Annotated in this window: 789 protein-coding genes, 26 tRNA genes, 5 pseudogenes and 1 riboswitch; of the genes and pseudogenes, 354 read left to right on the top strand and 466 right to left on the bottom strand. The window is 61.3% G+C overall.

Going from position 1 to position 864,863, the window contains the following annotated elements:
- Positions 1-224: 224 nt before the first annotated feature.
- The 3 genes from ACGLWX_RS10065 to ACGLWX_RS10055 all read right to left on the bottom strand — a co-directional run bounded on the left by ACGLWX_RS10065 (position 225) and on the right by ACGLWX_RS10055 (position 4,669).
- Entirely contained in the window at positions 225-2,033 is a 1,809-nt protein-coding gene (locus ACGLWX_RS10065; RefSeq protein WP_396239414.1) for an acyl-CoA dehydrogenase C-terminal domain-containing protein, read from the bottom strand.
- Between the two features lie 190 nt (positions 2,034-2,223).
- Positions 2,224-2,991, bottom strand: a complete 768-nt coding sequence (locus tag ACGLWX_RS10060) for an SDR family NAD(P)-dependent oxidoreductase (protein WP_396239412.1) — start codon at positions 2,989-2,991, stop codon at positions 2,224-2,226.
- Position 2,992: 1 nt separating this feature from the next.
- Positions 2,993-4,669 carry an AMP-binding protein gene (locus ACGLWX_RS10055; RefSeq protein WP_396239410.1) on the bottom strand — a complete coding sequence of 559 codons (1,677 nt, stop codon included), beginning with the start codon at positions 4,667-4,669 and terminating at the stop codon, positions 2,993-2,995.
- Positions 4,670-4,992: 323 nt separating this feature from the next.
- On the opposite strand from ACGLWX_RS10055, the gene ACGLWX_RS10050 reads away from it, so the two are divergent.
- A complete protein-coding gene (locus tag ACGLWX_RS10050; RefSeq protein WP_396239408.1) occupies positions 4,993-6,180 on the top strand; it encodes an acetyl-CoA C-acyltransferase in 1,188 nt (395 codons plus the stop codon).
- Positions 6,181-6,255: 75 nt separating this feature from the next.
- Here the strand turns inward: ACGLWX_RS10050 and pstB are convergent, their stop codons facing one another.
- From pstB to ACGLWX_RS10025, 5 genes are all read right to left on the bottom strand, one after another.
- A complete protein-coding gene (gene pstB, locus ACGLWX_RS10045) occupies positions 6,256-7,065 on the bottom strand; it encodes a phosphate ABC transporter ATP-binding protein PstB (protein WP_396239448.1) in 810 nt (269 codons plus the stop codon).
- 84 nt (positions 7,066-7,149) lie between these two features.
- Entirely contained in the window at positions 7,150-8,508 is a 1,359-nt protein-coding gene (gene pstA, locus ACGLWX_RS10040) for a phosphate ABC transporter permease PstA (protein ID WP_396239406.1), read from the bottom strand.
- A gap of 6 nt (positions 8,509-8,514) precedes the next feature.
- Positions 8,515-9,894, bottom strand: a complete 1,380-nt coding sequence (pstC, locus tag ACGLWX_RS10035) for a phosphate ABC transporter permease subunit PstC (RefSeq protein ID WP_396239404.1) — start codon at positions 9,892-9,894, stop codon at positions 8,515-8,517.
- A gap of 126 nt (positions 9,895-10,020) precedes the next feature.
- Positions 10,021-11,037: a substrate-binding domain-containing protein gene (locus tag ACGLWX_RS10030; RefSeq protein ID WP_252108914.1), complete on the bottom strand. Its 1,017-nt coding sequence runs from the start codon at positions 11,035-11,037 to the stop codon at positions 10,021-10,023.
- 147 nt (positions 11,038-11,184) lie between these two features.
- Positions 11,185-12,372, bottom strand: coding sequence for a multidrug effflux MFS transporter (locus ACGLWX_RS10025; RefSeq protein ID WP_396239402.1), 1,188 nt, complete (start codon positions 12,370-12,372; stop codon positions 11,185-11,187).
- 161 nt (positions 12,373-12,533) lie between these two features.
- On the opposite strand from ACGLWX_RS10025, the gene ACGLWX_RS10020 reads away from it, so the two are divergent.
- Together ACGLWX_RS10020 and tal are read left to right on the top strand one after the other, a co-directional pair.
- The gene (locus ACGLWX_RS10020; protein ID WP_396239400.1) at positions 12,534-14,183 is read left to right on the top strand and encodes a methyl-accepting chemotaxis protein; all 1,650 of its coding nucleotides are present in this window, start codon (positions 12,534-12,536) and stop codon (positions 14,181-14,183) included.
- A gap of 27 nt (positions 14,184-14,210) precedes the next feature.
- Positions 14,211-15,146, top strand: a complete 936-nt coding sequence (tal, locus tag ACGLWX_RS10015; RefSeq protein WP_396239398.1) for a transaldolase — start codon at positions 14,211-14,213, stop codon at positions 15,144-15,146.
- Between the two features lie 108 nt (positions 15,147-15,254).
- Here tal and ACGLWX_RS10010 read toward each other — a convergent pair whose 3' ends face one another.
- The 8 genes from ACGLWX_RS10010 to ACGLWX_RS09975 all read right to left on the bottom strand — a co-directional run bounded on the left by ACGLWX_RS10010 (position 15,255) and on the right by ACGLWX_RS09975 (position 26,359).
- Positions 15,255-15,770: an STAS domain-containing protein gene (locus tag ACGLWX_RS10010; RefSeq protein ID WP_252108918.1), complete on the bottom strand. Its 516-nt coding sequence runs from the start codon at positions 15,768-15,770 to the stop codon at positions 15,255-15,257.
- Positions 15,760-16,953: a PP2C family protein-serine/threonine phosphatase gene (locus ACGLWX_RS10005; RefSeq protein ID WP_396239396.1), complete on the bottom strand. Its 1,194-nt coding sequence runs from the start codon at positions 16,951-16,953 to the stop codon at positions 15,760-15,762. Before ACGLWX_RS10005 ends, ACGLWX_RS10010 begins: the two co-directional genes overlap by 11 nt.
- Before the next feature lie 8 nt (positions 16,954-16,961).
- Complete coding sequence (locus ACGLWX_RS10000) at positions 16,962-17,681, bottom strand: VacJ family lipoprotein (protein WP_396239446.1); 720 nt, start codon at positions 17,679-17,681, stop codon at positions 16,962-16,964.
- 136 nt (positions 17,682-17,817) lie between these two features.
- Complete coding sequence (locus ACGLWX_RS09995) at positions 17,818-18,939, bottom strand: beta-ketoacyl-ACP synthase III (RefSeq protein WP_396239394.1); 1,122 nt, start codon at positions 18,937-18,939, stop codon at positions 17,818-17,820.
- A 97-nt stretch (positions 18,940-19,036) separates the two neighbouring features.
- On the bottom strand, positions 19,037-23,038 hold the full coding sequence (hrpA, locus tag ACGLWX_RS09990; RefSeq protein ID WP_396239392.1) for an ATP-dependent RNA helicase HrpA: 4,002 nt from the start codon (positions 23,036-23,038) through the stop codon (positions 19,037-19,039).
- Between the two features lie 96 nt (positions 23,039-23,134).
- Positions 23,135-24,829, bottom strand: coding sequence for an AMP-binding protein (locus tag ACGLWX_RS09985; protein WP_396239390.1), 1,695 nt, complete (start codon positions 24,827-24,829; stop codon positions 23,135-23,137).
- A 209-nt stretch (positions 24,830-25,038) separates the two neighbouring features.
- The gene (locus ACGLWX_RS09980) at positions 25,039-25,818 is read right to left on the bottom strand and encodes a class II glutamine amidotransferase (protein WP_396239388.1); all 780 of its coding nucleotides are present in this window, start codon (positions 25,816-25,818) and stop codon (positions 25,039-25,041) included.
- A gap of 28 nt (positions 25,819-25,846) precedes the next feature.
- A complete protein-coding gene (locus tag ACGLWX_RS09975; protein ID WP_396239386.1) occupies positions 25,847-26,359 on the bottom strand; it encodes a hypothetical protein in 513 nt (170 codons plus the stop codon).
- Positions 26,360-26,420: 61 nt separating this feature from the next.
- On the opposite strand from ACGLWX_RS09975, the gene ACGLWX_RS09970 reads away from it, so the two are divergent.
- Complete coding sequence (locus tag ACGLWX_RS09970) at positions 26,421-28,511, top strand: S9 family peptidase (RefSeq protein ID WP_396239384.1); 2,091 nt, start codon at positions 26,421-26,423, stop codon at positions 28,509-28,511.
- Between the two features lie 198 nt (positions 28,512-28,709).
- Positions 28,710-28,844 carry a hypothetical protein gene (locus tag ACGLWX_RS09965; RefSeq protein WP_396239383.1) on the top strand — a complete coding sequence of 45 codons (135 nt, stop codon included), beginning with the start codon at positions 28,710-28,712 and terminating at the stop codon, positions 28,842-28,844.
- Between the two features lie 15 nt (positions 28,845-28,859).
- On the opposite strand, the gene ACGLWX_RS09960 is transcribed toward ACGLWX_RS09965, so the two are convergent.
- The 8 genes from ACGLWX_RS09960 to grxD all read right to left on the bottom strand — a co-directional run bounded on the left by ACGLWX_RS09960 (position 28,860) and on the right by grxD (position 34,983).
- The gene (locus ACGLWX_RS09960; protein WP_396239381.1) at positions 28,860-29,306 is read right to left on the bottom strand and encodes a YcgN family cysteine cluster protein; all 447 of its coding nucleotides are present in this window, start codon (positions 29,304-29,306) and stop codon (positions 28,860-28,862) included.
- A gap of 15 nt (positions 29,307-29,321) precedes the next feature.
- Positions 29,322-29,921: an ACP phosphodiesterase gene (locus ACGLWX_RS09955; RefSeq protein ID WP_396239379.1), complete on the bottom strand. Its 600-nt coding sequence runs from the start codon at positions 29,919-29,921 to the stop codon at positions 29,322-29,324.
- Complete coding sequence (locus tag ACGLWX_RS09950) at positions 29,918-30,211, bottom strand: YcgL domain-containing protein (protein WP_396239377.1); 294 nt, start codon at positions 30,209-30,211, stop codon at positions 29,918-29,920. The genes ACGLWX_RS09955 and ACGLWX_RS09950 overlap by 4 nt, the downstream gene beginning before the upstream one ends.
- Positions 30,208-31,341 (bottom strand): ribonuclease D, encoded by a 1,134-nt coding sequence (gene rnd, locus ACGLWX_RS09945; protein ID WP_396239375.1) that lies wholly within the window; start codon positions 31,339-31,341, stop codon positions 30,208-30,210. Before rnd ends, ACGLWX_RS09950 begins: the two co-directional genes overlap by 4 nt.
- Positions 31,342-31,449: 108 nt before the next feature.
- Complete coding sequence (gene recR / locus ACGLWX_RS09940; protein WP_252108930.1) at positions 31,450-32,055, bottom strand: recombination mediator RecR; 606 nt, start codon at positions 32,053-32,055, stop codon at positions 31,450-31,452.
- Between the two features lie 3 nt (positions 32,056-32,058).
- On the bottom strand, positions 32,059-32,385 hold the full coding sequence (locus ACGLWX_RS09935; protein WP_252108931.1) for a YbaB/EbfC family nucleoid-associated protein: 327 nt from the start codon (positions 32,383-32,385) through the stop codon (positions 32,059-32,061).
- Positions 32,386-32,453: 68 nt separating this feature from the next.
- Positions 32,454-34,490, bottom strand: a complete 2,037-nt coding sequence (gene dnaX, locus ACGLWX_RS09930; RefSeq protein ID WP_396239373.1) for a DNA polymerase III subunit gamma/tau — start codon at positions 34,488-34,490, stop codon at positions 32,454-32,456.
- A gap of 136 nt (positions 34,491-34,626) precedes the next feature.
- Positions 34,627-34,983 (bottom strand): Grx4 family monothiol glutaredoxin, encoded by a 357-nt coding sequence (gene grxD, locus ACGLWX_RS09925; protein WP_252108933.1) that lies wholly within the window; start codon positions 34,981-34,983, stop codon positions 34,627-34,629.
- Positions 34,984-35,176: 193 nt separating this feature from the next.
- On the opposite strand from grxD, the gene argF reads away from it, so the two are divergent.
- Complete coding sequence (gene argF, locus ACGLWX_RS09920) at positions 35,177-36,094, top strand: ornithine carbamoyltransferase (protein ID WP_396239371.1); 918 nt, start codon at positions 35,177-35,179, stop codon at positions 36,092-36,094.
- Between the two features lie 114 nt (positions 36,095-36,208).
- On the opposite strand, the gene ACGLWX_RS09915 is transcribed toward argF, so the two are convergent.
- A tRNA-Ala gene (locus ACGLWX_RS09915) sits at positions 36,209-36,284 on the bottom strand.
- Between the two features lie 215 nt (positions 36,285-36,499).
- Here ACGLWX_RS09915 and uvrY point away from each other — a divergent pair.
- The 6 genes from uvrY (at position 36,500) to ACGLWX_RS09885 (ending at position 40,120) form a co-directional block, all read left to right on the top strand.
- Positions 36,500-37,150, top strand: coding sequence for a UvrY/SirA/GacA family response regulator transcription factor (gene uvrY, locus ACGLWX_RS09910; RefSeq protein WP_396239369.1), 651 nt, complete (start codon positions 36,500-36,502; stop codon positions 37,148-37,150).
- 39 nt (positions 37,151-37,189) lie between these two features.
- Positions 37,190-39,004: an excinuclease ABC subunit UvrC gene (gene uvrC, locus ACGLWX_RS09905; RefSeq protein WP_396239367.1), complete on the top strand. Its 1,815-nt coding sequence runs from the start codon at positions 37,190-37,192 to the stop codon at positions 39,002-39,004.
- 95 nt (positions 39,005-39,099) lie between these two features.
- Positions 39,100-39,648 carry a CDP-diacylglycerol--glycerol-3-phosphate 3-phosphatidyltransferase gene (gene pgsA / locus ACGLWX_RS09900; RefSeq protein WP_252108937.1) on the top strand — a complete coding sequence of 183 codons (549 nt, stop codon included), beginning with the start codon at positions 39,100-39,102 and terminating at the stop codon, positions 39,646-39,648.
- A gap of 94 nt (positions 39,649-39,742) precedes the next feature.
- A tRNA-Gly gene (locus ACGLWX_RS09895) sits at positions 39,743-39,817 on the top strand.
- Positions 39,818-39,911: 94 nt separating this feature from the next.
- Positions 39,912-39,985 (top strand) — tRNA-Cys (locus tag ACGLWX_RS09890).
- Between the two features lie 48 nt (positions 39,986-40,033).
- A tRNA-Leu gene (locus ACGLWX_RS09885) sits at positions 40,034-40,120 on the top strand.
- 137 nt (positions 40,121-40,257) lie between these two features.
- On the opposite strand, the gene ACGLWX_RS09880 is transcribed toward ACGLWX_RS09885, so the two are convergent.
- Positions 40,258-40,635, bottom strand: coding sequence for a hypothetical protein (locus ACGLWX_RS09880; RefSeq protein ID WP_396239365.1), 378 nt, complete (start codon positions 40,633-40,635; stop codon positions 40,258-40,260).
- Positions 40,616-40,909, bottom strand: coding sequence for a succinate dehydrogenase assembly factor 2 (locus ACGLWX_RS09875; protein ID WP_252109015.1), 294 nt, complete (start codon positions 40,907-40,909; stop codon positions 40,616-40,618). Before ACGLWX_RS09875 ends, ACGLWX_RS09880 begins: the two co-directional genes overlap by 20 nt.
- 224 nt (positions 40,910-41,133) lie before the next feature.
- On the opposite strand from ACGLWX_RS09875, the gene ACGLWX_RS09870 reads away from it, so the two are divergent.
- The 3 genes from ACGLWX_RS09870 to lapB all read left to right on the top strand — a co-directional run bounded on the left by ACGLWX_RS09870 (position 41,134) and on the right by lapB (position 43,052).
- Positions 41,134-41,430 (top strand): integration host factor subunit beta, encoded by a 297-nt coding sequence (locus tag ACGLWX_RS09870; protein WP_252109016.1) that lies wholly within the window; start codon positions 41,134-41,136, stop codon positions 41,428-41,430.
- A 116-nt stretch (positions 41,431-41,546) separates the two neighbouring features.
- Complete coding sequence (locus tag ACGLWX_RS09865) at positions 41,547-41,852, top strand: lipopolysaccharide assembly protein LapA domain-containing protein (protein WP_396239363.1); 306 nt, start codon at positions 41,547-41,549, stop codon at positions 41,850-41,852.
- Positions 41,853-43,052, top strand: coding sequence for a lipopolysaccharide assembly protein LapB (lapB, locus tag ACGLWX_RS09860; protein ID WP_396239361.1), 1,200 nt, complete (start codon positions 41,853-41,855; stop codon positions 43,050-43,052).
- On the opposite strand, the gene pyrF is transcribed toward lapB, so the two are convergent.
- Positions 43,030-43,749 carry an orotidine-5'-phosphate decarboxylase gene (pyrF, locus tag ACGLWX_RS09855; RefSeq protein ID WP_252109019.1) on the bottom strand — a complete coding sequence of 240 codons (720 nt, stop codon included), beginning with the start codon at positions 43,747-43,749 and terminating at the stop codon, positions 43,030-43,032. The genes lapB and pyrF overlap by 23 nt on opposite strands.
- 215 nt (positions 43,750-43,964) lie before the next feature.
- Between pyrF and ACGLWX_RS09850 the strand changes: the two genes are divergently transcribed.
- Positions 43,965-44,249 carry a ComEA family DNA-binding protein gene (locus ACGLWX_RS09850; protein ID WP_396239359.1) on the top strand — a complete coding sequence of 95 codons (285 nt, stop codon included), beginning with the start codon at positions 43,965-43,967 and terminating at the stop codon, positions 44,247-44,249.
- Between the two features lie 31 nt (positions 44,250-44,280).
- On the opposite strand, the gene ACGLWX_RS09845 is transcribed toward ACGLWX_RS09850, so the two are convergent.
- The 6 genes from ACGLWX_RS09845 to ACGLWX_RS09820 form a co-directional block, all read right to left on the bottom strand.
- Positions 44,281-45,765 carry a bifunctional 2-methylcitrate dehydratase/aconitate hydratase gene (locus ACGLWX_RS09845; RefSeq protein WP_396239357.1) on the bottom strand — a complete coding sequence of 495 codons (1,485 nt, stop codon included), beginning with the start codon at positions 45,763-45,765 and terminating at the stop codon, positions 44,281-44,283.
- A gap of 14 nt (positions 45,766-45,779) precedes the next feature.
- Positions 45,780-46,967: a 2-methylaconitate cis-trans isomerase PrpF gene (prpF, locus tag ACGLWX_RS09840; RefSeq protein ID WP_396239355.1), complete on the bottom strand. Its 1,188-nt coding sequence runs from the start codon at positions 46,965-46,967 to the stop codon at positions 45,780-45,782.
- A 64-nt stretch (positions 46,968-47,031) separates the two neighbouring features.
- Positions 47,032-49,668 carry a Fe/S-dependent 2-methylisocitrate dehydratase AcnD gene (acnD, locus tag ACGLWX_RS09835; RefSeq protein ID WP_396239353.1) on the bottom strand — a complete coding sequence of 879 codons (2,637 nt, stop codon included), beginning with the start codon at positions 49,666-49,668 and terminating at the stop codon, positions 47,032-47,034.
- Positions 49,669-49,677: 9 nt separating this feature from the next.
- On the bottom strand, positions 49,678-50,805 hold the full coding sequence (gene prpC, locus ACGLWX_RS09830; protein ID WP_396239351.1) for a 2-methylcitrate synthase: 1,128 nt from the start codon (positions 50,803-50,805) through the stop codon (positions 49,678-49,680).
- A gap of 115 nt (positions 50,806-50,920) precedes the next feature.
- Complete coding sequence (prpB, locus tag ACGLWX_RS09825; RefSeq protein ID WP_396239349.1) at positions 50,921-51,820, bottom strand: methylisocitrate lyase; 900 nt, start codon at positions 51,818-51,820, stop codon at positions 50,921-50,923.
- 49 nt (positions 51,821-51,869) lie between these two features.
- Positions 51,870-52,607, bottom strand: a complete 738-nt coding sequence (locus tag ACGLWX_RS09820) for a GntR family transcriptional regulator (RefSeq protein ID WP_396239347.1) — start codon at positions 52,605-52,607, stop codon at positions 51,870-51,872.
- Between the two features lie 252 nt (positions 52,608-52,859).
- Between ACGLWX_RS09820 and pabB the strand changes: the two genes are divergently transcribed.
- Both pabB and ACGLWX_RS09810 read left to right on the top strand, forming a co-directional pair.
- Positions 52,860-54,218: an aminodeoxychorismate synthase component I gene (pabB, locus tag ACGLWX_RS09815; protein ID WP_396239345.1), complete on the top strand. Its 1,359-nt coding sequence runs from the start codon at positions 52,860-52,862 to the stop codon at positions 54,216-54,218.
- A gap of 117 nt (positions 54,219-54,335) precedes the next feature.
- Positions 54,336-54,956 carry a phosphoadenosine phosphosulfate reductase family protein gene (locus tag ACGLWX_RS09810; RefSeq protein WP_396239343.1) on the top strand — a complete coding sequence of 207 codons (621 nt, stop codon included), beginning with the start codon at positions 54,336-54,338 and terminating at the stop codon, positions 54,954-54,956.
- A gap of 85 nt (positions 54,957-55,041) precedes the next feature.
- On the opposite strand, the gene cysB is transcribed toward ACGLWX_RS09810, so the two are convergent.
- On the bottom strand, positions 55,042-56,016 hold the full coding sequence (gene cysB, locus ACGLWX_RS09805; RefSeq protein WP_396239341.1) for an HTH-type transcriptional regulator CysB: 975 nt from the start codon (positions 56,014-56,016) through the stop codon (positions 55,042-55,044).
- 331 nt (positions 56,017-56,347) lie between these two features.
- On the opposite strand from cysB, the gene trxA reads away from it, so the two are divergent.
- Positions 56,348-56,671 carry a thioredoxin gene (gene trxA, locus ACGLWX_RS09800; RefSeq protein ID WP_252109029.1) on the top strand — a complete coding sequence of 108 codons (324 nt, stop codon included), beginning with the start codon at positions 56,348-56,350 and terminating at the stop codon, positions 56,669-56,671.
- 148 nt (positions 56,672-56,819) lie between these two features.
- Here the strand turns inward: trxA and ACGLWX_RS09795 are convergent, their stop codons facing one another.
- Positions 56,820-57,971: an AI-2E family transporter gene (locus ACGLWX_RS09795; protein WP_396239339.1), complete on the bottom strand. Its 1,152-nt coding sequence runs from the start codon at positions 57,969-57,971 to the stop codon at positions 56,820-56,822.
- Positions 57,972-58,175: 204 nt separating this feature from the next.
- On the opposite strand from ACGLWX_RS09795, the gene ACGLWX_RS09790 reads away from it, so the two are divergent.
- Positions 58,176-59,060 (top strand): SIMPL domain-containing protein, encoded by an 885-nt coding sequence (locus ACGLWX_RS09790; RefSeq protein ID WP_396239337.1) that lies wholly within the window; start codon positions 58,176-58,178, stop codon positions 59,058-59,060.
- On the opposite strand, the gene serS is transcribed toward ACGLWX_RS09790, so the two are convergent.
- The gene (gene serS, locus ACGLWX_RS09785) at positions 59,005-60,282 is read right to left on the bottom strand and encodes a serine--tRNA ligase (protein WP_396239335.1); all 1,278 of its coding nucleotides are present in this window, start codon (positions 60,280-60,282) and stop codon (positions 59,005-59,007) included. The two genes, ACGLWX_RS09790 and serS, sit on opposite strands and share 56 nt — an antisense overlap.
- Before the next feature lie 179 nt (positions 60,283-60,461).
- Here serS and ACGLWX_RS09780 point away from each other — a divergent pair, with 179 nt between their 5' ends.
- Together ACGLWX_RS09780 and ACGLWX_RS09775 are read left to right on the top strand one after the other, a co-directional pair.
- On the top strand, positions 60,462-61,052 hold the full coding sequence (locus ACGLWX_RS09780; protein WP_396239333.1) for a DUF4202 domain-containing protein: 591 nt from the start codon (positions 60,462-60,464) through the stop codon (positions 61,050-61,052).
- 81 nt (positions 61,053-61,133) lie between these two features.
- The gene (locus tag ACGLWX_RS09775; protein ID WP_396239331.1) at positions 61,134-64,250 is read left to right on the top strand and encodes an FAD-binding and (Fe-S)-binding domain-containing protein; all 3,117 of its coding nucleotides are present in this window, start codon (positions 61,134-61,136) and stop codon (positions 64,248-64,250) included.
- Between the two features lie 84 nt (positions 64,251-64,334).
- On the opposite strand, the gene trpC is transcribed toward ACGLWX_RS09775, so the two are convergent.
- The 5 genes from trpC to ACGLWX_RS09750 all read right to left on the bottom strand — a co-directional run bounded on the left by trpC (position 64,335) and on the right by ACGLWX_RS09750 (position 68,835).
- Positions 64,335-65,138 carry an indole-3-glycerol phosphate synthase TrpC gene (gene trpC / locus ACGLWX_RS09770; RefSeq protein ID WP_396239329.1) on the bottom strand — a complete coding sequence of 268 codons (804 nt, stop codon included), beginning with the start codon at positions 65,136-65,138 and terminating at the stop codon, positions 64,335-64,337.
- 5 nt (positions 65,139-65,143) lie between these two features.
- On the bottom strand, positions 65,144-66,163 hold the full coding sequence (gene trpD, locus ACGLWX_RS09765; protein ID WP_396239327.1) for an anthranilate phosphoribosyltransferase: 1,020 nt from the start codon (positions 66,161-66,163) through the stop codon (positions 65,144-65,146).
- A gap of 79 nt (positions 66,164-66,242) precedes the next feature.
- Complete coding sequence (locus ACGLWX_RS09760; protein ID WP_396239325.1) at positions 66,243-66,815, bottom strand: anthranilate synthase component II; 573 nt, start codon at positions 66,813-66,815, stop codon at positions 66,243-66,245.
- A 251-nt stretch (positions 66,816-67,066) separates the two neighbouring features.
- Complete coding sequence (locus ACGLWX_RS09755) at positions 67,067-67,732, bottom strand: MAE_28990/MAE_18760 family HEPN-like nuclease (protein ID WP_396239323.1); 666 nt, start codon at positions 67,730-67,732, stop codon at positions 67,067-67,069.
- A complete protein-coding gene (locus ACGLWX_RS09750; RefSeq protein WP_396239321.1) occupies positions 67,729-68,835 on the bottom strand; it encodes a DUF262 domain-containing protein in 1,107 nt (368 codons plus the stop codon). The genes ACGLWX_RS09755 and ACGLWX_RS09750 overlap by 4 nt, the downstream gene beginning before the upstream one ends.
- A 239-nt stretch (positions 68,836-69,074) precedes the next feature.
- On the opposite strand from ACGLWX_RS09750, the gene ACGLWX_RS09745 reads away from it, so the two are divergent.
- From ACGLWX_RS09745 to ACGLWX_RS09735, 3 genes are read left to right on the top strand one after another with little or no spacing between them, the layout of a single operon-like run.
- Positions 69,075-69,305, top strand: a complete 231-nt coding sequence (locus ACGLWX_RS09745; RefSeq protein ID WP_396239319.1) for a DUF1654 domain-containing protein — start codon at positions 69,075-69,077, stop codon at positions 69,303-69,305.
- Positions 69,302-69,751, top strand: a complete 450-nt coding sequence (locus ACGLWX_RS09740) for a LexA family protein (protein WP_396239317.1) — start codon at positions 69,302-69,304, stop codon at positions 69,749-69,751. Before ACGLWX_RS09745 ends, ACGLWX_RS09740 begins: the two co-directional genes overlap by 4 nt.
- Positions 69,748-71,022, top strand: coding sequence for a Y-family DNA polymerase (locus ACGLWX_RS09735; RefSeq protein WP_396239315.1), 1,275 nt, complete (start codon positions 69,748-69,750; stop codon positions 71,020-71,022). The genes ACGLWX_RS09740 and ACGLWX_RS09735 overlap by 4 nt, the downstream gene beginning before the upstream one ends.
- A 157-nt stretch (positions 71,023-71,179) precedes the next feature.
- Here ACGLWX_RS09735 and ACGLWX_RS09730 read toward each other — a convergent pair whose 3' ends face one another.
- The 38 genes from ACGLWX_RS09730 to ACGLWX_RS09545 form a co-directional block, all read right to left on the bottom strand.
- Complete coding sequence (locus tag ACGLWX_RS09730; protein WP_396239313.1) at positions 71,180-71,866, bottom strand: SOS response-associated peptidase; 687 nt, start codon at positions 71,864-71,866, stop codon at positions 71,180-71,182.
- 205 nt (positions 71,867-72,071) lie between these two features.
- On the bottom strand, positions 72,072-72,467 hold the full coding sequence (locus ACGLWX_RS09725; RefSeq protein WP_396239311.1) for a hypothetical protein: 396 nt from the start codon (positions 72,465-72,467) through the stop codon (positions 72,072-72,074).
- Positions 72,467-73,276 (bottom strand): hypothetical protein, encoded by an 810-nt coding sequence (locus ACGLWX_RS09720; RefSeq protein WP_396239309.1) that lies wholly within the window; start codon positions 73,274-73,276, stop codon positions 72,467-72,469. The genes ACGLWX_RS09725 and ACGLWX_RS09720 overlap by 1 nt, the downstream gene beginning before the upstream one ends.
- A gap of 53 nt (positions 73,277-73,329) precedes the next feature.
- The gene (locus ACGLWX_RS09715) at positions 73,330-74,232 is read right to left on the bottom strand and encodes a prophage tail fiber N-terminal domain-containing protein (protein ID WP_396239307.1); all 903 of its coding nucleotides are present in this window, start codon (positions 74,230-74,232) and stop codon (positions 73,330-73,332) included.
- 77 nt (positions 74,233-74,309) lie between these two features.
- A complete protein-coding gene (locus ACGLWX_RS09710; RefSeq protein ID WP_396239304.1) occupies positions 74,310-74,843 on the bottom strand; it encodes a hypothetical protein in 534 nt (177 codons plus the stop codon).
- Positions 74,844-74,953: 110 nt separating this feature from the next.
- Positions 74,954-76,054, bottom strand: a complete 1,101-nt coding sequence (locus ACGLWX_RS09705) for a hypothetical protein (RefSeq protein ID WP_396239302.1) — start codon at positions 76,052-76,054, stop codon at positions 74,954-74,956.
- A 3-nt stretch (positions 76,055-76,057) separates the two neighbouring features.
- Positions 76,058-76,882: a hypothetical protein gene (locus ACGLWX_RS09700; protein WP_396239300.1), complete on the bottom strand. Its 825-nt coding sequence runs from the start codon at positions 76,880-76,882 to the stop codon at positions 76,058-76,060.
- A 62-nt stretch (positions 76,883-76,944) separates the two neighbouring features.
- The gene (locus ACGLWX_RS09695; RefSeq protein WP_396239298.1) at positions 76,945-77,892 is read right to left on the bottom strand and encodes a hypothetical protein; all 948 of its coding nucleotides are present in this window, start codon (positions 77,890-77,892) and stop codon (positions 76,945-76,947) included.
- Positions 77,892-83,375 (bottom strand): DUF4214 domain-containing protein, encoded by a 5,484-nt coding sequence (locus tag ACGLWX_RS09690; protein ID WP_396239296.1) that lies wholly within the window; start codon positions 83,373-83,375, stop codon positions 77,892-77,894. The genes ACGLWX_RS09695 and ACGLWX_RS09690 overlap by 1 nt, the downstream gene beginning before the upstream one ends.
- 78 nt (positions 83,376-83,453) lie before the next feature.
- Entirely contained in the window at positions 83,454-84,026 is a 573-nt protein-coding gene (locus tag ACGLWX_RS09685) for a hypothetical protein (protein WP_396239295.1), read from the bottom strand.
- A 60-nt stretch (positions 84,027-84,086) separates the two neighbouring features.
- Complete coding sequence (locus ACGLWX_RS09680; protein ID WP_396239293.1) at positions 84,087-84,479, bottom strand: DUF1799 domain-containing protein; 393 nt, start codon at positions 84,477-84,479, stop codon at positions 84,087-84,089.
- Entirely contained in the window at positions 84,431-84,775 is a 345-nt protein-coding gene (locus tag ACGLWX_RS09675) for a hypothetical protein (protein ID WP_396239291.1), read from the bottom strand. Before ACGLWX_RS09675 ends, ACGLWX_RS09680 begins: the two co-directional genes overlap by 49 nt.
- 102 nt (positions 84,776-84,877) lie before the next feature.
- On the bottom strand, positions 84,878-85,843 hold the full coding sequence (locus ACGLWX_RS09670) for a hypothetical protein (RefSeq protein ID WP_396239289.1): 966 nt from the start codon (positions 85,841-85,843) through the stop codon (positions 84,878-84,880).
- Positions 85,818-86,033 carry a hypothetical protein gene (locus tag ACGLWX_RS09665; protein ID WP_396239288.1) on the bottom strand — a complete coding sequence of 72 codons (216 nt, stop codon included), beginning with the start codon at positions 86,031-86,033 and terminating at the stop codon, positions 85,818-85,820. Before ACGLWX_RS09665 ends, ACGLWX_RS09670 begins: the two co-directional genes overlap by 26 nt.
- Positions 86,034-86,063: 30 nt before the next feature.
- On the bottom strand, positions 86,064-86,507 hold the full coding sequence (locus tag ACGLWX_RS09660; protein ID WP_396239286.1) for a hypothetical protein: 444 nt from the start codon (positions 86,505-86,507) through the stop codon (positions 86,064-86,066).
- Between the two features lie 3 nt (positions 86,508-86,510).
- A complete protein-coding gene (locus tag ACGLWX_RS09655) occupies positions 86,511-87,095 on the bottom strand; it encodes a phage tail protein (protein ID WP_396239284.1) in 585 nt (194 codons plus the stop codon).
- Positions 87,095-87,400, bottom strand: a complete 306-nt coding sequence (locus ACGLWX_RS09650) for a hypothetical protein (protein ID WP_396239283.1) — start codon at positions 87,398-87,400, stop codon at positions 87,095-87,097. The genes ACGLWX_RS09655 and ACGLWX_RS09650 overlap by 1 nt, the downstream gene beginning before the upstream one ends.
- Positions 87,401-87,410: 10 nt before the next feature.
- On the bottom strand, positions 87,411-88,418 hold the full coding sequence (locus tag ACGLWX_RS09645) for a major capsid protein (RefSeq protein WP_396239281.1): 1,008 nt from the start codon (positions 88,416-88,418) through the stop codon (positions 87,411-87,413).
- A gap of 66 nt (positions 88,419-88,484) precedes the next feature.
- The gene (locus tag ACGLWX_RS09640; RefSeq protein WP_396239279.1) at positions 88,485-88,850 is read right to left on the bottom strand and encodes a head decoration protein; all 366 of its coding nucleotides are present in this window, start codon (positions 88,848-88,850) and stop codon (positions 88,485-88,487) included.
- Between the two features lie 35 nt (positions 88,851-88,885).
- Positions 88,886-90,067: a head maturation protease, ClpP-related gene (locus ACGLWX_RS09635; protein WP_396239277.1), complete on the bottom strand. Its 1,182-nt coding sequence runs from the start codon at positions 90,065-90,067 to the stop codon at positions 88,886-88,888.
- Positions 90,068-90,069: 2 nt separating this feature from the next.
- On the bottom strand, positions 90,070-91,560 hold the full coding sequence (locus ACGLWX_RS09630; RefSeq protein ID WP_396239275.1) for a phage portal protein: 1,491 nt from the start codon (positions 91,558-91,560) through the stop codon (positions 90,070-90,072).
- Complete coding sequence (gpW, locus tag ACGLWX_RS09625; RefSeq protein ID WP_396239273.1) at positions 91,560-91,784, bottom strand: gpW family head-tail joining protein; 225 nt, start codon at positions 91,782-91,784, stop codon at positions 91,560-91,562. Before gpW ends, ACGLWX_RS09630 begins: the two co-directional genes overlap by 1 nt.
- A 9-nt stretch (positions 91,785-91,793) precedes the next feature.
- Positions 91,794-93,875, bottom strand: coding sequence for a phage terminase large subunit family protein (locus ACGLWX_RS09620; protein WP_396239271.1), 2,082 nt, complete (start codon positions 93,873-93,875; stop codon positions 91,794-91,796).
- Positions 93,868-94,368, bottom strand: a complete 501-nt coding sequence (locus tag ACGLWX_RS09615) for a DUF1441 family protein (RefSeq protein WP_396239269.1) — start codon at positions 94,366-94,368, stop codon at positions 93,868-93,870. Before ACGLWX_RS09615 ends, ACGLWX_RS09620 begins: the two co-directional genes overlap by 8 nt.
- A gap of 347 nt (positions 94,369-94,715) precedes the next feature.
- Positions 94,716-95,180 carry a hypothetical protein gene (locus tag ACGLWX_RS09610; protein WP_396239267.1) on the bottom strand — a complete coding sequence of 155 codons (465 nt, stop codon included), beginning with the start codon at positions 95,178-95,180 and terminating at the stop codon, positions 94,716-94,718.
- Positions 95,168-95,518: a phage holin, lambda family gene (locus ACGLWX_RS09605; RefSeq protein WP_396239265.1), complete on the bottom strand. Its 351-nt coding sequence runs from the start codon at positions 95,516-95,518 to the stop codon at positions 95,168-95,170. The genes ACGLWX_RS09610 and ACGLWX_RS09605 overlap by 13 nt, the downstream gene beginning before the upstream one ends.
- 30 nt (positions 95,519-95,548) lie before the next feature.
- A complete protein-coding gene (locus tag ACGLWX_RS09600) occupies positions 95,549-96,100 on the bottom strand; it encodes a glycoside hydrolase family 104 protein (protein WP_396239263.1) in 552 nt (183 codons plus the stop codon).
- A 68-nt stretch (positions 96,101-96,168) separates the two neighbouring features.
- A tRNA-Met gene (locus ACGLWX_RS09595) sits at positions 96,169-96,244 on the bottom strand.
- Positions 96,245-96,365: 121 nt separating this feature from the next.
- Complete coding sequence (locus ACGLWX_RS09590; RefSeq protein WP_396239261.1) at positions 96,366-97,022, bottom strand: hypothetical protein; 657 nt, start codon at positions 97,020-97,022, stop codon at positions 96,366-96,368.
- Complete coding sequence (locus ACGLWX_RS09585) at positions 97,019-97,531, bottom strand: VRR-NUC domain-containing protein (protein WP_396239259.1); 513 nt, start codon at positions 97,529-97,531, stop codon at positions 97,019-97,021. The genes ACGLWX_RS09590 and ACGLWX_RS09585 overlap by 4 nt, the downstream gene beginning before the upstream one ends.
- Positions 97,528-97,992: a hypothetical protein gene (locus ACGLWX_RS09580; RefSeq protein WP_396239257.1), complete on the bottom strand. Its 465-nt coding sequence runs from the start codon at positions 97,990-97,992 to the stop codon at positions 97,528-97,530. Before ACGLWX_RS09580 ends, ACGLWX_RS09585 begins: the two co-directional genes overlap by 4 nt.
- Positions 97,973-98,299, bottom strand: a complete 327-nt coding sequence (locus tag ACGLWX_RS09575) for a hypothetical protein (RefSeq protein ID WP_396239255.1) — start codon at positions 98,297-98,299, stop codon at positions 97,973-97,975. The genes ACGLWX_RS09580 and ACGLWX_RS09575 overlap by 20 nt, the downstream gene beginning before the upstream one ends.
- Positions 98,296-98,580 (bottom strand): hypothetical protein, encoded by a 285-nt coding sequence (locus tag ACGLWX_RS09570; protein WP_396239254.1) that lies wholly within the window; start codon positions 98,578-98,580, stop codon positions 98,296-98,298. Before ACGLWX_RS09570 ends, ACGLWX_RS09575 begins: the two co-directional genes overlap by 4 nt.
- A complete protein-coding gene (locus ACGLWX_RS09565) occupies positions 98,561-98,863 on the bottom strand; it encodes a hypothetical protein (RefSeq protein ID WP_396239252.1) in 303 nt (100 codons plus the stop codon). Before ACGLWX_RS09565 ends, ACGLWX_RS09570 begins: the two co-directional genes overlap by 20 nt.
- A complete protein-coding gene (locus tag ACGLWX_RS09560) occupies positions 98,847-99,176 on the bottom strand; it encodes a hypothetical protein (protein WP_396239250.1) in 330 nt (109 codons plus the stop codon). The genes ACGLWX_RS09565 and ACGLWX_RS09560 overlap by 17 nt, the downstream gene beginning before the upstream one ends.
- 2 nt (positions 99,177-99,178) lie before the next feature.
- A complete protein-coding gene (locus tag ACGLWX_RS09555; protein ID WP_396239248.1) occupies positions 99,179-99,847 on the bottom strand; it encodes a replication protein P in 669 nt (222 codons plus the stop codon).
- Positions 99,813-100,817 carry a DnaT-like ssDNA-binding domain-containing protein gene (locus ACGLWX_RS09550; protein WP_396239246.1) on the bottom strand — a complete coding sequence of 335 codons (1,005 nt, stop codon included), beginning with the start codon at positions 100,815-100,817 and terminating at the stop codon, positions 99,813-99,815. Before ACGLWX_RS09550 ends, ACGLWX_RS09555 begins: the two co-directional genes overlap by 35 nt.
- A 40-nt stretch (positions 100,818-100,857) precedes the next feature.
- The gene (locus ACGLWX_RS09545) at positions 100,858-101,124 is read right to left on the bottom strand and encodes a hypothetical protein (protein WP_396239244.1); all 267 of its coding nucleotides are present in this window, start codon (positions 101,122-101,124) and stop codon (positions 100,858-100,860) included.
- 141 nt (positions 101,125-101,265) lie between these two features.
- On the opposite strand from ACGLWX_RS09545, the gene ACGLWX_RS09540 reads away from it, so the two are divergent.
- From ACGLWX_RS09540 to ACGLWX_RS09460, 17 genes are all read left to right on the top strand, one after another.
- Positions 101,266-101,763, top strand: coding sequence for a helix-turn-helix domain-containing protein (locus ACGLWX_RS09540; protein ID WP_396239243.1), 498 nt, complete (start codon positions 101,266-101,268; stop codon positions 101,761-101,763).
- Positions 101,696-102,574, top strand: coding sequence for a hypothetical protein (locus ACGLWX_RS09535; protein ID WP_396239241.1), 879 nt, complete (start codon positions 101,696-101,698; stop codon positions 102,572-102,574). Before ACGLWX_RS09540 ends, ACGLWX_RS09535 begins: the two co-directional genes overlap by 68 nt.
- On the top strand, positions 102,571-103,449 hold the full coding sequence (locus ACGLWX_RS09530) for a hypothetical protein (RefSeq protein WP_396239240.1): 879 nt from the start codon (positions 102,571-102,573) through the stop codon (positions 103,447-103,449). Before ACGLWX_RS09535 ends, ACGLWX_RS09530 begins: the two co-directional genes overlap by 4 nt.
- Before the next feature lie 29 nt (positions 103,450-103,478).
- Positions 103,479-103,811 carry a hypothetical protein gene (locus ACGLWX_RS09525; protein ID WP_396239238.1) on the top strand — a complete coding sequence of 111 codons (333 nt, stop codon included), beginning with the start codon at positions 103,479-103,481 and terminating at the stop codon, positions 103,809-103,811.
- A 97-nt stretch (positions 103,812-103,908) separates the two neighbouring features.
- The gene (locus ACGLWX_RS09520) at positions 103,909-104,157 is read left to right on the top strand and encodes a hypothetical protein (RefSeq protein ID WP_396239236.1); all 249 of its coding nucleotides are present in this window, start codon (positions 103,909-103,911) and stop codon (positions 104,155-104,157) included.
- Between the two features lie 179 nt (positions 104,158-104,336).
- Positions 104,337-104,750: a hypothetical protein gene (locus ACGLWX_RS09515; RefSeq protein WP_396239234.1), complete on the top strand. Its 414-nt coding sequence runs from the start codon at positions 104,337-104,339 to the stop codon at positions 104,748-104,750.
- Positions 104,751-104,752: 2 nt separating this feature from the next.
- Entirely contained in the window at positions 104,753-105,067 is a 315-nt protein-coding gene (locus ACGLWX_RS09510) for a hypothetical protein (protein ID WP_396239232.1), read from the top strand.
- Positions 105,064-105,390 carry a hypothetical protein gene (locus tag ACGLWX_RS09505; RefSeq protein ID WP_396239230.1) on the top strand — a complete coding sequence of 109 codons (327 nt, stop codon included), beginning with the start codon at positions 105,064-105,066 and terminating at the stop codon, positions 105,388-105,390. The genes ACGLWX_RS09510 and ACGLWX_RS09505 overlap by 4 nt, the downstream gene beginning before the upstream one ends.
- A gap of 9 nt (positions 105,391-105,399) precedes the next feature.
- Positions 105,400-105,651: a hypothetical protein gene (locus ACGLWX_RS09500; protein WP_396239228.1), complete on the top strand. Its 252-nt coding sequence runs from the start codon at positions 105,400-105,402 to the stop codon at positions 105,649-105,651.
- A 12-nt stretch (positions 105,652-105,663) separates the two neighbouring features.
- Positions 105,664-106,278, top strand: a complete 615-nt coding sequence (locus ACGLWX_RS09495) for a hypothetical protein (RefSeq protein WP_396239226.1) — start codon at positions 105,664-105,666, stop codon at positions 106,276-106,278.
- Between the two features lie 108 nt (positions 106,279-106,386).
- The gene (locus ACGLWX_RS09490; RefSeq protein ID WP_396239224.1) at positions 106,387-106,803 is read left to right on the top strand and encodes a hypothetical protein; all 417 of its coding nucleotides are present in this window, start codon (positions 106,387-106,389) and stop codon (positions 106,801-106,803) included.
- The gene (locus ACGLWX_RS09485; RefSeq protein ID WP_396239222.1) at positions 106,800-107,153 is read left to right on the top strand and encodes a hypothetical protein; all 354 of its coding nucleotides are present in this window, start codon (positions 106,800-106,802) and stop codon (positions 107,151-107,153) included. The genes ACGLWX_RS09490 and ACGLWX_RS09485 overlap by 4 nt, the downstream gene beginning before the upstream one ends.
- Before the next feature lie 2 nt (positions 107,154-107,155).
- Positions 107,156-108,109 carry a recombination-associated protein RdgC gene (locus ACGLWX_RS09480; protein ID WP_396239220.1) on the top strand — a complete coding sequence of 318 codons (954 nt, stop codon included), beginning with the start codon at positions 107,156-107,158 and terminating at the stop codon, positions 108,107-108,109.
- On the top strand, positions 108,102-108,416 hold the full coding sequence (locus ACGLWX_RS09475) for a hypothetical protein (RefSeq protein WP_396239218.1): 315 nt from the start codon (positions 108,102-108,104) through the stop codon (positions 108,414-108,416). The genes ACGLWX_RS09480 and ACGLWX_RS09475 overlap by 8 nt, the downstream gene beginning before the upstream one ends.
- Positions 108,413-109,957 (top strand): DNA cytosine methyltransferase, encoded by a 1,545-nt coding sequence (locus ACGLWX_RS09470; RefSeq protein WP_396239216.1) that lies wholly within the window; start codon positions 108,413-108,415, stop codon positions 109,955-109,957. Before ACGLWX_RS09475 ends, ACGLWX_RS09470 begins: the two co-directional genes overlap by 4 nt.
- A complete protein-coding gene (locus ACGLWX_RS09465; RefSeq protein WP_396239214.1) occupies positions 109,954-110,466 on the top strand; it encodes a hypothetical protein in 513 nt (170 codons plus the stop codon). The genes ACGLWX_RS09470 and ACGLWX_RS09465 overlap by 4 nt, the downstream gene beginning before the upstream one ends.
- 2 nt (positions 110,467-110,468) lie before the next feature.
- On the top strand, positions 110,469-110,672 hold the full coding sequence (locus ACGLWX_RS09460; RefSeq protein WP_396239212.1) for a helix-turn-helix transcriptional regulator: 204 nt from the start codon (positions 110,469-110,471) through the stop codon (positions 110,670-110,672).
- Here ACGLWX_RS09460 and ACGLWX_RS09455 read toward each other — a convergent pair.
- Positions 110,623-111,837: a tyrosine-type recombinase/integrase gene (locus tag ACGLWX_RS09455; RefSeq protein ID WP_396239210.1), complete on the bottom strand. Its 1,215-nt coding sequence runs from the start codon at positions 111,835-111,837 to the stop codon at positions 110,623-110,625. The genes ACGLWX_RS09460 and ACGLWX_RS09455 overlap by 50 nt on opposite strands.
- Positions 111,838-112,212: 375 nt before the next feature.
- Here ACGLWX_RS09455 and ACGLWX_RS09450 point away from each other — a divergent pair, with 375 nt between their 5' ends.
- Complete coding sequence (locus tag ACGLWX_RS09450) at positions 112,213-113,124, top strand: metal ABC transporter solute-binding protein, Zn/Mn family (RefSeq protein WP_396239208.1); 912 nt, start codon at positions 112,213-112,215, stop codon at positions 113,122-113,124.
- 155 nt (positions 113,125-113,279) lie between these two features.
- Here ACGLWX_RS09450 and ACGLWX_RS09445 read toward each other — a convergent pair whose 3' ends face one another.
- Positions 113,280-113,948: a phosphoglycolate phosphatase gene (locus ACGLWX_RS09445; protein WP_396239206.1), complete on the bottom strand. Its 669-nt coding sequence runs from the start codon at positions 113,946-113,948 to the stop codon at positions 113,280-113,282.
- Positions 113,949-114,111: 163 nt separating this feature from the next.
- Between ACGLWX_RS09445 and ACGLWX_RS09440 the strand changes: the two genes are divergently transcribed.
- Entirely contained in the window at positions 114,112-115,410 is a 1,299-nt protein-coding gene (locus tag ACGLWX_RS09440; protein WP_396239204.1) for an NAD(P)/FAD-dependent oxidoreductase, read from the top strand.
- 23 nt (positions 115,411-115,433) lie between these two features.
- On the opposite strand, the gene rpe is transcribed toward ACGLWX_RS09440, so the two are convergent.
- Positions 115,434-116,129 carry a ribulose-phosphate 3-epimerase gene (gene rpe, locus ACGLWX_RS09435; RefSeq protein ID WP_396239202.1) on the bottom strand — a complete coding sequence of 232 codons (696 nt, stop codon included), beginning with the start codon at positions 116,127-116,129 and terminating at the stop codon, positions 115,434-115,436.
- A 288-nt stretch (positions 116,130-116,417) separates the two neighbouring features.
- Here rpe and cysP point away from each other — a divergent pair, with 288 nt between their 5' ends.
- The 4 genes from cysP to ACGLWX_RS09415 are packed head-to-tail and all read left to right on the top strand — an operon-like array spanning position 116,418 to position 120,222.
- Positions 116,418-117,449: a thiosulfate ABC transporter substrate-binding protein CysP gene (gene cysP, locus ACGLWX_RS09430; RefSeq protein ID WP_396239200.1), complete on the top strand. Its 1,032-nt coding sequence runs from the start codon at positions 116,418-116,420 to the stop codon at positions 117,447-117,449.
- Positions 117,450-117,458: 9 nt separating this feature from the next.
- The gene (gene cysT / locus ACGLWX_RS09425; RefSeq protein WP_396239198.1) at positions 117,459-118,313 is read left to right on the top strand and encodes a sulfate ABC transporter permease subunit CysT; all 855 of its coding nucleotides are present in this window, start codon (positions 117,459-117,461) and stop codon (positions 118,311-118,313) included.
- A complete protein-coding gene (gene cysW / locus ACGLWX_RS09420; RefSeq protein ID WP_396239196.1) occupies positions 118,313-119,140 on the top strand; it encodes a sulfate ABC transporter permease subunit CysW in 828 nt (275 codons plus the stop codon). The genes cysT and cysW overlap by 1 nt, the downstream gene beginning before the upstream one ends.
- The gene (locus tag ACGLWX_RS09415) at positions 119,137-120,222 is read left to right on the top strand and encodes a sulfate/molybdate ABC transporter ATP-binding protein (protein ID WP_396239194.1); all 1,086 of its coding nucleotides are present in this window, start codon (positions 119,137-119,139) and stop codon (positions 120,220-120,222) included. The genes cysW and ACGLWX_RS09415 overlap by 4 nt, the downstream gene beginning before the upstream one ends.
- 34 nt (positions 120,223-120,256) lie before the next feature.
- On the opposite strand, the gene ACGLWX_RS09410 is transcribed toward ACGLWX_RS09415, so the two are convergent.
- The gene (locus tag ACGLWX_RS09410) at positions 120,257-120,868 is read right to left on the bottom strand and encodes an alpha-ketoglutarate-dependent dioxygenase AlkB family protein (protein ID WP_396239192.1); all 612 of its coding nucleotides are present in this window, start codon (positions 120,866-120,868) and stop codon (positions 120,257-120,259) included.
- Positions 120,869-120,961: 93 nt separating this feature from the next.
- Between ACGLWX_RS09410 and ACGLWX_RS09405 the strand changes: the two genes are divergently transcribed.
- On the top strand, positions 120,962-121,555 hold the full coding sequence (locus ACGLWX_RS09405) for a YajG family lipoprotein (protein ID WP_396239190.1): 594 nt from the start codon (positions 120,962-120,964) through the stop codon (positions 121,553-121,555).
- A 25-nt stretch (positions 121,556-121,580) separates the two neighbouring features.
- On the opposite strand, the gene tmpT is transcribed toward ACGLWX_RS09405, so the two are convergent.
- The 3 genes from tmpT to ACGLWX_RS09390 form a co-directional block, all read right to left on the bottom strand.
- Positions 121,581-122,210, bottom strand: a complete 630-nt coding sequence (tmpT, locus tag ACGLWX_RS09400) for a thiopurine S-methyltransferase (protein ID WP_396239188.1) — start codon at positions 122,208-122,210, stop codon at positions 121,581-121,583.
- Between the two features lie 21 nt (positions 122,211-122,231).
- Positions 122,232-122,867, bottom strand: coding sequence for a TIGR04211 family SH3 domain-containing protein (locus ACGLWX_RS09395; protein WP_396239186.1), 636 nt, complete (start codon positions 122,865-122,867; stop codon positions 122,232-122,234).
- Positions 122,868-122,931: 64 nt separating this feature from the next.
- Positions 122,932-123,261 carry a DUF1820 family protein gene (locus tag ACGLWX_RS09390; RefSeq protein ID WP_252109111.1) on the bottom strand — a complete coding sequence of 110 codons (330 nt, stop codon included), beginning with the start codon at positions 123,259-123,261 and terminating at the stop codon, positions 122,932-122,934.
- A 200-nt stretch (positions 123,262-123,461) separates the two neighbouring features.
- Here ACGLWX_RS09390 and ACGLWX_RS09385 point away from each other — a divergent pair, with 200 nt between their 5' ends.
- From ACGLWX_RS09385 to ACGLWX_RS09375, 3 genes are read left to right on the top strand one after another with little or no spacing between them, the layout of a single operon-like run.
- Positions 123,462-124,685, top strand: coding sequence for an acetyl-CoA carboxylase biotin carboxylase subunit family protein (locus ACGLWX_RS09385; RefSeq protein ID WP_396239184.1), 1,224 nt, complete (start codon positions 123,462-123,464; stop codon positions 124,683-124,685).
- Between the two features lie 30 nt (positions 124,686-124,715).
- Positions 124,716-126,713 (top strand): hypothetical protein, encoded by a 1,998-nt coding sequence (locus ACGLWX_RS09380; RefSeq protein ID WP_396239183.1) that lies wholly within the window; start codon positions 124,716-124,718, stop codon positions 126,711-126,713.
- 44 nt (positions 126,714-126,757) lie between these two features.
- Positions 126,758-127,510, top strand: coding sequence for a TlyA family RNA methyltransferase (locus ACGLWX_RS09375; protein ID WP_396239181.1), 753 nt, complete (start codon positions 126,758-126,760; stop codon positions 127,508-127,510).
- A gap of 31 nt (positions 127,511-127,541) precedes the next feature.
- On the opposite strand, the gene mscK is transcribed toward ACGLWX_RS09375, so the two are convergent.
- Positions 127,542-130,832, bottom strand: a complete 3,291-nt coding sequence (gene mscK, locus ACGLWX_RS09370) for a mechanosensitive channel MscK (protein WP_396239444.1) — start codon at positions 130,830-130,832, stop codon at positions 127,542-127,544.
- Between the two features lie 202 nt (positions 130,833-131,034).
- On the opposite strand from mscK, the gene ACGLWX_RS09365 reads away from it, so the two are divergent.
- The 4 genes from ACGLWX_RS09365 (at position 131,035) to ACGLWX_RS09350 (ending at position 133,153) form a co-directional block, all read left to right on the top strand.
- On the top strand, positions 131,035-132,069 hold the full coding sequence (locus ACGLWX_RS09365; protein WP_396239179.1) for a phospholipase A: 1,035 nt from the start codon (positions 131,035-131,037) through the stop codon (positions 132,067-132,069).
- Positions 132,070-132,145: 76 nt separating this feature from the next.
- Positions 132,146-132,478, top strand: coding sequence for a YqjD family protein (locus ACGLWX_RS09360; protein ID WP_396239177.1), 333 nt, complete (start codon positions 132,146-132,148; stop codon positions 132,476-132,478).
- On the top strand, positions 132,478-132,882 hold the full coding sequence (locus tag ACGLWX_RS09355) for a phage holin family protein (RefSeq protein WP_252109117.1): 405 nt from the start codon (positions 132,478-132,480) through the stop codon (positions 132,880-132,882). The genes ACGLWX_RS09360 and ACGLWX_RS09355 overlap by 1 nt, the downstream gene beginning before the upstream one ends.
- Positions 132,857-133,153 (top strand): YqjK family protein, encoded by a 297-nt coding sequence (locus tag ACGLWX_RS09350; RefSeq protein ID WP_252109118.1) that lies wholly within the window; start codon positions 132,857-132,859, stop codon positions 133,151-133,153. The genes ACGLWX_RS09355 and ACGLWX_RS09350 overlap by 26 nt, the downstream gene beginning before the upstream one ends.
- A gap of 72 nt (positions 133,154-133,225) precedes the next feature.
- Here ACGLWX_RS09350 and ACGLWX_RS09345 read toward each other — a convergent pair whose 3' ends face one another.
- Positions 133,226-134,410, bottom strand: coding sequence for an NAD(P)/FAD-dependent oxidoreductase (locus tag ACGLWX_RS09345; RefSeq protein ID WP_396239175.1), 1,185 nt, complete (start codon positions 134,408-134,410; stop codon positions 133,226-133,228).
- Positions 134,411-134,581: 171 nt separating this feature from the next.
- Here ACGLWX_RS09345 and ACGLWX_RS09340 point away from each other — a divergent pair, with 171 nt between their 5' ends.
- The gene (locus ACGLWX_RS09340; protein WP_396239173.1) at positions 134,582-135,661 is read left to right on the top strand and encodes an efflux RND transporter periplasmic adaptor subunit; all 1,080 of its coding nucleotides are present in this window, start codon (positions 134,582-134,584) and stop codon (positions 135,659-135,661) included.
- Positions 135,658-138,771, top strand: a complete 3,114-nt coding sequence (locus ACGLWX_RS09335) for an efflux RND transporter permease subunit (RefSeq protein WP_396239171.1) — start codon at positions 135,658-135,660, stop codon at positions 138,769-138,771. The genes ACGLWX_RS09340 and ACGLWX_RS09335 overlap by 4 nt, the downstream gene beginning before the upstream one ends.
- A gap of 65 nt (positions 138,772-138,836) precedes the next feature.
- Here the strand turns inward: ACGLWX_RS09335 and ACGLWX_RS09330 are convergent, their stop codons facing one another.
- Positions 138,837-139,265, bottom strand: coding sequence for a DUF3617 domain-containing protein (locus tag ACGLWX_RS09330; protein WP_396239169.1), 429 nt, complete (start codon positions 139,263-139,265; stop codon positions 138,837-138,839).
- Between the two features lie 130 nt (positions 139,266-139,395).
- Here ACGLWX_RS09330 and ACGLWX_RS09325 point away from each other — a divergent pair, with 130 nt between their 5' ends.
- Positions 139,396-139,605, top strand: a complete 210-nt coding sequence (locus tag ACGLWX_RS09325; protein WP_252109123.1) for a CPXCG motif-containing cysteine-rich protein — start codon at positions 139,396-139,398, stop codon at positions 139,603-139,605.
- Positions 139,606-139,613: 8 nt separating this feature from the next.
- Here the strand turns inward: ACGLWX_RS09325 and ACGLWX_RS09320 are convergent, their stop codons facing one another.
- From ACGLWX_RS09320 to ACGLWX_RS09305, 4 genes are all read right to left on the bottom strand, one after another.
- Positions 139,614-140,459, bottom strand: a complete 846-nt coding sequence (locus tag ACGLWX_RS09320) for an ABC transporter permease subunit (RefSeq protein ID WP_396239167.1) — start codon at positions 140,457-140,459, stop codon at positions 139,614-139,616.
- The gene (locus ACGLWX_RS09315) at positions 140,456-141,367 is read right to left on the bottom strand and encodes an ABC transporter permease subunit (protein ID WP_396239165.1); all 912 of its coding nucleotides are present in this window, start codon (positions 141,365-141,367) and stop codon (positions 140,456-140,458) included. Before ACGLWX_RS09315 ends, ACGLWX_RS09320 begins: the two co-directional genes overlap by 4 nt.
- A gap of 24 nt (positions 141,368-141,391) precedes the next feature.
- Entirely contained in the window at positions 141,392-142,561 is a 1,170-nt protein-coding gene (locus ACGLWX_RS09310) for an ABC transporter ATP-binding protein (protein WP_396239163.1), read from the bottom strand.
- An 82-nt stretch (positions 142,562-142,643) separates the two neighbouring features.
- Positions 142,644-143,744 carry a polyamine ABC transporter substrate-binding protein gene (locus ACGLWX_RS09305; RefSeq protein ID WP_252109126.1) on the bottom strand — a complete coding sequence of 367 codons (1,101 nt, stop codon included), beginning with the start codon at positions 143,742-143,744 and terminating at the stop codon, positions 142,644-142,646.
- A 418-nt stretch (positions 143,745-144,162) separates the two neighbouring features.
- Between ACGLWX_RS09305 and ahpC the strand changes: the two genes are divergently transcribed.
- Together ahpC and ahpF are read left to right on the top strand one after the other, a co-directional pair.
- A complete protein-coding gene (gene ahpC / locus ACGLWX_RS09300; RefSeq protein WP_252109127.1) occupies positions 144,163-144,726 on the top strand; it encodes an alkyl hydroperoxide reductase subunit C in 564 nt (187 codons plus the stop codon).
- Positions 144,727-144,968: 242 nt separating this feature from the next.
- The gene (gene ahpF / locus ACGLWX_RS09295) at positions 144,969-146,525 is read left to right on the top strand and encodes an alkyl hydroperoxide reductase subunit F (protein ID WP_396239161.1); all 1,557 of its coding nucleotides are present in this window, start codon (positions 144,969-144,971) and stop codon (positions 146,523-146,525) included.
- A gap of 142 nt (positions 146,526-146,667) precedes the next feature.
- Here ahpF and ACGLWX_RS09290 read toward each other — a convergent pair whose 3' ends face one another.
- The 6 genes from ACGLWX_RS09290 to hemA are packed head-to-tail and all read right to left on the bottom strand — an operon-like array spanning position 146,668 to position 153,081.
- Positions 146,668-148,485, bottom strand: a complete 1,818-nt coding sequence (locus ACGLWX_RS09290) for a hypothetical protein (RefSeq protein WP_396239159.1) — start codon at positions 148,483-148,485, stop codon at positions 146,668-146,670.
- 39 nt (positions 148,486-148,524) lie between these two features.
- Positions 148,525-149,277 carry a HesA/MoeB/ThiF family protein gene (locus ACGLWX_RS09285; protein WP_396239157.1) on the bottom strand — a complete coding sequence of 251 codons (753 nt, stop codon included), beginning with the start codon at positions 149,275-149,277 and terminating at the stop codon, positions 148,525-148,527.
- Positions 149,274-149,780, bottom strand: a complete 507-nt coding sequence (locus ACGLWX_RS09280; protein WP_252109131.1) for an Lrp/AsnC ligand binding domain-containing protein — start codon at positions 149,778-149,780, stop codon at positions 149,274-149,276. The genes ACGLWX_RS09285 and ACGLWX_RS09280 overlap by 4 nt, the downstream gene beginning before the upstream one ends.
- A gap of 33 nt (positions 149,781-149,813) precedes the next feature.
- Entirely contained in the window at positions 149,814-150,686 is an 873-nt protein-coding gene (prmC, locus tag ACGLWX_RS09275) for a peptide chain release factor N(5)-glutamine methyltransferase (RefSeq protein WP_396239155.1), read from the bottom strand.
- Entirely contained in the window at positions 150,686-151,774 is a 1,089-nt protein-coding gene (gene prfA, locus ACGLWX_RS09270; RefSeq protein WP_252109133.1) for a peptide chain release factor 1, read from the bottom strand. Before prfA ends, prmC begins: the two co-directional genes overlap by 1 nt.
- On the bottom strand, positions 151,771-153,081 hold the full coding sequence (gene hemA, locus ACGLWX_RS09265) for a glutamyl-tRNA reductase (protein WP_396239154.1): 1,311 nt from the start codon (positions 153,079-153,081) through the stop codon (positions 151,771-151,773). The genes prfA and hemA overlap by 4 nt, the downstream gene beginning before the upstream one ends.
- Positions 153,082-153,337: 256 nt before the next feature.
- On the opposite strand from hemA, the gene ACGLWX_RS09260 reads away from it, so the two are divergent.
- From ACGLWX_RS09260 to ACGLWX_RS09220, 9 genes are all read left to right on the top strand, one after another.
- Positions 153,338-155,116 (top strand): tetratricopeptide repeat protein, encoded by a 1,779-nt coding sequence (locus ACGLWX_RS09260; RefSeq protein ID WP_396239152.1) that lies wholly within the window; start codon positions 153,338-153,340, stop codon positions 155,114-155,116.
- Between the two features lie 66 nt (positions 155,117-155,182).
- The gene (lolB, locus tag ACGLWX_RS09255) at positions 155,183-155,836 is read left to right on the top strand and encodes a lipoprotein insertase outer membrane protein LolB (protein ID WP_396239150.1); all 654 of its coding nucleotides are present in this window, start codon (positions 155,183-155,185) and stop codon (positions 155,834-155,836) included.
- Between the two features lie 24 nt (positions 155,837-155,860).
- A complete protein-coding gene (gene ispE, locus ACGLWX_RS09250) occupies positions 155,861-156,703 on the top strand; it encodes a 4-(cytidine 5'-diphospho)-2-C-methyl-D-erythritol kinase (protein ID WP_396239442.1) in 843 nt (280 codons plus the stop codon).
- Between the two features lie 30 nt (positions 156,704-156,733).
- Positions 156,734-156,808: transfer RNA gene (locus tag ACGLWX_RS09245), tRNA-Gln, on the top strand.
- A 56-nt stretch (positions 156,809-156,864) separates the two neighbouring features.
- On the top strand, positions 156,865-157,806 hold the full coding sequence (locus tag ACGLWX_RS09240; protein ID WP_252109137.1) for a ribose-phosphate pyrophosphokinase: 942 nt from the start codon (positions 156,865-156,867) through the stop codon (positions 157,804-157,806).
- Between the two features lie 114 nt (positions 157,807-157,920).
- On the top strand, positions 157,921-158,559 hold the full coding sequence (locus tag ACGLWX_RS09235; RefSeq protein ID WP_252109138.1) for a 50S ribosomal protein L25/general stress protein Ctc: 639 nt from the start codon (positions 157,921-157,923) through the stop codon (positions 158,557-158,559).
- 135 nt (positions 158,560-158,694) lie between these two features.
- Complete coding sequence (gene pth / locus ACGLWX_RS09230; protein ID WP_252109139.1) at positions 158,695-159,276, top strand: aminoacyl-tRNA hydrolase; 582 nt, start codon at positions 158,695-158,697, stop codon at positions 159,274-159,276.
- A gap of 57 nt (positions 159,277-159,333) precedes the next feature.
- Complete coding sequence (gene ychF, locus ACGLWX_RS09225; protein WP_396239148.1) at positions 159,334-160,425, top strand: redox-regulated ATPase YchF; 1,092 nt, start codon at positions 159,334-159,336, stop codon at positions 160,423-160,425.
- A 94-nt stretch (positions 160,426-160,519) separates the two neighbouring features.
- Positions 160,520-160,596: transfer RNA gene (locus tag ACGLWX_RS09220), tRNA-Met, on the top strand.
- Positions 160,597-160,662: 66 nt separating this feature from the next.
- On the opposite strand, the gene ACGLWX_RS09215 is transcribed toward ACGLWX_RS09220, so the two are convergent.
- Positions 160,663-161,985, bottom strand: coding sequence for a M18 family aminopeptidase (locus ACGLWX_RS09215; protein ID WP_396239146.1), 1,323 nt, complete (start codon positions 161,983-161,985; stop codon positions 160,663-160,665).
- A gap of 138 nt (positions 161,986-162,123) precedes the next feature.
- Between ACGLWX_RS09215 and ACGLWX_RS09210 the strand changes: the two genes are divergently transcribed.
- Positions 162,124-164,208: a carboxy terminal-processing peptidase gene (locus tag ACGLWX_RS09210; protein WP_252109142.1), complete on the top strand. Its 2,085-nt coding sequence runs from the start codon at positions 162,124-162,126 to the stop codon at positions 164,206-164,208.
- A gap of 161 nt (positions 164,209-164,369) precedes the next feature.
- Here the strand turns inward: ACGLWX_RS09210 and ACGLWX_RS09205 are convergent, their stop codons facing one another.
- The gene (locus ACGLWX_RS09205; RefSeq protein ID WP_396239144.1) at positions 164,370-165,071 is read right to left on the bottom strand and encodes an IclR family transcriptional regulator; all 702 of its coding nucleotides are present in this window, start codon (positions 165,069-165,071) and stop codon (positions 164,370-164,372) included.
- A gap of 155 nt (positions 165,072-165,226) precedes the next feature.
- Here ACGLWX_RS09205 and ACGLWX_RS09200 point away from each other — a divergent pair, with 155 nt between their 5' ends.
- The 4 genes from ACGLWX_RS09200 (at position 165,227) to ACGLWX_RS09185 (ending at position 168,702) form a co-directional block, all read left to right on the top strand.
- The gene (locus ACGLWX_RS09200) at positions 165,227-166,069 is read left to right on the top strand and encodes an antibiotic biosynthesis monooxygenase (protein WP_396239142.1); all 843 of its coding nucleotides are present in this window, start codon (positions 165,227-165,229) and stop codon (positions 166,067-166,069) included.
- An 11-nt stretch (positions 166,070-166,080) separates the two neighbouring features.
- Positions 166,081-166,425 (top strand): EthD domain-containing protein, encoded by a 345-nt coding sequence (locus ACGLWX_RS09195; protein WP_396239140.1) that lies wholly within the window; start codon positions 166,081-166,083, stop codon positions 166,423-166,425.
- 56 nt (positions 166,426-166,481) lie between these two features.
- The gene (locus ACGLWX_RS09190; protein WP_396239138.1) at positions 166,482-167,345 is read left to right on the top strand and encodes an SDR family oxidoreductase; all 864 of its coding nucleotides are present in this window, start codon (positions 166,482-166,484) and stop codon (positions 167,343-167,345) included.
- A 94-nt stretch (positions 167,346-167,439) separates the two neighbouring features.
- A complete protein-coding gene (locus ACGLWX_RS09185; RefSeq protein ID WP_396239137.1) occupies positions 167,440-168,702 on the top strand; it encodes an AGE family epimerase/isomerase in 1,263 nt (420 codons plus the stop codon).
- A gap of 221 nt (positions 168,703-168,923) precedes the next feature.
- On the opposite strand, the gene ACGLWX_RS09180 is transcribed toward ACGLWX_RS09185, so the two are convergent.
- The 3 genes from ACGLWX_RS09180 to ACGLWX_RS09170 all read right to left on the bottom strand — a co-directional run bounded on the left by ACGLWX_RS09180 (position 168,924) and on the right by ACGLWX_RS09170 (position 169,229).
- Positions 168,924-168,999 (bottom strand) — tRNA-Asn (locus ACGLWX_RS09180).
- Between the two features lie 29 nt (positions 169,000-169,028).
- Positions 169,029-169,104 (bottom strand) — tRNA-Asn (locus ACGLWX_RS09175).
- 49 nt (positions 169,105-169,153) lie between these two features.
- A tRNA-Asn gene (locus tag ACGLWX_RS09170) sits at positions 169,154-169,229 on the bottom strand.
- Between the two features lie 186 nt (positions 169,230-169,415).
- On the opposite strand from ACGLWX_RS09170, the gene miaB reads away from it, so the two are divergent.
- The 6 genes from miaB to ACGLWX_RS09140 all read left to right on the top strand — a co-directional run bounded on the left by miaB (position 169,416) and on the right by ACGLWX_RS09140 (position 175,275).
- Positions 169,416-170,777: a tRNA (N6-isopentenyl adenosine(37)-C2)-methylthiotransferase MiaB gene (miaB, locus tag ACGLWX_RS09165; RefSeq protein WP_252109143.1), complete on the top strand. Its 1,362-nt coding sequence runs from the start codon at positions 169,416-169,418 to the stop codon at positions 170,775-170,777.
- An 85-nt stretch (positions 170,778-170,862) separates the two neighbouring features.
- On the top strand, positions 170,863-171,948 hold the full coding sequence (locus ACGLWX_RS09160; RefSeq protein ID WP_252109144.1) for a PhoH family protein: 1,086 nt from the start codon (positions 170,863-170,865) through the stop codon (positions 171,946-171,948).
- The gene (gene ybeY / locus ACGLWX_RS09155; RefSeq protein WP_396239135.1) at positions 171,945-172,406 is read left to right on the top strand and encodes an rRNA maturation RNase YbeY; all 462 of its coding nucleotides are present in this window, start codon (positions 171,945-171,947) and stop codon (positions 172,404-172,406) included. Before ACGLWX_RS09160 ends, ybeY begins: the two co-directional genes overlap by 4 nt.
- Before the next feature lie 68 nt (positions 172,407-172,474).
- Positions 172,475-173,368: an HlyC/CorC family transporter gene (locus ACGLWX_RS09150; RefSeq protein ID WP_252109146.1), complete on the top strand. Its 894-nt coding sequence runs from the start codon at positions 172,475-172,477 to the stop codon at positions 173,366-173,368.
- Between the two features lie 27 nt (positions 173,369-173,395).
- Positions 173,396-174,868, top strand: coding sequence for an apolipoprotein N-acyltransferase (lnt, locus tag ACGLWX_RS09145; RefSeq protein ID WP_396239134.1), 1,473 nt, complete (start codon positions 173,396-173,398; stop codon positions 174,866-174,868).
- A gap of 68 nt (positions 174,869-174,936) precedes the next feature.
- Entirely contained in the window at positions 174,937-175,275 is a 339-nt protein-coding gene (locus tag ACGLWX_RS09140) for a hypothetical protein (protein WP_252109148.1), read from the top strand.
- Between the two features lie 85 nt (positions 175,276-175,360).
- On the opposite strand, the gene ACGLWX_RS09135 is transcribed toward ACGLWX_RS09140, so the two are convergent.
- The 7 genes from ACGLWX_RS09135 to prmB all read right to left on the bottom strand — a co-directional run bounded on the left by ACGLWX_RS09135 (position 175,361) and on the right by prmB (position 182,050).
- On the bottom strand, positions 175,361-175,939 hold the full coding sequence (locus tag ACGLWX_RS09135; RefSeq protein ID WP_396239132.1) for an SCO family protein: 579 nt from the start codon (positions 175,937-175,939) through the stop codon (positions 175,361-175,363).
- A 56-nt stretch (positions 175,940-175,995) separates the two neighbouring features.
- The gene (locus ACGLWX_RS09130; protein WP_396239130.1) at positions 175,996-176,451 is read right to left on the bottom strand and encodes a copper chaperone PCu(A)C; all 456 of its coding nucleotides are present in this window, start codon (positions 176,449-176,451) and stop codon (positions 175,996-175,998) included.
- Positions 176,452-176,645: 194 nt separating this feature from the next.
- Entirely contained in the window at positions 176,646-178,550 is a 1,905-nt protein-coding gene (gene phaC, locus ACGLWX_RS09125) for a class I poly(R)-hydroxyalkanoic acid synthase (protein ID WP_396239128.1), read from the bottom strand.
- Between the two features lie 107 nt (positions 178,551-178,657).
- Entirely contained in the window at positions 178,658-179,152 is a 495-nt protein-coding gene (locus ACGLWX_RS09120) for a phasin family protein (protein ID WP_396239126.1), read from the bottom strand.
- Between the two features lie 311 nt (positions 179,153-179,463).
- Positions 179,464-179,838: a hypothetical protein gene (locus ACGLWX_RS09115; RefSeq protein ID WP_396239124.1), complete on the bottom strand. Its 375-nt coding sequence runs from the start codon at positions 179,836-179,838 to the stop codon at positions 179,464-179,466.
- A 142-nt stretch (positions 179,839-179,980) separates the two neighbouring features.
- Positions 179,981-181,078, bottom strand: coding sequence for a chorismate synthase (gene aroC / locus ACGLWX_RS09110; RefSeq protein ID WP_396239122.1), 1,098 nt, complete (start codon positions 181,076-181,078; stop codon positions 179,981-179,983).
- 12 nt (positions 181,079-181,090) lie between these two features.
- Positions 181,091-182,050 (bottom strand): 50S ribosomal protein L3 N(5)-glutamine methyltransferase, encoded by a 960-nt coding sequence (gene prmB / locus ACGLWX_RS09105; RefSeq protein WP_396239120.1) that lies wholly within the window; start codon positions 182,048-182,050, stop codon positions 181,091-181,093.
- 200 nt (positions 182,051-182,250) lie between these two features.
- Between prmB and ACGLWX_RS09100 the strand changes: the two genes are divergently transcribed.
- Positions 182,251-182,820 (top strand): Smr/MutS family protein, encoded by a 570-nt coding sequence (locus ACGLWX_RS09100; RefSeq protein ID WP_396239118.1) that lies wholly within the window; start codon positions 182,251-182,253, stop codon positions 182,818-182,820.
- Positions 182,821-182,824: 4 nt separating this feature from the next.
- Here the strand turns inward: ACGLWX_RS09100 and ACGLWX_RS09095 are convergent, their stop codons facing one another.
- Both ACGLWX_RS09095 and ACGLWX_RS09090 read right to left on the bottom strand, forming a co-directional pair.
- A complete protein-coding gene (locus tag ACGLWX_RS09095) occupies positions 182,825-183,859 on the bottom strand; it encodes a patatin-like phospholipase family protein (protein ID WP_396239116.1) in 1,035 nt (344 codons plus the stop codon).
- Between the two features lie 23 nt (positions 183,860-183,882).
- A complete protein-coding gene (locus ACGLWX_RS09090; RefSeq protein WP_396239114.1) occupies positions 183,883-184,773 on the bottom strand; it encodes an alpha/beta fold hydrolase in 891 nt (296 codons plus the stop codon).
- Positions 184,774-185,138: 365 nt separating this feature from the next.
- Between ACGLWX_RS09090 and ACGLWX_RS09085 the strand changes: the two genes are divergently transcribed.
- Genes ACGLWX_RS09085 through ACGLWX_RS09075 form a run of 3 tightly spaced genes read left to right on the top strand, consistent with a single transcriptional unit; the run spans position 185,139 to position 188,073 of the window.
- Positions 185,139-185,582 (top strand): LexA family protein, encoded by a 444-nt coding sequence (locus tag ACGLWX_RS09085; protein WP_396239112.1) that lies wholly within the window; start codon positions 185,139-185,141, stop codon positions 185,580-185,582.
- Positions 185,579-186,895 (top strand): Y-family DNA polymerase, encoded by a 1,317-nt coding sequence (locus ACGLWX_RS09080; protein ID WP_396239110.1) that lies wholly within the window; start codon positions 185,579-185,581, stop codon positions 186,893-186,895. Before ACGLWX_RS09085 ends, ACGLWX_RS09080 begins: the two co-directional genes overlap by 4 nt.
- Positions 186,896-186,924: 29 nt before the next feature.
- Positions 186,925-188,073: a hypothetical protein gene (locus ACGLWX_RS09075; RefSeq protein WP_396239108.1), complete on the top strand. Its 1,149-nt coding sequence runs from the start codon at positions 186,925-186,927 to the stop codon at positions 188,071-188,073.
- Here the strand turns inward: ACGLWX_RS09075 and ACGLWX_RS09070 are convergent.
- From ACGLWX_RS09070 to ACGLWX_RS09045, 6 genes are all read right to left on the bottom strand, one after another.
- Entirely contained in the window at positions 188,052-189,515 is a 1,464-nt protein-coding gene (locus tag ACGLWX_RS09070) for a sodium-dependent transporter (protein ID WP_396239106.1), read from the bottom strand. The genes ACGLWX_RS09075 and ACGLWX_RS09070 overlap by 22 nt on opposite strands.
- A 70-nt stretch (positions 189,516-189,585) precedes the next feature.
- Positions 189,586-190,794, bottom strand: coding sequence for a YbfB/YjiJ family MFS transporter (locus tag ACGLWX_RS09065; protein ID WP_396239104.1), 1,209 nt, complete (start codon positions 190,792-190,794; stop codon positions 189,586-189,588).
- A 91-nt stretch (positions 190,795-190,885) separates the two neighbouring features.
- A complete protein-coding gene (locus ACGLWX_RS09060) occupies positions 190,886-191,236 on the bottom strand; it encodes a hypothetical protein (protein ID WP_396239102.1) in 351 nt (116 codons plus the stop codon).
- Entirely contained in the window at positions 191,223-192,653 is a 1,431-nt protein-coding gene (locus tag ACGLWX_RS09055) for an acyclic terpene utilization AtuA family protein (RefSeq protein ID WP_396239100.1), read from the bottom strand. Before ACGLWX_RS09055 ends, ACGLWX_RS09060 begins: the two co-directional genes overlap by 14 nt.
- Positions 192,650-194,554: a TRAP transporter permease gene (locus tag ACGLWX_RS09050; RefSeq protein ID WP_396239098.1), complete on the bottom strand. Its 1,905-nt coding sequence runs from the start codon at positions 194,552-194,554 to the stop codon at positions 192,650-192,652. The genes ACGLWX_RS09055 and ACGLWX_RS09050 overlap by 4 nt, the downstream gene beginning before the upstream one ends.
- A gap of 23 nt (positions 194,555-194,577) precedes the next feature.
- A complete protein-coding gene (locus ACGLWX_RS09045; RefSeq protein ID WP_396239096.1) occupies positions 194,578-195,543 on the bottom strand; it encodes a TAXI family TRAP transporter solute-binding subunit in 966 nt (321 codons plus the stop codon).
- Positions 195,544-195,941: 398 nt separating this feature from the next.
- On the opposite strand from ACGLWX_RS09045, the gene ACGLWX_RS09040 reads away from it, so the two are divergent.
- The 6 genes from ACGLWX_RS09040 (at position 195,942) to luxS (ending at position 202,130) form a co-directional block, all read left to right on the top strand.
- Complete coding sequence (locus ACGLWX_RS09040; protein WP_396239094.1) at positions 195,942-196,862, top strand: LysR substrate-binding domain-containing protein; 921 nt, start codon at positions 195,942-195,944, stop codon at positions 196,860-196,862.
- A gap of 51 nt (positions 196,863-196,913) precedes the next feature.
- Entirely contained in the window at positions 196,914-198,173 is a 1,260-nt protein-coding gene (locus tag ACGLWX_RS09035; protein ID WP_396239092.1) for a M20/M25/M40 family metallo-hydrolase, read from the top strand.
- Between the two features lie 185 nt (positions 198,174-198,358).
- Positions 198,359-199,813 (top strand): SLC13 family permease, encoded by a 1,455-nt coding sequence (locus tag ACGLWX_RS09030; RefSeq protein WP_396239090.1) that lies wholly within the window; start codon positions 198,359-198,361, stop codon positions 199,811-199,813.
- Positions 199,814-200,122: 309 nt separating this feature from the next.
- A complete protein-coding gene (locus ACGLWX_RS09025; RefSeq protein ID WP_252109171.1) occupies positions 200,123-200,338 on the top strand; it encodes a hypothetical protein in 216 nt (71 codons plus the stop codon).
- A gap of 756 nt (positions 200,339-201,094) precedes the next feature.
- On the top strand, positions 201,095-201,247 hold the full coding sequence (locus ACGLWX_RS09020) for a metallothionein (protein ID WP_396239088.1): 153 nt from the start codon (positions 201,095-201,097) through the stop codon (positions 201,245-201,247).
- A 358-nt stretch (positions 201,248-201,605) separates the two neighbouring features.
- Positions 201,606-202,130 carry an S-ribosylhomocysteine lyase gene (gene luxS, locus ACGLWX_RS09015; protein WP_252109173.1) on the top strand — a complete coding sequence of 175 codons (525 nt, stop codon included), beginning with the start codon at positions 201,606-201,608 and terminating at the stop codon, positions 202,128-202,130.
- A gap of 85 nt (positions 202,131-202,215) precedes the next feature.
- On the opposite strand, the gene ACGLWX_RS09010 is transcribed toward luxS, so the two are convergent.
- The 3 genes from ACGLWX_RS09010 to dcm form a co-directional block, all read right to left on the bottom strand.
- Positions 202,216-202,488, bottom strand: a complete 273-nt coding sequence (locus ACGLWX_RS09010) for a hypothetical protein (protein ID WP_396239086.1) — start codon at positions 202,486-202,488, stop codon at positions 202,216-202,218.
- A gap of 170 nt (positions 202,489-202,658) precedes the next feature.
- The gene (locus ACGLWX_RS09005) at positions 202,659-203,117 is read right to left on the bottom strand and encodes a very short patch repair endonuclease (RefSeq protein WP_396239084.1); all 459 of its coding nucleotides are present in this window, start codon (positions 203,115-203,117) and stop codon (positions 202,659-202,661) included.
- A gap of 96 nt (positions 203,118-203,213) precedes the next feature.
- On the bottom strand, positions 203,214-204,590 hold the full coding sequence (gene dcm, locus ACGLWX_RS09000; RefSeq protein WP_396239082.1) for a DNA (cytosine-5-)-methyltransferase: 1,377 nt from the start codon (positions 204,588-204,590) through the stop codon (positions 203,214-203,216).
- A 594-nt stretch (positions 204,591-205,184) separates the two neighbouring features.
- Between dcm and ACGLWX_RS08995 the strand changes: the two genes are divergently transcribed.
- Genes ACGLWX_RS08995 through ACGLWX_RS08980 form a run of 4 tightly spaced genes read left to right on the top strand, consistent with a single transcriptional unit; the run spans position 205,185 to position 211,522 of the window.
- Complete coding sequence (locus tag ACGLWX_RS08995; RefSeq protein WP_396239080.1) at positions 205,185-206,801, top strand: GAF and HD-GYP domain-containing protein; 1,617 nt, start codon at positions 205,185-205,187, stop codon at positions 206,799-206,801.
- Positions 206,802-206,832: 31 nt separating this feature from the next.
- Positions 206,833-207,606, top strand: coding sequence for a 3',5'-cyclic-nucleotide phosphodiesterase (locus tag ACGLWX_RS08990; RefSeq protein ID WP_396239078.1), 774 nt, complete (start codon positions 206,833-206,835; stop codon positions 207,604-207,606).
- Entirely contained in the window at positions 207,603-209,012 is a 1,410-nt protein-coding gene (locus ACGLWX_RS08985; protein ID WP_396239076.1) for a hypothetical protein, read from the top strand. Before ACGLWX_RS08990 ends, ACGLWX_RS08985 begins: the two co-directional genes overlap by 4 nt.
- An 11-nt stretch (positions 209,013-209,023) precedes the next feature.
- A complete protein-coding gene (locus tag ACGLWX_RS08980; protein ID WP_396239074.1) occupies positions 209,024-211,522 on the top strand; it encodes a hypothetical protein in 2,499 nt (832 codons plus the stop codon).
- A 12-nt stretch (positions 211,523-211,534) separates the two neighbouring features.
- On the opposite strand, the gene ACGLWX_RS08975 is transcribed toward ACGLWX_RS08980, so the two are convergent.
- The 13 genes from ACGLWX_RS08975 to ACGLWX_RS08915 form a co-directional block, all read right to left on the bottom strand.
- Complete coding sequence (locus ACGLWX_RS08975; RefSeq protein ID WP_396239072.1) at positions 211,535-213,748, bottom strand: CHASE2 domain-containing protein; 2,214 nt, start codon at positions 213,746-213,748, stop codon at positions 211,535-211,537.
- A gap of 671 nt (positions 213,749-214,419) precedes the next feature.
- A tRNA-Ser gene (locus tag ACGLWX_RS08970) sits at positions 214,420-214,507 on the bottom strand.
- Positions 214,508-214,598: 91 nt separating this feature from the next.
- A complete protein-coding gene (locus ACGLWX_RS08965) occupies positions 214,599-215,102 on the bottom strand; it encodes a YiiD C-terminal domain-containing protein (RefSeq protein ID WP_396239070.1) in 504 nt (167 codons plus the stop codon).
- A gap of 23 nt (positions 215,103-215,125) precedes the next feature.
- Positions 215,126-215,686 carry a nitroreductase family protein gene (locus ACGLWX_RS08960; RefSeq protein ID WP_396239068.1) on the bottom strand — a complete coding sequence of 187 codons (561 nt, stop codon included), beginning with the start codon at positions 215,684-215,686 and terminating at the stop codon, positions 215,126-215,128.
- A gap of 47 nt (positions 215,687-215,733) precedes the next feature.
- Positions 215,734-216,567 carry an NADPH-dependent 7-cyano-7-deazaguanine reductase QueF gene (queF, locus tag ACGLWX_RS08955; protein WP_396239066.1) on the bottom strand — a complete coding sequence of 278 codons (834 nt, stop codon included), beginning with the start codon at positions 216,565-216,567 and terminating at the stop codon, positions 215,734-215,736.
- A 10-nt stretch (positions 216,568-216,577) separates the two neighbouring features.
- Positions 216,578-217,351 carry an ABC transporter permease gene (locus tag ACGLWX_RS08950; RefSeq protein WP_252109846.1) on the bottom strand — a complete coding sequence of 258 codons (774 nt, stop codon included), beginning with the start codon at positions 217,349-217,351 and terminating at the stop codon, positions 216,578-216,580.
- A complete protein-coding gene (locus ACGLWX_RS08945; protein ID WP_252109847.1) occupies positions 217,348-218,310 on the bottom strand; it encodes an ABC transporter ATP-binding protein in 963 nt (320 codons plus the stop codon). Before ACGLWX_RS08945 ends, ACGLWX_RS08950 begins: the two co-directional genes overlap by 4 nt.
- Before the next feature lie 240 nt (positions 218,311-218,550).
- Positions 218,551-218,625 (bottom strand) — tRNA-Gly (locus ACGLWX_RS08940).
- A 23-nt stretch (positions 218,626-218,648) separates the two neighbouring features.
- Positions 218,649-218,724 (bottom strand) — tRNA-Glu (locus ACGLWX_RS08935).
- 19 nt (positions 218,725-218,743) lie between these two features.
- Positions 218,744-218,818: transfer RNA gene (locus ACGLWX_RS08930), tRNA-Gly, on the bottom strand.
- Between the two features lie 22 nt (positions 218,819-218,840).
- A tRNA-Glu gene (locus tag ACGLWX_RS08925) sits at positions 218,841-218,916 on the bottom strand.
- Between the two features lie 95 nt (positions 218,917-219,011).
- Positions 219,012-219,086, bottom strand: a tRNA-Gly gene (locus ACGLWX_RS08920).
- 23 nt (positions 219,087-219,109) lie between these two features.
- Positions 219,110-219,185: transfer RNA gene (locus ACGLWX_RS08915), tRNA-Glu, on the bottom strand.
- Positions 219,186-219,499: 314 nt separating this feature from the next.
- Here ACGLWX_RS08915 and msrB point away from each other — a divergent pair.
- The 4 genes from msrB (at position 219,500) to htpX (ending at position 223,318) form a co-directional block, all read left to right on the top strand.
- Positions 219,500-219,898 (top strand): peptide-methionine (R)-S-oxide reductase MsrB, encoded by a 399-nt coding sequence (msrB, locus tag ACGLWX_RS08910; RefSeq protein WP_252109848.1) that lies wholly within the window; start codon positions 219,500-219,502, stop codon positions 219,896-219,898.
- Positions 219,899-220,010: 112 nt separating this feature from the next.
- Positions 220,011-221,012, top strand: a complete 1,002-nt coding sequence (ylqF, locus tag ACGLWX_RS08905) for a ribosome biogenesis GTPase YlqF (protein WP_252109849.1) — start codon at positions 220,011-220,013, stop codon at positions 221,010-221,012.
- Positions 221,013-221,081: 69 nt separating this feature from the next.
- Positions 221,082-222,335, top strand: coding sequence for a pyridoxal phosphate-dependent aminotransferase (locus ACGLWX_RS08900; RefSeq protein ID WP_396239440.1), 1,254 nt, complete (start codon positions 221,082-221,084; stop codon positions 222,333-222,335).
- A gap of 80 nt (positions 222,336-222,415) precedes the next feature.
- The gene (htpX, locus tag ACGLWX_RS08895; protein ID WP_396239064.1) at positions 222,416-223,318 is read left to right on the top strand and encodes a protease HtpX; all 903 of its coding nucleotides are present in this window, start codon (positions 222,416-222,418) and stop codon (positions 223,316-223,318) included.
- A gap of 80 nt (positions 223,319-223,398) precedes the next feature.
- Here htpX and ACGLWX_RS08890 read toward each other — a convergent pair whose 3' ends face one another.
- From ACGLWX_RS08890 to pdxB, 3 genes are all read right to left on the bottom strand, one after another.
- A complete protein-coding gene (locus tag ACGLWX_RS08890; protein ID WP_396239062.1) occupies positions 223,399-224,346 on the bottom strand; it encodes a diguanylate cyclase in 948 nt (315 codons plus the stop codon).
- Positions 224,339-225,436: a cobalamin-independent methionine synthase II family protein gene (locus tag ACGLWX_RS08885; protein WP_396239060.1), complete on the bottom strand. Its 1,098-nt coding sequence runs from the start codon at positions 225,434-225,436 to the stop codon at positions 224,339-224,341. Before ACGLWX_RS08885 ends, ACGLWX_RS08890 begins: the two co-directional genes overlap by 8 nt.
- Positions 225,437-225,528: 92 nt before the next feature.
- Entirely contained in the window at positions 225,529-226,677 is a 1,149-nt protein-coding gene (gene pdxB / locus ACGLWX_RS08880; RefSeq protein ID WP_396239058.1) for a 4-phosphoerythronate dehydrogenase PdxB, read from the bottom strand.
- A 94-nt stretch (positions 226,678-226,771) separates the two neighbouring features.
- Between pdxB and ACGLWX_RS08875 the strand changes: the two genes are divergently transcribed.
- Complete coding sequence (locus ACGLWX_RS08875; protein WP_396239056.1) at positions 226,772-227,053, top strand: hypothetical protein; 282 nt, start codon at positions 226,772-226,774, stop codon at positions 227,051-227,053.
- 7 nt (positions 227,054-227,060) lie between these two features.
- On the opposite strand, the gene rlmKL is transcribed toward ACGLWX_RS08875, so the two are convergent.
- Positions 227,061-229,274 (bottom strand): bifunctional 23S rRNA (guanine(2069)-N(7))-methyltransferase RlmK/23S rRNA (guanine(2445)-N(2))-methyltransferase RlmL, encoded by a 2,214-nt coding sequence (gene rlmKL, locus ACGLWX_RS08870; RefSeq protein ID WP_396239438.1) that lies wholly within the window; start codon positions 229,272-229,274, stop codon positions 227,061-227,063.
- 346 nt (positions 229,275-229,620) lie between these two features.
- Between rlmKL and rmf the strand changes: the two genes are divergently transcribed.
- Entirely contained in the window at positions 229,621-229,830 is a 210-nt protein-coding gene (gene rmf / locus ACGLWX_RS08865) for a ribosome modulation factor (RefSeq protein WP_227388219.1), read from the top strand.
- Positions 229,831-229,924: 94 nt separating this feature from the next.
- Here rmf and ACGLWX_RS08860 read toward each other — a convergent pair whose 3' ends face one another.
- The 5 genes from ACGLWX_RS08860 to ACGLWX_RS08840 all read right to left on the bottom strand — a co-directional run bounded on the left by ACGLWX_RS08860 (position 229,925) and on the right by ACGLWX_RS08840 (position 238,665).
- Positions 229,925-230,938, bottom strand: coding sequence for a quinone-dependent dihydroorotate dehydrogenase (locus ACGLWX_RS08860; RefSeq protein WP_252109855.1), 1,014 nt, complete (start codon positions 230,936-230,938; stop codon positions 229,925-229,927).
- A gap of 182 nt (positions 230,939-231,120) precedes the next feature.
- Positions 231,121-235,941, bottom strand: coding sequence for an NAD-glutamate dehydrogenase (locus ACGLWX_RS08855; protein WP_396239054.1), 4,821 nt, complete (start codon positions 235,939-235,941; stop codon positions 231,121-231,123).
- Positions 235,942-236,092: 151 nt separating this feature from the next.
- Positions 236,093-237,196, bottom strand: coding sequence for a tRNA (uridine(54)-C5)-methyltransferase TrmA (gene trmA / locus ACGLWX_RS08850; protein WP_396239052.1), 1,104 nt, complete (start codon positions 237,194-237,196; stop codon positions 236,093-236,095).
- 36 nt (positions 237,197-237,232) lie between these two features.
- On the bottom strand, positions 237,233-238,018 hold the full coding sequence (gene murI / locus ACGLWX_RS08845; RefSeq protein WP_396239050.1) for a glutamate racemase: 786 nt from the start codon (positions 238,016-238,018) through the stop codon (positions 237,233-237,235).
- Between the two features lie 101 nt (positions 238,019-238,119).
- Positions 238,120-238,665, bottom strand: coding sequence for a hemerythrin domain-containing protein (locus ACGLWX_RS08840; protein ID WP_252106718.1), 546 nt, complete (start codon positions 238,663-238,665; stop codon positions 238,120-238,122).
- A gap of 353 nt (positions 238,666-239,018) precedes the next feature.
- On the opposite strand from ACGLWX_RS08840, the gene ACGLWX_RS08835 reads away from it, so the two are divergent.
- Positions 239,019-240,362, top strand: coding sequence for a replication-associated recombination protein A (locus ACGLWX_RS08835; RefSeq protein WP_396239048.1), 1,344 nt, complete (start codon positions 239,019-239,021; stop codon positions 240,360-240,362).
- Between the two features lie 62 nt (positions 240,363-240,424).
- Here ACGLWX_RS08835 and lolA read toward each other — a convergent pair whose 3' ends face one another.
- On the bottom strand, positions 240,425-241,078 hold the full coding sequence (gene lolA, locus ACGLWX_RS08830) for an outer membrane lipoprotein chaperone LolA (RefSeq protein WP_396239046.1): 654 nt from the start codon (positions 241,076-241,078) through the stop codon (positions 240,425-240,427).
- A 164-nt stretch (positions 241,079-241,242) separates the two neighbouring features.
- Positions 241,243-244,740, bottom strand: coding sequence for a DNA translocase FtsK 4TM domain-containing protein (locus ACGLWX_RS08825; RefSeq protein WP_396239044.1), 3,498 nt, complete (start codon positions 244,738-244,740; stop codon positions 241,243-241,245).
- A gap of 173 nt (positions 244,741-244,913) precedes the next feature.
- Here ACGLWX_RS08825 and aat point away from each other — a divergent pair, with 173 nt between their 5' ends.
- From aat to infA, 3 genes are all read left to right on the top strand, one after another.
- Positions 244,914-245,645: a leucyl/phenylalanyl-tRNA--protein transferase gene (gene aat, locus ACGLWX_RS08820; RefSeq protein WP_396239042.1), complete on the top strand. Its 732-nt coding sequence runs from the start codon at positions 244,914-244,916 to the stop codon at positions 245,643-245,645.
- A 29-nt stretch (positions 245,646-245,674) separates the two neighbouring features.
- Positions 245,675-246,409 carry an arginyltransferase gene (locus tag ACGLWX_RS08815; RefSeq protein ID WP_396239040.1) on the top strand — a complete coding sequence of 245 codons (735 nt, stop codon included), beginning with the start codon at positions 245,675-245,677 and terminating at the stop codon, positions 246,407-246,409.
- Positions 246,410-246,606: 197 nt separating this feature from the next.
- Positions 246,607-246,825 (top strand): translation initiation factor IF-1, encoded by a 219-nt coding sequence (infA, locus tag ACGLWX_RS08810; protein WP_007111068.1) that lies wholly within the window; start codon positions 246,607-246,609, stop codon positions 246,823-246,825.
- Positions 246,826-246,996: 171 nt separating this feature from the next.
- Here infA and clpA read toward each other — a convergent pair whose 3' ends face one another.
- The 3 genes from clpA to ACGLWX_RS08795 all read right to left on the bottom strand — a co-directional run bounded on the left by clpA (position 246,997) and on the right by ACGLWX_RS08795 (position 252,218).
- Positions 246,997-249,273: an ATP-dependent Clp protease ATP-binding subunit ClpA gene (gene clpA, locus ACGLWX_RS08805; RefSeq protein ID WP_396239038.1), complete on the bottom strand. Its 2,277-nt coding sequence runs from the start codon at positions 249,271-249,273 to the stop codon at positions 246,997-246,999.
- 170 nt (positions 249,274-249,443) lie between these two features.
- Positions 249,444-249,767 carry an ATP-dependent Clp protease adapter ClpS gene (clpS, locus tag ACGLWX_RS08800; protein ID WP_263586634.1) on the bottom strand — a complete coding sequence of 108 codons (324 nt, stop codon included), beginning with the start codon at positions 249,765-249,767 and terminating at the stop codon, positions 249,444-249,446.
- Between the two features lie 216 nt (positions 249,768-249,983).
- The gene (locus ACGLWX_RS08795) at positions 249,984-252,218 is read right to left on the bottom strand and encodes an NADP-dependent isocitrate dehydrogenase (protein WP_396239036.1); all 2,235 of its coding nucleotides are present in this window, start codon (positions 252,216-252,218) and stop codon (positions 249,984-249,986) included.
- Positions 252,219-252,439: 221 nt separating this feature from the next.
- On the opposite strand from ACGLWX_RS08795, the gene ACGLWX_RS08790 reads away from it, so the two are divergent.
- The 8 genes from ACGLWX_RS08790 to ACGLWX_RS08755 all read left to right on the top strand — a co-directional run bounded on the left by ACGLWX_RS08790 (position 252,440) and on the right by ACGLWX_RS08755 (position 260,656).
- Positions 252,440-253,090, top strand: coding sequence for a pseudouridine synthase (locus ACGLWX_RS08790; protein ID WP_396239034.1), 651 nt, complete (start codon positions 252,440-252,442; stop codon positions 253,088-253,090).
- The gene (locus tag ACGLWX_RS08785; protein ID WP_396239032.1) at positions 253,087-253,524 is read left to right on the top strand and encodes an NUDIX domain-containing protein; all 438 of its coding nucleotides are present in this window, start codon (positions 253,087-253,089) and stop codon (positions 253,522-253,524) included. The genes ACGLWX_RS08790 and ACGLWX_RS08785 overlap by 4 nt, the downstream gene beginning before the upstream one ends.
- A gap of 70 nt (positions 253,525-253,594) precedes the next feature.
- The gene (gene mnmA, locus ACGLWX_RS08780) at positions 253,595-254,719 is read left to right on the top strand and encodes a tRNA 2-thiouridine(34) synthase MnmA (RefSeq protein WP_396239030.1); all 1,125 of its coding nucleotides are present in this window, start codon (positions 253,595-253,597) and stop codon (positions 254,717-254,719) included.
- Complete coding sequence (gene hflD, locus ACGLWX_RS08775) at positions 254,716-255,357, top strand: high frequency lysogenization protein HflD (RefSeq protein ID WP_396239028.1); 642 nt, start codon at positions 254,716-254,718, stop codon at positions 255,355-255,357. Before mnmA ends, hflD begins: the two co-directional genes overlap by 4 nt.
- A gap of 44 nt (positions 255,358-255,401) precedes the next feature.
- Positions 255,402-256,787 carry an adenylosuccinate lyase gene (gene purB / locus ACGLWX_RS08770; RefSeq protein WP_396239026.1) on the top strand — a complete coding sequence of 462 codons (1,386 nt, stop codon included), beginning with the start codon at positions 255,402-255,404 and terminating at the stop codon, positions 256,785-256,787.
- Between the two features lie 25 nt (positions 256,788-256,812).
- Positions 256,813-257,988 carry a JmjC domain-containing protein gene (locus ACGLWX_RS08765; RefSeq protein ID WP_396239024.1) on the top strand — a complete coding sequence of 392 codons (1,176 nt, stop codon included), beginning with the start codon at positions 256,813-256,815 and terminating at the stop codon, positions 257,986-257,988.
- Between the two features lie 246 nt (positions 257,989-258,234).
- Positions 258,235-259,830, top strand: coding sequence for an isocitrate lyase (locus ACGLWX_RS08760; protein ID WP_396239022.1), 1,596 nt, complete (start codon positions 258,235-258,237; stop codon positions 259,828-259,830).
- Positions 259,831-260,188: 358 nt separating this feature from the next.
- Positions 260,189-260,656, top strand: coding sequence for a glycine zipper 2TM domain-containing protein (locus tag ACGLWX_RS08755; protein ID WP_252106702.1), 468 nt, complete (start codon positions 260,189-260,191; stop codon positions 260,654-260,656).
- 102 nt (positions 260,657-260,758) lie between these two features.
- Here the strand turns inward: ACGLWX_RS08755 and ACGLWX_RS08750 are convergent, their stop codons facing one another.
- Positions 260,759-261,040, bottom strand: a complete 282-nt coding sequence (locus ACGLWX_RS08750; RefSeq protein ID WP_396239020.1) for a hypothetical protein — start codon at positions 261,038-261,040, stop codon at positions 260,759-260,761.
- Between the two features lie 181 nt (positions 261,041-261,221).
- Between ACGLWX_RS08750 and ACGLWX_RS08745 the strand changes: the two genes are divergently transcribed.
- A complete protein-coding gene (locus ACGLWX_RS08745) occupies positions 261,222-261,704 on the top strand; it encodes a peptidylprolyl isomerase (RefSeq protein ID WP_252106700.1) in 483 nt (160 codons plus the stop codon).
- A gap of 78 nt (positions 261,705-261,782) precedes the next feature.
- On the opposite strand, the gene nikR is transcribed toward ACGLWX_RS08745, so the two are convergent.
- The 5 genes from nikR to ACGLWX_RS08720 all read right to left on the bottom strand — a co-directional run bounded on the left by nikR (position 261,783) and on the right by ACGLWX_RS08720 (position 267,079).
- Complete coding sequence (nikR, locus tag ACGLWX_RS08740; protein WP_396239018.1) at positions 261,783-262,184, bottom strand: nickel-responsive transcriptional regulator NikR; 402 nt, start codon at positions 262,182-262,184, stop codon at positions 261,783-261,785.
- A 10-nt stretch (positions 262,185-262,194) separates the two neighbouring features.
- A complete protein-coding gene (locus tag ACGLWX_RS08735) occupies positions 262,195-263,385 on the bottom strand; it encodes an MFS transporter (RefSeq protein ID WP_396239016.1) in 1,191 nt (396 codons plus the stop codon).
- Between the two features lie 61 nt (positions 263,386-263,446).
- The gene (locus tag ACGLWX_RS08730) at positions 263,447-264,076 is read right to left on the bottom strand and encodes a C40 family peptidase (protein ID WP_286086815.1); all 630 of its coding nucleotides are present in this window, start codon (positions 264,074-264,076) and stop codon (positions 263,447-263,449) included.
- 87 nt (positions 264,077-264,163) lie between these two features.
- Entirely contained in the window at positions 264,164-266,626 is a 2,463-nt protein-coding gene (locus ACGLWX_RS08725; protein ID WP_396239014.1) for a DUF1266 domain-containing protein, read from the bottom strand.
- Positions 266,627-266,836: 210 nt separating this feature from the next.
- Positions 266,837-267,079 carry a GlsB/YeaQ/YmgE family stress response membrane protein gene (locus ACGLWX_RS08720; protein ID WP_252106696.1) on the bottom strand — a complete coding sequence of 81 codons (243 nt, stop codon included), beginning with the start codon at positions 267,077-267,079 and terminating at the stop codon, positions 266,837-266,839.
- A 194-nt stretch (positions 267,080-267,273) separates the two neighbouring features.
- Here ACGLWX_RS08720 and ACGLWX_RS08715 point away from each other — a divergent pair, with 194 nt between their 5' ends.
- The 3 genes from ACGLWX_RS08715 (at position 267,274) to ACGLWX_RS08705 (ending at position 270,645) form a co-directional block, all read left to right on the top strand.
- Positions 267,274-268,146, top strand: a complete 873-nt coding sequence (locus ACGLWX_RS08715; protein WP_396239012.1) for a D-hexose-6-phosphate mutarotase — start codon at positions 267,274-267,276, stop codon at positions 268,144-268,146.
- An 88-nt stretch (positions 268,147-268,234) separates the two neighbouring features.
- On the top strand, positions 268,235-269,623 hold the full coding sequence (locus ACGLWX_RS08710) for a YcjX family protein (protein ID WP_396239010.1): 1,389 nt from the start codon (positions 268,235-268,237) through the stop codon (positions 269,621-269,623).
- Positions 269,620-270,645, top strand: a complete 1,026-nt coding sequence (locus tag ACGLWX_RS08705; RefSeq protein ID WP_396239008.1) for a YcjF family protein — start codon at positions 269,620-269,622, stop codon at positions 270,643-270,645. Before ACGLWX_RS08710 ends, ACGLWX_RS08705 begins: the two co-directional genes overlap by 4 nt.
- Positions 270,646-270,664: 19 nt before the next feature.
- Here the strand turns inward: ACGLWX_RS08705 and ACGLWX_RS08700 are convergent, their stop codons facing one another.
- From ACGLWX_RS08700 to ACGLWX_RS08670, 7 genes are all read right to left on the bottom strand, one after another.
- Entirely contained in the window at positions 270,665-271,786 is a 1,122-nt protein-coding gene (locus ACGLWX_RS08700; RefSeq protein ID WP_396239006.1) for an ABC transporter ATP-binding protein, read from the bottom strand.
- Positions 271,787-271,814: 28 nt separating this feature from the next.
- On the bottom strand, positions 271,815-272,693 hold the full coding sequence (locus ACGLWX_RS08695) for a carbohydrate ABC transporter permease (RefSeq protein WP_396239004.1): 879 nt from the start codon (positions 272,691-272,693) through the stop codon (positions 271,815-271,817).
- On the bottom strand, positions 272,686-273,600 hold the full coding sequence (locus ACGLWX_RS08690; RefSeq protein WP_396239002.1) for a carbohydrate ABC transporter permease: 915 nt from the start codon (positions 273,598-273,600) through the stop codon (positions 272,686-272,688). Before ACGLWX_RS08690 ends, ACGLWX_RS08695 begins: the two co-directional genes overlap by 8 nt.
- Before the next feature lie 62 nt (positions 273,601-273,662).
- On the bottom strand, positions 273,663-274,877 hold the full coding sequence (locus tag ACGLWX_RS08685; RefSeq protein ID WP_396239436.1) for an ABC transporter substrate-binding protein: 1,215 nt from the start codon (positions 274,875-274,877) through the stop codon (positions 273,663-273,665).
- A gap of 265 nt (positions 274,878-275,142) precedes the next feature.
- Positions 275,143-276,612 (bottom strand): ATP-binding protein, encoded by a 1,470-nt coding sequence (locus ACGLWX_RS08680; protein ID WP_396239000.1) that lies wholly within the window; start codon positions 276,610-276,612, stop codon positions 275,143-275,145.
- Positions 276,612-276,929 (bottom strand): helix-turn-helix domain-containing protein, encoded by a 318-nt coding sequence (locus tag ACGLWX_RS08675; RefSeq protein ID WP_396238998.1) that lies wholly within the window; start codon positions 276,927-276,929, stop codon positions 276,612-276,614. The genes ACGLWX_RS08680 and ACGLWX_RS08675 overlap by 1 nt, the downstream gene beginning before the upstream one ends.
- Entirely contained in the window at positions 276,881-277,333 is a 453-nt protein-coding gene (locus ACGLWX_RS08670) for a response regulator (RefSeq protein ID WP_396238996.1), read from the bottom strand. Before ACGLWX_RS08670 ends, ACGLWX_RS08675 begins: the two co-directional genes overlap by 49 nt.
- Positions 277,334-277,636: 303 nt before the next feature.
- On the opposite strand from ACGLWX_RS08670, the gene ACGLWX_RS08665 reads away from it, so the two are divergent.
- Positions 277,637-279,289 (top strand): OFA family MFS transporter, encoded by a 1,653-nt coding sequence (locus ACGLWX_RS08665; RefSeq protein WP_396238994.1) that lies wholly within the window; start codon positions 277,637-277,639, stop codon positions 279,287-279,289.
- Positions 279,290-279,335: 46 nt separating this feature from the next.
- On the opposite strand, the gene ACGLWX_RS08660 is transcribed toward ACGLWX_RS08665, so the two are convergent.
- Positions 279,336-280,133 (bottom strand): HAD family hydrolase, encoded by a 798-nt coding sequence (locus ACGLWX_RS08660; protein WP_396238992.1) that lies wholly within the window; start codon positions 280,131-280,133, stop codon positions 279,336-279,338.
- A gap of 217 nt (positions 280,134-280,350) precedes the next feature.
- Here ACGLWX_RS08660 and ACGLWX_RS08655 point away from each other — a divergent pair, with 217 nt between their 5' ends.
- Positions 280,351-282,291, top strand: coding sequence for an exoribonuclease II (locus tag ACGLWX_RS08655; RefSeq protein ID WP_396239434.1), 1,941 nt, complete (start codon positions 280,351-280,353; stop codon positions 282,289-282,291).
- 76 nt (positions 282,292-282,367) lie between these two features.
- On the opposite strand, the gene ACGLWX_RS08650 is transcribed toward ACGLWX_RS08655, so the two are convergent.
- Entirely contained in the window at positions 282,368-283,561 is a 1,194-nt protein-coding gene (locus ACGLWX_RS08650; protein ID WP_396238990.1) for an alpha/beta hydrolase family esterase, read from the bottom strand.
- 33 nt (positions 283,562-283,594) lie between these two features.
- Positions 283,595-284,011, bottom strand: coding sequence for a CopG family transcriptional regulator (locus ACGLWX_RS08645; RefSeq protein ID WP_252106682.1), 417 nt, complete (start codon positions 284,009-284,011; stop codon positions 283,595-283,597).
- A gap of 209 nt (positions 284,012-284,220) precedes the next feature.
- Between ACGLWX_RS08645 and ACGLWX_RS08640 the strand changes: the two genes are divergently transcribed.
- Both ACGLWX_RS08640 and ACGLWX_RS08635 read left to right on the top strand, forming a co-directional pair.
- On the top strand, positions 284,221-285,339 hold the full coding sequence (locus ACGLWX_RS08640; RefSeq protein ID WP_396238988.1) for a glycosyltransferase: 1,119 nt from the start codon (positions 284,221-284,223) through the stop codon (positions 285,337-285,339).
- Entirely contained in the window at positions 285,311-286,315 is a 1,005-nt protein-coding gene (locus ACGLWX_RS08635; RefSeq protein ID WP_396238986.1) for a YbhN family protein, read from the top strand. Before ACGLWX_RS08640 ends, ACGLWX_RS08635 begins: the two co-directional genes overlap by 29 nt.
- 89 nt (positions 286,316-286,404) lie before the next feature.
- Here the strand turns inward: ACGLWX_RS08635 and sucD are convergent, their stop codons facing one another.
- The 9 genes from sucD to sdhC all read right to left on the bottom strand — a co-directional run bounded on the left by sucD (position 286,405) and on the right by sdhC (position 298,239).
- Positions 286,405-287,277 (bottom strand): succinate--CoA ligase subunit alpha, encoded by an 873-nt coding sequence (gene sucD / locus ACGLWX_RS08630; RefSeq protein ID WP_396238984.1) that lies wholly within the window; start codon positions 287,275-287,277, stop codon positions 286,405-286,407.
- Positions 287,277-288,443 carry an ADP-forming succinate--CoA ligase subunit beta gene (gene sucC / locus ACGLWX_RS08625; RefSeq protein ID WP_396238982.1) on the bottom strand — a complete coding sequence of 389 codons (1,167 nt, stop codon included), beginning with the start codon at positions 288,441-288,443 and terminating at the stop codon, positions 287,277-287,279. The genes sucD and sucC overlap by 1 nt, the downstream gene beginning before the upstream one ends.
- Positions 288,444-288,612: 169 nt before the next feature.
- On the bottom strand, positions 288,613-290,052 hold the full coding sequence (gene lpdA, locus ACGLWX_RS08620) for a dihydrolipoyl dehydrogenase (RefSeq protein WP_396238980.1): 1,440 nt from the start codon (positions 290,050-290,052) through the stop codon (positions 288,613-288,615).
- A gap of 147 nt (positions 290,053-290,199) precedes the next feature.
- The gene (odhB, locus tag ACGLWX_RS08615) at positions 290,200-291,789 is read right to left on the bottom strand and encodes a 2-oxoglutarate dehydrogenase complex dihydrolipoyllysine-residue succinyltransferase (RefSeq protein ID WP_396238978.1); all 1,590 of its coding nucleotides are present in this window, start codon (positions 291,787-291,789) and stop codon (positions 290,200-290,202) included.
- A 39-nt stretch (positions 291,790-291,828) separates the two neighbouring features.
- Positions 291,829-294,663, bottom strand: a complete 2,835-nt coding sequence (locus tag ACGLWX_RS08610; RefSeq protein WP_396238976.1) for a 2-oxoglutarate dehydrogenase E1 component — start codon at positions 294,661-294,663, stop codon at positions 291,829-291,831.
- A 329-nt stretch (positions 294,664-294,992) separates the two neighbouring features.
- Positions 294,993-295,703 carry a succinate dehydrogenase iron-sulfur subunit gene (locus ACGLWX_RS08605; RefSeq protein WP_252106674.1) on the bottom strand — a complete coding sequence of 237 codons (711 nt, stop codon included), beginning with the start codon at positions 295,701-295,703 and terminating at the stop codon, positions 294,993-294,995.
- A gap of 41 nt (positions 295,704-295,744) precedes the next feature.
- Positions 295,745-297,517, bottom strand: coding sequence for a succinate dehydrogenase flavoprotein subunit (sdhA, locus tag ACGLWX_RS08600; RefSeq protein WP_396238975.1), 1,773 nt, complete (start codon positions 297,515-297,517; stop codon positions 295,745-295,747).
- 3 nt (positions 297,518-297,520) lie between these two features.
- Positions 297,521-297,868 (bottom strand): succinate dehydrogenase, hydrophobic membrane anchor protein, encoded by a 348-nt coding sequence (sdhD, locus tag ACGLWX_RS08595; protein ID WP_252106672.1) that lies wholly within the window; start codon positions 297,866-297,868, stop codon positions 297,521-297,523.
- Entirely contained in the window at positions 297,862-298,239 is a 378-nt protein-coding gene (sdhC, locus tag ACGLWX_RS08590; RefSeq protein WP_252106671.1) for a succinate dehydrogenase, cytochrome b556 subunit, read from the bottom strand. The genes sdhD and sdhC overlap by 7 nt, the downstream gene beginning before the upstream one ends.
- Positions 298,240-298,731: 492 nt before the next feature.
- On the opposite strand from sdhC, the gene gltA reads away from it, so the two are divergent.
- Complete coding sequence (gene gltA / locus ACGLWX_RS08585; RefSeq protein WP_252106670.1) at positions 298,732-300,018, top strand: citrate synthase; 1,287 nt, start codon at positions 298,732-298,734, stop codon at positions 300,016-300,018.
- Positions 300,019-300,746: 728 nt separating this feature from the next.
- Here the strand turns inward: gltA and ACGLWX_RS08580 are convergent.
- From ACGLWX_RS08580 to gltX, 3 genes are all read right to left on the bottom strand, one after another.
- A tRNA-Glu gene (locus tag ACGLWX_RS08580) sits at positions 300,747-300,822 on the bottom strand.
- Between the two features lie 20 nt (positions 300,823-300,842).
- Positions 300,843-300,918 (bottom strand) — tRNA-Ala (locus ACGLWX_RS08575).
- Between the two features lie 128 nt (positions 300,919-301,046).
- Positions 301,047-302,525: a glutamate--tRNA ligase gene (gltX, locus tag ACGLWX_RS08570; protein ID WP_396238974.1), complete on the bottom strand. Its 1,479-nt coding sequence runs from the start codon at positions 302,523-302,525 to the stop codon at positions 301,047-301,049.
- Between the two features lie 280 nt (positions 302,526-302,805).
- On the opposite strand from gltX, the gene ACGLWX_RS08565 reads away from it, so the two are divergent.
- Positions 302,806-303,330, top strand: a complete 525-nt coding sequence (locus tag ACGLWX_RS08565; protein ID WP_396238973.1) for a helix-turn-helix domain-containing protein — start codon at positions 302,806-302,808, stop codon at positions 303,328-303,330.
- A 10-nt stretch (positions 303,331-303,340) separates the two neighbouring features.
- Here the strand turns inward: ACGLWX_RS08565 and ACGLWX_RS08560 are convergent, their stop codons facing one another.
- From ACGLWX_RS08560 to ACGLWX_RS08545, 4 genes are all read right to left on the bottom strand, one after another.
- Positions 303,341-303,913 carry a hypothetical protein gene (locus ACGLWX_RS08560; protein WP_396238972.1) on the bottom strand — a complete coding sequence of 191 codons (573 nt, stop codon included), beginning with the start codon at positions 303,911-303,913 and terminating at the stop codon, positions 303,341-303,343.
- 60 nt (positions 303,914-303,973) lie between these two features.
- Positions 303,974-304,402 (bottom strand): DUF3617 domain-containing protein, encoded by a 429-nt coding sequence (locus ACGLWX_RS08555; protein ID WP_396238970.1) that lies wholly within the window; start codon positions 304,400-304,402, stop codon positions 303,974-303,976.
- A gap of 159 nt (positions 304,403-304,561) precedes the next feature.
- Complete coding sequence (locus ACGLWX_RS08550) at positions 304,562-304,732, bottom strand: integrase core domain-containing protein (RefSeq protein WP_396238968.1); 171 nt, start codon at positions 304,730-304,732, stop codon at positions 304,562-304,564.
- Positions 304,733-304,874: 142 nt separating this feature from the next.
- Complete coding sequence (locus ACGLWX_RS08545; protein WP_396238966.1) at positions 304,875-305,198, bottom strand: hypothetical protein; 324 nt, start codon at positions 305,196-305,198, stop codon at positions 304,875-304,877.
- Positions 305,199-305,643: 445 nt separating this feature from the next.
- On the opposite strand from ACGLWX_RS08545, the gene ACGLWX_RS08540 reads away from it, so the two are divergent.
- The gene (locus ACGLWX_RS08540) at positions 305,644-305,961 is read left to right on the top strand and encodes a DUF4113 domain-containing protein (RefSeq protein ID WP_396238964.1); all 318 of its coding nucleotides are present in this window, start codon (positions 305,644-305,646) and stop codon (positions 305,959-305,961) included.
- A gap of 199 nt (positions 305,962-306,160) precedes the next feature.
- Here ACGLWX_RS08540 and ACGLWX_RS08535 read toward each other — a convergent pair whose 3' ends face one another.
- From ACGLWX_RS08535 to ACGLWX_RS08510, 6 genes are all read right to left on the bottom strand, one after another.
- Complete coding sequence (locus ACGLWX_RS08535; protein WP_396238962.1) at positions 306,161-306,673, bottom strand: hypothetical protein; 513 nt, start codon at positions 306,671-306,673, stop codon at positions 306,161-306,163.
- A 79-nt stretch (positions 306,674-306,752) separates the two neighbouring features.
- The gene (locus tag ACGLWX_RS08530; RefSeq protein ID WP_396238960.1) at positions 306,753-307,973 is read right to left on the bottom strand and encodes a hypothetical protein; all 1,221 of its coding nucleotides are present in this window, start codon (positions 307,971-307,973) and stop codon (positions 306,753-306,755) included.
- Between the two features lie 91 nt (positions 307,974-308,064).
- Positions 308,065-308,400: a hypothetical protein gene (locus tag ACGLWX_RS08525; protein WP_396238958.1), complete on the bottom strand. Its 336-nt coding sequence runs from the start codon at positions 308,398-308,400 to the stop codon at positions 308,065-308,067.
- Positions 308,401-308,826: 426 nt separating this feature from the next.
- Positions 308,827-309,393 (bottom strand): hypothetical protein, encoded by a 567-nt coding sequence (locus ACGLWX_RS08520; RefSeq protein ID WP_396238956.1) that lies wholly within the window; start codon positions 309,391-309,393, stop codon positions 308,827-308,829.
- A gap of 33 nt (positions 309,394-309,426) precedes the next feature.
- Positions 309,427-309,642 carry a helix-turn-helix transcriptional regulator gene (locus tag ACGLWX_RS08515; RefSeq protein ID WP_396238954.1) on the bottom strand — a complete coding sequence of 72 codons (216 nt, stop codon included), beginning with the start codon at positions 309,640-309,642 and terminating at the stop codon, positions 309,427-309,429.
- Between the two features lie 543 nt (positions 309,643-310,185).
- Positions 310,186-310,644, bottom strand: coding sequence for a hypothetical protein (locus tag ACGLWX_RS08510; RefSeq protein ID WP_396238952.1), 459 nt, complete (start codon positions 310,642-310,644; stop codon positions 310,186-310,188).
- Positions 310,645-310,935: 291 nt separating this feature from the next.
- Here ACGLWX_RS08510 and dusA point away from each other — a divergent pair, with 291 nt between their 5' ends.
- Positions 310,936-311,949: a tRNA dihydrouridine(20/20a) synthase DusA gene (dusA, locus tag ACGLWX_RS08505; RefSeq protein WP_396238950.1), complete on the top strand. Its 1,014-nt coding sequence runs from the start codon at positions 310,936-310,938 to the stop codon at positions 311,947-311,949.
- 60 nt (positions 311,950-312,009) lie between these two features.
- Here the strand turns inward: dusA and ACGLWX_RS08500 are convergent, their stop codons facing one another.
- Both ACGLWX_RS08500 and ACGLWX_RS08495 read right to left on the bottom strand, forming a co-directional pair.
- On the bottom strand, positions 312,010-313,482 hold the full coding sequence (locus tag ACGLWX_RS08500) for a catalase (RefSeq protein WP_396238948.1): 1,473 nt from the start codon (positions 313,480-313,482) through the stop codon (positions 312,010-312,012).
- A gap of 339 nt (positions 313,483-313,821) precedes the next feature.
- Entirely contained in the window at positions 313,822-314,853 is a 1,032-nt protein-coding gene (locus ACGLWX_RS08495) for a succinylglutamate desuccinylase/aspartoacylase family protein (RefSeq protein WP_252106655.1), read from the bottom strand.
- 191 nt (positions 314,854-315,044) lie between these two features.
- Between ACGLWX_RS08495 and ACGLWX_RS08490 the strand changes: the two genes are divergently transcribed.
- Positions 315,045-315,656, top strand: coding sequence for a TetR family transcriptional regulator (locus ACGLWX_RS08490; protein ID WP_396238946.1), 612 nt, complete (start codon positions 315,045-315,047; stop codon positions 315,654-315,656).
- A gap of 78 nt (positions 315,657-315,734) precedes the next feature.
- Here the strand turns inward: ACGLWX_RS08490 and ACGLWX_RS08485 are convergent, their stop codons facing one another.
- From ACGLWX_RS08485 to ACGLWX_RS08420, 14 genes are all read right to left on the bottom strand, one after another.
- Positions 315,735-316,409: a hypothetical protein gene (locus tag ACGLWX_RS08485; RefSeq protein WP_396238944.1), complete on the bottom strand. Its 675-nt coding sequence runs from the start codon at positions 316,407-316,409 to the stop codon at positions 315,735-315,737.
- Positions 316,410-316,590: 181 nt separating this feature from the next.
- Positions 316,591-319,815: an efflux RND transporter permease subunit gene (locus tag ACGLWX_RS08480; RefSeq protein WP_252106652.1), complete on the bottom strand. Its 3,225-nt coding sequence runs from the start codon at positions 319,813-319,815 to the stop codon at positions 316,591-316,593.
- Positions 319,815-321,089, bottom strand: coding sequence for an efflux RND transporter periplasmic adaptor subunit (locus ACGLWX_RS08475; RefSeq protein ID WP_396238942.1), 1,275 nt, complete (start codon positions 321,087-321,089; stop codon positions 319,815-319,817). The genes ACGLWX_RS08480 and ACGLWX_RS08475 overlap by 1 nt, the downstream gene beginning before the upstream one ends.
- A 161-nt stretch (positions 321,090-321,250) precedes the next feature.
- Positions 321,251-322,948, bottom strand: a complete 1,698-nt coding sequence (locus tag ACGLWX_RS08470; RefSeq protein ID WP_396238940.1) for a TolC family outer membrane protein — start codon at positions 322,946-322,948, stop codon at positions 321,251-321,253.
- Between the two features lie 210 nt (positions 322,949-323,158).
- Positions 323,159-324,004: a fructosamine kinase family protein gene (locus ACGLWX_RS08465; protein ID WP_396238938.1), complete on the bottom strand. Its 846-nt coding sequence runs from the start codon at positions 324,002-324,004 to the stop codon at positions 323,159-323,161.
- 93 nt (positions 324,005-324,097) lie between these two features.
- Positions 324,098-325,585 carry a xylulokinase gene (xylB, locus tag ACGLWX_RS08460; RefSeq protein ID WP_396238936.1) on the bottom strand — a complete coding sequence of 496 codons (1,488 nt, stop codon included), beginning with the start codon at positions 325,583-325,585 and terminating at the stop codon, positions 324,098-324,100.
- The gene (locus ACGLWX_RS08455) at positions 325,585-327,072 is read right to left on the bottom strand and encodes a mannitol dehydrogenase family protein (protein WP_396238934.1); all 1,488 of its coding nucleotides are present in this window, start codon (positions 327,070-327,072) and stop codon (positions 325,585-325,587) included. The genes xylB and ACGLWX_RS08455 overlap by 1 nt, the downstream gene beginning before the upstream one ends.
- Before the next feature lie 48 nt (positions 327,073-327,120).
- A complete protein-coding gene (locus ACGLWX_RS08450; protein ID WP_396238932.1) occupies positions 327,121-327,810 on the bottom strand; it encodes an HAD family hydrolase in 690 nt (229 codons plus the stop codon).
- A complete protein-coding gene (locus tag ACGLWX_RS08445) occupies positions 327,807-328,964 on the bottom strand; it encodes an ABC transporter ATP-binding protein (RefSeq protein ID WP_396238930.1) in 1,158 nt (385 codons plus the stop codon). The genes ACGLWX_RS08450 and ACGLWX_RS08445 overlap by 4 nt, the downstream gene beginning before the upstream one ends.
- A 10-nt stretch (positions 328,965-328,974) precedes the next feature.
- Positions 328,975-329,823 (bottom strand): carbohydrate ABC transporter permease, encoded by an 849-nt coding sequence (locus ACGLWX_RS08440; protein WP_396238928.1) that lies wholly within the window; start codon positions 329,821-329,823, stop codon positions 328,975-328,977.
- Positions 329,824-329,838: 15 nt separating this feature from the next.
- Positions 329,839-330,729: a carbohydrate ABC transporter permease gene (locus ACGLWX_RS08435; protein ID WP_252106644.1), complete on the bottom strand. Its 891-nt coding sequence runs from the start codon at positions 330,727-330,729 to the stop codon at positions 329,839-329,841.
- A gap of 61 nt (positions 330,730-330,790) precedes the next feature.
- Complete coding sequence (locus ACGLWX_RS08430; protein ID WP_396238926.1) at positions 330,791-332,128, bottom strand: ABC transporter substrate-binding protein; 1,338 nt, start codon at positions 332,126-332,128, stop codon at positions 330,791-330,793.
- A 159-nt stretch (positions 332,129-332,287) separates the two neighbouring features.
- The gene (locus tag ACGLWX_RS08425) at positions 332,288-333,238 is read right to left on the bottom strand and encodes a sugar-binding transcriptional regulator (protein WP_252106642.1); all 951 of its coding nucleotides are present in this window, start codon (positions 333,236-333,238) and stop codon (positions 332,288-332,290) included.
- 152 nt (positions 333,239-333,390) lie between these two features.
- Entirely contained in the window at positions 333,391-333,948 is a 558-nt protein-coding gene (locus ACGLWX_RS08420) for an NUDIX hydrolase (RefSeq protein WP_396238924.1), read from the bottom strand.
- Between the two features lie 82 nt (positions 333,949-334,030).
- On the opposite strand from ACGLWX_RS08420, the gene ACGLWX_RS08415 reads away from it, so the two are divergent.
- The 3 genes from ACGLWX_RS08415 to ACGLWX_RS08405 all read left to right on the top strand — a co-directional run bounded on the left by ACGLWX_RS08415 (position 334,031) and on the right by ACGLWX_RS08405 (position 336,279).
- Positions 334,031-334,699, top strand: a complete 669-nt coding sequence (locus ACGLWX_RS08415; RefSeq protein ID WP_396238922.1) for a CoA pyrophosphatase — start codon at positions 334,031-334,033, stop codon at positions 334,697-334,699.
- Positions 334,696-335,364, top strand: coding sequence for a 2OG-Fe(II) oxygenase (locus ACGLWX_RS08410; protein ID WP_396238920.1), 669 nt, complete (start codon positions 334,696-334,698; stop codon positions 335,362-335,364). Before ACGLWX_RS08415 ends, ACGLWX_RS08410 begins: the two co-directional genes overlap by 4 nt.
- Before the next feature lie 360 nt (positions 335,365-335,724).
- Positions 335,725-336,279, top strand: coding sequence for a PRC-barrel domain-containing protein (locus ACGLWX_RS08405; RefSeq protein WP_396238918.1), 555 nt, complete (start codon positions 335,725-335,727; stop codon positions 336,277-336,279).
- 186 nt (positions 336,280-336,465) lie between these two features.
- Here ACGLWX_RS08405 and ACGLWX_RS08400 read toward each other — a convergent pair whose 3' ends face one another.
- The 4 genes from ACGLWX_RS08400 to ACGLWX_RS08385 form a co-directional block, all read right to left on the bottom strand.
- Positions 336,466-336,888, bottom strand: coding sequence for an OsmC family protein (locus tag ACGLWX_RS08400; RefSeq protein ID WP_252106637.1), 423 nt, complete (start codon positions 336,886-336,888; stop codon positions 336,466-336,468).
- 188 nt (positions 336,889-337,076) lie between these two features.
- Entirely contained in the window at positions 337,077-337,922 is an 846-nt protein-coding gene (locus ACGLWX_RS08395) for an MOSC domain-containing protein (protein ID WP_396238916.1), read from the bottom strand.
- A gap of 64 nt (positions 337,923-337,986) precedes the next feature.
- Entirely contained in the window at positions 337,987-338,994 is a 1,008-nt protein-coding gene (locus tag ACGLWX_RS08390) for a substrate-binding domain-containing protein (RefSeq protein ID WP_396238914.1), read from the bottom strand.
- Between the two features lie 68 nt (positions 338,995-339,062).
- Positions 339,063-339,578, bottom strand: coding sequence for a gluconokinase (locus tag ACGLWX_RS08385; protein WP_396238912.1), 516 nt, complete (start codon positions 339,576-339,578; stop codon positions 339,063-339,065).
- A gap of 270 nt (positions 339,579-339,848) precedes the next feature.
- On the opposite strand from ACGLWX_RS08385, the gene ACGLWX_RS08380 reads away from it, so the two are divergent.
- Complete coding sequence (locus tag ACGLWX_RS08380; RefSeq protein ID WP_252106633.1) at positions 339,849-340,274, top strand: organic hydroperoxide resistance protein; 426 nt, start codon at positions 339,849-339,851, stop codon at positions 340,272-340,274.
- On the opposite strand, the gene ACGLWX_RS08375 is transcribed toward ACGLWX_RS08380, so the two are convergent.
- Entirely contained in the window at positions 340,271-340,978 is a 708-nt protein-coding gene (locus ACGLWX_RS08375) for an aspartate/glutamate racemase family protein (RefSeq protein ID WP_396238910.1), read from the bottom strand. The genes ACGLWX_RS08380 and ACGLWX_RS08375 overlap by 4 nt on opposite strands.
- A 212-nt stretch (positions 340,979-341,190) precedes the next feature.
- On the opposite strand from ACGLWX_RS08375, the gene yghU reads away from it, so the two are divergent.
- The gene (gene yghU / locus ACGLWX_RS08370; RefSeq protein WP_396238908.1) at positions 341,191-342,048 is read left to right on the top strand and encodes a glutathione-dependent disulfide-bond oxidoreductase; all 858 of its coding nucleotides are present in this window, start codon (positions 341,191-341,193) and stop codon (positions 342,046-342,048) included.
- Between the two features lie 77 nt (positions 342,049-342,125).
- On the opposite strand, the gene ACGLWX_RS08365 is transcribed toward yghU, so the two are convergent.
- The 4 genes from ACGLWX_RS08365 to ACGLWX_RS08350 all read right to left on the bottom strand — a co-directional run bounded on the left by ACGLWX_RS08365 (position 342,126) and on the right by ACGLWX_RS08350 (position 344,828).
- The gene (locus ACGLWX_RS08365) at positions 342,126-342,644 is read right to left on the bottom strand and encodes a DUF421 domain-containing protein (protein WP_252106630.1); all 519 of its coding nucleotides are present in this window, start codon (positions 342,642-342,644) and stop codon (positions 342,126-342,128) included.
- Positions 342,645-342,725: 81 nt separating this feature from the next.
- On the bottom strand, positions 342,726-343,070 hold the full coding sequence (locus ACGLWX_RS08360) for a hypothetical protein (protein ID WP_396238906.1): 345 nt from the start codon (positions 343,068-343,070) through the stop codon (positions 342,726-342,728).
- Positions 343,071-343,122: 52 nt separating this feature from the next.
- The gene (locus ACGLWX_RS08355; protein ID WP_396238904.1) at positions 343,123-344,115 is read right to left on the bottom strand and encodes a lipid A deacylase LpxR family protein; all 993 of its coding nucleotides are present in this window, start codon (positions 344,113-344,115) and stop codon (positions 343,123-343,125) included.
- A gap of 173 nt (positions 344,116-344,288) precedes the next feature.
- Complete coding sequence (locus ACGLWX_RS08350) at positions 344,289-344,828, bottom strand: YaeQ family protein (RefSeq protein WP_396238902.1); 540 nt, start codon at positions 344,826-344,828, stop codon at positions 344,289-344,291.
- 190 nt (positions 344,829-345,018) lie between these two features.
- Here ACGLWX_RS08350 and ACGLWX_RS08345 point away from each other — a divergent pair, with 190 nt between their 5' ends.
- Positions 345,019-346,377, top strand: coding sequence for a GntP family permease (locus tag ACGLWX_RS08345; RefSeq protein ID WP_396238901.1), 1,359 nt, complete (start codon positions 345,019-345,021; stop codon positions 346,375-346,377).
- 103 nt (positions 346,378-346,480) lie between these two features.
- Here ACGLWX_RS08345 and ACGLWX_RS08340 read toward each other — a convergent pair whose 3' ends face one another.
- From ACGLWX_RS08340 to ACGLWX_RS08325, 4 genes are all read right to left on the bottom strand, one after another.
- Complete coding sequence (locus ACGLWX_RS08340) at positions 346,481-347,254, bottom strand: enoyl-CoA hydratase-related protein (RefSeq protein ID WP_396238898.1); 774 nt, start codon at positions 347,252-347,254, stop codon at positions 346,481-346,483.
- A gap of 74 nt (positions 347,255-347,328) precedes the next feature.
- Positions 347,329-348,963 (bottom strand): acyl-CoA synthetase, encoded by a 1,635-nt coding sequence (locus tag ACGLWX_RS08335; RefSeq protein ID WP_396238896.1) that lies wholly within the window; start codon positions 348,961-348,963, stop codon positions 347,329-347,331.
- Positions 348,964-349,036: 73 nt separating this feature from the next.
- A complete protein-coding gene (locus tag ACGLWX_RS08330) occupies positions 349,037-350,821 on the bottom strand; it encodes an acyl-CoA dehydrogenase (RefSeq protein WP_396238894.1) in 1,785 nt (594 codons plus the stop codon).
- A gap of 143 nt (positions 350,822-350,964) precedes the next feature.
- Positions 350,965-352,353, bottom strand: coding sequence for an MFS transporter (locus ACGLWX_RS08325; RefSeq protein ID WP_396238892.1), 1,389 nt, complete (start codon positions 352,351-352,353; stop codon positions 350,965-350,967).
- A 294-nt stretch (positions 352,354-352,647) separates the two neighbouring features.
- On the opposite strand from ACGLWX_RS08325, the gene ACGLWX_RS08320 reads away from it, so the two are divergent.
- From ACGLWX_RS08320 to ACGLWX_RS08310, 3 genes are all read left to right on the top strand, one after another.
- Positions 352,648-353,031, top strand: coding sequence for a VOC family protein (locus ACGLWX_RS08320; protein ID WP_252106621.1), 384 nt, complete (start codon positions 352,648-352,650; stop codon positions 353,029-353,031).
- A gap of 94 nt (positions 353,032-353,125) precedes the next feature.
- Entirely contained in the window at positions 353,126-353,536 is a 411-nt protein-coding gene (locus ACGLWX_RS08315) for a DUF4870 family protein (RefSeq protein ID WP_396238890.1), read from the top strand.
- Between the two features lie 3 nt (positions 353,537-353,539).
- On the top strand, positions 353,540-354,472 hold the full coding sequence (locus ACGLWX_RS08310) for a lysophospholipid acyltransferase family protein (protein WP_396238888.1): 933 nt from the start codon (positions 353,540-353,542) through the stop codon (positions 354,470-354,472).
- On the opposite strand, the gene ACGLWX_RS08305 is transcribed toward ACGLWX_RS08310, so the two are convergent.
- Positions 354,466-356,082, bottom strand: coding sequence for an alkaline phosphatase (locus ACGLWX_RS08305; protein ID WP_396238886.1), 1,617 nt, complete (start codon positions 356,080-356,082; stop codon positions 354,466-354,468). The genes ACGLWX_RS08310 and ACGLWX_RS08305 overlap by 7 nt on opposite strands.
- Before the next feature lie 264 nt (positions 356,083-356,346).
- On the opposite strand from ACGLWX_RS08305, the gene ACGLWX_RS08300 reads away from it, so the two are divergent.
- The 4 genes from ACGLWX_RS08300 to ACGLWX_RS08285 are packed head-to-tail and all read left to right on the top strand — an operon-like array spanning position 356,347 to position 361,409.
- Positions 356,347-357,864 carry a glucan biosynthesis protein gene (locus ACGLWX_RS08300; protein ID WP_396238884.1) on the top strand — a complete coding sequence of 506 codons (1,518 nt, stop codon included), beginning with the start codon at positions 356,347-356,349 and terminating at the stop codon, positions 357,862-357,864.
- Entirely contained in the window at positions 357,857-359,818 is a 1,962-nt protein-coding gene (mdoH, locus tag ACGLWX_RS08295) for a glucans biosynthesis glucosyltransferase MdoH (RefSeq protein ID WP_396238882.1), read from the top strand. The genes ACGLWX_RS08300 and mdoH overlap by 8 nt, the downstream gene beginning before the upstream one ends.
- The gene (locus ACGLWX_RS08290; protein WP_396238880.1) at positions 359,818-360,600 is read left to right on the top strand and encodes an FkbM family methyltransferase; all 783 of its coding nucleotides are present in this window, start codon (positions 359,818-359,820) and stop codon (positions 360,598-360,600) included. Before mdoH ends, ACGLWX_RS08290 begins: the two co-directional genes overlap by 1 nt.
- Before the next feature lie 17 nt (positions 360,601-360,617).
- Positions 360,618-361,409, top strand: a complete 792-nt coding sequence (locus ACGLWX_RS08285; protein WP_396238878.1) for a creatininase family protein — start codon at positions 360,618-360,620, stop codon at positions 361,407-361,409.
- Positions 361,410-361,465: 56 nt separating this feature from the next.
- Here the strand turns inward: ACGLWX_RS08285 and ribA are convergent, their stop codons facing one another.
- Positions 361,466-362,572: a GTP cyclohydrolase II RibA gene (gene ribA, locus ACGLWX_RS08280; protein WP_396238876.1), complete on the bottom strand. Its 1,107-nt coding sequence runs from the start codon at positions 362,570-362,572 to the stop codon at positions 361,466-361,468.
- Between the two features lie 67 nt (positions 362,573-362,639).
- Between ribA and ACGLWX_RS08275 the strand changes: the two genes are divergently transcribed.
- Positions 362,640-363,539: a RibD family protein gene (locus tag ACGLWX_RS08275; RefSeq protein ID WP_396239432.1), complete on the top strand. Its 900-nt coding sequence runs from the start codon at positions 362,640-362,642 to the stop codon at positions 363,537-363,539.
- 72 nt (positions 363,540-363,611) lie between these two features.
- Here the strand turns inward: ACGLWX_RS08275 and ACGLWX_RS08270 are convergent.
- From ACGLWX_RS08270 to ACGLWX_RS08255, 4 genes and pseudogenes are all read right to left on the bottom strand, one after another.
- A pseudogene (locus ACGLWX_RS08270) lies at positions 363,612-364,436 on the bottom strand (YbhN family protein); the annotation flags it as partial.
- 36 nt (positions 364,437-364,472) lie between these two features.
- Positions 364,473-366,434: a glycosyltransferase gene (locus tag ACGLWX_RS08265; RefSeq protein ID WP_396238874.1), complete on the bottom strand. Its 1,962-nt coding sequence runs from the start codon at positions 366,432-366,434 to the stop codon at positions 364,473-364,475.
- Entirely contained in the window at positions 366,431-366,829 is a 399-nt protein-coding gene (locus tag ACGLWX_RS08260) for a 6-pyruvoyl trahydropterin synthase family protein (RefSeq protein ID WP_396238872.1), read from the bottom strand. Before ACGLWX_RS08260 ends, ACGLWX_RS08265 begins: the two co-directional genes overlap by 4 nt.
- A gap of 54 nt (positions 366,830-366,883) precedes the next feature.
- A complete protein-coding gene (locus tag ACGLWX_RS08255; RefSeq protein WP_396238870.1) occupies positions 366,884-367,873 on the bottom strand; it encodes a zinc-binding alcohol dehydrogenase in 990 nt (329 codons plus the stop codon).
- 255 nt (positions 367,874-368,128) lie between these two features.
- Here ACGLWX_RS08255 and ACGLWX_RS08250 point away from each other — a divergent pair, with 255 nt between their 5' ends.
- From ACGLWX_RS08250 to modC, 5 genes are all read left to right on the top strand, one after another.
- Positions 368,129-368,851, top strand: coding sequence for a CDP-alcohol phosphatidyltransferase family protein (locus ACGLWX_RS08250; RefSeq protein WP_396238868.1), 723 nt, complete (start codon positions 368,129-368,131; stop codon positions 368,849-368,851).
- Between the two features lie 63 nt (positions 368,852-368,914).
- Entirely contained in the window at positions 368,915-369,310 is a 396-nt protein-coding gene (locus ACGLWX_RS08245) for a winged helix-turn-helix domain-containing protein (protein WP_396238866.1), read from the top strand.
- 62 nt (positions 369,311-369,372) lie between these two features.
- Positions 369,373-370,152, top strand: a complete 780-nt coding sequence (gene modA, locus ACGLWX_RS08240; RefSeq protein WP_396238864.1) for a molybdate ABC transporter substrate-binding protein — start codon at positions 369,373-369,375, stop codon at positions 370,150-370,152.
- Positions 370,152-370,850 (top strand): molybdate ABC transporter permease subunit, encoded by a 699-nt coding sequence (gene modB / locus ACGLWX_RS08235; protein ID WP_396238862.1) that lies wholly within the window; start codon positions 370,152-370,154, stop codon positions 370,848-370,850. Before modA ends, modB begins: the two co-directional genes overlap by 1 nt.
- Positions 370,840-371,955 (top strand): molybdenum ABC transporter ATP-binding protein, encoded by a 1,116-nt coding sequence (gene modC / locus ACGLWX_RS08230; protein WP_396238860.1) that lies wholly within the window; start codon positions 370,840-370,842, stop codon positions 371,953-371,955. The genes modB and modC overlap by 11 nt, the downstream gene beginning before the upstream one ends.
- 92 nt (positions 371,956-372,047) lie before the next feature.
- Here modC and ACGLWX_RS08225 read toward each other — a convergent pair whose 3' ends face one another.
- From ACGLWX_RS08225 to ACGLWX_RS08190, 8 genes are all read right to left on the bottom strand, one after another.
- On the bottom strand, positions 372,048-373,337 hold the full coding sequence (locus ACGLWX_RS08225) for a TRAP transporter large permease (RefSeq protein ID WP_396238858.1): 1,290 nt from the start codon (positions 373,335-373,337) through the stop codon (positions 372,048-372,050).
- The gene (locus ACGLWX_RS08220; protein ID WP_252106603.1) at positions 373,334-373,840 is read right to left on the bottom strand and encodes a TRAP transporter small permease; all 507 of its coding nucleotides are present in this window, start codon (positions 373,838-373,840) and stop codon (positions 373,334-373,336) included. Before ACGLWX_RS08220 ends, ACGLWX_RS08225 begins: the two co-directional genes overlap by 4 nt.
- 59 nt (positions 373,841-373,899) lie before the next feature.
- Positions 373,900-374,886 carry a TRAP transporter substrate-binding protein gene (locus tag ACGLWX_RS08215; RefSeq protein ID WP_396238856.1) on the bottom strand — a complete coding sequence of 329 codons (987 nt, stop codon included), beginning with the start codon at positions 374,884-374,886 and terminating at the stop codon, positions 373,900-373,902.
- A gap of 66 nt (positions 374,887-374,952) precedes the next feature.
- A complete protein-coding gene (locus ACGLWX_RS08210; protein WP_396238854.1) occupies positions 374,953-375,531 on the bottom strand; it encodes a peroxidase-related enzyme in 579 nt (192 codons plus the stop codon).
- Complete coding sequence (locus tag ACGLWX_RS08205) at positions 375,528-376,022, bottom strand: CMD domain-containing protein (RefSeq protein ID WP_252106600.1); 495 nt, start codon at positions 376,020-376,022, stop codon at positions 375,528-375,530. Before ACGLWX_RS08205 ends, ACGLWX_RS08210 begins: the two co-directional genes overlap by 4 nt.
- 27 nt (positions 376,023-376,049) lie before the next feature.
- Positions 376,050-377,507, bottom strand: coding sequence for an NAD(P)-binding domain-containing protein (locus tag ACGLWX_RS08200; RefSeq protein WP_396238852.1), 1,458 nt, complete (start codon positions 377,505-377,507; stop codon positions 376,050-376,052).
- On the bottom strand, positions 377,504-379,141 hold the full coding sequence (locus ACGLWX_RS08195) for an aminotransferase class V-fold PLP-dependent enzyme (protein WP_396238850.1): 1,638 nt from the start codon (positions 379,139-379,141) through the stop codon (positions 377,504-377,506). Before ACGLWX_RS08195 ends, ACGLWX_RS08200 begins: the two co-directional genes overlap by 4 nt.
- Before the next feature lie 4 nt (positions 379,142-379,145).
- Positions 379,146-379,610, bottom strand: coding sequence for an Lrp/AsnC family transcriptional regulator (locus ACGLWX_RS08190; protein ID WP_252106597.1), 465 nt, complete (start codon positions 379,608-379,610; stop codon positions 379,146-379,148).
- A 338-nt stretch (positions 379,611-379,948) separates the two neighbouring features.
- Here ACGLWX_RS08190 and ACGLWX_RS08185 point away from each other — a divergent pair, with 338 nt between their 5' ends.
- On the top strand, positions 379,949-380,512 hold the full coding sequence (locus ACGLWX_RS08185) for a manganese efflux pump MntP family protein (protein ID WP_396238848.1): 564 nt from the start codon (positions 379,949-379,951) through the stop codon (positions 380,510-380,512).
- On the opposite strand, the gene ACGLWX_RS08180 is transcribed toward ACGLWX_RS08185, so the two are convergent.
- A complete protein-coding gene (locus tag ACGLWX_RS08180; RefSeq protein WP_396238846.1) occupies positions 380,505-381,344 on the bottom strand; it encodes a LysR family transcriptional regulator in 840 nt (279 codons plus the stop codon). The genes ACGLWX_RS08185 and ACGLWX_RS08180 overlap by 8 nt on opposite strands.
- Positions 381,345-381,476: 132 nt before the next feature.
- Between ACGLWX_RS08180 and ACGLWX_RS08175 the strand changes: the two genes are divergently transcribed.
- Entirely contained in the window at positions 381,477-382,184 is a 708-nt protein-coding gene (locus ACGLWX_RS08175) for an FMN-dependent NADH-azoreductase (protein WP_396238844.1), read from the top strand.
- Positions 382,185-382,279: 95 nt separating this feature from the next.
- Here ACGLWX_RS08175 and ACGLWX_RS08170 read toward each other — a convergent pair whose 3' ends face one another.
- A complete protein-coding gene (locus tag ACGLWX_RS08170) occupies positions 382,280-382,963 on the bottom strand; it encodes a hypothetical protein (RefSeq protein WP_396238842.1) in 684 nt (227 codons plus the stop codon).
- A 253-nt stretch (positions 382,964-383,216) separates the two neighbouring features.
- Positions 383,217-383,678, bottom strand: coding sequence for a DUF6985 domain-containing protein (locus tag ACGLWX_RS08165; RefSeq protein WP_396238840.1), 462 nt, complete (start codon positions 383,676-383,678; stop codon positions 383,217-383,219).
- A 136-nt stretch (positions 383,679-383,814) separates the two neighbouring features.
- On the opposite strand from ACGLWX_RS08165, the gene ACGLWX_RS08160 reads away from it, so the two are divergent.
- A complete protein-coding gene (locus ACGLWX_RS08160; RefSeq protein ID WP_396238838.1) occupies positions 383,815-384,549 on the top strand; it encodes an SDR family oxidoreductase in 735 nt (244 codons plus the stop codon).
- A 7-nt stretch (positions 384,550-384,556) separates the two neighbouring features.
- Here ACGLWX_RS08160 and ACGLWX_RS08155 read toward each other — a convergent pair whose 3' ends face one another.
- Both ACGLWX_RS08155 and ACGLWX_RS08150 read right to left on the bottom strand, forming a co-directional pair.
- Positions 384,557-385,444 (bottom strand): GNAT family N-acetyltransferase, encoded by an 888-nt coding sequence (locus tag ACGLWX_RS08155; RefSeq protein WP_396238836.1) that lies wholly within the window; start codon positions 385,442-385,444, stop codon positions 384,557-384,559.
- Between the two features lie 93 nt (positions 385,445-385,537).
- Positions 385,538-386,200 carry a DUF2268 domain-containing putative Zn-dependent protease gene (locus tag ACGLWX_RS08150; RefSeq protein WP_396238834.1) on the bottom strand — a complete coding sequence of 221 codons (663 nt, stop codon included), beginning with the start codon at positions 386,198-386,200 and terminating at the stop codon, positions 385,538-385,540.
- A gap of 260 nt (positions 386,201-386,460) precedes the next feature.
- Between ACGLWX_RS08150 and ACGLWX_RS08145 the strand changes: the two genes are divergently transcribed.
- Entirely contained in the window at positions 386,461-387,756 is a 1,296-nt protein-coding gene (locus ACGLWX_RS08145; protein ID WP_396238832.1) for an MFS transporter, read from the top strand.
- Between the two features lie 60 nt (positions 387,757-387,816).
- On the opposite strand, the gene ACGLWX_RS08140 is transcribed toward ACGLWX_RS08145, so the two are convergent.
- From ACGLWX_RS08140 to ACGLWX_RS08130, 3 genes are all read right to left on the bottom strand, one after another.
- On the bottom strand, positions 387,817-388,854 hold the full coding sequence (locus ACGLWX_RS08140; protein WP_396238830.1) for an alpha/beta fold hydrolase: 1,038 nt from the start codon (positions 388,852-388,854) through the stop codon (positions 387,817-387,819).
- 169 nt (positions 388,855-389,023) lie between these two features.
- A complete protein-coding gene (locus tag ACGLWX_RS08135) occupies positions 389,024-389,446 on the bottom strand; it encodes a GFA family protein (RefSeq protein ID WP_396238828.1) in 423 nt (140 codons plus the stop codon).
- Between the two features lie 11 nt (positions 389,447-389,457).
- Positions 389,458-389,679 carry a VF530 family DNA-binding protein gene (locus ACGLWX_RS08130; protein WP_396238826.1) on the bottom strand — a complete coding sequence of 74 codons (222 nt, stop codon included), beginning with the start codon at positions 389,677-389,679 and terminating at the stop codon, positions 389,458-389,460.
- A 140-nt stretch (positions 389,680-389,819) separates the two neighbouring features.
- On the opposite strand from ACGLWX_RS08130, the gene ACGLWX_RS08125 reads away from it, so the two are divergent.
- Positions 389,820-390,308, top strand: coding sequence for a TspO/MBR family protein (locus ACGLWX_RS08125; protein ID WP_396238824.1), 489 nt, complete (start codon positions 389,820-389,822; stop codon positions 390,306-390,308).
- Between the two features lie 100 nt (positions 390,309-390,408).
- On the opposite strand, the gene ACGLWX_RS08120 is transcribed toward ACGLWX_RS08125, so the two are convergent.
- Together ACGLWX_RS08120 and ACGLWX_RS08115 are read right to left on the bottom strand one after the other, a co-directional pair.
- Positions 390,409-391,179, bottom strand: coding sequence for a cyclase family protein (locus ACGLWX_RS08120; protein ID WP_396238822.1), 771 nt, complete (start codon positions 391,177-391,179; stop codon positions 390,409-390,411).
- A gap of 231 nt (positions 391,180-391,410) precedes the next feature.
- The gene (locus ACGLWX_RS08115) at positions 391,411-392,289 is read right to left on the bottom strand and encodes a GGDEF domain-containing protein (RefSeq protein ID WP_396239430.1); all 879 of its coding nucleotides are present in this window, start codon (positions 392,287-392,289) and stop codon (positions 391,411-391,413) included.
- A 774-nt stretch (positions 392,290-393,063) separates the two neighbouring features.
- Between ACGLWX_RS08115 and ACGLWX_RS08110 the strand changes: the two genes are divergently transcribed.
- Positions 393,064-394,599 carry a Na+/H+ antiporter NhaC family protein gene (locus tag ACGLWX_RS08110; protein WP_396238820.1) on the top strand — a complete coding sequence of 512 codons (1,536 nt, stop codon included), beginning with the start codon at positions 393,064-393,066 and terminating at the stop codon, positions 394,597-394,599.
- 103 nt (positions 394,600-394,702) lie between these two features.
- Here the strand turns inward: ACGLWX_RS08110 and ACGLWX_RS08105 are convergent, their stop codons facing one another.
- The 6 genes and pseudogenes from ACGLWX_RS08105 to ACGLWX_RS08080 form a co-directional block, all read right to left on the bottom strand.
- Entirely contained in the window at positions 394,703-394,966 is a 264-nt protein-coding gene (locus ACGLWX_RS08105; protein WP_396238818.1) for a Txe/YoeB family addiction module toxin, read from the bottom strand.
- Positions 394,963-395,088 (bottom strand): annotated as a pseudogene (locus ACGLWX_RS08100) (type II toxin-antitoxin system prevent-host-death family antitoxin); the annotation flags it as partial. The gene ACGLWX_RS08105 and the pseudogene ACGLWX_RS08100, both read right to left, overlap by 4 nt.
- Before the next feature lie 34 nt (positions 395,089-395,122).
- The gene (locus ACGLWX_RS08095; protein WP_396238816.1) at positions 395,123-396,139 is read right to left on the bottom strand and encodes an alpha/beta hydrolase; all 1,017 of its coding nucleotides are present in this window, start codon (positions 396,137-396,139) and stop codon (positions 395,123-395,125) included.
- A 215-nt stretch (positions 396,140-396,354) separates the two neighbouring features.
- Positions 396,355-396,816: a methyltransferase family protein gene (locus tag ACGLWX_RS08090; protein ID WP_396238814.1), complete on the bottom strand. Its 462-nt coding sequence runs from the start codon at positions 396,814-396,816 to the stop codon at positions 396,355-396,357.
- A 98-nt stretch (positions 396,817-396,914) separates the two neighbouring features.
- Positions 396,915-397,670, bottom strand: coding sequence for a hypothetical protein (locus tag ACGLWX_RS08085; RefSeq protein WP_396238812.1), 756 nt, complete (start codon positions 397,668-397,670; stop codon positions 396,915-396,917).
- Positions 397,671-397,766: 96 nt separating this feature from the next.
- Positions 397,767-398,900, bottom strand: a complete 1,134-nt coding sequence (locus tag ACGLWX_RS08080) for a hypothetical protein (RefSeq protein ID WP_396238810.1) — start codon at positions 398,898-398,900, stop codon at positions 397,767-397,769.
- Positions 398,901-399,148: 248 nt separating this feature from the next.
- Here ACGLWX_RS08080 and ACGLWX_RS08075 point away from each other — a divergent pair, with 248 nt between their 5' ends.
- The 4 genes from ACGLWX_RS08075 (at position 399,149) to ACGLWX_RS08060 (ending at position 404,812) form a co-directional block, all read left to right on the top strand.
- The gene (locus tag ACGLWX_RS08075; RefSeq protein WP_396238808.1) at positions 399,149-400,093 is read left to right on the top strand and encodes an integron integrase; all 945 of its coding nucleotides are present in this window, start codon (positions 399,149-399,151) and stop codon (positions 400,091-400,093) included.
- 82 nt (positions 400,094-400,175) lie between these two features.
- A riboswitch (TPP riboswitch) is annotated at positions 400,176-400,330 on the top strand.
- Positions 400,331-400,407: 77 nt separating this feature from the next.
- Positions 400,408-401,076, top strand: a complete 669-nt coding sequence (gene tenA, locus ACGLWX_RS08070) for a thiaminase II (RefSeq protein ID WP_396239428.1) — start codon at positions 400,408-400,410, stop codon at positions 401,074-401,076.
- 38 nt (positions 401,077-401,114) lie between these two features.
- The gene (gene thiC, locus ACGLWX_RS08065; RefSeq protein ID WP_396238806.1) at positions 401,115-402,995 is read left to right on the top strand and encodes a phosphomethylpyrimidine synthase ThiC; all 1,881 of its coding nucleotides are present in this window, start codon (positions 401,115-401,117) and stop codon (positions 402,993-402,995) included.
- 146 nt (positions 402,996-403,141) lie between these two features.
- Positions 403,142-404,812 (top strand): hypothetical protein, encoded by a 1,671-nt coding sequence (locus tag ACGLWX_RS08060; protein WP_396238804.1) that lies wholly within the window; start codon positions 403,142-403,144, stop codon positions 404,810-404,812.
- An 88-nt stretch (positions 404,813-404,900) separates the two neighbouring features.
- Here ACGLWX_RS08060 and ACGLWX_RS08055 read toward each other — a convergent pair whose 3' ends face one another.
- The 11 genes from ACGLWX_RS08055 to ACGLWX_RS08005 all read right to left on the bottom strand — a co-directional run bounded on the left by ACGLWX_RS08055 (position 404,901) and on the right by ACGLWX_RS08005 (position 415,224).
- Positions 404,901-405,080: a CsbD family protein gene (locus ACGLWX_RS08055; RefSeq protein ID WP_252106565.1), complete on the bottom strand. Its 180-nt coding sequence runs from the start codon at positions 405,078-405,080 to the stop codon at positions 404,901-404,903.
- 110 nt (positions 405,081-405,190) lie between these two features.
- Positions 405,191-406,264: a DUF2955 domain-containing protein gene (locus tag ACGLWX_RS08050; protein WP_396239426.1), complete on the bottom strand. Its 1,074-nt coding sequence runs from the start codon at positions 406,262-406,264 to the stop codon at positions 405,191-405,193.
- A 97-nt stretch (positions 406,265-406,361) separates the two neighbouring features.
- On the bottom strand, positions 406,362-407,423 hold the full coding sequence (locus ACGLWX_RS08045; protein ID WP_396238802.1) for an HlyD family secretion protein: 1,062 nt from the start codon (positions 407,421-407,423) through the stop codon (positions 406,362-406,364).
- Between the two features lie 166 nt (positions 407,424-407,589).
- A complete protein-coding gene (locus ACGLWX_RS08040) occupies positions 407,590-408,117 on the bottom strand; it encodes an outer membrane beta-barrel protein (RefSeq protein WP_396238800.1) in 528 nt (175 codons plus the stop codon).
- Positions 408,118-408,270: 153 nt separating this feature from the next.
- Complete coding sequence (locus ACGLWX_RS08035) at positions 408,271-409,185, bottom strand: EamA family transporter (protein ID WP_396238798.1); 915 nt, start codon at positions 409,183-409,185, stop codon at positions 408,271-408,273.
- A gap of 192 nt (positions 409,186-409,377) precedes the next feature.
- A complete protein-coding gene (gene cyoE / locus ACGLWX_RS08030) occupies positions 409,378-410,298 on the bottom strand; it encodes a heme o synthase (protein ID WP_252106561.1) in 921 nt (306 codons plus the stop codon).
- Entirely contained in the window at positions 410,256-410,585 is a 330-nt protein-coding gene (gene cyoD, locus ACGLWX_RS08025; protein ID WP_252106560.1) for a cytochrome o ubiquinol oxidase subunit IV, read from the bottom strand. Before cyoD ends, cyoE begins: the two co-directional genes overlap by 43 nt.
- Position 410,586: 1 nt before the next feature.
- Positions 410,587-411,207 (bottom strand): cytochrome o ubiquinol oxidase subunit III, encoded by a 621-nt coding sequence (gene cyoC, locus ACGLWX_RS08020; protein WP_252106559.1) that lies wholly within the window; start codon positions 411,205-411,207, stop codon positions 410,587-410,589.
- Complete coding sequence (cyoB, locus tag ACGLWX_RS08015) at positions 411,207-413,183, bottom strand: cytochrome o ubiquinol oxidase subunit I (protein WP_252106558.1); 1,977 nt, start codon at positions 413,181-413,183, stop codon at positions 411,207-411,209. The genes cyoC and cyoB overlap by 1 nt, the downstream gene beginning before the upstream one ends.
- 3 nt (positions 413,184-413,186) lie before the next feature.
- The gene (gene cyoA, locus ACGLWX_RS08010) at positions 413,187-414,176 is read right to left on the bottom strand and encodes a ubiquinol oxidase subunit II (protein WP_252106557.1); all 990 of its coding nucleotides are present in this window, start codon (positions 414,174-414,176) and stop codon (positions 413,187-413,189) included.
- A gap of 280 nt (positions 414,177-414,456) precedes the next feature.
- Positions 414,457-415,224, bottom strand: coding sequence for a DeoR/GlpR family DNA-binding transcription regulator (locus tag ACGLWX_RS08005; RefSeq protein WP_396238796.1), 768 nt, complete (start codon positions 415,222-415,224; stop codon positions 414,457-414,459).
- 304 nt (positions 415,225-415,528) lie between these two features.
- Between ACGLWX_RS08005 and ACGLWX_RS08000 the strand changes: the two genes are divergently transcribed.
- From ACGLWX_RS08000 to ACGLWX_RS07965, 8 genes are all read left to right on the top strand, one after another.
- Entirely contained in the window at positions 415,529-416,377 is an 849-nt protein-coding gene (locus ACGLWX_RS08000) for an outer membrane protein OmpK (protein WP_252106555.1), read from the top strand.
- Between the two features lie 36 nt (positions 416,378-416,413).
- Positions 416,414-417,697, top strand: a complete 1,284-nt coding sequence (locus ACGLWX_RS07995) for a NupC/NupG family nucleoside CNT transporter (protein WP_252106554.1) — start codon at positions 416,414-416,416, stop codon at positions 417,695-417,697.
- 138 nt (positions 417,698-417,835) lie between these two features.
- Positions 417,836-418,624, top strand: coding sequence for a deoxyribose-phosphate aldolase (gene deoC / locus ACGLWX_RS07990; protein WP_396238794.1), 789 nt, complete (start codon positions 417,836-417,838; stop codon positions 418,622-418,624).
- Between the two features lie 2 nt (positions 418,625-418,626).
- Complete coding sequence (gene deoA, locus ACGLWX_RS07985) at positions 418,627-419,961, top strand: thymidine phosphorylase (RefSeq protein ID WP_396238792.1); 1,335 nt, start codon at positions 418,627-418,629, stop codon at positions 419,959-419,961.
- On the top strand, positions 419,961-421,199 hold the full coding sequence (locus ACGLWX_RS07980) for a phosphopentomutase (RefSeq protein WP_396238790.1): 1,239 nt from the start codon (positions 419,961-419,963) through the stop codon (positions 421,197-421,199). Before deoA ends, ACGLWX_RS07980 begins: the two co-directional genes overlap by 1 nt.
- Positions 421,200-421,227: 28 nt before the next feature.
- Positions 421,228-421,950 carry a purine-nucleoside phosphorylase gene (gene deoD / locus ACGLWX_RS07975; RefSeq protein ID WP_396238788.1) on the top strand — a complete coding sequence of 241 codons (723 nt, stop codon included), beginning with the start codon at positions 421,228-421,230 and terminating at the stop codon, positions 421,948-421,950.
- Between the two features lie 16 nt (positions 421,951-421,966).
- On the top strand, positions 421,967-422,371 hold the full coding sequence (gene cdd, locus ACGLWX_RS07970) for a cytidine deaminase (RefSeq protein WP_252106549.1): 405 nt from the start codon (positions 421,967-421,969) through the stop codon (positions 422,369-422,371).
- A gap of 102 nt (positions 422,372-422,473) precedes the next feature.
- Positions 422,474-423,601: an aminotransferase class V-fold PLP-dependent enzyme gene (locus ACGLWX_RS07965; protein ID WP_396238786.1), complete on the top strand. Its 1,128-nt coding sequence runs from the start codon at positions 422,474-422,476 to the stop codon at positions 423,599-423,601.
- Between the two features lie 35 nt (positions 423,602-423,636).
- On the opposite strand, the gene ACGLWX_RS07960 is transcribed toward ACGLWX_RS07965, so the two are convergent.
- The gene (locus ACGLWX_RS07960) at positions 423,637-425,067 is read right to left on the bottom strand and encodes a hypothetical protein (RefSeq protein ID WP_396238784.1); all 1,431 of its coding nucleotides are present in this window, start codon (positions 425,065-425,067) and stop codon (positions 423,637-423,639) included.
- A gap of 158 nt (positions 425,068-425,225) precedes the next feature.
- Here ACGLWX_RS07960 and ACGLWX_RS07955 point away from each other — a divergent pair, with 158 nt between their 5' ends.
- Entirely contained in the window at positions 425,226-426,080 is an 855-nt protein-coding gene (locus tag ACGLWX_RS07955; RefSeq protein ID WP_396238782.1) for a DnaJ domain-containing protein, read from the top strand.
- Between the two features lie 72 nt (positions 426,081-426,152).
- Positions 426,153-426,584 (top strand): hypothetical protein, encoded by a 432-nt coding sequence (locus ACGLWX_RS07950; RefSeq protein ID WP_396238780.1) that lies wholly within the window; start codon positions 426,153-426,155, stop codon positions 426,582-426,584.
- On the opposite strand, the gene ACGLWX_RS07945 is transcribed toward ACGLWX_RS07950, so the two are convergent.
- Positions 426,501-428,957 (bottom strand): mechanosensitive ion channel family protein, encoded by a 2,457-nt coding sequence (locus tag ACGLWX_RS07945; RefSeq protein ID WP_396238778.1) that lies wholly within the window; start codon positions 428,955-428,957, stop codon positions 426,501-426,503. The two genes, ACGLWX_RS07950 and ACGLWX_RS07945, sit on opposite strands and share 84 nt — an antisense overlap.
- 147 nt (positions 428,958-429,104) lie before the next feature.
- Here ACGLWX_RS07945 and ACGLWX_RS07940 point away from each other — a divergent pair, with 147 nt between their 5' ends.
- Positions 429,105-430,112: an amidoligase family protein gene (locus ACGLWX_RS07940; protein WP_396238776.1), complete on the top strand. Its 1,008-nt coding sequence runs from the start codon at positions 429,105-429,107 to the stop codon at positions 430,110-430,112.
- A gap of 25 nt (positions 430,113-430,137) precedes the next feature.
- Positions 430,138-430,815: a gamma-glutamyl-gamma-aminobutyrate hydrolase family protein gene (locus ACGLWX_RS07935; protein WP_396238774.1), complete on the top strand. Its 678-nt coding sequence runs from the start codon at positions 430,138-430,140 to the stop codon at positions 430,813-430,815.
- A 59-nt stretch (positions 430,816-430,874) separates the two neighbouring features.
- Here ACGLWX_RS07935 and tpx read toward each other — a convergent pair whose 3' ends face one another.
- Positions 430,875-431,378 (bottom strand): thiol peroxidase, encoded by a 504-nt coding sequence (tpx, locus tag ACGLWX_RS07930; RefSeq protein WP_396238772.1) that lies wholly within the window; start codon positions 431,376-431,378, stop codon positions 430,875-430,877.
- A gap of 179 nt (positions 431,379-431,557) precedes the next feature.
- Here tpx and ACGLWX_RS07925 point away from each other — a divergent pair, with 179 nt between their 5' ends.
- Positions 431,558-432,271, top strand: coding sequence for a glutamine amidotransferase (locus ACGLWX_RS07925; protein ID WP_396238770.1), 714 nt, complete (start codon positions 431,558-431,560; stop codon positions 432,269-432,271).
- Here ACGLWX_RS07925 and nfi read toward each other — a convergent pair.
- Positions 432,255-432,959 carry a deoxyribonuclease V gene (nfi, locus tag ACGLWX_RS07920; RefSeq protein WP_396238768.1) on the bottom strand — a complete coding sequence of 235 codons (705 nt, stop codon included), beginning with the start codon at positions 432,957-432,959 and terminating at the stop codon, positions 432,255-432,257. The genes ACGLWX_RS07925 and nfi overlap by 17 nt on opposite strands.
- A gap of 102 nt (positions 432,960-433,061) precedes the next feature.
- Entirely contained in the window at positions 433,062-434,777 is a 1,716-nt protein-coding gene (locus ACGLWX_RS07915; RefSeq protein WP_252106538.1) for a DEAD/DEAH box helicase, read from the bottom strand.
- 475 nt (positions 434,778-435,252) lie between these two features.
- Here ACGLWX_RS07915 and ACGLWX_RS07910 point away from each other — a divergent pair, with 475 nt between their 5' ends.
- Complete coding sequence (locus ACGLWX_RS07910) at positions 435,253-435,450, top strand: CsbD family protein (RefSeq protein WP_252106537.1); 198 nt, start codon at positions 435,253-435,255, stop codon at positions 435,448-435,450.
- A 146-nt stretch (positions 435,451-435,596) separates the two neighbouring features.
- A complete protein-coding gene (locus ACGLWX_RS07905) occupies positions 435,597-436,097 on the top strand; it encodes a PRC-barrel domain-containing protein (RefSeq protein WP_252106536.1) in 501 nt (166 codons plus the stop codon).
- A gap of 80 nt (positions 436,098-436,177) precedes the next feature.
- Here the strand turns inward: ACGLWX_RS07905 and ACGLWX_RS07900 are convergent, their stop codons facing one another.
- Complete coding sequence (locus tag ACGLWX_RS07900) at positions 436,178-437,170, bottom strand: glutathione S-transferase family protein (protein ID WP_396238766.1); 993 nt, start codon at positions 437,168-437,170, stop codon at positions 436,178-436,180.
- Between the two features lie 75 nt (positions 437,171-437,245).
- Positions 437,246-438,166 (bottom strand): LysR family transcriptional regulator, encoded by a 921-nt coding sequence (locus ACGLWX_RS07895; RefSeq protein WP_252106534.1) that lies wholly within the window; start codon positions 438,164-438,166, stop codon positions 437,246-437,248.
- A 737-nt stretch (positions 438,167-438,903) separates the two neighbouring features.
- On the opposite strand from ACGLWX_RS07895, the gene ACGLWX_RS07890 reads away from it, so the two are divergent.
- On the top strand, positions 438,904-440,592 hold the full coding sequence (locus ACGLWX_RS07890; RefSeq protein ID WP_396238764.1) for a peptidoglycan DD-metalloendopeptidase family protein: 1,689 nt from the start codon (positions 438,904-438,906) through the stop codon (positions 440,590-440,592).
- Between the two features lie 117 nt (positions 440,593-440,709).
- On the opposite strand, the gene ACGLWX_RS07885 is transcribed toward ACGLWX_RS07890, so the two are convergent.
- Positions 440,710-442,347: a murein L,D-transpeptidase gene (locus tag ACGLWX_RS07885; protein ID WP_396238762.1), complete on the bottom strand. Its 1,638-nt coding sequence runs from the start codon at positions 442,345-442,347 to the stop codon at positions 440,710-440,712.
- Between the two features lie 344 nt (positions 442,348-442,691).
- On the opposite strand from ACGLWX_RS07885, the gene ACGLWX_RS07880 reads away from it, so the two are divergent.
- The 8 genes from ACGLWX_RS07880 (at position 442,692) to ACGLWX_RS07845 (ending at position 451,743) form a co-directional block, all read left to right on the top strand.
- On the top strand, positions 442,692-443,336 hold the full coding sequence (locus ACGLWX_RS07880; RefSeq protein ID WP_396238760.1) for a murein L,D-transpeptidase catalytic domain family protein: 645 nt from the start codon (positions 442,692-442,694) through the stop codon (positions 443,334-443,336).
- A 103-nt stretch (positions 443,337-443,439) separates the two neighbouring features.
- Positions 443,440-444,459 (top strand): patatin-like phospholipase family protein, encoded by a 1,020-nt coding sequence (locus tag ACGLWX_RS07875; RefSeq protein WP_396238758.1) that lies wholly within the window; start codon positions 443,440-443,442, stop codon positions 444,457-444,459.
- 267 nt (positions 444,460-444,726) lie between these two features.
- The gene (locus ACGLWX_RS07870) at positions 444,727-446,079 is read left to right on the top strand and encodes an MFS transporter (protein ID WP_396238756.1); all 1,353 of its coding nucleotides are present in this window, start codon (positions 444,727-444,729) and stop codon (positions 446,077-446,079) included.
- Between the two features lie 54 nt (positions 446,080-446,133).
- Complete coding sequence (locus ACGLWX_RS07865) at positions 446,134-447,393, top strand: nitrate- and nitrite sensing domain-containing protein (RefSeq protein ID WP_396238754.1); 1,260 nt, start codon at positions 446,134-446,136, stop codon at positions 447,391-447,393.
- A gap of 93 nt (positions 447,394-447,486) precedes the next feature.
- A complete protein-coding gene (locus ACGLWX_RS07860; RefSeq protein ID WP_252106527.1) occupies positions 447,487-448,173 on the top strand; it encodes an SDR family oxidoreductase in 687 nt (228 codons plus the stop codon).
- Positions 448,174-448,344: 171 nt separating this feature from the next.
- The gene (locus tag ACGLWX_RS07855) at positions 448,345-449,337 is read left to right on the top strand and encodes an LLM class flavin-dependent oxidoreductase (RefSeq protein WP_396238752.1); all 993 of its coding nucleotides are present in this window, start codon (positions 448,345-448,347) and stop codon (positions 449,335-449,337) included.
- A 72-nt stretch (positions 449,338-449,409) separates the two neighbouring features.
- Positions 449,410-449,904 (top strand): GNAT family N-acetyltransferase, encoded by a 495-nt coding sequence (locus tag ACGLWX_RS07850; protein ID WP_396238750.1) that lies wholly within the window; start codon positions 449,410-449,412, stop codon positions 449,902-449,904.
- 174 nt (positions 449,905-450,078) lie between these two features.
- Positions 450,079-451,743, top strand: a complete 1,665-nt coding sequence (locus tag ACGLWX_RS07845; RefSeq protein WP_396238748.1) for a diguanylate cyclase domain-containing protein — start codon at positions 450,079-450,081, stop codon at positions 451,741-451,743.
- Here ACGLWX_RS07845 and ACGLWX_RS07840 read toward each other — a convergent pair.
- Both ACGLWX_RS07840 and ACGLWX_RS07835 read right to left on the bottom strand, forming a co-directional pair.
- A complete protein-coding gene (locus ACGLWX_RS07840) occupies positions 451,721-452,290 on the bottom strand; it encodes a DUF1415 domain-containing protein (RefSeq protein ID WP_252106523.1) in 570 nt (189 codons plus the stop codon). The genes ACGLWX_RS07845 and ACGLWX_RS07840 overlap by 23 nt on opposite strands.
- Positions 452,291-452,345: 55 nt before the next feature.
- Positions 452,346-453,014, bottom strand: coding sequence for a GntR family transcriptional regulator (locus ACGLWX_RS07835; RefSeq protein ID WP_396238746.1), 669 nt, complete (start codon positions 453,012-453,014; stop codon positions 452,346-452,348).
- Positions 453,015-453,206: 192 nt separating this feature from the next.
- On the opposite strand from ACGLWX_RS07835, the gene ACGLWX_RS07830 reads away from it, so the two are divergent.
- The 6 genes from ACGLWX_RS07830 to ACGLWX_RS07805 all read left to right on the top strand — a co-directional run bounded on the left by ACGLWX_RS07830 (position 453,207) and on the right by ACGLWX_RS07805 (position 460,990).
- On the top strand, positions 453,207-453,782 hold the full coding sequence (locus tag ACGLWX_RS07830; RefSeq protein ID WP_396238744.1) for a chromate transporter: 576 nt from the start codon (positions 453,207-453,209) through the stop codon (positions 453,780-453,782).
- Entirely contained in the window at positions 453,779-454,309 is a 531-nt protein-coding gene (locus ACGLWX_RS07825; protein ID WP_252106520.1) for a chromate transporter, read from the top strand. The genes ACGLWX_RS07830 and ACGLWX_RS07825 overlap by 4 nt, the downstream gene beginning before the upstream one ends.
- A gap of 17 nt (positions 454,310-454,326) precedes the next feature.
- Positions 454,327-455,931 carry a gamma-glutamyltransferase family protein gene (locus tag ACGLWX_RS07820; protein ID WP_396238742.1) on the top strand — a complete coding sequence of 535 codons (1,605 nt, stop codon included), beginning with the start codon at positions 454,327-454,329 and terminating at the stop codon, positions 455,929-455,931.
- An 86-nt stretch (positions 455,932-456,017) separates the two neighbouring features.
- Positions 456,018-457,856, top strand: coding sequence for an ABC transporter ATP-binding protein (locus ACGLWX_RS07815; protein ID WP_396238740.1), 1,839 nt, complete (start codon positions 456,018-456,020; stop codon positions 457,854-457,856).
- A gap of 154 nt (positions 457,857-458,010) precedes the next feature.
- On the top strand, positions 458,011-459,678 hold the full coding sequence (locus ACGLWX_RS07810; protein ID WP_396238738.1) for a methyl-accepting chemotaxis protein: 1,668 nt from the start codon (positions 458,011-458,013) through the stop codon (positions 459,676-459,678).
- A gap of 118 nt (positions 459,679-459,796) precedes the next feature.
- Positions 459,797-460,990, top strand: coding sequence for an EAL domain-containing protein (locus tag ACGLWX_RS07805; RefSeq protein WP_396238736.1), 1,194 nt, complete (start codon positions 459,797-459,799; stop codon positions 460,988-460,990).
- Here ACGLWX_RS07805 and ACGLWX_RS07800 read toward each other — a convergent pair.
- Together ACGLWX_RS07800 and ACGLWX_RS07795 are read right to left on the bottom strand one after the other, a co-directional pair.
- Complete coding sequence (locus ACGLWX_RS07800) at positions 460,951-463,203, bottom strand: ATP-binding protein (protein ID WP_396238734.1); 2,253 nt, start codon at positions 463,201-463,203, stop codon at positions 460,951-460,953. The genes ACGLWX_RS07805 and ACGLWX_RS07800 overlap by 40 nt on opposite strands.
- A gap of 22 nt (positions 463,204-463,225) precedes the next feature.
- Complete coding sequence (locus ACGLWX_RS07795) at positions 463,226-463,726, bottom strand: molybdopterin-dependent oxidoreductase (protein WP_396238732.1); 501 nt, start codon at positions 463,724-463,726, stop codon at positions 463,226-463,228.
- Positions 463,727-463,879: 153 nt separating this feature from the next.
- On the opposite strand from ACGLWX_RS07795, the gene ACGLWX_RS07790 reads away from it, so the two are divergent.
- Positions 463,880-464,575, top strand: coding sequence for a response regulator transcription factor (locus ACGLWX_RS07790; RefSeq protein ID WP_396238730.1), 696 nt, complete (start codon positions 463,880-463,882; stop codon positions 464,573-464,575).
- Between the two features lie 3 nt (positions 464,576-464,578).
- Here the strand turns inward: ACGLWX_RS07790 and dkgB are convergent, their stop codons facing one another.
- Positions 464,579-465,391 carry a 2,5-didehydrogluconate reductase DkgB gene (gene dkgB, locus ACGLWX_RS07785; protein WP_396238728.1) on the bottom strand — a complete coding sequence of 271 codons (813 nt, stop codon included), beginning with the start codon at positions 465,389-465,391 and terminating at the stop codon, positions 464,579-464,581.
- A 151-nt stretch (positions 465,392-465,542) separates the two neighbouring features.
- Between dkgB and ACGLWX_RS07780 the strand changes: the two genes are divergently transcribed.
- On the top strand, positions 465,543-466,781 hold the full coding sequence (locus ACGLWX_RS07780; protein ID WP_396238726.1) for an MFS transporter: 1,239 nt from the start codon (positions 465,543-465,545) through the stop codon (positions 466,779-466,781).
- Here the strand turns inward: ACGLWX_RS07780 and cobA are convergent.
- A complete protein-coding gene (gene cobA, locus ACGLWX_RS07775) occupies positions 466,746-467,642 on the bottom strand; it encodes a uroporphyrinogen-III C-methyltransferase (protein ID WP_396238724.1) in 897 nt (298 codons plus the stop codon). The genes ACGLWX_RS07780 and cobA overlap by 36 nt on opposite strands.
- Complete coding sequence (locus ACGLWX_RS07770) at positions 467,602-470,334, bottom strand: molybdopterin-dependent oxidoreductase (protein WP_396238722.1); 2,733 nt, start codon at positions 470,332-470,334, stop codon at positions 467,602-467,604. Before ACGLWX_RS07770 ends, cobA begins: the two co-directional genes overlap by 41 nt.
- A gap of 641 nt (positions 470,335-470,975) precedes the next feature.
- On the opposite strand from ACGLWX_RS07770, the gene ACGLWX_RS07765 reads away from it, so the two are divergent.
- Genes ACGLWX_RS07765 through nirD form a run of 3 tightly spaced genes read left to right on the top strand, consistent with a single transcriptional unit; the run spans position 470,976 to position 475,221 of the window.
- Complete coding sequence (locus tag ACGLWX_RS07765) at positions 470,976-472,298, top strand: NAD(P)/FAD-dependent oxidoreductase (RefSeq protein WP_396238720.1); 1,323 nt, start codon at positions 470,976-470,978, stop codon at positions 472,296-472,298.
- 2 nt (positions 472,299-472,300) lie between these two features.
- Positions 472,301-474,808, top strand: coding sequence for a nitrite reductase large subunit NirB (gene nirB / locus ACGLWX_RS07760; protein WP_396238718.1), 2,508 nt, complete (start codon positions 472,301-472,303; stop codon positions 474,806-474,808).
- A gap of 32 nt (positions 474,809-474,840) precedes the next feature.
- On the top strand, positions 474,841-475,221 hold the full coding sequence (nirD, locus tag ACGLWX_RS07755) for a nitrite reductase small subunit NirD (protein ID WP_396238716.1): 381 nt from the start codon (positions 474,841-474,843) through the stop codon (positions 475,219-475,221).
- 95 nt (positions 475,222-475,316) lie between these two features.
- Here the strand turns inward: nirD and ACGLWX_RS07750 are convergent, their stop codons facing one another.
- The gene (locus ACGLWX_RS07750) at positions 475,317-476,159 is read right to left on the bottom strand and encodes an alpha/beta fold hydrolase (protein ID WP_396238714.1); all 843 of its coding nucleotides are present in this window, start codon (positions 476,157-476,159) and stop codon (positions 475,317-475,319) included.
- A 180-nt stretch (positions 476,160-476,339) separates the two neighbouring features.
- On the opposite strand from ACGLWX_RS07750, the gene ACGLWX_RS07745 reads away from it, so the two are divergent.
- Entirely contained in the window at positions 476,340-477,275 is a 936-nt protein-coding gene (locus tag ACGLWX_RS07745) for a cation diffusion facilitator family transporter (RefSeq protein WP_396238712.1), read from the top strand.
- 18 nt (positions 477,276-477,293) lie between these two features.
- On the opposite strand, the gene ACGLWX_RS07740 is transcribed toward ACGLWX_RS07745, so the two are convergent.
- Complete coding sequence (locus ACGLWX_RS07740) at positions 477,294-478,364, bottom strand: helix-turn-helix domain-containing protein (protein WP_396238710.1); 1,071 nt, start codon at positions 478,362-478,364, stop codon at positions 477,294-477,296.
- 179 nt (positions 478,365-478,543) lie between these two features.
- Here ACGLWX_RS07740 and eat point away from each other — a divergent pair, with 179 nt between their 5' ends.
- From eat to ACGLWX_RS07725, 3 genes are read left to right on the top strand one after another with little or no spacing between them, the layout of a single operon-like run.
- Positions 478,544-479,968: an ethanolamine permease gene (gene eat / locus ACGLWX_RS07735; RefSeq protein WP_396238708.1), complete on the top strand. Its 1,425-nt coding sequence runs from the start codon at positions 478,544-478,546 to the stop codon at positions 479,966-479,968.
- Between the two features lie 24 nt (positions 479,969-479,992).
- Positions 479,993-480,994: a phosphotransferase enzyme family protein gene (locus ACGLWX_RS07730; RefSeq protein ID WP_396238706.1), complete on the top strand. Its 1,002-nt coding sequence runs from the start codon at positions 479,993-479,995 to the stop codon at positions 480,992-480,994.
- Positions 480,995-481,004: 10 nt separating this feature from the next.
- On the top strand, positions 481,005-482,333 hold the full coding sequence (locus ACGLWX_RS07725) for an aspartate aminotransferase family protein (protein ID WP_396238704.1): 1,329 nt from the start codon (positions 481,005-481,007) through the stop codon (positions 482,331-482,333).
- On the opposite strand, the gene ACGLWX_RS07720 is transcribed toward ACGLWX_RS07725, so the two are convergent.
- On the bottom strand, positions 482,330-483,502 hold the full coding sequence (locus tag ACGLWX_RS07720; RefSeq protein WP_396238702.1) for an MFS transporter: 1,173 nt from the start codon (positions 483,500-483,502) through the stop codon (positions 482,330-482,332). The two genes, ACGLWX_RS07725 and ACGLWX_RS07720, sit on opposite strands and share 4 nt — an antisense overlap.
- 131 nt (positions 483,503-483,633) lie before the next feature.
- Between ACGLWX_RS07720 and ACGLWX_RS07715 the strand changes: the two genes are divergently transcribed.
- On the top strand, positions 483,634-484,998 hold the full coding sequence (locus tag ACGLWX_RS07715) for a PLP-dependent aminotransferase family protein (RefSeq protein ID WP_396238700.1): 1,365 nt from the start codon (positions 483,634-483,636) through the stop codon (positions 484,996-484,998).
- Between the two features lie 85 nt (positions 484,999-485,083).
- Here ACGLWX_RS07715 and ACGLWX_RS07710 read toward each other — a convergent pair whose 3' ends face one another.
- From ACGLWX_RS07710 to ACGLWX_RS07675, 8 genes are all read right to left on the bottom strand, one after another.
- Complete coding sequence (locus tag ACGLWX_RS07710) at positions 485,084-486,097, bottom strand: Ldh family oxidoreductase (RefSeq protein ID WP_396238698.1); 1,014 nt, start codon at positions 486,095-486,097, stop codon at positions 485,084-485,086.
- A gap of 305 nt (positions 486,098-486,402) precedes the next feature.
- The gene (locus ACGLWX_RS07705) at positions 486,403-487,122 is read right to left on the bottom strand and encodes a FadR/GntR family transcriptional regulator (protein ID WP_252106493.1); all 720 of its coding nucleotides are present in this window, start codon (positions 487,120-487,122) and stop codon (positions 486,403-486,405) included.
- A gap of 108 nt (positions 487,123-487,230) precedes the next feature.
- Entirely contained in the window at positions 487,231-488,028 is a 798-nt protein-coding gene (locus ACGLWX_RS07700; protein WP_252106492.1) for an NAD(P)-dependent oxidoreductase, read from the bottom strand.
- Positions 488,029-488,075: 47 nt separating this feature from the next.
- Positions 488,076-488,936 (bottom strand): amidohydrolase family protein, encoded by an 861-nt coding sequence (locus ACGLWX_RS07695; protein ID WP_319022794.1) that lies wholly within the window; start codon positions 488,934-488,936, stop codon positions 488,076-488,078.
- A 39-nt stretch (positions 488,937-488,975) separates the two neighbouring features.
- Positions 488,976-489,893: a 5-dehydro-4-deoxyglucarate dehydratase gene (gene kdgD / locus ACGLWX_RS07690; RefSeq protein WP_396238696.1), complete on the bottom strand. Its 918-nt coding sequence runs from the start codon at positions 489,891-489,893 to the stop codon at positions 488,976-488,978.
- A 154-nt stretch (positions 489,894-490,047) separates the two neighbouring features.
- Complete coding sequence (locus ACGLWX_RS07685; protein WP_396238694.1) at positions 490,048-490,821, bottom strand: oligogalacturonate-specific porin KdgM family protein; 774 nt, start codon at positions 490,819-490,821, stop codon at positions 490,048-490,050.
- Positions 490,822-490,913: 92 nt separating this feature from the next.
- Entirely contained in the window at positions 490,914-492,704 is a 1,791-nt protein-coding gene (locus ACGLWX_RS07680; protein ID WP_396238692.1) for a transporter, read from the bottom strand.
- 103 nt (positions 492,705-492,807) lie between these two features.
- On the bottom strand, positions 492,808-493,962 hold the full coding sequence (locus ACGLWX_RS07675; protein ID WP_252106487.1) for an enolase C-terminal domain-like protein: 1,155 nt from the start codon (positions 493,960-493,962) through the stop codon (positions 492,808-492,810).
- A gap of 267 nt (positions 493,963-494,229) precedes the next feature.
- Here ACGLWX_RS07675 and ACGLWX_RS07670 point away from each other — a divergent pair.
- The 6 genes and pseudogenes from ACGLWX_RS07670 to ACGLWX_RS07645 all read left to right on the top strand — a co-directional run bounded on the left by ACGLWX_RS07670 (position 494,230) and on the right by ACGLWX_RS07645 (position 499,303).
- Positions 494,230-494,732 (top strand): annotated as a pseudogene (locus ACGLWX_RS07670) (beta-propeller fold lactonase family protein).
- A 214-nt stretch (positions 494,733-494,946) separates the two neighbouring features.
- Positions 494,947-497,175 carry an exopolygalacturonate lyase gene (locus ACGLWX_RS07665; RefSeq protein WP_396238690.1) on the top strand — a complete coding sequence of 743 codons (2,229 nt, stop codon included), beginning with the start codon at positions 494,947-494,949 and terminating at the stop codon, positions 497,173-497,175.
- Between the two features lie 100 nt (positions 497,176-497,275).
- The gene (locus tag ACGLWX_RS07660; RefSeq protein ID WP_396238688.1) at positions 497,276-497,611 is read left to right on the top strand and encodes a hypothetical protein; all 336 of its coding nucleotides are present in this window, start codon (positions 497,276-497,278) and stop codon (positions 497,609-497,611) included.
- On the top strand, positions 497,604-498,185 hold the full coding sequence (locus tag ACGLWX_RS07655) for an alpha/beta hydrolase (RefSeq protein WP_396238686.1): 582 nt from the start codon (positions 497,604-497,606) through the stop codon (positions 498,183-498,185). The genes ACGLWX_RS07660 and ACGLWX_RS07655 overlap by 8 nt, the downstream gene beginning before the upstream one ends.
- Positions 498,182-498,415 (top strand): hypothetical protein, encoded by a 234-nt coding sequence (locus tag ACGLWX_RS07650; protein WP_396238684.1) that lies wholly within the window; start codon positions 498,182-498,184, stop codon positions 498,413-498,415. Before ACGLWX_RS07655 ends, ACGLWX_RS07650 begins: the two co-directional genes overlap by 4 nt.
- Positions 498,416-498,427: 12 nt before the next feature.
- A complete protein-coding gene (locus ACGLWX_RS07645) occupies positions 498,428-499,303 on the top strand; it encodes a dienelactone hydrolase family protein (RefSeq protein ID WP_396238682.1) in 876 nt (291 codons plus the stop codon).
- A gap of 80 nt (positions 499,304-499,383) precedes the next feature.
- Here ACGLWX_RS07645 and ACGLWX_RS07640 read toward each other — a convergent pair whose 3' ends face one another.
- The 21 genes from ACGLWX_RS07640 to ACGLWX_RS07540 form a co-directional block, all read right to left on the bottom strand.
- A complete protein-coding gene (locus ACGLWX_RS07640) occupies positions 499,384-500,127 on the bottom strand; it encodes an ABC transporter ATP-binding protein (RefSeq protein ID WP_252106482.1) in 744 nt (247 codons plus the stop codon).
- Entirely contained in the window at positions 500,124-500,969 is an 846-nt protein-coding gene (locus ACGLWX_RS07635) for an ABC transporter ATP-binding protein (protein WP_252106481.1), read from the bottom strand. The genes ACGLWX_RS07640 and ACGLWX_RS07635 overlap by 4 nt, the downstream gene beginning before the upstream one ends.
- Positions 500,970-500,978: 9 nt before the next feature.
- Positions 500,979-501,887, bottom strand: a complete 909-nt coding sequence (nikC, locus tag ACGLWX_RS07630) for a nickel transporter permease (RefSeq protein ID WP_396238680.1) — start codon at positions 501,885-501,887, stop codon at positions 500,979-500,981.
- Positions 501,887-502,903, bottom strand: a complete 1,017-nt coding sequence (locus tag ACGLWX_RS07625) for an ABC transporter permease (protein WP_252106479.1) — start codon at positions 502,901-502,903, stop codon at positions 501,887-501,889. The genes nikC and ACGLWX_RS07625 overlap by 1 nt, the downstream gene beginning before the upstream one ends.
- Before the next feature lie 32 nt (positions 502,904-502,935).
- On the bottom strand, positions 502,936-504,501 hold the full coding sequence (locus ACGLWX_RS07620; RefSeq protein WP_396238678.1) for an ABC transporter substrate-binding protein: 1,566 nt from the start codon (positions 504,499-504,501) through the stop codon (positions 502,936-502,938).
- 633 nt (positions 504,502-505,134) lie between these two features.
- A complete protein-coding gene (locus ACGLWX_RS07615; protein ID WP_252106477.1) occupies positions 505,135-505,884 on the bottom strand; it encodes a FadR/GntR family transcriptional regulator in 750 nt (249 codons plus the stop codon).
- Between the two features lie 62 nt (positions 505,885-505,946).
- On the bottom strand, positions 505,947-506,750 hold the full coding sequence (locus ACGLWX_RS07610) for an NAD-dependent epimerase/dehydratase family protein (RefSeq protein ID WP_396238676.1): 804 nt from the start codon (positions 506,748-506,750) through the stop codon (positions 505,947-505,949).
- 106 nt (positions 506,751-506,856) lie between these two features.
- Positions 506,857-508,137 (bottom strand): TRAP transporter large permease, encoded by a 1,281-nt coding sequence (locus ACGLWX_RS07605; protein ID WP_252106475.1) that lies wholly within the window; start codon positions 508,135-508,137, stop codon positions 506,857-506,859.
- A 1-nt stretch (position 508,138) separates the two neighbouring features.
- Complete coding sequence (locus ACGLWX_RS07600; RefSeq protein ID WP_396238674.1) at positions 508,139-508,675, bottom strand: TRAP transporter small permease; 537 nt, start codon at positions 508,673-508,675, stop codon at positions 508,139-508,141.
- A gap of 59 nt (positions 508,676-508,734) precedes the next feature.
- Positions 508,735-509,727 (bottom strand): TRAP transporter substrate-binding protein, encoded by a 993-nt coding sequence (locus ACGLWX_RS07595; protein WP_252106473.1) that lies wholly within the window; start codon positions 509,725-509,727, stop codon positions 508,735-508,737.
- A gap of 626 nt (positions 509,728-510,353) precedes the next feature.
- On the bottom strand, positions 510,354-510,755 hold the full coding sequence (locus ACGLWX_RS07590; protein ID WP_396238672.1) for an Ldh family oxidoreductase: 402 nt from the start codon (positions 510,753-510,755) through the stop codon (positions 510,354-510,356).
- A 151-nt stretch (positions 510,756-510,906) separates the two neighbouring features.
- A complete protein-coding gene (locus ACGLWX_RS07585; RefSeq protein WP_396238670.1) occupies positions 510,907-512,484 on the bottom strand; it encodes an aldehyde dehydrogenase (NADP(+)) in 1,578 nt (525 codons plus the stop codon).
- Between the two features lie 317 nt (positions 512,485-512,801).
- Positions 512,802-514,142, bottom strand: a complete 1,341-nt coding sequence (locus tag ACGLWX_RS07580) for an enolase C-terminal domain-like protein (RefSeq protein WP_396238668.1) — start codon at positions 514,140-514,142, stop codon at positions 512,802-512,804.
- A 95-nt stretch (positions 514,143-514,237) separates the two neighbouring features.
- Positions 514,238-515,155, bottom strand: coding sequence for a 5-dehydro-4-deoxyglucarate dehydratase (gene kdgD / locus ACGLWX_RS07575; RefSeq protein ID WP_396238666.1), 918 nt, complete (start codon positions 515,153-515,155; stop codon positions 514,238-514,240).
- 315 nt (positions 515,156-515,470) lie between these two features.
- Positions 515,471-516,796, bottom strand: coding sequence for an enolase C-terminal domain-like protein (locus tag ACGLWX_RS07570; RefSeq protein WP_396238664.1), 1,326 nt, complete (start codon positions 516,794-516,796; stop codon positions 515,471-515,473).
- Positions 516,797-516,842: 46 nt separating this feature from the next.
- Complete coding sequence (garD, locus tag ACGLWX_RS07565; protein WP_396238662.1) at positions 516,843-518,411, bottom strand: galactarate dehydratase; 1,569 nt, start codon at positions 518,409-518,411, stop codon at positions 516,843-516,845.
- Positions 518,392-519,954: a tripartite tricarboxylate transporter permease gene (locus ACGLWX_RS07560; RefSeq protein WP_396238660.1), complete on the bottom strand. Its 1,563-nt coding sequence runs from the start codon at positions 519,952-519,954 to the stop codon at positions 518,392-518,394. Before ACGLWX_RS07560 ends, garD begins: the two co-directional genes overlap by 20 nt.
- A gap of 19 nt (positions 519,955-519,973) precedes the next feature.
- Positions 519,974-520,408 (bottom strand): tripartite tricarboxylate transporter, encoded by a 435-nt coding sequence (locus ACGLWX_RS07555; protein ID WP_252106465.1) that lies wholly within the window; start codon positions 520,406-520,408, stop codon positions 519,974-519,976.
- Between the two features lie 111 nt (positions 520,409-520,519).
- Positions 520,520-521,572 (bottom strand): ABC transporter substrate-binding protein, encoded by a 1,053-nt coding sequence (locus tag ACGLWX_RS07550; RefSeq protein ID WP_252106464.1) that lies wholly within the window; start codon positions 521,570-521,572, stop codon positions 520,520-520,522.
- Between the two features lie 310 nt (positions 521,573-521,882).
- Positions 521,883-522,644 (bottom strand): metallophosphoesterase, encoded by a 762-nt coding sequence (locus ACGLWX_RS07545; RefSeq protein ID WP_396238658.1) that lies wholly within the window; start codon positions 522,642-522,644, stop codon positions 521,883-521,885.
- A gap of 67 nt (positions 522,645-522,711) precedes the next feature.
- Positions 522,712-524,424, bottom strand: coding sequence for a thiamine pyrophosphate-dependent enzyme (locus ACGLWX_RS07540; protein ID WP_396238656.1), 1,713 nt, complete (start codon positions 524,422-524,424; stop codon positions 522,712-522,714).
- A gap of 151 nt (positions 524,425-524,575) precedes the next feature.
- On the opposite strand from ACGLWX_RS07540, the gene ACGLWX_RS07535 reads away from it, so the two are divergent.
- Entirely contained in the window at positions 524,576-524,719 is a 144-nt protein-coding gene (locus ACGLWX_RS07535) for a hypothetical protein (RefSeq protein ID WP_252106461.1), read from the top strand.
- A gap of 64 nt (positions 524,720-524,783) precedes the next feature.
- On the opposite strand, the gene speG is transcribed toward ACGLWX_RS07535, so the two are convergent.
- Together speG and ACGLWX_RS07525 are read right to left on the bottom strand one after the other, a co-directional pair.
- Positions 524,784-525,314, bottom strand: a complete 531-nt coding sequence (gene speG, locus ACGLWX_RS07530) for a spermidine N1-acetyltransferase (RefSeq protein ID WP_252106460.1) — start codon at positions 525,312-525,314, stop codon at positions 524,784-524,786.
- Complete coding sequence (locus ACGLWX_RS07525; RefSeq protein WP_396238654.1) at positions 525,283-526,536, bottom strand: NAD(P)/FAD-dependent oxidoreductase; 1,254 nt, start codon at positions 526,534-526,536, stop codon at positions 525,283-525,285. The genes speG and ACGLWX_RS07525 overlap by 32 nt, the downstream gene beginning before the upstream one ends.
- Positions 526,537-526,669: 133 nt before the next feature.
- Here ACGLWX_RS07525 and ltaE point away from each other — a divergent pair, with 133 nt between their 5' ends.
- The gene (gene ltaE / locus ACGLWX_RS07520; protein WP_396238652.1) at positions 526,670-527,680 is read left to right on the top strand and encodes a low-specificity L-threonine aldolase; all 1,011 of its coding nucleotides are present in this window, start codon (positions 526,670-526,672) and stop codon (positions 527,678-527,680) included.
- Positions 527,681-527,699: 19 nt separating this feature from the next.
- Here the strand turns inward: ltaE and fhuB are convergent, their stop codons facing one another.
- A complete protein-coding gene (gene fhuB / locus ACGLWX_RS07515) occupies positions 527,700-529,679 on the bottom strand; it encodes a Fe(3+)-hydroxamate ABC transporter permease FhuB (RefSeq protein WP_396238650.1) in 1,980 nt (659 codons plus the stop codon).
- Positions 529,680-529,853: 174 nt separating this feature from the next.
- Here fhuB and ACGLWX_RS07510 point away from each other — a divergent pair, with 174 nt between their 5' ends.
- Together ACGLWX_RS07510 and fhuF are read left to right on the top strand one after the other, a co-directional pair.
- Positions 529,854-530,621, top strand: coding sequence for an ATP-binding cassette domain-containing protein (locus tag ACGLWX_RS07510; protein WP_396238648.1), 768 nt, complete (start codon positions 529,854-529,856; stop codon positions 530,619-530,621).
- A 108-nt stretch (positions 530,622-530,729) separates the two neighbouring features.
- On the top strand, positions 530,730-531,497 hold the full coding sequence (gene fhuF, locus ACGLWX_RS07505; protein ID WP_396238646.1) for a siderophore-iron reductase FhuF: 768 nt from the start codon (positions 530,730-530,732) through the stop codon (positions 531,495-531,497).
- 24 nt (positions 531,498-531,521) lie between these two features.
- Here the strand turns inward: fhuF and ACGLWX_RS07500 are convergent, their stop codons facing one another.
- The 3 genes from ACGLWX_RS07500 to ACGLWX_RS07490 all read right to left on the bottom strand — a co-directional run bounded on the left by ACGLWX_RS07500 (position 531,522) and on the right by ACGLWX_RS07490 (position 534,875).
- The gene (locus ACGLWX_RS07500) at positions 531,522-533,183 is read right to left on the bottom strand and encodes a multidrug ABC transporter permease/ATP-binding protein (protein WP_396238644.1); all 1,662 of its coding nucleotides are present in this window, start codon (positions 533,181-533,183) and stop codon (positions 531,522-531,524) included.
- A gap of 181 nt (positions 533,184-533,364) precedes the next feature.
- Positions 533,365-533,922, bottom strand: coding sequence for a cytochrome b (locus tag ACGLWX_RS07495; RefSeq protein ID WP_396238642.1), 558 nt, complete (start codon positions 533,920-533,922; stop codon positions 533,365-533,367).
- Between the two features lie 80 nt (positions 533,923-534,002).
- Positions 534,003-534,875, bottom strand: a complete 873-nt coding sequence (locus ACGLWX_RS07490; RefSeq protein ID WP_396238640.1) for a LysR substrate-binding domain-containing protein — start codon at positions 534,873-534,875, stop codon at positions 534,003-534,005.
- Between the two features lie 130 nt (positions 534,876-535,005).
- Between ACGLWX_RS07490 and ACGLWX_RS07485 the strand changes: the two genes are divergently transcribed.
- Positions 535,006-535,884 (top strand): DMT family transporter, encoded by an 879-nt coding sequence (locus tag ACGLWX_RS07485; RefSeq protein WP_396238638.1) that lies wholly within the window; start codon positions 535,006-535,008, stop codon positions 535,882-535,884.
- 75 nt (positions 535,885-535,959) lie between these two features.
- Here ACGLWX_RS07485 and ACGLWX_RS07480 read toward each other — a convergent pair whose 3' ends face one another.
- Both ACGLWX_RS07480 and ACGLWX_RS07475 read right to left on the bottom strand, forming a co-directional pair.
- Positions 535,960-536,736, bottom strand: a complete 777-nt coding sequence (locus ACGLWX_RS07480; RefSeq protein WP_396238636.1) for an RsiV family protein — start codon at positions 536,734-536,736, stop codon at positions 535,960-535,962.
- A gap of 164 nt (positions 536,737-536,900) precedes the next feature.
- Positions 536,901-538,334 carry a hypothetical protein gene (locus ACGLWX_RS07475; RefSeq protein WP_252106450.1) on the bottom strand — a complete coding sequence of 478 codons (1,434 nt, stop codon included), beginning with the start codon at positions 538,332-538,334 and terminating at the stop codon, positions 536,901-536,903.
- 389 nt (positions 538,335-538,723) lie between these two features.
- Between ACGLWX_RS07475 and ACGLWX_RS07470 the strand changes: the two genes are divergently transcribed.
- From ACGLWX_RS07470 to ACGLWX_RS07460, 3 genes are all read left to right on the top strand, one after another.
- Positions 538,724-539,044: a septal ring lytic transglycosylase RlpA family protein gene (locus ACGLWX_RS07470; protein ID WP_252106449.1), complete on the top strand. Its 321-nt coding sequence runs from the start codon at positions 538,724-538,726 to the stop codon at positions 539,042-539,044.
- Between the two features lie 267 nt (positions 539,045-539,311).
- The gene (locus tag ACGLWX_RS07465; RefSeq protein WP_396238634.1) at positions 539,312-540,316 is read left to right on the top strand and encodes an NADP-dependent oxidoreductase; all 1,005 of its coding nucleotides are present in this window, start codon (positions 539,312-539,314) and stop codon (positions 540,314-540,316) included.
- Positions 540,317-540,585: 269 nt separating this feature from the next.
- Entirely contained in the window at positions 540,586-543,147 is a 2,562-nt protein-coding gene (locus tag ACGLWX_RS07460; RefSeq protein WP_396238632.1) for a glucose/quinate/shikimate family membrane-bound PQQ-dependent dehydrogenase, read from the top strand.
- 93 nt (positions 543,148-543,240) lie between these two features.
- Here the strand turns inward: ACGLWX_RS07460 and ACGLWX_RS07455 are convergent, their stop codons facing one another.
- The gene (locus ACGLWX_RS07455) at positions 543,241-545,292 is read right to left on the bottom strand and encodes a TonB-dependent receptor family protein (RefSeq protein WP_396238630.1); all 2,052 of its coding nucleotides are present in this window, start codon (positions 545,290-545,292) and stop codon (positions 543,241-543,243) included.
- Between the two features lie 230 nt (positions 545,293-545,522).
- Between ACGLWX_RS07455 and ACGLWX_RS07450 the strand changes: the two genes are divergently transcribed.
- Positions 545,523-545,696 (top strand): YqaE/Pmp3 family membrane protein, encoded by a 174-nt coding sequence (locus ACGLWX_RS07450; protein ID WP_252106445.1) that lies wholly within the window; start codon positions 545,523-545,525, stop codon positions 545,694-545,696.
- Between the two features lie 92 nt (positions 545,697-545,788).
- On the opposite strand, the gene ACGLWX_RS07445 is transcribed toward ACGLWX_RS07450, so the two are convergent.
- Positions 545,789-547,051 (bottom strand): dicarboxylate/amino acid:cation symporter, encoded by a 1,263-nt coding sequence (locus ACGLWX_RS07445; RefSeq protein WP_396238628.1) that lies wholly within the window; start codon positions 547,049-547,051, stop codon positions 545,789-545,791.
- Between the two features lie 80 nt (positions 547,052-547,131).
- Positions 547,132-547,977: a helix-turn-helix transcriptional regulator gene (locus ACGLWX_RS07440; RefSeq protein ID WP_396238626.1), complete on the bottom strand. Its 846-nt coding sequence runs from the start codon at positions 547,975-547,977 to the stop codon at positions 547,132-547,134.
- Between the two features lie 100 nt (positions 547,978-548,077).
- Between ACGLWX_RS07440 and ACGLWX_RS07435 the strand changes: the two genes are divergently transcribed.
- Together ACGLWX_RS07435 and ACGLWX_RS07430 are read left to right on the top strand one after the other, a co-directional pair.
- Positions 548,078-549,289 (top strand): MFS transporter, encoded by a 1,212-nt coding sequence (locus ACGLWX_RS07435; RefSeq protein ID WP_396238624.1) that lies wholly within the window; start codon positions 548,078-548,080, stop codon positions 549,287-549,289.
- 232 nt (positions 549,290-549,521) lie between these two features.
- The gene (locus ACGLWX_RS07430) at positions 549,522-549,728 is read left to right on the top strand and encodes a cold-shock protein (RefSeq protein ID WP_252106441.1); all 207 of its coding nucleotides are present in this window, start codon (positions 549,522-549,524) and stop codon (positions 549,726-549,728) included.
- Between the two features lie 97 nt (positions 549,729-549,825).
- Here the strand turns inward: ACGLWX_RS07430 and ACGLWX_RS07425 are convergent, their stop codons facing one another.
- Positions 549,826-550,683, bottom strand: coding sequence for a putative RNA methyltransferase (locus tag ACGLWX_RS07425; protein WP_396238622.1), 858 nt, complete (start codon positions 550,681-550,683; stop codon positions 549,826-549,828).
- 262 nt (positions 550,684-550,945) lie between these two features.
- On the opposite strand from ACGLWX_RS07425, the gene ACGLWX_RS07420 reads away from it, so the two are divergent.
- The 8 genes from ACGLWX_RS07420 to ACGLWX_RS07385 all read left to right on the top strand — a co-directional run bounded on the left by ACGLWX_RS07420 (position 550,946) and on the right by ACGLWX_RS07385 (position 560,603).
- Positions 550,946-554,095: an MFS transporter gene (locus ACGLWX_RS07420; RefSeq protein ID WP_396238620.1), complete on the top strand. Its 3,150-nt coding sequence runs from the start codon at positions 550,946-550,948 to the stop codon at positions 554,093-554,095.
- A 308-nt stretch (positions 554,096-554,403) separates the two neighbouring features.
- The gene (locus ACGLWX_RS07415) at positions 554,404-555,147 is read left to right on the top strand and encodes an HpcH/HpaI aldolase/citrate lyase family protein (RefSeq protein ID WP_252106438.1); all 744 of its coding nucleotides are present in this window, start codon (positions 554,404-554,406) and stop codon (positions 555,145-555,147) included.
- Positions 555,147-555,944 carry a carbon-nitrogen hydrolase family protein gene (locus ACGLWX_RS07410; protein WP_252106437.1) on the top strand — a complete coding sequence of 266 codons (798 nt, stop codon included), beginning with the start codon at positions 555,147-555,149 and terminating at the stop codon, positions 555,942-555,944. The genes ACGLWX_RS07415 and ACGLWX_RS07410 overlap by 1 nt, the downstream gene beginning before the upstream one ends.
- 103 nt (positions 555,945-556,047) lie before the next feature.
- A complete protein-coding gene (locus tag ACGLWX_RS07405; RefSeq protein ID WP_396238618.1) occupies positions 556,048-557,034 on the top strand; it encodes a C4-dicarboxylate TRAP transporter substrate-binding protein in 987 nt (328 codons plus the stop codon).
- Complete coding sequence (locus tag ACGLWX_RS07400; RefSeq protein ID WP_396238616.1) at positions 557,031-557,522, top strand: TRAP transporter small permease; 492 nt, start codon at positions 557,031-557,033, stop codon at positions 557,520-557,522. Before ACGLWX_RS07405 ends, ACGLWX_RS07400 begins: the two co-directional genes overlap by 4 nt.
- A 137-nt stretch (positions 557,523-557,659) precedes the next feature.
- Positions 557,660-559,009 (top strand): TRAP transporter large permease, encoded by a 1,350-nt coding sequence (locus ACGLWX_RS07395; RefSeq protein ID WP_252106434.1) that lies wholly within the window; start codon positions 557,660-557,662, stop codon positions 559,007-559,009.
- Positions 559,010-559,186: 177 nt separating this feature from the next.
- On the top strand, positions 559,187-559,846 hold the full coding sequence (locus ACGLWX_RS07390) for a GntR family transcriptional regulator (RefSeq protein WP_252106433.1): 660 nt from the start codon (positions 559,187-559,189) through the stop codon (positions 559,844-559,846).
- A 157-nt stretch (positions 559,847-560,003) separates the two neighbouring features.
- Positions 560,004-560,603: a nitroreductase family protein gene (locus ACGLWX_RS07385; RefSeq protein WP_252106432.1), complete on the top strand. Its 600-nt coding sequence runs from the start codon at positions 560,004-560,006 to the stop codon at positions 560,601-560,603.
- A gap of 71 nt (positions 560,604-560,674) precedes the next feature.
- On the opposite strand, the gene ACGLWX_RS07380 is transcribed toward ACGLWX_RS07385, so the two are convergent.
- On the bottom strand, positions 560,675-562,411 hold the full coding sequence (locus ACGLWX_RS07380) for a mechanosensitive ion channel family protein (RefSeq protein WP_396238614.1): 1,737 nt from the start codon (positions 562,409-562,411) through the stop codon (positions 560,675-560,677).
- Positions 562,412-562,672: 261 nt separating this feature from the next.
- Between ACGLWX_RS07380 and ACGLWX_RS07375 the strand changes: the two genes are divergently transcribed.
- The 5 genes from ACGLWX_RS07375 to msrQ all read left to right on the top strand — a co-directional run bounded on the left by ACGLWX_RS07375 (position 562,673) and on the right by msrQ (position 567,650).
- Complete coding sequence (locus ACGLWX_RS07375; protein WP_252106430.1) at positions 562,673-562,891, top strand: DUF1656 domain-containing protein; 219 nt, start codon at positions 562,673-562,675, stop codon at positions 562,889-562,891.
- Positions 562,891-563,757, top strand: a complete 867-nt coding sequence (locus ACGLWX_RS07370; RefSeq protein WP_396238612.1) for an efflux RND transporter periplasmic adaptor subunit — start codon at positions 562,891-562,893, stop codon at positions 563,755-563,757. Before ACGLWX_RS07375 ends, ACGLWX_RS07370 begins: the two co-directional genes overlap by 1 nt.
- A 4-nt stretch (positions 563,758-563,761) precedes the next feature.
- Positions 563,762-565,828, top strand: coding sequence for an FUSC family protein (locus tag ACGLWX_RS07365; RefSeq protein WP_396238610.1), 2,067 nt, complete (start codon positions 563,762-563,764; stop codon positions 565,826-565,828).
- Between the two features lie 154 nt (positions 565,829-565,982).
- Positions 565,983-566,999, top strand: a complete 1,017-nt coding sequence (gene msrP, locus ACGLWX_RS07360) for a protein-methionine-sulfoxide reductase catalytic subunit MsrP (RefSeq protein ID WP_252106427.1) — start codon at positions 565,983-565,985, stop codon at positions 566,997-566,999.
- A gap of 27 nt (positions 567,000-567,026) precedes the next feature.
- Positions 567,027-567,650, top strand: a complete 624-nt coding sequence (gene msrQ, locus ACGLWX_RS07355) for a protein-methionine-sulfoxide reductase heme-binding subunit MsrQ (protein WP_396238608.1) — start codon at positions 567,027-567,029, stop codon at positions 567,648-567,650.
- A gap of 40 nt (positions 567,651-567,690) precedes the next feature.
- Here msrQ and ACGLWX_RS07350 read toward each other — a convergent pair whose 3' ends face one another.
- The 4 genes from ACGLWX_RS07350 to ACGLWX_RS07335 form a co-directional block, all read right to left on the bottom strand.
- On the bottom strand, positions 567,691-569,346 hold the full coding sequence (locus ACGLWX_RS07350; protein ID WP_396238606.1) for an FMN-binding glutamate synthase family protein: 1,656 nt from the start codon (positions 569,344-569,346) through the stop codon (positions 567,691-567,693).
- A 195-nt stretch (positions 569,347-569,541) separates the two neighbouring features.
- Positions 569,542-570,285 (bottom strand): ion transporter, encoded by a 744-nt coding sequence (locus ACGLWX_RS07345; protein ID WP_252106424.1) that lies wholly within the window; start codon positions 570,283-570,285, stop codon positions 569,542-569,544.
- A gap of 124 nt (positions 570,286-570,409) precedes the next feature.
- Positions 570,410-571,915 carry a glycerol kinase GlpK gene (gene glpK / locus ACGLWX_RS07340; protein ID WP_396238604.1) on the bottom strand — a complete coding sequence of 502 codons (1,506 nt, stop codon included), beginning with the start codon at positions 571,913-571,915 and terminating at the stop codon, positions 570,410-570,412.
- A gap of 54 nt (positions 571,916-571,969) precedes the next feature.
- Positions 571,970-572,692: an MIP/aquaporin family protein gene (locus ACGLWX_RS07335; RefSeq protein ID WP_252106422.1), complete on the bottom strand. Its 723-nt coding sequence runs from the start codon at positions 572,690-572,692 to the stop codon at positions 571,970-571,972.
- A gap of 475 nt (positions 572,693-573,167) precedes the next feature.
- Here ACGLWX_RS07335 and ACGLWX_RS07330 point away from each other — a divergent pair, with 475 nt between their 5' ends.
- Positions 573,168-573,596, top strand: coding sequence for a DUF2231 domain-containing protein (locus ACGLWX_RS07330; RefSeq protein ID WP_396238602.1), 429 nt, complete (start codon positions 573,168-573,170; stop codon positions 573,594-573,596).
- Entirely contained in the window at positions 573,596-575,059 is a 1,464-nt protein-coding gene (locus ACGLWX_RS07325; RefSeq protein WP_396238600.1) for a PQQ-dependent sugar dehydrogenase, read from the top strand. The genes ACGLWX_RS07330 and ACGLWX_RS07325 overlap by 1 nt, the downstream gene beginning before the upstream one ends.
- 131 nt (positions 575,060-575,190) lie before the next feature.
- Here the strand turns inward: ACGLWX_RS07325 and ACGLWX_RS07320 are convergent, their stop codons facing one another.
- The 4 genes from ACGLWX_RS07320 to ACGLWX_RS07305 are packed head-to-tail and all read right to left on the bottom strand — an operon-like array spanning position 575,191 to position 579,243.
- Entirely contained in the window at positions 575,191-576,405 is a 1,215-nt protein-coding gene (locus ACGLWX_RS07320; RefSeq protein ID WP_396238598.1) for a mandelate racemase/muconate lactonizing enzyme family protein, read from the bottom strand.
- A gap of 14 nt (positions 576,406-576,419) precedes the next feature.
- Complete coding sequence (locus ACGLWX_RS07315; RefSeq protein WP_396238596.1) at positions 576,420-577,691, bottom strand: TRAP transporter large permease; 1,272 nt, start codon at positions 577,689-577,691, stop codon at positions 576,420-576,422.
- Positions 577,688-578,278, bottom strand: a complete 591-nt coding sequence (locus ACGLWX_RS07310) for a TRAP transporter small permease (RefSeq protein WP_396238594.1) — start codon at positions 578,276-578,278, stop codon at positions 577,688-577,690. Before ACGLWX_RS07310 ends, ACGLWX_RS07315 begins: the two co-directional genes overlap by 4 nt.
- On the bottom strand, positions 578,278-579,243 hold the full coding sequence (locus tag ACGLWX_RS07305) for a sialic acid TRAP transporter substrate-binding protein SiaP (RefSeq protein ID WP_396238592.1): 966 nt from the start codon (positions 579,241-579,243) through the stop codon (positions 578,278-578,280). The genes ACGLWX_RS07310 and ACGLWX_RS07305 overlap by 1 nt, the downstream gene beginning before the upstream one ends.
- A 144-nt stretch (positions 579,244-579,387) precedes the next feature.
- Here ACGLWX_RS07305 and ACGLWX_RS07300 point away from each other — a divergent pair, with 144 nt between their 5' ends.
- Entirely contained in the window at positions 579,388-580,074 is a 687-nt protein-coding gene (locus ACGLWX_RS07300; protein WP_396238590.1) for a FadR/GntR family transcriptional regulator, read from the top strand.
- A 134-nt stretch (positions 580,075-580,208) separates the two neighbouring features.
- Positions 580,209-580,736, top strand: a complete 528-nt coding sequence (locus ACGLWX_RS07295; RefSeq protein WP_252106414.1) for a hypothetical protein — start codon at positions 580,209-580,211, stop codon at positions 580,734-580,736.
- A 12-nt stretch (positions 580,737-580,748) separates the two neighbouring features.
- Here the strand turns inward: ACGLWX_RS07295 and ACGLWX_RS07290 are convergent, their stop codons facing one another.
- Positions 580,749-581,816 (bottom strand): SO_0444 family Cu/Zn efflux transporter, encoded by a 1,068-nt coding sequence (locus ACGLWX_RS07290; RefSeq protein WP_396238588.1) that lies wholly within the window; start codon positions 581,814-581,816, stop codon positions 580,749-580,751.
- Positions 581,817-581,887: 71 nt separating this feature from the next.
- Here ACGLWX_RS07290 and ACGLWX_RS07285 point away from each other — a divergent pair, with 71 nt between their 5' ends.
- From ACGLWX_RS07285 to ACGLWX_RS07260, 6 genes and pseudogenes are all read left to right on the top strand, one after another.
- A complete protein-coding gene (locus tag ACGLWX_RS07285) occupies positions 581,888-582,289 on the top strand; it encodes a helix-turn-helix domain-containing protein (protein WP_396238586.1) in 402 nt (133 codons plus the stop codon).
- 135 nt (positions 582,290-582,424) lie between these two features.
- Positions 582,425-584,569 (top strand): annotated as a pseudogene (gene fhuE / locus ACGLWX_RS07280) (ferric-rhodotorulic acid/ferric-coprogen receptor FhuE).
- A 91-nt stretch (positions 584,570-584,660) separates the two neighbouring features.
- On the top strand, positions 584,661-585,659 hold the full coding sequence (locus ACGLWX_RS07275; protein ID WP_396238584.1) for an iron-siderophore ABC transporter substrate-binding protein: 999 nt from the start codon (positions 584,661-584,663) through the stop codon (positions 585,657-585,659).
- 1 nt (position 585,660) lies between these two features.
- Positions 585,661-586,689, top strand: coding sequence for a FecCD family ABC transporter permease (locus tag ACGLWX_RS07270; RefSeq protein WP_396238582.1), 1,029 nt, complete (start codon positions 585,661-585,663; stop codon positions 586,687-586,689).
- Complete coding sequence (locus ACGLWX_RS07265; RefSeq protein ID WP_396238580.1) at positions 586,686-587,729, top strand: FecCD family ABC transporter permease; 1,044 nt, start codon at positions 586,686-586,688, stop codon at positions 587,727-587,729. The genes ACGLWX_RS07270 and ACGLWX_RS07265 overlap by 4 nt, the downstream gene beginning before the upstream one ends.
- Positions 587,726-588,589, top strand: coding sequence for an ABC transporter ATP-binding protein (locus ACGLWX_RS07260; RefSeq protein ID WP_396238578.1), 864 nt, complete (start codon positions 587,726-587,728; stop codon positions 588,587-588,589). Before ACGLWX_RS07265 ends, ACGLWX_RS07260 begins: the two co-directional genes overlap by 4 nt.
- Positions 588,590-588,624: 35 nt before the next feature.
- On the opposite strand, the gene lldD is transcribed toward ACGLWX_RS07260, so the two are convergent.
- Together lldD and ACGLWX_RS07250 are read right to left on the bottom strand one after the other, a co-directional pair.
- Positions 588,625-589,785 carry an FMN-dependent L-lactate dehydrogenase LldD gene (lldD, locus tag ACGLWX_RS07255; RefSeq protein ID WP_252106405.1) on the bottom strand — a complete coding sequence of 387 codons (1,161 nt, stop codon included), beginning with the start codon at positions 589,783-589,785 and terminating at the stop codon, positions 588,625-588,627.
- A gap of 132 nt (positions 589,786-589,917) precedes the next feature.
- Positions 589,918-590,871, bottom strand: a complete 954-nt coding sequence (locus ACGLWX_RS07250; protein WP_396238576.1) for a LysR family transcriptional regulator — start codon at positions 590,869-590,871, stop codon at positions 589,918-589,920.
- Positions 590,872-591,010: 139 nt separating this feature from the next.
- On the opposite strand from ACGLWX_RS07250, the gene ACGLWX_RS07245 reads away from it, so the two are divergent.
- Both ACGLWX_RS07245 and ACGLWX_RS07240 read left to right on the top strand, forming a co-directional pair.
- Positions 591,011-591,403: a RidA family protein gene (locus tag ACGLWX_RS07245; RefSeq protein ID WP_396238574.1), complete on the top strand. Its 393-nt coding sequence runs from the start codon at positions 591,011-591,013 to the stop codon at positions 591,401-591,403.
- 83 nt (positions 591,404-591,486) lie between these two features.
- The gene (locus ACGLWX_RS07240) at positions 591,487-592,002 is read left to right on the top strand and encodes a cupin (RefSeq protein WP_396238572.1); all 516 of its coding nucleotides are present in this window, start codon (positions 591,487-591,489) and stop codon (positions 592,000-592,002) included.
- A gap of 29 nt (positions 592,003-592,031) precedes the next feature.
- Here ACGLWX_RS07240 and ACGLWX_RS07235 read toward each other — a convergent pair whose 3' ends face one another.
- Entirely contained in the window at positions 592,032-592,814 is a 783-nt protein-coding gene (locus ACGLWX_RS07235) for a PhzF family phenazine biosynthesis protein (protein ID WP_396238570.1), read from the bottom strand.
- 171 nt (positions 592,815-592,985) lie between these two features.
- Here ACGLWX_RS07235 and ACGLWX_RS07230 point away from each other — a divergent pair, with 171 nt between their 5' ends.
- The 4 genes from ACGLWX_RS07230 to ACGLWX_RS07215 all read left to right on the top strand — a co-directional run bounded on the left by ACGLWX_RS07230 (position 592,986) and on the right by ACGLWX_RS07215 (position 594,880).
- Positions 592,986-593,282, top strand: coding sequence for a DUF1330 domain-containing protein (locus tag ACGLWX_RS07230; RefSeq protein WP_396238568.1), 297 nt, complete (start codon positions 592,986-592,988; stop codon positions 593,280-593,282).
- A gap of 105 nt (positions 593,283-593,387) precedes the next feature.
- Complete coding sequence (locus tag ACGLWX_RS07225) at positions 593,388-594,068, top strand: type 1 glutamine amidotransferase domain-containing protein (protein ID WP_396238566.1); 681 nt, start codon at positions 593,388-593,390, stop codon at positions 594,066-594,068.
- Positions 594,069-594,335: 267 nt separating this feature from the next.
- Entirely contained in the window at positions 594,336-594,551 is a 216-nt protein-coding gene (locus ACGLWX_RS07220; protein ID WP_396238564.1) for a DUF2945 domain-containing protein, read from the top strand.
- Between the two features lie 14 nt (positions 594,552-594,565).
- A complete protein-coding gene (locus ACGLWX_RS07215) occupies positions 594,566-594,880 on the top strand; it encodes a DUF6482 family protein (protein WP_396238562.1) in 315 nt (104 codons plus the stop codon).
- Positions 594,881-594,910: 30 nt separating this feature from the next.
- Here ACGLWX_RS07215 and ACGLWX_RS07210 read toward each other — a convergent pair whose 3' ends face one another.
- Genes ACGLWX_RS07210 through ACGLWX_RS07200 form a run of 3 tightly spaced genes read right to left on the bottom strand, consistent with a single transcriptional unit; the run spans position 594,911 to position 598,479 of the window.
- On the bottom strand, positions 594,911-596,107 hold the full coding sequence (locus tag ACGLWX_RS07210; protein WP_396238560.1) for a diguanylate cyclase: 1,197 nt from the start codon (positions 596,105-596,107) through the stop codon (positions 594,911-594,913).
- Positions 596,108-596,159: 52 nt separating this feature from the next.
- Positions 596,160-597,314, bottom strand: a complete 1,155-nt coding sequence (locus tag ACGLWX_RS07205; RefSeq protein WP_396238558.1) for a GGDEF domain-containing protein — start codon at positions 597,312-597,314, stop codon at positions 596,160-596,162.
- Positions 597,315-597,336: 22 nt separating this feature from the next.
- Positions 597,337-598,479 (bottom strand): GGDEF domain-containing protein, encoded by a 1,143-nt coding sequence (locus tag ACGLWX_RS07200; RefSeq protein WP_396238556.1) that lies wholly within the window; start codon positions 598,477-598,479, stop codon positions 597,337-597,339.
- 707 nt (positions 598,480-599,186) lie between these two features.
- Between ACGLWX_RS07200 and ACGLWX_RS07195 the strand changes: the two genes are divergently transcribed.
- Positions 599,187-599,918 carry a YoaK family protein gene (locus ACGLWX_RS07195; RefSeq protein ID WP_396238554.1) on the top strand — a complete coding sequence of 244 codons (732 nt, stop codon included), beginning with the start codon at positions 599,187-599,189 and terminating at the stop codon, positions 599,916-599,918.
- 80 nt (positions 599,919-599,998) lie between these two features.
- Here ACGLWX_RS07195 and ACGLWX_RS07190 read toward each other — a convergent pair whose 3' ends face one another.
- Complete coding sequence (locus tag ACGLWX_RS07190) at positions 599,999-600,946, bottom strand: DUF808 domain-containing protein (protein ID WP_396238552.1); 948 nt, start codon at positions 600,944-600,946, stop codon at positions 599,999-600,001.
- A 75-nt stretch (positions 600,947-601,021) separates the two neighbouring features.
- Positions 601,022-601,150 carry a hypothetical protein gene (locus tag ACGLWX_RS07185; RefSeq protein WP_264297466.1) on the bottom strand — a complete coding sequence of 43 codons (129 nt, stop codon included), beginning with the start codon at positions 601,148-601,150 and terminating at the stop codon, positions 601,022-601,024.
- Positions 601,151-601,159: 9 nt separating this feature from the next.
- On the opposite strand from ACGLWX_RS07185, the gene ACGLWX_RS07180 reads away from it, so the two are divergent.
- The 3 genes from ACGLWX_RS07180 to ACGLWX_RS07170 all read left to right on the top strand — a co-directional run bounded on the left by ACGLWX_RS07180 (position 601,160) and on the right by ACGLWX_RS07170 (position 603,851).
- Complete coding sequence (locus tag ACGLWX_RS07180; protein ID WP_396238550.1) at positions 601,160-602,011, top strand: hypothetical protein; 852 nt, start codon at positions 601,160-601,162, stop codon at positions 602,009-602,011.
- 58 nt (positions 602,012-602,069) lie between these two features.
- Positions 602,070-602,930 (top strand): hypothetical protein, encoded by an 861-nt coding sequence (locus ACGLWX_RS07175; RefSeq protein ID WP_396238548.1) that lies wholly within the window; start codon positions 602,070-602,072, stop codon positions 602,928-602,930.
- Positions 602,931-603,008: 78 nt separating this feature from the next.
- Positions 603,009-603,851, top strand: a complete 843-nt coding sequence (locus ACGLWX_RS07170) for a hypothetical protein (RefSeq protein WP_396238546.1) — start codon at positions 603,009-603,011, stop codon at positions 603,849-603,851.
- Here the strand turns inward: ACGLWX_RS07170 and ACGLWX_RS07165 are convergent.
- Positions 603,848-604,747, bottom strand: coding sequence for a LysR family transcriptional regulator (locus ACGLWX_RS07165; protein WP_396238544.1), 900 nt, complete (start codon positions 604,745-604,747; stop codon positions 603,848-603,850). The genes ACGLWX_RS07170 and ACGLWX_RS07165 overlap by 4 nt on opposite strands.
- Positions 604,748-604,844: 97 nt before the next feature.
- On the opposite strand from ACGLWX_RS07165, the gene ACGLWX_RS07160 reads away from it, so the two are divergent.
- A complete protein-coding gene (locus ACGLWX_RS07160) occupies positions 604,845-605,585 on the top strand; it encodes an SDR family oxidoreductase (RefSeq protein ID WP_396238542.1) in 741 nt (246 codons plus the stop codon).
- Between the two features lie 246 nt (positions 605,586-605,831).
- Positions 605,832-606,206 (top strand): GFA family protein, encoded by a 375-nt coding sequence (locus ACGLWX_RS07155; RefSeq protein WP_396238540.1) that lies wholly within the window; start codon positions 605,832-605,834, stop codon positions 606,204-606,206.
- 130 nt (positions 606,207-606,336) lie between these two features.
- Here ACGLWX_RS07155 and ACGLWX_RS07150 read toward each other — a convergent pair whose 3' ends face one another.
- Both ACGLWX_RS07150 and ACGLWX_RS07145 read right to left on the bottom strand, forming a co-directional pair.
- Complete coding sequence (locus tag ACGLWX_RS07150; RefSeq protein ID WP_396238538.1) at positions 606,337-606,624, bottom strand: DUF808 family protein; 288 nt, start codon at positions 606,622-606,624, stop codon at positions 606,337-606,339.
- A gap of 46 nt (positions 606,625-606,670) precedes the next feature.
- Positions 606,671-607,561: a LysR family transcriptional regulator gene (locus ACGLWX_RS07145; RefSeq protein ID WP_396238536.1), complete on the bottom strand. Its 891-nt coding sequence runs from the start codon at positions 607,559-607,561 to the stop codon at positions 606,671-606,673.
- A gap of 123 nt (positions 607,562-607,684) precedes the next feature.
- On the opposite strand from ACGLWX_RS07145, the gene ACGLWX_RS07140 reads away from it, so the two are divergent.
- Complete coding sequence (locus ACGLWX_RS07140) at positions 607,685-608,416, top strand: SDR family oxidoreductase (RefSeq protein ID WP_396238534.1); 732 nt, start codon at positions 607,685-607,687, stop codon at positions 608,414-608,416.
- Positions 608,417-608,504: 88 nt separating this feature from the next.
- Here ACGLWX_RS07140 and ACGLWX_RS07135 read toward each other — a convergent pair.
- A pseudogene (locus ACGLWX_RS07135) lies at positions 608,505-609,662 on the bottom strand (MFS transporter).
- Positions 609,663-609,911: 249 nt separating this feature from the next.
- On the opposite strand from ACGLWX_RS07135, the gene ACGLWX_RS07130 reads away from it, so the two are divergent.
- The 3 genes from ACGLWX_RS07130 to ACGLWX_RS07120 are packed head-to-tail and all read left to right on the top strand — an operon-like array spanning position 609,912 to position 611,742.
- On the top strand, positions 609,912-610,532 hold the full coding sequence (locus ACGLWX_RS07130) for a TetR/AcrR family transcriptional regulator (protein WP_396238533.1): 621 nt from the start codon (positions 609,912-609,914) through the stop codon (positions 610,530-610,532).
- Positions 610,529-610,852, top strand: coding sequence for a hypothetical protein (locus tag ACGLWX_RS07125; protein WP_396238531.1), 324 nt, complete (start codon positions 610,529-610,531; stop codon positions 610,850-610,852). Before ACGLWX_RS07130 ends, ACGLWX_RS07125 begins: the two co-directional genes overlap by 4 nt.
- Entirely contained in the window at positions 610,849-611,742 is an 894-nt protein-coding gene (locus ACGLWX_RS07120) for a LysR family transcriptional regulator (RefSeq protein WP_396238529.1), read from the top strand. The genes ACGLWX_RS07125 and ACGLWX_RS07120 overlap by 4 nt, the downstream gene beginning before the upstream one ends.
- Positions 611,743-611,858: 116 nt before the next feature.
- Here ACGLWX_RS07120 and ACGLWX_RS07115 read toward each other — a convergent pair whose 3' ends face one another.
- Both ACGLWX_RS07115 and ACGLWX_RS07110 read right to left on the bottom strand, forming a co-directional pair.
- The gene (locus ACGLWX_RS07115; RefSeq protein WP_396238527.1) at positions 611,859-612,605 is read right to left on the bottom strand and encodes an SDR family oxidoreductase; all 747 of its coding nucleotides are present in this window, start codon (positions 612,603-612,605) and stop codon (positions 611,859-611,861) included.
- 43 nt (positions 612,606-612,648) lie between these two features.
- Entirely contained in the window at positions 612,649-613,515 is an 867-nt protein-coding gene (locus tag ACGLWX_RS07110) for an SDR family oxidoreductase (RefSeq protein WP_396238525.1), read from the bottom strand.
- A gap of 259 nt (positions 613,516-613,774) precedes the next feature.
- On the opposite strand from ACGLWX_RS07110, the gene ACGLWX_RS07105 reads away from it, so the two are divergent.
- From ACGLWX_RS07105 to ACGLWX_RS07095, 3 genes are all read left to right on the top strand, one after another.
- Positions 613,775-614,083, top strand: a complete 309-nt coding sequence (locus tag ACGLWX_RS07105) for a hypothetical protein (protein ID WP_396238523.1) — start codon at positions 613,775-613,777, stop codon at positions 614,081-614,083.
- 247 nt (positions 614,084-614,330) lie between these two features.
- Positions 614,331-614,777 carry a biotin transporter BioY gene (locus ACGLWX_RS07100; RefSeq protein WP_396238521.1) on the top strand — a complete coding sequence of 149 codons (447 nt, stop codon included), beginning with the start codon at positions 614,331-614,333 and terminating at the stop codon, positions 614,775-614,777.
- Positions 614,774-615,217: a DUF1284 domain-containing protein gene (locus ACGLWX_RS07095; RefSeq protein WP_396238519.1), complete on the top strand. Its 444-nt coding sequence runs from the start codon at positions 614,774-614,776 to the stop codon at positions 615,215-615,217. The genes ACGLWX_RS07100 and ACGLWX_RS07095 overlap by 4 nt, the downstream gene beginning before the upstream one ends.
- A 146-nt stretch (positions 615,218-615,363) precedes the next feature.
- On the opposite strand, the gene ACGLWX_RS07090 is transcribed toward ACGLWX_RS07095, so the two are convergent.
- The 5 genes from ACGLWX_RS07090 to ACGLWX_RS07070 form a co-directional block, all read right to left on the bottom strand.
- Positions 615,364-616,056 carry a TetR family transcriptional regulator gene (locus ACGLWX_RS07090; RefSeq protein WP_396238517.1) on the bottom strand — a complete coding sequence of 231 codons (693 nt, stop codon included), beginning with the start codon at positions 616,054-616,056 and terminating at the stop codon, positions 615,364-615,366.
- 33 nt (positions 616,057-616,089) lie between these two features.
- Positions 616,090-617,694, bottom strand: coding sequence for a gamma-glutamyltransferase (gene ggt, locus ACGLWX_RS07085; protein ID WP_396238515.1), 1,605 nt, complete (start codon positions 617,692-617,694; stop codon positions 616,090-616,092).
- Between the two features lie 24 nt (positions 617,695-617,718).
- Entirely contained in the window at positions 617,719-618,999 is a 1,281-nt protein-coding gene (locus ACGLWX_RS07080) for a TRAP transporter large permease (protein WP_396238513.1), read from the bottom strand.
- Between the two features lie 4 nt (positions 619,000-619,003).
- Positions 619,004-619,507: a TRAP transporter small permease gene (locus tag ACGLWX_RS07075; RefSeq protein WP_396238511.1), complete on the bottom strand. Its 504-nt coding sequence runs from the start codon at positions 619,505-619,507 to the stop codon at positions 619,004-619,006.
- A gap of 71 nt (positions 619,508-619,578) precedes the next feature.
- Entirely contained in the window at positions 619,579-620,589 is a 1,011-nt protein-coding gene (locus ACGLWX_RS07070; protein WP_396238509.1) for a TRAP transporter substrate-binding protein, read from the bottom strand.
- Positions 620,590-621,591: 1,002 nt separating this feature from the next.
- On the opposite strand from ACGLWX_RS07070, the gene ACGLWX_RS07065 reads away from it, so the two are divergent.
- The 3 genes from ACGLWX_RS07065 (at position 621,592) to ACGLWX_RS07055 (ending at position 625,284) form a co-directional block, all read left to right on the top strand.
- Positions 621,592-622,569, top strand: coding sequence for a LysR family transcriptional regulator (locus ACGLWX_RS07065; RefSeq protein WP_396238507.1), 978 nt, complete (start codon positions 621,592-621,594; stop codon positions 622,567-622,569).
- Positions 622,570-622,982: 413 nt separating this feature from the next.
- The gene (locus ACGLWX_RS07060; protein WP_396238505.1) at positions 622,983-624,194 is read left to right on the top strand and encodes an MFS transporter; all 1,212 of its coding nucleotides are present in this window, start codon (positions 622,983-622,985) and stop codon (positions 624,192-624,194) included.
- Positions 624,195-624,393: 199 nt separating this feature from the next.
- On the top strand, positions 624,394-625,284 hold the full coding sequence (locus tag ACGLWX_RS07055) for a pseudouridine synthase (protein WP_396238503.1): 891 nt from the start codon (positions 624,394-624,396) through the stop codon (positions 625,282-625,284).
- Between the two features lie 134 nt (positions 625,285-625,418).
- On the opposite strand, the gene ACGLWX_RS07050 is transcribed toward ACGLWX_RS07055, so the two are convergent.
- The 4 genes from ACGLWX_RS07050 to guaB form a co-directional block, all read right to left on the bottom strand.
- Complete coding sequence (locus ACGLWX_RS07050; protein WP_396238501.1) at positions 625,419-626,897, bottom strand: hypothetical protein; 1,479 nt, start codon at positions 626,895-626,897, stop codon at positions 625,419-625,421.
- Positions 626,887-627,927, bottom strand: coding sequence for a hypothetical protein (locus ACGLWX_RS07045; protein WP_396238500.1), 1,041 nt, complete (start codon positions 627,925-627,927; stop codon positions 626,887-626,889). The genes ACGLWX_RS07050 and ACGLWX_RS07045 overlap by 11 nt, the downstream gene beginning before the upstream one ends.
- A 153-nt stretch (positions 627,928-628,080) precedes the next feature.
- Positions 628,081-629,658 (bottom strand): glutamine-hydrolyzing GMP synthase, encoded by a 1,578-nt coding sequence (gene guaA / locus ACGLWX_RS07040; RefSeq protein ID WP_396238498.1) that lies wholly within the window; start codon positions 629,656-629,658, stop codon positions 628,081-628,083.
- A gap of 103 nt (positions 629,659-629,761) precedes the next feature.
- On the bottom strand, positions 629,762-631,231 hold the full coding sequence (guaB, locus tag ACGLWX_RS07035) for an IMP dehydrogenase (protein ID WP_396238496.1): 1,470 nt from the start codon (positions 631,229-631,231) through the stop codon (positions 629,762-629,764).
- 252 nt (positions 631,232-631,483) lie between these two features.
- Here guaB and ACGLWX_RS07030 point away from each other — a divergent pair, with 252 nt between their 5' ends.
- Positions 631,484-632,236 (top strand): hypothetical protein, encoded by a 753-nt coding sequence (locus ACGLWX_RS07030; protein WP_396238494.1) that lies wholly within the window; start codon positions 631,484-631,486, stop codon positions 632,234-632,236.
- A gap of 18 nt (positions 632,237-632,254) precedes the next feature.
- Here the strand turns inward: ACGLWX_RS07030 and ACGLWX_RS07025 are convergent, their stop codons facing one another.
- The gene (locus ACGLWX_RS07025; RefSeq protein ID WP_396238492.1) at positions 632,255-632,764 is read right to left on the bottom strand and encodes an opioid growth factor receptor-related protein; all 510 of its coding nucleotides are present in this window, start codon (positions 632,762-632,764) and stop codon (positions 632,255-632,257) included.
- 108 nt (positions 632,765-632,872) lie between these two features.
- Here ACGLWX_RS07025 and xseA point away from each other — a divergent pair, with 108 nt between their 5' ends.
- Positions 632,873-634,216, top strand: coding sequence for an exodeoxyribonuclease VII large subunit (gene xseA, locus ACGLWX_RS07020; protein WP_396238490.1), 1,344 nt, complete (start codon positions 632,873-632,875; stop codon positions 634,214-634,216).
- 77 nt (positions 634,217-634,293) lie between these two features.
- Here xseA and ACGLWX_RS07015 read toward each other — a convergent pair whose 3' ends face one another.
- From ACGLWX_RS07015 to ACGLWX_RS07005, 3 genes are read right to left on the bottom strand one after another with little or no spacing between them, the layout of a single operon-like run.
- A complete protein-coding gene (locus ACGLWX_RS07015) occupies positions 634,294-635,535 on the bottom strand; it encodes a DUF3618 domain-containing protein (protein WP_396238488.1) in 1,242 nt (413 codons plus the stop codon).
- A complete protein-coding gene (locus tag ACGLWX_RS07010; RefSeq protein ID WP_396238486.1) occupies positions 635,532-635,969 on the bottom strand; it encodes a phage holin family protein in 438 nt (145 codons plus the stop codon). The genes ACGLWX_RS07015 and ACGLWX_RS07010 overlap by 4 nt, the downstream gene beginning before the upstream one ends.
- 50 nt (positions 635,970-636,019) lie before the next feature.
- Positions 636,020-636,937 carry a hypothetical protein gene (locus ACGLWX_RS07005; RefSeq protein WP_396238484.1) on the bottom strand — a complete coding sequence of 306 codons (918 nt, stop codon included), beginning with the start codon at positions 636,935-636,937 and terminating at the stop codon, positions 636,020-636,022.
- A 513-nt stretch (positions 636,938-637,450) separates the two neighbouring features.
- Here ACGLWX_RS07005 and ACGLWX_RS07000 point away from each other — a divergent pair.
- Positions 637,451-638,305 carry an SDR family oxidoreductase gene (locus tag ACGLWX_RS07000; protein ID WP_396238482.1) on the top strand — a complete coding sequence of 285 codons (855 nt, stop codon included), beginning with the start codon at positions 637,451-637,453 and terminating at the stop codon, positions 638,303-638,305.
- A 43-nt stretch (positions 638,306-638,348) separates the two neighbouring features.
- Here the strand turns inward: ACGLWX_RS07000 and ACGLWX_RS06995 are convergent, their stop codons facing one another.
- Complete coding sequence (locus ACGLWX_RS06995; protein ID WP_396238480.1) at positions 638,349-639,002, bottom strand: TetR/AcrR family transcriptional regulator; 654 nt, start codon at positions 639,000-639,002, stop codon at positions 638,349-638,351.
- 88 nt (positions 639,003-639,090) lie between these two features.
- On the opposite strand from ACGLWX_RS06995, the gene fabF reads away from it, so the two are divergent.
- Positions 639,091-640,368 (top strand): beta-ketoacyl-ACP synthase II, encoded by a 1,278-nt coding sequence (gene fabF / locus ACGLWX_RS06990; protein WP_396238478.1) that lies wholly within the window; start codon positions 639,091-639,093, stop codon positions 640,366-640,368.
- Here fabF and ACGLWX_RS06985 read toward each other — a convergent pair.
- Entirely contained in the window at positions 640,365-640,970 is a 606-nt protein-coding gene (locus tag ACGLWX_RS06985; protein WP_396238476.1) for a TetR family transcriptional regulator C-terminal domain-containing protein, read from the bottom strand. The two genes, fabF and ACGLWX_RS06985, sit on opposite strands and share 4 nt — an antisense overlap.
- Before the next feature lie 214 nt (positions 640,971-641,184).
- On the opposite strand from ACGLWX_RS06985, the gene ACGLWX_RS06980 reads away from it, so the two are divergent.
- From ACGLWX_RS06980 to ACGLWX_RS06965, 4 genes are read left to right on the top strand one after another with little or no spacing between them, the layout of a single operon-like run.
- Complete coding sequence (locus tag ACGLWX_RS06980; RefSeq protein WP_396238474.1) at positions 641,185-642,393, top strand: efflux RND transporter periplasmic adaptor subunit; 1,209 nt, start codon at positions 641,185-641,187, stop codon at positions 642,391-642,393.
- Positions 642,390-645,503 carry an efflux RND transporter permease subunit gene (locus tag ACGLWX_RS06975; RefSeq protein ID WP_396238472.1) on the top strand — a complete coding sequence of 1,038 codons (3,114 nt, stop codon included), beginning with the start codon at positions 642,390-642,392 and terminating at the stop codon, positions 645,501-645,503. The genes ACGLWX_RS06980 and ACGLWX_RS06975 overlap by 4 nt, the downstream gene beginning before the upstream one ends.
- Positions 645,500-646,921, top strand: a complete 1,422-nt coding sequence (locus ACGLWX_RS06970) for an ATP-binding protein (protein ID WP_396238470.1) — start codon at positions 645,500-645,502, stop codon at positions 646,919-646,921. Before ACGLWX_RS06975 ends, ACGLWX_RS06970 begins: the two co-directional genes overlap by 4 nt.
- A 38-nt stretch (positions 646,922-646,959) precedes the next feature.
- The gene (locus ACGLWX_RS06965) at positions 646,960-647,679 is read left to right on the top strand and encodes a response regulator (protein ID WP_396238468.1); all 720 of its coding nucleotides are present in this window, start codon (positions 646,960-646,962) and stop codon (positions 647,677-647,679) included.
- Here ACGLWX_RS06965 and ACGLWX_RS06960 read toward each other — a convergent pair.
- On the bottom strand, positions 647,664-648,626 hold the full coding sequence (locus tag ACGLWX_RS06960; RefSeq protein WP_396238466.1) for an alpha/beta hydrolase fold domain-containing protein: 963 nt from the start codon (positions 648,624-648,626) through the stop codon (positions 647,664-647,666). The genes ACGLWX_RS06965 and ACGLWX_RS06960 overlap by 16 nt on opposite strands.
- 135 nt (positions 648,627-648,761) lie before the next feature.
- Between ACGLWX_RS06960 and ACGLWX_RS06955 the strand changes: the two genes are divergently transcribed.
- Positions 648,762-649,172 carry a hypothetical protein gene (locus ACGLWX_RS06955; RefSeq protein ID WP_396238464.1) on the top strand — a complete coding sequence of 137 codons (411 nt, stop codon included), beginning with the start codon at positions 648,762-648,764 and terminating at the stop codon, positions 649,170-649,172.
- 182 nt (positions 649,173-649,354) lie between these two features.
- On the top strand, positions 649,355-651,091 hold the full coding sequence (gene dauA / locus ACGLWX_RS06950) for a C4-dicarboxylic acid transporter DauA (RefSeq protein ID WP_396238462.1): 1,737 nt from the start codon (positions 649,355-649,357) through the stop codon (positions 651,089-651,091).
- 76 nt (positions 651,092-651,167) lie between these two features.
- On the opposite strand, the gene ACGLWX_RS06945 is transcribed toward dauA, so the two are convergent.
- The 7 genes from ACGLWX_RS06945 to ACGLWX_RS06915 form a co-directional block, all read right to left on the bottom strand.
- Positions 651,168-652,688: an aldehyde dehydrogenase family protein gene (locus ACGLWX_RS06945; protein WP_396238460.1), complete on the bottom strand. Its 1,521-nt coding sequence runs from the start codon at positions 652,686-652,688 to the stop codon at positions 651,168-651,170.
- A gap of 148 nt (positions 652,689-652,836) precedes the next feature.
- Positions 652,837-653,265: a universal stress protein gene (locus ACGLWX_RS06940; RefSeq protein ID WP_252106343.1), complete on the bottom strand. Its 429-nt coding sequence runs from the start codon at positions 653,263-653,265 to the stop codon at positions 652,837-652,839.
- 17 nt (positions 653,266-653,282) lie between these two features.
- The gene (locus ACGLWX_RS06935; protein WP_396238458.1) at positions 653,283-655,880 is read right to left on the bottom strand and encodes a TRAP transporter permease; all 2,598 of its coding nucleotides are present in this window, start codon (positions 655,878-655,880) and stop codon (positions 653,283-653,285) included.
- Positions 655,881-656,042: 162 nt separating this feature from the next.
- On the bottom strand, positions 656,043-657,023 hold the full coding sequence (locus tag ACGLWX_RS06930; RefSeq protein ID WP_396238456.1) for a TAXI family TRAP transporter solute-binding subunit: 981 nt from the start codon (positions 657,021-657,023) through the stop codon (positions 656,043-656,045).
- Positions 657,024-657,440: 417 nt separating this feature from the next.
- The gene (locus ACGLWX_RS06925; RefSeq protein WP_252106340.1) at positions 657,441-658,745 is read right to left on the bottom strand and encodes a TRAP transporter large permease; all 1,305 of its coding nucleotides are present in this window, start codon (positions 658,743-658,745) and stop codon (positions 657,441-657,443) included.
- Positions 658,735-659,214 (bottom strand): TRAP transporter small permease, encoded by a 480-nt coding sequence (locus tag ACGLWX_RS06920; RefSeq protein ID WP_396238454.1) that lies wholly within the window; start codon positions 659,212-659,214, stop codon positions 658,735-658,737. The genes ACGLWX_RS06925 and ACGLWX_RS06920 overlap by 11 nt, the downstream gene beginning before the upstream one ends.
- Positions 659,215-659,267: 53 nt before the next feature.
- Entirely contained in the window at positions 659,268-660,278 is a 1,011-nt protein-coding gene (locus ACGLWX_RS06915; RefSeq protein ID WP_252106338.1) for a DctP family TRAP transporter solute-binding subunit, read from the bottom strand.
- Between the two features lie 173 nt (positions 660,279-660,451).
- On the opposite strand from ACGLWX_RS06915, the gene ACGLWX_RS06910 reads away from it, so the two are divergent.
- The gene (locus tag ACGLWX_RS06910) at positions 660,452-661,312 is read left to right on the top strand and encodes a DMT family transporter (protein WP_396238452.1); all 861 of its coding nucleotides are present in this window, start codon (positions 660,452-660,454) and stop codon (positions 661,310-661,312) included.
- Between the two features lie 19 nt (positions 661,313-661,331).
- On the opposite strand, the gene ACGLWX_RS06905 is transcribed toward ACGLWX_RS06910, so the two are convergent.
- From ACGLWX_RS06905 to puuE, 10 genes are all read right to left on the bottom strand, one after another.
- Positions 661,332-661,877 carry a DUF192 domain-containing protein gene (locus tag ACGLWX_RS06905; protein ID WP_396238450.1) on the bottom strand — a complete coding sequence of 182 codons (546 nt, stop codon included), beginning with the start codon at positions 661,875-661,877 and terminating at the stop codon, positions 661,332-661,334.
- Positions 661,874-663,364 (bottom strand): pyruvate kinase, encoded by a 1,491-nt coding sequence (gene pyk / locus ACGLWX_RS06900; RefSeq protein ID WP_396238448.1) that lies wholly within the window; start codon positions 663,362-663,364, stop codon positions 661,874-661,876. The genes ACGLWX_RS06905 and pyk overlap by 4 nt, the downstream gene beginning before the upstream one ends.
- A gap of 88 nt (positions 663,365-663,452) precedes the next feature.
- The gene (locus ACGLWX_RS06895) at positions 663,453-663,944 is read right to left on the bottom strand and encodes an ureidoglycolate lyase (protein WP_396238446.1); all 492 of its coding nucleotides are present in this window, start codon (positions 663,942-663,944) and stop codon (positions 663,453-663,455) included.
- Positions 663,945-663,973: 29 nt separating this feature from the next.
- Positions 663,974-664,795, bottom strand: a complete 822-nt coding sequence (locus ACGLWX_RS06890; protein WP_252106333.1) for a bifunctional allantoicase/(S)-ureidoglycine aminohydrolase — start codon at positions 664,793-664,795, stop codon at positions 663,974-663,976.
- Between the two features lie 139 nt (positions 664,796-664,934).
- Entirely contained in the window at positions 664,935-665,663 is a 729-nt protein-coding gene (locus ACGLWX_RS06885) for an amino acid ABC transporter ATP-binding protein (RefSeq protein ID WP_252106332.1), read from the bottom strand.
- Complete coding sequence (locus tag ACGLWX_RS06880) at positions 665,644-666,300, bottom strand: amino acid ABC transporter permease (protein ID WP_396238444.1); 657 nt, start codon at positions 666,298-666,300, stop codon at positions 665,644-665,646. The genes ACGLWX_RS06885 and ACGLWX_RS06880 overlap by 20 nt, the downstream gene beginning before the upstream one ends.
- Positions 666,297-666,971: an amino acid ABC transporter permease gene (locus ACGLWX_RS06875; RefSeq protein WP_396238442.1), complete on the bottom strand. Its 675-nt coding sequence runs from the start codon at positions 666,969-666,971 to the stop codon at positions 666,297-666,299. Before ACGLWX_RS06875 ends, ACGLWX_RS06880 begins: the two co-directional genes overlap by 4 nt.
- Positions 666,972-666,979: 8 nt before the next feature.
- Positions 666,980-667,834, bottom strand: a complete 855-nt coding sequence (locus tag ACGLWX_RS06870) for a transporter substrate-binding domain-containing protein (protein ID WP_252106329.1) — start codon at positions 667,832-667,834, stop codon at positions 666,980-666,982.
- A gap of 243 nt (positions 667,835-668,077) precedes the next feature.
- Complete coding sequence (locus ACGLWX_RS06865; protein WP_396238440.1) at positions 668,078-668,956, bottom strand: MurR/RpiR family transcriptional regulator; 879 nt, start codon at positions 668,954-668,956, stop codon at positions 668,078-668,080.
- Between the two features lie 20 nt (positions 668,957-668,976).
- Entirely contained in the window at positions 668,977-669,921 is a 945-nt protein-coding gene (gene puuE, locus ACGLWX_RS06860) for an allantoinase PuuE (RefSeq protein WP_396238438.1), read from the bottom strand.
- Positions 669,922-670,176: 255 nt separating this feature from the next.
- On the opposite strand from puuE, the gene ACGLWX_RS06855 reads away from it, so the two are divergent.
- The 4 genes from ACGLWX_RS06855 (at position 670,177) to ACGLWX_RS06840 (ending at position 674,533) form a co-directional block, all read left to right on the top strand.
- Positions 670,177-670,932, top strand: a complete 756-nt coding sequence (locus ACGLWX_RS06855; protein WP_396238436.1) for an aspartate/glutamate racemase family protein — start codon at positions 670,177-670,179, stop codon at positions 670,930-670,932.
- 160 nt (positions 670,933-671,092) lie between these two features.
- Complete coding sequence (locus ACGLWX_RS06850) at positions 671,093-672,454, top strand: NCS1 family transporter (protein WP_396238434.1); 1,362 nt, start codon at positions 671,093-671,095, stop codon at positions 672,452-672,454.
- 81 nt (positions 672,455-672,535) lie between these two features.
- Positions 672,536-674,014 (top strand): NCS1 family nucleobase:cation symporter-1, encoded by a 1,479-nt coding sequence (locus ACGLWX_RS06845; protein WP_396238432.1) that lies wholly within the window; start codon positions 672,536-672,538, stop codon positions 674,012-674,014.
- Between the two features lie 195 nt (positions 674,015-674,209).
- On the top strand, positions 674,210-674,533 hold the full coding sequence (locus ACGLWX_RS06840) for a hypothetical protein (protein WP_396238430.1): 324 nt from the start codon (positions 674,210-674,212) through the stop codon (positions 674,531-674,533).
- A gap of 189 nt (positions 674,534-674,722) precedes the next feature.
- Here the strand turns inward: ACGLWX_RS06840 and modF are convergent, their stop codons facing one another.
- Positions 674,723-676,219, bottom strand: coding sequence for a molybdate ABC transporter ATP-binding protein ModF (modF, locus tag ACGLWX_RS06835; RefSeq protein WP_396238428.1), 1,497 nt, complete (start codon positions 676,217-676,219; stop codon positions 674,723-674,725).
- A gap of 119 nt (positions 676,220-676,338) precedes the next feature.
- The gene (gene ilvC, locus ACGLWX_RS06830) at positions 676,339-677,811 is read right to left on the bottom strand and encodes a ketol-acid reductoisomerase (protein ID WP_396238426.1); all 1,473 of its coding nucleotides are present in this window, start codon (positions 677,809-677,811) and stop codon (positions 676,339-676,341) included.
- 190 nt (positions 677,812-678,001) lie between these two features.
- On the opposite strand from ilvC, the gene ilvY reads away from it, so the two are divergent.
- The gene (gene ilvY, locus ACGLWX_RS06825) at positions 678,002-678,880 is read left to right on the top strand and encodes an HTH-type transcriptional activator IlvY (RefSeq protein ID WP_396238424.1); all 879 of its coding nucleotides are present in this window, start codon (positions 678,002-678,004) and stop codon (positions 678,878-678,880) included.
- 29 nt (positions 678,881-678,909) lie between these two features.
- Here the strand turns inward: ilvY and ACGLWX_RS06820 are convergent, their stop codons facing one another.
- On the bottom strand, positions 678,910-679,626 hold the full coding sequence (locus ACGLWX_RS06820) for a GntR family transcriptional regulator (protein WP_396238422.1): 717 nt from the start codon (positions 679,624-679,626) through the stop codon (positions 678,910-678,912).
- 44 nt (positions 679,627-679,670) lie between these two features.
- Positions 679,671-680,024 (bottom strand): hydroxyisourate hydrolase, encoded by a 354-nt coding sequence (gene uraH / locus ACGLWX_RS06815; RefSeq protein WP_252106319.1) that lies wholly within the window; start codon positions 680,022-680,024, stop codon positions 679,671-679,673.
- A gap of 126 nt (positions 680,025-680,150) precedes the next feature.
- Here uraH and uraD point away from each other — a divergent pair, with 126 nt between their 5' ends.
- Positions 680,151-680,696 carry a 2-oxo-4-hydroxy-4-carboxy-5-ureidoimidazoline decarboxylase gene (uraD, locus tag ACGLWX_RS06810; protein WP_396238420.1) on the top strand — a complete coding sequence of 182 codons (546 nt, stop codon included), beginning with the start codon at positions 680,151-680,153 and terminating at the stop codon, positions 680,694-680,696.
- A gap of 73 nt (positions 680,697-680,769) precedes the next feature.
- Here uraD and ACGLWX_RS06805 read toward each other — a convergent pair whose 3' ends face one another.
- Together ACGLWX_RS06805 and ACGLWX_RS06800 are read right to left on the bottom strand one after the other, a co-directional pair.
- Positions 680,770-681,126 (bottom strand): phasin family protein, encoded by a 357-nt coding sequence (locus ACGLWX_RS06805; RefSeq protein WP_252106317.1) that lies wholly within the window; start codon positions 681,124-681,126, stop codon positions 680,770-680,772.
- A gap of 151 nt (positions 681,127-681,277) precedes the next feature.
- Complete coding sequence (locus ACGLWX_RS06800) at positions 681,278-682,006, bottom strand: glutathione S-transferase N-terminal domain-containing protein (RefSeq protein WP_396238418.1); 729 nt, start codon at positions 682,004-682,006, stop codon at positions 681,278-681,280.
- A gap of 313 nt (positions 682,007-682,319) precedes the next feature.
- Here ACGLWX_RS06800 and ACGLWX_RS06795 point away from each other — a divergent pair, with 313 nt between their 5' ends.
- The gene (locus ACGLWX_RS06795) at positions 682,320-684,014 is read left to right on the top strand and encodes an L-lactate permease (protein WP_396238416.1); all 1,695 of its coding nucleotides are present in this window, start codon (positions 682,320-682,322) and stop codon (positions 684,012-684,014) included.
- A 75-nt stretch (positions 684,015-684,089) separates the two neighbouring features.
- Here the strand turns inward: ACGLWX_RS06795 and ACGLWX_RS06790 are convergent, their stop codons facing one another.
- The 9 genes from ACGLWX_RS06790 to ACGLWX_RS06750 form a co-directional block, all read right to left on the bottom strand.
- Complete coding sequence (locus ACGLWX_RS06790; protein ID WP_396238414.1) at positions 684,090-684,614, bottom strand: gamma carbonic anhydrase family protein; 525 nt, start codon at positions 684,612-684,614, stop codon at positions 684,090-684,092.
- Positions 684,615-684,636: 22 nt separating this feature from the next.
- The gene (locus tag ACGLWX_RS06785; RefSeq protein WP_396238412.1) at positions 684,637-687,657 is read right to left on the bottom strand and encodes an FAD-binding and (Fe-S)-binding domain-containing protein; all 3,021 of its coding nucleotides are present in this window, start codon (positions 687,655-687,657) and stop codon (positions 684,637-684,639) included.
- A gap of 12 nt (positions 687,658-687,669) precedes the next feature.
- Positions 687,670-688,893, bottom strand: a complete 1,224-nt coding sequence (locus tag ACGLWX_RS06780; RefSeq protein WP_396238410.1) for a pyridoxal-phosphate-dependent aminotransferase family protein — start codon at positions 688,891-688,893, stop codon at positions 687,670-687,672.
- A gap of 118 nt (positions 688,894-689,011) precedes the next feature.
- On the bottom strand, positions 689,012-690,199 hold the full coding sequence (locus ACGLWX_RS06775) for a CaiB/BaiF CoA-transferase family protein (protein WP_252106312.1): 1,188 nt from the start codon (positions 690,197-690,199) through the stop codon (positions 689,012-689,014).
- A gap of 20 nt (positions 690,200-690,219) precedes the next feature.
- Positions 690,220-691,026, bottom strand: coding sequence for an enoyl-CoA hydratase (locus ACGLWX_RS06770; RefSeq protein ID WP_396238408.1), 807 nt, complete (start codon positions 691,024-691,026; stop codon positions 690,220-690,222).
- 24 nt (positions 691,027-691,050) lie between these two features.
- On the bottom strand, positions 691,051-692,334 hold the full coding sequence (locus ACGLWX_RS06765) for a TRAP transporter large permease (protein ID WP_396238406.1): 1,284 nt from the start codon (positions 692,332-692,334) through the stop codon (positions 691,051-691,053).
- 9 nt (positions 692,335-692,343) lie between these two features.
- Entirely contained in the window at positions 692,344-692,904 is a 561-nt protein-coding gene (locus ACGLWX_RS06760) for a TRAP transporter small permease (RefSeq protein WP_252106309.1), read from the bottom strand.
- A gap of 54 nt (positions 692,905-692,958) precedes the next feature.
- Positions 692,959-693,936, bottom strand: coding sequence for a TRAP transporter substrate-binding protein (locus ACGLWX_RS06755; RefSeq protein ID WP_396238404.1), 978 nt, complete (start codon positions 693,934-693,936; stop codon positions 692,959-692,961).
- Positions 693,937-694,231: 295 nt separating this feature from the next.
- A complete protein-coding gene (locus ACGLWX_RS06750; protein ID WP_396238402.1) occupies positions 694,232-694,690 on the bottom strand; it encodes a heme-binding protein in 459 nt (152 codons plus the stop codon).
- Positions 694,691-694,891: 201 nt separating this feature from the next.
- On the opposite strand from ACGLWX_RS06750, the gene ACGLWX_RS06745 reads away from it, so the two are divergent.
- Positions 694,892-695,572, top strand: a complete 681-nt coding sequence (locus ACGLWX_RS06745) for a GntR family transcriptional regulator (protein WP_396238400.1) — start codon at positions 694,892-694,894, stop codon at positions 695,570-695,572.
- Between the two features lies 1 nt (position 695,573).
- Here the strand turns inward: ACGLWX_RS06745 and glcC are convergent, their stop codons facing one another.
- On the bottom strand, positions 695,574-696,338 hold the full coding sequence (gene glcC / locus ACGLWX_RS06740) for a transcriptional regulator GlcC (RefSeq protein ID WP_396239424.1): 765 nt from the start codon (positions 696,336-696,338) through the stop codon (positions 695,574-695,576).
- Positions 696,339-696,503: 165 nt separating this feature from the next.
- Here glcC and glcD point away from each other — a divergent pair, with 165 nt between their 5' ends.
- The 4 genes from glcD (at position 696,504) to ACGLWX_RS06720 (ending at position 700,868) form a co-directional block, all read left to right on the top strand.
- The gene (gene glcD / locus ACGLWX_RS06735) at positions 696,504-698,003 is read left to right on the top strand and encodes a glycolate oxidase subunit GlcD (protein WP_396238398.1); all 1,500 of its coding nucleotides are present in this window, start codon (positions 696,504-696,506) and stop codon (positions 698,001-698,003) included.
- A gap of 33 nt (positions 698,004-698,036) precedes the next feature.
- Positions 698,037-699,149, top strand: a complete 1,113-nt coding sequence (glcE, locus tag ACGLWX_RS06730) for a glycolate oxidase subunit GlcE (protein WP_396238396.1) — start codon at positions 698,037-698,039, stop codon at positions 699,147-699,149.
- 11 nt (positions 699,150-699,160) lie between these two features.
- Positions 699,161-700,390: a glycolate oxidase subunit GlcF gene (gene glcF, locus ACGLWX_RS06725; protein ID WP_252106303.1), complete on the top strand. Its 1,230-nt coding sequence runs from the start codon at positions 699,161-699,163 to the stop codon at positions 700,388-700,390.
- A 76-nt stretch (positions 700,391-700,466) separates the two neighbouring features.
- Complete coding sequence (locus ACGLWX_RS06720) at positions 700,467-700,868, top strand: heme-binding protein (protein WP_252106302.1); 402 nt, start codon at positions 700,467-700,469, stop codon at positions 700,866-700,868.
- 164 nt (positions 700,869-701,032) lie between these two features.
- Here the strand turns inward: ACGLWX_RS06720 and ACGLWX_RS06715 are convergent.
- From ACGLWX_RS06715 to ACGLWX_RS06695, 5 genes are all read right to left on the bottom strand, one after another.
- Positions 701,033-701,109: transfer RNA gene (locus ACGLWX_RS06715), tRNA-Asp, on the bottom strand.
- Between the two features lie 45 nt (positions 701,110-701,154).
- Positions 701,155-701,230: transfer RNA gene (locus tag ACGLWX_RS06710), tRNA-Val, on the bottom strand.
- Positions 701,231-701,282: 52 nt separating this feature from the next.
- A tRNA-Asp gene (locus ACGLWX_RS06705) sits at positions 701,283-701,359 on the bottom strand.
- A gap of 34 nt (positions 701,360-701,393) precedes the next feature.
- Positions 701,394-701,470 (bottom strand) — tRNA-Asp (locus ACGLWX_RS06700).
- Positions 701,471-701,517: 47 nt separating this feature from the next.
- Positions 701,518-701,593: transfer RNA gene (locus tag ACGLWX_RS06695), tRNA-Val, on the bottom strand.
- A gap of 279 nt (positions 701,594-701,872) precedes the next feature.
- On the opposite strand from ACGLWX_RS06695, the gene ccoN reads away from it, so the two are divergent.
- From ccoN to ACGLWX_RS06650, 9 genes are all read left to right on the top strand, one after another.
- Positions 701,873-703,360, top strand: a complete 1,488-nt coding sequence (gene ccoN / locus ACGLWX_RS06690; protein WP_396238394.1) for a cytochrome-c oxidase, cbb3-type subunit I — start codon at positions 701,873-701,875, stop codon at positions 703,358-703,360.
- Complete coding sequence (ccoO, locus tag ACGLWX_RS06685) at positions 703,350-703,958, top strand: cytochrome-c oxidase, cbb3-type subunit II (RefSeq protein WP_396238392.1); 609 nt, start codon at positions 703,350-703,352, stop codon at positions 703,956-703,958. The genes ccoN and ccoO overlap by 11 nt, the downstream gene beginning before the upstream one ends.
- The gene (locus ACGLWX_RS06680; protein WP_396238390.1) at positions 703,959-704,126 is read left to right on the top strand and encodes a cbb3-type cytochrome oxidase subunit 3; all 168 of its coding nucleotides are present in this window, start codon (positions 703,959-703,961) and stop codon (positions 704,124-704,126) included.
- The gene (gene ccoP, locus ACGLWX_RS06675; RefSeq protein WP_396238388.1) at positions 704,123-705,067 is read left to right on the top strand and encodes a cytochrome-c oxidase, cbb3-type subunit III; all 945 of its coding nucleotides are present in this window, start codon (positions 704,123-704,125) and stop codon (positions 705,065-705,067) included. Before ACGLWX_RS06680 ends, ccoP begins: the two co-directional genes overlap by 4 nt.
- A 120-nt stretch (positions 705,068-705,187) precedes the next feature.
- On the top strand, positions 705,188-706,561 hold the full coding sequence (ccoG, locus tag ACGLWX_RS06670) for a cytochrome c oxidase accessory protein CcoG (protein WP_396238386.1): 1,374 nt from the start codon (positions 705,188-705,190) through the stop codon (positions 706,559-706,561).
- A gap of 3 nt (positions 706,562-706,564) precedes the next feature.
- Positions 706,565-707,080 carry a FixH family protein gene (locus ACGLWX_RS06665; RefSeq protein WP_396238384.1) on the top strand — a complete coding sequence of 172 codons (516 nt, stop codon included), beginning with the start codon at positions 706,565-706,567 and terminating at the stop codon, positions 707,078-707,080.
- Positions 707,077-709,515, top strand: coding sequence for a heavy metal translocating P-type ATPase (locus tag ACGLWX_RS06660; RefSeq protein ID WP_396238382.1), 2,439 nt, complete (start codon positions 707,077-707,079; stop codon positions 709,513-709,515). Before ACGLWX_RS06665 ends, ACGLWX_RS06660 begins: the two co-directional genes overlap by 4 nt.
- Positions 709,512-709,715: a cbb3-type cytochrome oxidase assembly protein CcoS gene (ccoS, locus tag ACGLWX_RS06655; RefSeq protein WP_396238380.1), complete on the top strand. Its 204-nt coding sequence runs from the start codon at positions 709,512-709,514 to the stop codon at positions 709,713-709,715. Before ACGLWX_RS06660 ends, ccoS begins: the two co-directional genes overlap by 4 nt.
- Entirely contained in the window at positions 709,712-710,401 is a 690-nt protein-coding gene (locus ACGLWX_RS06650; RefSeq protein WP_396238378.1) for a sulfite exporter TauE/SafE family protein, read from the top strand. Before ccoS ends, ACGLWX_RS06650 begins: the two co-directional genes overlap by 4 nt.
- Positions 710,402-710,536: 135 nt before the next feature.
- On the opposite strand, the gene ACGLWX_RS06645 is transcribed toward ACGLWX_RS06650, so the two are convergent.
- From ACGLWX_RS06645 to ACGLWX_RS06630, 4 genes are read right to left on the bottom strand one after another with little or no spacing between them, the layout of a single operon-like run.
- Positions 710,537-712,144 carry a gamma-glutamyltransferase family protein gene (locus ACGLWX_RS06645; protein ID WP_396238376.1) on the bottom strand — a complete coding sequence of 536 codons (1,608 nt, stop codon included), beginning with the start codon at positions 712,142-712,144 and terminating at the stop codon, positions 710,537-710,539.
- Between the two features lie 10 nt (positions 712,145-712,154).
- Positions 712,155-713,714 (bottom strand): tripartite tricarboxylate transporter permease, encoded by a 1,560-nt coding sequence (locus tag ACGLWX_RS06640; RefSeq protein WP_396238374.1) that lies wholly within the window; start codon positions 713,712-713,714, stop codon positions 712,155-712,157.
- A 10-nt stretch (positions 713,715-713,724) separates the two neighbouring features.
- On the bottom strand, positions 713,725-714,222 hold the full coding sequence (locus ACGLWX_RS06635; protein ID WP_396238372.1) for a tripartite tricarboxylate transporter TctB family protein: 498 nt from the start codon (positions 714,220-714,222) through the stop codon (positions 713,725-713,727).
- Positions 714,223-714,251: 29 nt separating this feature from the next.
- On the bottom strand, positions 714,252-715,202 hold the full coding sequence (locus ACGLWX_RS06630; protein WP_396238370.1) for a tripartite tricarboxylate transporter substrate binding protein: 951 nt from the start codon (positions 715,200-715,202) through the stop codon (positions 714,252-714,254).
- A gap of 400 nt (positions 715,203-715,602) precedes the next feature.
- Here ACGLWX_RS06630 and hemN point away from each other — a divergent pair, with 400 nt between their 5' ends.
- Positions 715,603-717,012, top strand: a complete 1,410-nt coding sequence (hemN, locus tag ACGLWX_RS06625; RefSeq protein ID WP_396238368.1) for an oxygen-independent coproporphyrinogen III oxidase — start codon at positions 715,603-715,605, stop codon at positions 717,010-717,012.
- 30 nt (positions 717,013-717,042) lie between these two features.
- Positions 717,043-717,780, top strand: a complete 738-nt coding sequence (gene fnr / locus ACGLWX_RS06620; RefSeq protein WP_252106288.1) for a fumarate/nitrate reduction transcriptional regulator Fnr — start codon at positions 717,043-717,045, stop codon at positions 717,778-717,780.
- A 10-nt stretch (positions 717,781-717,790) separates the two neighbouring features.
- Here the strand turns inward: fnr and ttcA are convergent, their stop codons facing one another.
- The 3 genes from ttcA to ACGLWX_RS06605 all read right to left on the bottom strand — a co-directional run bounded on the left by ttcA (position 717,791) and on the right by ACGLWX_RS06605 (position 721,241).
- Positions 717,791-718,693: a tRNA 2-thiocytidine(32) synthetase TtcA gene (gene ttcA / locus ACGLWX_RS06615; RefSeq protein WP_396238366.1), complete on the bottom strand. Its 903-nt coding sequence runs from the start codon at positions 718,691-718,693 to the stop codon at positions 717,791-717,793.
- An 81-nt stretch (positions 718,694-718,774) separates the two neighbouring features.
- Positions 718,775-719,371: a DNA polymerase III subunit epsilon gene (locus ACGLWX_RS06610; protein WP_396238364.1), complete on the bottom strand. Its 597-nt coding sequence runs from the start codon at positions 719,369-719,371 to the stop codon at positions 718,775-718,777.
- Positions 719,372-719,426: 55 nt separating this feature from the next.
- On the bottom strand, positions 719,427-721,241 hold the full coding sequence (locus ACGLWX_RS06605) for a putative nucleotidyltransferase substrate binding domain-containing protein (protein ID WP_396238362.1): 1,815 nt from the start codon (positions 721,239-721,241) through the stop codon (positions 719,427-719,429).
- A gap of 665 nt (positions 721,242-721,906) precedes the next feature.
- Here ACGLWX_RS06605 and ACGLWX_RS06600 point away from each other — a divergent pair.
- From ACGLWX_RS06600 to ACGLWX_RS06585, 4 genes are all read left to right on the top strand, one after another.
- Complete coding sequence (locus tag ACGLWX_RS06600; RefSeq protein WP_396238360.1) at positions 721,907-722,170, top strand: DUF4212 domain-containing protein; 264 nt, start codon at positions 721,907-721,909, stop codon at positions 722,168-722,170.
- Positions 722,171-722,174: 4 nt separating this feature from the next.
- On the top strand, positions 722,175-723,971 hold the full coding sequence (locus ACGLWX_RS06595) for a sodium:solute symporter family protein (RefSeq protein WP_396238358.1): 1,797 nt from the start codon (positions 722,175-722,177) through the stop codon (positions 723,969-723,971).
- 156 nt (positions 723,972-724,127) lie between these two features.
- Positions 724,128-724,637, top strand: coding sequence for a hypothetical protein (locus ACGLWX_RS06590; protein ID WP_252106283.1), 510 nt, complete (start codon positions 724,128-724,130; stop codon positions 724,635-724,637).
- Positions 724,638-724,712: 75 nt separating this feature from the next.
- A complete protein-coding gene (locus ACGLWX_RS06585) occupies positions 724,713-728,651 on the top strand; it encodes a NahK/ErcS family hybrid sensor histidine kinase/response regulator (protein WP_396238356.1) in 3,939 nt (1,312 codons plus the stop codon).
- Positions 728,652-728,860: 209 nt separating this feature from the next.
- Here the strand turns inward: ACGLWX_RS06585 and ACGLWX_RS06580 are convergent, their stop codons facing one another.
- The 3 genes from ACGLWX_RS06580 to ACGLWX_RS06570 form a co-directional block, all read right to left on the bottom strand.
- On the bottom strand, positions 728,861-729,523 hold the full coding sequence (locus tag ACGLWX_RS06580) for a response regulator transcription factor (RefSeq protein WP_252106281.1): 663 nt from the start codon (positions 729,521-729,523) through the stop codon (positions 728,861-728,863).
- A gap of 257 nt (positions 729,524-729,780) precedes the next feature.
- Positions 729,781-731,730 (bottom strand): acetate--CoA ligase, encoded by a 1,950-nt coding sequence (gene acs, locus ACGLWX_RS06575; RefSeq protein ID WP_396238354.1) that lies wholly within the window; start codon positions 731,728-731,730, stop codon positions 729,781-729,783.
- Between the two features lie 165 nt (positions 731,731-731,895).
- Positions 731,896-732,447: a SprT-like domain-containing protein gene (locus ACGLWX_RS06570; RefSeq protein ID WP_396238352.1), complete on the bottom strand. Its 552-nt coding sequence runs from the start codon at positions 732,445-732,447 to the stop codon at positions 731,896-731,898.
- A gap of 85 nt (positions 732,448-732,532) precedes the next feature.
- Between ACGLWX_RS06570 and ACGLWX_RS06565 the strand changes: the two genes are divergently transcribed.
- Positions 732,533-733,222 carry a YecA family protein gene (locus ACGLWX_RS06565; protein WP_396238350.1) on the top strand — a complete coding sequence of 230 codons (690 nt, stop codon included), beginning with the start codon at positions 732,533-732,535 and terminating at the stop codon, positions 733,220-733,222.
- Between the two features lie 4 nt (positions 733,223-733,226).
- Here the strand turns inward: ACGLWX_RS06565 and ACGLWX_RS06560 are convergent, their stop codons facing one another.
- The 8 genes from ACGLWX_RS06560 to ACGLWX_RS06525 form a co-directional block, all read right to left on the bottom strand.
- Positions 733,227-734,345, bottom strand: coding sequence for a phosphatidylserine/phosphatidylglycerophosphate/cardiolipin synthase family protein (locus tag ACGLWX_RS06560; RefSeq protein ID WP_396238348.1), 1,119 nt, complete (start codon positions 734,343-734,345; stop codon positions 733,227-733,229).
- A gap of 16 nt (positions 734,346-734,361) precedes the next feature.
- The gene (locus ACGLWX_RS06555) at positions 734,362-735,081 is read right to left on the bottom strand and encodes a class I SAM-dependent methyltransferase (protein WP_396238346.1); all 720 of its coding nucleotides are present in this window, start codon (positions 735,079-735,081) and stop codon (positions 734,362-734,364) included.
- Positions 735,078-735,776, bottom strand: a complete 699-nt coding sequence (gene tsaB / locus ACGLWX_RS06550) for a tRNA (adenosine(37)-N6)-threonylcarbamoyltransferase complex dimerization subunit type 1 TsaB (protein WP_396238344.1) — start codon at positions 735,774-735,776, stop codon at positions 735,078-735,080. The genes ACGLWX_RS06555 and tsaB overlap by 4 nt, the downstream gene beginning before the upstream one ends.
- A gap of 106 nt (positions 735,777-735,882) precedes the next feature.
- Positions 735,883-736,536, bottom strand: coding sequence for an adenylate kinase (adk, locus tag ACGLWX_RS06545; protein WP_396238342.1), 654 nt, complete (start codon positions 736,534-736,536; stop codon positions 735,883-735,885).
- Between the two features lie 220 nt (positions 736,537-736,756).
- Positions 736,757-738,901, bottom strand: a complete 2,145-nt coding sequence (aceF, locus tag ACGLWX_RS06540) for a pyruvate dehydrogenase complex dihydrolipoyllysine-residue acetyltransferase (RefSeq protein WP_396238340.1) — start codon at positions 738,899-738,901, stop codon at positions 736,757-736,759.
- 56 nt (positions 738,902-738,957) lie between these two features.
- Positions 738,958-741,630, bottom strand: a complete 2,673-nt coding sequence (gene aceE, locus ACGLWX_RS06535; RefSeq protein WP_396238338.1) for a pyruvate dehydrogenase (acetyl-transferring), homodimeric type — start codon at positions 741,628-741,630, stop codon at positions 738,958-738,960.
- A gap of 421 nt (positions 741,631-742,051) precedes the next feature.
- Positions 742,052-742,633: a 1,6-anhydro-N-acetylmuramyl-L-alanine amidase AmpD gene (gene ampD, locus ACGLWX_RS06530; RefSeq protein ID WP_396238336.1), complete on the bottom strand. Its 582-nt coding sequence runs from the start codon at positions 742,631-742,633 to the stop codon at positions 742,052-742,054.
- A gap of 37 nt (positions 742,634-742,670) precedes the next feature.
- Positions 742,671-743,201: a GNAT family N-acetyltransferase gene (locus ACGLWX_RS06525; protein WP_396238334.1), complete on the bottom strand. Its 531-nt coding sequence runs from the start codon at positions 743,199-743,201 to the stop codon at positions 742,671-742,673.
- Positions 743,202-743,329: 128 nt separating this feature from the next.
- On the opposite strand from ACGLWX_RS06525, the gene tsaA reads away from it, so the two are divergent.
- Complete coding sequence (tsaA, locus tag ACGLWX_RS06520; RefSeq protein ID WP_396238332.1) at positions 743,330-744,043, top strand: tRNA (N6-threonylcarbamoyladenosine(37)-N6)-methyltransferase TrmO; 714 nt, start codon at positions 743,330-743,332, stop codon at positions 744,041-744,043.
- A gap of 27 nt (positions 744,044-744,070) precedes the next feature.
- Here tsaA and purC read toward each other — a convergent pair whose 3' ends face one another.
- The 3 genes from purC to dapA form a co-directional block, all read right to left on the bottom strand.
- Positions 744,071-744,787 carry a phosphoribosylaminoimidazolesuccinocarboxamide synthase gene (gene purC, locus ACGLWX_RS06515; RefSeq protein ID WP_252106268.1) on the bottom strand — a complete coding sequence of 239 codons (717 nt, stop codon included), beginning with the start codon at positions 744,785-744,787 and terminating at the stop codon, positions 744,071-744,073.
- A 26-nt stretch (positions 744,788-744,813) separates the two neighbouring features.
- Positions 744,814-745,794 carry an outer membrane protein assembly factor BamC gene (bamC, locus tag ACGLWX_RS06510; protein ID WP_396238330.1) on the bottom strand — a complete coding sequence of 327 codons (981 nt, stop codon included), beginning with the start codon at positions 745,792-745,794 and terminating at the stop codon, positions 744,814-744,816.
- 67 nt (positions 745,795-745,861) lie between these two features.
- Positions 745,862-746,746, bottom strand: a complete 885-nt coding sequence (gene dapA, locus ACGLWX_RS06505) for a 4-hydroxy-tetrahydrodipicolinate synthase (RefSeq protein WP_252106266.1) — start codon at positions 746,744-746,746, stop codon at positions 745,862-745,864.
- 325 nt (positions 746,747-747,071) lie between these two features.
- Between dapA and ACGLWX_RS06500 the strand changes: the two genes are divergently transcribed.
- Positions 747,072-747,551 (top strand): peroxiredoxin, encoded by a 480-nt coding sequence (locus tag ACGLWX_RS06500; protein ID WP_396238328.1) that lies wholly within the window; start codon positions 747,072-747,074, stop codon positions 747,549-747,551.
- A gap of 70 nt (positions 747,552-747,621) precedes the next feature.
- Here the strand turns inward: ACGLWX_RS06500 and ACGLWX_RS06495 are convergent, their stop codons facing one another.
- Both ACGLWX_RS06495 and ACGLWX_RS06490 read right to left on the bottom strand, forming a co-directional pair.
- A complete protein-coding gene (locus ACGLWX_RS06495) occupies positions 747,622-748,737 on the bottom strand; it encodes an AI-2E family transporter (protein WP_252106264.1) in 1,116 nt (371 codons plus the stop codon).
- Complete coding sequence (locus ACGLWX_RS06490; protein ID WP_252106263.1) at positions 748,734-749,018, bottom strand: sulfurtransferase TusA family protein; 285 nt, start codon at positions 749,016-749,018, stop codon at positions 748,734-748,736. Before ACGLWX_RS06490 ends, ACGLWX_RS06495 begins: the two co-directional genes overlap by 4 nt.
- Before the next feature lie 167 nt (positions 749,019-749,185).
- Between ACGLWX_RS06490 and ACGLWX_RS06485 the strand changes: the two genes are divergently transcribed.
- Positions 749,186-750,646 carry a M48 family metalloprotease gene (locus ACGLWX_RS06485; protein WP_396238326.1) on the top strand — a complete coding sequence of 487 codons (1,461 nt, stop codon included), beginning with the start codon at positions 749,186-749,188 and terminating at the stop codon, positions 750,644-750,646.
- 118 nt (positions 750,647-750,764) lie between these two features.
- Here the strand turns inward: ACGLWX_RS06485 and ACGLWX_RS06480 are convergent.
- Positions 750,765-750,840: transfer RNA gene (locus ACGLWX_RS06480), tRNA-Lys, on the bottom strand.
- Positions 750,841-750,915: 75 nt separating this feature from the next.
- Positions 750,916-750,991, bottom strand: a tRNA-Lys gene (locus ACGLWX_RS06475).
- 175 nt (positions 750,992-751,166) lie between these two features.
- Between ACGLWX_RS06475 and ACGLWX_RS06470 the strand changes: the two genes are divergently transcribed.
- Positions 751,167-752,870 (top strand): glycosyltransferase, encoded by a 1,704-nt coding sequence (locus ACGLWX_RS06470; protein ID WP_396238324.1) that lies wholly within the window; start codon positions 751,167-751,169, stop codon positions 752,868-752,870.
- Positions 752,871-752,948: 78 nt separating this feature from the next.
- Here the strand turns inward: ACGLWX_RS06470 and rluB are convergent, their stop codons facing one another.
- From rluB to ACGLWX_RS06450, 4 genes are all read right to left on the bottom strand, one after another.
- On the bottom strand, positions 752,949-753,818 hold the full coding sequence (gene rluB / locus ACGLWX_RS06465; protein ID WP_396238322.1) for a 23S rRNA pseudouridine(2605) synthase RluB: 870 nt from the start codon (positions 753,816-753,818) through the stop codon (positions 752,949-752,951).
- The gene (scpB, locus tag ACGLWX_RS06460) at positions 753,805-754,647 is read right to left on the bottom strand and encodes an SMC-Scp complex subunit ScpB (protein WP_396238320.1); all 843 of its coding nucleotides are present in this window, start codon (positions 754,645-754,647) and stop codon (positions 753,805-753,807) included. Before scpB ends, rluB begins: the two co-directional genes overlap by 14 nt.
- Positions 754,644-755,609, bottom strand: coding sequence for a segregation and condensation protein A (locus ACGLWX_RS06455; protein ID WP_396238318.1), 966 nt, complete (start codon positions 755,607-755,609; stop codon positions 754,644-754,646). Before ACGLWX_RS06455 ends, scpB begins: the two co-directional genes overlap by 4 nt.
- Before the next feature lie 67 nt (positions 755,610-755,676).
- Positions 755,677-757,464 (bottom strand): DEAD/DEAH box helicase, encoded by a 1,788-nt coding sequence (locus ACGLWX_RS06450; RefSeq protein WP_396239422.1) that lies wholly within the window; start codon positions 757,462-757,464, stop codon positions 755,677-755,679.
- Between the two features lie 114 nt (positions 757,465-757,578).
- On the opposite strand from ACGLWX_RS06450, the gene ACGLWX_RS06445 reads away from it, so the two are divergent.
- Positions 757,579-757,812, top strand: a complete 234-nt coding sequence (locus ACGLWX_RS06445) for a hypothetical protein (RefSeq protein ID WP_396238316.1) — start codon at positions 757,579-757,581, stop codon at positions 757,810-757,812.
- 94 nt (positions 757,813-757,906) lie between these two features.
- Here the strand turns inward: ACGLWX_RS06445 and purL are convergent, their stop codons facing one another.
- Entirely contained in the window at positions 757,907-761,839 is a 3,933-nt protein-coding gene (gene purL / locus ACGLWX_RS06440; RefSeq protein WP_396238314.1) for a phosphoribosylformylglycinamidine synthase, read from the bottom strand.
- A gap of 164 nt (positions 761,840-762,003) precedes the next feature.
- Between purL and mltF the strand changes: the two genes are divergently transcribed.
- From mltF to crtB, 7 genes are all read left to right on the top strand, one after another.
- Complete coding sequence (gene mltF, locus ACGLWX_RS06435; protein WP_396238312.1) at positions 762,004-763,443, top strand: membrane-bound lytic murein transglycosylase MltF; 1,440 nt, start codon at positions 762,004-762,006, stop codon at positions 763,441-763,443.
- Positions 763,444-763,490: 47 nt separating this feature from the next.
- The gene (locus ACGLWX_RS06430) at positions 763,491-764,120 is read left to right on the top strand and encodes a YtfJ family protein (protein ID WP_396238310.1); all 630 of its coding nucleotides are present in this window, start codon (positions 763,491-763,493) and stop codon (positions 764,118-764,120) included.
- 174 nt (positions 764,121-764,294) lie between these two features.
- Positions 764,295-765,206 (top strand): polyprenyl synthetase family protein, encoded by a 912-nt coding sequence (locus tag ACGLWX_RS06425; RefSeq protein ID WP_396238308.1) that lies wholly within the window; start codon positions 764,295-764,297, stop codon positions 765,204-765,206.
- Positions 765,207-765,228: 22 nt separating this feature from the next.
- Positions 765,229-766,521 carry a glycosyltransferase gene (locus ACGLWX_RS06420; RefSeq protein ID WP_396238306.1) on the top strand — a complete coding sequence of 431 codons (1,293 nt, stop codon included), beginning with the start codon at positions 765,229-765,231 and terminating at the stop codon, positions 766,519-766,521.
- On the top strand, positions 766,505-767,680 hold the full coding sequence (gene crtY / locus ACGLWX_RS06415) for a lycopene beta-cyclase CrtY (RefSeq protein ID WP_396238304.1): 1,176 nt from the start codon (positions 766,505-766,507) through the stop codon (positions 767,678-767,680). Before ACGLWX_RS06420 ends, crtY begins: the two co-directional genes overlap by 17 nt.
- Complete coding sequence (locus ACGLWX_RS06410; protein WP_396238301.1) at positions 767,673-769,169, top strand: phytoene desaturase; 1,497 nt, start codon at positions 767,673-767,675, stop codon at positions 769,167-769,169. Before crtY ends, ACGLWX_RS06410 begins: the two co-directional genes overlap by 8 nt.
- Complete coding sequence (gene crtB / locus ACGLWX_RS06405; protein WP_396238299.1) at positions 769,166-770,104, top strand: 15-cis-phytoene synthase CrtB; 939 nt, start codon at positions 769,166-769,168, stop codon at positions 770,102-770,104. The genes ACGLWX_RS06410 and crtB overlap by 4 nt, the downstream gene beginning before the upstream one ends.
- Here the strand turns inward: crtB and ACGLWX_RS06400 are convergent.
- Together ACGLWX_RS06400 and tadA are read right to left on the bottom strand one after the other, a co-directional pair.
- Entirely contained in the window at positions 770,031-770,570 is a 540-nt protein-coding gene (locus ACGLWX_RS06400) for a sterol desaturase family protein (protein ID WP_396238297.1), read from the bottom strand. The genes crtB and ACGLWX_RS06400 overlap by 74 nt on opposite strands.
- Before the next feature lie 18 nt (positions 770,571-770,588).
- Positions 770,589-771,041, bottom strand: a complete 453-nt coding sequence (tadA, locus tag ACGLWX_RS06395) for a tRNA adenosine(34) deaminase TadA (protein ID WP_396238295.1) — start codon at positions 771,039-771,041, stop codon at positions 770,589-770,591.
- Positions 771,042-771,107: 66 nt separating this feature from the next.
- Between tadA and ACGLWX_RS06390 the strand changes: the two genes are divergently transcribed.
- Positions 771,108-771,926, top strand: coding sequence for an acyl-CoA thioesterase (locus ACGLWX_RS06390; RefSeq protein WP_396238293.1), 819 nt, complete (start codon positions 771,108-771,110; stop codon positions 771,924-771,926).
- A 209-nt stretch (positions 771,927-772,135) separates the two neighbouring features.
- Here the strand turns inward: ACGLWX_RS06390 and ACGLWX_RS06385 are convergent, their stop codons facing one another.
- Positions 772,136-773,407, bottom strand: a complete 1,272-nt coding sequence (locus ACGLWX_RS06385; protein ID WP_252106246.1) for a malic enzyme-like NAD(P)-binding protein — start codon at positions 773,405-773,407, stop codon at positions 772,136-772,138.
- Positions 773,408-773,706: 299 nt separating this feature from the next.
- Positions 773,707-773,922, bottom strand: coding sequence for a 50S ribosomal protein L31 (rpmE, locus tag ACGLWX_RS06380; protein WP_252106245.1), 216 nt, complete (start codon positions 773,920-773,922; stop codon positions 773,707-773,709).
- Between the two features lie 156 nt (positions 773,923-774,078).
- Here rpmE and ACGLWX_RS06375 point away from each other — a divergent pair, with 156 nt between their 5' ends.
- The 13 genes from ACGLWX_RS06375 (at position 774,079) to tatC (ending at position 786,785) form a co-directional block, all read left to right on the top strand.
- Entirely contained in the window at positions 774,079-776,337 is a 2,259-nt protein-coding gene (locus ACGLWX_RS06375; protein WP_396238291.1) for a primosomal protein N', read from the top strand.
- Positions 776,338-776,545: 208 nt separating this feature from the next.
- Positions 776,546-778,231 carry an arginine--tRNA ligase gene (argS, locus tag ACGLWX_RS06370; protein ID WP_396238289.1) on the top strand — a complete coding sequence of 562 codons (1,686 nt, stop codon included), beginning with the start codon at positions 776,546-776,548 and terminating at the stop codon, positions 778,229-778,231.
- Between the two features lie 3 nt (positions 778,232-778,234).
- A complete protein-coding gene (locus tag ACGLWX_RS06365) occupies positions 778,235-778,972 on the top strand; it encodes an SPOR domain-containing protein (protein WP_396238288.1) in 738 nt (245 codons plus the stop codon).
- A gap of 176 nt (positions 778,973-779,148) precedes the next feature.
- On the top strand, positions 779,149-779,682 hold the full coding sequence (gene hslV / locus ACGLWX_RS06360; RefSeq protein WP_252106241.1) for an ATP-dependent protease subunit HslV: 534 nt from the start codon (positions 779,149-779,151) through the stop codon (positions 779,680-779,682).
- Between the two features lie 10 nt (positions 779,683-779,692).
- Positions 779,693-781,015, top strand: a complete 1,323-nt coding sequence (gene hslU, locus ACGLWX_RS06355; protein ID WP_252106240.1) for an ATP-dependent protease ATPase subunit HslU — start codon at positions 779,693-779,695, stop codon at positions 781,013-781,015.
- Positions 781,016-781,135: 120 nt separating this feature from the next.
- Positions 781,136-781,519, top strand: a complete 384-nt coding sequence (locus tag ACGLWX_RS06350; RefSeq protein ID WP_252106239.1) for a gamma-butyrobetaine hydroxylase-like domain-containing protein — start codon at positions 781,136-781,138, stop codon at positions 781,517-781,519.
- A gap of 167 nt (positions 781,520-781,686) precedes the next feature.
- Positions 781,687-782,442, top strand: a complete 756-nt coding sequence (gene ubiE / locus ACGLWX_RS06345; RefSeq protein WP_252106238.1) for a bifunctional demethylmenaquinone methyltransferase/2-methoxy-6-polyprenyl-1,4-benzoquinol methylase UbiE — start codon at positions 781,687-781,689, stop codon at positions 782,440-782,442.
- 52 nt (positions 782,443-782,494) lie between these two features.
- The gene (locus ACGLWX_RS06340; protein WP_396238287.1) at positions 782,495-783,163 is read left to right on the top strand and encodes an SCP2 domain-containing protein; all 669 of its coding nucleotides are present in this window, start codon (positions 782,495-782,497) and stop codon (positions 783,161-783,163) included.
- Positions 783,160-784,782, top strand: a complete 1,623-nt coding sequence (gene ubiB, locus ACGLWX_RS06335) for a ubiquinone biosynthesis regulatory protein kinase UbiB (RefSeq protein ID WP_252106236.1) — start codon at positions 783,160-783,162, stop codon at positions 784,780-784,782. Before ACGLWX_RS06340 ends, ubiB begins: the two co-directional genes overlap by 4 nt.
- 104 nt (positions 784,783-784,886) lie before the next feature.
- The gene (locus ACGLWX_RS06330; protein ID WP_252106235.1) at positions 784,887-785,231 is read left to right on the top strand and encodes a phosphoribosyl-ATP diphosphatase; all 345 of its coding nucleotides are present in this window, start codon (positions 784,887-784,889) and stop codon (positions 785,229-785,231) included.
- A gap of 55 nt (positions 785,232-785,286) precedes the next feature.
- On the top strand, positions 785,287-785,556 hold the full coding sequence (tatA, locus tag ACGLWX_RS06325; RefSeq protein WP_396238286.1) for a Sec-independent protein translocase subunit TatA: 270 nt from the start codon (positions 785,287-785,289) through the stop codon (positions 785,554-785,556).
- A gap of 3 nt (positions 785,557-785,559) precedes the next feature.
- Entirely contained in the window at positions 785,560-785,982 is a 423-nt protein-coding gene (tatB, locus tag ACGLWX_RS06320) for a Sec-independent protein translocase protein TatB (RefSeq protein ID WP_396238285.1), read from the top strand.
- Positions 785,979-786,785 (top strand): twin-arginine translocase subunit TatC, encoded by an 807-nt coding sequence (gene tatC / locus ACGLWX_RS06315; protein WP_396238284.1) that lies wholly within the window; start codon positions 785,979-785,981, stop codon positions 786,783-786,785. Before tatB ends, tatC begins: the two co-directional genes overlap by 4 nt.
- Before the next feature lie 78 nt (positions 786,786-786,863).
- Here tatC and elbB read toward each other — a convergent pair whose 3' ends face one another.
- Entirely contained in the window at positions 786,864-787,535 is a 672-nt protein-coding gene (gene elbB, locus ACGLWX_RS06310) for an isoprenoid biosynthesis glyoxalase ElbB (RefSeq protein WP_396238282.1), read from the bottom strand.
- A gap of 165 nt (positions 787,536-787,700) precedes the next feature.
- Here elbB and hemB point away from each other — a divergent pair, with 165 nt between their 5' ends.
- From hemB to ACGLWX_RS06295, 3 genes are all read left to right on the top strand, one after another.
- Positions 787,701-788,714: a porphobilinogen synthase gene (gene hemB, locus ACGLWX_RS06305; RefSeq protein ID WP_396238280.1), complete on the top strand. Its 1,014-nt coding sequence runs from the start codon at positions 787,701-787,703 to the stop codon at positions 788,712-788,714.
- A 113-nt stretch (positions 788,715-788,827) separates the two neighbouring features.
- Positions 788,828-791,020, top strand: a complete 2,193-nt coding sequence (gene ppk1 / locus ACGLWX_RS06300) for a polyphosphate kinase 1 (protein ID WP_396238278.1) — start codon at positions 788,828-788,830, stop codon at positions 791,018-791,020.
- 96 nt (positions 791,021-791,116) lie between these two features.
- Positions 791,117-792,055 (top strand): LysR family transcriptional regulator, encoded by a 939-nt coding sequence (locus tag ACGLWX_RS06295; protein ID WP_252106228.1) that lies wholly within the window; start codon positions 791,117-791,119, stop codon positions 792,053-792,055.
- Here ACGLWX_RS06295 and ACGLWX_RS06290 read toward each other — a convergent pair.
- Entirely contained in the window at positions 792,018-793,625 is a 1,608-nt protein-coding gene (locus tag ACGLWX_RS06290; RefSeq protein WP_396238276.1) for an ATP-binding protein, read from the bottom strand. The genes ACGLWX_RS06295 and ACGLWX_RS06290 overlap by 38 nt on opposite strands.
- Positions 793,626-793,672: 47 nt before the next feature.
- Positions 793,673-794,380 carry a winged helix-turn-helix domain-containing protein gene (locus tag ACGLWX_RS06285; RefSeq protein WP_252106226.1) on the bottom strand — a complete coding sequence of 236 codons (708 nt, stop codon included), beginning with the start codon at positions 794,378-794,380 and terminating at the stop codon, positions 793,673-793,675.
- 259 nt (positions 794,381-794,639) lie between these two features.
- On the opposite strand from ACGLWX_RS06285, the gene ACGLWX_RS06280 reads away from it, so the two are divergent.
- A complete protein-coding gene (locus tag ACGLWX_RS06280; protein WP_252106225.1) occupies positions 794,640-794,780 on the top strand; it encodes a hypothetical protein in 141 nt (46 codons plus the stop codon).
- A 157-nt stretch (positions 794,781-794,937) separates the two neighbouring features.
- Here the strand turns inward: ACGLWX_RS06280 and ACGLWX_RS06275 are convergent, their stop codons facing one another.
- From ACGLWX_RS06275 to ACGLWX_RS06265, 3 genes are all read right to left on the bottom strand, one after another.
- On the bottom strand, positions 794,938-795,117 hold the full coding sequence (locus ACGLWX_RS06275) for a PLDc N-terminal domain-containing protein (RefSeq protein ID WP_089713609.1): 180 nt from the start codon (positions 795,115-795,117) through the stop codon (positions 794,938-794,940).
- 96 nt (positions 795,118-795,213) lie between these two features.
- Entirely contained in the window at positions 795,214-795,726 is a 513-nt protein-coding gene (locus ACGLWX_RS06270) for a TIGR02281 family clan AA aspartic protease (protein WP_396238274.1), read from the bottom strand.
- Between the two features lie 14 nt (positions 795,727-795,740).
- Positions 795,741-797,096, bottom strand: a complete 1,356-nt coding sequence (locus ACGLWX_RS06265; protein WP_396238272.1) for an MFS transporter — start codon at positions 797,094-797,096, stop codon at positions 795,741-795,743.
- 182 nt (positions 797,097-797,278) lie between these two features.
- Between ACGLWX_RS06265 and ACGLWX_RS06260 the strand changes: the two genes are divergently transcribed.
- From ACGLWX_RS06260 to ACGLWX_RS06250, 3 genes are read left to right on the top strand one after another with little or no spacing between them, the layout of a single operon-like run.
- Positions 797,279-798,013, top strand: coding sequence for a substrate-binding periplasmic protein (locus ACGLWX_RS06260; protein WP_396238270.1), 735 nt, complete (start codon positions 797,279-797,281; stop codon positions 798,011-798,013).
- Entirely contained in the window at positions 798,006-798,707 is a 702-nt protein-coding gene (locus ACGLWX_RS06255; protein WP_396238268.1) for a substrate-binding periplasmic protein, read from the top strand. The genes ACGLWX_RS06260 and ACGLWX_RS06255 overlap by 8 nt, the downstream gene beginning before the upstream one ends.
- Positions 798,704-799,972 (top strand): diguanylate cyclase domain-containing protein, encoded by a 1,269-nt coding sequence (locus ACGLWX_RS06250; protein ID WP_396238266.1) that lies wholly within the window; start codon positions 798,704-798,706, stop codon positions 799,970-799,972. The genes ACGLWX_RS06255 and ACGLWX_RS06250 overlap by 4 nt, the downstream gene beginning before the upstream one ends.
- Before the next feature lie 134 nt (positions 799,973-800,106).
- On the opposite strand, the gene ACGLWX_RS06245 is transcribed toward ACGLWX_RS06250, so the two are convergent.
- Both ACGLWX_RS06245 and ACGLWX_RS06240 read right to left on the bottom strand, forming a co-directional pair.
- Positions 800,107-800,274 (bottom strand): hypothetical protein, encoded by a 168-nt coding sequence (locus tag ACGLWX_RS06245; RefSeq protein WP_252106219.1) that lies wholly within the window; start codon positions 800,272-800,274, stop codon positions 800,107-800,109.
- Positions 800,275-800,318: 44 nt separating this feature from the next.
- Positions 800,319-801,950 (bottom strand): BCCT family transporter, encoded by a 1,632-nt coding sequence (locus ACGLWX_RS06240; RefSeq protein WP_252106218.1) that lies wholly within the window; start codon positions 801,948-801,950, stop codon positions 800,319-800,321.
- Between the two features lie 273 nt (positions 801,951-802,223).
- On the opposite strand from ACGLWX_RS06240, the gene ACGLWX_RS06235 reads away from it, so the two are divergent.
- A complete protein-coding gene (locus ACGLWX_RS06235) occupies positions 802,224-802,574 on the top strand; it encodes a hypothetical protein (protein WP_396238264.1) in 351 nt (116 codons plus the stop codon).
- Here ACGLWX_RS06235 and ACGLWX_RS06230 read toward each other — a convergent pair.
- The 5 genes from ACGLWX_RS06230 to ACGLWX_RS06210 form a co-directional block, all read right to left on the bottom strand.
- Positions 802,571-803,464, bottom strand: coding sequence for an AEC family transporter (locus ACGLWX_RS06230; protein ID WP_396238262.1), 894 nt, complete (start codon positions 803,462-803,464; stop codon positions 802,571-802,573). The genes ACGLWX_RS06235 and ACGLWX_RS06230 overlap by 4 nt on opposite strands.
- Positions 803,465-803,512: 48 nt before the next feature.
- Positions 803,513-806,461: a bifunctional [glutamate--ammonia ligase]-adenylyl-L-tyrosine phosphorylase/[glutamate--ammonia-ligase] adenylyltransferase gene (glnE, locus tag ACGLWX_RS06225; RefSeq protein WP_396238260.1), complete on the bottom strand. Its 2,949-nt coding sequence runs from the start codon at positions 806,459-806,461 to the stop codon at positions 803,513-803,515.
- 54 nt (positions 806,462-806,515) lie between these two features.
- Positions 806,516-806,887, bottom strand: coding sequence for a diacylglycerol kinase (locus ACGLWX_RS06220; RefSeq protein WP_396238258.1), 372 nt, complete (start codon positions 806,885-806,887; stop codon positions 806,516-806,518).
- A 28-nt stretch (positions 806,888-806,915) separates the two neighbouring features.
- A complete protein-coding gene (gene dacB / locus ACGLWX_RS06215) occupies positions 806,916-808,307 on the bottom strand; it encodes a D-alanyl-D-alanine carboxypeptidase/D-alanyl-D-alanine-endopeptidase (protein ID WP_396239420.1) in 1,392 nt (463 codons plus the stop codon).
- 184 nt (positions 808,308-808,491) lie between these two features.
- Entirely contained in the window at positions 808,492-809,187 is a 696-nt protein-coding gene (locus ACGLWX_RS06210) for a tRNA (guanine(46)-N(7))-methyltransferase TrmB (RefSeq protein WP_396238256.1), read from the bottom strand.
- A 202-nt stretch (positions 809,188-809,389) separates the two neighbouring features.
- Here ACGLWX_RS06210 and ACGLWX_RS06205 point away from each other — a divergent pair, with 202 nt between their 5' ends.
- The 8 genes from ACGLWX_RS06205 to ACGLWX_RS06170 all read left to right on the top strand — a co-directional run bounded on the left by ACGLWX_RS06205 (position 809,390) and on the right by ACGLWX_RS06170 (position 817,052).
- On the top strand, positions 809,390-811,279 hold the full coding sequence (locus tag ACGLWX_RS06205) for a beta-ketoacyl synthase (protein WP_396239418.1): 1,890 nt from the start codon (positions 809,390-809,392) through the stop codon (positions 811,277-811,279).
- Positions 811,276-811,773, top strand: coding sequence for a pantetheine-phosphate adenylyltransferase (gene coaD / locus ACGLWX_RS06200; protein ID WP_396238254.1), 498 nt, complete (start codon positions 811,276-811,278; stop codon positions 811,771-811,773). Before ACGLWX_RS06205 ends, coaD begins: the two co-directional genes overlap by 4 nt.
- A 46-nt stretch (positions 811,774-811,819) precedes the next feature.
- Positions 811,820-812,068, top strand: coding sequence for a YfhL family 4Fe-4S dicluster ferredoxin (locus ACGLWX_RS06195; RefSeq protein WP_252106211.1), 249 nt, complete (start codon positions 811,820-811,822; stop codon positions 812,066-812,068).
- Between the two features lie 7 nt (positions 812,069-812,075).
- The gene (locus tag ACGLWX_RS06190; RefSeq protein ID WP_396238252.1) at positions 812,076-813,383 is read left to right on the top strand and encodes an MATE family efflux transporter; all 1,308 of its coding nucleotides are present in this window, start codon (positions 812,076-812,078) and stop codon (positions 813,381-813,383) included.
- Positions 813,384-813,491: 108 nt separating this feature from the next.
- Positions 813,492-814,802: a short-chain fatty acid transporter gene (locus ACGLWX_RS06185; protein WP_252106209.1), complete on the top strand. Its 1,311-nt coding sequence runs from the start codon at positions 813,492-813,494 to the stop codon at positions 814,800-814,802.
- A 70-nt stretch (positions 814,803-814,872) separates the two neighbouring features.
- Positions 814,873-815,391, top strand: a complete 519-nt coding sequence (locus ACGLWX_RS06180; RefSeq protein ID WP_396238250.1) for an acyl-CoA thioesterase — start codon at positions 814,873-814,875, stop codon at positions 815,389-815,391.
- A 36-nt stretch (positions 815,392-815,427) separates the two neighbouring features.
- Positions 815,428-816,432 (top strand): ion transporter, encoded by a 1,005-nt coding sequence (locus ACGLWX_RS06175; protein ID WP_396238248.1) that lies wholly within the window; start codon positions 815,428-815,430, stop codon positions 816,430-816,432.
- A gap of 8 nt (positions 816,433-816,440) precedes the next feature.
- Positions 816,441-817,052 (top strand): LysE family translocator, encoded by a 612-nt coding sequence (locus ACGLWX_RS06170; protein WP_396238246.1) that lies wholly within the window; start codon positions 816,441-816,443, stop codon positions 817,050-817,052.
- Here the strand turns inward: ACGLWX_RS06170 and ACGLWX_RS06165 are convergent.
- A complete protein-coding gene (locus tag ACGLWX_RS06165) occupies positions 817,049-817,474 on the bottom strand; it encodes an I78 family peptidase inhibitor (protein WP_396238244.1) in 426 nt (141 codons plus the stop codon). The genes ACGLWX_RS06170 and ACGLWX_RS06165 overlap by 4 nt on opposite strands.
- A 128-nt stretch (positions 817,475-817,602) precedes the next feature.
- Complete coding sequence (locus ACGLWX_RS06160; RefSeq protein ID WP_396238242.1) at positions 817,603-817,734, bottom strand: entericidin A/B family lipoprotein; 132 nt, start codon at positions 817,732-817,734, stop codon at positions 817,603-817,605.
- A gap of 173 nt (positions 817,735-817,907) precedes the next feature.
- On the opposite strand from ACGLWX_RS06160, the gene ACGLWX_RS06155 reads away from it, so the two are divergent.
- Positions 817,908-818,327, top strand: coding sequence for an HIT domain-containing protein (locus ACGLWX_RS06155; RefSeq protein WP_396238240.1), 420 nt, complete (start codon positions 817,908-817,910; stop codon positions 818,325-818,327).
- Positions 818,328-818,334: 7 nt separating this feature from the next.
- Here ACGLWX_RS06155 and ACGLWX_RS06150 read toward each other — a convergent pair whose 3' ends face one another.
- Genes ACGLWX_RS06150 through ACGLWX_RS06135 form a run of 4 tightly spaced genes read right to left on the bottom strand, consistent with a single transcriptional unit; the run spans position 818,335 to position 821,103 of the window.
- Entirely contained in the window at positions 818,335-819,423 is a 1,089-nt protein-coding gene (locus tag ACGLWX_RS06150; protein ID WP_396238238.1) for a nickel/cobalt transporter, read from the bottom strand.
- A gap of 53 nt (positions 819,424-819,476) precedes the next feature.
- Positions 819,477-820,142: a DUF1007 family protein gene (locus ACGLWX_RS06145; protein ID WP_396238236.1), complete on the bottom strand. Its 666-nt coding sequence runs from the start codon at positions 820,140-820,142 to the stop codon at positions 819,477-819,479.
- A complete protein-coding gene (locus ACGLWX_RS06140) occupies positions 820,139-820,567 on the bottom strand; it encodes a hypothetical protein (RefSeq protein ID WP_396238234.1) in 429 nt (142 codons plus the stop codon). The genes ACGLWX_RS06145 and ACGLWX_RS06140 overlap by 4 nt, the downstream gene beginning before the upstream one ends.
- Positions 820,564-821,103 carry a hypothetical protein gene (locus ACGLWX_RS06135; RefSeq protein ID WP_396238232.1) on the bottom strand — a complete coding sequence of 180 codons (540 nt, stop codon included), beginning with the start codon at positions 821,101-821,103 and terminating at the stop codon, positions 820,564-820,566. The genes ACGLWX_RS06140 and ACGLWX_RS06135 overlap by 4 nt, the downstream gene beginning before the upstream one ends.
- 225 nt (positions 821,104-821,328) lie before the next feature.
- Here ACGLWX_RS06135 and ACGLWX_RS06130 point away from each other — a divergent pair, with 225 nt between their 5' ends.
- From ACGLWX_RS06130 to ACGLWX_RS06105, 6 genes are all read left to right on the top strand, one after another.
- A complete protein-coding gene (locus ACGLWX_RS06130) occupies positions 821,329-822,477 on the top strand; it encodes a glycerate kinase (RefSeq protein ID WP_396238230.1) in 1,149 nt (382 codons plus the stop codon).
- A 158-nt stretch (positions 822,478-822,635) separates the two neighbouring features.
- On the top strand, positions 822,636-823,112 hold the full coding sequence (locus ACGLWX_RS06125) for a Dps family protein (protein ID WP_252106197.1): 477 nt from the start codon (positions 822,636-822,638) through the stop codon (positions 823,110-823,112).
- Between the two features lie 223 nt (positions 823,113-823,335).
- Positions 823,336-824,220 (top strand): LysR family transcriptional regulator, encoded by an 885-nt coding sequence (locus tag ACGLWX_RS06120; RefSeq protein ID WP_396238228.1) that lies wholly within the window; start codon positions 823,336-823,338, stop codon positions 824,218-824,220.
- Positions 824,221-824,245: 25 nt separating this feature from the next.
- Positions 824,246-825,826 carry a BCCT family transporter gene (locus tag ACGLWX_RS06115; RefSeq protein WP_396238227.1) on the top strand — a complete coding sequence of 527 codons (1,581 nt, stop codon included), beginning with the start codon at positions 824,246-824,248 and terminating at the stop codon, positions 825,824-825,826.
- 88 nt (positions 825,827-825,914) lie between these two features.
- Positions 825,915-826,787, top strand: a complete 873-nt coding sequence (locus tag ACGLWX_RS06110) for a hypothetical protein (RefSeq protein WP_252106195.1) — start codon at positions 825,915-825,917, stop codon at positions 826,785-826,787.
- Between the two features lie 4 nt (positions 826,788-826,791).
- Positions 826,792-828,063 carry a Xaa-Pro peptidase family protein gene (locus ACGLWX_RS06105; protein ID WP_252106194.1) on the top strand — a complete coding sequence of 424 codons (1,272 nt, stop codon included), beginning with the start codon at positions 826,792-826,794 and terminating at the stop codon, positions 828,061-828,063.
- 55 nt (positions 828,064-828,118) lie between these two features.
- Here ACGLWX_RS06105 and ACGLWX_RS06100 read toward each other — a convergent pair whose 3' ends face one another.
- Both ACGLWX_RS06100 and ACGLWX_RS06095 read right to left on the bottom strand, forming a co-directional pair.
- A complete protein-coding gene (locus ACGLWX_RS06100) occupies positions 828,119-829,585 on the bottom strand; it encodes an aminoacyl-histidine dipeptidase (protein WP_396238225.1) in 1,467 nt (488 codons plus the stop codon).
- 32 nt (positions 829,586-829,617) lie between these two features.
- A complete protein-coding gene (locus tag ACGLWX_RS06095) occupies positions 829,618-831,777 on the bottom strand; it encodes a GNAT family N-acetyltransferase (protein ID WP_396238223.1) in 2,160 nt (719 codons plus the stop codon).
- A 323-nt stretch (positions 831,778-832,100) separates the two neighbouring features.
- Between ACGLWX_RS06095 and dctP the strand changes: the two genes are divergently transcribed.
- From dctP to ACGLWX_RS06075, 4 genes are all read left to right on the top strand, one after another.
- Complete coding sequence (dctP, locus tag ACGLWX_RS06090; RefSeq protein ID WP_396238221.1) at positions 832,101-833,195, top strand: TRAP transporter substrate-binding protein DctP; 1,095 nt, start codon at positions 832,101-832,103, stop codon at positions 833,193-833,195.
- Between the two features lie 56 nt (positions 833,196-833,251).
- Complete coding sequence (locus ACGLWX_RS06085) at positions 833,252-833,767, top strand: TRAP transporter small permease subunit (RefSeq protein ID WP_252106190.1); 516 nt, start codon at positions 833,252-833,254, stop codon at positions 833,765-833,767.
- Positions 833,751-835,085 carry a TRAP transporter large permease subunit gene (locus tag ACGLWX_RS06080; protein ID WP_252106189.1) on the top strand — a complete coding sequence of 445 codons (1,335 nt, stop codon included), beginning with the start codon at positions 833,751-833,753 and terminating at the stop codon, positions 835,083-835,085. Before ACGLWX_RS06085 ends, ACGLWX_RS06080 begins: the two co-directional genes overlap by 17 nt.
- Positions 835,086-835,266: 181 nt before the next feature.
- Entirely contained in the window at positions 835,267-836,940 is a 1,674-nt protein-coding gene (locus ACGLWX_RS06075; RefSeq protein ID WP_396238219.1) for an ABC transporter permease, read from the top strand.
- On the opposite strand, the gene ACGLWX_RS06070 is transcribed toward ACGLWX_RS06075, so the two are convergent.
- Positions 836,906-838,012 (bottom strand): ABC transporter ATP-binding protein, encoded by a 1,107-nt coding sequence (locus ACGLWX_RS06070; RefSeq protein ID WP_396238217.1) that lies wholly within the window; start codon positions 838,010-838,012, stop codon positions 836,906-836,908. The genes ACGLWX_RS06075 and ACGLWX_RS06070 overlap by 35 nt on opposite strands.
- A 367-nt stretch (positions 838,013-838,379) precedes the next feature.
- On the opposite strand from ACGLWX_RS06070, the gene ACGLWX_RS06065 reads away from it, so the two are divergent.
- Positions 838,380-839,384 (top strand): Fe(3+) ABC transporter substrate-binding protein, encoded by a 1,005-nt coding sequence (locus ACGLWX_RS06065; RefSeq protein WP_396239416.1) that lies wholly within the window; start codon positions 838,380-838,382, stop codon positions 839,382-839,384.
- Positions 839,385-839,604: 220 nt separating this feature from the next.
- On the opposite strand, the gene polA is transcribed toward ACGLWX_RS06065, so the two are convergent.
- Complete coding sequence (polA, locus tag ACGLWX_RS06060; protein WP_396238215.1) at positions 839,605-842,364, bottom strand: DNA polymerase I; 2,760 nt, start codon at positions 842,362-842,364, stop codon at positions 839,605-839,607.
- 162 nt (positions 842,365-842,526) lie between these two features.
- On the opposite strand from polA, the gene ACGLWX_RS06055 reads away from it, so the two are divergent.
- The gene (locus tag ACGLWX_RS06055; protein WP_396238213.1) at positions 842,527-843,486 is read left to right on the top strand and encodes a homoserine kinase; all 960 of its coding nucleotides are present in this window, start codon (positions 842,527-842,529) and stop codon (positions 843,484-843,486) included.
- Entirely contained in the window at positions 843,486-845,405 is a 1,920-nt protein-coding gene (gene speA / locus ACGLWX_RS06050) for a biosynthetic arginine decarboxylase (RefSeq protein WP_252106183.1), read from the top strand. The genes ACGLWX_RS06055 and speA overlap by 1 nt, the downstream gene beginning before the upstream one ends.
- A 77-nt stretch (positions 845,406-845,482) precedes the next feature.
- Here the strand turns inward: speA and ACGLWX_RS06045 are convergent, their stop codons facing one another.
- From ACGLWX_RS06045 to thpD, 4 genes are all read right to left on the bottom strand, one after another.
- Positions 845,483-846,148 carry a fumarylacetoacetate hydrolase family protein gene (locus ACGLWX_RS06045; protein ID WP_252106182.1) on the bottom strand — a complete coding sequence of 222 codons (666 nt, stop codon included), beginning with the start codon at positions 846,146-846,148 and terminating at the stop codon, positions 845,483-845,485.
- 156 nt (positions 846,149-846,304) lie between these two features.
- Positions 846,305-847,075, bottom strand: a complete 771-nt coding sequence (locus ACGLWX_RS06040) for a Crp/Fnr family transcriptional regulator (RefSeq protein WP_252106181.1) — start codon at positions 847,073-847,075, stop codon at positions 846,305-846,307.
- 513 nt (positions 847,076-847,588) lie between these two features.
- Entirely contained in the window at positions 847,589-848,083 is a 495-nt protein-coding gene (locus tag ACGLWX_RS06035; RefSeq protein ID WP_396238211.1) for a DUF892 family protein, read from the bottom strand.
- A gap of 464 nt (positions 848,084-848,547) precedes the next feature.
- Positions 848,548-849,534, bottom strand: coding sequence for an ectoine hydroxylase (gene thpD, locus ACGLWX_RS06030; RefSeq protein WP_396238209.1), 987 nt, complete (start codon positions 849,532-849,534; stop codon positions 848,548-848,550).
- A gap of 712 nt (positions 849,535-850,246) precedes the next feature.
- Between thpD and ACGLWX_RS06025 the strand changes: the two genes are divergently transcribed.
- Both ACGLWX_RS06025 and ACGLWX_RS06020 read left to right on the top strand, forming a co-directional pair.
- Complete coding sequence (locus ACGLWX_RS06025; protein WP_396238207.1) at positions 850,247-852,196, top strand: methyl-accepting chemotaxis protein; 1,950 nt, start codon at positions 850,247-850,249, stop codon at positions 852,194-852,196.
- 215 nt (positions 852,197-852,411) lie between these two features.
- Entirely contained in the window at positions 852,412-853,890 is a 1,479-nt protein-coding gene (locus ACGLWX_RS06020; RefSeq protein ID WP_396238205.1) for a flagellin, read from the top strand.
- A 234-nt stretch (positions 853,891-854,124) separates the two neighbouring features.
- Here ACGLWX_RS06020 and ACGLWX_RS06015 read toward each other — a convergent pair whose 3' ends face one another.
- The 10 genes from ACGLWX_RS06015 to ACGLWX_RS05970 all read right to left on the bottom strand — a co-directional run.
- Positions 854,125-854,829, bottom strand: a complete 705-nt coding sequence (locus tag ACGLWX_RS06015) for a cytidylyltransferase domain-containing protein (RefSeq protein ID WP_252106177.1) — start codon at positions 854,827-854,829, stop codon at positions 854,125-854,127.
- Positions 854,826-855,878 (bottom strand): nucleotidyltransferase family protein, encoded by a 1,053-nt coding sequence (locus tag ACGLWX_RS06010; RefSeq protein WP_252106176.1) that lies wholly within the window; start codon positions 855,876-855,878, stop codon positions 854,826-854,828. The genes ACGLWX_RS06015 and ACGLWX_RS06010 overlap by 4 nt, the downstream gene beginning before the upstream one ends.
- 28 nt (positions 855,879-855,906) lie before the next feature.
- Positions 855,907-856,554: an acetyltransferase gene (locus tag ACGLWX_RS06005; protein ID WP_396238203.1), complete on the bottom strand. Its 648-nt coding sequence runs from the start codon at positions 856,552-856,554 to the stop codon at positions 855,907-855,909.
- Positions 856,551-857,624 (bottom strand): N-acetylneuraminate synthase, encoded by a 1,074-nt coding sequence (gene neuB / locus ACGLWX_RS06000; RefSeq protein ID WP_396238201.1) that lies wholly within the window; start codon positions 857,622-857,624, stop codon positions 856,551-856,553. Before neuB ends, ACGLWX_RS06005 begins: the two co-directional genes overlap by 4 nt.
- Positions 857,621-858,784: a UDP-N-acetylglucosamine 2-epimerase gene (gene neuC, locus ACGLWX_RS05995; RefSeq protein ID WP_252106174.1), complete on the bottom strand. Its 1,164-nt coding sequence runs from the start codon at positions 858,782-858,784 to the stop codon at positions 857,621-857,623. The genes neuB and neuC overlap by 4 nt, the downstream gene beginning before the upstream one ends.
- On the bottom strand, positions 858,777-859,418 hold the full coding sequence (locus ACGLWX_RS05990) for a DegT/DnrJ/EryC1/StrS family aminotransferase (RefSeq protein WP_396238199.1): 642 nt from the start codon (positions 859,416-859,418) through the stop codon (positions 858,777-858,779). The genes neuC and ACGLWX_RS05990 overlap by 8 nt, the downstream gene beginning before the upstream one ends.
- A gap of 8 nt (positions 859,419-859,426) precedes the next feature.
- The gene (locus ACGLWX_RS05985) at positions 859,427-860,416 is read right to left on the bottom strand and encodes an NAD-dependent 4,6-dehydratase LegB (RefSeq protein WP_396238197.1); all 990 of its coding nucleotides are present in this window, start codon (positions 860,414-860,416) and stop codon (positions 859,427-859,429) included.
- A 4-nt stretch (positions 860,417-860,420) separates the two neighbouring features.
- Complete coding sequence (locus tag ACGLWX_RS05980; RefSeq protein ID WP_252106171.1) at positions 860,421-861,668, bottom strand: hypothetical protein; 1,248 nt, start codon at positions 861,666-861,668, stop codon at positions 860,421-860,423.
- Positions 861,669-861,685: 17 nt separating this feature from the next.
- Positions 861,686-863,998: a glycosyltransferase gene (locus ACGLWX_RS05975; RefSeq protein ID WP_396238195.1), complete on the bottom strand. Its 2,313-nt coding sequence runs from the start codon at positions 863,996-863,998 to the stop codon at positions 861,686-861,688.
- A 274-nt stretch (positions 863,999-864,272) separates the two neighbouring features.
- Positions 864,273-864,863: flagellin (locus ACGLWX_RS05970; protein WP_396238193.1), on the bottom strand; the 591-nt coding region annotated here is incomplete at its 5' end.

The raw sequence follows: 864,863 nt of genomic DNA, 5'->3' as shown, positions 1-864,863 counted from the left end.
GAACTTCCTGACAAACCGAAGGTTTTCACCTTCATTCACCGCCTGAAACGCTGTGCGTCCCCGGCAGCGGATGCGTACTTTACGGATTTGGCCGGGCGAGTGCAAGCGGTTTGTGCAAAAAGTTAAGCAGGCCAAACGAAACGCTAGTAAGAAGGCTAAAAACAAAAAAACCGGCAGATCAAACTGCCGGTAAGGAGGTAAACGGTTATATCAAGCAGGCGGCGCTAGATTTCAAAGCCCAGACCGAAGTCATCGCTTGATATCGCCATCAGGCTTCCCGCTCCGGCCTGAATCATTTGGGCATGAGCCCGGGTGCGCGGTAAAAGGCGCTGATAGTAAAAGCGCGCGGTGTCGATCTTCGCCTGGTAGAACGCCTTGTCGTCACCGTCGAGCCAGGTCGCCGCGCTCTTAACGGCGCGGGCAAACAGATAAGCCAGCGCCACGTAGCCCGAGTACATCAAATAGTCGACGCTCGCAGCCCCCACTTCTTCGCGGTCCTGCATCGCTTTCATGCCCACGCCCATGGTGAGCTCGCCCCACTCGGCGTTGAGCTTAGCCAGCGGCTCGATGAACTCCTTGAGCGCTGGGTTATCGGCCTCGGTCTTGCAGAACTTGTGAATCTCCTTGGTAAAGACCTTCAGCGACTCGCCTTGGCTCATCAGCACCTTGCGGCCCAGCAAATCGAGGGCCTGGATGCCGGTGGTGCCTTCATAAAGGCGCGTGATGCGCGCATCGCGCACCAGCTGCTCCATGCCCCACTCCTTGATGAAGCCGTGACCGCCAAAGACCTGAACGCCTTCGTTGGTGCTTTCGAACCCCACCTCGGTCAAGAACGCCTTGACGATAGGTGTTAAAAGCCCAAGCAGCGTGTCGGCGCGCTCACGCTCTTCGCCCGCTGCCCCGTGCTCCACCTGGTCGAGCAGCTGCGCTGCGTACAGCACCAGCATACGACCACCTTCGGCGAAGGCTTTCTGAGTCAGCAGCATGCGACGCACGTCGGGGTGAACGATGATCGGGTCGGCGGGCTTTTCCGGGGCTTTTTTGCCGGAGAGCCCGCGCATCTGCAGCCGGTCACGAGCGTAGGCAAGCGAGTTCTGAAAGCTCGCCTCGATCAACCCAAGGCCCTGAATACCAACGCCGAGCCGCGCGGCGTTCATCATGGTGAACATGCAGGCAAGGCCCTTGTGCGGCGGGCCGACCAGGTAGCCGGTGGCGCCGTCAAAGTTCATCACGCAGGTGGCGTTGCCGTGAATGCCCATCTTGTGCTCGAGCGAGCCACACACCACGCCGTTACGCTCGCCGGCGCCGCCCTCGGCGTTTGGCAAGAACTTCGGCACCAAAAACAGCGAAATACCTTTCGAGCCTTCCGGGGCATCCGGCAGTTTCGCGAGCACGAGATGCACGATGTTCTCGGCAAGGTCGTGCTCGCCGGCGGAGATGAAGATTTTGGTGCCGGTAACGGTATAGGCGCCGTCCTCCGTCGGCACGGCGCGGGTCTTTATTAAACCAAGATCCGTGCCGCAGTGGGGCTCGGTCAGACACATCGTGCCGGTCCAGACGCCCTCGACCAGCTTGCTGAGGTAGGTGGCTTTTTGCTCTTCGGTGCCGTGGTGGCGCAGTGCGTCGACGGCGCCGTGAGAAAGCCCGGGATACATCCCCCAAGCCAGGTTGCTGGCACAGATCATTTCCGAAAGCGCCATGGCAAGCGACGGCGGAAGACCCTGGCCGCCGTGGTCGACCTCGGCGGAGAGGCCGGGCCAGCCGCCTTCGACGTACTGCAGGTACGCCGCACGAAAGCCGTCCGGCGCTTTGACGTCGCCGTTTTCCAGCCGCTTACAGCCTTGGGCGTCCCCGATCTGGTTGAGCGGTAGCAGAACCTCGCGGGCGAAGCGCCCACCCTCCTCCAGAATGGCACCGACTACGTCCGGCGAGGCGTCGTCGCCTTTACCGATCGCGGCGTAGTGCGCGGGGTAGTCGAGCATTTCGTCCATGACGAAACGCAGATCACGCAGGGGGGCTTGGTAACTGGGCATCGCGGGTCTCCTCAACCGTGGCCGAAAGCCACAGGAAAACGCGGCTTTCAAACGATTGTTTGAAATTAGCGCGACACCTCATATTCGTCAAGCGGGCGTTTGAATTTAGCCGCCATGCGCACGCACTCTTTAGTCGAATAGTGAACGCTCACCTTGTTGCTTTGAGACGACTCGAGCGCAAGCGCCCTTCTCACTGCATGCGAATACCGCCGTCCAAGCGAATCACTTCGCCATTGAGCATCGGGTTAGTGATGATCTGCTCGGCCAGCTGGGCAAACTCCTCGGCGCGACCGAGGCGCTTGGGAAATGGCACGGCGGCCACCAGGGCGTCATAGGCATCATGCGGAATCTCGCTCATCATCGGCGTTTCGAACACCCCAGGGGCGATGGCCATGACGCGCACCGCGTGGCGCGAAAGCTCGCGGGCAGCGGGCAGGCTCATGCCGACCACCCCGGCTTTCGAGGCGCTGTAGGCGCACTGCCCCACCTGGCCGTCGAAGGCGGCCACGGAGGCGGTATTGACGATCACCCCGCGCTCGCCAGACGCCGCTGGTGCATTCTTCGCCATCGCCGCGGCGGCCAGGCGCATGACGTTGAAAGTGCCGATCAGGTTGATCTGAACCGTTTTGGCGTAGGCGTCGAGATCCGCCGGTTGGCCTTCGCGGTCAATCAACTTGGCCACGCTCACCACCCCCGCGCAGTGGACAACGCCGGCCAACCCCTGCTCGCCGCCGAGGGCGACCGCTGCCTCGACGACCTTTTCCATCTGCTCGTTTGAAGTAATGTCCGCGGTCATGGCGCGGGCGCGCTCGCCGAGCGCTTTAGCCTGCTCATGCACGCGCTCGCTTACATCGCACAGCAACACGCTCGCGCCAAGGCTCAAAAGCCGCTCGGCGGTCGCCGCGCCGAGCCCGGAGGCGGCACCGGTGATCAAAAATGCGCGCTGGTTTATTTCCATATCACTGCCCTTTACTGGGGTTCATTGAGGCGGCACCCGCCTGGGCGCGCAGCTTGAAACGTTGAATCTTGCCGCTGGGGGTTTTCGGCAGCTCGTCGACGAACTCGATCTCGCGCGGGAAGGCATGGGTCGACAGGCGCTCGCGTACCAGCGTGCGGATCTCTTCGGCCAGCGCTTCAGTCGGCTCGAAGCCTTCGCGCAGTACAACGAAGGATTTGATGATTTCACCGCGTATCTCGTCAGGCTTGCCCACCGCCGCCGACTCCGCCACGCCCGGATGAGTCATGACGCTGTTTTCGACATCGGTCGGGCCGACCCGGTAGCCCGCGGTGGTGATGATGTCGTCGTCGCGCCCGGCGAACTGAAAGCTGCCGTCCTCGTTTTTGATCACGACGTCGCCGGTCAGGTAGTAGCCGTTCACGAACGGGTCCTTCTCCTGCCAAGTGTAGCCCTGGAAGAAGTGCACGGGGGAGCTGGCGATATCCACCGCGAGCACCCCTGGCTCACCCGGCGGAAGTTCGTTGTACTCGGCGTCGAGAATCGCCAGCCGGTAGCCCGGCAGCGGCACGCCCATGCCGCCCACGTGTTTGGGGTGATCGAGGCCATGATGGCAGTTGCAGGTCATGCCGGTTTCGGTCTGGCCGTAGTGGTCCATCACCTCACAGCCCAGGGATTTGACGACCCAGTTGACGACCTCGGTATTGAGCGGCTCCCCCGCCGAGCTCGCCGCGCGCAAGTTGAGCTTTTGGTGAGCGTCGTCGAACAGGCTTGATGCCTTCATCAGCCGATAAGCGGTGGGTGCGGCGGCGAAGTTGGTGATGTCGTGGCGCTTCATGAACGCAAGCGCCCCTTCGGCGCTAAAGCCCGCCTCGCAGAAGTGCGTGGTTGCCCCCAGTAGCAGCGGCCCAGCGATGGCGTAATAAAGCCCGTAAGCCCAGCCCGGGTCGGCCATGTTCCAGAAACGGTCCTCGCGCTTGAGATCCACCGCCAGTTCCATGTAAAGCGCGAACGCCGCCATCGCCTTGAGCGGCACCGCCACGCCCTTGGGCTTGCCCACGGTGCCGGAGGTAAACATCTGTAGAAACGGCGCCTCCGGGTCGATGCGCGGCGGCGCGTCGCTCATGGGCGCATGCTCGAGTGCGGCCTGCCAGTCGAGATCCGCCGAGTGCTCGTCGCTTGGCCCGCCAATGGCCAGTACCGGCGGGCAGCGCTCGATACCGTCGAACTTGTGCCGGTTGGCGTGATCGGTGATGACCAGCTGCGTATCGGCGCGGTTAAGGCGGTATTCCACCGCATCCGGCCCAAAAGCGGTAAAAAGCGGCTGATACACCGCGCCGATGCGCCAGGTCGCCACCACGGCCACCAGCAGCGCTTTTGAGCGCGGCAGCATACAGGCGATGCGATCGCCCTCTTTCAAGCCCTGGTCGAGTAGCCAGCCGGCCAAGCGCGCACTTTCGGCGTCGAGCTCGCGATAGGTGAGCGTGTGCACCTGCTGGTGAGTATCTTCGTGTACCAGCGCCAGCGTCTCGCCGCGCCCCTGTTCAAGGTGGCGCGCGCAGCACGCCTCGAACGCGTTGAGCTTGCCATCCTTGTGAGTATCGAGGGCTTCGATCACGACGTCAGCCGAGAAGCGCTCGAGATAGTCGGCATGGGTGGGAAGTGAAGCAGTGTGAGTCATGGCGGCTCTCTTTTGTTATTGGATCGAGCTATTGGGTCGAGCGTGCGACAAGAGACTTGCATTCCGCGGGCATTGGTTTACGTTAACGGAAACTTGCCCTTTAGCTAACGCTAAAAGGATTGCCGGGCCAGCGCAAGCGAGCGGCGCCACAACGGCGTTAGACGTTGGTCGCGCCCGACAGTGGCTGCGCGCAGCGGCCACCTGTTCCTCGCTACACTTTTCAACGACCACTATCGCCACGAACATCACTACGACCATTACGACAACAGCCGTGACATGCGTTTTGGAAGCGTCTTGATAACAATGCCATTAGGAGACTCCCCATGAGCAGCGCCAACGATATCGTCTTTCTATCCGCCACCCGCACGCCCATGGGCGCGATGAGCGGCAGCCTTGCAAGCCAAAGCGCCCCGGAGCTGGCGGCGGTCGCCATTCGCGCCGCGTTAGAGCGTGGCGCCATTGCCCCGGACGCCATTGAGGAAGGCATTCTTGGCTGCGTGCTGCCTGCCGGCGTCAAGCAGGGCCCTGCCCGTCAGGCCATGCGCCAAGCCGGCATTCCCGATGCGATCGGCGCTACCACCATCAACAAGCTGTGCGGCTCGGGGATGAAGGCGGCGATGCTCTGTCATGATCTGATCAAGGCGGGCACCAACTCGGTGATGCTGGCCGGCGGCATGGAGTCGATGTCCAACGCCCCGCACCTGCTCACCAAAGCGCGCAGCGGCTACCGGCTGGGCCACGGCGAGCTCAAGGACCACATGTTTTATGACGGCTTGGAAGACGCCGAAACCGGCAAGCTGATGGGCGTGTTCGCCCAGGAAATCGCAAGCGAACGCGGCTACACCCGCGAGCGCCTCGACGACTTCGCCATCGCCTCGCTCGAGCGGGCGATGAAAGCCAATGAAGACGGCTCCCTGGATGCCGAGATGGCGCCAGTAACGGTCACCACCCGCCAGGGCGAGAGCGTGATCGATAAGGACGAGCAGCCCTTCCAAGCCCGACTCGACAAGATCCGCACCCTGCGCCCGGCGTTTGCCAAGGACGGCACCATCACCGCAGCGAACGCAAGCTCGATCTCCGACGGCGCCTCGGCGTTGATCATGGCCAGCCGCGAAGGCGCCGAGCGCATGAAAGTGAAGCCTCTGGCGCGCATGCTCGGCCACGCCACCCACTCGCGCCACCCGAGCGAGTTCACCATCGCGCCGGTGGGTGCGATCGAGTCGCTGTTGAAAAAGATCGGCTGGAGCGTCGATGACGTCGATCTCTTCGAGATCAACGAGGCGTTTGCGGTGGTCACGCTGATGGCCATCGACGATCTAGGACTGGATCACGCCAGGGTAAACGTCTTCGGCGGCGCCTGCGCCCAAGGGCATCCGGTGGGCTCGACGGGGTCGCGCATCATCGCAACCTTGATCCACGCGCTGCGCACGACCGGCGGCAAGCGTGGAGTGGCGAGTCTGTGTATCGGCGGCGGCGAGGCCACGGCGGTGGCGGTCGAGCTGATCGATTGATCACCCAGCGGCTTGCACGAAAAAACCCGCATCGAATCGATGCGGGTTTTTATTTACGCCAAAAACGAATAGCGTTCAGCCAAAGCGCCCCGTGATGTAGTCGTGGGTGCGCTGATCCTGCGGGTTGGTGAAGATGTTGTCGGTGGTATCGACCTCGGCAAGATCGCCCATGTGGAAAAACGCGGTGCGGTCGGCCACGCGAGCGGCCTGCTGCATGTTGTGGGTCACCATGACGATGGTGTAGCTCTCGCTGAGCTCGTCGATCAACTGCTCCACCTTCGCCGTGGCGATGGGGTCGAGCGCCGAGCAGGGCTCGTCCATCAGGATCACGTCCGGGCTCACCGCCACGGTGCGCGCGATGCAAAGACGCTGCTGCTGGCCGCCGGAGAGCCCGGTGCCAGGCTTATCCAAACGATCCTTGACCTCGTCCCAGAGCCCGGCGCGGCGCAGGCTGCTCTCGACGATGTCATCGAGCTCCGCCTTGCGCTTGGCAAGCCCGTGCAGGCGCGGCCCGTAGGCGATGTTTTCGTAGATCGACTTGGGAAACGGGTTGGGCTTTTGAAACACGATGCCCACCTGAGCGCGTAGCAGCACTACGTCGCGATCCGGCGCGTAGATATCGCGCTCGTCGAGGGTGATCTTGCCCTCGACACGACAGATATCGATGGTGTCGTTCATGCGGTTCAAACAGCGCAGAAACGTCGACTTGCCGCAGCCCGAGGGGCCGATAAAGGCCAGCACTTCGTTTTCGTAAATATCCAGATCGATGCCGTTGATCGCCTTGGTATCGCCGTAGAAGACGTTGACGCCTTCGGCCTTGAGCTTGACCCTGTCCGTGGCCTTGCTGACGCGGTTTTCACCATTGCCGACGCTGACGCTGGACATGGCGCCGGAAGGCGCACGTTCCCGGGCGTTCGTAGACTCGGAATTCGCAGAAGAGCTCGCAGAAGAGTGCGTAGAAGTATCCACTTACCACCTCGTTTCGAATTTTTTACGCAGCCAGATGGCCAGCGCGTTCAGGCTGAGCATCAGGCCCAACAGCACGATGATCGCCGCGGACGTGCGCGCCTCGAAGAAGTTGCGCAGCTCGTTACCCTGCCACAGATAGATTTGCACCGGTAGCGCCGTGGACTGATCCATCGGCGAGCCCGGCACGTTGGCCACGAATGCGTTCATGCCGATCAACAAAAGCGGCGCCGTTTCGCCCAGCGCCTGGGCCACACCCAGAATCGAGCCGGTGAGAATGCCCGGCAGCGCCAGCGGCAGCACGTGGTGAAACACGGTTTGCACGCGCGAGGCGCCGATACCGAGCGCGGCTTGGCGAATCGACGGCGGAATCGAGCGCAGCGATGCGCGGGTGGCGATGATGATCGTCGGCAGCGTCATTAGCGTGAGCACCAGGCCGCCGACCAGCGGCGCCGACAGCGGCAGGCGCAGGTAGCCGATGAAGATCGAGGCGCCCAGCAGACCGAAGACGATCGACGGCACCGCGGCCAGGTTGTTGATGTTGATCTCGATGAGATCGGTCAGGCGATTTTTGGGCGCGAACTCCTCGAGATAGATCGCGCTCGACACCCCCAATGGCACCGACAGCGAAATGACCACCATCATCATGAACAGCGACCCCATGAAGGCACCGGCTAGCCCCGCCGAGGCGAGCGAGCTGCGCGAGTCGGTATTCATGAATAGCGACGTGCTAAAGGACTGACGCAACACATCACGGTCCTGCAGCACGTCGATCCAGGCGCGGGACTGCGGGCTTAACTGCAGCCGCGCGTCCGGCAGGTCCCGGTCGATATTGCCCTTCACCCACACGTCGACATCGGCGCTGGCAAGCATCTCGAGCGACACAGTTTCACCTAAAAGCGACGGGGCCTCGGTGAAGCGGTCGCGTAGCGCGTAGCGCTCGCCGGAGGCGACCAGCGCGCGCAGATCGCGCAGCTGGCGCGGCTCGACCTCTTCGCCCAGGGCCTGCTCGAGCGAGGCATCGATCAGCGACTGCCAGTTCACCAGCCCTGCCTGGGTCAACCACTGGGTCATGCGCTCGTCAAAGGCGAATTGGCTTTCGCCCTCCTGGCGCTCGGGTTTGGGCGGTAGATCGATGACGTCCGGATCAAACGTCACCTCGGTGTAGAGCGTGGCCTGCCAGAAGGCGGGTACGCCCTTGCTCAGGATGCTGGCAAACAGGATGGCGACCAGGGTCAGCCCGGTCAGCACCGCCACCAGCCCCAGCCGGCGGAACGTGTTTTCCTTGCGATGGCGCTTGGAAAGCGACTTCTCGATCGTTTCGAGGCGATGCTGGCGGCGCTGCTCAATCGTTAGGGACATGGGCATCTACTCGTATTGCTGACGATATTTGCGCACCACGACCAGTGCGATGACGTTCAAGCCCAGCGTGATCACGAACAGCGTCAAACCAAGCGCGAAGGCGACCAGCGACTGAGGGCTGGCGAAATCCATGTCGCCGGTGAGCTGGTTGACGATGGTCACGGTGATAGTGGAGACCGCCTCGAACGGGTTGGCGTGCAGTACCGGGTTGTTGCCTGCCGCCAGCACCACGATCATGGTCTCGCCGATCGCCCGGCTCGCCGCGAGCAAAAACGCCCCGACGATGCCGGGGAGTGCGGCGGGCAGTACCACCTGGCGAATGGTTTCCGATTTGGTCGCGCCAAGGCCCAGCGCGCCATCACGCAGCGATTTGGGCACCTGCGTGATGATGTCGTCGGATAGCGACGAGACGAACGGAATGATCATGATGCCCATAGCGATGCCGGCGGTCATGGCGCTGGTGGTGCGGATATTGATGCCCACCAGATCACCCAGCATCGACAGAAACGGACCGATGACCGTCAGCGCGAAAAAGCCGTACACGATGGTGGGAATGCCCGCCAGAATCTCGATGATCGGCTTGGCGATGCTTCGAAGCCAGGGCGAAGCGTACTCCGACATGTAGATCGCGGTCATCAGCCCCACGGGGATGGCGACCAACAGCGCGATGGCGCTGACCATCAGGGTGCCCCACAAAAGCGGCAGCAAACCGAACTCGCCCTGCCCGCTTGAGCCTGCGGTGCTAAAACGCGGGTTCCACACCGTGCCGAAGAAGAAGTCCGCCGGGTGGATAAAGCTGAAAAAGCGCAGCGCCTCGCCAAGCATCGAGAGCACGATGCCGACGGTGGTCAAAATGGCCACCGCCGAGCTTGCGGCCAGCGCAAAGGTAATGACGCGCTCGACCTGGTTACGCGCCCGCCAGGTCGGCGAGATGCGCCGACGCGCCAGCACCAGCCCGGCCACCGCCAGTACCGCCATCACCGCTACCAAGGCGATGTTTTCAAGCGTTTGTAGTCGCGCCATGTGATTCGCCGCGGCAAGTTCCTCCGGGCTTCCGCCGCCGGCGACGCCGCGCCCGTCGGCCAGAGCCGAGATGCGGCGCATCAGGGTCTGCATTTCCCGGTCGCCCAGCCCGCTCACAAGCTCCGGCGGCAGTTGATCGGTGACCAACGTATCGATCAGTTGCGGCGCCAGAAACGACCAGAGAAGAAAAATGACCAGCGCCGGCAGCCCGCACCACAGGGCGACCAGCGTGCCGTAATAACCCGGGCGCGAGTGCAGACGCACGTCGCGGCTTGAAGCCACCGCGCGGCTGCGCGTCAGCCCTAGGTGATATGCCAAGGCCATCAGCATCAAAAGCGTGGCGATCAAGGCAAAATTGCTCATGGTATGTCTTCGCCTTTTACTTTCTACGTTTAAACGCCGGCATCGAATGCCTCGATGCCGGCGCAATCACTTTCTCACCTGCCTTGCGTTATCAGGCACGGCGCCTGTTGCAAGGCGGGCCAGACGTTACTCGGCGCTGACCACAGTGCGCGACTCGAACTGCTCGAGCTGCTCCTGACGCTCGCCTTCGTCCATCGGGATGAGGCCTGCGTCTTCCAGCGGGCTTCCGTAGCCGGAGGTCATATCATTGAGGAAGAACTCGGTGTACTCGGCAAGGCCGGGGATGACGTCCAGGTGCTCGCCTTTGACGTAGAAGAACAGCGGGCGAGATACCGGGTATTCGCCGGAGCCGATGGTTTCGAGGCTCGGCTCGACGCCGTCCATGGTCGCCACTTGCAGACGGTCACGGTTCTGGTCGTAGAAGCTCAGGCCGAATACGCCAACGGCGTTCTGCTGGGCGTCCAGGCGGGCCAGGGTTTCGGTGTAGTCGCCGGCGATTTCGACGATACGGCCGTCACCGCGCAGATTGTTGCAGGCGTCCTCTTCCACTTCCGCGACAGTATCGCAGCCGGCGTGCAGTACGCGCTCTTCGAATACTTCACGTGTACCGTGGTTGGAAGCCGGAATGACCAGCGTGATTTCCTGGTCCGGCAGGCTATCGTCGATGTCGGACCAGTTGGTGTAGGGGTTGTCGACCAGCTCGCCATCCTGGGGCAGTTGGGCAGCGGCGGCCTTGAAGACGAATTCCGGCGTCAGCTCGAACGAGTTTTGATCCAGGCGCGAGGCGAAGACGATACCGTCGTAGCCGAATTTCACCTCGAGGATGTCGTTAACGCCGTTCTCGCCGCAGCTTTCGACTTCGCTTTGACGAATCGGGCGCGAGGCGTTGGCGATGTCGATGGTGTTTTCACCCACGCCCTGGCAGAACTGACGCAGACCGCCGCTGGAGCCGCCGGAGCCCACGACCGGCGTGTTGAACTGGGAATAGGTGTTGCCAAACTCTTCTGCGACGATACTGGCAAACGGCAGTACGGTCGAAGAGCCCGCAATCTGAATGGTGTCGCGAGCCATGGCTACGCTGGATACGCCGGCGCCCAGGGCGGCGACTACGGCAACACTTAGCGTCTTTTTGGTTACATTCATCGTTGCGTTCCCCTTGGTGTGAAATCCAGCGCGCCGCTGGAAAAGGTGGCCTTCTGGCCTTCGACACCGAGGAGTCTGCCGCGCTTTGATTGCAATTATATGACAGCGCCGCGCTCACCAACTTTTTTTAACGCGCCCCAACGCACATCAAGGCAGCGTTGCCGGGCGCGGCGTCAGCCAGCGCACGCCCAGGTTACCCATCAGCGCCACCGTTAGCATGGTGAGCAGCATCGGCCACAGGTGATCGACCTCGAATAGCCCAACCACCACCCCGGCAAGCGCTCCACAGGTGAACTGAATACCGCCCAGAAGCGCCGTTGCCGTGGCGCTGATATGGCCAAAGTGATCCAGCAGCGACGAGATGGCGTTGGGCGTGATCAGCCCGATCATGCCGGTGAACAGCATAATCAGCGGCACCACCACGTACAGCGAGGCCAGCCCCAGGGCGTTGACGAGTACCAGCGCCAGCGCCGCCACCAGCTGAACGCCCAACCCCAAACGCAGGTTTTGCTGCGGCGTGCGGTGGCGCAAAAGATAAATATTGACCCGGTTGGAGAGCGCGATGACCACCACGTTGACCCCGAACACCGCCGGGTAGATATGGGGAGAGAGCGAGAAGTAGTCCAGATAGAGAAACGGTGAGGCGGTGACGAAGGCGAACAGCCCGGCGAAGGAGGCGGCGACCGCGCAGATATACCCCATCGCCTCGCGGTGGCGCAGCACGCTTGCGTAATTCCGCAGTACCTGGCGCGGCGAAGCGGCCGGGAGGCTCATGTCACGCGTTTCCGGAAGCTTCGTCCCCAGAAGCCATAGCAAGAATCCGGCATAGACCGCCAGAAACCAAAATATCAGCCACCAGTCGCCGACACGCAGCAGAAGACTCCCCACCGCCGGAGCCACCAGCGGCGCCAGCATCATGATCATCGCCATGGTCGACATCACCCTCGCCGCCTCGCGCCCGCTGAAGCAGTCGCGCACGATTGCCGCCGAGTTCACCACGCACGCCCCGCCGCCCAGCGCCTGCACGAAGCGCCAGGCCAGCAGCGCGCCGAGGCTGTCCACGGTGCTGATCAAAAGGCTGGCTAGCAAAAAGACCACCAGCCCGCCCATCAACACCGGCTTGCGCCCGACTCGATCGGAGAGCGGCCCAAAGCAGAGCTGACCCAACGCGAAGCCGAACAAAAACATGCTGATCGAAAGCTCGGTGCGATGAATGCTCTCATCGATCGCCTGGGCCAGAATGCCGATCGCCGGCAGATACGCGTCGATGGCAAAGGGCGCAAGCGCGGTGTTGGCGGCGACCAAAAGCGCCACCCGGCGTGAGTTGAGCTGCATGGATCTCCCTATCGCATCACTATCCTGGTCCTGGCCCCCGAACCGAAACGGCTCGGCGGGCGTGCCTTCATGATACTGCACTTGTTCACCCTTGAACGCTCGGTTCAAAAAACGGCAACAAATCGCGCTTAGTCTAGTGCTATTTTACTACGCGAGCCTAAATGCCCATGACCCTCAAAGCGCTTCACCATATTTCGCTTCGCACGCTGGCCGTGGCCGCGCTCTCGCTGGTTACGCTTTGCGTCGTGGCCCTCGCCCTGCTCGCCTGGAGCGTGATCGAACGGGGGCAACACGATCTGGCGCTGCTCGAGCGGGTCAACGTCCAGCAGGCGTCTTCACTCAACCGGCTGCATATCGCGGGTCTTGAAGGGCTTCATCGCCTCGACCGGGCGCTCGAGCGCCAGCTCAGACCTTCGCTTGGCGACCCGGTCGAGGCGCTCGAAGCGGTCGAGCGCGAAATCGAAGAGATGGACAGCGCCCTGGCGCGATTTCTCGCCGCCAGCGCCGACTACGCCGGCCGCGACGCGCTCGAAAAGTCGGCCCGGGCACTGATCGCCGCGATGGAGCAGCAGCTTGCGGCGGTTCGCGCCGGCGACCGCGGCGGGTATCGCGAGCTTACCGCCCAAGCACTCACGCTAAGCCAGGCGTTCAGCGAGCAGGCGCGCGCCTTCTACGCCCTGGCCGACAAACAGGGCTCTACCCTGCTCTCGCGCGCCGAGCGCCAAGCCGCCACGCTCGGCCAGGCGCTGATCGCGGGCGTGCTGGCAACGCTCGGCATTCTGTTGATGATTGCCGTGATCGGGCAGCGCTACTTTCTGCGCCCAATCAAAACCCTGGTGGGCCATCTTCGCACCCTCGCCAGAGGTGATTTGAGCCGGGAGGTCGAGAGCCCGGGGCGCAATGAGATCGGCCAGCTCTACGCTGAGCTCGACACCATGCGCCGAGCCTTTGTCGACACCGTCACGGAGCTTCATACTCAGAGCCGCTCGATGTTCGAAAGCGCCCAGCGTTTGGCGCTGGGAAGCGAAGAGCTGACCGCTCAGAGTCGTGAACAGCAGACCTTTCACGCGGCCACGACCACCACGCTCGACGAGCTCACCACCCACACAGCCTCCACCGCCGGCTTTGCCGCCGAGGCGGCAAACCTGACCGCCTCGGCTCGGACGCGCACCGCCGAAGGCAGCGACGTAATGAACGACTTTCTCGCCACCATGGAGCGCATCCAGGCGCGCGCCCGCGAAGTGGACGGGATCGTCGAGACTATCGATGCTATCGCGTTTCAGACCAACATTCTCGCGCTCAACGCCTCGGTGGAAGCGGCGCGCGCCGGCACCGAGGGCAAGGGGTTCGCGGTGGTGGCCGATGAGGTCAGAACGCTGGCCACGCGAAGCGCCGACGCCGCCGGTGAGATCAGAGCGCTTCTGGCGGAGTCGGCTCGTCAGATCGAGCAGGGCTACGCGCGCTCGCGCCAGGCAAGCGACACCATGCACGACATCGCCGACACCGGCGAGCAGGCCAACCGCCTGATGGCGCACATCGCCAGCGCCGCCCAGGAGCAGCATCGCCATATCGAGCGGCTCAACGCCACGCTTGCCGAACAGACCCAAACCCACCGGGCCAGCGCCGAGCGGGTCGAACAAAGCGCCCGGGATGCGCTTGCGCTCGAACAGATCGCCGAGGCGCTCAGCGAAGCCGCCGACGCTTTTCAAATCGACGACGCTCCGCCGGCCGGCTTTAGCTGGCGCCCAGACCAGGCGTTGATGCAATCCGCGCGAGGCAATATCCACAGGCCGGAAGCCTTGCTAGAGTAGGGTTGGACTCAACAGGAGGAGCCTTACATGAGCACGAGCCTACTCGCGCAGCTAAAAGAGATGACCAAGGTCGTCGCCGACACCGGCGATCTGGAAACGATCCGCCGCTTTCGCCCGGAGGACGCCACCACCAATCCGTCGCTCATCCTGCAAGCCGCTCAGCAGGAGGATCGCCGCGAGCGCCTGGCCGTCATCGCCCGCGAAAGCGCGGACATCGACGAGGCAGTGGATCGAGTCGCGGTAGAGATCGGCTCCGAGATCAGCGAGCTGGTGCCGGGTTATGTGTCCACCGAGGTCAGCTCGCGGCTCTCTTTTGATCGCGAGGCGACGATCAAAAAGGCGCACTCGCTGATCGAGCGCTACGCCAAAAACGGCGTGCCCACCGAGCGCATCCTGATCAAGACCGCCTCCACCTGGGAGGGCATTCAGGCCGCACGTCAGCTTGAGCGCGACGGCATTCGCACCAACCTTACGCTCCTGTTCGGCTTCGCCCAGGCCAAGGCCTGCGCCGACGCCGGTGCGACGCTGATCTCGCCGTTCGTCGGGCGTATTCTCGACTGGCACAAAGCACACAACCCGGACGGCGACTTCAGCGGCGACAACGACCCGGGCGTGGCCTCGGTCAAGCGCATTTTTGAGTACTACAAGGCGCAGAACTACGCCACCATCGTGATGGGCGCAAGCTTTCGCAACGTCGACGAGATCAAGTCGCTCGCCGGCTGTGACCGTTTGACCATCTCCCCGGCGCTGTTGAACGAGCTCGATGAAGAGCACGGTACGCTTGAGCGCAAGCTGAGCGCGAAAAGCGCGCAGGCAAACGCCGACGACGCCCTGAGCGAGCAGGAGTTCCGCTGGGCGATGAACGACGACGAGATGGCCCACGACAAGCTTGCCGAAGGCATTCGCAAGTTCATGGCGGATCAGAAAAAGCTCGAGGAGCTGCTGGCCAAACTGCGCCAGTGATCGCCACTGCTGGATGAGCCGTGCCACGCGAGCGGGCAAAACGAAAAGGCCCCGAGGGTTTGCTCCCCGGGGCCTTTGATGTCTAGCGATGGGGCATCGAGCAATGCCCTAGTGCACCGGCGAGTCCTGGGATTCCAGCATGTCGACCAGCGGCTGGAACTGTTCGCGGTTGTGCTCGTTCATGTGCATGAGGATGCGGTGCGCCTCCAGGATTCGGTCACGCAACCCCTCCTCGTCCGAGGGCACTTCGGGCAGCTCGGTCAGCGTCGGATCAATGCCGCCAACGTTTTGAAGCGGCGCCTCGACCAGGGTAAAAAAACGCGCGAATCCCATCACATCCAGCATTTTCTGAATGTCGGGGTTGTCGGCGATGATCGTCGGCGGATGCTCGAGACGCCCTTTCACCGCCATGGCGACCTTGGCCAGAAAGCCCAGGGCGCTGGAATCGACGTTGCTCGCCTCGCGCAGGTCGATCATCACCGAACGAAGCCCGGGGGTGTCGGCAAGACGCTGGGCCTGGACGTCGAGCGTGGCGCAGAGCGTCAAGCGCACGTCGCCACAGAGTTTCAGGATGAAAACCCCGGAATCGAATGCCGCCTTGATACGGCCTTCCTCAATCAGCATGACCAAATCCGCTCACCATCATGATTGTCAGATCGTCGGGCAAAGCGTTGCGGTCCTGGCTTTCATCGTCAGCCGCCTCCCCCTCCATTAGCAGGGCGTTGGTCTGAACCAGCCGGTCGCGCAACCGCTCGAGTGTGTCACTCTCGCTTACTAATTGCTCAAGCTCCATGAGCCGCGTGTCGAGCGTCTTACCCGGCAAGCATTCCAATACGCCGTCTGAACAGAGCCACAGGCGAAAGTCAGGCGGGAGGTCACAGCTAAGGGAGGGATACTCGATATCGGGGAAAAGCCCGACCGGCATGCCCTCGCCTTCAAGGCGCGTCAGGCCCTGGTCGGTCACCAGAATCGGCATCGGTAGCTGTGCACCGAGCGAATAGTGAAGGGTCTTGGCCTCGTGGTCAATCACCCCAACGAAAAGGGTGGCGTGCTTGCCGATATCGGTATCCTGAAGCTCGCGGTTGAGCGCCTTGAGCCAGGTGGCGGCCAAACGCTCCGGCGCCTGGCCGTCCCACTCGTTAAGCCAGCGAATAAACAAGTACTTGAGCAGCACCGTGACGAAGGCCGACGACGCGCCGTGGCCAGATACATCGGCAAAGTAGAAGGCGCTGAAGCGCTCACTGTAGGACTGATAGTCGAGAAAATCGCCGGATAAATAAAGTGACGGCGCGAACCAGTAATCGAATCGAACGCCGTTGATGGAGCGCGCGTTCACTGGCAGCAGCCGGCGCTGGATATGCCCGCCGCTTTGCTGATCCATGCGCAGAAGCGCCAGATGTGTCTCCAGGCTTTCGTTGAGCTCCTCGAGGCGTGCCCGGTCGCGCTCGCGCTCGCGGGCCAGCGCACTGAGCTCGACCGCCTTGCGAATCATGCGCCGTAAAAGCTCGCTGTGGCGCAAGGGATCGACCACGTGATCCAGAAGCCCGCTCTCCACCGCCTGAAAGAGCTCGGTGTCCTCACGGGAGTCGCTGACCACCAGGGTCGGCATCCGGGCGGCCAACAGCGCCCACTGCTCGCGGGGCACCACGCCGACCCGCGCCACAACCAGCGCGACGTTGTCGGGCAAACGCTCGATGTCGCTGGCGGCCAGCACCGCCATGTCGCGGCAGGTGATGGCGCGAGTAAGCGCATCGCGCTCATCGCCGGGGGCATCGATGACCGCGATCAGATACTTGGAGGAATCCATATCAGGCCTCAGTCGGCGACGTTATCGTCACCAAAATCTGCATCGTCGAATTCGAAGCTGTCCATGGCGAAGGGGTCGTCTCCGAGCTCGCCGTCGTTGATCATGAACTGGCGGCGCTGCAGATAGGCGTCGCGAATGAACTGATAGCGGTCGCCGCTGATCAGCGACTCCTGGTCGAGCAGCCTCGCCCGGGTGTCGATGACGTTGAGCGCGGTCAGGCTGATACGTACCGCGTCGTCCTCGACGTAGGTATTGGGATACGCGGCCAGATCCGCCGGCAGGCCCGTGGTGTCGCGCAGCGTGCTCGGGCCAAGCAGCGGCAGCACCAGATAGCGCGAGTCACCCCAGCCCCAGCGCGCCAGAGTCTGGCCGAAATCTTCCTCGTCCGCGGTGATCTCCATGTGGGTCGCGTAGTCCAGAAGACCACCGATGCCGACCGTCGAGTTGATCAAAAACCGCGACGTCGCAAGCCCGGCGTTGGCCGGCTTGCCCTGCAAGAGGCTATTGAGCGCGGTGCGAATCTCGCCGAGGTTGGAGAAGAAGTTGCCCACACCGGTCTGTACCGGGTCCGGGGTGACGTTGCGATAGCCGGTGGCCACCGGCTTCAACGCGTAGCGGTCGAGCACATCGTTGAAGGCGAACACGCGTCGGTTGAAGCTCTCCCAGGGGTCGTCCGGATGCGCCTGCTGCGCCGTCGTTTGGGTGCTGGCGCAGCCGGACAGCCCCATGGTGGCCAGCAGCACGACCGGCAAGACGCTCTTGAGCGCGCCGGTGTTGAGTCGATTGGCCCTTGAGGCAGCTAGTAACCCTGGCATGATGATTCCCTCGTTTTTGGTGTGTCCCTGCTTTATTTAATGCAAGCGCCTACTGACAGCGCAGCACAACGCTGCCGGCGCTATAGCCTGCCCCGAAGGAGCAGATCAGGCCGGTGTCGCCGGCCTTGAAATCGTCGCGGTGCAAGTGAAACGCGATGATCGATCCTGCGGAGCTTGTATTAGCGTAGCGATCGAGAATGATCGGCGCCTGGCTTTCGTCGGGATCAAACCCGAGCACCTTGCGCGCGATCAGATCGTTCATGTGCCGGTTCGCCTGGTGTAGCCACAACCGCTTGACGTCTGCGCCCTTGAGTTCGAGCGAGGCCAGGTGCGAAGTGATCAGGCTTGCCACCATCGGGCACACCTCCTTGAACACTTGGCGCCCCTGCTGCACGAACAGCTTGTCGACGCCGAGCGGGTCACTGTCGGTCACGCGGTTCAAAAAGCCGGCGTTGTTGCGAATGGCGTTGGAGAACCGGGTCACCAGGCGCGTGCCCAGCACCTCGAAGCGCTGGCTCGCCACGGCAAGGTCGCTTCGCTCGAGCACCACCGCCGTGCACGCGTCACCGAAGATGAAGTGGCTATCGCGGTCGGTGAAATTCAAGTGCGCCGAGCAAATCTCCGGGCTCACCACCAGCGCGCGCTTGACGCTTCCTGACGCGATGGCGTTGGCCGCGGTTTCGATGGCAAAGGTGGCCGAGCTGCAGGCGACGTTCATGTCGAAGCCGTAACCCGCGGTGCCGAGCGCCTGCTGGATCTCGACCGCCACCGCCGGATAGGCGCGCTCCAGATTCGAGCAGGCAACGATGACCAGCTCGATCCCCTCGGCCTCGACGCCGGCGTTTTCCAGCGCCTGGCCGGCGGCCTTAACGGCCATCTCGCACTGAATCGACGGCTCGTCATCAGAACGCTGGGGCAGGTTTGGGCGCATGCGCGCCGGGTCGAGAATGCCCTCGGCGTCGAGCACATAACGGCTCTTGATGCCGGAGGCCTTTTCGATGAACTCGCTGCTCGAGTAGGCAAGTGCGGCCTGCTCGCCGGCGGCAATCTCGGCACTAAAGCGCTCGTTGTGACGATCAACAAAGGCGTTGAACGTCGCGACCAGCGCCTCGTTATCAATGGTGTGTTCCGGGGTAAATAGGCCTGTGCCGGTAATCACCACGTCGTTCATGCGTGTTCTCCCTGACGTATTTCCCAACCACCCAAGCCTTCGGCCCTGGTGCATCGAGCTTAATCGTCGCCCTGCGGTGTCAGGGCGCGTTGGCGCCTCAAGGGCGTGTGATCTCTTCCCACTGTTTTTCGAGGCGCTTGACCGACACCGGCATGAGCGTGCCGAGCTGCTGGGCGAACAGCGACACGCGAAGCTCCTGAATCCACCAGCCGAAGGCGACCAGCACCGGGTCCTCGACCTGGCCGCGGCGCTCGCTTTCACGCCGGGCGTCGAACTTCGCCTCCAGCGCCTGGATCTCCTTCATCATCATCTGGTCGCGCCCCCGCTCGCGCCCCGCCTTTTCAAGGCGAATCAGCGCGGCATCGAAGTACCGAGGGTACTCCGAAAGCCACTCCCCCGCATCACGGATGAAGCCAGGATAGACCAAACGCTGCATTTGCGCCCGCACATCGCTGTAGACGAGCGCCTGAGAGAAGTCGAGATTGCCCTTGAGCCGCTTGGCGAGTTCGAGATGCCCCTTAAGCGCCGCCTCGACCTCTTTTAAAAGCTTTTCTGCGCGCTCGGGCAGCTCATGTTCCACCTCATCAAGGCGGGTCTCCAGCTCCCCCGCCGAGCGCGGCAGCGGATCGATGGCCACCACCTGGGTAAACACCGCCAGCAGCACGTCGTCGATGAACGCGGACTTCGCGCCCACGTTGGTGAACAGCAGCGCGCACTTTTCAAGACGCGCCAGCGCACGGATGGCCTTGACTCGCTCACCGCGCTTGGTGATGGCAAGCCGCGCCACGCCTTCACGGTGCGCGGCATGAGCCTTGGCCGGGTGGTCGAACAGCGCCACCTTGAAGGTCTCGCCGTCGACGGTCAACGCCGGGTAAGCCTCAACGCGGATGCCGGCCTGGGTGGTCACCCGCGACTCGGGCAGCGGCGACGAGGGAAGCTCGTTCAGCGCCGGCGCCTGGGTGGCCTCTTTGGCCAGCGCCTGAGCGCCCAGGGTGGCCGCCTGCTCGAAGCGCTTTTCGAGCGCGCGCAGGTCGCGCCCCTGGCCGAGCGTCTCACCTGCGTGGTCGACCACGCGCACGTTCATGATCAGGTGCGCGTCGAGCTGATCCAAACGCCAGTCGTCCGGATGAACGCGGGTGCCGGTACGCTGGCGCAGAAACTCGCCCAGCGCCTCGACAAGCGGTCGCTCGTAAGGCACGAGCGTTTGCAGCGCAGCGTCGACCCAGTCGGGAATCGGCACCACCTGGCGGCGAATGCTCTTGGGCAAGGATTTCAACAGCGCGATGCACTTTTCGCGCAAGAGCCCCGGCACCAGCCACTCAAGCGCCTGGGCTGGCAGCTGAGAGAGCATCGCCGCAGGGACGGTGAGCGTCACGCCGTCGTCCTCGGCACCGGGGGCGAAGTGGTAGCTCACAGGGTAGGCAACGCCGCCCAGGGTCAGATAGTCCGGATACTGAGCGCGGGTAACGTCTTCGGCATCGCGCGCCTTGAGCGAGGCGATATCGAAATGCAAAAGCTCGGGTGTTTCGCGCTCGGCCTGCTTGCGCCAGTGCTCGAAACCTTTGCCGTTGACCACATCAGACGGAATGCGCTCATCGTAAAAGGCAAACAGCGTCTCTTCATCGACCAGAATGTCGCGTCGCCGCGCCCGGTCCTCGAGCGCCTCTACCTCGTCGATCAATGCGCGGTTGTGGGCGAAAAACGCGCCCTGGGTCTGGAACTCGCCTTCGACCAGCGCCCGGCGGATGAAGATCTCGCGGGACTCTTTAGGATCGATGGCACCAAAATTGACCCGCCGGCGCGAGACGATCGCAAGACCAAACAGCGTCACCTGCTCGAAGGCCACGACCTGAGCGCGCTTCATTTCCCAGTGCGGCTCGCTATAGCTTCGCTTGACCAGGTGCCCGGCCTGGGGCTCGATCCACGCCGGGTCGATCTTCGCCACGGTGCGGGCGTAGAGTTTGGTAGTCTCGACCAGCTCGAACGCCATCACCCACTTGGGCGTCTTTTTGGCAAGCCCGGAGCCCGGGTGGATGAAGAACTTGCGGTTACGCGCGCCCAAGTATTCGCGGTTCTCGAGCAGATTACCCAGATTCGACAATAGCCCCGAGAGCAGCGACTGATGCAGCCTGGCCGACGTCTTGCGCCGCGCCTGGCGCGCTTGCTCCTCGCTTTCGTCTTCGTTGGCGGGCAGCGGCCCCGGCACCTCGATGTCCATGTCGCGCAAGAGCTGCCTGAGCTGGCGGAACGTATCGTGCCACTCGCGCATACGCAGATAGTTGATGAAATGATCGCGGCACCAGCGGCGCAGCTGGCTGCTGGAGAGCGAGGCGCGGGCGTTTTCGATGCCGTGCCATAAATTCAGCAGCGCCACGAAGTCGGAGTCCGGGTCGTGCCATTTCTGGTGGGCCTGGTCGGCGGCCTGGCGCTTGTCCGCCGGGCGCTCGCGCGGGTCCTGAATCGCCAGCGCCGAGACCACCACCAGCACGTCGCGAAGGCTCTGGCGCTCGGCACCTTCGAGCACCATGCGCGCAAGCCGCGGATCGATGGGAAGCCTTGCGAGCTTGCGCCCGAGCGCGCTGATCTGCTCCTTGTGATCCACCGCGCCGAGCTCGAACAGAAGCCGAAAGCCGTCCTTGACGAAGCGGCTATCTGGCGGGTCGACGAAGGGAAACGCCTCGATGTTGCCAAGCTTCAATGAGAGCATCGACAAAATCACCGAGGCGAGATTGGTGCGCTGGATCTCCGGGTCGGTGAACGCCGGGCGCGAGAGGAAATCTTCCTCGTCATACAGGCGAATACACACGCCTTCGGCGACCCGCCCGCAGCGGCCCTTGCGCTGATTGGCGCTGGCCTGGCTGATCGGCTCGATGGGCAGGCGCTGAATCTTCGCCCGGTAGCTGTAGCGGCTAATGCGTACAAGGCCCGGGTCGATGACATAGCGAATGCCGGGCACGGTGAGCGAGGTTTCCGCCACGTTGGTGGCAAGCACAATGCGCCGGCCGCGGTGCGGAGCGAACACCCGGTTCTGCTCTTCGTTGGAGAGCCTTGCGTAGAGCGGCAGCACTTCGGTGCCCTTGAAGTCCGCACGGCGCAAGGTGTCGGCGGTTTCGCGAATTTCGCGCTCGCCGGGAAGAAAAATCAGCACGTCCCGCGGGCCGTGCAGCCAGCCGCGCTCGCGCTCCAAGGTTTCGATCTCGCCGACCGCCTGAAGGATCCCCTCCTGGAGCGTGCGATCCTCTTCGTCGTCATCGCTTCGCACCAGCGGGCGGTAGAGTACATCGACGTCATAGGCCCGGCCGGAGACCTCGACCACCGGCGCCGGCTTTTGGCCGTCGCTAAAGTGGGCGGCGAAGCGTTCGACGTCGATGGTCGCGGAGGTGATGATCACCTTGAGATCCGGGCGCTTGGGCAGCAGCCGCTTGAGATACCCCAGCAAAAAATCGATGTTGAGACTGCGCTCGTGGGCCTCGTCGATGATGATGGTGTCGTAGCGCCAGAGCATCGGGTCGTGCTGGGTTTCGGCCAGCAGGATCCCGTCAGTCATCAGCTTGACCAGGGTATTCGGCGCGCTTTGATCCGTAAAGCGTACCTGGTAGCCCACCTGCTCGCCAAGGTTCACCTCAAGCTCTTCGGAGATACGCGTGGCGACGCTGCGCGCAGCAAGACGCCGCGGCTGGGTGTGGCCAATCAGGCCCCGGCGGCCGCGGCCAAGCTCCAGGCAAATCTTGGGTAGTTGGGTGGTCTTGCCCGAGCCGGTTTCACCGGCCACGACGACGACCTGGTGATCGCGTATCGCCTCCAGAATGTCCTCGCGGCGCTCGACCACGGGAAGGTTGGGCGGGTAGCTGACAGATACGTGGGTCGAGGCGCGGCGCTCGAAATGGCGCTGGGCCTTGTCGATTTCGCGGCTTAGCTCGGCAAGGCCGCGGTCGATGGGTTTGTCCTCACGCAGACGCCGCTTGAGCCCGTCGACCCGCCGCGCCAAGCGGTGGCGGTCGCGAAGGGTCAACTCGTCGAGGGTGCGCTCGAGCTGCGTTACCTGGTCGGCGCTGGTCAAGGAGGGCGTCTCGGTGGTCACGTTAGGCTCAAATTCCATCTGGAGAAACAAAAATTCGGCCCGCCTGAAAAAGCGGGCCGAACAGTATAGCGCTTTCACTCGCAACAGGGCGAACCCAACGGGTGCCCTGCTTTTTTAGGCGTTCGCCTGCTCCTCGCCCTGCTCGTCACTTTTTTGCTCGTCGCGAAGCTCGCGACGCAGCACCTTGCCCACGTTGGTCTTGGGCAGCTCGTCGCGGAACTCGACGTACTTGGGCACCTTGTAGGCGGTCAATTCTTTCTTGCACCAGGCACGCAGCGTTTCGGCGTTGAGGCTTGAGTTTTTCGATACCACGAAGAGCTTGATTGCTTCCCCCGCGCCTTCGTCCGGCACGCCCACCGCTGCCGCTTCGACGACGTCCGGGTGGCCGGCCACCACGTCCTCGATCTCGTTGGGGTAGACGTTGAAACCGGAGATCAGAATCATGTCCTTTTTACGGTCCACGATGCGGATGTAGCCATCGTCCTGGAGCACGGCGATATCACCACTGTGAAACCAGCCGCCTTCGTCGATCGACTTTTTCGTCTCGTCGTCCTGGTTCCAGTACCCCTTCATCACCTGGGGGCCCTTGATGCAGAGCTCGCCAGGCTCACCGAGCGCGACGTCATTGCCATCGGCGTCCACGGTCTTGACCGAGGTACCCGCTACGGGCTTACCGATGGTGCCAAGCTTGATGGCGTCGGTGGGGTTGAAGCTCACCACCGGCGAGGTCTCGGTCAGCCCGTAGCCTTCTGCCACCGGGCAGCCGGTCACCTCTTCCCAGCGCTGGGCAACGGGTTTGGTCAGCGCCATGCCGCCGGAAATGGTGAGCTTTAAGTGCGAGAAGTCGAGGGATTTGAAATCGTCGCGCTGGCACAGCGCGTTGAACAGCGTATTGAGGCCGATGAAGCCGGAGAACTTGAGCTTTTTGAGCTCCTTGACGAAGCCGGGCAGATCGCGCGGGTTGGTGATCAGCACCGAGTGATTACCGGTATCCATCAAAAACAGGCAGTTCACCGTGAAGGTGTAGATATGATAGACCGGCAGCGGTGCCACGATGGTTTCGCTGCCATCCTTTAGGTGCTTGCCGATCGCCGCGCGCGCCTGGAGCATGTTGGCGATCAGGTTGGTGTTAGTCAGCATTGCGCCCTTGGGCCGGCCGGTGGTGCCGCCGGTGTACTGGAGCGCGGCCACGTCGTCCGGGGTGCGCTTGACCGGGGTGAACGCTTTCGCGCCGCCGGCTTTCATCACTTGGCGAAAGCCGGTAGCGCCGGGCAGCCGGTAGGTCGGCACCATCTTCTTGACGTACTTGACCGCGGCGTTAATCAGCCAGCGTTTCGGCACGCCGTGAAGATCGGCGAGCTCGGTGACCACCACGTGTTTAATATCGGTTTTATCGAGCACTTTATCGAGCTTGTGCGCCATGTTCGCCAGAATCACGATCGCCTTCGCGCCGGCGTCCTTGAACTGGTGGGCCATTTCACGCTCGGTATAGAGCGGGTTGGTATTGACCACCACCAGCCCCGCGCGCAGCGCACCGAACACCGCCACGGGAAACTGCAGCACATTGGGCAGCTGAATGGCGATGCGATCGCCGGGTTTTAGGTCGGTATGATGTTGTACCCAGCTGGCAAAGCGCCCGGCGTCGCGGTCGAGCTCGTCGAAGCTCAGAGTTTGCCCCATGCAGCTAAACGCGGGCCGGTCGCCGTAACGCTTGACGGCATTGTCGAAAACGTCGACGACGGAATCGAACTTGTCCAGCCCTTCAAGCGTGGGGCCATTTAAAATGGGCGCATCGGCGTGTTCGCTCATGGTGCAATCTCCGCTATCCGTGTCGATAAATGGACCGAAATTGTTGTTTTTTAGACTTTTTTTCTGAACGCTTTAGTGACCGCCTTGGCGATCCCGGGTGTTGACGTCGCTCCAAGATATACCAGGGGCGCAGGGCTGTAAAACGCTCGATTGAAACTACTGTTTCACGGCGACCCTACGCTTTGCTCAAAACTGGCGCAGTGAGCTCATTATGGTGCGTAACGCGCTTTTATGCTTCCCTCTCGCCACACCAGAAGCTCACCAGGCAGCATGGTCGTCCACACCTCGTTATGCGTCAGCGGCGCGGTGGCGATCACCGAGACCACGTCATCCGCGGTGGTGTGCTCGCTGAAATTGACCGTCATTTCGGCATCCGAAAGCTCCGCTTCGCCAAAGGGGGCGCGGCGGGTAATGTGGGCGAGTTTGGTCGAGCAGTAGCTATATAGCGATTCACCGTCGGAGAGCAGCAGGTTGAAGACGCCAAGCCCTCTCAGGCGTTCGCAGAGCGTGTGCAAAAGCGCCGCTACCGGCTCGAAGGACGCTGGCGGCGTAGGGAACGCGCAGCGAAGTTCACTTAAGATCCAGCAAAAGGCGTGCTCGCTGTCCGTCGAGCCGACGGGAGTGTAGACATCGAGCGGAAGCGTTTGCCACCCCTCGAGCTGGCCGTTGTGGGCGTAGCACCAGGGGCGGCCCCACATTTCGCGGGTAAACGGATGGGTGTTGGCCAGGCGCACGCCGCCCACGTTGGCCTGGCGGATGTGGCTGATCACTACGTTGGATTTGATCGGGTAGTCGCAGATCAGCCGTGCGATGGGCGAATCCACCGACGGGTGCGGGTCGCGAAATTCGCGGTAGCCGCCCTGTTCGTAGAAAGCGATGCCCCAGCCGTCGCGATGGGGGCCGGTACCGCCCCCGCGGTGCAGAAAGCCCGAGAAGCTAAAGCAGATATCCGTCGGCACGTTGGCGCTCATGCCCAAAAGCTCGCACATGGGGCTCTCCTTGCCAGGTTTTTTTAGCCTAGTTGATCACTGGCTCGCGACGCTTGGTGTCGCCACCCGCGTTTCGCGTCTTGGGCGCAGCACGTTTGGTGCCAGCGCTTCGCGGCGTGCGCGGTTGATCGTCATCGCCATCGTCTCGGCCGGTCGGGCCTCTTTTAGCCGTGCCACGCTTGGTCGAGGCGCGAGCGGCCGGACGGCGAACCCACCAAAGCGCCACGCCTATCAAGGCGCCCAAGGCGATACCGACTAGTAGCCAGACCAGCCCGCCCCACAGAGCCGAGGCGCTGTGTTCGAGAAAGCCAACCGCCGACACCATCGCCGCCGGTGCCCAACCGGTGTAGAACTCGTTCTCCTCGATCAGCGGCAGGCTAAAGCGCGCCGGTATCCACATCGCACCGGCCACCCCCCAAGTGAGCACTAGCCGCGGCAGGCGCGGTAAAAACGAAAACGCAAAGTACACCGCCAATAGCACTACCAGCGAAACCCCGTAATAACTTAGCCAGAGCAGTGACATTGAGCTTGTAAACAGCATAATACCCTCGTGTGGGTGAACGCACCCGCGGTTGATTTCCCGTTATGGTACCTGTCAATTTATGAAAGCACAGCCTGGCATGCGCAAAGACTCGCCCGTGGCGCGCTACTATCGCGCCGACGACCCCCAATGGCACTGGCTGGAGCAGCGCGAAGCAAGTGAGGTCGACGCCTTTCTGACCGCGGCCAACGAGGAGCACGAGCGCTGGTTTCGCCCGCTAGCGGGGCTTGCCGACACGCTCTATCAGGAAAACCTTGCCCGGCGTGAGCTCGCCGTCAAAAGCCTTGAGACCGCGCTCGACGTATTTACGTTCTGGAGTGAAACCGGTGAAGACGACGACTACCCGCGCTGGTGGCGCGCCCCGCTCGACAACCCCGGCGCCCCGGAGTGCTTTTTCGACGTGGTGGCGCGCGCAGAGGGGCACGCCTTTTTCGAGATCGGCGACATGGCACTCACCCCGGACGAGCAGTGGCTTGCCTGGACGGAAGACACCCAGGGCGACGAGCGCTACACACTTTGGCTGAAAGCGCTGCCCAACGGCGAGCCTCACAAGCTTGCAAGTGATATTGGCCCGGCGCTTTGCTGGGCGGAGGATCAAACCCCGCGTGGCGCCACGCTGCTGTTCACCCGCTTCGATGCCACCCAGCGTCCGGACAGCCTGTGGCGCTGCGCGGTGGATTTCGCCAAACCGCAGCAGGATGCCCCGGCCACGCTCGTGCTGCGAGAAGACGACGCCGAGTTCTGGCTAGGCGTGGGCAAGACGCGCTCGAAGGCCTGGCTTTTGATCGAAACCAGCGCCAAGGACACCAGCGAGATCCTCGCCGTGCCCGCCGACGCCCCGGCCACGCCGCCCACCCTGCTGCATCGGCGCGTGAAAGGCGTCGAGGCGAGCATCGACCACCGCCCCGGCGCCTTCTACCGGCTGCAAAACCAGGCCGGGCCCCACTTCGCCCTGGACGTACTCGACGAAAACGCCTTGATCGATGAAGGCGTAGAAAGCGCCGAGTGGCAAACCCTGCTTGCCCACCGGATTGATCAAACCCTCGAAGGCGTGGACGCTTTCGCTTGGGGGCTGATCGTAGCCGAGCGCGACCATCATCAGGCGCAGACGCGGCTGCGCCGGCTGGTGCTCGAAGGCAACGGCGTCGTCACCAGCGACGAAATGATCGAGCTGGTCGAGCTGCCCTGCTCTCAGCTGATGGAAGACGCCCCGCACTTCGACACCACCGTGGTGCATCTGCGCGAAGAGTCCTTCACCCGCCCGGCAAGCTGGTACGCGCTGGACCTGGACAGCGGCGAGCGCACGCTGCTTAAAACCCTGGCGGTACATGGAAGCCTCAACCCCGAACAGCTTGCCAGCCGCCTCTTTTGGGCCACGGCCTCCGACGGCGAGCGCGTACCGGTATCGATCGTGGCGCGGGCGGATCTGATCGACGCCCCGATGCCTACCCTGATTTATGGCTACGGCGCCTACGGCGAGCCGCTGGACCCCTGGTTCTCGATCGCCCGGCTTTCGCTTTTGGAGCGCGGCGTGGCGTTCGCCGTTGCCCACGTGCGTGGGGGCGGCGAACGTGGCGAACCCTGGTATTTGGACGGCAAGATGGCGCACAAGGAGAACAGCTTCACAGACTTTCTCGCGGCGCGTCAGGCGCTGGTCGACCAGGGCGCGAGTATTGAGGGCAGGATCGTTGCCTGTGGCGCCAGCGCCGGTGGGTTGTTAGTCGGCACCTGTATCAATCGCGCGCCCGAGGCGTTCTGCGCCGCCGTGCTGGACGTGCCTTTTCTCGACGTGCTGCGCACCATGCAAAACCCGGAGCTTCCGCTAACCACCGCCGAGTACAGCGAGTGGGGTAACCCGGCAGAGCCCGAGGTGTACGCGCGCATCCAGGGCTACTCGCCGGTCGATAACGTCACGCCCCAGGCTTACCCGGCGCTCTGGATCGAAGGCAGCTGGTTCGATACCCGCGTCAGCTACTGGGAGCCAGCCAAGTTCTATGCCCATGTGAGCAAAGCTCAGCAGGCCGATGCCCCGGTACTGCTCTATACCGACAGAGAGAGCGGCCATGGCGGCGCTTCCGGGCGCTTCAAGGCGTGGAAGGATGGCGCCCGCCAGGACGCGTTTATCCTGTGGGCGCTGGGCCTCACCGAGTAAGCCCGTACAACAACGTTCATTGCAGGATTCAAAAAAGCGCTCGCGGTTCTCCGCGAGCGCTTTTTATCGAGCGCCAATAATTATATGGAAACGTTTTCCAAAAATACTTTTCAGCCGAACAGGAGTGCGCCATAATAGCCGTTAGTCGCATAGACGAAAGTTTTACAACTTAACGGCGCCTCGGCGCAGGAGAGCAGCATGAAGTATCAGGAACAGTTTCTGACCATTTGGGACACCCCGGCAGCGCAGACCAACCGCCAAGCAAAAGCCGCCAAACCGCGCGTCTCGCTTTTCAAGAGCCTTTCGCTGATGCTGGTAGCGATCAAGCGCTAAATGCTTTGCCTGCCGCTAGCGAATGGGCAGCACGGCGATGATGTGCTCGTCCCACTCGCGTTCGGGCACGTCGAGCTCTGAAACCACGAAGCCGCGCACACTGATGCCCTTGCGATGAACGCGCTCGGCGTCGTTGCTTAAAAGCGGGTGCCAGCCGGCCAGCTTGCGCCCTTCTGCCACCCGGCGGTAGCCGCAGGTCGCCGGTAGCCAGTTGAATTCACGCACCAGCGCCGGCGTTAGCTGGGTACAGTCCGGCACGGTGTCGAAGCGGTTCTCGTAGTCGCTGCACTGGCAGCTGTGCGTGTCGAGCAAACGACACGCCACGTTCAACACGGCGAGTTCGTTAGTGTCGTCGTCGTGAAACTTTAAAAGGCAGCACTGCCCGCAGCCGTCACAAAGCGCCTCCCACTCGTCGTCGGTCAGCTCCTCGAGGGTGTACTTTTCCCAGAAGCGTTCGCGCATGTCATCCTCGTTCATTTAGTGGGGCAAGCCCATTTCGCTTGAAAAGCCCTTGCCAGTCGAGGCGAGCTCTTCGAGACAATCACTCCACAGCGGCTCAAACTCCGCGTTAAGCCAGCGGTAATGATGGGCAAGCCAGGGCGTCAGCTCGGCTAGACGATTGGGTCCCGAAAGCCGCTGTCCAATCCCCGCAATGGCACGGCAGGTGAAGTCGAAATCGGCGTAGCGATGTAGCCAATCCTGCTTTATCAGCGCCGGCATCATCGTGGCTAGCCGGTTGGGGGCGCCTTCACGCTCGAGCAGCGTATAGAGGCGCGTCACCAGCGCTTCGAACTCGGCGGTGTCGATCAGCTCACGCGCTAAAAAGTGATCCCAAAGAACATCCAGCGCGATGCCGGCAACGCGGCGCTGGCCCGCCGGCGCCACTGCCTTGATCCGCTTGACCCGCGCGTGGCTATCGACAAAGGCGTCGACCCGCCGATGGTGGCGAATGCCCGCCGCCACCACCGACGACCAAAGGGCAAGGTCGCTTCCCTTGACGCCATCGGCGATCACGTTGCCCAGCAAAAAGCCGTCGCTGCCTTGGCGGGCAAGCCAGGCGTGGGCCAGAAAGTTCATGAATGGCGATCGACGTGCGCGCGGTGGACGTCCAGCAGATACTCCTCTTTTGCCGGCGGCATCTGCAGGTAAAAGCCCTGGGTCTCGATCGCCTCTAGCACATCGTCGACATCTACCCGAGCGAGTTTTTTATCCGCGGTCAGAATCATGGTCAGCACCGCGACAGGCTTGCCAAAGGTCTCCATCAGCGCCTCGGGCACAGGTGCAAGGCCCTGGCGCTTGTCCACGTAGAGATACATTTCTTCCTTGCGCGAGCTTTTGAATATCTCGCAGACCAGCTTGTCGCTCATACTCCGCTCTCCTGTAGCGCCTGAGACAGCGCATCGTTCAAACACTCCCCCCGCCAGCCGCCGGGAAGCGTCGGCGTTTCTCCGGCCATGTCCTGCATCACCAGCGCCTCGATGTCGCGCCGCCTGAGCAGCACTTCCGGGGCGATTTCCAGCGCCGCCGCCTTTGCGCTGATGACTTTCTTGAGCGCCTTGAAGCGGCGTTTGAAAGCCGGCTGCGCCGGGTCCGGCCAAGGCGCGGGCAGCGCCTCTTCCGGGCAGTGGCGGGCCTGCTTGACGAACTCGAGCAGCGTATCGCCCTCTTTTTTGACGAAAGCCGGCTTTACGCCTTCGACGCCCGCTAGTTCGAAGCGGTTTTTGGGCATCGCCTCGGCCACGGCAAATAGAAGCTTGTCGCTGGCGAGCCAGTTGCGCGGCAAGTCACGCCGGCGGGTTTCGCCTTCACGCCAGGCCGTCATTCGCTGGTAGGCCTCGATCGCCCGGGGCGGCAGGCGCCAGAGCTGGCGCTGGCGGGTGTACCAGAGCGCGTCGCTTTCGCTGCTGCGCTCGGCCTGCTCCAGTACCGCTGCGCACTCCTCTGCCAGCCACTCCCGGCGGCCCAGGCTTTCGAGCTTGCCCGCCTGTAGTTCCCAAACCCGCAGCAGATAGATGACGTCGAGGGCGGCGTAGTCGCACTGGCTCGGCGTCAGCGGCCGGAGCAGCCAGTTCGAGCGCGTCTCCTCTTTCGGCAGAGTCTCGCCGGCCCAGTGCTCGACCAGTTTTTGATACCCCATGGCGGGCACCTCGCTCAAAAGCGCCTGAGCGATCTGGGTATCCACCAGCGGCGTCGGCAGCACGCCCGCCCAAAGCTGGAAAATCTCCAGATCCTCGCTGCCCGCGTGCAGCAGTTTGAGCGCCTGGTTTTGCAACAGCGCCCTGAACGCTTGAGTGCAGGGTGTGGCGACCGGGTCGATCAGGTAGGCAAGATCGCCGGCGCAAAACTGAATCAGCGCCGGAATCGGAAAAAAGGTGTTTTCGCGGAAAAACTCCGTATCGAGCGCGATCACTCTGGCGGTCTCGACCTCCTGACAGGCGGCGTCGAGCTGCTCTGCGGTCTCGATCCATCGATAGGACGGTTGAGTTAAAACGGACACGGTAGACTTCCCTGTGGTGGCGCCAAAAGCGGCCTGGGTGGTAACGGTAAACGGCGCCTCACAGCAGGCTCGCCGCGGGCGCAAGGCAGACCTTCGAGCGTAATGTGGCTATTCGAGACCGAAAGGCAGGCGGCCGTTGAACGCGCGGCTGAGCGTGCCGCCATCGACGTACTCGAGCTCGCCGCCCATGGGTACGCCGTAGGCGAGCCTGGAGAAGGCGACGCCGTACTGGGCGAGCTGCGAGGCGATGTAGTGCGCGGTCGCCTCGCCTTCGACGGTGGGGTTGGTCGCCAGCACGATCTCGCGGATATTGCCGGCGCTGACGCGCTCCTCGAGCAGATCGAGCCCGATCGCTTCCGGACCGATACCGTCGAGCGGCGACAAATGGCCGTGAAGCACGAAGTAGCGCCCGCCAAAGCCGCCCGCCTCTTCGATGGCGAGCTGGTCCGCCGGAGACTCCACTACGCACAGCACGCTGTCGTCGCGCCGCGGGCTTTCGCACAGCGCGCACACCTCGGCTTCGGTGAGCGTGCGACAGCGCTGGCAGTAGCCTACTTCGCTGATGGCGCGCTCGATCACCTGGGACAGACGCTGGCCGCCCTCGCGCTCGCGCTCGAGCAAATGCATGGCCATACGCTGGGCGGTCTTGGGCCCAACGCCTGGCAGCACCCGAAACGCTTCGATGAGCTGTTCGATGAGCGGGGAAAAACGCATCGCTTAAAACGGCATCTTGAAGCCGGGCGGCAGATTCAGGCCCTGGGTAGCCTCTTCCATGCGCGCCTTGGAGTTGGCTTCGACCTTGCGCACGGCGTCGTTGACCGCCGCGGCCAGCAGGTCTTCGAGCAGCTCCTTGTCCTCTTCCAGCACGCTCGGGTCGATGGTGACGTCGCTCACATCGTGGCGACCGTTCATGGTGACTTTCACCATGCCCGCACCAGCCTCGCCGAAGACTTCGGCTTTCGCCGCTTCTTCCTGGACCTGCTGCATCTTTTCCTGCATTTCCTGGGCCTGCTTCATCAGGTTGCCCATTCCGCCTTTAAACATGGTGTCTACTCCCTGGTGGTCAATCGGTGCGGCTTGAAAGCTTAGCGTAAGCCGCAAACGCCGGGCTGTCATGGCGACGTCGAGGTTTTTGGTTTGACGCTCTCTTCGTTGAGCGTTGCGCCAAAGGCCTGACGTAGCTTCTGTATATTGGGGTCGCGCTGCAATAGATCAACGGCGCTGGCGTGGCGCTCGCGCTGAAAGCGCAGCGACTGGTCGCGTGGGGTTTCTAGCCGGGTGTCGAGCTCGCCTACCTCGAAACTCACCGCGCGTGAAAAGCCTTGACCGGCGAGCGCCTTCTCCAGGCGCTGCTGGTGTACGTCCGCCTGCATCGCCGACTGACTCGGGTCCAGGGTCAGCACCAGCGTGCGCCCATCGTCGCTTGCCAGCTGACAGTGCGCAGCCAGGCTGCGGGTCAGGCCTCCAAGGCCGAGCGCGTCAAACAGCGCAAGCCACCCGGCGTGGTCGAGCCGCCCGCCTGGCGCGGGCGCGGTTTTAGCCGCCGCAGCGTCGCTGGGCGCCTGCTCGTCGGCTGGCTCTTGAACTTGCCGGCCCTGTGTCTGAGCGCTCTCGGCGGGCGCATCCGGCGCAGGTGCGCTTTCTGCAAAGGCATCCTCTGATGGCGCGTCCTGTACATGCCCGTCCTCGACAGGCACGTCCTGTACAGGCACGTCCTGCTCATCGAAGTCGGGCACGTCGGCGTCAACCGCGATGGGAGTATCCGGCACGAACGCCGGAGCGGCGGACTCGGGCTCGGGCTCGGGCTCGGGCGCTTCAGTATGCGCGGCGGTGTCGTCCATCGCCCAGGGGGGCGGCGTTTGATCGATCGGATCCGGGGTTTCCTGCGCCGGGACGCTTTCGGGCGCTGGCTCGAACGCCGCCGGGGCAGGATCAGGCTTTTTTGGCGTATCGGCCGCCGGCTCGTCGTCGGCGGGTGTAGCCGTCGTTGCTTGCGCCATGGGTTCCGAGCGCAGCGGCAGCGGCGTTTTCGGCGGCCGGGGCACGCCCTGGGGGCGAAACGCCAGCATACGTAAGAGCGTCATTTCCAGCGCGCTGCGCAGATCCGGAGCGTGCTCCATATCGCCGCGGCCCTGAATACCGATCTGATAGTAGAGCTGGATATCCTCGGCGGTGAAGTGGCCCGCGAGTTCGAGAATGGTCTCGCGGTCGCCGTGGCTGTTATCCACCGCACCGGGCACCATCTGGGCAACGGCGAGCCGGTGCAGAATACCGGTCAGGTCGTCGAGCACCGCGGCGAAGTCCGGCCCCTGCTCGGAAAGCGTGGCGACTTCGGCAAGAATCGCCTGTACGTCGACTTCGGCCAGCGCCTTCGCCAGCGCCAGGATATGGCGGTGATCGAGCGTGCCCAGCATCGCGGCGACATCGGCGTGGCGCACTGCGCCCTGGCCAAAGGCTATCGCCTGGTCGGTCAGGCTCATGGCGTCGCGCATCGAGCCTTCGGCGGCCTTACCCAACAGCCACAGCGCGCTTTCGTCGAAGGCCACGCCCTCCTGGCCCAGCACGAAGGTCAGGTGTTCGACCACCCGCTCCGGCGGCATGTGTTTGAGGGTGAACTGCAAACAGCGCGACAGCACCGTCGGCGGAAGCTTTTGCGGGTCGGTGGTGGCGAGCAGGAATTTAACGTGCGGCGGCGGCTCTTCCAGGGTTTTCAGCAGCGCGTTAAAACTGCTCGTCGAGAGCATGTGCACCTCATCGATGAGGTACACCTTGTAGCGGCCTTGGGTAGGCGCGTACTGCACGTTATCCAGAAGCTCGCGCGTGTCCTCGACCTTGGTGCGCGAGGCGGCGTCGACCTCGATCAAATCGACAAAGCGGCCTTCATCGATGGCGCGGCAGCTATCGCACTGCCCGCAGGGTGTCGAGGTAACGCCGTCGTCGCCTTCGCCATTGGCAGTGCAGTTTAGGCACTTGGCCAGAATGCGCGCCAGCGTCGTCTTGCCGACCCCGCGGGTGCCGGTGAACAGGTAGGCGTGATGAAGTCGCCCCTGGTCGAGGGCGTTGACCAGCGCGCGCTGAACATGGGTCTGCCCCACCAGCTCGTGAAACGTACGCGGGCGCCACTTGCGGGCCAGAACCTGATAGCTCATTGAGCACTATTTCCTTTGGCGGGCTGACGCCCCCGGCTGCTTGCGCCGGGGAGGCCACTTCAAACGATCTGTCGAATGGCGAGCGGCCATTCTAGCGGCTGGGAGGGAGCCCGCCAACCGCGGGCCGGTGTGCGGGTTACTCGCTCGGCGCGTCGCTGCCTTCAGATGCGCTGGCGCGCTGGCCGGCTTCCTTGATCAGCTTCTCGAGCTCACCGCTTTGATGCATTTCCATCACGATATCGCAGCCGCCGACCAGCTCGCCTTCGACCCACAGCTGCGGGAACGTCGGCCAGTTGGCGACCTTGGGCAGTTCGCTGCGGATATCCGGGTTGTCCAGCACGTTAACGAACGCGAAACGCTCGCCGCAGCTCATCAGCGCCTGAACGGTTTGGGCGGAAAAGCCGCACTGGGGCAGTTGGGGCGTGCCCTTCATGTAGATCAGAATCGGGTTTTCGCTGATTTGGCGCTGGATGTTCTCAACCGTTGTGCTCATGGAGTGCTCCTTCGATCGGTGGCGCGTTCATCTAGTGTACGCAACTCGTCACGTCTTTAAAGAGTACCGCCATAAAGCGGTACCTGAGTAAACTGCTCGGCTTTATCAAGCGCCCTATTCTACGCATGCAGGTGGCGTTGCGCATCCCCCGCGCCGTCGCTAGGATGGGGTATTTACCCGGAGAGACGTTATCATGGCGACCCGCCATTTTCTGACCCTGCTGGATCTGAGCCCGGACGAGCTCGACTACCTGATCGACCGCGCCATCACCATCAAGACCGAGCTCAAGGCCGAAGGCCCGGTTTACACGCCGTTCAAGAACCGGACGCTGGCGATGATTTTCGAAAAATCCTCGACCCGTACGCGCGTCTCGTTCGAGACCGGCATGACCCAGTTCGGTGGCCACGCGCTGTTCCTCTCGCCTCGCGATAGCCAGCTTGGTCGCGGCGAGCCGATCGAGGACACCGCGCGAGTGCTCTCGGAAATGGTCGACGCGGTGATGATTCGTACTTTCTCCCACGAAGGTATCGAAACCTTCGCTGGCGCAAGCTCGGTGCCGGTCATCAACGCTCTGAGCGACGATTACCACCCCTGCCAGCTGCTCGCCGATGTAATGACCTGGAAAGAGCACCGAGGTAGCGTCGAAGGCCGCACGGCGGTATGGGTAGGCGATGGCAACAACATGTGCCACTCCTGGATCAACGCCGCGCGCCAGTTCGGCTTCAACCTGCACGTTTGCTGCCCGAAAGGCTACGAGCCGCGCGCCGACATCCTCGAAGCCGCAGGCGATCGCGTGACGCTGTTCCACGACCCGGTCGAGGCGACCCGTGGCGTCGATTTGATCACCACCGATGTATGGGCCTCCATGGGCCAGGAAGAGGAGCAGGCCAAACGCGAAGCCGACTTCGCCGGCTTCCAGGTCACCGAGGCGATGCTGGACGCCGCCGCCAATGACGTACTCTTCTTGCACTGCCTGCCCGCTCACCGCGGCGAAGAGATCAGCGAGACGCTGCTCGACGACCCTCGTGCAGTGGTTTGGCAAGAGGCCGGCAACCGGCTTCACGCGCAAAAAGCGCTGATGGAGTTTTTGCTGCTGGGCCGCATCGGCTAGGTTTTGGTGCGTCCGGTCACCGTGCCGGACGCTGCTTGAAGCCCTGAGCCTTTAACCCTGGGCTTAAGTAGCGCACACGAAAAAGCCCCGCTCGACGAGCGGGGCTTTTAAATCTGGTGGAGCCTAGCGGGATCGAACCGCTGACCTCAACACTGCCAGTGTTGCGCTCTCCCAGCTGAGCTAAGGCCCCAGAACAACCGGCGTTTTTTTGCCGAGTGCGCGGCGAATACTAAGCAATAAATTGCTTTCAGTCAAGGCTTGCGCGGGTTTTATATTTACTAATTCTCCTTTGGCAAAAGCTATGGCACCCTAGGCTCGAACCCTAGGACCGAGCCCCAGGCCACCGACGGCAGAAAAAACGTCGAATAACACAACGTGTGAGTGCATGTATGCAGGAGCGACCACGTGATTAACGTTCTCATCGCCGACGACCACCATCTGGTAAGAAGCAGTATCGCGCACCTTTTGAACGAGGAGCGCGATATCACGATTGCAGGCGAAGCCGTCGACGGCGAAAACGCGGTCACGCTTTGTCGTCAGGTCAAGCCGGATCTGGTGTTGATGGATATCCGAATGCCCGGCATCGGCGGGTTGGAAGCGACCCGGCGCATCTGTCGAAGCATGAAAAACGTGCGCGTGCTGATTCTAACGGCCTACATGGAAGACAGCATTTTAAGGCGCATGCTGGAAGCTGGCGCCTCAGGCTTTTTGAGCAAGAGCGCCAACACCCAGGAGATGACCAAAGCGATCCGCCAGGTCCACAGCGGCGGACGCTACGTAAGCCAGGAGATCGCCCAGCGGCTGGCGCTTGCCCACTTCACCGAAGAGCGCAGCCCATTTCGCCAGCTCTCGCCGCGCGAGCTTCAAATCGCGCTGATGATCGTCAACTGTCAGCGGGTCCAGGACATCTCCGAACGACTGCATTTGAGCCCTAAAACGGTGAACACCTACCGCTATCGTCTGTTCGACAAGCTGGCGGTGACCAGCGACGTGGAGCTGACCCATCTGGCGCTTCGCCACGGGCTGGTCGAGGGCTTTGACGCGCGCGAGGGTTAGGCCTAACATCCACTGCTCGCTCACGCAGATCCAGGTTCCATGACTTTCGATGCCAAGCAATTTTTGAGCTCGGTAAGCACCTCCCCCGGCGTTTACCGCATGCTCGACGATCAGCAAAACACGCTCTACGTCGGTAAGGCGAAAAGGCTCAAGGCGCGCCTGGCGAGCTACTTTCGCGGCCAGCTCAACGCCAAGACCCAGGCGATGGTGGCGCGGATTGCCGACGTTCAGGTCACCGTCACGCGTACCGAAACCGAGGCGCTGCTGCTCGAGCAAACGCTGATCAAGGAGCTGCGCCCGCCCTACAATATCCTGCTGCGCGACGACAAATCCTACCCGTTCGTGTTCGTCACCGACCGCCACGCTTATCCTGCGCTTGAGTACAAGCGCGCTCGCCAGCGCCGCGGCGACGGCCGCTATTTAGGCCCCTACCCTAGCAGCGGCGCAGTGAAAGAGAGCCTGACGCTGATGCAAAAAATCTTTCGCATCCGCAACTGCGAGGACAGCGTTTTCGCCCACCGCAGCCGGCCCTGCCTTCAGTACCAGATCGACCGCTGCAGCGCGCCCTGCGTGGGCTATATCTCACAAGAGGAGTATCAGCGCGACGTCGAGCACGCAGTGATGTGCCTGGAGGGTAAAAGCGACAGCGTCACCGAGGCGCTTGGCCGCGATATGGAAACGGCGAGCCAGGCGCTCGACTTCGAGGAGGCCGGGCGGCTTCGCGACCAGATTTCGAAGCTCAGGCAGCTTCAGCAGCGCCAGTTCGTCGACAACGAAAGCGGCGACGCGGACATCTTCGCCCTTGCCCACCGCCCCGGCGCTCAGGGCGTTTCCATCATGAGTATCCGCGATGGAAGGCTGCTCGGCGCGCGTCACCATACGCCGAAAAACGATCTCGAGCTCTCTGATGAGATGCTGTTGACCGATGTGGTCAGCCAGTACTACTTCGGCCAGCCCCACAACGTACCCGCCGAGGTGATCACCAGCCACGCTTTAGACGACAGCCAACTGATCGCCGATGCGCTCAGCGAGCAGGCCGGCAAGAAGGTACGCGTGGCCCACCAGGTGCGCGGCCACCGCGCCCAGTGGCAAAAACTCGCCATGACCAACGCCGAGCAGCAGCTCGCCTCGCAATTGGCCAACAAGACCCAGCTCATGGCCCGCTTCGAGTCGCTGCAAAAGGCGATGGGGCTCGAGAATACGCCAGCGCGGTTGGAGTGTTTCGACATCAGCCATAGCCAGGGCGAGGCGACCGTGGCGTCGTGTGTGGTGTTCGACCAGCAGGGCCCGCGTAAAAGCGACTACCGCCACTTTCGCATCGAAGGCGTGGCCGCCGGCGACGACTATGCCGCCATGCAGCAGGCGCTGACAAGGCGTTTGAAGCGGGTTAAAAGCGGCGAAGCGATCGCGCCGGACATCCTGATCGTCGATGGCGGCAAGGGCCAGCTCAACATGGCGCGCGGAGTGATCCAGGAGCTCGGCGTCGAAGGCATCACGCTGTTGGGCGTTGCCAAGGGCACCACGCGCAAGGCAGGACTCGAAACGCTGTTTCTGGAAAGCAGCGACAACCCGATGCCGATGGACCCGGCCTCACCAGGGCTGCACCTGATTCAGCACATTCGCGACGAGTCGCACCGCTTTGCCATTGCCGGCCACCGCGCCCAGCGCGACAAGGCGCGGCGCACCTCGACCCTGCAGGACATTCCAGGCGTTGGGCCCAAGCGCCGGCGCGAACTGCTACGCTTTTTCGGCGGGCTTCAAGGTGTACAGAAGGCAAGTCAAGACGAGCTTGCTCGCGTGCCAGGCATCAGCGCGACCATGGCCGCGTCGATATACCAGGCGCTCAACGGATAAAGGTCTTTGCGGCATGGATGCCGCGCCCCAAGGCGGATAGAATAGCCCTACATACGTTTGATTTTCTGATTCTCCGGCAAGGATCGCGCCCTGCGATGAACATACCCAACATATTGACTCTGGCAAGAATCGTTTTCATTCCCCTTATGGTCGTGCTCTTCTACCTGCCTTACAGCTGGAGCATGCCGCTAGCGGCGGGTCTGTTTGCGCTCGCCTCGATCACCGATTGGCTCGACGGCTATCTGGCGCGGCGGTGGAATCAGTCGACGCCCTTTGGCGCCTTTCTGGATCCGGTGGCGGATAAGCTGATGGTCGCGGTGGCGCTGGCGCTTTTGATCGAGCGCTTCGACACCGCGCTTTTGACGCTGCCGGCACTGGTCATCATCGGGCGTGAGATCGTGATCTCGGCGCTGCGCGAGTGGATGGCGGAAATGGGCAAGCGCGGCATGGTCGCGGTCTCCTGGATAGGCAAGCTCAAGACCACGCTGCAGATGGTGGCTCTGCTGGTGCTGCTCGCCTTCCCCTCCGGCCACGCGCTGGCAATGGTCGGCATTGCCATTTTGTACGTGGCGGCGGTGCTCACGCTGTGGTCGATGTTTCAGTACCTGCGGGCGGCCTGGCCGCACCTGAGCCGCTCGATGTAAGCGTTTGCTGAACGCGCGATATCTTATTGGTCGCATTGATCATTTCAGCGATTGACAAGCCCGCGTTAGTGCGTATAATTCGCCCTCGAGTCGAGCGGGAATAGCTCAGTGGTAGAGCATCGCCTTGCCAAGGCGAGGGTCGAGAGTTCGAATCTCTTTTCCCGCTCCATTTTGACTCTAAGCGTAGGTAGCAGGATCAAGAAAAGTCGAGAGCTGGTGCGCCAGTCCGATCAAATCTCTTTTCCCGCTCCAACGACTTGTAAGGCTGGATGGCAGAGTGGTTATGCAGCGGACTGCAACTCCGTGTACGCCGGTTCGATTCCGACTCCAGCCTCCATATTTTCGATAGCAGCGACCAGATGCCCTCCATCGCCTGCTGCTATACGCCCGGATGGCGAAATCGGTAGACGCAAGAGACTTAAAATCTCTCGGGGGTAACCCCGTGCCGGTTCAAGTCCGGCTCCGGGCACCATCCATTATCTCCCGCTATTGAACGATCTCGAAGCCTTGCTTTACGTATCACCTCATGATCGTCTGACCTGTTTGCGCAAAACCTCCCCCGACTTTCATAACCCTGATCTCTTGTCATCGGCCTGTCCGTCAGCCGGGCTAACGACCAGGGCGGTGCAGTAGCCGGCGAAGCGCACGATGATCGCCGGCCGACACGCTATCCGACCAGAGCCAGAGTCGCGCGCCGCCCACGTCCAGCCCCAAAAGCCAGGGCCCGAGATAGTGACAGCGAAGCAAAACGGCTTCACTGGGCTCGCCGCACGCTTTTATCCAGCGCGCATAAAGCACCTCATCGAGCGCTTGAATCGAAAGCGCACCCGCAGGCTGGGCGCGCGCGTGCAAGGCGACCGCTCCCAGCAGTAAAAGCCAAACGGCAAGCACTAGAGGCGGCGGGGCGAACGTCAGCCCCACGCCCGCAAGCCCCGATGCCAGCAGCGCATGGATCGCTAGCGGATAGTTAGAGCGTACGATAGGCACTGTTATCGGTGGTTTCGGCATGCTCGACGATCATCTGTACCAGCCGGCGCAGGTCCGGGTCGGTGGGCCACTCGCGGTGCATCAGCCAAACGAAGAGATCCTGGTCCTCCTCCTCGATCAGACGCTGATAAACCAACCGGTCCTCTTTGGAAAGCGAATCGAAGCGCTTTTCGAGAAAAGGAATCAGCAGCAGATCCAGCTCCCACATGCCGCGACGCGAATGCCAATAAAGCCGTTTACGGAGGATGGCCTCCGGGGAAGTGTCATCGCTCAACGTGGACCTCTATCAAGTCTTGAATGGAAAGCCAGTATACCTGAGCCAAAGGGTCGCGCCAGGGGCCGGCTTCGCCTATGCTGTTATTCGACCTAGAACCTTGTTTTAACTAAAGTACCTTGTTTTGCCCGAATTGTTTTATCACCCGATGCGCAGTATGCTGAAGTAGATGTTATTGCGGCCGTAAGCGCATACGACCTTTAACGTTTGCAGGGAGCCAACCGATGACCAAATCTGAATTAATCGAACAAATCGCGATGCGTCAACCGGAGCTGTCCGCCAGGGAAGTCGAAACGGCGGTGCGTATTATCCTCGACGACATGACCGACGCCCTCTCCAGCGGCGGCCGCGTCGAAATTCGTGGCTTTGGCAGCTTTTCGCTGCACTACCGCGAGCCGCGGGTTGGCCGCAACCCCAAAACCGGCGACCCGGTGGATCTCGAGGGCAAGTACGTCCCCCACTTCAAACCGGGCAAGGAGCTGCGCGAGCAGGTCGACGCTAGCCGTGCGCTGGGGTATTGAAGCCAAACCACTCGAGACGGGCCGAGAGCATTGTCGGGGATGACGCCGCGCCCTGACTCATACACAATAGAGCCCTCTGCACGTAAAAACTTGCACGTTAAAACCAGGAACTTCTCATGCGCTGGATCAAAGGGCTTTTACTAGCCATCGTATTACTCGTGGTGCTGCTGGTCGGCATCCTGTTTGCCGTGAACAACCAGCAGGCGATTGCCCTGAATCTGATCTGGACCGAACTCCCCCCAATTTCGCTATCGGTATGGCTTCTGGCCACGCTGACACTCGGCGTCATACTGGGGATGCTGGCAATGCTGGGTGTCTACATTCGACTGAAAGCCCGCCTAGCGCGCAGCGAACGACACAGCAAGCACCAGCAAAAAGAGCTTGATCGCCTTCGCACTCAGGAGTTCAAGGAACTGGCTTAAATGCAGGATGTCGCGCTGCTCGGCGTGCTTTTCGCTGCCCTGGCCATTGGCTTCGGGCTTGGCGTACGCCATCGCGCCGGCAAGCGTCTCACCCGACCGGCACCCAAAGCGCCGGCGCTGTCGAAAGAGTATTTTGTCGGGCTCAACTATTTGCTCAACGAGCAGCCCGATGAGGCGATCAACACCTTCATCAACGCGCTGGACGTCAATAGCGACACCGTAGAGACGCACATTGCCCTGGGCAAGCTCTTTCGCGCCCGGGGCGAAGCGGACAAGGCCGTCAGCATTCACCAGAACCTGCTCGCCCGCCCCGCCCTTTCAGTCGCGACCAACGATCACATCCAGCTCGAACTCGCCCAGGATTTCATCGCACTCGGCGTACACGACCGTGCCCAGCGGCTTTTGAAAACGCTGCTCAACCACACCACCGACGACACCTACCGGCTGAGCGCCAAGCGCCTGCTGCTCGATCTGCTCGACCGTGAACGCGAATGGCAGGAAGCACTGGAGACCGTTGGCCCCATCCTCAAGCAGCAGCCCGCCCTGCGCTGCCCGGCCGCCCACTGGCTGTGCGAGCTTGCCGTCGAGGAGATTGGCGAATCGAGCCGCGCACTTGCTCGAAAACATCTCAAAAAAGCGCTGCAGATGGACGAGAACTGCGTGCGCGCAACGCTGCTTTATGCCGAGCTCGAAATGGAAAACGGCCACTATCAGCGGGCGATCGACTGGCTCGAGCGCATCCCCCATCAGGATATTGCGCATATACCCACCATGCTGACTGCCTTAAAGCGCGCCTACGAGCGCCTGGAAAACCTGGCAGGCTTCGAGGCGCATCTTTACCGGCTGCTGGGTCAGGCGCCTTACACCAGCGTGATCGTGGCGCTGGGCGAACTCGTCCATCGCCGTGACGGCGTCGACAGCGCCATCGAGCGCACCGGCGAGTGGCTGCGCGAGGCGCCGAGTCTGGGCGGTCTCGACTACCTGATCGATTTGTATCTGGAAAGCGAGCGGCTAAACGGCAAGACCTCGCCGGATACCCGGCTGCTGCTGCTGAAACACCACACCGGCGCTCTGCTCGAGGGCCGGCCGCGCCAGCGCTGTCGCCACTGCGGTTTCACGAGCGATCATCTGGTGTGGCAGTGCCCCAGCTGCCGACGCTGGGGCACGATCAAACCGATTACCGGGATCGAGGGCGAGTAGCGCCAGCGATGTCGGCCTCGATAGCCTTGAGCGCCGCCATGGGCTCCTCGGCCTGGGTGACCGGGCGCCCGATGACCATATGGGTACTGCCCGCGGCTAACGCCGCGCTCGGGGTCATGACGCGCGACTGATCATCGAGGGCGGCAGAGCGCGGGCGAATGCCCGGCGTCACTTTCAAGAACGCCTCGCCGCAGATGCTCTCGACCGCCGAAGCCTCCTGAGCAGAGCAGACCACCCCGGCCAGACCGCTTTCATGGGTCAGCCTTGCCAGCCGCATCACCTGCTCGTCGAGCGCCCCGTTCACGCCGATATCATTAAGCGCCTCGCCGCTCATGCTGGTCAGCACGGTCACAGCGATCAGGTGGGTTTTCAAACCGCTCTGGCGCAGTCGCTCGGCCGCAGTCTCCATCATCGCCCGGCCGCCACTGGCATGCACGTTCACCATCCACACGCCCTGCTCCGCCGCCGCCTGCACGGCGCTGGCCACGGTGTTGGGAATATCGTGGAATTTGAGATCGAGAAAAATCTCGAAGCCGCGCCCGTGAAGCGCCTCGAGCACCGCCGGGCCGCTGCGGGTGAAAAGCTCTTTACCCACTTTCACCCGGCAGCGGGCCGGGTCGAGCTGGTCGGCCATGCATAGGGCCTGGTCCAGCGAGGGGTAATCGAGGGCGATGATGAGGGGAGAATCGGTTGCCACGGGCGCGCTCCTTGTTTGAACCGCGCCATTATACCAGCCTTGCCCCGCGCTTTCGTGTAAGCGATCTCAGGACCGAACCTGGGCATCTGCTTACAGAAGCCGTCGCGTTGAGATGACGGCGGAGTGACAAAAGACTTGCCAGGTTGATCAGGAGCCGTGCCGGCGGGGACCGGGCGGACGGCAAAGAATCCATCGATATTTCAAGGGGACTTACCATGAAGCGGATGATCAAGGGATTACTGGCAGCGGCGGTATTTGGCATCGGCGTTAGCGGCGCGGCACTGGCGCAATCCATGGCGCCGATCAACGTCAACACCGCCGACGAGGAGCTGCTCGCCGAACTGCCCGGCGTCGGCCCCAGCCGCGCGGCGGCCATTATCGAGGAGCGCAGCGCCAACGGCGACTTCGAAAACGCCGATGACCTGACGCGTGTCAGCGGCATCGGCCCCGCCACGGTCGAAGGCATGCAGGATCAGATCACCTTCGAAAGCGACTCCTGAACCGTCGCTCGCCGCCCTGACGAGCATCCTGTCAGGGCGTCATCTCCCATAGATCCATAAAACGATCCACCGGCAACGCCTCGAGACCTGCCTGGTCGTTACAAACCGCCAGCAATCGCTGACAGCGTTTGGCGGGAAAGCGCGTCTTTAGGTGGCGCTCGAACTTCTCCATCATCAGCGGCACCGCCTCATGGCGGCGCCGCTGATGGCCAAGCGGATACTCCACCGTTACCCGCTCGGTATGCGAACCATCGGTGAAAAACACCTGTACCGCGTTGGCGATCGAGCGCCGTTCGGGGTCCAGATACGCCGCAGAAAACGTCGGGTCCTCCTTAACCACCATGTTGGCGCGCAACGCGTCAATCATCGGATGCGCGGCGTGAAAATCATCCTCGTAGTGTTCGGCAGCAAGCGCTCCTTGCATCAGCGGTACCGCGACCATGTACTGCAGGCAGTGGTCGCGGTCGGCCGGATTGGCCAGGGGCCCGGTCTTGGAAATGATACGAATCGCCGCCTCGTGAGTCGTCAGCTCGATGCGCTCGATCTCCTCCAGCCGGCCCTTGACCTGTGGGTGTAGCGCCACCGCCGCCTCGCAGGCAGTTTGGGCATGGAACTCCGCCGGGTAGGCCACCTTGAAGAGCACGTGCTCCATGACGTAAGAGCCGAGCTCGCGCTGAAAACGAAACCGACGCTCGGCCTCGGGTTTCAGGCTCAAATCGCGATTGGCGTGGCTGAATAAGACATCGTAAAAGCCCCACTGCGGGGCGGTCAGCGCGCTCGGGATACCCATTTCGCCGCGCAGGGCAACATCCGCCAGAAAGACCCCGCGCGAGGTCGCATCGCCGGCAGCCCAGCTCTTTCGTGAACCGGCGTTAGGCGCGTGGCGATAGGTGCGCAAACTCTGCCCATCCACGAAGGCGTGGGAGAGCGCCGCAAGAAGCTCGTCGCGGCTCGCGCCCTGCAGGTATGCTGCCACCGCGGTGGAGGCAACCTTGACCAGCACCACATGATCGAGCCCTACCCGATTGAAGCTGTTCTCGAGCGCCAGCACGCCCTGAATTTCGTGCGCCATGACCATCGCGTGCAGCACGTCGCGCATGTAAAGCGGCACCTCGCCCCGGGCCACGCGCTGCTGTGAAAGGTGGTCCGCCACCGCGAGAATCGCCCCCAGGTTATCCGATGGGTGGCCCCACTCCGCTGCCAGCCAGGTATCGTTGTAGTCGAGCCAGCGAACCAAAGCGCCGATGTCCCAGGCCGCCTTGACCGGGTCCAGCCGTAGCGCGGTACCGGGCACCCGGGCGCCAAACGGTACCACGGTGCCCGGCACCCGCGGCCCCAGCAGCTTGGTGCAGGCGGGAAAGCCGAGCGCGAGCAGGCCGCAGCCGAGCGTATCAAGCAGGCAGTACCGCGCGGTGGACAGCGCCTCCTCGCTCGGCGACGTAAAGGTCAGCACGTAGTCGGCCAGCCGCTGAAGCTCTTCGTCGTAATCAGGGCGTTCGTTGCTCTCAAAACTCATGATGACCTCCTTCGTCAGTCGGCTGTCAGGCTATCGCTGGGGACGAACACTCGGCCCTCCATCAACACCCGGGCGCTGCGGCTCATCAACGCCCGGTCGATCTGCCAGCAGCCCTCTACCAGGCTCGCCTTGGCGCCCACGTGCAGCGTACCGGACGGGTGACCAAACGTGACCGCCTCGCGCTCGCCGCCGCCGGCGGCCAGGTTCACCAGCGTGCCCTCGATCGCCGCCGCCGAGGCAATCGCCACCGCTGCGGTGCCCATCATGGCATGGTGGAGCTTACCCATCGATAGCGCCCGTACGACCAGGTCGAGCTCGTTTGCCGCTACGGCCCGCCCGCTTGATGCGGTGTAATCCGCCGGCGGCGCCACGAACGCTACCTTCGGCGTGTGCAGGCGCCCCGCCGCCGCTTCGAGGCTCTCGGCCAGCCCCATTTTGAGCGAGGCATGGGTGCGAATCGCCTCGAACCGAGCAAGCGCCTGGGCGTCGCCGTTGATCGCCTCCTGAAGCTCCGTGCCGGTGTAGCCGATGTCCCGGGCGTTGACGAACACCGTCGGGATACCGGCGTTGATCATCGTCGCCTCGAGCGTGCCGATGCCCGGCACCTCGAGGGCGTCTACCACGTTTCCCGTGGGGAAGATCGCCCCTTCGCCGTCGGCGGGGTCGACGAAGGCCACCGGAATCTCAGCGGCGGGAAAGGTTACGCCGTCGAGTTCGAAATCGCCGGTTTCCTGCACCCGGCCGCCGGTCATCGGCACCCAGCTGATGATCGTCTTTTCGATATTCGCCTGCCAGATGCGCACCTCGACCACGCCGTCATCCGGAATGCGCGCCGGGTCGATGAGCCCGGCGCGTATCGCGAACGGGCCAACGGCGGCGGACAGGTTGCCGCAGTTGCCGCTCCAGTCGACGAAGGGCCGGTCGATGGACACCTGGCCGAACAGATAGTCGACGTCGTGATCCTTTGCGGCGCTCTTTGAGAGAATCACCACCTTGCTGGTGCTCGACGTCGCCCCGCCCATGCCGTCGATCTGCTTTTCATAGGGGTCGGGGCTTCCCATCAAGCGCAGCAGAAAGCGATCACGAGCGGGACCCGGCGCTCTTGCCGCCTCGGGCAGGGCGTCGAGCGTGAAGAATACGCCCTTGCTGGTGCCGCCGCGCATGTAGGTGGCGGGAATCTCGACCTGGGGGCTGGTGGTCATGGCGTGCTCCTGAAACGCCCGGCGCAGGGTCGGGCGTGGGTGAAGAGTGTCAAACGATGCCAGGTCAGGCCGGCGTCGCCTCCAGAAAGTCCTGGGCGAAGCGCTGAAGCACGCCGCCGGCGGCGTAGATGGTGACCTCCTCGGCGGTATCGAGCCGGCAGATCACCGGCACGCGCTCGACGCCGCCGGCGCGGTGGATCAAAAGCGTCAGCTTCGCGCCCGGCGCGGTCTCGCCTTCCACATCGAACACCTCGGTGCCGTCCAGCGCCAGGGTCTTGCGCGTGGTGCCGAATTCGAACTGTAGCGGCATCACGCCCATGCCCACCAGGTTGGTACGATGGATACGCTCGAAGCCTTCGGCGACGATCGCCTCCACCCCGGCCAGCGCCACGCCTTTGGCCGCCCAGTCTCGAGAGGAGCCCTGGCCGTAGTCGTTGCCGGCGATGATGATCAACGGCTGCTTGCGCGCCATGTAGGCTTCGATCGCCTCCCACATGCGCACCACTTTGCCCTCTGGCTCCAAGCGCGCAAGCGAGCCCTGGCGCACGTGGCCGTCGTCGCCCAACGCCATCTCGTTGTAGAGCTTGGGGTTGGCGAAGGTCGCCCGCTGAGCGGTGAGGTGATCGCCCCGGTGGGTGGCGTAGGAGTTGAAGTCCTCCTCCGGCAGGCCCATTTTCAAAAGGTACTCGCCGGCCGCGCTGTCCGGCAAAATGGCGTTGGAGGGCGACAGGTGGTCGGTGGTGATGTTGTCCGGCAAAATTGCCAGCGGCCGCATGCCCTTGAGCGCCCGGGCGGCCGCCATGTTGCCCTCCCAGTAAGGCGGGCGACGAATGTAGGTGCTCTGTGGGCGCCAATCGTAGAGCGGCTCGACCTGAGTACGCTGGCTATTGTCGATATCGAACATCGGGATGTAGGTCTGGCGAAACTGCTCGGGCTTGACCGAGGCCTTGACGATGGCGTCGATCTCGCTGTCGTCGGGCCAGATATCCTTGAGCGTTACCGGGTGGCCACGGTCATCCACACCCAGCACGTCCTTCTCGATATCGAAGCGGATGGTGCCGGCGATGGCGTAAGCCACCACCAGCGGCGGCGAGGCGAGAAACGCCTGTTTGGCGTAAGGGTGGATGCGCCCGTCGAAGTTGCGGTTACCCGAGAGCACCGCCGTGGCGTAAAGGTCACGCGCCTTGATCTCCTGCTGAATGTCAGGGTCCAGGGAGCCGGACATACCGTTGCAGGTGGTGCAGGCGTAGCCCACCACGCCAAAGCCGAGCGCTTCGAGCTCGTTCATCAGCCCGGCGTCTTCCAGGTACATCGTCACGGTTTTCGAACCCGGCGCCAGCGACGACTTCACCCAGGGCTTGCGCAAAAGCCCTAGACGGTTGGCGTTGCGAGCGATGAGCCCCGCTGCCACCATGTTGCGCGGATTGGAGGTGTTGGTGCAGCTGGTGATGGCGGCGATGATCACTGCGCCGTCGGGAAGCCGGCCGTCGAGCTCATCCTGTTGCGCAGCCTCATAGTTGACCGCGATGCCGCGGCTGGCGAGCTCCGAGGTCGGCAAATGGGCGTGCGGATTCGACGGCCCGGCCAGGGTGCGCGCCACGCTCGAAAGATCGAAGCGCAGCGTGCGTTCGTACTCGGCGGTTTTGAGATCACTGGCCCAAAGGCCGGTCTCTTTAGCGAAGGTTTCTACCAGCGCGACCTGCTCGTCGTCGCGCCCGGTGAGCTTGAGGTAGTCGATGGTCTGATCGTCGATGTAGAACATCGCCGCGCTCGCCCCATACTCCGGCGTCATGTTGGAGATCGTCGCCCGGTCGCCGACGCTGAGCGCGTCCGCCCCTTCGCCAAAGAACTCGAGATAGGCGCCGACCACGCGCTCCTTGCGCAAAAATTCGGTGATCGCCAGCACCATGTCGGTACCGGTGACGCCGGCGCCGAGTTTGCCCGAAAGCTCCACGCCGACGATATCCGGCAGGCGCATCATCGAGGCGCGCCCGAGCATTACGCTCTCCGCCTCGAGCCCACCCACGCCCACCGAGATCACACCGAGGGCGTCCACCATCGGCGTGTGGCTATCGGTGCCCACGCAGGTATCCGGGAAGGCGACCTTCGCACCGGAATCGATTTGGCGACACTGCACCACCGGTGACATCTTCTCCAGATTGATCTGGTGCATGATGCCATTGCCCGGCGGAATCACATCGACGTTCTCGAACGCCAGCTTGGTCCAGTTGATGAAGTGAAAACGGTCGTCGTTACGCCGCTCTTCGACGGCGCGGTTCTTCTCGAACGCCTGGTCGTCGTCGCCGTTGTGCTCGACCGCCAGGGAGTGGTCGACGATTAGCTGGGTCGGCACTACCGGATTGACCTGGGCCGGGTCGCCGCCGCGCTCGGCGATAGCGTCCCTAAGCCCGGCCAGATCGACCAGTGCGGTCTGGCCCAGGATGTCGTGACACACCACCCGCGCCGGGTACCAGGGAAAGTCGAGATCGCGCCGGCGCTCGATGAGCTGGGAAAGCGCGTCGGTCAAAAGCGCCGGCTCGCAGCGGCGCACCAGCTGCTCGGCGAGTACCCGCGAGGTGTAGGGCAATGCTTCGTAGGAGCCGGGGGCGATGTCTTCAACGGCCTGGCGGGCGTCAAAGAAGTCGACCGGCTCACCGCCCATTAGAGCGCCGGGCAGCGTCTTGCGGTAGTCGCTGTTCATGGTGGCCTCCTATTCGCGCTCTTCGATCGGCACCCACTCGCTCTTCTCGGGGCCGGTGTAGTCGGCGCTCGGGCGAATGATGCGGTTGTTGGCGCGCTGCTCGAACACGTGCGCCGCCCAGCCGGTCAGCCGCGACATAACGAAGATCGGCGTAAACAGCTTGGTCGGAATCTCCATGAAGTGGTAGGCGCTGGCGTGGAAGAAATCCGCGTTGCAGAAGAGCTTCTTCTCGCGCCACATCACCTCTTCGCAGCGCTCGGAGACAGCAAAAAGCGTGGTGTCGCCAACGTCCTCACTCAGTTTTTTGGACCACTGCTTGATGATCTCGTTGCGCGGGTCGACCTCACGATAGATCGCGTGGCCAAAGCCCATGATTTTCTCCTTGCGCTCGAGCTTGCCGAGCATTTCGCGCTCCGCCTCGTCCGGGGATGTCCAGTCTTCGATCATCGCCATCGCTGCCTCGTTGGCGCCACCGTGCAGCGGGCCTCGAAGCGAGCCGATCGCGCCGGTCACGCAGGAGTGCATGTCGGAAAGCGTCGAGGCGCAGACGCGGGCGGTAAAGGTCGAGGCGTTGAACTCGTGCTCGGCATAGAGAATGAGCGAGACATTCATCACCCGGGCGTGCAGCTCGGAGGCGGGTTCGCCGCGCAGCATGTTAAGAAAATGCCCGCCTACGGAGATATCGTCGGTTTCGGTATCGATGCGCACGCCATCGTGGCTGAAGCGGTACCAGTAGCAGATGATCGAGGGCAGCACGGCGAGCAGCCGGTCGGCGACGTCCTGCTGCTCGTCGAAGCTCTCCTCGGTTTCCAGGTTGCCGAGCATCGAGGTGCCGGTGCGCATCACGTCCATCGGGTGGGCGTCGGCGGGGATCTCTTCGAGCACCGCCTTGAGCGGTCCGGGCAGGCCGCGCAAGCCCTTGAGCTTGTCGATGTAGTGATCGAGCTCGGCCTGGTTGGGCAGCTTGCCCTTCAAGAGCAGGTACGCAACCTCCTCGAATTTCGCTTTCTCGGCCAGCTCCTTGATATCGAAGCCGCGGTAGGTGAGCCCGGAGCCGGTCTTGCCCACGGTGCAAAGGGCGGTACTGCCCGCGCTCTGTCCACGAAGTCCGGCGCCTGCCAGCGGTTTGTCAGCCATGGTGTGTCTCCTCGGAGTTTTTATAAGTGCTTTTTACAAATAAGTTTTTATAAGTGCTTTCTATCAATGCTTATATGGGCGCGCTTTTGTATCGTCGTTTTATGAGTCGTTTTGTTCAGCTCTCTCGCTCGGTGAAGAGCGCGTCGAGCTTCTGCTCGAAGTCGTGGTAGTTGAGAAAATCGTAGAGCTCGTCGCGGGTCTGCATGGTGTCGACCACCTCACGCTGATGGCCGTTGTCGAGGATGCTCTGGTAGACCTTGAGCGCCGCGGCGTTCATGGCGCGAAACGCCGACAGCGGGTAGAGCACCATGGCGCAGCCGGCCTCGCCAAGCTCCGCCTGAGTGAACAGGGGCGTGGCGCCAAATTCGGTGATGTTGGCCAGAATCGGCGCGTCAACGCGGGTGCAGAACGCGCGGTAGTCGTCGAGGGTGTGCACGGCTTCGGCAAAGATGGCATCGGCACCGGCCTCAATGCAGGCGTTGGCGCGCTCGATGGCGGCATCCAGCCCCTCTTTCTGGAAGGCGTCGGTGCGCGCGATCAGGTAGAAATCCGGGTCACGCCGGGCATCCGCCGCCGCCTTGATGCGATCGACCATTTCACTCTGGGAGACGATCGCCTTGTTCGGCCGGTGCCCGCAGCGCTTTTGCGCCACCTGGTCCTCGAGGTGCACCGCAGCCACGCCGGCGCGCTCCATCTCTCTTACGCTGCGGGCGATGTTGAACGCCCCGCCCCAGCCGGTATCGATGTCCACCAACAGCGGCAGGTCGGTCGCCCCGCAGATGCGGTGGGCATCCTCGACCACGTCGTTCATGGTGGTCATACCCAGATCCGGCAGTCCGAAGGAGGCGTTGGCCACCCCGCCGCCGGAGAGATAAATTGCCTTGTGCCCCACCCGCTCAGCCATCAGCGCGGTATAGGCGTTGATGGTGCCAAGAATGGGTAGCGGGCGCTGATCCTGCAGCGCTTGGCGAAACCGGGCGCCCGGGGTGAGCGAGGAAGATGCGTGCGTGGACATGGTCTCTCCTGTCGGCGTTGTTTTGAAAAGAATTGTTATAAAATCGTCGTTATGAATCGGTCTGGCCGTCGGCCAGCATCGCGGCGTAGCGGTCGGCGACGTTTTCGCGGGAGGCGCTGACGTGGCGGCGCATCAAAAGCTCCGCAAGCTCGGCGTCGCCAGCTTCGATAGCGTCGACGATGCGGTGGTGCTCGACGAAGGCGCGCTGGGGCCTAGCGCCGCTGGCGCTGAACTGGGTGCGGTAGAGGCGCACGAGATAGTAAAGATCGTCGCAGAGCAGGTTCATCAGCATCTTGTTATGGCTGCCCAGCACGATGCGGTAATGAAAATCCAAATCGCCTTCGCGCTGGTAGTAGGCCTCGCCGCGCTGCAGATCCGACTGGCTCTCGTGCACCGCCAGCACGTCGCGCAGCCCCTGAATCTCTTCGGCGCCCATGTGCTCGGCGGCCAAGCGGGCGGCCATGCTCTCGAGCGCCTCGCGCACGTCGAACAGCTCGATAAGCTCTTTCATCGAGAGCTTGACGACCCGAGCGCCAACGTGGGGCACACGCTCGATCAGTCGGTGCGCTTCGAGCCGGCGCATCGCCTCTCTCAGCGGACCGCGGGAGATGCCGTAGCTTTTTGAGAGTCCGGGCTCGGTGATCTTGCTGCCCGGCGGCAGCTCGCCGCGCACGATGGCACTTTGCAACTGGTGAAACACCCGCTCGGCTAGGGTGCGCACCTCTGGCGTATCGGAGTCCGGGGCGCTGTCAACGCGCGGCTTTGGCACTTTGCTAATAGCGGTCATGGCTAATTGTCGACAATAAAGAGAGTTACCGGCACTTTAGCCCGCGACCCAGCGAGCGTCAACCGCGCTCCAAGCGCTTCTTATGGCACTTTGGTGGGAGAAGCTGAAAGCGCCGGATCGAAATGTCTACAATGTGGGCCAGGTAAAAATGAAAAATGAAGAGCGTAGCGCGTGGAAAAGAAGCCGAAGCGCGGCTGGCTCTCGGCGAGCGCGCTCACTAGAATAAGCGGCCCAACCGCAAGGCAACGAGTTATGAGCGCGTCGATCACCACTACCGCCCTTCCCTACGCCCAGGACCCGCTGGCGCTGTTTGCCCGGCTCAAGCACCGCCCAGGCGCGATACTGCTCGACAGCGGACGCCCAGTGGCCAAAAGCGGACGTTTCGACATTCTGGTCAGCGACCCTATCGCCACGCTCGAGATCGACGCCGAGGGCGGCGTAAAGCTCGAATCCGACACGCTCGTACCGCCTAAAGCGCTACTGGAAGACCCTTTCACGCTCAAGGCCTGGCTGCTCGAACAGCTCCCCACCCCGGTGGAAAAGAGCGAGCTTCCCTTTCTGGGCGGGCTGATGGGCTACTGGAGCTACGAGTTCGGCCTTGCCCAGCAGGGCATCGACAGCCGCCACGAAAGCGCCACGACGCTTCCTGCGGCGCGGCTGGGGCTTTACGACTGGTGCATCACGCTCGACCATCACGCCGGCAAAGCCTGGCTGGTCGCCTCGTCCGCCCGACGCGACGCGGTACTCACGTGGCTCGACGCGCCAGCGCCCGAACCACGTGACTTCCGGCTGACCGGAGCGTTCGAGGCAGAGCTCGACCAGCGCGCCTACGTCGAGCGCTTCGAGGCGGTTCAGCGCTACATTCGCGCCGGCGACTGCTACCAGATCAACCTGGCGCAGCGCCTGTCCGCGCCTTTCGAAGGCGACGCCTGGCAGGCCTACCAGCGGCTTCGCCACGCCACGCCCACGCCGTTTTCCGCCTTCATGGCCTGGCATGATCAGGCCGTCATGTCGCTCTCACCCGAGCGCTTCATCAAGGTGGAAAGCGGCGAGGTCGAAACCCGGCCCATCAAGGGCACCCGCGCACGGGGCAAGACGCCGGCAGCGGATCAGGCGCTGGCCGAGGCGCTTTTGGCAAGCGTCAAGGACCGGGCCGAGAACGTGATGATCGTGGATCTTCTGCGCAACGACTTGGGGCGAGTGTGCCAGCCGGGCAGCATTCACGTGCCCAAACTCTGCGCGCTCGAAAGCTACCCCAACGTGCACCATCTGGTCAGCGTGGTACAGGGCACGCTTGCCGAGAACCAGTCGGCGCTATCGCTTTTGGCGGCGGCGTTTCCCGGCGGCTCGATCACCGGGGCGCCCAAGTTTCGCGCCATGCAGATCATCGACGAGCTCGAGCCCTGCCAGCGCAGCGTCTACTGCGGAAGCCTTGGCTACGTCGATGTTCGTGGCCATATGGATACCTCGATCGCGATTCGCACCATGGTCGCGGACCAGAGCATGCTGCACGTGTGGGGCGGCGGCGGGCTGGTGGCAGACTCCCAAGCGAATGACGAGTACACCGAGACGCTGGATAAAATCTGCCACCTGATCGGTGCGCTGGAATAAGTGCCGGGCGTTTGCACCTGAAAGTAATATAAAAGCCAAACCAAACGGTATTGGGGCGCAGACTATCTCCTTTGATAGCCTAGCGCCTAACGTTTCGCTTAAAGCGCAGGAGGCCATATGTCGTCAGAACTGGAAGCCATGAACCGCGATCACGCCAACGATCCACACGCCTTGATCGAGTGGGCGTTGAAACAGGGCGAGCGCCCCATCTGTACTACCAACTTTCGCCCCTTTGAGGCGGTCATTTTGCACATGGTGACCCAGGTGCGCCCGGACATCCCGATCGTCTGGATGGACAGCGGCTACAATACCGAGGCGACCTACCGCTGCGCCAACGAGATCATCGAGCGGCTGAATCTCAATATCGTCAGCTTTCTACCCAAACGCACCCGCGCCCACCGCGAAGCGCTCGAGGGTTTGGTGCCGGGTATCGACGATCCGCGCCACGACGCCTTCACGCAAGAGGTCAAAATCGAGCCCTTCGAGCGCGCGCTCAAGGAGATGCGCCCGGACGTATGGCTGACGGCGCTGCGCGCCGAGGACACGCCGGAGCGCGCCAAAATGCAGCCGCTGAGCCAAAACGCCGACGGGCTATTGAAAGTGGCGCCGCTTCTACACTGGAGCGCAAAGGATATGTACGAGTACCTGCAGGCGCACGATCTGCCCAACAACTTCGACTACTTCGACCCCACCAAGGTGGAAGAGAAGCGTGAGTGCGGCCTGCACCTACAGCACTAGGTGCTAACTCGCACCGTTTCTAATGAAAAGGCGTCGCTTGGCGGCGCCTTTTTGATTGACGAGTGCTTATCGATCGCGAAGGCACTCAGTACTCGGGCAGCTCGACGCCGTCGAACAGCCCCTGCTCCTGGCGCGGGCCGATGTTGAGCGCTTCATCGACGCGCTCGCGGGTCAGATGCGGGGCAAAACGGGCGAGAAAATCGTACATGTAGCCGCGCATGAAGGTGCCGCGGCGAATGCCGATCTTGGTGGTGGAACTTGCAAACAGGTGGCCCGCCTCCAGCGCCACCAAATCGCTATCCAGCGCGTCATCGACCGCCATGTGGGCCACGATGCCCACCCCCATCCCCAAACGCACGTAGGTCTTGATGACGTCGGCATCCGCGGCGGTGAGCACCACGTTGGGCGTGAGCCCCCGGGCCTTGAAAGCGTCATCGAGCTGCGAGCGGCCGGTGAAGCCGAACACGTAGGTCACCAGCGGGTGCTCGGCGAGTGCCTCGAGAGTCAGCGGCCCATCGAGTTCAGCAAGCGGATGGGCCTTGGGCACCAGCACGCAACGGTTCCAGCGGTAGCAAGGCAGCAAAATCAGATCGGTGAAAAGCTCCAGCGACTCCGTGGCAATGGCGAAATCCGCTTGGCCTTCGCTGACCATCTGGGCGATCTGTTTGGGCGTGCCCTGCTGCATGTGCAGCGCCACTTCCGGATATTTCTGGGTGAAGGCGCTGATCACCGGCGGCAGCGCGTAGCGGGCCTGGGTGTGGGTGGTGGCGATCGCCAGGCTCCCACGGCGCTCGTCGCTGTGCTCCTGAGCGACCTGCTTGATGTTCTCGGTGAGCTTCAGCACCTGGCCTGCCAGCTCGATGATCGACTCCCCCGCCGGCGTGACGCGGGTGAGGTGCTTGCCGCTTCGAGCAAAAATCTCAACACCCAACTCGTCTTCCAGAAGGCGAATCTGCTTGGAGATGCCGGGTTGGGACGTAAAAAGGCTTTGAGCCGTGGCCGAGACGTTGAGATTATGCCGGTTCACTTCCCAGATATAGCGAAGTTGCTGTAGCTTCATGTGGTCTACCTTGCGTCCCGAAGAAGCTGCTCTAAGCGCCCCTTCCTGCCATACGTTCGCGCGCGGCGACCAAACCGGGCCAAACCGCTAAGCGCATAAATTTGAATAAAAAATATCCCGCTAATTCCCTTATAGTATAAGAAATAGGAACGCCTGGCACCCTATAATTTATTCACCAAAGGCGGTTAGCGCCGGGTGAAAGTTGCCAGTTTAGACGGCGGGCGCTACCATCGTGGCACCTGGCGCGATAATCATGCGCTATTCTATCGCGTAATAGCCGTTGCTCAGTGAAGGCAACGAATCGTAAGAGCAACGTAATCAGGAGATGTAAATGGCTACTAATGTGGATGTCACCAACGCCAATTTCGAGCAGGAAGTTCTCAACGCCGAGCAGCCCGTGCTGCTGAAGTTTTGGGCCCCCTGGTGCGGCCCGTGCAAGGTCATGGCACCGGTGGTCGACGAAGTAGCTTCCGAGCGCGGCGACGGCCTGAAAGTGGTCAGCGTCAACGTCGACGACGCCCCGGAGATCGCCGCTGAGCAGGGCGTGCGCGGCGTGCCGACCGTCATGCTGTTCAAGTCCGGCACCAAGGTCGCCTCACTGGTCGGCGCGCAGTCCAAGTCCCAGCTGACGCAGTTCATCGACCAGAACGCCTAAAGTTTAACGCCCAGCGCCAAGCGCTCACGAGGCGCTAGAACGACACGGGGCTACCGCTTTCGCGGTAGCCCCGTGTTGCGTTTGGGCTCATCTTTTAAGAACTCTTCTTTTAAGAACTCTGCCTTCAAGCGCCCTGCTCTTTTAAGGATTACTCGCTGGTTTCCGGCTTCTTGATTAGCGGCTCGGGGTCCGGCTTTTTGCGCCGCCAGGGCGGCTTTCGGGGATCGCCGCCGTGGTTGACGCTGCGGCGCAGCTGGCGCGTGCCCGGCCCCAGTAGATGGGCGATCCAGCGCGTCTGCGGGTGGCTATCCAAAGCGATTTTGAGCGTCATGGTCAGTACCACCGACAACAGCATCCCCGCCGCGCCAAAGATCCAGCCCCACACCACCAGCGATAAAAACGCCACGAAGGTGGAAAGCCCCAACGCCTGCCCCATGACCCGCGGTTCGATCAAATTCCCCATGACAAAGTTGATCACCAGATATGCCGAGGCCAGCATCAACGCCTGTATCACCCCCCCATCCTGAGCGACCAGCAGCAGCAACACCGGCGGCACCGCCGCCAACGCCGAGCCGATGTTGGGAATGAAGTTAAGCGCAAAGGCCAGTACGCCCCAAAGTAGCGGAAACTCGACCCCGATCATCAAACACGAAAGCCAGACCAACACGCCGGTGGCCAAGCTGATAACGGTCTTGATCGCCAGATAGCGCTTCAAGGTGGCGCTGAATTCGGCGAAGCGCTTTAGACTCGGGGCCGGGTTCTCCAGCGCCCGGGCCACCTTGGAGCGAAAGTTGAGCGTCTCGAACAGCATGAACATGACCAGCAGCGACACGATACTGCCCTGCATCATGATCGCCCCGACCTCGCTGACCAGCACCGCCACCCAAGAGCCATCGTCCTCCATCGCCAGGGCACTGCTCAACTGATCCGGGTCGATGGCCACGCCGCGAGCGGCGAGCGAATTGAGCATACTCCAGTAGTGCTCGTAGAGACGCGCCTCGATATCCGGCAGTGCGTCGATGAAGGTGCTGAAGCTATTGACCACCAGCACGCCGAGCAGCAAAAAGAAGGCGGCCAGCACCACCAGCGTGATCAGCGCCGCCATGCGCATACCGACACCGTGGCGGTGCAGCCAGTGCACCGGCGAGGTACATACCACGGCGATGAAAATGGCCAAAAGCAGTGGCACCAGTAGATCCGAGCCAAGCTTCATCCCCGTGACGATGACCACGAGCGCCGCGATCGCCAGCGTCGCGTTCAAGGGGATGCTGCGATAATCCTTATCCGACAACTTCTGCATGGCTCGTTCCTTGAGATTGATCCTTACATAATGGCTGGTCGCCGTTCAATTAACAAACGGTGCAGATAATAAGCAACTGTTTTACGACTACTCTTGATAAGTGAACTTATCCGCGTCGGGCTCTTCCAAACCATGTTCGCCACAAGCCCTTCACGGATCACTTCGACGAACCTTTCGTCCAGCGCTTTTACAAGGAATCGTTTTATGACTTTAAACCCCTACGCTCGCTCGATGATGAAACTTCGTACCCACGTGGCCGGTACGGCCCTGGCCGCCCTGCTCTGCACCGGCGCCGCCCAGGCCGCTACCTCGATGCCGACCCAACCCCCCGGGCTCAGCGTTCAGGCCCAGTCGTTCGTCGAAGTCGAACCGGACAAGGCGAGTCTCTCCGCCAGGCTTTGGGAAAACACCCCCGCGGTGTCATCACTGGATGACAGCGAACAGGGCGCGCTTCGCGAGGCCCGTGAGCGCCTGGAAGAGCGCTCGCGCCAGCTGATCGAGGCGATGGAAGAGGCGGGGCTTAGTGAGCGCGCCATCAGCGCAGGCTCGCTCAACGTCTATCAGGAGCAGATGAACCAACCCCAGGGCCAAAACGGCGAACAGGAAATGATGGTGCGCACTCGGGTCGAGCGCCCCTTCGATATAGAGCTTTCGGACATCGACCGGCTCAACGATGTTCTCGACGCGCTGGTCGAAGCCGGCGTCAATTCCCTCGACGGCGTCCAGTTCGATCTTCAGGATCGTGAAGAGGCGGCCGACGAGGCGCTGGTGATGGCGCTCGAGAAAGCGCAGCGCAAGGCCGAGCTTATGGCCCAAACCCTGGGCGCCGAGCTCGGCGACGTACAGCATATCACCGAAACCCAGGCCCCGGTATTTCAGCCGCGCATGATGGCGATGCGCGCCGAAAGCGCCCAGGGCGCCAGCGATGACGCCAACGCCGAGTACCGCCCCGGCATCATTCGCATCGATGCCGGTGTCAACGTCGAGTGGGCGCTAGCCGGCCAGAGCGATCATGGTGACGATGAGCGTGGCGCTAGAGAGCAAGACGCTCAAGACCGCCCAGATACGGCCGCAGCGGCTCAGGAATAACGATCGAGCCATCCGCCTGCTGGTGATTCTCCATGACCGCCAGTAGGCAGCGCCCCACTGCCAGCCCCGAGCCGTTCAGGGTGTGAAGCAGCTGGGGCTTTTTCGTGTCCGCCTTGCGGTAGCGCGCCTGCATGCGTCGTGCCTGAAAATCCTCGCAGTTCGACACCGACGAGATCTCGCGGAAAGTTTCCTGGCTTGGCAGCCACACTTCCAGGTCATAGGTTTTCGTCGCGCCGAAGCCCATGTCACCGGTGCACAGCGTCACCACGCGATACGGTAGCTCCAGCGCCTGTAGGATCGCCTCGGCATGGCCGCGCATCTCCTCGAGCGTCTCGTAGCTCTTCTCCGGCTCGACGATCTGCACCATCTCGACCTTGTCGAACTGATGCTGGCGGATCATGCCGCGAGTATCGCGCCCGTAGGCACCCGCCTCGCTACGAAAACACGGCGTATGGGCGGTCAGCTTCATGGGAAGCTGGGCCTGCTCGACGATCTCGTCACGCACGAAGTTGGTCAGCGGCACTTCCGAGGTGGGAATCAGGTGGTACTCGCGCTCGTCGTCGAGCTTGAACAGATCCTCGCCGAACTTCGGCAACTGCCCGGTACCCATCAAGGAGTCCCGGTTGACCATGTAGGGCACGTAGCACTCTTCGTAGCCATGCTGCTCGGTCTGGGTGTCGAGCATGAACTGGGCCAGCGCACGGTGAAGCCGCGCGATGGGGCCGCGCATCACGGCGAAGCGGGCGCCGGTAAGTTTGGAAGCGAGCTCGAAATCGAGATAGCCGGACTTCTTGCCCAGATCGACGTGGTCGAGCACCTCGAAATCGAAGGTTCGCGGCGTGCCCCAACGGTGCAGCTCGACGTTGTCATCCTCGCTTTTGCCCTCCGGCACGCTCTCGTGAGGCACGTTGGGAATGCCGCTGATCGCGTCGTCCCACTCGAGCTGTACCGCGGCAAGCTCCTCCTTCGCAGCGTCGAGGCGATCGCCCAGATCGTTGACTTCGCTCAAAAGCGGCTGAATATCCTCACCCTGGGCCTTGGCCTTGCCGATCGCCTTGGAGCGCGTGTTGCGCTCGTTTTGCAGCTGCTCGGTCCGGGTCTGCAGCTCGCGGCGGCGCGACTCGAGCGCCTCGAGACCCGACGTGTCAAGTGCATAGCCGCGCTTGGCAAGCTTTGATGCCAGCGCATCCAGGTCTGTACGCAGCAGTTTCGGATCGAGCATGAAGACTCCTTGGCCTAAATCGGTTGAACACGGCGCACGCCGCCGATGATAAAGCGCCCTATTGTAGGCAAAAGCGCGGCAAGGGGCTACGCCAAGCCCGCCTTGTAAAGGCCACCATTGAGATCAAACGCATTTATCGGCAACCTGAGGCATCGATTTCCCTTAAAGGCACCGCGCCCATGTCGACCGCTTTTGATCAGACCCTGCAGGCCATCGATGCGCTTCACGGCGAAGACCCTCGCCACGTTGACATTCCCGGCGGTGAAACGATGCCCCAGGAACTCGCCTACGCCCAGCGCATGACCCACTGGCTGTTCGCGCTCGAAAGCGCGCCGGATGAATATCTACAGCTGGCGGTGCGCGCCCAGCACCTGCAGCGCTGGAAAGTGCCGCGCAGCGACTACCCCGAGGGGCGCGTGGGCTATTTGACCTGGCGGCGCGACCAGGGCCTGCGCGCCGGTGAGACGGTCGCCGAGCTGATGCAAAAAGCGGGCTACAAGGGCGAAGAGAGCCAGCGGGTCGCGGCCATGATCGCCAAGAAGGGGCTGGGGCGCGACGCCAACGTGCAGACACTGGAGGACTGCGCGTGCCTGGTGTTTCTGGAGAATCACTTCGCGGCGTTCGCGACCAAAATCGAGCACGACCATCTGGTGCGCATCGTGCAAAAGACCTGGCGCAAGATGTCCGAGCAGGCCCACGCGCTTGCGCTGGCGCTGCCCATGACGCCGGCCAGCGCCGCGATCGTCGAGGAAGCACTGACGACGCAGTAACGCGTCGAAGATGCACCCGCGGCCGGGCTCCGGTAAAGTAGGGCGCCTCTTCTATTCGATGCAATGACGGCTCGACCGACCATGATAGCTTCGCTTGATTCGCGCAAGATCCCGTTTTCCGGCCTGAACGAGCGCTACGTGCGCTTTTTGCAGGCGCTCAAGGCACGTGGTTTCGAGGGTGAAATCGCCCCGGACTACGCCAGCCGCACGGTGCTCGCCACCGACAACTCCATCTACCAGCGCCAGCCTCAGGCCGCGGTGTTTCCGCATCACGCCGAGGATTTGGAGCGCCTTGCAAGGCTTGCCATCGAACTGCCCTACCGCGACATCGTGCTCACCCCGCGCGGCGGCGGCACCGGCACCAACGGGCAGTCGCTGACCGACGGTCTGGTGGTGGACATTTCCCGGCACATGAACCGGATTCTCGACATCGACGTGGAAAACCGCCGCGTGCGCGTTCAAGCCGGCGTGGTGAAGGATCAGCTCAACGCCGCGCTCAAGCCCCACGGGCTCTTCTTCGCCCCGGAGCTTTCGACCTCGAATCGCGCCACCATCGGCGGCATGATCGCCACCGACGCCAGCGGCCAGGGCAGCTGTGTCTATGGCAAGACCCGCGATCACGTGCTCGAACTCGATACCGTGCTGCTCGGCGGCGCTCACCTGCATAGCCGAGCCCTCGATGCCGACGAAGAGGCGAAGGCGCTCGAAGAGCCCGGCGCGCTTGGGCACGTTCACCGCGTTGCCGCCAGCATCATCGACGAGCAGCGCGAGCTGATCGAGGCGACCTTTCCGACGCTCAACCGCTGCTTGACCGGCTACGATTTGGCGCACCTGCGCGATGATGGGGGCCGACTGAATCTCAACAGCCTGCTGTGCGGCGGCGAAGGCTCGCTTGGCCTGGTGAGCGAGGCGGTGCTCAACGTGCTGCCGATTCCCAAACACTCGACGCTGATCAACGTGCGCTACCCGGGCTTCATGGAGGCGCTGCGCGACGCCAAGGCGCTGATGGCCAGCGCCCAGCCCACCTCGATCGAAACCATCGACGACACGGTACTCAAGCTCGCGATGGAGGATTTCGTCTGGGATGGCGTGGCCGCGTTTTTCCCGGAAAGCGACCCGCCCACCGGCGGCATCAACCTGGTCGAGTTCAGCGGCGACGACGAGGTGGCACTCGCCGAGCGGGTAGCGGCGTTCACCGACCACCTCGGCCGCGATGCGACCGTGACGCGGCTGGGCTATACCGAGGCGCGCGGGCGCGAGCAGATTGGCACGGTCTACGGCATGCGCAAGCGCTCGGTAGGCCTTCTTGGCAACGTGCAGGGCGAGAAGCGCCCATTGCCGTTCGTGGAGGACACCGCGGTGCCGCCGGAGCACCTGGCGGATTACATCAGTGAGTTCCGCGCGCTGCTCGATGCCCGAGGGCTCGACTACGGCATGTTCGGCCACGTGGATGCCGGCGTGCTGCACGTGCGCCCGGCCCTCGACATGAAGGACCCGGCTCAGCAGGCGCTTATTCGCGAGATTTCCGACGAGCTCGCCGCGCTCACGCAAAAGTATGGCGGGCTTTTTTGGGGCGAGCACGGCAAGGGCATCCGCTCGGAGTACTCGCCCAAATTCTTTGGCGAGCTCTATCCGAGCCTACAGCGCGTCAAGGCGGCCTTCGACCCGCACAACCAGCTAAACCCGGGCAAGATCGCCACGCCTTTAAGCGATGAGGACGCGCCCTCAGCGCTGATCGCCATCGACCGCGACCCGGATCTGTTGACCATCGACGGCGTCACTCTTCGCGGCGAGCTCGACCGCACCATCGATGAGCGCGCCTGGCAGGCGTATGACGCCGCGGTCTACTGCAACGGCAACGGCGCCTGCTACAACTATGACGTCGACGACCCGATGTGCCCCTCCTGGAAAGCGACGCGCGATCGTATTCACTCGCCCAAGGGCCGGGCGAGCCTGATGCGCGAGTGGCTGCGTCTGCAGTCCAACGCCGGTATCGACGTGGTCGAGGAGTCGCGCAGGAAAAAGGCTGAAACGGGCCTGGGCTTTGTCAAAAGCCTGCCCAAACGGCTCAAAAACACGCTCAGCCGCGAGCAGCACCACGACTTTTCCCATCAGGTGTACGACGCCATGGCCGGGTGCTTGTCGTGCAAGTCCTGCGCCGGCCAGTGCCCGGTGAAGGTGAACGTACCGCAGTTTCGTTCGCAGTTTTTGGAGGTCTATCACGGGCGCTACCTGCGCCCGGTGCGCGACTACGTGATCGGTGCCACCGAATGGACGCTGCCCTGGCTTGCCAAAGTGGCGCCGCTCTACAACGCCGCGATCCAAACGCGCTGGGTGGAGCGCCTGATGCGCCGCGTTATCGGCATGAGCGACTCGCCGACGCTTTCGCGCGCCAGCGTGACAAAGCAGCTGCGTGCCTGGGGCGTGGCCGAGGCCACCCCGACCTCGCTTGCGCTGTTGACCGAGCGCCAGCGGGCGAAAAGCGTGATTCTGGTGCAGGACGCCTTCACTACCCACATGGAGGCGGATCTGGTGCTGGACGTGGTGGAGCTTCTGCACCGACTGGACATGCGGGTGTTCGTGCTGCCGTTTGCGGCCAACGGCAAGCCGCTGCAGGTACAAGGCTTTCTCGGCGCCTTCGAGCGCACCGCCGAAAAGCAGGCCAAACGCCTGCGCGCTCTGGCCGAATTCTCGATTCCCTTCGTCGGCATCGACCCGGCAATGACGCTGACCTACCGTCAGGAGTACGTGAAGGTACTCGGCCGTGAGGCCGTGCCCGACGTGCTGATGCTGCAGGAGTGGCTGGTGACCCAAACCCACGCGCTGGCCTCGCTCAAAGGGCGGCTTATGGATCCGGGCTACCGTCTGCTATCCCACTGCACCGAAAAGACCAACGCGCCGGGCAGCCCGAAAGCCTGGCAGCAGGTGTTCGCCGCCTTTGGCCTCGAGCTCGAGCTGATGGCCACTGGCTGCTGCGGCATGTCTGGCACCTATGGCCACGAAACCCGCAACGTCGCTACCTCGAAGGTCATCTACGCCCAGTCCTGGCAGCCCCAGGTCGAGGCCGCGGAAAACGCCGACAGGCTGCTGGCCACCGGCTATTCGTGTCGCAGCCAGGCCAAGCGCTACTCTGAACGTACGCTCGCGCATCCGCTGCAGGCGCTGCTGCATTGCATGAAAAGCGCGGCCCCCGCGTAAGCCTCACGCAACGAAAAGCCCCAGGCGACGGCGCCCGGGGCTTTGTACCCATACGCTGGCTAATGCCAGGCAGGTGAAGAGGCGCTAGAAGAACAGCGCTTCGAGCGCCTGGCCCGGGTCGTCCTGGCGCATGAACGCCTCGCCCACCAGAAAACCGTTCACCCGGTGCTCGCGCATGCGGATCACATCCTCGCGGGTCAAAATACCGGACTCGGTGATCACCGTGACGCTTGGCGGAATACGCGGCAAAAGCCCAATCGTGGTAGCCAAATCGGTATCGAAGGTGTGCAGGTCGCGGTTGTTGATCCCGACCAGCTTCAAATCCAGCGCCAGCGCCCGCTCGAGTTCCTGGCCGTCATGCACCTCGACCAGCACGTCCATACCCAGATCGGTCGCCTTGCGGTGCAGGGCCGCCAAGGTGTCGTCATCCAGAGCGGCGGCGATCAGCAGAATGCAGTCGGCGCCGATCGCCCGGGCCTCGGTGACCTGGTAGCCGTGGGTGATGAAGTCCTTGCGAATCACCGGAAGCTGGCAGGCGTTTCTCGCGGCGATCAGGTCGTCCTCGTGGCCCTGAAAGAAGTCCGCATCGGTGAGCACCGACAGACACGCCGCTCCGCCGGCCTCGTAGCTTTCGGCGATGGCCGCCGGGTCGAACGCCTCGCGGATCACCCCGCGCGAGGGCGAGGCCTTTTTCACCTCGGCGATGATCGCCGGATCCCCCGCGGCGATGCGACGATTCAGCGCGTCGATGAAGCCGCGTGGCGCGCTCTGGTTTTGGGCAAGCGCGAGCAGATCGTCTTCGGAAACCGCCTGACGGCGGGTGGCGACTTCTTCATCCTTGCGCGCGAGAATGCGTGTCAGGATAGTGGGCGTTGAGGAACTGGACATGAAGTTTACTCTTTGAACACGCTGGTGAAGTGCGAAAGCTCCTTGAGCTTTTCGAGCGGCAGTTTGGAGGCCTGGGCATCCTGGGCGACGGCCACCCCCTCTTTCAGAGAGTCCGCAATACCCGCGCAGTAGAGCGCCGCGCCGGCGTTGAGCGTGACGATATCTGCCTCCGGACCGTCGCCGACCAGCGCGGCCTTGACCAGGCGAAGGCTATCCTCGGCGGTGGCCGCCTTGAGCGTGGCAAGGCTTTGGCGCTCGATACCAAGCTCTTCCGGCGTGATGGTGTACTCGATGATCTCGCCATCCTTGAGCTCTGCCACCTGAGTGGACGCGGCCAGCGAAATTTCATCCAGCCCATCTTCGGAGTGCACGACCATGGCGTGGCGGCTGCCGAGCTTTCTGAGCGCCTCGGCCATCAACGGCACCAGGTGCGGGGCGTAAACGCCGAGCACCTGGTTCGGGGCGCTGGCCGGGTTGGTCAGCGGCCCCAGAATGTTGAACAGCGTGCGCACGCCCATTTCGCGGCGCGGGCCGATGGCGTAGCGCATTGCCGGGTGGTGGTTGGGGGCGAACATGAAGCCGACCCCGACCTGCTCGATACAGCGCGCTACCTGCTCCGGCGAAAGGTCCAGATAGATACCGGCGATATCGAAAAGATCCGCGCTGCCCGACGAGGACGACACGCTGCGATTGCCGTGCTTGGCCACGTGTGCCCCGGCGGCGGCGGCGACGAAGCTCGACGCGGTGGAGACGTTGAACAAGTTCGCGCCGTCGCCACCGGTGCCGACGATGTCCACCACGTTGTCAGTGAAAAGCCGCACCGGGCGCATCAGATCGCGCATCACCTGGGCGGCGGCGCTGACCTCGACGGCGCTCTCCCCTTTCATGGAGAGCCCGACCAGTAAACCGCCGATCTGGGCGTCGGAGGCTTCGCCGGTCATGATCTGATGCATCAGCGTGCGCATGACGTCGAAAGATAGATCTTCACGGCGCATCACCGCGTTGATGGCGTCTCGCATTTGCATGGAAAGACTAGGCCTCTTAACGTGAAAAAGTGAGCGGTTGGCGGCGCCACATTAGCCGCGCTTAGTCAGCCGCGCTCGGTCAGCCGCCCTGTAAAAAGTTGGCCAGCAGCGCGTGGCCGTGGCAGGTCAGAATCGACTCAGGATGAAACTGCACCCCTTCGATATCAAGCGTTCGGTGGCGCATCCCCATGATCAGCCCCGGCGTTTCATCATTAGGCGTCGTCCAGGCGGTGACCTCGAAGCACTGGGGCAGGCTTTCGCGTTCGACGACCAGCGAATGGTAGCGGGTCACCTCGAGCGGCGTTTCCAGGCCGCGAAACACGCCCAAGCCCGTGTGCTCGATACGCGAGGTCTTGCCGTGCATCACCTTCGGGGCGCGCACGACCCGCGCCCCAAACGCTTGGCCGATCGCCTGGTGGCCCAAACACACACCTAGAATGGGCAGCGTGCCGGCGAAATGTTCGATGGCCGCCAGCGACACGCCTGCTTCGTTGGGCGTACAGGGCCCGGGGGAGATCACCAGGTGCGTCGGCGCCAGCGCCTGGATCTCTTCAAGCGTTATCGCATCGTGGCGATAGGTCAACACCTCGGCGCCCAGCTCGCACAGATACTGAACGATGTTGAACGTGAAGCTATCGTAGTTATCGATCATCAATACTCTAGCGTCGCTAAACGACTGATAAACCTTAGCATTGACTTTCGATACCATCACCATTACCCAGCCTGTTACCCAGAATAGCGCGTACTTGAAATTTTTCTCTGGCTGGATTGTATCGCCTGAGCGGCCAAGCTTCTACGGCACAATTTAAGATGAGCCCACTTGAATCATAGCCGGCATTCCACTGATCATCTGTGAGGAAGCGACCGAGCGACTGATAATAAGCTAGGCAATACATTGAGGTTTCATTGGCTAAATTGTGCTTGTGACGGACTTAGGTATGCCTCTTGTAAGGCTAGGTTTTCAATTTCGGTTGAAAAGTTTTCTATCCATTTCAGTGAAAATTCAACTGCTTCAACGGCATACTCCACTGTTGGGATATGTAACTCCCCATGCGCGATTGCGCATCGGTTTTCATAGAGGTCATCCATAAAGGGTCCCTCTATCGACCAGTCAGGCAGATAGCTAACGCCGACTGATTCACATATATTCTTGAAAACTTCCCAGCCCAGATTTGATTCGGTATCGATAGCTGCATTGGCGTCAATACGGATTGACTGATCGGCATTTTCAGTCATCATTTCAACCACAGCTATATGAGGAGCAACTCGTCGCTTCGCCCCCTGTGCAATAGACAAAGTCTGTCGACACGCTAGCGCTCGGAAATTTGGAGATAAGGCACTAAGTGGGCGCGACTTATAGGCAACTAGATGTACGTATGCACGAGCAGCTTCTTTAACAAATCCCTCCCAGTGGGCGTAAGCCAGCAAAATAGCAGTTCGCATAGCATGGGGCACTACCTTACCAGATCGAGATGAAAGATTATGGCGAAGGGAAATCAACTCCCGCTTCCGGCGCTGCTTACGCTCGGCCAAAAAGTCAAGTAACTCATCAGCTGACCGAATTTTCACCGTCGGATCCACTCTTGTCCAAATCGTACTGTTTCAGGAATACGAGTCGACGCGCGAACTCCCGATCCAACAAATGTATTAGCGCTTAGTTCGTTCCAAAGGTGTTTGTGTTTCTCGCGGAAAGCAGCAGCATCAGGAATATTCCCACCGTTCTCGAGATGGACTCCTAAGCTAACCGCAACTACCTCAAAGAGCGAAACGAGCATAGGCCCCACATAGCCCTCTTTTCGATCGTCATATCGTCTAAATGCGTTGGACCCAAGTGTACTGCTCAAGAATTCAAATATTCTTAAAAATATGCTTTCAATATTCTCTTTCGGGAGTGTTAGATCGTTTGCTTGGGCTACTAACTCATGATTAAGATAAGAACCTAGCTCATCAATCCGATGAAGATCATCAAACGTTTTGCGTGTAAAGATAAGATACCTCGAAACAAGCTCCATATCGAAGGCTTCATCGATAGCGCGATCTGTCAGAGATAATGTTTCACGAAACCTTTCAAATTCGCTAAGCGCTTTGACCCAGTGGAAATAATCGATATTTGCCATCACCAATAGGCAGTTACGAACCTCTTGGCCCGTTGCAGTCGCCCCACCAGTGTTGAGCCTTTGAAAAACCTCGTACTTAACCTCACTATCACTCGTACTACGCACAATATTAACGTCAAGCCGCGCACGTTTGAGGCGAATTTGCGCTACATCTGGAAGGCTCGATTCTCCATTCTCACTATTCCAAACGCATTCCTCTAAGTCGGGAAGATAATGGGTTCGAGTAAGCTGTAGAGGATTAATCAACTGATTTTGATCATCTTTAAGCTCACCCATTAACTCCAAAACCGTCGAAAGGCGCTGTAATCCATCTATGACGTCCCATTTTCCATCTGATCGCTCAGAAACAAAAACAGGAGGAACTGGAATACCAAGTATTAAAGACTCGATTAGGCGTGATTTTTGCTCTCTTGTCCATCTGAAGAACCTCTGGAACTCGGGATGCAGCTCAAGCTCACCGTCTTTATACATTGAAACAATCTCACTGACCGACATCGAATAAGACTGCGTCTGCACATTACGGGAATGATCTTCAATTTGCTGGCTTAGACTCACTGACGCCCCCTGCTTAGTGATTTTCACAAAATTAATAGTGGATATAACAAAGAATACATGAATCCATATGCACTATAAACTTGGTTAAGATTAACCTGTTATATGAATTACCTCTACTACGCAGACCTTGATCGCTCACACTGTGCGACCAAACCGGCCTAGACGAGCTTCCTCCTGCATGTCTATACTCCGCTCGAAAGAACTGTATAAATAAACAGCCACCGAGGGAGGGGGCTACTATGTCCAATACCTATCAGCAGCTGGTTGAGCGCGTAAAGCGCAAAATCGGCAGCCCCAAGGCGCAGTCTGAGCACTGCACAGAACTCCAGCGCCAACCAGACGATAGTGCCGAGGATTGGGCGCGCATGCTTAAGGAATTGGGCACGGTCGAGAACGTGACCATGATCCCTCTTGATGATGCCGGCGAGTACGTGCGCATCCGCTGGAATCCAGAGGAGTCGATGGCATGAGCCTGCATCTGACCAACCTAGGCCGCGTCGACCAATTCGCGCCAGCGCTTTCCATTCCCCTTGTTGCTGGCTTCGTTCGTACCGGCTTTCCCTCACCCGCCGATGACTATCTCGAAGGTGAGCTCGATCTGGTCGATCACCTGATCCAGCACCCTAGCGCGACCTATTTTCTGCGCGCCAAGGGTACGTCGATGGAAGGCGTAGGAATCTACGATGGCGACCTCTTGATCGTCGATCGCTCGGTCGAACCCAAGCCCGGTCATATCGTCATCATGAGTGTCGACGGCGAGCTCACATGCAAAAAATTGAGCACGATCGGTAACCGTCCCTATCTGATTGCCGCGAACCCTGAGTTTCGGCCTATCCCGCTATACGGCAAAGAGTGCCAAGTGTGGGGTGTCGTCACACACAATATCCACTCCTTGGCGCCAGGCTTCGCCGTATGATCGCCCTGGTCGACTGCAACAACTTCTACGTGAGCTGTGAGCGCGTGTTCCAGCCGCGGCTCGAGGGACAGCCGGTGGGTGTGCTCTCGAATAACGATGGCTGTGTCGTGGCGCGCTCTCAGGAGATCAAGGACCTCGGTGTCGCGATGGGTGCCCCCGCGCACCAGATCGAACCCCACGTCCGCAAGCAGTGCACGCTGCTGAGCTCCAACTACGCCCTCTACGGCGACATGAGTCGCCGCGTGACCGACGTCCTAGGACAGCACACCCCCCACGTCGAGGTCTACAGCATCGACGAATCGTTTCTCTCGTTCGAGGGGTTCGCGCTCGGCACCCTGACCGATCGCTGCCAGAACATGCGGGCCCAGGTAAAGCGTGATACCGGCATCCCGGTGAGCGTCGGGCTCAGCACCTCAAAGACGCTAGCCAAGATCGCCAATCATCGCGCCAAGAAAGAGACCGGGTTCGCTGGGGTGGCGATCATGCATCCGGATAGCGACGACACCCGTACGTTCCTCGAGCAGTTGCCAGTGAGCGAGGTATGGGGCGTGGCCCACCGTAGCGCCGCGCGGCTGCACACGTTGGGCATTGAGACGGCCTGGCAGCTGCGTGAGGCCTCGCCCAAGCACTTGCGCAAGCACTTCTCAGTCGTGATGGAGCGCATCGTGTACGAGCTCCGTGGCGTTGACTGCATCACGCTAGACGATATGACCGAGCCAAAGAAGCAGATCATGGTGAGCCGCTCGTTTGGGCGCCTTACACAGAACAAAACCGACGTGCACGAAGCTGTGCGCGTGCACGCCGCGCGCGCCGGCGAGAAGCTGCGCAAGCAGCAAGGGCTCGCCCAAGCGATCATGGTTTTCGTGCGCACGAATCGGTTTCGTAACGACCTGCCCAGCTACAGCAAAAGTGTGGTCGTCCCCCTGCCCGGCGCGACGTGCGATAGCCGGGCTCTGATCCACGCGGCCAGCGCCGGACTCGAGCAGATTTTCAAGCAAGGCATCTGGTATCAGAAATGCGGCGTGATGCTCATGGACCTATGCGATCACGAGAACGAGCAGTTGGGACTATTGGGCGAGACAGAAAGCGATGAGGCGCGGGAGAGGAATGAGCGGCTCATGGCCACTTTGGACAAGCTCAACCGGGAGCACGGAAAGAACACCGTGCGGCTGGGAATGCAGCGGAAGAAGAACAACTGGGAACTACGCTGTGAGCACAGGACGCCGCGGTATACGACGCGATGGGAGGAACTGAAAGAGGTTACCCTGTAGGCCATACCGTCCGTGGCATGGCTTGCATCCCTGCCGAGCTTTCCCGGGTGACGCATCCGTCCTGCTCGAAGCGGCGTTCCTGGCGTCACACCCACAACCTAGAAGCCGCGGCTTAGCCCGTCTGTGAGTGAACGATTAAAAGTCCGTAATCCTGCGCTTACGCGGGATTCAGCAGTGTATCGTCCCCGTTCCCTGACGGCTTGTTGATGCGTGTGCTGATCGGCCAGTGAGTAATCAGGCTGGGCTTGATATGCATGATCGCGTCATGAAGCGCTTTGGGATCGGTAAACGCCGGGTCGAGCCACATATTAAGGCTTCCATCATCTACCGCCAACGGCATTCTATCGTGTACATCGCTCGCTGGCCCCCGGCCCGGCTCGGTCACGATCGCGCAGCCCAGTTTGCCGTCGGCGCGCTCGGTGTAGATTGCGGCTAGCCATATCAGCTCGCGGTCCTCGCGGCAAATGAAATGCGGCCGCTTCGGATCCTCGCTCTTATCCCATTCGTACCAGCCGTCGGCCGGCACAACGCAGCGCGCGTGCGCGTAGGCCTGTTTGAAATAACCTGACGTTCCGACCTTCTCGATAGTCGCGTTGATGGGTTCCGGCGCCTTGGCGTTCGCCCAGTGGGGTTTGTAACCCCACCACATTGGCTCGAGCACCGGAGAGTCGTCCACGTTCCTGACGACGGCGACATTCGTGCCGGGCGGTATGTTGTAACGAGGCACAAGATCATCACCCGCGACTTGAGCACCGGTTTTCGCGGCCACGACCGCGGGCGGGGTAAAGAAAGCGAATCGTCCACACATCTGCAAAGCGTAGCGGACAATTACGTGAAGGCACAAAAAAGGCGCTCCCGGGGGAGCGCCTTTTGCGTTATTTGTGCCTTCCTGGCTTGTGATCGCCCTTCCTGAGCGAGACCTCCATTTCTTTCAGCGGCGATCCTGCCACCGACACCCACAGCCTAGGGGTCATAACCCTATGTTGCAAACTTGGTGTGCCGAACGCTCAAGGCGGCCAGCGAACTGGGTCAGGTGGCGCACCGCCGTTTTAGCCCGGTAACTCAGTCGGCACCGGCTCCAGCTCCAGCGCGGCCCGCTGGCCCGCCGGCCTATCGAATCGATCGCCAATGATCACCGCGATCGTGTCGGGGCTTGCCGGACCACCGTTGATCACCAGTCGCGCCTGGGCGCGCCGAGCGGCTTCGAGATCCACGTTCGGCGCGTGGGCCGGGGCCACCAGCTCGCCGGCGGCCAGCTTTTCAAACACGGGCTTCACGACCGTGGACACCGTGCTGTAAAGATGCCCGTCTCTTTGCTGATCGAGAATAGTGAATGTTCGATCATCGGCCGCGAACTCGCCGGCACACAGCGCCAGCTGGTTGGCGTCGTACAAGTGCCCATCGGGGGCTGCGATCGTGACGCTTCGCGTGTACTCGGTACCCATCAATGTAACCTCGCCAGATAGTCCAGAATCACCTGTTCCTCGGCGGCGGGTATCTGGTGCTCCAGGAAGATACCGCCAAAGAATTTCATGTGCGTCGCCGAGCCACCGCCGGGGTACGCGAAAAGGGTCGACGCGCTGCTCATGCCGCTTGTGCTCGCCTCGTCGCTGTTCGTGTACTCGATGTCGGAGTCGTTACGCCGTATGCTGATCGTCCCGCCGTTGAGGTTCACACGCTGGGCCTTTGACGCGTTGATGCTTAACCGCTCAGGCGTATCCACATACTTGAAATTTTTCCGCCACTCGCCGCCGCCCCCAAAGTGGAAATACCCCGAGCCGAAACCGCTCAGAAAAATCGAGGTGCCCGATAGGCTAGGGGCCTCGGCAGCGAGGAACATGGCCCCATTGTTGAGATTCATGGGTTCAAAATTGAAAAACCCGCCGTTAGAGCTATCGAGCCAATACAGCCCGCGCGCTTCTTCCGCCCGGTAGATGACCCGCTTTGCGCTTAAATCCTGCCACCTGTGGAGCTTATGCGGGCCGAGATCCAGCATCAGGCCTACGGGGTCGCCGTCGTAAAGAACGGGGTCCGTACCGGCAGCATCCTTGAAAAGCACCTGCTGGCCCAGCACCCGGGCGCGCGGTATACAAATCGCCCCTCGCCGGCCCTCGCTCAAATGCCGGGCGCTGATCTGCTCGATGATCAGGTGCGGGTCGAGCGCACGCAGGGCCTCGGCGTAGTCGCGCAGCGTCGCATCACCCGGCAGCAACGCGTGGCCGGCGTTATCCAGTGCCGAGTTTGTCGCGATCATGAACGTGTCCAGCGTCTCATTCAGGTACGTTAGCTTGTCTGCGAAAGTCCCCATCAGATCGCCTCTCTATTCATCATATCGAGCACCGCGCTAAGCTGCGCTCGTATCTCGCTGACCGCTGCGTCTGCGGCGCTGCCGGCCGTTTGCGCACTACGGGCGGCCGCCTCCGCGTGCTCGCCGGCTTTAGTGACATGGCTGGCCACCTGCTGCTCGAGCTGCCGGATGGACGCCAGCGACTCGCCCGACACTTTCGCGTCGCGGACGACCTGCTCGGCTTGCTCGCTGACTTGCGTGGCGGCTTCGTCGACCGCTTGGGCTTTGGTATTGACCGTCTCGGCGGCGGTATTTACTTCGCCCGCGCGCTGCTCGACCACGCGGCGCGACTCACTCACCGCGTCGGCATGCTCGCCCACGGCGTGCGCCGAGTCAGATACCGCCTTTGCCTTCGCCTCGACGGTTTGGAGCGCTTGGGCAGTGCTGCTGGCATTCTGCTGAACGGCCGCCGCCAGCTGTTCGACGGTTCTTTGAACACCGCTCACCGATTCGGCGCTTTGCCCCGCAGCCGCGGCGGCTTGCGTCGCTGTTCGCGCTCCGGCTTCGACGACCTGTGTTGACTGTTTAACCGCTTGCTCAGCGGCGAGCAGCTGCGTCAGCAGGCTTTGCGCGCGCTCCTCGGTGATCGGCTCCGGCGCAGCGCCCAGCGCTTGCGATAGTGTCATCACCGAATCGGCGTCGGCAGCGATCGTGCCGAGCTGGATTTGCCGGTGATTATAGCCGTACCACACCCGGTAATACCCGGGCGTCAGGTCGAAGCCATAGCGGCCGTTTTCGTCAGTGACGACCTCGAACTCGGACTGATACAGCACATCGCTCTGGTTCGTCTCGACGGCGCGAAACCCGATCGTAATTGCCGGCAGCGGCCCGCCGCCGTCTTTCAATACGCCTTCCAGTCGCATCTCGGCACCTTGGCTGCGTGAAATGTGGGCACAAAAAAACCGCTCGAGGCGGCGGTGGGGTCATACGGTGGGCTACGTCACCAAACGATCGCGTCCAGCGCCTCAGCGCTTTCCGCGGCGCGCGCTTGTTTGACGAGCCGCTGACGCTTGCCGGTCAACTGCTGCGCCTGGGTAAACTGCTCGGCGTTTTCCATCACCGCCCGGCTCAGCTGCTCGAGCGTTTCCGTGCCGTCGTCGCCGTTGCGGCCGGCGAGAATGTTATCGAGCACCGGCGTCGCCGGGGCGTCGCCCTGAGCGGCACCCAGCCATGCGAGATACGCGCGCGCCTCGGCGTCTTGAGAAGGCCACGTCTGCTGTTCGATTTCAGGGTAATCACGGATTAGTGGGCGCACTTGGCTCTCGTATGCGTCGTTGATCTCGCGTATCTTGTCGGCGCGGGTTGATTCCACTCGCTCGGCGCGCTCTTCGTTGGTCAAGTCTCGCACGACCCATGTCTGATGCCAATTACCATTGTCGTCTTGCTCTAGCGGCCCCCGAAACGGCGGCGCTTGGGTGTCAGGGTCGTACTCGGGTTGTAGCGTCGGCTCGACATAGTGGCCGCGCGCGCGCATGTCCTGCTCGTTTGGCCGCGCGGGGAAAATCGTGCCAGGGTAAAGCGCCTCTACTTGCGAGTATGACGCCAACTTTCCGTCTATGTGTAGAATCACGATTGGAAATCTCCCTAGAGGAAGGCAATGCCGCCTTGGTTGTTTGCGTAAAGTGTAGGCGTATTAGGAATTCTAGTCGGAATTCCGCTTCCCACAGTCTCGTAATCTTTGGCAAAAAAGTAGGGCAACATCGCTCGATTTGACTCCTTGACAAGCCGAACCGTATTCCCAACATTAACGTATGCGTCGCCGGATGGGCTGAACGCCTCTGCGCCGCCGTCTATGCTCAAATAAGAATACGCGATTCTGTTTGTTGGCGGATTGACAACGACGCTCTCAGAAAACTCTCCGCTCCAGGTGAAAATCCTTCCAGGCCCGGCGATTATGAAAGGCTCGCCATCAGCAAGAAACGCTTGAAAACCGTTATTGAATTCAAAGCTATCGGATGATGCGGGCCGGGGCGAGCTAAAATTCCCCCTTGCTGCCCATTTCACGCTCGGATCGCCGGAATCTTCTAGATAGTAAAAGCCCGTGTTAATGTTGCCGCTTGTGCTCAAAATAAGCCCTAGTACATTTCCTGTTTCGGGATGCGTCAACATGCTTTGGAAATAACTACTTGATGAGCTAAGTGTTGCTAAACTAAGGGAAGCTCCTGAGAAAACATCAACTTGGTACAATATATGGCCAAAATTGTTTTTGCATGAGAAACACGTCGAGCCGTCCGATGAAAGCGTAAATGCCGAAGTCACCAGCGGGGTTGCGCACAATGCAGTGTTTATAACCGCGCCTGATAAAGCATCCAAAAAAGTTATTCGCCCGGTTTCATCGTTCCTCCGCGATGTTAGAACTGCGGCGATTGCGCCATTTAGCGAAAACTTCATGTTAAATGATTGGTTTTCGCTAAATTCAGTGATCAACGAAATTGAACCGTTTTCAAACGCGAATAGGCACACTCTATTCGGCAGCCCATACGCGACGGTCGTCCCGAAGGCGGCGAGAATTCTTGTGCGGTCAGGCGACACACAAACTTGAGCGCAGTCTGCCCTGTCAGATGAAGTGAACGGGCTTCCGTCTATTTCTTCTAATGTATCCACATCATAAATATGCATGCCAGTAGGCATTGCTTTTATCAAGTGATCGGGCGTCACGCCGTCGCCCATCATTGCTGCCAACATGACCTAACCTCCAAAGTTGCCGCCGCTTAGGCTCGTGCCTGTGAACATAAAGCGCCAAGTCGTCCAGCCCGTTTTGGGCCTGGGCGGTTTATTTTCAGCGCCGCCGTTTTCCCAGTCGATTCGATACGCGCCAAAATCAAATGCCACGCTGCCTTCGCCGTTAATCCGCACAATGATGGGCTTTGATCTGTTAACCATCGGCAGGTTATAAAACTCAAGAATCAGGCTCGTCGGGTTATCAAACTCGAACACCTGCTGCTTGGCGAGATTGAGCACCGGCGTGCCCGGATCGCCACCCGTCACATCGTATCCCGACGCACTTACCCGCTCCTCGCCGCTCGTTAGCAGCTCGCGAACATCCGCCGGCAGGTTGCGCACCACTAACGCGCCATCTTCATCGGTCGATGGGTAATCGCCCACGCGCGTCAGCGTGCCCGGCTTCAAACTGGTGATCGGCACGTCACCCGTAACCAGTTGGCGTGCCTGATCACGCCACTGTTTCGCATCGTGCTCTGCCGCTTGGCTTTCATCGCGGGCGGCCTGGCTTTCAGTGTTCGCCTTGGCGGCACGTTCGGCATCCTGCTTCGCGTCAGCGGCTGAACTCGCCGCCTCTTTCTGTGACGCCGCCGCACCCTCGGCGCTCTTGCCGGCCGCGCTGGCTTTTTCAGTCGCAGTTTGAGCCGCCCCGGTGCTTTCGGTATGGCCCTGACGCACGATCGCCAGCGCCTGCATCATCCATTGGGTGCTGGCCTTTAAATCCTCAGCAAAGGGACTGACCCGGGGCCAGAAGTCGTTGCTGGCCTCCTCAAAGATCTCGTCATCGCCCATCGAGCGAAGCGGGATCTTTTCGAACTGCTGGACGTCGGGCGCCTCGGAAATCGTTGGTAGGTTCATGTGAGCCCCAATACCTCCATGCTGTAGTTGTGAAAGGCCTTGTTTTCGTAGACGAATGTCAGCCCTTCGTAGATGCCGTAGATCAGCGCGGTTTCGTACATGTCGGTACCCATGAACACCACGCGAAGCCCTTCGATGTCGGTCAAACGCTTGATGATGGCGTCGCTCTCGTCGCCTCGCATGCTGACCCGAAACGAGCCCGCTTTGACGGACTCGCCCCGGCGCAGCTCCAGGCGGCCGCCTCGGGTGCGCGTCGCCTCGGTGAACGACAGCACCTTGCCGCCGCTTTTCCACTCGATGAACCCGTATTGACGCACCGGCCCGATCAGGCACGCGCCACACTCGGCGGCCTGGTCGCCGGCGGCCTGCAAGCTGATACGCAGCTTTGCCGCGTACGGCGGCAGCTTGTCGAAGATCGCATCCACGCGGCGCTCGATCGGCTCAAAAAACCACGACCAGTAGCTATTGATGCCGCGCCGTGAACGCATGCTCCGGGTCTCGTCGAACACCACCCCCTCGCGGGGGTCGATCATCTCCACGCGAATACTGTCGACGTTGCGCAACCCGAAAAACGCCACGCCCCCGGCGCGGCGGCCCAGCTCGATCTCGAACTGGATGCCGCGCCCCTCGCCCTCGAACCAGGGCGCGGCGCTTTTCGTCGCATCGCCGATGATGCCGTTCCACATCGCCGTCGGGTTCGTCGTGCGATGCACGATCCACTGTTTGGGCACCTGCCGCTCACCTTCGCTCGGCGCCAGCCCTGATACCGGCTCGAGTCCGACGTATTCGTAAACGGTGTCGCCCTCGACCGCTAAATCGCCGATCGCGTCGCCCTGGCCGCGCGTGTACGTCGCGGCCGGGTCATACACGGCCACCTCATCGTCGGGCACGTTGCTGCGTTTGATGTGCTCGGCGAGAGTGTTCAGGGGTACCAGAATCCGCATTAAGCGCCCTCCTGTTCTGCTTTACGGCGCATGCGCTCGGTTTCGCTCGCCAACTTCGCGTTGTGCTCGGCGATGGCCACGTTAATGCTGTTCGCCTCCTCGAGCTGCCGCTCACAGCCTTCCAGCCGCTGGGTGACGAGACGCAGCTCCTCGAGCAGCGGGTTTTGCTGATTGCTCGATTCGATGCGCAGCGGGACCGGCCCGTTTTGCAGAGGGATCACCGCTTCGGTGCCGTGTAGCTCGACCTGATAGCCCGACATCGGGCCGCTGGCGATGCCGCCGTCGCGGAACTTCGGCAGCTTCTCGCTGCTCGATTCGAACGAACGCCGCACGTCGTCCAGGCTTGCGCCATCGGCGACCCGCCCGCGCCAGTAATCGAGCCCCGCCGCATCCGGGTCACGCCCAAAGATATTGCGGTAGAGATCCGCCACCGGGCCGGATTCGCCCGTCAGAAGCGGCTTGCCGTAGCTATCACGCGGCGTGGCCGCCGTGGCTTTCGCGCCCTCCAGCGCCCGTAACGCATCACCCAGGCTCAACACGCTGCCGTTGATCGTCTCGAGCCAGCTCTGTTGCCCGAACATCGCCTCGAGCTGCGCCGCTTCCGACGCCAGAACGCCATCCAGGCGCGAAAGTTCACGGTCGTGCTGCTGCTCGGCGGTGGTCAACTGCCGCTCGAGCGCGGCCAGCGTGCGTTGCTCAGTGGTCAGCTGGCCATCGGCCCGGTCGTTCAACTCGGCGATGACGTTCGCGGTTTTCCAGAAATCGCGCTGGTAGTCGCCGAACGACGAGAAAAGCCCCTCGGACGGCTGGGCCACCACACCCAGCGCTTCGTCGAGCTTGTCCGGGTCGCCCAGCCCGCCGCTGGCCAGTACCTGTTGCAGGTAGCCCTGGGCATCCGCGCGCGACGACGCCAGCCCCATTTCCTGCTGGGCCATCCGGTCGAGGGTGCTGGTCAGGGTTTGCGCGGTGCGCTCGGTCGCGGCCATCCCGTCGCGCACGCGTTCGATATTCGCGTTGATGCTCGCGGTAGTTTCGCGGTACGCGGATTCGAGAATCTGCCGCTCGGCGTTTACGCTTTGCGTCAGGCTTTGCCACGCCCCTTGCACGCCGCCCAGCAGATCCTGCTGTGCCTGGGCGGCCCGCTGGGCTGCATCCGCCTCGTCCTGCAGCGCATAAAAGCGCTCTTTCAAGGCACGGTTGGCAGGATGCAACGCGTCCAGCTCGGCCCGGCGAATCGCGGTCGTATCGCCCTGCAGCTGCCAGATCTGCCGCTGGATGTTCTCTGCCTCGCGGGCGATCTCGGCCTGCCGCTGCAGCGCGTTCGTGTTCCCGTCCAGCGCCTCGCTCGCCTCGCCGGCAGCGCTACCCTGCTGCTCCATCGTAGCGATATACCGCGATAGCGGGCCGCTCAGCTCCAGCACGGTGGCCAGCTGGTCCTGCCCGGCATTGCCGGCCAGCGCGAGACTTTCGACGACATCGCGCACGCCCTGCCGCGTCGACGGCAGCTCGCGCCCCATGTCGGCGAAGGCTTGCGTCAAATCCTCGGTCAGGTGCTCGAACTTCTCCGCTTCGGTGTAGAACGCGTCGTAATACCCGGACAGCAGGCTGTCGAGATTGCCCCCACCGCCGACGCGGCTTTGCAGCCGGCTGGCAGCGTGAATCGCACCGTCAGTATTAGCGTCGAACTGCAGGTTCAACCGCGAACTGGCGTCGCGCAGCACCAGCGCCGCTTGCGCCGCCGCCTGCATCGCATTACTGGCGTCGAGCACGCCGCTGGCGGTGTCCTGCCGGTTGACCTCGGCGATGATGTCGTTCATCACCGCGCTACCCAGCTGAGCGCCTACCTGCTCGAGCTGCAGCACGTTGAGAAATCCCGTGGCGAGTTTTTGCGGGTCAGCAATCTGCATCACCGCATCCGCCATCGCCGAGCCGCTGCCGGCGATCATCGCGCGCAAACGCGACTCCACCAGGTCCTCGGGGCCGTCATGCGCGAACCCCGCGATCGACGCTTTGATCGCATCAAATCGCTCGGGCAGTGCGGCGGCGGCGATAGCGTTATCGAGGTCCACAATGCCGTTTAACAGGGCATCCAGCTCGGGCTGCTGCTCGAGCTTGTAGTCCGAAAACGAGGTGATACCGAACTGGCCCAGCGCGCTCTGGCGATCGCCGAACACGCCGTAATTGCCGCCCTGGGCGAAGTCGAAATCGAAGGTTTTTTTGCCGCTTCCGAACAGCGAATCCAGCGCCCCACCGATGGTGCCGCCGGCGAACGCGCCGATCGGCCCGCCGAAATACGTGCCGATCGCCGCGCCGGCGGTCGCGCCAAAGCTGCTACCCGCCTCCTTGCCAAACACCGAGGCGCCCAGCTTGGTACCGATCTGCCCGCCGGCGTAGCCCGCCCCCATGCTGCCAAGGCCCTGCATGCCGCTGAAATTGCGCATGCTGCCGCCGAGGTAGCTCGTGCCCTGCGTGGCTGTGTTCAAGCCAGCCGTGGCGTTACCAGCAAAACCACCGCTGTAGCCGGTCGAGACGCCGCCCCACTGGATACCGCCAAAGCCACTCTTTAGCGCTTGATAGCCGGTTTTCAGCGACCCCAGGTTATTGAGTCCAAACCCACCGCCCGCGCCCTGCTGACCACCCGGGCCAAAGCCCATGCCGCCGGCGATCTGAGTCTGCAGGTTGACCATCAACGGTCGGGTAATCAGCGCGTGCGCGACCTCGGCGACGCTATCGAGCACGATGTTCTTGAACTGATCCAGCGCGCTGCCGGTGCCGTCGAGGAACCCGCGCCAGAAGTCGACGCCGGCGTCGTCCATGCGCTCGATGCTGCGCTCCCACGCCGTCGCCATGGCCCCGAACGTGGTTTCGCTCTCCATCGCCAGCATGTACTGCTGGTGGTTGATCTCGGCGATCATGCGCTCGTACTGCTCGCGGCTCATGTCGATGGCCGGGTCGCGGTACGCGGCGTTGATCGCTTCCAGATCCGCCTGGAGCTTCTTGGCCTGCTGGCTCTGGCGGTCGTAGGTGCCAATCAGGTCGTCGGTTTTCTGCTTGAAATCCTCGACCGTTTTGGCCTGCCGCTCTTTTAGGTCCAGCTCCTCGCGCAGGCCCAGCAGGTGTTCTTTTTGCTCCGGGGCGAGGCCCTGCAGCGCGCCGTGTTCCAGCTCATAGCGCAGCTTGGCGGCGTCGCCGGTCTCGCCGAACAGCGCGATCTCCTGCTCGAGCTGCGCGACCTGGCTTTCGTACGACTTCACCAGCTGATCGGCGGCGCGTTTGGCCTCCTGCGCGGCTTTATCCGCGTCGCGGCTGGCGGCGGTGTTCTGGATCGTGACCGTGGTGGTGCGCTGGATCGCGGCGGCGCGCTCGTTGATCGCCTTGATCGCCTGGGCGACGTAATCCGCCCCCGCGCCAGCCCCGTCGGCGACGCTCAGCGCCGAGGTGAGCGCCACGGCCGACAGCTCGGTCTGCACGCCCTGTAGTAGCCCCGTCAGCGTGGCCATGTTGGCCAGCTGCGCTTGCACCATCGCCTCGGCCTCGGCGTAGCGCGTCGCGCGCTCCAGGTGCGCCGCGGCTTCCTCGGCGTTGCCGCTGGCCACGGCCTGGCGGTAGCTGTTGAGCGCGTCGGTCTGCCCCGCCACGGCGGCGGCCTGATCGGCGTAGAGCCCGGTGTACCCCTCTTGCTGCGCGGCGTACGCGGCAGCCTCGGCGGCGGTCATGCCCAGCGTGTCGCGCGCGCTAGTGAGCTTACCTAGGTATTCGTCCCACTCGGCGCCGCTTTCACCCAGCGAGGCGTTGAACGTGTCGAGTGAGTCGCCGCTTTTCATCAACCACTGGTCGAGCGTACGGAAAATGCTGACACCGGAAACTTGCGACTCCAAAACGTCTTGCCACGTTTGATCGTAAGTCCTAAGCCCTTCTTCACCCGCTCTTACAAGACGTTGCTGCTCTTGCAACTCGGCGCGCAGCTTAGCGAGCTGAGCGGATGCCGCACCGCCGCGACCCTGATAGATAACCCCTTCTTCGCGGCTCTGATCCTGCAGCTCGAGAATCTGCTGTGCGAGCTTCTCCGCTTCAATGCGCGCTTCGGCCAAGTTCTGCACGATCGACACGCGGTTGGTCTCATACTGAGCCTGCGTATAGCTCTCCAAGCTACCGACAAGATCATCGATCTCTTGCCGAGTTTCGCGCGCGGCGGCTGACGTGAAACCCAGCGAGTCGCGGAAGTAGTACGCGGCCGCGCCCGCCAGCATCGCCGCACCCGCGGGGCCGCCCACCAACGCCAGCGAGCCGGCCATCATTCGGGCAGAAACGCTGGCACGGTCGGCGGCGACTGCCGTGGCGTTTGTGGCGGCGGTATGCGCCTGCTGCGCCGCCGTGGCTCGGGCTGATGCCGCCGTCAAATTTTGAAGGGCCAGCCCGTGAGCATTTGTGCCTGCTGTCGCTTTGGTCTCGGCAAGCGCGCGTGAACGTAGCGTAGTGGCCGTCTTTAACTCGGCGGCGGTTCGGCGTTCTTCTTGCTGCGCCACTACCAGCGCTTGCGCGCCAGCGGCACGGTCTGCCGACATTTTCTTGCCTGTCGCCATCGTCGCGGTAGCCAAGGCCCCAACTAAACGACCCGCAAGAATCCCCGACAGCATCATCGTGCCATCGGTTACGTCCTCGACCACTCCGCCCATGCCGCCAAAATATTCCACCACCTCTTTGGCGATTTCCGATAGCTGCACGATACCCGGCGCCCACTCAGCCGCCACGGCGTTGGCAAAGCCGGTGCCCATGGCCGTCAGCTCGTTAATGGCTTGGCTGGCCTGTTCGATGCTGTCGATGTCGCTTTGGGGTACCGTAATGCCAATCTGGTCGGCAATGGCGATCTGATCGCGCAGCGCCGCCGCGTTGTTTTCGAGTAGCGGCAGCAAGCGGCTGGCATCGTTGGCCAGCGACTCCATGAAAAAGATTTTCTCGCCCTGGGTGGCCACGCCATCCAGCGCGGCGCCGATCGCCAATAGCTGTTCGTCCGGCCGCAAAGACATTAGCCGGTTGATGTCGAGGTTCAGCCGCTCGAACAGATCCGCCGCTTCACCACCGCCGGTGGCGACAAAATCACCGATCTTTTCAGCCGTGTCCTTGAAGATGTCGCCCATCTGCCCGGCGCCCATATTCACCGACTTGGCAGCAAACTCCCACTCTTGAAGCGTTTGGACCGATACCCCGACCGAGCGCGCCAGCGCGGCCTGCTCGGCGATCGCCTGCGTTTGGGTGACGGCCATGGCACCCAGGGCGGCCGTCGTCGCGGCGCTGACCGTCGCAAGGTGCCGCGCACGCACAGCTACAGTGTCAAAACTCGCGCTAACCGCTTGGTTCTGACGCTCGGCGTTCTGCATTTCGCGCGTAAGGTCGGTTTGAGCCCGCTGCAGCGAACGGGTGGCCTGCACACCACTGGAGCTATCCCCATTGATGACAAACTCGGTAACAAAGCGCTGGGCCATCGGACTACCTCGAACTCAAATTGCGGGCACAAAAAAGCCCGCTCAGGGCGGGCTTTTAAGCTGTCTCAAGTAAATTTTTTAGCCGGTTAAAGGTACGGCCTCACCTTCGATTTCTAATGGCTGACCGGGCTTTAAGTGCATCCACTTAGTCATCTTTTCACCAGATGAGTCTTGAAACTCAATTTTATTAGGCCTTTTTTGTATAAGCGTGCCAATACCTTCCAAACTGCTAACAGGCACATCGTTAACCGCTGTTACAACACACCCAACCGAAAGCACACTTTGAACCGGCGATCCAGGCGCTACTTTTGCCACCATCAACGCCTTACCGTCGACCTGCTGCGTCGAAGTAACGCCCTCAGTTTTTTGAGTCACAGGTACGTTCACAGGATGCCCGCATGTATTTTGGTAGATAGCATTCAACATACTAAATAAAACAGCCAGCATAATGGCACCGATAGACTGACTAATAGCCAACGCCCAAACAAAGGGACTTGCTTGGCGCTCGGTGCCATAACCACTCACCCGCGGCACATCAATAAATCCAACCGTGACAATCAGGAAAAACCCGGCTGCACACGCTAAAAACGCTAAAATCCAAGCGAATTTGACCCAAGGTGTCCAGCGATCCTTATCGTTATTGATGCTCATTAAAACCTCACAATCGAAACGTTATTTACTTCTAAACGTATCGCGTTTGGCTAAGCAGGACTAGCCTTTCATTACCTCCAACGCCCCCGCCTCAATATGCTGCACCTTGCGAAGCGTCTCGCGCATATCCTTTACGCCCAACATCCGCATCGTGCTTTCGAGCTGCGAGCGCTCGATGCCGAGCGCCACCGGGCTGGCCATGGGCGGGCTCAGGTAGCGCCACTGGCTTGCACAGTCGCGGAACACGTCGAACGCCTCGGCGTTCCACGGCCACACCACTACTTCGGGCCGCTGGGCGGCTTTCTTGAACCGCTCCGGGGTCTTGATGCCCCAGGCGGCCAGGTCGTCGTCCAGCTCGTTCTTGCCGCCCCCTCGGGCGCCCGCCCACGCGCGCCCGAGGGCGTTTAGTTTTTTGCCGTTTCCTCCGGCAGACCCTGCTGCACGCGGTGCCACGCGCGCATGATGCCCATGAACGCGTAGGGGTCTTTCCAGATCTTGTCGATGGTCTCCGGCGTGGCTTCCACGTCGTTGCCCTTGGCATCGGCCAGCCCGGTGATCGCCAGCAGATCCTCGCGCACATGGTCATTACCCGTGACCTCGCCGCTTTGCTGTTTTTCGTGCAGCGCTTTTTGCTCGTCCATATCGCGCACGCGGATCTCGGCGGTGAACTGCTCTTCCTCGCGGCCCGGGCGGTTGACGATCACGGTACTGAATACGGACGCAACGCCGACGGTAAATGCTTGACCCATGGGGTGACTCTCCAATGTTGAACAGTTAGAAACGACGACGCCCGCATCAGCGGGCGTGTCGTCGTTAGGTTTGCGTGATTACGTCACGCTATAGCGGGATGACTACTTGAAGTACAGAACCAGCTCGTCGTCACCCTCGTCCGGCTGGTACTTGGTGTCCAGCTGGTAGTGGGTAATGCCTTCGCTGTCTTGGCGTGAAAACCCTGTCAGCTGAACTTTAGGGCCGCGAACGCCCACAATATTGCCAGGCTCTGTGCCGTGCTCGAACTCGATCGGCCCGGTCGTGACCACTTTGTGGGACTCGATCTTCTGGAACACGTCGAAAACGCCGATACGCGGTGCTTGAAACGACACTTGCCCGGTCGGCTTGCTGTCGGTGATATGCACACCCTCGTAGTTGGGTTTGTTTAGATAAACCACCTGGTTGGCAAGATCGAAGCTAAAGTTTTGTCCGATACAGTCAAATCCATGTAGCCGCCAAACGGTGGTGTTTTGGAAGTTGACCGGCACTTCGTCCGCCCAGTCTTTAGCTGTGAGCGTGCGGACATCGACTGCCTTGGGTCGCTCGTAAAGCCCGGTAAAGGTGATTTGAACGCTGGGCATCGTGCCGCTATTGGCTGTACCCGTAACGGTACCGCGCGCCGCGCGCACACATTGCTCCTCACCATCATGGCGATAATAAAGCGTCAGCGCGTCACCCTCGCCACTAATGCGCCGGTACTGCCATTCGCCGCTTTCAGCGTCGAATGTCTCGCGCATCTTAGAGCCACGCAAAAGCATACCCAGCGCCGGTGCGGTTAGCTCGGTGCCTTCCGCCGGCGGCTTGCCACTGCCACTCCAGGGCACCGTAACCTGAACTTGAGTATTCGGGCCGGTGTTCACCTCCTCAACGTTACCCAGATACTCCCGCATCCGTTCGCGCTCAACGGTGTTGCCCTGGTAGGGCGTCGAGCTAAGCTCAACCACCAGCATCAGGGCGCAATCTTCGGGGGCTACTGGCGCGCCACCGCTTTCAAGCCCGGCTAGAAGTGCCTTTTTACGCTCAAGAAGTGGTACCTGATTTTCCATTGTCGGCTCCCTTGTCTTTTGCAGTGGATTTAGCGCCGCTGGTAGCTTTTGAAGGCGCTGCCTTCGGTGCTACCGCTTTGCTCGGATGCTCAGCGTGCGCGCCGAACTTCTGTTCCTGAGTCGGCTGTTCGACCTGCTTTAGCTCGCCGTTCTTGTCGCGGCGCCAGCGGCCGCCCTGTTGGCTGGGCATAATGCCCTCCTGTTTGGTTATCGGGGTGGGTTACACCGTCATGGTACGCGGGCGCGTAGTGCCGCCGCGTGTGGCCTGCAGCGCGTGGGGCGTCTCGACCGTCCAGAACTCACGCCACCACACGTAACGCCCGCGGTTATCGGCCATTTCGCCGCCCCGGTAGGTCATCACGCCGGTGGTGCCCGGCGGCTGCCAGCCGTAGAGCGCGTCGCGCACCTCTTGGCGCTGCGCGCGGAACGTGTCGCCGCGCTCGGCGATGATGAACACGCCGTAGGTGGTGGTCACACTCTGGCGACCGTTCAGCTCGCTGGGCGTGCCGCCGGCATCCTCAGCGATGTAGATCAACGCTGACGGCGTATCCTGGTCGTAGTCATCGATGGGCTGGGAGAACCACGCCTCCTCGACGTTGCGAAAACCCGGGCACTGCTCGGCGATCCGCGCGATCATCGCGGGCGTAATGTCGTAATCCTGCATCGGTTACTCCTGGCGACCCAGCAGGTAGTCCATGCGGTCGCTGAACTGCCGGGGCAGATCCTCGCGCACCATGGCCTGGGCGCTCTTGATCGTGGATTCGTGGGCGACCATCCCGGGGATCGAGGGGCCAAACTGCATACGCGGCTGGCTACGGTTGTCGGCGGAATCCGCCCGGCGCAGCACGCGCCCCTTGGCAAGCCACCCGCCGTTTACCAGCTGCCGCCCGGTGTCCCTGCGTACCCGCACCGTGGCCCCGCGCCGCCGGGTCTTGAACCGCTTGCCCCGGCGGCTGGTGGCCGTGGTGCGCACCATGCGCTCTTTGGGTTTGAAGTTGTCCAGCGGCAGGCGCCGCCCGGTGTAGAGCAGCGAACGCGACGCGTCACGCCGCGCACGCTGGATCTTGAGCCGGTTTTTAACGTCCGCCGCACTTACGGTGTAGGTGCCGCGAATGTCCCGCGAGATATGCGTCGCGGCTTTACGGGTCGTGCGATCCAGCGCCTGACTAAACGCCTTCTCGACGGTTTTCGGGTCGAAGCGCTTTTTCAGCGCCTGCAGCTCGTTGATGTTGTGCCGGTAGCCGTTGAGCATCACGTCACCTCGAAGGTTACAAAGTAGCCGTCGTCCTCGAGCAGGCCGTTAAAGCGCCATTTCCGATCACCCACCGTGAACGCGTCGTACTCGCCCAGCTCGCCGATCTGATCTTTAGGCAGCGTCAGCGCCCGTACTCGCACGCTAAAGCCCTGCGAGTCGATCGTTTCAAAGGTCAGGTTGAGCTGGTACGGCACGCCTGACACGTCGCGCCCGTTGCCGGGGTGGTAGGTGCCGGTGCCGTCGCTCAGGTAGTCGATCGCCGCCTGGTTCAGGCGGTGCGCGTACTGGTCGAAGAAGGCCATGGCTCACCCGTTACTCGACGGTGCCGCCGGCCACCAGCTTGATACACGACTTCGGCCGGGTGTTGAGGTGCGCGGGGTTGGATTGCGCTTCCAGCTCCACGCCCTTGTTGTGGTCGAGAATCTTGGACGAGCTGTAGAACGGCAGGCCCAGCGTGTTGACGGTGTCCATGTAGTCGCCCGGGGCGAAGCGGCTGATGAACAGGTCATCGCTCCCCATGGGCATGGCATAGGCTTCCTTGGAAGCTACGAAGGGCTCCCCGTTCACCGTGCCGCGATAGCGCTCCCAGAACAAACCGCCGAAATAGAACGGTGTGCGCAGATCGCTACGATTCTTCTCTCCTTCCATGAAGCGCTCGAAAGCCGCCTTGACCGACTTGTGTGTGACGAACATTCGCCAAAACTCTTGCCCACACAGCACACGGCCACCGTCGAAGAACAGATCTCCCAAGCCCTCCTCCATGGCTTCGAGGATGTCCAGAGACTTCCCTTGCAGGTCCGTACCGGGGGCGTCCAGCGCCATGGGAATAACGATTTGCTCCATGCCGAATGCCTTGAACAGGTCATACAGCACGTGCTTACCATCCGCATCGAGCACCAGTCCCTTCACCGCACCAATACGGTGGTACTCATGGGTAATATCGATACGCCGCGCCATTTTGGCCAGCCGTCCGTTGATGACGGTTTGCAGCTGCTCGGCGGTGTCCTCGGTACCGAACGCGCGCACGCCCTGCACCTCATCGGCGAGAATCGTGGCAGTAGTAGGCAAGTGCGCGGTCATGAACGGGATCGCGCTGCGGCGACTTCCGCCCACGACCGTTCCCGGTGCGCCGCGCGGCTTGGACTCGACCAGCGCCAGCTTGTCGCCGTCCTTCTCGATCACTACTTGGGTGGTGGTGATGCCGGATGCTTCAAAAATGCCCAGCTCACCCAAGCGGCGCGGGGTGTACTCGACCTCGTTGATGGCCGCCGTAAGGGATTTCAGGCTGAACGCATCGCTTTCAAAAACATTATCAGACATGGGGTGCCTCTCTTGCTGGATTCAGGGTTACGTGCCGCCTATAGACGCCACGCTCGATGTCGGATTTCAGTCGCGAACGATGACGCCGCGCGTCACAAGATCGTTGGTACCGGCAGCGATGGCGGCCTCGTCGGCTCCCTCCGGCCACGTCAGCGCAGCGCCGTGTACCTCGCAAGCGCGCACATGCACGGTGATCGGCTGCGGGGCCTCGGTGGCGTCGGTGGTGGCGTAGAGCACTGCCTTGGCTTCGCCGGTGCCGTCGTCGGCGCCGGGCTTCACCGCCACGTAGTCGCCGGTGGCATTCAGCGCCAGCACGGTACCCGCGACGTGTTTGCCTTCGGCCAGTACGCCCTGCTCGCGCGAGCGAGCGCCGCGGGCTTCGGAAAGTACGTGCTCGCCCGTGCGCGGGCCTTCGTGTTGAATCTTGGGCATGGGTCATGCTCCTGGTCAGTGGAGTGAAGCGCCCGTTATGCGCCGGGCTTGCGGTTGTAGCGAGCGTAGGCATTGACGTAGTTGGGCTGCGCCTTTTGCTTCTGCCCGCCTTCGGGGGAATGGCTGTTGTGAATGTTCTGGCTGTCGCCGCCGGCGGCCGCCACGTCGTAGATGTATTCGCTGGCCTGCTGCTCGGCCATGCCGTTGCCGATCAGCTTGTCCATCAGCTGCGGCTGGCCGGCGGTCTGGCAGGCCTTGATGATGCTGCTCACCCGAGTACGCTCAGCTGCCACCGCCTGCTCGGGCTGGGCCGCCTGCAGCGTCTGGATGGCGTCGACGGCGGCTTGCGGGGTTTGCTGGATGGCGGACGCTTCCAGCCCCAGCGCCGAGGCGATCAGCGCCAGCGGTTGACCTTCGCCGCTACCGCCGGCCTGTTGGCGTAGCGCGATAATCTGGTCGCCCAGGTCAGCGGCTTGGGTTTCGGCTTCCTCGGGGGTCAGGTCGAACGCCAGCGCCAGCGCGTCGGCGGCGCTCATGGTGGCGTTGCCGCCGGCTACCCGGGCGCGCAGGTTGACCAGCTCGCCGTAGTCCCTGAGCTGTCGCATAAACATGGCCGGGTCACTGCAGGCCACTGCCTCGAGCTTGGCGTCCTTGTCAGTGGCGAAGCCCATTTCGATGGCCTCATCGGCGCCCATGACCGTATCGCCACCGTCCAACAGCGCGTTGATTTCGTCGGCGCTTTTGCCCGTCACCGTCACCATCAGGTCGACCAGCGCGTCGTCGAATTTCGAGAGGTTGTCGGCGGTGTCGCGCATTTCCTGAGCATTGAAAAACCCGACCATGAGCGAACTGGCCCGGTGCGTCATGATCGTGGTGCCAACGCCCATGGTGCGGGTGTCACCCGCCAGCATGATCGCCACGCCGATGCTCGCCGCTTGTCCGGTCACGCGAACGTGAACCTTGGCCGGGTGGTTTTTCAGGTAGTTGAAGATCCGCACGCCACTGGCCACGTCGCCGCCCGGGGTGTTGATCTCCAGGTCGATGTCGTCGAGATCGCCCAGGGCGTCCACGGCGGCGATGAAGTCGCGGGCGGGGCGCTCGCTGACAAAATCCTTGATCCAGTCCGGGGCATAATCCGAACCAATGGGGCGGTCGATCACTACGTGGGCGCGGCGCGGGTTATCCGCGAGCGCCCGGGTTTTAAACCAGGGCTTCATGGTCAGTCGTCCTCTTCTTCGGTGGCGGCCAAGGCTTCCAGCGCGTTGTGGAGCCCGCCATTTTTCGCGGTCTTACGGGGGTCGGAATCCAGCACCAGCCCGTAGCGGTCGGCGCTCTTATTGCCTCTGTCGATCTCGGCGTCGAGCAGCTCGATAGCCCAACCGCGCTCACCGGCCTTCTCGCTGCGCGGGGCGAGGCCAGCGCGTACTTCCATCAGGTCGGCGGATACTTCCTTGAGCGGGTCGACCCACGACCATTTAGGCGCGATCCAGTCGATCGCGAGCAGCTGCTTACGCTTTTGCCAGTAGTCGGGGATGCGTAGCGCGCCGCTGGTCACGGCCACGTCGAGCCATTTGGCGGAGATGCGCCGGCACCACTGGTGGACGATCAACTGCGCCTGGAGCATTTCGGCACGGCGGCGAAACTCCAAAAGGCCCGCGCGGATGCTCGAGTAGTTGACGCCCTTGAGGTCGCCGGTCATCTGCTCATATGTCAGCCCGGCGCCCGCGCCCACCGCCAAAAGCTCACTACGCAGCCACTCGGTGTACTGGCCCTGAATGTCCGGCGGTGTCGAGAACGTCACTTCCTCGTCATCCTCGAGGTAGTGGATGCCGCCCGGCGTGAACTCGTCGAGCTGGTCCATTTCACCGGGGGGGCGCACCAGCGAGCCGAAGTTGGGGCCGTCATCCTCGAGGTCATGACTGGTCTTGCGCTTCACGAACGCGCCGAACAGCTGCGCCAGCTTTTGCCGGGCCAGCGTGGCGTCCTGCATCTCGTCGATTTCGTATAGCCGGACGATGACCGCCGTCAGCTCCGGCACCCCGCGCAGCTGCCCGGGGCGGGTGCGGCGGTACATATGAACGACGTTATCCGCCGGCACCTGCACGCGCGTATTGAGCGAGCTGGTCAGGTTTTCATGCGGGTGGTACCGCCACAGGTGGTACGCGCTGCGCTGGCCGATGGCGTTGAACTCAATGCCCATCTTGATCAGGCGATTGCCAAACGACTGGGAGTAGGTCGGGTCTAGGTGTTCGGCCTCGATCACCTGCAGCTGCAGGGGCACACTCAGACCGTCACTGGTGCGACGGTACCGAAACCGCCCCAGCACCTCGCCGGCCTCGAACTGCGCGCCGGCGGCGAGCGCCTGCTGGCCGTAAAAATTGTCGATGCCGTCGGCGTCGCTTTCGCTGACCCACTCATCCCATAGCGCTTGTATTTTGGGGTCGCCCCACTGGGGCTTGATGCCGGTGCCCACCAGGTTGGAAACGTATTTCTCTTTCGCACTGGCGGCGTAGGCGTTGTTTCGGATCGCGTGGTGACTGCGCGCCTGCAGCGTGGCAAGCGAATTCTCGATGGGGCCGTTCGGGCCGGTCACGGCGGTGCCCTTGCCCGCCATCCGGCGCTTGTGGCTTCCACCTTCGTAATACGCACGTACCGGCACCTGTTGGCCGTCGCGTACCGTCATGCGAATGCGGGGCTTGTTCGTGACCATCAAAGCCCCTTGTTGGTCGTGACCAACCGTGTGCGGCTACGGCGGCGGCGATCAGCGGCCACTGCGCGTGCCATTTCACGTTCGAATGCTTTCAAATCGCCGAGGTTCGCCTGGGCGAACTGCACCGTGCGGCCATTCTGCGTGATCGAGACAACGCGCTGGCCGGTACTCAGCGCAACGATGGCCTGCCGAACCTCGGCAAGCTGATCGGGGGTGTAGGCCATGGGCGGCTCCTAGAGTTTTGGCTTCACGACGCGGCGACGGCGGCGCGCCTGGGGGGCGGGCCTGTCTTTGGGTGGTTCGGGAATCGCGGCGTCGGGGTCGTCCGGGGTGTACACCAGCAAATTGGCGTCCCAGTGATCTGCCCAGGTGGGCGGTGCTTGCCAGTCGATCTTTTCGCCCTGCAGCAGGATGAACACGACCAGGTTGTAAACAAACAGGTCGAACGCTTCGTTCGCCTTGCCGCCGGGCTTCGACCACTTGCCGCTGGCCGGGTCGCGTACCTCATAGGTCAGCTCGTCGAACCACCAGAGCGGCAGCCAGTCCGGCGTGTGCATGTACCCGGCGCCAGGCTGTTCGCGGTCGATCATCGCGGCCACGGTGTCCTTGAGCAGGTCGGTGCCCAGCAGGTACAGCGGCACGTCGCCGCGCGCGCCGCTCTTGCGGTTCTTTCGTTTGGTGTTATCCGGCTCGGTCTTGCGGATACGGCTGTTCGTCTTGCCGCTGCCGCCCTTGAGCAGGTAAACGCGGCCATGCAGGCCGTCGCTCTCGCGCATCAGGCGGCGGTGGTATTCGTAGGCTTGCGAGGTGACGCTTTCGGTGCCCTTGCCCTCGCCGCCGGTATCGACGGCCATGGCCAGTATCGGCATGCGCCGGCCGGTGCCGTCGGCGAGCTTGTAGGTGCGCTTGAGCACGTCGCGCGTGAGCAAATCCCAATCCTCGGGCTGCGTCATCGGGTTGATCTGCCGGGCGAGCTGGTCGTTATCCGGGCCGCGATCTTCCTTGATGTTGAAGCGGTCGATCACCCACGTTTCGCGGTTTGGCCCCCAGCCGTGGATCTGCACGACAAAGCGGCGATTCTTGCCGCCCTGCACGTCGACGGCCGCCGTAAGAAAGCGCACGCCGTGGGGCACGGTGCGCGCCTGGTAGCCTTCGCCGCGATCCTTGAGCCGCTGACTCGAGCGCTTCGTGCCCGGGGTGCGGTTGATGTAGGGCCGACCCCAGTCGACGTTCGTGACCGACTGGAGATCCTTCTGGTTGCCGGTGGTTTGGAACGTCTCCTCGGCGGCGGCCAGCTTGCTCACCAGCGACGCCCACGTTTGATCCGAGGCCGCCGGGCCTTCCATCCAGAACGACGCGATCCGGGTTTGCCGCGGCGTGCCGATCAGCTCGCCGTCAAGGGTCAGCTCGCAGCCCTCGGGTATCCAGCGCCCGGCGATGTTCAGCTCGCGCTTTAGCCTGGGGTCGACCTCGACGGCGCAGTGCGGGCAAAACGCGTGCCCGCTCTCCATGTTGAAATTCTCTTGTATCGGCTGAAACCACTGGCGACACGCGTCTTCCGGGCACTGCCAATAAAGCCGGCGGCGGTCGCCCTGGTTGTAGAGATCCAGCGCGCCGGTGGTGGGCGGTGCCTTGTGTGGCTCGCTTTCCGGCTGCACCCAGTCGGCATCGAGCACCGGACGGCCCGGCGAGCTTTCCACCGCGGTCATCCCGGTGGAGCCGAACGTCTGCGTACGCTTGCTGGCCAGCACCCAGCCCGAGCCCTCGCCGCCCACATTCTCGGTCATCCGGTCGTAGTCGGTCAGCAGCACGAACTGGTAGTCCGACGACGCGAACACGTTTTTCGAGGGGTGCTTGATCGCCAGCATGTTGCCGGCCTTGAACGTGATGTCGTGGACGTTGTTATCGTGCCCGCGCGGACTGAGCCGCGAAGCGATGTCCGGCGAGGCGTTGAAGCTGCGCTTTAAGCGCTTCTTGCTGTACTCGGCGGCCTTGGCTTCGGTGATCTGCACCACCAGCCCATCCGCCGGGTCGTTGATGATCTTGTAGCAAATGAACCCGTCGATCAGGCCGATGGTCTTGCCGGTACGCGCGGGGCCAATGAAGATCACCGCATCGTATTTGCGCGAGCCCATGCAGTCCATCGGCTCGACCATGTAAGGGGTCTTGTCGGGCTTCCAGAGCGTTTTCGTGCCGTTGCCGTGAACCACGTACATGGACTCGGCGACCGATTCGCTCACCCGCACCCGGCGCGGCGGGCGTAGCAGCGTGGCCACGTCGTGGCGGATCGCGGCGGCGTTCGCGGTTTTATCCATCGTCGCCACCCTCCCGATCTGCCACGACCGCCTGATACATCTGCTCGCGCAGCGCGTCGATAACGTCCTGAACGCGAACGATTGCGTCCGGGTCCAGCCCGGCATCGCGCTCGAGCATGTCGGGCAACGAATCCAGCCCCGCCGCCACCGACTTGGCCAGGCTGCTCAACTCCCGGGCGAATTCGTGTGACGGAATCAGCGTCTTGATTTCCTTCTCGAACTTCAGGCGCTCGTTTTCCGACTGGTACCAGGCCTTGCGGGCGTCCGGGTACTGGTCGAGATCCAGACCGCCGGCGACCGCCTGTTTTTCCTGAAAGAGCGCGGGGCCAACATCGGCCAGCGCATATACCGGGTTTCCCCGCTTCGAGCCGGCCGGCAGTACGCCGCTTTCCTGTAGCCGTTTCGTGACCGTTCGCCGGTCCATTCCAAACGCCTGGGCGATACGCGACACCGACCAGTTATAGGCATCTTTGCTGTCCACCACGTCGCACATAGATGCCCACCTCTTGCGGCGCGTTTAACCCCCGCTCACCTGTACATGAATTGATTGAAAACGGGGGCCGCGATGTACAGCTCGCTCAGGTCACGCGCCCAGCAGCCGCGCGGGATTGATACCACCTGCGGCGGTACACCCTGAAAACCCGAAAATTTCACGAAATCCGGGGCTGCTTGCCCCCGTGGACTACGCATTCTTGCTGGGAAGGACCCACGTTTTTTCGCACCATCGCGGTGCATTAATCGCTGTGGTCGACGCGCAGTATGGAGGCGGTCGCCGACCGATCAGCATTCACCCGGCGGCGCAGCGCTTCGTATTGAGCGAGCAGCTCTAGCAGCCCCTTGTTACCTTGCAGTATCAGCCGGGGCGCCGGCAGCTCGCTGGTAAGGTGGGCGGGCACGATCGGGCACTGATCCATAGTCGCGGGCAGCGCCGGTCTGGAGCTGGCGCACCCACTCAGCAATGCCAGCAGGCACAGGCTCATCCATCCAAGCGCGCGATTCTGCATCGGTCTCTCCCAGTTGCTCAAGCGCGGTACGGCTGGCGCTCATGTCGTCGGCGATCTCGCCCAGTAACCTGTCACGCTCAGCCAGCGAGCGGTTGAGCGTCGCGTTCTGCTGGCGTAGGTCGCGTTGATTCTCAAGCAGAATGTCGGCGCGGTTGCGCTCGTGCTCTTCCCTTAGCTCTGCCAACTGGCGCTCGGCATCCATCTGCTGCGCATACTGAAACTGAAACACCAGCAGAGCGATGAGGCCTGCAATCAGCCACGGTGTGAAGCTACTCAGCCAGCGCCCAATCATTTGAGCCACCGACCAATGGCTTTCTCGTACAGCGCGTCGAGCTTGTCCCGCACCCACTCGACACCCAGGAAAGCAATGGCCGCGCCCGCGGCTACCGCCATATTTTGCGAGATACCGAAATACTCGAGCAGCGGCATCAACGACAACGTGAGAAAGCCACACAGCACAGCCTCGAGGAAACTCTTCATGGGTCGCCCTCCTGCGTGAATAGCGCGCACCAGGGCAATGAGCATGGCCAGCCCGGCGGCGTATATCTGCGGCCACACGCTCAGGATGAAGTCCATCAGCGCGTGCCAGTTGCTGGGATCTTTGTTCGGCATCGCATCCGGCTCGTAGGGTTTGTGCATGGTGTGGCCACCTCAGCGGCCGGAGAGTGTTTAAGCAGCGCGACGCTTGAGTAACGCCCGCTCGTACCAGGTCTTGTCTGCATCACACAGCACGCCCCGGGCGCGCTGGTACTCTTTAAGCAAGCGCTCAACGGTGTGCTCGTGCTGACCGTACCCTGCGCCAGGCATCGATGCCCAGATATTCGCGCAGCGGGCGATCGCCTCCTTGATGTGCCCAGCTTGAATCAGCGGCAGCGCCCGCTGTTCGCGCAGCTGCTGGATCGCGTACCGGTCCTGACTCAGCGGCCCGAAATCGGGCAGCGCCAGCGTTTTGCAATAGTGATCCCAGAAGCGGGACAGTATCTGGTATCGCCCCGCCGCCGTGCTGCTCAATCCTTTCCGGATATGAACGAGCTCGCGCGGGTGGTCGTCGTAGCTGTTCATCAAATTCAACTTGCTCGGTAGCGAGCCGACGATGATGCGGTAGCCGTTGTCCGTGCGCGGGTCGATCAGCATCGGCGTATGCAGCTCGGCGAACGCGATCATGTCGAGAAACGCGCACACGTTGACGCCGCCGGCGTGGGCGGGAGTGATAACGGGCATACGGCACCATGGAATAGAAAGACCCCGCACGACGGGGCAAGGAACGCCGTGAAGCGAACGCTGGGAAGTGGTAGCGGCGGCGGGAATCGAACCCGCTCTCTCCGGGATATGAGCCCGGCAACCTGCCAGTGGTCTACAGCCGCTAGAAACGCAAAAGCCCCGCCGGGTGACCGGCAGGGCTCTTTAATGTGTGGCGGCCAGCGTCAGTTAGCGCCAGCCTAGAAACATAGTAAGCCAATCGGGTTATTTGCACAACATGTAGTAGCTAAACTTGCGCCAGTAGCAAAAGCGACGCTCGCGCCTGCTTTCCAGCGTTCTTGATTGCCTCACCGTTCTTGAATATCGCATCCGACCGATGCTTGTTCGGCACCAGGTGCTGCACACCCTTTTTATCGGTCTCCACCACCGTCGGCACAATGTCCCCCATCACCGACAGAGACCCCATTTGCAGCATGCGCGAGTAGATCGGCAGGTGCTTGGCGATGAAATCGTAGGACTCGGCCCAGGGCGCCGCCTGCTGGGTCGGCATCGGGTGCAGCTTCGCCGCGCGGATCAGCACCGCCAGCCGGGCGCGCGGACGCAGCCGGGCCGACTCGAGCCACGCCCGGGCGAACTCATGCGCCGCGCTCACCCGGCTACCCCGCTCATACGCGATCGCCAACGGCTCCGCCGCCGCAGTACCGCCACCGGGCTGCTGCCCCAGCGTCGCTGCCGGGCTGAACGGCTGGAATCCCTCGTTCTCGTGCATGTGCCACGTCACCCGCTCGGCCTCCATGTCGAGCACCCGGTCGACGAACGCGCGGGTCGCCTCTAGCTCGTGGCCGGGGTGTGTCGCGCGCGCCAGCTCCCGCAGTCGCTGAATGCCCATGTTCCGATAATCGCGCATTGCGCCCCCTGTGTTCAGTTGTAGTGCCGCGCTCATTCGCCCCTTCTCCATTCGGTGCCGATCAATTCGGGTCGTTCATCATGATGGCGATACGTCGGCATCAGCTCCGCGTAACGGATCAACACCGCTTTAGCTTCCTCCAGCCCCACCGCCAACACCGCGCAGTAGCCGCGCTTTTCGGCCAGCGCCAGCCAGTCGTGCTGACTCTGCGCCAGCGCGGCGGTGTGCGGGGCCGACGCTTTGAATTCGAGATAGAGACCAAACCAACCGCCCCGGGCATCCATCACCACCAGATCGCTGACCCCACTTTTGACACCCTGGCGCTTCATGGCGGCGCCGGTGGATTTCGAGCGCTGGCCACCGTTGGGCACATGAAACGTCACATCGTAGAGCGTGCCCACCGGAGTGCCGCGCTGGCGCTCGCCGAGTAACCACCGGATCAGCACCGCCTGCTCCTGCCCCTCCCAGTCGACCGGCCGTTTGCGTGGCGCAGTGCTGGCGCCAGCGGGACCGAGTACGCGGCGGGGTTTGCGTGTTGTCGTCATACGTCCACCCGCTGGCGCTTGATTGCATTGCACCATCCACCGCACGGCTTACCCTCATTACCGGCGTGATGGCATGTGAACAGCCCGCGGTCTCGCACGGCCTGCCGAAAATCGCGCTGAGTATGAAGCGCCTGGCTGGCATCGGTGCCCTTTCGCGCTGCGCAGCCACCGCACATTTCCACAGCGTTCTCCAGCGCCTCGTCCAGTTCATCGATCTGCAGCGTTCGAACGTCGCGCGGCTGATACGACAGGCACGTGATACCCGCCCCCGGATCCGTGACCCAACCACCCGCTGGCCAGGGTCCGCCGTCCTTCATTTCGATCATGCCCTCGATGACCTCGCAGCCAGGGAAATAACGGCACTGCTCGCACAGCATGGAAACCGCCTCACGCCACATCGCGTCCGTAGGCCTGAATGCACAGCGCTCGGTGCTCTCTGCGTTATCCGAGGCTATGAGCATGGGCACCTCCTGCTATACGGTCATTCATGCGCTGCTGACGCTCCCAGCGCTGGTAGTCGGCCACGATCTTCTCGAGCATGGCCCGGGCATCATCGTTATGGTCCAGCTCGGAGCGGCTCTGGATGCTGCAAGCCCGGCGTAGGGCGCGGGTAGCGCCAGCGGCATTGTGCGTGCCGTCCGGAAACTCGCGGTACTCGAGCGCGTTCTTCGCGCGCCAGCGGTGGTCGAGGTACAGCCAGAAACGCGGGTTCTGGCATAGCATTGCGGCGCGGCGCGCTTGGGGGCCGCCCTTGGCTTGCTCAGTCATGCCCCACCCCCAACCGGCTCGAGGTGATAGCTCCCCAGCAGCGGCACGGCCAGTGTTTCGCGCGCGCCAAACTCGGTCAGCCGGTACCGATCACCACCGCCGGCGGCGTACTGCTCGGCGACCAGTGCGTCACACGCCACGCGGATCTGGTGCAGCGATACCGGCAGGCCGTGGTCGTGCGCCAACTGCGCCAGGTACTCCGGCGCCGCCGGGCCCGTGCGCGTCAGCAGGCGCAGCACGATGTTTTGGTGATCGACGGGTTTAAGCGAGCGCTTCGACATCGTGTGTGACCTCCTGCTCGGTTTCGTCGGTGCTGGCGTCTCCGCCATCGATGCGCATCAAATCTCTGGCCGGGATGGTCCACGTCATGTTGTCGTCGGATGCAAAATCAACTTCCCAGCCATCGCCCTTGAATCGGGCTAGTTGCTCGCTGCTGCGCGTTCCGTCCGGGTGAATGGTGAACGCCTGCCCGGCGGGGATGAACTCAACAGCTACGCCCACCCAGTTGGCGACCTCGCCGCGCAGCGCGACGACCACGCACCCCACCTCAATCGGCTTTTGCATCACCCACCTCCTCGCCATGCGCCAGCACGCGACCCTTATCGGTCAGCACCAGCAACTGCCGCGCCGGTTTGTCGTTTGTGGTACCGCTTACGGTCACCAGATCAGCATCGAGCAGCTCGGTGCAGCGGCCGCAAATGCTCGATAGCGGGCGCTGGATGCGGGCCGCGAGCTGATTGCGGGTCATCGGCCCGGCGGTGAGCTCCTCAAGGATGCGGCGCTGGTACGCGTTGGCGCGTCCGCTTTTGCGAATCTCGCGAAACGCCTCGGCGGAAACCTCCCGCCCGGTGGGTTGCATTACAGGGTTGGTCATCATCGTTATCGTACTCCCAGGGCGGCACGCAGCATGCGCAGCCCTTGCGTTGAATCCATCCGATCGGGCATGCCCGCTGCGCCGGCTTGGCGCTGCGCGGCTTCCCGGCTGGCGCGCTCGGCTCGCTCGGCCCGGGTCATGGTGCTGTCGTGGCCGATCAGGCCCCGGGCGCTCAGCTGCTCGCCGGCCATGACGCGATTGACCAGCGCGGCGTACTCGCGGCGAAACTGGCGCTCGAGGCGTCCGGCGCGGGTCTCGCCGCCGCCGTGGGTCAGCTCCCACCACCCGACGGCCGCGCCGGCCATGCGAACGGCGTCGTGGCTCCACGTGTGCTGGCCGGGCTGGTGGGCGTGGGCGCACACCTCCCGCCATGCCTCGGCCTCGGTCGGTAGGCCCAGGTCTTCGGGCTTGGGCTGGCACAGCGCGGCGAACTCGGCGGGCATCGGCGGCCAGGCGGTGTCGCTGGCGCGGGCGGCGTCCTGTACGCGTTGGCGTACCCGGCGCAGGCCCACGGCCAGCTGTGTCGGCGCCAGCGCCTGGAGCTCGGCCCACCATGCGCCGGTCTGGTCATACGCGCCCCAGTCGCTCGTGAACCGGGCACCGAACAGCTCGCCCATCACGTTGAACAACTCGTCGATGTCACCAGCCGCCACCGTGGGCCCGGTATTCCCCATCGAGGGTCTGCCCTGCGCCGGTGTCGGGCGCTCGCCCTTCGTCGGCTGCCCGGGCTTCCTGAGCTGTGAGACGGCGTTTGGGAGTACGGTCGCGGCGGTTTGCATGGGCGTTGCCTCCGGTGGTGGCGGGCTGGGTCTGTTGGGCTTGCTGGCGCTTGGTGTTCTCGTGGAGCCACTTGGCAAAGCGGCGGGTCCACTCGGCGTGGGTCATCGTGCGGTGGGCCTGGGCTGCGAAGTGCTCGCGAAAATCCAGCAGCGCGTCAAACACGTTGGCGTCCGGCGCCAGCCCACGTTGCAGGCACGCTACCTGGTAGGTTTCGGGCTCGGGTTCCCAGTCGAGGGTCATCGCGGTTTTGCGATCGCTCACCGGGTCGGCGGCGGGCTCGCCGTCGTCGGCCTGCTGGGCGGCACGTTCGAACACGCTCGGCTCACGCGCGCTCAGAGAGAGAGGGGGTACTCTCTGTTGTAGTCTCTGTAAGAAACCGCCGATTGGGGGATTCTGTGCGCTCCCTTCGGGCGCTTCTTGATTCTCCGAATGGGCGTTTTCAGATTCTCCGGTTGGGAGATTCTGGGCAGCGGCGGGCGTTTGCGGCTGTTGTTCGTCGGTTTCCTCGGCCAGCGCCAGCGCTAATTGAGTGGCCAGCGCCTCGGAATTGACCCGGTACCAGGTCTTGGCCGGTACGCCCTTGCGCACCTCCTCGAGCACGCCAATCTGGGTCAGCTGTTTACGGGCTGTGACCTGCTGCTTGGCGCTCATACCGGTTTCAGATTCCCAGCTATCGTGCTCGCCCTGCTGCTCTTTCCAGAACCAGCCTTCACGGCGGGCAGCGGTGGGCGTATTGGTCAGGAACAGCGCCTGGCTCAGGAAGATAGCGCCCTGCACCGTGACACCCGGCAAGCGGGTAAACACGGCCTGATAGGCCACCGGGCGGCCCAGTAGCGCGGGTAGCATCGCGGCGGTTATGTTCATGTCGCCACCTCACAAATACCTGTACGAATAATCACCGCGTTCACGTGGGCGTAACCGATGGTTCACTCGGGCTAACCTGAGCATCAGCGGTTGACGGCCCGGCATGCTCGAGCAGCCACTCAGCGGTGAACGCGCCACCGCTGGCGGCGGCCATGCGTTCGGCGTGATGGGTTTCACCGGTGTACTCGGTGCGGGGTAATGAGTTGCGATGAATCCACTTGTAAACGCCTCGCTTGCTGATTCCGCAAATGCGAGCGCACTCAGCCACCCCACCCAGTGAATGAATCGCATGACGTAATGGGCTCATGAAATTGCCACCTCCAGTAATGTACTTTGGGTACATACTAGACCTGTACTGCAAGTACAATCAAGCGGTGTAATTATGGAACCTATGGTTCACATAGATTCGCGGGACGGGTTCAGCGCCCGATTAAAAGAAGCAATGCGCTTGGCTAGAGAAGATGGCCATGGGATGGGGGCTCGGCTCGCCAGGATTACGCGCGTCACTCCCAAAGCCTCAAGTAAATGGCTGAACGGTGAGGCACGTCCCGGTCACGACAAGCTTGTAGCGCTCAGCAAGTGGCTAAACGTCAGAGAGGAATGGCTCGAGTACGGCCACGAGCCCATGCGCAAGAGTGGCGCCACGAGCGCGTCATACCGCGTCGAGGAGCACGCGCAAGAGCTGGCGCAACTGGCCTCACCCCGCTCGCTACGCATGCTCAACAACATCGCCCAAGCCGCACAGGATGGCCGTCTGACTGAGGATGACCTCACTCTGCTCGAGCAGATCGCCAACCGTATCGCCGCACGGCCCGCCGAACACACCTACGACCGCCGCCAAAGCCCGCATGAGAGGCTCAAGGCAAAGCTGGGGAACAATGATTCATCTGCTGAACGAAACCGCCCTGCTGGGCCATCTACCGAGCCCGACGCGAACGGGGATTAACCCAATCTTCAAGGCGCGCCTTCATGCCGAAGGAGAAAGCCGGCGGTGTTTCATCAAGCTGCTGCCGGACCAAGTGGTGGAACAAGGGGCCACGGTCGAAAATCGTGAGGCCATTAACGAAACCGTGGGCTATGTGCTGGCAAGGGCTTGTGGCTTCAAGGTGTCCAGCGTGGCGGGCATTATCCACCTGGAGCGCCAGCAGATCCCTTCTGACGTGCTGGCACACGCCGACAGTGAAACGGCGGGGCCGCCGCAGCCCTCCTTCATCGCGTGGTTCAGCGAAGACCTCTGCTACCCGGACCTGGTCGTTCACCACACCACCGGCACCACCTCGCAGGATTTTGAAGACAAGCTGAAAGCGCGCATCGCCAAAGACCTGCTCAAGCGCGAAGAACTCCCCAAACTGGTCTCCTTCGACGAGTGGACGCTCAACACCGACCGCAACCCGGGCAATGTGCTCAACACCAGCACCAGCGCGGTGGCGCTGATCGACCACGGCCGGGTGTTCATGTCGCGCGGGTGGCAATCACAGGCCCTACGCTTTCTCAAGACCCGGCAGGCGAGAAACCTGATGGCAAACTGGGCCGAGCTGGGCGAGCCCGGCTGGAATGAGAAATTGCCCAACATGAGCAAGCGGGCATTGGCCTATACTGGTTTTCACTCATCCTTCAGCGATAGTGGACAAATCGCAGTAAGAGAGGCACTGTCTGACCTCTCGCTACCGGGGGATGAAATCGACTGCGTGCTCGACTTTCTCGAGCAGCGGCTTGACCCGGACCATTATGAAAAGGCAATAGGCCTCATCGCATGACACTGGCAGCTCGACTCAAGGACACATTGGCCGCTGACGACCGCCCCGCCATTACCGGCCACTGGCGACCAATCAGCCTATGCCTCGACGACACAGCGTGCGAGTTCCTGAACGTTGGTGTGGCGTTCGCCCATGGCACGCAGGTCGAAGTGCGCATGCTCGACTCCTTCGATCGACTGAAGTGCCTTTACGACACGCGCATCAACCAGGACCACCTTCAGCACCTGCTGGTAGACATTGAAGCGCACCTGCACACCACGAAAGGCAACCTGCCGGACTGCCTGAGCGATACCATTCGACTAGGCCCTGCCCTGTTCGCCCAAGGCGAAGACCCGGAAAGCATCGTGGATGCGTTTTTCGAGGACGTGGTGACGCTTGCAAGGCCGCGCAAAAACCAGGCGCGCTCGGCGTTTCGATACCAGTCATCGGACAAGGTATGCTCCAGCGTCATCCTGCTCATGCAAGAGCGGCTGGGTCTGAGCGCCAGCCAAGTGATCAGGAAAGAAGCGCTGCAGATTTCGATCGGCAAAGGCCGGATGATGGATGTGGAGGTACCGCTTCTGTCTGCCTCTGCCGTGGGGTCGGTGGTATCCGCGTGGTACAAGAGCCCCATGGTGGTGGAGAACAATATTCTGCAGGCGGGTGCCGATCTCGCGATGGTTGCTGGCCATACGCAACGTGAAGCGGCTATGTCCGTGTTGATCCCCAATGCTGACAGCGGGCTCACCATCAAGGAGCGCAGCCAGGTCGAGAAAGCGGCTTATCGCAAGCTGGAGCGCTTCGAGCGCTCGGGCGTGAAAGTGTTACGCGATGACACCACCGCCGGGCTAGCCGAGCAGACCATTGCATGGTGGAAAGAGCGTGGGGCAGCTTAAACCTTAAATTTTGTGGTCTGGATTAAACAATGAGCGACGATACTGAAAATAATGCAATAGTCAGAGACTCGAGTGAATTTGATCTAACCGGCGGCGAGTTTGCTACGTTTTTGCATGAAAAGTGTCAAGGCATGAAATGCCCCGCTTGTGGTAGCGAAGAAGTGCCAATGTTTGAGGCTGATTCTTTCGATGGACCAGTGCATTTATCATCTTCTCCCATACTGAGTCCTGAAGGATATGGTGCGAAAGGGCACTGTACCGCTATCTGTCAATCATGCGGCTATACTTGGGTGTTCGCCGCAGGTTTTATATTTGACTGGGCCCTTGAGAAGCGTATGGAGGACTCTCATAGTGAAGAGTAACGTTATCAATGGCAGGTTTATTGGGCCCCCTAAATCAACCGGCGCCTCACTTGGTAGTGGAGGCGGTGGTGGCGATAGTTCAGGAGGTGAGCCACCCATGAGCAATCTCGAAAGCCGTGTAGAGCACCTCGAAAAAGACATGCGCTCCGTTCGTGATGATCTCGCGACGATCAAGGCGACCTATGCCACGCGCGATGGGTTGAACGATGTTCGCCTCGAGGTTGAAAAGGTGCGGGGCGAAATGCACTCCCTGGGCCGCCAGATGATCATGTGGAATGTCGGCACCATCATCACCGTCGCCGGCCTCGTCTTCGCTATCATGCGCTTCCTGCCCGCAGCTACCTGACCGACAGCCTGCCCTTCCAAGAACCGCCCCAGTGGCGGTTTTTTTCTACCTGCCCAGCTCAACAGCCTGATTATGTATTCGGCACATTCAATTCGCATAATGTGTACTTTTGGTACTTGACATAAGTGTACTATAGGTACAATCTGTACTTATTGTGAACTGCGCCAAGGGCCAAACCCATGCAAGCCAACGTCACCCCAAACACAGAGATACAGCACATCATCTTCGCCGGCTGGCGCTGCCAGTATGGAGCCCGGAAAAGCGGCCTCCCCACGCAAGTGCAAGCCCAAGTCGTCGCCGGACTCGCAGCAGGTTTGACGCAAAAGGAGATCGCCCGGCTACGCGGCGTTTCACCCGCCTCGGTTCGCACCGTGGTCGAGGCGCTCTATTTCAACTTGCACGCCTACCGCGCCACCGCCGCCGTAGCCGAAGCCATGCGCCGCGGCTGGATCGCCCCGCTACTACTGGCGCTGATGATCAGCAGCATCAGCCCCGACACTCCGGCCCAACGCCACCGCCAGCCGTCGCGCACCCGTACGCCCTATAGCGCCAGCCGACTGATTGCCAGTCAGCGCGGCTCGGAGGGCGTATAGCCATGAGCCTCGACGCCCCCAAAACCGTCACCGAAGTATTCGCCGCTCACGGCCTCATGTCCGGCCAAGTGTGCGTGCTTCTCGAATGCCAGGAGCTGGCGCTGGCCGTCACGCTGCAGAAGAAATACCGCGTTGCATTCACGACAGGTCCGCTGGGCGTTGAATGCGCCTCGTGGCCAGAAGGTACTGCGCCCAAAAACAACCCCGCCTTTCGGTGGTTCATGACCGGCACCGACCTCGCCGACATTCGCTTGGTTCGCGATCACCTGCGCGCCTTACTGCTCGATAGCGCCAATACCGGAGGCGCCGCCCAATGACCACCCGCATTCGACACGCCGTGCTCGCCGGCGGCGCCATCGCCGCCGCCCTCGTGCTGGGCCAGCTCAGCCAAGACGACGCCGAGCGCCGGCAGGACTGGCTAACCAGCTACTGCACCGACGCCGCCGTGTGGCAGGCCGAAGAGGCGCGCGGCGTGCCGCTCAACCAGCGCACCGGCGCGCCGGACTATCGCGGCATCGCCGCCGAGCAATGCCCCGGCATGCGCCCGGCCGGACCCGCGCTCGCTGCCGATCGGCAGGTGCCCGCCCGGTTTACGGTGCCGGAGACCGCCGGCCGCCCTGTTCAGCTTGTTCAGTTTTAGGAGCTCTTTATGCCATTCGTTTCAGTAGAGGTTGAAGTTTCGCTTTCCAAATTTGATACGGAAGAGCTGCTCGAAGAGCTTCAAGAACGCGGCCGAAAGCATGAAGCAATCGGCTTAGCCGATGGCTACGACCCGGTTGAAGGAAAGGGTACCGCCCAGCTCGCCGATGCGCTCTACGAAGCCCGCCGCAACGGTAACGACGCGCGCGCGCTTGAGCTGTGCGACCGACTTATCTACGCCGCCATCGGCCGCATCGTTTAGGGGGTAATGACCATGACCGCACAGCAAAAAACACCGCTCGAACGCTTCCAGGAAACCATCGGCGAGCACCAGCTCACTGTGATTCATGACGATGGCCTGCATCGCCACTTGCGCTGCGCTCGTCCCGATAGCAGCGATCGCTGCTTCAACGTCACCACTTGGCCGGGGTTCCTCTGCATCAGCGGCGACATGGGCTGCTATGTGTTCCAGCGCGTTAAAGACATGTTCGATTTCTTCCGCAGTGGCGAACTGGAGATCAACCCGGGCTACTGGGCCCAAAAGATGCAAGCTGGGCCGCATGTAGCGCCCGACAATCTTTCCCGTGAGTGGGTACCCGAGAAGTTCGAGGCAAAAATCCGAGAGTGGTTCGAGCAGGCCACCGAGGAATGGACGGAGATTAAAAAGGAAAAAGCCTGGGAAGACGTGGAAAGCGAAGTCCTCAGCGAAAGCGAGAACGAATTCTCAGCCTTCCGAAGCGCCTTGGACTTCGAGTTCGATGGCGAACTTATGTTCAACGACTTCTTCGAGGTCGACTGCAAGCAGTGGAAGGGCCACTACCTATGGTGCTGCTACGCCATCGTATGGGCCATACAGCAGTACGACGCAGCCAAGCAGGTGGAAGCATGATCGACGAAGCCGCTTTCGACCGCATTTTCAAACAGCCCGCGCCAGCTCAGGGCGATCAGCCGAAACAGGGAGACCGCAATGACTGACCACCGCCCGCAGGAGACAACCATGGCGATCGACGCGAACTGGTGCCGCGAGAACCCCGAAGAGGCCGCCAAGCAAATTGAAATGCTGGCTGACCGGAACGGCCCGGCGTTCAAGCACGCGTATGACAACGGATACCTGAACGGGCGTGAAGACACGCTCGCCGAGCAAGCAAAGGCTTCGGTCTCTGGCGATACGTCTGAACAGATGCCCGAGTGGCCCGGCCAGCTCAATCGCCAGCAGGCCATCAGCTTGCTGGACTCCATTACCGATCAAGAAGACCCGTACTGGGAAAACGTCGTCGAGGACTTTTACGACGAAGAAACCGACACGATGCCCAGCGTTATGCACCTCTTCGCCGCACTTGGTATTACCGAAGCGGAATACAAAGCAGCGACAGGCGCTCAGAACGTCAACTGGCCGGGAGACCCCAAACAATGAACGATCCGCGCAAAGCCAATATCGAGTCGTTATCCGTTTGGCTCGACAAGCCCGCCGTTCAACAGGCGTTCACCGATTTGATGGCCCCCATCATCGAGGCAGCAGCCACGGCCAAAGCCTACGGCGAAAAAGCCGCAGGCGAGCTCTACGGCGACGACGGGCGGCTCTACCCAAAGGCCGGCAAGGTGGTGATCGGCCGGGTCGGTGGCTTCACGGTGACAATGGAAATTGAGCCAAGCGCCGCCGGCGGCTGGGTAGGCGAAAGCCTATCACTACCGGATCTAAACGCCATCGGCATAAGCAATATGCAGATCGACGGCCAGTTACTCACGCCCCGGAAGGAGTCCTGATCATGTGGTTCAAACACCTTCACCTTTACCGCCTTCATGGCGCTGAATTGCTCAGCCCCGCTCAAATGAGCGAGTTATTGGAAGAGCACGTCGTCAAACCGCTGGGTAGCGCCGACGCCCGGCGCCTTGGCTGGACCGCCCCCGCTGGCCGATTCGGTGGTGGTCAGTTGCTGCACGCCGTGGCGAACGATGGTCACCGCCTGCTGAGCGCACTACGGCAAGAGCGCCTGCTCCCCACCAGCGTCATCGCCGAAGAGCTCACCGAGCGCGTCGCCGACATCGAGGCCGCCGAGGCGCGCAAGGTCACGCGCAAGGAAAAGACCGCGCTCAAGGAGCAGATCACCGAGGAACTGATGCCCCGGGCGTTCGTGCGTAGCCAGAAGATTGATCTCTGGTGGGATACCGAGCGCCAGCTGATCGGCGTCAATACGTCCAGCCGCACCCGCGCCGAGGAAGTGCTCGACCTGCTGCGCGAGACGCTGGGCTCGCTGAAAGTGACGCCGCTGGCGACGCAAACGCTACCGGTGCGCGCCATGACCGACTGGCTCGGTGACCCCGCGACCCGCCCCGCCGACATGCAGCTGGGCGACCAGGTCGTGCTCAAGGCCAAGGGCGACGACGGCGTGGTGCGCGCGCGCCAGCTCGACCTCGACAGCGACGAGATCCAACAGCTACTGGAAAGCGGCCGACAGGCCAGCCAGCTCGCCCTGGGCATCGAGGGTCAGCTCTCGTTCGTACTGCACGACGATCTGGCCATCAAGTCGCTGCGATTCGGCGACGCGCTGATCGAAGAGTCCGACCACGCCGATGACGGCGACGACGCCCTGGTACGGCTGGAAACCGACTTCGTGCTGATGGCGGGGTGTTTGCGCGCCAGCGTCGAGCGGATTCTCGAATGGATGGGCGGCGAGGCCGTGCGGGAGAGCAGCAAGCCGGAGGGCGCCAGCGATGTCTAAGCCCGCATACCGCAAGCACGCAATCTACGTCATCGACCCCACGAACGGCGAGAAAACCTCGCTCAGCGCGTTGGCTAAACGTCATGGCCTCAGCACCAGCCTGGTGAACAAGCGCTACCACGACGGCAAACGCGGCCAGGAGTTGATCGAGCGCTATGACCGCCGCCGCGAAGCTGAGCTACAGCGCCAGCAGCTCAGCGAGCGCGAGGCGCGCATTGATCGAGCGTTTTGGACGAACGCTTGGGGGCTGGCATGCCCGATGAAGCGGCTGGGAGAAGTGGTGCACCGCGGGGGGAGCGTTCAATGAGCAACCTGAACCTTTTCGGACCCGAGCTGGTGGTAGATAACTTCGCCGGCGGCGGTGGCGCCAGCGAAGGTATCGAGCAGGCGCTGGGCCGACCGGTCGACCTCGCCATCAATCACGACGCCACGGCCATCGCCGTGCACACCGCGAACCACCCGGGCAGCGAGCACGCCGTTGCCGACGTGTGGGACATCGACCCCGAGCAGGCCGTGAACGGTCGCCCGGTCGGGCTGGCGTGGTTCTCGCCGGACTGCCGGCACCATAGCAAGGCCAAGGGCGGGCGCCCGGTTTCTAAAGCGGTGCGGGGGCTCGCCTGGGTCGCCGCGCGCTGGGCGGCGAAGGTGAAACCGCGCGTTATCATTCTGGAGAACGTCGAGGAGTTTCTGGACTGGGGCCCGCTGATCAAGGGCGCCGACGGTAAAGTGCGTCCGGACCCGACCCGCAAGGGCCAGACATTCCGGGGCTTTGTCAGCTGCCTGAAACGTCACGGCTACCAGGTCGATTGGCAGACCCTGCGCGCCTGCGACTACGGCACGCCCACCATCCGCCGGCGCCTGTTCCTGATTGCCCGGCGCGACGGCCTGCCGATCATGTGGCCGAAGCCCACGCACGCCGACCCGCGCGTGCCGGCTGTCCAGCGCCGCAAGCTCAAGCCCTGGCGCACCGCCGCCGAGTGCATCGACTGGTCGCTGCCCTGTCCCTCAATTTTCGGGCGCAAGAAGCCGCTGGCCGAGGCGACGCTGCGCCGGATCGCCAAGGGCGTGATGCGCTACGTGGTTGAGCACCAGCAGCCGTTCATCGTTAAGCTGAATCATACGGCCAGCTACTACACGTCCTTTCGTGGCCAGTCGCTGCTACAGCCGTTGCAGACCATTACCACCTCGCCGGGCTACGCCCTGATAGCGCCACATGTCACCAAATTCCGGACGGGCGCCATTGGTCACGGCTGTGACGAACCGATGCACACGATTACGGCTAACAGCAACGCCACCGACTCCAAGGCCAACCCGGGCGGATGCGCTCCCTTCGGCGTAGTCTCTGCCTTTTTGGCTAAGCATTACGGGGGCGTCGTGGGGGCTGATCTGCGCCAGCCGCTACCCACCGTGACCGCGACAGACCACAACGCCCCGGTAGCCGTGAGCCTGCTTAACCTCAAGGGCAGTGAGCGCGGCGGCAGTGACATTACACAGCCGATGCCGACTATCTGCGCCGGGGGCACACATGCGGCAGCGATCGCGGCCTTCCTGATGAAGTATTACGGCAAGGATGTTGGCGACCCTCAAGGCCCTGTCACCGTCTCTATCGAAGGTGAGCAGTACGCCATTGTCGACATTGGAATGCGCATGCTCCAACCCCACGAGCTCGCTGCCGCCCAAGGGTTTCCGGACGGCTACCAGTTCGCCGAAGTCGAAGGCAAACCCGTGCCCAAGTACGCGCAAGTCCGCCTGATCGGCAACAGCGTATGCCCGCCACTGGCCCGCGCGATCGTCGAGGCAAATTTCACACACGAACAGCGGTTCATGCCGTTGCCGGAGGTGGCATGACCTACCCCACCCACACCCACCGCACGCTCGCCGGTGGCTACTTAGAAATTCAACAGTACCAAGGCACCGGGCCGCTCGCCGGCCAATGGCTGGTTGCCTACACGGACTTGATCAAGGGTGTCGATAGCGTCACGACTCAAGAGGATTGGACTACCCACTGGCGCAAGCTGCGCCCCGACGACTGCTCGGTGTGCTACGGCACCGGGCGGGACCACATCAAAGGCAACAACGATAAGCCCTGCGGCGGGTGCTACGGCTTGGGCCGAGTCTGCAACGACGGTCAGGCGCCAGCCGATATGTGGGCACTTTCTGACATCGCTTGGGACATGATCCAGCAACTACAAAACGAGGTCGACGAAATGCGCGAGGCCATCGAGCTCCCGGGTGTGCTCGATCTGATCAAGCGTGAGCGCCAGCAGCGCATTGATGAGAGCGTCGCCCGACAAGAGCAGGAATGGCGCGCCAAGCAGGGTCACGGGCCCGGCGGCCAACGTTATACAGGAGACTGACCATGGCACAGCTATTATCGATGAAAGCCGTCTCCGAGAAGGTCGGTTACAGCGAAAGCAAGCTATATGCGCTGATTCGTGAGGGGAAGTTTCCAGCGGGACGCAAACTGTCGACCGGCGGCGTCCGGTGGCTGAATACCGAGGTTGATGCCTGGATCATGCAAGCATTCGAGCAGGCACCGGCGGCGCGGCTGCACCTTGCATGATCGCATCGATGTAGTCGCTATACCACTGGAGCATTTCGCGCCGCTCCTTCAGGTAGTCGGCGTGATTATACGCAGCGCGCACCTTGTCACCCGGCACGTGCGCCAGCTGCTTTTCGATCAAATCACCGCGCCAGCCGTGTTCGTTCAGTAGTGTCGACGCTGTCGAGCGGAACCCGTGGCCGCTGAACCTGCCCTGCCAGCCCATCCGCTCGAGCGCCTTGTTGATCGTCGTCGCGCTGATCGGCATGCCCGGGTGCCGGTACGAGGGGAACATCAACGGCAGGTGCCCGGTGTAGCCGTGGAGCTCCTGAAGGTACGCCACCGTTTGAGATGACAGCGGCACAACATGGGGTCGGCGCATCTTCATCCGCGCAGCGGGTATGCGCCACTCCGCACGCATAAAGTCGACCTCTTCCCACCGCCCCTGGCGGAGCTCACCGGTTCGAAGCATGGTGCGCATGAGCACCTGCATTGCCAGGCAGTTGATGCGCCAGCCCGCCTTATCATCGATCTCGCTAGCCAACACTGCCAAGTCATCACTGCCTAGCGATTTGCTGTGCTTAACCTGCGGCCGCTGAATGGCGCCCTCGATGGGGGCCGCAGGGTCATGATCAGCCCGGAGCGTGCTGGCCGCGTAACGATAGACCTGAGCCGTCCACTGGCGAACCAGCATGGCGATAGACGGCGCTCCCCTTGCCTCGATCTTTTGCACCAGTCGCAACACATCAGCGGGCGTAACCTCGCGAATGTTTTTCGAGCCAAACGCCGGGCCCATTTCCCGATCGAGCGCCTTCTTGACCTGCTTGGCGTAATACTCTGACCAGCCCTCTTTTTTCTTTTGCCACCATTCGAGCGCGATGGAGTCGAACGTCTCTTCAGCGCTTTGCTTCGCCTTGTCGCGCTCGGCTTGCTGTAGCGCTTTCGGATCGATCCCATTCGCCGCATTGTGCTTTACTTCGTCGCGTAGCTTACGGGCTTCTTTCAATGTGACCTGAGGATACTGACCCGGGGAATACAGGTTTTCTTTTCCATGAAGAAAATAGCGTATCCGCCAGAATTTTTTACCGCTGGGCCGTACGTCCAAATAAAGGCCGTCAGCGTCTGGAATGCGGTAGGGCTTTTCAGCGGGCGAGGCCTTACGGGCCTTGGTGTCAGAGATAGCCATCTGGGTAACGCTCGAGTCAAAACGGGGTTCCCCGTAGTGTTACCCAGCTCGTTACCCGGGTCTAGGCCTAATTTCGATGGAGCGTTATGGAGTGATATACAGAACTGGCGGGGTGCGGGGCAGGCGGAATGCGGACACGTGGAGTTATATACAGTACTATGGAGGGTAGTCGCAATTATCGATCATCGCCACACGCGGTGTCTTGTCCGCTATCGCCACGCTTACCCCATCATACTGATCAATCGGCTAAAAACGATGATACCCTAACCGGGCGGCGCGTTGCAGTGGCCAGGCGATATCGGCGTCGCGCGAATACTGGCAAGACGTTCGTGCAATCATTATGATCTGGCGTTTTTTTAGCGAGGGACATCTGGAATGAAGCACCGCGCCATCCTTGGGAGCCTACTGGTCGCCGGTTTGTTGGCCCTGGCCCTCCCCGTTCAGGCCGCGCCCTCGTATAAAGTGATGGCCTCGTTTTCGGTGATCGGTGATCTGGTGCGCCGTATCGCTGGCGACGACATCAGCGTCGAGACCATCGTGCCACGCGGGCAGGACGTGCACCGCTGGGAGCTTACCCCGCCCAACGTGCTGGCGATCGAAGAGGCGGATATCGTCTTCTACAACGGCTACGGGCTCGAGCCCTGGCTTAGGCACGTCGAGGCGATGGCGGACCAGCGCCTGCGCCTGAAGCCTGTCGCCGAGCGGGCGCAGTTCGAAACGCTGCCGGTGACGGTGGGCCGTCTCAGTGGCAGCATCGACCCGCACCTGTGGATGGACCCAGCCGGCGCCAGCGCTTACGTCGATGTCATTGCGCGCACCCTGGGCGAACAGTATCCGGAAAAGCGCGCCGTGTTCGAGGAGCGCGCCGCGCGCACCCGCGAATCGCTGGCGCTTTTGAGCGCGCGTCTCAAGGAGCGCCTGGAAGGCATTCCCCAGACCAACCGCGTGCTGTACACCAGCGAAGCCGGCATGGCCTATTTTGCCCGCGCTTTCGATTTCGATTACGCCGCCATCTGGGGCAGCAATAGCGAGCGCCTGGGCAGCGCCTTCGATATGGCGGTGATGAGCGAACGGCTGTCCGACACCCGCCCGCCGGCGCTTTTTTATGAGAGCACAACGCCCTGGATTCACATGGACGCGCTTTCGCGGGAGAGCAATATTGCGCTGGCGGGCCCGCTCTACGTCGATAGCCTGGGGGACACCGACAGCCCCGCCTATAACTACCCGGGCATGCTCAACTATAACGCCGAGCTTTTGCACCGAGCACTCGGCGGCGCCCGGCCCTAGGTTCTGTCTGAAAAGTGTCTGCGCTCGACAATACGGCGTTAAAAATTGGCTTAGAATGCTCATTTACTTAACGTAAACTGCGCTTCTTCGCCAATTTTTGCCTTGTCTTGCCTTCGCTCGTCGACTTTTCAGACAGACCCCAAGCCGGGGCGTTTTCAATCGATCAGCGCGGTGAGGCTCGCCACGCAAAGATCCGGCCGGCTCGCCTCGATCGGCTCCCCATGGTTGTAGCCGTAAGGCAGCGCGACGGTGGCGAACCCGGCCGCCCTGCCCGCCTCGATATCGTGTTTGGAGTCCCCCACCATCACGCACGCCTGGGGCGCGGCGTTGAGCGTTTTCGCAACATGCAGAAGCGGCAGCGCGCTCGGCTTTTTCTCGGCCAGCGTGTCACCACCGACACAGAGCGCGAAGCGCTCATAAAGCCTGAAATGCTCGAGAATCGGCGCAATGAAGCGCTCGGGCTTGTTGGTGATCAGCGCAAGCTCGAAGCCAGCGGTGTCGAGGGTAGCCAGCGCCTCTACAACGCCGTCGTACACTCGGGTATGGACAAACGGCGCGGCGCCGTAATGGCGCATGAACGCCTCATACGCCTGGGTCGAAAGCGCATTGTTGGGCGTTTCACCGAGCGCCCAGGTCAGAGCGCGCTCGACCAGCGACCGGGCGCCGTTGCCTACCCAGCTACGCACGTTGGCCTCGTCCGGGGCGCTAACGCCGACCTCGTCGAGCGCTTTTTGTACGCCCACGGCCAAATCAGGTACGGAGTCGATCAGGGTGCCGTCCAGGTCGAAAGCGATGAGCCGCTTGTTGTCTAAAATCGCGTGCATGAAAATCCTTTGGTGTTTATAAGGCGCTGTCGAAAAGCGGCAAGCCTAGAGTGCCAAAAAGCACGGCCCACGTCAGGCAAAAACAGGGTAAAGCCGCGCGCCGCCATTCGTCAGAATCAGTAGAAAGCACTATGCTGAAGCCAAATTTGCCAAGGAGAAGCCAGTGACTCATCCAAGGATCGTCATCGTCGGCGGCGGCGCGGGAGGCCTTGCGCTCGCCACGCGTTTGGGGCGCACGCTCGGCAAGAAGCAGCGCGCCGAAATCGTTCTTCTGGACCGCAGCGCCACCCACGTCTGGAAGCCGCTGCTGCATGAGCTGGCCACCGGCGTGTTGAACTCCGCCATGGACGAGGTCGACTTTCGCGGCCACTCCAGCGCCCACGGCTACCGCTACCAGCGCGGCTCGCTGTGCGGGCTCGACCGGGAAAACAAAACGCTGAGTCTGGCCCCCATTCTCGATGAAGACGGCGTCGAGGTACTGCCGGAGCGCACCCTCACCTATGACTACCTGGTGCTCTCGCTTGGCAGCGTCTCGAACGACTTCGGTACTCAAGGCGTGGCCGAGCACTGCCACTTCATCGACTCGCCCCATCAAGCGAAGCTCTTTCAGCGCGACATGATCAACACCTTCCTGCGCTACACCGACCCGACGCTTCGCACCCACACCACGCTGAGCGTGGGGATCGTCGGCGGCGGCGCCACCGGCGTGGAGCTCGCCGCGGAGCTTTTGGACGTTACCCGCCTGCTCAACGCCTACGGGGTTACCAATGTCGACGACAACCAGATCAGCGTTCACCTGATCGAGGCGGCGCCACGCATTCTGCCCGCGCTTTCCGAGCGCGTCAGCCAAACCGTTCACAAGGAGCTCGAAAGCCTGGGCGTGAACATCCATCTGGAAACCGCCATTCAGGAGGCGCGGGAGTACGAGCTGGTCACCGGCGACGGCGAGACGATCGAAACCGACCTGAACGTCTGGGCCGCGGGCATCAAGGCACCGGACTTTCTCGCCGAGCTGGGGCTGACGGTGAACAAGAAAAACCAGGTGTGCGTCGAGCAAACCATGCAAAGCGTCGACGATCCGAGCATTTTTGCCATGGGCGACTGCGCCAGCTGCCCTCAGGGCGACGACTCGACGGTGCCGCCCCGCGCCCAGGCCGTGCGCCAGCAGGCGGGGGTGCTGGCGGAAAACATCGGCCGAGTGCTCGAAGGCAAGGAGCTCAAACCCTTCAAGTACAAGGATAACGGCTCGCTGGTGTCGCTTGCCCGCTACGACGCGGTCGGCAACCTGATGCGCGGCGGCGCCTCCCGCGGGCTCTTTCTGGAAGGCTGGATGGCGCGCAACGCCTACGCCTCGCTCTACCGTATGCACCAGGTGTCGATTCACGGCGTGCCGAAAACCGGGCTGACCTGGGTGGTGGACAAGCTAAACCGCTACCTGAAGCCGCGCATGAAGCTGCACTAAGCGCTACTCAATCGTCTGCTGGATTAGCGTCCTGCCAGCGCTTGGCGCAGCGAGCCGATGACGCTGTCGTAGCCGTTGGGGTCGCTTTTGCTGTGCGCATTGAAGATCGCGGAGCCGGCCACGAACGTATCCGCGCCGGCCTCCTTAATGGCCTGAATGTTGTCCACCTTGACGCCGCCGTCGACCTCCAAGCGAATCGGGTGCTGGGCGGCGTCGATGCGCGCGCGAGCTTCCTTGAGCTTGTCCAGCGTCGCCGGAATGAAGGACTGCCCGCCGAAGCCCGGGTTGACGCTCATCAGCAGCACCATGTCGATCTTGTCCATCACGTAATCCAGGTATGACAAAGGCGTGGCCGGGTTGAACACCAGCCCCGCCTTGCAGCCGGCGTCGCGAATTAGTTGAAGCGAGCGGTCGATATGCTCGGAGGCTTCCGGGTGGAACGTGATGTAGCTGGCGCCAGCCTCGATGAAATCACCGATCATGCGATCCACCGGCTTGACCATCAGGTGCACGTCGATGGGTGCGGTCACGCCGTGGTCTCTGAGCGCCTTGCACACCATCGGCCCGATGGTCAGGTTCGGCACGTAGTGGTTGTCCATGACGTCGAAGTGAACGATATCGGCGCCGGAGGCGAGCACGTTGTCGACCTCTTCCCCCAGGCGGGCGAAGTTGGCAGAGAGAATCGAAGGGGCGATGAGAAAGTCTTTCGCGGCGGTCATAAACGCTCCAAGGGCAAAGCGGGCGCGCCTCATAGGCGCTGACAAAGCGCGCATGATATCAGAGTCCGACGTCTGGAAGCCCGCCCGCTTAGCGGCGAGAGAACGATCATTATTCCCCAATCGAATATAAAGCCGGATTGTAATTCCCGAAACACAGGACTAACCTTGTCTTATCGCGAAAACGTCTATGGCCAGATCGACTCAACCGGTCTTCATGGACGCCGTGCTTGTATGATCGCTCGGCACCTCGCTCACTCCTGCTTATCCGCAAACAAAAGGAAAGATTCGATGCGCTTACCGCTTGCTCTCTCTGCTCCCTTCACCCGCACCGCGCTGGCCCTTGCGCTCGGCACCGCCGCCGCTGGCGCGACCGGTACCGCCATGGCCCAGGAGCGCGAGCTTCTGAACTCCTCCTACGATATCGCCCGTGAGCTGTTCGCCGCGATCAACCCGGATTTCGTCGAGTGGTGGCAAGAAGAGCACGATGAAGAGGTCAGCGTTAGCCAGTCCCACGGTGGCTCCTCCGCCCAGGCGCGCGCCATCATGCAGGGCCTTCGCGCCGACGTCGTAACCTTCAACCAGGTGACCGATGTCGACGTACTGGCCGACGCCGGGCTGGTCGACGAAGAGTGGCAGGACGCGTTCGACAACAACGCCTCTCCCTACTACTCCACCACGGCCTTTCTGGTGCGTAAGGACAACCCCAAGGGCATCGAGAGCTGGGATGACCTGGTTCAGGAGGACGTCGAGCTGGTGTTCCCCAACCCGAAAACCTCGGGCAACGCGCGCTACACCTACCTCGCAGCCTGGGGCTTCGCCGACCGTGAGTTCGACGGCGACGAAGAGCAGATTCAGGAGTTCATGCGCCAGCTTCTCGCCAACGTCGCGGTGTTCGACACCGGCGGTCGCGGCGCGACCACCAGCTTCATCGAGCGCGGCATTGGCGACGTGCTGATCAGCTTCGAGTCCGAAGTGAACAACATTCGCCGCGAGTACGGCAGCGACGACTACGAAGTCATCGTGCCGCCGATGAGCGTGCTGGCAGAGTTCCCGGTCGCGGTGGTCTCGGAAAACGCCGAGCGTAACGGCAACGAGGACCTCGCCCAGGGCTATCTCGAATACCTCTATACCGAAGAGGCCCAGCGCACGCTGGCCGGCTTCAACTACCGCGTTCACAACGACGCCGTAGTAGAAGAGTTCGCCGACGAGTTCCCGGAAACCGAGCTCTTCAACGTCGATGACGTGTTCGGCAGCTGGGACGAGATCATGGAGACGCACTTTGCAAGCGGCGGCATGCTCGACCAGCTTCAGCGTCGCTAACGGCTCGGCATGAAATCCTTGAGCTTTCGCCAATCCGGCAGCGCGCGCGTGCTGCCGGGTTTTGGTTTGTCCATGGGAATCAGCGTGCTGTTCATTTCGCTGGTGCTGCTTTTGCCCATTACCGGGCTGTTTGGCCAGCTGGCGGGGTTGAGCCTCGCCGAGTACTGGTCGATCGTTACGGAAGGCCGGGTGGTCGCAAGCTACATGGTGACCCTGGGCGCGGCGGCGGTGGCGGCACTGGTCAACGCGGCGTTCGGGCTGCTGTTGGCTTGGGTGCTGGTGCGCTACGAGTTTCCCGGCAAGCAGCTGTTGGACGCGCTGATGGATCTGCCCTTTGCGCTGCCCACGGCGGTTGCCGGCATTACGCTGGCCACGCTCTACGCCAGTAACGGCTGGATGGGTCGGCTGCTCGAGCCCTTGGGCTTTCAGGTGGCCTACACTTGGGTGGGCATCGCGCTTGCGATGGCGTTTACCAGCATCCCCTTCGTGGTGCGCACGGTGCAACCGGTGCTGGAAGATCTACCCGCAGAGATCGACGAGGCGGCGATGTCGCTCGGCGCTACCGACGGCGTCGCGTTTCGCCGGGTGATCATGCCGCACCTGTGGCCGGCGCTGGTCACTGGCACCGGGCTCGCCTTCGTGCGCTCGCTCGGCGAGTTCGGGGCAATCATTTTCATTGCCGGCAACATGCCTTATGAAACCGAAATCACCGCGCTGATGATCTTCGTGCGCCTGCAGGAGTACGACTACGCCGGCGCCTCGGCGATTGCATCAGTCGTGCTGTTTACCTCGCTTGCGCTTTTGCTCGCGATCAACGTTTGGCAGGGGCGCTTCGTTCGCCGCCTGCACGGAGGAAATAGCTGATGCGTCGCGTGGGAGACGCCCCGGCCGTACGCGGCCTGTTGATCCTTGCCGCGGTACTGCTGTCGGCGCTTTTTTTGCTGCTGCCGCTGGTCGCCATTTTCGCCCAAGCGCTTTCCAACGGCGTGATGGTGTTCTGGGAAAACGTCAGCAACGTTTATACCCTGCACGCCATCGGGCTGACGCTTCTGATCGCACTGATGACCATTCCGGTGTGCCTGGTATTCGGCGTCGCGCTTGCCTGGCTGGTTACCCGGTTTCGCTTTCCCGGCCGGCGGATTCTGCAAACGCTGATCGACATTCCCTTTGCGGTGTCGCCGGTGGTCGCGGGGCTCGTCTATCTACTGCTCTACGGGCGCAACGGCTGGATCGGAAACTTTCTGGATGGTTACGATATCCAGCTGATGTTCGCCTGGCCGGGGATTTTGATGGTCACCATCTTCGTCACCTGCCCGTTTGTGGCCCGCGAGCTGATTCCGCTGATGCAGGCTCAGGGCACTCGCGAAGAGGAAGCGGCGGTGACTCTCGGCGCCTCGGGCTGGACCGTCTTTCGCCGCGTCACGCTGCCGAACATCAAGTGGGCGCTGTTGTACGGCGTCATTTTGACCAACGCCCGAGCAGTGGGTGAGTTCGGCGCGGTGTCGGTGGTGTCCGGGGCGATTCGCGGCCAGACCAATACGCTGCCGCTGCATCTTGAACAGCTTTACCAGGATTACAACGCGGTCGGGGCGTTTTCCAGCGCGGCGCTGCTGGCGCTGATTGCGCTTTTGACGCTGGCGACCAAGGCCGCCCTTCAGCGGCGCGCCACCCGCCGGGAGGCCATTTTATGAGTATCGAGCTACACCATATCGCCAAGCACTTCGGCGCCACTCAGGCGCTCGAGCCGATCGACTTGAACATTCACGACGGCGAGCTGGTGGGTCTTCTGGGGCCGTCAGGCTCCGGCAAGACCACGCTTTTGCGCATCATCGCGGGGCTCGAAAGCGCCGACCGCTCGCCCACTCCGGGTAAAATCCTGTTCGGCGAGCGCGACGTGACCCACGTCCACGTGCGCGACCGGCGCATCGGCTTCGTCTTTCAGCACTACGCGCTGTTTCGCCACATGAGCGTGTTCGACAACGTCGCCTTTGGCCTTACCGTGATGCCGCGCAAGGATCGTCCGTCCAAAGGCGAGATTCGCGCGCGGGTCTTTCGGCTTCTGGAAATGGTCAAGCTCGAGCACTTCGCCAACCGTCTACCCGCCCAGCTCTCCGGCGGCCAACAGCAGCGGGTGTCGCTGGCACGGGCGCTGGCAGTCCAGCCCGACGTGCTGCTGTTGGATGAGCCCTTCGGGGCGCTGGACGCCAAGGTGCGTCAGGATCTTCGCCGGTGGCTACGCCGCCTGCACGAAGAGCTCGGCTTCACCAGCGTGTTCGTCACCCACGACCAGGAGGAGGCGCTGGAGCTTTCTGATCGCGTGGTGGTAATGAGTAACGGCCGCATCGAGCAGATCGATACGCCCGAGGCGCTCTATCGGGCGCCGAAAAACCGCTTCGTGTTCGAGTTTCTCGGCGACGTCAACCATCTGGAGGGCCGCGTCAAAAACGGCGTACTCACCTGCGGCGACGCCCAGCTCAAGGTCGATCTACCGGACGGCGACGAGGAGCTGCTGCTGCGCCCCCACGAGGTGCGCCTGGCGGAAACGTTCGAACCCGGCGTTCACCTACCGATGACGATCACCGCGTTTTCGCTGGTCGGCGCCGAGGTGCGCGTGGAGCTCGAAGCCGACTGGCTCGGCGCGCCCTGGCTTGCCACGGTACGCCACTCGGATTTCGAGCGTCTGAAGATTCATCGCGGACAGCGCCTTTACGCCCATCCAAGGCGCTGGCACCGCTTCAAGGACGAGGTGGTGAAGGCGAGCCAGCCCCACTAAACGAACGCGCCGCTGACGAGCGGCGCGTTCGCGTTTATCCAGCGCGCAGCTGACGAAAGGTCAGGTTCACCCGCGCATCGGTACACCGTTTGGTTTTGGGCAGGCTGTGCCACCAGTGGGTCTGGGTCGCGCCCCGCATGATCAGAAGGCTGCCGTGCTCAAGCAAAAGAGAGATACGCTCGCCGCTCGCCTTGTGCTTGAACGAAAAACGCCGCTCGCCGCCAAGCGTCAGCGAGGCGATAACGCCCTGCTCGGCAAGCTCGCTCTCGTCGTCGCTGTGCCAGCCCATGCCCTCCTCGCCGCTGTGGTACAGGTTGCACAGGCAGGAATTAAAGCGCGCCCTACTTGCCCTCTCTACCCGCTCTTTCAGCCCCTGCAACAGCGCCGGCCAAACCTGTGCCCGTTTGGTCTGGCCCGAATAGGTGTAGGTGGCCGGCGCGTCGGCGTACCAGGCGACCTTGCGCCGGGTGGTGATGTCACGGCCGAACATCACCACCCGCTCGTGGGCCCAGTCGAGCTCCAGCATGCAGCGCGTGAAGTAAGCACTCGCCTCGCACTCATCGAGCACCGGGCCAAGGTAGAACGCCTCGCCGTCACGGGGCAGCAGATTGGCCGGCGGCGGGTCGAAAAGCGCCTCTTGCTCCATAAAAAATCTCCAGAAACGTGGCCTTGGGTTTGCATGTACCCGACGCGCGAGCGCAGGCTATACTGGCCTTTTTAACCATTGCGGAGAAACACCATGCTTCGGCGTCATTTTCTAACGCTCACCACGGCGCTTGTCGCAGGCGCTTGGCTTACAGCCTGCGCCAGCCCCCAGTACCTTCAGCTAAGTCCGGAGCGTACCGCCGAGGTTCCCAAGGCGGGCTCGGGGCAGCAGGTTAGCGTTGCGGCGGTCGATGCCCGTGAAAGCGAAGTGATCGGCACCCGCGCCGGCGGCAGCATGTCCACCGCCCAGATCACGGTCAACAGCCACGAGCTGGTGCCCAGGCTTCAGGCGGAAGCCGAGCGTGCGGTGCGCGAAATGGGCTTCAACCCGACCAGCAGCCCGGTGCAAAACGCCCCGAGCCTGACCCTGGAGCTTGCAAGCCTGCACTACGGCCAGGGCGACAGCGGGCAGCCCTTGGTCGACGAGGCGCGCATCGAGGCAGTTTTTCGCGCCATCGCGCAAAACCGCGGCACCACCTACACCGGCACCTATACCTCACGGCGCACCCAAGGCTACGCCATCAAGCCCGGTGAGGCGACCAACACGCGCATGATCAACGATTTGCTCAGCGACGGCATGAACCGCGCGTTCAGCGACCCGGAGCTTGCAAGGCTTCTGGCCCGCTAACCGCGCTGCTACCTGAAGGCGCGGGTCACGCTGGCCCGCGCCGCTTGAGCGCCCATACCTGCTCGCTGACGCCGCGCACATCGCCGTCACTCTGCTCCAGCAGCGTGAGCGCAAAGTTGGGCGACAAAAGCCGTCGAACTTCCTCTTCGGCCACGCTGTAGGGCGGGCCCTCTTCACCGTTTTCGTGGGTCACGCTGATCAAGAGCCCCGCCGCTCCGGGCGGCAGAAGCTGCGCCAAATGAAACGCGTAGCGCGCTCGGGTGGCTGGGGGCAGCGCGATCAGCGCGGCGCGGTCGTAAAACGCGTCAAGTTGCGAGGCCTGGCGTCGGGTGAGATGGAAAAAATCGCCGCACCAGAGCTCGACACTGGCCTGGCGGGCGATGTCGAACCCGGCCTGGCGGTAGCGCGATACTCCGAGCGGGCGCTGCTCCAAAAACTGCACTACCGCTTCCGGGGCGAGTTCGATGCCGAGTACCGCATGGCCGCGCTCGGCAAGCCAGCGCATGTCCAGGCTTTTACCGCATAGAGGTACCAGCACTTTGGCGTTTTGGGCGACGTTCAAATCCGGCCAGTGTCGAACCAGCGACGGGTGGGTCGTCGATTGGTGAAAGCCGATGCGCCCTTCTTGCCAGCGCTTGCGCCACGCGTTCTCCATCGCTACCTCTTGGCTGGGCGCTTAAAACCAGCGGTCGCGTTTTTTACGCCGGCGCGGCAGGTGCGGCACGATCAGCCCCACCAGAAGCCCGGCCCCGGCCACGCCGCCGCCGTACATGAAGTAGCGCATCAAAAGATCCTCTTCCTGGGTATCCAGGCGGGCCTCCAGCGCGCGCACCTGCTGGCGAGACTGGTCGGTGACGCTTTCGAGCTCCTGGTTGCGCGCCTCAAGCTCGGTAATGCGCTGCTCGCGTATCTCGAGCGTTTCGCGCATCGAGGAGACGCGCTCCTCCCACGTATCGTTGATACCGTCGAGTTCCTGGGTAAGTTCATCGACCTGATCTTCGAGTTCGGGCAACTGTTCGCGGGCGCTCTGGGTTTGCTGCAACTCGTCGCTGAGCACCCATACGGCGTCGCCGCCGCTGCCGCGTACGCGGGTGTAATCGCCGCTCTCTTCGAGCACCTCGACCTCTTCGCCGGCGTTGAGCGTGCCCACGATGCGGTAACCGTCGGTGGGGCCGCTGCGCACGAAGGTGCTGAGCTCTTCGCTGACCCAGGCCTGACTATCGCTTTGAGCGAGGGCCTGCGAGCTTGCCGCCCCCATCAATAAACCGGCACTCGCCAAACAACCCATGAAACGAGACTTTTTTACTTGCATGACTAACATCCTGATCAAAAAACACGTACGTCGGGCATCGTTGCTCAAAGGCACGCCCGTACGCTTACCTTTCTCCGCGAGGTGGCAGCGGGAAGGGACGAGTAAATTCCGCGACGCGGCTATCGCTTTTGACGACTTTCAGCGGGCCTTCACGCTCGACCTCGTCGATCCGCACGATGGCGTTAAGCGGCAGATAGCTTCGCTTGACGCCCTCGAAGGTGCGCTGCAGTTTTTCCGCACCGGGGTCGACCACCACCCGAGAAACATCGTCAAAGACAAACTCCTCGACTTCAATAAAGCCCCAGAGTTCGCTTTGAAAGATCTCTCTGACGTATAAATCCCACACTTCACCCTGCTGGTGAACCACTACCCGATAGATTGGCTTGGGCGCCATTCTGGCGTCGTCCTCTTGGCGTTTGAAGGTCAAAAATTCGATCCTAGACTATCATAACTCTGGGCCTGCCCTTTACTGCCGCGTGCACGTTTTATGCGTTACTGCCCATTTTCAGGGCGGCGGCTCGGGTATTTATTGGGTGACCGAGGGTGTATGGTGGCGTTAATGCAGGCGGTTTTTTCCCCACAGGAGTTACCAGCATGGAAAAGGATTCGAGCAAGGGGTATATCGCCCTACTGGGTTGGAGCCTGAACGCCATCGAAGCGGCGGAGAAGTTCGACCGCCGCTATATCGTGGTCGCCCCGGACTGGGCCGAAGAGTATTGCCAGCAGCACAACATCCCCCACGTGGCGTGGAACTTCGAGCGGCTGAACGACCGCTCGCTCGAAATTGCCGAAACCCTGAAAGAGAAAGGCGTCGACGTCGCCATCCCGCTGTTCGAAGAGACCGTGGAGTGGGCCGGCGCGATCAATTCGCTGCTGCTCGACAACCCTCGCCTTTATGGCCAGTCGCTTCTGCTACGCGATAAAGCCTTGATGAAGCGCCGGGCACAGCTGGGTGGCATTCGCGTGGGCATTTTCGAAGAGGCCCACGACAAGGAAGACGTCATCCGCTTTTTGAAGCGCGTCAACCAAACCCTGTTGAAGCTCGACGGTGACCCCAACGACCCGATTCACCTCAAGGCTTTCGACAAGGCGGGCTGTCTTGGTCACCGTGTGATTCGCACCCCGGATGAAATCGATTCGATTCCGGAAGAGGAGTTCCCGGTATTGATGGAGTCGCACCTGGACGGCTGGGAGTTCGCCGTCGAGGCGTGGATTCATAACGGCAAGATCGCGTTTTTGAACATCTCCGAGTACGTGACCTTGGGCTACTCGGTGTTCGTACCCGCCTCACCGGAGCTTGAGAAATACCGCGAACAGATCACCCAACAGATCGAGAAGCTCATCAGGACCTTCGACATCGAGTTCGGCTTGATCCACCCGGAGTACTTCGTCACCAGCGACGGCGAGATGTACTTTGGCGAAGTCGCCTATCGCCCGCCGGGCTTCAAGGTGTTCGAACTGCTCGAGCGGGTCTACGGCTTCAACGCCTACCAGGCCTCGATGCTGGTATTCGATCCCAAAACCACACCGGAAGAAGTCGCCGAATTCTTTCCCAAGGAAGTGGTCGATGCCGACGGCTTCGCCGGCTGCTTCGGCGTTTACCCCCGCCGGCGCGTAGTTAGCCGCCTGGAGATTCCGGAAGAGACCGAGGACCACCCCTACTTCGAGTCACACGAGCTTACCTCGCCGGTCGAGGAAACGGTCACCAAGCGCACCGCTTTCGGCACCCACTGGGGTCTTATTTACTTTCGCGGCGACGACGCCCACACGCTTCGCGATCTGCTGAAACATCAGGAAGACCTCGACTTCTATGTATAATCCCCGCGACTGCAGGGAAAAGGAGTCGCTGTGACGACCGCCGATGATCAAACCCCGTCCCCTCAGCTGAGGGGACTTTTGGAAAAGCTGGACGACGCGCTTAAAAGGCTCGAGGACTCTCCCGGCTTCGCCCGCCCCGACAAGCTCCCCCGCGTTCTGGATACCGCCCGGCGTGTACTGCTGCAACCAGGCGGCTGCCAGGCCTGCGAGGCGCGCGCCGCGGCGCTTGAATCCGCCGCCGTGTTCGAAGGCTCCGACTGGGAAACCCCGCAGTATCTCCAGCCCGCCCTGGCCGCCTTTTCGCTCACAAGTGCCAACGCCCACGCCCTGGTCATCGAGGCGCTCAGCGAGCTGCGTCTTCTGGCTGTGGCCAGGGGCGAGCTCGATCATCCGCTGATCACCCAGGAGCAGGCGCACCAGCACCTCACCCAGGTCATGGCGCTCAACCTGACGCTGCTGTTCGGCGCGCCGTCGGAAGCCGAACGTGAAACCCAGGGAAGACTGGCGACGATTCCGCGCGCGCTTTTTCAGCACTTGGCCGAGCGAATCGGCTATGAGCACGTTATCGACCGGCTGATCGACGAAATCTGGCGCATTCTTCAGCAGCGCCCGGTGCAGGTCGACGGCATCAAGCAGATGATTACCCGCATCGCGCTGTGCCAGGCCGACCCATCGATCGATCTCGGCGCAAGCGGCCAGGGCGCCGACCGGCTGGTCAGTTCCCTGTTCGGCCCCACCCAGGCTTGCCGCGAGGATCCAGGCGTCGAGGTGTTTCAGACGCGGCTGGCCAGCATGGACAGCGCCGCGCTGCAGGCCGAAGCCACCGGCTTTGCTCGCGCCATGCACGACACCGGGCTGGTATCGCCCTACCACGCCGTGCTAATGCGCTTTTGTCTCGATGAAAGCGATTACCTGATCAGCGAAGCGCTGGGGCTCTCTTCCACCGGGCGGGACTGTCTGCTGTGCTACCGCGAGCTGGTCCACGCCCTGATTCGCGAAAGCGTCTATCCGGCGACCGCTCAGGGGGTGTACGGCCTTGCGCTGATGCTCGAGCGCGGCATTCTCTATCAGCCACCGGTGGCCCCGGCAATGTGGCGCCAGCTCAATCTGGCGCTTTCGGCGCCGGCAAACGCTCGGCTGAGCGCGACCTACGGCGACGAGGTAAGCCCGCACGCGCGGCTCATGGAAGGCGTGCTTTGCCTTTTGGGGCTACCGCTGGGCGTGGGCCAAGGCAACAATCCGACCTGCCAGTCGGCACGGGCGCTTTCGATGTGGGCCTACAACGACCCGGACTACCTGCTGCAGATGGTGGCTTGGGCGACGCGAGACGATGAGATCATCATGCACTTCGAAGGCCAGCCGATCTCGTCCAGAGAGAGCGGCGCGGGCGTGGCCACCTCTATTCCCATGGACCTGGACCCGGTCTCGCTGATCGTGGTGCCGCACCTGGATCGCATCTACGCCGAGATGGGGCGCCGCTGTATCGGGCGCGAAGGCGACCCACACCGCTGGGTGAATCCGGAGTTCCACGGGTGGTGGTCCGGGCGCGGGTTTCGTATCAACGTCGATGTACAAAGCGGCCGGCTTTTCGAGGTCGAACGCTTCATTCGCCACTTCTACGCCAGCTACCATCCGTTCTACAACGGCAACCAGCCGCTGATTCACCCCCAGCCCGCGGGCATCGCCGTCACCGACAGCGCCGGGCGCTTCGTGGGCTGGCACGCCATCACCATTCTGCGCGCCTCGCTCGACCCCACGGATACCATGCGCGTCTACTTCTTCAATCCCAACAATGACAGCGGCCAGGACTGGGGCGACGGCGTGCGCGTGAGCACCGCCGGGTTTGGCGAGCGTTTCGGCGAGGCCTCGCTGCCGTTCGAGCAGTTCGTCTCGCGCCTTTATATCTATCACCACGATCCGCTGGAGCGCGGTGAGCCGGCCACGGTCTCAAAGGACGCACTCGAGCGGGTCACGGGCTACCTGCACCGAAGCTGGGGCGAGGCGCGCCTGCCTGAACTTGAACGCTAAAAGCCACTCATCCAACCGCTAGTGAACCGTTTACTACCCCCGATATGATGCGACTCGACCAGCTGCTGGCGACCCTGGGCCTCGCCAGCTCCCGCACCCGCGCCCAGCGCCTGATCAAAAACGGCCGGGTTCGCCTTGAAGACGGCACCCCGCTGACCCGCGCCTCCCAACCCTGGCCGCCCGAAACGCGCTTTGTCATCGACGACGACCCGGAAGAGCGCTACGTCTCCCGGGCCGGGCTCAAGCTCGAAGGCGTGCTCAAAACGCTTGAGCTGCGCCTGGACGACCTTGGGGTACTCGATATCGGCCAGTCCACCGGCGGCTTCACCGACTGCGCCCTGCGCTTTGGTGCGCGCCACGTAATCGGCGTGGAGGTCGGCCACGGCCAGCTCGACCCGGCGCTTCGCGCGGATGCGCGGGTGCGCTGTCTGGAAGGATTGAACGCCCGAGCGATGAGCACCTCGCAAGCGCTTCTGGAGGCGCTGTCAGAGCAGCCGATCAGCGTCGCGGTCATGGACGTCTCGTTCATCTCGCAAACGCTGATCATCCCGGAGATTGCGGCGCTGCTACCGCCGGGCGGCCGGCTGCTGTCGCTGGTGAAGCCGCAGTTCGAGCTCGACCCCGGGGCGCTCGACAAGCGCGGCGTGGTGCAGAACGCAAGGCGTTTTGCCGAGGTCGAGCGGCGTATTCGCCGGTGCTGCGAAGAAAGTGGCCTTTCAATCAGCCACTGGCAGGAGAGCCCGATCACCGGCGGCGACGGCAATCGGGAGTTTTTGCTGTTGGCGAGCAGAACCTGAACGAGCAAGGCGTGAGCGGATAAAACGCGCGCTAGCCCGTCGAAGGCGGCAGCGCATTGGCCGACTGCACCTTGACCGCCTCGTTTTCGTCGCGATGCAGCCACACGTCCATCTGCTCGAAAGCGACCCTAATGCCCGCCTCGCGAAACAGCGCGTCGACCCGGCAGTTCACTTCGTCGGCGGCGAAGAGCCGGTCGAGCAAGTCGTTGACGAAGATGCGCAGCTCGAAATTCAGGCTGTGCGGCCCGTAGCTTACGCAGAATACCTGAGGCTCCGGGTCGGTCAGAATGCGCGCGTTTTCATCGGCGGCCTGGCGTAAAAGCGTGTGAACCCGCGCCAGATCCGAGCCGTGGGAGACGCCATAGGTCAACACGACCCGCGTGACGTTGTCGGAAAGCGACCAGTTGATGAGCTGGTCGGTGACGAAGGTCTTGTTGGGAATGATGATTTCCTTGCGATCGAAATCTGTGACCGTCGTGGCGCGAATTCGAATTCGGCTGACGGTGCCGTGTAGGTTCCCAAGCGTGATGGTGTCGCCGATGCGGATCGGGCGCTCGAACAAAATGATCAACCCCGAAATGAAGTTGGCGAAGATCTCCTGTAGCCCGAAGCCGAGCCCGACGCTGAGCGCGGCCACCAGCCACTGCAGCTTGTCCCAGGAGACGCCCAGGGTGGCCAGCGCCATGACCACACCGGTGCCGACGATGGTATAGGAGAGAAGCGAGGTGATCGCGTAGGCGCTGCCCTGCTTGAGCGAAAGCCTGGAGAGCACCATCACCTCCAAAAGCCCGGGCAGGTTGCTCGCCATGATGAAGGTCACCGCCACCACGAAGAGCGCGGTGAACAGATCCGCGATCGACAGCGTATTGCCGACGATATCACCCTCTTCGGCGTCCCACAGCGACACCTGATCCAGATAGCCCAGCACCGAGAGAAGATCCGACCACACCAGGTACAAAAGCGTCATGAAGCCAATCAACAGAATCAGCTTGGACAAGCGCAGCGACTGGCTGTTGATCTGGTGCATGTCCAGCGGCGGCTCCTCGACCACCTCGAGCCCGCCCTCAGCGCCCTCCTGCACTTGGGCGCGGCGGCGCGCCAGCGCCCGGCGGTAGGCTAGCCGGCGGGCCGCCACGGCCAAACTTCGCACCACGGTGGCTTCGACGATGATCCAAAGCCCGAGAATGTAGATCGTCATGGCAAAGCGCCCGACCAGGCGAAGCGCGGTGTACTCGAACCCCCAGGCCACCAGGCTGAACAGCACCAGCGGCACCGCGGCGATGGAAAGCCCTAACAGCAGCCGAAAAAGGCGCACGCCGAAAAACGGCACGTGGGCGAGAATCAGCTGAGCCAGCCACCAGCTCATCGCCGCCAGCGCGACAAACAGCAGCGAAAGCGCGATGGGGCGCTGGATCAGCGGCGTCTGCATCGGCTCGGAGATCGTCGCGATCACCAGTACCAGCGACAGCATCAGCCCAAGCCCGCCCAGGAGCCTGCGAAGCCGAGCGCTGTAGCCCGCCGACCAGGTGAAGTGGCGCTCGGCCACGCCATCCGGCACCAGAAGCCTTCGCCCCCAGGCGATCGCCCCCCAGCTCAGGGCCAGCTGTAAAAAAGCCATCGACAGGCTTTGAAGCGCCGTGCCCTCGGTGGTTTTGAGTCCCAAACCGACGCCGGCGAGCACCAGCGGGCCGGGGATGGCGAGCAGCGCGTTGAGCAGCACCGCCTTGGGCGTATGGCCTTGGGTGTCGCTTTTGAGCCGGCCGATCTGCGAGTGAAGAAGCGCCAGCCGCGCCTTGATGCGCGCTCTCAGCGAGATCAAAAGCAGGCTGATCAGCATCAGCGGCGCGCCGCTGAACACCTGCCACGAAAGCCCCTGCCAGCGGGTGGGCAAAAGGTTTCGCCACTCGCCTTCACGCCACTCGATGCGCAGATTTTGCGGCAGCTGGTGCAGCCAGGCGAGATCCAGCGGGCGGCTGCTCGCGACCCAGAAAAGCTGTTCGTCGATGGTCGAGCGCAGCGTGCGCGAGATTTCCAGCAGCTGCTGCTGGTTGAGCTGCAGCTCGATGGCCGCGCTCAAAAGCTCACCGTAGGCCTGTTCGAGCTGCTCGACGAGCTCGCGCCGGGACTGGTAGAGTCTTGAAAGAGAATCGATGAGCCCGGCGGTGACGTCGACCCCGGCCTCCTCCAAACGCTGATTGGCCAGCCGCTCCCCCTGTCTGAGCTGGTCGCGCTGGCGCACCAGGTCGAACTGCTTAAGGCGCAGGTCGGCGATTTCGTCCTGTAGATCGCGCCGGGGGGCGATACTGGGCAAGGATTGGCGCTGCTCGACCAGAATGCGCGAGAGCAGCTGGCTGCCGCGGATGGCGTCAAGCTGCTCGTTGAGGCTTCGCTGGAGCTGGCGCACGTGATCGAGCTGGCGCTGCGCCTCGATGTTTTCACGCACGATGCCGTTGGCGCGGTCGGTGGCTCTTAAAAGCTCGAGACTCAAGGTCTGGTTGATCTGCTGTGCGCGCAGCACCACCGGGTGCCCTTCGGCCACCAGCGGGTCCTCGCGGGCGGCATCGGCGATCGCCTGTTCCGAGGCGAGCCGGCGCTGGCGGTCGATAACGCCCTGGAGCAGATTGAGCTGCTGCTCCTTCTCATCGATCTGCATCGACAACAGATCACGGCGGCGCTGGGCCAGCTCACGCAGGCGGCTGTTGGCGCTGAGTTCGCGCTGGTTGAGGCTGATTTCGCGCTCGGCCAGCGCCCGGCCCAAGCGAAGCTGAATCAGCTCGGCATCGCTTTGCGCCGAGAGCTGGCGGTCGTCGAGCAGCGCCTCGCGCTGGTCGAGGTCGCGGCGCAGGCGCTCGCTTCGCTGCAGCGCCTCGGAAATGGCCTGCTGAGCGCGCTCGGGGAGGGTCTGGGCGGCCAGCAGCTGGGAGTTGGCGTCGGCAAGCTGCGCCTGAAGCTGCTGCAGTGCGGCCACGGCGTCGGCCTGGCGGCTTTCCAGCCGCGATAGCGCCATGTCGCTCAGGTCTTCGGCGCTGAGCGCCTGACGCGCCTGCTCGGCCTCGTCGAGCTCGCGCTCCAGACGCGCAAGCGTCGAGGGCGCATCGTCGGTGCGCTGCTCGAGGGTGGCCAAACGCTCCTCCATCGTCTCGAGGCGCTCATAAGCGTCCAGCGCGGCTTGCAGCGACTGACGATCGCTTGCCTGCTGAGTGCTTAACTCCCCCTCCGTCGCCTCGAGCTGGTCAATACGTTCGCTGAGTTCTTCCTTCGGAGGAACGCCTTCGACCTCGACCGCCCAGGCGCTGGTACCCAAGGCGAATAACAGCGCCATCAGCGCCAACCACCCTACCCATCTCCCTACCGCACGTTTCATCTCGTCGCGTCGCTCCGCTGACAGATCGCCCGCCATGGCGGGAAAGGGCGCCATTGTCCTGGGTAATGCGTACTTTCGCAATCATCGCTAGTTGACTTAAACGCCAAGGCTGTATAGAAAGCCCTGTTAACTCACTCCTTCACCTCGCGAGCCTCTTTTCATGGTCAATAAACACCGGTTGTTTGCAGCACTTTTCGTGCTCGTTGGCGCCTCACCGCTCGCGCCGAGTGCTTGGGCGCAGCAGTCGCCTGACGAGATCGAGGCGCGCATTCGCGCGCTCAACGTCGAGCTCTATCAACTGCGCCAGCAGCTTCAACAGGTGGAAGCCCCCGAGGATCGCGCCGCCGGCATCGAGCCCGAGCAGCAGCCGGAAGAAGCCGCGCTGGAAGACTTGAGTGAGAGGCGCATGCTCGAGCAGGAGTCGACGCGCAACCCCTTTGCGATCACCACGCACCGGACCAACTATCTTTTCCCGGTCAGCTACAACGCCAACACGAACACACAGGACTTTCGTGAAATCACCGACGAGGGCGGCCCGGACAACGTCGAGGTCAAGTTTCAATTCAGCGCCAAATTCAACCTGGTGCAAGACCTGTTTGGCGATGTAGGCGATATCTACTTTGGCTACACCCAAAGAAGCTGGTGGCAGGCGTATAACACCGAGGCCTCCTCCCCTTTCCGGGAAACTAACTACGAGCCGGAAATTTTCATCGACTTCGATAACGCTTGGACAGCGCTTGGGTGGGTCAACACTCGCAACCGGATCTCGTTCAACCACCAGTCCAACGGCCGCTCGGACCCGCTTTCGCGTAGCTGGAACCGCTTCTACCTGGAGAGCACTTTCCAGCGCGGTGACTGGGCGCTGACGCTTGCTCCCCACTGGCGCGTACCGGAGTCGGAAAGCAGCGACGACAACCCGGATATCGAGCGCTTCATGGGTTACGGCGACATACGTTTGGCCAAGCGTTTGAACCATAATCACGAGATCGCCGGGCAGCTTCGCGGTAATCCATCGGCAGGCAACTACGGCACGCAAATCGACTACAGCTGGCCGGCGTTCACCAACCTACGCGCGCACCTGCAGTACTATTACGGTTACGGCGAGAGCATGATCGACTACGACAACCGGGTCCACCGGCTGAGCATCGGTTTTAGCCTGAACCCCATGTTTAGCGCCACCGGGCTCGACCGTTAGGCGAGGTTGTCTATTCGGTAAGGGCTGCTATGCTGATAGCGGTTATCGTTTCATTCATACGTCAAAGGAAGACATCATGGCCAAGCGTAATTCCGACAGTTCAGCACGTGCCGACCAGCTCAAAAACGACCTTCGCTACCTGAGCGAAACCGTCGAAGAGCTGGTTAGCGCCACCTCCAAGGATGCCAGCGGTGAAATGCGCGGCCTTCGCGAGCGCGCCGAGCGTCGTTTGAAAGAGACCCGCTCGCGTCTGGAAAGTGCTGGCGAGCATCTTTACGAAGATACCCGCGAGTCGCTCACCAACCAGGTTGATTGCTGCGACCGCTACGTTCGCGAAAACCCCTGGACCAGCATGGGTATTGGTGCCGCCGCGGGTCTGGTAGCCGGACTGCTGCTCGGTCGTCGCTAATGGCCTTGGGTCCTACCCAACGCGTATTCTCTGCCGTCAAACGCCTGCTGGGCTCACTGGTTGCTAACAGTGAAACCCGCCTACGTTTGGCGGTTTTAGAACTTGAAGAGGAACGCGCACGTTTACTGGTACTTTTTCTGCTGGCAGGCGCGAGCCTGCTTTTGCTTTTGCTGGGCGTGGCCACGTTAACGGCGCTGGTCATTATCCTGTTCTGGGATACTTACCGCATCACGGCGATCGTTTTCAGCGCCGGCGTTCTGATTTTCTTGAGCCTGCTTTTCGCCCTGATCGCCTACCGTCAGGCCAAAAGCCATACGCTTTTGAAAGAGACGCTCAAGCAGCTGGCAGCCGACCGGGCGCTTTTGGAGGCCAACCAGTATGACAACCCCGACCAACACCGCTAAACCCAGCCGTGCCGAGCGCAAGGCAGCGCTGTTACTGGAACTCGAGCAGCAGCGCGTCGATATCCTGGTTGATAGCGACTATCTCTTAAACGCCGCTCAGCCGCTCGAAAATAGCCTCAAAAGCTTCAAGCTGCCGCTCTTTGCCATTGGCGGCATTGCCGCGTGGCGTTTGGTTCGCCACCCGGGGGGCGCCATGGCCGCCGGACGCAAGGCGCTGGCAGGCTACATGCTGTTTCGCAAGTTCAAACTGCTGGCCAAGATCGCGACCTAAAGGTTTCGGTTGGAGCTTTCCAAAACGCGCGCCTCGGCGCGCGTTTTCGTATCCAGCCTATACCGAAAGCGATTAAAGCGCTTGGGCGCAGGCCACCCCGCTCGCCCAGGCCCACTGAAAGTTGTAGCCGCCAAGGCGCCCGGTAACGTCCAGCACTTCGCCAATGAAGCGAAGCTGGGGCAGCCCCTTCACCTCGAAGGTTTTCGAGGAAATCGCGTCGGTATCGACCCCGCCCATGGTCACCTCCGCGGTACGCCATCCTTCAGTACCAGAGGGTTTCAACGTCCAGCCATTGAGTCGCTCGGCCCAGGTATCAACGACCTCATTGGAAACCTGCGCCAGCGGTATTTGCGTCTGCCCTTCGGGGTACCACTCGATCAGCGCTTGGGCCAAACGTTTGGGGAAGTGCTCGCCAAGCCAGGTCGACAGCAGCCGTTTGGGCGTTTCCTGGCGCGCCGTCAGGAGTAACTCCCGGGCCTCGCTGTGAGGCAGCAAATCAATGGTGAGCGCTTCGCCGGGCTCCCACACGCTCGAGATTTGCAGCATCGATGGCCCGGAAAGCCCCCGATGGGTAAAGAGCAGCGGCTCTTCGAAACGGTAGCCGCCGTGGTGCACGGCCACCGGCACGCTCACACCGGAAAGGGCGCTGGCACGCGCCTTCCAGGTATCGCTGAGGGTGAGCGGCACGAGCCCTGGCCGGGTGGGCAGCACCTCAAGCCCGAACTGGCGGGCAAGCTCATAGCCAAAGCCGCTGGCCCCCAGGGTGGGAATCGAAAGCCCGCCGGTCGCCACTACCAGCATGCCCGCGTCGATTTTCCCGCGGGAGGTTTGAAGGCGCATGGCCTCGCCACAGCGCTCGACGCGCTCGATGCGGGTGTTGAGCGATACCTCGGCGCTGGCCCACTCGCACTCGGTCAACAGTAGGCGAACCATCTCTTTCGCGGAGTCGGCGCAAAAGAGCTGGCCCGGGGCCTTCTCGACGTACTCCAACCCGTGGCGCTCGACCAGCTCGACGAAGTGCTCCGGGCGGTAGCGCTTGAGCGCCGAGATGCAAAAGTGCGGGTTTTGCGAGTAAAAGTGGTGAGGCGCGGTATCCATGTTGGTAAAGTTACAGCGACCGCCCCCGGACATCAGGATCTTCTTGCCCGCCTTGTTGGCATGGTCCAGCACCAGCACGCGCTTGCCGGCGTAGCCGGCCTGGGCGGCACACATGAGACCCGCCGCACCCGCGCCGATGATCACGACATCAAACACCATACCCGATATCCTCGAACCTGCAGAAAGTCGGCCATTCTATCAGGTATGAAGCGCTTTATTGTGCCAGCTCCTGTTTCGGTCAGCGCGGCGAAAGCGTTGCATTAAACGCCGCGCTGATCGACCCTGCGCTGCACCGCACCCGAGTTGACACGGCCCCTGACCGAGACCCGTATGCCTGCCCATAACCGCTTTATCGCACTGCTCTCAAGCGTCATTATCATGCTTGCCCTCGCACCGCCGGCCTTCGCCCAGCCGCTGCCGACCGTCATTGGCCGCTACGCCGAGGCGGGCAGTTGGTCAGACCCGCTCGAGGCGCTGGGAACGCTCAGCGCCGATGAAAGCGTGACGCTCGCCGCCACGGTGACCGAGCGCATCGCCGAGATCAACTTCGACGACGGTGAACAGGTCGAGCGGGGAAGGCTTTTGATTCGCCTTGACGATGCCGAGGAGCAGGCGCTTTTACGCGCCGCCCAGGCGCTCGGGGCCGAACGCGAAAACGCCTTGAATCGTGCCACGCAGCTGCAAAACCGAAACCTCGCCGCCCGTGCCGACGTCGAGGATAGCCAGGCGCGGCAGGATCAGGCCCAGGCCCAGGTGCAGGCGATCGAGGCGCAGCTCAAGGACTACCGGCTGCACGCGCCTTTCAGCGGCCGGGTCGGGCTGAGAGACTTGAGCGTCGGCGCGCTGGTCACGCCAGGCATGGCGCTGGCCACCCTCGACAAGCTCGACGTCATGAAGCTCGACTTCAGCGTGCCGGAGGTGTTTCTCGGGCGCCTCTCGTCGGGGCTCGAGCTCAGCGCCACCACCGCCGCCTACCCGGAGGAGGTGTTTGGCGGCGACATCGCAAGCATCGGCACGCGCATCGACCCGGTCACCCGCAGCGTCGACGTCCGCGCCCTGCTCGACAACCCAGGGCTGCGCCTTCGCCCGGGGATGCTGATGGAGGTCACCGTGCGCCAGCGCCCGCGCGAGGCGATCATCGTACCCGAAGCGGCGCTGGAGCCCAGCGGCGATCGTCACTACGTCATGCTGGTCCACGAAGACGGCGACACCCACCGCCTGGAGCGGCGTCAGATCACGATCGGCGAGCGCCGCGTTGGCGAAGTGGAAGTGCTGGAAGGCCTCGACGCAACCGATCTGGTCGTGGTTCACGGGCTACAGCTCGCCCGCGATGAGCTTGAAGTGCGCCTGCTCGGCGTCGTCGATGACGATACCGGCGTGCGCGAGCTTCTGGAGGCGGATCGAGGATGAAGCTTTCGGACATCTCGGTTCAGCGCCCGGTACTGGCACTGGTCATTGCCGCGCTGATCATCGCTTTCGGCGTGCTGGCGCTGGACCGGCTGCCGCTGCAGGAGTACCCCACCGTCGATCCGCCGATCGTGAGTATCGATACCCGCTACCCCGGCGCCTCGGCAAGCGTCGTCGAAACGCGCATCACCCAGGTGCTCGAGGACCGTATCGCCGGCGTCGAAGGCATCGAGCTGATCACTTCGCAAAGCGAAGATGGGCGCTCGCGCATCGAGATCGAATTCGCGATCACCATGAATATCGACGCCGCGGCCAACGATATTCGCGACCGCATCTCCGGGGCACTGAGAAACCTTCCCGATGACGCCGACGCCCCGGAAGTCACCAAGGCGGACAGCAGCGAAGAGATCGTGGTGTGGCTGAGCCTTTCCGGCGCCGAGTACTCGATCACCGAACTCACCGACTACGCCAACCGCCAGTTGGTCGATAGCCTCTCGGTACAGCCAGGCGTCGCCCGCATCCGCGTGGGCGGCGGGCGCGACTACGCCATGCGCGTCTGGCTCGACCGCAACGCCCTGGCGGCCCGGGGGCTAACGGTGGGCGATATCGAGGACGCCCTGCGCGCCGAAAACGTCGAGCTGCCCGCCGGCTCGCTCGAATCCGACGACCGCCAGTTCATCGTGCGCCTGCCGCGCGCCTTTGCCACCGCCGAGGACTTTCAGCGCCTGGCGCTGGATCAGGGCGAGAGCGGCTATCTGGTGCGCCTGAGCGACGTTGCCCGCGTCGAGGTGGGCTCGGTGGAGGATCGCTCGGTCTTTCGCGCCAACGGCGTGCCCATGGTCGGCCTGGGCGTGATCATGCAGTCCACCGCCAACGTGCTGGCGCTGTCCGAAGCGGTGCAGGACGAGCTTGAACGGCTGCAGCACACCCTGCCGGACGGCATGACGCTCGAGCTCAACTACGACGCCTCGCTGTTCGTCGCCGGCGCCATCGACCAGGTGGTCTCGACGCTGTTCATCGCCATGGCGCTGGTGGTCGTGGTCATCTTTCTGTTTTTGGGCAACCTTCGCACGACGCTCGTGCCCGCCGTCACCGTGCCCATCGCGGTGATCGGTGCCTTCACGGCGCTGTCGGTCATGGGCTTTTCGATCAATCTGCTCACACTCCTGGCGCTGGTGCTCGCCATCGGCCTGATCGTCGACGACGCCATCGTGGTGCTTGAGAACATCAACCGGCGCATGTTCGAGTACGGCGAGACGCCGCTGGTCGCCGCCTACCGCGGCACCCGCCAGATCGGCTTTGCGGTGATCGCCACGACCCTGGTGCTGGTCGCGGTGTTCGTGCCCTTGAGCATGCTCCAGGGCGATATCGGCCGGCTGTTCTCCGAGTTCGCTCTGACCATGGCCGCCGCGGTGGTGTTCTCGACGCTTTTGGCACTGACGCTCACGCCGATGATGGCCTCGAAAATCCTCAAGCCCGGCATGCACGACAGCCGCATCGGCCGCGGCGTGCAGCGGCTTCTAAGCGCCACCCAGCGCCTTTACCGGCGCGTGCTGCTGCTGACGCTCAAACTGCGCTGGCTGGTGGTGGCGCTGTTTTTACTGTTGATCGCCGCCACCGTCTGGCTTGCCTCCCTTCTTCCAAGCGAATACACCCCCCAGGAGGATCGCGGCAACTTCATCGTGCTGGTCAACGGCCCGGAAGGCGCCACTTTCGATTACATGATGGACTACATGGACGAGATCGAGGCGCGACTCGACCCGTTTCTGCAAAGCGGCGAGTTCGAGCGCGTCGTGGCTCGTGCACCGCGCGGCTTTGGCAACATCGAAAACTTCAACAGCGGCTTTTTGATCATCGACATGGCGGACTGGGGCACGCGGCGAGACGCTTGGGAGATCATGAGTGAGGTGCGCGCCACCCTTTCCACGCTTCCCGGCGTGCAGGCGTTTCCGGTAATGCGCCAGGGGTTTGGCCAGCGCACCCAGAAGCCGCTGCAGTTCGTGCTCGGCGGCGGCTCTTATGAAGAGATCGCCGGCTGGCGCGATACGCTACTGGAGCACGTGCGCCGCGACAACCCGCGTCTGACGGCGCTTGAAAGCGACTACGACGAAACCCAGCCCCAGCTTCGCGTGGAAATCGACTACGCCCGCGCCGCAAGTCTCGGCGTGACGGTCAGTGAGATCGGCCGCACGCTCGAGGTGCTGCTTGGCGGGCGCAACGTGACCCGCTACGTAGACGACGGCGAAGAGTACGATGTGATCGTCGAAGGCGACCGGGCGCGGCAAAACAGCCCTCGCGCGCTGGACAACATCCAGGTACGCTCGCGCCGAAGCAATCAGCTGATTCCGCTCTCGAGCCTGGTGACGCTCTCCGACTTCGCCGGGGCCAGCACGCTCAACCGCTTCGACCGCGTGCGCTCGATCACCATCGAGGCGAACCTGGCCGATGGCTACACCCTGGGCGAGGCGATTACCTACCTGCAACAGGCCGCCGATGAGCTGCTGCCCGAAGCGGCCCAAACCGACCTGGCCGGGCCCTCGCGAGACTACCAGGCGGCCAGCGGCGCCACGACCTTTCTACTGGTGCTCGGCGCGGTGGTGGTGTTTTTGGTGCTGGCGGCGCAGTTCGAGAGTCTGGTGCATCCGCTGGTGATCATGCTGACCGTGCCCTTGGCCATGAGCGGCGCGCTGCTTGCCCTGCTGCTCACCGGGCAGTCGCTGAACATCTACAGCCAGGTAGGGCTGGTGCTTTTGATCGGCCTGGCGGCGAAAAACGGTATTCTGATCGTCGAGTTCGCCAACCAGCTACGCGACGAAGGCGCGGCGTTTCGAGAGGCGCTCGTGGAGGCCTCGGTCACCCGCCTTCGCCCCATTCTGATGACCGCGATCACTACCATGGCCGGTGCAGTGCCGCTGATTCTCTCGACGGGGCCGGGGGCGGAGTCGCGCCTGGTCATCGGCACGGTGATTATAGCCGGCGTCGGGGCGGCCACGCTGTTTACGCTACTGGTCGTGCCGGTCGCTTACGATCTGCTCGCCCGCCACACCGGCTCGCCCAACGCGGTCAAGCGCCGCCTGGAGGCGGAGATTGCCGCCGCCGATCGGCGCAGCTAGTGGCTACCAGGTCGCAGCCACAAAAAAGGCGCCGAGTGGCGCCTTTTTCGATCACACTTCAACGTTTAGCCACAGTCGCCGACGCGCTCGCCTTCGATGGTGGTGTCCATGGTGAGTGCGCCCATCGGGGATTCGGTCAGAATCGTGACGGTGCCGTCGATCTGCTCGCCCATGAAGCTCATTTCACCGTCGATGGTCGCCTGGCCGCCGTCGGCGCTGCAGGCCATGCTGTAGGAGAGGCCGTCGGCGTTCATTTCCTGGCTTAAAAGCTCGCAACCCTGCTCTTCTTCGATCAGACCGAATTCGGCGCTGTCGAGCTCTTCCTGGGTGATGCACTGACGCTCGGTTTCGGTTTGATCCGGAATATCCATATCGCCGCTAACGCTCGTCACGCTCACGAACTCCCACTCGCCCGGCGTTACGTTCGGCGTCTCTGCCAGAGCCGTCATCGGGAGGGCCAGCGCGGCCGCCACTGCCATGTAACGTTTCATCATCGTTGTCTCACCTGTTGATCGAAAAACCGCCGGCCTATCCTACCTGATTCTGGACACCGACGCCCACCCGGGCTCTGCTACACTGAATCCACCCTTGTTTTGCACGCCTCACCTTTTGGGAGAGACCCTCATGGACGACGAAGCGCTCATCGAACACGATTTCGACTGCCCCTACTGCGCCACGGCGCTGACCTTCATCATCGACACGTCTCAGGGTAGCCACACCACTTGGGAGGATTGCCACCGCTGCTGCGCACCGATCCAGGTGCAGGTCGTCATGTCACCGATGACCGGCGAGATCGAGGCGATCACCACCGGGCGCGACGACGACGTGCTCTGATCGCCCCCCTACTCGCCGCCCAGGGCCTGGCGATTCAGCATTAGGCGGCGCTTTTCGCTTCGGCGCATGATGAACCAGGCCAGCAGCGTAGCGATCGCCACGATCAAAATGATCAGCGTGGCCAGCGCGTTGATCTTCGGCGACACGCCAAGGCGCACCGATGAAAACACCACCATCGGCAGCGTATTCGCCCCTGGCCCGGAAACGAAGCTTGCGATCACCAGGTCATCGAGGGACAGCGTAAAGGCCAGAAGCCACCCGGCGACCAGCGCCGGCGAGATGACCGGCAGCGTGATACTAAAAAAGGTCTTCAGCGGCGGTGAGCCCAAATCCATCGCCGCCTCCTCGATCGAGCGGTCCATTTCGCGAAGGCGCGCGGCCACCACTACCGCAACGTAGGCGCTACAAAACGTGGTGTGGGCGATCCAGATCGTCGCCATGCCGCGATCCGCCGGCCAGCCGGTGAGCTGAGCCATCTGCACGAATAGCAGTAAAAGCGAAAGCCCGGTGATCACCTCCGGCATGACCAGCGGCGCGGTCACCATGCTCGAAAGCGCGGTCTTGCCGCGAAAGTGGCCAAACCGGGTCATCACGAAGGCCGCGACGGTGCCCAGACACACCGCCATGCTGGCGGCGAAAAAGGCGATTTTAAGACTCGTCCATACCGCTTCTAGAATCTGGCGATCCTCGAACAGCGCCCCGTACCACTGGGTAGAGAACCCGGCCCACACCGTGACCAGTCGTGAGGAGTTGAACGAATAGACCACCAGCACGGCCATCGGCAAATAGAGAAACAATAGCCCGACGATCAACATGAGTGTCGTAAACGAAGGAACGCGCGGCTTGAACCTCATTTTTCGAGCTCCCGGGACTGATAGCGGTGAAACCAGACGATGGGCACGAGCAGCAGTAGCAGCATCACCATCGCCAGCGCCGAGGCGGTCGGCCAGTCGCGGTTAAGGAAGAACTCCTCCCACAACACCTTGCCGATCATCAGCGTATCCGGCCCGCCGAGAAGCTCGGGGATCACGAACTCCCCCACCGCCGGGATGAACACCAGCATCGACCCGGCGATGATTCCGCCCATGGAGAGCGGCAGCGTCACCTTGATAAAGGTATTGAACCTGCGCGAGCCCAGATCCGCCGCCGCTTCCAGCAGCGCGTTATCGAGACGCGTGAGATGGGCGTAAAGCGGCAGCACCATGAAGGGCAGGTAGGCGTAGACGATACCCAACACCACGGCAAAGCGGGTGTTCATCATTCGAAGCGGCGACTCGATCACGCCAAGCCCAAGCAGCAGGTTGTTGATCAGCCCGCTGTTGCTCAAAATGCCCATCCAGGCGTAAACGCGGATGAGAAACGACGTCCAAGAGGGCAGCATTACCAATAGCACCAGCACCAGCTGCCAGCGAAGCGGCGCCCGCGCCATGGCGTAGGCCATCGGGTAGCCCAGCAAGAGGCACGCAACGGTCGAGATGAACGCCGTCTTGATCGACCCCCAGTACGCCGCGGCGTAAAGCGAATCGGACAGCAAAAACAGGTAGTTGCCCAGGTTGAGAAACACGTGCAGAAACTGATCGCTGTACTCGATCAGCGGGCTAAACGGCGGAATCGCCACCACCGACTCCGCCAGGCTGATTTTCAGCACCAGTGCAAAGGGCAATAAAAAGAACAGCGTCAGCCATAAAAGCGGCAGCGCGATGACCGCGCGGCGGCCAAGCTTCAGGCGCTTCAAACGCGCCGCGAACTCAAACGACTTCATCAAGGGCGCTCCTAAAGCCACGCATTAGCGGTTGAGCACGATGGCGCTGTGATCTTCCCAGTAGACGTACACGCTGTCTTCCCAAGTAGGCCGATCACCGCGACGCTCGACGTTGGCCATGCTCGCCTTGATGATCTGGCCAGATGAAGTGCGCACGTAATAGAGCGAGTAGCCGCCAAGATAAGCGATATCATCGACCTTGCCCGCCTCCCAGTTGTACGCCCCCTCTGGCTTTTCACGCGACAGCCAGATTTTTTCCGGGCGTAGCGCCGCCCATACGCGTCGGTCGACGGCCTGAGTGGTGATACCGTGATCGATGTAGATCGGCCGCGACAGCGCCGGCGTTTCGATGGTGCAGTGATCGGCGGCGTCCGCCACGATCTCGCCTTCGAACAGATTCACCGTGCCGACGAACTCCGCCACCATGCGGCTGGCCGGGCTTTCGTAGATATCTACCGGCGAACCCACCTGCTCGATCCAGCCGTCGGCCATGATCGCCACGCGATCCGCCATGGTCATCGCCTCCTCCTGGTCGTGGGTGACCATGATGCAGGTTACGCCGACCTGCTCGATGATCTCGACCACCTCGAGCTGCATTTCGGTGCGAAGCTTCTTGTCCAGCGCTCCCATGGGTTCATCGAGCAGCAGAAGCCTTGGCCGCTTGGCCAGCGAGCGCGCCAGCGCCACCCGCTGACGCTGGCCGCCGGAAAGCTGGTGCGGTTTGCGCTTGGCAAAGCGCTCCATGTGCACGAGCTTGAGCATTTGCGTGACCCGCTCGTCGATATCCGCCTTCGAGAGCTTGTCCTGCTTAAGGCCGAAAGCGATGTTCTGCGCCACGTTCATGTGGGGAAAGAGCGCGTAGGATTGAAACATCATGTTGATCGAGCGCTTGTGCGGCGGCGTTTGCGTAATATCCTCGCCGCCGAGCAGGATGCGGCCCTCCGACGGCGTCTCGAACCCCGCCAGCATGCGTAAAAGCGTCGACTTGCCGGAGCCAGAACCACCCAACAGCGCAAAGATCTCGCCGCGCTTGACCTCGAGATTGACGGTATCCACCGCCAGCGCGTCATCAAAGCGCTTGCTTAGACGTTTGACCTGCAGCACGACGTCCTCGGCAAAGCGCGGGGCCTTGCCGACGGTACGCATAGCGCCTGGGTCCGGTGTGGTGTCCTTCGACGGGGTCGTCGTGTCCATGCCCACTCCTAAAAAAGGGCCTAATAGCAGGCCCTAACGATAAAGCGCGGACAGCTTAGCCGCCCGCAGTTTGACCAGCGCCTTAGCGGCCGGATTTGACGCGATTCCAGATACGCGTGCGCTGACGCTGGAAATTTTGCGGCATGTCGCGGGCGACATACAGGTTCTGCATCACCTCGGTTTCCGGGTAGATCGCCGGGTCGTTCAGGATCTCCTCGTCAACGTAGGCATCGGCGGCGGCGTTGGGGTTGGCGTAGCTTACGTAGTCGGTGATCTCGGCGGCGATTTCCGGGTCGAGAATGAAGTTGATGAAGGCGTGGGCGTTTTCCGGATTCGGCGCGTCGGCCGGCACGGCCATGACGTCGAACCAGAGCGCGGCGCCCTCTTTGGGAATGGTATAGCCGATCTCGAAATCACGTCCGGCTTCCTCGGCACGCTCGGCGGCCTGGAAAACGTCGCCGGAGTAGCCCGCCGCCACGCAAATATCGCCGTTAGCGAGGTCGGAAATATAGCGCGAAGAGTGGAAGTAGGTGATGTCGTCGCGAACGCTTTCGATCAGCTCGCCGGCGGCTTCGAGATTATCGGTGCTGTCGCCGACCGGGTCGAGACCGAGATAGGCCATCGCCGCCGGCAGCATTTCCTCACCGGTATCGAGCATGGAAATGCCGCAGCCGGCCTCGCTGAGCGCGCCGGTGACTTCCGGGTCGAACAGCAGCGCCCAGCTATCGACCGGCGCATCGTCGCCCAGAATCTCGGTGACGCGCTCGACGTTATAGCCGATGCCGTTGGTGCCCCACATGTAGGGGACCATGTACTCGCTTTGCGAGTCGATGGCTTCCAGGTTCTCCATCAGCTCCGGGTTGAGGTTCTCCAGATTCGGCAGCGCGCTCTTATCCAGCGGCTGATACACGCCGGCCTGACGCTGGCGCGAGAAGAAGTGGGAAGAAGGAACGACCACATCATAACCGGAGCGGCCCGCCAGCAGCGCAGCGTCAAGGGTTTCATTGCTGTCGTAAACGTCGTAGGTGACGTCGATGCCGGTGCGCTCGGTGAACTTCTCGAGGGTTTCCGGCGCAATGTAGTCGGACCAGTTGTAGACGCGCACTTCGTCAGCATGAGCGCTCGCCGCGGCGACGCAGGAAAGGGCCGCAACGGCCGCGGAAAGTTTGTGGATGTTCCCCATCAGGTGGCTCCTTGTAAAAATAATGAAAGACCAGGGCGGCTGACCGCGCGCCCTGAGCCGGCGGCGGGGTATCGCCTGATGGCCGATGGATGTGCCAACACTCAAATTAGCACCTGCTCGCCGCCTGGCAATTTTTGAGCCGCGAATTCTGCGCGGCTGGCCTTCCCACCGCAAGGGCTGGCCAAAAAATTGTTGCATTACCGCCGTCTCGACCCAACCTACATCTGTTAACGGCGTAGTTGGGCGGCTTTAAGAGGCGCTCGAAGCATATTCGACGAGCACACTATCGATAAAGACGCTTTTGATAGCATTAAGCTATGGATCACATGTTCATTCTCAATTTTAGCTATCATCTATTCGCCGTTAGTATGATACCCGTATTTACAAGCCACTACCCAATCACTTGGAGACGATCTTAATGTCCTTGATCAACACCGAAGTCAAACCGTTTAAAGCGACTGCTTACCTCAATGGTGAGTTCATCGACGTTACAGAGGCCGACCTGAAAGGTCAGTGGTCCATTTTCTTCTTCTACCCGGCCGACTTCACCTTCGTCTGCCCGACCGAGCTTGGCGATCTGGCCGACCACTACGAAGAGTTCAAAAAGCTGGGCGTTGAAATCTATAGCGTATCCACCGATACCCACTTCACCCACAAAGCGTGGCACGACAGCTCCGAGACCATCGGCAAGCTTCAGTACCCGATGATTGCCGATCCGACGCTGAAAATTTCGCGCAACTTCGAAGTGCTGATCGAAGAAGACGGCTTGGCCGAGCGCGGCACTTTTGTGGTCGATCCGGACGGAAAGGTACAGATCGTCGAGATCAACGCCGGCAACATCGGCCGTAACGCCGAAGAGCTGCTGCGTAAAGTGAAGGCCGCTCAGTACGTTCGCGAAAACCCGAACGAAGTATGCCCGGCCAAGTGGAAAGAAGGCGAAGAGACGCTGGCGCCGTCGCTGGATCTCGTTGGCAAAATCTAACGCCAACTCGCCGATTCACCTCAACGCTTTTACCGCTTCGTGTTGAATCGGCCCTGCACCCGGGCCCTGCCCGGGTGCATCGTTTTAAGCCTTCGAACATAGCGCTTCGATGGCTTAAAACGCTCCTTGTATTCGAAACATCGTTCGATCTTTTTTAACCGCTTGTGTTGCTCCCGTGAAGGCCGTTTTGGGCCTGTCATCGGTCGAGCTCAATCAAAGCCGATTGCGAGGACCCCGCTGTCATGTTGGACGCCAATTTAAAAAGTCAGTTGAAAGCTTATCTGGAAAAGGTGACTCAACCGTTCGAGATCGTTGCGTCCCTCGATGACGGTGCCAAGTCAAAAGAGCTGCTCGGCCTGTTGGAAGACATCAAGAGTCTGACCGACAAGATTACTCTGCATACCGACGGTCAGGACGCACGCACGCCGTCGTTTGCCATTAACCGCCCCGGTGAAGATACTGGTGTGGTATTCGCCGGCATTCCCATGGGCCACGAGTTCACATCATTAGTGCTGGCACTGCTGCAGGTTGGCGGCCACCCGCCCAAGACCGCTCAGGAAACGCTGGATCAGATCAAGGCGCTCGACGGCGAGATGCGCTTTGAGACCTACTACTCGCTTTCATGCCAGAACTGCCCGGACGTGGTGCAGGCGCTGAACCTGATGGCGATCTTCAATCCGAATGTCCACCACGTGGCCATCGACGGTGCGCTGTTTCAGGACGAGGTCGAAGCGCGCGAGATCATGTCGGTGCCGAGCGTCTACCTCAACGGCAAGCCTTTCGATCAGGGTCGCATGACCATCGAGCAGATTCTTGCCAAGGTAGATACGGGTGCAGCCGAACGCGACGCCAAAAAGCTCAGCGAAAAAGCCGCTTTCGACTCGTTGGTCATCGGCGGCGGCCCGGCTGGTGCCTCGGCGGCGATCTACTCGGCGCGCAAGGGTATCAACACCGGCATCGCCGCCGAGCGCTTCGGCGGTCAGGTCGTCGACACCCTCGGCATTGAAAACTTCATTTCGGTCTCCTACACCGAAGGGCCGAAGCTGGTCGCGGCACTCGAGCAGCACGTCAACGACTATGAAGTCGACGTGATGAACCTGCAGCGTGCAAGCGCCTTCAAGGCCGCCGAAGTCGAGGGCGGGCTGCACGAAGTAACGTTCGAGTCCGGTGCCACGCTCAAGAGCAAGACGCTGGTGCTGGCCACCGGTGCGCGCTGGCGCGAAATGAACGTACCCGGCGAACGCGAGTACCGTAACAAGGGCGTGGCCTACTGCCCCCACTGCGACGGTCCGCTGTTCAAGGGTAAGCACGTGGCGGTCATCGGCGGCGGCAACTCCGGTGTCGAGGCAGCAATCGATCTTGCCGGTATCGTTGGCCACGTCACGCTGGTCGAGTTCATGGGCGAAATGCGCGCCGACGCGGTGCTGCAGAAAAAGCTCAAGAGCCTGCCCAACGTCGACATCATCCTGAATGCCCAGTCCACCGAGGTGACCGGCGACGGCAGCCGCGTTAACGGTCTGACCTACAAGGATCGCAACACCGACGAAACCAAACACGTCGCGCTCGAAGGCATCTTCGTGCAGATCGGTCTGGTGCCGAACACCGAGTGGCTCAAGGGCTCACCGATCGAAATGTCGCCCCACGGCGAGATCATCGTCGACGCCCACGGCATGACCTCCGTACCCGGCGTGTTCGCCGCGGGTGATGCCACCACCGTGCCTTACAAGCAGATCGTCATCGCCATGGGCGAAGGCGCGAAGGCTTCACTCGGCGCCTTTGACTATCTGATTCGTAACTGATCGCTTCAGGATCGCGAAGCGCGAAGGGGCATGGCGCCCCTTCCCGTGTTCGGTGTAAAAACCGTGTCATCACGCCCGCCTTGAGTGGGCTTTTTTGCGTTTCAATCTCAAGGCCGATCATTTTGCTGATTCTAAGGCTTGCTTAAACCCGACGCTGATTTTCGAGGGCACCCTGCTTCAAATAGTGCAGCAAATACGCCACGAATCCGGAGAGGTAGTGCTCGACGTCATCGATGCGTACGCGAAAGCTGTGGTGGCGGATGAAGAAACTGCCTTCGATGCGCTCCGGGCGCTGGAAGAACATCGCGAACTCGGGCCAGAAATGGCCGTTGAGCAGGTAGTGGGCGCGCGTCTCCAGCGCTCGATAGAAGCGCTCGACGTCGATGAACTCTAAAAGGTGGCGATGCTCGGGCGTGGCCTGCAGGCGTGCGATCATCTTGTGCGCTGCCATCATCAGTTCCAAAAGCGTGGGGAAGGTGGTGATCCGCCCCTCCACGAACCCTAGATACCCCGCCACGTTTTGAAGCCCGAAGCGGTAGTAGCGCTCCTCGGGCCGGTAAAGCGTTAGTTCGTTGACGCAGTAGCTCAGCCAGTGATCGTGCGCTTTCCAGTGCTCCTGAATGATGAAGTACTCAAAAGCGCGCTCGACCACCTCGAGCCAGCGGGCATCCCGGGTCAAGCCGTACAGGCGCATCAGCCCAAACGCCGCTTCGCCGTCGTAGTAGATGATGCGAAACGCTTCTTTGACGCTTAGATCAGACGCGTTCAGCACATGGTTGAAACCGCCATTTTCGAGCTGGCACTGACGGATGCCGAGCGCCACCGCCTCCATGAGAGGCAGGTACTGTTCATCGCCGGTGAGCTCGGTGTATTTCGACAGCGCCAAAAGCGTGACGCCGCTGCCGCCGAGCTTGATCTCGCCGTTATCCTCCAAAAGGTATGCCACCTGCTCGCCGCGGTGCGTAAAGCGCTTCAAAAGCCGCGTGGTGAGATGCGAGAGCGCAGCGTCGATCGCGCGCTTGAGCGACGCGCTTTGGGTCACCTCCCAGGCTTCGAGCATGCTGTAGATACTGCTGGCGTGGCGCAGGGTGTTGTAGCCGTTCACCTGCCGGTCAAAACACGGATGCAGACCATAGATAAAGCGCCCGTTCGGCTCGACCTGATCGGCGAGAAACCCGCTGGCGCGCTCGATCAGCGTGCGTGTGATCTCGGGCGTGAGTGTTTCGATGATGCGCCGCCCGGTGTTACGCCCTTCCTTGCCGCCGGAGTAGCCGTGCAAACGCTGCGTTGCTTGGTCGGCGGTGACGAGAAGCGCATCGGTGGTAAAGGTGAATACGCGCTGGTGGGGGTCGAAATCGATCGCCGTTTGAGTTCCAAAACGCTCGCGGGCGTAGCGCAGGAAGTTTTTCTGATTGAGCTCGGCGTGGGGCACCTTGACGCCCTGATAAAGCATGGCGTTGGCGTTAAGTTCCTGCTCGAGAAACGCGCGCTCGCACCCGGCATCCAGCGCGATGCCTCGGCGAAAGTAGTTACGCTTGTGCTTTTTGAGCTCAGCGGTTAGGCCCTCCCAGGTGTACTCGGCAAGCTCGCGAGTCCAATCAATGCGCAGCCATCGTACCGGCGCCTGCCCGCTCAATTTTGTTGCGAGCGCCTCACTCAACGCTTGCCAATGTTCGCTATCCGCCACGCCGTATGCATTGACCACGACGGCACGGTGGGTGGCATCGGTGGCGCAGACGAACAGATGAAGCGGCGCCTCCAGTGGGCCTTCCAACGCCTCGTCAAGCGCCAAGCGCGCGCGCTCAAGAGCTTCGCTTAGCGGTACTGTCGCGGCGTCGCTATGGCCTGAGGTCTTTTTCAACACCGGCACCTTAAACGCCGGCGCCACCTGCTTTTTTTTCCTGGCGCGCTGAGCGCGCCTGGCCTGACCGAGGCTTTTCGAGCCGGTGGATTTCGCCATGATTCACCCTTTTATCGTTGTGTACGCTGCGTTGCCGAACTACCGCGGCCCGCACACCGGGCAGGCCGGGTCGCGGGGGACCTGAAAGTGGCGCCAGCCGCCGCGCAGCCCGTCGAAGGTGGAGAGCCCGCGATGTAATTGGCCGGCGCCGCTTAAAAGCTTGACCGCCTCCAGCGCCTGGAACGCGCCGATCACGCCGACCAGCGGCGCGATCACGCCGCTTTCGGCGCAGCTCAGCGCTTCGTCACCGGTGTCATCCGGCGGGTAGAGGCAGGCGTAGCAGGGGCTTTGGGCATCGCGCGGGTCGAACACGGCGAGCTGGCCAGAGAAGCGGATCGCCGCGCCCGACACCAGCGGCACGCCGGTGCTCACGCAGGCGGCATTGATCGCGTAGCGGCTGGAGAAGCGGTCGGTGCAGTCGAGCACGACATCGTGCGAGGCGGCGAGCGTGGCAAGCTCGGCGTCGTTCAGATGGCGCTCGATCGCGGTGATCTCGCACTCCGGATTGAGCGCGGCCATGCTATCGCTGGCCGAGGCCGCCTTGTTGCGGCCGATGTCGGCGTTCTGGTGAGCGATCTGGCGCTGCAGGTTGGAAAGCTCGACGGCGTCGGCGTCGGCAATCGTGATTCGCCCAACGCCGGCGGCGGCCAGGTAGAGCGCGACCGGTGAGCCAAGCCCGCCGGCGCCGACGATCAGCGCGTGGGCGTCGAGCAGGCGCTGCTGGCCTTCTATATCGACCTCGTCGAGCATGATCTGGCGGCTGTAGCGCAAAAGCGCTTGGTCATCCATCATGGGCTCTTATCCTCGAACTCGCTGACCTCCGGCACGTGCAGGCTAAAGCTCTCTTTCACCTCCTCCATCACCACGTAGCTTTTGGACTCCTTGACGCCGGGCAGCGTCAACACCACGTCGCCCAAAAGCTGCCGGTAGGCGGACATTTCCGGAATCCGGCACTTCAAAATGTAGTCGAACTGGCCGGATACCAGGTGGCACTCCTGGATCTGGGGCAGCGTTTCCACCGCACGACGAAACTCGTCGAACACCGCCGGCGACTGGGTTTCCAGACTGATTTCGACGAACACCAAAAGATTCGCCTTGAGCGCCTGGGGGTCGAGCATCGCCTTGTAGCCGCGAATGACGCCGGCGCGCTCCAGGCGCTTGACGCGCTCGAGGCACGGCGTGGTCGAAAGCCCGACCTCGGCGGCGAGATCCACGTAGGAGATACGCGCGTTGTCCTGGAGCACGCGCAGAATACGCAGATCGATGCGATCCAGCGCCTTGTTTTTTGTTTTCATGGGCGTTTCGTCTTCATGAGCGGTTCGTTTTCATTAGTCACTCGCATCATCGAGCGCCCGCGGCATACGCCCAAGCGTGACCCGCGCGTTCCCGCCCAAGTCGACCAAGCTCTCTACCTCCAGGTAGCCCGCCTTTAAAAGCGCCTGGCGCACCGCATCGGCCTGACGGTAGCCGTGCTCCAGCAGCAGCCACCCGCCCTGCTCGAGATAGTCACGGGCGCTGCGCACCAAATGAAGCAGATCGGCAAGGCCCTCGCCCGCCGCCACTAGCGCCGAGCGCGGCTCGAAGCGCACGTCGCCCAGGGTCAGGTGCGGGTCGGCCTCAGCGATATAGGGCGGGTTGCTGGCGATGATATCAAAGCGCGGCGCGGCGTCTTGCCGCGCCAGGGCCTCGAACCAGTCACTCTGGATGAAGGTGGCGTTTTTGAGCGCCAGCCGCGCGGCATTTTGTTCGGCAAGGGCCACGGCATCAATACGCAGATCGAGCCCGCTCACCTGCCAGCCCGGGCGCTCGCTGGCAAAGGCGAGCGCAATGGCGCCGGTCCCCGTGCCCAGATCCAGAAACCGGCCGCTAGGGGCGCCGGCGCGCGCCAGCGCCGCCTCGACCAGGGTTTCGGTGTCGGCCCGCGGGATCAGCGTGTGGCGCGAGGTCAAAAGCGGCAGCCCCCAGAACTCGCGCTCGCCGGTCAGGTACGCCACCGGCTCGCCCTGAGCGCGAGCGGCAACGAGCGCCTCGAAGCGCGCCCGCGGCCAAGGCTCGCAGTCTCGATCGCCCCAGGTGTAGAGCCAGGTCAGCTCGCAGCCGGCGGCGTGCATCATCAAAAGCTCGGCGTCGCGCCGGGGCGAGGGTGAGCCCGCGTCCGCAAGGCGTTTGGCCGCCGCACTCAACAGCGCATCGAAAGTCATCAGGCGTCCTGAAGGGCGGAAAGCTGCTCGGCCTGGTACTCGTGAATCAACGGCTCGACCACGTCGTCGAGCTGTTCGCCGCTCACCACGTCCAGCAGTTTATAAAGCGTCAGGTTGATGCGGTGATCGGTGATGCGCCCTTGAGGGAAGTTGTAGGTACGGATACGCTCGCTGCGATCCCCGGAGCCGACCAGCGAGCGGCGCGCGTCGGCCTGCTCCTGGCGCTGGGAGTCCACGGCGTTGCGCTTGAGTTTGGCGGCGAGCAGCGACATCGCCTTTGCGCGGTTTTTGTGCTGACTGCGCTCCTCCTGACACTCCACCACGACGCCGGTGGGCAGGTGGGTGATGCGAATGGCGGAGTCGGTGGTGTTGACGTGCTGGCCGCCGGCACCGCTGGAGCGGTAGGTATCCACGCGCAGATCCGATGGATTGATGTCGATATCGCCGACGTCATCCACCTCGGGCATCACCGCTACCGTGCAGGCGGAGGTATGGATGCGGCCCTGGGATTCAGTGGCGGGCACGCGCTGCACGCGGTGCGCGCCGGACTCGAACTTGAGCCGCGCATAGACGCCATCGCCCTTCACTCGGGAGATCACCTCTTTATAGCCGCCCTGCTCGCCGTGGCTGGCGCTGACGATTTCCACTCGCCAGCCGCGTTTTTCGGCGTAGCGGGAATACATACGAAACAGGTCACCGGCAAAAATCGCCGCCTCGTCGCCGCCGGTGCCGGCGCGCACTTCCAGATACACGCCACGGTTATCGTCCGGGTCCTTGGGCACCAGCAGGCGCTTGAGTTCGACCTCGAGCGCATCGCGCTGCTCGCGGCCATCCAACATTTCCATCTCCGCCAGCTCGCGCATCTCCGGGTCGCTGTCGCCGCTCAGGGCCTCGGCGGTGGCGATGTTCTCTTCGACCTCGCGATAGCGCTGCCAGGCCGCGACCAGCTCTTCAAGCTCTGCGTACTCGCGAGAGTAGTCGCGAAAGCGCTGCTGGTCGCTGATGACTTCGGGCTCGGAGAGCAGCATCGCAAGCTCTTCGAAGCGGTCGGCAAAACTGTCCAAACGTTGGCGCAACGTCTCTTTCATGCGGGCGTATCATCCTTCTGGCGTTTAGCCGAGGGCGCGGGCTTCTCAAACGCGGGTTTCGGGGAGAGTAAAACGCGCGGCGCCGCGCTCAGCACTGCGTGATCTTCTTCGGAGGCCGCTTTGCGAAGGGCCAACGTCGGCTGGTGCATGAAGCGGTTGGCGAGCTGATGGGCGAGGCGCTCGACCACTTTCGCCGGGTCTTCGCCGCGGGCCAGGCGTTCAAGCGCCTGGTCGCGGCTTTCGTCGCGAAGCGCTTCGCCGTGGCGGCGGTAGTCGCGGATCAGCTCGCCGCCGCCGCGCACCCGGCGCTCCTGCTCCCAGCTGCCCACGCCGTGTTCGATCAGCGATTCGGCCTGGTCGGCGGCCACCTGGCGGTGGCGGCGGTTCTCTTCGATCACCTCCTCGAGGTCATCGACGGTATACAAAAAGACGTCGGCAAGCTCGCCTACCTCCGGCTCGATATCCCGGGGCACGGCGATATCGACCATGAACACCGGCCGGTGGCGACGCTTTTTCAGCGCCCGCTCGACCATGCCCTTGCCCAAAATCGGTAGCGGCGAGGCGGTCGAGGAGATGACGATGTCGGCGTGTTCGAGCGCCGCTGGAATCTCCGGTAGTGTGATCGCCTCGCCGCCCAGGCTGGAGGCCACGTTCATGGCGCGCTCGCGGGTACGGTTGGCCACGGTGAGCTTGCGCACGCCGGCCTCGCTCAGATGGCGCGCCACGAGCTCGATGGTTTCGCCGGCGCCGATCAATAGCGCGCTGGCCCGGCCGAAGTCGTCGAAAATGCGGCTCGCCATGCTGACGGCGGCGTAGGCGACCGACACCGGGTTCTTGCCGATGCCGGTTTCGGTGCGCACCTGCTTGGCCACAGCGAACGTGTGCTGGAAAAGGCGCTCGAGCTCGCCGCCAAGGCCCTGAGCCTGGCGCGCCTGCTGATACGCATCCTTTAGCTGGCCGAGAATCTGGGGTTCGCCAAGCACCATCGAATCGAGCCCTACGGCCACGCGCATCAGATGGCGGGCGGCGGCGGCGTCGAGATAGTGGTAGGCACAGCGAGTGAGATCTTCGACTTTCAGGCTGTGGAAGCGGCCCAGCCAGTCGAGCACCGCGCGCTCGCCGGCAGCGTCGGTGACGCAGTAGAGCTCGGTGCGATTGCAGGTCGAAAGCACCGCCGCCTCGTGAATTTGCGGCAGACAGCGAAGCTCGCCCAACGCGCTTTCGAGCTGCGCGGGGGTAAAGGCTACCTGCTCACGCACGGCAACGCTTGCGGTGCGGTGATTGATTCCCAGGGCAAGAAGCGTCATGCGTTATGCGTCTTCGCTAGTGGATCGGTCGTGGATAAACGGCGGCTCGACTCTTGAGCGGGCGAGTCCTTGGAGCGTCGAACGCTCGACGGCGGCAGAACCAACAAAACCTGGCCGCGGTGGTCGAAATTGCGCTGACACGAATCGTTTTCAAGGTGTAGCATTCTACCACAAACCACCCGGTTCTGGCGCCACCACTTTGCCGCAGCCGCGCAAGCCGCTATGCTGACAATTCGGCCACCTGATTGAGATACGCATGCCCTTTCGCGCGACATTAACGGGGTTACCCCGCTGGCCTCTGGCGCTCACGCTGTTGTTAAGCGGCTGTCAGGCGACGCCTTCGAGCTCAATGAACGGGCTGCCCGCTTTCATCGATGATCCCATGGCCTCGGCGCCGCCGATCACGCGCGGGCTCGACGCCGAGGGGCTGCGCACGCTTTTGACCGCGGAGATGGCCGGCCAGCGCGGCGATTTCAGCCGCGCGAGCCAAGGGTACCTGGCCGCGTCACGCCGCTACCCGGTGGCAGCACTTGCCGAGCGCGCCACCTTCGCCGCCCGTTTTGGCAACGACACCGCGCTCATGGAAACCTCGGCGCTGCGCTGGCGCGAGCTTGCGCCTACCGCCCAGGGGCCCAACCAGTTTTTGGCCACGCTGTCACTCTCGCGCGGCGACTGGCTCGATAGCCTCGAGCAGCGCCTGGCGATCGTCTCCGCCGGCGGCAACGGCGAAATCGCCGCCTTCGCCGAGCTGGCGGTGGCGGAAAACGCCCCGCTCGGCCTGTTGATCCGTCCGCTGCGTGACTTTCTCGACGAAAGCGCCAGAATCGCGCCGCTGGGTGACGAGCAGGAGAGCCAAATTGACGTGCTGCTGGGCACCGCGCTGATCGAAGCCGCACTCGGCAACACCGCCCAGGCCCAGGCGCGCCTCGACGAGGTCGCAAGCCAGGCCCCGGATATTGAAGCGCTATGGCTCGCCCGCGCCCGGCTGGCGCTGGAAACCGGCGATCATCAGGGCGCGCGCCGCGCCGCGCGCCGCGGCCTCGAACTGGCGCCGGACGATGTGCGTTTCGTGCTCATGCTCGCCCAGGCCAATATTCGTCTCAACAACCTCACCCAGGCCCAGCAGCAGACCGACGCGCTGCTCGAGCGCCACGGCGGCGGGCCGGATCTGCGCGTGGCGCTGGCCCAGCTCTATCTGGAAGAGGGCCACCCGGACCCCGCCTACCGCCTGCTGCAGCCGATGATCGGCGAAGAGAACGTTCCGGATCTGGCCTACTTTCTTTTGGGCGCGATCGCCCAGTCCGAAGGTGACATCGATAACGCCTTGATTTACTACCGTCAGGTGCGCGAGGGCAGCGAATTCCTGCCCGCCCGCGCCGCTGCCGCGCAGATGTTGATCGAAGAGGATCGGCTGTTGGATGCGCGCGCCTTTTTACGCATCGAGCGGATGCGCTATGACGCCTACTTCAGCGATCTGGTACTGCTAGAAGTGCAGTTGCTCGACGGCGAAAATCTCGCCGGCGAAGCCGACGCCCTGCTCGACCGCGAGCTCGCCCGCACCCCCGCCGACACCGGCCTTCGCTACCTGCGTGCCATGCGCGCCTTCGAGCGCGGTGATCTCGCGACCATGGAGCGCGATCTGCGCCAGATCATACGAAGCGAGCCGGATAACGCCAACGCGCTCAACGCGCTGGGCTACACGCTGGCCGACACCTACTCCGGCGAGCGGCTTGACGAGGCGCGAACGCTCATCGAGCGCGCCTATGAACTCGAGCCGGACAACCCGGCAGTGCTGGACAGCATGGGCTGGGTGCTGTTCAAACAGGGCGAGGCCGAAGAGGCGCTCTCCTGGCTTGAAACCGCGTTTACCCAACTACCGGATCAGGAGGTCGCCGCGCATCTTGCCGAGGTACTCGACGCACTTGGCCGAAGCGACGAGGCGCGCGCCATCGTTCGCCGCTTTCAAACCGGCCTCGGCGACACCCCGGCACTCGACGAGCTGCTGCGCCGTCGCCCGACCCTGAGCACGCCTTGAAACACGCTCTTTAAACCCCTTTTATTCTGAATGAATCAGAATGCATCACCGACACGGAGTTTCACCATGCTGACCGCTTACTCGAACGCCCCGTCTTTCAGCGCCTGGGCCCGCCCGGCAAAAGCCTTTCTTACCGGCGCGGCGCTGTTGGCGCTGGCCGGGTGCGCTACCCAGGCGCCGATGGACGAAAGCGGCCGGCAAGAGGGCCAGTGGGAGCGTCAGCAGGCCGAGGTAGAAGCGTTCGATAGCTGGACGCTGATCGGTAAAGCCGGTCTTCGAACCCCGGACGAGAACACCAGCGCCAACCTGGACTGGAACCAGACGCCTTTTTACTTTCGCATGCTGATCAGCGGCCCCTTCGGCGGCGGGCGCAGCGTGCTGGAAGGCCGCGAGGGCCGCTTCTCGCTGACCACCGGCGAAGGCCGTTTCGAGGCAGAAACGCCGGAAGCGCTGATGGAGGAGCAGCTTGGCTGGTCGCTGCCGGTGCGCGCCATGCCCGACTGGGTACGAGGCCTTCCGGGCGATGACTCCGACTACCAGCTCGAAACCGACGAGCTCGGCTTTCCGCGCCATTTGGAGCAGGATGGCTGGGAGATCGACTATCGCGACTGGGAAGAGGTCGAAGAGATGTGGCTGCCGCGGCGTTTGGTCATGAACTATGACGACGTGCGCATCACCCTGGTGGTGAACCAGTGGCGCCCGCGCGACGATCAGGAGTAAGCGGTGACAGGCACGACTTCTGCCATGAAACTTCCGGCACCGGCGAAGCTCAACCGCATGCTGCACATTACCGGCCGTCGTGAAGATGGCTACCACACGCTGCAGACGCTTTTTCAGTTCATCGACCTGCAAGACACGATCACGCTCTCGCCACGAGCCGACGGCGAGATCGCGCTCGAAAACGATGTCAACGGCGTGAGCTTTGACGACAACCTGATGGTGCGCGCCGCGCGCACCCTGCTGCCCTACCGCCGTGACGCGAACCAGGGCGTGAGCCTGGCCATCGACAAGCGCCTGCCCATGGGCGGGGGCCTGGGCGGCGGAAGCTCCAACGCCGCCACGGTACTAATCGGGCTCAACCGGCTGTGGGAACTCGGGCTTTCGCTTGAAGCGCTGGCGGACATCGGGCTTTCGCTCGGCGCCGATGTACCGGTATTCGTTCATGGCCACAGCGCCTGGGCCGAGGGTGTGGGCGAGGTACTCACCCCGGTCACCCTCGATACGCCCTGGTTCGTGGTGATCCACCCGGGTGTGAGCGTGTCGACCCCGGCCATCTTCCAGGACCCGGAATTGACACGCGCAAGCCGCCCCATTACTATGGCGCGCGCACTGCAGGGGGGAGCGGCCACGTGGCGTAACGACTGTGAAGCAACGGTCAAAAAACGCTATCCGCCGATCGCTTGTGCGCTCGAGTGGCTCGAGCAGTTTGCACCCAGCCGCGTAACCGGCACCGGCGCGTGTCTGTTTGCCGCGTTTGAAACCCAACGCGCTGCAAACGCCGTCGCCGAACAGGCGGGCCAACGCTATCAGGCTTGGGTGGCGCGCGGGCTCAACACCTCTCCTCTACACGATGCGCTGGGACGCTGAAAGCGCCCGGTCATCACATTGGGTTATTGCTGGGGTATCGCCAAGTGGTAAGGCACCGGTTTTTGGTATCGGCATTCCCAGGTTCGAATCCTGGTACCCCAGCCAACCTGATGATCCAACGTTTTCTCCCCTGATCCCCAACGCTGCAAAGGTGGCTGCACGTGTCAAAATTGATGGTTTTCACCGGGAACGCCAATCCCGAACTCGCTCGTAAAGTGGCTGAGAGCCTGGACAGCCGGATGGGCAACGCCACGGTGGGCCAGTTCAGCGACGGCGAGATCGCAGTCGAGATCAATGAGAACGTGCGTGGCAAGGATGTCTTCATTCTTCAGTCCACCTGTGCCCCGACCAACGACAACCTGATGGAGCTGATCCTGATGGTTGACGCCCTGCGTCGCGCCTCGGCCACCCGCATCACTGCGGTGCTGCCCTACTTCGGCTACGCGCGCCAGGATCGTCGCGTGCGCTCCGCCCGCGTACCCATCTCGGCCAAGGTCGTGGCTGACATGATGGTCAAGGCCGGCGTCGACCGCGTGATGACCATGGATTTGCACGCCGATCAGATTCAGGGCTTTTTCGACGTGCCGGTGGACAACGTCTACGGCTCGCCGATTCTGCTCGACGACATCGAGCGCCAGAACTACGACGATCTGGTCGTGGTCTCGCCGGACGTCGGCGGCGTGGTGCGCGCGCGCGCCATCGCCAAACAGCTCAACGCCGATCTCGCCATCATCGACAAGCGTCGCCCCCAGGCCAACCAGGCCCAGGTGATGCACATCATCGGTGAGATCGAAGGCCGCACGTGCGTGGTGGTCGACGATATGATCGATACCGCCGGTACGCTGTGCAAGGCCGGCGAAGCGCTCAAGGACCACGGCGCCGCGCGCGTGGTGGCCTACGCAACACACCCGATCTTGTCTGGCCCCGCCATCGACAACATCACAAGCTCCGTACTGGATGAAGTGGTCGTGGCCGACACTATTCCGCTTGCCGACCATGCGCGTCGCAGCGGTAAAATTCGCCAGTTGAGCGTTGCCGGCCTGATTGCGGAAGCGATCCGCCGGGTCAGCAACGAAGAATCCGTCAGCGCAATGTTCCACTAGCCGCTCACGCGAGCGTGGATAATGCCTGACGTTATAGCCCCCTCGGGGCCCTGAAAGCGTCGTCGACTGGTCGCGGTCGGCGGGGTTTTCTTACTTAAACCAAGAGGCACCAACATGTCCGATTTTACTTTGAAAGCCGACGTTCGTAACGACCTGGGGAAAGGTGCGAGCCGCCGCCTGCGTCGTGCGAACCAGCAGGTTCCTGCCGTGATTTACGGTGGTGAAACAGCGCCCGTCTCCATCGCCGTCGAAAAGACCGCCTTCTACAAGGCGATCGAAGACGAGTCCTTCTTCTCCTCGGTCATCACGCTGGACGTCGAAGGCAAGCAGGAGCAGGTCGTCGTTCGTGATCTGCAGCGTCACCCCTACAAGCCGCTGCTGACGCACGCCGACTTCATGCGCGTTGACGCCACCCACGAAATCACCATGAACGTGCCGCTGCACGTCGTGGGCGAAGAGAAGTGTGTTGGCATCAAGGACCAGGGCGGCGAGTTGCACGTGCTGAACAACGAAGTAGCGATCAGCTGCTTGCCGAAAGACCTGCCGGACTACCTGGAAGTCGACATCTCAAGCGTCGAGCTGGGTACTACCCTGCACCTGTCCGACCTGAAACTGCCGGCCGGCGTTTCTTCCGTGGATCTCGCCCACGGCGAAGAGCACGACAACGCCATCCTCAACATTACCGCGATCAAGGATCGTGTTGAAGAGGACGAAGGCGAAGCGGGTGAAGGCGAAGAAGGCAGCGCCGAGTAAGCGCAGCCCTCTTTATCCCCTTGCAGATTGGGCCATGCCCGCATGGCCCATGAATGCTAAAATCAAGCGCTTCGGCGCTTGATTTTTTTTGTCGGGCCAGCGGCCGAGATATTTTTGAACGTTGGAGGTGGGAACATGAGCCAGGTAACGGCGATCATTGGGCTTGGTAATCCCGGCCCCGAGTACGACGCGACGCGCCACAACGCCGGGTTCTGGCTGGTGGACGCGCTGGCGCGACGCGCCCATACCGAGCTTCGCCCGGAAAAGAAGTTCCTCGGGCGCTACGCCAAGGCGCACATCGATGGCCATGAGTTGCACCTTTTGAACCCCACCACCTTCATGAACCGAAGCGGTGGCGCCGTCGCCGCGCTGTGCCAGTTTTTCAAACTCGCCCCGGACAATCTGCTGGTAGTGCACGACGAGCTCGACCTGCCCCCGGGCCAAGCGCGCTTCAAGACCGGCGGTGGCCACGGCGGCCACAACGGCCTTCGCGACATCATCAGCGCCCTCGGCAACCAAAACGCCTTTCACCGACTGCGCATCGGTATCGGCCACCCAGGCGAGGCGCGCCAGGTGGTTCACTACGTGTTGAACCGCCCGGGCAAAAGCGAGCAGGAAGCGATCGACCACGCCATCGAGGCGTGCGAGACGACGCTCCCTTTGGCGCTCAACGGCGACTGGGCGAAAGCCATGAACCAGCTCCATAGCGTAAAATAGCCAGACGTTTCCATTTCAAGGCGGCTTTTTCAAGCGCGCCCCGGTCAGGACATTCCCATGGGTTTTAACTGCGGTATCGTTGGCCTACCCAACGTAGGCAAATCCACGCTCTTCAACGCGCTCACCAAATCCGGCATCGACGCGGAGAACTTTCCGTTTTGTACCATCGAGCCCAACGTCGGCATCGTGCCGATGCCGGACCCGCGCCTCGACAAGCTCGCCGAGATCGTCAAACCCCAAAAGGTGCTGCCCACGACCATGGAGTTCGTGGACATCGCGGGCCTGGTGGCCGGCGCCTCCAAGGGCGAGGGCCTGGGCAACAAGTTTTTGGCCAACATTCGCGAAACCCAGGCGATTGCCCACGTGGTGCGCTGCTTCGATAACGACAACGTGATCCACGTGGCCAACCAGGTCGACCCACGCGCGGATATCGAAACCATCAACCTGGAACTGGCGCTCGCCGATCTCGACACCGTCGAGAAAGCGAGCCAGCGGCTGGTACGCTCGGTCAAGGGTGGCGACAAGGATGCCACGGCCACCAAGGCGATTCTGGACAGGATCCAGCCGCACCTGGCCGAGGGCATGCCGCTTCGAAGCTTCGGGCTAAGCGATGACGAAAAGCATCAGGTGAAAAGCTTCGGCTTTTTGACCCTGAAGCCGACGATGTACATCGCCAACGTCAACGAGGATGGCTTCGAGAACAACCCGTATCTCGATATCGTCCATCAAATTGCCGAAGAGGAAGGCGCGGTGGTGGTGCCTGTGTGCAACCAGCTCGAAGCCGAAATCGCCGAGCTCGACGACGAAGAGCGCAGCGTCTTTCTCGAAGAGATGGGCATGGAAGAGCCGGGCCTCGATCGCGTGATTCGCGCGGGCTACGCCCTTTTGGGCCTGCAGACCTACTTCACCGCCGGGGTGAAGGAAGTGCGCGCCTGGACCGTCAAGCAGGGCGCGACCGCGCCGGAAGGCGCCGGCGTCATCCACACCGATTTCCAAAAAGGCTTCATCCGCGCCGAAGTCATCGCCTATGACGACTTCGTGTCGCTTGGCGGCGAACAGGGCGCGAAGGATGCGGGCAAGTGGCGCCTGGAAGGCAAGGAGTACATCGTCAAGGATGGCGACGTGATCCACTTCCGTTTCAACGTTTAACGCCCGGCGTACTCAGCGGCGGACAAACCCGCCGCCGAACAAGGAAATACTTGACGGGCGGCGGCGGGCTTTGTAATATTCGCCCCCGTTGAACGGCTACATAGCTCAGCTGGTTAGAGCACATCACTCATAATGATGGGGTCCCCTGTTCAAATCAGGGTGTAGCCACCAGCTTCAAAAAAAAACCCGCTAACTTCGGTTAGCGGGTTTTTTGTGCGCCTATGAAACGTGCGGGCCTCAATAAAGCGTCGGACGGTTCAAAAACGCCACCAGCGCCCGCGTCAGGTGCTCGACGTCCCGGGTGCCGGCGGTTTCGCGAATCGAGTGCATCGCCCACTGAGGCACGCCCACGTCGATGGTCGGCACGCCGATTTCGGTGGCCGTGATCGGGCCGATGGTGCTACCGCAGCCCATATCGGCACGGGTAACGAAAGACTGCACCGGCACGTCCGCCTCGCGGCACACGTCACGAAACAGCGCCCCGGTCACGCTGTTGGTCGCGTAGCGCTGGCTGGCGTTGACCTTGATCACCGGGCCGCCGTTGATGGCCGGGCCATGGCGCTCGTCGTGTTTGTCGCGAAAATTGGGGTGCAGCGCGTGGGCGTTGTCGCAGGAGATCATCACGGAGGACTGAATCAGCTGAATCAGCGCTTCCTCTCCGCCCTTCCCGACCTGGGCGTTGATGCGTTTGAGCACGTCGCCCAAAAACGGCCCCTGAGCGCCACAGGCGCTGGCACTGCCCACTTCCTCGTGGTCGTTGGCAACCAGCAGCGCGCCCTGCTCACCATCGCATTCCAAAAGCGCCTCCAGCCCGATGAAGCAGGAGAGCAGGTTATCGAGCCGGGCGCTTGCCACGAGCTCGCGCCCTACCCCGGCCAGCGACGGCGGCTGCAGATCGTAAAAGCCGAGCTCGAAATCGACGATCTCGACCTCTTCCAGGCCGTGCTCCTTGGCAAGCCAGCCCTCCAATAGCGAGTCGAGCGTGGCGTCGCCGCTTTGCATCAGGATGGGCGCCATCTGGGTCTGCGGGTTGATCGCCCGGCCGGCGTTGACGTCACGATCCAAGTGGATCGCCAGGCTCGGGATCATGGCCACCGGGTCCGCCACGTTGAGCAGCACGCTTTCGAGCCGGCCATCGGCGTGGCGAAGATGCACCCGCCCGGCCAGGCCAAGGTCACGGTCGAACCAGGGCGCGAGCAGCACGCCGCCGTAGACCTGCACGCCAAGCTGTAGCCAGCCCGCCGAGCGCTGGGTCGCCTCTGGCTTCAACCTCAGCCCGGGACTGTCGGTGTGCGCGCCGATCATGCGAAGGTTCTCGAGGCCGACTTTATCGCCGGGGGGAAGCGTAAAGGCGATGATCGAGGAGTCGTTACGGGTCACGACGTAACGCTTGCCTGCCTCGAGCGCCCAGTCGGCTCGCTCGTCCAGGCGGATGAAGCCGTTTTCCTCCAGCCGGCGAGCCATCGAGCGGGTCGCGTGCCAGGGCGTGGGCGAGCCCGCCAGAAAATCGCACAGCCGCGCCAAACGCGGCGAGTCAAAAGAAGTGTCGAGCGCGGTCAAATCAATGCCCTCTATCAGAAAATCAGTGAGTATCACAGAGTAAATGACCTGCTACAATGCTCTTGGCCTGCGCAACTCATGGGCTTGCTGAATGTCCAGAGGACACGAGTGACTATAAATTCCGGGAGAGCCTGACTGATGAGCTTGTTTGTAACGCTTACGCGCTCGGCCGCCGTTGCCGTGATGCTGGCCGCGGCCAGCCCGGCGCTTGCGCAACTCGCGCCGACCGACGAGCAGCGCCAAGCGGCAGTGGAGATTGGGGACGCGCTGCGCTACGGCCACTACGCCAATATCGACTTCGACGCGCAGTGGTCTCAGGAGGCCTTCCAGCGCTATCTGGATATTCTGGACAACCAGCGAAGCTACCTTCTCAGACGCGATATCGAGCCCTACCGCCACTTGGAAGAGGACATGGATCAGGTGCTGTTCGAAGGCGATCTCGACGAGGCCTTCGAGCTTTATAATCGCCTCAACGAGCGCCACACCGACCGCCTCGAATGGCTTATCTCGCGTCTCGACGAAGGCCTCTCATTCGAGTTTCAAAGTGATGAGCGCCTGGAAGTCGACCGTGAGGAAGCGCCCTGGGTGAGCCGGGAAAGCGAGCTCGACGAGCTTTGGCGTAAGCGCCTGGAAAACGACGCGCTGACTCTATCACTGGCCGACCAGGACGAGGAACAGATCGAAGAGACTCTGCGCCAGCGCTATGAAGGCCAACTCACTCGCCTCGAGCAGACCGAATCCGAGGATGTGTTCGGCATCCTGATGGCGGCGATTTCCAGCACCATCGACCCGCACACCGGCTATCTCTCGCCGCGTCAGAGCGAATCCTTCGACATTCAGATGAGCCTCTCGCTCGAAGGCATCGGCGCGCTGTTGCAGGCCGACGGCGAGTACGTCAAGGTCGCAAGCCTGGTGCCCGGCGGCCCCGCCGAGCGCGCCGGCGTGCTGGAGCCCGCCGACCGTATCGTCGCCGTGGGTCAGGACGAAGGTGAAATGGTCAATGTGGTCGGCATGCGCCTGGACAACGTGGTCGATCTGATCCGCGGGCCGAAAGGCTCAACGGTGCGCCTGGACGTAGTGCCGGCCCAGGCGGTCGACATGACCCGCTCGCACATCGTCGAAATCACCCGCGACACGGTCAGCCTTGAAGATCAGGCGGCGCAAAGCGAAGTGATCGAGGTCGAGCGCGACGGCGAGCCGCACAAGATCGGCGTGATCGACGTGCCCACCTTCTACGTCGACTTCGACGCATGGCAGGCCGGCGAGGAGGAGTATCGCAGCACCACGCGCGACGTCGCCAGTGAAATAGAAGCGCTGAAAGCGGAAAACGTCGAAGGGATCGTGCTGGATCTGCGCAACAACGGCGGCGGCGCGCTGCAGGAAGCCAACTCGCTGATCGGGCTCTTCATCGACCGCGGCCCGACCGTGCAGGTGCGCGACGCTCAGGGGCGCATTCAGCTCTACGGCGACACTGACGCCGGCACGCTCTATGACGGCCCGCTCACCGTGCTGACCAACCGCCTCTCGGCCTCCGCCTCGGAAATCTTCGCCGGCGCGATCCAGGACTACGGCCGCGGCCTGGTGGTCGGTGCCGATACCTTCGGCAAGGGCACCGTGCAGACGCTCAACGAGCTGAGCCACGGCCAGATCAAGCTCACCCGCGCCAAGTTCTACCGCATTTCCGGCGAGAGCACGCAAAATCGCGGCGTCGAGCCGGACATCACCTTCCCCAGCCTGATCGACCCGGAGCGCATCGGCGAAAGCAGTCTCGATAACGCCCTGGCCTGGGACACGGTGCAAAACGTGCAGTACCGCCGCTACGGCAACCCGGAAGACTTCATTCCCGCGCTGACCACGCGCCATCAGCAGCGTGCTGCCGAGAATCCGAACTTCCGCTACCTGGAGCGCCAATCGACGCTGGCCCGCCAGCTGCGCGAACAGCACACCACCGTGAGCCTGAACCGCGAGCAGCGCCAGCGCGAGCTGGAAGCCCAGGAAGCCGAGCAGCTCTCGCTCGAGAACCAGCGCCGTCGGGCGCTGGGCATGCCGGAGCTCGACGAGTGGCTCGACGCCCGCATGGACAACGTCAGCGGTGAGCCAATCGACGAATCCGAGGAAGAGGATGAAGAGATGCCGGTGGACCGCGCCCACGTGCTCGAAGCCGCCGAGATCATGCTCGACTACACCCACATGAAAAACGCCCAGCGCATGGCTCAGCGCTAAACGCTCCTTCTGTGCCGCGTACCTTGGGGTGCGCGGCTTTTTATGCGAGGCAGCATGTCGTCACACACACATGGCCACGTGCATAGGTCACGAATCTGACGCGAGAGACGGGGCAGTACGAAGCGCCTCACGCGGCCATTTCCTCCCCAAACTGACGGATATCACCCATCGTTGCTCGTCAATCGACGCATTACTCCAGCCAGTGTTTCCAACCTTTCTTTAGGCAGTCTCACGCTTGGGCCACTCAATCCAAAGCCCGCTCGTACTTCGCCCTCCTCTATCCACGGCACGGCGACGCAACTTAGCCCCCGTTGATAGCTCTCCTCGTCGAGGGCGTAACCCCGTTTAGCGATACGGTCGACTTCGTCAACAATGCTAGGCCCCATGTGATTCGCATGCAGCGATAGCAGTTGTCGTCTCAGCGATGGCATGAACGCAAGAAACAGAAGACCGATGGCCGAACCGGCCATCGGCGCACGCTCCCCTTGCTGACTGGATGCACGCAGCGTCTCTTTACTTTCGATGGCGTCGAGAAAGAACACCTCATCACCGGAAGGCACGGCCAGAAATACCGTCTCGCCACTGGCGGCGGCCATTTCCTCGAGCCGCGGACGCAGCTCCCGGCGCAAGCCACTGTCGTCTCCGGCGATACGCGCGATATTGAGAATACGATCACCCAAGTAATAGCGAGTATCGTGTGGCCGACGTCGCACATAGCCCAGCGTCCCAAGCGTCTTTAGAAGGTTATGAGTCGTGGTGGTCTTGAGTTCCGCCGCTTCAGCGATCTGCTGTAGGCGTAGTGCGCCACCGGCATTGGCCATGCATTCCAGAATGTTGAGAGCACGTTCGACCGACTGGACCATGAGACGTCAGCCTCCTATTAAAATTCATCAATAATGAATATCAAAAATTAATTTGAAAATAAATCCCTAGATACTAAATTTAAGAAGACTCGCTTCGGCGAACATTACTTTTTTCATTTGGTACGCTAGGCACTGGTCGCCGAGGAGAACTTAGTATGACAATTTGCATGATGGCGCACATCACGCCTGCCAAGGGCCAGCTCCTAGCCGTTCGCAATCAGATCGACGCGCTGACCCGCCGGGTACGCCGGGAGGCCGGCAATATCCGCTTCGAAACCCACGAGACCAGCGACGCCTCGGGTTTTGTCATCATCGAAGAGTACCGCGACGACGACGCCTTCCAGCGCCATCTGGCCATGCCGCATACGCAGCAGTTCAATGCGGCGCTCGAGTCGCTTGCCGAAGGCGGCGGCTCCAGTGTGACCGAGCTTGCGCCACTCGGCGAGCCGGACGATTCACCTGCCGACATTCGCGCCATTGATCACATCGGCCTGACCGTGCCGGATGTTGAGGCCGCGTCGCTGTTTTTTGCCGACGCCTTCGGCGCCCGTTGCGTTTACGACGTCTTACCGCGCGACGGCGAGGACATGGCGGGCGAAGGCCCGGAGAAGGAGCTCGGCCTGAGCGCCGGCACCCGCATCGTGCACATGCGCCTGATGCGCATTGGCAACGGCCCCTGTCTCGAAATCTTCCAGATGGAAGATGGCGAGCAGCAGGCGCCACCGCGACTGCAGGATATCGGCCTGACTCACTTCGGCCTCTACGTCGATGACATTCAGTCTGCCACGCGACGTTTCGAAGCCGCCGGCGGCGAGCTGCTGTCGCCGACGCACCCGCTGGCCGGGGTCGAAGACGGGCCCCATAACGCCGGCGTCTACGGGCGTGTCCCCTGGGGCATGCTGGTCGAACTGCTGAGCTACCCGGACGGCATCGACTATTCGAACACGCCTAGCGGCGCCGACGAGGCCAAAACCCTGCGCTGGACCCCACACCCCTGAGGTATTTCGCCATGATCAAGATGACTATGCTGCTCAAACGCAACCCCGATATCAGCCACGCCGAGTTCGTGCGCCACCACATCGAGACCCACGGGCCGCTGTTTCGCAGCATTCCGGAGGCGTCAACGCATGTGCTGCGCTATATCCAGACCCATCCATCGGAGGGCGACTTTCCGGTCCCCCAGGCGGACTACGACGGCACCGCCGAGATCTGGTTCGACAGTGCCGAAGGGATGCAGGCCGTGATGGGCTCGCCCACCTATCAACAGCAGGTCTTTCCAGACGAGAAGACCTTTCTCGATCACGACAACACTCTGATTCTGGTCGGTGAACAGACCGAAATCATCGCCTCGTAATCCATCCAGCGTCTTTTACACCACGCTGCTTACTGAACCCGCAAAAGAGTTGCCCCATGGTCAGAAAAACCGACATTCACGCCCAGCAACAGCAACTGCCCGGCCGAGAGGGCCCGATGCAGCCGCAGGCGATGCATATCCGCCCGGACTACCGCGGCAGCGGCAAACTCACAGACAGGATCGCACTGATTACCGGTGCCGACAGCGGTATCGGTCGCTCGGTAGCGATCCACTTCGCCCGTGAGGGTGCCGACGTGGCGGTGATGTATCTGAGCGAAGATGATGACGCCCGGGAGACCCAACGACTGGTGGAGGCCGAAGGGCGCCGCTGCCTGCTGATCGCCGGCGACATTCGCGACGCCACCTTTTGCGCTGAATCGGTCCAGCGCGTCGTCGAACACTTTGGCGGCCTCAACATTCTGGTCAACAACGCCGGCACTCAGCAGGTCAGCAATGACCTCACTGAACTGAGCAACGAACAGTGGGAGCAGACCTTTGCCACCAACATGCACGGCATGTTTTACCTGACAAAGGCTGCGCTGCCGCATCTAGGTGAATACGATGCCATTATCAACACGACCTCGGTCAACGCCTACATCGGCCCCGACTTTCTGGTCGACTACACCGCCACCAAGGGCGCCATTGTCAGCTTTACCCGCTCGCTCTCCAACCAGGTGGTGGGGCGTGGTATTCGCGTCAACGCGGTCGCGCCGGGGCCGGTATGGACACCGTTACAGCCGGCCACGCTGGGCGCCCATGACCCCCAGATGCTGGAGAATTTCGGCTCCGAGACGCCGATGGGGCGTGCCGGCCAGCCCTGTGAGCTGGGCCCCTGCTACGTCTTTCTGGCCTCGCTGGATGCCTCTTTCATGAGCGGCCAGACGCTGCATCTCAACGGCGGCGTGATCGTCAACGGCTGACGCCTTTCAACAGCCAACACCGCTTCGGCGGGTCGCAGCCCCCCCCTGCCTGCGACCTGTACGACTCATCGTTCTTGCAACGGAGATTGTCATCATGATAGAGATTACTGCAGGCGCCACGCCACCCGGCGGCAGCTGGCTGCAACGTGGCTCGCACCGTGACTGGCTCGAAGTCGAGGGGCAGCGCCTGCTGACCTTCTATCGCGCCTCGCGCCATCCGGAGTGCGGCTTTGCGGCGTTGGACGACGACGGTCGACTGCCCGACGACGCCCGTCCCGATACCATGATTACCGCCCGCATGACCCACTGCTACGCGCTGGCGACCCTGCGCGGCGTGCCCGGCGCAGCACCACTGGTCGCTCACGGCGTGGCGGCTCTGCAGGGTGCACTGCAGGACAGCGAGTATGGCGGGTGGTACAGCGAACTGCCCCGCGAGGGCGAGGCGCCATCCAAACAGGCCTATATCCACGCCTTCGTGGCGCTCGCCGCTGCCAGTGCGTGGCAATCCGGCAACACTGATGCCAAAGGGCTACTCGATGACGTGCTCAAGGTGATCGAAGCGCGCTTCTGGTCGGAGGACGAAGGCGGGATGCGCGAGGGCTTCTCCCGCGACTGGTCCGAAGGCGAAGCTTATCGCGGCGGCAATAGCAACATGCACTCGACCGAGGCCTTCCTGCAGCTCGCCGATGTGCTCGATCAACCGCTGTGGCGACAGCGCGCCCTCTCCATCGCCGAGAAGCTCATTCACCGCCACGCGCGCACCAACGACTACCGCATCGTCGAGCATTTCGACAGTGATTGGCACGAGTGGCGCGACTACAACAGCGATAGACCGAAGGATCAGTTCCGCCCCTACGGCGCGACGCCGGGGCACGCCTTCGAGTGGGCGCGGCTGCTTGTGCACCTCGAGGCCGGCTTGCTGCGCCACGGCGAGAGCGCGCCGGGCTGGCTTTTGGAGGATGCCTGCGGACTGTTTCAGCGCGCCACCGAACTGGGCTGGTGCGTCGACGGCGAACCGGGGCTAATCTACACCCACGACTGGGACAACAACCCGCTGGTACACGAGCGGCTGCACTGGCCGGTGGCGGAGGCCGCCAGTGCCGCCGCGGCGCTACACGCGCGCACCGGTGACAGCACCCATGAGCGCTGGTATCGCTGTTTCTGGGACTACATCGAGCGCTTCATGATCGACCGCGAGCGTGGCAGCTGGTGGCAGGAGCTGGACCACCACAACCGCCCCTCGAACCAGCTCTGGAGCGGCAAGCCGGATCTCTACCACGCCTTCCAGGCGACCCTGCTGCCGCGCCTGCCGCTGGCCCCCACCATGGCGCGGGCGATCGCCGAGGGCGCGCTGTAATTTCATTCTATTGATGCGTTGGGCAAGGAAGGAGTGACGCATCGGAATCGTGTCATGGCAGTATTCCAAGCACCTTCAAACAGTGCTATCCACCACGTCCTCTTCGACGCTGACAATCGACATATAGCAGAACATGAAGCAATGATCAGGGCTGGAAAATCACGAATTACAGAGTGTTAAACCCTGTTTTGGCTTTCTGAGGACTCATAAGGAAGGTCTGCTGGCTCCCCGAACAGGACTCGAACCTGTGACCCAATGATTAACAGTCATTTGCTCTACCAACTGAGCTATCGGGGAACATCTTTAAATCGGTGCTTAGCGGCGGTTGGCTCCTCGAACAGGACTCGAACCTGTGACCCAATGATTAACAGTCATTTGCTCTACCAACTGAGCTATCGAGGAACTGTCTATGCTACCGCTTTTGCTAAGGCGTTTGAGGCGAGCCAGATGTTGGCTCCTCGAACAGGACTCGAACCTGTGACCCAATGATTAACAGTCATTTGCTCTACCAACTGAGCTATCGAGGAACTGCTCAAACACGGTGCGTAGTATACTCATGGAATCGCTTGGGTCAAGTATCGATTGTACAGCGCTAGCCGCTGGTTTGTTGTATCCGTATAATGACCGCCACTCTGAACGCACCGGCACGCGCCTGTGCCCGACCGATATTTCATTCATTTTCGTCCCAGACGATTCATAGACGACAGGTACCGATGGCGAAGAAGCTCTTCATCAAAACGCACGGCTGCCAGATGAACGAATACGACTCCTCTCGTATGGCGGACCTACTCGGCGAGTCCCATCAAATGGAACTCACCGACAACGAGAAAGAAGCCGACGTAATCCTGCTCAACACCTGCTCCATTCGCGAGAAGGCCCAGGAGAAGGTGTTTCATCAGCTGGGGCGTTGGAAAAAGCTCAAGGACGCCAACCCGGATCTGGTGATCGGGGTCGGCGGCTGCGTGGCAAGCCAGGAAGGCGAGGCGCTGAGAAAGCGCGCGCCCCACGTGGATATGGTGTTCGGCCCGCAAACGCTGCACCGCATTCCGGCGATGATGGACGCGCGCAACAGCGCGGCGGCCTCTGGCGCCAACATGATCGCCGCAGTGGACGTTACCTTCCCGGAGATCGAGAAGTTCGACCACCTGCCCAAGCCCACATCCGACGGCGCCACGGCGTTTGTTTCGATCATGGAAGGCTGCTCGAAGTACTGCACCTTCTGCGTGGTGCCCTACACCCGTGGCGAAGAGGTTTCGCGCCCGTTTGAAGCGGTGATGGACGAGGTCATCCACTTGGCCGACCAGGGCGTGCGCGAGATCAATCTGCTGGGCCAAAACGTCAACGCCTACCGCGGCGACAACCAGCTCGGCGAGGAGATCGACTTGGCCGAGCTGATCGCCTGCGTGGCGGCGGTGGAAGGGATCGATCGCGTGCGCTTTACCACCTCGCACCCGGTGGAGTTCACCGAGAGCCTGGTCGAGGCCTACGCCGAGATTCCGGAGCTCGTGAGCCACCTGCACCTGCCGGTACAGTCTGGCTCCGACGCGATCCTCTCGGCGATGAAGCGCGGCCACACCCGCGAAGAGTACATCGCCAAGATGGAGCGTATCCGCGCCAACCGTCCGGACATCAGTTTCTCGTCGGACTTCATCATCGGCTTTCCCGGCGAAACCGAGCAGGATTTCGAGGACACGATGGATTTGATCCACCGTATCGGCTTCGACCACTCCTTCAGCTTCGTCTACTCGGCGCGCCCGGGCACCCCGGCGTCGGGCCTCGAGGATGACACGCCGGAAAGCGTCAAGAAGCAGCGCCTGAAGATTTTGCAGGACCGCATTCTGCAGCAGGCCGGGCAGATCAGCCGGCGCATGGTGGGCTCGACCCAGCGCATTCTGGTCACCGGCTTCTCGCCGAAAGACCCGGGCCAGCTGTCTGGTCGCACCGAGAACAACCGCGTGGTGAACTTTCGCGCCGCCAACCCGGCAGAGCTGATCGGCTACTTCGTCGATGTCGAGATCACCGAGGCGCTGCCCAACTCGCTGCGCGGCGAGCTCGCCTCCCCCGAACGATATTGACACCGATTTAGTCCAGGTAATTGCCCAGGTCCCGCCTGGGCATTAAGCTCTGAGTTACACACATCAACGAACGGGTCGACAACTTTTGAGCCAGCCATCCTCTCAGGCCAACCGTATCATCACTCTAAGCCTTGAACCCAATGATCCGCAGCGCCTTGCAAGCCTGTGCGGTCAGCGCGACGAGCACCTGAAACTGATCGAAGACCGGCTGGACGTCACGCTGAGAAACCGCGGCAACATCTTTCAGCTGGCGGGCCCGGCCAACCGTATCAAGGCCGCCTCGAACGTACTGGAGCACCTGTACCGCGAAACCGCGGCCAGCGAACTCTCGCCGGACACCGTGCACCTGTTCCTTCAAGAATCAGGGCTTGAGGCGCTCGAGGACGAGGAAGAGAGCGAGGACGGCAGCGGTGAGGTGATCATGCGCACCCCGCGCACCATGATCAAACCGCGCGGCTTGAACCAGCAGCGCTACGTCACCAGCATCCGCGAGCACGACATCAACTTCGGCATCGGCCCGGCGGGTACCGGTAAGACCTATCTGGCGGTGGCCGCGGCGGTCGAAGCGCTTAACCAGCAGGAAGTGCGCCGCATTCTGCTGGTGCGCCCGGCGGTCGAAGCCGGCGAGAAGCTCGGCTTTCTGCCCGGCGACTTGGCTCAGAAGATCGACCCGTACCTGCGCCCTCTTTACGACGCGCTCTACGAGATGATCGGCTTCGAGCAGGTCGCCAAGCTGATCGAGCGCCAGGTGATCGAGATTGCCCCCTTGGCCTACATGCGCGGGCGCACGCTCAACAACGCCTACATCATTCTCGACGAGAGCCAGAACACCACGCCGGAGCAGATGAAGATGTTCCTGACCCGGATCGGCTTTGGCTCGACGGCAGTGATCACGGGCGACGTGACCCAGGTCGACCTGCCCAAGGGCCAGCGCTCGGGGCTCATTCAGGTGCTCGACGTATTGAAGGATACGCCGGGAATCGGCGTCACCCACTTCGCCGCGAAGGACGTGGTGCGCCACCCGCTGGTTCAGCGCATCATCGAAGCTTATGATGCCTTCGAGTCGCAGCAGGAAGCCGAAGAGCGCGCCCAGCGTGAAGCGCGCCAGCAAGAGCGCGAAGCCCGCATGGCCGCGCGTGACAGCGCCCCGCGCTGGGACGGCGGGCGATGACCGATATCGTGGTCGACCGCCAGGTGGCGGTCAGCGCCGATGATCTCCCCACGCTTTCACAGCTCACCCACTGGGTGGGCTGTGTGTTTTCCGAGCACCCGGAGGATCTACGCCGCGAGCTGACCATTCGCTTCGTCGAACCCGACGAAAGCCAGGCGCTGAACCGCGACTACCGCGGTAAGGACAAGCCAACCAACGTGCTGTCGTTTCCCTTCGAGAGCCCGCCGGGTGTGGAACTTCCGCTGCTGGGCGATCTGGTGATCTGCCATGATGTCGTAGTGCGCGAGGCCGGTGAGCAGCAGAAATCGCCAAGTGATCACTACGCGCACATGGTGGTTCACGGCACGCTGCACCTTCTGGGGTACGATCATATCGACGACGACGAGGCCGAGGTCATGGAGGCGCTGGAGCGAAAGCTTCTGGCCCGCCTTGATATCGCCGACCCCTACTGCGTATAACGTTCACTTTCGACGTTTGATGCCACATTTGTCCGACACACTCGTTCGTAACCAAGAGACCTGACGCAATGAGCGAAGATCCATCGAGCACGTCCAATCAAAAATCCTGGCTCGAGAAACTCTTTAGCGCCCTCACTGGCGACGCCGATGAGCCCAGCTCCCGCGACGAGCTCCTCACCTTTCTGCGCCACACTGCCAGTAAGCTGAAGCTCGACCAGGACGCCATCATGATCATCGAAGGCGCGCTCGAAATCAGCGATCAACAGGTGCGCGAAATCCTCATTCCCCGCTCTCAAGTTTCGGCGATCGCCATCGATCAAGCCAGCGACGGCTACCTGCCCCTGATTCAGGAAACCGGCCACTCGCGCTACCCGGTGATCGGCGAGAACCTCGACGACGTCAAGGGCATCCTGTTGGTCAAGGACCTGCTGCCGCTGCTCTCCCAGTCTCAGGAGCGCCGCGACGCCTTCGTGCTAGAGGACATATTGCGACCGGCGATGTTCATCCCCGAGTCCAAGCGGCTCAATAGCCTGTTGAAAGAGTTTCGCGATACTCATAATCACATGGCGATCGTGGTCGACGAGTATGGCGGCACCGCAGGCATCATCACCATCGAGGATATCCTCGAGCAGATCGTCGGCGACATCGAGGACGAGCACGACACCGACGAAGAGGACGCCATCCGCCGACTCGACAACGGCCACTTCGCCATTCGCGCGCTGACCCCGATCGAGGACTTCAACGAGCGCTTCGATACCGACTTTTCCGACGACGAGTTCGATACCGTCGGCGGGCTCGTCATGCAGCAGTTCGGCCACTTGCCCGGGCGCGGCGAGTACACCTGCTTAGGTGGTTGGCGCTTTACCGTGCTCAACGCCGACAATCGCCGGATTCGCCTGCTCGAAGCGCATCCTGACACCAGTGGCGCGTCCGGCTCGACCGATACCGACGACGCCGATTGACGCTACCGCTAACAGGATGACACCACCGTGTTGACGTCTCCCTTTGCGCTTCAACTGCTGGCCGCGCTCGTGGCCGGCGGCTTTACTACGCTGACAGCCTCCCCTTTCGAACTTTGGTGGCTCGGCCCGGTCGCCGTGGCGCTGCTGTTCTTCGGCCTCGAGCGCCTTACCCCGGTGCAGGCCGCGCTCAAGGGCTGGGCCTTCGGAATAGCGCTATTTGCCACCGGCACATCCTGGGTCTACGTCTCGATTCACGACTACGGCTATACCGGCGTGCCGCTGGCGGTGTTTTTAACCGCGCTGTTCGTGATGGTGCTGGCGCTTTTTTACGCGCTGACGTTGTGGGTATTTCGGCGCTTTTTCGCTACCCGCCTGACGCTTTTGAGCTTCGCCGGTATCTGGGTACTGGGCGAGGTGCTGCGCACCTATCTCTTCACCGGCTTTCCCTGGCTGCTGCTGGGCTCGGGCTACGTCGACTCGCCCCTGGCCGGCTGGGCGCCGCTGGGCGGCGTGTATCTTTTGTCGCTGCTGGTCGCACTCAGCGCCACGCTGCTTGTCGGCGTGCTGCGCCGGTGCTTTTGGATGGCGCTGCCGCTGGCGGCAATCTGGCTAATACCGCTGGCGCTTCCACATCAGTGGACCACGCCGGCGGCCACCCCCACGCGCGTGGCGCTGTTGCAGGGCAATCTATCCCAGCTGATCAAGTGGACGCCGGAAGGCCAGCGCGCTGCCGCCAACATCTATAGCGAGCTGACCCGCTCGGTCGATGACGACGCCGAGCTGATCCTGTGGCCGGAAACCGCGGTGCCAATGTTCGAATACCAGGCGCGGCCGGTGCTCGAGCGTATTCAGGCCACGCTGTCGCCGGACACCTCGCTTTTGACTGGTATCGTGCAGCTGGACGAAGAGAACCGCTACTTCAACAGCGTGATCGGCGTGGGCAACGTCACCGGTAGCTACCAGAAATCGCATCTGGTGCCCTTTGGCGAGTACCTGCCGCTGGAGAGCCTTTTGCGCGGGGCGATCGATTTTTTCGACCTGCCCATGTCGAGCTTCACCAAAGGCGATGCGGTGCAGGTACCGATGCAGGCCGGTGACCTGCGCATCGGCAACGCGATCTGCTACGAAATAATTTATCCACAGCTGGTTGCTAGCCGCGCGCTGGAAAGCGACGTGCTCGTGACGGTCTCCAACGACACCTGGTTTGGCGCCTCGATCGGCCCGCACCAGCACCTGCAGATGGCGCGCCTGCGGGCGCTTGAAAACGGCCGGTTCGTTCTACGCGCCACCAGCAACGGCATTACCGCGATCATCGACGCCCATGGCCAGGTGGTGAGCCGCGCGCCGCAATTCGAAGCCACGGCGCTGACCGGCGAGTTCTACGCCATGACGGGGCAAACGCCCTTCACTCGTCTGGGCAGCTGGCCGGCCTGGCTTCTGGCGGCGCTGATGGGCGCGGCAGGCGTGGTGACCCGGCGCACGCGCACTACGTTGCTCTAAGTCAGGGTGCGGCATTTTGGAGCAGCCGGGGCGCTTGACCGGCCCTGGGGCACTGGCATAATGACGCCATGACTATTTCTCGCCCTTTTTTACTGCTGATCGTCGCCCCGCTCGCCTTCACGGCGATCATCGGGGCGGTGATTTTTGGCAACCAGGCGCTCTCCGCCAACAAGGTGGACGACGAGATTCGCCAAGCGATCGCCGCCGAGCTTGCGACCTCCTCAAGCGTCGAGCTTACCCAGCTCCAGGAAGTGCAGTACGGCTACGGTGTGTGCGGGCTTTACCAGACCGCCGAGTCCGATAAGGGCCTCGCCTCGTTTTTTTACGACACTACCAACCACCGCCTGACCCTGGACGTGAACTCCCGCGCCTACACCGCCAACTGCGGGCTCTCTTCGGTCTGCTGACGCGAATCGGCCGGAGTTTTTCGGTCAATGCCGGGTTCAAAAAAAGCGCCTTTTCGAGGCGCTTTTTGTATGGAACCGATAGCGTTTAGCCTTCGTCGATCACGCGGCGAAGGTCGGCCAATACGTCCTGATTCGAGTGCGGGTCGCGTACCAGAAAGCGCGGCTGTCCTTCGTCGTTGAAGGCGAACACGGCGCTGGAGTGGTTGACGATGTAGTCGCCACGCTCGTTGGGCTCCTCGAAGCTGTAGGCGATGCGGTAGCGGTTGGTCAGCGCGTCGATCTCCTCCTTGTCGCCGGTCAGGCCGGTAAACTCCGGCCCGAAGGCGTCGGTGTAGCGCTTGAGCACCTCCGGCGTATCCCGGTTCGGGTCCACAGAGATCAACAGCATCTGCACGTCGTCGCGCTCTTCGTCGTCGAGTTCGTCAAAAATCGAGGCGAAGCGTGCCAGCGTCAGCGGGCAGACGTCCGGGCACTGGGTATAGCCGAAATACACCAGCGTCGTCTTGCCCAAATACTCCTCGGCGCGGGCGGGCTCGCCGTCGTCATTGGTCAGCGAGAACGCAAGCGGCGGCATGATCTCTTCGATATCCGTGGTGCGAAACTCTTCGTCGCTGCACCCGGCCAGCAAGGCGACCGCCAGCAGCGGCCACACGACTTTTTGCATACTCGGTACTCTCCTGGCGATCGTCACTTTCTCGACAATCAGTTAAGCGGCTCATATCAAAGCGAGGTGGGTGAGACGACCTCGAAGGTCACCGGCAGCGTTTCGCCGTCGAACTCGAGGGTTACCTCGACGCTGTCACCCACGGCGAGCGGTACCACACGCTCCATGAACATCAAGTGATGCCCCCGCGGAGCAAAACTGAAGGTGTCTCCCGCCTCGATCTCGACGTTCTCGACGCTGTGCATGTGCGCCATGCCTTCGTGCTCGCTGCTTTCGTGCATTTCGACCGTCTCGAACGCCTCGGTGTCGGCGCCGGTGAGCATGACCGCCTCGTCGCCGGCGTTTTCGAGCTCGAAGTAGCCGGCCCCCGGGGTATCACCGGGAAGCAGGCTCAGGCGCGCGTTGGATACATTGATATCGCTTGCCTGAGCGCTCGCCGCGCCCAGTAAAACGGCAGCGCCGAACAGCGCTGACACGAGCGTACGCGTGGTTTTGGATAAAACGTTCGCCATGACGTGGCTCCTGAGTGTTGAATCGAAACGACAGCGCCCAGGGCGCTTTATTGATGGCTACCACCTTAGCGCTCTTTGGCGCCGCTGCCACCGCAATGCGACAATTTGTCCGTTAACCGCGCGTAAAAAAGCCCGGCGGCGCCGGGCTTTGAGGACGCTGGCGGCTACTCGCCTGTCGACGGCTCGCTGCTAGCCTAATTCGATGCGTTTTTAGAGGCTGATTCAGGCGCTTCTTCAGGTGCTTCTTTGGATACTTCTCCCAGCACTTCGGGAATGGTCTGGCGCACGTAGCGCCCTGGGGCGGCTTCGATCACGCTGAGCGCGCCGCTGCCGGGTACGCGGGCGACCACGGTTTTCTGCGTATCGGCGTAGCCGTTTTGGGTCATCCACGCCTGCCAGTGCGGCCACCATGAACCTTCGTGCGCCTGGGCACCTTCGAGCCACTGCTCAGGCTCCGCGGGAAGCGAATCGTTGGTCCAGTAGCCGTACTTGTTCTTTTGCGGCGGATTGACGATACCGGCAATGTGGCCGGAGCCGCCCAGCACGAAGGTCACCGGCCCCTTGGGCAAAAGCGCCCCATAATAGGTGCTGTTCCACTTGGCGATGTGGTCCTCCTTCGTGGAGACGAAGTAGCTCGGCGTGGAGACCTTCGAAAGGTCGATCTTCACGCCGTCGAGTTCGATACCGCCGGGCTCGACCAGCCGGTTCTCCAGATACATGTGGCGTAGGTACCAGCCGTGGGTCGACGCGGGCAGGTTGGTGCCGTCGGTGTTCCAGTAGAGCAGATCGAAGGCGGCGGGCACGTCACCCTTCAAGTAGTTGTTAATGAAAAACGACCAGAACAGATCATTCTCACGCAGCAGGTTGAAGGTGTAGGCCATCGAGCGCCCGTCGAGATAACCCTTGAGGTTCATCGAGTGCTCGATCCCCTGAACCACGCCCTCGTTCAGGAATACGCCGATATCGCCCGGGTCGCGGAAATCCTGCAGCGTGGCCATGTAGGTCACCGATTTCACCTTACGCCCGCGCCGAGTGCTGTTGAGATACGCCACCGTCGAGGCGGCCAGCGTTCCGCCGACGCAGTAGCTCATCAGGTTCACCGACTTCTCGCCGCAGGCCTTCTCGATCGCCTCCATGGCGCTGATTGGCCCCAGCTGCATGTAATCCGCCCAGGTGACGTCGTGCTGCTCCGGCCCTGGATTGCGCCAGGAGATCAAAAAGACCGTGTGGCCCTGGTCGACGAGCCACTTCACCAGCGAGTTGTCTTCCCGCAGATCGAGAATGTAGTACTTGTTGATCCAGGGCGGCACGATCAAAAGCGGCGTCTTGAACACCTTCTCCGTGCTCGGCGTGTACTGAATGAGCTGCATCAGCTCGTTTTCATACACCACGGAGCCCGGGGTGACGGCGATGTTGTCGCCGATGCCGAAGGCCTGGCGGTCGGTCATGCGAACGTTGATGCCCTCGGCGGAGTTGGCCAGGTCCTCGCGAAGCCGCGCGAGCCCCTCGACCAGATTCTGCCCTTTGGTTTCCAGCGTACGCCGCACCACTTCCGGGTTGGTGGAGATGAAGTTCGACGGCGACATGGCGCTGACGAGCTGGCGGGCGTAGAAGGTAAGATTGCGCTTGCTCGCCCCTTCAAGGCCGTCGAGGTTGCCGATCAGATCGTCAACGGACTGCGAAAACAGCAGGTACTGCTGCATCAGCGCCAGATAGAACGGCTCCTGGGTCCAGGCGTCGTCCTTGAAGCGGCGATCGCCCTTTGCGGGCTGGATCAGCGGCGCCACCGACTCCCCGGAGAGCGTGCGCAGCCCCTGCTGCCACAAAAGCCACTGATCCTGCATCAGCCGCGCCTGGGTTTCCCACAAAAGCGTCGGGTTACCCATCAGCGACCGGGCGGCGGCCTCGAAGCTTTGGCGCATGTCGCTGTACACGGAATCGGCGGCGTCGCTCGGCGCCATTTTGGCCAGAAGCTCTTCCATCAAGGCCTGATACTGTTCGCCGACCTTCTCCATCGCGCCTCTCCAGACCACCAGTTCATCCTGGTTGAGCCCTTCCGGCGCTACGTTCCACGGCGGCACGTTCCACGCTGACTGCATAAGCCCCTCCCCTCGTGCTCTCTCTTTCGCACCCAGCCCGCACCCGGTGCGCGCTTTATCCCTTGACCCAAAAAAGACGGCGCCCGAAGGCGCCGTATTGAAAGCGTTTACTTTTTACGCGTGGACTGGCTGCTGGGGTCGCTTTTGGCACCGCCCGCCTGCTCGCGCATTTGCTCACCGGCGGCGTTGGCCTGGTCACGCATTTGCTGGCCGGCGTTGCTCGCCTGCTCGCGCATCTGCTGGCCGGCAGCGGTTGCCTGCTCGCTCATTTGGCGGCCGGCGTCGCTGAAGAGCTTCTCCATTTCGGATTTGAACTGCAGGCTCATTTCGCTCATCGCGCGGGCGTCTTCCTGCATCTGCTCGGAGAGCTCTTTCATCATCTCGGCTTGTTTGGCGCCGAAGTTCTTCAGACTTTCCGCGTCGCTGACATCGGTGGCCTTGCGCAGCCGATCGGTGCCCATCTGGCTGTAGCGCTGCATCGCGTCCAACTGGTAGTGGGTCAGCTTTTCCATGTTGTCGAGCATCAGCGAGTTCATCTTGCGCATCGGCTCGAACATCTGGCGGGTCTGGCTACTGAAGGCGTCGAACATTTTATCCTGCATGGTCCTGTCTCCTTTCAAGGCAATGAGGCGGCATTCACGTCGGCAGATGGGTGTTGTAATGCTTTTTATACGCGGCGCTCACAAGCGATACCGCGTACGCAGATCCGCGAAAGCAAAGCAGAAGGCGCGCCTGCCTGCGGCCCAAGCGTTTTACCCACGCGTTTTCTTGCCCGTTCAGCGCCGTTCAAAACCCGCTTTACGCAGCGTTTTTCAAATCAAAAGGGCGCACCCTCTTTTTAACCCGAAACGCTTGCCCGGCGCTATCGAAACAGCGTAGCGATTGCCCTGGCGTTTGGCAACGCAGCCCCGAGCTATTCTTTGGACCGCGAGCGCGACGAAGCGCTGGCCCTTGTTTTGGGCGCCGGCTTCTCTGGCTCGGCCTCCGGCGCCTCGCTTCCCGCATTGGTGCTGGCGCTACCCGCCTGTTTCAGCATATCCAGCATCATCTGCTGGTAGGTACCGAAGTGGGCAAGGCCCTGGGACAGCCCTTGAGAGAGCCCCTGTTGCATCATCGGCTGCTGCAAAAACGGGCGCATCAGGCTCATTGGGTCGTAGCCTTCGACGCCGGACTCCATCTGGCGCTGAATGCTGGTCAACAGATGCTGCTGAAAGGCTTCGACGTCGGGCAGGCCCAGCGACTGGCGAAACTCTTCCGGCGTGAGATCGAACTCAACGTTGATTTTCATGGCCGGCTTCCCTTTGTTGATGTGGCTCGGTGGAGCGTGAACCGTTGAGCATTTTGACGACGCGCCGCCAAAGCGGCGGCGGTCAGCCCTTGAATGAAGTGTAGCAGCGGCCTGCGCTCGGGTTTAGCGCTGACCTTTCAAACTAATCCTGGCACTGGTTCAAGCGCGGCGTTTCAACACGAACGTCGCCGTTTTGGCCGCGATGACGCAGTAGATGATCGAGCAGCGTGATCGCCATCATCGCCTCGGCGATGGGCGTGGCGCGAATGCCCACACAGGGGTCGTGGCGCCCCTTGGTGATCACCTCGACCGGCTCGCCGTGCACGTCGATCGAGCGCCCTGGCGTGGTGATGCTGGAGGTCGGCTTCAGCGCCAGCCGCGCGACGATCGGCTGGCCGCTGGAGATGCCGCCGAGAATGCCGCCGGCCTGGTTGGAGAGAAAGCCTTCCGGGGTCAGCTCGTCGCGGTGCTCGGTGCCGCGCTGGGTCACGCTGTCAAAGCCGGCGCCGATCTCGATGCCTTTCACCGCGTTGATGCTCATCAGGCCGTGGGCCAGATCCGCGTCGAGGCGGTCGAACACCGGCTCGCCAAGGCCCACCGGCACGCCGTCGGCGATCACGGTGATCTCGGCGCCGATCGAGTCCTGATCGCGGCGCAGCTGATCCATGTAGTCCTCGAGCTCGGCCACGCGGTCCGGGTCCGGGCAGAAGAAGGCGTTCTGCTCGACGCTCTCCCAGTCCTTGAAGTCGATCTCGATGGGGCCGAGCTGGCTCATGTAGCCGCGCACCTGAATGCCCTGGGCGGCGAGCACCTTCTTGGCGATGGCGCCGGCGGCAACGCGCATGGCGGTTTCGCGCGCGCTGGAGCGCCCGCCGCCACGGTAGTCGCGGTGGCCGTACTTGTGGTGGTAGGTGTAGTCGGCATGGGCCGGGCGGAACTGGTCCTTGATTTTGGAGTAGTCTTTCGAGCGCTGGTCGGTGTTTTCGATCAGAAGGCCAATCGAGGTCCCGGTGGTCTTGCCTTCGAACACGCCGGAGAGGATACGGACCTCGTCGGCTTCCTTGCGCTGGGTGGTGTGGCGCGAGCTTCCCGGGCGGCGGCGGTCGAGCTCGACCTGAAGCTCTTGCTCACTAATCTCGATTCCCGGCGGGCAGCCGTCGACGATGGCGCCAAGGGCCACGCCGTGGCTCTCTCCGAAAGTGGTCACGCTGAAAAGCTTGCCGAACGTATTGCCAGACATGTCGCTAGTTCCTTACGCAAAAGACGCCGCGTGGGCGTCGAGTTCCGCGGCGCTGATGGCAAAGACGCCCTGGCCGCCGTGCTCGAATTCAAGCCACATAAAGCCGACCTCGGGGAAGGCCGCCTCGACGTGACGATCGGAGTTGCCGACCTCGACGATCAGCCAGCCGTCGTCGGTCAAGTGGTCACGCGCCTGGCGCAAAATGCGCCGTACGATATCCAGCCCATCAGAGCCGGCGCCAAGGGCAAGCGCCGGCTCGTGGCGAAACTCGGCAGGCATGGTGGCCAGATCGCGCGCATCAACGTAGGGCGGGTTGGAGACGATCAGATTAAAGCGCTGACCGGCAAGCCCGTCGAAAACGTCGGATTCGACCGCGCGCACCCGGTCGCCGACGTCGTGGCGGGTGATGTTCTGCTTCGCCACTGCCAGCGCGTCCGGGCTCAAGTCCGCCAGCGTCACGTGACTGGTGGGCAGCACCAGAGCCGTGGCGATACCGATACAGCCCGACCCCGTGCACAAATCGAGCACGTGTTCCGGCGGCTCTTCATCGAACCAGGCGCCGAAGCCGTCGAGAATCAGCTCGGCGATCGGCGAGCGCGGAATCAGCACGCGCTCGTCCACATCGAACGGGAAACCGGCGAAGAACGCCTCGCCCAGCAGGTACGGTAGCGGCGCGCGGGTTTCGACGCGCCGGCGCACCAGCTCGATGATGCGCTGGCGCTCGACAGGCAGAAGCCGTGCGTCCTGAACGCCGGGGTCGACGTTCCAGGGCAGATGTAGCGCGCCCAGGCACAGCGCCACCGCTTCGTCCCAGGGCGAGTCGGTGCCGTGGCCGTAGTGCAAACCGGCGACGTAGAACTCGCTGGTTGCCCAGCGCAGATAGTCGCGCAGCGTGATCAGGTCACTGGCCAGCGCCGACTCCGGCAGGGAAAGCGTTGAGGGGGAAGTCTCGGCATTGAGGTGCGTGGTCACAAGGGCTCCTGGCCAGGCGGGGCCGCAAGCGCCTGGCTTGCGGCCTCATCAAGGGTGAAACGTGAAAAACGTCGTAGGCTTAACATCGGGAAATGATTGTACCTTCGTCGCCGCCCGGTTCACAGCGCCGCCAGGGCCGCTATACTGTGGCGTTCACGCCATCCTCCACACCGCCGTTTTTCATTTTTTGTGAGCCTTTCATGTCGCGACGCCGCCACTCGCCCAACGATGAAGAGATCAGCGCCTTTCGCCAGGCGCTCCAGGAGGCCGGGGTGCGCCAGATCAAAAACGACCTGGCCGACCCCGGCAGGCCCAAACGCGAGCGCGACGCCCAAGCGGCGCGCCGCCAGGCGGCGGTCAAAAGCGAAAGCCAGATAACGACCGGGCGCACTTCTGACGGCCGGGTCGAGGCGGTGCGTCCGTCGGAGTATCTCGAGTTCAGCGTGAACGATCTGCCCTATCGCACCTTTAGCCAGCTCAAACGTGGCCAAACGCCCTGGCAGGCGGGGCTGGACCTTCACGGCTACACCCTGGAAGAGGCGCGTACCGAGCTAGAAAGCTTTCTGACGGACGCCGCCGCCCAGCATCTTCACTGCGTGCTGGTGGTGCACGGCAAGGCCTGGGGCGCGACGGCGGATTTTCCGGTGCTAAAAAGCCACACCAACGCCTGGCTCAGGGAGTGGCCGGGGGTGCTGGCGTTTTGCTCGGCGGTGGACGCCGACGGCGGCACCGGCGCGGTCTACGTGCTGCTTCGCAAGCGGGGCCGTTAACCGGCTACTCGGCAGCGTCCGAGGCGATACTCGGCATGCGCCGCTCCAGCGCCTCGTCGGCCAGGTGGCGGCCGAGGCGAATCAAATCTTTAGCGCGGTGGAACTCGTAGGTGCTGCACACCGTTTTCGGCACTTCGATCAGCACGTCCGGCGGGTAGCCCGCCACCTTGTACTTGGCCAGTGCGGCCTGGGTGATATCAAAAGACTCCAGAATCATGTCGAGCTTGCCCCACTCGCGCTGGCCACGCGCCTCCATGCTCTCCTCTTCGACCCACTGGTCGTCTTGCGCGCCAAAGCCGTCCCATAGCCGCTTGGTCGCCGCGCGCACACCGTCCATCCAGCCGCCCAGGTTGGCGTCGTGATCGCGCTCCAGGCGCGTGCGCTCGTCCTGCTCGTCAACGGGCAGAAGCTCCTCGAGGCTGATGGGCTGAGGGCTCTGAGCGGTGACGTTCACCGCCACCACCAGATCCGCCTCGTGGGCGGAGAGAATCGGCATCATCGGTAGCGGGTTCAAAAGCCCGCCGTCGACCAGCACCTGATCGCCCAGATGTACCGGCGTGATCACCCCCGGCACGGCGATCGAGGCGCGAATGGCGCGCAACAGCGGGCCGCGCTGAAACCAGACTTCGCGCTGGCGGACGAGATCCGTTGCCACCGTGGTCACCGGAATGCGCAGATCCTCGATCAGCGTATCGCCGATCAGCGCCTCGAGCTTGTTCATCACCTTGTTGGCACGCATCGCGCCCATCGGGCTCCAGGTCACGTCGACCAGTTTCAATACGTCCAGATAGTCCAGATTGCAGACCCACTCGCGGTACTCCGGCAGTTTGCCTGAGGCGTAAATGCCGGCGATCAGCGCGCCCATGGAGCAGCCGGCGATCGAGATGATCTCGAAACCGCGCGCCTCGAGTTCTTCGATCACGCCGATATGGGCATAGCCGCGGGCGCCGCCGCTGCCCAACACCAGGGCGACCTTTTTGCCGTGACCGTCACTGCAAGGAGAAATATGGCTTAACGCTTGCTCTGTTGACTTGCTCATTCGACGTTCCGATCTGTTCCGTTTTACACGTTCATCTGGCGTTGGCAGTAATCCACGATGGTGGCCGCGACCGCCTCGACGGCATCCATCTCCAGATGCAGATGATGGCCACCCAAAAGCACCTGCCGCGTCAAATGAGGCACCTGCTGGCGCGCCTCTTGTGCCCAGCGGCGCTCGCCAAGAATGCCGCTATCGCCTTCGACGAGCAGTACCGGCGCCTGAATACTCGCCAGCATCATTAGCACCTGCTCCGGCGTAAAGCGCACCAGCGACGGCTTGAGCAGGCGCGCGTCGGTGCGCATCTCAATTTTTCCATCCGGGCTTGCCCGGGTATTGCGCTCGACCACCGGGGTGATGGTCGAAGCACTCACCGGCGTCACCCCGCCGGCCACCCGCGCGGCCACCGCGCGCTCGAGATCCGCGTAGCGCGGCGTGCGCGACGCCTGACGGCGGTGCGCCAAAAGCCCCTTTCTAAGCTGTTCGGTGCTCTGCTCGGCTTCGGTATTGAGCGCACCCAGCCCGTCGACCAGCAGCAGTTTGTCTACTCGCTCGGGCAGCGCGGCGGCCAGCAGGCAGCTTACCGCTGCCCCCATCGAGTGGGCCAAGAGCGTGGCGCGCTCGATTTCCAGCTCGTCCAGCGCGTCGAGCACATCAAACGCGTAGTCCCACAGCGCGTAGTCGGTTTGGGCGGGCCCGTGGGCGGAGTGGCCGTGGCCGCGAAAATCGAGCGCGACGATGCGCACGCCGAGCGCGCGCGCCAAACGCGGCGCCAAGCGCGTGAAGCTTGCGGCGTTATCCAGCCAGCCGTGCAGCGCAAGCCAAGTCGGCGCATCCGTGCGTCCCCACGCAAGGCCCGCCAGTCGGCCTCCGGCCAGCGACAGCGGCCTGGGCGCGGTGCTTGCCACTTCCACCATAAGCGATCTCTCCGTGTGCGCGTCGTTCGTTTGATGACGCCTTATAGCGTAAACGTTACCATGCCGGGCTCAGTGCCTGGAGCGCTTGGTTTTCAAAATTCTGCGCGCTACGCCTAATACGCGCTGGTGCGCCAACCGTCATCCACCCCTTCGCCAGATGAGTACCGTTATGAAACCTCGCCGTGATACCCGTGCCCGCAATGCCGTCTTTTTCATCGCCGTGATCAGCGCCATCGTCGTGGGGCTCTGGCTTGCACGTTGAAAACCGGACGTTGAAAATCGGGCACGGCGTCAACCTTGCATTTTGAGCCTCGGAAAATAATACTGTATATACATACACTATTTTATTTTTCGAGGACGTCACGATGCCGTCTCAACCTGCCCACGTTGCGACAGCTTGGCCGTTAACCTTTCAACCGCTGGCGTTTCCTGCCCTGTACGCCCGCGCCGGCTTCAGCGGCTTTCCGTCGCCGGCCCAGGATTACGAGCAGCGCACGCTGGATCTCAACACGCGGCTGATCAAGAATCCGACGCAGACGTTCTACCTGACGGCGATCGGCGACAGCATGGAAGGCTGGGGCATTTTCCACGACGACCTGCTGGTGGTGGATCGCAGCATCCAGCCGCGCATTGGCCACATTCTGGTGGCGCTGTTCGATGGCGAAGTGCTGATCAAGCGCTACGCGCTCTACCAGGGCACCCCACACCTGTGTTCGGCTCACCCGCTCTACCCGCCGCTGCCGCTGTCGGGCACCGAGTGTCAGCTGTGGGGCGTAGTGCGCGCGGTGATTCACGAGTACGTGTCGTGATCGGTCTGGTCGACGCCAACAACTTCTACGTCAGCTGCGAACGCGTTTTCCAGCCCGAACTCGAAGGCCAGCCGGTGGGCGTGATGAGCAATAACGACGGCTGCATCATCGCCCGCTCGGAAGAGCTCAAAGCGATGGAGATTCCCATGGGCGTGCCGGCGTTCAAGCTCGAGGGGCTGCGCCGCGCCCAGCGCATTCACCTGAAGTCATCGAACTACGAGCTCTATGGCGACATGTCGGGGCGGCTCTGCCAGCTTCTGCGCGACGCCTGCCCGGCGGTGGCGCCCTACTCCATCGACGAAATGTTCGTGTATCTGGACGGCCTCACCCCCGCACAGTGCCAGGCGGTGGGTGAAGCGCTTCGCCGCCGCATCCGCCGCCACCTGGGGCTGCCGGTCTGCGTCGGGCTGGCGCCAACCCATACGCTGGCCAAGCTTGCCAACCACGCCGCCAAAAAGCGCGCGCGCTACGAAGGGGTATGCCTGCTGGACGCTGCCTCGAAAGAGACCACGGCGCTGCTGAAGGAGCTTCCCGTAGGTGAGGTGTGGGGCATCGGGCGGCGGCTGGCCGAGCGGCTGGCGGTGCAGCGCATCCACACCGCTTGGGATCTGCGCGAGTGCGATCACCACGACCTTCGCCGGCGCTTCTCCGTGGTGCTGGCGCGCACGGCGCTGGAGCTTCGCGGCACGCCGTGCCTTTCCATGAACGCGGTGGACGAGCCGCGCCAGCGCATCATGACCTCGCGCTCTTTCGGCAGGCCCACCGGCGACAAGGCCGACGTGTACAGCGCGCTGAGCCGCCACGCCCAGCGCAGCGCCGAGAAGCTTCGCGAGCAGCGAAGCCTGACCCGGGCGGTGATGATCTTTCTCGCCACCAACCGCCACCGCCAGGACCAGCCTCAGTACTTTCCCCACGCCATGATTCCGCTCGCCGCCCCCAGCGACGACACGCGCGTGGTTCTGGCCGCGGTGCGCGAAGGACTCGAGCAGATCTACCGTCCCGATCACCGCTTCATGAAGGCCGGGGTGATGCTGCTAGACTTGGTCGATGCCGAGCAGTATCAGCTCTCGCTTTTGCATCAGCCGCCTCGCCACCGTCATCATCCAGCGCTGATGGCCACCCTCGACGACATCAACCGGCGCATGGGCCAAAACAAGGTGCGCTTTGGCGTCGAGCCGGAAGAGGCGTCCTGGCACTTGCGCTGCGGCCACCGCTCGGACCGCTTTACCACTCGCTGGGGCGAGTTGATGAAAGCCGGTACGCATCCCGGCGCAATCCAGGCGTGTGCCGAGCGTAAGAAGCCGCTACCCTAAAGGCCCCATTCGAAGTTGCGTTAGTCCTCATGCCGCTTACACGCCCCGACAAGGAATTCGCCCCCGCCCCGGATCGCATTCAGCGTTTCGCACGCCGCTACATCGGCCGCCGCCTGACTCGCCATAAAGCGCTAGGCGCCCCGGATATGGTCGCTTTGAAAAAAAGCCGCCGCTGGGTGATCGTTTGGGCGGCGCTGGCGGGGACCGTTTCGGGCACGCTGATCGGCGGCGCCGAGTGGTGGATGCGCGAGATACTCGTCGACCACTGGGAGGCGCTGTCGCTTCGCGAACAGCTGCCCTACTGGACCGGCTACATGGCCTTCGCTGGTGTGGTGACGCTGCTGGAAATCGGCTTTATTTACTGGAACTCGCTGCGCGGCGTGGCGCGCATGATGCACTTTTGCGGGCTCGACTACCGCCACAGCTCGCCCCAGCCCCCCACGGTGGAGTTGACCCTGCAGGGCGCAGCCCGGGTGGCGCTGGAGTACCCAAGCCCGGGTAGTCTCGTGTACGGCGTCAACCCGCACGCGTATCTTCGCGGCTGGAAGCTGACGCTACGCGCCCTGATCTACCGGCTCAAGGTCAGCCTGAGCAGTTTCCTGCTTCGCATGATCATGCGCCGCCTGCTCGGACGGCTGACCCTGCGCGGCTTCGTTCCCTTTCTTGTCGCACCGCTCTACGCGCTATGGAATGCCTGGATCGCGGCCCGCGTGACCGAGGACGCCTGCCTGCTCGCCCTGGGCCCTCAGCGCATCGAACGGCTGATGCCGCGCATCGAGCGCGCCCCGGAACACATCCGCCGCCTGCTCGCCCAGGGCGTGGGTGAAATGATCATGCGCAACCAGCACCCCCACCCGAACCTGGTGCTGCTGCTCTCATACGTGCTGGCCACACTTCCCGACGCGCCCAGCACCCTGGCCGTGGAATGGCCAAGCGCTCTGGATGAGTTTGCGCGGCTCGACGAGGGCGAGCGCGCACCGCTTTTGGAAAGCCTAACCCAAGCGGTGCTGTTGAGCGGCGGCTATCGCGGCGCGCGCAAGCGATTTTTACGCCAGGTGTTCGCCCGCTGCCAGACACCGCTGACCGCTACGTTCATCAACGAGCAGCGCCGCGAGATGGCGTCGAACAAGCCGTCTTCGACGAGGGCACCGAACGATCAGCGCGGCGCGAGCGCCTGACGCAGCCGCGGGCTTAAAAGCTCGCCCACTAGCATCAGCAGCAGCAGCACGCCGAGCAGATACGGCCAGTGCTGAGCGAACACGACGCTATAAAGCCCCAGCACGTCGGCAAAGATCACCAGAATGCCCAAGGGGCTTACGTAGCGCGCCATCACCAGCCACAGCGCGTAGAAGCGCGGGCCAAGCGCAAGCTCGTCGCGCATGACGTCCTTTTTGAGCATAAATCCGGCGACGAAAATGGTACCCAGCCCGCCCAGCGGCATCAGCCAGCGCGAAGTCAGATAGTCGAGCCAGTCAAAGAAGGTCTTACCCGCCAGAGTCCAGTCCGCGCCCACGTTGAACGAAAGCATCGCCGCGGTACTGATCAGCCAAAGCACGGTGCCGGTACTCCAGGCCGCCGAGCGGCGCGTAAAGCCCTTGTTGTCGCAAAGCCAGGAGACCGTTGCCTCGACCATGGAGATCGACGAGGTGAGCGCGGCCATCGAGAGCATGATGAAAAACAGCGCGCCGAACAGCGACCCCAGCGGCATCGCCTGAAACGCGACGGGCAGGCTCTTGAAGATGAGCCCCGGCCCACCCGCCGGGTCCATGCCGTTGGCAAAAATGACCGGGAAGATCGCAAGACCGGCCATGAGCGCGACGAGCGTATCCGCCATCGCGACGCCGAGCGTGGTGCGCCCGATGGAAGCGGTTTTCGGCAGGTAGCTGCCGTAGGTCAAAATCGCCCCGGCGGCCAGCGACAGCGTGAAAAACGCATGGCCCAGCGCGGCCAGCATCCCCGCACTCGAAAGGCTTCCCGCGTTGAACGAAAACAAAAACGCAAAGGCCTCACCGAAGCCTCCAGAAAGCGCGCCGAAGCCGATCAGTACCACCAGCATCAGCACCAGCCCCGGCATCATCCAGCGTACGTTCTTCTCGATGCCCTCCTGAACGCCCTTGCCGACGATCACCATGGTGATCAGCGTGACCAGCGTGCTCCAAAAACCCAGATTCCAGGGATTGGCGTTATTGGCCTCGAACAACGCCTCAAGCTCCCCGACACTGCCACCGCTGAGCCCGCCGCTAAGCGTCTTCCAGAGATAAGAGAACGACCAGCCCGCCACGACCACATAAAACGAGAGGATCATGAAGCCGGCGAGCATCGACATCCAGCCCAAAAGCGACCATAGCGGTGAGCGGCCAGACTCCGTCGCCATGCGGCGAAAGGCGTCGATAGGGCTGCCGCGCCCGCGTCGACCAAAGGCGATCTCGGCCATCATCACCGGCACGCCCACGGCCAGAATGCAGATCAGATACACCAGCACGAAGGCGCCGCCGCCGTACTCGCCGGTCATGTAGGGAAACTTCCAGACGTTGCCAAGCCCCACCGCCGAGCCGGTCGCTGCCAGCAGAAATCCCCAGCGCCCAAGCCACTGCGCACGCGGTTGTTCAGAAGACGCCATGCCTTTTCCCCTGCCTCGAAAAAAGGCGACATCCTGGCGGATTTGGGCCTAAAAGCCCAGGAGTTTTGCGCTAGAGCGCGCGCGCCTCGGCGTCCAGACGCTGGGCGGTGCGGTCCACGCGCTTGAGCACCAGCAGAATCACGGCGCCCAGCGCCACCAGCGCGCCGGCAAGCCATAGCCCCAGCCGGTAGTCGCCGACGGCTTCGGCAAGCATTCCGGTCACCGCCGGCGCGATGATCTGCGCCGCGCCGTAGGCCAGCGTCAGCTGCCCCATCAGCCGCGCCGGGTTATCCGGATAAAGCCGCCCGGCCATGGTGAGCACTAAACAGACGCACCCAAGAAAGGTACCACCATAAAGCACCGCGCTTAACAGCAGCGCGGCCAGGCTCGTGCTCCAGAGCGGAAGCCAAATCCCCACCACCTGAATGACCATGGCAAGGCAAAGCGCCCCCAGATAGCCAAGGCGGCGGGCGACGAAGTCCCACATCACTACCGTTAGCGCTGCGGACAGCCCCACCAGCGCAAACGCCCAGTTGCCGGTACCAGCAAGCAGCGGTTCGCGCTCGACAATGGTGACGAGAAAGGTCGCGTTAACCACGTAGCCGTACCCGGCGCAAAAGTAGGCCGGCACCATCAGGCGCAGAAAGGTCGCGCTGGCGGACCGCTTGGTGGCCGGTTGGCGCGTGGCGCTGGCGGCAGGTTTCGTAGGAGGCGGCAGCCACCGCCATGCGGGAATCACAAGCCCGGCGCCCAACGCGGTCAGCCAGAGCCACTGGCCGCGCCAGTCGATGGAGAGCGCCAGCAACCCCTCCACCGCCAGCGCTGCCAGCACGATGCCAAGCCCCAGGCCCGCGAAGTGAATGCCCAGCTCACTTCGGCGCTTGTGTTCGATCAGCCAGTGCAGAATCAGCCCCGAGGCCAACAGCATCGAGGCGCTGCTGGAGAGCCCCGCCAAAAAGCGCAGCGCGGCCCAGAGCCAGAGGTTTTCGGTCAGCGCCATACCAAGGGTCGTTACCACCGCCAGCAAAAGCCCCGCGCGGTAGAGCGTATCCTTGAGCGCGAGACTTCCAGTCGAGGCGGCAAGCACCGCGCCCAGCATGTAGCCCGCGTAGTTAAAAGCGGCCAGCCACCCGCCCTCGGCGTCGTTCAAAAGCCCGCCGCCCTGCATCACCGGCAGAAGCGGCGTATAGGCAAAGCGCGCCACGCCGACACACAGAAGCTGGCTGAAAATACCGGCGAGCAGCACCTTATAGCGCTGCAGGGAGATCGAGGCGGTCAAGGGCGGCTCCGTTACCTTATATGCATTATTGTTGAACCATCAACGCATGATAAGGCGTCCGGCGCCGGCCGTCATGACCACCTAAGTCGAGTCAGCGCGTAATATCCACGCCAAGCAGTAGAAAGGAGAGCGTCTTGCCGTGGCCGTCCAGGTTGAGCGCACCGTTGACCCCGCCCTGGAGCACGTCGTCGATGACGAAATTCATGCCCCCCAGCTGAGGCAGCAGGTAGCGGCGAACGCGGCTAGCGCCGCGGTGCTGAAAAAGCGCCAGTACCAGGGCCTCGTCGAGCTCACTCACGAGCAGGTCGTAATCCTCCGGCCGGTAAGCGAACAACGCGATATTGAGCCGGTCGCCCTTGTCCCCGGCCCTAGCGTGAGCCAGCTGGTGAAGTGGCGTCGTCTCCACGGCGCGCGCCGGATGCGACGTTTCAGCCTGCAGCATGGGAGGTTCCTCTTTGGTCATAGGCATTTTGCGGCTGGGCGTTTTGTGATCTAACGTCGAACAAGCGAGCGTAATCGTGAACATCGTCGCGCCGCACCAGATATGAGGCGGTAAACACCCGCCGCTGGAACTGACGCCGCACACCGCCTCCGCCCGCCGGCCCCGCGCAGTAAAGCGCCAATAGCTCCTGGGTTGCGCGTGCGACCCAGCGCCGCTCCGGATGCTCGGCGGCCAAACGCAGGCGGTAGTCGCCGTCGGGATTGGCCGGGGCGGCCAGACGCTGAAGCTCGCCGTCGTCGCTGTCGAACACGCTTGCAAGGCCGATGATGTCGAAACGCGTGCGAAGCTCCGCCGGGGTACGAAACGCCAGCCGCTCGCGCAGCACCCGGGCGGCGAGCCGTGCGCGCTCGAGCGCGTTGGGCCCGGCGTAGGAGATCTCCGCCTCGCTTTGCCAGCCGCCGTCGTAGCACACGGTGGTTTTCAAACGCGCAGGCGCCGGCTTGCCGCGAATGCCGCTCACCTCCACGCAATCCGGGCCGAGCTGACGCACGGTCGCGTTGGACAAATCGACCACCACGTCCGGCGTCAGGTAGTTGGCCGGGTCGTGCACCTCGTACAGAAGCTGCTCCTTGACGGTCTGCTCGGTCACGAGCCCCCCACTACCCTCCGGCTTGGTCACCAGAAGGCGCCCGTTTTCTTCCACCTCGATGATCGGATAGCCGACGGTGGCGAGACTCGGCACGTCCTTGAGCCCCGGATCGGCAAAGTATCCGCCGCTGACCTGGGCACCGCACTCGGCCAGGTGCCCGGCCATCATGCCGCAGGCGAGCCGGTCCCAGTCGTCCCAGCGCCACTGAAAATGGTGCATCAAGGGCGCCAGAAAGAGCGCGGGGTCGGCGACGCGCCCGGTGACTACGATGTCGGCCTCAAGCGAAAGCGCCTCGACCAGCGCCTTGGCACCTAGATAAACGTTCGCCGAAATGAGCGCGCTGTCGTCAGGCAGCGCCTGGCGCTCCGCCTCCCAAGGCGTCAGGTCGAGCGAGCGCAGCCGGTCACGGATGTCGTCGCCATGCACCTGGGCGATGGCGATATCCGGGCGGCCTGCGGCCTCGGCCAGCTTTTTGACCAGCGCGCAGGCACCTTCGGGGTTGGCGGCGCCGAAATTGCCCAGGATGGTGATGCCGTGATCGACGCAGTCGCGCAGCACCGGCGGCAAAAACTCTTCGATCAGCGGCTCGAACCCCTGCGCCGGGTCTTCGCGCATGGCGCGGTGCGCCGCGGCCAGCGTGCGCTCGCCCAGCGTTTCGAAGGCCAAAGCGGCGGGCTTTCCTCGCCGGATGAGTTCCGCCACCACCGCCTCGGCCGCATCGGTGCGATCGCCGGAGAACCCGGCCCCACTACCCAGTAAAAAGCTCATGTGGTGTGCTCCTTGAGAAGTTGAGGGGCAGGTGTGGTCGGCGCCACGCCGTCATCGAGCAGCTGGCGACGGCGCCAGAAAAGCCCCGCGATGATGATCAACGCGCTGAGCGTGGTCAGCCATCCGGGAATGAGCGCCAGGCCGATCACCAGCGCCAAGGCCAGCGCGTCCACCACGCGGTGGCCGGTCATCATGACGCGCGACATGAGCGCGGCGAAGGCCACGACGAATACGATGCCCTGCGAGCTTGCCAGCACGATCTCCCAGGCCGAGCCGAAGCCCGCCAGCGCCGGGTAGATCAACAGCAGAAACGGAATGACGTAGATCGCGGCGGCCAGGCGCACCGCCTCTACCGCCGACGGCAGCCAGTTGGTGCCGGCGATACCCGAGGCGACGAACACCGCGATGCAGACCGGCGGCGTAATGACCGACAGCGTCGCAAAATAAAATACGAACAGGTGCGCGATGAGCGGCTCGACGCCGATAGTGGTCAGCGCCGGCGCCAGCACCGAGGCGACCAGCACATAGGCCGCGGTGGTGGGAATGCCCATGCCAAGAATCAGACAAACCCCGCCGACGATCAGCGCCACGAGAAACAGCGACTCTCCGCCTACGTTGACGATCAGACTCGCCAGCGTCACGCCGATCCCGGTCATGCCGATCATGGCCACCAGAATCTGTGCACCGGCCAGCAGCACGCCGATGATGACCATGCCCTTGCCCGCATCGACCAGCCCGCCCACGAGCTTGCCGATGACCGCCTTGAGCGGCATGCGCGCGATCAGTGCGAAGGGTACGAAGGTCAGCACCGTCATCAGGATGCCGTAGAACGCCGACATCTGAATCGAGCGCCCGCTCAGCACCCCGTAGAAGAGCCCGCCGAGCGCGGCCAGAATCGGAATGATCCGCTCGGGCCGGCGAATTTCCGCCCAGGGCGGCAGCTCGTCTTCGGGCACCACCTTGAGCTCGCGGCGCTTGGCCACCAGATGGATCGTCAAGAACACGCCCAGATAGAAAAGTATCGCCGGCAGCAGCGCCGCCAAAGCGATACGCAGGTAACTCTCGCCGATGATCTCAGCCATGATGAACGCTGCGGCCCCTAAAATCGGCGGCGCGATCTGCCCACCGGTGGAGGCCACCGCTTCCACGCCCGCTGCAAAGGGCCGCGGGTAGTTCAGCCGTTTCATCATCGGAATGGTGAAGTTGCCGGTCGTGGCCACGTTGGCCACGGCGCTACCGCTAACCATGCCGAAAAGCCCTGAGGCGACGGTCGCTACCTTGGCCGCCCCGCCCGGCGAGCGCCCGCTGATGCGCAGCGCCAAATCCATGAAGGTATTACCGCCGCCGGTGTGCAGCAGCAGACAGCCAAAGAGCACGAACGCCGCGATGGTGGTGGCGGCTACGCCCACCAGCATGCCCCAAACACCTAGATCGCCCAGATAGATCGTTTCGGTCATGTAGTAAAGATCGAACCCGCGGTGCCCCAGCGGCCCAGGAATCATCGAGCCAAACCAGGCGTAGGCGAGCCCGGCCACCACCAGAATTGGAAAGATCCAGCCAATCGCCCGGCGGGAAAGCTCCAGAATGGCGATCAGCAGCACCCCGGTCAGCACCATGTCCCGCGGCGTGGCCCAGGGGAGCTCGACCAGAATCTGCTCGTAATTGAGCGCCACGTAGCCGCAGGCGAGCACCACGCCCACCGCCAGCACCAGATCGATGGCGATACCAATCGGGCGCCAGCGCTTGCCGTCGCCCAAGGGGTAGACGGCAAACCCTAGAAGAATGACCAGCGCAAGAAAGAGACTGCGCTGAACCAGGCTTTCAAAAGGCCCGGTCGCAGACGTAAAAAGGATCAGGCCGCCAAGCGTCAGCGCCAGCCCCTTGACGAGTAGGTCTCGCATGAACTTCGTCCTCTATCGGAGACTTACTGGGCCGGCTGCAGCGCCTCGGGAATCTCATAACCCTGCTCTTCGAAATAACGCGCGGCGCCGGCGTGCAGCGGTACCGTGCCTACCTCGAGGGTCATTTGGGCGATGTCCGCACCTTCCATTGCCGAGAAGGCGTTGATCTGCGGCTCCGGATTTTCCATGACCGCCTTGACGATTTCGTAGGCGGTCTCCTCGCTCATGTCCGGATGCGCGTGAACGGCAACGCCGAATGCCCAAGTGGTGTAGGCCGGGATACCGTCCCCTGCGCCTTCGGGTACGTCGACGATTGCCAGATCAGGCATCTCGTCGCGAAGGGTTTGGGCCTGCTCGTCATCGAGCGAGAGCACGCTGATGGGGGTGAACGTGGAAATGTCCATGGTGGAGCCGTCGAGACGGTTACCCACGCCGGACTTCACCGAGCCCATGACGCGACCATCCTTCATCGAATCGACAATGTCGGTAGTCGAGCCGCGCACATAGTCGGGCTCGATGCCCAGCGTCGTCATGACCGCTTCGGTAGTCTTTTCGGTAGCCGAGCCGGTGATCCCCGGGTTGAAGCGCACGCCGTCCAGCTCTGCGAAGGTGGTAACGCCGGCGTCTTCACGCATCACGGCGTTTTGCGGTGCCACGGTGTAGACCCACAGCAGACGGCTATCGACCGGGCGCCCGTCGAACTCCTGCTCACCGGCGTAGGCGTGGTAGCCGATATTGGTGGTGACCAACCCCATATCGATCTGATGGCGGCCAAGACGGCGAAGGTTGTCCACCGCTGCGCCCGTTTCAGCCACCGACGAGCTGATGTTTTCGACCTGATTGTTGATGATCTGGTTGACGGCGACGAAGTAGCTGTAATGGCTCGACGAGCTGGAGGTCGACCCGATCAGTAGACGCTCGTTGGCATGGCTGACAGCGGCGGCGACCAGCGCGGTACTGGCGACAACGGCGGTGAGTAGCGTTTTCATGGTGACTCCCGGGCCCCAAGGGCCGTTTTTATTGTGGGGTAAAAGGTAAGTAGTGGTACAGGAACGCTTTTTTAAGCGATAACTCAAGGTGAGGACTGACAAAAGTTTTGTATATTAAATTGTTTTTAAATTTCGTTTTATTTATTAAAATAAAATAATGCGTCTCTTTAGTGCCTGATATACGGGTGTTTGCTGCAGTACAGCAATAGCAAAAAGTACTTTAGTTAATGGACATATAAACTAAAGTCTCAGAAAAAACGTTCTCTTTAAGGGTCTTGCGTCCGGCGTTATCCGCTCTAAGAAGTCATTCTCGTTACCCTTAAGCGGTCCATAAATGACGGCCTTTCACACACACTTTCTCGTGAGCACGCTCTCTCAGGCCAGGGTTTGATATTCATATGACGACCAGCATCAAGCAGCTTCAAGTATTCGTGGCGGTGGCCCAATCGCGAAGCTTTAGCGAAGCCAGCGAGCGCGTGCACCTTTCCCAACCCGCCATTTCCATCGCGCTAAAAAAGCTCGAGGAAAGCGTGGGCGGAGCGCTGTTTGCCCGCACCAGCCGCCAGCTCGCGTTGACGCCGGAAGGCGAGGCGTTTTTGCCCGTCGCGCAGCGTCTTCTTAGCGACTGGCACGAGGCTTTCGAGGATCTCGGTGAGCAGTTCTCCAAGCAGCGCGGCAAGGTGACGGTTGCCGCACTGCCGACACTGGCGGCGGGGATATTTCCAGGCGTGCTCAAGCGCTTTCACGAAACCTATCCACGCATCAATCTGAGCCTTCACGACGTGCTGGCCGAGCAGATCAATCAAATGGTGCGCGAGGGTCGCGCCGACTTCGGGCTTTCCGTCGAGCCTCAGAACGCAGACGATCTAAGCTTCGAGCCCATTTGGGTCGACCGCTACGTGGCGGTTTTCCCTGACGGCCACGCGCTTGGTCAGCAAACGCACGCAGAGTGGGCGCAGTTGGGGGACTACCCTTTCATCGGCATCAATCGGCTATCGAGCTCGCGTCAGGATATCGACCGTACAGTGGCGAGCGTTGGCGTCAAGCTCGATATTCTTTGCGATGCCAGCCAGATCGCCACGGTGGGCCGTATGGTCGCGGCGGGGCTTGGCATTAGCGTACTTCCTGCGCTGAGCTTTCGTCAGATCGCGGCAGCAGGTATCGACCACCGGCCGCTGGTAGCGCCGAACACGCCCCGCGAGCTTGGTATTGTCTTAAGCCGGCGCCATCCTCTGTCCAGTGCAGCGCGGGCGCTGTTCGAGCTGATTCACGCCGTCGATGATGGCTCGAGGCCGATGAACGGCACACGTTTCCAATAGATTTGTGCCAAACTGGATAGCCTACTCACGAGCCAACATGGAGAGTTTTACATGAGCGAAAGCGCCAAACCCTGGACGCAGCCGATGCCCGAGGCGCAGTTCGATTTGATGCGCAATATCATCGCCGCGCCAAGCCCGGTCGGGCTCGAAGGGGCCATGACCTACGGCGTGCTGAAGCCTTACTTTGAAAGCTTCGCCCCCGAGAGCTGGAAGCTTCATCAGTATCGTGGCAACGCCGGCGTGGTGCTGGATACCCACCCGGGCCAGGACGACATGTTCAAGATCATGCTGGTGGGCCACGCCGACAAGATCCGCATGCAGGTGCGTTCGATCGGCGAGGACGGCAAGATCTGGATCAACACCGACTCGTTTTTGCCGACGGTGCTGATCGGCCACGAAGTCATCCTGTTCAGCGAAGACCCGGAAGCGCCGGGCAGCTATCGCCGGCTGGAAGGCGGCACCGTCGAGGCGCTGGGCGCGATCCACTTCTCGGACCCAGGTGTCAGAAGCGGCGAGAAAGGCATCAAGAAAGAGCAGATCTATCTGGATCTACAGATTCACGGCGAGAACAAGAAACAGCAGGTGCTCAACCTGGGCGTGCGCCCGGGTGATTCGATCATCTTCAACCGCCCGATCAAAAAAGGCTTCAGCCCCAACACCTTCTACGGTGCGTATCTCGATAACGGCCTGGGCTGCTTCGTCACCGCGGAAGTGGCACGCCTGGTAGCCGAAGCCGGCGGCACCAACAACGTACGCGTAATGTTCGCCATCGCAAGCTACGAGGAGATCGGCCGCTTCGGCAGCCGCGTGCTAGCCGGTGATCTCAAACCCGACGCGCTGATCGGTATCGACGTGAACCACGACTACGTGGCCGCGCCCGGCATCGGCGATAAGCGCATGCAGGCGCTGGAGATGGGCAAGGGCTTTACGCTGTCCGTCGGCTCGATCGCCAGCGAGCAGCTCAACCGCATCATCGCCGAAACCGCGCGCCAGCAGGACATTCCCATGCAGCGCGATATCGTCGGCGTGGATACCGGCACCGACGGGATGGCAAGCGTTCTTGCCTCCATCGATAGCGCCGCGACCTCGCTGGGCTTTCCGACGCGCAATATGCATACCATCTCGGAAAGCGGCAACACCCAGGACGTGCTGGCCGCGATTCACGTACTGGCCGAGACGATCAAGCTGCTGGATCAGGTCGACGACGTCAACGGGCTATTCTTCGATCACCACCCGCGCTTGGATCAGGCAAGCGAGCTCGATCATCAGGGCAGCGACAAGCCCAAGGATGAGAAAGAAGACGACGAGTAACCTCTACGCCCCCGGCCACGCCGGGGGCTTTTTTTTGCCCGCCTAATACTCCCAGCGCTGCTCCCGCCTGCTATACACGACCAAAGTCTTACCCCCTGGACAAACGTTTCATAGACGTAAGTGGTAGCATCCAGCCGCCAACGTTATTGCCAAGCGATCTGTTTATTTCTGTCTGGGAGCCAAGCATGAGTTCATTAACCGATCAGTGGCGCCGGTGGGTGCCGCTGCTGGCGGGGCCGTTACTGTTCGTAGTACTCCAGTTGGCGATGCCCGCCACGCTGATCGACCCAATGCCACGCATCGTGCTGGGGCTCACGGTGTGGATGGCAGTGTGGTGGGTCACCGAGCCGGTGCCTATTCCGGTTACCTCGTTTCTGCCGATGATTCTACTGCCGCTGACCGGCGTCATGAGCATGGACGAAGCCGTCGTGGGCTACGCCAACCCGGTCATCTACATGTACATGGGCGGTTTCATACTAGCGATCGCCATCGAGCGCTGGAACCTGCATCGACGCATCGCGCTCTCCATCGTCAACCGCATTGGTAACAGCCTGCGTAGCATCGTGCTAGGCGTGCTGATCGCCTCGGCGTTTTTGTCGATGTGGATCTCCAACGCGGCCACGGCGCTGATGATGCTACCCATCGCCGTGGCGCTTTTAAATGAGCTCGACGAGCGCGACCAGTTCGATAAGAACCAGCGCGACGCTTTCGCGCGCACGCTGCTATTGACCGTGGCCTACTCCGCTTCGATCGGCGGGCTCGCCACGATCATCGGCTCGGTGCCCAACGCCATCGTAGTGGCGATGATTCCGCAGTTCTTCGATGTCGAAATCAGCTTTCTACAGTGGATGATCTTCGCGCTGCCGCTGACGATTCTGCTGCTGGTCTTTCTCTACGCCTACCTGACCCGCGTCTACTCAAAAGTGCCCAACACGCGCCTTGAAGTAAACTTCGTGGCTCAGGAGCTCGAAGCGCTCGGCCCAATCACCCGCAATGAAAAGCGCGTGCTTGGGGTGTTCGTACTCACCGCACTGGCTTGGGCACTGCGCGGCTGGCTGGCGCCGTTTTTCGATCTACCGATCAACGATACCCTGATTGCGGTGATCGCCGCGGTGTCGCTATTCATCATTCCGGCCCATGGTGAAAAGCGTAGCCTGCTGATTTGGGATGACATGAAGCATCTGCCCTGGGGGCTTTTCATCCTGTGGGGTGGGGGCATGTCGCTGGCCGCGGCGTTCAGCGCCAGCGACCTGACCGGCTGGATCAGTGAACAACTCCAGCTGCTCGACGGGGTGAGCTACTTCTGGCTCTTGCTGTTCATGGTGCTCTTGATGCTCTTCCTCACCGAAATCATCTCCAACACCGCCACGGCCAATATGGCAATTCCCATTACCGCCGGGCTCGCCGCAGCGATCACTACCGGCAATCCGCTGGGGCTGATGATCGCAGTGGCGCTGGCCACTACTTGCGCCTTCATGATGCCGATCTCGACGCCACCCAACGCGGCCGTGTTCTCGAGCGGGCGTATTACCATTAAACAGATGGCCAAGGCGGGCTTTGCCATGAACATCGTCAGCGCCGTAGTCATCACGGTGTTCGTCTACTTCATCGTGCCGCTGCTGTTGCCCTCGCCTTTATAAGGCGCAAAAAAAGACCCGGCCATCCGGCCGGGTCCAGTACGAGCATGTCCTCCCTGAAGACTTTCGCAACCTCCTGTCGCGCCTCCCTGGTTTAGCCAGCCTCCTGCTTGCTCCCTCCTACGCCCTCCCGGCGTCTTGACCACCATGCGCTCGCGATGTGTCAGCCGCGTGACAAAATTAAAACGCTATTGTTAACCCAGAGCAGTGGCAGAACGCGGTAAGCCGCTTATGCTTGAAAGGTAGCAAGAGCAAAGGGAATTGAGCTCTTTTACGCGAGACCCCACAACTCAATAACAGCAGGAGGTTAGCGTGCGGGATATCATGATCAGTCATACCGTGGGCGGTTTGGATATTATTTGCCGCCATTGCGGCAACGCCGAAACCCTCAAAACTTTCTATTTCAAGCACTTTCGTCTGGAAGGTACCGGCAAGCAAAGCGCGACTCTGCGCTGCTTGGCGTGCCAAACCGGCATGGACGTACCGCTTGACCAGCTGGGCCCACAGTATTTGGATACGGCCTGCTGAGCGCCAAACCTTTGGCGCATTAAAAAAGCCCCAGCCGCTATCGGCTGGGGCTTCATCGAATCTTCCTTAACCCTGCTCCATAAACATCCCGCTCATGCATCCTTGTGAGTGCAAACCTCCTGTTCGCCTCTCCTTCTCGCTTGTCCTTAAGCAGTGCGCACACAGTGGACCCTATAGAGGGCAAACGATTTATCCTGAGTTAACCAATGCCAAAATTCATCGGGTTTTTAGCTTGCAAAGCGATAACGCCGCAAAATATGGGCAAAATTTGGACAGACACTCTATTTTCTACACCAGCATCATTTACGTACTAGGCAAGTACAATAAAAATACAATTTTATCTTGTACACAACTTGGCGTTGTTCTATAATCTGTAGTGTTCGCGGCAAGGAAACCGCTTCGCGAAGGATCGCCCGTTCAGGAAGAACGAAGTCTTCAAGGAGTGAATGTACTCAGGATGAGTACTTAGCGTTCAAGGATGAAAAAAGCTCAGGATTGAGCGTTTACGTCTCACGGAAATGAGAAGCTCAGGACGAGCAAGCAAAACACACGGATGGCCAGCAGAGGCAACGAAAAAGCACCCTTTTTAAGGGTGCTTTTTCGTATCTGTTCGGAAAACCCGCCATACAGCCCCACCCGCTCACAATAGCTTGAAGGCAGCGCTTTGATCGCCTGCTTAGAAATTTTCAAAAAATAGCAATTACATAATATCACCTCAGGACACTACGCTTAAAAGAGTTAACAAAGGAGGTCGCTATGTCTGAACAACAGTGTGCATGCCCCAAATGCGAATGCGCCGTTAACGCGGAATCCATCGAAAAAGATGGACAACGTTTTTGCTGTCAGTCCTACGCCATTGGCCACACAGACGGCAGCGCCGACTGCGGTCATAACTGCCAATGTGGTTAACGCCCCGTAAAGCGTATCGAAAGCCTAGCGCCCGATTGCCATCGATGATCGGGCGCTTTTTTATAAAGGAGCAAAGCGAGGGAATGCGCCGTGCGTAACCAGGCACCTTGCACTAAGCTTTGAGGGTTTAACCAACGGATCAGGGAAAGAAAATGCCATCAACCACCGCCATCGTTGTTATCATCGTCATCATTGCCGTACTGGGCATCGGCTTTAGCGGCGCACTGCCTTTTTAAGACCGCTAGATCGAATGCGATGATGAGAGGAAGGGGCGCGTGAAGCGCCCCGCTCTCGTTATATCCCTGCTTGAAGCAGGTGCCGCTTTAAACCGCCCCATCGATGACACCAAGGAGCTCCCATGCCACTACTCGATAGCTTTACCGTCGATCACACGATCATGAACGCCCCGGCGGTTCGCGTTGCTAAAACCATGACCTCCCCCTCCGGCGACACCATTACCGTGTTCGATTTGCGCTTCAACAAGCCTAACGAAGACATGATGGGCGAAAAAGGCATTCACACGTTAGAGCACCTTTTTGCCGGCTTCATGCGTAATCACCTGAACGGCGATAGCGTCGAGATCATCGATATCTCGCCCATGGGCTGTCGCACCGGTTTTTACATGAGCCTGTTGGGTAGCCCTTCAGAAGAGCAGGTCAGCGAGGCCTGGCTTGCCTCCATGCACGATGTGCTTGCGCTCAACCGCATGGACGAAATTCCCGAACTCAACGAGTATCAGTGCGGCACCTACGTGATGCACTCGCTGGACGATGCCAAGCAGATCGCCCAAAACATCATCGATAACGGCATCGGCGTAAACAAGAACGCGGACATCGCGCTAAGTGAAGAGCGTTTGTCGGCACTGGGCAACGACGTCAAATAACGTGTAGGTCCAGACACGAGAAAGCCCCGCCATGGCGGGGCTTCTTCATGTCAGGCAGCACCTGAGCTGCCCGTCTTTACATCGCTTAGAGGCGCTCGTCGAGCCACTTCTTGACCGCAAATTGGTCCTGGGAACCTGCGGGCAGCTCGTCACGAATCAGCTCCTCACCCTTGTGTAGCGCGGTGATCGGCGCCGAGGCGGAGAGCACCATGTTCAGCATATAGAGCACTTCATTGCCCTGCTTGGGGTCGAAGGTCGTGCTCTCTTCTGGCTCGCCGCTTACGCGCGGGTCATTGCTCGGTATATCGTCCCAGCTGTAGTGGTCCAGGCTCAGATTGATACGCTGAAAATCCGCCATGTCATACCTCGATCATCCAATGAGTGTCGTTGCTCCATTACCGCCGCCGACCATGGCCGACAGCCCTTTCAGGGTAGCAAAGATGCGTGATTTAGCGCGGTTACCGCGCCGGATCGAGGCAAATGGAGGCGGTTGTTTAACTCATGTAATGAAGTCGGTACTCAAAACAGTCATTCCCGCACCCGCGGCGGCTTCTCGGGCCACTCCGTCAGCGCGATTTCCCCTTCGATGGCATCTACCACCTCCTCGAACTGATCCAGGCAGTGCTTGACGCCACACTCCCAAACGACGATGACTCGCCAGCCCAGCGCCTCGAGTTCGGCGCGCTTTCGCGCATCGCGCTCGACGGTATCGCCAAGCTTTTGCTGCCAAAAGGTGGTTTGACTTGCGGGGGTGGTGGCGTAGAAGCAGCCAGGGTGGCGGTGCCAAAAACAGCCGTTGACGAACAGCGCCATCTGATAAAGCGGCAAGATTACATCCGGCTTGCCGGGAAGCTCGACCGAATGCGCTTCAAACGACAGATGACGTCGCTCGAGTTCGGCCTGGACGAAGCGCTCCGGCGCGGTGTTCTTGCCCTTAATAGAAGCCATCATTTTCGAACGTGTGGAAGGATCGACGATGTCGGTCATGCAAGTATCCGCCAGACAGGTCTTCAAAGCGTAGCACGCCCGGCCTAGCTTCATCGCCGCGTCAAGCGTCTGCCGGCGTCTAATGCGCCAGGGTTATTAAGAGCTTGAGTAACCCTCTGTTTGGCGGTCCGAATCGATTTTAACCGCGGCGAGAATACGCGGTTTCATCAATTGGGCGACGGCTTCGAACACCGGCACGACCACCGAGTTACCGAACTGACGATACGCCTGTGTATCTGAAACCGGAATGACGAAACGGCTTTCGCCGGGGGCGTCGAACCCCATCAGCCGCGCGCACTCTTGGGGCGTTAGCCGGCGCGGGCGATGGCGCTGGTTCGCCTCGCCGTAAAAGTCCTGGGTGCCGTCGAAGCCGCGGTCGACCAGTATCTCCGAGCCATCCTTGTGATAGCGCGCCGAGAGCGTACGGGCCACGTCGCCCTCGCGCGTCAACCCAAATCCGAAGCCGTTGCCTTTTTCGCGATGCTTCTGCGCGTACTTGTAGAGGTACTCCCACAGTTTGGGGGTCAAAACGTACTTGTCGCTGACCTCGGTATCGAGCAGCTCGCCAAAGCTCGGCCTGTGCGTCGGGTAAAGACTTGCGATCTCTTTCAGGCTGAAATCTCTGTGAACGTTCAAGTCGCGGCGAAAGCCGACCAGCACGATCCGCTCGCGGTGCTGTGGAACAAAGTGCCTGGCATCGATCACCTTCGGATCGCGGCCTTTTGGCGCATCGACATCGGCCACCTCGTACCCCAGCTCGTCCAGCGCTTCGCAGATCACCTGAAAGGTCTTGCCTTGGTCATGGCTTTTGAGGTTTTTGACGTTCTCAAGCACGAATGCCGCGGGCCGCTTGGCCGCGAGAATCCGCGCCACGTCGAAAAAGAGCGTGCCTTGGGCGTCGCACTCGAAACCGTGCTTACGCCCCAGCGAGTTCTTCTTCGACACCCCCGCCAGCGAAAACGGCTGGCAAGGAAAACCCGCCAGCAGCACGTCATGATCCGGTACGTGGCGGCCGATATGGCGGTAAGCGGCGTCTTCGTCGACGGAGAGATCCGCGCTCAGGGTCAGCTCGCGAATGTCCTCGTTGAAGCGGTGTTTGATCGGGTCGCAATAGTGGTTCGCCTTGTAGGTGCGCACGGCGTACTTGTTCCACTCGGAGGTCAGCACGCACTCGCCGCCAATCGCCTCGAACCCTTTCCGAATCCCGCCGATACCGGCGAACAGATCGACGAAGCGAAACGCCGGCTTCATATCGTTTGGTTTGGGCGCCGGTAGCATGTCGATCATGCGCTGGTGAGCGGCACGGGAAACCTTGGGCTCGGCCTTGCCCTTCGCCCAGCGGTTGATGGTTTCCCGGCACCAGCTGCCCTTGTCGGCCTCTGACAGTGCTTGGGCGATGGCGCCCTGATCATAGATCTCTAACAGTTTACCGAGCAGCGCGTTTTCATCGAGCGCTTCGTAGGGAGAGGCCAAAGCGCACCTTCGGTACTGAGCAATCGGTAGTTCAGAATCTTGATCGAAATCGGATAGGCGCGACATGGCTTTCTCTGGGTCAAATGTGTGACGAGATACTACGATTATATATTGCTCCCGTTTTAACTGCGAACAGGTCCATGCGCCAATATAGAGCATGATGGTATTGATCTTTTTTCCAAAGAGATCGTTTTATCCATATGCCAAGCATCACCTTTTTCAAGCCTACTGCTCCTTCTGATTAATCAGGCTTTTATTATCCGACGAGGTTACTGATTTAATCGACCCACACTCTGTAACCCATTCATTTCGACTAATTGATACACCTTTTATAAATGAGTCAAACGGCGAATAATTTTCAAACATGAAAAATGCGAATAAAAATCATTAAATAATTAATTCAAGTAAATAGAAAATAAAAAAACTAAAAAAAACATAAAAAATTAAGAAAATTACACAAAAACACAAAATTTACAAAAAAAACCATGCTTTTATCTAGCAAGAAAGTACCCTTATTAAAAAGTGAGGTAGTCCTAAATAATGAAGGGAAATATACATTAGGCTTACATGATCATATCCTCCAGTGAAAGTGACTTGTCTAGCATCCGTCAGCTCAACGAGATAGGTATCGCCCTGTCTTCGGAGCGCAATCTCGACACATTGCTTGAAAGTCTTTTGTACAGTGCGCGTGAGCTAACCTCGGCTGATGCAGGGACTCTTTACATCGTCGATAGCGCACAGAAACAGCTGTCTTTTGCTATCGTGCAGAACGATACACTGGGATTGTACTTGGGGGGCAATGGAGAACCAGTAGGTGCACATTTTCCCACTATCGATCTATTTCAACCCGATGGCTCTCCCAACCATCATTTAGTCGTTGCCTACACGGCTTTGAACGATAAAACGGTCAATATTGAAGATGCTTACTGCGCCCAAGGTTTCGATTTTTCGGGAACCTGCAAATTCGATCAATCGACAGGTTACCGTTCGAGAGCATTTCTGACCGTTCCCATGCATAGCCATGAGGGTGAGGTCGTCGCGGTATTACAACTTCTCAATAAACGCGTGGAGCACGGGCTAACAGGCACTTTTAGTCGAGCCGACCAGCATATAGCAGAGTCTCTTGCCTCTCAGGCCTCGGTCGCTATCACGAACCAACGATTGATCGATGAAATGCGTACGCTTTTTGATAGCTTCGTGCGTGTAATCGCAACGGCTATCGATGCGAAATCCGCTCATACGGGCGCGCACTGCCGACGTGTTCCCGATGCAACGTTGTTGTTGGCAGAGGCCGCCCACCGTTCGATACACCCTGATATCGCAAGCTTTACTCTGACAGATGCTGATCGCTACGAAATTAAAACAGCGGCATGGCTACATGACTGCGGAAAAATCGTTATTCCGCATCACATTATGGAAAAATCCACGAAGCTAGAAGGGCTTTTCGATCGTTTACATTTAATTGAGGCGCGCTTCGCTGCTAAAAAGCGCGAAATCGAAAATGAACAGCTACGCAGAGAATTAAGTGCCTGCCGTAACAACAAGGTAGTGACTCAAATCGAGCGTGATACTTTTCAAGCTGAACTCGACTCGTTAGCAAATCATCTTGCACTAGTGCAGCGGGTCAATGCCGACGGCGCCATCGTGCAAGATGAGGATATAACAAAGCTCGAACTTATCGCTCAACAAGATTGGGAAGATGCCAGCGGTTGTCGAATGCCACTCTTGACGGCAGACGAACTCGAAAACCTTTGCATCCGACGAGGCACGCTCAACCACAATGAACGCAAAATCATAGAAGGTCATGTCCAAGCCACGCTCGACATGCTTAGCGAGCTCCCCTTCCCGAAACAGCTACAGCGCGTTCCTGAATATGCAGGAGGACATCACGAGAGAATGGACGGTAGCGGTTACCCTAAAGGTTTGACACGTGATGAGCTGTCTCTACCCGCCCGTATGTTAGGGATAGCTGACGTATTCGAAGCCCTGACGGCTCCAGATCGCCCTTACAAAATGCCCATGACATTATCCGAGGCGCTTAAAGTCATGGGTCACATGGTTGAAAACCAGCATCTGGATGGAGCGCTTTTTGCGGTATTTATAGAAGAGAAAGTATACCTGGAGTATGCCCATAAGCACCTGCAGAGTTTTCAAATAGACTCGGTCGACGTAGATACTCTTCCGGGACTGAATACAGCTTCATCTACATAACTATTAACCCAATATTATATAAGACGACCCAATGCAGATTAAAACACTTGGTGCAAGCGGCGGACTAGAATCCATTCAAGGTACCAGTGCTTTTCATTTACCTCCACACACGCTTATCGATGCGGGTACGGGTGTTCAACGACTTAGCTCGCATGAGATAATGTCGTTGACAAATGTATTATTAACGCATGCCCACTTGGATCATATCGCAAGTCTCCCCTTGTTGATTGATAGGCAATTCAAGATGCTTGCCGAGCAAGTGCGTACACTCGATATCTTTGCACTGCCAGAAGTACTAAACATGCTCAAACTTCATATATTCAATGAGCATATCTGGCCAGACTTTACAAAACTGCCATCGCATGAATTTCCTGTCATTAATCTTATACCCGTTACCGTTTGGGAGTCTTTTACATTATCGCCTTATACGGATAACTCCTTGCGAGTAATGCCCTTCCCACTTTTTCATGTCGTCCCCACGTGTGGTTATTGCATCATCAAGGGTACTCAAAAAATAGCAATCTGTGGAGACACTGGGCTTTGTGAAGAAACGATCGTTTCGCTTAACCGTCTGGGAGCGTTAAAGCGTTTGGTTATTGAATGCGCTTACTGCGATGATTTGGATACACTGGCAGATGCTGGTCATCATTTGACTCCTCGCCGATTGAGCAGGCTCTTAGCGTCTTTAAATGTTCTTCCGGACGAGCTCGTCGTTACGCATTTAAAACCCAACCTTCGAGATAAGATTACTGCCGAGCTAAAGCGCCAGCTTCCCCGTCAGTTAAACTGGACGCTCCCCACATGAGGCAATTTGGTTTATCGAGCATATTGAAGTGTTTTATAGCGACTATAGGTAGTACAGGTCTGGCTACTTCTTTACAGGCCTATCAGACAGAGTTGTCTCAAGCCAAAATTATGTTGTCTCAAAAAGCTCCTCAATTGGCTTATTCAGAGCTACGAGCAATAGAAGTAGAGAATAGTGGTACTCCAGAATTCGACTACTGGCTTGGTGTGGCCGCTCTTCGTGCGGGTGAAGCAAGCCATGCGTTAATGGCTTTGGATAGAGCGATTTTACGTCAACCCGATCATGCTGGTGCCCGTTTGGAGCGAGTAGCTGCCTTGATGCGCCTGGACCAATTTGAAACGGCCGAACGTGAGATGAATCATTTACGGGACCTTTCTCCTCCGCCAGACGCACTTGAGGCTATTGAGCGTTTTCAAGCACTGATTGATGAGTATCGTCATCAAAAAAATGGCTCAAAACATAATGGATTTTTAGGCCTAGAGGTAGGTTACGACAGCAACCCTCAGCGCCTGCCAAGTGAAATTGCGATTGACCCCTTGCGACCTGAACTTAGACGGCAAGTCGAAAGATTGATCGCCAATGGTTGGCAGCCGCAGGGCGGCGTTTCGGGTCTTGACGAGCAAATCTTCTACCGTAACGGTAGTTCCTATCAACGGATCCAGGGAAGCTATCAAGGAAATATTCCAATTAACGACCACTCCCGTTGGCAGGTGGGCGCGATTAGTCAATCTCAACGCTATACCGAAGAAATGGCTCGAGCCTACGATTTGACGCTGGCTCAAGCCCAACTCGGCTACGAACGTGATATGGCATCGCAAAGTGTACTGGCCTTGAAAGGAAGTGCCTTAATCGGATGGAGTGGAGAGGATCAAAACCACTTGCTGACTCGCTGGCGAAGCGATCTGGATTTCACTCACGCAGTGAGTCTGGATAGCAAACTTGTCTGGCAGTTAGGACTTGAACGTAACGATTTTGATCTCGCCTCAAATGATTATCACGCAGGCAGCCTGGGAATACAGCTGGATACTCTCTACTCGGACTTTCGAATTCGTTGGAGCGCGCAGCTTGAGCATGAATGGGCCAATGATAGCCGAGATGGCGGAGATCTTCTGGGTTTATCGCTTGGCTCTATCATCGACTATCCATTCAGCGAACGTCACCTGATTCGCTCAAGTTTTACCCATCGAATCCGTTCTTATCAGGAAGACGGTTTCGCTTTTTATAACGAATTTTCAGATTCAAATCGCCGTGACCACGTATCCCAAGCGCGAGTTTCCTGGCTTTTTCAGTTCGATCGAAACTGGCTACTGGAGACGAGTGCCGAGGCTGAGCGTCGACACTCTACCATCGAGTTTTTTGATACTAGCCGTTACCAGGCAAATGTAGCGCTTCGCTACCTTTTTTGATGGAGATCATTATGGCCTGTTTTCAAAAGCGCCCCTTGGCTCGTTTAACAAGCATCGGTTTGGGAAGCCTTGCGCTGATCCCATTTCCTACCTTTGCCGACACACCGGCAGGAAGGATCATGTTCGTTCACGGTGACGCCTCTATTGAGCGTGACGGTGAGCGGTTAGTCGCTGAGCGCGGCGATGATTTTTTCACCGGAGATATATTCCATACTGCTGCCGCCAGTACGCTTCAACTACGCTATAGCGACGGTGGTACCAAAGCGATTCGACCCGAGAGCTCCTACGTTCTTGAACGCTACGTACTAGATGAAGACGTTCCCGAGAACTCCTTTCAAAGCGGTGAGCTAATCCGTGGTGGCCTACGATCGATTACCGGTACTATCGGTAAACTAGCGCCTCAAAACGTCACTCATAGAACGCCTGTCGCTACCATTGGAATACGTGGTACCAGCTTTCAAATCCTGCACGTACCTGATGGTGGAACAGCCTCGCTGCCAGGTATCGGTTCAGGTAGCTATTTTTATGTAGAGAGCGGCATGCTGGCGATGTCGACCAACGCAGGCGATACCCTTATACGCCCCGGCGAAGTTTTCTTTACATCGTCGCTTGATTCAGCCCCCCAGTTGGTGCCTAACGGTATTGGTATCTTTGAGCAGCTCGACAGTAACATGCCACAAGGCGAAGAGACTTCCACAACAGAGGCATCGCCACGTTTAGCCCCAACACCAGCGAGTAATAGCGCTACCGCTCAGACTACATCTACTACTTCTATTAACAATGATCCCTCCCCGACCAGTAGCTCGGTAACTAGTTCACAGCCAGCAAATACTTTTTTGGAAAATACGGCGCTAAGTGGCGTAGTCAATAATGACTCAATAGAGAATAGACTCATTGCATCTCAGCAGCGCGAATTGGAGGCAAGTGCTTTTATAGACTCAAGCGAGCGCATCGACCAAGTCCAAAACGCTAATATCGATAGCATCATTGATGCCCGCGATGATTCTCTCGATGCCCCTACCATCACGGAGGAAAGTAATAGCGATGATGATCTGCGTGATGTTGAAGGTCGCCAACCTGAGAACAGTTCTCAAAATTCGGAGCCATCTCTGACCAACGATGATTCTACCGGAAACAACGGTAGCGAGAATACTGGTAACAGCGAGAACACCGGAAATAACAGCAACACCGGGAATAACGCCAACAGCGGTAATAGCGGCAATAGCGGCAATAGCGGCAATAGCGGTAATAGCGGTAATAGCGGTAATAGCGGTAATAGCGGTAATAGCGGTAATAGCGGTAATAGCGGTAATAGCGGTAATAGCGGTAATAGCGGTAATAGCGGTAATAGCGATAATAGCGGTAATAGCGGTAATAGCGGTAATAGCGGTAATAGCGGTAATAGCGGTAATAGCGGTAATAGCGGCAATAGCGGCAATAGCGCCAATAGCGCCAATAGTGAGAATACCGGCAATAGCGGCAACACCGGGAATAACAGCAATACCGGGAATAACAGCAACACAGGCAATAGTGGTAACAACGGCAACAACGGCAACAACGGCAACAACGGAAACAGCGGCAACAACGGCAACAACGGCAACAACGGCAACAGCGGAAACAACGGCAACAGCGGAAACAACGGCAACAGCGGAAACAACGGCAACAGCGGAAACAACGGCAACAGCGGCAACAGCGGCAACAGCGGCAACAGCGGCAATAGCGGCAATAGCGGAAACAATGGCAATGGCAATGGCAATCGAGGTAATGCCTATGGACTTCAAAGGGGTAAAAGCGGCACGCTAGAAGAACCACAGGCGATGTCTGATACGGCCTTCTCCAATACCTTTACTGACTGGGTGGATGCCGTCCCTTCCAGTGAAAATGCACTTTTCAATCGATCCAACGATGACGATATTCAGGAACTTTATCATCAGGACATTTCACCCACCGAGCAAGGCACTTATGCGATAGATGGAGGCGATATTATTTGGGGCTACTGGAAGAGTAGTACCCATTTATCAAGTGATTCGAACACAGAAAATTCACTTGATGAGTCCCTCGTATTTATAATGGTTTCCGATGAGCTTTCCCACTCTTTGACCGACTCACTTAGTCAATCAGCACTTGACGCCTTACGCGATCAGCTCGAAACGGGAGTAACGTTCAATTGGATCAATGGCACTGGCTTAGTACCGAATGATGGGGGAGAAATTATTCCTCTTCTTCCCGAAAGCTCTATCACGCTTTCCAATAGTGAAGGCGTTCAGGTCGAAATTCTTCTTGAGGATTTCGGTAAGCTGATCGGTAGCAACCGCTCCGATACCTTCTCACTCGACGGCATCAACCTGATTCATGAAGCATGTAAAAGCAACCGGTGTTTCGAGAGCGGAGAATTCAACGGCCGCTATATTGGTGAAGAAGCCGCCGCTATCATGAGTTTAATCGAAGCACAGGGAGCGCTAACCGGCGACTACAGCGGTACCGGTATTTTTGTGCGGATGACTCCCTGAACCTACTACTCATTATTTGTCAGTGTGCATCCAAACGCCGTCCCAATTTTGTGGGGGCGGCGTTTTCAGAAAATATTCACTACGTGCGAGATATATTTGCGTTGTCAGATCCTCTTCCCCCAATTCTTTGAAGGCTTGCGCAGCAGATTCGAAATTCGCTGCCTGATAATGATCGAGCGCTGTTTCGAATGCAGCGTGCCAAGTGCAACGCTCTTGCGATAGCGTACTCCAGCGTCCCAAGGGTTCCAAAATCCATAAAGGGGCTCGGCGCCCTTTTACTCGTACTTGGTCTAAACGCCTGTAGCACCAATCCGGCGCCTGCTTCGCGGTGGCTTCGCTAACGATCAAACTCACCCCATAAACCTTAGTCAACCCTTCCAAACGAGAACCCAAGTTCACGTTATCACCCATGACGGTGTACGCCATGCGAAAACCGGATCCCATATTTCCCACGCTCATTGGGCCGGAGTTAAGCCCCACCCCCATCGCCAATGTCGGTTTACCCTCGGCGACAAATTCGCGGTTGATTCTTTCAAGCGCCGCCAGCATTTCAAAAGATGCCTCGATCGCATGATCGGCATGCTTCATATCACGTAGTGGAGCTCCCCAGAAGGCCATGACAGCATCTCCCATGTACTTATCAATAGTTCCCTTGTGTTGATGGATTGCACCTGTCAAGGGTGTCAAAAGACGGTTCATCACACGGGTTAGCTCAGAGGGTGAAAGTAACTCCGAAAAAGCAGTGAAATCACGCACATCGGAAAACAGTACGGTCAGTTCGCGTTCCTCGCCTTCGAGGCCAAAGCTCTCACCACTTTCAACCATGCTTTTGACCAGTTGGGGCGGAACGTATTGTCCAAACCATTCGGCGACCCAGCGCTTTTGCTGTGTTTCGCGCAGCAAATTCATCGACAAATGCCAAAGCGTTTGCGCCAATAACAAAACGACCAAGCCAGCCACGGGTAAAACCCACCCCTGATGCCAGGCCCATACATTGCCCCCTACCGCTGCTAGAAGCAGCGTGCCGCTAACCGCCATGAGCAGTGGCGCGTTCAGTCGTGGGAAAATCACTACGATGATCAAACCCAAAGCACATAGATTCACCAAGTCAAAGCCCTGTATCCAAGGCGGTTGAGCCTTAAAACTCTGATGTAGCATGCCTGCTAGCAGTCCCAAATTGATTTCAGGGCCAGGATAAACCGCTCCTACCGGGGTCGACCTAAGATCCATTAGCCCAGGGGCTGACGCTCCCAGTATGAGAATTTTTCCCTTCAATGACCCAGGCTCGATGCGCCCCTCCAGAATATCGGCGGCTGAAATGTACTCGAAGTGACCTCGCGGTCCATACCAAGGAACCAAGGCACTCCCATCGGCATCGACGGGAATTTGGAATCCCCCAACATCCAGCGCTTCCAGCTGGTCAACTCCGGAACCTTCGCCAATCACGGGGTCGATTTGCGGCTGGCCCAACAAGGCGAGCAACATAGCGAGCGGCAATCCAGGATATAGCTCTCCCTGCCAACGCTGCAGCATGGGAACGCGTCGAAAAACGCCGTCTGCATCGACCAGAGGATTATCGAAAAACCCAGCGCTTAGCGCACCGTTTTGTAAAATCGCTAGATTCGCGGTGTAGCGCTGAGGCTCAGGTAAAGAAAGCAAAGAGTCGGTTGTGAGATGAGCCTGCTCGGGCAGTTGACCTATTACAGGAGGATCTCCTGCTTGAACACTCGATTGAAAATAGTACCCTAGTACTACCGGGTAATTAGATAGCGTGTTGGCTAGCACCTGATCGCCATCAGTTGGGGGCGGTAAAGAAGCAAGCGAGGGATACTCCTCTACCAAATTTTCCCAGTGCCTTTGCCAATGAGAGGCTTCTGGTTCCGCAAAGACGATATCCACACCCAATAAATCGGCGTCATAGGTGGTAAAAAGCGACTCTATCAACGCAGCAACGGTCGTTCTTGGCCAAGGCCACTGACCTATCTCGAAAAGGCTCCGCTCGTCGATGTCGATAATCGCCAGCGAAGAATCAGATTGTCCATCAAGCGTACTTCGCACTCGCCAATCGTATGCCTGCCACTCCAATCGTTGTAGCCCAGGCACATCGATCCATTCAGCACGATCCATCACCAGTAGAGCAGTAAGCAGCAGGCTTACAATGCATTGCAGCCACCACCAAAAAGATCTGATACCAGTATTTGCCTGTCTGAGTTTTTCTGTCGCCACACGAGACACTCTTATTAAGTAAGGATAAAAATCAGCCTAAGATAGGCTAAAAGTTTTACGAAAGGTACTTGTGCCTAACAGCGTACGAGGCGGCAAAGAGGCTCGTTGATAAAAACCCGTCCCGTTAGCTTTAAGCTGTTCGATATATTCAAACAGGCTCTTCAAGGTACCGAATGCGTTTTCTGAATAGCTGTCCAAACCATAGATTTCCTCAAGTTCATGACTCGGCCACACGAGTGAGATTAATCGCGCGATATCATCCTATTCAAACACTTTTCGAAGCCGCTAAAGCGGTCGATAAACAATTACTTCACACTTTCTTTTCGGCTTTTGGTACTTGTGGTTAACTATCGACTTAACGAGGAGCGAGCCGGCAAATTATCGTGATAATTCATTTATCGAAAGCGCCGGGACTTGAAGCCTTAGCATAAGCACTTTAACCAAATTTGTGCTGATGTCTTGCCAATAGATCGAAGCGTGACGGCGGGAAAGAGCGACCATGATATCCGGTTGCGCTTGAGCATTGCATTACAGGATAGCGATTCAGCCTGCCCGTTGCCAAATGGAGGACGTTGCCCGCCACCTCTTTGACAAAGCATGGACTGGGGTATGGTTCAGCTAAATTATAAGCACAAAAAAGCCGCTGAAACCAGCGGCTTAATCTATGTTCTTGGCGGAGGGGGAGGGATTCGAACCCTCGAAGCCTTTCGACTTACACACTTTCCAGGCGTGCTCCTTCGACCACTCGGACACCCCTCCGCATTTTGACTGTCAGTAAGGCGTTGCCTTTCCCAACAGAACGGCGCGTATTTTATGGGTTAAGGTATTAAATAGCAAGTCTTTTCCTTACTCAGCTCAAAACGGCATAGGTGCCGCGGGCCTCCAGGCAGAGCACGTCGTGACAATAAAGCTCCTGCACCAGTGTGATACGGCCCTTCCCGCGGGTTTCGAGGCGGCTTGCGAGCTCGTTCGGGCCTTGAGGGGCTTCGGGCTTGCATATCAACCGATAGTCGTGGGTCACCGGTGCTAGAAAGCGCTGGGAAGCATCCGCGATCACAACGTCACGCGCCAAGCCGTGCTGGCGAAGCCAGAGCGTGGTCCAGCACCAGCCTAGAAGTGTGGTCTGAGCGGTCAGGGCACCGCCAAAGCCAGTGCCCTTATCGTTGAGCGAGGGCTTAAGTGCCAGTTCCCAGACCAAATGGTCGTTGTTGTGACTCATCTTTTTGAGGCCCAGCGCCGCCGCCATGGGGATGGCTTCCATCAGCCAGCGCTGAAAAGCGTCCAGATCCTCCCGGCCCTCTTCAGGAAGTGGCAACCGAGGGTACGCCGTGCCGGGCTCGCGAGACTTGACCATGTGCACTCCTCAAGATGTCAGGGTTAGTTCCAGCGCTCGACGAAGCCGCTAGAATCGTGGTGTGCTAATGGTTTGTGGCGACCACCCAAACTACCTAGATAGATAAACGCTACGACTTCGTCGTCCTCTTCGAGGCTCAGCCCCTTACGCACCACCGGATCGAACGCGTACTTACCGCTTCGCCACATCGCACCCAGGCCCAGCGCGTGAGCTGCGAGCAAGATGCCGTGGGCGGCGCAGCCGGCGGAGATGACCTGCTCTATCTTGGGCACCTTGGGGAGTTCCGGCGTGACGCGAGCGATCACCGCAATGATCATCGGCGCGCGAAGCGGCTTTTGGCGGGCAGCGTTCAGTGTGTCGTCGCTGGCGCTGGGATCTTCCTGAAACTCCGCCTCGGCAAAAAGCTCGCCCAAACGCTCGCGCCCTTCCCCGCTGAACTCGATGAAACGCCAGGGGCGCAGCTCCTTGTGGTCCGGGGCGCGTAGCGCCGCCTGGTAGAGAGCTTCGAGCTGCTCGGCGCTGGGCGCGGGCTCGGTGAGCTTGCCCATGGAGCTACGTTCGTGAAGAAGCGTCAGTGCATCCATTTCGGTCGTCCTGGCCTGTGGTGAGCGCTCTACTTTAGCGCACTGGGTTACTGTCTTGCCAGACGCAGCGACCCCGGCGACGCCATTCCCTTGGTGGCCCGCCAGGGGCTGATATCGAGCCCACCGCGGCGCACGTAGCGCGCCAGCACCAGAAGCTCGGAAGGGGCTGCGCGCTGCATCACATCCGTGAAGATGTGCTCGACGCAGTGCTCGTGAAAATCCTGATGCTGGCGAAAGCCGATCAAATAGCGCAGAAGACCTTCGCGGTCGATCTTCGGCCCTTTATAACGAATCATAACGCTGCCCCAGTCCGGCTGGCCGGTGACCGGGCAGTTGGATTTCAACAGGTGCGAGTAGAGCGTCTCCTCGACGACCTCGCCACCGGCGCTTAGATGATCCGCGCTCGGGGTGTAGTCGTCGATGGCGATATCAAGCGGGTCCAAGCATTCGCCGGGCAGGCGCACCGGGTCGAGGGCGGCATCGTCCACATCGAAAAGATCAACACCGACCGCGGCGCCAGCCACACGGGATAGATCCTCTTTCAGCACGCCGATCACCGCCTCCGTGCTCTCGAAGCGCGTCTGGTTGAAGCTGTTGAGGTAAAGCTTCCAGGATTTGGACTCGATCAGATTGGGCGAGCTGGCCGGCAGCGTGAACCGCGCCACGGCGACTACGGGCTTGCCTCGGCCGTTGAGCCAAGACACCTCAAAGGCGTGCCACTCGTCCTCGCCGATGAAGGGTAGCGCGCCCTCCTCGATGCCCAGCGGGGCTCGGTTGGCGGCGCGGGCGATGGGAAAGAGCAGCGCCGCGTCGTACTGGTCCGGGTAGGCGGAATCGCGCCCCAAGGGCGCGTGTTCCAGAGTATCGGGGCGGTGTGCCATGACGGCCTCCTTAGCTTCGAATGCCGTGACCGCGCTCGAGCATGGTCAGTGCGACGGCGAACAGCACGACGATGAACGCGAATACGGCGGCCAGCGCCCAGACCACGGGAATGTCCGACACGCCCAGAAAGCCGTAGCGGAACACGTTCACCATGTAGAGAATCGGGTTGAGCATCGACACGCCCTGCCAGAAGTCCGGCAGCATCGAGATCGAGTAGAACACCCCGCCCAAATAAGTCAGCGGTGTCAGCACGAAGGTCGGCACGATCGAGATGTCGTCGAACTTGTTGGCCAGCAGCGCGTTGATGAAGCCGCCGATGGAGAACAGTGCCGAGGTCAGCACCACGACCAGCAAGGTCAAAAACGGGTGCTCCAACGAGAGCCGGGTAAAGAATAGCGAGACGACCGTGACGATAAGCCCCACGCCCAGCCCACGCGCCATACCGCCCAGAATGAAGCCTGACAAGATAACCCAGTTGGGCATCGGCGAGACCATCATCTCTTCTACCGAGCGCTGGAACTTGTTGGAGAAAAAGCTCGAGGCGACGTTGGAGTAGCTATTGGTGATCACCGACATCATGATCAGGCCAGGGACGATGAAGTCCATGTAGCTGAAGCCGTCCATCGCGCCGATGCGCGAGCCGATCAGGTTGCCGAAGATGATGAAGTACATCGCCATGGTGATCGACGGCGGCAACAGCGTCTGCGGCCAGATCCGCGTGAAGCGCTTGATCTCCTTGATCACCAGCGTCCAAAGCGCCACCAGGGTTTGCATTGCGTTCATGCGTGGGCCTCCTTGGCGCTCGGCTCGTCGATGGATTTCTGGCCCTGCTCGACCATGGACACGAACATCTCCTCGAGCCGGTTGGCGCGGTTGCGCATCGACACCACCTTTATCCCTTGCGCGCTCAGCGCCTCGAACACGGTGTTGAGCTCCTGGCCCCGCTCGATCGCCAGTGAAAGCTGCGACGGCTCGATCTGCTGGATCGCGAAGCCCTCTATTTCGGGCACGGCGGTAACAGGCTCGGCCAGGTCGAGCAGGAAGGTTTCGATGTCGAGCTCGGCGAGCAGCTCACGCACGCTGGTGTTACGCACGATATCGCCGTTATTGATGATGGCGATATTGCGACACAGGCTCTCCGCCTCTTCCAAGTAGTGGGTGGTCAAAATGATGGTGGTGCCTTCGTCGCGATTGAGGCGACGCATGTACTCCCACATGCTGCGTCTGAGCTCGATATCCACGCCGGCGGTCGGCTCGTCGAGAATCAAGAGCCTGGGGCGGTGCATCAGGGCGCGGGCGATCATCAGGCGCCGCTTCATGCCGCCGGAGAGCATGCGCGCGCTGCCATTACGCTTGTCCCAAAGGCCAAGGTCGGTGAGAAGCTGCTTCGCCCGGGGAAGCGCCTCGCTTCGCTTCATGCCGTAGTAGCCCGCTTGGGCCATCACGATATCCAGCACTTTCTCGAACTGGCTGAAGTTGAACTCCTGAGGCACCACGCCAAGCTGGTATTTGGCCTTCGCGAAGTCCTTGTCGATATCGATACCGAAGATGGAGACCTTGCCTTCGGTTTTTTGCACCAGTGAGCACACCACGCCCAGGGTGGTCGACTTGCCCGCCCCGTTAGGCCCCAAAAGCGCAAAAAAATCGCCCTGCTGGACGTCGAGATCGATACCCTTCAGGGCGTGAAAGCCGTTGCCATACACCTTGGTGAGGCCACGGATAGACAATGCCGGTTCGGCCATGAACATGTCCTGTCAGCAAAAGAGGATAAACAGTATAGAACGCTCAAAGATGGGGGCAGCCGGGATCGTTTTCAAGCTAACGGCTGGGCGCGGCTGCAAATCGGAAACAGCAAAACCGTCGCTACCGTGTAATAGCGAACTGATTGAACAACAGAAAGGAAAAAATTGGAGCGGGAAAAGAGATTTGATCGGACTGGCGTACCAGCTCTCGACCTGCCTTTCTAAACCAACACCCTTAATTGGAGCGGGAAAAGAGATTCGAACTCTCGACCCTCGCCTTGGCAAGGCGATGCTCTACCACTGAGCTATTCCCGCTTAATACTGGAAGGCGGCGAAATTGGCGTCCCATAGGGGGTTCGAACCCCTGTTACCGCCGTGAAAGGGCGGTGTCCTAGACCACTAGACGAATGGGACACATAAGCAAATAAATGCTTGGAGCGGGAAAAGAGATTCGAACTCTCGACCCTCGCCTTGGCAAGGCGATGCTCTACCACTGAGCTATTCCCGCTTATCAATTTTCGCGTTCGGAGTGGCGTCCCATAGGGGGTTCGAACCCCTGTTACCGCCGTGAAAGGGCGGTGTCCTGGACCACTAGACGAATGGGACACTGCTGCACCTAAGTGCTTTGGAGCGGGAAAAGAGATTCGATCGGACTGGCGTACCAGCTCTCGACCTGCACTTGCTTGACCACACAACCAAATTGGAGCGGGAAAAGAGATTCGAACTCTCGACCCTCGCCTTGGCAAGGCGATGCTCTACCACTGAGCTATTCCCGCACTCCGATACCTTGACGATGAAGTGGCGTCCCATAGGGGGTTCGAACCCCTGTTACCGCCGTGAAAGGGCGGTGTCCTGGACCACTAGACGAATGGGACGTTTCATTGCCTCGTCGAGGTGGCGCGTATATTACTCAGAGGGCCTTTTGATGTCAAGCCACTGATTTTCAGTTTGTGGTTTTACCCACACTCGGCCCGAATACCGGCTTAACGTACAGCGGCGGCGCCCTTCTTCTCATTCTCTTGGCGGGCGCTGCTTTTATCGCTAGCGACTGACCGCTCATAGTGCGCTGGTTGGGTAAAGCCGCGCTTATCGCCTAAACTGAACCTCATGCCGTCACCGGTAGTCTTAACGATACCTATCGCATTGAAGAGCCAACTCTTTACCGACAAACGCCATCAAGGAGGCGCCCATGGCCAAGATCGAAAAAACGCCGGAGCAGTGGCGCAGCGAACTCAGCGACGAACAGTACCGCGTGGCGCGGGAAAAAGGCACCGAGCGCCCGTTCACCGGCGACTATCAGGTCAGCGATGAACAAGGCATCTATCACTGCGTCTGCTGCCACGCCCCGCTGTTTGAGAATGAGCACAAGTTCGAGGCCGGCTGCGGCTGGCCAAGCTTTGACCGGCCGCTTGGCAGCCATAGCGTGGAGGAGCACAGCGATACGAGCCACGGCATGACCCGTACCGAGGTCGTCTGCTCGCACTGCGACGCGCATTTGGGCCACGTCTTCCCGGATGGGCCGCGAGAAACCACGGGGCTTCGTTACTGCATCAACTCGGTGTCGCTGGAGTTTCACCCCGACGAGTAACGCGCACCTGGTTTTCCAGAGCATCTGCGTTTGCGAAGCGCCCACGGGCTGGCATTCTGATAGAATGGCAGCCCATTTTTTTGCCCTTTGATTGCGCTTTCAGGAGAGTCCCATGCTCGGCTGGTTTCCCGGACACATGAACAAGGCCCGCCGCCAGATCAAGGAGGCGCTGCCGGAAATCGACGTGGTCATCGAGGTACTCGATGGGCGTCTGCCCTACTCCAGCGCCAACCCGATGCTGGCCGAGCTGACCCGCCACAAACCGGTGCTGAAGATTCTGACCCGGGCGGATCTGGCCGACCCGGCGCGCACCAGCGAGTGGGTCGCCCATTTTGACGCCCAAACCGACACCCGGGCGCTGGCGGTCACCACCACCCAAAGCCGCGAGCTCAAAAAAATCCCCAAGCTCTGCCACGAGCTTGCCGGCGCGGTGCGGGCAGATCGCGACGTGCGCGTGATGGTGATGGGCATCCCCAACGTGGGTAAATCCACGCTGATCAACGGCCTGGCCGGGCGCAAGATCGCCAAAACAGGCAACGAACCGGCAGTCACCAAGCGCCAACAAAAGGTGCGCATCGACGGGCGCGTAGCGCTGATCGACACGCCCGGTGTGCTGTGGCCCAAGATCGAGGATCAGGCGAGTGCCTACCGGCTGGCCGCCAGCGGCGCCATTCGCGACACCGCCATCGAGTACGTGGACGTGGCGATCGTCGCCTGCGCCGAGCTTGCCAAGCGCTATCCCGAGGCGCTCAAGAGCCGCTACAAGCTAGAGGCGTTGCCGATTTATGAGGCCCTCCAAACGCCTCAGAACGTGGACGCCGACGGCCCGACGCGCCCGGACTTTCTCGCTCTGGCCGGGTTCGACGGCCACGCAATCCTTAAGGAGATCGCCGCCAAGCGCGGCGGGCTGCGCCCCGGCGGCGAGGTGGACTGGCACCGCGGCTCCGAGGTACTGCTGCACGAGCTTCGCGACGGCAAGCTCGGGCGCATTACGCTGGAAACGCCCGATGACATTCCCGCCCCGGCGGAAGATATCGCAGCTGATGATACTCACGCCGATAACGCCGAATTGGGCGCAGACAGCGATAGCCCTCACGCGCATAATGACCCGTGACTTCATCGACCGACCCCGTTGACCAATAACCCGACCAACCAAGGTACTCTGGGACACTTCATGGACACGATGCACCCCGTAGACTCATCGCTTACAGAGCCTCAGCCGCTCAAGAAATCGCACAAGCTGCACAACGTCTGCTACGACATTCGCGGCCCCGTTCTCGAGCACGCCAAACGGCTGGAGGACGAAGGTCAACGCATCCTGAAGCTCAACATCGGCAACCCCGCCCCCTTCGGGTTCGAAGCACCCGAGGAAATCCTTCAGGACGTGATGCGCAACCTGCCCACCGCTCAGGGCTACTGTGACTCCAAAGGGCTCTACTCGGCGCGCAAGGCGATCATGCAGGAGTGTCAGCGCAAGAACATTCCCGGCGTGGGCATCGAAGATATCTACATCGGCAACGGCGTTTCCGAGCTGATCGTGATGTGCATGCAGGCGCTGTTGAACGACGGCGACGAGGTGCTGATTCCTGCCCCGGACTACCCGCTCTGGACCGCTGCGGCGCACCTTTCCGGCGGCCACGGCGTTCACTACCGCTGCGACGAGCAGGCCGGCTGGGCGCCAGACATCGCCGACATTCGTGCGAAAGTCACCAGCCGCACCCGGGCAATCGTGCTGATCAATCCCAACAACCCGACCGGCGCAGTCTATCCGCCGGAAGTAGTCGAAGCGGTACTCAAGGTCGCCCGAGAGCACCAACTGGTGGTGTTTTCCGATGAGATCTACGACAAGATTCTTTATGACGGCATCGAGCACACCGCGACCGGCGCGCTGGCCGATGACGATCAGCTCGTGATTACCATGAATGGGCTCTCCAAGAGCTACCGTTGCGCCGGCTTTCGCTCCGGCTGGATGACCATTTCCGGCACGCTGGCCAAAAAGCGCGCGCGGGACTACATCCAGGGCCTCACCATGCTCGCCTCGATGCGCCTGTGCGCCAACGTGCCCGCCCAGCACGCCATTCAAACGGCGCTAGGCGGGTATCAGTCTATCAACGACCTGATCCTGCCCGGTGGACGGCTTCTAGCCCAGCGCGATGTCACCGTGGAGAAGCTCAACGCCATTCCCGGCGTATCCTGCGTAACACCCAAGGGTGCGCTCTACGCCTTTCCGCGGCTAGACCCCAAGGTGTACAACATTCAGGACGATCAACAGCTGGTACTGGACCTACTGCTTCAAGAGAAGATCCTGTTAGTCCAGGGCAGCGCCTTCAACGCGCCGGACACCAATCATGTACGTATCGTTACGCTCCCTTGGGCGGATCAGCTCGGCGACGCGCTCGATCGGTTCGCCAACTTTTTATCACGCTACCGTCAGTAAAAGCGTGAAACTGCCGAGTAATAATCAACTCTAATCGCTGAACTCAACCCGTTTGAAACGCTTAAAGGGAGACCACCACGATGATGCGTATTCTGCTGTTTCTGGCCACTAACCTTGCGGTGGTGCTGGTAGCAAGCTTTACGCTGCGCCTGTTTGGCGTGGAAGGCTATTTACGAAGCCAGGGCATCAACTTCACCGGCCTTTTGCTGTTCTGCTTCATCATCGGTATGGCGGGGTCGATGATCTCGCTGTTCATGTCGAAATGGCTGGCCAAGCGCTCCACCGGCACCGTGCTGATCGAAGCGCCCTCCAACTCCACCGAGCAGTGGCTGGTGGACACCGTCGCCGAGCTTTCTCGGGAAGCGGGCATCAAGACGCCGGAAGTGGGTATCTTCCCGGCGCAGCAGTCCAACGCCTTCGCCACCGGCTGGAATAAAAACGATGCGCTGGTGGCGGTGTCAGCGGGGTTACTCAACCGCATGCGCCCGGACGAGGTGCGGGCGGTGCTGGCCCACGAAATCGGCCACGTTGCCAATGGTGATATGGTCACGCTGGCGCTGATCCAGGGCGTGGTCAACACCTTCGTCATGTTCTTTGCCCGCGCCGTGGCGCACCTGCTCGACGGTTTCCTGAAAAGCCGCGGCAGTGAAGGCGGGCTCGGGTTCATGGGCTACTTTGCGGTGGTCATGGTGGCGGAGATCGTGTTTGGTATCGTTGCCTCGGCGATCGTCGCCTGGTTTTCGCGCTTTCGCGAATACCGCGCCGACGAAGCCGGCGCCAGGCTTGCGGGCACCAACGCCATGGTCAACGCTTTGGCACGTTTGAAAGCCGAAACCGAGATGCCGGATCAAATGCCGGACACCATGCGCGCCATGGCGATCACCAAGGGCCAGACCCGTTCGCTTCTGGAAAAGCTCTTTGCCAGCCATCCGCCGCTGGACGAGCGCATTCGCGCGTTGAAAGAAGCTGCCTACCGTCAATAAGCGCTTGCTACGCGATCGCGAGGCGCCTCAGCCAGCTGGTTCGGCTTAAGGCGCCTCGCTTTTTTATGCCTGCCACACACCTAGACAACCAGGGTATATAGCGCCGAGCGCACGCACCCTCGTCCGGCCGCCTTGGCCTCGTAGAGTAACTGGTCGGCCGCTTTGATCAGCACGGATGGGTCGTCGCCGGCCACCCAGCGCGTGCTGGCCACGCCCAGGCTGATGGTCACCATCGGCGCCACATCCGAGGCGCCATGGGGCAGCGCCAGCGCTCGAACGGCGGTTTCAAGCTCGAGCGCCTTGCGCGTGGCGTCGAATAGGTCGGTGCTCGGCAGTAGGCAAATGAACTCCTCGCCACCGTAACGCGCGACCAGATCCCGGGGGCGATGGATATGCCGCTTGAGCAAGTCGGCGATGGCCTTCAGGCACTCGTCGCCGCTCACATGGCCGTAGTGATCGTTATAGCGCTTGAAGAAGTCGATATCGAGAAACAACATCGAAAGCGAGAGCTGGTCCTGACGACAGCGCTGCCACTCCTGGTCCAAACGTTCGTTGAAGTAGCGCCGGTTGGCAACGCCAGTGAGCCCATCCTTGAGCGCCAGTTCGTGAAGGCGCTGATGCTCCTGCTCGCGGCGGCGCAACACCGCAGTGGAAATCTGCAGCGCGGCCGAACGCAGCCGATCGGCGCTCTCTTCGAGCATGCCCGGGTGAAGGCGCGGCGCTGGCTCGTGGGTACGTGCGATACGAATGACATGACCATTGACGCCGAGTGACTGGGTGACCGTCAGCGAGCGCCGGCTATTGATGTAATCGAATGCCGGCGGCAACGCCTGCGCATCCAGCCAGGAGAGATCCAGCGCCCGTTCAGGCAACAAGCAAGCGTCAAGGATCGCCGCGGCGCTGATGCCTTGGTGAAGAAGCGTCGCGGCATCAGCGAATTCCTCGGCAAACCCCTCATCCCAGTCGATAAGGTGCTGCTGGGCGTCGAAGACGGCCATGCTCTGAACGGACGTTGGATCTCTATTCATGCAGGGTGCCGGCGTGCAGCCGTTCGAGCGCCAGAGCCGTACCCTTCACGCGCGCGCGAATCTTGGCCAGCGCAGTTTCCCGCGAGGTGGAAATATCGTCGCAAAACGGTGAAAAACCGCAGTCGTCGGTGGTGCCCAGCTGCTCGAGCGGGATGAAGCGAGCCGCCTGCAGCACGCGCTCACACACCTCTTCGGGGGTTTCGATACGCGGGTCGTTGACTTCAATTACTCCGATGAAGGCGCGCTGCCAGGGTTTTAGATAGCGCGCGACGATCTTGAGCCCGCGCTCCGGGTCCGCTTCGCAGGCCATGGCGATATAGAAGTTTCCGGCCTTGAGCTCGAACAAGCTCGGTAAAAGCTCCGCGTAGTCGACATCGGCGCTATGGGTAGCATCGTGGTCGGCGCCTGGGCAGGTGTGAACGCCGATACGCTGGCGCTCCTCCTCGGTGAACCTTGCCAATACTCGGTTGTTGAGTTCGATGAAGCTGTCGAGCACGCTGCCACTGGGGTCGAGCTTGAGCGCCAGCCGCCCCTCTGTGAAGTCGATCTGCACCTTGTCGGCCCCCGCCGCGAAGCAGCCGCGAATCTCCTTTTCCTGCTCGTCGATCAGATCCTCAAGAAACTGGTCACGGCTGTAGCCCTCGATAGGCTCGGAGGGATAGAAAAGGCTCACCGCCGAGGCCGAGATGATCGCCTGCTTCATGGGCAGTTTCGTGTAGTCCCTCGCTTTGGCGAGAGTATCGGCGGCGGAAAGCGCGTAGCGAAACGGGCCTGACACCAGCCGCGGCAGGCGGCGCACGTGGCCATCGTTGAAAGGAATTTCGAGACCGTCCGTGGCGAAGTTGTGACCGCCCTCGACCAGATAGGTGGCAAAACCATGGGTCTTGCGCTGCTCGCCATCGGTGATAATCGGCGAGCCGGTGGCCTCCAGCTCGCTCATGGCCTTCTTCACCGCCTCATCATACAGCGCATCCATAGCTGCCCAATCGAGCTGTCCGGCGCTGTACTGGCGCTGCGCCTCCATCAGTTTTTCCAAGCGGGGAAGGCTTCCGATGGCCTCGGTCGGTAGGAGCGTGGTGCGTTTATCCATGGCGTGCGGTCCTCGTCGGGTCGTTTATTCGATATAAAACATCCTGCCGGGCCCAGGCAAGTTTTATCGGTCGCCCTCGCCTCCTGCCGAGCTTACTCGACGCATCGGGCGTTGAAGCCTGCCGCTGACAGCGCCGGTTCGAGTGAATGCGCATCGCCAGACAAGTAAACTTCAAGGGTGGCGAACTCGCGGCGCAGCGGATAGTTCGTTCGGCAGTGGTCGAAACCGGCAGCCTGTCCGCGTTGGCGGCATTCTCGTTTGAGCGCCTGCCCATCGCGACGCACGTCATACACCGCTCTCATACATAAACGTAGCGCATCCTCGATAGGCAGCGCACTTTGGAATTGCAGCGCTCTCAACGCAGGCTTCGGGCAAATGCTGGAAAACGATGGCCCAGCGGGCATTTTTAGCGTTTGTGTCAGCGCCTGTTCAATCATGAAGGTGCCGCGCAGCTTTCCATCCAGGCTGTGCCCGGCAATGTGAGGTGTGCCAAGTGCAACCCGTTCAAACAGGTCCGCGTCGATACCGGGCTCACTCTCCCAGACGTCCAGCACCGCCTCGAGATCACCGCGCGCCGTTAGGCGCTCATCCAGCGCTTGGCCATCCACACAGTCGCCGCGCCCGGCGTTGATCAGCACCGTATGGGGCTTGAGCGCTTCGAGCCGCTCGGCGTTTAGCAGATGGAGGGTTGCATGCTCGCCTTCGCGCACCAGCGGCGTGTGCAGGCAGAGCACGTCGCAGCGCGCGATCAGCTCATCGAGTTCAACGAAGTAAGTCCTCCCCTCACGCTCGGCTCGCGGCGGGTCGCACACCAGCACCGCCACACCCAACGCTTGTAGGCGCCCCACGAGCCGCCCCCCCACGTTGCCAGCGCCCACGACCCCAACGGTGCGCTCGAACAGCGACCAGCCTCCCTGCTCGGCCAAGGTCAAAAGGCTTATCAGCACGTAGTCCACCACCGCCTCGGCGTTACAGCCAGGGGCGCTGGCAAAGCCGATGCCGCGCTCGCTCAAGAAACCGAGATCGACATGATCCACGCCGATGGTGCAGCTTCCCACGAAGCGCACCGGGCTCTTTTCAAGCAGCGCCGCATCGACCTGAGTGACCGAGCGTACGATCAGTGCATCGGCATCGCTTACGTCCTGGGCGCTGATCTCACGGCCGGGGCGGCGCAGGATATCGCCCAAGTGGCCAAAGCAGCTGTCGGCGGCGGGAATGTTGGCATCGATGACGAGTTTCATAGGCGTTTCAATATCCGGGCTTTACAATAGGTTGGAGACGCGCGAGAGGCGTGACAAGAAGGATTCAAGGAGAATAGGCGTTGAGGAGACCATAGTGATCGTACGCTGGGAAACCGACCATGACTATGTGCTGGTGCACATTCACCAGGACATGTTCGGCGACTGGATATTTAGCCGCGCCTGGGGGCAGATCGGCACCCAGTTCGGTGGGCTGAAGCACCAGTTGGCCGATACCCGCGAACAGGCGCAGATGTGGCTCGACGACGAGGCCACTATTCAGGCCTCGCGCGGGTTCGATAAAGTGCTGGAAGCCGACGACCACGCCCCGGAAGCCCAGGATGCGATGCGCCAGCTATCGCTTTTGGACGCGCTCTAGCGTCGTTTTAGCCCTTGTGGCGCAGCGTGAACACGTGGTGCAGGTTCGTTCGCCGCTGAAAGTCCGGGTCGAAGGTTTTAGCGGTGATCTCGTCCACCTCGAAGCGCTCGGCGAGCGCTTCGTCGAGCTTGAAGCGCCGCTGATTATTGGAGAACACCAGCGTGCCGCCGGGGGCCAGGCGCGCCATGGCAAGCTCGATCAGGCGCGGGTGGTCGCGCTGAACGTCCAGCGTGTCGCGCATCTTCTTCGAGTTGGAGAAGGTGGGCGGGTCCATGAAAATCAGGTCGAACTGGGTGTCGGCACGCTCGAGCCAGCGAAAGCAATCCTCGCGCACCACCCGGTGGCGGCGCTGGTCGAGATCGTTGAGCGCAAAGTTGTCCTTCGCCCATTCAAGGTAGGTGTTGGACATGTCCACACTGACGCTGTCGCTCGCCCCACCGAGTGCGGCCTGCACCGTGGCGGTCGCGGTGTAGCAAAACAGGTTCAAAAAGCGCTTGTCCTTGGCCATCTCGCCGAGCATGCGCCGCACCGGGCGGTGATCCAGAAAAAGCCCGGTGTCCAAGTAGTCGCGCAGGTTGACCCATAGCCGGGCACTGCCCTCACGCACCTCGAAACGCTCACCGCTGGCACCGCGCTTTTGGTACTGGGCGCTGCCGGCTTGGCGCTCACGGCGCTTGATGTAGATGGCGCTTGAATGCACGCCGAGCGCCTCGGGCAGCACTTCGAGCGCATCGAAGAGGCGCTTTTGCGCTTGGGCGGCGTTGACCGACTTCGGCGCGGCGTACTCCTGCACGTGCACCTTGTCGCCATAGCGGTCGACGGCCAGCGCGAACTCGGGCATGTCCGCATCGTAAACGCGGTAGCAGGTCTCACCGCTCTGCTTGAGCCACTTCTTCAAGCGCTTCTGATTTTTGGCTAGCCGGTTGGCGAACATGCGGGCGTTCTCCGAGACTTGGCGCTCGCCGCTTGCCTTTGGCGCAGCCGGCTGGCCTTCCATTTCCTCGATATGCTCATCGGCGGAGCTGGCCGGCGGCGCTTCGTCGATCGCCATCAGCAGCAGCTTGGCATCGAGCGCGGCGTTTTTCAGCGCGTACTGCTTGTGGGCGCGAAGCCCCAGCCGATGGCCCAGATCCGGGTTGCCGGTAAATACCGCCAGCGTCCAGCCGGGAAAGAGCGTGCGCGCCTTGTCACCAAGCGTGGCGTACAGGCCAACCAGCTCGGGAAGCTCACCCAGGCGCTCGCCGTAAGGCGGGTTGGTGATGATCAGGCCTTGGGATTCGCGGAGCGACTCGGGCCGGGTGAGCTGCGACAAGCTCTGCCCTGCAAGCTCGATTAGCGCAGGCACACCGGCGCGCATGGCGTTAGCCCGGGCCGAGGCGACCGCCGCCGGGCTCTGATCGAAGCCGTAAAGCGTGGTCTTGCAGCGCTTGCGCCCGATCGAGGCACGCGCCTGAGCTTCGCGCTTGAGCTTCTGCCAAATAGCGGCGTCGTGACCGGCCCAGCCTTCGAAGCCGAAAAGCGGGCGGTGCAAATTGGGGGCCTGGTCGGCGGCCATCAGCGCGGCCTCGATCAAGAGCGTGCCCGAGCCGCACAGCGGGTCGATCAGCGCCTCACCCTGTTTGGCGCGCGCGGGCCAGCCCGCTCTCACCAACAGCGCGGCGGCCAGGTTCTCCTTGAGCGGCGCGTGGCCGACCTCCTTGCGATAGCCGCGCCGGTGCAGGCTGTCGCCGGAAAGATCGATACCCAAGGTCAAATTCGCCCGGTGCAGGTGGGCATAGAGGCGCAGATCCGGGGTTTTGGTGTCGATGTCCGGACGCGGCAAACCCGCCAGCGCCAGCGAATCCACCACCGCGTCCTTGATCGTTTGCGCGCCAAAGCGGGTGTGGCGAATCTGCTCGCTGCGCCCGTGAAAATCGACCGCTAGGGTGTTACCGGCCACGACGTGCGCCGGCCAGCTTACGCTGAGTGCGGCGTTGTAAAGCTCGGCGGCGCTCTCCACCATCGTCGTGCGCTTGATCACGAGCACGATCCGGTTGGCCAGCCGCGACCAGAGGCAGGCGCGGTAAGCGGTTTCGAGATCGGCGCTGAAGTAGACCCCGGCCACCGTGGCCTTGTCCGGGTGGGCGCCCAGCATTGATAGCTCATCGAGCAGAAGGCTTTCGATGCCTCTGGGGCAGGTGGCTAAAAACTCTAGCGAGGCGTTCTGGCTGGGCTCGGTCATAAGCATCGGCGCGCGTAACCGCGCGTAATTCCTGTATATGGCAAATGTATTTACGTTCGATGACAATTTGGGGGTCGACAAGGGCCCATATCATGGGCTAACAATAAGAGAGTAGCTACTAAAACGCATGCGTACATTGTCAGGGTTTGACGCCGAACGACCAACTTTTGCGTCGACGCAAATCCTTGGCTTGTCGAGTTTGTTCAGGGTCGTTATGCACGTGAGTGCCCAACCCGTGGCCCGGGACCCACTCGCTCTTGAAGTAAGCTCCGAGGCTGCTCCCGGCTTTTTTCTTCGCGCCGGTTAGCCGCTTCATACCAAAGGCTTTCATAAAAGAGGTCAGCCAATGAAACGACAAAAGCGTGATCGCTTCCAGCGGGCATACGTGCACGGTTACAAAGCGGGTGTTACGGGTCGCTCTCGTGACGATTGCCCAAGCCAGGACATCAATTTACGCGAGTACTGGATGAGCGGTTGGCGTGAAGGTCGCGGAGACCAGTGGGACGGCATGACGGGCGTCTCCGGTATCCATAAAAACCCGATGGTCATGACCTGACCCGAACGTTTTTTCAAACGAACCTTCAAAACCAGATTTGACCGACCAAGCCCGCCTTCAACAAGCGGGCTTTTTCGTGCCTCAACGTCGGCCTTTACCCCTTCACAAGCGCTTTAGCGCAGCTGCTCACGAGTTTGGGGCCTTCGTAAATGAGCCCGGAGTAGAGCTGCACGAGATCCGCGCCGGCGGCGAGCTTTTCCTGGGCTTTTTTAGGGCTGTCGATGCCGCCGACCCCGATGATGGGCACGTCCGGCAAGTGTGCACGCAGCGCACGAATGACTCGGTTCGAGGGTTCGAACACCGGCCGCCCCGAGAGCCCGCCCGCCTCCTCGGCGTGAGCATGCCCCTTCACCGCGCTGCGCTCGACGGTGGTATTGGTCGCAATGACGCCGTCGAAAGCGTTACGCGTAATACTTTGAGCGACCAGCGCGATCTCATCGTCGCTCATGTCCGGGGCGATCTTGATCAGAAGCGGCACCCGGCGCCCGGTTTGCGCGTCCAGCTCGCTTGCCCGTTCGCGTAAGGGCCCGAGCAGCGCATCGAGCTGGTCGCCAAACTGCAGCGTGCGAAGCCCCGGCGTGTTGGGTGACGAGACGTTCACCGTCACATAGTCCGCCACGCCGTGCACTGCCTCGAGACACGCCAGATAGTCACCCAGCGCTCCGTCTACCGAGGTCGTGAGGTTCTTGCCGATATTGATGCCGACCAGCCCCGCGTAGCGGCGCTTTTTGACCTGCTCGACCAGGTGCAGCACGCCCTTGTTGTTGAACCCGAAGCGGTTGATGATCGCGCCGTGTTTGGCCAAACGAAACAGCCGCGGTTTGTCGTTACCCGGCTGGGGCTTTGGCGTCACCGTACCCACCTCGACGAAGCCAAAGCCGAGCGCGCCCAGTGCGTCCAGATGATCGGCGTTTTTATCAAGCCCGGCGGCCAGCCCCACGCGGTTGGCAAATTTGAGCCCCATCAGCTCTATCGGGTCGCTCACCGCGCGACCAAAAAGCCGCTCGACGCCGCCCGCTTGATAAAGCTTGTCCAGCGCGGTGAGGGTAAGACCATGCGCGGTTTCAGGGTCGAGGCGAAACAGCAGCGAGCGAGTGAGCTGATACATCGAAGGCTCCGGGCAGTCATCGGGGGTGTCGATAGAGTGGGCGACAGAATCGGGCGAGGAGTATACCGCAATGCGATGGGCGCCGCAGACAAGCGCAGAAGCAATCCATCAAAACACGGCCTCTGCTCACAAAAAAGCGCGCCCCGCAAAGCGGGGCGCGCCGGGTCAAGCGAGCGGACGTCCTAGCCTTCGCTACCGCTTTCGGCCAGATCGACGAGTTCGCGTACGGCCACCGCAAAGAGCGCAAAGCCGCCCTCGGTGCCGCCGCGCACCTCCTCGAGCAAACGGCGCCAGCGGCGGTGAAGGTCGGCGTGCTGCTTGAGCCACTCATCCACCAGCTCCTGGGTATCGCGGCTGCCGGCGTCCATGTTGAGCACGCTGATGGTCAGCGCCAGCTGCTGGCGGTCGATGTCGTCGCGGAAGGTTTCCCGCGCCTGGGCCTGCCAGGCATCGCGCACCTCAAGCTGGGTCACCTGACGCGTCATCCAGGGCAGCTCCAGGCGGCTGCCGATTTCGTGGAACACCTCAGCCACGCGCTGGGGCTTTTCGTTGGTGCTGCGCGCAGCGAAGATGATACCGAGCCCGCCGTAAAGATTGGGCGCGCCGGCCACCGTCGAGGCCAGCGCCTCCGGCACGCCCTGCTCGATGAGCTCGTCGCGGCGCTTGAGCCACTGCTTTTGCTCCTCGCCGCTCAAGAGCTCGCCAATGCTCTCCTGAAGCTGCGACAGCCGCGGGCGGAAGTATTCGATCGCATCCTGGGTGGAGAGCCCCATGTGCAGGCGCACGAACCAGCGCGTCGCGCGGCGGATCAGACGCATCAAATCGAGCATCATCGAGTACTGGACGCGGTTGGGCACCTGGTTGTCCAGCGCCTCGATCTGACCCCACAGCTCATTGAAGCTGAAGGCGTCGCGGGCGATGACATAGGCGCGAGTAATGTCCGCGCGGCCCGCGCCGGTAGAGTCGATCAGCCGGCGAATGAACACCACGCCCATGTGATCCACCAGGTCGTTGGCGACCTGGGTGGCAACGATTTCACGCTTCAAGCGGTGCTCGTACATTTCAGTCTGGTAGCGCTCGACCAACAGCGAGGGAAACAGGCGTTCGAGGTGGCGGTCGATGTAGGGGTCGTCCGGCACGTTGGACTCGATCAGATCGCCCTTGAGCGTGCTTTTCGCGTAGGACGTCAGTACCGAAAGCTCGGGCAGGCGCATGCCTTCGTTGTTGCTGGCGCGCTCCTTGAGCACCTCGTCCGAGGGCAGAAACTCGAGTTCGCGGTCGATTTGACCGGCACTTTCAAGCTCGCTGATAAAGCGCCGGTAAGGCCCGGAGCCCTGGCGGGAGAGCATCTCGGAGAGATCGATCGATTGGGTCTGGCGGTAGTTATCCAGAATCACGAGCTCGGCGACCTCGTCGGTCATCTCGGCGAGCAGCTCGTTGCGCTGCTTCTCGGTCATGTCGCCGCGCTTAACCACCTCGTCGATCAGGATCTTGATGTTGACCTCGTGATCGGAGCAGTTCACCCCGCCGGCATTGTCGATGAAGTCGGTGTAGACGCGCACGCCTTTCGCCGCGGCCTCCATGCGCCCGCGCTGGGTCAAGCCGAGGTTGCCGCCCTCGCCCACCACGCGGCAGTTGAGCTCACAGCCGTTGATGCGAAGCCCGTCATTGGCCTTGTCGCCAACGTCGGCGTCGGTCTCTTCGGAGCCTTTGACGTAGGTGCCGATACCGCCGTTCCAGATCAGATCGACCCGCGCCTTGAGCATGGCGTTGATAAGCTCGTTGGGCGAGAGCTTGTCGGCCTCGATGCCAAAGACCTGGGCCATCTCCTCGGAAATCGTGATCGACTTCGCGCTGCGGCTGAACACGCCGCCGCCCTGGGAGATCAGCTCCTGGCTGTAGTCTTCCCAGCTCGAGCGACCCATGTCGAACATGCGTTTTCGCTCGGCAAAGGAGGCGTCGGTATCCGGGTTGGGGTCGACGAAAACGTGCAGATGGTTGAACGCGCCGACCAGCTGGATCTTGTCGGAAAGCAGCATGCCGTTACCGAACACGTCGCCGGCCATGTCGCCGATGCCGACCACGGTGAAGGGGTCGCGCTGGGTGTCGAGATCCAGGTTCTTGAAGTGGCGCTTGACCGACTCCCAAGCGCCTCGCGCGGTGATCGCCATTTTTTTGTGGTCGTAGCCGTTGGCACCGCCGGAGGCGAAAGCGTCGCCGAGCCAGTGGCCGTACTCCAGCGAGATCGCGTTGGCGTAGTCGGAAAACGACGCCGTGCCCTTGTCCGCCGCGACCACGAGATAGGTGTCGTCCTCGTCGTGGCGCACCACGTTCTGCGGCGGCACTACCTCGCTTCCTTCGAGATTATCGGTCACGTCCAACAGCGCGCGGATGAAGATCTGGTAGCAGGCGATGCCTTCGTTCTGCACGGTTTCACGATCGGCGTTTTCCGGCATGCGCTTGCAGACGAAACCGCCCTTGGCGCCTACCGGTACGATCACCGAGTTCTTCACCTGCTGCGCCTTCATCAGCCCCAGCACCTCGGTGCGGTAATCCTCGAGGCGCTCGGACCAGCGCAGCCCCCCGCGCGCGACCTTGCCACCGCGCAAGTGAACGCCCTCGACCCGCGGCGAGCACATGAAAATTTCGAACATCGGCCGCGGCTTGGGAATGCCGGTCACTTTCGTGGGTTCGAGCTTGTAGGCGATGTAATCCTTGAACTCGCCTGCCTCGGTTCGCTGATAGTAGTTGGTGCGAAGCGTTGCCTTGATCAGTTCCATGATGCGCCGCAACAGCTGGTCGTCGCTGAGACTCGCCACGCCGTCCAGGTGCTCGACAAGGCGCGCTTCGCAGGCTTGGGTGTCGTGAGACTCGGCCTCGGGGTCGAAGCGCTGTTTGAATAGCTCAACCAGGCTCTGGGTGATCAAAGGGTAGTTGGCAAGCGTCGTGGCGATGTAATCCTGGGACATGCCAAAGCGAATCTGCTTGAGATAGCGCGCGTAGCCCCGGAGCATGGCGACTTCGCGCCAATCGAGCCCGGCGCCGAGCACCAGCCGGTTGAAACTGTCGTTGTCCGCTTGGCCTGCCCAGATGCGCTGAAACGCCTCGCTGAAGATGTGGCGCATCTGGCTCATGTCGACCCCGGTGCGCGAATGTTCGAGCTCGAAGTCGTGGATCCAGTAGCGCGCGTGGGGGCTATTGATATCGTAGGGGCGCTCGCCCTGCACACGCAGGCCGAGGTTTTCCATCATCGGTAGCACGTCAGAGAGCGGAATCTGGCTATCGCGGTGGTAGAGCTTCAGGTTCATGCCGCCGGCCTGCTCTTCCATCGGCCGGTAGAGTGACAGCGACAGCTTCTTGTCCCCGCGCAGCGTCAGCAGATGCTGGATGTCGAACACCGCCGTACGGGCGCTGAAGTCCTCTCGGTAGCTTGCCGAAAACGCCTGCTGGAACTGCTCCATTAGTTCGTTGGTACGCTCTTCGCCGAAGCCTTCATTCATGGCGTCGAAAAGCTCGTCGCGCCAGCTGCGCGCAAGCTTGGCCACCTTATTTTCCAGCCGCTTTAAATCGTACTGGGTGGGTGCGTCGCCCTTGAAACGCAAAATGAGCTGGATGCGCGCCAGCATCGACTCGGAAAGGTAGGTGTTGAAATCGCCAAAGCGGGCATCAAGCTCGTCACACAGCATGGTCTGGATGCGCTGGCGAAGGTCGGTGGAGAACACGTCTCGCGGTACGAACACCAGGCATGAATAGAACTTGCCGCTGACATCGGTGCGGATGAACAGGCGCACCTGACGGCGCTCGCGGATATTGAGAATTCCCAGCGCCGTTTCAGCAAGCGCTTCAGTATCGATCTGGAAAAGATCGTCGCGCGGGAAGACTTCCAGAATCTGCAGCAACTGCTTGCCGTTATGGCCGCGCGGGTTGAAACCCGCGATATCCATCACCGCCTTGAGCTTGCGGCGCAAAAGCGGGATGTTACGCGGCGACTCGTTGTACACCGTGGCGGTGAACAGGCCGAAAAAGCGCCGCTCGCCGATCACGTTGCCGTCGTCATCGTAGCGGTCAACGGTGATGTAGTCCGGGTAGGTGGGGCGGTGCACGCGGCTGTGATGCGCGCTCTTGGCAAACGACAGAAGCTGCGGCACCAGCACGAAACCGCTTTCGTCGACGCCCTCTTCGGTACGGATACGCTCGCGATAGCGCGTCTGGTTTAGGCGGAAAACGCCCAGCACGCTATTGGGGTCGCGCTCGAGCTCGCCGTCTTTCAGGTAGTACTCGTCGTACCCCAAAAAGGTAAAGTTGTCCTTCAAGAGCCACTCGAGAAACGCGATCGCCTCTTCGTGGTCGTCAGGGTCGAGCTGCGGCGGGCAGTTCTTCTCGAGCTCCTGAATGGCCGAGGTGATTTGATGGCGCATTGGGTCGAAGTCTTGCACCGCGGTGCGCACGTCGCGCAGCACGTTATGAAGCTTCTCTTCCATGTTCGACAGCGCCTGCGGGTCGCTGTGGCGATCCACTTCGATGACGATCAGCGACTCCCGTGCCTCCGGGGCGTTTTCGTCGCGCGGCGTGGTCAGGGTCTCGAGATGGTGGCGGCCGTCGCGGGCGACGGCGAACACGGCGTTTTGAATCGCGTGAACGGTCAAGCCCCGGCGGTTGAGTTCGATGCGCACCGAGTCGACCAGAAATGGCATGTCCTCGTGCAGTACCGCCACGAAGGTGTGGTGCGACTGCCAGCCGTCCTCTTCGAAATCAGGGTTGAAGATGCGCACTTTCGGGCTTTGCGGGTCGTGGTGCAGCAAAAACTGCCAGATCGAAAGCGTGGCGCCGTAAAGATCGTCGAGACGGCGGTCGACAATATCCTCCACCGGGACGGTGGCGTAAAAGTGGCGGGCGAACGCTTCGATACACGCCGCCCGGTCCGGCTCCAGCCGCGCTTCCAGGCGCTCCTGCAGCTGTTTCAAAAGGTCTTGTCGACTCTCAACACTCGCAACGTTGTGCATCCATCACCTCGATTGCCTGGGCCGGTGGGGCCAAAACGAACAATAATCGGCCTTGGGGCCACGATTTCCGTTAGCTTACTGTAGCAGCTCACTCCTCTCTAACCATCTGCCAACTTGCTTATGGAGTATGCCGTACTCGCATCATGCTCATTTAGCGCTTTACCAGCACCACGCCACACTCACAGTGGTGGGTAAACGGGAACTGATCAAACAGCGCAAAGCGCTCGACGTCGTGAGTTTGCGTCAATATTTTAAGATTTTCGGCAAGCGTTCGCGGATTGCAGGAAATATAGACGATCCGCTCGTACTCGCTGATCTGAAGACAGCTCTGCTCGTCAAGCCCCGCCCGCGGCGGGTCTACCAGCACGGTCGAAAAATCGAAGCTATCGAGATTCATCTCCGCGACCCGGCGCCCGGCTTTCTCGCCTTTTAGCGCTAGTGAAAACTCCTCGGCAGACATCCGCGCGACTACCGCGTTCTCAATATGGTTAGCCTCGATATTAACGTTAGCACTGGCCACCGACGTACGAGAAATTTCCGTGGCCAGCACGCGGCGAAAATTACGCGCAAGCGCGATGGTGAAGTTGCCGTTTCCGCAGTAAAGCTCCACCAGATCGCGCCCGGTTTGATCACGGGTCGCCTGCCTTGCCCACTCGAGCATGGTTTGACAGATGTGGGCGTTGGGCTGGGTGAAGCTATTCTCGACCTGCTGGTAGTCAAGGGTGCGCCCATCGACCGTCAGCTGCTCCCAGACGTGGTCGCGAGTGAGCACCAGGCGCTGCTTGCGCGAACGGCCGATGATCATGATACCCAGCGACTTTTCCAGCGCCCGCGCCTGGGCCTCCCAGGCCTCGTCGAGCGGACGGTGGTAGATCAGCGTGACCAGCGCCTCGCCGGACAGCGTGGTCAAAAACTCGACCTGAAAGAGTCGCCGCCGAAGCGTGTCGCTTTGCAAAAACGCCTCTCTGAGCTTCGGCATCAGCTCGTTGATGCGCTCGCTTGCCACCGGATACTGATCCAGGCGCACGACCTTTTTATCCTTGGGATCACTCGGGTTGACCTCGAACATGGCATAAAACAGATCGTCGCCTTCGTGCCAGATCCGAAACTCGCAGCGCTGGCGGTAGTGGCTCGGCGGCGACGAATAGACCTCGAGCGCCGGCGGTGCAAACGGCGCGAACAGCGCCTCGACGAAGGTGCGCTTTTCATCGAGCTGCTCAGCGTAACGTTGGGGGTCGACAGCGGGAATGGCCAAGAGGGCTCCTTAAAAAGTGATCAGCGCTGCCCGCGCTCAGGGCAGCGACAAGCGGTGCGGGGCCTTGAAACCAAAGGCCTCGAAGCCGCGAACGAGGTGGTCGGCGTCGGCGGTGGTGAACGAGCGCCCATCCTGTGGGCCACGGGCGTGGGGCATCACGTCGACGACCCGGCGAGCGATGGCATCGCCGGAGTCGATCCATTGAAGCGGCCGGGGCGCCAGGGTTTCGAGCACCGGTTTCAACAGCGGAAAGTGGGTGCAGCCAAGCACCACGGTATCGAGCGGGCGCGACGCGATGACCGCCTGCCAAAGCGGCTCGAGCGCATCCTGCAGGCGTGCGCGGTCGACGCGCTGACCGGCAAGCCAGGCCTCGGCCTCGGTGACCAGCGCGTCGGCGGCCACTTTGGTGACCTCGCAGTCGCTGGCGAAGCGCTCGATCAGATCCTGGGTGTAGGGGCGGTGCACCGTGGCGCGCGTGGCCAACAGGCCGATATGTCGTGTACGGCTTGCAAGCGCGGCGGGCTTGATGGCGGGCACAGTACCGATCACCGGAATGTCCAGCGTCTCGCGAAGACCGCTTAGCGCCAGGGTGCTGGCGGTGTTGCAGGCCACGACCAGTGCGCTGGCTTGGCAGGCAGTGACCGCCGCCTGGCATACGGCCAGAATACGCCTGGAAAGTGTGACGTCATCGCGCAGCCCGTAGGGCAGCCAGGCATTGTCGCAGGCGTAACACACAGGAATATCGGGATGGCGTGAGGTAAGTGAGCGGGCCACCGATAGCCCGCCGACGCCAGAATCGAAGATCAGGACGGGCCCGCTCATGGCGCCCCGCCCGGGCCAATGGATGAGTAAGCCACAAGCGCTCTCTGGGAGTTTAAAAGGCGCGAGTTTAACACGCCCGAAAGGCTCGGGCGCGCGTGGAATCAGATGTCAGGCACCTCGGCGTTGTTGAGCTCGGCGTAGAGCTCCGGGTAGGCGTTTTGCAAGCGCTCGAGCTCCTGCTGCGCCTTGTCCGGCAGCGCTTGGCGAAGCGCTTCTAGATCCTCGTCGGTGAAGTACTTGTCGATCAGCGGGAACAGGTGCTCGCGCTCGTGGCGAAGATACGTTCGGTGGGCGTCGAGGTAAGTGCTCAAATCCTCGGCGAAGCGATCCATCGGCAGCACGTTATCCATCAGGATCATGTCGATGTCGTCGGAAAGTTGAGCAAGACTCGGCTTGAGTTGGCGGTAGTCCTCGGCCATCTTCTCCATGAAAGGCAGCTCTTCCGAGGCTTTTTCCTCGAGGCGCTCCACGCAAATCTTTTCCAGAGGTGTGGCGAACTCGTCCATGTAGGCAAGGATGTAGTCCACCACTTCACGCATCAGCTTGAAGTTGGGCCGCTCGCCCTGCACCAGCGTTTTCTGCTTAAGCTGTAGCACATGAAGCATGCGCGCCATATTGGCATGGTCCTGACGCAGTTGATTTAACATGAGCCAAACTCCTTAAGTGGTTGTCGAGCCTTACCTTCAAAATCCCTGTCAAGGCATTGGACACGCGCTGGATAAGCAATGTCTACTACACTGTGACAACTGATCTTTAGCAACTGATCTTTAGCAACTGATCTTTAGCAACCAATCTTTAGTAAATACACGATGGCAATGAGAATTTGGCAATGCATGTTGCCAAGCGCTCAAACGCAGTTTTGCAGTCGTGCTGCGCTCGTTGCCTGCCGCTTCAAGACACCGCGTTACAAAGCGTATGTCCTAAGGTAGCCTGCCGCAACGCGCTTTGCCATAGCATGACCCGGCGACGCTCGACGCCCTGACGCACGAAGGATAAAGACATGGACCTTTTTGACAGCGCCGAGGCCCCGCCCGCCGACGGCGCCCCCCTCGCCTTTCGCATGCGCCCGCGCCACCTGGACGACTACGTGGGCCAGCAGGCGCTGGTCGGCCCTCATAAACCGCTGCGCCAGATGGTAGAGACGAAAAGCGTACGCTCGATGATCCTTTGGGGCCCGCCAGGAGTGGGTAAAACGACGCTGGCCGAGCTATTGGCCCGCGCCTCGGACTCGGCGCTTGAGCAGCTTAGTGCGGTGATGGCCGGGGTGAAGGAGATTCGCGCGGTGGTCGAACGCGCGCGACAGACCCGCGCGCAGACGCTGCTCTTTCTGGACGAAATCCATCGCCTCAACAAGAGCCAGCAGGATGCGCTTTTGCCCCACGTCGAATCCGGGCTGTTGACGCTGATCGGCGCGACCACCGAAAACCCCTCTTTCGAGGTCAACTCGGCGCTTTTATCGCGCACTCGGGTCTACGTCTTAAAGCCGCTGAGCGAGCAGGAGTTGATCGACGTGATGCGCCAAGCGCTCGAGGATCGCGAGCGCGGGTTGGGCAGGCGGTCAATCGAGCTCGAAGAAGGCGTGCTACAAGCGCTGGCCCGCGCCAGCGCCGGCGACGCGCGCCGGGCGCTGGGGCTGCTTGAAACCGCTTGCGACTTTACCGAGCAGCGCGGCGAGCGGGAAGTGCTGGAAAAGGCGGCGCTCGCGGATGTGATCGGCCACCAGTCCAGCGCCTTCGATAAGCAGGGCGACGCCTATTATGATCTGCTCTCGGCGATCCACAAATCGATTCGCTCCTCGCGTCCGGACGCCGCGCTTTTGTACATGGCGCGCTTCATTCAAGGCGGCGGCGACCCGCTGGACGTGGTGAGGCGCCTGTGCGCCATTGCCTCGGAAGACGTGGGCAACGCCGACCCGCGGGCGTTACCGCTGGTGATCGCCGCTTGGGACGCCTACCTGCGCTTGGGCGATTATGAGGGCCAGCGGGCAATCGCCCACGCGGCCATTCACCTGTCGGTCGCGCCCAAGAGCAACCGCATCGATCGCGCCTGGAAGGCGGCGCAGTCGTACGTCAAAAGCCAGCCTCAAGTGGACGTGCCGAGCTACCTGAGAAACGCGCCAACGAAGCTGATGGAGGAGCTTGGCCACGGCGAAGGCTACCGCTACGCCCATAGTGAGCCCGACGGCTACCCGGCCGGCGACGCCCACGACTGCTGGCCCGAGGCGCTGCCCAAAACGCGCTTTTTCGAACCGAGCACTTTTGGTCAGGAGAAGCGCTTTGCCGAGATCATGGCCTGGCGCGAGGCCAGAGACGAAGAAGCCAACCAGACGCCGGGAGGCGTTTGATTGGCTCATACGGGTGACTTAAAAGTCGCCGACCAAGGTCAGCGCCGAGGCCGGCTGTTTCCCTAGTAGGTTTCGCGAATAACGTCAGTGCCTTCGGGAATCTCGAAATCGAAGAGGCTGCGGTCGACGCGCCCATTTTGTACGATGTCATCGAAGGTGATCAGCGTGCGCTGGCCGGTGCTATCGGTCATCATCAGCTCGCTCAGGGTCTCACCTTCGAACACCATGGAGAGCTCTTCGAACAGCGTCTCGTTGGAGGTCGGCACGAGCGTGAATACGTCTTCGCTACCCTCCTGGGCGTAGAAGACGTCGAAGTTCTCGGTCAGATCATAAGCGCTACCCGAGAGCAGCAGCGCCGGTGTGTGGGAGACGCGATTGTCCATCGCCTGCACCGTGACCTGCTCGAGATCCGGGTCATAGAGGTAGACCTCGTTTCCGTCGGACACCACCACCTGAGCATAGGGGGCTTCGACTTCCCAGCGCAGCATGCCCGGGCGGGATAGCCACATTTCACCGCGCGCATCCTGCAGGCGCTCACCGCCGCTGCCGCTGATCATCTGTTCAAAAGATGCCTGATAGCTCTCCAGCGGCTCGAGACGCTCGGAGAGACGCTCGGCAGCCTCGTTGGCCAACGCCATCGGTGCTGCGAAGGTCAAACCCAGTGCGCTGGCCGTCAGCGCCAGCGAAGAACCGCGCCGCGTATCTTGATCGCTCATTACCTTACTCCCCAGGCAGTGTTGCCAAATGGCGGCACGTGCGTGCCGCAACGGTTGTGATATTTGGACAGGAACATCCCTGTGTCCACACTCAGACGCTGGTCGCGCCCCGGGGTTTCACCGGCGGCGCGACTTTCACGCTTGTTGCACGATTGACGCCTCACTTACTGGCCCACCGGCGGCGGGGCCAGCACTTCGCGGGCACCGTTGGAACCCATCGACGACACCACGCCGGCGCCTTCCATCGCCTCGACCAGCCGCGCAGCGCGGTTGTAGCCGATCTTGAAGCGGCGCTGCACCGCAGAGATCGACGCCTTGCGGGTCTCGGTAACGAACTGCACGGCCTCGTCATAAAGCGCGTCCTGTTCGGCGTCATCACCGTCGCCGCCTTCGGCTTCGAGCCCGGCCAGCGCATCCGCTGAGACGCCGCCGGATAGGATCTCATCGATATACTCGGGCTCGCCGCGGCGCTTCCAGTCCTCGACCACGCGGTGCACCTCGTCGTCGTCAACGAAGGCGCCGTGCACGCGGTTCGGCGGGCCGGAACCGGCGGGCAGATAGAGCATGTCGCCGTGGCCCAGCAGGCTCTCGGCGCCGCCCTGGTCGAGAATCGTGCGCGAATCGATACGTGATGACACCTGAAACGCCATTCTTGAGGGAATGTTGGCCTTGATCAGGCCGGTCACCACGTCTACCGACGGGCGCTGGGTGGCAAGAATCAGGTGGATACCGGCGGCGCGGGCTTTCTGCGCCAGCCGCGCAATCAGCTCCTCGACCTTCTTGCCGACGATCATGAACATGTCGGCGAACTCGTCGATCACCACCACGATGTAGGGCAGCTTCTCGAGGATCGGCGGCGTCTGGTGCATCTCCCAAGGCTGCGGCTCCCATAGCGGGTCCGCGACCTGGGCGCCGGCGCGCTCGGCCTCGTCAAGACGCCCGTTGAAGCCGGCGATATTACGCACGCCCATCGCTGCCATCAGCTTATAGCGCCGCTCCATTTCGGCCACGCACCAGCGCAGGCTGTTGGCGGCCTCTTTCATGTCGGTGACGACCGGCGCCAGAAGGTGCGGAATGCCATCGTACACCGAAAGCTCGAGCATCTTGGGGTCGACCATGATCAGCTTGAGCTCGTCTGGCGTTGCCTTTAAAAGCATCGAGATCAGCATGGCGTTCACACCCACCGACTTACCCGAGCCGGTGGTACCGGCCACCAACAGGTGCGGCATCTTGCCCAGATTCGCCACCACCGGGCCGCCGCCGATGTCCTGACCGAGCGCCATGGTGAGCGGCGAGCTCTCCTGCTGATAGCGGTCGGAGTCGATGACTTCGCGCAGGCGAATCATCGCCCGGTGCGGATTGGGAATTTCGATACCCACCGTAGGCCGGCCGGGGATCACCTCGACCACGCGTACGCTCTTGACCATCAGCGAGCGCGCCAGATCCTTGGCCAGATTGCTGATCTTGGAGACCTTCACGCCGGGCGCGGGCTTGATCTCGAAGCGAGTGATGACTGGGCCAGGCCAGGTATCGACCACGTCTGCCTTCACGCCATAATCGCGCAGTCGCACCTCGAGAAGCTCCGCCATGTCGCTGAGCTGCTCTTCGGTGTAGTTGGGCTGATGCGGCTCCGGCGGTGTAAGAAGCTGGTAGCTTGGCACCTCGCCTTCGGGCTCGTCTTCGGTTTCGAACGCCGGGCGCTGGTTTTGCAGATGCTCGACGGTCCAAAGCGTGGGCCCGGTATCCGGCTCAGGCTCCGCGCGCTCCTGAGCAAACGTCGGCTCCTGACGCGCTTCCCTCGGCGCGACCGCGGCCGGGGCGGGTGCAGGCGTTGTGGTCGCAGCGGAGGCGGGAGCATAAGCCGGCTCGATCTCTTCGTCGTCTTCCCACACCGGCTCGGGTACCACTTCCGGCACCCGCCGGGTCGCATCGAAAGTTGGGGCGCTGGCGCTCAGCGGCTCGCGCGGCTGGGCGCCCCACTCCTGCGGCGACGCGTCATCATCGATAAGCTCATCGTCGAACGCGTCTTCCTCCTGGGGCTCGTCGATGAAAAAGCGCGCGGGGGGCGCGGGCTCTTCATCGCGCCTGGACGCGCGAAGCGACAGCGGGCCGTCGTCGGCATCGGACGGCGTGCTCCAGGGCGCCGGCTCAATGGGCGTATCCTGCTCCAAAGGCGCCGGATCGAAGGCAGGAGGCGCCGGCCGCGGCTCGGGCTCGGGCTCGGGCTCGGGCTCGGGCTCGGGCTCGGAAGCAGGTTCGTCGGCCTGGGTGGGCGCGGCAAAAGCGCTGGGCACCGACGGTGTTTCCTCCGTCGCTTGCACCGGCGTCACCGGCGCTGGCGCCTCGGTTTTCTCTGCCTCTATCGGTGCTTCGCCGCGTGCGGACATCGGCTCGCTGGGCGCGGCGTCCATCGGGCGCGACGCGCTCAGTGCTTGTTCGGCGCGGGCGTCTTCATACGGCGTCTGCTCGGCGGGCGCTTCTTCAACGGGCGGCACTGGCGTTGCCGGCGTCTCGTCGATCGGAGCGCTTGCCGTCTGCGCCGTGTCGTTGCCTTCTAACGCATCAGAGTTAGAAGCCGAGAGCGTAGGCTCGGCGCGGGCGGGGTTTACCGCCGCTGGCTTGCTCGGGGCGGGCTCGGCGGAAGGTTCTCGCTCGCTGGAAGCCGGCGCGGGCGGCGTATAGTGATGGGCCGCTGCCTCCCAGGGAATCGAGGTATCGGTGGTTTCGCTTTGATCGAAAGCCGCCATGCGCGGCTCGCGCCGGCTGCCTTCGCGAGCCTTGGGTCTGGAGTCAGTACCGGCCGCCGCGCTCGCCGCCGCACTGGCCTCCAGGCGTGCTGCGTCGGCTTCGGCCTCCTGCTGCTCGCGCGCTTCTTTTTCTTGCCGGTTGCGCTCCTTGAACTTGCGCGTTGCCTCTTTGGAGGCAGCCTTGATCGAGGCACGCTCTTCGCGCTTTTGCTTGCTTTTAGCACGACGGGCGCGCCAGCCGGCGCCCAAACGGCAAAAGCGCTTGCCGAGCTCGTCGGCCACGTTCAGCCAGGAAAGGCCGGTAAATAGCGGAAAGCCGATCAAAATGAGCGCGGCGGCAATCAGGCCTACCCCGCCGCTTCCGACCAGCGGGCGCAGCGTGCCGACCAAGCCCTCGCCTAGAATGCCGCCGGAGGCGTAGGGCAAAATGCTGTCGGGATGATAAAAGTGCAGCGCGCCGAGCATGGTGGTGCCGAACATCAACAGCACCAACCCGCCGGCGTGCACCGCGATGGCGACCGGGTCGATTTCAAAGCGCACCTGGCGTGAGCGCATCAGCCACCAGGCGGCGAAGCCGAACATGCCGGGCCACCACAAGGCGCTTGCCCCCAAAAGCGAGTAGAGCACGTCGGCAAGCCAGGCACCGACCGGGCCCATCCAGTTGTGCACGTCGGTTTCCGGCCCTTGGTAGGACCAGCCCGGGTCTTCCGGCTGGTAGCTAAACAGGGCCAGCAATAAAAAGACGCACAGCGCCAGCAGTACCACGACGACGCCTTCGCGCATCGAGCCCTGAAGGCGCAGGCCGAAACGCCGCGCCTTGTCCCTGGCGGCCTTGACCCGAGTGGACTGGGCCGACGTTGATGGTCGACGCGAACCGCCCTGCGTTCGCTTGTCTACCGTCTTGTTTACTTTCAAGCGATTCTCCCTTTACACCTGGTGGCGTCGTTAATCGACTTGCGAGTTTGCATCATACCGAGCATCCTTTCGCCATCACAGCGCTTGTCGCTTCGAGTTGGCGTTCAAACGCGCTGGCGGCATTTTTTGAGGCAATCACAAAGGCTGTTATCAAAGGCGACAAGGAGTCCTTCATGCTGCCCTGGCTTTCATCGCCACTGCCCGCCTTCCCGGCGTCGGCCAGCGCGCTCGACACGCCCAACGGCCTACTCGCCGCCGGCGGCGCGCTCACCCCCCGATGGCTCATCGAGGCGTATCGCCGCGGGATCTTCCCCTGGTACAACGATGGCGACCCCGTGCTTTGGTGGAGCCCCGACCCGCGGATGGTACTGGCGCCGGCGCAGTTCAAGCTGCGGCGAAGCCTTGTCAAACGCCTGCGCAATGGTGGCTTTCGCGTGACTCTGAATCAACACTTCGATGCGGTCATCGATGCCTGCGCTGCGCCCCGCCAGGGCGAGCCGGAGACCTGGATCAACCCGGACATGCGCGCGGCCTACCGCCACCTTCATGGCTTGGGCATTGCCCACAGCGTTGAGGTCCACCAGGACGGCGAACTCATCGGCGGGCTTTACGGGCTGGCGCTGGGGCCGGTATTTTTCGGCGAGTCGATGTTCTCAAAAGCACCGGATGCATCCAAGGTGGCGCTGGCACACCTGGCGCGCGCCATGGCGGACAACGGCGGCGCTCTGATCGACTGTCAGATGCATACCCCGCACTTGGAACGTTTGGGCGCCGCGCCCATCGCCCGCGCGACGTTCGTAAGCTATCTTGAACAGTGGCTGCCGGAAAACGCGTTCGACCTGGACGGTCACTACCCGGTCGTTCCGGCGTCGCCCTGGCTGAACGCCGTACCCTCAGCCTATTGATGCAAGCAGCAACCCTCAAGGAGATAGCCGTGAGCAGCAGCGCCTCCCGCGGCCCGGTCCGCGATCTACGCTTTTTTCTGACCGTGCCCCACGCCTGCAGCTACCTGCCGGATCAAAAAGCGACGACGCTGTTTCTGGACCCCAAGGAAGCGCCCTCCCACGGCGTATACGACGCGCTTTCGCTGCTGGGCTTTCGCCGCAGCGGTCGGCATCTGTACCGGCCACACTGTGAAGGCTGCCAAGCGTGCCAGTCGGTGCGCATTCCCGTCGCGCAGTTCGAACCCAACCGGACCCAGCGCAAAATCGCCAAACGCAACGCCGATGTCACGACCCGCGTCGTGGCCGCTCATTACCATAACGCCCATTACGCACTCTACGCCCACTACATCCGCGCGCGTCACAGCGACGGCGACATGTATCCGCCAAGCCAGGAGCAGTATCGCACCTTTTTGACCCTCGACCAGCCCTACGCCAACCTGATGGAGCTCTATCTGGAAGATCGATTGATCGGCGTGGCCGCGTTCGATCGACTCGAGCACGGTCTGTCGGCGATCTACACCTTCTTCGCTGTAGATGAGGAGCTCGACCGGCGCTCGCTGGGAACGCTTGCGATCCTGAAGCTGATCGAGCGTTGCCAGCAGCTGGAGTTGAGCCACCTTTACCTAGGCTACTGGATCGAGGAGTGTCGAAAAATGCGTTACAAGCAGGCGTTTTCGCCGCTGGAAGTGCTGGACGGGCGCCGCTGGCGTGCGCTCATTCGCTAAAACGGCGCGCTTTTTTGCCTTGACGCCAGCCTTGCGGCACAATATAGCGCTGCTTACCAAGCCCATGTAAACGATTTGGCCAGTTGACGCGTATTTGGCGGCGGCTTTACTTGCCAATCACCGTACCTGGCAACCACAGTGCCGGCGAATCTGTTAAACTGGCCACGACGATATTAAATAAGTGAGGATCTGCCTATATGGCACGCGAAGACCATATTGAAATGGAAGGCGTCATTGTCGATACCCTTCCCAACACCATGTTTCGTGTCGAGCTCGAAAACGGCCACGTGGTGACTGCCCACATCTCGGGCAAAATGCGCAAGAACTATATCCGCATTCTGACCGGCGACAAGGTCAAGGTGGAGCTGACCCCTTACGACCTGTCCAAGGGCCGCATCGTTTACCGTTCGCGCTAAGTATTTAACGCTTTCGTACCCAACGCTTTCGTGCTTATTTAAACCGGCGTAACCCCCCGCCTCCGTTACGCGCACGAGCACGAGCGTTTTTCCTCTTTTACGGCGCCTCAAAATGACAACGCCCCGTCAATGACAGGGCGCTGTATGCGGTTGAGCCTTACGCGTTGACCGTTACGGGGCGTCGGCCATCTCGGCTTCGGTCGAAAGCGAAAGCTCGCCCTCTTCCAGGCTGACATGCACCGTACCGCCGTGCTCGGCCAGCTCGCCAAAGAGAATCATCTCGGCCAGCGGCTTTTTCAGCTTCTCCTGAATCAGGCGCGCCATCGGGCGTGCGCCCATGTCCGGGTCGTAGCCCTTGTCCGCCAGCCAGTCGCGGGCCGAGTCGTCCACGTCGAGCTGAACGCGTTTCTCGTCGAGTTGAGCCTGAAGCTCGATCAGGAACTTGTCGACCACGTTGCGTACCACGGTCATCGGTAGCGCGCTGAACTGGATGATACCGTCTAGGCGGTTGCGGAATTCCGGTGAGAACGTGCGGCGGATGACTTCCATCGCGTCCGTGGTGTGATCCTGAGTCTGGAAACCGATCGAGCGGCGCGACGCCTGCTCGGCACCGGCGTTGGAGGTCATAATCAGAATCACGTGGCGGAAGTCCGCCTCGCGGCCGTTGTTATCGGTCAGACGGCCGTGATCCATTACCTGCAGCAGCAGGTTGAAGACTTCCGGGTGCGCCTTTTCGATCTCATCAAGCAGCAGCACGCAGTGGGGCTGTTTATTGACCGCTTCAGTCAACAGGCCGCCCTGATCGTAGCCAACGTACCCTGGCGGCGCGCCGATCAGACGTGACACCGTGTGACGCTCCATGTACTCGGACATATCGAAGCGCACCAGATCGATCCCCATAATGTGCGAGAGCTGCTTGGCGACTTCGGTCTTGCCTACACCGGTGGGGCCGGCGAACAGGAAGCTGCCTACCGGCTTGTCCGGCGATTTCAAACCGGCACGCGACAGCTTGATGGCCGCGGATAGCGAGTCGATCGCTTCATCCTGCCCAAACACCAGCATCTTGAGATCGCGGTCGAGCTTTTCGAGGAGCTTGCGATCGGAGCTGGAGACGCTCTTGGGCGGAATCCGCGCGATGGAAGCCACCACCGCTTCGACCTGCTCGACGTCGATGGTGTCGACCCGCATCTCGGAGGGCAGCATGCGCTGATGCGCACCCGCCTCGTCGATCACGTCGATCGCCTTGTCCGGCAGATGGCGGTCGTTGATGTAGCGATCCGCCAGGCGCGCGGCGCTTTCGAGCGCCCCGTCGGTGTACTTGAGTTCGTGGTGCTCTTCGAAGCGCGAGCGCAGCCCCTTGAGAATCTTGATGGTGTCATCGACCGAGGGCGCCGGCACATCCACCTTCTGAAAGCGCCGGGCAAGCGCACGGTCCTTCTCGAAGATACCGCGAAACTCCTGGAACGTGGTCGAACCGATGCAGCGAAGCTCGCCAGAGGAAAGGAGCGGCTTCAACAGGTTGGAGGCGTCCATCACGCCGCCGGACGCGGCGCCCGCGCCGATCACGGTATGAATCTCGTCGATAAAGAGAATCGAATTGGGCTGCTTTTTGAGCTCGCTCAGAAGGCTTTTCAGACGCTTCTCGAAATCGCCACGGTACTTGGTACCGGCGAGCAGCGCGCCCATGTCGAGTGAGTAGACCACGGCGTCGGCGATGACGTCCGGCACGTCTTCTTCGACGATGCGCTTGGCCAGGCCTTCGGCGATCGCGGTCTTGCCCACACCAGCTTCACCGACCAAAAGCGGGTTATTCTTACGCCGGCGCGCGAGAATCTGTACCACGCGCTCGAGCTCGTGATCACGCCCGATCAGCGGGTCGATCTTGCCAAGGCGCGCCTGCTCGTTGAGGTTGGTGGCGTAACCGGTCAGCGGGTGTGCGCCGCCTTCGGCACTGGCTTCTTCCACATCGTCACCCTCCTGCTGAGAAGATGTATTCGATGAATTGTGACCGGATACCTTGGAAATACCGTGGGCGATGTAGTTGACGGCGTCTACCCGCGCCACGTTTTGCTGTTTCAGGAAGTAGACGGCCTGGCTCTCCTGCTCTGAGAAGATGGCCACGAGCACGTTGGCACCGCTGACTTCGCTTTTACCCGATGACTGTACGTGAAAAACCGCGCGCTGAAGCACGCGTTGAAAGCCAAGCGTCGGCTGCGTTTCGCGCTCGCTCTGGCCTTCGGGAATCAGTGGCGTGGTCGAATTGATGAAATCCTGCAGATCGGACCGCAGCTTATCGAGATTGGCCCCGCACGCTTTCAGCACATCGACGGCGGAAGCGTTATCCAGAAGCGCTAAAAGCAGGTGCTCGACGGTCATAAACTCGTGGCGCTTTGAGCGAGCCACGGTAAAGGCCGTGTTCAGGGTCAGTTCAAGTTCTTTGCTCAGCATGGCAGTCCCCTTTTCGCTACTCCCCGGGGCGTATTCACCCGGGACTTGCGTCGGATCAGTTTAATCGACCGGCACTTTCAACATCGGGTACAAATGCCCCGCTTGCAAGCCCCACTGCCACTTTTTTTCAACGTTTACCGGGGCGCTTTCACGCGTTGTCCGGGGTTGTCTCAGTCGGCAGCTTCGATATCGCTCATGAGCGGATGCTCGCATTCGCGGGCGTATTCATTGACCTGATGGCTTTTCGTCTCGGCGATGTCGCGAGTAAAAATACCGCAGGTCCCTTTGCCTTGGGTGTGCACGGCCAGCATGATCTCCACGGCTTTTTCGTTATCCATATTGAAAAAGCCCTGGAGTATTTCGATGACGAACTCCATCGGGGTGTAGTCGTCGTTGTGAAGCACTACTTTATACAGCGGCGGCTGGGCGAGTTCGGGCTCTGACGTCTGTACGTCCAGGTCGTCGTCGTGCTCGGTCGACGCCGAGCATGTCATGCCTGACACCAAAGCGTTCAGGCAAGGATTCTCAAGATTGGGCATAAAGCGTTGCGTATCGTCTCTGTGCTGACAGGCGGATGATGTGGCAAGCAGGCTTGCTTTAAGACGCCCATGCGCAGCAAGGGTTCATGGAAAAGACAAAATTATCACACTGAGTCGCACAAAAAACCCCCGCCCGCCGAGCGGACGAGGGTGTGTACCTCAAAGCGAGCGTTAGCCCTTGGCGACCAGCGCCAGCGCTTCGTTGAAGGTCTGGCTCGGACGCATGGCCTTGCTTGCAAGCTCACGATCCGGATGGAAGTAGCCCTTGAGCTCGACCGACTTGCCCTGAGCGCCATTGAGTTCGTCCATGATGGTGGACTCGTTGTCGCTCAAGGTTTTGGCAAGCTTGGTGAAGAGCTCTTTAAGCTCCGCGTCCTGGTCCTGAGCGGCGAGCGCCTCGGCCCAGTACAGCGCCAGATAGAAGTGGCTGCCGCGATTGTCGATTTCGCCGGTCTTGCGCGATGGCGACTTGTTGCTGTCCAGGAACTTGCCGTTGGCTTCGTCCAGCGCACTTGCCAGCACCGTGGCGCGCTGGTTGTCGAAGGTGGAACCTAGATGCTCGAGCGAGGCGGCCAGGGCCAAAAACTCGCCGAGCGAATCCCAGCGCAGGTGGTTCTCTTCGACCAGCTGCTCGACGTGCTTCGGCGCGGAGCCGCCGGCACCGGTTTCGAACAGGCCGCCGCCGTTCATCAGCGGTACGATCGAGAGCATCTTGGCGCTGGTGCCAAGCTCCATGATCGGGAACAGATCGGTCAGATAGTCGCGCAGCACGTTGCCGGTGACCGAGATGGTGTCTTCGCCCTTACGGATACGCTCGAGCGACAGCGCCATCGCCTCGACCGGCGCCAGAATGCGAATATCCAGACCGTCGGTGTCGTGCTCTTTGAGGTAGGTCTCGACCTTCTCGATCAGCTTTGCGTCGTGAGCGCGGTTGGCGTCGAGCCAGAAGATCGCCGGCGAGCCGCTTTCGCGCGCGCGGTTGACCGCAAGCTTGACCCAGTCCTTGATCGGCGCGTCCTTGGTCTGGCACATGCGCCAGATGTCACCGGCTTCCACGTCGTGGCTGAATAGTGTCTGGCCATTGGCATCGCTCACCACCACGGTGCCGTCCGCGGGAATGTGGAAGGTCTTGTCGTGCGAGCCGTACTCTTCGGCTTTCTGCGCCATCAGGCCGACGTTGGGCACGCTGCCCATGGTGGTCGGATCGAAGGCGCCGTTTTTCTTACAGTCCTCGATTACGCTCTGGTAGATCGTGGCGTAGCAGCGATCCGGAATCACCGCCTTGGTGTCCTGCAGCTCGTCGTTTGCGTTCCACATCTTGCCGGAATCGCGAATCATGGCGGGCATGGAGGCGTCGATGATCACGTCACTAGGCACGTGCAGGTTGGTGATGCCCTTGTGCGAGTTGACCATCGCCATCGGCGGGCGCTCCTTGTAGAGCGCCTCGATGTCGGATTTGATCGCCTCACTCTGCTCGGAAGGCAGTTTCTCGATCGAGCTGTAAAGATCACCAAGGCCAGACGCCGGGTTGAAACCAGCTAGCTTCAAGGCATCCTTGTGCTTGTCGAGCACGTCCTTGTAGAACTCCTCGACCACGATACCGAACATGATCGGGTCGGATACCTTCATCATGGTGGCTTTCAAGTGCAGCGAGAAAAGGATGCCGCGCTTTTTGGCATCCTTGATTTCGCTGTCGATGAAGTTACGCAGCTTACGGCTGCTCATGAAGGCGCCGTCGACCACTTCGCCTTCCTTCACCGTTAGGGCCTCTTTCAATACGGTGCTGGTGCCGTCTTTCTGCTTGAGTTCGATCTTGAGCGTGCCGGCGGATTCGATGATCGCGGACTGCTCGCTGCCGTAGAAGTCACCTTCCGACATGTGCGCCACGTGGGAGTCGGAGTCCTTGCTCCACTCGCCCATGCGGTGCGGGTACTTGCGCGCGTAGTTCTTGACCGACTTCGGCGCCCGACGATCCGAGTTGCCTTCGCGCAGCACCGGGTTGACCGCACTGCCCTTGGCCTTGTCATACGCCGCCTTGATGGCCTTCTCTTCGTCGTTTTTCGGCTCGTCCGGGTAGTTCGGGAGATCGAAGCCCTGGCCCTGCAGCTCCTTGATGGTCGCTTTCAGCTGCGGACCGGAGGCGCTGATGTTCGGCAGCTTGATGATATTGGCTTCCGGCGTGGTCGCAAGCTCGCCAAGCTCTGCAAGGTCGTCGCTTACGCGCTGTTCGTCGCTCAAACGATCGGGAAATTGCGCCAGCACGCGGGCCGCCAGAGAGATATCGCGGGTTTCAACGACGATACCCGCCGAGTCGGTAAACGCATCGACAATCGGTAACAGCGAATACGTTGCAAGCGCGGGGGCTTCATCGGTGAGCGTGTAAATGATCTTCGGCGTTTCGGACATTGTGCGTTAACCTCGTTTCTCGCTGTGACTAAAAATTTCCGGGCGGCTCGATGGTGCGGGGCCAGGATAAAGCTTGGCGCTTGGCCACGAATCAAAGCGCTTCATGCAAGCGACGCCATGACTAAAGTGTCATCATAACGTTTAGTATTTGTGTAATTCAGCGCTGCACTTTACTCCTTTATGCGATTGTCGACAAATTCACCCCGCTTCAAGAGAGCCCGATGAGCACGCTCTATCTTCTGCACAAGCCCTACAAAATGCTGTCCCAGTTCACCGATAGCCAAGGGCGCGCCACGCTCTCTGACGTGATCGACGTGCCTGGCGTCTACGCCGCGGGTCGGCTCGACTACGACTCTGAAGGACTGCTGCTGCTTTGCGACGACGGCGCGCTCATCCACCAGATCACCCATCCGCGCCACAAGCAGCCCAAAACCTACTGGGTTCAACTCGAAGGCGAGATCGACGACGAGGCGCTCGCCGCGCTCAAGGCGGGGGTGACGCTAAAGGATGGCCCGACCCGCCCGGCCAAGGCTCGGCGCCTCAAAGCCCCGGCTGTAGCAGAGCGCGTTCCACCCATCGAACCCAAGCGCCACCCTATTACCAGTTGGATCGAGCTCACCATCACCGAGGGGCGAAACCGCCAGGTGCGGCGTATGACCGCCCACGTCGGCTTTCCCACGCTGCGCCTGATTCGCGCGGCCATCGGCCACTGGCGCCTCGACGCTCTGGCCCCGGGCCAGTGGCGCACCGAAACCCTGCACGCGCCGCAAAAGCCCGCTGCGAAGGGCGGCAAACAGCGCCCCGGCAAGAAGCCACGCCCAGGCCAAACGCCCCGTGCGGGTCAGAAACCAGGTCGAGGGCCACGCTCATGAAGCGCATTCACACCACCGCCGCCTGCGTTATAGAGCGCGACGGGCGCTATCTGATGGTCGAGGAGGAGCGCGGTGGCCCGCACACGCTGTTCAACCAGCCGGCCGGGCACATCGAACCCGGCGAAGGCCCGATGGCGGCGATCTTGCGCGAGGTCGAGGAAGAGACCGCCTGGCGGGTGCACCTGAGCCACTATCTTGGCCTCGAGGTATTCCACACTCCGGATAAAACCTTTCACAGCCACGGCTTCATTGCCACGCCAGAGGAGTGGCTCGGCACACCGCTGGACACCGACATCCACGCCACGCACTGGCTCACGCTCGAAGAGGTCAGGTCCCTCGGGCGCGACGACCGGCTACGCAGCCCGCTGGTGCTCAAGCGTCTTGAGGACGCGCTCGCCGGGCGCCACTACCCGCTTAACGTGATCCGCGAGTGAACCACTCGAAGCGCCTGGGCCGCATCGTGTATAATCGTTCCCAACTGCATACCACTTTACGAGGATGGCAATGACATCCACACCAAGCACGCCGAACGGCAAGGTGATCGTCGGCATGTCCGGCGGCGTCGACTCGTCGGTCTCGGCGCTTTTGCTGTTGCAACAGGGCTATGAGGTCGAAGGCCTGTTCATGAAGAACTGGGACGAAGACGACGGCACCGAGTACTGCACCGCGAAAGAGGACCTGGCCGACGCCCAAGCCGTGTGCGACAAACTCGGTATCAAACTGCATACCGCCAACTTCGCCGCGGAGTACTGGGACAACGTTTTCGAGCACTTTCTCGAGGAGTACAAAGCCGGGCGCACGCCGAACCCGGACATCCTGTGTAACCGGGAAATCAAGTTCAAGGTGTTCCTCGACTACGCCAAAATGCTCGGCGCCGAGCTGATCGCCACCGGCCATTACGTGCGCCGCGGCGAGCGCGACGGCCGCCCGCGGCTTTTAAAGGGGCTCGATACCAACAAGGATCAGAGCTACTTTCTGCACGCCGTGCCGGAAGCCGCGATCGCCAAAACCCTCTTCCCTGTGGGCGAGCTCGAAAAGCCCGCGGTGCGCGCGCTTGCCGAAGAGTTCGATCTCATCACGGCGAAGAAGAAGGACTCCACCGGTATCTGTTTTATCGGTGAGCGCCGCTTCAAGGACTTTTTGCAGCAGTACCTGCCCGCCCAGCCAGGCCGAATCGAAACGCTCAGTGGCGATGTCATCGGCGAGCACATGGGCTTGATGTACTACACCCTGGGCCAGCGCCAGGGCTTGGGAATCGGGGGGCTGGCCAACTACTCCGAGGAGCCCTGGTACGTGGCGGGCAAGGATCTCGATCGCAACGTGCTCCAGGTCGTCCAGGGCAAAACCGACGAGCACCTTTATACCAACGCGCTCTCCACCGAGGCGATGGATTGGGTCGCCGGCAAGGCGCCGGTCGCCGAGGGTCGCTTTACGGCGAAAACGCGCTACCGCCAGAGCGACTGCCCCTGCGTCGTTCGCAGCCTTCCCGATGGCGGCGTCGAGGTCGTTTTCGACGACCCGCAGTGGGCGGTCACCCCGGGTCAGTCGCTGGTGCTCTACGACGGTGACGTTTGTTTGGGGGGCGGCGTGATCAGCGCGACCTGGAACACCGCCGAGGTCGCCGCATGAGCCCGACCACGCCGATCCATCGCGCCCCGGACTCCCCTTCCGCGCGTCAAACGCTGGCGCTGGCCGGCGTTTTCCAGGCGGCGAGTCTGGTCGATGAGCTGGCCCGTACCGGCCAGGTCGACACCCGCGCTTGGGAGACGCTGATCAACGCCACGCTCGATACCAACCCGGCCAGCTTCGAGGCGATCTACGGCGGTCACCCCAACAATCTGCGCCGCGGTCTCGAGACCCTCGAAGCACTTTCCGGGCGCAAGCAGGCCAACCCGGTGGTACTGCGCTACGGCTTCTCCATGCTGATGCTGATGAACAAGCTGCGCAGCGACACCGCGATGATGGATGCCCTCGGCGAGAAGCTCGCCCACGCCCAGCATCAGGCGGAGCACTTCGGCCCGACCCACGAAAATGTGATCGCAAGCCTGGGCGAAGCCTACCAACAGACGCTTTCGACGTTCAAAACGCGCATCGTCGTACAAGGCGACCCGTCGCTTTTGCAGACTCGCATGATGCCCGAGCGCGTGCGGGCGTGCCTGATGAGCGGCATTCGCTTTGCGCTCTTGTGGCATCAGCAGGGCGGGCGCCGCTGGAAGCTGGTGTTTCAGCGCAAGGCGCTGCGCCGCGCCCTCGATAGTTTCAATTAGGCCTCTGGCCCCCACGATCCCCTGTTATTTTTGGAAACCTTGCCATGCAACTCACCGCTTTGACCGCCCTCTCCCCCGTCGATGGCCGCTACGCCGACAAGGCCGCCGCGCTAAGGGAACACTTCAGCGAATTCGGCCTGATCCGCGCCCGTGTGATCGTCGAGGTGCGCTGGCTACAGCGTCTGGCCGAACAAGAGGGCATCACCGAGGTTAGCCCGCTCTCACCAGAAGCCACCACGTTCTTGGAAACGCTGATCAGCGATTTCTCGGTGGCCGACGCCGAGCGGATCAAGGAGATCGAGCGCACCACCAACCACGACGTCAAGGCGGTCGAGTACTTCCTCAAGGAGAAGATTGAGGACAGCGAGGAGCTTCACGCGGTAACCGAGTTCATTCACTTTGCCTGCACCAGTGAAGACATCAACAACCTCTCCTACGGCGTCATGCTGGTCGATGGCTTGAATGCCATGCTGCCGACGCTGCACAAGGTCGCCGACGATATCGCCGCGCTCGCCGTGGAGCACGCGGCCCAGCCGATGCTCTCGCGCACCCACGGCCAAACCGCAAGCCCGACCACGCTTGGCAAGGAGATGGCCAACGTCGCCTATCGCTTGAAGCGCCAGCTCAAGCAGATCGAAGCCGTCGAGGTGCTGGGCAAGATCAACGGCGCGGTGGGCAACTATAACGCGCATCTCACGACCTACCCGGAGATCGACTGGGAAGCCAACGCGCGCACCTTCGTCGAAGGGCTGGGGCTTCGCTTCAATCCCTACACCACCCAAATCGAGCCGCACGACTACATCGCCGAGCTGTTCGATGCGATCGCACGTTTCAACACCATCCTGATCGATTTCGACCGCGACGTGTGGGGCTACATTTCGCTGGGCTACTTCAAGCAGCGCACCGTGGAAGGCGAAATCGGCTCCTCCACCATGCCGCACAAGGTCAACCCGATCGACTTCGAAAACTCCGAGGGCAACCTGGGCCTGGCCAACGCGGTGTTGAGCCACCTCGCCCAGAAGCTGCCGATCTCGCGCTGGCAGCGTGATCTGACCGACTCCACGGTGCTTCGAAATCTCGGCGTGGGCCTGGCCTACGCGCTGATCGGCTACCACGCGAGCCTGAAGGGCATCGGCAAGCTTGAGGCCAACCCCACTCGTTTGGCCGAGGATTTGGACAACAGCTGGGAAGTGCTGGCCGAGCCGATCCAGACCGTCATGCGCCGCTATGGGATCGAAAAGCCCTACGAGAAGCTCAAGGAGCTGACCCGCGGCAAGCGTATCGACCAGGCAGGCTTTGCCGCGTTCATCGACACGCTCGAACTGCCCGCCGAGGTCAAACAGGAGCTAAAGGCGCTTTCGCCGGCAAGCTACATCGGCAACGCTCGCGCCCAGGCCGAAGCGCTGCCCCAGCGTCTTGACGCGCTATAACGCGCCGACTCACCAGGAGTTCGCCATGAGTAACCCAAACGAGCCGCTGACCCTTCTGGGCGATCTGACGCCGGAAGAGTTTTTAAAAAGTTACTGGCAGCAAAAACCGCTGTTGATCCGTGGCGCGATTCCGGACTTCGTCAGCCCCCTGGACCCGGACGAGCTGGCGGGTCTTGCCTGCGAGCCCGGCGTCGAGGCGCGGCTGGTCGAGGAGGAAGGCCCCGACGGCCCCTGGCAGGTCAGTGCCGGGCCCTTCGATGACGCTACCTTCGAGCGTTTGCCGGCGGGCCACTGGAGCCTGCTGGTTCAGGCGGTGGATCATTACGTGCCCGGCGTCGCCGCGCTGATGAAAGAGTTCGACTTTCTGCCCGGCTGGCGCCTGGACGACATCATGGTGAGCTACGCCCCGCCCGGCGGCAGCGTCGGCCCCCACGTCGATCAATACGACGTGTTTCTGCTCCAGGGGCGCGGCCAGCGCCGCTGGCAGCTGGGCGGAAAGCAGCCGGACGACGCGCCGATCATCCAGGGTATCGATCTCAAGATTCTCGAGACCTTCGAAATCGAGCCGGATTCCGACTGGACGCTGAACCCGGGCGACATGCTCTACCTGCCGCCGGGCTGGGCGCATCACGGCGTGAGCCAGACCGACAACTGCATGACGTACTCGGTCGGCTTTCGCGCGCTCTCCGCGGACGAGGCGATCACCTCCTTCGCCGATTACCTGGGCGAGCAGCTGCCCGGCTCGCAACGCTATAGCGACGCCGGCATGGCGCCTGCCGAGCATACCGGCGAGCTCGACGACGCCGCCATCGAGCGGATGCGCCACTTCATCCTCTCGACGCTGGACCAGCCCAAAGAGCTCGCCCAGTGGTTCGGCCGAGCAATGACTCAACCAAAGTATATGGACCAGGTCATGCCGCTGGAGGAGCCGCTCGGTGAAGAAGACCTTGTCGCGCAACTACACGCCGGCGAGCCGCTTTTCCACATGCCCGGCTCGCGCATCGCCTGGCGCACCGAGGCCGGGGTGACCACGCTGTTCGCCGACGGCGACGGCCTGCCCTGTACCGAGCCCCTGGCGCGGCGCATCGCGGACCCGGCCCCGTTGTACGCCGACGTTCTCGAGCTCGAGGGCGCCGTGGCGGTGCTCACCTACCTGGTCAATGCGGGAAGCCTCGCCTTCATGGATGACGACGACGAGTAGCGTCGATGTCACAGCCGCCACGCCCAAAGCGCCGCTTCCAAGCGGCGCTTTTTTTATGGATGGTGAAAAAAAACGACCCAGTCGCGCCGTTCGCGTAATGCCGTGTCGTTTAACTACGACGACGCCTGCCCCGAAGTGTCAATTGCTGCGCTGCATCACCTTGTCGATAGTAAAGGCACACCCGCCCCGACTGGCGCGGGAAACGCGGCCCAGGGGCCGACTGCGAACACGACCGGAGAGTGCGACATGACAGGACTTCTCGACGACATCAAGGCAATGGCTCAGCTCAAGGAAGCCCAGGGCGGCAAGTGGAACGCCATCAAGCCCGAGTACGCCGCGCGGATGCGCGCCCAGAACCGCTTTCACACCGGTCTGGACATCGCCCGCTACACCGCTTCCATCATGCGTGCCGACATGGCGGCGTTCGATCAGGACCACGCGCAGTACACCCAGTCGCTGGGCTGCTGGCACGGCTTCATCGGCCAACAGAAGATGATCGCGATCAAGAAGCACTTCGGCTCCACGAAACGGCGCTACCTCTATCTGTCCGGCTGGATGGTCGCCGCGCTACGCTCCGAGTTTGGCCCGCTGCCGGATCAATCGATGCACGAAAAGACCTCCGTGGCGGCGCTGATCGAAGAGCTCTACACCTTCTTGAAACAGGCCGACGCCTGGGAGCTCAACCACCTGTTCCGCCGGCTCGACGACGCCAAAGCGGCGGATGACCGGGGCCAAATCGAAACGCTGACCCGCCAGATCGACGAGCATGAAACCCACATCGTGCCGATCATCGCCGATATCGACGCCGGCTTTGGCAACGCCGAGGCCACCTATCTGCTGGCAAAGAAATTCATCCTCGCCGGCGCCTGCTGCATTCAGCTGGAAAACCAGGTCTCCGACGAGAAACAGTGCGGCCACCAGGACGGCAAGGTCACCGTGCCCCACGAAGACTTCCTCGCCAAGATCAACGCCGTGCGCTATGCGTTTCTGGAGCTCGGCGTGGACGACGGCGTGATCGTTGCCCGCACCGACTCGCTCGGCGCTGGACTGACGCAAAAGATCGCCGTGACCCACACGCCGGGCGATCTGGGCGATCAATACAACGCCTTTCTCGATGGCGACGAGATCGCAAGCGCCGAGGAGATCCAAAACGGCGATGTGGTCATCAAGCAAGGCGGCAAGCTGGTCAAACCCAAGCGCTTGGCCTCGGGGCTTTACCAGTTCAAGTCCGGCAGCGGCGAGGATCGCGTGGTGCTCGACTGCATCACCAGCCTGCAAAACGGCGCCGATCTTCTCTGGATCGAAACCGAGAAGCCCCACGTCGGCCAGATTGCGGCCATGGTCGACCGCATTCGCGAGGTGGTGCCGGATGCCAAGCTCGTTTACAACAACTCGCCGTCGTTCAACTGGACGCTCAACTTTCGCCAGCAGGTGTTCGATGCCTGGCAAAAAGAGGGCAAGGACGTCTCAGCCTATGAGCGCGACAAGCTGATGAGCGCTGAGTATGACGCCACAGAGCTTGGCCAGCTTGCCGACGACTGGACGCGTGACTTCCAACGCAGTGCCGCCAAGGATGCCCACGTGTTCCACCACCTGATCACCCTGCCCACCTACCACACGGCGGCGCTCTCCACCGACAATTTGGCGAAGGGCTACTTCGGCGAGGAAGGCATGCTCGCCTACGTCGCCGGCGTCCAGCGCCAGGAGATTCGCCAGGGGATTGCTACGGTCAAGCACCAGGACATGGCCGGCTCGAACATCGGCGACGACCACAAGGAGTTCTTTCACGGCGACGCAGCGCTCAAGGCCGGCGGTAAGGACAACACAATGAATCAGTTCTAAGGCGCTTACCCAGCGGCGCGCCCGGGCACCCGCCTGCGACGCGCCGCTTACGTTTAAGCACTTACCTTGTACAGCTCTTGCACAAAACGCCGGCGTTGACTAAAGTCTCAACGAGTTACCGCGCTTAAAATGCCGCGTCGGTCGAACGAATGAGGGTCGCGGCCCTCGTGCACGGTCGCTGCACGCTATTTGCTCGATTTGCCTACCCAAGCGCCAAATGTGACCTTTTTAAAGCTCAGTGACCTTTTTTGACCCTTGGGTAGTCAAAGCCTATGACTTTGGTTATCTTTAACGAACACTGTTTGATAACCGTGACGCTCAAAACAGCCGCTCGCGCTGAGAGAACTGGAGGTTTTACATGAAACGACTGTTACCCGTTGCCGCCCTGAGCCTTTTAACCCTGGCCGGATGTGCGAACACCGCGCCTTACTCCGGAGATGTATACCGTGGCAACCAGGCCCAGACCGGTCAGAGCGTGAGCTACGGCACCATCGTCGCCATTCGCCCGGTTCAAATTCAGGCTGACAGCCGTGCAGGGGGCCTTCTGGGCACCGGCGGCGGCGCCATCATCGGTGGCCTGCTGGGCAGCCAAGTGGGTGGCGGCAGCGGCCGTCAGTTGGCGACCGTGGCCGGCGCGCTCGGCGGCTCCGTGGCTGGTAGCTCCATTGAGGATCGCGCCAACCGCGTTAGCGCACTGGAAATGGAAATTCGCCGCGACGACGGCAGCGATGTCGTGGTGGTTCAGCGAGCCGACCATCAGTTCCAGGCCGGCCAGCGGGTACGCCTGATCGGTAGTGGCGGCAATATGAGCGTGGCGCCCTACTAAGCGCTTCTCCAGCGTACGTTCTGGATAGCAAAAGCCCGGCCAATGGCCGGGCTTTTGCATTGGCGCTTGAGCTCTGCGCCGGAATCGATGTAGCGTATCGGATCAGTGCGACAGGCCGCTCGCCCAGTTGGCCAGCTTCATCACGGCAAGCACAATCAGCGCGAGCAAAATGGCGACTAGCAGAATCTCGACAGGGTTGATCAGCGCGGTCGCGCCGAGCACGGCCAGCGCGACGATCCAGACGTAGCGGCTCTCGCCACGGCTTTTCAAGGCGGCGGGTAGCACCTTATCGAGCCCTTCGCTGACGCCGTTATCCCACCCCTTGTAGGCGAAATAGGCAATCAGAACAAAGGCAATAACCCATAAAATCATGACGGTGGTCATAAAAGCTCCCGGAAAAACGGTTTGAAAAAGCGCGAAAAAGTGAGGCTTAGAGTATCGCCGGGCCATTTGACACGCAAGACCGATCCTTGTTCGAAGCGTTGAAAAACCGCTTCGCGCCCCCTGACAAGCGGGCTCACACACGTTACCATTGTGGTACATGCACTCACCGAAAGGTTATTCAATGCAAATTGCGCAGAACTCGGTTGTCGCGTTCCACTACACCCTGACCAACGATGCAGGTGAAGTGCTAGACAGTTCTGAAGGCCGCGAGCCGCTGACCTATCTACACGGCGCTGGCAACATCATCCCGGGCCTCGAAAAAGAGCTCGAAGGCCGTAACGAAGGCGAAAAGCTGAACGTCAAGGTAACCCCGGAAGAGGGTTACGGTGAAGTTCAAGAGCAGCTGATGCAGGAAGTGCCGCGTGACGCCTTCCAGGGCGTCGAGAGCGTCGAGCCGGGCATGCAGTTCCAGGCCCAGACTGAAGGCGGCCCGCTGATGGTCACCGTCAAGCAGGTCGAAGGTGACACGGTTGTCGTCGACGGCAACCACCCGCTGGCTGGCCAGCACCTGAACTTCGACGTTGAAATCGCCAACGTCCGTGAAGCGAGCCAGGAAGAAGTCGAGCACGGTCACGTGCACGGCGAAGGTGGCGTCGAGCACTAAGCTCTTCGCACCTGACTCGAAAGCGTAAAGGGCGGCCTTAGGGCCGCCCTTTTTGCGTCTACTTAAAGCTACCCGCCCTCAGGTTTCCGGGATCAGCACCAGCTGGCCGTGGCGCACGCTGCGCGACGAGGTCACTTCGTCGGAAAACTGCTGCAGCGCCTGGCCGCTGCCTTTCAAAAGCGCCACTTCCAGGCAGCTGTCGGCATTGATGTGTACGTGAAGCGTCGAGAGCGTCAGATCATGGTGGTCGTGGGAGTGGCGCGTCAGGCGCTTTGAAAGCTCGCGGGCGCCGTGATCGTAGACATAGACGAGCGCGCCCATGTAGGTCGCCTCCGGCGCCGCCTCGGTCTTGAGCCGATTGAGCCCGCTGCGCGTCAAGTCGCGAATCGCCTCGGAGCGGTTCTGATAGCCCCGCGCGTGCATCAGCGCATCCACGTCCCGGACCAGGTCGTCGTCCAGAGTGAGCGTTACTCGCTGCATAAAAGCCTCTCTATCGCTGACGTTCGCGCCGCTCGAACCGGCAAAGGCCGAGCGCGATGAAAAAGGTAACGCCGAGCAGCAGCCAGGAGCCGACCGCCACACCAGGCCACTGCGACCAGCGCCAAAAAGGCTCGAGCCAGAACCCGCCGACACTCGCCCCCAGGTAGTAAAACACTAGATAAAGCGCCGAGGCGCTGCCGCGCGCGCCCTGAGCGTAGCGCCCTACCCAGCCTGAGGCCAGCGAGTGGCAAAGAAAAAAGCCGAAGGCGTTGATCAATAGCCCCACAATCACCAGCCACAGCGGCGATGAGAGCGTCACCGCGGTGCCCAGCATCAAAATGAGAATACCCGCCCCCATGCAGCGCGCCGGCGAAAAGCGCTGCGCCAACCGCCCCGACACCGTCGAGCCGAAGGTGCCGCCCAGATAGGTCAAAAAGATCAGCCCCAGCGCGCCCGCGGCGAGCTGATAAGGCGGCGCCGCCAGGCGAAAGGTGATGTAGCTGTACTGGTTGATGAACACCAGAAAGTTGAGCCCTCCCAGCGCGTAGGCGGCCAGCAGCACCGGCGTGCGAAGATGGCCGGCCAAATCTCGCAGCGCCTGGCGAAGCTTGAAGGGTTTGGGCGCGAACGCGTGGCTATTGGGTAAAAGCCGCCAAAAGAGCAGACAGCCCAGTAGCGTCATCGTCCCGACCGTCAAAAATGCCGCGGACTCGCCGCCAAGTGTTGCAGCGAAGCCGCCGACCACGCGCCCGCTAATGCCGCCCAGGGAGTTGGCGCCGATATAAAGCCCCACGGCGCTCAGAAGCGCAGGCCTGTCGAACTCGTCGCCCATCCAGGCGATGGCCACCGCCGGCAGCCCGCCGAGCACGAAGCCTTGAACGAGCCTTAGCAGCAGTAACGTCTCGAAATTGGGCGCCACGGCCAGCAGCAGCGACAGCGCTCCGGCGGCCACCAGCGTCACGCGCATGATCGTCTCGCGGCCGATCGCGTCCGACAGCGGCCCGAAAACCAGCAGCGCAAAAGCCAGCGACAGGGTCGCGGCGGACATCAGAAGGCTTACGCCAAGGGTGGAGACCTCAAAAGTCGTCTTGAGCGCCGGCAGCAGCGGCTGGGGCACGTAGAGATTGATGAAAACGAGAAAGGAGCCCAGGCAGAGCGCCGCCGTGGCGCGCCACCAGGCGCGGGTTTTCGCCTCGATCATGGCACGTCCGGCAACGAAAACGTTTTGGCCCTAGCCACCGCTTCATCCATCTTCAAAAAAATTAGAAACCGCCCAAACTTGCCAGATGCGTAGGCTCCAGCGCGCGGCGCGATTGCCAGTAGTAGCGCTGCCAGTAGCTGTTTTGCATGCTCGAAATGATCACGCCCTGGGAGGAGGACGCGTGCATGAAGTAGCCGTCGCCCATGTAGATGCCGACGTGGTTATAGGGGCCGGGGGGTCGGAAGAAGACCAGATCGCCCGCCTGAAGCTCCTGGCGGTCGATCAAGCGTCCCTCGTGGACCTGATCGGTGGTGGATCTTGGAAGATCCCGGTTGAACGCATCGCGATAAATGTTTCGAACGAAGCCGGAGCAGTCCACCCCGCGCTGGGTGGTGCCGCCAATCCGGTAAGGGGTTCCGGACCATCGCTCGTGCTGGGCGAGCAGCGCGTTCTTGATCATCATTGGTGGAGGAGTCTGGAAACTGCTTAGCGGGTTCAGGGTATTGTCGACGGGCGACATTTGCGCGTTCGAGCCATTTTTAAGCCCGGGAAGCGACATGGCAAAGTAGTCGTCCGGGGGCTCCACGCCCTGATGTGATTGGGAACCGGCACACCCTGCTAACAAGGAAAAAATCACGCAAGCGCCCACTACACGGGCAGCTGTCACAGACCAGTGTGGCAACGAAACCATGCAAACAACCCCTTGAATTAATGACCCGAAACCAAGCTTTTTTTCTAGCCAAGGACTATAAGCCAATTACAGCCCCTTTGGCGAGCCTCAATGTAATATCCGCTGATCGCCCGGGAGCGTGTCGATGTGTAGCGGCGCGAAGTGGCGTGGGCGGGTGCCGGGAAAATCCAGGCTCGTCCAGGGGCCGGCGAGAATCGGCGCGCCGCTGAGCCAGGCGACCATGGCCTGGCGAAAGCCCGCCAGAAACTCCTCGCGCTCCGGGGTTTCGCCCATGAAAAAAGAGAAGCCGGCGTACATGCCCGCGGCATACTCCTGCCAGCCCGCGTAGTGGGTATCGGCAAGCTGGTAGGCACGGTCCAGCGTGCGGTCGAAGGCGTCCCGGTCGAGCCACCCCAGCTGGCGCCCGGCGATCGCCAGGTCCATGAGCTGCGCGATGTCCCAGGCCGCCATGTCGACGTCGTTGCAGCCATCCTCGTTGTCACGCACTCGGCGCAGGCGCAGAAGGTGGTGGCGCTCCTCCTCCACGCACTCGCCGGACTCCAGAATGGCGATTTCGCTTTTGAGCCGCTCCGGGTTCAAGGTATAGGGCGCGTAGTTGATCTGGTACTCCTGACGGTCGCCGGACTCGAGCATGAAGCCGAGAAAATCCTGCATGTCGGCGGCGCTCGCCAGGTGATAGTGAGTGTCGACCCACTCGCGTATCGAGGCCTTTTCGCGCTCACTCTCGATCTGAGGCTCGCTCCACACGGCGCTATTGAGCGGGCCGACCAGCGCCATGGCGGTGAAGTGGGTAAGGCTTGGCCGCTCGCCGGGCTCGCGCCAGCTCCCCGGGTGCCAGTCCAGCCAGTAGAAAAGGCTGCCCGGGTCGTCCAGGTGCCAGGCGATCTCGCCGATCAGCGAGTCGTGCTCGGGTTCCGGCAAACACCCTTCCCAAGCGAACCAGGCTTCCAGCAGGTGTTTGGGCGAGGGGTAAAAGCGGCACAGGCAGCTCTTGAGGGCGTCGGCGTACTCGGTCAGCGCCTTGCTTTCGAACAGGTGGCTATCAAACGCCATGTAAAGATAGAAGGCGAACTTCTCGGCCATGTGAATGGTGGCGGCATGGCGGCTGACGCCCTTGAGGCTTTGAAGCTGGCGGGCGTCGTCGACGCTCGGGCGGCCAAAGACGGTTTGTGCCGGCGGCATGACGCCGTGCACGGCGTCGGCGGCGAGCTGGTTCAAATGGTGCGCCTGAGCGGGCAGCCAGTAGCGCTCCAGCGCCCCGGCCCCCTCGTCGGCGTGCAGCGACAGCGCGTCCTGCAAATAGAGCGCGGCATCGGCGCGACGCTTTTCGCCCATGAAGGCGCCCGGGTCGACCTGGCGCAGCAGCGCATCGGGCTCGCGCACGCTCGCCAGCGCCAGCAGCCAGTGGTGGCCGCTGGCGCGCCAGCCCTTGATGCGCGCGCGCGAGGCGGTTTGGGTGGCGCTGTCGAGCAGCGCGTTGGGCGCGATCTCCCAAGGGCTACAGGCCGCCTTGAGCAGCAGCGTGGCGTGGGTGCTTGGCGTCATATCACGCCGGTCGATGCCCTCGAACAGGCTCTGGCCACGCCGGTAGGCGGCGAGCAGTGTCGGCCAGTCGGCGTAGCGCTGTTGGATCAAATCGGCGCTGTGGGCGGCGATGTCATCCGCCTCGGCCTGGCTTAACAGCCCGCTACAGGCCCCGGCCCAGGCGAGCTCGACGATGCGCAACCAGTCCCAGCCGGCCCAGTCGAAGGGCTCGTTCTGGCTGACGAACTGCACCAGAACCGGCGCGTAGGCGGAGTCGTCATCGGCGCCGCGCTGCCACTCCAGGCGCTGCGCCTTGTCCATTTCGAGCAGCTCGCGGGCTTCGATATCCCAGCGCTGGCGATCGCCCTGAGCGCTGAGCCAGAGCACCACGCCGAGAAGCTGGTCACGATCGTCGACCTGCCACACCCGCGAGAGCCACTGGCGCGCCTCGGGCCAGTCACCGGGGGTGGCCGGGTAGCACATCACCGGATGAAACAGCGCGCCGAGCCGCCAAGGCCGAGCGCTCGGCTCTTGCGGCCAGAGTGCGTCCGGGGCCGGCGCCTTTGCGAGCGCCTCTTCGAACGCCTCCCAGCTCACCGCGTCGGCCTCGCTTTCGCGCTGGGTCAGCGTTTGGCAGGCGTCCAGAAAGCGCTCATGGGCGCGTTTGGAAATGTGGCCGTCAAGCGCCGAGCGCAGATCGATCAGCCAGCTGCGCAGGTCGTGATATTCGCCCCCAATGCGGCGCATGGTGTGGTGCGCCCAAGTGCTGGCCTGCGCCTGGGTAATCCAGCCGGCGGCGCCGGCCAGGGCGCTCCATTCGAGCGCGCCCAGCAGATGGTGTGCCGGGGCGCTCGGCGCCCCCAGCCCGTGCAAAAACTTCTCCACCAGCTCGCCGCGGTGGGAAATACCCAGTGCCTTGAGCCGTTTTTCGGCTTGTACGCTATCCAGCGCTAGAGGATGCGCGGTAGATAACCCATCGCACAGCAAGAGCTGCTGGGCCCACCAGGCGGTTAATGCATCGGACAAAAGACACCTCGAAAACGACACTCGGCAACGCGCCGGCACAAAGCGCCCTAGTGTAACGGAAACTCCTGGCCAGGCCGATAGCGCGCTTGAGGGTTTGAACAAAAACACCGCCCCGGAGAGGCTCCGGGGCGGTGTTTTAAACGCTTGAACGCGTCTGGCCGGGTGAAACGGGCGTCGCTTTCGCAGGCCGTTACCCGGCTCTATTTAGGCTTACGCCTTGCGCACCTTGCTAATGACCCACAAGAGCACGACGGCACCTACGGTCGCGGTGACCAGCGAGCCGATGAAGCCGCCGGCGGAAAGCCCCAACAGGCTGAACAAGAAGCCGCCGATCACCGCGCCTACAATTCCGACGCCAATGTTAGCGATGATGCCGAAGCCGCCACCGCGCATGATGTTGCCGGCAATCCAGCCAGCCAGACCACCAATGATAAGCCACGCTAAAAAGCCCATAATACCTCCCTGGTTTTTCGATATAGGCGCCGGTTTTACCTACCGGGCGCGCTTGTCCTAACATAGCACACAGTCACTGCGATGCGCCTGGTTTATGTGCAAGGCGACTTAGGCCTTGTAACGGCTCGAGACCGGCTTGCTCATCTGCCCACTACCCGCTCTCCACCACTATCCATTCTCCAAAAGGAACGCTCATGATCCCCGATTCGCTGCAAACGCTCGTCGACGACGTCGACGGTCAGTCCAACGCCCGGTGGCAAGACCGCGAGGTCGTCGTCTTCAACATGGCGTGGGGGGAGATGGTCGTGAGCCTGCAAGGCGCCCAGGTGCTGCACTTCAAACCCAAAGGCGATAGCGCCGCTTGGCTCTGGGTCACGCCGACGCCTTCGGCGCTTCCAGACACCATTCGCGGTGGCATTCCGCTGTGCTGGCCCTGGTTCGCCGACGAGCGCTACGCCGACGAGTCTCCAGAGCGCGACGGCCCATTTCACGGCTTGGCCCGCCAGGCGCAATGGCGCCTCGACGCGGTAGATGAGCACGCCGAAGGTATCGAGGTACACCTCTCTCCGCTTGAGCGCCTGCACAGCCTGCTCACCGCGCGGGTGGTCATTCAGGCCAACACCCAGCGCCTGAACGTCGAGCTGATCAGCGAGAACATCGGTGAGACGCCGGTGAAGATGAGCGGCGCGCTGCACACTTATCTCGGCGTGGCGCATACCCACCAATGCCGCCTCGAAGGCCTGGCCGGGGCGCGTTACCTGGACAAGCTCAAGGACTTCGCCGAAGCCGAGCAGCAGGGCGTGCTCGCCGTACAAGGCCCGGTCGATCGCATCTACCACACCAACGAGGCGGTCGCGCTGAGTGACGGCGAGCGCACCCTGCGCGTGGCGAAGCAGTCGAGCGACTCCACCGTGGTATGGCACCCGGGCGATGCCCTGCCCGCGGACACGCCGCTGGATGCCGGCTTTCGCTTTGTTTGTGTGGAAGCCGCCAACACCCGCCTCGACCCGGTGTGGCTGGTGCCCGGCGCGCAGCATCTGTTAGGCACGACACTAAGTCAGGACTAACCGTGGCGGCGTTAATCGCCGGTTAATCAGCGCTTTGCTAAGCTTGAAAGCATCACCTTTTGAGCGTTCACCGCAAGGAACAACACGCATGCCCCAGCCGTTAAGTCGGGAGCTCAACAACCTGTTGGAGCGCGGCCGCGACCGCCAGCTAAGACTTGCCGTTACGGGGCTCTCCCAGGCCGGCAAAACGGCGTTTTTGACCTCACTGGTCAACCAGCTGCGCCATGCGGGCCTCGAGGCCAAACTCGACCTGCTGCCCGCCGCCCGCGAAGGGCGGCTGCTCGGCGCCAAACGGCTCAACCAGCCGGACCTGGGCGTGCCGCGCTTTCCCTATGATCCGGGTATGGCTGCGCTCGACGACACGCCGCCGCGCTGGCCGGCGCCTACGCGCGGTATCAGCGAGCTACGCCTTGAGCTTCGCTTTAAGCCGGCGCAAAGCGGCTGGTTCACGCCGGAAACCGCAAAGCTGACGCTGGATCTGTTCGACTACCCCGGCGAGTGGCTTCTGGATCTGCCGCTTCTGCAGCACGACTTCTACAGCTGGTGTCAGGCCCAGGCGCAGCACCAGGGCCCACACCGCCGGGCGCTGTTCAATGAGTGGCATGCATCAGTAGAGGCGCTCGACCCGGCCAAGCCGGTGGACGAAACCACCCTTGCCAGCATCTCGAAGCAGTACGCCGACGGGCTCAAGCGCGCCAAACAGGCGGGCTTTTCGGATCTTCAGCCGGGGCGGTTTCTGCTGCCCGGCGAGCTCGAGGACGCGCCGGTGTTACAGTTCTTCCCGCTGCCGGATTTGAGCCAGCCACAGGAAACCCTGGACGCGCTGCCAGAGGAAAGCCTTTACGCCACGCTCAAGGCGCGCTTTCGCTACTACCAGCAGCAGGTAGTCCGCCCCTTCTACCGCGACCACTTTCGCCGTTTTGACCGCCAGATCGTGCTGGTCGACGTATTGGGCGCGCTTAACGCCGGGCCCGAGCGCTTCGAGGATTTATCACAGGCGCTGGGCCAGCTGATGCAGAGCTTCAACTACGGCAAGCGCAGCCTGCTTACGCGGATGTTCGCGCCGAAAATCGACCGGCTCGCGATCGCCGCGACCAAAGCGGACCACGTCACGCCGGACCAGCACGCCAACGTGGTCACGCTTCTCGAGAGCCTTTTAGCCGAGCCCTTGAAGGATCTGCGCTACGCCAACGTGCCGGTCAAGGCGTTTTCGCTGGCCGCCATTCGCGCCACCCAGACCCGCGAGGTGCAGGAAAACGGCCAACGCACCCCGGCGCTGCGCGGCACGACCCTGGAGGGCGAAGAGGTGCTGCTCTACCCGGGCGATGTGCCGAGCCGGCTGCCCACCGCCGAGTTCTGGCAGCGCCAGGGCTTCGACTACCCAAGCTTTCGCCCGATGAGCCGCGACACCGATGCGCTCGATCATATCCGCATGGATGCCGCCCTCGACTGGCTGATTGGAGACAAGCTGCAATGACCACACCCAACCCACGCCGCCAGTTCAGCCTCGACGACACGCCCCTGAATGATGAGCCGCTGCGCACCCACGAGCGTTTCGACCCGCTGCGCGAAGACCAGCCGTTGACCGAGCCCGAGACCCGCGCCCTGCCAGAGGCCCATCTGGGCGCGCCGCGCAAGCGCCGCTGGGGGCTGATGTTCGCGCTGATCGGTGCAGGCGGGCTGGGAGCCGCCGAGTTCGCCACCGGCATTCCCGATGCCATCGAGGGCTCGGCCTGGCTAAGCGTGGCCTGGCAGGCGTTTGGCTTGGGGTTGATCACGCTCGGCGGCGTGTCGCTGGTCAAGGAGCTTAGCCGGCTGAAACGCCTCAAGCGTCATGATCGTTTACGCGAAGAGCTCGCCACCCTCCCCCACTGCTCCTTCGAGCAGTCAAAGGCGCTGGCCGAGAAGCTGAAAGTCCAGCTCAAGCTCAGTGACGACGACCCGCACTGGCAGGCGTTCACGCGCGCCTGCCAGCCGCATCACAGCGGCGCAGAGGTGCAAACGCTGCTTTGCTATCACCTGCTCGCGCCTCGGGATCGCCGCGCGCAGCAGCTGATCACGCGCATGTCCGGCGAGACGGCGCTGATGGTGGCGATCAGCCCGCTAACGCTAGTAGACATGGCGCTGGTCGCTTGGCGAAGCCTCGCCATGGTCGACCGGCTCTGCAGGCTTTACGGGCTAGAGCTTGGCTACGCCAGTCGCCTGCGCCTGTTTCGAAACGTTTTGCACAACATGGCCTTCGCCGGCGCCACCGAGCTTGCTTCTGATGTCAGCATGGACATGCTCTCGCTCGACTTGACCGCCAGGCTTTCGACTCGCGCAGGCCAAGGCCTGGCCACCGGGCTCTTGAGCGCCCGGCTGGGCCTTCGCGCCCAGCGCCTGTGCCGGCCGCTGGCGTTCACGCCCGAAGAGCAGCCCAAACTCTCCGATCTGCGCCAGTCGCTTTGGAGCCAGCTCAAACGGGCCGACAAGGAGCCTGCCCCGCGCGCTGACCGCTAACACAAGACCGAAGAGCGCGTCAGGCGATGCGCTGTTCGCTGTCGGCGTCGAACATGACCGCCCGGCTCATGTCGACCCGCAGCGCCAGCCGATCCCCCGGGGCGACGGCACACTTGGGGCCGACTCGGGCGGTGATCTCCTCTTCGCCCAGCGGCAGGCGCAGCAGGATATCCGCCCCGGTCGGCTCGACCACGCTGACCGTCGCCGTCATTGGCGTCCCCTCCGCTTGGGCGCCGAGGCGCGCATCCTCCTCGCTAAAATGCTCCGGGCGCAGGCCGAGAATCACCGTTTTGCCGATCCGCTCGGTAAGCGCCTCGGTGGTTCGCGCCGCGGGCCAAGGGAGCGTCAGGCTCTCCTCGCTCGGGGTTTCGATACGCAGTTGAACCCCGCCGTCACTTTGTTCGAGCGTGGCGCGAATGAAGTTCATCGAGGGCGAGCCCATAAAGCCCGCGACGAACATGTCTACCGGATCGTTGTAGACCTCGTCCGGCGAGCCCAGCTGCAGAATATGGCCGTCGCGCATCACCGCGATTTTGTCCGCCAGCGTCATCGCCTCGACCTGGTCGTGGGTCACGTAAACGATGGTAGTGCCCAGGCGCTGGTGGAGCTTCTTGATCTCGGTGCGCATGTCGACACGCAGCTTGGCGTCCAAATTCGACAGCGGCTCGTCGAACAGATACACCTTGGGCTCGCGCGCCAGCGCCCGGCCCATCGCCACCCGTTGGCGCTGCCCGCCGGAGAGCTGGGCGGGCTTGCGCTCAAGAAGATGCGATATCTGCAGAAGATCTGCTACCCGCTCCACCGCCTGGGCGCGCTCGGCCTTGGGCACCTTGCGCATTTCAAGCCCGAAGCTGATGTTCTGGCGCACCGTCATGCTCGGATAGAGCGCGTAGGACTGGAACACCATGGCGATGTCCCGCTCGGCGGGGGTACGCCCTGTCACGTCCTCGCCGTCGATGCGGATGTGCCCGCTGGTGACCGGCTCGAGCCCGGCGATGGCGTTCATGAGGGTCGACTTGCCGCAGCCGGACGGCCCCACCAGAATCAGAAACTGACCGGACTCGATGGAAAGGCTCACGTCCTTGAGCACCCGCTCGCGGCCGAACTCCTTGCGTACCTGATCGATTTCAAGCGCTGCCATAAATTGCTTTCCCGTTATTGTTGAGTACTTAACCCTTGACCGAACCGGCGGTCAGCCCGCGCACGAAGTACTTGCCCGCCAGCACGTAGACCACCAGCGTCGGCAGCGCGGCGATCATCGCCGCCGCCATGTTGACGTTGTACTCGGTAACACCGGTCGAGGTGTTCACCAGATTGTTGAGCGCCACCGTCACCGGCTGGGTGTCGTGGCCCGAAAACGCCACGCCGAACAGAAAGTCGTTCCAGATCTGGGTGAACTGCCAGATGATCGACACCACGATGATCGGCGCCGATACCGGCAGCAGAATGCGCCAGAAGATGCGAAAAAACCCGGCACCGTCGAGCTTCGCCGCCGACACCAGCTCATCCGGAATGCCGACGTAGAAGTTGCGGAAAAAAAGCGTCGTGAAGGCGATGCCGAACACCACGTGCACCAGTACCAGGCCAGAGCGCGAGCTGGAAAGCCCCAGCCAGCCAAGCGTCTGCGCCATGGGCAAAAGCACCACCTGAAACGGAATGAAGCAGCCAAACAGCATCAGGGCGAACACGATCTCCGCACCCTTGAAGCGCCACTTGGTCAAGGCGTAGCCGTTGAGCGCGCCGAGTGTGGTCGAGATCAGCACCGCCGGGATCACGATGGCAAACGAGTTCCAGAAGTAGCCTCCCACGCCTTCGCAGCGCATGCCGGTACACGCCTCGCCCCAGGCTTTGGTCCAGGGCGCGAGGGTCGGGTTCTGCGGCAGTGACAGCAGCGAGCCGGCGGTGATCTCGGACAGCGGCTTGATGGAGGTGATCAGCATGATCAAAAGCGGCAGCGCGTAGAAAAGTGCGGCCACAATCAAAATGGCGTAAAGCGCGCCGCGCAAAAGGCGCGCGCCAACGGTTTGGCGACGAATGGCATCAGCCATGGCGGCGGCTCCTCAGTTCCGAATAGAGATAGGGAATCAGAATCGCCAGCACCCCGCCCAGCATTAGCATGGCGCTGGCGGAGCCCAGCCCGATCTGGGCGCGGTTAAAGGCGTGGGTGTACATGAAGGTCGCGGGCAGATCCGAGGCGTAGCCCGGGCCACCGCCGGTCAGCGCTACCACCAGATCGAAGCTCTTGATCGCGATGTGTGCCAGAATCATCACCGCGCTAAACACCACCGGGCGCAGGCACGGCATCACCACGCGCCAGTAAATGCGCGGTAGGCTCGCCCCGTCGAGCTGGGCGGCCTTGATGATGCTGTCGTCAATGCCTCTGAGCCCCGCTAGAAACAGTGCCATCACGAAGCCCGAGGCTTGCCACACTGCGGCGATCACCAGCGTATAGATCGCCATGTTCGGATCGACGATCCAGTCGAAGCGAAACGACTCGAAGCCCCAGCCCTGCACCATCGCCTGGATGCCGAGCTGCGGGTTCAAAAGCCACTTCCACACCACCCCGGTGACGATGAACGATAGCGCCATCGGGTAGAGATAGACGGTGCGCAGCGCCCCCTCCTGACGGATTTTCTGGTCGAGCAAAATGGCAAGCAAAACGCCGACCACCAGACACACCGCAACGAACAGCGCGCCGAAAATCATCAGGTTGGTCGAGGCGACCCACCAGCGGTCGTTGGCCATTAGCCGCGCGTACTGCCCGAAGCCGACGAAGTCGTAGCTTGGCAGCATGCGCGAGCTGGTCAGCGACAGCACGAACGTCCAGAGCATGAAGCCGTAAACGAAAAACAGAATCACGGCCGCCGAAGGCGCCAGCACCAGCCGCGGCAGCCACGCCTGCAGTCGGCCGGACGCCGTCGGCCGCCGGGCCTTCGGTGAAATCGAGTGTGTCATGGGGAAATCTCGCCGGTCAGCAAGGCGCGCCGCCGGGCGGCGGCGCGAACATCAAGAAACGTTTAGAACGAGGCCATTTGAGCGGCACTCACTAGGCGCTCGGCGGCCTGGTCGGCGGGCATGTTGGCGTCGTTGAAGTAGTTGGTCACCACATCGAAGATCGCGCCCTGTACGTCGGCGCGTACGGCCATGCCGTGGGACATGCTGGGCACTAGGCCACCGGTTTCAGCGGTGCGCTGAAAATCCGCCAGCGACTGCTCGGCGCAGCTGTCGAACTCGCTCATGTCGAGATCAGGACGGGCGGGAATCGAGCCCTTGGCCAGGTTGAAGGCTTCCTGGAAGGTCGGTTCGAGTACCAGCCGCGCCAGCGCCTGCTGGGCCTCGCGCTCGCCGTCGTCGCTCACGCGGAACATGGCAAGGCTGTCAATATTGAACGAGAAGGCGTCTTCACTGCCCGGTGCGGCGGCGCACAGGTAGTCTTCGCCGGCGGTGAGCCCAGCGGCGGTGAACTCGCCCTTGGCCCAGTCGCCCATTAGCTGAAAGCCGGCTTCGCCCTCGATCACCATATTGGTCGCGATGTTCCAGTCCCGCCCGGGCATACCCTCGTCCATCAGCTCGCGCAGGCGTTTGAAGGTCTCCAGCGCCTCGATCATTTGATCGCTCCCCAGCGCCTCGGGGTCGAGCTCGACCAGCGACTGACGGTAGAAATCCACCCCTTGACTTCCCAGCACCACGCTTTCGAACACGGTGGCGTCCTGCCAGGCTTGGCCGCCGTGGGCCAGTGGCACGAAGCCCGCTTCGCGAATCGCCTCGCCGGCGGTGAACAGCTCGTCAAGAGTCGTGGGCATCTCGACCCCGGCGGCGTCCAGTACCTCCGGGTTGGCCCACAGCCAGTTGACCCGGTGTACGTTGGCCGGTACCGCCACATAGTGGCCGTCGAAGCGCATGATGTCGGCGACCACCTCGGGCAGCAGCTCGTCCCAGTTCTCCTCGGCGGCGACGTCGTCGAGATCTCCCAGAAGCCCAAGCTCGCCCCACTCCTGAATTTCCGGGCCCTTGATCTGGGCCGCCGATGGCGGGTTGCCGGACATGGCGCGGGATTTCAGCACGGTCATCGCGGTTTCACCGCCGCCGCCAGCCACGGCGAAATCTTCCCAGCCGTAGCCTTCGGCTTCCAAAAGCTCCTTGAGCACGTTGGCCGCGCGGGCCTCGCCGCCGGAGGTCCACCAGTGGAGGACTTCGACATCGCTTGCCTGGGCCGAGGTAGTGGCGGCCATCGAAAGTGCAAGGCCGAGGGCGGATTGGCGCAACGTCGGTAGAGGCAGAGTAGACAGACGCAGAGTAGGTAGATGCAAAGCAGGTAGACGCAAAGTGGACATGGTGGCTCCTGGCGTTGTTATTGTCGGCGCCCCGAGTGCGGCGCGGGTCGACTGTTATAAGACGTAAAACAATGGGCCGCGTTCGAGCGTGCCCTTTACGTGAGGGTACGCCGCTGGACAGGCAAACGGGAGTATCGCTTTCCTACAAAGTGTTGGCGCTTTATTACAAGCCGGTAACATTGGCCTGACGGGCAAGCGTCAGCGTGGCGACGAGCCCGCCGGCGGGGTGATTGGCAAGCGTGATATCGCCGCCGTGGGCGCGGGCGATGTGGCGGGCGATGCCGAGTCCCAAGCCGCTGCCGCCGGTGTGGCGGCTGCGCGAGGCTTCCAGGCGCACGAACGGCGAAAAGACCCGGTCGAGCTGTGACTCCTCGATGCCGGGGCCGGCATCTCGAAGGCTAATCGTCACGCGCTCCGGGGCGTCGATGATCTCGACTCGGGCGTGCTGGCCGTAGAACACCGCGTTCTCCAAAAGGTTCGAAAGACAGCGCTTGATCGCCAGCGGCTTGACCACCAAAGGCGCGGCCTGGCCGGTGATCTCGACACCGCCCCCCTGCAAACGAAGCTCCGAAGCAAGATGAAGCGCCAGCGCCCCGATATCCGTGGCCACCGGCTCCTCGTGCAGGTCGAGCCCCTTGACCGAGGCCAGCGCTCCCTTCACCAGCTCGGAAAGCTCGTCGAGCGAAGCGCAAAAGCGCTCACGCTGGCGCGGGTCGTCGAGCATTTCGGCGCGAAGGCGCATCCGGGTAATCGGGGTTTTCAAATCGTGAGAGATCGCCGAAAAGAGCCGTTCGCGCTCCTCGACCTGATCGCGGATGCGCCGCTGCATGCGATTGAACGCCGCCGACGTGGCGGCGACTTCTCTCGGGCCGCTCTCCTTGAGCGGCGGGCTGTCCAAATCGTCACCGAGCTGGCGCGCGGCCCTCGAGAGTCGCGCCAAAGGCCGAGTGGCGCTCTTGATGCTTAAAAGCGAAAGCCCCAGCACGCTGATCAGCACCAGAATTCCCACCAGCAGACGCTCTTCGGACAGCCAGGCACTGGCGCTGAAAATGTCCGGCACGCCGAGCAGCGTGGCGACATAGAGCCACATATCCGGGGCGAGTTCGAGCTGTACCACCATAATCGGCGGCGACAGCGGCTCCATCAAGAGACTGTGCTGGCCCCAGCGCGGCGGCAGATCATGCAGCAGCACCTCGTTATTGAAAAGGCGCAGGGTGTCCGGGCGCGAGAACTCGACGACGACATCATCGATGGCGAGCTCGCGGGTCAAAATGGTGTAGACGTTGTCCACCACCAGCGCCTTTTCCGGGCCGTCGCCAATATCGACCACCGGGATGCGCCGCTCGTTGACGCTGACGAAAAAGCGCGTGCCGCCCATGTTGCGCAGTTGGTCGAGCACGATATGGCGATAGTCCACCGGCAGTGAGCGAAAGTACTTCATGGTCGAGGCGATGCTTTGCGCCATGTTGTTGGATAGCTCGTCGAGCTGTTCGAGCTGGCTGGCGCGCACCTGAGCGCTCCAGAGCGCGTAGCTGCCCGCCTGGGCCGCCAGCACCCCGGCGATCATGATGATCACGAAGCGCCCGCGCAGCGTGGCCGGAAGCAGGCGTTGAAGACGTCGTTTCAGCGTCATCACCCGACGGCATCGACCCGGGCGGTGAGCACGTAGCCCGCCCCGCGCACGGTACGAATCAGTTGGGAGTGCTGGGCGTCCTCGCCCAGGCGCTGGCGCAGCCGGCAAACGTGAACGTCGATGGAGCGATCCAACGGCGGCGCGTCGCGCCCGCGGGTGAGCGTGTAAAGATCGTCCCGGGTGATCACCGTCGCCGGGCGCTCGAGAAATACCTGTAGAAGCTGAAAGTCGGCGCCGGAGAGCGCGACCAGAACGCCGCGCTCGTCCGTCAGTTCACGGGTGGTGCGGTCGAGCTGCCAGGCGCCGAAGCGTACCACCCGGCGTCTTTGACGCTGGCCGGCGCCGGGGCGTGGGCACGGCGCAATACCGCCTTGATGCGTGCCAGAAGCTCGCGCGGGTTGAACGGCTTGGCTACGTAGTCGTCGGCGCCGAGTTCGAGACCCAGAATGCGGTCGGTGTCATCGCTGCTGGCGGTGAGCATGATGATCGGCAGATCCCCCTGGCGGCGCAGGCGGCGGCAAATGGCGAAGCCGTCGTCGCCGGGCATCATCACGTCCAGGATCAAAAGGGTCGGCGTGCTCGTCTCGAGCGCCTTGAACAGCGAATCGGCACCGTCGGCGGTCTGTACCCGGTAGCCGTGGCGGCCCAGATAATCCGCCAGCAGCTCGCGGATCTCCGGGTCGTCGTCGACGACCATGATGCAGTCACTCGATGTGGTCATGATAAGCGGGGTCCGGCTCATTATCGTTGGGCCACGATAATGGTGGAGAGCCCGGTTCATCACAAGCGGCTATCGACCAAGGTGGTAGACGCCCTGGCCCGCTCAGAGCGCTGCAAAGCGCTCGCAGGCCGCCGGATTCTCATATGCAATCACCTTCATATAACTATTGGCTAGTTGTGGCGCGCCGCGTCTTAAAATTAACTGAAGCGGCGCTGGGGTGCCCTTCACTACGGCAACAATAGGCACAACGTTTCATAAAGGCTGCTCGACCGCTCGTCTTTTAACAACAATCAAGGATTACGAATGAGTACTGCCACTACCGCCAGTTCCGCCGGGGCACGCCCCGGCTTTTTCGAGCGCGAAAACACCATCGCCGGCCCCGGGTTCAACCGCTGGCTGGTGCCGACTTCCGCGCTCGCGATTCATCTGTGTATCGGCATGGCCTACGGTTTTTCGGTGTTCTGGATTCCCATGTCCACCCTGCTGCCCTCCGCCGAGACCGCTGCGAGCTGTGGCGATATCGGGCTCTTGCAGGCACTAACGACCACGACCTGCAACTGGGCGGTGGGGCATGTGACCTACACCTTTGGTATTTTCATCGCCATGCTGGGTATCTCCGCTGCGCTTTGGGGTGCCTGGCTCGAGCATGCCGGGCCACGCAAGGCCGGCGCTATCGCCGCGCTCTGCTGGGGCGGGGGGCTGGTGCTGGGCGGGGTTGGCGTGATGACCCACCAGCTGTGGCTTTTGTATCTGGGCTGCGGGGTACTCGGTGGCATCGGTCAGGGGCTTGGCTACATCACCCCGGTCTCGACGCTGATCAAATGGTTTCCCGACCGGCGCGGCATGGCCACGGGTTTTGCGATCATGGGCTACGGAGGCGGCGCCATGGTGGGCGCACCGCTGGCCGTATGGCTAATGGGGCTGTACGCCGACAACGGCGGTAACGGTGTCGCACTTACTCTGATGACAATGGGCGTCATCTACTTCATCGTCATGAGCGCCGGCGCTTTGAGCTTTCGCGTCACGCCCAACGGCTGGAAGCCACAAGGGTGGCAGCCCTCGCCCAAACAGCAGAGCAACACCATGATCACCCAGGGTCACGTTCATCTGCGCAACGCCTGGAAAACCCGGCAGTTCTGGCTGATCTGGTCGGTGCTGTTCTTGAACGTCACCGCGGGCATCGCGGTCATCTCGATGGCAAGCCCCATGCTTCAGGACGTTTTCGGCCCTGCCCTGTTAGGGCTCGAGAACACCGGCGCTGCCTTGACCGGCGCTCAGAGCGCCGCCATTGCCGCAGCCGCTGCAGGACTGGTGGGGTTGATCAGCCTGTTCAACAGCGTTGGGCGCCTATTCTGGGCCTCGCTTTCGGATAAGCTCGGGCGCAAGAACACCTACTACGTCTTCTTCGTCCTTGGGATTATTACCTACTGCTCGCTGCCCACCTGGGGGCACTGGGGCATGGCCGGCATGTTCGTCATCGCCATCTGCGTGATCTTGAGCATGTACGGCGGCGGCTTCGCCACGGTGCCGGCGTATCTTGCCGATATCTTCGGCACCCAGATGGTCGGCGCCATTCATGGCCGCCTGCTCACCGCCTGGACCGCTGCGGGCCTGATCGGCCCGATCGTGATCACGCTCATTCGTGAAGCCCAGCTCGACGCAGGCGTTGCGCCGGCGCTGGTGTACGACCGCACGCTCTACATCATGGCCGGGCTGCTGGCCGTGGGGCTCGTATGCAACAGCCTCGTGCGCCCGGTCGATCAATCGCTGCACATGTCCGAAGAAGAGCTGGCTCGCGAACGCGCCCTGCAAAACGAAGCGAGCGTGTCGAGTGATGCCCATCAGGCCGCCCGGGGGCGCTTCGGCGCGCGCGGCGTGCTGGCCTGGCTTGCGGTCGGCGTGCCGTTTTTGATCGGGCTCTACATCGCGCTGGCCAAGGCCGCCGCGCTCTTCTAGACCACAGTTCTAGACCAGAGTCGCCACCCGCCCGGGCTCTGATCGCCTAGAGCCCGAAACGCTCGCGCAGAAGCTCGGCCACCCCCGCTTCGTGGTGGTGGCCGATCTGACGCCCGCGCCCTAGCCGCCCGGCCATCTCCGGGTGAGCGTTGGCCATGTAATGCGCCTCGCCGGCTAGCGCAAGCATCTCAACGTCGTTCAGGTTGTCGCCAAACGCCAGGCACTCGTCGGCGCGCAGGTTCAGGCGCTCGAGCAGTGCGGCAAGCGCCACGCCCTTGTTTACCCCACCGGCCATGATCTCGAGCGAATTCGGCGTCGAGTAAGTGACGTGCAAGTGTTCCCCGCCGATTTGGCGAACGCTCGCCTCGATGCGGGCAAGCGCTGATGGGTCGCCGCCGTACAGCACCTTGCCGATACCGTTGACCGGCATCTCGCTTGCCGGGACCACCTGATAGACGAAGCCGGTCGCGGCGTGCATCGCCAAATGTCCCGGCGACTCGGAATCGATATACCAAGCGTCGTCCAGGTAAAGGCTCAAGCGCACGTTGGCCGGGCGATCGAGGTCGATCAACGCTCGTGCCTTGTCCGGGTCGACGTGGTGGGCCGCGAGCAGAGTGTCGTCCGGGGCGTGGGTGTAGGCGCCGTTGCTGCTGATCAGGTGCATCGGCACGTCCAGCTCGTCGCGAAACACCTTCATATCGCGGTAGTGGCGCCCGGAGGCGAGCGTGAGCTGGTGGCCCTGCTCGGTGAGCGCGCGCAGCACCTCGATGGTGCTTTCGTGCAGCACGTGATCACTGCCCAAAAGCGTTCCATCCAGGTCGGAAACAATCAGCCGGGGGGTCATGGTGGCTCCTTGGTCGAGGGCGTTAACGAGAGGGTTTATTGAAGGTTCTGGTCAGATGTTCGCGCGCGTCAAACGGCTGGCAAGCTTAACCGATTATCAAAGGCGCGGGTAAGTCATTGACCTTGCGAGCCCCCGGCGATATCGACTCGCTGGGCAATTGGCGCGGTGGGCGGGAATCCGTATAGTGGCAGGCTACTCTCGCCAACTGATTGAACTCATGCTGCAAAATAACTCCGTGCTGGCTCAGCTCAAGCAACAGATTCGTGACACCACGCCGCGCGCCGAAGGCGTGATCAAGGGCACCGAGAAAGGCTTCGGCTTTCTCGAAACCGACGGCGGCGACTCCTACTTCGTGCCGCCCCCCGCCATGAAAAAGGTGATTCACGGCGACCGGGTCGAGGCGGTGATTCACGAAAACGGCGACAAGAAATCCGTCGAGCCGGAGAAGCTGCTCGAAGCCGGCCTCGACCGTTTCGTTGCGCGCGTGCAAAAGCGCGAAGACCGCCTAGCCGTGGTGCCGGACCACCCCTCGATTCGCAACGTCATCAAGTCGCGCATCAAAAACAGCCTCGACGAATCGAGCATCGATGACGGCGACTGGGTCGTGGCACGTCTGGTGCGCCACCCACTGAAAGAGAACGACCGCGGCTTTTTCGCCCAGATCGATGAGCTGGTGGCCAAGGCCGACAACCCGGCGGTGCCCTGGCGCGTGACGCTGGCCCGTCACGCGCTCGAGCAGGCAAGCCCGGAGGCCGGCAGCGACTGGCCGCTGCGTGAGGAAGGCCTTGAGCGTGAAGATCTGACCAATGAGCCCTTCTTCACCATCGACGGTGAAAAGACCAGGGATATGGACGATGCGCTGCGCATCACCACCCGCGACGACGGCGGCTGGGATTTGTCGGTGGCGATCGCCGACCCGACGGCCTACGTCGACGAAGAGCACGCCGCAGATCTGGAAGCGCGGGTGCGCGCCTTCACCGTTTATCTGCCGGGTCAGAACGTGACCATGCTGCCCGAGCAGCTTGCCGACGATCTCTGCTCGCTGTGGGAAGGTAAGACACGCCCGGCGCTGGCCTGCACGCTGACCGTCAACGCTGACGGAAGCCTGGGCGATTACCGCTTCTTCGCTGCCAACGTGCAGTCCCACGCCAAGCTTGCTTATGATCGGGTCTCCGATTGGATCGACGGTGAAGGCGACTGGGCCCCGGCGGATGACATCGCCGAGCAGCTCAAGGCGCTCCAGGCGCTGACCGAGGCGCGCACCGCCTGGCGTAACGCAAACGCGCTGGTGTTCAAGGATCGCCCGGACTACGTGTTCGAGCTCGATGAAGCGGGCAACGTGCTGGCGATCAACACCGAAGAGCGCCGCATCGCCAACCGCATGATCGAAGAGTCGATGATTGCCGCCAACGCCTGCTGCGCAGATTATCTGGCCGCCAACATCGGCCACGGCATCTTCAACGTGCACCGCGCGTTTGAGCCGGAAAAGGCCGAAGCCGCTCAGGAGTTCCTCGCCGGTCAGGAGATCGAAGTGGCCCTCGAGGCGCTGACTGAGCTCGACCACTACAAGGATCTCAAGCGCGCGCTCGAATCCCGCGACGACGCCTGGCTCGACGCCCGCCTGCGCCGTTTCCAGGGCTTTACCAGCATGTCCGCTCAGCCCGGCCCGCACTTCGGCCTGGGGCTGGCCGCCTACGCCACCTGGACCTCGCCGATTCGTAAGTACGGCGACATGGTCAACCACCGCTTGATCAAGCGCGTGTTGAAGGGCGAGCAGGCCCCGGCCGAGGCGAGCCAGGCACTGACCGAGCAGCTCACCGAGCGCCGCCGGCTGAACCGCATGGCCGAGCGTGACGTGAAAGACTGGCTCTACGTGCGCTTTTTGACTCCGGCGGCCCAGAACCAGGACGCGTTCGACGCCGAGATCATGGCGATCAACCGCGGCGGCATGCGCGTGCGCCTGCTGGCCAACGGCGCCACCGCCTTCGTGCCGGCGCCCTTGATGCACTCTGACCGCGACAAGGTCGTGATCGACGACAAGGAAGGCCGCATCCAGATCGAGAGCGAGGAGCGCTACAAGCTCGGCGACGCACTGCGCGTTCAGCTCGTCGAGGCCCGCGAAGAGACCCGCTCGCTGGTGGCCAAGCCCGCCGCCTAAACGGTGTTGAAACGCGAAAACGGCGGCGCCCCAGGGCGCCGCCGTTTTTTTATATCCTGACACTCGCCTCGTCGGGTCAGGTCGTTGCGTGGCGAGACGGCTTCGAAGCCGCCGGGTCGTTTTCTGCGTTGCTACGCTGGGCGAAGAAAAAGCGCAGCATTTCGCGGCTCGCCTCTATTCCTTTGGGGTCGGTATAGCTTCCCGCCGCGCTGCCCCCGGCCCAGGCGTGGCCGGCGCCGTGCAGCGTCCACTGCTCCAGCCTGGCCCCCCCTTGATCGTCGCGATATACCCGGCGCGTATAGCGCTGGCCGGCGCCGGACGCCCCCTGCTCGGTCGTGGCGCTAAGCCGGCTCGCGGCGTACTGGGCCACCACACGCTCGGCATTTTTTGGATGCACGGTGGTGTCGCGGTCGCCGTGGAAAACGATGGCCGGCACGCGGCACTCCTGCCGTTTGGTGACAGCGGTGGCGCCCTGCCCGCCCTGCATCGCGGCCAGCGCGTCCGGAAGGCTTTTGGCAACGCCGTGGGGCAGCCCCGAGTGCAAGCCTACAGCGGTGAATAGCTCCGGATAGATCATGGCCAGGGTGGTCGCCATGGCCGCGCCTGCGGACAGCCCGGCCACGAACACCCGCGAGCCGTCAAGATGATAGGCGTCCAAAACCTGGCGCGTCATGCCCGCCAGAAGCTCGGGCTCGCCGCCGTCGCGCGCCTGGTCCTGGGCCTTGAACCAGTTCCAGCACTTCGAGGTATTGGCGCTTGCCGGCTGGGCCGGGTAAAGCACGCAAAACGTCTGCTCTTCGGCCAATTGGTTCATGGCGGTGCCGGCGGCGAAGTCGTCCGGGTTTTGGGTGCAGCCGTGCAGCATGACCACCAGCGCCATCGGCTGACCCTGATAGCCGCTCGGCGTGTAGAGTTTGTAGTCACGTGCACCGACGCGGTTGGCGAAACGCCCGGCGGTGAAGGTGCCGGGGGTGGCCGGCGCCAGGTGTTCGGACGCATCGTCAGCACTCGTCGCGCCACCTTTCATACCGGCCCACTGCTGGCGCCAATCAAAGGCGTGGGGCTGGCGCGGTGCTTCGAACGGCTCGAAGATGCGCGCCTTCACCTCGCAGGTGCTATCAAACACGTTACCGGTTTCAGTCGACGCGGGCTCGGGGTCGTCGGCGCCAGGCGCGCCCCCTTGCAGCACCCGCATCGCCTCATCGAGCTTTCCGGCGCGGGTAAGCCGCGTCGCTTCTTGCATTCGCTGGGTACGGGTTGCGTCGATCATGATCGATACCTCAAGGATACATCAATGAATACATCAGTGAATGCGGCCTGACAGCGCCGCCTTGACCGCTTTGCTGGCATGCAGGGCGCCGAGCACCACGACGGACTCGATCGTCGCGGCGGCAAGCTCCGGGGTGACATCGTCGGCGATCGTCGCCATGCCGAGCACCTGGATCTGCAGGGTTTCACCCGCCGCCTGCAGCGCTTCCAGATCCGCCCGGCTGTAGTGCGTAAGCCCCAGCACGAAGGCCTTGCGCGACACGGTCTGCTTGACCACCTCGGCGTGGCTTGCCAGCTGGTTACGGATTGCCGTGCGGATCAGGTCGGTGCGATTGGAGTAAAAGCCCTCCTGAACCAGCAGATCGATCTGCCCCAAATCGACCACGCCCAGATTGATGGTGATTTTTTCGCTGGTGTCGCCGGTCTTGCGGCGCAGCTCGTGAACGCTCATAAAAAGCCCCTCTCCACGTTAAAGATGGCGATAGGAATCCATATACCATCCACATGGATGTTATATTAGGCTCAATCGAGCAATAAGCAAGATCTTTCGGTGTAACGGCGGTAATGAAAAGTGCTCGATGCGACAAGCGACACCGCTGTCGCATAACTGACTTGTTTTCTCGCTAGGCTAAGCGATCACTACCGCCGGCGGAGACGACCTTGCACATTGCCGACATCACCATGTTTCACGCCCCCGCCAGCGGCGGCGTGCGTACCTACCTGCAGGCCAAACACCGCGTACTGCAAGCGAGCGGCGTTCGCACTAGCCTACTGGTGCCCGGCGCCGAGCGAGACAGCCTGAGCGATCGCCATACACTGCCCGCGCTCAACCTGCCGCTGGGCCAAGGCTACCGCTTTCCGCTACGCCGGGGACCCTGGCGCGAAGCGCTCATCAACCTTGCACCGAACGTCATCGAAGCCGGCGACCCCTACGTGACCGCCTGGGCCGCGCTCGAGGCAGGCCAGCGTCTTGGCGTGCCGGTGGTGGGCTTCTACCACTCGGACCTGCCCCGGCTGATGGGCGACCGCTTCGGCCACCGCGTACAGCGCCGCCTGATTCGCTACGTGACCGATCTCTATAACCGTTTCGACAGCGTGCTCGCGCCCTGCCAGGCCATGGCGGACCGCCTTTGCGACTGGGGCGTCAGTGACGTGCGCGTTCAGTCGCTGGGCGTGGACCTCGAGCGCTTTCACCCGCGCCACGCCGACCCGGACCTGCGAACGCGCTACGGGATCGCCGAACACAAGCGGCTGCTGATTTTCGTCGGGCGCTTTTCGCGGGAGAAAAACATCGACGTGCTGCTCTCGACCATGAAGCACCTGGGCGATGAGTATCATCTTCTGCTGATGGGCCCGGGGATGCCGACGCGCGTGCCCGCCAACGTCACCAGCGTGAGCCGCTGCTGCGGCGCTTTCGAGGTGGCGGCGGCGCTGGCCGCCAGCGACGCGCTGCTGCACGCCGGCACGCGCGAGACGTTTGGGCTGATCGCCCAGGAAGCGATGGCCAGCGGCCTGCCGGTGGTTGGCGCGCGCGCCGGGGCGCTGATCGAGAACGTGCCGCTGGGTGGTGGCGTGTTATGCCCACCGCTCGACCCCGGCGCCATGGCCGACGCCTGCCGAGCACTGTTCGATAACGACATCGCGGCAAGCGGCCGCTACGCCCGCCACTTCGTCGAGCGCCGGTTTGGCTGGGAAAGCGTTATCCTCGATCTGCTTGGCCACTATCAAACGCTGACCGGCGAGCAACGTCATGCTCCTTCCCGCGCTCTCAGCCGCTAAGCCCGCCCGGCGCCTGCGTGTGCTGCCGGTGGTTTTGCTGCTGGCGGCCATCGTCGCGCCCCTGGTTTTGGTCCTGCTGGCCGGCGGGCGCGAAGCGCTTGTATACGCGAGGGCTTTTCCAACGAGCCTGCTGAGCCTCATGGTCGTCATTGCCGCGGTGTGCTGGAACATCAACGCCCTTCGGCTACGCCTGATGCTGGGTATTGCCACGCTGAATCAGCGCAGCGCGCTCGGTATCGAGCTTGCGGCCAAGTTCGCGCTTTGCGCCACGCCAGGCGGAAGCGGCGGCCCGGTCACGCTGCTGGCACTGCTTTCCAAGCGCGGCGTGCCGCCGGCCAAAGGCACCGCGGTGTTTTTGATCGACCAGGGCTGCGACTCGCTCTTTTTTCTGAGCATGCTGGGCGTGGCGGTCGCGGCCTCGCTCACCGGTGAGACGCGCTGGCCCCATCAGGGGCTGATCGAGGCCGCCCTGCTTGGCCTTGGCGTTTTGATCACGATCTTCGCGCTCGTGATCATCTATCTGCCGGAGCTTTTGCGTCTGCGCCCCAAAGCGAGGCCGCACGCTGCAGGGCGGCGCTGGCTCGCGCGGTGGCTACTGCGCGGCCGGCGGGCGCTGGTGATGACGCTGCGCCTGCCCAAACCCACACTTGCCGCCATTTTGCTGCTGACCGCGCTTCACTGGGTGCTGCGCTATAGTCTTCTGTTCATCGCGGTGATCGGCGTGGGTGGGCAAGCGGACTGGCTCTGGACGTTCATGGTTCAAATGCTGGCAATGGCGGCCAGTCAGCTCAGCTTTTTGCCCGGTGGCGCGGGTGCAGCGGAGCTGGGTGTGGGCACCCTGCTGCTGCCCTTGATGGATCATGAGCAGGTGGCGGCGGCGGTGCTGGTGTGGCGGCTTGTGAGCTATCATCTGTATCTTGCCGTAGGAGCGCCGGTATTTTTGCTGCTGGGCGCGCGCTGGCTCAAACGGGCTTAAACGAGTCTCGATAAAGAGCCAACGGCCAGACACTAAAAAGGGCACCCGAAGGTGCCCTTTTGACGTACGCGTGAACCGAGCGGCAACATTTACCAGCCGGTCGCTTCCTTCAGCGCGTCGCCGATTTCGGCCAGCGAGCGAACGGTTTTGACACCCGCCGCTTCGAGAGCGCCGAATTTGTCGTCCGCAGTGCCTTTACCGCCGGAGATGATCGCACCGGCGTGGCCCATGCGCTTACCGGGAGGCGCAGTCACGCCCGCGATGTAGGCAACGACCGGCTTGGAGACGTTGTCCTTGATGTAGGCCGCCGCTTCTTCTTCCGCGGTGCCGCCGATCTCGCCGATCATGACGATCGCTTCGGTTTTCGGGTCCTTCTCGAACATCTCGAGGATGTCGATGAAGTTGGAGCCCGGAATCGGGTCGCCGCCGATGCCCACACAGGTGGACTGGCCGAAGCCGTGATCGGTGGTCTGCTTGACCGCTTCATAGGTCAGCGTGCCCGAACGAGAGACGATGCCCACGCGGCCCGGCTGGTGGATGTGACCCGGCATGATGCCGATCTTGGTCTCACCGGGGGTGATGACACCGGGGCAGTTCGGGCCGATCAGGCGAACGCCGAGCTCGTCGCATTTTACTTTCGCGTCGAGCATATCAAGCGTTGCGATACCTTCGGTGATGCAGACGATCAGCTTGATACCGGCATTGGCGGCTTCAAGGATGGAATCCTTGCAGAATGCCGCGGGTACGTAGATGACGCTGGCTTCGGCGCCGGTTTCCTCGACCGCTTCGGCAACGGTGTTGAAAACCGGAAGACCCAAATGCGTTTGGCCGCCTTTACCCGGCGTTACACCGCCGACCATTTGCGTGCCGTAGGCAATCGCCTGTTCGGAGTGGAACGTGCCCTGGCCACCGGTGAACCCCTGGCAGATGACCTTGGTGTTCTTGTCGATCAGGATACTCATTACTTGCCCTCCGCTGCTTTGACGACCTGCTGAGCGGCGTCGCTCAGGCTGGTGGCAGCGATGATGTTCAAACCGCTGGAGGCCAGCTTCTCGGCACCCAGCTCGGCGTTGTTACCTTCCAGACGCACGACGACCGGTACGTTGACACCGACCTGCTCGACCGCACCGATGATGCCTTCCGCGATCATGTCGCAGCGCACGATGCCGCCGAAAATGTTGACCAGTACGGCTTTCACATTGTCGTCAGACAGGATGATCTTGAACGCTTCGGCTACGCGCTCTTTGGTCGCGCCGCCGCCAACGTCTAGGAAGTTGGCCGGCTTGCCGCCAGACAGGTTGACGATGTCCATGGTGCCCATCGCCAGGCCCGCGCCGTTGACCATGCAGCCGATGTTGCCGTCGAGCGCTACGTAGTTGAGCTCCCACTTGGCTGCATCCGCTTCGCGCTGGTCTTCCTGGCTCGGGTCACGCATTTCCTGCAGGTCCGGATGACGGTACAGCGCATTGCTGTCGAGGCCGAGTTTGGCGTCGAGGCAGTGCAGGTTACCTTCATCGGTAATGACCAGCGGGTTGATTTCCAGAAGCGCCAGATCCTTGTCGTGGAACAGCTTGGAAAGACCCAAGAAGATCTTGGTGAACTGCTTGATCTGGTCGCCTTTCAGGCCCAGTTTGAAAGCGAGGTCGCGCGCCTGGTAGGGCTGCGCGCCGACCAGCGGATCGATCTCGGCTTTCAGAATCTTTTCCGGCGTCTCTTCGGCGACGGTTTCAATGTCGACACCGCCTTCGGTGGACGCCATGAAGACGACGCGACGGCTGGTACGATCGACGACCGCGCCCAGATAGAGCTCGTCGGCGATGTCGGTGCAGTTCTCGACCAGAATCTTGGCAACCGGCTGACCTTTTTCGTCGGTCTGGTAGGTGACGAGATTCTTGCCCAGCCACTGCTCGGCGAACGCCTTGGCTTCTGCCGGGTCTTTGATCAGCTTGACGCCGCCCGCTTTACCGCGGCCGCCTGCGTGAACCTGAGCCTTGACGACCCACATTTCACCGCCGATTTTTTTGCACGCTTCTACCGCTTCTTCCGGCGTGTCCACGGCAAAGCCCTTGGATACCGGCAAGCCATAATCGGCAAACAGCTGTTTGCCCTGATACTCGTGAAGGTTCATCGATTCATGCCATTGGTTGCATGTGACTCGAACGATGGCCGATGCCGGGCACCGGCCATCCCCGTGCCTCGATCCGCAAACCGGTCGAGGCGTTGCGCCACCTTAGGGTGACGCCTGGTTATTACACATTCTGTATTACACAGCTTTATTAACGAGCGCTGTCACGGACTTACTTGCGCTTTTTGCGGTTCGCCATGTGAATGGCATGCCCGTCCACGGCCAGTGCGGCTTCGTGTACCGCTTCCGACATGGTGGGGTGGGCATAGCAGGTCAACGCCAGATCTTCAGCACTGGAGCCAAATTCCATCGCGATCACGGCCTGAGCGATCAGCTCGCCGGCGTGCTGGCCGACGATGTGTACGCCCAGAATGCGATCGGTTTCGGCGTCGGCGATCACCTTGGCGCTACCTTCGGTGGCGTTGTTCGCCATGGCGCGACCGCTGGCGGCAAACGGGAAGGTACCGGTCTTGACTTCGATGCCCTTGGACTTGGCATCCTGCTCGGTCAAGCCTACCCAAGCAACTTCCGGCGCGGTGTAGATGACACACGGAATGGCGTCGTAGTTCATCTCGGCTTTGTGGCCGGCGATGATGTCCGCCACCATGATGCCCTCTTCCGAGGCCTTGTGCGCCAGCATCTGGCCGCGAACGCAGTCGCCAATGGCGTAAACGCCCGGCACGTTGGTGCGGCACTGGTCGTCGACGAAGATGAAGCCGCGCTCGTCGAGTTCGATGCTGACGTCGTCGGCGATCACGCCCTTGGTGTAGGGGCGACGGCCGACGCAGACGATCAGCTTGTCGAAGGTGATTTCCTGCTCGCCGTCACCGTCGGTGTACTTGACGACGACTTCGTTGTCCTTCACTTCCGAGCCGGTGACGCGGGCGCCGAGTTTGATGTCCAAACCCTGCTTTTTCAGCAGTTTCTGGGTTTCCTTGGCGACGGTGGTGTCGACCATCGGCAGGAAGGAATCCATTGCTTCGAGCACGGTGACTTCAGAACCCAGACGGTTCCAAACGCTGCCAAGCTCAAGACCGATGACGCCGGCGCCGATCACGCCCAGACGCTTCGGCGCGTCCTTGAATTCGAGCGCGCCGGTGGAGTCGACGATCAGGTCGTCGGTCAGCGGCGTCGGCGGGATTTCGACCGGCACGGAGCCGGCGGCGATGACGATGTTGTCGGCTTCGTACTTGGTGGTGTTGCCGTCCAGGTCGGTGACTTCGACCTGGTTGTTGGCAACGACCTTACCGGTACCGTCGATCGCGGTGACGCCGTTGGCCTTGAACAGACCAGAGATGCCGCCGGTCAGGTTCTTAACGATCTTGTCCTTGCGGGCCATCATCTTGGTGACGTCCATGGAGACGTCGCTCGCCTGAATGCCCAGATCGTCGAAATCGTGCTTGGCTTCGACGTACTTGTGCGAGGCTTCCAGCAGCGCCTTGGACGGAATGCAGCCCACGTTCAGGCAGGTGCCGCCGTGAACCACGTTGCCTTCCTTGCCCTGCCACTTCTCGACACAGGCAACTTTCTGACCTAGCTGGGCGGCGCGAATGGCGGCTACGTAGCCACCGGGGCCGGCACCGATAACGATTACATCAAACTTGTCAGCCATGTTGGCTCCTTTCGCTTGGTGACCCTGAATGCGTGCGCTTCAATTGTGCCAATCGAAACACGAATCCGGGGCCTGGGGCGATAACTTGAAACACCTGAACGAAACGTCGGGGTTCGCCGCCGAGTTTCAACCCGGCGGCGCAAGACCTTATACGTCGAGCAGCAGACGCGCAGGGTCTTCGAGCAGCTCCTTGATGGTGACGAGGAACTGAACCGCGTCCTTACCGTCGATCATGCGGTGATCATAAGAGAGCGCCAGGTACATCATCGGGCGCACTTCGACCTTGCCGTTGACCGCCATCGGGCGCTCCTGGATCTTGTGCATACCCAGAATGGCCGTTTGCGGCGGGTTAATGATCGGCGTGGAAAGCAGCGAGCCGAAGATACCGCCGTTGGTGATGGTGAAGGTACCGCCCTGCATTTCGTCGATGCCGAGCTTGCCGTCGCGGGCGCGCTTGCCGAAGTCGACGATGCCTTTTTCGACATCGGCGATCTTCATGGCGTCGGTGTCGCGCAGGACCGGCACGACCAGACCGCGGTCGGTGGACACGGCCACGCCGATGTCCTGGTAGCCGTGGTAGACGATCTCGTCACCATCGATGGAGGCGTTGACGTCCGGGAAGCGTTTGAGCGCTTCAGACGCCGCCTTGACGAAGAAGCCCATGAAGCCGAGCTTGACGTCGTGCGCCTTCTGGAAGGTGTCCTTGTACTGCGCGCGCAGGTTCATCACCGCGCCCATGTCCACCTCGTTGTAGGTGGTCAGCATGGCGGCGGTCTGCTGTGCTTCGACCAGGCGCTTGGCGATGGTCTTGCGCAGACGCGTCATCGGCACACGCTTCTCGGCGCGCTCGCCTTCTGCGGCGGCCGGTGCAGCGGCTTTCTTGGCCGGTGCAGAGGACTTGGAAGACTTCTTGGCACTGCCGTCTTTCACGGCTTTCTGGACGTCTTCCTTCAGGATGCGGCCGCCCTTGCCAGTGCCTTCGATTTTCGACACGTCGAGATCGTTTTCGGCGATCATCTTGCGCGCCGCCGGGGCCACGATCTTGTCGCCCACTTTCTCGTCGGCGCCTTCATCGCTTTCGTTGTCAGAGGCTTTGTTGGCGCTATCGTCGGCCTTGCTGCCACTGTCGCCGCCTTCGCTACCGCCGCCTTCAGAGAAGATGGCCAGTACCGCTTCGGACTCGACCTGGCTGCCCTCTTCGGCCTTGATCTCGGCAAGCGCGCCGTCCGCAGGGGCGACGACTTCGAGCACGACCTTGTCGGTTTCGATGTCCGCCAGCACTTCGTCACGCTTCACGGCTTCGCCGACTTTCTTGTGCCAGGTGGCAACGGTGCCTTCCTGGACCGACTCCGGGAAGCTCGGCGCCTTGACGTCGTGCTGCTTGCCGCCGCCTGATTTCTCCTGCTTGGCGTCCTGTTTCTCGTCGCCGGTGTTTTTCTCTTGCTTCTCGCCGCCGTCGTCTTTCTCGGACTTCTCGGCTCTCTCTTCGCCGCCGCCGCTTGCTTCACCGATCTTGCCCAGCACCTGCTCGGACTCGACGGTGTCACCCTCTTCGGCCATCACGTCGGTCAACGTGCCTGCTTCCGGGGCCACGACTTCGAGCACGACCTTGTCGGTTTCGATCTCGACGATCAGCTCGTCGCGCTCGACGCTGTCACCCGGCTTCTTGTGCCAAGCGGCGACCGTGCCCTCGGCTACGGATTCCGGAAAGGTTGGCGCTTTGATATCAGTTGCCATGTCATTTCCCTTAATAGGTTCTCTAAACCCGGTGGCCGCTTATAGGTTAAAAGCGTCTTCCACCAGCTGGCGCTGCTGTTCAGTGTGAACGGACATGTAACCTGCCGCGGGTGCCGCAGAGGCCGGACGTCCAGCAAATTTCAACTCGCGGCCGAGGCCGTTTTTGAGCATGTCGGCGACGGTGCGCATGTGATGCTGGCTCGGGTACCAGGCGCCCTGGTTCATCGGCTCTTCCTGACACCAGACGACATCCTCGAGGTTCGGATACGTCTCCAGCACTTCGAGAAGCTCTTCCTTCGGGAAGGGGTAAAGCTGCTCGAGGCGAATGATCGCCGTGTCGTTACGCTCGTACTCGGCGCGCCAGTTGGCGAGATCGTAGTAGACCTTGCCGGCACACATGATGACCCGCGTCACTTCTTCCGCCGGGCGCTCGGCCTGGTCGGGCAGCACCATGTGGAATTTGCCCTGAGCCAGATCCTCGAGACTTGAGGTCGCATCCTTGTGGCGCAGAAGCGACTTCGGCGTCATGACGATCAGCGGTTTACGCAGCGGGCGGATGACCTGACGGCGCAGCAGATGGAAAATCTGCGCCGGCGTGGTCGGCACGCACACCTGCATGTTGTGCTCGGCGCACATTTGTAAAAAGCGCTCCAGGCGTGCCGAGGAGTGCTCGGGGCCCTGACCTTCATAGCCGTGCGGAAGCAGCATGGTCAGACCACAAAGCCGTCCCCACTTGGTCTCGCCGGAGGAGATGAACTGATCCACCACCACCTGGGCGCCGTTGAAGAAGTCGCCGAACTGCGCTTCCCAGATCACCAGATCGTTGGGTGCAGTGGTCGAGTAGCCGTATTCGAACGCCAGCACCGCCTCTTCCGAGAGGATGGAGTCGTGAATGGTGAAGCGCGGCTGACCGTCGGCGATGTTCTGCAGCGGAACGTAGGTGGTGCCGTCTTTCTGGTTGTGAATCACGGCGTGGCGGTGCGAGAAGGTACCGCGGCCCACGTCCTGACCGGTGATGCGGATCGGGTGGTGCTGATCCAGCAGCGTGGCGTAGGCAAGCGTCTCGGCGAAGCCCCAGTTCACGCCCATGCCGCCGGCCTGCATCTTGCGCCGGTCTTCGTAGATCTTGGCGACCTGGCGCTGTACGTCGACCCCATCCGGGATTTCACACATTTTCGCGGCCAGCTGCTGCAGGCGCTTCATGTCGACGGTGGTGTCGGCATCACCGGACCACTCATGGCCCAGGTACGGCGCCCAATCGACGAACAGCGACTTGTTGGGCTCCTGAACCAGGGCGTTGGCAACGTGATTACCGGCGACCAGATCGTCGCGGTATGTCTCGATCATTGCCTTGGCGTCCTCTTCCGAAAGCACGCCCTGCTCGACCAGCCGCTTGGCGTAGAGCGTACGCGAAGAGGCGTGGTCCTTGATCTTGGCGTACATCATCGGCTGGGTGCCGGAGGGCTCGTCCGCTTCGTTGTGACCACGACGGCGGTAGCACACCAGGTCGATCACCACGTCCTTTTTGAACTGCTGACGGTAATCGAGCGCCACCTGGGCTGCGTGGATCACCGCGTCCGGATCATCGCCGTTGACGTGGAAGATCGGCGCCTGAACCATCTTGGCGATGTCGGTGCAGTACTCCGTCGAGCGGGCGTCCAGGGGGTTCGAGGTGGTGAAACCGACCTGGTTGTTGATGACGATATGCACCGTACCACCGGTCTTATAGGCACGGGTCTGGGACATCTGGAATGTCTCCATGACCACGCCTTGGCCTGCAAAGGCCGCGTCGCCGTGTACGTTGATCGGCAGCACCTTGCTGCCGTCGGCGTCCTGACGACGATCCTGACGGGCGCGCACCGAGCCTTCGACCACCGGCGCCACGATCTCGAGGTGAGACGGGTTGAAAGACATCGCCAGATGCACTTCGCCGCCAGGTGACATGACGTTCGAGCTAAAGCCCTGGTGGTACTTGACGTCGCCCGAGCCGCGCTCGATGACCTTCTTGCCGTCGAACTCGTCGATCAGATCCGCCGGGTTCTTGCCCAGAATGTTGACCAGCAGGTTCAAGCGGCCACGGTGGGCCATGCCGATCACGACTTCCTTGGTGCCGTAGCCGCCAGCGCGCTGAATCAGCTCGTCCATCATCGGCACGAAGGTTTCGCCGCCTTCCAGACCGAAGCGCTTGGTGCCCGGGTACTTGGAAGCCAGGTAGTTTTCGAGGCCTTCCGCGGCGGTCAGGCGCTCGAGCACGTGCTTACGCACGTCTTCGCTGAACGTGGGCGCACTTCTGACCGATTCGAAACGGCGCTGGAGCCAGCGCTTCTCTTCGGTATCGACGATGTGCATGATCTCGCAGCCGATCGAGCGACAGTAGGTCTGCTCGAGCGCGTCGACGATGTCACGCAGCGGGGCCTTGTCGATGCCCAAAAAGAAGGAGCCGGTCTGAAATTCGGTATCGAGATCCGCTTTGGAAAGCTGATGAAAGGACAGATCAAGATCCGGAATGGGGGTAGGATTTCGCAGGCCAAGCGGGTCGATATTCGCCTTTTGATGACCGCGGAAGCGATACGCGTTGATCAACTGCAGGACTTTGACCTGCTTTTTGTTCTCACCGCTGTCGACCTGGGCCGCGCCCTGACCGGGCCGGCTTTCGCGGCCAAGCTGGTAGAACTGATCACGAATGGGGCTAAGCGGAACATCCTGGTAGGCACTGTCGTCGGACTCGCGCAGCTCTTTGAAATAGCGGCGCCACTCGTCGGGGACAGAATCGGGATCGTCGAGGTACTGCTCGTAAAGCGCTTCCACGTAGTGAACATTGCCGCCACTAACGTGAGAGGAACGCCACATCAACTCCATTATGCCTTGTTGCATCTCTCGGTCACCCTACACTGATGGGGTGGTATCGGTATCGCTGCACCATGCGGCGACATCGCTTGTGCCCTGCCGGCGGGGCGATTCAAAGACCGGCGGCACCGACCTGAGGCCGGAAACCTTCACGTGGCTCAATATCCAGCAATTCGCTGGCAGTTCATGCTCAAAAGCCGGTACAAGGGCACCGGCTTTTAAACGTGGCTGTTTGATACTGCGACGCAGCGTCGCACCACATGTCGTACTCTATGATAACAAGCGAAGCGCCGGGATTTAAGTAACTTTGTACGACAACCTGCACTTCACTTGTCTTTTTTCAAAAGATTAACGAGTTACGTGGCATCCGCCAGCAGCATTTCGCGAATCTTGCCGATCGCGCGGGTCGGGTTGAGCCCTTTGGGGCATACCGCCACGCAGTTCATGATGCCGCGGCAGCGGAACACGGAGAACGGATCTTCAAGATCGGTCAGACGCTCGCGGGTTGCGTTATCGCGGGTGTCCGCCAGGAAACGGTAGGACTGCAAGAGCCCCGCCGGACCAACGAACTTGTCCGGATTCCACCAAAACGACGGGCACGAGGTCGAGCAGCACGCGCACAGAATGCACTCGTACAGACCGTCGAGCTTGTCGCGGTCTTCCGGCGACTGCAGACGCTCGATGGCCGGCGCCGGGGTATCGTTTTGCAGGTACGGCTGGATACGCTCGTACTGCTTATAGAAGATACCCATATCCACGACCATGTCGCGGATGACCGGCAGACCCGGCAGCGGACGCAGCGTCAGCTTGCCGTTTTTGACCACGTCGGACAGCGGCGTGATGCACGCCAGTCCGTTTTTGCCGTTCATGTTCATGCCGTCGGAACCGCAAACGCCTTCGCGACAGCTGCGGCGAAACGCCAGGCCGCTGTCCTGCTCTTTCATCATGTGCAGAACGTCGAGCACCATCACGTCGCGACCCTTGGTGTCGACCTGGAACTCCTGCATGTAGGGTGCGGAGTCGGTTTCCGGGTTGTAACGGTATATCGATACCTGAAGATTGGACATTGTGACTCCCTCTCAGTACACAGACTGACTCAGTACGAAGATTAGTAGGTACGAACCTTCGGCTCGAAAGTATCAACGGTTTTCGGCTTGAAGTTGACGTCGCGCTGCTTCAGCTCTTTGGTGAGCGGGAAGTAGAGCGAGTGTTTCAGCCAGTTGACATCATCACGGTCAGGATAATCGTAGCGCGAGTGCGCACCACGGCTCTCTTTACGCTCGAGGGCAGCAATCGCCGTTGCTTCAGCCACTTCCATCAGGTTATCGAGCTCGAGCGCTTCAACGCGTGCGGTGTTGAAGGCATTAGACTTGTCGGGCAGGTGGGCGTTGGCAATACGCTTACGCAGCTCGGACAGCTTCTGTACGCCTTCCTGCATGTTGTCCTCTTTACGGAACACACCGAAAGAGTTCTGCATGATGCCCTGAAGCTCGGCCTTGAGCTCGGGAATGCTTTCGCCACCTTCGGACTCGTTCCAGCGGGTGATGCGCTTCATCGCGGTTTCGATGTCGGACTCGGAGGCGTCCAGGTACTCGATACCTTCGTTGAGCGCGCCTTCGATGAACATGCCCGCCGCGCGGCCGAATACCACGAGATCCAGAAGCGAGTTGCCGCCCAAGCGGTTGGCGCCGTGAACCGATACGCAGGCCGCTTCGCCGCAGGCAAACAGACCGTTGATGATCTGATCTTCGCCGGACTCGTTTTGCATGATGGCCTGACCGTGAACGTTGGTCGGGATACCGCCCATCATGTAGTGGCAGGTCGGCACGACCGGGATCGGGTCCTTGGCCGGGTCAACGTGAGCGAAGGTCTTCGAGAGTTCGACGATACCCGGCAGACGCTTGCCCAGTACCTCTTCACCCAAGTGGTCGAGCTTCAGGAAGACGTGGTCACCCTCGTCGCCACAGCCGCGGCCTTCGAGGATTTCCATGACCATGGAGCGGGCAACGACGTCGCGGCCGGCCAGGTCCTTGGCGTTGGGCGCGTAACGCTCCATGAAGCGCTCGCCATCCTTGTTGATGAGGTAGCCACCCTCGCCGCGGCACCCTTCGGTGACCAGCGTACCGGCACCGTAGATACCGGTCGGGTGGAACTGCCACATTTCCATGTCCTGCATGGGGAAGCCGGCGCGCAGCGCCATGCCGATACCGTCGCCGGTATTGATCAGGGCATTGGTGGTCGACGCGTAGATACGACCCGCGCCGCCGGTGGCGAGCACCGTGGCTTTGGATTTGACGTGAACTACTTCGCCGGTCTCGATGCACATGGCGATACAGCCCACGACGTCACCGCTGGCGTTCTTGACCAGATCGACCGCGTACCACTCGTTCAAGAACGTGGTGTTGTTCTTGAGGTTGTTCTGGTAAAGCGTGTGCAGCAGCGCATGGCCGGTACGGTCGGCGGCGGCGCAGGTACGCGCGGCCTGACCACCTTCACCGAAGTTCTTCGACTGGCCGCCGAAGGGGCGCTGGTAGATACGGCCGTTATCGAAGCGCGAGAACGGAAGACCCATGTGCTCGAGCTCGAACACCGCTTTCGGGCCTTCGGAACACATGTACTCGGCTGCGTCCTGGTCGGCGATATAGTCGCCGCCCTTGACGGTGTCGTACATGTGCCAGCGCCAATCGTCATCCGGGTCGGATGAGGCGATCGCGCAGGTAATGCCGCCCTGAGCCGATACGGTGTGCGAACGGGTCGGAAACACTTTAGAGAGAACCGCTGTCTTCTTGCCGGACTTGGCAAGTTCCAGAGCAGCGCGCAGGCCAGAGCCACCGCCACCGATGATGATGGCGTCAAACGTCAGGCTACGAAGGTTAGACATGGATTAAGCTCCCCACAGAATTTGAATGCCCCAGACCAGGTAAACGAAGATGGCCAGAATGATGAGCGCCTGGGCACCGACACGCAGACGAGTGGACTTGAGGTAGTCAGTGGTGACTGTCCAAAGGCCAATCCAGGCGTGAGCGGCGATAGAAATGAAGGCCAACAGCGAGAAGATCCGCATCCAGATCTGGTTGAAAAGCCCGCTCCAGGTGTAATAGTCGAGATCGGGGTTGAACAGCAGGTAGCCCACGATGAACAGCGTATAAAGCGCAAGTATCACGGCGGATACGCGCTGCATGAGCCAGTCGGAGAGTCCGCTACGACCGAAACTCGTAATATTGGTTACCATACCCAAACTCCTGCCAAGATGATGAGAACTGCGCTGACGACAACGGTGATTTGCGCTTTTTGAACGCTACCTTCCAGGGTGACACCGATATCGGCATCCATCAGCAGGTGTTTGATACCCGCCACGAAGTGAAAGGCCAGCGCAGATAGCAGCCCCCAGGCAACGAATTTGGCGAGAATGTTGGTGGCCAGCGCGTCGCGTACGGCATCGAAACCGGCCGGTGAAGAGAGGGATTCCCCCAGTGCCCAGAAGGCAAAGATCAGACCGACGAACAGGATGACACCCGTAATACGGTGTGTGATCGACGTCAGTGCCGGCAGAGGAAAATGGATTGTCGAAAGGTCCAGGTTTACGGGTCGTTTGCTATTCACGGCGTTATACACACTCTTTTGGCCCACTCTGCGAAGGTTCGGGCTAACCCCGAGCGGGCAGTGGTTGCTGGAAGGGGCTCGGCCGTTGCCAAGTCGCATCCGACTAACTCGAGGTCGGTCGCGCGCGGTGGATTATAAGAACCTTCGCCCCGGCTTACAAACCGAACGCAGGTCTAACTCGACTGTGACTACAAAAAATTGCCACCAGGTAGAGTCGATTTTGCGTTGCAGCATGACTATAGTATTCGATAGACCGCTAGCTTCATAAGCCTGTTAACCGCTTTATTCTAGTACGTCTGAAGAATAATTTCTTCACCAGCCTCTTAAAATTAGACAAAAGCACGACCAGATAATAGCTTTTGTACAATTACGGCGACTATTAAGGCTAATTGACAAAAAGTCGCACGCTTCTATAGTAGGCGAGCCTTTTCGCCGGCGCGGTAAGCGAAACAACGACTTTACGTCCCAAACCGAATTCGAAAGGAGGCCTTCATGGCTGACAGGAAAGCGACCTTGACGGTAGACGGTCTTGACCCGATCGAGCTACCTATTTATTCCGGCACGCTGGGCCCCGATGTCGTAGACGTCCGTGGTCTGGGTGGCGAAGGCCTGTTTACCTACGACCCTGGCTTCATGTCCACCTCTTCCTGCCAATCCGCGATCACCTATATCGATGGCGGCCAGGGCATGCTGCTGCATCGCGGCTACCCGATCGACCAGCTAGCCAAAGAGTCCAATTTCGTAGAGGTTTGCTACACCCTGCTGTTCGGCGAACTGCCGACTGAAGAGCAGTACGCGGATTTCGAAACCCGCATTCGTAACCACACCATGGTTCACGATCAGATCAACAATTTCTTCAAGGGTTTCCGCCGCGACGCGCACCCGATGTCGATTTTGTGTGGCGTCGTAGGCGGTCTTGCCGCGTTCTACCATGACCACATGGACATCACCCAGCAGGAAGATCGTGAAATCAGCGCCATTCGCCTGATCGCGAAGATGCCTACGCTTGCCGCGATGTCACACAAGTACAACGTCGGCCAGCCGTTCAACTACCCGCGCAACGACCTGAGCTATGCAGAGAACTTCCTCTACATGATGTTCAGCAACCCGTGCGAGGAGTACAAGATCAACCCGGTTTACGCCAAGGCGATGGATCGCATCTTCATGCTCCACGCTGACCACGAGCAGAACGCCTCTACCTCTACGGTGCGTTTGGCAGGCTCGACCGGCGCCAATCCGTTTGCCTGCATCAGCGCCGGCATCGCAGCGCTTTGGGGCCCGGCTCACGGCGGCGCCAACGAAGCGGTACTGGCGATGCTCGACGAGATCGGCGACGACTCGGAAGAGAACATCCAGCGCTTCGTCGATAAGGCGAAAGACAAGGAAGACCCGTTCAAGTTGATGGGCTTTGGCCACCGCGTCTACCGTAACTTCGACCCGCGCGCCAAGGTAATGAAAGAGAGCTGCGACGAAGTATTGGCCGAGCTCGGCATGGCCGACGACCCGCAGCTCAAGATTGCCAAGCGCCTTGAGCAGATCGCGCTGGAAGATGAATACTTCATCGAGCGCAAGCTCTACCCGAACGTCGACTTCTACTCCGGCATCATCCTGAAGGCGATGGGCATTCCGACCAATATGTTCACCGTGATCTTTGCCGTGTCACGCACCATCGGCTGGATCTCGCACTGGAATGAAATGCTCAGCGAGAGCTACAAGATCGGCCGTCCGCGCCAGCTTTACACCGGCCACGACAAGCGCGACTACCCCACCAAAAAGTAACGCGCCACCGCTCTTGAGTGGGTCGCTCTTGAGTGGATTGTTCTTGAGTGCATCGTGCACAAGTGAACCGTGCACAATCAAAAGGCCGCCTCCGGGCGGCCTTTTTGCGTCAGGACAAAGACGCGCGTAATCCCGCACTCCTTGAGCGTCACGCTGTGCACGCTGCAGCGCCCTTCCCGGCTTCTATATAGTACTGATCCATAGCCACTGATAGTACGCTGTAAGCAAGCACGCTGACGGCTTAAGGCGCTTTTCAAAGCCGTTCACACCCCGCGCCCAACAAGTGATCATCGCAAGCCAAAAGTCGGCCCAGCGCTGCCTATTCGAGCGCTAAAAAGTCGGCGATTTCGACCATTTTTGCCTTGACAATTTTCCAACACGGTAAGGAAATTGCGTTTTCCACACTATCTGTGGATAACCCTGTTTACAACCATCATAAAACGTCCCGAAATCGCCATGAACAGTGGCTTTTCTTTAAATTGGTTACTTTTTGACCTAAACTAAGTTATTGATTTAATTAAACTAATCTTAAATCGCTGATTTTTTGGGCAGTTGGACAGCTCTTGTGCACAACCCGCCCTACGGAACAGATCAAGTGGACAAGTCAAGCCCAAAAAGGCAAAAAATGGCTTAAAACGCGGGGTTTAAACGACAAAAATTCTCGCTAACCCATGTTAAGGGTGCGATATAAAAAGAAGTCAAAAATGGTGTTTCTGGAGGAAGGATCGTGGCGTCCCATAGGGGGTTCGAACCCCTGTTACCGCCGTGAAAGGGCGGTGTCCTGGACCACTAGACGAATGGGACGTGTAATCACAAACTTGCGGTGGTGGAGCCTAGCGGGATCGAACCGCTGACCTCGACACTGCCAGTGTCGCGCTCTCCCAGCTGAGCTAAGGCCCCACGTGTCGTGAAGACGATGCGTATAGTACTGATTAGCCTCGCCTTCGTCAACCAGAAAAGCGGCGAATTCACGCTTGGTCTAGAGCACGGCCCGCCCGTTTCGCGGGCCGTGGCTAACAAGCGAGCGCCTAGAGCGCGCGAAACTCTTTTTCGAAGCGTTTCGCCTGCTTTTTGGAGACCCCACCGAGCACGTCGATGGCGTGGCGAAGCCGCGCACGGGTCACGTCAGAGCCCAGAATCGCCATGGCGTCCATGACCGAGGTGCTCGCGCTCGAGCCGGTGATAGCAATGAACACCGGCGCTAAAAACGCCTTCATCTTGAGATCGAAGGCGCCGGCCAGCGTCTGAACTTCGGCCAGAAGCGCCTCCTTGTTCCAGGCCGGCACCGTTTCGAATCGCCACACCAGAAACTGCAGAAGCTTGACCAGCTCTTCGCGCTCGAGCTTCACGCTCTCGAAGTCGGCTTCCGTGATGGCGGGCAGCCCGGAGAAGAAGTGGCCGGCTAGCGGCGCGACCTGGGAGAGCGTTTCCACCCGGGTGCGCACCTGGGGCAGAATCTGGCGCACGTACTCTTCGTTGAACGCCCATTCTTTGAGCGCCTTGAGCAGCGCGTCATCGTCCATGTCTTCACGGATATAGACGCCGTTGAGCCAGGTGAGCTTTTCGAGATCGAACACCGGCCCGCCAAGCGATACCCGCTGAATATCGAAGGCGTCCATCATTTCCTGGAGGCTGAACTTCTCGCGCTCGTCGGGCATCGACCAGCCCATACGGCCCAGGTAATTGGTCACGGCCTGGGGCAAAAAGCCCATGCGGCGATAGTAGTTGATCGAGGTCGGGTTCTTGCGCTTGGACAGCTTCGACTTGTCCGGATTACGCAAAAGCGGCATGTGGCAAAGCGCCGGCATGTCCCAACCGAAGTACTCATAAAGAAGCTTGTGCTTGGGCGCGGAGTTGATCCACTCCTCGCCGCGCAGCACGTGAGTGATCCCCATCAGGTGATCATCCACCACGTTGGCCATGTGGTAGGTCGGCATGCCGTCGGACTTGACCAGAATCTGCGCATCCACCTGGGCCCAGTCGACCTCGATGCGACCGCGCAGCATATCCTCGACCACGCACACGCCTTCGACGGGAACGTTCATGCGCACGACAAACGGCCAGTTCTCGGCTTCGCGGCGCGCCTGCTCGGCGTCATCCAGCGCCAGGTCCGCCGGTTTGAGCGCCAGCTGCAGGCCGGCTTCCTTACGCGCCTCGCGAAGCTCGTCGAGCTCTTCGCTAGTACGGTAGCACTTGAAAGCATGGCCGGCGTCGAGCAGCTTCTGGGCATGCTCGGCGTAAATGTCGCCGCGCTCGCTTTGCCGATACGGGCCGTGCGGGCCGCCTACGTCCGGGCCTTCGTCCCACTCGATGCCCAGCCAGCGCAGCGAGTCCAGAATCATCTGCTCGGATTCCGCCGTCGAGCGCACCCTGTCGGTGTCCTCTATACGCAAAATGAATTCGCCGCCGAGCTTTCGCGCAAAGCACAGATTGAACAGCGCGATATACGCCGTGCCGACGTGGGGGTCTCCCGTAGGAGAAGGCGCTATACGCGTGCGTACGGTCATTCAGATATCCTTTTAACATCGAGCGTGGGCGCCATTATACGCGCCCAATGATCATCAAACAGCCTATCGATGGAACATCCTGGCCGGATTGACGTCCTAACAAAAGTTGCCAGGGATATAGCAGCTGTTTCCGGAGGGTCTTTGCTATTTTGGGCACACTGCCTATGATGCATGACCGTGCTGATGCAACGGCTCGTTGCATCAGCAGGAACAGGCTGACCATTGGCATCAATGGAAGTAAATCAAACGCGTTTGTTTGGCTCATCGATGGGAAAATAAAATGGAATCGCTTGGATCACGTATTAAACAGCTCAGGCAACGGGTGAAGCTAAACAAAGCTGCCCTTGCCCGAAAAGTTGGCGTGTCGGATGTAACGATATCGTACTGGGAGTCGGGGGCGATCAAGCAGATCGGTCACGAACGCCTAGTGGCGCTGGCCGACGCACTGGAGTGTTCGCTGGCCACGCTGCTCGAGGGTGACAGCGCGCCGCCGTTACTGACACTATCGCACCAGGGCCCCCTTCCCTGGGAGCAAGTGCAGGCGACGATGCTCACGCCGCCGGCTCACCTGCCGCTTAAAATTGATTGGAAAGCGCCCTGCGTGATGACCACGCCCGGTGCCAAAACGGATTTCGCTCCCGCCTCCCCGGGCGATCTTCTGTTGCTTGGCCCGACGCACGTGTTCCACAAGGCCGGGCATTATCTGGTCAAGCGTGACGATCAATTCCAGCTCGTGCATTTTGCCAAAACGCCGAGCGGTGAAGAGATCCACGCCGTTGTTATCGCTCACTGGTGTCCTGCCTAAAGCACCCTATTCACTCTTCAATCACGTCCACCTGGTCACGCGTACGTCTTGGCTCACTCCCCACCAAGAAGCGCCGTGAGTAGGTGGCTACCTGCCCCAGTCCGTGGCGAGTTTGGGTAACGAGCTCGCCTGACAGGTACTCGCCTTCACGACCGATCACATTTTGGACGGCCTGAGGCTGAACACTGCCCTCGCTCGACTGCACCTGTACGAGGTACCCGCCGTCCGGCAGCCCGCTTCCCGAGCCAAACGGCCCGGCCGTAAACTGGCCGTCGCTGATTGTCGTGCGCGACTGCCAGCGCACGCTACTGATTTCACGCTCCACGATCACCTGAACGCGCGTGCCGTCCGGCAGGTTGGACGTACCTTCGACGGTTAAACGCCGATCGCTTCTCAACCCGGCGTGCAGCGAAAATTCGACATCGATCAGCGCGCGCTCGGGTTCGCTCGCCACGTCCTCGACCACCGCGTCGCTGGGCACTTCCTCGACCACCCGCGGCGCTTCATCCATCTGTTCGTTACAGCCGGAAAGCCATAGAAGACTCACCGCTACCGCCGCGATACCACCGCGTGCTTTCAACATACCCGCACCTCTCAACGAACCCGACCTCTACGCTATACCATTAAAGGTGGCGGCGCGTCATTAGCAGTCGCTTTCCAACCAGCGGTATTCGCTCAGCGTTTGCGCGGTGTAGCCGTGGGAATGGGTTTTTAGCTCGCTGGTGACCGCGGAGGGGCTATCGAACGTCAGCGTATCGACAGAGCGCATAGCGCTGTCGTTTGCACCACAGCCCACCGACACCTTCGCCCCACCGTTGCGGTAGTCGATCTCGACATCGTCACAGGAGAGCTGACCCCAAATCGCTTGTACCATGCCCTGCGGGCTCTGCGCCTGCTCCGGCGTCAGGCACAAGGTCTCGGTTGCGCTAGAGACCGGCGCATCACCTTCAGCGCGTGGCAGGTTGAACGTCGTCATGTCGACACGCCACAACCCGGGTTGAAAATCGTCCCGCGCCCACAGCGTGCAGGGCAGAAAAAGGGCTAACAAAGCCAATGAATGAATACGAGGCATAGCGTTCTCTTGATGGCATGGTGAAGACCGAGCATAGAAGATTAGACAAGAACTTGAATACTCTTTTCAGTGACCTAGCCGATCATCACCGGATACTTTCCTTGGATTAATACCGCTGACTCAATGTGATTTCCCACACTATGCCGCCCGGAGAGCATATTAAACGGGCGGCAGATAATTGAGCGAATTGTGGGAACGTACATGATTGTAATGGTCTTGCCGCGCCGCTATCTCTGCTCTTGCCTCAACTATCGTCGTGAAGCATTGACGATTCAGACATGCGTTCGCAAACTGTCTGTGGGCAAGCCGTGCACTTCTTGACGATAGCATCAGCGTTGCAATCTTTTTGCTTCTTCGCCGTAGGCAATCACACCCACGTCATCCGTTTAGCACCGCGCCTGTCCTACCACCATCCCGTTGAACTGCTCGGCATTAATGCCACCCTCGCCGTCTACCACTAGCTAATCGATAACTAGTCGAAGCTGAAAGATTTCAGGGAATTGGCGGACTCATTTTCAGCATCAGTTTCATCCTCTATACAAAACAGCAGCACCTCATAGCTATCGCCAGCTCCCTCGGTGCAGTAGCTCATCGTTCGCGCATCAATCGATTCGGCTTCATCGCGCAGCTGATTGTAGGATTTTTGCTCCTGCTCAATGCAGAAATTGAAAATATCGTGGCTACCGCCAGAAATTTCTTTGCAAATGGCCTCAACTTCAAAGCGCGGTATATCGGCAGCTATTGCCAGGCTTGATAGCGCTAGCGTAGATAACGCGAGTACGGTTTTAATGACCATCGTTTCCCCTGTATCGGTCCACACAGTTATTTACAGCACCTGCCCCGTATTTATCAAATAACGTTCCAGCACTTCTACTGCTGAGTATCGAGAAGGCCATGCCCGTCCACTTGGCGTGTGCTTAGGTTGAGCCCGGCGAGATCCTCTGTACGCCTCCAGCTACGAGCTATTCGGCTATATGCCCTACAGGGTGCGAAGCATTCTTGAGCAGGAAACTGCCAAAGTTGAATCCTACTAGATCGACGAGATGTTCGTACTATACACAGGTGCCCTGTTCTACCAAGCCCAGCGCGGTGCTTAGAAGCTTAGCACGCAAAAAAGCCTCGCCCGCGCCGTGCTGGTGTTTCTCAAAACCGGCCGATTCCGACAGGACCAGCCCCAGTAATCCCCCAGCCCGGTGGTGGAGCTCGAACGCGCCACCCAGTACACCCGAAAGATCCTTCACATGGCCAGCACAGCGCTGCAGAATATCTACCGGCCGAAGTACGCATATAAGATGCTCGACCTCACCGATCAGCACCGCCAGCAGCTCAGCCTGATGCACACCCCGCAAACGGAAGAGGAACGCCAGCACAGCCAGCAGCTCATGACCATCATGGATGCGCTGAACGAGAAGATGGGTAAGGGAACGGTGCGGCTGGGGCTACCGGAGAAGAATGCGCCGTGGCACCTGCGGTGTGCGCGTCGCAGCCCGCGGTATACGACCCAATGGGGGGAGTTGATGCGCGCTTATACGGACAACAGTGCAATAAAGAACGGCTGAAGAGCATGCTAAACAAAATTAATCAAGGTAATGCGTAACGTATAGAATTAATATTCCGGTCGTGAATTGCTAAAACCGACTCTTTTTCACTATTATATAAAATCACGTAATCACCTAGTTTCCCTAGCGACTTCAACTTACAGGCCTTACAATAAGCTAAAGAAACAATAGGAGATTGGTAGCTTTCATCAAGCATTCGCTAAAAATCTTGTTTAGCACTATGAGCTGGCCAAATAGTTAAAATGTAAAATCCAGCCACGAAAGTGGCTGAATAAACTATTGCTTCTTGCGCGCTAGAAAAATACTTTTCAAACCATGGGCAAAATGTAAAGAATATTGGTATTAAGAGTATACTCATGGAAAATAAAGGCATTACGAATTCATGCAAAACAGCATGACCTCGATTAAGCAAAATAAAGAAACTGACTACCGAAACAGCCACTGAAAGCAAAAAATAAAGCTTGGGATATTTTACCTCTTTTCTATCATTCCTTTTAAGATAAGAAAAATAAGCAAAGATAAGAAAAGCAAGTACGCAGACAAAGATCACAACATTAGTGGCTTGTGAAAAAACGATATCGCCATACGTCATATAACCTTGAACATTAATACCAAACTGACGCCAGTAAATATAAGAAAAAGAAAAAGAAAATATTTGGAGATAGAAAAAAAGGTAAATTAAAAACCCTTTAAGATTATTGATATTTTTCAATATAAATATCTCTCATAATAAAATTAGAAAAATGCAGTTTTCCGTACCTGACATTCACCACTCCCTGTAATTTAAAAGCTTACGCGCGTACTTCCCCCGTAGCCACCAGCCACAAGAACCCCTCTTTATCGATCACACTGCACCCGGGCTTGTTTTCCGCGTCGCTCAGTTTGGCGGCGCTGCGCCGAGGACCTGAGACAAAGTAATCAAGGTTCTTGGTCACTGACTTACGAACGAGGAAACCATGCGCCGTGGCCGTTTTCTCAAGCTCGGCACGGGTCTTGGCATCAAATCCAGAAAAGGTAATTTCGGGATCACCTTCACGCATCAAGCCTGGCGCTTCGCTACGCTGGCCCCTTCTAACCTCAGTGGCATATAGCCGTTCCTCGCCTTCCAGAAATGCAACAACGCGATCCAGCTTAAAAGTACGAATTGCGTTTCGCTCAAGGCAGATACCTCGAATGGTTCCTGAGGTGAGCTTGAAATTGATCAGCTCACGGGTGCTTTCCTTCCCATTTGCATCGCGGTAGATGAACCGCAATCCGCCCGGTTCATGAGACGGCGGTACTTCCGTGGCGTCCGGTTCGTCATCAGCGTCACAGAGGTCATCAGGATAGTGAGTCAGAAGGTGATCGCGCAGTTGGTCGACAGGTAACTCAACCTCATCAAGTGGAAGCCGAACGGGTCCTTGCATATCGCGGAGCGCGAATTCACGTTCGGGAGCGTCGAGAGGATCGTCTTCAAGCGTCCCGGCAAGATGCGAATCGCATACTCTTGCCACATGAACGCCAAAAGGTTCAGCTTCACTTGGGTATGCAATCTCAATGAGAGGCGTTGCAATGCGATGCCATGAGCCGACCGGCGCCTGAACGCGCTCTGGCTCTGGCTCTGGCTCTGGCTCTGGCTCTGGCTCTGGCTCTGGCTCTGGCTCTGGCTCTGGCTCTACAGGGTGATGTTGCGCAGACGGCGGCACTAACAGTGTGTAAGGTGTGCCCGACACCGTAGTGGGGGCGTTTCGTTTAACAGCCCGCCAGGAAAGAACTAACGGTACAGCTAGAAGTGCGAAGAAAATCAAACCAGCGATCATGCCAGCCAGGCCAACCGGCTCACCTTCCGCATCAGGCGCCCCGATTAGCGAGCCAAAAAACATGGCGCCGCCAATCAAGGCGAGGGGCGATAAGAGCATGGCGCACAAGTGGCGCAGCCACCATGGCCTTCCGTTCCGCTTCATTGATCTAGTGAGTAACCACCAAAACGCTATGCAGATCAAAGCGCCTGCTAAAGCTGCAAGTTCCCCCATCCCCCTACCTCATTTTTTAGTTGTTCAAACCACCCGACAAACCTAAATCCCACACCGCCCCAAAATCTCCAAATCCCTCATACACCGCGACTCAAAAAGGCCACTGCACAAGTACCCCCTCCTGTTCCGAATTGATGCATTCGTATAGAGACTGGTAACTCTCCCAACCATCGTGTTGCATGTTGCCCATACACCAGTCGACGACAGGCGGATAGATCCTGTCCCATGCCTCGCGCAACAGCTGATAGGCGATCTTTTCTTGCTCCAAACACGACTCATAAACATCGTGTTCGGAGTACTCGTTCGTTTCACGGCAGTCGGTCTTGATATCGAGGTGAGGCACATCATCGGCGCTAACGGGTAATGCCAGTGCCCCCCATAAAGCGACCCACCCGACGCTAGCTGCTCGAACCGCGCTCTTCATCATCACACCACCCGCTCAGTACGAATCTCACACTGCCCCAGAATCTCCAGATCATGCATATCCTAGGGATTGATCATCTCCGGCTGGAACAGCTCATTATCACTCATCAAACACAGTGCACGCCCCGGCTAGCCGCTGAACCCGCTCTATACTAAGCTCGACACTCACCGGTAGCAGAAATACCCCTTTCTACTCCGGGCCATGGTTTGCTCGGTTCCCCGCGCCCGCCCTTCTGTACTCATCAACACATAACAAACAGGGCAGCTCTACCGCTCGCCACCTTCGGTTCTGTTAAGCAAGCTTAACCCACCATCCCTTACATCACTATCGCAATAGCGTCCAGCGGATATCGGCAGCAGCGGCCGTCGAAAATAACAGCCCGAGCAGTAAGCAGAGCCTGGCTAAAAATTTCATGTCAGGTTCTCAGGTCTATTTGCATGAATTGGTGCAGTAAGGCTTTAGCTCATTGATGAGCGCATCAAGACCGGGGCTCTCGTGTTCGTAGTAAATGCCAAGAAAGTTCTCGCTCCACTGCGTGCCGTACTCAGTTTGCGTTTTGACATCCGCGAGTGAGTCGATATCAATTAGGCTGGCCATGGCATCCAAGGCCTGCTCGCGTTTGATCTCGATATCGATTGAACGGTCCTCGAGAAGCTGGCCTTCCTCTTGGTTATGCAAGTTCTTTACCTGGTATGGAACGGCCGTAACAGAAACGCTTTCAATAGGGGTATGGGCAAAAACGTTATAGATACCGTATGCCGCCGCGCGCCAGTTCTCATAGTAATTAAAGATATCCGGCGTACCTTCGATCATTACCTTTGAAAGACGATAGTGCGGTATCGAAGCGTCCAGCATCTCGAACGTATTGTTTTCAGCGTGGTAGTCATTGTGAGCCTCGATCAGTTCCTCGACCGTTTCATACTGCTCAATGGCATCACCAAACGCGGCACCGGAAAAAGTTACCAGTCCGGCAACCAGTAGTTGTCTGTACTGCATTGCGTTCCCCTTCTTGTAGTTCTACAAACTTGTTTAAAGCACCTGCCCCAAATTCACTAAACAGCGCCCCAGTACTTCTACAAACTGTTTTTTATCCGGCGCGATCAGCTCCTTATCGTAGCGCGGGTTATCGCTGATCAGCAGCCACCCGCCCCCGGCTACGCGTTGCATTCGCTTAAGCCGGCGCTCGCCGTCCATCAAAATCAAATAGACGCCTTCCCGGCTCGGGTCGCGCTGGGTGAAGTCCACAAAACGTAATCCCCGTCGTCGATGGTGCCGGTCATGCTATCGCCCCGCGCCCGAACCCACGCGCCGGACTCTGCAGGCAACTTTAATTCGGCAAGAACGGCCCTGTATGTGGAAGTAGCCCAGCACCTTCTCGTCTGCAAAATCCCGGCCGCTACCAGCAGCGCACTCGACGTCGTACATGGGAATTGAAGCGACATCGTTTGATGCCCTACCCGATAAATCCAAAACACTCCCACCAGAAGTCGAACGGCCATTCTCGATAATGTATTTGGTGTCTACACCTATTTTTGAAATAGCTGCCAAATAGTCCGCTTTAGGGCTCCTTTTGTCGCTTTCGTAAAGCATTTGTGTGTTTTTGGCTATGCCAGCCAATTCTCCAAAGCCCGTCTGGGAGAAGCCTAACCTTAGCCTTTCTTCCCTAAACGCGTTCCAATTGAACTCATATAGTGTCAATCCCTATTGAATAATGAAATCGTTCGATTCCATTATTCAAAACATCAGCCCAACGTTAACCAAATTGTACCACTCAAGGAGCCCCGACCATCAGGACTCGACGGCAAAGCGAATCAAGTCGTGGTAGCGAATTCGACGAAGAGCTCGATTATGCAGAGTATGGACCAACAATAGATCCAGCTCGTCTTGGGTCGGCCGCCGTTCCCGATCTTCAGGGTTGCCAATCAGACCCGCCCGTTTCAGGCCCGACAGCCACCCACTCACCTTCGTCTTGAAGTCAGCGTTCAAGCGTTCTTCTACCACTGCCGTCGTGATCGCCCCAGAAAGGAAAAGCACGTCGAGCAACGTGGTGGATGGCTTGACGCCATCGACTGCAATGCGAGTTTCACAGAAAACCTGTAGTTTTAGAAAATTCAGCTCAGTGATCAACGTTTCACCACCCAGACCCCGCTTGATATTGTTGGCCCCTGTCTGGTTTTTACGGCCACGGTTAGAGGTTCGATCCAGGTGGGCCAAGTGCCATTGGCACAGGTCATCGAGAGTCGGCACGCTACCCTCAACCCACGAGCCCCGCTTCGATGAGATCTTCGACCTGGCGTGCCCACTTCTGGGCCCGGGCTTTGGTGCTGAAGGTTTTGCTCTGGGAGGGGTGGCCTTTCTTCCGTACAATAGCCCGCCAAGCCCCACCACGCCGCTGAAAACTAGCCATGAATGTACCAAGGTTTTCGAAAAATGAGTGTCAGCCACCTATTGGTACACTGGCGGTACACAAGGAGCGGTTTTATACAGTACCCAGTGGTATTATATATGTATATTTACACAGTTAAAGGCTTTGCCTAAATGACTGAATTTACTAGAAACACCAGTGCCGACACCGCCCGCCGGTTTTCTGTAGCGCCCATGATGGACTGGACGACCCGCGATTACCGCGCGTTCGCCCGTACACTGACCCGCCGCACCCTGCTCTACACCGAGATGGTGACCACCGGGGCGATTCTGCACGGCTCGCCGCGCGAGCGCTTTCTGGGCTACACCGAGGTGGAGCATCCGATTGCGCTGCAACTTGGCGGTAGCGACGCGGGTGAATTGGCCGAGTGTGCGGCGATTGCCGAGCAGTGGGGCTATGACGAGGTGAACCTGAACGTGGGCTGCCCCAGCGATCGGGTGCAGAACAACCTGATCGGCGCGTGCCTGATGGGCTACCCGGAGAAAGTGGCGGCGGCGGTGAAGGCGATGCAGGCGGCGGTGTCGATTCCGGTCACGGTGAAGTGTCGTATCGGCATCGACGACCAGGACGAGGACGCGGACCTGGCGCGCTTTATCGCTATGGTGGCCGAGGCCGGCTGCACCACGTTTACCGTACACGCGCGTAAGGCGTGGCTGCAGGGGCTGTCGCCCAAGCAGAACCGCGACGTGCCGCCGCTGAACTACCCGCGCGTACACCGCTTGAAAGCCGCGAACCCCGAGCTTCATATTGGCATTAACGGCGGCATCAAGACGCTCGAGGAGTGTCAGACGCAGCTTGCGCACGTCGATAGCGTCATGGTCGGGCGCGAGGCGTATCAGAACCCGTGGCTGCTGGCCGGAGTCGATCAGGCGATTTTCGGGGAGCCCGGCCCGGCCATGAGCCGGCTGGACGCGGCGCAGGCGTTTCGCCCGTACATCCAAACGCGGCTCGATGAAGGCGCGAAGCTCAACCACATCACCCGCCACCTGCTGGGGCTTTTCCAAGGCTGCCCGGGCGGGCGACGCTTTCGGCGTCACCTTTCCGAGCACGCTCACAAGGAAGGTGCGGGCCTGCGCCTTTATGACGATGCTCTCGGTCTGATCCGCGAGCCCGAAACCGCGGCATAAAAAAACCCGCCACGGCGTACCGTGGCGGGTGGGGCTTACTTAGCGCTTGAAAGGCTTGGCTTACTTGCCGGCCTTCTGGCGGTTTTCCATCACGCCCTTCTCGACTCGCTCGCCGATGGCCTGGTCGACGTTCTTCCAGTATTCGAACACCCGCGACAGCACCGGCTCTTCCACGCCGCCGGAAACGTGCCCGACGATGTTGTTCACCAGGCGATCACGCGCGGCGTCGTCCATGACCTTGTTGACCAGGTCATTGGCCTGATTGAAGTCGCCGTCGTCCGGGCGCAGCGTGTAGGCGGCGCGAACGAACTCGCCATCCGCTTCCCATACCGCGTCTTCCGGGAAAGCCTTCGGGTCGGCGTGGGGGCCGCCTTTGCTGTTGGGTGCGTAGACCGGGTCGGTCGAATTGGAGATACGCATCCGGCCGCCCTGGGCGTAGCTGTTCACCTGGGTTTTCGGCGCGTTGACCGGGATCTGCTGATAGTTGACGCCCAGGCGAGCACGGTGTGCATCCGCGTAGGAAATGACGCGCGCCAGCAGCATCTTGTCCGGCGAGAAGCCGGTGCCCGGCACCGAGTTGCTCGGCTGGAACGCCGCCTGCTCGATTTCGGAGTGGAAGTCCGTCGGGTTGCGGTCGAGCGTCATCTTGCCCACTTCCTGCAGCGGGTAGTCGTCGTGCGGCCACACCTTGGTCAGATCGAACGGGTTGATGCGATAGGTCTTGGCGTCCTCGAAGGGCATGATCTGCACGTGCAGTGTCCAGGTCGGGTTGTCACCGCGCTTGATCGCGTCGAACAGGTCGCGACGGTGGTAATCCGCGTCGGTACCCGCCATTTCGTCGGCCTGTTCCTGGGTCATGCACTTGATGCCCTGGTCGGTCTTGAAGTGGTACTTGACCCAGAAGCGCTCGCTCTTGTCGTTGACCCACATGTAGGTGTGGCTGGAGTAGCCGTTCATGTGGCGCCAGCTAGCGGGTACGCCGCGATCGCCCATCAGCCAAGTGACCTGGTGGGCGGACTCCGGCGAGAGCGTCCAGAAATCCCACTGCATGTCGTGATCGCGCAGGCCGTTATCGGCGCGGCGCTTTTGCGAGTGGATGAAGTGCTGAAATTTGAGCGGGTCGCGCACGAAGAACACGGGGGTGTTGTTACCCACCATGTCGAAGTTGCCGTCTTCAGTGTAAAACTTCAGCGAGAAGCCGCGCGGGTCGCGCCAGGTATCCGGGCTGCCCGACTCACCGGCAACCGTCGAGAAGCGCGCCAGCATTTCGGTTTTCTTGCCCGGCTGCAGAAACTTTGCGCGGGTAAACTTGCTGACGTCGTGAGTGACTTCGAAATGGCCAAACGCGCCGCCGCCCTTGGCGTGGGGCTGACGGTCCGGAATCATTTCCCGGTTGAAGGCCGCCATCTGCTCCATCAGGTAGTGGTCGTGCAGTACGATCGGGCCGTCCGCGCCGACGGAAAGCGAATGCTCGTCGCTTGCTACCGGAATGCCGGCGTCCGTGGTGGTGTAGTTGGATTTACCGTTTGTCATACCCTTCCTCCATGTCACGATCCGGGGCCTCGAGGGGCCACCTTTGTACGGGCCTTCTTGGCCACTAATGCGTTCTAACTGGCGCTTTGATCCACAGTTATAGCCAGGATGTGACCATCATGCCACGTGGCGGCGCCAAACCCTGCCTATAGTGTCCATAGCCTTAGACGATCAACTTCGCTTCTATCCGCGGTTTTAAACTATGACACTTTGGCGCCGAATTCGTGGCGCCGCTGGCGAGCTTTATTCTCGACGGCCGGCGGCGCACGCATTTCGGTACGACACTGCAATACATGGGCTTCAATACATGGGCTTCAATACAGGGCTTCAATACAGAATTTAATACATGGGATCGGTGACCGGCTCGAGACTCGACTGAAAGCTCTCGATGGCGGTTTCCGCCTCTTCGATCTCGTCGAAGCGGGCAATGTGGTAAAGCGCCTCGCCTTCGTTGGCCAGCGGCAAACGGCTCATGCCGATCACGATGCCGTCCGCCATCGAAACGACATCGCCCTCGTCGTTGCCGAAGGGGTCCGCCACCCGGCCCAGCACTTCGCCCTTGGCGACCCGCGCGCCCAAGCGCACCTTGGGTCGCAGGATGCCGTCGATCGGCGCGCGCGCCCAGCTCGAGCCGTTAGCGAGCTCCGCCGGGGCGGGCAGGCGGCGGCGCTGCTCGCCGGAAAGCATCTTGAGCCTGCGCATCACGCGTAGAATGCCGCGCACGCCCGGGGCGATCGCCCACTCGTCAAAGCGCAGCGCCTCGCCGGCCTCGTAGGTGAGTACGGGAATGCCGCGGGATTGGGCGTAGTGGCGCAGGCTGCCCTCGCGAAGCTCGGCGTTGAGCACCACCGGCGCGCCGAAGGCGTCGGCCATGCGCGCGGTTTCGCTGTCGGGTTCGAGCTGAGCGCGAATCTGCGGCAGGTTGGTGCGGTGAATGGCGCCGGTGTGCAGGTCGATAATGTGCGTGGCGTGATCGACGATCTCCTCGCGCAACAGCGCGGCGATGCGCCCGCCGAGCGAGCCCTTGTCACTCCCCGGAAAGCAGCGGTTCAAATCGCGCCGGTCGGGCAGATAGCGGGTTTGCTGCAAAAAGCCGAAGACGTTGACGACGGGCACGGCGATTAGCGTACCGCTCAGGCTATTGATCGAGCGCGAGCGCAGAAGCCGGCGCACGATCTCGACACCGTTGATCTCGTCGCCGTGAATGCCGCCGCACACCAGCATGACCGGCCCCTCGCGGCGCCCGTGGACGACCTCGATGGAGATATGCAGCGGCGTGTGGGTGTAAAGCCGCGCCACCGGCACGTCGATTTGTAGCCGTTGGCCGGGTTGAAGGGTGTGGCCTGCGATCTGAAACGGGGCTTGTGCCATGAGCACTCCTGATGGGGCGTGGGCGCGCACTGCGAGCGCCGGTGCTGGATAATCTATCGCTTATCGGCCGCTCCAGGCGTTGATTGAGCGCGCGAATGACGTCGGTCAGTTAACCATACAGTTTTGAATGTAAAACGGCGGTGTTTAAGATAAAATATCGCTCCTTCGACGTCGTTACCAGGGTTGCGTTTATGGCTAGAAAAACCAAGGCAGAAGCGGCCGCTACGCGCGAAGCGTTGCTGAACGCGGCCGAAGAGGTGTTTTTCGATAAAGGCGTCGCGCGTACTTCGCTCGAGCAGGTGGCCCGGCACGCCGGCGTTACTCGCGGAGCGGTTTACTGGCATTTCAAGAACAAGGGCGATCTGTTCATGGCGCTGATCGAGCGCGTGCGCATGCCCTTTCAATCGCTGGTCGAAGAGGTGCAAAACGTCGACCCTGACATTTTGCCGCTGGATGCCGTACACCGCGCGTGCCTGGCCGGCATGAGCCGCCTGGAGCAGCCTCACTACCGGCGCACGCTCTCGATTTTGCTGCACCGCTGCGAGTTCTTTAGCGATATCAACCCGCTCGAAATGCAAAACGAAATCAACGAAGAGTGTTTCGACGAGATGCTTTGTCTATTCGAAACGGCCCATGAGCAGCACCAGCTTCGCGAAGGCCTGACCCCGGAAGTGGCTACACGGCTTTTGCAGGCAGCGCTCGGCGGATTATTTCACGACTGGCTGCGCACACCGGACCGCTACTCGCTCAGCGAGCGCGGCGCCGAGATCATCGATGCCCTCATTTTGCTTATACGCCGTTAGCGTGGTTATCGCCCACAGCGTCCAGCAAAAAGCCCGCCTTTCGGCGGGCTGTTGCGTGATAGCCAGAACAGAAACCTTTTAGTTCGAGTGCGCCGTTTCCTGATGCTTGTGACGCAAACGCAGCTGGTTCAGGCGCTCGCGCGTCTCCATGTAGGTTTGTACCTGCACGCTACGGTACGCTCCCTCCTCTTTTAGATATTTCACTAGTACCCGGCGCTCGCCTTCGGTAAAGGCATCGTCGTGTTTGCAGTGAAGGTTTACCTTACAGCCCGGTTTCCCGTCGACCACGGCCTCGGCATGCTCTGCACCGTCGAGCGCGGTCACCTTCACGGTCACACCTAAAAGGCTTCGCCGCTTGAAGGGCGCGAAGCGATAAAGCCCGCGTGCCAGGCCCTGGCAAATAGCGGCGGCCAAGGGGGATGCTACGGCCAGTGTGGCCCAGAGAATCACCACGCCCAGCGGCACGCGCAGCATGCCCAGGTCCAACGAGCTCAGCACCAAGAGCTCCAGGGCCAGCGAAAGCGCACCGGCGAGCAGTATCAAAACGGTCAGCGCGAGCGTGGCGGGTACGCCGATAAAGCCAAGCGATACCAGCGTGCTGGCCATGTGGTCATCGCGCAGGCTGTCGCGCTCGAAAAGCTCCAGCGGTGCCAGCCGGATCAGTACCAGCAGCCAGTAAAGCGCCAAAAGGCCCAGCACGAAGGTGAAGACGATGGTCGGAAAGTTCAGAGCGGCCGAGAGAATCGGTTGCATGGCGTGCCTCCTCCAGGTGGTTGCCTGGTCGGTTTGGCCTGCTGTTATGGTATTGGATGCAGACTCAAACGTTTCATTAGCAAGTTTAGATCAAACTACTCGCCTCTGCCCAGACGCGCCTTGACACCAATCAAGCGGGCAAAAAAAGCGGGCCCGAAGGCCCGCCTGCATTACCGCGCGATCACTGAGGATCGTGGGCGATGCGATCATCATGCTCGCCGCGCCCGTCACTTTGGTCGCGCCGGTCGTTTTGATCGTGCTGTTTGCCCCGCGTCTTGCGCCGCAGCCAGTCGGCGCTGTAGGCGATCATGGCGTAGAACGTGGGAACGAACAGGCTGCCCAGGATCGCTACCGACGCCATGCCTACGGCTACCGTGGTGCCGATATGGTGACTGCTCACGTCACTCGCGCCGGTAGCCAGTGCCAGCGGCAGCGTGCCGAAGATGAACGCGAGCGAGGTCATGACGATCGGCCTAAAGCGCAGCTCCGCCGCGGTAATGGCCGCTTCACGAATGCTCTTGCCCTCTTCCTTGCGCTGAAGCTCGGCGAACTCGACGATCAGGATGGCGTTCTTCGCCGCCAGCCCCACGACCACCAGCATACCGATCTGCACGTAGACACTGGTGTCCAGCCCACGTAGCGCAATACCGGCGATACCGCCAAGAAAGGCGAACGGGGTGGCGGTCAATACCGCCAGCGGCAGCGCCCAGCTTTCGTACTGCGCCGCCAGGATCAAAAACACCATCAGAATACCGAACACGATGGCAATCATGGCGGCATTGCCCAGGTTCGCTTCCTGATACGCGGTACCAGTCCAGCCCATGCCCCAGTTGGGACCGAGGGTGTCGAGCACGACCTCTTCCATCGCCTGGATCGCCTGCGCCGAGCTGTAGCCCGGGGCGGCGCCGCCCTGGAACTGGGCGCCGGTGTAGACCCCAAAGCGCGAGACCACCGACGCGCCGACCTGGCGCTCCAAAGTCACGAACTCGGAGAGCGGAATACGATCGCCGCTGCCGCCACGCACATAGACATTGTTCAAATCGTCCGGCGTTTTACGGAATTCGTCCTCGTTTTGCAGATACACCTGGAAATTACGGTTCTGGTAACTGAAGTAGTTAACGAAGCCGTTACCGAAGGTGTTGGCGAGCGCCGAGTTGATGTTCTCGAGCGCGACGCCATAGCTCAGCGCCTTTTGCTGGTCGATGTGGGCCTTGTAGGACGGCACGTTGACGTTGAACGTCGAGAAGACCCGGGAGAGCATCGGATGCTGATTCGCCGCGCCCATGACCTGGAGCGAGGCTTCGTAAAGCTCGCGGGTCGAGGCGCCATCGAAGGACTGCAGGTAGCCGGTGAAACCGCCGGTGGTCGAAAGCCCCATGATCGGCGGCACGTTGAAGGCCATGGCGCTACCGCCATCGATACTGGCCCCCAGCTGCATGATGCGCCCGACCAGCGCGTCGGCGGTCAAGTCACGCTCGCCCCAGGGCAGCATGTTGACGAAGATGACCCCGCGCGCGGTGTTGACCGCACTGGCCAGAAGATCATAGCCCGCCACGGCCGAGGCGTACTCGACGCCCTCGATCTTTTCGATCTCGGCGCTGAGTTTCGCCATGTAGGTCTGGGTACGGTCGAGCGAGGCGGCGTCCGGCAGCGATACGCTGGCAAGCACAATGCCCTGGTCGGTTTCTGGCACCAGCGTGGAGGGTGTGGACACGTACATCCAGTACGAGCCCGCGCCGATGGCCACGGTGATCGCCAGTGCCAAGAGCCAAAAGCGTACCAGCTTTTTCACACACCACATGTAGGCCGCGGTAATACCGGCGAACAGGCGATCGAACAGGCGCAGCGGCGTGCGAATGGCGCGGCGAAACTTCGACGGCCGGTCGTGATTCAGGTTGTGCTTGATGAAGATTGCCGACAGCGCCGGGGTGAACGTCAGCGCCATCAGCGCCGACAGCGCCACCGAGATCGACACGGTAATCGCGAACTGCTGATAGATCTGCCCGGTGAACCCACCCAAAAATGCCACCGGCACGAACACCGCCGCCATGATGAGCGAGGTCGCGATGACTGGCCCGCCCACTTCGCGCATGGCCTGAATCGTCGCATCGCGCACGGTAATGTCTTCGTCTTCGCTGATGACACGCTCGACGTTTTCGACCACCAGAATCGCGTCATCGACCACGATCCCGATCGACAGCACCAGCGCGAACAGCGTCAACAGGTTGATCGAGTAGCCGAGTACGTAAAACCCGGCGAAGGTGCCAATGACTGCCACCGGCACCACCGACATGGCGATGACGGTAAAGCGCCAGTTCTGCAAAAAGATGAACAGAATCACCGCTACGATCAAAAACGCTTCGATGAAGGTGTGAAGCACCGTTTCCACGGAGGCATCGATGAACAGCGTCGTGTCGTAAGGCGTGACGTACTCGAGCCCCGGCGGGAAGCGGGATTTCAGATCCTCCATGGTCGAGCGCACCGCTTCGGCGGTGGAAAGCGCGTTGGCGCCGGGCTGCTGGTTGATGATGATCGGCGTCATGGTGGCGCCGTTCAAACGCGCATCCACACCGTAGAACGACGCACCGAGCTCGATGCGGGCCACGTCCTGCAGGCGCAGCGACGAACCGTCCGGATTGGTACGCAGGTAGATGTTACGAAACTCGTCCGGGTCGGTCAGTCGCCCGCCGGCGGTGATCGTATAGGTGTAGGCGCGCGGCTCACCCTGCGGCGCCGAGGCCAGGTTACCCGCGGGAATCTCGGTGTTCTGCGTACGCACGGCGCTGGCGACTTCGCTCGGCGTCAGGTCGTACTGCGCCAGCTTGTCCGGGTCCATCCAGATACGCATGGCGAACTCGCCGCCGCCGAGCACCTCGGCATTGCCCACGCCTGGCACCTGACGCAGCTCATCGAGGATGTTCAGCGTGGCGTAGTTCTGCATGTAGACGCGGTTGTAGTCGCCGTTGGGCGAGATTAACGCCACCAGCATCAGAATCGAGTCCGAGCGCAGTTCGACCTGCACCCCTTGTGACTGCACCTGCTCGGGCAGTTGAGAAAGCGCGCCCTGAACGCGGTTGTTGACGTTGATGGTGTTGATGTCGCCGTCGGTGCCGATGTTGAACGCTACGCTCAGGCTCATGGAGCCGTTGTCGGAGCTGTTCGAGGTCATGTAGAGCATGTCCTCGACACCGTTGATCGCCTCGGCCAGGGGTGCTGCCACCGTTTGCGCCACGGTTTCGGCGTCGGCGCCGGGGAACTGCGCCTGAACCGACACCGTTGGCGGCACCACGCTTGGATACTGCTCGATCGGCAGTATGCGCATGGACATCGCGCCGATCAGCGTGACGATAATCGCCAGTACCGTGGCGAATATCGGTCGGCTGATGAAGAAGTTAGAGAAGTTCATTATTGCGCACCCTCTTCTCCCTCACCCGTCGGCATGCCGCCGCCGGCCATGTCGGAAGCCTCCTCGGCCTGCTCACGCTCCTCACGCGCCTCGGCTTCTTCGACGTCCTCGACGATATCGTCGGCGTCGCCATCGAAAGGCTGCGGGTCGATGGCCATGCCCGGCTCGATGCCGGAAGGATCGCCGACGATCACACGTTCGCCCTCTTCCAGCCCGTCGACGATGATCTGCCAGGGGCCGGCCACGTCACCGAGCTGAACGGTGCGCTCGCGGGCCTTGTCTTCGTCGTCCAGGGTGTAGACCCGCGGGCCCATCAGGCCCTGAGTGACGGCGATTTCCGGCACGGCGATCACGCTATAGCGCTTGAGACCGTCCAGACGTACGCGCACGAACTGGCCCGGCAGCACGGCGGCGTCCGGGTTATCGAAAGTGGCCGACGCCTGCACGGTGCTGGTGCCGTTGTCCACGCGCGAGCCCAGAAAGTCCAGCTCGCCGGCGAGTTCGGCGTCGTCGCTGCCGCTCAAGCCCGGCACGCTCAGCCGCGCGATGATGGTCGAATTGGTGTCGCTGTCGCGTAGCTGGCGGCGAAGCTCGAAAGCGTCGCGCTGGGGCAGTTGAAAGCGAACTTCGAGCGGATCGAGGGGGGTGATGGTGGCAAGCTCGGTGCCGCTGGTGACCACGTTGCCTAGGTTGATCTGGCTCAGGCTGATCATGCCGCCGACCGGGGCGGTCACGTCGGCGTAGTCCAGGTCCAGGTTGGCGCTGGAGAGCGCCGCTTCGGCCTGGGCGACGCTTGCCTGGGCGACGCGCTGGTCGGCCTGGGCCTGGTCGTACTGCTGGCGGCTCACCGAGTTCTGACGCAACAGCTGCTCAAAGCGCTCGGCGTCGCGCTGGGCGCGCGCGTATTCGGCCCGCGCGCTTTGCAGATCCGCCTGACGCTGATTCACCGTCGCCTGATAGCGGTCGGGCTCGATGGTGTAGAGCGAATCGCCCTGCTCGACCATCTGGCCGGGCTCGAACAGTCGCTCCTCGAGCGCGCCGTCGACCCGGGCGATGACCACGACTTCATTGTCGCTTCGCAAAAGCGAGGGGTAGGATTGATCGATCGGCAGATCTTGGCGCTCCACCTCGGCTACCGCCACCTTGTGCGGTGGCTTCTCCTCGGAGGATTGCTGCTGCTGTTGAGGCTCTTCATCACCACCGCAGGCCGTCAGCGCCAGCGCCGCGATCAGCGTCACTAGACTCGCTCTCGTTGAGTGAATCGCTCTTCTCATGCGTCGAATTCCCATGTATGACTCTTTTTTGGCGATCGATGATCGATGGATCGCACTTCTGACGACCGGCGTTCTGGTGACCGGTGTTTTAATAACCAATGTTCTATTCAACACGGCTTCAAGGGCCTGCCAGGCGATGCCGCCGGTCAGGCCCTCTAATATCAATACCCGCCGGGCTGACCGGCACCCACGCCGCCGTTACCAACTCCAGGCTGGCCCGGACCCTGCTGATAGCCGCCGCCCTGCTGATAGCCACCCTGCGAAGAGCCGCCCGGGCCGTAGCCACCGTCGTAACCGCCGCCATAGCCACCATAGCCGCCGGGCTGGCGACGCGCGGGGGCGTACTCAGCCGCAGAGTAGGTCGTGGAGGAAGAAGAGGATTCGCGCCGTGGCGGGGCGCCGATGTCCATCGCGTTCTCGTAGCGGTCGCCGTCGCTGGTTTCAGGCAGCGTGAAATTGACGTCTTCGCCGGTCAGCCAGCCGTTGACCTCCTCGAGCGCCGCCACGTCCAGAAGCCCGGACTGCTGGCGCAAAGAGAGCAGGTTGATGACGTAGTCGTAGCGTGACTCGGCGTAGTTGGCGATCGCGTTGTACAGGTTCTGCTCGGCGTTGAGCACGTCGACGATGTTACGCGTGCCCACCTCGTAGCCGGCCTGGGTCGCTTCCAGCGCGCTTCGGGTGGAAACGATCGCCTGTTGGCGCGCGTCGACGGTTTCGACGTTGTTGCTCACCTGAGTGTAAAGCGAGCGCACCTGCTGAATGGTGGTGCGGCGCTGGGATTCGAAATCGTACTGGCTACTTTCGAGCTGGAAGGTGTTCTGGCGAATGTTGGCGCTGGTGCTACCACCGGTGTAGAGCGGCACGCTCGCCGACACGCCGACCTGGCCCGAGGCGTCGTGGCCGCTCAGGTAGTCGATATCGGAATCTGCGTACTGGTAGTTGGCGAAGGCCGAAAGCGTCGGCAGCCGCCCGGCGCGGGCGATCTCGACGCCGGCGCGAGACACCTCGATACCGGCGCGCTGGGCCAGCACTTCGGGGTTTCGCTCGAGCGCCTGGTCGACCCAGTAGTCGCGCTCGCTAGGTGCGGGCAGGCCAATGGGCATGTCGCCCAAGGATTCGATATTGGCGTAGCGGCGCCCGGTGAGTCGCTCCAGGGCTTCGAAAGCGACCTGCAGGTTGCTCTCGGCGGTTATCCGCTCGGCGCGGGCCTGGTCGAAGCTCGAACGCGCCTCTTCCACTTCGGTAATGGCGATCAGTCCAACCTCGAATTGTTCGCTGGACTGCTCGAGCTGACGGCCGATCGCCCGCTCCTGGGCGCGCCTGGCTTCGAGCACCTCGTAGGCGCGAAGAATATCGAAATAGGCCGTGACGACATCGATCAGAAGCTGCTGCTCGGTCGCCGCCAGGATGTAAACCTGCTGGTCGATCTGGCGCTCGGCCTGGTCGACCTGACGCGCCGTCGCGGCGTTAAAAAGCGCCTGAGTGGCCTCAAGCGACAGCGACAATGAGTTGTAGCTATCCTCCTGGCCACGCCCGCCGCCGGTTGCGGCACCTGCGCCGCCGCCGGTAGGTGCGCCGGTTTCCAAACCACCCGCTGACTGGCTTTCGAACTGGCGATTGTGCGCCGCGTTACCCGAGGCGCTCACCTGGGGCAAAAGCTCGCCGCCCACGACGTCGCGAGCCGCTTCGACACCGGAAAACTCGGAGCGGGCGGAGGCGAGTTCGGCGTTGTTATTGAGCGCGTCGCGGGTAATGGTGATCAGATCCGCCGCTTGAACGGGCAGCGCGATCGAGCTTGCCAGTACGGCTAACATTAAAGGGCGAAGGGGGGCATTGACTGCCCAGTGTGCCAGTCGCATGGGAGTGCCTCTAGGTGTCAACGTGGAATGGTGCGCCACACAGTGAGCGTGTGAAAGGGTGGCATTATAGTTACATTCATGTATGTATGCTAGCCTTGAAGTTCGACCAAAACTGTGTCCGGCCAAACGTCAAGTCTAACGCAACTTACTTTAGTCAAACGCGTAAAAAGTACGCTTTTCTCGCGCCCGTTTTTCGCCCGCCCTTCCCTATCAGACGCTCGAGCGCTCCAGCGTTTTTACACAGCGCTCGACCCCGCCAAGGTACATGTCGCCAAACAGCAGCACGTGATTGAGCAGCGGATAGAGCTGAAAAAGCGCTTCGCGACGGGGCCAGTCCTGCGGGGCGAAGCCGTTCCAGTAGGCATCGAAAAACGCAGCGCCGGGCTCGCCAAACAGCGTCAGCATGGCGATATCCACCTCGGGATAGTGGCGATACACTGCGGGGTCGATTAGCGCGGGACCCCGAGCGGTATAAAGCACGTTACCCGTCCAGAGATCGCCGTGCACTAGACACGGCGAGGCGTCCGGCAGCCACTGTTCGAGCGTTTGCGCCTGAGTGTTGATGCGCGCGTAAAGCTCAGGGGTGATAAGGCGCTGATCGAGACAGGCGCGAGCGAGTGCCAGCAGGCGGCGCTCGCGCTGGAAGGCGCGGCCGTCGCTCATGGGCGCGTTGGGTTGGGGCGTGCGTCCGCAGGCGTTGTCGTGTAGCCAGCCGTGCTCGCTGCCGATCACGCCGTGAAGCTCGCGAAGCCCTTCGCCAAGCTGGATATCCCCCAAACGAGAGCGGGGTACGGTGTGCAGCGCCTCGATTACCAGCCACTCGCCAGCCTGGCCGAGCACCTCGGGGATGATCAGCGAGCTGCCCGCTCCTTTCAGCGCGCGAAGCCCTTCGGCCTCGCCGCGTAGGCGCGCCGGGTCGTCCTGCTTGATCACCACCGTCCCCTCGGCGGTGTCGAGCTCGAACACCGCGGCGATATCGCCGCCGCTCAAGGGCGTCAAGCCACCGCGGGGCGAAAGCTGCAGCACGCTTAGAATCTCGAGTAGCTCGGCGTTCATGGCGCTCTCCCCGTGGTCGATGGCAGCCTCGATCGAACAATGGATCGAGGGATGAATCGTGCGGTGCCAAAACCCTACAGGGATAAGCTTATATCAGGCAATGCCGTGGCGCTCGTCGAGCGCCTGGCGATAGCGCCGGTAGACGTGGCGGTAGGCGTCGACGCGCTCGGGGTCGGGTTCGGCAAGCGAGGCCGCATCCAGATGCACCAGTCGCTGGCAAAGCGCCTCGAGTGTGGTGCCCTGTGACTGCTGCTCGCACCAGGCCGCCTGCAGGGCAGCGCCGAGCGCGGCGGCGTCGGTGATGTCCGGGCACACCACCTCGGTGCCGGTGATATCCGCCACCATCTGGCGCCAAACCGGGCTTTTGGCGCCGCCGCCACTCAGACGAATCTGGCTCGCCCCGGCGGTCAGATCGCCCAGCAGATCCAGCCCGTAGCGAAGCCCAAAACTCGCGCCTTCGACCACCGCGCGGCACAGATTGGCCTGAGTCATGTTCACGCTCGTAAGGCCTAAAAAATCGCCGGCGGCGTTGGGCAGCATCGGCACCCGCTCGCCGTTGAAAAACGGAAGGCAGGTCACGCCGTCGGCGCCGATCGAAGCCTTTGCTACCCGCTCGCCAAAGGCGTCGAGATCGAGCCCAAAAAGCTCGCGCACGCGGGTCGTGGCGGAGGTGACGTTCATGGTGCAGATCAGCGGCAGCCAGCCGCCGTGGCTTGCGCAGAAGTTGGCCACCATGGCGTTATCGCTTTCGACCGGCTCGGGCGAGTAGGCGCACACCGTGCCGGAGGTGCCCAGGCTCAGCGTGACGATTCCGCGGGCGATATTGCCGGTGCCGATGGCGCCGAGCATGTTGTCGCCGCCGCCGCTCGAGACCACCACGCCGTCACTTAGGCCAAGCTCCGCGGCGATGCGCGAGCGCACCACGCCCGCGGGCTCATAAGGCTTTAAAAGGCGCGGCAGGACCCGGTTTGGGTCGAGCTCCGGGGCGATCTGGCCAAACACCTCGGTTTGCCAGGTGCGGGCACGGGTATCGAAATAGCCGGTGCCCGAGGCGTCGCCGGCCTCGGTGACCCGCTCGCCGGTGAGCCAGAAGTTGAGGTAGTCGTGGGGCAGTAGAATCGTGGCGATGCGTCGGTAGGCGTCGGCATGATGGCGTTTGAGCCAGGCGAGCTTGGAAGCGGTATAGCCGGTTTGCAGCACCAGGCCGAGTTTGTCCAGACACCCCGCCTCGCCGCCCAGGCGCTCGACAAGCGCGGCGTTCTCGCCGCTGGTCTCGGTATCGCACCAGAGCTTGGCCGGGTAGACCGGCACTCCGTCGGCGTCGAGGGCCACCATGCCGTGCTGCTGGCCGGACACGCCGATGGCGCGCACCGCGCGGGCGTCGATCCCGGCGCGCTCGATGGCATCAAAGAACGCGCCTCTAAAGGCAGCGAGCCACTCGGCGGGGGCCTGCTCGCGGCGCCCGTTCGGCCCTTCTTCGAGTCGGTGGGCGCGGCTGGCTTCACCGAGAATGCCCCCTTTCTCGACGTCCAACACCACCACCTTGGTGCTTTGGGTGCCGCAGTCCACACCGATGTACATCACGAGCTTCCTTTAGAGGCGATCAGTGCTTGAAGCGTAGCGCGCGCTCCGCGTTCGTGCAGCAGTGAAAGCGCCTCACGATACGCTGCCATGAAGCGCGGGCTGTCGGCCAGATCGCCAAAGAGCTCGCGGTTTTCGACGAACGCCTCGGGCCGGGTACGGTTGTTGCGGGCAATCGCCATCAGCGGCTCGCGCAGCGCATCGACCACCTCGATCGGCTCGCCCTGCTCGTCCACACCCTCGGCGTAGCGCGCCCAGCTGGCCACGACCGCCGCGCTCAGCGCTATTTCACCCTCGTGGTCGAGCTGGTGGCGAATCACCGGCACCAGCCACTTGGGGATACGATCCGAGCTTTCGGCACAAAGCCGTGCCAGGGTGTCCCTGATTTCCGGGTTGGCGAAGCGCTCGATCAGCGTGCGCTGGTAGGCGTTAAGATCGATGCCCGGCACCGGCGCCAGCGTCGGCGCGCCCTCCTCTTTCATGTAACGGCGCAAAAACTCGACGAACAGCGGGTCCTGGCAAACCTGGTGGGCGTAGCGGTAGCCCGCCAGATAGCCAAAATAGGTCAGCGCCTGATGGCTCGCGTTCAAAAGCCGCAGCTTCATCAGCTCGAACGGCTCGACGTCGTTGACCAGCTGCACGCCGGCCGCCTCGAAAGGCGGGCGGCCCAGCGGGAAGTAATCCTCCAGCACCCACTGAGTGAAGGGCTCGCACACCACCGGCCAGCCGTCCTCGACGTCGAAGCGGCGGGCAAGCTCATCGATATCGTCGGCCACGGTGACCGGCGTGATGCGATCGACCATCGAATTGGGAAAGGCGACCTCGCGAGCGAGCCACTCGCCGAGCTCGCGCTCACGCGCCGCCGCAAACGCCGAGAACATGCGCCGTGCCACGTCGCCGTTGCCCTGGATGTTGTCGCAGGACATGACCGTGAACGGTGAAAGCCCCCGCGCGCGGCGGCGCACCAGCGCCTCGACCACCAGCCCAAAGGTACTGGCCGGGCGATCCGGAGCGCTCAGATCGCGCTTTATGAGCGGGTTATCCAGATTGAAAGCGCCGCTGACCGGGTGAAAATTGTAGCCGCCCTCGGTCACGGTGAGCGACACGATCCGGATGGCCGGGTCCGCCATTGCCTCGATCACCGCGTCCGGATCGTCCGGGGCGAAAAGATAATCGACCATGCTCCCGATCACGCGGGGCTCAAGCGTACCGTCGGCGTGCTTCACCACCAGCGTATAAAGGTGATCCTGGCGTGACAGCACCTCCTGCATGCGCTTGTCGCCGGGCATTACGCCCACCCCCACAATGCCCCAGTCGAGCGCCTCGCCCTGGTTCATCAGCGTGTCGAGATACATCGCCTGGTGGGCGCGGTGAAAGCCACCCACGCCGATATGCACGATGCCGGCGCTCACGGCGCGGCGATCATAACTCGGCACAGTCACCGCGGCGTCAAGCGCGGTCAGCGCGTTTTGCGTGAGCCTAACCATGGAAGTCTCCTGAAAAAAAGGGGGCTGAACGACAAGCGTTAGGAGCGCTTACGCGGAGGAGTTGGCGGTGAGCGCGCCGGCACTCCAGGACGCGACGAGCGCGCCGAGCTCATCGAAGCGCGCGATCACCCGCCAGGCGCCGGCGTCACGTAGCCGCTCGGCCTGGCGCTCATCCAGGTGGCTGGCACCGACGAAGCCGACTACGGTCAGCCCGGCGGCGACGGCGGCGCGAACGCCGGCCACGCTATCCTCCACCGCCAGGCACGCCTTCGGGGAAAGCTCGATGTTTTTTGCCGCCAGCAGGTAAAGGTCCGGCGCGGGCTTGGGGTTTGCCACCTGCTCGGCGGTCACGATCAGCGCCCCATCGAGTACCCTGTCGAGCCCCGTGGCGGCAAGCGAGGCCTCGACCCGGCGGCGGTGACTGTTGGAGACCACGGCGGTGACGAAGGGACACGCTTCGATCGCCTCAGCCGCGCCTTCGATGGCGCACAGTTCACGGCTCAAACGCGCCTCGATGGCCGCATCCACCTGGTCGACGGCATTATCTGGCAGCGCATGGCGGCTCAGCGTCTGCAGTTGGGCGACGATATTGGCGGTGGTCATGCCGAGCGCCTGATTCAGCTCGGCGGCGACGTCCACGTCCGGCAGCCACGCTTGAAGATGCTCTTGCAGGGTATTCTCGGCGAGGATTTCGCTGTCCACCAGCACCCCGTCGCAGTCGAAGATAACGGCTCTCATGGCGCCGCCTCTTCGCTTTGGGTACCGGCCTCGGCGCGGTTGTCCTGGCGGGTGAGCGCGGCCAGCGGGTGCGCCTTCAGGCTTTCGAGCGCGCGCCCGGTTTGGTCGAACAGGTGCGCCCGGCTCGCGTCGAAGCCAAAACGCACCGAATCGTGCACGCGGTAGGCGACGTCGCCGTCGGCCATGATCGTCAGAAGCTGGCCCTCCATCTCGACGTAGAGCGAAGTTTGCCCGCCAAGGCGCTCCAGTACCTGAATGCCCCCGCCGAGCGTGCCGGCCTCCTCGATCAAAAGGTGCTCCGGGCGCACCCCGAGCTCGAGCGTGGCGCCAGGTGCGACGCCTTCGCCGTTGACCGGCACATGGCAGGCAGCGCCGCCGGGCAGCGTCACCTCGACGCCGTCCGCGCCGGCGGACACTACTGTCACCGCGAAGAAATTCATTTTCGGCGAGCCGATGAACCCCGCCACGAAGCGGTTTCGCGGGTGATGATAAAGCGCCATGGGCGAGCCCACCTGCTCGACCACACCGTCGTGAAGCACGACGATCTTGTCCGCCATGGTCATCGCCTCGATCTGGTCGTGGGTGACGTAAATCATCGTGGCGTCGAGCTCCTCGTGGAGCTTGGCGAGCTCGATGCGCATCTGCACTCTGAGCGCGGCGTCCAGATTCGACAGCGGCTCGTCGAACAAAAAAATGCTGGGGTTTCGAACGATCGCCCGGCCGATGGCGACCCGCTGTCGCTGGCCGCCGGAGAGCGCCCGGGGCTTTCGATCCAGAAGCGGCTCGAGCTGCAGAATCTTCGCCGCCTCGAGCACCCGGGCGCGGCGCTGCGCCTTGGGCACCCCGGCCAGGCGCATGGAGAAGCCCATGTTGTCCTCAACGCTCATGTGCGGGTAAAGCGCGTAGCTTTGAAACACCATGGCCAGGCCCCGGTCGGCGGGGCCGACGTCGTTCATGCGCTCGCCGTCGATCAGAATATCGCCGCTGGTAGCGCTTTCGAGCCCGGCGATCATGCGCATTAAAGTGGATTTGCCGCAGCCGGAGGGGCCGACGAACACCACGAACTCGCGGTCCTCGACGTTCAGATTGACGCCCTTAATGACCTCGGTGTCGCCAAAGCGTTTGACGATGTTGTTGAGCGCAAGCGTTGCCATGAAAAACTCCTTACTTGACGGCGCCGAAGGTCAGGCCACGGACCATCTGTTTTTGGGTCATCCAGCCAAGGATCAGAATGGGCGCGATCGCCATGGTCGAGGCCGCCGAGAGCTTGGCCCAGAAAAGCCCTTCGGGGCTTGAAAACGAAGCGATGTAGGCGGTTAAGGGCGCGGCCTTGGACGAGGTCAGGTTGAGACTCCAGAACGCCTCGTTCCAGCTCAGAATGACCGACAAGAGCCCGGTGGAGGCGATGCCGGGCAGCGTCAGCGGCAACAGCAGATACACCACTTCCTGAAGCGTGGAGGCGCCGTCCATCCGCCCGGCTTCGAGGATGTCCCGCGGCATGTCCTTGAAGAAGGTGTAGAGCATCCACACCACGATGGGCAGGTTCATCAGGGTGTAGACGAGAATCAGCCCGGTGCGCGTGTCCAAAAGCCCGACGTCGCGAAAGATCAGATAGATCGGCACCAGCACGCCGACCGGCGGCAGCATCTTGGTCGAGAGCATCCATAAAAGCGTGCCCTTGGTGCGCCGGGTGGGTAAAAACGCCATGGCGTAGGCCGAGGGAATGGCGATCAAAAGCGCCAGTGCCGTGGAGCCGAAGGCGACCGCGACGCTGTTGAGGGCGAAGCGCGCGTAGCCCGAGCGCGCCTGCACCGCCTGGTAGCTTTCGAGCGTCGGCGAGAAGAGGAAGCTTGGGTCGGCGATCGCCGCGGTTTCGGTCTTGAAACCGGTGAGCACCATCCAAAGGATGGGAAAGAAGATCACTAGCGCCACCGCCCAGGCCAGCAGCGCAAGCAATACCCGCTTGAAACGACCCGAGCCGCCGGGGGCGGCGTAGGAATTGGGCGTACTCATAAACAATCGCTCATGTCAGTCATCCAGGTTCTTGGCAACCATGCGCACCAGAAAGATCGCCACGATATTGGCCAGAATGATGGCGACCACCCCGCCGGCGGAGGCGATGCCGACATCGAAATCCAGCAGCGCCCGGATATAGATCAGGTACGCCAGATTAGTGGTGGCAAGCCCGGGCCCGCCGGAGGTGGTGACGAAGATCTCGGCGAAGATCGTGAGCAAGAAGATCATCTCGATCATGATCACCACGCTGATCGCCCGCTTGAGGTGCGGAAGCGTGATGTAGAAAAAGATCGCCACCGGCCCCGCGCCGTCCATGCGCGCCGCCTCGACCTGATCCTCGTCCAGCGACTGGAGCGCGGTGAGCAGAATCAACAGCGCAAAGGGCAGCCACTGCCAAGCGACGATGATGATGATCGAGGTCAGTGGGAGTGACGAGAACCAGTCGATTGCCGGCAGGCCGAACTGATTGGAAAGCCAGGCCAGCACCCCGCTCGAGGGGTGCATCATCATGTTCTTCCACACCAAGGCGCTTACCGTGGGCATGACGAAAAACGGCGAGATCGCCAACACCCGGGCCACGCCCCGGCCCAAAAACGGCTGCTGGAAAAGCACCGCCAACAGTGTGCCGCCGACCACGGTAATGGCGAGCACCCAGCCCACCAGCAAGAGCGTGGTGCCCATGGCGGACCACAGCGCCGGGTCGGTGAGCAGGTACTCGTAGTTTTCGAATCCGGCGAAGCCGGTCATCCCCGGCATCAAAAGGTTGTAGCGCTGGAAGGAGAACCAGACGGTCATCCCCAGCGGTATCAGCATCCATAAAAGCAGCAGCGTAACGGCGGGCGCCTGAAGCGACAGCGCCCTGAACCCGCCGACCCTGCGGCCCGACGCGCGTGTTCTGGTCATGGCAAAACCTGCCCGCAAGCGTGAAAACGAAAAGGCGCCCGCGGTGGCGGGCGCCTGAGGGTCAGTCGTAGTAGCCGGCGCGCTGCATGGTGCGCTCGGTGGCGCGCTGAGCGCTATCGAGGGCCTGCTCGACGCTGGTGTCGCCGGTCAGCGCGGCGGCGATGCTCTGGCCGACCTGAGTGCCGATCGACTGGAACTCGGGAATGTTGACGATCTGCACCCCGGTATAGGGGTTGGGCTCGAGGGTCGAGTCGGTGGGGTCGGCGTCCTGAATCGCCTGAAGCACGAAGTCGGCAAACGGCGCCGCGTCCTGGTACTGTTCGTTGGCGTAGGTCGACTCGCGGGTGCCCGGCGGCACGCTGGTCCAGCCCTCGGTGTCACCGACCAGCTCGATGTACTCTTTCGAGGTCGCCCAGGTGATGAACTCTTTCGCGGCGTCCTTTTTCTCCGAGGAGGCCGGGATCGCCAGCGCCCAGGTCCAGAGCCAGTGCGAGCCCTTGGGCGTTTCAGCCACCGGCGCCGGCGCAAAGCCAAGGTTGTCGGCCACGCTCGACTCGTCCGGGTCGTAAAGCTTGCCGGCGGCGGAGGTCGCATCGACCCATATGGCGCAGTTGCCGCGGGCAAAGAGCGCCAGGTTCTCGTTGAAGCCGTTGGAGCTCGCCCCGGGCGGCCCGTAATTACCCAGCAGATCGACATAAAATTCGATGGCGTTCTGCCAGGGCTCGGACGTGAGCTCCGGCTGCCACTCCTCATCGAACCAGCGCCCGCCGTAGGTGTTGACCAGGGTGGTCACTAAGGCCATGTTCTCGCCCCAGCCGGGCTTGCCGCGCAGGCAGATGCCCGCCAGCCCCTCTTCGCTGCCGTGCAGCTGCTCCGCCCAGTCGCGCACCTGATCCCAGGTGGGCTGATCCGGCATCTCGATACCGGCCTGCTCGAACAGATCCTTGCGGAAATACATCATCGAGCTTTCGGCGTAGAACGGCAGCGCGAACGGCGTGCCATTCAAGCTCAGGCCATCGCGCACCGAGCCCAGCAGATCGTCGATGTCGTAGTCACTCGGCAGGTCGTCCAGCGGGGCCAGCCACTCGCGCTCGGCCCAGATCGGCGCCTCATAAGCGCCGATGGTCATGACGTCGAACTGGCCGCCGCCGGTGGCGATGTCGGTGGTCATGCGCTGGCGCAGGACGTTCTCCTCGAGCACCACCCAGTCCAGGGTGATGTCCGGGTGCTCGCTTTCAAACGCGTCGGTCAAACTCTGCATGATGACCATGTCGTTGTTGTTGACGGTGGCCACGGTGATTTCGGTTTGGGCCTGGTCTTGTGACTGAGCCTGGGCCTGACCTGCCAGCGCGATACCGGCAGCCAGCGCGCAAAGCGGCCAATGAGGGGCGAAACGCATACGGCACTCCTTGAACGGATAGTGTCTTGTTATGGTGCTGATGTTTTTGATCATTGTTCGAACAAATGATCGACCTTAACGCAAAAAAAAGCAAAGCCCGCAGGCTAAGACTTTACGCTAACACCGCCAGGCGAGCGCCACGCTCGTCAGGACGACGGCTCACGGCGCCTCGAGCACGTAGCGCGCAGCGGCTTCGTCGGTGATTAGCCCCTTGAGCCAGCCGCCGCGCAGCGCCGCCAGAATCGCTGGCCCCTTGTCGCGGCCGCCGGCGATCGCCACCATCGTCTGCTGGGAAAACGCCGTCAACGGAAGGCTGGTGACGCGCCGGGTGATCGAGCACTCGATCAGCTCGCCATGCTGGTTGAGCGGCCAGCCCAGAAGCTCGCCCACGGCCTCGAGCGCCAAAAGCTCGTCGAGCTCGGCCTGGCTAATGAAGTGATCCTGATAGAGGGTTGCCTGGCCATCGATGCGCCCTACCCCGATGAACGCCGCTTTGGAAGCCGCCGCGACCTCTCCGATCGCCTTGAACAGGCGCTGGTCGAGCAGCGCGCGCTTCTCCTCGATCGACTGCGCCACCACCGGCGCCGGCAGCAAAAAGCGCTCGCCGCCGGTCTTGTCCGCCAGCGCCATCACCGCGTCGAACCGGTTGGCCGAGCCGTCCCGGGCGACGTTGCCGATCAGCGACACAAAGCGGTGCTGGGCGCGCTCGATACGCCCCAGCGCCTCGACGGTGGCGCGCACCGAACGCCCGGCGCCCAGCGCCAGCGTCAAGGGCTCGCTCTGCTCCACGAAGTGGGCAAGGCGCCGGGCGCCGGCCACCGCCAGATAAAAAGCCGCGCTTTCCGGGGCGCCGGTTTGGGCTGGCACCACATCGCAGTAGCCAAGCCCGAAGCGCTCGCCAAGCGCCCGGCCCAGGGCCATGCACGACGAAATGGGGTGATCGATCTGCACCTTGATCAGCCCCTCCTGGCGGGCCAGCGAGAGCAGGCGCTGCACGCCGGGGCGCGAGACACCCAACTGAGCGGCGATGTCGTCCTGGGTCAGCCCGCCCACGTAGGAAAGCCAGGCCGCGCGGGCGGCCTGATCCAGCTTGACCTCGAATTTATCCATGGCGTGACTTGGTTATCATCGTGAAAATGCCATTAAAAAAACCCACTGACTGCGACCCCGCGCTCAAGCCCTGTCGGCGTCGATTCGCTAATATGGGTCTACGCCCGATTGTTAGAAGAGTGACTCGCGCTGGCGCAGCCATCCCGAGCGCCTCAGGCGCTGCCGAAATAGCGCTCGCGATCTTCCGGGGTAACAGTACTCATGTGTAGCGGGAAGCGGCCGCTTTTGCGGTCCTCGAAGAAGTGCTTGAGCGTGCGCTCGATGGTGGGAAAGGCAAGTTCGTCCCAGGGGATGTCCTGCTCGCCGAACAGCGCCACCTCGAGGCTCTCTTCGCCAGCGCCGAACTCGCCCTCTAGCCCGGCCAGAAAGATCATGTAGACCTGGTTGATATGGGGCAGGTCGATGAGCGTGTAGAGACTTTCGATCTCGACCTCGGCTTGCGCCTCTTCGCGAGTTTCGCGAAGGCCAGCCTCGCGGGTGGTTTCGGCGTTTTCCATGTAGCCGGCGGGTAGCGTCCAGTAGCCCTTGCGCGGTGAGATCGCGCGCTTGCACAGCAGCACCTTGTCGCCCTGCACCGGGAGCGTTCCGGCCACGATACGCGGGTTTTGGTAGTGGATCGTGCCGCAGGCGTCGCACAGGTAGCGCGGGCGGTCGTCGCCTTCGGGAACGGCAAAGCGGACTTTTTCACCGCACTGGCTACAAAAATTCATGTTGGTATCTCAACTGCTGATAAGGTGTGGCGATCGACCCGGTGCCGACTGCCCTTTCGAGCGCACATTCGACGGAAATGCCATGTTAGAGAAACTACGTAAAGAGCTGCAACACTATCGACCAAAAGAGTTGAGCCGCGCCAAACTTTTACAGGCGGCGGTACTGCTGCCAATCGTCGACCGCCCCGAGCCTACCTTGCTGTTCACGCGCCGCGCGAGCCACCTTTCGACCCACAGCGGCCAGGTGGCCTTTCCCGGCGGCAAGCGCGAACCGGGCGACCGGGATCTCTACCACACGGCGCTGCGCGAAGCAGAAGAGGAGATCGCCCTGGCGCCGAACGAGGTGGAGCGCATCGGCCAGTTATCCGACATTATTTCGCTGCACGGTCTCTGCGTGACGCCCTGGGTAGGCATCATTGCGCCGGATCTCGAATTGAAAGCCGACCCCGGCGAGCTCGACGCCATTTTCGAGGTGCCCTTGAGCCACTTTCTACAAGACAAGCGAACCTACACCGACGTCATCAACGTGGACGGCGTTGCCCACTACGTGCCGAGCTATCAGATCGACGATCACGTCATCTGGGGGCTTTCCGCCATGATACTGGTCGAGCTTCTGGCCAAGGGCTTCGGCATGGAGATCGACCTTTACCAGCGCCCGGCCGGCACGCTCAAACACCACCCGGAGCGCACCCAGCGCGTGCCACAAAAAGGCGATATCGACGCGGCCCCGAAACGTCGGAGTCGATCATGACGCAAGCCAATCTTTCTTCCATCGAGGCGTTCGCCTCCCGCGCCGAAGGCGAGCTGATCGACGCGCTGGTCGAACAGGGCTGGTACGTAGGCAAAGGGGTGATCGACGCAGGCCTTTGTGCGAGCCTAGAGCGGGAGCTTTACGGGCTCAAGGAGGCCCAAGCGCTCGAAGAGGCGGGGATCGGCCGCGGCCGCGAGCACCATCTGCGCAAGGACATTCGCGGCGACGCCATCCACTGGCTGAACCGGGAAAGCGAAGCGCAGCGCGCTTATCTCAGTGCCATGCAGCGCCTGCAGGTCGCACTCAACCAGACGCTGTTTCTGGGGCTGTTCGAGTACGAGGCGCACTTCGCCCACTACCCGACCGGCGCCTTCTACAAGCGCCACCTGGACAGCTTTCGCGGCCGCGCCAACCGGGTAGTCTCAACGGTCGGCTACCTGACGCCCGAGTGGCCAGTCGATGGCGGCGGCGAGATGGTGATTTTCGATCCCAACAATCCGGAGCGCGAAGTGGCACGCGTGGTACCCGAAGCCGGCACCTTCGCCTGCTTTCTCTCCGACACCATCCCACACGAAGTGCTGCCCACCCGCCACCCCAGAAGCAGTATCGCCGGCTGGTTCCGGCGCAACGCCTCCTTGGGCGGCGTACTCGATCCAGCGCGTTAATATAAATTAAAAAAAAGAGCCAAGTGGTTGTAAAAAAATTAGATAAAGGCTTTTTAGAAAAATCAGCCTGTATAGCTATTGCAAAGCCATCCACAGCGTCTACCTTGAGAAGTGTCCGCGCAGGAAAGCGCACGACAAGGTCAACGAGCTACCCCCCGTAGTTTCAAGCCTGATCGCACGACACGCCCTAACTGCCTTTTGGCGCGCAGGGTGTAAAGCAAGAAGTGGTTTTACCACCAGGAAAATAGCCAGCTGTCTTTTAAAGACCTTTTCAATCGCGTTTTTAAAGGCGGTGGCTATTCAAGGTTGAGGTATCGGTTTAACGCCCATGCCTTACTACGAACGCAAGGAGCAATCGCAATGAAAATGATCAAACCCGCTTTTCTCGGCACGCTGATGGTACCGGCATTCATGTTCGCTGCAGGCGCCAACGCTCAGTCCGACAACGCCGCCGAGCCGAACGCGCAGTCCGACAACTCAGCGACCATGCAGCACTCTGGCGACATGGATGCAACCTATATCACATCCGCGCCGCAAAACAGCTTTCACGCTGATGCACTGACCGGCAACTCGGTACTCAGCGCCGTTGAAGAAGACGAAGAGATCGGCACCATCAACGATCTGATCATTGATATGGATGGCCAAATCCAAGCGGTCGTAGTAGGTGTAGGCGGTTTCCTGGGTATGGGCGAAAAAGACGTCGCCATCGAGTGGGACTCTCTGGACCTGACCATGGACGAAGACAACGATGATTACGTGATTCGTGTCAACGCCACCCAGGAAGCGCTCGAAGAAGCCGAAGGTTACGATCGTGACGGCGATCGCGAAGAAATGAATGATGACGGCATGAACAGCGATACCGGCATGGAAAACGATGCCGATATGGACGACGAAGAAATGGACGCCAATAGCTAATTCTATTAGGTCCACGCTAAAAGCCCCGACCCAGGTCGGGGCTTTTTTATGGGTATAAAATGAAGTGAGACCTATCGCCTGCCCTTTCAGGGTGGCACTGGTGCTAAAGCGGCCACTATTTTTGCATTAAAAAGGCGCTGTCGAAGACAGCGCCTTTAATCGGACTCGAACTAACCCACCAATGATTTAGCCTTTGAGTTTGGCGTTCATGGTCACTTCGGCTTTCAGCACCTTGGAGACCGGACAGTTGGCCTTGGCGGTTTCCGCGGCTTCCTGGAACGCGGCGTCGTCGGCTCCGCTAACGGTGGCCTCGACGTCCAAATGAATTTTAGAGATATCGAAGCCCTGGTCGCTTTGTGACAGCGTGACCGTGGCTTGGGTGTCGATGGCGTCGGCGGTGTAGCCTTTGTCGCCTAGAATCATTGAAAGCGCCATCGAGAAGCAGCCCGCGTGCGCGGCGCCGATCAGCTCTTCCGGGTTGGTGCCCTTCTCACCTTCGAAACGCTGCTTGAAGGAGTAGCCGGCATCTACCGCGCCGCTTTCGGTCGCGATCTTGCCCTTGCCATCTTTTAAGCCACCTTCCCAATGCGCATTCGCTTTACTATCCATGGAACACTCCTGTTGCAATCAATTGCCTGGTTACTCAAAAGGGCCGGGAAACCATCCCGTTATCCCATCCCCAAGCGTAGCCTACTTTCAGCGAAAGTGCCGAAAAGCGGCTTTTTCACAACGTAAATGCCCTACTTTGAAAGGGTCACCATGGCTCGAAGCGAGCGCTATCGACGTTCCTGTTATTTTCACGTGCGTAGCGGCACTGGTGCAGCCGCCGCCCCCACACGAAGTGTCGTTTCAGCGCGCTGGTCGAGCGTGGCGTTTTGACCAAAGTAGCCGCCCTTGAGCGCGGGCTGAGTCTTGAGCTTGACCAGCGTCGCTAGCGGCTCGGAAGCGACGGGGATGGCGCCCAGGCGTTGGTCTACGGTAATGATGGTGCAGCGCTTACAGGGTTTTCGAAACGTCAAACGCGCCGCGCCGTCGATATCGAGCGCCTGCCAGCCGTTTTCCGCCCAGGCCTCAAAGCCGTCGAGGACGATATTGGGGCGAAAGCGCGCCATCGGCACCGCGTCCTGGCCTTGGGCCTCGAGCGCTTCGTTGAGCGCGGCGAGCGAGCCGGTGGTGGCCACCAGATACGGATAGCCGTCGGCGAAGTGGGTATCGGCGACGTCGCCGTCCATATAGTCGGCCTCCACGTAACGAGTGAAGCCCTGGGCAAAGCGCACCAAACAAAGCCCTTGGGCCTGCTCGCCAAGCGCCGCCACCAGCCAGCGCGACACCTCTTCACGCTCGGCGATGGCCTTGCAGTGATCCTGCCACACCGTGACCAGGCGGATTTTGCCCGCAGGCTCCTCGAGCGGTATTTCGATCTCGCCGGCGCTTCGGTGGGAAAGCACCAGCGCCGTGTCGGTGAGCGCCACACCGATGCTTGCAAGCGCGGGGAGCTGGCGCTGGGTGACGAAGCGCTGGGCGGAATCGACCCACATCCAGCGACGGTCCCAGGCCAAGCCCTGGGGCGTGGCCACCGCCTCGTCAAGATCGATGCCCTGAAGGGATTTTACCGGGTAGATGGTCAACTGCTGGATCTTCACATTAACGCTCCGTGGCGATATCGAGCCCCTACTCTAGCGAACTCCCCGGGCACCCACCAGCGCGTCACAGCGTCTCGCCCAGCTCGATGCGATAGCCCAGATCGAGCATCGGGTGGGCGTCTCTGTCTTTACCTGTATCGCTATCGATGCGCTCCAGCAGCGCTTTCGCCGCCGCCTCGCCGATCGCCCGGCGCGGGGTGATGACGCTGGCAAGCCTGGGCGTCATCGCCTGGCCCACATCGTGACCGTGAAAGCCTGCCAGCGCCATCGCCTGCGGTACGCGTACGCCCAGGCGCAGGCACTCGTAGTAGGCGCCGATGGCGACATCGTCGTTGGTGCAGAAAAGCCCGTCGGTGCCTGGGTAGTCGCGCAGCACGGTCTGCATCAGCGACGCCCCGACGCTGTAAGAAGAGCGCTCGGCGCTTTGCAGCGTGACCGGCTCGAGCCCGTGGCGAGTCATGGCGCGGGCGTAGCCCTGCTCGCGCTGGCGGGTACGCTCGTCCAGGCGAACGGCAAGATAAACGATGCGCCGGCGCCCGCGTGCAATCATGGCGCTGACCATGTCGTCGGCGGCCTGAACGTTGTCATAGCCCACCGCCTGATGAAGCGGCAGGCGGTGAGTATCCATGATCTCGACGATGGGAATACCCGCGGTTTCCAGCATGCGCAGGCTGCGCGGCGTGTGTTCGTGATCCGACAAAATCACGCCGTCGACGTTGTAGGACAAAAGCGAGGCGAGGCTTTGCTCTTCGAGCGCCGGGCTGTAGCCGTAGTGCGAGAGCATCAGATGAAAGCCCGCAGGCTCGGTGTGGGTCTCGATCCCTAGGATGACGTCGGCGAACACTTGGTTGGTCAGCGAAGGTACGAGCACGCCAATGGAGCGGCTTTTCGCTCGCGAAAGAAGCTCCGGGGCACGATTGGGAATGTAGCCCACCTGCTCGGCGGCGCTAAAAATCCGCTCGCGAAGGCCTTCGGACACCGTTTGCGGGTCGCGCAGACAGCGGCTGACGGTCATCTTCGTCGCACCGACGCGCTCGGCGATGTCCTGCAGGGTGGGACGTTTTTTCTTCACAAGTTACGGGCCTTTTATCGAACGCGCCAAGCCAGCCTCAAACGTCGGCGCGAAAAGTGCACCGTGTATCAGCGCTTGCCGGCCAGGCGCGTGATGAAGCGCTCGGCAATGAGTTCGGGTGTCAGCGCAATCGACAGCGCTATCGCCTCCTGCTCGTCGGGGGCCTCCAACGCTTCGAGCTGGCTCGCCAGCATCGCCTCGCCCTTGAAGAAGTGATCTTCGCGGGTGGTCAGGCGCTTTTTCAAAAGCGCAGGCTCGCCTTCGAGGTACAAAATTTCGAGCGCCGGGTCGCCGGTGCGCAGACAGTCGCGATAGCGCTTTTTGAGCCCGGAGCAGGCGATCACCACGGTTTTTTCCTCGCGGCGATACGTAGCGAACAACCCGGCTAGGGTTTCCAGCCACCCTTGGCGGTCGCCGTCGTCGAGCGGCGTGCCGCTGGCCATTTTAGCCACGTTGGCCGGCGGGTGATAGTCGTCGCCATCGATGAACTCGGCACCCAGCTCGGCAGCGAGGCGCTGGCCCACCAGGGATTTTCCGCAGCCGGAAACGCCCATGACCAGAATACGGCAGGAAGTGGCGGTCATTGGTTTCGTCTCCCAGGGGTGCGCGGCGCTCGACCGACGTATGAAAAGAGAAAAGCACTACACCGGCAGCGCATTGCTCGACAGCGCTTTGTTACCGGTAACAATACAACGCAGAAGGCTAACCAGCCCCCGGTAGCGTGTCAAAGCAAAACGCCTTTGCTACGACTAACGTCCAATCATAGCGATATGGGCGCAGAGGTACTACATTACCTCCAGCTTATGGGCACCCACGACCTGCCCTCGCTTTTTTGTTCACGATAAGGAGAAGTCATGTCTATCGAAAAAATCGCTTACCGCGCTGAGGCCCACGTTAGCGGTGGCCGCGAAGGTCACGCAAAATCCTCTGACGGCGCGCTGGATGTCGATCTCAGCACGCCCAAAGAGCTTGGCGGCGCCGGCGGCAGTGGCACCAACCCGGAGCAGCTCTTCGCCGCCGGCTACGCTGCGTGCTTTCTCGGCGCGCTCAAGCACGTCGCAAGCCAGGAGAAGGTCAAGCTGCCCTCGGATGCGAGCATCGATGCGCTAGTAGGCATCGGCGCCGTCGAGGTTGGCTTTGCTATCGAAGTCGAGCTGCAGGTGAGCCTGCCCGGCATGGACAAGCCCGCCGCTCAGTCGCTGGTCGAGAAGGCGCATACCGTCTGCCCCTACTCCAACGCCACCCGTGGCAACATCGACGTTACTCTGACCGTCGTTTAAGGCTTAGCGGCGCCTTCCAGCGACCAGGCCACCGCCTTCGCCGCGTGCAGGGCGGTGGTATCGAAAAGCGCGACCCGGGTGTGGCTCTGCTCCACCAGCAGCGCGATTTCGGTACAACCCAGAATCACCGCCTCGGCGCCCTCGGCCTGCAGGCCTTCGATGATATCGAGATAGCGCTTGCGCGACTCTTCCTTGATCTCGCCGCGGCAAAGCTCCTCGAAGATGATCCGGTGAACGCTTTCGCGCTCGTCGTCCGTGGGAATGACGACGTCGATGCCGTAGCGCTCCTTGAGCCGCGCCTTGTAGAAATCCTGCTCCATGGTAAAGCGCGTACCCAGCAGCCCGACCCGCTTGATGCCGTCCTTCAGGCACTGCTCGGCCGTGGCGTCGGCAATATGTAAAAGCGGAATGTCGATGGCCGCCTCGATCGCGGGCGCGACCTTATGCATGGTGTTGGTGGCCAGCACCAGGCAGCCCGCGCCGGCGCGCTCCAAACGCTTTGCCGCCTGAATCAGGTACTCGCCGGCCGTGTGCCAGTCGCCGGCGCGCTGCAGCGCCTCGATCTCGGCAAAATCGACGCTCTCCATGATGAGAGAGGCCGAATGAAAGCCACCCAGCGCCTCATTGACGCCTTCGTTCAACGCCTGGTAGTAGCTTTGCGTAGACTCCCAGCTCATGCCGCCCAGCACCCCGATCGTTCGCATCCGCCTCTCCTTTCGTGCAGCCCTGTCGTGCAGTTTTATCGTTCATTCGTTTGTTTGCATAAAAACTAATACAACATACACCCTTGTAGCCGGGTTTCACTAGCCCCATTGATGACCAGAGGCTACGTTACAAGGGTCGGGTTTCAAGCGCCCATCACCTCGATGCGCCACCCTATCGATAGGCCACTATTGAGCGACAAGGAGCAGTGACGATGAGCGATAGCTACACGCCGCCCCGCGTATGGGAGTGGGAAGCCGGCAACGGCGGCAAGTTTGCAAACATCAACCGCCCAACGGCGGGCGCGCGGGAAGAGAAACCGCTGCCGGTGGGCAAACACCCGCTTCAGCTCTATTCGCTGGCCACGCCCAACGGCATCAAGGTCACCATCATGCTCGAGGAGCTGCTGGAAAAGGGGATAGAGCAGGCGGAGTACGACGCCTACCTGATCAACATCGGCGAAGGCGACCAGTTCGGCAGCGGCTTTGTCGAGATAAACCCGAATTCCAAGATCCCGGCGATGATGGATCACAGCGTCAACCCACCCCAGCGGGTCTTCGAATCCGGTTCGATTCTTCTCTACCTGGCTGAGAAGTTCGACGCCTTTTTGCCGCATGAGCCGGCCAAACGTACCGAAACGCTCTCCTGGCTTTTCTGGCAGATGGGCAGCGCGCCGATGCTCGGCGGCGGCTTCGGACACTTCTATGCCTATGCGCCGGAAAGCTACCAGTATCCGATCGACCGCTACACCATGGAAGTGAAGCGCCAGCTCGACGTGCTCGACAAGCATTTGGCCGAGAATCGCTACATGGCCGGCGACGAGTACACCATCGCCGACATGGCGATCTTCCCCTGGTACGGGGCGCTGGTGAAAAACCGCGTGTACGAGGCGGCGGAGTTTTTACAGGCCCACACCTACGAGAACGTGATGCGCTGGGCCGACGAGATCGACGCGCGCCCGGCGGTCAAGCGCGGGCGTATGGTCAACAACATCAAGGGCGACGAAAGCGAGCAGCTCAGAGAGCGCCACGACGCCAGCGACTTCGAGCACAAGACTCAGGACAAGCAGTAAGCCTGATGCACTAACGCAAAACGGCCCCTTTCGGGGCCGTTTTGCGTCAACGGGTGCCGCTTAGTGTTGACGACCCGTCACGGGCGGCGCACGTCCTCAAGACTCGAGCGCTCCCGGGCAAGCGTTTGGGTCACCACGCTGAGCGAGCCGTCGGTTTCGAGCACCACCGCGGACACGTCGGCCACGCTCGCAAGCCCGCTTGCGCGCACCGCCGAGCGCACCTCGTCTTCGGTGACCCGCGCCCGGTAGAGCGCCCGGGTCAGAAACTCGCCTTCGTAGAAAAGCATCAAGGGCTCGCCGGTGACGGCGCGCTTGATCCAGCCGACCCGCACGCTCAGCCAGGTAATCAGGTACTGAAGCGCGATCAAAAGCGCCAATGCCAGCGTGCCTTCGGCCAGCGCCACGTCTTTTGAAAGCAGCACCGTGGCAAGCGTCGAGCCCAGCGCCACCGTGACGATCATGTCGAAGGCGTTCATCTTGGAGAGCGTGCGATTGCCGGAGACGCGCAAAAACGCGATCAGCACGACATAGGCGAGCACCCCGACCACCAGCGTGCGTACCAGGCTTTCCCAGCCGCTAAAGAACATCATATCCATCGGTAATCGCCGCTTTTTGATCCATGGACATTGAGTGTAGTCACTCAAGCCAAGGTGCCAAAGCGAGCGGCGTCGATTGCGTCAGGTCTTATCGCCGTGGCGCTTTTGATACTCGCGCCACCACTCGGCGTAGGAGCTGTTTTCCGGGGCGCGCTCGTTTTCGTCCGGCGCGCCGTCGTGCCACCACACCGGGCCGCGCTCGCCAAGCGCGACCTTCGCCTTTTGCACGTCGCTTCGGGCTTTTCTGAGCGCCTCGTCGTCCTCCTGGTCCTTGGCGGTCTTGACCGCGCGGCGCGCCTTCATTAGCGCGTTGACGTGGGTTTGCTCTTCGTCCTCGTCAAGGCTTGGATTGGTGGCGCGCCACAGTCGGTTTTTGGCCACGAAGTAACGGCCATCCGGGGTGTGGGGAAACGGCGCTTTCGGCATGAAGCGATCCTTTGAAGGTGTAACCACTCTCAGGATAGATCGCCCCGGTGATTTAGAAACGTTTGGTCAGGGTAATCGAGCCGATATCGTCGTGGCTTTGCTGGCCGTCGAACTCCCGCGTGCGCGCGAGTACGGCGTAGTTGACCTGCCAGTCGTTCCAGCCAAGCGCCAGCCCCGCGGAGGCGTCGCCCACCCACTCCTTGCGATCCACCGAATGGCTCGACGAGAACACGTTGCCGTCCAGCGTCAGGTTGTGCGCCATGTAGTAGCCGTCGACGCTGGCAAACAGATACCACTGCCACCCGCGGGTCGTGTCGAACTGCCCACGGTTGCCCGGGTTGGGCGTCAGCGTCGGTACGCCGCTGGCGTCGTCGCCCCAGCGTACGCTGTAACCGGCGCTGGCGTAGGTGTAGAGATTTCCCAGCGCCGCGCCCATGCTCGGCCCGTGGGCGAACTGCTTGCCGGCCAAGGGCGTATCGATCCACCACTGACGGCGCAGGGTAAGGTTCAAAAGCGGCTCGTCGCTTAGCTGGTTATCCCAGCCGCGCGGGCGGTCGCTGCCGGTGACGTGGTGCACCTCGCGCTGAATGCTGTCGGCCAGAGACGACGGCCCCACCAGCCCCACGTCCAAATGCAGATCCGTCGACCGCGTGATGCTCGAGGTGATCGGGGCATCTTCGTAAAGCGACACGCCGCCGAACACGAGCCCGGCGTAGGGGCGATCGCTTTCGATCAACTGTGGCTGTTCAATATCGTTCGGGGTATAGATTTGATGCACCAAACGAAATGCCGCTTGGTCGGCTTCACCGATGATCGGCTCGGGCAGAGCCGCAGCCAGCCGCTGTGTCCAGCTAGTCGGCGCCGGCGTGTAGCCGTAGTTGAGCTCGAATCCACTGGTGAAATGGCCGTCGGCGTTGCTTGCCAGGCCGTCGTTTTCGATCTTGAACGTAAAGGCGCTGTCGTCTGCCAACGCCAGTGGCGACGTCAATGCCAGCGTAACGGCCAAAGCCAGCGGGTTCCGCCTTGCGGCAGAAGGAATGCGCATGTCTCTTTCCTTGGGACTCGGGGGATCGGGTAAGCATAGCCACAAATAAACGTTTTTGATTGTATGTAATCAAACAAGCGTTCGGCAAGCGACTTCGATGGGCCTGACCTTGATGACCCCTGGGGCACGTCCTCACCCGCCCTCCTTCGATTTCAAACGCGTGGATCGATTTCTTAACGCTCGCGCACAAGCCACTGCGGGGTGATTTCGTGCTGGCCACGATCATCGGTCACGTAAAGCGCGCCGTCGCTGATCATGACCGCCCAGTTGATCGCCCGCGGCAACGCTGTCGCTATCTGCGCCAGCGCCTGCTCCGGCAAGCTCGCCACGTGCAGATTCTTGAGCGACGACACGCCGGGCAGCACTTTCGCCTCCCACTGCTCCGTGCGCCCGTAGGCGAGCAGCGATACCCGCTCGGCGCGCCGCGAGCACCAGGTCAGGCGCTCGGCGTCGGGCTGGCCCACCTCGATCCAGTGCAGCACGCGCCCGTCCAGGCTTTTCTCCCAAAGTGCCGGCTCGTCGACATCGGAAAGCCCCCGGCCAAAGCCCAGCGCTTCGCTGTACCAGAGAACATACGCCAGCAGCCGCGCACAGAGCCGCTCCTCGGTTTCGGAAGGGTGGCGGGCCACGGTGAAGCGCAGCGTTTCAAACACGTTGCGATCCAAATCCGTCAGATTCAGATCCACTTTATAGGGGGTCGCACTTAAAGCCATCGGTCGTATCCAGAGTCGTTTGGCGGTCAGTGTAACGGATTCGCTCACACGGGTCTTAAACGAAGGTCGAGTGTATGCGGGACGTTAGGATGATCTACCATGCGTACGCCTCGATGTTACCGATAACATTGCGCGTTAATCGTCCCACTCAAGACCCCGGAGCCTGCTTATGGACGGATGGATACAAACGATGTCAGCAGGCCCCTTGCTGGGCATTGCCGCCGCCGCCGTGCTGCTACTGCTGTTGATGATCATCAGATTCAAGGTGCACGCCTTTCTCGCCTTGATCGTGGTAAGTCTTTTGACGGCGCTGGCTACCGGCATCCCCTTCGAGGCCATCGTACCGACGCTGGTGCAGAGTTTTGGCGGCACGCTCGGGGCCGTGGCGCTGCTGGTCGGCCTGGGCGCCATGCTTGGCAAGCTCGTCGAGTACTCCGGCGGGGCGCGGGTGCTGGCGGATCGCATGATCGCGCTGTTCGGTGAGACGCGCGCGCCCTTCGCGCTGGGTATCGCCTCGCTTTTAATGGGCTTTCCAATCTTTTTCGACGCCGGATTGATCGTCATGCTGCCGATCATTTTCGCGGTGGCGCGCCGCCTGGGCGGGCCGATTCTCTTGTACGCCCTGCCCGCCGCCGCCGCGTTTTCGGTCATGCACGTGTTCTTGCCGCCGCACCCGGGGCCGGTTACCGCCTCGGAGTTTTATGATGCCAACCTGGGGCTTTTGATGGTGACCGGCGTGGTGCTCGCCTTTCCGATATGGTGGTTGTCCGGCTACCTGTGGGGCAAGTTCGTCGCCAAACGCTACCCCTTCGTGCTGAGCAACACGCTCTTTAACGAGGTCAAGGAGGAGGAGATCACCAACCCGCCCGCCGTGAGCACGGTGCTGTTCATGCTGATGCTGCCGCTTTTGCTGATCTTCATGAACACCGGGCTCGATTTTCTGCGCTCGCTGGGCGCGGTGGATGTAAACCAGGCCTGGTTTTCGCTTTTACGCGCGGTCGGCACGACCCCGGTGGCGCTTTTGATCTCGACGCTCGTGGCCATGCTGGTGCTGGGCCATCGCCGCGGGGTCGAGGGCAACGCGCTTGAGAAAGTGCTCGATTCGGCGCTGGCGCCAATCTGCTCGGTAGTGCTGATCACCGGCGCCGGCGGCATGTTCGGCGGCGTGCTGCGCGCCTCCGGCATTGGCGATGCGCTCTCCAACTCGCTCGGGGATCTGGGCCTGCCGGTGATCGTGGCGGCCTATCTGGTCGCGGTCATCCTGCGCCTGGCCCAGGGCTCGGCTACCGTGGCGCTGGTGACCGCCGCGGGGCTGATGGCGCCAAGCGTCATCGGCGCCGATTTCAGCGCCATGCAGGTCGTGGCGATAACGCTTGCCACCGCCGCGGGCTCGGTCTTCGCCGGCCACGTCAACGACTCCGGCTTCTGGCTGGTGGGAAGACTTCTGGGCATGGACGTCAAGACCACGCTCAAGACTTGGACGGTGCAGCAGGCGCTCGAGTCTTTGGTCGGCTTCATTTTCGCCTGCCTGATTTTCGCGCTGTTCTAACGCAACTTCTTTAACGCCACTCACACGCGTTCACCAACGAGCGCATCAACGAGAAAGCGGGCCAAGTGGCCCGCTTTTCATGTTCGCTACTTTCAAGCGAGCGTTAGAAGTTGGCCTTGCGCTTCTCGACGAACGCGCTCATGCCCTCTTTTTGCTCTTCACCCGCGAAGCAGAAGGCAAACAGGCTGGTTTCCAGCGCCAGCGCGCTGTCCAGATCCTGATCCAACCCGTCGTGAACTGCCTGCTTGGCCGCGCGCACCGCCTGGCGGCCGTTGCCCTTGAGCTGCTTTGTGAGCTCCTCGGCGTAGCTTGAAAGCTCGTCCTGGGTCATGACGCGGTTGACCAGCCCAATGCGAAGCGCCTCTTGAGCGTCGATTTTGCGCCCGGTGGTCACCAGATCGATCGCCAGCGCCGGTCCGACGCGGCGCGGCAGGCGCTGGGTGCCGCCGAAACCTGGAATCACGCCGAGCAGCACCTCGGGCTGGCCGAACACGGCGTTGTCGCTTGCCACTGCCCAGTCGCAGGCCAGCGCCAGCTCGCAGCCGCCGCCCAGACAGAACCCGTTGACCAGCGCCACCACCGGTACCGGCAAGGTTTCCAGCCGTTTGATGGTGGAAAGCGCCTGAGCAGCGAAGGCGCGCGCCTGCTCGGGGGTCTTGTCGCGCATTTCAGTGATATCCGCCCCGGCCACAAACGCTTTCTCGCCGGCGCCGGTCAGCAGCACCAGGCGCAGGTTGGGCTGACGCTCGAGCTCGTTGAGGTGAGTATCCAGCGCTTCGAGTACGTCGCTGTTGAGCGCGTTCAGCGCCTTGGGACGGTTGATCGTCAGCGTGACGATGCCGTCGTTGTCCTGTTTTTCGATCACTTTCTCGCTCATACCGGCTCCTTCATTTAAACGGGTGGGTGGGCGTTAGAGTTGGCATTTTTCGTAGAGCTGTCAAACACGCAGCCCTATCCATCGAGTCCTCGCGCCTGGTCGCGCAGCACGAACTTTTGAATCTTGCCCGTCAAAGTCTTGGGCAACTCGCTGAACACGACGGTTTTGGGCACCTTGAATCCGGCCAAGCGCGTTCGGCAGTAGTCGATCATGTCCGCCTCGCTCACCTCGATGACATCGGACTTCAGGGTGACGAAGGCGCAGGGCGTTTCGCCCCACTTTTCGTCGGGCCTAGCGACCACCGCCGCAGCTTCCACCGCCGGGTGGCTGTAAAGCACGTCCTCGATTTCGATGGTCGAGATGTTTTCACCGCCGGAGATGATGATGTCCTTGGAGCGGTCCTTGATCTCGATGTAGCCATCCTCGTGCCACACCGCCAGATCGCCGGTGTGGTACCAGCCGCCGGCCAGCGCCTTTTGGGTCGCCTCCGGGTTCTTTAAGTAGCCTTTCATGACGTTGTTGCCGCGCATCAGGATCTCGCCGATGGTCTGGCCGTCGCGGGGAACGGGCTCGAGCGTCTGCGGGTCGGCGACGCACAGCGCCTCGAGCATGTGGTAGCGCACGCCCTGGCGGGCCTTGATTTTGGCCCGCGCCTCGAGCGGTAACGCATCCCAGGCCTTGCGCCAGGCGCACACCGTCACCGGGCCGTACACCTCGGTCAGCCCATAAACGTGAGTGACCTCGATGCCCAGCTTCTCGACCCCGGCAATGATGGAGGCCGGCGGCGCAGCACCAGCGGTGGTCGCCTTGACCGGATGATCGAAGACGCGCTTTTGCGCATCGGGCAGATTCACCAGCGCGTTGAGCACGATGGGCGCGCCGCTGAAATGGGTGACGCCCTCTTCGACAATGAGCGCGTTGATGCGCGCCGGATCCACCTTGCGCAGGCACACGTTGATCCCGGCGCGGGCGGCAATCGACCAGGGAAAGCACCAGCCGTTGCAGTGAAACATCGGCAGGGTCCAGAGATAGACCGGATGGTGGGGCATCGCCCACTCCATGATGTTGCTCACCGCGTTGAGATACGCCCCGCGATGGTGATACACCACGCCCTTGGGGTCGCCGGTGGTGCCGGAGGTGTAGTTCAGCGAAATGGCCTGCCACTCGTCTTCCGGTAGCCGGTAGGCGTAGCCCGGGTCGCCCTCTTGCAGCAGCGCCTCGTACTCTACCTCGCCGATGCCTGCCGACTCGCCGAAAAACTCATCGTCACGCACGTCGATGAGCAGCGGTTTGTCGGTAAGCCCCTCCACCGCCTGTTTGATGACGTCACCAAACTCCGGGTCGACCAGCACCGCCCGCGCCTCCCCGTGGGCGAGCATGTGGTGAATGGCGTGGGCGTCCAAACGGATGTTGAGCGTGTTGAGCACGCAGCCGGCCAGCGGCACGCCGAAGTGCGCCTCGAACATGGCCGGTACGTTGGGCAGCATAACGGCCACGGTATGGCCGGGTTCGATGCCGCGCTTTTCAAGGGCGCTGGCAAGCTGGCGACAGCGCGACCAGGTCTCGGCCCAACTGCGTCGACACCCACCATAGACCACGGCCGGGTAGTCCGGATACACCGCCGCCGAGCGCTCGATGAACGTCAGCGGCGATAGCGCCACGTAGTTCGCCGGGGTCGGCGGCAGATCCTGCTCGAAGATCGTGTTCATGGAGGCATCCTGTTGTCTTTATTGTGTTGGAATGGTCGGGTACCGGGCGTCGCACGCCCGGCGCCGTTTCGCCCTAGTGGGCGCGGCTATCGAACGCTTCCAGACACTCGAACCCGGCCTCGATCACCGCGCGCTGGGCAAGGCCGACCGGCAGCCACTGGGTGATCGCAAAGCGGGCGCTGGCAAGCTTAGCCTGATAGAACGGATCATTCTGGTCGGCGCGGCTTGCGATCAGCGCCGCCTCGCCCATCTGCCAAGCGCACAGCACGTGGCCGGCCAGGGTAAGAAACGGCGTGGCGTAGGCCTGCACGGCGTCGACGCCGCGCGTCTCGTGCCGGCCCTCTTCGAGCAAGATGGCCATCGCCGCGCGCAGATCCTCGGCACCTTGACCAAGTGTTCTGCCAAGCCTTGCAAGCGCGGCGTCATCACCGAGCGCCTGAGCGTTCTGCTCGACCCGCTCGATCAGCCGCGTCATCGCCTGGCCGTCGTCGCGCTGCAGCTTGCGACCGGCCAAATCGAGGGCCTGAATGCCGTTGGTGCCTTCGTAGATCGGCGCGATGCGGGCGTCGCGCAGAAGCTGAGCGGCGCCGGTCTCCTCGACGTAGCCCATGCCGCCGTGCACCTGAATGCCCATAGAGGCGATCTCCACGGCCTGATCGGTGGAGAAGCTTTTGACGATGGGAATCAGGACGTCCACCAACGCCTGGGCCGCACCGCGCTCGCTGGCCTCTTCGCTTTTGCGCGCGATATCGAGCTGGCCGGCGCAGTAAAGCGCCAGCGCCCTAAGTGCGTCGGTGCGCGCACGCATCGAAAGCAGCATCCGCTTGACGTCGAAGTGCTCGCCAATGGCGGTCTCGACGCCGCCGCGCGCCTGGGAAAGCTTGCCCTGCACGCGCTCATTGGCGTAGGCCAGGGCGTGCTGGCAGGCGCGCTCGGCCACGCCAATGCCCTGGATACCGACCTTGTGGCGCGCCTCGTTCATCATGGTGAACATGTGGTTGAGCCCGCGGCCCTCTTCGCCGACGAGATAGCCCACGGCCCCGCCCTGCTCGCCGAAGCTGAGCGTGCAGGTGGGCGAACCGTGGATGCCGAGTTTGTGCTCGAGCGACGCGCAGACGACGTCGTTGCGCTCGCCAAGCGAGCCGTCGTCATTGACGAGAAACTTCGGCACCAGAAACAGCGAAATGCCCTTGTTGCCTTCCGGGGCGCCCTGCTTGCGCGCCAGCACCAGGTGGACGATGTTTTCGGCGGCGTCGTGTTCGCCCCAGGTGATATAGATCTTCTGACCGCTGATGCGGTAGTGATCGTTATCGGGAACGGCTTTGGTGCGTACCTTGGAGAGATCGGACCCGGCCTGGGGTTCGGTCAGGTTCATGGTGCCGGTCCAGCGGCCTTCGACCAGCGGGGTGAGGTAGACCGCTTTGAGCGCGTCGCTTCCGTGGTGCGCCAGCGCTTCGATCGCGCCAGCGGTGAGCATCGGGCAAAGGCCGAGGGCCATGTTGGCGCCGTGGAGCATCTCCTGCACCGCACTTGCCACCACTTCCGGCAGGTTCTGCCCACCCAGCGCATTGGAGACGCCGATGCCGTTCCAGCCGCCTTCGACATAGGCCTGGTAGGCAGCGGCGAAGCCCTCGGCGGTGGTCACGCTGCCGTCCGGGTGGCGCGTCGCACCCTGCTGATCGCCTACTCGGTTGAGCGGGCCCCAGACGTCCCCGGCCAGTTTGGCGGCCTCTTCGAGCACCGCCTCGACCAGATCCGGCGAGGCCTCTTCGAAACCGGGCAGCGACAGCGACCGATGCGAAAGCATCTCCTCGAGAACGAAGCGCAGATCACGAACCGGCGCGACATAATCCTTCATGGCAACCCCTTGGCTTGAATAGAGTGACGGCCAGGCGCGTCTTAAAGCGCTTGGCCGTTAAGACCGCACGATCGACTCATGGTAGTCAAACGAGCGTTTTGACACTATTCATCCAAGGTATCACGTCAGCCGGCAAGCGGCGCTCAAGGCGCGCGGTGGGAGCGGTGAAGCTCGACGGTTTCGACATCGTCAAAGTAGGTGACGTGCGCCTCGTCCGCCGCTGGCGGGCCGACCACCGGCTCCGCCACGTCAACCTCCGGCAGCACCTGAGAGAGATCCTCCAAGTGCTCGTGCTCCAGCGCCCCCTGGACCAGTTCTTCGGTGATGACGAGCTCGGCGCCGGCGCTGGACATCGGGGTCGTGGCGGTGAACGGCGCCACCGGCAGCGGCGCCGGGCGCACGCTGCGCCGCCAGCCAAAGAACAGCAAAAAGAACAGGCTCATCGCGCCGAAGGCCCAAAAAAGCCCGGTATCGCCCACCGCCGTCATCACCGGCGAGATCAGAAGCGGGCTGATAGTGGCGCCAATGGAGTTGATCAGCAAAAGGCCCTGGCTCATGCGCACCAGAGCGCCCGCCGGGGCGCGGTCAGCGGCGTGGCTCACCGCCACCGGGTAGAAGGCGAACACGCCGCCGCCGAGCAGAAACAGCAATACCGCCAGCAAGGGAGTAGAAAGTGGCAGCCACAGCATCGCCCCGGAAATGACGATACAAAACGCGCTAATCCCGATCAGCACCATTTGGCGGTCGTGACGATCCGACCAGCGCCCGATCGGGTACTGAAGCAGCATCGCGCCGAGAATCACCACCGCCATCATCTGCCCGACCTGGCTCACGCTCATGCCAATGCGCTGCAAATAAAGCGGCAGCAGCGAGTAGGCCGCGGCCACCACCATGCCCGAGCCCAAACTTCCCATCACGCCGGTCGGGGTCATGGTGATCAGCCGGTGCGGCGGCAAGGGCTCAGCGTGCTCGATCAAGGGCGATACGCGCGGAATCATCGCCATGGGCAGCACGGAGAGCGACGCTAAAAGGCCAATGACCATGAAGGGGGCGGAGTCGCCCATGGCGTTGGTCACGCCGAGCAGCAGCTGGCCCACCACGCCGGCGGCGTAAAGTGAGATCATGTAGAGCGCGAGCAGTCGGCCGCGCACCTTTTGATCCCCGGCGGTCAAAAGCCAACTCTCGATGACCAGATACACCCCGACCGTGGCCCAGCCGCCGATCAAACGCAGTACGAACCAGGCCCAAGGGTCGAAGAAGAGCCCTTGCAGCAACACCGTGACCGCCACCAGCGAGGCGAAGCTGCCGTAGGCGCGAATGTGACCGATGCGCAGCAGCAAACGGTCGTTGAACATGGCGCCAAAGGCGAGCCCGATGAAGTAGGCCGACGATACGATACCGATCAGCGTGGCGGATTCGCCCGCCGCGTCCAGGCGCAGGGTGATCAGCGTGGCCAGAAAGCCGTTGCCGATGCCCAGAATGAAAAGTCCTAAAAGCGGCGCAAGCGCCATAGCCAACAGTTGCCGCGACATGCCCACCTCACCCTGCCCTGTTCAAAAGCGCTGAAACCCATCGGCCCCTTCGCTGCCGACCGTCGCTTGATTTAACAACCGATCGGTAAAAATCGATTGGAAAACACAGTCTGGCAGGAAAACGGGCGCGCAATTATTACGTGCAAGGCCCTAAAGTCAACGCTTTTTATCGCTTGAACTTATTCCTTGGATACTCGCCGCGACGCACCACGCTGGTGCAGGCGTCATTTTGCATGCCCGGCGAAGGCGGCCAGGGTAAGATGGGGCTTTCAAAACGGATCGAAGGAAGGTGGCATGCTCTCAGGCCTGGACCATTTGGTAGTCACGGTGACCGACATGGGGCGCGCGGTGGATTACTACTCCCGCGTGCTGGGACTCGACGTGCGCTACCGCGACGCCCAGCGGGTCGATTTGATGCTGGGCGACACCGCGCTCAGACTGCACGAGACCGACACCGACATCGCGCCGATCTCCGCCACCCCTACCCCCGGCAGCCTGGATCTATGCCTGCGCTGTCAGCTGCCGCTTGCCGAGTTCATGGATCACCTGGCCGCACTCTCCGTCGAGATCGAGCTTGGCCCGGTGGAGCGCCAGGGTGCCAATGGCGCCATCGAGTCGGTCTATCTGCGCGACCCGGACGGCAATCTGCTGGAAATCTGCCGCCCGCTCGGGCGCTGAATCGCTGCTGACGTAATGATAAGCCCCGCCCGGCACGCTATCATGGGCGGCCCGGGCGCCCGCGAGGCGGACATCTTTGAGTGAAGGAGCGCGCATGCGCCACAACGCGAAGGAAGAGCCCATCGAGGGCGAAGTCGTCAACGAGCGCGTTCATGATGAGCCGCGCGAGCCGGCTCCCAAGGCCGATACCACCGTCGCGCTGGTCGTCTACGCGCTCTATCTGGCCAACTTTTTCACCGGCTTTACCGTGATCGTCGGCGTGATCGTTTCCTACGTCTATCACGGCAACGGCCCGCACTGGCTCGATGAGCACTACCGCTACCAGATCCGCACCTTCTGGATCGGTCTTTTGTATCTCAGCGTGGCCTCGCTGCTTACTCTGGTGCTGATCGGCTTTCCGCTGCTGCTGGCGGTCGCAGTGTGGTTCATCGTGCGCTGCGTAAAAGGGTTCAAGGGCATTCAGGAAAAGCGCCCGCCGAGTGACGTCAACGGGTGGCTGTTGTAGATAATGAGTGACACGACCTCTTCTCGTCGGCAGGCGCTGCAGGCGCGCACCATCAATGCGCTGTGGCGGCGCTTGTCGCGCTGGTCGCTCGCCTCGCTCTGGCGCGGGGCGCGGCTTTTAGGCCCGGCGGTTTACGGGCTCAGCAAGCGCGAGCGCCGGGTCACCCACACCAATCTGGCCGTGGTCTACCCGGACATGCCGACCCGCGAGCGCAAGGCGCTGGCCCGCCAAAGCCTTTGCCACTCGGCGGCCACCATGCTGGAGCTGGGCCACGCCTGGCTTGCCCCGCCCGACACGGTAGAGGCACACATTCTCGAGGTGCACGGGCGCGACAAGCTGGACAGCGCCCGCTCTGACGGGCGCGGGGTGATCGTGCTCGCCCCCCACTTCGGCAACTGGGAAGTGCTGAACTTTTGGCTGTCGAGCCACTTTCCCTTCACCGCCATGTACGAGCCGCCCAAGATCGGGGAGCTCGAGCCGATCATCCGCCACGGCCGCGAGCGCATGGGGGCGAGTCTTGTGCCAACCAACCCACGCGGCGTGGCCGCGCTTTTGAAAGCGCTCAAGCGCTCCGAGGCGATCGGCATTTTGCCGGACCAGGAGCCGAGCTGGGGCAGCGGCGTGTTCGCGCCGTTTTTCGGGCGCAGCGCCTATACCGCCACACTCTTGCCCAAGCTCGTCGCCCGCACTCAGGCGCGGGTGGTGACCGGCGTGGCGCTGCGCCTGCCGGGCAAGGGCTTTGCGATTCACTTTCTCGACGCCGACGAGCGCGTTTATAGCGAGGAGGACGTGGTGTCGGCCACCGGCGTCAACGCCAGTGTCGAGGCCTCGATCTCCCTCGCCCCGGCGCAGTATCAGTGGGAGTACAAGCGCTACCGCAAGGTGATCGAGGAGACCCAGGGCGTGGCCAACGTCAAGAGCTACCGCCTTTACTGAGCGGCTCTACCCGCTTGCGCCGCGTCCTTAGAGGCGGCGCCTTCGCCGAAATCCTCCTGCATCCAGTGGCGCAGCTCGCTCATGTGAGGCGCGTGTTCGGCGTTATCGAGCGCCGGTAGCGCCCCATCAACGAAGCCGCGCTCGCGAAAGGCGCTCAAAAGCCCGGGGTCGCGGCTGAACACGTGAACCGGCACCGCCGCGCTTGCGTTCTCTCCGGTGATCAAGGGCGCGGCCTGATGATCGCCCATCACGATCAGAAGCCCCGTTTCATCCAGCGCGCGTTCGGCAAAACCCGCCACGCTTGCCACCGAGTAGTTCACCGACCAGCCGTAGTGATCGCGAATGCGCTCCAAATCCTGCCACAGCACCTCGGGCGGGTCGGCGGCGTTTTCCCAAGGGCCATAGATCGAGCCGTCGCCGATCATCGCCCAGTTCTCGAGCACCGGCAGAATCGGCGTCCAGGGCGCGTGGCTCGAGATCAGCGTGATCTGGGCGAACAGCGGCGCCCGGTCGAGCTGGCGCCGCGCCACGTAGTCCAGCGTGAACTGATCCGGCATGGTCACCCAGTTCAGCGCCGGGCCCTGATAGGGCATATTGCGCGCGGTGCGAATCTCCTGAAAGCCGTAGGCGATCCCCTCAGGCCAGGCCAGCGTAATGCCCGGCATGACCGTGAGCGAGCGCTGGCCGGTGGCGTGGAAGTCGTCGACCAGGCTCGCGTGGGGGCTTTCGAGCATCAGCCGGTACCAGAGCTGGTTGTCGATCCAGCGCCCGCTGAGCACGCTGGCGTGGGCAAGCCAGGACTGCCCGCCGCGTATCGGCGCCTCCAACAGCCCCGAGACCACGCCGATCCCCCGCGCCTCGAGGCGTGTCTCCATCTCATCGAGGGTCGCTCCAATCAGCTCGGCGTAGCGCGGCTCGATCAGCGCGCTCACCCCGTAGGACTCGATGAAGGTCAACAGCACGTTGCGCCCGGCAAGCCCGGGCAGCGCCTGGGCCTCGAGCGGGCGCTGCTCGAGCTCGGCCTCGAACGCCAGCCGCGCCTGGTGGGTCGCCCGCACTTGCTCGATTTGAAAGCGGGTGGTGTCGATGAGCGGCAGCGCCGCACGCTCGACGACTCTCAGGCCCTGGTAGTGGAGCCCGCAAAGCACCAGCGCTAGCGCCGCGAGCGCGGCCGCCGCCTTCCCCGGCCGTCGCTCGAGCGAGAGCGCACGCTGGGGCGCAAGCAGCGCGTAGATCGAAAGCAGCACGCCCGCGAGTGAAAGCGCGCCCAGCGCCATGATCAGAGTGCCGGCGAGTTGGCCAACGTTGCCAGAGAGCAGATGATAGATCGAGCGCACGAGCGGCACGTCGAGATACAGATTCAGCGCGCGGCCGAAAGCGGCGTGGGTGGCGGCGTCACCCAGGTTGGCGGCGCTCACCAGCCCCACCCACACAACGACCAGCGCCGCCAGCAGCCGACGCCAACCGCGAGCGGGAATCAGCGCCAACGCGGGGGCGAGCATCCACACCTCGAGCGCGACCAGCGGCATCCCCAGGCGTTCAAAGCGCCACCAAAGCGGTGCGACCAGCACGATATTCAGGGCAATGGCGGCGATTAAAACGCGAAGCATGGCATCGTCAACGGCATGAGAAAAAACCCTGTAGGCGGGGCGAAGAGTTCCCTTTATAGTGAACGCGTGGCGCACGAACTTTCGTTAAACGCTCACGCATCGCTATAGTGGCTTGAACGTTGGACAAGGGCGGTCGAGCTTGCCCGGGAACATAACGATAGTCAAAACGCCGGCTGCCATCATAGTGATAAAAATAGTGATAAAAACCGATTCCGGTGCCAGGTAATTGATTACCCATGGCCTTTGAAGGAAGGGACCCCGTTTATGAAAGGTCGTATTGGCACACAGTGGCTTATCGCGCTTGGCCTGGCGAACGCCTCGATCTCCCAGGCAAACGACACCTTTTTCGATGACGTCATCGAGCGCGCCAAAACGCTGGCCGAAGCCCCGTACACGCCCCCCGACACCCCGCTTTCAAGCGCTCTCGAGAACCTGGACTACGATACCTACCGCCAGATTCGCTTCGACCCCGAACGCGCCTACTGGCGCGACGACAGCCCGTTTTCGCTGCAGCTATTTCACAGCGGTTTTCTGTTCAAGGAACCCATTACCCTCAACGTCATCGACGATGACCAGAGCGAACCGCTGCCTTTTGAACGCGACGATTTCCGCTACGAGGGCGAGGCCCAAACACTTTCCAGCGAAGACCTGGCCGATAGCGGCCACGCCGGCTTTCGCCTGCACTACCCGATCAACGGCTCCGACTACCGCGACGAAGTCGCCGCGTTTCTCGGCGCCAGCTATTTTCGCCTGGTCGGGCGCGACCAAGTGTACGGCCTTTCCGCCCGCGGGCTCGCCATCGATACCGCCTCAATCAAGCCAGAAGAGTTTCCCCGGTTTAGCGAGTTCTGGTTTTTCAAACCCCAGCAAGGCGATCATACGCTCACCTTTCTGGCGCTGCTGGATAGCCCCTCGATCAGCGGCGCCTACCGCTTCACGCTCACGCCGGGCGAGCAGACCAACCTCGAGGTCGAAGCCGAGCTCTTTGCTCGCGAGGATATCGACAAGCTCGGCGTCGCGCCGCTGACCAGCATGTTCACCTTCGGTGATGTCACCGCTAATCGGCCGGACGATTTCCGCCCCCAGGTGCACGACTCCGACGGGCTTTTGATGCACACCGGCCAAAACGAGTGGATCTGGCGCCCGCTCTCGAATCCGGACGACACGCGCCTGTCGCTTTTCAGCGACGACGACCCGGCCGGGTTTGGCCTGATGCAGCGCGAGCGTGATTTCAACCGCTACCTGGACATGGAAGCGCGTTACCATCGCCGCCCAAGCCAGTGGGTCGAACCGCTGGCGAACTGGGGCCCGGGTCATGTCGAGCTCGTCGAACTGCCTACACCGGACGAGACCCACGACAACATCGTCGCCTACTGGGTCTTCGATGACCCGCTCGAGGCCGGCGAGTCGCTTGCGCTTCACTACCGCACCTACACCCTGAACGACACGCCCGAGGCCAATCAACTGGCGCACGTCTTTCGTACTCGTCAGGGCCAGGCGGGGCTCGCCAGCGACCCGGCCTCGAAAGAGCAGCGTCAATTCATCGTGGATTACGAAGGCGGCGAGCTTGAAGGCCTAAACGACGACGCCCCGGTGACGCTTTTCATCGACGCGGGTGACGTTGAGGCGCGCGAAGCCCACTTGCTCGCACTGCCGGAAAACCGCTGGCGCGCGAGCTTTCGCGTTCCGGCCAACGCGACGAGCGACATCCGCCTGCGGCTCGAGCTGAACGGCGAGCCGATCAGCGAAACCTGGAACTACGTATGGACTCCTGATGACTGAACAGCCGACCACCGCCGTCGCCATTCCCGGGCTTTTCTGGCGCCGCGCTTTCTATACGCTGGCCGTGCTCACCACCAGCGTGGTGGGGCTGGTGGCGATGTACCACGTCGTCGAGGATCTTGCGCTGGGGTGGCAAATCGCTTTGCTGGCGCTATTCGCGCTCACCTTTAGCTGGATCGCCATGGCCTTTTGGGGCGCGGTGTGCGGATTCGTGCTCTGTGCGCTGCGCCTGGATCCACTGTCGCTACGCCGCCAGCGGCCGACCCCACCCAGCGCCTACCGGCTTTTAAGCAAGACCGCGCTGGTCATGCCCATTTATGCCGAGCCGCCGGTGTCGACCATCGCCGGGCTCGAGGCGACCTGCCGTTCGCTGTTGAGCCAAGCCCGCACCGAAGGCGGCGGCGAGCTCGCCATCGGCGAGCACTTCGACGTTTTCATCCTAAGCGACACCCAAACTCTCACCCAGGCCCGCGAAGAGGCGGCCCACGTGGCGGCGCTACAGCAGCGTCTGGCCGGCCAGATCAACGTCTACTACCGCCGCCGCGAGAAAAACGAGGGGCGCAAGGCGGGCAACATTGCCGAGTTCTGCCGGCGCTGGGGCCGGCGCTACGACTTCATGGTGGTGCTCGATGCCGACAGCCTCATGAGCGGCGCCACGCTCTTGCACATGGTGCATCGCATGCAGCGCGAGCCCCGCGTGGGTTTGATCCAGACCGTGCCGATCCCGGTAGGCCAGCGCACGCTGTTCGGCCGCTGCCTTCAATACGCCTCGGCGCTTTATAGCCCCATGCTCGCCGCCGGGCAAAGCTTTTGGCAAGGCGATGCGGCCAACTACTGGGGCCACAACGCCATCATTCGCACCCGCGCGTTCATGGCCCACGCCGGGCTCCCCGCCCTGCCCGGCAAGGCGCCGCTTGGCGGCGAGCTTCTAAGCCACGACTTCGTCGAAGCTGCCCTGTTGAAACGCGGCGGCTGGCAGGTGCTGCTGGATACCTCCGCCACCACGGCGGTATCGCGACAGGCGCCGCATACCGGCGCCTCGCACAACAGCTTCGAGGCAATGCCGAGTAACTTTCTCGATTTCGCCAAGCGCGACCGGCGCTGGCTGCAGGGCAACCTGCAGCACCTGCGCCTGCTCTCTGGCGCCGGGTTTCACCCCATTAGCCGGCTGCACTTTCTGTTTGGCGCCTTTGCTTATCTCTCATCGATCGTGTGGCTAGGGCTTTTGGTCTGCACGAGTTTGCTGGTTGGCGTGCAGGCCCTCGCGCCGCCTCAAAACTCCGAGCTCCCCCCGCTACTGTCGTTCGGGCTTTTGTGGATCACCCTGTTAATGCTGCTCGCACCAAAACTTCTGGGCTATCTGCTGACATTGGCGCAGTGCCCACGCGCCTTCGGCGGACGTTTCAAGCTGACGCTTAGCGTGCTGTTCGAGCTCGCCTTCGCCGCGCTCATCGCGCCCTTGATGATGGCCTGGCACAGCCTGTTCATCGTCAACGTGCTGCTTGGCCGCTCGGTCGAGTGGCAAACCCAGCACCGCGGCGAGCGCTCGCTTGCCTGGCGCGAAGCCTGGCGCCACACCTACTGGATGACGGTGTGCGGCGTACTTTGGGCCGGCGCCATGGCGGCGTGCTCGCTGCACGCCTTTTTCTGGCTGACACCGGCCTGGGCGGGGCTCGTGCTGGCCACGCCCATCGTCAAATACTCCAGTAGCGGTACCTGGGGCGGCGTGGTCAGCCACCGGCTGGGGCTTCTGAAAACGCCCAGCATTAGCTACCGCCCCACGCTTCTGGACGACTTCGCCGCCCTCGGCGCCCGAGGCGATACGCCCGGCCACGCCCCGCTCGAAGGCGTCATCGCTCCGCTTCCCGGCGAGCTGGTAGGCGACATGCCGTGTCAGTCGTTTCGATGTTTCGACAACCGCCCTGCCAGCGCCTCGGCCCGTGAGCCCCACTGATGCGCCTTGCGCTCGGTCAACGGCTTAGAAGCAGTGGCGGACTAGCGCGCTCGCTGATCATCTACTGGCGCCCCGGGCGGCAAAAAGGGCTCAAACGGCTTTATCATCCGTTCATCGTACCCGGCGAGGTCGCTTTCGATATCGGCGCCCACTTGGGCGATCGCAGCGCCGCGTTTCAGGCACTCGGCGCCAGGGTCGTAGCACTCGAGCCGCAGCCGGAGCTGGCGCGCTGGTTTCGCCGTATCATCAAACACGACGACATTACGCTGTTGCCGGTAGCGGCGGGCGTGGAGTCGGGTCACGCCGAGATCGCGATCAGTAGCGCCAACCCGACCCTTTCGACCCTCGCCCACGACTGGCGCGGGCGCATCGGCACGGAGAACCCGGCGTTCAAGCACATTGCCTGGGAGCGCACGCTGCGCGTCGAGGTGACCACTGTGGACCGGCTCATCGAGCGTTTCGGCATGCCCTGCTTCATCAAGATCGACGTAGAAGGGTTCGAGGCCGACGTGCTCAAGGGCCTGAGCCACGCCGTAGCGGCACTGTCAGTGGAGTTCGTCGCCGGCGTGTTGCACGTAAGCCACGCTTGTATCGAGGAGCTCACCCGGCTCGGCGATTACCGCTTCAACGCCATTGCCGGCGAGCAGCGCGCCTTTCGCTTTGCCACGTGGCAAACCCCGGGCGCCATTCGCCGCTGGCTCGACGACGGCGCCGACGGGCTCGCCTCCGGCGACCTTTACGCCTGCCGCGTCGACCATCCGCTGGTGGCCAACCACGTCTGACTCTGACAAGGAATTGCATGATCTACCACTGGCAAGCGCTGAGCGCGCCCCAACTCAAAGCGGTGGCTGCCAATGAGGCGGTCGCGGTGCTCACCCTGGGCGCCACCGAGCAGCACGGCACACACCTGCCGCTCGCCACCGACCTGATCATCGGTGAGGGGCTTCAACGTGCGGCGCTGGACGCGCTCGACCCCACCATCGACGCGGTGTGTCTACCGCCGCTTGCCGTCGGCGCAAGCGATGAGCACGCAAGCTTCGCCGGCACGCTGAGCCTTCCGCCTTCGCTTGCCATCGCCACGCTCGAGGCGCTGGGCGAAAGCGTGTGGCGGGCGGGGTTCAAGAAGATGGTGTGGATCAATAGCCACGGCGGTAACAAGGCGGTGATGGATTTGGCCGCGCTCACGCTACGAAAGCGCTTTGACATGCGCGTGGTTAAAGCGACCTACACCCGCCTGCCACCGCTCGAGGGCGCCATCGACGCCGAGGAGCTGCGCTTTGGGCTGCACGGCGGGCTGTTGGAAACCGCCATGATGCTGCACTTGGCCCCAAAGCTGGTCGACCTGCAGGGCTACCGGCCTGCGGAGCCTGCGCGCCCGCAAACCCCAAACTACCTGGTCGCCCCCGAAGGCGCGGCGGCGTTTGCCTGGCTGGGCGAAGATTTGAGTACTCAGGGCGTGGCGGGCAACGCATCGAATGCCGAGGCCGCGCTTGGCAAGCGTCTGGTCGAACACTACGGCGCAACGCTTGCCCGGGTGATCGAGGAAACCGCGGCGCTCCCCCCTTTCGAGCCGACCCAGGGCAATTCTTGAGTCTTTCTCGCCCTTAAAAGCCAGCACGTGGGCCGAACACTCGCGCTGACAACGGCTTAATGGCCGCGACTTTCCAGCACCTCGTCGAGCAGGTGGCCGGCGCGGTTAGCCTTGGCGCTCAGGTAGCGGTGGTTTTGATCCGTGACGCTGCCGTAAAGCGCCTGACGCGAGGCGACTTCGACGCCGCCAGCCTCCAGCGCCTGCATCTTGAGCGGGTTGTTGGTGAGTAGCTGCACCTTGTCGATGGCAAGCGCTCGCAGCATGTCCACCGCCACCGCGTACTGACGCTCGTCGTCGCCAAAGCCGAGTACCTGGTCGGCATCGACGGTGTCGAGCCCGCCGTCCTGCAGGGTGTAGGCACGAAGCTTGTTGGCAAGACCGATTCCCCGCCCTTCCTGGGCCAGATACAACAGCACCCCGCCGCCCATCGCCTGAATGTCCGCCACCGCGTTTCTCAGCTGCTCGCCGCAGTCGCAGCGCAGGCTAGCGAACAGATCACCGGTCAGGCAGGCCGAGTGCATGCGAAGCGGCACCGGGCCTTTCATGCGTTCAGGTTCGCCGATCACCACCGCCACGTGCTCGCGCAGTCCGTCCGGCTCGCGAAACAGCACGAAACGGCTCTCGACCGCCTCTTCCAGCGGAATGCGCGCTTCGCTGACGCGCTTGAGCATCCCCGGCGCCCCGGCCAGGCACTTGGCTGCCTCATCGGCGTCGATCTCCAAAAGCTCCGCTTTCGCGAGCTTTTGATCGATCACCGCTGCCTGGGCATCGCTGATCTCGGCGCAGAGCGCGGCGGGAATGAGCAGCGCCCGGCGCATCAGCGTCAGCGCGGCGCGCTCGCCGCTGGCGGCGGGCTTGAGGCCGGTGAGCAGCGTCGACGAGGAACTCGCCTCGCCCTTGGCCACGGCCAGCCGGTGCAGGTCGCTTTCGCTGATCTGCTCGTGAAGCGGCAGGCTCGCCGCCTCGGCCTCGAGCGATATGCCCATGGCCTCGAGCCGGTGGCGTGTCAGCACCATCGAGGGCCGGGAGCCCGACAGGCTCGCCAGCGTATCGATCGAGTCGCTGCCTTCCAGCGCCTGCACCAGCAGGCGCTGATCGCCGGTTTTCAGAATGACGGGAAGCCCGCGGCGAATATCGAAAATAGCGCGTTCAATGTGATACATGTAGGCCTCCTGGTTGCCTGGTCGAGCGAGCAAGGGTCGCTGCTTGCGCAGGGCGTGTGCCCCTGGCATGATTCCACGTTGTTCTCTTCATGGAGGCGTCATGCCCCACTCCAACGGTGTTGTAGGTTCTGACGGTGCCGGTTCCGGCGGCGAGCACGGGTCGATCGACGGTGAAACCGCCTGGCGTTGGCTGCTCGACCGGCGCGCCGGCGTTTTGAACGGCCCGCTTCGCGTCGACGATGAAGGCCAGTGGCAGTGCGGTGACGCCGTGGGCCTGACTGATGAGGCGCGCTCGATGCTGGAGTGCCTGGCGCCGCTGGCAGTGCGCGAGCGCTGGACGCTGGCGCAGCTGGGTCAGAGCCTTGACGGGCGTATCGCCACCGAAAGTGGCCACTCCCACTACATCAACGGCTTCGAGAGCCTGGTGCACCTGCACCGGCTTAGAGCGCTGGCGGACGCCGTGGTGGTCGGCGCGGGCACCGCGGTGGCGGATGACCCTCAGCTCACCGTGCGCCACGTCGAGGGGAGCCACCCGGTGCGCGTGGTGCTCGACCCGCGCGGGCGCGCGCCCGCTACGCTCGGCGTGCTGCAAAGTAGCGAGCCGCCCACGCTGCACGTGACCGGCCCCGGCGTCGAGACGTTGGAAAGTCGCGCTACGCAGTGCGTGCTGGCCCTCGATGACGCCGGCCAGTTCGCCCCCGCTGATGTCGTTGCGCTGCTTCACGAGCGCGGCTACCAACGTATTCTGGTAGAAGGCGGCGGCATCACGATTTCGAAATTCATCGAGGCCGGCGCCATCGACGCGCTGCACCTGATGGTGGCCCCGCTTTTGATCGGCTCCGGCCGGCCGGGGCTCAAAATGACGCCGATCGATACGCTGGAGAGCGCGCTGCGCCCCCGGATGCGCACCTTCCGCTGCGGTGACGATACGCTGTTCGATGTTTGCCTGAACGCCGCCGCCGTTTGACGGGGTTGCCCGGCCGCGACGGCTTAGGGCGACCCAAATGCCCGGCACGCTAGAAAGCATCACCAGTACTCCGTAAGCGAGCGAAATGGCCACGCCCTGGGAGGACGGCAGCCCGACGAACATCCAGATCGTGGCCGCCGCCCCCTCGCGCAGCCCCCAGCCGGCGATCGACAGTGGAATCAGCATGGCCAGCAACAGCACCGGCGCCAGCGCCAGAATGCTCAAGGCGCTTTGCTCGACCCCGATGGCGCGGGCCGCACAGACCATGACCAGGCCGTAGCTAATAACAATGGCAAGGGATGAAGATAACTGCCAGTACCAAACGCTGCGCCCTAAAAGGCTTCGGCGCAGATCGCGCCCAAACGCGCTACACCAAGCCGGCAACGCCTGGCGGCGAGAGAGCCCCACCCCGAGTGCCACCAGCCCCATACCGACAAGCGTCAGGCACGCCACCAGCGCCACGATGCTCGTCACTCCCAGCGAGCGGTGCCAAAGCGGCGACGTACAAAGCGCCAGCACCATCAAAAGCGCCACTGCGGCCTGGCCCGAGGCGCGCTCGAGCACCACCGCGCGCCAAGCGCTTGCACTGCTAGCGGACTGCGTGGCGTGACGGTGGGCGCGACCGGCATCGCCCAGCACGCCGCCGGGGAGCAGCTGGTTGACCAGTAGCGCCAGATAGTACTCGGCGAGCGCGTAGCGGTAGCGAAGCGGCACCTCCAGGCACGCGGCGGTGAGCCGCCAGCGCCAAGCGCTCAGCATCACCTGCGCCACGCTGATAAGCAGCGCCAGCGCCGCCCAACCCGGCGAAAAGCGCGTGACCTCGCGCATAATGTCGCCAGGGTTGACCCACAGCGCCACCGCGCCCAGCAGCGCAAGGCTCAACAGCGCCCGCTGCACCCAGGCGGTCTTGAGCCAAGCGAGCGCGCCCACCGGCTACGCCTTATCCGCGGGCAGGGCGAGCAGGTCCCGGTGGCCGACCCAGACCCCGAGCGTCCCTGCGCGAACGCCTTTCAAGCGCGCATCGCGCCACTGGGCGATCCGGCTCGCCTCCATCGGTACCTGCTCGGTCATCGCCTCGGCAAAGCCTTCGATGAGCGAGCACGCCAACGGCCGCCGGTCGCTGTCGCCGGCCTCCAGCCGCCAGGGCGTGTCGGCCTGTTCGACGCGGTAGCCGCGGGCTTCGAGCGCTTGGGCAAGCGCCGTTTGCGCCGCGCCGCCGAGCGCGCTGCCAAGCCCCTTGTCGCGAGCCTGGTGGGCGTTGAAAAGCGAGCGCGCCCACAGATCGTCACCGTCCTCGAGCATCTCGCCACGCTCATCGAGAAAGCACCAATGACCGGTCACACTCAGAGCGATCAACACCGCCTGACACTTGTCGGCGCACCGCTCGGCCAGCGACTCGATCCACTCCTGTGAGACCAGATCTAAAAGCGCCGAGGCGCTGACGAGCCGAACGGAAGCTAGCGCCGGGTGATCCAGGTCCGCAATCGAGGCGCAGTGAACTTCGACGGATACCGGCTCATTACTCGCGCTGCCAAGCGCCTCGGCCCGCGCTTTCGCTTCATCGAGAAGCTGCTCGTCATGATCGAACAGCTGCCAGCTGTGCGCGCCTTGAATCAGCGGCGCGAGAAACTGCAGGTTGCTGCCGCGCCCGCAGCCAAGATCGGCGATGACCACCTCACCGGGCTCGCGGCCGAGCCACTCGCTGGCCTTTTGCGCAAGCTCGCGGCTTCGCGCCCCAAAGTCGACGCTTTCTCTAAGCGTCAACCAATCGGCGGCGAAGCGACTGCTCGCCGAGAAGTGCGCCGGGCGCATCAGTGCTTGGGTGAAAGCGGCGCCGGCGGCCTGCCAGTCACCGAGCGCCTCGCGTGCCTCACGCGCGCCTTCATAAAGGCGCGCACGCAGCGAAGCGTCGCTCAAAAAGCGCTCGATTGCCTCACCCAGCGCTTGGCTGTCGCCGGGGGGCACGCCGAGGCCGGCGTTGTCGGGCAGCGTATCCGCCAGTGCCCCGCCGGTGGTGGTGATGACCGGCAGGCCATGCGCCAGCGCCTCGGTCACCACCATGCCGTAACCTTCGTACCAGGACGGCAGCACCAGCGCGTGTGCACCGCGATAGGCGGCTTCCAGCGCTTCGGCGTCGCACTCGCCGTGAAGCGTGACTTGTGACAGCTCGTGGCGCTCGATCAGCGCCGCGACCTCGGCGGCAAACGCCTCGTCGCGCGGGGCTCCGTAAAGGTCACACTGAAAATGGCGCGTCTCGAGCCCGGCCAGCGCCTTGACCAGCACGTCCTGGCCCTTACGCGGGGTGAGCGTGGCCACGCACAAAAGCCGAATCGGCTCGCCATCCAACGGTGCCGGGCTAACGGGGCCCGGCTCGACGCCGGGCTCAATGACCGCGATGGGTGCGCTCAGAGGCAGTTGATAGCGCTTTGCAAGCTCGTCCAACCGATGCGCGGTGAAGCGGCTGGTGACGACGATGCGAACCACGCTTTGAAGCCCTTCGAGCTCGCTTGTGTGTAGCTGCGCTTGGGTTTCTTCGTCCAGGCCCTGCTCGTCACCGAGCGGATGGTGCAGAAGCGCGGTAATATCCAAACGCGCGCCGTGGGTAGCGACGATGTCCGGCAGGCTTCCCATGACCAGCCCATCGATGATGACGCGCTCGCCGTCGTCGAGCTTGGCAAGCGCCTCGGCGAACTCTCCCGCGGCCCGGTCGCAAGCCAGCGGAAATTGGCCGCCGAGCTCGACCACCTCGACCATGTGGCCCTGGCGGCGCAGCGCCTCAACCATACGCGCGTCATACATGTAGCCGCCGGTGCGCTGGTCGAGCGCGCCGGCCACCAGCAGCGTGAAGCCCTCGCTCAACGCGCGGCTTTCGTTCAAATCGCCGCTTTCGCTCATAGCGCGCCTTCGTAGCTTGCCCACGCCACGTGGGACTCGTGAAGCTTCACTTCCATATGAGTAATGCCCTGGGCGGTGGTGCCCATCCTGCCCTCCTTGATCCCCTTGGCTAGCGCATTGAAAATCACGCCGGCCATGAATTCGGTGGTGGTGTTCTTGCCCTTGAACTCGGGCACCTCGTCCAGGTTTTGGAAGTTGTAGCCCGCCAGCACTTCCTTGAGAGTTTCGCTGGCAAGACCGATGTCGATCACCAGTCCGTCCGCATCAAGCTCTGGCCGCTTAAAAACTACGTCGACCACGTAGGTGGCGCCGTGGGTGCGCTGGGCCGGGCCGAAAATTTCGCCGTTGAAACTGTGGGCGATCATGAAGTGGTCGCGAACGCATAAACGGTACATGGAAAATCCTTTTCTAATGTCGTTAGACATGAATGGGCGTAAGCGGCGCGGGATTTAGCCGGTCACGGAATAGGTGATGCGGTGGCAAAGCGCCTGGCTTTGAGGGCCGAACAATGAAGGCGCCACTTGGGGGAACTCGTCGAACGTGCACTCGCCGCTGATCAGATGATCGAGCCGCTCATCCTTTAAAAGCTCGAGCGCAAGCCCTAGGCGCCGGCGGTAGTCCCAGCGCGGCTTTAGCGCGGCGGGCAGTTGGCCGACCTGGCTTGCCTTGATGGAGAGCCTTTGTGAGTGGAAAGCGCCGCCGAGGGTAAGCGCGGTGTCGCCTTCGCCAAACCAGCTCATCTCAATTAGGCGCCCTTCGCTGCCTAAAAGCGACAGGCCCAGGCGCAGCCCTTCGCCGTGGCCGCTGGCGTGAATTACGCCGTCCTGGTCGGTAGGGGCGCTATCCGGGGTGCAGAACCCGACACCTAGCGCGGCTGCCAGCGCCTGTCGCTCGGGGTTGATGTCGATGAGATGCACGCGGGTGCCGGGAATTTGCGCACAGAGATAGGCCACCAGCGCGCCGACAACGCCAGCCCCCACGACGCAGAACCGTTCGCCGGGCAGGACGTTTGCGTCCCACACACCGTTGATGGCGGTTTCCATGTTGGCGGCCAGCACCGCGCGCTGAGCTGGCAGGCCGTCCGGTAGCGGCATGACTGCGCTTGCCGGCACGACGTAGCGGGTTTGATGCGGGTAGAGGCAGAAAACGGTTTTATCGCGCAGCGTTTCTGGCCCCTTTTCGACCACGCCGATGCTGCAGTAGCCGTACTTCACCGGCGTTGGGAAGTCGCCTACCTGAAAAGGCGCGCGCATGCGGGCGTACTCGCTTGGCGGCACCCGGGCATTAAACACCAGCGACTCCGTTCCCCGGCTGACGCCGCTATACAGCGCACGCACCTGAACCTGGTCATCCAGCGGCGCCTCAAGCGTTTCAGGTTGGATCTCGGCCGCTTGAGGGCGTGTGATCCAAAGAGCACTGGCGGTTTCCGTCAGCGGCATAAAAACAATTCCCTGTGATTAATCCGTTCTTATCACTCATCATTCAAGCATTGCCAGGTTTTCGTCACTTTTCAATGCCATCGGTGCTTTTCATTTGCCTTCGGTGGCGGTAGCCTGGAAGCTTGAGCGCCCACCTCGGTCAAAACGCTTGCTCAGTAACGTTCGCATTGGGGCGCGAGCTCGCTCATCGTCACGCCCCAATGCAGCATAATTTTGATAACGATCGCGCGGTCGAGCGCCGCTTTGTGAGTCGCCATGCCCTTCGTATCACCCCTTGCCAGCACGCACCCACGCCTTTTTACCGCTTTCGAGCTGGCGCTGGGGGCAGGATTTTTGATCGCCTCCGGCAAGGGCCTTTCGCCGCTGCTCGTATCCCCGGCGACTTGGGCGATTACGGCGGCGCTTTACGGCGTCATCGCCTGGCTGACGCTTTGCTTCTGGGATCGCGGGCCGCTTGGCTGGGCCAACCGGGTGACGCTGGCCCGCGCCATCCTGGTCGCCATCGTGGCCGGGGCGCTGGCCGAGCACGCCTTTATCGAGGCGATCTGGCTGTGGCTCGCCGTGGCGCTGGTGTCGCTGGCGCTCGACGGCGTCGATGGGTTCGTGGCGCGCAGGACCAATAGCCACTCGCGTTTCGGCGCGCGCTTCGATATGGAGCTCGACGCGCTGATGATTCTGCTGCTGTGCGTTGCGCTGTTGAAGCTCGAGTCGCTCGGTGCGTGGGTGTTAATGATCGGCGGCATGCGCTACGCCTTTGTGCTGGCAAGCTGGCGCCTTGAATGGCTGAGCGCGCCACTGCTTGAAAGCTTTCGCCGCAAGACGGTGTGCGTGTGGCAGGTGGTAGCGCTGCTTCTAGCGCTCACGCCGCTGACCAGCCACACCGTCGCGACGCTTCTGGCGCTGAGCGCGCTGATAGCCTCGCTTTACTCTTTCGGTGTCGACGTTCGGTGGCTTTACCGGCGCCGCAATGGATCCTGAACGCTCGCCTCGCGGTAGCAGGCAACTGCTACACTGGGCGCCGTGACCCTGTCGGAGCCCGCCGTGACGCGTACCCATCACCCTACCCCTACTTTTCAACTGCGCCTGGCGCTGCACCGCGACGTGATTCTGGGTCCGGGCAAGGTGGCGCTGTTGGAAGCCATCGACGAGACCGGCTCGATCTCGAGCGCCGGGCGCGCGCTTGGCATGAGTTACAAAAAAGCCTGGCAGTTGATCGAAACCATGAACGGCCACTTTCTCGAGCCGCTGGTTGAAACCCACGCCGGAGGCAACGAGCGTGGCGGCGCGCGACTCAGCGCCACCGGGCGCCAGGTAATCGCCCACTTTCGCGCCCTGGAGCGGCGCTTGGCCGAGGAAGACGCCGAGGACGCCCGCGCCCTGCTCGATCTTCTGGCGTTTGAAGCGGCCGAGACGAGCGCTTGTGATAACGGCGCTTGATCATTGATCCGGTTGGCTTTAGTCTCCGCTATATCCAGACGGAAATAACGGGAATTCATACAATGCCTCTCGCCTCGCCCCGCACGCTCGCTGCCCTTGCGCTGGTCTGCGCGCCGCTGTCGGCTCACGCCGCCGACAACGTTCAGATCGCCGCTGCCGCCTCGCTGACCGATGCCATGAACGAGGCCATCGCCGCCTTCGAGGCGACACATGATATCGACGTCACACCGGTCTACGCGTCCTCATCGACGCTGGCGCGCCAGATCGACAGCGGCAGCCCCGCCGAGGTATTCGTCTCCGCCAACGTCGACTGGATGGACTGGCTCGAAGCGCAAGGCGTTGACGTCAGCGCGCGTGAGGATCTGCTGCAAAACCGCCTGGCGCTGGTCAGCGCCAGCGACGCCGCCCCTGAGACGTTCACCCCAGGCAGCGGCGCGCCAATCGAGGATCTGCTCGGTGCGGGTGATCGCCTGTCGGTGGGCGACCCGGACCACGTGCCGGCGGGCATCTACACAAGGCAAGCGCTGGACACGCTCGGTGAGTGGGATGCGCTGGAGCCGCGCCTGGCCCGGGCAAGTGACGTGCGCGCCGCTCTCGCGCTGGTCGAGCGCGGCGAAACGCCGGCCGGCGTGGTCTATCAGACCGACGCCTTCGCAAGCGAGGCCGTGCGCGTACTGGGACTTTTCCCGGCGGATAGCCACGATCCGATCACCTACCCGGCGGCGCTGATAGGCGAGAGCGAAAACGACGCCGCACAGACGCTTCGCGACTGGCTTAAAAGCGACGCGGCACTGGATATTTTTGAAGCCTACGGCTTCGACACCGCCATCAGCCGGCCCTGATGCTAACGCCTGCGGAGTGGGAAGCGATTCGGCTGAGCCTGTTGATCGGGCTGGCCGCAGTGGCCTGGATTTTGCCGCCGGGCATCGTCATTGCCTGGTGGCTGGCGCGCTTCGAATTTCGCGGCAAAGCCTTGGTCGACGGGTTGATCCACCTGCCGCTGGTACTGCCGCCGGTGGTGGTAGGCTATCTGCTGCTGGTGGCGCTGGGCCGCCAGGGGGTCATCGGGGCGTGGCTTTATAGCGCGCTGGGCGTATCGCTGCCGTTTAGCTGGCAGGGCGCGGCGGTGGCCAGCGGCGTAATGGCGTTTCCGCTGCTGGTACGCGCGCTGCGCCTGTCGCTCGAGGCGGTGGACCCGAAGCTCGAAGCCGCGGCCAGAACGCTGGGCGCCGGGCGGCTGCGTGTCTTCACCACGATCACCCTGCCGCTGGCGGTACCGGGGCTTTTGACCGGCACCATGCTCGCCTTCGCCCGGGCGCTGTCCGAATTTGGCGCCACGATTACCTTTGCCTCCAACATCCCTGGCGAAACCCGCACGCTGCCGCTGGCGCTCTACACGCTGATCCAGAGCCCTGGGCGAGAAAGCGCCGCGGCCAGGCTCTGCGTATTGGCCATTCTCATCGCGCTGGTGTCGCTGATCGCATCGGAGTGGCTGGCCAGGCGAACCAAACAGAGAGTGCAGGAGCGCGATGCCTACTGACCGCCCTTCGGCCGCCGGTTTAACGCTTGAGGTCGACCAGCGCCTGGGGGCTTTTCACCTCGGCGCCGCACTTGAACTGCCCGGGTCCGGCGTGACCGGCGTGTTCGGCCCCTCAGGCAGCGGCAAGACCAGCCTGCTGCGCCTGATCGCCGGGCTCGAGCGCCCCAACGCTGGCCGAATCCAGCTTGGCGAGCGGGTGCTAGTGGACAGCGCCAGGCGCGTTTTCGTGCCCGCCCACAAGCGCCGGGTGGGCGTGGTGTTCCAGGAAGCGCGGCTTTTCCCCCACTACCGGGTGCGCGGCAACCTCACCTACGCCATGCCGGCGCACGCGGCGCCGCGCTTTGACGACATCGTCGAGCTTTTGGGGATTGGGCACCTGCTCGAGCGCATGCCCGGGGCGCTGTCCGGCGGCGAGGCGCGCCGGGTCGCCATCGGCCGGGCGCTTTTGAGCGACCCGGAGCTGCTGCTGATGGATGAGCCGTTGACCGGGCTCGACGGCGCGCGCAAGCAGGAGCTTCTGCGCTATATCGCACGGCTCACGCGCCAGGTAGACATTCCGGTGGTGTACGTCAGCCACGACGCCGACGAGATCGCCGCCATCGCCGACCACCTGGTCGTGATGAGCGCCGGGCGCGTGGTGGTAAGCGACACCCTGAGCGCGCTTTTGCAGCGCCTTGATCTTACCCAGACGCTGCAGGCGTTCGAGGCCGCATCGCTGCTTGATGCGATTGTTGTCGATCACGACGCGGCCTATGGGCTCACCCAGGTGGCTCTCGACTCAGGCGCATCCAACAACCACCCGAGCCTTTCAATCCCCGCACCGGCGCTGGACAGGGGGCAGCGCGTTCGCCTGCACGTAAAAGCCCGCGACGTTAGCCTGTCCCGATCAGTCGAGCCTGCCACCAGCGAGCTCGACGCGCTGCCCGCCGTGATCGAGGCGATGAGGTACCTGGCGCAAACGCCTCATCAGGTCGAGATCCGCCTGCGCGTGGGCACGCAGACGCTTCGCGCGCAGCTTTCGCGAAAGGCCTGCGACGCCCTGGCGCTCGAAGAGTCCATGGCGGTCACCGCACTGATTCGCCGAGTGACGGTCTCGCCTATTTGATCGCCCATGGTCGATAAACGTTTTACCCACCGCCAAAAACGACAGCGCCCCGCCCGGTTGACCGGGCGGGGCGCTGTCGCGCTATAGCGCGGCTAGAAAGCCTTGGGGAACATCATCTGCGGCAGGTACATGAAGATACCGGGCAGCAGGATCACCGCGATGATCACCGCGAGGATCAGCCCAATCAGCGGCATGACCGCCACGAAGGCGCGCGGCATGGAAACCTCGCCGATCTGGGTGGCGATCAACAGGCAAATACCGTAAGGCGGCGTGATCAGCCCAAGGGTGAGCGAAAGAATCACCACCAGCGCCATGTGCACCTGGTTGATATCCGCGGCAACGCAAAGCCCCTGGATGATTGGCAAAAAGATGATGACCGCGGTAACCGGGCTCAGCACCGTGCCGATGATCAGCATGCAGACCATCACCATCAGCATGATGCCGATACGCGTCTCGGTGACCGAGAGGATGAAGTTGGCGACCTCCTGAGCGATGCCCAGATACGAGATCAGCCACCCCATGATGCCGGCGGAGGCCACGGCGAACATCGGCAGCGAAAACGCCACCACCGAGTCGCTGAGAATGCCTGGCAACTGGCGAAAGCGAATGGCGCGGTAGAACACGAACGCCAGCAGCATGCCGAGCAGCACCGCGACTGAGGCCGCTTCGGTGGCGGTAAAGACGCCCAGCGTGATGCCGCCCAGAATGATCAGCGGTAGAAGCATCGGCGGGGTCGCGGTGACCGCGGTTCGACCCATCTGGGCAAACGAGAACTTGCCCGTCGCCTTGATGCCGTGCTTTTTGGCAATGTAGTAGACGTAGCCCATCTGCATCAGCCCGACCAGCACGCCGGGCAGCACCCCGCCCATGAACAGCGCGCCAACAGAAACGTTGCCGAAGGCGCCGTAGATCACCATCAAAATCGACGGCGGAATGACGCCGCCGAGCACCGAGGACGCCGCGGTCAGCGCGACGGCGAAAGGCGCCGGGTAGCCGGATTTCTTCATCGCTGGAATCAACACCGCGCCGACGCTTGCAGTATCCGCCGCCGCCGAGCCGGACAGGCTTGCAAACATCATCGACACCATGACGTTGATATGACCAAGCCCGCCCCGGACATGGCCCACGGTGCTGTCGGCGAAGCGCAGCAGGCGGTCGGTGATACCGCCGTCGTTCATCAGCCGCCCCAGCAGCAGGAAAAACGGCACTGCCAGCAGCGGAAAGGAGTTGATGCTGGCGAACATCTGGTTGACCACCGAGGTCAACGGCAGGCCCAGCTGCAAAATGGTGATGATGGAGGCAAGCCCAATGGCGAAGGCGATCGGCACGCTCAGCGCGATCAACAGCAAAAAGCTTCCGATCAGAGTCAGTAAGGGAGTCATGAATCGATGGCCTCGCTTTGGCTTGCGGCGTCTTTTCCGCGGGCCAGCATCTTGATGTCTTTCAAAAGAATTTCGATGGAGAACAGAAACATCGCCACACCGGCCACGGGCATGGCGGCGAACACGTAGGACATCGGCGTGCCGAGCGCCACCGAGCGGCGGTGCCAGCCCATGTCCACCAGCACGTTGCCGTTGACCACCAGCACGTAGATGACCGGCAGGCAGGCGATACTGCCAAACAGGCGTAGCGCGCGCTGGGTGACGACGAAGTGCGAGGGGAAGACGTCGACCACATAGTGCTGGCGCCGGCGCAGCGCCACCGCGGCGCCAAGAAACACCGCCCAGACGAAACAGGACATGGCGATCTCGTCGGTCCAGGAGACCGAAATGGCCAACACGCTGCGGGCAAACACCTGGTAAAGCACCGTCAGGATGAAGATCGCAAATAGGCTGCCGGCAATCAGCGTCAGCACCCTTTCCAGCACATCATTGATCAATCGCATGCGTTCATCCTTTCCAGCCAACGGCGCCTCCCCGGAAGGCGCGCGATGTGCGGCGTCTCTTAAAGGTCGCGAATCGTCTCGAGCAGCTCGGTCAAACCGCGCTCTTCGGCGAACTCGTCGTGAAGCGGCAGCGCCCGGTCGATGAAGGCCTGCTTGTCCACCTCGGTGACCGTCACGCCCAGGTCTTCGAACTGATCGATGAACTCGGCGTCGTACTCTTCGCCCTTGTCGGTACCCACCTCGCCGGCGTGCTGCGCAGCTTCCATAATGAGCGCCTGGTCCTCTTCAGAGAAGCGGTTGAAGCGGTTCTCGCCGATCGAGATGTGGCTCATCATGATCTGGTGCTCGGTCTTGGCGTGGTACGGCGCAACTTCGTACAGGCGGCTGGAGAAGTAGCCGCTGATGGTGCTTTCGAACGCGCCGACGACGCCGGTCTGCATGCCGGTGTAAATTTCCGTCCAAGGCAGCGACGTCGTCAGCGCCCCGTAGGCCTGCCACATGTCGGCGTCCAAACGCGAGCCGGTCACGCGCATTTTCACGCCTTCCAGATCAGAAGGCTCGGTGACCGGCCCAACGTTGGTGCTCAGGTTGCGCGTGCCACCGCCGGTCAGGCTCAGAAGCTTGAGACCCACATCAGCTTCGGTCACGGCGTTGTCGAAGTACTCGAACACCGGCGAGTCCGGCGCGGTCGCGGCGCGGAACATGTCCATGTCTTCGAACAGGTAGTTGAGGCTGAAGATCTCGAAGTCCGGCACGTAAGGCGAAACGTTCATGACCCCGCCAATGATCATGTCGGTGGTGCCAATGCGAATCTCGTCGACCATGGTCTGGTCGTTGCCGATCTGACCGCCCGGGAAGATCTGCACGGTGATGCGATTATCGGTGGCTTCCTCGATTTCAGCCTTGAACGCTTCGGCGGCATCGATCCAGGGGTGCGGCGCGCTGACCACCGTTCCAATGCGTAGCGTTTCGGCCAGCGCCGGTGTGGCCCCCATCATCGTGACCGCGCCGAGTACCGCAAGCGTCGAAATAGAGCGTTTTGTCATGATAGTTCCCCTGTCAAGCGGTTTGTGATCATTAGTGAACGGTGGCTGGTAATGAACGGTGACGACTCAGGCGGTGGACACCGGCTCGCCGAGCGTATGCATCAGCCGGTTGGCCCAGCCGAAGAGCGTCGTCGACAGCGTCAAATCCAGTATCTCCTGCTCGTCGAGCCCGACGTCGCGAAGCGCCTGGATATCGCTCTGATCGACGTTCGGCGGCGTCTCGGAAAGGCGCATGCCAAAGCGCAGAATAGCGCGAGTCCGCTCGTCGAGCTCGGCCTCTTTGCCGCGCAGGAAGATATCCTTCATCACCGCATCATCGCCGACGATGTTGTTGTAACGGTGGGCGTGCACCGCCGCGCAGTAGATGCAGCGGTTGACCACCGAGGCCGCCACGGCGCCGAGCTCGCGCTCCTCGCGGCAAAGCCCACCCTTGTCGTACATGATGCCATTGAACAAGGAGGTCCGAATACGCAGCGATTCCGGGTCGTGGGCCAGCACCAGCACGTAGTCGGAAATTTTGGTATTCGACGGCGTCTCCTTGAGCGCCTCGCGCTGGGCCTCATTGGCGTTGTCGAAATCGACCGGCGTGACATGGGGCCGCCAGGTAGGAATACGCGTGGTGAACTTGTGAATGACGCGACTCATTGCGTTTCTCCCATGACGCTCAGCACCGCGGTGACGCGCAGCTGATAGTTGACGAAGGCGACTAGCCCGGCCAGGCGTACGATGTCGGCATCGACGAGCCCCGCTTCGCGCAGCGCTTCGATATCGGCTTTGGTGGCGTCCTTGGGCGAGCGCGTGACCAGATCCACATAGGTCACCATCGCCGCCAGGCGCGGGGCATCCGCGCCAGGGGTGGCGTCGGGGTCGGCCAATCGATGCGGGTCGGCGTCGGCACCGTAGCTTTCCAGCAGCGCTTGGTAGTGGCTAACGAGCCCAGCCTGGCGACAGATTTTCGCCATGCGGCAGGCCAGTGCGGCGCGCGCGGCGCGCGGCACGCCGCCTTCATCGGAGGGCAAAAGCGCGGCGTCGTGAGACTGCTCGGTAAGATCCATCAGTTTGCCGCGCATGGTCAGCGCCTCGAACAGCGCACCGCTATCCGATACGTTAGCCGCGGTCTCGATTACATGTGCCATTGATACACTCCTTGGGCAAGTGGACCATCAATCATTGGGTAGCGGCGAAGCCGTCCATTCGTCGCCCTGGAGTTCCGGGGCATCGTAGTGCTGTAGCTGCTGCCAGTGGCGCTCCACGTCCTCCTGGTAAAAGCGCGAGGCGATGGCGCTGGCAAGCCAGCTCGCGCCTTCGCTGATACCGGGAATATCGCCGCTCACCTTGCCAAGGCTGACCGATGCCCCGTAGTTGAAACAGTGAATGTTCGAAAGCCAGGGGGCGCTGCCGGGTTCGCGCTCCTGAAAGGCGAAATCACGCCCCACGTAGGGAAATTTACCCAGCTCGTCGTGGGCCAGACCTTCCGGGGGCTGGTAGCGGTCGCGCCAGAGCAAAATGCGGTCAGCGTAGCCAGCAAGCTCGGTGCGCGCCAGCGGGTCGATCTCGAAGCCCGTGCCCAGAATCAGAAAATCGCCGCGCACCTCGCCCTGGCGGGTGGTAACGACGATCTCATCGCCCTCAATTCGGGTCGCTTCGACGCCGCACTCGAAGTGGAAAAAGGCGTTTTCGTGACGGCTGACACGCATCGTCGAGCCCCGTGGCGGCGGCGTCTGGGTGATGAACGAGTAGTGCATGATCCGCCAGCGCCAGGCATCACTGAGCCCCGCGTAGCCGTGCGTAAAGCCGAACGAGCCGATGCCCATCATCTTGTTGATGGTCGGCATCTGGGCGCGGCGGATCAGAAAGCGGACCTCGGAGGCGCCGTGCTCCAGCGCTTCGGCGGCGTTGTCGACCGCGGACGCGCCCACGCCGACCACGATCACCCGCTTGCCTTCCAGCGCCTTGAAGTCGATGTCGTCGGCGGTGTGCGCCCAGGCCTTTTCCGGCAGGCTCTTGACGAAGCCGGGGATCTTCGGCGCGCCGGTGCCATCGCGCCCGGTGGCCATAATCAGCTTGCGCGTCAGCACCGTTTTGGCGGATGCGCCGGACAGCTCGAGGCGCAGAAGATCGCCTTCGGGCGTGACGCGCTCGACGTTGACGCTGTTTTCGACCGGCAGCGCCAGCACCTCGCGGTACCAGTTGAGGTACGCCATCCAGGTGGGCCGCGGAATCTTATCGAGCGCCTCCCAGGCGTCACTTCCATACTGCGCCTCGTACCAGGCGCGGAAGGTCAGCGAGGCAAAGCCGTAGCTCGGCCCGGGCAGGGTTTTGGGCGAGCGCAGGGTTTCCATGCGCGCGTAGTTCAGCCACGGCCCCTCGAGCCCTTCCGGGTTGCGATCGAAGATGCGCAGATTGCGAATACCGCCGGACATCAGCGCGAACGCCGCCACCAAACCGCACTGGCCACCGCCGATGATGATGACGTCGTGAACGTGCTCGCCCTGTTCACCGGTACGGGCGGGCACCCAGTTCGCGGGTGGCAGGTTAAGACACGCGAGATCAAAGAGTACGCGCTCGTTGAGCGCCTCCAAACCGGCACCCGAAAGCGTAGGGGAAGAAGTCGTCGTCATGGTGTCATCTTATCCTGGGAGTGCACGGCGTCCTCGGCCTCATGAGGCCACCAGAACCAGCGTATCGGGGTATCGAAGCCGTGAGGGTCGGCGGGAGGCGCGGCGCGTTTAGCCAGCTCGACAAGGTGTTCGGCCTCGGCAAAGGGGTCGCTTTCGTCTGCCAACGCTTTGCGCGCGCTCGCAGGTTCGAGCAGCGCGTCCAGCGTCGTGGCCGCGGTATCAATCGAGGGGGTCGGATAAACGCCGTCGCGCACCGTCCAGGTGCCCGAGCGTTCGTCGACGCTGTAAAGCTTCATGAGTAAGGCCGCGTGACGTGCAATAAATTCGACCGCCGATATTACATAGTTAGCCGTCTCATTGCTAAAAAAGAAGTGAAATCCGAGCCTTACCCAACCTGGGCGATATAAGCTTCTTCCATTTTGAACTAACGATTCGTGCTCGAAGGCGGTGTCGGCGTCGATATTCAAAAGCGAATGACCGTAGGGGCCGGCGCAGGAGCAGCCGCCGCGCGCCTGAATACCGAACAGGTCGTTTAGCAGCGCGACGATGAGATTATGGTGCACCTCGCGCTCGCCGGCGCGCACGTTGAACGAGAAAATCGAAAGCCTGGGCGCGTCGCTCGGGCCCAGCAGCGTCAGGTTATCGATGCACGACCAGCGCGCCAGCGCCAGCTTGGCAAGTTCCGCCTCGCGCGTCTCGATCCGCTCTTCGCCGATCAACGCTTTAATGCGAAACGCGAACCCGGCGCGAATGTCGCCCAGAATGTTCGGCGTGCCGCCCTCTTCCCGGCGCTGAATGTCGCTGACGTAGCGATGGCCATCGGCGGTGACATAAGACACCGTGCCGCCCCCGGCGACCGAGGGTACGGCGTTGACACACAGCGCCCGGCGCACGATCAAAACGCCAGAGCTTCCCGGCCCGCCAACGAACTTGTGGGGCGAGACGAACACGCCGTCCAGGTGATCGTCACGGCCGGTGCCGGCCACGTTGATGGGCACGTAGGGGCCGCTGGCGGCGTAATCAAACAGCGCAATGCCGCCATGGGCGTGCATCAGCCGGGCGATCGCCGCCACGTCGCTTTTGACGCCAGTGACGTTGGAGGCCGCGCTGAAAGCGCCGATCAGCCGCCGGCCCTGAAAACGCGAAAGCGCTTTTTCCAGCGCGTCCAGATCGACCAGCCCCGCCGCGTCGAGCGGGATGCGAGTGATCTCGGCGTCGCACTCGCGCCACGCCAGATCGTTGGAGTGGTGCTCGTAAGGCCCCAAAAACACGACCGGGCGAGCCTCGTCTGATGTCTGATCAAAGCGGGCGAGGCCCAGCATCTTCCAGCAGCGGTCGATAGCGGCGGTGGCACCGGCGCCTGCAAAGATCACCGCGTAGTCGTGGGTGGCGCCAACGGCGTTTGCGATTTGGCGGCGGGCGTCCTCGCGCAGACGCGTGGTGATGCGCCCTGTGTAGGAAGTTTCGGTGTGCGTGTTGGCGTAATACGGCAGCACCTGCTCGCGCATTGCCCGCTCGACGGTGCCCAGCGCGCGCCCGGAGGCGGTGTAGTCGGCGTAAAGCAGCGGGCGCGGGCCGAAGGGGCCAGCGATAGGCTTACCCTCGCCGATGACGTCATCGGCAAGGATCGTCATCCAGTCAGACGCCGCCGAGGGGCAGCTCGCTGGTTTTCTTGACTTGTTCCATGGAGAAGCAGGATGTGACATTGCTGAGCTCTATTCTCGCGATGAGTCTTTTATAGAAAGCGTCGTAGGCAGCGTTGTCGCGCGTGATGACCTTGAGCAGATAGTCGAACTCGCCGGCCAAACGGTTCACTTCCATGATTTCGGGGAAGGACTGGACCACGTCCTGAAAGGCGTCCAGCCAGGCCTGAGTGTGCTTGTCGGTCTTGATCATCACGAAAACGGTCAGGCCGAGATCGAGCTTGTGGGGGTTCAATACGGCGATACGCTTCTCGATCACGCCCTCTTTTTCCAGGCGCTGAATACGGCGCCAGCAAGGGGTGACAGAAAGCCCCACTTTCTCGGCCAACTGCGCAATAGATACGCTATCATCCCGCTGAAGCTGTTCAAGAATTTTTAAATCGAAACGATCAATAAGCAATTTGTTTCCTTTTTATCTTTTAAAAAGAAATATTATTCCTTATAAGACGTTTTGAACTCGATCAAAAGAAATAATTTTTCAACCCCGCTTTGCGAGACTCAAGCGGCCTCAAATTCAATGACAACAGGCCCTTACTGGCCCCGATTCTAGGTATTCACCCAGCGCTTAAATAGTTAGCCAAGGCTATACAAGTTATTGGTTATAAAGTTTATTTTTCGAGACATCCCCTCAGTGCAAGAGGCTGCCGTGCTAGTATCTCGATACTTGAACGGCAGGGTTCGTCGCCCTGCTCGTCAACCGTTTAGAAGCGCCTTTTAAGCCACACGAGTTCCCCCGCCATGACGCCCGTTGCTCTTGTCCTGCTCGCTTTTTCCATGTCGGCAGATGCGTTCGCCGCCTCGATCAGCAAAGGCGCAGAGCTTCGCCGCCCGCGCTTTCGCCACGCGGTGGGCATCGGGCTGGTGTTTGGCGTGGTGGAGGCCATTACCCCGCTACTGGGGTGGGCGGCGGGCGTGGCCTCGCAGCGCTTCGTGCAGGCCTGGGATCACTGGGTAGCGTTTGCGCTGCTGACGGCCATTGGCGCGCACATGGTTTACGCCGGGCTTAACAAGGAAGAGAAGATTGGGCATCGCCGGCAAACGCTCTGGCTTTTGATACTGACCGCCACCGCCACCAGCCTGGACGCCATGGCCGTGGGCGCTAGTCTCGCCTTCATCGACGTCGATATCGTCACCACGAGCCTCGCCATTGGCCTTGCCACCACGCTGATGGCCTCGATCGGCACGGTGCTCGGCCACCGGTTGGGCCGCTTCGTCGGCCACTGGGCCGAGCTAATCGGCGGCGTCGTGCTGATCGGCATCGGCTGCGCCGTGCTGGCCGAACATACCGGCGTGTTCAGCTGATCAGCGCTTTCAGCCACTCGAGCAGCGCCTGGTGGTTCAGGCTGTAGTCCCGCCAGGGTGCCGGCGTGTAGTAGCAAAGAGGTGAGTCGACCGCCAAGGCCACCTCGACCAGCGTGGCGTTGCTGACGTGTTCGGCCACCAGCGTTTGGGAACAGAACACCAGCCCCTTCCCGGCCACCGCCTCGGCTATCCCGTAAAGCTCCTGATCGAAACCGATAGTCTCGAACGCCTCACCGGCGAGGCCGCTTTGCGCCAGCCACTGAGGCCAGGGCGGTGACGGAAGGCGCTCGTTTTTCCAGCGGGTCAGGTAGACCGGCATCGGCTGGGTGTCTTTCATCGCCTCGACGACGGACGCCGCTCCATAAAGGCCGAAGCGCTCCTTCTTCAGTACACAGGCGGCCTCCACCCGGCGCGCGTCGCCCAGCCGGATGCAGAGCTGGCTAACCGGGGAGCCTATCGTTTCGCCGGTCGAAACGTTCACCTCCAGATCCGGGTAGCGGCGTTGAAAGTCGTGAAGCCCAGGAATCAGCACAAGCGCCGCAAACGAGGAGGTAGTCTCCACGCGCAGGTGCGAGGCGCGTTGAGCGATGTCGTCAAGTGCCGTCTCGATGGTTAGAAACCCGCTGGTCGTCGCCTCGGACAGCCGCTGCCCTGCCGGGGTCAACGTGATCTGACGGTGGTGGCGATGAAAGAGCCGAACGCCGAGCCGCTTTTCCAGATTGGCCACGTGGTGGGACACGCCGGTAGGTGCGATTGCCATCTCTTCCGCGGCCTTCTTGAAGCTGCCCAAGCGTGCCGCAGACTCGAACGCCTTGATTGCGTGCAGTGACATTTTCAATTACTGGCGTCCCGTTCTAAAAATCTGGATGATTTTAACTCATCTATACGCCGTTGTTACTCGTTTGTCCCGTGTCGCTTTGAAGCCCAGCATGGCGGCTTCTTTCCAGCAACGGCAGAGCCCACCATGCGTACCCTCCTTCATCTGGACGCCAGCGTTCGCAAAGTATCCAACCCCATACCCGGCCATGATTCCCTTTCCAAAAAGATCGCCCGCGCGTTCATCGACGCGTGGCAAGGCGTAGCGCCCGACGACGAGATCATTCACCGTGACGTCGGTATCGAACCGCCCGCCTTCATCGATCAGAGCTGGATAGGCGCCGTGTTCACGCCCGAGGCTAATCGGAGCGAGGAGCAGCATCGGCACCTGGCGCTTTCCGACCGGATGATCGACGAGCTGACCCGGGCGCACTTCATCGTGATCTCGTCGCCCATGTACAACTACGGCATGCCCGCGCCGCTGAAAGCGTGGTTCGATCAGGTCATTCGCATCAACAAGACGTTTAGTTTCGACCTGGCGCGCGGCGATACACCGCTGGCGCCGATGCTCTCGAGCAAGACGCTGATACTACTGACCTCGAGCGGTGAGTTCGGCTTTGGCAAGGGCGGTGTGCGCGAACACATGAACCATTTGGGCCCGCATATTAAAACGTTGAGCCACTACCTGGGGGTCGAGACCTTTCACGAGATCGGCGCGGAGTATCAGGAGTTCAACGACGAGCGCCACCGCCAATCGCTGAATCAAGCGTTCGACGAAGCCAAAGCGCTGGCTATCAGGCTGAGCGCCGAGCCAAAAGGACCGTTCATGGAGGGGGCGAGACGTGATGCTGTGTAGCTGAACCACTCGGCAAAAGATCAAAACGATCACGGGGCGCCAAGGCGCCCCGTGATCTTATGCGTCGAGGGTGAACCGCGCTTGTCCTATTGGGATCAGAACGTGTACTCGATACCCACAACGGCCACCGGGTAGATGTTGTACTTGTCGAGTTCGTCTTTAAGGTCATCTTCTTGCTCGCGCGCTTCGCGCTCGGCGATCGCTCGAACGAACGGAATATCGAGCGCATCGCCTCGCGGGGTAAGAGAGACGCTGGGGTCGATCCAGAAGGCGCCAACTTCGGCATAGAAGCCAAGGCCCTGCTTGGCGCTGTTGCGCCAGCCTATGCCCAGGTAGGGCTCCACGCCGTCTGAAAGTTTGCCCACGCCGTCCAAACGAGCGCTATTGGCATCGATGGGAATACCGCCAAATTCATCGAACGTTTCGCCGCCCGTATAGCGACCCACCGCCTTGAGCTGGATATCGGGCCTGACGGCGCCGGCCGAAACGAAGAAGCCGTTTTCGGCCCACGGATAGACATCGAGTTTGAGGCTGTAGACATTCATGTCGACTTCGCCGGTATAAGTGAAATCGCCGTTGGTATGATCCAGGTCATCATAGTTGAACCCGCTATAACCCGCGGTCAGCGCCATGTGGTCGTGAAAACGCCAGCTGGCGTTAGCACCCAGGCCGGTGGTGCCGGCACTACCCGCGACCGACCAGCGACTATCAGCCATGGTAACGGCACTGGCCGCCAGCAAAAACGACCCGGTCAATAAAGCGGTGGCAAATCGATACATGCAGCAGCCTCAACGTGAGAATTTTTTGGGCGGCGCCGGTCGGCACCAACTGTTTGGTTGAAGCGAGTTTACGTAAGAGCGCTTTAGTCTATTGAAAGAAAAGCGAAGTGTTAGGCCAGTATTTACCCAACGACACTTAACGTTACCAAACAGTCAGCACTCGCCATTAACAAGTAAGCCTCCTCGATTCATCATCGAGGCGATTCAAGTGGCTCGGGGCTGTCGGCTGCATTTATGTCCGCGCGCCAAACGCCTAGGCAAAATTCCACGCCGCTTTGGGGCTGAAACCCTGCCAGGGGTTTTCGCCATTGAAGGGGCCGACGTAGAGCACCTGATTGTCGCGGATGATCCACTCCATGCCGTGCTCCGGCTCCCACTCGCATTCGAGTTCAAGATGCACCACCGGCGTCGATTGCTCGGGGTATGGCACGATCATGACGCTGGGTGTGATCAGTTTCAGGACATCGCGGGGGGTGGCGAACTCGATGAGCGGCTCGCCGATTTCGCTCAAGAAAGCGTCGCAGTAGCGAATCGATGAGCGGCAAAGGTGGTCGATGATCGGCGCCTCCAGCGTATCGAGGTAAGCGGCGCAGCGATGGATAAAATCGACATCGTCCTCTTCGCTGACGAGCGAAAAGTAGCGCTCGAACAGCGCGCTGTGCACCTCGCCTTCCAGCCCAAACTCGCCCACGGTCAGCCCGCGAATGCGTTCCATGCTCTCTCCTTTGCTACATTGAAGTCACTGCTGCCAGCGCAAGCATTCGTGCGATCAAGCGCTGGCGATCGGTGAAAACGCTTCTGATAGCGGCTTGAACGTCGAATCATCAACACCCTCACACAAGGAAAGTACGATGGCAACGAATCTCCCGCGAGTCGGTGACGGGCTGGGCGCCATGGACGGCGCGCGGCTGTTCGTGGCGGGCGGAAGCTCCGGCATGGGCGCGGCGATCGCGCTGATGGCCGCCGCTCGCGGGGCGCAGGTCGCAATTGCCGGGCGATGTGCGCAGAAGCTCGACCGCGTCGCTGACCTGCTCGGCGATCAGTGTTTGGGGCGCTACGCGCTGGACGTTGGTAACGCCGAGGCCGTGAAAAGCGCGCTCAAGGAGCACGGCCCTTATGATTTCATCGTATGCAGCGCGGCGGATTTGACCTTCAAGCCGTTTTTGCAGCTCAAGGATCGCGAGCTCGAAACGATGCTCTCCTCAAAGCTGATGGGGCCGATCAACCTCGCCCGCGCCGCTGCCGAGCATTTGAGCTCCGCCGGCTCGGTGCTGTTCTTCTCCGGCGTGGCCGCCTACCGCCAGACCGAGGGCACCTCGCTGGTCGGGGCGATCAACATGGCGCTGGAGAGCCTGGTAGCGAATTTGGCCATCGAGTTGAAGCCCAAACGCTTCAACGTGATCTGCCCAGGCGTGGTCGACAGCACCACGTGGGACAAAGCGTGCGCGCCTGTGGAGGCGGCGAACATCCCCGCCGGGCGCCGCGGCCAGGCCCAGGACATCGCACACGCCGCGCTGGCCATTCTGGAAAACAACTTCATCAATGCAAGCGTGGTGAACGTCGACGGCGGCGCCCACGTTAACTAACTCGGCCTCAAGCAGTGGCGCCTTCGTCGCTCCCTTCCGCGAGCGCCATGTGCAGCAGCGGGTACGGCTTGCCTAGCCCATCCAGCGGCGAGCGGTCGAGCACCGTAAAGCCCAAACGCTGATAAAAGCCGAGCGCTTGCTCATTTTGCTCGTTCACGTCGACCCGGCTTACGCCCTGCTCCCGGCGGGCGTACTCGACCAGCGCTTGGCCGATGCCCTTGCCCCGCGCCGACGGTGCGATGAAGAGCATTTCGAGCTTGCCCGCCGCCACGCCGCTAAAGCCCAGAATCTCGCCGTTCGGCGCTTTCGCCACTCGAAGCGTCAGCGCGTCGAAAAACTGCTCGAAGATGAGCGGCTTGAGCATCAATAGATCCTCTTCGGCCAGAAAATCGTGGGTAGCGCGCACCGAGGCTTCCCAAAGTGCGATCAATGCCGGGTAGTCGGACTGGGTGCTCATGGTGATCTCGAAGTCCGCACGCGCAGGCGGCGTCACGGCGATGAACCAGGCCGGATGCATGGCATCGAAATCGGTACGCACGTTGGCGGGCAGATAGCTGGCGCTGTCCAGCACTACCGCTTGCCCCTTTTCGCGCTGAAATACCGCCCAGTGCCAGAAGTGCTTGCCGTCGCGCTGGTGGGGCTTGATCGCGATCAGCGCCAGATCCGGCAGCGCCTGCCAGCCCGTGAACGGAAGCTCTTTCGGTGAGGTTGCGACGTGTTTGTGCGCGAGCAGACGGCGCACGTAATCGGTGCTCGACCAGAGCGACTCATCCTCGGCGTAGATGCCCATCGCGTTAGCGCGGGCCTTCATATCTTCATAGGTAAGGCCGAGAATCGTGGCGGCGGATGCGATGCCGCATCCGGTGGGTTCTTGCTGTATGACAGGAGTAAGCAAAAGAGTATCCCGTTGTGCGCGTGAGAGGCTAAAGCGGCGGCGATATTTATATTAGAAATGTATCACGCAAGCCGCCGCGATTTAACCGACACGCTATTGGGTTGACCGCCTGATACCGGCCATTGCGAGAATGTCCTTGGTGGGAACGTGTACCAGTGCCGCCGCTGAGAGGCCTGCGGCGCGAATGGCCAAGTCGGCGATGTACGTGCCGGCCCGATAGCCAATCCAGCGCCGCCCATCCTCGTGTTGAATCATCCATCTGACATAGTGCGCGCCAGCAGGCAGCGCTAGAAGCTCCTGCACCCACGTCTCGACTTCGTCCGGGTAATCGCCCCAGGGCGTTTGCCGCCCGGCCACGTCGCGCTCGAATACGGTCGCCAGGCCCTCGCTCACCACGCCTTCCATGAAGTCGACTACCGGCGCTTGGCGATGAACCGTCCATCCCCGTGCCAGGTGATGGCACTCGTGAAAGAGCGTGTAGTAAAGCTGCGCCTGGGCGATCGCTTCGACGCCGCCTTCGCGTGCGGCGTCCACCGTCCAGCCCACGCGGGTGGCGGTTAGCGCCAGCCCCATCTCGCCGGTTTCGGGAATCACCGTTTTCCCGGTCTGGCAGGCAAGCTCGATCTCCTCGGCAAGCGTCGGCAGGTGCGCGCGTATTTCGGGCTCGGCCTCGCGGCAGACCTGCTCGATCGTCTCGCGGGCCTGATTCGAAAAATGACGCCCGTCGCGGGTATCCAGAAACAGCGGCGTTAGCATGGGCGCTGCCCGGTCGGACGGACGCGATTCAAGCAATCATCGTTGGGCATGGGGGCTCCTTTCAAACGGGTCGTCATCTTGTCTCTTACCACCACCGCGAATGCAAGCAGGGTTCGGCTTCCGGGCGTTGATAAAGCCATTCGTCTAATCCCACTGCGTTTAACGCATCAATCATCTACATTCGCCATCATACGGCGATCTCGCGCGCTGACTCGGTTCGCTCGTGTAACGTTTTTCGTCCTCTTATGAGAAGGAACATCATGCGCGCTATCTCGAGTACCTCCTTCGCGGTGTTTGGGGCTGGCCTGGTGGCCATCAGCTACGGCTTGGCACGGTTCGCCTTCGGGCTGTTCGTGCCGCCCATCCGCGATGAGCTTTCGCTGAGCACCTCGGCGATCGGCCTGATCGGCGCGCTTCCGCTGATCAGCTTCGTGCTGGCCACGCTGGCCGCCCCCGCCGTGGCCAACCGTTTGGGCGCGCGTTTGGCCGCGGTGCTCTCGGGCATATTTGGCGTGGTGGGCCTGGTATTGATTAGCCAAGCCGACAGCGCGTTCACGCTGGGCAGCGGCGTGTTTGCGTGCGGCATTTGCACCGGCCTGATGATGCCGGCGCTGACCACCGGTATGCAGGCGATGGTAAAGCGTTCGCTGCATGCACGCGTGAGCTCCGTGATGAACGCCGGTACCAGCGTGGGGATCATCGTCGCCGTGCCCACGGTGCTGCTAATGGCGGATGCCTGGCGGCTGGCGTATCTGTCGTTCACCGTGCTGGCCGCGGCAGGCGTGGTAGCCACCTGGTTTTTCCTGCCGTCGGTGTCGCCGGTGGTGCCGGCCAACGCCGCCCCGCCGCCGCCGCTTTGCGAGCTCCCCTGGTCGCGGCTTTCACGGCTTACCCTGTTCGCCTTCTTGATGGGGTTCGTCTCATCCGCCTACTGGATATTCGCACCGGATCTGGTCATCACGCTGGGCGGCCTGCCACCCAGCACGACCGGCTGGCTGTGGTTCGCGGTTGGACTTGCGGGATTAGGCGGCGCCTTCGTCGCGGATCTGGCCGATCGCAATAACCCACCGATCACCCAGTCACTGATGCTGATGATGCTTTCGGCAAGCCTTTTACTGCTGGCCGCCAGCCCCTCGCACCCCCTACTGGCGATCTTTTCGGCGCTGATTTTTGGGCTGGCCTACATGAGCCTGACCGGGCTCTACCTGATGACCGGCATTCGCCTGCTGCCCGGGCGGCTATCAATAGGCCCGGTACTGCCGTTTTTGGCAGTATCGCTGGGTCAGGCGACCGGCTCGCCCACCATAGGCGCGCTGATCAACGCGTTTGATTACGCCGTTACGTTCTCGATCATCGCCGTGCTGGGCATCGTCATTGCGCTACTCTCGCCGCTGTTTCCGGGCCATATTCATCAGGAGGCGGATGACGCGCCGGAAGAAGAAACCGGCCTTCAGGCGGCCTTCGATCACCAGCTACAAAACGAGGACGGCGAGCCGCTTGAAGACCTTGAAGAGACCAGCGAGGCCGCAACCGATGGCACATCAGATAGGCGTTAAGAGCCACATGCTAAAGCGATAACCCGGCGCGGGCTTGATACGCCCGCACCGGGTTGACCCCTACTGTTGATTGAGCCCTTCGAGTAGCGCCTCGTGAAAGCGCGCCGGCGCCTGGATCTGCGGCGAGTGACCAAGCTCGGGAAATTCGACCAGCGTGGCATCGGGAATGGCATCGCGCGCCTGTTCGCCCAGCACATCGTAATGGCCCAAGGTGGCCTGAACGTCTTGCGAGGCGCGGCCCTTGCCGATGGCGGTATTATCCTGCTCACCAATCAGCAGGAGCGTGGGTACTTCGAGCTCGCCAAACTCGTGCACCACCGGCTGGGTGAAGACCATGTCCGAGGTCAGCGCCTGGTTCCAGGCCACGCGCTCGCCGTCTTCGCCTGCGTACATGCCCGCCAGCATCTCGACCCAGCGGTCGTATTCCGGCTCCCAGGTATCCGCATAGTAGGTGCTTCGCTGATACTCGCGAATGCCTTCAGCGGTGGTTTCCAGTTCGCTTTGATAGCCGTCATCGATACTCTGGTACGGCACGCCCATCGCCTTCCAGTCCTCAAGGCCAATCGGGTTGACCATTACCAATTGCTCGGTCGCTTCCGGGTACATCAGCGCAAAGCGGGTGGCGAGCATGCCGCCCATGGAATGCCCCATTACGGTCACGTTTTCCACCCTCAGTGCGTCGAGCAGCGCGTGGGTGTTGGCCGCCAACTGATGGAAGCTGAACTGGTAGCGCTCGGGCTTGGTGGATTTGCAAAAGCCAATCTGGTCCGGCGCGATGACGCGGTAGCCGGCGTCCACCAGCGCCTCGATCGTTGCCTCCCATGTACCGGCGCAAAAGTTCTTGCCATGCATCAGTACCATGGTGCGGCCGTTGGCGCTGCTCTCCTCAGGCGCAACGTCCAGGTAGGCCATTTGCATCTCTTGGCCCTGGGATTCGAATTCAAACCGCTCGACCGGGTAGGCATACTCGAAACCGGAAAGCTCGCCGTCGAAAGTGGAGACCTCACCCGCGGTGGCACTGACGATAGTGCTAAACGCGAATACAGTACCAATGCTGCTGCTCGCCAGGAGTGCTGACTTAAATAGTGGGCGTACCATTGTGTCGCTCCTCTCGTCCATGGATTCAGTGGCTTGGAAGAGTATGGCAGGATTTTTTGGGGCATATTGATTTAAGCGATTACGTTGCGGGATGCTTTCTCCAGTTACATGTGCCAAACAGCGAAGCACGCTTTGCCAGTAGAAAGCTCGCTCAGTTGCCAATATGTATTTACAGTAGGGCGGCGTTAAGTGCTTCCAGGCTTTTGGGGGCTTTATCAAGCCATTGGCAGTAAGGCGCCTCCTGATCCCACTCGGGAGCTGATTCGAAATGAAGATGAACCGCAACACGGGCGGAGGTTTCTTCATTCAGCAAACCTGCTGGTACCCACATCATCGCCGTATTGCGCAGCTTGTTGGGTACCGAGCTGCCACATAGCGAGCAGAAATCATTGCGATAGCCCGTCGGCCGCTGGAAGGAACGGATACTGGCCTGCTCCGATACCCAGCGAAAATCGATCTCACTGACAAAGGTGGCCGCATTAGCGGTTGAGCCAGTTGTTTTGCGGCATAAAGAACAGTGGCATTGATAAAGATTAGGAAGTTTTCCATCAATCTCGAATTTCACCTCACCGCATAGACACTCGCCGGTCATGATCAACCGCCTTAATTGTTAAACGTATTAATATACAGCGCTTCCACTTTATCACGCGCCCAGGGCGTTTTGCGCAGGAACTTGAGCGAGGACTTGATGGAGGGGTCATTGTTAAAGCAGTTGATGCGCACTTTCTCGTACAAAGCCTCCCAGCCGTAGTGCTCGACCAGGCGAGTCACTATCGTTTCAAGGGTTACGCCGTGAAGAGGGTTATTGGGCTGTGGCGGGTTCATCGAGTCACTCTCCCTATCGGTTTAAAATGCCTTGGCAAGCCAGGCAGGCGGTTTCGTACTTTAACAGACCCGCCCGTGGCTGAGTTCGCCAGGTTGCACTACGATTGACACCGTTTTCCCTGACATCGGCAGATACACGAATGCGCACACTTTCCCGAAAGCAGCAGATTCTCGGCCTGGCCGGTTGGCTGGTGCTGGCCTATATCGCCGCCGCCATTGGCGCCGTGGCCTCCATCAACGCAGCAGATTTCTATGCATCGCTCGAGCAGCCCAGTTGGGCGCCGCCGGCTTGGCTATTCGGGCCGATGTGGACGACGCTTTATGGGCTGATGGGTATCGCTGCCTGGCTTGGCTGGCGTGAACCCGGCGCGAAACCGGCACTGACCGTATTCGTGATACAGCTTGCGCTCAACGCGCTGTGGAGCTGGCTGTTTTTCGTGTGGCAGTTGGGAGCGATTGCGTTCGTGGCCGTGCTGGCGCTATGGGCGCTGATTCTGGTGACGCTGATCATGTTCTGGCGACTCAAGGCCTTGGCCGGGATGCTACTGGTGCCTTATCTCGCGTGGGTGGGCCTGGCCTGTGCGTTGACCTGGAGCGTGTGGCAGATGAACCCCCAGATACTGGGGTAAAGCTCGAACGTTTTTTCACGCCCTTTCTTCAAAAGAAAAACTCAACCAGCACCTGATAACAATAAGCAGGTGCTGGTTGAGTTTGCAGGATACCGCTTTATTAATGAGCGGGCTCTAAAGCCAATAGACGCACCCACGCGCCAGAGGCGCCCTCCACCGCAGGTACCGTACCGATAACAAACGTTTTGGAAGAGCCAATTTTGTCGAGATCCTTCAGGTTTTCCACCACAAGAATGCCGTTTTCCAACAATACCCTATGCGCGTCAGGCTCCGGCCCGTCGGGAGAAATGCTTTCCACCCCGATATAACCGATATCTTTCGTGACTAGATACCGAGCGGCCTCGACAGAGAGCGTAGGATAGCCCTGATCGATATATTGTGCGTTGCCTAACGGCCACAGCGCATCCTGCTGTGTATCGAATAAAACCCCTTCACCTTGTTCGATATCCCCGTGGTTCGCTTCCCATGTCTGAATATCGGCCAAACTGATCAAATAGTCGCCGGATACTGGAAGATCAATAACGTTGGCTCTGCCTATCAACACAGCGGGGTCAAAACCCTCTACCGTCATACCGTCTTGTATGACGTGATAAGGCGCATCCACATGGGTTCCCGTGTGCGGCGCGTAGGAGATCACTTCGATATTGTAATCATCGCCTTGCTCGATGCTCATAAAAAACTCTTGCTCCGGGAGTTTCAGTACTGAGGCAGCCGGCATATCGGCGCTTTGAACACGGGATAAATCGATGATTCGATAATCGCGGATATCAAAACTGTTCAGGAGCGAATCATCGGAGTGACTGCTTTGAGAAACACCAGCACACCCGGACAAAAGCACCGCTAAAGATAGTGTTGAAATGGATGTTTTCATTTTATGGCCTATCGATGAGAGTTGTAGTTAGAAAAAGCACTCACTTGATGTTCGCTGAGCGAAAAATGTGCGTTTAGTGAATATAGAAATAGTAATTTTATATTTCTCTAATGTAATTTACCCTAAACTTTACTAAACATAGTATTCATCAGGTCGTACCAGGATATATTTTATTGAATACGGCCTTCAACACCCATAGTTAAAGAACCGAGAATCAACGCAAAAGCGTTATTAATACGCTTCGCCGGCTCCTCGACCATCACCATCACGGCCCACCACGACCTGATTTCGGCCGGCTCGTTTGCCAATGTAGAGCAGCTGATCGGCCTGTTTGATCAAGGACTCGAGATTCTTCCCGTCAGCGTTGGAGGCTGCCACGCCGATCGTCACACTGGGGCCTTGAGTGCCCATTTCGCCCGGAAGTGACAGGTTGGACACCTCCTTTTTCAACCGCTCGGCCACTCTTTGCGCATCGTCGAGGCTGGTGTCGGGCAGCGCCACGATGAACTCCTCGCCGCCAAAGCGCCCGATCACATCCGTTGGGCGCAGGGAGACTTCGCACACTTCGGCGATTTCCGCTAAAACCTTGTCGCCATGGCAGTGGCCGCAGGTGTCGTTGATGCGCTTGAAGTGATCTACATCGATCATGAACAGACTAAAGGGCGTTTGGCCGGACTGGGCGCGTTGCAGCATTTTTCCGGCCAGCTTCATGAAATGACCGCGATTGTTAAGCTTCGTCAGCGCGTCGCGCTCGGCACTCATGCGCAGCTGCTCTTCGAGCAACTTGCCTTTGGTGATCTCTTCATGCAGCGCCTGGTTTTGGTCGCGCTCATCCCGCAGTAGCGCAAACTGGGTGCGCTGCAGCCTCTCTAACCGCAGCAGGGTGAAAAACCCTACAACGTTGGCGATGAATAAAAGAATTGCGGTGCGGATGACATCGACCACATTAGCGTTCGTGAATACCACCAAAGCCGTCAAAAAGCCAAGGGTCAGGTACAGGCTGACCAACGTCACCACGGTCAGCCGATTGGGGATGAGGAGATAGAACGCCAAGGCCGCAACGACGGCCGCGGTAATTTGAGTGGAATAACTTTCAGGGCGTAAGGGCACGATCAAAATGATGCCGGTCGCAATCAGCCATAGCGGTAGCGCGTACCACCCGCTCACGCCACCCTCGACCGCGCCGAATTTTGACGGCGATGAGCAAGCAAGCGCTCACGACCGCAAGACGCAGGGCCAAAAGCAGAAAAAACCCAGGAACTGGCCCCAGTAGAAAATAATCCGATAGCACGAAAATGCCATAGGCAAACGCCGCAATGCTCAGGGCCAGACTGTACTCGTTACTCAGGCGCTGCTGAATGGACTGGCGATATATTGATTCCCGGTCAGGGTCGCAGAACTGCCCCGTCAACCAGTGGACGCGATAATGATCCTGCTTTATTCCCAAACACCCTCCCCGTAACGCTGCCACCTTTTATCGCCGTTAACGGCTCATGGCGCTTTCAAACAGCGCCTGACCCGACGTGTAGCATAACGTTATACCTTGCGATTTTTTGGCCACTCGACACTCAAAACCAAACCTTGCTGAGCTCTAGCGGCTCATTGAACCCCAGACTAAAGGCAGGTACATGTCCTCACGATACCTGGCCTGCCACTGTTTTCAGTCGAATCTTAGCCGGAAACACGGCGTTGTCATACATTTCTCGCGCTGGTTATTTTCAACGCCCTTTTCCGGATTAAAGCGCATTTCAAAAAAGCTGTGAGCCCAGTGACTATCGACATTGCAACCGCTTATTTTGAATGGTTTTCAAGCCTGCCCTTTGCACCAGAAAGCTTTAGCATGCTAACAATACAAATACTTCAATAATGAACGGGAACGATCGCATGGAAGCACTCATTTCGTTACTGCCGCCCATTGTGGCGGTTGCCTTGGCCCTTGCCACCCGCCGGGTCAACGTTTCGCTATTCGTAAGCATCTGGATCGGCGGCTGGCTGGTGGCGGGCAACCCCATCGCCGCCGTAGGGCAAACTTTCGACTGGTTCGCCGAGGTGATGACCGACGAATGGAACGCCCGCTTTCTGGTGCTGGTGGCACTGCTCGGCGCGGGGGCGGCCTTCATGCATCGTACCGGCGGCTCCCAAGCGCTGGCCCGTGCGCTTGCCAAGCGCATTCACTCCGGGCGGGCCTCGCTGCTGCTCACTTGGGCGCTGGGCGTGGTCATCTTTTTCAACGACTACGTCAATTCCGTCATCGTGGGTAACGCCACGCGCGATTTGACCGCACGCCAGCGCCAGTCCCGCGAGAAGCTTGCCTGGGTGATGGATGCGACCTCCGCGCCCATGGCCACTCTGGGGCCGGTGTCGGACTGGATCGGCTACCAGGTTTCGCTGATTGCCGGGGCACTCGTGGGGCTGAGCTTCGCCTCGGCGGAGCCCTACCGGCTCTTTCTGCTGTCGATTCCCTGGAACTTCTACGCCCTGCTCTGCCTGGCCTCGGTGCCGATGATTCTGCTGGCCGGGGATTTCGGCCCCATGGCAAAAGCCCAGCGCCGCGCCGAGGAGACCGGAGAACTAGTCGCCCCCGGCGATACCCCGCTTTCCAACGTGGATGCAGACCTGGGCGAAGTACCCGAAGGCCGCGGGCGGCTCTGGCACTTTCTGCTGCCGTTGGTGGTGCTGATTAGCGTGGCCTGCTGGGGGCTTTGGTACACCGGCGGCGGCGCCGAGGGCGCAACGCTCATGGACGCTTTGGAAAATACCGATGTGAGCGTCGCGCTCTCTTGGGCGGCGTTCGCCATGGTGATGACCGGCATGATCATGGCGCTTTTCCAGCGCCAGACGCTGAAGGACTGCGAAGAAACGCTGCTGGCCGGGTTTCGCACCATGCTGCCAGCCTTGGTGATCATGGTGCTGGCCTGGAGCATCGGCACGGTGACCGGGGCGCTGGGCACCGGCGAGCACGTGATCGATGCGACCCGCGACTGGCTCTCGCCCGCCCTTCTGCCGCTGCTGATTTTCTTGATCGCCATGGTGATCTCGTTCGCCACCGGCAGTTCCTGGGGCGCGATGGCGATTCTCACGCCGATTGCCGTGCCGCTGGCCTTCGAGCTTTCCGGCGGCGACGTGGCGCTGGTCAGCATGGCCATTGGCGCGATCTTCTCCGGCTCGATCTTCGGCGACCACTGCTCGCCCATTTCCGATACCACGGTAATGGCCTCGATTTTCGCGGGCTCGGATCACATCGCCCACGTGCGCACGCAAATTCCCTACGCGCTGGTGCCTGCCAGCATCAGCGGGCTGCTGTATGTGGCCTCGATGGTAGTGGAGTCAGTCTGGGTGCTGCTGGTTGCGGGGCTGGTGGTGCAGTTTGGGGTGTTGATGGTGCTGGGGCGGTTGAACCAGCGCCAGTACAGAGGATAAACACTACTCCGGGCGTTTGTTGTTCAAGCGCCCGGAGTGAGACCCAACCTGTAAAAGCCGCGAAGTGTTGGAGAAATATTCGGCAACTTCGGCTTATGATTCACTATTCGTAGTGGCTCCAAAGCCTTAGCACTTTGATCACTCGCTCATCTTCAAGCACCTGGTAGACCAAACGATGTTGAATGTTGAAGCTGCGCGAATACGCCCCGGCAAGATCACCAACGGGTTGCTCGAAAGGGGGCGGTTTGCGGTAAGGATCTTCCGCTATCAATGCTAGAAGTTCCCGGGCTTTAGGCTTGAGGCCGCTGGATGCCAACGTTTTGGCATCCTTCTGCGTCTGCCTGATGGAAACCAACGCCCATGTCACCAGTTCGGCTTCCCAAAGCAGTCATCCAAAGGGATATCCACCTCCTCACACATACCCGGCACGGAGAGCAGGTAAAGCGTTTCCTGAGTGGCCGACCAGTCCTCTTCCGATACCAGCACGGTTCTGCGGTGTCGGATGAAGCGCGTAGTGACACCACTATAGCCTTCGAACCCACCTGCGAACGATGTCTATCGCTTCCTCATCCACAACGAGGCCCAAGTGGGACGCCCCATTAACCGTCTCAACGATTGCCTGCGGTACCAGTGGCTTAACAGTACCCTCGAACTCGGACGCAACGAGTGCTTCGTCCTCTGAACCGGCTACGAGAAGAAGAGGCACTTCTACCGCGCCCAGATCCGTTCTGAAATCCGAAGTGCCGAATCCGGTCATCAGCCGGTATGAGTAGGACAGTGTCTCGGAGCCATCGCGATAGTCGGAGGGCAAATCGAATTGCAGCACGTGGACGCCGTTAAAAAGAGTGATTCCAAGGCCATTCAGCATGGAAATCGGAATGATCCTGGAGAGATTCGGAGCTGCCCAGCCGCCCGCGTTCTCCCGCACTGTTGGCGCATCGTGACCAAGATACGGGGCGAGCAAAAGATACGCTGACGCAAGATCGCCATGATTCCCGCCCGCAAAACGTACGGCCAGCCCCCCGCCGGAGGAATGACCACCAACAACGACTGTCTCCAGCCTGTCATTGACCGTCCTAACGTGTGAAATGAAGTCGGCCAGGTCATCTTCCAATTGCTCGATATAATCGATGTCGCCGCGCTTGACGGGAGACAGACCATGCCCGCGCATATCTGGCGTATAGACAGTAGCGATTCCCGACTCTGCCAGGGTCTGGGCGAAAAAAGAGAGATACTTGCTGTCGGTTCCGGACCCGTGCACAAGGATGAGCGCGGTATCCGACTCGCTCGGATAGTGCCGATACCATAGACGTGTTTCGTCGCGCGCTTCAAACGCATCACGCAAGGGTATTTCAGATGTAGGCGGCAGTTTCGAAAAAAGAGTCCTAAAGTCAAGGCCTGCCGTGTCTGCTCCAGTCGACATGGTGATTAACGCTCCGATCAACGCAACGAAAAGCGGTGCTTTTAACATTAAGCGCCCGACCTGTTTATGCAACGGCTTGATCCGATACACCTCTTTCTTTATCGATGATGCAGCCATCCAAAATCAATGGGATAACGGCGTATTTAGTCAGAATTCCGGCGAATCATCAAACAAACGGGCAAGCCGCAGCGCCATTTCGAGATTGATCGCACGCCGCTCGTACGGCGATAATTTATCGTTATCGATTATCAACATTTAACACCAATATTAAGCGGCGTCCAGGGGGGACGGCCGCCGGCCGCCTGAAATGCACTTAAATGGCTTTTTGGGCGTTAAACCCACCGGCGCACCTTTGCTTCATACTGCCTGTAAGACTCACCAAACTTTTCCCGCATGTGTCGCTCTTCTGGGACGATTTGGAATCGATTCATATAAATAACAAATGCCGGAAGCAGTACAAGACTTGCTAGATTGCTGAGAAAAATGACCCAAGCACTCAGAACGAGCAAGAACCCAACGTACATTGGGTTTCGACTTATTCGATAGACCCCGCGCACGACAAGGCTGACGGATTGATTTGGCACTCGCGGGTCGACGGTTGTGCCCGCTGAGCGGAATTCCCATACACCAAGTAACGCAAAAGCAATTCCAGTTGCCGCAAACACCAGCGCTACAAGTGGAGAAGCGGACAAAGTGAAACCAAGACTCGGAACAGCTACCGCCAATGTCCACATAAGGCTTGCGGTAAAAAGCACCAGAATAACTGGTGGGATTTTTAGCTCTAATGTCTGCACGATGATCCCTTGAGCATCCAACGCCCAAGCTCAGTTGCCGACCGAAGCGCGGCAGCGCTTTGGACGGTCAACTGCAGCGATACGTTAGGATAAAATCGTTATTCCGAGAACAGGTTAAGCCGCCGCCCAATAGGATTTAATTCTATCGGGAGATTGCCGAAAGCTTTGAAGTTCGATTCAACATACCGCTTCACTGTTTTCGGCCAGATGCCTCGCCGGTCAGCTTCGATGATAGTTGCTTTTGCGGTCTGATAGTTCCCGTAAACATCACCTAGTGCCTCCTCAAGCGCGCGTTCGAATTCAGCGTACGACCAATCGTCTTGTCGTTTTTCAAATTTATCGAGCACCCCAGACTTGGTTTTCGATATCTCATTAAAAGCTTCTTTAAACTCATCAGAGCCTTCAAATTCGACAGAAGCACCGCGCGTAAACTCCAGCATTTCTGTTATTTTATCTAAGTGCCACTTGAGTCTACTATGGGAGTTGCCGTCTTCGGCTTCATCAACATCGATGTCGCTGCCGTAATCTCTACAAAGCTCATCTTTGAGAGCATCTAGTTTTGCTTCGACAAGCGCCAAATTACTTTTTGCGAAATTTGCGTAATTCGCAAATTTAAGAAAATTTTTTTCATCGTTAAAGTCGCTTGGCGCATAAAGAACTTTATTATTAAAATTAAGTGTTAAAAAGAAAACCGATACTATTAAAACGGGGAAAAGCATTACAAACCAGACAAAAATTTTCTGTACCGAGGGATCCAGTAGACCGAGCGAAATAGTGCTGGCAACCTCTGCGAAAGCGGCGAATAAAGCGATAATCGTTAACGGGTTGTTGACCCGATTCATTTTTTCAATCAAAGCACATCTCCCTCGATGCTACGCCCGGCGGCGCTGTCCTAACGCCAAATTCAGCGGCTGCCGAAGGCTGTCCGCTGGAATTTTTTGTTATGTATTTTAATCAGCTTTAATTAAGTCATAAGCAATTGTTTTATTGTAATTACTGGCAGCGGTGGACATCAGAAGATCACGTAGAGCATGGCCTGTTGGAGAACAGTACCTTGCGACAATAGGAGCTCTTCCTCCTTCCATCCCTATACCGACACTATCGAGTGAAAACTCAACAAGATGATTGGATTTTATTTCTTCACATTCAAATTTAATCTTCGCATTTGGATTATGAAACACATATAAACCATCGAGTAAATCTTCTGGATGATCAGAGCTAACCTCATGAATTTTATAATGTGGTGCTTCTCTGTCATACCTTACATTAAGCACATGAGCTAGATCGTGTCCTGTAGACTTACTTAGTGAAGATAATTTCCCCAGTGTTAGTGCATTGGTAAATATAATCGCTGATATATCCTTCATTTCCTCAGCATTGAAAATGCCTATTTGTATATTGGAGTCGGTATTTGGTTTTTTTACATAATCTCTTTTCTCATACTGATCTCTTTCAGGTGAGTAATATAAGCCGTACAACAATGCAAACATTGAGTAAATGTATTCTTTTCCATACTGGATCTGATCGTAGGAAGATAATGCGACAATATAAGGCTTCGAGTCGTTTATCCAGTCACAACTTTTATATCCACCGACCCATTTACCTTTATTATTTGTATATCCATTATACTTTTTTAGTTTCGAATATATTGAGTTCGAGTGTCTCACAACGGCTTCGTCTATTAGTAGTGAGAACTCTTTGTCAGTTTGAATCGGCTCAAGCATACTTAATATGTCATTTGGCGACCTCTCTGATTCAGGAGTTCCTCCTTGCTTTATTTCAGAAACAACAGCTTCAACATAAAACTCTCGCTCACCATCTATAATAAAATCTGGTCTACTGTATTTCTCATTTATATTCAGTCCAAGTCTTTGAAAAACAGCGTGTAGATAAAACTCCCAAAAAGATGAGTGAAAAGTTGTTTGGAATTCGAGAGCAATTTTATTATCTCTATCGTGGAAGTCCTGTGTCCACTCTTCAATGATTCTTTTGGCTCCAGCGTAATATGGCTCATCTCTCAATAGCTTAAATTTTTCATGTAACTTATCTTCAGATAGTCCCGAAATATTCGAAAACACATCCATTTGAGTACTCCTCAATTATTTCGGATGACACATAACAGTGATTATATAGCCGGCTGCATAACCTCAATGAACGTGCCAGCACGTTCATTGAGGTTATCTAGCCGCTCTGATCAAATCTACCTCATTGATTCTATTGCTAGCAAAGCAAATTTTGGCTGCCTATCCAAAATTCGCGTGCTGGCGCGATTTGCTATTTTCAATAATACTGTATATAAATACATATAAAATTAATACAAAGGGATACCCCCATGAAGCTAATGGATAGGGTCCGGGCTACCTTACGGGTAAAACGCTATAGCCTCCGCACTGAGAAAACGTATTGCTACTGGATTCGCTTTTTCATTCGTTTCCACAAAATGCGACATCCTGCCAATATGGCGGGCAATGAAGTGCGCCTATTCTTGGAATATCTCGCAGTAGAAAGACGCGTTGCTGCGGCGACGCAAAACCAGGCTCTCAATGCCATCGTATTTCTTTATCGCCACGTTTTAGATCAGCCGTTGGGTGAAATTGGTCATTTTAGCCGAGCTAAACGCCCTCAGCGCTTGCCTGTCGTGCTTTCCCACCAAGAGGTTATGGGTGTGTTTGAGCACCTATCCGGTTCCATACACCTGATCGCATCGCTGATGTACGGCGCTGGATTACGCGTATCCGAAGCTTGTCGGTTACGCGTAAAAGATATAGATTTTGCACGTCAAATCATTACTATCCGTTCAGGTAAAGGCGATAAAGACCGCACTACGCTATTGCCGCCTTCTTGTGAGACAGCGTTAAGCACTCATATTCAGGTGGCTGAACAGCAGCTTTTAGCTCGTATTGAAACTAACGCTATTCCTGTATCCCTGCCCTATGCTCTGGATCGCAAATACCCGAACGCAGGTGTGTCACTCGCATGGCAGTGGCTTTTTCCTTCTTCAAAGCCCTGCTTCGATAATGAGGGCCGCATCGTGTTGCATCACCTTCATACTTCTGTCGTACAAAAAGCTGTTAAACATGCCATGCGCGCGGCGTCTTTAACTCGCCCTGGATCATGCCATTCTTTGCGGCATAGTTTCGCGACTCATTTGCTTAGCCAAGGGACGGACATTCGCACGTTGCAAGCATTGCTGGGGCATAAAAGCGTCGAAACCACTCAGATATATACGCATGTGCTGGGTAATGACTTTGCAGGGGTTAAAAGTCCGTTGGGTTAGCGGCACCGCCTGAGTCACCTGAAGCTGTGCGGTTTTCTTCCCCTTGCATCTCTCCCCGCCCAGCCCTAGACTCGCCGAGACTACTTGCTTGACGGGGTGCCGGTGAATCCGGCTGAGATGGCGCAGGGCGTGCTCTTTTAAGAGCTCCAAGCGCTGGTCCCGCTGAACCTGATCCGGCTAATGCGCTTATTCAAAAAAAGCGCGGGTACCGGCGTAGGGATCAAGCGATGGCGACGGTGCAATGCTTCATTCCCCTTCCGTGCCATTTCCTCGATCTTCTCGCCTGCCCTTCGGATCTCTACCCCGGAGGATATATGGGCTACTGCTTTACCGATCTGACCACCGCCTGCCAGGACGATTGGCGCGCCTACATCGAGCACGATTTCGTGCGCCAGCTGGGCACCGCGTCCTTGGCCGATGACTCCTTTCGCCATTACCTGAAGCAGGACTATCTGTTTCTGATTCACTTCGCCCGCGCCTACGCGCTGGCCGCTTATAAAAGCCCTACCCTTGCCGACCTGCGCCAAGCCCACGAAGGACTGAAAGCCATTGTCGATGTAGAGCTTGGCCTGCATATCGGCTTTTGCCGCGAGTGGGGTATCTCGGAAGAGGATTTGGCCAAGCTTCCCGAGGCGCGGGCGACGATGGCCTACACCCGCTACGTGCTGGACACCGGCAGCCGCGGCGACCTGCTGGACCTGCACGTGGCGCTGGCGCCGTGCCTGGTCGGCTACGGCGAGATCGCCAACTGGCTCAACGCCAAGGGCACCACGGTGCGCGGCGGCGATAACCCGTTCGACGCCTGGATCGCCATGTACGAAGGCGAGGAGTTCCAGGCGGCGATGCAAACGGAGCTCCAATGGCTGAACGCCCGCTTGAAGGACGTCACCCCGGCGCGCTTTGAAGAGCTTTCAAAGATATTTCGCGATGCCACCCGCCTGGAGATCGACTTCTGGCAAATGGGCTTGGACCTGACCGACTAGCGCGACCCTAACGATAACCATAACGAGAGACTCTCATCATGAGCCGCACCCAGAACTTCCTGGCCGAAACCGCCAAAGTCGACGCCGCCGCCATCGCGCCGCTGCCCGCCTCCCAAAAGCGCTATATCGAGGGTTCGCGGGCCGACATTCGCGTGCCGTTTCGCGAAATTACGCTTTCGCCGACCACCACCAGTGGCGCGGCCGAGGAGAACCCGCCGCTGCTGGTCTACGATACCTCCGGCCCTTATACCGACCCCGCCGCGCAGATCGATCTGCGCCAGGGCCTGCCGGAGCTGCGCCGGGCGTGGATCGAGGAGCGCGGCGATACCGAATTTCTCGAGGGCTTGACCTCGGAGTACGGCAACCGCCGCGCCAATGACCCCATGTTTGCCCAGCTGCGGTTTGATCTTAAGCGCACGCCGCGCCGGGCGAAAGCCGGCAAGAACGTGACCCAGCTTCACTACGCACGCCAGGGCATCGTCACCCCGGAGATGGAGTTCATCGCTATTCGCGAGAATCAGCGCCGCCAAGCGCTTGGAACGGCGGAAGTTGAGCGCATTCTGGGCCACCAGCACCGCGGCCAGAACTTTGGCGCCAGCATTCCGGAGGAGATCACCCCGGAATTCGTGCGCGACGAGGTCGCCCGCGGCCGGGCGATCATCCCCAACAACATCAACCACCCGGAAAGCGAGCCGATGATCATCGGGCGCAACTTCCTGGTGAAGATCAACGGCAACCTGGGCAACTCGGCGGTTACCTCGTCCATCGAAGAGGAAGTCGACAAGATGACCTGGGGTATCCGCTGGGGCGCGGATACCATCATGGATCTTTCCACCGGTCAGAACATTCACGAAACCCGCGAGTGGATCATCCGCAACGCCCCGGTGCCCATCGGCACCGTGCCGATCTACCAGGCGCTGGAGAAGGTCAACGGCGTGGCGGAAAACCTCACCTGGGAGGTGTTCCGCGACACGCTGATCGAGCAGGCGGAACAGGGCGTGGACTACTTCACCATCCACGCGGGCGTTTTGCTGCGCTACGTGCCGCTGACCGCGAATCGTGTCACCGGCATCGTCAGCCGCGGTGGCTCCATCATGGCGAAGTGGTGCTTGTATCACCATCAGGAGAGCTTCCTGTATACCCACTTCGAGGAGATCTGCGAGATCTGCAAGCAGTACGACGTGGCATTTTCACTGGGTGACGGCCTGCGCCCGGGCTCGATTGCCGATGCCAACGACGAAGCGCAGATGGCGGAGCTGAAAACCCTGGGCGAGCTGACCCACATCGCTTGGAAGCACGACGTGCAGGTGATGATCGAAGGCCCCGGCCACGTACCCATGCATCTGGTGAAAGAGAACATGGACAAGCAGCTCGAGTACTGCGACGAGGCGCCCTTCTATACGCTGGGGCCGCTGGTGACGGATATCGCGCCCGGTTACGATCACATCACCTCCGGCATCGGGGCGGCCATGATCGGCTGGTTCGGCTGCGCGATGCTCTGCTACGTGACGCCGAAGGAGCACTTGGGCCTGCCCAACAAGGAAGACGTGAAGACCGGCATCATCACCTACAAGATTGCCGCCCACGCGGCGGATCTCGCCAAGGGCCACCCGGCAGCGCAGCGCCGTGACAACGCGCTCTCGAAAGCGCGCTTCGAGTTCCGCTGGGAAGACCAGTTCAACCTGGGGCTGGACCCGGACACCGCGCGGGAATATCACGATGAAACCCTGCCGAAGGATTCGGCGAAGGTGGCACACTTCTGCTCCATGTGCGGGCCGAAGTTCTGCTCGATGAAGATCAGCCAGGAAGTGCGCGATACCTACAAGGACCGCGACCCGGTCAGTGAAGCGCAGCAAGGCATGGAAGAGCAGGCGGAGAAATTCCGCCGCGAAGGAAGCGCGCTCTACCAGAAGGTGTAGCGCCGGGCGCCACGCCGAATGCCCCTGACCGTTAGCGCGGTCGGGGGCATTTTTTTAAAGGTGCATGCCCCCGCCGTGCATCAGGCGGGTTATGCTTTTAAACCGCTACTCCCATCAGCCAACGTGTACACGCTAGTGGATTTAACATGATGAAAAAAGTACCGCTGTTCACCTCCCTCGCGCTGCTGGTTGGCGGCGCAAGCCTCGATGCTCAGGCCGCCGAAACCGATATGCTCAGCTATATTCCGGCCAACGCCCCCTACTTCATGGCCACGCGGGAGACGCTGGACCAGCAAGAGGTTTTCGAGTTTTATCAGCGCACGATGCTGCTGGGCGATGGGCTCGAGCGAGACCTGGAGATGCTGCGCGAGCAGCGGCGAAATGAGCCTAACGAGCAGGCGCAGGCCTTTTTGTCGCTGATGATTGCGCTGGGCGAAGAGTTCGAAGACGTTGACACGCTGGCGGACTTTCACGCTCGCGGCATCAACGTTTCGCCGAACGTCGCGCTTTACGGGCTGGGCATTTTGCCGGTGATGCGCTTCGAGCTGGAAGACGAAGCGGCGTTTCGCGATACCTTCGAGCGAGTAGTGGAGCGGGCGGGACTTGAGCCGCGCACCGGCCGTGTCGAGGGCACCGACTACTGGCGGATCACGCCGGAAGACGACGTCGAACTCATGCTCGCCATCGTCGACGGCCAGGCGCTGGTCTCCTTGATACCCGGGGATGCCAGCGACGAGCTACTCACCCAAATACTTGGCAAGCGCTTGCCGGATGAGAGCATGGAAGACTCCGGCGAGCTTGCCGAGATCGAGCGCCGCTACGGCTTCACGCCGCTCGGTACAGGGCAGATCCGGACCGCGCGGGTGTTGAGTGAGCTCGGCTCGCCCAGCCACCCCGCGACGCGCGCGCTGCTGGATGCACTCGGCGAAGAGCCGCTGGATCTGAGCGCCTGCCAGGCCGATATCGACCGTTTGACCGGGCGCTTTCCCGGCCTGACGGTGGGCTCGCGCGCGTACGATTTGAGGGGCCGCTCGGAGGTCAACATGATCGTGCAAACCGACGACGAGATCGTGCGCGACCTTCGCCGGCTGGTGACCCCGGTGCCGGGGCTGGGCCAGCGAGAAGGGTTGGCAAGCTTCGGGCTGGGGCTCGACCTGCCGGTGCTTTTGGAGCTCGCTGACACCTACGCGCGCCAAATTCGCGAGGCGCCGTTTAGCTGCGACGACCTCCAGGAGCTCAACACTCTGTGGGACGAGACCAGCGCGCTGACGAGCGACCCAATGGCGATGATGATCGCCCCGGCGCTTTCGGGGCTCCGCGCGCGTATCGATCGACTCTACCTTGCCAAGGGCGACCCCATGGCCACAGGGCTTTTGACCCTGGCGTCATCGAATCCCTTAACGCTATTGGAAAACGCCGTCGCCTTCCTGCCGGAGCTCAACGAGGTGGCGCTCACGCCCAACGGCGAGCCCCAGCGGATCAAGAGCCGCCACTTGCCTCCCCAGGTATCGAGCCTTTACGCGGCAATGTCGGAATCGGCGCTGGCCTTGGGCGTTGGACTCGATGACCCGGCAGAAGTAACACGCGGGCTACAGTCGCCGGCCGCCGATGACGACCTGCTGCTCAATATCTTCGCGACCGGTGATCTTTACACAGCCCTGGCAGACCTGCTGACCAAATCGCCCCAGGAAAACGTCTCGGAAGACGACATCGAATGGCTTAACCATTATGGGGAGATCTACGACAGCCTGGAAGTGCGGGTATCGGTGGGTGATGCGGGGCTTGAAACGAGCTTTGCCATCGAGATGGCCGATTGAGCGGGCTTGAACAAATGGTTCGCGAGCATCAAACGTAGAAAGCAAAACAGGGGCCCGAAGGCCCCTGTTTAATATTTTGACGGTGTAGTTACTTCTTGGCAGCGTCTTTCAGCTCGCCTTTACCTTTTTGCGCTTCGCCTTTTGCCTGCTGAGCGTGACCCTTGGCTTCGGTCTTATCGCTGCCGGTGGCTTTACCCACGGCTTCCTTCACTTTGCCAGCGGCCTTGTTAGCAGCACCTTTCGCTTTGTCTTCGTTTGCACCTGACATGATGATTACCTCTAATCCGTTAGTAGGAAATACGCTGCATGCGAGGAAGACGTCGATGTCTATCAGCAGTGCAGGTATTTCTTAGAGTAGACGGTGCGAAAAAAGTTGCCTCAATTTCTTTTTGGCAGCGCAGTGGCCGTCCAGACATTGAGCAAGGAGTGAAGGCACGACATTACCATCAGCGTGATCGCCAGCGCCACGAACATGGAGGAGAACCGATAAAGGGCACTATAAACAAGGTCCTGGCTCGGCCCGAGCGACTGGCCAAACAAAATACCCAGCGTCGTCATGCCACCAAATCCGACGCCGGAGCCACCGGCTTCGCGCACGTGTTCGCGAGCAAACAGCATCAATCCCAACCAGTAAATCATGATCACCAGCAAAAAGTGGTGGCTCTGACTGTAAAGCAGAAGCTGAATCAAAAGCGCCATATTACAGCCCAAAAGCGTGCCGATGATGCGCCTGATCGATGACACTTGGGCGCCGGCATAGCCCATCGCGAACAGCACTAGCACCGTCGCCATCTGCGCGGAGAGCGAATCGCGCAGATCGAACGTCTGAAACACGACAAACGATAGCGTGGCGGTAATGCCGCCCAGCAGCGTTTCATGACGAATCTGTGCGGCGGTTTTCTCCGCGCGTGGCGGCGGCTGTCGCGGCGAGACGTCAGGAAAGAGCGTGTGCATGAGCATGGCGATGATCACCGCCAGCACGCTCGCCAGCAGGTTCGCGGTCAAAAGTTCGCTCAGATCCACGCCTGGGTAGCTTGCGAAGTGCAGCAGGATACTGAGCGTGACCACGCCGTTGGCCGCGTACAGAAACAGAGGCCCTTTCGCCATCAGGTTGAAGCGAAACAAAAAGATACCCAGCACCACCAGCGTCATCACCACCGGCATATGCTGCAAAAGGCCGATGATCAGGCTGACCTCGACCACGTTGAAAGCGGCGTTGCCCAGAAACTGGCGGATGATCCCGGCGTTGAGCAGCGGCACCATGCCAAGCAGAAACATCGGAAACACGGTAAAGAAAACGCCGTAGTTCCAGCCCATCAGCTTGCTGATCACAAAGCCAATCGTGGCTCCACCGGCGACCCGCAGACACTGCCGCAGGCCGTTTTCATCGAGAATCGCCGCGCGAGGGCTTTTCGCAGGCGAGCCTTCACCGCGCTTTCTCACCCAGGGCATGATCGACCAGGCACGACGGCGGCTCGAACCTGTCGACGAGCCGACCTGCGCGGTCTCCGGGGCGCTCGTGCCGGTGGGCTCGGTCGGCTCGATTGGCTCAGTAGACATAGTGTAGCCAGCTGATCAGGTGTACCTGCAGCCAGGCGAACGGGTGCGCCAGCGTATGCTCGCCGGGTAGAAGCTGAACGCTGGCCCTGGCGCCGCTCGGCGGCATCTGCTCGAGCGGCGCGTCGAGTGCTACGTGCAGGCGCAGGCGCTGAGCATCGCGCACCCAGCGGTCAGAGGTGGGAATATCCGCGAGCTGGCCGTTGGCGCTGACCTGCCCCTCGCGCACGCCGGCATCCAGCGCCGTCACGTGGCCGGCGAAAATATGGCCGGGCAGCGCGTCCAGCACGACCTTCGCTTCATCGCCCACGCGCACGTGGCGCAGGCTCTTTTCACGAAAGTCCGCCACGATGTCAGCACCGTTACCGACCAGCGCCAGCACCGGCTGGCTCGCCTGAACGTAGTCGCCGGCCTGAAGCTGCAGGTTGGTCACCTGCCCCGCCTCGAAGGCGCGCACCTCGGTGCGCTCCAAATCCAATCGGGCGTTGGCCAGCGCATTGCGGGCCTGGCGCAGGCGCAGGTTGGCATCCCCTTCTTCACCAAGCTGCGCCTCGAGGCTGGTGATCTTCGCTTCGGCGGCGCGCACGTCGGCGTTGGCGGTATTCGCCGCCGACACCCGCTGCTCGTACTGCTGGCGCGAAATGCTCTGGCGCCCCACCAGCGACTGCGCGCGCTCGCGTTCGCTGTTGAGCTCGCTCGCGCTTGCCCGGGCAGCGCTGAGTGAAGCCCGCGCTGCGGCCAGGTCGGCCTGCAGGCGGTCGTTCTCCTGGGCGGCCTGCTCGACGTCGAGCTGGGCTTTCTCCACGGCGATTTCGTAGGGCGCGGCGTCGAGGCGAAACAGCACGTCGCCCTTCTCGACGAGCTGGTGATCGCGCACGACCACCTCGACCACCGGTGCGCTGAGCTCCGGGGCGATGCGCGTAACCGGGCGCATGATGCGCGCCTGCGGGGTCAACGGCATGAAGCTGTCGGCCACCAGAAAATAGACGAACAAAAGAGCAAAGGCAGCCAAAGCTACCCTTACCCATCGGGTAAAGCGCTGATCGGGAGACATCGGAATTCACTCATCAAAAAACCCCGGCGTGGCCGGGGTCTGTTCAAACAATACCTTAGTCTACACCATTATTAGCGTGCTAACAATATGCTCGATTTTCGTTCGCCCATAAAAACCCCACCTCGTGGGTGGGGCTTGCAGCTTTGGCGCTTTTTTATCGCACCGATTAAAAACGGTAGCGAAGCCCCAGGCTCAGGGCGTCGAAGTCGTATTCCGATGGGCTCAAGTACCTCATCAGGTCGGCGCTTAGCGCGAAAGTGTCGTTGATATCGACCTCGGCCCCGCCGCCAAATGAAATGCCGTCGTCGCGGTCGCTGCCAGCACCGTCCGCCGAGAGTTTGAGCTCTGAGTAACCCAGCAGACCGTAAAAACGGGCACCGTCGGCTACCGGAATGATACCTTTCAAAAAGCCGCCGATCAGATAGTCCATTTCGATCTTTTGACCGAAGATATCGTCGGAGCCGCCTGTCGCCCCATGAAACTCGACGGCCAGATAGTCATCCAGCTTGATACCGCCCACCAGCCGTAGCGCGGCGGATGTCAGGTCGTCATCCACGCCGCTGACATCCGCTCGCCAGGCCATGGCATCGGTGCCAGCATACGCCTGCGGATACCCGGCTTGAAAAGACTGTGCCGACGCCCCCGCGCTAACCCACAGTGCCGCCACGGCGGCTAATTTGACTACATACTTCATACCCAACCCCTAACTTTTCAGTCTTATGTATTATTTCGAGCAGGGGAAGACTAACCAACATTAACTCTGTGGGCAATGTCACATACAGGCCATTTAACGACATGTACTGCCGGAAGCCGACGCGTTTGAACGGCCTGGCATCAGCCGCCAGGCTCAACGCACTTTTGAAAGGCTGAGAATTACGATTCCTCCGACCACAACGGTTCCGCCCAGTAGCTGCACCGGCCCAAGCGTTTGCCCCAGTACAAAATAGCCAAACACCAGTGAGGCCACCGGCTCGATGTTCATGACCGGCGCGTTGCGCGCCATATCCAGGCGCGGCACGCAGATCAAAAGCGTCGAAAAACCGGCGCCGTACAAAAACGCCAGCAGCACGAGCCCGGTCCAACCCTGGGAATTTTCCGGCAGGTTCATCCCGCCCGGAACGACCCCCAGCGCGGCGCCGGCGAGCATGGCGATAAACACCGTCTGCATGGTCAGCAGGCTTCTTAGCGTGCTGCCCACTCCTGAAAGCCGGTGTTCGGTGATCCAGAGCGCGCTTGCGAACACGAACGCCGAGAGCAGCCCAAAACCGATGCCCAGCGTCCAATCACTTCCCAGCGCCTCGGCCTGTATCAGCCAGGCCGGAATGTCGAGCACTACGAGCAGCCCGAGCAGAATGATGCCCATGATGACGCACTGGCGAAGCGTCGGTCTGGGGCCGCCCAAAAGCCAGGTCAGCAGCGCAAGCTGAATGGGAAAGGTGTTGGTCAGCAGCAGCGCGATGACCACTGGAAGCCGCGCCACCGCCGAGTAGAGCGCTAGGCTCTGCACCGTGATCAAGGCACCGACCATCAGCTGCCAGGGCCAGGTGCGCCTGGGCAGCCAAAGCCGCTTGCGCTTGAGAATGACCAGCGTGAGCAAAATGCTACACGCCACCCCGGAGCGCGTCAGGATGGCCAGCAAGAGCCCGGTTCCGTTGTCGAAAGCGAGCCGCGCCGAGACGTGATTGGCCGCGAACATGCAGGCCACTGTGACCAGCAGCGCAATGGCAATGTGTCGCGGCAGGGGCGAAGACGTCGTTTGCATGGCGAAAATTGGCCTTGAAAAGGGTTAAGGGCGACTCGACGGCCCATGTTACACGCACCGGCTCGACGCTTGGGTGCGAGAAAACCGAAAGTCTTGAGAAGATAGAAAACCTGGCGTTGCGTCGCCCATAAAAAAACGCCCAAAGGCCAGGCCTTCGGGCGTTTTTCGCGCAAGCCTTGAAAGGCGAGCGGACTAGGCCATCGGTACCACCGCTTCGAGCACCATGATAATGCTCAGCGCGGTAATGGTGAGAATCGATACACCAAATACCTGACGTGCCCAGCGCACGTCGTCTTCCAGGCGGTAGCCTCGAAGCGCCAGGTAGAGCCAGTAAAAGCCCATCACCAGCGCCACGCAGAGATACCCCAGGCCCGCCTGACTTGCCAATCCCAGCGCCAGCGAGGCCGGGATGAAGGCCACGATGTAGCCCAGAATGTGGTGCTTGGCGGTCTTGATACCGCGCACTACCGGCAACACCGGAATGGAGGCGCGCTGGTAGTCCGCGTAGCGAAAGATCGCAATCGCGTAGGAGTGCGGCATCTGCCACAGGCAGAAGATCACCAACAGCGCGATCGCGCCGCTGTCGAACGTGCCGGTCACCGCGCAGTAACCCACTACCGGCGGCATCGCGCCGGAAAGGCTGCCCACCAGCGTGCCGTACTCGGAGTGGCGCTTCATGTAAAGGCTATAAATGCCCACATAAACGCCCCAACCGATCACGGCCAGCGCCACGGTCAGGCCGTTGGTGCCCAGCGCCAGACATACCACGCCGCAAACGCCCAACAGCGCCGAGAGCCCCAGCGCTTGGGTGATCGACACGCTACCGCGAACCAGCGGGCGATGGCGCGTGCGCGCCATCAAAGCGTCGATATCCCGGTCGATTACGTTATTGCAAGCACAGGCCGACCCAATGATCAACGCGATACCGAGCAGCACGGCGGCGAAGGTCACCAGATCGAACTGTCCTTGGGCGGCCAGGAAGTAGCCCCCGATGGCGGCAATTAGATTGCCGCCGATGATACCGGGTTTGGTTAGTTCCAGCAGATCCTGCCGCCGGCTAGGCATCGTGGTTAGCCGATCATCATGTTGATGTGCAGATGATGCATGATCCACAGGGAGCCTCCTACCACGAGGGCGAGAATAGAGACAGTGAACACGAAGGACATCATGCCCCACCCTTCGTCCGACTTGGTGTTCAGGTGCATGAACATGACCAGCTGAACGAGCATCTGCATCACGGCCGTGATCACGATGATCCAGACCGTGACCGGCGTGCTGAATAGCCCCATCATGACCGCCCCGAAGGGAATGATCGTCAGTACCAGCGACAGGATCAGACCCAGTACGTAGGACTTGGTGGAGCCGTGATCGGCCGACGGTTGGCTAGAAGAAGAACTCATCTCAAAGCACTCCCATCAGGTAGACGAAGGAGAAGACGCAGATCCAGACGATGTCCAAAAAGTGCCAGAACAGGCTCAAGCACAGAATGCGCGGACGCGTCGCAGGATTGATGCCCTTGGTCTGAAGCTGAACCAGCATCACCAGAATCCAGATCATGCCGAAGGTCACGTGCAGACCGTGCGTGCCGACCAGCGTGAAGAACGCCGACAAAAACGCGCTTCGATCCGGGCCATAGCCTTCATGAATCAGGTGATTGAATTCGTAGAGCTCCATGCCCAAAAACATCAGGCCCAGTACGAACGTGACGATCAGCCACATTTTCACTTGGCCGACACGGTTGGCGTTCATTGCCAGAACGCCCATGCCGAAGGTGAAACTACTGATCAAAAGCGCAAAGGTGCCGAACAGGATCAGCGGCAGCTCGAAGATATCAGCGCCGCTCGGCCCACCTGCCGTGCCCCCCATGAGCACGGCGTAGGTGGCGAACAACGTGCCGAAGATCACCAGGTCACTCATCAGGTAGACCCAGAAGCCGAATACTTTCGTACCCGCTACGTCATGATGATCATGATCGTGGTGTTCATCGGCATGGGCGCCATGGTGCATTGTATCTGTCGCCATTACGAATGTGCCTCCAAACGCTTGAGGTGCGCCTGCTCGATCCGTTCGACTTCGGCGGCCGGCACGTAGTAGTCAATGTCGTCGTTGAACACGCGCGCGATGAAGCTCACCAGCGTACCCACGGCGCCGACGATCGCCAGCCACCAGATGTGCCAGATCATCGCAAAACCAAAGATCATGGCGAAGACACTGATGATCGGGCCAGCCCAGGTGTTCTTGGGCATGTGGATGTCCTTGTAGTCCTTCTCTTCAGCCTGCTCGATGCCACGCTGCTTTTGCGTCCAGAAGCTGTCGATATCACCCACTACCGGCTCGTGCGCAAAGTTGTAGAACGGCGGGGGTGAAGACGTAGACCACTCAAGGGTACGCGCATCCCACGGGTCGCCGGTCACATCCTGGTTCTTATGACGGTCGCGAATACTGACGTAGAACTGAATCAGGGTACAGGCGATACCGATAGCGATCAGCACCGAACCGACCCACGCAACGATCATCCAGGGCTGCCATTCGGCGTTCGGGTAGGACTGCATGCGGCGCGCTGCACCGTAGAAGCTCAGCACGTAAAGCGGCATGAACGCGGTGTAGAAACCGGTGATCCAGAACCAGAAGGAGCGCTTGCCCCACTTCTCGCTCAGCGTGAAGCCGAACGCTTTCGGGAACCAGTAGGTCAGACCCGCCAGCATGCCGAATACAACGCCGCCGATGATTACGTTATGGAAGTGCGCGATAACGAACAGGCTGTTGTGCAGCACGAAGTTCGCCGCCGGCAGCGCCAGCATGACACCGGTCATACCACCCAGGGTAAAGGTGATGATGAAGCCAAGCGTCCACAGCACCGGCGAGGTCAGTTCCAGACGACCGCGGAAGATGGTGAAGATCCAGTTGAAGACCTTAACCCCGGTCGGAATGGCGATGATCATCGTCATGATGCCGAAGAAGGCGTTGACGTTGGCCCCTGCCCCCATGGTGAAGAAGTGGTGCAGCCAAACGATGAACGAAAGCACGGTGATGGCAACGGTCGCCCACACCATGGTGTGGTAGCCAAACAGACGCTTACGCGCAAAGGTCGCGATGACTTCAGAGAAGACACCGAATGCCGGCAGAATCAGGATGTAAACTTCCGGGTGACCCCATGCCCAAATCAAGTTGACGTACATCATCACGTTGCCGCCAAGCTCATTGGTAAAGAAGTTCATACCGAAGTAGCGGTCAAGCGTCAGTAGCGCGATGGTCGCGGTCAGAATCGGGAAAGAGGCGATGATCAGCACGTTGGCGCACAGAGCGGTCCAGGTGAAGATCGGCATGCGGAACATGGTCATGCCTTTGGTGCGCATCTTCAGGATGGTCACGAAGAAGTTGATACCGGTCAGGGTCGTACCGATACCGGAGATCTGTAGCGCCCATATCCAGTAATCCACACCGACCCCGGGACTGTACTCTATCCCCGATAGCGGCGCGTAGGCGAGCCAACCGGTTTTGGCGAATTCACCCAGTACCAGCGAGATGTTGATCAAAAGCGCCGACACGGCGAACAGCCAGAAGCTCAGGTTGTTCAAGAACGGGAAGGCAACGTCGCGCGCGCCGATCTGCAGCGGTACGACCAGGTTGATCAAACCGATGACCATCGGCATCGCCACGAAGAAGATCATGATCACGCCGTGGGCGGTGAAGATCTGGTCGTAGTGATCCGGTGGCAAAAAGCCCATCGAGCCGCCAGCGGCCAAGGCCTGCTGGCTACGCATCATAATGGCGTCGGCAAAGCCGCGCAGCAGCATGACCAATGCGACCGCGAAATACATAATACCGAGTTTCTTGTGGTCTACCGAAGTGAACCACTCATTCCAAAGCCAGCCCCACTTACGAAAATAAGTGAGTGCGCCTAACAGCGCGATGGCTCCCACAACCATTCCCAAACCCACGACCACAATAATAGGATCGTGTAAGGGGATTGCTTCTAAGCTTAGTTTACCGAACACGGCTTACCCTCCCGCCTCGTTGCTGATGAGCTGGTCGTCGTCTGACCGCTCACCCTCTTGGTTGTCGGTCGATTGATAGGCTTCATTGGTATCAACGGCCGGTGCACGGTCTGCGTCCTGCGTTTCCGTCTCAGGGTCGGTTCCCGTATGGAAACTGCTTACTAGCCGCTCGTAGAACTCCGGCGTCACGTCCGAGAAGTACCGGACATCGACGAACGAGGAGCGTTCGGCAAGCTCGGAGTAGCCTTCCGGGTAGCTCAGCGGCTCACCCTCGGCACGCACTTGCTCTACCCACGTATCGAAGTCTTCATCGGAAGTCACCAGCGCATCGAAGACCATGCCAGCGAAACCTGCGCCGCTGTAGTTGGTCGAACGACCCCAGTAGGTGCCGATTTCATTACCGACGAGGTGAACATCGTTATCCATACCCGCCATCGCGTAGATCTGAGTACCCAGGCGCGGAATGAACAGCGAGTTCATGACCGAGCCGGAGCTCACACGAAAGCGTACCGGGCGATTGACCGGCATGGCGACTTCGTTGACCGTGGCGATGCCCTGCTCGGGATAGATGAACAGCCACTTCCAATCCAGCGAGATCGCCTGGATTTCGAGGGTTGGTTCATCGCTTTCCAGCGGACGGTGCGGGTCGAGCTCGTGAGAAGAGCGCCAAGTAATCACCGCCAGAATCGCGACGATGACAACGGGCACCAGCCACACGATGGCCTCGATCACGTTGGAGTGCGCCCAATCCGGCAGGTACTGCGCGACGGTGTTGTTACGACGGTAGTGCCAGCCGAAAGCGACCGTCAGCACGATGACCGGAATAACTACGATCATCATCAAACCAAAGGAGCTCAAGATCAGCGAACGCTGTGCTTCACCAATATCGCCCTTGGGGTCCATCAGGGCCGAGCTACAGCCTGCAAGGAGCAAGCACAGCGCGAGGAGCACGAAGAAAGTGCCACGCCTGCGCCATTGGGAGGGTTGTTGCATGGTGCGATCTCGTCAGAGTTGCGTTTCAAAACTAGTCGCCAGACAGCAAGCCAAACGATATGCCATATAGCAGACCAACTAGCACCCCATATTTTTCCCAGGGCACTAGAACAACGCCTGATAACACCGGGAAAAATATGCGCTACCGCATGGGGTTGGTAGCGAACCTGGCGTGCGTTTCACGCACAAACACAAGCACGAACATTTTCTACCGATTACGTGCGCGCAGAAAGCGACGCATTGCCGCACCCTGCTCGTTCAAAACCGTTAGTGATCGCGCTTAAGGCCAGGTGATTGCGATGTCCGGCATAGAGGCCAAGCCGGCCTCAAATCGCTTTGAAACCTGCTCATCATCTGTCACCAATACATCGAAGTTGCCAAGGGTAGCAAAATAGGCCGGTCGAACAACACCCATTTTGCGCGTATCGGCGAGTAAAATTCGCTTTTCGGCGGTCGCGATGGCCGCCTGCTTGGGCGCGACTTCGTGAAAATGAAAGCAGCTCACGCCCTGCTCATCATCGACGCCGGCCGCCGTTATCAGCGCCTTGTTGATTCCAAGGCCGCGGATTTGCTCCGCCAGACGCTCTCCCCCAAAGGACTGAGACGCGGGATAGTAGAGCCCTCCCAACACGATGAGCCGCACGTTGGGAAGCGCAGCCACGCTCGTGGCCACGTTGAGCGCGTAGGTGACGACGGTGAGCGCCTCGAAACGCGCCAAAAAGCCAAGCAGCGGTAGCAGCGTCGAGCCGCAGTCGATGAACAGCGTATCGCCCTCGTCAATGAACGAAAGCGCGCGCTGGCAAAGCCGGTACTTGGCCGGATACCCCAACGCCTGCTGCTCGATGAGATCGTACGCGCTCGCCTGGATCGATGCCTTGATCAGTCGCCCGCCAATCAAACTGATAGACTCAGGGCAGGTGTGCAGATCGCGTCGGATGGTCATTTCGCTAACGCCGCAGAGTGTCGCCGCATCGCGCAGATGCAGCGTGCCTTCGCTGATCAGCGCCTCTGTTAAAAGATTGAGTCGCTCCTCACGACGATCGCTCATGCTGTTTCTGACCTCGCTCAAACCCTGATCGCAAACGACGGCTGCCAGTAATGGTTGCAAATGTTGGTTGCAGACGATGACTACCAATAACGGTTACTGGCGATGACTACAAACACTGCTTTCAAACACTGGTTTTGAACAATGGTTTCAAACAATGGTTGCAATTCGGTGTTAACGGAATAACACTAAATGTTATAATTATAACATTCGCCAGCCCGCACCGATGACCACACTTCAGCGCATACTGATTTCGCACCCTATAAAAACACAGGGCGGCGGCGCTATTCCGACCATTTGAGGCCATATGACTGCTCAACGCTTTATCCTTGATTCGCGACGCACGGCAACCCGAGGCGCCCTTACTCTACTCGCCGGCGCCTTGATCGCGCCTTGCGCACTGGCCGATGAGTCCGAGCCGCAAACGCTCGACCGGCTCTGGTCGTTTGGCAACGTCTCGGTGAACTACCTGGACTGGTCCAACGGCACCGAACGTCGTACGGCGAGCAACGCCGCCAAGAGCGATTTCACCTATGTCGAACTCGAAGGCGGCGTAGGCTTTAGCTGGGGTGAATTCTACGGCTTTTTCGATTTCGAGAACCCGACCAACGACCAGTTCGACGAATCGAGCAACGGCCAGGACAACTTTCGCACCGCGGGCAAGGTCACCTCGCATATCTACTTAGGCGACACGCCCTTCTCGATCTACGCGCACATCTACGATTTCCGCGACTACGGCTTCAACGGCCGCGAGCAGGATCAAATCCTCGGTTTCGGCTACCGCGCCACCTTCGATAACGGCTTCTGGTTCAAGCCCTTCATCGGCCCGGCGCGGGTGCAAAGTGACGGCTACACTGGCATGAACGGCTACATGGCCGGCTGGGTCGCGGGTTACGACTTCACCGCGTTCGGCCAGGGCTTTGGCATCACCAACTGGCACGAGCAGACCTTTGATCGCGACAGCGACTACCTCGAGCAGAACTACGTCAACGGCACCGCGGGCAGCACCGGTACCAACGGCGCGGTCGGTCTTTGGTGGCATCCGGCGGACTTGATCACTACCGGCATTCAGTACCGCTACTCGGACAACAAGTTGGGCGCGCCAGACGTGTATCAAAATGCGATGATCTATTCGGTCAAGCTCAACTTCCTGTAACCCGAGGCGCGCCTCGCGAACTCAAGGGATCTTCTTATGACACTCCTTATGAGCCTGGTCGGCATGGCCACCCTGGTGATCATCGCCCTGATTTTCTCCTATGATCGCAAATCCATACGCCTGCGCACGGTGCTCGGCGCCTTTGCCATTCAGGCGGGTATCGGGGCGTTCGTGCTTTACATTCCCTTCGGACAGGTCTTTCTGGAGACGATCTCCGCCGGGGTGAGCCAAGTGCTGGTCTTCGCCAACGACGGTATCGACTTTCTGTTCGGCGGCCTTGCCGACGTCGAAAGCATCGGCTTCGTCTTTGCCGTGCGCGTTCTGCCGGTCATCATCTTCTTCTCCTCATTAATTGCCGTGCTCTACTACTTGGGCATCATGCAGTGGATCATTCGGATTCTGGGCGGGGCGCTACAGAAGGCGCTGGGCACCTCGCGCACCGAGTCGCTCTCGGCCACGGCCAACATCTTCGTAGGCCAAACCGAGGCGCCGCTGGTAGTGCGTCCGTTCATCGCGCGCATGACCCCTTCGCAGCTCTTTGCCGTGATGTGCGGCGGGCTTGCCTCGGTCGCAGGGTCGGTGCTCGCGGGCTACGCGCAGCTCGGTATTCCCATGGAGTACCTGGTCGCCGCTTCGTTCATGGCCGCACCCGGCGGGCTTTTATTCGCCAAGCTGATCATGCCGGAAACCCGGGACAACCAGGATGCCGACAGCATTACCAAAGTGGACGAGGAGCTCAAGGAGCAGGAGGACAAGCCGGTCAACGTGCTCGACGCCGCGGCCTCCGGGGCAAGCTCCGGGCTGATGCTGGCCGCCAACGTGGGCGCGATGCTGTTGGCGTTCATCGGCTTGATCGCGCTGGTAAACGGCATTCTGGGCGGGGTCGGCGGCTGGTTCGGTTTCGAATCGCTGAGTCTGGAGCTGATTCTGGGCTGGCTCTTTGCGCCGCTGGCGTTTTTGCTCGGCGTGCCCTGGTCCGAGGCGACGCTTGCAGGCTCCTTCATCGGTCAAAAAATCGTGGTCAACGAGTTCGTTGCTTTCATTAACCTGGCGCCCTACATCGATGGGGAACAGGTGGTGGCCGCGACGGGTCAGATGATGACGCCGCACACCCAAGCCGTTTTGTCCTTTGCGCTTTGTGGCTTCGCCAACCTGTCCTCGATCGCCATTTTGCTGGGCGGGCTTGGCAGCATCGCGCCGACAAGACGCAACGAGATTGCCCGTTACGGTGTCAAAGCCGTACTCGCGGGGACGCTTTCGAATCTCATGTCGGCGTCGATCGCGGGCTTTTTCATTGCCTTGGGTAATGTCGCGGCGTAGGCCCCGCCGCTAGCGCTAAACTGAACGGGCACGGCCAAGCGCAGTGCCCGTTCGTTTTTTTATCGGCATGCTTTTTGTGCACATGCTTTTTACACTGTTTCTCTTAACACATTTTCTTAATACCAACGCGAGAACGCCATGACTGCCTCTTCCGACCTGATTCAAGCCGCTAAACAAGCGCTCGCCCTAATGGACGTCACCAGCCTCAACGACGACGACACCGATGCGCGCATCGAGTCGCTTTGCCAGATGGTCAAAACCCCGGTCGGGACCCCAGCCGCCGTTTGCGTCTACCCGCAGTTCATCGTCACCGCGGCGCGCGCGCTCACAGCGCACAACTTGAAAGACCAGGTAAAAATCGCCTCGGTCACCAACTTCCCCGCCGGGGGCGACGACATCATGGGCGCGGCGCGGGAAACCCGTGAAGCCGTGGCCTCTGGCGCCGATGAAGTCGACGTGGTCTTTCCCTACCGCGCACTGATGGCCGGCGATGAAGAGACCGGCCGCGAGCTGGTCGAAATGTGCAAGGCCGCCTGTGGCGGCCAGGCGCTGTTGAAAGTGATTCTGGAGACCGGCGAGCTGAAAACGCCGGCGCTGATCAAGCGCGCCAGCGAACTCGCCATCGAAGGCGGCGCCGACTTCATCAAGACCTCCACCGGCAAGGTCGCCACCAACGCAACGCTCGAAGCCACCGAGATCATGCTCAGCGCGATCAAGGAGAGCGGTCAGGACGTCGGCTTCAAGGCCGCCGGCGGCGTACGCACCGTCGAGGAAGCCGCCGAGTACTTAAAACTCGCGGCCGACATCATGGGCCCGCACTGGATCACCCCCCAGCACTTTCGTTTCGGCGCCTCGAGCCTTTTGGGTGACGTGCTGATGACGCTGAACCCCGACGCCGACGCCGCGATGCAAGAAGGAGGCTACTAATCATGGCACACCTGCTCCCCCAGGAATTCATCCGCCTCAAGCGCGACGCTCAGGCGCTGCCGCTCGAGGAGATCAAGCACTTCGTTCAGGGCGTGGCGGACGATCGCATCAGCGACGCCCAGATCGGCGCCTTCACCATGGCGGTGTATTTAAACGGCATGAGCCGTGAGGAAGTGGTCGCGCTGACCACCGCCACCCGCGACTCCGGCCACGTCATGCAGTGGGATTCACTGAACCTGCCAGGCCCGGTGGTCGACAAACACTCTACCGGCGGCGTCGGCGATCTGGTGTCCCTGGTACTCGGCCCATGGGTCGCCGCCTGCGGCGCTTACGTGCCGATGATTTCCGGGCGCGGGCTGGGTCACACCGGCGGCACGCTCGACAAGCTCGAATCGATTCCCGGCTACGACCCCTACCCCGCTCCCGAGCGCTTCGGCCAGGTGGTGAAATCCACCGGGGTCGCCATCATCGGCCAGACCGGCAACCTTGCGCCTGCCGACAAGCGCATCTACGGCGTGCGCGACATCACCGCCACGGTCGAGTCGATCCCGCTGATCACCGCGTCGATCCTCGGCAAGAAACTCGCCTCGGGCCTGGATGCGTTGGTAATGGACGTTAAAGTCGGCAGCGGCGCCTTCATGCCAACGCCGGAAAAATCCCGCGAGCTCGCCGAAAGCATCGCCAACGTAGCCACCCAGGCCGGCACGCCGACCACTGCGCTGTTGACCGACATGAGCCAGCCGCTGGCGCCGTGTGCCGGTAACGCGGTGGAAATCGTCGAGACGCTGGCGCTTCTGCGCGGCGAGCGCTCCACTAGCCGCGTGATGGAGGTCACCCGCGAGCTGGCCGTCGAGATGCTGATGGCCGGCAAGCTCGTCGCCAGCCGCGACGAGGCGCTGACCAAACTCGACAAGGCATTGAGCTCCGGCGCCGCCGCCGAAATTTTCGCGCGCATGGTGTCCGAGCTCGGCGGCCCGAACGACTTCATGGAGCGCTCGGAGCACTACCTGCCCAAAGCGAACGTGGTGAAGCCGGTCTACGCCGATGACGGCGGTATCGTGAGCCGCATCGACACCCGCGCGGTGGGCATGAGCGTGGTCGAGCTCGGCGGCGGGCGCCTGCGCAACGATGCCAAAGTGGATCACAGCGTCGGCTTTAGCGAGATTGCCGACATTGGCGCGCGCGTTGACGGCGACCGGCCGCTGGCGATGGTGCACGCGGCGAGCGAAGAGGCCGCCAACCGCGCCGCCGAGCAGCTCAAGGCCGCGATCACTCTGGGGCAGAACTTTGTTGACGCCGACACGCTGATTCAGGACACCTTTAGAGGAGAAGCCTAATGCGACGCGCAATTGTAGTGGTACTCGACTCCTTCGGCATCGGCTCGGCGCCGGACGCCGCCGCGTTCGGCGATGAAGGCGCCGATACGCTGGGTCACATTGCCGCCGCCTGCGCGCGCGGCGAAGCCGACACCGACGACCGACGCGGCCCCTTGAAGCTACCCAACATGGCCAAGCTTGGCCTTTTCCACGCCCATCGTGATGCCACCGGCAGCGTCGCTGAAGGTGTCGAGCTGCCTGAAGAGCTGACCGGCGCCTACGCCCACGCCCAGGAGATCTCCAGCGGCAAGGACACGCCGTCCGGCCACTGGGAGATTGCCGGCGTGCCGGTGCGCTTCGACTGGGGCTACTTCCTCGATAAGGAAGAGAGCTTTCCGCCGGAACTTCTGGAACAAATCGTCGCGCAGGCCGAGCTTCCCGGCACGCTCGGCAACTGCCACGCCTCGGGCACCGAGATCATCGCGCGCCTGGGCGAGGAGCACGTCCAGTCCGGCAAGCCGATCGTCTACACCTCGGCAGACTCGGTGTTTCAGATCGCCGCCCACGAGGAGCACTTTGGCCTCGAGCGCCTCTACGCACTGTGCGAAACCGTGCGCGAGCTACTCGAGCCCTACAACATCGGCCGGGTCATCGCCCGCCCCTTCGTTGGTGAGAACGCGGGTAGCTTCGAGCGTACCGGCAATCGCCGCGACTACAGCATCGAGCCGCCCACGCCCACGGTGCTGCAAAAGCTTACGGAATCTGGCGGCGAGGTGGTGTCGATTGGCAAGATCGCCGACATCTACGCCCACTGCGGTATCACCCACAAGGTGAAGGCGAGCGGCCACGACGCGCTGATGGAGGCAACGCTTGGCGAAATCGCGCGTACCGACCGCCGCGACAAGCCAACGTTCATCATGGCCAACTTCGTCGACTTCGACTCGCTCTACGGCCACCGCCGCGACATCGCGGGCTACGCGAGCGCGCTCGAGCACTTCGACGCCCGCCTGCCGGAGCTTTTAAACGCCCTCGATGAGGACGACCTGCTGGTGTTGACCGCGGATCACGGCTGCGACCCAAGCTGGAAAGGCACCGAGCACACCCGCGAATACGTGCCGATTCTGGTACGCGGCGCCACCTTTGCACCGGGCCCGCTTGGCAAGCGCGACACCTTCGCCGATATCGGCCAGACCCTGGCCGACTACTTCGTCCTGCGCGCCCTCGACGACGGCGAGAGCTTTTTGCCCCGCGTCGCGTGATCTTCAACCGGTTACTCAAGGAGTTTTCATGGCAACGCCGCACATCAACGCAGAACAAGGCGATTTCGCCGATACCGTGCTCATGCCCGGCGACCCGCTGCGGGCCAAGTACATCGCCGAGACGTATCTGGAAAACGTGCGCCAGGTGAACGACGTGCGCGGTATGCTCGGCTTCACCGGCACCTACCAGGGCGTGGACGTCTCGGTGATGGGCCACGGCATGGGCATTCCGTCGGTCTCGATCTACGCCAAGGAGCTGATCACCGATTACGGGGTGACGTCGATCATTCGCGTAGGCTCCTGCGGGGCAGTACGCGACGACGTCAACGTGCGCGACGTGGTGATCGGCCTCGGCGCCAGCACCGACTCCAAGGTCAATCGCATGCGCTTCAACGACCACGACTTCGCCGCCCTTGGCGATTTCGAGTGGGCGAGTCACGCCGTTGCCGCGGCCAAGGCCCAGAACGTGCCGGTCAAGGTGGGCAACATCTTCTCCGCCGATCTGTTCTACAACCCGCAAACGCACATGGCCGAACTGATGAAGCGCTTCAACATCGTTGGCGTAGAGATGGAAGCGGCGGGACTTTATGGCGTTGCCGCCGAGTTCGGCGCCCGGGCGCTGACGATCTGCACCGTCTCGGACCACATCCTCAAGGGCGATTCGCTTTCGAGCGCCGATCGCCAGACGACCTTCAACGACATGATGACCGTCGCGCTCGAGGCCGTACTACGCGACAAGGGCGTGCGCTAAGCGCCGGGGAGAGACCATGAAGGTAGAAAACGCACTGCTCGAGTCGCTCACCCAGGCGCTCGGGCGCGCCTACGTGCCCTACTCCGACCACCCAGTGGCCGCCGTGATGGAGACCCCGGACGGCGAGCGTTTTGTCGGCTGCAATGTCGAGGTAGCGCACTATAAAGGCATCTGCGCCGAAGGGTCGGCGATTTCCGCCATGGTGACTGGCGGCAAGCAAACGCTCTCCCGCGTCTATGTGATGGGCCCGGGCGAGCACCTGTGCACGCCCTGCGGCGACTGCCGCCAGCGCATCCGCGAGTTCGCCACACCGGACACCGAAATACAGGTCGTCTCCCGCGACGGCCGCGTGCTCAAGACCTACACCATGGAGACGCTGCTGCCGGACGCCTTCGGCCCCGAGCAGCTGCCGCCGCGCTAACGCCTGCCCGTATCAGGCGCCGGTCGAGCCCGGCTGGCGCCTGTTTTCGAATCCTCGTATGCTGAGGCCCCTTTCCTTATCGCCTGTCTCAGGAGAAACGCCATGGCGGCTTTGTTGCCCAACGTCGACCCCAACGGTCTGCTCGAATACTCCGTGGTCTACACCGACCGCTCGCTGAATCACATGTCCCAGCGCTTTCAGGACGTGATGCGCGATATCTCTGCCACGCTCAAGGAGGTGTACAACGCCGACGCCAGCGTCATCGTGCCCGGCAGCGGCACCTTCGGCATGGAGGCGGTGGCCCGCCAGTTCGCCCTCGATGAAAAAGTGCTGGTGATACGCAACGGCTGGTTCAGCTACCGCTGGACGCAGATCATCGAGATGGGCCGGCTGACCGACGACCACACCGCGCTCAAGGCGCGCCGCCTCGACCCCTCAAATGCCCGCTCGCCCTTCGCGCCGGTGCCGGCCGCCGAGGTCGCCGAGCGCATTCACGCGGAAAAACCCGCGGTGGTTTTCGCCCCCCAGGTAGAAACCTCGGCGGGCGTGCTGCTGCCGGATGACTACATCCGCGAGGTGGCCAGCGCCGCCCGCGAGGTGGGCGCTTTATTCGTGCTCGATGCCATCGCCGCCGGCACGCTGTGGGTCGACATGCAGGATCTGAACGTCGACGTGGTGGTCAGCGCCCCGCAGAAAGGCTGGAGCGGCCAGCCCTGCTGCGCCATGGTCATGCTGGGTAGCCGCGCCGTCGAGCGCTTGGAGCAAACGCAAAGCAACAGCTTCGCCTGCGACCTGGGCAAGTGGCACGCCATCATGCAGGCGTACGAGAAAGGCGGCCACGCCTACCACGCGACCATGCCCACCGATGCCCTGCACACCCTGCGTGACATCATGCAGGAGACCCGCGAGTACGGCTTCGACAAGGTGAAGCAGGAGCAGATTGACCTAGGGATCGAGGTACGCGCCATGCTGGCCCGCCAGGGCTTTGACAGCGTAGCCGCCGAGGGCTTCCAGGCGCCGGGCGTGGTGGTCAGCTACACGGGCGACGCCGGCATCGTCGGCAAACTGGCCGGAGCCGGCGTGCAGGTCGCCGGCGGCGTGCCTCTAATGTGCGACGAAGGCGACGACTTCCAGACCTTCCGCATCGGACTGTTCGGTCTGGACAAGCTGCACCATACCGAGCGCAGCGTCGACAAGCTCGAGCGAGCGATCGAACAGGTAAAAGCGTGAGCTGTGAAACGTAAGTGGTAAACCGTTGAGCGCCCTTAGGGGCGCTTTTCGTTGCCGGGGGCAATTTTCTCATCGACCCGTTCGACGTCGACGATCCCCGAACGGCTGACCACCACTTTCCAGCGCGCCAGGTGCGGGGTATCTTCGCTGCCGGTTTCGCGAATCACCAGGTTGAACAGGTGGCGCCGCTCGACGCTTTCCCGCACCGCCTGTCCCTCCTTCAACCGGTAGATATGGTGCTTGCCCTTACTCATCAGCCGAGTGAGCAGCGAAATATCCAGCGTCAGCGTTTCGCGGGTGTGCTCGTAGCCGCTCAAAAAGCGCGTGGGTGACATGCGCGAACGCGAACGGTAGTGCAGCACCTGCTCCTCGCGCTGGGTGACGCTTCGGTGGCGCAGATTCTTGATCTCCTCGTCGAGTGATTTAAAGCGCTTATAGTTGAACCACTCGAGCTGGCGCCCCACCATCACGTCGCGCGTGGCGTCCTTGTACTGGCGGCGCCACTTGGGGCGCCCCTTACGCAGAAGCCGCCACAGGGTATTGCGTAAATCATCCTTGAACACCTCGCGCATGGCGTACAAAAGCGCCATGGCGAGCACGAACAGCGCGGTGACATCGCCCACCACATCGCGCAGCCGTAGAATTCCCATCATCACGAACACCATGACCACCGCCGTGGCGAGCCCCTTGACCACGCGCTGCTCGCCTTGGCCAAGCTCCAGCGACTCCTGCTTGAGCGTGATCGGATACTCGATCAGCCGGCGCAACAGGCGCATCTTGTTGGACATGCGGGTCGGATCCGCCATGACGCGCTCGGCGTTGTACTGCCGCTCGCGCCGGTGGGCGTTTTCGACTTCGCAAAGCTCGATCAGCTTCGCGCGCACCGGGTTGAAAACCCCGCCCCGTGGCAAATGCGCCACCAGCGCCAAACGCTGCTGTTCGGTGAACCAGGAGAGGTAATTGTCGATGTTGGCGAAGTACTTGTAGAGCGTTTCGTCGCTGGGTTCGTTGCGTCGCAGCCGCTTGAGAATGCCTTCGCTGAGTTCGTTGACCTCGTCGACCTTGTCTAGCAGCGCCTGGCGGTCCTCATACTCGGACTCCGTTGGCGGCTCCTTCTTGTCGAGGCGCAGCGAGCGGGTATCCGATAGCACCGTCTGCACCGCCTGCTCGAGGGCGATCACGTACTGGTAGGCGTACAGGCTCAAACTCAGCCGATAGGATTCGCTGCCCAGCCGATTGCGGCTCGCCAACCGGCTGTGCACCAGCGGCAGGTGGTACTGGTCGCTGTGATAGGTGCGCGAGACGTGAAGGGCGCTGTGGAAAAAGGCGTCTTCGCTCACCAGCTGGGTGCTCAGCCCAAGCTCGCCGGGAACGAACAGATAAACATCCAGCGTGTGCGACGTCTCCTCTTTCAGCCGCCGAGTCAGGCGAAGCTGGAAGCTATTTTTACGCTCGACGTTGATCACCTGGGCGCGGACTCCCTCGCGTTATAGAGCGGACGAGCAGCTCTTTAAGGCATTGACCTTGTTAATGATCTCTTAGCATAGACCAGAATGGGGCTTGCCATCGATCAAGGGGCGGGCGAGTATTGCTCGTTGACTCTTCACCACCGCAGGGAGCCCGAATGTCCGCCGCCCGCTTCTCTCGTTTCGAGCGAGTGCTGATCGAAAGCCGTAGCCGGGTGGACACGGCGGCGCTGTTGCTGCTGGCCTGGGTGTTGTGCAAGCGCCCGGAACTCTCGCCGACGCAGCGGCTTCAACGCTTGGCCCGGGCGGGGGCACAATTTCGCCACGCCACCGGGCTCAAACAGCTGCTCGAGATCGCCGGTGAGCAGGACGTGAGCGCGCTGCAGCTGGCCGCCGAGGTGGTACGCGACGAGTCGACCCCGGCGCGGCGGTTGACCATCCTGCAGCAGGCCATCGGGCTTGCCACCGACGACGGCGCGCTGTCGCCTTCCAACCACTACGTGCTGCGCTTTCTGGCCGACGTTTTGGCCTTCGACCCCACCGCTCTCGCCACGCTTTTTAGCGAGCTGACCGGCCACGCGCTCACGCCGGCCGAAGACATCAGCCGAAGCGACTATTGGCTGCGCGAGGACGCCGCGTTTCGGCAGGCCCAGGCCGAACGCGCCCGAGCCGAACAGCAGGCCGAGCAACAGCGCGCCCGCGAAAGGGAAAAGGCGCGGGAAAAAGCCGAGCAGGCCAACGAGCAGGCGCGCCGCGAGCGCGAACGCCATGAGCGCGCATCCAGAAGCACACCGGACCCGTCCGGCGCCTACAAAAGCCGCCGGGCGCTGGCGGTGCTGGGCCTTTCCCCCGGCGCTACGCGCGAAGAGATCCGCCGTGCCTACCGGCGCCTGGCGCAGCTTCACCACCCGGACCGCGCCTACGCCAAAAGCGAGCACCACGTGGCGCTGGCCTCCCAGCGTTTTCAACGGATCAAAAACGCCTATGATTATCTGATCAAGGCGAGCACCTGACGACACCGAAAGATACGCTTTAGCACGATACGATCCAGAACAACACGAGACCGAACAACCGAGACCCCTGCCATGCGCGATCTTTACCAACGCCTCGCCCTTTCGCCAGCGGCCGACCAGCCCACGCTCGATTCGGCATTGAGCCGCTGCCCCAACAGCGCCCTTCGTCGCGACGCCGAGGCGGCGTTGGGCGTTGAAAGCCACCGCGCGCGCTACGACGAGGTGCACCAAACGCTTGGCGACATCGGCCGCCTACGCGCCGGGCTTGGGCTCACCCACGCCCCGCACTGGCAAACTGACGCGGCCAATGACTTCTCGATGCCGGCGGACACCGCCCCGCCGCGCGTTGAGACGCTCGGTCGTCGCATCGCCGCCGCGGTGTCGTTTTTCGATCGCTGGCGCAGCGCTCAAGGCGTCTGGCTACTCATCACCGTGTTCGCCATGGGGGCTGGCGTAGGCCTCGCTTTGGGGCTGCCCCTGCTCGCGTGGCTTGGTTTTTTGTGACGTAGTACTCTGCGATGTAGTCCTCTGCGATGTAGCCTGCTGTGATGTGCGCTCGTCCTTGCGCTTCTCCGCCTGTGTAGGGCGCGGTGCGGGCTGGGGCGGTGTGGGGCGCTGACGCGGGCCTTGCGGATCTTCGCCGCTGGCATCGATGAAGAAATCGGTGCCGGCGCTCTCCTCGATCTCTTCCTGGGAGCGCGGCTCCATGCTGAGACTGAGCCGCGGCACGCCAAGATCGATGTTCTGCGCTTCCATCCGCTGCTTGAGCATCAGGTTGAACGCCCGGGATACGTCCCACTGCATCTCCGGGGCGGTGCGAAAGCGCATGCGCAGAATCGGGCAGCCATCCTCGAAGCCCTGCACGCCCTGCATCTCCAGCGGCGACCAGATGTAGTGGCGCATCATCGGGTCCTTTCTGAGCTCCTGGGCGGTCTCCTGCATCAGCGTGATGGCATCATCAATGCGCATGTCATAGGGAATGCGTATCCGCATCAAGGCGATACCGAACTGGCGCGACATATTGTGGATCGACTCGATTCGGCTAAAGGTGATGATGTGCACCACGCCGTCGAGATCGCGCAGCTTCACGGTTCTTAACGTCAGGCCTTCGACGGTACCCATGTGGCTGTTGATCTGGACGAAATCGTCCACCGCCAGCGAATCCTCGATCAAAATGAAGATGCCGGTGATCAAATCCTGCACCAGGGTCTGGGCGCCGAAACCAATCGCCAGACCGATGACACCGGCACCGGCCAGCAGCGGCGTGACGTTGACGCCGATATTGGCCAAGCCCACGATTACCGCAATGATCAAAATGGTGACGAAGATCACGTTGCGGATCATCGGCGTGATCGTCTGGGCGCGGGCCTGATTGACCCGCCGCCCGCGCGAGCGTGCCGACGAGGTTAGCGCTCGTGAAATAGCGGTGTCGGCGAAAATCCACACAAGCCAGGCGATCAACACGGTGGCGCCCAAACTCACCAAGGCCTGACCGATGCGGGCGCTGGCCACCGCCTGCTGGCCAAGACCGAACAGCGAGCCGCCCCACACCTGCATCGAGAGCTCGGCGAACACCATCCACGCGCAAAGATGCGCCAGAACGAAGCCAAAGCGCTCCAGGCGCTTGCGGTACTGGCTGTGGCGGCGGCGATGGCGGCGCTTGGTCAGCCGCTCGGCCTGGCGGCGCAAAAGCCCGGTCACGACCAGCGTGACGACCAGAAGGCTCGCCGAGACTATCGAGCGGGCCAGCGCCGTGGCCACATCCCCCACGGTGATGAAGATCGCCAACAGCGAGCCGCCCACCATCAACAGCGCCGGAATGTGCCAAAGCCCGCCCAAGGTGCGCACCATCTCCACCGCGGCGCTGGCGTCGCGGCGCTGCTTGTAGGGGCGGTTGCAGATCAGGTGGCGAATCGGGCGCTTGAACTTGATGATGAAGCGCGCCGCTAAAAGCGCCGCCAGCATGTTAGTGAGTACCGACACCAGGCCTGCAAGCTCGCCGCCTAGCAGGTCGACCAGCCGAGCCGAATTGACCGCGTCGCCCAGCGCGATCAGCGCGCCGATCAAAAAGAGCCCGCGCAGCGCCTGGTTTTGCAGCTGCTGTACCGCAGTGAAGCGGTGCCCGCGACTAAAAAACGCGATGACCGTTTCGAACACCACCGACAGCGCCCGCCCGCAAAGGCAGATATAGGCGACGACCAGCACCAGCGTGCGCCCGGGGCTGTAGGGTAAAAGTTGGCCGATGCCGAGCACGATCGCAAAGGAGAGCGCCCAAGGCAGCATGCGGCGAAAGAAGTGCACTACCAAAAGCCGGGCTTTGGGATCGCGGGGCAGATCCAGCGGCCAGTCGCGGCGGGTCGCGATCAGCCGCCCAAAGGCGATCATGGCGATCAAAAGCGATACCCAGATGGCGGCCAAAATGGCAGCCTCGACGACCTCTCGGATCGCCTCGCCCTGGTTGGTGCCGTCGTTGAGTGCGCGCAGATCCTGCGCCCCTTGTAAGAGCTGACGCGACCACTCGTCCACCGGCGAGTGGCCGGACTGCGCCTGGTCGCCGAGATCGCTCAGCGTGTCCGCCAGTGCTCCTAGCAGCCCCTGACGGTCAGGGCTCTGCTCCTCGGCAGCCTCGGATGTGGTTTGCAGTTCGCGAAGCGATTGCAAAAGCGCTTGGCGCTGATCCTCGTTCTCTAAAAGTTTGATGACATCGGACAGCGAATCCTGGAACTCGTCACTGCTGACCGACGCCTGCTCGTCGCTGCTGCTTTCGCTGCCGGTGAGGCCGGGCAGGCTCACGCCTTGCGCCTGCGCGGAGCCCACACCCAAAAGCGCCCAAAGCGCGATACCTAAAACGAACGTGATCAACCAGGGCTTTCGCACATGCTCCTCCGGGCGTAATGGCTGCGAGCCGGTGTGGGTAGTCGGCGTTGGGGCGCGATGTATCCACCGGCCGGAACGAATACCGCTTAGCCTGCCGCCTGACTATGATAGGCTGACAGCTTAAACGTTCACCTCAAGGATATAGAGATGACGCTCCAGGCGCCCCCCCACCGCTCGACCCGCCGCGGCCAAACGCGACGGGTCGGCGTGGAAATCGAATTTGCGGGACTGCCCCCGCAAGAGACCGCACAGCTCGTTCAGACGCTGTTCGGGGGCGAGCTTAACGTGGTCAGCCCGCACAGGCTACTGGTGAGCGAAACGCGCTGGGGTACCTTTGGCATCGAACTCGACACCCAGTACGCTCACCCTGACCAGGCGCTGGTCGAGGACGCGCACGCCGACGATAGCGAATGGGCGCGCCAGCAACATCTTAGACGCGTCGAGTTTCATCGCAAAACCCGCGAGCTGATCGGCGATATGGTCACCGGGCTCGTGCCCACCGAAATCGTCTGCCCGCCGGTGCCCTGGGACGAACTCGAAGAGCTCGATACGCTGTTCAAGGCGCTACGCGAAAAAGGTGCCAAGGGGACCGACGCCAGCCTGCTCTACGGTTTTGGCCTGCATTTGAATCCGGAAGCCGCTGCGCTCGATGTCGACTATCTGCTCTCGATGCTGCGCGCCTATCTGCTGCTGGCCCAGTGGCTGCGCGATGAGATCAAGGTGGACATCACCCGTGAAGTACTGCCTCACGCCAACCCGTTCCCCAAAGAGTATGCCCTGAAAGTGCTCGATCGGGACTACGCGCCGGACCTTGACGACTTCATCGACGACTACCTGCACTTCAATCCGACCCGTAATCGCGAGCTGGATCTTTTACCGCTGTTTGCCCACCTGCGCCCGGAGCATCCTCACGCGCTGTTGCACAACCAACTGACCAAACCGCGCCCGACTTTTCACTACCGACTGCCCAACGCCGAACTCTCGAAGCCCGGCTGGGGCTCGGCGGTCGAATGGAACCGCTGGGCCGAAGTCGAAAAGCTCGCCGCCGACCGGCAAGCGCTCGACGAACGCTGCGATGAGTATATCGCGCGCAATGCCCAATCCCTGACCACGCGCCTGAAAAACACCCTGCTGCGCTTGTTCAAGCGTCGCTGACATTAGTAGACGAGATACGGTTTTTATGACGCGTCCGCTCATTGGCATCACGACTTCCGATCGAAAAAGCCACTTGGCCTGGTGGTTCGACTGGTTCGCCGTTTGGCGCCACGGTGGAAAGCCTGTGCGGCTTTCACCGTCGCGCCCGAGGCCCGAGGCGCTGGATGGCCTAATCATCGGCGGCGGTGACGATATCCAGGCGCACCTCTACGGTGGCGAAGTGCAGCTCAACGTCCGCCTCGACCCGGCCCGCGACGAGCTCGAGCTTGCGTTGCTTGCGCGCTTCATCCCAAGCCACACCCCGGTGCTGGGCATCTGTCGCGGCGCGCAGCTGATCAACGTGCACCAGGGCGGCACGCTGGACCCGGACATCTACACCACGCACGAAGGCTTGAAGCGCCGGCGCACGGTACTGCCCAGAAAAACGGTGGATATCGTCACCGGCAGCAAACTGCACGGGCTTTTGAGCGTGAGCTGGTGCCGGGTCAATAGCCTTCACCACCAGGCGGTAAACGCGGCCGGGCGCGGTATCAAAATCGTTGCGCGCGACCGCGACGGGCTGGTGCAGGGCATCGAGTCCGAAAACCACGACTTTTTGATCGGCGTGCAGTGGCACCCGGAGTGGCTGATTTTCAACCGCCCCCAGCAGCGGCTGATCAGCGCGCTGGTGAAGGCGGCGAAAAAAAGCGCCGCCAGGTCTTAACGCTCAAGGCTTAAAACTCACGACTTAAAGCTCAAGCCTTAAATCTCGAGGATTAAACGTCAAGCCTTGAGTGAGGCAATGGCGGCGTCGTAGTCCGGCTCGTTCTTGAGTTCGCTGACCAGCTCGCTGTGCAGCACGGTATCGTGCTGGTCGAGCACCACCACGGCGCGAGCGCAGAGCCCCTTCATCGGGCTGTTGGTTAGCGCCACGCCCCACTGTTCGAGAAATTCCTGCTGGCGAAACGTCGACAGCGTCTCGACGTTATCGAGCCCTTCGGCGCCGCAAAAGCGCACCGCAGCAAAGGGCAGGTCGGCGGAGACCACCAGTACGACGGTGTCCGGCAGGCTCGAGGCCAACTCGTTGAAATGGCGCGTCGAGGTCGCACAGGTGGGCGTGTCGATACTCGGGATGATGTTGAGCACCTTGCGCTTGCCAGCGAAGCTTTCAAGCGTCACGTCTTCGAGATCGCGGTTGGTCAGCGTCATGCTGGGGGCCTTTTCACCGGCTCTGGGAAGAACGCCGGCCACGTCCATGGGGGTGCCGCCCCGGGTAATCTGCTGCATACTGATGGCTCTCTATCGTCAATGTCATTGTGAACCGGGTCGAGGTGTCGAACCCCACCGGCGTATCGGGCTTATGCCCTGAACGATACGGCTGCTCGTACCACCCTGGACCCACTTATCATGAACACGCGTGCCAGACGCTGTCGAACGCACTTCGTATTCACCACAAAGAGTATGCCATGCCCTCCGTACTGATCGTTAAGACCGGCGACGCGTTTTCTGAAGTGACCGAACGCCACGGCGATTTTGACGCCCTTTTTGAAGCGCCCATGACGCGTGCCACGCAAAACGTCACGTTCCAGGTGTGGGACCCACGAGTACAAAGCGCGCCCTTTTGCCTGGACGGATTGGACGGCATCGTGATCACCGGCTCCAATAGTATGGTCAGCGACGCCGAGCCCTGGAGCGAGGCGTTGAAACCCTGGTTAAGAGACGCTCGGCAGCGCGACATTCCCATGCTGGGTGTTTGCTACGGCCATCAACTCATGGCGGAGGCGTTTGGGGGAAAAGCAGGCAACCATCCCGATGGTCGCGAAGCGGGCACCTTCGAAATCGAGCGCAATGAGGCCTCCAACGCCGACCCGCTCTTTAGCCAGCTTCCGACCCGCTTCATGGCGCACCTCACCCACGGCCAAACCGTGCTGAAAGCGCCGGATGACGGCGTCGTGCTGGCCTACAACCACCACGACCATCACCAGGCGATCCGCTACGGCACTCGCCAGTGGAGCGTTCAGTTTCACCCTGAATTCAATGCCGACATTCTGCGCGTCTATATCGAGCGTGTGAAAGACGCGCTGATCGACCAGGGCGATGACGTCAGCGAGCTGATCAACCGCCTTCGCGAAACGCCGGAAGCCTCCAGCCTGCTCGAGCGCTTTAGCCGGCTGCTTTAGCTGCCCGCTTCTCGTCACGCCGAGAGGCGAGCCGGTCGGCAAGCCGAGTGGGCTCGGGCAGCTTGGTACGCCCAAGACAGCACATCACCCAACCCAGCGCGGTGTCGACCGACACGCGATGACCCGGTGATACGAAGATCGGCTTGACGTTTTGCCGCGAGCGCAGCACCACACCCAGGGTTTCGCCCTTGGCCGTCAGCGTGCTGTAGTCGCCGCGCTCGCTGCCCACTTCATCAAAGCGCCCGTAAAGACGCGACTTGGCGACGCCGATGGTGGGCAGGTCGAGCCATAGCCCAAGGTGGGCGGCCACGCCCAGCCGCCTGGGGTGAGCGATGCCCTGCCCGTCGACCATCACCAGCTGCGGGGTTTGCGAAAGCTTGTCGAAAGCGCCCAGGGCCGCAGGAATTTCGCGAAACGACAAAAGCCCGGGCACGTAGGGCATGCGGGTTGGCTCGCGATGAACGACCTGCTCGACCACTTCCAGCGCCGGCGCTTTCTCGGCGTCCCACTTCAACAGCACCACCGCGGCGCGAGTGGTCTCGCCCTGGTTCTCGAAGCCGATATCGACCCCGGCGATGAGGTTGACCTCATCGATACGATCACTGGATTCCAGCCGCCCGGCCAGCTCGCTTTGCAGCGCGACGGCGGCTTTGGGCTCGAGATTCCAGTCGTGTAGCGGTGCCTCCATGGCTCTTTACTCCTGTAGCGATGTTGATCAAGCAGTCTAGCGGGCAATAAAAAACCCCGCTCGAAAGCGGGGTTTTGGGTCGTGCGAAAAAGCGCTATTTGATCAGGCGCGTTCGCGGCGACGAACCGGCGCATCGCCGCCTTCGTCACGACGACGGCGCGGCGCGCGTTCCGGCGCGCTGTCTTCGCTGATCTCCAGCGGACGACCGGCGACGCGAGCGCGGGCCATCTTGGCCAGAATCGTGGACGGCAGGTTGCTCGGAAGCTCGACTACCGAAAAGGCGTTGCGAATATCGATACGGCCGATACGCGCGCCTTCGATACCGCCTTCGTTAGCCAACGCACCGACCAGCTGACCCGGCTTGACGCCATCCTTGTGACCGACCGAGACGCGGTAACGCGTCATGCCTTCGCTCGGCGTGCTCGAACGCTCGCGGCGCTGCGGCTTGGCGCCGTCACGACCGCCTTCACGAGCCGGACGCTCCTTGCGCGGTGCCTGCAGGCGACCGATCGGCGCTTCGTCGGCGCGCGCCATAGCGGCGAAAGCGCAGGCGAGCTCGATCGGGTCATGGCCTTCGGCGACCAGACGCTCGACCAGCGTGCGCTGCTCTTCGGCGCCCGCAGTCAAGGCAGCGACAACGCGCTGATGGAACACTTCATCACGGTGCGCGCGGATGGCGCTTTCATCGGGCAGCGGCATCTCGGTCATTTTCTGACCGGTAGCCTGTTCCATCCAGCCGACCTTACGGCCTTCGCGGAAACCGGCGAAGGTGATCGCGATACCGCTGCGCCCGGCGCGGCCGGTACGACCGATACGGTGGGTATAGGCTTCCGCGTCCTGGGGCAGGTCGTAGTTGACCACGTGAGTGATACGCGGAACGTCAAGACCACGCGCCGCCACGTCGGTGGCGATCAACACGTCGACCTTACCACGCTTCAAGCGGGTAATGGTGCGCTCACGGAGGCTCTGATCCAGATCACCAGAGAGACCGGCGGCGTTTATACCGCGCGCGGTCAGCTGCTCGACCAGGGTGGTGCACGCCGCACGGGTACGCACGAACACGATCGCCGCATCGACGGGCTCGACTTCGAGAATGCGCGACAGCGCCTCGAGTTTGGCACCACCATCGACGCGCACGATGCGCTGCTCGATGTTCTCGCCGGTGGTGGTCTTCGACTCGATGGCGACCTTGACCGGATCGACCAGATAGCGGTTGACGATGCGCTCGATTTCCGTCGGCAGTGTTGCCGAGAAGAAGACACGCTGGGCATCTTTCGGGGTATCGGCGACCACGCGTTTGACGTCGTCGATAAAGCCCATACGCAGCATTTCGTCGGCTTCGTCGAGCACCAGTGCCGACAGGCCGTCGAGCTTCAGGCTCGCACGGTCCAGATGGTCGATGATACGACCCGGGGTGCCGACCACGACCTGAGCGCCGCGCTTGAGTGCGCCCAACTGTTCACGGTACTCCTGACCGCCGCATAGCGTGGCGACTTCCAGGCCCTTGAGGTTTTGACCATACTTGGTGAACGAGACCGCGACCTGCTGAGCGAGCTCGCGGGTCGGCGCCATGACCAGCACCTGAGGCGCGCGGCGGTCGAGGTCGATACGTGACAAAAGCGGTAGTGCAAACGCCGCGGTTTTACCGGTACCGGTTTGGGCCTGGCCCAACATGTCACGGCCTTCCAGCAGCGCAGGAATGGTTTGCGCCTGGATCGGCGAGGGGGTTTGGTAACCCTGTGCTTCAACAGCAGAGAGAACGGCAGGCAACAAAGCCAGATCGCCGAAGCTCGGCGAGGCGACAGAAGTCGAGGTCATTAATCACACCTTGGTAGGCCGGCATGGCCGGCAAAAAACATCTAAAGCGTCTTCGACACGTTGAAAAGCGCAGTCGCGCTGTAGGCAAACGCCGCCTTGCGGCTGAATGGCTAAAGGAGTCAAAGACGCCGGTCGCACCTGGCATTCGGTTGGCAAAACAATGAAACGCGCCAACCTCTGTGGCGACCTTCTGCGTCGATTTCACCCGGTTGGTGAAATACTAAAAACGCGCCATCTTCACAGCATCGAACATCGCGTGGGGATGTTCCTGCAAGCGTACTGCGTCGTGGCAGTCAAACGCTTAGCGTCATGATGGAGGGGTCAACACATGCGAGGAGCGCGAATACTAACACCCTTAAACACCCCTGACCAGTTTTTTTACTTTACCCAACCTGGACAGCCGCGCTTGCGCTTGTCGACATATGGTCTAAAGTTTTAGTGGCAATACCGCGTTATACGATCAAGGAGAGAGACCATGAACTGGGATCAGATCGAAGGTAAATGGACCGAAGTCAAAGGCAAGGCGCGTTCCAGCTGGGGCGAACTTACTGATGATGAGCTGGACCAGGTTGCCGGCAAGAAGGATCAGTTGGTAGGTAAGCTGCAGCAAAAGTACGGCCTCGAGCGTGAAGAAGCGGAAAGACGTGCCGACGACTGGGCCGACTCGCTCTAAGCGGCTCGCCTTAAACATTCGTCAGCTAGCCGTAGCAATCAGCGACAACAGCTCTTCAGGACCCGCCCCGTCACTTTATTTAGGCGGGTCCAATCAACGAAGAGTCAGGTTTGAGTTAAACCCTCCCGGGTTAAAGGAGTAACGCGATGAAAAAATCACTGTTATTGACTGCCGTGAGTGCAGCTTTACTGGCCGGCACCACGCTGAGCGCCCAAGCGTCTCAGGAGCCGCAAGGCGTTTACTCCGCAGACGACATTCTGGATGCCGACGTCTATTTCGCTAATGGTTCCGGCGAAGAGATCGGCGATGTCGACGATATCCTGTTCGACGATGACATGCGCATCACAGCTTTGGTGATCGAAAGCGGCGCGGTACTCGGCCTTGGCGGGCGTGAAATCGTGGTCGATACCGACTACTTTTCGCTCGAGACCAGTACCGAAGGCGATGGTGAAACCGAGCATCGCATCATGCTGAACGCGACGCCGGAAGAGGTCGAGGATTTCCCGGCCTATGATCGCGACTGGTGGGAACAGACCCAAGCCAACGCACGCGACGCGTGGCAGACCACCCGTGACGGCGCCCAAAGCGCGTGGCAGTCCACTCGTGAAGCGTTCGACAACGACGACGAGCCGCAGCCCCAGCAGTAAATCGTCAACGATGTCTTTTTAAGATATCTCACTAAAAGGCCGCCCTTCAGGGCGGCCTTTTTAATTTAGGAACAAATTGATCAGCGGCGGCGAATGCCCTGCCCGCTCAAGCGCTCGCGGTCATGGGGGCGCTCGAGATCCAGCTCAGGCCCAACCGGCACGATACGCGTGGGGTTGATCGACTCGTGGCTGTAGTAGTAGTGGCGCTTGATGTGATCCATATTCACGGTCTCAGACACGCCCGGCCACTGATAAAGCTCTCGCAGATAGTTCGAGAGATTCGGGTAATCCTCTATGCGCCGAACGTTGCACTTGAAGTGGCCGTGGTAGACCGCATCGAAGCGAATCAGCGTCGTAAAGAGGCGAATATCCGCCTCCGTGAGCCACTCCCCGGCCAGGTAGCGCTGATGCTCCAAGCGTGCTTCGAGCCGGTCAAGCGAGTCGAACAGTGCCTTGACGTGCTTCTCATACACCGACTGCTCGGTAGCGAACCCCGCCTTGTAGACGCCGTTGTTGACGTTATCGTAGACATCTTCATTGATCTCGTCGATGACGTCACGCAGGTCGCTCGGGTAGAAGTCCAAATCGTTGCCGGTCAGCGTATCGAACGCGCCGTTGAACATGCGTACAAGCTCTGCCGACTCGTTATTGACGATAGCGCTACGCTTTTTGTCCCACAGTACCGGCACCGTCACGCGACCGGTGTAGTCGGCCTCGGTCATGGTGTAGAGTTCAAAATGACAGGCCACCCCGTTGACCCGATCGCCGCTTGAGCCTTCGTCTTCTTTGTAGGTCCAACCGCGATCGAGCATCAAGGGACTGGTATGGGAAACGCCAATCAGCTCCTCCAGACCCTTGAGCTTGCGCATGATCAGTGCGCGATGCGCCCAGGGGCAGGCCAGCGATACATAAAGATGATAACGATCCTGCTCGGCGGGGAAGCTTTTGCGATCCGCATCGTCGGTTTCGCCGACCCAGTCGCGCAGCTTGGCCGATTCCCGGACGAACTCGCCGCCGTGTTTTTTAGTGTCGTACCACTGATCGACCCACTCACCTTCCACCAATAGTCCCATTGGGCGGCTCCTTTAGTTGCATTGAATTGATGCCCTAGAGCATAGCGCGCCATGAAAACGGCTCAAGCGGATGTTTTAACCTTTATCGTTCGAGAAAATAGAATCGCGTGTGCAGCGCTCGGCGACCGCCTCTTTCAGCACTTGGGCCATCGCGTGAGTCGCGGGGCCCGCCCGGTCCCGGTCCTTGAAGATCAGTTGAAACGGCGCTTCGCGCGTGCCGCCAGCGGAAAGCGGCAAAGCCTTGAGCTCGCCGCGCTCGAGCTCGTTGGCGATGCGGGTGATCGGCATCCACGCGAAACCGAGCCCGCGCTTGATCATGTCCAGCGACGTGTTGAGATGGCTCACCGTCCAGCGCTGTTCGGCCTTGAGCCAGCCGGCATCGACGGACTCCCGAGTCGCCGAGTCGCGCACTACAAGCTGGCGATACTGCGCCAAATCACGCAGATCGAGCGAGCGCTCCAGCCCGTGAAGCGGGTGCGACGGGTGGGCCACTGCGATAAAGCGCACGTTGACCAGCGGCTCGCCCAGAAAGCCAGGCACTTCCATACCGGAAATCACCAAGTCGGCGCTGCCGTCGAACAGCATCTCGACGCCGCCGTTGAGCACGCTTTCATAAAGCTGAACCCGCACCTGCGGGTAGGCTTCGGAAAAGCGCTCCAGCGCCTTGGCTTGGGCGTCGGCCGGGAATACCTGATCGATGGCGACGGTCACTTCGGTTTCGAGCCCTTCGGCCAGGCTTAAGGCAATATCCTCGATAGAAGCGGCGCTTTCGATGAGCTGACGCGCCCGACGCAGCAGAAGCTCGCCGGCCTCGGTCAGCCGCACCTGCCGCCCGACCGGCTCCAGCACCTGCACGCCCAGCTGCTCTTCGAGTTTATGCACCGCGTGATTGAGTGTGGAAGGACTTTTATGGATGGCTTCAGCGGCGCGTGCAAAACCGCCATGATCCACAACCGCAGCGAGCATGTGCCACTGAGCAAGGGTTACCCGAGACATTTCGATTTCCTCGACGCTTAAAGCGTATTTGTGCGCTTGGCCTTCGAAAAAACCATACCAGAATGGCAGCGACGGCGAATAGACACGTTACGCTCTCCTTCTAATTAAAAAATTAAAAAAATAAGGGAACTTTTCTTTTAATATGTATAACATCGCCTGATATTACTGGCGCGAGCGTTTCACTATCGAGTAAACTCGAACGTTACAAAAAAAAACAAAATATCGGAATGTGTACCCTTCATTTCTAGCGCACGTTTAATTAGCGGCCTAACAGGCAAGCCGAACCGCTAATCAACCGTGCTCGATAGCGAACACCGGGCAAGCACTCTTGTACAAAAAGCGCGACGCAGATTGTACTCGCTGTATGCCAAACGAGCGGTGAACTTCGTCCTTTTACGGAGCCGAAGGGATAAAACCGTCAGCCACCATTGAACCGATCTTGTACATCGAACTTTACAAGCCGCCACTCTTGTCTATATCTTAAAGGTGAAACGATACAAGCGGCCGTCCTTGTACAAGCTGTTTTCAGCGATGGCGAGATAGGCCCAAACATTGAAGCAGAATTAGCAAACACTGTTTCCTTTGAATGCCCCGTCTCACGGGCTTTTGCACAAACGCAAAAGTTCGCTTTCTGTATGGAAATACAGTCTATTCACCCCCTACCCCATGGGGTATTGTTCCCGAGCTTGTTCACTTTTACGTTCATTTTAACTTCGAACTCGGCGGTCAATTTACCCATGTTGCGAATCCTCCATTCGCTGCCTCGCACGCATAAATTATTACTTTTACCCGTGGCTACGATGGTCACAGTGCTGGGCACACAGAAGCTGTTAACGACGTATCAAGACCTGAACTCCCCCCGTACTTCGCTGGAAAGCGTGCTGGTTCCGCTTTCAAGCGACGCCGTTGCAACGGTCCCCTCCTTGCATCAGGAGCGTCGTCCGGTTGCCGAAGCGATCGACCGCGCCTCTCGCGCCATCGACGCCACTCGCGAACAAATTCCGCTCAAGGATCTCGCGCCTCGCGAAATCGTGGATCTCGACGTCATTGCGACCGCCGAAGCCTCCATGGCCAGCGAAATCGACGCCCGGCCCCAGCTTGACGACGGCGCCATTCACATGGCGGTCGTGTTCGGTACGCTGACCAGTGGCATGCTCAATATCGACGACCCGAGCGGCTACGGCCCGGTCGAAATTGCCGATGCCTCTTCTGTCGACGCCGTCGATATCGATGACGCCACCTCTTACGAGGACTACGGTATCGAACTGTTCGACGACATCTCGTTTCTCGATCTCGAACTCGCCGCCGAAGAGCCTTACGTTCCCGAGTGGAAAACCCATATCGTCGAGTCCGGCGAAACCTTCGCTCTGGTGGCGCAAAACGAGCTGGGGCTAGGCTACAGCGAAGTCGTCGCGCTTCTGGACGACATGCCGGACCCGCAGATTTTGACCAACTGGCGCGCGGGTAATAGTTTCGACTACAAGGTCGACGAAGATGGCCGTCTGCTTTCGCTTCGCATGATGAAGGATATCCGCGACGGCGTGCTGCTCGAGCGTGACGACAACGCCTTCGCCTCGACCGTGATCGAGCGCCAAGGCGAGCCGGTACAACGCCTGTTCGCCGGCAGCGTCAGCGGCAGCTTCGCACGCTCCGCTCAGGCGACCGGCCTTTCGAGCGGCTCGGTGACCGAACTGACCCATCTGCTCGAGCAGAAGCTCGATTTTCGTCGCGACAGCCGCCGGGGCGACCGCTTTAGCGTGCTGGTCGAGTCCGACATGATCGACGGCGAAACGCTGGATTCGCGCGTGCTGGCGGTTCAGTACGAAGGCGAGCGCATGGATCTGACCATGGTACGTAACGCCGCGGACGATCACTTCTATACCCCGGAAGGCAGCGGTTTGGAGCCGGGCTTCGCGCGCTATCCTTTTGAGGGCAGCTACCGGCTCTCCTCCAGCTTCAACCCGCAGCGCCACCACCCGGTGACCGGTCGGATCAGCCCGCACAATGGGACTGACTTCGCCATGCCCATCGGCACGTCAGTGGTCGCGCCGGCGGACGGCCGCGTCGAGCGGGTCGCCAACCACGCCGCTGCGGGCCGCTACGTGGTCATTCGCCACGACAACGGCTACCGCACACGCTATCTGCACCTCTCCAAGCCTCTGGTCAGCGTCGGCGAGCGTGTGACCATGGGCGAGCGCATCGCGCTTTCCGGCAACACCGGCCGCAGTACCGGCCCGCACCTGCACTACGAAGTCATCGTGAACAACTCGCCGGTCAACGCCATGACCGTGGACCTGCCGGAATCGTCAGGCCTCTCCGGCGACACGCTGATCGCGTTCCAGAACCAGGCCGAGCCCATGCTGGCCGCGCTTGAAAGCGGCGAAACCGGCACCGTTAGCGTTGCCAACTACCAGCGCGGCGAATAGCTTAATCACCGCGCACGAAAAAGCCGCCTATCGAGGCGGCTTTTTTCGTTCCACGCTTTTTTCCTTCTACGTTTTTTACGCTCAATGCTTATTGACGCTCGACGGTGGCAGCCAGGGTTAAACCGGACGGCTTAGCGCTGCGAGAAGCGCATCGTCGTGGCGGTAGATATCGTCGCGAAACTCGATGTCCCCCTCGGCGTTGGGCCAGGCCGTTAGGTAGTGAAGCTGTACCGGAATGCGCTGAGGCAGGCTCACGTTCTGATCGCTGCGCCCACGCTGTATCAAGGAGTTGACCTGATGCTGACTGCCGCTATCACGAAGCAGCAGCTGCGCCAGCTCGCTGATGCCCTCGACCCGGATACAGCCAGAGCTCAGCGCACGGTCGGCGCGCCCAAACGCCGCTTTTGAGGGCGTATCGTGCAGATAGATCATGTCGTCGTTGGGAAAGCGCACGACCAGGCGCCCCAGCGGATTGCTGCTGCCCGCAACCTGGCGAAGCATGACGCCTCCAGGGCTTTGCCAGTTGACCGACGACGGGTCCAGCCGCTCGCCGCCGGGGCTCAACACCTGAATGTTACGCGCAGAGAGATAATCGGTACTGCTGCGTACTCGCGGCAGCACGTCCTCACGCATGATGGTCGGCGGAATCGTCCAGGTCGGGTTGATGGTGAGATGGCTGATCGAGGAGTGGATCATGGGGGTAGCGCGCTGAGGCGAGCCCACCACGACTCGGGCATTCCACTGCTGGCCGTTGGGCCGCTGGTAGTGGAGTTGGTAGCCGGCCACATCGACCCATACACGTGACTCGCCGTCGAAATGCGCCAGCCAGCGCGCCCGCTCGAGATTTATGCGCAGTTGATCGATACGCGCCGACAGCGGCGTATTGAGCGCATGCCGGGTGCGCTCCCCGACGACACCGTCCGCCTCGAGCTGATGGCGGCGCTGAAAGCGCTTGACCGCGCTTTCCACCGTAGCGTCGAAACGGCGCTGATTGTCGTCGCGCACTCGGGCGTCGATCATGGGGTAGGCGTCTTCATCGGCGGTGACCAGACCACTTTCGCCCCAGAGGGCGAGCCGCTCGCGCAGCGTGACGACGTCATCATCGGTGTCGCCAAGTCTGAGCGCGGCTTCGCGGCCGCCGAGATAAGGCGCCGGCGCCCCGCCGCGGCGCTCGAGCGCGCGGTAGTCACTTAGCGTCTGGCGAAGCTCTCGGTAGGCACTCGTCTGAGGCCGAGCCGCCTCAAACGCCGCCTCCACATCGCCCTGGGCCAGCGCCATGCGTACCTGGCTCATGCTGTAAGCGCGCGCTGGGCGCTCGCCGCTCCATTGTGACGCGAGCGTCTGTGGATCCACTTTGCCACGTGAAAGATGGTCGAGTGCCAGCAGCAGCGCTTGGGTGGCCTTGATATCGAAGCGCGCCTGAGCGTTGCTTCCTGCTTGCTGGCTCAGCTGGAAGTCGTCGACGAGTTCCGCGCCGCGGTAGTCGCTGGGGGTCAGGCCGTCTTCGTCGAGTCGCGCAATCGCTGCCGCGAGAGACTCAACGAGCGCAGCGTCTTGCCATACCAGTTGATCTTCACGGCCCTGATAGAACTGCTGGAGCGGCTGATCGTTGGCGTAGGCGTTTAACTGCTGGGCAAGCGCTGGTTGAGCCAACGTGTCGGCATAGGCATGATGGATGGCGTGCGGCAGCGGCAACAGCGCGGCAACCATAACGGCGCGCATCGCCCAGTGGTGGATCGACGGATTCTCGTTCATAACCCCTCCATGGGTTACTATGCGGTGTCGCATGCCAACCCAATAAAGATACAACATGCGCACACCGATGTTTGGTTTGGCCAACGCCGTTTTCAGCCTCGAACTCGGCGCTCCCATCCTGTAAAAGGAACCTGCAAGCTTAGGCTACCGAAAACAGCCTCTTGCGAACAGGCTCGGCGGGCATTGGCGCGACCAACAATGGCTTTATCGCTCGGCGTATCCCTAATGATAGTAGGTCTGACACTATGCGGCTCGGATTAGGCTTTTTTTCAAGTTTACTCGTTCTTTCTACCCCGCTGGCAAGCACCGCGGCTCACGCGGACTCCTCTCCTTTTTATGCTCAAATGGACGCGTCGAAACCCGCCGGCGTCTCTTCACTCAACCACCAGCTTCAGCTACTCGCGCCGGAGGCCACCCCCAGGGCACTCGAGCTTGCCGCCCAAGCGCTTTCCTGCGCCGACCCCGGCGCCGAGCGCTTGGCCGTCATCGACTACTCGCTTCCTTCGACCGAAAAACGCCTGTGGGTCTTCGATCTGGCGCACAACCAGCTGCTGTTCAAGGAACTCGTGTCCCACGGGCAAGGCTCCGGCGACGCCAATGCCGAGGTATTCTCCAACACCCCGGAGAGCCATCAGTCCAGCATCGGGCTCTTTCGGACCATGAACAGCTACTACGGGCGCAACGGCTACTCGCTGCGCCTGGACGGGCTCGAGGCCGATGTCAACGACCAGGCCTTCGATCGCGCCATCGTTATTCACGGCGCAAGCTACGTCAGCGACGACTTCATCACCCAGACCGGACGGCTGGGCCGAAGCCACGGCTGCCCGGCGGTACGCGAAGAGGTCACCTACCCGCTGATCGATAGCCTAAAGGAGAACCAGTACGTGTTCGCCTACTACCCGGACGCGCAATGGATGGAAAACTCCGCGTTTTTGCGCTGCCCAAGCGGCGGTGCCGGCATTTACCAGCTCGCTGCCGCGACGCGCTAGCGGCAGGTCAAGACCGCAGTGCGGCGCCGTTGAAGCGCTCGCTTTCGTCTCAGGGGTTTTATGCCAGGCTTAGGCTTGCCTTTCAACCAAGCGAGGAACTGGCATGGCGAACGCGAAAACGCTGGACCTGGCGCTACAGGGCGGCGGTGCCCACGGCGGCTATACTTGGGGGGTGATCGACCGCCTGCTGGAAGATGACCGCATCGAGATCGAAGGTATTAGCGGTACCAGCGCCGGCGCCATGAACGGGGTGGTCATGGCCGATGCGCTAACCCGAGGCAACAAGGAGACCGCCCGCCAGGCGCTGCGCGACTTTTGGCAGGCGGTCAGCCGCGCCGGCATGACAAGCCCGATCCGCCGCTCGCCGCTGGATATCCTTACCGGCAACTGGAGTCTCGATCAGTCGCCAGGCTATATCGCCATGGATTTGATGAGCCGGCTCGTCTCGCCCTATCAGCTCAATCCTCTGAACCTCAACCCACTGCGCACCATCGTCGATGAGCATATCGACTTCGACCGGGTACGTAGCTGCGATCAGCTCAAACTTTTCGTCACCGCCACCAACGTACGCACCGGCAAGCAGCGCGTCTTTCGCCGCGAGGAGATGACGTTGGACGCGGTCATGGCGTCCGCCTGTCTGCCCTTCGTCTTTCAGGCCGTGGAAATCGACGGCGAGGCTTACTGGGACGGCGGCTACATGGGCAACCCTGCGCTGTTTCCGCTCATGGAGGAGTGCGGCGCCCGCGACATCATGCTGGTGCAGATCAATCCGATTAGCCGTGACACCCTGCCGACCACCGCCTCGGCGATCATGAACCGCTTGAACGAGATCACCTTCAACGCTGCACTGATCAAGGAGATCCGCATGATCGCCCTGCTCAAGCACGCCCTCGACGAGCAGGGCATCGAAAACTGCTACCAGCAGGCGCTGTTTCACCGCATCAGCGGCGAGCAGGCGCTCGAGGATCTGTCGGTGTCGAGCAAGATGAACGCCGAATGGCCCTTTTTGTGCCACCTGTTCGAGCTGGGTCGCACCGCCGCCGAACGCTGGCTGGAAGAAAACTTCGATGCCCTTGGCGAGCGCTCCACGCTCGATATCGATACCGTCTACATGAACGAATAGCCGCCCCGGGCGCCCCATTTTGATGCAGTGACTCCGTATCACGGCGCGCCCACCCTTCCCTTCAAAACGCTAATACGCTGTCATTTCGATAAAAATCGCTGGCTGGCGACATAATTGCTTTGTATTTATCGACAACGACAGGCGTGGACCAGGCCCAACGGGTACGAGTGCGTCGAGTAGGCCTTCAAGGGCGAAGGCGTCCTCTCGTACGCCGCCAGCGCAAACGCGCGGCGGTTTCAAAACTCGTTCGCGCTTGGTGAGGTCCTCATGGATATTCGCAACAAGGCTAATCGTATCCGCCTGTTCAGCTTTTCGACGCCGCAGATGCGCGCGTTTCACTTTTCCTGGTTTGCCTTTCATATCTGCTTTTTCGGCTGGTTCGGCATCGCCCCACTCATGGCGGTGGTCCGCGAGGACTTGTCGCTCACCCAAACCCAGATCGGTAACACCATCATCGCCTCGGTGGCGATCACCGTGATCGTTCGGCTCTTGATCGGCGTGCTGTGCGACCGTCTGGGCCCGCGCAAGACCTACACTGGGCTGCTGCTGGTGGGCTCGCTTCCGGTCATGGGCATTGGCCTGGCCGACAGTTTCGAAACCTTCCTGCTGGCGCGCCTGGCGATCGGCGCGATCGGCGCCTCGTTCGTCATTACCCAGTACCACACCACCGTAATGTTCGCCCCCAACGTGGTCGGTACGGCCAACGCCACCAGCGCCGGCTGGGGTAACCTGGGCGGCGGCACGACCCAAATTCTGATGCCGCTAATCTTCTCGGGGCTTTTGATGCTTGGTGTCAGCGAGACGCTCGGTTGGCGCCTGGCCATGGTGGTGCCGGGCGTGGTGCTCTTTTTTACCGGTATCGGCTACTGGTTCTTCACCCAGGATGCGCCGAACGGCAGCTTCGCCGAGCTTAGAGCCCGCGGCGAACTGCCGGAAGCCTCCGGCGAATACGGTGCGATGAGCAGCTTTTTATCCGCGGCGAAGGATATCCGCGTGTGGGCACTGTTCGTCGTGTACGGGCTCTGCTTCGGGGTCGAGCTCACCATCAATAACATCGCCGCGATCTACTTTTTCGACCACTTCGAGCTAACGCTGGCCACCGCCGGCCTGATCGCGGGCCTGTTTGGCCTGATGAACATCTTCGCGCGCACCCTGGGCGGCGTGCTTTCGGATCTGTTCGCCAAGCATGGGGGGCTGAAAGGCCGGGTGCGCTGGCTTTTCATCGCGCTGGTGTGCGAGGGCATCGCGCTGATCGCCTTCTCTCAGATGCACGTGCTGAGCTTTGCGATCGGCATCATGCTCGTGTTCAGCCTCTTCGTGCAGATGGCCGAAGGCGCCACGTTCGGCGTGGTGCCGTTCATCAATAAAAAGGCGCTCGGCGCAGTGGCGGGTATCGTCGGCGCCGGGGGTAACGTCGGCGCGGTACTGGCGGCGTTTCTGTTTCGAAGCGAAAGCCTGACCTATCAGCAAGGGCTTTTCTATCTGGGCCTGTGCGTACTGATGCTGGCGGGCAGCGTGCTGGTGGTGCGCTTTAGTGATGCCACGGAAGCCGAAGAGGCAAAGGCCTATCAAAACGCGCTCGGCGAGCAAACCGGCGCGGGGGCGCTTTCGCTGCGCTAGACACCCACTCCCGGCCCTGCAACGCCGCAGGGCCGGCCACACAAGGAGCGCCTCATGGCTTCTGGTCGCACACTGTTACTCATGGCGCTGCGCTTTGATATCGACAACCTGCGCCACCTGGCGGCCGCGTGCGACATGGTGGGCGACATCAGCCGTTTCATTCACGTGCTTCAGCGTGAGCGCGGCGCCTCGACCATTTATCTTGCCTCCAAGGGCAAACAGTTCGCGACCCGGCGGACCGAGTTCATGGCCTGCAGCCAGCAGGCCGAAGCGCTAATGCGCACGCGCCTTGAAGCGCTTTGCGAAAAGCCGCGCCCCGAAGCTGGGGCGCGGCTTTTGCGTCGTATCGCCACCGTCTGGCTGGCGCTCGATGACCTGCCCCGTCTGCGCGCGGCGATCGACGCGCGCGAGCTAACGCCGGACGGCGCCACCCGCGCCTTCAACGACTTGATCGGCGGGCTTTTGGCGATCGTGTTCGAAGCCGCGGACACCGCCGCCGATCCGGACATCACCCGCGCGCTTGTCGCTATCTTTCACCTGATGCAGGGCAAGGAGCTTGCGGGCCAGGAACGCGCCTGCGGCGCCTTCGGCTTTACCTACGGGCACTTTGACGAGCCGCACCGGGCGCTGCTTGAACGGCTGACCCAGGACCAAAACCGCTGCTTCGATACCTTTCTCGAATTCGCTGGTGCCACCACCCGGGAGAGCTGGCACCAGACACTTTGCAAGCAAACGCTTACTTACATCGAGACGCTGCGTGAAAGCGCCCACCGCGGCGAACGCGCCCGCTCGGATAGCGACGCACGCATGAGCGAAACCTGGTACGCGCTCACCACGCAGCGTATCGATAGCCTGAAGCAGGTGGAGGACACCGCGATCGACGAGCTGGCCGCGCTATGCCACGTAAAAATCGAAGCGGCGCAGCGGGCTTTTGATGAGGCGCACACGCCCCGCGTGCGGGCACAGCCTGCGCCGTGCGAGCAGCTTCTGGCGTTGGGCGAGGATCGCGCGCTCGGTGATCTCACGCTCAGCGCGCTCTCCTCGCCGCTCGGCCGCTCGCTGATCGAGCTCACCCACGCCCAGTCCAGCCGCCTTCAAGGGCTTAGCGATGAGCTGGAAAACACCCGCAAGGCGCTTCGGGAGCGCAAGCTGATCGAGCGGGCCAAAGGGTTGATCATGGCGCACCAGTCGATGAGCGAAGAGCAGGCGTACCGTTTTTTACGCAAGACCTCGATGGATCAGAGCAAAAGCATGGCGAGCATGGCGCAGTCGATTTTGGACCTTTCGAGCATGCTGTCCCGCCAAGCGCCGTGACGACGGGCCTTGGCCGGGCTGGCCGGTTTGCAACATCAAGGCCCATTGGCCATGCTAAAAGGCCCCTTGAAACATTGGCAAGGAGCGCTACCCATGCATGACCGTGTCATTCTCATCACCGGTGCCTCGAGCGGTATCGGCGCCGCCACGGCGCGCGCAGCCGCGCGTGAAGGCTACAAGCTAATACTCGCCGCGCGCTCGACGGATAAGCTCGAAGCCCTCGCTCAGGAACTGGGACGGGAAAAGTTGTTGACCGTCGAGCTCGACGTCACCGATATGGAGCAGCAGCGCGCCATGGTCGAACTGGCGCTGGAAACCTTTGGCCGCATTGACGCAGTGTTCGCCAACGCCGGGCAAGGCGGCTCTAGTGGCGGCTTCAGCGAAGCCGACCATCAGCAGTGGAAAGATATGATCCTTACCAACGTGTACGGTGTGGGGCTGACGCTTCAGGCCTGTCTGCCGGCGCTCAAGCGCTCCGCTGGCCACGTACTGCTCACCGGCTCCGCCGCCGGGCGCACCACCATTCCAGGCTCGATGTACAGCGCCACCAAGTGGGCGGTTACGGGCATTGGCTACAATCTTCGCGAAGAGCTTCGCGGTACCGGCATTCGCGTCACGCTGATCGAGCCCGGCATGGTCGATACCCCGTTTTTCGACGAGCCCCCGGAACAAGCGCTGGAGGACAAGGATATCGCCAACGCCGTCGTCTACGCGCTGAACCAGCCAGCCCATGTTGACGTCAACGAGATTCTCATTCGCCCCACTCCGCTGCGAGAATAGCTACCCCCGCTTTTTCGTTCGGCGGTATCGATAGCGTCACCAGCGAGCTATCGATACCGCTCCCTTGTTTTAGGCTTGGCTCGCCCGCATAACAGTGTATTAACAAGCGCGCTAATGAATTTAATGAAAAGGCGTTCGTCAGCCGCTTCTCACTCAACGTGCAGGTGAATCATGAGCCAACTCGCCGAGACCGCCCTATCGGTACTGGATCTGGCGCCCATTCGCGAAGGCAGCAGCGCCGCGGAGACCTTTGCCAACAGTGTCGAGCTTGCAAAGCGCGCCGAAGCGCTGGGCTACACGCGCTACTGGCTAGCAGAGCATCACAACATCGCCGGCATTGCCAGCGCAGCTACCTCGGTGCTGATCGGCCACGTCGCGGGCCAAACCTCGACGATTCGCGTAGGAAGTGGCGGCATCATGCTGCCCAATCACGCGCCGCTGGTCATCGCCGAGCAGTTCGGTACGCTGGAAACGCTCTACCCCGGGCGCATCGATTTAGGCCTTGGCCGGGCGCCGGGCTCGGATGGCGCCACCATGCGCGCCATGCGTCGAAGCGCCCAAGCCGGGGTGGACGACTTTCCCGCCCAGCTCGACGAGCTGACGCGCTACCTGGGCGACGCCGCCCCGCATCAGCAGGTCAAAGCGGTGCCCGGCCAGGGCACTCACGTGCCGATTTGGCTGCTAGGCTCGAGCGGCTACAGCGCCCAGCTCGCCGCGCGCCTGGGGCTACCGTTCGCCTTTGCCGCCCAGTTCGCGCCGGGCTATCTGTTTGAAGCACTGCGCCTTTATCGGGACAATTTTCGCCCTTCTGATGTGCTCGACAAACCCCACGCCATGGTCGGCATGCCGGTGATCGCCGCCGATACCGACCAGATGGCGCACTACTTGGCGACGACCGCTCAGCAGAAGTTTCTCAACCTGATTCGCGGACGGCCCACCACCTCGCAGCCGCCGGTCGAGCAGCTCGACTGGACGCCGATGGAGCAGGCTCAGGTCAGCCAGTTTTTAGGCGCGGCCATCATCGGCGGCCCGGATACCGTCAAGGCGGAACTCGAGGCGTTCCAGGCACGTACCGGCGCCGACGAGCTGATGATCAACAGCGACTTCTTCGACCCGCAGGATCGGCTGAGAAGCTACGAAATCGTCATGGACGCCGCGCGCTAGCGTCGTTTCTTCTATAGCGGCAGCGGCTTTGAACGTCGCTGCCTGAAAACTTCAATCTTAGCGGATAGCGCCATGTCTGATCACACCATCGCTCCCATGACCCGCGAGGACTTCACCGCCTTTTGGCCGGTTTTCCACGACATCGTCAAGGCGGAGCAGACCTACGCCATCGATCCTTCGATCGACTTCGACTCGGCCTACACGCTCTGGTGCGAAGCGCCAGCAGCCACCCGCGTGATTAAAAACAGCGAGGGCGAAATACTGGGCGCCTACTACCTGAAAGCCAACGCGGCAGGCCCGGGCAATCATGTCTGCAACTGCGGCTACATGGTCTCCCCCGCCGCTCGCGGTCAGGGCGTTGCCCGCACGCTGTGCGAGCACTCGCAAACCCTCGGTAAAGCGCTTGGGTTCAGCGCCATGCAGTTCAACGCCGTGGTGGCCAGCAACGAGGTCGCGGTGGCGCTGTGGCAGCGGCTCGGCTTTGCAATCGTAGGGACGGTGCCCGGTGCCTTTCGCCATTCGACGTTTGGGCCGGTCGATACTTACGTGATGCACAAGTTTTTGTAGGCTCGACTGCTCCACTACGGCTTCTGGGATGACGGCTTGGCTGGGCGCTCCAATAATTTTACCCATGGTTGCAATCGGTTACATGCAAACGGCGCGCTTTTAGGGTAGCTTCACAAGCATATCCGGCGGCAATGTGTCGCCTGCTCTTCTCAACCGGCTGGCCGACGTTCTCCCATGGGGCATTTTTTCGCAGAGTGGTCCTCGCGCTTTTCACTGCGCACGCGCTTTATCGCCCTGATCGCCGCGCTGGTGTTTGCGACGACGTTGATGCTTGGCTGGGTGGCCTCGCGCGAGTCGGCTCAGCAGCTTAAAGCGCAGATCGGCTCGGCTTCTTCCCGAGAGGCTTATCAGATGGTCAACCTGCTTGATCGCATCATGGATGCGCGCGTCAAGCAGGTAAAACTTTTACTGGCCATGCAAACGCTCGGAACAGAAAACGATTCGCGGATGCTGCAACGTCAGCTCGAGCGCTTGCAGGACAGTTTCAACGTCGTCTCCTGGATCGGGCTAACCGATACGCAAGGGACGGTGCGCGCGGCCACCAACGGTATTTTAGAAGGCGTTTCCATCGCACAGCGTCCGGTATTTCTCGAAGGCCAGCATAAGCTTTGGGTGGGCGACGTGCATGAAGCGGTTTTGTTAGCGAGCCTGCTTCCAAGCCCTACCGGCGAAGCACTCAAATTCGTCGATATCGCAACCCCAGTGCATGACCGCAACGATCGCTTTAGCGGTGTACTCGCGGTGCACTTGAGCTGGGAGTGGGCGGAGTACATCGAGCGCACCCTGTTCTCGCACGTAAAGGCAAAAAGCGATACCGACATACTATTGCTTTCGCAGGACGCAACGGTACTGCTCGGTTCCGACGATATGCTGGGCCAATCGCTTGCATCGCTTAAACACGTCCCAGGCCTGGGAGATACCACGCCAACCTGGGCGGTCGAAACTTGGCCCGACGGCCAGCGTTACGTGACCGGGTACGCTCGCAGTGGCGGTTTCGAGGATTTCAGCGGCTTGGGCTGGGTCGCAATCAGCCGCCAACCCATTAGTAACGCCTTTGCTCCGGCCCAGCGGCTGCAAACGTCGATCATGAGTATCGGCCTCTTGTTGGCGCTCGTTTTCGCGACAGTTGGGTGGTGTGTAGCCTCCTCCATCGTTGCACCGATCAAGCGTCTGGCGCGCGCCGCCGATCGTATCGAAGAGGGGGAGCAAGCGAGTACCATCCCGCTTGAGCGCGGCGCCAGCGAATTCAAGCGTCTTTCGGTTTCGCTGCGCAACATGGTTGGCCGACTTTCGGATCAACGCCAGACCATCAGCCGGCTTGAGGATCTGGCCAACACTGATCCACTGACCGGCCTGCCTAACCGCGCCTTTTTGATGCAGTACCTGCAGCATGCCGTGCCCGAGGCGCAGCGCCACCTACAGAATATGGTGGTGATCTACATCGACCTGGACGGTTTTAAGCGAGTAAATGATGAACTTGGCCACCACGCCGGCGACCTGCTGCTCATCGAGATCACCTACCGGCTGAAAAACGCGCTGCGAAGCGGCGACGTGGTGGCACGCTTGGGCGGTGACGAATTCGTGATGGTGCTCAAGACCCAGCCGGAGTATCTCGAGCCTCTCACTCATGAAGTGGGAAGGCGTCTGCTCAATGCCATCGAGCGCCCCATTCAACTCGTAGAGGGGCAAACGGCCACCGTAGGCTGTAGCCTCGGCGCGGCCTGGTGGCCGCAACACGGCGAGCACATCGAAACGGTGCTAAAACTGGCCGATAGCGCGCTCTACGCGGCGAAAAGCCAGGGCAAGCACCGGCTGGTCATTCATCGCCCCGGCCGCTAGCGTCACAGCACCGTTCGAGCGCGGCCTGGGCGGCATCGCTTCCCATGGCCGTTAGCTTCTCGATGTTGCGTTCGGGGATCGCATCGGTGTCGCCGTAAAACGCGATCGCTTTCTCGACGCTCGCCTCGCGCAGTATATGTACCATGGCGTAGGGTGAACGGTTGGTGTAGTTGGCGGCGTCTTCCGGGTCGGCATCGGCGAAGCAGTAGTCCGGGTGAAAGCTTGCCAGTTGAAAGACACCTTCGAATCCGAGCTCTTCGACCAGGTGTTCGGCGAGCTCCAGAAAATCCAGGTAGTGATCGAAGCTCTTGAACAGCGTCGGCAGCACCAGAAGCGTAGTTTCGACCTCGTCGTGTTGGGTTAGCCACTCGAGCTCCGCGGCCAGCTCCTCGAGCGCCACTTCGATCTTTTTGGAGCGTACCACCTGCACCCGCACGCGATCCGCGTCGAGCTCACGCTTGGCGAAGGGGCAAATATCGTGCGCGACGATAAACGTTCGTACCCAGCAAAGCGTTTGTTCGATTACTACATCATCCGTTACCGCCATGTCGCCCTCTTCTGTGTCACTGCGTCTGTCGTCACTGCCCGTTAGAGCCGCCAGCCTACGTGTGCTGACGGTAGTGCGCCAGCGCCACGTCAAAAGATTGGCGAATATGATCGTCCATCAGCGCACGGCCGGCCTGGGCATCGCGGGCAAGCGCCAGCTCCACCAGTTTTTGGTGCTGGTCGTCCAGCGGCTGGCGGATCACCGGGGGGTTGGCGCCCAACCGGCGATAGCGATCGAACTGGTCGTGGAGTTGCTCGATGAAGCGAATCAGCCACGCTGAGCCGCAGGGCGCTACCAGCGTGCGGTGAAACCGAGTATGCAGCGCCTCCCAGGCCTCGCCCATGTCCTGGGTTTTATCCGCGCGCTTGAGCCGGTGGGCCGCCCCAAGCAGATCCGCTTCCCACTGAGCATCGCCCTGGACGATGGCGCGCTCGAACGCCATACCCTCGAGCTCGATGCGAAGCCGCGCGATGTCTTCGAGCTCGGCTTCGCTAAGCCCGGGCACCCGAAAACCGCGCTGGTTCTCCTGTACCAGCAGGCCAAAGGCGGCGAGCTTGTTCAGCGCCTCGCGCAGCGGGCTAAGCCCCACCTGATAGCGCTCTCTCAGCGCGTTGATCGCCAGTTTCTCACCCGCGGCGAAGCGCCCGCGCACAAGATCCTGGCGTAGCGTCTCAAAAATGCGGCTCGACGCCGTGCCGCCGGACGGCAGCGCATCGTTGTTCATGGTCGCCTCTCCAGGCTGTGATACGAAATACGTGGTGACACAAGATACGCGATAATACAAATCGGCGCGGCAATCCGCTTTTAAAAATAATCGATTTTTTATAAAAGATATGATAAAACGCCTTTACCGATGGCGTACCGCTTTTCGCAAAAGCCTTCGACACAACGACGACGTACAAGAGCGATTACTTCCATGACACTACCGGCACTTTTTTGGGCCTTTTTCCGCGTGGGTATTTTCGGCTTCGGCGGCGGACCGTCGATGATTCCGCTGATCCACGCCGAGGTCGTCAAGCGCAACGCTTGGCTGACCGATGAAGAGTTTGCCGACGTCTTGGCGATCGGTAACACCCTGCCCGGCCCGATCGCGACCAAGATACCAGGCTATATCGGCTACCGGGTAGGCGGCGTTGCCGGCTGTATCACCGCGGTATTGGCCGTGATCGGCCCGATGATCGTCGCCATGATCGTGATGCTCGGCGTGTTCAGCCGCTACCGCGATGTCGGCTGGATTCGCGGCATGGGCCAAGCGGTGATTCCGGTGGTCATGATCATGATGGGTCAGCTCACTTGGGATTTCCTGGAAAAATCCAAAGCCTCGCTTGGCTGGCTTGCCAGTATCCTCCTCGCCCTGGTAGCCGGCGGGCTGATCTACGGGCTTGGGGTACACCCGGGGCTCATCATCGGCGCCCTTCTCGTCTCGGCGCTGCTCGCGCCCAAACGCAAGCCCAAAGCTGCCCGACAAACGTCCTCGGAGGAGTCCGCATGATCTACTGGGAGCTTTTTCTGGCGTTCTTCATTCCCAACATCATCGGCTATGGCGGCGGCCCCGCCATCATTCCGCTAATCGAAGCCGAGGTGGTCGGCCGCTACGGCTGGATGACCTCTCAAGGCTTCGCCGAAACCCTGGCGCTAGGCAACGCGCTGCCAAGCCCTATCGCCACCAAGATGGCCGGCTACATCGGTTATGAGGTTGCCGGTGCCCTGGGGGCGCTGGTGGCGGTGCTGGCCACCGTGGTGCCGTCGCTTCTGCTCATGCTCGGGGCGCTTGGGCTTCTTTACCGTCACCGCGAATCGCCACGCGTCAAACGCATGAGCCAGTGGGTGCGCCCGGTCATCGCCGTCATGATGGCTTGGCTCACCTTGGGCTTCTTTCTGCAAGGCATGGAAAGCGCCGGTCTCGTGCACACGTTGATCATCGGCGCCGTGGCCGCTGCAGCGCTGGTGTGGCTGAAAGTCCACCCGGCGTTTGTGGTGATCGGCGCGCTGATCTACGGAGCCCTTTTACTGGGCTGATTCAAAAGGATTTAGATATGCAACATGACGCTCTCTACTACCCCAGCGCCTCACGGCGTATGACCACGTTTGGCAAGCGTGGCATGGTCGCGACGTCTCAGCCGCTGGCCGCCCAGGTGGGCATCACCATTTTACAGCAGGGCGGCAACGCCGTGGACGCGGCAATCGCGACGGCGGCGGCGCTGACCGTGGTGGAGCCAACCTCCAACGGCATCGGCAGCGACGCCTTTGCGATCGTCTGGGTGGATGGCAAGCTGCACGGGCTGAACGCCAGCGGTCAGGCGCCCAAGGCCGCCACGATCGAGGCAATGAAGGCGCTGGGGCATGATCGGATACCGAGTCACGGCATGCTGCCGGTCACCATTCCCGGCGCGCCGGCCGCTTGGGCGGCGCTGTCCGAGCGCTTTGGCAAGCTGCCCTTCGCCGAACTGTTGGCACCGGCCATCGCGCTTGCCGAGGAAGGCTTTGCGGTCACGCCGGTGATTCATCAGATGTGGGCCGAGGCGGTTAAGACCTACGGCGCTTATGACGACGCCGCCTTCACGCCTTGGTTCGACACCTTCGCGCCCAACGGCCGCGCCCCGCAGCCCGGCGAGATATGGGCCTCTCCCGGCCACGCGGAAAGCCTCAGGGCGATTGCCGAGACCCGTGCGCAGGCGTTTTACACCGGCGAGCTCGCCGAGCGCATCGACGCGTTCTCCCGCGAGCACGGCGGCTTTTTGCGCAAGGAGGACCTGGCCGGCTACGCGCCGGAGTGGGTCGACCCGATCGGCGTGCGCTACCAGGGCCATGACATCTGGGAAATTCCGCCCAACGGCAGCGGCCTGATCGTACTGCAGGCGCTGGGTATGCTCGACCAGCTCGAAGAGAGCAGCGATACGGTCGAGACCCTGCACCGGCGTATCGAGGCGACCAAGCTCGCCTACATGGATGGCTTCAAGCATTTGACCGAGCGCGGCGCCATGGCGCACACCACCGAGCAGCTGTTGAGCCCTGAGTACCTGAAATCGCGCGCCGCGCTGATCGATGAGCAGGCCATCGACCCGACCCACGGCAACCCGTTTCAAGGCGGCACGGTGTATCTGGCCACCGCTGACGATGAAGGCAACATGGTGTCGTTCATTCAGAGCAATTTCCACGGCTTTGGCTCGGGCATGGTCGTCCCGGAAACCGGTATCAGCCTGCAAAACCGCGGTAGCTCCTTCTCGCTCGACCCGGACCACGCCAACGCGCTCGCACCCAACAAACGTACCTACCACACCATCATCCCCGGTTTTATCACCAAAGGCGATCAGGCGGTCGGCCCCTTCGGCGTCATGGGCGGCTACATGCAGCCCCAGGGCCACGTGCAAGTCGTCACCGGGCTTTTGAACGACGGGCTCAACGCCCAGGCGGCGCTGGACGTGCCGCGCTGGAAATGGGTCGAAGGCAAAACCATCGAGGTCGAAGCCGACTTCCCCAACCACCTGGCGCTGGCGCTTGCCCGGCGCGGGCATAAAATCGTCAAGGTCGCCGATTCGATCAGCTTCGGCCGCGGCCAGGTCATTTTGCGCAATGCCGAGTCCGGCGTGCTCCAGGGCGGGACCGAGCCGCGCACCGATGGCGCGGTGCTGCCGCTTTAAGGTGCTAAACGCAGGATCACCTGGTGGTCCGAGGCAAAGCGTTGCATCATGGCGCTTTTCTTCGCGTTAAAGGTGGTCGAGTAGCCATGGCCTTGTTGGGCTCTTCATCGTCGCTTGCCGGCTTTTTCAGCGTGTTTCGCTACAGCCGGCGGGCGCTTTCGCTAGTGTGGGACACTTCGCGCTGGATGACGCTGGGGCTTGCATTATGCACGCTGGTAGCCGGAGTGCTACCGGCAGTCGCAGCCTGGGTGGGCCAGCTGATCGTCGACGGCGTGGTCGGCGCCATGCAAGCCTTCGAGGCGGCCGAGGACCCGGTGCTTTGGATCATTCTGGTGCCGGTGCTTTGGCTGGTGGCGCTCGAGGCGCTGATCATCGCGCTGATGGCACTGGCCCAGCGCGGGCTCGCCGCTCAGCAGTCGCTTTTGCGCGCGATGCTGGGACAGAAGGTCAACGTGCTGATTCTGGAGAAAGCGGGCACGCTGTCGCTTTCCCAGTTCGAAGACTCCGAGCTTTACGACAAGCTAACCCGCGCCCGGCGCGAAGCCTCGACCCGGCCTTTGGCGCTGGTGACCAAAACCTTCGGTTTTCTGCAAAACGCGATATCGCTGGGTAGTTTCAGCGTGCTGCTGGTGCAGTTTTCGCCCTGGGCGCTGTTGATTCTGGCCGCTGGCGCCGTGCCGGTGTTCGTTTCCGAGGCGAAGTTCTCCGGCGACGCCTTTCGCCTTTTTCGCCGCCGCTCGCCGGAAACGCGTATGCAGAGCTACCTGGAAACGGTGTTGGCGCGCGAGGACAGCATCAAGGAGGTCAAACTCTTCGGTCTGGAGCCCCTGTTTCTGCGCCGCTACCGTGACATCTTCGATCGTCTGTTCGCCGAGGACCGCCTGCTAACCCTAAAGCGCGAAGGCTGGGGGTTTCTGCTGGGGCTTTTAGGCACCGCTACGTTTTATATCGCCTATGGCTGGGTGGTACTCGAAACCGTAGTCGGCGCGATTACGTTGGGCCAGATGACGATGTATCTGATGGTCTTCAAGCAGGGGCAATCGGCGCTTTCCGCGATTCTCACCGCCATTAGCGGCATGTACGAAGACAACCTCTACCTCTCCAACCTTTACGACTACCTGGAGCACCCCACCGAAGCGGAGGGCGGTACGCTGACCGAGGGCAAGGTGCCGGGCGACGGACTGCGCTTCGAGAGCGTCACGTTCGCCTACCCGGGCGGGCGCGTTGTGCTTCGCGATATTTCACTGCACTTGGCGCCTGGTCAGAGCCTGGCGCTGGTGGGCGAAAACGGCTCGGGGAAGACGACGCTGATCAAGCTGTTGACGCGGCTTTACTCGCCCGTTGAGGGGCGCATACTGCTCGATGGCAGCGACCTGCGCGACTGGGATGCGCAGACGCTAAGAAAGCGCGTGGGCGTGATCTTTCAGGATTTCGTGCGCTACCAGCTACCGGTGGGCGAAAACCTGGGCGTGGGCGACATCGACGCCTTTGATGACGAGACCCGCTGGCAACAAGCGGCGCACTTTGGGTTGGCCGATGGTTTTATCGAACAGATGCCCGCCGGCTATCAAACTCAGCTTGGGCGCTGGTTCAAAAACGGCCAGGAGCTTTCCGGCGGGCAGTGGCAGAAAGTAGCCCTTTCGCGCGCCTATATGCGCAAGGAGGCGGATATTTTAGTGCTCGATGAGCCTACCGCCGCCATGGACGCCGCCGCCGAGGCCGATGTGTTCGCACGCTTCCGCGCCCATAGCCGCGACAAGATGACGATTTTGATCTCGCACCGCTTCTCCACCGTGCGAAGCGCGGATCTGATTCTAGTGATCGATCAGGGCCACATTATCGAACGCGGCACCCACGAAGCGTTACTTGCAGAGAATGGCCGCTACGCGCAGCTTTTTCGTTTACAGGCAGAGGGTTATCAATAGCATACTCAAAATATTTAAGTGAGATTCTATCGCGCCTGTCAACTCAGGCGCATCAAAAGGTAAACAAGTGTGAACACTGTTGCAGCGCGCTCGCCAAAACTCACACTTTAAGACTACTTTCTACTCATTACCTCCTACCTAATGGGTATTTATCATGAAACGTTTCCATCTTATAAAAGTGAAGTATGCGCTGGTGTTCATCGCCGTTGCCGTGTCTCTTCTTGCGGTCGTACTGGCTGACACGCACCTGGTCAATACGATCAAACATCGCCTGGATACGTTTATCGACCACTATATTCCTGCCTCAACGGCCTCGCTCAACGGCGATCGCGACCTCTACCAGGCAAGGCTTGCCGAAGTAACGACACTGCTTACGACCGCAGACTCGCAGCGCGCCAACGAGCTTTTCGACGAGTTTCGCGACAACGCGCAGCAGGCCCAGGAGCGAATGGCGCTCTATCTCGAACGGATGCAGGACTACCCGGCGCTGACCTCGCAAACCAGCGGTTTCGAGGCGCTTTACAATGACTGGCACTCGAGCGCATCAGAGGTATTCGAGCTGCACCAACGGGGCCAGCTAGCCGACGCACTGGCGCTGATGAACGGTGAATCGCTCCAGCGCTTCAACGAGCTGCGCGCCGTTTATGACATCGCGGGGGCGAGTATCGAAACCGCCATTCACGAAGCCGAGGCGGCAGTCGTCGAGCGTATTCAGTCGCAACAGATGGCGACGTTCCTCTTTGCTTTAGCGGTATTCGTCATCGCGTCACTGGTCGCCGTGCTGGGCCCTCGGATGATGTCCAGGGCGCTTCGCCAGATCAGCCGACGTATCGATGAAATCAGTAACGGTGATGGCGATTTGACCGCCCGTATCGATAGCCAGCGCCGCGATGAGATCGGTGAGCTGGCGCACGCCTTCGACGGTTTCATTCGCCATATCGACAAGACGCTTCAAAGCGTCAGTGCGAGCACCATAAGCCTTGCACACGCCTCGACGGAGATCGCTACCGGCAGTCAGGAGCTTTCCGCGCGCACCGAGCAGGCCGCCGCCAACTTGCAGCAGACGTCAGCCTCGATGGAGGAGATCTCTGCGGTCGTTAAAGCCGCCTCGGACTCGGCCCAGCAAGCCGACCAATTGGCGCTTTCTACGCGTGAGCTCGCACAACAGGGCCAGCAGGCCATGCAGAGCGTCGAGCAGACCATGGAGGACATCAGTACGTCCTCATCGGAAATTAGCAATATCGTCACGCTGATTGAGGGCATCGCGTTTCAAACCAACATTCTGGCACTCAACGCCTCGGTGGAAGCGGCGCGGGCTGGCGAGCATGGCCGAGGCTTTGCAGTGGTCGCTCAGGAAGTGCGCATGCTTGCCAGCCGTTCGAGTGAAGCCTCCAAGAACATCGCCGCGCTGATCACTAACTCCATGAGCCGAACCGAGGCAGGCGTCGACCAGGTCAAGGATACCGGGCGGCTGATGGTGGAAATGGTAAAAAGTATCGAGCGCGTCTCTGACGTCATCGCGGAAATCAGCGCCGGTGCACGAGAGCAGAGCGTGGGGATCGGTCAGGTCAACGATGCCGTCAGCGAACTCGATGGTATGACGCAGCACAACGCCTCGATGGTCGAACAGTCAAGCGCGGCGGCGGCAGAGCTTAGTGTTCAGGCCGCCCGGCTTGGCGAGCTCGTGGGCGCATTCAAGCTAAGTCAGGCGCCTTCAAAGGCCGAGGCTCCCGAGTTAACGACTCGCGCGGCTCGACCTGTAACGCCTCGCGAGCGCGTTCTTCCAAGCGTCGCAGCGGAGCCTGAATGGACGGCCTTTTAATGAATCGCTACTTGTACTTGAAACGTCCGCGGGTGTCTCCCTTTCAGCCCCGGTCGTTAATATGGCCGGAAAGCTCCCAACGAATTATTGATAAGAAAAAATACTTTAAGGAAATGGCATGGCTTCCACGGCGTTAATCATCGACGATGATAAGGACGTTCAGCTTTTGAGTAAGCTGCTTTTGGAGCAGCGCGGCTTCAAAGTCGAGACGGTAGGAAGTCTGGGAGAGCTGGTGCGCCAGCCCTCACTACTTCACGTAGATCTTATCCTGCTCGACCTTGAGCTTGGAGAGTTCACAGGGCTCGACATTCTGGACTATCTGCACGACTTGCGGCTCAATGCGACGATCCTTCTAATTAGCACCAATGCCTCCGATATCGTGACGCGTGCCATGGAGGTTGGTCGGTCGAAAGGTCTCAAAATGCTGGGCTTTTTACCCAAATCCAGTTTCTTAAAGGGCCTTTTCGCATTTTTATCGCCGTTAAAAACCTCTGCCAGGGCGCCTACCAGGGAAGAACTTGTTCAGGCGATAGCATCCAACGAGCTTTTTCTGGTGTACCAGCCCCAGCAGGATTTACAGCGTGGCCATATCGTGGGGGTCGAGGCCCTGGTGCGATGGCAGCATCCAACGCTTGGGCTGTTGTTTCCGGATAGCTTTATCCCGATGGCAGAAAGGCACGGCCTGATAGGCGCGCTGACTTGGCGAGTGCTCGAACTTGCGCTAGCCCAGCAGGCCAGGTGGCAGGACAAGGGTTGGGGTTTGAACGTTGCCGTCAACATCCCGGCGGATTTTATCAAGGAGGAAGGCGTCATCGAGTCGTTCAGACGGCTCAAAAACCGTTACACCATAGGACCGGCACGCCTCACGCTGGAATTGACGGAGTCGGTGGGTATCGAATGCTTGGGCTATGCGCGCCACGTACTGGAGGCACTGCGCGACTTGGGTTGTCGCCTGTCGCTGGATGATTTTGGTACGGGCTACTCCTCGCTGAGACAGCTTTACCGGCTTCCCTTCGGCGAGCTCAAGGTGGATCGCAGTTTCGTTTCGGCGATGGAGCAGGACGATGCCGCGCGCGCGATTACGCTTTCCGTGATCGACCTGGGCAAACGCATGGGGCTCGAAATCGTCGCTGAAGGCATCGAAACACAAGCGCAGTTCGATCTGCTGGTTGAAGCGGGGTGCAGCCTGGGGCAAGGGTATTACCTCGCCCGGCCGCAAAGCGCGGCGGCTTTTGAGCAGTGGCTGGGCGAGCGGCGCTCATACGAGCCGACTCAACCCGCCAGTACGCCCTCCTTCTCGAGCGCCTGCTGAGTCAACGTTTTCAAGGCAGGCAGACGTTCCACCCCGCCGCTCAACTCCTCCAGGGGCGCCTCGTGCGCCCGGCGCTCCATCTGGCCTGCCCACTCGGCGATGGCCGAACAGCCAAGCGATGACGCCGCCCCCTTGAGCGAGTGCGCCTCCTGTTGAAACGCCTCGCGTCGCTCGCCCTCGAGATGACTCGAAAGTTTTTCCCGGCGCTCGTCCAGGCGATTCAGAAAGGTCATCAAAAGGTTATCCAGCGCTGCGGCGTCGAATGTCTCCTTGAGCTCCGTGCAAGTATCCGGGTCGACCAGGCCGGCCATCGACGGTGCCGCACTATCTATAGTGCACGCTGGCTCGGTCATTTCTGTGACCTCGTCGGATAGCTCGGCTAACGGCGCGCGCGAGGGCGATGTCGCGAGATGGCGGCAGAGCACTTGATACAGCTCGTCGCGGGTGAAGGGTTTATGGATCATGTCGTCCATGCCGCTTTGCATGCAGCTTGCTCGATGCTCCGGCATGACGTTAGCCGTCATGGCCACGACGGGAAGACGCTCGACATCATGTTCGCGCTCCCAGGCACGCCACTGCTCGGTGGTTTGCAGCCCGTCCAGCACCGGCATCTGCATATCCATGAGCACCAGATCGATCTCTTCATGCCCCTTGGCCAGCAGGGCCAGCGCTGTCTCACCGTTTTCAGCGACGCTTGCCCGTTGGCCCAACCGCTCGAGCATTTGGCATGCGACGGTTTGATTAAGCGGGTTGTCCTCGACCACCAGAACGTGCCGATCACGTATGTTGCACGGCCGCTTGCTTTGGGGAGCGTAGACTTCCGCTGCCTCGGCGCTCGGCAGCGCCAGCGTGAACCAGAAGCGGCTGCCTACGTCTTCCACGCTGATGACGCCGATCTCGCCCTCCATCGATTCGACCAGCCGCTTGCAAATCGCAAGCCCTAGCCCTGTGCCTTCATGACGGCGGGACATTGATGTATCGACTTGGGAAAAGGCCGAAAAAAGCCGGGCCTGGTTTTGCTCGCTGATCCCGCAGCCGGTATCGCGTACCTCGAAGCGAACAAGGCCCGGCGCTGAAACGGTCACCGCACATTTGACGAACCCATCCTCGGTGAATTTCAGCGCGTTGTTGATCAGGTTCATCAAAATCTGGCGGATGCGCGCGCGGTCACCTACCACGTAGCGCGGAAGATCGGCGGCCTGAGTGTAGTCGAACGCAACGGTTTGGGACTGAGCCTGCAGCGCGTAGCCTGTACAGAGCTCGTCGATGCACTGATGTAGATCGAAGGGCTGGGAGTTGAGATCCAGATAGCCGGACTCGATCTTGGTGTAGTCCAGAATATCGTTGATCGCGCAGCGAAGGCTCTCGGCGCTTCGCTTGATGGCCGACAGATAGTCGTTGGCCGCCGGCGTTTTAACCTCATCTGTGAGTAAGTCAGCCATGCCGACGATGCCGTTGAGCGGGGTGCGTATTTCGTGGCTGACGATCGCCATGAATTCCGACTTGGCGCGGCTGGCGGCTTCGGCTTTTTGCGCGGTCGCGTTGAGCTCCAGGCTCTGCTTTTCCAGCGCCCGCGCCTTGGCCAGATTCGAGCGACCTTCGAGCACCAGCGCCCGTACCAGCAGGGCGCCGGAGAGCATCAACAGCGTAATCAGTATCAGCGCAAGCCCATAGAGCCGGTTCAAGCTCTCCCGCTCTTGGGCGCGTGCTTGCACGACGCTCGTATTGGTTTCGACCAGTACTTCCGCGGTCAGCGCTTGCAGGCTCGTTGCCCGAGCACGCAGCGATTCGAGCAGCGCCGGTGAGAGCCCTTCCGGGTTGTCCCACAGGTCCTCCATCAGCGTATCCAGCGCCGTGATCTCGATCAGGGAGTTTTCTACTCGCGTGCGTAAACTTTCAACTCGGTCGATCTCCTTTCCCATGTCACCGCGCTGAAGCAGCATCTGCCGGCTATAGAGAATTTCGAAGCGGGTCAAAAGCGTCTCGGCCGAGGCGCTCTCGGGAGCCGCCTGTAAAAGCTCCAGCCGAAACTCCTGCGCCTCGCGGTCGAACTGATAGGCGGACCAGAGCAGGTTTTCGAGCAGGCGATTTTCCAACGCGTACTGGCGGTAATAGATCATACCGCCGGTGGCCAGCGCCGAGAAAAAGAAAAGAATCGCCGAAAACGTGGCGATTCTGGCCCCATTGGAAAAGTAGCGCTGAAGTATCTTCATCGGGCAGCCTTCCCGTATTGGCTTACTCGATGTTGAGCCGATTGACCTGCCACACCGAGCGGTTGAGCGTAATTTCGTTCAAAAGATCCGGATCATCGTCGAAGGGGTAGATGACGAACAGCGGCCCCTGGTCGCGTACGCGAAGCGGCTCACCGTCGGCGCGCATCGCAAAGATCAGGTCGTACTGATAGAAGTCGCTGACCGGTATCGTCGCCGCGTAGTCGTTCAACGCCGTGACCCGCACCTGATCGCTGTCGCTGCCAACGGCTTCGAGTAGCGCACGGCCCAAGGGGCCCGAGAAATTGACGGCGCCGTCGTGCCAAGGCGTATGAGTGTGGGTTTCGTGCTGTTCGAGTGCTTCCAGCATCGCGCGATCAAAATGCGCCTCGTCACCTACGTTGGTGTTGTCGAGCTGTCCCGACACGACGAGCAGCACAGGTCCCTGCGGCGGCTCAAGATTTTCGCCAGCGGCCGATAAAGAGAGTAACAGTAACGCAGGGGCAAGAGCGATCGGGTAGCGCATGGTTAAAAGACTCCTGATAAGACGCGGATCTCCAAGCCTTGATTATATATCGGCCGTTCAACGCCTAACTGTGAACCTTTGTGTCGAAATGCTCGGCGGCGAGACAAGGGAGCCTTTTGGCCGAGAGCGAAGCCAGACAGCGAGGACTCACCCATGCATATTGGTGTATTGGAAGACGACCCGGATCAGCAGGCGTATATCGAGCAGTGTTTAGCGGCCGAGCAGCACCAGGTATCGCTGTTTGGGCGGGCAAGCGAACTTCGACGGCGCATGGATCAGCAGCTTTTCGATTTTCTGATCATCGACTGGCGACTGCCCGACGGCTGCGGCATGGACGTGGTAGGCCACCTGCGGCACAACGATGGCTGGAAGGGCCCGATTTTATTCATTACGGCAAGCCAGCAGGAGGAAGACGTGGTGCAGGCGCTGGAACAGGGCGCCGACGACTTTCTCGCCAAGCCGCTGCGCCCCAAGGAGTTACTGGCGCGGATCAACGCGCTCGGCCGGCGCACCTGGCAGGTGCCAGCGCCGGCCGCCGCGAATATTAGCGATGCCTACTCGGTGGATAGCGATCAGCGCCAGATTTATCTCAACGCCGAGCCCACCGATCTGACCGAGCGCGAGTACCGCTTGGCCGCGCTTCTCTTCAGTAAGCCCGGGGCCACGCTCACTCGGCCGCACCTGCTGGAGCTGGTATGGGGCCTCAAGGGGGACCTGCCGACCCGCACCGTCGATACTCACGTGAGCCGCTTGCGGCGCAAGCTGGAGCTCGACGGCCGCCACGGGCTGCGCTTGAGAAGCGTTTATCAGTCCGGCTACCGGCTGGAAACCTGCGCGCCGACAGCGTAGGCGCTACTCATCCCACTCCGGCGCCATGTCCGGATTGGCAATGCGCTCACCGCGATCAAGCGTGGCGATGTCGTTCATCTCGGCTTCGGTCAGTGTGATGTCGAAGGCCTTGATGTTGCTTTGAATGTTGCGCGCCTTGGTAGAGGACGGAATGGTTACAAGCCCACGCGCCTTGATCCAGGCCATGGTGATCTCCGCCGGGCTGACGCCGTGTACGCCGGCGATCTGCTTGAGTACCGGGTCGTCCATCACTTTGCCTACTGCCAGCGGCATAAAAGCGGTCACCTCGATACCGTGAGCCTTGCAATGCTCGACCAGCTTTCGGTTTTGCAGGAATGGGTGCACTTCGATCTGGTTGGTGAGGATTTCGCCCTCGCCCAAAATGTCGATAGCCTCGCCGATCTGGGCGATAGTGAAGTTGGAGACGCCGATATGGCGCGCCTTACCTTCCGCCTTTACTTCCTTGAGCGCGGTGAGATAGTCGCGCATCGCCACCTCGTCATTGGGTGACGGCCAGTGAATCAGCAGAAGATCCACGTATTCGGTCTTGAGTCTGGAAAGTGACTCATCGACGCTCGCCTTCAGCGCCGCTGGCTCGAGCCGGTCGAACCACACCTTGGTGGTCAAAAAGATGTCGCCCCGCGGTACGCTCGAGTCACGAATTGCTTCGCCGACGGTCGACTCGTTGCCATAGAACTGGGCGGTGTCGATATGCCGGTAACCGGCTTCAAGCGCGGTATGAATGCCTTGCTTGAGCGTGTCGCCTTCCAAGCGATAGGTACCGAAACCGGGATTGGGCAGTGTGCTTGCGGTCATGATCAGTCATCCTTTTCCAGTGAGACACGTACGTGTGCCATCGACACACTCAAGATATGGGGCAACTCGCGCCGACTTCAACCCACGAGCGAGGCGCGCCACCCGCGGTTGAGGTAGACTGCTCTCTTCGCCTGCTAACGAAAAGCCCGCCATGCCCGCCCTCGACACCACAGCCCTGCCCCTTCACCGCCAGCCTGGTTTTCTGAGCTTTCTGCTGTCGCGGCTGGCGGCGGTGTTCGCCATGCAGATCCAGGCAGTGGTGGTGGCCTGGCAGGTGTACGACATCACCCGCGATGCTATGTCGCTGGCCTATGTCGGGCTTGCCCAGTTCATTCCCATGGTGCTTCTGCTGCTGCCCGCCGGCGACGTGGTGGACCGTTTTGCGCGCAAGCGCATTCTGCAGCTTAGCTGGGCGGTGCAGGGGTTTTGTAGCGCGCTGCTTCTGCTCATCGCGCAGACCGACCCGCAGAACGTGGTGCCGATCTATCTGGTGCTGGCGCTGTTTGGCTGCGGGCGGGCGTTCACCGGCCCGACGCTTCAGAGCATGCTGCCCAATCTGGTACCGCGCGCGCAGCTGCCCCAGGCCATTGCGCTGAACAGCTCGATCATGAAAATTGCCGTGATCACCGGGCCGCTGCTCGGCGGGGTGCTCTACGCACTCGGCGGCGGGCGGCTGGCCTACGCGGTGTGTCTGGGCTGCTTCATCGTCGCGCTCGTCTTTTTGCTGTGGGTGCCGGTGCGTTTTGTTGAGAAAGCGAAGGCGCTCGAAAGCACCGCCTGGCAGCGCTTCTCGGCGGGCATCGCCTACATTCGCCATCAACCGATCATTCTCGGCGCGATCTCGCTGGACCTGTTCGCGGTGCTACTCGGTGGCGTGGTGGCGCTTTTGCCCATCTATGCCCAGGAAGTGCTGCAGGTCGGCGCCCAGGGGCTTGGCGCGCTTAGAAGTGCCATCGCCGTCGGAGCGCTGCTAATGGGGCTCTATCTCGGCGTGAAGGGGATCACCCGCCGGGCGGGGCACGTGATGTTCGCCGCCGTGGCCGTGTTTGGCCTGGCGAACCTGGTGTTCGCGCTGTCGCATCTGTTTTGGGTTTCGATGCTCGCCATGCTGGTCGCCGGGGCGGCGGACATGGTCAGCGTCTACGTGCGCACCACGCTGATTCAGCTGGCAACGCCGGACGCCATGCGTGGGCGGGTGAACGCGGTGAACATGCTGTTCATTGGCTCGAGCAACGAGCTTGGGGAGTTTCGCGCGGGCAGCATGGCGGCGGCGATAGGCGCTGTGCCCGCCGCGCTGATTGGCGGGGTGGGCACGCTCGCCGTGGTGGGCACCTGGATGAAGCTTTTCCCGACGCTACGCCGGGTCGATCGTTTCGACGATGCCCGCTGAGTGCGCCGCGGGGCTTTGCTCCACCATGCGCACTACGCTTCCCACAACGATCAAACACGGCGACGGCAGCGGGTTTGCGGCGAGTTTTGCGGGCATGCTCTCGAGCGTTCCGAGAAGCGAGCGCTGCTCGGGCTGGCTGGCGTTGGCCACCAGCATGACCGGCCAGTCGTCCGGCAGGCCCGCTTGGCGCAGGCTTTGGCAGATCGCCTCGACTTTCGAAAGCCCCATGTAGAACACCAGGGTTTCGTCCTTGCGCGCAAGGGCGGCCCAATCCGGCGCGCCGCCTTCACGGCAGAGCTGGGCGGTGACGAAGCGAAGCTGCTGGGCGTGACCGCGGTCGGTCAGCGGAATGCCCATACTGGCCGCCGCCGCCGAGGCCGCGGTAATACCCGGCACGATGCGCGCCTTGATGTTCGCCTGGGCCAGGCTCGCAAGCTCTTCACCCATGCGTCCGAACACGCCCGGGTCACCACCTTTCAAACGCACCACCGATTTCCCTGCCTGGGCAAGCGCGACCAGCCGCGCGCCGATCTCGGCCTGGGGCACGCTGTGGTGGCCGCGGCTCTTACCCACGTAGTAGCGCTCGGCGCCGGGATTGATCAGCGCGAGCACGTCGTCCTCGACCAGCCGGTCATAGACCACCGCGTCGGCCTGCATTAAAAGTCGCGCGGCCTTGAGCGTGAGAAGCTCCACGTCGCCGCTGCCGGCGCCGACCAGATACACCGTACCCTTCTCGCACTCGCCACGCATCGGCAGGCACCGCCGCTCCTTCGCGGGCGTAACCGAGGACCATACGTGCTTGCCCACGCGCGCGAGCGCTTCAGGCCATTTGTGTCGCAGGTGCTTGTTCAAAACGCGCACGGCCCCGCTCCTCTTCCAGTAGTGATTTGAGTTCCGGCAGGCAGCTTCCGCACTGCGTACCGCAGGCAAGCCGTGCGCCCAGCCCCTCGACGCTGTCGTCGCCCTGGCGTATCGCCTTTTTGATGACGCGCTCGCCCACCTGGTGGCAGCTACACACGATGGGGCCGGTGTCCTGGGCGCCGCTATCGCAGCCAGCCAGCACGCGCCGACGATATTCAGGGGCCAGCGCGTTTTCGTTGAACCGCGCCGACAGCCACTCGGTGCCGGGAAGCTCTTTAGGCGGGCCCACCATGAGCCACCAGACTAGGCGGCCATTATACACACCCGCGCCACGAAACCTGTTCGCCGCCGTGTCTTCGCTGAAAAGCGTGGCGGGCGCGCCCAGCCACGCCTTTACCTGGGCAGGCCAATCGCGAACCTCAATGGTGCTCGCCAGTTGAAAGCGCACGCAGCCGGCCATGGGGATACGCGCCCAGTACGCGAGGCCTTGCCAGGGCATCTCTTGCGGCAGAGCATCCTCGCGCAGGATCAGCGTGGCTTCCCAAGCAGGCGCGAGTGCCGTAATACCGACCGCGCCGTGCTTGGTTTCCGGCTGGCCGGAGACCGGGTCGGTGCGCCCGACAAGCAGCGTTCCGCTGCGCCCGGCGCCGGTGAACTGATCGCTCCAGTGCATGGGCACGAACACCTCGCCCGGCCGCTGGGCGCTTGAAATACGAACGCGCCCGCGATACTCGCCGTCTTTAGAGCCGAGGATCGCCAGCGCCTGATCATCAAGCCCTGCCCGCTTGGCATCCGCCGGGTGCAGCTCGATGAATGGCTCGGCGCGGTGGTTCATTAGCCGGGGCGCGCGGGCGGTGCGGGTCATGGTGTGCCACTGATCGCGAATGCGCCCGGTATTGAGCCGCAGCGGATAGCGCGCGCAAAGCGCCTGCTGCGGCGGCGCTGGCGTAATGGGAACGAGTCTGGCGCGACCGTTTGGCGTGGCGAAAATGCCCTGCTCGAATAGCCGCGCCGTGCCGCGGGGCGCGTTTTTCGTAACCGGCCACTGAATCGGCGACAGCGCATCATAAGCGGCCCGGTCGCGACCGGCCAGCGCCGAGATATCGAAAAGCCGCCGGGTGGCGCCTTCGTTTTCAAAGCCTGAGAGCCTTGCGTGCTCGTCGAAGATCTCCCAAGGGTGGGCGTAGGAAAACGCCTCGCCAAAGCCGAGGCGACCAGCCACGTCGCATAGAATCTGCCAGTCGTGGCGCGCCTGGCCTGGTGGCGGGAGCAGGCCACGCTGGCGCGAAATGCGCCGCTCGGAGTTGGTCACGGTGCCATCCTTTTCCGACCAGCCGCTCGCCGGCAGCACGATGTCCGCAAACGCCAGCATATCGGTGTTCGCCACGCACTCGGAGACGATCACCAGTGGGCACTTTTCGAGCGCCCGGCGCACCCGCGCGGCGTCCGGCAGGCTCACCGCCGGGTTAGTCGCCATCACCCACAGCACGGTGATCTCGCCGCGCTCGATCGCCTCGAAAAGCTCGATCGCTTTGTAACCTGGGGCCTCGGGAAGCACTGGTGTGAGCGAGTCGGTCGCCCAGAACCGGGTCACGCAGTCGCGCGCTCCGGGAGTGTGGTAATCCATGTGGGCGGCGAGCTGATTGGCGAGCCCGCCCACCTCGCGCCCGCCCATGGCGTTGGGCTGGCCGGTGATCGAAAAAGGCCCGGCGCCGGGCAGGCCGAGCTTGCCGCCGGCCAGGTGGGCGTTAATGATCGCATTGCACTTGTCGGTGCCGCTGGTGGACTGATTCACTCCCTGGGAGTAGAGCGTGACCACGTGCAGGTGACGGGCGAACCAGTAGTAAAACGTCTCGAGGCGCTCGGCATCGATATCGCAGGCCGCCGCGACGTCCGCCACGCTGGGGGCGCTCTTTTGCGCCGCTTCGAGCGCCTTATCGAAGCCGTCGGTATGGCGCTCCAGATAGATACGATCGACGTGGCCACGCTCGGCCATAAAGGCGAGCAGGCCGTTGAACAGCGTGGCGTCGCTGCCGGGTTTGAGCCCGAGGTAGAGATCGGCGATATCGCAGGTATCGGTCACCCGCGGGTCGATCACCACCACCCGCATCAGTGGATTGCGCTCCTTGGCAAGCTTCACCCGCTGATAGAGCACCGGATGGTTCCAGGCCAGATTCGAGCCGACCAGTACCAGAAGCTCCGCCTCTTCCAGATCCTCGTAGCTGCACGGCACCGCGTCGGCACCGAAGGCGCGCTTGTAGCCCGCCACCGCCGAGGCCATGCAGAGCCGCGAGTTGGTATCCAGGTGCGGCGTGCCGAGAAAGCCCTTGAAGAGCTTATTGGCAAGATAATAATCCTCGGTCAAAAGCTGCCCGGAGAGATACGCCGCCACGGTATTGCGCCCGTGGGCCGACTGCAGCGCGGTGAGCCGCTCGACCAGCGCCGAAAGCGCCTGGTCCCAGCTGACGGGGGCGCCGTCGAGGCGCGGCTGCAACAGCCGCCCCTGCTCGCCCAGTGTTTCACCCAGGGCGCTGCCCTTGACGCAGAGCCGCCCGTAGTTGGCCGGGTGCGCGGCGTCGCCCTCGACGGAGCAGACGCGCCCGCCTTCAACGGTCGCGCTGACGCCGCACCCGACGCCGCAATAAGGGCAGGTGGTGGATACGGTATGCGTACTCTCTGGCGCTTTGTGCATCGAATCTCCCGCGTTTTTGGTCCAAACGCAAAAAGCGCCCAGGAAGCCTCTTTAGAAGCTTGCCTGGACGCCGTTGTCTCAGGGACACCGAGCAGGTGCCGTATTCATCGATTTGTGGGCGCTTGAACTTATTGGTCGCCGCTCTTTTTTGTTATCGGGCTGCGCTTATTATTGGAGTGCGCAAAACCGCTCATAACGCTTTGTATGTTTGTTACTTCACCTTCACTGCAAATGCCGGACCCGATCGCTAATAAATAAAAATACCCCTTTTAAAACAGTCACATTAAAAATTGGTGAAAAAGGAATTTTAAGCGTCAGGCTCATTCAGCTGATAGGCCAAGAGCCATTGGCGTGCAGCGTAAACGCCCTGCGCACCACAAGAGCGCAACTGACATTGAGCGATCACCCGTCGCGGCTATTCAAAAAACACTCAAGCCACTGAAAAACCGCTTTAAAACAGCTGCGGTAGCGCGCTTGGCGAGTTTTTTGCCTTGAGTAATAGAGCGCGCCGCCAACGAAGGCATTTAGCGCCTGATTCGACATTTGGGCAACGACGCCCCTAATCCCGCTTTCACCGGCGGCGTTAGGGGCGTTTTTCGTTTTGGCGCCCGTGCCGGCGTCGCCCCGAACAAGGAGGCCCCATGCGCTCTTCTACATATTCAAACGTTTGCCGTGACGACGAGCTGCTCGACCGCGAACCGCGTCACCTGATCATCGTGGGTAACGGCATGGCCTGTCACCGCCTGCTCGAAGCGCTGGTCAAAGCACCCGGCCGGCCGGCAAGCATCACCGTCATCGGTGAAGAGCCGGTGCCCGCTTATAACCGTATTCTGCTGTCGCCGCTTTTGAGCGGTGAAACGAGCCGCGACGCGCTCACCCTGCGCGAGGCGCGCTGGTACGCCGATAACGCCATTACGCTTCGCCTGAACGAGCGGGTGCTGGCCATCGATACCGCCGCGCGTCACATCGATATCGACCGGGGGCGGCTCGCCTTCGACGAGCTGGTGCTCGCCACAGGATCAACACCGGCGCTGCCCGAGATTCCCGGCATCGAGCTCGACGGCGTTCACGCCTTTCGCAGCGTGAGTGATGCCGGCGCGCTCGACGCCATCGCCCGGCGCGGCGGTAAAAGCGTTGTCGTCGGCGGGGGCCTGTTGGGGCTCGAGGCCGCGGAAGGGCTGCGCAAACGCGGCGGCGATGCGCTCGAGGTCAGCGTGCTGCACCGCAGCGCCTGGCTGATGAACCGCCAGTTGGACATCTACGCCGGCGGGCTTTTAAAAACCACGCTGGAGCGCCGCGGGCTTGCCATTCACACCGACGCCTCGATCGTCGCGATCGAAAGCGACGCCCAAGGGCGCGTGGCCGAGGTAACGCTAGAAGATGGCCGCACCCTCGAGGCCGCAAGCGTCATCATCGCCGCCGGCGTCACGCCCAATATGGCGCTTGGCCAGCGCGCCGGGCTCGACTGCGAGCGCGCGATTTTGGTGGATCACCACCTTCGCACCTCGCACCCGTCGATTTTTGCTCTCGGCGAGTGCTGCCAGTTCCAGTCGCACACCTTTGGCCTGGTCGAGCCGATCTGGCGCCAGGTGGATACGCTCGCCCAAGTGCTCAGCGGCGCCCCCATCACGCCCTACGTCGAGGCTCCCACCGCTACCCGGCTCAAGATTAGCGGCATCGACCTTTATGCCTTCGGCCCCGTAGAGCAAAGCGACGCGCACGACACGCTTTACTACTGCGACCCCGAAGCCAACGAGTACCGCCGCCTGCTGCTCAAAAACGGGCGAATCAAAGGCGCGGTGCTGTTCGGCGATACCGCTCAGGGCCCGTGGTATTTCAACCAGGCACTGAATGCGGCGGATCTCAGCAAAGCCCGCCCGGCGCTGGTGTTCGGCCAGGCAGACGTAGAAACGCTGTTGGCGGCGGATACCGCCCAGCCCTCCCCCACCCAAGAGGCGGCTTAACCATGACAACCAAACAGAAACTGCTGATCATCGGTAACGGCATGGTCGGCCACCACCTGGTCGAACGGCTCGTCGAGGCCGGCGCGTGCGAACGCTTTGCTATCACCGTGTTTGGCGAGGAGCGCCACCGCGCCTACGACCGCGTGCATCTCTCCGAGTACTTCACCGGCCGCGACGCCGAGTCGCTGGCGCTGTGTGACGCCGACTACTACGACGTTCAGGGCGTCACGCTCAAATCCGGCGAAAAAGTGCTCGAAATCGACCGCGAGGCAAAGCACGTGATCACCGATCAGGGGCGCTACGCCTATGATCACCTGGTGCTCGCCACCGGCTCCTACCCGTTCGTGCCGCCCATCGAGGGCCGCGATGAGCCGGGGTGCCTGGTCTATCGCACGTTGGAGGATCTCGACGCCATTCGCGACGCCGCCGAGCATGCCACCAACGGCGTGGTGGTCGGCGGCGGGCTTTTGGGCCTCGAGGCTGCCAATGCGCTGCGCGGCTTGAACCTCGACACCGCCGTGGTGGAATTCGCCCCGCGCCTGATGCCGATGCAGGTGGACACCGATGGCGGCGCGCTGTTGAAGGAAAAGATCGAGTCGCTGGGCGTACAGGTGCTGACCGAGCGCGCTACCCAGCGCATCGAAAAAGGCGAGCAGAGCCGCCTGCGCATGGTGTTTCAGGATGACAAGATACTCGAAACCGACCTGATCGTATTCTCCGCCGGGATCCGCCCTCAGGACGACCTGGCCCGCGCCTGCGGGCTTACGCTTGGCGAGCGCGGCGGCGTGGTGATCGACGATCACTGTCGCACCAGCGATCCGGCCATTTTCGCCGTCGGCGAAGTGGCGCTTTGGAATCAGAGCATCTTTGGCCTCGTGGCGCCGGGCTATCAAATGGCCAAGGTAGCCGCCGCTAATCTGACCGGGGGCGAGGCCCGCTTTGGCGGCGCCGACATGAGCACCAAACTGAAACTTTTGGGTGTGGATGTCGGCGCCATTGGCGACGCCCACGGCGACCGCACCCCCGGCGCGCGCATGTTTCGCTACCTTGACCCGCTCACCCAGGTGTATCGCAAGCTGGTGGTGTCGAGTGACGGCAAAAAGCTCCTCGGCGCGATGCTGGTCGGCGATAACGCCGCCTACGACACGCTGCTCCAGTACTACGCCAACGCCCTGGAGCTTCCCAAGGAGCCCGCCTCGCTGATTCTGCCGCAAAGCGGCGCGGCGCCGGCGCTTGGGGCGGACGCGCTGCCGGACACCGCCATGATCTGCTCGTGTCACAACGTGACCAAGGGCGGCATTCGCGAGGCGATCAACGAAGGCGCGCTGGACCTGGGCGGCGTCAAAGGCGCCACCAAAGTGAGTACCGGCTGCGGCGGCTGCGCCACGCTATTAAAGTCGGTCGTGGATCACGAGCTTGCCGCCCAGGGTGTCGAGGTGGATCACTCGCTGTGCGAGCACTTCGCCTACACCCGCCAAGCGCTTTTCGACATCGTGCGCGTGGAGGGCATCAAGACCTTTAGCGAGCTGATGGAGAAGCACGGTAGCGCAGGCCGCGGTCATGGCCTTGGCTGCGACATCTGCAAGCCCACGGTCTCGTCGATTCTTGCCTCCTGCTTCAACGAGCCGATCATGGACGCCGCCCACGTGCCGCTGCAGGACACCAACGACACCTTCATGGCCAACATGCAGAAAAACGGCACCTACTCGGTGGTGCCGCGCATCGCCGGCGGCGAGATTCCCCCGGACAAACTGGTGGTGCTGGGCCAGGTGGCGCAGAAGTTCGATCTCTACACCAAGATCACCGGCGGCCAGCGCATCGACCTGTTCGGCGCGCGCCTGGACGACCTGCCGGCGATTTGGGGCGAGCTGATCGAAGCGGGGTTCGAAACCGGCCATGCCTACGGCAAGTCCGTGCGCACGGTGAAGTCCTGTGTGGGCAGCACCTGGTGTCGTTACGGCGTGCAGGACAGCGTCGGCATGGCGATCAAGCTCGAGCACCGCTACAAGGGCCTGCGCGCCCCGCACAAGATCAAGTTCGGCGTTTCCGGCTGCACCCGCGAGTGCGCCGAGGCGCAGAGCAAGGACATCGGCGTCATCGGCACCGAGAACGGCTGGAATTTGTACGTCTGCGGCAACGGCGGCATGCGCCCACGCCACGCCGAACTCTTCGCCACCGACCTCAACGACGAGGCCCTCTACCGCACCATCGACCGCTTTTTGATGTTCTACGTGCGCACCGCCGACCGGCTGCAGCGCACCTCGGTGTGGCGCGAGAACCTCGAAGGCGGGCTCGATTACCTCAAGGAAGTGATTCTGGAAGATAGTTTAAGCATCGGTGACGAGCTCGAGCGCCAGATGCAGACCCTGATCGAGCGCTACGAGTGCGAATGGGCTAACGCCCTCAGCGACCCGGAAAAGCTCAAGCGCTTTAGAAGCTTCGTCAACGACGAACGCCCCGACCCGTCCATCATCATGACCTCCGAGCGCGGCCAGCTGCGCCCAGCCTGATCATCGACCGATTGCCTTTCAAGGAGACCGTTATGACCTCAGCCGCTCTCGCACTCAAGGATGTATCAGCGCCCGCCTGGCAGCCCCTTTGCCACCGATCGGACCTGGTAGCGTTTTCCGGCGTGGTGGCCTGGCGCGAAACGCCCCAAAGCAAGCCCTGCCAAATCGCGCTTTTCTACCTGCCGGGCCACACGTCGGAACTCTACGCGCTGGATCACTTCGATCCGTTCTCCAACGCCTTCGTGATCGGCCGGGGGATCGTCGGCGATCTCGACGGCGAGCCAGTGATCGCCTCGCCGATTTACAAGCAGCACTTTCGCCTGAGCGACGGCCAGTGCCTCGAGGATGAAAACGTGAAGCTTCGCAGCTGGCCAGTGCGCTTCGAAGACGATCGCGTGCTGATCCAGGCCTGATCTTCACACTCATCAACAAAAGCGCCGCCTCTGAAGAGAGGCGGCGCTTTTCATTCCGGTGATCGCGGCCGAACCCTCATCCGGCCCTATCGGGGTTACTCGTCGCTATCCAAAAACGCGATCAGCGCCTCGTTGAACGCCTTCGCGTGCGTGACGTTCAGCCCGTGGGGCCCGCCTTCGATCACTTCGAGTTTTGAGTTCGGCAGCGTTTCGCTGGCGCGCTTGCCGCTGACCTCGAGCGGCACGATGCCGTCGGCGTCGCCGTGAAGCACCAAGGTCGGCAGCTTCATCTTTGGCAAATCGTCGCGAAAGTCGGTATAGCTAAACGCCTTGACGCAATCATACGTCGCTTTTGGCGAGGCGAACGCCGCGATGTCGCGGTGGTAGCGGCGGTTGGGTTCGCTAATCAGGTCGCTCTTATCGCTGGCGGTGAAGAAGTTTTTGGTGAAATCTTCCAAAAACGCCAGGCGGTCGCCGCGCACGCCGTCGAGAAACTCGTTGATGGTCGCATCGTCGAGGCCACCTTCCGGGTTGTCGTCGGCCTTGTACAAGTATGGTGGCACGGCGGCGGCCAGCACCGCCTTGCTGACACGCTCGGTGCCGTAGTGAGCGATGTAGCGCGCCACCTCGCCGCCGCCCATGGAGAAGCCGACTAACGTGGCGTCGTGAACGTCGAGCGCATCGAGAAGCTTCTTGAGATCCGCCGCCAGTGTGTCGTAGTCGTAGCCGCCATCGGCCTGGGTCGACTTGCCGAAACCTCGGCGATCATAGGTGATCACCTTGTAGCCCGCCTCGACCAGCGCCGGCACTTGCGGCTCCCAGGAGCGGGAGCTGAGCGGCCAGCCGTGAATCAGAACGACGGGCTTGCCCGCTCCGTGAACCTCGTAATAAATCTCGACCGGCGTTCCCTGTTCGGTTCCAGCGTTCAAAAGCGGCATCGAGTCACCCTCCAGATTGGTTGAGCAGTCGTGTGAACACGTGGTTGAACGTGCTAACGGCTTGTCTTTAAAGGCTAGTACAACTCCCAAAAGCTTTCCAAAACGTCGCCGGGCGGGAAAATTGCTATGCTGAGGCGGTGTCGAATTGACGCCAACCTTGCTACAGGAGAGCCAGCATCGGTGAAGACAGAAGCGAGTACTCTGGGATTTTCCGCCTTGATGGCGCTGTTGATCGGCGTGGTCGGCATCGCTGCAACGCTTGCGACCAACTCCCAGGCCATCCTGCTGGACGGGCTTTTCAACCTGATCTACTTCGTGGTGGCGCTGGTCACCATCAAGGTAAGCCGGCTGGCGAGTCAGCCGGACAGCGATGCCTACCCGTTCGGCTACAGCTATTTCGAGTCGCTGGTCAATTTGTGCAAGGGGCTTTTGATTTTTGGGGTTTCGATCTTCGCGCTGGTGGACGCCATAGCGGCACTGTTGACCGGCGGGCGGGAGATCGCAGCGGGCATCGCCGTGCTCTACGCCATCTTTGCCACGCTCGTCTGCTCGCTGACCGCTTGGGTAATGCATAAAAGCGAGCGCCATGTCGCAAGCCCGCTGGTCGCCGCGGACAAGCTCAACTGGGTGGTGAACAGTATCATCTCCGCGGCGGTGCTCTCGGCCTTCTGTCTGGTGGTGCTGTTTCAGTACCTGGAGTTCGAGCGCGTTCTGCCTTACATCGACTCGATTCTGGTCATCGCCGTGGTACTGCTTTGCTTGGGCGTGCCGGTTCGCATGGCGGGCCAGGCGCTCGGTGAGCTGGTCAACAAGGCGCCCACGGAGGATATAGCGGCGCCGGTTCGCGCGGCCGTGGCTCAGGGGCTCGAAGGCGTCGAGGCGCTGGAGGTACGCGTGCGTATCGTGCGTCCGGGGCGGCTTTTATATGTGATGGTGCACGTAGTGCTGCCCAGGGAAGACGATTCGATGTCGCTCACCACACAGGATAAGCTTCGCGACCGGGTCGACGAGCAGGTGCGCCGCCACTATTCACCCGCGGTGTGCGATGTCGTCTTTACCGTCGATACCCGCTGGGCCGCGCCCACCAGCGGGCTGTTGGTTCGCCAAATTCATTGACCGGGCTCGATACAGGCACTAATGCAGCCGGCGCTTGAGCGTATCGGACGGGCGCTCGTTGAAGAGGCTTTTATAGTCGGTGGCGAACTGGCTAAAGTGGGAAAAGCCGTGGTTGGCAGCGACATCCGAGATGGTGACGCCGCTTTGAGACAAAAGCTCGCGACGCACGTCGTTAAGGCGCGTGGCGCGAAGAAACTGAACCGGGCTGATCCCCAAAATGCTCTCGAAGCTGTACTGCAGCGTGCGCCGGCTCACACAGGCGACGCTGCAAAGCGTGGCGATATTCACCGGCGCCTGCTCGACGCTTTTAAGGTAGGCCTGAACGCGGTCGACCACCGCGCGCCGCCGGGCGTAGCTGGGCGCGGCGCGGGTATCCAGCCGCGCGTGCCCGAGCAGGGCGAGCACGCCGTGAAGCAGCGCTTCTTTCTCCGGCAGGCCGTCAGAGGCCGCGCCGCTGCCACCCAAAATGCGCGTGACCTGCTCGGTGAACCAGCGGATACGACGATCATCAATGGCAAGGCGCGGCGTCGAGGCCAGGCTCAAGTGCGCCATACTCACGCCTTCACGCTCGGCGAGCTCGAAGAGCTCCTCAAGCGGCACCAGCATGTTCATGAGATGGCAATCGTCCGGCGTCATCAGCTCGAACGCACGACTGCCCATGCGCCACAGCACTTCGTTGCGTTCGACGCACTGTCCATCGATGCGCACGCCTTCATGACGAATCGGCAGCCCGATCCAAAGCGAGTCCTGCCAGGGCGCACAGTGCTGGTGAAGCGCCAGGCGGGTATATTCATTGATGACCTGCACGCCGTCGAAGCAGCACTCGTCCACCCGCCCGGTAAAGTGACCGGCGCTGCACTGGTTGTACTCCTGCTCCCAGCGCGTCAGGTTGAGCGCCTGCTCGTTGACTTCGCGGCTGACGATGCTGCGCCGCCTGGGTGCAGGCGCAGGGCCCGCTGGGCCATTATGGGGCAACGGGGCGAAGCCGGTTGGTTTGCTCCCAAACGCCAGCGGCGCCAGGGTACTCGCCTCACAGCGCTTGGCGGGATTGCGCGCCGCGGCGCTATTGGTTGCTGCACTGGTTATCATCACGCTGCCCGGACCACTTTTGCCAAATTTTGATACCGCTCTCGGATGAGGCTCTCTACTCTCAAATAACAAGCAATATTCATTCCTTTTACATCGTGTTTGCGCGAGACGATGTAAAAGGCGCAGAAAAAGGGCAACGGCGCGGCCTTCCGCGTCATCTAATAACGGGGAGAAGACCCATGGGGAACGCAGTCGATCAGGAGTACCTGGCCAAGCGCCAGCTCAAAAAAGGCACTGCTGGCTGGATGTTGCTGGCCGGGCTCGGGGTGTCCTACGTCATTTCCGGCAACTTCGCCGGGTGGAACTTTGGCCTGGCCGAGGCCGGCTGGGGCGGCTTTTTGATCGCCGCCGTGCTGATGGCGATCATGTATTTCACGCTGGTGCTTTCGCTCGCTGAAATGTCGGCGGCGATTCCCGCCGCTGGCGGCGGCTACAGCTTCGCCCGCCAGATCATGGGCCCGGCCGGCGGGTATCTCACGGGGCTGGCCGTATTGATCGAGTACGCTCTGGCGCCAGCGGCCATCGTGATCTTCATTGGTTCCGCCGTCGAGGAGCTCGTGGGCCTCAACGGGCCTTTCGTCTACGCGCTCTTTTACGCCGTGTTCATCGGGGTCCACCTGGCTGGCGTCGGAGAGGCGCTGAAGGTCATGGTGGCCATCAGCGCGCTGGCGGTCATCGCGATTCTCGCCACCGCCGTGGCATTAGTGGGCGATTTCGATAGCGCCAACCTGTTTTTGATCACCGCCACCGACGGCGAAGGCGGCTGGCTGCCCTTTGGCTGGTACGGTGTGTGGGCGGCGCTGCCGTTCGCCATGTGGCTCTTTTTGGCGGTCGAAGGCGTGCCGCTGGCCGCCGAAGAGGCGCGCGAGCCCGCGCGCGACATGCCGCGCGGCATCATCGCCGCCATGGCGTTTCTACTCTTCACCGCCGCCCTGGTCACCTTCCTGCTCGCCGGTGCGGCGGGCGCCGACGTCATTGCCGACAGCGCCGTGCCGCTGGTCGATGCGCTGAACGTGACCGGACGCCCCGGGCTTGCCACCGCGATCAACGTGCTGGGCCTTGCCGGCTTGATCGCCTCGTTCTTCTCGATCATCTACGGCTACAGCCGCCTGGTGTTCGCGCTCTCCCGGGCCGGCTACCTGCCCAAGGCACTGTCACTGACCAGCAAGCGCAAGGCGCCGGTGTGGGCGCTAGTGGTGCCCGGCGCGCTCGGGTTTCTGGTTTCGCTGACCGGTGAAGGCGATCTCATTCTGGCCATGGCTGTGGTCGGCGCAACCCTCTCCTACGCGCTCATGGCGCTGAGCCATATCCTTTTGCGCCTGCGCCGCCCGGAGCTTGCTCGCCCCTACAAAACGCCCGGCGGCGTGGTTACCTCCGGTATCGCGCTAACTCTCTCGCTCGTTGCGCTGACCGGGGTGTACGCGTTCGACCCGCGCGCATTCAACTACACCATCGTGCTGTTCCTGTTGGGCGCAGCCTACTACTTCGCCTACGCCAGGCACCACTTGGTGGCGAAAACCGCCGACGAGGAGCTGGCGCTGATTCTCGACGCCGAGCAGGCCGCCGAGAAGCTTGACCACACCACCGCCGCCTCGCGCACCTGAGTTAGTGCCCCAAGGAGAGACGCGATGTATACCTCGACTCTGCTGGCTCGACTCGAAGAGCAACTGAGCGCCTCGCTTGGCGAGTGGCGCTTGCCTGCCGACACCCACATCGAGCTTCTGACCACCTCGGAAAACGCGACGTTTCTGGCGCGCTGTCCGCGGACCGGGCGCCGGTACGTGCTACGCCTTCACCGCCCGGATTACCACAGCCGGGAAGAGATCGAATCGGAGCTTGCCTGGACGGCGGCGCTGCGCGCCGACGGGCGCATCACGACACCTGCGCCGCTGCCGACCACCGGCCAGAGCCCGGTCGTCACGTTCAACCTCGACGGGCAGCGCTTTTACGCGGTGGCCTTCGAACACCTGCCCGGTGACGCCCCAGCCATGGACGACACGCTGCCCGCCTGGTTCGAGAAGCTCGGCGCCCTCACCGCCACGCTGCACGACCATAGCCGGCACTGGGCGCCTCCTGCGGGCTTCGTGCGTAAGCGCTGGCATTTGAATTCGATGATTGGCCCCGAGGCGCTTTGGGGCGACTGGCGCCGTGCGCCGGGGCTTTTGAAAGCCGACGAGCGCGCAATCGACCAGGCGATCGAGCAGATTCACCGCGTCATCGACACGTATGAGGCGCGCGAAGGACGCTACGGGCTCATACACGCCGATCTGCGTTTGGCCAACCTGCTGGTCGAGGGTCGCGAGCTGGCAGTGATCGACTTCGACGATTGCGGCTTTTGCTGGTACGCGTTTGATTTTGCCGCCGCCATCAGCTTCTTCGAGCTCGACCCGCTGATTCCAACGCTTCGCGAAGCGTGGATTCGCGGCTATCGGCGCGTTGGCGACTTCGACGCCGAGGACGTTGCCGCGCTCGACACGTTCATCATGATTCGCCGCGTCATGCTGAGCGCCTGGCTTGCCACCCACGCCGACAGCCAGGCCGCCCAGGCGCTTGAGAAGAACTTCATTGCGGGTACCGCCACGCTCGCGCGCGCCTACCTGAGCACCGCGCGCCACGCCGCTCGCGTTTGAGGAGACCACCATGAGCGATACTCGCGGCATTCTCGACCAAAACGCGTTCCGTCTCGAGCAGCTCGACCCCAACGAGACGGCGCTGGGCGACCTGGTGCAAAAGCGCCTAGCCACCGTCGGCCCGACCTCGATGCTCTTTTATGAAAAGCCCCTGCACCTGGTGCGCGGCGAAGGCGTGTGGCTCTACGACGACCAGGGCCGGCGCTATCTCGACATGTACAACAACGTCCCCTCGGTCGGCCACAGCCACCCGCACGTCACCCAGGCCGTGGCCGCGCAGATGGGTACGCTCAACACCCATACGCGCTATCTGCACGAGGGCATTCACCGCTACGCCGAGCGCCTGCTGGCCACCCTTCCCGATTCGCTTTCACGTCTGGTACTCACCTGCACCGGCAGCGAAAGTAACGACCTGGCGCTGCGCCTAGCGCGCCACTGGACAGGCAAACGCGGCGTTATCGTATCGGAAGCGGCCTACCACGGTAACACCGCGGCGGTGACCGAGGTCTCGCCCTCCTCCTACAAAAAGGGCGCCCCGCCGGACAGTGTTTACGTGATTCCCATTGCCGATATGTTAGGCACCTCCGACCCCGCCGCCTGGTTTCAGGCGCAAGTGCAGCGCGGGGTAGAAATGCTGGATGCCCGGGGCCACGGCTGCGCCGCGCTGCTGGTGGATTCGATCTTCTCGAGCGACGGCATCGTCGCCGACCCGCCCGGCTTTATGGCGCCCGGCGTTGCCTGGCTGCAGGCCAAAGGCGGGCTGTTGATCGCCGACGAAGTGCAGCCCGGTTTTGGCCGTACCGGCGCCGGGATGTGGGGCTTTTCCCGTCACGGTGTGACGCCGGATATCGTGACGATGGGAAAACCCATGGGCAACGGCTTCCCCATGGCGGGGCTTGCCGCGCGTGACGATTTGCTGGCGGCGCTCAATGCCGAGGTGGGCTACTTCAATACTTTCGGCGGTTCAACGGTGGCGGTCGCCGCCGGTATGGCGGTACTCGACGTGCTGGAAAACGAAGCGCTGATCGACAACGCCAGGCGCCAGGGCGACACCCTAAAGGCGGCGCTGGCAGCACTCGTCCCCCGCTTCGAGGCGATTGCTGCGGTGCGCGGCGCGGGGCTGTTCGTCGGTCTCGATCTCGCCACGCCCGAGGGCGCCCCCGACGCGGCGCTGACCGCTCGAGTGATCAATTCGCTCAAGGAGAACGGCGTGCTGATCGGGGCGGCGGGCCGCTTCGGCCATACCCTAAAGATTCGCCCGCCGCTGTGCATTAACAATGAAGAGATCGCGCTGTTCGTCGAACAACTCACTCACGCACTTGAGGTGACCACGCGTTAGTATCCCGCCATCGCTGGCTCGGCCAGACGCCGTGCCTGCCGGGTCATCATGATAAACAGCAACGCGCTCCCCACCAGCAGCAGCGCACCAAAGATGCCAAACGCCACGCGGTGGCCAAACGCGTCGATCAACCAACCTGTCGTCACCACGGGCAGGCTGAAACCGATGTAAGCCAGCAAAAAGAAACCGGCGCTGGCCTGGGTGGTGCGCTCGCCAGCCCTGGCCAGTACGCCTCTTAGACCGCCCAGATAAATAAACCCGTAGCAGGCGCTGCTGGCAAAAAACGCCCCCAAGAGCACCGCCAGCACGACGCCCTCCAGCGCCCCCCAAATAATGAGAGAATAAGCAATTGGCAGTACCACCAACCCACGCCGGACGGCGCTTGCCGGGGAGAGCGCGCGAGCCCAAGGCTGAAACAAGACGCCGGCACTGCACACGCCGAAGACCGCAAAGCCGCTATACGCGCCCAGTTGATGGGTCGCAAGCGCTGAGGGCAGAATAGCGATCACAAGCCCAACGGTACTCCAGGCAAGCAGTATGGCAAGCCCAAACGCGAGCGCTCCCGGCGGATAGCCGGGTAGGCGCAGCATCGAAGAGCCGGTCTGTTGACCGACAGGCACAGGGCTGGGCAGCTTCATTACGCCGACCAGCGCCACCACGCCCGCACCAAGGGCAAGCCCCAGACTCCAGGACGCGGCCTGCGGCGAGTAAAGCAGTGCCACGCTGGTCAGCGCAGCGCCAAGGCCAAACCCCAGGGCGCTACTCAGGGTCACGTAACCCAGCGCTTTTTGCGAAGGCTCGCCGCGCCACAGCCACTGCATATAGCTTGGCGCGACGCTGGACACCAGCCCCATGGCAATGCCCAGCAGCCAGCGTGCACAGCCGAGTGTGACCATGGAAGGCACAATGAGCATCAACAGCGTCGCGACCAAGCTGAGCAAAAGCGCGGCGACGATCAGCGCCTTGTAACCCACCCGCTCAGCCAAGCCGTTGAGGCCAAACAGCACCGGAATAACGCCCGCCACGTAGCAGGCAAAGGCCACCGTGGTGGCCGTTACGCCCACCCCGGATGCCGCGGCTAGACGCTCGTAAAGCGGGGCGTAAAGATTGACCGCGCTGGTCACCATGCAGACTCCCAATGCCAAGCGCAGCGCGCGATGCTCTCTCATGGGTTCGCTTCCTCGATGGCTAAAGAAAGCTACGTTCTCACCTCGAACCTCGCTGAGTAAGATACACTGCGGTTTGTTTTCAAAGCACTGTACAGGCGTATTGGGGGAACAGTGGCATCGACGGGCAACGCATGAAACTCATCCTGGATCGCGAGGGCAGCACCCCTCTCCCGCGTCAGCTCGAGACCGGTATCGTTGAATGGATCGATCAACACAATCTCGCCAGCGGCTCTCGCCTTCCGTCCATTCGCCAGTTGGCCGGCACCCTTGGAGTCAGTCGTAACGCGGTGATCGAGGCCTACGAGCGCTTGGTGGCCAGTGGCCACGTGCGTGCCAAACCCGGCAGCGGCTTTTTCGTGACCACGCCGAGTCGCGATGCCAGCCCGTTTGGGGAGATCACCAACGGTCTGTGGGGGCTTTTCAATCAGCAAGATGAAGCGCTCAACCTGGGCTGCGGCTGGCTGCCCAGCCACTGGAGGGAAAGCAGTGAGCTGACCTACGCCGTGCGACAAGTAACCCGAACGGACCGCTCGGCGCTGCTTGATTACGGCACGCCCCATGGCTCGCCACATCTTAGGGCGCTATTGCAGGAGCGCCTGCGGGCGCTGGCGATTCACGTCAACGCCCAGCAAATCGTTACCACCGCCAGCGGCAGTCACGCGCTGGATCTTCTGCTCAGGCTATTGGTAAAGCCCGGCGACACGGTGTTCGTGGAGTCGCCGGGCTACTACAACCTCTTCGGCCTTCTGCATTTGCACGGCGTTCGCGTTGTTGGGGTGCCGCGCTTGGCCGATGGGCCGGATATCGAACACCTGCAAACGTTGTTAGAGACCCACCGCCCCACGCTTTTTTACATCAATAGCGTGTTTCATAATCCAACGGGCAGCACGCTCTCCCCCTCAGTCGCCCATCAACTGCTACGCTTGGCCGAACGACACGACTTCAAGCTGATCGAAGACGATATCTATGCCGACTTTCAGTCCACCCCGAGTACGCGGCTGGCATCGCTGGACGGTTTGAATCGCGTGATCTATCTGGGGAGCTTCTCTAAAAGCCTTTCCGCGTCACTGCGCGTGGGGTTTATCGCCGCGCCGCCTGCGCTTGTCCAGCCGCTGGTGAGCATCAAGATGCTCACCAGCATCGTGGGTGCGCCCTTTGCCGAGGCGGTGGTGGCGCTAATGCTTGAAAATGGCAGCTACCGTCGACTGACCGAGCGCTTGGCCACCCGTCTCGAACGTTATATGGGCGAGGCAATCCAGCTACTACTTCATCAAGCGCGTTGGGAAATATTCACCGCGCCGACAGGCGGGATGTTCGTATGGGCGAAACCGGCCGGGAAACATAGGACGAGACTCGATGAGCTCGCTCGCGACCACGACATTCTCTTGTCACCCGGACAGCTTTTCTATCCCGACCAGGAAACAACACCTTGGCGACGGCTGAACGTCGCCTATATGAAAGACGCTCGCGCCTTGAGGTTTTTCCAAGCCTTTTAATGAGTTCGGGCACACGGTGAGATGCCCAATAACGTTGCGCAAAAACATCTAAAAAGCGAGCGTTGCTCACTATAAGCCACCGTCCTCAGCTCACCAGCGCCTTCAGTTCGTCAACCAGTGTTTTGGGGAGCGTTACTCCGTTTCGTAGGCTGTTCTGGCGCGCCTCGAAGCGGCGCTGGGAAGGAAGCCGGGCGCCCTGGCCCAGAATCCTGTCGAACAGCGCTTCGGCGTGCTCCAGATGCTGCGCCGCGTGCTCGCCTAGAAACGCGTCTGGAGACAGCGCCAGGATTAGCTCGCCATGAAACGGTTTACCGGTCTGTTCGGCGTTCGCCGCTTGGGTTTCATGGCCGAATACGTCACCGATCAGCGGCCCGGCCAGCAGCTCGATCATGGTTGAAAGCGCCGAGCCCTTGTAGCCCCCGAATGTGCGCATGGCACCGGCCAGCGCGGCGACAGGGTCGGTTGTTGGATTAGCCTCGGCGTCCATCGCCCAGTGATCAGGAATGTCCTTGCCCGCACGCCGATGCAGTTCTATTTCTCCGCGCGCCACGACGCTGGTGGCAAAATCGAACGTATAGGGCGAGCCGCCCGGGCGCGGCCAGGAAAAGGCGATGGGATTGGTGCCCAAAAGCGGCGCAACGCCCCCGGCCGGCGCCACGAAGGCGTGGGTCGGGGTCATGGCGATCGCCACCAGTCCTTCGCTTGAAAGCGCTTCGACCTCGGGCCACAACGCTGAAAAATGAAAGCAGTTGTTGATGGCAAGCGCCGCCAAACCGCTCTGACGCGCCTTTTCGGCCAGCAGCGGCTTACCCATTTCAAAGGAGAGCAATGAGCACCCCTGATGGGCATCGATGCGCAGAACCCCTGGCGCCTGATCCACGATGCTCGGCTGGGCATGAGTATTCACTGCGCCGTTTCGCGCGGCCTCGACGCAGTTGATCAGCCGGTAAAGGCCGTGGGAGTGACATTCGTCACGCTGAGCGGCCAGCACGCTGCGCATAATGGCGTCGGCGTGGGCTTGGCTATAGCCGTGATGCTGGAGAACGGTCAGGCTTAAGGACTTCGCCTCCTCAAGCGACAAGGTGATCGTTTCGCTCATATGGTTTCTCTCCTGTTGGCTATGGGTAATCTGGAAGCGCAGGATCGATGTGCACATCAAGCCACTCATCGGCGCGTACGTAAAAGTCCAACAGGTTCAACTATTCAACGGGTGTTTCAATCTCGTTCGCAATTGTTCCAAATAAGCCAGCCCAAGCTTCGAGCGAGATTACGCGGCGGGTATCGAAGTCTTCTCAGTTAAGTGCATGTGTTAATGACCGTTCGCTGGTCGACCAAGAACCTGCTCTTCCAATGGCATGGCCGCTCTTTGGATAGATTCCATTAGGGCGTCACCCTCAAATGCATCTACTTGTATGTATAGTAGGTCTTATAAGCACGGTTGAGATGCTGAAACATGGCGGCGTTGGCCGCCTTGGCATCTCGTGCCAGAATCGCTTCGAGAATATCAGCGTGCTCTCGGCTCACTTTCGCCAGATACTGATGGGTCGTCTGCGTATCGGCTTGAACCGACATGAGCTTTGCCCGCGGTATGGTGCCTACATCCCACTGCTCATAGATCGTCACGAAAGCCGGGTTGTGGGTGGCTTGCGCGATAGCCGCGTGAAAAGCAAGGTCTTCGTCACGTGCCTGTGTGGCATGCTGGCAGGCCTGCACGAATTCCTCATGCAACCTGATAAGACGCTCCTTGTCTTCATCGTCGTGACGCCTGGCGGCCAACGCGGCAACTTCGGGCTCGATAGTCAACCGCAGCTCGAGAATATTCAAAATGTCCTCGATCGTTCGCAGTCGTATTTTCTTCTCGGGTGCGCGGGTTTCGGGTGTAGAACGCAAGACCCGCGTGCCGATCCCCCTACGGGTTTCAACCAGCCCCTGCGATTTCAGGTGAGTGATGGCTTCACGTATGACGGTACGACTTACGCTGAACATGTCGCAGAGTGCGCCTTCGGGCGGCAGCTTGTCCCCTACCGGAATTTCTTCGCGTGCGATGATATCTTCCAGCTGTTGAGATACCTGTCGCGACAGGCTGCCACCATGAACCAAAGGTTCTATGCCCAGCTTTTTCATTCTTGTCCGACTCTCACTTGAAAACTGAAATTCAGGGTTTTATTGCGCCCTCCCTCATGCTCGATACTATATCGTATTTGCTGCAGTTTTTAATCATACATATGACGATCAGTCATCGGGATGACTGGCCGACGCGAACTTCCCGCCCTGGTAAACCACCTCAGCGGCATCAGCGGCCGGAACATCGCCCTTGGCCTCGACCTCTTCGCGCCACTGCTCGGAACTGTGCTCGGGTTTCCATCCCAGAAATGAAACCAGTTGGTTGTCCCACCACTGCTCGGCGTTGTTTGATGCGCCGTAGATGACGGTATTGCCAAGCTTGGGTGCCTGAAAGGCCCGCTCGAACATACCCATCAAATCCTCGACGTGAAGCCATGTTGCGAGCATCCGAGTATCGGCGGGTTTGGGAAAGCAGGATCCAATACGTACGCTCAGCGTCTCGATGCCAAATTTATCGTGATAGAGGCTGGCGAGGTCTTCACCAAAGCACTTGGAAAGACCGTAGATGGAGTCCGGGCGATGCGGCACTTGAGTGTCGATCTTGCGAGTGCGCTCGTAGAAACCAATGGTATGGTTGGAGCTTGCGAAGATGATGCGCGGTTTGCCCAAGTGACGCGCGGCTTCGTAAAGGTTGTAGGTGCCGATGATGTTCGCCTGTAGGATGCCCTGCCAGGGTTTTTCGAGCGATACACCGCCCAAGTGGATAACGCCATCGCAACCGTCGAGTAATGCCTTGACGCCTTCGTAATCGGCCAGATCACACGTGACAACCTCTTCATGAGAAGCGGCGTCGGCGATATCGGAGATGTCGGAAAGGCGAACGTTTTTAGCAAGCTTTTGAAGATAAGGACGAATCGCCTTGCCAACACCACCGGCGGCGCCCGTTACCAATAATCTGTCGAGCATCGTGATCTCCTTCGGTTTTTACGTTTGAAATCGAATCGTATTGAGCATTAAAAGTCGTAGAGCAGTGCCGGATTATCGACCAGGATTTTCTGACGCGTTGTTTCGTCGGCCCAATCCAGCAGAATATCCAGCTGTTCGGCGTCACTTGGGTACTGCTCACGCTTGACGCCGACGTGCGGCCAGTTAGAGCCCCAGATGACGCGATCCGGCGCGTGGTCGATCACACGCTTGGCGATGGGCGATACATCGGAGTAATCCGGCCCGCCGGTCAGGCTGGTTTCATAGGCACCGCACAGCTTGAACCAAGCGTTACCTTTGTCGATCAGACGCAGGATATCGTCGACGCGCCGATCATCGGCGTCTACCGGATCAATGAACTTGCCGATATGATCAATAATGTAGCGGCCCTCGATCTTTTGCAGTTCATCGAGGTAGTCGGGCAAATCACGGCCGTTAAACTGCACCATCAAATGCCATCCCATCCCCTGAATGACTTTCTCGACGGCCAGCATGTGGTCGATTCCTACTGCACCGCCGGGGAGTTGCATGATGCGAGCGCCGCGTACTCCGAGCTCGTGAAGCCGCTCGAGCTCTTGTTGTGAAGTCCGTGGTGTTATGACCGCAATCGCCCGCGCCACGTCAGGGCCAAGCAGTTTCAGCGCCTGAACCAAAGCCTCGTTGTTCGCCTGATAAGCATTGGGCTGTGTTACGACCACCCGCGAAAGCCCCAGCCAACGCTGCAGTTCCCGGTAGTTCTCCACCGTTGCGAGCTCCGCGATGGCCGGCCCTCCTTTTTGGGCTTCAAAGCCCGCCAGAAAGATATGGGCATGGCAATCGGTTGCGCCCGCGGGTGCTTTTAAACGCGGAGCGGGACCAGTTAACGGTCGGGTATTTTCTGGAATCGACATCATGGCTCCTGTTGACTTAATAATAATCGCGACCTGGTTTTAACTTTGTCGGGCAATGTCGATCAGTCTGGAAAGTTGATCACGCTCTGACGACGTCGGCATCACCAGCGGCGCTCGTACTTGTCCGGCCGGTTTACCAATGATTTCCGCGCCTAGCTTGATCAGGCTGACGGCGTAGCCTCTTTTCTGATCGCGCAGTTCCACAAAGGGTATGAAGAAGTCCTGAGTAATTTTTTTGACGGTTTGATGTTCGCCGGCTCGCAGCGCTTTATAGAACATCGAAGCCATGTCAGGTACGAAATTAAACACTGCTGATGAATACGTGTTCACGCCGATCGAGAGGTAAGCTTCGGCAAATATCTCAGCGGTAGGGACACCACCGATATAGGCGAGCCGATCGCCCACGGTTTTGACGATTTTGTTCAGCGCCTGGATATCGCCTTTGCCGTCCTTGAGCCCGATGAAGTTCGGGCAGGCGTCTGCCAGCTTTTTGACAGAGGCGGCATCCAGGACGCCGTTACCGCGGTTATAGTAGATGACGTTCAGCGAGGTGCTGGCGCAAATCGCGCGCGCGTACTCTACCAACCCGTTCTGGGGACATTCGGTAAGGTAAGGTGGCATCAGCAGGATACCGTCAGCGCCGGCCTCTTCGGCGATTTTCGCTTGCGCCTGGGCCTGCTCTACGCTTTGACCGGCGCTTGCGATAATAGGAAGCTTTCCGCCAATGGTTTCGACCGCCGTGGTGACGACATCGCGAAAATCATCAAGCGACAGGCTGAAAAACTCCCCTGTTCCTCCGGCAACGAACACCGCAGAAATGTCATGGCTTACAAACCACTTCAGCCGGTCCTGATAGCTTTCGCGGGCGAAACGCCCTTGACTATCGAAGTCCGTGACCGGGAATGAAAGCAGGCCATTTGAAATGGAGGCCAATGTTTTTTCACGTGAAAAATGCATGGAAGAAATTCCTACATGATGTCTCGTTGTGATACATCACACAACCATAAGTGGAAGCCAAAGCTGGATCAATATAAAACCGCTCCTGGGGATGTACCCCAGTCCCTTGCAGCCGATACAGACTATCCAGCCTCGACTCGCCAGGATACCGGATTCAAAACCTGTAGCTATAGGTCAGTTGCACCGCATCGTTGTGTTCACCGGCATTGAAGGAAGCCCCCTCACGGGTCTCATCCTTTCGCTTGTAAGTTACCGCCAATGTATTTGCCGAGTTGACCCGGTACGCTGCGCCGAACTCATGTTCCCAGCGGTCGCTGCTACCGGTATACATGCTGCCCGTGTCGCCGAGCACGTAGGCGTAGCTTGAGTTCCAAGCCAGGCCGATCTGATCGGTCAGCGCATAGCCGATATAGCCATCGATTCGATTGATGCGAGAGCGGTCTCCGCCGCCTTCGCTAAACGTCTGATACTCATAGCGATAGCGCGCCCCGACTCGCCAGTCGTCATTGACCCTGTAGTTGAGCCTGACCATGGGGCGCATGGTTTCCGATCCCGGATTGAACTTGTATTCGATCTTGGGCTGGATCGACCAGCGGTTATCTTCATCCAACGAATAGGTATAACCGAACCCGAACAGGTTTTCCGCTAATTCAGGTCTTCCGCTAACTTCATCCCTCCAGCGACGCTGATGCTCGAAGGCAATACCGATGTCGTTATCGAACACGTGCCCAACCCCGAACTTCACCTTGAAGTCCTGACTTTCTCGGAAGGTCTGCTCGTATTTGGTCGATATCGTTGTCGAGCTAGCGTAAGCAGCGCTACTCGAGAAAGCCGCAAGCGCAAGAAGTCCGATAACCAGCTTATTGTTTTTCATAAAAACCACCTTGTTGAAAAGTTTGTTGTTGTCGCGAGCGTTTTGGTCTAGCAAAAAATGACTCCTTGATATCATTTATGACGTATTACCTTTGAGGACACCCTCGCCTCGCGTTTTAAATTGATGCTGCCCTCTTGGTGTTTTGCCTATCTGTAGGCGACCTGACCCTTCTCCTCGGACTCTTTCATGGCTCGCTTACTGGATCGGGCCGAAAAGAGCATGAGCACTGCAGGAATCATGAGAAGTGCGCCGCACAACAGCATCACGAGGCGACCATTGGTGGAGTTGGGCAGTAGCGAAAGCCCCATGACCATGATGCTGCCGATCAGAATCAGACGTCCCAGGATGATTTTCTGGCCATAGTCCACCGCATCGGCTGCAGGATCGGCATCGGTACTTTCGACAGGCGTTTCCCAGCGACGCCACATCTCCTCGCGCTCGGCCGCACGCTTTTCGGAGTGTGATTCGGACTTGTAGAAGAGGCTGCTGAGCAGGAAGAAGCCGCCGGTGATAATAGCGTGTGCGCCAATGGCAAACGCGACGCGGAAGTCAGACCACTCGCGCGGGCTGATTTCCATGCCCATCACGCTGCTCACCAGCCCCGGGCTCAACCAGGCACCAACTGCGTAGGAAACCATGCAGCCCACCACGAGTGTTCCCCAGCCCGACCAATCCGGTGTCTTGCGCACGATCAAGCCGAGCATGGCCGGAATGGTAATCGGGAAGGTGATCAAGGCGCTGGCGGTTAACAGAATCTCGAACAGGCTCATGCTTTTGAGCGAGTTGATGAACAAACTGATACCGACGATGATGGCGCCAAAAATCAGCGTGACGATGCGCGAGACTCGCAGCATTTCCTGCTCGTTCGCATGCGGTTTGATAACCGAGAGATAGAAATTGCGTACGAAGAAGCCGGCGTTACGGTTCAGCCCCGAGTCCATGGAGGACATGCTGGCGGCAAACATCGCGGCCATCAAAAGTCCCAGCATACCGGCGGGCATGTATTCGCTGACGAACGCCACGAAGACCGCCTCATTGGCGCTGGCTCCCAGCATGCCAAAGTTCTGAGCGAAATCCGGACTGTAGGCGTGCATGAACCACGCCGGAAAGAACCAGACCACCGGTCCAATCAAGGCCAAACAAAGCGTGAACAGCGCGCCATAGCGTGCATTCTTGCTGTTCTTGGCGCACATGTAGCGATAGCCGTTGAGCGTGTTGTTCATCATGAAGATCTGCTTGATGATCAACATGAAGACCCAAAAGCCGAAGAGCCAGGCATATCCGTAGCCACTGCCGGTCAGGAACTCGCCGTCATAGCTCGAGACGATACTGCCGATGCTGTCGGTATTGCCCCAGGCTACGAAGAAGCAGACGAACGTCACCGACATGATGATGAGCATCTGGACGTAGTCGGAAGCCACCACGGCCCAGGCTCCGCCGGTCACCGACATCGCGACCACGGCGATGCCCGCCAGCAAGATGACCGTCTGAAGCGGCACATCGAACACCGCCGAGGTAATGATGGCAAGCGCACTCAGCCACGTGGCAGCGGATACCAGTCCATCGAACATGCTGAACCAGATAAACGTTTGTTCACTGGGCTTGCCGTAGCGCATCTTCAGCGCCTCTGCAGCGGTGACCACACGTAATTGTCTGAATCGCGGAGCGAAATAGACATAGTTGAGGAAGTAACCGGCGGCGTTGGCCATGAACAGAAAGATGATGGCAAAGCCGCTCACGTAAGCCTGAGAAGCCGCTCCCGTGAACGTCCAGGCGGAAAACTGCGTCATAAAGGCAGTCGAGCCGACCAGCCACCAAAGCATGTTACCGCCACCGCGGAAATAGTCACTGGTATTGGTGTTAAAGTTCTTGAACACCCAACCAATGACCACGAGAAAGACGAGATAGATGAGTATTACCCAGACATCGATGCTCATGAAGAGCCCCTTATACTTTATTATTGGAACATCGGCGTTGCCGAATAGTGAAGCTGGCGTCTTGCAGTTTACGTTGTGACCGAGCCCTTGAAAGTCCCCGGGATCAGTAGCTTTCCAGCGTGTTGTCCCCGATATAATCGAAGTTGATGCTCTCACCCAGGCCCGGACGATCGGGCAAGTGAACGAAGCCTTGTTCGTCCATTTCATCGACAATGACGTTCAGATAACCCGGCGCTTCGTCGTAATCCAGGTGAGGATGCAGCAGACCGCGCTCGTACCACTGACAGTTGGTAATCGCACCGACTACCGCCAGGTTGGGAGCGCCGTTGCCATGAATCTCGCAATCCATGCCGAACGCTTCTGCCAGGTGCGCGGCCTTGATACAAGGCGTGATGCCGCCACCGTTGGCAACACCGGCGCGCAATATGTCGCAGGCATTGTGCTGCACCCAGCTGGCGCGACTCTGATGCTTGCCACCGAGGGTTTCCGGCCCGATCACCGGCACATCCACCTGCTGGGTCAACCAACGGTAGGACTCCATGGAATCTTCGGGCATCGGTTCTTCGAACCAAGCAAAATCCAGTCGAGACAGTGCGCGCCCGACCTTCAATGCGTCCAGCCGGTTGTACCAGTGGTAGCCGTCCAGCATTAGGGCGATATTTGGCCCCACGGCTTCACGCACGGCTTCACAGGCGCGAATATCCATCTCTACGCTCGGAGCGAAGCTGACCGGCGGCATCCAGGTATGCAGTTTGATCCCTTGATAGCCGCGCGCCACCAGATCCTGAGCGAAACGAGCGTACTCCTCGGGGGTCGATAAGCCGCCCGGGGTTTCATCGCCACACATGGTGCTGGCATAAGCCTTGACCTTCGTACGGGCACCGCCCAACAGTTGATAGACCGGCACACCAAGCTGACGACCCGCTAAATCCCACAGCGCCTGGTCAAGAATCGCCATTGCGCGGTCGGTCAACTGCGCACCGCTACCACGCTGGCGAAGCCAAAGGTCCTGCCACACCATCTCGCGCGCGTGAACCGGCTTGCCAAGCGCCGCTTTCTTGAAATACTGCTCTACGATATAGGGACGAATCAGCTCTTTCGGCGCGAAGGCGTAACCCTTGCTGCCGTCGTCCGCCGTAACGCTGAGCATGGCGATCTGAGCCTCGCTGGGGTGGCCGGCATGGGCATGGCCCGCACTATCCCGCCCCAGCTTGGTTTGATAGCGAATGACATCGACGGAAATGGCTTCGATTTTCATATTTGCGAGACCCTTGTTTACGTTTGATTGACATCTAGCATTAAACCCAATGTCATACATAATATGTTTATATATTAAAGATACCTCACACTTACAACAATATAGACAATGGTATGAAACGACCGATGAACTACTTCCAATCGATAAATTTTTTAAGAGCTGACAAGCCAAGCGCCCGAACTAGCGAAGACAATCAGACCCTTTATATAGGCTGTGCCCATAGCGGGGATATTTATACCGCTGCGTTATCCATGGCGACGCGCAAGCATGAATATAGAGGTCATACACACCTACCGATGCTCGAGAATGTTGATCGACCCCGCCTTTAAGATGCCTGGACTCGTCGCCAAACTTGCTCTACTAGCGGGCACCGGACCACGGCATATTGCCCATCATCCCGCCATGACCGTCGCTTACATCATCGCTGAGCACAACGGTACCATCAACGTCGTGGAGCACAGCGCCTCAGGGTTGAGACAGGTGCCAACAGACTTTATGCACGCCCAGCCAGCGCCTTTCGAGCGGCGGACATCCATGTCACGGCGAACGGGCGCTTCATTTATGCTTCAGAAAAAGCGACATCGACGCTGCTGCTATTTAATGTCCACTCCAATGGCACGCTCGAATTCGAGAAGCACTTCATTACTGAAAACCGCCCATGCAACTTCGCCATTACAAGCAATGATCACTATCTCGTAGCCGCCAGCCAGTTCTCCAATCATATCGCAAGGTACCGTATCGACCTTGATACCGATGAGCTGACTCCATAGGATCGATTAAGCGTCGGTGATAGTCCCGGTTGGGTAGAAATGCGCTAAAAGCAAATCTTTTGAGAACATGCGCCCCTCATACTTAAAGCTAATTTTTGCCTCAAAACATACTATGTATTATTTTTAAAAGCTCTTAAATGCCGCCGTCAAGAGGCTGGTATACGAGGTACCGATACACGGCGCTAAAACAATCATAAACGCACAAGGTTGATCCATGATGAAAGTAGCCACGCTGGCCTGCACCCTTATAACGCCCGCCCTCATCGTCTCACTAGCCCAAGCCGAGGAAACATCAAACCTCGTCTGGCAAAGCATCACCTTCGGTCAGTCAACCGACCTGAACTTCGGCTCCACGATCCTTCCCGACAAGATAGGCACCAACGAGGTAACACACGATGACGCGCTCGTATCGCCGGGCGAACTTCTCGATTACGTGACGATAGAAAGCCGCGGGGGCAAATTGGCCAATTCCCATGAGGGAGGCACCTTCTACTACACGAGACTGCCAACCGACCAGAACTTCGTGCTCACGGCAACACTCACTCTCGAGCAGCTGGGGCCCGAGACAGGCGCCACGCCCAACCGTCAGGAAGGCGCCGGTATCATCGTGCGCGACGTGCTCGGTGCGCCACGCGCCAACCCACAACCCTTGGGTCATGAAGAGTTTCCCGCGGCCTCCAACATGGTCATGAATCTACTGCGCTCGCACACGCGAGAAAATGATGGGCTGGCCAACGCCACGGCGGTGTATCGCGAAGGCATTCAGGACCCCTGGGGCAATCCGGGCAACTTGCTAAGTAAGGAGGATTACTCCGAAGGATTGGATTACGGTGATCAGCGCAGCTACCGTATGAGCCTAGCGCGCACCGACGAGCATTTTATAGTCACGCTCGACGACGGCGATCACACTCATCGTCACGAACTCAGTGAAGCGCCCGCCAATCTGGTCGAGGTACAGGATCCAGACCACCAATACGTAGGGTTCTTTGCCGCTCGAAACGCACGGCTAGGCGTGTCAGATATCGCCCTCGAGCTTTCTGACGCCAATACCCGGCAAGCCGAGGCGTATCAGCCGCCGCAAACGCCGCTGGTCTGGTCCGTCGCCTCGCCAAAGGTCGTAACGGCCCCGGATTACACGCTACAGGCGCTGGCCAACTACGCCGGTACATTCAGCGTTGCCCAAGGGGGTGAACCACTCGGAGAGGTCCAAGCGGTCAAGGCCGGCCAGCTGTTTCGCCTGCCGATCGACGTCACTGAACCCACCGAGGTAGAGCTAACCTTCGAGCCCTCCGAAGGCCCGGGTAGCGCTCAAAGCACCACGATCATGCTAGAACCGATAAGCGTCGCCGACCCCTACGATCTTTACGTTTCACCCGATGGCCGTGCCGATCAGCCTGGAAGCCAGGAAAACCCGCTGGACCTTTCCTCGGCCATTGCACGCGTGGCGCCCGGGGGCACCATCCACTTGGCCGACGGCGATTACGGAGCGATCGAGATCCCCGTCAGCGCTAGCGGCTCTCCTAATGCCTTGAAAAGGCTGACGGGAGAAGACGCCAACGTACGATTTACCGGGATGGTGTCGCATAACGCCAGCTATTGGCAGTTGGATCATCTGGAGGTGGCTGGTGAGCGACTGATCGTCCACGGCAGCCATAACGTATTTGAGCATATCGTGACCCACAGCGCGCCGGACACCGGATTTCAGATCACCTCACCCGACGATGTCGGCCGCGCGCTCTGGGCGAGCCACAACACGGTGCGCTACAGCGAAAGTTACAACAATATGGACGCATCGGGCATCAATGCCGACGGCTTCGCCGCCAAGATGCGCATCGGTGAGGGAAATTCTTTCGACCACTGCCTTTCTCACCACAACATCGATGACGGCTGGGATCTTTTCAACAAGGTCGAAGATGGCCCCAATGGCGCCGTGACCATCACCAACTCCATCGCCTTCAACAATGGCCAGACGTTGGACAGACCACAAACCGGAGGCAACCTCGGCAACGGTTTCAAGCTCGGCGGAGAAGGCCTGCCCGTAGCCCACACCGTGGAAGGTAACCTGTCGTTCAACAACGGCATGGACGGCTTTACCGACAACTTCAACTCGGGGGCGCTTTCCATCGTCAATAATGTGGCGATCGACAACGACCGCTTCAACTTCATCGTTCGTCAAAGTCCTTACGGTGACGAGCTCGAGTCAGCCACCCTCTCGCGCAACGTGTCACTGCATCTCGTGAGTGAGAGCCAGTACAGCGATAGCGTGCATGGCGATATCAGCGACGATAACTGGTTCATTCAGGAGGGCGACTCACCCGGCGTCGCGTCGCCCTACGACGCGCAAATACTCGATGCGCTCAAGGCACTCTTGCAACGCGATGCCCACACCGCCTCGGAGCGGCGCGAGCGCGCACTGGAATTACAGCGACTGGTCTTCGACTAATCGCCCCCAGCGCCCGACGTCATGACCTCGGGCGCTTTTTTTAGCGTCGGCCTTTTCTAGCGCCAGAGACCGGCGCGATTGAACGATCAAGGGAGGCTTCATGGCCAAAACAGTCCAGCATGAGGCGGTACTTCCGCTTTGGGACGAACGCCCGCCAGGCACGCCGGCCGATCTGACGCCGGACATCGAGGAGCGCTCGGCTACCCCGTTTCGCGCGAACCGGGCGATGACCGGAATCGCGATGCCCGGTTTGACAGCATGGGTGCCCGAGCGGCCCAACGGCACATCGATCGTCATTGCCCCGGGTGGCTCGTACCGACGGATCGTACTGGACAAGGAGGGGCTCGAAATCGCCAAGGCGCTGGCGCCGCTCGGCGTCACCTGCTTCCTTTTGAGTTACCGTCTGCCCGATGAGGGGCACGCCGGCCGTGGCTGATGCCCAGCGCGCGATACGCTTGGTGCGCGCCCATGCCAGTGAATGGAACCTCAATCCGCAGCAGATCGGTTTCATGGGCTTTTCAGCGGCCGGCCATCTGGCCGCCTCGCTTGCCACAGGCTACGACAAAAACCTCTACACGCCACGTGAAGACGAGCAGGGCATTTCCGCACGCCCCGACTTCGTGATGCTGGTCTATCCGGTCGTCACCATGCAGGATGCAGGCGTGCATGCCGGCTCGCGCGACGCCCTTCTGGGCAAAACGCCTACCCCCGAGCAGAAGTACGCCCGTTCGCCCGAGGAGCACGTCGATACATCTACGCCCGAAACGTTCATCGTTCACGCCGATGATGATCCATCGGTATCGCCGGCGAACGCTGTCGCGTTCTACAGCGCCCTGCAACAGGCTGGTGTGAAAGCGGAACTGCATGTCTTTCGCGATGGCGGTCACGGCTTCGGGATCGCCGGGGCTGACCCCCTGCCTGCCGCTGGGTGGCCAGACCTTCTGGCGGGCTGGCTCGATAGAATCGGCGCCCTTCCCGATGGCCACTCGCTCCTGGAGAAGACGTTATGAGAAGACTGTTGGCCTCGGCGCTGATGCTGGCAACGGCGCATACGGCGCTGGCGGAACCGCACGGTGTTACTGAAGACAACCTGCCGCTTTTCTTTGAGGCGCTCAAGGAGCGCATGACGTTCCCGCTCGCCTACGAAGGCGGTGACCCTGACGTCTGGCGCGAGCGCGTGCTGCCCGAGGTGCGCGCCAGCATTTTACCTTACACCGCTTCTCGACCTTTCGATCCATAGACCATCGACGAAGTGGATAGAGGTACCTATATTGCACGCCGCGTCGCCTTCAATATCACCGATGAAAGTCGCGTGATGGCGCTATTACTGATTCCCAAGGGTGAAGGGCCTTTTCCTTCGGCAATGATGCTGCATGACCACGGTTCGCGCTTCGATATCGGCAAGGAGAAATGGATCGCGCCCTGGTACGATGATCAGCGCCTGAGTTCGGCTACCGAGTGGGCAGACAAGTTCTTCTCAGGAATATTTCCCGGTGAGGCGCTGGCCGAACGTGGCTACGTCGTGCTGGCCACGGATGCACTTGGCTGGGGCGATCGAGAGGGCAACGGTTACGACGCGCAGCAGGCGCTGGCAGCCAACCTGTTCAATCTGGGCTCATCGCTTGCGGGTCTGATAGCACTTGAAGATATACGTGCGGCGGCCTTTCTGGCCGGGCTTGCTGACACGGACCCCGACAGAGTGGCGGCGGTCGGCTTTTCGATGGGCGCTTTCAGAGCCTGGCAGGTCGCCGCCCTGTCACCGGATATCAGCGCGACGATCGCCAACAGCTGGATGGCGCAAAGTCGTGAACTGATGGTACCGGGCAACAACCAGCTGCGCGGCCAGTCCGCCTTCAACATGCTGCATCCTTCCCTGCTCAGACTCGTCGACTTTCCGGATGTCGCCGCGCTGGCCGCGCCTTCTCCCATGCTCGTCTACGCCGGCGAGGAGGACGCCCTTTTCCCACCCAGCGCTGTCCGGGGCGCAATGGACAGAATGCGAGTCGTCTGGAGTGCCTACGACGCCGATGCCAACCTGACCACTCGCCTTTGGGAGAATAAAGGACACGTCTTTACCAGAGACATGCAGGATGCCGCTTTCGATTGGCTGGACGAGCAGATGAGATAAAGCGTAGATAGGATGGCCCGCTCGATACCCCTGAAAATTCACCATACGTGGCCGGCGCATCGCAATGCGCCGGTCAGCGCTTATTCTCGACTGAAGGCGTGCTGCAGAAGTCCTTTCGTATAGGGATGTGTGACATTGCCTTCGACCAGATCCTCTCTCGACACCACTTCGACGATCTCGCCGGCCTTCATGACGGCTACGCGTTCACACAAATGCGCGATGACGCCCAAATCGTGGGAAACCATCAGGTAGGTCAATTGATGGCGCCGGTGAAGCGAAGCAAGCAGATTGAGAATCTCGGCCTGCACCGACACATCGAGCGCTGAGGTCGGCTCATCGAGAAGAATGACACTTGGATTGAGAATCATGGCCCGTGCGATGGCGACGCGCTGTCTTTGCCCGCCGGAAAGCTGATGGGGGTAGCGAGGCAGAAACGTCTCGTCCAGCCCTACGTCCTTCAAGGCCTTTTCGACCCGCTCTGCTCGATTGGAGAGCCCTTTAATGACCAGCGGTTCGTTAAGTATCTTGCGAATGGTGTGGCGAGGATGCAACGCGCCATAGGGGTCCTGAAAAACCATCTGCATGGTGTTGCTACGTTCTTTCAACGAGGTGTCGGCAATCGACGCTCCTTTCACCTCGATACGGCCTTTCCAGCCCTTGAACTGGCCCGCCAAGCATTTGAGGATACTGGTCTTGCCGGAGCCGGACTCACCGACCAGTCCGAAGCACTCTCCTTCTCGAACGTTGAGTGTTATATCGCTGAGTATACGTTTATGCCGCGTAAGGCTAGAGACATCGAACGAAAGCGAATCAATCGAGATCATGTAAGGGGCTCCTGAGTAAGCCAAGCGGGATCGCGCGTCATGACCGGCAGGGTCTCCCGGCGATGTCGAAGGCTCGGCAGCGATTCCATCAGCCCCCGCGTATAGGGGTGTGAGGCGTTGGAGAGTTCGTCGGCTCGAATCGATTCGACGACACGCCCGCCGTACATAACCAGCACACGGTCGCAGAACTTCTTCACCAGGTTGAGATCGTGGCTGATGAAGATCAGGCTGATGTTCTTTTTCTCGATCAGCCTGTTCAGAATATTCAACACGTCCTGCTGCACGGAAACATCGAGCGCCGAGGTCGGCTCATCGGCGATGATGATATCGGGCTCGGGAATGACCATCATGGCGATCATCACGCGCTGGCCCATTCCGCCGGATATCTCGTGGGGATATTGCCCGTAGACGTGCTCCGGGTCCGCAATACTCACCTCCTGCAACATGGCGATGGCGGCCTCACGCGCCTGACGTTTGGAGATGCGACGATGGACACGCAGAGCCTCGGCAATTTGGTCACCAACGGTCACCACCGGGTTCAGCGAAAACTTGGGGTCCTGCATGATCATCGAGATATGCTGGCCGCGCAGGGCGCGAATTTCACGCTCGCTGCAGGTCAGGATATCCGTCTCCTTGAAACGCAGCGTGTCGGCAGTCACCCGCGTAGAGGGCGAGTTCAACCGAAGAATCGCCTTCCCGACGGTGGACTTACCAGACCCCGACTCGCCCACGATCGCCAGCTTTTCGTTATTGAGCGTGAACGACACATCGCGCACCGCGTGCTTGTCACCTTCGTCTGTGCAAAACGTGACATTGAGTCGTTCTACAGATAATACGTTCATGGATGCTCCTCAGTCGGTACGCGGGTCGAGCAGATCACGTAGACCATCGCCCAGCAGATTGAAGGCCAGACTCACGAGCATGATGGCGGCACCGGGAAACGCCACCAGCCACCAGCTTTCGAGCATGTAGCTACGCCCGGTTGAAATCATCGCGCCCCATTCGGGAAGCGGCGGCTGCGCCCCCAGCCCCAGAAAACCGAGCGCCGCGGCGGTCAAAATAACGGTCGCCATGTTCATGGTGAGCCGAACGATCAGCGAAGGCAGGCACATCACCGAGATATAGTGAAACAGAATGCGAAAGGAGGATGCGCCCTGAAGCTGCGCGGCCACGACGTAGTCGGCATTTCTAAACGTCAACGTCTCTGCCCTTGCCAGCCGGGCCACAGGAGGCCAGGCAGTCAACGCGATAGCGATCACCGCATGCTCGAGACCTGGGCCTAGTGCGGCCACGAAAGCCAGCGCCAGTACCAGGCTGGGAAACGAGATGAAGATGTCCGTGATGCGCATGAACGTACTATCCACCCAGCCGCCGAAGTAGCCTGACATGGTACCGATCATCAGGCCGATCGGCCCGACGATGATCGTCACAAGAAAGATGATGTAGAGCGTGACTCGAGAGCCGTACACGACGCGGCTAAAAATATCCCGGCCATATTCGTCGGTACCGAACCAGTGAGCCCAGGAAGGCGCCGACAGCACGCGGGAAAGATCCTGGGTGAGCGGATCATGCGTGGCGATCATGGGAGCGGCAATGGCCAGCACCAAAAGGAGCCCCACGATCACGACACCAGAGGCGCTCAGCGGATTCTTGCAGAGTTTTTTTAACGCTTTGAAAAATAGCGCCCCTTTCGATTGCCCAGGAGCGTGCCTCTCTCTTGCCGGAAAAGGGGCATTCTTCAAGGTCTGGATATTTTTCATTATCGGGTCCTCGGATCGAAGAGCTTGTACAGGGCATCGGACAGCAAGTTCAAGAACACGAAGACAAGCCCGATGAACAGCACGGAGGCCATGACGGCGTTCATGTCGCCCATCAACAGACTATCCGTCAAATACTGCCCAAAGCCTGGCCAGGCAAAGACCGTTTCGATCAGAACGGCACCCTCCAGCAGCCCGCCGTAGGCCAGCGCCACGATTGTGAGTAGCTGAACAAGAATGTTCTTGAAGGCGTGCTTCCAGATGACACTACGCTCCGACAGTCCCTTGACGCGGGCGGTCTTGATGTACTCCTGAGAAAGCTGCTCCAGCATGAAACTGCGCGTCATGCGGCCGATGAAAGAGACAGAGTTAAGCCCGAGTATCAGCGCCGGCAGCGCGATATGGCGTACTGCGCTGACGAAGGCCTCCCAGTTTCCCGACAGTAGCGTATCGATCAGGTAGAACCCGGTGTACTGTGTGAACATACCGTCGAAGGCGAAGCCGATTCGGCCGGCGGCGCCGGCCCAATTTAGCCAAGCATAGAAAATGATCAGCCCGACCATGCCGACCCAGAACACCGGGGTCGAATAGCCGAAAAGGGTAATGAGCCGGGTGAGGTGATCGCCCAAGCGGCCTCTATGTGTGGCGGCGTACACCCCCAGCGGCACCCCAAGCCCGACGCCGAAGAGAATAGCGACCGAGGCCAACTCGATCGTGGCCGGTAGTACTCGCAGGATATCGCTGACGACCGGGTAGCCAGTAAGGATGGCGCGGCCGAAATCTCCCGAAAGCATGTCCTGCAGGTAGTACTGATACTGAACCCAGATAGGCCGGTCCAGCCCCATCTCGCGAAAAACCTGCTCGTAGGTAGAGGAATCCGCGTCGGGGCCGACCACCGCAAGCACGGGGTCGATGGGCATCAGCCTGCCAATGACGAACGTCATGGTGAGCAGTCCAAGCAGCGTGATCAATATCACACCCACTTTTCTGACAACGCTCAGATAGCGTGATCTTGTCATTGTTTTAACTCCCTATATCGATGACGATTGAATCATTCGAGCCGCTTGGTGACGCTTCTCAACCTTGTCATGGCAGCGGGGTCGTCCAGATAGCCCTCCACTTCCTCTCTGACGGCAACCGTGTTGATCATTTGCGAGAAGGGAAACAGGGCACCAATATCTTCTTCGTAGATCGACTGAACCTCTTCATACAACGCGGTTTGCACCTCGTCATCGGCTTCGGAAACGGCCTGAGTAATCAGCTCATTGATACGCCGGTTCTGATACCCCGTACGCCAGCCCTGAAAGTTGGTTAGCCGTGCGGCATCGGAATTATCCGGATTGAGAAGCAAGGGCCTTAGATTGGAATCCGGGTGCGGAGCAAAGCCACCGCCGCCGCGGCCAACGATAATGTCGAAGCTGCGATCACGCATGGCGCCATAGACCTGATTACCGGTACCGCTGAGTATCTCTGCGTTGATGCCAATTCGTTCGAGGCTGCTTTGCAGGTTGATGGCGACGTTGATGAAAGGAGACTCGTTTAGCGCTCTTATCGTGGTGTTGAAACCATCTTCATAGCCCGCTTCGGCCAGTAGTTCCTTGGCCTGCTCGGTGGAAAGAGCGTAGTCCGGTTCGGGCAGCGTGGCGGGTAGCCCAAGCTTGACGGGCCGCTGATGGAAGATACCGTAATAAGGCATGATGCTATTGTTAATGCCTTCGTAATTGATCGTGCCTCGAATGGCCCTTCTGACCTGTTCATTGGCAAGAATCTCGTTTTTCATGCTGGTCGCCACGTAGTAAAGCGTTCCCCGTTGGGTCGTCTGAATTTCGACACCGTCGCTGTCTTCGAGTGAGCGAATATCCGGCACCGACATGCCGATGGCGACATCGATATCGCCGCGCTCGATCATCAGTCGCATGGTCTGGGACTCTTTCAAATTACGCATGACCACCCGCTGTATTTGCGGCACCTGCCCCCAGTAGCGATCATTGCTCTTCATGATGATTCGATCCTGGGGAATCCACAGATCCAGCTCAAATGCACCGCTTCCCGCCGCGTTCGTGGTGAGCCATTGGTTACCCAGATCGCCATCGCGCTCATGTTCCAGAACGAGATCACGATCGAGGATGAAGGCGCTTGGGCTGGTCGCGAGGGTATACAACACCAGTTTGGGGTCGAGCTGCCGAGGAAAGGCGATTTCGACCTGATAATCGCCGGCCACAGTCAAAAGTTCTGAAACATTGTCCTGCGTGAAACCCAGTGCCTTCCAGGTCGTCGCGAGCGCCAGGTTGAGATCCAGTACGCGCTCGAAGCTCCACACCACGTCTTGCGCAGTCAGTGCATTACCCGAGTGAAAGCGAATGTCGTCGCGTAGCGTGAAAGTGATCGCCATACCGTCATCGGCGATCTCCCACTCACTAGCGATCGCCGGCTGAATATGCGTGGGATCCTCGGGATCCAGCTCGATGAGCGTGTCGTAAAGGTTGGCGTTGACGAACGCGATATCATTACCCGTTGCCGCGGCAGGGTCGAGCGAGAGAATATTGCTCATTTTCAGCGCAATGATGAGCTGGTCGCTTGGCGTATTCGCATGGGCACTCAGGGTCATCGCTATCATGGCTAGACCAAGCACACACCTGATTAAACGGTTCATACCACACTCCAGTACATGTCGTTGGATATGTTTTATCGAACTGGGAATGGCCGGAAGTTTCTCAATGGTGATGACCACGAGCTTGTTATGAATTCCGGCAATCAAAAAAAGAAGACTCGAACTTTCGGGCTTTCGTGGATACGAAATGAAACGTGTTTTTAGGCGGTCTCATGACTGCCAAGCGCTTACCTCCTGAAAATACAAACTTCTTTCTTACTATCTTGTAATACATAATATGTTTGAACACATTAATAGCTTCTGTTTCACATGACACTCATCCATTAGTCTAGCGACGGCCTATACCATGAAATGTAAACAAGCCATTGCACAAAACCATGTAATGGCCAATGTTCCAGATCTTTTTTAAGAAAGCCTGAATGGACCACTTTTCCGGTCCACAAGCTTAATTGGAAGGACTGAGCCACCGGATAGATCAAGACCGTGATTAAGGCGCCCGTCAACGAGCAAAACCGCCCGCTTAGCGTCGAGATCGAAACGCCATAGTACTTGCCTGAAGTGCCCAAAAGCGTGGTTTCTTGCGTGCTAAAACAGCCGTAAGGTCGAATGAACATCCGGCAGGTGCTGAAAAGAAAAGTTTTACACCTGGTCGCGATACTGCGCATAGGTGTCGCGGGCGCGGCCAAGGTGCTGCTTCATCGCCTCGAAAGCCGCCTGACCGTCGCGGGCGAGGATCGCCTCGAGGATGCGCGTATGCTCCTGTTGGACGCGTTCCAGATAGCGCTGGGACGAGAGCGGATTGATTTCACTGCTGACCAGTTTGGCCCGAGGAATCACGCTTTGGCTCCACTGCTCGTAAAAGGATTGAAAGAAGGGATTTTTCGTCGCCCGCGCGATGGCGAAGTGAAAAAGATAATCCTCTTCCCGCGCCTGGGAGCGCGCGGCGCAGGCGTTTTCAAAGGCGCGATGCTGAGTTTCCAGCCGCGCTTTATCGTCGTCGTCATGGCGCAGCGCGGCGTGCTCGGCGGCCGCTGGCTCGATCGCCAAGCGCAGCTCCAACAGATGCAGGATATCCTCGACGGTAGTTGGGTTGATACGCTCGGCGGGCAGCGCCTCGATTTTCGAGGCGCGCAGTACCGAGGTGCCGACGCCCCGGCGGGTTTCGACCAGCCCAAGCGACTTGAGGTGGGTAATGGCTTCGCGAATGACCGTACGGCTAACGCCAAAGGAGTCGCATAGACTATTTTCCGTGGGAAGCTTGTCGCCAACGGCCACCTTTCCCTGAACGATCAGCGCTTCCAGCTGATCCGCCACATTAACGGCCAGACTTCCATTTTGGGTCACCCGCTTGACTTTAAACGCTGCTATCTCCGATGTTGGCCTGGCCATACCCGCTATCCGTTCCTTATGATTGGTTATTAGCACTCTAACTTAAAAACGCGGGGCTGTGGCTACTGCGCGTCGTCAGGATGGCCGATGGACGCAAATTTGCCGCCCTGATAGCGCACCGCCGTGTCATTGCCATCGATCCCTTGGTCCTTTGCCTCGGTTTCCTCGCGCCAGGGCTCGGAGCTATCCCGGGGCACCCAGCCTAAAAAGCCTGCATGGGTATTGTCCCACCACTGCTCTGCATTATTCGAGGCGCCGTAAACCACCGTGTGCCCCAGCCGCGGCGTCATGAACGCGCGCTTGAGCAGGCTGACGAAATCGTCGAGGCTGAGCCAGGTCGCCATCATGCGGGTATCTACGGGCTTTTCGAAACAGGAGCCAATACGAACGCTTAGGGTTTCGACGCCGAACTTGTCGTAATACAGACTTGCCAGGTTCTCGCCAAAACACTTGGAAACGCCGTAAAGCGAGTCGGGCCGCTGGGGCACTTGGCTGTCGATGCGTTGATGACGCTCATAAAAGCCGATCGTATGGTTGGAGCTGGCAAACACGATACGCGGCTTGCCGTTAAGGCGCGCCGCCTCATAAAGACTATAGGTCCCGGCGATATTGATGTTCAGGATATCCTGCCACGGACTCTCTACCGACATACCGCCAAGGTGAATAATGCCATCGCAGCCGCGCACCAGCTCCGTCACCGCTTGCGGGTCGCTTAAATCGGCTTGAACGAGCTCCTCATGGGACTCGGCGTTTTCGAGCGGGATGATATCGGAAAGGCGAACGTGGCTTGCAAGCGTTTTTAAATGTGGGCGCAGACTTTTGCCCAAGCCCCCGGCGGCTCCCGTGACCAGTAAACGATTCAACATACCGACTCCTTATAAAATGGTTGTGACGTCAAAGGCAATACACGCGCTGTTCGGCGTTGCCGGGTAGCGCCATGATGCGAACATCACGCGCCCCCGCCAATTGGCGCTATCTAAAAAGACCTGGGAGCGTCAGCGACACAGCCGGGATATAGGTGACCAGCATCAGCGCTACGAACAGCGCCAAAAAGAATGGCCAAATGGTGCGTACCGCGTGCTCAATCTTGATCTTGCCGATCACACAGCCAACGAACAAGCACGCTCCGACTGGCGGCGTACAAAGGCCCAGCCCCAGGTTCATCATCAGGATGATGCCGAACTGGATCGGATCCATGCCGAACTGCATGGCCACGGGCAAAAAGATCGGCGTGCAGATCAGAATCAGCGCCGCCATGTCCATGATCATGCCCAGCAGCAGCAAAATGATGTTGAGCATCAAAAAGATGACCAGCGGCCGATCGGATATGGCCACCAACCCCGTGGTCAGCATCTCCGGCACGTTGTAGAGCGCCAGCAGGTATGAAAACGCCGAGGCGCAGCCGACCAGAATCATGACCAGTGAGGTGGTCTTGACCGACTGGATGACCGCAGCCTTGAAGGAGGCCCAGGTCAGCTCGCGATAGACGAGCCCCGTCACGATGACCGCGTAGATCGCGCCAAAAGCGCCGGACTCGGTCACGGTCAAAATGCCAGATAGCACGCCGCCGACAATGATTACCGCGGTCATTAGCCCCGGAATCGATGCGACCAGACTCAACAGCAGCGCCTGCCACCCTGGAAAGGCTTCGCCCTTGTAGCCGCGCTTCACGGCAACGATATAGGCCGCCACCGCTAGGCTCAAGCACATCAAGATGCCCGGCACGATGCCCGCAATAAAGAGCTGCGTGACCGAAATTCCGCCGCCGGCCGCTACTGCGTAAAGGATCATGTTGTGGCTGGGCGGAATCACCACGCCGGCAACAGAGGAGGTCACCGTGACGTTGACCGCGTAGTCGGCGTCGTAGCCTTTTTCCTTCATCACCGGAATGAGGATGGACCCCAGCGCCGAGGTGTCCGCCACCGCCGAGCCGGAAATACCGCCAAACAGCATGGAGGAGCTGATATTGACCATGCCCAGCCCGCCGCGCATCCGCCCGACCATGGCCGAGGCCAGCCGCACCAGACGCGTCGAGATACCGCCGTGCAGCATCAGCTCACCGGCGAAAATGAAAAACGGAATCGCCAGCAGCGAAAAAACCGAAATGCCGGAAAGAATGCGCTGAAAGGCTACGAACAGCGGCAGCCCTTCATAAAGAAATGTGGCGACCGCCGCCAACCCCACGGCAAAAGCGACCGGCGCGCCGGCAACCAGACCCAAAAAGAAGAGTCCGAACAGAATGAAAAGCCCCATGTCAGGTCCTCTCGGTGGAGCGAGGCATTAACCGCTGCAGGATATCTACAGCCGCGAACAGCGCAATAAGGACGCCGCAAATCACCAGCGGCGCGGCGCGATAGCTTTCCGGTAGGCCGATCATGGGGATCGCACGCTGGGTATTGCTCATGACCAACTGCCACCCTTGAACCGCCATGAATCCGCCGAACACCAGCACGAACAAGTCAGAAATGTGATGCATCAGCCCACGCAAAAGCGGCGGAAAGCTTTCACGAACGAAATCGATATTGAGATGGCTTCGATACCGAACCCCGGCGGCAGCGCCAAGGCAGGTGATGTAGACCACTAGCACCAGCGAGGTCTGCTCGACCCAGGTCGGCGTATCGTTGAGCACGTAGCGCCCGAACACCAGCCAGCCGAACGTCACGATCAAAACGACCAGCATTACGCCCGCCACGCCGACGCAGAGGCCGGCCACTCCATCCAGCGCGCGATCGAGTGAGCCCTTTGAAGCCCGATCCTTCTGATCGCTTGGCGTTTTAGTTTCTATACTCACGACACCGTTCCTTTTATTTCCCGGCGGCTTGAGCCGCCGGGAAACGATTAAACGAAAGATTACTGCGCGGCGCGTATCTCTTCGATCAGCTCACCGGTGCCGGGGTTGTTAGCGATGAACTCTTCGTACATCGGCTCCATCAGCGTCTGGAAGGCTTGCTTGTCGTCGACTTCGTTGATCTCGACGCCGGCATCCAGCACGATCTGGCGGCTCTCTTCCGAGCTTTCGACCCACAGCTCACGCTGCATCTCGGAGGCCTTCATGCCCTCGTCGCGAACGATCTCCTGGTCCTCCTCGGAGAGCGCATCCCAGCTCGCCTTGGCCACGCACAAACACTCCGGAATGATCAGGTGCTCGGTGAGCGAGAAGTAGCCGGCGGCTTCGTAGTGGTTGCTGGATTCAAACGACGGATAGTTGTTCTCGGCACCGTCCAAAACGCCGGTGGTCAAACTTTGATATACCTCGCCGTAGGCCATCGGGGTCGCGTTGCCACCGAGCGCTTCCATCATCTGCACGTAAAGGTCGTTGTTCATAACCCGAATTTTCAGGCCGCGGACGTCTTCAGGCGTGTGAATGGGGCGCTGAGTGTTGTAAAGGCTGCGCGCGCCGGAGTCGAACCAGGAGAGTACGACCAGGCCCTTGTCTTCGAGCGCATCGGCAAAGCGCTCACCGATTTCACCGTCCATGACCGTGTGCATGTGATCGACGTCATTAAACAGAAACGGCAGCGAGAAGACGTTGGTTTCGGGCACGATCGGCCCCATCGGCCCCATGTTGAAGTTGGCGAAATCAAGCGCGCCGTTGCGGGTTTGCTCGATGGCGTCGGACTGATCGCCCAGTACACCGTTGTTGTAAACGCGCGGCGATACGCGCCCTTCCGTGCGCTCGTCGACGGCTTCGGCGAACGCTTCCAGCGCTACGGTATTAGGGTAGCCATCCGGATGGATGTTCCAACCGCGCCAGTCCTCGGCCTGGGCAGAAACGGCGGCGGCCAAAAGTGTGACGCTGGTAAACGCCATGACCGTTTGACGACGGATTAGTGCTGTTTTCATCGCTTGAAACCTCTTGTTATGTCGTTGGTTTTACAGCTTTCATTAAGCGAACTGACACATCAGACGCTCGGCGCAAGTAGGGGTATGTCCGCTTGCCTATCGATACGGACGACTTGCATCAATGATCTTTCTAAAACGTGATTGCACCTGCTGTGATGCCTTCAAAGCCTTTTTTACGAGTTTTTTGAGAACTGCTAGAACACCGGCAAAAGCCCATTTTTAAACAGGATTTACTTGCCAGGTTTCTTGCGATACTTTGTAGTACATCATACAAATACTATTGCTCAAATTAGCCAAGATATTTTTTTCGGGCAAGTAGTAAAAAGTCTAAATAGACTAAAGTTTCAAGACTCGGCTCTCTGCGAAAGCAGGCAGTCCAGCCTTCAATAAAGAGCAATAGCTTTTTTTAAATTTTGAAGCTAAAACACTGGCTTTTTAATACGGCTTTGACTCTTTAAAAACCCGATTAATCAACTGAGATACATTTATTCCTTTTACTCAATAAGATAGAGATCACTTTGAACCTGTAAGCACTTTTCCCACTAAAAACATGATTGTGTAGTAACGGTCACTAATGATCAGTAAATAAAAACGCCCTATTTAAACAATCTCATTAAAAAAATTGTCTATATGAAGATCCAACCGTGCGCACGTCGGTGATGCGCCCTATATACCAGAGCAAACGAGCCGGCGTGGGTGGTGTCACACAGCGCCACCAGCCTCATTCCGTGCTCTTTGGCAAGCTCAACGGCCCGTTCGGTGGCGTGCAGCGCATTGATGACGCCGATGCCTATGCGCCCATCCAGCACCTCGATCGCGCCGAGCGCATGCACGCTCTCAGGCGATGCGTTCACGTCGACCCAGCCTTTCGTCACGTACTCGATGAACCGGGGAATAAGCCCAATGCCATGGGAGTGGACGCCGTCTCGCGTGCTTTCGGCGTGAAACCGCGCGCAAACACGCCTTGAGCCCCCTTCAACAGCGCTTCTTCGAGCGTATCGCGCAGGGTATCGTATCGAAACTGACATCGGCCATGAGGGCTCTCCTGTGTTCGGACATCGTTATTTTGTCGTCAACCCTAAACGTGGCTTCGCACCACTTTTTCGCTCGATAAAACCTAAAAAGGCCACCCTAGGGTGGCCTTGATACAATCAATGCAAGCTCGGTCAAACGCGTTGATTACTGCTCGCGCTTGCCATCCACCAGACGACGCAGCTTGAGCGGATTGTCGTTCTTGATGGCTTCGGGCAGGAGACCTTCCGGCAGGTCCTGATAGCAGACCGGGCGCAGGAAGCGGTGGATCGCGGCGGTACCGACAGAGGTCGTGCGCGAGTCGGATGTGGCCGGGAACGGGCCGCCGTGAACCATGGCGTCACATACTTCGACGCCGGTCGGCCAGCCGTTGACTAGAATACGGCCTGCCTTGCGCTCGAGCGTGGGCAGAAGCTTGCGCGCCGCGTCCAGATCCGCATCGTCCATCTGAAGCGTGGCGGTCAGCTGGCCTTCGAGGAGCTCGGCGACCTTCTTGAGCTCGGCTTCGTCGGCACACTCGACCACCAGCGACGTCGAGCCAAAGACTTCGCCCTGTAGCGCTTCGCTTGAGAGGAAATCCTGAGCGCTGGTCTTGAATAGCCCCGCCTGGCACTGGTTGGGGCTTTCGCCCTTCTGGCCACGCGCCACTTCCTGAGCCTTACCGCTCTCCTGCAGGCTCTGTACGCCCTGCTCGTAGGCTTCGAAAATGCCGGGCGTCAGCATGGTTTGCGCGCCGCTTTGCTCGACGGCTTCGCCGGCCGCTTTTAGGAAGGCATCAAGCTCCGGCCCCTTGAGTGCAATGACCAGGCCCGGGTTGGTGCAGAACTGGCCCGCGCCCATATTGAGAGACCCAACGAAGGCCTTGCCCATTTCCTCGCCGCGCGCCTTGAGCGCCGCCGGCAGCGGGAAAACCGGGTTGATCGAGCTCATTTCCGCGTAGAAGGGAATGGGCTCCGGACGCGACTGAGCGGCCTTCCACAGCGCGATACCACCGCTGCGCGAACCGGTGAAGCCGGCGGCCTTGATACGCTCGTCGCTGACCAGCGCAGTGCCGACTTCACGGCCCGAGCCGAACATCAGCGAGAAAACGCCTTCCGGCAGGCCGCACTTCTTCACCGCAGCCTGAATGGCGCGACCGACCAGCTCACCGGTTCCCGGATGAGCCGCGTGCGCCTTGACGATCACCGGGCAGCCCGCAGCGAGTGCAGACGCCGTATCGCCGCCGGCAACGGAGAACGCCAGCGGGAAGTTGCTGGCACCAAACACCACGACCGGGCCCAGCGCGATGTGGCGCTGGCGCAAATCACCACGCGGCATCGGCTGACGATCCGGCATGGCCGGGTCTACGCGAACGTCCAGCCATTCGCCGGCGCGAACCGTCTTGGCGAACATGCGAAGCTGGCCACAGGTACGGCCGCGCTCGCCCTGAATACGTGCCTGGGGCAGTCCGGATTCAGCCACGGCCCGCTCGACGAGCGCATCGCCCAGCGCTTCGATTTCATCAGCGATGGTTTCGAGAAAGACAGCGCGGTCTTCAAGCGATGTTTCCCGATACGCATCGAAAGCATCCCATGCAAGCTGGCAGGCTTGATCTACCTCTGCTTGCGTACCGCCAGCATAGCCAGGCTCCAGCCGCTCATTGGTAGCCGGATTGATGGCCTGAATGGGATCACGAGAGCCCTTGACGGCTTTCTGTCCGATCAGCATTTCACCTGTTAGATTCATCTTGCCTCCTGCGATGAGAGTGGTTTTTCTGGCTGTCTAACGTTTGCATCAGACAACCCAAGCGAGCTCATGATCCTTGCGTCCGAAGACGCAAAGTGTAGCTCACAATCGAACGCGTACGGATTAGTAGACCCGCACGCTTGTATCGGGCATGGGACGGCTAATCGCCGCCCTGCTCGAACGCGGCGCGCGCCTGACTCGAGCAATAGCTTTGCCAAAATGTCAGTACCAGCAACCCAACCGCCACGGCCACAAACGCCAACCCAAAAGGTTTAGCAATCCGGACGCAGAACGAGCAGTGCCCGGGGCATCAACGTTTAGCGAACCAGCGCTGGGCGCTTGGGATCAAATGTCCATCCGTCGATCAGGTACTGCATGGCGGTGGCGTCGTTGCGGCCACCGGCGTGCAGGCTGCGATAGAGCGCGTGAGCTTTCTCGATTTCGGCCATGTCGATGTCGATTCCAAGCCCTGGCGCATCGGTGACCGCGACCTGGCCATTTTTGATTTCCGGCGGATTGTGCGTCAGCCGCGCGTCGCCTTCCTGCCAAATCCAGTGCGTATCCAGCGCCGTCGTGCGACCGACCGCCGCCGCCCCCACGTGGGCGAACATGGCCAGCGAAATATCGAAATGGTTGTTGGAGTGGGAGCCCCAGGTCATGCCATGGTCCTGGCAGAGCTGAGAGACGCGCACCGCGCCCGACAGCGTCCAGAAGTGCGGATCCGCCAGCGGAATATCGACCGAGCGCAGCATCAGTGCGTGGGCCATTTCGCGCCAGTTCGTCGCGACCATGTTGGTGGCCACCGGCAGGCCGGTCGCATGACGGAACTCGGCTAAAATCTCGCGACCCGAGAACCCCTGCTCGGCCCCACACGGGTCTTCGGCGTAGGCGATCACACCATGCAGGTTCTTGCACAGGCTGATCGCTTCTTGGAGCGACCAGGCACCGTTGGGGTCGATCGTGGTGCGCGCCTCGGGAAACGCGTTGTGGAGCGCCGTGACCGCCTCGATCTCCTGCTCGCCGGGAAGCGCCCCGCCCTTGAGCTTGAAATCCTTGAAGCCGTACCGGTCATGAGCTGCTTGTGCGAGCTCGACGACCGACTGCGGAGTCATGGCCGCTTCGTCGCGCAGGCGATACCAGTCGTGGCTCAGCCCCTCCGTTCCCCGCCGAAAATCCAGCGGCGTCGAGTGGCCCTCGCCGATAAAGAAGAGATAGCCCAGCACATCGACCGCGTCGCGCTGTTTGCCGTTGCCCAATAGCTCCGCCACAGGCACGCCCAAAAACTTGCCCATCAGGTCCAGCAGAGCGGCTTCAAGAGCGGCGACGGCGTTGACGCGGAGCTCGAACGTCCAAGAGCCCTTGCCGAAATCCTCAAAGTCAGCGCTCTGACCGTCACGGTTGAGCGAGGCGACCAGCGAGCGAAGCTTGCCAAGGGACTGACCCACGACCAGCTCGCGCGATTTCTCCAGCGACTGTTGAATCGTATCGCCGCCGGGTGCTTCACCTACGCCGTCGTTGCCGGCACTATCCGTGAGGATAATCAGATTACGAGTGAAGTACGGCGAGTGGGCACCACCGATATTGAGCAGCATGCTGTCACGCCCGGCAATGGGGATGACACGCATGCCGGTGATCGTGGGCGTATTGGGGGTGGGCATACACGTCTCCACCGGGCCATGTAGCATGGACCGTCATTTTGCACTCGCCGGGCAAGACCGGGCAGGCGGCGTTACCCGGCGAGCTTTTTAAACGCTTAAAGCGACTTGGCCTTCTCGACGAGCTTTTTCAGCTGATTCACTTGATCGCCGTTGGGCATGGTCAGCGGCGCACGTACGCGGCCACCGGGATAGCCCACGATGTCAGCGCCGGCCTTGATCAGGCTCACCGCGTAGCCAGGCGTGGTGTCGCGCAGCGTAACGAAAGGAATGAAGAACTCGCGCGTGGCCTTGGCAACGAACTCGCTGTTGCCCTGACGCAGCGCCTTGTAGAACTTGACGGCCATGTCGGGCACGAAGTTGAAGACCGCAGACGAGTAGGTGCTGACGCCGATCGCCAAGTACGCTTCGGCGATGATTTCGGCCGTCGGCACGCCACCGACGTAGCCCAGGCGGTCGCCCAGCGTTTTGATGGTGATGTTGAGCGCCTGCATGTCGCCCTTGCCATCTTTCAAACCGATCAGGTTGTCGCACTGGTCGGCCAGCGATTTGACGGCGTTGACGTTCAAATAGCCGTTGGCGCGGTTGTAGTAGATAACGCCAAGGTCCGTCGACTGGCAGACGCTTGCCGCGTACTCAACGATGCCTTCCTGGGAACACTCCGTCAGGTAAGGAGGCATCAGCAGAATGCCGTCGGCGCCGGCTTCCTGAGCGATTTTCGCGTGCTGCTGGGCAAGTTCGGCGCTTTGGCCGGCGCTGGCGATAATCGGCACGTGGCCGCCGATCGTCTCGACCGCGACTTCGACGATTTCACGGAACTCGTCCAGGGTAATATTGAAAAACTCACCGGTACCGCCAGCCACGAACAGCGCGGAGACTTCGTACTCCTTCAGCCACAGCAAGCGCTTGCGATAGCTGTCGGCATCGAATTTACCGTTGGCATCGAAATCGGTCACCGGAAATGACAGCAGGCCATCGGTAATGGAGGCTTTAAGCTCTTGTTTAGAAAAATTCATTAGAAATCCTCTTTTTAGTTTAGCAAGCTGATGATGGTGCAGTGCCACGATCCAGGACGCTCAAAACTAGGCAGTAGCAGTATATGAACGCATATTGTCATACATCATACAAATACGCCTCTAGACTTTAGGCTAAGCTTTTACAAGCTTAAAATTACCTATAAATAGTCTTCAGATTTACCGGGCGGCCGCTTTTAAATGCAGCCTTGAGCGCTTTTATAATTTTTACCGGATGACGCTAACATATAAAAATAAGAGCCAAACAGACATTGAACGCCTAATGGCCCTTACACTTACCTTATAAAAACTCGCTTGTTAGCGAACCAGTGCCGGGCGCTTGGGATCGAACTCCCAGCCCGCCACCAGGTACTGCATCGCCATGGCGTCATTGCGCTGTGTCACGTCCAACGACTTGTAGAGTCGATGTGCGTCCATCAGCTGATCTTCGTCGAGCTCGACCCCAAGGCCTGGCGTCGTCGGCACTTTCAGCTTGCCGTCGCGAATCAGGAACGGTTCTTTAGTGATGCGCTGGCCGTCCTGCCAGATCCAGTGAGTGTCGATGGCGGTGATCTCGCCGGGGCAGGCTGCGGCCACGTGAGTCATCATGGCCAGCGAAATATCGAAGTGGTTATTGCTGTGCGAGCCCCAGGTCATGCCCCACTCGTTGCAAAGCTCACCGACCATGACCGCACCCTGCATGGTCCAGAAGTGGCAGTCGGCCAGCGGAATGTCGACGGCGTTGAGCTGAACGGCGTACTGCAGCTGTTTGAAATCCGTCGCGATCATGTTGGTCGCGGTCGGCAGACCCGTGCGCTTTTTGAACTCGGCCATGGTTTCGCGGCCGGAGTAGCTCTCTTCCTGACCGCAGGGGTCCTCGGCATAGCTCAGAAGGTGCTTGATCGGGTCCAGCACCCGTACGGCCTCGTCGAGTTTCCAGGCGCCGTTCGGGTCGAGCGTCAAGCGCGCCTCCGGGAACGCGTCGTGCAGCGCGCGGATGCAGTCGGCCTCTTCCTCTCCTCTGAGCACGCCGCCCTTGAGTTTGAAGTCCTTGAAGCCGTAACGATCGAACGCTGCCTTGGCCAGGTTCGCGACTGCGTCCGGCGTGAGTGCCTCCTGGTAGCGCACTTCGTCCCAGGCATCTTTCGGGTCGGTCGCTTTCGGGTAGGGCAGGTCCGTCTTGCCCGGGTCGCCGAGCAAAAACAGATAGCCAAGCGCCTCGACTTCATCGCGCTGACGGCCGTACTGACCCAGAAGATCCGCCACCGGCAGGCCCACGGCCTGACCGTAAAGGTCCAAAAGCGCCGACTCGAGCCCGGTGATGACGTGAACCGCCACGCGCAGATCGAACGTTTGGCGACCGCGCTCTTCGCGTCCGTTTTTTGAAAGCGCCACGCGGGCGCTGTTCAGCGTCTGTTTGAACGCGTTGATGGTCGAGCCCTCAACGATATCGCGACACTGCTCCAGCCCCTTGAGAATGCCTTCGCTTGAAGGGATCTCCCCTACCCCTTTGTTACCCGCATCGTCTTCAAGAATCACAACGCAGCGAATAAACCAGGGCGCGTGGCCACCGCTGAGGTTAAGCAGAAAACCATCGTAGCCGGCAACCGGGACGACCTTCATTGATTTGATTTTGGGAAACATGACGATTGACTCTCTTGTTAGAACCAGAAGAAACGATAAAAGGTGTTTAGGTAACCGGCGCCGGGTTGAAAAGCACCAGGTCGTTGTGAATGCCGAGCCTGTCCGCGGCGGCCTGTTTACGGCCGCTGGCGACATCGAGGATCAGATGGAAAAGCTCCCAGCCCAGATCCTCAATGCTGGCCTCGCCGGTAGCGACACGCCCGGCATCCAGGTCGATGATGTCGTGCCAGCGGCGCGCCAGATGCGAGTTGGTCGCGACCTTGAGCACGGGCACCATGGCAAGCCCGTAGGGCGTACCGCGCCCGGTGGTGAAGACCTGCAGGTTCATCCCGGCAGCCAGCTGGAGCGTGCCGCAAATGAAGTCGCTCGCCGGCGTGGCCGCAAAGGTGAGCCCCTTGCGCCGCAGTCGCTCGCCCGGGCCGATGACGTCGACGATCGGCGAGTTGCCGGACTTGATGACCGAGCCCAACGCCTTCTCGACCACGTTGCTCAAACCGCCCTTCTTGTTGCCCGGGGACGGGTTGGCGCTACGATCGGCCTGGCCTTGTAATAGATAGTCGTCGTACCAGGCCATTTGATCGATCAGCGCCTGGCCGACCTCGCGGTCGATGGCGCGCGGGGTCAGCAGGTGAATGGCGTCACGCACCTCGGTCACTTCCGAGAACATGACGCTGCCGCCGGCGCGCACGATTAGATCCGTGGCAAAGCCCACCGCCGGGTTGGCCGTTACGCCGGAAAAAGCGTCGCTGCCGCCGCACTGCATACCAACCGCCAATTCCGAGGCCGGGCAGGTTTCGCGGCTTCGCTTGTTCAAGCGCTCGAGATGGCGCTCGGCCATGGCCAGAATGCCGTCGACCATCTCGCCAAAGCCTTCAAAGCTCTCGTCCTGCATACTCAGCACGTTGGCTTCGGGGTCGGCGGCTTCGGTATTTTCGTAAATCTTGACCGGCCGGTCTTCGAGCAGCGTCGAGGGCTGGAGTTTTTCACAGCCAAGCCCGATCACCATGATCTCATTGCCAAAGTTGGGGTTAAGCGCGATGTTCTTTAGCGTACGAATGGGGACGATCGCGGCCGGTGCGTTGATCGCCACGCCGCAGCCGTAGCTGTGGTTGAGCCCGACCACATCATCGACGTTGGGAAAGCGCGGTAACAGCTCGCGCTTGATCCGCCCGACCACGTACTCCACCGTGCCGGCAACGCACTGAACGCTGGTGGTAATGCCCAGCACGTTCTTGGTGCCGACGCTGCCGTCGGGGTTGCGAAAGCCCTCGAAGGTATAGCCTTCGAGCGGCTCCTGCGCCGGGGGCTCGCGCGTTGCCAGCGGCAGCTCCTCGAGCGCCGGGGCGATCGGCAGACGCACATTGTGCTCGTTGACGTGCGCGCCGCGCTCGATCGCCACAACCGCGGTGCCGATCACTTCGCCGTAGCGCAGAATGTCATCGTTTTGCTCGATCGGCCTGAGCGCCACCTTGTGGCCCTGCGGGATCGGCATGGTGGTGGTGCAGTCGTCGTTGATTCTCACACCCGCCTCGAGGCCGCCGTGCTCGATCACGATGGCAACGTTGTCGCTCGGGTGTACCTGAATCACGCGTGAATTAGTCGTTACGAGAGTCATGATGCGCTCCTGAATCGGTGTGCGAAGGGTCATGCATTTGACTCAGCTCCACTTTCTGCCGGGCGCGGGACTTGAAGCCCATCACGATGGCAAACAGCACGGAAGCGGCGATCAGTCCCCAGAGCACCATAGCGATGGGGCTCTTGGTGAAGAAGATGCTGTAGGTGCCAAAGGATTCCAGGCTCTTGACGAAATAGACTTCCGCCTGGCTACCCAGAATGAACCCGATGATCAGAGGCGCCACTTCAAGCCCGATCTTCTGAATCAGATAGCCCAGCACGCCAAAGATCAGCAGTGTCCAGACATCGAACATGATGCCGTAGTTGATGGCATACGCCCCGACCACGCACATCATCACGATAAGCGGGTACAGAATATGCTTGGGCACCATCACCACCTTGGCGATGTGCTTGATGGCAAAGAACATCAGCCCGAACATGATGAAGTTCGCCAGCACCAGCGCCGTCATCATGACGTACCAGGTGTCGTGGTTTTCCGGAATGAACAGCGGCCCGACCTGGATGCCCTGAAGCGTAAAGGCGCCGATCAAAACGGCAGTGGTGGAGTCGCCCGGAATACCCAGCGACAAAAGCGGAATCAAGGCGCCGCCGGTCAGCGCGTTATTGGCCGACTCTGATGCAATCAGGCCCTGCGGGGCGCCCTTGCCCATTTGCGAAGAGTCCTTCGCCAGGTTCTTTTCCTGGGTGTAGGCGAGTACGGACGCCGCGCTGCCACCCACGCCCGGCAGCATGCCGACGAAGGTGCCGATGAACGAGGAGCGCGTCAGGTTAGTGAAGCTGCCCTTGAAAACCGATAACGAGAAGCCGCCTTCCTTGCCGATCTTGATGCGCTCACCGGCCATATCGCGCTTCACGCCCTTTTCCGCCTCGAGCAAAATGGTGGAGATACCAAAGATGCCGATCAGCACGGGCAGCAGTGAAAAGCCCTCGAACAGGTACGGCTCCATGAAATCGAACATCAGTCGTGTGTGGCCGTTGCCGCCGTCGGAGATGCTGTAATCGCCGATCAGGCTAAGCCAAATACCAATCACGCCGCTGAAGATGCCGATCAGCATGCTGCTGGACAGCGAGGCGATGACGGAAAGCGCCAGCAAAATGATGAGAAACTTCTCCACGTAGGAGAACTTGATCGAAAAGTCGGCCAGAAGCGGGGCAAACAAGAAAAGCACCAGCGCGCTGACGAGCCCACCGACCAATGAGGCGATCACGCAGACGCGCAGCGCTTTTTCACCTTCGCCCTTCTGGGCCATGGGGTAGCCATCGAAGGTGGTGGTGATCGAGGACGGCGTGCCGGGAATATTCAACAGCACCGCTGGAACCATGCCGCCGGAAATACCGCCGACGTAAAGGCCCAGCAGCAGTGCCAGCCCGTGATTCAAGCCCAACGCATAGGTCAGCGGCAAACAAACGGCCACCGCCATGGTGGCGGTCATGCCCGGAATCGCGCCAAAGATGATACCCACGAGGGTGCCAAAGCTGACGAGCATTAAAAAGGAGAGATCGATAAAGGTTAGAAATTCCATGGCGATATACCCGCTCCGGTCACGGCAGAGTAATGGTGAAGAGCTTGGCGAGCACGAACCAGGCAAGCGTCGGCGCGACAATGGCATTGATCACGACGATGATGAGCGCTTTTTTCGTCCACTCGTGGAGATACATCAGTGACATGGCCAGCACGAAGGCCATCGACACGAACAAAAAGCCGTACCCGGTATAGGGAAACAGATCGCCTACCACGGCCATCAGGTAGAAGTAGGCACTGATCAGCGCCAGCGTGCCGAAAAAGCGCGCGGAATCTCTCGACTCTCCGATAATCGGCAGCGTGCGTTCTCCGCGTTTGACGGCGGCCAAAAAAGGCACCACTTTCGTGACCAGAATGAGCGCGAATAGCCCGGCCAATACCCAGTGAACGATGTGGGGGAAAAACAGGTGCGACGTTTCGAAGTCGATCGAAACGCTCAACGGATCTGACGCCATAACGGCTCCAAGAACGTAAACTCGGCGCGCGCCGGGCTCTCGGGAGCAAGTCCGCCACGCGCCTAGTTGGGGATGAGCGACCGGTGGACAGGCCCACCGGTCACCGTTTGCTTAATCGAGGTTGCTGATGATCTCTTCGTAGCGCGACATCTTCTCTTGCAGATACTCGGAGGCTTCAGCGGAAGGCTTGAAATCGGGGATGAAGAAAGCGTCCAGCTGCGCTTGCTGAATCTCGCCTTCGTCGTAGATCTCGGCAAGCGCTTCGTCGATCTGATCGACGATGCCCTGATCCATGTCCTTGTTGTAAAGGAAGAAGAACTCTTTATCAAAGGTGAAGTTTTCGTCATCGCCCATGGAGACCGTCACGTTGGGCTCGACGTACTCCAGAAGCTGTTCGCGACTTGTTTGACCCAGCCCCTCTTCCGGCGCCTGTTCGATGGTGTCCTGACGCGCCGTCAGCCAGATAAAGCGCATCGCTTTCTGGTCGTCTTCGGGCAGACGCGTGTACTGCTCGTTGGCCTGAACGCTGCCGTTGATGATATCGGCCTGGCCATCGAACAGCTGCTGGTTCTTGTCGGACTGAGAGCCGGTATTGACGGCAACCAGATTCTCTTCCTGGCCAGGATACTCGATGGCGATCGCGTTTTTAAGCGCGCTGTAACCGATCTCTGAAACGCCGCCGGGCTGAATGGCCACGCGCACGGTTTCGCCGTTACCTACCGCCTCGACGACATCGTCGAGCGTCTGGTAGGGCGAGTCCATGGGCACCAGGTAAGCGTTGCCGGGGTTGATGGCGATCGTCGGCCCAACGGTGTAGTTCTCGAAAACGTCGTCGTAGCCTTCGACGCCGTAGAGATAGCCAAGGTAGGACTGATCATGAAAAATCATCAGGGTATTGCCCCGAGAATCCCTGTCCAGCGTGCGAAACGCAGAGCTTGCGCCAACGGCATCGACTTTCATGTTCAAACCGAGATGCTCGGCCAGCCGGTCGACCACGATGCTGGCGTTTTGGTAAGTGTCGCCCCCGGTCGAGGTCGACCCGATCACGACACGGACGTTGCCGCGCAGCTGGGCATCCTGGGCCATGGCGACACTGGAGCTAAGGGCGAGCCCTGTCATAAGACCAGCGACACTAACACTCATCAGCGTTTTTTTGGTTAGCATAAGCGTACCTTTTGCGTTCATAGTGAGTTGTTGCTTTAAAGAGAACGGCTCTTCGGCTTAAGGCCCTTGGCGACCTTCGACCACCTTCTGGTTAACAACGTCTGGCGTACGTCAGGCGGTACTTTAGAAGCTATTAATAATACATCATACAAGTAGAAGATTAAGAACAAGCAAGAAGCGGAGCAAGCGTAAAAACCGAAAACGCGACCAAAGTTTAATCCCTGATTAACGTTAAACGGTAAAAAGACGAAGTTTGGTTCTAAAAACCGAATCAGGCTTTATCTATAGAGGCATCAAGACGATCATTACGCTAAAGATTCAGAACCAAATCCTCTTGAAAGCGATAACGGCCCACCTCCTCCGGATACCCGCCTGGATTTGCCACCACCCGCGTTCCTTCCTGTACCAGATCCACAGGCTCGTGCACGTGGCCGTGAATCCAGAGATCCATGCGCCCCATTAGCCCCGCCAGGTGCGAAGCGAACGCCGGGGAGAGCACATCACCGACGTATTGCAGGGGAATACAGTCGCGAAGCGGCGCGTGGTGGCTGATGACCACGCGCGGGCCCTCAAAAGGTTCGCTGAGCGCTTGGGTCAGCCAGCCGAGCGCCTCGCGATGAAGCGCCTGACTCGCTTCAGGGGTGAAAACCTCGCCCTGCCCATCGATGATGATCTGATAGTCCGGCATCAGCCGGCGGGCTTTTTCCGCGCACGCGTCGAAATTGCGGGCGGGGTTCCCCGCGTACAGGTTGAAATCGGTCCAGAGCGTGGTGCCGTAGAAACGCACGCCCCCCAGGGTGACCGCTCGGTTGTCCAAAAGCTCGATGCCCAAGCGTTTGGCTTCGCGGGCTAGGGTCTGACGGTGCTCGGTCAGGTGAGTGCCGTAGAACTCGTGGTTGCCCGGCACGTAGAGAATGGGCAGGTCGGGAAAGCGCGCCCGCGCCCAACCGAGGCCTTCGGCGGCGCGGTGGATGTCGCCGGCAAGCACCAGGGCGTCCGCCTCGACATCGGGTATCATTCGCCCGCTAGGAAAGTGTTCGAGGTGCAGATCCGAAAGTACGTGCAGGCGCATGGCGTATCCTTGATATGACTGCCCGCCCGTTTTGACGCGGGCGGGCCTGATGCTGACTGCCGAATAGCTAGCGTTTCAGGAAGTTGCTCTTCACCAGGTGGACGACCTCGTCCATGCGCCCGCTGAGCACCGCCTTGGCAGAATAAAGCGCGGTGGCGGCGACCTGGCCGGATTCCACTTTCGGCGGCATGACCAGCTCCATCGGGTTGGTCATCACGTCTAAAAGCGCCGGGCCGGGCTGGGCCAGCCACTCGGTCACTGCGGCATCGAGTTCGTCCTCGCGCTCGACGCGTTTGCCCCAGAGCCCGATGGCGCGAGCGACATCGCCGAAGTTGGGGTTTTGTAGCTCGGTGTAGGCGTCGAGCATGCCCTCCACCTTCTGCTCGAGCTCGACGAAGCTCAGCGACTGATTATTGTACACCGCGATTTTCAGCGGAATCTGGTGCTGTACCAGCGTCAGAAGATCGCCCATCAGCATGGAGAGCCCGCCGTCGCCGCACAGGGCGATCACCTGACGGCCCGGGTAGGCGAGCTGAATGCCCAACGCCTGAGGGTAGGCGTTGGCCATGGTGCCGTGCTGCAGGCTCGACAGCGTCTTGCGCTCCGGCCCGGTGTGGATATGGCGCAGCATCCAGACGTTGACGCTGCCGGTGTCGGCGGTGAACAACGCGTTTTCATCGCTTAACCGGTCGATGGCGAGTGTCAGCTCCTGAGGGTGAATCGTCGTGTTGCTCTTCGTGTCGTGCGCCGACTTCTCGAGAGATTTTTTATAGCGCTTCAGGCACTTGTCGAGCCAGCTCGTGTGCTCGTTGGCCTGGACGCTTTGCACCAGCGCCTCGCAGGTTTCAGCGATGGTGCCGATGATGCCGACATCCACCGGGTAGCGCTTGCCGATCTGGGTCGGTTCATGGTCAACCTGAATGATCTTCGCCCCGTCCGGGTAGAACTGGGCAAACGCGAAGCTGCAGCCAAGCAACAGCAGCGTGTCGCACTCCGCCACCGCGTGATAGCCACCTTCCAGCCCGTATACGCCGGTCATACCGACCTGGTAAGGGTTGTCGTACTCGATGTAGTTCTTGGCCCGCGAGGTCCAAGCGATCGGCGCGTTGAGCTTTTCCGCCAGCGCCATCACTTGGTCGCGGGCGTCCTCGCAGCCGGCGCCGGCGAAGATGGTGATCTTGCCGCCTTTATTGAGTTCGCGAACCGCCGGTACCAGCGCCTCGGCGCTCGGGCGAATCGAGTAGTCGAAGGTGTGGGCCTTGAAGGTCAGCTCAGTGGAGGGCTTTTGGGTCATGACGTCGCCTGGCACGATCAGCACCGCCACGCCGCGCTTGGCAATCGCTGCCTGGGCGGCCATGGCCGCCGTGCGTCCGGCCTGCTCGGGAGAGGCGATGGTTTCGCAAAACACGCTGTACTGTTTGAAAATCGCGCTTTGATCCACTTCCTGGGGGAAGTGGTTGCCGACCTCACCAAGGGCAATTTGACTGGCGATCAGCACGACCGGCGCATTATTGCGGTGGGCGTCGAACAGGCCGTTGACGAAGTGCAGGCTGCCCGGGCCGCAGGAGCCCGCGCACAGCGCAAGCTCACCGGTCATGTAGGCCTCGCCGCCGGCAGCAAAGCCCCCGACCTCTTCGTGGCGCACGCCGACCCACTCGATCTCGCTCGTCCTGAGCGCATCGGTGAAATGATTGAGCGAATCGCCCACCACGCCGTAACAGCGTTTGGCGCCGGCATTTTGCAGGGTATTGACGAGAATTTCGGCTACATTGGCGCTCATTGGGCGACTCCATTCGCAGTAATGATACAAGACCCGTTAAAGCCTAGTTGCTTTCACGGGCTTTTGCCGACTTTCACCAACACCGACTCATGCTGCAATGCAGCATGAATGCGCTATACTGTCGCTGCGGTTCGCAACAGGAGGACACGCAATGACCGATACCCTGATGCACGGCTATCGCGAAAGCGATCGCCGTGGGCTGACAGGCGGTAATAATGAAGTATGGTGTTTCTGGGAGCAGCAGGCTCTTTGGCAGCGCCAAGCGGCGGAGAAATTCGCCGCGCACATCGGTTAGGCTCGCAGCCGCGATAACCTTTCTCGTAAAGCCGGCGCCGCGCGCCGGCTTTTTTTCGCGCGCTCTACCGCTCGGCTTGCTGTGCGCTCAGATACGCCTCTTGCAGAACGTACATGCGTTTGACGTCGCGATAGCGCCCGTTGATGAAGAACTCCTGCACCAAGTGCCCTTCCTCGATGAAGCCGCAGTCACGATACAGGTGTACCGCGCGGGTGTTCTCGACGGCGACGATCAAATACACCTTGTGCAGGTTCAAAATGGTGAATGAATAACCGAGCGTCTGATGGATCATCGAGCGCGCGTAGCCGCGCCCTTGGTACTCCGGCGCGACGATGATCTGAAACTCGGCGCTTCGATGGATGTAGTCGATCTCGATCAGCTCGACCAGCCCGATGGAAACGCCAGCGGCGTCCTGCACGACGAAACGACGCTCGGCGTTGTCGTGGATATGCTTATTGTAAAGCTCCTCGAGCTCGTCAAAGGACTCGTAAGGCTCCTCGAACCAGTAGGACATGACGCTTTGGTTGTTGTTGAGCTCATGGATAAAGCGCAGATCGCTTCGCTCAAGCGCGCGCAGGTACAGAACCGGGTTCATCGGCGGACTCGCTGAGAAGGCGTTCAAAAGAGAAAAAATCGGCCAGCGGGTGGGGCGCGCCTTCGATCAGCGCGCGCAGAAGCGGCGCGCCCATCATCGAGTAGCTGATGCCGTTACCGCCGTAGGCCAGGGCAAAATAGACGTGCGGCCCCCACCGTTTGCAGGCACCGAAATAAGGCAGTCCATCCTCGGTTTCGGCGAAGGTGCCGGCCCAGCTAAAGGTCGGGTTGATTTCGAGATCCGGCCATAGAGCCTCGACCTTGCGGGCAAGACCGTGCGCCTTGTCCATCACGCGGTCGTCGCGCCGCGCCGGGATATCGGTGTCGTCGTCATCGCCGCCGACCAGAAGCCGCCCTTCGTCGGTGGCGCGCATATAAAGGTAAGGCCTGGCCGACTCCCACACCAGCGTATGGCGCAACTTGCCGAGCTTTTCCGGCGCAATTGGGTCGGTCACGAAGGCGTAGCTGCTGCGATTTTTCGCTACCGGCGCGTCCAGCCAGCGCTGAGACTCATAGCCCGCCGCGATCACCACTTTACCCGCCTCGAGCGTCGCGCCGTTTTTAAGGCGCACCTGCACGCCGTCAGCAACGGGGTCGATGGTGTCCACCTCTGTGCGATCGAACACCTCGCCGCCCAAGCTTCGCACGCGCTCAAAAAGCCGGTACGCCATCAGATAAGGGTCGAGACTGGCCGCCAGCCGCGACAGGATCGCACAGGGGGCCTCGATGCCGTAGGCTTCAAAAAGCGCCTCGCGATCCAACCACTGCATGTCGAAGCCGTGCTTCTCGCGCAGGGCGAACTCGGCTGTGAGCGCCGGCACGTCCTCTTCGCTGGTGGCGTAGTAGAGACTTTCATGACGCTCGAAAGAGACGTTACCGAGCTCCCCGGCCAGGCGCTCGAGGGTCAAAATGGCATCGGCGCAGCCCTGGTACGCCATCACCGCGTGCCGCTCGTCGTAGCGCTTGGTCAAGTCGACCAGGTGAGTGTCGATTTCGTACTGTAAAAGCGCGGTACTCGCCGCCGAGCTGCCCCAGCCAATGTCGCGGCGCTCGACCACCACCACGTGGTGGCCGTGCTGGCAAAGCTCATCGGCGATCAGCGCGCCGGTGATGCCGCCGCCGATGACGAGCACATCGCAGGCGTGGTCGCGCTCCAATTGAGGAAAAGAGACAAGCAGGCCATTTTTCACCGCCCAGAACGGATAACCGCTTTTCAGATCCATTTTATCGCCTTCACGTGGCTGTACTGTGAACCATTGTTTTGTTACCTATGGTTCTGTTAACCATAGCGGCTGGCGCTCGTCTTGTCCGTAGCCTGCGGCAAGTAAAGCGCCAGCCATCAAAGGAGCCAGCCCCGTGATCGATCTACGCAGCGATACCGTCACCCGCCCAAGCCAAACCATGCGCGAGGCGATGCTCGCCGCCGCCCTGGGCGACGACGTGTGGGGCGACGACCCCACCGTCAACGCCTTCCAGCAGGATTTGGCCGAGCGCGCCGGAAAAGAAGCCGCCCTGCTCTTCCCCAGCGGCACCCAGAGCAACCTGGTGGGGCTGATGGCGCACTGCGAGCGCGGCGACGAGTACATTGTCGGCCAGAGCGCCCACACCTACCGCTATGAAGGCGGCGGCGCGGCGGTGCTGGGCAGCATTCAGCCCCAGCCGATCGAAAACGCGCCGGACGGCACCTTGCCGCTCGAAAAAATAGAAGCCGCGGTCAAGGCCGACGATCCTCACTTCGCCCGCACCCGGCTGCTGGCGCTGGAGAACACCATCGCCGGCAAGGTGCTGCCCGCCGACTACGTTGAGAGCGCCGTTGCGCTTGCCCGACATCACGGCCTCGCCACCCACCTGGACGGCGCGCGGCTGTTCAACGCCATGGTGGCCTCGGACAGCTCGCTCAAGGCGATGTGCCGGCCGTTCGATAGCGTGTCGCTGTGTTTTTCCAAGGGGCTTGGCGCGCCGATCGGCTCGGCGCTGGTGGGCTCCCACGCGTTCATCAAAAAGGCGCGGCGCTGGCGCAAGGTGGTCGGCGGCGGCATGCGCCAATCCGGGCTGATCGCCGCCGCCTGTCAGTACGCGCTCGATCACCACGTGGAAGGGTTAAAGGACGACCACCGCCGCGCGGCGCGCCTGGGCGAGGGTTTGGCGGCGATGCCTGGACTTACGGTGACGTCTCAGGCGACCAACATGGTGTTCACCCAGGTCGAGAAGGACCATATCGCCCCGCTCGCCGCGTGGCTCAAGGAGCACGATATTCTGCTCGATCTCGTCTACGCCACGCGTTTTGTGGTGCATCGCGATATCGACGACGGCGACATCGAGCGCGTGATCGCGGTGATAAAAGCGTATTTTGACCGCCAGACGTAGGTACTGGACGTAATCGTACTCAAAGCCGGCGCAGCCCCCACATGAAGTAGGCGCCGCCGATGAGCGAGGCGACCAGCCCCGCGGGAATGTCGTAGGGGAACATGATCTGGCGGCCGATAAAATCCGCTAGCACCATCAACAGCGTGCCGATCAAAGCAGCGCCCAGCAGGTGCCACCAGGCGCGGGAAAAGCCCATTAGCCGCGCCATGTGGGGGGCCAGCAGACCGATGAACGACAGCGGCCCGACCACCAGCGTGGCGCAGGCGGTGAGTACCGCCACCAGCAGCAACAGCGCCAGCCGCGCGCGATTGAGCGCGATGCCGAGCCCCTGCGCGGTCGCCGCCCCCAGCGGCAGAATGTCGAGCCAGCGGGTAAAGGGCAGCGCCAGCAGCAAAAGCCCCGCCGCCGCCGCGCCGACCAGCGCCGCGCTTGGTACATCGACGTAGTAAGTGGAGCCGGCAAGCCAGGCGATGACCTGCTGACCGCGCGGGTCGCCGCCGGCCAGAATCACCCCGCGCACCGCGTCGAAAAGCGCCCCGATGGCCACCCCGCTGAGCAGCAGCCGCTCCGGCGCAAAGCCGCTTTTGCGGTTGACCAAAAGCAAGAACCCGAGCGTGGCCAGCGCGCCCAGCGTGCCCGCACCGACCAGCAGCGCGCTATTCGACGCCGGCAGCCAATAAATGCCGAGAATCAGCGCGACCGCGCAGCCCCCGCTGATGCCCAGCACTTCCGGGCTTGCCATCGGATTGCCGGAAAGCCGCTGCAAGAGCGTACCCGCCACCGCCAGCATCAGCCCGCTGGCCGCCGCCGCGATCACCCTCGGGGCGCGCCACTCCATGACCGCGACGTCGAACGGCGAAACGACGCTCATGCCCTGTCCGCTTTGGCCGACCATCAGGGCCAGCAGTACCGCGCCACCAAGCGCCACCAAAAGCCCCGCCGCCAGCCGCCCCGGTGCCGCGTGGCGACGCAGCACCACGTGGGAGGCCTCGGGCGGGCGATCGCTTCCAAGCTTCAAGCGCGGAATCAGCCACAGCAGCAGCGGCGCGCCCAGCGCTCCGGTCACCGCGCCGGTGGGTAAAAGCGTTGTGAGCTGGCCAGAGAAGCGCTGTAGCAAAAGATCCGTAGTCGCCAGCAGCACCGCGCCCAGAAGCGTTGAAAACACCAGCCGCGGGCCAAGGCGCCGGGCACCGGCCATACGCGCGATGTTCGGCGCCGCCAGGCCGATAAAACCGATGATGCCCACCACGCTGACCACGCTTGCGGTAATGAACACCGCCACGCCCAGCCCGGCCAGGCGCAGGTACTTGAGCGAAAACCCCAAGCTTTTGGCACTGGCGTCGTCGAGCTCCAGCACCACCAGCGGGCGAATCAACAGCGCCGCGGCCACCGCGCTGAGGGCCAGGCGTATCGAGAGCGTGACCACGCCCTCCCAGCCGTTTTGCACAAGCGACCCCGCCCCCCAGATCAAAAGCCCCGCCAGGGTTTCATGATTGAACAGCAGCACCGCGGTGCCCAGCGCCCCTAAATAGAGATTGACTACCAGCCCCGCCAGCACCACCACCACCGGCGCCAGGCGCCGCCGCCAGGCAAGCCCGAACACCAGCGCCATGGCCGCCGCACCGCCGCCAAGCGCCACCCATTCACGCCCAAACGCCAAAATCCCCGGCGCCAGCAGCGTGGCCAGCATCAGCGCCAGGCTAGCGCCGCTGGCCACCCCCAGGGTGGTCGGTGAAGCCAGCGGGTTGCGCAACACCTGCTGCATCAACACGCCGGCCAGCGCCAGCGCCGCGCCGGCCAGTAGCGAGATCAAAAGCCGTGGCCACCAGGCAAAATGCAAAATCTGAGCCTCGACGCTGGAAAGTGTTGGGTCAAACAGGCCCTCCAGGCTCGCGTCCAATCCGCCTTGAGCCATCATCGCGGTGGCGAGCAGCACGGCCAAAGGCAGGCCGAGCAGACCAAACGTCACAGTGCTGCGTAGGTGGGGTATCGACGGCACGGCTAACAAACGCCTGGAGAAACGATAAAAACTAAATCATGCGCTGTCATGAAAAGCCGGCCACAGAAAGAGAAGGAAAGAACAAAAAGAAATAATTCGACGCCAGGATTCTAAATGATAAGTATTAACACTACAATTGGACGATTCATTTGCTCATACACCCGGGAGCCGCGCATGTTCGACGTGCTGAACGCCCGCTTTACCGTTGCCGGCAAGCCCTTGCTTCACTCCATCTCTCACACGTTCGAGCAGGGCAAGGTCGTAGGGCTGATCGGCCACAACGGCTCGGGCAAGTCGACGCTTATCAAGCTGCTGGCCCAGCAGAATGCGCTTTCCGGCGGCGATATCCTGTTCGACCAGCGCCCGCTCGCCCAGTGGGGGCACCGCGAGTTCGCCCGCCAGGTTGCCTATCTGCCCCAGCACCTGCCCAGCGCCGACAACCTGACCGCCCGCGAGCTGATCGGTTTTGGCCGCTACCCGTGGCACGGGCTTTTGGGCCGTCATACCCAGAAAGACCGGGACGCCATTGAACGCGCCATCGCCCTGACCCACACCCACGCCTTCGCCGACCGGATGGTGGATACGCTCTCCGGCGGCGAGCGCCAGCGCGTCTGGCTCGCCATGCTGCTCGCACAGGGTAGCCGCTTTTTGCTGCTCGACGAGCCGCTGGCCGCACTCGATATTGCCCACCAGATCGAGGTGCTGGCGCTGACGCGAAAGCTCTGCGACGAGCTCGATCTGGGTGTGATCATCGTGCTGCACGACATCAACATGGCCGCTCGCTACTGCGACGAGCTTTTGGCTCTGCACAGCGGCCGGCTGCTGGCGCACGGCACGCCGGACGAGTTGATGGACGCCCAAACCCTGGAGGCGATCTATGGGCTGCCCATGCAGGTGATCGACCGCCCCGGTGGGCGCTCCCCCATCGCCGTGGCCCATTAAACGCGCCGATACGCGTGCGGAATTCGTCGCACGCGGTTTAACTGATAACCATTATCGATTAATCTAGGCGTTGACCGGTCGATGTCTCGATGCCCCTGGAGTGCGACGATGCCCCTGGCTTTCAGCGAACCCGACATGCTACGCCCCACCACGCTCGCCGAGTGCTACACCGACCGGCTGGCGCACCTGACGCCGCCGCGCATAGGCGGTACGCCGCCCGCGGGCGCCATCAAGGCGTCGCGTTGGCGCAACCCGGCGCTTTTGGAGCAGAGCATCGCACCTTACGCGGCGCGCTTTGCCGGCGGTGATCGCCGCGCGGTCACCTCGCTCTGGTCGAAGTGGCTGTTTAGCTCGCTCACCGTGCCCACCGTCGTTTCTCACCTGCTGCTCGACCGAAACCCGCCGGTGGCGCTGGATGATGTGTACGTGCTGCCCAACGAGGAAGGCTGCGTGACGGGGCTCTGGCTTGCCCACGAAGGTGAATCGATGACCACCGATGATCCGGTCGAGCGCTTCTCGACGCTGATCGACGGGCACTGGGCGCCGCTGATCGAGCGCCTGTCGACGCTGGTGGGGCTGGCCCCGCGCGTGTTCTGGAGCAACGCCGGCGGCTATCTCGACTACTACGTCAACCTGCTGGCCGATCACCCAAGCGTTCGCCCGAATGCCCTCGCCGCCGCCCGCGCCCTTTTGGAGTCGCGCACCCTGGGCGGCCAGCGCAACCCGCTCTACCAGCCGGTACGAAGCTACCAGCCCAAGGGCTCGGATGAAGTCAAGCAGGTGCGCAAGCTCTGCTGTCTACGCTACCTGCTGGACGAGTTCGAGGTCTGCAGCAACTGCCCGCTCGAAGGGTGCGACCGCCAAGTACGACGCTGATCACCCCCTTCTCCCGCGCGTTTTTCACGGCGGCGTGATCTGCGCCACCGCGTCCAGGCTTGCCTGAGCGCGCTGCTCGCCTTCGAGCTCGAACAAATGACCTGCGGACATTTCCAGCAGCCGGTCGGCGTGCACGAAGTAGCTATCGTCATGGCTGATGGCGAAGACCGTCGTGCCCATCGCTTTCAGGTGGGGCAACAGCTCGCGATAGAAAAGCCGGCGAAACTGCGGGTCCTGATCCGCCGCCCATTCGTCGAGCAGCAGCACGTCGCGCTCCTCGGCGATGGCGAGCAGCAGCGCCAAGCGCTTTTTCTGGCCCTGGGAGAGCTGGGTATTGGTGACGCGCGCGCCCGCCCACTCGAGCTTGTGCGCTATTTGCAGCCGCTCGAGCCAGCGCTCGACCAGCACCGGGTCTGACGGCCCGCCGCCTTCGCCCATGAGCTGATCAAACGCGTGAAAGTCGGTGAATACGCTCGAAAAGCGCGCGCGAAAGGCGTCCCAGTTGTGCGCGTCGATGCGCGTATCGTCGATCTGCACGTAGCCGCTCTGCGGGCGGTAGAGCCCGGACAAGAGGCGCGCAAGCGTCGACTTGCCGCTGCCGTTGCCGCCAATCAGGAACACCTGCTCGCCGCGGTGCAGGGTCAGGTTCACCGGGCCGACCTTGAACGCGCCCTGGCCGCTTGCGTCTCCCGGGTAGGCGTAAGTCACGTCCACCAAGCGAATGCACTGCCAGTCGCGCAGCGTGTCCTTGACGGCGAAGTCGGCGCGGTACTCGGCGAGCTCCAGGCTTTTGAGCTTGTCGAACGCGACCTGGGCGCTGATCAGCGTCGGCCAGGCGCCGATCGCCTGAATCAGCGGGGTGCGCAAAAACAGCAGCGTCAGCGCGAAGGTCGCCGCCGCCGCCGGGCTCGCCCAGCCGAGCACGTTGGCCATGAAAAACACCACGCCGATGGCGCCGAGCATCATGATGTTCGACCAGTTGCCGGCGCTCAGGTGGTAAGTGTCCGCGCGAATGATGTGATACAGGTAGGTTTTGGCGTTCGCCGTGTAGGTCTCGTCGAAAAAGCGCCGGGCGCGGTCGCGGTTGAGGGTGAGCTCCTTGCGCCCTTCGATGGCGGTCTGGTAGTCGCGGTATAAGAGATCCTCGCTTTCGCGCACCAGATGAAAGTGGCGATACACCTTCGACACCAGCCACCAGCCGATGCCCATGGTCGCCGCCATCCAGAGCACGGTGACCAGCACCATCTCCGGCGAAAGCCACGCCAGATAAGCCACGCACGCCACGGTCATCACCACACCCTGCACGAGCTCCGGCAGGCGAACGAAGCCAATGGTGATGTTGCGCACGTCGCTCGAAAGGCTCGCCAGAAGCGTAGCGTTACCCACCCGCTCGATGCGCTCGATATCGGTATCCAGAATACGCTTCAATAGCCGGCTGCGCAGGTTATAGACGAAGTAGTGGCCCAGTAGCGTCAGCGCCAGCTGAGTAGCCAGGGTGACCGCCAGCAGCAGCGTCAAGAGCCCGAGAAACGGCACCAGCACCGACAGCGTGCTGTCGGCGACGATCAGGTGCTGATTGATGAACGCAATGACTCCGACGCCCAGCCCGGCGCTGAAAAGGCTCAGCCCGATGGCGCCTAAAAAGGGCCAGCGGTAGTGCGTAAAGACCACCCGCAGCAACTCCATTCTCACCTCCCCCGTTGACTGGACGACGAATTGTGACGCACTCGGCCCGCAAGTCAACAAAAGTGAGTGATTTGCATTTACACCAAACCTCCGCCTCGTTCAAGTCGCTTTTCAACAGCCGCCAACGAAAAAGGGACCGGCCGCGTTCGCGAACCGATCCCTTGTCTAGACCGCCTGTGGATCAGTCGAAAAGACTCATCCGCTTAATGACATTGTCGCGTTTGATCCGCCAGTGAAATAGCGCCCCGCCTACGTGCAGCACGACCAGCACCAGAATCGCCCAGCCCAATGCTTCATGCCAGCCAAAGAGCGTTTGGGAAAGCGCCGCGTTCTCGCTCAAAAAGCCCGGCAGGTGCCAGACGAAGAACTCGACCGGATAGCCGCCGGTGGCGGTGGCCGCCCAACCGATCAGCGGCATCAGTACCAGCGCGATATACAAAAGATGGTGCACGCTTTTACTCACCACCCGCTCGAAGGCGTTCAAGGGCGGATCGTGATCCGGCACCACGAACGCGGCCCGGGTGATGATTCGAAGCGTCATCAATAGCAGGATCAATACACCCAGCGTCTTGTGGCCGGTGTACATCACGTTGGTCAAGGTAGTGCCCAACGCGTCGGCGGTGCGCTCGAAGCCCCAGGTGCCCAGGGTCAAACCCGTGGCCAACGACACGAGCACCGCCGCGGCGACCAGCCAGTGCAGCACTCGGTGAGGATAAATGTAGTGGTCCAGCTCGTGCATCGGTGGCTCCTGACGCCCAGGTTCTGTCTGGAAAATGCTTATGGGTGAAAACAAGCTTGCGGGTGAAACTGCCCTTAACCTTATAACGCTTCGCCAATCGCCGCTAGCTGTTCGCGAATTAACTCGGCCAGCCGCCGGGCTGGCTCCGTCGGCCGGTGAGGGGCGCGGTGCAGGGCGAGTTCGATGTAAGGAAGCGTAGGTAGCCCGCTCGCTTCGTCCAGCGGGCGAAGCGAAGGCGTAAGCATGCTGCGCGTGACCACCACGACGGCAAGCCCGGCGGTGACGATCGGCGCAAGCCCGGCCATCGACTGGCTGGTATAGGCCACGCGCCAGTCGCGACCCGCTGCCTGCAGCGCCTGTTCCGCCACCTCGCGAAACACATCCGCGCCGGGCGAATATAGCGCTAGCGGGATCGGGTCGCTCAAAAGTGGCTGCTGATTGATGCCCACCGCCCATAAAAGCGGCTCGCGCCGAATGACCTCGCCGCCAGGCGAATTGCGCTGGCGCGTGACCAGTGCCAAATCGATATCGGCGTTTTTGACCTGCTCGACCAGGTGCGCGCTGGTTCCACAGATCACCGTCAACCCCACCGCCGGGTAAAGCTGGTGAAAGTAGGCGAACACCGACGGTAAAAGCGACGCGTAATCCTCGGGAATCCCTAAGGTCAGGTCGCCGGTGACCTGTCGGGCCTGCATGTCGCTAAAGGCTTCATCGTTGAGCGCCAGCAAGCGTCTGGCGTGGGCTAAAAGCCGCTCGCCTTCCTGGGTAAAGCGAATCCGGCGACCTTCGCGTTCGTGAAGTGTTAAGTCCAGCTGCCCCTCCAGGCGCTGTAGCTGCATGCTTACCGTGGACTGGGTATAGGCCAAACGCTTGGCGGCTGCGGTGACGCTGCCGGTATCGGCGATCGCCACGACGGTACGAAGCAGCGACAAGTCGAAAATGGGTGCGCGCATATATCACCGCTGTTGATAGGTATCATCATTAAAGATCGATATTGTGATATTTAAAGAGCGATTATGCTGACCCCCACCTAAAGAAAGCAAGGTTTGTCTATCCGCATCGATCGTTAGTGAAGGAGCCATCATGTATCGCGTTCATCTCCCTACCCTGCCCGCTCGCGGCTACAGCATCGCAGCCGCCTCGATCGCGGTGGCGCTCTGGAGCGTTGCCCCGCTGCTGGCCGGCATGGCTCAAACCTCGTCGCCGCTGCAGCTGACGGCGCTGACGCTGCTGGCAGGCGCACTTGCGACGCTGCCGCTGAGCCGCAAAACGGGAGTGAACACGATGCGCCCGCTCTGGGCGATGAGCGTTTGGCTTGGGGTGCCGCTTTTGATTGTCGGCGCGGTCAGCAGCTACTTCATCGGCATGCGTTTGGCGCCGGCGGCCGACGCCGCGCTTATCACCTACACCTGGCCGGTACTGTTCGTACTGTTGAGCCAGTACAGCCGCCACAAGCGGCTGCGCCTTGAAGGCGTCATCGGCGCGCTGATCGCGTTTTTCGGCGCATCGCTTTTGATGCTGCCTCAGGCGCTTTCCGGCGGGTTCAACGGCGAGCTCACCGGCTACGCCATCGCGCTGCTTTCGGCCTGCTGCTGGGCGCTCTACTCCTGGTTTGGCCAGAGCGCACCGGTAGCGCTGACGCCGCTTCTGCCGCGCCTTCTGCTGATCGCCTGCGCGTTAGCCACGGGCGCGAGCCTGGTACTCGAAAACGATTTGACGCTGCCGCAAAGCGAGGCGCTGCTGGCGGGTATCGCGCTGGGGCTGGGGCCTTACGGCATTGCCATGGTGGCCTGGGACAAGGCGCTGCGTTTGGGCCACTCAAACCTGGTGGGAAGCCTAGCCTACGGCGTGCCGATTCTCGCCGGCCTGCTGCTGGTGCTGGCCGGCATGAGCGTGCTCGACTGGCGCCTGCCAATGGCCGCCGTACTGGTCGTGGCAGGCTGCTTGAAGGCGGGCCGCTAATATCACAAAGCGCCGTCGAGCGACGGCGCTGTCAACTTGCGTCAAGCAACTCGGTAATTGGTTAAGATAGAGCGATTACTGGTCGAGATAGCGCGGTTTGGCGATGCCGCGCAGCGCCTCCAGCGGAATCTCGAGCTCCGGCTGGCCCACGGCGTAAGGGGCGATCTCGTAGACGTTGAACTTCACCACCCAGCGGTCCTCGAGCGGGGCAACGTTACGGGACTGGCTAAGCGGCCAGTTGGCGGCGAACGTGGCGTCCTGCTCGTTCTCGTCAAGCCAGCGCTGATGCGCCTCGGTGACCAGCCGCTCGAAAGCGGCCTCACGGCCTTCGATCAGCATATCGCTTAGCCCGACGGTATTCCCGGAGCGCTCATCGATCACCATGAACTCGGTGGCGGGAAGGCCGTGCGCCTGGCCGCTAAAGTAGACGTAGCTATTGAGTTCCAGAGTCAGCAGGTCGTTGTGGTGGCCATACTCGTCGGCCTCCAGCAGCGCCTCGCTCGCCCCGCTTTCGGACGTGGAGCCTTGGCGCTCGGCCTGATCGAAAAAGGCGTTGGCGTAGCCCGCCCAGGTCGTTTGGACATTCGGCGTCGAAGCGCTTTCGTCCTCAAGGGGGGCCAGCGCGATCAGCCGGCGGCGAAGCTCGCGCGACAGCATCTCGGACTTGGGAAACTCGAGCGCGGAGACCCGCAGCTGGGGGCACTGATCGAGCGGGCAGTCGGGGGCGACGAACTGCTTCTCCTGGGCCAGGGTGACGATCGCGTAGGGCTCGACCGGCGCAGACTGATAGCTTTGGCAGCCGCTGAGCAGCAGCGTCACTGCGACCAGCGCGCCCACTGTTAGACGTGGCATGATATTTTCCCTTTTGAGTTCTATCCCTTTGGTGTCACGCCGGATTCGAGCGGCCGCGCGTGACATCTTTAGCGCCGAGCCATGCTCGACCCCTTAAATGTAAACGCCCTTGCCGCACAAAGCGAACAAGGGCGTTTAGCGTGACCGGCGGTGCCGCTTGGGTATCAGGCGTCCGGTTCGATATCGGTCGGTTCGAGCTCGGTCGTCAGCTCGAACAATCCGCTTTCGCTGGCACTATAGCCGCGGGCATGCACGGTATAGGTGCCTGGCAGCAGCGAGGTTTCAAGCAGGGCGTTGGTGCCGGAGCCGCCGTCGTCATTGGACTCGGACACGCCGTTTCCGGTCAGCTCGAGATAGGTATCGAAGTGGTTAGAGTCCAGCGCGATCGTTACCGCCGAGCTCTGTTCGACCTCGAGCTGGTAGGTCACGTCTTCGCCGCTGTACCAGCCGCTGAGCGTTTCACCGGGCGTCAGCTCGCCGCCGTTTTGAAGCTCGGTGCCCTCGGGCAGCTCGTTCTCTTCCACGGCGAGCGTGAACTGGCCGCCAGACGTGGTTTCAAAAGCGGTGCGGGCGACGATACGGTAAGTGCCCGGTGCGAGGAAGTCTGCCAAGCGCGCATCGTAGCCGTCGCCGCCGTCATCATTTTCCCGGGAGTAGCCGTCGTCGTCGTGCAGCTCCAAAAAGGCGTCGACGTCGCTTGAGCGCATGTCGATCTGATACATCCCCGCCTCTTCGATCTCGAGGGTGTACTCGAGCGGGGCATTGTTATACCAGCCGGTCAGCGATTCGCCCGGCGCAATCGGGCCGTCGTTGCGGAAGTCGCCGGCCTGCTCGCTGAGCGTGGCGGACAGCGTATACATGCCGTTTCCGCTACCGTAGGTTTGCGCCTTGACGGTGTACTCGCCCGGGGCGAGGAAGTCGGTGATCTGAGCGTCGAGGTCGCCGCCGCTGTCGTCGTCGTTACGACGGTAGCCGTTGGGGCCTTCGATGGTCAGGTAGGCATCGAACTCATCGGAGCGCATATCGATCTGGTAAAGCCCCGCTTCCTCGACCGTCAGCGTTACGACTTCCTCGTCGGACTGCATCCAGTAATCCGCCGGCTCGTCCACGGTCAGGGTATCGCTGTCGCTGATTTCGACGGTACGCGGATAGAGCGTGAACGGGCCGTAGCTGCTGGCATCCATACCGCTGACCACGACTAGGTAGTCGCCGGCCTCTTCGATGCGATGGCGAAGCGGCGCACCGCTGCTCAGCATCTGAAGGTGGTCGTCGTAAAGCGTGACGGTCCCCTGGAGCGCGCCGTTCAGATCCAGCTCGACCAGCGAGTCTTCGTCGAGCGCCAGGCGGTAGTACAGCGAGCGGCTGCCGTCGTTGCCGTTGAGCTCGCCACTGGTGGTGAGCTCACCGCGAAGGCGCTCATCGAGGGTCAGACTACCGAGCCCTTCGATGGAATCGATCGGGAGTGCCTGCTCGGTTTCGTCGGTATCGGCTTGGCCCGAGAAGCCGGAAACGTCCGGCACCACTTGGGCCACGAGAAAGCCGGCGAGCGCGCCGCCCAGCACGCCCACTACGAGTGTTAACGATGAACTATTAGCCATTGAAAAAATTCCGTTGAATGACGTTTGAAGTACGCAATAGTGCTACGCGGACCTTTTTATATCACACGATCCTTATAAAACGCACCGATGGTTTTGCGTTTCCTTGTAACGTGAACAAGTGCTACACAAAAGAAGCACTTAAACGGCGGTGGCCAATTTAAATAATTTTTGGCGAACTAAATTCGAAACTTGGGGTACATCTTCGCCGATTATCGCAAAGCTTGCCCAATGCTGATTGGAGCGTTACCATCGCGAAGCCTTCAGGCAACCCCTTTAGTTATATTCACCCGCTGATTAAAGAATGCCGGATCGAGATCAATAGCTGAGGTACTCCAATGGGAGTTCATGCAAAAATCATCAAACAAGGTTTATTCGCGGCTTTATTAACGATGGCGTCCAGCACCGCCTTCGCCCAGAGCGTCGACCAGCAAGGCGTGGCCTCTTTCTACAGCGACCGCTTCCAGGGAGCGACAACCGCCAGCGGCGAAGCCTTCGACCAGCAGGCGCTGACCGCCGCTCACCCGAGCCTGCCCTTCGGCAGCAAGGTACTGGTCACCCGCCCGGATACGGGGCAGGAAGTCGAAGTACTGATCAACGACCGCGGCCCCTTCGTCAAAGGCCGAATCATCGACCTTTCCAAGCGCGCGGCGCGCCAGCTCGGCATCGTACGTCGCGGGACGGCCCCGGTGCTGCTGACGGTGGTCAACTAACCCGCTAACCACGCCCAAGCATTGTGGACTTAACGGCTAGCGTACTCCCCGATGTACGATACCCCTTGAGCTACGTTCTACCCTCTGTTGATCCCGCCTTGCTCGATGATAAAAAAGCGGCCCCACCCACGGGCCGCTTTTATCGTTTTAATCTCACCAGGTTTTATTTATTAGCGATTGGCGAACTTGTCAGAGGACCTATAGTCTTTAACGGGACACGGCCGCTTTGCGGCGCCGCGAGACGATTCATCTACGCAGGAGGCTTTGATGCAGTCACGCTACTTTACGCTAACCGATTACCCGGAAGGGCTACCCCGCCGCGAGATTTTTAAACTCGAAACCCAGGAGCTTCCCGAGCTTGGCCCAGGCGAGGTGCGCGTTCGCAACCGCTGGCTCTCTGTCGACCCTTACATGCGCGGACGGATGAGCGGCGTGCATACCTACGTCCCCCCCTTCGAGCTCGGCAAGCCGATGGACGGCGGCGCGATCGGTGAGGTGATCGAATCCAACGACGAGAAGCTTAAAGTCGGCGACCGGGTCAGTCACATGGGCGGCTGGCGCGATATCGCTCAGGGCTCTGCCGAAGGCGTCTTCAAGCTGCCGGACCACGACGTTCCGGAGCAGGCGTATTTGGGGATTCTTGGCATGCCAGGGATGACCGCTTGGACCGGGCTTAACCGCATTGCCGAGTGCAAGCCCGGCGACAACGTGCTGGTAAGCGCGGCCAGCGGCGCGGTCGGCTCGCTGGTCGCGCAGTTGGCCAAGGCCAAGGGCTGCCACGTGGTGGGCATCGCGGGCGCGGCCCACAAGCTCGCTTGGCTCGAATCGGTGGGCGTGGAGCCGGTCACCTATAAAGAGCGCACTGCCGGCGAGCTGAGCGACGCCATTCGCCTGGCAAGCCCGGAAGGCATCGACGTCTACTTCGAGAACGTTGGCGGCATCTGCCTGGAGGCGGCGCTTTCCCAGCTCAACGAAGGCGCGCGAATCGCGGTGTGTGGCATGATCGACAGCTACAACGCCGAGAAGCCCGCCCCGGGGCCGAGCAACCTTTCGCAACTGGTGGTGCGCAAGGCGAAAATGCAGGGTTTCATCGTCGCCGACCATTGGTCGAACTACGGCTATTTCCTCAACGAAGTGGCGCCCCAGGTCGCCGAGGGCAAGTTCGACTACAAGGAGACCGTGGAAGAGGGCCTCGAGCGCACGCCGGATGCCTTCCTCGCACTGTTCGAAGGCGCCAATACCGGCAAAATGCTGGTCAAGCTCGAAGGCTAAGCACCACCCGAGCCGACAACGCCTCTTCAACACCCAGCAGGCCGCCGCGTATTCGCGGCGGCCTTTTTTCATGAAAATCGCCAAACCCGTTCGACCAATATCCTATTGACGATTAAAATGTCCACCACAGAGCGTGCGCTAACCCATTGCCCTTTCGAGCCGCTGAATGAGGCGTCTTATCGACTCCCCCGGCCGATGGGTTAGCGCATCAAGCGGGCGAGAATCCTCACGGGTCGCTTGCCCATCATGCGTGGTAACAGGGATATTGTATGAACGAACACAAACGCGCCCGCAGCGCCTGGCCGGCCGTGATTCTCGGGGTCGTGCTCGGCCTTGCGGGTCTGGCGCTAGCCGTGGGCGGCGGCAAACTATTGAGTTTGGGCGGCAGCGCCTACTACCTGATCGCCGGTATCGCCGTGCTAGCCACGGGCATCCTGCTCGCGCTGCGCAAGGGCGCGGCACTTTGGCTGTACGCCGCCACGCTGCTGGGAACCCTCGTTTGGGCGCTGTGGGAAGTGGGGCTGGACTGGTGGCCGCTGGTGCCGCGGGTGGCCATCCCGTGTCTGATCGCCATCGTCATGCTGCTGCCCTGGTGGCGCAAGCCCTTGGATTCACGCGGCGGGAGCCTGGCACTAGGGCTTGGCGTCATCGCCTCTATCGCGGTTGCGATTGCCAGCCAGTTCACCGCCCCGGGCGTAGTCGAAGGCTCGCTTGTCGATAACCGCGCCAACGCCGAGGCCAACCCCGCTCAGGTCGCGGGTGACGACTGGGCGGCTTACGGCGGCACCAACGCCGGCACCCACTACTCGTCGCTCGATCAGATCACACTCGACAATATCGGTGAGCTCGAGGAAGCCTGGCGCATCCAGACCGGCGATGAGCCCGGCCCCAACGCGCCGCCGGAAATCACCAATCAGAACACGCCGCTGAAGGTCAACGACCAGCTTTATATCTGCACCTCGCACAGCCGCGCCATGGCCCTGTCGCCGGAAACCGGCGAGACGATCTGGGAGTTCGACCCCGAGATCAGCACCCAAGGCGCCGACGACTTCTCCGGCTGGGCGCACATGACCTGCCGCGGGCTCGCCTACTTTGACGCGGCCAACTATTCCGATAACGATGCGGATAACGCTGCCGATAACGACGTCAACATCGAGTCGGATAACGCGACGACCAGCGATGTAGCCGGCGGCGAGAATGCCACGCCTTCGCTGCTGTTCGCCGAGCGCGACGCTTTCGCCATCGACGTGGCGATACTCGAGCGGCTGAGCGCCCCGGCGGCCACCGAAGACACTGCCGCGCCGATGCTGAGCCAAACCGACGTGATGTGCCCCCGCCGGCTCTATCTACCCACCGCCGATGCCCGCCTGATCGCGCTTAACGCCGATACCGGCGAGCCCTGCGAAGGCTTTGGCGAAAACGGCGAAGTGGATCTGACGCAAAACATCGGCAGCTTCGATCCGGGCGGCTACTACTCCACCTCCCCCGCCACCGTGACCGAAAACCTGGTGATTCTGGGCGGCCACGTGACCGACAACAGCTCTGTCGATGAGCCTTCTGGGGTGATTCGCGCGTTCGACGTGCGCACCGGCGAACTCGTATGGAACTGGGACAGCGGCAACCCGGACGACACCGCCCCCATCGCCGACGATGAGACCTATACCCGCAATTCGCCCAACGTCTGGGCGCCGATCAGCGTCGACGAAACGCTGGGGCTCGTCTACCTGCCCATGGGTAACGCCACGCCGGATCAGTTCGGCGGTAACCGCAGCGAAAACGACGAAACCTATAGTGCGGGGCTCGTAGCGCTGGAGCTCGAAACCGGCCAGGTCGCCTGGGTCTACCAGTTCGTTCACCACGATCTGTGGGATATGGACACGCCCGCCCAGCCGGTGCTGATTGACCTAGACACCGCTGACGGCGTCCAGCCGGCGGTTATCCAACCCACCAAGCAGGGCAGCCTCTACGTGCTCAACCGGGAAACCGGCGAGGCGATCGTGCCGATCGAAGAAGTGCCCGCCCCCCAAGGCGCGGTCGAGGGGGACTGGACCGCTGAAACTCAGCCTCGCTCGGCATTGAACCTGCTGCCCGCGCCGCTCACCGAGCGCGACATGTGGGGTGCCTCGCCGTTTGATCAGATGATGTGCCGCATCCAGTTCAACTCGCTGCGCTACGAAGGCCAGTACACGCCGCCGTCGCTCGAGGGCAGCATCATCTACCCGGGTAACGTCGGCGTTATGAACTGGGGCGGCGTGGCGGTCGACCCCGAGCGTCAGACGCTGTTCACCGGCGCCAAGTACCTGGCGTTCGTTTCTACCCTGGTGCCGCGTGAGGAAGTCGAAGGCGAACAGGGCTCGGCCAGCGAACAGGGGCTGCAAGCCAACGCCGGCGCGCCTTACGCCGTCGAGCTCGGCCCGCTGCTGTCGATCTTCAACCTGCCTTGTCAGGCGCCCTCCTGGGGCGACGTGGCGGGGATCGACCTGCAAAACGCCGAAGTGGTGTGGAAGCACCCCAACGGCACCACCCGCGACAGCATGCCGCTGGGCCTGCCGATTGGCCTGCCGGTCGGCGTCCCGGCGCTGGGTGGCCCGCTCACTACGGCGGGCGGCGTGACCTTCATGAGCGGCACGCTGGATCAGTACCTGCGCGGCTACAACCATGAAACTGGTGAAGAGGTCTTCAAGGCGCGCCTGCCCGCCGGCGGTCAGGCAACGCCGATGACCTACACCGGCGCCGACGGCCGCCAGTATGTGGTGGTCAGCGCCGGCGGTCACGGCACCTTCGGCACCAAAATGGGCGACTACGTGATCGGCTACGCGCTGCCAGAGTAATCGCCTCCTTTGGCCGGGCGTCACGCCTGGCCTTCAACGCAAAACGGGCAGCCCTTGGGCTGCCCGTTTTGTTTGTAACGCACTCCTGGCAGTTTAGAACGAAAGCTCCACTCCGGCGTAAACGCTGCGCCCCGGGGCCGGTTCATAATAGCGCCCAAAAGTGCCGTTCAAGCGCACGTTGGAATAGTGCTCCCGGTCGAAGACGTTGCGCAGGCCGACATAGGCGTTGAGCCTTGATCGCTCATCGAGCTGCCAGCCGTCGCCGACGCGCAGGTTCATAAGCCAGTAGCTGTCCGCCTCCACGTCACCCGCGTTATCCGCCAGCAGATCGCCGATGTACTCGGTTTCGAGCGTAGCGAAGCGCTCATTCACACCCTCCCAGGTGAGCTGGCTGATCCAGGTCTGCTCCGGCAGGCCCGGAATGCGGTTGCCGTCGAAGTTCGCCGTGGGCGTGGCGAACTCATCAAAGGTGTAGCGCGCCAGGGTCAGGGCGCTATCGAGTCGCCACTGATCCAAAAACTGCCAGCCAAGCGCGAGCTCCATGCCGTCGCGGTCGGTGTTACCGGCGTTCTGGTAGAACGTGCGCCCACCCTCATCGAACGGCACCAGCTCGTCACGCACGCGCACTGAAAAGAGCGCGAGATCGTAGTCGAGCGCAAGCGGGGCGACGTAGCCGCGAAGCCCCACCTCGCGATTCCAGGATTTTTGCGGCTCCACACTGGGGTTGAAGCCGCCACCGGCCGGGTTGGCGAACTCGGCAAACGTGGGCGTCTCAAAGGCCGTGCCGGTATTGAGATAGACCTGATGCTGCGGGCGGTAGCGATAGCTAAGCCCGGCCGAGCCGCTCCACTCGTTGAAGGTCTGATCACCGCTTTGATCGCCGTCCTCGAGGTAATGGTCATCGACCTCGAGCTCGACACGATCGAAGCGTGCGCCCAGCGACAGCGTGAGCCGATCCGTCAGGCCAAGATCGCCCTGGGCGAACGCGCCGGTGGCGGTGGCGGTCTGCTTTTCACGGGCGACCTGCTCGCCCACCGCCCCGGCGCCGCTGACGTCATTGCGAAAGCGGTCGTCCTCCTGGCGGGCGATATCGACCCCGACGACGTAATCCAGCGGCAGCGCCCCCAGCTCGATGGCGTGGTGATACTCGGCGCTGCCGCCCAGGTAGTCGCGCTCATAGCCCAGCCGGCTATCGCCGACGTAGGGCAGCTGCTGCTCGAAATCGCGCCGGGCGTAGAAGCCTTTCACGTAGAGTTCGCCGGGGCCCGCGCTCAAATCCTCGTACTGCAAGCCAACCAGCTGCTGGTCGACGTTCTGGTGCGCGTCCAGCGCGACCGAATTGGGCGCGGCCAGGTCGCGGCCCCGAGCGACTTCGCGGGCGTTGAGTGCGCCCGGGTCTTCTGATCGCGGGTTTTCAAGCAGGTTGACGATCGCGGTCAGCGCCCGCTCGCTTCCCAGCTCCCGGCGAAGCTTGGCGTTGAGCAGGTACTTCTCGGTGGAGCTCTGATCGCGGTAGCCGTCCACGTTCAAGCCAGAGAGGCTCACGTGGTGGGACCAGTCGCCGCTCTGGCCGCCGTTTTGAAGCGCGAGCTTTTGATAGCCGTCGCTGCCCACCTCGACACGCACGCTGGATCCTGGATCGCTACGTCCGTCGGCGGTGGTGATTTCGATCACCCCGCCGGCGGCGTTGCCGTACAGCACCGAGGAGGGCCCGCGAATCACCTCGATACGCTCGGCGCTGTCCAGGTCGATGGCGTCAAGCGCCGCCTGGCCGTCGGGCAGCGTGTAGGGAATGCCGTCGACACGCACGGTGATACCGCGCACGCCAAACGGGGCGCGGGCGCCGAAGCCGCGAATGGCGATGCGTTGGCCTTGGGCGAAGTTATCGCGGTTTTGCACGAACACTCCGGGCACGCGAACGAGCGACTCGTCCAGCCGCACGCGCTGCTGGCCGCGGTGAATCTCGTCCTCTTCAAGCGTCGATATCGCCGCCGGGGTAGCGTAGAGCTCGCGGGCAAGCCTTGGCGCGCTTACCTGGACCGGCGCAAGGGTGACCGCTTGCTCGTCGGGAGACGTCTGGGCCAGCACGGGCTGAACGCCCATGGCGCTTGCCAGAAAAAAGGTGGGCGGCAGCAATATTTTCATGGGGCCTCGATGGGGTAATGAGCGCAGTAACGCCTGGGCGCAAGGCCCGGCAATCGTGAAAGAAGCGCAGGATACGGGGTCAGGCTAGAGATGGCGAGCCGCCGGGGCAAACTTAAATAGCCGCCGCTATAAACGTTTAACATTCGCACACTGCCCCAAGGGCAACTACACTTTTGGCTAAGCCGAGCGACAGGCCGTTGCTCGTTTATTGAATAAGCATTGGAGGCTTTATGGCCCTGACCGCCACCGACCCGATCAAGATACTTTTCGCCATTTTGCTGCCCCCGCTGGGCGTCTTCATGGAAGTCGGCTTGAAAGGCCATTTCTGGCTCAACATTCTTCTGACGGTGTTTGGCTTCATTCCCGGCATCATTCACGCGCTGTATGTGATCCTGAAGTACTGACCCTCACCCGCCGGTGACAAGATCGAAAAAAACGGGGCGCCTTGAGCGCCCCGTTTTTTGTCCGGATTTTCGTTCAGGCTCCCAAGCTTTGATTATGAGGCTTTAGGCGTCTCGTCACGGGCTTCACCCGCCCCATCGAGCGCCTCGCCTTCGCTGCGCGCCACCAGCGCCGTGCCGGTCAGGTCTCCGGTCACGTTGAGCGCGGTTGCCCCCATGCCCACTAGCGCGTCGATCGCGGTCAAAAGCCCCACCACTTCGATAGGTAGCCCCACTTGGGTGAAAACGGTGGAAATCATGATGATCCCGGCGCCAGGCACGCCGGCCGTACCGACGGATACCAGCGTGCCGATCAGCACGATCTGCACCATGCTGGCGAAATCCAGCGGCGCGCCGATGACGTTGGCGGCAAACACCGCCGAGATCGCGATGCGAATGGCGGCGCCATCCATGTTCATGGTCGCGCCCAGCGGCAGACTAAAACCGTAGATGCTTTTTGAAATGCCCAGCCGGTGCGCCGCGTTAACAGTGAGTGGTAGCGTCCCGGCGCTACTTTGCGTGGCAAACGCCGTGGCCAGCGGCGTTCGCGCCTCGCGAAAGAAGGTGCGAAGGCGCACGCCAAAAAAGCGCAGCGCCACGCAGTAAAGCGCCAGCTGCGCGGCCAGCGCCACGTAAAGCACCAGTACCATATCGCCCAGCGCCAACAGCGTGCCAAGCCCTTGCTGGCTCACGGTACCGGCAACGATGGCGAACACGCCGATCGGCACGACGTGCAGCACTCCGGCCATTACCTTGAGCGTCACCTCGTTCAACGCCTGCAGCACTTCGTATAGGCGCTCGCCCAGTGCGCGCTGGTGCGAGGTTTGGCGCATCTTCAAAAGCGCGATGCCGAACACCAGCGCGGTGAAGATGATACCCAGCATGTTCAGCTCGACGAAGGCACCAAACAGGTTGCTTGGCACGATGTTCAAAAGCGCCTCGACCACGCCCGGGTTCTCCGGCACCGAGAAACTCATGTTCTCCTGAGGCGTGGTGTTGCTACCCGGGTCGAACAGCGAGGCCACCGCCAACCCCACGACGATCGCCAGCGCCGACGAGGCGAGATAATAGAGCAGCACCTTGCCGCCGATGCGCCCAACGCTGCCCTCCTGAGACTGGTTGATGCCTACCATCAGCGTGAACAGCACGATCGGTACGATCAAAAAGGTCAACAGACGCAGCAGCAAATCGCCAAGCGGCGCAAGCCACGCGATCAGCGTTTCGCCGCCGAACAGCCCGGTGAGTACGCCCAGCACCAGCGCAATGCTGACGCGCAGAATCAGCGAGGTGCGTAGGTAGCCCTGCAGTAACGTTTTCATGATTCTTGCCCCAACTTACTCAAATGAATACCGCCTCATAAAGCGCCGGCTGGGCGAGAGTATAGCCGCCCCGCCACGCTTTACCCCTTGTCAGGCGCCACGTGCTCGCTTAGCAGTGTCTCCAGCGCGTCATCCCGCGCCGCGTAGTAGACCAGTCGCAGGTGGCGCTCCTCGTCGATGGTCAATGAAATATGCTCGACCTCCACCGCGCCAATGGGCGCCACGTTAAGCGTGCGTACCCCCAAGCACGGCCCATGAATTTCCTGGTCCGGCCACCAGTCGCGAAACGCCTCGTCGACCTGGCTGAGCGTCTCGACCAGGGCGTTCAGCGCCGGGTCCGCCGGGGCGCGGGCGGCGTCGCGCTTGAAGCTTCCAAGCATCTGCCGCGCCTGGGGCTGCCAGGGGTCGAACAGCGCTCGGATGGCCGGGTCGGTGAACAGCAGCCACAACAGGTTGCGCGCCTGCACCGCGTGGCGGGAGAAGCCAAACAGCGCGTCGGCGGCCGGGTTGAACGCCAGCACGTCCCAGCGCAGGTTGAGCACGTAGCTTGGGCGGGTCGGCAGATCCGCCATTAGCCGATTCACCAGCGGCGGCACCTCGCACCAGGTCTTGCCGGGCTCCGAGGGAAGCCGCTGGTGGGCCAGCAAAAACAGATGACGCCGCTCGATCGCATCGAGCTTGAAGATACGCGCCAAGCGCTCGAGAAAGTCACTCGAGGCGCGAATATCGCGGCCTTGCTCGAGCCACGTGTACCAGGTCACGCCGACGCCAGCAAGTGCGGCCACCTCTTCACGGCGAAGCCCGGGAGTGCGCCGGCGCGCGCCGCTGGGAAGCCCTACCGACTCAGGAGCGATACGCTCGCGGCGGCTTTTCAAAAACGCGCCAAGCTCGGGGCGGGTGCGCGCAAGCGTTCGTGGTTGGGCCACACGGATACCTTTTGTAATAGCATAAAGGGTTAAATTGTACCCCTCTAAAGCGCGCTTCAAAATGGCGGCGTTCATTTTTTCACGCCCGACCGGAGCGACCATGCCTCTCTTTTCTCGATCGTCCTTTTCGTCTTCGGACGCTACCCGTTTCTCGACGCGACTCAGCGTGACGCTGATCGCGTTAGGCGCCTTTGCCTTGGGGGTGGCGTCCTACGTCACCGCAGGGCTGATACCGCTAATCACTCAAGAGCTCTTCATTCCCGAGGCGGCGGCGGCCCAGCTGGTCACGGCCTTCACGCTGGCATACGCCGTGGGCTCGCCGGTGGTCGTGGCGCTGCTGCCCGGCCGCTTTCAGCGCGAGGGGTTGATCGCTGCGCTGGTGGTGTTCGTGCTGGCCAACGCGCTCTGCGCGGTGAGTACCAGCTTCATCGCGCTGCTGATCTGGCGTAGCGCCGCAGGGGTCGCGGCGGGCGTGTACCTGGCACTGGGTATTGCAGCGGCCGGAGCCCTTTCCCGCGAGGAGCGCCGCGGCCAGGCGCTGGCGATGATCATGGGCGGTATGGCCAGCGGCACGGTGCTGGGGGTACCCCTGAGCCTGGCGCTGGCCGAGCGACTCGGCTGGGCGGCGGCCTTTTGGCTCGTGGCCACGCTGGGAGCGATCGCCACCATCGGGCTTTTAATCAAGCTGCCCTGGCTGCCCGCCCCCGCGCCAACGCCCTTGCGGCAAAAGCTCACCATTTTGAAGCATCCGGCAACGCTTGGCATTCTGAGCGTGTCGCTGCTGGCGGCGATCGCAAGTCTTGGAATGTATACCTTTATCGCACCGTTCATGGCCGTGCCCGCCTTCGGCGGCGTCTCGTCTATCGCGCTCTATCTTTGGGTATGGGGCGTGGGCGGCATCGCGGGCAGCTTTCTGATCGGGCCCTTCGTCGACCGCTACCTGGAGGCGCGCGTCACCCTGGTCATCATGCTAGTGCTGACGGCGGCGCTGATCGCTCTGCCCCTGGCCGCGATTCAGCATCCACTGATGGCGCTTTTACCCATTGCCCTGTGGGGCGCGGTGGGCTGGGCGCTTCAGGTACCGCAAAATAACCGACTAATGCAGGTTCGTGCCCCTTTCGGCGATGCGCATTTGGCAGTGGCGCTGAACGAATCCGCGCTGTATCTCGGCAGCGCCCTGGGAGCGGGGGCCGGCGGACTGATCCTCGCCGGTGGGTTATCGCCCTGGCATCTGGCGCTGGCGGCGGCCGGTGCTGCCGCGCTGGGCGCTTTTTTGCAGCTCCTGCTCGTTGCCAGGGCGCACCGGCGCTGAGATCGGCAGCCGCTTGGAAAATTGCCGCCCAGGTATGAAAATAATTGCAAAAAGGCTTTGACGCATCGGCTCAATCGTGACAATGTGTGGCCAGTGGTTAGCAAGCAGCATGGTTTCAGAAGCGTACGATCTTTTCGGCAGCCTGATATTGTATTCCTTGTTTCACCCGCCACTTCATCTGGGTAATACCAGGAACGTTATAACAGCGCACTTTGCGCGAAAGGATTTAGACATGGCAACTGGCACAGTTAAATGGTTCAACGACACTAAAGGTTTCGGTTTCATCGCTCCTTCTGACGGCGGCGACGACCTTTTTGCTCATTTCTCCGAAATTCAAGCTGACGGCTTCAAAACCCTGCAGGAAGGTGCAACTGTATCTTTCGACGTGACCCAGGGTAAGAAAGGCCTTCAGGCTTCTAACATCAAGCAGACTTCTTAATCTTTTAGATTAAACTGTTTGAGCGGGCTTTTAGCCCGCATAACAAGGCCCGCTTATGCGGGCCTTGTTGCGTTTGGGTACTACCCGCTAGCGCCCGTTACCCCGCCTTGACCCATCGTTTGATTACCACGTCGATCGTCAGCGTCAGCGTCTCGAGCGCCTGCGCCCTCTCCCGCCCTTCACTGCTGGCCCGGTAAAGATGCGGGGTCATGGCTAGTAGATCGGCAATCTCCTCGGCACTTTCCAGCGTCAAGCGGTCGCTGATGCGACGGGTGCTCGCGTGCTCGAAGCCGGCGGGCGTCGGGGCGTCATTAGCGCGTGGCGCCTTAAGCTCGGGGTAGATGATTTCGCGCAGCTCGCGCAGATGCTCCGGTCCGGCCTCGACCTGTAGCCAGACGCCGCCGGGCTTCAGCACACGTTCGAACTCGCTCGCCACGGGAAAACCAAACATGCATAGCACCCGGTCGAGGGTTTGGCTCTGCACCGGCAGGCTGGCGTTGCTGCCGACCGCCCAGCAAATGTCCAGCGCCGGCGACGGCGGGCGGCTTTGCCTGGCGGCGGCGAGCACCGCCCACTTCGAAATATCCAGCCCCATCAGCGAAAGCGCTACGTCAGACGCCTGTGCCAGACGGCGCAGGTAGTAGCCTTCCCCGCAGCCGGCATCCAGACACGTCAACGGCTCGTTTTCTGATGTCCCCTCAAGCGCAGCGGCGCTGACCGCATCGGCGATGACCTGATAGTGGCCAGCCCCCAGAAAGCGCTGGCGCGCGGCCACCATGGCCTTGCTGTCGCCGGGGTCGACGGAGCGCTTTTGCTGCACCGGCAAAAGGTTCACGTGGCCCTGTTTGGCGATATCGAAACTGTGTCCCGCCGCGCAGCGCCAGGCGCCGCTGGCAAGAGAGAGCGGCTGACCGTCGAGCGGGCACGCAAGCGATTGAAACGGAGTCGTCGACATAAAAGCGGGTCTTCATCGAATGGAGAGTGAGCCCGGCACGGCGCCGAGTTCGAAAACGCGGCCCTGTCGCCTACCGGCTTTACCAACCAGGCTAAAAAGCAAAAGGCGTAGCGTACCAAAAAGCCGGCCAAAAAGCGGCGCCGCCATGAACGGCGCTCACATCATATCGAGTACTAAAAGCGCGCCATCGATCGAAAAGCTTGCACCCGAGGCGCGCTTACAAGAAAGTCTAGGCACTTTAAAACGACGAGGCTGACTCTTCATGCGGCACGTGTTAAGCGTCCAGGGCGTTTGGCCCTACCTGATCGCGATCTTTCTCAACGCCTTCATCGATCTGGGCCACAAGGTCGTGATTCAGAACACGCTGTTCAAAAGCGTCGAGGGCAGCGCCCAGATCGTGCTAACGGCGCTTTTGAATGCGCTGATTCTGCTGCCGTTCATCGTACTTTTCATGCCGGCAGGTTTCGCCGCCAGCGCCTTCGCCCGCGTGCGGGTGCTGCGCGCGTTTGGCTGGCTGGCGCTTGGCGTTTCGCTTGCGATCACCGCGGCTTACTACACCGGGCTTTTCTGGCTGGCGCTTACGCTGACGCTATTGCTGGCGGTTCAGTCGACGTTCTACTCGGCGGCGAAGTACGCGCTGATCAAGGGCCTGTTCGGCAAGCAGCGCCTGGCCGAAGCCAACGGCCTGGTGCAGGCCATCACCATCGCGGCGATTCTGGGCGCCACCGTTGTGTTTACCGCACTGTTCGAACAGATGATCGGCTCGAACGTCGCAACGCCGAGCCAAATACTAACCGCCGCCGCCCCGCTTGGCTGGCTGCTGGTAGCGGGCAGTTTGCTGCAGGTGGTGGCGCTTTACCGCCTGGCGCCGGATCAACCGGCGCAGCCGGCTGCGCGGCGCCAGTACAAGCGCGCCCTGAGCGCTCGCTCGACGCGCCAAAGCCTTCAACGCGTAGCGCGCCAGCCGGTGCTGCGCCTTTGCATCATCGGGCTTGCCACGTTCTGGTCTGTCGGCCAGGTGCTGCTGGCTACTTTTCCCGCCTACGCCAAGGGGGCGCTGGGCGTCGAGAGCACGCTGGCGCTGCAGGGCATTCTCGCCGCCAGCGGTGTGGGCATCGCGCTGGGCTCGATGCTCGCCAGCCGCTTTTCGAAAAACCGTCTCGAAACCGGCCTGATTCCGATCGGCGCGCTCGGCATGGCGCTGGGGCTTACGTGTTTGCCGTTCATCACCGCCCCCTGGGTGCAGGCGCTCAACTTCGTTTTTCTGGGTACGATGGGTGGGCTCTTCATCGTGGTGCTCAACGCGCTGATTCAGTTTCACACCGAGGAGCGCGAGCTGGGCCACGTGCTCGCGGTGAGCAACGCGTTCCAGCACCTGACCATGCTCGGTTTTTTGATCGTCACCGCGCTGATGGCGCTGGCCGGGCTCGATAGCCGCTACCTGCTGGCCCTGATCGCCGTTGTGGCGCTGCTGGGCGGCGCCTATACCCTGGTGAAACTCCCCCAGAGTTTGGTGCGCTTCGTGCTGAGCTTTCTGCTCACCCGCCACTACCGGGTCTCGGTTCAGGGTCTGGAGAATCTGCCCTCCCATGGCGGGGTGCTGCTGCTGGGTAATCACATCAGCTGGATCGACTGGGCGATGGTGCAAATCGCCTGCCCCCGGCCGGTACGCTTTGTGATGCTCAAAAGCGTGTATGAGCGCTGGTACCTGCGCGGCTTTTTGAAAGCGCTGGGCTGCATTCCGATCGAGCGCGGCGAAAACGCCGAAAAGGCGCTGGAGGCGGTGGCGGCGCAGCTCAACGCCGGCGAGGTGGTGTGCCTGTTTCCCGAAGGCGCGATCAGCCGCACCGGCCAGCTCGGCGCGTTTCGCCGCGGCTACCAGCGCGCCTGTGAAAAGGCCAACCCGGACGTGGTCATCGTGCCGTTTTATCTGCGCGGACTGTGGGGCAGCCAGTTCTCGCGCTCCTCCGAGCGGCTCAAGACCCTGCGCCAGGCGCCGCTTCACCGCTCGATCGTGGTCGCCTTTGGCGAGGCGCTGGCCAAAAACACCCCGGCGGACGTGCTCAAGCGACGCATTTTCGATCAGGCGACCCGCTCCTGGCATCACGCCTTGGAGGACCTCGATACGCTGGGCGACGCCTGGATCAAAAGCGTCAAACGCCGCCCGAAAGAGCCGGCGCTGATCGATACCGCTCGCCGCTCGCTCAGCGCCCGCCAGGCGCTGAGCGAAAGCTTCATGCTCGCCCGCCGGCTTGCCCCACTCAGCCCCCAGGCGCCGCTGGGGCTGCTACTGCCTTTAAGTATCGAAGGCGTGCTGACCACCATGGCCGCGCTCACGGCCAACAAGACGCCGGTGCACCTCGACGCCGAGGCCACTGACGTTTTCAAGGCGGTGCTCGCGCGTGCCAGTATCACCACGATCGTCACCTCACGGGCGTTCATCGCGCGCCTTGAAAGCCGCGGGGTGGACGTCTCCGCCCGCCTTGCCGGCCGACAGGTGGTTTACATTGAGGACCTGGCACCCGGGCGAGGCGAGCGGATCAAAACCGCGCTGGCGATCAGGTGGCTGCCGGCGCCGGTGCTGATGGGGCTTTATAGCCGGGCGCGGCGGCCCAGCGCCACGGCGGCGATCGTGTTTACCGGCGACACACCCGAGCACCTCAAGGGCGTCAAGCTCAGCCATCGCAACCTGATGGCCAACGTCAAGCAGCTCTCCGATGCGCTCAACACCGAGCAGGGCGACGCCATCATGACGACTCTGGCGCCCTTCAACGCCTACGGGCTGACCGCGACCCAGCTTTTACCGCTGATCGAAGGGCTCCCCCTGGTGTGCCACGAAGAGCCCGACGACAGCGTCGGCGTCGCCCGGGCCCTCGCTCGCTACCAGGTCAGCGTGCTGTGCACGGACGCGGCGTTTTTGAAGCGGCTGGCGCAAAGCGACGACGTGCATCCGCTCATGCTCGATAGCCTTCGCGTAGTCGTGGCGGGCGGCGAGCCGGTGGATGATGAGCTCAGGGACGCCTTCGAGCGCAAGTTCCGCAAACTGATTTTCGAAGGCTATGGCGTTACCGAAGCCGCCCCGGTCGCCACGGTCAACCTGCCGGACGCGCTCGACGTGAACTACCTGCAGGTGCAGCGCGGCGCGCGGGTGGGAAGCGTGGGCATGCCGCTGCCAGGCACCAGCATCAAGATCGTCGACGTTAATAGCTTTCAAGAAAAGCCTACCGACACCGTCGGCCGAATATTGATCAGCGGCCCCCAAGTTATGCAGGGCTACCTAAACGACGAGGCGCGCACGGCCAAAGCGCTCAAGGAGATCGATGGCGACACCTGGCTTGTCACCGACGACGACGGCTACCTGGATGCAGACGGCTTTTTGACGTTGACGAATATCGCCTCACTTGATCGTTAAATAAATTTTATTTTACGGTTGGCTCGGGAGCCCGCACATGGCTCTCGAACCCTTTCTTTCCTCTTACATTGCTGGCCGCAAACCATGTTCCTCAGCGAGCCATTACACGTTTATTATTTTTTGCTGCTGTTATCACCCACAGTTTTTCTTATGGCCGATTAATTCTTTATAAATAGACTGTTACTTCACGCTTTGGGCTATAAACACTTCCAATGGTGTGAAACTTCTATTGACTAAACTATATGTATATTTTATTTATACTTCATGTATACACAAATAAACCATGAAATAGCAATCGAGGTAAAGCGATGAGTAAACCAAGTTTGAGCATTTGGCTGACAGAACCTTCAACGGCGGCGGTAGAAATTGCACAGCTGGCCGGGTACGACACTATCGTGCTGGACGTCGAGCACGGTTTGTTCGATTTGGCGGCGCTGGATTGGCTCATTCCTTCTATCCGCGCCCGCGGCATGCGCGTGATCGTCAAAGTGTTGGGCCCCGAGCGCGGGCCGATTCAACAGGCACTCGATTTCGGAGCTAACGGCGTGGCCATACCGCATATCGAGTCCGCCGAGCACGCCCAACAGATCTGCGGCTATGCGAAATTCCCTCCGCTGGGTGACAGAAGCTTTGCTGGCGGTCGGGTTTCCGGCTATCGCGGCTTTTCCGATGATTGGCTGGCCACCCAGGATCGTGAGTACCAGTGCTTCCCCATGATCGAGGATGGCAGCGCCTTTGACAGCGTTGAAGAGATCCTTGCCCTCGAGTGTGTCGACGGTATTTTCATTGGCCCATCCGATCTGAGCATGCGTCGGGGCCGCGGCGCCTATAGCGTGAGCGAAGGCGACCTGAACGATATTCGCCATTTGGCGAGAGCCGCCTGCAAAGCCAACAAGCCCTGGATACTCCCGGCCTGGAGCGAAGCCGAGCGCCAAGTAGCCATTGAGGAAAAAGCCGCGACCATCGTGCTGACCATGCAATATGGTGCGCTGTTGAGTGGCTTTAGCCAGGCACTGACCGATTTTAAAAAGATGGAAGAGGAAACCCGCTAATGTCACTGATTTCTGCCGTCATTCAATACGCGCCGACCGAAGACAAGGCCGAAAACCTCGCGACGATCGAGAAGCTACTTCGCCAAGCGAAGAGTCAACGCGTTCGGCTTGCTATCCTGCCCGAATACGCCATCTACACCGTTCCCAAAATGGATGATCGTTTCGTCGATAACGCCGAGTCGCTGGACGGGCCGAGTCTCACACAGCTCATCAAACTGTCTCAAGAGCTAGGAATCGCGGTGGTGGCCGGTATCAACGAAACGGCAGGTGATGGGCGTATCCACAATACTCTTGTGGCAATGGATCAGGGCGAGATCCAGGCCGTGTACCGCAAAGTGCACCTTTACGATGCCTTTGGATATCGTGAATCGGACCGGGTCAACGCCGCAGCACCCAATAATGGCTCGCTGTTTGAAATAGACGGCTACACCGTGGGTATGCACACTTGCTACGACCTTCGCTTCCCGGAAACCACTCGGTCACTGGTCGACCAGGGCGCCAACGTGGTGGCACTACCCGCCGAGTGGATTCCTGGGCCGCTCAAGGAGTACCACTGGAACACTCTCATTCGTGCGCGCGCTATCGAGAATACGATCTATGTGTTGGCGGCGGATCAGTGTGCGCCGACAGGCTCGGGTCACAGCGCCATTATCGACCCGATGGGTATTGCGTTGAGTGCACTAGGCGAGGCGGAAGGCGTCGGGGTGGCCGAGCTGACTGCCGAGCGGCTGAGTAACGTAAGAGCCGTTAACCCCGCCCTCGAACTACGCCGTTTCAAAGTCTCGGCAATGGAGTAAACCCATGGCCTTTCAGACTACAACTACAAAAGCGGTTTTAACCACACTCTCGGTTCTTATGGCCGGCTCACTCGCCGGCTGCACTCAGAAGAGTGCCGACTACGTGCTTCATTACAGCACCTACTCCAGCGCCAATTCCGATCAGTCGAAAACTGTGCAGCGCTGGGCCGAGGAGATAGAGCGCCTGACCGATGGCAAGGTACAGGTCGAATTTCACTATAGCCAAAGCCTCATTGGCGCCGATTCGGCACTTCAAGCGACTCTCGACGGACGTACCGATCTGGCCCAGGTAGGTTCGATGTACGCCGCCTCGGACCTGCCGATGTACACCGTCACCGAGTTGCCATTCGAAACCCAGAACCCCAAAGCGCAAATGACGGCCATAGAGCGCCTTTACAACGAGAACACCACCTTTAGAGAGGATTTCGACCGTCAGGGGGCCAAGCTGCTTTTTCCCCTGCCGCTTGGCGCCGTCGTGCTCGGCCTGAACGAGCCCGCCGATAGCCCGGCGGACTTGCGCGGACGCTCTATCAGGTCGGGAGGCCTCACGTCGGAAGTTCTGTTAACCGCTAACGTAAACCCGGTAGCCATGACCGCCAACGATATCTACGAGTCGATGGAACGGGGCATCATCGACGGGTACTCCGCCATTGCCGCAGCCAACCTGCCGGCCTTCAGTCTGTCCGAGGCGACGCCCTACTTGGTCAACCCAGGAATCGGCACTTTCGCAAGCTCCATCGTGATCATGAACGTCGAGCTCTTCGAGTCGATGCCGCAGGCGTATCAAGAGGCGATCGAACAGGCGTCCGCGCAGAGCATCGATGTCGGCCTCAAGGAGATGGACGCCGCCGGCGAAGTCGCGTGCAACGACCTTCTAGCGTCCAACGCCGTACTCTCTGAGTTTGCCGATGCGGATATCGAGCGCTGGAGCGAGCAGGTCGACATAGCGTCGAACTGGATCGACCGTTACGCGCGCAGGAGCTACGACGCCCAGTCCGTGCTCGAAGACTATCGGCGTATCATCGATGAGGAAGAGCGCGAGACCTCTTATGCGGATCCCCTGTTAAGCTGCCTGGAGAGAGCGAGATGAAAACCTCCCACGTTACTCGCAAAATAGCGTCATCGCTGAGTATGGCGGCCGGCCTGCTCCTGCTTGGTGTGATTCTACTAACGGTCGCCGATGTGGTCTCACGAAACGTACTGGGCGCTTCTATTTTAGGCACCGTGGAAATCTCGACCCTGCTGCTAGTCACCATTGCCTTTTTAGGCTTGGCCTCTGCGGAAATCGATGGCCGCCACGTGGCCGTTAACCTCATAGAAGAGAAGCTCCCTTTTGGCTCACGAAAAGTGCTCTGCGCGGTTCGAATAATTCTGCTGCTTGGTCTTTTCGTGATCGTTGCCTGGGGGCTTTTTAACGTTCTTTTATCCTCGATCGATCGTCAAGAAACGACTAACGGCATTTTAAGGCTGCCCACTTGGCCAGCCAAACTGGTTGTATTTGGGTCTTTTTCGTTCTATTTCGTCGTGGCCCTACTATCGAGCATTGAAGAACTCAAAAGTAAGCAGCGGGAACAATAAGGCGTAACTTTTTAAGCACGCGCCAAGAATTTATCGACACTCGCTCAACCGCACTGATCAACCACACGGGTAAAAAGTCCTGCGTGAAAAAACTCCCGGTGAGCAAACTATAATATAGATTCTACAGGATAACGAACATGTCTCCAGACAGTATAATGGCGCTCGTGCTTGTACTCGTGACGTTTCTTTGCCTGCTCGCGATACGCTTTCATGTCGGCTTGTCGCTGATGCTATCGGGGCTTATTGGTGTCATGGTGCTAAGAACCACGGATGCCGCCATTTCCGCCGTCACTAACGCGCCCTACACCACTTCGTTCAACTACTCCCTGGTCATCATTCCGCTTTTTATTTTGATGGGCGTTTTAGCGGTACGCGCAGGATTGGCACAAGCCGGCTTCGATATCGCCTCGCGCCTACTCGCCAAATTCCCCGGCGGTGCCGCTCTCTCGTCGCTGGCGGGCTCCGGCCTATTTGCCGCGGTCACCGGATCGAGCGTGGCGACAGTTGCCACCTTGGCGCGGGTCTCTACCGACGCAATTACCCAGGCCGGACATCATATCCGCTTGGCTGCCGGGGTAGTATGCGCAGGCGGCACGCTGGGGGTGCTGATTCCGCCCTCAATCGTGTTAGTGCTTTACGGCATCATCACCGAAGAGTCTATCGGCCAACTGCTTCTCGCCGGTATTGGCCCGGGCCTTTTGACCATTGCTGCTTACGCATCAACTATCGTGGTGCTGGTACTGTTTTTTGAACGCCGCTCGGATCATACTCACGCTGCCTCGAACACGCCCTCTACGAAGGCCAACGCGGCCACCCCAAAATCGGCACTCGATATCATGGGTGGAGCATATCTATTCATCATCTTTATGGTCTCGATCGGTACCATTTACCTAGGTATAGCCACCCCGACAGAGGCTGCGTCTTTCGGTGCCTTGGCGGCGCTAATCATCTTTGCCATTCGCGTCAAATTTGCCAATCTCTTTAGCGCCATCAAAGAGCCATTGAGCGAGACCATCGGCCTAACGGCCATGACGTTTTTGCTACTGACCGGTGCTGGCGTATTTACTTATTTCCTTGCGCTGTCTGGCGCATCCACCTCGCTGGTCAATTGGGTGGTATCCGCCGATCTCCCCCCCTACGGCGTCCTCATCATCTGCCTACTTTTACTACTGCCTTTGGGCATGTTTTTGGATGGCATTTCGATGATTCTCATTGCGGGCCCCATTTTGCACCCCATACTGACCAGCTATGGTTTCGACGGTATCTGGCTGGGGGTGATCATCGTTAAAGTCGCCGAGATGGCGCTCGTCACGCCGCCCGTGGGGATGAATGTCTTTGTTTACTCGGGTACGGTCAAGGAAATTCCCATCAGCGATGCGTTCAAAGGGGTTTTCCCCTTCATCATCGCCGACTTCGTCGTTGTGGCTCTGTTGATTCTTGTACCCGGAATCGTCACTCTTCTACCCAGCCTTTCCGGCGCCTCCTGAAACAGAAAAGCTCCCGGCACTCTTGATAAAGAAGCCGGGGTTTTCCGGTGACCTCCTGTCGTGAATTTAAAACTTACAACTCTTTGGAAAGGAGCAAGCATAAATGGCGTTATCAAACCCTGTTACAATGGAAAAAGCACGCCAATGTCATTCAATCGTTATCTTTCAGGTTTTTAAATGGACAGAAAAAAAGCCAAACGAAATCCCCCCTCTATAAAAGAGAAGGTTTACTTTCACATCCGCAACAAGATTATTAAAAGCGATATATTAGGTGGAGAGTTCATAGAAGAAGAAGAAGTCACCGATGAGTTAGGTGTCTCAAGAACCCCCGTGCGTGAAGCATTCTCGCGCTTAGAGGCCGAACGCTTTATCGACTTGATACCGCGCAAGGGCGCACGCGTACGCCAAATTACCGGCCAGGAAATTATCGATATCTATGAGACGCGGCGACTAATCGAGATTCACGCTGCAATGAGGATATGCAAGGAAAAGATCGATGTTCCGCCCGCTATGTACACCTACCATGAAGCGATGATAGTAGACACTCACGATATCGATTTTTACGAACATATCATTAACGACAGCGGGTTTCATGGCGCCATGGTGGATGCCATCGGTAATCCTGTTATATCAGATGTGTATAAATCGATACAAGAAAGGAAAATGCGTGTTGCCTATACAGCGCTGTCGATACGTCCCGACCGGCTAAGCGTTGTAACCGAACAGCACCAAAAGATTATCGCCGCCCTCGCCAATCACGATACAGATGAAGTAGCCTCTTTGCTGGAAAAACACCTCCTTCCTGTCGAAGGCGTCATCTCCCGCTTACCCAAATAGCTTATATCCTCCTCTCTACTGTGCTGCGTTGACGGACCCAATAATTTTATTCATCCGTAACGCTGACTTTTCTACATGGATTACGAAACCGCGATGATCTAAATTACGCCCATCCTGGGGGTGCAGCCCCCATCCTCAACCTACAAGGAGAGTTCGCATGACCAATCCCGCCATTAGCGTTTTCGAAACTCGTCGCAGCCAGTACGCGATTGGCAAGGACATTTCGCTGAGTCAGGACGAGGCGTCCAAACTGATTCAACAGGCGGTGAAGCTTGCCCCCACGTCGTTCAATTCGCAAAGCTCACGCGCCGTCATTCTGTTTAACGAGCAACATGACCGGTTCTGGGAAATCGTGATGGACACGCTTCGTGAAATGGTACCGCCAGAGTCCTTCGATGCCACTGAAAAGAAAGTGAACGGCTTCGCCGCGGGCGCCGGCACGGTGCTGTTTTTCGAAGAGCAGGACGTGGTCAGAAACCTGCAGGAGAAGTTTCCGCTCTACGCCGATAACTTCCCGGTATGGTCCGATCAGGCCAGCGGCATTGCGCAGTTCGCGGTGTGGACCGCGCTGGCCCAGGCCAACATCGGCGCGAGCCTGCAGCACTACAACCCGATCATCGACGAGGCGGTGGCCAAGGAGTGGAACCTGCCTGCCACTTGGAAACTTCGCGCGCAGATGCCGTTTGGCTCCCACGAAGGCGAATTCGGCGAGAAAACCTTCATGGACGACAGCGAGCGTTTTCGCGTTTTCTCCTAAGCACTGACGCGACCTGAAGACCCAAAAAAGCCCCGCCGGCGTTCGCCGCGGGGCTTTTGCATGGCCGCCGGTCAGTCGTCGCTTTCCGGCTTGGGCTCGGAGGTGGCCATGATGGTCTTCTGCATCTTGGCGCCCTCGCCCTTGGCGATGTCCTCGCGGCTAACCACCATGATGTCGCGCGGCCACCATTCGGGATGATGATCACGGATGAAGGTCAGCATCTTCTCCCTGAGCTCGACCTCGGTGTACCAGCCCAGAAGCGGCTCGGAGGTGACGAAGTAGCAGGTCAGGGTTTGCTGCGAGCCGTTTTGCGCCGTGACCGCGCACATCAAGCGGTGGTTCTCGACCACGTGCTCCTGCTGCTCGGCGTACTCCATGAACTTTTTGCGCAACGTATTGATGTTGGCGCTGATATGCAGCGTCAGTTCCACGTAGCGATAGAGCTTGGAGCTTTTAACCGATAGGTTCTCGAAGGGTTTGGAGACGAAGTAGGTCACCGGTACGATCAGGCGCCGCTCGTCCCAGACCCGCAGGCGAATGTAGGTGTAGAAGATCCCTTCGACGTAGCTCCACTGCCCCTCGAACATGACCAGATCGCCCACCCGGATGGGCTTGGCCAAGGAGAGCTGGAACGAGGAGAGAATGTTGCCCAGCACCGCCTGCCCCGCGATACCCACCAGCACCGCCAGCACGCTGGCGGAGGCCAGAATGGAAAGCCCGAGGGTCTCGAACAGCTGGATCTGGCTCAGTACGTAGAGCGACACGCCCACGACGGTGAACAAAATGATCGCTCGGCGCGTGGCGTAGAGCGAGGTGAGAAAGCGGCGTTCGTCGCGGGATTTGGTGTCGTCGATTTCGCCCACGAGCTTACGCGCCATGTTGAGCAAAATGGTATCGACCAGGCGCAGCGCAATGGAGCCCAGGCTCCAGGCGATCACCATGACCAGCAGCACCCGAAACGTGGTCGTGGCCATGGCGGAAAACGACACCACGTAGTCCAGCATCGTGCGGGTGATGAACGCCATCACCAGCAGCGACACGGGCAGCTTGATGCGCGTCACGAAAATGCTGATGCCGCCCGCGGGCAGCACGTGCGCCAACCACACGACGACCTTGTTGACGACCCAGCCAAGCGCGGCGATCAGCAGCAGAAACAGCGGAATGGCGATCCACTCCCAGACCATGAGCGGGCCCAGCGACACCTTAAAGCGCTCGGGGAGCTGCTCTTCGACCCAGGAGGGGCCGAAAGCGTCGTAGAGGATCGAAATGGAGGCCACGCTTTCGGGCATGATCAGCCAGACGGGCTCCTCATCCTCGACGTGGTAGCGCCCCAGCCGGATGTCATAGGTTTCGCCACCGGCTTCAAGCGCCGAGATCTCGATATCCCGGCGCGGCTTACCGGCCATCGGGTTTTCGCCGGGGGAGCTTTCGATCACCGCATCCTGCCGGGCAGGCAGGCTGGAAGTAGAGAGCCAGTCGCCGCGCTTGAGCACCTCTGAGAGCTGCATGGCAAGCTCGGCGCCGCGCTCGCGCTGCTCGCCCAGCTCGATATCGGAGAGGTTGAGAATGTGCGCCGCGGCGGCGTAGTTCTCATCACGAGTCAGATGGAGAAAGCTTCGGATCGTGTCTCGCGGCGTCACGCGGGAAACGTCTTCGGGAAGCTCGCCAAGCCCCGGGTTGATCTCATCGACCGAGAACCAGAGCCCGTCGTCGTTGCCGGACGTTTGCGCCAGGGCGTAGCTTGCGCCGATACACAGCAGGGCGAGAAGCCAAAGCATCTGCAAGGGCCATAACATACTTCGTTTCATTCGGATTTCCATTGATAATACGGCCAGGCGAGAGTACGACAGCCAGGGTACGACAACTAACGGCGGCACTTTACAGTCACGACCGGTCGCGCCGGCCTCGTATCGACCAGGGCCCGGTCGAAAGAGCGCAAAGCTTAACGCAACGGCGTCCAATCAGCGCGACAACATGAGTTAACCGCTACACTAAATCGTTTACCTACCGTCAAACGCCGCCTCGGTGCAGCGTATGACGTACTGATCATCGGTACCAATAAGGACATCATGGGTCTTCAAGAGATCACCTTCGGCGGGATTTATATTAGCCCACTGCTCGTTTATGCGCTGCTCGGGTTTATCCTGACCCTGCTCATACGCACGCTGCTACACGTCGTGCTGGCCTCCAGGGCGCTGTGGTTCGAAGCCTGGTTCGATGTCTCGCTATTCGTCATTCTCACGGCGCTGATCGCCTTCGTTTTCACCGTTTTGCCAGGGACCTTTTGATGCGCTCCTCGCTTCGCATACTGCTTACGTTGATCATGGTGGCGCTGGCCATCGCCGCCGGCACCTGGCTTTGGCGCTACTACCTGTATACCCCTTGGACCCGGGATGGCCGGGTACACGCCGACGTCATCACCATCGCACCGGACGTTTCCGGCTGGGTGCGTACGCTGAGCGTGGGCGACACCGACTACGTCGACCAGGATGACACCCTGTTTCAGATCGACAAGGCGCGTTATCAGGCCGCCGTCGACCAGGCCCAGGCCGAAGTCAACCACCGTCAGGCCACCCTCGAGCTCAACCGGGCCGAGGCAAGCCGACGCAACCGGCTGGGCAACAGCCGCGCGATCAGCGAAGAGAACCAGCAGATCGCCCAGATCAACTCCCAAGTGGCCGCGGCGGATCTGGAGCAGGCTCAGGCGTCGCTCGATGCCGCCAGGCTCGATCTCGAGCGAGCCAGCGTCACGGCGCCGGCGAGCGGGCACGTGCTCAACGTACAGTTCAGCGAAGGCAACTACGTCAGCCGCGGCACGCCGGTCATGGCGCTGATTCGCGAGGACTCCTACTACGTGGTGGGCTACTTCGAGGAGACGAAAATGGCCTCGATCCGCGTAGGCGACCCCGCCGACGTCACGCTGATGCAAGGCAATACCCGCCTCAACGGGCGCGTGGCGGGCATCGGGCGCGGCATCGCCGATGCCAACACCACGCTCAACGCGCAGCTTCTGCCCCAGGTGACGCCCACCTTCAACTGGGTGCGCCTGGCCCAGCGCATTCCGGTACGCATCACGCTCGACGAGGTACCTTCTGATACGCTTTTGAGCGTGGGCATGACCGCCACGGTGCGTATTCGTCCGGACGACGCGTAGCCCCATGTCGCCGCTCGTTAAAACCTACCTGATGCCCGAACCCGCGGCGGTGAAGTTCGCCATCAAAACCACGCTTGCGATGATGCTGGCGCTTTACGTCGCCTTCGCCTTCGATCTCGAACGCCCCTACTGGGCGCTGATCTCCGCCGCCTTTCTCCAGGTACGGCCGATGAGCGGGATGGTGATCGAGAAAGGCATCTGCCAGCTGGGCGGCACCTTCATCGGTGCCGTGGTCGGTATCGTCATCATGGCGCTGTTCGCCCAGGCCCGGGTGCCGGCGATCATGACGCTGACGCTCTGGATCGTACTGTGTACCTACGTGGGCTCGCTTTGGCGCAACAACTACACCTATGGCTGCCTGATGGCCGCGGTGACGGCGATGCTGATCGTGGTGATCGCCGGTGGCAGCACCCCGGCCGGCATTTTCAACGTGGCTATCGCGCGGTTGACCGAGCTTGGCCTGGGCGCGATTTGCGCCACCCTCGTAAGCTCACTGCTGTGGCCTTCGAGGGTGGGCCAACATCTCGCCGACCAGGCCGATACGGTCATCAATCGCGCCTTTTATCACGCCGCGCTGCGCCTTGAAACGAGCGAGGATCGCGACGAGCTGCTCAAGGCGCTGCGCGAAAGCCTCGGCGCGCTGACCCAGCTCGAAACCGACAGCCAGGCCGCCCGCTTCGAAGGCCCGGAAGGCCCCGGGCGCATTCGCGCCTCCCACGTGCTCACCCGGCGTACGCTGCGCTTTTTGGCGAGCCTTCACGCGCTGGATCAGCTGTTGTCCGATCATACCGAGCGGCTGGACCCTAAAAGCGTGGCCATCGCCCGCGAGCTCGCCCAGGGGTTCACCGACGCCGAGCACGTGCAAGGCGTGGCCGGCGCGCGGCGCTACCTGCAGGCGCTGCGGGGGCAGGTGCACGAAAGCGACGACCCGACGCTTGCGCCGTTGGATCGGCGCCTGCGGCTGGGGCTGCGCGAAGTACTGGGCCACGCGATGATCATGCTCGACGCCCGCGAGGCGATTGCCTCCCCCGGCACCTACACGCTCAAGGCCGGGCCGCTGGCCTGGCACCGCGACCGGCTGGCGGCCTTAATTAATGGACTGCGTTCGGGGCTGGTATTCGCCGGGCTTGCGACGTTCTGGATCGTGACGGCCTGGAATAGCGCCATGGTCGCCATGATGCTCGGCACGCTGTTCTCAGCGTTTTTTGCAAGCAGAGACAACCCGGTGGCCATTACCCTGATGTTCTACAAGGGGATGCTCGCCGCCATTCCCAGTGCGTTTTTGTTCGGCCACGTGCTGCTCGCCCAGGTGCACGATTTCCCGCTGATGGCGGTCGTATTCGGCACGCCGCTGTTTCTAGGGCTTCTGGGCGCGGCCAACCCGGCCACCATGGGGTACTGCCTGGCGTTCACCATCTTCAACATTCTGCTCACCATGCCGGGCAACGACATGGACTTCTCTTTCGACAGCTTCGCCAACCGCGCGGTGGCGGCGATCATTGGCTTGACCACGGTGGTCACCGCGTTTCGCCTGCTGCCGGGGCTTGGCACCAGCCTTCGAAGGCGGCGTTTGATTCGCGCCATCTCCCGGGATATTCACGGCTTGCGGCGGCGTTCGATCACCCAAGGCGAAACCCGTTTCAGTGGCCACATGGCAGACCGCCTTTTGCAGCTCGCCCAGCACGACGACGTGTTGCCTCAGGAGCAGCGTCACCTCTTTGCACTGGGCCTGACCGGGCTCGATATCGGCACCGCCATTTTGCGCCTTCGCCACCGCTTCGACAGCGCCGAGCATCCGGCCATTCAAAGCGCCCACCAGGCGCTGCTCAAGGCGCTGGCCCAGGGCTTCGAGCAAAGCGCCCGGGGCCACACGTTCGAAAGCCTCGAGGCAGCAGGCCAGGATCTAAAGGCCGCCCTGGAAGAGCACACCGACGATAGCCCGGCGCGGCTGGCGCTATTGACCGGGCTCATCGAGCGGCTGTCGCTTTCGCTCGACCGCCTGGCCGAGACCATGGCGGCCCCGGCGGATCGCTCGAAAGACGCCCCGGCCGACGCTAAAAGCCAAGCGTGAGAGGTTCGACGTTGAGGCGTTCAACGAACTTTTAGCCAGGCCGCTCATCCAAGTGAGCGGCCAAAAAGGTTAGACAAAGCGGCCCTAAGCATAAAAACTGAATTGAACGCGCCCGCCGGCACTTCGCCTCGAGGCCTGCGTCAGGGAGAGCACCATGCTGATCAAAATCGCCAAACCCGGTGACCTGCACGAATCCGACGTGACGCCCGAATCCGTCTACCTGAGCCGGCGGCGCTTTCTGGGCGGCGTGGCCGGCGTCGGCGCGGGCCTTGCGCTTTCCGGGCGCGTGAAGGCAAGCGAAGCGTACACCGACGTGCCGAGCGGCGATGCGCCGGCCTGGCTCAGTGAGAAGATCGATCAGACCCAGTGGCGCGCGGTGACGCCGGCGGACCCGGACAAGGACACGCTGGCGCCGTTCGAGGACGCCAGCGGCTACAACAATTTCTATGAGTTCGGCACCGGCAAGAGCGACCCGTCCAAACGCGCGGGTAGCCTTTCAACCGAGCCCTGGAGCGTGGTGGTCGACGGCGAGGTCAATAACGGCGGGCGTTTCACCCTCGAGGATTTTGCCAGCCCTTCGCAGTTCGAGGAGCGCATCTATCGGCTTCGCTGCGTCGAGGCGTGGTCGATGGTGATTCCCTGGCTCGGCATACCGCTTGCCGACGTGATCCGCCGCGCCGACCCGACCAGTAAGGCCAAGTACGTGCGCTTCGAGACCCTGGTCGACCCGGAGCAGATGCCCGGCCAGCGCTCGTCGTTTGCGCTGATCGACTGGCCCTACGTCGAAGGGCTTCGCCTGGACGAAGCTATGCACCCGCTGACGATTCTGGCGCTCGGCATGTACGGGCGGGAACTGCCCAATCAAAACGGTGCGCCGCTGCGCCTGGTGGTGCCCTGGAAGTACGGCTTCAAGAGCATCAAGTCGATCGTTCGCATCTCGCTGGTCGAGGAGCAGCCGGTCAACTCTTGGCAGCTTTTAGCCCCCAACGAGTATGGATTCTACGCCAACGTAAATCCGAACGTCGATCACCCGCGCTGGAGCCAGGCCAGCGAGCGCCGGCTGCCCAACAGCCTGTTCAGCCCCAACAACATCGACACGCGCATGTTCAATGGCTACGAAGACGAAGTCGCCGAGCTCTACGCCGGCATGGATTTAAGCGTTAACTATTAACCTTACCGACGACCAAAGCAGGTAACCATGGCAAAGCAGGAAGCCAAATGGCGGCTATGGCGGGGAGCGGTCTTTCTGGCGGCCCTCGCCCCGCTGATCTACTGGGGTTTTCAGGTTTATCAAAACGCCGCTGGCCCGGAGCCGGGGCGCTATTTGCTGTTGAACATCGGCATCGGCGGGCTTTGGCTGATGCTGTTGACGCTTTCTCTCACGCCGCTTTCCAAACTCACTCGCTGGAAAGGCTTCGCGCTGATTCGCCGCCAGCTCGGGCTCTGGACGCTGGCCTACGCGACGCTGCATCTTTGTTGCTACGCGCTGTTCATTCTGGGGCTTAACTGGGCGCTGCTCGGTGCCGAAATCGTTAAGCGCCCTTATATCATTGTCGGCATGCTCGCACTTCTGGGCCTGGCGGCGCTGGGGGCCACCTCCAACCGCGCCGCCATGCGCAAGCTGGGCAAGCGCTGGAAAACGCTTCACAAGCTCGCCTACCCGATTTTGGCGCTGATTCTTCTGCACTTTTTCTGGGTGGTACGGGCGGACATGAGCGAGTGGGCAATTTATGCCGCGATCGGCGCCGTGCTGCTCGCCTTGAGGCTTCCCCCGGTTGCGCGAACCCTGCCCCGGTTTCGCCAGCGGCTGGCGGCGAAGTAGCCCCCTCTGATAGCCACTTCGCTCGCCGAACCGTCGGCGCTTATTCTAGGTGAATCGCGGGCAGGCGCTCGCTCACGTTGGGGGGCATAAACGTGTCGGAGCGGGCGCTCTCCCAGTACTTCTTGAACACCGTGTGTTCGCAGGTCGATTCGAGCAGCTCATTGGGTTTCAAGAACGTGAACAGCTGATCGTAAGACTGAATCTCGTTGTCCGATACCCGGCGGATGATGTGATGCGGGCCGAGTTCGCTCGGATGGTGAAGCCCCGCGGCGCCCAGCATTTCCGCCAGCGCTTTTAAAGTGTTCTTGTGAAAGTTGTAGACCCGCTCGGTCTTGTCGGCGACATCCAGGTGGCGGCTGCGCCGGGGGTCCTGAGTGGCCACGCCGCTCGGGCACTTGTCCGAGTGGCAGTTGAGCGCCTGAATGCAGCCCAATGAAAACATGAACCCGCGAGCCGAGTTGCACCAGTCGGCGCCCAGGGCCAGGGTGCGGGCTATGTTGAAACCGGACATCACCTTGCCCGCCGCGCCGACACGAATCTCGTCACGAAGCCCCGCCCCCACCAGGCTGTTGTGTACCAGCATGAGCGCTTCGGTCAGCGGCACGCCCATGTGGTTGATCAGCTCCAGCGGTGCCGCTCCCGTGCCGCCTTCACCTCCGTCGACGACGATGAAGTCCGGGCGCTCACCGGATTCGAGCATCGCCTTGACGATCGCGAACCACTCCCAAGGGTGGCCAATCGCCAGCTTGAAGCCAACGGGCTTGCCGTTTGAAAGCGTCCGCAGCCGGCCGATGAAGTCCATCAGCTCCATGGGCGTCGAGAACGCGGAGTGAGCGGCGGGCGATACCACGTCCTGACCCATCGGCACTTCGCGCGCCTCGGCGATCTCCTTGGTCACCTTGGCCGCCGGCAGAATACCGCCGTGGCCGGGCTTCGCGCCCTGAGAGAGCTTGATCTCGATCATCTTGACCTGATCGATACTGGCGTTTTCGGCAAAGCGCTCTTCGTTGAAGGTGCCGTCGTCATGGCGACAGCCGAAGTAGCCCGAGGCGATCTCCCACACCAGGTCGCCGCCGTGCATGCGGTGATAGCGGGAAATCGAGCCCTCACCGGTATCGTGATAGAAACCGCCCTTGGCCGCGCCGGCGTTCAGCGCCTCGATGGCGTGGCCGGAAAGCGAGCCGAAGCTCATGGCGGAGATGTTCAGCACGCTGGCGTGATAGGGCTGGGTACACCGCTTGCCGCCGACCCGAACGCGGAAGTCGCTCTCTTCGACCTTGCTCGGCAACACCGAGTGATTGATCCACTCGTGCCCGGAGTGATACATCTGCAGCAGCGAGCCAAAGGGCTTTTTATCGCCTTCGTTTTTAGAGCGCTGGTACACCATCGCCCGCTGCTCGCGGGAGAACGGACGCTCATCCAGATCCGACTGGATGAAATACTGGCGGATCTCCGGGCCGATGGACTCCAGGAAATAGCGAAAGTGGGCAAGGATGGGGTAGTTGCGGCTCACCGTGCGCCGCTTTTGCACCCGGTCATGAATCCCCAGCGCCGTCAGCGCGCCGAACACGACCACCCCGACGAGCCACGCCAACGAATACCAAACGCCCACCAGCGATACCACCAGCAGCGCAAGGCACACGGCCAAGGCGATATTACGCGGCGCAATGCGCGTCAATCCGCGAGCTTTGAACATGACGACGTGATCCTTGTAAATACGAGCCCCAAAGCGGGGTGGCCCTACCGGCCGGATTGAAATGGCGAACACGAATAAGTGTTAGCTAATTATGGCGATCCATCAAATGGAAAGGGGCGAACCAGACGTCCCTGCACTGGATAGCAGCGGGCGAAAGACGATAGCGACAGACGTTACAAGGCGGCGGGACGAGCGCTACTTTTTCCTGAACGCCTCGCTGAATGCCGCGGCCAGAATGCCCGTGGGCATGGCGATGAGGCCGATGCCCGACACGGCGGTCAGCCCGGCAAAGATCTTGCCAAGTGGCGTGATCGGGGTGACGTCGCCGTAGCCGACCGTGGTCAGCGTGGCGATGCTCCACCAAAGCGCCCGAGGAACGCTGCCGAAGGCCTCCGGCTGCACGTCGGCTTCCACCACGTAAAGACAGGCCGACGAGAACAAAAGCAACAGCCCCGCCACACCGGCGCTTAGCCAGAGCTCATAGGCGCGCGTTTTTAGCGCGCAGGAAAGCGACGACCAGGCGCGACTAAAGCGCCCCAATCGCGCCAGCCGTAGGATGCGCGCCAGGCGCAAAAGGCGCAGCAAAAAAGCGTTGTCCTGATGCACGAAGCCAATGAAAAACGGCAGAATCGCTACCAGATCCAGCAGCGCCCAGAACGTCACCATATAGCGAAGCCGCCCCGTCACGCCGCGATAGCGCGCATCCTCCCCCACCGCGTACAGGCGAATCAGATACTCGATAGAGAAAAGAACGACGAACAGCGCCTCGAGCGTAGTGAAAAGCGCCGCCGCCGGCTCACGAAGCGTCGGTTCGGTTTCGAGAATGGCCGTCAATGACGCCAGAATGATCAGCCCGCAGATTACCCGATTGACGCCGGAAAGCCCTCGCTGTCTGCGGGCTTCCGGCGCCAGCTGGCGGTAAAGCTCGGCTCTCGTCATGGGATGTCTCATCTAAGCTTTCGGCGCTTGTCAGGATACTACGCCAAGGGCGCTCTGACACAGGCCCGCCCCCTACGAAAAAAGCCTCCGGGTGAACCAGAGGCTTTTGCGCTATTGCGATAGATCAGGAGTCGACGTGAAACGCCATGGTGGCGTTGACCGCCTTTTTCCAGCCGGCGTAGAGCGCGCCGCGCTTGTCCGCTTTCATTTCAGGGCTGAAACGCTTCTCAAGCGCCCACTGCTCGGTGATCTCCTCACGGGATTTCCAGAAGCCGACGGCCAGCCCCGCCAGGTACGCCGCGCCCAGCGCGGTGGTTTCGTTGACCTCGCAGCGCAGCACGTCGACGCCAAGAATATCGGCCTGAAACTGGCCAAGAAAGTCGTTGGCAATCGCTCCGCCGTCAGCGCGGAGCTCGGTCAGCGCGATATCGGCATCGGCCTGCATGGCGGTAAGCACGTCGGCGCTTTGGTAGGCCAGCGACTCCACCGCGGCGCGGATGAAGTGCTCCTTTTGCGTCCCGCGAGAGAGCCCGAACATCGCGCCGCGCACGTTGGAGTTCCAGTACGGCGCGCCCAGGCCGGTAAAGGCCGGCACCATGTAAACGCCATCGTTATCCTTGGCGCGCACGGCGTAGGCTTCGGAGTCCGAGGCCTTGCCCAGCATGCGCAGGCCGTCGCGCAGCCACTGAATGACCGAGCCAGCCACGAACACGCTACCTTCCAGCGCGTACTCGAGAGTGCCGTCCACTTCCCAGGCAACGGTGGTGAGCAGGCCGTTTTTCGACGGCGTGGCGGTGGTGCCGGTATTCATCAGCGTGAAGCAGCCGGTGCCGTAGGTGTTCTTGGCCATGCCCGGTGTAAAGCAGGCCTGACCGAACAGCGCCGCGTTCTGATCGCCGGCGATCCCGGCGATCGGAATTTCCTGGCCCATCAGGTACTTCGGCAGAATCTGGCCCACCACTTCACTCGACGACGTCACCTCCGGCAGCATCGATTCCGGCACGCCGAACAGCTCGAGCAATTCCGGGTCCCACTTGCGCTCGCGGATGTTGAACAGCATGGTGCGCGAGGCGTTACTGACGTCGGTGGCGTGCACCTTGCCGCCGGTGAGATTCCAAATCAGCCACGAATCGATGGTGCCAAACAGCAGCTCGCCCTGCTCGGCTTTCTCCTTGACGCCGGCGACGTTGTCGAAGATCCACTTGAGCTTGGTCGCGGAGAAGTAGGCGTCGATCACCAGGCCGGTTTTTTCGCGAATCATGTCCGCGTGGCCGGCCTCGCGCAGTTCGTCGCAAATTTCGGCGGAGTGGCGCGACTGCCAGACGATGGCGTTGTGCACGGGCTGGCCGGTGTTCTTGTCCCACACCACGGTGGTTTCACGCTGGTTGGTGATGCCGATTGAGGCGATGTCGGCAACGTCCACCCCGCTTTGATTGATCACCTCGGTCAGCGTGGTCAGTACGCTGGTCATGATCTCGCGCGGGCAGTGCTCGACCCAGCCAGGCCGTGTAAAGATCTGCTCGAACTCGTGCTGCGCCGTGCTAGCGACCCGGCCTTCATGATCGAATAGCATTGCCCGCGAGCTGGTCGTGCCCTGGTCGATAGCGAGAACGTATTTTTTCTGGCTCATGAACTGTCTCTCAAACGTTGGCGTAAGAAATAGGGTAACGGGCGTCGAGCCGCGCTAGTAGACGTGGGCGGCAAGCCCGGCAAGCGTGCTGCCAATCAGGGGCCCGGCGATGGGCACCCAAGCGTAGGCCCAGTTGCTGCCCTGTTTGTGCTTGATGGGTAGTAGCGCGTGGGCAATACGCGGGCCCAAATCGCGGGCGGGGTTGATCGCGTAGCCGGTGGGCCCACCCAATGACGCGCCGATCGATACCACCAACAGTGCCACCGCCAGCGGGCCGAGCCCCGAAGGCGTGTTACCGAACATGATAATGACAAAGATCAGCACGAAGGTACCGATAATCTCGGTCACCAGGTTCCACCCATAAGCGGCAATGGACGGCCCGGTCGAAAACGTGGCGAGAATCGCAGGCGCCTGGTCAGTGGCGTCGTAGTGCTTTTTATAAGCCAGATAGCACACCACGGCGCCGATGAACGCGCCGATGAACTCGGCGCTAAAGTAGGCAAGCGTGGTGGCGGCGGTGATCGGAATATTCGGCGCGTACTCGCTGGCCGGACCCACCAAGAGCGCCAGCGTCACCGCCGGGTTGATGTGCGCGCCGGTATCGAAGGCGACGTACACCGCGCAAAACACGGCCAAACCCCAGCCGAAGAAGATAACGATACCATCGCTTCCCTTGCCATTGGTGCCGTTTAACAGCACGTTCGCCACTACCCCGCAGCCCAGCAGCGTCAATATGGCCGTTCCGGCGATTTCATGAAAAAAAATGGTTCCAAGCATGGCGTTCCAACCGGTGCGTTTATCGGCTCATGCGCCTGCTCGACTCTGGCGTTCAAGCAGGCGCCCGTGTTCTTTTTCGAAAATATCGTTTTCTTTTTCGGCATCCTATCGGGGCGATAATAAAAAACAATATAAAATTCCGAAAAAACTTTAAAACCGTCTAAAAGCCACTGATTACACTAGCATTACCAACTCGTTAGACATTAGTTGAGTAAGCAATTATCGCTTTTTAATAACAAGTTACGCGAAAGCAAAAAACTTTCGCCGTGTCAATTAACGAACAGCGCGGTATCCGAGCACATGAATGTACTCATCTAAACAGAATCCTCTTTGGAGGTTTGGAAGTAATGTTGTCTGCGCCGGCAAAACGTCTTCTATACTCAAGCAGGCGGTCATCACACGGGCCCATGAAAGCCTGCCGTAGAGCGAGCTTGTCCGGCGCACCGCACCGGGTCATTCATCAAGGAGGAACACCATGCAGACGACTGCGCACCCCAGGGCTTATGGCGGCATACATCCGCTTCATGCCGTTTTGTTGGCGGGCATGCTCCCGCTTTTTCTCGGCGCCGCCCTGTGCGACTACGCCTACTTCACCAGCTATCACATCCAGTGGGGTACGTTCGCGTCCTGGATGATCGCCGGGGGGCTGGTCTTCAACGGTTTCACGATTCTCGCCGCGCTGATCGGCGTTTTTCGCGCCGAGCGGCGCAAGGGGCTATCGCTTGTGTATCTGGCAGTATTGGTGGTGAGCTGGGTGCTCGGCTTCATCAACGCGCTGGTTCACGCTAAAGATGCCTGGGCGATGATGCCCGCCGGCCTGATGCTCTCGATCGTCGTGGTCGTACTGACCCTAGTCGCTCTTTTTCTCGGATTTACCCGCACGCGCGCCGCTGGAGTCGCCTAATGAATGCCTTTCGCCTTAAGTCTCGCGCCCACTATTATTTCGCGCCTCTTTCCGCCTTACTGGTCGCCACTAGCGTCAATGCCGCCGATGTCGAGCAGCCTTACGGCCCCAACCCAACGCTGCCGGAGCCCGAGCGCGGCCTGTTACCGAGCATGACCGTGCCGGAGCCCGCCGAGTGGGGCGATCAACTCCCCACCGTGCCTGAAGGCTATACGATCTCCGCTATCGGCACCGATCTTCTGGTGCCGCGCCAGACCATCGTGCTGCCGGGTGGCGATATCCTGGTGGCCGAAGGCAGCGGCGGAAACGCGCCGCAGCTCAAGCCCAAGGATTTCATCGCCGGGGTGATCAAAAGCAAGGGCAACACTTCGGTCGAAAGCGGCGATCGTCTGACGCTTTTGCGCCCCAACGGCGACGGTACCTATGAGCAATCCGTTTTCGCCGAGGACCTGAACGCCCCTTACGGCCTGGCGCTGATCGACAATGACCTGTTCGTGGCCAATCAGGACGCGCTGGTACGCTTTGACTACGAAGAGGGCCAAACCCAGGCCAACGGCGCGCCGGAAGTGATCGCGCAGCTTCCCGCCGAGATCAACCACCACTGGACCAAGGCGATGGTCGCCAGCGCCGACGGCCAGTACCTGTACGTTGGCATCGGCTCGAACAGCAACATCACCGAGCGCGGCATGGACGCCGAGGTCAACCGTGCCGAGGTGTGGGAAATCGATGCCGAGACCGGCGCTCACCGCCCCTACGCCACCGGCCTTCGAAACCCCACCGACTTCGCCATCCAGCCCGGCACCGATCAGCTCTGGGTGGTGGTCAACGAGCGCGACGAGCTGGGCCCGAACCTGGTACCAGACTATCTCACCACGGTGCAGGAAGGCGGCTTCTACGGCTGGCCCTACAGCTACTGGGGCCAGAACGTCGACCCGCGCGTTCAGCCCCAGAATCAGGAAAAGGTCGATGCCGCGATCGCTCCGGACTACAGCCTAAGCTCCCACGTGGCGCCGCTGGGCGTGGCGTTCTCCATCCCTGAGGTGGGCGATGAGTACGCCGACGGCGTGTTCGTTGGCGAGCACGGCAGTTGGAACCGCGCCGACCCAGCCGGCTACAAGGTGGTCTTCATTCCGTTCGAGAACGACCAGCCCGCCGGGGATCCGATCGATTTCGTCAGCGGCTTTTTGACCGAGGACGGCAACGCTCGCGGCCGCCCGGTCGGCGTCACCGTCGCCCCGGACGGCTCGGTAATCGTCGCCGACGACCTGACCAACGTGGTATGGCGCATCGCCCCGGACACCCCGGTCGTGACCGCCGCCAGCAACGACGCGGAAAACACCGAGGCCAACGAGACACCCAGCGCAAGCGAGCCGGCCTCCAGCGATACCGACGACATCGATAATGGCGATACTGACAATGACGACACCGACACTGGCGACGAGCAACCAACCGCCGAGGAGTAACGTCGCTACCGGGCCGTTCGATCACAATAGTGTTGCCAGAACGGTTCGTTAGAACGGTGCTGTAAAACGATACGTTAACGAAAAAGGGGCGCTGGCCAGACGGTCAGCGCCCCTTTTTCTTTCCAATTTTCCTACACGTCGATGGTGAGCGCGGCGAGTCGCTCGCGGTCGATGTCGACCCCCAACCCCGGCCCTTTCGGCAGCGCCAGCTGGCCGTGATCCAGGCATAGCGGTTCACTCAAGAGCGCCTCGCGTAGCGGGTTGTCGGCGGAGACGTCGAACTCGACCCAAGTCGGGGTATGATCGCGTGCCGGGTGCGGGTGCGGCGCAAGCGCGGCGGCGTAGTGCGCGGCGGCCACGATGCCCACCGCACTCCCCCACACGTGAGGCGATACCCTCAGGCCGTTCAACTGCGCCATATCCGCAATGCGCAGCGCCTCGACGAACCCGCCGCACAGGTTGAGATCCGGCATCAGCACATCGACACCGCCGGTCGCGGCCAGCTCGCGAAACTCCACCGCGTTGACCGAGGCCTCCCCTGCCGCGATGCGCCCCGACCGGCGCGAGGCCAGCCGCCGGAAGCCGGGCAGGTCTTCCGGGGCGACGGGCTCTTCGATCCAGTAGGGGCGATACGGCGCGAGCGCCTCCATGGCTTCCAGCGCGATATCCGCGGTGTAGGCGCCGTTGATGTCCGCCATGATGGCCACGTCATCGCCCAGGATGCGCCGCGCGGTGCTCATGCGCTCGACATCACTTTTGATGCCGCGGCCGATCTTGATCTTATAACCTTCAAACTTACCGGCCACGCGTTCGAGCTGTGCTTCCAGCGGGAGCGCGGCCGGCTCGTGGAAATAGCCGCCAGAAGCGTAGACCTGGACCGATGCCTGCTCTTCGCCGCCGAGCAGGCGGTAGATCGGCAGTCCCAGCAGTTGGCCGATCCCGTCGTGCAGCGCGATATCCAGCCCGCTGACCGCCGCGGCGAGCTGGCTCTGGGCGCGCACGTGATAAAGCACGTTGGTCATGCGCCGCCAGATCACCCGGTGATCGAAGGCACTCTGGCCGACGTAGGCCTCGCGCAGAATATCGAGGTAGGCAAGCGTGGTTTTCGGCGGCCCGTAGCATTCACCGATACCCACGATGCCCGAGGCGAAGCGTACGAAGACCAGCGTTGCCATACGCGCGTGGCCGATTTCACGCGCGCTGCCGTAGCCGCCGTCGGCCGGCAGGAAGCTACCGATGGGCACCATATCGATCGACTCGATCCGCGCATCCGACACGGTGGTGGCGCTGCTTTGGGCGCCATTGATAGTGGCGCTGCTTCGGGCGCCATGGAGAGATGAAGTCATGCGAAAACTCCGAATTAGATGAGGCTTGGCAGCCAGAGCGTGAGCGCCGGAATGAAGGTGATCAGCACCAGCGATACCAGCAGGGCGGCAATGAACGGCACGGTGGCACGCACCGCGCGGGGAAACGAGATATCCGCCACCCGCGCCAGTACGAACAGCACCAGCCCCACCGGCGGCGTCAAAAGCCCGATCATTAAATTGAGCACCATGATGATGCCGAACTGCACCGGGTCGACACCGGCCTGCACGGCCAGCGGCAAGAGCACCGGCGTCAGGATCGTGATCGCGGCTACGGTCTCCATGAAGCAGCCCACCACCAGCAAAATCAGATTGATCAGAATCAGAATCAAAATCGGGTTGTCGGCCACCGCCATGACGGCCCCGGCAAAGGCCGTCGGCACGCCTTCACGAGTGAGGATCCAGGCGAATATCGAGGACGCCGCGACGATCAATAGCACCACCGACGTCATTTCGATGGTTTCCCGGAAAACGGTGATGATCTGGCGCCAGCCGGCGCTGCGGTAAACGAGCGTGGCCAGCACCAGCACGTAGGCCACCGCAGCAATCGCGCTTTCGGTGGGCGTGAAGATGCCCAGCACGATACCGCCCACGATGATCACTGGAATCAGCAGCGACAGCGCCGCGTGAATGAAGCTTGAGACCAGCCGCCTTACCGAGAAGCGCTCACCGACCGGGTAGCCGCGCCGATGCGAGATCACCGCGACCATCAGCATCAAAAGCCCCGCGATCAGAAGCCCCGGCACGATACCGGCAACGAACAGCTGGCCGATCGAGGCGCCGGCCACCACGCCGTATACCACCAGCGGCAGCGACGGCGGGATGATCGGCCCGACCGTCGAGGAGGCGCCGGTGATGCCCACGGCGAAATCGACGTCATAGCCTTTTTCCCGCATCGCCTTGATCTCGACCGCCCCGAGCCCGCCGGCATCGGCGATCGCAGCGCCCGACATGCCGGCGAAAATGACCGAGGCGCCCACGTTGACGTGGCCAAGCCCACCGCGCATCCAACCCACCATGGAATCGGCGAAATTGAAGATACGCTCGGTCACCCCGCACACGTTCATCAGGTTGCCGGCGAGGATAAAAAACGGCACCGCCAGCAGCGGAAAGCTGTCCACCCCACCCACCATGCGCTGGATCAGCACTATGTCCGGAATCCGGTCGGCAGCCAGCAGGTAAATCAGCGACGACCCGGCCAGCGCCACTGCCACCGGCGCGCCGATCAGCAGCAGCACGCCAAGCGCTGCGAAAAGCAGAATGATCATGACGGCGCTCCTCCCCGCCAGTGGCCGATGCCCTGGCGCGCGAGCCGATACGCCATCATCAAAAGGGCAGCGGCCACGACCGTGTAAATCCACCCCTTGGAGATCGGCAGCGTGCTCATACTGGAGTTCCAGACCCGCTGGCCCACCTGCCAGGCAAGCCAGGCCACGTAGGCGAAAAAGACCGCGCTCAGCAGGTTGTTGAAGCCTTTCAGCCAGCGCTTGCCACGCTCGGGCAGCACGAGCTCGAGAATTTCCACGTAGATATGCCCGCGCCTCGATGCCGCCCCGGCGGCGCCGATAAAGACCAAAAGCACCAGCAGCATGCGAGCGCCCTCCTCGGTCCAGCCGATCGAGTGGTTGAAGACGTAGCGCGATAGAAACTGGGCGAACACGACCCCGCCCAGCAACATCAGCACGCCCAACGCCACGTGATCCTCGAACACCCACCTGGGCGGGGCAGGTTCAATAGCGGAAACGCTCGGCGCGGGGTCTAGCGCGCGTTGAGCGCCATGATCGGCCGCGGATTCGCGGCCAAAAGCGTCATGGCGTGCCGCCGGGTCGTGATGGCGGCCCTGATCATCGTTCATTACTCGATCGCCTCCAGGCGCTCGAGCTGCTCAGCGCTCCAGCCCACGTCATCGGCGGTGAGGTAAGGGCGCACGAGTTCGGCGAAGGGGGCGCGGTCCACCTCGTGAACACGAGTGCCGTTCTCCTCGAACCAGGACACCAGTGCCTGCTCCTGCTGCTGGATATCCAGGCTGCCCTGCTCACCCGCTTCCCGGAAAACGTCCCGGAACATGGTTTGATCTTCTTCAGACAGCTGCGACCAGGCATCGCCACTCATGATGATCGGCTGGCTATCGAAGATGTGACCGGTCAGCGAAATATCCGACTGCACCTCATCGAACTTCATGGCCTGGATGATCGGCAGCGGGTTCTCCTGGCCATCGACCACGCCCTGCTGAAGCGCCAGATAGACTTCCGAGAAGGCGATCGGCGTGGGGTTGGCGCCCACGGCGCGCGGGAACATCAGCAAAAGCGGCGCATCGGGCACGCGAATTTTCATGCCTTGCATGTCTTCCGGCGTCAGCTTGGGCTCGTTGGCCGTTACGTGACGCTGACCGAAGTAGATCAACCCCAGCGGCACGTGGCCGGTGGTGTCTTCATAGCCCTGGGCGAGCTCCTGGAAAAGACCGCTGTTCGCGTAAGCGAGCCAGTGATCGAAATCCCTGAACACGAAGGGGGCGCTACCGAGCGCAATCGGTGGGTAGGCATTGCCGGCAAAGGCATTGCCGGTATAGATGATGTCGACGACACCCAAGTCCAGCCCTTCGTTGAGTTCGACTTCATTACCCAGCTGCGACGAGGGAAATACCTCGACAGTGTGGCGGCCTTCACTGCGCTTTTCGATCTCCTCGGCGGCCCACTGCGCCCATTTGTGATGGCTATGGCTTGCCTCGTAGATATGACCAAACACGAAGTCGTTGGCCTGGGCGGCCGACACCAGCGAAAGCGACAGGGCCAGTGCGGTGAGAGGTTGGCGTACACGCATTGTTATCTCCTTGTTAAGACGAACAACCAGCCTCCAGTACACGTAAAATGACGGACCCCGGCAATTTGTTTATCATCGATACCTATAAAAAACGTCAACCAATTGTTTTTAAAAGTTAAAAATTCAAAAAACGGAACGGCAGGCATGACAACAAAGACGAAAGTCGAAAAGGTGGCCGCGCTCTACGACGACATGCACCACTGGATCGTGCGCGGTCAGTACCTGCGCGGCGCCAAGCTTCCGACCGAGGCCGAACTCTCGCGGCGCTACGAACTCAGCCGCAGCGCGGTAAGAAGCGCGACCGCACGTCTGAAAGCCGAGGGATTGATCGTCTCTCGCCAGGGGGCCGGCCTGTTCGTCGCCGCCCGACCGGTGACGGAGCTGGACGCACCGAACTTCGTTAATGACCAAAACGACCTTGCGGCGCTGTTCGACTTTCGCCTGCTGATCGAAACCGAATCTGCAGCGCTCGCCGCCACCCACCAGAGCGTTGAGGGAGTCACCCGTATCGAAGAGAAAGCCTGGGCGCTACGCCGGATGTTTCGTCACGGTAAGCAGGGCTCCCAGGAAGATTTTGATTTCCATCTGCAGATCGCCAAGATCGCCGGCAACAAGTTTTTGCTGAGTTCGCTGTTGACCCTGCAAACCGGCGTAATATTCGGTGCTCGCTTTCATCAGAAAAAATCTGAAAGCGACCTGATTTTGCACGTTCAGCAGGTCGCTCAGGAGCACGATGCCATCGTTGACGCTATTCGCACGGGTGAGCCTTTAATCGCTCGCGAGACCATGGCGCATCATATCCGGGCATCGTTTGAACGAATCAGGGTGTGAGCTCTTTTCTTATTGGCTACGCTTTGAAGGCCGGGCGTGAAGATGAGCGCGCGGGCATTCGCTTTAACCGGGTAACGCTGCAGGGAAGGCAGCGATGCGCGACTTCGCAACGCCGATGCAAGGAGAAAGGCACCATGATCGAAACCATCGCAGAACTCGAAAGCGCGAAAGCGGCCTGTCAAAAGAAGGTGAACCGCAGCTCGAGCCTTTCCGCCGGCGCCGCCATCATCCCGATTCCGGGCGTGGACATCGGCTCCGACGTGGCGATTCTTCTGCGCTTGATTCCGCAAATCAACGAGCGCTTTGGCCTGACGCCGGAGCAGATCGATGACCTGGATACTCAGTCGAAGGTCATGGTAATGACCGCGATTTCCAACGTGGGCAGCAAGATGGCGGGCAAGTACATCACCCGCAAGCTGATCATCAACCTGCTGCAGAAGATGGGTTTCAAGATCGCCGCCAAGGGAACGTCGAAATTCGTCCCGGTCATTGGCAGCGCCGTGGCCGGTACCATCAGCTACACCGCCATGAAGTACATGGGCACCAAACATATCGAGGAGTGCTATCAAATCGCGCTCGAAACGCTGGAGCAAAAACAGGCGCTGCGCGAGCCCATCGACATCACGCCCGAACCGATCGAGGCACCGAATGAGCCGCGCTAACGCTTTTCTTCTCTAAAACCCCAACACCCGGCGGCGCAGCGGACGCAGGGCAAAAAAGCTCAGCACCGCTAGCGCCACCCATTCGATACCCGAAGGCAGCAGCGCCTGTACCTGCCCCGCTTGGCTGACCGGGTCGATACCGACGTGCGTCAGCGCCGCATCGACCAGCGCGCCCAGTGCCACCGTCACCACGAAAATGCTGACCATATAGATCGCCAGCGCCGTAGTGCCGAGTTCGCGGCGAAAGACGGCCAATGTGGCCAAACTCGTGATCGGGCCGGCTAGCAGAAAGACCAGCGCCATGCCCGGGGTGATGCCGGCGAGCAAGAGCCCCGCGGCGATCGGCGTGGCCGCGGCGGCGCACACGTAAAGCGGAATACCCACGAGTGCCATCACTGCCAGCGCCAGCGGCCCTCCGGAGAGCCCGGCCAACGCGTCCGGCGATACCCAGGCCATCAGTACACCGGCCAGCAGCAACCCGGCAAAGATCCAGACGCTGAAATCGTCCAGCAGCTCGCTAAAGGCGTAGCGAAGCCCGCCCAGTAAGCGGCCCATAAGCGTCTCTGGCGCGTCGCTGGCCGCGCTATTCTCATGGTCGTGGTCGTGGTCGTGGTCGTGGTCGTGAGTATCGTGCGAGCCACAGCAGCCGCCGCTCGGCCCCGCGTTAACGGCCACCGCGCGTTCTTTGGTAAAGCTGATCAATACGCCGGTGATGATCGCGGTCACTAACGCCCCCACCACGCGTAAAAGCGCCATCAAGGGGCCGAGCAGCGCGCTGGTCAAAAAGATGGAGTCGGCCCCCACGCCCGGCGTGCTGATCAAAAACGAGGTGGTCGGGCCGCGCCCCGCCCCGCCCCGGTGCAGCGCCATGGCGGTGGGAATGGCGCCGCAGGAACATAGCGGTAGCGGCATCCCGATGACGGCAGCGCGCAAAATGCTGCCCAAACCGGTGCCACCCAGCCAGCGCGTGAGCATCTGCTCGGAAAGAAAGGCCTTGATCAGCCCGGCGACGAATAACCCCAGCAGCAGCCAGGGAGCGGCGCTAAGGGCAACGCTCAATAAGGTATTAATGGTGTTCATCGTGAGCTCCTGCTTGTAGAGCGAGGGTACAAGCGTTAGCCTGGACCCTGTAACCGTTACAGGGTCAAGCCATGAGCAACGTCTACCGCATCGGCGAGGTGGCCCAGCGCACGGGCTGCTCACCGGAAAGCATCCGCCATTACGAAAAGCTCGGTTTATTGAAGCCGCCCGCTCGCGGCGAGCAGGGCTATCGATACTACAGCGACGAGGCACTGTCGCGTATCGGCTTCATTCGCCACGGCCGAGAACTGGGGCTCGATTTGAGTACCATTCAGGAGCTGCTAACGCTGTCAGATCAGCCGGAGCACAGCTGTGCCATCGCCGACGATATCGCCAGCCGCCACTTGACGCATCTGGAAGAGCGTATTCGCGCGCTTCAGGCGCTGGCCGACGAGCTGCGCCAAGTGGTGGATCAGTGCCGGGGCGGCACGACCGCCGAGTGCCGGATCATTCAAACGCTTTATGAGCACTAATCAAACCCTAGAATAATATAGAACAAAAACAATTCTCATATAGATTTACACAGGAAAACGGTTTTTATATGCTTTTACGTGCTTTCTTATATAGCGTCCATTTATAAGGCGCATAACGCACGTTCAAGGGATCCTATGAAAACCGCACCTTTCGTCGCCAATGCGACGGTCACGGTTCTGGCGTCAAGCTGCCTGCTGTGCGCCGGTCAGGCGTTCGCACAGGCTGAAAACGAGTCTCAAACGCTCGACACCGTGACGGTCACCGCCACCAACCTTTACGAGAACATCGGCTACACGCGGCGCAGCACCACCGCCGGCACGGGCCTGACCCTCACACAAAGAGAGCTCCCCCAGGCGATCAGCATCGTTACCGAGCAGCGCATTCGCGATCAGAACCTGGACTCCATCGAAGACGTGCTGGCCAACACCACCGGTATTTCGACCAACAAGATCGACAGCGAGCGGGTCAGCTTCAATTCGCGCGGTTTTCGGATCAACAGCTACCAGTACGACGGCATTCCCACGCTCAACCGAGACGGCCGCTGGTACTTCGGCGAAGGCCGGCTCAACACCGCAATCTACGACCGGGTTGAAGTCATTCGCGGCGCCAACGGCTTAACGACCGGCTCGGGCAACCCCGGCGCCTCGGTCAACTTCGTGCGCAAGCGCGCCGACAGCCGTGAGTTCGAAGGCGCTGTCTCCGGGACGCTGGGCAGTTGGGACAAGCGCGGCAGCACCGTGGATCTTTCCACCCCGCTTACCGCCTCCGGCGATGTACGCGCGCGCTTTATCGGCGGCTATGAAGAAGGCGGGGCGCATCTGGATCGCGAAGACAAGCGCCGCACCTTCGGCTATGGGGTGATCGACGCGGACGTCACCGACGCCACGACCGTGTCGCTCGGCTTCGACTACCAGGACAGCCACACCTCTTCGCCCACCTGGGGCGGGCTTCCGCTGTGGTTCGATGACGGCACCCCGACCGACTACTCGCGCTCGTTCAGCGTCGCACCCGACTGGTCCTACTACGACTTCGAATCCGAGAAGGTCTTCGCCGAGATCAGCCACCAATTCGGCAACGGCTGGCAGGCGCGGGTGGTCGGCACCCACGAAGAGACGGACATGGACGGTAAGCTCGCCTACCCCTACGTGGAAGGAACGCTGCCCAACCGTGCGGACGGCAGCGGCGTGTTCTTCTACACCGGCTGGAATCGCGGCCACCGCGAGGTCGACTCCGTCGATGCCCAGGCCAGCGGCCCCTTCCAGCTGTTCGGTCGCGAGCACGAGCTGGTCGTCGGCGGCAGCTACAGCGACCAGACCAACGACTACGAGAACACCTTCATCGACGGCTTCGCGGTTGAGGACTTCAATAACTGGAACGGCGCCGCGCCCAATGAAGGCTGGGCGCCGTTTGCGCCGTCCGAGGCCTCGAGCACGCGCCAAAAAGCCGTCTACTCGGCGGCGCGCTTTTCGTTGGCCGAGCCACTTTCGCTGATTGCCGGCGCCCGTTACACCGAGTGGGAGGGCATGACCCAGTTCCGCAGCCTGGACAGTCAGAGCAAGTACGAAGTCACGCCCTACGGCGGGCTGGTGTTCGATTTCGACGACACCTACTCGGCGTTTGCCAGTTATACCTAAATCTTCGAGCCGCAGAACTATCTCGACATCGGCGGAAGCTATATCGACCCGGTCGAGGGCAAGAACTATGAAACCGGCCTCAAGGCCGCCTGGTTCGATGGCCTTTTGAACGGCTCGGTTTCCGTGTTCCGTATCGAGCAGGACAACGTCGCCGCGGCGCTACCGGGGCTGCCCGGCCAGACCGAAACGTTTTACGAAGGCGTCGATGGCATTGTGAGCGAAGGCTTCGAGGTGGAACTCAGCGGTGCGGTGACCGACGATCTCGACATGACCGTGGGCTACTCGCACTTCACGGCGACCTCCAGCGAGGACGACTTCAACCTCAACCAGCCGCGCTCACTGTTCAAGCTGTTTGCAAGCTACAACGTGCCTGCGCTTCGTGAACTGACCCTGGGCGGTGGCGTCAACTGGCAAAGCAGCCTTGTGGCCAACAACCTGAGCACGCCAGCCGGCCTGCCCGAGCGTTTCGAGCAGGACAGCTACACGCTGACCAACCTGTTCGGCCGCTATGAGTTCACCCCGGAACTCAGCCTGCAGGTCAACGTGGATAACCTGTTCGACGAGAAGTACTACAGCCACGTCAACGGCTACGGCGTTTACGGCGAGCCGCGCAGCATCTCCTCCACGCTGCGCTACGCGTTCTAAGCCATTCACGTCCCTTGCGGCCGCCCGGGCAGTGCTCGGGCGGCCGTGTCGTTGAAGGCCCGCTTGAAAGGCCACCCTCAAGGAGAGCCCCATGAACGCCCGCACAAGACCGATACGCACCTCGTTACGCTTGACCGCCCTGGCCGCCGCGCTGCTCTGTGTCGCCCCGGTTTTCCCCGATGACTACCCTCGGGAAATCCAGAGCGCGCTGGGCACCGCCGTGCTCGAACAAAAGCCCGAGCGTATCGCCACCGTTGCCTGGGCGAACCACGAAGTGCCGCTGGCACTCGGCGTGGTGCCGGTGGGCTTTGCCGCGGCCAACTTCGGCGACCCAAACGGCAATGGCCTGTTGCCCTGGGTCGAGGCGCGCCTAAACGCGCTCGAGGCGCCTGCCCCGGCGCTTTTCGATGAGGGAGATGGCATCGACTTCGAAGCCGTGGCCGCCAGCCGCCCGGACGTGATTCTGGCCGGCTATTCCGGGCTCAGCCAGAGTGATTACGACACGCTCCGCCAGATCGCCCCGGTAGTGGCCTACCGCGAGGGCCCTTGGGCGACGAGCTGGCGCGACATGATTCGCCTGAACAGTGCCGGTATGGGCATGGACGAAGAAGGCGAGGCGCTGATCGATGAGCTCGAGACGCAGATTCGCGAGACCGCCGCGCGCTACCCGGCGCTCGTGGGCAAGACGGCGATGTTCGTCACCCACCTCGACCCCAATAACCTGGGACGGATCGCCTTTTACTCCGATAACGATGCCCGCGTGCAGTTCTTTCATGACCTGGGGCTTGCCTCACCCCAGGTGGTACTCGATCACTCCGCCGAGGGCCAGTTTTCCGGTAGCCTCAGTGCCGAGCTGATCGACGAACTCAACGACGTGGATATTCTGGTGACCTACGGCGGTGAATCGCTGCTGAACGAGCTTAAGGCCAACCCGCTGACCTCGCGCCTGCCCGCCGTAGACAACGGTGCGGTCGTGATGCTGGATGACAGCCCCCTGGGGACCGCCGCCAACCCGACCCCGATGTCGATTGCCTGGGTACTGGACGACTATGCAACGCTGCTCGCAGACGCCGCTGGCAAGGCCGAATAACTTGGCCACGGCGCGCGTATTGAGCGCGAGCCGGCAATACCGAACCAGACGGCTGACCGCCTGCGCGCTGCTCGTTACCCTGGTGATGGGAGCCGCCGCGCTGTCCGTGGCGTTGGGGGCGCGCGATGTCGGCTGGGCGGAGATTCACGCCGCACTCACCGGCCAAGTGCAAACCGTGGGCGACGCCGCCGTGGCCAGCCGCCTGCCGCGCACGCTGTTAGCGCTGCTCGCCGGTGCCGCGTTAGGCGTGGCCGGCGGCGTCATGCAGGGGCTGACGCGCAACCCGCTGGCCGACCCCGGCCTTTTGGGCGTGAACGCGGGTGCCGCACTTGCCGTTGTGGTCGGCATTGCGTGGTTCAATATCCAGACGAGCCTGAGCTTCATCGCCTGCGCCCTGGCTGGCGCAGGCCTTGCCGCCGTGGCGGTCTATACCATTGCAAGTCTTAGCCGGGGCGGGGCCACGCCGCTTCGCTTGGCACTGGCCGGGGCGGCGATCACCGCCGCGCTTACGTCACTGACCACCGCGGTCATCCTGCCCCGCGGCGATATCGCGGGGCTGGTGCAGTCGTGGCTGGTGGGGGGCGTTGGCGGTGCCACGTATCGTCAAATCCTACCGATTGTGCCCTTTCTGGCGGTCGGCTTTCTCGCCGCCCTGGCGGCGGCACGCAAACTCAACCTGCTGGCGCTGGGCGACGACACCGCCGCCGGGCTCGGTGAAAAGGTGATGCTGGCCCGGCTGTTGTCCGCGCTGGCGGCCGTGCTTTTATGCGGCGCGACGACCGCCGTATGCGGGCCCATCAGCTTCGTGGGGCTGGTGGTGCCCCACGCCTGCCGCCTGCTGGTGGGCAGTGTTTACCGTTGGCTGTTACCGTTTTCCGCCCTCGCCGGGGCGGCCCTGCTCACGCTTTCGGATGTCGCCGGGCGGCTGGTAGCGAACCCGGCGGAGCTCGATGTGGGCATCGTCACCGCGTTCATCGGCGCGCCGGTGTTCATCTGGATCGTGCGAAACCGCAAGGTGGGCGCGCCATGAGACACGCCGGCCCCCACCAGATCGACCATTTACGAAAGATCCGCCGCGCCCAGGCCCGGCGGCGCACGCTCATCATGGCGTTTTTGGCCGCCAGTCTGGCAGCCGGCGCGTTGTTAACGCTTGCACTGGGCCAATCCTTCACGCCGCTTGCAACCGTGGCGCGCGTGCTGGCCGGCGCCGACATACCCGGTGCGGGCTTCACCGTGCGTGAACTGCGCCTGCCCCGAGCGGTGGCGTGTCTACTGACCGGCGCCTGCTTCGGTCTGGGCGGTGTGGCCTTTCAGACGCTGCTGCGAAACCCTTTGGCCAGCCCCGATATCATCGGGATCAGCAGCGGCGCCAGCGCCGGTGCGGTGTTCGCTATCGTCGTGCTGTCATTGAGCGGCCCGGCCGTAGCGCTGGCGGCGGTAGCCGCAGGCCTTGGCGTGGCACTTTTGATCTACCTGCTTTCCTGGCGCGACGGCGTGACCGGCGCGCGGCTTATTCTCATCGGTATAGGGCTTGCCGCGATGCTGCAAAGCGTGACGGCGTACCTTCTGATGCAGGCGCCGAGCTGGTCGCTGCAGGAAGCGCTTCGCTGGATCACCGGTAGCGTCAACGGCGTACGTCTGGAACAGGCGCTACCGCTGGCCGGCGCGCTCGTAGTGCTGGGCGGACTGCTGCTGGGCCGCCGACACGACCTGGAAACGCTGCGCATGGGCGACGAGCTGGCTGCCGGGCTCGGCGTGCGCCTGAACGTTACTCGCATCATCACCGTGCTCTCGGCGGTGGGTCTGGTGGCCTTTGCCACGGCGGTCTCCGGGCCCATCGCGTTCGTTGCGTTTCTTTCCGGGCCAATCGCCGCACGCATCGTGGGCCAAAACGGTTCGCTACTCCTGCCTTCGGCACTGGTGGGGGCGCTTTTAGTGCTGGCCAGCGACTACGCCGGGCAGTTTTGGCTGCCCGCCCGCTACCCGGTGGGCATCGTCACCGGCGTGCTCGGCGCGCCTTATCTGATCTACTTGATCGTTCGCGATAATCAACGCAAGGGCGCCTTATGAACGCATCGTCTCTGCAGGCTGAAGGGCTCACTGCCGGCTACGGCGAGCGCCGCGTGCTTGAAAACGTGAGTGTCGATGTGACGCCTGGCCATATCACCGCCATCGTTGGGGCCAACGCCTGCGGCAAGTCAACGCTTTTGCGCGTGCTCTCAAGGCTGATCACCCCGGTGCAGGGCCGCGTACTGCTGGACGGCCAAGCGGTTCATACGCTGGCAAGCCGCCAATTGGCACGCACTCTTGGCTTTCTGCCGCAGTCGCCCATCGCCCCGGAAGGTATCAGCGTACTGGAGCTGGTCAGCCGCGGCCGCCACCCGCACCAGGGGCTTTTCAAGCGCTGGAGTGCCACCGATGAAGCCGCCGTGGCCAACGCGCTGGCCGCCACTCAGCTTGGCGAGCTGGCCGAGCGCGCGGTGGACGAGCTCTCCGGCGGCCAGCGCCAGCGAGTGTGGATCGCCATGGCGCTGGCCCAGCAGACCAACGTTCTGCTGCTCGACGAGCCCACTACGTTTTTGGACATCAACCACCAGATCGAGGTACTGGACCTGCTCACCGAGCTCAACCAGGGCCGCGGCACCACCGTCGTGATGGTACTCCACGAACTGAACCTTGCTGCCCGCTACGCCGACACGCTGATCGCCATGGCGGGCGGGCGCGTCTACGCGGCGGGGCCGCCCGAAAGCGTGCTGACCGAGGCGATGGTGCGTGAGGTGTTCGATCTGGAAAGCCGGGTGATCAGTGACCCGGTCACCGGCAAGCCGATGATGATACCGCTGGGGCGCCACGGCGGCGTGAAGGCTCAATCGCGGGCCGAGTCACCGCCCGAGGTTTTAACGCCTGAGTACGAAAACGCCCCGCGGTGAAGGCGGGGCGTTGCCGTGGCGGTTAGGAAGCGGCGCTACTCGCTCATCTTCATCTCTTTGACCACCGCGTCGAGGTGGCTCTGGTTGATCTCGGCCGGTGAGTTGGCGCCGATCAGCGTCATGGTCACGCGCATGTCCGCGGCGATCAGCTCCAGAAGGTGCGATACCCCCGCCTCGCCTCTGGCGGCGAGCGCATAGGCGTAGGCGCGACCGAGCAGCACGCCCTTGGCACCGAGTGCGAGCATGCGCACCACGTCGAGCCCGGAGCGCACGCCGGAGTCGGCAAGCACGGTGAGCTCGTCGCCGACTTCCTCGACGATGTGGGGCAGCGCCTGAGCGGTGGAGATCGCGCCGTCGAGCTGGCGGCCGCCGTGATTCGACACCACGATGCCGTCAGCGCCCATGCGCTGCGCCTCGCGGGCGTCATCCTTGTCCAAAAGCCCCTTGATGATCAGCTTGCCCTTCCAGCTTTCGCGAATCCAGGCGAGTTCGTCCCAACTGATCGAGGGGTCGAAGTTCTTGGCCAGAAAGCCCATGTAGTCGTCCATGCCCATCGTGCGCTGGGTGTAGGCCTCGATGTTGCCAAACGACAGTGGCTTGCCCTTGAGCCCTACGTCATAGGCCCACTGTGGGTGGGTGATCGCCTGGGCGTACTGGCGAAGTTTGGCGTTGGGCCCGGACATGCCGGAGCGGCGATCACGGTAGCGCGAGCCGGGCAGCGGCATATCCACGGTGAACACCAGTGTCTTCATGCCCGCCGCCCAGGAACGCTCCAGGGCGTTTTTCATGAAGCCGCGATCCTTCAATACATAAAGCTGCGACCACTGCTCGCCGTGGGCATCGCGGGCCACCTCCTCGATCGAGCAGACCGACACGGTCGAGAGCGTATAAGGAATGCCCGCCTTCTCGGCGGCGCGCGCGGCCTGGACTTCGCCGCGCCGGGCGTACAGACCGGTCGCGCCCACCGGGGCAAGGGCCACCGGCATCTTCCACTGGCTTCCCAGAATCTCGGTATCGAGTGTGGGCGTGCCGCCGCCTTTCAATACCCGCTGACGCAGCGGAATGCCCTGCAACGCCTCGACGTTGCCACGCAGCGTGCTCTCGGTCACCGAGCCGCCGTCCAGGTAATCGAACAGAAAGCGGGGAATGCGCTGCTTGGCGGCTTGCCGGTAATCCGACGGGCTTGAAATGATCATGAAATCGCCTTACCTCTCGAGACGGAAAACTGTGAAGCGTCCGTACATCCAACGCCTTACGCTACCAGCTAGCGTACCAAGTAAACCCGTTTGGAAAGCGCCCCTCTGCCCTCAACTTTAGTCTATGAAAACTTACTCGGGCAGCGTTCGACTCGCGCCGCTTACCCGATGAGGTTGATCGACGCTCGAGGGCTGCGCGGCCATCAGCGCAGCGACCCACTCGATGAACACGCGCAGCTTGGCGCTGACGTGGCGATGAGGTCGAAAGGCGATGAACATCGGCATTGGCGCCAACTGCCAGTCATCGAATAATGGCACGAGCTCACCGCGAAGGACGTGCTCACGCGCCATGTAATCGGGAAGCCATACCACGCCTAGCCCCGCTAACCCCGCCGCCAGAGCCGCGTTACCATCGTCGACGATTAGCCTATAGCGCCCCGGGACACTAACGCTCTGTGCGCCGCGGTAAAGCGTGGGGGCAAAGGCCGCCCGGCCACGCCACTTGAAGCCGACAACATAGTGAGGCGCGGCAGAAAGCGCTGTGGGATGCGAAGGCACGCCGGTTTTTTCCAAGTATCCTGGGGCTGCGTAAATGCCCAAATTCAGCTCCCCTACGCGGCGGGCCACCAGCGAAAGGTCGGTCAGCTCTGACCCGCGGATGACGCAATCCACGCTTTCATCGATCAGATCCACCCGACGGTCACTGACCCCCATGTCGAGCTGAATATCGGGGTACTGCGCCCAAAAGTCTGGTAGCGCGGGAATTAAAATCATGCGTGCAAACGGGCTTGGCACGTCGATTCTAAGCCGCCCGCGTGGCGCCACTGCCGCATTGGATAGGCTGGTTTCGGCATCATCCATAGCCGCCAAGAGCTTAACGACGCGCGTGTAATAGGCCGCGCCGTCCGCCGTGGTATTCACCTTGCGCGTGGTGCGGTTTAAAAGCTTGACCCGCAGCCGCGCCTCCAACTGCTGTACCAGTTGGGTGACACTGGTCTTACTGATACCCAGCGTTTGCGCCGCCCGCGTGAAGCTTCCGGTCTCGACGACGCGGACAAACGCTTGCATGGCAGTGAAACGATCCATGGCGACCCGATCCTTGTGATTGTTTGGAAAGAGCAAACAGTGCTGGGCAGGATACCGCGTTTATTGAGCCCCGGGGGCCAGCTTAAAGTAGCGTCATCAAGCGAACTGCTTGCCGTAAACCATCAATGGAGAGACCGCTATGGCACAACGCGATGTCGTATTCCCCCGCAAACGTCAGGCCCTTTACGAGCAGGACGGCTATAGTGCGGCCGTGCGCGCCAATGGCTTCCTGTTTGTATCAGGCCAAGTCGGTAGTCGTGAAGACGGCACCCCGGAGCCTGATTTGGCCCGCCAGATCCAGCTCGCCTTCGACAACCTGCAAGGTGTGCTGGAAGCCGCGGGCGCAAGCTTTGACGATATCGTCGATGTGACCAGCTTCCATACCGACCCTGAAGCACAGTTCGAAAGCGTGTTGACCGCCAAGGCCCGAGTGTTTCCCGACCCGCCCTACCCGAACTGGACGATGATCGGCGTCAACTGGTTGGCCGGGTTCGATTTTGAAATCAAGGTGATTGCCAAGCTGCCCGAATAAGCGCAGCGCCTGCTCAGAAGTCTCGACGGTTAGCGCCTTGCTGCTAAAGTTAGCAAAGCGCCTAACGCGCAGAGGAGCACAGGATGAGCACATCTACGTTTGACACGCTTTACCTTGAAGGCGACGCCCAGCGCGGCTTTCCCAACTCACGGCTGCCGGTGCTGATCTATCGCGCGGTGATTACGCAAACGGAACCGGAACGGTACGCCCAAGCGTTAGAAACGATGTTCGAGCAAAACGGCTGGCCGCCTGCCTGGCGCTATCATCTCTACGATTTTCAGCACTTTCATGCCGATGCTCACGAAGCGTTGGGCGTATTTCGCGGCCGTGCCCGGGCGCAGCTGGGCGGCCCTGACGGGCCCACCATTACGCTGGCCCCGGGCGATGTGCTGGTGCTGCCGGCAGGCACCGGCCACGCCTGCCTGCAGGACGAAGACGATTTCTGCATGGTCGGCGCCTACCCGCCCGGCCAAAAACCCGATTTGGAGCGCGGCAACCCGGAGGAGTTCGACGCCTTGAAAGCCCGGGCCGCTGCCGTTGACCTGCCTGCCCAAGGCCCGGTCGATGGCAACGTCATGGCGCTTTGGCAAGAGTGTTAGCGGCTCAACATCGTTAGTGGCCAAGAGCGTTAAAGCGTGATCGTGCCTTTCAGGTACGGCGCGACCCGCCCCTGAATCACAACGTGCTCGTCTTCAAGACGCACACGCAGCGTTCCTTGACGCGCGCCGCCCTGACGCGCCGACAGTGAGTGCTTACCCAGACGCTCGGCCCAGTATGGCGCAAGTGAGGTATGCGCCGAACCGGTGACCGGGTCCTCTTCAACGCCGACCTTCGGGCCGAACCAGCGCGAGACGAAATCTTCCTCCACGCCCGGCGCGGTCACCGCGATGCCCCTGCCCGGCAGCGCCTTGAGTTTCGCCATGTCCGGCGTGATCGAGGCGACGACCCGAGCGTTTTCCACCACAGCAATGATATCGTCGGCGATCAGCAGCTCGTCGACCCGGGAAAGCCCCAGCGCGGCGGCGACCTCGTCTTCCAGAGCAAGCGAAACGGGCGGTTTGGCGGGAAACGTCATGGCCAGCTCCTCACCGTTTCGCGCCACCAAAAGCTCGCCGCTTCGCGTTTGAAACGCAAGCGTATCAACGCTCACGCCCAGCGCGTTGAAGATCACCCAAGCGGCGGCCAAAGTGGCATGACCGCACAGATCCACCTCGACCGTCGGCGTAAACCAGCGCAGGCGGTACCCCGCCCCCTCGGGTACAAAAAACGCGGTTTCCGAGAGATTGTTTTCCGTGGCGATGGCCTGTAGCAGGGCATCGTCCGGCCACGCGTCGAGCGGGCAAACGGCGGCGGGATTGCCTGCGAACGGCCGGTCGGCAAAGGCATCGACCTGGTAAAGATCCAAATGCATACAAGGGGCTCTAAAGCGAAGAAAAGAGGCGCTACTTTACCATGGCGGCGACGGGCACCAACACGCGGCGGTGGACGCCCTGATGATCTCGGGCCAGAATTCAGGGTTCTTATTGGCACCAAGCCGTATGCCTAAAGGCCTCGCCATCCGGCTCATGACAGGAGTAATCGCATGCCCGCCTACGTTGTACTGATCAGAGAACGCACCCACGACGAGCAGGAGTTCCAGACCTACGCCGACAAGGCCAAGGCCGCCCGCGAAGGCCACGACCCCGAGCCGCTGGCGTTTTACGGCGATTTCGAAGTGCTTGAAGGCAGTGCCATGGAGGGCGGCGTAATTCTGCGCTTCCCCGACATGGACGCCGCCCGCGCCTGGTACCACAGCCCCGCTTATCAGGCGGCTCGAAAGCACCGCTTTCTAGGCGCCGACTACCGCGTGCTGCTGCTCGACGGTCTGCCGGAGAGTTAACCAACGCTACCCTAGGCGAGCCGGCCCGCTGGCTATAGCGGGCCGGGGCGCCTACGCTCAAGTGAGCCTTTATTTGCCCACGTTTGACCGCGCAAGGAGTCAGCGATGAACATTCTGATGGTCGTGACCTCTCACGATAAACTCGGCGCCACCGGCAACAAAACCGGTTTCTGGCTCGAAGAGCTGGCCGCACCCTACTACACCTTTCTGGATGCCGGCGCCGAGCTGACCCTGGCCTCCCCCGCCGGCGGGCAGCCGCCGCTGGACCCATCGAGCGACGCGCCGGATGCCCAGACCGATGCCACCAACCGCTTCAAGCAGGATCTTGACGCGCAGCATGCGCTGGCCCACACCCAAAAGCTCAACGATATCGACGTCAGCGGTTTCGATGCGATCTTCTACCCCGGCGGCCACGGCCCGCTATGGGATTTGGCCGAAAGCGCTACCTCGGCCCGCCTGATCGAAGACGCCCTGGCCGCCGACAAGCCGGTCGCGGCGGTGTGCCACGCCCCCGGCGTGCTGCGCCACGTGCGCGGAAGCGACGGCAAACCGCTGGTCGCCGGGCGCAAGGTGACCGGCTTTAGCAATAGCGAAGAAGAAGCCGTGGGACTCACGAAGGTGGTGCCGTTTCTGGTCGAGGACATGCTCAAGGAAAAAGGTGGTGAGTACAGCAAGGGCGACGACTGGAGCGCCTACGTGGTGGAAGACGGCCTTTTGATCACCGGCCAGAACCCCGGCTCTTCCGAGGCGACCGCCGAGGCGCTGTTGAAAAAGCTCAAGGGCTAAACCCTACGCTGAACCCCTTGCACTGAGAACGATGCGCCCGGCGCCCCGATAACGCATTGATCCGCGCACTTCTGCCCCCTTCAACCTCCACGGCTGAAGGGGGTTTTATGTTTCTACGGCAATACCGGCACTGTGCGTGCAACCTTCGCTCACTTGACCACTCCAACCTCGGTACGCCTGACAAAAGCCCCATATTGAACTCGACATTGCCAAAACCCTCAAAAGGTACAAGAATTGTACAACGTACAGTTTTCGAGGATCTCTTCGATGGCGGATTTCAAGCAACGCGAGTGGGTGAAATGGAAATGGGGTGACAACTGGGCTGAGGGGCAGATCACTAAAAAGTACTGCGAGAAAGTGACGCGCAAACTTCAGGGCAGCGAGGTGACCCGCAAGGGCAGCGAGAAAAACCCCGCTTATCTGATCAAGCAAGAGGACGGCAGCCGCGTTCTCAAACTGCATACCGAAATCAAGAAAGCGTAGCCAAGGAGGCCATCATGACGTTCGACGAGTTCGTAAAACTTGCCGGTCAGTCGAGTATCAAGGAACTGCATATCGAATCTCACGAAGGCGACGTGTTCGTCTTTCGCGCCATGACCGACGATGACGAAGAGCATGTATTAGTCGACCACCACGGCAAGCCCATACGCCCGCAGTCGCTTACCGACGCGCGAAAACGTCTAACTGAAGCTGGCGGGCTGGAAAACGTGCCGCTCTATCTCGTCCAGCAGGTGCCCTACGATGAAATGATCGGCCTCGACGCCGACCAGGAATCCCACAAGACACCGCTGACGCTGCACTCTGGGGCGTAGAAAGCGCTTCTCACTAAAAAATGGCGAGCGTCAAAAGCGCTCGTCGTTTTCTTTAGCGCGCTGCCTTAAACCGCCGCTCGGTTTGAGGGTATCTGTGGAAGATGGCAAGTAAACGGCTCGATTGCGTCCGCTGGTCTTGGCTTGGTAAAGCGCCTGGTCGGCGCCCTTTAACAACACACCACCACCAACGCTTGCGCGCAGCTTTACGGCGTTGTCAGTGCTCGATACGCCGGCGCTCAGTGTCACCCAGGCACTCGTACTCGAGTCTTCGTTAGGTACTTTAAGCGCTTCGACCGCCTTGCACAGCCGGCTGGCAATGTGGAGCGCCCCTGGAGCGGCGGTATTGGGCAGCACGATGACAAACTCTTCGCCGCCATAGCGCGCGATCAGATCCGAGGGCCTTGAAAGCACCTCCTTTAAAGCGGCGGTGACGCGCTTGAGGCACTCATCGCCCGCGTCGTGACCGTAGCGGTCGTTGAAGCGCTTGAAGTGATCGATATCGCACATGATGATCGAGAGCGCCCCGGAATCTCGTGAAAGCCGCGACCACTCGCGCTCCAACGCCTCGTCCAGCACTCGCCGGTTTGCAAGCCCTGTCAGCGGGTCAGTATTGCTTAGCGTTTTGAAATGGCGACTCAACATCATCAACTCGCGCTCGGCTTGATCGATCTGCTGGCGAAACAGACAAAGAAAAATACCCAATAGCGTCAGCACCCCAACACCACTGCCAACGTACATAACGTTCACCCAAGGTTCAGGGACCGGCGATAGCGCTCTGGACGGCGTAAACAGAAAGTACGACGCCATATAAAGTGTTCCGAGAAGCGCCATGCGTGCGATATATAGCCGTCGTCCGCGCTGGTTCATGAACACCAGTACCGCGGCAATGGTGAAGTAAAAAAGATTGACGCCTGCATCGGCCCCAATAAACGCGGTGACGACGAACATCTGGATATTGACGTTGATCAACAGCGTTCGCTGCGCCAGCTCGTAGCGCCGGCTTGCATTGAGGGCGAGTACTGATAGATACCCCAGAGTGAAAACGATATTGGCGATAAAAACGCCGTAGAAATAGGCAAAATCGTAGAAATAATAGAACAGTTGATAAGGGGCGGTCGCTACCGCGCCAAAGAGCCCTATCTGGTTCGCCAGTTCAATTTGGCGACGCCGCTGCACGGTATTACCGGCCACACCTGCCGCCCAAACCCATTCGACTTTCTTTAGCATTGCTGGCGCCTTGGAAAAGAAAAACTAAAAAATTTCAGCGCAAAATAAAAGATCAAGGGACTCTGCAAGCGAGCGAGTGGCAGCCCATATAGACCGTTTGATCGCGTCCGTTTTTTTTGGCTAGGTAAAGCGCCTGATCGGCGCACCTGAGCAGACGCTCGCCGCTTTGATCGAAATGTGTACTGCTAAAGCAAGTCGAACTCGACACGCCTATGCTAACGGTCACGATACCCTCTTTCGCGCGAGGATTAGGGATGGTCAAGCGTCGCACCGCTTCGTTGATCTTTTCACCCACGTATCGCGCGCCCTGTTCGTCGGTGGCTGGCAGCACGACCGCGAACTCCTCACCGCCATAGCGTACGGCCAAATCCGAAGGACGCTCGAGCGCCTCCTTGATCGCCCCAGCAATCTGACGCAGGCACTCGTCGCCCCCATCGTGACCAAAATAGTCGTTATAGACCTTGAAATGATCGACATCGCACATGATGACCGAGAGCGTACCGGGGTGACGCGCGAGCCGCAGCCACTCGGCGCGCAGGGCCTCATCGAGGGCGCGCCGATTGGCGAGCCCGGTCAGCGGATCAGTGCTCGAGCGTACCTGAAGTAGTTGGCTGGTCTTCAAAAGCTCTTTTTCAGTGTTCTCGATCTGGCGTCGAAACATATTGAGCAGGACTACCATCAGCAGCAGCGCCCCAGATGCGCTGCACACGTACATGGCATCCACCCACGGATAGGGGACCGGCGCAATCGCGACCTCGGCCGTCAACAATAGCTGCGTGCCGAGATAGAGCGCACCGCATGCGAGCTGGCAGGCGATCAACCCTATCCAGCGAAGCGTGGGAAACAGAAACACCAGCACGGAGGCCTGAGTAAAAAAGAAAAGGTTGACGCCTACACCGGCCCCTGACATGAGTGATGAAACGAGCATGTGAGTGCTCACGCACAGCATGAGCAAGTTGCGTGCCGCCCCGTACTCGCCGCGACGATTGAGCAGCAACACCGCCGCGTAAGTGGCCATGAACATCCAATTGATGACGAACATCTCGCTAAAGTAAGCGAGGTCGTAAAAAATGAAGAAAAACTGGTAAGGAAAAGGCGTAAAAAAAGCAAAGATACCCAGCTGATCACACACCAGAATCTGACGCTGGCGCTTGGCGGACAAATGTTTTGTATTGACGGCGCTTAGCTTTATCCATTTATCGAGCATTACTTGCACTCCTAAAGCGCCGCTACTCTGCCGAGTACGCCAAAAAAACGACCTGGTCGCGACCAAGACTCTTGGCCTGATAAAGCGCCTGATCAGCGCACTTGAGCAGGCTCTCACCCTCTTCCCCATTCAAGCCTTTGCAGTTCAGCGCATGAATACTCGATACGCCGACGCTGACGGTGACAAAGCCGGTAGCTGCACCAGGGTTGGGTATTTCGAGTCGTCGAACTGCTTGGCAAAGCTTATGTGCCACGTAGCGCGCGCCTCGCTCGTCAGTTTCCGGTAGCACCAACGCGAACTCCTCTCCCCCGTAGCGCACGATAAGATCCGCCGGCCGGGCAAGCTCGGCTTGGAGCACCAGCGCTACGCGCTGCAGACACCGGTCGCCACCACCATGACCAAAGCGATCGTTGTAGTGTTTGAAATGATCCACGTCGCACATGATGACCGAAAGCGCCCCAGGCTGGCGCATGAGCTGTAGCCACTCACGCCTTAAGGTTTCATCTAGCACCCGCCGGTTCGCAAGCCCGGTCAGTGGGTCGGTATTGCTTAACGTTTCCAGCGCGTGGTTGTTGATCAAAAGCTCGCTTTCGGTGATCTCGAACTGATGGCGGTAGTGGAACAGCAGAGTGCCCAGCACCAACAAAACGCCTATAACGCTAAAACCGTGCAGCAGATTGACCCAAGGTAGAAGCACCGGCGTATAAGCCGTACCGGAAGGAAATAAAACGTTCACCAGCACGAAAAGTGTCACGCTTAGCAGTGTCAAACTCATCGAGAGGCACCACTGGCCACGGGGGAACAGAAACGACAGCGTCCCGGCCAACGTGATATAGAAAAGAGGCAGCCCGGCATCGACACTCAAGTAGAATCCGCAAATGAAAAGGTGCGCCATTACCCCGAGGGTAAAAGCGAGTCTCGCCGCCAGGTACCAACGCCGATGATTGATCCATAAAATCGAGACGTAACCGCCCATAAACAGCATGTTGATGGTGAAAAAGGTGCTATAGAGAGCGAAATCAGAAAGTACGAAGAAGGTCTGATAAATGGCGCAGACGACGAACGCAAACAAACCCAGCTGATTACACAGCTCGATTTGTCGACGCAGTTGAATGGGGTTCCCCTCCGCGCCAAGCGACCAGATTTTGTGGAGCTTACTCAGCATCTAAAGGTTTCCCGTTTTCGACTCTCATACCGTCCATCCACTATAGGCACCCATTCACTGCAAGATAATCGACCATAAAGCGACGATTCGCCGCGCTTTTCAAAACCCGGAATTCATCAACCATGGCGAACAAGCAAGCAGCGCGCCCCGCTTCAAAGAAGAGACGCCCACCGAGTCCGCGCTACCTGTTCCAGAATGCCCTTTACGCTCATCCACACTACAAGGCCCAACACTATTTACGCTTAACAGTTCCTACGGATTTTTTTGGAGCTTATGAGCCTGAATTAATTTTGGTTATAGCTACCTATCGGCGAGGGGCTATCCGGCTTTAAAACCATATCGTTTTTAAACCGCGCACAGCCTATAGGCGCGTAGCTAATAAACGAACATTCAACCACTCAAAAGTCACGACGCTCTTCTTCGCGCGTTAAATCGCACGCACCCCTCACTGTTTGGAGTATCACTGCGGTTGGGCTGATATCGTTTTTCCTGGCGCCCTAGCGCCATGACTGCACTTTTGTGGCTTGACGGCAGTGGGCCTGCCGGCGCTGTCTGAGGCGTGAACGGTTGGATGAAGTTCATTGGAACAACGGCGCAGTATCTTTTCACCTTAGTCCCCAAACGAGAACTATTCCTTCGCCGGGGCGTCGTAAAGGTGACTGCTACACGGACGTTGGAGGTCTACCTTGCTGATCAAGAAGAAAAAAGTGCGCTCTCACACCGAGGACCGCTACCTGGCGCTGGTACTGGCGACGGCAGCGGGCATTCTCAACGCGATGGCCTTGGGCGCCTTCGGTTTTCTCCCTTCCCATATGAGCGGTAACGTCTCGCAGATCTCCGATGAAGTGGCCAGCGCCGATACGCACGGCTTTCTGTTTTTGGCCACGCTGCTGGTCGCCTTCGTCATGGGCGGCATGCTGGCGCGCATCGTCGTGGTGCTGGGTCAACGAATCAGGACCATTTTTTGCCTGATTTTGCTGGTAGAAGGCGCGGCGCTGGCCGCAGTCTCGCTGTTCGAGATTCTGATGTACTCGCCGCGTTTCAACTCGGAAGTGCTGCTGGCGCTGGGCTTTTTGATGGGCGTCCATAATGCCACCTCGACCCAGCTCTCCAACGGCCGCGTGCGCGCCACCCATGTCACCGGCACGTTGACCGATGCGGGCATCGCGCTGGGCTCTTTTATCTCATCGCGCTTCTCTCAGGACGCGGCGCTCGACCGGCGCTTTTCCCGCAAGCAGCTGTACACGCACCTGACCACGATCTTCTCGTTTCTCTCCGGCTGTATCGCCGGACTCTTGCTGTTCGATCTGTTCGATTTCAAGGCGATGCTGGCGCTGGGGCTATTTCTGGTCGTGGTAGCGGCCAGCGCCATCGTGATGACCGTGCGCACGGCCAGCCGGCTCATGGTGGTCAAACGCGCCCAGGTGGAAGGCTCATAATACCCACAGGGTTCAGGCCTTGCGTGCAATGCCCGCCGTAAAGGCGGGCATTGGGTTATGCGGTGAGCGACTCATTACGCTTATTCGGCGTGCGCCTTGTGACCCGTCGCCATATGCATAATCGCCACCACCACCGACCCCACGCCAAACCCGATGATCGCCGAGCACAGCGTATTGAAACTCCAGCCCAGCGCCCCGCCCAGGGTGCCGGCGGATTCGCGGATGTCGAGTTCGATGTGGTGCACCCAGTCATAAGGCGCGTTGAGCCAACCCACGCCCTCGGCCCCCAAGTTGACCAGCAGAATATGGCCGCCCACCCAAAGCATGGCTACGGTACCCACCAGCGCGATAGCCGCCAGCACTTTCGGCATGGCCGCGACCATGCCCCGCCCCAGCTTCTTCATCGCCGCACTTTCCTTCTGGGCAAGCCTTAAGCCGATATCATCCATGCGGATAAGCCCCGCGACCACGCCGTACACCAGCACGGTGATCACCAGCGCGACCACGATCAAACTCACCAGCTGCGACCAGAACCCCTGGTGGGCCACCGTCGATAGCGCAATCACCATGATTTCGGCGGACAGGATCAGGTCGGTGCGAATGGCGCCGCTGACAATGCGTTTCTCGGCCTCCGGCCCCTTCATGACTGCGGGCGTCTTGTCTTCCTCCACCCCACTCAGCCGGTGCCATACCTTTTCCGCGCCCTCAAAAGCCAGGTAGGTGCCGCCCAGCATCAAAATGATCGGCAGCAGCATGGGCAGGAAGTGATTTAACAGCAGCGCCACCGGCAGAATGATCAGCAGTTTGTTGCGAATCGAGCCCAGCGCGATCTTTTTCACGATCGGCAGTTCGCGCTCGGCCTTGATCCCTTGCAGGTATTGCGGCGTCACCGCCGTATCGTCGACCACCACCCCCGCCGCCTTCGCAGTGGCGCGCCCGGCGGCGGTACTCACGTCGTCGAGCGACGACACCGACAGCTTCGCCAATGCGGCGATATCATCCAGTAAGCCTAACAAGCCACCCATCATGGGGCGTTCTCCGTCTGTAAGGGCACATGCCATGCGTCAAGCATAACGCGAGTGGGCGCGGCTGACGCGATAGACTTAAGCGTCTTCAAACAAGCGCCGCCCTGGCCGCTGGATAAACTCATCGTTGGTTACGACGAGCGACGCCGTTCCCATGCCGCCGCTGCCGCCGTTCTGATACCCTGACTCGCTCATCAACACCGCCATGGAGGCCTCGTGGGCAAGCAATCCCGTCCGCTCAGCGATCTCGAACGCTACCACGCCCGCACGGTGCATACCGGTTTGAAGCTGCAGGACGGGTTGATCCTTATGGGTGGCAGCGTGTTTCTACTGCTTAGTCTGGGACTCCCCGTTGCCTTCTTCCTCGATGGCAAGAGGCTGGTGCTTTCAGAAATCATGATGATTGGGTTGGCCACTCTGCTCCTTGCAGCGCTTAGCACCCTAGCGATCCTTTACGCCCGGCACCACGTCACACTCGCCAGCACCGCCACTGCGCTGCAGGGAACGCTAGTGCGCAAACGCCGCCGGCAGATGAACCCCGTAACCGGCGTGGGCCATACGCGTTACGTCGACTTCATCGACGATATCGAGCTTCGCTGGCCCGCCGGCGCCGATGCCATCGTCGATCCTCTGGAAGGCCAGTACATCGAGTTGAAGGTTGCGGTAATCGAGATCACCCATGGCAGCACATGGGCGCGACTGCGCAAGTGGGTCGGGTCCGCCAGAGCACGCCCCAAGCAGGTGGGCGTGGTGCTCGAGTATGAAAAGGCCATTCATATCCATGGCGCGCTCGCCCAATACGGGCGCCGCTATTTGCTGCGCTATCGCGCCCGCTTGACGGCGGTCGTCGCCTTTATCGTGGCGCTGTCCCTGTTCATTCTAATACAGCCCGCCACGACTCATTTTCTGGTACGTACCAACTTTCTCCTGAGCCTGCTGGCTATTGTGGGCTATGTGGCGGGAGCTTTTATGATCACTCTGCTTGTAGGCAAAGTGATTAAAGCGCTGCGCCGACGCTTCGACCCGAGTTTCGATGAAACCCCGCACGAGGAAAGGTTGAAGGGGTAAGCGATGGCAGCTGGCCATCATGCCCCCAACATCTCTTTAAACTTACAAGGAGCCCCGCTTGAGCAACCACATCCGCCCGCTGACCGCTCTGGAAAAGCACCACGCCCGCACGGTCTATCTGCGCGTGGTGTTCTTCAAATGGCTGCTAGTGCTATTTGGCAGCTTCTTTCTCGTGCTCAGCGTGATACTGCCGGTCGCCTTCGTGTTCGACGATATCCGCGCGCCCCTGGCCCTGATCATATTCATGGGCTTGCTGGATCTGCTCGTGGTGGCACTCGCCCTTTTCATCATGGCCCATGGCTTGGGGCGGGCAGCCACGCTCAGGCATACCACCGCGCAACTGCGCGGCCGGCTGATCGAAAAGACGCGTACGGCGAGTGCAGGCAACGGCGGCGGGCGCTATACGGTGTACACCTATTTCATCGATGACCAGCAAATTGTCTGGCCCGCCGGGGCCGAGCGCCTCTACAAGCCGCTGGTGGGTCAAACGATCACGCTGACGGTGGCCATGATCGACATGCGAAGCCGGGCCGGGCTGAAGGCGCTGCTTGAGGGGATCGGTATCGAAGCGCTCAAGAAGAAACCTGCCGCCGTGGGCGTGGTGCTCGAGTGCCCGCCCGTGATCGACGTTCACGGCGCGCTTACCAAGTACGGGCGTTACTATCTGCTGCGCTACCAGCTCAAGGTGGCAGCGGTCATCGGTCTGTTCGTCGCGCTTTTCCTGCTGCCCTCTCTGCATCCGGTCACGACCGACTGGCTGGTGGGGCAAAGCCACGTCACGATGCTCGCAATCATTCTGGGGTGGGGCATTGGCAGCGTCGCGTTGACATATTTTATCGCTCGCGGCTATCAGGGGCTGCGCAAGTGGCTGAATCCGGCGTATGACGATACGCCGCACGAGGAAAAGCTGAAGGGGTAAGCGCCGCCTTCCAGCAAAGCGCCCCGTTTTAGCCTGACTGTCTCGTCATCACCCCGCTTTAGATCATCAGGAGTTCTTTTGAATCACAACGCCCGCCCCCTGACGGCTTTGGAAACAACCCATGTGCGCACGGTTTACCTTCGCCTGGTCGCGCTTAAATGGGTGGCGCTGCTGTTCGGTGGGCTTTGTTGGCTGCTCGGCCTGGCGCTGCCCGCAGCGCTGGTGGTCGACCCACTGGGCTTACCGGAATTGGCCGGCCTTTTCATGCTGCTGCTGAGCCTTTTTTTCCTTGCCGCTGGCGCACTTTTCATCGCACTCGGGCTCAGGCAGGCGCTGAGGCAGAGAGGCACGACCACTCGGCTTCACGGCACGCTGACCAAGGTCCAGATCAACGTTCGAGGCTCTGTCTATTATCGCTACTTCATCGACGACACTCAGATCATGTGGCCACCTGGCGCGCGGGATCTTTACGTGCGCTCGGTCGGCCGCCCAGTCTCGCTGACGGTGGCCATGATCGACCTTGCCCCGCGCCAAAAGGTACACGCGTTTCTTGCACGCTGGACCCCCAAAACGCTCAAGCGACAGCCATCGGGCTACGCCGTCGTGCTGAACTATTCGCCCTACATCAATATTCACGGGGCGCTTGCGAAATACGGGCGCTACTTCCTGCTCTTTTATCAGCTCAAATGGGCCCTGGGGATGGGCCTTTGGGTAGCGCTCACGCTCCTGGTCATCATGCAGCCTTTTGTGCTCACGTTGGTGGCTCGCAGCTCCATTATCGCGTTTCTCCTGGCGCTCGTTGGCTATTTTATCGTCACCGGCCTGATCTGTTGTGCGGTGATCAAGGGCTACCACACGCTGCGCAAATGGCTGAGCCCGGATTACGACGATACGCCGCACGAGGAGAGACTGAAGGGTTAGCCGGTGCCGATGCGGCGCACGTGGTCCAGAAATGCGCGGAAAGCGGGCGGGTGCTGTCGGCGGCTGGGGTAGTAGATGTAGAATCCCGGAAACGGCGGCGTCCAGTCGGCGAGCAGCTGGATCAGCTCACCGCTTTTCAGAAAGGGGTCGACCTGATGAGCAAACTGATAGGCGATGCCCGTCCCCTTGGCCGCCATGCCCGGCAACATCGAAGGCTCGTCAACGATCACTGGGCCGTTCACCGCTATCTCGAACCGCGTGTCGCCCTGCTCGAACTCCCAGCGATAGAGCGACGCGTCGCTCGGATTGCGAAAGCACAGGCATCGGTGCTGCTCGAGCTCACGGGGATGGGAAGGCGCACCGAACTGCTCGATATAGCCGGGCGAGGCCACCACCTTCATTTCCAGATCACCGCTGAGCGGCACCGCGATCATGTCCTGATGCAGCCTTTCGCCGAGCCGGACCCCGGCATCGAACCCGCCCGCGACCACATCCGCCAATCGCTCCTCGACCACGATATCCACCTGTACATCGGGATAATCGGCAAGAAAGCTCGCGAGCATCGGTGCCAGGTAGCATTTTGCCGCTATGCGCGTAGCGTTTAGACGCACTCGGCCGACAATGCGCCCTTGGGCCGCGGTGGCGGCGCTTTCCGCGTTTTCCAGCGCGCGAAAGGCAGGTTCGGCCTGTTCGAACATTCCTCGCCCGGCCTCGGTCAACGACACACTGCGCGTCGTTCGATTGAGCAGCCGGGTGTCCAAGCGTGCCTCGAGGTCCTTGAGAATCTGGCTCAGCGCCGAGGCGGGAAGACCAAGGTGCGACGCCGCTCGGGCGAAGCTGCCCTGTTCGACGATGGCGCAGAACGCCTTGAGCTGATAAAGGTGACGACCGCGCATCATGCATCCATTTCATCATTTTGCGTATCGATTGTGCGGTATAAACCTATCGCCGGAAAGCGGATAGAGTGCCTTTTTTCAAGAAGGAGGTACCCACATGAATCGTTTTGCTGGAAAGCGCATCCTCGTGACCGGCGCCACGAGCGGGATAGGACGGTCGGGAGCCCGGCGCATCGCCTCGGAAGGTGGCGAAGTGATCGCCACGGGGCGCGATGCAGCCAGACTGGCAACGCTTCGCCAGCAGTTGCCGAACAACGCCACGGTGCTGCACAACGACGCCGCCGCGCCCGATGACGCTCAGTCGCTTTCCGCCCTGGCGGCAGAAAAGGAAGGCCTGGATGGACTCTGGCTAAATGCCGGCGTTGCCCGCCTTTGTCACGTCGAAGAGATCACGCCGGCAGCGTTCGACCAGATCATCGGCGCCAACCTGAAAGGCCCGGTACTTCAGATGGCCGCGCTAGCCAATCACCTGCGCGAGGGCGCCTCGGTCGTAATCACCAGCTCCACCTCCGTTTACGAAGGCGCCCCCGCCACGAGCCTTTACGCCGCGGCCAAGGCGGCCCTGGTCGCCCTCGTGCGCGGCTGGGCCGCCGAGCTGGGGGCAAGGAACATTCGAGTCAATACGCTGATTCCCGGCCCCATCGACACCCGCTTTCGTGATTTCATGCCGGCTGCATCGCGCAAGGCCTTCGAGACGAACGTGGCATCCCAGCTCGCTCTGACCCGCATCGGCACCGCCAATGAGGCGGCTGCAGTGGCCACCTTCCTGCTTTCCGACGACGCCTCCTTCGTGACGGGGAGCCAATACGTGGTCGATGGCGGGCTGCTCAAGCGGTAACCATGCGGCCGGTTTCACGGGCGGGTTATGGTCATGTCTCGGTAGCAACGCACCTCGCAAGCGCTCTCCTCGTTTTCAAGAACCTGAAATATGGCGAATTGGGCAACTGCTCGAAAGTGTTAACGAACCGCTGTTGATGATGGTAAAACTCGATCATAGAACCATGACTCTTTCATATATAAAAAGAGATTAGAAAATGGTGTTATTCAATCACGGGGTATCCGATGACTCTTTCGAAGTTCAGCGATGAAGCAACTAACCGGTGGCTGCTTGTGCGGCAAGGTGCGTTTCACCGCCAGTGGTAAACCACTGGCAGTGGGCATTTGCCACTGCATGGATTGCCGCAAGCACCACGGCGCGCTTTTCTACGCCGCGGCGGACTATCCAAGGCAAGCCGTCACTATCGAAGGCGAACCAAAAAGCTACCAGGGCCGCTATTTCTGCCCAACCTGCGGCTCCTCGGTATTTTCGGTTAGCGAAGGGGAAATCGAGATTCACCTGGGCGCCCTTGACGCGCCGAACCAGTTGCACCCAAGCTATGAGGTTTGGACCCTGCGCCGTGAAGCGTGGTTGCCGCCCTTTCCTGAGGTAGAGCGATTCGATCGGGATCGAAAGGTTTGAACGCCTAACCAAGCAGCGGCCGAGATCTCTAACCTGGCGCAAGTCAATAAGGGTTATGGAGTGTGCGGGAACTATGCTCTTTCAGGTACCGAATCCGGGCGCTTTATCAGGACAACTGTGAGAAAGCCGCTTACTGATTCCCAAGGTTGACCAGCAGAATATACCCGTCGACCCAGAGCATCGCCACGGTGCCTGCCAGCGCGATGGCCTCCGGTCCCTTCATAACCGCGGGCGTCTCGTCTTCCTTCGCCCCGCTCAGCCGGTCCCATACCTTTTCCGCATCTTCGAACGCCAGGTAGATGCCGCCCAGCATCAATATAATTACCAGCCGCATGGGCAGAAAGTGGGTCAACAACAGCGCCACCGGCAGAGTGCTCAGCAGTTTGGTGCGAATCGAGCCCAACGCGATTTTCTTCACGATCGGCCGTTAGCGCTCGGCTTGGCCTACGCGCTCAGAGTGCCCTCTATCGATACTGCTTGATGTGGTCGATCAAGGCGCGAAGCCTGGGCGTGACCGTACGCCGGCTGGGGTAGTAAAGATAAAAGCCGGTGAAGGGTGCCAGCCATTCGTTGAGAATCGGGACTAGCTGGCCCTGTTCGATGTAGGGCAGAAAGGTCTCCTCCATCCCAAACGTGATGCCCCCACCGGCCAGCGCCGTTCGGATCATCAATAGCATATCGTTGGTGGTCACCTGGGGGTTGACGGCGACATCGAAGGCGCTTCCATCGCGCTCGAATTCCCAGCGGTAGGGGGCCGTTTCGGGAAGCAAGCGCCAGCCGATACAGCGATGACGTATCAGCTCACCAGGGTGCGCTGGAGAGCCATGGCGAGCCAGGTAATCAGGCGAAGCGACCGCGACTTGCCGCTGCTTGCCGGTCAGAGGGATCGCGATCATATCCTGTTCGATCACCTCGCCAAGTCTTATGCCGGCATCGAAACCTGCCGTCACGATATCGAACGCTTCATCACTGACCACTATATCCAGGGTAATACCCGGGTAGCGCTCGATAAAATCGGCAATCAGCGGCCCCGACAGAAACCGCTCCGCAATCGATGTCGCGGTTACTTTCAACGTGCCCTGGGGCGATTCCGGGCTATCCAGCGCGACGTCCAGCGCTGAGGCTATTTCCTCCAGCGGGCCCTCGATTTCCCGATACAGGCGCGCCCCCTCTTCGGTGAGGCGGACACTTCGCGTCGTTCGATTGAAAAGCGGCCGGCCCAGCGTGCTTTCGAGCTTTTGAACGCCTTGGCTTACCGCCGAGCGCGTCATGCCCAATTGATCTGCCGCGGCGCGAAAGTTATTCGCTTTCGCCACGGCAATGAACATCTTCAAAAGATTGAGATTCTGGCTCATTGGTCAATCCAGCTAACCGATATGTAAAGCATTGAACATATTCTACTTAACACGGTAGCGCTATATCTTCGTGACCCACGGGTAACGCGTGATACCCGGCATGGACACCAGAGGAGAAAAACCATGAGTATCGAAAACAAGGTGGTATTGATCACAGGCGCAAGTAGCGGCATTGGTGAAGGAATGGCACGCGAACTGGCCGCCGCCGGCGCCAGAGTGTTACTGGGTGCTCGCCGTCTGGAGAATCTCGAAGGCATCGCCTCAGAGATTCGCGCACAGGGTGGCGTCGCCGAGGCACGCGCGCTGGACGTCACCGATCGCCACGCCATGGCAGCGTTCGCTCAGCACGCAATGGATTGCTTTGGACGTATCGATGTGCTGATCAACAACGCCGGTATCATGCCTCTTTCGCCGCTGTCGGCAGGCAAGTTCGATGAGTGGGAGCGTATGGTCGATGTCAACATCAAGGGAGTGCTGTGGGGCATCGGTGCCGTACTTCCCTTTATGGAGCGTCAGGCTGAAGGCCAGATCATCAATATCGGATCGATTGGCGCACTCAGGGCCGTTCCCACCGCCGCCGTTTACTGCGCCACCAAGTTCGCCGTGCGCGCTATCTCCGATGGATTGCGCCAGGAGACCCCGAATATCCGCGTCACCTGTGTAAACCCGGACGTCGTGGAGAGCGAACTGGCCTCGACCATCACCCATGCTGAAACGGCCGGCTTCATGGATGAGTACCGTGCGATTGCGCTTCAACCTCTCGATATCGCTCGCGCCGTCCGGCAGCTCATCGAAGCGCCTGCGAACGTCGACACCTCGGAAATCACGATCCGCTCTACTGCGTCACCCAACTAGGTTCTTTATCACAAGAGGGGGCTAGAGCGCTCGATAAAGCCCACGGCAGGCGAGCCATCACCGAGTTTCTAAACCAAACGCCCCCCTATCAAGCGCTACTCACATCAGACTCGCCTTGGGTTTCTCCCGCTCGGGGCCCCGGTTTAAACGCATGGGAACGCGCCCCCCAAGCGACGATAAAGGCCATAACAAGCAAGACCACCAGCGACCAGGGGAAGACGCTGACACCCCACGCATCAAGCAGCCTACCGCCAGCGACGCCGCCGCCCGCAATCGCGCCGTTCCATGCCACCACATTCATGAAAAGCGCTACATCCGCGCCACTTCCAGCCGTATCGGCAAGCGCGGTTTGCATCAAGGTGGAAGCACCGCCGAAGGTAATCCCCCACACCACAATGCCGATAAAGACGACCACGGCGCTTTGCGTGTTGACACCGAAAATGAACGCGGTGATTGCGAACACAGCCAGGCTTGTCAGCACCGTGGTGAGCAAATGGCTGTCCACCAGATTGCCGGCCATCCAGATACCACCAAGCGATGCAACGCCAAAGGTCAATAGCGCCAGATCAACCCGTTCGCCGAGTGCCGTGGCCGCCACAAACGGCGCAGTGTAGGTGTAGAGAATATTGTGAGCCAGCATCCATGTGATGACCACGGCAAGCACTGGCTGCACGCCCGGGGTCGTAAAGACGTTTCGCAATGGCATACGCTCACCTTTCGGCTGGCCGGGATAGTCGGGAACCCTGGCCATTACCCATACCGCCAGCACCAGTGTCAAAGCAGACATCACCCAGAAAGCGGTACGCTAGCCGGCGACCGAGTCCATGTAGGTGCCAAGCGGCACGCCGAGCGACAACGCCACGGGGATGCCGACCATTGCCACGGCCATGGCACGCCCCTGTTGATGAGGCGCCACCATACGCCGCGCATAACCCGCGAGAAGACTCTAGGCCAGCCCGGCGGCAACGCCGGCAAAGAAGCGGGCAACCAACGTCAGGCCATAGCTACTGGACAGCGCCGTGACCGAGTTGAAAACGAAGAACCCCCCGATGGTGAGCAGCAGCACATTGCGCCGCCGCCAGCCGCGTGTCGCAATCGTCAAAGGAATTGCCGCCAACATCGACCCCAGCGCATACGCCGTCACCATCTGGCCTGCCAACGACTGGCTGACCCCGAGGCCGTTACTGATTTGAGGCAACAATCCCGCCGGCAGCGTTTCGGTCACGATGCAGATAAAGCCCGTCATGGCCAGCGCCAGCAGGACGGAAATGGGAAACTTATCGGACGATGCCGATTCCGCTTGAGTAGAGGAGTAGGCCACAAAAATACCCTTTTGAAGATGACGTTTAACCCTGGGAAGCAGGTGCCCAGAGCATCCATCGAAACATATGTATCGATCGGTACAAATATGTGGCGGCGGGCCATTTATCACCAAGGACTTTTGTATCGAGTAGTATATAAGTCATTTATAGTGAGTGACTCAAGGGAGTTCGAAATGGCACAGATGGGACGCCCCAGAGTGTTTGATCGACAGCAAGCCATCGAGCAGGCGATGCACCTTTTCTGGGAGCAGGGTTACGAGACAACGTCTTTAAGCCAGCTCAAGGCTCTGATAGGCGGCGGCATCTCTGCGCCAAGCTTCTATGCCGCTTTTGGCTCTAAGGAAGCCTTGTTTCAAGAGGCGGTGCAGTGTTACCTGGAGAGCTATGCCCGAGTGACGGACGCTCTATGGGACGATGAAATACCGCCCAGAGAAGCGGTCGAACTGACGCTACGTCGTTCGACGAAAATGCAGTGCGAAGCGGGACATCCAAAAGGCTGCATGGTGGCCCTGGGCACCATAAGCGCCTCAAAACCTGAGCATGCTCATATTACAAAGCCCTTGGCCGTCTCGCGTGCGCGTACTCACGCTGGTTTTGTACGCTGCGTTGAGCGTGGCATTGCGATGGGCGAGCTCTCGAAAGAAACCGATGCCCAGGCCATGGGTACGCCGTTCAGTAGCTTTTTGCTGGGTGTGTCGATATCAGCGAGAGACGGCGTCAAAATATCGGTCTTCAATGCCTCTATTACCGAACTCATGAAGCTGTGGGACGCCGCACGCCACGAGCGGCAATGAGGCAGAGAGGCACCACCGCTCGGCTTCACGGTACGCTGACCGAGGTCCGGATCAACGTTCGAGAGTCTGTCTATTATCGCTACTTCATCGATGACACTCGGATCATGTGGCCACCTGGCGCGCAGAATCTTTACGCCCGCTCGGTCGACCGCCCGCTTTCGCTGACGGTGGCCATGATCGACCTTGCCCCGCGCCAACATCGAGAGGCCCCGAGGCGGCCTACCTGCCACGCGCCTCGTTTCATCAGCGGCGCGTCAAGGCTAGAATCGAAAACCTCGTATCCTTTCTGGAACACCGCCATGAATCTGTCCCCGTCATGAACCTGTCTGAGCTAGTGGATTTCAATCTCGTCGCGCGCCACGGCGGGTTCGGGCGCGCGGCGCGGGCGAGTGGCCGGCCCAAGGCGACGCTTTCACGGCGAGTGGCCGAGCTGGAGCGCCGCCTGCAGCTACGCCTGTTCGAGCGCGGCGGGCACCGGCTAACACTGACCGAGGAGGGAAAAGCGCTTCACGAGCGCACGGGCACGCTGTTGGCCGAGCTCGATGAAACCATGCTCGCCATCGCCTCCGGCGGCGACCGGCCCCGGGGGCGGCTGCGCATCAGCGCCCCGCTGCTGTTCTGCCAGCTGGCTATGGGCCGACTGGCGGCGGAGTTCGCCCTGGCCTACCCGGAGGTGCAGCTCGAGGTCACCTCCGAGGACCGCCCGGTCGAGATGATCGACGAAGGCTATGACCTGGTGATTCGAGTAAATCCCGAAGAGGACGAACGCCTGTACGGACGCCGCTTTCTGCATGACCGTCTGGTCGCGGTGGCAAGCTCGCAACTCCCCAAACCGGCGGTTGATCAAGCGGCTCCCGCGGTGGTGCGCGCCGGTGGCCCGCCGGTCTCGACCTGGGAGCTGACGTCCAACGGCACCACGGCTCGGGTCGACGTTAGGCCCGTTCTGCGCCTCTCGTCGATGACGATGATGCGCGATGCGGTTCGCGCCGGTGCCGGCGCGGGGTTGCTGCCGCTGTCGCTGGTCAGCCGGGACCTCGAGGCGGGCAGGCTCATCGCTTGGGGCGACGTCCACGGCCCGGCGATCGACCTGTGGGCGCTCTACCCGTCGCGCCGACTGCTCAATGCGCGGGTTTCCGCCTTTTTGACCCACTTGAAGAGCGCCTTTCCCTCGGGTGAGCCCGAAGAGCTCGCGGCCTATATCGACCCATAAGCCAGCCTTGCGACACGATTTGATCGCCGCTGCCCCCGGCGGCGCAGGTTTTCCACGCCGCCATGGCTTTCCTGGACGCCAGCATCACACGGCTACGTTGCCGCAGTGTGCGGTAACTACACGGCCTGCATCAGGGCAACGGCGTCCGCCCCCGCGGCGAGGCGTGCCGGGCTGTCGGGCTCGGTAACGCTGCGCCAAATGGCCTGTGCCACGTCCTCGGCGGATGTTAGCGCACCGGTTTCCTCCTGCCAGGCGGCGAATACCCGTTCCGCCAGCGGGCCGTAAGCCTCCGGGATTGCGCCGGCCATTCGGGGCCCCGCGTTGGCGGCAAACGCCGTATCCGGCGCCCGGCCCGGCAACACCGTGCGCACGCGGATGCCGAAGGGTTCGAGCTCGATCGCCATGCTGTCGCTCAGCGCATTCACCGCCGCCTTACTCGCCGTGTAAAGCGCGAGCAGCGGGAGCGGCATCAGCGTGACGCTCGAGGTAACGTTGACGATCGTGCCCGCGCCGCGCTCACGCATCTGTGGCAACACGGCTTGGGTCATCGCGATCGTGCCCAGCGTGTTGGTCTCGAAAAGCTCCCGAGCAACGGCCACTGAGGTTCCCTCGACGGTGCTGAGCAGGCCGATGCCGGCATTGTTGACCAGCGCATCGATAGGGCCGGCCGCCACCACCGCCCGGGCAATGCTGGTCGGGTCGGTGACATCGAGCGCCACGGTACGCAGGTTGACTGATGACGGCAAAATACTTTCATCGGGGGTGCGCATGGTGGCCACGACGCGCCAGCCGCGAGCTGCGAAGTGGTGAGCCGTCGCCAGGCCAAAGCCGGATGAGCAGCCAGTGATGAGGATAGTGGGCATGATGAACTCCTGTGTTTCAGTGAAGGAAAGAGTGCGCCGCCGTTCAGGACGCCATCAGCGCACGAGCAGCGTCGTGGTAGCGGTGCAACGGCCGGCCGAGCAGCATCGTCAATCGCTCGACATCGCCCTTCTCCGGAATCATGCCGTCGCTGACATAGCGCTCGGCCATTAGCCGCATTTCGTAGGCCATCCAGGCCGGCATGAACGCCGCCATCGATTGCTCGAACCCGCTTGGGTCATCACCGCCATAGGCAATGGGGCGTTCCAACACGTGTGACCAGATTGCGGCGATGTCGTCGCCGGTCAGCGTGTCGGGGCCAACCAGGTTGATGGTTTCCAGCGGCAGCTTGCTCGGCGAACGCTCCCGCCGTAGCAGCTCGAGCGCCGCCACTTCGCCTATATCGCGGGCATCCACCATGGCCACGCCCTTGCGGCCGATCGGCATGGGGTAAACGCCGTGCTCCTTGATCACGTCCTTCACCATGACCTCGTTATCGATGAAGTAGGTCGGGCGCAGGATGGTGGCGCCAAAGCCCATAGCCTCCAGCATCCGCTCCGCGCCGGACTTGACCGCAAAATGGGGCACATTGACGGCGGTATCGGCGCCAAACACCGAGAGATAGACCACACGCTCTACCCCCGCCTCCCGCGCGATGTTGAGGGTAATGATCGCTTGGGTGAATTCATCGCCCGTGACCGCGTTCAGCAGAAACAGCGTGCTGATGCCGTCAAAGGCGCGGCGCAGCGCGTCGATATCGAGCAGCTCGCCCTGCACCACCTCGACGCCTTCGGGAAAGGATGCCTTGGCGGCATCGCGAGTCAGCACCCGAACGTGGGCATCGCGGGTCACAAGCTGTTCGACAACGTGGCGGCCGACACGGCCGGTGGCACCGATCACTAGAATGGTCATGGTTCTTCGCTCCTCAGAGGCTGTTGGACTGACCATCTGAAGATAATTGATCCGCGAGACATCCAATAGACCGTAGAATTGGACAAACTGTCTCGATAATGGAACAGCTTAAGTCCGATACCGAGCTTCGATCGGCATCTTGCCTTTCAGAGATTGTGGCCGCTGCCAGGCAATGAAATTCGGCGAGCAAAACGCTATTATCCGGCTCGATAATTTTTATGATGACGCCATTCGCTTTCACACTCTTACTGGACACGCCATGCACAACCTCTGGATTCCCGTCGTCGCCATTGTCGTCGTAGCGGGCCTGATCTTCGGCAGCCAAGCCTACTCCGAGGCCCAGCGCGATGCCCATATTTCCGAGGCGATTTCGCAGCGCCTCGACCGCCAAACGCCGGCCGAGATCTCCAACCTGATGAGCGTCAACAAGGGGTACGGGGTGTGCGGCGACTATGCGCTTTCAGGCGCCGAGGGCGGGCGCTTTTACTACAACAGCGCCACCGAGCGGCTAGCGGTGGGCAGTAACGACGCGCTGTACCAGGATAACTGCGCGAGCGTTTTGAGGTGACCTTCCCAAAAACAGGCCGGGCACATCTGTAAACCAATTAACTAGACCGCAGTTAACATCGTAGCTAGAATCACGCAGTAAACCCATCTGGATAAAAAAGGTTACTGCCAATATGTACGATACGTCTCGTTCTTTCACACTCCCTACGCCTTCGGCCCTGTCTCACTACTCGCTGAGTTGCAAGATAGTCGCGGTCGTGCTGGGCGCTCTCTTTTTGACGCTGTGCTCCTACGTACAAGTGCCTATGGTGCCTGTGCCCGTTACGATGCAAACCTTCGGGGTACTGTTGGTCGGGGCACTTTACGGCTGGCGCTTGGGCGCGCTGACCACGCTGACATGGCTGGGTCAGGCCGCCATGGGCCTGCCGGTGTTGGCGGGCGGTGCAAACGGCTGGGTGGCATTTGCCGGGCCGACGGCGGGATATCTGTTCGCCTTCCCGCTGTGCGCGGCGCTGACGGGCTGGCTGGCCCAGCGCGGCTGGAACGGTCAGCGCGCAGCACTTGCCTTCGCGGCCATGATGCTGGCCCACGTGCTCTGCTTGGCCGCTGGCGGCGCCTGGCTTGCACAGTTCGTCGGCATGGAACAAGCCATCGCGCTGGGTGTGGCGCCGTTCCTGGTCGGCAGCGTGCTGAAATCGGCCCTGGCCACCGTGACGCTCAAACTGATCGCCAGCCGCCACCGCGATAACGCGTGACCATCCGGCTACGCGGCCACCACCTGCTCTGCCTGCTCACCTATGTAGGCAAGGGCTACAGCGCCGCCTTCGTGGCCAACTACGACCGGCTCGCCGCGCGCCTTTCTGGCGGCGAGCCGGTAGAACTGGTGGCGGGGCCGGATGACATCTGCGCCCCGCTGCTGGCCCCCGCGTGCGAGCCGCCCCACTGCCTGAACGATAGCGTCATCGCGCGGGACAGCGCCGCGCTTGAAGATATCAGCGAAACGCTGGGCCGCCCGCTGGCCGTTGGCGATACCATTGAACTGGGTAGCGCCACGCTGGCATCGCTAAGGGCGGCGTTTCGCGCCGGGCGCAATCGGCAGGCGTGTATTGGCTGTCAGTGGTATTCGCTGTGTACGAATGTGGCGAGGAGTGGTTATGACGGGGTGCGGGTCGGCGTTATGTGCCCCCAATCTTAAACGGATTGGCTATTGAAAAACGTCGCCTCCCTCGCGGTTGATATCGGCCCTTGACGCCAGCGTTGAAGCAGATAGCTCGTTGTTGGCGGCCTTGCGTGAAATAAAGGAGCGCTGTTAGGTTTTTTCATACCCCACATTTCATTCGCTCAGCGTTTATCGCCTGATGGCCCACCTGTGATCTGGAGATAAGAGAGAATGACCTCGACGGCGTGCGCTCGTCGCTCGGCCAACCACTGCGCGTCGGTTAGATCCTGCTCGAAAATGATCGATAACGTGTCACGCTGGTTGATGTGAATGATCGACAGCGAAAGGATCGAGATATAGAGCTGGGTGGGGTCAACGGCGCTACGAAACACCCCCGCCGCTTCGCCGCGTACGAGTGTGTCACGGATCATGCCCACCAGCGGGGTAGTTTGCTGCACTACCTTGGCGGATTTACGTAGCATGCGACCACCCAGCAGGTTCTCGTTACGCACGAGGCTTGTAAACTCCGGATGCTCGGCCATGTGATCGAAGGTGAACTCGACCAGCGCCTGCATACCTGCGACCGGCTCGAGATCGCTCAGGTTGAGCGCTTTTTCCTTGGCCCGCAGCTCCTCGTAAACGCGCTCTAACACCGCCAGATAAAGGCCTTCCTTGTCGCCGAAGTAGTGGTACGCCATACGCACGTTGCACGCCGCGGCGCGCACGATACGCTGCATCCGCGCCCCGTCGAAACCGCACTCGCAGAATTCATCCGTGGCCGCCTGTAGCAGGCGCTCGCGCGTCTCATTGGCGTTACGGCGGGGTTTGCCTGTCTGTGCGTTCGACGATACGCCAAGCGCCTCGCTTTCACTCATTCATACATCCTTGTGCTCTTGTAGTGTCTCGCGCTATTGCCCTAACGCAATACCATCGCTGCGCGGGTCGTGGGCCGCGTATAGCCCTTTTGAGGGGTCGATTAGCACAGCCCCGGGGTGGCCAGCCAGCGCGCTCTGGGCGGGCAGCGGGCTAACCTGGTGGCCACGACGGGAAAGCTCTGCAAAGACCGCCGCCCCCGCATCCTCTTCCAGTTTCAACGTATCACGCCCGTCGGAAAACGTGCGCCCCAACAGAAAGCGTGGTTTTTTCAGAGCGGTAAGCGGGTCCAGGCCGTAATCGATCAGACGGGTCAGCACCGCCGCCAGGGTTTGCGGCTGGCCATCCGCCCCTTGGGTGCCGTACAGCAGGCGCGGCTTACCATCGACGCGGTACATGCCCGGGTTCAGAGTATGAAAAGGCCGCTTACCCGGTGCCAGCGCGTTGGGATGGTATGGATCCGTGTTGAACGCCGCCCCCCGGTTGTGCCACAAAATGCCCGTATCGCCCACGCTGACGCCGCTGCCCCAGTCATAGTAGATCGTCTGCAGCATCGAAACGGCGTTGCCGAAACGGTCCGAAGCGGCCAGGTACACCGTATCACCATGCTGGTAAGCGTGGGGCCACGCCAGCGCGTTGTCTGCCTCAATATGGGCGGCCTGAGCGTCGAGATGAGGTGGTGAAAGCAGCTCTTCGAAGGGTATCGATGCAAAATCCGGGTCGCCCAGGTGGGCGTTTCGATCCAGAAAGGCGCGCTTCACCGCCTCGACCAGCAGATGGTAATAGTCCGCGCTTCCCTCTTCGATGCCGGCAAAATCGAAACGCTCGAGAATACCCATGATCTCCAGCGTGGTCATGCCTTGGGTAGGCGGGCGGTGGGCCAGCAGCTCGCCGCCCCGGTAAGGTATAGAGAGCGGCGACTCGACTCGCGCCCGCGTCGCCGCCAGGTCCTCCGACGTTAGCGGCGAGCCTGCCGCCGCCAGCCCTGCGGCAATCTTCGCGCCCAGTTCGCCTTCATAGAAATCCCGGTAGCCATTGGCGGCCACCGAGCGCAGCGACGCGGCCAGTGCCGGCTGGCGCAGAATATCGCCCGGCTCGGGCATTTTGCCCTCCGCCATGAATAGCGACTGCACGCCGGGCATCGTCGCCATCTCGTCACGGCGGAAATCGAGCCAGAAGCGCTGTGAGGGCGTGACCTCAAAGCCCTCCTCAGCAAGTCCAATAGCCGGGTCCAGCAAGGCCTGCCAGTTCATCCGTCCGCCGCAGTGTTGACGCGAGATATCGTGGGCCTGGCCCCAAGTGTCCACCGTAGCCGCCGTGGTCAAGAGCGACCCCGGCCCTCTATCGGGTAGCGCGCCCTTGTGCTCGATCCTGGCTTGGGGCGCTTGGCCAATGCCGGAAAGCGTGCGCACCCCGCCCTGGGCGTCGGCGATGATCATGAAAGCGTCGCCACCCAGGCCGGTGAAGTGCGGGTAGGTCACCGATAGGCAAGCGCCCATGGTGATCGCCGCCTCGACGGCATTGCCCCCTTGGCGTAGTACCTCGCGCCCGGCTCTAGTTGCCAGGGTGTGCGGGCTGGTCACCACGCCCTCCTGGGAGTGCGCCAGGGCGTTTGGGGCCGTATTCGGGGAAGTTGTCACTATCGTCATCCTTGTTTCAGGCGTTTAGCCGCCGTACACCATATTGGGTAGCCACATGCTGACCGCAGGAAGGTAGGTCAGCAGCACCAAGGCGATGAGCGCGATGCCGATAAAGGGCAGCGCTCCGCGCACCGTTTGTACGTAATCGACGCCCTCGAGTGTGCCCGCCACGAACAGGTTGAGCCCGAAGGGCGGCGTGAACATGCCGATCGCCCCGTTCACGGTGAGCACTGCCCCCAAGTGGACCGGGTCGATACCGATGCGCGTGCCCACCGCGTAAAACAGCGGCCCGAGAATCACCATGATCGAAGAGGCATCCAGGAACATGCCGGCAATCAACACCGTCACGTTGATCAGCAAGAAGATGTGGTAAGGGTTCTCGGAGAGCGACAGGATGGCGTTGGCGAGCTGAGTGGCCAAGCCATTACTGGTCAGAAACCAGGCCAGTACCGAGGCCGCCGCGAGAATGATCATCACCTGAGCAGTCGTGGTCGCCGCGTCGATCATGCTCTGAAACAGCTCCTTGACGGTTTTTTCGCGGTAGATCAGCGCCGCGACTAACAGCGCGTAGACCACCGACACCGCAGCGGCCTCGGTAGGCGTGAAGATGCCCAGATAAATCCCGCCCAGCACGACGACAGGCACGCCAAGCCCCCAGGAGGCGTCTTTCAGCCCGGCCAATACCTCGCGCCAGCTGGGCGGGTTCATCGGGGCGACGCCATCTTTTTTGGCGCGATACCAACAGTACGGCAGAAAGCACGCGGCATATAAAAGCCCCGCGCCCACCCCCGCCATGAACAGCGCGCCAACCGATACCCCGGTGACCGCCGCGTAGACGATCATCACCACCGAAGGCGGAATGATGATGCCAAGCGAGCCGGAGGAGACCAGCAAACCAATGGAGAACGGCCCGGAATAGCCCTCCTTACGCATCGCCGGGTAGAGTAGCGACCCCACCGCGACCACCGTTGCAGGGCTGGAGCCGGAAATGGCGCCGAAGAACATACTCGATGACACCGCCGTCATCCCCATGCCGCCAGTAAAGCGCCCCACCAGCAAATTAGCGAAACGGATGATCCGCTGTGAGAGCCCGCCGGCACTCATCAGGCTACCGGTCAGGATGAAAAACGGAATCGCCATGAGCGGAAACTTGTCCAGCCCCGCGAACAGCCGCTCGACGACGATGGCCAGCGGAATATGGCTGAAGCTGCCCATCGTCGCCATGACCGAGCCGGCCAGGGCGATGAAGATCGGTGCCCCTACCAGCATCAACGCCGCCAGCAGCACTAAAAACGTGATAACCATGGGTTCATCCAATCTGATCGAGGTGGGCGCTGGCCTGTCGATGGCCGAGCAAAGCGCGGAAGAAGTGCTGGGTAAAGCGAATGCCCATCAGCAAGGCACCGACGGGAATGGCCAGCTGCACGACCCACATGGGCGCCTGCAGCGCCGAGCTTACCTGGCCGAACCGGTGGGTTTGCTCGGTGAGCTCGATACCGTAAAACACCAGAAAGGCGCAGAAGCCAATCGAGATCGCGTGCACCAGCAGTTCCAGCGCCTGCGCGATGGACGGCGGGCTGAAGCGACGCAGAATATCGATGCCGATGTGAATGCCTTGGCGGGCCGCCACACTGGCGCCTAGCAGCACCATCCAGACGATCTGGTAACGCACCAGCTCCTCCGCCCAGGAGAACCCGAAGTTGAACACGTAGCGGGCCACCACGTTGGCAAAGAGGATGAGCGCGGCGGAGAGAATCAGCAGGCCGATCACGACTTCCTCGCTGCGCGACAGCCAAGCATCAAGTTTGCGCATGGCGCACTCCCAATCAGGAACACTTCAAAGAAAAGAGGGCCAGCGGGGTGCCGGCCCTCTTGCGGGGCGTATTACTCGGCGTTGGCGATCGCTTGCTGGAACTCGTCCATTAGATCGGCGCCGATTTCGCTGGCGAAGGCCTCGTGCACCGAGGCGGTTGCCTCACGAAACGCCGCCAGTTGCTCGTCGTCGAGGGAGCTTACGTTGGTACCACTGGCTTCGATGGTAGCGATGTAGCCCTCTTCGCGACGGGCGGTTTCTTCGCGCTGGAAAGTGGTGGCTTCGCGCGCAACCTCGGTCAATAGCGCTTGGTCGTCCTCGCTCAGACCATCGAACCAGCGCTGACTGAACAGGAACGCGTAGCCCAGATACGCATGGTTACTGATGACCACGTCCGACTGCACTTCGAAAAACCGCATCTGGGTAATCGACACCAGCGGGTTTTCCTGGCAATCCACCACCCGCTGCTGCAAGGCGTTGTAAGTTTCACCAAAGGCGATGGGCACTGGGTTAGCGCCCATGGCGCTGAACTGCTCCATGATGATGGGGCTCTGCATCACCCGCACCTTCTGCCCTTCGAAGCTTTCCGGGCCCTCGATCGCGTGGTTGCAGGTGAACTGCTTGAAGCCGCTCTCCCAGAACGTGACGCCCTTCAGGCCCACCTGCTCGGTGGTGGCGAGCAGATCGTCGCCGGCCTGACCGTCGAGCACGGTATGGGCGACTTCCGGCGAGGGAAATAAAAACGGCAGATCGACGATCTGCATGGCGGGCACGAAACCCGAAAGCTTGGCCGTGGGAATGATCGCTGCTTCCACCGCGCCCATCTGCATCTGCTGGGTCACCTCGACATCGTCACCCAGCGTATTGTTGGGAAAGAGCTGCACGGTGATCTCACCGTCGCTGCGCTCCTCCACGGCCTGCTTGAAGCGCTCAGCCGCCAAGTGCTGGGCGCTATCTTCCGGCAGGTCGTGGTGGAATTTCATGTGAATATTGGCGCTCGCGGTGCTGGCAAGGGTCAAAGCGCCCAGTGCCACGCTATACGCGATTGCTTTCAGTTTTGCGTTGTGGAGTTGCATTTTCATGGTAAGACCCTCTGCCAAGGCGCCAATGGAGGTAGCGCTCTACGGTGATTGAGTTAAGTAACTGTTTACTTACCTAAATGACTAGCAAGGATCATGCCATTTTTAAAAAGGCGGTATTTAGGGTACTGAACGCTTTCAAAAGCCATTTCGTCGCACCACATAAGTGCCTAAAGCACATGAAAGGTGCGATATTGGAAAAGTTCTCGCTCGAGCGACGTACAGCAACATTGCCCTTGGTCGAGAACGAAGCTCTTGCAAACGAAGCGCGCTACAGGCTGCTCTGGTCAGTTGCACCTAATGAAAGTTGAACCGATTACAGCACCTATTCGGCTCGAACCATGAGCCGAACGAGTTCGATATTCAGCTCGAATGGTAGTCGTCGTATGCTTCATACCTTTTTCTTTAGCTTTTTCTCTTCAGGTGTACTCTCGGTTCACCCGATGCAGTCGAACTCAAAGTATGTGCTTACAGGCAACCTTGAAATGACTGCACAGAGAAGCGTTGAAAGAACGGTTTATCCAAGGTGAACACGTCTTATGACAAGCCGGTCAGGCGATCAACACATCCGAACAGAGACCTCAATATTAATTACCGATCGGTAACTTCATAAGAAATTTAGCTTCAGCATCATAATAAAAGACGCGCTTCAAGATACCGCACGCTCGCCTTTTTCAAGCCCTCGTTGGTGCTGGTGAAAGCGATGGTCTCGACCGCGCGAATGGCAATGTCCCACTCGTAGCGGCGTCCTTCGCCGGCCGCCGTAACCAGCCGGCTTGGCTCGAACCAAGCATCAATGCAACCGCGTGCGTCATTGCCGTTATGGTTTGCGACACATTCGGCCCATCAGCATCCTGAATACGTGCATGGGCCGGGTAGGAAATGTTTAATACCAAAAAGTGGCCTGCACGGGGTTTCTGCAACCATGTGCCCCTACCCCACGGTATATTTTTGTATAAACACCTAATTTAAAAGCCATTATTGTTATAACCATCAAGGCCGAGCATGAACGTCGAAGAGATTTATCGTCGGGACCTTAACCTGTTGGTCGCGTTGCAGATTCTGGTCGAGGAACGCAGCGTCAGCAGAGCTGCAAATCGTTTGAACCTGAGCCAGTCCGCAATGAGCCGGGTGCTGGGGCGGTTACGCGGCTTGCTGTCAGACCCGCTGTTTACCCGCCAGGGGCAGAACCTGATCCCGACCGAGAAAGCGTTATCGATGAACAAAGCGTTGGACGAACCTCTCGGACTTTTGAGTCAGCTTTTGTCTCCCATCGAGTTTGACCCCGGCTCGTGTGATCAGACATTTACAATCGTCACGACTGATTATGCGATGCAAACCATCTTGCCCTTTGCCCTGCCCCGCATATATCAGGAAGCCCCCAACATCGCGCTCGAGTTCTTGCCATTACAAGATGATCATGTAAAAGAGCAACTAACGTACGGTCGAGCGGATTTAGCCATTTGTCGCCCTATTCACTCTATTGAGCCCTTGCAGTATGAAACATTGGGCCGTGTTGGCGTGTCATGCCTGTTATCCAAACAGCACCCGCTCGCGGATAGAGATATGTGTCTGGACGATTATCTGAATTTTCCTCATGCCCTGATTGCCATCAGTGACGGGGTTAAATCGCTGATCGAACAGGCGCTAAAAGACAAGCCCAAGCGGCGCACGGTGCTAAGGGCCTATCATCTGGAAGCAGCACTGGCGATTGTGGATACGATGCCCCTCATCATTACGGTGCCTGCCGATCTGGCCTATCTGGTGTCCGAGCGTCATAACCTGGTCGTGAAGCCGTTACCCTTTCACTTTACGCCGTTCGATTATTCCATGATTTGGCACCCACGCTGTGATTACTCGCCCTCACAGGAGTGGTTGAGAAACCTCGTCAAGGAAGAGTGTGGCAAGCTCATCGCCAAACGTGTGATGGACATGGGCCTGGATGCCGAGGCTGATGCCATGACCCGGACAGAGCAACAATGAAAGCAACACTGGCTCGTTACATATGCGCGTTGAGCATCGAGGCCGATCTGCACGAGCTAGTCATATCGATGTAGGGCGATCCGCCGACTTACCCGCCTTCACCCCAAGCACAGCGCCAGCCTCACGCCCCATGTGTTGTATGTAAAATCTGCATGGATCACTGCACTTTTTATCATTTGAGTTACCCCCCGATACTCCTTACGCTTCGAATGACGCTCGTATACGCACCTTTCTTCAGTCCACGTCTTCGAAGTTACTGAAGTTTTTTATCTGTTTTGCAGCTGCCATTACTTTTCCATGGTTCACCAGGGCCATGGAAAAAGTGGCGGTGCACGCCATTAAAAGTGGCGATCAAGAACGGTAGGCGTAAACGAAGAACACTCTAATCACTCAAGGTATAACAAGAGCAACTTATGACTATTTTTCGATTTCCACTCCTGGTTTGGCTGGGCATAGGGATCTTGATTACCAGCCTGGGAATCCGGCAGTCCTTTGGCATTTTCATGACGCCCATTTCCGACTACTTCCAGACGGGCCGTGAGTTCTTCAGCTTTGCCATTGCATTACAAAATCTACTGTTTGGCGCCTTCCAGCCGTTCGTGGGTATGGCGGCCGACCGCTGGGGGCCAAAGCGCATTATCATTGCAGGTGCCATCGCGTACGCCCTGGGCCTGTACCTGACCTCGATCACCACCGAACCCACCATGATGTACCTGTCTCTGGGTGTGCTGGTCGGCTTTGGTTTAAGTGCCACCAGTTACGTGATCGTCCTGGGTGCCGTTGCGAAAGTGGTGCCTGCACAACATGCAGCCAAGGCCTTTGGCTTGACTACGGCAGCGGGCTCGTTTGGCATGTTTGCAATGATTCCGGGTGCTCAGACGTTATTAAGTATTTCCGATTGGCAGGGTGCCCTGCAGATATTCGCAGTCATGTGCAGTTTCATGGTGGTGTTTGCACTGTTCATCAAAACGGCAAAGCAGGCATCTACCGCACACCCTGTAAAAGATGACTTGCAGACACTGAAGGATGCCTTGAAGGAAGCCTTCACACACAAGGGCTATTGGTTAATTCATATCGGCTTTTTTGTGTGTGGTTTTCATGTGATGTTTATCGCCACGCACCTTCCAAGTTATCTGGCGGATAAAAGCATCTCGGCCTCGACCGCGGCCATGGCGCTGGCCTATGTAGGCATCTTCAACATCGGCGGCTCCTACTTCTGGGGCGCCATGGCAGACCGCTACAGCAAACGTTATGTGATGTCTGCGCTGTACTTCGTGCGTACGGCCGTGATCGCTGCCTTCGTGATGCTGCCGACTACTGACATGACAGCGCTCATTTTCGGCGCTGCGATAGGGTTTTGCTGGTTGGGCACCGTGCCGATCACATCGGGGCTGGTTCGTCAGATCTTTGGCGCTCGTTACCTGTCGACGCTCTATGGCCTGGTATTTTTCTCTCACCAGGTAGGCAGCTTTCTGGGGGCATGGGCCGGGGGGATCATTTACGACTACTACGGGTCTTATGGCCCGATCTGGTGGTCGGCGATCATACTGGCGTTTATCTCTGCATTGATTCATCTTCCGATCAATGACAAGCCGGTTCCCCGCTTGAGCATGGCAACCGCGTAATGCTACGGGGCGCCTGACACAGGATGTCAGGCGTCTTTCCCTTGTTATCCCTATCTATCACCATCGGTGAGTTGGCCCACCTACGGCCAACTCATTGCCACTTATCCAGCGCCACCATGTCTCGCCCGACACGAATGCCCCTCTCGGTTACACTAGCGCGACCGCCACCCAGCCCCCTTCCCGATCGGTGATGCATCCCATGTCCATTTCCCAACGCCCTTCGAAGCTGAGCCTGCCTCAGGTCAATCCCGGTGTATCGACGGTGCTTGAGTATCTGCTGCTCACGTTTCCGGCCATCGACGAGGCGACATGGCGCGAGCGCATGGCCACCGGCAAGGTGCATCGCGATGACGGCAGCTGGATTACGCCGGCCTCATTCTTCAAGCCACAGCTTCGCGTGTTCTATTATCGCGAAGTGGCAAGCGAGCCGAGCATTCCCTTCGCCGAGCATACGGTCTATCAGGACGAGCACATTCTGGTGGCCTACAAGCCGCACTTTCTGCCCGTTACGCCCGGCGGGCGCTACGTCAACGAGTGCCTGCAACAGCGTCTGCGTAAAAGCACGGGGATCGAGGCGCTGCAGCCGGTGCACCGTCTGGATCGCGTGACGGCAGGACTGGTGCTGTGTTCGCTGAATCCCGAGACCCGCGCGCTGTATCATCAGCTGTTCACGTCACGCCAGATTCACAAAACCTATCAGGCCATCGCCGAGGTAGACGGCGCTACGTCATGGGTGGGTCGAGAGTGGGACGTAAAGAATCGCATCGAGCCAAGCGAGCAGCGCTTTCGCATGCGGATTGGTGAGGGCGAGGCCAACAGCCACTCGGTGATCCGCTGCGTGCAGCAAACCGACACCCAGGCGCTGTTCGAATTGCATCCCGTCAGCGGCCGCCGCCACCAGCTACGCCTGCACATGCAGTCACTCGGCTGGCCAATTTTGAACGACCGCTACTATCCGGTGCTGCAGCCGCTCTCGCCGGATGACGTCACGCGGCCCTTGCAGCTGCTCTCCAAGGGGTTCGAGTTCACTGATCCCGTGACCCATGAGCATAGATGTATTGAATACGATGGCGACTTGGAGCTTAACTAATACCAATAAAACCTGTGCAAAATACTAATACATATTATTTAATTTTATACGATACTATTTATTCTTATTAAAACCTCACATCTAAAACAAGTCACCAAGAATAAAAAAATTAATTTAGATAAAACAACCTTAAATCACCACTCTATCAAAAGCTCTTTCATTCTTTTCTTTTTTGCTATGTGTTCTACAGATTTCCTCAATCTAGAATACAAATCATTATTTATTCCCTTTATATTTTGAGAATAAAAATGCTCCGCCAAGCCAACCGCACGCTCGTCTTTCTTTTTTTTAAAAAAATCTATAGCTGTTTCATAAAGCTCTACTCCTCTTTCTATATCTCCAACTTTAAACATCATCATACCACAGGTAGCTATAAAAACTCCTTTTGCACTTTCTTCTTTAGCTTGGGCTTTTTTTGCTAGCAACTTAAAATCCACCTCGATATCGCCAGTATTATTATTTAATAACTTTGCGACAACCAAATTATTAAGGCAACCGAAACTCATCTGTGTTTTTGGCCTATTATAATATGAAGAGTTTATTACATAAGAAGGATCTTTTAAACCTACTATACTCATATAACCAGCATCTACCATTGAAGCATCCGAGAAAGGTTGAAAAGAAAAAAACTCTATCAACTTATCCCTACAGCTTGAAAAATCACCAGCGACATAATATTCATTGGCATCACTTTCTATCGACAAGTTCGAAAATTCACTACTTTCATCGATAGAAAACCCATGCTTTTGTTTAAGCCATCCGTACTGCGATAGCGAATTCTCGGTGGGTACTGCCAAGGCAGTTGTAAAAAGTTTTTTTGCTTTCTTTAAACTACCATTTTCAAACTCTATAGTACCTAAGCTAGCTGCCAGATCTGAAACTCTCCCCATATCACCTGAAAAATTCTTTAAAATCTTTCTACCGTCATTAACTCTAACACTTGGTAATTCAAAAGAAGTAGCAATTGAAATATGCGCGCTAGTTAAAAGCGGGTTATTTCTTGAATCTGCACTTTGGTTTAAGACCCAAAGTGCTTCTTCAGGCTTACTCTCATGAATTAGAAACCTTGCAAAAGCTCTAGCTACAAAAGGAAACTCTTTATTTAGACCCCAGCCTACTTTTAAACATTTGTATGCTTTGTCATTTTCACCTTTAACAGTGTAGTAAAAAGCCAAATCAACCCACGAGAAAACATCTCTAGGATTTATTTTTAAAAAATTTTTAGTTTTCCTTATATTTAATTCTGTAACTTCATCTTCCAGTGAATAAAAGTTGCTGTTATTCCTTTCTGACTCGGAATTGATAAAAGACTTAACTCCGGGCGACAAATCATCATAGCTCTCTAACAAAAACAAAAGAGTTTCTTTATAATGTACATCTGCATATAGCCGATTCATAAACAATGTTATATTGAGTTCAACTGCATTAAAGATAGTTTTATTTTTAATCCAGTCATTTCTCGCGGACTTCAACCAAGGGTCATCCTCATCAAGACAATTCGCTACTGAACTCTCTTTATTAAGAGTAGGATATTGTAAAGACAAAGCTCTTCGAGACGTATGCCATCGCGGTATAAGTTGACGCCTCTCCATAAGAAGAAAATTATTTGACATCGTATACTAATCCTTCTGTATAAAACAGTCTGATTATAGTTGCCATTTTGCTAGTATATCGCCTTGCATTTAATTTAATAGGCCTTTTTGAAAACTTAGGTGCTCCACGCTTTTCATAGTCGGGGTAACACATTTCTCTAACGGTATTAGTCACCTCTACTGCTATTTTGTTCCCAAACAAACGAACACATTCAACAAAAAAATCATTCAACAATGTAGAAAATGCAGATATATGTATAACTAAAGATTCCTTGTAATCTATCTGAAAAACATTCAATGATATTTTCTCAGACTCGTTTGCTAAAGCAGCAGTTAAAGGAACCCCCATAACCGTTTGATAAATAAGACTTCCAACTGAATATATATCCGTTAAAAACCTATCACTAAAATTTTTAATTGAAATCCCATATCTAACCTCTATGGGTGCATACCTATAATCACCGGGAAAAGGCATATTAATAAAAGGGGACTTCCCATGAATATCAGTAACTCTACCAAGATCTCCTATTTTACTTTGATTTTTTGGAAAATGTAGAATATTTGATGGTTTTATATCCTGATGAGCAATTCCAGCACGATGTAATTGTTCAGTAGCAATACAAACATGATGCATGGCTTGAAAAAAAGAGAGCCAATTATTATTTCTCTCATGAAGATAAATTTGGCGCAGATCACCATCTGCTTTTTCAAAAACTATATAAAAAACTTTATTTAGAGGCGCCGGAAACTGATTATTTATCAGCTCTCCTGCGGACAACGGCACTACCACTTTGCTCATTTTTTCATTTTTACAAAAATCCAAAATATTACGTTCAAATATATACTCATTAATTAGTGCCTGAATATCTTCAAGGCTTCCGCTCATGACTCTACTGAGATCCATTGCCTTCATGAAAGCTATTTTATTATCATCATCTTCCACTAAATAACGAGTACAAAAATTCCCTCCCGAAGTTTGTGCTGTAGTTATTAACTCTATGACTTTCCAACCACATGGAGTACTTTTTCCTACGAGGTTTGTAGATGGCATAGTCACTCCCAATATAATAAATGGTTAGAAAAAAACACTTAAATATAACCTACAAATTCATGATGCAAAATAAACCATTATTAGGTTTTTTAAAAGTATAAATTAAAAAAGCCATCCCATATCAGGATGGCTTAGAGGTTTTTAATATAACTATCACTCCCACTCAATCGTCGCCGGCGGCTTGCTGGAGACATCATAAGTCACCCGCGACACCCCTTCCAACTCATTGATCACCCGATTGGACACCTTCTCCAGCAGCTCATACGGCAGGTGCGCCCAGCGGGCTGTCATGAAGTCGATGGTTTCGACGGCGCGCAGGGCGATGACCCATTCGTAGCGGCGGCCGTCGCCGACCACGCCGACGGATTTGACCGGCAGGAACACGGCGAAGGCCTGGCTGGTTTTCTCGTACCAGCCGGAGGCGCGCAGCTCTTCGATGAAGATGGCGTCGGCCTCTCTTAAGATGTCGGCGTACTCTTTCTTCACTTCGCCCAGAATCCGCACGCCCAGGCCCGGCCCCGGGAAGGGGTGGCGGTAGACCATGTCATACGGCAGGCCGAGCTCGAGGCCGAGTTTGCGCACTTCGTCCTTGAACAGCTCGCGCAGCGGCTCGACGAGCTTGAGCTTCATGGTTTCCGGAAGCCCGCCCACGTTGTGGTGGGATTTGATCACGTGCGCCTTGCCAGTCTTGCTGGCGGCGGATTCGATCACGTCCGGGTAGATGGTGCCCTGGGCCAAAAACTCCACGCCTTCGATCTTGCTGGCCTCGTCATCGAATACGTCGATGAACGTGTTACCGATAATCTTGCGCTTGGCTTCCGGGTCGTTTTCGCCCTTGAGCTTGTCGAGGAACAGGTCCTCGGCGTCCACGCGGATCACCTTCACGCCCATGTGGCTGGCGAAGGTTTCCATCACCTGGTCGCCTTCCGCCTTGCGCAGCAGGCCGTTATCCACAAAGACGCAGGTGAGCTGGTCGCCAATCGCCTTGTGGAGAAGTGCCGCGACTACGGAGGAGTCGACGCCGCCGGAGAGGCCGAGCAGCACATGGCGGTCGCCTACCTGCTCGCGTACGCGCTGAACCTGGTCTTCGATGATCTGCGCCGGGGTCCAGAGCTTTTCGGATTGGCAGATATCCAGCACGAAGTGCTCGAGGATGCGCTGGCCCTGCAGCGTGTGGGTCACTTCCGGGTGGAACTGTACGCCATAGAACTGCTTCTCTTCCCACACCATGGCGGCGATCGGGCAGCTCGGAGTCGAGGCGGTCACGGTGAACTCGGCGGGCGCCTGAGCGACCTTGTCGCCGTGGCTCATCCACACGTCCAACAGCGCCTTGCCACTTTCTGCATCCACGTGGTCCTTGATGCCGTTGAACAGCGCGTTGTCTTCGTCGATCTGGATCTGGGCGTAGCCGAACTCGCGCTTTTGCGAGCCTTCCACCTTGCCGCCGAGCTGCTCGGCCATGGTCTGCATGCCGTAACAGATACCGAAGATCGGCAAGCCCATCTCGAACACGCACTGCGGTGCGCGCGGGGATTCCAGTTCGGTCACGGATTCCGGGCCACCGGCGAGGATGATGCCGTTCGGGTTGTACTCGCGGATCTCCTCTTCGGTGATATCGAAGGCGCGCACTTCGGAATACACGCCGATCTCGCGCACGCGGCGGGCGATCAGTTGGGTGTACTGGGAGCCGAAATCGAGGATCAGAATCTTGTGGGCGTGAATGTCGGTCATGGCGGTATCTCTCAAGCAGTGTAAGCGCGGCCGCGAAGGCTTTGATAAGGCTCTAAAAGCAAGCGACGGGCCAAGGCCCGCCGCATCAATACTGACCCCGGGGTTAGCTCACCCGGTAGTTGGGGGCTTCCTTGGTGATCTGCACATCGTGCACGTGCGACTCGTTGAAGCCGGCGCCGGTGATCTGCACGAACTCCGGCTTGGTGCGCATCTCTTCGACGTTGTGGCAGCCGGTGTAGCCCATGGAGGCGCGCAGCCCGCCCATCATCTGGTGGACGATGGCGCTCATCATGCCCTTGTAGGGCACGCGGCCTTCGATACCTTCCGGTACCAGCTTCTCGGCGCCGGCGCTCTTGTCCTGGAAGTAGCGATCCGCACTGCCCTGGCTTTGCGACATCGCACCCATGGAGCCCATACCGCGATACGCCTTGTAGGTACGGCCCTGGTAGAGCTCGACCTCGCCCGGGGCTTCCTCGGTGCCGGCCAGCAGCCCGCCAACCATCACGGCGCTGGCGCCAGCGGCAATCGCTTTGGCCAGGTCGCCGGAGAAGCGCACGCCGCCGTCGGCGATCAGGGGAATGTCGAACTCCTTGAGCGCGGCAGCGACGTTGGAGACAGCGGTGATCTGCGGCACGCCGACACCGGCGACGATGCGCGTGGTGCAAATCGAGCCCGGGCCGATGCCCACTTTCACACCGTCGGCACCGGCTTCGGCCAGCGCGCGTGCGGCGGCGGCGGTGGCGATGTTGCCACCCACGACCTGAATCTCGGGGAAGTGCTCTTTCACCCAGCGAATGCGGTCAATGACGCCCTGAGAGTGGCCGTGGGCAGTATCGACGATGACGACATCCACACCGGCTTCGGCAAGCGCGGTGATGCGATCAGCGGTTTCCGGACCGGTACCGACCGCGGCGCCGACCAGCAGGCGGCCGTCGCTGTCTTTCGCGGCGTTCGGGTAGGTGCGCGCCTTCTCGATGTCCTGGAAGGTGACCAGGCCACGCAGATGGAAGGCGTCGTCGACGATCAGCATCTTCTCGATGCGGTGCTCGCGCATCTTGGCTTTGCTGGTTTCGAGATCGGTGCCTTCAGAAACGGTGACCAGGCGCTCGCGCGGGGTCATGATGTCGGCGACGCTGTCGCCCACGTTGGGCTGAAAGCGCATATCACGCTCAGTGACGATACCGACCAGCGTTTCGCCTTCGACCACCGGGAAGCCGGAGAAGCCGAACTCGTTCGCCATGCTGAGCAGGTCTTCGAGCTTCGCGTTCGGGCTCACGGTGACCGGGTCTTTCACGATCACGCTTTCGTGCTTTTTGACCTTGCGGACCTCGGCGGACTGCTGCGCGATGCTCATGTTCTTGTGGATGATGCCGATGCCGCCTTCCTGGGCCATCGCAATCGCCAGCCGCGCTTCGGTCACCGTGTCCATGGCGGCGGAAACCAGCGGAATATTGAGCGTGATATTGCGGGTCAGGCGGGTTTTGAGGCTGACATCCTTGGGAAGAACGTCGGAGAAGCCAGGAACGAGGAGTACGTCATCGAACGTAAGCGCTTCTTGGGCCATACGTAGCATAGCGGCAACACCCATTGAACAGTGGGAAGATGGGGCGAGGAAAATTAATCGACCATTATAGCGTTTTAGAGGCTGCCCCATCAATGCGGCGTTTTGTTCAACCACGAAGCAATTGCAGCCGGTAGCCTGACTACCCCACGCATGCTCACCATCCAGGCTTCCAAATGGTTGAAAGCCATAGGGCCAAAGGATCCCTAGCAGAAAATAACCACAAAGGTCATACTGATACCTCACCAAAAAGAGGCAAAAAAAATGGCGGAAGCGGCAGGAAAGCTTTATTACAGTAACCCGGACAAAGTCAAAGGGGCTCGCGTGTCGCGCGACATGATGTTGTCGCTTTGCAATGCGCTGGGACAGGCTCTCGATACCCCTGAGACACGTCAATTCATTAGTAACACGCGCATCCCTAACGAGCGCGAGCTTTATGGCACTTTCATCAAGGCCTTACTAAGTGACGCCTTCGATGATCAGGTTGGTCATATTGGCACGGAAGTACAGGTTTCCCGTCAAACGGATGAAACCAGTGGCAAAGGTCGGGTGGATATTATTTTCGATTATCGCCGCACCAGCTTTCTAGTCGAATTGAAAGTCATTCGAGCCTCTGTGAACGGTCGCCAATCAGGGGAGGAAGACGCTACTCCAACTCAGCGCTTGGTTAAACCATGGCAGAAAGCGGTTAATCAACTTATCGAACTCGATGAGCAAAGCCTGGGTAAGGCGCTTCAAAAGAAAATCGTTAAGCTTCCTATTGCCCTGTATCTTCACGTCGACAATAAACAAAAGAACAATTCCGAACAGTGTGAAGAGTTAAGTGCTTCCACACATGAAAGGATCATATCCCAGTTAGATACCGATGTAGATCAGGATGATCCTGCAAGCTACCATTTCAGTTACTTCTATCCTTTCGACGAATCCATCAAAACATCTCGTCGAAGAGGTTGTCTGGTAGAAGGCACCCCAGATGTAAGGCTTTACGGTTTTTCTCTCATTGCTGCATGTAAATAAATACTGTAAGCGCAATCACTATTTGGATGCTTCGCGCCAATATCGGATTGAGGCATCCGAAACAATCCCCTGCTCCTGTCCAATGCGAATAACGCCGTCCTTTAGGCTAGCGGCCAGTGCCGGCTGGTGGCAGTACGCCAGTGAGCGAATCATTCGCGAAATGCGCAGGTGATTGTGTCCGCCGGCTTTCAGCCAGATATGCTCGCGCATGTTCAGGCTGGGGGTGGCCGTGATCGTCTCGTTTTCTCGCTCCAGCCCGAAAAAGCTCAGCATGACATCCAGCGACGTTTGCTGCCGCGCTCGAAGCGTCGCGTCGTCGGCGAACGCTTGCCGGTCGTCGCCGGTGAGCGTGGGCGCGAAGCTGTTGAAACGCCCTGCCTCGGGAATGGGAAACAGCCACTGGATATAGTCGTGGGTGTGCTCCAGCCAGAAAGGCGACAAGCCCCAAAGTTCGTCGATCTGTCGCCCTTTATGGTCGCTGGCCTCGCCGCGATAAAAAGCGATCAGCGGTGTCGCGTGATGGTCCATGACGTCTCCTGAAAGCCGGTGGTGCCGCCCAAGTGCTGGTGGGCAATAAATGCGCTATGTTACGTGGCCTGATGTATGAATTCCCGAATCGATCTGGAAAACGCCTTCATGAGTGCTCAACCGCCTACCGCTCTTTCCGTCAGCGACCTCAATAAGCAAGCGCGACAGGCGCTCGAGCGCGACATGGGCGAGGTGTGGGTCGAGGGCGAGCTTTCGAACGTTTCCAAACCCGCCTCCGGGCATATTTACTTCACGCTGAAGGACGACCGCGCCCAAGTGCGCTGCGCGCTGTTTCGCCAGCGCGCGCGGTTCGTGGCCGCGCCGATGCGCGACGGCGACCAGGTGAAGCTCAGAGGCAAAGTGTCGCTGTTCGAGCCGCGTGGCGACTACCAGCTGATCGCCGAGGCGGTGCAGGCGGCAGGGCTCGGTGAGCTGTTGGCGGCCTTCGAGCGGCTAAAAGCGCAGCTCGACGGTGAAGGCGTGTTTGCCAACGCCCGCCCCCTGCCCTACCCGCCGCGCAAGCTTTTGATTCTGAGCTCGGCCAGCGGCGCGGCGATTCGCGATGTGCTGGCGGTCCTCAAAGCGCGCTGGCCGCTTGCTGAGGTGACGCTCATTCCCGTGCCGGTGCAGGGCGCGGACGCGGCACCGGCGATGATTTCGGCGCTGGCGCTTTTAAACCGCCAAACGCGGCTGGACCCGGCGCGTGACGCCGTGCTGATCACCCGCGGCGGCGGCAGTCTGGAAGATCTCTGGGCGTTCAACAACGAACACCTGGCGCGGGCGATTTTCAACTCGCGCCTGCCGGTGATGTCCGCCGTGGGCCACGAGGTGGATACTACGCTTGCCGACTTCGCCGCCGATGTGCGCGCCCCTACGCCCTCGGCGGCGGCGGAGCGGCTGGTGCCGGATGGCCGGGCACTTTTGCAGGCGCTCGCGCAAAGCGAGGCGCGCCTGACCCGCGCCGTTCGCGCCAGCCTTCAGCGTGAAAGCCAACGGCTGGATCACCTGCGCGCCCGGCTCAAACACCCCGGCGAGCAGCTCGCGCAGCGCCGGCAGCACGTCGATTCACTCGCCCAGCGCCTGCAGCGCGCCATGAATCAAACGCTTGGACAGCAGCAGAGTCGCGTGGCCCAGCTCACCAAACGGCTGGCAAGCCAGGACATGGCGCGGCTACACCAGGCCGAGCAGGCGCGCCTGGCCCAGCTCGACCGCCGCCTGAAAAGCGCGGTGGAGCGCATTCTGGAGGCGCGCCGCGCAAGACTTTCGAGCGTTGCCCGCGAGCTTAACGCGGTGAGCCCGCTGGCCGTGCTGGGCCGGGGCTACGCCATCGCCCAGGACAGCGCCGGCCAGGTCGTGCGCCGCGCCGAGGACACGGCGCTTGGCCAAACGCTGTCGCTACGTTTGGGGGAAGGCCGCCTGAGCGTGGAGGTCAAACGCCGCCACAAAAAATAGCGCCCGGCGGTGGCCGGGCGCTATCAGCTTGTTTTTCCTGATTTTTACATCAACATTAACGCGCGTTCACACCCCGCTTAACGCTTGGGCGGCTCGAGCGTGTCATCGCCCTGGGTGTTGCCGGAGGGCGTGTCGGAGTCGGCCAGGCCGTGCTCTTTCTTGCTCTTGTCCTTATCGTGGGGTGTGGGCTCCTTGCCCGGGTTGCCGCCCAGACCCGAGGCGGCGTTGTGCCCCGGCATCGCCTCGTCGGAGTAGCGCATGTGCTCGCTGTCGGTGTCGCTAGGCGTGTGGCGAGTGTCGTGCTCCTGATGCTCATTTTTGTGCTGATCTTTCTGGTGCTGATCCTTGTCCGTGTCGTTTTTCATCTTCTCGGTCCTTTCGTGAAGAGAGTGCTGCATCTTGTCGGCCTGCTGGTGGCCCATTTCGGCGGCCTCGCCCACCAGGCGGTCGCGGTATTCGCCCATGTAAGCGTCTTCCCGTCGTGTTGAGGGTAGAAGCCCGCCGAGCGCGGCGCCAATGGCAAACCCCAGCGCCCCGGCCACCAGCGGGTGCTCCTGGATGAAGTCGGACGAGTGGCGGCCGGCATCCTTGGCCCACTGACCGGCGTCGTGCATGCCGTGCTGGGTGGAACGGTACAAGCCTGAGGTCGTGTCGCGCATACTGCCTCCCATGTGGTGAGCCCGCTCGCTTATATGATGGGCAGCGTCACTGGCGCTGTGGCCCATGTGGCGGGCGCCGTCGACGACGCGCTCTTTCATGCCCGAGGTCATGCCTGCGCCATGATCGAAACCGGTGTCCGGGCGGTCGCTGTCATCGAACGCCGGCGGATGAGAAAAGGCGCTGCGCTCGGGACGGTCAAACGGTGCATCGCCTTCAAGGCCCGCCGGGCGAGCGCCGCCCGTATAGGCATCGACGTTTTCACCGCTATGGCGGCCCATCGGGTTGGAGAACGACTCCGACATCGGCGGGAGGTTCATCCGCGAATCGAAGCGCCCTTGGGGGCCGCTGTGCGGGTAGGCTTCGGAATTGGCGTAGCGGTGGTCACCCTGCTGAGCGCCGCTGCGCTGGGCGGTCAACAGCCAGCCAAGCCCGGCGCCGGTGACCAGAAACGGCACCGGGTTCTCCTTGATGGTCGTCCCCAGGTTAGCAAAGAACTCGTTGGCGCCGCCGTGGCGAAGGTAGTCGTAGGAGGCGTTGAGCAGCCGCTGGGGCGAGAAGCGCTCCTCCAGCTCGCCAAGCGTAGAGTCGAGCCGCTCGCGGGAGTGCTGAATGTCCTTTTCGATCTCTTCGGGGGTGCGGTGATCCTTGTGATCGCTCATTTCAACGCCTCCTTGACGTTATGCTCGTGCTCCTGAGCTAGCTCCTTGTCCCGCTGAAGACTCTTCAACGTGCGCTGCGGCGTCAGGCGCTGCGCCTTGATCTTGTTAAGCCCTACGTTGAGCATGATCAACCCGATGACGGCGGTCACGACGCCGACGATGGCGGCCGAGAGCCAAGGGGTCATGTCCGGCGGCAGGATTTCGTTGAGCAGGGCGACCGCCGATGCCAGCAGCACCAGAAAGCCGGCGAAGATCACCGCGCCGGCCACGGCGATTGCGGCGATGCCGGTCAGGGCCTGATGAGTCTTTTCCGATACCTCGGCCTTGGCGAGCTCGGCTTCACCTCGAACCAGATCGGTTACCTCGCGGGTCAACGTCGTTAAAAGCGAGCCGACGGACGCTCCCTGCGTCGTGCTATTGCGCTGCGTTTCCATATAAGCCTCGTTCGTACTGGCCAATCGTTGAGCGTTAAACGCGTGGAGGTCTATCGCGGTGTGCGGTAGGGGTCGCGATCGCCGGGCAGCGGGTCGTCGCCGGGCCGGGGCGTGATCCTCGGCCGCGCTTCACCTGCGTTAAAAGGCTCGCTTGGGTCGCGCTCGACGCCGCTGCTGCCCGGCCGTGGGCCGTCGTTATCAAAGGCCGACGGGTGGCGAGACGAAGGGTGTTGGGAGGCAAAGCGCGACCCGGCGTCGTTCATATCCGTATGGCGCTCGCTGTAATCGTCCGGGCCACCGTAGGACGAGCCGCGATGCAGCGCGCCGTAGCCTTCGGCTCCGTAATGGCGGGGGTCGTCTTGAGGGCTCTGGCGTCTGGCGTCATATGCTTGCGAACCATAGCCTTGAGAGCCGTAGCCCTGAGAGCCATAGCCTTGAGAACCATAGCCTTTAGAACCATAGCCTTGAGAACCATAGCCTTGAGAACCATAGCCTTGAGAGCCGCTCCGTTGGGAATCGTGATGCTGCGAGCTTCGCAGAAAGCGGGCAACTAAAAAGCCCGCCGCGATGGCCCCGCCGATAAACACTGCCGGTTCGCGCCGACTGTAGCCCTGAACGTCGTGGAAAACGCGCTTGAGGTCCTTATCGCGAAACTGGTTCGAGAAGTCGTCGGCAAGCTCTGCCGCCTTGCGCGCCTGCTGCGAGAAAAACGGCTGGTGCTGGCTTTCGAACTCGTCGGCCGCCTTGTTCATGACGCTGGTAAACCGGCCGGCCTGTTTGGCGATGAGTTCGCGCTGCTGCTCGTAGAAGTGCTCGGCCTGGTGTTGGGCCGCGTCGCCCAGATCATGGGCAGCCTCTTTGCCCTGGCTTTTGAGCCGTTCGGTATCGAGGGTATCGTGTTGATGAGAGGTGTCAGCGCTTTTCGCGCCGCTGGCATCGGGGTGGGAATACTTTCCTTGATCGCTCATTAATTGCATCCTCCATGCGCTGCATTCTTTGCAGCCGGGGTAGTGAACAAAATGAACTTTTAGCGTTTAAAAAACGCCATCCTTTTTATAACATGGGTTAACTTTTTCTTTTAAAACTCCTCGCAGATCACTTATGAACTATAGCGGGGGGTTAATAACTGTCAATTTTAAAACAAGTCTTTTAATAAAAACTTTTATAGTTTATTTATAAAAAATAAAAACGCCGATATATCATGCGCTTAATAAAAGTATAAACTTCAATAAACATCATGCTAGTTATTATTAAAAAGCTACTTTAACTAACTTATTAAAAACCCAGGCATTTGCTTGAAAACAAGTAGACCGCTCTTTTCTAAAAAAAGGGTTAAGTAAAAATTCCTTCAAGCGGGACGGAAAAGCGGGCCGGCTTGGCCCTTTCGTAACGTTCGACTAAGGTAAACGATGGCGCGACCCAGGACGGGGTCGGCCATCGCTACACACCGCGTCGAAACGGTTACGAAGGAGGGATTCAACATGAGCGAACAGAAACAACCCCCGCAGCATCAGGACAAACAGCCCGGCGACGAACACGCCATGCACCCGGCGCCGGAGTACATCCGCGAAAGCTATCGCGGCTCCGATAAGCTCAAGGACAAGGTGGCGATCATCACCGGCGGCGATAGCGGCATCGGCCGCGCCGTGGCGGTGCACTTCGCCCGCGAAGGCGCCGACAGCGTGATCGTGCATCTGGAAGAGGATGAAGACGCCGAAGAGACCAAGCGCCTGGTGGAAGCCGAAGGCCGGCGCTGCCTGGTGCTCAAGGGCGACGTGGCCCAGCCGGTCTTTTGCCGCGAGGTCATTCAAAAGACCCTTGATGAGTACGGCAAGCTCAACGTGCTGATCAATAACGCCGCCGAGCAGTACGACTGGGACGACATCACCGATATTCCCGACGACCAGCTTTTGCGCACTTTCCAGACCAACATCTTCAGCCACTTCTATATGATCAAAGCGGCCCTGCCGCACTTGAGTGAAGGCGACACCATCATCGAAACCTCGTCGATCAACGCCTTCAAGGGCAACGACACTCTGATCGACTACACCGCGACCAAGGGCGCCATTCAGGGGCTGATGCGCTCGATGGCCATGTCGCTGATGGAGCGCGGCATCCGGGTCAATGCCGTGGCACCGGGCCCGGTGTGGACCCCGCTGATTCCCGCCAGCATGAGTGAAGAGAAGGTCGAAAGCTTCGGCGGCCAGGTGCCAATGAAGCGCGCCGGCCAGCCCAGCGAAATGGGCCCCGCCTACGTGTATCTGGCAAGCGAAGACTCTTCCTACATGAGCGGGCAAACCATCCACCTGAACGGCGGCGTGATTCTGAACACCTGATGCGGTGTATTGAACGCACAAGGCGGCCTGCGGGCCGCCTTTTTCATGCCATGGTCATTCGCTGGGCTTCGACGTCGCTGACGCCCAGCAGCTGCAGGATATGGCGCTGGGTGGCCACGAGCATCGCCTTGCGTTCGGCTTCGTCGGGCAGGCTCTTGGCCACGGCCACCGCGCCGATGAGCGAGGCGAGAATGACGCGCGAGGTGTTCGCAATGGCCTGGCGATCATCGGCCAGCGGCAGCTGCTTGAGCTTGCCAAGCGCGCGCAGGCGCATCTCGAGCATTTTTTTCATGCGCAGGTAAGAGGCTTCGAACAGCGTGCGAATCTCGGCTTTCTCGCTGCCGATCTCGTTGAACAGCACCGCCTCGAAACCTGGCTTTTGCCGGGTTTCCAGCTCCTGCAGATGGCAGTAGTTGTTCACCAACTCGGTGAGGTGCTGCAGCGACAGCGGCCCCTTCACCAGCCTTGCGGCGCGGCTCTCTTCCAGCGTCTGGCGAACTGATTCGTGATACAGCGCTTCCTTGGAGGCAAAGTGCGCGTAGAACGCACCGTGGGTCATCCTGGCCAGCTTCATGATCTGGCCGATGGAGACTTTCTGAAAACCGTTGCGGCTGAAAAGCTCCGTCGCACTGGCCAGAATTCGCTCTCGGGTTTTCGACTTCTGATTTTTGAGCTTTTGACTTTTGAACGTGGGCATCGCGGCCTCGATAAACCTGCGCGTCATATTATCTTGATCATATGGTGCTGCTTGCTAGGGTGGCCAAATCAACCACTCAGGAACCGCTATGCAATCACCTATTGTTATCACCGGCATGGGTATGGTCAGTCCTCTGGGCAGCGGCGTCAATACGAACTGGCAACGGCTGCTCGAAGGCCACTCCGGCATCGATGCCATCGAGCGCTTCTCGACCGACGGCTTTCCCATCAAGGTCGCAGGCACCGTCAAGAGCCTCACCGACGATCCGGACCACGGGCTGGACCTCGATGCCATCGCCGACCCGAAGGAGCGGCGCAAGCTGGATCTTTTCAGCCTCTACGCGCTGGCCGCCGCCGACGAGGCACTGACCCAAGCCGGTTGGCTACCCACCGACCCGGCCCAGAAACGCCGCACTGCCACCATCGTGGGCTCGGGCATTGGCGGTTTCCCTACCATTACTCAGGCGCAAAAAACGCTTAACGAGCGCGGCCATCGCAAGCTGTCGCCGTTCACGGTGCCGGCGTTTCTCGCCAACCTGGCGGCGGGCAACCTGTCGATCCGCTACGGCTTTCAGGGGCCGCTGGGCTGCCCGGTGACCGCCTGCGCGGCGGGGCTGCAGGCCATTGGCGACGGCATGCGCCTGATTCGAAGTGGCGAAGCTGACGTGGCGCTGGTCGGCGGCGCCGAGGCGTGTATCGACCCGCTGTCGCTGGCGAGCTTTCACGCGCTGAAGGCGCTTTCCACCGAGGAGGATAACCCGGCCAGCGCCTCGCGCCCCTTCGACCAACAGCGCTCGGGCTTCGTGATGGGCGAAGGCGCGGGGCTTTTAGTGATCGAAACGCTGGAGCACGCGACGGCGCGCGGCGCCATGCCCCTGGCGATCATTAGCGGTTACGGCACCAGCGCCGATGCCCACCACCTGACCGCCGGCCCCGAGGACGGCAGCGGCGCGGCGCTGGCGATCGAGGCGGCTCTAAAGATGGCGAAACTGGAGAAAGGCGATATCGACCACATCAACGCCCACGCCACCTCGACCCCGGTGGGCGATCGCGCGGAAATCGCATCGCTAAGGGCAGTTTTCGGCGACGCGCTGAGCGCGATTCCCATTACCGCGACGAAGGCGTCGACCGGGCATTTGCTGGGAGCGGCGGGTGGCGTGGAGAGCATCTTCTCGGTGCTCGCAGCCAAGGAGCAAACGCTGCCGCCAACCTTGAATCTGACACAATGCGACGCGGCGATGGAGGACCTGAGCTTCGTCACCTCGGCCACGGCGCACAAGACGCGCCACGTGCTCTGCAACGGGTTCGGTTTCGGCGGGGTCAACGCCGCGCTGATCGTGAGCGCCGACTTTTCAGCCAGCCCCTAGGCGCTCTGGCGCGCTTGGGTGTCGATCAGTACGTACTCGAACAGAATCGACTCGAACTGCTCCATGGGCGTGACGGACTTGAGCGTCTTGGCGCGTAGAATCGCCCCTTCCCAGCCGCTCAGGATGAAGCTTGCCAGCGCCTGGACATCGGCCCGGGGGCTCACTACGCCTTGGGCTTGAGCGGCCTCGAGGCAGGCCACGAAGTGTCGTTCCCAGCGCTGGAAAACCGTGTTCAGCGCGTCACGAAAGACGTCGCTTTGGCCTGAAAGCTCCTGGCCCAGGTTGCCGATCAAACAGCCGGTTTCGTGGTTGCAGGTCTGCATGTAGTCCCGGCCGCGGGCGAAGTAGCGCTGCAAACGCTCAAGCGGCGCCAGGCTCTCGTCTTCCAAAAGGGCTGCCAGCCCCTCGGCGTAGTCGTCGGCGAAGCGCTCGATCACCGCCAGCCCGAAATCCTCCTTGCTGGAGAAGTAGTGGTAGAACGAGCCCTTGGGTACCCCACAGGAATTGAGCACGGCGTTGATGCCGGTCGCGTTGTAACCGTGCTGAGCGATCAGCTCGGCGCCGGTATCGATCAATTTGTCGCGGGTCGAGGTGTTTTTCATATCGTCCAGGCCTGTCGGTCAAGGCAATCAATCAACGTGAAGCCGGTCTATTTATTAGGATCGAGTCGTTAGGCGCAGGTGCGGTTATCAATGCGTCAGGTTGCACGCTCTTTACACATTACTTGCCTAATCACTGCTTAACTGGAGTAGATGCTAGCATACTACGCTTATCTTCCAGCATTTTTAGCTTCCAGCCAACGGATGACGTGCGGTAATGACCCTTCTTGATAAAACGTCGGCCCGCCAGCAGGGCCGGGTGCGTTTGGGCGCCATCGTGGCGCTTCTGATTCTGGCCGGAGGCCTGGCCTTGGCCTGGTGGATTCTCACTCAGCCCCCGCGTATCGAGCGCCGCCCGCCACCGCCGGCTGCCCCGCCGCTGGTCGATGTGATCAGCGTCGAGCGCCGCGTTCAGGCGCCACTGCTTTCAGGCTTTGGCCGGGTAGAGGCGGAGAAATCGACCATGATCTCAAGCCGAGTGGCCGGCGAGCTCGAGCGCTTCGCCGAAGGCGTGGTGCCCGGTCAGGTCGTGGAGGCCGGCGCCCCGCTTGCCTATATCGACCGCGCGGATCTGGAGCTTGCGCTGCAGGACGCCCAGGCCCAAGTGGCCACCGCCGAAGCCGGCGTTGCGCTCGAGCGCGCCGAGCAGCAGCGCGCAGAGGGCGATTACGCCCGCTTTGGCCGCGAGCTTACCGCCGAGCGCCGTGCGCTGGTGCTGCGCGAACCTCAAAAGCGCCAGGCCGAAGCCGCGCTGACCCAGGCCCGGGTGCTGCGCGACCAGGCCGCCCTGAATCTGGAACGCGCCACGCTCACCGCGCCTTGGCGGGCAATGGTCGCCGAGCGCACGCTCGGTGCCGGCAGCCTTCTAAGCCAAGGCACCGAGGTGCTGAGCCTGGTCGGGGTCGAGCAGTTTTGGGTGCGCGCCTCGCTTCCCGGCGACACGCTTGCCTGGCTCGAACCCGGCGATCGCGTCACGCTTACCAGCCAAAGCTGGCCGGCGGGGGAAAGCCGCGAGGGCGAGTTGACCTCGATTCTACCGAATCTCGAAGAGAACGGTCTGCAGGCGCAGCTGCTCGTCTCCGTCGAGGACCCGCTGGCGCTGGACCAAAACGGGCCGGCGCTGCGCCTGGGCGATGTCATGCGCCTTCGCTATCACACCACCGCCCGCGAAGCGCTGATCGCCCTGCCCTCCTCGGCGCTGCGCCCGGGCGACGTAGTGTGGTGGCTCGATGACGACGACCGGCTCCAGAACTCGACGGTGACGCTTGCCTACCGCGGCGAAGAGCAGGCGCTGATAAGCGATGGCCTGAGCCCGGGTCAGCGCGTGGTCACCGCCGGGCTTGCCCAGCCGCGCGTTGGCCAAGCGGTGCGCCCGCGCCAATCCGCGAAGGCGCCGGCCCGCCCGGATGAGGGGAGCACGCCATGACGCGCAAGGGCCCGATTGCCTGGATGGTGGACCACGGCGTCGCGCCGAACCTGATGATGGCGCTGTTCATCGTCGGCGGTTTGATGGCCTCGCTTGCCATCAAGAAGGAGGTCTTTCCCGACTTTGAAAGCGAAACCATTCAAGTCTCTATCAGCTACCCCGGCGCCACGCCGGAAGATATCGAACAGAGTCTGCTGCTACCGGTCGAGTCGGCGATGTCCAACGTCGAAGGGATCGATGAGCTGACCGCCACCGCCAACGAAAGCAGTGGCGTGGTGCAGGCCACGCTGATCGACGGTGTAGAGGTGATGCGCGTCTACCAGGAGATCCAGCAGGCGGTGAATGGGATCACCACCTTCCCCAACGCCGCCGACCCGCCGCGCTTTAGCCTGGCCGGTTACTCCCGCGGCGTGGTGAGTTTGCAGGTGTATGGCGATGCCAGCCTGGCCGCGCTGCACGACGCCGCCGAGAACGTGCGCGCCGAGCTTCAGGCCAATAGCGGCATCTCCCGGGCGGAGCTTTCCGGTAACCGCGACCGCGAAATCCAAGTGCTGCTGGACGACGAAGCGATCGAGCGTTACGGGCTCGACCACCAGGCGCTGGCCGCGCGCATCGGCGAGGAAGCACTGGACCTGGCCAGCGGCCAGCTCACCACTGCCGAAGGTGAGTGGCTGATTCGCTACCAGGGCCGTCGCCAAAGCGCCGCCGAGTTCGCGCGCCTGCCGATCCTGACCACCGCCCAGGGCGCACCGGTCGAGCTTGGCCAGATCGCCCAAGTGCGCGAAGGCTTCGCCGAAACCGACCGCGAGGAGTTTTATAACGGCCAGCGCGGGCTTTCCGTCGAGGTCTTCCAGGTGGGTAACCAAACGCCTACCAGCGTCTCCAGGGCGGTGCAGAGCGAGTTGGAGCGCCTGCGCGCCGGGCTTCCCCCGAACATTCATCTGGACGTGGCCCGCGACAGCTCCGAGGTGTACGAGGACCGCCTGGGGCTTCTGCTCAAGAACGCCTGGATGGGCCTGGCGCTGGTGATGATTCTCATGGCACTGTTTCTCGAGGCGCGCCTGGCGTTCTGGGTAACGCTCGGCATTCCCACCGCGTTTTTAGGGGCGATGCTGTTTCTGCCCTGGATCGGGGTGTCGCTGAACATGATGTCGATGTTCGCCTTCATCATCGCGCTCGGCATCGTGGTGGATGACGCGATCATGGTGGGCGAGAACATCTACAGCTACCGCGAAGAGGGCTACTCGCTGCGCGATGCGGCGGTCAAGGGCGCCAAAGAGATCGCGGTGCCGCTCACCTTCGCCATTCTGTCCAATATCGTGGCGTTCATGCCGCTGCTGTTTTTGCCGGGCTTTTTGGGAATGATCTTCGCCACCGTGCCGGTGGTGGTGGTCACGGTATTTTTGATCTCCTGGGCCGAGGCGCTGTTCATCCTGCCGGCACACCTGGCCCACAGCCACAAGCCGCGCAAGACCCCGGCCTGGCAGCGCCCGCTGGAGCGCGTTCGCCACACGTTACAAGGCGGCCTGCACGCGTTTACCTACCGCCGCTTCGAGCCGTTTTTGCAGCGCGCGCTGAACCAGCGGCTTCTGAGCGTGAGCCTGGGCGTTACGCTGCTAGTGGTGGCGCTGGCTTGGGCGATGAGCGGGCGGCTCGGCTTTTCGCTGATGCCCCGGGTCGAGTCGGATCAGGTGCGCGCCACCGTGACTCTGCCGATCGGCAGCAATATCAGCGTCAGCCGGGAACTCGGCCAGCAGCTGATCGACGCCGCCGAGACGCTCAGCGCCGAAGAGCCGACGCTTGCGTTCGCCAGTACCCGCAGCCGGCTGGACGGTGAAAGCCTGGAAGTGACGCTGGATATCGCCCGCGAGAGTCTCGATCAGTGGCCGCCATCGCGCATCGCCGAGCGCTGGCGCGACGTGAGCGGCGACCTGGTGGGCGCGCAGTCGGTGCGCTTCGCCTCGGACGTGGGCGGGCCGGGCAGCGGCGCCGCGCTCAGCCTGCGCCTTTCCCACCCGGACACCCAGGTGCTCGAAGCCGCGGCCACCCGCCTGGCCGAGCAGCTCGGCGAGTACGGCCTGACCGATATCGACAGCGGCCTGGGCGACGGCAAGCCGCAGCTCGAAATGCGCCTTTCCGCCGAAGGCCGGGCGCTGGGGCTGACCGGCAGCGACCTGGCCCAGGCGCTACGCGGCCCGCTGCAGGGCGCCACCGCCGTCGAGCAGTTCATCGGCCGCCAGGAGGTGAGCGTCGAGGTGCGACTGCCGGAGCAGGACCGGGCGAGCTTGAACGAGCTCTACCGCCTGCCGGTGCGCACCGCCGATGGCCTGAGCATTCCGCTGTCGCGGGCGGCGGACATCACCCTGAGCCAGGCCTCGAGCAGCCTGACGCGTATCGACGGGCGGCGCATCATCACCGTGACCGCCGACTCCGACAACGACCAGACCATCAACCAGGTGCTCGCCACGCTTCAGGAGGACGTCTTCCCCACACTGACCAACACCTGGCCGGGGCTCGAAGTGACGCTTGGCGGGCGCCAGCAGGATACCGCCGACAACCTGGCCACGCTTAGAACCGCCATGTGGCTGATGCTCGCCGCGCTCTACGCCCTGCTCGCCATCCCGTTTAGAAGCTACCTGCAGCCGCTGTTGGTGCTGGCCGCCATTCCCTTTGGCTTGGTCGGCGCGGTGGCGGGCCACATGGTCATGGGCTTTGGGCTCTCGATCATCAGCCTGCTCGGGATGCTGGCGCTCTCTGGAGTGGTCATCAACGACGCGCTGGTGCTGATCGACTACGCCAACCGCAAGCGCCGCGAAGGCATGGCGGCGCGCGAGGCGATCGTCGCCGCGGCCACCCGGCGGCTTCGCCCGATCATGATGACCACGCTCACCACCTTTTTGGGGCTGGCGCCGATGATTCTGGAAACCTCGCGTCAGGCGCGCTTCATGATTCCCATGGCGATTTCGCTGGGCTTCGGGATGATTTTCGCCACCGCCATTCTGCTCATTCTGGTGCCTTGTTTGTACCTTGGGCTCGAAAACCTGCGCGAGCGCCTGAGCGCCCCGCCGCAGCCGACCCCTCAACCCGACCCCAGCGGTAACCCGTCATGACCCGGCTTCAAACGCTGTCACGCTGGCGCCCATCGCGCCTTGGGTGGCGCCTGTTCGCGGTGATTCTGAGTGTCAACGTGGCGATCGCCGCCAGCACCTTCATGGCGGTCTCCTACAGTATCGACCGGGGGTTCCTCGAGTACCTGACCCAGGCCCAGGAGCGCCGAGCGACGCTTCTGGCCGACGGCCTGGTGACCCGCTGGAACAGCCAGCGAAGCTGGGCGTGGCTCGAGCGCGCCCCGGACCGCTGGCCCCGCGTGGTGCGCTTCGAACTCGGGCGTGGGCGCGAAGAGCGCGCCTCCCCCTTGGGCGAGGCGCGGGACTTCGCGCTGCGCGACACCCAAGGCCGCTTCGTGGTGCGCCCACGCCCGCTGGGTGAGCCAGGCGACTGGCACTGGCTGACGCTTTACAGCGAAAGCGCCTCCGGCGGCGAGCGCGTGAGTATCGGCGAGCTGGGCTTTCGGTCGCCCCAGCAGGTAATGGAGCATATGGAGAGCCGCTTTCTGGAGCGCCAGCAGCGCAATCTCTCCATTATCGTTTTGTCGTTGGTGTTGGCCTCTCTACTGCTGGCCGGCGGGCTCTCCTGGTGGCTCGGCGGGCGCACCCGGGCGCTGGCCGGGGCCACTCGCCGGCTCACCGAAGGCGACTACCACATTCGCCTGCGCGCCCGTGGCCGCGACGAGCTCTCGCGGCTTGCCCAGGACTTCAACCTGTTGGCCGAAACGCTGGATGCGAGCCGCAGCGCCCGGGCGCGCTGGGTATCGGATACCGCCCACGAGCTTCGAACGCCGCTTGCCGTGCTGCGCGGCGAGATCGAGGCGATGCAGGACGGCGTGCGAGCGCTCAACCAGGAGAATTTGGGGTCGCTCGCCCAGGAGGTCGACCAGCTCGAGCGGCTGGTGGCGGATCTTCGCCTGCTATCGCAAAGCGACGCCGGCGCGCTCGACATTCACCTGTCGCCGATGGACCTTAGCGACAGCCTGTTGGGCCGGCTGTCGGATGCCGACCGCTGGCTGGCGGACAGCGGCTTGACCCTGACCGCCGACATCGCCCCGAACGTCACGGTGCTGGGCGACCCGCAGCGCCTGCGCCAGCTCTGGAGCAATCTGCTGGATAACAGCTGCGCCTACACCGTGGCCCCGGGCACGCTCGACGTGCGTTTGAGCGTCGAGGCCCATCAGGCCGTGGTGATATGGCAAGATAGCGCCCCGGGCGTACCGGAAAGCGAGTTAGCCCGGCTGACCGAGCGGCTCTACCGCGTCGAGGGCTCGCGCAGCCGCGCAAGCGGCGGCAGCGGTCTGGGGCTTTCGATTGCCAGTGCCTTGGCCAGCGCCCACGACGCCACGCTCACCGCCAGCGTCTCGCCTTTGGGCGGGCTTTGCTGGACGCTGCGCTTTCCGCTGCTCTCTTCGCGCTAGCGTCACGTTGGATATTCACCCTGGAGTTTCGAGTGCTCATGTCATCGACCGATTCGCATCCCGCCAACGCCTCCCTTCTCATCGTCGAGGATGAGCCGAAGATCGCGCGCCTGATGGCCGACTACCTGACCGGTCACCATTTCGCGCCGACGCTGATCGAGCACGGCGACGACGTGCTCCCCTGGCTCGACGCGAATACGCCGGCGCTGGTGCTGCTGGATTTGATGCTGCCGGGCATGGACGGCACCACGCTCTGCCGCGAAATCCGCCAGCGCTGGCCGGCACTGCCCATCATCATGGTGACGGCGAAGGTCGAAGAGGTGGACCGACTGGTGGGGCTCGAGATGGGCGCCGACGACTACATCTGCAAGCCGTTCAGCCCGCGGGAAGTGGTGGCCCGGGTCAAGGCGGTGCTGCGCCGAAGCCGCGCCGCCGAAGCCGCCCCCGCTGAAACCATCACCTCGACGGCGCCAGTCACCCTGGACGACGAAGGCTGGGTGGCGCGGGCCAAGGGTCAGGACCTGGGCCTGACCGCGGTGGAGTTTCAGCTTCTGCGCGTGATGATGCACGCCCCCGGGCGCATTTTCAGCCGCGAGCAGCTGATGGATCACATGTACCGCGACAACCGCATCGTGTCCGAGCGCACCGTGGACAGCCATATCAAGAAGCTGCGCAAAAAGATCACCGAAGCGCTGCCCGACCAGGAAATCATTCGCTCGGTGTACGGCGTGGGTTACAAGTATCAGCCCGAGGGGTAGGCACTTGAACCGGCACCATCGCGATTCACTTCGCGATTGAGAAACGCGATCGCCGCTTCAATAGCCCCGCCACGCAGTAGAAAAGCCGCAATGTGCCCGCGCCCGTGCTGCAGGTAGAGCTCGGCGGGCGTGTCCTGAGCCGCGAGGGCCTGATAGAAATCCCGGGCGTGGTCCACCGGCACTAGCCGGTCCCGGTTGCCGTGGAAGAGGAAAAACGGCGGCGCCTGTGGTGTGATCTGGCGAATCGGCGAGGCTTGCACGTAGGCGTCGAACACCTCGTCGCGGGTGCCGCCGAACAGGTTGATCACAAGCTCTCCGTCATCGAATTTCAACAGATCGCTCGGAAGCCCCCCGACCGCCGCGGCGCGAAGCCTGGTGTGCTCGCCGCCATAGGGCTCGGCCAGCGGCCCGGTTTGGCTTGCCAGCGCCAAAAGGCTCACCAAATGCGCGCCGGAGGAGTAGCCCACGCCGACGATGCGGTCGGTATCGACCCCAAAGCGCTCGGCGTTATCGTGAATCCAGCGCATCGCCTGCTGAAGGTCATGAAGCTGGGCGGGAAAACGGTAGCGCGGCGCAAAGCGGTACTCGACGTTGAACGTCACATAGCCCTGCCCCGCCAACTGGCGGGCGATTTTCTCCATATCGGCGGGGCTTCGCCCGCGCCAGCCGCCGCCGTGCACGATCAACGCCGCCGGGCGCAGGCCCGCGTTGGGGGTGTCGGGCAGGCGCACGCGGGCCGTGAGCGGCTCGGGCCAGCCTGGCGGCGTATAGCGCTCGACACTTGGCGAGGTCGAGCGTACCGAGGGCGCACGCGGGGTTTGGGAGATGGCAGACTGGGCAATGGCGGTTTCGCCGCTGGTGGAAAGATGGGTCGCGCCGCAGCCGCCGAGCAGCAGCGCCAGGCTGCCTGCGCCTAGCGAGCGGCGAATCACACGAAAAGCGTGCATCGATAACTCCTTTTATCCGGGTGCTTAGCGTATGAGAAGGTCACGTTGTTTGCACACTTTGTGCAACGACTTTACACCGGGCCGCTCGATACTGCAGTCGTCACCTTCGACAGCATCGCATCAAGGAGAGAAACCATGACGCTATCACTTCGCAAGCTCTTCGCCCCGGCTCTGCTGGCCGCCGCGCTGGTACCGGTTGCCATGACCGCTCAGGCCCACCCGCACGACGGCAACGGTCAGGACCGCGAGCAGATGCGCGAGCGCATGCAGGAGCAGCGCCAGGAAGTCTACCAGCGCGCCGAGATCGATGAAGAGAAGCAGCAAGCGCTCAACGAGGCCAATAGCGAATTTTTCGAGGAGATGAAGGCGCTGCACGACGAACACCAGGCGCGCATCGACGAGATTCTGACCGACGAGGAGCACCAGGCGCTACGTGAGGCCATGCGCGACGTACGCCAGGAGCATCGCGGCGAACGCGGCCGCCACCACGGCGAACAGGGCGACGAAACGGCCGCCACGACCGACGAGGCCCAGGCCGAACAGTAAACGCCTAACCGACAGGTTGGCTTCCAAAGACACCGCCCGGCTCCTGCCGGGCGGTGTCTTTTTATGCCTCGAGCGCAGAGAGAGGTAGCCCGCCGTCATCGAAACCGTTGGGCGCGGTCGTTGTGTAATACATTAGGGCAGCGTAATTTATCCGGGTTCGCCATTGATCCCGAGGCTTTACCATGTCCCGCGCTCCCCGCCGCTTTCAGGCCCAACTTCCGCTTCCCGGCCGCGCCCTGCTGAACACTTGGCGCGAAGGCTACACGCTTGGCAAGCTCAAGCGGGACGTGCTGGCGGGGCTGACCGTAGGCGTGGTCGCGGTGCCGCTGTCGATGGCGCTGGCGATCGCCACCGGGGTGGCGCCGCAGCACGGGCTCTACACGGCGATCGTAGCCGGCGCCATCATCGCGCTGACCGGCGGCTCACGCTTCAATATTTCCGGGCCGACCGCGGCCTTCGTGGTCATTTTGTTTCCCATCGTGGCCGAGTACGGTTTGGGCGGGCTGCTCGTCGCCACGCTCATGGCCGGCATGATTCTGGTGGCGCTGGGGCTCGCCCGGCTGGGGAGTCTGATCCAGTACGTGCCCTATCCGGTCATTCTCGGCTTTACCGCAGGCATCGGGGTGGTCATTGCGCTGCTGCAGGTGCCCGGCTTTCTGGGCCTGAACGATATCGAACTTGGCAGCAGTACGCTTAATAACCTGGTGGTGATCGGCCGCGCGCTTCCCGGGCTCTCGCCGGCGGATCTGTGCGTGGGGGCGGCCACCCTTGCCACCTTGATTCTCTGGCCGCGCCTGAAAACACCGGTTCCCGCGCCGCTGGTGGGGCTTGGCGCCGGCACGCTGGTAGCGCTCTTACTTGCCTGGGGCGGCACTGAGGTGGCGACCATTGCCTCGCGCTTTAGCTGGGAGGCCGACGGCGTGGCGGGTAGCGGCATTCCCCCTTTCGCGCCCAGCTTTGCCCTGCCCTGGCAGCTTCCCGGCGCTAACGGTGAGCCATTGACCGTCGATTTCGCGCTGATTCAGGCGCTGCTTGGCCCGGCCCTGGCGATCGCCCTGCTGGCGGCCATCGAGTCGCTTTTGTGCGCCGTGGTCGCCGATGGCCTGACCCGCACCCGTCACGACTCCAACGCCGAGCTGATCGGCCAGGGGCTTGGCAACGTGATCGCGCCGTTCTTTGGTGGTATGACCGCCACCGCCGCGCTTGCCCGTACCGCGACCAATATCAAAAGCGGCGCCTATTCGCCGGTGGCTGCGCTTGTGCACTCGCTGGTCGTGCTGCTGGCGGTGATCGCGCTGGCCGGCGCCATGGGCTACGTGCCGATGGCGGCGCTCGCCGCGCTTTTGTTCATCATCGCCTGGAACATGAGCGAGGCGCGCCACTTCGTGCACACGCTGAAAAGCGCGCCGGGCAGCGACGTGGCGGTGCTGGTCATCTGCTTTTTGCTCACCGTGGTGTTCGACATGGTGATCGCGGTGGCCGTGGGCATGGGTCTGGCCGCCGCGCTATTCATCCGGCGAATGGCGAAGCTCACCCACACTCGTCGTCTGGAGGCGCCGGAGCCCGCCGCCGCCTTTCCGGACGGCGTCGCCCACTACCGGGTCAGCGGGCCGCTCTTTTTCGGCGCCGCCGAAAAGGCGATGGCGACGCTTCGCGTGATCGACCGCGACGTGCGCATCGTGGTGCTGGAGATGCAGGAGGTGCCGAGTCTGGACGCCTCGGCGATGGTCGCCATCGACACCCTGCGCCGGGAGCTTGCCGAGCGCGGCGTCGGCATCATCGTGGTCGGGCTAGCGCCGCGCATGGTGTTGAAGCTCAAGCGCACCGGCATCCGCCGGCAAGCGGGCCGGCTCGCCGTGGTCCGCCAGCTCGAACAGGCCAGGCGGCTGGCGCGGCGCTGGCTGGATGCGTCGGTATGAGCACTCGTTATAAAAGCCGGGCATAAAAAACCCGGCCAGTGGCCGGGTCGCTGTGTTTCGAAAGTGCCTGAACGGCCTAGAAAAAGCCCATCGGATTGACGTCGTAGCTCACCAGCAGGTTCTTGGTCTGCTGGTAGTGCTCGAGCGCCATCTTGTGGGTTTCGCGGCCAACGCCGGACTTCTTGTAGCCGCCGAAGGCTGCGTGGGCCGGGTACTGGTGGTAGCAGTTGGTCCATACGCGCCCGGCCTGAATGCCGCGGCCCATGCGAAACGCCACGTTGATATCGCGGCTCCACACCCCGGCGCCGAGGCCGAACTCGGTGTCATTGGCGATCGCCAGCGCCTCTTCTTCGTCCTTGAAAGTGGTCACCGACACCACCGGGCCGAAGATCTCCTCCTGGAAGATGCGCATCTTGTTGTTGCCTTTCAGAATCGTCGGCTCGATGTAGTAGCCGCTGTCGTAGTCATCGTCGAGGCTCGCCTTGTTGCCGCCGGTGAGGAACTCCGCGCCCTCTTCGCGGGCGACGTCCATGTAGGACATGATCTTGTCGAACTGCTCTTGCGATGCCTGGGCGCCCACCTGCACGTCGGTATCCAGCGGGTTTCCGCGCTTGATCGCCTTGGTGCGATCGAGCACCTTCGCCATGAACTCGTCGTACATGCTCTCCTGCACCAGCGCGCGCGACGGGCAGGTGCAGACCTCGCCCTGGTTCAAAAACGCCAGCACGAGGCCTTCGACGGCCTTGTCGACGAAGCTCGGCTCGGCGTTCATGATGTCGGCGAAGTAGATGTTCGGCGACTTGCCGCCAAGCTCCACCGTGGAGGGAATGATGTTCTCGGCGGCGCACTTCAAAATGTGCGAGCCCACCGGAGTGGAGCCGGTGAAGGCGATCTTGGCGATGCGTTTGCTCGTGGCAAGGCTCTGGCCGACCTCCTCACCAAAGCCGTTGACGATGTTGACCACGCCCGGCGGCAGCAGGTCGCCGACGATCTTCATCACTTCGAGAATGGAGGCCGGGGTCTGCTCGGCGGGCTTCAGCACCACGCAGTTACCGGCAGCAAGCGCCGGCGCCAGCTTCCACACCGCCATGAGAATGGGGAAGTTCCAGGGAATGATCTGCCCCACCACGCCCAGCGGCTCGTGGAAATGGTAGGAGACGGTGTTGGCGTCGATGTCCGCCGCACTTCCTTCCTGGGCGCGGATGCAGCCGGCGAAGTAGCGAAAGTGGTCGATGGCCAGCGGAATATCGGCATTCAGGGTCTCGCGTACCGCCTTGCCGTTGTCCCAGGTCTCCGCCACCGCCAGAAGCTCCAGGTTCTGCTCGATGCGATCCGCCATCTTGAGCAAAATGTTGCTGCGCTCGGCGGCGGAGGTCTTGCCCCACGCGGGGGCGGCCTTGTGGGCGGCGTCGAGCGCCTTATCCAGATCCTCGGCGCTCGAACGGGGAATCTCGCAGAACACCTGGCCGTTGACCGGGCTGAGATTGTCGAAGTACTCACCTTTTACTGGCGCCACGAATTCGCCGCCGATGTAGTTGCCGTAACGCTTTTCGAAAGTGACGACGGCGCCGCTGTCGCCCGGATTGGCGTAGATCATGGTAAGGCTCCTAAGCATTATGGTGTTTGAAACCGCTCGCTCAGTGTTGGTCACCCGGCGCGGGAACGACATTAGCCAAACGTCGCAGTTGCCGTCACTGGCACAAAAAAAGGCGGCCGAAGCCGCCTTGCTGCGTGAAACGCATGCTTTAGCGCACGATCATTACCGAGATTTTCGCGTGGTGCACCACGTGCTCGGCGTTAGGGCCGAGCACGTAGTCGGCGAATTTGCGCTTGGTGTGCGAGGCCATGACGATCAAGTCGGCGTCGATCTTCTTGCCAACCTTGATGATCGCCTCCCAGGGCGAGCCGTCGATGATCACGCTTTGGGTCGGAATATCGCTCGGCACGTGCTCATCGATGAAGGCGGCTTGGGCCTCCTTCATCCCCTCGTGGGCCTTTTGCGAAAAGTTTTTCGGGAAGTAGGCCCCGACCATCGGCATCTTGAACTCGGGCAGCACGCTCACCAGATGCAGCGACGCGCCAAAGGTCTGACACAGCGTTACGGCCACCGGTAGCGCCTTTTTCCACGAGCTCTCTTCGTTGAGATCCACGGGCAGCAGAATTTTCTGATACATGGCAGTCTCCTGACGTTTTACGTCGCCGCGGTTGTCGGCTCGTCCTTGCGCCGACGGCCGCGCTGCAGCAGTACGACCAGCGCGAACAGCCCCAGCGCCGGCAGCCACATCCACTCTTTCGTCCAGCGATCCACCGGGGCCAACACCTCGATGATCTCCTGATCGAAATCGAGACCCAGATCCGCCGCGGGGCTTCCGAACTCGACCATGTCCACCAGCGTCTGATCGCCGTCGGTGTAGAGTTCTAACCCCAGGTTCTCCATGCGCTCTTCGCCGGTTTCACCATCCGGTACCGGTATCAGCATGTAGGTGGTCAGCGGCGCGCCGAAGGCGTCTTCGCCGGCGATCTGGATACGCAGGTTGCTGCCTTCATCGACTCGCTCCAGCGCCTCGGCGAACTGTGCCGGCGGGATTGAGGCGTAGGGGTCGTGGAGTCGATCCATGAAGAAGCCCGGGCGGAACAGCGTGAACGCGACCAGCAGCAGCAGAATCGACTCGTACCAGCGGTTGCGAGTGATGAAATACCCCTGAGTGCCGGCCGCGAAGATCAGCATGGCAATAGTCGCGACGATGAAGACCACGATCCCTTGGGCCACGGTGACATCTATCAAGAGCAGGTCGGTGTTGAAGATGAACAGAAACGGGAGTGCTGCGGTACGCAGGCTGTAGTAGAACGCTTGGAAGCCGGTGCGGATCGGATCGCCCCCGGAGACCGCCGCCGCGGCGAAGGAGGCCAGCCCCACCGGCGGCGTGACGTCCGCCATGATGCCGAAATAGAACACGAACAGATGCACGGCGATGAGCGGCACGATCAGCCCGTTCTGCTGGCCGAGCATCACGATCACCGGCGCCATCAAGGCCGAAACCACGATGTAGTTGGCGGTGGTGGGAAGCCCCATGCCGAGAATCAAACTCAGCACCGCGGTCAGCAGCAGAATCACCATCAGGTTGCCGCCGGAGAGAATCTCGACCACGTCTGCCAGTACCAGGCCCACGCCGGTTTGCGAGACGGCACCCACCACGATGCCCGCCGTGGCGGTGGCGATACCGATGCCGATCATGTTGCGCGCGCCGGTCACCAGGCCGTCCCACAGATCCCACAGGCCCTCCTTGATGTCGGTGGCCATCTGGCTGCGGCCTCTAAAGAGCGCGATGATCGGGCGCTGAGTCACCATGATGAAAATCATGAACACCGTCGCCCAGAACGCCGAAAGCCCGGGAGACAGGCGCTCGACCATCAGACACCACACCAGCACGACGACCGGCAGAATGTAGTGCAGCCCCACCATCACCGTCGGCCGGGTTTGCGGTAGTTTCACTACCGCTTGGTTGGGGTCGTCGACCTCGAGCTCCGGGTATTGAGCGCCGATCTTCAAAAGGCCGATATAGATCACCGCCAGCCCTACCGACACGACCCAGGGCGTCGCCTCGCCCAGCACCGGCTTGAGCCAACCCAGCCCGTAATAGACGCCGATGGAGAGCGCCATCAGCAGTAGAAGCCCGGTCAAAAAGCCGATCACCTTGTTCAAAAGCGGACGCGGCGGGTTGCCCGAGGGCAGGCCGCGCATGTCCGCCTTCAGTGCTTCCAGGTGAACGATGTAGATCAGCGCGATATAGGAGATCAGCGCCGGCAGAAAGGCGTGCTTGATGACCTCGACGTAGGAGATGCCCACGTACTCGACCATCAGAAACGCCGCCGCGCCCATGACCGGCGGCATGATCTGCCCGTTCACCGATGACGACACTTCCACCGCCCCGGCCTTCTCGGCGCTAAAACCGACCCGCTTCATCATCGGAATGGTGAAGGTACCGGTGGTAACGGTATTGGCAATGGAGGAGCCGGAAATCAGGCCGGTCATGCCCGAGGCCACGACGGCCGCCTTGGCCGGGCCGCCCTTGAAGTGGCCCAGCATCGAGAAGGCCACCTTGATGAAATAGTTGCCGGCGCCGGCCTTGTCGAGCAGCGCGCCAAACAGTACGAACAGGAACACGAAGCTGGTCGAGACCCCCAACGCGATACCGAACACGCCCTGGGTGCCGAGCCACTGGTGGTTGATCAACCCGCCCAAGCTCACGCCGCGGTGAGCGAGTATGCCGGGCATGTAAGGGCCGAAAAGCGAATAGGCGATAAACACCGCGGCGACCACCATCAAGGGCGGGCCGAGCGCGCGCCGGGTCGCCTCCAGCAGCATGACGATCCCCACCACGCCGACCACGATATCCTGGGTGATCGGGCGCCCGGCGCGGGTGGCAAGGTCGTCATAGAAGATGAACAGATAAGCGCCGCAGAACGCGGCCACGGCGGCGAACGCCCAGTCCTGCAGCGGCACGCGGTCGCGCGGCGAGCGCTTGAGCGCGGGATAGGCCATGAAGGCCAGAAAGAGCGCAAAGGCCAGGTGGATCGAGCGCGCTTCGGTCGCGCTGAACACGCCAAACCCCAGCATGTAAGGCAGCGGCGAGGCGATCCAGAGCTGGAACACCGACCAGACGGCGGCAATCCCCACCAAAAGCTTGCCCGGCGCCCCCAGCGGTTTACGCGCGCCGGTATCGCTGGCGGCGACCATATCGTCCAGGTCGTGCTGCGCGGTGCCCGAGGATGTTTTTTCGTCTTGCATACGCTTGTCCTTTTCAAGATCCGCGCCGGTCGATCGCGCCTTATGCGACGCTTTCGACGTGATGTATAACGTCGCTTCCAACGAAAGCGCGGACACCCATGGCGCCCGCGCTTGTCGTCTTCTCAAGGCGCTATCGGTACCTACCGCCTAGCGCTTGTCGGCTCACTCGATCCAGCCGCGCTCACGGTAGTAGCGCTCGGCGCCGGCGTGCAGCGGCGCGGTCAGGCCGTCGGAGATCATGTCTTCTTCGTTCAGGTTCTCGAACGCCGGGTGCAGGCGCTTGAAACGGTCGAAGTTCTCGAACACGGCCTTCACGGTTTCGTAGATCACATCTTCGTCGACGTCGGTGGAGGAGACAAAGGTCGCCGCCACGCCGAAGGTTTCGACGTCTTCGTCGTTGCCACGGTACAGACCGCCCGGAATCACGGAGCGGGTGTAGTACGGATACTCTTCGATCAGCCCATCGATCTCGTCACCGGTGACCGAGACCAGCTTGGCATCGATGGTGGTGGTCGCTTCCTGAATGGAGCCGTTGGGGTGGCCGACGACGTAGACCATGGCGTCGATGTTGTTGTCGGAAAGCGCGGCGGCCTGTTCGGCGGCATCGAGCTGAGAGGCGAGCGCGAAAGTATCTTCGTCCCAGCCGAAGGCCTCCATGACCACGTCCATGGTGTTGCGCTGACCAGAACCGGGGTTACCGATGTTCACACGCTTACCCGGGAAATCGCTGATGTTCTCGATACCGGCGTCGGCACGGGCGACCACGGTGAGCGGCTCGCCGTGCATGGTGAACACGGCGCGCATGTCTTCCCACGGACCCTCTTCTTCGAAGTTGGCTTCGCCATTGTAAGCGCGGTACTGCACGTCGGACTGCACGACGCCCATGTCCAGGTCGCCGTTTTTCATGCCGTTGACGTTGGCGACCGAGCCGCCGGTGGACGGCGCGTTACAGCGAATGTTGTGCTCTTCGCTGCCGCGGTTGACCATGCGGCACACCGACTGGCCGACGACGTAATAAACGCCGGTCTGACCGCCGGTACCGATGGTGATGTAGCGTTCCTGGGCAACCGCCGGGCTTGCAAAGCTTGCCGCGGCAATCAGCGCGCCTGAAAAGGCAGCGGTCGAAAATACATGGCGCTTCATGGACACACCTCGTTGTCTTTTATGAGATCGTCTTGAGTGAGATCGTCTTTTATGAGCATCGTCTTACATGACACTGTGCGCGTTGAACCACCCGTTCGGGGTCCCCTGAGTGTTTCCGTTCAAAACGCTTGAGCGTCAATCGTTTAACTCTTTGCAGTCACTCTGCCGTTTTGCGGCCGAGGCTCGTTTACTTTAGCGAAAAAATAACGACTTGGCGAAAAAAGAGCGCGGGCGGCCTCGACCAGCGCCTGCTCCACGCGCCCCATACGTTCCACCAGGCGCAGCCCCTTGCGTTGGCGTTAGCGCCTGAAATTCTTTTAGCCAGCGCTTTCACTGAGTATATGAAGTCTGCTTACAAACGCACGTTTAGCGCCGCGCGCATTTTAAACGCTAGCGTTTCCAAGCGCTGACGCCGCGTCATACGTTGTAGCCCAGCACCGTCGGCAGCCAAAGCGCTATACCGGGAAACAGCGCCACGATGGCCATCGCGCAGGCCATGGCGGCAACGAACACCAGCGCCCAGCCCAGCGTGTGCTCGAGGCGGATCTTCGCCACTTCCGTGGTGACCATCAAATTCACCGCCACAGGCGGGGTGAACTGACCAATGGCGATGTTCATGGCCAGTAAAATGCCGAACCACACCGGGTTCCACTCGAAGTGCTGCATGACCGGAATCAGAATCGGCATCAGGATCAAATAGATCGAAATGGCATCGAGTAGCATCCCGGCGATCAGCACCGCCAGCATTACCAGTACCAGCAGCAGCGCGCCGTTGTCGGTCAACCCGATCATCCACTCCGCCAGGTGGCGGAAGGTACCGAGCATGGTGCCGGCCCAGGCGAACACGCCGGCCAGCGCGATGATCAGCATCACTACGCCAGAGATGATCGCCGCCTCGCCCAAAAGCGCCCAGAGATCCTTGAGTGAGAGCTCTCGGGTGAGAAAGAGCCCAACCAGAGTGCCGTAGGCGACCGCGACCACCGCCGCCTCGGTCGGCGTGAACAGCCCCGAGCGCAGCCCGCCGAGAATCAAAACCGGGGCGAACAGCGCCGGCAGCGCCTGTTTGAACGCTGCGCCCACGCTCAGGCGCTCGGCGTCGCTCTCGGGCGTGCTGCCCTCCCAGCCGTAGCGTTTGGCCAGCAGCATCGCTGGTATCAGCAGCGAAAGCCCCGCCAGAATGCCGGGGAAGAGGCCGGCGGCGAACAGCGCCCGAAGATCCACGCCGGGCACCACGATCGAGTAGAGAATCAGCGCCACCGACGGCGGAATCAGAATCGCGGTGGAGGCGGACGCCGCGATCAGCGTGGCGGAAAAAGGCTTGGGGTAGCCCGCTTTCGTCATGCTCGGCAGCATTACCATCGCCACCGCCGCGGCGTCGGCAGGCCCTGAGCCGGACATGCCGCCCATGATCATGCACACTAGCACCGCCACCAGCGCAAGGCCGCCGTGGCGCGGGCCAATTAGCGCCTGAGCGAAGCGCACCAGGCGCAGCGCCACGCCGGAGCGCTCGAAGATCAGCCCGGTCAAAATGAACAGCGGAATGGCGATCAAGGGGTACTTGGCGATGCTGTTGTAGGTGTTGGTGCCAAGCGTTGCCAGCATATCCGGCGAGAGCCCAGTGACGATGCCGACCGAGCCCGCCAGCGCCAGCGAAAAGGCCACCGGCACCCCGGCGATCAGGAGCCCGGCGAAGGCGAGCAGCATCCAGATATCAGGGGTCATCGCGCAGCCTCCCACTCAGCCGCTCGCGGGTCTGCTGTACGAGGCGCCAAAGCATCAGCGCCGAGAGCACCGGCAGCCACACCAGATACCACCACTGTGGCAGGCCAAGCCCGGGCGAGAGCGACTCCCACTGATACTCCTGAAAGGCGAGCTTACCGCCGTACCAGGTGATCAGCGCCAGCACCAGCAGCCCGCAGGCGCCTTGAAACAGAATCAGCGCGCCGCGCCATTTTTCGGGCAGCATGCGCTCGAGAAAGCTGATGCGGATATGACGGTTACGCCTAAGCGCCACGCTGGCGCCGGCAAAGGTCAGCACCACCAGCAAAAATACGGAAAACTCTTCGGTGAACGAGAACGAGCCGCCGGTCAGGTAGCGCGTTACCACGTTACCCAAGCTGATGAGCGAAATGACGATCAACGATAGCGAGCCCAGCCAACGCTCGAGGCGCGCATCGGAAAATTCTTGCATGGTAGCCTCTAAAGGGTAGCGCTACCGGCTACAGCCGGTAGCGGATCAGGCGCTTAGCGCGCATCGATGGCCGACTGCGCCGACTCCATGAGCTCCTCGCCGATGCGCGGTGCCCATTTTTCCATGACGTTTTGGGTCGCCTCACGAAACGCCTGGTACTCGTCATCGCTTAGCTCGGTGACGGTGACGCCGCGTTCCTCGATCGCCGCCAGCCGCTCGCTCTCCTGCTCGCGGGTCATATCGATTTCCCAGGCACCGGCCTCTTGGGCAGTTTCGCGCAGCATGGTTTGCTCCTCTTCGCTGAGTGAGCTCCACACCTGCTGGTTGACCGCGAAGATCAGCGGGTCATTCATGTAGTTCCAGAGCGTCAGGTACTCCTGGCCGACCTGGTCGATACGCGCGGCGTCGAACACCGACAGCGGATTCTCCTGGCCGTCAACGGCGCCGGTGGTCAGCGCGGGCTGGGCGTCGGTCCAGCTCATCTGGGTCGGGTCGGCGCCGAGCGCGGCAAAGGTGTCCTGGAACAGCGGCGAGCCGACCACGCGGATCTTTAGCCCGTCGAGATCGTCCGGGGCGCTGATCGGGCCGCTGGAGTTGGAGACCTGGCGAAAGCCGTTCTCACCCCAGGCCAGCGGTACGATGCCGCGAGACTCGATCGCCTCGAACACCATCTCCCCTGCTTCGCCTTGGGTCACGGCGTCGACGGCGGCGACATCGGGAATGAAAAACGGCAGCGAGAACAGATTGAGCTCCGGCACCTGGGGCGACCAGTTGATGGTCGAGCCCACCGCGGCGTCGATCAGCCCGGAGCGCATGGCGGAGAACTCGCGGGTCTGATCACCGGAGACCAGCTGCGAGTTGGGGTAAACCCGCAGCGTCAGCTCGCCGTCGCTGCGCTCTTCCAAAAGCTCGGCCCACTTTTCTGCCGCCTGCCCCCAAGGGAAGGCGTCGGACAGCACCGTAGAGACGGAAAGCTCGCGCGCTTGGGCGGAAACGGCCAGCGTCAAAAGCGCGGCGCCGGTCAGGCCCAAGCCTGCGCGGGAGAGGTGGCGTGTCAGCGTCATGAGAATTCCTTTTTATCTGGTTTTTATAGGGGATGTGAACGAGGCGCGGCGGTCGTTGGCCCACGCAGCGCCTCGCCTATTGTAGGCACTTGAAGGGCGAAGGGAAGAGAGCCGGGCTGTTATGATGGTGAAGCCTCTTTTAATCACCCTCTTTTCAACGACAGGACACTGCCGTGCCGCTACGCGATTTACTTCTGGGCCTTCTGGTCATTGCCATCTGGGCGCTCAATATCGTCGTCATCAAGGTCGGCGTGGCGGAACTCCCGCCGCTTTTAATGACCACGCTGCGCTTTGCGCTGGTGGCGCTGATTCTGGTGCCCTTCCATCCGGTATCGCGTGCCCAGCTGCCGTTTCTACTGCTGCTATCCGTCACCTTCGGCACGCTGCACTTTGCCATGCTGTTCATCGGTTTGGGCCAGTCCGAGGCGGGCACCGGGGCGCTTTTGGTACAAATGGGCACGCCGTTTGCGACGATTCTGGCGGTCATTTTTCTCAAGGAGAAGCTGGGGCCGAAGCGGCTGGCGGGGCTGTTGCTATCGTTTGCCGGCGTGGTGGTGCTGGCGGGTGGCCCCACGCTGCCCGCTCCGCTGCCGCTTGGCATTCTGCTGTTGAGCGCGCTGGGCTGGGCCGTGTCGCAGCTTTTGATCAAGCGCGGCCCAGCCATCGCACCGCTGGCGCTGGCGGGCTGGATCGCGCTGTTCGCAGTGCCCCAGGTCGCGCTCGGCTCCTGGCTCTTCGAGAGCGGGCAGTGGCAGGCCATTCGCGCGGCAGGGCTCGCCGGCTGGGGGGCAGTGTTTTATACCGCGTTGATGTCGTCGATTCTCGCCTACGGCATTTGGTACGCGCTGCTGCGCCGCCACCCGGTCAACAAGGTGGTGCCGATGACGCTATTGGTACCGGTGCTAGCGGTAGGGCTGGGAGCGCTGTTGATGGGCGACCCCCTGGGCGTGCACAAGCTTGCCGGCGGCGGCCTGGTGGTCGCCGGGGTGGGATTGATTCTGCTGCGTTTCCAAAAGCGCCGCCCGGCGCCTTAAAACCTCGCCGGGCGGTCGATTAGGCGTCGGGCCGGCAGAAACCGGCCAGCGCCGGCACAGAAACGCAGTCGCCCACCTCAATACCGCGCGCCTCGAAGTAGCCAGCGTTGACCTCGAGCGCCGAAGTGAACGCCGCGCCCGCCGGATAGGCCGGGCACTCGCGGGCAGCCTCGGACTCACATGGCGGCATGGTGTTGATCGCCACGATCCGCCCCTCATCGTCGATAAAGGCGATATCCAGCGCGATCAGCGTATGGAACATCCAGAAGGCGTTGCCCGCCGGCTGTTCACGCTCGAAGCGAAACAGCATGCCGCGCTCCTCAGGCAGATGCTCGCGCCCCATTAGCCCTTTCTGGCGCTGCGAGATCGTCTCCGCCACTTCGACATCCAGGCGGTGCGGGCCCTGCTCGGTGTGAATGGTTAGCGGAAGCGTGCCGGCCTCCTCTGCCGCCGCTTTCGCGGTGTCGGGCTCGGCGGCGAAGACGTTGAGGGCGGGGGTAGCCACGCCGGCGACGAGCGCCGCACCCAGCGCGGCCTTGATGAGCTTACGACGCGACAGGTTCATGAGGCGCTCCCGTTAGTACGCGCATGCTCGTCAGTGATCGACATCACCTTCATGGTATTGGTGCCGCCGTGGGCGTTCATGTGATCGCCGCGCGTCAGGATGACGTGATCGCCAGGACTTGCCACGCCGTGGCTGACCAGCATCTCGAGTGCCCGGTCGTTGAGCTCGGTCGCGCTCATCTGTGAGGTATCGAACGGCAGTGAAACCACCCCGCGGTAAAGCGCCATGCGCCGCTGGGCGACCGGGTTGTGGGCCAGGCCCACGATCGGAAGACCGGAGCTGATGCGCGAGGCGATCAGCGGCGTATAGCCAGAGGCGGTCATGCAGGCGATCGCGACTACGCCTTTCATGTGGTTGGCGGCGTACATCGCCGAAAGTGCGATGGTCTCGTCGGCCTGGGTGAAGCCTTCGTGGATGCGGTGGCCGGACTCCTGAACGGTGCGCTCGCGCTCGGCGCCCAGACACACCCGCGCCATCGCTTCGATGGTTTCGACCGGGTAGTCGCCGGCGGCGGTTTCGGCCGAGAGCATCACCGCGTCGCTGCCATCGAGCACCGCGTTGGCCACGTCGAACACCTCAGCGCGGGTCGGAAGCGGTGCGGCGATCATGCTTTCCATCATTTGCGTGGCGGTGATCACCGCGCGGTTGAGCGTGCGGGCGCGCTTGATCATGCGCTTCTGCACGCCAACAAGTTTGGCGTCGCCGATCTCCACGCCCAGATCGCCGCGCGCGACCATCACCGCTTCCGAGGCCTCGATGATGCCGTCGAGCGTGGCCTCATCCGCCACCGCCTCGGCGCGCTCCACCTTGGCGACCAGGCCGATCTCGGCGCCCTCGTCACCCAGCAGGCGCCGGGCTTCCTGCATATCCGCGGCCGAGCGCGGAAACGAGATCGCCAGATAATCGACGCCGATCTCCACGGCGGTCTTGAGATCTTCCTTGTCCTTATCGGTCAGCGCCGGCGCCGAGAGCCCGCCGCCCTGCTTGTTGATGCCCTTGTGGTTGGAGAGCTTGCCGCCGACCACGACCTCGGTATGCACCTGCCGGCCCTCGACACGGGTGACATCGAGCACCACGCGGCCGTCATCGAGCAGTAGCCGGTCGCCGGTCGCCACGTCCTGGGCAAGCGTCTTGTAATCGCAGCCCACCCGGTCCGCGTCGCCGGCGTCGCTGTCCATCGCCATATCGAGCACGAAGGACTGGCCCTCCTGGAGCACGACCTTGCCTTCCTTGAAGCGCGCTATACGAATCTTCGGGCCTTGCAAATCGCCAAGGGCGGCCACGCTTCTCCCCAGCCGCGCGGCGATCTCGCGCACGCGCGTCAGCCGGGCACGGTGGTCGTCGGCAGTGCCGTGAGAGAAGTTGAGGCGCACCACGTCCACCCCCGCCTTCAACATGGCTTCGAGAACGCCTTCCCGGTCGCTGGCGGGGCCGAGCGTGGCGACGATCTTGGTACGACGAATGGGCGGTGCGGTGCGCTGGCTCATGGAAGTCCTGTTCGGTGGTGAAGTTGGCTAACAGCTTAGCAAATTAATGTGACGAACAGCCAAACGCCCCCGCGGCTATTCGTCGGAGCTATTCATTTAGGCTCACGACGATATCGAGGGCAAATTCGTCGCAGTTATCGCCTTCGCCGCCCCGGTCGACCACCAGAAACTCCCCCTCGTGCTCAAGTACCGAGTTGATCGCGTGCCAGGTGCCCGCGGCGTAGTTCACGCCCTGGCGGCCGTCGGTCACGAACGCGCGCACATCACGCGGGTTGATCGTTTCGCCGGCGGGCGCGACCACGACGATAAAGCGCTCGCCGTGCAGCGGCATGAAGGCTTGGCTGCCCTGGGGGTGGCGCTCCAGAAAGGTGAGTTCCAAAGGCAGCGTCACCGGCTGGCTGACGAAAATGTTGATCAGCGTGTGGGCGTTCTCGCCAAGGGTTTGTACCCGGGCCAGGTCGTGGTGGCGCTGAGTGCGCCCGGCGTTGATCGCAAACGAGGGCGACGTTCGGGCGTCGATTACCTCGCCAAACGGGGCGAAGGTTTCCGCGGTCAGCGGCGCGGCGGTCAGTTCGAGCATATCAGGCTCCTTTAGCCGGGGCGGGTGAGTTAAAACTTGAGCGCCGCGTGGCGGTTCACATCCTTGTACAGCAGGTAGCGAAACGGGCCCGGGCCACCGGCGTAGCAGGCCTGGGGGCAGAAAGCGCGCAGCCACATGAAATCGCCGGCTTCCACCTCGACCCACTGCTGGTTCAGGTGATACACCGCCTTGCCTTCCAGCACGTAGAGGCCGTGCTCCATGACGTGAGTTTCGTCGAAGGGAATGACGCCGCCGGGCTGAAAGTTGACGATGGTCACGTGCATGTCGTGGCGGATATCCGCCGGGTCGACGAAGCGGGTGGTCGACCAGCGCCCGTCGGTGCCCGGCATCTCATTGGGCAGGATCTCCTGCTCGTTGGTCACAAACGCGTTGGGCACGTCGATCCCCTCGACATACTCGTACGCCTTGCGAATCCAGTGAAAGCGCACCGGCTCCCGGGTCTCGTTGCGCACCTGCCAACTGCTGGCCGGCGGAATGAAGGCGTAGCCGCCGGGCGCCATGACGTGGCGCTCGCCTTCGAGGGTCAGCGTGAGCTCGCCTTCGACCACGAACAGCACGCCTTCGGCTTTCGGGTCGAGCTCGGGCTTGTCGCTGCCGCCATCCGGCTGTACTTCCATGATGTACTGCGAGAACGTTTCGGCGAAGCCCGACAGCGGGCGCGCCAGCACCCAGGCCCGGGTGCTTTCCCAAAACGGCAGGTTGCTGGTCACGATATCGCGCATCACCCCTTTCGGGATCAGGGCAAACGCCTCGGTGAACACCGCCCGGTCGGCAGTGAGCTGAGTTTGCGGCGGATGGCCGCCCTTGGGGGCGTAGTAGTTATTGGACATTGTTGACTCTTTTTAACAGGAAAACGGCGAACCCATCTTGTATACAAGATTTGCTCGCCGTAGTGAAGCGTTCGGGCACCTCCAGCCTGCGCGCTTAAAAGTTGTCGCCTTCAGTGCCGTTTATCGAGGGTATGAAAATTTAAAGCACAGCGGAGATGAACTGCTTGAGTTCGGGGGTTTTCGGCTCGGCGAACAGCTCGGCCGGTACGCCCTGCTCGTGAATGCGCCCTTGGTGCATGAAGACTACGCGGTCGGCGACGTCTCGGGCGAAGCCCATCTCGTGGGTGACAAGAATCAGCGTCATCCCCTCCGCCGCTAGCGCCTCCAGCACGCGCAGCACTTCACCCACGAGTTCCGGGTCGAGCGCCGAAGTCACTTCGTCGCACAGCAATACCTTGGGGCGCATGGCGAGCGCGCGCGCAATGGCGACCCGCTGCTGTTGACCACCGGAAAGCTGGGCCGGGAAGACGTCGTACTTGTCGGACAATCCCACCTTGGAGAGCACTTCGCGCGCCAGGGGTTCGACATCACTACGCGCTTGACCGCGCACCACGATCGGCGCCAGGCAGACGTTTTCCCCAACTGTTTTATGAGGGAAAAGGTTGAAGCTTTGAAACACCATCCCGACGTTTTCGCTCAGCGCCTTGGGCGACATGGAGCCCGCGTCGAGCTCCTTTCCCGCAATCGTAATAGACCCTTGGTCGTGCTGCTCCAACTGATTGAGACAGCGCAGAAGCGTGCTCTTACCCGAACCGCTGCGACCGATGATGGCAATGACTTCGCCTTGTGCGACATCGAGGTCGATACCCTTAAGCACCTGCAGGTCGCCAAAGGCTTTATGAACGTTATCAACGCAAACCAGCGTCATAGAGCTTTTTCTCCAGATAGCGCGCGTAGCAGGACAGAGGGAAGCAGAGCGCAAAGTAAAGAAGGGCCACCAGCGCGAAAATGGTGAAGGGCTCGAAAGTGGCATTGTTGAGCATAGTGCCGGCCTTGGTCAGCTCGACGAAACCGATGATCGAGGCAAGCGCCGTGCCTTTAACGACCTGGACCGAAAACCCCACCGTGGGCGGGACCGACAACCTCAGTGCCTGTGGCAGAATCACGTGGCGCATGCTCTGGTAGTAGTTCATACCGAGTACCCGAGCGGCATGCCACTGCCCCTTGGCGACCGCTTCCAGACAGCCGCGCCAGATATCGCACAAGAATGCGCTGGTAAAAAGCGTCAGCGCAATGGAGGCGGCAAGCCAAGCGGAAATCGGCTGGCCCAGCGCCGCGGCACCGAAAAAGATCAAAAACAGCTGCATCAGAAGCGGCGTGCCTTGAAACAAATCGACGTACAGCGCCGTCAAATGCTGAAGCCAGCGCTGGCTCGACAAGCGCAGAAAGGTCAAGATGAGCCCGACCACAGCGCCACCGGCGAACGCGATCAGCGACAGCACCACGGTCCAGCGCGCTGCCAGCAGAAGATTGCGCAGAATGTCCCAAAAGGTAAATTCGATCACCGAGTTTCTCCTCGCTGATAAGCGAATACCCGGCTACCTACCAGCATGAAGGCGCGGCGCAGGCCGAAGGCAAGTAGTAGATAGACCAGCGTAATCAGCAGATAAACCTCAAAACTTCTGAAGTTACGCGACTGAACGAAGTTGGCAGCGTAGGTCAGATCGAACACCGAAATTTGCGATACTACCGCCGAGCCGAGCATCACGATGATCGCTTGACTGATTAGCGATGGATAAACCCGTGCGAACGCAGGCACCAGCACGATATGGCGATAGCTTTGCAGCGCCGACATGCCTAGCGCGCGACCGGCTTCGAGCTGTCCTTTGGCCGTAGCGCTAATACCCGCACGCAGAATCTCGGCGCTGTAAGCGGCCAGATTAAGTGTCATGGCGATGAACGCCGCAGTGATCGCATCGATCTTAATGCCCAGCCCAGGCAGGCCGAAAAAAATGAAAAAAAGCTGCACGATGAACGGCGTATTCCGAGTGACTTCGACGTAAGTGCCTAGCCCGCGGCGAAGCCAAATCTGACCGTGCGCTCTCAAGTAAGCTACCACTACGGCGAGCATGATCCCCGCCAGCGTGGTGACGACGGTCAATACGACCGTCGTGATAAGCCCTTTCAGCAAGTCGCTGGTGTAGGGCAAAAGCGTGAGAAAATCCAAGGATCCCATGGTGCCACTCAGCTACCGAAACCATCAGGCAGATCGGCGCTGAGCCAGCGCTGGGAAAATTCGTTTAGAGTACCGTCCTTAAGCGCTTGGTCGATCAGGCGATTAACCTCGGCTTGAAGCGCCGGCTCGTTTTTGTTCATGCCTACATAGCAGGGAGAATCCTTGAGCTGATAGATCAGTGAAGGCGCGCGGTTGCTATTGCGTTCGGCGATTTCGGCGGCGACCAGGTTCCCCGTGGCAACGTAGTCGACCTGTCCGGACAAAAACGCCGAAATAGTGGTCGCATTGTCCTCAAAGCGCTGAATAGTCGTGGAGTCCGGGGCAATATTGGAGAGTTCCATGTCTTCTACCGCGCCCCGCGTCGCGCCTATGGTCATGCCGGCAAGTTCTTCCGGCGTATCGAGTCGCTCATCCGGGTCGGCACTGAAAACGCCCAGGAAAAAAGGCGCGTAGGCATCCGAGAAATCAATCGCCGCTTCACGCTCGGCGTTCTTACCGAGACTTGAAATCACCAGATCGGCTTGGCCGGTTTGCAGGTAGGGTATGCGGTTGGCGCTTGTCACGGTGATCAGTTCGAGCGTAACCCCCATCTCGTCTGCCAAGTAATTCGCCATATCGATATCATAGCCGCGCGGCTGAAGATCCGGGCCAACCGAGCCGAAAGGTGGAAAATCCTGGGGCACCGCGATCCGAATGGTGCCACGGGATTCGATGTCTTCGAGCGCATCGGCGCTTGCAGTGGCGCTGCCCCCCAAGCCGCCAAGCCCTAGAACTGTCGCCACGCCGGTAGCGACGATACCGGACTGAAGCCGCTTGACCAGGCTTAGCCCACCATTTTGGATGCTCTGCTGAATCGCTTTCACGCTGCTCTCCTCATGTACCGGCCCCCTTTAACGTCGAGTCGCTAAAGCTCCGGTGAAAAAATCGTTTCATGAACGAGTTAAAGAAACTTTCGTTTCACATGCAGCAATAAGGAGACCAGTCGAAACAAAAAACTATTTAATTAATTAGTTAAGAGCAAAAAGAACGGTTTTTAAAGTCATTAAATACGAAATGCCATCGCATCGATGCCAGTAAACGGTGCATCGTGTAATGCCCAAGCACTATTATTGACACGCGTCCCAATCGACGCTCATCACCGCAGCCTCGAGCTCATCGAGTTCACTATAACCGTCGCTGATCTGGCTGATGCGTTCACGTCCTTGAGCGAGGCGCTGATGCAGTACTGAATTGGCCAGCAGGCAGATCAGGCTGTTGGCTGTAGCGTAGCTGTCAAAAGCCGAAAGACTTTCGAGCGGAGTTTCAAAAAACCAAGTGGCGCGAGCGGCCATGCCTGCAGCGGTCGGGTCACCGATCAGTAAACAGCGGGCCGGTGAGCGTACCAACGCTTCCACCAGTTTGGACAGCCCGCGAGGCCGCCGACGAAAACCAAACAGCACCACGACATCATCGGCGGTGAGATCGACAACCTCCTCGGCAAGCGACTGATTGGGCTGCGGGGCCAAGCGCACCTGAGCGCGAGCCTGAATCAGTTGCTGGCGAAAATGCAGCGCCAAGGGGTAGCTGTTGCGAAACCCCATCACCACTACCTGGCGCGCCGAGCAGAGCGCGTCGACTGCGCTTGCTATATCGTCCGTATCCAACCGGCCTAGCCCGCGCTGCAGGTTTTCCTGCTCGCGCTGAAGGTGACGCGCTAGAGCGCCACCTCCCTCTTCCGCCATGGCATCAGATTCGATGACCAGCGGCACACCCAGGTTTCTAAGCTGACGGGCGTGCGCCTTGACGGTGCGAAAGCTCTCGAACCCCAGCCGCTTGAACAAGCGGCTAACGGTGGATTTCGACACGCCGGTCAGCCGCGCCAAATCCGCCGCACTGTAGACGGCCAGATCGTCGAAGTGATCCAGAATAAAGCTCGCCACCCGCTGCTCCTGTGCGCTAAGCGATTCGAACTGGGCGGTGATACGCTGTCCTATATGGGGTGTCATAGCTCTCCAAGCGGCTAAGGTTAAAGCGCCGGTGCCGGGTGGTGCTCGGCCCAGTGGCGGGCGATGTCCACGCGGCGCGTCACCCAGACGCGGTCGTGGGCTTCGATGTAGTCCAAAAAGCGCTGCAGCGCGCGAAAGCGCCCGGGGCGGCCCAGTAGGCGGCAGTGCATGCCGACGGAGAGCATTTTAGGTGCTTCGTCGCCTTCGGCGTAGAGGACATCGAAGGCGTCGCGCAGGTAGCTAAAGAAGTGATCCGAGGTGTTGAAGCCTTGAGGCGAGGCGAAACGCATGTCGTTGGTGTCGAGCGTATAGGGCACGATCAGGTGATTGTGGTCGCTGCCCTGGCTGTCGGTCACGCGGCTCCAGAACGGCAGGTCATCGCCGTAGTAGTCGCTGTCGTACAAAAAGCTGCCTTCGTCGACCACCAGCCGCCGGGTGTTGGGGCTGTCGCGGCCGGTGTACCAGCCTTCGGGCTTCTCGCCGTACAGGCGCTCGAAGATATCCATGGCCTTTTGCAGGTGGTCGCGCTCGATGTGTTCGGGCACTTCCTGGTAGTGGATCCAACGGTAGCCGTGGCAGGCGATTTCGTGGCCCAGTTCCTTGAAGGCGTGGGCGACGTCCGGGTGACGCTCCAGCGCCATCGCCACGCCAAACACGGTCAGCGGCAGGCCGCGACGCTCGAATTCGCGCAGGATGCGCCAGACGCCTGAGCGCGAGCCGTACTCGTAGATCGACTCCATGCTGAGATGGCGCGAGCTATAGCTCGCCGCCCCGATGATCTCGGAAAGAAACTGCTCGGAGCCGACGTCGCCGTGCAGCACCGAGTTTTCCCCTCCCTCTTCATAGTTGAGCACGAACTGCACGGCGATTTTCGCCTTGCCGGGCCAGTTGGCGTGGGGCGTATTTTGCCCGTAGCCCACCAGGTCGCGCGGATAGAAGCTGGCGGTCTGCTCTTTCGTGGACATCGTGGTATCTCCCTGATTGTTGGCGGGACTTCTTTGTATACAAGGTAAACAGTTCGACGTCCGCTCGCAACGCGCCGGCGGCCCGTCGGCTTTTATACGCCTGGTTTTAGCGCCTTATCGGAGCGCTTATACCGTGCTTTAGGGCGTTTGGGTCTTACACTATGGTTCAACGTTAAAAGGGTTGCGCCGTGATTTAAAGCGCCTTATTTTCGTATACAAGATGACTTTTAATCGTTTACCTGTGAGTCGCTCAACGTGCATATACGCATCATCAATCCCAACACGACCGCCTCGATGACCCAAGCCATTCATCGCGCCGCCGAGGCGCTGAAAAGCGAGGGCACGACGCTGAGCGCCACGCAGCCCGAGGCCGGGCCGGTATCGATCGAAAGCCATTTCGACGAGGCGGTGAGCGCCGTGGGCGTGGCCGAGGAAGTGCTCAAGGGCGAGCGCGAAGGCGGGATCGATGCCTATATCGTGGCCTGCTTCGGCGACCCAGGGCTTCTGGCCGCCCGCGAGCTGACCCGCGCGCCGGTGATCGGCATCGCCGAGGCCGGGTTTCACCTAGCCACCCTGATCAGCACGCGCTTTTCGATCGTCACGACCCTGGGGCGCACCGGCATCATCGCCGAGCACCTTCTGGAGCAGTACGGTTTCAGCCACCACTGCCGGCGTATACGCGCCGCAGAAATTCCGGTGCTCGATCTCGAGCACGACCCGGACGCGGCGTTCAAGCGCATCGTCGCCGAGTGCTGCCGGGCTCGCGACGAGGATGGTATCGGCGCCATCGTACTGGGCTGCGGCGGCATGGCCAATTTGACCCAGGCGATCAGCCGCGAGGTGGGCCTTCCGGTCGTCGAAGGTGTCAGCGCCGCTTTGAAGCTTGCCGAGTCGCTGGTCGGGCTTGGCCTTCAAACCAGTAAATACGGAGATCTGGACTACCCGCGCCCGAAAACCTTTACCGGCAGGTTCAGCGACTATTCGAACCTTGAGCTGCCGCCGGGCGTTTAGCGATCACAATCAAGCAGCATTACTGAGTAAGCAGTACCGTTCGATCGATAAAAAGCAGCACCCATAACGACAATACGAACACCGTTAGCACGCCACGCCGCAAGCGTCGCCCGAAAATCGGGCAAAACTATAACGTCGAATATCTTGCGAGGACGGTACGATGAACACGTCTGAATTGACCTCAGAGGCGTCACACCCGCCGGTGGACGCCGCTCAAAAAGCGATGGGCGCCGAGAGCCTGGCGCCGCAGCAAACCCGCATCATGGGGCGCGGCTCCTACTTTCTGGCCTGGTTCGGCGGCTGCGTGTCGATCGGCACCTTCGCCATGGGCTCGAGCGTGGTGGGTACGCTCAACCTTCTACAGGCCACCCTTGCCATCGCCATCGGTTGCTTCGTCATCGGCGTGGCGCTGGCCATCAACGGTGCCGCCGGCTACAAGTACGGCATTCCCTTCATGGTGCAGGCGCGCTCCGCCTTTGGCTTCACCGGCACGCGCATTCCGGGGCTCGTTCGCGCGGTGCCCGCCGTGGTGTGGTACGGCTTTCAGAGCTGGATCGGCGCGGGTGCGCTGAACATGGTGTCGGCCACGCTGTTCGGCTTCGACAACCTGATATTTTTCTTCATCGCTTTTCAGTTTCTGCAGATCGCGCTGTCGGTGACCGGGTTTCAGGGCATCAAGTGGCTCGAGAACATCGGTAGCGCCTTCATTTTGTGCTCGCTGACCTACATGTTCTACGCCACGGTGCAGCGCTACGGCGACGAGCTTTCGGCAAGCCTGTTCACCATGGAGGGCTCTTGGGGCATGCCGTTCTGGGGCGCGACGATGCTGTTTCTCGGCATCTACAGCACCATGATGCTCAACGTCAGCGACTATTCGCGCGAGCATAAAAAAGGCACCGGCGGCGGACTTTTGACCACCATCTACGCCATGTCGATTCTGCCCTGCACGCTGTTCATGGGCTTGATCGGCTACATGGTATCCGAGGCGACCGGCACCGCCGACCCCATCCAGGTGTTCGCCAACGCGGTGGATAACACCCCGCTTCTGATGACGACGCTGTTGTTCATCGCCTTTGCCCAGGTGACCACCAACGTGCTCAATAACGTGGTGCCGCCGACCTACGTGCTGATGGACGTGTTCAAGATGCGCTTTCCAACGGCCTCCATTCTGGTCGGTCTGCTGGCCTTCGCCACCTTTCCCTGGAAGCTGGTGCAGCCGGAATCCGCCGCCGGGCTTCAACTGTTCGTGCAGACCTACTCCGCCTTTCTCGGCCCGATCTTTGCGATTCTGGTGGTGGACTACTATCTGATTCGCCGGCGCACGCTGGATCTCGACAAGCTCTACGACCCGCAAGGCCCCTACAAAGGCGTCAACCTGGCCGCCGTGATCGCCATGGCGGTAGGCATCGTCGCCGCACTCATGTTCTCGGCGGTATCCTGGTACGCAAGCCTGATTCCGGCGGGCGGGGTGTACTACCTGCTCATGGCGCGCTGGTCCGTTTGCCAGCGCTTTACGCAATAACCGTTTGTTCCCCTGCCGCCCTCGGGCGGCCTTTTTATATCGTTTCAATCACAACGCCAAATACCCGCACAGGATGTCACCATGCATGAGCAACCGTCCCCGAGTGGACTCGATATAAAGCGCATCGACCCTAGTCTTTACAACGAAGACCTCGCCCCGTTAAAGCCCGAGGCGCGTAGCTGGGGCGCCTTCGAAATCTTCAACGTCTGGTCCAACGACATTCAGAGTCTGTTCGGCTACACCCTGGCCGCGTCGCTTTTTCTGACCTATGGCCTGAACGGCTGGGCGGTGATGGCGGCGATCATCCTGGCCGGGGTGGTAGTCATGTTTCTGGTCAACCTGACCGGCAAACCGAGCGTGAAGTACGGCATTCCGTTTCCGGTCATGGTGCGGGCGAGCCTGGGAGTACGCGGGGCCAACCTGCCCGCCATCCTGCGCGCCATCGTCGGGATCTTTTGGTACGGCGTGCAGACCTACTTCGCCTCGACGGCGGTGGCGCTATTGATCACCGCCTTCATCGGTGAGCCGAGCGGGGCAAGCTTTTTGGGGCTCTCCCCGGTGGCATGGGTGTCGTTCGTGATCGTGTGGGTGTTTCAAATCGCGATCTTCTGGCAGGGCATCGAGCGCATCAAGCACTTTTTGAACTGGGCGGGGCCGCTCGTTTACGTGGTCATGCTGGTGCTGATGGGCGTGGTCTGGTACCAGGCCGGCGATGAACTTTTGCCCGCCATCGGAACCATTTTCAGCGGCAGCGGCGAGCCGGACGGCGGCGCCGTGGCAGCGTTTTTCGCCATCGTCGGCACCATGATCGCCTACTTCGCGGCAGTGGTGATCAACTTCGGCGATTTCACCCGCTTCGTGAAAACCGAGCGCCAGATGAAGCTGGGTAACCTTCTGGGCCTGCCGCTGAACGTAGCGTTTTTCTCCTTCATCGCGCTGATCATTACCGCCGGCACGCTGGTGCTATTCGGCGAGGCGCTGACCAATCCGGCGGATATCGTCGAGCGGGTAGACTCCTTGCCGCTGACCATCGTCGCCGCGCTGACCTTCTTCGCCGCAACCGTCGGTATCAACCTGGTGGCGAACTTCATCCCGCCGGCGTATGACCTGGCGAACCTGTTTCCCAGCAAGATCAGCTTCAAGACCGGCGGTTTGATCACCGCGATCATCGCGTTTTTCGTGGGCGCGCTATGGGTCTCGGTGATCAGCCAGATCGGCGTGCCGGGCTTTGTGAACGCGCTTGGCGCGGTGGTGGCGCCCTTCTACGGGATCATCGTGGTGGACTACTACCTGATCAAGCGCCAGCACCTGAACATGGAGGAGCTCTTCTCTTCCGAGCGAAACAGCGCCTACTACTACACCAAGGGCTGGAACAAGCGCGCCCTGATCGCCTTCGTAGGGGCGGCGGCGTTCTCGCTGTCCACCGTGCTGGTACCCGCGCTTTCCGGGCTCGGCGGCTACGGTTGGCTGATCGGTGCCGGTTTGGGCGGGCTGATTTACTACGCGCTGATGCGCAATTTCAGGGCGGCGCCTGCCATCGGCGCCCACCAGACCACCTAAGACACATACGTTACGCGTTAGGGTAAGCGCAAAAGCGCCACCGGCCCGGGCCGGTGGCGCTTTTTTACGGATCGATTTATGCTCTGCAACGCCTTTACGCATCGCCTCAGCTGGCGCCATCGCTTAAGGGCATCTTTTCAAAACATCGCTCAGGAACATTGCTTTAGAACATCGCTTAAGAACGCTATCACTCGCATGAATACGTTGCCATCGCACCAGCAGGAGTTCGCCAAAGGGGTCGTCACGCGCTCGGGCTATCGCGCCCTGAGCGATGCTGAAGGCTACGGTGCCGCCTCGAGCATTGGCGCGGGGAGCACTTACATCGCGCTACTCTGGCAGGCGCTCGAGGCGAATGAGGCGCTGTCGCTTTATTCAAGCTCGGCGCCGACGTGCCATCCGGCCACCGAGGCCGAGCTTGCCGACTGGTGCCAAATGCACTTCCCCGACTGCTACGGCGAGTACCTCGCGCGGCGCACGCCAGAGCCAAAGCCAAAGCCAAAACGCGGCTTTTGGCACTGATGCCAGTCAGTCAAGCGTAACGAGCGCTTGGGAAAAATTAGCCCGCGACCGGTAGCCCACTCAAGGCGTCTGATGGCGCCATTCGCCCGCTGAAGCGGGCTCCTACAGTAGAGAAAGTTCCCTATTCACTTCGCGACGGAACATCCAGCGTTATTCGTTACCCTGTTCAGTGAGGCTCACGGCGTGCCTTTATGAAACAGCGCTGAGTTTCTCCAGCGTCAGATGATTGTCGATCTCCTTGATCCGGTCTTCGGTGTGGTGGTTGACGTAGAGCACCGTGGTTTCGCCGCCTTCACAGATTTTCTCGATCAGCGCGAGCACCAGCTGGCGGTTCATGTCGTCAAGGCCCAGGCAGGGCTCGTCGAGGATTAGAAGCGGCGGGTGTTTGACCATCGCGCGGGCAATCAGCAACAGCCGCTGGTCGCCGTAGGAGAGCTTGTTGAACGGCTGGTCGGCCCGCGCGCTCATACCCAGCAGCGCCAACCACTGATCGGCGATTCGTTTTTGCTGATCGGTGGCCTTGTTATAGACGCCGATACTGTCATAAAAGCCCGAAATAACGACGTTCCTGCAGCTAGTGCTAACGCGATACTCCCACTGTAGGGCGGTGGAAACGTAGCCGATGAACTGCTTGATCTGCCAGATACTCTCGCCGCTGCCGCGCTGAAAGCCGAACACGAAAATATCATTGGTGTAGCACTGCGGGTGGTCGCCCGTGATCAGCGAGAGCACGCAGGTCTTGCCGCTGCCGTTCGGGCCGCTCAACTGCCAGTGCTGGCCTTGCTCAATCGTCCAGTCGAGCCGGTCGACGATCAGCGCATCGCCGTAGCGGATCGTCGCCTGGGTGAGCTTAACCAGCGGCTGGCTTGGGTCGAGCGCCGGCAGCTGGCTGGCAGGGTCGGCGTCGGGCACGCGCAGGTCGCTGGTTTTCAAATGCAGCAGCTGATAAAGCTCGTTGTAAGCCGCTTCATCCTGGCGGTCTACCGTGAACGCCAGCCGCCCGCCTTCGCTACGCTTTTTACTGCCTTTCACCGGCTCAGGACGGTCCTTGTCCAGGTAGGCCACGTGGGTGATGAAATCCGGCATTTCGTCGAAGCGGTTGAGCACCAACACCATGGGCACGCGTTCGACGATGGCGGCCAGGTGTGCCTGGAGCATGGCGAGCGTGTCGACGTCGAGCCCGTCGAACGGCTCGTCCAGGATCAACAGCGCCGGCTCGTTGGCCAGTGCGCGAATCAGCATGACCTTGCGGGTTTCGCCGGTGGAGAGCTTGCGAAAAGCGCGCTCCAGCAGTGGCGTCAGGCCGAACTTCTCAACCAGCTCTCCGGCAAGCTCAGCGTCACTGCAGTAATCAAAAATCATCTCCCTGACCGGCGTGCCGAGCGACACTACATCCATGATGTCGGCATCGTCCTTTTTAAGCTCGGCGGCGATAAGCTCGGCCTGCGCCTCGAACGAGACCAGCCCGACGCTCGCGGGAAGCCCGTCGATACTGCCCGCCTCGAGCTTTCCAACGCCGGCCAGCGCCGCCGCCAGCGCCGATTTGCCGGCGCCATTGGCGCCGGTGATGACCCAGTGCTGGCCGGGTTCGATGGTCCAGTCGACCTCGCTTAAGGTGAAGCGATCGTCGCAGCTGATCGTTGCACTGTTGAAGGCAATCTTCGCCAAACGGGTCGAGGGCTCCATGAACGTATTCCTTATGGGTTGGAAAGCAAAGTCCGAGTTGACATATTCAGTGACAAAAAAGCCGGGCGTATCAAAAAGATAGCCCGGCTTTTCTTGACTAACGAACGCTCAACCCGGGGTTAAACGATCTTCTTCATGTCGGCCATGTGGCCACGCAGCACGGCGCCAACGGCTTCGACCGGGTGGGCACGCAGCGCTTCGTTGACGTCGATCAGGCGCGCGTTGTCCACGCCGTTATCGTCGACATCGAGGCCCTTGCCGATCACATCGGACTTGATGCCCTTCATGAAATCCGCCAGCAGCGGTACGCAGGCGTGGTTGTACAGGTAGCAGCCGTACTCTGCGGTGTCGGAGATCGTCGCGTTCATCTCGTAGAGCTTCTTGCGCGCGATGGTGTTGGCGATCAGCGGCGTTTCGTGCAGCGACTCGTAGTAGGCGGACTCAGCGATGATGCCCGCCGCGGTCATGGTTTCGAACGCAAGCTCCACGCCCGCCTTGACCATGGCCACCATCAGGATGCCGTTATCGAAGTACTCCTGCTCGGAAATCGCCATGTCGCCGGCCGGCGTTTTCTCGAAGTTGGTTTCTGCGGTTTCGTCGCGCCATTTGTGCAGGTTGGCGTCGTCGTTGGCCCAATCTTCCATCATGGTGTGCGAGAAGTGGCCGCTCATGATGTCGTCCTGGTGCTTGTTGTAGAGCGGACGCATGATGTCCTTGAGCTCTTCGGCCAGGTCGAACGCCTTGATCTTGGCCGGGTTGGAGAGCCGGTCCAGCATGTTGGTCACGCCGCCGTACTTGAGCGCCTCGGTGATGTTTTCCCAGCCGTACTGGATCAGCTTGGAGGCGTAGCCGGGGTCGATGCCCTCTTCGATCATCTTGTCGAAGCACAGGATCGAGCCGGTTTGCAGCATGCCGCAAAGAATCGTCTGCTCGCCCATCAGGTCGGATTTGACCTCGGCGATGAAGGAAGACATCAGCACGCCGGCCTTGTGGCCGCCGGTGCCCACCGCGTAGGCTTTCGCCAGCGCCAGGCCTTCGCCTTTGGGGTCGTTGGCTTCGTGAACGGCGATCAGGGTGGGTACGCCGAAGCCACGCACGTATTCGGCGCGCACTTCGGAGCCCGGGCACTTCGGCGCGACCATGATGACGGTCAAGTCATCGCGGATCTTCATGCCTTCTTCGACGATGTTGAAACCGTGGGAGTAGGAGAGGCACGCGCCTTCTTTCATCAGCGGCATCACGGCGTTGACGACTGAGGTGTGCTGCTTGTCCGGGGTCAGGTTCAGGACCACGTCCGCGGTCGGAATCAGCTCTTCGTAGGTGCCCACAGTGAAGCCATTTTCCGTGGCGTTCTTCCAGGACTGGCGCTTCTGCTCGATGGCGTCCGGGCGCAGCGCATAGGCCACGTCAAGACCGCTATCGCGCAGGTTCAAGCCCTGGTTGAGGCCCTGAGCGCCACAGCCGATGACGACCATTTTCTTGCCCTTCAGCGCCTCGACACCCTCGTCGAATTCAGAGCTGTACATGAAACGGCATTTGGCGAGCTGCTCGAGCTGTTCGCGAAGCGTCAGGGTATTGAAATAGTTAGCCATTCTGGATATCCCGATAAGTGATCAAGCGCGGTCGATGTAGCCACACCGACACGAAAAGTGACCCGGCCGCTCGCTGTTAGAGCCAGCGCCGAGTGGGTAAGACCAATCTACCCAAAAACGACTCTTTCTTAAATTGATATATTTGCAACAGCACATCCCGTTTTTCACAAAACAGGTTTATGATGGCGCGATGAACTTCAAACTCCTCAAACAGTTTCTGGCGCTGGCGGAGACGCTACACTTTGGCCGCGCCAGCGAGGCGTGTTTCGTCAGCGTCTCGGCGCTTTCGCGCAACATCCGCTATTTGGAAGACGAGCTCGGCGTGGCGCTTTTCAATCGCGACAACCGGACCGTGATGCTGACCCGGGAAGGCCAGAGATTTCTCGAGTATGCCCGCGAGGCCAGCAGCCAGTGGAATCTGATTCGCCACGAACTGACCGACAACCCCGGGGAGTTGAGCGGTGAGATCAGCCTGTATGGCTCGGTGACCGCCAGCTATAGCTTTCTACACGAGCTTCTGCGCCGCTTTCGTATCGCCTACCCGGCGATCGAGATCAAGCTGCGCACCGGCGACCCGGAGCACGCCATCGCCCACGTGCTGGATGGCAAGGAAGATTTAAGCATCGCCGCCAAACCCGCGCACCTGCCGCGGGGGCTGGCCTTCAAGCCGATCGCCACCTCGCCGCTTCTGTTCATTGCGCCGCTGGAGCCGCCCGGGCCGAATGCCCCCACCGGCACGCCAGCCACGCCAGAACAGTGGGCGAGTATTCCCATGATTTTGTCGGAAAGCGGCGTATCGCGCGCGCGGGTGGACGAGTGGTTTCGCAGGCTCGCCATTTCACCGCGTATCTATGCCCAGGTCACCGGAAACGAGGCGATCGTCAGCATGGTAAGCCTGGGGTTCGGTATTGGCGTGGTGCCTAAAATCGTGCTCGATAACAGCCCGCTCAGGGAGCGCATTCGCGTGCTCGACGTGGCGCCAACGCTTGAACCATACGATATTGGCTTGTTTACGTTGAAGAAAAACCTGAAAAACCCGCTGGTCGAGGCGTTCTGGAGCCTGATGTAAGCCTGCTGGCGACGCCGGCGCTTGCTCGTTCAACCGGCAAAAATCTCGCGCAGGTCCGGTACGCTCTCCTCTTCTTCCACCATCGAAAGCGACGCTTCGATCGCTTTCAGATGGCGGCTCATGAACGCCGTGGCGCGCTCGGTCTTGCCCTCTTCCAGATAACCGATCAGGTCGTCGTGGTCGTGGGACTCGCAGCCCAGATGGCCGCGATGTCCGTACACCGCCAGAATCAGCGACGAGCGCGAGCAGAGCCGCTCGACGAAGTCGGCAAGCGTGACATTGCCGGAAAGGCGTGCCAGCTGCACGTGAAAATCCGCCGAGAGGCGAATGGCCACGCTCTGCTGGCCTTCACGCAGCGCTTGGCGTTCGCGGTGAGCCAGGGTGCGAAGCGCGTCGGCATCCGCCGGGGCCATATGCCTGGCCACGTCCGCCATCAGCCCGCACTCGACCAGCTGACGCGCGTTGAACACGTCTCGCGCCTCTTCCGCGGTCGGGCGGGTGACGCTGGCCCCGCGGCGCGGCGTCAGGGTAACGAGCTGCTCCAGCGCCAAGCGCTGCAAAATCTTGCGAATACCGGTCCGGCTGATGCCAAACACCTCGGATAGCGCGTCCTCGCGAAGGCGCGCACCGGGCTTTAAGCGCTGCTCGACGATGGCGTCGCTCACCGCACGATAAATCGACTCGTGGCGCGCGTCGCCGTCGCTTTCGGGCACGCGGCGTTTCATGGCGGCCTGCTCGTCGCTCATGGCCTCTCCTTGCAAAAATAAATCGGGTGCCGATTTTAACGTATTTAGCTGCCGCGATAGGTCGAGTAGCCATAGGGGGAGAGCAGCAGCGGCACGTGGTAGTGTTCGTCGGCGCGGGCCACGCCAAAGCGCAGCGGAATCACGTCCAGAAAGCGCGGCTCCGTGGCCTCGACCCCTTGGGTGCGCAGATAGTCGCCGGCGTGAAACACCAGTTCGTACTCGCCGGCCAGAAAGCGCTCGCCCTCGAGAAGCGGGCCGTCACAGCGGCCGTCGGCATTGGTCACCGCACTTCCCAAGTGCTCGCGAGAGCCGGCGGAAAGCCGAAACACCTCGATAGTGATGCCTGCGCCAGGCGCGCCTCGGGCGGTATCCAGTACGTGGGTCGTCAGCCGTCCCATAGCCTCTCTCCTGTTATCGGCGGTGCGTTTGACCTATCGGTCAACACCTTGTATTGATCAAAGCTTAGTGGTGATACCATCGATTGTATACACCGCCCATTCGCTCTACGCCAAGGAGAAGACGCCGTGCCAAACGCGCATCAAGAGGCTTTCGATTCGCTCACCCCGGCTCCCAGCCAATGCTCGCTGGACGCGTTTGTAGCGGCCTACGGCGACGTGTTCGAACACTCGCCCTGGATCGCCGAACAGGCCTGGCGCCAGGGACTGGATACCCGCCACAACGATCCGGCCGCGCTTGCGCAAACGATGAGCGAGGTGCTGCGAGCCGCCCCACGGGAGCGTCAGATCGAGGTGATCCGCGCGCACCCGGACTTGGCCGGCAAAGCGGCGCTAGCTGATGAATTGACCGACGCATCGAAAAGCGAGCAGGCCGGCGCCGGGCTCGATCAGTGTTCGGTCGAGGAGTTGGCGCGCTTTGAGTCCTTAAACGGCGCTTATCTTGAGAAGTTCGGCTTTCCGTTCGTGATTGCGGTCAAGGGTCTCGACCGCCACGACATTTTGGCGGCGTTTGAAACGCGGCTCAACAATACGCCAGACGAGGAGCGGGAAACTGCCGTCGAGCAGATCGCCCATATCGCGCGCTTTCGTCTGATCGCCAAAAGCGAAACCTGAGGCGCCTTTTACGTTTGTTTCGCCCACGAAAAAGCCGCACCCGAGGGCGCGGCTTCGAAAGCGATCGGAGTGATTACCGGCTGATGGTATCAGCGGCTTTCTGGGTCTGCTCTTCGGCCATTTTCTGGCTGTCCTGCATGAAGTCCTGACCGATCGAAGTGACTTTCTCGGAGTCGCCCTTGACGCGCTCCATGAAGTCAGACGCGGTTTTCTGCTGGGACTGCATCGCACGCTTGAAACCTTCGGCGTCCTTCACGTCAAGCCAGGTACGCGCTTGAGCGAGACTCATGTCCGAGTAGGCACGAGCGGCATCCATCTGGGCGCCGACGAGACGCTCGTAGTAATCGAGCGCCGCCAGGGTGTATGAGCGCATGGGCGAGACAAAAATCGACTCGAACTGCTGCTTGGTGTTCTCTGCGGTCCTATCCATCACGTAACCTCCTGCCAGTTAGCGATTCGACGCGCATGTGGGGCGGTCGATACCAAAGCATTTGCCTTGTGTCCCCTTAAGCTAGCAGCGCTTTTTGTGCAGCGCAACATGATTTTTGCCGCACTGCACCATTTTACCGTTTGGATATGACCTATACCTCGCGCACCGTGGGTGCCTGGCCTGCCATACCGTCATGAATGGCCAGCATTTTCTCGAACCACCGGGAGATGGGCTGGTGCTCGTCGAACAGCGCCTCGCGTGATACGACGTGGGCCCACATGAAACTTCCAAACAGCAGGTAGTCGGCGCCCGCCGGTGCGTCGCCGTCGAGAAAGGCGCTCTCTTTTAGCAGCGCGTTCACCGGCGCCAACATCTTGTCGAGCTGCTCACGCCCTTGGGTCGGGTTGTGAAGGTCTTCGAGACGCATCTTGAAGTTCGCCTCGCGGGTTTCACGAAAATACTGGCGGTCGTCGGGGTGAATGGCCTCGAGCAAGTCCATCACCACGATGCGAAACAGGGCCGGAGTAACGCTGCGTTCGACGAAGAGTTTGAAAAAGAGCGCGCGCTGGTAGCTCTGTCCTTCGCCAAGCAACGGCGCGTCCGGGTAGGTTTTATCCAGATAGCGCATGATCTCGAAGCTGTCGGTCACCACCGTGTCGCCGTCGACCAGCACCGGCACCTTATCGTGATTGGCAAAAGCAATTTTCTCCTTTTGCTGAAAGCGCCAGGGCTCGGTGCGATAGGCGAGCCCCTTGTGCGCCATCGACAGGTGCACGCGCCAGCAGTAAGGCGAAAAACGCAGGCGTTCATCGCGCCCGCACAGGTCATAAACGATACGATCCATCGGTTCACCTCGCTTGAAAGACGACGTGTTCAGCATGGTCGCTCCCCGCGCCACAAACAAGCCCTAATGCTTGCCCAACCGCTTGTTCGACGCCCTATCTATTAGTCTAATGAAAAACGTCACTTCTCATTGGCGCCTCTGAGGATAGATCTAATAAAAACAATGACTTGATTTAAAAACACGAGGTTCCGGACGACATAAAACTCGGACGATGACTGGTAAGACCAATTTTCCAATGTAGTCAGCGCCTTAAGCTGGTCGTATCGTTAGTCGGGACTGCTCGCGCGCCAAAAGCACCGAGCATTGACTACTCATAAAAGCACCGTCGAACAAACAAGGGCTCCCCTCCATGAGTGAAACGATACTTGCATTACTGGCGTTCATGCCGCTACTGCTTGCGGGTATTTTGCTGATTGGCTTTAAAGTACCCGCCAGAATCGCCATGCCGCTGGTCTTTCTCACCGCTGCCGTGATTGGCCTGACGGCTTGGGACATGAGCTTTACCCGCGTGGCCGCCTCGACCATTCAGGGCCTGATTCAGACCGCCGGGCTTTTGTGGATCATCTTCGGCGCGATTTTGCTGCTCAACACGCTTAAGCACTCCGGCGGCATCATGGCGATTCGCAACGGCTTCTCCGGCATCAGCCCGGACCGCCGCGTGCAGGCGCTGATCGTGGCGTGGCTGTTTGGCTGTTTCATCGAAGGCGCCTCGGGCTTTGGTACGCCCGCCGCCGTTGCCGCCCCCTTGATGGTCGCACTGGGCTTTCCGGCGCTGGCCGCGGTGGTCGTGGGCATGATGCTTCAGTCCACGCCGGTCTCCTTTGGCGCGGTGGGTACACCAATCATCGTGGGCGTGGGCACCGGGCTCGACCGTAACGGCATCACCGACGCGCTCGTCGCCAACGGCTCCTCCTGGGAGGTGTTTTTCCGTCTGATCACCAGCGAAGTCGCCATTATTCACGGCATTGTCGGACTTTTGATGCCGCTGATTCTGGTCACCGTGATGGTGCGTTTCTTCGGCGCCAACAAGTCCTGGAAAGAGGGCCTGTCGATCACCCCGTTTGCCATCTTCACCGGTATCTCCTTCGTTGTGCCGTACATGCTGGTCGGCGTTTTCCTCGGCCCGGAATTTCCCTCGATGATCGGCGCCATGGTGGGGCTTGCCATCGTGGTACCGGCGGCGCGCAAGGGCTTTTTGCTACCCAAGGATACCTGGGACTTTCCCGAGACCACTTCCTGGCCGGATGAGTGGGTCGGTAAGCTGCAGATCAAACTCGACGACGTGGCGGGCCGTGCGCCGATGTCGACCTTCAAAGGCTGGATTCCCTACGTACTGCTGGCGATTTTTTTGGTTGCTTCGCGCACTATCGAGCCGCTACGTGTCGCGCTGACCTCGATCAACCTGAGCTGGACCGACATCCTGGGCGAAGCCGGTGTTAGCGGCGGCGTGCAGCCGCTGTACCTGCCTGGCGGTATCATTCTGGCCGTCGTGCTGATCACCTACTTCCTGCACAGGATGAACGGTGGCCAGTTGAAGGCGGCGGTATCGGAGTCCACTAAAACCATCTTCGGCGCGGGCTTCGTGCTGATCTTCACCGTGCCAATGGTGCGTATTTTGATCAACTCCGGCGTGAACGGGGCGGATCTCGTGTCCATGCCGGTCATGATGGCCCAAGCCGTCGCCAACGGCGTGGGCGGGATCTATCCGTTCTTCGCCCCCGCCGTGGGCGCACTGGGGGCCTTCATTGCCGGCTCGAACACCGTCTCGAACCTGATGCTGGCGGAGTTCCAGTTCAACGTTGCGCAGACGCTGGGCATCTCCACGGCGATGATGGTGGCGCTGCAGGCCGTTGGCGCCGCGGCGGGTAACATGATCGCCATTCACAACGTGGTGGCAGCTTCCGCCACCGTTGGCCTTCTGGGCCGCGAGGGCGCGACGATCCGCATCACGATTCTGCCGACGATCTACTACCTGGTGTTTGTCGGCACCATCGGCCTCATCGCGTTCTACCTGCTCGGTCTGAGCGACCCGCTGCTATCATAAAGCGATGCACTTAAAGCGAAAAACCACCCTTCGGGGTGGTTTTTTTATGCGCGCGTTTCACGTTGTAATCAAGCGCTAGTCGATACGCTTGAGCTCTTGTGCGTGCACCTGGCCGCGCTCGACGTAGCTTTGGGCGTTGAGCCGGAGTTTGTCGATCGCGCCTTCCGGCAGGGTTTTCACCACACGCGCTGGGGAGCCGACGATCAATGAATTGGGCGGAAACACCGCGCCCTCTTTCACGAAGGCGCAGGCGCCGACCAGGCTGTTCTCGCCAATCACCGCGCCGTTGAGAATCACCGCCTGAATGCCGATCAGACAGCCATCCTCCACCGTACAGCCGTGCAGCATCGCCTGATGGCCCACGGTCACGCCGTTACCCACGGTCAAGGGAAAGCCGGGGTCGGCGTGCAGCACGGCGCCGTCCTGAATGTTGCTCTGCTCGCCCACTTCCAGCCGCTCGGTATCGCCGCGCAGCACCGCCTGATACCAAGCGCTGGCGCGGGATTTTAGCGTCACCTGCCCGATCACGTCGGCGGTCTCGGCGACGTAAACGTCGTCGGCAATGTCCGGCTTGTGCTCCCCCAGTTGATAAATGGCCATGCAAGGCTCCTTTTGATTGTTGTCACCCGTTCGCGCGATCATGCCAGGATAACGCTTGCTCCAGCACCCGGGCAACATGAATGGCGTTACGCTGAGCACCATCATGAATTTGGTGGCGGCAGCTGGTGCCATCGGCGACTACCAGCGTATCGGCGTCGGCGCCGCGTACAGCGGGTAGCAGACTGAGTTCGGCCATTTTCATCGAGGCGTCGAAATGCTCCGCTTCGTAACCGAAACTCCCCGCCATACCGCAGCAGGACGACTCGACGGTTTCAACGCTGAGACCGGGAATCCAGCCAAGCACCTCCTCGACCGGGCGTAGCGCATCGAACGCTTTTTGATGGCAGTGGCCATGAAGCAGCGCGTGAGACGTCGCCAACGGCTCGAGCGACAGCGTAAGCTCGCCGGCAGCCTTTGCCTTGACCAGAAATTCCTCGAAGAGGTAAGCAGAGTCGGCAAGTTCCCGAGCCTCATCGCCAAAGCCGTACTGCAAAAACTCGTCGCGTAGGGTCAAAAGGCACGACGGCTCGAGCCCGACCACCGCCACGCCACGCTGAACGAAAGGCATCAGGTAGTCGAGCGTTCGCCGTGCTTCAGCCTTGGCCTTGTCGAACTGACCGGCCGCCAAGTGGGTGCGCCCACAGCAAAGCGGCCGCTGCCCTTTCTGCACGTTCAAGTGCACATGATAGCCCGCAGCCTCCAGAACACGCTTGGCCGCTCGAGCATTGTCGCTTTCCATGTAGTTGTTGAACGTATCCACGAATAGCAGCACGTCGCGCTGGCCGCTTTCGCGTGCGTTTTGGTGAGGCTCTGCCAGAAAATTGCCATCGAAAACGGGAAAGGCGCGCTGCGGCGCGAGCCCCAACGAGCGCTTGAGCGGCGAGGCGATCAGCGGAATGCGCTCGATGGTTCGCGTTACGCCCTTTAAGCGGTGAGCCCAGCGCGCGTAGCGCGGCATCTCGCCGACCATGCGATCGCGAAGCGAAAGCCCCTTGAGCCGCGCTCGGGCCGTGCGCGCTTCGATTTTGAACTTGGCCATGTCGACCCCCGTGGGGCAGTCACGCTTACAGCCCTTGCAGGAGACGCAGAGATCCAGCGCCTCTTTCACGCTGTCATCGGCCAGCCCCTCCTCCCCCAACTGACCGGAAAGCACCAGCCGAAGGGTATTGGCTCGCCCCCGGGTCAGATGCTTCTCATCCAGAGTCGCCCGGTAGCTTGGGCACATGGTGCCCGCATCGAACTTGCGGCAATGTCCGTTGTTGTTGCACATCTCGACCGCCATCGCGAGACCATGGGTGGCATCGCCCGCCGTCCCCGGAGGGCTCTGCTCGCCGGTGAGCGGATCACGCTCAACGTTCCAGGCGGACCAGTCAAATACTGGCGTAAGTGGAATGCGATCGTAGCTTGTGGGAAAGCGAAAATAGCGTTCATCGTCCATTTTCGGGGTATCGACGATCTTTCCAGGGTTAAAACGATTATGGGGATCGAAGAGCGCCTTGATCTCCTTGAACGCATCGTTGACGGTTTCGCCGAACTGCCAAGCGACCCACTCGCCCCGGCAGATGCCATCGCCGTGCTCACCGGAATAGGCGCCCTTGTATTCACGCACCAGGCTCGAGGCATGCTCGGCGATTTCCCGCATCTTCTCGGCCCCGCCCCGGCGCAGATCGAGGATCGGGCGCACGTGAAGCGTGCCGGCACCGGCGTGGGCGTACCAGGTTCCTTCCGTCCCATAACGATGAAACACCTGGGTCAGTTTGTCGGTGTATTCGGCCAAGTGTTCCAGCGGTACCGCGCAATCCTCGATGAACGATACCGGTTTGCCATCCCCTTTCATGCTCATCATGATGTTGAGCCCGGCCTTGCGCACGTTCCAAAGCGCCTTCTGCTCGCTGGCATCGATCATGTTGACCACGCTGCCGCCAAGGCCCAGCTCGCCCATCAAATCGTTGAGTTCGTCGAGTTTTTGCACCAGCGTGGCCTGGTCGGCGCCAGCGAACTCCACCAGCAGCATCGCTTCGGGGCGGCCGATCAACGCTTTCTCGATGACCGGGCGAAACGCCGGATTCTCGAGCGAAAGCTCGATCATCGTACGATCGACCAGCTCCACGGCCATGGGGCCGAGCTTGGCAATGTGCTGAGTGAGATCCATCGCCTGGTAGAAAGTGGGGAAATTGACTACGCCCAGCACCTTCTTTTCCGGCAGCGGTGAAAGTCTTAGCTTGATACGGCGGCTGACCGCCAGCGTGCCCTCCGAGCCCACCAGCAGGTGCGATAGATTAGGACGGTGATCAGGGTCGTAGGGAATTGGGTTTTGACAGTCGAAAAGGTCCAGGTTATAGCCACCGACCCGGCGCAACACTTTGGGAAAGTGTTCGCGAATCTCCGGGCCGACCTTGTCGGCGATGGCCCTGACTTTTTCGGCCAGCGCCTGCTCCCGGCTACGGCTGGCAAACTGATCGACGAATCCAAGACTCACCTCGCTGCCATCGGCCAACACCGCGTCGAGCCCCAACACGTTGTGTACCATGTTGCCGTAATAGATCGAGCGTGAACCGCAGGAGTTGTTGCCTGCCATGCCGCCAATCGTGCACTGAGCGCTGGTGGATACATCCACCGGAAACCAGAGCCCGTAAGGCTTGAGCCAAGCGTTGAGATGATCGAGCACCATGCCTGGCTCGACCACCACGGTTTGTGCCTGTTCGTCGAATTCCACCACCTGGTTGAGCCAGCGCGTGGTATCGAGTACCAGCGCCTCTCCCACGGTCTGCCCGCACTGACTGGTGCCGCCTCCACGGGCCAGCACCGGTACATCGGCGTCGCGAGCGATATCCAGCGCTAAGGTGAGATCCTCCTGGTGGCGCGGAATGACCACACCCACCGGCGTGATTTGATAGATCGACGCATCGGTCGAGTAGCGTCCGCGGCTGGCGTGGTCGAAGAGTACGTCGCCCGCTATTTCACGAGAAAGCCTGGCCGCGAACTCACTCACCGGCTTGATTTTGGCGTCGGCAGAGCGTGGCGGCTGAGTCAGCGATGTCATGGCGCCCCCGGCCTATTGGCCTGATTGATCGCGGGAAAACCGGTGTGGATGCTCGGCGAAATAGTCGAGCGCCGCCGTAACGCCGCTGGCTTTGAGCTCGACACCGGCAAGCTTCATGCCCGCCTCGCAGCCACCAAGGGTGGCGATGAGCGTCAAGTCGTTACAGTCGCCCAAGTGACCGATACGAAACATCTTGCCCTTCGCTTTACCAAGGCCCATGCCCAGTGAGAGATCGAAGCGCTCGTAGATGATCTTGCGTACCGCGTCGGCATCGATCCCCTCTGGCATGACGACTCCCGTCAATACCGGTGAATAGAGCGCTGGATCCTGACACTGGATCTCCAGCCCCCAAGCCTGGACCGCCGCGCGTACGCCAGCTCCCCAGCGCGCATGGCGCTCGAACACCTGCTCCATGCCCTCTTCCAATAGCATGTCGAGCGCCTCGTTCAGCCCATAAAGCAGGTTGGTGCTCGGCGTATAAGGCCAGTAGCCGTTTTTGTTGGCCTCCAGTATTTCATCCCAGGCCCAGAAGCTTCTGGGCAGCGTCGCGCCCTTACTCACTTCGATCGCCTTGGACGACAGCGCGTTGAAACTAATTCCCGGCGGCAGCATGAGGCCTTTCTGGGACCCTGATACGGTGACATCAACGCCCCATTCATCGTGGCGATAGTCGGCACTGGCAAGCCCGGAAATGGTATCGACGATCAAAAGGGCCGGGTGGTTGGCAGCGTCGATGGCGCGGCGCACCGAGGCGATGTCGCTGGTCACGCCGGTTGAGGTTTCGTTATGCACAACGCACACCGCCTTGATGGCGTGATTGCTATCCTCCTTGAGCCGCGCCTCGATCATGTCCGCTTGTACGCCCTGCCGCCAACCCTCGTAGTCCGGCAGGCCGATGAATTCGGGCTCAAGCTGCAACCTGAGCGCCATCTTGTGCCAAAGCGTTGCGAAGTGGCCGGTTTCGAACATCAATACCTGATCACCAGGTGAGAGCGTATTGGCAAGTGCGGCTTCCCAAGCGCCGGTCCCCGAGGCCGGGTAAATAATGACCGGGTGTTCGGTCTTGAAGATGCGTTTGATTTTCTCGAGAAGCTCGAGTCCCAGCGCGCCAAACTCCGGGCCACGGTGGTCGATCGTGGGCAAGCTCATGGCGCGCAGGATTCGGTCCGGCACGGGTGATGGTCCTGGAATTTGCAAAAAATGGCGGCCGGTGGGATGAAAATCGAGGTTGAGCATGGAATAGATCCTTTTATTGTTGATCTCGCTGTCGTGATGACAATGGCGTCGATAACGCTGTGCTTGACGATGCCGCACTCTTTGAATAATGAATTCAAACGTCGGCTTTAAAAAAACGCTATTTGATACAACCTGCCTCACGCAGGTTATCGAGTTGCTCTCGACTCATGCCGAGTTCTCCCAACACTTCGTCGGTGTGCTGGGCGAAAAGCGGTGCCGAAGAGCGAATTTCCGACGGGGTTCGGGAAAATTTGCTAGGGAAACCGATGGTTTTCATCTTACCAATCACCGGATGCTCCATTTCCTGGACCATACCGCGTGCCAGATAGTGCTCATCGTCCAGCGCTTGGGCAAAATTATTGATCGGGCCGGCGGGAACGCCAGCGCTATCGCAAAGCGCGAGCCACTCATCCACAGTACGCTCGGCCATCATCGCTTCCAGAACGGCCTCCAACTCGTCGACGTGTTGGCCGCGGTCGAAGTTGGTCAAAAACCGCGTGTCCTCCATTAACGAGGGTGTTTTCAGCACGTCGGAACAAAAGCGCTCCCAAGTGCGCTGGTTGGCGCAGCCCAGCATCAGATAACCGTCGCTCGCCTTGACCGCTTGATAAGGAGCCGATACCCGATGGCGCCAGCCGGTAGGTTCGGGCACGGTGCCTTCGGAAAAGTAGGCGGCAGCCTCCCAGGTGAACCAGGGCAGGCCGCATTCGGTAATGGCGATATCGACGTGCTGGCCCTCACCGGTCTGCATCTTGTGAATGTGGGCGGCGAGAATGGAGTAGACGGCGGTGATGCCGGCGCCGATATCGTAGACCGCGATACCGGTCTTGAGCGGGCGGCGCCCGGGCTCGCCGGTCATCGACATGAGCCCCGTCATCCCCTGGGCTACCAGGTCGAAGCCGCCTTTATGGCTGTAGGGCCCGGTTTGACCGTAACCGGAAATCGAGCAGTAGACGATACTCGGGTTGATAGCCTTGATCGTGTCATAGTCGATTGATAGCGACTTCGTGACCCCTGGGCGATAGTTTTCGACGATGACGTCGGCATCCGCGGCCAACTGATAAAAAATCTCGCGGCCCCGCTCGTCCTTCAGGTTGAGCGAGATGCTTTTCTTGTTGCGGTTGATTTGCGAAAAGCAGGTGGACTCGCCGTTGACGTAAGGCCCCATCTGGCGGCTATCGTCGCCTCCATTGAGTTTTTCTACCTTAATGACGTCGGCGCCCATATCGGCCAGCACCATGGTGCAATAAGGCCCTGCCATGATTTGCGAGACATCGAGTACTTTCATGTTGTGTAACGCTTGCATGCGCGTGTCTCCCTAAAACGTTAGCGGCCAGACCACTCAAAAGGCGTCTTGTTGACGAACTTGTTCACCGCCGCGGCGAAGTCTTCGCTCATGTAGCAAATACTGACCCAATCATCGCCTGCACCCGGTGCCAGCCTGTGGCTCTGCTGCACGCGGTTGATCAAAGCCTTACTTGCCTGAAGGGTCAGCGGCGCGCGTTGCAAAAAGTCCGCCGCTCGGCTTTTAACATCGTCGTAAATGCTATCCGGTGAAAACAACTCGTTGACCAGCCCCAACGACAGCGCCTCATGACCGGTGACGAGTCGGGCCAACATCAACACCTCCTTGGCCCGCGCCGTGCCCAGCATTTCCACCAGCCGCGAGACGTTGGTGATCGAAAGCGTATTGCCCAACGTTTTGGCGATGGGTACGCCGAATTTCATCGACTCAGTGGCGTAACGAAAATCGCACACCAGGGCAAGCGCGGCGCCCCCGCCGACGCAGGCGCCCTCGATGAGCGCCAGTGTCGGTTTGGGAAAGTTTTCCAACTTTCCGACCACCCGGTCGATGCGGCGCTCGTAGTCGATGGCGTCTGCGGGTTTATCGAAACTGGCGAACTGGGTAATGTCGGTGCCGGCCACGAAGGCCTCCCCCCCTATACCGTGCAAGACCAGCGCATGGACCCCGCTCTCTTCGGCAAGCGTATCGCAGTAGTACTCAAGCGCGTTGTACATGTCCCAGGTCATGGCGTTACGGCTTTGCGGACGGTTGAAACCCAGCCACGCCACGCCCTCCTTGATCTCGAAACGCACGCTGTCAGTCGTAGGCTTTTTTGTCTTCTGCGTCATTGTCTTTTCTCCCAGAGTCGGTGGTTAGCCGTAGACGAAGTTGACCAGCGCCAGCGCGAAGGCGGGAATATAGGTGTTGATCATCAAAATGGTGAACAGCACCGCGATGAACCACAGGTTGGTCTTCGAGGTCGCCCAAATATCCGATTTGGCGATCGAACACGATGCGATCAGCACGCTCGCAACCGGCGGGGTTTGCTGGCCGATGGCCAGGTTGAGCGTGACGATCAAACCAAAGTGCAGCGGGTCGATACCGACTTCGATGACCAGCGGCAGCACGATCGGTACCACCAAAATGATGGCCGCGGCAGAGTGCAAGAAGATGCCGAGAATCAGGAAGATGACGTTCAAAAGCGCCAATATCACGTAGCGGTTGTCCGTCAGCTCGCTGATCTGCATGGCGATTTCCTGAGGCACCCGAGTTTCGGTCAGATAGCCGCCTACCACGGCGGACGCCGCGACCAGCAGCATGACCACTGCGGTCTGTATCCCGGCGCTCTTGCAGGAATCGATGAAGTTCTTGAGCGTAAACTCGCGGTACACCACGGCGCTGATGAAGATGGCCACGCACACAGCAAGCGCCGCGCCTTCGGTCGCGGTGACGAAGCCGCCGAAGATACCGCCTAGGATGATGACCGGAATCAATAGTGCCCAAACGGCTTCTTTCAGTGCCAGCCAGAGTTGAGAGACGCGAAAACGCCCCTCCGACGGGAAGTTATACTTGCGCGCCAGGTAGTAGCACATCGCCGCCAGGCCCATCGCGCCGAGAAGCCCCGGGAAGATGCCCGCAACGAACATCTGAACCACCGATTCCCCCGACATGACCGCGTAGAGAATCATCGGAATCGACGGGGGCAAAATGATCGCCAGGCTCGCCGCCGACGATGAGATCGAGGCGGCAAATTCTTTCGAATAGCCTTTCTTGCGCATGGCGGGAATCAGAATACTGCCGATCGCCGAGACCCCAGCGACGGACGAGCCGGAAATTTCGGCAAAAAACACCGAGGCCCCAATGGTCACCATTGAGAGCCCACCCTTGATAAAGCCGACCATCGCCATGGCCAGATCGATCAGCCGCCGGGAAATGCTCGAAGCGTTCATGATGGCACCGGCGAGAATGAACAGCGGTATTGCGATAAGAGGGAAGTTGGTCGCGCCTTCGAACATCGTCATGCCCACGGTGGGCATCGCCATGCTGCCGTAGGTCATGAACGTAGCTACGGTTCCCACCAACGCAAGGGCGACCGCCACGGGGACATTGATCAAGATCAGCACGATCAGCGCCAGAAATATATAGAGAATAACCATGGTGATTACCTATCCTCGATGCTGTGTGCTGACGGCCTCGACCTCATCGGCATCGAGCCCTGCTTCTTCGAGCTCGTGATCGATGAAGCCCTTGCCACGGGCGTGTTTGACGATCTCCGGCAGGCGCAGCAGCTCGGCGATAATGAAAAGCACCGACGCTACCGGAATGGCGGATTGAGTGAGCTGCATCGAGATCGACGGAAGGCTCACCATATTCACTCCGTCAAGGATCAGAATGACCTGGTAGCTCGCAAGCCCTAAAAAGACGAAGAACCCAATGGTGATCGCCTCTGCCAGCAGCGCCACGGGCACTCGGATGGAGGGTGGACACATGTTGAGAACGCTGGGGCAAGTAATGTGGGCGCCTTTCGCGGCGGCCAGGGCCGTGCCGTAGTAGGTGACCCAGGCCAGCAGAACCGCCGCCAATTCGTCGTACCAGCTAAGTGGTGAGCCCAGGTAGCGGGTAACGAACCCGATGGTCACCACCCCGGCAAGCGCAATCACCAGCACCACCACGATCGCTTCAAGAAAGACAGAGTAGGCGTTCCTGAACCTGTCAAAAGTACTCATCGAAACCTCCGAGACCGAAGGCGCCTGGCTGAGAGGCGCCTCGCGTGATGATGGTTATTCGCGCAGCGCGTTAACCTGATCGATCAATTCCTGGCCGTTATCCACCTCGTTGGCGAACTTTTCATAAATCGGCTGGGAGGCCTCGGAAAACGCTTCGAAGTCTACTTCGTTCACTTCCATACCCGCCTCTTCCATGAGGCCCAGAACTTCTTCGTCCAACCGCGCGCCTTCCTCGAGTGCAAAGTCTTCTACTTCGACCGCAACCTCTTCCAACACCGTGCGCACCTCTTCGGGCAAACGATTCCAGCTCGCACCCGCTACCAGATAAGCCGGTGTGTAGACGTGATTCGACATGGAGAGATACTCCTGCACTTCCTGGAAGCGCGAGGAGTAGGCCTGGATCAAAGGATTTTCCTGGCCATCCATCGCGCCGGTCTGTAGCGCGACGAACACCTCGGAAAGCGACATGGGAGACGGCGCCGCGCCATAGCTTCTAAACATCTCGATACGCCAAACGCCGCTCGGGGTACGCAGCTTGATGCCGTCCAAATCCTCCGGCACCACGATCGGGCGAACGTTGTTGGTGATCTGTCTAAAACCGTTTTCCCATACGCCAAGAACCCTGAACCCACGCGCTTGGGCGGCCTCCACCAGCGGGCCACGAACGACCTCGTCGCGTACGCGCTTCATATGCTCGCGGTTTTCGATCAGATAAGGCATTTCGAACAGAGCGAACTGCGCGTCTTCAGAACTCATGACCGTCGAAGGAATGGTCAAATCCAGTGAGCCCAAGCGTAGCCGGCGAAGCATCGACTCATCGCTACCCAACTGGCTATTGCCATAAACGCTTACCTCGGCCACCCCGTCGAGGCGCTCGTTGGCGAGTTCGGCAAATCGGTTGGCGGTGATTTCAAACAGCGAGCCCGGCCCGCCAACGTGGCCAAGGCGAATTTCGGTTTCGGCAGATGCGCCAAACGCACCAAGGCTTAAGGAGATGGCCGCAGCCATGAACGCAGGTTTGAGGAATTTCATAGAGCACTCCGAGTGAATAATTGTTTTTGTCTCGGTGCCGTCGCAGCAAGGCGTCAGCGGCACCTGGCGAGCGCTCGCTGATAGCCATGAGACTCAGCAAGCGTACTTTGGCGTTATTAGTTAGATGTTCTTGCTCGTTCTGCCCCTATAATTTGAATTCAAAATTCAAAATTAGGTATTAAACTTTCGTCTTTGGAGCGCTCGATTTATTTTTTGCATAAAAAATTCAATGTTTTAAAAACAAAAACGGCGCCGAATTCGGCGCCGTTTGCTTGATGAACCTGCGTAGGCGACGTCAGGGTTCGAGACCAAACGCCAGATTGGCAGCTTCGATACCGGCGATCGCGACGCTTTGATCCTCATCGGACGATGCGCCACTCACCCCAACGGCACCGATAACACGCTGCTGATCGTCCAGAATCGGTACGCCGCCGGCTACCGGCACTACCTGCCCTTGGGAAGCGGCGGCAACGCTTGCCAAAAATGCGGGACGCTCTTGATTACGCGCCCCCATCACGCCGCTGGCAATCCCCATACCAAGCGCTGCAAACGCCTTGCCATTGGCCACTGGAAAGCGTAACGGCCCACAGCCGTCCTCTCGCTCAGCGGCCACTAGATGACCACCGCCGTCCAATACCACCAGCGTGAGAGGGGGTAAATCGAACTCGCGCGCTTTATCGACGGCGCCTTCGAGAATGCGTTTTGCTTGGGAGCGGGTAAGCTGAACGCTAGCGAGATAAACGTTGCTGGGCATAAAAAAACTCTCTTTTATCATTGTGATGGGATGAGTAAATCAGGTTTTGCGGATCGTTATTTGTCACGAGCAGTACGATGAATTCATAATTATCTTTGCAGAACAGAAACCGCATCGCCACTATAGAAAAAATCACCATTCGCCGATTGACGCTTTCACAGGGCCGCTAGAAAGGCGTAAGTCAGAATAAAGGAGCGTGCCATGACCAAAATTCTACAGCGCCACTTGTATCGAGAGGTGGCCGACCGCATCGGTGATTTAATCGAACACGGCGAGCTCGCGCCGGGAGAACGTATCTCGGAAAAAGAGCTTTGCGAGCAGTTCGGCGTCTCGCGTACGCCGCTTCGCGAAGCGCTCAAGGTGCTGGCCGCCGAGGGGCTAATTCAGATTCTGCCCAATCGCGGCGCGCGCGTGGTACGCCTGACCTTCAAGAGCGTGAAGGATACCTACGATCTGATGGCGGCACTGGAGGGGTTGGCGGGTGAACTTGCCTGCCGACATATCGACGACAGTGAAATCAAACACATTCGCACGCTTCATGATGCCATGCTCGGGTACTACCACGCGCGCGATTTGAACAACTACTTCGATATGAACCGTCAGATTCACGAACGTATTCTGGCCGCTTCCGACAACCCGGTGCTGCAGGAGACCTACAACAACCTGAGCCAGCGGGTCAAACGCGTACGCTATTCCAAGAAGATGACCGAGCAGTTTTGGCGTCTTGCCGTCGACGACCACGAACAGATGATCACGGCGCTGGAAAATCGCGATAGTCAAAAACTGGGCGAAGTACTGCGCGAACACCTCTGCAATAAAATCGAGGTGGCGACGCTGGCCGGCGTCATAGGCGACGACGGCCAAAACGCGGCCACCGCCTGAATCAACGCCACTCTTCCAGGCGCATCGCCGAGCGCTCCAACCGCTCGCTCTCGAGATCCAGCTCGCGCAAGAGCTCGGTGATGCTGGAGAGGTGCTCGAGCGCGACGCGTCGGGCGCCGTCGGCGTCGCCGGCGAGGACGGTTTCGAAGAGTTGCTGATGCTGGTGGTTGATCATCGCGCGCGGCGCCGGGCGGTGATAAAGATGCTTGACCGAGGCGAACACCGAGCTTAGCAGCAGATCCGTCAGGCTTTGTAGCGTGTGCACCAGCACCGGGTTGTGTGAGGCCTGGGAGATCGCCAGGTGGAAAGCGTGATCAAAGCGCGCCAACTGCTCCACGTCGATGGGCTCGGCGTGTTCGACGTACTCGGCCATCTCCTGGTAGCGGCGGGTGATCAGCACGCGGTCCATCGAGGTGCCGCGCCGGGCGGCCAAGTACGCTGACTCCCCTTCCAGCAGCGCGCGCACCTCCAGCAAATCGAACAGCGTGCGCGGATGGTCGCGAAACAGGTGCATCAGCGGCCCCTGCTGGTGCATGGGAAGCAGCGAGGCGACAACGGAGCCACGCCCCTGGCGAGTTTCGATGATGCTTTTGCTGCGCAAAATGCGAAGGCCTTCACGCAGCGAGGCGCGAGAAACGCCTAAGCGCTCGCACAGCCGACGCTCGGAAGGCAACAGCTGGCCCGGGCGAAACACTCCTTCAAGAATCAGCTCTTCGATTTTCGCCGCCACGTGCTCCGGTGCACGCCGGCCAAGCGAGGTTTCCATGGATGAGGGTGTCACGCGGGTATCTCCAACGGTAAAGGGGGCAGCCATCAACTGGTCAGACCATTGCACCACAGGCTGGACAGGTACACAAAAAAAGCTCAGATTAGCGGCTATACCGTGACGTAGCGTTTTTTAAAAATCAGTACCCTAATAACAGGAGGGGATATGAATATCCTCTATGACGCGCGCCTTGACGGCGAGCTGATCGACCGTGACAAGCGCGAGGTGCTCGACGCTCTCGAGCGCGCCGCTCCAACGCTCACACTGCTCTCTCGCGAAGAGGATCTGCGCCCGTTCGAGTGTGACGGCCTGGCGGCGTATCGCGTACTGCCCATGCTGGTGGCGCTGCCGGAAAACCTCGAGCAGGTCGAGGCGCTTTTGAAGTGCTGTTTCGAACTCGGCGTGCCGGTGGTGACCCGCGGCGCGGGCACCGGGCTTTCCGGCGGAGCACTGCCGCTCGAGCAGGGCGTTTTGCTGGTCATGTCGCGCTTCAACAAAATCATCGACGTCGACCCGGACGCCCGGCTCGCCCGGGTGCAGCCCGGCGTGCGAAATCTGGCGATCTCCGAGGCCGCCGCGCCTTTCGGGCTTTACTACGCACCGGACCCCTCCTCGCAGATCGCCTGCTCGATCGGCGGCAACGTGGCGGAAAATGCCGGCGGCGTGCACTGCCTGAAGTACGGGCTGACCGTGCATAACGTACTGCGCGTCGACGTGCTGACCATCGAGGGCGAGCACATGACGCTCGGCTCGGAAGCGTTTGACGCGCCGGGCTTCGATCTGCTCGCGCTGATCAACGGCTCCGAGGGCATGCTCGGCGTGGTCACCGAAATCACCGTGAAGCTGTTGCCCAAGCCCACCGTTGCCAAGGTGCTGATGGCGAGCTTCGACGACGTCGAGAAGGCTGGCCGCGCGGTGGGGGACATCATCGCCGCCGGTATCGTGCCCGGCGGGCTCGAGATGATGGACAAACTTGCCATTCAGGCCGCCGAGGACTTCGTGCGCGCGGGCTACCCGCTGGACGCCGAGGCGATTCTTCTGTGCGAGCTCGACGGCGTCGAGGCGGACGTGGACGACGACTGCGAGACCGTGCGCCGGGTGCTGGAGCGTGCCGGCGCCACCGACATTCAGCAGGCAAAAGACGAAGCCGAGCGGGCCAAATTTTGGGCCGGGCGCAAGAACGCGTTTCCCGCCGTGGGCCGCATGTCGCCGGACTACTACTGCATGGACGGCACCATTCCGCGCAAGGAGCTCCCCCGGGTGCTCAAGGGCATTGCCGCGCTCTCTGAAGAGAGCGGCTTGAGAGTCGCCAACGTCTTCCACGCCGGTGATGGCAACATGCACCCGCTGATCCTGTTCGATGCCAACAAGGAAGGCGAGCTCGAACTCGCCGAGGACGTGGGCGGCAAGATCCTGGAGCTGTGCGTGGCCGCCGGCGGCTCGATTACCGGCGAGCACGGCGTGGGCCGCGAGAAGATCAACCAGATGTGCAGCCAGTTCCAGGCCGATGAGATCACGGTGTTTCACGCGGTGAAGGCAGCGTTTGACGACAAGCGCCTGCTCAATCCGGGCAAGAACATCCCCACGCTTGCGCGCTGCGCCGAGTTTGGCGCCATGCACGTGCACAACAACGACCTGCCCCACCCGGAGCTGCCGCGTTTTTAAAAAGGCCGCCGCGAACGAGAGAAAGGAATGACCATGACTGAACCAGCGACTGACCCAGCGACACGGGCGCCGGATCGCGATATCAGCGAGGCCCTTTGCCAGCAGGTGGCCAACGCCTACCAGAGCCGCGCGCCGCTACGCATCAAGGGCGGCGACACCCGCGCGTTTTACGGCCGCCCGGTTGAAGGCATCACGCTCGATATGGCCGAGCACAGCGGCATCATCACCTACGACCCGGTGGAGCTGGTGGTGACCGTGCGCGCCGGCACGCGCCTGGAGGCACTTGAAGCCGCGCTCAAGGAGCAGCACCAGATGCTGCCCTTCGAGCCGCCGCGTTTTGGCCAGGCCAGCACCATTGGCGGCGCCGTCGCCACCGGGCTTTCCGGCCCGCGCCGCCCCTGGGCGGGCGCGGCGCGGGACTTCGTGCTCGGCTCTCATGTCATCACTCAGCAAGGCAAACTGTTGCGCTTTGGCGGCGAGGTGATGAAAAACGTCGCCGGCTACGATATCTCGCGGCTGATGACCGGCGCCCAGGGCACCCTCGGCGTGCTGGCGGATATCTCCTTCAAGGTGCTGCCTCTACCGGCGGCCACCGACAGCCTGCGCCTGGACGACATCGGTATCGATGACGCGCTAAAGACGCTCTCCACACTGGGCCGCGAGCCGCTGCCGATCACCGGTGCGGCCTGGCACCAGAACGCGCTGTTCCTTCGCCTGGAAGGCGGCCAAAGCTCGGTGAAGGCGACACGGGAGCGCCTGGGCGGAGAGACGCTGGCGGATGATTTCTGGACTCAGCTGCGCGATCACCAACACGACTTCTTTACCCTGAAACCCGGCCAGGCGCTCTGGCGCGCCTCGCTCCCGCCCCACACCGCGCCGCTCGATATTGACGTTGACGAGGCGGATATTTTCTACGACTGGGCGGGTAGCCAGCGCTGGATCAAGACCCGTGACGGTGAGGCGCTGCGCCGCGCCTGCCAACAGGCCGGCGGCCACGCCACCTGCTTTACGCCCGCAGCCATGGGCGGGACGGACTCGCCGTTCACGCCCCTCGACCCAGTCGTCGAGAAGTATCACAAAAGGCTCAAGGCCGAGCTCGATACCCACGGTATTTTCAACCCGGGCCGGCTGTACGCGGGGCTTTAAGGAGAGCTTTCATGCAAACGCACTTTACCGATGCCGATCGCCAGAAACCCCATATTCAGGAAGCCGAGCGCATTCTGCGTACCTGCGTGCACTGCGGTTTTTGCAACGCCACCTGCCCGACCTATCAACTGCTGGGCGACGAGCGCGACGGCCCGCGCGGGCGCATTTATCTGATGAAGGAGCTTCTGGAGAGCGCCGACGACGACACTCAGGTGACCGAGGAGACGCGCCTTCACCTGGACCGCTGCCTGACCTGCCAGAACTGCGAAACCACCTGCCCGTCCGGGGTCGAGTACCACAAGCTCTTGAACATCGGCCGCGCGGAGATCGAGCGCCGGGTGCCGCGCCCGGCCTCCGAGCGCGCGACCCGCTTCGCGCTTAGAAAGATGATGGTCGAGCCCAAGCGCTTCCAGGCGCTGTTAAAACTCGGCCAGACCTTCAAACCGCTGGTGCCGGGCCCGCTCAGAGCCAAGATGCCGCCGCCCCCGGTGGATGCCGGCAAGCGCCCTGCGAGCGCCCACACGCGCCAGATGCTGATTCTCGAAGGCTGCGTGCAGCCCGGGCTCTCGCCCAACACTAACGCCGCCACGGCACGGCTACTCGACCGGCTCGATATCGGCCTAACGCCGGTTCAGGAAGCGGGCTGCTGCGGAGCGATCGACTTTCACCTGAACGCCCAGGAGGCGGGGCGCGAGCGCATGCGCGCCAATATCGACGCCTGGTGGCCCCACGTCGAACGCGGCATCGAGGCGATCGTACAAACCGCCAGCGGCTGCGGAGCGTTCGTGAAGGAGTACGGCGAAATGCTGAAAGACGACCCGGCCTACGCTGAAAAGGCGAAGCGCGTAAGCGCCCTGGCCCGGGATATCGTCGAGATTCTGCGCGAGGAGCCGTTGGAGAAACTGAGCGTTCAAGCACAAAAGCGCCTGGCGTTTCACTGCCCCTGCACGCTGCAGCACGCGCAAAAGCTTAACGGCGCGGTCGAAGGCGTGCTGACCCGGCTTGGCTTCACGCTCACGCCGGTGCAGGATAGTCACCTCTGCTGCGGCTCGGCAGGTACCTACTCGATCACCCAGCCGGAGATCGCGACACAGCTTCGCGACAACAAGCTCGCGGCGCTGGAAGCCGGTGACCCGGAGATGATCGTCACCGCCAATATCGGCTGCCAAACCCATCTGGCGAGCGCCAACCGTACGCCGGTGCGCCACTGGGTCGAGATCGTCGACGCCGCGCTGGTCTGATTTACCACCCGGCGTCCGCTCATGCAGCCGGGTGCCGGAACAACCGCTTACACGACAACGCAAAAGGAAACGCCATATGAAAACCAAAGCTGTACTGGGCCACACCGATGTCAACCGCGTGCTCGACGCCGCGCAACAAGAGGCCGAACGCCAGGGCTTTGCGGTCACCATCGCCGTGGCCGACGACGGCGGCCATCTGCTGGGTCTTCGCCGTCTTGACGGCGCCGCGCCCTTCAGCGCCGATGTCGCCACTCAGAAAGCGCGCAGCGCCGCCATTGGCCGCAAGGAGACTCAGGTCTTCGAAGAGATGATCAACGGCGGGCGCACGGCGTTTGTTTCCGCGCCGCTCAAGGGCCTGCTCTCTGGCGGCGTACCGATCATGGTGGACGGCCAGGTGGTCGGCTCCGTTGGCGTTTCCGGCGTGAAACCCGACCAGGATGTGGAAGTCGCGAAAGCCGGCGTCAGCGCAATCGGCTAAACGTCAGGCACGCAAAAACGATGACCCTGGGCCACGGGCTCGGGGTTTTTTTATGCGTGAAGCGTGAAGCGTGAAGCGTGAACAGAGGCTATTCGAGCGCAAAAGGCTCAAGCCAATAGAAAAAACAATAAGGGAAGAAAAGGTAAAGCAGGAGGGAACATCAATGGCGGACCGGACGAGACTCGAACTCGCGACCTCCGGCGTGACAGGCCGGCATTCTAACCGACTGAACTACCGGTCCACTTTTGAAACGACCATTTAATTGCGGTTCAGAGGCGCTTTTAAATGGTGGGTGGTACTGGGTTCGAACCAGTGACCCCCAGCTTGTAAGGCTGGTGCTCTCCCAACTGAGCTAACCACCCATGATCTAACGCAAGGTGCGTTTAACCACATTCTATCTACGGCTGTTATCGATGGCGGACCGGACGAGACTCGAACTCGCGACCTCCGGCGTGACAGGCCGGCATTCTAACCAACTGAACTACCGGTCCGAATAGCGATAACATTGGGCAATAAAAGTGATGATGGCGGACCGGACGAGACTCGAACTCGCGACCTCCGGCGTGACAGGCCGGCATTCTAACCAACTGAACTACCGGTCCGCATGACATCAACCATTACTGCTACACGTGTCCAACCCATTAAAAAATGGTGGGTGGTACTGGGTTCGAACCAGTGACCCCCAGCTTGTAAGGCTGGTGCTCTCCCAACTGAGCTAACCACCCGCTGGTCACGTGGCGCTGCATTCTACAGGGTTCGGGTTGGGTGTCAATACGCTGGAAGAATTTTTGATTCAAATTAGCGTGTTGGCGACCAAGGCCTTGGGGCCTGCGAAAGCGCCGTCGAAGAATGCCGTAATTGCCCCCGGTGCGTCAATCAAAACTGTCATAATCTGGCCCGAATCCCGAGCCAGGCTTTTCCTACCTGCGCTATTTAGCTCGGCGCCCGGCCAGGCTAGACTCGCCCAGGGCTTTGATGTCCTCTCGCGTTCGATGGAATCCACTATGCAAAAAGCGCCACCCCGCATCGCCTCGCCCGCTTACAGCGGCGTTTACAGCGATGTCTATAACTACAAGGTCGTTCGCCAGTTCGCGATCATGGCCGTGGTGTGGGCGATCGTTGGCATGAGCGTGGGGCTGTTGCTGGCCGCCCAGTTGATCTGGCCGGAGCTGAATATGGGGCTTGCCTGGACGAGCTTTGGCCGGCTACGCCCGCTGCACACGAACCTGGTGATCTTCGCCTTCGGCGGCTCGGCGCTGTTTGCTACCTCCTATTACATCGTACAGCGCACCTGCCAGACCCGGCTTTTTAGTGACCGGCTCGCCGCCTTCACCTTCTGGGGCTGGCAGGCGGTCATCGTTTCGGCCCTGATATCGCTGCCGATGGGCTACACCACCACCAAGGAGTACGCCGAGCTCGAGTGGCCGATCAACCTTTTACTGGCGGCGGTGTGGATTTGCTACGCGGTCGTGTTTTTGATGACGCTCAAGCGGCGCAGAACCTCGCATATTTATGTCGCCAACTGGTTTTACGCGGCGTTCATTCTCACCATCGCGGTGCTGCATATCGTCAACAACGCCGCGCTCCCGGTCACGCCGATGTACTCTACCTCGCTTTACGCGGGCGCGGTGGATGCCATGGTGCAGTGGTGGTACGGCCACAATGCAGTGGGCTTTTTCCTCACCGCCGGGTTTCTCGGCATGATGTACTACTTCGTGCCCAAGCAGGCCGAGCGGCCGATCTACTCCTACCGGCTCTCCATCGTGCACTTCTGGGCGCTAATCATGATCTACATGTGGGCCGGCCCGCACCACCTTCACTACACGGCGCTGCCGAGCTGGGCGCAGTCGCTGGGCATGGTGATGTCGATCATTCTGCTGGTGCCCTCCTGGGGCGGCATGATCAACGGCATCATGACGCTGTCAGGGGCTTGGGATAAGCTGCGCACCGATCCGATTTTGCGCTTTCTGGTGGTGGCGCTCACCTTCTACGGCATGGCGACGTTTGAGGGCCCGATGCTGGCGATCAAGACCGTCAACGCCTTCTCCCACTACACCGACTGGAACATCGGCCACGTTCACTCAGGCGCGCTTGGCTGGGTGGCGATGATCACCTTTGGCTCGCTCTATCACATGATTCCGCGCCTTTACGGGCGCACCTGCATGTACTCGACGCCGCTGATCACGCTGCACTTTTGGCTCGCGCTGTGCGGCACGCTGCTCTACGTCATCGCGATGTGGGCCAACGGCGTTATCCAGGGGCTGATGTGGCGAGCGGTCAACGCCGACGGCACGCTAATGTACCGCTTCGTCGACGCGGTCGAGGCGAGCCACCCGGGCTATCTCGTGCGTCTTTTGGGCGGGCTGCTGTTTTTATCGGGCACGCTGGTCATGGCGTTCAACGTCTACATGACGATCAGGGCTGCCTATAACGAGTCGCCGCGCGCCGAGCTCGAAGAAGCCCGCCATCAGGAGGCCCGCCATGAAGCATGAGCTGGTCGAGAAAAACGCCGGGCTTCTGGGCGCGCTGATTCTGGTGGCGATCAGCTTTGGCGGGCTTGCCGAAATCGTGCCGCTGTTTTTCCAAAAGGACGTCACCGAGCCCGTCGAGGGGCTTACGCCGCTCACCGCGCTCGAGCTCGAAGGGCGCGATATCTACCGCCGCGAAGGGTGCGTAGGCTGCCATTCGCAGATGATCCGCCCGTTTCGCGCCGAAACCGAGCGCTATGGCCACTATAGCGTGGCCGGCGAAGGTCTTTACGAGCACAACTTCCTCTGGGGTTCCAAGCGCACCGGGCCGGATTTGGCCCGGGTCGGCGGGCGCTACAGCGACGCCTGGCACCGGGCGCATCTTTATAACCCGCGCGACGTGGTGCCGGAATCGATCATGCCCGCCTACCCCTGGCTTTTCGAGCGCGAGCTCGACGGCGCCGCCACGCCGGCCAAGATGCGCGCCTTAAAGCGTTTGGGCGTGCCCTACGCCGACGAGCAGATCGACGGCGCCCGCGAGGCGGTCGAAGGCACCCCGGAGATCATCGCGCTGGTGGCCTATCTGCAGCAGCTCGGCACGGTGCTGGAGGGGACGCGCTAAATGACGACCGGCACCTTTCGCGGGCTGATCACCCTGGTTTTGATCATCGCCTTTCTCGGTATCCTGCGCTGGGCCTACTCCCGTCGCCGGCGCGAGGCGTTCGATGAGGCGGCGAACCTGCCCTTCGCCGATGACGAGCCGCACGACGAGCGGGAGGGCCGCCGGTGAGCGATCTATGGGACAACGCCCTGCCCGGCTTCTGGAGCGTCTGGGTGATCGCCTTGACGCTGATCACGCTGGTACTGGTGGTTTGGGTGGTGGCAGCCAACGCTGGGCGCGACGCAAAACCGGATGACGAGGCGCCCGTTGGTAGCACCACCGGCCACGAGGTCGATGGCATCGAGGAGTTCGACAACCCCATGCCGCGGTGGTGGTTCTATCTGTTTGTGGCCACGGTGGTGTTTACCCTTGGCTACCTGGCGCTCTACCCCGGCCTTGGCAACTTCAAGGGCCTGTTGGGCTGGAGCCAGCAGGCGCAGTGGGAAGAGGAAATGGCCGCCGCCGAAGCGCGCTTCGGCCCGGTCTTCGACCGCTTCAACGATGTGCCGATTCCCAAGCTTGCCAGAGATGACCAGGCCATGCAGATCGCCGGGCGGCTCTTCGCCAACAACTGCGCCGTGTGCCACGGCGTGGGCGCCCAGGGCGGCGACGGCTTTCCCAACCTGACCGATGACGACTGGCTCTACGGCGGCGAGCCCAAGGCGCTGCTCACCACGCTCACCCAAGGCCGGCGCGGCGTCATGCCCGCCTGGGCGCACTTGGGCGAGGAGGCCATCGAGGAGTTGACCCAGTACGTGCTCGCGCTCTCGAATCGCGAGCACGACGCCGCCCGCGCCCAAAGCGGCGCGCAGCGCTACGCAAGCTTTTGCGTCGCCTGTCACGGCGCAGACGGCACCGGTAACCTGGCACTCGGCGCGCCGAACTTGACCAACGATATCTGGCTCTACCGTGCCCCCAACCAGAGCGTGGCGGACGCCATCCGCCAGAGCCTGACCGAAGGCCGAAGCGGTGTGATGCCCGCCCAGGCGCCCTTCATCGGCGAGGCGCGCGTTCACCTGGTCGCCGCCTACGTTTACAGCCTGCGGTTTAAAAACGCCGACGCCGATTAGGCGCGCATTTGTCGCATAAGCGTTGGGACCTCGATCACCCAGGACAACGAACGCGCCCACAATTGTTGTTATCATCAAACGCCAAGCGCCCTTCGAGCCCTTTTCGCGAGACCAAGTTTGATGCAGCCGATTCCCCTACAGGACGTCACCCCGCCGCCGGCTAGGCCCGGTGAAGCCGGTACGCGCCTGCGCGGGCGTCTTTACGTGCGCGAGAGCAAGGGGGTTTTCCAGGCGCTTCGCCGGCGGCTCAACATACTGTTGATGGGCGGCTTTTTTCTGCTGCCCTGGATCAATGTTCAGGGCCGCCCGGCCCTCTGGTTCGACATTCCTGGGCGCGAGTTTCACCTGTTGAGCGCCACGTTCTACCCCCAGGAATTCATCCTGCTGGCGCTTTTGGCCATCGCCGCCGCCTTCGGGCTGTTCTTCGTCACCCGGCGTTGGGGGCGGGTGTGGTGCGGCTACACTTGCCCGCAAAGCGTCTGGACGTTTCTGTTCATGTGGGTCGAGCACCGCCTGGAGGGCTCGCGCCATCGCCGCTTGCGTCGCGATAAAAACGGCCCGGCCGTTTGGGTCCCGCGAAAACTCGCCAAGCACGCGTTGTGGGCGCTGATGGCGCTGGCCACCGGCGTCACGGTGTTGGGCTACTTCACGCCGATCCGAACGCTCACGCTCGACGTTATGACGCTAGAGGTCGAGGGCTGGGCGCTGTTCTGGGTCGGCTTTTTTACGTTCTTCACCTACCTCAACGCCGGCTGGCTGCGCGAGCAGGTCTGCCTTCACATGTGCCCCTACGCTCGCTTTCAGTCGGTGATGGTCGACCGCGACACGCTCACCGTGGCCTATGACGCGGCCCGCGGCGAGCCGCGGGGCGGTGGGCGTACGTCAGAAGGCGACTGCGTCGACTGCCACCGGTGCGTGCAGGTCTGCCCCACCGGTATCGACATCCGCGACGGGCTGCAGTACGCCTGTATCCAGTGCGCGGCCTGCGTGGACGCCTGCGATACGGTCATGACGCGCCTGGGCCGCCCCACGGGGTTGGTCGGCTACACCACCCAGAACCGCCTCGAGGGTCGCCCGGCGCCGCGCGCCTGGCGCTACCGAGCGGGGGCGCTTGCGCTGCTGGCGCTCACGCTCGCCGTGCTTGCGTGGGCGCTTACTCAGCGCGCGCCGGTCAGCGTCGAGGCCGAACGCGCGCGCGGCACGCTCTACAGCGTCACCGAAGGCGGCGAGGTCCAAAACGTCTACCGGCTAACGGTGCGCAACCGCGACCGCCAGGCACACACCTATCACTTGAGTGTCGAGGCGCTTGCCGGAGCCAGGCTCGACACCCGCACAATCCAGGTGCCCGGCGGTGGCTCCACAAGCCAAGTCGTCAGCGTGAGCGCGCCCGCCGGTGTCTCCCCCAGCCAGCCGTTTCGCTTCGTGCTCGCCCTGGAGTCCGGTGAGCCCCTGGCGCGTCGGCCGGCGCGCTTTTTAAGCGGCGAGAGGAGATAAGCCATGTTCGAGCCCGCGCCGCCGCCCTGGTATCGTCAGTTCTGGCCCTGGTGTTTGCTAACGCTTCTGCTCTCGTCGATGCTGATGAGCGTCGGCTTTGCGGTCGTGGCGCTCAAAACCTTCGACGGCATGGTGGTGCAGGAGGACTATTTCGAACACGGCAAAGCGATCAACGCGGTGCTCGAAAAAGCCGAGCGCGCCGAGGCGCTGGGGCTTTCCGCAACGCTCTACGTCGACCCTGTGACCCAGGACGTGGTGCTCGAACTCGCAGGCCAAGCGCGGCCGAAGGCGCTTGCGCTGCGCCTGATTCACCCCACCCGGGACGAGCGCGACGTGCGCCTGACGCTGACCCACCGCCGGGGCGGCCATTACGTTGGCCAGGCCCCTACCGGGCTTGCCTACCGGCGCTACGTGACGCTTACGCCGAGCCAAGCGCCGGATTGGCGGCTCAACGGCGAGATTACCCTGCCAAGCGACGCCGCGGTGCGATTGGCTCCGGCGCGAGCAGGAGCACCATGACCGAGCCGTGCTACCACTGCGGTGCGCCGGTGCCCGCTGGCGCCCCCTGGACGATCACCCTGGACGGCGCGGTCAAACCGCTTTGCTGCCCCGGCTGCGAGGCGGTGGCCCACGCCATCGTCGAAGGCGGGCTCGAAAGCTACTACCGCTACCGCACCGAGCTTTCCCCCCGCCCGGCGGACGGCCGCGCCAAAGCCGAGACCTGGTCGGCCTTCGATCATCCCGAGCTGCAGGCGCAGTTCGTTCATCCGCGCGAAAGCGATGTCAGCGCCACCCTGGCGGTGGAGAACATCACCTGCGCGGCCTGCGCCTGGCTGATCGAGCACCACCTGAACGCGCTGGAAGGTGTTACTGGCAGCGCGGTGAATCTGACCGAGCACCGCCTGCGGATAAGCTGGGATCCGGCCATACTCGCGCCTTCGCAAATTTTTGCCGAGCTTGCCGCGATCGGCTACGAGGCCATACCCTTCGAGCCGGACCGGGCGCTGGCCCGCCAACAGCGGGAGGCGCGCATGCTCGTTCGCCGGCTGATCGTGGCCGCCGTGGGCATGATGCAGGTGGTAATGTTCTCGATCCCGCTCTACGTGGCGGGGCCAAACGAGCTCGGTGATAACTTCTTCGCACTGTTTCACTGGCTGTCGCTTCTGCTGACCACGCCGGTGGTGGCGTTCTCCGCTTGGCCATTTTTTCGCGCTGCCGCCAACGCGCTCGCCCACCGGCGGCTGACCATGGAGGTGCCGGTGGCGCTCGCCCTCGGCTTGGCCTATGGCGCCAGCGTCTACGCGATGCTCAACGGCCAGGGCGACGTCTATTTCGATTCCATCGCCATGTTCACCTTCTTTTTACTGTTCAGCCGCTATATCGAAGCGCGCACCCGCCGCGCCGGCGGCAACGCCCTGAGCCGTGCCCTGCCCGCCGCCGCGCTGCGGCTGGACGACGACGGCGCGCAGCGCGTGGTGCCGGCCAGCCATCTTAAGTTCGATGATCGCATTCTGGTGAAACCCGGTGCCACGGTACCTGCCGACGGCATCATCGAGCAGGGCGAATCGAGTCTCGATGAGTCGATGCTGACCGGCGAGTTTCTGCCGGTGACCAGACGCGCCGGCGGGCGCGTCATCGGCGGAAGCCAGAACGTGGAGAACGCGCTCACCGTGCGCGTCACCCACGCCGGGCGTGAATCGACGATCGCTAGCGTGCTCGATCTGACCGACCGGGCCTCGGCAAGCCGCCCACGGCTTGCAAGGCTTGCCGACGCCATTGCGCACCGTTTCGTGCTGCGCCTTTTACTGGTCACGCTCTGCGTGGCCACCGCCTGGCTATTCATCGACCCTGACCGGGCGTTCTGGGTGACGCTCTCGGTGCTGGTGGTCACCTGCCCCTGCGCGCTGGCGCTGGCCGCCCCCACGGCGCTGGCCACGGGGCACACCGAGCTTTACCGGCGCGGCGTGCTGATCACCCGCGCGGACGCGCTGGAAGCGCTTGCCGGCGTGACCCGCGTGGTGTTCGACAAGACCGGCACGCTCACCCGCGGCGAGATGCGCCTGGCCGCGACCCAACCGCTCGGCGCGCTCAGTGAAATCCGCGCCCGGCAGATCGCCGCCGCCATCGAAGCGCACTCGGAGCACCCGGTCGCCTCGGCGTTTCGCCCGTTCCGCGAGCCGGCGCTCAAAGCGTGCGACGTTGTGCGCCACCCAAATCAGGGGCTGAGCGCTACCCTCGACGGCGAACGCTGGCGCCTCGGCCGGGCGGCGTTCGCAGCAAACGACGCCATCACACCGCCCGGGCCCGGCCAGTGGCTATTACTCAGTCGACAAGGCGCCGATGGCGCTTTCGCCCCGGGCGCCTGGTTTCGCCTCGAAGACACCCTCCGCGACGACGCCGCCGACACCGTAGCAAACCTCCAGGCGCTCGGTATCGACGTGGAGCTACTTTCCGGCGACGAGCGCGCCCTCGTCGAGGAGCTGGCCAACACGCTCGGTATGGCGACCTGGCAGGCCCGGGCCACGCCCGAAGAGAAGCTTGCGCGCATTCAGGCGTTACAGGCCGACGGCGAGCGCGTATTGATGGTCGGCGACGGTATCAACGACGTGCCGGTGCTGGCCGGGGCCAACGTGTCGCTGGCGATGAACGGCGCCACGGACCTTGCCCAAACCCGGGCCGACGCGCTGCTGCTGAGCCCGCGCCTGGCCCGCGTGGTCGAGGCACTGTTGCTTGCCCGCGCCACCCGCCGGGTGATGCGCCAGAATATCGCCTGGTCGGTCGCCTACAACGGCCTGGCGCTGCCGCTGGCCGCACTTGGCTTCGTGCCGCCCTGGCTTGCCGCGCTCGGCATGTCGTTCAGCTCGCTGGTGGTGGTGGGAAACGCCCTGCGGCTGAAACGCGGCCCGCGCGGTAGCCGCCAGCCTCTGCCCGCGCATCACTGGGAGCCCGCATGACGAGTCTCTATCTTTTGATTCCGCTGTCGCTGCTGCTGCTGGCGCTGGCCGTCTGGGCGTTTTTCTGGGCGGTGAACAACGATCAGTTCGACGACCTCGACGGCCCCGCCCACCGCATCCTGTTCGACGACGACCTGGCCGAGCCCCCTAAACGCCGCCCGGCGAAAACGCCCGCTGAGCGCGACGAGCCGCGCCCGTGAACCCGACCGGCTTCGATCTTCCCCCGCTGCTCGCCGCCTGGGTATTCGGCCTGCTCGGCGGGGCGCACTGTATCGGCATGTGCGGCGGTATCATGAGCGCCCTGGCCTTTGCGGTGCCGCCGAGCATGCGCCGCCCCGCGCGCATGGCCGGGCTGATGCTCGGCTACAACCTCGGGCGCATCGCAAGCTATATGCTGGCCGGGGCCCTGGCAGCCGCGCTTGGCACGCTGGTCACCCTCGCCCCTGCGACGCGGGTGGTACTCGAGGCCTTTGCCGCAGTGATGCTGATTCTAATGGCGCTCTATATCGCCAACTGGTGGAAGGGGCTTTTAGCGCTGGAGGGGCTGGGGCGAAAGCTTTGGCGCGTGATCGAGCCGCTGGGCCGACGGCTGATGCCGGTGGTGCACCTGCCCCAGGCGGTGGCGCTCGGCGCGCTCTGGGGCTGGTTGCCCTGCGGGCTGGTGTATTCGATGCTCGCCTGGAGCATGGCCACTGCCGCCCCGGCCCAGGGGGCGCTCTTGATGGGCGCCTTCGGCTTGGGAACGCTCCCGGCGCTTCTGGCCACCGGCCTGGCCGCGCAAGCTTTGTCCGGGCTTATTCGCCACCCCGCTACCCGCACCCTTGCCGCGGTCGTCATCATTGGCTTCGCGCTCTACCAGCTCTGGACGCTTTGGCTGCCTGTTTGAACAGAAGCATGCGTAGGCCGGCCAATAGCCCAAAACCGCAGACTGCTCAAAGAAAAACGCTCAATGCGCGCATTGAGCGTTTTAGGGTGACGCAGGTGCCAATCTCTTGCAGAACAAGGCCTGAGGGCTGGACGCTTACACCGGCAGTACGGCGCCGTCGGCGCGGGGTTCGGTCCCGCCCTGGAGAACGCCGCTTTCACCATCGCGCAGGATGATCTGACCGCGGCCGAAGGTGAGGCCGTCGACACACTTGACGATGCGATGACCGCGACGTTCGAGGGCCTGGATGAGGTGGTCCGGGAAGCCGGGCTCAACCTCGACGGTCTTGCCTTCTGTCCACTTCCAGCGCGGCATGTCCAGTGCCGCCTGGGGGTTGAGGTGATCCTGTAGCATATTGGCCACGACCTGCACGTGGCCCTGGGGCTGCATGTAGCCGCCCATTACGCCGAAGGGGCCGACGGCCTGGCCATCCCTGGTGATGAAACCGGGGATGATGGTGTGGTAGGTGCGTTTACCCGGGCGCAGCACATTAGTGTGCTCTTCATCCAGCGAGAACGACCACCCGCGGTTTTGCAGGCTGATGCCGGTGCCGGGCACGACGATCCCTGAGCCGAAGCCTTCGAAGTTGCTCTGGATGAACGACACCATGTTGCCTTCGTCGTCCGCGGTCGAGAGATACACGGTGCCGCCCAGCAACGGGTTGCCATGGGTAGGGTCGATGGCGTCGAACGCGATCAGCTCGCTGCGCTTTTGCAGGTACTCGGGCGAGAGCATCTGATCCACCGTGAGGCTCATGTGCTCGCGCTCGGTAATGTAGCGAAGCCCATCGACATAACCCAGCTTGGTCGCCTCGATACGCCGATGCAGCGACTCAACCGGGTCATGGGGCTCATCGCCCAGCGCTTCGAGAATGCCCAGCGCCTGCAGCGCGATCAGGCCGCTGCCGTTGGGCGGAATTTCCCAGATATCGTGGTCGCGGTAGCGAACGCTGATTGGGTCGACCCACTCCGGCGTGAACGCCTCCAGGTCCTCCTTGCGCAGAAAGCCGCCGTGCTGGCGCGAGAAGGCGTCCATGGCATCGGCCAGCTCGCCCTTGTAGAACGCCTCGGCACGGGTCTCGCCGATGGCGCGCAGGGTGCTGGCCATTTCCGGCGAGCGCCATACCTGGCCGGGCCGAGGGGCGTGGCCTTGGGGGGCGAAGTGTTCGAACCAGGGGGCGAACTCCGGACGGTCATACTGGCGATAGCGGGCGTACGCCTGCTCCCAGAGGCGGCTAGCGGTAGGCAGTACCGCGTAGCCCTCTTCAGCCAGGCGAATGGCGGGTGCCATCAATGCCTCGAACGCCAGCTTGCCGAAACGCTCGGAAAGCGCAGCCCAGGCGCCGGGAGCGCCGGGGACGGTCACCGGTACCAGCCCGTGGGCCGGCATGTTCTCGTTGCCCTGCTCCTTCACCGCTTCGGCGGATATGCCCATCGGCGCTCTGCCGCTGGCGTTCAGGCCGTGAAGCTTGCCATCCACCCAGACCAGTGCGAAGGCATCGCTGCCGATGCCGTTGGAAGTCGGCTCCACCACGGTGAGCGCGGCGGCAGTGGCGATGGCCGCATCGATGGCATTGCCACCATCGCGCAGGATATCGGCGCCGACCTGGGCGGCCAGCGTTTGCGAAGTGGCCACCATGCCGCGCTTGCCAAAGGTGACGGTCCGCCGAGAGGCGGCGGGGTAGTAATACGGGTCGAGTTTCATGCAAAAGTCCTCATTCTTGAGACGCGCTGTCCTGGAAAGGACCTTTCTGTTCGGCCTCGGCAGTTCGCTGGGCCATTAGCCGGCGCTGGCGTACGTAACCGTAAACGCTGTACACCACCGAGACGACCGCCAGCGCCAGCAGTAGCGCCGAGATAGGACGAGTAAAGAACAGAGTCCAGTCGGCGCTGGTCTGGAACGCGCGGCGTAAGTTGGTTTCGGCGATCGGCCCCAGGACCACGCCCAGTACCAGTGGTGCCAACGGATACTCAAGCTTCTTGAGCAGATAGCCGATGGAGCCGATCGCCGCCAGCAGGTAGAGATCCGACAAGCGGTTGTTCAGGGTGTAGGTGCCGATGGCACAGCATGCCAGTACGACCGGCACGACGATGTATTTGGGAACGTTCAGAATACGCATGAAGGCGCGCATCATCACCACGCCGATCACCAGCATGAAGACCGAGGCCACGGCCATGGCAATGAACATGCTGTAGACCAGATCCGGGTGATCGAGAATCAGCCGTGGGCCGACGCTGATACCGTGCACCATGATCGCCGCCATCAGCACGGCATCCGCCGGCGAGCCGGGAATCCCCAGCGAGATGAGCGGAATGAGGCTGCCGCCCACGGTGGACGAATTACCGGACTCGGAGGCCACTACGCCTTCCGGTTCACCCTTGCCGAAGCTTTCCGGATGCTTGGAGGCGCGCTTGGCCTGGTCGTAGGCCACCAGGTTGGAGATCGAGCTGCCGGCGCCGGGCACGGCGCCGATGAAAACGCCCAGAAGCGATGAGCGAATCACGTTGACCGGCTTGAGTAACGTGCTCTTCATCACATCCAGCAAGTGGGGACGCATGTCACCGCCGATGAGCGATTCGGAGGCGCCTTCCTGGCGCGCGGGTGACGGCTCGAGCTCGGAGAGCAGCTGGCTCATGGCGTACATTCCGATCAGCACCACCAGAAAGGGAATGCCAGCGGTCAAGAGCTCAAAACCGAAAGTGAAGCGCTCGCGCGACATGATCGGGTCCGGGCCGAGGGTGGCAATGGCGATACCGACCAATCCGGCGATCAGCCCACGCAAGACCGAATCCCCCACCAGGCTCGCGATGATCGTCAGCGCGAAGACGATGAGCGCGAAATACTCCCAAGGGCCGAGCTTCACCGCCAGCAGTGCCAGCGGCGGCGCGGCGACGATGAGTACCGCAATCGAGATCAGCGAGCCGATGAACGAGGCGAACAGACCCAAGGAGAGCGCGCGACCGGGCTGGCCGCTTCGCGCCATGGGAAAGGCATCGAAGGTGGTGGCCACCGCCGAGGGCGTGCCGGGAATACCTAGCAGCGCCGCGCTGAACAGCCCGCCGCTCAAGCCCCCCACGTACACCGACAGCATCACCGCGATGCCCTGCATGGGCGGCATCGAGAAAGTGAGCGGCAGCGTCAGCACGATCGCCATGGTAATGGTGAAGCCGGGAATGGCCGCGGCGATGATGCCAGCAAAGGTGGCAATCGCCATCAACAGCAGCGTATAGGGCTCGGTGACGCCCCCCAGGGCGGCGAGAAATGCATCTGTCATGAGGTCACCCTTACCACCGTGCGCGGGGGAGGTAGATACTGAACACGTCAGCGAAGAGATAGTAGGGCCCGAACGAGAACAGCAGCGCCACGCCCAGCGCGATCACCACCGTCAGCGGGCGCTTGGGCGCCAAATAAAGCTGGGCCGCGAACAGATAGCAGAAGGTGCTGACGATGAAACCGGCCTTGGGCATGGCGGCCATGTAGGCAACGAACAACGCCAAGTTGATCCATACCCGTTGAAGCCCTGCAAAGCGCTGCCACGCCGTCTTGAACGAGGTGCGCGGAATGCCGCGCTTGATGATCTCGAAAACGAACGCGGCGCCGCTGAGCACGGCGATCGAAAAGAAGACCAGTTGCGGGAAGGTACCGGCGCTCATGGGCTCCCAGCGAGAGGCCGGCAATGAGCCGGCCTTCGAAGCCATGAGTAGCGCACCGACCGCAAACACCGCGTACGATGCCAGCTGCAACGTGGGCAGCAGCGCAGCGTCGGGGTTCTTACGCTCCATGATGTCGTCCTATGTAGTATTGGCCGACCTTAGTCGAGCAGATGGGCGTTGTCTTCGATGAACTGGTCGTTGCGCTCGAGATAGTCGGTGTAGTCGGCGCGGTTCATGAAACGTACGGTGCCGCCGGCATTGGCCACGTCATTAACAAACGCGTCGCTTTCTGCCACGGATTCCAGGGCGCTTTCCAGCGTCTCGATGATCGAGTCGGGTGTCCCCTTGGGCACCACGACGCCGCGAGTCACCAGAAACTCCAGGTCATATCCAAGCTCTTTGAGCGTGGGAATGTCCGGCAGCTCGTCCAGACGCTCGTCGGTGGCAGCGGCCAGGGCCGTCATATCACCGTTTTCGAGAAAGGCTTCCGCCGACTGATAATCCTCGATCGCCACGGTGATATGACCGCCGGCCAACGCGCGCAGGCGCTCACCGGTACCCTCGTAACCGACGTAGCCAAATTCGGTATCGGTGGCGTTTTCGAACTGCACCGCCCAAAGATGCGGAATGCCTCCCAGCGTCACGCCCATACGGTATTCGCCCGGGCTCGCCTGCACGGCCTCGAGCATGTCGTCCAGGGTTTCCCAACCGCTATCGGCATTGACCAGAATCACCGAGTTGTCGCTGGTCATCATGGCGACGGGCTCGAAGGTATCCCAGTTCTGATCGGTCACACCGGCGTGGTGCGCCATCAAAAGCCCCTCGTGGATCTGGGTGATGGTGTAACCGTCCGGGTCGCGGCGCGATGCTTCGCGAAGGCCCACAGTTCCGCTCGCGCCGGGCATGTTGATGATCGGCACCGGCGTGTCCAGCTCCTGCTCCAAGTGGCGCCCTACCAGACGCATCAGCAGGTCGCTGGCACCGCCTGGCCCCCAAGGCACGATAAATTCGATCGGACGGTCCGGGTAGCTATCGGCGGCCAAAGTCACGCCGGGCAGAGTGATCGCAGCAGAGAGCGCGGACAGGGTCAGCAACGTTTTAAGTTTCATGCATTTGTTTCCTGATAAGTTAGTTTTAAGAGCGGTTAGAAGAGTTGGCCAAGGGGTTGGCAGGAACTCAGGATCCGGGAGCAAAGCAGGCAGTGATCGATGATCCGTTCGGAAATGTCTCGCCACTATCTTTTCGCCACTATCTTTAAATGTCTCGCCAATCGTTTTCTTATCGTTTATCGAAAGAAAAATCGATTTTTAAAAACATCGAACTATAGGGCAACGGAATTGGAAGCGTCAATAGCGCCCTGGTGGGCAACCTGCGGCAAGACGGTCACGCCTTTATTTGATGCTGAACGAGCTTTATTGACCTGACGCAAGAAGCCGCCAAACGCCTCGGGTTACTCTTTAGGCCGCCATCGAACGAACCTGGCGTTCGTTTCTCTGCCCGGGAGCCCCTATGCCGACCTGTGCCCACGTGACCGCTGCCCCCTTTGCCCCCATCTGGGACGAGGCGCTTGTGCGCCGCTACGACACGAGCGGGCCGCGCTACACCTCCTACCCAACGGCGCTGGCCTTTCACGACGGCTTCACGTCGGAAGATTTCACCCAGGCACTCGAGCGCAGCAACCAAAGCCGCCGCCCGCTCTCGCTCTACGTGCATATCCCGTTTTGCGAGAAAATCTGCTTCTACTGCGCTTGCAACAAGATCGCCACGAAGAATCGCCAACTCGCCGAGCCGTACCTTTCGCGGCTCGACCGGGAGATGGTGCTCGCCGCGCGCCACGTGGACACCTCGCGGCCTGTCGAGCAGCTTCACTGGGGCGGCGGCACGCCGACCTTTTTGACGCTGTCGCAAATGGGCGATCTGATCGATCGCCTCGATGCACGCTTCGGGCTCTCCAGCGATCCGCACCGCGACTACGCCATCGAGATCGACCCGCGCGAGGCGGACGTGTTCACCCTGCGCCATTTGCAGTCGCTCGGCTTCAACCGGCTGAGCCTGGGCGTGCAGGACCTGGACCCGGACGTGCAGCGGGCGATCAACCGCGTCCAGCCAAGGCAATTGACCGAAACGCTGATGGACGAGGCGCACCGGCTCGGTTTCGGCTCGCTCAACGTGGATTTGATCTATGGCCTTCCGCGCCAGAGCGAGCGCCGCTTTGCCGATACGCTCTCCCAGGTCATCGAGCTGGGCCCGGCCCGGCTGTCGCTTTTCAACTACGCCCACCTGCCCGCGCGCTTCGCGCCGCAGCGGCGTATCGATGAGGCCGAGCTTCCCGGCGCCGAGGAGAAGCTCGCCATCTTGCGTAAAAGCATTGAGATGCTGGCAAGCGCGGGCTACGTGCATATCGGCATGGATCACTTCGCCCTGCCCGAGGACAGCCTGGCGGTCGCCCAGCGCGAGGGGTCGCTGACGCGTAACTTCCAGGGCTATTCGAGCCACGCCCAGTGCGATCTGATCGGGCTAGGGGTATCGGCCATTTCGCGCATCGACGATGTCTATGCCCAGAATCCGGTCAAGCTCGACGACTACGCCGCGGCGCTCGACGGTGGGCACTTGGCGACCTGCAAGGGGCTTCGCTTAAGCCAGGACGATCTGATTCGCCGCGCGGTGATCGAGCGGCTGATGTGCGATATGCGCCTGGATTTGGCTGTGATCGGCGAGCGCTTTGATATCGACGCCGAGGCTTACTTTAGTGAGGCGCTTTCACGGCTTGCCCAGGCCGAACGTGACGGTCTGATCGAGCGCACGGGCGCGGTGCTGAGCGTCACGCCGATCGGGCGGCTGTTGATCCGCCATTTGGCGATGGCTTTCGATGCTCATCTTTCGGCACCGCTCGCCCAGCGCTACTCAAAAATCCTATAATGGGCACGTACGCTTTATAAGGAGATGGTAATGTCGACTCCCGCCCGCCAACGCTCGGCGCTTTTGCAGGCCCCGCGCTGTCAGACCTGTAGTCTCAGCTCGCTGTGCCTGCCGCTGGCGCTGCAGATCGAGGACGTCAGCCAGTTCGACGCGATCATCCGCCGCCGCGCGCCGCTTAAAAAAGGCGAGGCGCTGTTTCATCAGGGAGAGCGTTTTTCGAGCGTCTTTGCGGTGCGCTCGGGAAGCCTCAAGCAAATCACCAGCGAAGGCTCGGGCTTCGAGCAGCTCACCAACTTCTACCTGCCAAGCGAGCTGGTGGGCCTTGATGGCATCGACGAAGAGACCTACCCGGGCAGCGTGATTGCGCTGGAAACCACCACCGTGTGCGAAATTCCTTTCAAGCATCTGGACACGCTTTCCGAGGAGCTGCCCGAGCTTCGCACCCAGCTTTATCGCAGCATGAGCAAGGAGCTGCGCGATGACCGGCGCATGATGCGCCTACTCTCGCGCAAGACCGCCGACCAGCGCCTGGCGACCTTTCTCACCACGCTCTCGGATCGCTTTCGCCGCCGCGGCTACTCGCCCTACAGCTTTCGCCTTTCCATGGCGCGGGCAGATATCGGCAACTACTTAGGCCTGGCGGTGGAGACGGTCAGCCGAATACTTAGCCGCCTTCAAAGCCAGCAGGTGGTCGCGGTATCCGGGCGGGAAGTGAACATTCTGGATATGGCCAGGCTCATCACCCTGGCCGACGAGGAAGCGGTGTAATAACGCCTGGCTAGCCCACATTGAGCGCCGAAATGCGCCCGGCCTTGAGCTCAGCCTGTTTGGCTTCCAGGCCCTGAAAGTCGAACAGCGCGCGGTCGGCCAGCTGTGAAGGGGCGACGTTGGTGATCGCGCGGAACATGCTCTCGAGCCGGCCCGGGTACTTCTTGTCCCACTCGGCCAGCATCGCCTTGACGTTCTGACGCTGCATGTTCGGCTGCGAGCCGCACAGGTTGCAGGGAATGATCGGAAATTCCATCAGCCGCGAGAACTCGGCAATGTCCGCCTCCTTGCAGTAGGCAAGCGGGCGGATGACGATGTTCTTGCCGTCGTCGGACAAGAGCTTCGGCGGCATGGATTTCAGCGTGCCGCCGAAGAACATATTCAGAAAAAGCGTTTCGAGAATGTCTTCGCGGTGATGGCCCAGCGCGATCTTGGTCGCGCCGATCTCTTCGGCAAAGCCGTAGAGCGAGCCGCGTCTGAGCCGCGAGCAGAGCGCGCAGGTGGTCTTGCCCTCTGGCGTTTTCTCCTTCACCACCGAGTAGGTGTCGCGCTCGAGGATGTGGTACTCCACGCCTTGGCCGTCCAGGTAGCGCGGCAGCACGTGCTCGGGGAACCCCGGCTGTTTCTGATCGAGATTCACCGCCACCAGCGAGAAGTTCACCGGGGCGTTGCGCTGCAAATTGCGCAGAATCTCGAGCATGGTGTAGCTGTCCTTGCCGCCGGACAGGCACACCATCACCCGGTCGCCTTCCTCGATCATGTTGTAATCGAGAATGGCGTTGCCGACCTCGCGCCGAAGCCTTTTCTGCAACTTGTTGAATTCGCGCTTCTGTTTGACGTCGTGAAGGTCGGCTGAACCGTTGGACGCGACAGCCTCCAAAGCGACGGGGTCGAAATGTTCGGGTTGCTGCATGATGTACGCACTGCCGGTGATGAGGATAAGGCGCTCATTCTAACAAGACTCCCTCCCCCACCCAATAACGTCGAGCGCCGCTCACGCTTCTAGCGCTGAGTCGCGGGTCAGGCGCATGTATAAAAGCGCGCAGGCGCTCGCCTCGCCCAGAAGCGACGCCGCACCCGGGGGCGCCAGCCGCGCTTGGCGAAGCGCCTGGTCGAGATCCGGCGCCAGCCGGGGGTCGATCGGCGAGCGCTTTTGACGGCGCTGATAAAGGCGTTCGATATCGACCTGGGCGTTGGGCAGCTCGAAGCCCAGCCGCTTATCGAACAGCCGGTTGACCGGCCCCAGCGTTTGATCAAGCCCCCACCCCACCACCGGGCGATTGCCGATGAATTCGGCAAGCGTGGCGATGTTTTCCGCCGTGGGCGCCATGAGCGCCGGGGTCGGCGTCTCCACCTGATGGCGGCGCAGCGCACGGCTGGCCACCGTGTGGCGATCGGCAAGCGTTGCCACCCAAGCGCTTTGGGTCTGCACGCGCCGCTCGTTGAACACCACCGCCGCCACACTCAGGATCGGGTCGGCAGGGGCGAAGCGAAACGCCAGCGCCACCAGCTCTTCGCCAAGATAGGGGTGAAACAGCCACTCGAAGGGCGAACCAGTCAGTCGTCGGCGGTCGCTTTCGCGTTTGAACAAACCACGCAGCGAGCCTTTGATTAGTGAAAAGTGTCGATTCGTTAATTGCATACCGCTATGAGTACTCCAGGTGGTATCGGTGGGTCAGGCGCGCCTTGAACTCCTTCACAATGTGCAGCGCCTCGCGCAGCAGATCGCGCTCGAGTGACGACAGGTTCTGCACCACTACGTGGTTGGCCGACGCGACCTGGCCGTTTTGGGCCGCCAGCTGCTGGCGCAGACGGAGCTCGGTAAAAAGCGCCAGCGCCTCGCTCAGGTCCTCGGCGAAGCGGCTTTCCAGCCGTCCGTCGGCCACCAGCGCCTCGAGGCGCTCGAAGGTGCTTTCGGCGTCGATGCGCCGCTCCAGCGCCATGGTGCGCACGCCGTGCACGATGGGGAAAATACCGCCCTTTTTGATGTCGATGCCGTGCTCGCGCTTTTTCAGCGAGCCGAACAGCGTCAGCGGCGTGGAAAAACTCAGCGCCGCCCGCGCCAGATAGCTCAGCAACAGCTCATCGTCGGCGCAGCGCGCATAGAGCGCCTGGCGCACGCGGCGGGCAAGCTCGGCGTTGCCGGCTACGGCCCGGGCGTCGAGCATGATGGCAAGCTTCATGAGGCTGTCGCCGTCGCGCCGCTCGGCCCAGCGTTCGATTCGCGCCTGCCAGGTCGCCACGCTCCCGACCCACTCCGGGTTGGAGACCATGATGTTGCCCGGGCAAGGCGGGTAGCCCAGTTCGACAAGCGTGTGGGTGAGCGCCTCCATCGCCGCTGGAGCATTTGGCCAGCTGGGGTCGTCCTCGAGAATCAGAGCGTTGTCTTGGTCGGTTTTGAGAATTTGCTCGCCGCGGCCTTCGCTGCCCATCACCACCAGGCAGCACCGCTGCGTTGGAGCGTTCGGCGCGCCAAAGCCGAAGGCCTTGTGCACGATGCGGGCGTTGAGCGCCGCCAGAAGCTCCATGACGAAACGCAGCTTCACCCCTTGGGCCATCAGCGCCTGCACGAGCTCCGGGGTGCGTCGGCTTGCCTGGGCCAGCGCCTTTAGGTCGTCGGCCTTTTCGATCTGAAGCCCCACCACGTAGCTGCGACTCGAAAAGTAACTCAGTACATCGGTCAGCTCGACGACCCCGGAGAGCGCTTCGCCGTCCATCACCACTACCCGCGCGATTTGGTGGCGCGTCATCAGCACCAACGCCTCGAACAGGTACTGCTGCGGGGTAACGGTGACCAGCCCCGTCGGCGTCAGCGCCTTAAGCGGCGTCGATGCCGGCGTTTTCTCTACCGCTAACGCGCGCAGCAGATCCGTTTTGGTCACCATGGCGTAGCCGCCTTTTGCGCTCACCAGCAGGCTATCGGCCTGCTGCTCCAGCAGCGTATGCACCGCGTGCTCGAGCGTCTGCCGTGCATCCACTAAAAGCGGCGCGCGCATGCACTCACTCACCCGCGCCAGCATGAAGCCGGCCATGGTGATGCCGTCTACCGCGCGGCGCTCGGCCAAAAGCCTGGTCTTGTGGGCGAGCGATTCCCTGAAGAACGCCTCGAAGCCCGGATAGTGCTGACAAAGTGCGCTGAACGTCTGCTTTTGCAGCACGTAGCAAAGCGTTTCCTGCTCCGCTTCGAAGCGGTAGCGGCTCTTGCCGTTCAAAAGGCTGATCGCCCCGAACAAATCGCCTTCGGTGTAGTGGCCGATACGCGCTTGGGCGTTGGGCTCTGCCGGGTCGAGCTCGGCGACCTCGCCCTTATGAATGATGAAAACGCCTTCGCCGGGCTGGCCGGCGTCGAGAATGACGTCACCGGTGTCGAAGTAGGCGAGATCGAGCCCGTCACGCACCCGCGCCTTACCCGCCTCGTCGAGCAAGGAAAACGGCAGCCTTGAAAGATCGACCTCGATCATGCGTCACCTGCTTAAAAAAGCCACGCTCGCGCTGGATCCGACAATAAAAGCTCAAAGATGGGCGCGAGCTGGTTAAAACGTGTTCACCCGTGGATAGTGCAACGTTAGCTGATTGTTCTTATGGCTGGTTTTTAAGACCAGCTCTTAAGACCAGTTCTTATGACTAACTCTTGTTACTAAAGTCTATAAAATCGGCGCCTATAAAGTACTTTTAGAAAGGTCCTCGAGTTTGAATAAAACGTTCTAAAAAAGAGTTACGACTATCGACTAGCAATATTCAAAAGGAGGTCAATTCGGTTTATAGACTATCGTCGACTCCTTACCAAAGTCGTACTCAAGGCGCCTTAAAACGCCATTGTATAGAGTAATTTAGCGTTATTTGGCAGATTGCCAATAGCGCCTTTAGTCCGTGATACCAAAGTCTGGATTTCTTTTTTCCATTTATTGGCCAGTATTAGCCTGAGTTTTTAAGATAACATTGCCTTAGGGCGTACGACTTATCGCGTCAGGTGGCGAGGAGGGAGTGTCTGACGCAAAGTAGCGGGCAATAACCCGCCATACAAATCGCTTTGAAGGGAACCGTTTGAACGCTCGATGCGGCAGGCACTTTTGCGCCGGCCGCTTTTGGACACTTTCCAACCTTAAAATCATAAATGGAGAGCACCATGATAGCAGATGACAAATCCAATGCTGCTGCTTACTGGAAGGCCAACGTTCGCTTGATCGCTAGCTGTTTGGTCGTTTGGGCGTTCGTCTCCTACGGCTGCGCCATACTCTTTCGCCCGCTGTTGGCATCCATTCCCGTGGGCGGTACCGATTTGGGCTTCTGGTTCGCCCAGCAGGGCTCGATTCTGACCTTCATCGCGCTGATCTTCTTCTACGCCTGGAGAATGAATCAGCTCGACAAGAAATTCGGCCTGGGAGAGTAAACCAATGAGCCAGTTTGCCATCAACTTACTGTTCGTCGGCGCCTCCTTCGCGCTCTATATCGGCATCGCAATATGGGCGCGCGCCGGCTCCACCAAGGACTTCTACGTCGCCGGTGGCGGCGTTCATCCGGTGACCAACGGCATGGCGACCGCCGCGGACTGGATGTCGGCGGCGTCGTTCATTTCCATGGCCGGTTTGATCGCCTCCGGCGGCTACGCCAACTCCACCTTCCTGATGGGCTGGACCGGTGGCTTCGTGATTCTGGCCATGCTGCTCGCGCCCTACCTGCGCAAGTTCGGCAAGTTCACCGTGCCGGACTTCATCGGCGAGCGCTTTTACAGCCGCACCGCCCGCGTGGTGGCGGTGGCGTGTCTGATCATCGCCTCGGTCACCTACGTTATCGGCCAGATGACCGGTGCGGGCGTGGCGTTCTCGCGTTTTCTGGAAGTGCCCAGCACCTGGGGCATTTGGATCGCCGCGGCCATCGTATTCCTCTACGCCGTGTTCGGCGGCATGAAGGGCATCACCTACACTCAGGTGGCGCAGTACATCGTGCTGATCGTGGCCTACACCATTCCGGCGGTGTTCATCGCCATGCAGCTCACCGGCAATCCGATTCCTGGGTTGGGCATGTTCAGCACCCACACCGAGTCCGGCGTGCCGCTTCTGCAAAAGCTCGACGATGTGGTCAACGCCCTGGGCTTCCAGGACTACACCGCCGATGTGGACAACAAGCTCAACATGGTGCTGTTCACGCTGTCTCTGATGATCGGTACCGCCGGTCTTCCCCACGTCATCATCCGCTTTTTCACCGTACCGAAGGTGGCCGACGCGCGCTGGTCCGCGGGCTGGGCGCTGGTATTCATCGCGCTTTTGTACCTGACCGCCCCGGCCGTGGCCTCCATGGCGCGGCTTAACCTGATGACGACGGTCTACCCGGAAATGACCGGCCAGGTCGAGGATTACGAAGTCGCTGCCGCCGAGCCGATCCTCTACGCCGACCGCCCGGCCTGGTTCCAGACTTGGGAAGACACCGGTTTGATCGTCTACAACGACGCCAACGACGACGGCCGCATCCAGTTCTACAACGACACCAACGAAGGTTTCACCGAGACCGCCGAAGGTCGCGGCTGGGCCGGCAACGAGCTGACCGTCAACAACGACATCCTGGTACTCGCCAACCCGGAAATCGCCAACCTGCCCGGCTGGGTCATCGGCCTGATCGCCGCTGGCGGTATCGCCGCCGCGCTCTCCACGGCGGCGGGGCTTCTGCTTGCGATCTCGTCGGCCATCAGCCACGACCTGATCAAGAACACGATCAACCCGAACATCTCGGAGAAAAATGAGATGCTTGCCGCGCGGATCTCGATGGGCGGTGCGATCCTCCTGGCCACCTATCTGGGGCTGAATCCGCCCGGATTTGCGGCGCAAACGGTGGCACTGGCCTTCGGTATCGCCGCGGCGTCGCTGTTCCCGGTGTTGATGATGGGCATCTTCTCCACCCGCATGAACAGCACCGGCGCGATCTGCGGCATGCTAGCGGGCCTGGTGGCCACGCTTCTCTACATCTTCACCTACCTTGGCTGGTTCTTCATTCCCGGCACCAACATGCTGGCCAACACGCCGGATAACTGGTTCATCGGTATCTCGCCGCTTTCCTTCGGTGCGGTGGGTGCGATGATCAACTTCGCCGTCGCCTTCGCGGTCTCCAGCGTCACCGCTGCGCCGCCGCGCGAAATCCAGGAGCTGGTCGAAAGCGTGCGCTACCCGAAAGGGGCTGGTATTGCCGTTGACCACTAAGCCATAATCGAAGCCGGCCCCCGGTCTTGCGATCGGGCTTTATAGCCGGGCTTCACTACAATGCGTGCAAGCGGGCTTCCCACGGGAAGCCCGTATTGTTTTGATTACCTTCTACGCTCACCAACGTGCGCTTCAACCAACCCTGGGAACTTCTTTATGATTTGGCACTTGATTGCGGCGGTGTTCGCGGCGCTGGCCGCGGCGGGCATCGGCTTGATTCTGCGCAAGGCCACGGGCAACCGGCTGCCCAAATGGATCGTGCCAGTCATGGCGGGGCTTGGCATGCTCGGCTATCAAATTCACGTGGAGTACAGCTGGTTCGAGCATAAAAAGGCGCAGCTGCCCCCCTCCACCGAGGTCGTGGACAGCGCCACCGGCACCGAAATCTGGCGCCCCTGGACCTTCGTGTTTCCGATGACCACGCAGTTTAGCGTGCTCGACCGCGAAAGCCTCTCGCGCAGCGGCGACGTGGCCGAGTTCATGCTCTATCACTTCGAGCGCCACTACACCGACCTGGTTATCCCTCAAGCCTACGTTCTCAACTGCCAAAGCCGCGAGCTGGTACCGGTGGCGGCCGAGCGCCGCGAACCGGATCTCGACGGCATTCGCACCCTGCGCGCCGACTCCACGCTGCTGCAAAGCGCCTGCAACGGCGCAACTGCCTGACGCTTTGGCGTATTTGACTTAAACTGGGCGGCTCTACAGGCAGGCCCGGGAACGGGCTTACGGCAGGAGACAGGCATGTTTCACGGCGGGCTTCTCGTTGCGGTTTCGTTACTCTACATTGCGGTGCTGTTCGGCATCGCCTGGTTTGGCGACCGCCGGGCGCGCACCCGAGGCGCCAGCCGCCGCCGACCGTTCATCTACAGTCTGGCGCTGGCCATCTACTGCACCTCCTGGACGTTTTACGGCGCGGTAGGCCAGGCAGCCACCGCGGGCTGGTCGTTTGCGAGTATTTTCGTCGGCCCGATTCTAACCTTTCTGCTCTTCTGGCCGGTGCTGGCCAAGATGATCCGCGTGGCCAAGCACCAAAACGTTACCTCGATCGCCGACTTCATCGCCTCGCGCTACGGCAAGACCCAGTCGCTGGCCGCTTTCGCAAGCCTGGTAGCGCTGGTCGGCACCCTGCCCTATATCGCGCTCCAGCTAAAAGCCGTTTCCACCACGTTCAGCGTGCTGACCGAAAACAACGCCCCGTCCGGGGCGCTTTTTAACGACACCGCCTTTTACGTGGCCATCGTCATGGCGGTGTTCGCGATTTTGTTCGGCACCCGCCATACCGATGCCACCGAGCACCACGAAGGGCTGATCCATGCCGTGGCCTTCGAGTCTCTGGTCAAGCTCTTCGCCTTCGTAGTGCTCGGCGCCTTCGTTACCTGGGGGATGTTCGACGGTCTTGGGACCTTGATGAGCCATGCCGAGAGCGAGCTGGCGCTTCAGCGCCAGCTCGCCAACCAGGATTTCGGCCAAAGCTTTTGGGCGCAAACGCTTTTGGCGATGCTGGCGATTCTCTGCCTGCCGCGCCAATTCCACGTCGCGGTGGTCGAAAACATTCACCCGGACGATGCCAACAAGGCGCGCTGGCTGTTTCCGCTCTACCTGCTGGTCTTCGCCTTTTTCGTGGTGCCGCTGGCCGCCGCCGGGCTCTATCTGTTCTCGGACACCGGCGTCGAGCCGGACACCTACGTGCTGTCGCTGGCCATGACCTCCGGCCACACGTGGCTAACGCTCTTGACCTTCATCGGCGGCTTCTCGGCGGCCACGGGCATGGTGATCGTGGCGGCGGTGGCGGTGTCGATCATGATCTCCAACGAGATCGTCATTCCCGCGCTGTTCCGGCTGCGCTGGTTCGATACCAAGGCCCGCGACTACGGCCGGCTGGTACTGCGCGCCCGTCGCTTAACCATTGTTGCCGTTTTGGCGCTGGCCTACGGGTTTTACCAGCTGATCGTCGAATTCACGTCGCTGGCCTCGATCGGCATGCTCTCCTTTGCCGCCGCCGCGCAGTTCGCCCCGGCGGTGATCGGCGGACTCTACTGGAAGCGCGGCAACCGTTTGGGCGTGATCGTGGGCATGAACGCGGGCTTTGCGATCTGGGCGTATAGCCTGTTGATGCCGGCGATGATCAACGCCGGCGTGCTGCCAGAAGCCTGGCTTGCCGGCGGGCCGCTGGGTATCGCCTGGCTCTCGCCGGTGGCGCTTTTCGGGCTGAACCTGGGCGACAGCTTCACCCACGGCGTGATGCTCTCGCTCGGGGTGAATCTCTTTTGCTACATCTTCGTCTCTCAAGTGAGCTCCCAGCGGGTGGTCGAGCGTATTCAGGCCTCGCTGTTCGTCGACAGCGTCGAGACCCGCCAGACCTCGGTCAACCGCCCCTGGACCGGGGCGACCACGGTGGGCGATCTGAAAGTGCTGTGCGAGCGCTTTCTCGGCGCCGGCCAGGTCGAGCGCGCCTTCGAGGACTACGCCCAGCGCGCTGGCAAGCCGCTGGACAACGGCACTCGCGCTTCAATCGACGTGATCCAGTTCACCGAGCGCTTTTTGGCCTCGGTGCTTGGCGCGTCATCGGCGCGCATCGTGGTGAACTCGGCGCTGCAGGGCCGCGGCATCGGGATCTCGGACGTTATCTCGATCGTCGACGAGGCCTCCCAGGTACTGGAGTTCAACCGCGCGCTTTTGCAGGCGACCATCGAGAACATCAATCAGGGCATCAGCGTGGTGGATCAGAACCTGCGCCTGGTGGTGTGGAACCAGCGCTATCTGGAGCTTTTCCGCTTTCCCGACCATCTGATCCGCGTCAGTGCCCCGATCGATCGCATCTTTCGCTACAACGCCCACAACGGCGAGTACGGCCCCGGCGACCCGGAAGAGCACGTCGAGCTATTGATGGCCAATATTCGCAAGGGCCAGCCCCACCGCTACGTGCGCTACCGCCAGGACGGAAGCGTACTGGAGGTGCAGGGCACGCCGATGCCCGGGGGCGGCTTCGTCTACACCTACCAGGACATCACCCAGCAAAAGCGCATCGAAGAGGCGCTGATCCGCTCGGAAAACAACATCCGTATCTACACCGACAACGTGCCGGCGCTGATCGCCTACTTCGACAAGGAGAGCCGGTATCTTTTTACCAACCGCGCCTACGAGCAGGCGTTTAGCATCGACCGCAACGCGGTGATCGGCAAGCGCTTCGAGGACGTGCTGCCGGTCAAACAGGCCGAGGAGCGCATTCCGTGGGTACGCCGGGCGCTGGGCGGTGAGCGGGTCAGCTTCGAGGTGTCGATGCGGGTGGAATCGAGCATGCGCTACATGCTGGTGACCTACACGCCCCACTTCGGCGACAGCCAAGCGATTCTAGGCTTCTTCGCGCTCTACCAGGACATCACCGAGCGCCGCCAGGCGGAGATTGCGCTCAAGGAGACCAACGAGACGCTCGAGGAGCGCGTGCGCGAGCGCACCCAAGCGCTTTCCAAGGCCAACGCGGCGCTGCGCCAAGAGAACCGCGTGCGCGCCGAAGCGGAGCAGGCGCTGCGCCAGGCAAAGCAGGTCGCCGAGGACGCCAACGCCTCGAAGACGCGCTTTCTGGCCGCGGCGAGCCACGACCTGCTGCAGCCGTTGAACGCCGCGCGCCTGTTCACCTCGGCGCTGATGCAAAACGAATCCGAAAGCACCACCCAGCGCACCATCGGCCATATCGACAACTCGCTGCAGGCCGCCGAGGAGCTCTTGGGCACCCTGCTGGACATCTCCAAGCTCGACGCCGGCGCCCTCACCCCGCGGCGCAGCCACTTTGCGCTGGCGGACATCGTGCGCCCGCTGCGCGCCGAGTTCGATGTGATGGCCGATGAGCGGGGCCTGGATTTGAAGGTGGTAGCCACCACGCTTTGGGTCGACTCCGACCCGCAGATGCTCAGAAGGATCGTGCAGAATTTTCTCTCAAACGCGCTGCGCTATACCCAGCAGGGTCGCGTGCTGCTGGGCTGTCGCCGCCAGGGCGAGCGGATCAACATCGAGGTGTGGGACAGCGGCCCGGGCATTCCCGAGTCCAAGCTCACCGAGATCTTCCAGGAGTTTCGCCGCCTCGATCAGGTCACGCGCCACAAGGAGAGCGAAAAAGGCCTGGGGCTCGGGCTTTCGATCGCCGACCGAATGAGCCGGGTACTGGATCACCCGATCAAAGTGCGCTCCTGGCCGGGTGTGGCCACGGTGTTCTCGGTGAGCGTGCCGGTCGTGGCCGCCAGGGAAGCCGTGCCGGAGACCAGCGAGGCACCCGCCCGGCGCGGCGGCAACAAGCTCGCCGGCGCGCGGATCGTGTGTATCGACAACGAAACGCTGATTCTCGAGGGCATGAGCGCGATGCTCGGTGGCTGGGGGTGCGAGGTGTTCACCGCCACCAGTATCGGCGGGGCGAAGTCTATCTTGCGTAACATGGACGGCGACCCGGACGCGATTCTGGCGGACTACCACTTGGATAACGAAGTGACCGGCCTGATGGCGCTGGAGGCGCTCTCCGAGCGGCTGATCGGCGCGGTACCGGGCATCGTCATTACCGCCGATCGCACCGAAGAGGTGGCGGAGCTGATCAAGCGCTCGGGCTATCAGCTGCTGTTAAAGCCGGTCAAACCCGCGGCGCTCAGAGCGCTTCTGACGCGGACGCTGCAGGCGAGTCGAGCCAGAGATTGAAGACCAAAAGTTGCGAGCAGGCAAAAGGTAGCGAGTCCGAGCGGCCCGTAGCGGGGGTTTTTCGCCAGGGATGGCGAAAGTAGCGTACAGGGAGGTATTCATAGCGCCCCGCGTAGGGTCGCTCGGGCTCGCGGCAAAGCCCCCCTGTCCGCAAAAAGAAAACCTCGCTTATGGCGACCATAAGCGAGGCTCTCTAACAGCATAAGGACTCAGGATTCGACTTTTGGCGGCTCGACCTCGAGCTTCTGGGCGGCGATGACGGCTTGGGTACGCGAGTGTACGCCGAGCTTGCGCAAAATCGCGGTAACGTGCGCCTTGATGGTGGCTTCCGACACGTTGAGCTCGAACGCGATCTGCTTGTTCAAGAGCCCTTCGGTGAGCATGTTCAGCACCCGAAACTGCTGCGGCGTGAGTGAGGCGATCGCCTCGGCAAAGCGCGACTCCTCTTCGCTGGTCTCTTCCAGAATCCCCGCCAGCGCTTCCGGTAGCCACACCTCACCCTGCAGGATCTCGCCCACCGCCTCGGCGATCAGCGCAAGAGACGACGACTTGGGAATGAAGCCGGAGGCGCCGTAGTCGATGGCGCGGCGAACCACGTAGGGTTCGTCGCTGCCGGAGACCACCGCGACCGGCACGTCTGGCATATGGCCGCGCAGCTGGATCAGCCCGGAAAAGCCGTGGGCGCCGGGCATGTGCAGATCCAGCAGGATCAGGTCGGCGTCGGGGTGGCGGCTAACCGCCTCGGTCGTAGCGTCCATGGTATCGGCTTCGACGATCTCGGCCTGGGGAGCCAACTGACGCAACGCCTGAGTGAGCGCTGCCCGAAACAGCGGATGATCGTCTGCGACGATAAACTTATGGGCTACTGCCATGATATTCCTCCGGTTCCACGAGCGCGGGAAGTCTTCGCCGCAGCGACTGGCTCATTCGGTTGAAGCATGGTACCCCATGGGCTTTGAGATACAAAAGCACCACCACGCACAATTTATCACAGGTGGTCTGGCGCTAAAAAAAGCGGTGCCGGCGTGAAGCCGGCACCCGAGCGGTTATGACCTGCGCTCAACTTACCATAGCTGACACTTTAACGCGTGCATTCCCTGGCGCCTGAATCGACGCACTTTTTGAAACGCTACTTCGAGGCGCGATGCTCGATCAGATCGTCCACGACCGAGGGGTCGGCCAGCGTACTGGTGTCGCCCAGGCCGTCGCACTCGTTAGCGGCGATCTTTCTAAGAATCCGGCGCATGATCTTGCCGGAGCGGGTCTTGGGCAGCCCCGGCGCCCACTGGATCACGTCCGGCGAGGCGATCGGGCCGATGTCCTTGCGCACCCATTGGGTCAGCTCTTTCTTGAGCTCCTCGCTGGGCTCGACGCCGTCGTTGACGGTGACGTAGATGTAGATACCCTGGCCCTTGATGTCGTGGGGGAAGCCCACGACCGCGGCTTCGGCCACGGCGCTGTGCGCCACGAGCGAAGATTCGATTTCGGCGGTGCCCATGCGGTGGCCGGAGACGTTCAGCACATCGTCGACCCGGCCGGTGATCCAGTAATCGCCATCTTCGTCGCGCCGGCAGCCGTCGCCGGTGAAGTACATGTTGTCGTAGGTCGAGAAGTAGGTCTGCACGAAGCGCTCGTGATCGCCCCAGATAGAGCGCGCCTGCCCCGGCCAGGCGTCCAGAATCACCAGATTGCCTTCGGTGGCTCCTTCGAGAATGTTGCCTTCGTTGTCGACCAGGGCCGGCTGGACACCGAAAAACGGCCGTGTCGCGGAGCCGGGCTTGAGATCCATGGCGCCTGGCAGCGGTGCGATCATGATGCCGCCGGTTTCGGTCTGCCACCAGGTATCGACGATCGGGCATTTTTCGTCGCCGATCACGCGGTAGAACCACTCCCAGGCTTCCGGGTTGATCGGCTCGCCTACCGAACCGAGAATGCGCAGCGACTCCCGCGAGCTCGAATCCATCACGCTATCGCCATGGGCCATCAGCGCGCGTACCGCGGTCGGCGCGGTGTAGAGGATATTGACCTTGTGCTTGTCGACGATCTCGCCGATCCGCCCGTGGCTTGGGTAGCTCGGCACGCCTTCGAACATCACCGTGGTCGCGCCATTGGCCAGCGGCCCGTAGACGATATAGCTGTGGCCAGTGACCCAGCCGACGTCCGCCGTGCACCAGTAAACCTCGCCCTCCTGATAATCGAACACGTACTGGTGGGTCATCGACGCGTAGACCAGGTAGCCGCCGGTGGTGTGCTTGAGCCCCTTCGGCGCGCCGGTGGAGCCGGAGGTATAGAGAATGAACAGCGGGTCTTCCGCGCCCATCGCCTCGGGCTCACACTCGGTGGACTGTTGATCGACCAGGTCATCGAACCAGAGATCGCGGCCTTCATTCCACTCGATATCGCCGCCGGTGCGCTTGACCACCAGCACGTTCTTGCAAACGTCGGTGCCGTCGCGGGTCAACGCGGCGTCGACGTTCTCTTTCAGCGGCACCTGCTTGCCGCCGCGCACGGACTCGTCGGCGGTGATGACGAGTTTGGAATCGGCGCCGATCACGCGCTGGGCGACCGCGTCCGGCGAGAAGCCGCCGAAGACCACCGAGTGCACCGCGCCGATGCGCGCGCAGGCGAGCATCGCCATGGCGGCTTCAGGGATCATCGGCATGTAGAGCGTCACCGTATCGCCACGCTCTATGCCTAATGATTTCATCGCGTTGGCTAGCTGATTGGTGCGCGCGTGCAGCTCGCGGTAGGTGATGTGCTTGGAATCTTTCGGGTCGTCGCCTTCCCAGATGATCGCGGTCTGGTCGCCGCGCTTTTCGAGATGACGGTCGAGGCAGTTGGCGGCGACGTTGAGCGTGCCGTCCTCGAACCAGCGGATATCGACATTGTCGCGGGCAAAGGAGGTGTTCTTGATCGTGCTCGGCGCCTTGATCCACTCGAGCCGCTTGGCCTGTTCGGCCCAGAAGCCTTCCGGGTCATCGATGGAGCGCTGATAGAGAGCCTGATAGGTTTTCTGATCGGCCCACGCGTTGGAAGCGATATGATCGCGCACCGGATAGACGTTTTTATGCTCGCTCATGACACAGCCTCGATCCGTGAAAATGCAGTGATTTTAAAACGTTAAGCCACAGCGTCGGGAGCGTGGCTTACCTTTATTGATGATTCAGCATAAACCTACTTAAGGCCCCTTCCCCTTAGACATTGGTAGTAGCCATTTTGCCATATAAAACAGATGCTTAATGCTCTATTTTGGTTCACTTTCGGCAATAAAGCGAAGCGCTGCGCCACATTTTTTACACGCATAGCGCCGCCCCCGGCGCGTCTGGGCGTGGCGCTGGCCGGTAAAATAGTGGCTCTGGCAGGCGCAGCGGTAGTGGTAGGGCCGGCGCTGGCTGTGCGCGATATCAAAGCGGTGAGTAACTCGCGGCACGAGCCCATAAAGCTCGCGCATCACGGTTTGCCACTCGCGCCCGTGGGGCTTGAGCCGCGGGCCGTTTTCCAAGTGAAACACCAGCCAGTGGGCCATTTCGTGGGGAATGACCTCGTCGAAGTACGCTTGGCGGTTATCCAGCAGCAGCGCCTGGTTAAAGCGCAGGCCGCCCCGGCCCAGGTGCGCCTGGCCGGCGCTGGCGCCTTTCAAATCGAACCACACCGTCGGGGCGGGCAGCGCCGGATGGACGTCACGGGCACAGGCAAGCGCTTCGTCGACGCGAGTTTGGGCGGCCTTGAGCAGCTCGGAGGCGCTCAGCGCGTTTAATCGCTCCGGCGGCCAGGCGGGCAGTGGTGAACGGCTCATTGATGATAAACTGACCCTTGAAGTGACGCTCATGAGTGTGAGTGCTCGCGCCGAATTTCTCAAAACCGATCGAACGAGGCCTTTTATGGCAAAGCCGCCTTCTGATGCGAGCAGTGACCACGCCGAGCAGCTTCCACCGGAGCCGCTGCTGGCCGACGACGAGCTCGACCGGCTCGACGACTTCCTCGACTCCGACCAGGTGGGCGAGGATGCGCTGGACTTGATCTCCGCCCACGGCTTTCTGGTGGCGCTGGCCGTGGCCCCTAGCGAGCAACCCGCCGAGACTTGGCTCGAAGAGCTGTTTCAGGGCGAGCCCAACTACCAGAGCGACGCCGAGCGCGAGGAGATCACCGCGCTTTTGACCCGGCTTCGCGACAACGCGATTAGCGTGCTGGAGCAGGGTGGGCTGCCGGAGCTGCCGTTCGAGCTGACCCTTGACGGCATCGCTCCGGAAGAGACGCCGATCGGGGATTGGTGCGCCGGCTTCATGGAAGCGGTGTTCAGCGACGAAGCGGCCTGGTTTCAGGACGATGAAGAGGCCGCCGCCACGCTGCTGCTGCCCTTCATGCTGCTCTCGGGGCTTTTCGACGACGAGCCGGACATGGCAGAGCTTTCCAAGGATACCGCCCGCCAGGAGGAGCTGGTCGGCCAACTGCCGGAACTCGTGCTCGACCTGTACCTGCACTACCGCGTGCCGCCAGAAACCGCCAAGCCCAAGCCGCGCCCAAAAAAGCCAGCCGGCGGCAAAAAACCGCCCAGGGGCCCAAAGCGCTAGGCCACTATTTCAAGCGCGTTACCACCGCGTCCAGCAGCCCGTAAAGCCACTCGCGGGCGCGCTGGGGCCAGGGCCTGGCCGCCCAGGCGCGGGCGTCCACTTCGTCGCTTGCGGCGAAGTTGCGCTCAAAAAGCGCCTGCACCTCGCTCGCCATGGCGGGCGAGCGGATCTCCTGGTTCGCCTCCATGTTGTAATGAAGATTCCAGTGGTCGAAGTTGCAGGAACCAATGCTGACCCAGTCGTCCACCAGCACGAACTTGGCGTGAATGAAGGTCGGCTGGAATTCGAAAATTCGCACGCCGGCTTTCAATAGCGCCTGATAAAAGCGCTGGCCCGCGTAGCGCACGCCCGGATGGTCGTGCTTTTGCCCTGGCAGCAGCAGGCGCACGTCGACGCCGCGCCTGGCCGCTCGGGCCAGCCGCCGTCGCAGCGCAAAGGTGGGCACAAAATACGGCGTACAGAGCCAGAGCCTGGTGTTCGAGGCGCGCACCTGAGCGTGCAGTGAGTGGCGAATCGCCTGGTAGCGGTAGCCGCGCGCCGGCATCACCCGCCCGGGGGCGCCGTCCTCGAAGTGCGGCGGCGCCAGGCGCGGGGCGAGCGCCGGGCGCGGGCTCTGTTTGTCGTGGCGGGTCAGCTTCGAGCGCCACAGCCGTCGAAACAGCGCCTCCCAGTCTGCCACTGCCGGGCCTTCTACCCGCACGGCGATCTCGTACCAGGCGTTCAGGAACTCGTCCACCGCGCCGAAGCCGCCGGTGAACGCCACGCGCCCGTCGACCACCACGATCTTGCGATGATCGCGGCTTAAATTGCGCGCCAGCGAGTGAAGCCCCAGCGGGTTGAAAAACGCCAGTGCCACACCGCCCTGCATCAGCCATGTGCGGTCCGCGTTTTCAAGGCCCATGGCGCCGTAGCCATCGAGCAGCAGATACACCTGCACGCCGCGAGCGCAGGCATCGATCAGCGTTTGGCTCAGTCGGTCAGCGAGTTCGCCGGACTCCATCAGATAGAGTTCGACCAGCACGTAGTGCTCGGCGGTATCGATCGCCTCGAGCATGTCAGGCAGAAATACCGCCGCTTCCGGCAGCAGGGTGAAGCGATTACCGTCGCGCCATAGAGGCGACATGGCGATTCCTTGGGCGTTAACGTGATTTGGCGAGCGAACGGTGCACGTAGAGGTCGTATCGGCTGGTCTTGCCCGCCAGCGTATGGTTGGGCGCCGGCCCCTCGATCGGCGGCGCCTTGCGCGGGCGCTTGACCACCACCCGGTGGGTGGCAACGTCCAGCGCCTGCTCTAAAAGCCTGGGCGCGTCGTCGTCGCTGCCGGCCAGGCGCTGGAAAAGACGCATCTCCTTTTTCACCAGCGCCGACTTGTCGCGATGCGGGAACATCGGGTCGAGATGAATCACCTGGGGCTCGAACGCCGCCTCGTCGATCAGTGCGGCAAGCGACGTGGCGCTGTCGCCGTGGCTGAGCGACATGCGCGCAGCGATCTCTCCCACCTGGGTATCCAACAGCGCCCGCGCCAAACCGTCACGCAGCAGCGCGGCGATCGCCGGCACCCGCTCAATGAGCAGCACCGGCGCGCCGAGACTCGCCAGCACGAAAGCGTCGCGGCCAAGCCCGGCGGTAGCGTCCACAATACTCGGCGTCACGCCTTTAGCGAGCCCGCACGCCTTTGCCACGAGCTGGCCGCGCCCGCCGCCGAACTGGCGCCGGTGCCCTGCCTTGCCACCAACGAAGTCCACGCTCAGCGGGTGGCCAAACACCTTAGGGTCGCCGCAAAGCGCCAAACGTCCGTCCACGGTTTGAAGCGAAAGCCCTTCGGGCAGTACGGCCTCGGGTCCCGGATCTGCGCTCACGCGGGCTTTTTCCAGGCCACGTCGTTTCGCAGGTATACCGGCTGTACCTCGATGGGCGCGCGGCCGGCGCCGGCTTCTAGCCCGCGCAGGCCAATCCAGGCCATCTCCTCGGCCCGGGGTTCGAGATCCGTCAGGTGCTGGGTCATGCTCGCCTTCAAAAGATCGTCGAACTGCGTCCATAGCGCGAAGCCCGAGCCGACGCCGATCCAGTCGGTTTGCTGGTCCGGTAGCATGACGCGGGTGGGGTCGATCACCACCTCTTCGTCGCAAAGGCTCGCCTGGTCCTCTCGGCAGCGCCAGGCGGCGGTGTAGACCTCGCCCATGCGCGCATCCAGCGCGGTGACGATATGGCGAAAGTGATAGCGCCGATGGGCCTGGAGTGCCAGCGCCTCGAGCGTCGATACCCCGACCAGCGGGCAGTCGAGCCCGAAGGCGAGCCCCTGGGCGGTCCCCGCAGCGATTCGCAGACCGGTGAACGACCCCGGCCCCTGGCCGTAGGCGACGCCGTCGAGCTCTTTTGGTGTAATACCGGCCTCCGCCAGCACTTCATCGATCATCGGCAAAAGCCGTTTGGTATGCGCGCGCGGGGTGTGCTCGAAGCGCGCCAGGCACTCGCGGTGCTCGCCTTCGGCGCGAATCAGCGCCGCTGAACAGGCGCTCGACGAGGCGTCCAGGGCGAGAAGGTATGACGACATGGCGACTAGATACTCCAAACGGCAAAAGGCGCGAGCGCGTAACGCCCGGCCTTCGACACTCGAAAAAGAAGCGGCGCCGGCGGCGAGCGTCGGCGCTTAGTGAGGGTTAGCTTAGCGCGTCTTTCACCTGCTGGGTAATATCGGCGACGCTGCCCACGCCTTTCACACGGTGATACTGCGGCGCGGCGTCCGGCTCGGCCTCGGCCCACTGTTGGTAGTAGTCCACCAGCGGCTCGGTCTGATCGTGATAGACCGATAGGCGGTTGCGCACGGTGGATTCCTGATCGTCCTCACGCTGGATCAGAGCTTCGCCGGTGACGTCGTCCTTACCCGGCTCTTTCGGCGGGTTGTGGTCGATGTGGTAGACGCGGCCAGAGGCCGGGTGCACGCGTCGGCCCGCCATACGGTCGACGATCTCTTCGTCCGGCACGGCGATTTCGAGTACGTGGTCGATCTTAACGCCGCCTTCGCGCATCGCATCCGCTTGGGGAATGGTGCGGGGGAAGCCGTCGAACAGAAAGCCGTTCTCGCAGTCGGGCTGGCTGATGCGCTCTTTCACCAGCGCGATGATGATGTCGTCAGACACCAGGCCCCCGGCCTTCATGATTTCCTGGACTTTCAAACCGAGCTCGGTGCCGTCCTTGATCGCCGTGCGGAGCATGTCGCCGGTAGAGATCTGCGGAATCTTGAACCGCTCGCAAATGAATCGGGCCTGGGTTCCCTTACCCGCGCCTGGGGCACCCAACAAGATCAAACGCATGGCACTGCTCCTCGAGTCGTAAAACGTGCAAAGGTGGATAGCATTCAAAGTAAAAAGAGAATGCAAAGACAATAACCGGGCGACCCCAGCGGCACAACTCTCCAAAAGCCTCAGAGAGCGGCTTTTTTTCGCCTTAACGGCGCCGGGTCACCGCTGGAAGAATCAAAACGCAAGCGGCGCCCATAAAAATGGGCGCCGCTGGCCATCCGTCGCTGCGTGCTTAGAGCAGCAGGCGGCGGATGTCGGTCAGTACGTCGGCCAAAAACGCGGTGAAGCGCGCAGCGTCGGCACCGTTGATCGCACGGTGATCGTAGGAGAGCGACAGCGGCATCATCAAACGCGGCTGGAAGGCGGCGCCGTCCCAGACCGGTTTCATCTGCGACTTCGACACGCCCAGGATCGCCACTTCCGGCGCGTTGACGATCGGGGTGAACGCCGTGCCGCCGATCGAGCCGAGGCTCGAAATGGTGAAGCAGCCGCCGGTCATCTCGTCACGCTTGAGCTTCTTGCTCTGCGCCTTCTTGCCAAGCTCGGCCATCTCCTTGGCGATGTCGATCAGAGACTTCTTGTCGGCATCGCGCAGCACAGGCACCATCAACCCTTCCGGGGTATCCACGGCGATACCGATGTGGACGTACTTCTTCCACACCAGCGTCTCGCCGTCGCCCTTGAGGCTGACGTTGAACTGCGGGAACTTGCGCAGCGCAAAGGCGCACGCCTTGACCAAAAACGGCAGCGGCGTGAGCTTTGCGCCCTGGGCTTCGGCTTCGGCCTTCATCGACTTGCGGAAGTTCTCGAGTTCGGTGATGTCCGCCTCGTCGAACTGGGTCACGTGGGGCACGTTGAGCCAGCTTCTGTGCAGATTGGTCGCGCCCATCTTGAGCAAACGCCCCATCGGCTTCTCTTCCACTTCGCCGAACTGGCTGAAGTCGACCTCCGGCACCGCCGGAATACCCGCGCCGCCGCTTGAGGCCTGAGCACCGGACTGAGCCGGCGCACTCTCTTTTTGAGACAGCGCCTGCTTGACGTAAGCCTGCACGTCCTCTTTCAGGATGCGCTCTTTCGGGCCGCTGGGCTTGACCAGCTCCAGGTCGACGCCAAACTCACGAGCGAGCATGCGCACTGCGGGGCCGGCGTGGACGAGCTTGCCATCGCGGGGCTTGTGCGCCGCCATGGCCGCCTCTGGGCTCGGCGAGCCGCCGAGGCTCTCGCTCTTGCCGCCCTTGCCGCCCTTGCCGCCGCCCTTACTCTTGCCGCTGTCGGCCTTCGCTTCGGACTTTTTGGCGCTGCCCTCGGTCTGCTTATCAGAAGCGGCTTTCTTCTCCTGCTTTTTGGCAGATTTTTTGCCGCCGCTGGACGCCACTTCGATGTAGGCAATGACGTCGCCTTCGGAGACGGTATCGCCTTCCTTGACGCTGATTTCGACCAGCTTGCCCTTATAGGGGCTCGGCACGTCCATAGACGCCTTATCGGACTCCAGCGTGATCAGCGCGTCTTCTTCGTTGATCTCGTCGCCAACAGACGCCGCAATCTCGATGACCGGCACGTCCGAGGAGCCGGAAAGATCCGGTACGCGGACTTCCTTGCGCTCGGTAGCGCCGCTTTCGTCGTCGCCGTCGTCCTCGTCGTCGCTTTCTTCATCGTCCGGCGTGGCAACGTCGTTTTGATCGGCGGAGGCCTTGGGCTCGTCGTCGGCACTATCGCCAGCACTCTCATCAGCGGTGTCGTCGTCATCGCTGCCTTCGCCTTCGATCTCGATCTGACCGATCACGTCGCCTTCGGAGACGGTGTCGCCTTCCTTGACGGTGAACTTGACGATCTTGCCGCCGTGCGGGCTCGGCACGTCCATCGACGCCTTGTCGGACTCCAGCGTGATCAGCGCGTCTTCAGCGTTGACGCTGTCGCCTTCGCTTACGGCGACTTCGATGATCTCGACATTTTCCGAGCCGCCCAGATCCGGGACCACGATGTCCACGGTCTGCTTGCCGCCACCGGATTTTTTGGCTGAAGAGCTGCTCTTCTCGCTCTTTTGGCTATCCGGCTCGTCAGCGCTCTCCTGCTCGTCTGGCGATTCTGATTCGTCGGCGCTTTCCGGCTCTTCGGCGTCGTCGCTATCGTCGCCGTCACCTTCGACTTCAAGCTCGAGGATGTCGTCGCCTTCGGAGACCTTATCGCCTTCCTTGACCAGCACCTTGACGACCTTGCCGCCCTTGGGCGAGGGCACATCCATACTGGCCTTGTCGGATTCCAGCGTGATCAGGGCGTCTTCCGCTTCGATGACGTCGCCTTCTGACACCGCAATCTCGATGATTTCGACATCGGTATCGCCACCGATATCGGGAACTTTGATGATTTCGCTACTCAAGGTCGCGCTCCTTCCAAATCGGATCGAGCCGGCGGGTAAACCCGCCGGGCTGCGGTTTAGCTGATCAGCGGGTTAGGCTTGCTGGCGTCGATGCCGTACTTCGCGATCGCCTCGCCCACCAGCTTGCGTTCGATATCGCCACGCTCGGCAAGTGCGCGCAGAGCGGCGACGACGACGAAGTGACGATCCACCTCGAAGAAACTTCTCAGCTTCTCGCGGGTGTCGGAGCGGCCGAACCCGTCGGTGCCCAGCACGGTGTACTCAGTGGGTACCCAGGCGCGCACCTGATCGGCGTAAAGCTTCATGTAGTCCGTCGAGGCGATGGCCGGCCCGTCGCGCCCTTCCAGGCACTTGGTAACGTGCGGCTTTTGAACCTCGGCATCCGGGTTCAGGAAGGCTTCGCGATCGAGCGTCAGCGCTTCGCGGCGCAGCTCGTTGAAGCTGGTCACGCTCCAGATGTCAGCGCCCACATGCCAGTCTTCGGCCAGAAGCTCGGCGGCGGCTTCGACCTCGCGCAGGATCGTGCCGGAGCCCAGAAGCTGAACGCGGCCCTTGTCGCCTTTCGTTTCGCGCAGCAAGTACATGCCCTTGACGATATCCTCGGTGGGCACGTCCTCAAATTCCGGATGCTCGTAGTTCTCGTTCATCACGGTCAGGTAGTAGAAGCAGTTCTCCTTGTCGGTGAACATGCGCTTCAAACCGTCCTGAACGATGACCGCAACCTCGTGACCGTAGGTCGGGTCGTAGCTACGGCAATTCGGAATGGTCGAGGCCTGGATCAGGCTGTGGCCATCCTGGTGCTGCAGACCTTCGCCGTTGAGCGTGGTACGCCCGGCGGTGCCGCCGACCATAAAGCCGCGCGCCTGCAAATCGCCCGCCGCCCAGGCCAGGTCACCGATGCGCTGGAAGCCGAACATCGAGTAGTAGATGTAAAACGGCAGCAATGTGACGTGGTTGTTGCTATAGGAGGTAGCGGCCGCCATCCAGGCCGACATCGCGCCCGCCTCGGTGATGCCTTCCTCGAGAACCTGACCTTTCTGGTCCTCGCGGTAATACATGATCTGGCCTTTATCGACCGGCTCGTACTTCTGCCCCGCCGCGGAGTAGATACCGAGCTGGCGGAACATACCTTCCATACCGAAGGTACGCGCTTCATCCGGGATGATCGGCACGACGTATTTGCCGAGCTTCTTGTCCTTGACCAGGCCGTTCAACACACGCACAAACGACATGGTGGTGGAGACTTCGCGGCCCTTGGAGCCGCCGAGCTGCGAGGCGAAGGTCTTGTCTTCGAGGCTCGGAATCTCGAGCGCCTCGAAATCGCTTTGGCGCGCCGGCAGGTAGCCGTTCAGACGCTCGCGCTGCAGGTGCATGTACTTGAGCTCCGGGGAATCCTCCTCGGGCTTGTAGTACGGCACTTCCTTGAGCTGCTCGTCAGACAGAGGAATACCGAAGCGGTCGCGGAATTTCTTCAGCGCTTCGTACTCCATGCTCTTGACCTGGTGGGCTTCGTTGGCCGCTTCGCCGTCGCCGCTACCCATACCGTAACCCTTGACGGTATGCGCCAGGATGACGGTGGGCTTGCCGTTTTGGGTGTTCACGGCTTCGTGGTAGGCCGAGTAGACCTTGAACGGGTCGTGGCCGCCGCGGTTGAGCTTCCAGATGTCCTCGTCGGAGAGGTCCTTGACCATCTCCTCGGTTTCCGGGTACTTGCCGAAGAAGTGCTCGCGAGTATAAGCGCCACCGTTGGCCTTGTAGTTCTGGTACTCGCCGTCGACGGCTTCGTCCATCCGCTTTTGCAGAACGCCCTTCTTGTCCTTTTCGAACAGCGGGTCCCAGTGGCGGCCCCAGACGACCTTGATCACGTTCCAATCGGCACCGCGGAACACGCCTTCGAGCTCGTCCATCACGCGGGAGTTGCCGCGCACCGGCCCGTCGAGGCGCTGCAGGTTGCAGTTGATAACGAAGATCAGGTTGTCGAGGTTTTCACGCCCGGCCAGCGAGATCGCGCCTAGGGATTCCGGCTCGTCGCACTCGCCGTCGCCCATGAAGCACCAGATCTTGCGGTCGTACATGTTCTTGAGCTCGCGATGATGCAGATACTTCATCACGTGCGCCTGGTAGATCGCCTGAATCGGGCCCAGACCCATAGAAACCGTCGGGAACTGCCAGTACTCCGGCATCAGCCAAGGGTGCGGATAAGAAGAGAGGCCGTCGCCGTCGACTTCCTGGCGGAAGCTGTCCATCTGCTCTTCAGAGAGACGGCCTTCCAGATAGGAGCGCGCGTAGATGCCCGGTGCCACGTGGCCCTGGATGTAGACCAGATCTCCCGCGAAGTCGTCTTTTGCGGCGCGGAAGAAGTGGTTGAAGCCCACGTCATAGAGCGTGGCCGAGGACATGAAGCTTGCGATGTGGCCGCCCAGCCCAGGGTTTGCGCGGTTGTTGCGGATGACCTGAGCGATCGCGTTGTAGCGGATCAGCGAGCGGATGCGCCGCTCCATGAATAGGTCGCCCGGCATCTGCGCTTCGCGATGAACCGGAATGGTGTTGCGGTGCGGGGTCGTCACCGAGAAGGGCACCTTCATCCCGTCCCGACGCATACGATCCGCCAGGCGGGTCATCAGGTAGCGGGCGCGATCTTCGCCCTCACGATCCAGAACCGATTCCAGGGATTCAAGCCACTCCGTGGTTTCGACCGGATCGAGATCTTCTCTTGTCTCCAGACTCATAGAGGTCTCTCCGAATGACGATAAATGACAATACGCCCGCTACCCTTTTGGGGATGGGGCGGCTGCGACGTTGAGCCGCCAGGGCCGATAGTGAGGCCGAGCTTGCGCGTCTAACAGGTTTTTGGTTCTACATTCAACGCGCTTGCGAGGTAAACGGCGCCTTCAAATGTAGGGGAGTTACACAGGGGCCATGCAGGTTAGCCTTTTGTATATAGAAGATACCGCAAAGTCGCTATTCTGCCAATTCTCGCGCAATGGAAATTCCATCCAAAACAACATATTGCACCGCAACATAGCTGTTTCGGAAGGCATTTCCAAAGCATTTTAAGTCCACGAATGTAGTCAAACTACCGTTTTATTCTCTTGGGAATGAATCACTTTGGTGCGCTCGCACCTTTTTCACGCCTTCATGCGCTCAGCGCTACGTTACACTGCGCGAAAGTGCGAGGCGCTGGCGGTAGTAGGCCCAATCAAACGCCGGGCCCGGGTCCTCCTTGCGAAGCGGAGCAACGTGGGCATGACTGGTGATGCGCTGCCCATCCAAAAGCGGGTAGCGCGCCATCAGCCAGCGCGTCAACGCCACCAGGCTTTCGTACTGGGCGCGGGTAAACGGGGTTTCACTGTCGCCTTCGAGCTCGACGCCAACGGAGAAGTCGTTGAGCGCCTGGCGCGCGGCGCTTAAGCGTGGGTCGAACCAACGCGAGCGGCCGGCGTGCCAGGCGCGCCGGTCGGTATCGACGAACTGCACGCAGGCGCCGTCGCGGCGAATCAGAAAATGCGCCGAGACGCGAAGCTGCGCGATCGTCTCGAAAAACGGATGCTCGCCCGGGTCGAGCGTGTTGGTGAACAGCGCCTCGATGGCCGGGCCGCCGAACTCGCCGGGCGGCAGGCTAATGGCGTGAACGACGAGAAGCGATACCTCACCTTCTGGCCGGGCGTCCTGGTTGGGTGAATCGATGGGGCGGGCGCCGGGCCAGACGCCCGACTTGCTGGACTGAGCCACCAGGGCTTTCTCCTTTGATGAGCTAAAAATCGGCGACTCAGGTCTCGACGGCGCTGAGCGCCTTGCTCATGCGGTAGCGCTTGAGCCACTGGCCACCGCGCTCGACCCACTGCTCGCCGTGATTTTCGAACCCGCGGCGCTCCAGACGCTCGAACAGCACCAGACTCGCCTCGATATCGACCCGCCCGGCGCCCTGCTCGAGCAGCAGCCGCTCGGCGTGAATCAGCAGGGTACTGCCGATGCCGCGCCCGGCAAGCGAGGGCCAGACGTAAAGCGTATTGATGAGCGCGTTTTTAACGTCGAGCTCCAAAAAGCCAACGCAGCGTCCATCACATACCGCGACGATCGTGGTGTAGAAAGCGTGGCGCGCCGCCCAGGCGCTCGCCTCTCGCGGCAGCGCGCAGGCCCAGGCCTCGCGCTCGGCCAAGCCATAGTGGCTGGCAGCGCCCTGCATCACCGCATGATAAAACACCTCGGCCTGGTCCGCGGCGTCGCGCGATAGCGCCTGACGGTAGGTGATTCGGGCGGCGGCAGGCTTCGAGGATGAGGGCTCGTTATGGGTCGACATGCACTACCTCGGGCAGACGGGGCGCCAAACGCGCGCGATGAAATGGCAGGGTTTATACTGGGTCGCTTGCAGCGGGCAGGCGCTCGCCTGCCTTCTTTCAAGCGCTCATCTCAGCACAAGGTTACGCGATGCACAACGCCGCGCCTCTTTCGCTTGCGACCCTAGGGGTCATCACCAGCGACTATCCGGACAAGTTCGGCATTCCGCGCCAGCCGGGGCTGGCCCCCGCGGCGCGGGCAAGTCTCGAGCTCTTGCCGCCCTACAACGACCCGCTGACGGTGCGCGGGCTCGAGGCGTTCAGCCACCTGTGGCTGAGCTTCGTGTTCCACCAGAGCCCGGAACGCTGGACGCCTTTGGTGCGCCCGCCGCGCCTTGGTGGCAACCAGAAGGTCGGCGTGTTCGCTAGCCGCAGCACCCACCGCCCCAACCGGCTGGGGCTTTCGCTGGTCGAACTGGCAGGCATCGAGCTCGACGGCGGCGTGCGCCTGCACCTCACGGGGTGCGATCTGGTCAGCGGCACGCCGGTCGTGGATATCAAACCTTACCTGCCCTGGGCGGAGTCGCAGCCCCAGGCGCGGGCGGGCTTCGCGCCCGAGGCGCCGGCGCTCAAGCGGGTGGTGTTTAGCGGGGCGGCGCAGGAGGCGCTTGCCCACCGCGAAGACAGCGCCTCGCTTCACGCGCTGATCGAGCAGGTGATCGGCCAGGACCCGCGCCCGGCCTACCACGCCGACACGGCGCGTGTTTACGGGGTGCGCCTTCGCGATGTGGACGTGAAATTTCGCGGCTGTAAAGACGACGCCACCACTCTGGAGGTGGTGGCGATCGAGCCGTACAGGCAATAGCACAGGGTCGCGCCTGGGCGTCAGCGCTTAGGCGGGAAAGGTGATGCCGAGCCGGCGTCCGACTTCCTCGTAGGCCTCGATCACGCCGCCCAGGCCCTGGCGGAAGCGGTCCTTGTCCATCTTCTCGCGGGTGTTGGCGTCCCACAGGCGGCAGCCGTCCGGGGAGAACTCGTCGCCGAGCACGACCTCGCCCTTGAACACGCCGAACTCAAGCTTGTAGTCGACCAGTATCATGTCGCCTTCTGCGAAAAGCTGCTTGAGCACCTGGTTGACCTTGAAGGTGAGCTTTTTCATCTGAGCGAGCTGCTCAGGCGTGGCCCAGCCGAAGGTTTCCGCCAATGATTCATTGATCATCGGGTCGCCCTTCTCATCGTTTTTCAAAAACAGCTCGAAGGTGGGCGGGGTGAGCTCACTGCCCTCTTCGATGCCCAGCCGCTTAACCAGACCACCAGCGGCGACGTTGCGCACCACGCACTCCACCGGAATCATGTCCATCTTCTTGACCAGACTCTCGGTATCAGAGAGCTGCTTTTCGAAGTGGGTGGGAATACCGGCTTCTTCCAGACGCTCCATGATGAAGGCGTTGAAGACGTTGTTCACCATGCCCTTGCGCGCCAGCGACTCCTTTTTCTTGCCGTCGAAGGCGCTGGTGTCGTCGCGAAACGTCAGAACCAGCAGGTCCGGGTCATCGGTGGTGTAAACCGATTTTGCTTTGCCAGCGTAGAGTTCGTCACGCTTTTCCATACAAGCTCCGAAATAGAATAAAAACGTTAGCGCAGGTAGCCGGAAACGCGCTCGAGGAGTTCACGCTGGTCTTCAGCGCTTAGCTCGCGATCGCTTTCGTTGATCGCGCGCAGCACGCTCTGACTACCCTGAGGCTCGAGCACCAAGCGAATGTTTTGGGTCATGCGGCGAACGTCGCGGCTGAAAACGACCTCGATCGGGTTGCGGCCCTCTTCCGAGGCGGTCATATAGTTGACCAAAAACGAATAGTTTTCCGGCGATTTTTCGAGCAGCTCGCGACGGTTCTCGACGGTGAAATCGAGCGTCAGGTAGTGGTCGAGCTCGGCCCAAACGCGCTCGGCGGTTTGCGGGATGGCCACTTCCCAGGCGCCGTTTTGCTGGCGGATCTCGACGGTGCGCGCGTTGGCAAGGCGCTGGGCGTTCCAGGAAGAAGCGCTGGCGGTCGCACTGCGCGCGCCCAGGTACTCTTCCAGCGCGTTGAGGCAGTTACCCACGGCGCGACCGCCCTGCTCGCAGCGCACTTCGCTGCTGCCGGCGCGCAGCGCGCTTTGAAGCGACAGCGTCCCTTGACGCGTTTCGATCACGCCCTGGTTGGCGTCGCTTCGCTGAATTCCAAGGCCCCGGCTCTGAGCGAAGGCTTCCAGCTGCGGCCAGACCGCGCCGGTGTCGGCGGCGACCACCAGCCAGACGTCGCTTCCGACCTGGCGGCGCTCGACGAACTCTGGCTGCAGGCCGCTGCCCATCGCAAGCGACGGTGGCGGCGCGACATCGGCGGCGCCGTCGACCTGGCTTCCCTGTAGCGCGGCTTGAGGCACCGGCATGGCGTCGTTATAGCGCTGCTCGTTGCGGCTCTCCGGCAACACCAGCGGCGGCGCGGGCCGCACGTCGGTGTAGTCGAGGTTACGGTCGTCGTAAAAGCCTTCGCGGGCGCAGCCGGCAAGCGCTACCCCCATTACGAGCGTCAGCGGTATCCATTTCAGCGCGGGTCTTTCAAGCATGGAGCTCATCAAGCCACCTTAAGTCAACAGTTCTCTCGCCCGGCACTGGCCGGGCCCAAGGGTCGGGCGCCGCGGATTACTCCTCGACGACGCCTGCCAACTGCAGCGCTTCACTCACAGTGGCGTGGTATTTTTCCGAAAGCCAAGTTAGCGGCAGGCGAATGCCGGCGTCCATGTAGCCCATGCGGTTGAGCGACCACTTGACCGGGATCGGGTTGGCCTCGATCCCTAAGTTGGTGTGCAGCGGCATCAGGCGCGTGTTGATCTGGTGCGCTTTCTCGCTGTCGCCGTTGACCGCTGCGGTGCACAGCTCGTGCATGGCGTTGGGCACCACGTTGGCGGTGACCGAAATATCGCCGTGGCCACCCATCAGCATGAAGTCGCAGGCGGTCGCGTCGTCGCCGGAGTAGAGCATGAAATCGCTGCCCTTCAAGCGGGCAATTAGATCCTCGGCACGCTCAAGGTTCCCCGTGGCGTCCTTCAAACCGATGATATTGTCGACCTCGGCCAGCCGCACCACGGTTTCGTTGTAGAGATCCGAGCAGGTGCGCCCCGGCACGTTGTACATGATGACCGGCAGTTTGCTGCCCTCGGCCACTGCCTTAAAGTGCTGGTACAGACCTTCCTGGGTGGGCTTGTTGTAGTAAGGGCAGACCGACAGGCAGTAGTCCGCGCCGACTTCGCTGGCGTAGCGGGCAAGCTCGACCGCCTCGGACGTGGCGTTGGCGCCGGTGCCGGCAATGACCGGAATACGCCCGTTGACCTCTTCCACCACGCTTCGGATGACGTCGAAGTGCTCGGCAAAGGACATGGTGGTCGGCTCGCCGGTGGTGCCCGCGGCGACGATGGCGTCGGTGCCGTTCTCAAGGTGGAAGTTCACCAGACGACGTAACGCCTCCCAGTCGATATCGCCATTGACCTTCATTGGCGTCGCCAGGGCGACTATGCTGCCTGTGATCATCCGTCTATTCCTCACCTGATAGCGGCGCCCGGTCGCCCGGGCGCATCGTTGCAAAAATCGTCGTGTTGAATCGATCGTCGTTTCACGGCGCATCGCACTAACTGCGCCCTGCCCTCGACCGCCACGCTCAAGGGCCAAATGGTACTCAGCGGATTCGAGCCTGTACAGCGTAAAGCGCGTCGAGTTTGTACGAGCCGCGCTCCAAAGCCCGGTCAGGCTTTGACACGGTGCGTCGCGTTGCGTGTAATCGAGCGCTCATCTCACGTCACTCACCTCTCGATATATACTTCATAACACTCACTTCACGAAAAAAAGGAGCACGTTCATGGCCGTGGAATTAGGTAAACCCATCCCGGATTTCAGCGCCCCCGCCACCGGCGACACCACCGTCGAGCTTTCGAGCTACAAGGGCCAGCAGGTGGTGATCTACTTCTACCCCAAGGCGAGTACGCCGGGCTGCACCACCGAAGGCGGCGACTTTCGCGATCGCATGGAAGATTTCAAGGCGGCCAACACGGTCGTCATCGGGGTCTCCCGCGACGGCCTGCGCGCCCAGGAGAACTTCAAGGCCAAACAGGACTTCAACTTCGAGCTGATCTCCGATAAGGACGAAACCGTGTGCCAGCTTTTTGACGTCATCAAGCTCAAGAAGATGTACGGTAAGGAGCACTTGGGGATCGAACGCAGCACGTTCCTGCTCGACAAAAACGGCGTTCTGGCCCACGAGTGGCGTGGCGTCAAGGTGCCAGGCCACGTGGATGAGGTGCTTGAAAAGGCCCAAGCGCTCGACCAGCAAAGCGCCTAAACGCCCTTTGAAAAAGAGCGCCCAAACGCAAGCGCCCGCCCCAATGGGGCGGGCGCTTCTCGCTCTACTGCTAGCGCAGCGGCGTGCGGTCTTCGGTCAAAATCGCGTTATCCATCGGCGCGTGGCTTGGGTCGTCGCGGCGCGGCCAGGCGTAGACCAGTGCTTTCAAGAGCGTGGCCAGAGGAATGGCGAAGAACACGCCCCAGAAGCCCCAGATACCGCCGAAAAAGAGCACGGCGACGATGATCGAGACCGGATGGATGTTATTGGTCTCGGAGAACAGAATTGGCGAGAGCACGTTGCCATCCAGCGCCTGAATGATGCCGTAGGCCAGAATCACGTAGGCGAACTGCTCGCTCAAACCGAACTGAAAGCCCGCCACCGCCGCTACGGGCAGGGTAGCCACCGCGGCGCCAATGAACGGCACCAGTACCGAGAAACCGACCAGCACGGACAAAAGCGCGGTGTAGGGCAGCCCAAACAGCGTGAAGGTGAAAAACGCCACCGTGCCGACGATGATGATCTCGATCGACTTGCCGCGAATGTAGTTGGCGATCTGATGATCCATTTCGCGCCAGATGCGCGTCAAAAGCGTGCGCTTTTGCGGCAAAAGCGAGAGGATGAACCCCACCAGCTGCTCGCGGTCCTTGAGCATGAACAGCACCAGAATCGGCACCAGCACCAGGTAGATAATGATCGACATCACGTTGCCAAGCGAGGTCAGCGACAGCGTCAGCGCGCGCTGACCCAGCTGGCTGATCTCGCGGCTGGCCACGCCCACCCAGTTCTGCATCTGATCCGGCGTGATCAGGTTGGGGTAGCGCGCCTGAAGATCGTCGAGCCAGGCCTGGCCGCTGGCGAACATGCGCGGCGACTCCTGCACCAGCCCTACGAGCTGGTTCCAGATCAGCGGCATCAAAAAGAACGCCAGGGTCAAAAGCGCCCCGACGAAAACCACAAAAACGAGGATCACCGCCAGCAGATGCGGGACGCCGCGGCGGGTAAAAATATTCACCACCCCTTGAAGCAGAAAGGCCAGCACCAGCGCGGTGAAAAACGGCGCCAGCATGCGCCCAAACCAGATGATCGCGGCAAACCCGGCCACCAGCACGAGCAGCAGAATCAGCGCCTCTTCGTCGGAAAAGTAGCGCTCTACCCAGCTTTTCAGGATGCTGCGCACGGTCATAAGGACGAACCTCCCGCCTTGCGTATCCAGAAATGATAACGACCGTTTTCGTGTTCGCGCCTTTCGAGCGTGTGCGCGCTTTGCTCGGCGAACGAGGTAATATCGCGCCACGAGCCCTGGTCGTCAGCCACGACTTCCAGAAGCCCTCCCGGGCCGAGCGGCGCCAGCGCCTGTTTGGCTTTCAAAAGCGGCAGCGGGCAGGCGAGCCCACAGGCGTCGACGACCGCATCTGGCGCAAGCGGCGCTGGCGCCTTTTGATCACACCCTTCATCATCGGTCATGGTGACTCCCTTAAAATGCCTGGGCAAAGCTGGCATTGTGACATAAACCTGGTGTTCACCGATGCGCTTTCGCGTTTGATTTAACGGCACTTCCCGGTTCGAATCAACGTCTCACCGCCCAACGGGCCGTGGCCATGATTCAAGCCGCAAGACCACAAGAGGATGCCATGTCGCACCGTCGTTTTCTGCAGCGCTCGGCCCTGGCGTTTACGCTGGTATTGGCAAGCGCTTTTCCCACCGCCCAGGGTCAGGGCTTCGACAACAGCCAGCTGCCGAGTCTGGGCGGCGCCTCGCCTTCGGCGAGCCTCGAGGAGTTTCGTTTGGGCCGTGCCTGGCTCAGGCAATTTCGCGCCCAGGCGCCCCAGTGGCAGGACGCCATCGCCCAGGACTATCTGGAAGGCGTGGTGACCCGGCTCACGCCCTATAGCCAGCTGGGCGGTCTGGACACCACCACGGTAATGGTCGATCATCGCGCGCTCAACGCCTTCGCCGTGCCCGGCGGCGTAGTAGGTATCAACTCGGGGCTTTTCGCCTTTGCCGAGGACGAAGGGGCTTTCGTGTCGGTGATTGCACACGAGCTTGGCCACCTGTCCCAGCGCCACTATGCCCGCGGCAGCGAGCGCGCCGGCCAAACCCAGCTGCCGGCCCTGGCGGGGCTGCTTGCCGGCATGCTGATCGCCGCCAGCGGCGGTGGCGATGCGGGCATCGCCACCGCCATGGGCTCCCAGGCGGCGCTGATTCAGGACCAGCTCGCCTATTCGCGGCGCTTCGAGCAGGAGGCCGACCGAGTCGGGCTTCAAGCCATGGCCGCCGCCGGTTTTGATCCGGAGGCGATGGTGCGCATGTTCGCCTCGATGCAGCGTCTGGCGCGCCTGCAGGGCGGCACCCCGCCGGAGTTTTTGCTCACCCACCCGGTCTCGGACAGCCGCCTGAGCGACGCCCAGGCCCGCGTGGCCCAGCTCACCGTGGCGGACAGCTACCAAAGCAACACCCTCTACAACCTGATGCGCGCCCGGGCGCTGTTGAGCCTTTATCAAAACGCCCCGGAGCAGGCACAGTCGCGCCTGGCCCAAGGCGGTGCCGAAGAGACCGCGCGGCGCTATTTGAGTGCGCTGATCGACGCCCGCCGCGGCCAGGTGGACACGGCGCTCCAACGCCTCGACGCGCTGGCCGCCGAGCTTCCGGACTACGCCATGATTCCTGCCTCCGCCGCCCAGGTCGCGCTCGAGGCCAACCGCATCGACGAGGCGATCACGCGGGCCGAGCGCTGGCTGCGCGTCATGCCGAACTACCTGCCGGCTCAGCTGATTTTGGCCGAAGCGCAGCTGCAGCGCGACCCGCAGGCGGCGTTCGATCTGCTACGCCGCGTCACCGAGCGCTATCCGGAAAATCCGCAGGGCTTCAACCTGCTGACCACCGCCGCCGGGCGCAGCGGTCACAACGGCTGGGGGCACCTGGCCCAGGCGGAGTACCTTCAGTTGACCGGCCGGGTAGACCGCGGCATTCAGCAGCTCGGCATCGCCAAAAACGTGGCCCAGCAGGAAGGCGACTCGCCGCTGGTCGCACTGATCGACCAGCGGCGCGAGGCGTTTCTCGACTACCGCGAGGCGCTGTCGTCGTTCAACTAGCCGGCCAGGCGCGCGAGCACAATGCAACGCGCGCTCGCCGGTAGCGTTGCGGGCTGAGAGAGGAACATCAAAACCAACGAAAACGCCCCTGACAGGTGACTGTCAGGGGCGCCGAATCTGGTGGGTCGTGTAGGATTCGAACCTACGACCAATTGATTAAAAGTCAACTGCTCTACCAACTGAGCTAACGACCCAGATTGCCTTGTTGCACGGTTATTGCCATGCGGGCATCGCGTTCGAGTTTTGAGGGCCAACGTCGTAAACGTCGGTGGTGGGTCGTGTAGGATTCGAACCTACGACCAATTGATTAAAAGTCAACTGCTCTACCAACTGAGCTAACGACCCCCTCGAACGGATGCATATAGTACAGATCAACCCGATGTCTGGCAAGGCTTTTTGACAATACCCTTTAAAATATTAACGCCGCTCGATGGAAGCCTGTTCCGGTCTTGTCGCAGCGATGCCGGTTCACGACAATACGTGTTTCAAGCTTAGGCTACTGACGACAAGGCGACCCACCATGGCACAGCCCCTGCTGGACGATACGGACATCCTGTTTCTCAACCTGGACATGGGCACAATGCTCACCGGCATCGAACACTCGGCGCTGGCCAGGGCGTCGCTGTTCATCGATGAGCTGGGCGTCCACCCCTTGATCGTGACGTTCCAGTATCGCCCGGAGCTTCAACGCAACGTCGCTGCACTTCTGGGTAGCGAGCGCTACCACAGCGCTACGCGCATCAAGGGGCTCTACGACTGCCTGCAGGGATTCGACGACCCAGCGCTGCCGTCAAGCGCACTCAAGGACACGCTCCCACCGGTGATCGACCCAAGCTTTACTGGCTACACCGCCGCCCCGGTCGAAGGGCACAAGGACGTACGCTACCTCAACGGTCAGGGCCGGCTTTTTGCCTACAAGGTCTACTCGAAAGAGCACGGCGAGCTGATCCACATTAACTACTTCGACAAGGGCCAGAAGGTCGCGGCGGATATCTACCACGCCACGGGCCATCGCAGCAGCCACCGCCTTTACGATCCTCACACCCGTCAGCGAACTCACGAAATTCACTACAGCCCCTGGGGCACGCCGCTGTTCTTCCGGGTATTCGAAAGAGAGGGAGCCGAATCCTCGCCAGAAAAAGGGCTCGCACCCGGCTTTTATCTACACGCCTCGCTCACGACGGGGCAGTCGTTTTCTCAGGTCACTCATGCTTCTTTCAAGAGCACCGCCACCGGTCTGGGGGCGATCGACAACCTCCTCGGTCAGTGCTCGTTTTTGGGCGACAGTACGGACTTTTCGCTTTACGCGCTCAATGCACTGACGACCCGATTGAAGGGTAATAAGCTTTGGCTGCTCAACGACAAGAACAAGTTTACCTTCAAGGCCTCCGCGCTTTTGCGCAACGCGCCGGTAGGCGAAAACCGGAAAAAGCAGATTCGTGTGTTCGGCGCGCTGCACAGCACGCACTTTCAGGGTAAAGAACCCGACACCCGGCTCAAGACCCATTACCGGGACCTGCTGGAAGGCGGCGATACGCCGGATGGCGTGGTAGCGCTGACCCAAACGCAAACCCGGGACGTCGAGCACCGTTTCCCGGACCAAAACGTGGTCACGGTGCCGCACACGCTCAGCGCCTCCTATAAGGCATTGAAAAGCGCCGACGGTGAAGAACTGCCCAACCAGCGGAGTAAAATCGTTTACGTGGCGCGCCTGTCGCCGGAAAAGCAGCACCTAAAGGCGCTCGAGATAATGGCCGAGGTCGTGAAGCACGCGCCACAGGCGTGCCTTCACCTTTACGGCGAAGGCGGCGAGCGCGACAAAATCAAAGCACTTATCGAGGTATTAAAGCTAGAGCGCCACGTCGTGTTCGAAGGCTACTGCAACGACATCGCGAGCATCTATCGCGACGCGCAGTGCGCCATTTTGACCAGCGTGATGGAGGGGTTCCCGCTGACGCTGCTCGAGGCAATGGCCTTTCGCTGCCCGGTGGTCGCCTTCGATGTCCGCTACGGCCCGTCTGACATGATCGCCTCCAACGAGACCGGCTTTCTCGTCGCACCCAATGACACGACCGCGTTTGCCGAACACCTGACCCGCTTGGTGGTGGAGCCCGGCCTTGCCCGCCGCTTGGGAGACAACGCGCAGACGCGCTTCAAAACGCACTTCTCCCCGGCCAGCGTCGCCAAACGCTGGGAAGAGACGATCGTGGAAAGCTTTCGATAAGGAGTTGGGTAAAGGTATCGAATCAATACGCCCATCACGCCCCGGGCGGGGCGTGATGGGCGAGCGCTAGCCTGGGTATCAGCGGCGCTTGGGCTTGCGCATCGCCTGCACCGGGCGGCGCTTGTGCTTGTCGCGGCTCCAGCGGTTTTTCTCATCCGGGGTGAGCTCCGGCACCTTACGCGCCTCGAGCTGGGCAAGCGTTGCCAAATCGTCGATCTCGTCCTGGCTAAGCTCGATCCACTCGCCGGCCTTGGCCCGCTTGTCGAGGAAGATGTTGCCGTAGCGCACGCGCTTCAAGCGACTCACGGTGAGGTTTTGCGACTCCCAGAGCCTGCGCACCTCGCGGTTGCGGCCCTCCATGATCACCACGTGGAACCAGGTGTTGATCCCTTCGCCGCCGAACTCCTGCACGTCGGTGAAGCGCGCCGGGCCGTCCTCGAGCATGACGCCGTCGACCATCGCCTTGATATGCTCCTGCTTCACTTCGCCCATGACGCGCACGGCGTACTCGCGCTCGACCTGGGTGGAAGGGTGCATCAGACGGTTGGCGAGTTCACCGTCGGTGGTGAACAGCAAAAGGCCGCTGGTGTTGATGTCCAGCCGCCCGATCGCGATCCAGCGCTCGCCTTTCAGGCGCGGCAGGCGTTCGAATACCGTGCGCCGGCCCTCCGGGTCCTTGCGCGTGCAAAGCTCGCCTTCGGGCTTGTTGTACATCAGCACGCGGCGCGGCACCTCGGCCTCCGGGCGCAGCGACACCGGGCGGTCGTCGAAGCTGACCTTGTCGCGCTCCTCGACCCGGTCGCCGAGCTTGGCGACCTGGCCGTTGACCTTGACGCGGCCATCGCTGATCACGGTTTCCATCTCCCGGCGCGAGCCGAAGCCGGCGCGGGCCAGCACTTTCTGCAGCTTTTCGCTACCGGGGGGTGGGGTTTGGTTATTCTGGCTCATGGTCGTCGGACCTCTTGTCTGTCGACGCGGGCGGGTCACGTTGTTCCGCCGCGCGCGCCGCGAGCCGCGCCTCAAGATCGGCAAAGCTCAGCGGCGGGGTTAACGCCGTCTCGGCGTGGGGTTGGGCGTCGTCTTCATGAGAAGCGTCGCCCGTATCGGGGGGCGCATCCTGCCCGGTTTCGGCGCTTTCGTCCAGTGTCTCGACCGCTTCAGCCGATGAAGATTCCATCTCGTCGCGAGTCGCGGGCGCCTCATCATCGATATCGAGCTCCTCCTGGCTGGTCAGTTCGTGCATCGGCGGCAGCGCGTCCAGCGTTTTCAGGCCGAAATCGTCGAGAAAGCTTCTCGTCGTGGCGTACACCGCCGGGCGGCCCGGCACGTCGCGATGACCGACGACGCGAATCCAGCCGCGCTCCATCAGCGTGCGCATGATCGAGCTCGACACGCTTACCCCGCGCACCTCCTCGATGTCGCCGCGTGAGACCGGCTGGCGGTAGGCGATCAGCGCCAGCGTCTCTAAAAGCGCGCGGGAGTAGCGCTGGGGACGCTCGTCCCAAAGCCTGGAGACCCACTGGGAAAGGCGTGGACGAATGCGCAGCTGAAAGCCCGAGGCGGTTTCGACCAGCTCCAGCGCTCCATCCTCGTGGCGCTCGGCAAGACGTCCGAGCGCCTCGCGAAGCGTTTTGGGCCCGGGGCTTTCGCCGTCGAGAAACAGCGTCTCCAGTCGCTCCAGGCTCAGCGGCTCGCCAGCGGCCAGAAGCGCCGCCTCGAGAATTTCGTCCAGCGTCGTACTTTTATCGAAGGTGCTGTTCGTCGGGGTAGCGCTCACGGCTCGTCCTCACCGGCATCCAAAGGGTCGTCGTCGGAGCCGAAAGTGGCCTCGGCGTCCTCGAAGGCGTCACTTTCGTCCTCCTCGAGCTCGAAGGCGCTTTCGTCATCGGCCAGCGCCGCCGGCCGGGCGCGCACGTGAATCGGCGAAAGCGGTGCGTTCTGTACGATGTCGATCATCGCCTCCTTGGCAAGCTCAAGAATCGCCATGAAGGTGACCACCACGCCGCCGCGCCCCTCCTCCAGGGTGAAAAGCGCTTCGAACGGCGTGTAGCGCCCCTGGGCCTCGTCGCTTGCGAGCACCTCCATGATCTTGAGCATCCGTTCGCGGGTCGAGAGCACCTCGCGGCTCACCTGGTGGCTTTGGGTCAGCTCGGCGCGCTTGAGGATACCCGAGAGCGCGCCGAGCAGCTCATCGAGCTCCACGTCCGGGTGGATCACCCGGGTTTCGATCGGCGGCAGGCCCGCCTGGGCGCTAAACCAGTCGCGCCCCACCCGCGGCAGCGTATCCAGCGTTTCGGCGGCCTCTTTTAGGCGCTCGTACTCCTGCAGCCGGCGAATCAGCTCGGCGCGCGGATCCTCTTCGTCCTCGCCCTCTTCCTTCGGCGGGCGCGGCAAGAGCGTGCGCGATTTGATCTCGGCCAGCATCGCGGCCATCAGCAGGTACTCGCCGGCAAGCTCGATCTGCATCGCTTTCATCAGCTCCACGTACTCGATGTACTGGTGGGTGATGGCGGCGACGTTGACCGTGAGAATGTCCAGGTTCTGGCGGCGAATCAGGTACAAGAGCAGATCCAGCGGCCCCTCGAAGGCTTCGAGAAATACGCGCAGCGCCTCCGGCGGAATGTAGAGATCTTCCGGGAGTTTCGTGATCGGCTCGTCGAACAGTCGCCCAAGCGCCTCCACCACCGGCTCGTCGAGGGCGGATTCGATCTCGTTGTCAGGCTCCAGCGTTTCGCTCACGCGGGTGGCTTTCCTTGTTGGCGCAAAGGCGGTGGTTCAATCAGGCGCCAGTGTAACAGCGCACGACTCACGAGACATCGCCGCCGGCATCGAAGGCCTTGCGGTAGCGCCCCTGGTAGTCGAAGAGCTTCTCGCGAAGCTGCCAGTGGCGCCCTACCTTGCGCCCTACCACGAAATCCGGGCGGCGCAGCCGGCGGCGCTCGGCCACGACTTCGTCGGCGGAGGTGGGCTTCCACTCGACGCCCGGGGCGCGAGCGTGGTCCTGCAGAAACGCGTGGTAAAAAGCGTAGCGCTGGGCGGCGGTTTCCAGCGCAAACCACTCGCTCAAGCTCGTCCCGTCCTCGTCGAAATAGGTGACCTTGAGCCGGGGCAGGCCGCGCCCGTTGATGGTGGCCTCCACGTCCATGCCGCTGACCCGCAGCACCTTCGCGTCCTTTAGCTTCAGCGCATCCTTGAGCTTGTCGTCGGCGTCGACCAGAAGCGTCTGACAGCCGTGGCAGCGCCGGGCGGCGATGTCGTTTTCGGCGCCGCACTGATCGCACACCTTGAAGCGAAAGCGAAAATCGCACTGCACGCGCTTGCCCTGTTCGTTCTCGACGAGCCCCTGGCAACGCCGACCGAAGTGCTCGAGCACCAGCTCACCGTCGCGCTTGCCCCAGAACAGATTGGCGTGTTCGCAGACCGGGCACACCACCTGCACCGGCTCAGCGTCGCTGTCCGGGCGCGGCTCGCCCACTTCCGGGGCGTAAAGATTCCAGGGATTGCCGGCGTAATCGAGCACTAGGCAGTCGGTTTTGCCCGGCGACAATCTCAAACCGCGGCCAACGATCTGCTGGTAAAGACTCACCGACTCGGTGGGGCGCAGAATGGCGATCACGTCGACGTGGGGCGCATCGAACCCGGTGGTCAGCACCGAGACATTGACCAGATACTTGAGCGCGCGCGCCTTGAACGCGTTGATCAGCCGCTCGCGCTCGACCGCCTTCGTTTCCCCGGTGATCAGCGCCGCTTCGCCGTCCGGCAGATACCCCGTGATCTCTTCGGCGTGAGCCACGGTGGCGGCGAAGATCATCACACCGTGGCGCTCGCGGGCGCGCTCGATGATCTGCTCGACGATGCCGGGCGTGGCGCGGCTTTTGGCCACCACCTCGTTGAGCTCGCGCTCGGCGAACTGGCCGCCCGGGGCCGGCACCAGGCGCGAGAAATCGTAGCCAGCAACCGCCATATCGAAGCGCTCCGGCGCGGTGAGATAGCCCTTTTTGACCATCAGGCGCAGCGGCTGCTCGAACACGCAGTCGGTGAAAAAGCTCTCTGCGTCGCCGCGCACCATGCCGTGGTAGTGGCGGTGGTAGATGAAACCCTGCCCCAGCCGGTAGGGCGTGGCGGTCAGCCCGAGAATCTTGAGCGACGGGTTTTGACGCCTGAGATGCTCGATCACCTGGCGGTAGCTCGAGGTCTTTTCCAGCGACACCCGGTGGCACTCGTCGATCACCAGCAGAGTGAAGTTGTCGTCCTCGAAGGCGTCTAAATTGCGCACCACCGACTGAACGGAGCCGAACACCACCTGGCGACTCGACTCCTTGCGCTTCAAGCCCGCACTGAAGATATCCGCCTTTAGCCCGTAGGCCTGGTACTTGGCGTGATTCTGCTCGACCAGCTCGCGCACGTGGGCCAGTACCAGCACTCGCCCCCGGGCAAGGCGGGCGAGCTCGGCGATCACCAGGGATTTACCGCTGCCGGTAGGCAGTACGACCACCCCGGGGTCGCTCCCGGCGCGAAAATGCTCGATGACCCGCGTTACCGCCTGGCGCTGGTAATCGCGAAGTTCGGGCAGAGGTACGCCATTGTTCTCGATCACGTCGCTAGCCTGCTATTGAACTTTTAAAAAGGGTGTGACTCACACGATTAGGGAGAGATGGTTTAACATTTTTTAAATACTGGGGAACCCGGAACGTTTAAGGAGTGCGATATGCCTACCAATCACTTTAGCGCCGACTGCCCCAGCTGCGGAAGCCGCCTGAAGCGTTTGCCTGCTACCCGCCGCGATACGGTCCACGTTTACTGCATGGATTGCGGCCACGATTTTGGACGCTATGAGGCGCTGGTCGAGCGCTACCAGCAAACCCTCAGCGAGCTCGAAAGCGAACTCAACGTGCCCACCGCCCCAAGGCGCGATCAGACCGAGCTTCGCGTTCACGAGTAGCCAGCATGCTGCAAACGAAAGCGGTGACAGGAAATGCTTTCCTGCCACCGCTTTTTTTATGCGCCAGGCCCAACGCCAGAACGCGAGCCGCGTATCAGCCCAGCCAGACGCGGGCGTTTCTGAACAGCCGCAGCCAGGCACCGTCCTCGGTCCAATCGCTTGGCCGCCAGGAGTTGGTCACCGCGCGAGTGACGCGCTCCGGGTGGGGCATCATGATGGTGACCCGGCCATCCGGCGTGGTCAGCCCGGTAATGCCCGAAGGCGAGCCGTTGGGGTTGGCCGGGTAGCGCGTGGTGACTTGGCCGTAGTTGTCGATGTAGCGAAGCGCGATCTGACTGCTTGATTGCATGCTGCGCAGATGGGCGCTGTCGCGAAACGCCGCGCGGCCTTCGCCGTGGGCCACGGCGATGGGCAGCGTCGATCCCTCCATGCCGGAGAGCAGAATCGACGGGCTTTTCTCGACCCGCACCATGGCCACGCGCGCCTCGAACTGCTCGGACTCGTTGCGCAGAAACTCGGGCCAGCTCTCGGCGCCGGGAATCAGCGGCTTCAGCTGCGAGAGCATCTGGCAGCCATTGCACACACCCAGGCTGAACGTATCGTCGCGGGTGAAGAACGCCTGGAACTGCTCACGGGCGCGCTCGTTGAACAGAATCGACTTCGCCCAGCCGCCGCCGGCGCCGAGCACGTCGCCATAGGAGAAGCCGCCGCAGGCGACCAGCCCCTTGAACTCGTCGAGCGACACGCGCCCTTCGAGAATGTCGCTCATGTGCACGTCGACGGCGTCAAAATTCGCCTTGTCGAACGCCCAGGCCATTTCGACCTGGCCGTTGACGCCCTGCTCGCGCAGCACCGCCACGGCGGGTTTGGCGGTGTTGACGAACGGCGCACTGACGTCCTCGTTGACATCGAAACTCGGCGCCGCAGAAAGGCCCGGGTCGCGCAGGTCCATCAGGTTGTCGAATTCGTTCTTCGCGCACTCAGGATTGTCGCGCAGCGCCTGCATCCGATAGCTGGTCTCCGACCAGGTGCGCTGGGTCAGCTGGCGCGTGGTTTCCAGCAGCGGCTCTTCGAACAGCGTGACGCGCACCTGGTCGTCGTAGCGCGGGCGCGCAATCACGCCGCAGGTTTCGATACCGGCCACGGCGAACTGGGTCAGCACCTCCTCGGTGTGCGCTCGGTTGACCTGGATCACCGCACCGAGCTCTTCCGAAAACAGCGCGCTGAACGCCTCGACCGGCTCGTCGATCAGCCAGTCGAGCTTGATCTCCAGGCCCGCGTGGGCAGCGAAGGCCATTTCCAGCAGCGTGACCAGCACCCCGCCGTCGCTTCGGTCGTGATAGGCCAGAAGCTTACCGTCACGGTTGAGCCCCTGGATCACCTCGAAGAACGCATTGATGTCCTCCGGGTCGTCGACGTCCGGGCACTCGTCGCCGAGCTGGCCGTACACCTGGCCCAAGGCCGAGCCGCCGAGGCGGTTCTTGCCGCCGCCCAGATCGATCAGGATCAGGTCGGACTCCTCCTGCTCCATGTTGATCTGCGGCGTAAGGGTGGCGAGCGCATCGGTCACCGGGGCAAAGCCGGTGGCGATCAGCGACAGTGGAGAGGTGATGCTCTTCTCCTCGGCTTCGCCTTTAGCGTTTTCGCCCTGCCAGGCGGTGTGCATCGACATCGAGTCCTTGCCCACCGGCACGGCGATACCGAGCGCCGGGCAGAGCTCCATGCCGACGGCGTAGACCGCGTCATACAGCGCCTGGTTTTCGCCGGGGCGGTCCGCCGCACTCATCCAGTTGGCGGAGAGCTTGATATCGGAGAGTTTGGCGATCGGCGCGGCGGCCAGGTTGGTGATCGTCTCGGCCACGGCCAAACGGGCGCTGGCCGCCGGGTCGATCAGCGCCACCGGCGGGCGCTCGCCCATCGCCATCGCTTCGCCGGCGTGGGTATCGAAGCTCGCCGTGGTCACGGCGACGTCCGCCACCGGCACCTGCCAAGGGCCGACCATCTGATCGCGCGCCACCTGGCCTGTGATCGAGCGATCGCCGATGGTGATCAAAAAGCTTTTCGAGGCCACCGACGGCAGGCGCAGCACGCGATCCAGCGCCTCGCGCAGATCCAGGTTGTCGAGCATCACGCCAGAACGTTCCGGGTGCTCGCGGGTGAACGCGCGCTCCATCTTCGGCGCCTTGCCGAACAGCACGCTCATCGGAAGATCGACGGGCTTGCTTTCGAAATGACCGTCGCGCACCTGTAGATGGTGCTCTTCGAGCGCCTCGCCGACGACCGCATAGGGGCAGCGCTCGCGCTTGCAGAAGGCGTCGAACGTGTCGAGGTCTTCCGGGGCGACGGCCAGCACGTAACGCTCCTGGGCTTCGTTGCACCAGATCTCGAGCGGGCTCATGCCGGGTTCGGCGTTGGGCACTGCGCGCAGGTCGAAAAGCCCGCCGCGGTTGCCGTCCTTGACCAGTTCCGGCAAGGCGTTGGAAAGCCCGCCGGCGCCCACGTCGTGGATGAAGCGAATCGGGTTCTTGTCGCCCATCGCCCAGCAGCGGTCGATCACTTCCTGAGCACGGCGCTCCATTTCCGGGTTTTCGCGCTGCACCGAGGCAAAATCGAGATCCGCGCTCGAGGTGCCGGAGGTCACGCTCGACGCCGCGCCGCCGCCAAGCCCGATCAGCATCGCCGGCCCGCCCATCACGATCAGCTTGCCGCCGATGGGGATATCGCCCTTCTGCACGTGCTGGGCGCGGATGTTGCCGTACCCGCCGGCGATCATGATCGGCTTGTGAAAGCCCCGGCGCTTGATGTCGTCACCGCTGAGCACGTCCTGCTCGTAGGTGCGAAAATAGCCGGTCAGGTTCGGGCGGCCGAACTCGTTGTTGAACGCCGCGCCGCCGATGGGGCCGTCGAGCATGATCGAAAGCGCCGACTGCATGCGCTCCGGCTTGCCGTAGTCGAACGCCTCCCAGGGCTGAACGAACTCGGGGATGCGCAGGTTCGACACGGTGAAGCCGGCCAAGCCCGCCTTGGGCTTGCCGCCGATGCCGGTCGCGCCTTCGTCGCGAATCTCGCCGCCGGAGCCGGTCGCCGCCCCGGGAAACGGCGCGATTGCCGTGGGGTGGTTGTGGGTCTCCACCTTCATCAGAATGTGGATCGGCTCCTGATGAGCACCGTACAGGGCGCGCTCGCCGGCAGCGCCGGTCAGCGGCTGAGGGAAAAAGCGACCGGCCTGGCTGCCCTTGATCACGGCGGCGTTGTCGCTGTAGGCCGAGAGCACGTTGTCCGGCGAACTTGCAAAGGTGTTCTTGATCATCTTGAACAGCGACTGCGGCGTGGCCTCGCCGTCGACGACCCAGTCGGCGTTGAAGATCTTGTGGCGGCAGTGCTCGGAGTTCGCTTGGGCGAACATCATCAGCTCGACGTCGCTTGGGTTGCGGCCAAGCTCACCGAAGGCATCGACCAGGTAGTCGATCTCGTCGTCGGTCAGCGCCAGCCCCAGCTCATCGTTGGCCACCGCCAGCGCTTCGCGCCCGCCCTGCTGGATATCGACCGACCCCAGCGGCGCCGGCTCCAGGCGAGTGAAGAGCTTTTCGGCCTCGGCGTCGTCCCACAGCACGGTTTCGGTCATGCGATCATGAAGCTCGGCGGCGATGATTTCCCGCTGCTGCTCGTCGAGTCGCTCGCCCCCGACCCGGTACTCGATGCCGCGCTCGATGCGGCGAACGCTGCCAAGCCCGCAGTTATGGGCGATATCGGTCGCCTTGGTCGACCAGGGCGACTGGGTGCCCAGACGCGGCACCACCCACAGGCGGGTCGGGTTTTCGATCGTGTCCTGGGGCTCGAAGCTTCCGTACGCCAGAAGCTCGGCCAGCCGCGCGCGGGCGGTGTCGTCGAGTGCTGCCGCACAGTCGATGAAATGAACGTAGTGGGCGTCCAGCGCCGTCACTTCGGGAACGCGTTCACGCAGCGCTTTTAAAAGCCGGTCATGACGGAAGGCAGAAAGGGCGGGCGCGCCTCGCAGTTCGAGCATATCTGGGGGCCTCTAAAGCTAAGAGAGTTCGAGCGGGAAATCACCAAGCCGCAGTGCGACAGGCGCACATGATACTGGAAAGCGGCTTTGATACGAAATCGACAAGGTGACAGCGCCTACCGGGCTGGGTATGGTGACTGCCTGTTTTACACCGACCCCGCGCCATGCCGACACTGTATTGCCGACATTTTCTCGCCCACTATCGCCTTTACTGGGCCGTCATCAGCATTGTCTGGCTGACGCTGGTACCCGCCGGCGCCGGCAAAACGCCGCGTGAGCACTTGGACCGCGTGCTGGAAAGGGATTTCATCACCGCCCACACCCGTACCACGCCCACCACCTACTATGAAGGCCGCCAGGGGCCGACCGGCTTCGAGTACGAGCTTTTACACCTTTTCGCCGAGTATCTTGGCGTGAGCTTGAATCTCGACGCGCGCCACTCCCCGGAAGAGGTGCTCGACGCGGTGCGCGAACAGGGCGACATCGGCGCCGCCGCTCTGCCGCTCGCCCCGGATACGCCGGGTCTTCACTACACCAGGCCGATCATCGACATGCAGCCGCTGGTGGTGTATCGCCGCGGGCTCTACGCCATCAACGGCCCCGCCGACCTGGAAGGGCTCAAGGTCGGCACGCTCAGCGCCTCGGGCACCGAGCAGATGCTCGAAGCGCTCAAGGAGACGTTGCCCAAACTCGAATGGCAGGCGCTGGAGGGCAGCGAAATCGCCGAGCTGCTGGCGATGGTCGAAAACGAGGAGCTCGACGCCGCGGTGATTTTCGATCACCAGTTTCGCGTCAACCGGCTGTTTTTCCCCAACGTCGAGCGTGGCTTCGCTCTGGGCGAGCCGCGCTCGCTGGTCTGGGCACTGCCCTCGGGCCAGGGGCTCGGGCTGTTGGAAGCCGCGGACCGCTTTCTGGACGAGCAGCGCGAGAACGGCGCGCTCGAGCGCCTGATCAGCCGCTACTTCGGCCACGACGACTATCTCGAGTACGTCGGAACGCGGACCTTTTTGAGCCACCTGGACCAGCGCCTGCCCGAGTTCGCGCCGCTTTTCAAACGCGCCGCCCTGGCGACCGGCTTCGACTGGAAGCTATTGGCGGCAGTGGGCTATCAGGAGTCCCACTGGGACGCGGACGCCGTGTCGCCCACCGGCGTGCGCGGGGTGATGATGCTGACCCAACCCACCGCCAGCGACCTGGGCGTGAGCAATCGCCGCGACCCGGCGCAGAGCATCGACGGCGGCGCGCGCTATTTGAGAAGCCTCGAGGAGCGCCTGCCCGAGGAGATCATCGGCGACAACCGCCTCTACATGGCCATGGCCGCCTACAACGTGGGGCTTGGGCATCTATATGACGCCCGCGATATCGCAAAAATGCGCGGCGGCGACCCGAACCTGTGGGCAGACGTACGCGAGGCGCTGCCGCTTTTACAGCAGCGCCGCTGGCACAGCCAGACCCGCTACGGCTTCGCTCGCGGCGGGGAGCCGGTGATCTACGTGCGCAACATTCGCCGTTATTACGAAATGCTGAGCTACGTCGAGCGCAGCCGCCAGCAGTTTTTCCAGCTCGGCCAGACCGGCCTTGCCCAGGCCGGCGCGCCGCCTTGACGACACCGACCACCTGCACCGGGGCCGTTTGCCCCAGGGAGAGCACAATGCGAGACCGCTTCACGTCAACCGCGGCCGGGCTAGTCGCCGCCACGCTCTGGGTAGCGACAGCGCTCACCCCCGCCGCCGCCTTCGAGACCGGCGAGCCGCCGGCCGCGGTGCGCGTAGCGGACCGCGGAGAAGTCGTGCTCGAGGAGGGCGCGCTGCGCTACCAACCCTGGGACACCAGCGCGCTTGCCGGCAGCGTCGGGGTGGTGCTGCACGTCGCCGGGCGGCTCTCGGCCAAGGACCTGAACGCGCCGATCATCGAAGCGATCGAGGCGGCCCGGTTTCCCGACGAGCGCTTTCAGACCACCACCATCGTCAACACCGACGACGCGGTCTTCGGCAGTGCGATGTTCGTGCGCAAAAGCGTCGAGGGCAGCAAGCGCGACGCGCCCGAGGTGCAGTTCGTGGTGGACGACCAAAGCGCGGTACAGAGCGCTTGGAATCTCGAGCGCGGCGGCTCGGCGGTGGTCGTCCACGACGCCGCCGGGCGCGTACGCTTTGCCAAGGACGGCCCGCTGACGCTTTATGAGGTCAACCACGTCATGGAGCTTCTCCACGCGATGCTCGATTCAAACGCGCCGGAGCCAAGCGGGTTCGACGCCCAGGTGCTCGGCCAGAACGGACATTGACTTTCAAGAGCCGTGACTTTCACGCACGGTGGCTTTCAAGCACTGCCCGTTGATGTTAAAACCTTTTTCATAATGGCCACGGGCGCGCCCAGCCCCTGGCGAGCGCGTTGCCGCGTGCTCGCCGCTTGATGTGCAACGATGGCCACGAACAACGAAATGCCAGGGACCGCTTTAATGAATGCCGACGCCGACCAACTGACAAGCCATCGAGACCCAATCGAGGCGCTGCGCGCGGCCCTGGAGCGGCGACTCGACGAGCGCCTGCCGGCGGCCCCCGAAACCGAGCGGGTCGCCCGCGCGATGCGCGAGGCCACGCTGGCCCCGGGCAAGCGGATTCGCCCGCTGCTGCTGCTGCTGACCGCCCAGGACCTTACGGCCGACGCCGACACCGACGGCCTGCTCGACCTCGCCTGCGCAGTGGAGATGATCCACGCGGCCTCGCTGATTCTCGACGACATCCCCTGCATGGATAACGCCGAGCTTCGCCGCGGCCGCCCCACCATTCATCGCCAGTTCGGTGAAAGCGTCGCCATTCTGGCCGCGGTGGCGCTTTTGAGCCACGCCTACGCCATCGCCGCCGAGGCGCCCGGGCTTGAAAGCGAGCGCCGCGCGACGGCGGTATCCACGCTTGCCCGCGCGGTAGGCCTTCAGGGGCTGGTCGAGGGGCAGTTTCTGGATTTGAGCGAAGGCGCCGGCGCGCGCAGCGTCGATGCGATTCTCGCCACCAACGACCTTAAAACCAGCAAGCTCTTTAGCGCCACGCTGTCACTGGCAGGCCTGGCGGCCAACGCCGATGAACACGTTCAAAAGGCGCTTGCGCTGTTCGCCGAGGATCTCGGCCAGGCTTTTCAACTGATCGACGACCTGGCCGACGGCGTGATGGGCACGGGCAAGGACCTTCACCAAGACGCCGGCAAGTCGACGCTGGTGGCAACGCTTGGCGAGCGCGCCGTGCGCGAGCGCCTGGATGCTCACTTGGCCCGCGCCGACACGCACCTGGCCGCCGCCTGCCCCCAAGGCGGGCGCACCCGCGCCTTCGTGCAGGGCTGGTTTCACCAGCAGCTCGCCGTGATCGGCGCACCTTGAGCCGGCCAGCAGGGATTCCCTTATGAGCCACTTCGCCATCGTGGCCCCGGCGCTTTACAGCCACGTCAAGGCGCTCGAGGCGCTCGCCGCCTGCCTGGTCGCCCGCGGCCACCGGGTCACGTTCGTCCACCAGGCCGACGCTCGCTCGCTGATCAGCGAGCCGCGCATCGGCTTTTTCGCGGTGGGCCAAAAAAGCCATCCCGAAGGGCGCATGGCGCGTACGCTTGACCGGCTGGCAAACCCTTCCGGGGCGGGGCTCTTCGCCATGATTCGCGATCTGGCCGAGACCACCGACATGCTCTGTCGCGAGCTTCCCGCCGCCTTTGAGGCGCTCGGCATCGACGGCGTGATCGCCGATCAGATGGAGCCCGCCGGCGCTTTGGTCGCCGAGGGGCTCGGCTTGCCCTTCGTGTCGGTGGCCTGCGCGCTGCCGGTCAATCGCGAGACAGGCCTTCCGCTGCCGGTGATGCCGTTTCGCCTTGCCGAGTCTGAGCGCGCTCAAGGCATGTACGCCACCAGCGAGCGCATTTATGATCAAATGATGGGCCGCCACGCGCAGGTGGTCGCACGCCATGCCCTCGCCTTCGGGCTTTCGCCGCGCCGCGGGCTTCACGAGTGCCTGTCACCGCTTGCCCAGATCAGCCAGACGCCGCTCGCCTTCGATTTCCCCCGTACACGGCTTCCCGACACCTTCCACGCCGTCGGCCCGCTACGCCTGCCTAACGCCGGCGCCCGCCACCGGCGCCTGGAGGAGCTGCCGCTTCCCGAGCGCTTCGTGTTCGCCTCGCTCGGCACGCTGCAGGGCCACCGCTTTGGACTATTCAAGAAAATCGCCCGGGCGTGCAAACGCCAAGGTAAGGCGCTTTTGATCGCCCACTGTGGCAAGCTGGACGCAGCGCAAGAGGCAGCACTTACGCGCGCCGGGGCCACAGTAGCGGTGGATTTCGTTGACCAGCGCGAGGCTCTTAACCGCGCGGAGGCGGTCATTACCCACGGCGGGCTCAACACCGTGGTGGATGCCATCGACACCGCCACGCCGATGCTGGTCGTGCCGCTGGCCTTCGACCAGCCAGGCGTGGCGGCCCGGGTGCTGTATCACGGCCTTGGCGAGCGCGCCTTCCATTTTTCGCGCCCGGCGACGCTCGCGCAAAAGCTCGCCCGGCTCGACGCGTTTGATTATCGTGAACGGCTCACCGCGCTCCAGGCACCGCTTCGCGCCGCCGGCGGGGCCGAGCGCGCCGCCGCTATCGCCGAGCAGGCGCTGACCACGCACCGCCCGGTTTACACGGAGAGCGCCCATGAAGCAGTCGTATGATCTCATTCTCGTCGGCGCGGGGCTTGCCAACGCCCTGATCGCCTGGCGGCTTGGCAAGCGCCACCCAAACCTCGACGTGCTGGTGATCGAAGCCGGCCCCCGCCCCGGCGGCAACCACACCTGGTCGTTTCACCAGCACGATTTGAGCTCTGAGCAGCACGCCTGGATCGAGCCGCTGGTGGCCCACCGCTGGCCCGGCTACGAGGTGCGCTTTCCCGCGTTCAACCGGCATCTGGAAAGCGACTACCTGAGCGTGACCGCCGAGCGCTTCGCCGAGGTGCTCGAAGGTAATCTCGGCGAGCGGCTTTTGACCGATACTCGTGTGGCCGCCGTCACCCCGACCGGCGTGACGCTCGAGGACGGCACGGCGCTCACGGCGGGCGCGGTGATCGATGGGCGCGGCCCGGAAACGTCGTCCCACCTGACCATCGGCTACCAGTCGTTTCTGGGGCAGCAGTGGCGGATCAAAACGCCCCACGGGCTGACCCGGCCGATCATGATGGACGCTACCGTCGACCAGCAGGGCGGCTACCGCTTCGTCTACAGCCTGCCGCTCGATGAGTACACGCTGTTGATCGAGGATACCCACTACGTCGACGCGGCGGATCTGGACCCGGCGCAGGCCCGCGACAACATCGCCGCCTACGCCGAGCGCCAGGGCTGGGCGCTCGAAGCGCTTGAGCGAGAAGAGCACGGCCACCTGCCGATTACCCTGGACGGCGACATCGACGCCTTCTGGCAGACCGCTCAGGGCCAGCCGAGAAGCGGGCTGCGCGCCGGGCTCTTTCACGCCACCACCGGCTACTCGCTGCCCCACGCGGTGGCGCTGGCGGACGCGATCGCCGCACAGACGCATTTTGATGCCGCGTCGCTGTTCGAGCTGATCGACAATTTCGCTCGGCGGCGCTGGCGGGAGCAGCGGTTTTTTCGCATGCTCAACCGCATGCTGTTTCTGGCAGGCAAACCGGACCGGCGCTGGCAGGTCATGCAGCGCTTCTACACGCTGAACGACGGCCTGATCGAACGCTTCTACGCCGGTCGACCCACGCTTTTGGATAAGGCGCGCATCGTCTCCGGCAAGCCCCCGGTACCGGTGCGCGAGGCCATTCCGGCCGTGCTTAAACAAACCCCTCGGCTGCGAGCCTTCAAAGATGAGTAAAACGATCGTAATTGGCGCGGGCTTTGGCGGCCTGGCGTTGGCCATCCGGCTGCAGGCCGCGGGCATTCCGACCACGCTTTTGGAAAGCCGCGACAAGCCCGGCGGGCGCGCCTACGTCTACGAAGACGAAGGCTTCGTGTTTGACGCCGGCCCCACGGTGATCACCGACCCCAGCGCCCTCGAGGAATTATTCGAACTGGTCGGCAAGCGTATCGACCAGTACGTCGAGCTGCTGCCGGTCACGCCGTTTTATCGGCTCTGCTGGGAGTCCGGCGAGGTCTTTAATTACGATAACGACCAAACCAACCTCGAGCGCCAGATCGAACACTTCAACCCCAAGGACGTCGAGGGCTATCACCGCTTTCTCGACTACTCGAAGGCGGTGTTCGACGAGGGCTACGTCAAGCTTGGTACGGTGCCGTTTTTGAGCTTTCGCGACATGCTGCGCGCCGCCCCCCAGCTTGCCAAGCTGCAGGCCTGGAAGAGCGTTTACGCCAAGGTATCGCAGTACATCGAGGACGAGCACCTGCGCCAGGCGTTCTCGTTTCACTCGCTTCTTGTCGGCGGCAACCCGTTTGCCACCTCGTCGATCTACACGCTGATCCACGCGCTGGAGCGTAAATGGGGCGTGTGGTTTCCCCGTGGCGGCACCGGCGCGCTGGTCAAGGGCATGGCCAAACTGTTCGAGGACCTAGGCGGCGAGATACTGGTCAATGCCAAGGTCGAGCGTATCGAGATGGAGGGTAACCGCGCCCGCGGCGTGACGCTCCATGATGGCCGCGAGATTCCGGCGCGGGCCGTCGCGTCGAATGCCGACGTGGTGCACACCTACGAAAAACTCCTCGGCCACCACCCGGTGGGGGCCAAGCGGGCCAAAAAGCTCAAGGGCAAGCGCATGAGCAACTCGCTGTTCGTGCTCTACTTTGGCCTTGATCATAACCATACTCAGCTCGCCCACCACACGGTCTGCTTTGGGCCGCGCTATCGCGAGCTGATCGACGAAATCTTCAATAGCGACGGGCTGGCCGAGGATTTCTCGCTCTACCTGCACGCGCCGTGTGTCACCGACCCCTCGCTTGCCCCGGAAGGATGCGGCAGCTACTACGTGCTGGCCCCGGTCCCGCACCTGGGCACCGCTGCGCTCGATTGGGAGGTTGAAGGCCCGAAACTGCGCGAGCGCATCTTCGATTATCTGGAGAAGCACTACATGCCGGGATTACGCAGCCAGCTGGTCACCCACCGCACGTTCACGCCCTTCGATTTTCGCGATACGCTCGGCGCCCACCAGGGCTCGGCGTTTTCGATCGAGCCGATTCTGACCCAGAGCGCCTGGTTTCGCCCGCACAACCTGGACAGCCAGATCGACAATTTGTATCTGGTCGGCGCCGGCACCCACCCGGGCGCGGGCATCCCCGGCGTGATCGGCTCCGCCAAGGCGACCGCTAGGCTGATGGTGGAGCGGCTAACGTCAGAGAAGGAAAACGCATGAGCGAGGCGCTGCTCGATCACGCTACCGTGACCATGGCCGCGGGCTCGAAGAGCTTCGCCAGCGCCTCGAAACTCTTCGACCGGCAAACGCGCCGGGCCGCGCTGATGCTCTACGCCTGGTGTCGCCACTGCGATGATGTGATCGACGATCAAACCCTGGGCTTCAACAACGCGCCCTCGGAAGGCGAGCAAAAAGCGCAGAGCGAGGCGCGCCTGGCCGAGCTCAAGGCCCAAACCGCGCGCGCCTTCAAAGGCGAGCCGATGGAGGAGCCCGCCTTCGCCGCCTTTCAGGAGGTGGCGCTGACCCACGCCATTCCGCCCTCTCAAGCGTTCGATCATCTGGAAGGCTACGCCATGGACGTGCGCGACGAGCGTTATGAAACGTTTGAGGACACGCTGCGCTACTGCTACCACGTGGCGGGGGTGGTGGGGCTGATGATGGCCCGCGTCATGGGCGTGCGCGACGAGGCGGTGCTCGATCGTGCCTGCGATCTGGGGCTTGGGTTTCAGCTCACCAATATCGCCCGGGACATCGTCGAGGACGCCGAAGTGGGCCGCTGCTACGTGCCCGGCGAGTGGCTGCGTGAGGAAGGCTTGAGCGTCGAAGACATTCTCGACCCGAATCAGCGCGAGGCGCTCGCGCGCGTCTCGGCGCGCTTGATCGAGGCGGCGGAGCCTTATTATGCCTCGGCGCGCATCGGCATCGAGCAGTTGCCGCTACGCTCGGCCTGGGCGATCGCCACCGCGCTCGGGGCGTATCGCAAAATCGGCGTGAAGGTGACCCGAGCGGGCAAGCTCGCTTGGAACGGGCGTCAAAGTACCGGACGAAGTGAAAAAGTCGCGCTTTTGCTGGCCGGCGGGGCTAGCGCGCTGGGGTCTCGCGCTCGGCGGAACTCGACTCCGCGCTCATTGAGCCTTTGGCAGCGCCCGCGTTAGCGGCCTTGCGCCGTCGCAGCGTGGCCTCGAGCTTCTCCACCGGCGGGGCGTAGATGAAGCCAAACGACACGCCGCCGTGGCGGCCTTTCACCGCGTGATGCAGCCGATGGGCCTTGTAAAGGCGCTTCATGTAGCCGCGCCGCGGGATGAGGCTAAACGGCCACCGCTTGTGCACCAGCCCGTCGTGAAGCACGAAGTAGATCACCCCGTAGGCGGTCATGCCGGCGCCTATCCACTGCAGTGGCCAAGCGCCGGCGGTGCCGTAAGCGATCAGCACGATGGCGAGTAGCGCGAACACCACCGCATAAAGGTCGTTGCGCTCAAACCAGCCAGTGCGCGGCTCGTGGTGCGAGCGGTGCCAGCCCCAGCCAAAGCCGTGCATGATGTACTTGTGGGCCAGTGTCGCCACCACTTCCATAGAGGCGACGGTGAGCACTACGATCAGCGTATTGAGCAGCACGTGCATCGCGGCTCCTTCTATGGGTTAGCGGCGCTCTGCAAAGAACGCCTTCAAAAGCTTTTTCGAAGCCCCTGCCAGTACGCCGGCCTCGACCTCGACGCGGTGATTGAACCAGGGCTGGGCGAGCAGATTGGCCTTCGATTCGACCATGCCGGTGCGCGGCTCGGCGGCGGCGTAGACCAGCCGTGCGATGCGCGCGTGGACCATGGCGCCTGCACACATCATACAGGGCTCCAATGTGACATACAGGGTGCAGCCGTCAAGGCGATAGTTGCCAAGCGCCTCGCCCGCCGCGCGCAGCGCGCGAATTTCCGCGTGGGCGCTGGGGTCACGGCTTTCGACCGGGGCATTGTGAGCGGCCCCGATGATCTCGCCTTTGGGGTCGACCACCACCGCCCCCACCGGCACCTCGCCGGCGGCGGCGGCCCGGTGCGCCTGATCCAGCGCCCGGTACATGTAAAATTCGTCGCTGCGCATCGGGGCGAACTCCGCTAAGGTAGCCAGTCGATCGAGAAAGCGGCTAAACGCCATAGGATACCGAGAATGAACGACGCGCTGAAGACGCTATTGAACGTACTGGATCTCGAAACCCTGGAGGAGACGCTGTTTCGCGGCCAGAGCCAGGATCTGGGCTTTCCCCAGCTCTACGGCGGCCAAGTGCTCGGCCAGGCCTTGGCAGCGGCGTCGCGCACCGTGGAACCCGAGCGTCTGCCCCACTCCCAGCACGGCTACTTTCTGCGCCCGGGCGACCCACACCGCCCGGTGGTCTATCAGGTGGACAACGTACGCGACGGCAAAAGCTTCACCACCCGCCGCATCACCGCGATCCAGAAGGGCCGGCCGATCTTTTTCTGCAGCGCCTCGTTTCAAAGCCCGGAGCCAGGGTTTACGCACCAGCTCACCATGCCCGACGTGCCGGCCCCTGAAGCGCTGATCGAAGAAGGCAACGTCAAGCACGAGCGCTTTCCCGGCCATCCGATCGAGTTTCTGCACCTCGACCACAACCCGACGCCCGCCGCCCCGGCTGGACGCGGGCTCTGGTTTCGCATCAAGGGGGAGCTGCCCGAGGATCCGGCGCTTCACCGCCACCTGCTCTCCTACTCATCGGACTTCAATCTGCTGACCACCGGGCTGATTCCCCATGGCGTCGAGTTCGGCGACCCGCAGCTTCGCATCGCAAGCCTCGACCACGCGCTGTGGCTACACCAGGACACCCGCGTCGACCAGTGGCTCTTCTACTCCATCGACTCGCCCTGGGCCGGCGGCGCCCGAGGACTTGCCCGCGGCAGCATCTTCGACCGCCAAGGGCGGCTGGTCGCCTCCACCGCTCAGGAAGGGCTGACGCGCTACCCGCAGGCATGATTCGTTGAAAAGGATCTCGGGTGGTGGGCCCAGAAGCAACCCTGCGCGGGGGCGCCATGAATACGTCCTTGTAGGCTACTTTCGCCATCCCTGGCGAAAGACCCCCGCTCAGACTTGCTTCTGGGCGCAAGTATATTGGGGGGCTCCACAGCCCTTCAATCAAAAAAGCCCGTCAATGACGGGCTTTGTCGATCTGTTCGAAAGCTTTTCTAGCCGCCATACACGTTGTTGATCGTCTTCAGCGGGTAGTGCGCCGGATACGGCTTGCGCGCCACGCCGGAGTCCACGGCGGCCTGAGCGACGGCGGAGGAGACGCGCTCGAGCAGGCGTACGTCCACCGGCGTGGGGATGATGTACTCGCGGCCAAAGCTCATCTCGGTGCGCTCGTAGGCGTTCAATACCTCTTCCGGCACCGGCTCGCGGGCCAGGTCCTTCAGCGCGTGCACCGCGGCGAGCTTCATCGCCTCATTGATGCGCGTGGCGCGCACGTCCAAAGCGCCGCGGAAGATGAACGGAAAGCCCAGTACATTGTTGACCTGATTAGGGAAGTCCGAGCGGCCGGTCGCCATAATCACGTCCGGGCGCGCCTCGCGGGCGACGTCCGGGTGGATCTCCGGATCCGGGTTGGTGCAGGCGAAGATGACCGGATCCTTGGCCATCTTCTTGACCTGCTCGGCGCTCAAAAGGCCAGGGCCAGAGAGGCCGATGAAGACGTCAGCGCCGTCGATGGCGTCATCCAGGGTGCGCATCTCGGTATCGCGGGCAAATTCCGCCTTGTACTCGTTGATGTTTTCGCGCCCACTATGGATCACGCCGCGCCGGTCGAGCATCACCAGGTTCTCGGCGCTGGCTCCGCAGCTGATCAGAAGGCGCATGCAGGCGATCGCCGCCGCTCCTGCGCCCATGCAGACGATTTTGACGTCTTCGATGCGCTTGCCGGCGATCTCCAGGGCGTTGAGCATGCCCGCGGCGGTGACGATCGCGGTGCCGTGTTGGTCATCGTGAAAGACCGGCACCCGGCAGCGCTCGATCAGCGCTTTCTCGATCTCGAAGCACTCCGGCGCCTTGATGTCCTCGAGGTTGATACCGCCCCAGGTGTCGGCGATGCGCGCCACGGTGTCGATGAACGCCTGCGGGTTCTCGGCGTCGACCTCGATATCGACCGAGTTGATGCCGGCGAAGCACTTGAACAGCACGCCCTTGCCTTCCATGACCGGCTTGCTGGCCAGCGGCCCCAGGTTGCCGAGGCCCAGAATGGCGCTGCCGTCTGAAATGACCGCGACCAGATTGCCCTTGCCGGTGTAGCGGTAGGCGTTTTCGGCATCGGCGGCGATTTCGCGTACCGGCTCCGCCACGCCCGGGCTGTAAGCCAGCGACAGATCACGAGCGGTGGCGGTGGACTTGGTCAACTCGACCGATAGCTTTCCTGGAATGGGGTTAGCGTGATAGTCGAGCGCTGCCTGCCGGTTCGCATCTGTCATGGTCAAATCCGTCATCCTAAAGTTGAAAAGTGACTCAAGAGTATAGAAAAAGCCGAAGAGCCTCAAGCGCCGTCAACCTAAACACGAATATCGACATTTGACGTCACTTTGCTTAAAAATAAAAACTTTTAGCCTCTATTTGGTAGAACTTATAGCAAAGCGCTCGAGCCATAACGCTTTGCTTATTGATGCGCCGCAGCATTTATGGAAAAACTTTCCATTATTTCATGGGTATAAAAAAACCCACGCCGAGGCGTGGGTTTTTGGCACCGGCACGTGCGTGCCGGCAAGCGGGCGTTTTAGCCGCGCTTCATGGCAGCGCCAAAGCGCTTGTTGAAGCGCTCTACGCGGCCACCGGTGGTCGCTTGCTTCTGCTTGCCCGTGTAGAACGGGTGGCAGTTGGAGCACACGTCCAGAGAAAAGTCCTGACCGGAGGTAGAACCCACCTGGAAGGCGTTGCCACAAGAACACGTCGCGGTGACCGTGTTGTAATTCGGGTGAATACCTTGTTTCATCGTGAACCTCACTCGCTTATGCCGCCACCTGATCCGTTGCCAGGCACCGCATAGGGGGTTGAAATAACTGCTTAACCGGATAGTCGCTCACATAAAACCGGGTTGGTAAAACGTGTAGCGGGCGCATATTCTAGCAACTTTTACGCCGGAGGCCAATTGCCCGCTTTCTTTTCTTCAACGCCCGCTCCAAAGGCGCCCACGGCCCCCGGCGCGCTTCAGGTGGCCCTGCCCTCGCCGCTGCGTCAGCTGTTCGACTATTTGCCCGGCTGCCAGCCGCCGGCCGGCGGCTGGCAGCCGGGGCTTCGCGTGCGCGTACCGTTTGGCCGGCGCGACGTGGTGGGCGTAGTCATTAATTTGCTCGCGCAAAGCGCGCTGCCCCGCGAAAAGTTAAAGCCGATTTCCGAGGTGCTCGATGAGGCGCCGCTGCCAGAAGATTGGCAGTGGCTTTGCCACTTCACCGCGCGCTACTACCAGCACGGCCTGGGCGACACCATGCAGCTGGCCATGCCGGCAAGGCTCCGTCAGGGCTACCCCATGGCCGGACGCACCGTCACCCAGTGGCAGGCCGTCGGCGAGCAGACGCCGGATTCGCTTAAAAACGCCCCCAAACAGGCCGAGCTCTACGCGCTTTTGCGCCAGCACGCCCATGGCCTGCCGACCCAGGCGATCAGCGCCCACGGCTATACCAAAGAGCAGCTCAGCGCGCTTGCCCGCAAGGGACTGATCACTTCAACGGAGCTCTCCCGCCAGGCGGGCCGGCGGGTCGACACCGCATCGGGCCTGCTCGCCTCGCCGTCGCTTGCGCTCAACCGCGAGCAGGCAACGGCGCTGGCCGCGCTGCACGAAAACCTGAACGGCTACCACCCCTGCCTGCTGGAAGGCGTTACCGGCAGCGGCAAGACCGAGATCTATCTGCAGCTGATCGAGGCGGTCGCCGCCAAGGGCAAGCAGTCGCTGGTACTGGTGCCGGAGATCGGCCTGACCCCGCAGACGCTTTCGCGCTTTAAAAGCCGCTTCAAGGTGCCGGTGGTGGCGCTGCACTCCGGGCTCAACGACGCCGAGCGCATGGACGCCTGGGAAGCCGCCGCCGACGGGCGAGCGCTGATCGTGATCGGCACCCGCTCGGCGATCTTCACGCCGCTGGCCAAACCCGGGGTGATCATCGTCGACGAAGAGCACGACGGCTCTTATAAGCAGCACGACGGGCTTCGCTACCACGCCCGCGATTTGGCCGTTGCGCGCGCCCACCATCATCAGATACCGCTTCTGCTGGGCAGCGCCACGCCGTCGCTTGAAAGCCTTCAGCGCGCGCTGGGCGGCGACTACCGCCACCTGCGTCTCACCCAGCGCCCGAGCCGCCACCCGCCGGCCAAACTCGAACTTCTGGACCTTCGCCATCAGCGCCGCCAGGGCGGGCTTCTGCCCGGCGCGCTCAAGGCGATCAAGTCGACGCTGGCCGCCGGCAAGCAGGTACTGGTGTTCATCAACCGGCGCGGCTTCGCCCCGCGCCTTGCCTGCCATGGCTGCGGCTGGATGGCGGACTGCGACCAGTGCGACGCGCGCATGACGCTGCACCGCCAGCCGCCGCTTCTGGCCTGCCACCACTGCGACAGCCGGCGGGCGCTGCCGGACGCCTGCCCCGAGTGTGGCAGCGGCGATTTACGCGCGCTCGGCGCCGGCACCGAGCGCACCGAGGAGACGCTGACGGGGCTTTTTCCCGACACCACGATCTACCGCATCGACCGCGACAGCACCCGGCGCAAGGACAGCTTTGACCAGGTGCTCAAGGAGGTTCACCGCGGCGAGCCGTGCATTCTGGTCGGCACCCAGATGCTCGCCAAGGGCCACCACCTGCCCCACGTCACGCTCGTGGTGGTGATCAACGCCGACGGCGGGCTCTACAGCGCGGACTTTCGCGCGCTCGAACACAGCGCCCAGCTGCTCGAACAGGTGGCCGGGCGCGCCGGGCGCGCTGCCCATCCGGGCCGGGTGCTGGTCCAAACCCTGCACCCGGACGACCCGCACCTGGGCCAGCTGGCCGAGCACGGCTATGGGGCGCTTGCGCGCAACCTGCTCGAGGAGCGCAGGCTAGCCAAACTGCCGCCGTTTGGCTTCATGGCGCTGCTACGTCTGGAGAGCCCAAAGGAGCAGGCCGCGCTTTCGCTTGCCCAGGGCGCCGCCCAGGCGCTGAGAGAGTGGCTCAAAGTATCCAGCGTGCAGGCGCGCTGTCTGGGGCCGGTGCCCGCGCCGATGGAACGGCGTCAAAACCGCTACCACGTGCACGTGCTGATCGCCGCGGACAAGCGCAGCCAGCGCCACGCCGCGGCCAACTACCTAGTCCAGTGGCTGGACGCTCACCGCGAGGCGCGCAGCGTACGCTGGTCGATCGATATCGACCCGCAGACGCTGGCGTAAGCGAGTGAGAGCCCAGACAAGACGGCGAGTGCTCGCTTTCGAACCCGATACGGCTTTGAAAGTGAGCGCCAATTGCCGATAATGGCGGTTTTACGTGTACCGGGCCTTTTTGCGTCGATGCTCTCAAACGTCAACATCGACCGCCCCTTTTTTACCGAACGCGCACGATTAGACGCACACGCCGCCACCCAAAATTTCGGATATTCAAATGAAAGAGACGATCACTTCCCTGCTCCAGGGCGCCATCGACGCGCTCAAGCACCAGGGCGTGCTGCCTGTTGATCTGACCCCGACGATCAAGATCGACCCGACAAAGGATAAGGCCCACGGCGACTACGCCACCAACCTGGCGCTGATGCTGGCTAAACCCGCCGGCATGAAGCCGCGTGAGCTCGCCGAGCAGCTCGTCGAAGCGCTGCCCGAAAGCGACGCGATCGCCAACACCGAGATCGCCGGCCCCGGTTTCATAAACTTCTTTGCCGCCACGGACGCCGCCGCGCAGATCATCGTGCAGGTGCTCGATTCCGGCGACGCCTTCGGGCGAAGCCTCGTCGGCCAGGGCGAGAAGGTGCAGGTCGAGTTCGTCTCCGCCAACCCGACCGGCCCGCTGCACGTAGGCCACGGCCGGGGTGCCGCGATCGGCGACTGCCTGAGCCGGCTGCTGGAGGCCACCGGTTTTGAAGTGACCCGTGAGTTCTACTACAACGACGCCGGCGCCCAGATCCAGAACCTAGCCCTCTCGGTACAGGCCCGCGCCAGGGGGCTCGGCCCGGACGACGACAGCTGGCCGGAAGACGGCTACCGCGGCGACTACATCAATGACGTTGCCCAGGACTATCTGGCCGGCAAGACCGTCTCTGCCGACGACCGGGAAGTGACCGGCAAGGCGGACCCGGAAGATCTCGACGCCATTCGCGATTTCGCCGTCGCCTGGCTTCGCCGCGAGCAGGATTTGGACCTCAAGGCCTTCGGCGTGGCGTTCGACGTCTACTTCCTCGAATCCTCGCTCTACGAGCAGGGCAAGGTCGAGGAGACCGTCGCGCAGCTGATCGACAACGGCCACACCTATGAGGAAGACGGCGCGATGTGGCTGCGCACCACCGATTTCGGTGATGACAAGGACCGCGTGATGCGCAAGACCGACGGCGGCTATACCTACTTTTTGCCGGACGTGGCGTATCACCACAACAAGTGGAACCGCGGCTTCAAGACAGTAATCAACGAGCAGGGCGCCGACCACCACTCGACCGTCACCCGCGTACGCGCCGGGCTTCAGGCGCTGGAAGTCGGCATTCCAAAGGGCTACCCGGACTACGTGCTGCACCAGATGGTGATGGTGACCCGCTCCGGCGTCGAGGTGAAGCTCTCCAAGCGCGCCGGCAGCTACGTCACCCTGCGCGATCTGATCGACGAAGTGGGGCGCGACGCCACGCGCTTCTTCCTCGCCGCGCGCCGGGCGGACTCCCAGCTCACCTTCGATATCGATCTGGCCCGCTCGCAGTCCAACGACAACCCGGTCTACTACGTGCAGTACGCCCACGCCCGGGTGTGCAGCATGATGCGAAAGGCCGACGCCGACTCTCGCGCCTTCGATTTCGATCAGGCGATGGCGAATCTGGCGATCCTTGATAGTGACCAGGAGAAGGCGGTGCTCAATCGCCTGGCGCGCTACCCGGAAGTGGTCGAGCAGGCCGCCCGCGCCCGCGAGCCGCAGCAGATTTCCCAGTATCTGCTGGATCTGGCCGCGGACTTTCACACCTGCTACAACGCGGTGAAAGTGATGGTCGACGACGACGCGACTCGAAACGCGCGTTTGGCGCTGGGCCTGGCCACCCGCCAGGTGCTGCGCAACGGGCTCGATCTAATGGGGGTCAGCGCCCCGGAGGAGATGTAAACCATGGCCAAAGCGCGCAAGCGGCCCAGCCGCCGCGGAGCAACCAGCCAGCGTAAAACGCCGAAAGAGCCCGGCAGCGGTTTTCGTTTGCCGGGCTGGCTCTGGGCGCTGGCCGGTATCGCCGTGGGTTTCTTTCTGGCCCAGCATCAGCACGGCACCGCCCCCTGGCAGGAGCAAAACGCCACGCCCGAGGCGACGGTGCTGCCAAAGCCGCCGGGTAGCGACGAGCGTAGCGCCGCGCGCCAGACCGAAGGTGACGCCGAGCCCTCGATGCCGACCTTCGAGTTCTACACCCTGCTGCCGGAAACCGAAGTCATCGCCCCCGGCGGGGCGCTGCCCTCGACGGTCAATCGCCCGGAAGCACCGCCGGCGGGCGCCGAGAATGACGGCGCCTCCGGCGACGATCCGATCGCCCAAGTGATCGCCGCCAACACTCGCCCGGAAGAGCAGGCCCAAAGCGCCCCGGCAACGCCGGCCGAGCCCGCGGCGCAGACGCCCACCACGCCCAACCGCTATATGCTGCAGGCGGCGTCGTTCAAGGAGCTTGCGGACGCCGAGCAGCTGCGCTCGCGGCTTCGCAACCTGAGCCTGCTGGCGCAGATCACCGAGGTGCAGGCCAGCGGCGATATCTGGCACCGCGTTCAGGTGGGGCCTTACGAGGACACCCGCGAGCTCAACCGCGCCCAGGACCTGATGGCCACCCAGGGCATCGAGCCGCTGTTGATTCAGCTGCAAAACTAGCGCGCCCCGCGTGGGCGCGGTCATAAAAGCCAGGCAGAACCCTAAGCGGGCGGTTGATTTTTTATCGACCGCCCGCATTTTGTGGTGAATCGCTCAGGTTTTTACGCGCTTTAGTTGCGGCCGCAAGGCGGCCGATAAGTTATCGGGAGTCTTTTCTCCCTCAAGGAGTCATCTCCATGACCACGATCGTATCCGTACGCCGCGGCAACCAGGTCGCCCTCGCCGGCGACGGCCAGGTATCACTTGGCAATACCGTGATGAAGGGCAATGCCAGCAAAGTGCGCCGCCTCTACCGGGGCAAGGTGCTTGCGGGCTTCGCCGGCGGCACGGCGGACGCCTTCACCCTGTTCGAGCGTTTCGAAGCGCAGCTCGAGAAATACCAGGGCCATCTGACCAAGGCCGCCGTGGAGCTGGCGAAAGACTGGCGTACCGACCGCGCGCTCCGCCGGCTCGAGGCGCTGTTAGCCGTGGCGGATCACAGCGCCTCCCTGATCATCACCGGTAACGGCGACGTCGTCGAGCCAGAGCGCGGCATCATCGCCATCGGCTCCGGCGGCAACTTCGCCCAGGCCAGCGCCCGCGCCCTTCTCGAGAACACCGAGCTCGGCGCGCGAGAAATCACCGAAAAATCCCTGCAAATCGCGGGCGACATCTGCGTATTCACCAACCACCACGTCACGCTCGAAGAGCTGAACATCGACGACCGTTGAGGCTTTTTTCATGACCCAGATGACACCCCGCGAAATCGTTCACGCCCTCGATCAGTACATTATTGGCCAGCAGGACGCCAAGCGCGCCGTGGCGATTGCGCTTCGCAACCGCTGGCGGCGCATGCAGCTCGACACGGACCTGCGCCCGGAAGTCACGCCCAAGAACATCCTCATGATCGGCCCGACCGGCGTGGGCAAGACCGAGATCGCCCGGCGCCTGGCCAAGCTCGCCCGCGCGCCGTTCATCAAGGTGGAAGCGACCAAGTTCACCGAGGTCGGCTATGTCGGCCGCGACGTCGAGTCGATCATTCGTGACCTGATGGAAGCAGCGATCAAGATGGTCCGCGAGCACGCCAAGGAAGAGGTCGGCCACCGCGCCGAGGACGCCGCGGAAGACCGTGTACTCGACGCCCTGCTGCCGCCGCCCCGCGGTCAGGAAGACAAGCCGCGCGAAGAGAACGCCACCCGCCAGTCGTTTCGCAAGAAGCTCCGCGAAGGTCAGCTCGACGACAAGGAGATCGAGATCGAGGTGTCGTCTCAAGGCCAGGGCGTGGACATCATGACCCCGCCAGGCATGGAGGAGATGACCAACCAGCTGCAGAGTCTCTTTTCCAACATGGGCCAGCAAAAGCGCGAGCATCGCAAGGTCACGGTGAAAGAGGCGCTGGTGCTGCTGCGCGACGAGGAAGCCGGCAAGCTGGTCAACGAGGAAGAGATCAAGGCCCGCGCGGTGGAGTCAGTCGAGCAGCACGGCATCGTGTTTCTGGACGAGATCGATAAGGTGGCCAAGGGCAGCGGCCAGTCGAGCGGTGGCGAAGTCTCCCGCGAAGGCGTGCAGCGCGATCTGCTGCCGCTGATCGAGGGTTCGACCGTCTCCACCAAGTACGGCATGGTCAAGACCGACCATATCCTGTTTATCGCCTCCGGCGCGTTTCATCTCTCGCGCCCGTCGGATCTAATTCCGGAGCTTCAGGGCCGCCTGCCGATTCGCGTCGAGCTCGATGCGCTCACGCCTCACGACTTCAAGCGCATTTTGACCGAGCCCTCGGCCTCGCTGACCAAGCAGTATCAGGCGCTGCTCGCCACCGAAGGGTTGGACGTCGACTTCACTCAGGACGGCATCGAGCGTATCGCCGAGATCTCCTGGCAGGTCAACGAAGGCACCGAAAACATCGGCGCCCGCCGCCTGCACACCGTGATGGAGCGCCTGCTCGAAGAGGCGTCGTTCAAGGGCGGCGATATGGATAGCCCACTGGTGGTCGACGCCGACTACGTCAACGCACAGCTGGGCGAGCTGGCCGTCGACGAGGACCTGTCGCGCTATATTCTATAACGGCGCTGCAAGGCCTGACGGCCACATGCCGTCGTTAAAACCAACAACGCAAACGGGCGGGTGATTCACTCGCCCGTTTGCTCATTACCGCGTCGATAACCGCTTTGGGGAGTTCACCCGATGGATAGCCCGATTCCCACCCACGTGCACTACCACAAGAAAAACCGCCTGCTGGAGCTCACCTACCCGGGGGATCGGCACTACCGCGTGCCGATCGAGCTTCTGCGCGTCTACTCGCCCTCGGCGGAGGTGCGCGGCCACGGCGCCGACACCGCCGTGCTGCAAACCGGCAAGCGCGACGTGGGCCTGATGGACATCAGCCAGGTCGGCCACTACGCGCTCAAGCTGCACTTCGACGACGGCCACGACAGCGGTCTCTACAGCTACGACTATCTTTATGAACTCGCCACCCAGCAGGACGCCTACTGGGCGGAGTATCTGCAGGCGCTCAGCGACGCCGGCGCCTCCCGCGAGCCGGCGGGCATTCAGTTCAAACAGCTTTGAGGCGCTAACGTGCTGAAAGTCGGCCTTACAGAGAGAAGCATGCGCCGCGGTTAAGTGACCCGGGCGCAGACAAAACCGCCGGGAGAAGGCTACAATACAGCCAACCTAAACCAGCGATGATCGCAACGTCATCGATATCCGCCTCGAACTCGGGAGCCCGTCGCCTCATGAGCCCCACGGAAAAGCGCACCACCCATTTTGGCTATCAGGAAGTCCCGCTCGACGAGAAAGCCTCGCGAGTCGCGGATGTGTTTCACTCAGTGGCCGCGCGCTACGACGTGATGAACGACCTGATGTCCTTTGGCATTCACCGGGTATGGAAGCGCCTGACCATCGAGCGCTCTGGTGTGCGCCCCGGTCACCGGGTGCTGGACATCGCCGGGGGCACCGGCGATCTGACGCTCAAGTTTTCGCGCATGGTCGGCCCGCGCGGCAAGGTGGTGCTGGCCGATATCAACGCCTCGATGCTGAACGTCGGCCGCGATAAGCTGATCGACCAGGGCGTGGGCGGCAACGTCGAGTACGTGCAGGCCAACGCCGAGAACCTGCCCTTCCCGGACAACCACTTCGACTGCATCACCATCGCCTTTGGGCTTCGTAACGTCACCGATAAGGACGCCGCGCTGCGATCCATGGCGCGGGTACTCAAGCCCGGCGGGCGGCTTTTGGTGCTGGAGTTCTCCAAGCCTGGCAACCCGCTGCTAAGCAAGGCCTACGACGAGTACTCGTTTCGCTTTCTGCCGAAAATCGGTGAGCTGGTGGCGAAAGACGGAGAGAGCTACCGCTACCTGGCCGAATCGATTCGCATGCACCCGGACCAGCCGACGCTGCAGGCGATGATGGAAGCCGCGGGGCTCGAGCGGGTGGAGTACACCAACCTCACCGGCGGTATCGTCGCGCTTCACCGCGGCATCAAGCTATGACGCCTGGCAGCGCAACGCTTCCCGCTCCATTGACGCGACAATCGAGGCGCGCATGCGATTGACCCCGCCCCTGCTTCTGGCTGGATGCGAACGCACGCTGAATGCCCTGCTCGCCCGCGACCCGGCCGCACCCAACCGGCTGGCGGCCCTCGCGGGCAGCCAGCTGTTGGTCCGGCTAGAAAAACCGCACCTGGCGCTTTTGCTCGCCTATCATGAAACCGGCGTCGACCTGCTCCCCGGTGACGAGGTGGATGAAGCTGAGGCGGATGCAACCGTCGAGCTGACCCCGGAAACGTTTTCGGAGTGGCTCAGCGGCGCCTCGATCGAGCGGCTGATGTTCGACGGCAAGCTCGCGGTGCGCGGGCGTATTGGCCTGTTGGAAGCGACCCGCGATCTGTTTTTCGATCTGGAGCTCGACTGGGAAGGCGAGCTTGCCGGCTGGATCGGCGCAACGCCCGCCCACTCGCTGGCCGAAGGCGTTCGCCGCCTGAACCGTTTCGGGCTGCGTGCAAAAGATGAGCTTTTACAGGATCTCTCCGAGTACGTTTTCGAAGAGGCGCGGATGCTCCCGGGACGGGCGCAGCGCGACGTGCTACGCGACGCCCTGACCGATCTGGACATGGCCACCGACCGGCTGGAAGCGCGCCTCGATCGCCTGACACGGCGCTTGAACGCGGGGCTCAACAAGAACGCCGACCCGGCTCGGGAGCGCTTTACATGAGCCTGCGGCTGTTCAAGATTCTGTGGGTTATCGCGCGCCACCGCCTCGACACGCTGATTCCCATGGAGCGGCTGCCGCTTTGGCTGCGCGTGATGATGTGGTTTTTACCGCTGCGCCTGATTCCGGTAGGCAAGCGCTCCCGCGCCGAGCGCCTGCGTCTGTCGCTGGAGTCACTCGGGCCGATCTTCATCAAGTTCGGCCAGATGCTCTCCACCCGGCGCGATCTTCTGCCCGACGACATTTCTGATGAGCTTAGACGTCTGCAGGATCAGGTGCCGCCATTTCCCGGCGAGCTCGCCGTGGCGCGGGTGGAGCGTGAGCTCGAGATGTCCCTCGAGCAGGCCTTTGCCCGGTTTGATCGCGCCCCTCTCGCCTCCGCCTCGATCGCCCAGGTTCACGCCGCCACGCTTCACACCGGCGAAGAGGTGGTGGTCAAGATCATCCGCCCCGGTATCGACGCGGTGATGCGCCAGGACATGGCGCTGATGTACAGAGCCGCCAAGCTGATGGCCCGGGTGCCCGAGGCCAAGCGTCTGCGCCCGGTCGAGGTCATTCGCGACTACGAATCGACGCTGTTCGACGAGCTCGACCTGTACAAGGAAGCCGCCAATACCTCTCAGCTCAAGCGCAATTTCAAGGATTCGGCGCTTCTCTTCGTGCCCACCATTTACTGGCCCTTCACCCGGCGCCACGTCATGGTTCAGGAGCGCATTCGCGGCGTGCCGGTGGCGGATCTCGACACGCTGATCAAGCAAGGCGTCAACCTCAAGAAACTCGCCGAGCGCGGCGTCGAGCTTTTCTTCACCCAGGTGTTTCGCGACAACTTCTTTCACGCCGACATGCACCCGGGCAACATCTTCGTCAACGCCGACAACCCGGAAGACCCGCAGTACATCGCCATCGACTGCGGCATCGTCGGCAGCCTTACCCGGGAAGACCAAGATTACCTGGCGCGCAACCTGCTGGCGTTTTTCCATCAGGACTATTACGAGGTGGCCGCGCTTCACATCGAATCCGGCTGGGTCGGGGAAAATACCCGCGCCAACGAGTTCGCCGCCGCCATTCGCACCGTGTGCGAGCCGATTCTCGAAAAGCCGCTCAAGGACATCTCCTTTGGCCAGGTGCTTTTAGGGCTTTTCCAGACCGCTCGCCGCTTCAACATGGAAGTCCAGCCGCAGCTGGTGCTGCTGCAAAAAACGCTTCTCAACATTGAGGGTTTGGGGCGCCAGCTCTACCCGGAGCTCGATCTATGGAGCACCGCCAAGCCCTATCTCGAGCAGTGGATGAAAGAGCGCGCCGGCATTGGCGGGCTTTGGGAGTCGCTCAAGCGCCAAGCGCCGGAGCTTTCCCACCAGCTGCCCGAGCTTCCGGTGCTGGCCCACCAGGCGCTATCACGCATGGAGCAGGAGCACCGCCAGCGCCACCAGCAGGCCCACGCCATTACCCGGCTCGACGAGAAATTCACCCAGCAGAAAAAGCGCCACCACCGCCTGCGCGTTGGCATCGCGCTGGTGGCCGTAGCACTTGCCTGGCAGCCGCTGAGCGAGTGGGCGCTGGCGCAGCCCTGGCAGGTGCTGGCCGCGGCCGCTGCCGGGCTGGCACTGCTTTTATGGCAGTAACGGCGTTTGTGATACGCTAACTCGACAGCACTCACAACGACACTCTCAACAACACGCCCGCGCCTCTTTTGCGGGTTCGATTCGCGCCAACGCCAAGGATTTCGATGAGCACTACCGCGACCACGCCCGTTCTGGATCACCTAGCCCAGGTTCTTGCCGAGCGGCGCCATGCCGCGCCCGAGGCGTCCTACGTGGCCTCGCTGCATCACAAGGGGCTCAACAAGATTCTGGAGAAAGTGGGCGAGGAAGCGTTCGAAACCGTGCTGGCCGCTAGAGACGCCGAACACGGCGACGAGCAGGCGCGCCAGGCACTTATCGCCGAAACCGCGGATCTATGGTTTCATAGCATGGTGATGCTCTCGCATTTGGAGCTCGACCATCAGCGCGTGCTCGACGAGCTGGCGCGGCGCTTCGGGGTCTCCGGCCACGACGAAAAAGCGTCCCGTTAGCACCGCCCACGCCCTTTCCACGCGTTTTACGCCAAGGCCTTATGAGGAAACGACCATGTTAGGTGGCATCAGTATCTGGCAGCTATTGATTGTATTGGGCATCATCATTTTGATTTTCGGCACCAAAAAACTGCGCAACGTCGGCACCGACCTGGGCGGCGCGGTGAAAGGCTTCAAAAGCGCGATGAGCGAAGAAGACAAGGAAAAAGAGAAAGCCTCTGAAAAGGATGCCGCCAAGGTCGCCCACGAAGAACCGGGCAACACTTTTGATGTGCAGGCCGAAGAGAAGCGCAAGGCCGAGCAGCAGCGCGAAGAGCGCCCATAAGCCATGCTGGATATCGGCTTTCTCGAACTCATGCTGATCGGCATCGTCGGGCTGTTAGTGCTCGGCCCCGAGCGTCTGCCGAAGGCGGCGCGTACCACCGGCATGTGGATCGGCAAAATCAAGCGGACGGTATCCGGCATGCAGCGCGAAATCAGCGCCCAGCTCGAAGCCGAGGAGCTGCGCCAGAAAATCAGCGAGCAGCAGAAAAAACTCGACCAGAGCCTAAAGCAGGCCAAGCGTGACGTGGAGAGCATCGCCTCGCCCGCTTCGCACGCAAAGCAGACCAGCGAAGACACCGAAAAACGCGCCGCCCGTGCCAGCGCCCGGCTCGACGATGCGCTCGAAAACGTTCACGAGACGCCAGCACCGCAAAGCGATACCACGCCCGCCGAGGCCGACCCGAACAAGGACCGCAGCCAGCCATGAGCAACCCGGGCGACTATCCCCCTTCGCATAAAGACCAGCGTCCGCGCGAGGAGTTAAGCCAGGCGCCGCTGGTCGAGCACCTGATCGAGCTGCGCTCGCGGCTCATCAAGGCGGTGGCGGTGGTACTGGTGATGTTTCTGGCGCTCTACGCCTTTGCCAACGACATCTACGGCTTCGTCGCCGAGCCTCTAATCGCGCTGTTGCCGGCGGGCTCGCAGATGATCGCCACGGAAGTGGCCTCGCCTTTTTTGGCGCCGTTCAAGCTCACTCTGGTGGTGGCGGTATTTCTGGCGATCCCCTTCGTGCTCCACCAGGCCTGGGCGTTCGTGGCGCCCGGGCTCTACGATAACGAAAAGGCGCTGGCGATTCCGATTCTAGTGTCGAGTGTAGCGCTCTTTTACGCCGGCGCGGCCTTCGCTTACTACGTCGTCTTCCCGCTGCTGTTCGAGTTTTTCACCCAGACCGGGCCGGAAAACGTGGCGGTGATGACCGACATCAATCAGTACCTGAACTTCGTGCTGAAGCTGTTTTTCGCCTTTGGCGTGGCCTTCGAGATTCCCATCGCCACCTTCCTGCTGATTCTCTCCGGCGCCACCACGGTGCAGAGCCTGTCGCAAAAGCGCCCCTACATCATCCTAGGGTGCTTCGTGATCGGCATGCTGCTTACTCCGCCGGACATCATCTCCCAGAGCCTGCTGGCCATTCCGATGTACCTGCTCTACGAGGTCGGCCTGCTGTTCGGCCGACTGGTGCGCAGGCGCCAGCTGCGTGCCGAGGCCGAGGCCGAGGAGAGCGGCGAGTAGTCGTTTCCCTCTTGTCGCCATAAAAAAGCCTCTGCGTCGGCAGAGGCTTTTTTCGCTTTGTCAAAGCGTTAGCGCTGGCTACTTGTTGGTCTGATCGATCATCTCATCGATGCGCTCGACCAGCTTGAAGATACCGGTGGCGGCTTCCCCAATGCTTTGGGCCTGCATGTAGGCGGGGGTGGTGACGACCCGGTGCTCCAGGTCGACGACGATATCGTCGACGTCGCAGCTTTTGTGCAGCCCGCCCATGGCGCTGATCGCCCCGGCAACGCTCGGGTCGCGCCCAATGGTCACCGAAATGCCGTCGCCCAGCAGCCGGGGTACCAGCACCGGGGCGATGCACATCAACCCGATCGGCTTGGCGTCCTCCTTGAAAGCGGCAAGCGGGGCTTTCAGGCTTTCGAGCACGCTCATGGCGTCGCCCTTCTCGGCGAAGTCGCAGAGGTTTTTGGCCACGCCGAAGCCGCCGGGGACGATGACCGCATCGAAGTCATCGGCGTCGAGCTCGGTGATGGGCTGGATATCGCCGCGCACGAGCCGCGCCGACTCCTTCAACACGTTGCGCGTCTCGCCTTCCTCGGCCTCTTGGGAGAGGTGATTGATCACGTGATGCTGATCGATGTCCGGCGCAAAGGCGCGGTAGGCGATGCCGAGCTGGTCGAGGCGCAACAGCGTCAGAGTCGCCTCATGGATCTCCGATCCATCATAAGCGCCGCAGCCGGCCAGAATCACTGCTACTTTTTTGCTCATGCCTGTCTCCCTTGGTAATACCCATGATCTTTAACGGCGAGCGATAGTGTGGAGTCGACACTCTAATCACTCTTCACACCCTCCACAAGGCGGCTTTCGCCGTAGAGCATGGCTGATATACTCAAGGCCACGGACATTCCTGTCAGCTTCGAGCGGAGAGTACATTTGAGCACACCAGGCCCCCGTCAGTTTCCCGCCACCCGCATGCGCCGTATGCGCCGTGACGACTTTTCCCGCCGGCTGATGCAGGAATCCACGCTGACGCCAAGCGACCTCATCCTGCCGGTGTTCGTACTGGAAGGCGAGAACCAGCGCGAAGCCGTCGCCTCCATGCCCGGCGTCGAGCGCCTCTCCATCGATCTTTTGATCGAGCAGGCGCGCGAGGCCTTCGAGCTCGGTATTCCGGCGCTGGCACTGTTCCCCGTGGTCGGCCCGGAGCATAAAAGCGAGTTCGCCGAAGAGGCCTACAACGCGGGCGGGCTAATCCAGCGCAGCGTGCGCGCCCTAAAAGCGGCGCTGCCGGAGCTCGGCATCATTACCGATGTGGCGCTGGACCCCTACACCAGCCACGGCCAGGACGGTATTCTCGACGAGCACGGCTACGTGCAGAACGACCGCACCGTCGACACGCTGTTGAAGCAGGCCCTCTCTCACGCCGAAGCCGGCGCCGACGTGCTCGCCCCTTCGGACATGATGGATGGGCGCATCGGCGCCATTCGCCGGGTGCTCGAGCAGGACAACCTGCACAACATTCGCATCATGGCCTACAGCGCCAAGTACGCCTCCGCCTATTACGGCCCATTTCGCGACGCGGTGGGCTCGGCGGGCAATCTGGGCAAAGCCGACAAGCGCACTTATCAGATGGACCCGGCCAATACCGACGAGGCAATCCACGAGGTCGCGCTCGACATTTCTGAGGGCGCCGACATGGTAATGGTCAAGCCCGGCATGCCGTATCTGGACGTGGTCCGCCGGGTCAAAAGCGAGCTTGGTGTGCCCACCTTCGCCTACCAAGTGAGCGGCGAGTACGCCATGCACCGCGCCGCTTTCGATAACGGCTGGCTCGACGCCGACGCGGTGATTCTCGAATCGCTGATGTGCTTCAAGCGCGCCGGCGCCGACGGCATTCTGACCTACTTCGCCCTCGACGCCGCGCGGCTGCTAAGCGCCCAACGCTAACCGGGTTCGCGTGACACGCAACTGTCATCTTTCTCCTGCAGAATCGGGCGCAACACACTAAGGTCAAAGGAAGCGCCAACAAGGCGCACCGCCCATTCTGCGGGGAATTCGTCATGGAGATGCAATCGTCCGACGCGACACCGCTTTCCGGTGCCGATTCGTCAAGCGCTGAAGGCGAGAGCCTTCCGCTTCGTATCAACCGCACCCCCACCGGTGTCCAGGCGAAGGAGGCGCTCGGCCAGACCGATCTGGACGACCCAGCGCTCTACTTCAACCGCGAGCTTTCCCACCTGCAGTTCAACATCCGCGTGCTCGAACAGGCCCTCGACGACGCTCACCCGCTGTTGAACCGGCTGATGTTTCTGCTGATTTTTTCCTCGAACATGGACGAGTTTTTCGAGATTCGCGTGGCCGGGCTGAAACACCAGGTGGCACTCAACGACAACGCCGCCTCCGCCGACGGCCGGCTGCCCAAGGCGGTGCTGGCCGAAATTTCCGACACCGCGCACCGCCAGATTCGCCGCCAGTATCAAATTCTCAACAACACCCTACTTCCGGCGCTGGAAGCCCAGGGGCTGCGCTTTCGCCGCCGCGACCAGTGGTGTGACGAGCAGCGCGCCTGGGTTCGCGCGTTTTTTGATCGCGAAATCATGCCGGTGATCAGCCCGATCGGCCTCGACCCGTCGCACCCGTTTCCCCGGCTGGTGAACAAGAGCCTCAACTTCATCGTCGAGCTCGAGGGCAAGGACGCGTTCGGGCGCGCCGGCGGCATGGCGATCCTGCCCGCCCCGCGCTCGCTGCCGCGGCTGATCGCGCTGCCGCGTGAGCTCTGCGCCGAGGGCTTCTCCGAGTACGTCTTCCTTTCGTCGATGATTCACGCGCATGCCGAGGAGCTTTTCCCCGGCATGCGCGTGCTGGGCTGCTATCAGTTCCGCTTGACCCGCAACGCGGATCTAAGCGTCGACCCGGAAGAGGTGTCGGATCTCGCCTCGGCGCTCAGAGGCGAGCTTCTGGCCCGGCGCTACGGCAGCGGCGTACGCCTGGAGGTGGCCAACAACTGCCCAGAAAGGCTGACCGGATTTCTGCTACACCAGTTCGACCTGACCGAGGATGACCTGTACCGGGTCGAGGGGCCGGTGAACCTGACGCGCATGATGTCGGTACTGGGCGACGTCGATCGCCCGGAGCTTGTGTACCGCCCCTTTATCCCGAGCGTGCCCAAAGGGCTGAAGGAGGGCAGCCTCTTCAACGCTATTCGCCAGCAGGACATTTTGCTGCACCACCCGTTCCAGGCGTTCTCACCGATCGAGGATCTGCTGCGCGAAGCGGCTCGCGACCCGGACGTGCTGGCGATCAAGCAGACGCTTTATCGCACCGGCGCGGACTCCTCCATCGTCGGCGCGCTGGTGGAGGCGGCAAGCCAGGGCAAGGAGGTCACCGTGGTGATCGAGCTGCGCGCGCGGTTCGACGAGGCCGATAACCTGCAGCTTGCCTCGCGCCTGCAGGAGGCCGGCGCGATCGTGATCTACGGCATCATGGCCTACAAGACCCACGCCAAGATGATCCACATCGTGCGTCGCGAAGGCGGTGAGCTCAGACACTACGCCCACCTGGGCACCGGCAACTACCACGCCAAAACCGCAAGGCTCTACACCGACTACAGCCTCATGACCGCCAATCAGGCGCTTTGCGCCGACGTCCTCCGCGTCTTCCAGCAGCTCTCCGGCATGGGCCAGACGCGCAAGATCGATACCCTCCTCCACGCCCCCTTCACGCTGCACGCGCGGCTGATCGAAATGATCGATCGCGAGGCGCAGTTCGCCGCCCGCGGCAAGCGCGGTCATATCATCATCAAGTGCAACTCGCTGACCGAGCCCAAGCTGATCAAGGCGCTCTACCGCGCCTCCCAGGCCGGCGTGGAGTGCGATCTGATCATTCGCGGCATGTGCAGCCTGCGCCCTGGGGTAAAGGGGGTATCGGAGAACATTCGCGTGCGCTCGATCATCGGCCGGTTTCTCGAGCACACCCGGGTATTCCACTTTCACAACGGCGGCAAACCGGAGACCTGGTGCGCCAGCGCCGACTTCATGACGCGCAACATGTTCCACCGGGTCGAAACCTGTTTTCTGCTCAAGGACAAAAAGCTCGCCAACCGCGTGCGCAAGGATTTGGAGACCTATCTGGTAGACAACTGCCAGAGCTGGATTCTGGAAAGCGACGGCAGCTACCACCTGCAAAGCCCGGGCAAGAGCGACCCGATAAGCGCTCAGGAGACGCTGCTGTACGCCTATGCTTCAAAAAGCTAGCGAGGTATGAGGGATAAGATGTGAGGTGTGTTACAACGCGCTCTGCCTTAGAATGAACGACACTAATACGTTCATCTCTAATCGTGAATTTTTGCCATGCTCGAACTACGCCATTTGCGCACTCTGATCGCGCTTCGCGAAACCGGCTCGCTGGTCGAGGCCGCCGAGCGCGTTCACCTCACCCAGTCGGCGCTATCGCATCAGTTGAAGGATCTGGAAAACCGGGTGGCAAGCCCGCTGTTCGTGCGCAAGACACGCCCGGTGGAGTTCACCCGCGCGGGGCTTCGCCTTCTTGCGCTGGCCGACGAGCTTCTGCCCGCGGTGCGCCGCGCCGAGCGCGACCTGGCGAGGCTTGCCGGTACCGAGCAGGGCCGGCTTCACATGGCGATCGAGTGCCACAGCTGCTTTCAGTGGCTGATGCCGACGGTGGACTACTTTCGCGATCACTGGCCGGAAATAGAGATCGACATCCCGAGCGGCCACCACTTCGACCCGCTACCGGCGCTGGCCCGCGAGCAGCTCGATCTGGTGATCACCGCCGACCCGCAGCCGATCGACGGCATCCACTACGCGCCGCTGTTTCGCTACGAGGGCCTTCTAGCCGTGGCGCGCCAGCACCCCTTCGCCAAAAAGGGCTTCGTCACCCCTCAGGAGCTAGCCGAAGAGACACTGATCACCTACCCGGTGGAGCACTCAAGGCTGGACGTTTTCACCCAGTTTCTGAGCCCCGCCCAGGTACGTCCGAAAGAGATTCGAACCGCCGAGCTCACCATCATGATGATGCAGCTGGTGGCCAGCGGGCGCGGCGTGTGTGCGCTGCCCAACTGGGCGCTGACCGAGTATCTGGAGCGCGACTACGTAAGCGCAGTGACGCTCGGCGAAACGGGGATCTGGAGCACGCTGTTCGCGGCGATTCGCGAAGAAACCCGCGCCACGCCTTGGATGCGCGACTTTCTGCGCACCGCACGGGAAACCTCGTTTGCGGTGCTCAGCGGCGTCAAACCGGCGACTCCCGACGAGGAATCAACAGCGTAAAGCGCGCGCCGCCAAGCTTGGGGCTTTCGTCGACGGTGACGCTGCCGCCGTGGCCAGACATGACTTTCTGTACGATAGAGAGCCCCAGGCCATAGCCGCCGGAGCTTCGCGCGCGGCTGTCGTCCAGCCGCGCGAAGGGTTTGAAGATGTCGCTGCGCGCCTCTACCGGCACGCCCGGGCCGTCGTCCTCGACGTCGAAGCGCACCAGCTGCGGCTCGTCCCACAGCCGAATGACGACCTGAGTGCGCCCGTGGCGGCAGGCGTTGCTGACCAGGTTTTGCAGCGCCCGCTGTAGATAGCGCGGCTCGGCCAGAAGCTCGATGTCGCTGTCCGCTTCGAGCGTGATCGACAGCGACTTGTGCAGCGGCGTCAGCGCGTCGATCACGCGGCTCGCCATGGCGCAGCACTCCATTGGCACCATTTCCAGCGGGTCACCGTGATCCGGCCCGCCGCCCAAGCGAGCGTAGGTCAAAATCTCGTCGACCAAGTCGTCAAGCTCGGCGATGTCGGCGTCGATCCCCTGGAGCTGATGGCGAATCGATGGCTCTTCGGTCATGTCCTCGACCATTTGCACGGCAAAACGAATGCGCGCCACCGGCGTTCTTAGCTCGTGGGACACCGCGCGAATCATCTCCTGCTGGCCTTTCAAAAGCGTCTGTACCTGGCTTGCCATGGCGTTGAAGGCCATTCCCAGCCGGCCCAAAAAGTCACCGCTTTCGACCTTCACGCGAGTTTCGAGCCGGCCGCTGGCGATGCGGGTGGCGGCAAGCTCCAAACGCGCCATGCGCGCCTCGATGCTGCGCATGATCAGATAGATGATCAGACTCAGCACCGCCATGACGCCGATGAGTAGCGGCAGGTGAAGCCCCAGCGGCATGGTTTCGTGGCGCGGGATCGGGCCGACCTTCAGCCACTCGTCGCTTCCAGGCACGCTGTAGAGAAACGATAGCGTCAGCTGCTCGGTGACCAGTCTTGTCACGACCTCGCCGCGCGCCAGCGCTTGACGCTGAAGGGTCGTCAGGTCTTCGGGCGGCGTGGTTAGTAGCGTCAGCGGCCAGTGGGACAAGCGCAGCTCGGAGAGCAGCGCCGGGCGCTCGTCCGGCGGGGTCTGGCCGAGCCAGTCGCCAAGCAGCGCCACGCTTGCCTGCCACTGGCGCTCGCTCCAGCCCATGAGGGTCGCACTCAAAAGCGTTCCCTGCTCGAAGGAGTCGCCGGGAATGAGCTGGCGAAGCTGCCACGGGTCTTCGTCGATCATCAGGCGACCGCGCTGCAGCCGGGCGGCCTCGAAATAGCCAGGCGCGGCGTCCGCCACGGGAATGAGAGTGAGCTGCATGCCGAACTGGCGGGCGAAGGTTTCCAGCCGCTCGGCGCGGCGCTCGAGCGCGAGCGTGGCAAGCTGGCGGGTCATCAGCGTCATGGGCAGGCTTGCGAGCTCTTCGCGAAACTCCTCGCGGCGCACCTGCTCGATGAAAGTACGCCCGCCGATGGAGAGCAAAAAGACGACGCACAGGGCCAGACCCAGCAGCACGTAAAAGCGGAGAAAGGATCCCTGGCTAGGCACGCGCGGCATGAGACCTACCTCGCGGGTACGCGTTCGCTGCGAAGGCAACAGTACCGTCAGCTATCCTTGACAAAGAGGTAGCCCTTGCTGCGAACGGTCTTGATACGGTGCGGCTGATGGGGGTCGTCGCCGATCTTGGGTCGAATACGCGACACGCGCACGTCGATGGAACGGTCCTGGCCGTCGTACTTGATGCCGCGCAGATCGCTGAATATCTCTTCCCGTGTCAGGACGTTGCCGGCGTTGCGCGCCAAGAGCCACAGAAGATCGAACTCGGCGCTGGTCAGGTCGATACGCTCGCCGTCCAGAAACGCCTCGCGGGTGGCGCTGTCGATGTCCAGATTGGAAAACTGAAGCCGTACTTCGCCATTGGGGGCGGTGGGCACGTCGGCGCGGCGCATCAGCGCGCGCATGCGGGCCAGCAGTACGCGGGGCTGCACGGGTTTGGGCACGTAGTCGTCGGCGCCCATTTCGAGCCCCAGCACTTGGTCCAGGTCGTCGGTACGCGCGGTCAGCATCATGATCGGCCCGGCGAAGTTATGGCGAACCCGCCGGCAGATCGACAGGCCGTCTTCCCCGGGCAGCATCAGATCCAGAATTACCAGATCCGGCTGCAGCTCGAGAATGCGCTCGACCCCTTTGCCGCCGTCGGCTTCCACCGTAACCTTGAAACCATTGTTTTCCAGATAATCGCGGGTTAACCCGGCCAGGCGCTGATCGTCTTCGATGATGAGCACGTGGTCTTTATCGGGACAGTCGTTCATGAGCGGCTCCCGCTTCCTTGATAATGGATCATTGCCTCAGTGGCCCAGGCTCTCTTAATAACACGGAGCCCCCTTCCATGGTAACACTTGCTTACCATTTATTAACGTTTGTGTTTTAAATTGCAAGTGGGCATCGATACGTACTTCCTCACGCGCCGCTCGTTTTCAGCACGCCCCCGCTTGATTACCATTTCAGGCCGCGCTAATGTGGCCTTTATCGGTTGTCAACCTTTCATTTGGCTACTGGCAGGAGAAAACGATGAGTAATCACAAGACCAAAAGCGTCATCAAACGGGTTTATGTACCGACCCAGGTTCGCGATTTGCCCAACGGCGAAAAGCTGACCATTCCGGGCCACTACAAGGCCCCGCCGTCCAGCGACGACAACGCCCAGCATTGATGCTCCAGGCGCCTGAACCGGCTATAAAGGTTTGGCGCGCCTGAATTTACCGGCACCAACGTTTTACAGGCACCAACGTTTTACAGGCACCAACGTTTTACAGGCACAAAAAAAGCAGGCCCGCATGGGCCTGCTTTTTCGTGTTGCGGTAACGACGCTATCCCTTGGGCCCGAACAAGAACCAGATGATGAGTCCAATGAGTGGGAAAAACAGCAGCACCAGAATCCAGATCAGCTTGGCAAGACCGCCCGCCGAGCTTTTGGCGACTTTCACGATCGCCCAGATAACGATAATCAACCAAATAAGGCCCAGCAGTCCGCCGACTTCGATTCCCATAACGACTCTCCTTGTGTACTGATGTCCCTGTGTGACTCGCTTAGCATAGCACCTTGTGTTCAACATGCGAGGCCACGAATCGACGCCGTGCAGTCCTCAAGGTGGAAGGCGTAGCAACATTTCGCCGCCAGTGATTTCGATGGTGAAAAGATTCAGAAAGCTCATGCCTAAAAGCACGGTGTCGCGCTCCATCCCGGGGCTGATCGAGCCCTGCACGTTATTGGCCTGCAAACTCCCCAAAGTTACCTCGTCGAGTTCGGTCAAATGGCCTTTCACCCGGCCGTTAGCGGTATTGAACCAGGCGCTGCGACCGGAAGTGAGCGAGAGCCGCTCGGCAAGCTCGGTGGACACCGCCACGTAGGTGGCGCCGGTATCGAGTAAAAACGTGACCGGCTCGCCATTGATGCGCCCGGGCGCCTCGAAATGCCCGGAGCGATTGCGCGAAAGCCGCACCGGCGCGCCGTCGGGTGCCGAGTTGATGACGTGGGCGTTGGGCGTGGTCAGGTTCTTGAAACCGCCGTCGATCAGCCAGGTGCCGGCGCCGATCAGCAGCACCCAGAAAAGCAGCATCATCACGATGCCGCCGCGCTGCGCGCGTTGCGATGTCATACACACCCCCATCATCAGGTGCTTTGCCATGCCGTCGCCGCCTCGCGACCGCGCCTTTCGTTGACACCAGCACAGATCAGCATCGCCGTTAAAAAGAGCCCTGCACATAATAGGATAGAGGCTTGAAGGCCAATCAACGTTTGCAGCACGCCCAGCACGACAATCCCCAGAACCCCCGCCAGCTTGTTGGCGAGCCCCCAGAAGCCGAAGAACTCCGCCGATTTGGCCAAGGGTGAAAAAACGCCCACCAGCGCGCGGCTGGCCGATTGGCTCGACCCAAGGCTCAGCCCCGCCAGGCACCCGACGTATAAAAAGACGTACTGCGCCTGCCACTGCCAGCCAAACTGCGCGTTGGCCCAGTCGGTCAGCTCCGGCGTCGCCCAGATAGCGATGATGGCAACGACCCAGAGCGCCAACGTCATTTGGTAGGTGCGCTTGGCGCCGAAAGTGTCCTGAATGAAGCCAAAGCCCACCGCACCGACGGCGGCGGTCACCTGCACGACGATGAACATGATGTTGCGCACGCTCTCGTCCCAGCCGATCACTTGGGCGCCGTAGATGAAAGCGAAGGCGATGATGATGTAAACCCCGGCCATCGAGAACAACAGCGATACCAGAAAGATCGTCAGGTCGCGAAAATGGCGCAGCTCCTTGAACGTGGAAAAAAGCTGCGCCGTGGCGATTTGTCGATACGACACGCCGCCGGGCCTTGCCACGCCGCGCTCCTTGAGCCACAAAAAGGTAGGGATGGCGGCCACCAAAAAGAAGCCGGCCGCGAAAGGCCCCACCCAGCGGATGCGATCAAAATTGTCGAGCGTGGCTTCCCCCAGCACCACTAGGGTGAAGCCCGCCGCCAGCAGCCCGCCGATATAGCCCAACGCCCAGCCGAAGCCCGAGATTTTTCCCAGCGACTGCGGCGGGCCAAGCTCGGGCAAAAAGGCGGCGATGAACGACTCCCCCATCGAGTAGGCGTAGTTGGAAAGCACGATCAGCAAAAGCCCCGCCACCACGTAGCCGGGCTCGACGAAGTACAGCATGGCGGTGGTCGCTACCGTCGCGAGGTAGCTTGCCAGCAAAAAGCGCTTTTTCTCGGCGCGGTAATCCATGATGGCCCCGCAAAGTGGCGCGCTCACCACCACCATCAGGTAGCTTGTGGCCAGCGCCAGGCTCCACAGAAAGTTGGCCAAGCGAAAGCCGTCGCCGCGGTCGCCGACAATGACGGTCGTAAACAGCTCGCCAAACACCACCGTGATGATGAGTAGCGTGTAGGCCTGGTTGGCGAAATCGAACATCGCCCAGCCAAAGATTTCGCGGCGGGAGGCGTAGACCGGCGCGCTTTTCGACGCTTCAGATGACGTATTCAGGGACATGGAGGCTCTCGAGCTGACAGACTTCAACAGAGTGACAATGCTCTACAGTAACGCGTAACCCGGTAAAAATGGGATGACAGAGGGAGAAAGTTGCTCTAGTTTTCTGAGAAGCCATGCCGGGATACTGCCCAATGCCACACGGAGTCGCTGCACACAGGCCAGCACTGACGAAAAGAGTATCGTTGCTGGTCGGGCTTGCGTGGTGTTTTGCGGCGTTTGGCGACGACGCCCCCTCGCTTTCGCATTTCTCGTACGTCACCGAAGAGTACCCGCCCTACAATCACCGCGATCAGGGCTCGCAAAAGGGGCAGACGATCGAGCTGCTCAGGCAACTGTTTCAACATACGCATACCCCCTTCGACCCGGCCCTCATTCAGAGTTACCCATGGCTTCGCGCCTACCAATTGGCGCTTGAAACGCCGAATACCGTGCTGTTTTCGACCAACCGTACCCCGTCCAGAGAGCCGCTTTTCGACTGGGTCGGCCCCATTGCCATCGACCGGGTCGCGCTGATCGCCCGCCGAGAGCCCGGCATGACCCTTGACACCCTCGACGAGGCGGCCGGAGCCGGCCTTCGAATCGCCGCCATACGGGGAGACATCGGCGAGCTCAATCTGGTCGAGGCGGGCTATCCGGATCACCTGATTCACCGGGCGCTGGACAGCCAAAGCGCCCTCGCCATGCTAATGAACGCGCGTGTCGATCTGTGGGCCTACAGCACGAGCGTGGTCGACTGGCTGGCCGAGCGCGCCGGCCACGCTCCCACCGCGCTCGAGCCGATCCATACGCTAAGCCGCTACCCGCTCTACTTCGCGATCAACAGACAAAGCGACCCGGCGCTGGTGGCGCACTTTCAACGGGCGCTGGCCGAGCTGCACGCGCTTGAAGAACCCTCGCTGGTGCATAAGGATGAGTAGCGCAAGGCGCCTTCACTGGCTCACTTTTCTCACTTGGCTGACGGCGATGCTTTCCTGCTCGCCGCTGTCGGCGCAAACGCCGACCTACCGGCTGAGCGTCAATACCGAAGAGTACCCCCCGTTCAATTATGAAATCGACGGCGAGATCGTTGGCGACGCCACCGCGCGGCTGCGCCGGGCCTTCGAAGAGGTCGGCATCGACGCCCAGTTTCAGCTTTTTCCTTGGGCGCGAGCGTACACCGAGGCGCGCTTTCGCCCGGATCACTGCGTCTACTCCACCACCCGCACGCCCGCGCGGGAGCTGATGTTTCGCTGGGCCGGGCCATTGGCGATCAACGAATGGGCGGCGCTGGCGCGTACCGACACCCCCTTTACGCCGACACAGATCAAAGAGCTTCGAGGCCTGCGGGTGGGCAGCTTTCGCGAAGACGCGATTGGCGACTATGTCGAAAGCCGTGGCATCAGCGTCATTCGAGCGCCGAGCGAGCGGGTGAACGTGGCGCGCCTGGAGGCCGGGCTTTTGGACGTCATCGTTACCGGCCGGGCAACGGCAGAGGCCATCGCCGCCGAACGCCACCTCACCCTGCGCCACTTGTTTACCTTCGCCTACATGCCGCTTTACCTCGCCTGCCATCCAAGCGTTCCCCATCACGTGATGATGCGGCTTCAGCACGTCCTGCGAGCGACGCCATGAAAAATCGCGCCGGGCTCGTCAGAGGACGCCTGACGTTCAAACAGGCGCTGTTAACGCTGCTGATCGCCACCCTGATCAGCCTAGTGTCGGGTAGTCTGGAGCTTTTGGGCCACGCCCACACCATGCGCCAGGACATCGAGCAGCGCACAGAGCAGCAGATCGCGATCATCAACGGCGCGGCGGCGGAGGCGGCGTTTCAGCTCAACCCCGAGCTTGCCGAGCAGATCGCCTCGGGACTGTTCAACGACAGCGACGTCGCCTACGTCATGATCCGGGACGATTTCGGTCGGGTGCTGGCCGATTTCGATGCGCGTTCAGGGCCGCTTGGCTGGCTCGGCGAGGCGCTGTTTGGCGACATGCTCGAGTACCAAGCGCCGCTTCGCTATTACGTGGACGACGCGCTCCCGGCGTCGCGCGTCGGCGAAATCCACCTGGCACTCGATCACGAGCACCTCACCGCTCGGTTTCTGGCGCGCGGCTTCAGCGTAGTGGGCGTCAGTATTCTGGAAGCCTTTCTACTGAGCCTTCTGTTCGTGCTCTTTTTTCACGTCTTCATCACCAGGCCCCTGCTACAGGTACACGCGGCCATCATCGAAACCGACCCGGCGCTGCCCGCCCACTGGCCCAAGCCGCAGCTCAGAGGCCACCGTAACGACGAACTGGGCCACCTGGTCGAGAGCATGGATCACCTGCTGTGCGAATTTCAGCGCGGGCTGGAGCAGCGCGACCATCTGCACCAGCTCTCGCACCACGATGGATTGACCGGCATCGCCAACCGTCGCTACTTCGACACCTTTCTGGAAAGCCAGTGGGCGAGCGCCGTACAGACCCAGGCGCCGCTAGCGATCATCTTCATCGATATCGACTGTTTCAAGGCGTTCAACGACTACTACGGCCATACCACGGGCGACGAGACGCTCAAAAGCGTGGCGCGCACGCTCAATCGCTGCATCGATTCAAACACGGGCCTTCTGGCGCGCTACGGCGGCGAGGAGTTCGTCTGCGTGCTGCCGGGCAAGGACCTTTACGCCGCGCTGAACACCGCCAACTATCTGCGCCAGGCAGTGCTGGCACTCGCGATCCCCCACGCCCGAAATCTCACCGACAGCGTGCTGACGCTGAGCATGGGCGTGGCCTGCCAACACCCGGTCCGCGATGAGTCGCCAGGTCAGCTCCTAAAGCTTGCCGATGCACGGCTTTACCACGCCAAAAACCGCGGGCGAAACCGCATAGAAGCGTTCAGGCCGGTATTTCCCGAGGCCTGAACCGCCCACGAAAAAAGGGCCGTGATGGCCCTTTTTAAGGTACGTTCTGCTTGAAATAGCTTCGGCTTAACGTACCTTCGGCGCTGATCGTTATATTTGGCAAGGCCGAGTGAACGCGTGCTGGCGCCACCCCGTCAGGTGAGCAGCCAGTGCGCCAGCACCGCGGAGAAGCCGATGACCAGCGCCGTCAACACCGCCACGATCACGACCAGATCCAGCCACCGATCGAAGGTGGCGCTGTAGCGTTCGAGCGCCGCCCCCTTGGGCTGTCGTCGCGTGGCGCCGTGGCGTGGTCGAGCCATGAGCGCTTACTCCTGTGAACGGTTCGTTGAATGATACGTCAAGTTTAGCCCTTGATGCGACGATTGACCACGAGCGGCGCCCGGCGCAGGCGTTCGCGCTCGGCGTCACTCAGCTCGTCGGCTTCGAAGGCGTCGGCACCCACCGGCGTATCGCCGTGACGGCGATAGAGCTGGGTCAGCATCGAGCGGCGATCCGCCTGCAGCTCGCGCACCAGTACGTACACCATCAAATAGAGAATGAAGGTAAAGGGCAGCGCCGCCAGTACCGCCGCGGACTGAAGCCCGGTCAGGCCGCCTGCCGCGATCAGCGTCAAACAGATCGCCGCGATCAGTACCCCCCAAGTCACGCGCTTGTAAAGCGGCGGGTTGATGGAGCCGTTATCGGTCATCTGCGCCACGATGTAAGAGGCCGAGTCCGCCGAAGTCACCAAAAAGATGAAGATCAGCAGAATCGAGACCAGCGAGAGAGCGCTGGTGAACGGCATCAGCTCGTACATCTCAAAAAGCGCCACGGTGATGTTCTCCTGAGTGGCCGCGGCCAGGCCGATGTTGTCGCCGTTGAGCTCCATGGTGAGCGCGGCGCCGCCAAAAACGCCGATCCACAGGCACGCAAGCAGCGGCGGCATGATCAGCACACCGAATACGTACTCCTTGATCGTGCGCCCACGGGAAACCCGCGCCACGAAGGTACCGACGAAGGGCGACCAGGCGATGACCCAGGCCCAGTAGAAGATCGTCCACTCGCTCGCCCAGGTATTCGGGTTATGGGGCGAAATACGCAGGCTCATGCCGATGAAATTCTGGATGTAGTCGCCGATGCCCAGCGTAATGGTTTCCAGAATCGCAAGCGTCGGGCCGGTGATCAGCACGTAGAGCATTAAACCGATACAGATGGCCAAGTTCAGATTCGATAGCCGCTTGATGCCCTTGTCGAGCCCCGACCAGGTCGAGAGCATGTAGGCGCAGAACATCACCGCCAAAATGATGAACTGCCAAAGCGTGCCTTCGGGTACGCCAAACACCGCGTTGAGCCCGCCGTTCATCTGTAAAACGCCCAGGCCCAGCGACGTTGCCACCCCCATCACCGTGGCCACCACCGCGAACACGTCGATCCAGGAAACGAAGGGGCGAAGGACGGGCTTTTTCGCCACGATTGACGAGAGCACCGAGGAGACCAGTCCGGCCTGACCCTTGCGAAACTGAAAGTAGGCGATGATCAGACCCACCACCGAGAAAGCCGCCCACTGGTGGATGCCCCAGTTGAAGTAGCTGTACTGGATAGCGTAGCGCGCCGCGGCTTCGGTTTCCGGCTCAAAATCACCATAAGGCGGCTCGATGAAGTGGCTCATCGGCTCGGCCATGCCGTAGAACACCAGCCCCACGCCGAAACCGGCGGCGAGCAGCATGCTGATCCAGGAGAAAAACGTGTAGTCCGGCTTAGAGTCCTGAGGGCCCAAGCGCACCTTGCCGTATTTGCTGAACGCCAGCCCAAACAGAAACAGCACGAAGCCAAACACCGATAGCAGGTAGAACCACCCCAAATACTCGGTCACTGCCCCCAGCGCAGCTTCGGCACCGCTGCCAAAGCGCTCCGGGAACGAAGCGCCCACGATGACCAGCCCAAAGATGATTACGGTAGAGGCGATGAATACTAGCTTGCCTTCTTTACGAACCATAGCGTTTCCCTGTGTGCCTGGAGCTCACCATCCCTGCCGGCTGCCCATGTCGAATGTATTATTAATCTAACCTCACGGCGCGAGTCGCACACCGTGGGCTTCAGCATAGTTGCCAAGGGCGCTGGCATCACGTTTTGGCCCCGCCGCTGTTCAACGCTTCCCCTTTCGAGCAGGCGGTGGCGATCACCAGGCACCTAGGGCAAGATGGCGCACGGGGGAACTCTCGCCGCTAGCGGCGTTCCAATGCGTGCTCATACTTTTTGGAGGCTTTCCATGTCCAATACCCAACGCGAGTCGCAAAATGCGGCTTGGCAGGCAGCCCACCAGTGGCGAGCCCGTGCGGCCAATACCTCGTCCAACGGCTTGCTGGGCGCGTTAAAGCTCACGCTCGTCTGGCTCGCTTTCGGTGCGCTGATGGTAGTCGGTTTGGTGTTTGGCCTGTTCTTTCTTTTGGTGGGATGGGCGCTGATGCCGTTCATGCGCCATAAAATGAAAAAGCGGATGGAGCAGATGCGCGCGGACAACGCCCAGGATATCGGCGGCGGCCGCGGTTTTACCCAAGGCAGCCATCAGCGTGAAATGGACGCCATCGAAGGTAGCTTCGAGGTGAAAGAGAAGTCTTAAATCGGGGCGCGGATAAAGGCAAACGTCGCGCCCAGTACCAGCGGCATGACGACTAGGCTTCCGAGGTTTCCGATCAACACAAGCGAGGCGACCCGCTGCGGCTCGGCGTCGTACTGCTCGGCGACCAGATAGTTCAACACCGCCGGCGGGAGCGCGGCAAAGACCAAAAGCGTTGCTAGCTGCAGCGAATCGAGCGGCAGTATCGCCATTAGTGGAAGCGCGATCACAAGCCCTGAAAGCGGGCAGAGCAGCGCGCCCAAAAGCCCGGTGCGCCATTCGCCAAAGTCCACCTCCAGCAGACGCACGCCGAGCGCGAACAGCATCAGCGGAATACACACCTCGCCCAGCATGTGCATCGCTTCCAGCAGCCAGCCCGGAAGATCGATACCCGCCCCGTTGACCACAAGGCCCGCGATACTCGCCGCGACGATCGGCATGCGCAGCATCCGCGCGATAGAGGCGCGGGCGTCGACCATGTAAATGCCCACCGAGAAGTGCAGCAGCATTTCGACGATGAATACCACCACCGCCGCCGGCAGCGCCGCCTCGCCAAAGGCGAACACCAGAAGCGGTATCCCCATGTTGCCGGAGTTGTTGAACATCATCGACGGCAAAAACACCCGGCGGTCGAGCTTGAGACGCCCCGCCAGCGGCCACAAGAGCGCCCCAGAGCCGAGCACCACCAGCGCCGCCGCCCCGCCGAGCCAAGCATAGTCAGAAAGCGGCGCTTGGCGGTCCGCCAGCACGGCGAACACCAGAAGCGGCACGAACAGCTCCATGTTGAGCGTATTGAGCGTGGCGATGTTCGTCGTGCGTAGGCGGCCATAAAGCGCCCCCGCCGCGGCGATTAGAAACACCGGCAAAAGCGTTGCAAGGATATGTCCGGTCATCGACGCGCCCGCCGCCTCGAAGCCTTTTTAAAACGTTCTTTCATGGTATCAGCCCAGAAAACGCTGCCAGAGGCGGGAAACCGCGTCGCGGTGGTGCGCCAGCGCCTCGACATCGCCCAAGGGCTTGTCACCGGTCAGCGCCGCGCGGTGGGTGCGGCTGCGATAGGCCAGATACGCCTCACGAAGCGCCAGTGCCTCTTCCTCACCGAGGTAGCCGTGCTCCTCAAGCGTTTCCAGAATGCGCATGTTGTCCGGGTAGGTGGCGAGCGCCGGCGTCTTGTGGGAGAGCGCGAGCACGCCGTATTGGCAGAGAAACTCGATATCCACCATGCCGCCGGCGTCCTGCTTCAGATCGAACGTCGTCTCCTGCGCCTTGCCCGGCGGCGTGCCCAAGTGATCGCGCATTTTGCGACGCATGCCGATGACGTCGTTCTTCAAAGCTTCGATCTCGCGGGGTGTGGTCATGAGCTCGGCTCGAAGCTCAACGAACTTTTCAGCCAGCGCCTCGTTACCCGCCACCACACGGGCGCGCACCAGCGCCTGGTGCTCCCAAGTCCAGGCGTTCTGGCGCTGGTACTCGCCGAAGGCCTTGAGCGAGGTCACCAGCAGCCCGGCGTTGCCGGACGGGCGCAGGCGCATGTCCACCTCATAAAGGCTGCCGGCGGGCGTGGTGGCGGTGAGCAGATGGATGATGCGCTGCCCAAGGCGCGTATAGAACACCGGCGTATCGAGCGGCCGTGGCCCGTTGGTCGTGCCCTTGCCGTCGCTGTCGTGCAAAAACACCAGGTCCAGGTCCGATCCGTAGCCGAGTTCGATCCCGCCCAGCTTGCCGTAGCCGACGATCAGAAACGCCGGATCGAACTCGCTGGCGCCCTCGGGCACGCCGTGCTTACGCGCCACGTGCTTCCAGGCCATGGCCAGCACGGCGTCGAGTATGACCTCGGCGATGTAGGTCAGGTAGTCGCTCACCTTCATCAAATGGCGCGTGCCGGCGATGTCCGAGGCGGCCACGTGCAGGGTCTTGGCGTGCTTGAACACTCTGAGCGCCTCGAGCTGCGCCTCCTCGTCGTCCTCCGGCAGGCGGTTGAGCGTCTGACGCAACTCATCGCCCAGGGCGTCTTTATCCGCTGGCGTGTAGAGCGTTTGGGGCGTCAGGAGCTCGTCGAGCAAAATCGGGTAGCGGGCCAGGTGCTGGGCGATCCAGGGACTCGGCGCACACAGGCGCATCAGATGCTCGAGGGCGTGGGAGTTTTCGCGCAGAAGCGCCAGGTACGCGGTGCGACGCAACACCGACTCGATCAAGGGCTGCACCCGCTCAAGCGCCGTATCCGGGGTGTCGTGGTTGGATACCGCGTCGAGCAGCAGCGGCATCAGCGCGTCCAGGCGCTCGAAGCCGATGCGCTGCATGCTCTGCACCTGACGGGAGTGGTAGAAGCTTTTCAAGCGCTTCAACACCGCGGCCGGATCCCCAAAGCCTGCGGCTTCGAGCTGCGCCGTCGCCTCGTCCTCGGTCAGCTCATCGCGCCACAAAAGCCGCCACTGCTCCAGGCCAATGCTGCCCTCTTCCGGGTCGGCGGTTTCCTCCTCCGGGTCGGCGATCACCGCGTCGAAATGGCGGCGCACGCGCTCGCGGGCGGCATCGAGCGCCTTTAAAAGCTCGGACCAGTCCATGTGCAAAGCGTAGGCCACGCGCACGCGCTCGTCGTCGTCTTCCGGAAGCGTCTGGGTCTGACGATCGTCGAGCGCCTGGATGGCGTGCTCGACATCGCGCAAAAAGGCGTAGTCGGCCAAAAGCTCGTCGACGACCTCGTCCGGCAACAGCTCAAGCTTTGGCAGCTCGGCCAAAGCGCGCCGGAGCGAGGCGACCTGAAGCTCGGTGTCGCGGCCGCCGCGAATCAGCTGAAACGCCTGCACGACGAACTCGACCTCGCGAATGCCGCCGGGGCCGAGCTTGATGTTGCTCTCCATGCCCTTGCGCTTCACCTCGCGGTTGATCATCGACTTGAGCTCTCGAAGCGACTCGATCGCGCCGAAGTCGAGATAGCGCCGGTAAACGAAGGGGCGCAGGCTCATCAAAAGCGCCTGGCCGCCTTCGATGTCGCCGCCGACCGGGCGCGCCTTGAGCATGGCGTAGCGCTCCCACTCGCGCCCCTGGTCCTGGTAGTAGCTCGAGAGCATCGAAAAGCTGCCCACCAGCGGGCCACCGTCGCCGAGTGGGCGCAGGCGCATGTCGACGCGAAAGGCGAAACCGTCGGCGGTCACCGCATCGAGGGCGGCGATCAGGCGCTGGCCGAGCTTGGTGAAGTACTCCTGATGAGCCAGCGGCTTGCGCCCGCCGCTGGTCTCACCCTTCTCGGCGAAGGCGAAGATCAAGTCGATATCGGAGGAGAGGTTGAGCTCGCCGGCGCCGAGCTTGCCCATGCCCAGCACCACCAACCGCTGGGGGCGGCCGTCGCGACACGGCGCCGGGGTACCCCAGCGCGGCGCGTAAAAGGTTTCAAGCCAGCCCAGGGTGGCATCGATCGCCACTTCGGCAAGCCAGGAGAGCGCCTGGGCGGTGTCCCACATGGTGGTGCCATCGCCCCGGTTGAGATCGCGCCAAATGATGCCCAGCATCCGCGCGCGGCGAAAGCGGCGCACGACCCGGTGCATGGCCTCCTCATCCTCGGCGGCGGCCAGCGCCTCCGTCAGCCAAGCCTGCTGGCGCGCCTTGTCCGGCGTGGCGTCGAGCTCGCCGCTGTCTGACAGCGTTTCGAGCCAGCCCGGGTAGCGACTAAGCGTTTGCGCGGCGAAGTGCGACACCGTCAGCACCCGATAGAGCTCGGCCAGCCGCGTGCTTGAAAGCGACGCGAAGAAGGATGAGGGCAGCGGCTTATCGGTCATCGAGGCGACGTTGTCCGCCTTATCGAGCGCCTCACCAAGCTCATTGAGTGCCTGCTCGGCAATCGGCGTGACCGCCTCGGGCGCCTTCGCGAGTACCGCTGCGTTCCACTGCATAGCCACCTCCTGGCTGGCACCGACCCCGTCGGTGCCGTCTAAAAATGTAGTCGCCTACCCGGCCAGCTTCACCCACCCCAGCACGCCCCAGGTCAGCCCCGCCATGATCAGCGAGAGCATCACCGCCGCCGAGCCGATATCCTTCGCCCGGCCGGAGAGTTCGTGATGCTCGGTGCCGATACGATCCACCACGTTCTCCACGGCGCTGTTCAACAGCTCGACGATCAGCACCATGAACAGGCTGCCCACCAGCATCAGCCACGCCATCGCGGTGTCTGCCAGCCACCAGGCTAGCGGCAGCATGATGGTGCAGGTGACCAGCTCCTGACGAAAGGCGGCTTCGTTTTTAAAGGCCGCCTTGAGCCCTTTCCACGAGTAGCGCGTGGAGTGAATCAGGTGGGTTATTCCGGTATGCCTTGGCTTCATCGCGCCATGTCGCTCTCATCAATGTGGATTAGTTGGCCGTGATCATGGCGTCCAGGTCGAGCGAAAGCGGGTCGAGCACCTCCGACCAGCTTAAGTAAGGCGTGGTGCCGGTGCCATTCACCAATACGCTAAATACCCCCCAGCGCCCCTGGGCCGTACGAAAGTAGCCCGCCGCGGCGCGAACCGCAAACGGCTCGTTGAGCGTACCGGTTTTCAGCATCACGTTGTTTTGAAAGCCCGGCGGGCCGCGGCGGATGAAGCGCATCACGCCGTTGGCCGGCGACTGAAACGCCGCCACGAAGCTTGGAAACAGCGCGCTTTCGTTGAACATCGACTCGAGCATCGCAGTGACGCCGTGAGCCGAGGTGCGATTGCCGGTGGTCAGGCCGCTGCCACTTTCAAGGGTCACCGGGCCGTGACCGGGAATCGAGTGGGCAAAGGCCTCCAGCGCCTGGCCGGCCTGGTAGAGCTGGGCCTGGGGCGTCTCGACCAGATCGAGCGCCAGCACGTCGGCCATATAGTTGTTGGAGTAGTTCATGGTGCGCAGCAAAAGCTCCTGAAGCGGCTTGCTGTCCACCGCCGCCAGCCGGCTCGCCCCGCTCGGCCGCGCCGAGGTGACCCGCCAGGGGTCGCGCACGCTGATACCCGCCTGGCCGAGCATGCTCAAAAGCGTCTGGGCGGTCTGCTCCGCCGGGTCGCCGACGCCGCGGTAGACGTCCCGGGCCGCGGCGTTGGTCGAAATCTGGCCGGTCACGCGCATCACGTCGCCGCGCTCGTCGGTAATGCGTACGGCACTTAGCTCGGTGCCGCTGTTGGCGGGCACGGTGCGTACCTGGTTGTCGATCGTGATTAGCGGCTGGGGGCTATCGCACAGCGAGGCGCGCGCCGGTGCATTGGCGCCAGGTGCCGGCGACACGTTCACACACCAGGCGCCGAAGTTGATGCCGGCGGAGGTGAGCGGCGCGCTGTAGGCGTTGGTGACGCGACTATGGGCGTTGCAGCGGTCGGTGGTGGCGCACTCGACCGGACCAAAGCGCCACTGGCTGACCACCAGCGCCCCGTCGACCTGCTCGACCCCGGCAAGCTTGAGCCGCTGCACCAGCCGCCACAGATCCTCGGTGGTCAGCCCCGGGTCGCCGCCGCCTTCGAACACCAGATCGCCGCGCAGCACGCCGGCCTCGACCGGAGCGCTGCTGACCAGCGATGTGGTAAAGCGGTGCTGAGGTCCGAAGCGGCTCAAAAGCGCCGCGCTCATGTAGGCCTTGGTGACCGAGGCCGGCGACAGCTGGCGCTCCGGGTTGATGCGCCCCAGCACCTGATTGGCATCCGGGCCCAAAAGCCGCGCCTCGGCGCTGATCGAAAAGCCCTTGCTTTCGAGCTGGCCAAGCCGGGTGAAATCCGCCCACAGCGGCTGGCTCATCAGCAGCGCGGCCAGCGCCACCCCGGCCAGCCGCGCCGGCCGAACAAACGTTGATAAACGACTCACTCTCACCGTCCTTAATGCATGTTCAAAATGAATGTTCAAAAATGGATATTCAAAGCTATATGTTCAAAACCACATGTTCGAATTAAAAAATATCCGCCGCGTCAGCCTTTGCCCGCTCTCATGACGAGTGAAGCGGGTCTTCACCCGGGGGCTGCCCGCGAAGCTCGCAGGTCAGGCGCCAAAGCGGCTGGCCGCTTTGGGCGTACTTCGCCTCGAAAGGCGTCAGGTAATCGGGCCCCGGCGTGAGCGACTCGACCGCTGCCTTTTGATGGGTGGCAAGCGACACCGCCTGGGCGAACTCCTCGATGTAGATCTGCCAGTTCGAGCGCACCTCGAGCCGCCCGCCGAGTGCCAGCACGGTGGGGAACACCGGGTGGCCGTGCCAGCGCATCTTCAGGTGCGCAGCCTTGGGGTACGGGTTGGGGTACAGCAGATAGTGGCGCTCGGGCGCCCACCCCGCCGCCAGCGCCAGCCGCCAAAAATCGATGAGATCGGCGCGAACCAGTAGCGCGTTGTCCGGCAGCGCGCCGTGTTCGCGGCCCAGCCGGCTTTCGCTTCGATCTACCCCGATCACCACATGCTCCGGGAACCGCTCGGCCAGCCGCCTTGTCGAAAGGCCCACGCCGCAGCCGGCATCGAGAATCAGCGGCGCGTCCGTATTTGCACGCCAGGCCTCGGCGCGCTCGAAGGCCTGACGGCTGTGTTCGGCCACGGGCTTTTTGAGCGGATGCGCGAGCGCGCGCTGAACGCGCCGGACCAAATCCTGGTGCGGCCCAAACTGGTTGGAGGTAACGACTCGAGACGCGTGCTGCATGCCATCCTCTGATGGAAAAACCACGATTCTACCAGTCTCCGACGCGCGCGGCATGACGCCATTGCACCCCTGGTGCTATGATCGTGCCCATGAATATCAGGACACTCGGCCAAGGCCTTTCAAGCGCCCCGCCGAGGCGTACGTTACCCAACTATCGCACCACGAGGAATCCGGCTTGTCACACTTACCGGTAATTGTCGGCATGGGCGGCATCAATCCTGCTGGCAGAACCTCGGGCCATCAGGCCTTTCGCCGCACCGTGCTTGATGCGCTACCTACTGATCAAAAGCGCCACACGCTTGAGAGTCTGGCGGCGCTGATGCGTCTGGCGATCCACACCGAGCAGGGTTGGCAAAATGACCAGGGCGAGCCGATCGAGGCGCCCGCCGAGGCATTTTCCAAGCGCGTCTTGAACCACACGCTGATCCGGCGCAACGAAGACCCGCACTTTCTCGCCCCCGGCATGCCCGCCAGCCGCCAGGCAGAGATGACCCTTGAGGCCCCGCTGCACTTCACGCTGCGCCGGCGCCAGCTGCCACAGCAACTGCCGGCCAACTGGGAAGTGAGTGACACCGAGGACGCCCGCCACGTAAAGGTCAGCGTGCCTGCCGGGGCGCTCAACGCGCTGCTGCCGGATGCCCAGACGCCCAAGGTCGTGGCTGCCGCGCAGCTGCCCACCGGCTTTGACCCGGCAAGCCTTTATCGCAGCGTGCACCATCCGCGCGGGCTGTCGATGGCCATTTTCGCCGCCAGCGACTGCCTGGGCGCCAGCGGCCTCGAGTGGGAGCGCCTGCGCGAGCGCTTGGACCCGGACAAGATCGCCGTTTATGCCGGCAACTCCATCGGCCAGCTCGACGAAGCCGGCTGGGGCGGGCTGATGAAGAGCCTGGTGAGCGGCAACCGCGCCACCTCCAAGCAGATGCCGCTGGGCTACGCACAGATGCCAGCGGACTTTCTCAACGCCTACGTGCTGGGAAGCGTCGGCAGCACCGGAGCGGCGCTGGGCGCCTGCGCAAGCTTTCTCTACAACCTGCGCCTGGGGCTTCGGGACATTCGCGAAGGCCGCGCCCGTGTAGTGATGGTCGGCACCGCGGATGCGCCGATCACCCCGGAGATCATCGAAGGGTTTCGCGCCATGGGGGCGCTGGCCGATGATGCGAGCCTGAAAGCGCTCGACGCCCTCGAGCTTCTGACCGACGCGGACTACCAGCGCGCCTGCCGGCCCTTCGCGCAAAACTGTGGCTTCACCATGGCCGAGGCGAGCCAGTTCGTGATGCTGATGGACGATGCGCTGGCGCTCGAAACCGGCGCGGATATCCTCGGCGCGGTGCCGGACGTGTTCGTCAACGCCGACGGCTTCAAACGCTCGATCTCCGCCCCCGGCATCGGCAACTACATTACTCTGGGCAAGGCGGCGGCGCTGGTGCGCGACATGCTCGGCGAAACGGCGCTGCAAAAGCGCACGTTCATCCACGCCCACGGCACCAGCACGCCGAAAAACCGCACCACCGAGTCCCACGTGCTGCACGAAATCGCCCGCGCCAACGGTATCGATGCCTGGCCGGTGGTGGCGATCAAGGCGTTCATCGGCCACTCCCAGGGCTCGGCGGCGGGCGATCAGTTGACCAGCGCCTTGGGCAGCTTTCAGCACGGCCTGCTACCCGGCATTCCCACGCTGGACGCGGTGGCAAGCGACGTCCACGCCGAACGGCTGCGCTTTTTCCAAACGCCGCTCGCCTTTGAAGCGGATGCCAGCTTCATCAACGCCAAGGGCTTTGGCGGCAACAACGCCACCGGCGTGGTGCTCTCGCCAAGCGTCACCGAGCGGCTGCTCGAAAAGCGCCACGGCGGCCAGGCCATGAAGGAGTGGCGAGCGCGTCGCGAAGACGTCCGCGCCCGCTCAAAGGCGTACCTGACCCAGGCCGACCGCGGCCACTACGCGCCGCGCTATCAGTTCGGTGAAGCCGTGCTCGAAGGCCCGGAGCTTGGCATCGACGCTGAACGCATCCACATTCCAGGCTACGCGCAGCCGGTGTCGCTAACGGTGGACAACCCGTTCGGCCGGCTCGACGACGAGGAGGGCTCATCATGAGCGCCGAGCAACCCCGGCTAGCGGTCTACCCCGGCACGTTCGACCCGATCACCAACGGCCATTTCGATCTGATCGCGCGCGCCGCACGCCTGTTCGACCGCGTGGTAGTCGCCGTGGCCGAAAGCCCAGGAAAAAAGCCGACGCTGTCGCTTGCGCAGCGCATTGCGCTGGTGGAGTCGACCTGTCATGCGCTTCCCAACGTGTCGGCGGTGGGGTTCTCGTCGCTTTTGACCACCCTGATGACGGATCTCGATGCGCGCATCCTGCTACGCGGGATTCGCGCCGCCTCTGACTTTGAGTACGAGCTGCAGCTTGCTAACATGAACCGCGCGCAGCACCCCGACCTCGAGAGCGTGTTTTTGACGCCGGCGGTCGAGAACTCCTATATTTCGTCGACCATCGTTCGCGAAATCGCACGCCTTGGCGGCGACGTGTCGGCGCTGGTGCCGCCCAAAGTCGTAAAGGCGCTGGCCGAGCGCTTCAGCACCCCTTGAGCCCCACGCCGCGGCGGGCGAACCCGTCATTCACGAGGTAATAGCCATGTCCCTGATGATTACCGACGAATGCATCAACTGCGACGTCTGCGAGCCGGAATGCCCCAACGATGCGATCTCGCCGGGTGAAGAGATCTACGTGATCGACCCGGGGCTTTGCACCGAGTGTGTCGGCCACTTCGACGAGCCCCAGTGCCAGCAGGTCTGCCCGGTGGACTGCATTCCGCTCGACCCGAACCGCCCGGAAACCAAAGAGCAGCTGTTGAAAAAGTATCACCTCATCACTGCCGCCTGACCCGCCCGTGCGTATCTGGGCGCTCGCTTGGCCCATCATTCTCTCCAACGTCACCGTCCCGCTTTTGGGGCTGGTGGACACCGCCGTGGTCGGCCACCTGCCGGATTCGCGCTATCTCGCCGCGGTGACCCTGGGCGCTACGCTGTTCGGCTTTCTCTACTGGGGGTTTGGCTTTCTGCGCATGGGCACTACCGGCCTGGTCGCCCAGGCCGTGGGGCGCCAAGCGCCCAGCGACGTTAAAAACCTGTTGGGGCAGTCGCTTTTGCTGGCACTTCTCATCGGCACGGCGCTGATGCTTTTGAGCTCGCCGCTGATCGATTTGGGGCTGTGGCTGCTCGATGGAAGCCAGGAGGCTCAGCGGCTTGCCCGGGAGTACGCCGAGATTCGGCTCTGGTCGGCGCCGGCGGTGCTGGCCAACTACACGATTCTGGGCTGGTTTCTGGGCCAGCAAAACGCCCGCGTCACGCTCTACCTGCTGCTTTTGACCAACGCCGTCAATATCGCCCTCGATCTTGCCTTCGTGGTGGGCCTTGGCATGACCAGCAACGGCGTGGCGCTGGCCAGCGTCATCGCCGACTACAGCGCGCTGGCATTCGGCGCCTGGCTGGTGGCTCGCCAGCTGCGGCTTTTGGACGGCGCCTTCGAGCGCACAAGGCTCTGGCGGCTTCGCGCCTACCGGGCGCTTTTTAGCGTCAACGCGCATCTGTTCGTGCGCACGCTGGGGCTTTTGTTCGCCACCGCGTTTTTCACCGCCCAGGGCGCACGCCAGGGCGATACGGTGCTGGCGGCCAACGCCGTGCTTTTGCAGTTCATCATGCTCACGAGCTACGCGCTGGACGGCTTCGCCCACGCCGCCGAGTCGCTGACCGGCCGTGCGTTTGGGCGGCGCGACTGGGCGGGCTTTGCCGCCACGGTCAAGGCCGCCGCGCGCTTTTCGTTCTACACGGCGCTGGCCACCGCGCTCGGCTTTGCGCTGTTCGGTAACGCCCTGATCGCGCTGTTGACCGGCCTTTTAGAGGTGCGCGCCACCGCCGCCGAGTACCTGCCCTGGATGGTCGCCATGCCGCTGATCGCGGTGTGGAGCTATCTGCTCGACGGCGTATTCATCGGCACCACCGCGGTGCGTGAGATGCGCAACAGCATCTTCGCCGGGCTCGGCGTCTACCTGCCCGCCTGGTGGCTCTTCCAAGGCCTTGGCAATCACGGGCTGTGGCTCGCCTTTACCCTTTTTATGCTCACCCGCTCCGCGGTGCTCGCCGGCTACTACGTGCGCTATCGGCGAAGCCGCTGGTGCGCCGCCCCGGCAACGTATTGATCGCGGGCGACGGCCCATTAGCGATTACCCCATCGGCGGGGATGAAAAAACCACCCCGGGCTCGTATATTGAGCGGGCATACCCAATAACGAATAAAGCGAGCCTCCTATGCTAAGGTTTATTGCCAGGCCTGCGGTCAAGCTGGTCGAGCGCTATCTTCCCGACCCCTATATTTTCGTTCTGCTGCTGACGCTGATCGCCTCCGTGGCAGCCATCGCGGTGGAGCGCCAGACTCCGCTGGCGGTGCTGCGCATGTGGGGCGACGGTTTCTGGGGGCTTTTGACCTTCTCCATGCAGATGCTGCTGGTACTGGTCACCGGCTTCATGCTTGCAAGCTCGCCGCCGGTAAAACGCCTGCTGGCCAAACTGGCGGGCACCGCTAAAAGCGCCGGCGGAGCCATCATTCTCGTCACCCTGGTGTCGCTGGCCGCGAGCTGGATCAACTGGGGCTTTGGCCTGGTCGTCGGGGCGCTGTTCGCCAAGGAGCTGGCGCGGCTGGTGCGGGTCGATTACCGCCTGCTGGTGGCGAGCGCCTACTCGGGCTTCGTGGTGTGGCACGGGGGCCTAGCGGGCTCGATTCCGCTCACCATCGCGACCGAAGGCCACTTCTCCGCCGACCAGATTGGCGTCATCGGCACCGGCTCGACGATCTTTGCGTTTTTCAATCTCGCCATCGTCGTCTGCCTGTTCGTGGCCATCCCGCTGATCAACCGGTTGATGCTACCGCCGGAGGAGGAGAGCGTTTACGTCGACCGCGCGCTTCTCGACGACGAGCCGGAGACAGTCGAGCGTGCCACCCGCCCGGCGGAGAAGCTCGAAAACAGCATGGGGCTGGCGCTACTGGTGGGCGTGCCGGGGCTTCTGTTCTTGCTCGACCACTTTTTCCTGCGCGGCGGCGGGCTCAACCTGAACGTGGTCAACTTTCTGTTTCTATTCGCCGCGATCGTGCTGCACCGCACGCCGCGCAACCTGTTGAACAGCCTGAACGAGGCGATCAAGGGCGGCGCGGGCATCGTGATCCAGTTCCCCTTCTACGCCGGCATCATGGCGATCATGGTGCAGTCGGGGCTGGCCGAAAGCATGTCGCAGTGGCTGGTCTCGTTTGCCAGCGCCACGTCGCTGCCGTTCTGGTCGTTCATTAGCGCTGGCATCGTCAATATCTTCGTGCCTTCCGGGGGCGGTCAGTGGGCGGTGCAGGCGCCGGTCATGCTGCCCGCCGCCGAAGCGCTGGGCGCGGACGTGGCGCGTATCGCCATGGCGGTCGCCTGGGGCGATGCCTGGACGAACCTGTTGCAGCCGTTCTGGGCGCTGCCGGTGCTCGCCATCGCCGGGCTCAAGGCCAAGGACATTATGGGCTTTTGCCTAGTTCAGCTATTTTTAACCGGCGCGATCATTTCCGTAGGGCTTGTGTACTTTTAAGCGCCGGCGGTTTCACTTCACGGGTGCCCCGCGCGAGGCGGGCGCCCTTTCAGGCTTTCAAGAGCAGCTTATGACGGACACTTCAAGCGCTGATAGCGCCCTGCCGGGCCAGCGCGAACTCTCCATGACGGTATTGATGACGCCGGACATGGCCAACTTCAGCGGCAAGGTGCACGGCGGCGCGATTCTCAAAAAGCTCGATGAAGTAGCCTACGCCTGCGCCAGCCGCTACTCCGGCCACTATGTGGTCACCCTTTCCGTGGACCAGGTACTTTTCAAGCAGCCGATCATGGTCGGCGAGCTGGTCACGTTTTTGGCAAGCGTGAACCACGTGGGCCGCTCCTCGATGGAGATTGGCATCAAGGTGGTGGCCGAAGACATCCGTGAAAAACTGATTCGCCACACCAACAGCTGTTATCTCACCATGGTCGCGGTCGACCCACAGGGCCAGCCCGCTCAGGTGGCACCGCTGGCGCTGAATACGCCGCTTCAGAAGCTGCGCTTCGAGAAGGCGGCGCTGCGCAAGAAGCTTCGAAAGCAGGCCGAGCAGGAAGAGAAGCGCGCCCAGCAGCACCTCAAGGACGACTAGCCCGCCGTCGCCTCGCCCCCACCGAAAGGAGTCACCATGCTGGCCAGAGAGCGCCACCACAAACTACCCCGCGCCGTGGAATATGCGCACATCGGCTGGGACTTTTTCATTCTGGCCGCGGTGATCGCAAACCTGGCACTCCTGCTGTTCGATTCGCTGTTTCTGCTCGGCTGGTTCGAGCAGCTCGTTCAGAGCGCCTCGCCGAGCTTTCACGGCTTTTACGACGCCGAGATTCACAGCCGCTTTTTCGCCATCGACCTGGTGTTCGTCACGATTTTCGTCATCGACGTGCTGCTGGGGTGGGCGGCAGCGATCATCGAACGACGCTATCACCGCTGGTTCTTCTATCCGTTCATCCACTGGTACGACGTACTGGGCTGCATTCCGCTAGCGGGCTTTCGGTGGCTGCGCGCGCTCAGAGTGCTCTCGCTGGTCAACCGACTGCACCGGCTGGGGCTGATCGACGTGCGCAACTGGTCGAGCTTTAAGTTCGTCATGAAGTACTACGATATCCTGCTCGAGGAGCTCTCTGACCGCATCGCGCTGCGCCTGATGGGCAACGTGCAGCAGCAGATTCTGGCCGCCGACTCGCTCACCGAGCGCCTCGTCGACCGGGTGATCATGCCGCGCAAGAGCGAGCTCATCAAGGAGATCTCCCAGCGGCTGGAGTCCACCGTGGGCAAGGCGTACCAGCGAAATCGCGAGTCGATCATGACCTCCATCGATGGCTTGATTACGCGCACGCTCAACGATAGCCCGGAGATCCAGCGGCTCAACCGCCTGCCCATGGGCGAAACCGCCTCCAGCGCCATGCAGGCCTCCCTCAGCGGCGTCGCCCAGCGGCTAGTGGACGAGCTGGCGCTCGGCATCCACTCCCCGGATTTTCGTCGTTTCATCGAGCGCACCGCGGACAGCGGTTTCGAAAGCTGGCTGACCGTGGATGAAACCAGCGCCCACGTCACCGAGCAGGTGCTTTACGATCTTATCGAAATGCTCAAAGAGCAGGTGCGCCATCAGCACTGGAAGGACCGCTATGAGTAGGCCATCCCATGGTCAGTGAATGGCTACTGCTGCTAGGGCCGGTGGCGCTTTTCATGATGTCGATGACGCTGACGCCGGGGCCGAACAACCTGATGCTGACCGCCTCCGGGGCGAACTTCGGCGTGCGCCGCACGCTGCCCCACATGGGCGGCATCGTCGGCGGCTGCTTTTGTCTTTATCTGGCCATTGCGCTGGGTTTGGGCACGCTATTCGAGCGCTTTCCGGCGCTTCAGTGGAGCCTGCGCTGGGCGGGCAGCGCTTACCTGCTCTACCTGGCCTATAAAATCGCCACGGCGCCGCCGCCGACCTTGAGCGATACTCGCGCCAGGGGCAAGCCGCTGACCTTTGGCCAGGCGGCGCTTTTTCAGCTCGCCAACCCCAAGGCCTGGGTGCTGGGGCTTGCGCTGATCGCCGGTTTTTTGCCGGACAGCGGCCCGACGCTGCTCAACGCGGTGCTGCTGGTGGGAATGGCCGAACTCACCGCCCTGCCGTGTTTGCTGGTATGGGCGGTGTTTGGCGTGGCGATCGGGCGCTTCATCAAGACTGCCGCGGCCTGGCGGGCGTTCAACGTGACGATGGGGCTGTTGACCGCCGCCTGCGTGGTGCTGATTTTGCGCTAGCCGCAGCGCAGCGCGGTGACGCGCCCCTCTTCGTCGAGCTCGATATTGAGCCGGTCTTCGCGGTAATCCATGGTCGCGACGCTGTTCGGCGGCAACACGCGCACGTCGCGCGCGCCGCTTTGAGTCATGAGCTCGCGCGAGCGCTCCTCGGTCAGCGGCTCGCCCACGGCTTCGAGCGAAGCGATGTTGCAGGCGCCCTGCCGGCTCGATTCCGGCGCGGTGTCGGCAACACGAGGCGGCGGCGGCGCGCTGACGTCCGGGCTGCTCGGCGCCTCGGCGACGCCGGTCTGAGTCGCGCAGGCGCTCAGGAGTGCACCGAGAGTCAGCGCGCCGGTGGCCATCAGAGCGGTTTTGAAGAAACGATGTTTTTGAGAACGATGTTTTTGAGAACAATGCGGATTGAAGCGATAAAAGGTAGGCATGCCACGACTCCTTGTGAATGCGCGATGAAAGAGCCGTTAACCGGTTCAAGCAACGCTTGACGGCGGCCCCAAACGAAAGAAGCAGGCGAGAGAGTCTCCCGCCTGCTTCCTGTAGCGCCCGACCGAACTTACTCGGCGGCGTCCTGCACGGCCTGGCCGCCCGCTTGCACGTCCTTGCCTGCGCCGGAAATGGTGTTGCAACCGGCCAACGCGGAAGCGCTGATCAGCAGAATGAAGCTTACGGCGAGTAGTTTTTTCATCATGTTCTCCTTAACATTCACGGGGTCGGAAAGCCTTCGCTTGTCTCTGTCACGCAGGCGTATAGTCAGCGTAACAGCGTTTTAACGATTCTGCCCGTTTAACGCTGCCACACGCATCGATTTTTATGGCAGCACCCCTGAACTGTCAACGTTTTATCCCGGAGCCCCCACCCATGAGCACTTTCGAGCTGGATAGCCGCCTGGCCGCCGACACCCTGTCGCTTGCCGACCTGCCGCTTTGCCGCGCACTGTTGATGAACGACGCGCGCTACCCCTGGGTGATTCTGGTGCCGCGCCGCCAGGGCGTGGGCGAGATATTCGAGCTTTCAAGCGACGACCAAACGCAGCTTCACCGCGAGACCACCGCGCTTGGACAGGCGCTTCACCTGGCCTTTCAAGGCGACAAGCTCAACGTCGCCGCACTTGGCAACGTCGTCAGCCAGCTTCATGTGCATCTGGTGGTGCGCTTCGAGCAAGACGACGCCTGGCCGGCGCCGGTGTGGGGCAAGGGCGAGGCAGAGCCCTACAGCCCGACGCTTCAACGCGAGCGCCGCGAGCTGATTTTGGCCCATATGGACAAGCTCGACGTTTAGGGCGAGTTTACGACGAAGGACCGAACGGTGCGCTGCTCGAGCGCGCCGGCGGCTCGCCAAATAGCGGCGAACTCGCCGGCTGGTTGAAGCCCGCGACCGACAGCGACACGCCCAGCGCCACGATCACCGCCCCGCCTGCCAGCGCCGCCCAGGCGGCGATTTTTTCTATCGCGCGGCTTTGCGACTGACGCGCCAGCCGCCGGGTCGCCCAGCCGCGAGCGAAAACGCTGGCCAGCGCCAGCGCCGATACCGTGATGCCGGTACCGACAGACATGGCGACCACCGCGGTGACGCCGACCCCAAACTGGCCTAAAAGCCCTGCCGCGCCGAGCAGCAGCACCGCCCCGGAACAGGGGCGCAGGCCGATTGCGCCGACGGTCATCAGCGCGGTGCGCCAGTCAAGCGCCTGATCCGGCTCGACGTGGTGGGCGCCGCCGCAGCAGTGCGCGCCATGCTCATGATGCTCGCCGTGATGGTGGTAATGCTGATGGAAGTGGCCGTGGCTGGGCGCCGAGAGCAGCCCTGCGCCTTTCGAAACCGGCGTCAAAATTGGCGTTAAAAACATCGGGGCCTCAGAGCGATAGGCTTGGCGCAGCTTGCGCGCCGCGCGAGCGCAGAGCCAAGCGCCCAAAAGCGCCACCAGCAAAAAGCTGCCCTGCTCGACCCACACCACCTGCCCCATCGCCTGGCGGGTCAGAAAGCCCAGCCCGAACACCAGCACGCCGACCATAACGATGGCGGTCACCCCTTGAAGCAGCGACGCGGCAAAGGAGAGCCCAAGCGCCCGGCGGGTCGCGCCGCCATGGGAGGCGAGATAGGTCGCCAGCACCGCCTTGCCGTGGCCCGGGCCCGCGGCGTGAAACACGCCGTAGCCAAAGCTCACCCCCAAAAGCGTTAGCCACGCCGAATTCGACGGCGTGCGCGCAAGCTCAGTGATGGAGAGTGTCAGCGCCCGGTGAAGCTCGCGCTGCCAGGCAAGGATCCGAAAACTGGCGCCCTGAAACCAAAGCGTGACTGCCCAAGCCCCAAGCCCGGCCAGGGCGAGCACCAGCGCCACCTTGAGCCCGGATTTCAAGCGTGCGTTTAAGGGCGACACGTTGGAAGCTCGAGGCTTATTGGCGAAGGCATTTCGGGCAGTGGTAGGCATGATCAGGATTCAGTGCAGTCGATATGGCCGGTTTCAGCGAAGTAGCGGCCGAGCTCCGGCTCGCCCTGCTCGCCCTTGTCCAGAAGCGCGGCCTGCAGCACGAGCTCCGGGTCCGGGTCGGCCGGGGTGATACTCAGCGTGCAGGACGTCCCGTCGCCAACAAGCGCCAGCGCGCTTTCGGCAGGAGCGCCATCCTGCTCCTCGTGGACCACTTCGATGTAGTAGGTCGGGTCATAGATCTGGTATTCAAGCCGCCCATCGTCCAGGGCCACGGGCTCAGCCAGCGGCAGCGAGAACATGTACACCAGGCGGTTATTGCTTTGATAAGTGGTGTACTCGCTCACCTCGCCCAGCGCCAAGGGCTCGCCGTCTAGCCATACGCTGGTAAAGTAGTGCTGCGCCGAGAGGTTGGCGCGAATGTCCTGACCGAGCTGGTCGAGCCCCTCCTCGAAGGTGGCGTCCGCCACGTTTCGCAGCTCGTCGAACACGATCAGGCTGTAAAACGGATCCATCCGCCAGATCTGGTCGAGCGACGTAACGCGACCCTGCGCGTCGGTCACGACGTTCACACTGAGATCGATCCAACCGTGAGGGTGGGCTTGCGCGCCGCTGGCCAACAACAGTGAGCCGGCCGCAAGCAAGGCGCGTGTTAGCGCTGAACGGTTCAAGGCGCTTCTCCCAGCCGCTGCTGCAGCTCGACGAGCCAAGGGTCGAGCAGATACGGCGCCAGCGGCGTAGCGCCGCGCAGCGCCGAGACGCTCACCTGGCTCGATGCAGCCTGGCTCGCTGCGGTCTGATTCGAAGTGCCCTTCAAGGCTGCGCTTTGGGGCGCACCAAACGGCTCGACGCGCAGCAGCAGGCGATACTCCGGCCAACGGGCAAGCGAGGCCTCGGCGCGGCCAAGCGCCAGGTCCGCGTGGCGAATCACGTAGCCCTGGGCCACCATCAAATCCACCGCCTCGCGAAAGGTGCGCTCTGGCGTGGCGTTGAAGCGAAGCTCGCGCGGCTCCGCCGGCTGAGGAGTGGCGCAGCCGGCGAGCAACGCAGTGGCGAGCGCCAGCGCCGCCGCTTTAATGCTGGATGAACGCCTCATAAGCGACTCCCGGTGTCGAAGGCGGGTAGCGCCGATTGAAAGCGCCGGCAGAAATCGTCGTCGCTGGCACTGCGCGACTCGCGCAGATCGCGCAGGTGATCGAAGCGGCGGATATCGCGGGACAGGCGCACGTGATCGTTTTGCACCAGCACGCTCACCCGTTCGCTCTCCATCGGGCGCTGGCCGATGCCCCCGCCAAAGCCGAGCCCTATCGATGAGCGATGGCCAAGGCCTAGGCCACCAAAGAAGCGTACGCCGGGGCCGTAGTAGTCGTCATAAGGGTCATAGTAGCCAATCAGCTCGTGCTCCTTGCTCGCAGTGATCAGGCCAAGCGTGGTATCGGTATTGTCGAGCTCGAACTCCCAGTTTTCGAGTACCGCTACGCTCTGGCGCAGAACCTCCTCACCGGCTACGCCGTTCGTGGGAAAGTAGCACGAAGGCGCGGGGGCGGGCTCGGCGCGGGGCAGCCGGTCCGGCGTCGTTTGACAGCCCGTCAGCGCCAGCAGCAAGACCAGCATCATCGGTCGTGACTTCATCGGTGCTCCCTCGGCGTTCGCGCCGGTTTTTGTCCTGGGCGATCAATGTTCCTGGGCGAGCCATGCCTGGTATGCGGCGGAGCGCCGCGCTAAGCTCACTGCCAGAGCAGTGATTCCAAACCCCTATTTACAAGCCCTGTTTTTAAGCCCCATTTCCAAGCGCTGGTTCCAGATAATCATTTCCAGACAATAAATTCACTATAAGGCTTTATGGAGATCGCGTTAATGAACGTCGTGCTTTGCCCGGATAGTTTCAAGGATGCCCTTGGCGCCAACGCTGCCGCCCACGCCATGGCCGAAGGCGTCAAGCGGGCATGCGCTGAGGCGAGCGTGCACCCCTGCCCGCTGGCCGACGGCGGTGAGGGAAGCCTTGAGGCGCTGATCAGCGCCACCGGCGCCGAGCGGCGCGAGCTCGAGGTGCAGGACGCCCTCGGTCGGGCCCGCTTGGCAAGCTGGGGCTGGCTTGCCCGCGAGCGTACCGCATTTATCGAGCTGGCAGAAGCGAGCGGCCTGCAACACCTGTCGAGCGCCGAGCGCAGCGCCCTGCATACCAGCACCTTCGGCGTCGGCGAGCTGTTTCAGGCCGCACTCGACGCCGGCGCCGAGAAGGCGCTGTTACTGCTCGGCGGTAGCGCCACCAACGACGCCGGCGCCGGCATGCTCCAGGCCTTGGGCGCCACGCTAACAGACCGCGAAGGCAACGCGCTGGCCCCGGGCGGGGCGGCGCTAGCCGAGCTTGAAACGCTGGACCTCTCCGGGCTCGACCCGCGCTTGGCAAGTCTTGACGTGGAAGCGGCGGTGGACGTGGACAACCCGCTTTTGGGTAAGTGCGGCGCCAGCGCCGTATTCGGCCCGCAAAAGGGCGCCACCCCGGACGATGTAGCGACGCTCGACGCCGCACTTGCGCGCTTTGCCGACGTCAGCGCCCAAGCGCTTGGCGGCGATCTTCGTGAGCTCGCCGGCGCCGGGGCGGCCGGCGGCATGGGCTTTGCCGCCGCGAGCTTTCTCGGCGCGACGCTCAAGCCCGGCATCGAGATCATCATGCGTCAGGCGAATTTACCCGCGCTGATCGAGCAGGCGGATCTGATCATCACTGGCGAAGGCCGTTTGGATGGCCAAAGCCTGGCCGGCAAAACGCCGATTGGCGTGGCGCGGGCGGCAAAGCGTTTGGGCAAACCCGTGGTGGTGCTGGCGGGAAGTTTGGGCGACGGGTGGCAGGCGTGCTTCGACGAGGGCGTCACCGCCGCCTTCGCCCTGGCCGACGGCCCGATGAGCCTCGATGAGGCACTACCGCGCACCGCCGAGCTTTTGAGCGCGCGCTGTGAAGGCGTGGTGCGGCTCTGGCAGGGCCGCCTTACGGCAAGCGGCGGTTGAAAACCCGCGCGCTCGCCTGCACTTCCAAAGAGTAGCCGCGCGCGATACCGCTACGCTATGAAGGCGATACGTAAAACTCGTTTTAACGCGTCGCCAGCGTGCGCTAACCTTTTTGAACGAATCGACACCCGTTTAACGGCTTACATGGAGACGTAGTGATGTCCGAGTTCAACAGCATTGGTCTACACGAAGATAGCGCCAGCCAGCTCGCCGAGAAGCTAAACCACCTGCTGGCCAACTACCAGATCTTTTACATGAACGTGCGCGGCTACCACTGGAACGTCAAGGGCAACGACTTCTTCCAGCTGCACGAGAAGTTCGAGGAGTTCTACACAGACCTGCTGACCAAGGTCGACGAAGTCGCCGAGCGTATCCTGACCCTCGGCCACAAGCCGGTGCACGCCTACAGCGACTACGCCAAGCTTTCGCGGCTCAAGGAAGACAAGGACGTTCACGACGGCCAGGCCTGCGTGAAAGGCGTGCTCGACGGCTACCAGACGCTGATCGCGCTTCAGCGCGAAGTGCTGGCGCTGGCGTCTGACGCCGACGACGAAGGCACCGCCTCCCAGGCCGGTGACTACATCCGCGAACAGGAAAAGACCGTGTGGATGCTCAACGCCTATTTGAGCAATTGATATAAAACCACCTTTGGCGTACAACTTTTGAAACATCTAAACGGCGCTCAAGGCGCCGTTTTTTGTGTGCGCGCTCGCCCATCGAAAGCGCTACTGATGAACGATATATAAAAAAACCGACACCTATCCCCCCAAATACTAATTTGATAATACACCGTTATAAATATGAAATGATTGCAGATGAAAAATTAATGGATTAGTAAGTTCACCAGGTTCGAGACCCATGCTCGATATCAAATATTACGTGCTGATTGATGCGGTCGAGCGCCACGGCTCGCTTCAGGCAGCTTCAGCGGCGATCGGCCTGACCCAGCCGGCCGCCACGCACCGGATTCGTGAAATGGAGCGGCGATTGGCCGTTTCGTTGTTCGAAAAACGCGGGCGGCGCCTGTTTCTCACCCCGGCGGGGAAGCGCTTACTCGAGGCCGGCCGCGAGATCATTCCCATTTTGATGGAAGCCGAGAGCGAGGCATCTCTGCTGTCACGCCGCGATACCCAAGCTCTGCGCTGGGGAGTAGACGCCCACGACATCGTGGATAGCATACTGAGCGCGAGCCTAGAGCAGAACCTTCCTCCGATCGAGCTCTACCGATTCTCTACGCACACGATCCTTGGCGCGCTGCTCGATCAGCAGATCGACCTGATGCTGACGACCAACCCGCCGGTACAGAAAGGCATCGAGACAGTTTGTCTGTTCGAAGACGAACTCAAGGCGGTGGTGCCGGCGACGCATCCGCTAGCCTGCCGCAACGTCGTCAGCGCCGAGGAAATCTCACGCGAGCCCTATCTGACGTTCAGTGCAGCCCGAGAACCCGGCTACGAGTTCGACCTGTTTTTTCATCCTGAGCGCCAAGCGCCGGAGTCAATTCAGATCATCGAGTCCGTGCGCACGATTCTGGACGTCATCGCGACCACACAGCGTGGTGTGAGCATTCTGTCCTCCTGGATCGTCGACGCGACCCAAGCGCAGCAAAAGCTCAAGGCGCTTCCGCTCAATGGCGTGAAAATTCCCGTCACATGGTATCTCGCTTACCTCAATAAAGAGAACGTACAAGAGCAGTTGCCCGAACTGAAGACCGTATTTCAAAACGCCATGAAGAGCGCCTAACAATCAAGCATAACGGAGTCCGTGAATGAGCAACGTTTCTCTACGAAGAGCCACGTTTTACCCCTCGCTGGCGCTACTGGGGGGAATGACGATTCTCGCCCTAGTAAACAGCGCTTTTCTTTTAAAGCTAACCCGCGCTGTCCATGAATTTCTGATGGACCAGTTCAGCTGGCTCTATGCGCTATCCGCTTTTGCCTTGGTGCTCGTTGCGGCGGGCACGCTGTTCTCGCCGATCGCCAGACTGCGTATCGGGGGCAAGAGCGCAAAGCCCATATTGTCCAAGTGGCAATGGTGTTCCATCACGCTGTGCAGTTCGGTAGCCATTGGGCTACTTTTTTTTGCTGCCGCGGAGCCGATCTTCTTCATGTCCGCGCCGCCCTCAACGATGGACGTTGAGGCGTTTTCGACCGAAAGCGGGGTAAACGGCATCGCTTCACTCTACATGCACTGGTCCTTTACCACCTACGCTATCTACACCGTGCCCGCGCTCATGTTTGCGATAGCCCACTATAACCTAGGCATGAAGTTCAGCATTTCATCGGCCATGACGGCGGCTCTACCGATCAACATGGGCCCGATCACGCGCCAGATTGTTGATGCGCTGGCGCTGATTGCCTTGGTAGCCGGCATGGTCGCCTCATTAGGTACCGGCGCCATGATGCTGGGCGGCGGCATCAATCGCCTGTTTGGCATCGAGGTCACCGATACGCTGATCGGCGCGCTTTGCATGATCGTCATGCTCGCCTCGGCGCTCTCCGCGGCCACGGGCCTACTCAAAGGAATTCGCTTTCTCTCGAGCTGGAACGCCCGCGCGCTGGTGGTCATGGCGGCGCTGGTGCTGATTTTCGGCCCAACCTCCTTTATCACTAACGGCGGTATCGACGCGCTGGGGCGCTACCTGTCCGGCTTCATCAAGAACAGCCTCAATACCGGCACAATCAACGAAAACGGCTGGCCACGGGCTTGGACGCTGTTCTTCTGGGCTAACTGGTTCGCTTGGGCGCCAGTCACCAGCATGTTTCTGGGCAAAATCTCCCGCGGCTATTCGGTGCGCGAGTTCCTGCTGTTCAACTTCATTTTTCCGGCTTCGTTCGTGCTGGTGTGGTGCGCCACCTTCGGCGGTTTGTCGGTATTCACCGAGCTCAATAGCGCCAATATCCTGAGCCAAGCGTTGCAAAATAGCGGCCCAGGCGACGTAATCTGGGTGCTGCTGGAGCAACTGCCGATGGCCATGCTCTTCGTGGCACTATTCCTGGGCCTGTCACTGGTCTCCTACGTGACCGCCGCCGACTCCACTATCGACGCCATTTCCGGCATGTGCTGCAACGGTAGCGCTAACAGCGAGGTGAACTCATCTCCCTACTACATCAAGCTGGTCTGGGGCGCGATCATCTCCATTATCACTCTGGTACTGACCGTCAGCGGCGGCTTGGAGGCGCTCAAGATGATCTCTACAGTGGGAGGGTTCATTGGACTTCTGATCGTCATGTGCGCCGCCGCCTCGCTGGTGCGCATCGCCTGCTGGCCTACCCTGCTACCGCAAATTAAAAGCGATATTCTGCCCTCGCCCATGGAGACCTCCAGCGCCGAACGCGACGACCTATAAGTTTTACGTCACCCGTACGGGCCGAATTTTCATTATTAATTCAGCAAAGCTTCAGTAGCATGAAGCTATCATTCAAGGAGATATCGATATGAGCTCACAGCAGCAGACGACACAGGACATGGCCACCCTCGAAGAGATCGTCAACTTGGAGCGCTATCCGCTCAATGCTCCTGATTCCGATAAGTACCGCGAGTGTGTCGAGCAGATTCGCCAGCAGCTTGATGACGACGGCTGCGCCCACTTCGCGAGCTTCATCCGCAGCGATCTGATTGATCGTCTGCGCGAAGAGAGCGAGGAAGTAGCGCCCAAGGCGCACTATCACAGCAACCGAGTCACGCCCTATGCCACCGCCGATGACGACAGCTACCCGGAAGATCATCCGATGCGTCGTTTTCAAGCGTTCAGCAACGGCTTCGTAGCCAAGGACCTGATCGACGAGGACAAGCTCGTTCAGCGTCTCTACAGCAATCCGGTCTTCAAGCAGTTCATCGCCGACTGCCTGCAAGAAGAGCGCATTCATGAGTATGCCGATCCGATCGCCGGGCTGGTGATTAACGTAATGCCCGAGAACACGACGCTGCCATGGCACTTCGATACAAACGAATTCATCGTCAGCCTGATGACGCGCCGCCCCGAATCTGGAGGCGACTTCGAATACGTGCCGGATATCCGCACGCCGGGCAACGAGAATTTCGAAGAGGTGAAGAGGGTGCTCGACGGCGACCACTCCAGGGTCAAGGCGCTGACGCTCGAAACCGGCGATCTTCAGCTGTTCAAGGGCCGATACTCGATGCACCGCGTCGCTCCCGCACGGGGCCAGCGTCTCTGCACCCTGCTGGGCTACGCCAAGGAGCCGGGCATGATCGGTCGCGTCAAGCGCACCAAAGACGTCTACGGTCGCGTTACCCAAGCCCACATCGATGCCGAAAACGCGCATCGCGACGATTCACTGGCAGGTTAATCGCATGACAACGACCTACTCAACTCCAGCGCAGCCTCACTCGGCGCTCAACTACGACACTGTAGATCTCAAGGACACTCCGATCGATCAAGCGCTGGAGCGTCGCGTCGCACTTTACCGTTTGGGCCGCCTGCGCCAACAAATCAAGGAGCACGACCTGAACGCAGTGGTGCTCTTCGACCCGATAAACATCCGCTACGCGTGCAACGTGCGCAACATGCAGGTCTACTCCCAGCGTAACCCAGCGCGCTACCTGGTGGTGCCCGCGGAGGGCCCGGTGGCCCTGTTCGAGTACCGCTCCTGCGGCCACCTCGCCCAAAACATGCCGACGATCGACGAGATCCACGGCGCGTCACCTATCATGCCGCTGCATAGTGGCCCGCACTCGTCGCGCCACGTCTGCAACTTTGTCGCCGAGATCGACGACGTCATGCGTCGCTCCGCTTCGGGGGGCAAGCGTATCGGAATCGAGAGCGCGCCAACGGAAATCGTAGGTGCGCTGGCCGAGCAGGGCTACACACTGAGCGACGCCTCACGTCCAGTGGAGATCGCCAAGTCGATCAAGAGCTTCGATGAGCTAACGATGATCGCCAAGTCCGTTGAGCTGACCGAGCAGGCCATGATTGTGATGGAGCGCGCCATCGAGCCTGGGCTGAGCGAAAACGCCCTGTGGTCGATCTTCCAGCAGAAGGTCATTGAGACCGGGGGCGAGTACATGGAAACTAGACTCTTGAACTCAGGCGACCGGACCAACCCGTGGTTCCAAGAGACGTCGGCCAAGAAGCTTGCCGCCGGTGAGCTTGTCGCCTTCGATACCGATACCGTCGGCGTCTACGGTTACTACACCGACTTCTCGCGCACGTTCTTTGTCGGCGGTGAAGATGCCAACCCCAGCGCCAAGCAGAAAGAGCTCTACTCGCTCTCCCGCGATGAGATCGAGACCAACATCGCCCTGATGCGTCCGGGCATGTCGTTTCGCGAATACTCGGAAAAGGCGTGGAAGATTCCGGAAGGCTACCGGGAGAACCGCTACTTGGCCGTAGTCCACGGCTGCGGCATGACCGGCGAGTGGCCGATCATTTCCCACAGCATGGACTGGAACGAAGTCGGTTACGACGGCATCATCCAACCGGGCATGACCCTGTGCGTCGAGTCCTTCTGCGGCCACCGCGACGGCGGCGAGGGCGTCAAGCTTGAGGAGCAGGTGCTGGTGACCGAAACCGGCGTGCGCCGCATGTCGACTTACGGCTACTCCGACCAGTTGACCAACCGCTAAGCACGGTGTCACTCCAAAGCGCCCGCCGCCCTTCGGGGCGGTGGGCGCTTGCGTTTCACCGGGATTTTGCCAGCGCCTCGATCAGCGCGCGCAGCATCGTCCAGAACTCCGTCACCGAGTCCAGCTCGACCCGCTCGTCCGGCGAGTGGGCGCCGCGAATCAGCGGGCCGAAGGAGATCATGTCGAGCGCCGGGTATTTAGCGCCAAGAATGCCGCACTCGAGCCCTGCGTGAATCACCTTCACCTCGGGCTCACTGCCCAGCACCGCCTGATGGCGCGCCTTGAAGGTCGCAAGCAAAGCGCTTTGCGGGTTCGGCGCCCAGCCCGGGTAGCCGTTTTCTACCTTGACCCGCGCGCCCATCAAACCGAACAGCGCGCTAAAGCGGTCGGCCAGCGCCTCAGCGGCGCTGTCGTGCAGCGAGCGCACTAAAGCGCACAGGTGCAGCCGGCCCTGGTCGAGGTTCAAAACGCCCAGGTTGTTGGAGGTTTCGACCACGCTTTCGACATCGGCGCTCATGCGCTCTACGCCGCAGGGTGCGGCGTAAAGCGCCGAGATCAGCATAGCGCTGGCGTCATGGGTCAAGGGCTCCGCCTCCAACGCGGCCTCGACACGGCGCGCCTTGAGCGACACATTCGGGTCGCCGCTACCAAGCTCTGCCCGCAGCACGGCTTCGAGTCTTTCGATCTTGTCGAACGCGGTGTCGACCTCGTCGGCAGGCAGCGCAAGCGTGGCGAAGGCCTCGCGGGGAATGGCGTTTCGCAGCGTGCCGCCTTTGTAGGCGATCAGGCGCGCATCGAGCACGTCGAGGGCCCGCAATGCCCGTACCAGCAGGCGGTTGGCGTTGCCCAGCGGTTTGTGGATGTCGATTCCCGAGTGGCCGCCCTTGAGCCCGGTAAGCGTAAGTTCGATCACCGCCTCACTCTCGGCCAGCGCCTTGCCCGGCAGGCGCGCGTCGACCATGACGTCGGCGCCGCCAGCGCAGCCGATGTAGGCCTCGCCGCGCTCTTCACTGTCCAGGTTGAGCAAAAGCGACCCTTCCAGCCAGTTCTCGGCCAGATTCAGCGCCCCGCCCATGGAGGTCTCCTCCTCCAGGGTAAAGAGCGCCTCCAGCGGGCCGTGGGTGAGAGTGTCGTCTTCGAGCACCGCCAGAATCGCCGCCACGCCGAGGCCGTTGTCCGCGCCGAGCGTCGTGCCGTCGGCGTGCAGCCAGCCATCTTCGACGTAGGTGCGGATCGGGTCGCTTTCGAAATCGTGAGGCGTGTCGGCGTTGGCCTGGGCGACCATGTCCAGATGGCCCTGAAGGATCACGCCGGGGGCGCTTTCACACCCGGGGCTCGCCGGCTTTTTGATGCGCAGGTTGCCGAAATCGTCGCGGTCGTGGGTCAGACCGAGCGCCTCGGCCCAGGTTTCGAGCTTCGCGACCAGCGCGGCTTCGCGGCCGGAGGGTCTGGGCGTATTACACAGCGTACGAAAGTGGCGCCATACCAGCGTGGGTTCCAGCGCGTCCAGGTGTGCGTTCATGTGAGCTCTTTTTGATACGTAACCGCCCTACTCTACCGCTGCGGCTCGCCCGGCGAAAGAGTGGCCTCACACAGCGCCCGCACCGCTTGGCGCAGCCGCTGGTTCGCCTCCCGCGGCGCGCGCGCGGCCGCGCGGTTCTGAAACGCCCAAGCGGCCAGGGTTTCGAGGCTCGAACGAAGCGACTCATCGACGCAATTGATGCGCTCGATGTCCGCGCTCGCCCACCGCGCCAGCGCTTGGAGCGAGGCCCGGGCGAGCGCCGGGTCGCGGTGCGCGTAGGCGACGTCCCGCACGTCCTGCTGCTCGCGTGCGCTGAGCGCCGGCGCGCCGTCGCTCAAAAGCTGCGTAACGACGCTGGCGGGCAGCGCGGTCAGCTCGAAAGCAAGAAGGCTCGAAAGGCTCGCCTCGAAGCCCGCTCTGAGTGATTCCAGCACCGCTTCGCCCTGGGCGTTTAGCGCGCGGGCGACCATGATTGCGTACTCGCCGGTAGAGGCTTCCTGGGTGACGCCCAAGCGAACCGGCGCGAATCCGAGCGCTCGCCAGAAGCGCAAAAGCGAGGCCTCGGCGCCAAAGGTGGCACCGTAGAGCGCAATGCCCTGCGCCTGGGCATCAAACACATCTGCCTCGATCAGCGCGCGCCCGAGCCCTTCGCGGCGACGCTCGGGATGAGTGGCCACCCGCGCCACACGGCGCCAGCGAGCTTCGAGCGCGGCGCGGCAGCCAGCGTGGGCGGCCAGCGACTGGGCCAACAGATGCCCGCGCGGGCGGCGCTCGCCCCGGGCCACTTCGTCGGCAAGCGGCGCGTCGAAGCCGCCCTCCTCGAACGTGACCAGCACGGCCTGGGGCTCGTTTTCATCGATCACGCGAAATCCAACTCCGGGGCCGTCCATCAGCTGGCGAAGATCCGACGGCGCGGTGCGGTAGTGCGACTGCACCAGCAGCCCGAAAAGCTTCTCGAGGCGCGCTGGGGCGCCAGCCAGCGCTGCCGACGAAAGCGCGCGCGCGACCAACGCGCCCGTTGGCTCGGCGGTAGGCAGTGGCGCGTCGAGCAGCAGTAGCCGCTTTATTGCCGCCTCCAGCGGATCACCTGGCGCCCAGCGCACCGGCGTTTGCAGCCTGGCAGCGCGCCAAAGCGGCGTGCGACGGTCGAGCACTTCGCGAAAGCGCAGCGCGAAGCCGCGCCCGGAGCCTTCGTAGCCATGCACAGTGGTGGCGAAAGCCACGCGCGGAAAGGCGTCGAGCCAGCGAGCAAGCAGCGCGGCGGGAAGCGCCGCCGCCTCGTCGACCAACAGATACGCGCCGTCGCCGCCCATAAGGCCCGCCTGCACCTGCGTGTCGAGCGCGGCGGGCGAACAGTAGCGAAGCGCCTGACCGCCGGGCAGCGCAAAGTGATCCGGCGAGCGCCACGCGCCTTGCGGGCAGAGCGCCTCCAGGCGCTCCGTGAGGCTTTGAATCGCCTCGCGCGACGGCGCAGTGACGATGACCTCGCTCACGCCGCTTTTCAAAAGCCGCGCGCAGGCAATGCCGAGCGCCGCACTCTTGCCCCGCCCGCGGTCGGCGGTGATCACCAGCGGCCGGCGACGCCTCAAACGAACGAGCTGATCGACCACCTGCGCCTGGTCATCGGTGCGACACTCCACATTCTGAGTGGCGGATGCGCGCGCTTGGACTGCGCAGAGCCTGGCAAGCGAAAGCCTGGCGCCGGGCTGCCAGCGAACGATGTCCTGCGAGGCGTTTAATATTGCCGCCAAGCGCTCGAGATAGCGCGCGGTGAGCGACGTCCAGGCGTGGGGATAGTCGCTCAGGCGGGCGTAGTCCGGGTCCGGCGCGCGGCCCCACCCGGCGGGCGTGATCAGCACGCAGAGACCGCCAGCGCTCAGCGTCCCCGCCAGCACGCCCAGAATATCCGGATCCAACCCTTGGCTTCCGCTTACGTCAAGGACAATCAGATGGTGCTCGCCGCCAAGCCGGCGACGCGCCTTTTTGTTCGACAGCGCCTCGACCGGCGCCTCGCTCAAATCCGCGACCCAGAGCGGCGTGCGCCAGGCCCGAGCCTGCCAAAGCGCCAGCGCCGCCTGGCGGCACTCGTTGGGCTCGCCTTCGAGCCATACCAGCTGGCGCCAGCGGCGCCGCTCCAGACGGCGCGAGTGGGCGACCAGCACGTTGATATGACGCTCGAGCGGCTCGCTCATGGCAAGTCTCTAGAGAGAGAAACGAACGACCGCCCGCCAAGGTAACTTAAGTGATCTTTCAACGATTTTAGGGTTTTCACCATCGGCTCACTGGGTCGAGTGACGTTTGATTGATTCCAAGGCGCTGTTTCAGTGGCATAAACGGTGCCCTCACGAAACGTAAAAGGATGGGCTTTCTACCACCATCGGCTATGGCGCGCAGGCTCGGTGAGTATGCTAGCTTATCGCTGTGGCGCACCCAAATTTACGTATACGTAAACCTGCGCTCGCTTTCCTGACCGTTTGCCAATATCAACAACACCACACGCTAACAGGGAACACTCATGAAACTTGCCTCTCGTTTTACTCTGACCGCCCTTGCCACGGGCGTGCTGCTCGCTTCCACCGCTCAGGCTCAGGAGCAGTGGACCATGACCTCCACCTGGCCGGACAACCTGGATCTGATTCAGATCGACCGCCACTGGGTGGAGTTGGTCAACCAGTTGGCCGGCGACGAGCTTCAAATCAACTTTCGCGCCGGCGGCACCTTGATGCCCGGCACCGAGGTGTTCGACGCCACCGAAACCGGCAGTATCGAAGCCTCTGGCGACTGGCCCGGCTACTGGGCGGGGCTCAACCCGGCATTCTCACCGCTGGCCACCACCACGAGCCTGTTCAACGGCGTGGACTACCTGAACTGGATTCAGCAGTGGGGCGGGCGCGAGATGTATGAGGAGATCTACGGCCAGTTCAACATGATGTACCTGCCCTACGGCATCACCAACAACGAGTCCGGCTTCATGGGCCGCACGCCGATCGCGAGCATCGCCGATCTCGAAGGCAAGCGCTTGCGCCTGTCCGGGCGTGACCAAGGCCGCGTGCTCGAGCAGCTCGGCGGCTCCCAGGTGACGCTGGCCGGCGGCGAGGTATACCAGGCCATCGAGCGCGGCGTGATCGATGCCGGCGAGTTCTCCACCCCCGGCGTCGACTACAAGGCCGGCTTCGCCGAGGTGGCCGACAACTGGGCCACGCCCGGCTGGCACCAGTCCGCCAGCGTGTTTGGCGTGATGATCAACATGGACGCCTGGAACGCGCTCGACGAGGATACCCAGCAGAAGCTTCGCATCGCCGCCGATGCCACCATGGCCTGGTCGCTGGCCTGGTCCGAGCGTGAATCCAACGAGGCGACCCGCAAGTTCGTCGAGGACGGCGTCACCATCAACCAGTTCTCCGACGAGGACCTGGCGCAGATTCAGCAGGTCACCAACGACGTGATCGTCCAAGGCGCCTGCGAGAACCCGGACCACGCCAAGGTGTATCAATCGATGGTCTCCTACCTTCAGGATTACGCCACCTGGCGCGACGTTTCCTACCCCTTCAACATGAGCCGCACCATGGACAACCTGCCGTCACTGGAAGAGATCGAAGCCTGCCTGTAAGGCGCGTTTACCGCCCCGGCCAAGCCGGGGCTTTTAGTTGACTGCGGAGGGCGTCCATGAATGCCATTGCCAGAGCGATCGACGCCATCAACGAGCTGTTCGGGCGCCTGATCGCGCCGCTGATCGCCGTGATGACACTGATCGTGCTTTACGATATCGCTTCGCGCTTTTTTCTCGGGCGGCCCAGCGACTGGGCCTTCGATGTGACCAAGATGCTGTTCGGCGCCCACTTCATGCTGATGGCCGCTTACGGGCTCAAGCACCACGCCCACGTCGAGGTCGATGTGCTCAAGCGCCTTTTGTCACTTAAGCGCCAAGCGGTGCTGACGCTTTTGGGCTATCTGATCTTTTTCGTGCCCTTCATCTGGATGATGCTGAAATACGGCTGGCTGTTTTTCGATCGCGCCTTTAGCCGGGGCGAAACGACGTACGGCATGGTGGCGCTGCCGGTCTACCCCATCAAGGGTGTGATCGTCGTTGCCGCCGCGCTGATTCTACTGCAGGCGATTGCGATCGTGCTGCGCGCCGTGATTGCCCTGCGAGAGGAGCGCTCCCATGAACTTGAGTCCTGAGCTATTGGCGCTGGCGATGTTCGGTGGCCTGCTGGTCGGGCTGTTCATGGGCCATCCGCTCGCCTTCGTACTCGGCGGCGTGGCGGTGATCGGCGCCTTTCTGGGCCCTGGCGAGCGAGTGCTGGGCACCTTGATCAACAACATCTTCGGCAACGCCATGGACAACTACGTGCTGGTAGCGATTCCGCTATTCGTGCTGATGGCCAGGTTTTTGAACGACTCCGGCGTCACCGAGCGCATGTTCGACGCCATGCGCTTGCTGCTGGCCAACCTGCGCGGCGGGCTCGCGCTGACCGTGGTCATCGTGTCCGTGCTGCTGGCGGCGACCACCGGCATCGTCGGCGCATCGATCGCGGTGATGGGCATGATCGCGCTGGTACCAATGCTCAAGTACGGCTACAACAAGGAGCTGAGCGCCGGGGTCATCATGGCCAGCGGCTGCCTGGGCATTCTGATTCCGCCGAGCATCATGCTGATTTTGATGGCGAGCTACTCGCCGGTCTCGGTCGGCGCGCTGTTCGCCGGCGCCATGGTGCCCGGCGTCATGCTGGGGGTGATGTACGCGCTTTACGTGCTCTTGATCTGCCACTTCAAGCCTTCCTATGGACCGCCGGTGCCAAAAGAGGAGCGCGCGGAGGTGAGTACCGGCGAGCTTTTGAAGATGCTCGGAAAGTACGTGGTGCCGCCGATGGCGCTGATTCTCGGCGTTTTAGGGGCGCTTTTCACCGGCATCGCTACCGCCACCGAGGCCTCGGCGATTGGCGTTCTGATCGCCTTCATCCTGTTTTTGATATTTGGTGATCGCAAGCTTTCGACCTGCTACCGCACGCTGATCGACGCGGGCAAGACCACCACCATGGTGATGCTGGTGCTGGTCGGCGCGACCGCCTTCACCGGCGTCTTCTCAAGGGGCGGCGGCATGCAGGTGATCCAGGATCTGCTGCTGGCCATGCCCGGCGGCAATACCGGCGCGCTTATCATGATGTTCCTGCTGGTGTTCGTGCTGGGGATGTTCCTCGACTGGACGGGCATCGTGCTGTTGAGCTTTCCCATCATGCTGCCGATCATCCAGCAGATGGGGATCGATCCGCTCTGGTTCGTGGTGATGGTGGCCGTGGTGCTACAGACTTCATTTTTGACCCCACCGTTTGGCTACGCGCTTTTCTATCTCAAGGGCGTCGCGCCGCCCGGAGTGGAGATCGTCGACTTGTACAAGGCGGTAATCCCCTTCTGCGCGCTGATTCTGATCGCCTGCGTGCTGATGGCGTTTTTCCCGGTGCTGGTCACGGGCCTGCCGGGGCTGATGGTCGGCTATTGAGCCCTTGCCGCCGCCTTCGGGCGGCGGCGTCTTTTTCGATCTGCTCACTCTTCTCTTGTCACACCGCCCTCCTCCCTTGGCTGCGCCGCTTCCCGCGCGGTGATACTATTCTCGGCCGCACCTTTTTCTCGTTTTAAGCTTTTCCATTTCAAGGACTAACGCGCCGCCCTGGAGGCCTTTCGTGTCGACGCTCCCTCACCGCTTGCCGTGTGCCGCGGGCCGTATAGTTCGCGCCTTGTCGCCTTGGTCGGTGGCGCTTTTTGTCGTGGCCCTGGCGGTGGCGCTGCCGATTTTGATTGTGCTCGGGCACGTGCTGGTGCCGACCGACGGTATCTGGGGCCACTTGGCCAGCACCGTGCTTCCGCGCTATCTGATCAATACCTTGTGGCTGACACTCGGGGTCGGGCTGGGGACGCTGATCATCGGTACCGGCTGCGCCTGGCTGGTGGTAATGTGCCGCTTCCCCGGCCGGCGAATCTTCGAGTGGGCGCTTTTACTGCCGCTGGCGGTGCCGACCTACGTGATCGCCTACGCCTATACGGATTTTTTCCAAGTCGCGGGGCCGTTTCAAAGCGCGCTGCGGGCCTGGTTCGACTGGCAGTACGGCGACTACACCTTCCCCAACGTTCGCTCGCTGGGCGGGGCGACCCTCCTGATCACCTTCGTGCTCTACCCGTATGTTTACCTGCTGGCCCGCGCCTCGTTTCTGGAGCAGTCGGCGAGCATGCTGGACGTGGGCCGCACCCTGGGGCGCGCCCCCTGGCGGCTCTTTTTTAGCGTGGCGCTGCCGCTGTCGCGCCCGGCGCTGGTGGGCGGGGTGTCGCTGGCGTTGATGGAAACGTTAAACGAGTTCGGCGCGGTGCAGTTCTTCGGTGTGGATACCTTCACCACCGGCATCTACCGCACCTGGTTTGGGCTCGGCGAGCCGGTGGCCGCCGCGCAGCTGGCGGCGTGTCTTTTGAGCTTCGTGATCGTGCTGGTGCTGCTGGAGCAGGTGTCGCGCGGCAAGCGGCGCTACTTTCACGCTGCCGGCCATCGCCAGCCGCTGCCGGAGTACCGGCTGGGCGGCGGCACCTCGGCGGCGGCCACGCTTGCGTGTGTGGTGCCAATCATCGTCGGCTTTCTGCTGCCCGGCGGCATTTTGCTCCACCTGGCGCTCACCCAGGGCGATGCGCTGCTGGGCACCCGCTTTCTTCGCTTCGCTTTCAACAGCCTGAGCCTGGCAGGCATAGCGGCGCTGATCGCCGTGGGGCTGGCGGTGGTGCTGAGCTATAGCGTGCGGCTGCATGACACCGCCCCGGCCCGGCTGTTCACCCGCGTGGCGGCGATGGGCTACGCGATTCCAGGCTCGGTGGTGGCGGTGGGCATTTTGATTCCCTTCGCCTGGCTCGACAGCACGCTCAATGCCTGGCTGCACGCCCGCTACGGGGTGATCGTGGGGCTCTTGTTCAGCGGCTCGGCGTTCATTTTGATCTACGCCTACGTGGTGCGCTTTCTGGCGGTGTCGTTCAACGCCGTAGAAGCGAGCCTTGGCAAGGTGACGCCGAGCATGGACGCCGCCTCGCGAACGCTTGGCCACACCGCAGGCAGCACGCTCCGGCGGGTGCACACGCCGCTGATGCGCTCGAGCCTGCTGGCGGCGGGCATTCTGGTGTTCGTCGACGTGATGAAGGAGCTGCCGGCGACGATGATTCTGCGCCCGTTCAACTTCGACACCCTGGCGGTGCGCGCCCACAGCCTGGCCTCGGACGAGCGTTTGGCCGAGGCCTCAACGGCTTCACTTGCCATCGTGCTGGCAGGCATCGTGCCGGTGATTCTGCTCAGCGTGGCGATGCGCCGCGGCGGGGGAAAATGAAGACCTGGGAGTGATCCAGGTCGATCTCCACCGGCTGGCCGGGCGCGGGCAGGTAAACCCCGGGCACCCGGGCGTGCAGGTGGGACTCCGCCCCACTTTGGGCGTGGGCGCAGAGATGCACGAGGCTCGCCCGGCCCAGAAGCTTGGCCATCACCACGTGACTGTGGCGGTGCTCATCCATGGGCAGGTCGAGCGGTTTCAGGCGCAGCGCCTCCGGGCGGATCATCACCTGCACCGGGGTGTCGTCGTCGAGCCAGTCCGCTTTCAAAACGCCGACCGGCGTCTCGACCTGGCCGTTTTTCACGCGCCCTTCTAGCTCGTTGACCTCGCCAAAGAAGGTCACCACGAACGGATCTACCGGCAGGCAGTAGAGCTCATAGGGTGTGCCGGTCTGAACGATCCGGCCGTCGCGCATCAGCGCGATGCGATCCGCCATGAACATCGCCTCTTCCGGGTCATGGGTGACCAGCAGCGTCGCGGTGCCCAGATGCTTGAGCACGTGAAGCGTATCGTCACGGATGTGATCGCGAAGCCTGGCGTCGAGGCTCGAAAACGGCTCGTCGAGCAGCATCAGGTTGGGCCGGGGTGCCAGCGCCCGGGCCAGCGCCACCCGTTGCTGCTGGCCGCCGGAGAGCATGTGCGGGTAGCGGCTGGCGTGATCCGCCATGCCCAGCTGTTCGAGCAGCGACTGCGCCCGCGGCGCCCTTTCGCGCCTTGGCAGGTGCTTCAATCCGAAAGTGACGTTATCGAGCACGCTCAAGTGTGGAAACAGCGCCGACTCCTGAAACGCCAGCCCGACGCTTCGCTTCTCCGGCGGCCGGTGCGCCAAATCGGGTCCGGCGATCGCCTCGCCATCGAGACTCACCCGCCCCTTCTGCACCGCTTCGAGCCCCGCGGCGATGCGCAACAGCGTGGTTTTTCCGCAGCCGGAAGGTCCCAGCAGACACATGACTTCCCCGGGATTGATCACCAGATCGACGCCCTTGACGACGCGGTGATCACCGAAGGCGTGTTCGATGTCCTGAAGCGCGAGCGCCGGCGCAACGGAGGTGTGGGCGGTAGACGAGGTCATGGTCTCTCTCGGTAAGGGGCAAGCCGCAGGGTTAGGCTCTGTCTGAAAAGTGCCTGCGCTCGACAATACGGCGTTAAAAATTGGCTCAGAATACTCATTTACACACTGTAAACTCCGTTTCTTCGCCAATTTTTGCCTTGTCTTATCTTCGCTCGCCGACTTCTCAGGCAGACCATAGAAGCGCCATTGTATTTTCAATCCGCCGCGCTTTCATCCATTTACCTCAACGGATGCGTCTCGTTTTCATTTGACTTGACCCGCAAGCAGGGAACCGTTTCAATGTCGGCGAATGAAAACCATTATCAAATAATAAGCCCTCTAACCATTTGTCCACCGGAGAATAACGATGAAGAGAACGCTTACCTTGATGCCCCTTGCCGCCGCCGTAATCGGTGCTGGCGCTGCGGCCAGCGTCCAGGCCGACGAGGTCAATATCTACTCGGCCCGCCACTACGACTCCGACGAGGTGCTTTATCAGGCCTTTACCGATGAAACCGGTATCGAGGTGAACGTGCTGGAAGGCGACTCCGACCAGCTGATGGAGCGCATGCAGCGTGAAGGCATCGCCAGCCCCGCCGATGTGATGCTGACCGTGGACGCGGGCCGGCTGTGGCGCGCCGAAGAGGACGGCCTGTTCCAAAGCGTCGACTCCGAGGTACTCAACGAACGCCTGCCCGAGGCGATGCGCCACCCCGACGGCCTGTGGTTCGGCTTTAGCCAGCGCGCCCGGGTGATCTTCTACAACCCGGAAACCGTCGATCCAGGCGAGATCGCCACCTACGAGGCGCTGGCCGAGCCCGGTCTCGAAGGCCGCGTGTGCATTCGCTCGTCGAACAACATCTACAACCAGTCGCTGCTCGCCTCACTCATCGAGCACCACGGCGCGGAAGAGGCCGAAGCCTGGGCCCAGGGCGTGGTGAACAACATGGCCCGCGACCCGGAAGGCGGCGACACCGACCAGATTCTGGGCGTGGCCAGCGGCGAGTGCGACGTAGCGGTGGCGAATCACTACTACTACGCGCGCCTTCTGAATTCGGACGACGACGCCGAACGCGAGGCCGCCGAGCGCGTGGAGATTCTGTTCCCCAACCAGGATGATCGCGGTACCCACGTCAACGTCGGCGGCGCGGGGCTGGTCAATAACGCCCAGAACCCGGAAAACGGCATTCGTTTCCTGGAGTTTTTGGCCTCCGATGAAGCTCAGGAGATTCTCGCCGAGCGCAACTACGAGTTCCCTGTGGTGGACGGCGTGGCCAAGGACCCGCTGCTCGACTCCTGGGGCGAGTTCAAGCGCGACGACATCAACATGAGCCTTTTAGGCGAAAACAACCCGGAAGCGGTGCGCATTTTCGATCGCGTGGGCTGGCGCTAAGCCTTGAGCCCAAAGAAACGGCCCGCCTGATGGCGGGCCGTTTTGGTTCTAACGCCTCGATCAAAAAGCCACCAGGCTTGCGCGTCGGGCAGCCCGTAGCGAGGGTCTTTCGCCAGGGATGGCGAAAGTAGCGCCCAGGGAAGGGTTCACAGCGCCCTGGCGCAGGGCTGCGCGACGCCGCTATGAATCTACTGCCCTCACTTATCGAGAACCTGGCACGTCAGTGCGCCTCGTCCCAGTTATCGCCGGTTTCCGCCTCGACGATCAGCGGCACTTTCAACTCCGCCGCGCCTTGCATGCGCGTTCGGATCTCGTCGATGAAGGTCTCGACCTGCTCTACCTTCACCTCGAACACCAGCTCGTCGTGTACCTGCATGACCATCAGCGCGTCGAACTTGCTCTCAGATAGCCAGGCGTCGACGTCGATCATCGCCTGCTTGATGATGTCGGCGGCGGTGCCCTGCATGGGGGCGTTGATCGCGGTGCGCTCGGCGCCCTGACGACGGTTACGGTTTTGCGAGTGGATCTCCGGCAGGTACAAACGCCGGCCCAGCACGGTTTCGACGAACCCGTCTTCCGCGGCCTGGCTTCGGATGCGCTCCATGTAGCGCGCCACGCCCGGGTAGCGATCGAAGTAGCGGTCGATGTAGGTCTGCGCTTGCCCGCGTTCGATGTGCAGCTGGCGCGACAACCCCCAGGCGCTCATGCCGTAGATCAGCCCGAAGTTGATCGCCTTGGCGCTGCGGCGTTGGTCACTGGTGACTTTTTCAAGCGAGGTACCGAAGACCTCCGCGGCGGTGGCGGTGTGGATGTCGCGATTTTCGGCAAACGCTTCCAGCAGCCCCTTGTCTTCAGAAAGATGCGCCATGATGCGCAGCTCGATCTGCGAGTAGTCGGCGGCGACGATCTTGTAGCCGGGCCGGGCCACGAACGCCTGGCGGATCTTGCGGCCCTCCTCCGTTCGGATGGGGATGTTCTGCAGGTTCGGGTCACTCGACGACAGCCGCCCGGTGGCGGTGACCGCCTGGTGGTAGCTGGTATGGACCCGCTTGCTCGCCTTGTTGATCAGCCGGGGCAGCTTGTCGGTGTAGGTCGATTTGAGCTTCGAGAGCCCGCGGTGCTCCATGATCACCTTGGGCAGCGGATAGTCCAGCGCCAGCTCCTCGAGCACCGCCTCGGCCGTTGAAGGCGCGCCCTTGGGCGTTTTCTTGATGACCGGGATTTTCTGCTCTTCAAACAGAATCTGGCCGAGCTGCTTGGGCGAGCCCAGGTTGAACTCGCGCCCGGCAAGCTCGAACGCCTTTTTCTCGAGCTCGCGGATGCGTTTATCGAGCTGCTGGCTCTGCTGGTGCAGGCGCTCGTCGTCGATGGCCACGCCGTTGCGCTCGATGCGCGAGATCACCTTGATCAGCGGCAGCTCCAGATGGTCGAGCACATCAGAAAGACGTCCTTCTTTTTCGACCAGCGGACGCAGAGTGTCGTGCAGGCGCAGCGTGATGTCGACGTCCTCGCAGGCGTAGGGCGCGGCCTCCTCCAGGGCGATCTGGTTGAAGGTGAGCTGCTTGGCGCCCTTGCCGGCGATCTCTTCAAACGAGATGGTTGTCTCGCCCAGGTACTTGAGCGCTAATGAGTCCATGTCGTGACGGGTGGCGGTGGAGTTGAGCACATAAGACGCCAGCATAGTGTCGGCAAGCGGCCCGGCCACCGTGATGTCGTAGTTGGCGAGCACCGAGATGTCGTACTTCAAGTTCTGGCCGATCTTGACCGCTTTCGTGCCCTCAAGAATCGGCTTGAGGGCTTCGAGCACCTCGCTACGGTCGAGCTGGGCCGGGGCGTCGAGGTAGTCGTGGGCCAGCGGTATGTAGGCCGCCTCCCCCGCCTCGAGGCACAGGCCCACGCCGACGATCTCCGCCTCCATGTAGTTCAGGCTGGTGGTTTCCAGGTCGAAGCAGAAGCGCTCGGCCTTTTCGAGCCGCTTAAGCCACGCGTCGAAGGTTTGCTGATCGGTGATGACGTGGTCTTCCCGCGCCGCGCTGGGCGTGGGCTCATCTACTTCGCTGGGGGCGGGCTCGCCGCCGGCCACGTCGTCGACGCCTTCGTCGCGGCCTTCGAGCAGCTCGGCAAGCCACTGCTTGAACTCGAGCGTCTGGTAGAGCTCGGTGAGCTTTTCGCGATCCGGGTGGGCGATCTCGAGATCATCGAGGCCCACCGGCAATTCGCAGTCGGTCTTGATGGTGGCGAGCTGGTACGACAGATACGCCTGCTCACGGTTTTCCTCGAGCTTTTTCGGCAGCGTTTTGGCGCCGCGAAAGCTCAAGGTTTTCACTTTCTCCAGATCACCGTAGATGGTGTCGAGCCCGCCTTCCATGCCTTGCAACAGGCCGATCGCGGTTTTCTCGCCCACCCCGGGCACGCCCGGAATATTGTCGACCTTGTCGCCCATCAGCGCCAGATAGTCGATGATCAAGCTGGGCGGAAGACCAAACTTCGCCTCGACCCCGGCTTCATCCAGCGTCTCGTTTTTCATGGTGTTGACCAGCGTGATGTGGCCGTTGACCAGCTGCGCCATGTCCTTGTCGCCGGTGGAAATCACCGCGTCGCGCCCGGCGTTGGTGGCGTGAAAGGCGAGCGTGCCGATCACATCATCCGCCTCGACCCCTTCGATGCATAGAAGCGGCAGGCCCAGGGCGCGCACGCAGTCGTGCAGCGGCTTGACCTGGCTTCGCAGGTCGTCCGGCATCGGCGGGCGGTGGGCCTTGTACTCGCTGTACATCTCGTCGCGAAAGGTCTTGCCCGGGGCGTCGAACACCACCGCCATGGGACTTTTCGGGTAGTCCTTGATCAGGCGCTTGAGCATGTTGATAACGCCCTTCACGGCGCCGGTGGGCTGGCCGTTGGAGGCGTTGAGCGGGGGCAGCGCGTGAAAGGCGCGGTAGAGATACGACGAGCCGTCGACGAGCACGATTGGAGCGCGGGCCATAACCGGGTTCCCTATTGATGAGTAGCGGTCGCAAAATGCGGATGGCCTTATGATACGCGCTCCCTTGCGCTAATGCAGAGACGGCGAGGAAATCGTCTTAACGCTGCCAAGTGGCGCGCTGACTCGCTACAATGGGCGCTCAAAAATTCGGGCGAGAAAACGATGGCAGTATTCACCCCGCTTGGCGACGCGCAGGTCGCTACCTTTCTGGAAAAATTCGACGCAGGCCGGCTCACCGCGCTCCAGGGCGTGGCCGGCGGCACGGAAAACTCGACCTTTTTCGTCACCACCGACCAGCGCGAACTGGTACTGACGCTGTTCGAGCAGGGCGAACACGAGGAGCTGCCGTTTTTCGTCGAACTGATGGATTACCTGGACGAGCACCGCATTCCGGTCCCCGGCCCGGTACACGACCGGGAAGGCGTTGCGCTTCAGAGCCTGGCAGGCAAGCCGGCGCTTTTGTTTCCGCGCATGCCGGGCAGCCACCCCGCCCACCCGAACCTGGCCCAGTGCCGGGCGCTGGGCGATGCGCTGGGGCGGCTTCACGTGGTTTCCCAGCACTTTCCCGGGCAGCGCCCCAACCCGCGGGATCTTCACTGGCTGCAGGCGGTCCACCACAAGGTGCTGGGGTACCTGAGCCCGGAAGATCAGACGCTGATGAAAAACGAGGTCGATGATTTCGAGGCCGCGTTCAACCAGTTTGGCGAGCTTCCCACCGGGGCGCTGCACGGCGACCTGTTTCGCGACAACACGCTGTTCGAGGGTGACACGCTTGGCGGTATCATCGATCTCTACAACGGCTGTACCGGGGATCTGCTGTTCGACGTGGCCATCGTGATCAACGATTGGGCCACCGAAGAGGACGGCTCGCTCAACCGTGAGCGCTACGACGCCGTGCTCGGGGCGTACTTGGCCCGCCGCCCGTTCAACGATGACGAGCGCGCGCTGTGGCCGGTGATGCTGCGCATGACGGCCCTTCGCTACTGGCTTTCGCGGCTGTTAGTAGTTTACGTGGACCCGCCGGCCCATGACCTGACGCCCCACGACCCGGAGCGTTTTCGCACCATTTTGAAGGCGCGCATCGCACACGGCGCGCTACCGCTACCCGAGGTGACTGCTTAATGAGTGAATCGCTGACCGCCCCGAATGCCGCCCAGCGCGCCCGCCGCACTTGGAACATCGATCAGTGGGGCAGCGGCTACTTCGATGTCAACGACCAGGGCCAGGCGCTGGTAAGGCCGCTGGGTAGCGACATCGACGGGCCGGTGCTGCCGCTCAACGCGCTGGCCCGCGAGCTTCAGGCCGCGGGGCTGCGCCTGCCGGTGCTGGTGCGGTTCAGCGACATTCTTCACGACCGGGTCGAGCAGCTTTGCAGCGCGTTCGACGGTGCCATGCAGGAAGCCGATTACGCCGGCGGCTACACCGCGGTCTACCCGATCAAGGTGAACCAGCAGCGCCGCGTGGTCGAAGAGATACTGGCCACCGCCGAGCGCGGCAGCGGCCGCGTGGGGCTCGAGGCGGGCAGCAAGCCGGAGCTTCTGGCCGTGCTGGCGCTCTCTGATGCCGGCTCGTCCTTGATCGTGTGCAACGGCTACAAGGATCGCGAGTACGTGCGCCTGGCGCTGCTGGGCGAGAAGCTCGGTCACAAGGTGTATCTGGTGGTCGAGAAGCTCTCCGAGCTTTCGATGATCCTCGAGGAGGCGCGCGAGCTTGAGGTCACCCCGCGCATCGGCCTGCGCGCCCGGCTCGCTTCGGTGGGCAAGGGCAAGTGGCAGAACACCGGCGGCGAGAAATCAAAGTTCGGCCTCACCGCCAGCCAGATTCTCGAAGTGGTCGAGACGCTCAAAAGCCAGAACGCGCTGGAAAGCCTGCAGCTGGTGCACTTCCACCTCGGCTCGCAGATCGCCAACATTCGCGATATCCAGCGCGGGCTTCGCGAGTGCGCCCGCTTCTACCAGAACCTGGTGGCGCTGGGCGCGCCGGTGGACACGGTGGATGTCGGGGGCGGTTTAGGCATCGACTACGAAGGCACGCGCTCGAGAAGCGACTGCTCGGTCAACTACTCGATGCGCGAGTACGCCCGCAACGTGGTCAACGCCTTCGCCCAGCTCTGCCAGGAGGCGGACCTGCCCGCGCCGCATCTGATCAGCGAATCCGGCCGGGCGCTGACCGCCCATCACGCGGTGCTGATCACCAACGTGATCGGCGAGGAGCGCGTCGACGACACGCCGCCGGCGCGCGATCAAACCGACGACCCGCAGGTCGAGGCGCTGTGGCGGGTGTTCGACCAGCTCGAGGAAGTTCAGGAGCCGCGGGTGCTGGTCGAGGCGTGGCACGACGTACTCCAGGCGGTGAGCGAGCTGCACGAGCGCTTCGTGCTGGGGCTTTCCAACATCGACGCCCGCGCCCAAGGCGAGCGACTCTACATGGCCGCCTGCGCGCGGCTAAAAGGTCAGCTCGACAGTCGCAATCGCGCCCACCGCGAGATTCTCGACGAGCTGGCCGAAAAGCTCGCCGACAAGCTGTTCGTCAACTTCTCGCTGTTTCAGTCGGTGCCGGACGTTTGGGGCATCGAGCAGATTTTCCCCGTGCTGCCGCTGACCGGCCTCGACGCCCCACCCACCCGCCGCGCGGTGATTCAGGACATCACCTGCGACTCCGACGGGCGTATCGATAGCTACGTCGACGGCCAGGGCGTCGAGAGCACCCTGCCGCTGCCCGAATGGCCGGACGACAACGAGCGCTGGCTGGGCTTTTTCCTCGTCGGCGCCTATCAGGAAATTCTCGGCGACCTACACAACCTGTTCGGCGACACCGACTCCGTCGATGCTGCGCTCAACGAGCGCGGCGAGTGGGTCTTCTCCAACCCCCAAGCCGGCGACTCGGTGGCCAACGTGCTGGGCTACGTCAACTTCGACGCCCGCGTGTTGCAACGTAAGCTGTTCGACCAACTGACTAAAAGCGGCTTTTCCGAGGCGGAGCAGGCGCGCTTTGCGGCGAGCCTCAACGAGGGGCTGGAGGGCTACACCTACCTCGAGTAGCGCCGCTGATTAAATTTGCAGGCATGAAAAAGGGGCCGCCGGCACTGAGCCGGCGGCCCCTTTTTACGTTTGCGCCGTTACTCGACGACGGAGGTGTTGACCTCGAGCCCGCCGGTCAGCGTCAGTTTGAGTGAGGCGCCGCGGGGCAGCTCGCCGACGCCAGCCGGCGTGCCGGTCAGCACGACGTCGCCCGGTTCGAGGGTGAAGTGGCGGCTCATCTCCGCCACCAGCGTGGGGATTGCGAACAGCATGTCCGCGCCTTCGCCGTACTGGCGCTGCTCGCCGTTGATCTCGAGAGTAAACGTTAGCGCGTTCCAGTTGGGTACCTGGCTTAGCGGCAAAAACGCCGAGAGCGGGCAGGCACCGTCGAAGGCCTTGGCGATCTCCCAAGGGTGGCCCTTCTCCTTGAGTTTGGTCTGCACGTCGCGCAGGGTCAGATCGAGCGCCAGGCCAATTCCGACAACGGCGCGCTCGGCTTGCTCGTGAGTCGCGTGGGTCAGCGGCTCGCCGATCAACAGCGCCAGTTCGGTTTCAAAATGTACCTCGCCGCGCGAGAAAGGCGGCTCCAGCGGCTGGGTGATGTCCACCGCGCTGGTCGCCGGCTTGATGAACAAGAGCGGCTCGGAGGGAACCGGGTTATCGAGCTCCTTGGCATGGTCGGCGTAGTTGCGGCCAACGCACACGATTTTACCCAGCGCGTGGGGAAACTCCTGGCCATCGGTAAACCGGGAAACAAAACGCATGGCGAGTACTCTCCTTCTCATTATACGTGCCTGGGCAGGCCCACTAGTCTACCCCACCCGAGCGCCGGCACAACAACTCGCCCCGCTTTTTTGCTGACCGCCATTTTGCCGGCTACCAGCGATCCACACACGGCTATCCGCCGCCTCGCAGGCCGCTCAGCTCATGTAGACGTGCCCGTACATCAAGCGCTCGTCGAAGCCGGTTTGCTCTTTCAATTGCTCAGGCTCGAGCAGCTTGACGACGGTGCGGCTTTTACGAATCAGCTTTTTTTGCTCGAGCGCGGTCATGCAGCGGCTGACGTGGACGCTGGTCATGCCTAGAAGCTCGCCGATCACTTCCTGGGTCACGGGCAGCGAGAAGGTATCGGCATCGCCATCCTGCTTGAAGCGGTAGCGCGCGTAGACTTCCAGCAGGTAGTGGGCAACGCGCTCCTCCGCCTTGTGGTGGGTGCAGCTTCTTAGCCGGGCGATGGCGATATTGTCGTTCACCATGACATAAGAAATGATCGCCTTTCTTATATCATCGTGCGCCTCGAACAACGCATGCATATCTTCGGCCGCGACTCTTTCGAGCTCGCAGTGCTGCAGCGCTAGAATGGCCACGTCCTGATGATTAAAAAAGCTTTCACGCAGGCCCACGATATCGCCGGGCATATAGACGTTGCCGATATCCTGGCCGTAATTTTTCACCGACTGACAAATGCCCACCCAGCCTTTCTTCACGACAAAAAGACGGGGTTTGCCCTCCTGCAGAAAAAAAAGCTTTTGATGCCTGCGCAGTGCGACGGTTTTCACACCGATACTACCCAACAGGCTCTTTGAAGAAGCGCCGATAGGGCTGTAAAGCCCCAGCGTGTTAGCGAGCGTGATGCGCTTATCCTTGGAACCGCGATCGTCGAGTAGCGGTGTAGAGCTACCTGCTTCCATTAAATCGTATCCATAAACATTCTACTTATTGCGCACTGCCGAAGGCCTGCGTAGATCGGGACGCTCTATTTTACGGCGATTATTCACGCGCCCGAGTAAAACCGAGTCCGGTAAAGCATGGCGAGCAGCACACTGGCCCATCACGGGAAACCGCACACCTTTGCGCCCGATAAACTTAACAAGGATTAAACAACCGGCAATTATCCAAGGTGATCAAAGACCCATTCAGGCGTTTTAAATCAGGCAGATGATAATTGAGCATCGGGAATTCTTTGTCAAAGAATAAAGCTATTAAAAATAATAACTTATGTTATTGAAACAAAATCTTTATGTAGAAAAGCAACTACCAGGACCAACGAAATAGCACAAAACAATAAACAAGTGCGCTTTAAAAACCACTCAACGGCAACTTAACGAGCCACAATAACTAAAGACACTTGAACCAAACGAATTAAAAGCCAAACCTCGGCCTAAAACCGAGGTTTAGCAAAAAAGTAAGTTTTAAAATTCGAATCACTCGGTAGAGTTTAGCGTGCCGTCTTGGGAGCGCTCCAAAAAGACGCGCGTGGTTTCATCAAAATGCTTGTTGAGCCATGTTGCCATGGCCACTTCTTCCTCGAGGCTTTCGCGGCAAATTTGTGAGATTTCCGCCTCTTTAGCGTGATCTGCCGCCTTGATGATCGCCTTGTAGCTGGCGATTTCAAAATGCTCGAACGCGTAGGCGGCAATACTGCTTTTGACGACGTCATCGTCTTCAATGGCAGCGATCAGGGTGTGGCCCGGTACTGCTGACTGCGCGCCGGAGTCCTCGGCACCGGTACCCAGAAGCCCCATGCAGTGTTCGAGTTTTTTAATCTGCCCTTTCGTCTCTTCAAGATGCTCTTCGATACGCTGTTGCAGGATCGGGTAGCGTTCGAGTCGTTGAACCTGGGCGTCGAGCATCTGCTCGGCCTCTAATTCCATGGCATGCGCGTTACGCAGCCAGCTCAACAGGTGCTTGCTTTCCATGGCGACCTCTCGTCGACCGACGACGGCATTGGTCTCTCTGCTTTAATACCGCGACGGTCTCGTCTTGAACCGAGGCTGCCAGCACGTCCTTGCTCTGGCAGGGGTTGGCCGCTCATCCCTGAGCCCGATCGATCGACAGCTTTTGAGAGACTCCGCTTTCACGCTGCGACCTCACTTTTCCATAAGAAATAGTCAAGGCATCCACCGGCTCGTTTTTTCCCGAGCAGGGGGCCTTTAAATGAAATAGTAGCCGTTCACCTCATCATAGGTGGGCTTCACACAACATCAAGACAAGTAAACGTAGCGGCTATCCGAGCACCTGGTATTTGATTAAAGGAGTGCCCATCCCCCTTGCTTACCAAAAACCTCGGCTGACGCTTTAAAGCCAAAACGCAGCTCTCATCTACCTACATGAGAGCGGCGTTTCTTAAAATGGCCGACTAGCGAGCGGCTTGGTAGAACGGTTAGTCCGACTGCGGCGACCAGTCGGCATCCGGGCCGTGGGCGAGAAAGCCTGGGCGCTGTTTGGGCGCCGCGAAAGGTTCGCCGCAGCGGTTATCCAAACGGTTGAACACGAAGAACACATTGCTGCGCGGGTCCGGCGAGAGATTCGCGTTGGAAGCGTGCAGCGTGTTGCAATCGAACAGCAGCAGCCCGCCGGCCTTACCCTTCGGCGCTTCGATGCCGTGTTTAGCCACCAGCTCGCTTAGCGCGTCGGCGCTCGGCACGCCCACTTCCTGGGCTTTCAGCGAGCTTTTATGGTTATCTTCCGGCGTTTCGCCCAGGCACGGAACGAACTCCTTGTGCGAGCCGGGAATCAGCATCAGCGGCCCGTTGAACTCGTGGTTATCGGTCAAAATGAGCGAAGCGCTAACTGCGTCCATCCGAGGCATGCCGTCTTCGGCGTGCCAGGTTTCGAAATCCGAGTGCCAGTTGAACCCTTTTCCCGCAAAGCCCGGCTTGTAGTTGATGCGCGACTGATGAATGTAGGGGTCATCGCCGATGATCTGGCGCGCCGCACCGGCGACACGTTCGTCCGAGGCGAGCGCGCCCAAGCGCTCGGAAAGCTTGTGAACGGCGAACAGTGAGCGAATTTCGTTACTCTCGGGCTCGGTGATACTGAACTCGCGGTTGCGAAATTCATCCCGGTTCATCAGCTCGGTAATGTCATCGCAAAGCTCATCTAGCTCATCGCCACTGATCAGGTTGGGGATGAATAGAAAGCCCTTGCGCTCGAACTCTTCAAGCTGCGCTTCGGATAGCGGCCCATCGAGCGCGCCCCCTTTTACCACCGCATCCTGTCGGGGCTGGGTCAACGAGGCCGGGGCTTCGGCCAGACGTGTAGGATAGAGATCCTGCACGCTCGTCGTTTGCGTAGACGGCATATCTCCGAATTCGCTGAACTGTTTATGGGCGGTCATAACATTAAGCGGTGTGTTGGTGACTGTCATCTAATCCACTCCTTGTATGATTAAATTTCAGATCGATAAATAACGCTTTAAAAGCGCCATAAAGGTGTAGTGTTAAGGTAGCCAATATAAAAAGGCTTGCAACCCTTAGACGGCTCCCTTATAACGCACGTTATGATCACAACTCCAACTTGTTCATTTCACCGACTTTAACGTGTTAGCCCCGCCGCCAAAGCGCTTTTTACCGTTATTTAGCTACTATTTCACGCCTATTCACTCCTTAATTTTAAAAAGCGTGTGTAGAAACCGGACCACTTAAAAGCGCTCTTATATTTGCATAAGGAAAAACTCATCAAACGGTATAAAAAGATACAACATGGATTAAATAAATCGGCGATTATTATTAATATTTGATAAATAAAAAACACGCCACCGTTTGGTTTTCCATTTGTCGAAAAGATGTCTTTGTATCTCTACGTTAGCAAAGTTTTCAACCGAATCGTCACTTGCCACATAGCGCTGTCTAGCCGCTTTTCAACCTGAGGCGAGCTTTAGTCGTATCGACTCCAATTGCGCCTTCTCCCAAGCCCACGATTCGAGATAAATCAAACGTTTGAATCGATTCCTTTCTATCTAAATTGTATTATTTTGCTCAATTTCGCCTATAGCCTGCCGATAAAAAATCAACTTCTGGATTAACATCGATTAATTCCAAAGGCATACCCACTCCCGCCACCGCGCAAGAGATAGGCAAATGCTCAAGGCATTACACCGTATCCCCATGGGACGTAAATTCATTCTCGTGCTGTTTCTACCGCTGCTCACGATGGTGTGGCTGGCGGCCTCCGGCATTTTGGATCGCAGTGAGACGGCTGCAAGAATGAACGCGCTGCAACGAATGACAACCCTGAGCCAGCACGCCGGCGAGCTGGTACACGAGCTTCAGCGCGAACGCGGCATGTCGGCCGCCTTCCTGGGCAGCGGCGGGCAGAACTTTCGCGTCGAGCTTCCCGAGCAGCGTCGCCAAACCGACCAGGAGCTCGATCACCTCGACACGTATCTGGCCGATTTCACCTTTACCGACGCCGATGCCGCGCTCAAAACGCAGGTGACACAAGCCGAGCAGCAGCTAAGCGAACTCGCCACCGTACGCCAACAGGTCGACCGGCTGGGCGTGAGCGGCGACCAGTCGACCGCTTACTATTCCGGGATCAACGCGCTGTTGATCGATATCGTTAGCCGCCTGACGTTCAGCGTAGAGCGCGGCGAGATCGTTCGTCAGCTCAACGCCAACTACCACCTGCTCAACGTCAAAGAGCTCGCCGGCATCGAGCGCGCGGTGCTAACCACCGCTTTTAGTACCGATACGCTCTCTCCCGCTGCTTATAGCAACTTTCTCTCGCTGGCGGGCCGCTCGAGCGCCTATCTTCGCTGCTTCGAGATGCTCGCAACGCCAGAGCTTTCGCAGCGGCTGGCCGAGGTACGTCAAAGCCCGCTGGCACAAAGCCTGGCCGCTATGCGCCAGATCGCCATGGAGCGCGGCGTGGCCGGTGGCTTCGGCGTCAATCACCAGACCTGGTTCGATCAGCAAACCCAATTCATCGATCAACTCAACGAAGTAGCCCAGCAGGCTTCGAACCACCTGCTCGGTACGGCGCAGCGGCTCCACAGCGAGGCGATCCGTGGGTTGATCCTCTATCTGGTCGCTTCTCTTGCCGCCACCGTGTTGGCCCTGCTGCTGGCGTTTTTAATCGTGCGCAGCATCACGCGCCCGCTTCAAGCCGCGCTGGAAAACATTCAAAATCGCGGCGGTGATTTGACCCAGCGCCTGGGGGTGCCGGGTAGCGACGAGCTCTCAACGCTCTACTTGGCTTTTAACGACTCGACGGCCAAAACCGAAGAGCTTGTCGCCAGCATCAAACAGAGTGCGCTTTCCGTGGAGCTTGCCAGCAAGGAAATCGCCAAGGGTAATGCCGACCTTGCCCAGCGCACCGAAGAGCAGTCTTCTTCGCTGGTACAAACTGCCTCGAGCATGGAGCAGATCACCGCCAACGTCAGGCAAAGTGCGGATACTGCTCAGCAGGCACGCCTGTCTACCCGAGACATGGCCGACCAGGCCAATGAAGCAAGCCACGTCGCCCAGCAGGCGCGTACGGCCATGGAGCAGATCCACCAGGCGAACCAGAAAGTCACTACCATCATCGAGGCAATCGATAACATCGCGTTTCAGACCAACATTCTTGCGCTCAATGCCTCCGTTGAAGCAGCACGCGCCGGAGAGCAAGGTCGCGGATTTGCGGTGGTAGCGTCGGAAGTGCGCAATCTGGCCAGCCGCAGCGCAGAAGAAGCCAAGCAGATCCGGCTTTTAATCGACAACAACGTCGACAGCATTAGAGATGGCTCAAACCTGGTGAACTCGACCAGCGAGGCGCTTACGACCATCGCCGAACGCGCCCAGCACACGGCGTCTCTGGTCACCGAGATATCCGCCGCCTCGAACGAGCAGTCATCGGGTATCGAGCAAATCAATCAAGCGCTTGCCCAGCTCGACGAAGTCACTCAGCAAAATGCAGCCTTGGTTGAGGAAGTGGCGACCGCCAGCGGCTCGCTGGATGACCAAGCGGTGGATATGGCGGAAATGGTGGGGCGATTCAAGGTGGGTGAAAAGGAATATACGCCGGAGCTGGCCCACAGCGGCTCCTAGTAAGCGCCTGTAATCCATGAAATGGGAAATTAGAGGGCAATGCTGTCGCTAATAAACGATATAAAACGCAGTAATAACAGTACAGTGGAGTGCGAAGGCTTCCACGCGTAATCGCATGGAGCGTCCTTACTATGGGGGAAGCGATCAGTACGTCACCAGGTTTCTGTAGAGCGGTTTCGTAATCCAGGATTAGAAGCAATCGGAGCAGCTACTCCATGATGGGCATCACCACCAATATGACGAGTCTTGCTTTACAGCACAATCGAGTCACGGCTCGAAATTCTGCTCAAACAGCAATACAACGCCTGTCATCCAGTTTGCGCATCAACAGCTCCAAGGATGATGCCGCGGGACGTGCGATCGCCAACAAAATGGAAAGTAGTATTAGAGCCAACGCCCAATCACAGCGAGGCATGAATGATGGTATCAGCCTGATACAGACGGCTGAAGGCGGACTGAATAGCATCAATAACCTGCTCCATCGCGCCAATCGTTTAGCCGTCCAGGCCGCGACTGCAACGCTTTCCTCAAGTGACCGCGCCGCTATTAACGGCGAATACATACAACTGCGGGAAGAGATCGACCGTATCGCCAATACGACAGAAGCGTTTGGCAAAACGCCTTTGGCGCCGTCCAAACCGGCACCGGCACCGGCCCGTCTGGGAAATACTGAGCATATTACGGCCAAGTTGGACGATGAAATCCAGAATTTCCACTCCGGCATCGTTCCGCTTGCTTATATTCCAGCCGGGGCCACTCAGGTGCGTATCGAAATGGACTCCCTCAAGGTCGATGACGATTTGCAGCTTTTTACGTTGGACGGTAAACACCTGGTCGGTACGCCGATCATTGGTTCGAATGAAAGCCCGACCGACGAAGTCTGGGCATCGCGTAACATTGATGACATTGCCTCGGCGAATAGTTTGATGACGACCGAGAATGGTCTCTTGCCGGGGGCTACTTACGATGCCTCGGTATTTCATGACGCAACAGGTCAGTATGATATCGACAATCCACCCGTCGATTTTGATTACAACGGCATGAGAATTACTTATAGCGGCGATCGAGACCGCGCGTTTGATCCAGAGGATGGAGAGGACTTCAATAACGGCGATCTTTCTAATGTCACCGCACCGGAGATGGATGAAGTTATCACCATCGACAAGACCACCGAGCCTTTAATGCTACTGGTGGTTGGGCGCGGGATATTTTACGCCAAGGCGACCTGGGACGAGATGCCCATCGAGTTAGTAGAGCCTGAGCCCACATCAGCGCCTATCAGCCAGCCGACGACCATCATCACGCGCGCAACTTATGGCAACGAGCTTGAAAGCGTGACTATCAAGGCGACCCCTGCCGACCACCGTTCGCTAGGGTTAGAAGATATTTCACTGGACTCGATTGAGGGTGCGCGCGAGGCGCTGTCACATCTTCAATCCGCGCTACAAACCTTAGATGATTACCGCGGACATTATGGCGCCAAGCAAAATAGACTTGAGAGTGCGATTGAAGGCAGCGAAAACCAGACCACGAAGCTGTATGCCGCCCAATCTCGTATCATGGATACCGACTATGCGAGAGAAAGCAGCCGTTTGGTCAAGAGCCAGATTTTACAACAAGCTGGTGATGCTCTTTTGGCTCAGGCAAACCAGTCATCGCAGAACGTTTTGGAATTACTTAATCTTATTCGCTAATACTGTATTTTTTGGAAAGCTCAAAATGCCATGCCCTCTTGTAACTCGTAAAATAGCGATGCTCAGTAGCTTCCCCTAAAATTTATCGAAAGCTGTTTGACCAAACTTAAAAAGCGGTTTTAAAATTCAGGCCAAACTCTTCTATTCAATCACTATTTTTCTGAATGCGTAAACAACATATGGAAGATCAAGGCGCTCGCAAAAGTGCTGGAACACACTATTTCTTACTTCACTTTATAAATGATTTAAAAAAAACTCACACTGTTTAAAGTCAAAAATATCGTCGATGTCCAGCGACTTCTTTTTATCCATTATAAATACCTTTGCACTATCGGTCACCAGCTGGCGCTTCTCCTTGAGAGCGTATGGAGTCACGATATATATAGCACCATTCAAACGATATTCTTTTTCAGCTTCCTGAGAACGCGAGACTGAAAGATCAATTCCCACAAGTCTCAGACTTTCATCGACCTTGCCGCACCAAGCGGTGGGATGATCTACCTCACAAACCGATACGACATTTGTAGCCCGCATCTCGACAAACAGCCGAACGGCGCCTTCGATGTCACTTACTGTCCTTAATGGAGACGTTGGTTGCAATAAAACGACACGCTCAGGATAAACTCCTCGCGCTTCCATCTCTATTAAAGCATGAATAACAACGTCGATGCTTTTAGCCGTATCGGTAGCGAGTTCTGTTGGTCGCTGGATAGTTGCGACCTTTGGGCTCTGATAAGCCTTGGCAATCGAAATGACGTCTTCATCATCAGAGGTCACTACCACCAGATCCACCAAGTGTGTTTTCAAAGCCTCATCAATCGACCAGCTTATTAACGGTTTTCCTGCCAAAGCAAGCACATTTTTCCGAGGTAGCCGCTTACTATCTTTACGTGCAGGAATGATGGCCAGTGTACCAATGCGCTTTATATGTTCTCTCATTGCAGGCTACCGGCTATATCCTTTTGAGCACGCGTAAACTCCTCCATTCGACCTATATCTAACCAGTATTCATGAATAGGAAACATGTTGACGTTGCGCTGAGCCGCTATTTCATTTTCAAGTACGGTAGGCATATCAATGGGGTGATTAGGCAAAGCCCGCTGCACTAGTTCAGGGTCAAGTAAATAAATGCCCGCATTAACAAAAAAGCGCTGCAATGGCTTTTCTACCATAGAGATAATGTGATGGCCTTTACCTTCGATGACACCATAGGGAACCTGATGCTCATATTCCCGTACACACATGGTAGCACTGGCGGGATGATCCTGATGAAACTGGAGTAAACTTTCAAAGTTGAGCGTGGTGAGCAAGTCACCGTTCATCATGAAAAGCGGCTGGTCTATTTCTGCCTTGGGTAAAAGTCCCAAAGCGCCTCCCGTTCCCAGCGGCCTCTCTTCATGTATATATTGAATAGATACTCCCCACAAGCGGCCATCCCCGAAATGCGCGCGAATCATTTCGGGCATGTAATGGGTCGAAATATAAAAACGGTGAAAACCCGCTTTGATGAAGCTTTCGACAATTGTTTGGAGAATAGGTTTGTCGCCCACCTTGAGCATCGGCTTGGGGCAATCGTTGGTCAAGGGCCGTAAACGTGTACCAAATCCGCCCGCCATGAGAAAAACTGGATTGCTATAAGCTGGGGGGTTTAGCAAGTCATGTAGGCTTTCCAGCCCAATGAGGCGCTGGTGATCATCCACAATCGGCAGCTGCAGAAGCTGCCCTTGCTCCATGACGTGAAGTAGCCGTTCACGGCTCCAGTTCAGCGTTGCCACCTTGGGATTAGGATTCATGGCATCATCTACCGCCGACTCGAGCGGCTGATGACTGATCAAGGCACGGCGTAGATCGCCATCGGTGAGTGTACCCAAAAGCTTTCGCTGCTGATCGACCACGAGAACAATACGCAGGGCGGCGCCATCCAGTACCTTGATCGCGTCGTTTAAGCTTGTGCCGGTGCTGACCAGCGCTTTTTCCCACTGTTTCATTAACGACAGTGCCTCCATCCATTGTTTATCATAAGGGGGTTGGCGAACGCGGTGCCTGACCGATGAGTTGATGATACTCGGGCAGGTCGTGCAGCACCGTTGTCCCCGCGCCGATGACGGCGCCGGCACCGATAGTGATCCCCTGAATGATCGTGGCATTAGGGCCTATATGAACGTTATCCGCGATCCTGATACCTCCCGATAGCACAGCGCCGGGGGCGATATGCACATGCCTACCCAGCTGACAGTCATGATCGATATGCGCAGCTGTATTGACCAGGGTGCCCTCTCCTATTTGCACGTCAGCCTGGATGACACATCCGGCCATGACTTGTGCGCCGCGCCCCATAATCACGCTTTCAGAAAGTACGGAACAGGGATGAACCAGGGTCGCGAAGCGGTAACCCAGAGCAATGAATCGCTCGTGCAGATGGTGGCGCGTGGACTGGCCGGGCAAACTTCCGACTCCATTGGCAAGTTCTACCGTGTCAGTTGCGTGGCATAACAAGTCGCCATCGCCGCCTAATACTGGAATACCTCGCCAGAAGCCACCCGCTTTGTGTTCAAATATTGGGTCGCACACGCCGATGACGGGGCGCCCGATACGTCGTAAAAGATCGAGAACGACCTTGCCGTGACCTCCGGCTCCCAAAAGAATGACGGGAGGGGCATTCACAACATTTCACCCTCTCGATAATCGCGGATCGCTTGTTTGCCCAGATAATCCCAGTAGAGGTAGGCAGGCTCGCCTCGACCAGCCCTGGCGGTGGTCATGTTGTCCAGCGTGAATGTCTCTCCATATTTTATCGAGCGACGAGCTACTAACTGCTGGCGGACGGCATCGCGTGTTTGCCATTCGCTTGGTTGAGGCGCCTTGTACCCATCGCCCAGCGCGAGACTTACCTGTCTAATGGCATCGACCATATGGGTGAGTTCATCGGGTTCCAGGGACGCCTTGTGATCTGGTCCTGGCAACTGGCGATCCAGAGTAAAATGCTTTTCGATGATTGTGGCCTCTCGAGCGGTGGCGGCAATCGGGATCAGTAAATCCTGGGTATGATCGGAATAACCCACCGGCAGACCAAACACGCTTGAAAGCGTATCCATAGCTCTTAAATTGACTTCCTCCATGGGGGTCGGGTATTGCGAAGTGCAGTGCAGAAGGCTGACCCGATCCGATAGCACTTCGCGTGCCGCTTGCTCACTCCAGTTTCGCCACACTTCCCCCATCCCCTGAGGCGGCTGGTCGCTTCGGATGGCGTGACTGATGATCGCCAATGCCTGCTCAATCTCCGACAGCGATGCCATGCCTGTAGAAACAACGAGTGGCTTTCTGGTATGGGCAAAAGCCCATAGCAGCGGTGCATTGGTTATCTCCCCCGAGGGAACCTTGTAGAAAGGCAGCCCCAGCGTTTCCAGAAACGCTAGACTCTGCAGGTCAAAGGCGGTCGAAAGAAACTCGATTCCACGCTGATGCGCATGGCGCTGGAGCGGCTCGTGCCACTCCAAGGGCAGCTCTAACGCCTGCAGCATGGCAAGCTGGCTCTCGCCGGCTTCGTTGGCCTGCTGTTGATAAGCAGCTTTGGGTGCCGAATCAGCGGCTAGCCGCTTTGCGTTAAAGGTTTGAAACTTTACGGCATCGGCACCAGAGGCGGCGGCAGCGTCTACGAGATCAAAGGCAAGCTTGCGGTCGCCATTATGGTTAACGCCAGCTTCGGCAATGATAAATACCTTATCGGATATCAATACGGCTCCCCCAAGTAGTCATGAAAGCGCTTGATCGTGGTCAAAGGCATGGATAACAGCATGTCGATAACGCGACCGGCTGCATCCCCTTGCCCATAGGGGTTTTGAAAACGTTGAGTGTCGGAGCGAACCTCAGGGCTCAGCGCGTGCTGAATGGCCCATCGAATCGACGTTAATGTCGACTCACAATGAATCACGGACGCAGCGGCCAGACGACCGGCTTGCCGCTGACCGATATTGACGGTGGGCGCAAAAAAGCTAGGTGCTTCGATGATACCGCTTGATGAGTTACCTATAACGACAGCGCACTCGGCCAGCGCGGAGTGGTAGCGCTGGGATCCCAGTGACGGAACTGCCACAACGCGCTGGGGCTGGCACGCGCTATATGCCTCAATAGCACCAATCATCTCCCGGCCCCCCTCATCGGCATTCGGATAGGTCAAAATGACTTGGTGATCGGGCCACTCATCAAGTGCTGTAAAAATAGTTTGAAGACTCTCCAGCGCCGGCACGTCTGCAAGGGTTTCAGGATGATAGGTCACCAGGAAAAAAGGGCGTTCAAGTGAAAAGTTGAGCGTTTTGGCAAGCGCTTGTCGGCTCAAACGAGGTGAACGTTTGATATGGTCCAATCCAAGCGCGCCAGTATTCACGACACGTTGAGGATCCTCCCCCATCTGGATAACTCGCTGCCGATAAGGCTCGGCTGCCACAGCATGCATCATCGCCATTTTGGTGATCGCATGGCGAATGGCATCGTCGTAGGCGCCTTCCGTCACCTCGCCGCCATGAACATGCAAGATGGGAATCTTGAGCATCAGCGCCGTTTGGGCTGCGGCTAGCGCTTCGAATCGATCGCCCAGAATCACGATCACATGAGGCTTCAGGCGATCCAGTGCATCTGCCAGACTGATGACGCCAACACCTATTGACTTGGCAACGCCAACGCCAGTATCTGAAGAAAGCAGCATTTCGACCTTGGCATCAATGCCAAAGCCATCGCATTCGATCAGGTTCGATGTTTTACCGAATTCTGGAGAGAGGTGCATGGCCGCTACGATCACTTGCAACGATAGTCGAGGATGAGCGTCGATCCCTTTCATCAACCAGTACAGCAGGCCGTACTCGGCACGGGTTCCGGTAAAAACCGCGACGTTACGCATATTTCCCCCTGTCTGACGGAAGCAGACCGCTCGACAAATGGGCTACTCGCTGCTCTAACGACTCTGCATTGCAAATATCGACAGCGGGCGCATGAGCATACATGGGTAGACGGCTCATCGATTTCCAGATAGGCCGTGTCATCACGCCCTTATCACTGGCCCCCTCGAACCATTCGCCGCGTTGCACCTGCCCGTTACAAATCACCGCAGTGAGCCAATAGTTGCTACGCCCCCCTTCCGGCTCGGTCACAATGTGAAGACCACTGGCTAGATTATCGGCGTAGCTCGCTGCAAAGCACTGCTTCTCTCCAACAAATTCCTCGATTTGCTCGATCTGACCATCACTACTCGCAGAGTTCCGGGTGGGCAGGCAGTAGTTAAAGCCCAGCTCATCGTTCGTATATACATAACGATGAGGCACTTGAGCCGTCGCTAATGAGTTAGGGCTGCCCATATAAGCGGTAATATTATGCTCGAGCTTGTCAACATGGTGTCTGACGCTGGAGACAAAAGTAGAGTCAATCGCCTCGGCCACATAGGCTTTTTCGTTACTTCGAGATACGAGTTCATATAAAGTATTGAACGACTCCGTACGGCAATAGTCATAAATGAGCTCAATCAGTTTAGGCAGCATGGCGCAACTCAGGTGTTGTATAGATTGGCTTTATATTTCGCCAACTGGTGAGGTTGAGAAAACCAGTCTATCGTTTTCTGTAACCCTTCACGAAGGCCGTATTGCGGAGTAAAGCCGGTCAATTCGCGAAGCCGCGCATTGTCTCCCCATAAGCGAAAAACCTCGGATTTTTCAGGTCGTAAGCGCTGCTCGTCAATAATGAACTCTATATCACTGTCCATCAATTCCCGTATCGTATCTAGTGTATCCCCGACCGATATTTCATAATTGGAGGCGATATTCACCGTTTCGCCAATCGATACATCACAATTAGCCAGCGCCAGAAACCCCTGACAAGTATCCTCAACATAATTGAAGTCGCGAGTAGGCGAGACGTCGCCAAGTTTGACCTGTTTCATGCCGCTGGCTATTTGGCTGATGATTGTTGGTATGACGGCTCGGGCCGACTGCCGCGGACCGTAGGTGTTAAAAGGACGTGCAACCGTGACGGGCAAATCGAACGCATTGTAAAAGCTCATGGCCATCGCATCAGCGGCTATCTTGGAGGCACTATAGGGCGACTGCGGCTGTAGTGGATGGCGCTCATCAATTGGCACATACTGCGCGGTGCCATATACCTCGCTGGTGGAGGTGTGAATCATACGCGTGACGCCGTTATCCAAAGCCGCTTGGCACAGGTTGAGCGTGCCCTTTACGTTGGTCTCTACATAGCTATCGGGCGCAACATAAGAGTAAGGAATGGCGATCAAGGCGGCCAAATGAAAGACCGTGTCGACTCCTTGGGCGAGGTGCTTGCAGAAATGTGGATCGCGTACATCGCCGCTGACCACCTCGACGTGATCAAGACAATCCGTATCCTCGAGCCATCCCCAACTATTGAAAGAGTTGTATTGAGCCAATGCCTTGACGCGATAGCCCTCTTTGACCAAAAGCTCGACGAGGTGTGAGCCGATAAATCCATCGGCGCCCGTAACCAGCATCTTTTTTTCAACCGTCATGATCTTATCCTTGGCCAGCGGGTAGTGATAATACCTGTGAGACGCCGTGAGCCACGCGCTCCTTGGAGCCCAAGCTATAGGACCTTGCTTTGGAAGGATCTTTCAAAAGACTCTCTTTACTAACATCTGAATAACGGAAAAGCAGCCCCGTCGTGAATTCACGCTCTACTTCATCAATGAGTTCGGAGCAGTGAACAGAAGGAACACCAAAATTAAGCGCATCCAGTGCGCATGTAGAAGACCATGTAATATGGACACCGGACTGTTTTAGAGAGTCGTTGATGGTGAGTTTGTTTGGATCTTCTAGCTTGGCTTTAATCCCCTCTCTTCTGAGCAGACTCATTACCTCCTGCGCTTCATCAATATGTAGCGGATGAGGTCTGACCACTACCTCTCGCTGCTTTAGCTCGTGGACATATTTGATCTCTTCGAGGGGTACAGGAATTCCTTTAGACTGAGGCTGATGGGTATATAGTATCTTCTTACCCGGTTTGACCTGACGAGACAAATAGGTAGGACCGCCCCCCTCGATCACAAGTGCACTAGACTCAATATCGCTTTCTTTAGTCAACATTCGTGTTGATATATCGCCCCATGTCCAAAAGACATCGGGCAGAAATGGGCTATCGATCTCGTTACTTTTAAACTTTGAGTAGCAGACGTGTTTGAAACCATTAATTCCGTGCTGCACATCAATCACAGTAATTCCAAGCATTTTGCAGGCGAAAATGATGGGAAAGTAGTTCAGCCCATAGTAGACCCTGAAAACGACTGCATCGACTTCTGATTTCTTGAGCAGGTCGTAATACTGGGGAATCATGGCGTTGACGAGATGAAATCTTTCTTCGAGCTTAGTGCGAATACTACAGCCGAAGGAGGCTTGAAGGTGACGATCAAAAAACTCGATTTCCTCACGCTGCTTGGTGCTCAGCACTTTTTTCAGTTGCGCAGGGAGGAGGTCGAGCTTTGCGATCTCGATATCCTGTTCCATGAACCCTGTAAGAATGTTGTCCAGAAAGCCTTTGTCGTGAAAGTAGCCTACCTTTTTAATTTCTCGCTTGACTGGATAGAGAGCTGCATCCACACCTGATAACGTCAGCGGCTCACTGGCCGGAACGTCACAGCTTTTGTCTGCGCCATCCAAGCAAAATTGAAACCCTTCTCTTATCAAGGGCGAGTAGGTGAGCGCACTACCTTCCGGCAAGCTCGAGACGATCTCGTCGAATACATCAAACTTTTCGTAAGCAAACATGCAAGGCGTGCCTCATCTCAATCAATTTTGGCTAAAAGGTCGTCATCGTGCCCAAGGAAAGCGGCTTGTGAAATATCCATTCCATTCCGCGAATCCAAGTCCTTCTTATTACGCTCCTTACCGCGTTCTGCAGACGGTATAAACCGCTGCGCTTCGAGAAATTCCAGCGCCTTGTCATGGCTGACATCGGCCAATAGTTCAAACGCCATGTCATGTGCAGAGAAACAGGCGCTTAATATAAAGGCCAATTTTCTTTTCTGCTCATCACTCAGCGCCGCCATTCGTGCGTGGCTTGGCAGGAAAAGCACATCGGCACTCTCTTGCTCGCTGGCACAGGGCAAACGCTCATTAAGTTTTTCGGGTAAGTGGCTGTAGTGGCCTATGTTGTGAAAGCGATAGAAGCGGAATCCATGACGACTCGCCCAGTGCTGCAATTCTGCCAAACTTGGCTGGCGTTCATGGGTTAGCTGAAACGGAACCCGCGCTTGAATCAGTAGAGTCGCTTCAAGATACTGGACGCCATTTTCAAGTACGGCCATTGCATCGCTCAGCTCATCAAGAATTAGCCAGTCGAGGCTTTCAAGCCCCGTGATGCTATCCAGGGCCACCGTATTAATCGGAATTTCAGCAATCTCCTGAGCCCCCAAATGGTAGCGCTCGGGTAGCTGCTCTGCCGGTAGCGGTGCCAACGTGCTGGTCATCTCGGTGGCAATACAGGCGTGGAGCGTCGCCGGATTTCCGTCGCCCAGAAGGGCATGCGGGAACAACTGGATTGTCTCGCTGCCTTCGAACCGTCCAGGCTCTTTTATCTCGCTGGCGGGATCGAAGGCCACGATGCCAAAGGCACCTGTTTTAGCCATCTGATCGGCCAAGCCACTCTTGATCAAACTTGCCCGGTTGTCGAGCACGACGATCTTGCCCTTGAACTGCCAAGTGAAGTCATCGGAGAGATTCAGGCGTGGTGCCGAAGAGTCTCCACCGAGGCTTACGTCCACCTTGTTAGTGATTAACTGCTCCAGCGAACGATCCACTTTCAGCTCGGGCTGGGTGGCAACGCTTGCAATACGCTGGCGATGACGCTTTTTCTGGCCAATCGAAAAATCCGTGTTACCCCCACGCGCGCGCGCCAATGGATCCAGGGCGCTCAGCAGGCGTTCGGTGGCGCGTTTTATATGATGTTTCTCTTCACCGACCCTAAAAGCACGCTTCACGTACTCCTGATAGAGCGTCTCGTCATCGACGAAAGCCACCGCCGCGTCGAAAAGTGGCTGAAGCTCTTTTTCGTCCAGTAGGTGCTGATAAGGCTCTTCATAGCACTGGGCCGGAAAATCAAATGCAATGCCCGCGTCCCCCACCATTTCGGGCATGCCCCCTCGGTTGGTGATCAACGCCGGTAGACCGTTGAGCATGGCTTCGGCCAGTACGCGGCCGGAGCTTTCCCACCACAGGCTGGGGGCGATTAGTACGCGCGCCCGGCTATAAGGCCCACGCATATCGCTGGTATTGCCCGTCACGGTCACGTTACTCAACGTACTGCGCTGCTGGCCCATATGTAGAGTGGTTTCACGTAAAACCGCCGACCAATCGGCCCGCGCCTCCACGACTTCGAGTTCGATATCGGGTCTTTCACGCTCGAGTTTTTCGGCGAGTTGTACGAATACGCTCGCGCCTTTTTGCCAGCTGGGATTCACGAACAACAGACGTTTGCGGTCGTGCTGCTGGGCGACAAAGCGATCCGAGGCGATGAACTTGCCTACCGGCTTGGAAGCAAAGCCCACTGCCTTTCGATACATATCCGCTGTCGCTTGGCTATCGGTCACGACCAAGTCGACATCCCGGCACCAGCGTGGCGATTTATAGTTACCGTTGGCTAGATAAAAGGCGACGGCTATCCCCCGATCCCGCGCCTCATCGGCAATTAACATATCGAGGGTTTGACCGCCGTAGAACCACACGATATCCGGTCTAAAGGAGTCCAGCAGATAAACGTATTGGCTATACCAGAGGCCTTCTTCGTGGGTCGTAAAGTGATTGCGGTTATGGCTATAGCTCACCAGCATTTGGTGTGTCAAAGGACCGTCTTCCGCCTCGATCAGCTGATGTAGATGGGCATCGAGATCGCCAAACTGCTCCTTGAGAAGCTTCATTCCCTTGGGGTTGTCGAATACCGTCGCGCCCAATACCTTGACGTCGTACCCGTTGGCCGCCAACTGCAGCAACATCTGACGAACGCTCATGCTGGCACCGCTGGAGGTGTCCAGCAGACAGAACGGATTGGCCCATAACAAACGGGGTTTTCGTTTGGGTGTGGCGGTAGTCGTCTTGGCCATTAGGCAGCTCGCAAAAAAGTGGCAGTCCGCCTAGTCTACTTCGCGATCACGCGTACCAAAGAGGTAAATGCGCCTGTTTTTAAGCAGGTATTCCTTGGACTGTTTCAGGAACAGGTGCCGCGAAGGAGATAATCATCGATACCGAATGTGCGACACCACGGCTTTGGGCTGGCCTGATAAGAAACGTGTAAAAAGGCTGACACTGAGCCACCTAAAAGAAAACGGGGCCTTTCGGCCCCGTTCGGTTGATTCATCCACTGTACCGCCGAAAGGATTAACCCAGCAGAGACAGTACAGACTGCGGCGTCTGGTTCGCCTGGGCCAGCATGGAGGTACCCGCCTGCTGAAGAATGTTGGCACGGGTCATATTGGACACTTCCTTCGCGTAGTCGGCGTCTTCGATCCGCGAACGCGCTTCGGACAGGTTGGTCGAGGTGGTCGCGAGGTTGTCGATCACCGAGTCGAAGCGGTTCAGCGTGGCACCGAGAGTAGCGCGATTGGTATCCAGTGTCTTGGTAGCAGTGTCAACAGCATCGATCAGGCTCTGGAAGCTGGTGTGGGCACCGGCTCCACTAGCAGCCGTAAAGGTAGTCGCTGCGACAACGCCACCCGATGCGCCAGTCAAACCAAGGCCCGACACGGTAGCGTCAACAGTTTTAACATTGATAACGTCTTCAACATCAGTGTTGGAACCGACCTGAATGCTCAGGCTGCCGCTGGCGTTAAGCAGGTTGGTTCCGTTGAAGTTATTGCTACCAGCCACACGGTCAATTTCTGCCAATCGCTCGTTAATCTCGGTCTCGATTGCAGCGCGATCATCGTCGGTGTTGGTGTCGTTGGCACCTTGTACCGCCAACTCACGAAT

This window comes from Halomonas sp. HMF6819, from assembly GCF_044335525.1.
In the GTDB taxonomy this organism is placed as follows: domain Bacteria; phylum Pseudomonadota; class Gammaproteobacteria; order Pseudomonadales; family Halomonadaceae; genus Vreelandella.
The sequence above is the reverse complement of the archived record's forward strand: the minus strand, read 5'-3'. Positions and strand labels throughout refer to the sequence as shown.

What these genes read in the sequence shown, in the direction of transcription:
- ACGLWX_RS06785 (WP_396238412.1), bottom strand. Translation starts at nt 687,657, where the DNA reads ATGACATCGCTGACTCAGCCGCCACGCTCTGCCGACGCCAAAATCAAG.
- ACGLWX_RS05990 (WP_396238199.1), bottom strand. Translation starts at nt 859,418, where the DNA reads ATGCTGCCTAAACTGATTGAGCTCATTTATGACTATTGCCGTACGGAG.
- ACGLWX_RS06960 (WP_396238466.1), bottom strand. Translation starts at nt 648,626, where the DNA reads ATGCACGCTTTTCGTGTGATTCGCCGCTCGCTAGGCGCAGGCAGCCTG.
- ACGLWX_RS07940 (WP_396238776.1), top strand. Translation starts at nt 429,105, where the DNA reads ATGACGCTCCAGGCGCCCCCCCACCGCTCGACCCGCCGCGGCCAAACG.
- ahpC (WP_252109127.1), top strand. Translation starts at nt 144,163, where the DNA reads ATGTCCTTGATCAACACCGAAGTCAAACCGTTTAAAGCGACTGCTTAC.
- ACGLWX_RS08445 (WP_396238930.1), bottom strand. Translation starts at nt 328,964, where the DNA reads ATGGCAACGCTTGCGCTCAACAACATCGTCAAACGCTTTGGCGACACC.
- odhB (WP_396238978.1), bottom strand. Translation starts at nt 291,789, where the DNA reads ATGGCAACTGATATCAAAGCGCCAACCTTTCCGGAATCCGTAGCCGAG.
- tmpT (WP_396239188.1), bottom strand. Translation starts at nt 122,210, where the DNA reads ATGGAGAACGCGTGGCGCAAGCGCTGGCAAGAAGGGCGCATCGGCTTT.
- ACGLWX_RS09985 (WP_396239390.1), bottom strand. Translation starts at nt 24,829, where the DNA reads ATGAGCGAACACGCCGATGCGCCCATTTTAAATGGCCCCACGCTTGAA.
- ACGLWX_RS08560 (WP_396238972.1), bottom strand. Translation starts at nt 303,913, where the DNA reads ATGTTGAAAGCACGCGGTGGTATCGCGGCGGTAGCGGTGAGTCTTCTA.
- ACGLWX_RS07885 (WP_396238762.1), bottom strand. Translation starts at nt 442,347, where the DNA reads ATGAACGAGAATCCGTCGATCCACCACTGGGCGATGCGCGCCGTTATG.
- ACGLWX_RS09330 (WP_396239169.1), bottom strand. Translation starts at nt 139,265, where the DNA reads ATGATGAAACGTTACATGGCAGTGGCGGCCGCGCTGGCCCTCCCGATG.
- ppk1 (WP_396238278.1), top strand. Translation starts at nt 788,828, where the DNA reads ATGGAGATGCAATCGTCCGACGCGACACCGCTTTCCGGTGCCGATTCG.
- ACGLWX_RS07185 (WP_264297466.1), bottom strand. Translation starts at nt 601,150, where the DNA reads ATGGCGGTGTTGATGAGCGAGTCAGGGTATCAGAACGGCGGCAGCGGC.
- pstA (WP_396239406.1), bottom strand. Translation starts at nt 8,508, where the DNA reads ATGTCCCTAACGATTGAGCAGCGCCGCCAGCATCGCCTCGAAACGATC.
- hslV (WP_252106241.1), top strand. Translation starts at nt 779,149, where the DNA reads ATGACCACGATCGTATCCGTACGCCGCGGCAACCAGGTCGCCCTCGCC.
- ACGLWX_RS06845 (WP_396238432.1), top strand. Translation starts at nt 672,536, where the DNA reads ATGCATGAGCAACCGTCCCCGAGTGGACTCGATATAAAGCGCATCGAC.
- ACGLWX_RS07635 (WP_252106481.1), bottom strand. Translation starts at nt 500,969, where the DNA reads ATGAACGTATTATCTGTAGAACGACTCAATGTCACGTTTTGCACAGAC.
- ACGLWX_RS09845 (WP_396239357.1), bottom strand. Translation starts at nt 45,765, where the DNA reads ATGAGTTTTGAGAGCAACGAACGCCCTGATTACGACGAAGAGCTTCAG.
- ACGLWX_RS08275 (WP_396239432.1), top strand. Translation starts at nt 362,640, where the DNA reads ATGATTCCACGTTGTTCTCTTCATGGAGGCGTCATGCCCCACTCCAAC.
- ACGLWX_RS09195 (WP_396239140.1), top strand. Translation starts at nt 166,081, where the DNA reads ATGATCAAGATGACTATGCTGCTCAAACGCAACCCCGATATCAGCCAC.
- ACGLWX_RS09560 (WP_396239250.1), bottom strand. Translation starts at nt 99,176, where the DNA reads ATGATGACCAACCCTGTAATGCAACCCACCGGGCGGGAGGTTTCCGCC.
- ribA (WP_396238876.1), bottom strand. Translation starts at nt 362,572, where the DNA reads ATGTATCACATTGAACGCGCTATTTTCGATATTCGCCGCGGGCTTCCC.
- ACGLWX_RS08680 (WP_396239000.1), bottom strand. Translation starts at nt 276,612, where the DNA reads ATGACGCTGAAACGACGTCTTCAACGCCTGCTTCCGGCCACGCTGCGC.
- ACGLWX_RS07425 (WP_396238622.1), bottom strand. Translation starts at nt 550,683, where the DNA reads ATGTCGACGACTCCGTTTCAATCGCTTGCGTGCCCGCTCGACGGTCAG.
- ACGLWX_RS09060 (WP_396239102.1), bottom strand. Translation starts at nt 191,236, where the DNA reads ATGCTGCAGGCTGAAACGTCGCATCCGGCGCGCGCCGTGGAGACGACG.
- ACGLWX_RS06010 (WP_252106176.1), bottom strand. Translation starts at nt 855,878, where the DNA reads ATGAAACAGTGGGAAAAAGCGCTGGTCAGCACCGGCACAAGCTTAAAC.
- lldD (WP_252106405.1), bottom strand. Translation starts at nt 589,785, where the DNA reads ATGATCATTTCAAGCCCGTCGGATTACCGGCAAGCCGCCAAGCAGCGC.
- ACGLWX_RS06160 (WP_396238242.1), bottom strand. Translation starts at nt 817,734, where the DNA reads ATGAAAAAACTACTCGCCGTAAGCTTCATTCTGCTGATCAGCGCTTCC.
- ACGLWX_RS08485 (WP_396238944.1), bottom strand. Translation starts at nt 316,409, where the DNA reads ATGCAACCGATTCTCTCGGCCGCTCTGAACTTTCCGACCATCGTCTTC.
- ACGLWX_RS08075 (WP_396238808.1), top strand. Translation starts at nt 399,149, where the DNA reads ATGAAGCTAATGGATAGGGTCCGGGCTACCTTACGGGTAAAACGCTAT.
- ACGLWX_RS10030 (WP_252108914.1), bottom strand. Translation starts at nt 11,037, where the DNA reads ATGAATGTAACCAAAAAGACGCTAAGTGTTGCCGTAGTCGCCGCCCTG.
- ACGLWX_RS06965 (WP_396238468.1), top strand. Translation starts at nt 646,960, where the DNA reads ATGTCATCGACCGATTCGCATCCCGCCAACGCCTCCCTTCTCATCGTC.
- ACGLWX_RS09490 (WP_396239224.1), top strand. Translation starts at nt 106,387, where the DNA reads ATGGCGATCGACGCGAACTGGTGCCGCGAGAACCCCGAAGAGGCCGCC.
- tsaA (WP_396238332.1), top strand. Translation starts at nt 743,330, where the DNA reads ATGCACAACGCCGCGCCTCTTTCGCTTGCGACCCTAGGGGTCATCACC.
- ACGLWX_RS08520 (WP_396238956.1), bottom strand. Translation starts at nt 309,393, where the DNA reads ATGCAGTACAGACAACTACTGGTTGCCGGACTGGTAACTTTTTCCGGT.
- ACGLWX_RS07470 (WP_252106449.1), top strand. Translation starts at nt 538,724, where the DNA reads ATGGCGTCCAGCACCGCCTTCGCCCAGAGCGTCGACCAGCAAGGCGTG.
- ACGLWX_RS06905 (WP_396238450.1), bottom strand. Translation starts at nt 661,877, where the DNA reads ATGAACCTGTCGCGTCGTAAGCTCATCAAGGCCGCGCTGGGTGCGGCG.
- argS (WP_396238289.1), top strand. Translation starts at nt 776,546, where the DNA reads ATGAAAGAGACGATCACTTCCCTGCTCCAGGGCGCCATCGACGCGCTC.
- ACGLWX_RS09550 (WP_396239246.1), bottom strand. Translation starts at nt 100,817, where the DNA reads ATGAACATAACCGCCGCGATGCTACCCGCGCTACTGGGCCGCCCGGTG.
- ACGLWX_RS06600 (WP_396238360.1), top strand. Translation starts at nt 721,907, where the DNA reads ATGATAGCAGATGACAAATCCAATGCTGCTGCTTACTGGAAGGCCAAC.
- ACGLWX_RS08180 (WP_396238846.1), bottom strand. Translation starts at nt 381,344, where the DNA reads ATGTCACTGCACGCAATCAAGGCGTTCGAGTCTGCGGCACGCTTGGGC.
- ACGLWX_RS08140 (WP_396238830.1), bottom strand. Translation starts at nt 388,854, where the DNA reads ATGGTACGCCCACTATTTAAGTCAGCACTCCTGGCGAGCAGCAGCATT.
- ACGLWX_RS06920 (WP_396238454.1), bottom strand. Translation starts at nt 659,214, where the DNA reads ATGCAAGAATTTTCCGATGCGCGCCTCGAGCGTTGGCTGGGCTCGCTA.
- ACGLWX_RS08840 (WP_252106718.1), bottom strand. Translation starts at nt 238,665, where the DNA reads ATGTTAAATCAACTGCGTCAGGACCATGCCAATATGGCGCGCATGCTT.
- ACGLWX_RS09475 (WP_396239218.1), top strand. Translation starts at nt 108,102, where the DNA reads ATGTCTAAGCCCGCATACCGCAAGCACGCAATCTACGTCATCGACCCC.
- ACGLWX_RS09385 (WP_396239184.1), top strand. Translation starts at nt 123,462, where the DNA reads ATGGAAAAGGATTCGAGCAAGGGGTATATCGCCCTACTGGGTTGGAGC.
- ACGLWX_RS07215 (WP_396238562.1), top strand. Translation starts at nt 594,566, where the DNA reads ATGACGTTCGACGAGTTCGTAAAACTTGCCGGTCAGTCGAGTATCAAG.
- ACGLWX_RS08305 (WP_396238886.1), bottom strand. Translation starts at nt 356,082, where the DNA reads ATGCTTCGCGTTTTAATCGCCGCCATTGCCCTGAATATCGTGCTGGTC.
- ACGLWX_RS10010 (WP_252108918.1), bottom strand. Translation starts at nt 15,770, where the DNA reads ATGCTGATTGAGGAAGGCCGTATCAAGGCGGCATTCGATTCCGGGGTT.
- ACGLWX_RS07790 (WP_396238730.1), top strand. Translation starts at nt 463,880, where the DNA reads ATGCATATTGGTGTATTGGAAGACGACCCGGATCAGCAGGCGTATATC.
- ACGLWX_RS09715 (WP_396239307.1), bottom strand. Translation starts at nt 74,232, where the DNA reads ATGCGACTGGAAGGCGTATTGAAAGACGGCGGCGGGCCGCTGCCGGCA.
- ACGLWX_RS08160 (WP_396238838.1), top strand. Translation starts at nt 383,815, where the DNA reads ATGGCAACGAATCTCCCGCGAGTCGGTGACGGGCTGGGCGCCATGGAC.
- ACGLWX_RS09470 (WP_396239216.1), top strand. Translation starts at nt 108,413, where the DNA reads ATGAGCAACCTGAACCTTTTCGGACCCGAGCTGGTGGTAGATAACTTC.
- ACGLWX_RS10005 (WP_396239396.1), bottom strand. Translation starts at nt 16,953, where the DNA reads ATGGATTCCTCCAAGTATCTGATCGCGGTCATCGATGCCCCCGGCGAT.
- tpx (WP_396238772.1), bottom strand. Translation starts at nt 431,378, where the DNA reads ATGCAGCAGATTACCCGGGGCGGCACCCCCATGGACGTGGCCGGCGTT.
- tsaB (WP_396238344.1), bottom strand. Translation starts at nt 735,776, where the DNA reads ATGTCGTCATACCTTCTCGCCCTGGACGCCTCGTCGAGCGCCTGTTCA.
- ACGLWX_RS08335 (WP_396238896.1), bottom strand. Translation starts at nt 348,963, where the DNA reads ATGAACACGATCTTCGAGCAGGATCTGCCGCCGACCCCGGCGAACTAC.
- ACGLWX_RS06085 (WP_252106190.1), top strand. Translation starts at nt 833,252, where the DNA reads ATGAATGCCATTGCCAGAGCGATCGACGCCATCAACGAGCTGTTCGGG.
- gpW (WP_396239273.1), bottom strand. Translation starts at nt 91,784, where the DNA reads ATGGCCTACACCCCCGATCAGCTTGCCGAGGTTCGGCAGGCCATCGTT.
- ACGLWX_RS10060 (WP_396239412.1), bottom strand. Translation starts at nt 2,991, where the DNA reads ATGGAAATAAACCAGCGCGCATTTTTGATCACCGGTGCCGCCTCCGGG.
- ACGLWX_RS09455 (WP_396239210.1), bottom strand. Translation starts at nt 111,837, where the DNA reads ATGGCTATCTCTGACACCAAGGCCCGTAAGGCCTCGCCCGCTGAAAAG.
- xylB (WP_396238936.1), bottom strand. Translation starts at nt 325,585, where the DNA reads ATGTACATCGGTGTGGACTGCGGCACCCAAAGCACCAAGGTGGTGGTG.
- nfi (WP_396238768.1), bottom strand. Translation starts at nt 432,959, where the DNA reads ATGGAGGCACCGCTACACGACTGGAATCTCGAGCCCAAAGCCGCCGTC.
- ACGLWX_RS08050 (WP_396239426.1), bottom strand. Translation starts at nt 406,264, where the DNA reads ATGCCCTGGGTGAGAAAGCGCGGTGAAGGCTCGCCTGCGAAAAGCCCT.
- ACGLWX_RS07025 (WP_396238492.1), bottom strand. Translation starts at nt 632,764, where the DNA reads ATGGACCATCACGCGACACCGCTGATCGCTTTTTATCGCGGCGAGGCC.
- ACGLWX_RS07165 (WP_396238544.1), bottom strand. Translation starts at nt 604,747, where the DNA reads ATGCGCGGTCGTCACCTTTATCAGCTCAAGGCGTTCTGCGCCATCGTC.
- ACGLWX_RS07210 (WP_396238560.1), bottom strand. Translation starts at nt 596,107, where the DNA reads ATGCTAAAGAAAGTCGAATGGGTTTGGGCGGCAGGTGTGGCCGGTAAT.
- murI (WP_396239050.1), bottom strand. Translation starts at nt 238,018, where the DNA reads ATGAGCGGGCCCGTCCTGATCTTCGATTCTGGCGTCGGCGGGCTATCG.
- ACGLWX_RS08855 (WP_396239054.1), bottom strand. Translation starts at nt 235,941, where the DNA reads ATGCACAACGTTGCGAGTGTTGAGAGTCGACAAGACCTTTTGAAACAG.
- ACGLWX_RS07910 (WP_252106537.1), top strand. Translation starts at nt 435,253, where the DNA reads ATGAACTGGGATCAGATCGAAGGTAAATGGACCGAAGTCAAAGGCAAG.
- ACGLWX_RS08355 (WP_396238904.1), bottom strand. Translation starts at nt 344,115, where the DNA reads ATGCGCATTCCTTCTGCCGCAAGGCGGAACCCGCTGGCTTTGGCCGTT.
- ttcA (WP_396238366.1), bottom strand. Translation starts at nt 718,693, where the DNA reads ATGCAGCAACCCGAACATTTCGACCCCGTCGCTTTGGAGGCTGTCGCG.
- ACGLWX_RS09720 (WP_396239309.1), bottom strand. Translation starts at nt 73,276, where the DNA reads ATGATCGCGACAAACTCGGCACTGGATAACGCCGGCCACGCGTTGCTG.
- ACGLWX_RS09780 (WP_396239333.1), top strand. Translation starts at nt 60,462, where the DNA reads ATGTCGACCGCTTTTGATCAGACCCTGCAGGCCATCGATGCGCTTCAC.
- ACGLWX_RS06330 (WP_252106235.1), top strand. Translation starts at nt 784,887, where the DNA reads ATGAGCACTACCGCGACCACGCCCGTTCTGGATCACCTAGCCCAGGTT.
- ACGLWX_RS06560 (WP_396238348.1), bottom strand. Translation starts at nt 734,345, where the DNA reads ATGTCGCCTCTATGGCGCGACGGTAATCGCTTCACCCTGCTGCCGGAA.
- lapB (WP_396239361.1), top strand. Translation starts at nt 41,853, where the DNA reads ATGCAGGATGTCGCGCTGCTCGGCGTGCTTTTCGCTGCCCTGGCCATT.
- ACGLWX_RS07310 (WP_396238594.1), bottom strand. Translation starts at nt 578,278, where the DNA reads ATGAACGATGATCAGGGCCGCCATCACGACCCGGCGGCACGCCATGAC.
- ACGLWX_RS09310 (WP_396239163.1), bottom strand. Translation starts at nt 142,561, where the DNA reads ATGGACACGACGACCCCGTCGAAGGACACCACACCGGACCCAGGCGCT.
- elbB (WP_396238282.1), bottom strand. Translation starts at nt 787,535, where the DNA reads ATGAGCAAAAAAGTAGCAGTGATTCTGGCCGGCTGCGGCGCTTATGAT.
- ACGLWX_RS08195 (WP_396238850.1), bottom strand. Translation starts at nt 379,141, where the DNA reads ATGACGATCCTTGCCGATGACGTCATCGGCGAGGGTAAGCCTATCGCT.
- ACGLWX_RS07105 (WP_396238523.1), top strand. Translation starts at nt 613,775, where the DNA reads ATGCACAACCTCTGGATTCCCGTCGTCGCCATTGTCGTCGTAGCGGGC.
- ccoS (WP_396238380.1), top strand. Translation starts at nt 709,512, where the DNA reads ATGACGAGTCTCTATCTTTTGATTCCGCTGTCGCTGCTGCTGCTGGCG.
- ACGLWX_RS06235 (WP_396238264.1), top strand. Translation starts at nt 802,224, where the DNA reads ATGTCCAATACCCAACGCGAGTCGCAAAATGCGGCTTGGCAGGCAGCC.
- ACGLWX_RS08350 (WP_396238902.1), bottom strand. Translation starts at nt 344,828, where the DNA reads ATGGCTTTAAGTGCGACCCCCTATAAAGTGGATCTGAATCTGACGGAT.
- neuC (WP_252106174.1), bottom strand. Translation starts at nt 858,784, where the DNA reads ATGCGTAACGTCGCGGTTTTTACCGGAACCCGTGCCGAGTACGGCCTG.
- ACGLWX_RS06525 (WP_396238334.1), bottom strand. Translation starts at nt 743,201, where the DNA reads ATGTCGACCCATAACGAGCCCTCATCCTCGAAGCCTGCCGCCGCCCGA.
- ACGLWX_RS08790 (WP_396239034.1), top strand. Translation starts at nt 252,440, where the DNA reads ATGAGCACGCTCTATCTTCTGCACAAGCCCTACAAAATGCTGTCCCAG.
- pyk (WP_396238448.1), bottom strand. Translation starts at nt 663,364, where the DNA reads ATGAGCCAGCGCACCGCACCGCCCATTCGTCGTACCAAGATCGTCGCC.
- ACGLWX_RS06570 (WP_396238352.1), bottom strand. Translation starts at nt 732,447, where the DNA reads ATGAGCCGTTCACCACTGCCCGCCTGGCCGCCGGAGCGATTAAACGCG.
- ACGLWX_RS09565 (WP_396239252.1), bottom strand. Translation starts at nt 98,863, where the DNA reads ATGCAAAAGCCGATTGAGGTGGGGTGCGTGGTCGTCGCGCTGCGCGGC.
- ACGLWX_RS07030 (WP_396238494.1), top strand. Translation starts at nt 631,484, where the DNA reads ATGGCGGAAGCGGCAGGAAAGCTTTATTACAGTAACCCGGACAAAGTC.
- ACGLWX_RS09200 (WP_396239142.1), top strand. Translation starts at nt 165,227, where the DNA reads ATGACAATTTGCATGATGGCGCACATCACGCCTGCCAAGGGCCAGCTC.
- ACGLWX_RS07700 (WP_252106492.1), bottom strand. Translation starts at nt 488,028, where the DNA reads ATGCTCGACAGATTATTGGTAACGGGCGCCGCCGGTGGTGTTGGCAAG.
- ACGLWX_RS06080 (WP_252106189.1), top strand. Translation starts at nt 833,751, where the DNA reads ATGAACTTGAGTCCTGAGCTATTGGCGCTGGCGATGTTCGGTGGCCTG.
- ACGLWX_RS08750 (WP_396239020.1), bottom strand. Translation starts at nt 261,040, where the DNA reads ATGACCACCGTCATGATTTTATGGGTTATTGCCTTTGTTCTGATTGCC.
- ACGLWX_RS07850 (WP_396238750.1), top strand. Translation starts at nt 449,410, where the DNA reads ATGTCTGATCACACCATCGCTCCCATGACCCGCGAGGACTTCACCGCC.
- ACGLWX_RS09045 (WP_396239096.1), bottom strand. Translation starts at nt 195,543, where the DNA reads ATGAAAACGCTACTCACCGCCGTTGTCGCCAGTACCGCGCTGGTCGCC.
- ACGLWX_RS09505 (WP_396239230.1), top strand. Translation starts at nt 105,064, where the DNA reads ATGACCACCCGCATTCGACACGCCGTGCTCGCCGGCGGCGCCATCGCC.
- ACGLWX_RS07740 (WP_396238710.1), bottom strand. Translation starts at nt 478,364, where the DNA reads ATGATAACCAGTGCAGCAACCAATAGCGCCGCGGCGCGCAATCCCGCC.
- ACGLWX_RS09120 (WP_396239126.1), bottom strand. Translation starts at nt 179,152, where the DNA reads ATGCAGGATAAAATGTTCGACGCCTTCAGTAGCCAGACCCGCCAGATG.
- ACGLWX_RS07075 (WP_396238511.1), bottom strand. Translation starts at nt 619,507, where the DNA reads ATGCGCAAACTTGATGCTTGGCTGTCGCGCAGCGAGGAAGTCGTGATC.
- ychF (WP_396239148.1), top strand. Translation starts at nt 159,334, where the DNA reads ATGGGTTTTAACTGCGGTATCGTTGGCCTACCCAACGTAGGCAAATCC.
- fhuF (WP_396238646.1), top strand. Translation starts at nt 530,730, where the DNA reads ATGCCCCTGGCTTTCAGCGAACCCGACATGCTACGCCCCACCACGCTC.
- ACGLWX_RS07800 (WP_396238734.1), bottom strand. Translation starts at nt 463,203, where the DNA reads ATGAAGATACTTCAGCGCTACTTTTCCAATGGGGCCAGAATCGCCACG.
- ACGLWX_RS07265 (WP_396238580.1), top strand. Translation starts at nt 586,686, where the DNA reads ATGAGACACGCCGGCCCCCACCAGATCGACCATTTACGAAAGATCCGC.
- ACGLWX_RS09390 (WP_252109111.1), bottom strand. Translation starts at nt 123,261, where the DNA reads ATGGCGCCCAAGCCAATCTATCGGGTAGTGGTTCACCAGCAGGGTGAA.
- ACGLWX_RS06105 (WP_252106194.1), top strand. Translation starts at nt 826,792, where the DNA reads ATGACAACGACCTACTCAACTCCAGCGCAGCCTCACTCGGCGCTCAAC.
- mscK (WP_396239444.1), bottom strand. Translation starts at nt 130,832, where the DNA reads ATGGCGCTGTTATTCGCCTTGGGTACCAGCGCCTGGGCGGTCGAGGTC.
- ACGLWX_RS07015 (WP_396238488.1), bottom strand. Translation starts at nt 635,535, where the DNA reads ATGAGCGATCACAAGGATCACCGCACCCCCGAAGAGATCGAAAAGGAC.
- ACGLWX_RS06065 (WP_396239416.1), top strand. Translation starts at nt 838,380, where the DNA reads ATGCCCCTTGCCGCCGCCGTAATCGGTGCTGGCGCTGCGGCCAGCGTC.
- ispE (WP_396239442.1), top strand. Translation starts at nt 155,861, where the DNA reads ATGAAACTTCCGGCACCGGCGAAGCTCAACCGCATGCTGCACATTACC.
- ACGLWX_RS06230 (WP_396238262.1), bottom strand. Translation starts at nt 803,464, where the DNA reads ATGACCGGACATATCCTTGCAACGCTTTTGCCGGTGTTTCTAATCGCC.
- ACGLWX_RS10065 (WP_396239414.1), bottom strand. Translation starts at nt 2,033, where the DNA reads ATGCCCAGTTACCAAGCCCCCCTGCGTGATCTGCGTTTCGTCATGGAC.
- ACGLWX_RS06340 (WP_396238287.1), top strand. Translation starts at nt 782,495, where the DNA reads ATGCGATTGACCCCGCCCCTGCTTCTGGCTGGATGCGAACGCACGCTG.
- uraH (WP_252106319.1), bottom strand. Translation starts at nt 680,024, where the DNA reads ATGGGACGGCTGACGACCCACGTACTGGATACCGCCCGAGGCGCGCCT.
- ACGLWX_RS07190 (WP_396238552.1), bottom strand. Translation starts at nt 600,946, where the DNA reads ATGATGGGTGGCTTGTTAGGCTTACTGGATGATATCGCCGCATTGGCG.
- ACGLWX_RS08470 (WP_396238940.1), bottom strand. Translation starts at nt 322,948, where the DNA reads ATGCGACTGGCACACTGGGCAGTCAATGCCCCCCTTCGCCCTTTAATG.
- ACGLWX_RS06750 (WP_396238402.1), bottom strand. Translation starts at nt 694,690, where the DNA reads ATGCCCAGCAACGTTTATCTCGCTAGCGTTCAGCTTACCCGCTCCCAA.
- ACGLWX_RS08055 (WP_252106565.1), bottom strand. Translation starts at nt 405,080, where the DNA reads ATGTCAGGTGCAAACGAAGACAAAGCGAAAGGTGCTGCTAACAAGGCC.
- ACGLWX_RS06140 (WP_396238234.1), bottom strand. Translation starts at nt 820,567, where the DNA reads ATGAGGCGTTCATCCAGCATTAAAGCGGCGGCGCTGGCGCTCGCCACT.
- ACGLWX_RS06400 (WP_396238297.1), bottom strand. Translation starts at nt 770,570, where the DNA reads ATGCACGTGCTGCTCAATACGCTGATCGTAGTGCTCACCGTCGCCTCT.
- ACGLWX_RS06635 (WP_396238372.1), bottom strand. Translation starts at nt 714,222, where the DNA reads ATGGAGCGTAAGAACCCCGACGCTGCGCTGCTGCCCACGTTGCAGCTG.
- ACGLWX_RS06025 (WP_396238207.1), top strand. Translation starts at nt 850,247, where the DNA reads ATGCTCAAGGCATTACACCGTATCCCCATGGGACGTAAATTCATTCTC.
- prpF (WP_396239355.1), bottom strand. Translation starts at nt 46,967, where the DNA reads ATGACCACCAGCCCCCAGGTCGAGATTCCCGCCACCTACATGCGCGGC.
- gltX (WP_396238974.1), bottom strand. Translation starts at nt 302,525, where the DNA reads ATGACCGTACGCACGCGTATAGCGCCTTCTCCTACGGGAGACCCCCAC.
- ACGLWX_RS08890 (WP_396239062.1), bottom strand. Translation starts at nt 224,346, where the DNA reads ATGAATAGAGATCCAACGTCCGTTCAGAGCATGGCCGTCTTCGACGCC.
- clpS (WP_263586634.1), bottom strand. Translation starts at nt 249,767, where the DNA reads ATGACATGCTCGGCGTCGACCGAGCACGACGACGACCTGGACGTACAG.
- ACGLWX_RS07620 (WP_396238678.1), bottom strand. Translation starts at nt 504,501, where the DNA reads ATGATAGCGATGACCCTGAGTGCCCATGCGAATACGCCAAGCGACCAG.
- ACGLWX_RS07765 (WP_396238720.1), top strand. Translation starts at nt 470,976, where the DNA reads ATGCGCTCTTCTACATATTCAAACGTTTGCCGTGACGACGAGCTGCTC.
- ACGLWX_RS09500 (WP_396239228.1), top strand. Translation starts at nt 105,400, where the DNA reads ATGCCATTCGTTTCAGTAGAGGTTGAAGTTTCGCTTTCCAAATTTGAT.
- ACGLWX_RS07335 (WP_252106422.1), bottom strand. Translation starts at nt 572,692, where the DNA reads ATGCTTGGAACCATTTTTTTTCATGAAATCGCCGGAACGGCCATATTG.
- ACGLWX_RS06500 (WP_396238328.1), top strand. Translation starts at nt 747,072, where the DNA reads ATGGCCGTGGAATTAGGTAAACCCATCCCGGATTTCAGCGCCCCCGCC.
- ACGLWX_RS07010 (WP_396238486.1), bottom strand. Translation starts at nt 635,969, where the DNA reads ATGGAAACGCAGCGCAATAGCACGACGCAGGGAGCGTCCGTCGGCTCG.
- yghU (WP_396238908.1), top strand. Translation starts at nt 341,191, where the DNA reads ATGAGCGATAGCTACACGCCGCCCCGCGTATGGGAGTGGGAAGCCGGC.
- ACGLWX_RS09935 (WP_252108931.1), bottom strand. Translation starts at nt 32,385, where the DNA reads ATGTTTAAAGGCGGAATGGGCAACCTGATGAAGCAGGCCCAGGAAATG.
- ACGLWX_RS07955 (WP_396238782.1), top strand. Translation starts at nt 425,226, where the DNA reads ATGTCCGCCGCCCGCTTCTCTCGTTTCGAGCGAGTGCTGATCGAAAGC.
- ACGLWX_RS07475 (WP_252106450.1), bottom strand. Translation starts at nt 538,334, where the DNA reads ATGGCTAATAGTTCATCGTTAACACTCGTAGTGGGCGTGCTGGGCGGC.
- ACGLWX_RS08440 (WP_396238928.1), bottom strand. Translation starts at nt 329,823, where the DNA reads ATGAGTACGCCCAATTCCTACGCCGCCCCCGGCGGCTCGGGTCGTTTC.
- ACGLWX_RS09775 (WP_396239331.1), top strand. Translation starts at nt 61,134, where the DNA reads ATGATAGCTTCGCTTGATTCGCGCAAGATCCCGTTTTCCGGCCTGAAC.
- ACGLWX_RS09865 (WP_396239363.1), top strand. Translation starts at nt 41,547, where the DNA reads ATGCGCTGGATCAAAGGGCTTTTACTAGCCATCGTATTACTCGTGGTG.
- ACGLWX_RS06280 (WP_252106225.1), top strand. Translation starts at nt 794,640, where the DNA reads ATGAGTAATCACAAGACCAAAAGCGTCATCAAACGGGTTTATGTACCG.
- ACGLWX_RS08250 (WP_396238868.1), top strand. Translation starts at nt 368,129, where the DNA reads ATGCCCTTCGTATCACCCCTTGCCAGCACGCACCCACGCCTTTTTACC.
- ilvY (WP_396238424.1), top strand. Translation starts at nt 678,002, where the DNA reads ATGAACTTCAAACTCCTCAAACAGTTTCTGGCGCTGGCGGAGACGCTA.
- ACGLWX_RS08045 (WP_396238802.1), bottom strand. Translation starts at nt 407,423, where the DNA reads ATGTCTCCCGATCAGCGCTTTACCCGATGGGTAAGGGTAGCTTTGGCT.
- ACGLWX_RS05980 (WP_252106171.1), bottom strand. Translation starts at nt 861,668, where the DNA reads ATGTTTGCTTACGAAAAGTTTGATGTATTCGACGAGATCGTCTCGAGC.
- ACGLWX_RS09975 (WP_396239386.1), bottom strand. Translation starts at nt 26,359, where the DNA reads ATGCTGTTTACAAGCTCAATGTCACTGCTCTGGCTAAGTTATTACGGG.
- ACGLWX_RS06755 (WP_396238404.1), bottom strand. Translation starts at nt 693,936, where the DNA reads ATGAAATTCCTCAAACCTGCGTTCATGGCTGCGGCCATCTCCTTAAGC.
- ACGLWX_RS06390 (WP_396238293.1), top strand. Translation starts at nt 771,108, where the DNA reads ATGAACGACGCGCTGAAGACGCTATTGAACGTACTGGATCTCGAAACC.
- ACGLWX_RS06885 (WP_252106332.1), bottom strand. Translation starts at nt 665,663, where the DNA reads ATGACGCTGGTTTGCGTTGATAACGTTCATAAAGCCTTTGGCGACCTG.
- tenA (WP_396239428.1), top strand. Translation starts at nt 400,408, where the DNA reads ATGGGCTACTGCTTTACCGATCTGACCACCGCCTGCCAGGACGATTGG.
- ACGLWX_RS08645 (WP_252106682.1), bottom strand. Translation starts at nt 284,011, where the DNA reads ATGAGCGTTCACGAGCTGCGCCGCAAGACCGGCGACACCAGCGAAAAA.
- ACGLWX_RS06070 (WP_396238217.1), bottom strand. Translation starts at nt 838,012, where the DNA reads ATGACCTCGTCTACCGCCCACACCTCCGTTGCGCCGGCGCTCGCGCTT.
- ACGLWX_RS09205 (WP_396239144.1), bottom strand. Translation starts at nt 165,071, where the DNA reads ATGGTCCAGTCGGTCGAACGTGCTCTCAACATTCTGGAATGCATGGCC.
- ACGLWX_RS07320 (WP_396238598.1), bottom strand. Translation starts at nt 576,405, where the DNA reads ATGACTTCATCTCTCCATGGCGCCCGAAGCAGCGCCACTATCAATGGC.
- ACGLWX_RS07500 (WP_396238644.1), bottom strand. Translation starts at nt 533,183, where the DNA reads ATGGAGTTGCTGCGGGTGGTCTTTACGCACTACCGCTGGCCCTTTTTA.
- ACGLWX_RS09325 (WP_252109123.1), top strand. Translation starts at nt 139,396, where the DNA reads ATGGACGACGAAGCGCTCATCGAACACGATTTCGACTGCCCCTACTGC.
- nikR (WP_396239018.1), bottom strand. Translation starts at nt 262,184, where the DNA reads ATGCAGCGAGTAACGCTCACTCTGGACGACGACCTGGTCCGGGACGTG.
- ACGLWX_RS06410 (WP_396238301.1), top strand. Translation starts at nt 767,673, where the DNA reads ATGAGTAAAACGATCGTAATTGGCGCGGGCTTTGGCGGCCTGGCGTTG.
- ACGLWX_RS07460 (WP_396238632.1), top strand. Translation starts at nt 540,586, where the DNA reads ATGAACGAACACAAACGCGCCCGCAGCGCCTGGCCGGCCGTGATTCTC.
- ACGLWX_RS06180 (WP_396238250.1), top strand. Translation starts at nt 814,873, where the DNA reads ATGACGGACACTTCAAGCGCTGATAGCGCCCTGCCGGGCCAGCGCGAA.
- ACGLWX_RS09995 (WP_396239394.1), bottom strand. Translation starts at nt 18,939, where the DNA reads ATGAACGACGTGGTGATTACCGGCACAGGCCTATTTACCCCGGAACAC.
- ACGLWX_RS06760 (WP_252106309.1), bottom strand. Translation starts at nt 692,904, where the DNA reads ATGAGTACTTTTGACAGGTTCAGGAACGCCTACTCTGTCTTTCTTGAA.
- ACGLWX_RS09590 (WP_396239261.1), bottom strand. Translation starts at nt 97,022, where the DNA reads ATGAGCGCGGCACTACAACTGAACACAGGGGGCGCAATGCGCGATTAT.
- acs (WP_396238354.1), bottom strand. Translation starts at nt 731,730, where the DNA reads ATGAGCGAGCATAAAAACGTCTATCCGGTGCGCGATCATATCGCTTCC.
- mltF (WP_396238312.1), top strand. Translation starts at nt 762,004, where the DNA reads ATGCCGACACTGTATTGCCGACATTTTCTCGCCCACTATCGCCTTTAC.
- ACGLWX_RS05985 (WP_396238197.1), bottom strand. Translation starts at nt 860,416, where the DNA reads ATGACGGTTGAAAAAAAGATGCTGGTTACGGGCGCCGATGGATTTATC.
- ACGLWX_RS08860 (WP_252109855.1), bottom strand. Translation starts at nt 230,938, where the DNA reads ATGTATCAGCTCACTCGCTCGCTGCTGTTTCGCCTCGACCCTGAAACC.
- ACGLWX_RS09655 (WP_396239284.1), bottom strand. Translation starts at nt 87,095, where the DNA reads ATGCTCAACGGCTACCGGCACAACATCAACGAGCTGCAGGCGCTGAAA.
- ACGLWX_RS06185 (WP_252106209.1), top strand. Translation starts at nt 813,492, where the DNA reads ATGCTAAGGTTTATTGCCAGGCCTGCGGTCAAGCTGGTCGAGCGCTAT.
- pgsA (WP_252108937.1), top strand. Translation starts at nt 39,100, where the DNA reads ATGAACATACCCAACATATTGACTCTGGCAAGAATCGTTTTCATTCCC.
- ACGLWX_RS08185 (WP_396238848.1), top strand. Translation starts at nt 379,949, where the DNA reads ATGACGCCCGTTGCTCTTGTCCTGCTCGCTTTTTCCATGTCGGCAGAT.
- modA (WP_396238864.1), top strand. Translation starts at nt 369,373, where the DNA reads ATGCCTCTCGCCTCGCCCCGCACGCTCGCTGCCCTTGCGCTGGTCTGC.
- ACGLWX_RS08170 (WP_396238842.1), bottom strand. Translation starts at nt 382,963, where the DNA reads ATGTATCGATTTGCCACCGCTTTATTGACCGGGTCGTTTTTGCTGGCG.
- ACGLWX_RS07840 (WP_252106523.1), bottom strand. Translation starts at nt 452,290, where the DNA reads ATGGCGGTAACGGATGATGTAGTAATCGAACAAACGCTTTGCTGGGTA.
- ACGLWX_RS09965 (WP_396239383.1), top strand. Translation starts at nt 28,710, where the DNA reads ATGAAGTATCAGGAACAGTTTCTGACCATTTGGGACACCCCGGCAGCG.
- ACGLWX_RS07880 (WP_396238760.1), top strand. Translation starts at nt 442,692, where the DNA reads ATGGACGCGTCGAAACCCGCCGGCGTCTCTTCACTCAACCACCAGCTT.
- ACGLWX_RS06020 (WP_396238205.1), top strand. Translation starts at nt 852,412, where the DNA reads ATGATGGGCATCACCACCAATATGACGAGTCTTGCTTTACAGCACAAT.
- ACGLWX_RS08225 (WP_396238858.1), bottom strand. Translation starts at nt 373,337, where the DNA reads ATGACTCCCTTACTGACTCTGATCGGAAGCTTTTTGCTGTTGATCGCG.
- coaD (WP_396238254.1), top strand. Translation starts at nt 811,276, where the DNA reads ATGAGCGCCGAGCAACCCCGGCTAGCGGTCTACCCCGGCACGTTCGAC.
- ACGLWX_RS10025 (WP_396239402.1), bottom strand. Translation starts at nt 12,372, where the DNA reads ATGCAGCTCAACTCACGCCGGGTGGCGCTTTTGGTCGCCGCCAACACC.
- infA (WP_007111068.1), top strand. Translation starts at nt 246,607, where the DNA reads ATGGCACGCGAAGACCATATTGAAATGGAAGGCGTCATTGTCGATACC.
- msrQ (WP_396238608.1), top strand. Translation starts at nt 567,027, where the DNA reads ATGGCAAAGCAGGAAGCCAAATGGCGGCTATGGCGGGGAGCGGTCTTT.
- ACGLWX_RS08315 (WP_396238890.1), top strand. Translation starts at nt 353,126, where the DNA reads ATGCGCCACAACGCGAAGGAAGAGCCCATCGAGGGCGAAGTCGTCAAC.
- ACGLWX_RS09055 (WP_396239100.1), bottom strand. Translation starts at nt 192,653, where the DNA reads ATGAGCTTTTTACTGGGTAGTGGGGCCGGGTTCTCCGGCGATCGCACC.
- ACGLWX_RS09070 (WP_396239106.1), bottom strand. Translation starts at nt 189,515, where the DNA reads ATGGCGTCTTCTGAACAACCGCGTGCGCAGTGGCTTGGGCGCTGGGGA.
- bamC (WP_396238330.1), bottom strand. Translation starts at nt 745,794, where the DNA reads ATGAGCTCCATGCTTGAAAGACCCGCGCTGAAATGGATACCGCTGACG.
- ACGLWX_RS08175 (WP_396238844.1), top strand. Translation starts at nt 381,477, where the DNA reads ATGCGTACCCTCCTTCATCTGGACGCCAGCGTTCGCAAAGTATCCAAC.
- rmf (WP_227388219.1), top strand. Translation starts at nt 229,621, where the DNA reads ATGAAACGACAAAAGCGTGATCGCTTCCAGCGGGCATACGTGCACGGT.
- ACGLWX_RS07420 (WP_396238620.1), top strand. Translation starts at nt 550,946, where the DNA reads ATGCGGCACGTGTTAAGCGTCCAGGGCGTTTGGCCCTACCTGATCGCG.
- ACGLWX_RS09495 (WP_396239226.1), top strand. Translation starts at nt 105,664, where the DNA reads ATGACCGCACAGCAAAAAACACCGCTCGAACGCTTCCAGGAAACCATC.
- tatB (WP_396238285.1), top strand. Translation starts at nt 785,560, where the DNA reads ATGCTGGATATCGGCTTTCTCGAACTCATGCTGATCGGCATCGTCGGG.
- ACGLWX_RS06680 (WP_396238390.1), top strand. Translation starts at nt 703,959, where the DNA reads ATGACGACCGGCACCTTTCGCGGGCTGATCACCCTGGTTTTGATCATC.
- ACGLWX_RS09445 (WP_396239206.1), bottom strand. Translation starts at nt 113,948, where the DNA reads ATGCACGCGATTTTAGACAACAAGCGGCTCATCGCTTTCGACCTGGAC.
- ACGLWX_RS09955 (WP_396239379.1), bottom strand. Translation starts at nt 29,921, where the DNA reads ATGAACTTTCTGGCCCACGCCTGGCTTGCCCGCCAAGGCAGCGACGGC.
- ACGLWX_RS09555 (WP_396239248.1), bottom strand. Translation starts at nt 99,847, where the DNA reads ATGGGGAATACCGGGCCCACGGTGGCGGCTGGTGACATCGACGAGTTG.
- ACGLWX_RS09320 (WP_396239167.1), bottom strand. Translation starts at nt 140,459, where the DNA reads ATGAGGTTCAAGCCGCGCGTTCCTTCGTTTACGACACTCATGTTGATC.
- ACGLWX_RS09600 (WP_396239263.1), bottom strand. Translation starts at nt 96,100, where the DNA reads ATGCCCGTTATCACTCCCGCCCACGCCGGCGGCGTCAACGTGTGCGCG.
- ACGLWX_RS06595 (WP_396238358.1), top strand. Translation starts at nt 722,175, where the DNA reads ATGAGCCAGTTTGCCATCAACTTACTGTTCGTCGGCGCCTCCTTCGCG.
- modF (WP_396238428.1), bottom strand. Translation starts at nt 676,219, where the DNA reads ATGGAGCCCTCGACCCGTTTGGCGAAGATTGCCTTCAACAGTGCAACG.
- ACGLWX_RS07315 (WP_396238596.1), bottom strand. Translation starts at nt 577,691, where the DNA reads ATGATCATTCTGCTTTTCGCAGCGCTTGGCGTGCTGCTGCTGATCGGC.
- ACGLWX_RS07820 (WP_396238742.1), top strand. Translation starts at nt 454,327, where the DNA reads ATGCAACATGACGCTCTCTACTACCCCAGCGCCTCACGGCGTATGACC.
- ACGLWX_RS06265 (WP_396238272.1), bottom strand. Translation starts at nt 797,096, where the DNA reads ATGTCCCTGAATACGTCATCTGAAGCGTCGAAAAGCGCGCCGGTCTAC.
- ACGLWX_RS06795 (WP_396238416.1), top strand. Translation starts at nt 682,320, where the DNA reads ATGAGTGAAACGATACTTGCATTACTGGCGTTCATGCCGCTACTGCTT.
- ACGLWX_RS09650 (WP_396239283.1), bottom strand. Translation starts at nt 87,400, where the DNA reads ATGGCCTTCTTCGACCAGTACGCGCACCGCCTGAACCAGGCGGCGATC.
- ahpF (WP_396239161.1), top strand. Translation starts at nt 144,969, where the DNA reads ATGTTGGACGCCAATTTAAAAAGTCAGTTGAAAGCTTATCTGGAAAAG.
- ACGLWX_RS07400 (WP_396238616.1), top strand. Translation starts at nt 557,031, where the DNA reads ATGAAAACCTCCCACGTTACTCGCAAAATAGCGTCATCGCTGAGTATG.
- cysP (WP_396239200.1), top strand. Translation starts at nt 116,418, where the DNA reads ATGCGCTTACCGCTTGCTCTCTCTGCTCCCTTCACCCGCACCGCGCTG.
- ACGLWX_RS07070 (WP_396238509.1), bottom strand. Translation starts at nt 620,589, where the DNA reads ATGAAAATGCAACTCCACAACGCAAAACTGAAAGCAATCGCGTATAGC.
- ACGLWX_RS06240 (WP_252106218.1), bottom strand. Translation starts at nt 801,950, where the DNA reads ATGGTTCGTAAAGAAGGCAAGCTAGTATTCATCGCCTCTACCGTAATC.
- ACGLWX_RS09350 (WP_252109118.1), top strand. Translation starts at nt 132,857, where the DNA reads ATGACAACCCCGACCAACACCGCTAAACCCAGCCGTGCCGAGCGCAAG.
- ACGLWX_RS09525 (WP_396239238.1), top strand. Translation starts at nt 103,479, where the DNA reads ATGAGCGACGATACTGAAAATAATGCAATAGTCAGAGACTCGAGTGAA.
- pdxB (WP_396239058.1), bottom strand. Translation starts at nt 226,677, where the DNA reads ATGAAACTCGTCATCGATGCCAACATTCCCGCCGCCGACAGCTGCTTT.
- ACGLWX_RS09185 (WP_396239137.1), top strand. Translation starts at nt 167,440, where the DNA reads ATGATAGAGATTACTGCAGGCGCCACGCCACCCGGCGGCAGCTGGCTG.
- ACGLWX_RS06135 (WP_396238232.1), bottom strand. Translation starts at nt 821,103, where the DNA reads ATGAAGTCACGACCGATGATGCTGGTCTTGCTGCTGGCGCTGACGGGC.
- ACGLWX_RS08455 (WP_396238934.1), bottom strand. Translation starts at nt 327,072, where the DNA reads ATGGTTAGGCTCACGCAAAACGCGCTGACCGCGCTTGACGCCGCGGTG.
- guaB (WP_396238496.1), bottom strand. Translation starts at nt 631,231, where the DNA reads ATGCTACGTATGGCCCAAGAAGCGCTTACGTTCGATGACGTACTCCTC.
- ACGLWX_RS08420 (WP_396238924.1), bottom strand. Translation starts at nt 333,948, where the DNA reads ATGAATTTTTGTAGCCAGTGCGGTGAAAAAGTCCGCTTTGCCGTTCCC.
- ACGLWX_RS08060 (WP_396238804.1), top strand. Translation starts at nt 403,142, where the DNA reads ATGATGAAAAAAGTACCGCTGTTCACCTCCCTCGCGCTGCTGGTTGGC.
- ACGLWX_RS07810 (WP_396238738.1), top strand. Translation starts at nt 458,011, where the DNA reads ATGAAACGTTTCCATCTTATAAAAGTGAAGTATGCGCTGGTGTTCATC.
- ACGLWX_RS07230 (WP_396238568.1), top strand. Translation starts at nt 592,986, where the DNA reads ATGCCCGCCTACGTTGTACTGATCAGAGAACGCACCCACGACGAGCAG.
- ACGLWX_RS09345 (WP_396239175.1), bottom strand. Translation starts at nt 134,410, where the DNA reads ATGGTGTTTGATGTCGTGATCATCGGCGCGGGTGCGGCGGGTCTCATG.
- ACGLWX_RS08990 (WP_396239078.1), top strand. Translation starts at nt 206,833, where the DNA reads ATGCAGATTAAAACACTTGGTGCAAGCGGCGGACTAGAATCCATTCAA.
- ACGLWX_RS07560 (WP_396238660.1), bottom strand. Translation starts at nt 519,954, where the DNA reads ATGGAATTTCTAACCTTTATCGATCTCTCCTTTTTAATGCTCGTCAGC.
- msrB (WP_252109848.1), top strand. Translation starts at nt 219,500, where the DNA reads ATGGCCAAGATCGAAAAAACGCCGGAGCAGTGGCGCAGCGAACTCAGC.
- ACGLWX_RS06865 (WP_396238440.1), bottom strand. Translation starts at nt 668,956, where the DNA reads ATGACACCCCATATAGGACAGCGTATCACCGCCCAGTTCGAATCGCTT.
- ACGLWX_RS08255 (WP_396238870.1), bottom strand. Translation starts at nt 367,873, where the DNA reads ATGCCGCTGACGGAAACCGCCAGTGCTCTTTGGATCACACGCCCTCAA.
- ACGLWX_RS06640 (WP_396238374.1), bottom strand. Translation starts at nt 713,714, where the DNA reads ATGACAGATGCATTTCTCGCCGCCCTGGGGGGCGTCACCGAGCCCTAT.
- ACGLWX_RS07795 (WP_396238732.1), bottom strand. Translation starts at nt 463,726, where the DNA reads ATGCGCTACCCGATCGCTCTTGCCCCTGCGTTACTGTTACTCTCTTTA.
- ACGLWX_RS07245 (WP_396238574.1), top strand. Translation starts at nt 591,011, where the DNA reads ATGGCACAACGCGATGTCGTATTCCCCCGCAAACGTCAGGCCCTTTAC.
- ACGLWX_RS07290 (WP_396238588.1), bottom strand. Translation starts at nt 581,816, where the DNA reads ATGAACACCATTAATACCTTATTGAGCGTTGCCCTTAGCGCCGCTCCC.
- ACGLWX_RS09290 (WP_396239159.1), bottom strand. Translation starts at nt 148,485, where the DNA reads ATGGCGAAATCCACCGGCTCGAAAAGCCTCGGTCAGGCCAGGCGCGCT.
- miaB (WP_252109143.1), top strand. Translation starts at nt 169,416, where the DNA reads ATGGCGAAGAAGCTCTTCATCAAAACGCACGGCTGCCAGATGAACGAA.
- ACGLWX_RS07605 (WP_252106475.1), bottom strand. Translation starts at nt 508,137, where the DNA reads ATGGGGCTTTTCATTCTGTTCGGACTCTTCTTTTTGGGTCTGGTTGCC.
- ACGLWX_RS09790 (WP_396239337.1), top strand. Translation starts at nt 58,176, where the DNA reads ATGACTTTAAACCCCTACGCTCGCTCGATGATGAAACTTCGTACCCAC.
- ACGLWX_RS08345 (WP_396238901.1), top strand. Translation starts at nt 345,019, where the DNA reads ATGTCAGCAGGCCCCTTGCTGGGCATTGCCGCCGCCGCCGTGCTGCTA.
- ACGLWX_RS07330 (WP_396238602.1), top strand. Translation starts at nt 573,168, where the DNA reads ATGCAGACGACTGCGCACCCCAGGGCTTATGGCGGCATACATCCGCTT.
- ACGLWX_RS08260 (WP_396238872.1), bottom strand. Translation starts at nt 366,829, where the DNA reads ATGTACCGTTTATGCGTTCGCGACCACTTCATGATCGCCCACAGTTTC.
- ACGLWX_RS06630 (WP_396238370.1), bottom strand. Translation starts at nt 715,202, where the DNA reads ATGAAACTTAAAACGTTGCTGACCCTGTCCGCGCTCTCTGCTGCGATC.
- sdhA (WP_396238975.1), bottom strand. Translation starts at nt 297,517, where the DNA reads ATGTCTAACCTTCGTAGCCTGACGTTTGACGCCATCATCATCGGTGGC.
- ACGLWX_RS06385 (WP_252106246.1), bottom strand. Translation starts at nt 773,407, where the DNA reads ATGACAGATGCGAACCGGCAGGCAGCGCTCGACTATCACGCTAACCCC.
- ACGLWX_RS07490 (WP_396238640.1), bottom strand. Translation starts at nt 534,875, where the DNA reads ATGCGCGCACCCATTTTCGACTTGTCGCTGCTTCGTACCGTCGTGGCG.
- ACGLWX_RS08380 (WP_252106633.1), top strand. Translation starts at nt 339,849, where the DNA reads ATGTCTATCGAAAAAATCGCTTACCGCGCTGAGGCCCACGTTAGCGGT.
- ACGLWX_RS06170 (WP_396238246.1), top strand. Translation starts at nt 816,441, where the DNA reads ATGGTCAGTGAATGGCTACTGCTGCTAGGGCCGGTGGCGCTTTTCATG.
- ACGLWX_RS07430 (WP_252106441.1), top strand. Translation starts at nt 549,522, where the DNA reads ATGGCAACTGGCACAGTTAAATGGTTCAACGACACTAAAGGTTTCGGT.
- ACGLWX_RS07130 (WP_396238533.1), top strand. Translation starts at nt 609,912, where the DNA reads ATGGCACAGATGGGACGCCCCAGAGTGTTTGATCGACAGCAAGCCATC.
- ACGLWX_RS07260 (WP_396238578.1), top strand. Translation starts at nt 587,726, where the DNA reads ATGAACGCATCGTCTCTGCAGGCTGAAGGGCTCACTGCCGGCTACGGC.
- rlmKL (WP_396239438.1), bottom strand. Translation starts at nt 229,274, where the DNA reads ATGACCGAGCCCAGCCAGAACGCCTCGCTAGAGTTTTTAGCCACCTGC.
- ACGLWX_RS09605 (WP_396239265.1), bottom strand. Translation starts at nt 95,518, where the DNA reads ATGCACAAACCCTACGAGCCGGATGCGATGCCGAACAAAGATCCCAGC.
- ACGLWX_RS09190 (WP_396239138.1), top strand. Translation starts at nt 166,482, where the DNA reads ATGGTCAGAAAAACCGACATTCACGCCCAGCAACAGCAACTGCCCGGC.
- ACGLWX_RS06275 (WP_089713609.1), bottom strand. Translation starts at nt 795,117, where the DNA reads ATGGGAATCGAAGTCGGCGGACTGCTGGGCCTTATTTGGTTGATTATC.
- ACGLWX_RS07830 (WP_396238744.1), top strand. Translation starts at nt 453,207, where the DNA reads ATGACACTACCGGCACTTTTTTGGGCCTTTTTCCGCGTGGGTATTTTC.
- ACGLWX_RS07465 (WP_396238634.1), top strand. Translation starts at nt 539,312, where the DNA reads ATGCAGTCACGCTACTTTACGCTAACCGATTACCCGGAAGGGCTACCC.
- ACGLWX_RS07380 (WP_396238614.1), bottom strand. Translation starts at nt 562,411, where the DNA reads ATGAAACGAAGTATGTTATGGCCCTTGCAGATGCTTTGGCTTCTCGCC.
- ACGLWX_RS07585 (WP_396238670.1), bottom strand. Translation starts at nt 512,484, where the DNA reads ATGAATCTAACAGGTGAAATGCTGATCGGACAGAAAGCCGTCAAGGGC.
- ACGLWX_RS06175 (WP_396238248.1), top strand. Translation starts at nt 815,428, where the DNA reads ATGCTGGCCAGAGAGCGCCACCACAAACTACCCCGCGCCGTGGAATAT.
- prfA (WP_252109133.1), bottom strand. Translation starts at nt 151,774, where the DNA reads ATGAAAGAGACGTTGCGCCAACGTTTGGACAGTTTTGCCGACCGCTTC.
- ACGLWX_RS06780 (WP_396238410.1), bottom strand. Translation starts at nt 688,893, where the DNA reads ATGCTCAACCTCGATTTTCATCCCACCGGCCGCCATTTTTTGCAAATT.
- uvrC (WP_396239367.1), top strand. Translation starts at nt 37,190, where the DNA reads ATGACTTTCGATGCCAAGCAATTTTTGAGCTCGGTAAGCACCTCCCCC.
- ACGLWX_RS06270 (WP_396238274.1), bottom strand. Translation starts at nt 795,726, where the DNA reads ATGACATCGCAACGCGCGCAGCGCGGCGGCATCGTGATGATGCTGCTT.
- ACGLWX_RS06295 (WP_252106228.1), top strand. Translation starts at nt 791,117, where the DNA reads ATGCTCGAACTACGCCATTTGCGCACTCTGATCGCGCTTCGCGAAACC.
- ACGLWX_RS07385 (WP_252106432.1), top strand. Translation starts at nt 560,004, where the DNA reads ATGACCAATCCCGCCATTAGCGTTTTCGAAACTCGTCGCAGCCAGTAC.
- ACGLWX_RS09260 (WP_396239152.1), top strand. Translation starts at nt 153,338, where the DNA reads ATGCCCTTTCGCGCGACATTAACGGGGTTACCCCGCTGGCCTCTGGCG.
- queF (WP_396239066.1), bottom strand. Translation starts at nt 216,567, where the DNA reads ATGGCACACCGCCCCGATACTCTGGAACACGCGCCCTTGGGGCGCGAT.
- ACGLWX_RS06970 (WP_396238470.1), top strand. Translation starts at nt 645,500, where the DNA reads ATGACCCGGCTTCAAACGCTGTCACGCTGGCGCCCATCGCGCCTTGGG.
- purB (WP_396239026.1), top strand. Translation starts at nt 255,402, where the DNA reads ATGCAACTCACCGCTTTGACCGCCCTCTCCCCCGTCGATGGCCGCTAC.
- hslU (WP_252106240.1), top strand. Translation starts at nt 779,693, where the DNA reads ATGACCCAGATGACACCCCGCGAAATCGTTCACGCCCTCGATCAGTAC.
- ACGLWX_RS08135 (WP_396238828.1), bottom strand. Translation starts at nt 389,446, where the DNA reads ATGACCGGCGAGTGTCTATGCGGTGAGGTGAAATTCGAGATTGATGGA.
- ACGLWX_RS06220 (WP_396238258.1), bottom strand. Translation starts at nt 806,887, where the DNA reads ATGAAGCCAAGGCATACCGGAATAACCCACCTGATTCACTCCACGCGC.
- ACGLWX_RS07220 (WP_396238564.1), top strand. Translation starts at nt 594,336, where the DNA reads ATGGCGGATTTCAAGCAACGCGAGTGGGTGAAATGGAAATGGGGTGAC.
- ACGLWX_RS07615 (WP_252106477.1), bottom strand. Translation starts at nt 505,884, where the DNA reads ATGGCCAGGCCAACATCGGAGATAGCAGCGTTTAAAGTCAAGCGGGTG.
- ACGLWX_RS06285 (WP_252106226.1), bottom strand. Translation starts at nt 794,380, where the DNA reads ATGAACGACTGTCCCGATAAAGACCACGTGCTCATCATCGAAGACGAT.
- glcD (WP_396238398.1), top strand. Translation starts at nt 696,504, where the DNA reads ATGAATATCCTCTATGACGCGCGCCTTGACGGCGAGCTGATCGACCGT.
- ACGLWX_RS08310 (WP_396238888.1), top strand. Translation starts at nt 353,540, where the DNA reads ATGAGTGACACGACCTCTTCTCGTCGGCAGGCGCTGCAGGCGCGCACC.
- dnaX (WP_396239373.1), bottom strand. Translation starts at nt 34,490, where the DNA reads ATGAGCTATCAGGTTCTGGCCCGCAAGTGGCGCCCGCGTACGTTTCAC.
- ACGLWX_RS07680 (WP_396238692.1), bottom strand. Translation starts at nt 492,704, where the DNA reads ATGAGCATCGATGTCTGGGTAATACTCATCTATCTCGTCTTTCTCGTG.
- ACGLWX_RS09960 (WP_396239381.1), bottom strand. Translation starts at nt 29,306, where the DNA reads ATGCGCGAACGCTTCTGGGAAAAGTACACCCTCGAGGAGCTGACCGAC.
- ACGLWX_RS08545 (WP_396238966.1), bottom strand. Translation starts at nt 305,198, where the DNA reads ATGGTCATTAAAACCGTACTCGCGTTATCTACGCTAGCGCTATCAAGC.
- ACGLWX_RS06980 (WP_396238474.1), top strand. Translation starts at nt 641,185, where the DNA reads ATGACCCTTCTTGATAAAACGTCGGCCCGCCAGCAGGGCCGGGTGCGT.
- ACGLWX_RS08430 (WP_396238926.1), bottom strand. Translation starts at nt 332,128, where the DNA reads ATGCGTTTCGCCCCTCATTGGCCGCTTTGCGCGCTGGCTGCCGGTATC.
- ACGLWX_RS07055 (WP_396238503.1), top strand. Translation starts at nt 624,394, where the DNA reads ATGTCCATTTCCCAACGCCCTTCGAAGCTGAGCCTGCCTCAGGTCAAT.
- ACGLWX_RS09660 (WP_396239286.1), bottom strand. Translation starts at nt 86,507, where the DNA reads ATGCAGGATTACGACATTACGCCCGCGATGATCGCGCGGATCGCCGAG.
- ACGLWX_RS08755 (WP_252106702.1), top strand. Translation starts at nt 260,189, where the DNA reads ATGAAACGACTGTTACCCGTTGCCGCCCTGAGCCTTTTAACCCTGGCC.
- glcE (WP_396238396.1), top strand. Translation starts at nt 698,037, where the DNA reads ATGACTGAACCAGCGACTGACCCAGCGACACGGGCGCCGGATCGCGAT.
- ACGLWX_RS09130 (WP_396239130.1), bottom strand. Translation starts at nt 176,451, where the DNA reads ATGGCGAACGTTTTATCCAAAACCACGCGTACGCTCGTGTCAGCGCTG.
- purC (WP_252106268.1), bottom strand. Translation starts at nt 744,787, where the DNA reads ATGGAAAAGCGTGACGAACTCTACGCTGGCAAAGCAAAATCGGTTTAC.
- fabF (WP_396238478.1), top strand. Translation starts at nt 639,091, where the DNA reads ATGCAATCACCTATTGTTATCACCGGCATGGGTATGGTCAGTCCTCTG.
- ACGLWX_RS06290 (WP_396238276.1), bottom strand. Translation starts at nt 793,625, where the DNA reads ATGCCGCGCGTGCCTAGCCAGGGATCCTTTCTCCGCTTTTACGTGCTG.
- ACGLWX_RS09640 (WP_396239279.1), bottom strand. Translation starts at nt 88,850, where the DNA reads ATGCCCAAGATTCAACACGAAGGCCCGCGCACGGGCGAGCACGTACTT.
- cyoC (WP_252106559.1), bottom strand. Translation starts at nt 411,207, where the DNA reads ATGGCGACAGATACAATGCACCATGGCGCCCATGCCGATGAACACCAC.
- ACGLWX_RS06350 (WP_252106239.1), top strand. Translation starts at nt 781,136, where the DNA reads ATGGATAGCCCGATTCCCACCCACGTGCACTACCACAAGAAAAACCGC.
- ACGLWX_RS08110 (WP_396238820.1), top strand. Translation starts at nt 393,064, where the DNA reads ATGGAAGCACTCATTTCGTTACTGCCGCCCATTGTGGCGGTTGCCTTG.
- ACGLWX_RS06665 (WP_396238384.1), top strand. Translation starts at nt 706,565, where the DNA reads ATGTTCGAGCCCGCGCCGCCGCCCTGGTATCGTCAGTTCTGGCCCTGG.
- ACGLWX_RS09035 (WP_396239092.1), top strand. Translation starts at nt 196,914, where the DNA reads ATGAGCGAAAGCGCCAAACCCTGGACGCAGCCGATGCCCGAGGCGCAG.
- ACGLWX_RS10055 (WP_396239410.1), bottom strand. Translation starts at nt 4,669, where the DNA reads ATGACTCACACTGCTTCACTTCCCACCCATGCCGACTATCTCGAGCGC.
- ubiB (WP_252106236.1), top strand. Translation starts at nt 783,160, where the DNA reads ATGAGCCTGCGGCTGTTCAAGATTCTGTGGGTTATCGCGCGCCACCGC.
- ACGLWX_RS07950 (WP_396238780.1), top strand. Translation starts at nt 426,153, where the DNA reads ATGCGCGATCTTTACCAACGCCTCGCCCTTTCGCCAGCGGCCGACCAG.
- ACGLWX_RS09685 (WP_396239295.1), bottom strand. Translation starts at nt 84,026, where the DNA reads ATGAGCATCAATAACGATAAGGATCGCTGGACACCTTGGGTCAAATTC.
- ACGLWX_RS08425 (WP_252106642.1), bottom strand. Translation starts at nt 333,238, where the DNA reads ATGGATAAATTCGAGGTCAAGCTGGATCAGGCCGCCCGCGCGGCCTGG.
- tadA (WP_396238295.1), bottom strand. Translation starts at nt 771,041, where the DNA reads ATGCGCAGCGACGAATTTTACATGTACCGGGCGCTGGATCAGGCGCAC.
- ACGLWX_RS09740 (WP_396239317.1), top strand. Translation starts at nt 69,302, where the DNA reads ATGAGCCTGCATCTGACCAACCTAGGCCGCGTCGACCAATTCGCGCCA.
- ACGLWX_RS07925 (WP_396238770.1), top strand. Translation starts at nt 431,558, where the DNA reads ATGCCCTCCGTACTGATCGTTAAGACCGGCGACGCGTTTTCTGAAGTG.
- ACGLWX_RS09410 (WP_396239192.1), bottom strand. Translation starts at nt 120,868, where the DNA reads ATGGAGCAAGAGGCGCTTTTCGACCCGCCGCCGGCCAATCTGCTGCCC.
- hflD (WP_396239028.1), top strand. Translation starts at nt 254,716, where the DNA reads ATGAGCCCGACCACGCCGATCCATCGCGCCCCGGACTCCCCTTCCGCG.
- ACGLWX_RS07235 (WP_396238570.1), bottom strand. Translation starts at nt 592,814, where the DNA reads ATGCATTTGGATCTTTACCAGGTCGATGCCTTTGCCGACCGGCCGTTC.
- ACGLWX_RS08685 (WP_396239436.1), bottom strand. Translation starts at nt 274,877, where the DNA reads ATGGCCGCCACTACCTCGGCCCAGGCAAGCGATGTCGAAGTCCTCCAC.
- ACGLWX_RS08565 (WP_396238973.1), top strand. Translation starts at nt 302,806, where the DNA reads ATGGAATCGCTTGGATCACGTATTAAACAGCTCAGGCAACGGGTGAAG.
- ACGLWX_RS09040 (WP_396239094.1), top strand. Translation starts at nt 195,942, where the DNA reads ATGACGACCAGCATCAAGCAGCTTCAAGTATTCGTGGCGGTGGCCCAA.
- sdhD (WP_252106672.1), bottom strand. Translation starts at nt 297,868, where the DNA reads ATGGTAACCAATATTACGAGTTTCGGTCGTAGCGGACTCTCCGACTGG.
- ACGLWX_RS06840 (WP_396238430.1), top strand. Translation starts at nt 674,210, where the DNA reads ATGAATACGTTGCCATCGCACCAGCAGGAGTTCGCCAAAGGGGTCGTC.
- ACGLWX_RS07865 (WP_396238754.1), top strand. Translation starts at nt 446,134, where the DNA reads ATGGCTTCTGGTCGCACACTGTTACTCATGGCGCTGCGCTTTGATATC.
- ACGLWX_RS07250 (WP_396238576.1), bottom strand. Translation starts at nt 590,871, where the DNA reads ATGGATCGTTTCACTGCCATGCAAGCGTTTGTCCGCGTCGTCGAGACC.
- ACGLWX_RS06800 (WP_396238418.1), bottom strand. Translation starts at nt 682,006, where the DNA reads ATGCTGAACACGTCGTCTTTCAAGCGAGGTGAACCGATGGATCGTATC.
- ACGLWX_RS09305 (WP_252109126.1), bottom strand. Translation starts at nt 143,744, where the DNA reads ATGGGGAACATCCACAAACTTTCCGCGGCCGTTGCGGCCCTTTCCTGC.
- ACGLWX_RS09395 (WP_396239186.1), bottom strand. Translation starts at nt 122,867, where the DNA reads ATGCAAGTAAAAAAGTCTCGTTTCATGGGTTGTTTGGCGAGTGCCGGT.
- ACGLWX_RS07965 (WP_396238786.1), top strand. Translation starts at nt 422,474, where the DNA reads ATGGCGGCTTTGTTGCCCAACGTCGACCCCAACGGTCTGCTCGAATAC.
- ACGLWX_RS07835 (WP_396238746.1), bottom strand. Translation starts at nt 453,014, where the DNA reads ATGAACAACGATGCGCTGCCGTCCGGCGGCACGGCGTCGAGCCGCATT.
- ACGLWX_RS07065 (WP_396238507.1), top strand. Translation starts at nt 621,592, where the DNA reads ATGAACGTCGAAGAGATTTATCGTCGGGACCTTAACCTGTTGGTCGCG.
- trpC (WP_396239329.1), bottom strand. Translation starts at nt 65,138, where the DNA reads ATGTCCAGTTCCTCAACGCCCACTATCCTGACACGCATTCTCGCGCGC.
- ACGLWX_RS08265 (WP_396238874.1), bottom strand. Translation starts at nt 366,434, where the DNA reads ATGAGCGAAAGCGGCGATTTGAACGAAAGCCGCGCGTTGAGCGAGGGC.
- deoD (WP_396238788.1), top strand. Translation starts at nt 421,228, where the DNA reads ATGGCAACGCCGCACATCAACGCAGAACAAGGCGATTTCGCCGATACC.
- ACGLWX_RS07155 (WP_396238540.1), top strand. Translation starts at nt 605,832, where the DNA reads ATGAAGCAACTAACCGGTGGCTGCTTGTGCGGCAAGGTGCGTTTCACC.
- ACGLWX_RS06165 (WP_396238244.1), bottom strand. Translation starts at nt 817,474, where the DNA reads ATGCCTACCTTTTATCGCTTCAATCCGCATTGTTCTCAAAAACATCGT.
- ACGLWX_RS06890 (WP_252106333.1), bottom strand. Translation starts at nt 664,795, where the DNA reads ATGTCCAATAACTACTACGCCCCCAAGGGCGGCCATCCGCCGCAAACT.
- ACGLWX_RS09645 (WP_396239281.1), bottom strand. Translation starts at nt 88,418, where the DNA reads ATGTCTGATAATGTTTTTGAAAGCGATGCGTTCAGCCTGAAATCCCTT.
- cysB (WP_396239341.1), bottom strand. Translation starts at nt 56,016, where the DNA reads ATGAAGCTACAGCAACTTCGCTATATCTGGGAAGTGAACCGGCATAAT.
- ACGLWX_RS09850 (WP_396239359.1), top strand. Translation starts at nt 43,965, where the DNA reads ATGAAGCGGATGATCAAGGGATTACTGGCAGCGGCGGTATTTGGCATC.
- glnE (WP_396238260.1), bottom strand. Translation starts at nt 806,461, where the DNA reads ATGCAGTGGAACGCAGCGGTACTCGCGAAGGCGCCCGAGGCGGTCACG.
- ACGLWX_RS08320 (WP_252106621.1), top strand. Translation starts at nt 352,648, where the DNA reads ATGCTCTCAGGCCTGGACCATTTGGTAGTCACGGTGACCGACATGGGG.
- ACGLWX_RS09810 (WP_396239343.1), top strand. Translation starts at nt 54,336, where the DNA reads ATGTCGTCAGAACTGGAAGCCATGAACCGCGATCACGCCAACGATCCA.
- ACGLWX_RS06975 (WP_396238472.1), top strand. Translation starts at nt 642,390, where the DNA reads ATGACGCGCAAGGGCCCGATTGCCTGGATGGTGGACCACGGCGTCGCG.
- msrP (WP_252106427.1), top strand. Translation starts at nt 565,983, where the DNA reads ATGCTGATCAAAATCGCCAAACCCGGTGACCTGCACGAATCCGACGTG.
- ACGLWX_RS07710 (WP_396238698.1), bottom strand. Translation starts at nt 486,097, where the DNA reads ATGAGCGAAACGATCACCTTGTCGCTTGAGGAGGCGAAGTCCTTAAGC.
- phaC (WP_396239128.1), bottom strand. Translation starts at nt 178,550, where the DNA reads ATGCAGTCAGCGTGGAACGTGCCGCCGTGGAACGTAGCGCCGGAAGGG.
- ACGLWX_RS07060 (WP_396238505.1), top strand. Translation starts at nt 622,983, where the DNA reads ATGACTATTTTTCGATTTCCACTCCTGGTTTGGCTGGGCATAGGGATC.
- ACGLWX_RS07445 (WP_396238628.1), bottom strand. Translation starts at nt 547,051, where the DNA reads ATGAAAACGTTACTGCAGGGCTACCTACGCACCTCGCTGATTCTGCGC.
- ACGLWX_RS07695 (WP_319022794.1), bottom strand. Translation starts at nt 488,936, where the DNA reads ATGTCGATTCCAGAAAATACCCGACCGTTAACTGGTCCCGCTCCGCGT.
- ACGLWX_RS09575 (WP_396239255.1), bottom strand. Translation starts at nt 98,299, where the DNA reads ATGACTGAGCAAGCCAAGGGCGGCCCCCAAGCGCGCCGCGCCGCAATG.
- ACGLWX_RS07050 (WP_396238501.1), bottom strand. Translation starts at nt 626,897, where the DNA reads ATGTCAAATAATTTTCTTCTTATGGAGAGGCGTCAACTTATACCGCGA.
- ccoG (WP_396238386.1), top strand. Translation starts at nt 705,188, where the DNA reads ATGCAGCCGATTCCCCTACAGGACGTCACCCCGCCGCCGGCTAGGCCC.
- speG (WP_252106460.1), bottom strand. Translation starts at nt 525,314, where the DNA reads ATGAACCCGGTTCTGTACCTGCGCGCGCTTGAGCGAAGCGATCTGCGC.
- ACGLWX_RS09150 (WP_252109146.1), top strand. Translation starts at nt 172,475, where the DNA reads ATGAGCGAAGATCCATCGAGCACGTCCAATCAAAAATCCTGGCTCGAG.
- ACGLWX_RS09355 (WP_252109117.1), top strand. Translation starts at nt 132,478, where the DNA reads ATGGCCTTGGGTCCTACCCAACGCGTATTCTCTGCCGTCAAACGCCTG.
- gltA (WP_252106670.1), top strand. Translation starts at nt 298,732, where the DNA reads ATGGCTGACAGGAAAGCGACCTTGACGGTAGACGGTCTTGACCCGATC.
- ACGLWX_RS09510 (WP_396239232.1), top strand. Translation starts at nt 104,753, where the DNA reads ATGAGCCTCGACGCCCCCAAAACCGTCACCGAAGTATTCGCCGCTCAC.
- ACGLWX_RS07510 (WP_396238648.1), top strand. Translation starts at nt 529,854, where the DNA reads ATGTTCGACGTGCTGAACGCCCGCTTTACCGTTGCCGGCAAGCCCTTG.
- cyoA (WP_252106557.1), bottom strand. Translation starts at nt 414,176, where the DNA reads ATGCAACAACCCTCCCAATGGCGCAGGCGTGGCACTTTCTTCGTGCTC.
- ACGLWX_RS07780 (WP_396238726.1), top strand. Translation starts at nt 465,543, where the DNA reads ATGCCCGCCCTCGACACCACAGCCCTGCCCCTTCACCGCCAGCCTGGT.
- ACGLWX_RS06790 (WP_396238414.1), bottom strand. Translation starts at nt 684,614, where the DNA reads ATGGCCATTTATCAACTGGGGGAGCACAAGCCGGACATTGCCGACGAC.
- ACGLWX_RS09030 (WP_396239090.1), top strand. Translation starts at nt 198,359, where the DNA reads ATGAGTTCATTAACCGATCAGTGGCGCCGGTGGGTGCCGCTGCTGGCG.
- tal (WP_396239398.1), top strand. Translation starts at nt 14,211, where the DNA reads ATGAGCACGAGCCTACTCGCGCAGCTAAAAGAGATGACCAAGGTCGTC.
- ACGLWX_RS08690 (WP_396239002.1), bottom strand. Translation starts at nt 273,600, where the DNA reads ATGACACACTCGATTTCACCGAAGGCCCGGCGGCCGACGGCGTCCGGC.
- ACGLWX_RS07845 (WP_396238748.1), top strand. Translation starts at nt 450,079, where the DNA reads ATGGGGCATTTTTTCGCAGAGTGGTCCTCGCGCTTTTCACTGCGCACG.
- ACGLWX_RS09360 (WP_396239177.1), top strand. Translation starts at nt 132,146, where the DNA reads ATGGCCAAGCGTAATTCCGACAGTTCAGCACGTGCCGACCAGCTCAAA.
- ACGLWX_RS08705 (WP_396239008.1), top strand. Translation starts at nt 269,620, where the DNA reads ATGACCACACCCAACCCACGCCGCCAGTTCAGCCTCGACGACACGCCC.
- modC (WP_396238860.1), top strand. Translation starts at nt 370,840, where the DNA reads ATGCCTACTGACCGCCCTTCGGCCGCCGGTTTAACGCTTGAGGTCGAC.
- ACGLWX_RS06430 (WP_396238310.1), top strand. Translation starts at nt 763,491, where the DNA reads ATGCGAGACCGCTTCACGTCAACCGCGGCCGGGCTAGTCGCCGCCACG.
- ACGLWX_RS07590 (WP_396238672.1), bottom strand. Translation starts at nt 510,755, where the DNA reads ATGTCAGTTTCGATACGATACCCTGCGCGATACGCTCGAAGAAGCGCT.
- ACGLWX_RS07090 (WP_396238517.1), bottom strand. Translation starts at nt 616,056, where the DNA reads ATGAGTGAAAGCGAGGCGCTTGGCGTATCGTCGAACGCACAGACAGGC.
- dauA (WP_396238462.1), top strand. Translation starts at nt 649,355, where the DNA reads ATGTCCCGCGCTCCCCGCCGCTTTCAGGCCCAACTTCCGCTTCCCGGC.
- ACGLWX_RS06255 (WP_396238268.1), top strand. Translation starts at nt 798,006, where the DNA reads ATGAGTAGCGCAAGGCGCCTTCACTGGCTCACTTTTCTCACTTGGCTG.
- ACGLWX_RS08365 (WP_252106630.1), bottom strand. Translation starts at nt 342,644, where the DNA reads ATGGATATGATGTTCTTTAGCGGCTGGGAAAGCCTGGTACGCACGCTG.
- ACGLWX_RS08985 (WP_396239076.1), top strand. Translation starts at nt 207,603, where the DNA reads ATGAGGCAATTTGGTTTATCGAGCATATTGAAGTGTTTTATAGCGACT.
- ACGLWX_RS09950 (WP_396239377.1), bottom strand. Translation starts at nt 30,211, where the DNA reads ATGAGCGACAAGCTGGTCTGCGAGATATTCAAAAGCTCGCGCAAGGAA.
- ACGLWX_RS07325 (WP_396238600.1), top strand. Translation starts at nt 573,596, where the DNA reads ATGAATGCCTTTCGCCTTAAGTCTCGCGCCCACTATTATTTCGCGCCT.
- ACGLWX_RS09405 (WP_396239190.1), top strand. Translation starts at nt 120,962, where the DNA reads ATGCTTCGGCGTCATTTTCTAACGCTCACCACGGCGCTTGTCGCAGGC.
- ACGLWX_RS08120 (WP_396238822.1), bottom strand. Translation starts at nt 391,179, where the DNA reads ATGAAAACATCCATTTCAACACTATCTTTAGCGGTGCTTTTGTCCGGG.
- dusA (WP_396238950.1), top strand. Translation starts at nt 310,936, where the DNA reads ATGACTGAATTTACTAGAAACACCAGTGCCGACACCGCCCGCCGGTTT.
- ACGLWX_RS07455 (WP_396238630.1), bottom strand. Translation starts at nt 545,292, where the DNA reads ATGAAAATATTGCTGCCGCCCACCTTTTTTCTGGCAAGCGCCATGGGC.
- ACGLWX_RS08525 (WP_396238958.1), bottom strand. Translation starts at nt 308,400, where the DNA reads ATGATGAAGAGCGCGGTTCGAGCAGCTAGCGTCGGGTGGGTCGCTTTA.
- ACGLWX_RS06110 (WP_252106195.1), top strand. Translation starts at nt 825,915, where the DNA reads ATGAGCTCACAGCAGCAGACGACACAGGACATGGCCACCCTCGAAGAG.
- recR (WP_252108930.1), bottom strand. Translation starts at nt 32,055, where the DNA reads ATGCGTTTTTCCCCGCTCATCGAACAGCTCATCGAAGCGTTTCGGGTG.
- ACGLWX_RS09530 (WP_396239240.1), top strand. Translation starts at nt 102,571, where the DNA reads ATGACACTGGCAGCTCGACTCAAGGACACATTGGCCGCTGACGACCGC.
- ACGLWX_RS07660 (WP_396238688.1), top strand. Translation starts at nt 497,276, where the DNA reads ATGGCCAAAACAGTCCAGCATGAGGCGGTACTTCCGCTTTGGGACGAA.
- hemA (WP_396239154.1), bottom strand. Translation starts at nt 153,081, where the DNA reads ATGACGCTTCTTGCCCTGGGAATCAATCACCGCACCGCAAGCGTTGCC.
- ACGLWX_RS06045 (WP_252106182.1), bottom strand. Translation starts at nt 846,148, where the DNA reads ATGCGTTTTGTTTCCCGGTTTACCGATGGCCAGGAGTTTCCCCACGCG.
- ACGLWX_RS09580 (WP_396239257.1), bottom strand. Translation starts at nt 97,992, where the DNA reads ATGCTCATAGCCTCGGATAACGCAGAGAGCACCGAGCGCTGTGCATTC.
- ACGLWX_RS07205 (WP_396238558.1), bottom strand. Translation starts at nt 597,314, where the DNA reads ATGCTCGATAAATGGATAAAGCTAAGCGCCGTCAATACAAAACATTTG.
- ACGLWX_RS08480 (WP_252106652.1), bottom strand. Translation starts at nt 319,815, where the DNA reads ATGAACTTCTCTAACTTCTTCATCAGCCGACCGATATTCGCCACGGTA.
- ACGLWX_RS06850 (WP_396238434.1), top strand. Translation starts at nt 671,093, where the DNA reads ATGAACACGTCTGAATTGACCTCAGAGGCGTCACACCCGCCGGTGGAC.
- ACGLWX_RS08795 (WP_396239036.1), bottom strand. Translation starts at nt 252,218, where the DNA reads ATGTCCGAAACGCCGAAGATCATTTACACGCTCACCGATGAAGCCCCC.
- ACGLWX_RS06805 (WP_252106317.1), bottom strand. Translation starts at nt 681,126, where the DNA reads ATGGATAGGACCGCAGAGAACACCAAGCAGCAGTTCGAGTCGATTTTT.
- tatC (WP_396238284.1), top strand. Translation starts at nt 785,979, where the DNA reads ATGAGCAACCCGGGCGACTATCCCCCTTCGCATAAAGACCAGCGTCCG.
- ACGLWX_RS09280 (WP_252109131.1), bottom strand. Translation starts at nt 149,780, where the DNA reads ATGAAAACAAAAAACAAGGCGCTGGATCGCATCGATCTGCGTATTCTG.
- cdd (WP_252106549.1), top strand. Translation starts at nt 421,967, where the DNA reads ATGAAGGTAGAAAACGCACTGCTCGAGTCGCTCACCCAGGCGCTCGGG.
- ACGLWX_RS07540 (WP_396238656.1), bottom strand. Translation starts at nt 524,424, where the DNA reads ATGAGCGCCAATGTAGCCGAAATTCTCGTCAATACCCTGCAAAATGCC.
- ACGLWX_RS06035 (WP_396238211.1), bottom strand. Translation starts at nt 848,083, where the DNA reads ATGGAAAGCAAGCACCTGTTGAGCTGGCTGCGTAACGCGCATGCCATG.
- ACGLWX_RS07875 (WP_396238758.1), top strand. Translation starts at nt 443,440, where the DNA reads ATGGCGAACGCGAAAACGCTGGACCTGGCGCTACAGGGCGGCGGTGCC.
- ACGLWX_RS08900 (WP_396239440.1), top strand. Translation starts at nt 221,082, where the DNA reads ATGCACCCCGTAGACTCATCGCTTACAGAGCCTCAGCCGCTCAAGAAA.
- ACGLWX_RS07375 (WP_252106430.1), top strand. Translation starts at nt 562,673, where the DNA reads ATGGGTCTTCAAGAGATCACCTTCGGCGGGATTTATATTAGCCCACTG.
- ACGLWX_RS06195 (WP_252106211.1), top strand. Translation starts at nt 811,820, where the DNA reads ATGTCCCTGATGATTACCGACGAATGCATCAACTGCGACGTCTGCGAG.
- ACGLWX_RS06765 (WP_396238406.1), bottom strand. Translation starts at nt 692,334, where the DNA reads ATGGTTATTCTCTATATATTTCTGGCGCTGATCGTGCTGATCTTGATC.
- ACGLWX_RS08980 (WP_396239074.1), top strand. Translation starts at nt 209,024, where the DNA reads ATGGCCTGTTTTCAAAAGCGCCCCTTGGCTCGTTTAACAAGCATCGGT.
- ACGLWX_RS08435 (WP_252106644.1), bottom strand. Translation starts at nt 330,729, where the DNA reads ATGACCAGAACACGCGCGTCGGGCCGCAGGGTCGGCGGGTTCAGGGCG.
- ACGLWX_RS09365 (WP_396239179.1), top strand. Translation starts at nt 131,035, where the DNA reads ATGGTCAATAAACACCGGTTGTTTGCAGCACTTTTCGTGCTCGTTGGC.
- ACGLWX_RS09760 (WP_396239325.1), bottom strand. Translation starts at nt 66,815, where the DNA reads ATGATCGATAACTACGATAGCTTCACGTTCAACATCGTTCAGTATCTG.
- serS (WP_396239335.1), bottom strand. Translation starts at nt 60,282, where the DNA reads ATGCTCGATCCGAAACTGCTGCGTACAGACCTGGATGCGCTGGCATCA.
- ACGLWX_RS09450 (WP_396239208.1), top strand. Translation starts at nt 112,213, where the DNA reads ATGAAGCACCGCGCCATCCTTGGGAGCCTACTGGTCGCCGGTTTGTTG.
- cysW (WP_396239196.1), top strand. Translation starts at nt 118,313, where the DNA reads ATGCGTCGCGTGGGAGACGCCCCGGCCGTACGCGGCCTGTTGATCCTT.
- ACGLWX_RS09285 (WP_396239157.1), bottom strand. Translation starts at nt 149,277, where the DNA reads ATGATGGATGACCAAGCGCTTTTGCGCTACAGCCGCCAGATCATGCTC.
- ACGLWX_RS06055 (WP_396238213.1), top strand. Translation starts at nt 842,527, where the DNA reads ATGGCAGTATTCACCCCGCTTGGCGACGCGCAGGTCGCTACCTTTCTG.
- ACGLWX_RS09585 (WP_396239259.1), bottom strand. Translation starts at nt 97,531, where the DNA reads ATGACGACAACACGCAAACCCCGCCGCGTACTCGGTCCCGCTGGCGCC.
- ACGLWX_RS07495 (WP_396238642.1), bottom strand. Translation starts at nt 533,922, where the DNA reads ATGCACGAGCTGGACCACTACATTTATCCTCACCGAGTGCTGCACTGG.
- ACGLWX_RS09050 (WP_396239098.1), bottom strand. Translation starts at nt 194,554, where the DNA reads ATGCGAGACCTACTCGTCAAGGGGCTGGCGCTGACGCTTGGCGGCCTG.
- ACGLWX_RS09375 (WP_396239181.1), top strand. Translation starts at nt 126,758, where the DNA reads ATGATGCGACTCGACCAGCTGCTGGCGACCCTGGGCCTCGCCAGCTCC.
- lpdA (WP_396238980.1), bottom strand. Translation starts at nt 290,052, where the DNA reads ATGGCTGACAAGTTTGATGTAATCGTTATCGGTGCCGGCCCCGGTGGC.
- ACGLWX_RS07895 (WP_252106534.1), bottom strand. Translation starts at nt 438,166, where the DNA reads ATGTCTCGGGTAACCCTTGCTCAGTGGCACATGCTCGCTGCGGTTGTG.
- ACGLWX_RS07005 (WP_396238484.1), bottom strand. Translation starts at nt 636,937, where the DNA reads ATGAGCGATCAAGGAAAGTATTCCCACCCCGATGCCAGCGGCGCGAAA.
- ACGLWX_RS09615 (WP_396239269.1), bottom strand. Translation starts at nt 94,368, where the DNA reads ATGTGCGACGTGGTGGACAGCAAAGATGCCTATAACTGGTCGGTGTCG.
- aceE (WP_396238338.1), bottom strand. Translation starts at nt 741,630, where the DNA reads ATGAGTCTGGAGACAAGAGAAGATCTCGATCCGGTCGAAACCACGGAG.
- pth (WP_252109139.1), top strand. Translation starts at nt 158,695, where the DNA reads ATGAGCCAGGTAACGGCGATCATTGGGCTTGGTAATCCCGGCCCCGAG.
- prpC (WP_396239351.1), bottom strand. Translation starts at nt 50,805, where the DNA reads ATGGCTGACAAACCGCTGGCAGGCGCCGGACTTCGTGGACAGAGCGCG.
- ACGLWX_RS08125 (WP_396238824.1), top strand. Translation starts at nt 389,820, where the DNA reads ATGCGCACACTTTCCCGAAAGCAGCAGATTCTCGGCCTGGCCGGTTGG.
- nikC (WP_396238680.1), bottom strand. Translation starts at nt 501,887, where the DNA reads ATGAAAAATATCCAGACCTTGAAGAATGCCCCTTTTCCGGCAAGAGAG.
- ACGLWX_RS06565 (WP_396238350.1), top strand. Translation starts at nt 732,533, where the DNA reads ATGGCAAAGCCGCCTTCTGATGCGAGCAGTGACCACGCCGAGCAGCTT.
- ACGLWX_RS09135 (WP_396239132.1), bottom strand. Translation starts at nt 175,939, where the DNA reads ATGCAAAAAGTCGTGTGGCCGCTGCTGGCGGTCGCCTTGCTGGCCGGG.
- ACGLWX_RS07145 (WP_396238536.1), bottom strand. Translation starts at nt 607,561, where the DNA reads ATGAGCCAGAATCTCAATCTTTTGAAGATGTTCATTGCCGTGGCGAAA.
- ACGLWX_RS06775 (WP_252106312.1), bottom strand. Translation starts at nt 690,199, where the DNA reads ATGCAAGCGTTACACAACATGAAAGTACTCGATGTCTCGCAAATCATG.
- ACGLWX_RS06130 (WP_396238230.1), top strand. Translation starts at nt 821,329, where the DNA reads ATGAACGTCGTGCTTTGCCCGGATAGTTTCAAGGATGCCCTTGGCGCC.
- ACGLWX_RS06420 (WP_396238306.1), top strand. Translation starts at nt 765,229, where the DNA reads ATGAGCCACTTCGCCATCGTGGCCCCGGCGCTTTACAGCCACGTCAAG.
- acnD (WP_396239353.1), bottom strand. Translation starts at nt 49,668, where the DNA reads ATGAACAGCGACTACCGCAAGACGCTGCCCGGCGCTCTAATGGGCGGT.
- ACGLWX_RS07365 (WP_396238610.1), top strand. Translation starts at nt 563,762, where the DNA reads ATGTCGCCGCTCGTTAAAACCTACCTGATGCCCGAACCCGCGGCGGTG.
- ACGLWX_RS06985 (WP_396238476.1), bottom strand. Translation starts at nt 640,970, where the DNA reads ATGAAAAACACCTCGACCCGCGACAAATTGATCGATACCGGCGCCGAG.
- ACGLWX_RS07275 (WP_396238584.1), top strand. Translation starts at nt 584,661, where the DNA reads ATGAACGCCCGCACAAGACCGATACGCACCTCGTTACGCTTGACCGCC.
- ACGLWX_RS08530 (WP_396238960.1), bottom strand. Translation starts at nt 307,973, where the DNA reads ATGGGGGAACTTGCAGCTTTAGCAGGCGCTTTGATCTGCATAGCGTTT.
- pstB (WP_396239448.1), bottom strand. Translation starts at nt 7,065, where the DNA reads ATGTCCAGCGTCAGCGTCGGCAATGGTGAAAACCGCGTCAGCAAGGCC.
- ACGLWX_RS06820 (WP_396238422.1), bottom strand. Translation starts at nt 679,626, where the DNA reads ATGAGCGACGAGCAGGCCGCCATGAAACGCCGCGTGCCCGAAAGCGAC.
- nirB (WP_396238718.1), top strand. Translation starts at nt 472,301, where the DNA reads ATGACAACCAAACAGAAACTGCTGATCATCGGTAACGGCATGGTCGGC.
- ACGLWX_RS08965 (WP_396239070.1), bottom strand. Translation starts at nt 215,102, where the DNA reads ATGGTCAAGTCTCGCGAGCCCGGCACGGCGTACCCTCGGTTGCCACTT.
- ACGLWX_RS08385 (WP_396238912.1), bottom strand. Translation starts at nt 339,578, where the DNA reads ATGACCGCCACTTCCTGCCGTATTCTGGTCATGGGCGTTTCCGGCTGC.
- ACGLWX_RS07305 (WP_396238592.1), bottom strand. Translation starts at nt 579,243, where the DNA reads ATGCGTGTACGCCAACCTCTCACCGCACTGGCCCTGTCGCTTTCGCTG.
- ACGLWX_RS07045 (WP_396238500.1), bottom strand. Translation starts at nt 627,927, where the DNA reads ATGCCATCTACAAACCTCGTAGGAAAAAGTACTCCATGTGGTTGGAAA.
- rpmE (WP_252106245.1), bottom strand. Translation starts at nt 773,922, where the DNA reads ATGAAACAAGGTATTCACCCGAATTACAACACGGTCACCGCGACGTGT.
- ACGLWX_RS09095 (WP_396239116.1), bottom strand. Translation starts at nt 183,859, where the DNA reads ATGAGCAAGTCAACAGAGCAAGCGTTAAGCCATATTTCTCCTTGCAGT.
- guaA (WP_396238498.1), bottom strand. Translation starts at nt 629,658, where the DNA reads ATGACCGACATTCACGCCCACAAGATTCTGATCCTCGATTTCGGCTCC.
- ACGLWX_RS07610 (WP_396238676.1), bottom strand. Translation starts at nt 506,750, where the DNA reads ATGTTGAATCGTTTACTGGTCACGGGAGCCGCCGGGGGCTTGGGCAAA.
- ACGLWX_RS09725 (WP_396239311.1), bottom strand. Translation starts at nt 72,467, where the DNA reads ATGGGTACCGAGTACACGCGAAGCGTCACGATCGCAGCCCCCGATGGG.
- ACGLWX_RS07550 (WP_252106464.1), bottom strand. Translation starts at nt 521,572, where the DNA reads ATGCTAACCAAAAAAACGCTGATGAGTGTTAGTGTCGCTGGTCTTATG.
- ACGLWX_RS08405 (WP_396238918.1), top strand. Translation starts at nt 335,725, where the DNA reads ATGAAAATGATCAAACCCGCTTTTCTCGGCACGCTGATGGTACCGGCA.
- ACGLWX_RS08360 (WP_396238906.1), bottom strand. Translation starts at nt 343,070, where the DNA reads ATGCCGAAAGCGCCGTTTCCCCACACCCCGGATGGCCGTTACTTCGTG.
- garD (WP_396238662.1), bottom strand. Translation starts at nt 518,411, where the DNA reads ATGACTCTCGTAACGACTAATTCACGCGTGATTCAGGTACACCCGAGC.
- ACGLWX_RS07980 (WP_396238790.1), top strand. Translation starts at nt 419,961, where the DNA reads ATGCGACGCGCAATTGTAGTGGTACTCGACTCCTTCGGCATCGGCTCG.
- ACGLWX_RS07770 (WP_396238722.1), bottom strand. Translation starts at nt 470,334, where the DNA reads ATGCACAAAGCGCCAGAGAGTACGCATACCGTATCCACCACCTGCCCT.
- ACGLWX_RS08885 (WP_396239060.1), bottom strand. Translation starts at nt 225,436, where the DNA reads ATGGATAAACGCACCACGCTCCTACCGACCGAGGCCATCGGAAGCCTT.
- ACGLWX_RS09090 (WP_396239114.1), bottom strand. Translation starts at nt 184,773, where the DNA reads ATGGTGGAAGTGGCAAGCACCGCGCCCAGGCCGCTGTCGCTGGCCGGA.
- ACGLWX_RS07870 (WP_396238756.1), top strand. Translation starts at nt 444,727, where the DNA reads ATGGATATTCGCAACAAGGCTAATCGTATCCGCCTGTTCAGCTTTTCG.
- glcF (WP_252106303.1), top strand. Translation starts at nt 699,161, where the DNA reads ATGCAAACGCACTTTACCGATGCCGATCGCCAGAAACCCCATATTCAG.
- dapA (WP_252106266.1), bottom strand. Translation starts at nt 746,746, where the DNA reads ATGATCACAGGCAGCATAGTCGCCCTGGCGACGCCAATGAAGGTCAAT.
- speA (WP_252106183.1), top strand. Translation starts at nt 843,486, where the DNA reads ATGAGTGAATCGCTGACCGCCCCGAATGCCGCCCAGCGCGCCCGCCGC.
- ACGLWX_RS08745 (WP_252106700.1), top strand. Translation starts at nt 261,222, where the DNA reads ATGCAAATTGCGCAGAACTCGGTTGTCGCGTTCCACTACACCCTGACC.
- aroC (WP_396239122.1), bottom strand. Translation starts at nt 181,078, where the DNA reads ATGTCTGGCAATACGTTCGGCAAGCTTTTCAGCGTGACCACTTTCGGA.
- ACGLWX_RS09010 (WP_396239086.1), bottom strand. Translation starts at nt 202,488, where the DNA reads ATGGCGGATTTTCAGCGTATCAATCTGAGCCTGGACCACTACAGCTGG.
- ACGLWX_RS08950 (WP_252109846.1), bottom strand. Translation starts at nt 217,351, where the DNA reads ATGAACGCAATGCAAACCCTGGTGGCGCTTTGGACGCTGGTGATCAAG.
- ACGLWX_RS06100 (WP_396238225.1), bottom strand. Translation starts at nt 829,585, where the DNA reads ATGAACGCACACCTGGACGCGCTGGAACCCACGCTGGTATGGCGCCAC.
- ACGLWX_RS08540 (WP_396238964.1), top strand. Translation starts at nt 305,644, where the DNA reads ATGGCCAGCACAGCGCTGCAGAATATCTACCGGCCGAAGTACGCATAT.
- pabB (WP_396239345.1), top strand. Translation starts at nt 52,860, where the DNA reads ATGAGCGCGTCGATCACCACTACCGCCCTTCCCTACGCCCAGGACCCG.
- trxA (WP_252109029.1), top strand. Translation starts at nt 56,348, where the DNA reads ATGGCTACTAATGTGGATGTCACCAACGCCAATTTCGAGCAGGAAGTT.
- glpK (WP_396238604.1), bottom strand. Translation starts at nt 571,915, where the DNA reads ATGAGCCAGAAAAAATACGTTCTCGCTATCGACCAGGGCACGACCAGC.
- ACGLWX_RS07410 (WP_252106437.1), top strand. Translation starts at nt 555,147, where the DNA reads ATGTCACTGATTTCTGCCGTCATTCAATACGCGCCGACCGAAGACAAG.
- ACGLWX_RS07640 (WP_252106482.1), bottom strand. Translation starts at nt 500,127, where the DNA reads ATGATCTCGATTGATTCGCTTTCGTTCGATGTCTCTAGCCTTACGCGG.
- ACGLWX_RS07750 (WP_396238714.1), bottom strand. Translation starts at nt 476,159, where the DNA reads ATGCCGCTTTTGAACGCTGGAACCGAACAGGGAACGCCGGTCGAGATT.
- ACGLWX_RS06580 (WP_252106281.1), bottom strand. Translation starts at nt 729,523, where the DNA reads ATGGCAGTAGCCCATAAGTTTATCGTCGCAGACGATCATCCGCTGTTT.
- ACGLWX_RS08785 (WP_396239032.1), top strand. Translation starts at nt 253,087, where the DNA reads ATGAAGCGCATTCACACCACCGCCGCCTGCGTTATAGAGCGCGACGGG.
- ACGLWX_RS09415 (WP_396239194.1), top strand. Translation starts at nt 119,137, where the DNA reads ATGAGTATCGAGCTACACCATATCGCCAAGCACTTCGGCGCCACTCAG.
- ACGLWX_RS08760 (WP_396239022.1), top strand. Translation starts at nt 258,235, where the DNA reads ATGACAGGACTTCTCGACGACATCAAGGCAATGGCTCAGCTCAAGGAA.
- ACGLWX_RS07900 (WP_396238766.1), bottom strand. Translation starts at nt 437,170, where the DNA reads ATGGGACTATTGGTGGAAGGTGAGTGGGTCGATCAGTGGTACGACACT.
- ACGLWX_RS08665 (WP_396238994.1), top strand. Translation starts at nt 277,637, where the DNA reads ATGAGTACTGCCACTACCGCCAGTTCCGCCGGGGCACGCCCCGGCTTT.
- ACGLWX_RS08500 (WP_396238948.1), bottom strand. Translation starts at nt 313,482, where the DNA reads ATGACAAACGGTAAATCCAACTACACCACCACGGACGCCGGCATTCCG.
- ACGLWX_RS08340 (WP_396238898.1), bottom strand. Translation starts at nt 347,254, where the DNA reads ATGAGCGAGAAAGTGATCGAAAAACAGGACAACGACGGCATCGTCACG.
- ACGLWX_RS08035 (WP_396238798.1), bottom strand. Translation starts at nt 409,185, where the DNA reads ATGCAAACGACGTCTTCGCCCCTGCCGCGACACATTGCCATTGCGCTG.
- crtB (WP_396238299.1), top strand. Translation starts at nt 769,166, where the DNA reads ATGAGCGAGGCGCTGCTCGATCACGCTACCGTGACCATGGCCGCGGGC.
- puuE (WP_396238438.1), bottom strand. Translation starts at nt 669,921, where the DNA reads ATGTCCACGAAAGAGCAGACCGCCAGCTTCTATCCGCGCGACCTGGTG.
- ACGLWX_RS07480 (WP_396238636.1), bottom strand. Translation starts at nt 536,736, where the DNA reads ATGCCACGTCTAACAGTGGGCGCGCTGGTCGCAGTGACGCTGCTGCTC.
- ACGLWX_RS09665 (WP_396239288.1), bottom strand. Translation starts at nt 86,033, where the DNA reads ATGCCCAGCCAACAGGGCGGCCGCTGGCGCCGCGACAAGAACGGCGAG.
- ylqF (WP_252109849.1), top strand. Translation starts at nt 220,011, where the DNA reads ATGCTCGGCTGGTTTCCCGGACACATGAACAAGGCCCGCCGCCAGATC.
- ACGLWX_RS06935 (WP_396238458.1), bottom strand. Translation starts at nt 655,880, where the DNA reads ATGCAAGACGAAAAAACATCCTCGGGCACCGCGCAGCACGACCTGGAC.
- dctP (WP_396238221.1), top strand. Translation starts at nt 832,101, where the DNA reads ATGAAACTTGCCTCTCGTTTTACTCTGACCGCCCTTGCCACGGGCGTG.
- grxD (WP_252108933.1), bottom strand. Translation starts at nt 34,983, where the DNA reads ATGAGCACAACGGTTGAGAACATCCAGCGCCAAATCAGCGAAAACCCG.
- ACGLWX_RS06585 (WP_396238356.1), top strand. Translation starts at nt 724,713, where the DNA reads ATGTTTCACGGCGGGCTTCTCGTTGCGGTTTCGTTACTCTACATTGCG.
- prpB (WP_396239349.1), bottom strand. Translation starts at nt 51,820, where the DNA reads ATGTCCACGCACGCATCTTCCTCGCTCACCCCGGGCGCCCGGTTTCGC.
- ACGLWX_RS07080 (WP_396238513.1), bottom strand. Translation starts at nt 618,999, where the DNA reads ATGGTTATCACGTTTTTAGTGCTGCTGGCGGCGTTGATGCTGGTAGGG.
- ACGLWX_RS08145 (WP_396238832.1), top strand. Translation starts at nt 386,461, where the DNA reads ATGCGCGCTATCTCGAGTACCTCCTTCGCGGTGTTTGGGGCTGGCCTG.
- ACGLWX_RS09620 (WP_396239271.1), bottom strand. Translation starts at nt 93,875, where the DNA reads ATGGATAAAACCGCGAACGCCGCCGCGATCCGCCACGACGTGGCCACG.
- cyoD (WP_252106560.1), bottom strand. Translation starts at nt 410,585, where the DNA reads ATGAGTTCTTCTTCTAGCCAACCGTCGGCCGATCACGGCTCCACCAAG.
- ACGLWX_RS09710 (WP_396239304.1), bottom strand. Translation starts at nt 74,843, where the DNA reads ATGCGCGCGCGCGGCCACTATGTCGAGCCGACGCTACAACCCGAGTAC.
- ACGLWX_RS08735 (WP_396239016.1), bottom strand. Translation starts at nt 263,385, where the DNA reads ATGATCGAGGCGAAAACCCGCGCCTGGTGGCGCGCCACGGCGGCGCTC.
- ACGLWX_RS07625 (WP_252106479.1), bottom strand. Translation starts at nt 502,903, where the DNA reads ATGACAAGATCACGCTATCTGAGCGTTGTCAGAAAAGTGGGTGTGATA.
- ACGLWX_RS09735 (WP_396239315.1), top strand. Translation starts at nt 69,748, where the DNA reads ATGATCGCCCTGGTCGACTGCAACAACTTCTACGTGAGCTGTGAGCGC.
- ACGLWX_RS08375 (WP_396238910.1), bottom strand. Translation starts at nt 340,978, where the DNA reads ATGCGAACGATCGGGGTGCTGGGCGGCATGAGCTGGGAGTCTACGCAA.
- ACGLWX_RS08330 (WP_396238894.1), bottom strand. Translation starts at nt 350,821, where the DNA reads ATGAAGGATTATGTCGCGCCGGTTCGTGATCTGCGCTTCGTTCTCGAG.
- ACGLWX_RS08130 (WP_396238826.1), bottom strand. Translation starts at nt 389,679, where the DNA reads ATGAACCCGCCACAGCCCAATAACCCTCTTCACGGCGTAACCCTTGAA.
- ACGLWX_RS10020 (WP_396239400.1), top strand. Translation starts at nt 12,534, where the DNA reads ATGCCCATGACCCTCAAAGCGCTTCACCATATTTCGCTTCGCACGCTG.
- ACGLWX_RS08150 (WP_396238834.1), bottom strand. Translation starts at nt 386,200, where the DNA reads ATGCTAACGCCGCTGTTTCTGGATACCCGCGACGGGCGTCATTTTTCG.
- dkgB (WP_396238728.1), bottom strand. Translation starts at nt 465,391, where the DNA reads ATGACCGCAAGCACACTGCCCAATCCCGGTTTCGGTACCTATCGCTTG.
- ybeY (WP_396239135.1), top strand. Translation starts at nt 171,945, where the DNA reads ATGACCGATATCGTGGTCGACCGCCAGGTGGCGGTCAGCGCCGATGAT.
- deoA (WP_396238792.1), top strand. Translation starts at nt 418,627, where the DNA reads ATGGCACACCTGCTCCCCCAGGAATTCATCCGCCTCAAGCGCGACGCT.
- ACGLWX_RS06470 (WP_396238324.1), top strand. Translation starts at nt 751,167, where the DNA reads ATGGCACAGCCCCTGCTGGACGATACGGACATCCTGTTTCTCAACCTG.
- ACGLWX_RS07350 (WP_396238606.1), bottom strand. Translation starts at nt 569,346, where the DNA reads ATGTTCAAAGCTCGCGGATTGACGCGCATTGCGCCGCGTAATATCGCC.
- ACGLWX_RS08410 (WP_396238920.1), top strand. Translation starts at nt 334,696, where the DNA reads ATGACGCAAGCCAATCTTTCTTCCATCGAGGCGTTCGCCTCCCGCGCC.
- ACGLWX_RS07905 (WP_252106536.1), top strand. Translation starts at nt 435,597, where the DNA reads ATGAAAAAATCACTGTTATTGACTGCCGTGAGTGCAGCTTTACTGGCC.
- ACGLWX_RS09100 (WP_396239118.1), top strand. Translation starts at nt 182,251, where the DNA reads ATGTCGCGACGCCGCCACTCGCCCAACGATGAAGAGATCAGCGCCTTT.
- ACGLWX_RS08400 (WP_252106637.1), bottom strand. Translation starts at nt 336,888, where the DNA reads ATGGATAGTAAAGCGAATGCGCATTGGGAAGGTGGCTTAAAAGATGGC.
- ACGLWX_RS07915 (WP_252106538.1), bottom strand. Translation starts at nt 434,777, where the DNA reads ATGACCTCGACTTCTGTCGCCTCGCCGAGCTTCGGCGATCTGGCTTTG.
- ACGLWX_RS07720 (WP_396238702.1), bottom strand. Translation starts at nt 483,502, where the DNA reads ATGAGAGAGCATCGCGCGCTGCGCTTGGCATTGGGAGTCTGCATGGTG.
- kdgD (WP_396238666.1), bottom strand. Translation starts at nt 515,155, where the DNA reads ATGAATTTTTCTAAACAAGAGCTTAAAGCCTCCATTACCGATGGCCTG.
- ACGLWX_RS08650 (WP_396238990.1), bottom strand. Translation starts at nt 283,561, where the DNA reads ATGATCGACGCAACCCGTACCCAGCGAATGCAAGAAGCGACGCGGCTT.
- ACGLWX_RS08215 (WP_396238856.1), bottom strand. Translation starts at nt 374,886, where the DNA reads ATGACAAAACGCTCTATTTCGACGCTTGCGGTACTCGGCGCGGTCACG.
- ACGLWX_RS07580 (WP_396238668.1), bottom strand. Translation starts at nt 514,142, where the DNA reads ATGCCCACCCCCAATACGCCCACGATCACCGGCATGCGTGTCATCCCC.
- ACGLWX_RS07855 (WP_396238752.1), top strand. Translation starts at nt 448,345, where the DNA reads ATGAGCCAACTCGCCGAGACCGCCCTATCGGTACTGGATCTGGCGCCC.
- ACGLWX_RS06120 (WP_396238228.1), top strand. Translation starts at nt 823,336, where the DNA reads ATGCTCGATATCAAATATTACGTGCTGATTGATGCGGTCGAGCGCCAC.
- ACGLWX_RS06250 (WP_396238266.1), top strand. Translation starts at nt 798,704, where the DNA reads ATGAAAAATCGCGCCGGGCTCGTCAGAGGACGCCTGACGTTCAAACAG.
- ACGLWX_RS07525 (WP_396238654.1), bottom strand. Translation starts at nt 526,536, where the DNA reads ATGGATCTGAAAAGCGGTTATCCGTTCTGGGCGGTGAAAAATGGCCTG.
- ACGLWX_RS09515 (WP_396239234.1), top strand. Translation starts at nt 104,337, where the DNA reads ATGCAAGCCAACGTCACCCCAAACACAGAGATACAGCACATCATCTTC.
- ACGLWX_RS09705 (WP_396239302.1), bottom strand. Translation starts at nt 76,054, where the DNA reads ATGTTGGCAGCAATGATGGGCGACGGCGTGACGCCCGATCACTTGATA.
- ACGLWX_RS06095 (WP_396238223.1), bottom strand. Translation starts at nt 831,777, where the DNA reads ATGAGCGAGCCGCTCGAGCGTCATATCAACGTGCTGGTCGCCCACTCG.
- polA (WP_396238215.1), bottom strand. Translation starts at nt 842,364, where the DNA reads ATGGCCCGCGCTCCAATCGTGCTCGTCGACGGCTCGTCGTATCTCTAC.
- ACGLWX_RS08605 (WP_252106674.1), bottom strand. Translation starts at nt 295,703, where the DNA reads ATGTCCAATCTTCAGGTATCGATATACCGTTACAACCCGGAAACCGAC.
- ACGLWX_RS09465 (WP_396239214.1), top strand. Translation starts at nt 109,954, where the DNA reads ATGACCTACCCCACCCACACCCACCGCACGCTCGCCGGTGGCTACTTA.
- ACGLWX_RS06205 (WP_396239418.1), top strand. Translation starts at nt 809,390, where the DNA reads ATGGGCGGCATCAATCCTGCTGGCAGAACCTCGGGCCATCAGGCCTTT.
- ACGLWX_RS09820 (WP_396239347.1), bottom strand. Translation starts at nt 52,607, where the DNA reads ATGACCGCTATTAGCAAAGTGCCAAAGCCGCGCGTTGACAGCGCCCCG.
- ACGLWX_RS07115 (WP_396238527.1), bottom strand. Translation starts at nt 612,605, where the DNA reads ATGCCCACTATCCTCATCACTGGCTGCTCATCCGGCTTTGGCCTGGCG.
- ACGLWX_RS07860 (WP_252106527.1), top strand. Translation starts at nt 447,487, where the DNA reads ATGCATGACCGTGTCATTCTCATCACCGGTGCCTCGAGCGGTATCGGC.
- luxS (WP_252109173.1), top strand. Translation starts at nt 201,606, where the DNA reads ATGCCACTACTCGATAGCTTTACCGTCGATCACACGATCATGAACGCC.
- ACGLWX_RS10050 (WP_396239408.1), top strand. Translation starts at nt 4,993, where the DNA reads ATGAGCAGCGCCAACGATATCGTCTTTCTATCCGCCACCCGCACGCCC.
- ACGLWX_RS07825 (WP_252106520.1), top strand. Translation starts at nt 453,779, where the DNA reads ATGATCTACTGGGAGCTTTTTCTGGCGTTCTTCATTCCCAACATCATC.
- ACGLWX_RS09140 (WP_252109148.1), top strand. Translation starts at nt 174,937, where the DNA reads ATGACTATTTCTCGCCCTTTTTTACTGCTGATCGTCGCCCCGCTCGCC.
- ACGLWX_RS05975 (WP_396238195.1), bottom strand. Translation starts at nt 863,998, where the DNA reads ATGGCCAAGACGACTACCGCCACACCCAAACGAAAACCCCGTTTGTTA.
- ilvC (WP_396238426.1), bottom strand. Translation starts at nt 677,811, where the DNA reads ATGGCTAACTATTTCAATACCCTGACGCTTCGCGAACAGCTCGAGCAG.
- ACGLWX_RS08635 (WP_396238986.1), top strand. Translation starts at nt 285,311, where the DNA reads ATGCTCCTTCCCGCGCTCTCAGCCGCTAAGCCCGCCCGGCGCCTGCGT.
- argF (WP_396239371.1), top strand. Translation starts at nt 35,177, where the DNA reads ATGGCGACCCGCCATTTTCTGACCCTGCTGGATCTGAGCCCGGACGAG.
- ACGLWX_RS07285 (WP_396238586.1), top strand. Translation starts at nt 581,888, where the DNA reads ATGAGCAACGTCTACCGCATCGGCGAGGTGGCCCAGCGCACGGGCTGC.
- ACGLWX_RS08610 (WP_396238976.1), bottom strand. Translation starts at nt 294,663, where the DNA reads ATGCAACAAGGCATAATGGAGTTGATGTGGCGTTCCTCTCACGTTAGT.
- mdoH (WP_396238882.1), top strand. Translation starts at nt 357,857, where the DNA reads ATGACTGAACAGCCGACCACCGCCGTCGCCATTCCCGGGCTTTTCTGG.
- ACGLWX_RS06245 (WP_252106219.1), bottom strand. Translation starts at nt 800,274, where the DNA reads ATGGCTCGACCACGCCACGGCGCCACGCGACGACAGCCCAAGGGGGCG.
- ACGLWX_RS07485 (WP_396238638.1), top strand. Translation starts at nt 535,006, where the DNA reads ATGTATCGCGTTCATCTCCCTACCCTGCCCGCTCGCGGCTACAGCATC.
- ACGLWX_RS08495 (WP_252106655.1), bottom strand. Translation starts at nt 314,853, where the DNA reads ATGGCACAAGCCCCGTTTCAGATCGCAGGCCACACCCTTCAACCCGGC.
- ACGLWX_RS07815 (WP_396238740.1), top strand. Translation starts at nt 456,018, where the DNA reads ATGGCCTTGTTGGGCTCTTCATCGTCGCTTGCCGGCTTTTTCAGCGTG.
- ACGLWX_RS08220 (WP_252106603.1), bottom strand. Translation starts at nt 373,840, where the DNA reads ATGCGATTGATCAATGATGTGCTGGAAAGGGTGCTGACGCTGATTGCC.
- ACGLWX_RS07595 (WP_252106473.1), bottom strand. Translation starts at nt 509,727, where the DNA reads ATGAAAACAGCACTAATCCGTCGTCAAACGGTCATGGCGTTTACCAGC.
- sucD (WP_396238984.1), bottom strand. Translation starts at nt 287,277, where the DNA reads ATGAGTATCCTGATCGACAAGAACACCAAGGTCATCTGCCAGGGGTTC.
- ACGLWX_RS07240 (WP_396238572.1), top strand. Translation starts at nt 591,487, where the DNA reads ATGAGCACATCTACGTTTGACACGCTTTACCTTGAAGGCGACGCCCAG.
- ACGLWX_RS08325 (WP_396238892.1), bottom strand. Translation starts at nt 352,353, where the DNA reads ATGTCGCGGCAACTGTTGGCTATGGCGCTTGCGCCGCTTTTAGGACTT.
- ACGLWX_RS07415 (WP_252106438.1), top strand. Translation starts at nt 554,404, where the DNA reads ATGAGTAAACCAAGTTTGAGCATTTGGCTGACAGAACCTTCAACGGCG.
- ACGLWX_RS08490 (WP_396238946.1), top strand. Translation starts at nt 315,045, where the DNA reads ATGGCTAGAAAAACCAAGGCAGAAGCGGCCGCTACGCGCGAAGCGTTG.
- ACGLWX_RS06115 (WP_396238227.1), top strand. Translation starts at nt 824,246, where the DNA reads ATGAGCAACGTTTCTCTACGAAGAGCCACGTTTTACCCCTCGCTGGCG.
- ACGLWX_RS08450 (WP_396238932.1), bottom strand. Translation starts at nt 327,810, where the DNA reads ATGAGAGCCGTTATCTTCGACTGCGACGGGGTGCTGGTGGACAGCGAA.
- ACGLWX_RS09460 (WP_396239212.1), top strand. Translation starts at nt 110,469, where the DNA reads ATGGCACAGCTATTATCGATGAAAGCCGTCTCCGAGAAGGTCGGTTAC.
- ACGLWX_RS06365 (WP_396238288.1), top strand. Translation starts at nt 778,235, where the DNA reads ATGGCCAAAGCGCGCAAGCGGCCCAGCCGCCGCGGAGCAACCAGCCAG.
- thpD (WP_396238209.1), bottom strand. Translation starts at nt 849,534, where the DNA reads ATGACAGTCACCAACACACCGCTTAATGTTATGACCGCCCATAAACAG.
- ACGLWX_RS07715 (WP_396238700.1), top strand. Translation starts at nt 483,634, where the DNA reads ATGAAACTCATCCTGGATCGCGAGGGCAGCACCCCTCTCCCGCGTCAG.
- ACGLWX_RS09700 (WP_396239300.1), bottom strand. Translation starts at nt 76,882, where the DNA reads ATGGGCGATGACGAGATCTTTGAGGAGGCCAGCAACGACTTCTGGCCC.
- ACGLWX_RS07125 (WP_396238531.1), top strand. Translation starts at nt 610,529, where the DNA reads ATGAGGCAGAGAGGCACCACCGCTCGGCTTCACGGTACGCTGACCGAG.
- ACGLWX_RS07665 (WP_396238690.1), top strand. Translation starts at nt 494,947, where the DNA reads ATGATGAAAGTAGCCACGCTGGCCTGCACCCTTATAACGCCCGCCCTC.
- ACGLWX_RS09695 (WP_396239298.1), bottom strand. Translation starts at nt 77,892, where the DNA reads ATGCGGATTCTGGTACCCCTGAACACTCTCGCCGAGCACATCAAACGC.
- kdgD (WP_396238696.1), bottom strand. Translation starts at nt 489,893, where the DNA reads ATGCATTTTTCACGTGAAAAAACATTGGCCTCCATTTCAAATGGCCTG.
- ACGLWX_RS06495 (WP_252106264.1), bottom strand. Translation starts at nt 748,737, where the DNA reads ATGACCGTGCGCAGCATCCTGAAAAGCTGGGTAGAGCGCTACTTTTCC.
- ACGLWX_RS06945 (WP_396238460.1), bottom strand. Translation starts at nt 652,688, where the DNA reads ATGATCTACGCCAATCCGGGCGACAGCGGCGCCGTCGTCACTTTCGAA.
- ACGLWX_RS08660 (WP_396238992.1), bottom strand. Translation starts at nt 280,133, where the DNA reads ATGACCCCCCGGCTGATTGTTTCCGACCTGGATGGAACGCTTTTGGGC.
- ACGLWX_RS07535 (WP_252106461.1), top strand. Translation starts at nt 524,576, where the DNA reads ATGACCGATACCCTGATGCACGGCTATCGCGAAAGCGATCGCCGTGGG.
- ACGLWX_RS08945 (WP_252109847.1), bottom strand. Translation starts at nt 218,310, where the DNA reads ATGGCCGAACCGGCATTGTCTATCCGTGGCCTCACCAAGGTGTATGGC.
- ACGLWX_RS07705 (WP_252106493.1), bottom strand. Translation starts at nt 487,122, where the DNA reads ATGAAAAAGCTGGGCATAGAACCTTTGGTTCATGGTGGCAGCCTGTCG.
- ACGLWX_RS09210 (WP_252109142.1), top strand. Translation starts at nt 162,124, where the DNA reads ATGAGCTTGTTTGTAACGCTTACGCGCTCGGCCGCCGTTGCCGTGATG.
- ACGLWX_RS09970 (WP_396239384.1), top strand. Translation starts at nt 26,421, where the DNA reads ATGAAAGCACAGCCTGGCATGCGCAAAGACTCGCCCGTGGCGCGCTAC.
- mnmA (WP_396239030.1), top strand. Translation starts at nt 253,595, where the DNA reads ATGACATCCACACCAAGCACGCCGAACGGCAAGGTGATCGTCGGCATG.
- ACGLWX_RS06485 (WP_396238326.1), top strand. Translation starts at nt 749,186, where the DNA reads ATGTCGCACCGTCGTTTTCTGCAGCGCTCGGCCCTGGCGTTTACGCTG.
- ACGLWX_RS07000 (WP_396238482.1), top strand. Translation starts at nt 637,451, where the DNA reads ATGAGCGAACAGAAACAACCCCCGCAGCATCAGGACAAACAGCCCGGC.
- ACGLWX_RS07370 (WP_396238612.1), top strand. Translation starts at nt 562,891, where the DNA reads ATGCGCTCCTCGCTTCGCATACTGCTTACGTTGATCATGGTGGCGCTG.
- ACGLWX_RS09115 (WP_396239124.1), bottom strand. Translation starts at nt 179,838, where the DNA reads ATGAAAATCAACGTTGAGTTCGATCTCACGCCGGAAGAGTTTCGCCAG.
- ACGLWX_RS08465 (WP_396238938.1), bottom strand. Translation starts at nt 324,004, where the DNA reads ATGAACGCCGAGCTACTCGAGATTCTAAGCGTGCTGCAGCTTTCGCCC.
- purL (WP_396238314.1), bottom strand. Translation starts at nt 761,839, where the DNA reads ATGCTCGAACTGCGAGGCGCGCCCGCCCTTTCTGCCTTCCGTCATGAC.
- ACGLWX_RS07110 (WP_396238525.1), bottom strand. Translation starts at nt 613,515, where the DNA reads ATGACCATTCTAGTGATCGGTGCCACCGGCCGTGTCGGCCGCCACGTT.
- ACGLWX_RS08835 (WP_396239048.1), top strand. Translation starts at nt 239,019, where the DNA reads ATGGACCTTTTTGACAGCGCCGAGGCCCCGCCCGCCGACGGCGCCCCC.
- ACGLWX_RS09545 (WP_396239244.1), bottom strand. Translation starts at nt 101,124, where the DNA reads ATGAGCCCATTACGTCATGCGATTCATTCACTGGGTGGGGTGGCTGAG.
- ACGLWX_RS08960 (WP_396239068.1), bottom strand. Translation starts at nt 215,686, where the DNA reads ATGGATGCACTGACGCTTCTTCACGAACGTAGCTCCATGGGCAAGCTC.
- ACGLWX_RS06125 (WP_252106197.1), top strand. Translation starts at nt 822,636, where the DNA reads ATGTCCGAGTTCAACAGCATTGGTCTACACGAAGATAGCGCCAGCCAG.
- ACGLWX_RS09980 (WP_396239388.1), bottom strand. Translation starts at nt 25,818, where the DNA reads ATGTGCGAGCTTTTGGGCATGAGCGCCAACGTGCCGACGGATATCTGC.
- ACGLWX_RS08720 (WP_252106696.1), bottom strand. Translation starts at nt 267,079, where the DNA reads ATGGGCTTTTTAGCGTGGCTTATCATTGGTGGTCTGGCTGGCTGGATT.
- ACGLWX_RS07140 (WP_396238534.1), top strand. Translation starts at nt 607,685, where the DNA reads ATGAGTATCGAAAACAAGGTGGTATTGATCACAGGCGCAAGTAGCGGC.
- ubiE (WP_252106238.1), top strand. Translation starts at nt 781,687, where the DNA reads ATGAGCCCCACGGAAAAGCGCACCACCCATTTTGGCTATCAGGAAGTC.
- ACGLWX_RS09335 (WP_396239171.1), top strand. Translation starts at nt 135,658, where the DNA reads ATGAAGCTTTCGGACATCTCGGTTCAGCGCCCGGTACTGGCACTGGTC.
- ACGLWX_RS06895 (WP_396238446.1), bottom strand. Translation starts at nt 663,944, where the DNA reads ATGCTCGAACTGACCGCCGCGCCGCTGACCGCGGAAACCTTCGCCCCG.
- ccoN (WP_396238394.1), top strand. Translation starts at nt 701,873, where the DNA reads ATGCAAAAAGCGCCACCCCGCATCGCCTCGCCCGCTTACAGCGGCGTT.
- dacB (WP_396239420.1), bottom strand. Translation starts at nt 808,307, where the DNA reads ATGAGCCAGCCGCTGTGGGCGGATTTCACCCGGCTTGGCCAGCTCGAA.
- ACGLWX_RS09235 (WP_252109138.1), top strand. Translation starts at nt 157,921, where the DNA reads ATGTCCGATTTTACTTTGAAAGCCGACGTTCGTAACGACCTGGGGAAA.
- ACGLWX_RS07890 (WP_396238764.1), top strand. Translation starts at nt 438,904, where the DNA reads ATGTTGCGAATCCTCCATTCGCTGCCTCGCACGCATAAATTATTACTT.
- glcC (WP_396239424.1), bottom strand. Translation starts at nt 696,338, where the DNA reads ATGGAAACCTCGCTTGGCCGGCGTGCACCGGAGCACGTGGCGGCGAAA.
- ACGLWX_RS06660 (WP_396238382.1), top strand. Translation starts at nt 707,077, where the DNA reads ATGACCGAGCCGTGCTACCACTGCGGTGCGCCGGTGCCCGCTGGCGCC.
- ACGLWX_RS09485 (WP_396239222.1), top strand. Translation starts at nt 106,800, where the DNA reads ATGAACGATCCGCGCAAAGCCAATATCGAGTCGTTATCCGTTTGGCTC.
- fnr (WP_252106288.1), top strand. Translation starts at nt 717,043, where the DNA reads ATGTCGACTCCCGCCCGCCAACGCTCGGCGCTTTTGCAGGCCCCGCGC.
- ACGLWX_RS08000 (WP_252106555.1), top strand. Translation starts at nt 415,529, where the DNA reads ATGACTGCTCAACGCTTTATCCTTGATTCGCGACGCACGGCAACCCGA.
- ACGLWX_RS09520 (WP_396239236.1), top strand. Translation starts at nt 103,909, where the DNA reads ATGAGCAATCTCGAAAGCCGTGTAGAGCACCTCGAAAAAGACATGCGC.
- ACGLWX_RS06425 (WP_396238308.1), top strand. Translation starts at nt 764,295, where the DNA reads ATGAATGCCGACGCCGACCAACTGACAAGCCATCGAGACCCAATCGAG.
- lolA (WP_396239046.1), bottom strand. Translation starts at nt 241,078, where the DNA reads ATGAGCGATCAAGATACGCGGCGCGGTTCTTCGCTGGCGCTGACGGCC.
- ACGLWX_RS09020 (WP_396239088.1), top strand. Translation starts at nt 201,095, where the DNA reads ATGTCTGAACAACAGTGTGCATGCCCCAAATGCGAATGCGCCGTTAAC.
- rluB (WP_396238322.1), bottom strand. Translation starts at nt 753,818, where the DNA reads ATGAGCCAGAATAACCAAACCCCACCCCCCGGTAGCGAAAAGCTGCAG.
- ACGLWX_RS06445 (WP_396238316.1), top strand. Translation starts at nt 757,579, where the DNA reads ATGCCTACCAATCACTTTAGCGCCGACTGCCCCAGCTGCGGAAGCCGC.
- ACGLWX_RS08080 (WP_396238810.1), bottom strand. Translation starts at nt 398,900, where the DNA reads ATGGATGTGTTTTCGAATATTTCGGGACTATCTGAAGATAAGTTACAT.
- aat (WP_396239042.1), top strand. Translation starts at nt 244,914, where the DNA reads ATGCTGCCCTGGCTTTCATCGCCACTGCCCGCCTTCCCGGCGTCGGCC.
- ACGLWX_RS07675 (WP_252106487.1), bottom strand. Translation starts at nt 493,962, where the DNA reads ATGAAAATCGAAGCCATTTCCGTCGATGTCATTCGCTATCAAACCAAG.
- pstC (WP_396239404.1), bottom strand. Translation starts at nt 9,894, where the DNA reads ATGAGCAATTTTGCCTTGATCGCCACGCTTTTGATGCTGATGGCCTTG.
- ACGLWX_RS09340 (WP_396239173.1), top strand. Translation starts at nt 134,582, where the DNA reads ATGCCTGCCCATAACCGCTTTATCGCACTGCTCTCAAGCGTCATTATC.
- ACGLWX_RS07545 (WP_396238658.1), bottom strand. Translation starts at nt 522,644, where the DNA reads ATGCGCCTGCACGTACTTTCGGATCTGCACCTCGAACACTTTCCTAGC.
- ACGLWX_RS07200 (WP_396238556.1), bottom strand. Translation starts at nt 598,479, where the DNA reads ATGCTGAGTAAGCTCCACAAAATCTGGTCGCTTGGCGCGGAGGGGAAC.
- crtY (WP_396238304.1), top strand. Translation starts at nt 766,505, where the DNA reads ATGAAGCAGTCGTATGATCTCATTCTCGTCGGCGCGGGGCTTGCCAAC.
- ACGLWX_RS06645 (WP_396238376.1), bottom strand. Translation starts at nt 712,144, where the DNA reads ATGAAACTCGACCCGTATTACTACCCCGCCGCCTCTCGGCGGACCGTC.
- ACGLWX_RS08715 (WP_396239012.1), top strand. Translation starts at nt 267,274, where the DNA reads ATGATCCCCGATTCGCTGCAAACGCTCGTCGACGACGTCGACGGTCAG.
- xseA (WP_396238490.1), top strand. Translation starts at nt 632,873, where the DNA reads ATGAGTGCTCAACCGCCTACCGCTCTTTCCGTCAGCGACCTCAATAAG.
- ACGLWX_RS06605 (WP_396238362.1), bottom strand. Translation starts at nt 721,241, where the DNA reads ATGATCGAGGTCGATCTTTCAAGGCTGCCGTTTTCCTTGCTCGACGAG.
- ACGLWX_RS08200 (WP_396238852.1), bottom strand. Translation starts at nt 377,507, where the DNA reads ATGACGACGACTTCTTCCCCTACGCTTTCGGGTGCCGGTTTGGAGGCG.
- ACGLWX_RS06745 (WP_396238400.1), top strand. Translation starts at nt 694,892, where the DNA reads ATGACCAAAATTCTACAGCGCCACTTGTATCGAGAGGTGGCCGACCGC.
- ACGLWX_RS08285 (WP_396238878.1), top strand. Translation starts at nt 360,618, where the DNA reads ATGATCTACCACTGGCAAGCGCTGAGCGCGCCCCAACTCAAAGCGGTG.
- ACGLWX_RS06995 (WP_396238480.1), bottom strand. Translation starts at nt 639,002, where the DNA reads ATGCCCACGTTCAAAAGTCAAAAGCTCAAAAATCAGAAGTCGAAAACC.
- ACGLWX_RS07650 (WP_396238684.1), top strand. Translation starts at nt 498,182, where the DNA reads ATGAGAAGACTGTTGGCCTCGGCGCTGATGCTGGCAACGGCGCATACG.
- ACGLWX_RS08205 (WP_252106600.1), bottom strand. Translation starts at nt 376,022, where the DNA reads ATGGCACATGTAATCGAGACCGCGGCTAACGTATCGGATAGCGGTGCG.
- prmC (WP_396239155.1), bottom strand. Translation starts at nt 150,686, where the DNA reads ATGACTTTCGATGCGCTGTTGAGTGCGGCGGCCAAACGCCTTGCGGAC.
- lolB (WP_396239150.1), top strand. Translation starts at nt 155,183, where the DNA reads ATGCTGACCGCTTACTCGAACGCCCCGTCTTTCAGCGCCTGGGCCCGC.
- ACGLWX_RS08555 (WP_396238970.1), bottom strand. Translation starts at nt 304,402, where the DNA reads ATGCCTCGTATTCATTCATTGGCTTTGTTAGCCCTTTTTCTGCCCTGC.
- ACGLWX_RS07450 (WP_252106445.1), top strand. Translation starts at nt 545,523, where the DNA reads ATGGCCCTGACCGCCACCGACCCGATCAAGATACTTTTCGCCATTTTG.
- ACGLWX_RS06155 (WP_396238240.1), top strand. Translation starts at nt 817,908, where the DNA reads ATGAGCACTTTCGAGCTGGATAGCCGCCTGGCCGCCGACACCCTGTCG.
- sucC (WP_396238982.1), bottom strand. Translation starts at nt 288,443, where the DNA reads ATGAACCTTCACGAGTATCAGGGCAAACAGCTGTTTGCCGATTATGGC.
- ACGLWX_RS09535 (WP_396239241.1), top strand. Translation starts at nt 101,696, where the DNA reads ATGATTCATCTGCTGAACGAAACCGCCCTGCTGGGCCATCTACCGAGC.
- adk (WP_396238342.1), bottom strand. Translation starts at nt 736,536, where the DNA reads ATGCGTTTGATCTTGTTGGGTGCCCCAGGCGCGGGTAAGGGAACCCAG.
- ACGLWX_RS08670 (WP_396238996.1), bottom strand. Translation starts at nt 277,333, where the DNA reads ATGACCACATCGAGTGACTGCATCATGGTCGTCGACGACGACCCGGAG.
- ACGLWX_RS06925 (WP_252106340.1), bottom strand. Translation starts at nt 658,745, where the DNA reads ATGACCCCTGATATCTGGATGCTGCTCGCCTTCGCCGGGCTCCTGATC.
- ACGLWX_RS07300 (WP_396238590.1), top strand. Translation starts at nt 579,388, where the DNA reads ATGACAACAAAGACGAAAGTCGAAAAGGTGGCCGCGCTCTACGACGAC.
- hemN (WP_396238368.1), top strand. Translation starts at nt 715,603, where the DNA reads ATGCCGACCTGTGCCCACGTGACCGCTGCCCCCTTTGCCCCCATCTGG.
- ACGLWX_RS09675 (WP_396239291.1), bottom strand. Translation starts at nt 84,775, where the DNA reads ATGGGTCAAGCATTTACCGTCGGCGTTGCGTCCGTATTCAGTACCGTG.
- ACGLWX_RS09480 (WP_396239220.1), top strand. Translation starts at nt 107,156, where the DNA reads ATGTGGTTCAAACACCTTCACCTTTACCGCCTTCATGGCGCTGAATTG.
- ACGLWX_RS08475 (WP_396238942.1), bottom strand. Translation starts at nt 321,089, where the DNA reads ATGAGAAGAGCGATTCACTCAACGAGAGCGAGTCTAGTGACGCTGATC.
- ACGLWX_RS08005 (WP_396238796.1), bottom strand. Translation starts at nt 415,224, where the DNA reads ATGAGCGATCGTCGTGAGGAGCGACTCAATCTTTTAACAGAGGCGCTG.
- ACGLWX_RS07725 (WP_396238704.1), top strand. Translation starts at nt 481,005, where the DNA reads ATGAGCGATACTCGCGGCATTCTCGACCAAAACGCGTTCCGTCTCGAG.
- modB (WP_396238862.1), top strand. Translation starts at nt 370,152, where the DNA reads ATGCTAACGCCTGCGGAGTGGGAAGCGATTCGGCTGAGCCTGTTGATC.
- ACGLWX_RS07160 (WP_396238542.1), top strand. Translation starts at nt 604,845, where the DNA reads ATGAATCGTTTTGCTGGAAAGCGCATCCTCGTGACCGGCGCCACGAGC.
- ACGLWX_RS09315 (WP_396239165.1), bottom strand. Translation starts at nt 141,367, where the DNA reads ATGAAGTCGTTTGAGTTCGCGGCGCGTTTGAAGCGCCTGAAGCTTGGC.
- rpe (WP_396239202.1), bottom strand. Translation starts at nt 116,129, where the DNA reads ATGACCGCCGCGAAAGACTTTCTCATCGCCCCTTCGATTCTCTCTGCC.
- ccoO (WP_396238392.1), top strand. Translation starts at nt 703,350, where the DNA reads ATGAAGCATGAGCTGGTCGAGAAAAACGCCGGGCTTCTGGGCGCGCTG.
- trpD (WP_396239327.1), bottom strand. Translation starts at nt 66,163, where the DNA reads ATGCAAATGCGAGACGCCATCAACGCGGTGATGCGCCGTGAAGATCTA.
- ACGLWX_RS06040 (WP_252106181.1), bottom strand. Translation starts at nt 847,075, where the DNA reads ATGGAAGCAGGTAGCTCTACACCGCTACTCGACGATCGCGGTTCCAAG.
- ACGLWX_RS09005 (WP_396239084.1), bottom strand. Translation starts at nt 203,117, where the DNA reads ATGACCGACATCGTCGATCCTTCCACACGTTCGAAAATGATGGCTTCT.
- ACGLWX_RS08730 (WP_286086815.1), bottom strand. Translation starts at nt 264,076, where the DNA reads ATGGTTTCGTTGCCACACTGGTCTGTGACAGCTGCCCGTGTAGTGGGC.
- hrpA (WP_396239392.1), bottom strand. Translation starts at nt 23,038, where the DNA reads ATGGAATTTGAGCCTAACGTGACCACCGAGACGCCCTCCTTGACCAGC.
- ACGLWX_RS07295 (WP_252106414.1), top strand. Translation starts at nt 580,209, where the DNA reads ATGATCGAAACCATCGCAGAACTCGAAAGCGCGAAAGCGGCCTGTCAA.
- ACGLWX_RS09795 (WP_396239339.1), bottom strand. Translation starts at nt 57,971, where the DNA reads ATGCAGAAGTTGTCGGATAAGGATTATCGCAGCATCCCCTTGAACGCG.
- ACGLWX_RS09075 (WP_396239108.1), top strand. Translation starts at nt 186,925, where the DNA reads ATGCCGCTTACACGCCCCGACAAGGAATTCGCCCCCGCCCCGGATCGC.
- ACGLWX_RS09670 (WP_396239289.1), bottom strand. Translation starts at nt 85,843, where the DNA reads ATGGAAAATCAGGTACCACTTCTTGAGCGTAAAAAGGCACTTCTAGCC.
- ACGLWX_RS06955 (WP_396238464.1), top strand. Translation starts at nt 648,762, where the DNA reads ATGACGCTATCACTTCGCAAGCTCTTCGCCCCGGCTCTGCTGGCCGCC.
- ACGLWX_RS07120 (WP_396238529.1), top strand. Translation starts at nt 610,849, where the DNA reads ATGAACCTGTCTGAGCTAGTGGATTTCAATCTCGTCGCGCGCCACGGC.
- ACGLWX_RS08700 (WP_396239006.1), bottom strand. Translation starts at nt 271,786, where the DNA reads ATGGCAGCGCTTGAAATCGATCAGGTACGCAAGGAGTTCGGCCGCGAG.
- ACGLWX_RS06490 (WP_252106263.1), bottom strand. Translation starts at nt 749,018, where the DNA reads ATGACCGATGATGAAGGGTGTGATCAAAAGGCGCCAGCGCCGCTTGCG.
- ACGLWX_RS08165 (WP_396238840.1), bottom strand. Translation starts at nt 383,678, where the DNA reads ATGGAACGCATTCGCGGGCTGACCGTGGGCGAGTTTGGGCTGGAAGGC.
- cysT (WP_396239198.1), top strand. Translation starts at nt 117,459, where the DNA reads ATGAAATCCTTGAGCTTTCGCCAATCCGGCAGCGCGCGCGTGCTGCCG.
- ACGLWX_RS07395 (WP_252106434.1), top strand. Translation starts at nt 557,660, where the DNA reads ATGTCTCCAGACAGTATAATGGCGCTCGTGCTTGTACTCGTGACGTTT.
- ACGLWX_RS07555 (WP_252106465.1), bottom strand. Translation starts at nt 520,408, where the DNA reads ATGGCGTCAGATCCGTTGAGCGTTTCGATCGACTTCGAAACGTCGCAC.
- ACGLWX_RS06210 (WP_396238256.1), bottom strand. Translation starts at nt 809,187, where the DNA reads ATGCAGCACGCGTCTCGAGTCGTTACCTCCAACCAGTTTGGGCCGCAC.
- ACGLWX_RS07995 (WP_252106554.1), top strand. Translation starts at nt 416,414, where the DNA reads ATGACACTCCTTATGAGCCTGGTCGGCATGGCCACCCTGGTGATCATC.
- ACGLWX_RS06770 (WP_396238408.1), bottom strand. Translation starts at nt 691,026, where the DNA reads ATGACGCAGAAGACAAAAAAGCCTACGACTGACAGCGTGCGTTTCGAG.
- ACGLWX_RS08695 (WP_396239004.1), bottom strand. Translation starts at nt 272,693, where the DNA reads ATGGCTGATGCCATTCGTCGCCAAACCGTTGGCGCGCGCCTTTTGCGC.
- ACGLWX_RS08655 (WP_396239434.1), top strand. Translation starts at nt 280,351, where the DNA reads ATGCTGCAAAATAACTCCGTGCTGGCTCAGCTCAAGCAACAGATTCGT.
- ACGLWX_RS09635 (WP_396239277.1), bottom strand. Translation starts at nt 90,067, where the DNA reads ATGAAGCCCTGGTTTAAAACCCGGGCGCTCGCGGATAACCCGCGCCGC.
- ACGLWX_RS07435 (WP_396238624.1), top strand. Translation starts at nt 548,078, where the DNA reads ATGCCTCTCTTTTCTCGATCGTCCTTTTCGTCTTCGGACGCTACCCGT.
- ACGLWX_RS08210 (WP_396238854.1), bottom strand. Translation starts at nt 375,531, where the DNA reads ATGAGTCGCGTCATTCACAAGTTCACCACGCGTATTCCTACCTGGCGG.
- tatA (WP_396238286.1), top strand. Translation starts at nt 785,287, where the DNA reads ATGTTAGGTGGCATCAGTATCTGGCAGCTATTGATTGTATTGGGCATC.
- ACGLWX_RS08550 (WP_396238968.1), bottom strand. Translation starts at nt 304,732, where the DNA reads ATGCTATCGTCAAGAAGTGCACGGCTTGCCCACAGACAGTTTGCGAAC.
- ACGLWX_RS06930 (WP_396238456.1), bottom strand. Translation starts at nt 657,023, where the DNA reads ATGAAGCGCCATGTATTTTCGACCGCTGCCTTTTCAGGCGCGCTGATT.
- ACGLWX_RS06015 (WP_252106177.1), bottom strand. Translation starts at nt 854,829, where the DNA reads ATGAGAGAACATATAAAGCGCATTGGTACACTGGCCATCATTCCTGCA.
- ACGLWX_RS06590 (WP_252106283.1), top strand. Translation starts at nt 724,128, where the DNA reads ATGATTTGGCACTTGATTGCGGCGGTGTTCGCGGCGCTGGCCGCGGCG.
- ACGLWX_RS08300 (WP_396238884.1), top strand. Translation starts at nt 356,347, where the DNA reads ATGAAAGGTCGTATTGGCACACAGTGGCTTATCGCGCTTGGCCTGGCG.
- ACGLWX_RS06915 (WP_252106338.1), bottom strand. Translation starts at nt 660,278, where the DNA reads ATGACGCTGACACGCCACCTCTCCCGCGCAGGCTTGGGCCTGACCGGC.
- ACGLWX_RS09630 (WP_396239275.1), bottom strand. Translation starts at nt 91,560, where the DNA reads ATGGTCACGAACAAGCCCCGCATTCGCATGACGGTACGCGACGGCCAA.
- ACGLWX_RS06875 (WP_396238442.1), bottom strand. Translation starts at nt 666,971, where the DNA reads ATGGGATCCTTGGATTTTCTCACGCTTTTGCCCTACACCAGCGACTTG.
- ACGLWX_RS07730 (WP_396238706.1), top strand. Translation starts at nt 479,993, where the DNA reads ATGTATACCTCGACTCTGCTGGCTCGACTCGAAGAGCAACTGAGCGCC.
- ACGLWX_RS10000 (WP_396239446.1), bottom strand. Translation starts at nt 17,681, where the DNA reads ATGGGGCTGTCCGGCTGCGCCAGCACCCAAACGACGGCGCAGCAGGCG.
- ACGLWX_RS09085 (WP_396239112.1), top strand. Translation starts at nt 185,139, where the DNA reads ATGCCGTCTCAACCTGCCCACGTTGCGACAGCTTGGCCGTTAACCTTT.
- thiC (WP_396238806.1), top strand. Translation starts at nt 401,115, where the DNA reads ATGAGCCGCACCCAGAACTTCCTGGCCGAAACCGCCAAAGTCGACGCC.
- ACGLWX_RS06720 (WP_252106302.1), top strand. Translation starts at nt 700,467, where the DNA reads ATGAAAACCAAAGCTGTACTGGGCCACACCGATGTCAACCGCGTGCTC.
- ACGLWX_RS09690 (WP_396239296.1), bottom strand. Translation starts at nt 83,375, where the DNA reads ATGGCCCAGCGCTTTGTTACCGAGTTTGTCATCAATGGGGATAGCTCC.
- eat (WP_396238708.1), top strand. Translation starts at nt 478,544, where the DNA reads ATGGGGAACGCAGTCGATCAGGAGTACCTGGCCAAGCGCCAGCTCAAA.
- ACGLWX_RS08040 (WP_396238800.1), bottom strand. Translation starts at nt 408,117, where the DNA reads ATGAAGTATGTAGTCAAATTAGCCGCCGTGGCGGCACTGTGGGTTAGC.
- htpX (WP_396239064.1), top strand. Translation starts at nt 222,416, where the DNA reads ATGATGCGTATTCTGCTGTTTCTGGCCACTAACCTTGCGGTGGTGCTG.
- clpA (WP_396239038.1), bottom strand. Translation starts at nt 249,273, where the DNA reads ATGCTGAGCAAAGAACTTGAACTGACCCTGAACACGGCCTTTACCGTG.
- ACGLWX_RS07390 (WP_252106433.1), top strand. Translation starts at nt 559,187, where the DNA reads ATGGACAGAAAAAAAGCCAAACGAAATCCCCCCTCTATAAAAGAGAAG.
- ACGLWX_RS07570 (WP_396238664.1), bottom strand. Translation starts at nt 516,796, where the DNA reads ATGTTTCCCAAAATCAAATCAATGAAGGTCGTCCCGGTTGCCGGCTAC.
- nirD (WP_396238716.1), top strand. Translation starts at nt 474,841, where the DNA reads ATGACCTCAGCCGCTCTCGCACTCAAGGATGTATCAGCGCCCGCCTGG.
- ACGLWX_RS08095 (WP_396238816.1), bottom strand. Translation starts at nt 396,139, where the DNA reads ATGGCTGCATCATCGATAAAGAAAGAGGTGTATCGGATCAAGCCGTTG.
- ACGLWX_RS09870 (WP_252109016.1), top strand. Translation starts at nt 41,134, where the DNA reads ATGACCAAATCTGAATTAATCGAACAAATCGCGATGCGTCAACCGGAG.
- deoC (WP_396238794.1), top strand. Translation starts at nt 417,836, where the DNA reads ATGACTGCCTCTTCCGACCTGATTCAAGCCGCTAAACAAGCGCTCGCC.
- ACGLWX_RS08290 (WP_396238880.1), top strand. Translation starts at nt 359,818, where the DNA reads ATGCGCCTTGCGCTCGGTCAACGGCTTAGAAGCAGTGGCGGACTAGCG.
- ACGLWX_RS09745 (WP_396239319.1), top strand. Translation starts at nt 69,075, where the DNA reads ATGTCCAATACCTATCAGCAGCTGGTTGAGCGCGTAAAGCGCAAAATC.
- ACGLWX_RS09570 (WP_396239254.1), bottom strand. Translation starts at nt 98,580, where the DNA reads ATGTCGAAGCGCTCGCTTAAACCCGTCGATCACCAAAACATCGTGCTG.
- ACGLWX_RS07225 (WP_396238566.1), top strand. Translation starts at nt 593,388, where the DNA reads ATGAACATTCTGATGGTCGTGACCTCTCACGATAAACTCGGCGCCACC.
- ACGLWX_RS08710 (WP_396239010.1), top strand. Translation starts at nt 268,235, where the DNA reads ATGCCCCAGCCGTTAAGTCGGGAGCTCAACAACCTGTTGGAGCGCGGC.
- ACGLWX_RS07345 (WP_252106424.1), bottom strand. Translation starts at nt 570,285, where the DNA reads ATGACGAGAGCCGAGCTTTACCGCCAGCTGGCGCCGGAAGCCCGCAGA.
- ACGLWX_RS06940 (WP_252106343.1), bottom strand. Translation starts at nt 653,265, where the DNA reads ATGTATCAGAAAATTCTGCTGCCCGTGGATCTCAACGAAGAGAGCTCG.
- ACGLWX_RS07805 (WP_396238736.1), top strand. Translation starts at nt 459,797, where the DNA reads ATGGCTTCCACGGCGTTAATCATCGACGATGATAAGGACGTTCAGCTT.
- ACGLWX_RS08415 (WP_396238922.1), top strand. Translation starts at nt 334,031, where the DNA reads ATGTTAGAGAAACTACGTAAAGAGCTGCAACACTATCGACCAAAAGAG.
- ACGLWX_RS08765 (WP_396239024.1), top strand. Translation starts at nt 256,813, where the DNA reads ATGAGTAACCCAAACGAGCCGCTGACCCTTCTGGGCGATCTGACGCCG.
- ACGLWX_RS07935 (WP_396238774.1), top strand. Translation starts at nt 430,138, where the DNA reads ATGACGCGTCCGCTCATTGGCATCACGACTTCCGATCGAAAAAGCCAC.